The 922,746-nt window shown below is 73.8% G+C and carries 782 protein-coding genes, 12 tRNA genes, 1 other RNA gene, 4 pseudogenes, 1 CRISPR repeat array and 3 riboswitches (2 of these 803 cut by a window edge); of the genes and pseudogenes, 357 read left to right on the forward strand and 442 right to left on the reverse strand.

The annotated features are described in order from the left end of the window. Positions 1-402 carry the final stretch of an APC family permease gene (locus tag OG550_RS08530; protein ID WP_327676072.1) on the forward strand. 1,035 nt of this gene lie to the left of the window's left edge, so only the last 402 of its 1,437 coding nucleotides appear in the window; the start codon falls outside the window, past its left edge; it ends in the stop codon at positions 400-402. A gap of 8 nt (positions 403-410) precedes the next feature. Next, on the forward strand, positions 411-1,430 hold the full coding sequence (locus OG550_RS08535; protein WP_327676073.1) for an acetamidase/formamidase family protein: 1,020 nt from the start codon (positions 411-413) through the stop codon (positions 1,428-1,430). A 118-nt stretch (positions 1,431-1,548) separates the two neighbouring features. On the opposite strand, the gene OG550_RS08540 is transcribed toward OG550_RS08535, so the two are convergent. From OG550_RS08540 to OG550_RS08550, 3 genes are all read right to left on the reverse strand, one after another. After that, a complete protein-coding gene (locus tag OG550_RS08540) occupies positions 1,549-1,923 on the reverse strand; it encodes a hypothetical protein (protein WP_327676074.1) in 375 nt (124 codons plus the stop codon). Between the two features lie 34 nt (positions 1,924-1,957). Further along, positions 1,958-3,343 (reverse strand): MFS transporter, encoded by a 1,386-nt coding sequence (locus OG550_RS08545; protein ID WP_327676075.1) that lies wholly within the window; start codon positions 3,341-3,343, stop codon positions 1,958-1,960. 143 nt (positions 3,344-3,486) lie between these two features. Further along, on the reverse strand, positions 3,487-4,467 hold the full coding sequence (locus tag OG550_RS08550) for an aminoglycoside phosphotransferase family protein (protein ID WP_327676076.1): 981 nt from the start codon (positions 4,465-4,467) through the stop codon (positions 3,487-3,489). Between the two features lie 472 nt (positions 4,468-4,939). Here OG550_RS08550 and OG550_RS08555 point away from each other — a divergent pair, with 472 nt between their 5' ends. Continuing rightward, positions 4,940-6,058 carry an isopenicillin N synthase family dioxygenase gene (locus OG550_RS08555; protein WP_442905959.1) on the forward strand — a complete coding sequence of 373 codons (1,119 nt, stop codon included), beginning with the start codon at positions 4,940-4,942 and terminating at the stop codon, positions 6,056-6,058. A 159-nt stretch (positions 6,059-6,217) separates the two neighbouring features. Here OG550_RS08555 and OG550_RS08560 read toward each other — a convergent pair whose 3' ends face one another. Continuing rightward, positions 6,218-7,864, reverse strand: a complete 1,647-nt coding sequence (locus OG550_RS08560; RefSeq protein ID WP_327676077.1) for a hypothetical protein — start codon at positions 7,862-7,864, stop codon at positions 6,218-6,220. 95 nt (positions 7,865-7,959) lie between these two features. After that, positions 7,960-9,699: a hypothetical protein gene (locus OG550_RS08565; RefSeq protein ID WP_327676078.1), complete on the reverse strand. Its 1,740-nt coding sequence runs from the start codon at positions 9,697-9,699 to the stop codon at positions 7,960-7,962. Positions 9,700-10,285: 586 nt separating this feature from the next. Between OG550_RS08565 and OG550_RS08570 the strand changes: the two genes are divergently transcribed. Next, positions 10,286-11,050, forward strand: a complete 765-nt coding sequence (locus OG550_RS08570; protein ID WP_327676079.1) for a MerR family transcriptional regulator — start codon at positions 10,286-10,288, stop codon at positions 11,048-11,050. 64 nt (positions 11,051-11,114) lie between these two features. Here OG550_RS08570 and OG550_RS08575 read toward each other — a convergent pair whose 3' ends face one another. The 4 genes from OG550_RS08575 to OG550_RS08590 all read right to left on the reverse strand — a co-directional run bounded on the left by OG550_RS08575 (position 11,115) and on the right by OG550_RS08590 (position 17,034). Then, complete coding sequence (locus tag OG550_RS08575) at positions 11,115-13,283, reverse strand: 3-hydroxyacyl-CoA dehydrogenase NAD-binding domain-containing protein (RefSeq protein ID WP_327676080.1); 2,169 nt, start codon at positions 13,281-13,283, stop codon at positions 11,115-11,117. Between the two features lie 25 nt (positions 13,284-13,308). After that, on the reverse strand, positions 13,309-14,523 hold the full coding sequence (locus OG550_RS08580; protein ID WP_327676081.1) for an acetyl-CoA C-acetyltransferase: 1,215 nt from the start codon (positions 14,521-14,523) through the stop codon (positions 13,309-13,311). A gap of 62 nt (positions 14,524-14,585) precedes the next feature. Then, positions 14,586-15,728 (reverse strand): acyl-CoA dehydrogenase family protein, encoded by a 1,143-nt coding sequence (locus tag OG550_RS08585; RefSeq protein WP_327676082.1) that lies wholly within the window; start codon positions 15,726-15,728, stop codon positions 14,586-14,588. A 136-nt stretch (positions 15,729-15,864) separates the two neighbouring features. Next, positions 15,865-17,034: a CaiB/BaiF CoA transferase family protein gene (locus OG550_RS08590; RefSeq protein ID WP_327676083.1), complete on the reverse strand. Its 1,170-nt coding sequence runs from the start codon at positions 17,032-17,034 to the stop codon at positions 15,865-15,867. A 259-nt stretch (positions 17,035-17,293) separates the two neighbouring features. Here OG550_RS08590 and OG550_RS08595 point away from each other — a divergent pair, with 259 nt between their 5' ends. Genes OG550_RS08595 through OG550_RS08605 form a run of 3 tightly spaced genes read left to right on the forward strand, consistent with a single transcriptional unit; the run spans position 17,294 to position 20,441 of the window. Continuing rightward, entirely contained in the window at positions 17,294-18,358 is a 1,065-nt protein-coding gene (locus OG550_RS08595) for a hypothetical protein (protein ID WP_327676084.1), read from the forward strand. Continuing rightward, complete coding sequence (locus tag OG550_RS08600) at positions 18,355-19,707, forward strand: sensor histidine kinase (protein ID WP_327676085.1); 1,353 nt, start codon at positions 18,355-18,357, stop codon at positions 19,705-19,707. The genes OG550_RS08595 and OG550_RS08600 overlap by 4 nt, the downstream gene beginning before the upstream one ends. Then, positions 19,704-20,441: a response regulator transcription factor gene (locus OG550_RS08605; protein ID WP_327676086.1), complete on the forward strand. Its 738-nt coding sequence runs from the start codon at positions 19,704-19,706 to the stop codon at positions 20,439-20,441. The genes OG550_RS08600 and OG550_RS08605 overlap by 4 nt, the downstream gene beginning before the upstream one ends. A gap of 91 nt (positions 20,442-20,532) precedes the next feature. Here OG550_RS08605 and OG550_RS08610 read toward each other — a convergent pair whose 3' ends face one another. The 3 genes from OG550_RS08610 to OG550_RS08620 form a co-directional block, all read right to left on the reverse strand. Continuing rightward, a complete protein-coding gene (locus tag OG550_RS08610) occupies positions 20,533-21,048 on the reverse strand; it encodes a hypothetical protein (RefSeq protein WP_327676087.1) in 516 nt (171 codons plus the stop codon). 174 nt (positions 21,049-21,222) lie between these two features. Beyond that, positions 21,223-21,639: a hypothetical protein gene (locus tag OG550_RS08615; protein WP_327676088.1), complete on the reverse strand. Its 417-nt coding sequence runs from the start codon at positions 21,637-21,639 to the stop codon at positions 21,223-21,225. Then, positions 21,636-22,361, reverse strand: coding sequence for a hypothetical protein (locus OG550_RS08620; RefSeq protein WP_327676089.1), 726 nt, complete (start codon positions 22,359-22,361; stop codon positions 21,636-21,638). Before OG550_RS08620 ends, OG550_RS08615 begins: the two co-directional genes overlap by 4 nt. A gap of 180 nt (positions 22,362-22,541) precedes the next feature. Here OG550_RS08620 and OG550_RS08625 point away from each other — a divergent pair, with 180 nt between their 5' ends. Beyond that, positions 22,542-23,201 (forward strand): Pr6Pr family membrane protein, encoded by a 660-nt coding sequence (locus OG550_RS08625; protein ID WP_327676090.1) that lies wholly within the window; start codon positions 22,542-22,544, stop codon positions 23,199-23,201. Positions 23,202-23,291: 90 nt separating this feature from the next. On the opposite strand, the gene OG550_RS08630 is transcribed toward OG550_RS08625, so the two are convergent. Both OG550_RS08630 and OG550_RS08635 read right to left on the reverse strand, forming a co-directional pair. Next, positions 23,292-23,663, reverse strand: a complete 372-nt coding sequence (locus OG550_RS08630; RefSeq protein WP_327683745.1) for a toxin Doc — start codon at positions 23,661-23,663, stop codon at positions 23,292-23,294. Positions 23,664-23,739: 76 nt separating this feature from the next. Beyond that, positions 23,740-23,952: a hypothetical protein gene (locus OG550_RS08635; RefSeq protein WP_327676091.1), complete on the reverse strand. Its 213-nt coding sequence runs from the start codon at positions 23,950-23,952 to the stop codon at positions 23,740-23,742. A 435-nt stretch (positions 23,953-24,387) separates the two neighbouring features. Here OG550_RS08635 and OG550_RS08640 point away from each other — a divergent pair, with 435 nt between their 5' ends. Next, positions 24,388-25,914 carry a S41 family peptidase gene (locus OG550_RS08640; RefSeq protein ID WP_327676092.1) on the forward strand — a complete coding sequence of 509 codons (1,527 nt, stop codon included), beginning with the start codon at positions 24,388-24,390 and terminating at the stop codon, positions 25,912-25,914. A gap of 80 nt (positions 25,915-25,994) precedes the next feature. On the opposite strand, the gene OG550_RS08645 is transcribed toward OG550_RS08640, so the two are convergent. Then, the gene (locus OG550_RS08645; protein WP_327676093.1) at positions 25,995-27,602 is read right to left on the reverse strand and encodes an ABC-F family ATP-binding cassette domain-containing protein; all 1,608 of its coding nucleotides are present in this window, start codon (positions 27,600-27,602) and stop codon (positions 25,995-25,997) included. Between the two features lie 595 nt (positions 27,603-28,197). Here OG550_RS08645 and OG550_RS08650 point away from each other — a divergent pair. The 4 genes from OG550_RS08650 to OG550_RS08665 all read left to right on the forward strand — a co-directional run bounded on the left by OG550_RS08650 (position 28,198) and on the right by OG550_RS08665 (position 32,706). Then, the gene (locus tag OG550_RS08650) at positions 28,198-29,361 is read left to right on the forward strand and encodes a trypsin-like serine peptidase (RefSeq protein WP_327676094.1); all 1,164 of its coding nucleotides are present in this window, start codon (positions 28,198-28,200) and stop codon (positions 29,359-29,361) included. A gap of 246 nt (positions 29,362-29,607) precedes the next feature. Next, entirely contained in the window at positions 29,608-31,245 is a 1,638-nt protein-coding gene (locus OG550_RS08655; protein ID WP_327676095.1) for an ABC-F family ATP-binding cassette domain-containing protein, read from the forward strand. 84 nt (positions 31,246-31,329) lie between these two features. Beyond that, a complete protein-coding gene (locus OG550_RS08660; RefSeq protein WP_327676096.1) occupies positions 31,330-32,007 on the forward strand; it encodes a nitroreductase family protein in 678 nt (225 codons plus the stop codon). A gap of 75 nt (positions 32,008-32,082) precedes the next feature. Then, positions 32,083-32,706 carry a GNAT family N-acetyltransferase gene (locus OG550_RS08665; protein ID WP_327676097.1) on the forward strand — a complete coding sequence of 208 codons (624 nt, stop codon included), beginning with the start codon at positions 32,083-32,085 and terminating at the stop codon, positions 32,704-32,706. A 130-nt stretch (positions 32,707-32,836) separates the two neighbouring features. On the opposite strand, the gene OG550_RS08670 is transcribed toward OG550_RS08665, so the two are convergent. Beyond that, positions 32,837-33,793 (reverse strand): aldo/keto reductase, encoded by a 957-nt coding sequence (locus tag OG550_RS08670; RefSeq protein ID WP_327676098.1) that lies wholly within the window; start codon positions 33,791-33,793, stop codon positions 32,837-32,839. A gap of 107 nt (positions 33,794-33,900) precedes the next feature. After that, a complete protein-coding gene (locus OG550_RS08675; protein WP_327676099.1) occupies positions 33,901-34,620 on the reverse strand; it encodes a GDSL-type esterase/lipase family protein in 720 nt (239 codons plus the stop codon). 202 nt (positions 34,621-34,822) lie between these two features. On the opposite strand from OG550_RS08675, the gene OG550_RS08680 reads away from it, so the two are divergent. The 5 genes from OG550_RS08680 to OG550_RS08700 all read left to right on the forward strand — a co-directional run bounded on the left by OG550_RS08680 (position 34,823) and on the right by OG550_RS08700 (position 38,577). Next, the gene (locus OG550_RS08680) at positions 34,823-36,349 is read left to right on the forward strand and encodes a carbohydrate binding domain-containing protein (RefSeq protein ID WP_327676100.1); all 1,527 of its coding nucleotides are present in this window, start codon (positions 34,823-34,825) and stop codon (positions 36,347-36,349) included. 207 nt (positions 36,350-36,556) lie between these two features. Next, positions 36,557-36,628 (forward strand) — tRNA-Glu (locus OG550_RS08685). Positions 36,629-36,636: 8 nt separating this feature from the next. Next, positions 36,637-36,709, forward strand: a tRNA-Ala gene (locus OG550_RS08690). A 28-nt stretch (positions 36,710-36,737) separates the two neighbouring features. Then, the gene (locus OG550_RS08695; RefSeq protein WP_327676101.1) at positions 36,738-38,147 is read left to right on the forward strand and encodes an SDR family NAD(P)-dependent oxidoreductase; all 1,410 of its coding nucleotides are present in this window, start codon (positions 36,738-36,740) and stop codon (positions 38,145-38,147) included. 64 nt (positions 38,148-38,211) lie between these two features. Continuing rightward, entirely contained in the window at positions 38,212-38,577 is a 366-nt protein-coding gene (locus OG550_RS08700) for a DUF2283 domain-containing protein (RefSeq protein ID WP_327676102.1), read from the forward strand. Here OG550_RS08700 and OG550_RS08705 read toward each other — a convergent pair. The 3 genes from OG550_RS08705 to OG550_RS08715 all read right to left on the reverse strand — a co-directional run bounded on the left by OG550_RS08705 (position 38,510) and on the right by OG550_RS08715 (position 41,080). Next, positions 38,510-38,878, reverse strand: coding sequence for a DUF6191 domain-containing protein (locus OG550_RS08705; RefSeq protein WP_327683747.1), 369 nt, complete (start codon positions 38,876-38,878; stop codon positions 38,510-38,512). The genes OG550_RS08700 and OG550_RS08705 overlap by 68 nt on opposite strands. A gap of 67 nt (positions 38,879-38,945) precedes the next feature. After that, positions 38,946-39,863 (reverse strand): SDR family oxidoreductase, encoded by a 918-nt coding sequence (locus OG550_RS08710; protein ID WP_327676103.1) that lies wholly within the window; start codon positions 39,861-39,863, stop codon positions 38,946-38,948. A 110-nt stretch (positions 39,864-39,973) separates the two neighbouring features. Further along, positions 39,974-41,080 carry a restriction endonuclease gene (locus tag OG550_RS08715; RefSeq protein WP_327676104.1) on the reverse strand — a complete coding sequence of 369 codons (1,107 nt, stop codon included), beginning with the start codon at positions 41,078-41,080 and terminating at the stop codon, positions 39,974-39,976. A 196-nt stretch (positions 41,081-41,276) separates the two neighbouring features. Between OG550_RS08715 and OG550_RS08720 the strand changes: the two genes are divergently transcribed. After that, positions 41,277-41,918, forward strand: a complete 642-nt coding sequence (locus OG550_RS08720; RefSeq protein WP_327676105.1) for a hypothetical protein — start codon at positions 41,277-41,279, stop codon at positions 41,916-41,918. 117 nt (positions 41,919-42,035) lie between these two features. Next, positions 42,036-42,368, forward strand: a complete 333-nt coding sequence (gene cutA, locus OG550_RS08725) for a divalent-cation tolerance protein CutA (RefSeq protein WP_327676106.1) — start codon at positions 42,036-42,038, stop codon at positions 42,366-42,368. Positions 42,369-42,495: 127 nt separating this feature from the next. Here cutA and OG550_RS08730 read toward each other — a convergent pair whose 3' ends face one another. Beyond that, positions 42,496-43,725: a GNAT family N-acetyltransferase gene (locus OG550_RS08730; protein ID WP_327676107.1), complete on the reverse strand. Its 1,230-nt coding sequence runs from the start codon at positions 43,723-43,725 to the stop codon at positions 42,496-42,498. A gap of 389 nt (positions 43,726-44,114) precedes the next feature. Further along, complete coding sequence (locus OG550_RS08735) at positions 44,115-44,609, reverse strand: hypothetical protein (protein ID WP_327676108.1); 495 nt, start codon at positions 44,607-44,609, stop codon at positions 44,115-44,117. Positions 44,610-44,745: 136 nt separating this feature from the next. On the opposite strand from OG550_RS08735, the gene OG550_RS08740 reads away from it, so the two are divergent. Further along, a complete protein-coding gene (locus OG550_RS08740) occupies positions 44,746-45,192 on the forward strand; it encodes a hypothetical protein (RefSeq protein WP_327676109.1) in 447 nt (148 codons plus the stop codon). Positions 45,193-45,204: 12 nt separating this feature from the next. Here the strand turns inward: OG550_RS08740 and OG550_RS08745 are convergent, their stop codons facing one another. Further along, positions 45,205-46,038: an SDR family NAD(P)-dependent oxidoreductase gene (locus OG550_RS08745; protein ID WP_327676110.1), complete on the reverse strand. Its 834-nt coding sequence runs from the start codon at positions 46,036-46,038 to the stop codon at positions 45,205-45,207. A 168-nt stretch (positions 46,039-46,206) separates the two neighbouring features. Here OG550_RS08745 and OG550_RS08750 point away from each other — a divergent pair, with 168 nt between their 5' ends. Next, entirely contained in the window at positions 46,207-46,836 is a 630-nt protein-coding gene (locus OG550_RS08750) for a TetR/AcrR family transcriptional regulator (protein ID WP_327676111.1), read from the forward strand. A 49-nt stretch (positions 46,837-46,885) separates the two neighbouring features. Here OG550_RS08750 and OG550_RS08755 read toward each other — a convergent pair whose 3' ends face one another. Continuing rightward, positions 46,886-47,575, reverse strand: a complete 690-nt coding sequence (locus OG550_RS08755; protein WP_327676112.1) for a hypothetical protein — start codon at positions 47,573-47,575, stop codon at positions 46,886-46,888. A 288-nt stretch (positions 47,576-47,863) separates the two neighbouring features. Here OG550_RS08755 and OG550_RS08760 point away from each other — a divergent pair, with 288 nt between their 5' ends. The 4 genes from OG550_RS08760 (at position 47,864) to OG550_RS08775 (ending at position 51,702) form a co-directional block, all read left to right on the forward strand. After that, positions 47,864-49,069, forward strand: a complete 1,206-nt coding sequence (locus tag OG550_RS08760; protein WP_327676113.1) for a cytochrome P450 — start codon at positions 47,864-47,866, stop codon at positions 49,067-49,069. A 199-nt stretch (positions 49,070-49,268) separates the two neighbouring features. Next, positions 49,269-50,429 carry a type III polyketide synthase gene (locus OG550_RS08765; protein ID WP_327676114.1) on the forward strand — a complete coding sequence of 387 codons (1,161 nt, stop codon included), beginning with the start codon at positions 49,269-49,271 and terminating at the stop codon, positions 50,427-50,429. Then, positions 50,426-51,127 carry an NUDIX hydrolase gene (locus OG550_RS08770; protein WP_327676115.1) on the forward strand — a complete coding sequence of 234 codons (702 nt, stop codon included), beginning with the start codon at positions 50,426-50,428 and terminating at the stop codon, positions 51,125-51,127. The genes OG550_RS08765 and OG550_RS08770 overlap by 4 nt, the downstream gene beginning before the upstream one ends. A gap of 155 nt (positions 51,128-51,282) precedes the next feature. Further along, a complete protein-coding gene (locus tag OG550_RS08775) occupies positions 51,283-51,702 on the forward strand; it encodes an SHOCT domain-containing protein (protein ID WP_327676116.1) in 420 nt (139 codons plus the stop codon). Between the two features lie 138 nt (positions 51,703-51,840). Here the strand turns inward: OG550_RS08775 and OG550_RS08780 are convergent, their stop codons facing one another. Together OG550_RS08780 and OG550_RS08785 are read right to left on the reverse strand one after the other, a co-directional pair. Beyond that, positions 51,841-54,315 carry a Tex family protein gene (locus OG550_RS08780; protein WP_327676117.1) on the reverse strand — a complete coding sequence of 825 codons (2,475 nt, stop codon included), beginning with the start codon at positions 54,313-54,315 and terminating at the stop codon, positions 51,841-51,843. Positions 54,316-54,489: 174 nt separating this feature from the next. Beyond that, on the reverse strand, positions 54,490-55,062 hold the full coding sequence (locus OG550_RS08785) for a hypothetical protein (RefSeq protein WP_327676118.1): 573 nt from the start codon (positions 55,060-55,062) through the stop codon (positions 54,490-54,492). A 63-nt stretch (positions 55,063-55,125) separates the two neighbouring features. On the opposite strand from OG550_RS08785, the gene OG550_RS08790 reads away from it, so the two are divergent. Further along, the gene (locus tag OG550_RS08790; protein ID WP_327676119.1) at positions 55,126-56,037 is read left to right on the forward strand and encodes an aminoglycoside phosphotransferase family protein; all 912 of its coding nucleotides are present in this window, start codon (positions 55,126-55,128) and stop codon (positions 56,035-56,037) included. Between the two features lie 122 nt (positions 56,038-56,159). Here OG550_RS08790 and OG550_RS08795 read toward each other — a convergent pair whose 3' ends face one another. The 3 genes from OG550_RS08795 to OG550_RS08805 all read right to left on the reverse strand — a co-directional run bounded on the left by OG550_RS08795 (position 56,160) and on the right by OG550_RS08805 (position 59,326). After that, on the reverse strand, positions 56,160-57,308 hold the full coding sequence (locus tag OG550_RS08795) for an FHA domain-containing protein (RefSeq protein ID WP_327676120.1): 1,149 nt from the start codon (positions 57,306-57,308) through the stop codon (positions 56,160-56,162). A gap of 284 nt (positions 57,309-57,592) precedes the next feature. Further along, positions 57,593-58,237 (reverse strand): tetratricopeptide repeat protein, encoded by a 645-nt coding sequence (locus OG550_RS08800; RefSeq protein ID WP_327676121.1) that lies wholly within the window; start codon positions 58,235-58,237, stop codon positions 57,593-57,595. A 93-nt stretch (positions 58,238-58,330) separates the two neighbouring features. After that, positions 58,331-59,326: a zinc-dependent alcohol dehydrogenase family protein gene (locus tag OG550_RS08805; RefSeq protein WP_327676122.1), complete on the reverse strand. Its 996-nt coding sequence runs from the start codon at positions 59,324-59,326 to the stop codon at positions 58,331-58,333. Positions 59,327-59,473: 147 nt separating this feature from the next. On the opposite strand from OG550_RS08805, the gene OG550_RS08810 reads away from it, so the two are divergent. The 7 genes from OG550_RS08810 to OG550_RS08840 all read left to right on the forward strand — a co-directional run bounded on the left by OG550_RS08810 (position 59,474) and on the right by OG550_RS08840 (position 64,913). After that, a complete protein-coding gene (locus OG550_RS08810; RefSeq protein WP_327676123.1) occupies positions 59,474-59,818 on the forward strand; it encodes an ArsR/SmtB family transcription factor in 345 nt (114 codons plus the stop codon). 149 nt (positions 59,819-59,967) lie between these two features. Continuing rightward, a complete protein-coding gene (locus OG550_RS08815; protein WP_327676124.1) occupies positions 59,968-60,699 on the forward strand; it encodes a tyrosine-protein phosphatase in 732 nt (243 codons plus the stop codon). Positions 60,700-61,059: 360 nt separating this feature from the next. Next, entirely contained in the window at positions 61,060-61,461 is a 402-nt protein-coding gene (locus OG550_RS08820; RefSeq protein ID WP_327676125.1) for a hypothetical protein, read from the forward strand. A gap of 237 nt (positions 61,462-61,698) precedes the next feature. Continuing rightward, a complete protein-coding gene (locus OG550_RS08825; protein WP_327676126.1) occupies positions 61,699-62,532 on the forward strand; it encodes an ATP-binding cassette domain-containing protein in 834 nt (277 codons plus the stop codon). A 1-nt stretch (position 62,533) separates the two neighbouring features. Further along, entirely contained in the window at positions 62,534-63,895 is a 1,362-nt protein-coding gene (locus OG550_RS08830; RefSeq protein WP_327676127.1) for a DUF7224 domain-containing protein, read from the forward strand. Beyond that, positions 63,892-64,497 (forward strand): hypothetical protein, encoded by a 606-nt coding sequence (locus OG550_RS08835; protein WP_327676128.1) that lies wholly within the window; start codon positions 63,892-63,894, stop codon positions 64,495-64,497. Before OG550_RS08830 ends, OG550_RS08835 begins: the two co-directional genes overlap by 4 nt. Positions 64,498-64,622: 125 nt before the next feature. Continuing rightward, positions 64,623-64,913 (forward strand): hypothetical protein, encoded by a 291-nt coding sequence (locus tag OG550_RS08840; RefSeq protein ID WP_327676129.1) that lies wholly within the window; start codon positions 64,623-64,625, stop codon positions 64,911-64,913. Between the two features lie 535 nt (positions 64,914-65,448). On the opposite strand, the pseudogene OG550_RS08845 reads toward OG550_RS08840, so the two are convergent. Beyond that, positions 65,449-66,252: pseudogene (locus tag OG550_RS08845) on the reverse strand (pentapeptide repeat-containing protein); the annotation flags it as partial. Between the two features lie 294 nt (positions 66,253-66,546). Here OG550_RS08845 and OG550_RS08850 point away from each other — a divergent pair. Beyond that, entirely contained in the window at positions 66,547-68,184 is a 1,638-nt protein-coding gene (locus OG550_RS08850; RefSeq protein WP_327676130.1) for a DUF2079 domain-containing protein, read from the forward strand. Between the two features lie 54 nt (positions 68,185-68,238). Beyond that, complete coding sequence (locus OG550_RS08855; protein ID WP_327676131.1) at positions 68,239-68,730, forward strand: MarR family winged helix-turn-helix transcriptional regulator; 492 nt, start codon at positions 68,239-68,241, stop codon at positions 68,728-68,730. Positions 68,731-68,966: 236 nt separating this feature from the next. Here the strand turns inward: OG550_RS08855 and OG550_RS08860 are convergent, their stop codons facing one another. Together OG550_RS08860 and OG550_RS08865 are read right to left on the reverse strand one after the other, a co-directional pair. Beyond that, positions 68,967-69,701, reverse strand: a complete 735-nt coding sequence (locus OG550_RS08860; RefSeq protein ID WP_442906139.1) for an SGNH/GDSL hydrolase family protein — start codon at positions 69,699-69,701, stop codon at positions 68,967-68,969. A gap of 605 nt (positions 69,702-70,306) precedes the next feature. After that, a pseudogene (locus OG550_RS08865) lies at positions 70,307-70,658 on the reverse strand (winged helix-turn-helix transcriptional regulator); the annotation flags it as partial. Positions 70,659-70,755: 97 nt separating this feature from the next. On the opposite strand from OG550_RS08865, the gene OG550_RS08870 reads away from it, so the two are divergent. Together OG550_RS08870 and OG550_RS08875 are read left to right on the forward strand one after the other, a co-directional pair. Further along, on the forward strand, positions 70,756-71,970 hold the full coding sequence (locus OG550_RS08870; protein WP_327676133.1) for a pyridoxal phosphate-dependent aminotransferase: 1,215 nt from the start codon (positions 70,756-70,758) through the stop codon (positions 71,968-71,970). A 114-nt stretch (positions 71,971-72,084) separates the two neighbouring features. Continuing rightward, positions 72,085-72,417: a YnfA family protein gene (locus OG550_RS08875; protein ID WP_327676134.1), complete on the forward strand. Its 333-nt coding sequence runs from the start codon at positions 72,085-72,087 to the stop codon at positions 72,415-72,417. A gap of 135 nt (positions 72,418-72,552) precedes the next feature. On the opposite strand, the gene OG550_RS08880 is transcribed toward OG550_RS08875, so the two are convergent. Then, positions 72,553-74,220 (reverse strand): purple acid phosphatase family protein, encoded by a 1,668-nt coding sequence (locus tag OG550_RS08880; RefSeq protein WP_327676135.1) that lies wholly within the window; start codon positions 74,218-74,220, stop codon positions 72,553-72,555. Positions 74,221-74,376: 156 nt separating this feature from the next. On the opposite strand from OG550_RS08880, the gene OG550_RS08885 reads away from it, so the two are divergent. Next, complete coding sequence (locus tag OG550_RS08885; RefSeq protein WP_327676136.1) at positions 74,377-75,036, forward strand: ThuA domain-containing protein; 660 nt, start codon at positions 74,377-74,379, stop codon at positions 75,034-75,036. 135 nt (positions 75,037-75,171) lie between these two features. On the opposite strand, the gene OG550_RS08890 is transcribed toward OG550_RS08885, so the two are convergent. The 4 genes from OG550_RS08890 to OG550_RS08905 form a co-directional block, all read right to left on the reverse strand. Continuing rightward, the gene (locus OG550_RS08890; protein WP_327676137.1) at positions 75,172-77,946 is read right to left on the reverse strand and encodes a SpaA isopeptide-forming pilin-related protein; all 2,775 of its coding nucleotides are present in this window, start codon (positions 77,944-77,946) and stop codon (positions 75,172-75,174) included. 251 nt (positions 77,947-78,197) lie between these two features. Then, entirely contained in the window at positions 78,198-78,449 is a 252-nt protein-coding gene (locus OG550_RS08895; protein WP_327676138.1) for a hypothetical protein, read from the reverse strand. A 163-nt stretch (positions 78,450-78,612) separates the two neighbouring features. Then, positions 78,613-79,023 (reverse strand): (2Fe-2S) ferredoxin domain-containing protein, encoded by a 411-nt coding sequence (locus tag OG550_RS08900; RefSeq protein ID WP_327676139.1) that lies wholly within the window; start codon positions 79,021-79,023, stop codon positions 78,613-78,615. A 6-nt stretch (positions 79,024-79,029) separates the two neighbouring features. Then, complete coding sequence (locus OG550_RS08905; protein ID WP_327676140.1) at positions 79,030-81,030, reverse strand: heavy metal translocating P-type ATPase; 2,001 nt, start codon at positions 81,028-81,030, stop codon at positions 79,030-79,032. Between the two features lie 91 nt (positions 81,031-81,121). Here OG550_RS08905 and OG550_RS08910 point away from each other — a divergent pair, with 91 nt between their 5' ends. After that, positions 81,122-81,472 (forward strand): ArsR/SmtB family transcription factor, encoded by a 351-nt coding sequence (locus OG550_RS08910; RefSeq protein ID WP_327676141.1) that lies wholly within the window; start codon positions 81,122-81,124, stop codon positions 81,470-81,472. Between the two features lie 72 nt (positions 81,473-81,544). Here OG550_RS08910 and OG550_RS08915 read toward each other — a convergent pair whose 3' ends face one another. Next, a complete protein-coding gene (locus OG550_RS08915) occupies positions 81,545-81,916 on the reverse strand; it encodes a winged helix-turn-helix transcriptional regulator (protein WP_327676142.1) in 372 nt (123 codons plus the stop codon). A gap of 102 nt (positions 81,917-82,018) precedes the next feature. On the opposite strand from OG550_RS08915, the gene OG550_RS08920 reads away from it, so the two are divergent. Further along, positions 82,019-82,675 carry an NADPH-dependent F420 reductase gene (locus OG550_RS08920; protein WP_327676143.1) on the forward strand — a complete coding sequence of 219 codons (657 nt, stop codon included), beginning with the start codon at positions 82,019-82,021 and terminating at the stop codon, positions 82,673-82,675. Between the two features lie 291 nt (positions 82,676-82,966). Here the strand turns inward: OG550_RS08920 and OG550_RS08925 are convergent, their stop codons facing one another. Next, positions 82,967-84,622 carry an FAD-binding dehydrogenase gene (locus OG550_RS08925; RefSeq protein ID WP_327676144.1) on the reverse strand — a complete coding sequence of 552 codons (1,656 nt, stop codon included), beginning with the start codon at positions 84,620-84,622 and terminating at the stop codon, positions 82,967-82,969. A gap of 351 nt (positions 84,623-84,973) precedes the next feature. Between OG550_RS08925 and OG550_RS08930 the strand changes: the two genes are divergently transcribed. Then, positions 84,974-85,918 carry an SGNH/GDSL hydrolase family protein gene (locus OG550_RS08930; protein ID WP_327676145.1) on the forward strand — a complete coding sequence of 315 codons (945 nt, stop codon included), beginning with the start codon at positions 84,974-84,976 and terminating at the stop codon, positions 85,916-85,918. Positions 85,919-86,013: 95 nt separating this feature from the next. On the opposite strand, the gene OG550_RS08935 is transcribed toward OG550_RS08930, so the two are convergent. Continuing rightward, positions 86,014-88,437 (reverse strand): endonuclease/exonuclease/phosphatase family protein, encoded by a 2,424-nt coding sequence (locus OG550_RS08935; RefSeq protein WP_442905960.1) that lies wholly within the window; start codon positions 88,435-88,437, stop codon positions 86,014-86,016. 498 nt (positions 88,438-88,935) lie between these two features. Further along, entirely contained in the window at positions 88,936-89,922 is a 987-nt protein-coding gene (locus OG550_RS08940) for a helix-turn-helix transcriptional regulator (protein WP_327676146.1), read from the reverse strand. 513 nt (positions 89,923-90,435) lie between these two features. On the opposite strand from OG550_RS08940, the gene OG550_RS08945 reads away from it, so the two are divergent. The 3 genes from OG550_RS08945 (at position 90,436) to OG550_RS08955 (ending at position 97,452) form a co-directional block, all read left to right on the forward strand. Beyond that, positions 90,436-90,648 (forward strand): hypothetical protein, encoded by a 213-nt coding sequence (locus OG550_RS08945; RefSeq protein WP_327676147.1) that lies wholly within the window; start codon positions 90,436-90,438, stop codon positions 90,646-90,648. A 7-nt stretch (positions 90,649-90,655) separates the two neighbouring features. Further along, entirely contained in the window at positions 90,656-90,928 is a 273-nt protein-coding gene (locus tag OG550_RS08950; protein ID WP_327676148.1) for a hypothetical protein, read from the forward strand. Between the two features lie 317 nt (positions 90,929-91,245). Beyond that, positions 91,246-97,452 (forward strand): DNRLRE domain-containing protein, encoded by a 6,207-nt coding sequence (locus tag OG550_RS08955; protein ID WP_327676149.1) that lies wholly within the window; start codon positions 91,246-91,248, stop codon positions 97,450-97,452. Between the two features lie 237 nt (positions 97,453-97,689). Here the strand turns inward: OG550_RS08955 and OG550_RS08960 are convergent, their stop codons facing one another. Further along, positions 97,690-98,793: a HoxN/HupN/NixA family nickel/cobalt transporter gene (locus OG550_RS08960; RefSeq protein ID WP_327676150.1), complete on the reverse strand. Its 1,104-nt coding sequence runs from the start codon at positions 98,791-98,793 to the stop codon at positions 97,690-97,692. 238 nt (positions 98,794-99,031) lie between these two features. Between OG550_RS08960 and OG550_RS08965 the strand changes: the two genes are divergently transcribed. The 3 genes from OG550_RS08965 to OG550_RS08975 are packed head-to-tail and all read left to right on the forward strand — an operon-like array spanning position 99,032 to position 101,780. Next, positions 99,032-100,903 (forward strand): CocE/NonD family hydrolase, encoded by a 1,872-nt coding sequence (locus OG550_RS08965; RefSeq protein ID WP_327676151.1) that lies wholly within the window; start codon positions 99,032-99,034, stop codon positions 100,901-100,903. Positions 100,904-100,956: 53 nt separating this feature from the next. Beyond that, entirely contained in the window at positions 100,957-101,430 is a 474-nt protein-coding gene (locus OG550_RS08970; protein ID WP_327676152.1) for a hypothetical protein, read from the forward strand. Further along, entirely contained in the window at positions 101,427-101,780 is a 354-nt protein-coding gene (locus OG550_RS08975) for a hypothetical protein (RefSeq protein WP_327676153.1), read from the forward strand. Before OG550_RS08970 ends, OG550_RS08975 begins: the two co-directional genes overlap by 4 nt. 120 nt (positions 101,781-101,900) lie before the next feature. Here the strand turns inward: OG550_RS08975 and OG550_RS08980 are convergent, their stop codons facing one another. Next, positions 101,901-103,202 carry a hypothetical protein gene (locus OG550_RS08980; protein WP_327676154.1) on the reverse strand — a complete coding sequence of 434 codons (1,302 nt, stop codon included), beginning with the start codon at positions 103,200-103,202 and terminating at the stop codon, positions 101,901-101,903. After that, positions 103,192-103,740 (reverse strand): SigE family RNA polymerase sigma factor, encoded by a 549-nt coding sequence (locus OG550_RS08985; RefSeq protein ID WP_327676155.1) that lies wholly within the window; start codon positions 103,738-103,740, stop codon positions 103,192-103,194. The genes OG550_RS08980 and OG550_RS08985 overlap by 11 nt, the downstream gene beginning before the upstream one ends. Positions 103,741-103,839: 99 nt before the next feature. On the opposite strand from OG550_RS08985, the gene OG550_RS08990 reads away from it, so the two are divergent. Together OG550_RS08990 and OG550_RS08995 are read left to right on the forward strand one after the other, a co-directional pair. Then, positions 103,840-104,577, forward strand: a complete 738-nt coding sequence (locus OG550_RS08990) for a DUF6461 domain-containing protein (RefSeq protein ID WP_327676156.1) — start codon at positions 103,840-103,842, stop codon at positions 104,575-104,577. Between the two features lie 7 nt (positions 104,578-104,584). Beyond that, the gene (locus OG550_RS08995; protein WP_327676157.1) at positions 104,585-105,055 is read left to right on the forward strand and encodes a SitI3 family protein; all 471 of its coding nucleotides are present in this window, start codon (positions 104,585-104,587) and stop codon (positions 105,053-105,055) included. 609 nt (positions 105,056-105,664) lie between these two features. On the opposite strand, the gene OG550_RS09000 is transcribed toward OG550_RS08995, so the two are convergent. The 3 genes from OG550_RS09000 to OG550_RS09010 are packed head-to-tail and all read right to left on the reverse strand — an operon-like array spanning position 105,665 to position 106,496. Next, complete coding sequence (locus OG550_RS09000; RefSeq protein WP_327676158.1) at positions 105,665-105,850, reverse strand: hypothetical protein; 186 nt, start codon at positions 105,848-105,850, stop codon at positions 105,665-105,667. Further along, positions 105,838-106,107, reverse strand: coding sequence for a hypothetical protein (locus OG550_RS09005; protein ID WP_327676159.1), 270 nt, complete (start codon positions 106,105-106,107; stop codon positions 105,838-105,840). The genes OG550_RS09000 and OG550_RS09005 overlap by 13 nt, the downstream gene beginning before the upstream one ends. Further along, complete coding sequence (locus OG550_RS09010; RefSeq protein ID WP_327676160.1) at positions 106,104-106,496, reverse strand: ATP-binding protein; 393 nt, start codon at positions 106,494-106,496, stop codon at positions 106,104-106,106. Before OG550_RS09010 ends, OG550_RS09005 begins: the two co-directional genes overlap by 4 nt. A 297-nt stretch (positions 106,497-106,793) precedes the next feature. On the opposite strand from OG550_RS09010, the gene OG550_RS09015 reads away from it, so the two are divergent. The 5 genes from OG550_RS09015 to OG550_RS09035 all read left to right on the forward strand — a co-directional run bounded on the left by OG550_RS09015 (position 106,794) and on the right by OG550_RS09035 (position 110,979). Then, positions 106,794-107,657 (forward strand): helix-turn-helix domain-containing protein, encoded by an 864-nt coding sequence (locus OG550_RS09015; protein WP_327676161.1) that lies wholly within the window; start codon positions 106,794-106,796, stop codon positions 107,655-107,657. Between the two features lie 29 nt (positions 107,658-107,686). Next, positions 107,687-107,878, forward strand: a complete 192-nt coding sequence (locus tag OG550_RS09020; protein WP_327676162.1) for a DUF397 domain-containing protein — start codon at positions 107,687-107,689, stop codon at positions 107,876-107,878. Positions 107,879-107,955: 77 nt separating this feature from the next. Continuing rightward, complete coding sequence (locus OG550_RS09025) at positions 107,956-108,786, forward strand: class I SAM-dependent methyltransferase (protein WP_327676163.1); 831 nt, start codon at positions 107,956-107,958, stop codon at positions 108,784-108,786. Between the two features lie 122 nt (positions 108,787-108,908). After that, on the forward strand, positions 108,909-109,445 hold the full coding sequence (locus OG550_RS09030; RefSeq protein ID WP_327676164.1) for a hypothetical protein: 537 nt from the start codon (positions 108,909-108,911) through the stop codon (positions 109,443-109,445). Between the two features lie 310 nt (positions 109,446-109,755). Beyond that, on the forward strand, positions 109,756-110,979 hold the full coding sequence (locus OG550_RS09035) for an FAD-dependent oxidoreductase (RefSeq protein ID WP_327676165.1): 1,224 nt from the start codon (positions 109,756-109,758) through the stop codon (positions 110,977-110,979). A gap of 275 nt (positions 110,980-111,254) precedes the next feature. Here OG550_RS09035 and OG550_RS09040 read toward each other — a convergent pair whose 3' ends face one another. Beyond that, positions 111,255-111,728: a carboxymuconolactone decarboxylase family protein gene (locus tag OG550_RS09040; protein ID WP_327676166.1), complete on the reverse strand. Its 474-nt coding sequence runs from the start codon at positions 111,726-111,728 to the stop codon at positions 111,255-111,257. Positions 111,729-111,917: 189 nt separating this feature from the next. On the opposite strand from OG550_RS09040, the gene OG550_RS09045 reads away from it, so the two are divergent. After that, the gene (locus OG550_RS09045) at positions 111,918-112,808 is read left to right on the forward strand and encodes a prohibitin family protein (RefSeq protein ID WP_327676167.1); all 891 of its coding nucleotides are present in this window, start codon (positions 111,918-111,920) and stop codon (positions 112,806-112,808) included. A 127-nt stretch (positions 112,809-112,935) separates the two neighbouring features. Here OG550_RS09045 and OG550_RS09050 read toward each other — a convergent pair whose 3' ends face one another. Continuing rightward, positions 112,936-113,706, reverse strand: coding sequence for an alpha/beta fold hydrolase (locus OG550_RS09050; protein WP_327676168.1), 771 nt, complete (start codon positions 113,704-113,706; stop codon positions 112,936-112,938). A gap of 54 nt (positions 113,707-113,760) precedes the next feature. Beyond that, the gene (locus OG550_RS09055) at positions 113,761-114,720 is read right to left on the reverse strand and encodes a MerR family transcriptional regulator (protein ID WP_327676169.1); all 960 of its coding nucleotides are present in this window, start codon (positions 114,718-114,720) and stop codon (positions 113,761-113,763) included. Between the two features lie 72 nt (positions 114,721-114,792). Between OG550_RS09055 and OG550_RS09060 the strand changes: the two genes are divergently transcribed. Both OG550_RS09060 and OG550_RS09065 read left to right on the forward strand, forming a co-directional pair. Continuing rightward, on the forward strand, positions 114,793-115,557 hold the full coding sequence (locus OG550_RS09060; protein ID WP_327676170.1) for a maleylpyruvate isomerase family mycothiol-dependent enzyme: 765 nt from the start codon (positions 114,793-114,795) through the stop codon (positions 115,555-115,557). A gap of 142 nt (positions 115,558-115,699) precedes the next feature. Next, positions 115,700-116,582: a CRISPR direct-repeat array (repeat unit 29 nt; unit sequence GGGACCATCCCCGCGTGTGCGGGGAGCAG). A gap of 349 nt (positions 116,583-116,931) precedes the next feature. Beyond that, positions 116,932-117,513 (forward strand): NUDIX hydrolase, encoded by a 582-nt coding sequence (locus OG550_RS09065; protein ID WP_327676171.1) that lies wholly within the window; start codon positions 116,932-116,934, stop codon positions 117,511-117,513. Positions 117,514-117,602: 89 nt separating this feature from the next. Here the strand turns inward: OG550_RS09065 and OG550_RS09070 are convergent, their stop codons facing one another. From OG550_RS09070 to OG550_RS09090, 5 genes are all read right to left on the reverse strand, one after another. Further along, a complete protein-coding gene (locus tag OG550_RS09070; RefSeq protein ID WP_327676172.1) occupies positions 117,603-119,156 on the reverse strand; it encodes a putative Ig domain-containing protein in 1,554 nt (517 codons plus the stop codon). Positions 119,157-119,425: 269 nt separating this feature from the next. Further along, entirely contained in the window at positions 119,426-120,238 is an 813-nt protein-coding gene (locus OG550_RS09075) for a hypothetical protein (protein WP_327676173.1), read from the reverse strand. 194 nt (positions 120,239-120,432) lie between these two features. Continuing rightward, on the reverse strand, positions 120,433-121,179 hold the full coding sequence (locus OG550_RS09080; RefSeq protein ID WP_327676174.1) for a DUF2071 domain-containing protein: 747 nt from the start codon (positions 121,177-121,179) through the stop codon (positions 120,433-120,435). After that, the gene (locus OG550_RS09085; RefSeq protein ID WP_327676175.1) at positions 121,176-121,508 is read right to left on the reverse strand and encodes a metalloregulator ArsR/SmtB family transcription factor; all 333 of its coding nucleotides are present in this window, start codon (positions 121,506-121,508) and stop codon (positions 121,176-121,178) included. The genes OG550_RS09080 and OG550_RS09085 overlap by 4 nt, the downstream gene beginning before the upstream one ends. Positions 121,509-121,726: 218 nt before the next feature. After that, a complete protein-coding gene (locus tag OG550_RS09090; RefSeq protein WP_327676176.1) occupies positions 121,727-122,698 on the reverse strand; it encodes a hypothetical protein in 972 nt (323 codons plus the stop codon). 203 nt (positions 122,699-122,901) lie between these two features. On the opposite strand from OG550_RS09090, the gene OG550_RS09095 reads away from it, so the two are divergent. Together OG550_RS09095 and OG550_RS09100 are read left to right on the forward strand one after the other, a co-directional pair. Next, on the forward strand, positions 122,902-124,008 hold the full coding sequence (locus OG550_RS09095; RefSeq protein WP_327676177.1) for an alpha/beta hydrolase: 1,107 nt from the start codon (positions 122,902-122,904) through the stop codon (positions 124,006-124,008). A 263-nt stretch (positions 124,009-124,271) separates the two neighbouring features. Then, positions 124,272-126,995, forward strand: coding sequence for an ArnT family glycosyltransferase (locus OG550_RS09100; RefSeq protein WP_327676178.1), 2,724 nt, complete (start codon positions 124,272-124,274; stop codon positions 126,993-126,995). A gap of 166 nt (positions 126,996-127,161) precedes the next feature. Here OG550_RS09100 and OG550_RS09105 read toward each other — a convergent pair whose 3' ends face one another. The 3 genes from OG550_RS09105 to OG550_RS09115 all read right to left on the reverse strand — a co-directional run bounded on the left by OG550_RS09105 (position 127,162) and on the right by OG550_RS09115 (position 129,584). After that, positions 127,162-127,461: an alpha/beta hydrolase gene (locus OG550_RS09105; protein ID WP_327683751.1), complete on the reverse strand. Its 300-nt coding sequence runs from the start codon at positions 127,459-127,461 to the stop codon at positions 127,162-127,164. 59 nt (positions 127,462-127,520) lie between these two features. Further along, positions 127,521-128,285, reverse strand: a complete 765-nt coding sequence (locus OG550_RS09110) for an HNH endonuclease family protein (RefSeq protein WP_327676179.1) — start codon at positions 128,283-128,285, stop codon at positions 127,521-127,523. Between the two features lie 165 nt (positions 128,286-128,450). Further along, entirely contained in the window at positions 128,451-129,584 is a 1,134-nt protein-coding gene (locus tag OG550_RS09115) for a radical SAM protein (protein ID WP_327676180.1), read from the reverse strand. 146 nt (positions 129,585-129,730) lie between these two features. Between OG550_RS09115 and OG550_RS09120 the strand changes: the two genes are divergently transcribed. The 5 genes from OG550_RS09120 to OG550_RS09140 all read left to right on the forward strand — a co-directional run bounded on the left by OG550_RS09120 (position 129,731) and on the right by OG550_RS09140 (position 134,987). Further along, positions 129,731-130,348, forward strand: coding sequence for a nucleotidyltransferase family protein (locus OG550_RS09120; RefSeq protein WP_327676181.1), 618 nt, complete (start codon positions 129,731-129,733; stop codon positions 130,346-130,348). Between the two features lie 189 nt (positions 130,349-130,537). Beyond that, positions 130,538-131,407 (forward strand): hypothetical protein, encoded by an 870-nt coding sequence (locus OG550_RS09125; protein ID WP_327676182.1) that lies wholly within the window; start codon positions 130,538-130,540, stop codon positions 131,405-131,407. 208 nt (positions 131,408-131,615) lie between these two features. Further along, a complete protein-coding gene (locus OG550_RS09130) occupies positions 131,616-132,461 on the forward strand; it encodes a hypothetical protein (RefSeq protein WP_442905961.1) in 846 nt (281 codons plus the stop codon). Between the two features lie 214 nt (positions 132,462-132,675). Further along, the gene (locus tag OG550_RS09135) at positions 132,676-133,713 is read left to right on the forward strand and encodes a (2Fe-2S)-binding protein (protein WP_442905962.1); all 1,038 of its coding nucleotides are present in this window, start codon (positions 132,676-132,678) and stop codon (positions 133,711-133,713) included. 215 nt (positions 133,714-133,928) lie between these two features. Continuing rightward, the gene (locus tag OG550_RS09140; protein WP_327676183.1) at positions 133,929-134,987 is read left to right on the forward strand and encodes a DUF2637 domain-containing protein; all 1,059 of its coding nucleotides are present in this window, start codon (positions 133,929-133,931) and stop codon (positions 134,985-134,987) included. A 123-nt stretch (positions 134,988-135,110) separates the two neighbouring features. Here OG550_RS09140 and OG550_RS09145 read toward each other — a convergent pair whose 3' ends face one another. Together OG550_RS09145 and OG550_RS09150 are read right to left on the reverse strand one after the other, a co-directional pair. After that, positions 135,111-137,390 carry a SpoIIE family protein phosphatase gene (locus OG550_RS09145; protein WP_327676184.1) on the reverse strand — a complete coding sequence of 760 codons (2,280 nt, stop codon included), beginning with the start codon at positions 137,388-137,390 and terminating at the stop codon, positions 135,111-135,113. A 262-nt stretch (positions 137,391-137,652) separates the two neighbouring features. Further along, a complete protein-coding gene (locus OG550_RS09150; RefSeq protein ID WP_327676185.1) occupies positions 137,653-138,141 on the reverse strand; it encodes an ATP-binding protein in 489 nt (162 codons plus the stop codon). Positions 138,142-138,652: 511 nt separating this feature from the next. Here OG550_RS09150 and OG550_RS09155 point away from each other — a divergent pair. From OG550_RS09155 to OG550_RS09165, 3 genes are all read left to right on the forward strand, one after another. Continuing rightward, entirely contained in the window at positions 138,653-139,363 is a 711-nt protein-coding gene (locus OG550_RS09155) for an urease subunit gamma (protein ID WP_327676186.1), read from the forward strand. Further along, a complete protein-coding gene (locus OG550_RS09160) occupies positions 139,360-141,081 on the forward strand; it encodes an urease subunit alpha (protein ID WP_442905963.1) in 1,722 nt (573 codons plus the stop codon). The genes OG550_RS09155 and OG550_RS09160 overlap by 4 nt, the downstream gene beginning before the upstream one ends. Before the next feature lie 80 nt (positions 141,082-141,161). After that, positions 141,162-142,205 (forward strand): agmatine deiminase family protein, encoded by a 1,044-nt coding sequence (locus OG550_RS09165; protein ID WP_327676187.1) that lies wholly within the window; start codon positions 141,162-141,164, stop codon positions 142,203-142,205. Between the two features lie 61 nt (positions 142,206-142,266). On the opposite strand, the gene OG550_RS09170 is transcribed toward OG550_RS09165, so the two are convergent. Further along, positions 142,267-142,491 (reverse strand): hypothetical protein, encoded by a 225-nt coding sequence (locus OG550_RS09170; RefSeq protein WP_327676188.1) that lies wholly within the window; start codon positions 142,489-142,491, stop codon positions 142,267-142,269. A 177-nt stretch (positions 142,492-142,668) separates the two neighbouring features. Between OG550_RS09170 and OG550_RS09175 the strand changes: the two genes are divergently transcribed. Continuing rightward, on the forward strand, positions 142,669-143,277 hold the full coding sequence (locus OG550_RS09175) for a TetR/AcrR family transcriptional regulator (protein WP_327676189.1): 609 nt from the start codon (positions 142,669-142,671) through the stop codon (positions 143,275-143,277). A 43-nt stretch (positions 143,278-143,320) separates the two neighbouring features. On the opposite strand, the gene OG550_RS09180 is transcribed toward OG550_RS09175, so the two are convergent. Then, positions 143,321-145,195: a hypothetical protein gene (locus tag OG550_RS09180; protein WP_327676190.1), complete on the reverse strand. Its 1,875-nt coding sequence runs from the start codon at positions 145,193-145,195 to the stop codon at positions 143,321-143,323. Between the two features lie 281 nt (positions 145,196-145,476). Between OG550_RS09180 and OG550_RS09185 the strand changes: the two genes are divergently transcribed. The 3 genes from OG550_RS09185 (at position 145,477) to OG550_RS09195 (ending at position 147,570) form a co-directional block, all read left to right on the forward strand. Next, a complete protein-coding gene (locus OG550_RS09185; protein ID WP_327676191.1) occupies positions 145,477-146,031 on the forward strand; it encodes a hypothetical protein in 555 nt (184 codons plus the stop codon). Positions 146,032-146,173: 142 nt separating this feature from the next. Further along, positions 146,174-146,851, forward strand: a complete 678-nt coding sequence (locus tag OG550_RS09190; RefSeq protein ID WP_327676192.1) for a DUF3105 domain-containing protein — start codon at positions 146,174-146,176, stop codon at positions 146,849-146,851. After that, positions 146,848-147,570 carry a DUF305 domain-containing protein gene (locus OG550_RS09195; protein ID WP_442905964.1) on the forward strand — a complete coding sequence of 241 codons (723 nt, stop codon included), beginning with the start codon at positions 146,848-146,850 and terminating at the stop codon, positions 147,568-147,570. Before OG550_RS09190 ends, OG550_RS09195 begins: the two co-directional genes overlap by 4 nt. 62 nt (positions 147,571-147,632) lie before the next feature. Here the strand turns inward: OG550_RS09195 and OG550_RS09200 are convergent, their stop codons facing one another. Then, the gene (locus OG550_RS09200; protein ID WP_327676193.1) at positions 147,633-149,285 is read right to left on the reverse strand and encodes an MFS transporter; all 1,653 of its coding nucleotides are present in this window, start codon (positions 149,283-149,285) and stop codon (positions 147,633-147,635) included. A 162-nt stretch (positions 149,286-149,447) separates the two neighbouring features. Between OG550_RS09200 and OG550_RS09205 the strand changes: the two genes are divergently transcribed. Together OG550_RS09205 and OG550_RS09210 are read left to right on the forward strand one after the other, a co-directional pair. Beyond that, the gene (locus OG550_RS09205; RefSeq protein ID WP_327676194.1) at positions 149,448-149,963 is read left to right on the forward strand and encodes a MarR family winged helix-turn-helix transcriptional regulator; all 516 of its coding nucleotides are present in this window, start codon (positions 149,448-149,450) and stop codon (positions 149,961-149,963) included. 59 nt (positions 149,964-150,022) lie between these two features. Continuing rightward, the gene (locus OG550_RS09210) at positions 150,023-150,541 is read left to right on the forward strand and encodes a GNAT family N-acetyltransferase (protein WP_327676195.1); all 519 of its coding nucleotides are present in this window, start codon (positions 150,023-150,025) and stop codon (positions 150,539-150,541) included. Between the two features lie 175 nt (positions 150,542-150,716). Here OG550_RS09210 and OG550_RS09215 read toward each other — a convergent pair whose 3' ends face one another. Together OG550_RS09215 and OG550_RS09220 are read right to left on the reverse strand one after the other, a co-directional pair. Next, positions 150,717-151,241 (reverse strand): methylated-DNA--[protein]-cysteine S-methyltransferase, encoded by a 525-nt coding sequence (locus OG550_RS09215; protein WP_327683759.1) that lies wholly within the window; start codon positions 151,239-151,241, stop codon positions 150,717-150,719. Between the two features lie 92 nt (positions 151,242-151,333). Next, positions 151,334-152,848, reverse strand: a complete 1,515-nt coding sequence (locus OG550_RS09220) for a DNA-3-methyladenine glycosylase 2 family protein (RefSeq protein ID WP_327676196.1) — start codon at positions 152,846-152,848, stop codon at positions 151,334-151,336. A 243-nt stretch (positions 152,849-153,091) separates the two neighbouring features. On the opposite strand from OG550_RS09220, the gene OG550_RS09225 reads away from it, so the two are divergent. Next, a complete protein-coding gene (locus OG550_RS09225) occupies positions 153,092-153,547 on the forward strand; it encodes an ASCH domain-containing protein (RefSeq protein ID WP_327676197.1) in 456 nt (151 codons plus the stop codon). Between the two features lie 83 nt (positions 153,548-153,630). On the opposite strand, the gene rsgA is transcribed toward OG550_RS09225, so the two are convergent. Together rsgA and OG550_RS09235 are read right to left on the reverse strand one after the other, a co-directional pair. Continuing rightward, the gene (rsgA, locus tag OG550_RS09230; protein ID WP_327676198.1) at positions 153,631-154,788 is read right to left on the reverse strand and encodes a ribosome small subunit-dependent GTPase A; all 1,158 of its coding nucleotides are present in this window, start codon (positions 154,786-154,788) and stop codon (positions 153,631-153,633) included. Between the two features lie 366 nt (positions 154,789-155,154). Continuing rightward, positions 155,155-156,480, reverse strand: a complete 1,326-nt coding sequence (locus tag OG550_RS09235; protein ID WP_327676199.1) for a YihY/virulence factor BrkB family protein — start codon at positions 156,478-156,480, stop codon at positions 155,155-155,157. Between the two features lie 358 nt (positions 156,481-156,838). Between OG550_RS09235 and OG550_RS09240 the strand changes: the two genes are divergently transcribed. The 11 genes from OG550_RS09240 to OG550_RS09290 all read left to right on the forward strand — a co-directional run bounded on the left by OG550_RS09240 (position 156,839) and on the right by OG550_RS09290 (position 166,878). After that, a complete protein-coding gene (locus OG550_RS09240; RefSeq protein WP_310593185.1) occupies positions 156,839-156,922 on the forward strand; it encodes a putative leader peptide in 84 nt (27 codons plus the stop codon). Between the two features lie 198 nt (positions 156,923-157,120). Continuing rightward, on the forward strand, positions 157,121-158,845 hold the full coding sequence (locus OG550_RS09245; RefSeq protein WP_327676200.1) for a nitrite/sulfite reductase: 1,725 nt from the start codon (positions 157,121-157,123) through the stop codon (positions 158,843-158,845). Next, positions 158,842-159,054 carry a hypothetical protein gene (locus OG550_RS09250; protein WP_327676201.1) on the forward strand — a complete coding sequence of 71 codons (213 nt, stop codon included), beginning with the start codon at positions 158,842-158,844 and terminating at the stop codon, positions 159,052-159,054. Before OG550_RS09245 ends, OG550_RS09250 begins: the two co-directional genes overlap by 4 nt. Continuing rightward, positions 159,035-159,739, forward strand: a complete 705-nt coding sequence (locus OG550_RS09255; RefSeq protein ID WP_327676202.1) for a phosphoadenylyl-sulfate reductase — start codon at positions 159,035-159,037, stop codon at positions 159,737-159,739. The genes OG550_RS09250 and OG550_RS09255 overlap by 20 nt, the downstream gene beginning before the upstream one ends. Before the next feature lie 90 nt (positions 159,740-159,829). Further along, positions 159,830-160,429 (forward strand): adenylyl-sulfate kinase, encoded by a 600-nt coding sequence (gene cysC / locus OG550_RS09260; protein WP_327676203.1) that lies wholly within the window; start codon positions 159,830-159,832, stop codon positions 160,427-160,429. Further along, complete coding sequence (cysD, locus tag OG550_RS09265; RefSeq protein ID WP_327676204.1) at positions 160,426-161,364, forward strand: sulfate adenylyltransferase subunit CysD; 939 nt, start codon at positions 160,426-160,428, stop codon at positions 161,362-161,364. The genes cysC and cysD overlap by 4 nt, the downstream gene beginning before the upstream one ends. Continuing rightward, positions 161,364-162,722 (forward strand): sulfate adenylyltransferase subunit 1, encoded by a 1,359-nt coding sequence (locus tag OG550_RS09270; RefSeq protein ID WP_327676205.1) that lies wholly within the window; start codon positions 161,364-161,366, stop codon positions 162,720-162,722. Before cysD ends, OG550_RS09270 begins: the two co-directional genes overlap by 1 nt. Positions 162,723-162,993: 271 nt before the next feature. After that, on the forward strand, positions 162,994-164,172 hold the full coding sequence (locus OG550_RS09275) for an aliphatic sulfonate ABC transporter substrate-binding protein (protein WP_327676206.1): 1,179 nt from the start codon (positions 162,994-162,996) through the stop codon (positions 164,170-164,172). A gap of 213 nt (positions 164,173-164,385) precedes the next feature. Next, positions 164,386-165,189, forward strand: coding sequence for an ABC transporter ATP-binding protein (locus tag OG550_RS09280; RefSeq protein ID WP_327676207.1), 804 nt, complete (start codon positions 164,386-164,388; stop codon positions 165,187-165,189). Then, positions 165,176-166,078, forward strand: coding sequence for an ABC transporter permease (locus OG550_RS09285; RefSeq protein ID WP_327676208.1), 903 nt, complete (start codon positions 165,176-165,178; stop codon positions 166,076-166,078). The genes OG550_RS09280 and OG550_RS09285 overlap by 14 nt, the downstream gene beginning before the upstream one ends. Positions 166,079-166,089: 11 nt before the next feature. Then, the gene (locus tag OG550_RS09290; protein WP_327676209.1) at positions 166,090-166,878 is read left to right on the forward strand and encodes a sirohydrochlorin chelatase; all 789 of its coding nucleotides are present in this window, start codon (positions 166,090-166,092) and stop codon (positions 166,876-166,878) included. 35 nt (positions 166,879-166,913) lie between these two features. Here the strand turns inward: OG550_RS09290 and OG550_RS09295 are convergent, their stop codons facing one another. From OG550_RS09295 to OG550_RS09305, 3 genes are all read right to left on the reverse strand, one after another. Next, positions 166,914-167,090, reverse strand: a complete 177-nt coding sequence (locus tag OG550_RS09295) for a PIN domain-containing protein (protein ID WP_327676210.1) — start codon at positions 167,088-167,090, stop codon at positions 166,914-166,916. A 137-nt stretch (positions 167,091-167,227) separates the two neighbouring features. Continuing rightward, positions 167,228-167,548, reverse strand: a complete 321-nt coding sequence (locus OG550_RS09300; RefSeq protein ID WP_327676211.1) for a DMT family transporter — start codon at positions 167,546-167,548, stop codon at positions 167,228-167,230. 4 nt (positions 167,549-167,552) lie between these two features. Continuing rightward, complete coding sequence (locus OG550_RS09305; RefSeq protein ID WP_327676212.1) at positions 167,553-168,221, reverse strand: FMN-dependent NADH-azoreductase; 669 nt, start codon at positions 168,219-168,221, stop codon at positions 167,553-167,555. Positions 168,222-168,359: 138 nt separating this feature from the next. On the opposite strand from OG550_RS09305, the gene OG550_RS09310 reads away from it, so the two are divergent. Beyond that, the gene (locus tag OG550_RS09310) at positions 168,360-169,010 is read left to right on the forward strand and encodes a TetR/AcrR family transcriptional regulator (protein WP_327676213.1); all 651 of its coding nucleotides are present in this window, start codon (positions 168,360-168,362) and stop codon (positions 169,008-169,010) included. A 100-nt stretch (positions 169,011-169,110) separates the two neighbouring features. Here the strand turns inward: OG550_RS09310 and OG550_RS09315 are convergent, their stop codons facing one another. The 5 genes from OG550_RS09315 to OG550_RS09335 form a co-directional block, all read right to left on the reverse strand. Continuing rightward, the gene (locus OG550_RS09315) at positions 169,111-169,836 is read right to left on the reverse strand and encodes a ricin-type beta-trefoil lectin domain protein (protein ID WP_327676214.1); all 726 of its coding nucleotides are present in this window, start codon (positions 169,834-169,836) and stop codon (positions 169,111-169,113) included. Between the two features lie 502 nt (positions 169,837-170,338). Beyond that, positions 170,339-171,154: a ricin-type beta-trefoil lectin domain protein gene (locus OG550_RS09320; protein ID WP_327676215.1), complete on the reverse strand. Its 816-nt coding sequence runs from the start codon at positions 171,152-171,154 to the stop codon at positions 170,339-170,341. Positions 171,155-171,394: 240 nt separating this feature from the next. Then, entirely contained in the window at positions 171,395-173,116 is a 1,722-nt protein-coding gene (locus tag OG550_RS09325) for a DEAD/DEAH box helicase (RefSeq protein WP_327676216.1), read from the reverse strand. Between the two features lie 159 nt (positions 173,117-173,275). Then, entirely contained in the window at positions 173,276-173,479 is a 204-nt protein-coding gene (locus OG550_RS09330; protein WP_327676217.1) for a cold-shock protein, read from the reverse strand. Positions 173,480-173,838: 359 nt separating this feature from the next. Beyond that, positions 173,839-176,025 carry an MMPL family transporter gene (locus tag OG550_RS09335; RefSeq protein ID WP_327676218.1) on the reverse strand — a complete coding sequence of 729 codons (2,187 nt, stop codon included), beginning with the start codon at positions 176,023-176,025 and terminating at the stop codon, positions 173,839-173,841. Between the two features lie 553 nt (positions 176,026-176,578). Between OG550_RS09335 and OG550_RS09340 the strand changes: the two genes are divergently transcribed. From OG550_RS09340 to OG550_RS09360, 5 genes are all read left to right on the forward strand, one after another. After that, a complete protein-coding gene (locus tag OG550_RS09340) occupies positions 176,579-178,828 on the forward strand; it encodes an MMPL family transporter (RefSeq protein WP_442906140.1) in 2,250 nt (749 codons plus the stop codon). A 105-nt stretch (positions 178,829-178,933) separates the two neighbouring features. Beyond that, on the forward strand, positions 178,934-179,827 hold the full coding sequence (locus OG550_RS09345) for a phosphotransferase enzyme family protein (RefSeq protein ID WP_327676220.1): 894 nt from the start codon (positions 178,934-178,936) through the stop codon (positions 179,825-179,827). A 155-nt stretch (positions 179,828-179,982) separates the two neighbouring features. Next, positions 179,983-181,041: a polysaccharide deacetylase family protein gene (locus OG550_RS09350; RefSeq protein WP_327676221.1), complete on the forward strand. Its 1,059-nt coding sequence runs from the start codon at positions 179,983-179,985 to the stop codon at positions 181,039-181,041. Between the two features lie 55 nt (positions 181,042-181,096). Beyond that, positions 181,097-181,999, forward strand: coding sequence for an SHOCT domain-containing protein (locus OG550_RS09355; protein WP_327676222.1), 903 nt, complete (start codon positions 181,097-181,099; stop codon positions 181,997-181,999). A gap of 112 nt (positions 182,000-182,111) precedes the next feature. Then, positions 182,112-182,975 carry a DUF3592 domain-containing protein gene (locus OG550_RS09360; protein WP_327676223.1) on the forward strand — a complete coding sequence of 288 codons (864 nt, stop codon included), beginning with the start codon at positions 182,112-182,114 and terminating at the stop codon, positions 182,973-182,975. Here the strand turns inward: OG550_RS09360 and OG550_RS09365 are convergent. The 4 genes from OG550_RS09365 to OG550_RS09380 all read right to left on the reverse strand — a co-directional run bounded on the left by OG550_RS09365 (position 182,954) and on the right by OG550_RS09380 (position 188,016). Beyond that, positions 182,954-183,439, reverse strand: a complete 486-nt coding sequence (locus OG550_RS09365; protein ID WP_327676224.1) for a GNAT family N-acetyltransferase — start codon at positions 183,437-183,439, stop codon at positions 182,954-182,956. The genes OG550_RS09360 and OG550_RS09365 overlap by 22 nt on opposite strands. A 623-nt stretch (positions 183,440-184,062) precedes the next feature. After that, positions 184,063-184,764 carry an exonuclease domain-containing protein gene (locus OG550_RS09370; protein ID WP_327676225.1) on the reverse strand — a complete coding sequence of 234 codons (702 nt, stop codon included), beginning with the start codon at positions 184,762-184,764 and terminating at the stop codon, positions 184,063-184,065. Between the two features lie 93 nt (positions 184,765-184,857). Continuing rightward, positions 184,858-186,150 carry an iron uptake transporter deferrochelatase/peroxidase subunit gene (gene efeB / locus OG550_RS09375; RefSeq protein WP_327676226.1) on the reverse strand — a complete coding sequence of 431 codons (1,293 nt, stop codon included), beginning with the start codon at positions 186,148-186,150 and terminating at the stop codon, positions 184,858-184,860. Positions 186,151-186,735: 585 nt separating this feature from the next. Continuing rightward, the gene (locus tag OG550_RS09380; RefSeq protein WP_442905965.1) at positions 186,736-188,016 is read right to left on the reverse strand and encodes an SAV2148 family HEPN domain-containing protein; all 1,281 of its coding nucleotides are present in this window, start codon (positions 188,014-188,016) and stop codon (positions 186,736-186,738) included. A 647-nt stretch (positions 188,017-188,663) separates the two neighbouring features. Here OG550_RS09380 and glgX point away from each other — a divergent pair. The 4 genes from glgX to OG550_RS09400 all read left to right on the forward strand — a co-directional run bounded on the left by glgX (position 188,664) and on the right by OG550_RS09400 (position 196,163). Beyond that, the gene (glgX, locus tag OG550_RS09385; RefSeq protein ID WP_327676227.1) at positions 188,664-190,820 is read left to right on the forward strand and encodes a glycogen debranching protein GlgX; all 2,157 of its coding nucleotides are present in this window, start codon (positions 188,664-188,666) and stop codon (positions 190,818-190,820) included. Between the two features lie 259 nt (positions 190,821-191,079). Further along, positions 191,080-193,641 carry a malto-oligosyltrehalose synthase gene (gene treY, locus OG550_RS09390; protein WP_327676228.1) on the forward strand — a complete coding sequence of 854 codons (2,562 nt, stop codon included), beginning with the start codon at positions 191,080-191,082 and terminating at the stop codon, positions 193,639-193,641. A gap of 40 nt (positions 193,642-193,681) precedes the next feature. After that, positions 193,682-195,520: a malto-oligosyltrehalose trehalohydrolase gene (gene treZ / locus OG550_RS09395; RefSeq protein WP_327676229.1), complete on the forward strand. Its 1,839-nt coding sequence runs from the start codon at positions 193,682-193,684 to the stop codon at positions 195,518-195,520. Positions 195,521-195,605: 85 nt separating this feature from the next. Then, on the forward strand, positions 195,606-196,163 hold the full coding sequence (locus tag OG550_RS09400; RefSeq protein ID WP_327676230.1) for a flavoprotein: 558 nt from the start codon (positions 195,606-195,608) through the stop codon (positions 196,161-196,163). Positions 196,164-196,230: 67 nt separating this feature from the next. Here the strand turns inward: OG550_RS09400 and OG550_RS09405 are convergent, their stop codons facing one another. Both OG550_RS09405 and OG550_RS09410 read right to left on the reverse strand, forming a co-directional pair. Next, complete coding sequence (locus OG550_RS09405; RefSeq protein WP_327676231.1) at positions 196,231-197,124, reverse strand: transketolase family protein; 894 nt, start codon at positions 197,122-197,124, stop codon at positions 196,231-196,233. Between the two features lie 114 nt (positions 197,125-197,238). After that, positions 197,239-197,889, reverse strand: coding sequence for a transketolase (locus tag OG550_RS09410; RefSeq protein ID WP_327683762.1), 651 nt, complete (start codon positions 197,887-197,889; stop codon positions 197,239-197,241). 173 nt (positions 197,890-198,062) lie between these two features. On the opposite strand from OG550_RS09410, the gene soxR reads away from it, so the two are divergent. The 3 genes from soxR (at position 198,063) to OG550_RS09425 (ending at position 199,717) form a co-directional block, all read left to right on the forward strand. Continuing rightward, positions 198,063-198,566 carry a redox-sensitive transcriptional activator SoxR gene (soxR, locus tag OG550_RS09415; RefSeq protein WP_327676232.1) on the forward strand — a complete coding sequence of 168 codons (504 nt, stop codon included), beginning with the start codon at positions 198,063-198,065 and terminating at the stop codon, positions 198,564-198,566. Positions 198,567-198,655: 89 nt separating this feature from the next. Then, the gene (locus OG550_RS09420) at positions 198,656-199,240 is read left to right on the forward strand and encodes a hypothetical protein (RefSeq protein ID WP_327676233.1); all 585 of its coding nucleotides are present in this window, start codon (positions 198,656-198,658) and stop codon (positions 199,238-199,240) included. Between the two features lie 30 nt (positions 199,241-199,270). Beyond that, a complete protein-coding gene (locus tag OG550_RS09425) occupies positions 199,271-199,717 on the forward strand; it encodes a hypothetical protein (protein ID WP_327676234.1) in 447 nt (148 codons plus the stop codon). Positions 199,718-199,770: 53 nt separating this feature from the next. Here the strand turns inward: OG550_RS09425 and OG550_RS09430 are convergent, their stop codons facing one another. Then, entirely contained in the window at positions 199,771-200,514 is a 744-nt protein-coding gene (locus OG550_RS09430; RefSeq protein WP_327676235.1) for a formylglycine-generating enzyme family protein, read from the reverse strand. A gap of 85 nt (positions 200,515-200,599) precedes the next feature. Here OG550_RS09430 and OG550_RS09435 point away from each other — a divergent pair, with 85 nt between their 5' ends. Together OG550_RS09435 and OG550_RS09440 are read left to right on the forward strand one after the other, a co-directional pair. After that, on the forward strand, positions 200,600-201,199 hold the full coding sequence (locus OG550_RS09435) for a GNAT family N-acetyltransferase (RefSeq protein WP_327676236.1): 600 nt from the start codon (positions 200,600-200,602) through the stop codon (positions 201,197-201,199). 58 nt (positions 201,200-201,257) lie between these two features. Further along, positions 201,258-201,995, forward strand: a complete 738-nt coding sequence (locus OG550_RS09440) for an AAA family ATPase (protein WP_327676237.1) — start codon at positions 201,258-201,260, stop codon at positions 201,993-201,995. 168 nt (positions 201,996-202,163) lie between these two features. Here OG550_RS09440 and OG550_RS09445 read toward each other — a convergent pair whose 3' ends face one another. Continuing rightward, on the reverse strand, positions 202,164-203,006 hold the full coding sequence (locus tag OG550_RS09445) for an aldo/keto reductase (RefSeq protein ID WP_327676238.1): 843 nt from the start codon (positions 203,004-203,006) through the stop codon (positions 202,164-202,166). A gap of 67 nt (positions 203,007-203,073) precedes the next feature. On the opposite strand from OG550_RS09445, the gene OG550_RS09450 reads away from it, so the two are divergent. After that, positions 203,074-203,745, forward strand: a complete 672-nt coding sequence (locus tag OG550_RS09450; protein WP_327683764.1) for a DNA-binding response regulator — start codon at positions 203,074-203,076, stop codon at positions 203,743-203,745. A gap of 134 nt (positions 203,746-203,879) precedes the next feature. After that, positions 203,880-204,704, forward strand: coding sequence for a M23 family metallopeptidase (locus OG550_RS09455; protein WP_327676239.1), 825 nt, complete (start codon positions 203,880-203,882; stop codon positions 204,702-204,704). A gap of 18 nt (positions 204,705-204,722) precedes the next feature. On the opposite strand, the gene OG550_RS09460 is transcribed toward OG550_RS09455, so the two are convergent. Together OG550_RS09460 and OG550_RS09465 are read right to left on the reverse strand one after the other, a co-directional pair. Further along, positions 204,723-205,121 carry a RidA family protein gene (locus OG550_RS09460; protein ID WP_327676240.1) on the reverse strand — a complete coding sequence of 133 codons (399 nt, stop codon included), beginning with the start codon at positions 205,119-205,121 and terminating at the stop codon, positions 204,723-204,725. Positions 205,122-205,416: 295 nt separating this feature from the next. Continuing rightward, positions 205,417-205,914, reverse strand: a complete 498-nt coding sequence (locus OG550_RS09465; protein ID WP_327676241.1) for an ATP-binding protein — start codon at positions 205,912-205,914, stop codon at positions 205,417-205,419. A gap of 260 nt (positions 205,915-206,174) precedes the next feature. On the opposite strand from OG550_RS09465, the gene OG550_RS09470 reads away from it, so the two are divergent. From OG550_RS09470 to OG550_RS09480, 3 genes are all read left to right on the forward strand, one after another. After that, positions 206,175-207,044, forward strand: coding sequence for a helix-turn-helix domain-containing protein (locus OG550_RS09470; RefSeq protein ID WP_327676242.1), 870 nt, complete (start codon positions 206,175-206,177; stop codon positions 207,042-207,044). Further along, positions 207,034-207,237: a DUF397 domain-containing protein gene (locus OG550_RS09475; protein WP_327676243.1), complete on the forward strand. Its 204-nt coding sequence runs from the start codon at positions 207,034-207,036 to the stop codon at positions 207,235-207,237. Before OG550_RS09470 ends, OG550_RS09475 begins: the two co-directional genes overlap by 11 nt. Positions 207,238-207,399: 162 nt before the next feature. Then, entirely contained in the window at positions 207,400-208,371 is a 972-nt protein-coding gene (locus OG550_RS09480; protein ID WP_327676244.1) for a helix-turn-helix transcriptional regulator, read from the forward strand. Here OG550_RS09480 and OG550_RS09485 read toward each other — a convergent pair. From OG550_RS09485 to OG550_RS09495, 3 genes are all read right to left on the reverse strand, one after another. Beyond that, positions 208,362-209,072, reverse strand: coding sequence for an HAD family hydrolase (locus OG550_RS09485; protein ID WP_327676245.1), 711 nt, complete (start codon positions 209,070-209,072; stop codon positions 208,362-208,364). The genes OG550_RS09480 and OG550_RS09485 overlap by 10 nt on opposite strands. An 80-nt stretch (positions 209,073-209,152) precedes the next feature. Next, positions 209,153-209,755 (reverse strand): hypothetical protein, encoded by a 603-nt coding sequence (locus OG550_RS09490; protein WP_442905966.1) that lies wholly within the window; start codon positions 209,753-209,755, stop codon positions 209,153-209,155. A gap of 279 nt (positions 209,756-210,034) precedes the next feature. Further along, complete coding sequence (locus tag OG550_RS09495) at positions 210,035-210,694, reverse strand: TetR/AcrR family transcriptional regulator (RefSeq protein WP_327676246.1); 660 nt, start codon at positions 210,692-210,694, stop codon at positions 210,035-210,037. A gap of 86 nt (positions 210,695-210,780) precedes the next feature. Here OG550_RS09495 and OG550_RS09500 point away from each other — a divergent pair, with 86 nt between their 5' ends. Together OG550_RS09500 and OG550_RS32775 are read left to right on the forward strand one after the other, a co-directional pair. Beyond that, positions 210,781-212,346, forward strand: coding sequence for an MFS transporter (locus tag OG550_RS09500; protein ID WP_327676247.1), 1,566 nt, complete (start codon positions 210,781-210,783; stop codon positions 212,344-212,346). A gap of 133 nt (positions 212,347-212,479) precedes the next feature. Beyond that, positions 212,480-212,584: pseudogene (locus OG550_RS32775) on the forward strand (IS5/IS1182 family transposase); the annotation flags it as partial. Between the two features lie 679 nt (positions 212,585-213,263). On the opposite strand, the gene OG550_RS09505 reads toward OG550_RS32775, so the two are convergent. After that, complete coding sequence (locus tag OG550_RS09505; RefSeq protein WP_327676248.1) at positions 213,264-215,012, reverse strand: MFS transporter; 1,749 nt, start codon at positions 215,010-215,012, stop codon at positions 213,264-213,266. Positions 215,013-215,081: 69 nt separating this feature from the next. Here OG550_RS09505 and OG550_RS09510 point away from each other — a divergent pair, with 69 nt between their 5' ends. From OG550_RS09510 to OG550_RS09525, 4 genes are all read left to right on the forward strand, one after another. Further along, positions 215,082-215,624 (forward strand): MerR family transcriptional regulator, encoded by a 543-nt coding sequence (locus OG550_RS09510; RefSeq protein ID WP_327676249.1) that lies wholly within the window; start codon positions 215,082-215,084, stop codon positions 215,622-215,624. 11 nt (positions 215,625-215,635) lie between these two features. Further along, on the forward strand, positions 215,636-216,073 hold the full coding sequence (locus tag OG550_RS09515; RefSeq protein ID WP_327676250.1) for a GNAT family N-acetyltransferase: 438 nt from the start codon (positions 215,636-215,638) through the stop codon (positions 216,071-216,073). A 328-nt stretch (positions 216,074-216,401) separates the two neighbouring features. After that, positions 216,402-217,163 carry a class I SAM-dependent methyltransferase gene (locus OG550_RS09520; RefSeq protein ID WP_327676251.1) on the forward strand — a complete coding sequence of 254 codons (762 nt, stop codon included), beginning with the start codon at positions 216,402-216,404 and terminating at the stop codon, positions 217,161-217,163. 181 nt (positions 217,164-217,344) lie between these two features. Further along, positions 217,345-218,364, forward strand: a complete 1,020-nt coding sequence (locus OG550_RS09525) for a hypothetical protein (RefSeq protein ID WP_327676252.1) — start codon at positions 217,345-217,347, stop codon at positions 218,362-218,364. A gap of 441 nt (positions 218,365-218,805) precedes the next feature. Here OG550_RS09525 and OG550_RS09530 read toward each other — a convergent pair whose 3' ends face one another. Next, positions 218,806-219,276, reverse strand: coding sequence for an SsgA family sporulation/cell division regulator (locus tag OG550_RS09530; protein WP_327676253.1), 471 nt, complete (start codon positions 219,274-219,276; stop codon positions 218,806-218,808). Between the two features lie 275 nt (positions 219,277-219,551). Between OG550_RS09530 and OG550_RS09535 the strand changes: the two genes are divergently transcribed. Together OG550_RS09535 and OG550_RS09540 are read left to right on the forward strand one after the other, a co-directional pair. Further along, on the forward strand, positions 219,552-221,207 hold the full coding sequence (locus OG550_RS09535; RefSeq protein ID WP_327676254.1) for an alpha/beta hydrolase: 1,656 nt from the start codon (positions 219,552-219,554) through the stop codon (positions 221,205-221,207). A 187-nt stretch (positions 221,208-221,394) separates the two neighbouring features. Then, complete coding sequence (locus OG550_RS09540) at positions 221,395-221,811, forward strand: hypothetical protein (RefSeq protein ID WP_327676255.1); 417 nt, start codon at positions 221,395-221,397, stop codon at positions 221,809-221,811. A gap of 19 nt (positions 221,812-221,830) precedes the next feature. Here the strand turns inward: OG550_RS09540 and OG550_RS09545 are convergent, their stop codons facing one another. Next, entirely contained in the window at positions 221,831-222,769 is a 939-nt protein-coding gene (locus tag OG550_RS09545) for a LysR family transcriptional regulator (RefSeq protein WP_327676256.1), read from the reverse strand. Between the two features lie 76 nt (positions 222,770-222,845). Here OG550_RS09545 and OG550_RS09550 point away from each other — a divergent pair, with 76 nt between their 5' ends. Together OG550_RS09550 and OG550_RS09555 are read left to right on the forward strand one after the other, a co-directional pair. After that, positions 222,846-223,586 carry a CTP synthase C-terminal region-related (seleno)protein gene (locus OG550_RS09550; RefSeq protein ID WP_327676257.1) on the forward strand — a complete coding sequence of 247 codons (741 nt, stop codon included), beginning with the start codon at positions 222,846-222,848 and terminating at the stop codon, positions 223,584-223,586. After that, positions 223,583-224,323 carry an HD domain-containing protein gene (locus OG550_RS09555; protein WP_327676258.1) on the forward strand — a complete coding sequence of 247 codons (741 nt, stop codon included), beginning with the start codon at positions 223,583-223,585 and terminating at the stop codon, positions 224,321-224,323. The genes OG550_RS09550 and OG550_RS09555 overlap by 4 nt, the downstream gene beginning before the upstream one ends. A 105-nt stretch (positions 224,324-224,428) precedes the next feature. Here the strand turns inward: OG550_RS09555 and OG550_RS09560 are convergent, their stop codons facing one another. From OG550_RS09560 to rpsA, 5 genes are all read right to left on the reverse strand, one after another. Then, positions 224,429-224,962: a GNAT family N-acetyltransferase gene (locus OG550_RS09560; protein WP_327676259.1), complete on the reverse strand. Its 534-nt coding sequence runs from the start codon at positions 224,960-224,962 to the stop codon at positions 224,429-224,431. Between the two features lie 75 nt (positions 224,963-225,037). After that, the gene (coaE, locus tag OG550_RS09565; protein WP_327676260.1) at positions 225,038-225,634 is read right to left on the reverse strand and encodes a dephospho-CoA kinase; all 597 of its coding nucleotides are present in this window, start codon (positions 225,632-225,634) and stop codon (positions 225,038-225,040) included. 99 nt (positions 225,635-225,733) lie between these two features. Beyond that, positions 225,734-226,375 (reverse strand): MBL fold metallo-hydrolase, encoded by a 642-nt coding sequence (locus OG550_RS09570; RefSeq protein WP_327676261.1) that lies wholly within the window; start codon positions 226,373-226,375, stop codon positions 225,734-225,736. A gap of 195 nt (positions 226,376-226,570) precedes the next feature. Then, entirely contained in the window at positions 226,571-228,823 is a 2,253-nt protein-coding gene (locus OG550_RS09575) for an MMPL family transporter (RefSeq protein ID WP_327676262.1), read from the reverse strand. Between the two features lie 234 nt (positions 228,824-229,057). Then, positions 229,058-230,548 (reverse strand): 30S ribosomal protein S1, encoded by a 1,491-nt coding sequence (gene rpsA, locus OG550_RS09580; RefSeq protein ID WP_030307517.1) that lies wholly within the window; start codon positions 230,546-230,548, stop codon positions 229,058-229,060. Positions 230,549-230,962: 414 nt separating this feature from the next. Here rpsA and OG550_RS09585 point away from each other — a divergent pair, with 414 nt between their 5' ends. Together OG550_RS09585 and hrpB are read left to right on the forward strand one after the other, a co-directional pair. After that, a complete protein-coding gene (locus OG550_RS09585) occupies positions 230,963-231,913 on the forward strand; it encodes a class I SAM-dependent methyltransferase (protein ID WP_327676263.1) in 951 nt (316 codons plus the stop codon). Between the two features lie 4 nt (positions 231,914-231,917). Beyond that, a complete protein-coding gene (gene hrpB / locus OG550_RS09590; RefSeq protein ID WP_327676264.1) occupies positions 231,918-234,437 on the forward strand; it encodes an ATP-dependent helicase HrpB in 2,520 nt (839 codons plus the stop codon). 25 nt (positions 234,438-234,462) lie between these two features. Here hrpB and OG550_RS09595 read toward each other — a convergent pair whose 3' ends face one another. The 9 genes from OG550_RS09595 to polA all read right to left on the reverse strand — a co-directional run bounded on the left by OG550_RS09595 (position 234,463) and on the right by polA (position 244,628). Beyond that, the gene (locus OG550_RS09595) at positions 234,463-234,930 is read right to left on the reverse strand and encodes an NUDIX hydrolase (protein WP_327676265.1); all 468 of its coding nucleotides are present in this window, start codon (positions 234,928-234,930) and stop codon (positions 234,463-234,465) included. A 28-nt stretch (positions 234,931-234,958) separates the two neighbouring features. Next, complete coding sequence (locus OG550_RS09600; RefSeq protein ID WP_327676266.1) at positions 234,959-235,171, reverse strand: DUF397 domain-containing protein; 213 nt, start codon at positions 235,169-235,171, stop codon at positions 234,959-234,961. A 492-nt stretch (positions 235,172-235,663) separates the two neighbouring features. Beyond that, positions 235,664-236,425: a GNAT family N-acetyltransferase gene (locus OG550_RS09605; protein WP_327676267.1), complete on the reverse strand. Its 762-nt coding sequence runs from the start codon at positions 236,423-236,425 to the stop codon at positions 235,664-235,666. Between the two features lie 107 nt (positions 236,426-236,532). Continuing rightward, on the reverse strand, positions 236,533-237,699 hold the full coding sequence (locus OG550_RS09610) for a DUF3103 family protein (protein ID WP_327676268.1): 1,167 nt from the start codon (positions 237,697-237,699) through the stop codon (positions 236,533-236,535). 440 nt (positions 237,700-238,139) lie between these two features. Further along, positions 238,140-239,150: an LLM class flavin-dependent oxidoreductase gene (locus tag OG550_RS09615; RefSeq protein WP_327676269.1), complete on the reverse strand. Its 1,011-nt coding sequence runs from the start codon at positions 239,148-239,150 to the stop codon at positions 238,140-238,142. Positions 239,151-239,359: 209 nt separating this feature from the next. Beyond that, positions 239,360-240,094 (reverse strand): hypothetical protein, encoded by a 735-nt coding sequence (locus tag OG550_RS09620; protein ID WP_327676270.1) that lies wholly within the window; start codon positions 240,092-240,094, stop codon positions 239,360-239,362. A gap of 456 nt (positions 240,095-240,550) precedes the next feature. Next, entirely contained in the window at positions 240,551-240,760 is a 210-nt protein-coding gene (locus OG550_RS09625; protein WP_327676271.1) for a hypothetical protein, read from the reverse strand. Between the two features lie 209 nt (positions 240,761-240,969). After that, positions 240,970-241,755 (reverse strand): hypothetical protein, encoded by a 786-nt coding sequence (locus OG550_RS09630; protein WP_327676272.1) that lies wholly within the window; start codon positions 241,753-241,755, stop codon positions 240,970-240,972. Positions 241,756-241,943: 188 nt separating this feature from the next. After that, positions 241,944-244,628, reverse strand: coding sequence for a DNA polymerase I (polA, locus tag OG550_RS09635; protein WP_327683768.1), 2,685 nt, complete (start codon positions 244,626-244,628; stop codon positions 241,944-241,946). A 269-nt stretch (positions 244,629-244,897) separates the two neighbouring features. Between polA and OG550_RS09640 the strand changes: the two genes are divergently transcribed. The 6 genes from OG550_RS09640 to OG550_RS09665 all read left to right on the forward strand — a co-directional run bounded on the left by OG550_RS09640 (position 244,898) and on the right by OG550_RS09665 (position 251,767). Then, on the forward strand, positions 244,898-245,374 hold the full coding sequence (locus OG550_RS09640; protein WP_327676273.1) for a PaaI family thioesterase: 477 nt from the start codon (positions 244,898-244,900) through the stop codon (positions 245,372-245,374). Between the two features lie 600 nt (positions 245,375-245,974). Beyond that, positions 245,975-247,207: a branched-chain amino acid ABC transporter substrate-binding protein gene (locus tag OG550_RS09645; RefSeq protein WP_327676274.1), complete on the forward strand. Its 1,233-nt coding sequence runs from the start codon at positions 245,975-245,977 to the stop codon at positions 247,205-247,207. 136 nt (positions 247,208-247,343) lie between these two features. Then, positions 247,344-248,273, forward strand: a complete 930-nt coding sequence (locus OG550_RS09650) for a branched-chain amino acid ABC transporter permease (protein WP_327676275.1) — start codon at positions 247,344-247,346, stop codon at positions 248,271-248,273. 5 nt (positions 248,274-248,278) lie between these two features. Next, complete coding sequence (locus OG550_RS09655) at positions 248,279-250,204, forward strand: branched-chain amino acid ABC transporter permease (protein WP_327683770.1); 1,926 nt, start codon at positions 248,279-248,281, stop codon at positions 250,202-250,204. Positions 250,205-250,211: 7 nt separating this feature from the next. Beyond that, complete coding sequence (locus OG550_RS09660) at positions 250,212-251,054, forward strand: ABC transporter ATP-binding protein (protein ID WP_327676276.1); 843 nt, start codon at positions 250,212-250,214, stop codon at positions 251,052-251,054. Beyond that, a complete protein-coding gene (locus OG550_RS09665; protein ID WP_327676277.1) occupies positions 251,051-251,767 on the forward strand; it encodes an ABC transporter ATP-binding protein in 717 nt (238 codons plus the stop codon). The genes OG550_RS09660 and OG550_RS09665 overlap by 4 nt, the downstream gene beginning before the upstream one ends. Before the next feature lie 106 nt (positions 251,768-251,873). Here the strand turns inward: OG550_RS09665 and OG550_RS09670 are convergent, their stop codons facing one another. Further along, positions 251,874-252,530 (reverse strand): ANTAR domain-containing response regulator, encoded by a 657-nt coding sequence (locus OG550_RS09670; protein ID WP_327676278.1) that lies wholly within the window; start codon positions 252,528-252,530, stop codon positions 251,874-251,876. 92 nt (positions 252,531-252,622) lie between these two features. Here OG550_RS09670 and OG550_RS09675 point away from each other — a divergent pair. Together OG550_RS09675 and OG550_RS09680 are read left to right on the forward strand one after the other, a co-directional pair. Continuing rightward, positions 252,623-252,708: transfer RNA gene (locus tag OG550_RS09675), tRNA-Leu, on the forward strand. Between the two features lie 101 nt (positions 252,709-252,809). After that, positions 252,810-253,592: a helix-turn-helix domain-containing protein gene (locus OG550_RS09680; RefSeq protein WP_327676279.1), complete on the forward strand. Its 783-nt coding sequence runs from the start codon at positions 252,810-252,812 to the stop codon at positions 253,590-253,592. Positions 253,593-253,633: 41 nt separating this feature from the next. Here the strand turns inward: OG550_RS09680 and pyk are convergent, their stop codons facing one another. Continuing rightward, positions 253,634-255,064 carry a pyruvate kinase gene (pyk, locus tag OG550_RS09685; protein ID WP_327676280.1) on the reverse strand — a complete coding sequence of 477 codons (1,431 nt, stop codon included), beginning with the start codon at positions 255,062-255,064 and terminating at the stop codon, positions 253,634-253,636. A gap of 286 nt (positions 255,065-255,350) precedes the next feature. Between pyk and OG550_RS09690 the strand changes: the two genes are divergently transcribed. The 3 genes from OG550_RS09690 to OG550_RS09700 are packed head-to-tail and all read left to right on the forward strand — an operon-like array spanning position 255,351 to position 258,780. After that, positions 255,351-256,439 carry a substrate-binding domain-containing protein gene (locus OG550_RS09690; protein ID WP_327676281.1) on the forward strand — a complete coding sequence of 363 codons (1,089 nt, stop codon included), beginning with the start codon at positions 255,351-255,353 and terminating at the stop codon, positions 256,437-256,439. A gap of 9 nt (positions 256,440-256,448) precedes the next feature. Then, a complete protein-coding gene (locus tag OG550_RS09695; protein ID WP_327676282.1) occupies positions 256,449-258,107 on the forward strand; it encodes an extracellular solute-binding protein in 1,659 nt (552 codons plus the stop codon). Then, complete coding sequence (locus tag OG550_RS09700) at positions 258,094-258,780, forward strand: hypothetical protein (protein WP_327676283.1); 687 nt, start codon at positions 258,094-258,096, stop codon at positions 258,778-258,780. Before OG550_RS09695 ends, OG550_RS09700 begins: the two co-directional genes overlap by 14 nt. Positions 258,781-258,938: 158 nt before the next feature. On the opposite strand, the gene OG550_RS09705 is transcribed toward OG550_RS09700, so the two are convergent. After that, positions 258,939-262,481 (reverse strand): helix-turn-helix transcriptional regulator, encoded by a 3,543-nt coding sequence (locus tag OG550_RS09705; protein ID WP_327676284.1) that lies wholly within the window; start codon positions 262,479-262,481, stop codon positions 258,939-258,941. 730 nt (positions 262,482-263,211) lie between these two features. On the opposite strand from OG550_RS09705, the gene OG550_RS09710 reads away from it, so the two are divergent. The 3 genes from OG550_RS09710 to OG550_RS09720 all read left to right on the forward strand — a co-directional run bounded on the left by OG550_RS09710 (position 263,212) and on the right by OG550_RS09720 (position 266,502). After that, positions 263,212-263,895, forward strand: coding sequence for a helix-turn-helix transcriptional regulator (locus OG550_RS09710; RefSeq protein ID WP_442906141.1), 684 nt, complete (start codon positions 263,212-263,214; stop codon positions 263,893-263,895). 239 nt (positions 263,896-264,134) lie between these two features. Then, positions 264,135-265,961 carry a bifunctional metallophosphatase/5'-nucleotidase gene (locus tag OG550_RS09715; protein ID WP_327676285.1) on the forward strand — a complete coding sequence of 609 codons (1,827 nt, stop codon included), beginning with the start codon at positions 264,135-264,137 and terminating at the stop codon, positions 265,959-265,961. A gap of 109 nt (positions 265,962-266,070) precedes the next feature. Beyond that, complete coding sequence (locus OG550_RS09720; protein WP_327676286.1) at positions 266,071-266,502, forward strand: hypothetical protein; 432 nt, start codon at positions 266,071-266,073, stop codon at positions 266,500-266,502. 63 nt (positions 266,503-266,565) lie between these two features. On the opposite strand, the gene OG550_RS09725 is transcribed toward OG550_RS09720, so the two are convergent. Next, positions 266,566-267,540 (reverse strand): BtrH N-terminal domain-containing protein, encoded by a 975-nt coding sequence (locus OG550_RS09725; protein WP_327676287.1) that lies wholly within the window; start codon positions 267,538-267,540, stop codon positions 266,566-266,568. Further along, a complete protein-coding gene (locus OG550_RS09730) occupies positions 267,537-268,424 on the reverse strand; it encodes a MerR family transcriptional regulator (RefSeq protein ID WP_327676288.1) in 888 nt (295 codons plus the stop codon). The genes OG550_RS09725 and OG550_RS09730 overlap by 4 nt, the downstream gene beginning before the upstream one ends. A 240-nt stretch (positions 268,425-268,664) precedes the next feature. On the opposite strand from OG550_RS09730, the gene OG550_RS09735 reads away from it, so the two are divergent. Continuing rightward, positions 268,665-269,591 carry an NADP-dependent oxidoreductase gene (locus OG550_RS09735; RefSeq protein WP_327676289.1) on the forward strand — a complete coding sequence of 309 codons (927 nt, stop codon included), beginning with the start codon at positions 268,665-268,667 and terminating at the stop codon, positions 269,589-269,591. A gap of 133 nt (positions 269,592-269,724) precedes the next feature. Next, a complete protein-coding gene (locus OG550_RS09740; protein WP_327676290.1) occupies positions 269,725-270,660 on the forward strand; it encodes an AraC family transcriptional regulator in 936 nt (311 codons plus the stop codon). 122 nt (positions 270,661-270,782) lie between these two features. Here the strand turns inward: OG550_RS09740 and OG550_RS09745 are convergent, their stop codons facing one another. Both OG550_RS09745 and OG550_RS09750 read right to left on the reverse strand, forming a co-directional pair. Further along, positions 270,783-271,874, reverse strand: coding sequence for an NAD(P)/FAD-dependent oxidoreductase (locus OG550_RS09745; protein ID WP_327676291.1), 1,092 nt, complete (start codon positions 271,872-271,874; stop codon positions 270,783-270,785). A 108-nt stretch (positions 271,875-271,982) separates the two neighbouring features. Continuing rightward, positions 271,983-272,441, reverse strand: a complete 459-nt coding sequence (locus OG550_RS09750; RefSeq protein WP_327683774.1) for a MarR family winged helix-turn-helix transcriptional regulator — start codon at positions 272,439-272,441, stop codon at positions 271,983-271,985. A gap of 111 nt (positions 272,442-272,552) precedes the next feature. Between OG550_RS09750 and OG550_RS09755 the strand changes: the two genes are divergently transcribed. Next, the gene (locus tag OG550_RS09755; protein ID WP_327676292.1) at positions 272,553-273,125 is read left to right on the forward strand and encodes a Uma2 family endonuclease; all 573 of its coding nucleotides are present in this window, start codon (positions 272,553-272,555) and stop codon (positions 273,123-273,125) included. An 87-nt stretch (positions 273,126-273,212) separates the two neighbouring features. Here OG550_RS09755 and OG550_RS09760 read toward each other — a convergent pair whose 3' ends face one another. From OG550_RS09760 to OG550_RS09775, 4 genes are all read right to left on the reverse strand, one after another. Beyond that, on the reverse strand, positions 273,213-274,067 hold the full coding sequence (locus tag OG550_RS09760) for an SAM-dependent methyltransferase (protein ID WP_327676293.1): 855 nt from the start codon (positions 274,065-274,067) through the stop codon (positions 273,213-273,215). 245 nt (positions 274,068-274,312) lie between these two features. Beyond that, positions 274,313-275,770 (reverse strand): aldehyde dehydrogenase family protein, encoded by a 1,458-nt coding sequence (locus OG550_RS09765; RefSeq protein WP_327676294.1) that lies wholly within the window; start codon positions 275,768-275,770, stop codon positions 274,313-274,315. Positions 275,771-275,851: 81 nt separating this feature from the next. After that, positions 275,852-276,718 carry a helix-turn-helix domain-containing protein gene (locus OG550_RS09770; protein WP_327676295.1) on the reverse strand — a complete coding sequence of 289 codons (867 nt, stop codon included), beginning with the start codon at positions 276,716-276,718 and terminating at the stop codon, positions 275,852-275,854. A gap of 249 nt (positions 276,719-276,967) precedes the next feature. Next, on the reverse strand, positions 276,968-278,227 hold the full coding sequence (locus OG550_RS09775) for an MFS transporter (RefSeq protein ID WP_327676296.1): 1,260 nt from the start codon (positions 278,225-278,227) through the stop codon (positions 276,968-276,970). Positions 278,228-278,245: 18 nt separating this feature from the next. Between OG550_RS09775 and OG550_RS09780 the strand changes: the two genes are divergently transcribed. Further along, a complete protein-coding gene (locus OG550_RS09780) occupies positions 278,246-279,289 on the forward strand; it encodes a winged helix-turn-helix domain-containing protein (RefSeq protein ID WP_327676297.1) in 1,044 nt (347 codons plus the stop codon). A 288-nt stretch (positions 279,290-279,577) separates the two neighbouring features. Here the strand turns inward: OG550_RS09780 and OG550_RS09785 are convergent, their stop codons facing one another. The 17 genes from OG550_RS09785 to hisI all read right to left on the reverse strand — a co-directional run bounded on the left by OG550_RS09785 (position 279,578) and on the right by hisI (position 297,667). After that, positions 279,578-281,038 carry a glutamate synthase subunit beta gene (locus tag OG550_RS09785; protein ID WP_327676298.1) on the reverse strand — a complete coding sequence of 487 codons (1,461 nt, stop codon included), beginning with the start codon at positions 281,036-281,038 and terminating at the stop codon, positions 279,578-279,580. Beyond that, on the reverse strand, positions 281,031-285,548 hold the full coding sequence (gene gltB / locus OG550_RS09790) for a glutamate synthase large subunit (protein ID WP_327683776.1): 4,518 nt from the start codon (positions 285,546-285,548) through the stop codon (positions 281,031-281,033). Before gltB ends, OG550_RS09785 begins: the two co-directional genes overlap by 8 nt. A gap of 621 nt (positions 285,549-286,169) precedes the next feature. Continuing rightward, complete coding sequence (locus tag OG550_RS09795) at positions 286,170-286,862, reverse strand: VIT1/CCC1 transporter family protein (RefSeq protein ID WP_327683778.1); 693 nt, start codon at positions 286,860-286,862, stop codon at positions 286,170-286,172. Positions 286,863-287,074: 212 nt separating this feature from the next. Then, complete coding sequence (gene lgt, locus OG550_RS09800; protein WP_327676299.1) at positions 287,075-288,061, reverse strand: prolipoprotein diacylglyceryl transferase; 987 nt, start codon at positions 288,059-288,061, stop codon at positions 287,075-287,077. Positions 288,062-288,183: 122 nt separating this feature from the next. Further along, positions 288,184-289,011, reverse strand: coding sequence for a DsbA family protein (locus OG550_RS09805; protein WP_327676300.1), 828 nt, complete (start codon positions 289,009-289,011; stop codon positions 288,184-288,186). A gap of 64 nt (positions 289,012-289,075) precedes the next feature. After that, entirely contained in the window at positions 289,076-289,567 is a 492-nt protein-coding gene (locus OG550_RS09810) for a MauE/DoxX family redox-associated membrane protein (protein WP_327676301.1), read from the reverse strand. A gap of 123 nt (positions 289,568-289,690) precedes the next feature. Beyond that, positions 289,691-289,963, reverse strand: coding sequence for a hypothetical protein (locus tag OG550_RS09815; RefSeq protein ID WP_327676302.1), 273 nt, complete (start codon positions 289,961-289,963; stop codon positions 289,691-289,693). 198 nt (positions 289,964-290,161) lie between these two features. Then, a complete protein-coding gene (gene trpA / locus OG550_RS09820) occupies positions 290,162-290,971 on the reverse strand; it encodes a tryptophan synthase subunit alpha (protein WP_327676303.1) in 810 nt (269 codons plus the stop codon). A gap of 2 nt (positions 290,972-290,973) precedes the next feature. Then, entirely contained in the window at positions 290,974-292,233 is a 1,260-nt protein-coding gene (gene trpB, locus OG550_RS09825) for a tryptophan synthase subunit beta (protein ID WP_327676304.1), read from the reverse strand. Positions 292,234-292,288: 55 nt separating this feature from the next. After that, positions 292,289-292,438 (reverse strand): tryptophan biosynthesis modulator TrpM, encoded by a 150-nt coding sequence (gene trpM, locus OG550_RS09830; RefSeq protein WP_167352964.1) that lies wholly within the window; start codon positions 292,436-292,438, stop codon positions 292,289-292,291. Positions 292,439-292,448: 10 nt separating this feature from the next. Beyond that, positions 292,449-293,255: an indole-3-glycerol phosphate synthase TrpC gene (gene trpC, locus OG550_RS09835; protein WP_327676305.1), complete on the reverse strand. Its 807-nt coding sequence runs from the start codon at positions 293,253-293,255 to the stop codon at positions 292,449-292,451. Positions 293,256-293,569: 314 nt separating this feature from the next. Then, entirely contained in the window at positions 293,570-294,025 is a 456-nt protein-coding gene (locus tag OG550_RS09840) for a DUF2752 domain-containing protein (RefSeq protein ID WP_442905967.1), read from the reverse strand. Between the two features lie 82 nt (positions 294,026-294,107). Next, positions 294,108-294,350, reverse strand: coding sequence for an HGxxPAAW family protein (locus tag OG550_RS09845; protein ID WP_327676307.1), 243 nt, complete (start codon positions 294,348-294,350; stop codon positions 294,108-294,110). A 147-nt stretch (positions 294,351-294,497) separates the two neighbouring features. Next, complete coding sequence (locus OG550_RS09850) at positions 294,498-295,124, reverse strand: TIGR02234 family membrane protein (RefSeq protein ID WP_327676308.1); 627 nt, start codon at positions 295,122-295,124, stop codon at positions 294,498-294,500. Between the two features lie 32 nt (positions 295,125-295,156). Next, entirely contained in the window at positions 295,157-295,627 is a 471-nt protein-coding gene (locus OG550_RS09855; RefSeq protein ID WP_327683779.1) for a Uma2 family endonuclease, read from the reverse strand. Positions 295,628-295,740: 113 nt separating this feature from the next. Beyond that, a complete protein-coding gene (locus tag OG550_RS09860) occupies positions 295,741-297,261 on the reverse strand; it encodes an anthranilate synthase component I (protein WP_327676309.1) in 1,521 nt (506 codons plus the stop codon). Between the two features lie 34 nt (positions 297,262-297,295). Beyond that, entirely contained in the window at positions 297,296-297,667 is a 372-nt protein-coding gene (gene hisI / locus OG550_RS09865) for a phosphoribosyl-AMP cyclohydrolase (protein WP_327676310.1), read from the reverse strand. Between the two features lie 170 nt (positions 297,668-297,837). Here hisI and OG550_RS09870 point away from each other — a divergent pair, with 170 nt between their 5' ends. The 6 genes from OG550_RS09870 (at position 297,838) to OG550_RS09895 (ending at position 303,344) form a co-directional block, all read left to right on the forward strand. After that, positions 297,838-298,464, forward strand: coding sequence for a hypothetical protein (locus OG550_RS09870; protein ID WP_327676311.1), 627 nt, complete (start codon positions 297,838-297,840; stop codon positions 298,462-298,464). A gap of 97 nt (positions 298,465-298,561) precedes the next feature. Continuing rightward, entirely contained in the window at positions 298,562-299,200 is a 639-nt protein-coding gene (locus OG550_RS09875) for a TIGR03085 family metal-binding protein (protein WP_327676312.1), read from the forward strand. A 165-nt stretch (positions 299,201-299,365) separates the two neighbouring features. Beyond that, positions 299,366-300,151, forward strand: coding sequence for a VOC family protein (locus tag OG550_RS09880; RefSeq protein WP_327676313.1), 786 nt, complete (start codon positions 299,366-299,368; stop codon positions 300,149-300,151). Between the two features lie 207 nt (positions 300,152-300,358). Next, positions 300,359-301,162, forward strand: coding sequence for a Crp/Fnr family transcriptional regulator (locus OG550_RS09885; protein ID WP_327676314.1), 804 nt, complete (start codon positions 300,359-300,361; stop codon positions 301,160-301,162). Between the two features lie 161 nt (positions 301,163-301,323). Next, positions 301,324-302,490 (forward strand): hypothetical protein, encoded by a 1,167-nt coding sequence (locus OG550_RS09890; RefSeq protein ID WP_327676315.1) that lies wholly within the window; start codon positions 301,324-301,326, stop codon positions 302,488-302,490. After that, positions 302,487-303,344: a hypothetical protein gene (locus tag OG550_RS09895; protein ID WP_327676316.1), complete on the forward strand. Its 858-nt coding sequence runs from the start codon at positions 302,487-302,489 to the stop codon at positions 303,342-303,344. Before OG550_RS09890 ends, OG550_RS09895 begins: the two co-directional genes overlap by 4 nt. A 51-nt stretch (positions 303,345-303,395) precedes the next feature. Here the strand turns inward: OG550_RS09895 and hisF are convergent, their stop codons facing one another. From hisF to hisD, 8 genes are read right to left on the reverse strand one after another with little or no spacing between them, the layout of a single operon-like run. Continuing rightward, the gene (gene hisF / locus OG550_RS09900; RefSeq protein WP_327676317.1) at positions 303,396-304,166 is read right to left on the reverse strand and encodes an imidazole glycerol phosphate synthase subunit HisF; all 771 of its coding nucleotides are present in this window, start codon (positions 304,164-304,166) and stop codon (positions 303,396-303,398) included. Continuing rightward, entirely contained in the window at positions 304,163-304,627 is a 465-nt protein-coding gene (locus OG550_RS09905) for a Rid family hydrolase (protein ID WP_327676318.1), read from the reverse strand. Before OG550_RS09905 ends, hisF begins: the two co-directional genes overlap by 4 nt. Continuing rightward, complete coding sequence (gene priA / locus OG550_RS09910; RefSeq protein ID WP_327676319.1) at positions 304,624-305,349, reverse strand: bifunctional 1-(5-phosphoribosyl)-5-((5-phosphoribosylamino)methylideneamino)imidazole-4-carboxamide isomerase/phosphoribosylanthranilate isomerase PriA; 726 nt, start codon at positions 305,347-305,349, stop codon at positions 304,624-304,626. Before priA ends, OG550_RS09905 begins: the two co-directional genes overlap by 4 nt. A gap of 22 nt (positions 305,350-305,371) precedes the next feature. Next, positions 305,372-306,007 carry an imidazole glycerol phosphate synthase subunit HisH gene (gene hisH, locus OG550_RS09915; protein ID WP_327676320.1) on the reverse strand — a complete coding sequence of 212 codons (636 nt, stop codon included), beginning with the start codon at positions 306,005-306,007 and terminating at the stop codon, positions 305,372-305,374. A gap of 33 nt (positions 306,008-306,040) precedes the next feature. Then, the gene (locus OG550_RS09920; protein ID WP_327676321.1) at positions 306,041-306,193 is read right to left on the reverse strand and encodes a hypothetical protein; all 153 of its coding nucleotides are present in this window, start codon (positions 306,191-306,193) and stop codon (positions 306,041-306,043) included. Further along, positions 306,190-306,783, reverse strand: coding sequence for an imidazoleglycerol-phosphate dehydratase HisB (hisB, locus tag OG550_RS09925; RefSeq protein ID WP_327676322.1), 594 nt, complete (start codon positions 306,781-306,783; stop codon positions 306,190-306,192). Before hisB ends, OG550_RS09920 begins: the two co-directional genes overlap by 4 nt. 6 nt (positions 306,784-306,789) lie before the next feature. Continuing rightward, the gene (locus OG550_RS09930) at positions 306,790-307,890 is read right to left on the reverse strand and encodes a histidinol-phosphate transaminase (protein WP_327676323.1); all 1,101 of its coding nucleotides are present in this window, start codon (positions 307,888-307,890) and stop codon (positions 306,790-306,792) included. Beyond that, a complete protein-coding gene (hisD, locus tag OG550_RS09935) occupies positions 307,887-309,194 on the reverse strand; it encodes a histidinol dehydrogenase (RefSeq protein WP_327676324.1) in 1,308 nt (435 codons plus the stop codon). The genes OG550_RS09930 and hisD overlap by 4 nt, the downstream gene beginning before the upstream one ends. A 94-nt stretch (positions 309,195-309,288) precedes the next feature. Here hisD and OG550_RS09940 point away from each other — a divergent pair, with 94 nt between their 5' ends. From OG550_RS09940 to ybaK, 3 genes are all read left to right on the forward strand, one after another. After that, positions 309,289-310,869, forward strand: a complete 1,581-nt coding sequence (locus tag OG550_RS09940; protein WP_327676325.1) for an oxidoreductase — start codon at positions 309,289-309,291, stop codon at positions 310,867-310,869. A gap of 94 nt (positions 310,870-310,963) precedes the next feature. Next, on the forward strand, positions 310,964-311,692 hold the full coding sequence (locus tag OG550_RS09945) for an LON peptidase substrate-binding domain-containing protein (protein WP_327676326.1): 729 nt from the start codon (positions 310,964-310,966) through the stop codon (positions 311,690-311,692). A gap of 83 nt (positions 311,693-311,775) precedes the next feature. Beyond that, positions 311,776-312,270: a Cys-tRNA(Pro) deacylase gene (ybaK, locus tag OG550_RS09950; RefSeq protein WP_327676327.1), complete on the forward strand. Its 495-nt coding sequence runs from the start codon at positions 311,776-311,778 to the stop codon at positions 312,268-312,270. A 98-nt stretch (positions 312,271-312,368) separates the two neighbouring features. Here ybaK and OG550_RS09955 read toward each other — a convergent pair whose 3' ends face one another. The 6 genes from OG550_RS09955 to OG550_RS09980 form a co-directional block, all read right to left on the reverse strand. Beyond that, positions 312,369-313,211: a hypothetical protein gene (locus OG550_RS09955; RefSeq protein ID WP_327676328.1), complete on the reverse strand. Its 843-nt coding sequence runs from the start codon at positions 313,209-313,211 to the stop codon at positions 312,369-312,371. A 79-nt stretch (positions 313,212-313,290) separates the two neighbouring features. Continuing rightward, a complete protein-coding gene (locus OG550_RS09960; protein WP_327676329.1) occupies positions 313,291-314,103 on the reverse strand; it encodes an ABC transporter permease in 813 nt (270 codons plus the stop codon). Then, positions 314,100-315,098 (reverse strand): ABC transporter ATP-binding protein, encoded by a 999-nt coding sequence (locus OG550_RS09965; RefSeq protein ID WP_327676330.1) that lies wholly within the window; start codon positions 315,096-315,098, stop codon positions 314,100-314,102. The genes OG550_RS09960 and OG550_RS09965 overlap by 4 nt, the downstream gene beginning before the upstream one ends. A 207-nt stretch (positions 315,099-315,305) precedes the next feature. Then, on the reverse strand, positions 315,306-316,571 hold the full coding sequence (locus OG550_RS09970; protein WP_327676331.1) for an NYN domain-containing protein: 1,266 nt from the start codon (positions 316,569-316,571) through the stop codon (positions 315,306-315,308). A gap of 255 nt (positions 316,572-316,826) precedes the next feature. Next, positions 316,827-317,873 (reverse strand): aspartate-semialdehyde dehydrogenase, encoded by a 1,047-nt coding sequence (locus OG550_RS09975; protein ID WP_327676332.1) that lies wholly within the window; start codon positions 317,871-317,873, stop codon positions 316,827-316,829. Between the two features lie 109 nt (positions 317,874-317,982). Further along, on the reverse strand, positions 317,983-318,882 hold the full coding sequence (locus OG550_RS09980) for a dihydrodipicolinate synthase family protein (protein WP_327676333.1): 900 nt from the start codon (positions 318,880-318,882) through the stop codon (positions 317,983-317,985). A gap of 72 nt (positions 318,883-318,954) precedes the next feature. Here OG550_RS09980 and OG550_RS09985 point away from each other — a divergent pair, with 72 nt between their 5' ends. Further along, the gene (locus OG550_RS09985) at positions 318,955-319,845 is read left to right on the forward strand and encodes a LysR family transcriptional regulator (protein WP_327676334.1); all 891 of its coding nucleotides are present in this window, start codon (positions 318,955-318,957) and stop codon (positions 319,843-319,845) included. Between the two features lie 20 nt (positions 319,846-319,865). Here OG550_RS09985 and dnaE read toward each other — a convergent pair whose 3' ends face one another. Continuing rightward, complete coding sequence (gene dnaE, locus OG550_RS09990; RefSeq protein ID WP_327676335.1) at positions 319,866-323,399, reverse strand: DNA polymerase III subunit alpha; 3,534 nt, start codon at positions 323,397-323,399, stop codon at positions 319,866-319,868. 187 nt (positions 323,400-323,586) lie between these two features. Between dnaE and OG550_RS09995 the strand changes: the two genes are divergently transcribed. Next, positions 323,587-324,915, forward strand: a complete 1,329-nt coding sequence (locus tag OG550_RS09995; protein ID WP_327676336.1) for a DUF2252 domain-containing protein — start codon at positions 323,587-323,589, stop codon at positions 324,913-324,915. A gap of 10 nt (positions 324,916-324,925) precedes the next feature. Here the strand turns inward: OG550_RS09995 and OG550_RS10000 are convergent, their stop codons facing one another. Together OG550_RS10000 and OG550_RS10005 are read right to left on the reverse strand one after the other, a co-directional pair. Next, positions 324,926-326,143: a hypothetical protein gene (locus OG550_RS10000; RefSeq protein ID WP_327676337.1), complete on the reverse strand. Its 1,218-nt coding sequence runs from the start codon at positions 326,141-326,143 to the stop codon at positions 324,926-324,928. Further along, positions 326,130-326,561 (reverse strand): ATP-binding protein, encoded by a 432-nt coding sequence (locus OG550_RS10005; protein ID WP_327676338.1) that lies wholly within the window; start codon positions 326,559-326,561, stop codon positions 326,130-326,132. Before OG550_RS10005 ends, OG550_RS10000 begins: the two co-directional genes overlap by 14 nt. Before the next feature lie 185 nt (positions 326,562-326,746). On the opposite strand from OG550_RS10005, the gene OG550_RS10010 reads away from it, so the two are divergent. Beyond that, the gene (locus OG550_RS10010) at positions 326,747-327,622 is read left to right on the forward strand and encodes a helix-turn-helix domain-containing protein (RefSeq protein ID WP_327676339.1); all 876 of its coding nucleotides are present in this window, start codon (positions 326,747-326,749) and stop codon (positions 327,620-327,622) included. Further along, positions 327,619-327,846: a DUF397 domain-containing protein gene (locus tag OG550_RS10015; RefSeq protein ID WP_327676340.1), complete on the forward strand. Its 228-nt coding sequence runs from the start codon at positions 327,619-327,621 to the stop codon at positions 327,844-327,846. Before OG550_RS10010 ends, OG550_RS10015 begins: the two co-directional genes overlap by 4 nt. Positions 327,847-328,104: 258 nt before the next feature. Here the strand turns inward: OG550_RS10015 and OG550_RS10020 are convergent, their stop codons facing one another. From OG550_RS10020 to OG550_RS10040, 5 genes are all read right to left on the reverse strand, one after another. Further along, positions 328,105-328,695, reverse strand: coding sequence for a class IV adenylate cyclase (locus OG550_RS10020; RefSeq protein WP_327676341.1), 591 nt, complete (start codon positions 328,693-328,695; stop codon positions 328,105-328,107). Beyond that, positions 328,692-329,369, reverse strand: coding sequence for an SAM-dependent methyltransferase (locus OG550_RS10025; RefSeq protein ID WP_327676342.1), 678 nt, complete (start codon positions 329,367-329,369; stop codon positions 328,692-328,694). The genes OG550_RS10020 and OG550_RS10025 overlap by 4 nt, the downstream gene beginning before the upstream one ends. Beyond that, on the reverse strand, positions 329,287-329,928 hold the full coding sequence (locus OG550_RS10030; RefSeq protein WP_327676343.1) for a hypothetical protein: 642 nt from the start codon (positions 329,926-329,928) through the stop codon (positions 329,287-329,289). Before OG550_RS10030 ends, OG550_RS10025 begins: the two co-directional genes overlap by 83 nt. Further along, complete coding sequence (locus OG550_RS10035) at positions 329,921-330,823, reverse strand: radical SAM protein (protein WP_327676344.1); 903 nt, start codon at positions 330,821-330,823, stop codon at positions 329,921-329,923. The genes OG550_RS10030 and OG550_RS10035 overlap by 8 nt, the downstream gene beginning before the upstream one ends. A gap of 107 nt (positions 330,824-330,930) precedes the next feature. Then, positions 330,931-331,623, reverse strand: coding sequence for an HAD family hydrolase (locus OG550_RS10040; protein WP_327676345.1), 693 nt, complete (start codon positions 331,621-331,623; stop codon positions 330,931-330,933). A 95-nt stretch (positions 331,624-331,718) separates the two neighbouring features. Here OG550_RS10040 and OG550_RS10045 point away from each other — a divergent pair, with 95 nt between their 5' ends. Together OG550_RS10045 and OG550_RS10050 are read left to right on the forward strand one after the other, a co-directional pair. After that, positions 331,719-332,489 (forward strand): XRE family transcriptional regulator, encoded by a 771-nt coding sequence (locus OG550_RS10045; RefSeq protein ID WP_327676346.1) that lies wholly within the window; start codon positions 331,719-331,721, stop codon positions 332,487-332,489. Continuing rightward, entirely contained in the window at positions 332,476-332,943 is a 468-nt protein-coding gene (locus tag OG550_RS10050) for an NUDIX hydrolase (RefSeq protein WP_327676347.1), read from the forward strand. The genes OG550_RS10045 and OG550_RS10050 overlap by 14 nt, the downstream gene beginning before the upstream one ends. Here the strand turns inward: OG550_RS10050 and OG550_RS10055 are convergent. Further along, on the reverse strand, positions 332,931-333,494 hold the full coding sequence (locus OG550_RS10055; protein ID WP_327676348.1) for an HD domain-containing protein: 564 nt from the start codon (positions 333,492-333,494) through the stop codon (positions 332,931-332,933). The two genes, OG550_RS10050 and OG550_RS10055, sit on opposite strands and share 13 nt — an antisense overlap. Before the next feature lie 225 nt (positions 333,495-333,719). Beyond that, a complete protein-coding gene (locus OG550_RS10060) occupies positions 333,720-334,361 on the reverse strand; it encodes a dienelactone hydrolase family protein (RefSeq protein WP_442905968.1) in 642 nt (213 codons plus the stop codon). A gap of 151 nt (positions 334,362-334,512) precedes the next feature. Between OG550_RS10060 and OG550_RS10065 the strand changes: the two genes are divergently transcribed. Continuing rightward, a complete protein-coding gene (locus OG550_RS10065) occupies positions 334,513-336,147 on the forward strand; it encodes an alkaline phosphatase D family protein (RefSeq protein WP_327683781.1) in 1,635 nt (544 codons plus the stop codon). Between the two features lie 54 nt (positions 336,148-336,201). Here the strand turns inward: OG550_RS10065 and OG550_RS10070 are convergent, their stop codons facing one another. Both OG550_RS10070 and OG550_RS10075 read right to left on the reverse strand, forming a co-directional pair. Continuing rightward, positions 336,202-337,047 carry an ABC transporter permease gene (locus OG550_RS10070; protein ID WP_327676350.1) on the reverse strand — a complete coding sequence of 282 codons (846 nt, stop codon included), beginning with the start codon at positions 337,045-337,047 and terminating at the stop codon, positions 336,202-336,204. Positions 337,048-337,157: 110 nt separating this feature from the next. Continuing rightward, positions 337,158-340,019: an alpha/beta fold hydrolase gene (locus tag OG550_RS10075; protein ID WP_327676351.1), complete on the reverse strand. Its 2,862-nt coding sequence runs from the start codon at positions 340,017-340,019 to the stop codon at positions 337,158-337,160. Positions 340,020-340,176: 157 nt separating this feature from the next. Here OG550_RS10075 and OG550_RS10080 point away from each other — a divergent pair, with 157 nt between their 5' ends. Next, on the forward strand, positions 340,177-341,193 hold the full coding sequence (locus OG550_RS10080; protein WP_327676352.1) for a mechanosensitive ion channel family protein: 1,017 nt from the start codon (positions 340,177-340,179) through the stop codon (positions 341,191-341,193). Between the two features lie 140 nt (positions 341,194-341,333). Here the strand turns inward: OG550_RS10080 and OG550_RS10085 are convergent, their stop codons facing one another. From OG550_RS10085 to OG550_RS10100, 4 genes are all read right to left on the reverse strand, one after another. Further along, positions 341,334-341,804: a GNAT family N-acetyltransferase gene (locus OG550_RS10085; protein WP_442905969.1), complete on the reverse strand. Its 471-nt coding sequence runs from the start codon at positions 341,802-341,804 to the stop codon at positions 341,334-341,336. A 10-nt stretch (positions 341,805-341,814) separates the two neighbouring features. After that, the gene (locus tag OG550_RS10090) at positions 341,815-342,753 is read right to left on the reverse strand and encodes an RluA family pseudouridine synthase (protein WP_327676353.1); all 939 of its coding nucleotides are present in this window, start codon (positions 342,751-342,753) and stop codon (positions 341,815-341,817) included. A 54-nt stretch (positions 342,754-342,807) separates the two neighbouring features. Next, positions 342,808-343,530, reverse strand: a complete 723-nt coding sequence (lspA, locus tag OG550_RS10095; protein WP_442906142.1) for a signal peptidase II — start codon at positions 343,528-343,530, stop codon at positions 342,808-342,810. A gap of 111 nt (positions 343,531-343,641) precedes the next feature. Next, the gene (locus OG550_RS10100) at positions 343,642-344,157 is read right to left on the reverse strand and encodes a TraR/DksA family transcriptional regulator (RefSeq protein ID WP_327676354.1); all 516 of its coding nucleotides are present in this window, start codon (positions 344,155-344,157) and stop codon (positions 343,642-343,644) included. A gap of 720 nt (positions 344,158-344,877) precedes the next feature. On the opposite strand from OG550_RS10100, the gene ileS reads away from it, so the two are divergent. Beyond that, positions 344,878-348,006, forward strand: coding sequence for an isoleucine--tRNA ligase (ileS, locus tag OG550_RS10105; RefSeq protein ID WP_327676355.1), 3,129 nt, complete (start codon positions 344,878-344,880; stop codon positions 348,004-348,006). Between the two features lie 192 nt (positions 348,007-348,198). On the opposite strand, the gene OG550_RS10110 is transcribed toward ileS, so the two are convergent. The 16 genes from OG550_RS10110 to rsmH all read right to left on the reverse strand — a co-directional run bounded on the left by OG550_RS10110 (position 348,199) and on the right by rsmH (position 366,846). After that, entirely contained in the window at positions 348,199-349,545 is a 1,347-nt protein-coding gene (locus tag OG550_RS10110; RefSeq protein ID WP_327676356.1) for a DivIVA domain-containing protein, read from the reverse strand. A gap of 59 nt (positions 349,546-349,604) precedes the next feature. Then, a complete protein-coding gene (locus OG550_RS10115) occupies positions 349,605-349,886 on the reverse strand; it encodes a YggT family protein (RefSeq protein ID WP_030301231.1) in 282 nt (93 codons plus the stop codon). A gap of 93 nt (positions 349,887-349,979) precedes the next feature. Continuing rightward, the gene (locus OG550_RS10120) at positions 349,980-350,582 is read right to left on the reverse strand and encodes a cell division protein SepF (RefSeq protein ID WP_327676357.1); all 603 of its coding nucleotides are present in this window, start codon (positions 350,580-350,582) and stop codon (positions 349,980-349,982) included. 227 nt (positions 350,583-350,809) lie between these two features. Continuing rightward, a complete protein-coding gene (locus OG550_RS10125; RefSeq protein WP_327676358.1) occupies positions 350,810-351,616 on the reverse strand; it encodes a YggS family pyridoxal phosphate-dependent enzyme in 807 nt (268 codons plus the stop codon). After that, positions 351,616-352,347, reverse strand: coding sequence for a peptidoglycan editing factor PgeF (pgeF, locus tag OG550_RS10130; protein WP_327676359.1), 732 nt, complete (start codon positions 352,345-352,347; stop codon positions 351,616-351,618). Before pgeF ends, OG550_RS10125 begins: the two co-directional genes overlap by 1 nt. Beyond that, positions 352,344-353,579 (reverse strand): cell division protein FtsZ, encoded by a 1,236-nt coding sequence (gene ftsZ / locus OG550_RS10135; protein WP_327676360.1) that lies wholly within the window; start codon positions 353,577-353,579, stop codon positions 352,344-352,346. The genes pgeF and ftsZ overlap by 4 nt, the downstream gene beginning before the upstream one ends. A 407-nt stretch (positions 353,580-353,986) precedes the next feature. Further along, positions 353,987-354,790: a cell division protein FtsQ/DivIB gene (locus OG550_RS10140; protein WP_327676361.1), complete on the reverse strand. Its 804-nt coding sequence runs from the start codon at positions 354,788-354,790 to the stop codon at positions 353,987-353,989. Beyond that, positions 354,783-355,889: an undecaprenyldiphospho-muramoylpentapeptide beta-N-acetylglucosaminyltransferase gene (gene murG, locus OG550_RS10145; protein WP_327676362.1), complete on the reverse strand. Its 1,107-nt coding sequence runs from the start codon at positions 355,887-355,889 to the stop codon at positions 354,783-354,785. The genes OG550_RS10140 and murG overlap by 8 nt, the downstream gene beginning before the upstream one ends. A gap of 6 nt (positions 355,890-355,895) precedes the next feature. Continuing rightward, positions 355,896-357,203: a putative lipid II flippase FtsW gene (gene ftsW, locus OG550_RS10150; protein ID WP_442906143.1), complete on the reverse strand. Its 1,308-nt coding sequence runs from the start codon at positions 357,201-357,203 to the stop codon at positions 355,896-355,898. A 186-nt stretch (positions 357,204-357,389) separates the two neighbouring features. After that, on the reverse strand, positions 357,390-358,823 hold the full coding sequence (gene murD / locus OG550_RS10155; RefSeq protein ID WP_327676363.1) for a UDP-N-acetylmuramoyl-L-alanine--D-glutamate ligase: 1,434 nt from the start codon (positions 358,821-358,823) through the stop codon (positions 357,390-357,392). Continuing rightward, a complete protein-coding gene (gene mraY, locus OG550_RS10160; RefSeq protein WP_327676364.1) occupies positions 358,820-359,881 on the reverse strand; it encodes a phospho-N-acetylmuramoyl-pentapeptide-transferase in 1,062 nt (353 codons plus the stop codon). The genes murD and mraY overlap by 4 nt, the downstream gene beginning before the upstream one ends. Next, positions 359,881-361,281 carry a UDP-N-acetylmuramoyl-tripeptide--D-alanyl-D-alanine ligase gene (locus OG550_RS10165; RefSeq protein WP_327676365.1) on the reverse strand — a complete coding sequence of 467 codons (1,401 nt, stop codon included), beginning with the start codon at positions 361,279-361,281 and terminating at the stop codon, positions 359,881-359,883. Before OG550_RS10165 ends, mraY begins: the two co-directional genes overlap by 1 nt. Next, on the reverse strand, positions 361,278-362,858 hold the full coding sequence (locus OG550_RS10170; RefSeq protein ID WP_442905970.1) for a UDP-N-acetylmuramoyl-L-alanyl-D-glutamate--2,6-diaminopimelate ligase: 1,581 nt from the start codon (positions 362,856-362,858) through the stop codon (positions 361,278-361,280). Before OG550_RS10170 ends, OG550_RS10165 begins: the two co-directional genes overlap by 4 nt. A 94-nt stretch (positions 362,859-362,952) precedes the next feature. Next, a complete protein-coding gene (locus OG550_RS10175) occupies positions 362,953-365,223 on the reverse strand; it encodes a peptidoglycan D,D-transpeptidase FtsI family protein (protein ID WP_327676367.1) in 2,271 nt (756 codons plus the stop codon). Continuing rightward, positions 365,220-365,798 carry a cell division protein FtsL gene (locus OG550_RS10180; protein ID WP_327676368.1) on the reverse strand — a complete coding sequence of 193 codons (579 nt, stop codon included), beginning with the start codon at positions 365,796-365,798 and terminating at the stop codon, positions 365,220-365,222. Before OG550_RS10180 ends, OG550_RS10175 begins: the two co-directional genes overlap by 4 nt. Before the next feature lie 73 nt (positions 365,799-365,871). Further along, positions 365,872-366,846, reverse strand: a complete 975-nt coding sequence (gene rsmH / locus OG550_RS10185; RefSeq protein ID WP_327676369.1) for a 16S rRNA (cytosine(1402)-N(4))-methyltransferase RsmH — start codon at positions 366,844-366,846, stop codon at positions 365,872-365,874. A 569-nt stretch (positions 366,847-367,415) separates the two neighbouring features. Between rsmH and OG550_RS10190 the strand changes: the two genes are divergently transcribed. From OG550_RS10190 to OG550_RS10205, 4 genes are all read left to right on the forward strand, one after another. Then, the gene (locus OG550_RS10190) at positions 367,416-367,958 is read left to right on the forward strand and encodes a beta-class carbonic anhydrase (RefSeq protein ID WP_327676370.1); all 543 of its coding nucleotides are present in this window, start codon (positions 367,416-367,418) and stop codon (positions 367,956-367,958) included. 305 nt (positions 367,959-368,263) lie between these two features. Continuing rightward, a complete protein-coding gene (locus tag OG550_RS10195) occupies positions 368,264-369,307 on the forward strand; it encodes an AAA family ATPase (RefSeq protein WP_442905972.1) in 1,044 nt (347 codons plus the stop codon). A 40-nt stretch (positions 369,308-369,347) separates the two neighbouring features. Next, on the forward strand, positions 369,348-370,631 hold the full coding sequence (locus tag OG550_RS10200) for a DUF58 domain-containing protein (RefSeq protein WP_327683791.1): 1,284 nt from the start codon (positions 369,348-369,350) through the stop codon (positions 370,629-370,631). After that, the gene (locus tag OG550_RS10205; protein WP_327676371.1) at positions 370,628-373,093 is read left to right on the forward strand and encodes a transglutaminase family protein; all 2,466 of its coding nucleotides are present in this window, start codon (positions 370,628-370,630) and stop codon (positions 373,091-373,093) included. The genes OG550_RS10200 and OG550_RS10205 overlap by 4 nt, the downstream gene beginning before the upstream one ends. Before the next feature lie 213 nt (positions 373,094-373,306). On the opposite strand, the gene OG550_RS10210 is transcribed toward OG550_RS10205, so the two are convergent. The 3 genes from OG550_RS10210 to OG550_RS10220 form a co-directional block, all read right to left on the reverse strand. After that, positions 373,307-373,696: a DUF3040 domain-containing protein gene (locus OG550_RS10210; RefSeq protein ID WP_327676372.1), complete on the reverse strand. Its 390-nt coding sequence runs from the start codon at positions 373,694-373,696 to the stop codon at positions 373,307-373,309. Between the two features lie 396 nt (positions 373,697-374,092). Beyond that, positions 374,093-374,845 (reverse strand): methyltransferase domain-containing protein, encoded by a 753-nt coding sequence (locus OG550_RS10215; RefSeq protein WP_327676373.1) that lies wholly within the window; start codon positions 374,843-374,845, stop codon positions 374,093-374,095. Positions 374,846-374,925: 80 nt separating this feature from the next. Next, positions 374,926-375,495, reverse strand: coding sequence for an SAV_6107 family HEPN domain-containing protein (locus OG550_RS10220; RefSeq protein WP_327676374.1), 570 nt, complete (start codon positions 375,493-375,495; stop codon positions 374,926-374,928). Between the two features lie 535 nt (positions 375,496-376,030). Between OG550_RS10220 and OG550_RS10225 the strand changes: the two genes are divergently transcribed. Both OG550_RS10225 and OG550_RS10230 read left to right on the forward strand, forming a co-directional pair. After that, the gene (locus tag OG550_RS10225; RefSeq protein ID WP_327676375.1) at positions 376,031-376,663 is read left to right on the forward strand and encodes a DUF4126 domain-containing protein; all 633 of its coding nucleotides are present in this window, start codon (positions 376,031-376,033) and stop codon (positions 376,661-376,663) included. A 10-nt stretch (positions 376,664-376,673) separates the two neighbouring features. Then, complete coding sequence (locus OG550_RS10230) at positions 376,674-378,179, forward strand: phytoene desaturase family protein (RefSeq protein ID WP_327676376.1); 1,506 nt, start codon at positions 376,674-376,676, stop codon at positions 378,177-378,179. Positions 378,180-378,235: 56 nt separating this feature from the next. On the opposite strand, the gene OG550_RS10235 is transcribed toward OG550_RS10230, so the two are convergent. Then, positions 378,236-379,180 carry a hypothetical protein gene (locus tag OG550_RS10235; protein ID WP_327676377.1) on the reverse strand — a complete coding sequence of 315 codons (945 nt, stop codon included), beginning with the start codon at positions 379,178-379,180 and terminating at the stop codon, positions 378,236-378,238. Positions 379,181-379,378: 198 nt separating this feature from the next. Beyond that, positions 379,379-380,293 carry a methylenetetrahydrofolate reductase [NAD(P)H] gene (gene metF, locus OG550_RS10240; RefSeq protein WP_327676378.1) on the reverse strand — a complete coding sequence of 305 codons (915 nt, stop codon included), beginning with the start codon at positions 380,291-380,293 and terminating at the stop codon, positions 379,379-379,381. Positions 380,294-380,477: 184 nt separating this feature from the next. Between metF and OG550_RS10245 the strand changes: the two genes are divergently transcribed. After that, positions 380,478-381,584 (forward strand): polyprenyl synthetase family protein, encoded by a 1,107-nt coding sequence (locus tag OG550_RS10245; protein ID WP_327676379.1) that lies wholly within the window; start codon positions 380,478-380,480, stop codon positions 381,582-381,584. Positions 381,585-381,657: 73 nt separating this feature from the next. On the opposite strand, the gene thiE is transcribed toward OG550_RS10245, so the two are convergent. From thiE to OG550_RS10260, 3 genes are read right to left on the reverse strand one after another with little or no spacing between them, the layout of a single operon-like run. Next, positions 381,658-382,308, reverse strand: a complete 651-nt coding sequence (thiE, locus tag OG550_RS10250) for a thiamine phosphate synthase (protein ID WP_327676380.1) — start codon at positions 382,306-382,308, stop codon at positions 381,658-381,660. Further along, entirely contained in the window at positions 382,308-382,673 is a 366-nt protein-coding gene (locus OG550_RS10255; RefSeq protein ID WP_327676381.1) for an Rv2175c family DNA-binding protein, read from the reverse strand. Before OG550_RS10255 ends, thiE begins: the two co-directional genes overlap by 1 nt. A 52-nt stretch (positions 382,674-382,725) precedes the next feature. Continuing rightward, positions 382,726-383,961, reverse strand: a complete 1,236-nt coding sequence (locus OG550_RS10260; RefSeq protein ID WP_327683793.1) for an NAD(P)/FAD-dependent oxidoreductase — start codon at positions 383,959-383,961, stop codon at positions 382,726-382,728. A 115-nt stretch (positions 383,962-384,076) separates the two neighbouring features. Then, positions 384,077-384,189, forward strand: a riboswitch (TPP riboswitch). Positions 384,190-384,192: 3 nt separating this feature from the next. On the opposite strand from OG550_RS10260, the gene thiO reads away from it, so the two are divergent. From thiO to pknB, 4 genes are all read left to right on the forward strand, one after another. Beyond that, on the forward strand, positions 384,193-385,347 hold the full coding sequence (gene thiO, locus OG550_RS10265) for a glycine oxidase ThiO (protein ID WP_327676382.1): 1,155 nt from the start codon (positions 384,193-384,195) through the stop codon (positions 385,345-385,347). A 5-nt stretch (positions 385,348-385,352) separates the two neighbouring features. After that, positions 385,353-385,553, forward strand: coding sequence for a sulfur carrier protein ThiS (gene thiS / locus OG550_RS10270; protein ID WP_327683795.1), 201 nt, complete (start codon positions 385,353-385,355; stop codon positions 385,551-385,553). Between the two features lies 1 nt (position 385,554). Then, positions 385,555-386,352 carry a thiazole synthase gene (locus OG550_RS10275; RefSeq protein WP_327676383.1) on the forward strand — a complete coding sequence of 266 codons (798 nt, stop codon included), beginning with the start codon at positions 385,555-385,557 and terminating at the stop codon, positions 386,350-386,352. Positions 386,353-386,462: 110 nt separating this feature from the next. Then, on the forward strand, positions 386,463-388,241 hold the full coding sequence (gene pknB, locus OG550_RS10280) for a Stk1 family PASTA domain-containing Ser/Thr kinase (protein ID WP_442905973.1): 1,779 nt from the start codon (positions 386,463-386,465) through the stop codon (positions 388,239-388,241). Between the two features lie 94 nt (positions 388,242-388,335). Here the strand turns inward: pknB and OG550_RS10285 are convergent, their stop codons facing one another. Then, positions 388,336-388,965: a molybdopterin-dependent oxidoreductase gene (locus OG550_RS10285; RefSeq protein ID WP_327676384.1), complete on the reverse strand. Its 630-nt coding sequence runs from the start codon at positions 388,963-388,965 to the stop codon at positions 388,336-388,338. A 218-nt stretch (positions 388,966-389,183) separates the two neighbouring features. Here OG550_RS10285 and bfr point away from each other — a divergent pair, with 218 nt between their 5' ends. Then, positions 389,184-389,663: a bacterioferritin gene (gene bfr / locus OG550_RS10290; protein ID WP_327676385.1), complete on the forward strand. Its 480-nt coding sequence runs from the start codon at positions 389,184-389,186 to the stop codon at positions 389,661-389,663. 8 nt (positions 389,664-389,671) lie between these two features. Here the strand turns inward: bfr and OG550_RS10295 are convergent, their stop codons facing one another. Beyond that, positions 389,672-389,950: a (2Fe-2S)-binding protein gene (locus OG550_RS10295; RefSeq protein ID WP_327676386.1), complete on the reverse strand. Its 279-nt coding sequence runs from the start codon at positions 389,948-389,950 to the stop codon at positions 389,672-389,674. 186 nt (positions 389,951-390,136) lie between these two features. After that, positions 390,137-391,489 carry a class II 3-deoxy-7-phosphoheptulonate synthase gene (locus OG550_RS10300; protein ID WP_327676387.1) on the reverse strand — a complete coding sequence of 451 codons (1,353 nt, stop codon included), beginning with the start codon at positions 391,487-391,489 and terminating at the stop codon, positions 390,137-390,139. Between the two features lie 302 nt (positions 391,490-391,791). Here OG550_RS10300 and OG550_RS10305 point away from each other — a divergent pair, with 302 nt between their 5' ends. Next, a complete protein-coding gene (locus OG550_RS10305) occupies positions 391,792-393,750 on the forward strand; it encodes an anthranilate synthase family protein (RefSeq protein ID WP_327676388.1) in 1,959 nt (652 codons plus the stop codon). Between the two features lie 84 nt (positions 393,751-393,834). On the opposite strand, the gene OG550_RS10310 is transcribed toward OG550_RS10305, so the two are convergent. From OG550_RS10310 to OG550_RS10320, 3 genes are read right to left on the reverse strand one after another with little or no spacing between them, the layout of a single operon-like run. Next, positions 393,835-394,527, reverse strand: a complete 693-nt coding sequence (locus tag OG550_RS10310) for a response regulator transcription factor (protein ID WP_327676389.1) — start codon at positions 394,525-394,527, stop codon at positions 393,835-393,837. 37 nt (positions 394,528-394,564) lie between these two features. Then, positions 394,565-395,794 carry a MacS family sensor histidine kinase gene (macS, locus tag OG550_RS10315; RefSeq protein WP_327676390.1) on the reverse strand — a complete coding sequence of 410 codons (1,230 nt, stop codon included), beginning with the start codon at positions 395,792-395,794 and terminating at the stop codon, positions 394,565-394,567. A 38-nt stretch (positions 395,795-395,832) separates the two neighbouring features. After that, the gene (locus OG550_RS10320) at positions 395,833-396,693 is read right to left on the reverse strand and encodes a lysophospholipid acyltransferase family protein (RefSeq protein ID WP_327683798.1); all 861 of its coding nucleotides are present in this window, start codon (positions 396,691-396,693) and stop codon (positions 395,833-395,835) included. Between the two features lie 235 nt (positions 396,694-396,928). On the opposite strand from OG550_RS10320, the gene OG550_RS10325 reads away from it, so the two are divergent. Together OG550_RS10325 and OG550_RS10330 are read left to right on the forward strand one after the other, a co-directional pair. Beyond that, positions 396,929-397,723, forward strand: a complete 795-nt coding sequence (locus OG550_RS10325) for an alpha/beta hydrolase (RefSeq protein ID WP_327676391.1) — start codon at positions 396,929-396,931, stop codon at positions 397,721-397,723. A gap of 10 nt (positions 397,724-397,733) precedes the next feature. Next, positions 397,734-398,477: a hypothetical protein gene (locus tag OG550_RS10330; protein ID WP_327676392.1), complete on the forward strand. Its 744-nt coding sequence runs from the start codon at positions 397,734-397,736 to the stop codon at positions 398,475-398,477. Between the two features lie 119 nt (positions 398,478-398,596). Here OG550_RS10330 and OG550_RS10335 read toward each other — a convergent pair whose 3' ends face one another. The 5 genes from OG550_RS10335 to OG550_RS10355 form a co-directional block, all read right to left on the reverse strand. Further along, positions 398,597-399,340, reverse strand: a complete 744-nt coding sequence (locus OG550_RS10335; protein WP_327676393.1) for an endonuclease/exonuclease/phosphatase family protein — start codon at positions 399,338-399,340, stop codon at positions 398,597-398,599. Positions 399,341-399,468: 128 nt separating this feature from the next. After that, a complete protein-coding gene (locus OG550_RS10340; protein WP_327676394.1) occupies positions 399,469-400,413 on the reverse strand; it encodes an ROK family glucokinase in 945 nt (314 codons plus the stop codon). Between the two features lie 309 nt (positions 400,414-400,722). Further along, complete coding sequence (locus tag OG550_RS10345; RefSeq protein WP_327676395.1) at positions 400,723-401,181, reverse strand: DUF5304 family protein; 459 nt, start codon at positions 401,179-401,181, stop codon at positions 400,723-400,725. An 85-nt stretch (positions 401,182-401,266) separates the two neighbouring features. Beyond that, positions 401,267-402,442: an ArsA family ATPase gene (locus OG550_RS10350; protein ID WP_327676396.1), complete on the reverse strand. Its 1,176-nt coding sequence runs from the start codon at positions 402,440-402,442 to the stop codon at positions 401,267-401,269. 26 nt (positions 402,443-402,468) lie between these two features. Further along, on the reverse strand, positions 402,469-402,930 hold the full coding sequence (locus tag OG550_RS10355) for an SRPBCC family protein (protein ID WP_327676397.1): 462 nt from the start codon (positions 402,928-402,930) through the stop codon (positions 402,469-402,471). Positions 402,931-403,261: 331 nt separating this feature from the next. On the opposite strand from OG550_RS10355, the gene OG550_RS10360 reads away from it, so the two are divergent. Continuing rightward, positions 403,262-405,055 (forward strand): AMP-dependent synthetase/ligase, encoded by a 1,794-nt coding sequence (locus OG550_RS10360; RefSeq protein ID WP_327676398.1) that lies wholly within the window; start codon positions 403,262-403,264, stop codon positions 405,053-405,055. Between the two features lie 70 nt (positions 405,056-405,125). Here the strand turns inward: OG550_RS10360 and OG550_RS10365 are convergent, their stop codons facing one another. Beyond that, a complete protein-coding gene (locus OG550_RS10365; RefSeq protein ID WP_327676399.1) occupies positions 405,126-406,262 on the reverse strand; it encodes a glycosyltransferase family 4 protein in 1,137 nt (378 codons plus the stop codon). Positions 406,263-406,505: 243 nt separating this feature from the next. Between OG550_RS10365 and OG550_RS10370 the strand changes: the two genes are divergently transcribed. Further along, positions 406,506-407,924: a glycosyltransferase family 87 protein gene (locus OG550_RS10370; protein WP_327676400.1), complete on the forward strand. Its 1,419-nt coding sequence runs from the start codon at positions 406,506-406,508 to the stop codon at positions 407,922-407,924. A gap of 24 nt (positions 407,925-407,948) precedes the next feature. Here OG550_RS10370 and OG550_RS10375 read toward each other — a convergent pair whose 3' ends face one another. The 6 genes from OG550_RS10375 to OG550_RS10400 form a co-directional block, all read right to left on the reverse strand. Further along, positions 407,949-408,968 (reverse strand): hypothetical protein, encoded by a 1,020-nt coding sequence (locus OG550_RS10375; RefSeq protein WP_327676401.1) that lies wholly within the window; start codon positions 408,966-408,968, stop codon positions 407,949-407,951. Between the two features lie 176 nt (positions 408,969-409,144). Next, a complete protein-coding gene (locus tag OG550_RS10380) occupies positions 409,145-410,209 on the reverse strand; it encodes a C40 family peptidase (protein WP_327676402.1) in 1,065 nt (354 codons plus the stop codon). A gap of 226 nt (positions 410,210-410,435) precedes the next feature. Next, positions 410,436-411,644, reverse strand: coding sequence for a C40 family peptidase (locus OG550_RS10385; RefSeq protein ID WP_327676403.1), 1,209 nt, complete (start codon positions 411,642-411,644; stop codon positions 410,436-410,438). After that, positions 411,631-411,783: riboswitch (cyclic di-AMP (ydaO/yuaA leader) on the reverse strand. (Overlaps the previous gene by 14 nt.) Positions 411,784-412,159: 376 nt before the next feature. Next, positions 412,160-413,206 (reverse strand): C40 family peptidase, encoded by a 1,047-nt coding sequence (locus tag OG550_RS10390; RefSeq protein ID WP_327676404.1) that lies wholly within the window; start codon positions 413,204-413,206, stop codon positions 412,160-412,162. Between the two features lie 211 nt (positions 413,207-413,417). Continuing rightward, the gene (locus OG550_RS10395; protein WP_327683799.1) at positions 413,418-414,719 is read right to left on the reverse strand and encodes an NYN domain-containing protein; all 1,302 of its coding nucleotides are present in this window, start codon (positions 414,717-414,719) and stop codon (positions 413,418-413,420) included. Between the two features lie 449 nt (positions 414,720-415,168). After that, complete coding sequence (locus tag OG550_RS10400) at positions 415,169-415,438, reverse strand: hypothetical protein (RefSeq protein WP_327676405.1); 270 nt, start codon at positions 415,436-415,438, stop codon at positions 415,169-415,171. Between the two features lie 202 nt (positions 415,439-415,640). Here OG550_RS10400 and OG550_RS10405 point away from each other — a divergent pair, with 202 nt between their 5' ends. Next, positions 415,641-416,441, forward strand: a complete 801-nt coding sequence (locus OG550_RS10405; protein ID WP_327676406.1) for a rhomboid family intramembrane serine protease — start codon at positions 415,641-415,643, stop codon at positions 416,439-416,441. A gap of 41 nt (positions 416,442-416,482) precedes the next feature. Continuing rightward, positions 416,483-416,764 (forward strand): Lrp/AsnC ligand binding domain-containing protein, encoded by a 282-nt coding sequence (locus OG550_RS10410; RefSeq protein ID WP_327676407.1) that lies wholly within the window; start codon positions 416,483-416,485, stop codon positions 416,762-416,764. A gap of 51 nt (positions 416,765-416,815) precedes the next feature. Here the strand turns inward: OG550_RS10410 and OG550_RS10415 are convergent, their stop codons facing one another. From OG550_RS10415 to OG550_RS10425, 3 genes are all read right to left on the reverse strand, one after another. Then, positions 416,816-418,216, reverse strand: coding sequence for an aminotransferase class V-fold PLP-dependent enzyme (locus tag OG550_RS10415; RefSeq protein WP_327676408.1), 1,401 nt, complete (start codon positions 418,214-418,216; stop codon positions 416,816-416,818). Between the two features lie 52 nt (positions 418,217-418,268). Continuing rightward, a riboswitch (SAM riboswitch) is annotated at positions 418,269-418,386 on the reverse strand. A 166-nt stretch (positions 418,387-418,552) separates the two neighbouring features. After that, positions 418,553-419,629, reverse strand: coding sequence for an anthranilate phosphoribosyltransferase (gene trpD / locus OG550_RS10420; RefSeq protein WP_327676409.1), 1,077 nt, complete (start codon positions 419,627-419,629; stop codon positions 418,553-418,555). 205 nt (positions 419,630-419,834) lie between these two features. After that, entirely contained in the window at positions 419,835-420,260 is a 426-nt protein-coding gene (locus tag OG550_RS10425) for a hypothetical protein (protein WP_327676410.1), read from the reverse strand. Between the two features lie 395 nt (positions 420,261-420,655). Between OG550_RS10425 and ctaE the strand changes: the two genes are divergently transcribed. The 5 genes from ctaE (at position 420,656) to OG550_RS10450 (ending at position 425,572) form a co-directional block, all read left to right on the forward strand. After that, positions 420,656-421,276, forward strand: coding sequence for an aa3-type cytochrome oxidase subunit III (gene ctaE, locus OG550_RS10430; protein WP_327676411.1), 621 nt, complete (start codon positions 420,656-420,658; stop codon positions 421,274-421,276). A 187-nt stretch (positions 421,277-421,463) separates the two neighbouring features. Beyond that, a complete protein-coding gene (qcrC, locus tag OG550_RS10435) occupies positions 421,464-422,273 on the forward strand; it encodes a cytochrome bc1 complex diheme cytochrome c subunit (protein WP_327676412.1) in 810 nt (269 codons plus the stop codon). Continuing rightward, positions 422,270-423,340 carry a cytochrome bc1 complex Rieske iron-sulfur subunit gene (qcrA, locus tag OG550_RS10440; protein WP_442905974.1) on the forward strand — a complete coding sequence of 357 codons (1,071 nt, stop codon included), beginning with the start codon at positions 422,270-422,272 and terminating at the stop codon, positions 423,338-423,340. The genes qcrC and qcrA overlap by 4 nt, the downstream gene beginning before the upstream one ends. Then, positions 423,337-424,995, forward strand: coding sequence for a cytochrome bc1 complex cytochrome b subunit (gene qcrB, locus OG550_RS10445; protein WP_327676414.1), 1,659 nt, complete (start codon positions 423,337-423,339; stop codon positions 424,993-424,995). The genes qcrA and qcrB overlap by 4 nt, the downstream gene beginning before the upstream one ends. A gap of 193 nt (positions 424,996-425,188) precedes the next feature. Next, positions 425,189-425,572 carry a GntR family transcriptional regulator gene (locus OG550_RS10450; protein WP_327676415.1) on the forward strand — a complete coding sequence of 128 codons (384 nt, stop codon included), beginning with the start codon at positions 425,189-425,191 and terminating at the stop codon, positions 425,570-425,572. Positions 425,573-425,592: 20 nt separating this feature from the next. Here OG550_RS10450 and OG550_RS10455 read toward each other — a convergent pair whose 3' ends face one another. The 4 genes from OG550_RS10455 to ctaC form a co-directional block, all read right to left on the reverse strand. Further along, entirely contained in the window at positions 425,593-426,855 is a 1,263-nt protein-coding gene (locus OG550_RS10455; protein WP_327676416.1) for a L,D-transpeptidase, read from the reverse strand. Between the two features lie 167 nt (positions 426,856-427,022). Continuing rightward, on the reverse strand, positions 427,023-427,439 hold the full coding sequence (locus tag OG550_RS10460) for a cytochrome c oxidase subunit 4 (protein ID WP_327676417.1): 417 nt from the start codon (positions 427,437-427,439) through the stop codon (positions 427,023-427,025). Next, positions 427,439-429,214, reverse strand: a complete 1,776-nt coding sequence (gene ctaD / locus OG550_RS10465) for an aa3-type cytochrome oxidase subunit I (protein ID WP_327676418.1) — start codon at positions 429,212-429,214, stop codon at positions 427,439-427,441. Before ctaD ends, OG550_RS10460 begins: the two co-directional genes overlap by 1 nt. Continuing rightward, entirely contained in the window at positions 429,211-430,065 is an 855-nt protein-coding gene (gene ctaC / locus OG550_RS10470; protein WP_327676419.1) for an aa3-type cytochrome oxidase subunit II, read from the reverse strand. The genes ctaD and ctaC overlap by 4 nt, the downstream gene beginning before the upstream one ends. A 366-nt stretch (positions 430,066-430,431) precedes the next feature. Between ctaC and OG550_RS10475 the strand changes: the two genes are divergently transcribed. Next, entirely contained in the window at positions 430,432-431,859 is a 1,428-nt protein-coding gene (locus OG550_RS10475) for a cysteine desulfurase/sulfurtransferase TusA family protein (RefSeq protein WP_327676420.1), read from the forward strand. Positions 431,860-431,865: 6 nt separating this feature from the next. Here OG550_RS10475 and OG550_RS10480 read toward each other — a convergent pair whose 3' ends face one another. After that, entirely contained in the window at positions 431,866-432,843 is a 978-nt protein-coding gene (locus tag OG550_RS10480) for a carbohydrate kinase family protein (RefSeq protein ID WP_327676421.1), read from the reverse strand. Positions 432,844-433,093: 250 nt separating this feature from the next. Here OG550_RS10480 and OG550_RS10485 point away from each other — a divergent pair, with 250 nt between their 5' ends. Continuing rightward, positions 433,094-433,312: a hypothetical protein gene (locus tag OG550_RS10485; protein ID WP_327676422.1), complete on the forward strand. Its 219-nt coding sequence runs from the start codon at positions 433,094-433,096 to the stop codon at positions 433,310-433,312. A 114-nt stretch (positions 433,313-433,426) separates the two neighbouring features. Next, the gene (locus OG550_RS10490) at positions 433,427-434,173 is read left to right on the forward strand and encodes a hypothetical protein (RefSeq protein ID WP_327676423.1); all 747 of its coding nucleotides are present in this window, start codon (positions 433,427-433,429) and stop codon (positions 434,171-434,173) included. A gap of 108 nt (positions 434,174-434,281) precedes the next feature. Here the strand turns inward: OG550_RS10490 and OG550_RS10495 are convergent, their stop codons facing one another. Beyond that, positions 434,282-434,635, reverse strand: coding sequence for a HesB/IscA family protein (locus OG550_RS10495; RefSeq protein ID WP_327676424.1), 354 nt, complete (start codon positions 434,633-434,635; stop codon positions 434,282-434,284). Between the two features lie 244 nt (positions 434,636-434,879). Between OG550_RS10495 and OG550_RS10500 the strand changes: the two genes are divergently transcribed. Continuing rightward, positions 434,880-435,758: a GNAT family N-acetyltransferase gene (locus tag OG550_RS10500; protein ID WP_327676425.1), complete on the forward strand. Its 879-nt coding sequence runs from the start codon at positions 434,880-434,882 to the stop codon at positions 435,756-435,758. Between the two features lie 84 nt (positions 435,759-435,842). Here OG550_RS10500 and OG550_RS10505 read toward each other — a convergent pair whose 3' ends face one another. The 3 genes from OG550_RS10505 to OG550_RS10515 all read right to left on the reverse strand — a co-directional run bounded on the left by OG550_RS10505 (position 435,843) and on the right by OG550_RS10515 (position 438,987). Beyond that, the gene (locus tag OG550_RS10505; RefSeq protein WP_327676426.1) at positions 435,843-437,210 is read right to left on the reverse strand and encodes a pyridoxal phosphate-dependent decarboxylase family protein; all 1,368 of its coding nucleotides are present in this window, start codon (positions 437,208-437,210) and stop codon (positions 435,843-435,845) included. Positions 437,211-437,450: 240 nt separating this feature from the next. Next, entirely contained in the window at positions 437,451-437,915 is a 465-nt protein-coding gene (locus OG550_RS10510; RefSeq protein ID WP_327676427.1) for an Lrp/AsnC family transcriptional regulator, read from the reverse strand. A gap of 148 nt (positions 437,916-438,063) precedes the next feature. Further along, positions 438,064-438,987 carry an NADP-dependent oxidoreductase gene (locus OG550_RS10515; protein WP_327676428.1) on the reverse strand — a complete coding sequence of 308 codons (924 nt, stop codon included), beginning with the start codon at positions 438,985-438,987 and terminating at the stop codon, positions 438,064-438,066. A 222-nt stretch (positions 438,988-439,209) separates the two neighbouring features. Between OG550_RS10515 and nadA the strand changes: the two genes are divergently transcribed. Continuing rightward, positions 439,210-440,394, forward strand: coding sequence for a quinolinate synthase NadA (gene nadA, locus OG550_RS10520; protein WP_327676429.1), 1,185 nt, complete (start codon positions 439,210-439,212; stop codon positions 440,392-440,394). A 92-nt stretch (positions 440,395-440,486) separates the two neighbouring features. Here the strand turns inward: nadA and pspAA are convergent, their stop codons facing one another. Together pspAA and OG550_RS10530 are read right to left on the reverse strand one after the other, a co-directional pair. Further along, entirely contained in the window at positions 440,487-440,780 is a 294-nt protein-coding gene (gene pspAA, locus OG550_RS10525) for a PspA-associated protein PspAA (RefSeq protein ID WP_327676430.1), read from the reverse strand. A 59-nt stretch (positions 440,781-440,839) separates the two neighbouring features. Then, positions 440,840-441,643: a PspA/IM30 family protein gene (locus tag OG550_RS10530; RefSeq protein WP_327676431.1), complete on the reverse strand. Its 804-nt coding sequence runs from the start codon at positions 441,641-441,643 to the stop codon at positions 440,840-440,842. 301 nt (positions 441,644-441,944) lie between these two features. On the opposite strand from OG550_RS10530, the gene OG550_RS10535 reads away from it, so the two are divergent. After that, positions 441,945-442,544 (forward strand): DUF3043 domain-containing protein, encoded by a 600-nt coding sequence (locus OG550_RS10535; RefSeq protein WP_327676432.1) that lies wholly within the window; start codon positions 441,945-441,947, stop codon positions 442,542-442,544. Positions 442,545-442,759: 215 nt separating this feature from the next. Continuing rightward, positions 442,760-443,458 (forward strand): class I SAM-dependent methyltransferase, encoded by a 699-nt coding sequence (locus OG550_RS10540; RefSeq protein ID WP_327683801.1) that lies wholly within the window; start codon positions 442,760-442,762, stop codon positions 443,456-443,458. Between the two features lie 49 nt (positions 443,459-443,507). Here the strand turns inward: OG550_RS10540 and OG550_RS10545 are convergent, their stop codons facing one another. Further along, the gene (locus OG550_RS10545; protein ID WP_327676433.1) at positions 443,508-443,711 is read right to left on the reverse strand and encodes a hypothetical protein; all 204 of its coding nucleotides are present in this window, start codon (positions 443,709-443,711) and stop codon (positions 443,508-443,510) included. Positions 443,712-443,876: 165 nt separating this feature from the next. Here OG550_RS10545 and cobU point away from each other — a divergent pair. From cobU to OG550_RS10580, 7 genes and pseudogenes are all read left to right on the forward strand, one after another. Continuing rightward, positions 443,877-444,425: pseudogene (cobU, locus tag OG550_RS10550) on the forward strand (bifunctional adenosylcobinamide kinase/adenosylcobinamide-phosphate guanylyltransferase); the annotation flags it as partial. Positions 444,426-444,453: 28 nt separating this feature from the next. Next, positions 444,454-445,569 carry a nicotinate-nucleotide--dimethylbenzimidazole phosphoribosyltransferase gene (locus OG550_RS10555; protein WP_327676434.1) on the forward strand — a complete coding sequence of 372 codons (1,116 nt, stop codon included), beginning with the start codon at positions 444,454-444,456 and terminating at the stop codon, positions 445,567-445,569. 167 nt (positions 445,570-445,736) lie between these two features. Further along, the gene (locus tag OG550_RS10560; protein ID WP_327676435.1) at positions 445,737-446,552 is read left to right on the forward strand and encodes an adenosylcobinamide-GDP ribazoletransferase; all 816 of its coding nucleotides are present in this window, start codon (positions 445,737-445,739) and stop codon (positions 446,550-446,552) included. 301 nt (positions 446,553-446,853) lie between these two features. Beyond that, positions 446,854-448,359 carry a leucyl aminopeptidase gene (locus OG550_RS10565; protein WP_327676436.1) on the forward strand — a complete coding sequence of 502 codons (1,506 nt, stop codon included), beginning with the start codon at positions 446,854-446,856 and terminating at the stop codon, positions 448,357-448,359. A gap of 407 nt (positions 448,360-448,766) precedes the next feature. Further along, on the forward strand, positions 448,767-450,173 hold the full coding sequence (gene lpdA, locus OG550_RS10570) for a dihydrolipoyl dehydrogenase (protein ID WP_327676437.1): 1,407 nt from the start codon (positions 448,767-448,769) through the stop codon (positions 450,171-450,173). A 58-nt stretch (positions 450,174-450,231) separates the two neighbouring features. After that, positions 450,232-452,022 (forward strand): 2-oxoglutarate dehydrogenase, E2 component, dihydrolipoamide succinyltransferase, encoded by a 1,791-nt coding sequence (gene sucB / locus OG550_RS10575; protein WP_327676438.1) that lies wholly within the window; start codon positions 450,232-450,234, stop codon positions 452,020-452,022. A gap of 274 nt (positions 452,023-452,296) precedes the next feature. Continuing rightward, positions 452,297-452,812 (forward strand): DUF4240 domain-containing protein, encoded by a 516-nt coding sequence (locus OG550_RS10580; RefSeq protein WP_327676439.1) that lies wholly within the window; start codon positions 452,297-452,299, stop codon positions 452,810-452,812. An 18-nt stretch (positions 452,813-452,830) separates the two neighbouring features. On the opposite strand, the gene OG550_RS10585 is transcribed toward OG550_RS10580, so the two are convergent. Together OG550_RS10585 and OG550_RS10590 are read right to left on the reverse strand one after the other, a co-directional pair. Then, positions 452,831-453,874: a DUF2510 domain-containing protein gene (locus OG550_RS10585; RefSeq protein WP_327676440.1), complete on the reverse strand. Its 1,044-nt coding sequence runs from the start codon at positions 453,872-453,874 to the stop codon at positions 452,831-452,833. A 205-nt stretch (positions 453,875-454,079) separates the two neighbouring features. Then, positions 454,080-454,589 (reverse strand): GNAT family N-acetyltransferase, encoded by a 510-nt coding sequence (locus OG550_RS10590; protein WP_442905977.1) that lies wholly within the window; start codon positions 454,587-454,589, stop codon positions 454,080-454,082. 330 nt (positions 454,590-454,919) lie between these two features. Here OG550_RS10590 and OG550_RS10595 point away from each other — a divergent pair, with 330 nt between their 5' ends. The 3 genes from OG550_RS10595 (at position 454,920) to OG550_RS10605 (ending at position 459,025) form a co-directional block, all read left to right on the forward strand. Continuing rightward, positions 454,920-455,825: a TIGR01777 family oxidoreductase gene (locus OG550_RS10595; protein WP_327676442.1), complete on the forward strand. Its 906-nt coding sequence runs from the start codon at positions 454,920-454,922 to the stop codon at positions 455,823-455,825. A 464-nt stretch (positions 455,826-456,289) separates the two neighbouring features. After that, a complete protein-coding gene (locus OG550_RS10600; RefSeq protein ID WP_327676443.1) occupies positions 456,290-457,621 on the forward strand; it encodes an FAD-dependent oxidoreductase in 1,332 nt (443 codons plus the stop codon). Positions 457,622-457,792: 171 nt separating this feature from the next. Beyond that, a complete protein-coding gene (locus tag OG550_RS10605) occupies positions 457,793-459,025 on the forward strand; it encodes a cation:proton antiporter (protein WP_327676444.1) in 1,233 nt (410 codons plus the stop codon). Positions 459,026-459,133: 108 nt separating this feature from the next. On the opposite strand, the gene OG550_RS10610 is transcribed toward OG550_RS10605, so the two are convergent. Then, positions 459,134-461,089: a regulator gene (locus OG550_RS10610; protein ID WP_327676445.1), complete on the reverse strand. Its 1,956-nt coding sequence runs from the start codon at positions 461,087-461,089 to the stop codon at positions 459,134-459,136. Positions 461,090-461,398: 309 nt separating this feature from the next. Here OG550_RS10610 and OG550_RS10615 point away from each other — a divergent pair, with 309 nt between their 5' ends. The 7 genes from OG550_RS10615 to OG550_RS10645 all read left to right on the forward strand — a co-directional run bounded on the left by OG550_RS10615 (position 461,399) and on the right by OG550_RS10645 (position 469,630). Next, on the forward strand, positions 461,399-462,160 hold the full coding sequence (locus tag OG550_RS10615; RefSeq protein WP_327676446.1) for a 3-hydroxybutyrate dehydrogenase: 762 nt from the start codon (positions 461,399-461,401) through the stop codon (positions 462,158-462,160). A 161-nt stretch (positions 462,161-462,321) separates the two neighbouring features. Next, complete coding sequence (locus OG550_RS10620; protein WP_327676447.1) at positions 462,322-463,725, forward strand: MFS transporter; 1,404 nt, start codon at positions 462,322-462,324, stop codon at positions 463,723-463,725. A gap of 332 nt (positions 463,726-464,057) precedes the next feature. Continuing rightward, a complete protein-coding gene (locus tag OG550_RS10625; RefSeq protein WP_327676448.1) occupies positions 464,058-466,046 on the forward strand; it encodes a helix-turn-helix domain-containing protein in 1,989 nt (662 codons plus the stop codon). 302 nt (positions 466,047-466,348) lie between these two features. Further along, complete coding sequence (lipB, locus tag OG550_RS10630; protein WP_442906144.1) at positions 466,349-467,119, forward strand: lipoyl(octanoyl) transferase LipB; 771 nt, start codon at positions 466,349-466,351, stop codon at positions 467,117-467,119. A gap of 327 nt (positions 467,120-467,446) precedes the next feature. Beyond that, entirely contained in the window at positions 467,447-468,418 is a 972-nt protein-coding gene (locus tag OG550_RS10635) for a lipoyl synthase (protein ID WP_327676450.1), read from the forward strand. A 239-nt stretch (positions 468,419-468,657) separates the two neighbouring features. After that, entirely contained in the window at positions 468,658-468,843 is a 186-nt protein-coding gene (locus tag OG550_RS10640; RefSeq protein ID WP_327676451.1) for a hypothetical protein, read from the forward strand. 97 nt (positions 468,844-468,940) lie between these two features. After that, positions 468,941-469,630, forward strand: coding sequence for a DUF4191 domain-containing protein (locus OG550_RS10645; protein WP_327676452.1), 690 nt, complete (start codon positions 468,941-468,943; stop codon positions 469,628-469,630). A gap of 305 nt (positions 469,631-469,935) precedes the next feature. On the opposite strand, the gene OG550_RS10650 is transcribed toward OG550_RS10645, so the two are convergent. After that, complete coding sequence (locus tag OG550_RS10650) at positions 469,936-470,403, reverse strand: RDD family protein (RefSeq protein ID WP_327676453.1); 468 nt, start codon at positions 470,401-470,403, stop codon at positions 469,936-469,938. Between the two features lie 310 nt (positions 470,404-470,713). Between OG550_RS10650 and glnA (OG550_RS10655) the strand changes: the two genes are divergently transcribed. From glnA (OG550_RS10655) to pglZ, 5 genes are all read left to right on the forward strand, one after another. Next, a complete protein-coding gene (gene glnA, locus OG550_RS10655) occupies positions 470,714-472,126 on the forward strand; it encodes a type I glutamate--ammonia ligase (RefSeq protein WP_327676454.1) in 1,413 nt (470 codons plus the stop codon). A gap of 1,189 nt (positions 472,127-473,315) precedes the next feature. Further along, positions 473,316-478,043: a BREX system serine/threonine kinase PglW gene (pglW, locus tag OG550_RS10660; RefSeq protein WP_327683802.1), complete on the forward strand. Its 4,728-nt coding sequence runs from the start codon at positions 473,316-473,318 to the stop codon at positions 478,041-478,043. Next, entirely contained in the window at positions 478,040-481,720 is a 3,681-nt protein-coding gene (gene pglX / locus OG550_RS10665) for a BREX-2 system adenine-specific DNA-methyltransferase PglX (RefSeq protein ID WP_327676455.1), read from the forward strand. Before pglW ends, pglX begins: the two co-directional genes overlap by 4 nt. Before the next feature lie 38 nt (positions 481,721-481,758). Then, a complete protein-coding gene (pglY, locus tag OG550_RS10670; protein WP_327676456.1) occupies positions 481,759-485,739 on the forward strand; it encodes a BREX-2 system ATPase PglY in 3,981 nt (1,326 codons plus the stop codon). Positions 485,740-485,804: 65 nt separating this feature from the next. After that, the gene (gene pglZ, locus OG550_RS10675) at positions 485,805-488,702 is read left to right on the forward strand and encodes a BREX-2 system phosphatase PglZ (RefSeq protein ID WP_327676457.1); all 2,898 of its coding nucleotides are present in this window, start codon (positions 485,805-485,807) and stop codon (positions 488,700-488,702) included. A 28-nt stretch (positions 488,703-488,730) separates the two neighbouring features. Here pglZ and OG550_RS10680 read toward each other — a convergent pair whose 3' ends face one another. Both OG550_RS10680 and OG550_RS10685 read right to left on the reverse strand, forming a co-directional pair. After that, complete coding sequence (locus OG550_RS10680) at positions 488,731-489,714, reverse strand: CBS domain-containing protein (RefSeq protein ID WP_327676458.1); 984 nt, start codon at positions 489,712-489,714, stop codon at positions 488,731-488,733. Beyond that, positions 489,704-491,545, reverse strand: a complete 1,842-nt coding sequence (locus OG550_RS10685) for a GmrSD restriction endonuclease domain-containing protein (RefSeq protein ID WP_327676459.1) — start codon at positions 491,543-491,545, stop codon at positions 489,704-489,706. Before OG550_RS10685 ends, OG550_RS10680 begins: the two co-directional genes overlap by 11 nt. A 158-nt stretch (positions 491,546-491,703) precedes the next feature. On the opposite strand from OG550_RS10685, the gene brxD reads away from it, so the two are divergent. Continuing rightward, on the forward strand, positions 491,704-493,041 hold the full coding sequence (brxD, locus tag OG550_RS10690; RefSeq protein ID WP_327676460.1) for a BREX system ATP-binding protein BrxD: 1,338 nt from the start codon (positions 491,704-491,706) through the stop codon (positions 493,039-493,041). Next, positions 493,038-495,209, forward strand: a complete 2,172-nt coding sequence (locus tag OG550_RS10695; protein ID WP_327676461.1) for a DEAD/DEAH box helicase — start codon at positions 493,038-493,040, stop codon at positions 495,207-495,209. The genes brxD and OG550_RS10695 overlap by 4 nt, the downstream gene beginning before the upstream one ends. A gap of 561 nt (positions 495,210-495,770) precedes the next feature. Here the strand turns inward: OG550_RS10695 and OG550_RS10700 are convergent. From OG550_RS10700 to OG550_RS10710, 3 genes are all read right to left on the reverse strand, one after another. Further along, a complete protein-coding gene (locus OG550_RS10700; RefSeq protein ID WP_327676462.1) occupies positions 495,771-496,766 on the reverse strand; it encodes a hypothetical protein in 996 nt (331 codons plus the stop codon). Between the two features lie 772 nt (positions 496,767-497,538). Then, complete coding sequence (locus OG550_RS10705; protein WP_327676463.1) at positions 497,539-497,733, reverse strand: hypothetical protein; 195 nt, start codon at positions 497,731-497,733, stop codon at positions 497,539-497,541. Beyond that, positions 497,730-498,926 (reverse strand): hypothetical protein, encoded by a 1,197-nt coding sequence (locus tag OG550_RS10710; RefSeq protein WP_327676464.1) that lies wholly within the window; start codon positions 498,924-498,926, stop codon positions 497,730-497,732. The genes OG550_RS10705 and OG550_RS10710 overlap by 4 nt, the downstream gene beginning before the upstream one ends. Before the next feature lie 482 nt (positions 498,927-499,408). Here OG550_RS10710 and OG550_RS10715 point away from each other — a divergent pair, with 482 nt between their 5' ends. Next, positions 499,409-500,311: a hypothetical protein gene (locus OG550_RS10715; protein WP_327676465.1), complete on the forward strand. Its 903-nt coding sequence runs from the start codon at positions 499,409-499,411 to the stop codon at positions 500,309-500,311. 237 nt (positions 500,312-500,548) lie between these two features. Here the strand turns inward: OG550_RS10715 and OG550_RS10720 are convergent, their stop codons facing one another. Beyond that, positions 500,549-501,490: a LysR family transcriptional regulator gene (locus OG550_RS10720; RefSeq protein ID WP_327676466.1), complete on the reverse strand. Its 942-nt coding sequence runs from the start codon at positions 501,488-501,490 to the stop codon at positions 500,549-500,551. Between the two features lie 131 nt (positions 501,491-501,621). Here OG550_RS10720 and OG550_RS10725 point away from each other — a divergent pair, with 131 nt between their 5' ends. After that, a complete protein-coding gene (locus OG550_RS10725) occupies positions 501,622-502,872 on the forward strand; it encodes an MFS transporter (RefSeq protein WP_327683804.1) in 1,251 nt (416 codons plus the stop codon). Between the two features lie 144 nt (positions 502,873-503,016). Next, positions 503,017-503,271, forward strand: a complete 255-nt coding sequence (locus OG550_RS10730; protein WP_327676467.1) for a LapA family protein — start codon at positions 503,017-503,019, stop codon at positions 503,269-503,271. A 107-nt stretch (positions 503,272-503,378) separates the two neighbouring features. Here the strand turns inward: OG550_RS10730 and OG550_RS10735 are convergent, their stop codons facing one another. Then, positions 503,379-504,560, reverse strand: a complete 1,182-nt coding sequence (locus tag OG550_RS10735) for a PP2C family protein-serine/threonine phosphatase (protein ID WP_327676468.1) — start codon at positions 504,558-504,560, stop codon at positions 503,379-503,381. A gap of 205 nt (positions 504,561-504,765) precedes the next feature. Beyond that, positions 504,766-505,983, reverse strand: coding sequence for a cytochrome P450 (locus OG550_RS10740; RefSeq protein WP_327676469.1), 1,218 nt, complete (start codon positions 505,981-505,983; stop codon positions 504,766-504,768). A gap of 237 nt (positions 505,984-506,220) precedes the next feature. On the opposite strand from OG550_RS10740, the gene OG550_RS10745 reads away from it, so the two are divergent. Next, a complete protein-coding gene (locus tag OG550_RS10745) occupies positions 506,221-506,577 on the forward strand; it encodes an arsenate reductase family protein (protein ID WP_327676470.1) in 357 nt (118 codons plus the stop codon). 78 nt (positions 506,578-506,655) lie between these two features. Here the strand turns inward: OG550_RS10745 and OG550_RS10750 are convergent, their stop codons facing one another. Beyond that, entirely contained in the window at positions 506,656-507,126 is a 471-nt protein-coding gene (locus OG550_RS10750; RefSeq protein WP_327676471.1) for a pyridoxamine 5'-phosphate oxidase family protein, read from the reverse strand. A 146-nt stretch (positions 507,127-507,272) separates the two neighbouring features. On the opposite strand from OG550_RS10750, the gene OG550_RS10755 reads away from it, so the two are divergent. From OG550_RS10755 to OG550_RS10765, 3 genes are read left to right on the forward strand one after another with little or no spacing between them, the layout of a single operon-like run. Further along, on the forward strand, positions 507,273-507,833 hold the full coding sequence (locus OG550_RS10755) for a DUF1697 domain-containing protein (protein WP_327676472.1): 561 nt from the start codon (positions 507,273-507,275) through the stop codon (positions 507,831-507,833). A 26-nt stretch (positions 507,834-507,859) separates the two neighbouring features. Further along, complete coding sequence (locus OG550_RS10760) at positions 507,860-509,317, forward strand: hypothetical protein (RefSeq protein WP_327676473.1); 1,458 nt, start codon at positions 507,860-507,862, stop codon at positions 509,315-509,317. A gap of 10 nt (positions 509,318-509,327) precedes the next feature. Further along, positions 509,328-509,873: a DUF1707 and FHA domain-containing protein gene (locus tag OG550_RS10765; RefSeq protein WP_327676474.1), complete on the forward strand. Its 546-nt coding sequence runs from the start codon at positions 509,328-509,330 to the stop codon at positions 509,871-509,873. Between the two features lie 153 nt (positions 509,874-510,026). On the opposite strand, the gene OG550_RS10770 is transcribed toward OG550_RS10765, so the two are convergent. Further along, a complete protein-coding gene (locus tag OG550_RS10770; RefSeq protein ID WP_327676475.1) occupies positions 510,027-510,989 on the reverse strand; it encodes a DUF1152 domain-containing protein in 963 nt (320 codons plus the stop codon). Positions 510,990-511,064: 75 nt separating this feature from the next. Between OG550_RS10770 and OG550_RS10775 the strand changes: the two genes are divergently transcribed. After that, entirely contained in the window at positions 511,065-511,667 is a 603-nt protein-coding gene (locus OG550_RS10775) for a DUF6891 domain-containing protein (protein ID WP_327676476.1), read from the forward strand. Between the two features lie 235 nt (positions 511,668-511,902). Here OG550_RS10775 and OG550_RS10780 read toward each other — a convergent pair whose 3' ends face one another. Then, on the reverse strand, positions 511,903-512,340 hold the full coding sequence (locus tag OG550_RS10780) for a hypothetical protein (protein ID WP_327676477.1): 438 nt from the start codon (positions 512,338-512,340) through the stop codon (positions 511,903-511,905). 117 nt (positions 512,341-512,457) lie between these two features. After that, positions 512,458-513,111 (reverse strand): TetR/AcrR family transcriptional regulator C-terminal domain-containing protein, encoded by a 654-nt coding sequence (locus OG550_RS10785; RefSeq protein ID WP_327676478.1) that lies wholly within the window; start codon positions 513,109-513,111, stop codon positions 512,458-512,460. An 82-nt stretch (positions 513,112-513,193) separates the two neighbouring features. On the opposite strand from OG550_RS10785, the gene OG550_RS10790 reads away from it, so the two are divergent. Further along, positions 513,194-514,861: an FAD-dependent monooxygenase gene (locus OG550_RS10790; protein ID WP_327676479.1), complete on the forward strand. Its 1,668-nt coding sequence runs from the start codon at positions 513,194-513,196 to the stop codon at positions 514,859-514,861. A 476-nt stretch (positions 514,862-515,337) separates the two neighbouring features. On the opposite strand, the gene OG550_RS10795 is transcribed toward OG550_RS10790, so the two are convergent. After that, complete coding sequence (locus OG550_RS10795; RefSeq protein ID WP_327676480.1) at positions 515,338-515,916, reverse strand: hypothetical protein; 579 nt, start codon at positions 515,914-515,916, stop codon at positions 515,338-515,340. A gap of 354 nt (positions 515,917-516,270) precedes the next feature. Further along, a complete protein-coding gene (locus tag OG550_RS10800) occupies positions 516,271-516,990 on the reverse strand; it encodes a hemerythrin domain-containing protein (protein WP_327676481.1) in 720 nt (239 codons plus the stop codon). Positions 516,991-517,314: 324 nt separating this feature from the next. On the opposite strand from OG550_RS10800, the gene OG550_RS10805 reads away from it, so the two are divergent. Then, positions 517,315-517,857 (forward strand): sigma factor, encoded by a 543-nt coding sequence (locus tag OG550_RS10805; protein WP_327676482.1) that lies wholly within the window; start codon positions 517,315-517,317, stop codon positions 517,855-517,857. Positions 517,858-517,943: 86 nt separating this feature from the next. On the opposite strand, the gene OG550_RS10810 is transcribed toward OG550_RS10805, so the two are convergent. Beyond that, positions 517,944-519,095, reverse strand: coding sequence for an alpha/beta hydrolase (locus OG550_RS10810; RefSeq protein WP_327676483.1), 1,152 nt, complete (start codon positions 519,093-519,095; stop codon positions 517,944-517,946). A 484-nt stretch (positions 519,096-519,579) separates the two neighbouring features. Between OG550_RS10810 and OG550_RS10815 the strand changes: the two genes are divergently transcribed. Further along, positions 519,580-520,392, forward strand: coding sequence for an SDR family oxidoreductase (locus tag OG550_RS10815; RefSeq protein ID WP_442905978.1), 813 nt, complete (start codon positions 519,580-519,582; stop codon positions 520,390-520,392). 287 nt (positions 520,393-520,679) lie between these two features. Here OG550_RS10815 and OG550_RS10820 read toward each other — a convergent pair whose 3' ends face one another. The 5 genes from OG550_RS10820 to pulA form a co-directional block, all read right to left on the reverse strand. Next, the gene (locus OG550_RS10820; protein ID WP_327676484.1) at positions 520,680-522,431 is read right to left on the reverse strand and encodes a carbohydrate-binding module family 20 domain-containing protein; all 1,752 of its coding nucleotides are present in this window, start codon (positions 522,429-522,431) and stop codon (positions 520,680-520,682) included. Positions 522,432-522,921: 490 nt separating this feature from the next. Further along, positions 522,922-523,260, reverse strand: a complete 339-nt coding sequence (locus OG550_RS10825) for a P-II family nitrogen regulator (protein ID WP_327676485.1) — start codon at positions 523,258-523,260, stop codon at positions 522,922-522,924. After that, positions 523,257-524,705 carry an ammonium transporter gene (locus OG550_RS10830; protein WP_327676486.1) on the reverse strand — a complete coding sequence of 483 codons (1,449 nt, stop codon included), beginning with the start codon at positions 524,703-524,705 and terminating at the stop codon, positions 523,257-523,259. Before OG550_RS10830 ends, OG550_RS10825 begins: the two co-directional genes overlap by 4 nt. A 249-nt stretch (positions 524,706-524,954) precedes the next feature. Further along, positions 524,955-527,291, reverse strand: coding sequence for a M4 family metallopeptidase (locus OG550_RS10835; protein ID WP_327676487.1), 2,337 nt, complete (start codon positions 527,289-527,291; stop codon positions 524,955-524,957). 544 nt (positions 527,292-527,835) lie between these two features. Continuing rightward, complete coding sequence (gene pulA, locus OG550_RS10840; RefSeq protein WP_442905979.1) at positions 527,836-533,340, reverse strand: pullulanase-type alpha-1,6-glucosidase; 5,505 nt, start codon at positions 533,338-533,340, stop codon at positions 527,836-527,838. A gap of 319 nt (positions 533,341-533,659) precedes the next feature. On the opposite strand from pulA, the gene OG550_RS10845 reads away from it, so the two are divergent. Beyond that, entirely contained in the window at positions 533,660-534,571 is a 912-nt protein-coding gene (locus OG550_RS10845; protein ID WP_327676488.1) for a phosphatase PAP2 family protein, read from the forward strand. A 150-nt stretch (positions 534,572-534,721) separates the two neighbouring features. Here OG550_RS10845 and OG550_RS10850 read toward each other — a convergent pair whose 3' ends face one another. Then, entirely contained in the window at positions 534,722-537,751 is a 3,030-nt protein-coding gene (locus OG550_RS10850) for a bifunctional [glutamine synthetase] adenylyltransferase/[glutamine synthetase]-adenylyl-L-tyrosine phosphorylase (RefSeq protein ID WP_327676489.1), read from the reverse strand. Positions 537,752-538,117: 366 nt separating this feature from the next. Between OG550_RS10850 and OG550_RS10855 the strand changes: the two genes are divergently transcribed. Beyond that, positions 538,118-539,287 carry an acyltransferase family protein gene (locus OG550_RS10855; RefSeq protein ID WP_327676490.1) on the forward strand — a complete coding sequence of 390 codons (1,170 nt, stop codon included), beginning with the start codon at positions 538,118-538,120 and terminating at the stop codon, positions 539,285-539,287. On the opposite strand, the gene OG550_RS10860 is transcribed toward OG550_RS10855, so the two are convergent. Both OG550_RS10860 and glnA (OG550_RS10865) read right to left on the reverse strand, forming a co-directional pair. Further along, positions 539,254-540,465 carry a hypothetical protein gene (locus OG550_RS10860; RefSeq protein ID WP_327676491.1) on the reverse strand — a complete coding sequence of 404 codons (1,212 nt, stop codon included), beginning with the start codon at positions 540,463-540,465 and terminating at the stop codon, positions 539,254-539,256. The genes OG550_RS10855 and OG550_RS10860 overlap by 34 nt on opposite strands. A gap of 166 nt (positions 540,466-540,631) precedes the next feature. Continuing rightward, entirely contained in the window at positions 540,632-541,993 is a 1,362-nt protein-coding gene (gene glnA / locus OG550_RS10865) for a type I glutamate--ammonia ligase (protein WP_327676492.1), read from the reverse strand. A 151-nt stretch (positions 541,994-542,144) separates the two neighbouring features. On the opposite strand from glnA (OG550_RS10865), the gene OG550_RS10870 reads away from it, so the two are divergent. Then, a complete protein-coding gene (locus OG550_RS10870) occupies positions 542,145-543,899 on the forward strand; it encodes an NAD+ synthase (RefSeq protein ID WP_327676493.1) in 1,755 nt (584 codons plus the stop codon). 87 nt (positions 543,900-543,986) lie between these two features. Here the strand turns inward: OG550_RS10870 and OG550_RS10875 are convergent, their stop codons facing one another. The 3 genes from OG550_RS10875 to OG550_RS10885 form a co-directional block, all read right to left on the reverse strand. Next, positions 543,987-545,036, reverse strand: a complete 1,050-nt coding sequence (locus OG550_RS10875) for an endonuclease/exonuclease/phosphatase family protein (RefSeq protein ID WP_327676494.1) — start codon at positions 545,034-545,036, stop codon at positions 543,987-543,989. 303 nt (positions 545,037-545,339) lie between these two features. After that, positions 545,340-545,981, reverse strand: coding sequence for a TetR/AcrR family transcriptional regulator (locus OG550_RS10880; RefSeq protein ID WP_327676495.1), 642 nt, complete (start codon positions 545,979-545,981; stop codon positions 545,340-545,342). 183 nt (positions 545,982-546,164) lie between these two features. Beyond that, positions 546,165-547,838 carry an MFS transporter gene (locus OG550_RS10885; RefSeq protein WP_327676496.1) on the reverse strand — a complete coding sequence of 558 codons (1,674 nt, stop codon included), beginning with the start codon at positions 547,836-547,838 and terminating at the stop codon, positions 546,165-546,167. 286 nt (positions 547,839-548,124) lie between these two features. On the opposite strand from OG550_RS10885, the gene panB reads away from it, so the two are divergent. The 3 genes from panB (at position 548,125) to OG550_RS10900 (ending at position 551,048) form a co-directional block, all read left to right on the forward strand. Continuing rightward, the gene (gene panB, locus OG550_RS10890; RefSeq protein ID WP_327676497.1) at positions 548,125-548,994 is read left to right on the forward strand and encodes a 3-methyl-2-oxobutanoate hydroxymethyltransferase; all 870 of its coding nucleotides are present in this window, start codon (positions 548,125-548,127) and stop codon (positions 548,992-548,994) included. A gap of 192 nt (positions 548,995-549,186) precedes the next feature. Next, positions 549,187-550,221: an ATP-binding cassette domain-containing protein gene (locus tag OG550_RS10895; protein ID WP_327676498.1), complete on the forward strand. Its 1,035-nt coding sequence runs from the start codon at positions 549,187-549,189 to the stop codon at positions 550,219-550,221. After that, positions 550,218-551,048, forward strand: a complete 831-nt coding sequence (locus OG550_RS10900) for an ABC transporter permease (protein WP_327676499.1) — start codon at positions 550,218-550,220, stop codon at positions 551,046-551,048. The genes OG550_RS10895 and OG550_RS10900 overlap by 4 nt, the downstream gene beginning before the upstream one ends. 181 nt (positions 551,049-551,229) lie before the next feature. On the opposite strand, the gene OG550_RS10905 is transcribed toward OG550_RS10900, so the two are convergent. Continuing rightward, positions 551,230-554,673, reverse strand: coding sequence for an AfsR/SARP family transcriptional regulator (locus OG550_RS10905; RefSeq protein WP_327676500.1), 3,444 nt, complete (start codon positions 554,671-554,673; stop codon positions 551,230-551,232). Between the two features lie 246 nt (positions 554,674-554,919). Between OG550_RS10905 and OG550_RS10910 the strand changes: the two genes are divergently transcribed. After that, positions 554,920-555,735 carry a site-2 protease family protein gene (locus tag OG550_RS10910; RefSeq protein ID WP_327676501.1) on the forward strand — a complete coding sequence of 272 codons (816 nt, stop codon included), beginning with the start codon at positions 554,920-554,922 and terminating at the stop codon, positions 555,733-555,735. A 50-nt stretch (positions 555,736-555,785) separates the two neighbouring features. Here OG550_RS10910 and OG550_RS10915 read toward each other — a convergent pair whose 3' ends face one another. Both OG550_RS10915 and npdG read right to left on the reverse strand, forming a co-directional pair. Further along, positions 555,786-555,989, reverse strand: a complete 204-nt coding sequence (locus OG550_RS10915; protein WP_327676502.1) for a hypothetical protein — start codon at positions 555,987-555,989, stop codon at positions 555,786-555,788. Positions 555,990-556,171: 182 nt separating this feature from the next. Continuing rightward, on the reverse strand, positions 556,172-556,864 hold the full coding sequence (npdG, locus tag OG550_RS10920) for an NADPH-dependent F420 reductase (protein ID WP_327676503.1): 693 nt from the start codon (positions 556,862-556,864) through the stop codon (positions 556,172-556,174). 47 nt (positions 556,865-556,911) lie between these two features. Here npdG and OG550_RS10925 point away from each other — a divergent pair, with 47 nt between their 5' ends. Both OG550_RS10925 and OG550_RS10930 read left to right on the forward strand, forming a co-directional pair. Then, complete coding sequence (locus OG550_RS10925; RefSeq protein ID WP_327676504.1) at positions 556,912-557,646, forward strand: hypothetical protein; 735 nt, start codon at positions 556,912-556,914, stop codon at positions 557,644-557,646. A gap of 73 nt (positions 557,647-557,719) precedes the next feature. Next, positions 557,720-559,102, forward strand: a complete 1,383-nt coding sequence (locus OG550_RS10930; RefSeq protein ID WP_327676505.1) for an MFS transporter — start codon at positions 557,720-557,722, stop codon at positions 559,100-559,102. Between the two features lie 242 nt (positions 559,103-559,344). Here OG550_RS10930 and OG550_RS10935 read toward each other — a convergent pair whose 3' ends face one another. Then, positions 559,345-559,578, reverse strand: coding sequence for a hypothetical protein (locus tag OG550_RS10935; RefSeq protein ID WP_327676506.1), 234 nt, complete (start codon positions 559,576-559,578; stop codon positions 559,345-559,347). Positions 559,579-559,677: 99 nt separating this feature from the next. Between OG550_RS10935 and map the strand changes: the two genes are divergently transcribed. Then, positions 559,678-560,523 carry a type I methionyl aminopeptidase gene (map, locus tag OG550_RS10940; protein WP_327676507.1) on the forward strand — a complete coding sequence of 282 codons (846 nt, stop codon included), beginning with the start codon at positions 559,678-559,680 and terminating at the stop codon, positions 560,521-560,523. A gap of 96 nt (positions 560,524-560,619) precedes the next feature. Here map and OG550_RS10945 read toward each other — a convergent pair whose 3' ends face one another. Further along, complete coding sequence (locus OG550_RS10945) at positions 560,620-561,321, reverse strand: bifunctional DNA primase/polymerase (protein WP_327676508.1); 702 nt, start codon at positions 561,319-561,321, stop codon at positions 560,620-560,622. 425 nt (positions 561,322-561,746) lie between these two features. On the opposite strand from OG550_RS10945, the gene OG550_RS10950 reads away from it, so the two are divergent. After that, positions 561,747-561,977, forward strand: coding sequence for a hypothetical protein (locus tag OG550_RS10950; RefSeq protein ID WP_327676509.1), 231 nt, complete (start codon positions 561,747-561,749; stop codon positions 561,975-561,977). Positions 561,978-562,004: 27 nt separating this feature from the next. Continuing rightward, positions 562,005-562,202 carry a hypothetical protein gene (locus OG550_RS10955; protein ID WP_327676510.1) on the forward strand — a complete coding sequence of 66 codons (198 nt, stop codon included), beginning with the start codon at positions 562,005-562,007 and terminating at the stop codon, positions 562,200-562,202. A gap of 184 nt (positions 562,203-562,386) precedes the next feature. Here the strand turns inward: OG550_RS10955 and OG550_RS10960 are convergent, their stop codons facing one another. After that, positions 562,387-563,049, reverse strand: coding sequence for a PadR family transcriptional regulator (locus OG550_RS10960; RefSeq protein ID WP_442905980.1), 663 nt, complete (start codon positions 563,047-563,049; stop codon positions 562,387-562,389). A gap of 308 nt (positions 563,050-563,357) precedes the next feature. Between OG550_RS10960 and OG550_RS10965 the strand changes: the two genes are divergently transcribed. From OG550_RS10965 to OG550_RS10975, 3 genes are all read left to right on the forward strand, one after another. Beyond that, positions 563,358-563,939 (forward strand): dihydrofolate reductase family protein, encoded by a 582-nt coding sequence (locus tag OG550_RS10965; protein WP_327676511.1) that lies wholly within the window; start codon positions 563,358-563,360, stop codon positions 563,937-563,939. Between the two features lie 167 nt (positions 563,940-564,106). Further along, positions 564,107-564,505, forward strand: a complete 399-nt coding sequence (locus tag OG550_RS10970) for an ACT domain-containing protein (RefSeq protein WP_327676512.1) — start codon at positions 564,107-564,109, stop codon at positions 564,503-564,505. A 171-nt stretch (positions 564,506-564,676) separates the two neighbouring features. Continuing rightward, the gene (locus tag OG550_RS10975) at positions 564,677-564,937 is read left to right on the forward strand and encodes a Prokaryotic metallothionein (RefSeq protein WP_327676513.1); all 261 of its coding nucleotides are present in this window, start codon (positions 564,677-564,679) and stop codon (positions 564,935-564,937) included. Between the two features lie 13 nt (positions 564,938-564,950). On the opposite strand, the gene OG550_RS10980 is transcribed toward OG550_RS10975, so the two are convergent. Beyond that, positions 564,951-565,907, reverse strand: coding sequence for an MBL fold metallo-hydrolase (locus tag OG550_RS10980; RefSeq protein ID WP_327676514.1), 957 nt, complete (start codon positions 565,905-565,907; stop codon positions 564,951-564,953). 194 nt (positions 565,908-566,101) lie between these two features. On the opposite strand from OG550_RS10980, the gene OG550_RS10985 reads away from it, so the two are divergent. After that, a complete protein-coding gene (locus OG550_RS10985) occupies positions 566,102-566,611 on the forward strand; it encodes a nuclear transport factor 2 family protein (RefSeq protein ID WP_327676515.1) in 510 nt (169 codons plus the stop codon). A gap of 64 nt (positions 566,612-566,675) precedes the next feature. Here OG550_RS10985 and OG550_RS10990 read toward each other — a convergent pair whose 3' ends face one another. After that, entirely contained in the window at positions 566,676-568,409 is a 1,734-nt protein-coding gene (locus OG550_RS10990; protein WP_327676516.1) for an ABC transporter ATP-binding protein, read from the reverse strand. A 354-nt stretch (positions 568,410-568,763) separates the two neighbouring features. Here OG550_RS10990 and OG550_RS10995 point away from each other — a divergent pair, with 354 nt between their 5' ends. After that, on the forward strand, positions 568,764-569,549 hold the full coding sequence (locus tag OG550_RS10995) for an SDR family NAD(P)-dependent oxidoreductase (protein ID WP_327676517.1): 786 nt from the start codon (positions 568,764-568,766) through the stop codon (positions 569,547-569,549). A gap of 148 nt (positions 569,550-569,697) precedes the next feature. Here OG550_RS10995 and OG550_RS11000 read toward each other — a convergent pair whose 3' ends face one another. From OG550_RS11000 to OG550_RS11025, 6 genes are all read right to left on the reverse strand, one after another. After that, on the reverse strand, positions 569,698-570,855 hold the full coding sequence (locus OG550_RS11000) for a Glu/Leu/Phe/Val family dehydrogenase (RefSeq protein ID WP_327676518.1): 1,158 nt from the start codon (positions 570,853-570,855) through the stop codon (positions 569,698-569,700). Beyond that, complete coding sequence (locus OG550_RS11005; RefSeq protein WP_327676519.1) at positions 570,852-571,913, reverse strand: LLM class flavin-dependent oxidoreductase; 1,062 nt, start codon at positions 571,911-571,913, stop codon at positions 570,852-570,854. Before OG550_RS11005 ends, OG550_RS11000 begins: the two co-directional genes overlap by 4 nt. Positions 571,914-572,086: 173 nt before the next feature. Continuing rightward, complete coding sequence (locus tag OG550_RS11010; protein ID WP_327676520.1) at positions 572,087-573,298, reverse strand: ketosynthase chain-length factor; 1,212 nt, start codon at positions 573,296-573,298, stop codon at positions 572,087-572,089. Further along, positions 573,295-574,569 (reverse strand): beta-ketoacyl-[acyl-carrier-protein] synthase family protein, encoded by a 1,275-nt coding sequence (locus OG550_RS11015; protein WP_327676521.1) that lies wholly within the window; start codon positions 574,567-574,569, stop codon positions 573,295-573,297. Before OG550_RS11015 ends, OG550_RS11010 begins: the two co-directional genes overlap by 4 nt. A 95-nt stretch (positions 574,570-574,664) precedes the next feature. Further along, entirely contained in the window at positions 574,665-576,317 is a 1,653-nt protein-coding gene (locus OG550_RS11020) for an FAD-binding oxidoreductase (RefSeq protein ID WP_327676522.1), read from the reverse strand. A 121-nt stretch (positions 576,318-576,438) separates the two neighbouring features. Next, positions 576,439-577,476: a ketoacyl-ACP synthase III family protein gene (locus OG550_RS11025; protein ID WP_327676523.1), complete on the reverse strand. Its 1,038-nt coding sequence runs from the start codon at positions 577,474-577,476 to the stop codon at positions 576,439-576,441. Between the two features lie 163 nt (positions 577,477-577,639). Here OG550_RS11025 and OG550_RS11030 point away from each other — a divergent pair, with 163 nt between their 5' ends. The 7 genes from OG550_RS11030 to OG550_RS11060 all read left to right on the forward strand — a co-directional run bounded on the left by OG550_RS11030 (position 577,640) and on the right by OG550_RS11060 (position 583,974). Then, positions 577,640-578,695 (forward strand): acyltransferase domain-containing protein, encoded by a 1,056-nt coding sequence (locus tag OG550_RS11030; protein WP_327676524.1) that lies wholly within the window; start codon positions 577,640-577,642, stop codon positions 578,693-578,695. A 140-nt stretch (positions 578,696-578,835) separates the two neighbouring features. After that, positions 578,836-579,090: an acyl carrier protein gene (locus tag OG550_RS11035; RefSeq protein ID WP_327676525.1), complete on the forward strand. Its 255-nt coding sequence runs from the start codon at positions 578,836-578,838 to the stop codon at positions 579,088-579,090. Between the two features lie 74 nt (positions 579,091-579,164). Continuing rightward, positions 579,165-579,680, forward strand: coding sequence for a MarR family transcriptional regulator (locus tag OG550_RS11040; protein ID WP_327676526.1), 516 nt, complete (start codon positions 579,165-579,167; stop codon positions 579,678-579,680). Then, complete coding sequence (locus tag OG550_RS11045) at positions 579,677-581,305, forward strand: MFS transporter (protein ID WP_327676527.1); 1,629 nt, start codon at positions 579,677-579,679, stop codon at positions 581,303-581,305. Before OG550_RS11040 ends, OG550_RS11045 begins: the two co-directional genes overlap by 4 nt. Before the next feature lie 151 nt (positions 581,306-581,456). Further along, on the forward strand, positions 581,457-582,527 hold the full coding sequence (locus OG550_RS11050) for a hypothetical protein (RefSeq protein WP_327676528.1): 1,071 nt from the start codon (positions 581,457-581,459) through the stop codon (positions 582,525-582,527). Beyond that, positions 582,524-583,756: a cytochrome P450 gene (locus OG550_RS11055; protein WP_327676529.1), complete on the forward strand. Its 1,233-nt coding sequence runs from the start codon at positions 582,524-582,526 to the stop codon at positions 583,754-583,756. The genes OG550_RS11050 and OG550_RS11055 overlap by 4 nt, the downstream gene beginning before the upstream one ends. Beyond that, the gene (locus tag OG550_RS11060; protein ID WP_327676530.1) at positions 583,753-583,974 is read left to right on the forward strand and encodes a ferredoxin; all 222 of its coding nucleotides are present in this window, start codon (positions 583,753-583,755) and stop codon (positions 583,972-583,974) included. Before OG550_RS11055 ends, OG550_RS11060 begins: the two co-directional genes overlap by 4 nt. Positions 583,975-584,123: 149 nt before the next feature. On the opposite strand, the gene OG550_RS11065 is transcribed toward OG550_RS11060, so the two are convergent. After that, positions 584,124-585,401 (reverse strand): transposase domain-containing protein, encoded by a 1,278-nt coding sequence (locus OG550_RS11065; protein WP_327676531.1) that lies wholly within the window; start codon positions 585,399-585,401, stop codon positions 584,124-584,126. Positions 585,402-585,797: 396 nt separating this feature from the next. Between OG550_RS11065 and OG550_RS11070 the strand changes: the two genes are divergently transcribed. The 4 genes from OG550_RS11070 to OG550_RS11085 all read left to right on the forward strand — a co-directional run bounded on the left by OG550_RS11070 (position 585,798) and on the right by OG550_RS11085 (position 590,515). After that, positions 585,798-587,459 (forward strand): ABC transporter substrate-binding protein, encoded by a 1,662-nt coding sequence (locus OG550_RS11070; protein ID WP_327676532.1) that lies wholly within the window; start codon positions 585,798-585,800, stop codon positions 587,457-587,459. A gap of 13 nt (positions 587,460-587,472) precedes the next feature. Continuing rightward, entirely contained in the window at positions 587,473-588,453 is a 981-nt protein-coding gene (locus OG550_RS11075; RefSeq protein WP_327676533.1) for an ABC transporter permease, read from the forward strand. Then, positions 588,429-589,427 carry an ABC transporter permease gene (locus tag OG550_RS11080; RefSeq protein ID WP_327676534.1) on the forward strand — a complete coding sequence of 333 codons (999 nt, stop codon included), beginning with the start codon at positions 588,429-588,431 and terminating at the stop codon, positions 589,425-589,427. The genes OG550_RS11075 and OG550_RS11080 overlap by 25 nt, the downstream gene beginning before the upstream one ends. Before the next feature lie 86 nt (positions 589,428-589,513). Beyond that, positions 589,514-590,515 (forward strand): glutathione S-transferase C-terminal domain-containing protein, encoded by a 1,002-nt coding sequence (locus OG550_RS11085; protein WP_327676535.1) that lies wholly within the window; start codon positions 589,514-589,516, stop codon positions 590,513-590,515. A 92-nt stretch (positions 590,516-590,607) separates the two neighbouring features. Here the strand turns inward: OG550_RS11085 and OG550_RS11090 are convergent, their stop codons facing one another. Together OG550_RS11090 and OG550_RS11095 are read right to left on the reverse strand one after the other, a co-directional pair. Then, the gene (locus OG550_RS11090) at positions 590,608-591,447 is read right to left on the reverse strand and encodes an NAD(P)H-binding protein (RefSeq protein ID WP_327676536.1); all 840 of its coding nucleotides are present in this window, start codon (positions 591,445-591,447) and stop codon (positions 590,608-590,610) included. Positions 591,448-591,607: 160 nt separating this feature from the next. Continuing rightward, on the reverse strand, positions 591,608-592,450 hold the full coding sequence (locus OG550_RS11095; protein WP_327676537.1) for an AfsR/SARP family transcriptional regulator: 843 nt from the start codon (positions 592,448-592,450) through the stop codon (positions 591,608-591,610). A 363-nt stretch (positions 592,451-592,813) separates the two neighbouring features. Between OG550_RS11095 and OG550_RS11100 the strand changes: the two genes are divergently transcribed. Together OG550_RS11100 and OG550_RS11105 are read left to right on the forward strand one after the other, a co-directional pair. Then, the gene (locus OG550_RS11100) at positions 592,814-593,542 is read left to right on the forward strand and encodes an SDR family NAD(P)-dependent oxidoreductase (protein ID WP_327676538.1); all 729 of its coding nucleotides are present in this window, start codon (positions 592,814-592,816) and stop codon (positions 593,540-593,542) included. A gap of 199 nt (positions 593,543-593,741) precedes the next feature. Then, complete coding sequence (locus OG550_RS11105) at positions 593,742-594,704, forward strand: aromatase/cyclase (protein ID WP_327676539.1); 963 nt, start codon at positions 593,742-593,744, stop codon at positions 594,702-594,704. Positions 594,705-594,941: 237 nt separating this feature from the next. Here OG550_RS11105 and OG550_RS11110 read toward each other — a convergent pair whose 3' ends face one another. The 6 genes from OG550_RS11110 to OG550_RS11135 form a co-directional block, all read right to left on the reverse strand. Beyond that, on the reverse strand, positions 594,942-596,099 hold the full coding sequence (locus OG550_RS11110; RefSeq protein ID WP_327676540.1) for a DNA cytosine methyltransferase: 1,158 nt from the start codon (positions 596,097-596,099) through the stop codon (positions 594,942-594,944). Between the two features lie 142 nt (positions 596,100-596,241). After that, a complete protein-coding gene (locus OG550_RS11115; protein WP_327676541.1) occupies positions 596,242-598,116 on the reverse strand; it encodes a DNA cytosine methyltransferase in 1,875 nt (624 codons plus the stop codon). After that, on the reverse strand, positions 598,116-599,021 hold the full coding sequence (locus OG550_RS11120; RefSeq protein ID WP_327676542.1) for a hypothetical protein: 906 nt from the start codon (positions 599,019-599,021) through the stop codon (positions 598,116-598,118). Before OG550_RS11120 ends, OG550_RS11115 begins: the two co-directional genes overlap by 1 nt. Continuing rightward, complete coding sequence (locus OG550_RS11125; RefSeq protein ID WP_327676543.1) at positions 599,018-600,835, reverse strand: hypothetical protein; 1,818 nt, start codon at positions 600,833-600,835, stop codon at positions 599,018-599,020. The genes OG550_RS11120 and OG550_RS11125 overlap by 4 nt, the downstream gene beginning before the upstream one ends. Before the next feature lie 59 nt (positions 600,836-600,894). Next, complete coding sequence (locus OG550_RS11130) at positions 600,895-601,911, reverse strand: PD-(D/E)XK motif protein (RefSeq protein ID WP_327676544.1); 1,017 nt, start codon at positions 601,909-601,911, stop codon at positions 600,895-600,897. After that, the gene (locus tag OG550_RS11135) at positions 601,908-604,511 is read right to left on the reverse strand and encodes a Z1 domain-containing protein (RefSeq protein ID WP_327676545.1); all 2,604 of its coding nucleotides are present in this window, start codon (positions 604,509-604,511) and stop codon (positions 601,908-601,910) included. Before OG550_RS11135 ends, OG550_RS11130 begins: the two co-directional genes overlap by 4 nt. 262 nt (positions 604,512-604,773) lie before the next feature. On the opposite strand from OG550_RS11135, the gene OG550_RS11140 reads away from it, so the two are divergent. Next, complete coding sequence (locus OG550_RS11140; RefSeq protein WP_327676546.1) at positions 604,774-605,541, forward strand: very short patch repair endonuclease; 768 nt, start codon at positions 604,774-604,776, stop codon at positions 605,539-605,541. Positions 605,542-606,396: 855 nt separating this feature from the next. Here OG550_RS11140 and rnpB read toward each other — a convergent pair. From rnpB to OG550_RS11155, 3 genes are all read right to left on the reverse strand, one after another. Next, positions 606,397-606,795: RNase P RNA component class A (rnpB, locus tag OG550_RS11145), an RNA gene on the reverse strand. A 13-nt stretch (positions 606,796-606,808) separates the two neighbouring features. Continuing rightward, positions 606,809-608,251: a DHA2 family efflux MFS transporter permease subunit gene (locus tag OG550_RS11150; RefSeq protein WP_327683812.1), complete on the reverse strand. Its 1,443-nt coding sequence runs from the start codon at positions 608,249-608,251 to the stop codon at positions 606,809-606,811. A gap of 108 nt (positions 608,252-608,359) precedes the next feature. Continuing rightward, positions 608,360-609,826, reverse strand: coding sequence for an RNB domain-containing ribonuclease (locus tag OG550_RS11155; protein ID WP_327676547.1), 1,467 nt, complete (start codon positions 609,824-609,826; stop codon positions 608,360-608,362). 202 nt (positions 609,827-610,028) lie between these two features. Here OG550_RS11155 and OG550_RS11160 point away from each other — a divergent pair, with 202 nt between their 5' ends. Continuing rightward, positions 610,029-610,493, forward strand: coding sequence for a DUF3995 domain-containing protein (locus OG550_RS11160; RefSeq protein ID WP_327676548.1), 465 nt, complete (start codon positions 610,029-610,031; stop codon positions 610,491-610,493). Positions 610,494-610,534: 41 nt separating this feature from the next. Further along, positions 610,535-611,320 carry a peroxide stress protein YaaA gene (yaaA, locus tag OG550_RS11165; protein ID WP_327676549.1) on the forward strand — a complete coding sequence of 262 codons (786 nt, stop codon included), beginning with the start codon at positions 610,535-610,537 and terminating at the stop codon, positions 611,318-611,320. A gap of 178 nt (positions 611,321-611,498) precedes the next feature. On the opposite strand, the gene OG550_RS11170 is transcribed toward yaaA, so the two are convergent. From OG550_RS11170 to OG550_RS11180, 3 genes are read right to left on the reverse strand one after another with little or no spacing between them, the layout of a single operon-like run. Beyond that, the gene (locus OG550_RS11170) at positions 611,499-612,641 is read right to left on the reverse strand and encodes a bifunctional RNase H/acid phosphatase (protein WP_327676550.1); all 1,143 of its coding nucleotides are present in this window, start codon (positions 612,639-612,641) and stop codon (positions 611,499-611,501) included. A 4-nt stretch (positions 612,642-612,645) separates the two neighbouring features. Continuing rightward, positions 612,646-613,389 (reverse strand): zinc ribbon domain-containing protein, encoded by a 744-nt coding sequence (locus OG550_RS11175; protein WP_327676551.1) that lies wholly within the window; start codon positions 613,387-613,389, stop codon positions 612,646-612,648. 23 nt (positions 613,390-613,412) lie between these two features. Continuing rightward, positions 613,413-614,249, reverse strand: a complete 837-nt coding sequence (locus OG550_RS11180) for a Nif3-like dinuclear metal center hexameric protein (RefSeq protein WP_327676552.1) — start codon at positions 614,247-614,249, stop codon at positions 613,413-613,415. Positions 614,250-614,924: 675 nt separating this feature from the next. Between OG550_RS11180 and OG550_RS11185 the strand changes: the two genes are divergently transcribed. The 3 genes from OG550_RS11185 (at position 614,925) to OG550_RS11195 (ending at position 621,116) form a co-directional block, all read left to right on the forward strand. Continuing rightward, on the forward strand, positions 614,925-618,293 hold the full coding sequence (locus OG550_RS11185; protein WP_327676553.1) for a class III lanthionine synthetase LanKC N-terminal domain-containing protein: 3,369 nt from the start codon (positions 614,925-614,927) through the stop codon (positions 618,291-618,293). Continuing rightward, the gene (locus OG550_RS11190) at positions 618,290-620,296 is read left to right on the forward strand and encodes a S9 family peptidase (RefSeq protein ID WP_327676554.1); all 2,007 of its coding nucleotides are present in this window, start codon (positions 618,290-618,292) and stop codon (positions 620,294-620,296) included. The genes OG550_RS11185 and OG550_RS11190 overlap by 4 nt, the downstream gene beginning before the upstream one ends. Before the next feature lie 646 nt (positions 620,297-620,942). Further along, positions 620,943-621,116: a hypothetical protein gene (locus tag OG550_RS11195; protein ID WP_327676555.1), complete on the forward strand. Its 174-nt coding sequence runs from the start codon at positions 620,943-620,945 to the stop codon at positions 621,114-621,116. Positions 621,117-621,222: 106 nt separating this feature from the next. On the opposite strand, the gene OG550_RS11200 is transcribed toward OG550_RS11195, so the two are convergent. The 3 genes from OG550_RS11200 to OG550_RS11210 all read right to left on the reverse strand — a co-directional run bounded on the left by OG550_RS11200 (position 621,223) and on the right by OG550_RS11210 (position 623,748). Beyond that, entirely contained in the window at positions 621,223-622,329 is a 1,107-nt protein-coding gene (locus tag OG550_RS11200) for an alcohol dehydrogenase catalytic domain-containing protein (protein WP_327676556.1), read from the reverse strand. A 328-nt stretch (positions 622,330-622,657) separates the two neighbouring features. Next, complete coding sequence (locus OG550_RS11205; protein ID WP_327676557.1) at positions 622,658-622,993, reverse strand: transcriptional regulator; 336 nt, start codon at positions 622,991-622,993, stop codon at positions 622,658-622,660. Continuing rightward, positions 622,990-623,748 (reverse strand): hypothetical protein, encoded by a 759-nt coding sequence (locus tag OG550_RS11210; protein ID WP_327676558.1) that lies wholly within the window; start codon positions 623,746-623,748, stop codon positions 622,990-622,992. The genes OG550_RS11205 and OG550_RS11210 overlap by 4 nt, the downstream gene beginning before the upstream one ends. A gap of 446 nt (positions 623,749-624,194) precedes the next feature. On the opposite strand from OG550_RS11210, the gene OG550_RS11215 reads away from it, so the two are divergent. The 4 genes from OG550_RS11215 (at position 624,195) to OG550_RS11230 (ending at position 629,054) form a co-directional block, all read left to right on the forward strand. After that, a complete protein-coding gene (locus tag OG550_RS11215; RefSeq protein ID WP_327676559.1) occupies positions 624,195-624,848 on the forward strand; it encodes a class I SAM-dependent methyltransferase in 654 nt (217 codons plus the stop codon). A 382-nt stretch (positions 624,849-625,230) separates the two neighbouring features. Further along, a complete protein-coding gene (locus OG550_RS11220) occupies positions 625,231-626,556 on the forward strand; it encodes a hypothetical protein (RefSeq protein WP_327676560.1) in 1,326 nt (441 codons plus the stop codon). Between the two features lie 39 nt (positions 626,557-626,595). After that, positions 626,596-627,741, forward strand: coding sequence for an N-acetylmuramoyl-L-alanine amidase (locus OG550_RS11225; RefSeq protein WP_327676561.1), 1,146 nt, complete (start codon positions 626,596-626,598; stop codon positions 627,739-627,741). 392 nt (positions 627,742-628,133) lie between these two features. Further along, a complete protein-coding gene (locus OG550_RS11230) occupies positions 628,134-629,054 on the forward strand; it encodes a hypothetical protein (protein ID WP_327676562.1) in 921 nt (306 codons plus the stop codon). A gap of 186 nt (positions 629,055-629,240) precedes the next feature. On the opposite strand, the gene OG550_RS11235 is transcribed toward OG550_RS11230, so the two are convergent. The 3 genes from OG550_RS11235 to OG550_RS11245 form a co-directional block, all read right to left on the reverse strand. Next, on the reverse strand, positions 629,241-630,374 hold the full coding sequence (locus tag OG550_RS11235) for a prenyltransferase (protein WP_327676563.1): 1,134 nt from the start codon (positions 630,372-630,374) through the stop codon (positions 629,241-629,243). Continuing rightward, on the reverse strand, positions 630,371-631,213 hold the full coding sequence (locus OG550_RS11240) for a class I SAM-dependent methyltransferase (RefSeq protein ID WP_327676564.1): 843 nt from the start codon (positions 631,211-631,213) through the stop codon (positions 630,371-630,373). Before OG550_RS11240 ends, OG550_RS11235 begins: the two co-directional genes overlap by 4 nt. 162 nt (positions 631,214-631,375) lie before the next feature. Continuing rightward, a complete protein-coding gene (locus tag OG550_RS11245; RefSeq protein ID WP_327676565.1) occupies positions 631,376-632,686 on the reverse strand; it encodes a glycosyltransferase family 4 protein in 1,311 nt (436 codons plus the stop codon). Positions 632,687-633,083: 397 nt separating this feature from the next. On the opposite strand from OG550_RS11245, the gene OG550_RS11250 reads away from it, so the two are divergent. The 6 genes from OG550_RS11250 (at position 633,084) to OG550_RS11275 (ending at position 640,439) form a co-directional block, all read left to right on the forward strand. Continuing rightward, on the forward strand, positions 633,084-633,785 hold the full coding sequence (locus OG550_RS11250; protein WP_442906145.1) for a TetR family transcriptional regulator: 702 nt from the start codon (positions 633,084-633,086) through the stop codon (positions 633,783-633,785). A 403-nt stretch (positions 633,786-634,188) separates the two neighbouring features. Further along, positions 634,189-635,481: a prenyltransferase/squalene oxidase repeat-containing protein gene (locus OG550_RS11255; RefSeq protein WP_327676567.1), complete on the forward strand. Its 1,293-nt coding sequence runs from the start codon at positions 634,189-634,191 to the stop codon at positions 635,479-635,481. A 176-nt stretch (positions 635,482-635,657) separates the two neighbouring features. Continuing rightward, positions 635,658-636,344 carry an SCO2322 family protein gene (locus OG550_RS11260; RefSeq protein ID WP_327676568.1) on the forward strand — a complete coding sequence of 229 codons (687 nt, stop codon included), beginning with the start codon at positions 635,658-635,660 and terminating at the stop codon, positions 636,342-636,344. Between the two features lie 335 nt (positions 636,345-636,679). After that, entirely contained in the window at positions 636,680-637,957 is a 1,278-nt protein-coding gene (locus OG550_RS11265; protein WP_442906146.1) for an energy-coupling factor transporter transmembrane protein EcfT, read from the forward strand. Continuing rightward, positions 637,954-639,564, forward strand: coding sequence for an ABC transporter ATP-binding protein (locus OG550_RS11270; protein WP_327676570.1), 1,611 nt, complete (start codon positions 637,954-637,956; stop codon positions 639,562-639,564). The genes OG550_RS11265 and OG550_RS11270 overlap by 4 nt, the downstream gene beginning before the upstream one ends. Beyond that, positions 639,561-640,439 (forward strand): ECF transporter S component, encoded by an 879-nt coding sequence (locus OG550_RS11275; RefSeq protein WP_442905981.1) that lies wholly within the window; start codon positions 639,561-639,563, stop codon positions 640,437-640,439. The genes OG550_RS11270 and OG550_RS11275 overlap by 4 nt, the downstream gene beginning before the upstream one ends. A 79-nt stretch (positions 640,440-640,518) precedes the next feature. On the opposite strand, the gene OG550_RS11280 is transcribed toward OG550_RS11275, so the two are convergent. The 6 genes from OG550_RS11280 to OG550_RS11305 form a co-directional block, all read right to left on the reverse strand. Next, positions 640,519-641,427: a helix-turn-helix domain-containing protein gene (locus OG550_RS11280; RefSeq protein ID WP_327676572.1), complete on the reverse strand. Its 909-nt coding sequence runs from the start codon at positions 641,425-641,427 to the stop codon at positions 640,519-640,521. Between the two features lie 247 nt (positions 641,428-641,674). Then, positions 641,675-642,601 (reverse strand): rRNA adenine N-6-methyltransferase family protein, encoded by a 927-nt coding sequence (locus tag OG550_RS11285; protein ID WP_327676573.1) that lies wholly within the window; start codon positions 642,599-642,601, stop codon positions 641,675-641,677. Positions 642,602-642,978: 377 nt separating this feature from the next. After that, entirely contained in the window at positions 642,979-643,212 is a 234-nt protein-coding gene (locus OG550_RS11290) for a hypothetical protein (protein WP_327676574.1), read from the reverse strand. A gap of 281 nt (positions 643,213-643,493) precedes the next feature. Then, positions 643,494-644,708 carry a helix-turn-helix domain-containing protein gene (locus tag OG550_RS11295; protein WP_327676575.1) on the reverse strand — a complete coding sequence of 405 codons (1,215 nt, stop codon included), beginning with the start codon at positions 644,706-644,708 and terminating at the stop codon, positions 643,494-643,496. A gap of 104 nt (positions 644,709-644,812) precedes the next feature. Further along, complete coding sequence (locus OG550_RS11300) at positions 644,813-645,145, reverse strand: antibiotic biosynthesis monooxygenase family protein (RefSeq protein WP_327676576.1); 333 nt, start codon at positions 645,143-645,145, stop codon at positions 644,813-644,815. A gap of 102 nt (positions 645,146-645,247) precedes the next feature. Beyond that, positions 645,248-645,619, reverse strand: a complete 372-nt coding sequence (locus OG550_RS11305; protein WP_327676577.1) for a cupin domain-containing protein — start codon at positions 645,617-645,619, stop codon at positions 645,248-645,250. A gap of 160 nt (positions 645,620-645,779) precedes the next feature. Between OG550_RS11305 and OG550_RS11310 the strand changes: the two genes are divergently transcribed. Next, positions 645,780-646,223, forward strand: coding sequence for a MarR family winged helix-turn-helix transcriptional regulator (locus tag OG550_RS11310; protein WP_327683814.1), 444 nt, complete (start codon positions 645,780-645,782; stop codon positions 646,221-646,223). Positions 646,224-646,277: 54 nt separating this feature from the next. Here the strand turns inward: OG550_RS11310 and OG550_RS11315 are convergent, their stop codons facing one another. Further along, positions 646,278-648,362, reverse strand: coding sequence for an MDR family MFS transporter (locus OG550_RS11315; protein ID WP_327676578.1), 2,085 nt, complete (start codon positions 648,360-648,362; stop codon positions 646,278-646,280). Positions 648,363-648,705: 343 nt separating this feature from the next. Here OG550_RS11315 and OG550_RS11320 point away from each other — a divergent pair, with 343 nt between their 5' ends. Continuing rightward, entirely contained in the window at positions 648,706-649,953 is a 1,248-nt protein-coding gene (locus tag OG550_RS11320) for a peptidoglycan-binding domain-containing protein (protein WP_327676579.1), read from the forward strand. A gap of 177 nt (positions 649,954-650,130) precedes the next feature. Here the strand turns inward: OG550_RS11320 and OG550_RS11325 are convergent, their stop codons facing one another. From OG550_RS11325 to OG550_RS11340, 4 genes are all read right to left on the reverse strand, one after another. Then, positions 650,131-650,718, reverse strand: a complete 588-nt coding sequence (locus OG550_RS11325; protein WP_327676580.1) for a TMEM165/GDT1 family protein — start codon at positions 650,716-650,718, stop codon at positions 650,131-650,133. A 211-nt stretch (positions 650,719-650,929) separates the two neighbouring features. After that, on the reverse strand, positions 650,930-651,892 hold the full coding sequence (locus tag OG550_RS11330) for an ABC transporter permease (protein ID WP_327676581.1): 963 nt from the start codon (positions 651,890-651,892) through the stop codon (positions 650,930-650,932). A gap of 3 nt (positions 651,893-651,895) precedes the next feature. After that, complete coding sequence (locus OG550_RS11335) at positions 651,896-653,524, reverse strand: dolichyl-phosphate-mannose--protein mannosyltransferase (RefSeq protein ID WP_442905982.1); 1,629 nt, start codon at positions 653,522-653,524, stop codon at positions 651,896-651,898. 320 nt (positions 653,525-653,844) lie between these two features. Next, positions 653,845-655,203: an MFS transporter gene (locus OG550_RS11340; protein WP_327676583.1), complete on the reverse strand. Its 1,359-nt coding sequence runs from the start codon at positions 655,201-655,203 to the stop codon at positions 653,845-653,847. A 117-nt stretch (positions 655,204-655,320) separates the two neighbouring features. Between OG550_RS11340 and OG550_RS11345 the strand changes: the two genes are divergently transcribed. Continuing rightward, positions 655,321-655,881 carry a MarR family winged helix-turn-helix transcriptional regulator gene (locus OG550_RS11345; RefSeq protein ID WP_327676584.1) on the forward strand — a complete coding sequence of 187 codons (561 nt, stop codon included), beginning with the start codon at positions 655,321-655,323 and terminating at the stop codon, positions 655,879-655,881. A gap of 143 nt (positions 655,882-656,024) precedes the next feature. Here OG550_RS11345 and OG550_RS11350 read toward each other — a convergent pair whose 3' ends face one another. From OG550_RS11350 to OG550_RS11360, 3 genes are all read right to left on the reverse strand, one after another. Beyond that, positions 656,025-657,845 carry a glycosyl hydrolase family 18 protein gene (locus OG550_RS11350; RefSeq protein WP_327676585.1) on the reverse strand — a complete coding sequence of 607 codons (1,821 nt, stop codon included), beginning with the start codon at positions 657,843-657,845 and terminating at the stop codon, positions 656,025-656,027. A 348-nt stretch (positions 657,846-658,193) separates the two neighbouring features. After that, positions 658,194-658,904, reverse strand: a complete 711-nt coding sequence (locus OG550_RS11355; RefSeq protein WP_327676586.1) for an FxLYD domain-containing protein — start codon at positions 658,902-658,904, stop codon at positions 658,194-658,196. Between the two features lie 306 nt (positions 658,905-659,210). After that, a complete protein-coding gene (locus tag OG550_RS11360; RefSeq protein ID WP_327676587.1) occupies positions 659,211-659,771 on the reverse strand; it encodes a DoxX family protein in 561 nt (186 codons plus the stop codon). A gap of 210 nt (positions 659,772-659,981) precedes the next feature. Here OG550_RS11360 and OG550_RS11365 point away from each other — a divergent pair, with 210 nt between their 5' ends. Continuing rightward, positions 659,982-660,617 (forward strand): MarC family protein, encoded by a 636-nt coding sequence (locus OG550_RS11365; protein WP_327676588.1) that lies wholly within the window; start codon positions 659,982-659,984, stop codon positions 660,615-660,617. Positions 660,618-660,725: 108 nt separating this feature from the next. Here the strand turns inward: OG550_RS11365 and OG550_RS11370 are convergent, their stop codons facing one another. Together OG550_RS11370 and OG550_RS11375 are read right to left on the reverse strand one after the other, a co-directional pair. Beyond that, positions 660,726-661,268 carry an NADPH-dependent FMN reductase gene (locus OG550_RS11370; protein WP_327676589.1) on the reverse strand — a complete coding sequence of 181 codons (543 nt, stop codon included), beginning with the start codon at positions 661,266-661,268 and terminating at the stop codon, positions 660,726-660,728. 87 nt (positions 661,269-661,355) lie between these two features. Beyond that, positions 661,356-661,790 (reverse strand): Lrp/AsnC family transcriptional regulator, encoded by a 435-nt coding sequence (locus OG550_RS11375; RefSeq protein ID WP_327676590.1) that lies wholly within the window; start codon positions 661,788-661,790, stop codon positions 661,356-661,358. A gap of 266 nt (positions 661,791-662,056) precedes the next feature. Between OG550_RS11375 and OG550_RS11380 the strand changes: the two genes are divergently transcribed. From OG550_RS11380 to atpF, 5 genes are all read left to right on the forward strand, one after another. Further along, on the forward strand, positions 662,057-662,899 hold the full coding sequence (locus OG550_RS11380) for a tryptophan 2,3-dioxygenase (protein ID WP_327676591.1): 843 nt from the start codon (positions 662,057-662,059) through the stop codon (positions 662,897-662,899). A gap of 119 nt (positions 662,900-663,018) precedes the next feature. Then, positions 663,019-664,245, forward strand: coding sequence for a kynureninase (kynU, locus tag OG550_RS11385; RefSeq protein ID WP_327676592.1), 1,227 nt, complete (start codon positions 663,019-663,021; stop codon positions 664,243-664,245). A gap of 124 nt (positions 664,246-664,369) precedes the next feature. Next, on the forward strand, positions 664,370-665,005 hold the full coding sequence (locus tag OG550_RS11390; RefSeq protein ID WP_327676593.1) for a TetR/AcrR family transcriptional regulator: 636 nt from the start codon (positions 664,370-664,372) through the stop codon (positions 665,003-665,005). Continuing rightward, entirely contained in the window at positions 665,002-665,766 is a 765-nt protein-coding gene (locus tag OG550_RS11395) for a glucose 1-dehydrogenase (RefSeq protein ID WP_327676594.1), read from the forward strand. The genes OG550_RS11390 and OG550_RS11395 overlap by 4 nt, the downstream gene beginning before the upstream one ends. 112 nt (positions 665,767-665,878) lie before the next feature. Further along, positions 665,879-666,370, forward strand: coding sequence for a F0F1 ATP synthase subunit B (gene atpF / locus OG550_RS11400; protein WP_327676595.1), 492 nt, complete (start codon positions 665,879-665,881; stop codon positions 666,368-666,370). 141 nt (positions 666,371-666,511) lie between these two features. Here atpF and OG550_RS11405 read toward each other — a convergent pair whose 3' ends face one another. Next, complete coding sequence (locus tag OG550_RS11405) at positions 666,512-667,465, reverse strand: hypothetical protein (protein WP_327676596.1); 954 nt, start codon at positions 667,463-667,465, stop codon at positions 666,512-666,514. A 63-nt stretch (positions 667,466-667,528) separates the two neighbouring features. Here OG550_RS11405 and OG550_RS11410 point away from each other — a divergent pair, with 63 nt between their 5' ends. Continuing rightward, entirely contained in the window at positions 667,529-668,158 is a 630-nt protein-coding gene (locus OG550_RS11410; RefSeq protein ID WP_327676597.1) for a TetR/AcrR family transcriptional regulator, read from the forward strand. Positions 668,159-668,283: 125 nt separating this feature from the next. On the opposite strand, the gene OG550_RS11415 is transcribed toward OG550_RS11410, so the two are convergent. Next, a complete protein-coding gene (locus OG550_RS11415) occupies positions 668,284-669,843 on the reverse strand; it encodes a choice-of-anchor A family protein (protein WP_327676598.1) in 1,560 nt (519 codons plus the stop codon). Between the two features lie 210 nt (positions 669,844-670,053). Here OG550_RS11415 and OG550_RS11420 point away from each other — a divergent pair, with 210 nt between their 5' ends. From OG550_RS11420 to OG550_RS11430, 3 genes are all read left to right on the forward strand, one after another. Continuing rightward, a complete protein-coding gene (locus tag OG550_RS11420; protein ID WP_327676599.1) occupies positions 670,054-670,794 on the forward strand; it encodes a 4'-phosphopantetheinyl transferase family protein in 741 nt (246 codons plus the stop codon). Between the two features lie 171 nt (positions 670,795-670,965). Beyond that, entirely contained in the window at positions 670,966-671,448 is a 483-nt protein-coding gene (locus tag OG550_RS11425) for a DUF2269 family protein (RefSeq protein WP_327676600.1), read from the forward strand. Between the two features lie 110 nt (positions 671,449-671,558). Beyond that, complete coding sequence (locus OG550_RS11430; RefSeq protein ID WP_327676601.1) at positions 671,559-672,392, forward strand: helix-turn-helix domain-containing protein; 834 nt, start codon at positions 671,559-671,561, stop codon at positions 672,390-672,392. 69 nt (positions 672,393-672,461) lie between these two features. Here OG550_RS11430 and OG550_RS11435 read toward each other — a convergent pair whose 3' ends face one another. The 7 genes from OG550_RS11435 to OG550_RS11465 form a co-directional block, all read right to left on the reverse strand. Next, on the reverse strand, positions 672,462-672,890 hold the full coding sequence (locus OG550_RS11435; protein ID WP_327676602.1) for a hypothetical protein: 429 nt from the start codon (positions 672,888-672,890) through the stop codon (positions 672,462-672,464). Between the two features lie 302 nt (positions 672,891-673,192). Next, positions 673,193-674,146 carry an amidohydrolase family protein gene (locus tag OG550_RS11440; protein ID WP_327676603.1) on the reverse strand — a complete coding sequence of 318 codons (954 nt, stop codon included), beginning with the start codon at positions 674,144-674,146 and terminating at the stop codon, positions 673,193-673,195. Positions 674,147-674,157: 11 nt separating this feature from the next. Continuing rightward, positions 674,158-675,792: an acyl-CoA dehydrogenase family protein gene (locus OG550_RS11445; protein WP_327676604.1), complete on the reverse strand. Its 1,635-nt coding sequence runs from the start codon at positions 675,790-675,792 to the stop codon at positions 674,158-674,160. Further along, entirely contained in the window at positions 675,776-676,405 is a 630-nt protein-coding gene (locus tag OG550_RS11450; RefSeq protein WP_327676605.1) for a TetR/AcrR family transcriptional regulator, read from the reverse strand. Before OG550_RS11450 ends, OG550_RS11445 begins: the two co-directional genes overlap by 17 nt. A gap of 257 nt (positions 676,406-676,662) precedes the next feature. Continuing rightward, positions 676,663-678,123 (reverse strand): S28 family serine protease, encoded by a 1,461-nt coding sequence (locus OG550_RS11455; RefSeq protein WP_327676606.1) that lies wholly within the window; start codon positions 678,121-678,123, stop codon positions 676,663-676,665. 158 nt (positions 678,124-678,281) lie between these two features. Further along, complete coding sequence (locus tag OG550_RS11460) at positions 678,282-679,196, reverse strand: S1 family peptidase (RefSeq protein ID WP_327676607.1); 915 nt, start codon at positions 679,194-679,196, stop codon at positions 678,282-678,284. 320 nt (positions 679,197-679,516) lie between these two features. Further along, entirely contained in the window at positions 679,517-680,206 is a 690-nt protein-coding gene (locus OG550_RS11465) for a TetR family transcriptional regulator (protein WP_327676608.1), read from the reverse strand. A 112-nt stretch (positions 680,207-680,318) separates the two neighbouring features. On the opposite strand from OG550_RS11465, the gene OG550_RS11470 reads away from it, so the two are divergent. The 3 genes from OG550_RS11470 (at position 680,319) to OG550_RS11480 (ending at position 681,940) form a co-directional block, all read left to right on the forward strand. Continuing rightward, positions 680,319-680,474: a hypothetical protein gene (locus OG550_RS11470; protein WP_327676609.1), complete on the forward strand. Its 156-nt coding sequence runs from the start codon at positions 680,319-680,321 to the stop codon at positions 680,472-680,474. A 31-nt stretch (positions 680,475-680,505) separates the two neighbouring features. Next, a complete protein-coding gene (locus tag OG550_RS11475; protein ID WP_327676610.1) occupies positions 680,506-680,853 on the forward strand; it encodes a hypothetical protein in 348 nt (115 codons plus the stop codon). 190 nt (positions 680,854-681,043) lie between these two features. Further along, complete coding sequence (locus OG550_RS11480) at positions 681,044-681,940, forward strand: metallophosphoesterase family protein (RefSeq protein ID WP_327676611.1); 897 nt, start codon at positions 681,044-681,046, stop codon at positions 681,938-681,940. A gap of 140 nt (positions 681,941-682,080) precedes the next feature. Here the strand turns inward: OG550_RS11480 and OG550_RS11485 are convergent, their stop codons facing one another. The 3 genes from OG550_RS11485 to OG550_RS11495 form a co-directional block, all read right to left on the reverse strand. Next, complete coding sequence (locus OG550_RS11485; protein ID WP_442906147.1) at positions 682,081-684,645, reverse strand: ATP-dependent Clp protease ATP-binding subunit; 2,565 nt, start codon at positions 684,643-684,645, stop codon at positions 682,081-682,083. A 101-nt stretch (positions 684,646-684,746) separates the two neighbouring features. Next, a complete protein-coding gene (locus OG550_RS11490) occupies positions 684,747-685,490 on the reverse strand; it encodes a VIT1/CCC1 transporter family protein (protein ID WP_327676613.1) in 744 nt (247 codons plus the stop codon). A gap of 152 nt (positions 685,491-685,642) precedes the next feature. Beyond that, entirely contained in the window at positions 685,643-686,659 is a 1,017-nt protein-coding gene (locus OG550_RS11495; RefSeq protein WP_327676614.1) for a substrate-binding domain-containing protein, read from the reverse strand. A 338-nt stretch (positions 686,660-686,997) separates the two neighbouring features. Between OG550_RS11495 and OG550_RS11500 the strand changes: the two genes are divergently transcribed. After that, positions 686,998-687,882: a nuclease-related domain-containing protein gene (locus OG550_RS11500; RefSeq protein ID WP_327676615.1), complete on the forward strand. Its 885-nt coding sequence runs from the start codon at positions 686,998-687,000 to the stop codon at positions 687,880-687,882. A gap of 119 nt (positions 687,883-688,001) precedes the next feature. Here OG550_RS11500 and OG550_RS11505 read toward each other — a convergent pair. Beyond that, positions 688,002-688,073, reverse strand: a tRNA-Val gene (locus OG550_RS11505). Between the two features lie 214 nt (positions 688,074-688,287). On the opposite strand from OG550_RS11505, the gene OG550_RS11510 reads away from it, so the two are divergent. Then, positions 688,288-689,610 carry a hypothetical protein gene (locus OG550_RS11510; protein ID WP_327683816.1) on the forward strand — a complete coding sequence of 441 codons (1,323 nt, stop codon included), beginning with the start codon at positions 688,288-688,290 and terminating at the stop codon, positions 689,608-689,610. Positions 689,611-689,702: 92 nt separating this feature from the next. Next, complete coding sequence (locus OG550_RS11515; RefSeq protein ID WP_327676616.1) at positions 689,703-689,924, forward strand: FmdB family zinc ribbon protein; 222 nt, start codon at positions 689,703-689,705, stop codon at positions 689,922-689,924. Positions 689,925-690,000: 76 nt separating this feature from the next. Here OG550_RS11515 and OG550_RS11520 read toward each other — a convergent pair whose 3' ends face one another. The 3 genes from OG550_RS11520 to OG550_RS11530 all read right to left on the reverse strand — a co-directional run bounded on the left by OG550_RS11520 (position 690,001) and on the right by OG550_RS11530 (position 694,924). Continuing rightward, a complete protein-coding gene (locus tag OG550_RS11520) occupies positions 690,001-690,966 on the reverse strand; it encodes an HAD family hydrolase (RefSeq protein WP_327676617.1) in 966 nt (321 codons plus the stop codon). A gap of 5 nt (positions 690,967-690,971) precedes the next feature. Next, positions 690,972-693,569, reverse strand: a complete 2,598-nt coding sequence (locus tag OG550_RS11525) for a phosphoribosyltransferase (RefSeq protein WP_327676618.1) — start codon at positions 693,567-693,569, stop codon at positions 690,972-690,974. A gap of 143 nt (positions 693,570-693,712) precedes the next feature. Next, complete coding sequence (locus OG550_RS11530; protein ID WP_327676619.1) at positions 693,713-694,924, reverse strand: HpcH/HpaI aldolase/citrate lyase family protein; 1,212 nt, start codon at positions 694,922-694,924, stop codon at positions 693,713-693,715. Between the two features lie 343 nt (positions 694,925-695,267). Here OG550_RS11530 and OG550_RS11535 point away from each other — a divergent pair, with 343 nt between their 5' ends. Continuing rightward, positions 695,268-696,434 (forward strand): TerD family protein, encoded by a 1,167-nt coding sequence (locus OG550_RS11535; protein WP_327676620.1) that lies wholly within the window; start codon positions 695,268-695,270, stop codon positions 696,432-696,434. A 152-nt stretch (positions 696,435-696,586) separates the two neighbouring features. Here OG550_RS11535 and OG550_RS11540 read toward each other — a convergent pair whose 3' ends face one another. Then, complete coding sequence (locus OG550_RS11540; protein ID WP_327676621.1) at positions 696,587-697,327, reverse strand: Tellurium resistance; 741 nt, start codon at positions 697,325-697,327, stop codon at positions 696,587-696,589. Positions 697,328-697,771: 444 nt separating this feature from the next. On the opposite strand from OG550_RS11540, the gene OG550_RS11545 reads away from it, so the two are divergent. Further along, the gene (locus tag OG550_RS11545; protein ID WP_327676622.1) at positions 697,772-698,923 is read left to right on the forward strand and encodes a DUF2637 domain-containing protein; all 1,152 of its coding nucleotides are present in this window, start codon (positions 697,772-697,774) and stop codon (positions 698,921-698,923) included. A gap of 231 nt (positions 698,924-699,154) precedes the next feature. Here OG550_RS11545 and OG550_RS11550 read toward each other — a convergent pair whose 3' ends face one another. The 5 genes from OG550_RS11550 to OG550_RS11570 form a co-directional block, all read right to left on the reverse strand. Continuing rightward, positions 699,155-700,261 (reverse strand): DUF475 domain-containing protein, encoded by a 1,107-nt coding sequence (locus OG550_RS11550; protein WP_327676623.1) that lies wholly within the window; start codon positions 700,259-700,261, stop codon positions 699,155-699,157. A gap of 88 nt (positions 700,262-700,349) precedes the next feature. Further along, the gene (locus OG550_RS11555; RefSeq protein ID WP_327676624.1) at positions 700,350-700,925 is read right to left on the reverse strand and encodes a TerD family protein; all 576 of its coding nucleotides are present in this window, start codon (positions 700,923-700,925) and stop codon (positions 700,350-700,352) included. 356 nt (positions 700,926-701,281) lie between these two features. Continuing rightward, positions 701,282-701,857 (reverse strand): TerD family protein, encoded by a 576-nt coding sequence (locus tag OG550_RS11560; RefSeq protein WP_327676625.1) that lies wholly within the window; start codon positions 701,855-701,857, stop codon positions 701,282-701,284. Positions 701,858-702,213: 356 nt separating this feature from the next. Then, positions 702,214-702,672, reverse strand: a complete 459-nt coding sequence (locus OG550_RS11565; RefSeq protein WP_327676626.1) for a peroxiredoxin — start codon at positions 702,670-702,672, stop codon at positions 702,214-702,216. A 229-nt stretch (positions 702,673-702,901) separates the two neighbouring features. Continuing rightward, on the reverse strand, positions 702,902-703,339 hold the full coding sequence (locus OG550_RS11570; RefSeq protein ID WP_327676628.1) for a DUF3052 domain-containing protein: 438 nt from the start codon (positions 703,337-703,339) through the stop codon (positions 702,902-702,904). Between the two features lie 516 nt (positions 703,340-703,855). On the opposite strand from OG550_RS11570, the gene aceE reads away from it, so the two are divergent. From aceE to OG550_RS11585, 3 genes are all read left to right on the forward strand, one after another. Further along, entirely contained in the window at positions 703,856-706,606 is a 2,751-nt protein-coding gene (gene aceE, locus OG550_RS11575; RefSeq protein ID WP_327676629.1) for a pyruvate dehydrogenase (acetyl-transferring), homodimeric type, read from the forward strand. Positions 706,607-706,794: 188 nt separating this feature from the next. Next, entirely contained in the window at positions 706,795-707,235 is a 441-nt protein-coding gene (locus tag OG550_RS11580; protein ID WP_327676631.1) for a nitroreductase/quinone reductase family protein, read from the forward strand. 83 nt (positions 707,236-707,318) lie between these two features. Further along, positions 707,319-708,113 (forward strand): hypothetical protein, encoded by a 795-nt coding sequence (locus OG550_RS11585; protein WP_327676633.1) that lies wholly within the window; start codon positions 707,319-707,321, stop codon positions 708,111-708,113. Between the two features lie 86 nt (positions 708,114-708,199). Here the strand turns inward: OG550_RS11585 and OG550_RS11590 are convergent, their stop codons facing one another. The 3 genes from OG550_RS11590 to OG550_RS11600 form a co-directional block, all read right to left on the reverse strand. Further along, positions 708,200-708,658 (reverse strand): type II toxin-antitoxin system VapC family toxin, encoded by a 459-nt coding sequence (locus OG550_RS11590; protein ID WP_327676635.1) that lies wholly within the window; start codon positions 708,656-708,658, stop codon positions 708,200-708,202. Next, on the reverse strand, positions 708,640-708,888 hold the full coding sequence (locus OG550_RS11595; RefSeq protein WP_327676637.1) for a hypothetical protein: 249 nt from the start codon (positions 708,886-708,888) through the stop codon (positions 708,640-708,642). Before OG550_RS11595 ends, OG550_RS11590 begins: the two co-directional genes overlap by 19 nt. A gap of 119 nt (positions 708,889-709,007) precedes the next feature. Beyond that, on the reverse strand, positions 709,008-710,612 hold the full coding sequence (locus OG550_RS11600) for an MFS transporter (RefSeq protein WP_327676640.1): 1,605 nt from the start codon (positions 710,610-710,612) through the stop codon (positions 709,008-709,010). A 216-nt stretch (positions 710,613-710,828) separates the two neighbouring features. Between OG550_RS11600 and OG550_RS11605 the strand changes: the two genes are divergently transcribed. The 9 genes from OG550_RS11605 to OG550_RS11645 all read left to right on the forward strand — a co-directional run bounded on the left by OG550_RS11605 (position 710,829) and on the right by OG550_RS11645 (position 722,920). Further along, the gene (locus OG550_RS11605) at positions 710,829-711,530 is read left to right on the forward strand and encodes a TetR family transcriptional regulator (protein ID WP_327676642.1); all 702 of its coding nucleotides are present in this window, start codon (positions 710,829-710,831) and stop codon (positions 711,528-711,530) included. Between the two features lie 171 nt (positions 711,531-711,701). Continuing rightward, positions 711,702-713,030 (forward strand): sensor histidine kinase, encoded by a 1,329-nt coding sequence (locus OG550_RS11610; protein ID WP_327676644.1) that lies wholly within the window; start codon positions 711,702-711,704, stop codon positions 713,028-713,030. A 32-nt stretch (positions 713,031-713,062) separates the two neighbouring features. Continuing rightward, positions 713,063-713,737 carry a response regulator transcription factor gene (locus OG550_RS11615; protein WP_327676646.1) on the forward strand — a complete coding sequence of 225 codons (675 nt, stop codon included), beginning with the start codon at positions 713,063-713,065 and terminating at the stop codon, positions 713,735-713,737. Between the two features lie 146 nt (positions 713,738-713,883). Continuing rightward, positions 713,884-715,062: an alpha/beta hydrolase gene (locus OG550_RS11620; protein WP_327676648.1), complete on the forward strand. Its 1,179-nt coding sequence runs from the start codon at positions 713,884-713,886 to the stop codon at positions 715,060-715,062. Positions 715,063-715,205: 143 nt separating this feature from the next. Beyond that, positions 715,206-716,441, forward strand: coding sequence for an acyltransferase family protein (locus tag OG550_RS11625; RefSeq protein ID WP_327676650.1), 1,236 nt, complete (start codon positions 715,206-715,208; stop codon positions 716,439-716,441). Between the two features lie 283 nt (positions 716,442-716,724). Further along, entirely contained in the window at positions 716,725-718,662 is a 1,938-nt protein-coding gene (locus tag OG550_RS11630; protein WP_327676651.1) for a galactose oxidase-like domain-containing protein, read from the forward strand. A gap of 57 nt (positions 718,663-718,719) precedes the next feature. After that, on the forward strand, positions 718,720-721,056 hold the full coding sequence (locus OG550_RS11635) for a Dyp-type peroxidase (RefSeq protein WP_327676652.1): 2,337 nt from the start codon (positions 718,720-718,722) through the stop codon (positions 721,054-721,056). Between the two features lie 91 nt (positions 721,057-721,147). After that, positions 721,148-721,498: an MmcQ/YjbR family DNA-binding protein gene (locus OG550_RS11640; protein ID WP_327676654.1), complete on the forward strand. Its 351-nt coding sequence runs from the start codon at positions 721,148-721,150 to the stop codon at positions 721,496-721,498. 210 nt (positions 721,499-721,708) lie between these two features. Beyond that, positions 721,709-722,920, forward strand: coding sequence for an alpha/beta hydrolase (locus tag OG550_RS11645; RefSeq protein WP_327676655.1), 1,212 nt, complete (start codon positions 721,709-721,711; stop codon positions 722,918-722,920). Positions 722,921-723,116: 196 nt separating this feature from the next. Here OG550_RS11645 and OG550_RS11650 read toward each other — a convergent pair whose 3' ends face one another. Then, entirely contained in the window at positions 723,117-724,094 is a 978-nt protein-coding gene (locus OG550_RS11650) for a helix-turn-helix transcriptional regulator (RefSeq protein ID WP_327676657.1), read from the reverse strand. Between the two features lie 101 nt (positions 724,095-724,195). Between OG550_RS11650 and OG550_RS11655 the strand changes: the two genes are divergently transcribed. Beyond that, positions 724,196-724,771, forward strand: coding sequence for a TIGR03086 family metal-binding protein (locus tag OG550_RS11655; RefSeq protein ID WP_327676659.1), 576 nt, complete (start codon positions 724,196-724,198; stop codon positions 724,769-724,771). Between the two features lie 107 nt (positions 724,772-724,878). Here the strand turns inward: OG550_RS11655 and OG550_RS11660 are convergent, their stop codons facing one another. Beyond that, entirely contained in the window at positions 724,879-725,340 is a 462-nt protein-coding gene (locus tag OG550_RS11660) for a MerR family transcriptional regulator (RefSeq protein WP_327676661.1), read from the reverse strand. A 108-nt stretch (positions 725,341-725,448) separates the two neighbouring features. Between OG550_RS11660 and OG550_RS11665 the strand changes: the two genes are divergently transcribed. Next, entirely contained in the window at positions 725,449-726,285 is an 837-nt protein-coding gene (locus OG550_RS11665; RefSeq protein WP_327676663.1) for a serine hydrolase domain-containing protein, read from the forward strand. An 87-nt stretch (positions 726,286-726,372) separates the two neighbouring features. Here OG550_RS11665 and OG550_RS11670 read toward each other — a convergent pair whose 3' ends face one another. Continuing rightward, entirely contained in the window at positions 726,373-727,149 is a 777-nt protein-coding gene (locus OG550_RS11670; protein ID WP_327676665.1) for a pirin family protein, read from the reverse strand. 206 nt (positions 727,150-727,355) lie between these two features. Between OG550_RS11670 and OG550_RS11675 the strand changes: the two genes are divergently transcribed. The 5 genes from OG550_RS11675 (at position 727,356) to fabF (ending at position 732,378) form a co-directional block, all read left to right on the forward strand. Further along, a complete protein-coding gene (locus OG550_RS11675) occupies positions 727,356-728,552 on the forward strand; it encodes a PucR family transcriptional regulator (protein ID WP_327683818.1) in 1,197 nt (398 codons plus the stop codon). Between the two features lie 90 nt (positions 728,553-728,642). After that, positions 728,643-729,614, forward strand: a complete 972-nt coding sequence (locus tag OG550_RS11680) for an ACP S-malonyltransferase (protein WP_327676667.1) — start codon at positions 728,643-728,645, stop codon at positions 729,612-729,614. Continuing rightward, positions 729,611-730,645, forward strand: coding sequence for a beta-ketoacyl-ACP synthase III (locus tag OG550_RS11685; protein WP_327676669.1), 1,035 nt, complete (start codon positions 729,611-729,613; stop codon positions 730,643-730,645). Before OG550_RS11680 ends, OG550_RS11685 begins: the two co-directional genes overlap by 4 nt. 79 nt (positions 730,646-730,724) lie before the next feature. Continuing rightward, positions 730,725-730,967, forward strand: a complete 243-nt coding sequence (locus tag OG550_RS11690; RefSeq protein WP_030310143.1) for an acyl carrier protein — start codon at positions 730,725-730,727, stop codon at positions 730,965-730,967. A 145-nt stretch (positions 730,968-731,112) separates the two neighbouring features. After that, on the forward strand, positions 731,113-732,378 hold the full coding sequence (gene fabF, locus OG550_RS11695; RefSeq protein WP_327676671.1) for a beta-ketoacyl-ACP synthase II: 1,266 nt from the start codon (positions 731,113-731,115) through the stop codon (positions 732,376-732,378). A gap of 131 nt (positions 732,379-732,509) precedes the next feature. Here the strand turns inward: fabF and OG550_RS11700 are convergent, their stop codons facing one another. Together OG550_RS11700 and OG550_RS11705 are read right to left on the reverse strand one after the other, a co-directional pair. After that, positions 732,510-733,004 (reverse strand): DUF3145 domain-containing protein, encoded by a 495-nt coding sequence (locus OG550_RS11700; protein ID WP_327676673.1) that lies wholly within the window; start codon positions 733,002-733,004, stop codon positions 732,510-732,512. A 396-nt stretch (positions 733,005-733,400) separates the two neighbouring features. Beyond that, positions 733,401-734,429 (reverse strand): NADP-dependent oxidoreductase, encoded by a 1,029-nt coding sequence (locus tag OG550_RS11705; RefSeq protein WP_327676675.1) that lies wholly within the window; start codon positions 734,427-734,429, stop codon positions 733,401-733,403. Positions 734,430-734,519: 90 nt separating this feature from the next. Here OG550_RS11705 and OG550_RS11710 point away from each other — a divergent pair, with 90 nt between their 5' ends. Together OG550_RS11710 and OG550_RS11715 are read left to right on the forward strand one after the other, a co-directional pair. Continuing rightward, positions 734,520-734,984, forward strand: coding sequence for a MarR family winged helix-turn-helix transcriptional regulator (locus tag OG550_RS11710; protein ID WP_327676677.1), 465 nt, complete (start codon positions 734,520-734,522; stop codon positions 734,982-734,984). Positions 734,985-735,143: 159 nt separating this feature from the next. Beyond that, the gene (locus tag OG550_RS11715; protein ID WP_327676679.1) at positions 735,144-736,724 is read left to right on the forward strand and encodes an LCP family protein; all 1,581 of its coding nucleotides are present in this window, start codon (positions 735,144-735,146) and stop codon (positions 736,722-736,724) included. A gap of 53 nt (positions 736,725-736,777) precedes the next feature. On the opposite strand, the gene OG550_RS11720 is transcribed toward OG550_RS11715, so the two are convergent. Both OG550_RS11720 and OG550_RS11725 read right to left on the reverse strand, forming a co-directional pair. Then, positions 736,778-737,701, reverse strand: coding sequence for a 1-aminocyclopropane-1-carboxylate deaminase/D-cysteine desulfhydrase (locus OG550_RS11720; RefSeq protein ID WP_327676681.1), 924 nt, complete (start codon positions 737,699-737,701; stop codon positions 736,778-736,780). 295 nt (positions 737,702-737,996) lie between these two features. After that, positions 737,997-738,070: transfer RNA gene (locus OG550_RS11725), tRNA-Ile, on the reverse strand. A 345-nt stretch (positions 738,071-738,415) separates the two neighbouring features. Between OG550_RS11725 and OG550_RS11730 the strand changes: the two genes are divergently transcribed. Continuing rightward, on the forward strand, positions 738,416-739,162 hold the full coding sequence (locus OG550_RS11730) for a trypsin-like serine peptidase (RefSeq protein ID WP_327676683.1): 747 nt from the start codon (positions 738,416-738,418) through the stop codon (positions 739,160-739,162). A gap of 181 nt (positions 739,163-739,343) precedes the next feature. Here the strand turns inward: OG550_RS11730 and OG550_RS11735 are convergent. Continuing rightward, positions 739,344-739,416, reverse strand: a tRNA-Asn gene (locus tag OG550_RS11735). A gap of 61 nt (positions 739,417-739,477) precedes the next feature. Further along, positions 739,478-739,550 (reverse strand) — tRNA-Asn (locus tag OG550_RS11740). Positions 739,551-739,797: 247 nt separating this feature from the next. On the opposite strand from OG550_RS11740, the gene OG550_RS11745 reads away from it, so the two are divergent. From OG550_RS11745 to OG550_RS11760, 4 genes are all read left to right on the forward strand, one after another. After that, positions 739,798-740,091 (forward strand): hypothetical protein, encoded by a 294-nt coding sequence (locus OG550_RS11745; protein ID WP_327676685.1) that lies wholly within the window; start codon positions 739,798-739,800, stop codon positions 740,089-740,091. A gap of 158 nt (positions 740,092-740,249) precedes the next feature. Next, positions 740,250-741,683 (forward strand): FGGY family carbohydrate kinase, encoded by a 1,434-nt coding sequence (locus tag OG550_RS11750; protein WP_327676687.1) that lies wholly within the window; start codon positions 740,250-740,252, stop codon positions 741,681-741,683. Positions 741,684-741,881: 198 nt separating this feature from the next. Next, positions 741,882-743,285: a glutamate decarboxylase gene (locus OG550_RS11755; protein ID WP_327676688.1), complete on the forward strand. Its 1,404-nt coding sequence runs from the start codon at positions 741,882-741,884 to the stop codon at positions 743,283-743,285. A 519-nt stretch (positions 743,286-743,804) separates the two neighbouring features. Beyond that, the gene (locus OG550_RS11760) at positions 743,805-744,977 is read left to right on the forward strand and encodes a helix-turn-helix domain-containing protein (protein WP_327676691.1); all 1,173 of its coding nucleotides are present in this window, start codon (positions 743,805-743,807) and stop codon (positions 744,975-744,977) included. 66 nt (positions 744,978-745,043) lie between these two features. Here the strand turns inward: OG550_RS11760 and OG550_RS11765 are convergent, their stop codons facing one another. The 5 genes from OG550_RS11765 to OG550_RS11785 all read right to left on the reverse strand — a co-directional run bounded on the left by OG550_RS11765 (position 745,044) and on the right by OG550_RS11785 (position 752,330). Next, complete coding sequence (locus OG550_RS11765; protein ID WP_327676693.1) at positions 745,044-746,291, reverse strand: RNA polymerase sigma factor; 1,248 nt, start codon at positions 746,289-746,291, stop codon at positions 745,044-745,046. A 183-nt stretch (positions 746,292-746,474) separates the two neighbouring features. Then, complete coding sequence (gene dnaG / locus OG550_RS11770; RefSeq protein WP_327676695.1) at positions 746,475-748,382, reverse strand: DNA primase; 1,908 nt, start codon at positions 748,380-748,382, stop codon at positions 746,475-746,477. 137 nt (positions 748,383-748,519) lie between these two features. Beyond that, positions 748,520-749,830, reverse strand: coding sequence for a deoxyguanosinetriphosphate triphosphohydrolase (locus OG550_RS11775; RefSeq protein ID WP_327676697.1), 1,311 nt, complete (start codon positions 749,828-749,830; stop codon positions 748,520-748,522). Positions 749,831-750,067: 237 nt separating this feature from the next. Beyond that, positions 750,068-751,210, reverse strand: a complete 1,143-nt coding sequence (locus OG550_RS11780; protein ID WP_327676699.1) for an SGNH/GDSL hydrolase family protein — start codon at positions 751,208-751,210, stop codon at positions 750,068-750,070. Between the two features lie 175 nt (positions 751,211-751,385). Continuing rightward, positions 751,386-752,330 (reverse strand): PAC2 family protein, encoded by a 945-nt coding sequence (locus OG550_RS11785; RefSeq protein ID WP_327676701.1) that lies wholly within the window; start codon positions 752,328-752,330, stop codon positions 751,386-751,388. 868 nt (positions 752,331-753,198) lie between these two features. Here OG550_RS11785 and OG550_RS11790 point away from each other — a divergent pair. Continuing rightward, on the forward strand, positions 753,199-753,924 hold the full coding sequence (locus tag OG550_RS11790; protein WP_327676702.1) for a GNAT family N-acetyltransferase: 726 nt from the start codon (positions 753,199-753,201) through the stop codon (positions 753,922-753,924). A 188-nt stretch (positions 753,925-754,112) separates the two neighbouring features. Here OG550_RS11790 and OG550_RS11795 read toward each other — a convergent pair whose 3' ends face one another. Continuing rightward, positions 754,113-755,465: an ADP-ribosylglycohydrolase family protein gene (locus OG550_RS11795; RefSeq protein ID WP_327676703.1), complete on the reverse strand. Its 1,353-nt coding sequence runs from the start codon at positions 755,463-755,465 to the stop codon at positions 754,113-754,115. A 112-nt stretch (positions 755,466-755,577) separates the two neighbouring features. Between OG550_RS11795 and OG550_RS11800 the strand changes: the two genes are divergently transcribed. Further along, on the forward strand, positions 755,578-756,579 hold the full coding sequence (locus OG550_RS11800) for a hypothetical protein (protein ID WP_327676705.1): 1,002 nt from the start codon (positions 755,578-755,580) through the stop codon (positions 756,577-756,579). A 91-nt stretch (positions 756,580-756,670) separates the two neighbouring features. Here the strand turns inward: OG550_RS11800 and OG550_RS11805 are convergent, their stop codons facing one another. The 8 genes from OG550_RS11805 to OG550_RS11840 all read right to left on the reverse strand — a co-directional run bounded on the left by OG550_RS11805 (position 756,671) and on the right by OG550_RS11840 (position 766,196). Continuing rightward, positions 756,671-757,048, reverse strand: a complete 378-nt coding sequence (locus OG550_RS11805; protein WP_327676707.1) for a transcriptional regulator — start codon at positions 757,046-757,048, stop codon at positions 756,671-756,673. Continuing rightward, positions 757,048-757,524: a hypothetical protein gene (locus OG550_RS11810; RefSeq protein ID WP_327676709.1), complete on the reverse strand. Its 477-nt coding sequence runs from the start codon at positions 757,522-757,524 to the stop codon at positions 757,048-757,050. Before OG550_RS11810 ends, OG550_RS11805 begins: the two co-directional genes overlap by 1 nt. A gap of 269 nt (positions 757,525-757,793) precedes the next feature. Then, on the reverse strand, positions 757,794-758,354 hold the full coding sequence (locus OG550_RS11815) for a ribonuclease (protein ID WP_327676711.1): 561 nt from the start codon (positions 758,352-758,354) through the stop codon (positions 757,794-757,796). Between the two features lie 396 nt (positions 758,355-758,750). Further along, a complete protein-coding gene (ppdK, locus tag OG550_RS11820; protein WP_327676713.1) occupies positions 758,751-761,459 on the reverse strand; it encodes a pyruvate, phosphate dikinase in 2,709 nt (902 codons plus the stop codon). A gap of 564 nt (positions 761,460-762,023) precedes the next feature. Further along, the gene (gene dusB / locus OG550_RS11825; protein WP_327676715.1) at positions 762,024-763,193 is read right to left on the reverse strand and encodes a tRNA dihydrouridine synthase DusB; all 1,170 of its coding nucleotides are present in this window, start codon (positions 763,191-763,193) and stop codon (positions 762,024-762,026) included. Positions 763,194-763,405: 212 nt separating this feature from the next. After that, positions 763,406-764,332, reverse strand: coding sequence for a DUF4097 family beta strand repeat-containing protein (locus OG550_RS11830; RefSeq protein ID WP_327676717.1), 927 nt, complete (start codon positions 764,330-764,332; stop codon positions 763,406-763,408). 2 nt (positions 764,333-764,334) lie between these two features. Next, the gene (locus OG550_RS11835) at positions 764,335-764,979 is read right to left on the reverse strand and encodes a response regulator transcription factor (RefSeq protein WP_327676719.1); all 645 of its coding nucleotides are present in this window, start codon (positions 764,977-764,979) and stop codon (positions 764,335-764,337) included. Then, positions 764,967-766,196, reverse strand: a complete 1,230-nt coding sequence (locus tag OG550_RS11840) for a sensor histidine kinase (protein WP_327676721.1) — start codon at positions 766,194-766,196, stop codon at positions 764,967-764,969. The genes OG550_RS11835 and OG550_RS11840 overlap by 13 nt, the downstream gene beginning before the upstream one ends. Positions 766,197-766,330: 134 nt before the next feature. On the opposite strand from OG550_RS11840, the gene OG550_RS11845 reads away from it, so the two are divergent. Beyond that, complete coding sequence (locus OG550_RS11845) at positions 766,331-766,975, forward strand: hypothetical protein (protein WP_327676723.1); 645 nt, start codon at positions 766,331-766,333, stop codon at positions 766,973-766,975. A gap of 437 nt (positions 766,976-767,412) precedes the next feature. On the opposite strand, the gene OG550_RS11850 is transcribed toward OG550_RS11845, so the two are convergent. Continuing rightward, positions 767,413-768,351 (reverse strand): helix-turn-helix transcriptional regulator, encoded by a 939-nt coding sequence (locus tag OG550_RS11850; protein WP_442905983.1) that lies wholly within the window; start codon positions 768,349-768,351, stop codon positions 767,413-767,415. 101 nt (positions 768,352-768,452) lie between these two features. Here OG550_RS11850 and OG550_RS11855 point away from each other — a divergent pair, with 101 nt between their 5' ends. Then, positions 768,453-769,970, forward strand: a complete 1,518-nt coding sequence (locus tag OG550_RS11855) for an MFS transporter (RefSeq protein ID WP_327676725.1) — start codon at positions 768,453-768,455, stop codon at positions 769,968-769,970. Between the two features lie 324 nt (positions 769,971-770,294). Here the strand turns inward: OG550_RS11855 and OG550_RS11860 are convergent, their stop codons facing one another. Both OG550_RS11860 and OG550_RS11865 read right to left on the reverse strand, forming a co-directional pair. Continuing rightward, positions 770,295-770,609 (reverse strand): hypothetical protein, encoded by a 315-nt coding sequence (locus tag OG550_RS11860; protein WP_327676727.1) that lies wholly within the window; start codon positions 770,607-770,609, stop codon positions 770,295-770,297. Then, a complete protein-coding gene (locus OG550_RS11865) occupies positions 770,602-771,165 on the reverse strand; it encodes an RNA polymerase sigma factor (protein ID WP_327676729.1) in 564 nt (187 codons plus the stop codon). Before OG550_RS11865 ends, OG550_RS11860 begins: the two co-directional genes overlap by 8 nt. 348 nt (positions 771,166-771,513) lie before the next feature. Between OG550_RS11865 and OG550_RS11870 the strand changes: the two genes are divergently transcribed. Together OG550_RS11870 and OG550_RS11875 are read left to right on the forward strand one after the other, a co-directional pair. Next, positions 771,514-771,906 carry a hypothetical protein gene (locus OG550_RS11870; RefSeq protein ID WP_327676731.1) on the forward strand — a complete coding sequence of 131 codons (393 nt, stop codon included), beginning with the start codon at positions 771,514-771,516 and terminating at the stop codon, positions 771,904-771,906. Next, complete coding sequence (locus OG550_RS11875) at positions 771,903-775,334, forward strand: HEAT repeat domain-containing protein (protein WP_327676733.1); 3,432 nt, start codon at positions 771,903-771,905, stop codon at positions 775,332-775,334. Before OG550_RS11870 ends, OG550_RS11875 begins: the two co-directional genes overlap by 4 nt. A gap of 131 nt (positions 775,335-775,465) precedes the next feature. Here OG550_RS11875 and OG550_RS11880 read toward each other — a convergent pair whose 3' ends face one another. Further along, complete coding sequence (locus OG550_RS11880; protein WP_327676735.1) at positions 775,466-775,894, reverse strand: ATP-binding protein; 429 nt, start codon at positions 775,892-775,894, stop codon at positions 775,466-775,468. Positions 775,895-776,068: 174 nt separating this feature from the next. On the opposite strand from OG550_RS11880, the gene OG550_RS11885 reads away from it, so the two are divergent. The 4 genes from OG550_RS11885 (at position 776,069) to OG550_RS11900 (ending at position 780,900) form a co-directional block, all read left to right on the forward strand. Beyond that, on the forward strand, positions 776,069-777,409 hold the full coding sequence (locus OG550_RS11885) for a hypothetical protein (RefSeq protein WP_327676737.1): 1,341 nt from the start codon (positions 776,069-776,071) through the stop codon (positions 777,407-777,409). 122 nt (positions 777,410-777,531) lie between these two features. After that, a complete protein-coding gene (locus OG550_RS11890) occupies positions 777,532-778,302 on the forward strand; it encodes an SMI1/KNR4 family protein (protein ID WP_327676739.1) in 771 nt (256 codons plus the stop codon). 284 nt (positions 778,303-778,586) lie between these two features. Beyond that, positions 778,587-779,168 carry an NADAR family protein gene (locus OG550_RS11895; protein ID WP_442905984.1) on the forward strand — a complete coding sequence of 194 codons (582 nt, stop codon included), beginning with the start codon at positions 778,587-778,589 and terminating at the stop codon, positions 779,166-779,168. Between the two features lie 199 nt (positions 779,169-779,367). Continuing rightward, positions 779,368-780,900: a hypothetical protein gene (locus OG550_RS11900; protein ID WP_327676741.1), complete on the forward strand. Its 1,533-nt coding sequence runs from the start codon at positions 779,368-779,370 to the stop codon at positions 780,898-780,900. A 231-nt stretch (positions 780,901-781,131) separates the two neighbouring features. Here OG550_RS11900 and OG550_RS11905 read toward each other — a convergent pair whose 3' ends face one another. Next, complete coding sequence (locus OG550_RS11905) at positions 781,132-782,514, reverse strand: glycine--tRNA ligase (RefSeq protein ID WP_327676743.1); 1,383 nt, start codon at positions 782,512-782,514, stop codon at positions 781,132-781,134. A gap of 191 nt (positions 782,515-782,705) precedes the next feature. On the opposite strand from OG550_RS11905, the gene OG550_RS11910 reads away from it, so the two are divergent. Genes OG550_RS11910 through OG550_RS11925 form a run of 4 tightly spaced genes read left to right on the forward strand, consistent with a single transcriptional unit; the run spans position 782,706 to position 785,816 of the window. Further along, positions 782,706-783,668 (forward strand): metal ABC transporter substrate-binding protein, encoded by a 963-nt coding sequence (locus OG550_RS11910; RefSeq protein WP_327676745.1) that lies wholly within the window; start codon positions 782,706-782,708, stop codon positions 783,666-783,668. 17 nt (positions 783,669-783,685) lie between these two features. Further along, complete coding sequence (locus tag OG550_RS11915; RefSeq protein ID WP_327676747.1) at positions 783,686-784,453, forward strand: metal ABC transporter ATP-binding protein; 768 nt, start codon at positions 783,686-783,688, stop codon at positions 784,451-784,453. Further along, complete coding sequence (locus OG550_RS11920; RefSeq protein WP_327676750.1) at positions 784,450-785,370, forward strand: metal ABC transporter permease; 921 nt, start codon at positions 784,450-784,452, stop codon at positions 785,368-785,370. The genes OG550_RS11915 and OG550_RS11920 overlap by 4 nt, the downstream gene beginning before the upstream one ends. A 35-nt stretch (positions 785,371-785,405) precedes the next feature. Then, on the forward strand, positions 785,406-785,816 hold the full coding sequence (locus tag OG550_RS11925) for a Fur family transcriptional regulator (protein WP_327676752.1): 411 nt from the start codon (positions 785,406-785,408) through the stop codon (positions 785,814-785,816). Between the two features lie 85 nt (positions 785,817-785,901). Here OG550_RS11925 and OG550_RS11930 read toward each other — a convergent pair whose 3' ends face one another. From OG550_RS11930 to leuA, 4 genes are all read right to left on the reverse strand, one after another. Then, complete coding sequence (locus tag OG550_RS11930; RefSeq protein WP_327676754.1) at positions 785,902-786,741, reverse strand: isoprenyl transferase; 840 nt, start codon at positions 786,739-786,741, stop codon at positions 785,902-785,904. A gap of 4 nt (positions 786,742-786,745) precedes the next feature. Further along, on the reverse strand, positions 786,746-787,492 hold the full coding sequence (gene recO / locus OG550_RS11935) for a DNA repair protein RecO (RefSeq protein WP_327676755.1): 747 nt from the start codon (positions 787,490-787,492) through the stop codon (positions 786,746-786,748). A 379-nt stretch (positions 787,493-787,871) separates the two neighbouring features. Continuing rightward, positions 787,872-788,324, reverse strand: a complete 453-nt coding sequence (locus OG550_RS11940; RefSeq protein WP_327676757.1) for a TerB family tellurite resistance protein — start codon at positions 788,322-788,324, stop codon at positions 787,872-787,874. 510 nt (positions 788,325-788,834) lie between these two features. Then, positions 788,835-790,631, reverse strand: a complete 1,797-nt coding sequence (gene leuA / locus OG550_RS11945) for a 2-isopropylmalate synthase (RefSeq protein WP_327683824.1) — start codon at positions 790,629-790,631, stop codon at positions 788,835-788,837. A 339-nt stretch (positions 790,632-790,970) separates the two neighbouring features. On the opposite strand from leuA, the gene OG550_RS11950 reads away from it, so the two are divergent. Next, entirely contained in the window at positions 790,971-791,990 is a 1,020-nt protein-coding gene (locus tag OG550_RS11950) for a M4 family metallopeptidase (RefSeq protein WP_327676758.1), read from the forward strand. Between the two features lie 67 nt (positions 791,991-792,057). Continuing rightward, positions 792,058-792,324 carry a protealysin inhibitor emfourin gene (locus OG550_RS11955; protein ID WP_327676760.1) on the forward strand — a complete coding sequence of 89 codons (267 nt, stop codon included), beginning with the start codon at positions 792,058-792,060 and terminating at the stop codon, positions 792,322-792,324. A gap of 59 nt (positions 792,325-792,383) precedes the next feature. Here OG550_RS11955 and OG550_RS11960 read toward each other — a convergent pair whose 3' ends face one another. The 16 genes from OG550_RS11960 to hrcA all read right to left on the reverse strand — a co-directional run bounded on the left by OG550_RS11960 (position 792,384) and on the right by hrcA (position 807,551). Further along, the gene (locus tag OG550_RS11960; RefSeq protein WP_327676762.1) at positions 792,384-793,097 is read right to left on the reverse strand and encodes an alpha/beta fold hydrolase; all 714 of its coding nucleotides are present in this window, start codon (positions 793,095-793,097) and stop codon (positions 792,384-792,386) included. A gap of 44 nt (positions 793,098-793,141) precedes the next feature. Then, on the reverse strand, positions 793,142-794,071 hold the full coding sequence (era, locus tag OG550_RS11965; RefSeq protein ID WP_327676764.1) for a GTPase Era: 930 nt from the start codon (positions 794,069-794,071) through the stop codon (positions 793,142-793,144). A 55-nt stretch (positions 794,072-794,126) separates the two neighbouring features. Further along, positions 794,127-794,288: a hypothetical protein gene (locus tag OG550_RS11970; protein ID WP_327676766.1), complete on the reverse strand. Its 162-nt coding sequence runs from the start codon at positions 794,286-794,288 to the stop codon at positions 794,127-794,129. A gap of 152 nt (positions 794,289-794,440) precedes the next feature. Then, complete coding sequence (locus OG550_RS11975; protein ID WP_327676768.1) at positions 794,441-794,794, reverse strand: cytidine deaminase; 354 nt, start codon at positions 794,792-794,794, stop codon at positions 794,441-794,443. 35 nt (positions 794,795-794,829) lie between these two features. Beyond that, entirely contained in the window at positions 794,830-795,369 is a 540-nt protein-coding gene (locus OG550_RS11980) for a DUF4383 domain-containing protein (protein WP_327676770.1), read from the reverse strand. 12 nt (positions 795,370-795,381) lie between these two features. After that, complete coding sequence (locus tag OG550_RS11985) at positions 795,382-795,618, reverse strand: hypothetical protein (RefSeq protein ID WP_327676772.1); 237 nt, start codon at positions 795,616-795,618, stop codon at positions 795,382-795,384. Positions 795,619-795,651: 33 nt separating this feature from the next. Continuing rightward, positions 795,652-796,977: a hemolysin family protein gene (locus OG550_RS11990; protein ID WP_327676775.1), complete on the reverse strand. Its 1,326-nt coding sequence runs from the start codon at positions 796,975-796,977 to the stop codon at positions 795,652-795,654. Positions 796,978-796,996: 19 nt separating this feature from the next. Continuing rightward, positions 796,997-797,491, reverse strand: coding sequence for an rRNA maturation RNase YbeY (ybeY, locus tag OG550_RS11995; RefSeq protein ID WP_238741059.1), 495 nt, complete (start codon positions 797,489-797,491; stop codon positions 796,997-796,999). A 14-nt stretch (positions 797,492-797,505) separates the two neighbouring features. Further along, positions 797,506-798,633 (reverse strand): PhoH family protein, encoded by a 1,128-nt coding sequence (locus OG550_RS12000; RefSeq protein WP_442905985.1) that lies wholly within the window; start codon positions 798,631-798,633, stop codon positions 797,506-797,508. A 227-nt stretch (positions 798,634-798,860) separates the two neighbouring features. Then, the gene (locus tag OG550_RS12005; RefSeq protein WP_327676780.1) at positions 798,861-799,784 is read right to left on the reverse strand and encodes a ribonuclease Z; all 924 of its coding nucleotides are present in this window, start codon (positions 799,782-799,784) and stop codon (positions 798,861-798,863) included. Positions 799,785-799,788: 4 nt separating this feature from the next. Then, positions 799,789-800,142 (reverse strand): histidine triad nucleotide-binding protein, encoded by a 354-nt coding sequence (locus OG550_RS12010; protein ID WP_327676782.1) that lies wholly within the window; start codon positions 800,140-800,142, stop codon positions 799,789-799,791. A gap of 131 nt (positions 800,143-800,273) precedes the next feature. Continuing rightward, the gene (locus tag OG550_RS12015) at positions 800,274-800,894 is read right to left on the reverse strand and encodes an RDD family protein (RefSeq protein ID WP_327676784.1); all 621 of its coding nucleotides are present in this window, start codon (positions 800,892-800,894) and stop codon (positions 800,274-800,276) included. Positions 800,895-801,040: 146 nt separating this feature from the next. Further along, positions 801,041-804,289, reverse strand: coding sequence for a S41 family peptidase (locus tag OG550_RS12020; RefSeq protein WP_327676785.1), 3,249 nt, complete (start codon positions 804,287-804,289; stop codon positions 801,041-801,043). 165 nt (positions 804,290-804,454) lie between these two features. Continuing rightward, complete coding sequence (locus OG550_RS12025) at positions 804,455-805,204, reverse strand: 16S rRNA (uracil(1498)-N(3))-methyltransferase (RefSeq protein ID WP_327676787.1); 750 nt, start codon at positions 805,202-805,204, stop codon at positions 804,455-804,457. 91 nt (positions 805,205-805,295) lie between these two features. Beyond that, positions 805,296-806,441 (reverse strand): molecular chaperone DnaJ, encoded by a 1,146-nt coding sequence (gene dnaJ, locus OG550_RS12030; RefSeq protein WP_327676789.1) that lies wholly within the window; start codon positions 806,439-806,441, stop codon positions 805,296-805,298. Between the two features lie 75 nt (positions 806,442-806,516). Beyond that, the gene (gene hrcA, locus OG550_RS12035; protein ID WP_327676791.1) at positions 806,517-807,551 is read right to left on the reverse strand and encodes a heat-inducible transcriptional repressor HrcA; all 1,035 of its coding nucleotides are present in this window, start codon (positions 807,549-807,551) and stop codon (positions 806,517-806,519) included. 260 nt (positions 807,552-807,811) lie between these two features. Here hrcA and htpX point away from each other — a divergent pair, with 260 nt between their 5' ends. The 3 genes from htpX to OG550_RS12050 all read left to right on the forward strand — a co-directional run bounded on the left by htpX (position 807,812) and on the right by OG550_RS12050 (position 810,313). Further along, the gene (gene htpX, locus OG550_RS12040) at positions 807,812-808,732 is read left to right on the forward strand and encodes a zinc metalloprotease HtpX (protein WP_327676793.1); all 921 of its coding nucleotides are present in this window, start codon (positions 807,812-807,814) and stop codon (positions 808,730-808,732) included. A gap of 132 nt (positions 808,733-808,864) precedes the next feature. Then, entirely contained in the window at positions 808,865-809,449 is a 585-nt protein-coding gene (pspAB, locus tag OG550_RS12045) for a PspA-associated protein PspAB (protein WP_327676795.1), read from the forward strand. A 30-nt stretch (positions 809,450-809,479) separates the two neighbouring features. After that, positions 809,480-810,313, forward strand: coding sequence for a DUF3097 domain-containing protein (locus tag OG550_RS12050; RefSeq protein ID WP_327676797.1), 834 nt, complete (start codon positions 809,480-809,482; stop codon positions 810,311-810,313). Between the two features lie 6 nt (positions 810,314-810,319). On the opposite strand, the gene OG550_RS12055 is transcribed toward OG550_RS12050, so the two are convergent. The 4 genes from OG550_RS12055 to OG550_RS12070 form a co-directional block, all read right to left on the reverse strand. Continuing rightward, positions 810,320-810,877, reverse strand: coding sequence for a Uma2 family endonuclease (locus OG550_RS12055; protein WP_327676799.1), 558 nt, complete (start codon positions 810,875-810,877; stop codon positions 810,320-810,322). Positions 810,878-810,993: 116 nt separating this feature from the next. Continuing rightward, complete coding sequence (locus OG550_RS12060) at positions 810,994-811,548, reverse strand: Uma2 family endonuclease (RefSeq protein ID WP_327676801.1); 555 nt, start codon at positions 811,546-811,548, stop codon at positions 810,994-810,996. 42 nt (positions 811,549-811,590) lie between these two features. After that, positions 811,591-812,820, reverse strand: coding sequence for a radical SAM family heme chaperone HemW (gene hemW, locus OG550_RS12065; protein ID WP_327676802.1), 1,230 nt, complete (start codon positions 812,818-812,820; stop codon positions 811,591-811,593). Positions 812,821-812,877: 57 nt separating this feature from the next. Next, the gene (locus OG550_RS12070) at positions 812,878-814,800 is read right to left on the reverse strand and encodes an AMP-dependent synthetase/ligase (protein ID WP_327676803.1); all 1,923 of its coding nucleotides are present in this window, start codon (positions 814,798-814,800) and stop codon (positions 812,878-812,880) included. A 339-nt stretch (positions 814,801-815,139) separates the two neighbouring features. Here OG550_RS12070 and OG550_RS12075 point away from each other — a divergent pair, with 339 nt between their 5' ends. The 4 genes from OG550_RS12075 (at position 815,140) to OG550_RS12090 (ending at position 821,366) form a co-directional block, all read left to right on the forward strand. Continuing rightward, a complete protein-coding gene (locus OG550_RS12075) occupies positions 815,140-816,873 on the forward strand; it encodes an ABC transporter ATP-binding protein (RefSeq protein WP_327676805.1) in 1,734 nt (577 codons plus the stop codon). A 191-nt stretch (positions 816,874-817,064) separates the two neighbouring features. Beyond that, a complete protein-coding gene (locus OG550_RS12080) occupies positions 817,065-818,963 on the forward strand; it encodes an ABC transporter ATP-binding protein (RefSeq protein ID WP_327676807.1) in 1,899 nt (632 codons plus the stop codon). Positions 818,964-819,156: 193 nt separating this feature from the next. Further along, complete coding sequence (gene sigJ / locus OG550_RS12085) at positions 819,157-820,158, forward strand: RNA polymerase sigma factor SigJ (protein WP_327676809.1); 1,002 nt, start codon at positions 819,157-819,159, stop codon at positions 820,156-820,158. Between the two features lie 140 nt (positions 820,159-820,298). Further along, positions 820,299-821,366: an NAD(P)/FAD-dependent oxidoreductase gene (locus OG550_RS12090; RefSeq protein WP_327676810.1), complete on the forward strand. Its 1,068-nt coding sequence runs from the start codon at positions 820,299-820,301 to the stop codon at positions 821,364-821,366. An 83-nt stretch (positions 821,367-821,449) separates the two neighbouring features. Here the strand turns inward: OG550_RS12090 and lepA are convergent, their stop codons facing one another. Then, positions 821,450-823,318 carry a translation elongation factor 4 gene (lepA, locus tag OG550_RS12095; protein WP_327676811.1) on the reverse strand — a complete coding sequence of 623 codons (1,869 nt, stop codon included), beginning with the start codon at positions 823,316-823,318 and terminating at the stop codon, positions 821,450-821,452. 237 nt (positions 823,319-823,555) lie between these two features. Here lepA and OG550_RS12100 point away from each other — a divergent pair, with 237 nt between their 5' ends. Both OG550_RS12100 and rpsT read left to right on the forward strand, forming a co-directional pair. Further along, a complete protein-coding gene (locus OG550_RS12100; protein ID WP_327676813.1) occupies positions 823,556-823,861 on the forward strand; it encodes an antibiotic biosynthesis monooxygenase family protein in 306 nt (101 codons plus the stop codon). A gap of 194 nt (positions 823,862-824,055) precedes the next feature. Then, positions 824,056-824,325, forward strand: coding sequence for a 30S ribosomal protein S20 (rpsT, locus tag OG550_RS12105; RefSeq protein WP_045938443.1), 270 nt, complete (start codon positions 824,056-824,058; stop codon positions 824,323-824,325). Between the two features lie 213 nt (positions 824,326-824,538). Here the strand turns inward: rpsT and OG550_RS12110 are convergent, their stop codons facing one another. Further along, entirely contained in the window at positions 824,539-825,081 is a 543-nt protein-coding gene (locus tag OG550_RS12110) for a hypothetical protein (RefSeq protein ID WP_327676814.1), read from the reverse strand. Between the two features lie 142 nt (positions 825,082-825,223). Here OG550_RS12110 and OG550_RS12115 point away from each other — a divergent pair, with 142 nt between their 5' ends. Continuing rightward, complete coding sequence (locus tag OG550_RS12115) at positions 825,224-826,078, forward strand: hypothetical protein (RefSeq protein ID WP_327676816.1); 855 nt, start codon at positions 825,224-825,226, stop codon at positions 826,076-826,078. A 188-nt stretch (positions 826,079-826,266) separates the two neighbouring features. Here the strand turns inward: OG550_RS12115 and holA are convergent, their stop codons facing one another. After that, positions 826,267-827,265, reverse strand: coding sequence for a DNA polymerase III subunit delta (gene holA, locus OG550_RS12120; protein WP_327676818.1), 999 nt, complete (start codon positions 827,263-827,265; stop codon positions 826,267-826,269). 72 nt (positions 827,266-827,337) lie between these two features. Here holA and OG550_RS12125 point away from each other — a divergent pair, with 72 nt between their 5' ends. After that, positions 827,338-827,631: a hypothetical protein gene (locus tag OG550_RS12125; RefSeq protein ID WP_327676820.1), complete on the forward strand. Its 294-nt coding sequence runs from the start codon at positions 827,338-827,340 to the stop codon at positions 827,629-827,631. A gap of 306 nt (positions 827,632-827,937) precedes the next feature. Here the strand turns inward: OG550_RS12125 and OG550_RS12130 are convergent, their stop codons facing one another. The 8 genes from OG550_RS12130 to OG550_RS12165 form a co-directional block, all read right to left on the reverse strand. Next, a complete protein-coding gene (locus OG550_RS12130; RefSeq protein WP_442905986.1) occupies positions 827,938-830,622 on the reverse strand; it encodes a ComEC/Rec2 family competence protein in 2,685 nt (894 codons plus the stop codon). Between the two features lie 61 nt (positions 830,623-830,683). Beyond that, entirely contained in the window at positions 830,684-831,850 is a 1,167-nt protein-coding gene (locus tag OG550_RS12135) for a helix-hairpin-helix domain-containing protein (protein ID WP_327676824.1), read from the reverse strand. A gap of 244 nt (positions 831,851-832,094) precedes the next feature. Next, positions 832,095-832,940, reverse strand: a complete 846-nt coding sequence (locus OG550_RS12140; RefSeq protein WP_327676826.1) for a DegV family protein — start codon at positions 832,938-832,940, stop codon at positions 832,095-832,097. Between the two features lie 51 nt (positions 832,941-832,991). After that, positions 832,992-833,789 (reverse strand): hypothetical protein, encoded by a 798-nt coding sequence (locus tag OG550_RS12145; protein WP_327676828.1) that lies wholly within the window; start codon positions 833,787-833,789, stop codon positions 832,992-832,994. A 360-nt stretch (positions 833,790-834,149) separates the two neighbouring features. Further along, positions 834,150-837,059 carry a leucine--tRNA ligase gene (gene leuS, locus OG550_RS12150; RefSeq protein ID WP_327676829.1) on the reverse strand — a complete coding sequence of 970 codons (2,910 nt, stop codon included), beginning with the start codon at positions 837,057-837,059 and terminating at the stop codon, positions 834,150-834,152. 340 nt (positions 837,060-837,399) lie between these two features. Further along, entirely contained in the window at positions 837,400-838,926 is a 1,527-nt protein-coding gene (locus tag OG550_RS12155; RefSeq protein WP_327676831.1) for a hypothetical protein, read from the reverse strand. Between the two features lie 127 nt (positions 838,927-839,053). Continuing rightward, positions 839,054-839,126, reverse strand: a tRNA-Ala gene (locus tag OG550_RS12160). A 320-nt stretch (positions 839,127-839,446) separates the two neighbouring features. Continuing rightward, entirely contained in the window at positions 839,447-840,931 is a 1,485-nt protein-coding gene (locus tag OG550_RS12165) for an MFS transporter (RefSeq protein WP_327676832.1), read from the reverse strand. Between the two features lie 101 nt (positions 840,932-841,032). Between OG550_RS12165 and OG550_RS12170 the strand changes: the two genes are divergently transcribed. Further along, positions 841,033-842,082 carry a helix-turn-helix transcriptional regulator gene (locus OG550_RS12170; RefSeq protein ID WP_327676834.1) on the forward strand — a complete coding sequence of 350 codons (1,050 nt, stop codon included), beginning with the start codon at positions 841,033-841,035 and terminating at the stop codon, positions 842,080-842,082. Between the two features lie 107 nt (positions 842,083-842,189). Here OG550_RS12170 and OG550_RS12175 read toward each other — a convergent pair. The 8 genes from OG550_RS12175 to OG550_RS12210 all read right to left on the reverse strand — a co-directional run bounded on the left by OG550_RS12175 (position 842,190) and on the right by OG550_RS12210 (position 846,988). Beyond that, positions 842,190-842,262: transfer RNA gene (locus OG550_RS12175), tRNA-Ala, on the reverse strand. Between the two features lie 37 nt (positions 842,263-842,299). Next, a tRNA-Ala gene (locus OG550_RS12180) sits at positions 842,300-842,372 on the reverse strand. A gap of 133 nt (positions 842,373-842,505) precedes the next feature. Continuing rightward, positions 842,506-843,153 carry a histidine phosphatase family protein gene (locus tag OG550_RS12185; RefSeq protein ID WP_327683827.1) on the reverse strand — a complete coding sequence of 216 codons (648 nt, stop codon included), beginning with the start codon at positions 843,151-843,153 and terminating at the stop codon, positions 842,506-842,508. Beyond that, a complete protein-coding gene (gene rsfS / locus OG550_RS12190) occupies positions 843,150-843,620 on the reverse strand; it encodes a ribosome silencing factor (protein ID WP_327676835.1) in 471 nt (156 codons plus the stop codon). Before rsfS ends, OG550_RS12185 begins: the two co-directional genes overlap by 4 nt. Before the next feature lie 129 nt (positions 843,621-843,749). Further along, positions 843,750-845,684, reverse strand: a complete 1,935-nt coding sequence (locus OG550_RS12195; RefSeq protein ID WP_327676837.1) for an LCP family protein — start codon at positions 845,682-845,684, stop codon at positions 843,750-843,752. An 18-nt stretch (positions 845,685-845,702) separates the two neighbouring features. Continuing rightward, positions 845,703-846,335, reverse strand: a complete 633-nt coding sequence (nadD, locus tag OG550_RS12200; RefSeq protein WP_327676840.1) for a nicotinate-nucleotide adenylyltransferase — start codon at positions 846,333-846,335, stop codon at positions 845,703-845,705. Positions 846,336-846,508: 173 nt separating this feature from the next. Then, on the reverse strand, positions 846,509-846,667 hold the full coding sequence (locus OG550_RS12205) for a hypothetical protein (protein WP_327676842.1): 159 nt from the start codon (positions 846,665-846,667) through the stop codon (positions 846,509-846,511). A 174-nt stretch (positions 846,668-846,841) separates the two neighbouring features. Beyond that, positions 846,842-846,988 carry a hypothetical protein gene (locus OG550_RS12210; protein ID WP_327676844.1) on the reverse strand — a complete coding sequence of 49 codons (147 nt, stop codon included), beginning with the start codon at positions 846,986-846,988 and terminating at the stop codon, positions 846,842-846,844. 289 nt (positions 846,989-847,277) lie between these two features. On the opposite strand from OG550_RS12210, the gene OG550_RS12215 reads away from it, so the two are divergent. Then, a complete protein-coding gene (locus OG550_RS12215; protein WP_327676846.1) occupies positions 847,278-848,351 on the forward strand; it encodes a M48 family metallopeptidase in 1,074 nt (357 codons plus the stop codon). Between the two features lie 197 nt (positions 848,352-848,548). Here OG550_RS12215 and OG550_RS12220 read toward each other — a convergent pair whose 3' ends face one another. The 11 genes from OG550_RS12220 to OG550_RS12270 all read right to left on the reverse strand — a co-directional run bounded on the left by OG550_RS12220 (position 848,549) and on the right by OG550_RS12270 (position 863,458). Next, entirely contained in the window at positions 848,549-849,637 is a 1,089-nt protein-coding gene (locus OG550_RS12220) for an SCO2583 family membrane protein (RefSeq protein ID WP_327676848.1), read from the reverse strand. A gap of 124 nt (positions 849,638-849,761) precedes the next feature. Beyond that, complete coding sequence (locus OG550_RS12225; RefSeq protein ID WP_327676850.1) at positions 849,762-850,349, reverse strand: SCO2584 family spore wall biosynthesis protein; 588 nt, start codon at positions 850,347-850,349, stop codon at positions 849,762-849,764. A gap of 112 nt (positions 850,350-850,461) precedes the next feature. After that, positions 850,462-851,784 (reverse strand): glutamate-5-semialdehyde dehydrogenase, encoded by a 1,323-nt coding sequence (locus OG550_RS12230; protein WP_327676852.1) that lies wholly within the window; start codon positions 851,782-851,784, stop codon positions 850,462-850,464. Positions 851,785-851,966: 182 nt separating this feature from the next. Beyond that, entirely contained in the window at positions 851,967-852,491 is a 525-nt protein-coding gene (locus tag OG550_RS12235) for a hypothetical protein (protein WP_327676854.1), read from the reverse strand. Between the two features lie 133 nt (positions 852,492-852,624). Next, positions 852,625-853,761: a glutamate 5-kinase gene (gene proB / locus OG550_RS12240; RefSeq protein WP_327676856.1), complete on the reverse strand. Its 1,137-nt coding sequence runs from the start codon at positions 853,759-853,761 to the stop codon at positions 852,625-852,627. Positions 853,762-854,070: 309 nt separating this feature from the next. Beyond that, positions 854,071-855,549 carry a GTPase ObgE gene (gene obgE, locus OG550_RS12245; RefSeq protein WP_327676858.1) on the reverse strand — a complete coding sequence of 493 codons (1,479 nt, stop codon included), beginning with the start codon at positions 855,547-855,549 and terminating at the stop codon, positions 854,071-854,073. 113 nt (positions 855,550-855,662) lie between these two features. Further along, positions 855,663-855,920 (reverse strand): 50S ribosomal protein L27, encoded by a 258-nt coding sequence (gene rpmA, locus OG550_RS12250; RefSeq protein ID WP_327676860.1) that lies wholly within the window; start codon positions 855,918-855,920, stop codon positions 855,663-855,665. A gap of 12 nt (positions 855,921-855,932) precedes the next feature. Then, the gene (gene rplU, locus OG550_RS12255) at positions 855,933-856,250 is read right to left on the reverse strand and encodes a 50S ribosomal protein L21 (RefSeq protein WP_327676862.1); all 318 of its coding nucleotides are present in this window, start codon (positions 856,248-856,250) and stop codon (positions 855,933-855,935) included. Between the two features lie 219 nt (positions 856,251-856,469). Continuing rightward, positions 856,470-860,096, reverse strand: a complete 3,627-nt coding sequence (locus OG550_RS12260; protein ID WP_327676864.1) for an Rne/Rng family ribonuclease — start codon at positions 860,094-860,096, stop codon at positions 856,470-856,472. Positions 860,097-860,492: 396 nt separating this feature from the next. Continuing rightward, the gene (locus OG550_RS12265) at positions 860,493-861,293 is read right to left on the reverse strand and encodes a TIGR03936 family radical SAM-associated protein (protein ID WP_327676866.1); all 801 of its coding nucleotides are present in this window, start codon (positions 861,291-861,293) and stop codon (positions 860,493-860,495) included. A gap of 239 nt (positions 861,294-861,532) precedes the next feature. Further along, positions 861,533-863,458 carry a TIGR03960 family B12-binding radical SAM protein gene (locus tag OG550_RS12270; protein ID WP_327676868.1) on the reverse strand — a complete coding sequence of 642 codons (1,926 nt, stop codon included), beginning with the start codon at positions 863,456-863,458 and terminating at the stop codon, positions 861,533-861,535. Positions 863,459-864,068: 610 nt separating this feature from the next. On the opposite strand from OG550_RS12270, the gene OG550_RS12275 reads away from it, so the two are divergent. Then, positions 864,069-865,358 carry a M14 family zinc carboxypeptidase gene (locus tag OG550_RS12275; protein ID WP_327676870.1) on the forward strand — a complete coding sequence of 430 codons (1,290 nt, stop codon included), beginning with the start codon at positions 864,069-864,071 and terminating at the stop codon, positions 865,356-865,358. A 103-nt stretch (positions 865,359-865,461) separates the two neighbouring features. Here OG550_RS12275 and OG550_RS12280 read toward each other — a convergent pair whose 3' ends face one another. Then, positions 865,462-866,556, reverse strand: a complete 1,095-nt coding sequence (locus OG550_RS12280) for a GDSL-type esterase/lipase family protein (protein WP_327676872.1) — start codon at positions 866,554-866,556, stop codon at positions 865,462-865,464. 137 nt (positions 866,557-866,693) lie between these two features. Here OG550_RS12280 and OG550_RS12285 point away from each other — a divergent pair, with 137 nt between their 5' ends. Next, complete coding sequence (locus OG550_RS12285; protein ID WP_327676874.1) at positions 866,694-867,200, forward strand: MarR family winged helix-turn-helix transcriptional regulator; 507 nt, start codon at positions 866,694-866,696, stop codon at positions 867,198-867,200. A gap of 45 nt (positions 867,201-867,245) precedes the next feature. Continuing rightward, the gene (locus OG550_RS12290) at positions 867,246-867,908 is read left to right on the forward strand and encodes a nitroreductase family protein (RefSeq protein ID WP_327676876.1); all 663 of its coding nucleotides are present in this window, start codon (positions 867,246-867,248) and stop codon (positions 867,906-867,908) included. Between the two features lie 75 nt (positions 867,909-867,983). Here OG550_RS12290 and rodA read toward each other — a convergent pair whose 3' ends face one another. From rodA to folC, 8 genes are all read right to left on the reverse strand, one after another. After that, positions 867,984-869,183: a rod shape-determining protein RodA gene (gene rodA / locus OG550_RS12295; RefSeq protein ID WP_327676878.1), complete on the reverse strand. Its 1,200-nt coding sequence runs from the start codon at positions 869,181-869,183 to the stop codon at positions 867,984-867,986. Next, the gene (mrdA, locus tag OG550_RS12300; RefSeq protein ID WP_327676880.1) at positions 869,180-871,462 is read right to left on the reverse strand and encodes a penicillin-binding protein 2; all 2,283 of its coding nucleotides are present in this window, start codon (positions 871,460-871,462) and stop codon (positions 869,180-869,182) included. Before mrdA ends, rodA begins: the two co-directional genes overlap by 4 nt. A gap of 58 nt (positions 871,463-871,520) precedes the next feature. Next, positions 871,521-872,165, reverse strand: coding sequence for a rod shape-determining protein MreD (mreD, locus tag OG550_RS12305; protein ID WP_327676882.1), 645 nt, complete (start codon positions 872,163-872,165; stop codon positions 871,521-871,523). A 3-nt stretch (positions 872,166-872,168) separates the two neighbouring features. Further along, positions 872,169-873,119 (reverse strand): rod shape-determining protein MreC, encoded by a 951-nt coding sequence (mreC, locus tag OG550_RS12310; RefSeq protein ID WP_327676883.1) that lies wholly within the window; start codon positions 873,117-873,119, stop codon positions 872,169-872,171. A gap of 92 nt (positions 873,120-873,211) precedes the next feature. Continuing rightward, positions 873,212-874,237, reverse strand: a complete 1,026-nt coding sequence (locus OG550_RS12315; protein WP_327683829.1) for a rod shape-determining protein — start codon at positions 874,235-874,237, stop codon at positions 873,212-873,214. A 310-nt stretch (positions 874,238-874,547) separates the two neighbouring features. Then, positions 874,548-874,961, reverse strand: a complete 414-nt coding sequence (ndk, locus tag OG550_RS12320) for a nucleoside-diphosphate kinase (protein ID WP_327676886.1) — start codon at positions 874,959-874,961, stop codon at positions 874,548-874,550. A gap of 118 nt (positions 874,962-875,079) precedes the next feature. After that, positions 875,080-875,427, reverse strand: coding sequence for a DUF4233 domain-containing protein (locus OG550_RS12325; RefSeq protein ID WP_327676888.1), 348 nt, complete (start codon positions 875,425-875,427; stop codon positions 875,080-875,082). Positions 875,428-875,429: 2 nt separating this feature from the next. After that, positions 875,430-876,821 (reverse strand): bifunctional tetrahydrofolate synthase/dihydrofolate synthase, encoded by a 1,392-nt coding sequence (gene folC, locus OG550_RS12330; RefSeq protein WP_327676890.1) that lies wholly within the window; start codon positions 876,819-876,821, stop codon positions 875,430-875,432. Between the two features lie 174 nt (positions 876,822-876,995). Between folC and OG550_RS12335 the strand changes: the two genes are divergently transcribed. The 3 genes from OG550_RS12335 to OG550_RS12345 all read left to right on the forward strand — a co-directional run bounded on the left by OG550_RS12335 (position 876,996) and on the right by OG550_RS12345 (position 881,348). Then, complete coding sequence (locus tag OG550_RS12335; protein ID WP_327676892.1) at positions 876,996-878,429, forward strand: glycosyltransferase family 2 protein; 1,434 nt, start codon at positions 876,996-876,998, stop codon at positions 878,427-878,429. Between the two features lie 71 nt (positions 878,430-878,500). Then, on the forward strand, positions 878,501-879,661 hold the full coding sequence (gene wecB / locus OG550_RS12340; RefSeq protein WP_327676894.1) for a non-hydrolyzing UDP-N-acetylglucosamine 2-epimerase: 1,161 nt from the start codon (positions 878,501-878,503) through the stop codon (positions 879,659-879,661). Between the two features lie 160 nt (positions 879,662-879,821). Then, positions 879,822-881,348, forward strand: a complete 1,527-nt coding sequence (locus OG550_RS12345; protein ID WP_327676896.1) for a chitinase — start codon at positions 879,822-879,824, stop codon at positions 881,346-881,348. Positions 881,349-881,376: 28 nt separating this feature from the next. Here the strand turns inward: OG550_RS12345 and OG550_RS12350 are convergent, their stop codons facing one another. From OG550_RS12350 to OG550_RS12385, 8 genes are all read right to left on the reverse strand, one after another. Continuing rightward, the gene (locus OG550_RS12350) at positions 881,377-881,904 is read right to left on the reverse strand and encodes a hypothetical protein (RefSeq protein WP_327676897.1); all 528 of its coding nucleotides are present in this window, start codon (positions 881,902-881,904) and stop codon (positions 881,377-881,379) included. Between the two features lie 264 nt (positions 881,905-882,168). Then, on the reverse strand, positions 882,169-884,808 hold the full coding sequence (locus OG550_RS12355) for a valine--tRNA ligase (protein WP_327676899.1): 2,640 nt from the start codon (positions 884,806-884,808) through the stop codon (positions 882,169-882,171). A 146-nt stretch (positions 884,809-884,954) separates the two neighbouring features. After that, the gene (gene clpX / locus OG550_RS12360) at positions 884,955-886,244 is read right to left on the reverse strand and encodes an ATP-dependent Clp protease ATP-binding subunit ClpX (protein ID WP_327676901.1); all 1,290 of its coding nucleotides are present in this window, start codon (positions 886,242-886,244) and stop codon (positions 884,955-884,957) included. 281 nt (positions 886,245-886,525) lie between these two features. After that, positions 886,526-887,188 (reverse strand): ATP-dependent Clp protease proteolytic subunit, encoded by a 663-nt coding sequence (locus OG550_RS12365; protein ID WP_327676905.1) that lies wholly within the window; start codon positions 887,186-887,188, stop codon positions 886,526-886,528. A gap of 50 nt (positions 887,189-887,238) precedes the next feature. Next, positions 887,239-887,856, reverse strand: a complete 618-nt coding sequence (locus tag OG550_RS12370) for an ATP-dependent Clp protease proteolytic subunit (protein ID WP_380360698.1) — start codon at positions 887,854-887,856, stop codon at positions 887,239-887,241. A 287-nt stretch (positions 887,857-888,143) separates the two neighbouring features. Further along, positions 888,144-889,547: a trigger factor gene (gene tig / locus OG550_RS12375; RefSeq protein ID WP_327676907.1), complete on the reverse strand. Its 1,404-nt coding sequence runs from the start codon at positions 889,545-889,547 to the stop codon at positions 888,144-888,146. Between the two features lie 255 nt (positions 889,548-889,802). Further along, positions 889,803-891,275: an MDR family MFS transporter gene (locus OG550_RS12380; RefSeq protein WP_327676909.1), complete on the reverse strand. Its 1,473-nt coding sequence runs from the start codon at positions 891,273-891,275 to the stop codon at positions 889,803-889,805. A gap of 98 nt (positions 891,276-891,373) precedes the next feature. Further along, positions 891,374-891,447: transfer RNA gene (locus OG550_RS12385), tRNA-Pro, on the reverse strand. A gap of 144 nt (positions 891,448-891,591) precedes the next feature. On the opposite strand from OG550_RS12385, the gene OG550_RS12390 reads away from it, so the two are divergent. Continuing rightward, positions 891,592-891,665 (forward strand) — tRNA-Gly (locus tag OG550_RS12390). Between the two features lie 87 nt (positions 891,666-891,752). Here OG550_RS12390 and OG550_RS12395 read toward each other — a convergent pair. After that, positions 891,753-892,307 carry a DUF6197 family protein gene (locus OG550_RS12395; RefSeq protein ID WP_327676911.1) on the reverse strand — a complete coding sequence of 185 codons (555 nt, stop codon included), beginning with the start codon at positions 892,305-892,307 and terminating at the stop codon, positions 891,753-891,755. A 257-nt stretch (positions 892,308-892,564) separates the two neighbouring features. Between OG550_RS12395 and OG550_RS12400 the strand changes: the two genes are divergently transcribed. After that, positions 892,565-893,365, forward strand: a complete 801-nt coding sequence (locus OG550_RS12400; protein WP_327676913.1) for a DUF6348 family protein — start codon at positions 892,565-892,567, stop codon at positions 893,363-893,365. A gap of 118 nt (positions 893,366-893,483) precedes the next feature. Here the strand turns inward: OG550_RS12400 and OG550_RS12405 are convergent, their stop codons facing one another. The 4 genes from OG550_RS12405 to OG550_RS12420 form a co-directional block, all read right to left on the reverse strand. Next, positions 893,484-893,678 carry a hypothetical protein gene (locus tag OG550_RS12405; RefSeq protein ID WP_327676915.1) on the reverse strand — a complete coding sequence of 65 codons (195 nt, stop codon included), beginning with the start codon at positions 893,676-893,678 and terminating at the stop codon, positions 893,484-893,486. A 536-nt stretch (positions 893,679-894,214) separates the two neighbouring features. Next, positions 894,215-895,357 (reverse strand): PP2C family protein-serine/threonine phosphatase, encoded by a 1,143-nt coding sequence (locus OG550_RS12410; protein ID WP_327676917.1) that lies wholly within the window; start codon positions 895,355-895,357, stop codon positions 894,215-894,217. Positions 895,358-895,808: 451 nt separating this feature from the next. Next, positions 895,809-896,300 (reverse strand): ribose-5-phosphate isomerase, encoded by a 492-nt coding sequence (locus tag OG550_RS12415; RefSeq protein WP_327676919.1) that lies wholly within the window; start codon positions 896,298-896,300, stop codon positions 895,809-895,811. Between the two features lie 148 nt (positions 896,301-896,448). Then, positions 896,449-897,057: a biotin transporter BioY gene (locus OG550_RS12420; protein ID WP_327676921.1), complete on the reverse strand. Its 609-nt coding sequence runs from the start codon at positions 897,055-897,057 to the stop codon at positions 896,449-896,451. A gap of 277 nt (positions 897,058-897,334) precedes the next feature. Between OG550_RS12420 and OG550_RS12425 the strand changes: the two genes are divergently transcribed. Next, a complete protein-coding gene (locus OG550_RS12425; RefSeq protein ID WP_327683833.1) occupies positions 897,335-898,744 on the forward strand; it encodes an amino acid permease in 1,410 nt (469 codons plus the stop codon). Between the two features lie 98 nt (positions 898,745-898,842). Here OG550_RS12425 and OG550_RS12430 read toward each other — a convergent pair whose 3' ends face one another. Beyond that, entirely contained in the window at positions 898,843-899,475 is a 633-nt protein-coding gene (locus tag OG550_RS12430) for a mycothiol-dependent nitroreductase Rv2466c family protein (protein WP_327676923.1), read from the reverse strand. A 232-nt stretch (positions 899,476-899,707) separates the two neighbouring features. On the opposite strand from OG550_RS12430, the gene pepN reads away from it, so the two are divergent. Next, the gene (pepN, locus tag OG550_RS12435) at positions 899,708-902,272 is read left to right on the forward strand and encodes an aminopeptidase N (protein ID WP_327676925.1); all 2,565 of its coding nucleotides are present in this window, start codon (positions 899,708-899,710) and stop codon (positions 902,270-902,272) included. Positions 902,273-902,451: 179 nt separating this feature from the next. Here the strand turns inward: pepN and OG550_RS12440 are convergent, their stop codons facing one another. Both OG550_RS12440 and acnA read right to left on the reverse strand, forming a co-directional pair. Then, positions 902,452-903,771 carry a glycoside hydrolase family 18 protein gene (locus tag OG550_RS12440; protein ID WP_327676927.1) on the reverse strand — a complete coding sequence of 440 codons (1,320 nt, stop codon included), beginning with the start codon at positions 903,769-903,771 and terminating at the stop codon, positions 902,452-902,454. Positions 903,772-903,936: 165 nt separating this feature from the next. Beyond that, on the reverse strand, positions 903,937-906,585 hold the full coding sequence (gene acnA / locus OG550_RS12445; protein WP_327676929.1) for an aconitate hydratase AcnA: 2,649 nt from the start codon (positions 906,583-906,585) through the stop codon (positions 903,937-903,939). 330 nt (positions 906,586-906,915) lie between these two features. Here acnA and OG550_RS12450 point away from each other — a divergent pair, with 330 nt between their 5' ends. The 4 genes from OG550_RS12450 to OG550_RS12465 all read left to right on the forward strand — a co-directional run bounded on the left by OG550_RS12450 (position 906,916) and on the right by OG550_RS12465 (position 909,972). Beyond that, the gene (locus tag OG550_RS12450) at positions 906,916-907,449 is read left to right on the forward strand and encodes a SigE family RNA polymerase sigma factor (protein ID WP_327676931.1); all 534 of its coding nucleotides are present in this window, start codon (positions 906,916-906,918) and stop codon (positions 907,447-907,449) included. A gap of 231 nt (positions 907,450-907,680) precedes the next feature. After that, positions 907,681-908,700, forward strand: coding sequence for a hypothetical protein (locus tag OG550_RS12455; protein WP_327676933.1), 1,020 nt, complete (start codon positions 907,681-907,683; stop codon positions 908,698-908,700). Positions 908,701-908,783: 83 nt separating this feature from the next. Next, the gene (locus OG550_RS12460) at positions 908,784-909,200 is read left to right on the forward strand and encodes a type II toxin-antitoxin system VapC family toxin (protein WP_327676935.1); all 417 of its coding nucleotides are present in this window, start codon (positions 908,784-908,786) and stop codon (positions 909,198-909,200) included. A gap of 169 nt (positions 909,201-909,369) precedes the next feature. Next, positions 909,370-909,972, forward strand: a complete 603-nt coding sequence (locus tag OG550_RS12465) for a superoxide dismutase family protein (protein ID WP_327676937.1) — start codon at positions 909,370-909,372, stop codon at positions 909,970-909,972. Positions 909,973-909,997: 25 nt separating this feature from the next. Here OG550_RS12465 and argF read toward each other — a convergent pair whose 3' ends face one another. The 3 genes from argF to OG550_RS12480 form a co-directional block, all read right to left on the reverse strand. Then, positions 909,998-910,999: an ornithine carbamoyltransferase gene (argF, locus tag OG550_RS12470; protein ID WP_327676938.1), complete on the reverse strand. Its 1,002-nt coding sequence runs from the start codon at positions 910,997-910,999 to the stop codon at positions 909,998-910,000. Positions 911,000-911,993: 994 nt separating this feature from the next. Then, positions 911,994-914,687, reverse strand: coding sequence for a polynucleotide kinase-phosphatase (locus OG550_RS12475; RefSeq protein ID WP_327676940.1), 2,694 nt, complete (start codon positions 914,685-914,687; stop codon positions 911,994-911,996). Then, a complete protein-coding gene (locus OG550_RS12480) occupies positions 914,684-916,030 on the reverse strand; it encodes a 3' terminal RNA ribose 2'-O-methyltransferase Hen1 (RefSeq protein ID WP_327676941.1) in 1,347 nt (448 codons plus the stop codon). Before OG550_RS12480 ends, OG550_RS12475 begins: the two co-directional genes overlap by 4 nt. A 135-nt stretch (positions 916,031-916,165) precedes the next feature. Between OG550_RS12480 and dapD the strand changes: the two genes are divergently transcribed. Continuing rightward, positions 916,166-917,155: a 2,3,4,5-tetrahydropyridine-2,6-dicarboxylate N-succinyltransferase gene (gene dapD / locus OG550_RS12485; protein WP_327676943.1), complete on the forward strand. Its 990-nt coding sequence runs from the start codon at positions 916,166-916,168 to the stop codon at positions 917,153-917,155. A gap of 363 nt (positions 917,156-917,518) precedes the next feature. Here the strand turns inward: dapD and OG550_RS12490 are convergent, their stop codons facing one another. The 6 genes from OG550_RS12490 to OG550_RS12515 all read right to left on the reverse strand — a co-directional run. After that, complete coding sequence (locus tag OG550_RS12490) at positions 917,519-918,424, reverse strand: DUF6099 family protein (RefSeq protein WP_327676945.1); 906 nt, start codon at positions 918,422-918,424, stop codon at positions 917,519-917,521. 143 nt (positions 918,425-918,567) lie between these two features. Next, entirely contained in the window at positions 918,568-918,957 is a 390-nt protein-coding gene (locus tag OG550_RS12495) for a nucleotide pyrophosphohydrolase (RefSeq protein WP_327676947.1), read from the reverse strand. Next, complete coding sequence (locus tag OG550_RS12500) at positions 918,954-920,393, reverse strand: AAA family ATPase (RefSeq protein ID WP_327676949.1); 1,440 nt, start codon at positions 920,391-920,393, stop codon at positions 918,954-918,956. Before OG550_RS12500 ends, OG550_RS12495 begins: the two co-directional genes overlap by 4 nt. 299 nt (positions 920,394-920,692) lie before the next feature. Continuing rightward, a complete protein-coding gene (locus OG550_RS12505) occupies positions 920,693-921,523 on the reverse strand; it encodes a putative RNA methyltransferase (protein ID WP_327676951.1) in 831 nt (276 codons plus the stop codon). 202 nt (positions 921,524-921,725) lie between these two features. Further along, positions 921,726-922,634 carry an ATP-grasp domain-containing protein gene (locus OG550_RS12510; RefSeq protein WP_327676952.1) on the reverse strand — a complete coding sequence of 303 codons (909 nt, stop codon included), beginning with the start codon at positions 922,632-922,634 and terminating at the stop codon, positions 921,726-921,728. Further along, a protein-coding gene (locus OG550_RS12515) for an ATP-grasp domain-containing protein (RefSeq protein WP_327683835.1) crosses the window boundary here: on the reverse strand, positions 922,631-922,746 show its 3' portion. The gene runs 943 nt beyond the window's last position; 116 of the gene's 1,059 nt are visible here — the last part of the coding sequence; the start codon falls outside the window, past its right edge — the gene reads right to left on this strand; it ends in the stop codon at positions 922,631-922,633. Before OG550_RS12515 ends, OG550_RS12510 begins: the two co-directional genes overlap by 4 nt.

Genomic DNA, 922,746 nt, shown 5'->3' on the forward strand with positions numbered 1-922,746 from the left:
AACGCCACCCTGCTGACCGCGGGCGTCTCGCTGGTCCTCGGCCTCTACATGGCCTCGCGCGAGGACGGCATCACGCTGCTCTCCACCCTCGTCAACTTCGGCGCGCTGACCACCTTCCTCGTGCTGCACGTCTCGGTGGTGGTGCACTACGTCGTGCGGCGCCGCAGCCGGGACTGGTGGCGCCACCTGATCGCGCCGGTCCTCGGGTTCGCGATCCTCGCCTACGTCGTCGTCAACGCGGACATCGCCGCCCAGCGGCTCGGCTTCGTCTGGATGGGGCTCGGCGCGCTGGTGCTGACCGGGCTGGTGCTCACCGGGCGCCGCCCCCGCCTGGCCGTGGCCGCCGACCCCGCCACCGACCCCGCCACCGCGCCCGCGCCCGGCGGCTCCCCGTACGTCTAGGAGACCCCGTGAACCTGCCCGACGTCGTCCGGCTCTCCCCCGCCCCCGACGAGTACGCCTACACCTTCGGCGGACGCCCGTCGCTGGTGACCGTCCGGCCCGGCACGGTGGTCGAGCTGACCACCGAGGACTGTTTCGGCGGACGGGTGCGCGGCATCGGCGACCTGCCGAGCGCGGTCTGCGAATTCCCCTACCTCAACCCGGTGACCGGCCCGATCGCGGTGGCCGGCGCCGAACCCGGCGACGTCCTCGCCGTGCACTTCGCGGAGATCACCCCGGCCCGGGACTGGGGGATCTCCAGCACCTTCCCGCACTTCGGGGCGCTCACCGCCACCCACACCACCGCGATGCTGCACGCACCGCTGGAGGAGCGGGTCTGGGTGTACGAGCTGGACGTCGAGGCCGGGATCTGCCGGTACCGGGCCCGCAACAGCGACTTCACCGCCGAACTCCCGCTGGACCCGATGCACGGCACGGTCGGCGTCGCCCCGGCGGGCGGCGAGACCCTGATGTCGATCAGCCCGGGCGCCCACGGCGGCAACCTCGACACCCCGGAGATGCGGGCCGGCACCACCGCCTACTTCGGCGTCAACGTGCCCGGCGGCCTGCTGGCCATCGGCGACGGCCACGCCCGGCAGGGCGAGGGCGAGGTGTGCGGGACGGCGGTGGAGACCGCGATGCGCACCACCGTGGTGGTCGACCTGGTCAAGGGCGGCGGGCCCGCCTGGCCCCGGCTGGAGAACGACCGCCACCTGATCTCCACCGGCTCGGCCCGGCCGCTGGAGGACGCCTTCCGGATCAGCCAGTACGACCTGGTCGGCTGGACCCGGGAGCTGCTCCGCCTGGACGAGCTGGACGCCTACCAGCTCGTCAGCCAGGCCGGGCTGGCACCGGCGGCCAACGTCTGCGACACCAACTACACGATGGCCGCCAAGCTGCCCAAGTCCCTGCTCGGACGGGCCCGCGCGTACGACGGCCTGCACGACCGGCTCCGCGAGACGGCCGCCGCCTACCTGCGGCACCGCTGACCGCGCAACGCGGGCCCGGCCGCCCGGCCGGGCCCGCGAACCGCGGTGGCGCCCTACGCCCTCCTGACGACGGTGGTCCGACTGGCCGCCAGTGGCCGCCTGCCGCCCCTCCCGGCCGTCACCTGCAACGGGGCGCAGTCGTCGCCGGCCTGCCCGCCGGCCGCCTCCGGGCCGCGCCGGCCGGCCTCGGCCGCGGCGCCGCCGGGGCGGGCGTGCGAACCGCCTCGCAGACGGCGGTGCGCCCGGCGCCGCCGAAGGCGCCGGGGAGCACCCGGCGGGTGAGCCCGGCCGCCTCGCCCCGGCCGACGAGGAACCTGCCGCGGGCGGTGGTCCAGATCGTGTCGGCCCGGAAGAGGCCGGTGAACCCCTCCCTCGGTTCGCCGAGCCGCGCGTACCGTACGGTGGCGACGACCTTCTCGACGGCTACGGCCTCGGCTTCGACTGCGGCCCCGACCTCGGCATCGACCGCACCGGTGTTCCCGTTCATGTCCATGGCGACCATGATCGGAGTTCAAGTCCACTTGAAGTCAAGGGCCGGGGCGGGGAGGCGGCGGAGCGGGAAGGACGGGCTCCGGAAGCGCCGGAAGGGCCGGAGCGGGAGGGCCCGGAGCGGGGTCGGCGCCGGCCTGGGGCCGAGGGGGCGCGGAGCCGTACACGACGGCTGCGTCGGGGAGCGACCGTCGGCTCCGGATCGGCGAGAGGAGGACCGGCAGGAACGACAGCGCGACCATCACTCCGCCGACCCACAACGTGGCGTGCAGGCCCACCAGTTCACCGAGCAGGCCGGCCAGCGCGGCACCCACCGGCATCGCCCCGGTCAGCACGAAGCGGAAGGTGGCGTTCATCCGGCCGAGCAGGGCGTCCGGCGTCATCCGCTGGCGCAGGCTGACGCCCAGCACGTTGTCCACCCCTGTCCTGAAGAGCAGCAGCAGCCAGCCGAACCCCGCCACGTACAGCCGGAACCCGTCGCCGATCACCGGGACCAGCAGGGCGGCGGGCACCGCCGCGAGGCCCGCCAGGACGAGGGTCCGGCCGTAGCCGACCCGGGCGGCGATCAGGCGGGCGCAGCGCGAGCCGAGCAGCACCCCGACCCCGCCCGCGGCCCAGAACAGGCCCAGGGCACCGGCCGACAGGTGCAGCTCCCGGACGAACAGCACCGGGAGCAGGGTGTTGACGAGCTGGTAGCCGAGGTTGACGAGGGCGGCGGAGAGCGCGAGCGCCCGCAGCTCGGCGTTGCCGAGGACGTGCCGGACCCCCTCGGCGATCTGCCTGCCCAGGCCCGGCGCGGGCGCCGTTTCCGCCCCGGGAGGTGTCGCCGGCGTCGTCGGCACGGGGGTGCGGTGCAGGGCCGCCAGGCGCAGCGCGGAACCGAAGTGGCCGACGGCCGTCGCGACGATGGCGGCGGGCGCGGTGAGCAGTTGGACGAGCGCGCCGCCGGCGCCGCGTCCGGCGATGTTGCCGAGGGCCATCAGGCCGATCACGGCGGCGTTCGCCTGCACGAGGTGTCCGCGGCCCACGAGTCGGGGCAGGACGCTCTGCGAGGCGATGTCGAAGAAGACGGTCGCGCAGCCGCTCAGCAGGGCGACGGCGTACAGCTGCCAGAGGGTGAGGCCGCCGAACGCCCAGGCGATCGGGATGGACGCGTAGAGCACGGCCTTCGCCAGGTCGGCGGCGATCAGCACGCGCCGGTGGCGCATCCGGTCCACCCAGGCGCCGGCCGGCAGGCCGATGAGCAGGAACGCGACGGTGCCGAGGGTCGCGAGGGCGCCGACCTGGCCGGCGCTCGCGTCGAGGGCGGTGACGGCGATCAGCGGGATGACGACGTAGCCGACGTTGGTGCTGAGCTGGACGAGGGCGGTGGCGGTGAACAGGGTGCGGAAGTCGGGTATCCGCCAGGGTGATTCGGGGGTCATCGTCCGTTCGTTCGGTCGGGGGCGGGGGTCCGGGGGTGGGGGTCCGGGGGCGGGGGTCCGGGGGTGGGGGGTCCGGGGGCTGGTGGCGCCGTCCCCCGGGCCGGCGTGGGGGCCGGCGGGCGGACGGGCCGGGGCCGGTCCCGCTACCCGCCGTCCCCGGCCGAGGCGTCCAGCTCGCGCACCGTCCCGGCCAGGGCGGCCCAGGACTCGCGGGCGTCCTCGCTGTCGCCGTGCGGCGAGCGGAACCAGTGCAGGTACGCGTCGACGTCCTCCAGCGCCCAGCGCAGCCGGTGGAGGGCCAGCGCCGCCGGGCGCGGGGTGTGACCGGTGGCCTCGGCGTAGCGGGCCAGGTCCCCGGCATCCGCGCCGACGAGCCAGAGGTCGCGCTCGGGCACGGCCAGCCCGACGGTGTCCCAGTCGACCAGCAGCACGCGCCCGGGCGGGCGCAGCAGGTTGCCGGGGTGCGGTTCGCCGTGGGTGACGACGAGGGGGCCGTCGAGCCCGTCGGCCAGCCGGTCGAAGCGGTCCAGCGCCCGGCGCAGTCCGGCCGCGTGGTCGGCCACCAGGGTCCGCGCGCGCTCGCCGTACGGTCCGGCGGTCCACGGCCGGGTGCGGTCCGCGAGGGCGGCGTCGAGGCGGGCGCGGGCGGAGAGCCGCGGGCCGCGGCGCGGCGCCGTGGCGGGCGGCTCGGCACGGTGCAGCCGGGCGAGCGCGTCCACCAGGCGGGCCCGGTCGGCGGCGGCGAGCTCCTCGCCGAAGTGGCCGGTGGCGCCGTCGACGTGCGGGAAGACGCTGAGCGCGTACCGTTCGCCGAGCCGGAGCGCGGTCCCGCCGTCGGCCGCGGCCTCGGGGGCGACGACGAGGTCGAGCCCGCGCAGCGCCCGTGCCGTGGCCATGGCCCGGCGCAGCCCGGCGAACGCCGACTCCGGCTCGGGGCCGCAGTGGCTCTTGTGGGCGAGGTCGGCGAGGGTGACGAACCAGCGCCGCCCGTCGGCACCGGCCGCCGTCCAGTGGTGGTCGCCGTGGCCGACCGGTGCGTAGTCGAGGTCGGCGGCTTCGATGCCGAAGGCGCGCAGGCCGCTCCGGAGCCGGTGGTCGTCGAGGTCGTCCGGTCGGGTCTTCACTGCGGCGAGGGTAGTGAGCGGCGGCCGCGAGGTCCCGGGGTTTTCCGCGCGGTGGGCGGTTTCCGGCCAGGCCGGACGGGTCACCGGGGGTCGCCCCGGCGCGCCGGACGGGGCCCTCCGCCACTCGCCCCCTTGTCTGCCGTTCGTTCCGAGAGCACCATCTCGTCATGCCTATGTCATCACCGGGCCCTGCCCCTCCCGGACATACCGGGCGCTTCGTCGCCCCTCGAACCCTTGATCTAGGCTGGTGACGTGCTCATACTCGTTCGCCGTCGCCACGTGGACCTGCTCCGCGTGACCAGCATGTCCTGTCGACGCTCCAGCTGAACCTCGCACCTCCCCACCCTCAGCGCGGCCCCTGCCGGCCGCTCCCCCTTCCCGACCCCCGGGCACACCCGCCGCACCAGGCGCGTCCCCGGCGTCCCCGGTCACCACCGGAACCGGTCGGGACGAGACCCAGCGGATGTCACCCATGACGCAGCAGCACTCCATCACCCCCTCCACCGAGACCGCAGCCGCCGCAGCCGCGGCCACCGCCGCAGGAACCGCAGCCGGGACCGCGCCCGGGACGGCGCCCGCCCTGCTGGACAGCCTCCCGGTGATCGACCTCTCGCTCGCCGACGGCAGCCCGGAGGACCGCACCCGGCTGCACGACGAGCTCCGCGCCGCCGCCACCGACGTCGGCTTCTTCCAGCTCGTCGGCCACGGCGTCACGCCGGAGGAGACCGCCGCCCTGACCGCCGCGATGCGGGCCTTCTTCGCCCTCCCCGAGGCCGACCGCCACGCCGTCGCCAACCTCAACTCCCCGCACTACCGCGGCTACACGCGGACCGGCGACGAGCGCACCGGCGGCAGCCAGGACTGGCGCGACCAGCTCGACATCGGCGCCGAACTGCCCCCGCACGTCCCGGCCCCCGGCGAGCCCGCCTACTGGTGGCTGGAGGGTCCCAACCAGTGGCCCGAGGCGCTCCCGGAGCTGCGGACCGCCGCCCTCGGCTGGATCGACCGGCTCGGCGCCGTCGCCCGCCGGCTGCTGCACGAACTGCTCGCCGCGATCGGCGCCCGCCCCGACTTCTACGACCACGCCTTCGCCGGGCACCCGCACCTGCGGCTCAAGCTGGTCCGCTACCCGGGCACCGCGCCCGACGGCTCCGGCCAGGGCGTCGGCGCGCACAAGGACTACGGCTTCATCACCCTCCTCCTCCAGGACACCGTCGGCGGCCTCCAGGTGGAGCGCGCGGACGGCAGCTTCCTGGAGGTCCCGCCCATGGAGGGCGCCTTCGTGGTCAACCTCGGCGAGCTGCTGGAGGTCGCCACCGACGGCTACCTGAAGGCCACCAGCCACCGGGTGGTCAGCCCGGCCGGTGCCCGCGAGCGCTTCTCCGTCCCGTTCTTCTACAACCCGCGGCTCGACGCCCACGTCGAGCCGCTGGACTTCCCGCTCGCCCACCACGCCCCGGGCGCCACCCAGGACCCGGCCAACCCGCTCTACGCCGACTTCGGATTCAACGAGTGGAAGGGCTACACGAGGGCCCACCCCGAGGTCACCCGCCGCCACCACCCCGACCTCGCCGACTCCCCCGCCCGCTGACGGCAGGACGCGACGGACGGCAGGAGGACGGACGGCAGGAGGACGGACGGCAGCACCCGGAGGCAGGACCGTGCGACCCGCTCCCCAGGAACGGGAACGGGAGCGGACGTGCCGCCCGACGCGATGTCGGGCGGCACGTCCGCGGGGGCGCCGAGGGGGTCAGCTGGTCTTGAACCTCCAGCCGGCGAGGGTGGACCACGGGCTCCAGGGGCTGCCGCCCGCGTTGTAGGCGTGCGAGATCACACCGTCGGCGCCGATCGCGAAGACCTCCGCCGCACTGGTGCCGGACTCGTACACGGCGGCCGGGGTGCCGGTGAACCGGTAGCCGGTGTCCAGGGACTCCCAGCCCGCCCACGCACCGGCGTTCACGTTGTACGTGTGGTTCAGCACACCGTCGGCGCCGATGCCGAACAGCTCGATCGCGTTCGTCGTCGCGTTGTACACCGCCGTCGGGCTGCCGGTGAACCTGTAGTCGGGGCCGAGGACGGACCAGCCGCTCCACTGGCCGCCGTTGAACAGGTAGTTGTGCGAGGTGATCCCGTCCGCGCCGGTCGCGAACACCTCCGTCACCTTGTTCACCGGGTTGTAGACCACCGCCGGGTTCGACGCGAACCGGTAGTCGGGCCCGAAGGTCGACCAGGCCGACCAGCGGCTCCCCGACGTGCTGTAGGCGTGCGACATGATCCCGTCCGCACCCGTCGCGAACACCTCCGCCGTCCGCGTGTCCGCGTTGTACACCGCAGCCGCACGACCCGAGAACCTGTAACCCGTGTCCAGCGACTCCCAGCCCGCCCACGCACCCGCGTTCACGTTGTACGTGTGGTTCAGCACCCCGTCCGTACCGATGCCGAACAACTCGATCGCATTCGTCGCCGCGTTGTACACCGCCGTCGGCGCACTCTTGAACCGGAACCCCGACCCCAGCGCCGACCAACCACTCCACTGACCGCCGTTGAACAGGTAACTGTGCGAGATCACCCCGTCCGTACCGGTCGCGAACACCTCCGTCACCTTGTTCACCGGGTTGTAGACCACCGCCGGACTCCCCGTGAACCGGAACGACGGATCCAACGCACCCCAACTCGACCACGCACCACCACCGGTGCTGTACGCATGACCCACCACACCGTCCGCCCCCACCGCGAACACCTCCGCCGTCCCCGTGTCCGGGTTGTACACCGTCGCCGCCGACGGCGACGCACCGACGGGCGCCGGGGTCGGGTCCGGGGCGGTCGCACCGAGGGCGTCCACGATCCGCTGGGCGTCGGCGGCCTGGACCTGGTAGCGGTCGGGGTAGGCCGAACGCTGCACGGCCTGGCAGACCGTGCCGATCTGCTGGCCCTGCCACGCCCCGCCCGGGTAGGTGCGCTGCATGGCGTTGATGAAGGCGGTGGTCGACCAGGCCGGGTTCAGCCGCTGCTCGGTCGTGCCCCAGAAGTCCTGCTGCTGGAAGAGGCCGACGCTGGTGTGGTCCAGCACGTTCGGGTTGTTCCGCAGGGTGGTCTCGACGATGGAGGTGGTCACGGCGATGACCGCCGCCCGCTCCGGGAGCCCGAGGTCGCGGACGGTGGTGGCGATGGCCCGGGCACAGGAGACCCGGTACGCGTTCATGGCCCGGGTCAGCGAGCCGGTCAGGACCTGGTTCAGCTGGGCGGCGGCCGCGGCGTCGGCGGTGGTCACCGTCCCGCAGGAGCGGTCCGGGAGGAGTGCGGCGTGTGCCGGGGAGGCGCCGGCCGAGAGGCCTCCGGCGATGGTCGCGGCGGTCACCGCGAGGGCGTGCAGACTGCGCTGGATACGGCGGTTCATGGGAGTTCGTGCTCCTGGTGAAGGGTGGTGCGGACGGGGTGGAGGGAGGTGCCGGCCGGCGGTGCGCCGGCCGGCACCGGCTGCGCGAACCGCGTTCAGCTGGTCTTGAACGTCCAGCCGGCGAGGGTGGACCACGGGCTCCAGGGGCTGCCGTCGGCGTTGTAGGCGTGCGAGATCACACCGTCGGCGCCGATCGCGAAGACCTCCGCCGCACTGGTGCCGGACTCGTAGACGGCGGCCGGGGTGCCGGTGAACCGGTAGCCGGTGTCCAGGGACTCCCAGCCCGCCCACGCACCGGCGTTGATGTTGTAGTTGTGGTTCAGCACGCCGTCGGCGCCGATGCCGAAGAGCTCGATCGCGTTGGTGGCGGCGTTGTAGGCGGCGGTCGGGCTGCCGCTGAACCGGAAGGCCGGTCCCAGCGTCGACCAGCCGCTCCACTGGCCGCCGTTGAACAGGTAGTTGTGCGAGGTGATCCCGTCCGCGCCGGTCGCGAACACCTCCGTCACCTTGTTCACCGGGTTGTAGACCACCGCCGGGCTCGACGCGAACCGGTAGTCGGGCCCGAGGGCCGACCAGGCGGACCAGCGGCTCCCCGACGTGCTGTAGGCGTGCGACATGATCCCGTCCGCACCCGTCGCGAACACCTCCGCCGTCCGCGTGTCCGCGTTGTACACCGCAGCCGCACGACCCGAGAACCTGTAACCCGTGTCCAGCGACTCCCAGCCCGCCCACGCACCCGCGTTCACGTTGTACGTGTGGTTCAGCACCCCGTCCGTACCGATGCCGAACAACTCGATCGCGTTCGTCGCCGCGTTGTACACCGCCGTCGGCGCACTCTTGAACCGGAACCCCGACCCCAGCGCCGACCAACCGCTCCACTGACCGCCGTTGAACAGGTAACTGTGCGAGATCACCCCGTCCGTACCGGTCGCGAACACCTCCGTCACCTTGTTCACCGGGTTGTAGACCACCGCCGGACTCCCCGTGAACCGGAACGACGGATCCAACGCACCCCAACTCGACCACGCACCACCACCGGTGCTGTACGCATGACCCACCACACCGTCCGCCCCCACCGCGAACACCTCCGCCGTCCCCGTGTCCGGGTTGTACACCGTCGCCGCCGACGGCGACGCACCCGAGGGAGTCGGAGTCGGGGTCTGCGGGGTCGTCACGTCGTCGACGATGCTGTTGTTGCGGACCGGCTTGTAGCCGGTGCCCACGGGGATGCGGTCGGGGAAGTAGGGGTAGGGGATCGTCCGGTGGTGGACACCGCTGGAGCTGAACTCGTACCCCACGTAGGCGCTGTGGTCGGCGTTGGCCCAGCGGTCGAACAGGACGACGTGCCCGTCCTCCAGGGCGGCGTCGTTGAGGAGCGCGTCGCCGGGCTTGAGCTCCTCCTTGGTGATCCTCGACGCCACTCCGGACGGGACGAATCTGGTGGTGTCCAGGCCGGGGGTGGCCAGCTTCCAGGCCATGGCGACGTAGCCGGAGCAGTCCTGCCGGTACCCGTTGTGGTAGGAGTTCCAGCTGTAGCGGAGGCCGAGGGAGACCCAGGAGGCCGCCCGGGCGACCGCTTCGGAGCGGGTGATCTGCGGGCCCGCCGCCAGAGCGGACAGGGCGGCGGCGGGCGCGCCCTCCACGCCCGGACCGGGTGAACCCTGGCCGGGGCTGCCCCAGTCCGGATCCGGAAGCCCGGCCGGGGCGACGATCGGCGCACCGGCGCCGACCGGCGCGGCGTGCACCGGGGTCGCGCACAGGACGAGGGCGGAGGACAGGCCGGCGGCGACCAGGACGGACGCGGCGCGGACGGCGGGGCGACTGGCAGTGGACATGCGTGATCTCCTCGGATGGGTCGCGGAATTCGGGCCGGCGTCGCGGCGTGCGGTACCGCCGGACGGCCGGGGGCCGACGCGCCGGCTCCGGTACGGGCCGGCGCGGGCCGGGTGCTGCGGAACTGCCGTGGTGCGGAGGTGCCGTGGTGCGGAGGTGCCGTGGTGCGGAGGTGCCGTGGTGCGGAGGTGCCGTGGTGCGGAGCCGTGGTGACGCGGAACCGTCGCGGTGCGGGGTGACGGGGCTTCACCGGCCGCGCGCCTCACGGCTGCGGGCTCCGGCTCCGTCGCCGGTTCGGTGTGTCCCGGCGACAGGCACAAGGTTCGTCCCCGTCCGGCCCGGCCGGAAGGCCTGACGGGTGGACGGAAGCGGCCCTGGACCGATTCGGCCACGAACCGTGGCGCAGGAGTCCGGCCGCCCGCCGGGTGGCCCGGCCGCGCCCGGGGACCCGTACGGCTGCCCGTCGGGCCTGGCCACCGGGCCCGTCCCCGGCTCTGGTGGACCGGGTGACACAGCGCTGTCACACTCGTGCTGTCACAGCAGTGGTGCGAGAGGCGTCGGGCGAGGAGCGGGGAGGCGGAGGCGGACGTGGAGGTGCGGCTGACGGTGGACGAGCTGGCGGCACGGGCGGGCGTGACGGTGCGGACGGTGCGCTTCTACGGCACCAAGGGGCTGCTGCCGCCGCCCGTGCTGGGAGCCCGTCGGGTGGGGTGGTACGGGGCCGAGCACCTGGACCGGCTCGGGCTGATCGAGGAGTTGCAGCGGCAGGGGCTGACCCTGGCGGCGATCGAGCGCTACCTGGGACGGCTGCCGCACGACTCGACGCCGCTGGACCTGGCGATCCACCGGGCGCTGGTGGCCTCGTGGACCCCGGAGTCACCGGAGGAGGCGGACCGGGGGCAGCTGGAACGGCGGGCCGGGCGGGCGCTCTCGGAGGAGCAGCTGGACCGGCTGGCCGCGATGGGGGCGCTGGAGCGGACGGCGGACCCGGAGGTGTTCCGGGTGGATCCCGGGCTGCTGCCGCTGGGCGTGCGGATCCTGGACGTGCCGATCCCGCTGGAGACGCTGCAGGCGGCGCGCGCGGTGGTGCTGGAGCACAGCCGGGCGACGGCGCGGGAGTTGCAGCGGCTCTTCCGGGAGACGGTGTGGAGGCCGTACCGGGAGAGCGAGCCGGCGCCGGACGAGGTGGAGCGGATGAAGGCGCTCACCGACCACATCCAGCCCATGGTGGCGCAGGCGCTGGTGACCGCGTTCCAGCGGTCCCTGCGGGAGGAACTGGGCGAGGAGCCGGGCGGGCAGGCTCAGGACGAGCCGGGCGGGGAGGCGCGGGAGCAACCGGACGGGGAGCTGTAGGACGAGCCGGGCGAGGCCGTGGAGAGTCCCACAACCTCGCCCGGGGAGCCGACCGGACCGTCCGTCAGTCCGTGAAGGTGCGGCCCTCGGCGGCGATCCGCTCCAGCAGGGCCGGCGGCGCGAACCGCTCGCCGTACGCGGCGGCGAGTTCGCGGGCCCGGGCCGCGAAGCCGGCCGGGCCGCCCGGGTAGCCGTTGACGTACTGGAGGACGCCGCCGGTCCAGGCGGGGAAGCCGATGCCCAGGATGGAGCCGACGTTGGCGTCGGCGACGGAGGTGAGCACGCCCTCCTCCAGGCAGCGGACCGAGTCCAGCGCCTCGCTGAACAGCATCCGCTCCTTGAGGTCCTCGAAGGGGACCTCCACCGAGGCGTCGGTGAAGTGCTCGCGCAGGCCCGACCAGAGCCGGCCGCGCCGGCCGTCCCCGTCGTACTCGTAGAAGCCGGCGCCGCCGCTGCGGCCGGGGCGGCCGAACTCGTCGACCATCCGGTCCACCACCGCGTCGGCCGGGTGGGCGGTCCACTCGCCGCCGGCGGCCTCGACGGCGCGCCGGTACTCGTCGCGGATCTTCCGCGGCAGGGTGAGGGTCAGCTCGTCGAGCAGCGACAGCACCTTGGCGGGGTAGCCGGCCTGGGCGGCGGCCTGTTCGACGGTGGCCGGGTCGACGCCCTCGCCGACCATGGCGACGCCCTCGTTGATGAACTGGCCGATCACCCGGGAGGTGAAGAAGCCGCGCGAGTCGTTGACCACGATCGGCGTCCGGTCGATCTGCCGGACCAGGTCGAAGGCGCGGGCCAGCGCCTCGTCGCCGGTCTCCGGGCCGCGGATGATCTCCACCAGCCGCATCTTGTCGACCGGGGAGAAGAAGTGCAGCCCGATGAAGTCGGCGGTGCGCTCCACGCCCTCGGCGAGCAGGCCGATCGGCAGGGTGGAGGTGTTGGAGCAGAGCAGCGCGTCCGGGGCGACGACGCCCTCGATCTCCTGGAAGACCTTGTGCTTCAGCTCGGGGTTCTCGAAGACCGCCTCGATCACCGCGTCGCAGCCGGCCAGGTCGGCCGCGTCGGCGGTGGGGGTGATCCGGGCGAGCAGCTCGTCGCGCTGCGCCCCGGTGGTCCGGCCGCGGGCCACCGCCTTGGCCAGCAGGCCCTCGGCGTAGGCCTTGCCGCGTTCGGCGGCCTCGACGGTGACGTCCTTCAGCAGCACCTGGATGCCCGCCCTGGCACAGGTGTAGGCGATGCCGGCGCCCATCATCCCGGCGCCGAGCACGGCGACCCGGCGGACCGTCCGCTTCTCGTGGGAAGCCGGCCGGCCAGCACCGGAGTTGACCGCCTGCATGTCGAAGAAGAGGGCCTGGATCATGTTCTTGCTGGTCTGCCCGCAGGCCAGTTCGGTGAAGTAGCGGGCCTCGATGACCATGGCCGTGTCGACGTCCACCTGGGCGCCCTCGACGGCGGCGGCGAGCACGTTGCGCGGCGCCGGGTAGGGCGCGCCGGCGAGCTGCTTGCGCAGGTTGGACGGGAAGGCGGGCAGGTTGGCGGCGAGCGCCGGGGTGCTGGGGGTGCCGCCCGGGATCTTGTGGCCCTTGACGTCCCAGGGCTGGACGGCGGCCGGGTTGGCCCCGATCCAGGCGTGCGCCCGGGCGGTCAACTCCTCCGGCGTGTCGACGACTTCGTGGACCAGTCCGTTGTCGAGGGCCTGCGCGGGCCGGTACTGGCGGCCCTGCAGCAGCACCTTGAGCAGGGCGTCGGTGATGCCGAACAGCCGGACGGTGCGGACGACCCCGCCGCCGCCGGGGAGCAGGCCGAGGGTGACCTCGGGCAGGCCGATCCGGCTCGCCGGGGTGTCCAGGGCGATCCGGTGGTGGCAGGCCAGGGCGATCTCCAGGCCGCCGCCGAGCGCGCTGCCGTTGATCGCGGCGACCACCGGCCTGCCGAGCGTCTCCAGGGTGCGCAGGGCGCGCTTGATCCGCATGGACTTCTCGAAGACGGCGGCGGCGTCCTCGGGCCGGGCGGCGGAGAGCATCCTCAGGTCGCCGCCGGCGAAGAAGGTCTTCTTGGCGGAGGTGACGACGACCCCGCGCAGGGCGTCGCCGAGGCCGGCCAGCCGGGCGACGGCGGCCTCGAAGTCGGCCGTGAAGGCCTCGTTCATGGTGTTGACGGACTGGGTGGGGTCGTCGAGGACGAGGGTGACCACGCCCTCCTGGTCCTGCTCCCAGCGGATGGTGGTGTCAGACATGGGATCTACGTCTCCAGGAGGGGGGTCAGATGCGCTCGACGACGGTGGCGATGCCCATGCCGCCGCCCACGCAGAGGGTGGCCAGGCCGTAGCGGAGGTCGCGCCGCTCCAGCTCGTCGATCAGGGTGCCGAGGATCATCGCGCCGGTGGCGCCGAGCGGGTGGCCGAGCGCGATCGCGCCGCCGTTGACGTTCACCTGCTCGGGCGAGAAGCCCATCTCCCGGACGAACCGCAGGGCGACGGCGGCGAAGGCCTCGTTGATCTCGACCAGGTCGATGTCGGCGGCGGTCAGACCGGCCTTGGCGAGCGCCTTGCGGGTGGCGGGGGCCGGTCCGGTGAGCATGATGGTCGGCTCGGACCCGGAGACGGCGGCGGAGACGATCCGGGCGCGCGGGCGCAGCCCGTACCGCTCGCCGACCTCGCGGTTGCCGATCGCGACGAGGGCGGCGCCGTCCACGATGCCGGAGGAGTTTCCGGCGTGGTGGACGTGGTCGATGGCCTCCACCCAGTGGTACTTCTGCAGGGCGACGGCGTCGAAGCCGCCCGCCTCGCCGATGGCGGCGAAGGAGGGCTTGAGCCCGGCCAGCGTCTCGACGGTGGTGCCGGGGCGGATGAACTCGTCGCGCTCCAGGACGACCAGGCCGTTGCGGTCGCGGACCGGGACGACCGAGCGGTCGAAGAGGCCGTCGGCCTGGGCCTTGGCGGCGCGGGCCTGGGACTCCGCGGCGAAGGCGTCGACGTCGGTGCGGGAGTAGCCCTCGATGGTGGCGATCAGGTCGGCGCCGACGCCCTGCGGGACGAAGTAGCCCTCGTAGTTGGTCATCGGGTCCATCGCCCAGGCGCCGCCGTCGGAGCCCATCCGGACCCGGGACATCGACTCGACGCCGCCGGCCAGGACGAGGTCCTCCCAGCCCGAACGGACCTTGGCGGCGGCCAGGTTGACGGCTTCGAGGCCGGAGGCGCAGAAGCGGTTCTCCTGGACGCCGGCCACGGTGTCGGGCAGGCCGGCCGCGATGGCGGCGATCCGGGCGATGTCGGACCCCTGGTCGCCGATCGGGCTGACCACGCCGAGCACGATGTCGTCGACCGCCGCCGGGTCCAGATCGGGGAAGCGGCGGCGCAGTTCGTGGATCAGGCCGACGACGAGGTCGATCGGCTTGGTGCCGTGCAGTGAGCCGGAGGCCTTGCCCCGGCCGCGCGGGGTGCGGATCGCGTCGTAGACGTACGCTTCGGTGGTCACGGTGAAGAGCCTTTCAGGCGCGGGGGGTTGCGCGGTTGTCCGGGTGAGGGGGGGCGGCGCGGTCAGCCGAGGAGGGACCGGCCGACGATCTCCTTCATGATCTCGGTGGTCCCGCCGTAGATGGTCTGGATGCGGCCGTCGGTGAACGCCCGGGCGACCGGGTACTCGGTCATGTACCCGTATCCGCCGTGGAGTTGGAGGCAGCGGTCCGCGGTGCGCTTCTGCAGTTCGGTGGCCCACCACTTGGCCATCGAGGCGTCGGCCGGGGTGAGCGCGTACCGGTTGTGCTCGGTGATGCAGCGGTCGACGAAGGCCCGGGTGACCGCGCACTCGGTGGCGAGCTCGGCGATCTCGAAGCGGACGTGCTGGAGCTTCGCCAGCGGGCGCCCGAAGGCCTCGCGACCCTTGACGTACTCGGTGGTGATCTCGACCAGGTACTCGGCGCCGGCGATCGCGGCGGCGGCGATGGTGAGCCGCTCCTGGGCGAGGTTCTGCATCAGGTGGACGAAGCCGCCGTTCAGCTCGCCGAGCAGGTTCTCCTTGGGGACGCGGACGTCCTGGAAGAACAGCTCGGCGGTGTCCTGGGCCTTCTGGCCGATCTTGTCGAGGTTGCGGCCGCGTTCGAAGCCCGGCATGCCGCGTTCGACCACCAGCAGGCTGAGGCCGTGCGAGCCGCCCTCGGGGGTGGTGCGGGCGACCACGACCACCAGGTCGGCGAGGATGCCGTTGGAGATGAAGGTCTTGGCGCCGTTGAGCAGGTAGTGGTCGCCCCGGTCCTCGGCCCGGGTGCGGATGCCCTGGAGGTCGGAACCGGTGCCGGGCTCGGTCATCGCGATGGCGGTGATCAGCTCCCCGGTGCAGAAGCCGGGCAGCCAGCGGAGCCTCTGCTCCTCGGTGGCGAGCGAGGTGAGGTAGGGGCCGATGATGTCGTTGTGCAGTCCGACCGCCAGGCCGGAGGCACCGGCCCGGGCGAACTCCTCGGCCAGTACGGCGGCGTAGCGGAAGTCGGCGGCGCCCCCGCCGCCGTACTCGGCGGGGACGGCGAGCCCGAGCAGGCCCTGCCGGCCGGCGGCCAGCCAGGCCTCGCGGTCGACGATGCCGGCCTTCTCCCAGCGGTCGTAGTGCGGCAGCACCTCCTTGGCGAGGAAGGACCGGACGGTCGCCCGGAAGTCCTCGTGCTCGTCGGTGTAGAGGTCGCGTTGCACGGCGGGCTCCCTGGGGGTCGAGGAGGGCTGCGGGTCGGGGAGGGCTGCGGGTCGGGGAGGGCTGCGGGTCGGAGCGGTGGCGGACGGGGCGCCGGGGCGGGGTGCGGGCGTGGGGGGCGGGGTGCGGGCGGGGCCGTCAGCCGCCGCCCGGCAGCCCGGCCGCCAGGGAGGGGACCCCCCAGTCCCGGGCGACCTCGGCGGTGTCGGCGCCCGGCCGGGCGGGCGGTCGGCGCAGCGCCCCCGGGGTGGCGGAGAACCGCGGGGCGGGCGCGGGCTGGGTGACGCCGCCCACCTCGACGTAGGTGGAGCGGCTCACCAGGTGTTCGTGCGCCGCGGCCTGACGCATCGTCAGCACGGGTGCCACGCAGGCGTCGGAGCCGTCGAAGACGGCCTCCCACTCGGCCCGGGTGCGGCTCGCGAACCGGGTGGCGATCCGGGCCCGCAGCTCGGGCCAGCGGGCGGTCTCCCACTGGCCCGGGGCGTCGGCACCGAGGTCCAGCAGCCGGGCGAACTCGGCGTAGAATTGCGGTTCCAGTGCGCCGACCGCGAGGTGGCCGCCGTCGGCGGCCGGGTAGACGGCGTAGAACGGTGCGCCGCCGTCGAGCAGGTTGGCGCCCCGCCGGTCCTGCCAGTGGCCGGCGGCGAGCAGGCCCTGGAGGACGGCGGTGAGGTGGGCGGCGCCGTCGACGACGGCGGCGTCGACGACCTGCCCGGCGCCGGTGGCGCGGGCGTGGTGGAGCGCCGCGAGCAGGCCGACGACCAGGTAGAGCGAGCCGCCCGCGTAGTCGCCGAGCAGGTTGGCGGGGACGGCGGGCGGCTCGTCCGCGTCCGCCCCCGGCCGGCCGGCCAGGCCGAGCACCCCGGCGACCGCCGTGTACCCGATGTCGTGGCCGGCCCGGGCGGCCAGCGGCCCGTGCTGGCCCCAGCCGGTCATCCGGCCGTACACCAGCGCCGGGTTGCGGGCGTGGCAGGCCTCCGGTCCGACCCCGAGGCGTTCGGCGACGCCGGGGCGGTAGCCCTCGATCAGCAGGTCGGCCCGGGCGGCGAGGTCGAGCACCCGGGCGGGTCCGTCGGCGGACTTGAGGTCGATCACGACGGAGCGCTTGTTGCGGTTGGCGACGTCGTACGCCGGCTCGATGCCGAGCGGCGAGGGCTCCGGGCGGTCCACCCGGACCACGTCCGCGCCGAGGTCGCCGAGCAGCATCGCGGCGAAGGGGCCGGGGCCGATCCCCGCGAGTTCGACCACGCGGACCCCGGCCAGCGGGCCGCCGTTCCCACGCACACCACTGCCACGCACGGGCGCCACTGCCCCTCCGAGGTCTGACAGTAAAGCTGTAACACTCGCGATGATAGGGAAGCGACCCGTCGGTAACAAGGCCTTCGGGGGCGGACCGCCGCCCCGCGCGCCGGACCACCGGGACGGCGGAGGACCGGACCGGGCACCCCCCGGGGCCACCCCCTCCTCCCCCGGGGCCGGGTACCCCGCGCCGGATCCCCCTGACGGGGGAGACGGATCCCGTCCACGGAGGACGTGCCGGCGGAGCCCGGCGCGGGAGCGTGGACGCATGACCTCGACCACCGTGCCCCGTCCGACGGCACCCCCCGCACCCGCCACCGCACCGGCCGTCGGCCGGATCCGCGCGGTGGCGGCCGGGACCGCCGTCGCCGCCACCGTGCCGTACCTCACCCTCAAGCTGCTCTGGCTCACCGGCCACCCCGTCGGGGCCGGCGACGGCGACGCGATGGACGACCTGTGGCTGGTCAACCTGCTGACCTTCGGCATGGACGCGATCGCGGTGGTCCTGGCCCTGGCCTTCGTCCGCCCGTGGGGCCGTCGGGCCCCGGCCGGGCTGCTGCTCTTCCCGATGTGGGTCGCGACCGGGCTGCTCGGCACCATCCTGGTCGCGCTGCCGGTGTTCCTGCTCTCCTCCCTGGTGCTCGGCCCCGAGGTGCCCGCCGCCGGCGCCGACGACGGGCCGAGCGGCTGGGTCTTCCCGGTGGTGTACGGCGGGTTCGCCGTCCAGGGCCTCGCCCTGATCACCGGCTTCCTGCTGTACGCGCGGCAGCGCTGGTCCGGACTGCTGAGCGACCGGATCGGCGACCTGCCCTCCTCCCCCACGCTCACCGTCCAGCGGTCCTTCGCCTGCGTCGCCGCGCCGCTCGCCGCCGGGGTGGCGGCGGCCCAGCTCTACTGGGCCCTCGGCGGGGACGCCGGACTGCCGCTGGAGTGGCGGGAGCACCGCGGCCGGGGCGTCGCGGTGATGAACGGGGTGACCGCCGCGATGGCCCTGGCCGCGGCGGCCGCCCTGCTGGTGCTCGTGTTCCGGCTCCACCCGGGGCGGCGGCTGCGGGTGCCGCTGGCGGTGGCCTGGACGACCGCCGGGTCGCTGTTCGGCTGGGGGTCGTGGCAGTTGGTCGCGCTCGGGACGACCACCGAGGTGACCACCCCCGACCGGGCCGTGCCCGGGCTGCTGACCCTGGTGGAGTCGGTCCAGGTGGTGACCGGCCTGCTGGTGCTGGCGGCCGGCACGATCGCCCTGGTCGAACGGGCGGTGGCGGCCCGGGGCGACTCGTGGAACCCCGCGGGCCCGGACCGCCCCGGCGCCGCTGACGTAGAGTCTCCGCAGTGATCACGGGGGCGGGCACGGGGGCGGGCACCGGCATGGGGACGGGCGGGAAGACCGGCGGCGGCACCGGGGGGAAGACCGGCGGGAGCACCGGGGCGAGCGGCGCGGCACGGCGGGCGGCCGGCGCGCTGTTCGGACGGCGGGCCCGGCTGCGCTGGGTGCACCTCGTCCTGGGCGGCGCCCTGCTGATGCCGTACTGGATGCTCTCGGCCGTCCTCCTGGGCAGCCTCGACCAGCGCAACGGCCCGGTGCGCCAGCTCCTGCTCCACTTCGCCGCGCTCGGACTGTCGCTGCCGATGGCCGCCGTCACCGCGCTGGTGCCGATCGTCCGCGCCCTGGAGGGCGCCACCGCACGGGCGCTCTGCACACCGGCCCGCCCGGACGAGGTCGTCACCGGCCCCGCCCGGTCCTGGGCCGCCCGGTGGCGGACCGCCGCCTGGTACGTCCTGCACGTCCTGTTCGGGGGCGTCGTCAGCGGCATGACGCTGGCCGGGACCCCGTTCGCGGTGGTGCTGCTGCTCGCCCCCACCGGGCTGGCGGAGCTCGTCCGGTTCTGGGAGGACCGCGGCTTCCCCGGGTGGCTGCCCGGCCCGCTGACGGGCCTCGCGCTGCTCACCCTGATCGTCTGCACCAGCGCCGGGCTCGGCGCGCTGCTCGCCCGCTGGGCGCCCGTCCTGCTCGGCCCCACCCCGGACGAACGGGTGGCCGCCGCCGAACGGCGGGCGACCGTCCTCGCCCAGCGCAACCGGCTGGCCCGCGAACTGCACGACTCGGTCGGCCACGCGCTCAGCGCCGTCGGCATCCAGGCCTCCGCCGCCGCCCGGGTGCTGCGGACCGACCCGGACTTCGCCGCCGAGGCGCTGGCGGCCATCGAGGAGACCGCGCGCGGCGCCGTCGCCGAACTGGACGCCGTGCTGGGCCTGCTGAGGGAGGAGGACGGCACGGAGGCCGGACCCGCCGGACCCACCCTCGCCGGACTGGACGACCTGCTGCGCCAACTGGCCCGCACCGGGGTGGAGGTGGACGCCGTACTGGCCCCGGGGCTGGACCGGCTGCCGGCCGCGTTCTCCCGCGAGGCGTACCGGATCGTGCAGGAGGGCCTCACCAACGTGCTCCGGCACGCCGGCCCCGCACCCGCCCGGCTCCGCGTCGGACCGGTCGGCGGGCGGCTGGAGATCGAACTGACCAACCCGCTCGGCCCGCACCGGCCCAGCCGCCCCGGGGGCGGCCGCGGACTGCGCGGGATCGGCGAGCGGGCGGCGGCGCTGCACGGCGGCTGCGAGGCCGGGCGGGCGGACGACGGAACGACGTGGCGGCTGGCCGTCTGGCTGCCGCTGGGAGGGGAACGATGAACACTGCACGTACCGGGGGCACCGCGGAGGGCGTCGGGGAGGACACCGGAACGGGCGCCGGGGGCCCGGCGGGCGGCCCCGTCCGGGTGGTGATCGCCGACGACGAGCGGCTGGTCCGGATGGGCCTGCGGGTGGTGATCGACGCCGAACCGGACCTCACCGTGGTCGGCGAGGCCGCCGACGGCGCCGCGGTGGTGCCGCTGGTGCGCGAACTGCGCCCGGACGTGGTGCTGATGGACGTCCGGATGCCCGGCATCGACGGTATCCGCGCCACCGAGCAGCTGGTCGGCGGCATGGCCGACCCGCCCCGGATCCTGGTGGTCACCACCTTCGAGCACGACGACCACGTCTACGACGCCCTGCGGGCGGGCGCCGCCGGGTTCCTGCTGAAGCGGGCCCGGGCGGAGGAGATGGTGCAGGCGGTACGGCTGATCGCGCGCGGCGACTCGCTGCTCTTCCCGGCGGCCGTCCGCGAGCTGGCCCTCCGGTACGGCACGGCCGGCAGGACCCCCGAACCGGCCCGGGGGCCGATCGGCCGGCTCACCGAACGGGAGGGCCAGGTGCTGCGGCTGATGGCGGCCGGGCTCAACAACGGCGAGATCGCGGCGAAGCTCGTGGTCAGCCAGGAGACCGTCAAGACGCATGTCGGCAGCGTGCTCGCCAAGCTGGGCGCCCGGGACCGCACCCAGGCGGTGATCACCGCCTACGAGTCGGGGTTCGTGCAACCGGGCTGACCCGCGGGCGCGGGCCGGGTGAGCGGGCCGGACGGAGTGGGCCGGACGGGCGGAGCGGCCGCGGCGGGTGCCGGGGCCGCGCCGCCCGCGCTCAGACCGGGACGGCCCGGCGGCCGGCCCGCTTCCGGCCGAGCAGCCGACGGGCCGCCAGTTCGGCCGCGCCCATCGCGCAGGCGGCCCGCTCGGCCGCCCGGCCCTGCCGGTAGGCGGCGCCCAGCAGGCCGTCCGCGCCGGCCCGGCCGGTGCCGCCCGGCGGGTCCGCCGCGTCCAGGTAGTCCGTGACGGCGGCCACGACGGCCTCCAGCTCCGGGCGCATCCCGCGCGGACCGAGCTCGGCCGCCTGCTGGACGGCCAGCCCGTGGCCGCGCAGCCGGGCGACGTCGTGCGCGGAGACCGGCGCGGACAGGGAACGCAGGAGCAGGTCGGTCGCGCGCAGGAGGCCGATGACCTCCGCGAGTTCGGCGCCCAGGGCGTCCCTGGCCCGGTTCCGCTGGGTGAGCCACCAGCCGACCGCGGCGACGACGGCCATCACGGCGGCCGGGACCAGCACCGCCTCCAGCCCGACCGGGGCACCGTCCTGCGCCGCGAGGAGGGTCGAAACGGTCATGCCCGCACCCCCGCGGTCGGGCACGGGCGGATCCGGTCGCCGGCGGGGGCGGCCGGGCGGGCTGTGGGAGGGTGGGGCACGGGTCGGTCCTTCCGTGTGGTGCGGTGGGCTGTTCCTCCGGCTCGTCCGGCGCCCGGGGCAGGGAATCCGCGGGGTCGCCGGACGGGCGGCGGTTCAGTCGAGCGGGTGGCGGGGGAAGGCGCGCGAGGACACCGAGTGCCGCCTGCGCCAGTCGAAGCCGGGTTCACGGGCCGAACTCCGGATGTCCAGCCCGACGGCCACCACGTGCATGAACACGATCCCGGCCTGGAAGCCGCCCATCGCTTCGATGTGTCCGGTCATCACCAGCGGGACGCTGATGACGACGGCCACCAACAGGGCGGCCGACCGCAGCGGAAGCCTCGCGACGATCCGGTCGGTCCGGCGGCGGCCGACCGATCGACGCTCCGCCGACCGCTGCATCAGCCCGGCGGCCATCCGCTGCTGGTCCGCGGCGAGGTCCGCGTCCGACCCGGCCCACGTCCGGTGCCGCGGTCCGGACCGGGCCGTCAGATCCGGCGGGGTGCCGTGCTTGAATCCCGAAGAAGTCACCGACCAGCCTCCTTGTCGTCCGTCGTGGGCCGCGTCCGGGACGCGGCGCCGTCCTCCCCCGCGGCCGACGGTCCGTCGCCGCCGTCCCGCTCCGGGGTGCACCCGCCGGTGACGTCCCGGAGGAACACCGTCACGGCGGCCGTGTCGATCTTGTCGTCCCTCATGGCGCGCCAGGTCTGCGAGCCGGTCGAGGCGACCGTACGCTCGCAGGTGCCGGTGACGGCGGCGCTCCGGGCCAGGCTCAGACCGTGCACGGCCCGGCAGTGGAAGACCAGGCGCCGCGCGGGTGCGAGCTCCTCGTCGACGTGGGCCAGCCCCGCCAGCAGAGCGGCCGTTCGATAGGCGCCATCGGTTATCCACGTGTCGTCCTGCGTGAGCATGTACATCCTTTCCGTGCTGATCAGGTTTCCCAGCAACGGCAGCAGCGGCTGCAGCGAGCCCGCCCGGGGTCCGGCGTAGCCGGGGTCCAGCAGCACGGCCCGGTGCCGGGCCGCCTCCTTGAGGACCTCGGCCCGGAACCCGCCGAAGCGGTGCTCCGGCCGGAAGCGGGCCCACACGGTCCGGTAACACCGGTCGACGCGCTCCGACAACCACGCGTCCAGATCGAACCAGGGGTGGCCGTACTCGCAGAAGATCTCCTGCTTGAGGCCGTGGAGACGCCACATGAGCTGCGTGCCGGGCACAGAGGGTCGTGCCAGGCCGGGGAGTTGACTGTGGGACACGTGAAAAGCCTAGGGAAGGGCCTCCGGCCGGCATTCATCGTGCGGGGCGGCCCCGGCCCGGGCGGCCGGACCGCCGGGCGGGAGCCTTCTTTCACCCCGGAGCTACCGGCGGGTAGAGTGCGATCTCCCCCTCCGCCCGTCCGATACCTCCCGTATCACCCGAAACGAACTGGTGACCGCATGTCAGTCCGGACCAGCCCGGCGCTCTGGTGGCGCCTTGGCATCGTGCTCTCGGCGGGCCTCGGCCTGACCCTCCAGACCGCGCCGCTGGTGTACTTCACCGTCCAGAGCAACGTGATCGTGCTCGGCTACTTCACCGGCGCCGTCTACTGGATGGTCAAGCGGAACACCGTCGACGCCCCCGCGCCCCGGCTGCGCGGCGCCGCCACGCTGTACATCCTGATCACCGGCCTGGTCTCGCACGTCCTGCTGGAGCACGGCGCCAACCCGCTGCCCGGGCTCTTCGACGGACCGGACAAGCTCCAGCACTGGTCGTCGTTCTTCCTGCACTACGTCACGCCGGTGCTGGTCATCGCCGACTGGCTGGTGCTCCGGCCGCGCAACGCGTCCTCCTGGCGCGACATCCCGCTCTGGCTGGCGTTCCCGCTCGGCTACGCGGCGATCGTGCTGGCGCGCAACGCGCTCTTCTCCAACTACCCGATGCCCTACCCCTACTTCTTCTTCGACCCGACGACCGAGGGGTACGCCTACGTCTGGGGCCAGATCGCCCTGCTGACGGTCGAGTTCGTCGTGCTGGGGGCCGCCGTGGTGGGGCTGGACCGGCTCGGCACCCTGGTCGCGGGCAGGCTCCGCCGGGGCACCGCCTCCGCCGAGGCCTGACCGGCGGGCCCCGGCCCTGCCGGCCCGTTCCGCCCCGACCCGTTCCGCCCCGTCCCGTTCCGTCCTCGCGGCGGCCGGTCCGGTTCCCGCTCAGATCCTCCAGGAGCGGATCCGGTCGGCCGCCGCGAACACGTCCGCCCGCCCCTCCCCGATGTCCCGGGCCAGCTCCACCAGGGCGCCGTAGGGCGGATCGATCCCCTCCTCCGCCGCGTGCATGTACGCGGCCGTGGTCATGCAGGCGTAGAGGTTGTTGCGCACCGGCAGCGGGCGCAGCAGCACGATGGTGTGCATCAACGTGGCCGCGCACCAGGCCGGATCGGCGTCGTCGCCGAGCTGCGCGGTGTTCACCCGGTGCCGCGCGACGGCCGCCTGCAGGGCCGAGTAGTCCCGCACGCTCAGGTCCTCGGGCGAGGCCTGCTCCTGGACGTCGAGCAGCCAGCGCAGATCGACGTGCAGCAGCATCACCGGGCCGCCCTTCCCGCCGCACCCGCGCCCCGGCCGCACCCGTACCCGTACCCGTGGTCGACGGCTCCCGCGCTCACGCCGCCGGTGCGTCCTCCGGGAACGCCTCGTCGAACTCCTCCCGGTGCGCGCGCCAGAACGCCACCGCGTGATCGACGAAGACCCGCCGCTGCTGCTCCCGCACGCTGAGGTCGTGCACGTACGCCTTGACGCTCTTCCCGTCGGCGGCGGCGGCCGCGCGGATGGCGGCGAGTTCGTGCTCCGTGTACTCGATGTTGAGCGCTGGCATGGCGCCGATGGTACTGGAGCGTACGGGAGTTGGGTACCGGACCGGCGCCGCCCGCGGAAGGCCGGAGCCGGGGCCCGGCGGGGCGCGGGCGATGGCGCCGTCCGGTCCGGGCCCGTACGCCTCCGGGGGGAGGCGGGGCGGCGGGAACGTACCTCCGGGGTCTCGGTGGGGACCGCACTGCGGGTGGACGTGCCGGGGCGGGGCGGATCCGTACCGTCGGTCGTGGGCGGCGGAGGGGTTCCGCGGGGGAGGCCTGAACCTGGCGACGGCGGGGGCCGGTATGGGTTTCAGGGGTGACGGTCACGGCGGTGCGGGGCGGGCGGCGGCGGGGATCGCGGTGCCGGCACGGCGACTACGAGCACCGCCGGACGGCGCCGGACAGCCCGAGAACCCCAGAGGACTCCAGAGGACCCCCGAGACGATCGGAGACGGACGATGAAGCACAGCAACGCCCCCGCCAGGACGGCGAATCAGGCGGACGAGCGGACGCGCCCCGGAGCAGCGCGGGCCGCGCGGGCCGCCGCCCGGACGGCAGGAGTGGCCGCGATGGCGCTCGCGGTGACCGCGGGCGCGGTGGGCGCGGCCGGGGCGGCGCCCACCGGCGACGGCGGGGCGGCCCGGCCCGGGGTCGGCCGGCTGGCCGGCGCCTGGCAGGTGGACGGCTACGGGACGATCGTCGAGTTCACCGGAACCACGCTCACCACCTACGACGTGACCCGGATCAGCTGCACCCCCGGCTGGCTGAAGGGCGAGCAGGTCGGCGCCGCGGGACACGGCGGAGCCGTCAGGTTCGGCCGGCCCGGCAAGGCGTACGCCGAACTGACGGTCACCCCCGACGGCCGCAACCGGGCCGTGTACAAGGAGGACGGGGCCACCGCGACCAAGAACCTGGCCCGGCTGCCCGGCGGCCTGCCGGCGCTCTGCCGGCAGCCGGCGCCGCAGGATCCGCTCTCCACCTTCGACCGGTTCTGGGCGACCTTCGAGGAGAACTACCCGTTCTTCGCCGCCAAGGGCATCGACTGGCACGCCCTCCGGGACGAGAAGCGCGCGCTGATCACTCCGCGGACCACCGACGACGAGCTCCAGCAGGTCTTCGTCGACATGCTCCAGCCGCTCGGCGACGCCCACACCGCACTGGGGCGCAAGCGCGCCGGCGGCGGGATCGGCGCCGTCTTCGGCGGCCTGCGGCCGGGTACCCGGGAGCCCACCGACGAGGTGCGGGAGCTGTCGGCGAAGGCGGTGGCCGCCCAACTGGTCGGCCCGGAGCGGACGTTCGGCCGCGGCCTGCTGGGGGTCGGCGAACTCCCGGACGGGATCGGCTACCTGCGGGTGAGCGGCTTCGACGGGTACGTCGACGACGGCGGCTACCAGGACCACGCCGCCGAGCTGGACCGGGCCCTCGACGCCCTGCTGGCCCACCCCCGGCGGCTGAACGGCCTGGTGGTCGACCTCCGGCTGAACGGCGGCGGCTCGGACGAACTGGGGCTGCGGATCGCCGCCCGGCTCACCGACCGGCCGTACCTCGCCTACCGCAAGGTCGCCCGGAACGACCCGGCCGACCCGACCCGGTTCACCGCCCCGCAGCAGGTCCGGGTCCGGCCCGCCGCCGCGACCAGGTTCACCGGCCCGGTGGCCCTGCTCACCGCCGGTTCGACGGTGAGCGCGGGCGAGACCTTCACCCAGGCTCTGATGGAGCGGCGCCCGGCGGCGGTCCGGATCGGCGAGAACACCCAGGGCGTGTTCTCCGACATCATGTTCAAGCCCGTCTCGGACACGTTCACCGTCATCCTGCCGAACGAGAAGTTCCTCACCCGGGCCGGCACCACCTTCGACGGCCCGGGCATCCCGCCGGACCTCGCCACTCCGGTCCTCACCGACGAGGAACTGGCCCAGGGCCGGGACTCCGCCCTGACCGCCGCCCGCCGCGTCCTCCTGGGCACCCCGGGGACGGCGGCGGATTAGGCGCCGGGCCGGGCCACCGATCCGGCAGACCCCGGCCCGACACCGGTAACCCGACACCGACCACCCTCACCGACCGCCCGTCACATCGGATCCACCGTCCTCAGCTCGCCGTCCAGCTCCAGCCAGCGCGTGATGCCGAGGCCCCGCAGGAACGGCAGGTCGTGGCTGGCCACGACCAGCGCACCCTGGTAGGCGGCGAGCGCCTGGGTGAGCTGGCGGACGCTGGCCAGGTCGAGGTTGTTGGTCGGCTCGTCGAGCAGCAGCAGCTGCGGCGGCGGGTCGGCCAGCAGCAGCGCCGCCAGGGTGGCCCGGAACCGCTCGCCGCCGGAGAGGGTGGCGGCGAGCTGGTCGGCCCGGCCGCCGCGGAACAGGAACCGGGCGAGCCGGGCCCGGATCGCGTTGTCCCCCGCGCCGGGCGCGAACAGCTTGACGTTCCCCGCGACGGTCAGCCCGTCGTCCAGCAGGTCGAGCCGCTGCGGGAGGTGGCGCAGCGGCACCGGCGTGGTCACCTCGCCCTCCAGCGGGGCGAGTTCGCCGGAGATGGTGCGCAGCAGGGTGGTCTTGCCCGATCCGTTGCGGCCGACCAGGGCGATCCGCTCGGGCCCGCGCAGGTCGAGGTCGGCGGTGGTGCCGTAGGGCAGCCGGACCTTGTCCAGGGTGAGCACGGTGCGGCCGGCCGGGACGGCGGTCCGCGGCAGGTCGATCCGGATCTCGGCGTCGTCCCGGACCGCCTCCTCGGCGGCGGTGAGCCGGCGCCTGGCCTCCTCCAGCCGCTCGGTGTGCATGCCCTGGAGGCGGCCGGCCGTCTCCTGGCCCTGGCGCTTGAGCTTGCCGGCGAAGATGTGCGGGTCGTTGCGGGTGACGGAGCGCTTCTTGCCGTAGCCGGCACTGCGCTCCAGCTTGATCCGCGCCTCGCTCAAGTCCCGTTTCTGGCGCTGGACGTCGGCCTCGGCGTTGCGCAGCAGCCGCTCGGCCGTCTCCTGCTGGGCGGCGACGGTGTGCTCGTAGTCGGCGAAGTTCCCGCCGTACCAGGTGACCTGCCCGTCCCTCAGTTCGGCGATCTGGTCGACGTGCTGGAGCAGTTCGCGGTCGTGGCTGACGATCACCATCACGCCGCCCCAGCCGGCCACCGTCTCGTAGAGCCGCTCCCGGGCGGCCCGGTCGAGGTTGTTGGTGGGCTCGTCGAGCAGCAGGACGTCGGGCCGGCGCAGCAGCAGGGCGGCGAGCCGCATCAGCACCGCCTCGCCGCCGGACAGTTCGCCGGTGGTGCGGTCCAGGTCGAGCCGCTGCAGGCCGAGCCGGTCGAGGAGGGCGCGGGCGCGCTCCTCGACGTCCCAGTCGTCGCCGACCGCGTCGAAGTGGCGCTGGTCGGTGGAGCCCGCCTCGACGGCGTGCAGCGCCTCGCGGACGGCCCGGACGCCGAGCGCCTCGTCGACCCGCAGGCCGGTGTCCAGAGTGAGGCCCTGCGGCAGGTAGCCGAGCTCGCCGGCCACCTTGACGGTGCCGGAGGTGGGGGTGAGCTCGCCGGCCAGCAGGCGCAGCAGGGTGGACTTGCCCGCGCCGTTGAGTCCGATCAGCCCGGTGCGGCCGGGGCCGACCGCGAGGTGGAAGCCGTCGAGGACGGGCCTGCCGTCCGGCCACTCGAAGGAGAGGTCGGTGCAGAGGAGCGAGGTGGTGGGTTGTGCCATGGAAGCCTCCCGGGGGTTGCCGGACGTGGCCGGTCACCGGCCGTGGTCGTGGGGCGGCCCGGCGGCCGTCGGGCGGGGACGTGATCGCGTGCAGCGGTGGCGTCGTCGCGGGACGGCGGTGCGGGTCGCGGGGCGACACGTGGTCGCGGAGCAACACGGGAGACACCGCGGGGGGAGGCGGAGGCCGGGAGGGGTGGGCCGGGACGCGGCCGGGATCGTCAGGAGGACGGGGGACGCCGGGCCGGCTCACCACTGAGGTCGGGCACTCGCACACTCACGGACCACGGGCAGCGGCATGGCTGCGGCGCGGCGGGGGCGGTGTCTCGGGACCTCAGTAGAGCAACGGCCTTCTCCTGTTCTGGTGGCTGACGGGGATCACGTTACGAAGGCCCGCGGAGCCGCGCAACCGGTTTTCCCGTTGGCCGTTCCGTGCCGATCACGTGCCGATCCGGTGACGGCGGCGTCCCTGACCGGTCCGGGGCGCGGGACCGGTCGGTCCCGCATGGCAGACTCCTCCCCTGCAACACCCGCCACACCCGCGACCCACGGGGGGTTCGCGGCGCCGTGGTGTGCATCCACAGGGGGAATTGAACTCATGTCACCGATATCCCGGGCGAGGCGTGCCGCGCTGGGCGCCTCCGTCGTCGCCCTGACCGTCGTGGTCGCGACCGCGTGCGGTCCGGAGAACAGCGACCCGGTCGCGGCGCCGACCCCGGCGGTCACCGCCGGCTCCACCGACAAGCCCGGCGCGGCGCCGATCAAGCTGCCCAGCGTCGACGAGCTGAAGAAGTGGGGCTTCGACGACTGGGACAAGTGGGCCCAGCAGAACGTGATCACCCCGGCCGTCAAGGGCTACTGGGACCTCCAGAAGATCCTGAAGGCCAAGCCCTACAAGCCGGGCCCGGGCACCCAGCCGACCGCGCAGCCCACCCAGCCGCCGGCGCAGCCGCCGGGCGGCGGCAACGACCCGCAGCCGAAGCCGGTCGAGATGAAGCCCGAGCCGCACCCGTTCGCCAAGCCGCAGCACGTGAACGGCAAGCTGTTCTTCCAGAAGGGCAGCGACGAGTACGTCTGCTCCGGCACCGTCGTCTCCGACCCGGCCAACCCGGGCAAGAGCAACCTGGTGTGGACCGCCAGCCACTGCCTGCACGGCGGCAAGGGCGGCAAGTACCACACCAACATCACCTTCGCCCCGGCGTTCAACAGCTCCGGCGCGCTGACCGGCGGCAAGCAGGGCTCGCTGGCCCAGGCCGAGCCGTACGGCGAGTGGGGCGCGGTCGCGGGCATGATCTCCCCGCAGTGGGCGGGCGAGGCCGACCCGGAGAACGGCGGCCCCTGGAGCCAGTACGACTTCGGCATCCTCAAGGTGGCCAACCCGGACGGCAGCGGCAAGTCGCTGGAGGAGGTCGTCGGCGGTTCGGTGCCGATCTGGTTCAACGCCCCGCGCGAGCAGATCACCTCGGTGACCACCTACGGCTACCCGGCCGGCAAGCCGTTCGACGGCATGGAGCTGGAGCACTGCGAGGCCGGCAAGCCGGCCCGGCGCACCATCGACCCGGCCCGTCCGACCATGCTGATGACCGGCTGCAACGGCACCGGCGGCGACAGCGGCGGCGGCTGGTTCGCCACCAAGGACGGCAAGCAGGTGCTGGTCTCGGACACCTCCATCGGCGGGTTCGACAACACCTGGGAGGCCGGGCCGTACCTGGACGACGTGGCGCAGCACGCGCTGGACTACTTCTCCAAGAAGAGCAAGTGACCCACGGCACGTCCTGAGTCCGTGCCCGCCGGGGCCGCAGCACCTCCGCTGCGGCCCCGGCGGCGTTCCCGGGGCCGCTCCGGAGCCGCTCCGCCGCGGCCCCGCCGGCCTCCTCGGAGGCCCCCGGGAGACCACCCGGGATGCCTCCCGGGGGACCGCCCGGGAGGCGGGCCCGCGCCCCCGGGCCGCGCAGTTCCCCCGCCGCCCCCACGGCGGGCCTCCCGGCCCGCCTAGAATCGGGTCATCATGAGCGCCACACTCGTCGTCAAGGACCTCGCCGCCGGCCACGGCGAGCGCACCCTCTTCTCCGGCCTGGACCTGGTCGTCGCCCCCGGCGACGTGATCGGCCTGGTCGGCGTGAACGGGGCCGGGAAGTCGACCCTGCTCCGCCTGCTGGCCGGCCTGGACACCCCCGAGGGCGGCTCGCTGCGCCTCAGCCCGGCCTCCGCCAACATCGGCCACCTCCCGCAGGAGCCGGAGCGCCGCCCGGGCGAGTCGGTCCGCGACTTCCTCGCCCGCCGGACCGGGGTCGCCGCCGCGCAGGCCGAGCTGGACGAGGCCACCCAGGGGCTGGTGGACGGGGTGGCCGGCGCCGACGACGCCTACGCGGCGAGCCTGGACCGCTGGCTGGACCTGGGCGGCGCCGACCTGGAGGAGCGGGCCGAGGAGGTCGCCGACTCGCTCGGCCTGAAGGTCTCCCTCGACCTGCCGATGACCGCGCTCTCCGGCGGCCAGGCCGCCCGGGCCGGCCTCGCCTCGCTGCTGCTCTCGCGCTACGACGTCTTCCTGCTGGACGAGCCCACCAACGACCTCGACCTGGACGGCCTGGAGCGGCTGGAGTCCTTCGTCAAGGGCCTGCGCGCGGGCACCGTGCTGATCAGCCACGACCGCGAGTTCCTGGCCCGCACCGTCACCAAGGTGCTGGAGCTGGACCTGCACCAGCAGCAGGTCAACCTGTACGGCGGCGGCTACGACGCGTACCTGGAGGAGCGTGCGACGGCCCGCCGGCACGCCCGCGACGAGTACGAGGAGTACGCCGACACCAAGGCCGGTCTGGAGGCCCGGGCCCGGATGCAGCGCGGCTGGATGGAGCACGGCGTGCGCAACGCCCGCCGCAAGTCCTCCGACAACGACAAGATCGGCCGTGCGATGCGGACCGAGTCCACCGAGAAGCAGGCGTCCAAGGCCCGGCAGACCCAGCGGATGATCGAGCGGCTGGACGTCGTCGAGGAGCCGCGCAAGGAGTGGGAGCTGCGGATGGAGATCGCCACCGCGCCGCGCTCCGGCTCGGTGGTCGCCACCCTGCGCGGGGCCACCGTCCGGCGCGGGGACTTCGTCCTCGGCCCGGTGGACCTGCAGATCGACTGGGCCGACCGGGTGGCCATCACGGGCGCCAACGGCGCGGGCAAGTCCACGCTGCTGGCCGCGCTGCTCGGCCGGCTCGAACTCGACTCGGGCAGCGCCGCGCTGGGCTCCGGCGTGGTGGTCGGCGAGGTCGACCAGGCGCGCGGGCTGTTCCTGGGCGGCGAGCCGCTGTCGGACGCGTTCGCCGCCGCCGTGCCGGAGCTGTCGCCGGAGGAGGTGCGCACCCTGCTCGCCAAGTTCGGCCTGAAGGCGGTGCACGTGATGCGGCCGGCCGGCACGCTGTCGCCCGGTGAGCGGACCAGGGCCGCGCTGGCGCTGCTGCAGGCGCGCGGGGTGAACCTGCTGGTGCTGGACGAGCCCACCAACCACCTGGACCTGCCCGCGATCGAGCAGCTGGAGTCGGCGCTGGGCTCGTACACCGGCACCCTGCTGCTGGTCACGCACGACCGCCGGATGCTGGACACGGTCGCGGTGAACCGGCGGATCGAGGTCGGCGGCGGCCGGGTGCAGGAGAGCTGAACCGGACGGCCCGGTGACCGGCCGGGGAAGTGGTCTGGACCGGACCCCTTCCCCGGCCGGTCGTCATGTGCTGTGCTGTCGGCCATGGTTGACAGCACCCCGGCAGCCGGGACGCCGTACCCGAGCGTCCCGCTCCGCCCGATGACGGTGCCCGCCCACGAGGCCGAGGCACGGAGCAGGACCTTCCACGACGTGATGGCGCAGCGCCGGACCGTCCGCGACTACTCGACCCGACCGGTTCCGGACGGCGTGGTCGAGTGGGCGATCCGCACCGCCAACACCGCACCGAGCGGTGCGCACGTCCAGCCGTGGCGGTTCGTGGTGATCACCGATCCGGAGCGCAAGCGGCAGTTGCGCGCGGCCGCCGAGGAGGAGGAGCGCGAGTTCTACGCGCACCGGGCCTCCGCGGAGTGGCTGGCCGCGCTGGCCCCGATCGGCACCGACTGGCAGAAGCCGTTCCTGGAGGACGCGCCGGCCGTGATCGTCGTCTTCGAGGTGCACAAGGGCCCCAACTCGCCGCGCCCGTACTACACCAAGGAGTCGGTGGGGATCGCGGTCGGCCTGCTGCTCGCCTCGCTGCACCAGGCGGGCCTGGCCACCCTGACCCACACCCCGAGCCCGATGAAGTTCCTCAACGAGGTGTGCGAACGGCCCCTGGAGGAGCGTGCGGCGTACGTGATCCCGGTGGGCTACCCGGCCGAGGGGGCGCGCGTGCCCGATCTGCAGCGCAAGGAGCTCGACGAGGTGCTGGTGCGCCTCTGACGCGCCCCCGGCGGGTGCCGACGCCCGCCGCCGGGCCGGTGGTGACAGGTACAGGACGTCGACATAATCGCTGTCATGAGCCACGTCATGCCACAGCCGTGCGGGGACGTGCCCGGGCCCGGGGCGCCGCGCACCTCCCCCGGCGCGGTCAGCCCCGGCCGGCCGCCGGAACTCCTGCGGCCGGCCGGGGGGATCACCCTGCGGCGCCGCTCCCCCGCCCACGCACCCGCGCTCAACGCCGCGGTCCGGGCCAACCTGGACCACCTGCGGCCCTGGCTGGAGTGGGCGGCCGAGGCGCCCACTCCGGCCCAGACCGCCGAACTCGCCGCGGCCGGCTCCGCCGCCTGGGACGCCGGCACCGACTTCATCTACCTGGTCGGCCTCGACGCCGAGCCCGGCCGGGTGATCGGCTCGTTCGGCCTGCACGGGCGGATCGGCCCGGGCGCGCTGGAGCTCGGCTACTGGCTGAGCGCCGACCGCCTCGGCCGCGGCATCGCCACCGCGGCCGCCCGGGCGGTCACCGGGGCGGCGCTGGCACTGCCCGGCATCGGACGGGTCGAGATCCACTGCGACGAGGCGAACACCGCCAGCGCCGCGGTGCCGCGCCGGCTGGGCTACCGCCTCGACCGGATCGCCGACGCCGCGCTGCGGGCACCGGGCGAGACCGGGCGGAAGATGGTCTGGGTCAAGGAGGGCTGACCGCGACCGGGCGGCGGCCGGCGCCGGGAGCCCCCGCGCCGTGCCCGCCCGGGCCGGGAACGAACCGGGCCGGGCCGGAGCGGGCCGGGCCGGAGCGGGCCGGGCCGGGCGGGCCGCCGTCCGGGGTGGTTCAGTACCGCCCGCCGGTCGGCGCCGGCAGCGCGTCCAGCTCGGCGAGGTCGGCCGCCGAGAGCGCCAGGTCGGCCGCCCCCGCGTTGTCGGCCAGGTAGCGCGGCGTCTTGGTGCCCGGGATCGGCAGCACGTACCGCCCCTGCGCCAGCACCCAGGCCAGCGCCACCTGCGCGGGCGTCGCGCCGAGCCGCTCGGCGACCGCCCGCACCTTCTCCACCAGGGCCAGGTTCGCCTTCAGCGCGTCCTGCTGGAAGCGCGGCAGCGAGCGGCGGAAGTCGTCGGCGGGCAGCTCGTCGAAGGAGGAGATGCTGCCGGTCAGGAAGCCCCGGCCGAGCGGCGAGAACGGCAGGAACGCGATGCCCTCCGCCTCGGTGTACGGCAGCACCTCGGCCAGCGCGTCCCGGGTCCAGAGCGACAGCTCGGACTGCACGGACGCCACCGGGTGCACCGCCTGCGCCCGCTTGATCTCCTCGACGCTCACCTCGGACAGGCCGATCCGGCGGGCCTTGCCCGCGGCGACCGTCTCGGCCAGCGCGCCCCAGGTCTCCTCGATCGGCACCTCCGGGTCCACCCGGTGCAGCTGGTACAGGTCGACGTGGTCGGTGCCGAGCCTGCGCAGGCTCTCGTCGATCGCCCGGCGGACGTGCTCGGGCCGGCCGTTGCGGACCACCCGCTCGGTGCCGCTGCCCGGCACCAGGCCGACCTTGGTCGCCAGCACCGCGCGCTCCCGGTGGGCCCCGGCCAGGGCGGCGCCGACCACCTCCTCGTTGCTGTACGGACCGTAGATGTCGGCGGTGTCGATCAGCGTGACGCCGAGGTCCAGCGCCTGCCGGACCACCCCGACCGAGGCCTCGTCGTCGCGGCTCTGCGGGTCGTAGGCCCAGGTCATCCCCATGCAGCCGAGGCCGATCACTCCGACCTCGGGGCCCTCGCTGCCGAGCGTGGCGTTGCGCATGACGGTTCTCCTTCGTGGATCGACGGCGGATGGTCCGTTGGCCGCGGCCGGCTCCGGCCCCGGGTGGATCACCGGTGACCAGCCTCCCCCTTGGAGTGCGCTCTAGGTCAAGCCCGCCCGGCCGCCCCGGCGTGTCGCAGCCGGCCGCCCGTCAGCCACTCCCGGAACCCGCCGTCGAGCACCAGCTCCGCGAGCCTCCGGTAGCCGCCCGCGCCCGGATGCGCGCCGTCCCCGGCCGCGGCCTCCGCCACCCAGAGCGGGTCCTCGGCCAGCGCCCGCGTCACGGCGACGAACGGCACCCCGCGGACGGCGCAGAGCCCGGCGATCCCCTCGGCCAGCTCCAGTTGCCGGGCCAGCCGCCCGGCGCCCCCGGAGACCACCGGCGGCGGCCCCACCACCAGCGTCGCGAACCCGCGCTCCCGGGCGCCGTCCAGGAGTTCGGCGACGTTCCGCAGGCACTGCGCGGACGCGACCCGGGGGCGGCCGTCCTCGACCGTGGTGTCGTTGGCGCCCACCGACAGCACCAGCCGGTTGTCCGCCCCCGGCAGCGCGCGCACCCCCGTCTCGGCCCGGCAGCGGGCCAGCACGTCGGCCGAGGTGTTCCGCCGGACGCCCAGGTTGAACACGGTCACGTCGGCGGACCGGGCGCCCCCGTCGGCCCCGGGCGCCCCCGCGCTCACGCCGTCCCCCGCGGGTCCGACCAGGTCCGCCCAGGTCGCCGCCATCACCCGTCCCACCCAGCCGCGGTACTCCGGGTCGCCGACCCCCTGGGTGAACGAGTCGCCGATGAAGGCGATGCGCAGATCCTTCGTCATCTCTCCGGTCATGCCGGAACCTTAAGGTCCGCGTAAGCCGGACTGCGACCTGCCTCCACTGCGCCGAGGGTCCTTGACGTGCCCAGGTGGTCTAGTCCAGGTTGATGGGCAGCACCGCGCAACTCCCCCACCGGACCACCCCGTCCACCGCCGTCCGCCGCGCCTCCTCCCCCTCGCGCGACGGGCGGCGGCCCCGTCCCCGAGAGGCACCCCCATGCCACGCGCGCCCCACGACGCCCCCGCCCGGCACCGCCGCCCGACCACCCGCACCAAGCTCGCCGGCCTCGCCGGGGCCGTCGCCCTCGCGGCCGGCGGCCTCGCCGCCGTCGCCGGGAACGCCGGCGCGGCCGACGGCGACCTGCTCGGCAACTCCGGGTTCGAGAGCGGCGCGCTCGGCCCGTGGAGCTGTTCCGGCACCACCGGCACCATCGTCGGCACCGGTGCGCACGGCGGCTCGTACGCACTCCGCGGGGCCGCCGGCAGCAGCGACACCGCGCAGTGCGGGCAGAACGTCGCGGTGCAGCCCAACACCAAGTACACGCTGAGCGCCTGGGTCCAGGGCCAGTACGTGTACCTCGGCGCGACCGGCGGCGGGGTCACCGACCCGGCCGTCTGGACACCCGGCGGCACCGGCTGGCAGCAGCTCTCCACCACCTTCACCACCGGCCCGGCCACCACCGCCGTCACCGTCTACCTGCACGGCTGGTACGGGCAGGGCGCCTACCTCGCCGACGACGTCGTGCTCTCCGGCCCCGGCGGGACCCCGAGCACCCCGCCGCCCACCACGCCCACCACCGCACCGCCGACCAGCACCCCTCCGACCACGCCGAACCCGACCGGCCCGACCACCCCGGCGCCCGGCGTCGCGCTCCCGGTCGCCCCGTACGTCGACATGGGCGCCTGGCCCACGCCGTCCCTGCCCGCGATGGCCAGGGCCGGCAATCTGAAGTCCTTCACCATGGGCTTCGTCACCGGCGTCGGCTGCAAGGCCAGCTGGTTCAACGCCTACGACCCGCGCACCGGTTGGGCCAAGGACCAGATCGACGCCCTGCGCGCGGCCGGCGGCGACGTCAAGCTCTCCTTCGGCGGCGCCAGCGGCAGCGAACTCGCCGCCACCTGCACCACGGTGGACTCGCTGTTCGCCGAGTACGACGCCGTGGTGAAGGCCTACGACCTGCGCTACGCCGACTTCGACATCGAGGGCGCCGCGATCGCCGACACCGCCGCCAACGAGCGCCGGTCCGCCGCGCTCGCCCGGCTGCAGAAGGCCCACCCCGGCCTGAAGGTCTCCTTCACCCTGCCGGTGCTGCCCGAGGGCCTGACCTCCGAGGGCGTCGCCATCGTCCGCTCGGCCCGGGACGCCGGCGTGACCGTCGACCTCGTCAACATCATGGCGATGGACTACTACCGCGCCGGAGCCGACTACGGCGACGCCGCCGTGCAGGCCGCGCAGTCGCTCCACGACCAGCTCAAGGTGCTCCACCCGGCGAAGACCGACGCGCAGCTGTGGGCCATGGTCGGGGTCACGCCGATGATCGGCGAGAACGACGACCACCAGGTCTACAACCAGGCCGACGCCCAGCAGCTGGTCGCCTTCGCGCGGCAGCACCACCTCGGCACGCTGGCCTTCTGGGACGCCACCCGGGACGCCAACGCCTGCACCGGCGGCCTGTTCAAGTGCACCAACATCCCGCAGCAGCCGTACGAGTTCGCGAAGATCTTCGCCCAGTACGGCGGCTGACCGGCCACCGAGCCGTCCCGCACGCCGGTGCCGGCGGCCCCCGCCAGGAGGAGGGGCCGCCGGCACCGGCACGTCCGGGGCCGCCGGCCCCTCTCGCCCCTCCACCGCCCCGCCCCGCCACCGCCTCGCCCCGCCCCGCCCCGCCCCGCCCCGGGTGGATATTCGATCGTGCGTTCCCGGCGCCTCCCGTTACAGTCCTCCCACTGTCCGGGTGTCGCGCAGAGGCAGGCGCGCCGCTTCCTCATGGCGGATACGCCGGTCCGAATCCGGCCTCCCGGGCAGGACCGGGTCCCGTAGCGCAGAGGCAGGCGCACCGTGACCGCATCACGGAGGACGCCGGTTCGAATCCGGCCGGGACCACTTCGGTGGGACGCACGAGGGGGCGGACATGACGGTCCGGAGCGACGGCGGCACGACGACCGAAGAGGTCTCCCCCGAGGAACTCGCCGCGTTCAGCCGCACCCTCGGCCGCCTGCGCGCGCTGCCCGTCGGCCACCGGACCAGGCAGCACGCCGAGCGCCAGCTGGAGTCCTTCGTCCGCGAGAGCCGCAAGCGCCGCCGCCAGGGCCGGCGCGCCGTGGACCGCGCGGCCGACGCCGAACTGCTCGCCGCCACCGCCACCGGCGCGGGCGACCGCCGCGAGGACGCCCCGCTCGCCCCCGCACCCGCCGCCGGACCCGTCGGCGAACTCCGCGGCGGGCGCCGCTGCTACGTCTGCAAGCAGCCCTACCGCGAGGTGGACGCCTTCTACCACATGCTCTGCGGCGCCTGCGCCGCCGAGAACACCTCCCGCCGCACCCTCGGCACCGACCTGCGCGGGCGCCGCGCGCTGCTGACCGGCGGCCGGGTGAAGATCGGCTTCCAGCTGGCGCTGATGCTGCTGCGCGACGGCGCCGAGCTGATCGTCACCAGCCGGTTCCCGCACGACACCGTGCGCCGCTTCCGCGCGGCGGAGGGCAGCCCGGCCTGGTGGGAGCGGCTCACCGTGGTCGGCATCGACCTGCGCGACCCGCGCCAGGTCCTCGGCCTGACCGAGCGACTGCGCGCCGACGGGCGCCCGTTGGACATCCTGGTCAACAACGCCGCGCAGACCCTGCGGCGCCCGCCCGAGTCGTACGCCCTGCTGGCCGCCGGCGAGCGGTCCGCGCTGCCCGCGGCCGAGGCCCGTGCCGTGGTGCACGCCCCCGGGTTCCGGCCGATGCCCGCCCTGGCCCCGGCCTGGCCGACCACCGGACTCGCCCTCCCCGACGCGTCGGCCGTCCCCGCCGTACTGCCCGAGCAGGCCGACGAGGCCGGACTGCTGCCGGACGCCGCCCCGGCCAACTCCTGGTCGGCCCGGCTCGGTTCGCTCGACCCGGCCGAACTGCTGGAGACCCAGCTGGTGAACGCGCTCGCCCCGGCCCTGCTCTGCGACCGGCTGCTGCCGCTGCTGCTCGCCGCCCCGCGGCCGCGTCGCTACATCGTCAACGTCACGGCGGTGGAGGGCCGGTTCGCCGTGCTCAACAAGACCGGCGGCCACCCGCACACCAACATGGCCAAGGCAGCGCTCAACATGCTCACCCGCACCAGCGCCGAGGAACTCGCCGCCCGGGGCGTGCACATGTGCGCCGTCGACACCGGCTGGATCACCGACGAGAACCCGGCCCCCAAGAAGACCCGGCTCGCCGCCGCGGGCTTCCGCACCCCGCTCGACGTCGTCGACGGCGCCGCCCGCGTCTACGACCCGATCGTCCGCGGCGAGGCCGGATCCCCGGTCTCGGGCGTCTTCCTCAAGGACTACCGCGAGGCGGCGTGGTGAACCCGGTGCCACCGCCCTCCCCCGCGCCCTGAACCGTCGGACGAACCCGGGTAGGCCTCACCCCGTGCACCTCACCTTCGACGCCGAGAACGACGTGGCGTACCTCTACGTCCTCACCCCGGACGACCCGGCCCGTCGGCCGGGCGACGCCGTCCGCCAGGTCGTCGCCGAGGACGACTCGGGCGGCGAGGCCGTGCTCGACTTCGACGCCCGGGGCCGCCTGCTGGGCATCGAACTCCTGTCCGCCGAACGGCAGTTGCACCCCTCCCTGCGGCCGCCGGAACAGGCCGGCGGATCAGCCCTCCCGACCGGGCCGACGTCACGGGGGGGCACCGTAGGCGCGCGGGCCGACGCCGGTCCCGCTAGCGCTCCGCCCCCCGCTCCACCTCCACCTCCACCTCCCGCTCCCGCTCCCGCTCCCGCCGGATGACCGCGGTGCCCGTCTCCAGGTCGACGCCCGTGCGGGGCCGGGCACCGGAGTGGTCGTCGTCGCGCAGGACGAGCCGGGCCTGGCGCTGCTCGACCTGGACGCGCTTGCCCGCGCTGAACAGCGCGTGCAGCTCCTCGAACGCCGTCATCCCCAGCCCGACGCCGCTGCCGGACCGCCCAGGTCCGGCGGCGCGCCCGGCACGCCCGGCACGCCCGCCGCGCCCGCCGCGCCCGCCGCGCCAGAGCGAACGGCGGACGGACACCAGGACGACGAGCCCGATCAGCAGCGCCAGAAGAACCATCACCACGGTCACCGTCACCATGCCCGTCCAACGCGTCGACGGTGCACGGACGTTCCGCCCGCAGCCGCTACCGGTAGCCGGTGGTGTCGGCCGGGAGGTCCGGGTCCTGGACCTCCACCATGTACCGCCAGGCGTCGGGCCGGCTGCCGTCGAGATCGGTGAAGCCGTAGACCCGCGCCAGTTGGCCGCTGCTGAGCGACTGCCCGTTCCAGCGGGACACTTCGGGGTCGGCGGCCAGCGCCGCGACCGCGCGGCCGACGTACGACGTCGTCTCGGAGATGGCGAAGTGCGGGATGCGCGCGGTGGCGTCGCGCCAGTTCTCCTCGGTGACGCCGAAGGTGTCGAGCATGATCTCGGACCGCATCCAGCCGGGGGTGAGCGCCACCGCGGTGGCGCCGCGCGGGCCGAGTTCGTGGCCGAGCGCGAACGCCATCCGCAGCACCGCCGACTTGGCGATGTCGTAGAAGAACGACACCCGGTAGCGGTCCGCGTTGTACTCGGCCGTGCCGTCCGTCATCTCGACCACCAGTCCGCCGGGCCTGCGCAGCAGCAGCGGCAGCGCGTGGTGGCTGGTGATCGCGTGGGTGTCGACGGCGAGGCGGAGCAGCCGCAGGCCCTTGTCGAGGTCGTGCTCCCAGACCGTGCTCTCCCACTCGAAGAGCAGTTCGCCGCCCCAGATGTCGTTGACCAGGACGTCCAGCCGGCCGCCCTGCTCGGTGTCGATCCGCTTCACCAGCGCCTCGACCTGCGCGGGCTCCAGGTGGTCGCAGACCACGGGGACGCCCGTGCCGCCCGCGGCCGTGACCAGCTCGGCGGTCTCCTCGACGGTCTCCGGCCGGTCGTACTCCGAGCGCTTCCCCTTGGTGCTGCGGCCGGTCACGTAGACGGTCGCGCCCTGCGCGCCCAGTTCGACGGCGATCCCCCGGCCGGCGCCCCGGGTCGCACCGGCGACCAGGGCGATCTTGTCCTCCAGTGCTTTCGGCATGGCCGGAGCCTACGTCGGGGGTCCGGCGATCCGGCGGCGGCAGGCCGACGGACCGCCCCCGTGCCGCGCACGGGGGCACACCCGCCGACGGCCCGCCGCGCCGGTGCCCGTCACGCGACCGGCGCCGGCTCCGGGGCCTCCTCCGTGTCCGCGACCTCCAGGCCGTAGGCGACCACGGCCTGACGCAGTCCGCCCGGGTACCCGGCGAGGGCGGGGGTGAAGTCCCAGTCCCCCGCCTCGTCACGGTCGAAGCGGCCGAGGCGCATCGCGATGTTGGACTCCGCACCGTCGGCGAGGTGGACGACGGCCGCGTCCTGGTCGGCGCCCGCTTCGAGGATCAGCGCCGGGCCGGCGAACCCGGCCATCGTCGCCCCCGGGTGGTTCTCGGTGTCGGCGGCGGCGATGACGACGAGCCGGTCCGCCTCCGCGGGCAGCGCCTCGAAGTCGACCATCAGACAGGCGTTGGCGTCGTCGTAGCCGGTGACGAGCCGGACCGAACCGTCCGGCGTGGCGGTGTTGTTGTAGAAGACGAGGTGGTCGTCGGAGAGCGCGCGGTTGCCCTGGCAGACGAGCGCGGCGATGTCGTACTCCTCCTCCCCGGTCCAGTGCAGCAGGAGGCGGGAGGGCTCGGCGGCCACCTCGATCGCGGGGGCGCCGTCGGCCGACTCGTCCGCGGCGGCGGCGCTCGCGTAGGCGGGCGCGAACATCTCGTGGAAGCCGTGGTGCTTGAGCAGGCCGACCAGCTCCGAGCCGTTGATCAGCGTGATCGGCTTGCCGGAGACGAACTGGTGCGAGCTGGGGCCGAACTTGCTGGTGGTGACCAGCACGGCCTTGGTGGCCGCGCGGTCGTGCTGGAGCGTGCCGTAGAGGTCCCGCACGACCGACGGCGTCACCGTGTCCCGGTAGCGCTTGACCTGCACGATCACGTTCCCGCCGCGGAACGGGTCGCTGTCGATGCCGCGGACGTCCACCCCGCCGTCCTTGGACCGGGCGGTCAGCTCGACCTTCATGCCCATCGACTCCATCAGCCGGGCTATCAGCCGCTCGAACTCGATCGGGTCCATCTCCAGCAGCAGCTGGAGTTCGCGCACCCGCCGTGCCATCCGGCCGCGGTTGGCGTTGGTGTCGTCACGGAGGTGCCGGAACAGCATCCGTTGCGCGCGGCGCTCTGCGGTGTCGGGGTTGCTGAGGCGGTGGAGCTTGCGGCTCCGGGACATAGGTACTCCCTCGAACGCACCCGACTGACGAGGCGTCAGGTACGTGTCAGAAATGGCGACTTCAGGACGGATTGTGTGCGTCCCCCGCTGGGTAGGTGAGTAGGTTACCGCCGCACACGGATCCTGTCGTCGGATCGGGACGGGCAATCCGCCCGAACGCCTCCGCGCGGCCCCGGCCCACCGCCAGACCGGTCGAATGAGCGCTGAGAGCGCGCCACCGGACCTGGCGCACTACTACCCGGGCTGGATCTGGGACGACGGCTCCGTGGGGCGGATGAAGAGCCTGCTGCTCTACTTCCACGGCTTCGCCCTGCTGCTGCCCGGCCACCACTTCGAGACGACGGTCGCCCGCGAGGAGCAGTTGGCCGGCCCGCTGCACGCCGCCGGGCTGCTGCACAACCTGGAGCCCGACACCTGGCTCGACGTGGAGAGCGCGCACGTCGTCCAGGAGTACGCCCAACGCGCCCGGCATTACGCGCGCAACGAGCAAGCTCCGCGCGCCCCGCAGACCGGACCACAGGTCCTGGGCGGCGACGGCGGCTCGATCAGCAACCACCACTTCGGCCCCGTCGAGGTGAGGGCCGCACGCGTGGACGAACTCCTGCAGACCGGCGCGGTGACCCGGCGACGCCCGGACCCCCTGCGCCGGGCCCGCCGGGCATGGGGCCGCCCGCTGGCGTCGCTGGCCCTCGCCGGTGCGGGCGCCGCCTGGACCCTGCACCAGGCCGATCCCGTGGGGGCGCTCCTCGCCCTCTCGGGAGCGGCGGCCTCCCTGACTCCCCCGGCCAGGGAGCGCACCCCCTTCACCTACCTCCTCGAAGCGCGCCGCCTGGGGTGAACGGGACCGGCGGCTGAACAGGACCGGACGCGGGGATCCCCCCGCCCCTCGGGTGACTCGGAGCGATGGGCACTCGACGCCGCCCCGACCCACCGGGCAGGCCCTACGCTCTCCGGCATGGCGACGAACAGCGGTGAGCTTCTCGTGGTGACCACAACCCACGACGAGGAGGCGAAGGCCCGGGCGCTGGCGGCGGACGTGGTGGGGGCACGGCTCGCGGCCTGCGCGCAGGTGTACCCGATCCGGTCCGTGTACTGGTGGGACGGCGAGGTCCAGGACGCGGCGGAGTGGCGGATCGACCTCAAGACGCGCGCCGAACTCGCCCCCGAACTGGTGGAGTTCATCGGCGAACGGCACGAGTACGACACACCCGAGGTCGTCGCCGTGCCGGTGGTGGCGGGCAGCGCCGCGTACCTGGAGTGGGTGCGGACGGAGACGGCGGGGCGGTGAGAGGAGCGCAGGAAGTCGACGGGATCGACTTCCTGCGCGGGGAGCGAGCCGGGTTCGGGGGGCGCGGCTGCGGTGGCCGCGGCGGGTGGGGCGAGGAGCGGTGGAGCGTCCTCGTCCCGCTGCGCCGTCAGAACCAGTGCAGGCAGTGCGGCGGCTGCTCCGTGCGGAAGAGGGTGTCGGCGACCGCGGCCGCGCCGGGGCGGTGGGCCCGGATGCGGCCGGCGCGGACGAGGGTGCTCGGGGTGGTGCCGCCGAGGTAGACCGAGCCCAGGTCGCTCACGTCGAGGCCGAGGTCCGGCTCCCGGTCCGTCTCGACGCACTCCGCCCTGCCGTCCCGGACGGTCAGCAGGTACCGGTTCCGCTCACCGAGGAAGGCGTCGTCGACGTCGAGCACCAGCTCCCCGTCCGCGTACCACTCCCGTGCGGCCAGGGCGCGCGGGACGTCCAGCAGCCGCACCCAGAGCCAGTCGTCCTCGGCGCCCGTCTGGCCGGCGCGGATGTCCGCCAGCTGCCAGCGCAGCGGGTGCCAGGCCGGGACGTGCTTGAACACGACCTGGCCGATCAGGTCGTGGCCGAGCACCGTCCGGGCCAGCGCCGTGAACACGTGGTCGTCGAGGGCGATGACCTCGTCCACCGTCAGGATGCTGCTCCCGTTCACCCGGTCGGGGTCGCCGAGCGCGTAACTGGCGTAGCCGTCCGGGGTGCCGCCGGCGTCGCGGTGCAGGACGACGTAGCGCGGCGCCGGGGAGATCGGGGCCTGTCCGGCCCGCAGGGCCCACCAGCGGTGCGGGCGGGAGAGCGCCCCGGGCTGGGTGCGGCGGTAGCGGTCGTAGAGGTCCTCCAGGATCTCCCGGCAGTCGTCGCTCCGCAGCAGTTCGACGGAGCCGGTGTCCTCGCCACCGGCCTTCGGGGTCGCGAGGGCGGCCCGGTGGCGCGGTACGGTCAGCCGGTTGGTGTACGTCGCCGGTCCGTAGCCGAACCGGCGGTAGATCACGGCCTCCGAGGCCAGCAGCACCGAGAGGAACTCGCCCCGCCCGCGGATGTCGGAGAGCTGGCGCCGCATCATCGCGGTGAGCGCGCCGCGCCGCCGGTGCGAGGGTGCGACTCCGACGCCGGTGACGCCGGAGACCGGGACGACGGCGCCCCCGGGCAGGGTCAGTTCGAAGGAGTACGCGGCGGCGGTGCCGACGGGCCGGCCCTCGTCCGTCACTGCGAACAGGCCGCGGTCCGGCTCGAACGCCGACCACCAGGCCCCGCCGCCGTCCTCGGTGGTGGTGCCGGGGAACAGCCCGAACGCCGAGTGCATCGTGGCGATGAACACCTCACGGTCCTGCTCGGTCGTGGCACGGATCTCCATCGGTTCTGCGGCCTCCCCTGGTCGTCCGCGCCACCTCCCGTGGCGCCGCCACAGTCCAGCCGCGCCACCCTCCCAGGTCAAGCGAATTACACCTCCGGGCCCCCTCCCCTCCCCTGGTCCCAGGGACCCGGGCGGCCCAGGGCGGTGGGGGGGCCGATGCCCTGCCCCGATGCCGCGGGCAGCCTGCTCGCCTGCCACGTCGTCCCCCTGCCTGGAACTCGTGGCCGTCCGCCGGGTCGCCCCACCACCGGGGAGTCCCGAATGCCCGCGGTCCCCTCCTCTGCTCGGAGGTGCGGCGCGTCCGGCGCGGCGTCCGTCCCCGCCCTCCCGTGTGCACACCCGGCCGCCGTGGGGAAGGGCCCAGCAAGGAACGAGGCGCCCCCGCCGGGTCAGGCGCGCCGGAGGACCGGGCGGGCGGGCAGGCCCAGCAGCGCGCCGAGGGCGAGGCCGAGCAGCGCCGCGAGGGCGTCGCGGGTGTCGCAGGGGTGGCCGAGGGCGGGGACGGCGTACTGCACGGCTTCCAGCCCGGCGGGCAGGAGGCCCGCTCCGAGGAGGAGGGCGGCGGCACGGCCGCGGGAGCCGGTGAGGGCGGCGGCGAGGCCGATCGGGGCGAAGAGCAGGGGGCCGAGCCACTCCGCCGGCGGACGCGGGCCGCTCACGCCGAGGGTGCAGTGGCGGACGGCACCGGACCAGGAGAGCGCCTGCCAGAACGGCCGGGGGTGGTCGGGCAGCAGGGTCAGGGTCGCCACTCCGCCGAGGGCGAGCAGCAGGACGAAGCCGACCGCCCAGTGGGTGCGCAGCAGGCGCCCGACCGGGCGGTTCAGCAGGGCGGCCGGCACCAGGGAGGCGAACAGTCCGGGCCAGAACATCGGCAGCCCGTCCAACACACTTTTGATCACTTCCGCACGGACGCCGTCACCGGCCGCCCGGTTCTGCCCGGGATCGAGTTCGCATCCGACCGATCCCCTACCTGACGAGCCGTTAGACTCGGCCGACGTGTTCGAGGAGGGGGATCCACCGATGAAGCACCGTCCGTTCGTGGCCGGGGCGGCCGCCGTAGCCGTAGCCGTAGCACTGCTCGCCACCGCCTGCCGGTCGAACGTCGGGACCGGTCCGCGGGAGGCGCCGGAGCAGCCCGCGGCCCACGCGCCCTCCGCGATGCCGGCGGCACCCGGGGCCGAGGACGGCGCGGCGGCCTTCGCCCGGTACGTCGAAGGGCACGGGACGGCGGAGCAGCGGGCGGCCGTCCTGGGCCATGTCACCCGGCTGAACCGCTCCGTGCCGCAGGACGACCACGTCAACACCTATCTGGCCACCGACCACCCGGAGGCGGTGGACTCCCGGACCCGGGCCATCGTCCGCGCCTACCTGGACTGGGCCGGGCCGGGCGACCCGGCCCGGATGCTCGTCCTCTACAACGCCTCCGGCGCCGTCATGGGCGCGGTCCGCGTCGCCGACTGGCGCTGATCCCACCGCTCTTCAGGCCACCCGCTCGCCGCTCGGGTCGCGGCGGTCCGCCCCGCCGCCCGCCATGGCGTCGCGGACGCCCCGCGAGAGGCGTTCGGCTATCGCCGCGACCACGGTGCGCGGGCGGCGCGGGGCCAGGTGGGCGCTGACCTTGTTCGCGAGGCCGGGGACGGCGTAGGAGCGGTCGGCGTCGAACGCCCGCAGCGCCGCCCGGACGACCGGCTCGGGGGTCGCGAAGCCGCCCGTGACGGCGGCCTTCCTCGTCCCGATGACGTTGAAGAACTCGGTCTCCACCGGCCCGGGGCAGAAGGCGAGGACGCGGATGCCGCGCCGCCGGTACTCCTGGCGGAGCGCGAGGCTGAAGTTGAGCACGAAGGTCTTGGACGCGCCGTAGACGGCGAAGTAGGGCGTCGGCTGGAAGCCCGCCGTGGAGGCCACGTTGATCACCCCGCCGCGGCCGCGGGCGAGCATGCCGGGCAGCAGTTCGTGGGTGAGGTCGACGAGCGAGACGACGTTGACCATCAGCTGGTCGTGGTCGCGCCGCCCGTCGATCGTCTCGAACGGGCCGCAGGTGCCGAATCCGGCGTTGTTGACCAGCAGGTCCACGGCCAGCCCCCGGTCGGCGAGTTCGGCGCCGACGCGGCGGCCGGCGTCCGGCTCGGAGAGGTCCTGGACGAGGACGTGGGCGGTGACGCCGTGGGCCTCGCCGAGGCGCTCGGCGAGGTCGTGCAGGCGGTCGGCGGAGCGGGCGACGAGGACGAGGTCGTGGCCGCGCGCGGCGAGCTGGGCGGCGAACTCCGCACCGAGGCCGGAGGACGCGCCGGTGATCAAAGCGGTGGTGCGCACAGTGGTGCTCCTTCTCCCGTGGACCGTGCGGAGCCGGGTACGGCGCTCCGCTATCTGTGACACCACAGTATCGAATGGAGGCAGATCTGCAACACTGATGTGTCAGTTATTTGCGAAGCGACTCCCCCGCTGTACCGTTTCGGGGTACGACCGAGCTGGAGGCAACAGATGAGCAAGACGGCTGGCCGCCCCCTGCGCGCCGACGCGGAGCGCAGCGTCCGCGCGATCCTGGCCGCCGCGGAGCGCGTCCTGGCCGAGAACCCCGGCGCGTCCATGGAGCAGATCGCGGAGGCCGCCGGGGTCACCCGGACCACCGTCCACCGGCGGTTCGCCAACCGGCAGGCGCTCGTGGACGCACTGGCCACCGAGGCGGCGGCGAAGCTCGCGGAGGCCATCGAGGACGGGCACCCCGAGACCGCGCCGCCGCTCGTCGCGCTGCACCGCGCCACCGCCAACGTGCTCCGGGTCAAGGGCGCCTGGGGCTTCGCCCTCGGGCCCGCGGCCGCCGAGAGCGAGCAGGCCGTCCGGACGCACCGGGAGATCGCGCGCCGCTGCACCGAACTGCTCGGCCGGCTCCGGTCCCAGGGCGTGATCGCCCCGGACGCCGACCTGGAGTGGGTCCGCCGCGTCTTCTACGCCCTCATCGGCGAAGTCCTGCACGGCGAGACGCTGCACGGCGCGCACGCCGCCGACCCGGCCGCCGTCCCGGCCCCCGACGCGGCCGCCGACCCCGAGGCGCTCGCGGCCAGGATCGTCGACACCCTCCTCCACGGCGTCGGCCCGCGCACCCGCCACTGACCCCGGGGCGCACGCCACTGACCCCGGGGCGCACGCCGCCGAACTCCCGTCAGTGGCAGGCCTGCTGCGCCTGCTCGGCCCGCACCGTCTCCACCAACCGGGCCGCTGCGCGCTTCTGGGCGTCCAGGGCCGAGGCGTCGGGCCGCGGGGGATAGATGCTCAGATCCAGCATCACATTGACCAGGGCCACCCGGGTCGGATCCCCCTCGCAGAAGTCCATCACCGCGGCGCCGCCCGGATCCGCCACGACACCGCGCCCGGCCAGTTCACCGACGGGAGTCTCGTCGGGCGAACCGGTGGCATCGGCCGACTCGCCCATCACCCGGACAGTGACGGCCTCCTCGCCGTCCACCTTGATCACACAGGTCCGCAGAACGCCCTCGCCTTCGCCTTCGCCTTCGCCGACCGGCTTCTCCCGCCGTTCCTCGGTGCCCGCACGACCCTTCGGCAACAGGGTGTCGAGCGGGGTCCCGGCCTCCCGCTTCAGCCCGCAGAGCGTCTGCTTCACCACCGGCCCGTCGTCGGCACCGACCAGGACCACGCCGCCGGCCACCGCCGCGACCAGGGCGAGGGCACCGCCGACCAGCGCCCAGCGAGGGGCCGTCGGACGACGCCTCCCGCCGTCCGCCGACTCGACCACGCCGACCGGCCCGCTCGCATCCACCGGCCCGCTCGCGTCCACCGCGTCGGCGGACCGCGCTATCGACCCGGCCTGCTCGGCAACCGGTTCACGCTCCATGGGGGCACTCCCTCTCGCGCCGGGAACCCGCCCGCGCACCAGCCTTGATCAACAGTGAGGCGCAGGCTACCGGACCGGCCCGGCGCCCCGGGAAGCACTTTCGGACCGGCTCGACCCCGGAGCCGGGCGCCCAACTGCCAGTTGTCGCATGATAATCATCTATCTCCCTCTATCGAGGGAACTATCGCCCTTGTCCACATTTTCTCGGCCAGGCGGGGGAACATCAGCACGTCCGCGCCCGAACCATCCCCCGGTCGGGCGGCAGCACCCCGGCCCCTGGATCAGCCCGTGACTACCTCCGCCCCCGTGTGGGACTGCCCCTTCAACCACACCGACGGCCTGGAGTTCGACCCCCTCCTCAAGCGCCTGCTCACCGAGGAGCCGATCGCCAGGATCCGTCTCCCGCACGGCGAGGGCGAGGCCTGGCTGGCCACCCGCTACGAGGACGTCCGCGTCGTCACCACCGACCGGCGGTTCAGCCGGGCCGCCGGCATCGGCCGCGACCTGCCCCGGATGACGCCCGCCCCGATCGCCCAGGTCGAGTCGATCAACCTGATGGACCCGCCGGCCCACAACCGGCTCCGCCGCCTGGTCGCGCAGGGCTTCACCAACCGCCAGGTCGAGCGGATGCGTTCCCACACCCAGGGCGTCGTCGACGGCTACCTGGACGGCATGGAGGAGCACGGGGCCCCCGCCGACCTCGTCCACCACCTCTCCAGCCGGCTCCCGCTCACCACCATCTGCGAGCTGCTGGAGATCCCGGAGCAGGACCGCGCCGAACTCCGCGGCCACGCCGTCGCGATGATGTCGATGGGGCCCGGCAGCGGCGCCGGCCAGGTCGACGCCAAGGCCGCCCTGCGCGACTACTTCGCCGAACTCACCGCGGCCCGCCGGCGCTCGCCCGGCGAGGACCTGATCAGCGCGCTCGCCACCGCCCGGGACGGCGCCGAACTGCTGGACGACGACGAACTCGCCGTCATGGCCATGGTCCTGCTGGTCACCGGCCACGACACCAGCACCTACCAGCTCTCCAACATCACCTACACCCTGCTGACCCACCCCGAGCAGCTCGCCAAGCTGCGCGCCCAGCCGGAGCTGCTGCCGCGCGCCCTGGAGGAGCTGCTCCGCTTCATCCCGTTCCGGCAGGGCGTCGGCATCGCCCGGGTCGCCACCGAGGACGTCGAGCTGGGCGGCGTGCTGATCCGCGCCGGCGAGCCGGTGCACGTCTCCTACCTGGCCGCCAACCGGGACCCGGCGATGTTCGAGCGGCCCGACGAGCTGGACCTCGACCGCGGCAGCGCCAACCACATGACCTTCGGCTACGGCACCCACCACTGCCTCGGCGCCCACCTGGCCCGGATGGAGCTCCAGGTCGCCATCGGCACCCTGCTGCGGCGCTTCCCCGGGCTGCGGCTCGCCGTCCCGCCCGCCGAGCTGGACTGGCGGACCGGCTCGATCTGGCGCTACCCGCAGACCCTCCCGGTCGCCTGGTGACCATCCCCCCGCCGCCCCGTCCCCGGCAGTCGCGCCGGCCGCCCCCGCCGCGGCACTAGCTTCCCCCGCCGCCGCCCCCGGCCGCCGACCCGGCGGCACCGCGCCGGCCCGCCCGCGCGGCGGTGCCCGTCAGACGCATCCGCGGGCCACCGCCCGCGCCAATCCACCGCCCCGCCCGGGCCACCAGGGGAGTCCACCCATGGCAACACTCTGCCGACCCGCCATCGCCGTGCCCGAGCACGTCATCACCCTCGACGAGACCCTCGACCTGGCCCGCACCCTGCACGCCGACCACCCACAACTCGGCCTCGCCCTGCGGCTGATCGAGAACACCGGGGTGCGGACCCGGCACCTCGTCCAGCCCATCGAGAAGACCCTGGACCACCCGGGCTTCACCGTGCGCAACACCGTCTACGAGCGCGAGGCCAAGCGCCGCGTCCCCGAGGTGGTCGAGCGCGCGCTCGGCCACGCCGAGCTCGCGGCCCGGGACATCGACCTGATCCTCTACGTCTCCTGCACCGGCTTCATGATGCCCTCGCTGACGGCATGGCTGATCAACACCATGGGCTTCCGCTCCGACACCCGGCAACTGCCGATCGCCCAGCTCGGCTGCGCGGCCGGCGGCGCCGCCGTCAACCGGGCGCACGACTTCTGCCGCGCCTACCCCGGCGCCAACGTGCTGATCGTGGCCTGCGAGTTCTGCTCGCTCTGCTACCAGCCCACCGACATCGGCGTCGGCTCGCTGCTCTCCAACGGCCTGTTCGGCGACGCGATCGCGGCCGCCGTGCTGCGCGGGCGCGGCGGCGCCGGCATCCACCTGGAGCGGAACGGCTCGCACCTCGTCCCCGACACCGAGGACTGGATCTCCTACGGGGTCAAGGACACCGGCTTCCACTTCCAGCTCGACAAGCGCGTCCCCGGCACCATGGAGATGCTCGCCCCCGCCCTGCGGGCGCTCGCCACCGACCACGCCTGGGACATCTCCGGCCTCGGCTTCTACATCGTCCACGCCGGCGGCCCGCGCATCCTCGACGACCTCTGCCACTTCCTCAACCTGGAGCCGGCCGCCTTCCGGTTCTCCCGCGCGACGCTCACCGAGCGCGGCAACATCGCCAGCGCCGTCGTCTTCGACGCACTGGCCCGGCTGTTCGAGGAGGGCGAGGTCACCGAGGGCACCCAGGGGCTGATCGCGGGCTTCGGCCCCGGCATCACCGCCGAGATCTCGCTGGGCAGTTGGGTCGGCGCGCCGCTGGAGGCCGTGGTCCCGCGCCGGCCCCGGGCGATCGACGCCGCGGAGCTGACGCTGGCTCACCCGACGGCCCCCCTGCTGCGCCCGGCCGGGACTACGATCACCGAATGACCGATACCACGGACCGCAAGGGCGCCACTTCCAGAGCCGACCGGACCGCCCGGATCCCCCGGACCGCCTCGGGGGACCGGACCGCCGCGCCGGGCGCCGACACCGACCCGGCCACCACGGCCACCGGGACGGCGGGGGCCGCCGACCGGACCGCCGAGCTGGCCGCCCTCTTCCCCGCGCTGCACGCGCCGCAGTACTGGACCTGGGGCCGCTACGACGCGCAGTTCTCCACGGTGCTGCCGCCGGACGAACTGGTCACCAACATCCACCTGGTGGGCTTCACCGACGACGGCCGGGTGGTGCTCTGCCGCGACGAGCGCGACCACTGGTTCCTGCCCGGCGGCACCCGCGAGGACCGCGAGTCCGTCGAGTCCTGCCTGGTCCGCGAGCTGCGCGAGGAGGCCGGCGCCCGACTGCTCGGCGAGCCGGTCTGGCTGGGGGCGCACCACTGCGTGACCGAGGACGCCGAGCCGTACCGGCCGTGGCAGCCGCACCCCGAGAAGGCCTGGCTCTGGGGCTGGGCGGAGATCGTGGTCGACTCCGAGCCGACCAACCCGGACGACGGCGAGCAGGTGGTCGAGGTCCGGGCGGTGGAGCCGGCCGAGGCGCAGCGGCTGCTGCTGGACGGCCACGACGCCTGGTGGGGCGAGCTCATCGGCCTGGCGATGGAGCTGCGGGAGCGCCCTTCCGGACGCTGAGCACGCGCCGACCGGGGCCCGCTACCCGTCCGCCCGGCCGCGGGGATATTCCCGCAGGACTCGAAGATCACCGGAATGGCTCAGCAGCGGACCGTGATGTCCGATATGCGGTGGTATGACTCAAGAGAACTCGGGTCCGCACCGACGGGAGCGTCATGGACAACTACCCGCTGCTCAACATCTTCTGGACGATGCTGGAGCTGTTCCTCTGGATCCTCTGGTTCTTCCTGCTGTTCAAGATCATCACGGACATCTTCCGCAGCCACGACATCGGCGGCTGGGCCAAGGCCGGCTGGCTGATCCTGGTGATCCTGGTGCCACTGATCGGCGTGCTCATCTACGTCATCGCCCGCGGGAAGAGCATGGGCGAACGCGACGTCGCCCAGGCCAAGCAGTCCGAGGCCGCGTTCAAGAGCTACATCCGGGAGGCCGCCGCGGACGGCACGCCCGCGGGCGAGGGTCCGCCCGGCGGCCGCAGCCACGTCGACGACCTGGCCAAACTGGCCGAGCTGAAGTCCAGCGGGGCCATCTCGGACGAGGAGTACCGGAAGGCCAAGGAGAAGATCCTGGCGTGAGCGGGCGGGGTCCTGGCGGGCCTGTGCGCCGGCCGGTGCGCGGGCCCGTCCGAGCACGCCGACGGCCCCGAGTGCGCCGACGGCCCCGGGCCGACGGGCGGGGAGGACCCGCCCGGTCGGCCCGGGGCCGTCCGGGTCTCAGCGCCGCCCGGAACGCCGGTCGCCGGACCCCCGGCCCTGCTGGTCACCGCCGGTCAGCCCGGCCCGGCGCAGCGCGTCCGCCATGGCGCTGTTGCCCGCCGGGGCCGGAGCGCCGGAGGTGCCGCCCGACCCGCGCCGGTCCTGGCGCGGCGGCCGGCCGCCGCCCGCCTGCCGCTGGCGGCCGCCCTGCTCGCCCGGACCGCGGCGCTCACCGCCGCGCTCGCCACCGCGGTCGCCACCGCGGTCCCCGCCACCGCGTCCGACCTCGTCGTCCAGCCGCAGCGTGAGCCCGATCCGCTTGCGCGGCACGTCCACCGTGGTGACCCGGACGGTCACGATGTCGCCCGGCTTGACCACCTCGCGCGGGTCCTTGACGAAGTTCCGCGACAGCGCCGACACGTGCACCAGCCCGTCCTGGTGGACGCCCACGTCCACGAAGGCGCCGAACGCGGCGACGTTGGTCACCACGCCCTCCAGCACCATGCCGACCTCCAGGTCGCCGATCTTGTCGACGCCCTCCTTGAAGGTCGCGGTGCGGAACGCCGGACGCGGGTCGCGGCCCGGCTTGTCCAGCTCGCCCAGGATGTCGGTGACGGTCGGGATGCCGAAGGTGTCGTCGGCGAAGTCGCCCGGCCGCAGCGCCCGCAGCCGGGTGCCGTTGCCGATCAGCTCGCGCAGCTCCCCGCCGGTCGCGGCGAGGATCCGCCGCACCACCGGGTACGCCTCGGGGTGGACGCTGGAGGCGTCCAGCGGGTCGTCGCCGTCCGGGATCCGCAGGAAGCCCGCACACTGCTCGAAGGCCTTCGGCCCGAGCCTGGCCACGTCCTTGAGCGACCTGCGGGTGCGGAACGGCCCGTTGGCGTCACGGTGCGCCACGATGTTGTCGGCGAGCGTGCCGGTGATGCCCGACACCCGCGTGAGCAGCGGCGCGGAGGCGGTGTTGACGTCCACCCCGACCGCGTTCACGCAGTCCTCGACCACCGCGTCCAGCGAGCGGGAGAGCTTCACCTCGCTGAGGTCGTGCTGGTACTGGCCGACGCCGATCGACTTGGGGTCGATCTTGACCAGCTCGGCCAGCGGGTCCTGGAGCCGGCGGGCGATCGAGACCGCGCCGCGGATCGACACGTCCAGCTCGGGCAGCTCCTGCGAGGCGAACGCGGAGGCCGAGTAGACCGAGGCGCCGGCCTCGCTGACCATCGCCTTGGTGAGCCCCAGCTCCGGGTGGCGCTTGAGGAGGTCCTCGGCGAGCTTGTCCGTCTCGCGGGAGGCGGTGCCGTTGCCGATCGCGACCAGGTCGACGGAGTGCTTCTTCGCCAGCGCCGCCAGGGTGGCCAGCGCGGCGTCCCACTTGTTGGCCGGCTGGTGCGGGTAGATCGTGTCGTACGCGAGCACCTTGCCGGTGGCGTCCACGACCGCCACCTTCACCCCGGTCCGGAAGCCCGGGTCCAGGCCCATGGTGGCGCGGGTGCCCGCCGGGGCGGCGAGCAGCAGGTCGCGCAGGTTGGCGGCGAAGACGCGCACCGCCTCGTCCTCGGCCTCCTGGCGCAGCCGGCCGCGCAGGTCGATGCCGAGCCGGACCAGGATGCGGGTGCGCCAGGCCCAGCGGACGGTGTCGCCGAGCCACTTGTCGGCCGGGCGGCCGTGGTCGGCGATCCCGAACCGGGCGGCGATCCGCTGCTCGTAGTCGCCGGCGCCGGGCAGGTCGCCGGTCTCCTCGCCGTCGTACGGGGAGAGGTCGAGGTCCAGCACCTCCTCCTTCTCGCCGCGCAGCATCGCCAGGATGCGGTGCGAGGGGAGCCGGGTGTAGGGCTCGGAGAAGTCGAAGTAGTCGGCGAACTTGGCGCCCTCCTGCTCCTTGCCCTCGCGGACGGTGGCGACCATCCGGCCGCGCGTCCACATCCGCTCGCGCAGCGAACCGACCAGGTCGGCGTCCTCACCGAACCGCTCGACCAGGATCGCCCGGGCACCCTCCAGCGCGGCGGACGCGTCGGCGACGGCCTCGTTGAGGAACTGCGGGGCGAGCGCCGCCGGGTCCTGCGAGGGGTCGGCGAGCAGCGTGTCCGCGAGCGGCTCCAGCCCGGCCTCGCGGGCGATCTGCGCCTTGGTGCGCCGCTTCGGCTTGAACGGCAGGTAGATGTCCTCCAGCCGCGCCTTGGAGTCGGCGGCGAGGACCTGCGCGCGGAGCGCGTCGTCCAGCTTGCCCTGCGCGTCGATCGACTCCAGGACGGCGGTGCGGCGCTCCTCCAGTTCGCGGAGGTACCGGAGCCGCTCCTCCAGCGTGCGCAGCTGCGCGTCGTCCAGCGAGCCGGTGGCCTCCTTGCGGTAGCGGGCCACGAACGGGACCGTCGCACCGCCGTCCAGCAGGTCGACCGCCGCCTTCACCTGCCCGTCGCGGACGCCCAGTTCCTCGGCGATCTTCCGCTCGATCGCCTGCTGGGCCTGTCGGGCCGCCTGTTCGACTGGCGTGGTCACGAAGCCGGTCACCTTCTTCAGAGTTGCTGTCCGTACCCCCGCATTCTGGCAGCTGCCGACGACACCCCGGTCGGCCCCCGCCAACCCGGGCGTGGCGCGCGGACGGCGGGGCCGGCGGGGAGGCCCGCGGGGGACGGGCGTCGGACCGGGCGGCGGACCGGCGGACGGGCGGGATCAGTGCCCGTCGTCGACCGTGCGGTCGGGGCGCCCGCTCTCGGAGATCAGGATCAGGTGGCTCTCCGTCCCGGTCACCACCCGCAGCCGGTCCGCCGACTCCCAGGAGACCTCGCGCAGGGAGTTCCAGTCGCCGTCGACGAAGGCGACGTGCCACCGGCGGGTGGTCAGCCCCGATCCCTCGTCGACGGAGACGTACCAGAACGGGTCGATCATCGCGCGCCCCTCCTCGACCACCAGCCGGCGGTCGGGGCGTCCGGGCGCCGGCTCGCTGCGGATCTCCGCCGGAGCGTCCTCGGCCATGATCCAGACCGGCACGGAGAGCAGCAGCAGGCAGCCCGCGAGGCCGGCGAGGACGGTCCGGACCCACACGTTCCACCGCAGCAGCACCATCGCGACGAGGAACAGCACCAGCGCCGAGGTCATGAAACCCAGCCCGTGGTCCAGGAGGTCGCGAAGCACCACCAGCCCGCCGGAACGGTGGTTGACCCGGCCGGCGGCGGCGGCTCCGACCAGTACCGCCGCACCTCCGAGCGCCCCCCACGAAACCCAACGCCCCCATGAAGTCTTCACGATCCCACCCTAGTGTTCGAAAAGGGCGCGATCACCGGTCGGACCAGGCGTACAGTGCCGGGCATGTGCGCAGCCGCCCGGACGCCCGACCGCATGCACGACGACGAACCCGACATCGACACCGGCCTGGTCCGACGGTTGATCGCCGCTCAGTTCCCGCAGTGGAAGGGGCTTCCGCTGCAACGGGTCGCCCTCACCGGGACGGACAACGCGATGTTCCGGCTCGGCACGGAGCTCGCCGTCCGCCTCCCGAGAGCCGGGTGGGCCGCCGACGGCGTCACGCGCGAGCAGTCCTGGCTGCCCCGGCTCGCCCCCCGCCTCCCGGTCCCCGTCCCCGAACCGCTCGGCCACGGCCGCCCCACCTCCGGCTACCTCTGGAACTGGTCGGTGCTGCGCTGGCTGGACGGTGCCAACCCGACCGTCGGGTCGATCGCCGAACCCGTCCGACTCGCCCAGGAACTGGCGGGGTTCATCACCGCGCTGCGCAGCGTCGAGCCCGCCCCGGACGCCCCGGCGGCCTCCCGGGGGACACCGCTCGCGACCCGCGACGCCGCCACCCGGGCGGCCATCGGCCGGCTCCGTGGGATGATCGACACGGATGCCGCAACCGCCTTATGGGACAAGGCCCTTCGCATCCCGGAGCGGTCCGGCCCGGCCGGCTGGATCCACGGCGACCTGTCCCCCGGCAACCTCCTGGTCAACGGCCACCGCCTGTCCGCCGTCCTCGACTTCGGCCTGATGGGGGTCGGCGATCCGACCGTCGACCTGATCGCCGCCTGGACCCTCCTCCCCGGCAGCGCCCGGCCCGCCTTCCGCACGGCGCTCGCCGCCGACGACGAGGCCTGGGAACGCGGCCGCGCCCGGGCCCTGTCCATCGCGCTCGTCCAACTGCCCTACTACCGCACCACGAACCCGCCCCTGGCGGCCAACGCCCGCCACGTCATCCGGGAGGTGCTGGCGGACCGCAGCGTGTGAGCCGCGTCCGCCCGCCCGCGCGGAACCACCCGCGACGCGCACCCGCTCGCGCCGCACCGCACCGCACCGCCCGCAAGGTGCCGCCCACGACGCACCGCCCGGCACGCCCGGGCGGCCTCGCGCTACATGATCCGGGTCGGCTCCGCAGCCCCCGGCGGGAGCGGCCGGCGAGCGGCCTCCGACTGCCAGGACCCGGCCAGTTCGGCGGGGAAGCGGCGGCCGCTGCGGGTCAGCACCAGGCCCGGCGCGAGTTCGACCTCGTCGCCCGGCCGGAACGGGTGGTCGCTCCCGGGCCGCAACCGCGCCCAGGGGCCCAGCCTCCCGTGCCGGCCGGCCGCGCGGATCCGGCTGCCGTAGGTGCTGGTGTCCCGCACCACCACCGAGCCGCCGCGCACCGACACCACCACATGCCGGCGGCTCACCCGGGCGGCGAGCACCGGCGGGAGCAGCGCGTGCAGCGCGATGCCGTCGGCCTCTCCGGGGGCCCGCCCGACCGTCGTCCGCGAGCCCTCGTCGAGCGTGTACCGGGCCACGCACTCGGCGTCGACGACCACCTTCACCTGCGCGGTGCCCGGCCGGACGCCGTCGTCGAGCAGCGGGGTGCCGTGCAGTTCGCAGGTCGGCACGCCCCGGCGCATCCGCGGGAGCATCACCCGGCCCCCGCTGCGGACGCTGTAGAGGGTGCAGCGCCGCTCGGGGCAGCGCCAGGCCCGGCCGACGACCTCGACCAGCGGCTTGCGGGCCGGGGTGAGCAGCCCCTGCTTCTTCAGCGCGGACAGCTCCATCTTCTTCGAGATCTCCGCGCCCGTCCGGTGGCCCATGTCGAGCGGCACCAGCCGCACCGTGCCCTTCCGGGCCGGCTCGGGCTTCAGGAACTGCCAGGTGTTGCCCTGGATCCAGGGGTGTTCGAGGCGGAAGTCGTCGTAGTGGTCGCCGGTGACGACCTGGATGCCGGTCATGCCGGCGATCTCCAGGACGCGTTCGTCGGCGTCCGGCACCTCCTCCACCAGGCCGGCGGCGACCCACCGCCGCAGCGTCCGGACGTCCGCCTGCTCGGTGAACTCCTTCCGGCCGCCCAGCAGGCTGCGGTCCGCGACCAGGTAGACGGAGACGTCCCGGTCCCCGGTGAGCCGGACCAGGGCCTGGATCACCAGGTGCAGCCGGTGCAGCGAGCGCGGGGCGGGGCCGCCGAGGCCGGTCTGGCAGGCGATGTTCGACAGTTCGACCAGGTAGTCGGCGCGATCGGCCGAGGTCGCGAGGTTGCGCTCCAAGGGACCTCCGTGGTCGCCGTGGTCACGGTGCTCCGCCGACGGGGCTGATGATCCGTCAGACCCACTCCGTCATGTCCATCATGGCGCACCGGCCACCTCCGACGGGAGACCCGGGGAGCGGCCGGAGGGCGGACGGGGAGCGCCCGGGCAGCGCCCGGCGGATCACCCTGGCGCCGGCGGGCCGCAGCCACCGGGGTGACCACGGCCACGGCGGGTGGCCGCGGCTTCGGCGGGCGGCCCCGGGCGGCCGCAGGCGGGCGGCGGTCCGCTCGGAGGGTCGCGCCTCAGCCCCGGCCGAGGGCCGCGCGGGCTTCGTCGATCGACTCCTGGACGGCCTTGGCGCCCGCCCCGGCGGCCAGGTCGGCGGCCTCGTCGAGCAGCGCGAGCCCGTCGGCGGGGCGGCCCTCGGCACCGGCCAGGTAGGCGAGGCCGACGAGGTTGGCGGCGACCCCGGCCGGGAGGGCGAGTTCGCGACGGAGACCGGTCGACTCCTCCAACAGGGCACGGGCCTCGCCGAGTTCGCCGGCCATGTGGGCGGCTATGCCGAGGTGGCGGAGCGCGTAGGAGAGGGTGCGGCGGTCCCCTGCGGCGGTCGCGAGCTCCCGGGACCGGTGCAGGGCGGGCAGCGCGGCCTCGCCGTCGCCCCGGACCACCTGGTGGTAGACGCCGGTCCAGAACCAGGCCTCGCCCTCGCCGCGCCGGTCGCCGAGGGACCGGTAGAGCTCCGACGCCCGCCGGAAGTGGGCGAGTTCGCCCTCGTCGGCGGTGCGCCGCCGGAGGAAGCGGGCGTGCAGCACCTTCCCGCGGGCGAGTTCGAGGTCGGCCTCGACCCCGTCCAGCGCGAGGTCCGCCTCCGGGAGGACGTCCTCCTCCCCGCCGAACGTCGCACGGTCGCAGAGCTCTTGGGCATGATCGATTCGCTCGTCCATACGGGCCAGCGTAAGCGCCAGGCCCACCGGGGCGGGGCCTGCCCCGGCACCCGCCCGGCCCGGCCCGGGCGCTGCCCCGGCGGCAACCGCTCCTCAGTGATCGACCGTCACCACGATCTTGCCGACCTGGGCGCCCGCCTCCATGTAGCGGTGGGCCTCGGCGATCTCCGCCAGGGGGAAGACCCGGTCGACCTCGGGCTGGAAGGCGCCGCTGCGCAGGCCTGAGGCGACGAAGGCCTCGGCTCGGCGGAGGCCCTCCGGGTCCCGCGTGGTCTCGTCGAGGGTGTAGCTGCGCATCGCCCTGCCGCGCATGTGCGTCATCGACGGGAACGGGGTGTCCCGACCGCTCAGCGCGCCGTAGACGAAGAGCGTCCCGCCCCGGGCGAGGCCCTTGGCCAGCTCCACCACGCCCGGGCCGGCCACGGCGTCGAACACGAACTCCGCGCCCCGGCCGTCCGTCAGCTCCAGGACGCGCTCCGCGACGTCCTCCTCCTCCGTGACGATCACCGCGGCCGCGCCCGCCTCCAGCAGCGCGTCGCGCTTCGCCGCCGTCCGGGTGGTGGCGACGGGCACCGCGCCCAGGCGGTTGGCGATCCGGATGGTCGCCAGGCCGACGCTGCTGGACGCGGCCGTGATCACCACCGTGTCACCGGCCCGCATGCCGCCCACCTCCACCAGCGCGCCGTACGCGGTCACGTAGGGCATCCAGACCGCCGCACCGCCGATCGCGTCCAGCCCCTCCGGCCGGTGCAGGACGACGTCGGCCGGGACGACCGCCCGCTCCGCGTAGACGCCGTAGTCGTTCATCGAGAAGCCGGGCACCACGCTCACCGCGTCCCCCGCCGTGAACCCGGTCACGCCCTCCCCGACCACCTCGACCACGCCCGCCGCCTCGACGCCCAGCCGGCCCGGGAACTCCCGGACGTCCTCGATGTAGTCGCCGCTGCGGAACAGCACCTCGGCCCGGTTCACCCCGATCGCGTCGACGCGGATCAGCAGCTCGCCGGCGCCCGGCCCGGTGAGCGGCACCTCCTCCAGCCGCAGTACCTCCGGCCCGCCCAGCTCGTGAAAGCGCACAGTCCTGACCATCGCTCAACTCCCTTTCCCCATAGGTGGCGACGGCCCTCAGCCAAACGCAAAGTACGGCGACTGTCAAACTTCGACGATCGTCGTACTTTGACCCCTGCCATACTTCGGTGACCCGTCGTACGACGACCCGCGGGAGGTCCACCACCGATGGCACGAGAAGCACGGCGCGGCACCGCCCGGGACCGCGTCCCGCCCCACCCCGACATCCGGACGGTCACGCTCCAGCAGGTGCTGGAGGCGCTCGTCGACCCGGTCCGGCGGCACATCGTCCGCGAGCTGCACGCCGCGGGCGAGGACCTCGCCTGCGGGGTGATCGAACTCCCGGTCGGCAAGTCGACGGCCACCCACCACTTCCACGTCCTGCGCGAGGCCGGGCTCATCCGCCAGCACTACGCCGGGACTTCGCGCCTGAACGCACTGCGCCGCGAGGAGCTCGACGAGGCCTTCCCCGGCCTGCTGCACGCGATCGTCACGGCGCCCGAGGCGCGGTGAACCCCGGGGCCCGGTGAGCCCCGCGACGAGCGGGGACGGCGGGCGGGGTGGTGGGCGGGGACGGCGGCGGGCCCCTGCGCCGGGCGGGCCCGGCGGTGGCGGCGGACGCGGTCCGAAACCGCGTTCGAGGCACCCGGTAGGGTGCGAACATGACACGCCATATCGCATTCGAAGGCCCGATCAACTTCCGCGACCTGGGCGGATATCCGACCGCCGACGGCCGCTCGGTCCGCTGGGGGCGGCTCTACCGGTCCGCCTCGCTCGCGACGCTCACCTCCCCCGCCGACCTCGACCGGTTCCGGGCGCTGGACATCGGGACCGTGATCGACCTGCGCTACCCGTGGGAGATCGACCGCCGCGGGCGGGTGCCGGAGCTGGACGGGGTGGCGTACCACAACCTCTCGATCGAGCACCGCCCGTACGACCAGGCCGAGATCGACCCGGACGTCGACCCGTGGCGGTACCTGGCGGACCGTTTCGCCGAGGTCGCGGAGGACGGCGCGGCGGAGATCCGGGAGGTGCTGGAGGTGATCGCCGCCGCCGACCGGCCGGTGGTGTTCCACTGCGCCTCCGGCAAGGACCGCACCGGACTGATAGGCGCGCTGGTGCTGACCCTGCTCGGGGTCGGCGAGGACGACGTCGCCGCGGACTTCGCGCTCACCGAGCTGGTCACCGCCCGGCTGGTGGCCGACTGGCGGGCCGGCAACCCGGGGCGCGCACTGCGCTGGCCGGCGTTCGGACGCGCACCGGAGGCGGTGATCCGGCACGCGCTCGCCGATCTGACCGCCGCCCACGGATCGGTTCACGCCTATGCCACCGGCAAGGTCCGGCTCGGCGGGGCGTCGATCGACGCGCTGCGCGCCCGGCTGCTCACCGACTAGTCGCCCGATGGCGACAACCGGCCAGAAGATTACTGGAATGACCATCGCATAGAAGAAGACTGCATCAGCTGAACGTTCAAAAGATGGCAAGGCGGATCGATATTCACCGAACCAGCGTCATCACAGGAATGTTCCGGTGAATATCGATCACGCCCTTGCCAAACTCCCATCCTTCGGCCTCGCACGTTTGAATGGCCGAAAAAAATAGTGCTGGCCACCTGTTCGTGCACGCTAAGGTCATTTCCGCGGCGGCTCGGCCGATCGGGTGACCGTGACCGTTCCGGCCGAACCTCCGCTCGCTTCTTTTTGCCTGCATGACGCCGCCGGCACGGCGGTGTCACCGAAAAGATCGGACGGACCATGCACGCGAAGAACCGCACGCTCCTGCGCGGCGTTCTGGTGACCGCCGTACTGCTCGGATTCACCGCGGCCACGCCGGCCCTCGCGGAGGGCTCCTGGACATCGCACATCAGCAAGTGGGGGCCCGGCTCGGAGTCCCGCCGCTGGGCTGACAGCGACCGCGACGACACCGTCACCACCGTCGCCCTCCAGGGCTGCAACACCGACACCAACGACTTCAGGAACGCCGACCTCGCGCTCTTCAAGGACGTGTTCGGCCCGGACAAGTCCTACGGCTACCGGCTCAACCACTGCAACACCTCGGCCTGGGGCGACCAGAGCGCCGGTGACTACTACTTCGCCCTGGAGGGCGTGCGCGGCGGCGGACAGCTCTGGGTGGACACCGTGAGCACCAGGTACTGAACCACCGGGATCCGGACTCCCGCCGCCGGACTCCCGCCGGGCTCCCGCCACCGGCCGGCGCACCGGATTCCCTGCGCCGGATCCCCCGAACTCCCCCGACTCCCCGAGCCCCCGCACCGACCCCGCCCGACCCCGCCGACGTGCCTGCGCACCGAGGCGTGCCGACGGACGCCCCCGTCCGCCGACACCCGCGGAACGACGGCCCCACTCCCCCGAGCGAAATGCGTCGACCCCGCCATGGCCCTTGAATTCCACCGCATCGCGTTCCAGCACGACCGCAGGGCGAACCTCTTCGCCGGCCTCGACCTGAGGATCGAGAACCCGGCCACCGTCCTGCTCGGCCCCAACGGCGCGGGGAAGTCCACCCTGCTCGCCCTCGCCGCCTCCCAACTGGACCCGGACCGCGGGTCCGTCACCTGGCACGGCGTCAACCCGGCCTCCGGCGGCGGCGACCGGGCCGCCTACCGGCGCGCGGTGGCCTGGCTGCCCCAGCAGGTCACCCCGGTCCCGGGGCTCAACGTCCGCGAACAGGTCGCGTACTGCGGCTGGTTGAAGGGCATGTCGCGGGCCGCCGCGTGGCAGGCCTCGGCCGGCGCACTCGCCCGGGTCGGGCTGGACCGGCTCGCCGACCGGGCCGGCCACCAGCTCTCCGGCGGCCAGCTCCGCCGGCTGGGCATCGCCGGCTGCCTGGCCCACCACAGCGAGCTGATCCTGATGGACGAGCCCACGGCCGGACTCGACCCGGCCCAGCGGACGGTGTTCCGGTCACTGGTCGAGGAGTTGACCGAGGACGTGAGCGTGGTCGTCTCCACCCACCAGACCGAGGACCTCGCCGGGACCTACCGGCACGTGGTGGTGCTGGACGCGGGCCGGGTCCGGTTCCAGGGCAGCACCGCGGACTTCCATGCGCTCGCGGACGGCGCGGCCGCCGGGGCCCCGGACCCCGGCGGCCCGGCCCGCGGCGGTACCGGCGCCCCGGCCGGACCCGCGGCACCCGGCACCGGCGTACGCGGCCCCGGCACCCCGAGCGCCGAGGCCGCGTACGCCCGCCTGATCGAACGGGAGACGTGACATGCTGCTGCGCACCGTCCTGCGGGTCTCGGCCGGCACCCGCGTGCTGCCGTTCCTGCTCGGCTTCGTGCTGGTCGCGCTCGGCGACGACCTGACCGCCTGGGTCACCCCGGCCTACGGGCTCGCCGCCGCCGGACACGCCAGCCTCGCGCTGCCGTTCGCCGGCGCCGCCTGTGCGGCCGCCGGGGCCTGGGAGGGCGGACGGCTGCACCGCGGCCGGGTCTTCGACCGCTCCCCGGTCCGGTCCCCGCTGACCGTCACCGCGCCGGTGCTCCTGCCCGTCGCGGTGATGGGCGGGCTGGGCATGGCGGCCGCGCTCGCGACCACCGCGGTGGCGGGCGGCACGGCGGCCGGGGTGCCGCAGCCCGGCGTGCTCGCCGTCTGGGCCGGGCTCCTGCTCGCCGACACCCTGGTCGGCTCGGTCGTCGGACGGGTCCTGGCACCGGTGGTCGCCGTCCCGCTCGCCCTGGTCAGCTGCTTCGTCCTGAACGCCTACCCCGCCTCCTTCGACACGTACTGGCCGCGGCACCTGGTCGGCGGCGGGCTCGCCGACTGCTGCTCGGTGGACCAGGTCCTGGACGGTCGCGCGGTGGCGGCTCCGCTGGTGTTCTCGGCCGCGGTCTGCGCGGCCGCGGCCCTGGTGATCCGGCAGCGGGGCGCGCCGCTCGCCCTCGCCGCCGCGCTGGCGGTGACGGCGGGCGGGACCGCCCTCGCCGCGCACACCGCCCGCGACCTCGGCCCGGAGCCGGTCCTCGAACGGTCCGCCGACGCCCTGGTCTGCGACCGCGAACGCCCGCGGGTCTGCCTCTGGCCCGAACTCGGCGCCGCCCGGTCGGCCCTGGTCCGCGCCGAGACCGGGCGGGTCGCCGACACCCTGGCCGGGCACGGGATCGCCGTTCCGGAGGTGTTCACCATGGCCGCCCGACCGGGGCCGGGCGAGGCCAAGCTGGGCGTCCCGACCGACGCCCGGGTCCAGGAGGTCGCGCCCGCCGTGGTCGGCGGCCTGCTCCCCCGGATCCCGGACTGCGCCAGGCGCGGCGAACCGTACCCGGCGGGTGCGGCGGCGGGCACGGCCGCCGCCTGGCTCACCGCTCGGGCGGTCCCCGACGGGCGCACGGTGCCGCCGTCCGTCGGCGGCCGCTTCGGCGAGGCGGACGCCGCCCGTGCGGAACAGCTGCTCCGGTTGCCGGCGGACGTCCAGCTCGACTGGTACCGGCGGACGGTGGAGTCGCTCGGACGGTGCGGCACGCCGCCTCCGGACGACACACCGCCTCCGGGCGGCGGGCCGGCCGGAGCGGCGGCCGGGACGGGAACCGCGGCGGGCGAACCGGCCGCCGTCGGGACGGCGGGCGGTGTCCGGTGATCTGGTGGTGCAAGGCCCGCGCGGTGCCGGCCGTCGCCCTCGCGCTCGCCGGGACGTTCGCCCTCGGCCTGCTGCTCGGGGACGGCGAACTGCCGGTGCCCGCGCTGCGCGGCCGGGCCGGACACTTCCTGGTCGCACACGTGGTCACCCTGCTCCCGGCAGTCGTCCTGCTGCACGGACTGGGCCGGGGAGACCTGCGGACGGAGGCGGTCGCCGGGCGGTTCCTGCGCGGTCTGGACGTCGCCCTCGCCCTCACCGTCGCGGCGGCGGGCACGGCGGCCGGGGTCCTCGCCCACGCGGCCGGAGAGGGCGGCCTCCCCGTCGTCCTCGCCCGCGACATCACCGGCTACCTGGGCCTGGCGCTGCTGCTCCACCCACTGGTCGGCCACCGACCGGCCGCCGCGGCGCTCGCCGTGGTCCCGCTGCTCTGCTCGGCGACCGGCTGGTGCCCGGACGGCCGCCCCGAGCCCTGGGCCTGGCCGCTCCACCCGGCCGGTTCGGCGTACGCGCTCGCCGGCGTCGCCCTCACCGTGCTCGCCGGTTCGGCCTGTGCACTGCTCCGCCGACGTCCGGCGGCCGGCCTGCGCATGTCGGCGGCCTGACCGACTCGCCGAGCCGTCCCCGTTCGAGTGACACGGCGGCACTCGCCGACGGATCGTCCGCAGACTGCCCCGGGGCGGCCACCCGCGCCGCCGGCCACACCACCCGCCGAACCGGAGAAACCACCATGCGACGTCCCGCCACCGCCTGCGCCGCGCTCGCCGCGGCCGGAGCGCTCGCCCTCGCCCTGCCCGCCACCGCCTTCGCCGCCGACGGCGTGCTCACCGTCGGCGGCCACCGCTACGAGAACCCGAGCGGCTGCTACAACGGGGACCTCCGGCCCCTCGCCGTCAGCAACCGCACCGACGGGCTCGTCCGCGTCTACACCCGGCAGGACTGCACCGGCCAGGTGGTCGCCCTCCTCGCGCCCGGCAGCGAGGGCCTGTACGAGTTCGGCACGAGCGTCGACGTGCGCTGACCCGTCCGGCCGCACGAGTACGCCGCGGCCCCGCACGGGAGGTCGGACCGGCCCGCTTCCCGTGCGGGCGGGCACCACCGTCCCGAGCCGGGGCCGAGGCTCCGCCGGAGCCGAGCCGACGGCGGGGTGGCCCCGGCCGGTCCGGCGCAGCCGCCCCGCGGTGGGCGGCCCGGACGGCGGGGCGCCCGGCCGGGCCGCCCGAGGCTCCGACGGGGCCTCAGCGGGGGCGCGACCCGCCCTGCCGTCCACCACCGTCGGCGCCGCCGCGACCGCCACCACGGCGCCCACCGCCCTGGCCCTGGCCTCCCTGGCCGCTGCGCCCCTGACCGTTCTGGCCCTGGCCGCCCTGGCCGCCCTGACCACCCTGACCGCGACCGCTCCGTCCCTGCTCCTTGCCCTGGCCCTTGCCCTGACCCTGGCCCTGGCCCTGACCGCCCTGGCGCCGGCCGCCGCCACGCGGCCCACCGCGCTGCCCACCGGTCGGCGCCCCGCGACCGACGCCTCGCCCGGCCGGTTCGGCGGGTGCCGTCTCCGGCCAGTGCCCCGGGCGCTTCAGCGCCTCCGGCAGGCGGGTCGTCGCGTCACCGCGCGCCGCGTTGAGCTGGGCCTGGGTGAGGAAGAGCGCCTCGGTGAGATCGGCACCCGCCAGATCGGCGTCCCGCAGGTCCGCGCCGATCAGGTCGGCCAGCCGCAGGTCCGCGCCGGACAGGTCGGCCGCGACGAGCAGGGCACCGCGCAGGCTGGCGCCGCGCAGGTCCGCACCGCGCAGGCGGGCGCCGAACAGGTCCGCGCCCCGGTGGTCGCGGCGGCGCGGAACGGCGGCCCGGACCAGCTCGCTCGCCTTCAGCAGCAGCTCGGCCACGCGCTGCCGGTGCCCGGGCACGTCGACCGCCAGGACCTCCTCGGGCGTGCCGCCGGCGAGCCGCCCGGTCTCCTCCAGCGCCGCGCGCAGTTCGGCGTGGACCGGGCGTGCGGGGGCGAAGGTGAGCGCCTCGGTGAGGTACCAGAGCAGCTCGTGCAGCTGCCGCACCACCGGGAACACCTCGAACATCCGCGCTCCGCTCTCCGGAGCCTCCCGCCAGCTGCGCCCGCCGAAGGTGACCTGCGACACGTGCTGGCCCGCACCGAAGCAGTCGTAGACCGTGCAGCCGGTGAAACCGGTGTCGCGCAGCCGCTCGTGGATGCCGCAGGTGAAGTCGGTCTGCAGGTTCCGGCACGGGCTGCCGGCGGACTTGTTCACGGCGAAGTCGGTGCCGGCGGCGAACGGCAGCGCGACGCAGCACAGCCCGAAGCAGCTCCCGCAGTCGGAGACGAGGTCGAGGCTGGGGACGGTCACGATGCTGTCGTTCCTCCGGTCGCGCGCAGTGGGTGCGCTGTAGAGCGTACCGACAGGCCGGAACGGCGGTCGGTTAGTGTGGTCGGCCGGTGTCGGTTCGACCGGGACGCGACCGTCCGGGCGGAAGTACGGCGGAAGTACCTGCCGGCCCGGACGAAAGCAGGACGGAACCAGCGCGGATCCGGACGGCTCCGGGGGCCGCGCAGGACGAGGGCGGCACCACGCGGGGCACACCGCACAGCGTGGCACGACACGGCACGGCACATCGAGCAGCACAGCACAGTGGAGGAACCAGGCATGTCCCGGCACGACGTGGCGCCGTACCCGGACACCGACGGAACCGGGGACGCCGCAGCCGCAGCCGTCGGCGCGGCCACCGGCCGACCCACCGCCCTCCGCCTCCCCCCGCGCGCCCGCACGATCGCGCTCACCGCGCTCTGCTTCGCCGTCTGCCTCGCCATCGGCGCCCAGCAGTGGACCACCGCCCAGCTGGGCGGCTTCGACCTCGGCATCTTCGACCAGGGCGTGCGCGGCTACGCGAACCTCGGACTGCCGGTGTCGACGCTCAAGAGCTACCACCACGAGTTCCCGCCCGGCTTCTCGCTCCTCGGCGACCACTTCTCCCCGGTGATCGCCCTGATGGCGCCGCTCTACTGGCTCTGGGACGACCCGCGCTCGCTCCTCCTCGGCCAGGCCCTCTGCTTCGCGGCCGGTGTGCCGCTGATCCGCCGCGTCGCCGACCACTGCTTCGCCGGCGCCGACCCGCGCACCGCCCGCCGTGCCGCCGACCTGGCCGCGCTCGCGTACGGGCTGGGCTGGCCGCTGCTGGTGGCCTCGCGCGGCGGCTTCCACGAGGTGGCGTTCGCGGTGCCGCTCACCCTGCTGATGCTGGAGCGCGGGCTGGCCCGCCGCTACGGCACCGCCGCGCTCGCCGCGCTGCTGCTCTGCTGCACCAAGGAGGACATGGGGCTGGCGGTCGGCGCGTACGGGCTGGTGCTGCTGCTGCGGGCCCGCCGGGACACCGATCCGGCGCGGCGCCGGCAGACCGCCCGCTGGGGCACCGGCCTGCTGGTCGGCGGGCCGCTCGCCTCGGCCGTCGCGATCGCCTGGCTGGTCCCGGCGATGGGCGGGGTGCCCGGCTACTACTGGAACTACCAGGCGCTCGGCGAGGACGGCGGCTCGGCCGTCGCCAACGTGCTGTCCGACCCGACCCGGCTCGTCTCGGCCTTCGTCGACGCACCGCTCAAGCCGCTGCTGCTGCTCTGGATCTTCGGCACGCTCCTCCTCCTGCCGCTGCGCTCCGCGACGATCCTCTGCGCCCTGCCGCTGCTCGCCGAGCGGGTGCTCTCCAGCAACCCGAACCACTGGTCGATCGCCCGGCACTACGACGCGTTCCTCTGGCCGATCCTGCTGGTCGCCGCCCTGGAGGTGCTGGGCCGCCGCCACGACCGCGTCCTGACCCGGCGCCTCGGCGTGGCGGCCGCGGCCCTCACCGTCGCGGTGGCGCTGCCGCTCGGGGCGGCGAACCTGTTCGTGCCCGGCTACTGGCAGCCGAAGACGAGCGAGGCCGCGCTGCTGCGCGGTGCCGAGCGGATCCCGGACGGCGCCTCCGTCGAGGCCGACAACCAGGCCGCGCCCAGGCTGACCGCCCGGACCGACGTGGTCCTCGTGGACGAGAAGCCGCGCGGCCGCGAGTACGTGCTGATCCGTGCCGACAAGCGGTCCTTCCCGTTCCGGACCGACCGCGAGCAGGCGGCCAGGATCGAGCTGCTGCTGGCGCACGGCTACCGGACGCTCTGGTCGGAGGACGGTGTCGTCCTGCTGCACCGGGAGAGCACCGAGCCGGTCCCCGGCGAGCACGTGCCCGGCCCGGACAGCACCCCGTACCAGGACGAGGTCCCGTCGGACGTCGGCCACAACCTCTTCCGGGGCTGACCGGCCGGACCCCCGGGCCGGGTGGCGGGGGCGTCGGCTTGTAGCTTCGTGATCATGGAACAACCGACCGGAACCACCACCGACCAGGCACCGGCCGACCCGGCCGCCACCGACGACCTGCTGGCCACCCAGCCCGTCGGCTACTGGAGCGGACTGGCCCACGCGGCCGTCACCCGGCACCTGCGCGACGCCATGGCCGGGATCGACGCCACCCAGCCCCAGTACTGGGTGCTCAACCGCGTGAACGGCGGGCCCGCGGCGCCGGTCCGCGAGGAGGTGGTCGCCCAGCTGTCGCCGCTCGCGGACGGGCCGCACGAGATCGGCCGGGTCGTCGACCAGCTGCTCCACCGCGGCTGGCTCCGCGCCGACGCCGAACGGCGCCTGCACCTCACCGACGCCGGGGAGGCCGCCAGGCTGAGGCTGCGCGCGCTGGTGACCGAGCTGCGCGCCGTGGTCCACCAGGGCATCGACGACGAGGAGTACGCCGCCGCCCTCCGGGTGCTGCGCCGGATGATCGCCAACGTCGAGGGAGCCGAGCGGCCCTGAGAAGTGTTTGCAAAGTCCCACTTTGCAAAGTCCCGCCGGGTCCGCGACACCGGGAACCTCCCCCAGCCTCCGGCCGGGAGGTACCCCCACCCCAGCCTCCCGCCGGGAGGTGCCCCCACCGGCCCGGGCCTGGTCCGACGGGACTTTGCAAAGAGGCCCTGCGGCTGCCCTGGCGTCCGTCCCACACCTGCACACCCGCCGACTGCCGACGGCCGGCCGCCGACGGCCGCCGGCTGCTACGCCTCGCACTCCTCGAACGGCAGCAGCTCCGGGCGCTTCGGCGGGCGGCCGTCACCGGAGGAGCGGCCGGTGAGCCGGCGGCCGACCCACGGGCCCAGGTGGGTCCGGGCCCAGCGGGCGTCGGCGGCCAGCTTCTCGGTGCGGCGGGGCGGGGCGGCGGGCGGCAGCGGCGCGCGCCAGTCGAAGGCGGCGGGGCGGCCGAGCGCCTCCAGCACGGCCTCGGCGACCCGGCGGTGGCCCTCGGGCGAGAGGTGCAGCCGGTCCTCGGCCCAGAGCCTGCGGTCGTCGAAGCAGGGCGCCGAGAAGAGGTCGACCACGGCGATGCCCGGGTCCTGGGCGAGCTCGTGGACGAAGCCCTTCATCCGCAGGATGGCCGGGAGCAGCCGGGCCGAGCCCGCCATCCGCCGGGTCGGGTCGGTGCTGGTGAACATGACCACGGTGGCGCCGGTGGCGCGCAGCACGGTGGCGGAGCGGCCGAGGAGCTCCTCGACGCGGGCGACGTCGCAGCGCGGCCGCAGCACGTCGTTGAGGCCGCCGGCGAGGGTGACCAGTTCGGCGCCCATCGCGGCGGCGGTGTCGATCTGCTCGTCGTGGATCTGGCCGATGAGCTTGCCGCGGACGGCGAGGTTGGCGTACCGGAAGTCCCCGGCCGGGTGCTCGGCGGCGAGGCGGTCGGCGAGGCGGTCCGCCCAGCCCCGGTAGTGGCCGTCGGACCGCAGCTCGTCGCACATGCCCTCGGTGAAGGAGTCTCCGACGGCGACGTAACTGCTGTAGGTGGTGGGCGCGTGGCGCACGGCGTTCTCCGCAGTCTTCTCGATGGCCCGACGATCGTACGCGCAGGGCCGGTGCCCCTTCCGGCGGCACCCCCGCCGGGCCGCCGGGCCGGGGCGGGCGACAAGCGGATGCCGATCCGCCGTTTATCGCCGCCCGGCAGAGTCGTGCGGGTCGGGAGGGACGGCCGCGAGCAGCGCGGGCCGTCTGCGCGGATCGACGACCGGCATCGGGGGGTTCCGGACGCGGCGGCGAATTCCCGGCACCGCCGGGCCGCGGGTGCGGCGCCTCCCACACGGGCGCCCCCGCGGCCGGGTCGCGTCCCGGGACGGAAGCCACCGGAACAGGGGCCGGGCCCGGGCGGCGGCGCGGACGCCCGGGCCGACGGAGCCGGGGGCGGACTCCGGCGGGTCGGCCTGCGGCGGGGTCGGCTAGCCCGCGAGCACCGCGCCGTCCGCCGCTTCTGCCGCCGCCTCCACCGCCGCCTCCGAGGCGCCTTCCGGACCCACCCCGGCCGACGGCCCGGCCGGCAGCCGGCCTGACGCCGCGTCCGGCTCCCCCGTGATCCAGTGCGACCGCACCGCGTCGGTCGGCCGCTGCTCGCCGAGCGCCGGGAGTCCCCAGGCACCGAGCGCGTCGACGACCGGGCGGAGGGCGGCCCCGCGGTCGGTCAGCTCGTAGACGGTGGCGTTGGCCGGCCGCTCCAGCCGGCGACGGCCCACCAGCCCCTCGCCCTCCAGCTGCTTGAGGCGCGCGGCGAGGATGTCGGTGGAGACGCCGGGCAGGTCGGCGTGGAGGTCGGTGTAGCGGCGCGGGCCGGCGAGGAGTTCACGGACGATCAGGAGGCTCCAGCGCTCCCCCACCGCGTCCAGGGCGCGGGCGACGGCGCAGTACTGGTCGTAGCTTCGGCGTGACATGTGGATCAGCATAGCCAAAAGGTTGGACTTTCCAAGTGCTTACTTGGTAGAACAAAGCAACCAGGATCGATGCGGTGCGACGGTCGGGAGGCCGCAGATGGAGTTTCGGCAGTCCAGCAAGCTGAATGACGTGTGCTACGAGATCCGCGGGCCGGTGGTCGACCAGGCCAACGCGCTGGAGGAGGCCGGGCACAGCGTGCTCCGGCTGAACACAGGCAACCCGGCCGCGTTCGGCTTCGAGGCGCCCGAGGAGATCATCCAGGACATCATCCGCAACCTCCCCAACGCCCACGGCTACAGCGACTCCCGCGGCATCCTGCCCGCCCGGCGCGCCGTCGTGCAGTACTACCAGCAGCGCGGCGTCAGCGGCGTCACCGTCAACGACGTCTTCCTCGGCAACGGCGTCTCCGAGCTGATCCAGATGGCCGTCACCGCACTGGTGGACGACGGTGACGAGGTGCTCGTCCCGATGCCGGACTACCCGCTCTGGACCGCCGTGGTCCGGCTGGCGGGCGGCAAGGCCGTGCACTACGCCTGCGACGAGCAGGCGGAGTGGTACCCGGACCTCGACGACATCGCGTCCAAGATCACCGCCCGCACCAAGGCCATCGTCGTCATCAACCCCAACAACCCCACCGGCGCGGTCTACCCGAAGGAGCTGCTGGAGGGCATCCTCGACCTCGCCCGCCGGCACCAGCTGATGGTCCTCGCCGACGAGATCTACGACAAGATCCTCTACGACGGCACCGAGCACCACTGCCTGGCCGCACTCGCCGAGGACGTCCTCACCCTCACCTTCAACGGCCTCTCCAAGTCCTACCGGGTGGCCGGCTTCCGCAGCGGCTGGCTGGTCGTCTCCGGGCCCAAGCAGCACGCGTCCGACTACCTGGAGGGCCTCACCATGCTCTCCGGCATGCGGCTCTGCCCCAACGTCCCGGCCCAGTACGCCGTCCAGGCCGCGCTCGGCGGCCACCAGTCCATCAACGACCTGGTCCTGCCCACCGGCCGCCTCACCGAGCAGCGCGACGTCGCCCACCGGGCGCTCAACGAGATCCCCGGCGTCAGCTGCGTCCGCCCCAAGGGCGCGCTGTACGCCTTCGCCAAGCTGGACCCCGCCGTCCACCGGATCGTCGACGACGAGCGCTTCGTGCTGGACCTGCTGCTCCGCGAGAAGATCCACGTCGTCCAGGGCACCGGCTTCAACTGGCCCCGCCCCGACCACTTCCGCTTCGTCACCCTCCCCCGGGCCGACGACCTGGAGACGGCGATCAACCGGATCGGCCGCTTCCTGGCCACCTACCGGCAGGTCTAGGCCCTCCCTTTCGGATCTCGCCGGGCCGCCACCGCCCGGGCCGGAGCCCCACCACCGGCACGGCACCGGGCACGGCACCGGGCAGGGGCACGCGAGCGCCTAGGCTGGGCTTCCATGACCGTTCTGCGCTCCGCCGTCCTCTTCGCCCTCGCCGCGGTCGCCGAGATCGGGGGCTGCTGGCTGATCTGGCAGAGCGTGCGCGAGGACCGGCCGTGGTGGCTGGCCGGCCTGGGGGTCGTCGTGCTCGGCGGGTACGGGTTCGTCGCCGCGCTCCAGCCCGACGCGGACTTCGGGCGGGTGCTGGCCGCCTACGGCGGGGTGTTCGTGGCCGGCTCGCTGCTCTGGGGGGTGGTCGTGGACGGCTTCCGGCCCACCCGCTACGACGTGCTCGGCGCGCTGGTCTGCCTCACCGGGGTCGCCGTGATCATGTACGGGCCCCGGCGCTGAGGCACCGGGGCCCGTGACGGCCGCCCGCCGAGCGCGGACCGGGCGTCCGACCGATCGGCGGAGCCGCGGGACAGGCGGAACGACAGGAACGGCAGGAACGACAGAACGGCAGGAACGGCAGAGCGGCAGGAGCGGCTACCGGCCCCAGCCGCCGCCCTGGCCGTCGTCGTCGTGGTCGCTGTCCCAGCCCTCGCCGACCGTGCGCAGGATCGTGTAGTGGTCGACCCGGGTGCCGTCCTCCTTCAGGGCGGTCACCGTCATCTCCGACTTCAGGCCCAGGTGCGCCGGCTTCACGTCGACCTTGATGAAGGAGTATCCGGTGTAGCGGACCCGCGACCACTCGACCGTCTCGGTCACCTTCACCCCGCCCTTGGCGAAGTGGTAGGTGTTCACCGCGTCGACCCGCTGCTCGTGGCCCTCGTAGGTGTCCGGCGCGTCGAAGCTGTACAGGCTGCGACCGGCCGCGCCCGCGGTCACGTACACCACGCCGTCCCTGGCCGGCTCGACGGTGCCGCCGCTCGGCACCGCCCGGGAGACCTTGTTGCCGAGTATCGCGTCGGTGCGCTCGTACACGTGGTTGTGGCCGTTGATCACCAGGTCGACCCGGTACTTCTCGAACAGCGGCACCCAGGCCTCGCGCACCCCGCCCTCGGAGGCGTGCTGGTGGGTCGTCGAGAACGCGCAGTGGTGGAAGAAGACGACCACGAAGTCGACGGTCTCGTCGTTCCGCAGGTCCTTCAGGGTCCGCTCCAGCCAGCGGGTCTGCTTGCCCGCCGAGATGCCCAGGTTCGCCGGGATCTCGTAGGAGACGTCGTTGGCGTCCAGCGAGATGACGCCCACGTTCTTGTAGCGGAACGAGTAGACGCCGGGGACGGCCCGCCGGTCCGGGCCGTTGTCCGGCAGGTAGAAGCGGGCGTTCTCGCCGCCGTAGCCGTTGGGCGAGTACCAGGCCTCCATGTCGTGGTTGCCGTAGGAGACCATCCACGGGACCTTCGACGCCACCGTCTCGGTCTGCGCCAGGAAGGCGTCCCAGGTCGCGGCGTTGTAGACCGACTTGTCGGAGTCCTGGCCGGAGCCGGCCGGGTCGGCGTAGCAGATGTCGCCGGCGTGCAGGTGGAAGGCCGGGTCCTGGGCCAGGATGACGTGGTCGTTGCCCTTGGCGTGGTCGCTCACGCCCTGGTCGCCGAAGGCGGTGAAGGTGAACGGCTCGTACACCTTGCCCCAGCGGTGGTCGCGCGAGGGCGCGGTGCGGAAGGTGCCCAGGGTGGAGACCGCCTGCTGCGAGGCCGGGTCGAAGCCCTGGTGGCCGACGCCGTAGTAGTAGGTGGTGTCGGGGGCGAGGTCCTCCAGCGCCACGTGCAGGTAGTACTGGTCCACCGGCTGACCGGTCGGGGTGAGCGCCGGGGTGTGCAGCGCGCGCACCTCCGCCTCGATCCTGTGGCCGAGGTCCCAAGGGTGCCTGCCGTAGCGCAGGAAGGGCCGCTTCACGGGGGCCGGGACCTGCCAGGAGACCCGGAACTGGGTGTCCGGCTCGGGGCCGAAGGCCAGGTGGCGGCCGATCGGGGCGACCAGCGAGCCGTCGATGCCCGCCGCCGTACCCCCCGTCAGCAGCTGCGGCGAGACCGGGGCCGCCGTGGCGGTGCCGCTGCCCAGCGCGCCGCCCACCGCCAGCGCGCTCACCGAGACGGCTCCGGCGCGCAGCATCCGGCGGCGCGAGAACCGGGCCCGCAGGTACTCGTGCTGCTCGGCCATGCTCATGCGTTCGGCGAGCTTCGCGGGCACGCCCATGTTCGGAGTTTCCATGAACCGGACTCTTCCAGCGGCGTGTTGACCGCACACGGACGCCCGGTGAACGAGCCCCGGCGCACCGGTCAGTCGGACGCCAATGTTCTGCCATGCCTCGGCAAAGGCCCCCTCGGGACCGGCCGCCACCCCGCCCACCTGGCAGGATCATCCCCCATGGCACGGATCCTGATCTACCGTCGCAACCTCCGCTTCCCGCACGCCTCGGCCCTGGACGGCTCCCGGGCGCTGGAGGAGCTCGGCGTGCGGCACGGCTTCACCGCCGACGCCACCGAGGACCCGGCCGTCTTCCGGCCCGACGTCCTGCGCCGGTACGCGGCCGTGGTCTTCCTCTCCACCGGCGGCGAGGTCCTCGACGAGGCCGGGCAGGACGCCCTGCGCGCGCACCTGACCGCCGGTCACGGCTGGCTGGGCGTGCACGCGGCCTCGACCACCGCGTACGAGTGGCCGTGGTTCGAGGGCCTGGTGGGCGCCAGGTTCGACCGGCACCCGCCGATCCAGCGCGCGTACGTCGCGGTCGCCGACGCAGGCCACCCGGCCACCGCCCACCTCCCGGCGCGCTGGGAGTGGACCGACGAGTGGTACGACTTCCGCTCCGACCCGCGCGAGCGGGGCGCCCGCGTCCTGCTCACCGTCGACGAGGCCGACTACCGGGGGGCCTCGATGGGGCTCGCCGACCGCCACCCGATCGCCTGGTGCGGTGAGCACGACGGCGTCCCCACCTTCTACACCTCCCTCGGCCACGCCCCCGAGGCGTACGCGGACCCGGCCTTCCGCGCCCACCTGCTCGGGGGGCTGCGGCACGTCCTGGCCTGAGCGCGCACCGGAGCCCCGGCGGCAACGGGTGTCACGGCAGCCGGGCACGCGCCGGACCCGCCCGGAGCGAGGGGCTCCGGGCGGGTCCGGCGTTCCGACGGTCAGCTGTTCCCGTGTTCCCGACGTCCTGCGTTCCTAGCAGTCGTCGTCGTGCTTCCTGTTGGTCAGCACGACGGTGACGCAGTCATCGTCGTCGACCGTGTAGGGGCAGGTCACCGGGTCGCGCGGAAGGTCGTAGCCGGGGGGCGCGACGGTCTCCCGCAGGTAGTACTGGCCCGCGGGCAGGTGCCGGAAGTCGCACCCGCCGTCCGCCTTGGTGGTGCAGGACGCCCCGGTCCGGGTGTCCGGGTTCGCACCGGACGTCTGCAGGCCGAGGATGCCGTTGGTCTCCTTCCACAGCTCGAACACCGCGCCGCTCAGCGGCCGGCCCGTCTCGGCGTCCTTCTTGGTGAGGTGGATCGAGCCGTCGGCCGGGGGCTTCGGCGACGGGCAGTCGCGCGCCGTGATCTGCACGCCCTGCTGCGCGTTCTCCGGCGTCAGGACCAGCGGACCGAACACCGGGTTGGCCGGGAGCTGGTACCCGGGAGGAGCGGCGGTCTCACGCCAGTAGTAGCCGCCCACCTCGACCGTCCTGGTGCAGAGGCCGTTCGCACCCGTGGTGCACGGCGCGCCGACCTGGGTGTCCGGGTTCACGCCGGAGGTCTGGAGACCGGGGATGCCGTTGGTCTCCTTCCACAGCTCGAACACCGCGCCGGCGAGCACGGCGCCCGTGTTCGCGTCCTTCTTGAGGACCCGCACCTCGCCCGTCACCGGGGGCTGCGGCTGGTCGGCGGCGGTGACCTGCACGCCCTGGGCGGCATTGGCCGGCGTCAGGACCAGCGGACCGAACACCGGATTCGCCGGAAGCTGGTACCCCGACGGGGCAGCGGTCTCACGCCAGTAATAGGTACCGACCTCGACCGTCCGGGTGCACAGGCCATTCGCACCCGTCGTGCACGACGTACCGACCTGGGTGTCCGGGTTCACACCCGACGTCTGAAGACCCGGAATCCCGTTGGTCTCCTCCCACAGTTCGAACACACCACCCGCAAGCGGCGCAGCCGTGTTCGCATCCGTCTTCAGAACCCGCACCTCACCCGTCACCGGCGGCTGCGGCTGGTCGGCAGCGGTGACCTGCACACCCTGGGCGGCATTGGCCGGCGTCAGGACCAGCGGACCGAACACCGGATTCGCCGGAAGCTGGTACCCCGACGGGGCAGCGGTCTCACGCCAGTAATAGGTACCGACCTCGACCGTCCGGGTGCACAGACCGTTCGCACCCGTCGTGCACGACGTACCGACCTGGGTGTCCGGGTTCACACCCGACGTCTGAAGACCCGGAATCCCGTTGGTCTCCTCCCACAGCTCGAACACACCACCCGCAAGCGGCGCAGCCGTGTTCGCATCCGTCTTCAGAACCCGCACCTCACCCGTCACCGGCGGCTGCGGCTGGTCGGCAGCGGTGACCTGCACACCCGCCGCCGCGTTCTCCGGCGTCAGCACCAGCGGACCGAACACCGGATTCGCGGGCAGTTGGTATCCCGGTGGAGCGGCGGTCTCACGCCAGTAGTACGTCCCGACCTCGACCGTCCGGGTGCAGAGGCCGTTCGCCCCCGTGGTGCAGGACCCGCCCACCTGGGTGTCCGGGTCCGCGCCCGACGTCTGCAGGCCGGGAACGCCGTTGGTCTCCTCCCACAGCTCGAAGACGCCACCCGCAAGCGGCGCATCCGTCACCGAGTCCGTCTTCAGGACCCGCACCTCGCCCGTGACCGGGGTGGTGCCGCAGTCGGGAAGGCTTCCGTTGAAGGGCCAGGCATGGAACTCCTGGCCGCCGCCCCCGGTGGCCAGGCTGGTGTGGTTGAGCGAGCCGGCCGTGAAGAAGCGGCCGTTGACCCCGGCGAGGGTGACCGTGCTCACCGAGGCCTGCTCGCCGATCAGGAAGCTGCCCTGGAACTGGCCGGTGCCGGCCAGGCTGACGACGGAGGCGTCGGGGAAGTTCCAGAGCAGGTGGTCGCGGTAGGCGTTGAGCGGGTCGTCGCTGTCGTTGATGCCGCCGCTGAAGGTGTTCAGGGCCCGGGTGGCCCCGGTCACGTTGACCAGGATCGTGGCGCCCGCGGGGATGTTCGCGAAGACGATGCCCTGCTGGCCGCCGGTCGGGCCGGTGAGGTCGAAGTCGACGTTGAACACCTGGAGGGCCGAGCTGCCGTCGCCGGTGAACAGGGTCTGCCCGCCCTGGTTCACCGCGGTGCCGGTGGCGGTGCGGGGCGTGCCGTTGACCCGGGCGTAGCAGTCGGACGCGGAGCTGAGCTGGTCGCGCAGGCCGCTGTAGGGCTGGACGGCGTTGGGGTCGGTGACCAGGGTGCCGGTGACCGTGCCGGTGACCGTGCCGGCGTGGCGGACGACACCGCCCTCGGCGACCAGGGTCTGGCCGGGGACGACCGTGATGCTGCCGCCGGTGGTGAGGAAGTCGGCCCCGTCCGACGGGGGTACGCGGGAGCCGACGCCGGCGATGCCGACGTTGTAGATGGAGCTGACTCCCAGCTCCTTGGCCTGGCTGAAGTTGTTGAGGACGACGACGCGTCCCTCGGCCTCGGCGGCGCGGCCGGTGACCGAGAAGTCGCCGCCGACGAAGACGTTGACGCCGTTGTCCCGGCCGGCGAACGGGCCGTTGTTGATCGAGCTCGGGTACGGGTCCGGGCAGTCGCCCGGGACGCAGGGCCCCAGGCCGCCGGGGAGCGGTGCGGCGACGGCTGTGACCGCCCCGGGGCCGAGGGCGAGCACCGGGACGAGGGCCGAGATGACGGTACAGGGGATGGCGAGTGCTCCGGCGCGTCTGCGGACGCGGGAGAGCAGCCGGTTGAAGGAAGCCATAGTCGTAGCGTCCGGCAGCTTGTACGAATCGGGTCACCGGTGGGGTGGCCACCTACGCTGATGCGGTGACCCGGCGTACCCGCTCAGACCAACCGTCACCCAGGCGGCGGGCAGGGGCACCGGGCACGGGCGGCGGCCACAGCGGGCAGGCGGGCAGGCGGGCAGGCGGGCAGGCGGGCAGGCGGGCAGGCGGGCAGGATCACCGTCCACGGGGGCGGGCGGCCTCGGGGGGACGGTACGCGCCCGCCCGCTCAGGCGGACTCGTCCCAGGGGGAGGGGGCCCGGTTGCCGGTGCCGTCGCAGGTGCGGCAGATCTCGTCGCGGTAGGCGTGCTTGGCGCCGGTGGCGTCGACCCGGTAGCGCACGTAGACGCCGGTGCCGTCGCAGAGGAAGCAGTTGCCGCCGCCTCCGCCGACCTCGGTGGTGCCGGTGCCCTGGCAGGTCCGACAGCTGAGGCCGGCGGTGCGGCCGGTGCCCGCGCAGATGCGGCAGACCGTGGTCATCGTCTTCCTCCCGGGTCGGAACCAAGGTCATGCTAGGCCCTGTCATGGCCCGTAAACCCCGGGCCGTCCGCTTCGGGCCGCTTTCGCCGGGGCCCCTGGGGCTCGCGGGATCCCCGGGGCCGCCGGGGATCCCGGGCGGTGCCGGACCCGGCGCGCGGGGCGGTCAGCCCGACAGGCCCTCGCGGACGCGGCGGGAGACCGCGATCTGCTGGAGGTCGAGCATCCCCGGCGGGTCGGCGAGGCCGGGGCCGCCGGCCTGCACCCACTCGGCGATCTCCTCGATCATGTCGTCGGCGAGGACCCAGCCCAGCCAGACGGGGCGCCCGCCGGCCGCGCGGCCCTCGCTGGAGGGGCCGACCACCACGACGTTCGAGTGCGCACAGGTGTCGAGGCACTTGACGGCCCGGACCCGGCCCGCGTCGCCGACCGCCGTGCGCAGCCGGTCGTACTGGCCGGCGTGGTCTATGCCCGGGTGCTTCTGCTCCGTGCCGCAGCAGCAGCCCCGGCAGACGGTGACCGTCACGGGGGACGCCGGGCCCTGCTTGCCGGGGCGCTCGCGGTCTCGGCGGCTCATCGTGTCTCAGTTCTCCTCTCGGCGCGGGGTCTCGTGGCGCGCCTCGTTGTCCAGGGCCCGCCGCCACGCCCGTTCGCGCAGCAGCCGCAGGCCGTTGAGGCCGACGATCACGGTGGAGCCCTCGTGCCCGGCGACGCCGAGCGGCAGTGGCAGCGTACCTGCCAGGTCCCAGACGACCAGGAGGGTGATGAACGCCCCGGCGATCACCAGGTTCTGCACCACCAGTCGGCGGGCCCGCCGGGAGAGCGCCACCACGGCCGGGACGGCGGTGAGCTCGTCGCGGACGACGACCGCGTCGGCGGTCTCCAGGGCGAGGTCCGAGCCGGCCCGGCCCATCGCCACCCCGGTGTGTGCGGCCGCCAGCGCGGGGGCGTCGTTGACGCCGTCGCCGACCATCAGCACCCGGTGGCCGGCGTCGGCCAGTTCGCGGACGGCCGCGGCCTTCTCCTGGGGCAGCAGTCCGCCCCGGACGCGGGTCAGCCCGACCTGGCGGGCCAGGTGCTCGGCGGCGCGGGGGTTGTCGCCGGTGAGCAGTACCGGCGGGCGGCCGGTCAGGGCGGTGAGTGCGCGGACGGCGGTGGCGGCGTGTTCGCGGGGGCGGTCGGCGAGGCCGAGGACGCCGACCGGTTCGCCGTCGCGGAGCACGAGGACGGCGGTGCGGCCGACCGCTTCCAGGGCGGTGACCTCGGGGTGGTCGCGGTAGGGGCCGGGGGCGCCGACGGCGACGACCGCGCCGTCCACCACCGCGCGGACGCCGACGCCCGGGGTGGCGGTGAAGTCGGTGGCCGTCGGGACGGTGATGCCGCGTTCGCGGGCGGCGGCGACGACGGCGCGGGCGAGCGGGTGCTCGCTGGGGTGTTCGGCGGCGGCGGCGAGCCCCAGCAGTTCGAGGCCGGTGAGGCCGCCGGTCGGGCGGAGGTCGGTGACCCGGGGCGTGCCCTCGGTGAGGGTGCCGGTCTTGTCCAGGGCGACGGCGTCGGTCCGGCCGAGCCGTTCCATCACGACCGCCGACTTGACCAGCACGCCGTGCCGTCCGGCGTTGGCGATGGCGGAGAGCAGCGGCGGCATGGTGGCGAGGACCACGGCGCAGGGCGAGGCGACGATCATGAAGGTCATGGCGCGCAGCAGGGTGCCGGACAGGTCGGCCCCGAGGGCGAGCGGGACGGCGAAGAGCAGCAGGGTGGCGGCCACCAGGCCGACGGCGTAGCGCTGTTCGACCTTCTCGACGAAGAGCTGGGTGGGGGCCTTGGTCTCGGAGGCCTCGGCGACCATGGCGACGATCCGGGCGATCACGGTGTCGGCGGCGTCCCGTTCGACGCGGATGCGCAGTGTGCCGGCGCCGTTGAGGGTGCCCGCGTAGACCTCGTCGCCGGCGGTCTTGGGGGCGGGGAGCGGTTCGCCGGTGATGGTGGCCTGGTCGACGTCGCTCCTGCCGTCGAGGACGCGGCCGTCGGCGCCGATCCGCTCGCCGGGGCGGACCAGCACGGTGTCGCCGACGGCGAGTTCGGTGGTGGGGACGGTCTCCTCGGTGCCCGTCGGACCGGTGCCGGTGCCGGTGCCGTCCTCGCGGAGCCGGGTGGCGGTGGCGGGGGCGAGGTCGAGCAGGCCGCGGACGGAGTCGGCGGTGCGGGCGGTGGCCAGGGCCTCCAGGGCGCCGCTGGTCGCGAAGATCACGATCAGCAGGGCGCCGTCCGCGACCTGCCCGATGGCGGCGGCGCCGAGGGCGGCGACCACCATCAGCAGGTCGACGTCGAGGGTCCGTTGGCGCAGTGCCCGCAGTCCGGCCAGGGCCGGCTCCCATCCGCCGGCCAGGTACGCGGCGGCGTAGAGGGTGCCGGACGCCCAGCCGGGGCCGCCGGGCAGCTGGACGGCGAGTGCGGTCAGGAAGGCCACCAGGGCGGCGGCGGCCCAGCGCGTCTCCGGCAGGGCGAGCGCCCGGGTGCGGTGGGGCTGCGGTACGGCGGGCGGGGCGGGCGCGGGCGGCCGGGCGAGCACGGTGGCGGACATGGGCGTCACGATACAGGAACACATGAACACACCTTCATGTGTTCATATGGACGGCCGCCCGGGCCTGGGACCGGCCCCGTAGGATTCCCCCATGGGACACTCAGCCGCCGAGCACGCCGTGCCGAAGATGCGCCTGGACGCGTCCAACGCGGCCAAGGTGGCCAGTACGCTCCAGGCCCTCGCCACCCCCTCGCGCCTGCTGATACTCGCCCAGCTCCGCGAGGGCCCGCGGGCCGCCACCGAACTCGCCGACGCCGTCGGCATGGAGCAGTCCGCCTGCTCCCACCAGCTCCGACTGCTCCGCAACCTCGGCCTGGTGGTCGGCGAACGGCGCGGCCGCTCGGTCGTCTACTCGCTCCACGACGACCACGTCGCCGCCCTCCTCGACCAGGCCGTCTACCACGTCGACCACCTCCGCCTCGGCCTCACCGACGAGGGCTGACGGGGGCTGACGGGGGGCCGCGGGGGCTGAGGCCCCGGCGCCGAGGACGCGGCGGACACCGCGGCGGCGGCCTCAGCGCACCTCGTCCCCGGCCGCGCGGTCCTGGGCGTCCAGGACGGCTTCGCCGTGCCTCGCACCCCAGTCGCCCAGGGTCTCCAGGGCCGGCAGGAGGGTGCGGCCGAGCGGGGTGAGCCCGTACTCGACCCGGGGCGGGGACCCGGGGTGGCTGCACCGCTCCACCAGGCCGTTGTGTTCGAGGCGGCGCAGGTTCTCGGTCAGCACCTTGGCGCTGATCCCGCCGATCCGGGCGCGCAGCACGCCGGGGCGCTGCGGGGCGTCGCGCAGCGCCCAGAGCAGCACCGGGCTCCAGGTGTTGGCGAGCAGGTCGAAGGCCGCCCGGGCCCGGCAGTCGGCCAGATAGGTCCCGCCCGGATTCTCGTCCATCGCTCCCCCGCAGGTCGTCGGTCACGCACCGATCGGTAACCGGCGGCGCTCCTAGTGTCATCCCGAACGGGCCGAACGGGCCTGCACGGGAAGGGCATGCGCATGAGGATCGGCATCATCGGCGCGGGGAACATGGCGCGCGCGCTCGGCGGGCAGTGGGCCCGTGCCGGGCACGAGGTGGCGTTCGGCGCCCGGGACGCCGCACGGGCGGCCGAGGCGGCGGAACTGGCCGGCCACGGGGCGCGCGCGGTCCAGGGCCCCGTCCAGGCGGCCGGGTTCGGCGAGGTGCTGCTGCTCGCCGTTCCGGCCGGTGTGGTGGAGCAGGTGGTCACGGCGGTGGCCCCGCCGACCGGGCAGGTGCTGGTCGACTGCACCAACCCGCTCGCCCCCGGCCCCCACGGACCCGCCCTCACCACCGCCGGGGGCCCGTCGATGGCCGAGCGGATCGCCGCCGCCGCGCCCGGCACCCATGTGGTGAAGGCGTTCAACACCTGCCACGAGAGCGTCTGGCGGCTCACCCCGCCGGTGTTCGAGGGCCGCCCGCTCACCGTGCCGCTCTGCGGGGACGACCCCGGGGCCCTCGCCCTGGTCGCCCGTCTCACCGCCGACCTCGGCGCGACGCCGGTGACGGCCGGGCCGCTGGCCCGCACCGGGCTGCTGGAGGCGGCGACCGCGTTCGCCATCGGGCTCTGGTTCGCCGGCCACGACGCGCGGGGCGTCCTTCCGCCCCGGCTGTACTCGGGGGCACCGGCCGCCTGAGCGGGCGGGCCGCGGGTCCGGGCCGGGGACGGCGCGGGTCCGGGCCGGGGACGGGGCCGAACAGGGGACGGCCCCGCCCCCGGCCCCCGCACCCCCGGCCCCCGCGCCGACCCCCGGACCCACCTCACCCCGGGCACACCCCCGCCGGCCGGGCCGGGCCACCCGGGGCGCGCCGCCCGGATCCCGCTCCGGGCCCGGCGGGCGGCACCGCCCGCCCGGCCCGCCGGCCCCCGTCGCCGGCCAGGGCGCGTCGGCGAAGGCCCTGGTCCGACGCGACTTTGCCGACACGCCCTAACCCGTCGCCTCCGCCGCCGCGCGTCCGGCGGCGCGGCCGGAGAAGAGGCAGCCGCCGAGGAAGGTGCCCTCCAGGGAGCGGTAGCCGTGGACGCCGCCGCCGCCGAACCCGGCCGCCTCGCCCGCGGCGTAGACGCCGTCCAGTACCGAGCCGTCCGGCCGCAGGACGCGGGCCGAGAGGTCGGTCTCCAGGCCGCCGAGCGACTTGCGGGTGAGGACGCTCAGCCGCACGGCGATCAGCGGCGCGGCGGCCGGGTCGAGGATGCGGTGCGGGGCGGCGGTGCGGATCAGCTTGTCGCCGAGGTAGCGGCGGGCCCCGTGGATCGCGGTGACCTGGAGGTCCTTGGCGAAGGGGTTGGCGAGCTGGCGGTCGCGGGCCTCGACGACGCGGCGCAGTTCGGCCGGGTCGATCAGCCGGGTGCGCGTCTTGGCGTTCATCGCCCGGGCGAGGTCGTGGAGGTTCCCGGCGACGACGAAGTCGGGCCCGTGGTCGAGGTGGGTCCGGACGGGACCGGGGGCGCCGGGCAGGGCGCGGGCGAGGACGCCGCGCAGGGAGCGGCCCGTGAGGTCGGGGTTCTGCTCGGAGCCGGAGAGGGTGAACTCCTTCTCGATGATCCGCCGGTTGAGCACGAACCAGGTGTGGTCGTGCCCGGTGGTGCGGATGTGCTCCAGCGTGCCGAGGGTGTCGAAGCCGGGGAAGAGCGGGACGGGCAGCCGGCGGCCGAGCGCGTCGAGCCAGAGCGAGGACGGGCCGGGCAGGATGCGGATGCCGTGCCGGGCCCAGACCGGGTCCCAGTTGGCGATGCCCTCGGTGTAGTGCCACATCCGGTCGCCGTTGATCAGGTGGCCCCCGGCGTCGCCGGTGATGCCGAGCATCAGGCCGTCGACGTGGGCGGGGACTCCGGAGAGCATCCGCTCGGGCGGGGTGCCGAGCCGGGCCGGCCAGGCCTTGCGGACCAGGTCGTGGTTGCCGCCGATGCCGCCGGAGGTGACGATCACGGCCTGGGCGCGCAGCTCGAAGCGGCCGGCGGCCTCCCGCGAGCTGGCCTCGCCGCGGGCGGCGCCGCTCGGGACGAGCACCTCGCCGGTGACGGTGTCGACGGCTCCGGCGCTCCCCGACAGGCCGGTGACCCGGTGGCGGAAGCGGACGTCGACCAGTCCGCGCGCGGCGGCCTCGCGGACCCGGCGGACGAAGGGTTCGAGCAGTCCGGGGCCGGTGCCCCAGGTGATGTGGAAGCGGGGGACGGAGTTGCCCGGGCCGTCGGCGAGCTGCCCGCCGCGCTCGGCCCAGCCGACGACGGGGAAGAAGCGGACGCCCATCGCGCGCAGCCAGGCCCGCTTCTCGCCCGCCGCGAAGTCGACGTAGGCCTCGGCCCAGCGGCGCGGCCAGGCGTCCTCGGGGCGGTCGAAGCCCGCGGTGCCGAGCCAGTCCTGCCAGGCGAGGGCGGGCGAGTCGCGGATCCGCATGCGCCGCTGCTCGGGCGAGTCGACCAGGAAGAGGCCGCCGAAGGACCAGTGGGCCTGGCCGCCGAACGAGGCCGCGGGCTCCTGGTCGAGCAGGATCACCTTCCGTCCGGCGTCGGCGAGCTCGGCCGTCGCGGCGAGGCCCGCGAGTCCGGCTCCGATGACGATGACGTCGGCGTCCAGGGCCATGCGGGCTCCTCCATCGGTGCTCCGGCGGTGCGGGGTGCGCGGCGGCACCCGCGGACGCGGCGGGCGGGGGCGGTGTGCGTGCGCCCGATACTGCGGCCTGCGCCGGGGCCCGTCAACAGGTCGGGGGCCCGGCCGCCGCGGTGACGAACGGCAGCACGAATTCCGCTCCACCCCGTTTCGGAAATACCTTCGATACACCGCGGAGCGAAATGCGAAATACTCCTGACGGATTTTCGGGAATTTCCGCACGAAGCATGGACGGACACGAAACCCGGAAGTAACTTACCTGTCAGTAGCTGTGGCCAGGCTCGCACGCCCCCACCCACCCGTTTCTCTCCCCCAGGAGGAACCGTGCTCCGCCCTGCCCGGAATCGCCGCACGACCCGCACCTCCCGGAAATCCGCCCTGCTCGGCGCCGCCGCGCTGGGCGCCGCCCTCGCCCTGACCACCACCAGCGCGCAGGCCGCCACCCCGGCCCCCCGCCACTACGTGGCCCTCGGCGACTCCTACGCCGCCGGCGCCGGCGTACCCGGCCAGTCGGCCGGCCTCTGCCTCCGCTCCGACCGCAACTACGGCCACCTGGTCGCGGCCGCCCTGCACGCCGCCGCCTACACCGACGTCACCTGCGCGGCCGCCAAGGTGAAGGCGATGACGCAGCCGCAGTACGACGCCTTCATCCGGGTCAACGACCCGCAGCTGGACGCGGTGACCGCCGACACCGACCTGGTGACCCTGGGGATCGGCGGCAACGACCTGGGCATCAGCGACCTCGGGATCGGCGAGGTGATCGGCGCCTGCATCGCCGGCGCGGTGGTCAACCCGCTCGGCACGCCGTGCAAGGACCTCTACCACCACGGCCACTGGGACTGGTCCAGCTGGTCCTGGCGGTACGGCGACGACGACCTCGCGGACCGGGTCGCCGCGGTGGCCCCGCAGGTCGCGGACACCCTCAAGCGGATCCGCGCCAAGGCGCCGAAGGCCCGGATCCTGGTGGTCGGCTACCCGTCCGTGCTGCCCGCCGACGGCTCCGCCTGCGTGCTCCGCCAGCCCATCGCCCCGCGCGACATCCCGTACCTGAACAGCGTGCTCGGCCGGATCAACGCGATGCTGAAGTCCGCCTCCGCCGCCAACGGCGCCACCTACGTGGACACCGCCGCACCGACCGCCGGGCACGACGTCTGCTCGGACGACCGCTGGATCGAGGGCGCTCTGCCCGGCTCCCCGGCCGTACCGTTCCACCCGAACGCCACCGGCGAGCGGGTGATGGCGGACGCCGTCCTCAACGCGCTGAAGTAGCACGGGAGCCGACCCGCGCGGAAACCCCGAGGGGGCGGTGACCGGAACCCGGTCACCGCCCCCTCGCCCGTGCCGCGGAGCACCGCGGCGCCGGGTCACGGCTTGATGCGGACCACCTGCGGGTCGTGGTCGCTCGCCTGCTGCGCGAACTCGGCGTTGATGTGCACGATGTCGTACTTCGCGTACCCGACCTCGGGGCTGACCAGGATGTGGTCCAGCACCTGCGAGTTGCCCTGGTAGACGTACGAGTACTGCTCCGTCTCGGGCAGCTCGTTCACCAGCGACCGCAGCACGCCGTCCTTCGTCAGCGCGGCCAGCGCCGGCGAGAACTGGTAGTCGTTGAAGTCGCCGAGCGAGACCACCTTGGCCTCCTTGTCGGCGGCCAGCAGCTTGGCGACGAAGGCCTGCTCGACGGTGGCCTGCTTGGTCCGCTGCACCTCGGAGGAGCGGGCCGGGGCCTGGAAGCGGCTGTCGATGCCCTGGTCGCCGCCCTTGCTGTTGAAGTGGTTGGCGATGACGAAGACCTTCTTGCCGCGGAAGGAGAACTGGCCCGCCAGCGGCTTGCGGCTGTTGGCCCAGGCCTCGTCGGCCGGGGCGATCCGGCCGGGCGAGGCGGTCAGCGCGGCGCCGGCACCGGTGCCGGCCACGTCGACGGCGGTGGTGGCGGCGCCGCCGGGGATGTCGGTGAAGGAGACCCGCTGCGGGTTGAAGAGGAAGACCTGGCGGATGTTGCCGCCGGGCTCGCCGCCGTCCTTGCCGTCCTCCGGGTCGACCGAGCGCCAGTCGTACGCCGGGCCGCCGGCCGCCTTGATCGCGGCGACGAACTTGGCGACGGTCGCGCTCGCGTCGACGGTGCCGTCGTTCTTGGCGCCGTTGTTGTCCTGGATCTCCTCCAGGGCGAGGATGTCGGGCGAGCGCAGGTTGGTGACGACGGCCTGGGCCAGCTCGGCGAACTTGGCGTCCGGGTTGGTGGCGGCCAGGTTCTCCACGTTGTAGGTGGCGATGGAGAGCTCGCGGTCGGCGGCCGGGGCGGTCACCTCGCGCTGGAGGTGGTTGTCCTGGAGGGCGCCGAGGGTGCCCGCGACGAGGGTGTAGCCGCCGAACGAGTTGTAGTCCAGCGGGCCGGTGGTCGCGCCGGTCAGCACGTCGCCGACGTTGGCGACCGGGAACGGCTGCTGGGCGACCGGGGCCTGCTGCTGCACCATCAGGCGGCCGACGTTCGGCTCGGCGTAGGACTCGTAGAGGACGCCGCCGCGCTTGCTCCGCTGGTCCTGCTTGTCCGCGGCGACCCACAGCTCGTTGTACTTGTCGGTCGCCTGGATCACCCGGACGTCCTTGACCTGGACGAGCATGCCCTCCAGCGACTCGTAGAAGTCGAGGGTGTACTTCTCCGGGTTCAGGGCGACGCCGTTGACCGTGCCGTCGGCGCCGGCCTGCGGGCTGTAGGTGCCGGGGATGTTGCGGGTGTCCACCACGACCGCCGCGGGCAGCGGGTTGCCGGAGGAGACCACGGTGACGGCCGGGTTGGTCAGCTGGGTGAGCGACTGCGAGCCGCCGTTGAAGTTGGGGTAGTACTCCGTCACCTTGCCGGTGACCAGCACCGAGTCGCCGACCTTGACGGTCGGGTTGGCGGAGCCGGTGTAGACGAAGACGCCCTCGCTGGTGGCCGGGTCGGCGTCCGGGTTCGGGTCCTGGATCCAGAAGCCCTTGGAGCCGTACGCGCGCACGCCGGTGACGATGCCGGGCACCCCGGCGACGGTCTTGCCGGTGCGGTCCGACAGGCGGGTGGTGCCCTGGAGGTCGTGGATCCGGACGGTGCCCGGCTCGGTCGGACCGGTCGGGGTGCCGCCCTCGGCGACCTCGCCCTTGCCGTTGGTCGGCGTCGGGGCTCCGGCGGCGAGGTCGGCCGCGTTGTCGTCGGTGTCGGGCAGGCCCGCCTTGCGGGCGACCGAGGCGGTGTTGGAGGCGCCGGCCACCGAGGCCGCGCCCTCGTGGACCACGGCGGTGCCGAAGCCGACCAGGTCGCGCACCCGCGGGTCGGCGGCGCAGTCGGCGGCGGTCTTGCAGGTCAGCGGGTCGGTGCCGCGGACGAGCGCGACGGTGCCGCTGGTGCCGGAGAGCGCGAGCGAGCCCGCCGCGTCCGGGGCGGGCAGGTCGACGGTGCCCGCCGCGCCGGCCGCCTCGGCGACCAGGTAGCGCCCGCCGGGGGCGATCGCACCGGTCAGCGGGGTGACGCCCCACTGGGAGTTGGCGCCGGGCGTGCCGGATATGTACTGGACGCTCCAGCCGTCCAGGCCGAAGGCGGCACCGCCCTTGTTGGCCAGCTCGACGAAGTCGTTCTTCAGCGTGGCGCCCGAGTTGCCGCCGCCGCCGTACACCTCGGCGATCACCGCGTCGGCCGACGGCGCGGCCACGGCGGCCGGCAGCGGGACGAGCACCAGCGAGGCGGCCAGGCCGGCCGGGAGGAGGGTGGCACGGAGCAGTGCGCGGCGCGAGCGGGGAGCGGTGGACGTGGTCACCGGGACGGGACTCCTAAGCTCTGCCGGGCGCGCGGCGGCGCGGCACGGCAGTCGGGGGTGGCGGGGCGTCCGGGCGGCGTGGGGCCGGCCGGACCGTGAGGGCGGGTCAGCCGGGCGCACACCGCGCGCTCCCGCTACCCGCGTAGAAAGCCATGCGGAAGCCGGTAACCGCCCCCCGCAGCGCCCAAAGATACGCGCGTAGAAAATGACCCGACAAGACCCCGGAGGTGAACTTCTCCGGTACGCCGAGGAATTGCTACCCCGAAGCTGTGACCCCCGCTACAGGCGGCCCGCCGGGAGGCCGGCGGAGGCGTCGGCGGCGGGCCCTCGGGGGGGCGCGCCGGGAGTCCTGCGGGCCCCGCCGGAAGGCCTGCGACGGGCCGGATACGGGCCGGTGACGGGCCCGCGGAATGCCGCCCGGGGCTCCCGAGGCCTCCCCGCCGACACCGACACCGACACCGGTACCGACACCGCGGCCCCCGACACCGGCCCCGACCGCTACAGCCAGCCCCGCTGAGCCGCCTTCAGCCCGGCCTCGAAGCGGCTCGCCGCCTCCAGCCGCTCCATCAGCGCGGCCATCTGCCGGCGCACCGTCCGCACCGAGACACCGAGCCGCTTGGCCGCCGCGTCGTCGGTGAGCCCGGTGGAGAGCAGCCGCAGCAGCTCGCGCTCGCCGGCGCTCAGGCCGGTCCCGGTGTCCCCGGGGCGGTCGTCGCCGAGCGGGACGGCCGTCTCCCAGGTCTGCTCGAACAGCGCGACCAGCGAGGCGACGATGCCCGGCTCCTCGGTGCACAGGGCGCCGGCCCGGGTGTTCTCCGGATCGATCGGCACCACGGCGGTGGCCCCGTCGAAGACCAGCATCCGGGGCGGCAGCACCGGCGCGGTGCGCACCCGGCCGCCGAGTCCGGTCATCCACTGGGTGTAGGCGAAGGTCTCCGGGTCGTTGCGGACGCTGTCCTGGTAGATGGTGCGCAGGACGACGCCGCGCCGCAGGGCGTCCTCGTCGAGCGGGCGGGAGGCGGCCAGGCTGGCGGCCGACTGCGCGCCGCCGGGCATCACGGCCAGGCACTCGCCGGTCAGCCGGGCGGTCAGCACCTCCAGTTTGGACTGGATGGCGTCGAGGCCGACCAGCCGTTCCCCGCCGTCCACCAGGGTCGCCGAGCGGAGCGTCGCGTACTCCGCGACGGCGCGCGCGACGGCGGCCCTGGAGACGGCCAGCTCCTGCTGGCGGCGGGCGAGTTCCTCCTCCTGGCGGCGGAGCAGCAGTTCCAGCCCGCGCTCCGGACTGACCGGCCAGAGCGCGCCCGGGCGGTCACGGGAGGCCCGCAGCAGGGTGAGGTCGGCGAGCCGGTCGAGGGCGGCACGGACGGTGGCTTCGGGGGCCCGCAGCCGGGCGCAGAGTTCGGCCACTCCGCCCTCCGGGTCCGCCAGCATCTCGCGGTACACGGCCTCTGCGGTGCTGTCCAGGCCCAGCAGTTCCAACACGTCAACGACCCCTGAATCATCACGTCAGCGCGAATCGACATCCCGGACGGTTCGCCGGACCCAGATCCTTCCCCCGGGCGCTCCGGCCCCACAAGGCATGATCCGGTCAGGCGGACCGAATCGGACCGTCCGGTCCGTTTCCCGGCCGGTCGTCCGCCGCGGCCGGGCCCGCGGGAGCCCGCCGCGCGCCGCTCCCCCGCGTGCGACGCCACCGCGCGGGACGCCGTCCGCCGCCGGCCGGTTGACCCGCCGGGGTTGCAGCAAGCTGCCTGTCCTGATGCTGCCCGCCGTTCCCCCTCCCGCCGCCGGCCCGGCGCCGGGAGGATTCACCCAGCGCGCAAGCCCCACCCCCGACGACAGGCCCCGGGCACCCGCCCCGACCGCCCGAGAGCCGAACGCCCCAGCCCCGACCGCACAAGCCCCGACCGCACAAGCCCTGACCGCACAAGTCCCGGGCGCCCGGACACTCGGGCCACCACACCCCGAACCACCGTGCACAGAACAGGAATCGTCGTGCCGAAGACCGTCCGGCTGCTCGCCGTCGCCGCCCTCGCCCTCACCCTGGCCACCGCCGCCTCCCCCGCCTCCGCCGGCCCGGCCGTCGCGGTCACCGCGACCGCCGCGACCGCCGCGGGCGGGCCCGGCATCGGCTGGGACACCCCGACCGCCGGGCCGATCGGCTGGGACGTCGCCCCCGCCGGCACCCCCGGCATCGGCTGGGACTGACCGCGCGGTGTTCTCCGTCCATCTGACCCTCCTGGACGTCTCCGCCACCCCTCCCGGTGAGACCGGACCGGCGGACGTCCAGGCGGCCCTGTGGGCGAGCGCGGGCCCGGGCGACGGCCTGGAGCACGTGCGCGCCCGCACCGTACCGGGGGGCGTCGGCCTGGTCCTGTACGTCCGCGCCCCCGACCGCCCGGTGGCCGAGCTGCGGGCGCAGACCCTGCTCGACCGGGCGCTGGCGGGCGGCCCGGCCCGCCGTTTCGCGGTGGCCGCCCGGCCGTAGCGCCGCACACCCGCGGGCCCGCACACCCGCACCGGCCCGCCGCCGCGCGCCCTGCGCGCCCGCGCCCCCGCGACACCGCGGCTCCGCCCTGCCCCGCCCCGCCCCACGCGTCCCGCCCGGAGAGCCGCCCCTGAGCGGCCGCCGGGCGGCCCCCGGGCTTGCCCCGGACGGTTCCTGACAATCCGTCCACATTTCGCACGCCCCCGACCGATCACGACTCTGGCCGATTCATGCCCATGGCTTGACCGGCCCATTACCGGCGTATGCGCGCCAACCGGCCCAATCCATCGTTCGACCCAAGACCGTCGAGGAGTTCCATGTCCCACCCGTCCGGCACGCCGCCCCGGCCCCGCGCCGGGTCCGGCCTGCCAGCCGCCCCCGCGTCACGCCGCCGCAACGGCGTCCTGCGCAACACCGCGGTCGCCCTCGCCGTGGTGCTCGCCGCCGAGGCCGCCGCCGTCATCATGACCACCGGCCAGGCCGTCGCCGTCACCCCGGAGGCCCCGGCCCCCAAGCCGGCCCGGGCGCTCGGCCCCGCCGAGGCCGGGGACGTCGCGACCGCCCACCTCAAGGCCCGGCTGGAGAACCGCCGGATCGAGGTGACCGGCGAGCGCACCGAGGCGACCACCACCTGGATCAACCCGGACGGCACCACCACCCTGGACATGGCCACCGGCCCGGTCCGCTACAAGGACAAGTCCGGCAGGCTCCAGCCGATCGACGTCTCACTCGCCAGGCAGGACGACGGCAGCGTCAAGGCCAAGTCCCACCCGCTCGGCCTCTCGCTGGCCGGCGCCACCCCGCCCGCCGCCGCCGCCGGGTTCAAGGCCGCCGGCGCCCCGGCCGGCGACCGGCAGGCCCCGGCGACACCGCTCGTCACGCTGGACGACGGCAGCGGCACCGCCATGTCGCTCTCCTGGCGCGGCACCCTGCCCTCGCCCACTGTCGACGGCACCAGGGCCCGCTACGAGAACGCGCTCACCGCGACCGACCTCGTCATCGAGTCCACCCGGACCGGCTTCGAGCAGTTCCTGGAGCTCAAGAACCGCTCGGCGGTCGCCGCCAACGGCAGCGTCACGCTCACCCTGGACGCGGCCGGCCTGCAGGCCCGTCACAACCCGGACGGCTCGGTCTCCTTCCTCGACCCGAAGACCGGCGAGCAGCGGGGGCAACTGCCCGCGCCGGTGATGTGGGACGCCCAGGTCGACGAGCGCAGCGGCGACCACACCCACACCGCGCCGGTCGGCCTCAAGGTCACCCAGAACGGCAACGCCGTCGACCTGACGCTCACCCCGGACGCGGCGTTCCTCGCCGACCCGAAGACCGTCTACCCGGTGACCGTCGACCCGGCGGTCAACATCGGCGTCGGCTTCGACACCTTCGTCCAGCAGGGCTACGCCACCGACGTCTCCTCGCAGACCGAGCTGAAGCTGGGCAACAACGGCTCCGGCCAGGTGGCCCGCTCCTTCCTGCAGTTCCCGATGGCCAAGATCAGCGGGAAGCAGATCACCGGCGGCAAGCTCAACCTGTGGAACTTCCACAGCTGGTCGTGCACCGCGAAGGGCTGGGAGGTCTGGGACACCGGCAGCGCGAGCACCGCCACCCGCTGGACGGCGCAGCCCGGCTGGAACCGCAAGTGGGCCACCTCCACCGCGACCAAGGGCTACTCCAGCTCCTGCAACGACGGCTGGGTCAACCAGGACATCACCGCCCTGGTCAAGGCGTGGGCCGGCAACGGCAACGCCAACAACACCCTGGGCATCCGGGCCACCGACGAGGGCGACCCGTACGGCTGGAAGAAGTTCAACTCCGGCAACGCGTCGTCCAACACGCCGTACCTGTCGGTGACCTACAACACCCCGCCGGCCGTCTCGACCCTGCTCACCCCGGCCGACGGCGCCCTCACCGGCGACTCCACCCCGCCGCTGTCCGCCAAGGCGACCGACCCCGACGGCGGCAACGTCCTGCTGGACTTCGAGGTGTGGGCGTCCAACGGCACCGCCGCGCTGCAGACCGGCCACAGCGCCTACGCGGCCTCCGGCTCGACCTTCACCTGGACCCCTGGCACCGCGCTGCCGGCCGGCGCCTACAAGTGGCGCTCCCGCTCCTGGGACGGCACCGCCAACAGCGCCTGGTCCGCTTTCCGTTCGTTCACCGTGGACACCACGGCGCCGGGCGCGACCACCATCGGCTCCGGTGACTTCCCGGCCGGCCAGTGGGCGGGCACCCCGGACGCCGGCGGCAACTACGGCGGGAACTTCACCTTCACCCCGCCGACCGCCGACGTGAAGGACGTCCAGTACCGGCTGGACGGCGGCACCTGGGTCACCGCGGCCACCACCGGCGCGCCGGTCACCGCGAAGCTCACCTTCAAGGCGGGCGCCCACACCGTCACCGCGCACAGCCGGGACGCCGCGGGCAACGTCTCCGCCGACCGGACGTACACCTTCTACGCCGGCAAGGGCGCCGCCCTGGTCGCCCCGGGCGCCGGCGAGCGCCCGGCCCGCCGCACCTCGCTGCAGGCCGAGGGCAACACCACCTACACCGGCGTGCGCTACCAGTACCGCCGCGGCGAGACCGACGCCTGGAAGGACGTCCCGGTCGCCGACGTCGCCACCGGCGACGGCAAGCCGGTCACCACCTGGCCGTTCGCCGCCCCCGGCGGCAAGCCGGCCGCGCTGACCTGGAACATCACCGACACCCTCGCCGAGAACGGCCCGGTGGACGTCCGCGCGGTGTTCACCGACGGCACCGCCACCGACGCCACCGAGCCGAACACCGTCACCGTCGACCGGAACGCGGGCACCGCGCCGGAGACCGCCATCGGCCCCGGCCAGGTCAACACCCTCACCGGTGACCTCGGCGTCTCCGCCACCGACGCCGAGGGCTTCGGCCTGAGCGCCGAGCGCTCCTCCTCCTCCCGCCGGCCCGCCAACGGCTCGGCCCAGGAGGGCCAGGCGGCGATCTTCGGCCCGCAGTGGAGCTCCGGCACCACCGCCGAGATCACCGACGCCGCCTACTCCTACGTCCGCCGGACCTCGGCGACCTCCCTCTCGGTGGTCTCCGCGGACGGCTCCGAGGTCGGCTTCACCGCCACCGGCGCCGGCGGCTGGAAGCCCGAGCCGGGCGCCGAGGACCTCACCCTGACCGGTGCGCTCACCGGGGCCTTCACCCTGAAGGACACCGCCGGCACCACCGTCACCTTCGCCAAGGTCGACCCGGCCGCCACCACCTGGCAGGCCTCCGGCTCCTCGCTGCCCAGCGACAACTCCACCACCTCCGTGGTCTCGGAGAAGGTCGTCGCCGGCGGGAAGACCCTGGCCCGCCCGAAGTACGTGGTCGCGCCGACCTCGGCGACCGCCTCCGCCACCTGCTCCGCCGTGCCGTCCACGGCCGGCTGCCGGGTGCTGGAGTACGTCTACGCCGACGCCACCACCGCGACCCCGTCCGCGCTGGGCGACGTCACCGGCCAGGTGAAGCAGATCCGCCTGTGGTCCACCGACCCGGGCGCCGCCACCGCCACCCCCGTCGTCGTCTCCCAGTACGCCTACGACGAGCAGGGCCGGCTCCGCGAGGTCTGGGACCCGCGGACCAGCCCCGCGCTGAAGACCGCCTACGGCTACGACGCGGCCGGCCGGGTCACCAGCGTGACCGAGCCCGGCGAGCTGCCGTGGACCCTGGAGTACGGCAAGGCCGGCAACGCCGCCACCGCCGGGGAGGGCATGCTGCTCGCCGCCTCCCGGCCCACCCTCAAGCAGGGCGGCAAGGACGTCACCGACGGCACCGCGACCACCTCGGTGGTCTACGACGTCCCGCTGAGCGGCGCCAACGCGCCGTACCCGCTGGCGCCGTCCGACGTCGCCGCCTGGGGCCAGACCGACGCCCCGACCGACGCCACCGCCGTGCTGCCGCCCGACGCCGTCCCGCCGGGCCACGACGGCAAGGCGCTCGGCACCGCCGCGTACACCCGCGCCTCGCTGACGTACACCGACGCCTCCGGGCGCGAGGTCAACACCGCCACCCCCGGCGGCGGGATCACCACCACCGAGTACAACTCCTTCGGCAGCCCGGTGCGCACCCTCTCCGCGGAGAACCGCGTCCTCGCGCTGGCCACCACCGGCACCGACCTCGCCAAGCTGCGCGCCCTCGGCATCGCCGGCCGCCCGACGGCCGACCGCGCCCAGGTGCTCTCCTCGCTCTCGGTCCACTCCGCCGACGGCAAGCGGCTCACCGAGCAGTACGACCCGCTGCAGCTGGTCACCCTGGAGCACGACCTGGCCGCCTCCGGGACCTCCCCGGCGCTGGCCGCCGGCGCCGAGGTCGCGGCCCGCGCCCACACCGTGACCGCCTACGACGAGGGCCGCCCGGCCGGTGCCGCGGTCAGCGACCGCTCCACCTCGGTGACGGTCGGCGCGCGGATCGACGGCTACGCCGCCGACGCCGACGCCCGCACCACCGCGACCGCGTACGACTGGGCCCAGGGCCTGCCCACCCGGTCCGTGCAGGACCCGGCCGGCCTGAAGATCACCACCGCCACCGGCTACGACGCCTCCGGCCGGGTGACCTCGCAGAGCCGCCCGAACTCCAACGGCTCCGACGCGGCCACCACGGTGACCGCCTTCTACGCCGCGACCGGCACCGGCCCGTGCGCCGGCCGCCCGGAGTGGGCCGACCTGGTCTGCTCCACCGGCCCGGCCGCGCAGATCGCGGGCGGCGGCGCCAACCCGCTCCAGACCCCGACCAAGACCTTCCAGTACGACCGCTGGGGCAACGTCTCCGTGGTCACCGAGACCGCCAACGGCGTCACCCGCACCACCACCCGGACCTACGACGCCGCCGGCCGCCCGGTGAAGGTCGCGGTCTCCGGCGGCACCGGCGCCCCGGTCGCCGACACCGTCCTCGGCTACGACCCCGCCACCGGTGAGGTCGCCACCATCGCCGACGGCAAGGCCACCGTCACCCAGGCCTACGACCGCCTCGGCCGCCAGGTCTCCTACGACGACGGCGCCGGCAACGTCACCACCACCGAGTACGACAGGCTGGACCGGGTGGTGAGGAAGTCGGACTCCGTGCCGTCCACCACCACCTACGGCTACGACACGGCCAAGGACCCGCGCGGCCTGCCCACCACGCTGACCGACTCGGTCGCGGGCACCTTCACCGCCGGCTACGACGTCGAGGGCCGGCTGGTCTCCCAGACCCTGCCCGGCGGCAACACCCTGACCAACACCTACGACAGCCGGGGCATCCAGACCGGCAAGACCTACACCACCCAGTCGGGCACCGTCCTGCTGGCCGACACCGCGGACTACACCGTCCACGGGCAGCAGGCCGGCCGGACCCAGACCGACGGCAACAGCACCGGCAGCACCTACACCTACGACTCCACCGGCCGCCTGGTCAAGGCCGCCGACAGCACCGGCCTCGCCTGCGCCACCCGGTCCTACGCCTTCGACCGGAGCAGCAACCGGACCAACCGCACCAGCGTCACCGACGACTGCGACCCGGCCACCGCCGACGCCGTCACCAAGGCCGAGAACCACGGCTACGACACCGCCGACCGCCTCACCGACGCCGGCTACGCGTACGACGCCTTCGGCCGCACCACCGCACTGCCCAAGGGCGCCGAGCTGAGCTACCACGTCAACGACCTGGTGCGCAGCGAGACCCTCGGCGACACCCGCAGGACCTGGGACCTCGACGCCTCCGGCCGCCTCGCGGCCACCACCACGGAGACCAGGGGCACCGACGGCGTCTGGGCGGTCACCGCGCTGACGACCAACCACTTCGACAGCGGCACCGACAGCCCCTCCTGGAGCAAGGACGCGGCCGGGAAGCTGACCCGCAACGTCCAGGACCTCACCGGCCGGCTGACGGCCGCCACCGGCACCGACGGCGGCGCGGTCCTGCTGCTGACCAACCTGCACGGCGACGTGTCGGTCCAGATGTCCCCGGACGGCACCCAGGACCTCGCCGTCTACCACTACGACGAGTACGGCGACGTCGTGGACGCCACCGGCTCGACCGGGTACGGCTGGCTCGGCGGGGCGCAGCGGGAGGCCGACGAGCTCGCCGGCCTGACCCTGATGGGCGTCCGCCTGTACGACCCGGCCACCGGCCGGTTCCTGCAGACCGACCCGCTGCTGGAGGGTTCGCCGAACGCCTACGGCTACCCGGTCGACCCGATCACCATGGACGACCTGACCGGGATGTCCTGGCGGAAGAAGTGGGTGGCGTACTTCAGCCGGGCCGAGGGCAACACGATCGGCACCCTGCTGTACGTGGCCGGCAAGATCAGCCAGGGCATCTCCAAGATCCTGCGCAAGCTCCCGCACTGGGCCGCCCGGGCCGCCGGGTACGTCCTGTGGGCGCTGAGCTACCTGATGAAGAAGGTCGGGAAGCAGTTCCTCAAGGCCGCCAACAAGCGCGGCAGCCACGGGGTGCGGTTCACCTTCGGGATCTGGAAGTCCAGCCACTGGTGGGTGCCGGACCGCCCGATCTACCGGGTCGACCCGCGGTACTGAGCCGCGGTACCGATCGCGGTACCGACCCGCGGTGCCGATCGCGGTACCGATGGACGGCGGATGACCTGATCACCCGCTGATGCAGGACAGGTGGGCCGGCCCGGGGGGACTCCCCCGGGCCGGCCGCGTTCCGTGCCGTGCCGTGCGGTGCGGTGCGGTGCTGTGCGGTGCCGTGCCGTGCCGTGCCGTGCGCGCCGCCGTACCCGCGGTGCGGGTGCCGGTGCCGTCCCGCCCGCGCTACTTCGCGGTCTTGTCCGCCGCCGCGGCCAGTCCGGCCGACCACTTCTCCTCGACGTTGCCGAGCTTCCAGTAGGCGATCGCCGCCACCCAGGTCAGCACGAACAGGCCGACGATGGCGTAGCCGACGAAGTTGAGGTCCAGTCCGCCGATCCAGGCGACCGGCCCGCTGGTGACGTCGAGCTTCTCGCCGAGCAGCCCGATCAGCTCGATCGAGCCGATGACCAGGGCGACCAGCACCGAGAGCCCGGTGACGGTCAGGTTGTAGTAGATCTTCCGGACCGGCTTGGAGAACGCCCACTCGTAGGCGAAGTTCATGAACGAGCCGTCGATGGTGTCCAGCAGGCTCATGCCCGCCGCGAACAGGACCGGCAGCACCAGCAGCGCGTACCAGGGCAGCTGGAACGCGGCCGCGCCGCCGGCGAGCACCAGGAGCGAGACCTCGGTGGCGGTGTCGAAGCCCAGGCCGAACAGCAGGCCGACCGGGTACATGTGCCAGGGCTTGGTGACGGCCCTGGTCACCCGCCCGAGGACGCGGTTCATCAGCCCGCGCTTCTCCAGCTGCTCCTCCAGCTCCGCCTCGTCGAACTCGCCCTCGCGCATCTTGCGGAACACCTTGAGGATGCCGTTGAAGGCCCCCAGGTTGATCAGGCCGAGCAGGAGCAGGAAGGTCCCGGAGACGGTGACGCCGATCAGGCCGGTCGTGTCGTGCAGGGTGGAGTCGTCCGCCTCCACCTGCCCCGCGAGCGACTTGATGCCGAAGGCGAGCAGCGCGCAGAGGCCGAAGACGATCGAGGAGTGGCCCAGCGAGAACCAGAAGCCGACCGAGAGCGGGCGCTTGCCCTGGCCCATCAGCTTGCGGGTGGTGTTGTCGATCGCGGCGATGTGGTCCGCGTCGAAGGCGTGCCGCATGCCGAGGGTGTACGCGGTGAGGCCCATGCCGGCGCCGAACGCCTGGCCGCCGACGTCGTAGTGCTCGGGGGCGATGACCGCGAGCAGGGTGAACCAGCCGATCACGTGCAGCGCGAGGATGAACCCGCCCATGCCTGCCAGCCGGATCCACTCCTCACGGGTGAGCCGGTCGCGCCAGCGGGGGCCGGTCATCGGATAGTCCTCTCGGGTGGGGGCGGAAAGCTGGGCCATCTTTCCCCCAGGTGGGAAGCAGGTGCAAGTCATGTGCAAGGACGACCCGCTCGCCGGAGCCGCCGGACCCCCGCCCGCTCACCGGGCGCGCGCCCGCTTCCTCCCCTACCGTCGGAGTACCGACGCCGCGACGCGGACCGGGCCCGCCGGACCCGGCCGCCCCGCACGGCACGCCGACCGGGACTCGATGGGAGCGGCCATGCCCTCGTACCCCTACCGCACCACCCGCGAGGACCTCCGCGTCCCCCTCCCCGACGGCACCGAGCTGTACGCCCGCGTCTGGCGGCCGGTGACCGACGAGCCCGTCCCCGCCCTGCTGGAGTACTCCACCGGCCGCCTCACCGACTGGACCGCCACCGAGGACGCCCGCCGCCGGCCCTGGTTCGCCGGCCACGGCTACGCCGCCGTCCGGGTCGACGCCCGCGGCCACGGCAACTCCGGCGGACTCCCGCCGACCGACCCGGACCGCGAGGCCGAGGACGGCGCCGAGACGGCCCGCCGGCTCGCCGACCAGCCCTGGTGCAACGGCCGGATCGGCCTGCTCGGCGCCGGCGCCGCCGGCGACGTCGCCCTGCTGATCGCCGCCCGCGCCCCCGACGCCGTCCACGCCGTCGTCACCGCCTGCCCCGACGGCCCGCACCGGCTCGGCGGCGCCGTCCTCGCCGCCGACGGCCACACCCGCGCCACCGCCCACCTCGCCGACGCGGCCCGCCCACCGGACCCGCAGTACGTCGGCGACGACTGGCGGGCGATGTGGCTCGCCCGGCTCGACTCCCTCGAACCACCGCTCGCGGACTGGCTGGCCGCCCCGCCGGACGCCCCGGTCCCGGCCGCCGTCCCCACCCTCGCCGTGGCCGGCTGGTCCGACCCGTCCGCCACCCGCCTGCTGGAACTGCTCACCGCCGCGGCCGCCCCCGCCCCCGTCCGCGCCGTCCTCGGCCCCTGGGAACACGGCCTGCCCGACGAGCTCCTCCCCGAGGCACTCCGCTGGTACGACCACTGGCTGCGCGACATCGACACCGGAGCCCTCGCGACCCCCGCCCTGCGGAGCTGGCTCTCCACCCGCTGGACCGCCGACGACCCCTGGCCCTCACCCGACGTCCGCGACGTCCACTACGGACTCGACGGCCCGCTGCGCGCCGCCGGCACCGCCTCCGACGACCGCTGGGTACAGGTCCGCTCCCCCCAGCACACCGGCCTCAACGCCGGCGCCTACGTCCGGGCCGGCCGCACCGCCGACCAGCCGCCCGACCAGCGCGAGGAGGACGGGCGCTCCGTCTGCTTCGACTCGCAGCCGCTGCCCGAGGCGGTCGAACTCCTCGGCGCCCCGGCCCTCAGCCTCCGGCTGCGCCCCGGCTCCCGCCCCGCCCTGATCGCCGCACGCCTCTGCGCCGTCGCGCCCGACGGCACCTCCGTACTCCTCACCCGCGGCCTGCTCTCCACCCTCGGCGCCCGCATCGACGACGCACTGCCCCTGGCCGTCCCCCTCGCCGCCGTCGGCCGCACCGTCCCGCCCGGCCACCGGCTGCGACTCGCCCTCTCCTCCGCGTACTGGCCGTGGGCGTGGCCCGACCCCGAACCGGACGGCTTCGCACTCGACCCGTCCCACTCCGCACTCACCCTCCCGGTCCGCCACCTGGCCGCCGACCGCGACGGCGAACCGATCACCTTCGCCTCCCCCACCCTCCCGCTCCCGCCACCGCTGCACACCACCGACCCGCTCGCCTCCCGCCCCGAACGCCTCACCGTCCACGACATCGGCCGCCGCGAGTGGCGCACCGAACTCTCCCCCGCCACCGACGGCACCCGCACCCACCCCGACGGCCTCGTCCGCGACGAACGGACCGTCACCGCCTACCGCGTCCTCACCGCCACCCCCCTCAGCGCCCAGGCCCGCACCGACCGCACCGTCCGGCTCGAACGCCCCTCCATCGGCTGGGACGCCACCGTCCACACCCGCACCGAACTCCGCTGCGACCCCACCCACGTGATCGCCCGCACCCACCTCCGCGCACTGGAGGGCGGGGACGTCGTCTTCAGCAGGGAATGGCACCACCGCATCCCCCGCTGAACACCCCGCCCAGCCCGACCCGCGGGCCGGACATCCGAGCTACTGTGGATGTCATGACTGCGGCCTACGAGGACGTCCCCTTCAGCGAGCTGCTCCACCGGCCCGCCGCCACCACCGGCAGACTCGACGCCGTCCGGGCCCTGAGACTCCGGCGTCGCGACGCCGGAGACCTCGCCCTGATGCGCGTCGACCAACTGGAACAGGACGCCACCGTCGTCGACTTCACCTCCCGTCTGCTCACCGGGCTGGTGCGGACCGGGAACAGCGCCGCCCTGCGCGCCGCGATCCCCGAAGCCCTCCCCTGGGTCACCTTCCTCCCCGAGGAGGACGTCGACCTGCTCCTCACCGAGTTGGTGGACGTCACCCGTGGCGCGGTCGCCCTCGACAACCTCGCCCCCATCGCCCTCCTGCTCGCCCAGTGGCGCCACAGTGCCGAGGTCTACGCCGACCCTGCCCTGCATGCCCTCCTCGTCCGCGAGCCGGACGGCGACCTCGGCCCCGTCCCCCCACCCGGGGGCGACGCATGAGCCCGAAGCACGGTGACCGGGCCGCACCCCCTCCCCTGACCGGCGAATACGACCTTCGATTCGCCAACTCCGAGGCCGCCGAAGGCTGGGAACAACTGGCCCGGCAAGCTCCGGGGAACCTGCGTCGCGCCTTCGACCGGATCCGTTCCCATCCCCGGGCCTCCGACAACCCCACACGCCACCACCGCCTCAAAGGAACGCTCGGCACCGCCGCATTCAAGGGGCAGCCGCTGGAACGGTGGCAGTACGAGGTCACCGGAGGCGGCCGTCTCTGGTACCTGGTCGACCACGACAGCCGGACCGCCTGGATCACCTACGCCGGCACCGGCCACCCCAAGGCCACCGACTGACCGCCCGGGCGGCGTCCGTGCCACCCGGCCGGTTCCACCGTCCGCTCCCCCTGTCCTGCCGCCCCCTGTCGCTCCCCCCGTGCGGAGCGACAGGACAGCCCGGGGGAGGGCGGTGACCCGTCAGTTCCGCCAGACGGGGGCGGTGGCGACGGCCTTGAGCTGCTCCGGGGAGAGCGCGGGCGTGCCCGGCCGGAAGGTGTAGCCGTTCTCGCCGTTCCACTCGCTGACGGTCACGCTCCGGCCGTCCGGGTAGTACACCGCCGCCAGCCAGTGCAGCACCGGGTCGACGGCGGTCTTGCCGTTGCCGAACCGGTTGGTGACGACGAGCGTGCCGTCGGCCGGCTTCTCCCGGACCTCCAGCGGGGTCGGCGGGCCCTCCTCGGCGTACTTCCTCTCCTCCAGTCCGCGCGCTCCGGCCGGCTGCACCTGGACCGCGAGCATGCTGGTGCGGCCCTCGTACGTGACCAGGAGGGTGCCGTGCTCGGCGTCCTGCCCGGAGGCCTCCGCCCCCGGCGGAAGCACCCCGGCCAGCGCCGCGACCAGCTCCGGCGCCGCCGGGGTGGAGCCGTCGGGCCCCGGGGTGGCGGCCGGTGCGCCGGGCGACGGCGTGGCGACCTGCGCCGGCTTCGCCTTCGGCGCCTTCGGGTCGGCGGGCAGCGCCGCCACGACCCGGTCCCACTCCGGTGCGCTCATCATCGTGCCGAGCTGCTCCTCGACCAGCGGCGGCGCCTCCCGGTTCGGGGCGGCCGGCTGGCCGTTGTACTCGGTGACCCGCACCACGGTGCCGTCCGGCTCCGCCCGGGCCGCCTGCCACTTCCGCAGGCCGGTGACGTTGACGTCCCGCAGCTTGTCGATCACCGTCACGGAGCCGTCGGGGGCGACGGACCGGTCGCACCCCTCCTTCGGGATGCTGAACGGGTCCAGGCAGACGGCCGCCTCCTCCGGCTTCCGCGAACCGCGCTCGACGCTGTACGAGACCAGGCTCGCCCCCTTGCCGTCGTCGAACAGCAGCACGCCGAAGGTCTCGTGCACGTTCCCCGACGGGCCCGCCACCCCGGGCGTCTCCGCGGCCAGGACCGTCACCGATCCGGGCGGCAGCAGCCCCGTCACCAGCCCCACGACCTCCTCGGAGGTCATCGGCCGCACCCGCTCCCCCGACGGGCCGAACACGTCCGCCGCCGTACCGTCCGCGAGCAGCCCCACGCTCCCGGCCGCCAGCACCACCGCCGCCAGCCCCCCGGCGAGCACCGCCCGCCGCCGGCCGCGCCGCCGCCGGCCCACCCGCTCGGCCCCGGCGGCCAGCGTGAACAGCGCCGCCTCCGGCGCGAGGGAGGCCGCACCGCGCAGGGCCCGGGCGAACTCGTCCTCGAAACCGTCGACGCCGTCCGCGGACCCGTCGCACGACCCGTTCTCAACCGGCATGGCGCAGTACCGCCTTCTCCGTCGCCTCGGTCCCCAGCTTGTCCCGCATCCGGGCCAGCGCCCGGCTGCTCCGCGACCGCACGGCGGTGCTGCTGAGGCGCAGCACCGCCGCCGTCTCCTCCACGCTCCGGTCCTCCCAGAACCGCAGCACCAGCACCGCCCGGTCCTGCGCCGGCAGCTCGCCGAGCGCGCGGAGCAGCGTCAGCCTCAGCGCCGGGTCCGGGTCGGCGACGGCGATGTCCGGCAGCACGTCGGTGACCCGCTCGCCGCTGCTCCGGCGGCGGCGGTGGGAGAGGAAGGTGTTCACCAGGACCGTCTGCGTGTACCCGCTCGGGTTGTCGAGGCGCGAGATCCTGCGCCACTTGACGAAGACCCGCCCGAGCGCCTCCTGCACGAGGTCCTCGGCGAGGTGCGCGTCACCCCCGGTCAGCAGGAACGCGGTGCGCAGCAGTTGCCGCCCGCGTGAGGCCACGAAGGCCGGGAAGTCGGGCGGCCCCGGCTCGGCCACCCGGTCCCCCTCCGTCGATATGTGCTCCATACCCATCCAACGCGGTCGCCCGGCGGTCTTGTGGCACCGGTCGGAGGGGATCTTTCCACCGGCCCCCCGGCGGTCGGTGGTTGCTGGCAGGATGCAGCGGTGACGTCTACTCCCGCCTCCTCCGCCACGGCAGCCGACTACGGCTGGATCCGTTCCGCGCCCTCGCTCTTCGGCCACCTGCTGAGCACCGGTTACAGCATGGTGCTGGTGCGTGACGTCCTGCCCGAGCAGGTGCCCGGGCTCGTGGGCGCATCGCCGTGGGGCAGTTGCCGGGGCGCCGGCGAACTGGTCGACGCGCACGGCGACTTCCTGGAGGAGTGCGACGACGATCCCGAGTCCACGCTCCTCGGCGCGTCCGCCGTGCGGGACGCGGAGGGCCGCGACTGGGCGCTCGTCGTCGACCTCGGCGGCGACCTGGGTCTGCGGCCGGGTCCGATGGCGGCACTCTCCGCCGGTACGCGCGCCGTCGCGCACTACAGCAACGCGGGCAAGCCGATGGACTTCTTCCACTGGTACGAGGACGGGGAGCTGCGGACCGCCTTCGAGCACCCGGCCCACCGGGACGGCACCACCCCCGACGAACTGAACGGCGTGCTGCGCGAGCTCGGCCTCGACCCGGACGGGGACGGCGATCCCGCGCTCGACCGCAAGGCCGCGGTCCTGGCGCTGACGGAGCGCCTGACGGGCGTGCGGGTCACGGTGGAGCTGCTGGAGGCGGCCGAGTACCTGGCGTCCGAGCTGCCGGAGGAGCCGGTCGACGGCTCGGACGGCGTCCGCATCCACCTCGTTGACGAGCACGGCGCGCCGGTGGTGATCGAGTCCACCTGGGACCGGTGACCGCCCGGTGGCCGTCTCCCACAGCCTCGGCCTCGCCACCGCGTCGCCGGTCTCCGACGTGGCCGGGGTGCTGGCGCGGCTCGGGGCGGACCGCTCCTGGACGGCCGGACAGCTGGTCGGCGACGGCGCGCTGACCGGACGCGGCACGTGGGTGCGGGTGTACGGGACCCGGACGCAGTCCTGGCATCCGGTCGTCACCGACCTCGGGATCTCGCCCACGGTGCGGGTGGCGTTCCGGCTCGCGAAGACCGACGACCTGGCCGGCCAGGAGGACGACGTCGTCCGGCTGGTGGCGGCGCTGCTGGCGCGGGTGGAGGGGGACGCCGTCCTCGACTTCCACCACGAGACGGTGTGGCTGCTGCGCCGGGGAGGGGAGTTGAGCCTCCACGAGCGGGAGGACCTGTGGCCGCCGCAGCGACTGGCGGCGTTCGAGGGCCGGTCGTACCGCCGGGAGACGCACGCCTTCGCGGAGGAGTAGGGCCTGCTGTTCCTTGTGATCCTTGCCGGGGGCGCGGCGTGGGGTTCGCACGCCCCGGCCGGCGGGCGGTTCACGATGCGCGCTCTGACGCCACGGCTGCGGGGGTCTTCGAACGCGCCCTGACGCCGCAGACCGGGGGGCTCGGCGCCAGGGTTCGCACGCCCCGGCCCGCAGGCGGCCAGCGATGCGCTCCGACACCACAGCCACAGGGACCTCCGCACGCGCTCCGACGCCACAGGCCAGGGGGCTCGACGCCAGGGTTCGCACGCCCCGGCCGGCGGGCGGCCAGCGATGCGCTCCAACGCCGCAGCCACAGGGACCTCCGCACGCGCCCTGACACCACAGACCAGGGGGCTCGACGCCAGGGTTCGCACGCCCCAGCCCCCGGGCGGCCAGCGATGCGCTCCGACACCACAGCCACAGGGACCTCCGCACGCGCTCCGACGCCACAGGCCAGGGGGTCTTCGCCCGGGCCGCACCGGCCGATCCGCCGGTGCGGCCCCGACGGCTTCGGTGCCGGGTCTGCCGGCCCGCCCGGCTGCGCCGCTCTGCCACGCGAACGGCGACGTGCCCCGGTGGGTCAGCCAGGGCACGTCTGGTCAGGCAATGTCAGGGGCGTGCCCCGCGAGTCGGGCCGCGCATGGCGTCGCTCTCGTGGTCGTCGTCCGGGCGGTGGGGCATCCGCAGGGTGGCGACCACGCCGAGGGCGACGGTGGCGAAGGCGAGGAGGAGGAGAAGGGAGAGGGCGACGCCGACGAAGGCGCGGGCGACGCCGGGGTGGGTCAGGAGTCCCACGACGGGGCCGCCCCGTCCCGGTCACGGAGGAGGGTGAGCAGGTTGAGGAGGTTGAGGACGGTCGCGGTCGAGCCGTTGCCGAAGCGGACGAGGACGCGGCCGTCGACGATGCTGTCGGTGGTGGCGGAGGGCCAGACGATGCCCAACGGGCGGCCGCGTTCGTGGAGTTCGGCGAGGAGCGCAGTGACCTCGGCCTCGGTGTAGGTGCGCAGCCGGGGGTCGTCCGGCGCGATCGGCGGCTCGGGCCGGGCGCTCACGCGGCGGAGTCCAGCTCGAACCAGACGGACTTGCCGCGCTTGCGGGCGGCGGCGCCGAACCGGTGGGTGAGCGAGCGGACGAGGTGGAGGCCGCGGCCGGAGGTCGCGTAGGGGTCGGCGCAGGCGTCGGCGGCGGGATCGGCGCAGGCGCGGGGTTCGGGGAAGTGCGGGCTGCCGTCGCTGACGGAGACGCGGAGGAGGCCGTCGAGGAGGACGACCACGACGAGCGGAGCCGGCGAGCCGCCGTGCTTCCAGGCGTTGACGAAGAGTTCGTGGAGCGCCAACTCCGCGTCGGAGACGGTGTCGAGCGGCCACCCGGCGCGCACGAGCGCCTCGCGCAACTCCTCACGCGCGGCCGACCAGTCAGGGGGGAGGTTGAGGGGGAGCACGAAGAGACCTCCGTGAGGGATGAAGTGGATATCGCCGAGCGCCTGATGATCAATCAAAACGATCCGACCGTGGCGCACTCATGACGCCAGCGCACACGGCATCGACCTGCGATTGCCGAGAGTGTGCGGCTCGTCACAATCAGCATGGAGCCACGGGTGGCCTCTTGGCAACTCATCTCAGATTTTTGGATATATCCAAATCGAACACCAACCCAGGCCCCTACAGTGGAAGTTGTCGGTGGCGAATGTGACCGGCAGCGAGGCACACTGGTCCGGCGAGGCTCAGAGAGGGCGGGGATGGCCGCAGCGACAGGTCCGACAGTTCGACGGAGGCAACTCGGCGCGGAACTGCGTCGCAGACGCGAGGAAGCCGGCCTCTCGCACGACGAGATCGCAGAGACGCTAACGGGCATGAGCCAGCCCAAACTCTCCCGCATCGAGAACGGCAGAGGCGCCACCAAGGTCGACGACGTCAAGAAACTCCTCGCGCTGTACAAGTGCGAGGACACCGACCTGATCTCGGCTTTGGTCGACCTTGCCAAGAACGGCGCCCACCGAGGGATGTGGTGGCAGAGCTACGGCGCACACATCGGCCAAGTCCTCGGCGATCTGATCTCGCTTGAGGCAAGCGCAGCATCAGTTCGCAGCTACGAGAGCGCCTTCATTCCGGGCCTGCTCCAAACGCCCGCCTACGCGCGCGAGATCATCCGCAAGCTCAACATGCGCCCTGATGTCAACGTTGAGGCACTGGTCGACGTCCGGATGGCCCGCCAGGGAGCCCTCACTCGGGCGGAGCCCCTTACGCTCTGGGCAGTCATCCACGAGGCTGCGATCCGTTCCGGAGTCGGCGGCCCGAAGGTCATGGCCGAGCAGCTTGCACGACTGACCGACCGTGCAAGCCAGCCGAACATCAACATCCAGGTGATGCCGATCGGCGCTCCCGCACACCACGGCATGGGCGGAGCTTTCGCCATCCTCGGTTTTCCACAACGGCAGGACCTCGACGTCGCCCTCGTCGAAAGCACGCTGAGCAACCTCTGGGTCGAGGATGCCTCCGATGTGGAGCAGTACGCGGCGAAGTTCGACGCCATCCGGGCGGATGCTCTGGGTCTGGACGACTCGCTCGCCATCATCACCGAACAGAGAGACAAGATCACATGACGTCTATCCCGGACTCGACAGTCCTCGAATTGACTTGGCGAAAGTCGTCGAAGAGCAACGAGTCGACCAACTGCGTCGAGTTCGCTTCCTCTGGCGACTCCGTCTCCTACGTCCGCGACTCCAAGAACCCCTCCGGCCCGGCCCTCGTGTTCACCGCCGCCGCCCACGCCGCCTTCATCGCCGCCACCGCCGACGGCGAGTTCGACTTCGGGCTCCTCTGACCGCACCCACCACGGCGACCCTCCGGCCCGGCGCGTCCTCGGGGCGCCGGGCCGTCTCCGTTCTCCGAAGGACCCCCATGACGTCCTCCCAGCCGCTCGACATGACCCTCAGCCGGGTGTTCGGCGAAGTCGCCGAGACCTACCACGCCGCCCGCCCCGGATACCCCGACGCCCTCATAGCCGAGGTGCTCTCCTACGCCTCCCTCACCGGCCCTGCCGGCCTCCCCGCCGTCGAGGTCGGGGCCGGAACCGGGAAGGCCACCCTCCCGTTCGCCGCGCTCGGCACCCCGATGCTCTGCCTCGAACCCGACCCCCGCATGGCCGACGTCCTCCGCCGCAACGCCGCCGCCTTCCCGGACGTCCGGGTCGAGGTGGCCTCCTTCGAGGACTGGCGGCCCGACGGCACCCGGTTCGGGCTGCTCCTCGCCGCGACCTCCTGGCACTGGACCGATCCGGCGACCCGCTGGCCCCGTGTCCACGACGCCCTCGCCCCCGGCGGCGCCGTCGCCCTCTTCTGGAACCCCATGAGCGTCGTCGACCCCGCCCTGCACGCCGCCCTCGCCGAGGTCGACCGCCGGCACGGGCTCACCCTCTCCCCGCACGCCGGTCTCGTCTCCTCCTACGGCGACACCCCCGGCCACTGGCCCGGGATGCTCGGTCACTGGCCGGACGAGGAGTGCCGCCGCGACGGCCGGTTCACGGACCTCCGCTCACTGCGCATCCCCGAGCGGGCCCGCTACGACACCGACCGCTACCTCGGACACCTCTCCTCCATCTCCCTCTACCGCGCCCTGCCCGACGACCTCCGCGACCACGTGCTCGCCGACACCGCCGCCGTTCTCGACGCCCACGGCGGCGGCATCGACATCGAACACCTCCACGACCTCTTCCTCGCCCGCCGCGCCTGAGCCACGCCCCGGCCCGGCGGGCCGCCCCTGCGCAGGAAGTCGGCGGATCCGACTTCCTGCGCAGTCGTCGGCGCGGCGAAGCCCGCCACCGGTCGTTCAACCGACCTGGTTAGGCTCTCCCGGTGATCGAACTCCTGCACAACATCGACCTGTTGACCCGGCGACACCTCGACCTGTCGACCTTGGAGGTCGGTGGCATCGCCTTCGGCGCACCCGCGAGCGGCATCTCGCGTCGGCGGGTCGTCCGCGCCGACTCGCCCATCGTCGTCAGAAGCACGAACAGGAACGGCGAGCTCAAGTCCTACGACAGCGACGGACGGCTGGTGACGGCGGACGAGATCCTCGACGCCGCCCTCCGCTCCGACGGCTCCCTGGCTCTCGCCGACCGGATCGGCTGCAAGATCCGGGGCGGGGCGGTGGTCGGCTTCAGCATCGACAAGGCTCTTCTGTCGCCGTTCGACGGCATCTCCTCCTACGAGGAACTCCTCTCCGTCCTCGGCGAGCCGGACCAGGTCACGACGCACGACGAGCCGGGCGGGCCGCCGTATCTGTACTTCAACCGCTACTGGGACTCGCAGAAGTGCGTGGTCTGGGACGACTGGGACCACGTGGTGCCCTTCGCCAACCTCGGCGACTTGGAAGGCAACCGCCGCCCGTGATCCACCGCCCGAAGCCCGGCCGCGCGCAGGAAGTCGGACCCGCCGACTTCCTGCGCGCGGCTTCGCCCACCGGCGGCCCGCCTCGGTTCCCCGCAACCGACCTCTGAATGCTTCCGGTTGACCGTACGTCCTCCCGGCGGACGGCGGCCTCTCCTGTTCCCGAGTGCGTCCGGCCTGCGGTGTCGGTCGGTTGTGAGAGGGCTGCCGGTCGGGCGCCGGTCGGACGTGAGCCGGCTGTGGGCGGGGTCTGCGACCTTTCGGGAGACGGCCGACCGGGGCCCACCGGGCGGCTCGATCCCGAGGAGTCATCATGGACAGCCACGTCACGATCATCGGCGCCGGACTGGGCGGGCTCACACTCGCCCGCGTCCTGCACGTGCACGGAATCCCGGCCACGGTCTACGAGGCCGAGCCCTACCCGTCGGCGCGTTCGCAGGGCGGACTGCTCGACATCCACGACTACAACGGGCAGCCCGCCCTTGAGGCGGCCGGCCTGATGGACGAGTTCCGTGCCGTCGTCCTGGAGGGCCGCCAGGCGCTGCGCGTCCTCGCCCCGGACGGCAGCGTCCTGCTCGACAAGGCCGACGACGGCACGGGCGGGCGTCCCGAGGTTCAGCGCGGGGACCTCCGGCAGGTCCTGCTCGACTCGCTGCCCGCCGGTACCGTCCGGTGGGGGCGCAAGGTCACCGGCGTCCGGGCCCTCGGCGGCGGCCGCCACGAGGTGGCGTTCGATGACGGTGGGGCGGTCGTGACGGGCGTGCTGGTCGGCGCGGACGGGGCGTGGTCGCGGGTGCGGCCGCTGCTGTCGGCCGCCGTGCCCGAGTACGCCGGCACCTCGTCCGTCGAGACGTACCTGTTCGAGGCCGACACCCGGCACCCGGCCGCGGCGAAAGCGGTCGGCGGCGGGTCGATGATCGCGTCCGCGCCCGCGTCCGTACCCGCATCCGCGCCCGAACCGGAGACGGAGATCTTCGCCCACCGGGAGAGCGGCGACACCCTGCACGCCTACCTGCTGCTGACCAGGCCCCGGGCCTGGTTCGACGCGATCGACTTCACCGACGCCGCCGCCGCGACCGCGCGGATCGCCCGGGAGTTCGACGGCTGGGCGCCGGAACTGACCGCCCTGGTCACCGACGGCGACACCGGACCGGCCCTTCGCCCCCACTACACCCTGCCCGTCGGGCACCGGTGGGACCGGGTGCCGGGAGTGACCCTGATCGGCGACGCCGCCCACCTCATCCCGCCGAACGGCGAAGGCGCCAACCTGGCGATGCTCGACGGTGCCGAACTCGGCCGGGCTCTCGCCGCGCACCCCGGCGACGTCGAGGCCGCGTTCACCGCGTACGAGCTGGACCTGTTCCCCCGTAGCGCCGCGTTCGCGGCCCACGACCACTTGGAGGGCATCGGGACGGATCTCCGCGACGCCCCGCCGCACGGCCCGGCCGACACGCGCGGCCCGGTCGGCCCGGTCGGCCCGGTCGGCCCGGCGGAGACGTTCGACGCCCTCGGCACGCTCACCGAGGAGGGACGCTGAGCCGCGAGGCGTCCCGGGGCGGCGACCGGCGCCCGACGCCGGCCCGGTGAACCTCCCCGGCCGCGGCACCCGCGGCGCTCACGGCGGTCACGGCCTGCGCAGGAAGTCGACGGGTCCGACTTCCTGCGCAGGCCGTGAGCGGAGGCCACACCGTCGACCGCCCGGTCCCCGGCACCGTACGGGCACACCCTCCACGGGCGGCGCGGCCGCTGTGCGGCAACCTGCCGTCCGGGGTGAGCGGACCGGGCCCGCTCACCCCTGACGGCAGCGGCCGATCAGCCGAACTGGCCGGGCTGGTAGTCGCCGGCAGGCGTCTGGAGGATGACGTTGCCCCGGTTGAAGGCGTTGATGATGGCGATGACGCCCACCAGCGCGCCGAGCTGGTCCTCGTCGTAGTGCTTGGCGGCGTTCTCCCAGACCGCGTCCGGGACGCCGCCGGCCGCGTCGGCGATGCGGGTGGCCTCCTCCGCCAGTTCCAGCGCCGCGCGCTCGGCGTCGGTGAACACCGTCGCCTCCCGCCAGGCCGCGACCAGGTTCAGGCGCTCCGCCGACTCCCCGGCGTGCACGGCGTCCTTGAAGTGCATGTCGGTGCAGAAGCCGCAGCCGTTGATCTGGCTGGCACGGAGCTTCACCAGCTCCTGGGTCGCGGCCGGCAGGGTCGTGCCCTCCAGGACCTTGCCCGCGGCGATGATGTGCTTGTAGACCTTGCCGAGGACCTGGTTGGTGAAGGGGTTCAGGCGGGCTTCCATGATGTGCTCCGTTGTCGTCGTCCGGTCGGTTGCACATCTTTGACGGTGCAGCCCCGCGCGTTGTGACAGGACCGGATTGTGACGCCCGTCACGCCCACCGGCGGAGCCGCGGAAACATCCGCCTTCCACCGCGTGAACATCGCACCAACCCGATCGCACCCGCGTTCGACACACCCCTACGCTGCGGCCGTGCTGATCATTTCACTGCTGTTCCTCATCGCCGGGCTCGTCCTGATCGCGCTCCGGTGGCGCCGCGTGCTCGAAGGCCGCGCCGCCCTGCTCGGCGGCATCGGCTCGGCCCTCCTGGGCGTCCTGCTCGGCCTCACCACGATCGCCTACGTGGTCGAGCCGTACGAGGTGGCCGTCCCGACCAGGCTCGGCAAGATCGGCGGGACGTGGCAGCCCGGCCTGCACCTCAAGTCCCCGCTGACCGACGTCACCGCGTTCTCCACCCGCCCCTCCGACCTCAACCTGACCGGCGACGGCACGGTCGAGGTCCGCTCCTCCGAGGGCGGGGTGCTGTTCGCCGACCTCACCGTGAAGTGGTCGATCGACCCGAAGCACACGGTCGACCTCTACAAGCTGGCCGGGGACTCCGACGCGGTCCAGGAGCGCCTGGTCCTCCCGGACAGCCGGGAGATCGTCCGCAACGTCTTCGCCAAGCACACCAGCGTCGAGGGCTACAGCTCGCAGCGCGAGGCGATCGCCGGCGAGATCGACAAGCTGATCACCGCCCGGCTCGCGCCGCGCGGCGTCCTCGTCAACGGGGTCAACCTCCGCAACGTCCGGCCCAGCGACGACCTCCAGAAGGCGATCAACGCGAAGATCGCCCAGGACCAGGCCACCGCCCAGGCGGAGGCGGCCGTCCGCACCGCGAAGGCGGAGGCCGAGAAGCGCAAGATCGACTCGGAGAGCCAGGCCGCCGCCAATGCGGCGATCGCCAACTCCCTCACCGACAAGATCCTGATGAGCCAGTGCATCGAGGCCTTCAAGGCCGCGGCCGAGAAGAACGCGGTCTACGCCAGCCCGTGCGGCAACGGCGGCGGCTCCCCGGTGATCGTGGACGGCACCAAGCGCTGAGGCCACCGGCCACGGGCGGGGCGGAACGACGGGGCGGACCGACGGGGCGGTGCGGGGTGGGGCGGGGTGGGGCGGGGTGGGGCGGACTGCCACCCGCCCCGCACCGCCCCGCACGCCCGCGGACGACCTACACCGCGGCGGTGTCCGCCAGGAAGTCCAGCAACAGGGCCGTGACCTCCTCCGGCCGCTCCAGCGAGGGCAGGTGCCCGGCCCACGGGAGCTCCAGGAGGCGCGCGTTCGGCAGCGCGGCGGCCGCCTCGGCCACGATCCGCCGGAAGTCCGGCAGATCGTGGGCGCCCGACACCACCAGCGCCGGGGCCGTCACGGCGGACAGCTCGACCTCCGGCTCCGGAAGCTCGAACTCCCCGGCCCCCTCGGCGAGGCCCGCCACGAAGTTGCCGCGCTGCATCCGCGCCACCAGCTCCGCGGCCTCCTCCGTGGCGTCGGGCCCGAGCCAGGTGCGGGCGTTGAGCGCGGCCGCACCGTCGAGGTCCCCGGCCTCAAGAAGTTCGTCCTCCGCGGCGCCGAACGCCCGCATCTCCGGCCCCGCCACCTGCCCGGGCCGACCCGGACACAGCAGCGCCAGCGCGGACACCCGCTCGGGGCGGAGCCCGGCCACCCCCAGCGCGACCCGGCCGCCGTACGAGGAGCCGACCAGGGCGGCCCGCCCGATGCCGAGGTGGTCCAGGAGGTCGAGCACGTCGCCGACGTCGGAGTACGGCGCCGTCCCGGCCGGCGACTCGCCGCAGGTGCGGAAGTCGGCGCGGACCACCCGGTACCCGGCCTCGACCAGCGGCTTCCACTGGGGCTCCCACATCCGGCGGTCGCAGACGGACGAGTGCAGGAGGACCAGGGCCGGTGCGTTCTCGCGGCCGTCCACATCGTGAGAAATGATCATCCGGTCATTCTGCCGCAGCCCCTGGCCCCCGTCTCCGCTCCGCCCCCGCGCCGGTCAGCCGCCACCCTCCCCCGCCGCACCCGCCGCACCCACCGAGCGCGCCGCACCCACCGAGCGCGCCAAGGAATCCGTCAGCCACAGGTGGGACGCGCCGAGCGTGACCGGATCACCGCCGGCCTCCGCCACCAGCCTCCAGTAGCGGCGCATCCGCGGATCGCGGTCGGCGGCCACGTGCTCCAGCAGCTCCCTCCGGAACCCCGGGGTGTCCCGGCCGCCGCGCACCGAGGCGTGTGCCGCGACGAACCGGTCGAGCTCGACCCCCGCACGCGGGGCCTCCCCGGCCCGCACCGCGGGCTGGGCCAGCCCGCAGGCCTCGCCGATCCCCTTCATCAACTCGGCCTCGTCGGAGACCAGCTCGGCATTGGACCGAGCCATGGCCAGCAGCTCCCGAGTCAGCCCGCGATCGCCGGCCAGCACCAACAGCTCCGCGAACGCGAGGACTTGCAGCGGCGTCGGGTCTGCGGGCGGCTCCGGTACCGCCATGGCCACGAACACGTCGAGCATCGCCTCAGCCGCCGACGCGACCATCGTGCGCCGCCAGAAACCGATCAGCGCCTCACGGACGGCGCCACCGTCCCGGGCGGCCGCGAGCAGCTCCAGCCGACCGGCCCGGTCAGCCGGACCGGCCTCCTCGACCGCACACAGCGAGGCCCGCCGCCACGCCAACTCCGCGATCCTGCCGTCCAGCACGGCCCGCTCCGCCGCGACCACCTCGGCCACCGAGCGCTCCCCGTCCAGCACCTGCCTGACCGAGGCCAGCCCCAACCCCAGCCCGCGAAGCCGCCTCACCAGGCCGAGCCGCTCCACCGCCGCCCGGTCGAACCGTCGGTGCCCGCCCGCACTGCGCACCGAACCGACGATGCCCTCGTCGCAGTAGAAGCGGATCGTGCGCACCGGCACACCGGTCAGCCGGGCCAGATCGCCGATCCCGAAGGTCTCGTCGAGAAAAGGCACTTGAACCTCCACCGGACTGGAGCTCCTACGGTACCGACAACACCCCGCACCACCGCCGGAGGAGCCCTCACCATGACATCGACAGCCGACACCGCACGACTCGCGGAGGGACTGCGCGAGCAGACCGGACGGATCGCCCGCGCGGTCGCCGGACGGGCCCCGGACACCCGAGTGCCCACCTGCCCGGACTGGCCGCTGCGCACCCTCGTCGGCCACATCGGCCAGGAGCACCGATGGGCGGCCGAACTCGTGTACAGCGGGCAGCAGTCGCCCGTGCCCGACCCGTACCGGGCCGATCCCGGCACCCCGGACGAGTGGGCGGATTGGCTGCGCGAGGGCGCGGAGGAACTGATCACCGCCGTCCGACAGGTCGGCCCCGAGAGGGAGTCGGCGACCTTCGCCGGACCGAGGCCGGCCGCCTTCTGGCTGCGCAGGATGCTGGGCGACACGTGCATCCACCACTACGACGCGGCGTTCGCGACGGGAGCGGCGTTCGAAATCGCCGACGACCTCGCGACCGAGGTGATCGACGAGCATCTGGACCTGCTGTCCCTGCCTGCCTTCGCCGCCTTCAGGCCCGCGGTCGCCGCACTGCGCGGCCGAGGCGAACGACTCGGATTCCGCCCGACGTCCGCGGCGGGCTGGGTGGTCACCCGGACGCCCCGGGCACTGCACTGGCAGCGCGAACAGCCGGTCGAGGCCGACGCGGTGGCGTCGGGGAAGGTCGCGGACCTCATGCTGGTACTCGCCCGCCGCATCCCGCCGGAAGACGACCGAGTGGCGGTCACAGGCGACCGCGCACTACTGGACCACTGGCTGACCCACAGCGCACTCTGAACCGCCGACCACCCACCCGCCCCACATCCAGCCGGGGAACGAGAAACACGACACCACGACCCATCAGGCCTCCACCACCACAAGACCACCCCCGCCCATGCAGGGAGCAGCTGAGCCAGAAGCCTTAGCACCGCTGGTCCTTGGGACCATCCCCGCGTGTGCGGGGAGCAGTCCGGCTACGTCTACAACGCTGCCGTCAACGAGGGACCATCCCCGCGTGTGCGGGGAGCAGGGTCGCTGCTCGACTTGCGGGGTTCGTTGCCGGGGACCATCCCCGCGTGTGCGGGGAGCAGGGTGGTGACCCCTATCGTCAGCACTCGATGACGGGACCATCCCCGCGTGTGCGGGGAGCAGTCGAAGTGCTGATGCCACACCAGGCGGCGGGCGGGACCATCCCCGCGTGTGCGGGGAGCAGGCTCTCGTCCAGCGACCCCCAGGCTTCGGCGAGGGACCATCTCCGCGTGTGCGGGGAGCAGTCGTCCACGTACGCGGCCGCGCCGAGCTTGGTGGGACCATCCCCGCGTGTGCGGGGAGCAGCTCGACGAGCGCCTCGCGGCCGACGAGGCCGAGGGACCATCCCCGCGTGTGCGGGGAGCAGTCCTGCGGCGCTGAGGAAACGTTTCCGCCCTGAGGACCATCCCCGCGTGTGCGGGGAGCAGCCGTTCTCCGCGCACCACTTCCGTACCCGAGGGGGACCATCCCCGCGTGTGCGGGGAGCAGCGCCAGCCCGTGATCCGCATCAGGGCGTCCTCGGGACCATCCCCGCGTGTGCGGGGAGCAGCGTCAGTCCTCTCGTCAGGCTGCGGCGGCGTAGGGACCATCCCCGCGTGTGCGGGGAGCAGACATCGTGGGCCCGATGGGCGACCACTTCGCCGGGACCATCCCCGCGTGTGCGGGGAGCAGTTGTGCGTCCAGAGCGCGTTGCCGTACGCGTCGGGACCATCCCCGCGTGTGCGGGGAGCAGCGGTCGAACGAGGCCTTCGTGGCCTCGTCCACGGGACCATCCCCGCGTGTGCGGGGAGCAGCTCCGTGGCCTGCGGGTTTATGCAGGCTGTCGGTGAGATTTCACCACTTGTTGAGATTCCGGCATCTCACACATTTCTGACGCTCTCCCTGGAATCCCAGCTGTGCCATCGGTTCGGCCGAGGTCAATCTACTCCCGGCCTCCTTCAAGGGCACGCAGCCGACCCCGCGTAGCGTGCGTTGCCTCGGCCCTGCGGGGGTGTTGCGGTGGCCGACGACCGTGCGGCGCCGGGCCGGGTCCGGCCCGATGTGCTCTGCGGTTCTCGCCGCCGTCGACGGCTCGGGAGCGCCCGTGGGTTGACTCCGCGCCGGAGCGACGGGGCCGAGCGGACGGTCGGATAGCGTCCCCGTATGGATATGGACGCTCCCCGCACCTCGCAGCCCGGGCACGAACTGGTGGCTACCAGCAGCACCGTCGTCTACGAGAACCGCTGGATGACCGTCCGTGAGGACCGGACCCTGCGGCACGACGGTGCCGAGGGCGTCTACGGCGTGGTCGAGAAGCCGGACTTCGCGCTCGTCGTGCCTTACGCCGACGGCGGCTTCCACCTGGTGGAGCAGTACCGGTACCCCGTGCGGGCCCGCTACTGGGAGTTCCCCCAGGGGACGTGGGAGGAGCGGCCCGACGCCGACCCGCTCGACCTCGCGCGCGGCGAACTCGCCGAGGAGACGGGGCTGTCCGCCGGGACGATGACGCCGCTCGGGCACCTCTTCGAGGCGTACGGCTACTCCGACCAGGGCTTCCACGTCGTCCTCGCGACCGACCTCACGGCCGGTGAGGCCGATCTCGACGAGGAGGAGGCGGGTCTGATCAGCCGTTGGTTCTCCGAGGACGAGGTCTGGCAGCTCATCGCCGAGGGCCGTTTCAAGGACGCGCCGTCCGTGGCCGCGCTCGGCCTCTTCCAGCGGCACCGCGCCCGGCACGGCCTCTGACGGGTGGGGTCCCCGCACAGGAGGTCGGAGCCGCCGACTTCCTGTGCGGGGACCAGCCGGGACGGGCCGGCGCCCGTCCCGGCCGCGTGTCAGCTGGTCGCGATCGCGGTGTCGTCGATCACGAAGCTGGTCTGCAGGGACGCGTCCTCGGTGCCGGTGAACTTGAGGGTCACCGACTGGCCCGCGTAGGCCGAGAGGTCGAAGGTGCGCAGCTGGTAGCCGGCCGCGGCGTCCGCGTTGGAGTAGGTCTTCAGCGCGGTGCCGTTGACGGTGACGGCCAGCTTGTCGTACGCGGTCGTGCCGGACTCACCGGTGTCGATGTGCAGGTAGAAGCTGAGGGTGGCCTTGCAGCCGGCCGGGATGGACACCGTCTGGGAGAGGGTGTCGGTGTGGGTGGAGCCGTAGCCGTTCAGCCACGCCTTCCAGGTGCCGCCGTGCGGGGCCTGCGAGGCCGACTTGTCGACGACGCCGCTGGAGGTGGTCCACGGGGCGGCGGTGCCGGTCTCGAAGCCCGCGTTGCCGAGCAGCTGCGCCGGCGTGCACGTGCCGCCGCCGCCACCGCTGACGGTCCAGCTGAAGGCGGTGCTGCCGGTCTTGTTCGCCGAGTCCTTCGCCGTCACGGTCACGTTGTACGTGCCCGCCGTCGTCGCGGTGCCGGTGATCACGCCGGTGGAGGCGTTGATCGACAGGCCGGCCGGCAGGCCGGTGGCGGTGTAGGTGTACGGGGTGGAGCCGCCGCTCGCCTGGATCTGCAGGTTTGCCGAACCGCCCACCGCGGTGGACTGGTTGCCCGGGTTGGCCACCGAGACGGTGCCGCTGCCCGCGGGCTTGGTCAGCAGGCAGCCGCTGACGTTGAGGTCGATGACCCGCCCGTTGCCGAGGCAGGTGGTGAACCAGTAGGTCTCCTGCCCGTAGCTCTGGCCCTTGACGGCCTTGGTGGTGCCGTCGGCCGCCACCTCGCAGGGGTTGTTGATCGTGCACATCTGGCCGTCGTCGTTGCCGGTGTTGTTGATGCCGACGACCTTCTTGGTCGCGGCGTCGACGATCGGCGAACCGGACGTGCCGTGCGTGGTGTTGCAGCCGGAGCTGTAGCGGATCGAGTCGCGCCAGGTCCACTCGTCCTCGCGCAGCGTGCCGACGAACCCGTTGACGGAGCAGTTCCAGGTCTGCTTCCAGTACGAGGACGGTATGAACATCGCCGAGCCGTCGACCGGGTGGGTGTCGCTGATGGTCAGCGCCGTCGCACCGAACTTGGAGGTGATCGACCCGAAGGTGTCGGTGAGCTGGTACAGCGCGACGTCCGTGCCGGTCATCGTCGCGTACAGGATCCGGTCCGCCTGCACGGTGCCGAGCGAACCGCCGGAGGCGTTGAGCAGGGTGCCGCTGCGGCTGGCGCTCTGGTTCTGGATGACCTGGCCGGCGGACGGCATGGTCGGCAGACAGTGACCGTTGGTGAGCATCAGGGCCCGGTCGGCGTCGACCGAGGAGGGGTAACGCACCAGCGAGGCGGAGCAGTTGCTCAGCGCGATCGTGGACGTCAGGTCACCGGCCTGCACCGCCTGCGCGGGGGTGGCAGTTACGCAGGTCAGGACGCCTGCGACGACTGCGCTCGCGGCGGACGCGGCGGCAAGTCTCTTGAACATGGCTCTCCTTGTGGGGGATGCGGGGCGTACGACCGGTTGCGGACGCCCGCGCCGCACGAAAGTGCCATGGCCACTTCAATCGGTCAACCATGCGTACCGAATTCGTCCACCCGGATCCGGCCGGGGCACGGCGGGCACCCTCCAGTGCCAGACGCCCGGGCGACCCTCCGTCAACTCCCCCGGGGCCGCGCGCACTCGGACACCACGGGCCCCACAACCCCCGTGCGCCCGACGGGCCCCTGCCGGTTCACGGCCGGTTCACGGCCGAATCACCGCAGGTCGAGGACCGGCCGGACGGAGAGTTCGTCGCCCATGCCCGTGTCGTCCGCCCCGTTCACGAGCGCGGCCATCTCCGGGTTCCGGTTGGCCGTGGCGAGGGGCAGCCACTCCAGGACGATGCCGTACCCGCCGCAGACCGACTCTCCGCCGTCGCCGCCGTGGATCGCGCCCGGGTCGCTGGTCATCTCGAACCGGTAGGTGTCGTAGGCGATCCGCAGCCCGAAGGCGCTCGGCCCGGTGTGCGGGCCCGCGTCGTCCTGGTAGGGGCCGCGGTCGAGCGGGCACTGGTCGCCCCAGCGGAAGAGCGTCCCGGCGCCGGCGCCGCACGCGTGCTCCCACTCGTCGGGGTGCGGCAGTCGCAGCCCCTCCGCGGCCAGGGCCGCCGGCATGTCGGCGGGCGATTCGGTGATGTCCTCGTCCTCGACGGCCATCAGCAGCGTCGGCACGGTGGCGGCCCGGTGCGGGCTGAGGTACCGGGCGAGGTGCACGCGCAGGTCGTCGTCGAGGCCGAACCCCTGGCTGACGCTCTCCTCCCGGTAGCAGTCCAGGAGTTCGGCCGAGGGCTCCCAGGCCGCGAGGTCGAACCCGACGGTGACCCGGCCGCCCGGAACCAGCCCGAACAGCCGGCCGCCGCGCTCGACCAGCACGCGGTGCAGCGGCGCGCCCAGGTGTTCGACCGTCTCGACGTGCTCCAGCCGCCCGCCCACGGCGTCGGCCGCCTGCGCGGCCACGCGGGTGGCGGTGGTGAGGTCGAGCCGGCGCCACGCGGCGAGGGTGAGGGAGGTGAGCGGTTCGAGGGCCATGCGCGGAGTCTGGCACACGGCACTGACAACGGAGTTGGACCCGGACCTCGCACGGGCCCCACGGGCCTCACGGCCACCCGGACCTCACGGCCGCCCGGACCTCACGGGCCCTCGCGGACCGCGAGGCCGGTGGAACCGGCGCCGGGCACGGCATCCGGCCGACTGCCCGGCCCCGGCCGACGCAACCGGGTACGTCACCCGGCGAGTCGGGCGCTCCGGTCGGCGGCCGCGGCCGGGAGCGGCCGCCAGGCGGCGGGGACGTCGCGCATGACCAGGGCACTGTCCAGGACGGCGCTCCCGGGCGGGAAGCGGTCCGGGTCGTCGAAGAAGGACGAGCTGGCGGAACCGACCCGGCAGGCCTCCACGTGCCAGGCGTCGGTGTGCAGTTCCATGCCGTCCATGCGGCGGCCGGACCTGGTCGCGGAGTAGCCCTTCGACCCCTCCCGGAAGAAGCGGGAGGCCTCGGCGAGGTCGGCGAAGAGCTCGCTGCCCCGGAGTTCGTCGGACAGGTCGGCGGTGACGTCCACCCGGGTGTCGCCGTCGCGCGTGGCGAAGGCGACGCGCAACCGGTCGGGCGTCTCGTGCACCTCGAAGTCGGCGCGGCCGTGCTCGCCGGGGAAGAGCCGGCCTCCGGCCCAGGCGTTGAGCCGGGAGCCGGTGTCGCGGCGCGGGATGTAGACGCCGGTCTCGACGCCGTCCGGCCCGTCCCACTCGACGGAGATCCGGTGGGCCGCGTTCTCGCTCCGCAGCCCGAACGCCCCGGGCGCCCAGGAGGGCCGGACGCCGCCCAGGCGCAGGAGGCAGATGCCCGCGACCGCGTGGCCGCGCACCAGTTGCGGGCGCAGCGGCCCGGGGAGCAGGCGGGCCACGGCGTCGGGGGCGACCCGGTAGTTCACCAGGAGCCGCCGTTCGACGACGCTGGACAGGTGCGGCTGCCTCATGATCCCTCGTTCTGCGGGCCGGGGCGCCACTTGGTGTGGCGCAGGACGATCTGCTCGGGGCAGACGGCGCTGAGGAACCGGCCGATGCAGGTGGCCAGCCGGTCCTCGGCCAGTGCGTAGAGGATCCGGTTGCCGTCGCGGCGCTCGGTGACCAGGCCGGCCCCCTTGAGCACGCCGAGGTGGCGCGAGATGGACGGCGCGCTGATCGCGAACCTGCTCGCGATCTCGCCCGCCGCGAGTTCGCCGCCCCTGAGGTCCTCCAGGATCTGGCGCCTCGTCGGGTCGGCGAGGGCGCGGAAGGCCCCTGCCTCGTCCTGGGCTTCTGTCATGGTAGATATTTAGCACATTAGCTAAATATCTAAAAGGCTCATCGTTCGATCGGGCAGCCGGGCGGACAGCCGGAGAGGGGGACCGCCGGGCAGGACTCCGCCGGCCGAGCGGGCAAGCCGGGGCGCGCGCACGCGGAAGTGCCCCCCGCCGGTCCGGCGGGGGGCACTTCACGACGCTTCACGACACGTCGGGGCTGCGGTACAGGCCGCGGCCACGACTACGGCTGCGGGAAGGCCTCCTCGTCCACGTCGCTGGTCTTCGCGTTCCCGCCGACCTTCGCAGTCAGCGTGATCGACCAGGTGGTGGCCGTCCGGCCGGTCTCGTAGGACAGGGTGTCGTCGAACTTCGTGTAGGAGCAGTTCTGGGTGAACATCTTCAGCGTCGGGTCCCAGTCGATCCCGTCGGAGAAGAACACGTCGTACGTGCCGTCCTCGATGCCGTCGATCGACGCCTTCTTCCCCTTGCCGACGTACAGCGAGTGGACCGCCTTGTTGTTCTGGGAGAGCGACACGACCGAGTCGGAGCTGCCGCCCGTGTTGTCGACCTCCAGCCCGCCCTCGCCGCGCAGGCGGCCCTTGCGGACCATGGTGCCGTTGTCGAGCGAGCGGGCCTGCAGCGGCGGGGTCTGCGGGACGGCGAAGGTGGTCGGGTAGCCGGCGGCGGTCATCTGGGCGAGTGCGAGGGGCACCCCCTTGAGACCCTCGGAGAGCCCGACCTCGGCGAAGGCCGAGGACGTGGTGCAGACGCTCTTCGACTTGATGTCGGTGCGGACCTTGGTGAGGTCGGTGGAGAGCTGGGAGAGCGCGGTCGCCAGCTGGCGCCGGACGGTGGTGACGGTGTCCGGCTCGCCGGCCAGGGCCAGGCCGCTGCTGGCGGAGTTGGCCGCGGTCGCCGCCTCCTGGAGCGCGGTGGCGAAGTTGTCGATGCTCCCGGCCGGGTTGAGCTTGGCCAGCGCGGCGTTGACCGGGTCGACGTAGCCGGCCAGCACCGGGCCGTACGGGGGCTTGGTGGGTGTCGGCGTCGGGGTCGGGGTCGGCGTGGGGGTCGGCGTGGACGCGGCCGTGGACGCCGGGGCGCTGTCGGTCCGGCCGCCGGAGGCGTCCGTGCTGCCGGAGCTGCCGCCGGAACACGCCGTCAGCAGCAGTGCGGTCGTGCCGGCGGCCAGGCCGACCTTGGTGAAGGACTTCATGCCGCTTCCCCCGGAACTCTCTCGGTACTCTCTCGTGCACGCTCCGTGCACTCTGCAATCCCCGCGGACATGATCCCGACCCGACGAGACGCGGTCAACAGGGCGCACAAGCGGCGCATCGGATCGTATAGGGGGCGCACGAGGGGCGCGCCGGCCGGGCCCGAGGGTCAACTACGATCGGGCAGGTGTTGAGCCTCACGGGAATGCCCCTCCAGATCATCGCCGCCGTCGTCGCGATCGGCGTCTTCGCCGCCACGATGTGGCTCTGGCCGAGATTCGGCGGGCGCGGGTGGAAGGCCTGGTCGGGGCGGATCGGGGCGTTCTTCGCCACCCAGATCGCGGTCCTGGCCGCCATGGGTCTGATCGCCAACGGCTACTTCGGCTTCTACAGCTCCTGGAGCGACCTGCTGGGCACCAACGGCAAGCCCGGCACGGTCGTCGACCACCAGCCGAACGCCGCCGCGTCCCTCTCGGTCACGGGCGAGAAGAACATGTACTCGGCGCAGGGCTCGGCCCGCGACCGCTCCGGGCTGATCCAGGAGGTCGCCGTCAAGGGCTCGGCGAGCGGCCTGAGCAGCGACGCCTACGTCTACCTCCCCCCGCAGTACTTCCAGCCGGAGTACGCGCAGCAGAAGTTCCCGATGGCACTGGTGCTGGCCGGCTACCCGGGGTCGGCGGAGAAGCTCATCTCGCTGATGCAGTACCCGGCGTCCGCCCTCACCGCGATCGAGGAGAAGAAGCTCCCGCCGACCGTCCTGGTGCTGATGCGCCCGACGCTGGTCGGCAACCGCGACACCGAGTGCATGGACGTCCCCGGCGGGCCCCAGGTGGAGACCTTCTTCACCAGCGACCTGCCGAAGGCCCTGGCCGGCAACTACCGGATCGGCACCGACCCGGCCAACCGCGCGGTGATCGGCAACTCCACCGGCGGCTACTGCGCGCTCAAGTTCGCGCTGCGCAAGCCCGACGCCTACCGGGCCGCCGTCTCCCTCTCCGGCTACTACACCGCGCCGATCGACGAGACCACCGGCGACCTGTTCGGCGGCAACGACCGCCTGAAGCAGGAGAACGACCTGGTCTGGCGGCTGAAGAACAAGCCCGCCGAACCCGTCGCCCTCCTGCTCGCCACCAGCTACGACGAGAACAACTACGAGGGCACCCAGGCGATGGTCGAGTCCTTCAAGGCGCCGACCAAGCTCTCCACCATCACCCTGGACACCGGCGGGCACAACTTCCACACCTGGACCCGCGAGATCCCGCCCGCCCTGGAGTGGCTGGGCAAGCACCTGACGATGCCGCAGTCCGCCTGACCGGCGGCGCCCCACCGGGCCGACCGGACACCCGAGACCGGCGCACTGGACCCGCCGGCGGTCCGACGTTCCGGCAGACCGACGGTCCGGCAGACCGGCGCGCCGCAGGGCCCGGACGGACCGTCCGCCCATCCGACCGTCAGACCGACCGCCCACGAACGGCCGACCGGGCGTTGCGCCGTCCGGGCGGTCGACACAGGATCACAGGCGGCTCACACCCCCGTCTCACGTTTCTCTCAGTCGGGCGCCCGAACGTATCGCCCATGACCACGACCAGCTTCTCCCCGCCGGCCGGCGAACCCTGGCCGGAGGCCGCGAACTACCCGCCGCCGCAACTGCCGCCCGCCGGGCCGCCGGGGCCGGCCGGCCCCGGCGCCGAGGCCCCGGAGGCGCGGCCCGCCGCACCGCCGCTCTTCCCGGAGCTCCCGCTGCCGCCCGTCGGGCCGAAGGGCCCGGCGTCCTGGGCCGGCCGGCTGCGCACCCTGCCGGCCCGGACCTGGCGCGGGCGCGCGGAGGACCCGCGCTGGGTCAGGCCCGCGCTGCTCGCGCTGCTGGCCGCGACCGCCGTCCTCTACCTCTGGGGCCTGTCGGCCTCGGGCTGGGCCAACGCCTTCTACTCGGCCGCGGCCCAGGCCGGCAGCGAGAGCTGGAAGGCCTTCTTCTACGGCTCCTCGGACGCCGGGAACTTCATCACCGTCGACAAGCCGCCCCTCGCGCTCTGGCCGATGGCGCTCTCGGCCCGGATCTTCGGGCTCTCCTCCTGGTCGCTGCTGGCCCCGCAGGCGCTGATGGCCGTGGGCACCGTCGCCGCCCTGTACGCGACGGTGCGCCGCCGCTTCTCCCCGACTGCCGGGCTGCTGGCGGGCGTCGCCCTGGCGCTGACCCCGGTGGCGGCGCTGATGTTCCGCTTCAACAACCCGGACGCACTGCTGGTGCTCCTGCTCACCCTGGCCGCGTACGGGCTGGTGCGGGCGACCGAGACGGCGAGCACCGGGTGGCTGGTGTTCACCGGGGTGATGTTCGGGCTGGCCTTCCTGACCAAGACGCTGCAGGCGTTCCTGGTGCTGCCCGCCTTCGCGGTGGTCTACCTGGTGGCGGCTCCGACCGGGCTCTGGCGGCGGGTCCGCCAGCTGCTGACCGCCGGACTGGCGATGGTGGTCGCGGGCGGCTGGTGGGTGGCGGTGGTCGAGCTGGTACCGGCCTCGGCCCGCCCGTACGTCGGCGGCTCGCAGGACAACAGCTTCCTCTCCCTCACCTTCGGCTACAACGGTCTCGGCCGGCTCAACGGCAACGAGACCGGCAGCGTCGGCGGGGGCGGCCGGGCCCAGTTCCCGGCCGGACTGGAGGCACCTGCCGGCGGCGCGCCCGGCGCGATGCGCGGCGGTGGCGGCTGGGGCGAGACCGGCATCACCCGGATGTTCGACGGCGACATCGGCGGGCAGATCGCCTGGCTGATGCCGGCCGCGCTGATCCTGCTCCTCCTCGGCCTCTGGGCGACCCGCCGCTACGCCCGGACCGACACCGCGCGGTCGGCCTTCCTGGTCTGGGGCGGCTGGCTGCTCTGCACGGCGCTGACCTTCAGCTTCATGTCGGGGATCTTCCACCAGTACTACACGGTGGCGCTGGCCCCGGCGGTCGCGGCGCTGGTCGGCATGGGCGTCGACGGCCTCTGGCGGGCCCGGCACCGGCTGCCGTACGCGGCGGTGCTGGCGGGGACGCTGGCGGTGACGGTGTCCTGGGCGTTCGTCCTGCTGGGCCGGAGCCCGGACTTCCTGCCCTGGCTACGCTGGACGGTGCTGGTCGGCGGGCTGGTGTCGGCGGCCGCGCTGCTCGCCGCCGGGCCGCTGACCGCCCGGTTCGCGGACCGCGCGGACGGGCCCGCGGGGGCCGCACCCGTCGCGGACGACGCGCACGGGACGGACAGGGTGCACGGGGCGGACGGGGCGGACGGTGCGCACGACCGTCCGGGCCACGGCCGCCGGGGCCACCGGCTCGCCGGGCGGCTGACCACGGTGGCGGGTCTGGCGGGTGCCGCCGCGGCGCTGGGCGGTCCGGCCGCGTACGCGGTGGACACCGTCAACACCCCGCACACCGGCTCGATCGTGACGGCCGGACCGGCGGTCTCGGGCGGGTTCGGCCCGGGCGGCGGCATGCGGCGCGTCGGCCCCGGCGGGCCGGGCGGCGAGGGCGCGTTCTGGCTCAACGGCCGACAGGTCTCGCCCCCGCAGGGCGGTGTGCAGGGCCTCCCGCCGCAGGGCGGCCGGGCGGGCCGGGGCGGTGCCGGGCAGGGCGTCTACGGTTTCATGGGCGGACCCGGCGGCATGGGCGGGCTGCTCAACGGCGCCAAGGTGAGCGACGAGGCCGCCGCCCTGTTGAAGCAGGACGCCGACCGCTACCGCTGGACCGCCGCGACCAGCGGCTCGCAGAACGCCGCCAGCTACCAACTCGCCTCCGGTGAACCGGTGATGGCGCTCGGCGGCTTCAACAGCAGCGACCCGTCGCTCACCCTGAGCGCCTTCCAGCAGTACGTGAAGGAGGGCAAGGTGCACTGGTTCATCGCCGGCGGCGGCCCGCAGCGGGCGATCGGCGGGGGAACGGGCACGACGGGAACGGACGGCACGGGAACGGGTGGCACGGGAACGGGTGGCACGGGAACGGACGGCACGGGAACGGGTGGCACGGGCACGGCGGGAACGGACGGCACGAACCCGGGCGGCCCCGGCCGCAACGGCGCGGGTCCGGGCGCGGGCTCGGTGGGCACGCCCCCGAACGGCACCGACCCGAACAGCCCCGGCACCGACGGCACCGGCACCGACCCGAACAGCCCCGGCACCGGCGCGCCGGTCGGAGGCGTGGTGACGCCGGGCGGCGTCGGCACGTCGGAGTCGCAGACCGCGCAGATCGAGAGCTGGGTGACGAGCCACTACACCGCGCGGACGGTCGGCGGCACGACCTTCTACGACCTCACCCAGCCGCCCACCTCCTGACCCTTGCCGGTCGCCGGGCCGGAACAGGCCGGCGGAGACCGGACGACACCGGATCCCCGGGGCGGGGAACAGCAGGGGCGCGGCACGGCACTCGGGTCCGAGTACCGTGCCGCGCCCCTTCCGCACGCCAGGTCACCCTTGACCGCGGGTCACCCCTCCCCGCGGGTCACCCCGCGGCGTCGGTCGCGCAGCGCGTCCCGGCGGCCGGCACGGCACCGTCGATCAGGTAGGCGTCCACCGAGGCCCGGATGCACGCGCTCCAGCCGTAGCCGGTGTGCCCGTCGCCCTCGCGGGTGAGCAGGACGGCGTTGCCGAGCTGGGCGGCGAGCTTCTCCGCCGACGCGTACGGCGTGGCCGCGTCGCCGGTGGAGCCGACGACGACGATGGGGGCCGCGCTCTTCGAGGCGATCGGGTGCGCCTTCTCGGCCGAACGGAACGGCCAGGTGCGGCAGTCCGGGTCGAACAGCGCCGAGCCCGGCTCGTGCCGCTAATGAATCGTTTCCTCGCCTACCGATCGGCCGCCGGTCAGCCGCCGCACTGCTGCAGCATGGCCTTCTTGTCCGCCTCGGTGACGGGCAGTTGGTACTTCAGCGAGACCTGGGCGAACCGCACCGCGTACGCGCACCGGATCTCCGGGGCGGCGGGGAGCCAGGCGGACGGCCCGGAGTCGCCCTTGGAGGCGTTCTGCGAACCGTCGGCCGGGATCAGGTTGAGCGGGTCGTTGGCGATCTGCACGCGCTTCGCCTTGTCCCACGTGGCCGCGCCCATCTGCCAGTCGTAGGAGAGGGGCATCACGTGGTCGATCTGTATCTTCGAGGCCTGCTGCTTGGACCACTGCACCGTCCGGCCGGTGTACGGGTCGTGGATGGTCATCGAGGTGACCACGCAGGAGGAGCCGTCCTTGCGCTCGACCGCCGTACCGTCCCTGGCCAGCAGGTCGTTGCGGGTGTCGCAGTTGTTGTGGCCGCCGGGGACGCCGTCCACGTTGTCGGTCCAGGCCGGGCCGAACTCGTTGCGGTCGTAGCCGTCCTTCGGGCCGGTCCGGGCGGTGGCGACCCCGGCTATCAGCTCGCGCCCGGCCGCAAGGTCCGCGGGCGAAGTCAGCGGGGCCAGGCCGGGCTTGGTGCCGTCGGGGTTCTGCAGCGGGCTGGTGGCCGGACCGGCGGCGCCGACCGGACCGGCGGGGGTCGCGCCACCGGTCGGCTTCCCGGCGCCGGAACAGCCGGTCAGCGCCAGGGCGGACAGCAGGAGGACGGTGGCGGCGGACAGGGCGGTGCGGCGGGCGGACACGGAGGACTCCCCAGGTGGCGGGCGGCTGACGGCGCACCAGCAGACCAGCCGCCCCACACCCGGTCAAGGGGGCACAACACGGAGCATTTCGATCATGGCGAACGTCACATGCCGCGCGGGACGCGCCGCCCCGGGAACAGCGCACCCGGGACCCCGCCCCGCCCCTCAGCCGCCGATCGCCGACATCGGCCGGGCCGGACGGACGAACCCCGCGGCGCCGATCGCGTGCCCCGGTCCCTTCCCGGCGATCGCGGCCCGCCACGCGGCCTCGATGCGGGCGTCGTCGGCCCCGCCCCGGAGCAGCGCACGCAGGTCCGACTCCTCGGTGGCGAAGAGGCAGTTGCGCAACTGGCCGTCGGCGGTGAGCCGGACGCGGTCGCAGCCGCCGCAGAACGGGCGGGTGACCGAGGCGATCACGCCGACCACGGTGTCCGTCCCGGCGATCCGCCACTCCTCCGCCGGCGGCGTGGCGCGCCCCGCGGACCCGTCGCGCCACGCAGGCCCGGCGGTCCGCCCGCCGGGCCCGACGGCCCCGGAAGCCCCGGCGCTCCCCTCGCTCCCTTCACTCCCCTCCGCCCCCGGAGTCCCGGCGGACCGCCCCGCCCCGGCGGGCCCGCCGACCGGGAGCAGCTCCCAGCGGGCGCCGAGCACGGCGAGGATCTCGTCCGCGGTGACCATCCGGCCGCGGTCCCAGGCGCCCTGCGCGTCCAGCGGCATGGACTCGATGAACCGCATCCGGTAGCCGTGCCCGGCGGCGAACTCCACCAGCGGGACGAGCTCGTCGTCGTTGACGCCGCGCACCGGCACCGCGTTGACCTTGACCGGGTCGAGGCCGGCGGCCCGCGCCGCGGCCAGGCCCGCGAACACGTCGGCGATCCGGTCCCGGCGGGTGATCGCCGCGTACCGCTCGGGGCGCAGGGTGTCCAGGCTGACGTTGACCCGGTGCAGGCCCGCCGCCTTCAGCTCGCCGGCGGTGCGGGCCAGCCCGATGCCGTTGGTGGTCAGGGACACCTCGGGGCCGAGCTCGGTGATCCGCCGGACGAGGCCGGGCAGGCCGCGCCGGAGCAGCGGTTCGCCGCCGGTGAGGCGGACGGAGGCGATCCCGAGGCGCCGCACCGCGATCCGCACCAGCCGGACCACCTCGTCGTCACCGAGCGCCTCGTCCTTGGGCAGCCAGGCGAGCCCCTCCGCCGGCATGCAGTAGGTGCAGCGCAGGTTGCAGCGGTCGGTGAGCGAGACCCGCAGGTCGGTGTGGACCCTGCCGTAGCGGTCGACCAGCGGGCGCGGTGCGGTGTTCATCGGCCCAGTACAGGGGCGGCGGCGCGGAAACTCCAGCGGCCGAACCGCCGGGCCGCGGGCGCTCCCCGCCGGGCCGGGTTGTGGATTCGTCCAAGAACGGCCGGCCGGGGCTGCGGTGCGCCCGGCGGGGCGGGCAGGCTGGGCGTATGCAGAACGCGGGGCCCGTGCGGGGCGAGGACGCGGTCGCCGCGCTGGTGCTGGCCGCCGGTGGCGGGCGGCGGCTGGGCGGGCGGCCGAAGGCGCTGGTGCCGTACCGGAGGCGGCCGCTGGTGGAGCACGCCGCGGCGGCGGCGCGGGCCGGTGGCTGCCGGGAGGTGACGGTGGTGGTGGGCGCGGCCCGGGACCGGGTCCGGTCGCTGGCGCACCTGCCGGGCTGCCGGCTGGTGGCCAACCCGGACTGGGAGTCCGGGATGGGTTCCTCGCTGCGGGTCGGGCTGGCCGCGCTGGCGCCGGGGACGCCGGCCGTGCTGGTGATGCTGGTGGACACGCCCGGGGTGGGCGCGGCGGCGGTGGCCCGGTTGCTGGCGGCGCACCGGGCGGGCGCGGAGCTGGCCGCGGCGGCGTACGGGGGGCGGCGGGGGCATCCGGTGCTGATCGGGTCGCGGTACTTCGCCGAGGCGGTGGCGGGGGCGTCCGGGGACGCGGGCGCGCGGGCTCTGTTGGGGGCGCACGCCTCGGATATCGCGCTGGTGGAGTGCGCCGACGTCGCCACTCCGGACGACCTGGACACCCCCGCCGACCTCGCGCGTTGGGGTGCGGGATGACGCCTGCGCCGCGCGTCATCGAACGGATCCCCCTCAAGGGTGGAACCGCTCTCCTCCTCCCCGCCGAGGAATCGAGCGCACACCCCTGATTCCTCCCTGAGGATTGCCGCATTCCGCGCCGCGGCCCGCACGTTTCGGGGAGCATGGGACACGTCCCTCCTCCCCCGATTCGAACGGACGGTGCCCGCGATGGCCGGACTGCCCGACGACTTCACCGGACACGACCCGGCCGGGCGCGGCCCGGGCGCGGGGGGTGGCGCCCGGGCGATCCGCTGCCCCGCCTGCCGACGGGAGCACCTGTACGAGCCGCCGTCGCTGCCCTGCCCCTGCGGTGCCTCGCTGAAGGTTCCGCTGCTGCGCGGGGGCGTGCCGGTGCAGGTCCGGTTCCGGTCCTGGGAGGACTCCTGGCTGAGCATGCGATGCCCGCACTGCGGGCGCTCCGACCAGTGGCCGCAGCCCGAGTTCACCTGCAACTGCGGGGCCACCGTCCGGCTCCCGGTGGACCGCACGACCCGGCTGGGAGGCGGCTCGGCCACCGGGCCGCTGGGCGCCGCGGCGGGGCCGCGCGCCTCCCACCCGTACCCGGCGCGGCCGGCCCAGCCGCTGGACGCCCCGCCGGTGCCGGCGCCGCCGGGCGGCTCCGGCGGAACGGCCACGCCGTGGCGTCGGCGGGCCCCGTTCCGCCCGCACCCGGTGCGGACCTCGCAGGACGCGGTGTTCACCGCCGCCCGCTACCTGGAGTGGCTGGGCTTCGACGACCTGGAGCTGACCGAGGCTCAGGAGCGCGACGGGGTGACCCTGCTGGGCAGCCGGATGGTCGCCCAGGTGGACACCTGGACCGAGCCGGCGGACGTGAAGTCGGTCGAGTGCCTCTGGCTGCAGACCCTGCACGCCGAGGAGATGGCCGCCGCGATGTTCACTCTTGCGGGCTATTCGCACCAGGCCACGGTGCGCGGGGAGCAGCTGCTGGTGGCCCTGTTCAGCCTGGACCTGGCCGGGGTGCCGCAGCCCGCCAACGGTGCCGCCGAGGCCCTGATGGAGACCGGCTGGACGTCCTGAGCCGCCGTTCGGACCCGATCGGCCTTCCGCCCGACGGGCCGCTGATCGTTTAGACGAAAACCCGCCCGAGCGCAACAACCTCCGCTCGTGATCTGGTGCACAAGCTCGCCCCCGTGTTGAATTGCCGCCACAGCGCGGGCCCGGGGCGTGTCTTGCCACGAGGGGAAGGGTCCGCGTCCTGCTGGATGGCGCGCACAAGGAGGTGGCGTTGTCGGAGCACGGATGGGGCCCTAGCGGCCGGGACGGGCGGGGGCGGGCGACCGCACCCCAGGAGCCGGGGGACACCGTGTGGCGGCTGCGGTCCCGGGCGTGCTGGAAGGAGGCCGCGGAACTGCTGCGCCCGGCCGCCGAACGGGATCCGACGGTGGCCCTGGTCCGGGCCGAACTCCTGATCGAGCAGTGCCTGTTCACCGCCGCGAACTGGGCCCAGGCGGAACAGGCGCTCCGGCTCGCCGAGGCGGGGTCGACCTCCACCGAGCAGCGCGCGGCGGCGTCCTGCGCACGCGGCTTCCTGGCGTACGTGGCCAGCGTGCTGGGCGCACGCGACCGGCTCGACGAGGCCCAGGCGGCGCTGGGCCGTACCTCCGCACTGCTGCCGCCGGACGCCCCAGGCCGTCCGCTGCTGGACTTCCGCCGCGGGCTGGTCGCGGAGAACCTGCTGCGCGACCCGACGGCGGCCTGGATCGCCTACCGCCGGGCGCACGACGGTGCCGGCGAGCGGGGGGACGAGCTGTTGCGCTCCTCCACCTGGCGGCACCTGGCCGCACTCGCCCTGGCGGCCGGCGACCGCGAGCGGGCCCGCGAGGGGTTCGAGGCCTCGCTGCGGCTGCGCGAACAACTGGGCTTCACGGTCGGGGTGGCGCCCGCGCTGGCGGCACTGGCCGAGGTCTCGGAGCCGGCCGAGGCCGTCCGGCTGCGGGCCGAGGCGGCGCGGCTGGTGAAGGCGCTCGGCGGCGTCCCGGTCTGGCTCTCGCGCCAGCTGAGCGCGGTGCGCGCGCCGGGCGCTCCCCCGGACGGACGCATCGGGAGGCAGGCCCAGGGGCCGATCAGCTAAGGTGACCCTAACCTGGCCGGGTCGAGCAGTGACCCGGCCGGGTTCGCCTTGCCGTTCCCGGGCTCCGCCAGGCCCCCGTCGGCCGGGCCCGGACGTGCGGTGCGGCGACGGCGAGGCACACCCCCCGGGTGCGCCGGCGGCGGCGGGCGCCCCGGCCGGGCGCGGGAGCGGGCGGTCCGGCACGGGCTCCGGTCGACCCGATGGGGCCCGCACCATGACCGTGAGCAGCACCCGGCCCGGCCCCGCGCCGCACGCCACCACCGCCGAAGCGGCTCCCGCCCCGCCACCGTCACGACCCGTCACCACCGCCCCGGCGGACGCGCCGGGGACCTCCCCGCCCCGGACCCCGGCGGCCGCGCCCGGAATCGCACCGGGCGCCGCACCGGGCGCCGCCGCCTACCGGCGGCTCGGCGAACTCATGCCGGCCCTCCGGGTGCACTGCGCCCCGCCGCGCACCGGCCGGGGCTGGATCGCCGGAGCCGACCTGCTGGACCGCCCGGAGGCCCTGCGCGACCTGATCTCCCACGACGTCCGGCAGGGCCTGGCGCGCTACGGGCAGCCGCTGCGCCCGGACGTGGCGGCCGGGTTCGGCCTGCACCGGTTCGTCTGGCCGGTCGCCCTGCTGTTCACCCTGCCGTGGTTCCTGGAGCGCCGGGTGCCGCTGCTCACCCCCGCCGACGTCTCGATCCGGCGCCGCACCGGCGAGCTGACGGTCCGTCCCGGCCCGTTCGTCTGCCTGCCGGACGACCCGGCGGCCACCCTCGCGGCCGCCCTCGCGGCCGCCCCGTGGACCCCGGGCGGACCCGCCCCGGTGGCCGCGCCCGCGGGTGCCGGGCACCGGACCGGCGTCCGCACGGTGCCCGACGAGGTGGCGCTGGCCGGCGAACTGCGCTCCGCCCTGGCCGACTTCCTGACCCCGGTGCTGGCGGCCTTCCGGCCGGAGGTGCGACGCGGTCCCCGCACGCTCTGGGCGATGGCGACGGACGCCGTGGTCGAGGGCCTCTGGCACGCCGCCGGGCTGCTCGACGAGGAGGAACGCGCCCGTGCGGAGCTGTCCGCGCTGCTCGCGCCGGGGTTGAACGACGCCTGCCCGGCGCCGGATCGCGCGCCCTTCGCGCCGGGCGCCGGATTCACCGCCCCCGCGTCCGGCTCCCCGGTTCACTCCGACCGGTGCCGGGCCAGTTGCTGCCTCGTGTACACCGTCCGGGCCGAGGAGATGTGTGCGGGCTGCCCCCGCGTCACGCGAGGTTGACGGCGGTCCCCTGGGTACGGCGGGGGGCGGGCCCGCTATTCCGGGAAATACCGACGCAGAAATAATAGGACGATGCGACTTATCCCCCGCCAGAAATCCCTCTCGCCAGCGCATTGACAGCGAATCAGCCATTCTCCGGCCGGGCATCGGTCATGATGGTCCCCGCCATCACGGCGCAGGAATTGCGACGCAGGAAAGCGAGGCTGGTCCAGGCGATGAAATTGTCCGACATACCGCTTGGTTGGGCCGTCACCGGCGTTGCGGTGCTGCTGGTCAGCGCCCTGCTGGTGGCCCTGGCCCGGAGCCGGGGATCCGCCACCGGATCGGGTGCCGCGGATTCCTGGGAGCGTTCCGAGGAACGCCGCCGCCGCAAGGAGTCCCTGTACGGCGGGGCCTCGTACACGCTGCTGTTCTGCTGCGCGGCCGTCGCCGCCGCGCTCTCCTTCCACGGGCTGGTCGGTTTCGGGGTGCAGAACCTCAACCTCTCCGGCGGGTGGGAGTACCTGGTCCCGTTCGGCCTCGACGGGGCGGCGATGTTCTGCTCGGTCCTCGCCGTCCGCGAGGCCAGCCACGGCGACGCCGCGCTCGGCTCCCGGCTGCTGGTCTGGCTCTTCGCCGGCGCCTCGGCCTGGTTCAACTGGGTGCACGCCCCGCGCGGCTTCGGCCACGCCGGCGCACCGCAGTTCTTCGCGGGGATGTCGCTCTCGGCCGCCGTGCTGTTCGACCGGGCGCTGAAGCAGACCCGCCGGGCCGCCCTGCGCGAACAGGGGCTGGTCCCCCGCCCGCTGCCGCAGATCCGGATCGTCCGCTGGATGCGCGCGCCGCGCGAGACCTACGCGGCCTGGTCGCTGATGCTGCTGGAGGGCGTGCGGAGCCTGGACGAGGCGGTCGACGAGGTCCGCGAGGACAAGCGCGAGAAGGCGCTGGACAAGGAGCGGCGCAAGCTCGCCGGCCGCCGCGAGCGGGCCGAGATCCGGGCGATCAACCGCACCCACAGCGTCTGGCGCCAGCGCGGCGGCGGCTCGTCAGCGGGCGCCCGGCAGCTGGAGCCCGGCCCGGAGTCCGCCATAGCGGGCGGCCCCGGCGGCACCGGGGCCGTCGACGGCGCGTCCGCCGAGGGCACGGCCGTCGAGGGGACGCCGGCGCAGCCGGGCCTGCCGGCCCGCCCCGAGCGGCGCACCGTCGACCTCACCATGGAGGAGGACACCGTGGCCCTGCCCCGGCTGGACTCGCTGGAGCGCAAGCTGAAGGACCTGGAGCAGCAGTTCGGCTGAGGCCCCCGGTCCCGCAGGTCCCCCCGGTCCCCCGGTCCCCCGGGTCCCGGCGGCCGACGGCGCCGCCCTCGGCCGCCGGGTCCGACACGGCCCGGCCCGGGTCGGCCCCGACCCCGGCCCCGGTCAGCCCTCGGCCGCCCCGGCGGCGGTCGCCGCGACGGCCGGGGCCACCGTGAGCTCGAACCACATCCGCTTGCCCGAGCCCCGCGGCTCCACGCCCCAGCCGTCGGCCATCGCCTCGACCAGCATCAGCCCGCGCCCGGAGGAGGCCTGCTCCCCCGGCGTGCGGCGGGTCGGCCAGAGGTCCGACTCGTCCTCCACCTCGACCCGCAGCCGGGCCCGGCCGCCGTCCGCGGCCGGCTCCCGGTAGAGCCGGGCGGTGAACATCGCGTCCCGGTCGGTGTGCCGGATCGCGTTGGTGACCAGCTCGGAGGAGAGCAGCTCGGCCGTGTCGATCAGCTCGGCCACGCCCCAGCGGCGCAGCGCGTCGCGCAGTTCGGCGCGGACCTCGGAGATCCGGGCCAGGTCGGCCTGGCCGATCCGGCGGCGCAGCTGCTGGGCCGCGAGGCCGCCCTCGGGACCGTCCCAGCGCAGCAGCAGGAGCGCTATGTCGTCCTCGCGCTCGCTGGAGTCGGCGGCCTGGGAGGCGATCCGGTCGGCCAGTACCTCCAGCGGGTCGCGGCCGGCCCGCACCGGGTCGGCGAGCGGTTCGGCGAGCACCGAGGTGAGCCGGGCGATGCCCTCGTCGAGGTCCATGCCGCGCGACTCGACCAGGCCGTCGGTGCAGAGCAGTACGGTCTCGCCCGGGTCGAGGCTGAACCGGGTGACCCGGTACTCCTCGTCCGGGGCGATGCCCAGCGGCAGCCCTCCGGCGACCGGGACGGAGGTCGCGGTGCCGTCCGCGCGCCGGACCACCGGGTCGAGGTGGCCGGCCCGGACGGCGTAGACGACGCCGTAGTCGACGTTGACCTCGGCGTAGGTGCAGGTGGCGAAGTGGTCGGTGTCGAGGTCGGCGAGGAACCGGGAGGCGCGGGCCATCACCGCGGCGGGCGGGTGGCCCTCGGCGGCGTAGGCGCGCAGGGCGATCCGGAGCTGGCCCATGATGCCGGCCGCGTGCACGTCGTGGCCCTGGACGTCGCCGATCACCAGGCCGACGTGGCCGCCGGGCAGCGGGACGACGTCGTACCAGTCGCCGCCGATCTGCAGGCCCGAGCCGGCCGCCAGGTAGCGGACGGCGGTGGTGACGCCGGGCACCGAGGGGACGGTGCGCGGCAGCATGACCCGCTGGAGGCCGGCCGCCAGCTCGTGCTCGGCGTCGTGCAGCCGGGCCCGGGCGAGCGACTGGGCGACCAGGCCGCCGAGGGTGGAGAGCAGGGTGCGCTCGTCGGCGTCGAGCTGGCGGTCGTCGTCGAAGCTGACCACGCAGACGCCGATCGCCCGGCCGCTGGCCACCAGCGGCAGGAAGGCCCAGGAGCTGCGGCTGGTCCGGCGGGTCTGCTCCCAGACGTCCGGGTAGCGCTCGCGGTACTCCTCGCGGCTGGCGCAGAAGACCGGCGCACGGTTGCGCAGCGACTCGGCGGCCGGGTGGGCCGGCGGCAGCACCGAGCGGTCGTAGCCGGCCAGCTCCTCGGCGCGGTAGCCGGAGGCGCCGAGGATCTGCACCCGGCCGGCCTCGAACGAGGCCAGCACCAGGCCGTCCGGCGGCAGGCCGGGGAGCGGCAGTTCGGTGAAGACCCGGGCGACGTCGCGGACGGTGACGGCTTCGGAGAGGGCCCGGGCGGCCTCCTTGATGAAGCGGGAGCGCTCCTCGCGCAGCAGGGCCATCCGGTCGGCGCGGTCGCGCTTGTGCAGTTCGACGGTGGCGTCCCAGACGAAGCCGACCATCCGGGAGGCGCGGCCGAAGGCGTCGGCGAGGACCCGGCCGCGGAAGCGGACGGCCCGCATGGTGCCGCTCGGGCCGACCGTGCGGTAGTAGGCGCCGCACTGGCCGAGCTCGGCGACGGCGCGCTCGACCCGGCGCCGCACCACGGGGGCGTCCTCGGGGTGGAGCAGGGCCAGGAAGGAGGCGGAGGTGCGGTCGAAGCGGCCCTTGTCCGCCGTTTCCAGGCCGACGATCGTGCAGGCCCGCTGGTCGCCCTCCAGGACGTCGCGGCGGATGTCCCAGTCGAAGGAGCCGATGCCGTTGGCCGCCATCGCCGGTTCCAGCCAGTCCGGCGTGGAGTCGCTCTGGGAGACCGGCAGGCCACCGGAGAGCATCGGCGCCAGCCGCCCGGCGGCCAGGCCGGGAGCGGTGCGCAGCGCGTGCCGCCGGGCCGTCTGGGCGGGGGGCCTGGTCCGCCCCGACCCGGTGGTGGACGGGCCGGGCGGGAGGGCGGGCCCCGGTGACTCGGGCTCTGTGGGCATGCTGCTCCTGCCGCTGCCGTGGCGGACCGCGCCGACCGTCCGGACGGGCCGCGTGGCGGTGTGGTGGGTGGTGCTCGGTGGGTCGGTGCCGACGGACGATGGTCAGTCGAGGTGGGGTTTCCCCGCCGCTTCTCGCACGTGGACACACATTCCCACCATCCTGGCCAATGTTCGGCCCAGCGGCAATGGCAACGGGCCGGAAATCTTGGCGTCGACCTTGGGTTCCGGGCATCGTTCGACAGCGAACGGTGTTCCGGTCGGGTCAGGCCGGGGCCGAGGCCAGCTCGAACCAGGTGACCTTGCCGTCGCCGCGGAGGTGGACGCCCCAGGAGTCGGCCAGTGCCTCGACCAGCAGCAGCCCGCGGCCCGAGGTGGCGTACTCGGCGTTCGGGTCGCGCCGGCGGCCGGGCAGCCGGGCGGTGCCGTCCTGGACCTCGATCCGCAGCCGCAGGTCGGCGGTGAGCACCGCGTCGAAGACGGCGCCCTGACCGGTGTGCTGCAGCGCGTTGGTGACCAGCTCGGAGGAGAGCAGCTCGGCCGTGTCGGCCAGCTCCGGCACGCCCCAGTGGGCGAGGGCGGCGCGCAGCCTCCGGCGGACCGCGGCGACGGCGACCAGGTCGGCCGCCTCGACGGCGAGGTGGAGCCGGCGGTGCAGCGCGCACCCCGGGGCCGGCACGCCCTGGCGGGCCGCGCCGGTGGCGCCCGCCGTGCCGGCGGTGCTCGTGGCGGCGGCCGTGCCGCCCTGTCCCATGGGCCGGAAAACGCCCCCCGAACCCGTCCGCTGCCGCGGGAATCGCGACTGTCCGTCCATCACCCCTGCCCCCGCCCTCGCTCCGGGGCCCCGGGCCGGATCCCCCGCCGGCCGGGTGGCCCCCCTCGTTCTGACCACCCATCCTCATGCCCACCTTTCGGCATTTGGAACAGTGCACGGGCGATCACCTGGGGTGAAAGGGGCACGGGGCCGTTGGCGTGATCCAACTGCCCTCGGCGGACAGGTTTGCGAAGCATACGAGCCGTTTTCGAGCCCTGCCGCCCGGCCGCGCCCGCGACACGCCCGGTCCGATCGCGGCTCCCGGCGAGCCGAACGGCGCCGGAGCCGCAACGCTGGACAGGGCGGCCGGGTCCGGGTTCAATGGCCGAGGATGTTTGAACGGCGTTCTAACTTCGCATCCGAACGCCCGGAGGCACCGAGAACCCGCCCCGGCCACCCCCACCCCCCATTCCTCACCCCCACCCCTCCCGGCGACCGCGAGCGAGGAACCGTGCGACTGACCCCCACCGAGCGGGACCGGCTGCTGATCTTCACAGCAGCCGAGCTGGCCCGCGCCCGCCGCGCCCGAGGCCTGCGCCTCAACATCCCCGAAGCCACCGCACTGATCGCGGACACCGTCTGCGAGGCCGCCCGCGACGGCCGGCGCCTCGCCGAGGCCGTCGAGGCCGGCCGCTCGGTGCTCGGCGCCGACGACGTGCTGCCCGGCGTGCCCGACGTGGTCACCGTGGTCCAGGTCGAGGCGGTCTTCGAGGACGGCACCCGCCTGGCCGTGGTAGACGACCCCTTCCGGGGCGCCGGCTCGCTCGGCGACGAGGCCCCCGGCGGCGCGCTGGCCGGCGACGGCGCGGGCTACGACCCGGTCGAGGAGACGGTCGTGCTGCCCGTCCACAACACCTCGGCGGTGCCGATCTCGGTCACCTCGCACTTCCACTTCTTCGAGGCCAACCCGCGGCTGGCCTTCGACCGCGCCGCCGCGTACGGCACCCACCTCGCGGTGCCGGCCGGCTCCTCGGTCCGCTTCGACCCGGGCGCCACCGTCGAGGTCGGCCTCGTCCCGATCGGCGGCGGGCGGGTCGCGATCGGCTTCGCGGGCCTGGTGGACGGCCCGCTGGACGCGCCCGGCGCCCGGGAGGCCGCGCTGGCCAAGGCCCGCGCCACCGGGTACCTCACCGGCTTCGACGACGCGGAGGTCGAGTCGTGAACGCCATCAGCCCGCACGACTACATCTCCGTGCACGGCCCCCGGGCCGGGGACCGGGTCCGGCTCGGCGACTCCGGCCTGATCGTCCGGGTCGAGTCCGACTCGCAGGCACCGGGCGACGAGTTCCTGGCCGGCTTCGGCAAGACCGCCCGCGACGGCCTCCACCTCAAGCCCGCCGCCGTCCGCGACACCTGCGACGTGGTGATCAGCAACGTCCTGGTGATCGACGCGGTGCTGGGCGTCCGGAAGACCTCGATCGGCCTGATCGGCGGCCGGATCGCCTCGATCGGCCGGGCCGGCAACCCGGACACCCTGGACGGCGTGGACGTGGTGGTCGGCACCGGCACGACGATCGTCTCCGGCGAGGGCCTGATCGCCACCGCCGGCGCCATCGACACCCACGTGCACCTGCTGTCGCCGCGGATCATGGAGGCCTCCCTGGCCTCCGGCGTGACCACGATCATCGGCCAGGAGTTCGGCCCGGTCTGGGGCGTCGGCGTCAACTCGCCCTGGGCCCTGCGGCACGCCTTCAACGCCTTCGACGCCTGGCCGGTCAACATCGGCTTCCTCGGCCGGGGCTCCTCCTCCGACCCGGCGCCGCTGGTCGAGGCCCTCGCCGAGGGCGGCGCCTCCGGCTTCAAGGTGCACGAGGACATGGGCGCGCACACCCGCGCGCTGGACACCGCGCTGCGCGTCGCCGAGGAGTACGACGTCCAGGTCGCCCTGCACACCGACGGCCTCAACGAGTGCCTCTCCGTCGAGGACACCCTCAGGGTGCTGGAGGGCCGCACCATCCACGCCTTCCACATCGAGGGCTGCGGCGGCGGGCACGTCCCCAACGTCCTCAAGATGGCCGGCGTCCCCAACGTCATCGGCTCCTCCACCAACCCGACCCTGCCCTTCGGCCGGGACGCGCTCGGCGAGCACTTCGGCATGATCGTCTCCGCCCACGACCTCAAGACCGACCTGCCCGGCGACGCCGCGATGGCCCGCGACCGCATCCGCGCCGGCACCATGGGCGCCGAGGACGTCCTGCACGACCTCGGGGTCATCGGCATCACCTCCTCCGACGCCCAGGGCATGGGCCGCGCCGGCGAGACCGTCCGCCGCACCTTCGCCATGGCCGGCAAGATGAAGGCCGAGCTCGGCCCCCTCGACGGCACCGGCTCCTACGGCACCACCGAGGGCGGCGACGACAACGAGCGCGTCCTGCGCTACATCGCCAAGCTCACCGTCAACCCGGCCATCGCCCATGGCCTGGCCCACGAGGTCGGCTCCATCGAGGTCGGCAAGCTCGCCGACATCGTGCTGTGGCGCCCCGACCACTTCGGCGCCAAGCCCCAGCTCGTCCTCAAGTCCGGCTTCCCCGCCTACGGCGTCGTCGGGGACCCCAACGCCTCCACCGACCGCTGCGAACCCCTCGTCCTGGGGCCGCAGTTCGGCGCCCACGGCGCCACCGCCGCCGACATCTCGGTCGCCTTCGTCTCCCAGGCCGCGGCCGACGGCGCCTACCTCGACCGGGCCGCGGACGGCCTGCCCACCCGGCGCCGGCGCGTCGGCGTCCGGGGCACCCGCGGCATCGGCCCCGCCGACATGGTCCGCAACGCCCGGACCGGCCGCGTCGACGTCACCGAGACCGGCCTGGTCTCGCTGGACGGCGCCCCGCTGCGCTCCGAGCCCGCCGACAGCGTGTCGCTCAGCCGCCTCTACTTCCTCTGACTTCCCCTGACTTCGCCTGACTTCCTCTGACGCCGACCGACCCGACCGACCCCGACCGCCCTCCTCCCAAGGACACGAAGATGACCAGCCCCACCCCCGCCTCCCTCGGCTACCGGATGCCCGCCGAGTGGCACCCGCACGAGCGCACCTGGATGGCCTTCCCCACCGACAACCCGACCTTCGACACCCCCGAGCACCTGCATGCGGCGCGCGAGGCCTGGGCGGCGGTCGCCAACACCGTCGTGCGGTACGAGCCGGTGACCCTGGTCGTCAACACCGGCGGGACGGCGGAGGCGCGCAAGTACGTCGCCGAGCAGGTCGAGATCGTCGAGCGCCCGCTGGACGACGCCTGGATGCGCGACATCGGCCCGTCCTTCCTCGTCGACGGCGAGGGCGGCCTGGCCGCCGCCGACTGGGTCTTCAACGGCTGGGGCGCCCAGTCCTGGGCCCGCTGGGAGAACGACCAGCACGTCGCCGAGCACGTCAGCGAGCTGACCGGGGTCCGGCGGTTCGCCTCGCGGCTGATCAACGAGGGCGGCGGCATCCACGTCGACGGCGAGGGCACCGTGCTGGTCACCGAGACCGTCCAGCTCGGCGAGGGCCGCAACGCCGACTGGACCAAGGAGGAGGTCGAGGCCGAGCTGCACGCCTTCCTCGGCACCACCAAGGCCGTCTGGCTGCCGCGCGGACTCACCCGCGACTACGACGAGTTCGGCACCCGCGGCCACATCGACATCGTCGCCTCCTTCGTCCGCCCGGGCGTCGTGGTCGCCCACGTCCAGCCCGACCCGGCGCACCCCGACCACGAGGTGTGCAAGGAACTGGTCGGGATCCTGCGCGCCTCCACGGACGCCCGCGGCCGGCAGCTGGAGGTCATCGAACTCCCCGCCCCCACCGTCCTGCTGGACGAGGACGGCGAGCCGGTCGACTACTCCTACATCAACCACTACGTCGCCAACGGCGTCGTCGTCCTCTGCGCCTTCGACGACCCGCGCGACGAGGAGGCCGCCGCGGTCCTCCGCGAGGCCTACCCCGGCCGCACGGTCGAGCTGGTCGACGCCCGCGAGATCTTCGCCAACGGCGGCGGGATCCACTGCATCACCCAGCAGCAGCCGAAGGCCTGACCTCCGCACCGCTGTGCCCGGCCGCCGGAAGCGGCGGCCGGGCACAGCGGCGGGTGGCCGCCTACCGGTGGTACCTCCCCAGGTCGTCGGTGGTGAGGCCGTGGGTGCTGTGCATCGCGATGGAGCTGTAGGAGGAGCGGAGGGCCCGCAGCTGGGCCAGCCGCTCCCGCTCGGCGAGGACGCCGTCGAGGTTCTCGGTGGGGCGACCGCTCCGGCGGTGCAGGAGGAACGCCAGTCCGGTCACGATCACCGCCAGCCCCGCGAACAGGGCGATCAGTGCGGCCATGGACACCCCCTCGGGTCGGGTTCGTGCTGCCGGTCGGGATGATTGGTACGTACCCGTAGGAACACCGTCCGAACCCGTTCCCGTCCCGCTCCGTGGCGCCCCGGACACGGCCGGTATCGTGAAGGGCCGCCGCGGGTCTCCCGTGCGCGCCGCACAGGCACCAGAGGAGCAGGACAGATGGCGGACCCCCGCCCGCGCCGACCGGCGCGCCCCCGCGAGGAGGTCTTCGCCACCGCGCGGGCCGCGATCGCCGAACACGGGCTGGCCGGGCTCACCATGGCAAGCCTCGGCAGACAGCTCCAGATGAGCGCCGGCCACCTGCTCTACTACTTCGGCAGCAAGGACCAGCTCCTGCTGGAGACCCTCCGCTGGAGCGAGGAGCAGCTCGGCGCCCGCCGCCACGACGTGCTCACCGACACCACCAGGGACACCTGGGAGCGGCTCGCCGGGTACGCCGGGCTCTACCTGCCCGAGGGGCCCGGCGACCCGCGCTGGATCCTCTGGGTCGAGGTGTGGGGCCGCTCCCCCGCCAGCGAGGAACTGCGGCAGGGCCAGCTGGAGATCGAGGCCCCCTGGCAGGCCGACCTGGTCGCCCTGATCGAGGAGGGCACCGCCGCCGGCCGCTTCGGCCCCGGCGACGCCGCCGAACGCGCCAGCCAGATCCGCGCCCTGCTCGACGGCCTCGCCGTCCCGCTCGCCCTCGGCCTCACCGGTGCCCGCCGCACCCGCGCCCTCCACCTCGCCCGGTCCGCCTGCGGCACCCTGCTGGCCGCGGCGCCCGCCTGAGCGGGCCCCGGGCGGCCCCCGCGACCGGGCCCGGGCGGCCCGGCTACTCCGTCCAGACCGCGGCGGCGGTGCGGTCGTCCGCGTAGCCCTTGGCGCGGACCTGGACCTGGCGCAGGAAGTCCACCGTGCCCGGCGGGTGCGGGTGCGCCCAGTGCGAGGCCAGGAAGTGCGCGACCGCCGGCTCGTCGGCGATCGGGCGGGCCAGGCCCGGGGCGCAGAGCAGCAGGATGTCACCCGGCGTCGCCGGGACCATCCGGAAGCGGAACGGGCGCGGACCCGGCGACTGCCCCTCGGGCACCGGCGGCTGACCGTCCGGGTGGTGCAGCAGCCGGGCCGCGTACGCGTCGATCCAGTGCCCCGAACGCAGCAGGTACAGCCCGCCCGGCCCCACCCCGAACGCCGCGCGGTACCCGGCCGCCGGGTCGAGCGGGAGCAGCATGCAGTGCAGCGAGACGGGCGACGGCTCGGCCTCCGCGTCCGGTCCGGCCCCGGGCACCGCGTCCGGTACGAGCGCGCGCAGCGGGGCCGCCGCCCCGGTGGAGAGCCGCTGGAGTCCGTAGCGGAGCCGGTCCCGGGCACCGTCGCGCAGGTCGGCGGCGAGGCCGGGGCGGCTGCGGCCGATCGCGCCGGCCAGCTGCCGGCAGGACTCGGCGGCCGCGGTGGCGACCTCCTCCGGGGTGGGCCCGCCGGCCGGGCCGGGCCGGTCGAAGCCGGCGAGCACGGCGAGCAGCAGGCCGTCTGCCCCCTCCCCGAACCGGGTCACCAGCAGGGCGTCGCGCCGGGGCTCGCCCCGGTAGCGGGCCGAGTCGCCGCGGACCGAGGCGGCGCGCAGGGTGGTGGCGGCGTACTGCGCGCCCTCCAGCACGGTGTCGGCGACGACGGAGCCCAGCGCGCCCGGGTCCGCCTCCGGCACGGCGGTCGGCTCGGGCCCGTACGTGGGCGGCCGCTCGCCGACGTGCGGGACGGCGGGCGCGGTGCCGCTTCGCCCGGCCCGGACGGCGGGACGGGGCGCGGGCGGCGCGGGGGCGGGTGCGGGCGGCGCGGGGACGGCCGGCGCGGGGGCCGGGGTGGGGTGCTCCACGACGACCGGCTCGGGGGCCGCTTCGGGCTCAGGCTCGGGCTCAGGTTCGGGTTCGGGTTCGGGCTCGGGTACGGGTTCGGGCTCAGGTACGGGTTCGGGCGCGCGTTCAGGGGTCGGCTCGGGGGCCGGGGCGGGCTGCTCGGGGGCCGTCGGCACCGCCTCGGACACCGGTTCCACCACCGGCGTCGGCCCCGGTCCTGCCTCGGCCCCGGGCTTGGGCCGGGGTTCCGGCACGCGGGCGGCGGCCGGGTCCGGGGTCCGCGGGTCGGTGCGCTCCGCCGCTGGTCCGGGCTCCGCCGCCGGTCGGAACTCCGCGCCCGCCTCCCGCTCCACCGCCGGTACCCGTTCCGGTGTCCCGGACCGCTGCGCCGAACCGTCCTCCGCCCAGGCGGGGGCCGGGAAGCGGCGGGTCTCGTGCGGCTCCGGACCCTGCGGGCTGATCACGCCGACCGCCGTGTCGAACCAGTCGTCGATGCTGTCCCGCTCCAGCACCTGGGTGTCGGCCGCCGGATCCGCCTCGACCGGCACGGCAGGCACGGCCCTCTCCGGCTCGGCCGCCACCTCCGCCCCCTCGACACCGGCCCCTTCGACACCGGCCGTCTCCGGACCGGCCGTCTCCGGACCGGCCGCCTCCGGAGCGGCCGGAGCCGGTGCCGGGTCCCCGCCCCTCTGGTGCCCGATCAGTCCGGCCGCCGTCTCGAACCAGTCGTCGACACTGCCCTCCCCCGGGGTCGCGTCCGGGGTGTCGGGAAGGGTGCCCGCCGGGCCCGCGTAGACCGCGTCCCACCAGCCGTCGTCCGGCCGGGGCTGCTGCGCGGGTGCACCCTGCTTGGTCATCTGGCGGCTCCTGGTCGTTCCGTGGTCGCGCCGCCCCCGGCGGGCCGGGCTCGACGTCATTGTCTCCAAGGGCAACGACGCTGTCCGGGTTTCGACGACAACCACACCCACATCGGCCGATAACGATCACCGGGTTCGCCGTCCGTTTCGCTTCCGTTCCTCCCGTGCTCGACCGAACCGCCCCGACCAGGGTGTTTCCGGGGGATTCCGGCCCGTCGGCCGCCGAAAGTGAGAGACCGGGAGGGGGCTCGCTTCACTCGTTCGGCTGATTAAATGTGCGCATGACCGCGTCGGCCCCCAGCACCTCCCGACCGGGGAGGGCCGTACTCACGGGCCGCCCGGTGGGCGTGCTGTGGATCCTGCTGCTGGCCGGACTGCTCACGGCCCTGCCGTGCGCGGGCCACGCCAGGGCGGTCACGACCGAGCGGCCGGACGCACCGGTGGCCGCCCCGGCCGGTCCGCTGGCCGGTCCGCCGACCGGCCTCCGCATCGCGTCGGCCACCGCCGCCGCGGCGGTCACCGGCCACCGGCACCACACCGCCACCGGCCCGGACGGCACGCCGCAGACCGTCGGCGAGCGCGTCCGCGCGGAGAGCCACCGGCACTGGACGTGGTGCTCGGTCGACGGCGATCCGCCGCACCGCGACAACGGCTGCTCCGGTCACCCGTACTGCGCCCAGGACGCCCAGCTCCCCAATCCGCCGCCGCACCCGCAACCCGCCGCGGCGCCCCTGCCGGCGTCCCCCGAGGCGCCGCCCCGGGTGGTGCCCGCAGGGCTGCTGGTCGGCCCGCACCCCGCGCCCGACCTGCACGAACTCCAAGTACACCGGTCCTGAGCGGAACCCGCCGCCGGCCCTCCCCCGCCTCCCGCCCGCGCTCCGGCGCGAGTCGGCGGACGGACGGGACCGGCGGATCCGCCCCATCCCGCCATCTCTTCAGACCGCCGCGCCCGATGCGCGGTGGGGACAAGGACACCACATGGGTTCCGCCTCCAAGCAGTCCAAGGCACCGTCGAACAAGCCGGGCGGCAAGCAGGCCAGCGCCGACCGCCGGGCCCGGATCGCCGAGCTGCGCGCCGCCGAGCAGCGCCGCGACCGCCGCAACAAGGTGCTCGCCGGGTCGATCGCCGGCGTGCTGGTGATCGCCGCGATAGCCACCGGCACGTGGATCGTGGTGGACGCCAACAAGGACAAGAAGGCCAAGGAGGTCGCCGCCAGCGCCCCGATCGACGGCGTGCAGACCTTCGGCGAGCTGACCCGCAACCACGTCAAGGAGAAGGTCACCTACGCGCAGACCCCGCCGGTCGGCGGCGACCACAACGCGATCTGGCTGGACTGCATGGGCACCGTCTACGACCAGCCGGTCGAGAACGAGCGCGCCGTCCACTCGCTGGAGCACGGCGCGGTCTGGGTGACCTACAACAGCAAGGCCACGCCGGAGGACGTCAAGGCCCTCTCGGACAAGGTGAAGGCCACCCCGTACTCGCTGATGAGCCCCTACCCGGACGAGCAGGGCACCATCACCCTGAACGCCTGGTCGACCCAGCTGGTCGTGGACAGCGCCTCCGACCCGCGGGTGGAGAAGTTCTTCACCAAGTACGTCCAGGGCAAGCAGACCCAGGAGCCCGGGGCCTCCTGCACCATGGGCGCGATGTGACCGCCCCCGGCACCACACCGGGCCTCACACCCGGCGGGGAGGACGCGGAGGAGGACGCCGCCCCGGCGGCCGCCCCGCGCAAGCGGCTCTGGTGGCCGGCTGCGCTGGCCGCCTCGCTCGCCCTCGCGCTCGGCGTGCCGGCCCTGGTGGCCGGCAGCACGTCGGCGTCCGGCTCCTCCTCGGTCTCCGCACCGGCGGACGACTCCCCGGAGGCCGGGTTCGCCCGCGACATGGCGACCCACCACCAGCAGGCGGTGGACCTGTCGTTCATCGTCCGCGACCGGACCTCGGACGAGCACACCCGCACGCTCGCCTTCGACATCATCAACACCCAGGCCAACCAGCGCGGCATGATGATGGGCTGGCTCGACCAGTGGGGGCTCCCGCAGCACTCGCCGGCCAAGCCGATGGCGTGGATGGGCATGAAGCACGGCTACGAGCCGCACGACGGCTCGCTGATGCCCGGCATGGCCACCAACACCCAGCTCACCAAGCTCCGTTCGCTGAACGGGCGGGACGCCGAGGTGCTCTTCCTGCAGCTGATGCTGGAGCACCACAAGGGCGGCGTGGAGATGGCCCAGGGCTACGTCGACGTGGCGAAGAACGAGACCGAGAAGCGGCTCGCCCAGTCGATGGTGGCGGGGCAGACGTCGGAGATCCAGCTGATGACCGACATGCTCGGGGAACGCGGCTCGGCCCCCGGCGTGCCCGCCTCCTGACCGACGGCACGGCCGGGGCGGCGGACGGGTGATCCCGTCCGCCGCCCCGGCCGTTTCCGTGCTCAGCGGCGCGCCGACGCCCGGTCCGCGGACGGGGCGGCGGCCGGAGTGGCGGACGGAGTGGTGGACGGAGTGGTGGCCACCGGCCGGTCCGGCGCCGGCCGGCCACCGAGCGGACGTTCCCGGACCGGCCGGGTGAGCACCACCGCGAGGCCGGCCACCGCGGCCAGGACGAGCAGCACCGACCGGCCGCCGAGCGCCGGTCCCGCCAGGTGGACGCCGAGCACCGGCAGCGCGGTGCCGAGCGCCGTACCGAGGCTGCGGGCCATGTTGACCATGCCGCCGCCGACCGCCGAGCACTCCGCCGGGATCGCCCGCATCACCAGCGCGTTGTTGGCGGGCAGCAGCACGCCCAGCCCCCAGCCGACGACCGCCAGGGGCACGGCGAGCAGCTTGGCGGGTGCACCGACCGCCGGGAGCAGCGCGCAGCACAGCAGGCCCGCCCCGGCGAGCCCGGCGCCGAACCGGCAGCGGGCCACGTCCGACCAGCCGCGCGGCAGCAGCGCGCCGCCGACCGTCGCGGCCACCGCGAACGCGGCCGGGAGCACGGTGATCACCAGGCCCGCCCGGGCGGTCGGCAGGCCGGACTCCGCGAGCAGTACCGGAGCCAGCACCAACGGGCAGAACAGCAGCAGGTACCCGATCAGCGAGACCCCGAGGCCGGGCCGGACGCCGGGGGTGTTGACCAGCCCGGGCGCGAGGATCGGCCGGGCGGCCCGCCGCTCCCGGCGGACCAGGCCGAGCGCGAGCAGGACGGCGGCGGCGGACAGCCCGGCCACCGCCCAGCCGGGCAGCGGCAGGCCGGAGGCGGCGGAGAGGGCGAGCAGCAGCGCGGTGGACGAGCCGGCGAGCAGCAGCAGACCGGGCAGGTCGAAGCGGCCGCCGTCGGCGTCGGGTCCGACCCCCCGGCGCGGGTGCGGGAGCCGGACGGCGGGCGCGGGCCCGGCCGCGGGCGCGGGACGGGCCGCGGGGAGGACGCCGGGGGCCGGGGCACCGGGGGCCGGGGCCTGAACGGGCGGGGCGCCGGTCCGGGTCCGGGGCAGCAGGAACCAGCCGGCCGCGATGCCGACCAGGCTGATCGGCACGTTGATCCAGAACACCCAGCGCCAGGAGGCGTGCTCGACCATGAGCCCGCCGAGGCCGGGTCCGAGCGCGAGTCCCAGTCCCTGGGCGGCGGCCTGGACGCCGAGCGCCCGCCGCATCGCGTGTCCTGGCACGCCGCGCGCGACCAGGGCGACGCTGTTGGCCTGCATCATCGCGCCGCCGACCGCCTGGACCGCCCGGCACGCGACCAGCGTCCCGAGTCCGCCGGCGAGTCCGGCGCCGAGTGAGGCGAGGCCGAAGACGGCGAACCCCCCGAGGTAGACGGTCTTGCGGCCGACCAGGTCGGAGAGGCGTCCGACCGGTGCGAGCAGTGCCACCAGGACGAGCAGGTAGGCGAGGGCGACCCACTCGACGGCGGCGAACCCGGCGTGGAAGTGGCGTTGGAGGTCGGGGTAGACGAGGGCGGTGACGCTGGCGGTCAGCTGACCGAGGAACGCGCCGAGGCAGACGGTGGCGACGGCGAGCCAGTGGGCGTACCGCCGGCGGGCTATGCCGCGCGGCCGGGGACGCTCGGTGAGCAGCCGGCCGGCGAGGGTGGACGCGGCGTTCATACGGCGAAATATATCGGATACAGATATGTTCTCTCTACGATCTGATCGGCATGCGATCTGACCACAGTTGACCAGGGACGATCGCTACCGACCGGCACCGACCGCCGCAGACCGCGTCCCGACCGTCCGGGACCGTCCGTACCAGGCGCTACGCTGTCCGCCATGCCGTCGTCACCACCCGTTCCCGAACCCGCCGCCGGACCGGCCGCCGCCGGCCACCAGGAGCCGGAGACCGCGGCGGTCGAACGCGCCCGGCGGCTCACCGACGTGGTCACCCGGCTCCGCCGCACCCTGCGCAGCAGCATCCGGACCGACTACCCCTGGGAGTCCCTGCCGATGGCGCAGGTCGAACTCCTCCAGACGCTTGCCGCCGCCCCGCTGCGCGTCGGCGAACTCGCCGCCCGCCAGCGGCTCGCCCCGAACACCGTCAGCGGCCTGGTCGGCAAGCTGCTGGAGGCCGGGTTCGTCGACCGCCAGGCCGACCCCGGCGACCGCCGCACCGCCCGGATCGCCCTCACCCCGGCCGGCCGGCGCCAGCTCGACGACTGGCAGCACGCCCACGAGCGCCGCATCGCCACCGCGCTCGACGCCCTCTCCCCCGACGACCGCGACGCCGTCATGCACGCCCTGCCCGCCCTGGAGAACCTCGCCCGGGCACTGGCCGAACCGGCCTCCTGAGCAGGACACCACCGGGAAACCCGGTCGCCGGCGCCCGCGCCGCCGACTACCGTCCGGACATGGATCCCGCACTGCTCCGACTCGAACCCTGGACCGACGCCGACCTCGGCCTGCTGCGCAGGATCAACACCCCGCGGATGCGCGCCCACGTCGGCGGCCCGGAGAGCGAGGAGCAGATGCTCGCCCGCCACCGCCGCTACCTGGACTTCGTCCCGTCCGGCACCGGCTGCATGTACCGCGTCGTCCTGGAGCCCGAGGGCGTGGACGTCGGCAGCGTCGGCTACGCCGAGCGCAGCTGGCAGGGCGCGACCGTCTACGAGATGGGCTGGAACGTCCTCCCGCCCCACCAGGGCCGGGGCATCGCCGCGGTCGCGGCCCGCGCCGCGGTGGACGCCGCCGCCCGCACGGCCCGCCACCCCTTCCTGCACGCCTTCCCGTCCGTCGGCCACCCCGCCTCCAACGCCGTCTGCCGCAGGGCAGGCTTCACCCTCGTCGGCGAGACCGACTTCGAGTTCCCGCCCGGCCGGTGGATGCGCAGCAACGACTGGCGGGTGGAGCTGGCCACGGCCGGCGGATGACGGTGCCGTCCCGCACGACCGGCGGCTCGATCCGGTCCGACCCGTGGACCCGGATCCACCCGAGGGCGCACCCTGCCCCGCCGTCGTGGCCCCCGCCTCCCGGCCCGGGCCGAGAGGCGGCCCGCCGAGCGGCGCGGCCGTCCTGACGGCCGGCGCCCCGCGCTCTCCCCGGCCGTCAGAACAGGGCGCCGCTCTCCAGGTCCAGCAGCCAGCGCTTGCGGTCCGTCCCCGCGGCGAAGCCGGTGAGGGCGCCGTTGGCCCCGAGGACCCGGTGGCAGGGGCGGACGATGAGCAGCGGGTTGGCACCGACCGCGCCGCCGACCGCGCGGACGGCCCGCGGGGACTCGCCGGCCAGAGCGGCGAGCTGGCCGTAGGTGACGGTCTCGCCGTACGGGATCCGGTCCAGGGCGGCCCAGATCCGGCGGCGGAACTCGGTGCCCACGGGGGCGAGCGGGAAGTCGAACCGGGTGCGCTCCCCGGCGAAGTACGCGGTCAGCTGGGCCACCGGCTCGGCCAGCGCGTCCGGGTCGTGCTCCCAGTCGTCGGCGGGCTCGGCGAGCGCGTACTTCTGGCCGGGGGCCGTGACGGTGGCCAGCGCGGCCGGACCGCCGTCCGCGGGCCGGACACCGCTGAGCATCAGCCGCCCGAACGGGCTCTCCATGAAGGTGAAGACGGTGGTGCCGGTACCGGTGGCGGTCATCTCGGTCGTGCTCCTCCCGGTGGCGGTCGCCTCGGTGCCGGTCGTCGCGGTGGCGATCGTCTCGGTGACGGTCTTCTCGGTGGTGCTCATCGTCAGGTGTTCTCCGTTCCAGTGCTGAGCTCGTCGGCCGGGCCCGCCCAGAGGCGGTGGAGTGCGTAGGAGCGCCAGGGGGCCCAGGCCTCGGCGGTCCGGGCGGCGGACTTCGGGTCGCCCGCGGCGCCGAGCCGGAGCAGTCCGTGCTTGACGCCGATGTCGGTCGGCAGGAAGACGTCGGGGTCGGCCAGGGCCCGCATCCGCAGGTAGCCGACGGTCCACGGGCCGATGCCGGGGAGCGCGAGCAGCCGCGCCGCCGTCTCCTCCCGGTCGACGCCGCCGTCGAGCCGGACGACGCCCTCGGCGAGGGCGGCGCAGAGGCCCGTGAGCGCCCGCCGCCGGGCGGCCGGCATCGCGAAGTCCTCGGGGTCGGCGACCGCGAGGGCGGCCGCGGTCGGGAAGAGCAGCCGCAGCCCGCCGCTGGGCTCCGGCAGCGCCCGGCCGTACTTCTCGGCGAGCCGGCCGGCCAGGGTCCGGGCCGCGGCGACGGTGACCTGCTGGCCGAGGACGGCCCGGACCGCCAGCTCGTGCCCGTCGACGTGACCGGGCGAGCGCAGCCCGGGGCGGGCCCGGACCAGCGGCCCCAGCAGCGGGTCGGCGCCGAGCTGGTCGTCGACCGCGAGCGGGTCGGCGTCCAGGTCGAACAGGATCCGCAGGCGCTGGACGGCGGTCGGCAGGTCCCGCAGGTCGGTGAGGAACAGCCGGCAGTCCAGCCAGCCGCGGGCACGCGGCTCCGCGGGGCCGAGGCCGTCCACCTCGGCGATGCCGTGGCCGTAGGGGAGCGCGAGGGTGCGGCGGTAGGTGCGGACGCCGGTCCGCGGGCCGGGCACGACCTCCTCGACACCGGGGACGGCGCGCAGGGCGAGGAATTCGATCAGGTGGTCGCTGTCGAGGGCGCCCCGGTAGGCGAGCCGCAGCGCGAGGCCGCCGGCCGGGGTGGCGGTCCGCCGGCCGGCGGTGACCTCGGCGCGCAGTCCGCTCGGGGTGCGGTCGTACACCTCGCGGACGGTGTCGTTGAACTGCCGCACCGAGGCGAAGCCGGACGCGAAGGCGATCTCGGTGACCGGCAGCTCGGTGGTCTGGAGCAGCAGCCGCGCGGTCTGGGCGCGGCGGGCCCGGGCCAGGGCGATCGGGCCGGCGCCGAGTTCGGCGGTGAGCTGGCGCTGGAGCTGGCGGGAGCTGTAGCCGAGGCGCTGGGCCAGGCCCGCGACGCCCTCGCGGTCCACGATGCCGTCGCCGATCAGCCGCATCGCCCGGCCGACCAGGTCGGCGCGGTGGTTCCACTCCGGCGAGCCGGGGACGGAGTCCGGGCGGCAGCGCCGGCAGGCCCGGAAGCCGGCGTTCTGGGCGGCGGCGGCACTCGGGTAGAAGGTGCAGTTGACGCGCTTGGGGGTCACGGCCGGGCAGCTCGGCCGGCAGTAGATGCCGGTCGAGGTGACAGCCGTGAAGAAGACGCCGTCGAAGCGGGCGTCCCGGCTGTCCACGGCCCGGTACCGGATGTCGTCGTCGATCACGCTGTCCAGTCTGCTGCACCGGACGGGTGTCGACTGGCGGAAATCGGACGCGACCGTCAGGACGCCGCAGGACCGACGGCGGAGCGGGCACGGGGACCGGTGGCAGGACGGGTGGCAGGACCGGTGGCGGGGTGACCGCGGGGCCGCCGCCGGGCGGGCGGAAAACCACGCGCCACCGGACGGCGGGGCGGCTACGCTGCGCACGATCCAGCCCCCGGCCCGCCCACGCCCCGAGGAGACCGCATGCCCGAGCAGCCCTACACCGGACCGGACGACCCGCGTATCACCGGCCTGCGGGTGGAGGAGTTCGCCTTCCCCGGTCCGCTCCGGGACGAGCTGGTCGCCGCGGTGCTCTCCGGTGCCAAGACCAGCACCACCGGGCTGCTCGCCGAGTACGAGCACGAGGGCGAGCCGCTGCCCCGGGCCGGCGCCCGGGGCGCGGTCGTCGACTCGGCCGGGCAGGTCGTCGCGGTGACCGAGACGACGGACGTCCGGGTCGTCCCGCTCGGCGAGGTCGGTCTGCAGCACGCCCTGGACGAGGGCGAGGGCTATACGACGGTCGCCGGGTGGCGGACCGCGCACGAGGGGTTCTGGCACGGTGCCGAGCTGCGCGCCGCCCTCGGCGACCCGGGCTTCACCGTGGACGACGCGACGCCGGTCGTGCTGGAGCGGTTCCGGCTGGTGGCCGACCTCCGCTGACGCCCGGACGGCGGTGGGGCAGGCGGGGTTGCCCGCCCGCCCCACCCCGCCCACCTCGCCCCGCCCCGCCGCAGGACCGGGCGTCAGCGCTTCACGGGACCTCCCACCGCGCGCATCGACTTCGTGACGGCCTTCCACTTCTTCAACCGGGCCGAGGCGAGCCGGGCGTCCGAACGGGAGGCGATCCACTCGCTCTCCCGCTGGAGCTTGCGGTAGCTCTCCAGCCGGCGCTCCGGCAGGCTGCCGGCCTCCAGCGCGGCGAGCACCGCGCAGCCGGGCTCGCCCTGGTGGTTGCAGTCGTGGAAGCGGCAGTCCTCGGCCAGCTCCTCGATGTCGGCGAAGGCCAGTGCCACGCCCTCGCCGCCGTAGAGGCCGACCTCGCGGAGGCCGGGCGTGTCGATCAGCACCCCGCCGCCGGGCAGCGGGACCAGCTCGCGCGTGGTGGTGGTGTGCCGGCCCTTCTGGTCGACGGCCCGGGCCTGCTGGACGGTCATCACGTCGGCCCCGGCGAGCACGTTGGTCAGGGTCGACTTGCCGACACCGGACTGTCCGATCACGGCGGTGGTGCCGGGCGTGCAGGCGCGCAGCACGTCCACCCCCTCGCCGGTCTCGGCGCTGACCACCAGCACGGTGACGCCGGGCGCCGCGGCCTCGACGTCGGCCCGGATGAAGTCGGCGTCGTCGACCAGGTCGGCCTTGGTGAGCACCACCAGCGGTTCGGCGCCGGACTCCCAGGCGAGGGCGAGGAAGCGCTCGATCCGGCCCAGGTCGGGCTCGGCGGCGAGCGAGGCGGCGATCACCACGGTGTCGACGTTGGCGGCCAGCACCTGGCCGTCGGACCGCTTGCCCGCCACCTTGCGGATGATCGCGGTGGAGCGCGGCAGCAGCGCCGCGACGGAGGCCATCGGCTGCGCCGCGAGGTCGACGGCGGCCCAGTCCCCGGTGCAGGGGCAGTTGATCATGTCGGCGTCGCCGACCTGCCGGGTGTCGGCCCGGACGGTGCGCAGCTCGCCGGTCCCGGGGTCGGTGAGGACGACGTCGCACTGGCCGCGGTCGACCCGGACGATCCGGGCGGGCGTCAGTCCGGCCTCGGCGAGCGGCGCGAACAGCTCGTCGAGCTCGGGCGTCCAGCCGTACCCGGCCGGCGGGGAGCCCGCGTCGGAGGGCGGCGGGGCCGGGAGGGAAGGGGTGGAGGAAGAAGAGGAAGAAGAGGAGGACGGAACGGAGGCAGCGTTGGACAACGCAGTGGGCCCTTCGGGAGGAAAGTGATCCCGCCGGGCTGCGGCTGTACGCGCGAGGGCTGTGTCAGCCGGCGGCCGGCAGGGAGAGGTGGATGCGGGCGCTGCCCAGGGCAGCCGTCGTGACAGTCGTGGCCACGGGACTCACCTCCTGCTTTCTCTCCTCGGACCGGCAACGGCACGGTCCGAACCGGACACCGGACACGCTAGCGGCCCCGCGCGGCGGTGCCAACCGATTTACCGGGCGCCTCCTCCCGGCGCCGGACGGTCCGGCCGGCGCCGCCGCGTGCGGTCACCCCGGCCGGACCGCAACCGCCGCGCACTGCGCACCGGTCACCCGGACGGCGGGCGCGCTCCCGGTCCGCCCGGCTACCGCCGCTGGTCCCACGGCGGGCGGGGCGGGTGGCCGGGGACGGGGTACGGCGGAGGCGGCGGGGCCACCGGGTACTCCGGGGGCGGGGCGACCGGCCGGTCGCTGTCCGGCGGGGGCGGGGCGGGGCGGTGGTGCGGGCCGCCGCCGCGCGCGGTGATCCGGCCCCGGACGTTCTCGGCGGCCATCACGTCGGCCCACCGCTCGGGGTACTCCGAGGGGACGTCGAGGTCCTCGCCCTCGTCCTCCCAGTGCTCCTCCTCGCCGCCCTCGGCGAGGCCCAGCTCGCGCGCCCGGCGGGCCCGCTCGACGGCGCGGCGGGCGGCCACCTCGCGGACCACGGCGGCGGCCGCCTCCTCGTGGGCGCGCTCGTTCTCGGCGCGGGCGTCGGCGGTCTCCAGGGTGGGCCAGCGGCGGTCTATGGCGGCGTTCATCGCGGCGCCGATGAGCACCGCGAGCGCCACCACGAAGATCCAGAGCAGCACCGCGACCGGCGCCGCGAGCGAGCCGTACACCGAGTGGCCCTCGATGGAGCTGACCAGGTAGAGGCGGAGCGCGACGCTGCAGAAGACCAGCACCACCAGGGCGACCAGGGCGCCAGGGATGTCCTCGCGCCAGGGCGTGGAGACCGGCACCGCGAGGTGGTAGAGGGTGGTCAGCGCGACGATCAGCAGCAGGATGGCGAACGGCCAGTAGGCGGCCTTGGCCAGTCCGGCGATGCCGGGGACGGCGTTCATCACCAGTCCGGGCCCGGCCATCAGCAGCGGCAGGACCAGTGAGCCGATCGCCAGCGCGCCGAGGTAGAGGCCGAGTGACATCAGGCGCGTCTTGACGATGCCCCGCTTGCCGTCGAGCCCGTACATCACGGTGATGGTGTCGATGAAGATGTAGAGCGCCCGGGAGCCGGACCAGAGCGACAGCAGGAAGCCGATCGAGATCAGGTCGGGCCTGGTCTCGCCGAAGACCTTGGCCAGCAGCGGCTGCACGACCTCCGTGATGGAGGAGTCGGACAGCACCGTCCCGGCGGCCTTGATGATGTCGGCCTTGAGGTTGTCGATGGTGCCGGCGCCGAGGAAGTCGTCGAGGTAGCCGAGGGTGCCGGCGAGGCAGAGCAGCAGCGGCGGGATGGAGAGGAGGGTGAAGAACGCCGCCTCCGCCGCGAGTCCGGTGACCCGGTACTCGACACAGGTGTTGGTGGTGTCCTTGACCAGGGCCCAGGCGGTGGTCCGCCAGGTGACCTGCCTGGCCGCCCGCCGGGAACCCTTGCCCCGACGACGGGAGGGCCGCTCGGGGTTCGGTCTGGTCGTTTCGCCTGCTGCTTGCACAGGGCTAACGGTATCGGGCCGTGACCGGTCCGCTGATCTGCCATGGCACGGAGCGTTCGTTCGAGCGGCCGTTCGAACCTCCCGACCCGCCCCGACGCCGCCCCCGGCACCCCGCCCTCGACCTCCGGCCCTCCCCCGCGGCCGTCCCCGGCGGCCGGCCGCCGGACACCCACCGGCCGTGCGGCGGCCGCCAGTCGGCGATCCGCCGGCCCCGTGCCGACCATCCGTCGGCGATCCGCCGCGGGGGCCGGATCCGGGGAGCGGCGGGAACGCTCGAACATCCCAGCATTCGAAACCTTCAGGTCCAGAATACGGACGTTAGTGGACCGCGAGTCGTGCTCCGTGCGAATCTCTTGCCATGCCGAGCGCCGGAACCACCCTAGTAGGTCGACTTCACGTCGATCTCCTTCGCGTGTCCAGCGCCATCTGTCCGGTGACCTGAGCCCTACCCCGCTGCCACCCACCGCACCCGGCGCCACCACTCCGCCGTCCCCGCCGACGCGGACCCGCAGGCGCCCGCCCGGTCACCGGTCACTGCTTCGCAGGCCTTGAGAACCCGCAGGTCACAGCAGCACCGAACCGCCGAGCACGCCCAGCGACCCACCCGGCGTCAGAGCCACCTGCCCCGAAGGACTTCACCATGGCCACCACTCCCGAGACCGCCGAGCCCACGGCCGCCGCCGCCCCCGCGCGCCGCCCCGCCGCGCCTCGCAAGGTGACCCGCCACCGCGGTGAGGGCCAGTGGGGCATGGGCCACTTCACCCCCCTGAACGCCAACGAGCAGTTCAAGAAGGACGACGACGGTCTCAACGTACGGACACGTATTGAGACGATCTACGCGCACCGGGGCTTCGACTCGATCGACCCGGCCGACCTCCGCGGCCGGATGCGCTGGTGGGGCCTCTACACCCAGCGCAAGGAGGGGATCGACGGCGGCAAGACCGCGATCCTCGACCCGCACGAGCTCGACGCCGAGTACTTCATGCTCCGCGTCCGCATCGACGGCGGCCGGCTGACCGTCGCCCAGCTCCGCGCCGTCGCCGAGGTCTCCCAGGAGTACGGCCGCAACACCGCCGACCTGACCGACCGGCAGAACGTCCAGTACCACTGGATCCGGATCGAGGACGTCCCCTCCATCTGGCAGAAGCTGGAGGCCGTCGGCCTCTCCACCACCGAGGCCTGCGGCGACACCCCGCGCGTCATCCTCGGCTCCCCGGTGGCCGGCATCGCCGAGGACGAGATCATCGACGGCACCCCCGCCATCGACGAGATCCAGCGCCGGTTCATCGGCAACAAGGACTTCTCCAACCTGCCACGCAAGTTCAAGTCCGCCGTCTCCGGCTCCCCGCTGCTGGACGTCGCACACGAGATCAACGACATCGCCTTCGTCGGCGTGGTCCACCCCGAGCACGGCCCCGGCTTCGACCTCTGGGTCGGCGGCGGGCTCTCCACCAACCCCAAGCTCGGCGTCCGGCTCGGCGCCTGGGTCCCGCTGGACGAGGTCGCCGACGTCTACGGCGGCGTCATCGGCATCTTCCGCGACTACGGCTACCGCCGGCTGCGCAACCGCGCCCGGCTGAAGTTCCTGGTCGCCGACTGGGGCGTGGAGAAGTTCCGCCGGGTGCTGGAGGAGGAGTACCTCAAGTACGAGCTCGTCGACGGTCCCGCACCGGCGGAGCCCAGCGGCCGCTGGCGCGACCACGTCGGCGTGCACCGGCAGAAGGACGGCCGCTACTACGTCGGCTTCGCGCCGCGCGTCGGCCGCGTCGACGGCAAGCTGCTCGGCCGGATCGCCGACCTCGCCGAGGCCCACGGCAGCGACCGGCTGCGCACCACCGCCGAGCAGAAGATGATCGTCCTCGACATCGCCGAGGACCGGGTCGAGTCGCTGGTGGCCGGCCTGGAGGCGCTGGACCTGCGGGTCACCCCCTCCCCGTTCCGCCGCGGCACCATGGCCTGCACCGGCATCGAGTACTGCAAGCTCGCCATCGTCGAGACCAAGGAGCGCGGCCGCACGCTCATCGACGAGCTGGAGAAGCGCCTCCCCGACTTCGAGGAGCCGCTCACCATCAACATCAACGGCTGCCCGAACGCCTGCGCCCGCATCCAGGTCGCCGACATCGGCCTCAAGGGCCAGCTGGTGACGGACGAGCAGGGCAACCAGGTCGAGGGCTACCAGGTGCACCTGGGCGGCGCGCTCGGGCTGGAGGCCGGGTTCGGCCGCAAGGTCCGCGGCCTCAAGGTCACCAAGGAGGGCCTGCCCGACTACGTCGAGCGCGTCCTGACCCGCTACCAGGCCGACCGCGCCGAGGGCGAGCGGTTCGCGCAGTGGGCGGCCCGCGCCGGCGAGGAGCAGCTCTCGTGAGCGAGCGTGCGGCACCCTTCTTCTGCCCCTACTGCGGCGACGAGGACCTGCGGCCCTCCGAGGCCGGGCACGGCGCCTGGGAGTGCCACGGCTGCCGCCGGGCCTTCCAGCTGAAGTTCCTCGGCCTGCTCTCCCCGGCCAACGGGGGCCAGGCCGACGCGACCCGGACCGGCGGGGGGAGCGCACCGCATGACCACCACGACCGCTGACGACCACGGGGCACTGGCCGAGAAGGCCGGCCGGGAGCTGGAGGAGGCCACCCCGCAGGAGATCCTGCGCTGGGCGGCCGACACCTTCGGCAAGCGGTTCTGCGTCACCTCCTCGATGGAGGACGCCGTCGTCGCCCACCTCGCCTCGTCGGTCCTCCCCGGCGTGGACGTGGTCTTCCTGGACACCGGCTACCACTTCCCGGAGACCATCGGCACCCGGGACGCGGTGGCGGCGGTGATGCCGGTCAACGTCATCACGCTCACCCCGAAGCTGACCGTGGCCGAGCAGGACGCCGAGTACGGGCCGCGCCTGCACGACCGCGACCCGGACCTGTGCTGCTCGCTGCGGAAGGTCGAGCCGCTCAACCGCGGCCTGGGCGGCTACGACGCCTGGGCCACCGGGCTGCGCCGCGACGAGTCGCCGAGCAGGGCCGGCACCCCGGTGGTCTCCTGGGACGCCAGACGCCGCAAGGTCAAGATCGCCCCGATCGCCCGCTGGACCCAGGACGACGTGGACGCCTACGTGAACGCCAACGGCGTGCTGCTCAACCCGCTGCTGTGGGAGGGCTACACCTCGATCGGCTGTTCGCCGCTCTCCTGCACCCGCAAGCCGGGCGAAGGCGAGGACGCCCGCTCCGGCCGCTGGTCCGGGACCGGCAAGACCGAGTGCGGCATCCACCTCTGAGCCGTCTAGGGGCTTCCCTGGGGGCTTCCGCAGGGCCGCCCCGCAGCACATGATCGATCGTCACACCCCATCCCGTCTGGAGAAGTCACCGTGAGCACAGTCCACACCCCGGCCGCCGACGGAGCCGCAGAGGCGGCCCGTGCGGCCGCCATCTGCGAGCGCGGCGCCACGGTGTGGCTGACCGGGCTGCCGAGCGCCGGCAAGACCACGCTCGCCTTCGCCCTGGCCGAGCGGCTGCGCGCCGAGGGCCACCGGGTCGAGGTCCTGGACGGCGACGAGATCCGCGAGTTCCTCTCCAAGGGCCTCGGCTTCACCCGCGAGGACCGGCACACCAACGTCACCCGGATCGGCTTCGTCGCCGAGAAGCTCGCCGCCAACGGCGTCAAGGTGCTCGCCCCGGTGATCGCCCCCTTCGCCGACTCCCGCGCCGCGGTCCGCGAGCGGCACGCCGCGAACGGCACCGCGTTCCTGGAGATCCACGTCGCCACCCCGGTCGAGCTCTGCGCCGAGCGCGACGTCAAGGGGCTGTACGCCAAGCAGGCCGCCGGGGAGATCTCGGGCCTGACAGGGGTAGACGACCCGTACGAGGCACCGGAACATCCGGAGCTGCGGCTGCAGACCCAGGGCCGCGCGGTGGCCGAGTCCGCCGCCGAGCTTCACGCCTTCCTGACCGAGAGGGGCCTCGCATGACCACCGCGACCGACAGCCCGCTCCGCACCGACGACTCCCCCTTCGCGCTGTCCCACCTGGACGCGCTGGAGGCCGAGTCGGTGCACATCTTCCGCGAGGTCGCGGGGGAGTTCGAGCGCCCGGTGATCCTCTTCTCGGGCGGCAAGGACTCCATCGTCATGCTGCACCTGGCGCTCAAGGCCTTCTGGCCGGCCGCCGTGCCGTTCTCGCTGCTGCACGTCGACACCGGGCACAACTTCCCCGAGGTCATCGCCTACCGCGACCGCGTGGTGGCCGAGCACAACCTGCGCCTGCACGTCGCCCACGTCCAGGACTTCATCGACGACGGCCGGCTGCGCGAGCGCCCCGACGGCACCCGCAACCCGCTGCAGACCGTCCCGCTGCTGGACGCCATCGAGACGGGCCGCTTCGACGCCGTCTTCGGCGGCGGCCGCCGCGACGAGGAGAAGGCCCGCGCCAAGGAGCGGGTCTTCTCGCTGCGCGACGAGTTCGGCGCCTGGGACCCGCGCCGCCAGCGCCCCGAGCTGTGGTCGCTCTACAACGGCCGGCACGCGGTCGGCGAGCACGTCCGCGTCTTCCCGCTCTCCAACTGGACCGAGCTGGACGTCTGGCAGTACATCGAGCGCGAGGGCATCGAGCTCCCGGAGATCTACTACGCCCACGAGCGCGACGTCTTCGCCCGCAACGGCATGTGGCTGACCGCCGGCGAGTGGGGCGGCCCCAAGGAGAACGAGCCGGTCCAGCGGCGGCTGATCCGCTACCGCACGGTCGGCGACATGTCCTGCACGGGCGCCGTCGACTCCGAGGCCACCGACATCCAGGCCGTCATCGCCGAGATCGCCGCCAGCCGCCTCACCGAGCGGGGCGCCACCCGCGCCGACGACAAGCTCTCCGAGGCCGCGATGGAAGACCGCAAGCGCGAGGGATACTTCTAATGAGCACCACCCAGACCGGCACGACCCAGACCGGCACCGCCACCTCCCTGCTGCGCTTCGCCACCGCCGGCTCCGTCGACGACGGCAAGTCCACCCTCGTCGGCCGGCTGCTGCACGACTCGAAGTCCGTGCTCGCCGACCAGCTGGAGGCCGTCGAGCACGCCTCCCGCAACCGCGGCCAGGAGGCGCCCGACCTCGCGCTGCTCACCGACGGCCTGCGCGCCGAGCGCGAGCAGGGCATCACCATCGACGTCGCCTACCGCTACTTCGCCACCCCCCGGCGGCGGTTCATCCTCGCCGACACCCCGGGCCACGTGCAGTACACCCGGAACATGGTGACCGGCGCCTCCACCGCGGAGCTCGCCGTCGTCCTGGTCGACGCCCGCAACGGCGTCGTCGAGCAGACCCGCCGGCACGCCGCCGTCGCCGCGCTGCTGCGCGTGCCGCACGTCGTGCTGGCCGTCAACAAGATGGACCTGGTCGACTACGCCGAGCCCGTCTTCGCGCGGATCGCCGAGGAGTTCACCGCCTACGCCGCCTCGCTCGGCGTCAAGGACGTGGTGGCCGTCCCGATCTCCGCCCTCGCCGGGGACAACGTCGTCGAACCCTCCGCCCACATGGACTGGTACGGCGGCCCGACCCTGCTGGAGCACCTGGAGACCGTCCCGGTCGGCAGCGACCCGAGCGTCGAGCCGGCCCGGTTCCCCGTCCAGTACGTGATCCGCCCGCAGACCGACGAGCACCCCGACTACCGCGGCTACGCCGGGCAGCTGGCCTCCGGCGTGCTGCGGGTCGGCGACCCGGTGACCGTGCTGCCCTCCGGCCACACCACCACCGTCGCCGGCATCGACGCGCTCGGCCGGGAGACCGACATCGCCTGGGCCCCCCAGTCGGTGACCGTCCGCCTCGCCGACGACATCGACGTCTCGCGCGGCGACCTGATCTCGGCCGGCCCGGCCCCCGTCCCCACCAAGGACATCGAGGCCACCGTCAGCCACCTCAGCGAACGCCCCCTGCGCGCCGGCGACAAGGTGCTGCTCAAGCACACCACCCGCACCGTCCGCGCGCTGGTGAAGGAGGTCTCCTACCGGATCGACATCACCGCGCCGATCCGCGACGGGAAGCTCGGCCAGGGCTCCGGCGCCGAGGGGCTGAACGTCAACGACATCGGCCACGTGGTGCTCCGCACCGCCGAGCCGCTGGCCCTCGACGGCTACTCCGACAACCGCCGGACCGGATCGTTCCTGCTGATCGACCCGGCCGACGGCACCACCCTCACCGCCGGCATGGCGGGCGAGGCGTTCGACACCGTACGCAGCACCGACGCACCCGCATCCCAAGAGGAGGACTGGGTCTGATGCCCAGCGAGGCGTTCTCGGGCATGGACAAGGAAGGCGGCCGCATCGGCAGCGGCGTCCTCGGCAGCGGCCAGGGCGGCCTGACGCGATGTGCGGGCCGACAGGGCTGACCCCAGCCCTGTCACCGGGCCGGCCGCTGTCCCGCCCCACAGCCGCGACAGCCGTGCCGACCCGGCTTGCCCGGCATCACCGATGCCGCACAAGCGCAACCCGACCGATGTCCGCCCCGAGGCCGTCCCCTGACGGTCCGTCCGCGCGAAGGACTTCCACCATGGCACCGAACCAGACTCTCCCGCACGGCCCGAATCCGCATACCCCGGCACGCCCCGCCGCCGGCCGGATCAGACGCTCCGCCGCGGCCGCCATAGCCGGCCTGACCGCCGTGGCACTGCTCTCCGCCTGCGGCTACGGTTCGAAGAGCGACGACGACAAGCCCAAGAACCCGGCCCCGGCCGCGGGTTCCGCCTCCGGCAGCGCCGCGAAGCTGTCCGCCGACACGGTGAAGATCGGCTACTTCGCCAACCTCACCCACGGCACCCCGCTGGTCGGCCTCCAGGAGGGCATCCTCCAGAAGGAGCTGGGCGCCACCCAGATCAAGACCCAGGTCTTCAACGCGGGCCCGGCCGAGATCGAGGCGCTGAACGCCGGCTCCATCGACATCGGCTGGATCGGCCCCTCCCCGGCGATCAACGGCTACACCAAGTCCGAGGGCAAGTCGCTGAAGATCATCGGCGGTTCGGCCTCCGGCGGCGTCAAGCTGGTGGTCAACCCCGACAAGATCGCCACCCTGGACGACCTCAAGGGCAAGAAGATCGCCACCCCGCAGCTGGGCAACACCCAGGACGTGGCGCTCCTCAACTACCTGGCCGGCAAGGGCTACAAGGTCGACGCGCAGTCCGGCGCCGGCGACGTCAGCGTGGTCCGCTCGGACAACAAGGTCACCCCGGACGCCTACAAGCAGGGCTCGATCGACGGCGCCTGGGTGCCCGAGCCGACCGCGTCCAAGCTGGTCACCCTCGGCGCGAAGGTCCTGCTCAACGAGAAGGACATCTGGCCGAACAAGCAGTTCGTCATCACCAACATCATCGTCTCGCAGAAGTTCCTGGCCGAGCACGCCGACGTGGTCGAGGCCGTCCTGCGCGGCTCCGTGACCACCAACGCCTTCATCAAGGCGAACCCGGACAAGGCCAAGGCCATCGCCAACGAGGCCATCAAGAAGGAAGCCGGCAACGCCCTGGAGCCGGCCATCCTCGACCCGGCCTGGGCCGACATCGAGTTCCTGGACGACCCGCTGGCCTCCACCCTGCAGACCGAGGCCGACAACGCGGTGACCGCCGGCCTGCTCAAGAAGCCCAACCTGGCCGGGATCTACGACCTCACTCCGCTCAACAAGGTGCTCAAGGAGAAGGGGCAGAGCCCCGTGGCGGACGCCGGACTCGGCACCAAGTAACACCGCCCCGCGGTACCCCCGTGGGCGCGCCCGCGGCGCGCCCACGGCGCCCAAGCCCCGCGGTCCGGAACCCCGCCCGCCCGGTCGATGCCCGCTCGATGCCCCGAGTACGGCCCCGGGCGGGGCCCGGACCCCGGCTCCCTCCGTCACCATCCCTCCCGTCCGCCGGCGGACGGGAGGGGCCCGAGACCACACCACGCAGGAGGTGTCCGGATGACTCCGGCACTGACCACCTCGGACGACGCCGTCGGCGTCGGCACCCGCGACGGCGCACCGGCCGTCCGGATCTCGCACGTGCACAAGTCCTTCGGCCGTCCCGGCGCGCAGACGCACGTCCTGGACGACATCACCCTCGACGTCGCGCCGGGCGAGTTCGTCACGCTGCTCGGCGCCTCGGGCTGCGGCAAGTCCACCCTGCTCAACCTGGTCGCCGGTCTCGACGCGCCCACCGCGGGCACCATCGAGGTTCCCGGGGGACGCCCCGCGCTGATGTTCCAGGAACACGCGCTCTTCCCCTGGCTCACGGCCGGCCGGAACATCGAACTCGCCCTCAAGCTCGCCGGCGTCCCCCGGGCCGAGCGCCGGGCCGAGGCCGAGCGGCTGCTCGAACTCGTCCGCCTCCAGGGCTCCCACGGCAAGCGCGTGCACGAGCTCTCCGGCGGCATGCGCCAGCGCGTCGCGCTCGCCCGCGCGCTCGCCCAGGGCGGCTCCCTGCTGCTCATGGACGAGCCGTTCGCCGCCCTCGACGCCATCACCCGCGACGTCCTGCACGACGAGATCACCCGGATCTGGGCCGAGCGCAAGCTCTCGATCCTCTTCGTCACCCACAACGTGCGGGAGGCCGTCCGGCTCGCCCAGCGCGTGGTCCTGCTCTCCTCCCGCCCCGGCCGGGTCGCCCGCGAGTGGCGGATCGACCTGCCGCAGCCCCGCCGGATCGAGTCCTCCGGCGTCGCCGACCTGTCCATCGAGATCACCGAAGAACTGCGTGGGGAGATCCGCCGCCATGGCCAGCACTGACACCACGCCGATCCTGGACAAGGCCCCGGGCGGCGACACCGCCGACGTGGGCGCCGGCCTCGACGCGCTCGACGCCGTCAGCACCCAGCGCAACTCCCTCGCGGACACCCTGCGGCAGAAGGCGCTGCCGCCCCTGCTCGGCGTGCTCCTGGTACTCGCCCTCTGGCAGGGCGCCTACAGCCTCGAACTGACCAGCTCCTACAAGCTGCCCAGCCCCGCCGACGTCGCACGGGCCGCCCAGGACCTGTGGTCCGCCGGCACGCTGTTCTCGATCATCTGGACCAGCGTCTGGCGCGGCCTCTCCGGCTTCGTCGTCGCCGTCGCCATCGGCACCCCGATCGGCCTGGTCGTCGCCCGGGTCAAGCCCGTCCGGGCCGCCCTCGGACCGGTCCTCTCCGGCCTCCAGTCGCTGCCCTCCGTCGCCTGGGTCCCGGCCGCCGTCATCTGGCTCGGCATCAACGACTCGATGATGTACGCCGTCATCCTGCTCGGTGCCGTCCCCTCCATAGCCAACGGCCTGGTGGCCGGCATCGACCAGGTGCCGCCGCTGTTCCTGCGGGCCGGCCGCACCCTCGGTGCCACCGGCCTCAACGGCGCCCGCCACATCCTGCTCCCCGCCGCGCTGCCCGGCTACCTGGCCGGCCTCAAGCAGGGCTGGGCGTTCTCCTGGCGCTCGCTGATGGCCGCCGAGCTCGTCGCCTCCTCCCCCGACCTGGGCCTCGGCCTCGGCCGGTACCTGGAGAACCAGCGCGAGTTCTCCGACATGGCCGGCGTCCTGCTCGGCATCATCCTCATCCTGTTCGTCGGCATCGCCATCGAACTGCTCGTCTTCACCCCGGTCGAGCGCCGGGTCCTGCGCAACCGCGGCCTGCTGGCCGCCGTCAAGTAAGGCCGCTCCGCATGGACGAAGGCCGGCTGTCCGCCGCCCCCGCCACCCCGGTGGCGGCGGGCAGCCCCGCCCTGCTGCTGATCGCCCACGGCAGCCGCGACGCCCGGCACGCCGCCACCGTCGCCGACCTGGTCGCCCGGGTCCGCGCGCTGCGCCCCGGCCTCGACGTCGCCACCGCGTACCTCGACCACTGCGCGCCGCGGATCCCGCAGGTGGTCTCCCGGCTGGGCTCCGCCGCGGTGGCCGTGCCGCTGCTCCTCAACCGGGCCTTCCACGCCAAGAACGACATCCCCGCCGCCCTGCGCGCGGCCGGCGCCACGCTGCCGACGGCCGATGTCCTCGGCCCGTCCCCGCTGCTGCTGGCCGCCCTCGACCGCCGCCTCGCGGAGGCCGGTCCCGAGCTCGCCTCCGCGGCCGTCCGGGCCCGCACGGGTGTCGTCCTGGCCGCCGCCGGCTCCTCCGACCCGGCCGCCGACGCCGCGACGCGAGCCGTCGCCGCGCAATGGCGCCGCACCCGCGGCTGGGCCGCCGTCGAGGTCGCCTACGCCTCGGCCGAGGGCCCCCGCGTCCCCGACGCCCTCGCCGCGCTGCGCCGCGCCGGCGTCCGGCGGACCGCCGTCGCCCCCTACCTGCTCGCCCCCGGCCGGCTCCCCGACCGCATCGCCGGGGCCGCCGCCGACGCCGGAGCCGACCTCCTCGCCGAGGTCCTCGGCGCCGCCCCCGAGATCGCCCGCCTCCTGCTCACCCGCTACGACGCGGCCCTGACGGAACTCCGCACCGCCCCGGCCCTGACCGCCTGATTGCGGAGCCCCCGGCCTCGCCGGGGGCTCCGCAATCAGGAGTGGTCCAGGTTGCTGTGCTCGCCGAGCTCCGGAGCGTACCCGGCCACGGTCCGGTAGTCGGCGTCGTCGTGCAGAACGGTGAGCCCGTGGTGCGCCGCCGTCGCCGCGATCACGAGGTCGACGGCCGAGGCGCTGCGATGCCGACCGCCGAGGGCCGTCCGCCGCCGCACGGTGTCGATCCAGCACCCGGCATTCTTGGCGCCTCCGTCGTATCGATGGTGGTTCTGTACATTCGACTACACGCCACCAACATCGCACCGGGGGCGGGACCTGTCGCGCCGGGCCCCCGTGAACCCGGCGCGACGGGTCAGTCGGCGGTCCCGAGGTGGACGGTGACCAGGCCCGCGGTGATCAGGGCGAGACCGGCGAGGGCCACCGGGGACGGCGTCTCGTGGCGCAGCACCACTCCGGTCAGAACGGCGCCGACGGTGCCGATGCCGGTGAACACGGCGTACGAGGTGCCGACCGGGAGGTCCTGGAGGGCGCGCGAGAGCAGGTAGACCGCGCCGCACATCAGGACGAGGCAGAGCAGGGTCTGCGGGAGCCGGGTGAACCCGTCGGTGGGCTTGATGGACTGCGCCCAGGCGATCTCCACCGCTCCCGCCAGCAGCAGCCAGATCCACGGCACGGCGTCAGCCCTCCCTCGGGATGCGGTGGCCGACCAGCTCGGCGCCGCGCTCCCGGGCCCGGCGGAGGGCGTCGGCGGCCGACTCCCGGTGCTGGGCGGTCCGGCCGGCCAGGGCGGGGTCGACCAGCGAGTTGACCAGTTCGGCGGCGATGACCTCGCCGTCCTCGACCGCGTAGTGGCCGCGGACGAAGTCGAGCAGGTAGCGGCCGTTGTGGTCGTAGGGCTCGCGGGGGGTGCCGGGCCCGTAGGCGCCACCGCGGGCGGCGACGACCACGAACCTGCGGGGCGCGAGGACCATCTTGGGGAAGGTCACCTGGTCGATCCAGGCCTTGAGCGCGGCGGGTATGCCGAAGTTGTACATCGGCGCGCCGATCAGCACCGCGTCCGCCGCGACGAGTTCGTCGAGCAGCGGCCGGACGACCGCCCAGGCCTCCCGTTCCCGCTCGGTGCGGACGGCTTCGGAGTAGTCGTCGATCTCGGTGATGCCCTCGCGCAGCAGGGTGTCGCAGATCCGGGTCCAGCCCTCGCGGATCGGCGGCGGCGGGTCGGCGGCGAGGTCGCGGTGGACGACCTCGCCGCCGCCCGCCCGCCAGGAGTCCGCGAAGGCTTCGCCGAGGCGGCGGGTGAAGGAGTCGGAGCGCGCGCTGCTGTCGAGGTGCAGGAGTCGGGACATGGTGAACCCCCAGGCGGAGACGGGTGCGGCGAGGACGGGACATCAGGCGGGAGATCAAGTGGACACACTGTCCGCTTAGCCCGGGACCCACCGTAGAACGAAGTGGACCAGCTGTCCACTTCGTTCTACGGTGAGGCCATGACGGAACTCCCGATGGCCGACGGCCCCCCGCCCCGCGAGCGGGCCGACGCCGCCCGCAACCGGGCCAAGGTCCTCGCCGCCGCCGAGCGGCTCTTCGCGGCGGACGACCCGGCCGCCGTCACCATGGACGACATCGCCAGGGCCGCCGGCATCGGCCGCGGCACCCTCTACCGCCGCTACCCGGACCGCGCGTCGATCGCCCGCGCCCTCCTCGACGAGCACGAACGGGCCCTCCAGGAACAGGTGCTGCGCGGCGCCCCGCCGCTCGGCCCGGGCGACGCGGCGGGCGGCGGGACGGGCGGGGCACCGCCGGCCCCGGCCGAACGACTGGCCGCCTTCTACGGGGCGATGGTCGGGCTGCTGGAGACCCACGTCCACCTGGTCCTCGGCGCGGAGACCGGCCTCGCCCGCTACCGGACCGGCGCCTACGCGTTCTGGCGGCTGCACGTCGCCCACCTCGCCCGGCAGGCGGGCCTGGCGGACCCGGAGACCCTCGCCGACCAGCTCCTCGCACCGCTCGCCCCCGAGCTCTTCCGCCACCAGCGCGACGGCGGGCTCACCCCGGACCGGATCACCGCCGGCCTCGCCGCCCTCGCCCACGGCGTCCTCGGCGGGTCCGGCGGACCCGCCGGACGCCCGGGACCCTAGGATCCGGCTTCGGGACGGCCCCGGACACGCGAAGGGGCGGCGCGGGCGCCTCCGGTCGGAGGTGCCCGCGCCGCCCCGGTGCCGGCGGGTGCGGTGCGGATCAGGCGGGGACGTGCCAGACCTGGTTCTCGGCGCCGTTGCAGTCCCAGATGCCGAGCTGGTTGCCGTTGGTGGCGACGAAGCCGAGGTTGTCCAGGCAGCGGCCGGACGCCGGGTTGAGGATCGAGCCGTCGGCCCGGACCTGCCACTGCTGGGCACCGGTGCCGTTGCAGGTGTACAGCTGGACCTTGGTGCCGTTGGCGGTGCCGGCGCCGGTGACGTCCATGCACTTGTTGAACGCCCGGATGGTGCCGTCCACCGCGACCTTCCACTGCTGGGCGTTGGTGCCGTTGCAGTCGTAGATCTGCACCGGGGTGCGGTCGTTGCTGCTGGCGCCCTTCACGTCCACGCACTTGCCCAGGTAGCCGGTGATCGGGCCGACCGGGCCGGCGGGCTGGGGCGGGAGCTTGCCGCCGAAGGCGACCTGCGGGAAGAGGACGGTGTCGTTGACGCTGCAGGAGGCGACCGCGACGCCGTCGCCGACGACCACGCCGCCGACGGCGGGCCGGGAGAACCGCGCGGTGTGGTCGGCGTTCCACCACTCACAGGTGGCGCTGACCCACCAGGTCTGCAGCGGGTCGATGCCGGAACACTGGCCGTAGGCGTTCCAGCCCGCGACGTAGGCGGAACAGCCCCCGGCGGCCTGGGCGGCGGAGGCCGGTGAGGCGAGCGAGGCGGCCGCGCCGAGGAGGGCGGCGCTGGACAGCAGGGCGGCGGTACGACGCATCGGAAGGTCCTTCCGGAGACGGGTGGGCCGGATCGACACTCCTGCCGCAGCGGTGTTCTGACGGTGCGGCAGTTGTGCGGGTTGCGTGAAAGCCTCAGCCGGGTCACGGCGGCCGTCAATGGCCGCCGTCCGGTATCCGCCAACCCTCCGTCCACGGAGCGGCACCGGCCCCGGGGTGGACGGACCACCCGGGACCAGCGGCCGCGCCGGGGCCGGGCCGCAGCCGGACCGGGCCCGGCGGCCCGGGCGATCCGTCCGGAAAGCGCTCCCCCGGAGCCCCTTCCGTCCGCCAGGCGGGGACGTGCCGGTTCCGGTCCTCCGGGCCGTTGCGGTTCCGGCCGTTCGTGCCGTCGCGCGCGAGGGCCCGGACGGGCGTGCGGTCCGCGCCCGCCCCTCCCTGCACGTCGACGCGTTTGCCCGCGTCACCGGACATCGGACCGAGCGGACCGGTCGGACCAAGCGGACCGAGCGGACCGGCCGGGACGCGGGATCCGCGCACCCGTCAGGAGGGCAGGGACCAGAGCTGGTTGGCTCCGCCCGTGCAGTCCCAGAGCACCAGCTGGTTGCCGTTGGTCGGGTCGGCCCCCGGGACGGTCAGGCACCGGTTGGACTGCGGGTTGACGAACTGGCCGTCCGGCTGCCGGTACCACACCTGGGCGGCGGTGCCGTTGCAGAGGAGGAGCTGCACCTTGGTGCCGTTGGCCGTACCGCCGCCGGCCGCGTCCATGCACTTGCCCAGCGCCTTGACGGTTCCGCCGACGGGCAGCCGCCAGATCTGGCCGGCCGCGCCGGTGCAGTCGCCGATCTGCACCTTCGTCCCGTCCTCGGGGCTGCCGTTCCGGAGTTCCATGCACTTGCCCGCGAGTCCGGTGATCCGGCCCGGCGGGAGGACCGGACCGGCCTGCTCCGGCGGCAGGAGGTAGCCGAGGAGGATCCGCACGTCGACGAAGTGGCCCGGACTGCACTCCACGGAGGTGGCGGTGTTGCCGACGATCACCGAGCTGTTGACGTAGAACTCGTAGACCCGGCCGTTGAGGGTCCACGCGCAGCGGGCCTGGAGTGTCCAGGTCTGGAGCGGGTCGATCCCGGTGCACTCCCCGAACTGCCTCGGTTCGCCGATGACGGCATAGGTGCGGCAGCCGGCGGGCGCGGAGGCCGGGGAGGCCGCGGGGGCCTCCGGAGCGGAGGCGGCCGCCGCAGGCGCTCCGGGAGCGGAGGCGAGGGCGGCCGAAGGCGCGGCGAGGGCGGCCGAAGGCGCGGCGAGGGCGGCGGCCACCGCCAGGAGGAGAGCCGCGAGCAGGGTCGGGGCACGACGCATCGAAGGATCCCTTCCGGGCCGCGGGAACTTCCAACTCGACACCTTGTCGGTCGAGTTGACTGGTCGACAGATTCTCCGGGGCCGCCGGCCAGCCTGGGGGATCGACCGCCCGGCGTCAACGTGTCCTCGCGGACTTCCTCCCCCCCCGGGGGGAACGCCGAACGGCCCGGCTCCCCCGCGGAGGGGAGCCGGGCCGTTCGTGACCGGGCGTCGTGCCCGGGCCGTTCGCGACCGGGTCGGTCAGTCGGCCTGGCGGCGCTGCCGGCCGGTGCCGTAGTTGGAGCCGGACTTGGCGCCGCTGCCGGGCTTGGCCCGGCCGGAGGAGCGGCCGATGAAGCCGGCCGCCTGGCGGGAGCCGCCGCCGCCCTGGCCGCCCTGGCCGCCACCGGAGCCGGAGGCGCCGGCGCCGAGGCGCTGCTTCGGCCGGGGGCGGCGCGGGTTGCCGTTCATGTCGACGTCGGCGGGCAGCGCGGAACGCTTGCCGGGACGGCGGCGCGGGGCGGCGGAGGACTTGCCCTCGGCCGCGGGCGCGGCCGCCGGGACGGGCACGGCCAGGGTGACCGGGACGCCGCTGGGAGTGCGGGCGCCGGTGATCCGGGTCAGCTCGGCGTCGCCGGGGCGGATCCTGGTGGTGGTCGGGCGGATGCCGGCCACCGTCATCAGCCGGTTGACCTCGCGGCGCTGGTCCGGCAGGACCAGGGTGACCACGGTGCCGGACTCGCCGGCCCGGGCGGTGCGGCCGCCGCGGTGCAGGTAGTCCTTGTGGTCGATCGGCGGGTCGACGTTGACGACCAGGTCGAGGCCGTCGATGTGGATGCCGCGGGCGGCGACGTTGGTGGCGATCAGCGCGGTGACGAGGCCGTCGCGGAACTGGTCGAGCACCCGGTTGCGCTGCGGCTGGGACTTGCCGCCGTGCAGGGCGGCGGCCTTCACACCGGTGGCGAGCAGCTGCTTGGCGAGGCGGTCCGCACCGTGCTTGGTGTGCACGAACATGATCACGCGCCCCTCGCGGGAGGCGATGTGGGCGGCGGCGGAGGCCTTGTCGGCCTGCTCCAGCTGGAGCAGGTGGTGGTCCATGGTGGTCACGGCGCCGGCCGAGGGGTCCACCGAGTGGGTCACCGGGTCGGTCAGGAAGCGCTTGACCAGGCGGTCGACGTTGCGGTCCAGGGTGGCGGAGAACAGCATCCGCTGCCCGCCCTCGGCGACCTGCTCCAGCAGCTTGGTGACCTGCGGCAGGAAGCCCATGTCGGCCATCTGGTCGGCCTCGTCCAGCACGGTGATCGCGACGTCGGAGAGGTTGACGTCACCTCGGCCGATCAGGTCGTCCAGCCGGCCGGGGGTGGCGACCAGGACCTCGGCGCCGCGCCGGACGGCGTTGGCCTGCCGGGTGATCGACATGCCGCCGACGACGGTGGCGATCCGCAGGTTGACCGCGGTGGCGTACGGCGTGAGCGCCTCGGTCACCTGCTGGGCCAGCTCGCGGGTCGGCGTCAGGACGAGCGCCAGCGGGTGGCGGGCATCGGCGCGCTTGCCGGCGGTGCGGGCGAGCACCGGAAGGCCGAAGGCGAGGGTCTTGCCGGAGCCGGTGCGGCCGCGACCGAGCACGTCGCGGCCGGCGATCGAGTCGGGCAGGGTGGCCGCCTGGATCGGGAACGGCTCGGTGACGCCCTCGCGGGTGAGCGCGCTCAGGATGCCCTTGGGCAGCTCCAGCTCGGCGAAGCTCGCCGCCGGGGGCCGGGCCGGGGTGCCCTCGACGACGGTGAAGTCGGCGGCCTCGGCGACCCGGGGCGCGTTGCGGCGCGGGGTGCGGGGGGCGCCGCCGCCGCGGGGTCCGCCGGAGCGGGCGCCCTCGGTGCGGGGCGCGCCGGTGCGCGGGGCGCCGCCGGAGCGGCTGCTGCCGCCGGCGTTGCGGGGCTTGCGGGTGCGACCGCCGTCGCGGGGCGGCTGGGCAGGGGTGGTCACGGGTTCTCCGTCCGTCGGTCAACAGCCCCTTTCAGGGGGCTGCCCGGCCGTCGGGAAAGGAGTGCGCCGCCCCGGCCGTTCGGCGGCATGGACGAGGGCCCGCACCGTGCGGTACGGGCCCTCGCTACGCGAGATCGCGAGTCAGCTCGGAAGCCGGACTCAGATGACGCGGATGTTCTCGGCCTGCGGGCCCTTCTGGCCCTGGGTCACGTCGAACTCGACCTTCTGACCCTCGACCAGCTCGCGGAAGCCCTGGGCGACGATGTTCGAGTAGTGGGCGAACACGTCCGGGCCGCCGGTCTCCTGCTCGATGAAGCCGAAGCCCTTTTCGCTGTTGAACCACTTCACGGTGCCGGTAGCCATAACCGTCTCCTCTAACTGGGGCATCGGAGCCCACACCTCGTGGACCCCGTGTAGCCGCGATCCCCATCCGGAGACTGAAACACCGGACAAAACAAATGCGCCTGTTGGTTGGGACCAGCAGGCGCACACAAGCGTTCATGGGAACCAAAACTGCAACTGGGTCGACTGTAGCACGGGCGCACCCCGATTGACCGGGGATTTTCTGCCCGACAGATCACGTTTGCAGCCCCTGGGAAAGGGGCAGCCGGCCGTCAACGCCGCACGCGGCGCCCGCCTGAGCGGACGCCGCGTGCGTCGTGCGTGGTGCCCGTGCGCGCACGCCGTGCGTGCTGCGCCGTGCGCACCGGGTGACCGTCCGGTCAGCGCCGTCCGGCCGTCTCCGGCAGGCCGTGCGCACCGTGCGGACCGCCCACCGGGGCGTGGCCGTCGTGGCCGGCGCCCGGGTCGCCGCCGTGGCCGGGCCACCAGGCCGCCCGGCCGACCAGCGCGGTGAGCGCCGGGGTGAAGAACATCGCCATCACGAAGGCGGCCAGGATGATGCCGAAGGCCATCGCGAAGCCGAACTCCAGCATGAAGATGTTGCCCGCGAGCATGAACGTCCCGAACGACGCCGCCAGGATGAAGCCGGCCGCCGCGACGGTCGGACCGCCGTGGCGCAGCGCCTCCCGGGCCGCCTCGCGCGGGGAGCGGCCCTCGCGGGCCTCCTCGCGGAGTCGGGCGATGATCAGGATGTTGTAGTCGGTCCCGATCGCCACCACGAAGAGGTAGATCAGGATCGGCAGCATGAACATGATGCCGTGCTCGCCCTTGATGTTCTGGAACAGCAGGGTGGACGAGCCGAGGGTGGCGGTGAAGCCGAGGCCGACCGAGGCCATCAGGTACCAGGGGGCGACCACGCTGCGCAGCTGGAGTCCGAGGATCAGCAGGATCAGCAGACCCGCGATCGGGAACACCAGCTTGTAGTCGTGGCTCATCGCCAGGTTGATGTCCTTGTAGACGGCGGTCAGGCCGCCGACCTTGGCCTCGGTGCCGCTCGGCACCTGTGCGTGGGCGACGTCGCGCAGCTCGGTGAGGGTCTCGATCGCCTCGTTGCTGGACGGCTCGTTCTTGAGCAGGACGGTGAAGTCCGCCGTCGTGCCGTCCTCGCTGACCTGGGGCTTCGGCGCGGCGCTGGCCACCCCGGGGACCGCGCCGAGCTTGGCGGCGTAGCCGTCGAACGCGGCCGGGTCGAGCTTGCCGCCGCTCTTGCTGGTCAGGTAGACGTGGCTCGGGTCGGCGGCGCCGGCCGAGAAGCCGTTGACCAGCTTGTCCTGGACGACCATCGACTCCTTGTCCTTGGGCATGGAGCTGCCCGCGAGGTCGAAGGTGCCGTTGTAGCCGAGGGCGCCGGCCGAGAGGGCCAGCAGCACGCCGCCGGAGGCCACCGCGACCAGGGCGGGGCGCTTCTGCACCATGCGGCCGAGGGCGAGGAAGCGGGCGTCCTTCGGCTCGTTCATCCACTTCTTGCCGGGCCAGAAGACGGCGCGCGCCGGGATGACGGCGAGCAGGGCCGGGGCCAGGGTGAGCGAGGCGAAGGCGGTGACGACGACGGCGATGGCCAGGGCCGGGCCGAGCGCCTTGAACATGCCGAGGCTGGAGAGGATCAGCACCGCGAAGGCGACGGTGACCGCGCCGGCCGCGGAGGCGATGGCCTCGCCGACCCGGCCGACCGCGTTGGCGACGGCCTCCTTGCGGTCGTCGCCGGCTCGCAGCCGCTCCCGGTAGCGGAACGCCAGGAAGAGGAAGTAGTCGGTGCCGACGCCGAGCACGACGACGATCAGGATCGCCGACAGGACCGGTGTGCTCTCCAGGTTGAACGCCTTGGTGGCGTAGGCGATCAGGCCGTTGGCCGCCGGCATGGCGATGATCAGCGAGACCACGATCGGCAGCAGCCCGGCGAGGACGCTGCGGAAGATGATCCCGACGATGATCACGACCAGGACCAGGGTGGCCAGCGCGATCACGGCGTCGGCCGCGCCGGAGGACTCCTTCTGGTCGAGCGCCTGCGCGGCGGCGCCGCCCAGCTGGAACTTGACGTTGGTCCCGGAGGCGAGCGCCTTGCCCTCGTCACGGAGCTTCTTGGCGGTCTCGCCGAACTCGTCGGACTGCTGGGTGGCCTTGTCGATGGCGATCGGGGCCAGCGCGTACTTGCCGTCCTTGGACGTCGACTGCTCGCCGGCCGGGATGATCTTCTCGACGTGCTCGATCTTCTTGTCGGTGAGCCCCTGGACGATCTTGGCCATGGCGTCCTTGTCGGACGCGTCCATCGGGGCACCGTCGTTGCGCTCGAAGAGCGCGAGCGCGGACGGCGTGAAGCTGGCCGGGAACGCCTTCTCCTGGAGCACCGAGGCCTGGATGGACTCGTAGTGCTTGGGGAGGAACGAGGCCTCGTCGGTCTGGGCGGTGATCTTCGGGGCCGACGCGGCGATGGCGATCATCGCGACGACCCAGGCCGCGATCACCCACCAGGCGCGACGGACGACGAAATGTCCTAGTCGGTGGAACATGCTCGTAATGCCTCCTGGGCATGGTTCACCGCAGCCCTTGGGGGACGGGACGCCGGGCGACGGATCGAGACCGGCCCGGGGCCGTGCGGGGGCACAGCACCTAGCCGGTCGGCAGGTAAGTAGTCAGAGGGCATCATCCTACGACCGCTTGCTTGCCGACCGGCAAGCAACCCCCGTAACCCTGTAGCCGATTCCCCCTGAGGCCGCCGAACGACGACCCTGGCCTATTTTCGCGCGCGCACGATGCCTATTCCCTCGTGCTCGGGGTGGAGACCGCTCCCCCTCAGGGTGGACTTTTTACCTACCCGCAGGGAGGAGAACTCAGGGTTCCCTGGTAGGGAAAACCCCACCCCTCCCCCGAGGAAGACCACAGGGAAGACTCCCCCGCCAGCCGGATACTCCGTCAACCCCGGCTTCCCTACTGTCGATTGCGACGCCGGATCCGCAGCCGGCGCCCGAATCCGGCGGCGGACCACCGCCGCACACCCGGCCGCACCCCTCGTCAGGGCACCGGCCGCTCTCCCAGGGGGACCCCGTGAAGACCAAGCTCGGCATGGCCGCCGCGATGGGCGCCTGGAGCGCCCGGCACAGAAGGACGGCCGTCTTCGGCTGGCTGCTCTTCGTCGTCGCCACCGCGTTCCTCGGCGGCCTGCACGGAAGCACCGAGATCAAGGAGTCCGAGGCGATGCCCGGCCAGGTCTCCCGGGCCGCGAAGATCCTCGACGACGCCGGCCTCAAGTCCCCCGCCAGCGAGACCGTGCTGATCCAGAGCGCCTCCCTGACGTCCGACGCCCCCGCCTTCAAGGCCACCGTCGAGCAGGTGATCAAGGACGTCGGCGGCACCGGCAAGGCCTCCGACATCCGCTCCCCGTACGACACGAAGGCGATCTCCGCCGACGGCCGCTCCGTCCTCGTCCAGCTCACCGTCAAGGGCGACCACGACGAGGCCGCCGAGAACGTCACCGCGGTGATGGCCGCCGTCGACGCCGTACAGAAGCAGCACCCCGACCTCACCGTGGTCGAACTCGGCGACGCCAGCTCCGGCAAGTGGATCGACGAACAGTTCAGCGACGACTTCGCCCGCGCCGAGTGGACGGCCGTCCCGCTCGCCCTCGGCATCCTGCTGATCGCCTTCGGCGCACTGGTCGCCGCCGTCCTGCCGGTCGTCCTCGCCATCACCGCCTTCATCGCGGCCGGCGGACTGGTCGCCCTCAGCAGCGGACTCCTGCACACCAGCAACAACGCCAGCTCGGTGATGCTGCTGGTCGGCCTCGCCGTCGGCGTCGACTACTGCCTCTTCTACCTGCGCCGCGAGCGCGAGGAGCGGGCCGCCGGGCGCGACCTGGACACCGCCCTGAAGGTCGCCGCCGCCACCAGCGGCCGGGCCGTGCTGGTCTCCGGCGTCACCGTGGTGGTCGCCATGGCCGGCATGTTCCTCACCGGCATCGCCGAGTTCCAGGCCATGGCCTACGCCACCATCGTGGTCGTGGTCACCGCCGTGCTCGGCTCGCTCACCGTGCTGCCCGCCCTGCTGTCCATGCTCGGCGACAAGGTCGACAGGGGCCGCGTCCCCCTCCTCCGCAAGCTCCGCAGCGCCGACGCCGCCACCACCGGCGGCCGGTTCTGGAACGCCGTCCTCACCCCCGTGCTGCGCCGCCCGCTGGCCGCCACCGTGCTCGCCGGCGCCGTCCTGCTCGGCCTGTCCGCGCCGCTGCTGACCATGCACACCGCCAACCTCACCTTCCAGCAGCAGCTGCCCGAGGGCAACCGGCTGGTCTCCGTCTCGCAGAAGATCGAGGCCGCCTTCCCCGGCAGCCCCGCCCCCGCCTCGGTCGTCATCAAGTCCGACGACATCGACTCCCCCGCGATGACCGCCGCGATCGCCGACCTCAAGGCGAAGGCCCTGGCCAGCGGGAGGATGCACGGCCCGGTGGACGTCACCGTCCACGCCCGGCAGAACGTCGCCACCGTCGACATCCCGCTCAACGGCACCGGCAACGACGACGTCAGCAACGGCGCGCTCAAGACCCTCCGCGAGGAACTGGTGCCCGCCACCGTCCTCAAGGTGCCCGGCACCGAGGCGCCCGTCACCGGCCGCACCGCCGGCTCCTACGACTTCAACGCCAAGATGACCGGCTCGATGCCCCTGGTCTTCGGCTTCGTGGTCGCCTTCGCCTTCGCCCTGATGCTCACCTCGTTCCGCTCGCTGGCCGTCGCCGGCACCGCCGTGGTGCTCAACCTGCTCTCGGTCGGCGCCGCGTACGGCGTGCTCACCCTGGTCTTCCAGCACGGCGTCGGCGCCTCGCTGCTCGGCACGGCCGGGGTCGGCGCGGTCGAGTCCTGGGTGCCGCTCTTCCTCTTCGTGATCCTCTTCGGCCTCTCGATGGACTACCACGTCTTCGTGGTCTCCCGGATCAAGGAGGGCCACGACCGGGGCATGCCGACCCGCGCCGCCATCGCCCACGGCATCCGCTCCACGGCCGGGGTCGTCACCAGCGCCGCGGTGATCATGGTGGCGGTGTTCGCGGTCTTCGGCACCCTCTCCATGCAGGCGATGAAGCAGATGGGCGTCGGCCTCGCGGTCGCCGTGCTGATCGACGCCACGATCATCCGCGCCGTACTGCTGCCCGCGGTGATGACCCTGCTCGGCGACCACAACTGGTACCTGCCCCGCTGGCTCGGCTGGCTGCCGAACCTCTCGCACGGCGAGACCTTCCCGCCGGTCGGCGCCCCCGACGCGGTGACCGGCCCGCCGGCCCCCGAGCCGGCCGCCCAGGCCCGGCACCGCCGGGTCGGGGTCTGACCTTCCCCTCGGACCCCACGACCCGCCGGGCCCCGCGACACGCGGGGCCCGGCACCCGTTTGCCAGAATGATCGCCGTCTCCCCCCACCACGGAACGGACCCCCCATGCTCCCCTTCGACGAGGGCCGGGCCCGGCTGATCCTCACCGACGCCTGCCGGTCCGCCGGCCTGCCCGCGCCCGACGGCGCCCGGCTGCTCGCGCTCGGCGAGAACGCCGTCTTCGACCTCGGCGACCCGGCCGTGGTCGCCAAGGTCGGCCGCGGCCCCGAACTCTCCGAGCGCACGCAGCGCGAACTCGCCGTCGCCGACTGGCTCGCCGGCCGGGGCATCCCGGTGGTCCGCCCGTACGACGCACTGCCCGCCGAACCCCGGTTCACCCACGGGCACCCCGTCACCTTCTGGCACCGGCTCCCGCCCGCCGTACGGCCCGCCCGGCCGGTCGACCTCGCGCCGCTGCTGGACGCCCTGCACCGGCTGCCCGACCCGCCCTTCCCGCTCCCCCGGCGCGACCTGCTCACCCCCGTCGAACGCTGGCTCGACTCCGCCGACGGGCACGTCGACCCGGCCGACGCCGCCTTCCTGCGGCAGCGCCGGGACTCCTTCGCCGCCGCCCTGCCCGACCTCGTCCCGCACCTGCCGACCGGGGTGATCCACGGCGACGCGCTCCCGCGCAACGTCCACGTCGGCCCGGACGGACCCGTCCTGCTCGACCTGGAGACCCTCTCCCGCGACCTGCGCGAGCACGACCTGGTGGTCCTGGCGCTCAGCCACGACCGGTACGGCGTCCCCGGCGAGGAGTACCGGGCGTTCACCGACGCGTACGGCTGGGACGTGCGCGAGTGGTCCGGCTTCGCGGTGCTGCGCGGGGCGCGCGAGACGGCCAGCGCCTCCTGGGTCGCCCAGCAGGTGCCGGGCAACCCGGCCGCGCTCGCCGAGTTCCGCCGCCGGGTGGACTCGCTGCGCGCGGGAGCGACGGAGGTGCGCTGGTACCCGTTCTGACGCGGCGGCGGGCGGGGCGCAGGCGCCCCGGGCCGTGGCGCTGAACGGCGGGCGGGCGGCGGGCGGTGCAACCCGGCCGGGGCCGCGGGCGTCTTACCGGACAGTCATCCTGACCGAGGATCGGCATCCGCCTCTGCACCTCAGGAGCCGCCGCCATGCCGGAGCACACCGCCCCGCCGCGCCCCTCGTCCCCCGCCCGGCACCGCCGACGACTCGTCGCAGGCTGCGCCGCGCTCGCCGCCTCACTGGCCCTGGCCGCCTGCGGCACCGCCAGCGGCGCGCTCCAGCCCCAGCCGAGCACGACCACCGCCGCGTCCCCGCCGGCCCCGTCGGCCTCCTCCCCGGTCTCCCCGTCGGGTACGCCGTCGCCCGGTACGCCGTCCTCCGGTACGCCGTCGTCGGGTTCGCCGTCCTCCGCGGCCCCGGTGCCCGGCACACCGTCGGCCACCCTGCCGCCGACCGGGCCCACCACGCCGAGCGCGCCGAGCACGCCGCCCGCACCGAAGCCCACCCCGCCGAAGCCCGGCACCGCCGGACCCTCGACGCCCGGCCCCGGCAAGTCCACCACCGCCACGCCCAGGCCACCGGCGCCCCCGGCCCCCTCCACCGGGGTCCCCACCTCGGTCGTCCGCTCCACCGCGTCCGGCGGCCGGACGGTCGCGCTCACCTTCGACGACGGCCCCGGCCCGGCCACCGGCCAGGTCCTGGACCTGCTCGCCCAGTACCACGCCAAGGCGACGTTCTGCCTGGTCGGCAAGCAGGCCGCCGCCGGCCCGGCCACCGTCCGGCGGATCGTCGCGGCCGGACACCGGCTCTGCGACCACAGTGTCGACCACCCCCAGCCCTTCGCCGCGCTCTCCCACGAGCAGGCCGTCCACCAGATCGTCGACGCCGAGACGGCGATCGTCCGGGCGGGCGGGCCGGGCACCGCGGTCGGCTGGTTCCGCGCCCCCGGCGGCGCGTTCACCGAGGACAACCAGCGGATAGCCGCCGACAACGGCCTCCGCCCGCTCGGCTGGTCGGTCGACCCCCGCGACTGGTCCCGCCCCGGGACGGCCGCGATCGTCTCCGCCGTCCAGTCGCAGCTCAAGCCCGGCGGCGTCGTCCTGCTCCACGACGGCGGCGGCGACCGCGGCCAGACCGTGGCCGCCCTCCGGCAACTGCTGCCCTGGCTGGCCGCCCAGGGCTACCGCTTCGACTTCCCGGCGAGCTGATCCGGCCACCTCCGCACCACCCGCCCCTTCACCCGGAAGGCCTAGACTCCGGGCCATGGCCAACGATCAACTCGTGCCCCTCGGGCCGCGCCTGAGCAACGGTCGGCTCCTCGGACTGGTCGTGCTCGCCATCGGCACCGCGTCGGCCGGCTGGATCACCGGCACCGGGTTCGTCCGGGCCTTCGGCGAGGACGCCTGCGGACCCGAGCAGTCCTGCGGCGGCATCGGCGTCGCCGTCCACCTCGCCGGTGGCATCCTGGGCTGGCTGGCGGCCCTGGTCGGCACCGCCACCACCGCGCACGGCGACGGCCCGCTGGACGGCGACTCGGCCACCTCCGACCGCGGCGTGCTGCTCGGCTGCCTCGCCCTCGGACTGGCCGGCGCCTCCTTCGCGAACAACACCTTCCACCCGTGGCCGCTCGCCCCGGTCGCCCCGCTCGCCCTGGCCACGGCCGGGCTCGACCGGTTCGCCGCCCGGCGGTGGCGCACCGCACGGCTGGAACAGCACCGCAAGGCCGAACAGGAGCACCGACTGGCCGAGTTCGGCGTCACCGTCCCCGGTGTGGTGGTCGCCGTCGGCGGCGACGGCAGCCTCCAGGACGGGGATCCGGTGCTGCTCCTGACCGTCGAGTTCACCGCCGCCGGCACCGTCCACACCACCACCGTGACCGGCACCTTCCCCGGGCCCGGTGCCGGCGCCCCGCTCCGCGGCAGCCCCGCCGAGGTCCGTTACGACCCGGCCGATCCGGCGGTGGCCAGGGCCACCGTCACCGGCCCCGCCCCCGCCCCCGCCGACGCCGTCCCCGCGCCCGCCCCGGCCGCCGGAGCCGCCCCCGAGATCGTCGACGGCCTGGAGCGCCTCACCGCCCTGCACCGCCAAGGCGCCCTGGACGCAGCCGAATTCGCCCTCGCCAAGGCCCAGTTGCTCGGACGCGCCCCGGTGGACGAGCACCGTTGACCGCCGGCCCCGCGGGCCGCCACTCGCACGACACCCCCGCGCCACGGCTGCTTTCCCCCGCAGAAAGGAACCGTCCACCTGGCCGACGCCCAAGCCGAACTAGCCTTCACGGATGACGATCGAACGCCGGATCACCGGCCCACGTCTGCTCGCCGTCATCCTCATGTGCTGCTTCGCCGCGGGGGCCGGCTGGCTCGGCACGACCGGACTGCTGCGGGTGCTCGCCTCGGACCCGTGCGGTCACGAGACGGGCTGCAACCCCGACACCATGGCGCTGCAGCTCGTCGGCGGCCTGATGCTCTGGCTGGCCGCCATGCTGTGCGTGGCTGGCCTGGTCAACAGCGCCGACGAGAACGACCGCTGCCGTCGCATGTCGGCCGGCCTGACCTTCCCGCTCTGGTTCCTGCTGACCCTGGCCGGCGCCTACCCCGCCGACGGGACCACGCACCCCTGGCTGCTGATCCCGATCACCGTGCTGGCCCTGTTCGCCCTCCTCGTGGGCGTCCCCGCGGAACGGCGGGTGGCGCGCGAGACCGCGGTGCACCGCCGGGCCCGTCTCCTCAACCGGCGGCTGGTCGAGCACGGCGCGACCGTCCCCGGCACCGTCACCGCGCTCGCGGGAACGCCCGCCACCGCCGCCCACCGGACCGGCCTGCGGCTCACCGTGCGGTACCGGACCCTCAAGGGCGAGGACCACGAGGCCACCCGGGCGGGCGAGTTCCCCTCCTACGCCCTGCCGCAGGTCGGCGACCGGGTGACCGTCCGCTACGACCCGCTGGCCCCGGGCGACGCCGAGTTCGCCGTCCGCCCGCCCGACGAGCAGCCCCGGGACGCCGCGTCCGTCCTCGCCCGGGAGCTGGAGCGCCTCGCCGTGCTGCACCGCGAAGGCTCCCTGAGCAGCGAGGAGTTCGCCCTCGCCAAGGCCCGGCTGCTCACGTCCGTCCCGGAGGACGGCTACTCCACCGCGAGCCGGTAGACCTGCCGGGAGCCGCCCTCCGGGCCGGGCCCGGCCGGCTCGCCCGGCAGGAAGCCGAGCCGCTCGTAGAAGACCCGGGCACCACTGGCCACCGCACCCGGGTGGTCGGCGCCGAAGGTGACCACCTCCACCACGGCCGGCCCGCGGACGTACCGGCGCAGCGCCTCGTCCAGCAGTGCCCGCCCGACGCCCGTCCCCCGTGCCCGGGCCGCCACCACCAGCCAGTGCAGGTGGTGGTGGCCCTCCCCGCCGCGGCCGAACAGCAGCCCGCCGAGCGGGCCGTCGGTGTCAGTGCCGGTGTCGGTGTCACTTTCGGCGATCAGCGCGAGGCCGCCCTCGGCGCTTCTCGTCACCGCCCGGTGGAAGCCGGGCTCGGCCACCATCGGCCCGAACCACTCCTCCACCTCCCCCGCGAGTCCGAGGAAGGCGGGAAGGTCGACGTGCTCAGCCAGCCTGATGATCATCCCGGCAGTCTGCCAGGGACTGCGCGCCGGTGGTGCCGTTCCTCTCCGGCGGGCAGCCGTGACCGGCCCGGGCAGGCGCTCCGGGGCACGCCCGACGCACCGGCCCCACCGTCCGCCCTCAACGGCCGCACCCTCAGCCGCACCGGCGGCACGGGGACGGGCGCCGCGAGCGCGGGCCGTTCCCCCGGCCCCTGCCCGTACCGGGGCGGTGATGCCGCTCCCCTCCGGCGGGCCGGACGCGGGGCTCCCGGCGGGCAGCCGCGACCGGCCCCGACAAGCACTCCGGGGCACGCCCGACACACCGGCCCCAACCGTCCGCCCTCGACAGCCGCACCCTCAGCCGCACCGGTGGCCGCGGGTGCGGTGCGGGGGACGGGCGCCGCAGGCGCGGGTCGGTCCCCCGGCCCCTGCCCGTACCCCCGCCGGTGGTGCCGCTCCCCTCCGGCGGGCCGGACGCACGGCCCCGCCGTCCGCCCTCGACGGCCGCACCCGCGACACGAGGACAGGCGGCCACGGGCGCGGGCCAGTCCCCCGGCCCCTGCCCGTACCGGGGCGGCACAGCGGCCCCGGCGCCGGATTCACAGCGCAGGGGCCTCCGCGCGGGTGCCGTCAGCGCAGGGGCCTCAGCGCAGCGGCCAGCGGGGGTCGATGACGGCCTGCGGATCCTTGCCGCGGCGCAGCCAGGCCTGGAGGTCCTCGGCCCAGGCGCGGTGCCAGGCGATCTGCCGGGTGTGGAGTTCGGCGGGCGGGACGCTGCCGGCCTCGGCGGGGTAGCGCTCGCCGATGGCGACGGCCACCAGGACGGCGGCGAGCGCGTCGCTGCCCGCCTCGTGGGCGTCGGTCAGCTCGACGCCGTACACCTCGCAGACCCGCTGGAGCGTCCGGGAGCCCTTGCGGTACTTGTCCACGGCCCGGTCGATGACCAGGGCGTCGAGGACCGGTCCGACCGGCCCGCCCAGGCGCTCGGCGAGCGGCGGCAGGCCGTGCCGGTGCAGCTCGGCGTCGAGCAGCGAGAGGTCGAAGGGAGCGTTGAAGGCGACCACCGGCCGGCCGGCGGCGAGCCGCTCGCAGAGGGCGGTGGCTATCTCGTCCACCGCCTCCTTGGCCGGGCGGCCCTTCGCGCGGGCGAGGTCGTCGCCGATGCCGTGGATCGCCTCGGCCTCGGCGGGGATCGGGATGCCCGGGTCGAGCAGCCATCCGGTGGCGCTCAGCCGGCGGGCCCCGACGGTGTCCACGAGGGCGGCCGTGACGATGCGGTCCACGGCCGGGTCGGTGCCCGTGGTCTCCAGGTCGAAGCCGACCAGTGGCTGCTGCCACCAGCTCATAGGGGTGTGTCCTTCCGTCCTGCTGGTCGAAACAGCCCCTATCATCGCCCGCCCCTCCGACAATCCGGCCGGTGGGGCGGGCGGGAGCGGCGGTCAGGCCGCTCCGAGCAGGGTCCGGCCGAGCCAGTCGGAGGCGTCCCGGACGCCGGGCAGGACGTAGAAGTAGCCGCCTCCGGTGGGGCGGAGGAAGCGGGCCAGGGGCTCGTCGGCGAGCCGGTTCTGGACCGCCTCGAACTGGCGGACCACGTCCTGCTGGTAGCAGCAGAACACCAGGCCGAGCTCGGGCACGCCGTCCGCGTCGAGGCCGCGGTCGTAGTTGAAGGCGCGGCGCAGGATGCGGCTGTCGCGGCTCGCGGCGGTGCGCGGGTTGGCGAGCCGGATGTGCGCGTCGAGGGCGGTCACGTCGCCCTTCGGGTCCTGGCCGTAGTCCGGCTTGTCGCTCTCCTTGGTCCGGCCGAGCGGGGCGCCGTCGGACTTGCGGCGGCCGATCATCCGCTCCTGGTCCTTCAGCGGCACCTCGTCCCAGGGCCCGGTCAGGGTGCGGACGGCCCGGACCACCTGGTAGCTGCCGCCGACCGCCCAGGCCGGCTCGCCGGTGTCCGCGCCGACCCAGACCAGCCCGTCCATGTCCTGGGCCGACCCGGTGTCGGGGTTCTCGATGCCGTCCTTGAAGCCGAGCGAGTTGCGGGCGGCGCCGGTGGGGCGGGCGCGGTTCTGGAAGCCGTCCAGCTGCCAGCGCGGCCGGAGCGCGCCACGGCCCGCACGGAGCAGGTCCCGCACGGCGTGCTCGACGGTGTCCCGGCTGGTGGCGCAGACCTGGAGGGAGACGTCGCCGTGGCACTCGGCGGGGCGCAGCGCGTCGTTGGGGAAGGTCCGCATCGCGGTGAGCTTCCGGGGGCGGGCACCGGCGAGGCCGTAGCGGGCGTCGAAGAGGGAGGCGCCGACGGCGACGGTGACGGTGAGGTCGTCGGTGGGCAGGGCGGCGGGCCCGAGGGTGCCGCTGTCGGCGGGCGGGGCGTCGGCGCCGGTGTCGGGCGGGGTGCCCCCGTCGGTGAGGAAGCGGATCCGGTCGGTGAGGGTGCGCAGCAGCGCCTCCAGGGCCCTGCGGTCGGCGACGTTCACGTCGAAGGCGAGGAAGGTGCCGTAGCCGGGCGGCGGGTTGAGGATGCCCGCCTGGTGGTCGCCGTGGAACGGGATCCGGCCGGTGGCCGCCCTCGGCCCGGTGTCGGCGGTCGGGGCACCGGCCGCGGGGCCGGTGGCCGACCGGGCGGGGGCGGCCGCCCCGAGGGTGAGCGCCCCGGCGGCGCCGGCGCCGAGGGCGGTGCGGACGAAGCTGCGGCGGGAGGCGGCGGGGGCGCCCGGGTCGGTCGTGGGCTGACTGGTCAACGGCGGGCCTTCCGGATCGTCGGCAGGAGGCTGCGGGCACGCCGAAGGGGCCTCGCGGCTGCCGGGGGGGAACGTGCGGCAGGCCCGGAACCGGCCTGCTGATCATGGAATCGACGCTAGCAAGCCCCGGCCCGGCCCGCCCCCGCTCGTGCACCCCGGCTGACCGTCCATCGGCCGATTACCGGCCGGTCGCCATCCGTCCGGCCTAGGAAGCCGTCCGGACGGGCTTCCTCGGCGGACGGGCACCCGGGTCGGCCGCGCCCCGCCGACCCGCGCCCCCGTCGACCCGCACCCCGCCGACCCGAGCCGCGCCCACCGGCACCCACCGGTGCCCAGGATGTCTTTGCAAAGTCGTCCTGGACTTTGCAAAGACGCCCCGGGACGTGCCTCGTGGATCAGCCCGGGTCCGCGACGCGCCCCGTCCTCCGCCGTGTGGGGCACGCACCCGGGCGTCGCGGCCGGCCTGGTCCACGGGGTTCCTCGGCGGCCGGGCCGGTCGTGGCCCGGTTCCCCCACGATCCCGCCCGGCCCGACCCCGGACGTCCACCGCGGGGAGGGACCGCCTCCCCCGCCCGGCGGAGCGCGTCAGGAGACCGGCCGGGAGTCCGCCCAGATGCCCTCGAACTCCTCGCGGTAGACCTCCAGCAGCCCGGCGTCCGTGCCGCCCGGCTGCTGCCCCGCGCCGCCGCGCAGCACCAGCGCGGGCGACTCCATGCCGCGGGCGCGCCGCAGGTAGGGCTGGACCACGCCGAGGTCCCGGCTCTGGCGGCGGCCGCCGGCGCCGAGCCGGCCGTCCCCCGCCGAGCCCTCGACCAGGTAGGCGGTGAACCGGGGGGTCTCGTCGAAGACCCGGATCTCGAACCCGCCCTGGTCGCGCAGCCGGGCGCGGACCCGGCGGACGTGCAGGATGTTCATCTGGATCGAGCGGGCGAGTTCGCCCCGTCCGAGGCCGAGTTCGCGTTCGCGGCGGCGGACGGCGCTGCTGGCCGGGTTGAGGAAGAGCAGTCGCACCCGGCAGCCGTCGGTAGCGAGCCGGACAAGCCGCTTGCCGGTGTAGTTCTGGCAGAGCATGCCGAGGCCGATGCCGAGCGCGTCGAGCCGCCGGGCGCCGTCGAGCAGGTCCTCGACGGGCAGGTCGCGCTGGAGCCGGACCCGGTCAGGGTGGACGGCGACGACGTCCGCGTACCGGCCGGCGACCAGGGACTCGACGACGTCGGCGGGGACGCCGCCGGACCCGCCGTCGAGCAGGGCGAGCAGCCGGGCGGCGGCGCGCTCGGTCTGGGCGAGGACGGTGCCGGTGAGGACCCGGTTGCGGGAGACGACGTGCCGGGCGACCTCCAGTTCGTCCAGGGCCAGCTCTATCTCCCGGCGGTCCGCCAGGTAGGGCTCGAAGCACGGCCAGTGCTGGACCATCAGCTCGCGCAGCTGCGGCAGGGTGAGGAAGACCAGCGGGTCGTCGTCGGCCGGGTCGAGCAGGTAGCCCTTGCGGCGGCTGACCTCGCGGACGGCGCCGGCCCGGTGCGCCCACTCCTCGCCGGCCGGTCCGGCGGCGGCGGTGACCCAGTCCTCGCCGTGGGCGGGCGCGTAGATCGGGTGGAGCACCTCGTCGACGAGCGAGCGGAGCCGCTGCTCGACCAGGTTGAGCCAGACGTAGGCGCGGCCGGAGAGCCGGACCCGCTGGTAGGCGTCGTCCCACTCGGCACCGGACCACGCGAGCGCGGGGACCTCGACCGGCCCGCCCTGGGCGGGCACGACCGCCCGGCCGGTCAGGGCGGGGCGCATGACGACCGTCGGCGCCTCGCTGCGGGCGCCGCCCCGGTCGGGGCCGCCGGGCCCACCGCCACGTCCGCCGGCGGGGAACACCATGCGCCACCTCACCTGGTTCCTGCTCGGAGCCGCCCGGCCCGCCGTACGGGTTGCCGTACGCCGGCCGGCTGTGCTGCTGTCTGGATGCTGTCCGTGTGCCGTCCGCCCGTCTCGTCCGGAACGGCTCACCGCCGGGCCTTCTGATGCTTCGCCACGTGTGCGGGGCGGCCGGACGATCAAGGGTACTGCCCGCCGCGAACCGCCCGCAGCCGGTTCCGCCACGGCGGCCACCGGCCCCCTCCCGCCCCAACCGTCTCACCTGCCCCGCCCGCCCGGAAGCCCCCGGGCGCCGCCGGGACGGCCCGCGGACGACACCGCGACGACACCGCGACGGCGCCGCGGGGATCCGGCCGCGACCACGGCGGCCCCGCGGTGCCCCCGCGACGAGCCCGGGGAGGCACCCGGGGGCGTGCCGGGGAAGCGCCGAAGGGGCCCCGGGCACCCGGGCGGACACCCGTTCGGGCGAATCCGGCACAAATGGCCCCGCCCGCGGGGGACGCGTCGGGGAGTATGCGGACTGTGCCGTACGTCACGGCACGCGACCGTCGCACATGCCCGGCCGCCCGGCCGGGAAGAGAGCGTCGGGGTCCGGCCCGACCATCGGACTGACTGTCAGTTCTCCTTCTATGCAAGGAAGTTGAGGAGCCATGCAGGTCTGGCCAGGGAAGCCATACCCCCTCGGTGCCACCTACGACGGGGCCGGCACCAACTTCGCGGTCTTCTCGGAGAGCGCCGACCGGATCGAGCTCTGCCTGCTCGGCGAGGACGGTTCGGAGACCTCCGTCGAACTGCGCGAGACCGACGCCTTCGTCCGGCACGCCTACCTCCCGGGCGTCCAGCCCGGCCAGCGGTACGGCTTCCGCGTCCACGGCCCGTACAACCCCGGCCTCGGCCAGCGGCACAACAGCGCGAAACTGCTGCTGGACCCGTACGCCAAGGCGATGAGCGGGCACATCGACTGGGACGAGTCCGTCTACGGCTACCACTTCGGCGCCCCCGAGCGCCGCAACGACCTCGACTCGGCCCCGCACACCATGCACTCCGTGGTGATCAACCCGTACTTCGACTGGGGCACCGACCGGCCGCCGCGCACCGACTACCACCGCACCGTCCTGTACGAGGCCCACGTGAAGGGCCTCACCCGGCTCCACCCCGGCATCCCGGAGGAGATCCGCGGCACCTACGCGGGCGTCGCCCACCCGGCGGTGATCGAGCACCTGGCCAAGCTCGGCGTCACCGCGATCGAGCTGATGCCGGTGCACCAGTTCGTCCGCGACCACCGGCTGCGCGACCTCGGCCTCGCCAACTACTGGGGCTACAACACGATCGGCTTCTTCGCGCCGCACTCCTCCTACTCCTCCACCGGCGACCGCGGCCAGCAGGTGCAGGAGTTCAAGTCGATGGTGAAGGCCCTGCACGCGGCCGGCATCGAGGTCATCCTCGACGTGGTCTACAACCACACCGCCGAGGGCAACCACCTCGGCCCGACGCTGTCGATGCGCGGCCTGGACAACGCCTCCTACTACCGGCTGGCACAGGACCAGCGGTTCTACGAGGACACCACCGGCACCGGCAACAGCCTGCTGATGCGCAGCCCGCACGTGCTCCAGCTGATCATGGACTCGCTGCGCTACTGGGTCACCGAGATGCACGTCGACGGCTTCCGCTTCGACCTCGCCGCCACCCTGGCCCGGCAGTTCCACGAGGTCGACCGGCTCTCCTCGTTCTTCGACCTCGTCCAGCAGGACCCGGTGGTCTCCCAGGCCAAGCTGATCGCCGAGCCCTGGGACCTCGGCGAGGGCGGCTACCAGGTCGGCAACTTCCCCCCGCTGTGGACCGAGTGGAACGGCATGTACCGGGACACCGTGCGCGACCTGTGGCGCGGCGAGAACGCCACCCTCGCCGAGTTCGGCTCCCGGCTCACCGGCTCCTCCGACCTCTACCAGGACGACGGCCGCCGCCCGATCGCCTCGATCAACTTCGTCACCTGCCACGACGGCTTCACCCTGCGCGACCTGGTCTCCTACAACGAGAAGCGCAACGACGCCAACGGCGAGGGCAACCGGGACGGCGAGTCCTTCAACCGCTCCTGGAACTGCGGCACCGAGGGTCCCACCGACGACCCGGCGGTCGAGGAGCTGCGGGCCCGCCAGCAGCGCAACTTCCTCGCCACCCTGATGCTCTCCCAGGGCGTGCCGATGCTCTCGCACGGCGACGAGTTCGGCCGCACCCAGCTGGGCAACAACAACACCTACTGCCAGGACAACGAACTGTCCTGGGTGCACTGGCCGGAGGGGGACGGGCCGAACGCCCGGCTGCTGGAGTTCACCCAGGGCATGGTCTGGCTCCGCCGCGACCACCCGGTCTTCCGGCGGCGCCGCTTCTTCCACGGCCGGCCCGTCTCCGGCCCCGCGGTCTCCGGCCGCACCACCGGGGACGGCGCCGGGGGCTACGAGGACCTCACCGACATCGCCTGGTTCACGCCCAGCGGGGAGGAGATGACCAAGCGCAACTGGGGCGCCAGCTACGCCAAGTCGCTCACCGTGTTCCTCAACGGCTACGCCATCTCGGAGCCGGACCGGCGCGGCGGGCGGATCGTCGACGACTCCTTCCTGCTGCTGTTCAACGCGCACTTCGAACCGCTGGAGTTCACCGTGCCGGCCGGGCACGGGCAGGCGTGGCAGGTGGTGGTGGACACCGCGCAGCCCCGGCTGCCCGCGCCGGGGGCCGGGTCCCGGGTCAAGGCCGGGGACACCCTCTGGCTCACCGACCGCTCGCTGATGGTGCTGCAGCGGCCCGCCTGAGACTCCCGGAGGCCTCGCGCCCGCCGGGGCCCGTGGGGCTCCGGCGGGTCCCGGCGTGGCCGCTGGGGCTGGTGGGGCTGGTGGGGCCTCCCGCCCCACCGGTCCCACCGCCCCCGCCGACGACCGCCTCACCGCCCGCATCACCGCCCTCGTCGCCCCCCGCCACGGCCCCGCGCAGCGCGGCGCACCACCGCCCCGCTCACCTGTTCGGGTCAGCAACGGGTCTTGCACCCCCGCCGGGCCGGGTAGGCATGGACACATGACCAACGCCGCCGAGCCCGCGCAGCCCCGCCCGGCCGTCGTCCCGTCGCCGCCCGAACCGGCACCCGCACCGCCGCCGGTGCCCACCGCCAGCTACCGCCTCCAGCTCCAGCCCGGCTTCACCCTGCACGACGCCACCGCCGCCGTCCCCTACCTGGCCGCCCTCGGCGTCTCCCACCTGCACCTGTCCCCGCTGCTGGAGGCCGTGCCCGGCTCCACCCACGGCTACGACACCGTCGACCACGGCCGGATCAGCGAGCAGCTCGGCGGCGAGGACGCGCTCCGCGCGCTGGCCGCCGAGGCACACCGGCACGGCCTGCGGCTGATCGCCGACGTGGTGCCCAACCACATGGCCGTCCCCACCCCCGAGCAGCTCAACCGGCCGCTCTGGCACGTCCTGCGGGACGGCCCCGACTCGCCGTACGCGCGCTGGTTCGACATCGACTGGACCGCCCAGCCGGGCCCGCCGGACGCACCCGGACGCGGACGGGTGCTGCTGCCGCTGCTCGGCGACCGGCTCGGCGCCGTCCTCGACCGGCTGACCGTCGACGGCGACACCCTCCGCTACCACGACCACGCCCTCCCGCTGCGCCCCGGCACCGCCCACCTGCCGCTGCCCGAGCTGCTCGCCCGGCAGTGGTACCGGCTCGCGTGGTGGCGGCTGGCCCGCACCGAGCTCAACTACCGGCGGTTCTTCACCGTCAACGAGCTGATCGCCGTCCGGGTCGAGGAGCCCGAGGTGTTCGAGGCGACGCACGCCGTGCTGCTGCGGCTGCACCGGGAGGGGGTCCTGGACGGCTTCCGGATCGACCACCCGGACGGCCTCGCCGACCCGCGCGGCTACCTGGAGCGGCTGGCCGCGGCCACCGGCGGGGCGTACACGGTGGTGGAGAAGATCCTCACCGGGGACGAGCGGCTGCCCGACGACTGGCCGTGCGCCGGCACCACCGGGTACGACGCGCTGCGCCGGATCGACGGCGTGCTCACCGACCACGCGGGCGCCTGCCGGCTGGCCGGGGCGTACGAGGCGTTCCTCCGCGGTGCCGAACCGGCCGGCGAGCCGTGCGCCGACCCGCACCCGGCGCTCGCCGCCGCGCGGCGCGGCCGCTCCGACATGACCGGGCCGCAGGGCGAGCTGGCCGCCGAGGTCGAGCGGCTGGTCCGGCTCGCCGTCCGGCTCGGCGCCGCCGACCCCGCGTACGCCGACCACCCGCCCTGGCGGCTGCGGGCCGCACTGCAGCGGCTGCTCACCGGCTTCCCCGCCTACCGCCCGTACGTCCGCCCCGGCGAGCCGCTGCCCGCCGTGTCGGCGGAACAGCTGGACGAGGCGCTCGACGGCTCGGCGGACCCCACCGACCGGCTGGTCGCCGACCTCGCGGCGGGCCGGCTGGGGCGCGGCCCCGAGCAGGACGAGTTCGCCGTCCGGTTCGCGCAGACCGCCGCCGCCGTGGCCGCCAAGGGCGTCGAGGACACCGCCTTCTACCGGTGGAACGCGCTGCTCGGCCTCAACGAGGTCGGCGGCGAGCCGTCCCGGCCGGGCCTGCGGCCGGAGGACTTCCACGCCTGGTGCCACTACGTCGAACGGCACTGGCCGCACACCATGACCGTGCTCTCCACGCACGACACCAAGCGCAGCGCCGACGCCCGCGCCCGGCTCGCCGTCCTCGCCGAACAGCCGGAGGCCTGGGCGGCCGAGGCCGACGCCTGGTCCACGGCGGCCGGCCCCGGCGGCGACCGGGACGGCGACTGGCTGCTCTGGCAGACCCTCGTCGCCGCCTGGCCGGTCACCCCGGACCGGCTGGTCACCGCCGTGCTCAAGGCCGCCCGGGAGGCCAAGGTCCGCACCTCCTGGACCGCGCCCGACGACCGCTTCGAGCGCGACCTCGCCGACCGCGCCCGCGCCGTCTTCGGCAACGCCGGACTGCTGCCCCGGATCGAGGGCCAGGTGCGCGCCCTCGCCCCGTACGCGCGGTCCAACACGCTCGCCGCCGCGCTGCTGCACCTCACCGTGCCCGGCGTGCCCGACCTCTACCAGGGCAGCGAGGAGCCGCTGTACACGCTGGTCGACCCGGACAACCGGGGCGTCGTCGACCTCGGCCGGCTCGCCGTCCGGCTCACCGACTCGCCCGCCGCCCGGCCCGGCGACCTGGCCCGGGAGAAGCTGCACCTCACCACCACCGCCCTGCACCTGCGGAGGACCAGGACGCTCGGCGCCCACCGGCCGCTGACGGCGGTCGGCCCCGCCGCCGGTCACCTGCTCGCCTTCGCGCGCGGCGCGGACGTGGTCAGCGTGGTCACCCGGCTGCCGTACGGGCTCGACCGGGCGGGCGGCTGGGGCACCACCGAGCTGCACCTGCCCGGACCGCCCGGCCTGCCGGACGGCGGCGGGCGCGCGGACGACGGGCACGCGGACGGCGGGCGCGCGGACGGCGGGCGCGCGGACGGCGGCCGGTGGACGGACGAGCTCACCGAGCGCCACTTCCCGCCCGGCCCCGTCCCGGTGGCCGACCTGCTGGCGGCGTACCCGGTGGCCCTGCTGACCAGGAGGAACACCGCATGAGGCCGGACGCCCCCAGCACGACCGGCTCCCGGGAGGCGCCGTGACCGGCTCCGGAGCGGTGCACCGCGCCCCGGCCCACTACGAGGTCTGGGCCCCGGCCGCCACCGAACGGGTCGAGGTGGCGGTCGACGGCGGCCGCCACCCGCTGGCCCGCGACGCCGCCCGCCCCGGCTGGTGGCACGGCGAAGCACCCGCCGGGGACTACGCGTTCGTCCTCGACGGCGGCCGCCCGCTGCCCGACCCGCGCTCGCCCCACCAGCCGCACGGCCCGGACGGCCCCAGCCGGGCCGTCGACCACGCCGGGTTCCGCTGGTCGCAGACCGACGGGCACGGCCGCCCGCTGCCCGGCGCGGTGCTGTACGAGCTGCACGTCGGCACCTTCACCGCCGCCGGCACCTTCGACGCCGCCGCACGACACCTCGACCACCTGGTCGAACTGGGCGTCGACTTCGTGGAGCTGATGCCGGTCTGCCCGTTCCCCGGCAAGCACGGCTGGGGGTACGACGGCGTCTCGCTCTGGGCCGTGCACGAGCCCTACGGCGGCCCCGAGGGCCTGAAGCGGTTCGTCGACGCCGCCCACCGCAAGGGCCTCGGCGTCATCCTCGACGTGGTGCACAACCACCTCGGCCCGTCCGGCAACTACCTTCCGGCGTACGGCCCGTACTTCACCGACCGGCACCACACCCCGTGGGGCGCGGCGGTCAACCTGGACGCGCCCGGATCCGACGAGGTGCGCGCCTACCTGATCGGCAGCGCGCTCTCCTGGCTGCGCGACTACCGGATCGACGGCCTGCGGCTGGACGCCGTGCACGCCCTCGCCGACGACCGGGCCGTCCACTTCCTGGAGGAACTCGCCACCGAGGTCGACAGGTTGGCGGTGGCCGGCAACCGGCCGCTGTTCCTGATCGCCGAGTCCGACCTCAACGACCCGCGCACGACCGCCCCGCGCGAGGCCGGCGGCCTGGGCCTCGCCGCCCAGTGGAGCGACGACTTCCACCACGCCCTGCACTGCGCCCTGACCGGCGAATCCCAGGGCTACTACGGCGACTTCGCGGCCGCCCCGCTGGCTGCGGTCGCCCGGACCCTCACCCGCGGCTACTTCCACGACGGCACCTGGTCCTCGTTCCGCGGCCGCCACCACGGCCGGCCGTTCCCGCCCGCCCACGGACACCGCCTGCTCGGCTACCTCCAGACCCACGACCAGGTCGGCAACCGGGCGCTCGGCGACCGGCTCTCCGCCGCCCTCTCCCCCGGCCGGCTCGCCTGCGGCGCCGCGCTGGTGCTCACCTCGCCGTTCACCCCGATGCTGTTCATGGGCGAGGAGTGGGGCGCCACCACCCCGTGGCAGTACTTCACCGACCACACCGACCCGAACCTCGCCGAGGCCGTCCGCCGGGGCCGGCGAAGGGAGTTCGCCGAGCACGGCTGGGCGGCGGACGCCGTGCCGGACCCGCAGGAGCCGGCGACCGTGCTGCGCTCCGTCCTCGACTGGACCGAGCCGCGCCGCGCGCCGCACGCCGGACTGCTCGCCTGGTACCGGACCCTGATCCGGCTGCGCCGGGAGCGGCCGGAGCTGTCCGATCCCGATCTGGCGGCCGTCCGCGCCGAGTTCGACGGGGCGGCGGGGTGGCTGGTGGTGCACCGGGGGCCGTACCGGACGGCGGTCAACCTCGGCACGGCGCCCGTCACGGTGCCGCTCGGCCCCGGCGAGGGGACGGACGGCGCGGGGACGGCGGGCACGGGGACGGACGGCGCGGGGACTGTAGGCGGTGCCGGAGCGGCGACCGCGGCCGAGGTGGTGGCCGGCTTCGGCGGGTACCTGCTGACGGACGGCGAACTGACCCTGGAACCCGACTCGGTGGCGATCGTCCGCACCTGACCCCGCCGCGGCGGCCCGCCACCGGCCCGAGCCCCGTCCGTCGACGGCCCTTGCGATCGCGGGCCGGGGCATGTGGACTGCCCACGTGACGACACCCCGGACGCTGTACCTGGTCGCCTGCGCGGCCCCGCCCGCCCGCCAGCTGAAGACCCCGGTCCGGGAGGCCCTGCGGATCGGCTGGCAGGTGTGCGTGATCCTCACCCCGACCGCACACCGCTGGGCGCTCGCGGACCTCGGCGCCCCGTCCGGACTCCCCCTGCTGGAACGGATGACCGGGTACCCGGTCCGGTGGGAGTACGGGCTCCCCGGCGCGCCGGACGTGCTGCCGCCGCCGGACGCCCTCCTGGTCGCCCCGCTGACCTGCAACACGCTGAACAAGTGGGCCGCCGGGATCGGCGACACCCTCGCGCTCGGCCTGATCACCGAGGCCCTCGGCCTGGAGATCCCGATCGTGGCACTGCCGCACTTCAACGCGGCCCAGGCCGCCCACCCCGCCGTACCCCGCAGCGTGCGGACCCTGCGCGAGGCCGGGGTCACCCTGCTCCTCGGCGAGGGCGGATTCACCCCGCGGCCGCCGGGCGGCTCCCACCTGCACGCCTTCCCGTGGCAGGCCGCCCTGGACGCCCTCCCGCCCGCCCGCTGACTCCGTCGGCGGCCGGCCCCGGTGGTGCGGGCGCCACCGGGCGGGGGCGGTGCGCCCCGGCGGCGGGTCACCAGAGGAAGGTGCCGATCCGGTCCCGCAGCGAGGCCGCGTCCAGGCCGTAGGCCGCCAGGTGCTCGGGGATCGAACCGTACTGCCGGTGCTCCTCGCGCGGCACGCCGAGGGCCAGCACCCGGTGCGGGCGGTCGGCGAGCGCGTCGTGCGCCGCGTTGGCCGAGGTCCCGGCCAGGTAGGGCTCGACCAGCACCACGTCCGCGCTCCGGTCGGTGGCGGCCCGCAGCCCGGCCGCGTCGAACGGCCGCACGGTCGCCGCGTACAGCACGGTGACGTCCATGCCGGAGGTGGCCGCCAGCACCGCGTCCAGCATCGGGCCGACCGCGACCACCACGCCCTTGGCGCCCCGGCGCACGGTGGTGAAGCGGCCCGGCTCGATCCGCAGCGCGTGCTCGTTGCGGTGCTCCGACAGCCGGACGTAGACGTTGCGGTCGCCGTCCGACACCGCGTGGCGCAGCAGCTGCTCCGCCTCGTCCGGGTGGCCGGGCACGTGGACCGTCCAGTCCGGCAGGGTGTCCAGCAGGGCGACGTCGCCCGGCGACATGTGGGTCCGCCCGCCGGCCGGCCAGTCGTACGAGCCGGCCGCGCTCACCAGGACGGCGCCGACCCCCTGGTGCACCAGGTCCAGCTTCACCTGCTCGAAGGGGCGCTCCACCAGGAAGCTGGCGAAGGTGTGGGCGATCGGCCGCATCCCGGCGAGCGCCAGGCCGCCGGCCGCGCCGATCAGCAGCTGCTCCCGGATGCCGACGTTGATCACCCGGTCGGGGTGGCGCTCGGCGGCGCGGGTGAAGCCGGCGGCGCTGATGTCGGCCAGTACGACGGCCAGCCGCGGGTCGTCCTCCAGCAGGCGGGTGGTGAGGTCGATGAAGCGCTCGCGCATGGTGTCCATCGGTGGGGGTTCCTTACGGTTCGGGGCGGTCGGGGCGGTGGGTGGTGCGGGCGCTGCGGTGGCGCGGGCGCTGCGGTGGTGCGGGCGCTGCGGTGGTGTGGGCGCTGCGGCGGGTCAGGAGTTCTTCGGCTCCACCCGGGCCACCACGACCCGCGGCCGGCCCGGGTGTGCGGCGGTGAACGCCGCGTGCAGCGCCTCGTGGTCGCGGCCGTCCACCGTCTCGGCCGACCAGCCCTCGGCGGCGAACCGGGCCGCGATGCCGCCCTGCCAGCCGTGGGTGGCCGAGGAGTTGTCGATCACCAGGACGTGCAGCCGGTCCAGTCCGTAGGCGCCGGCGAAGGCCACCGCCTCGTGGTTGGAGCCCTCGTCGAACTCGGCGTCCCCGATCAGCACCCAGACCGCCGGGTCGGCGAGTCCCTGGGCGCGCAGCCCGAGGGCCGTGCCGACCCCCAGCGGCAGCCCGTGGCCGAGCGACCCGGAGCTGATCTCCACCCCGGGGATCAGCATCCGGTCCGGGTGGTGGCCGAGCGGCGAGTCGTACGCGCCGAAGCTCGACAGCAGCTCCGGGGCGATGAACCCCTTGGCGGCGAGCACCGCGTAGTACGCCATCGGGCCGTGGCCCTTGGAGAGCAGGAACCGGTCCCGGTCCTGGTCCTCGGCGGTGGCCGGGGAGACCCTCAGCACCCGGTCGTAGAGCACCCAGAGGGCGTCCAGCGTGGAGGTGGCGGCCGGTCCGTGCTTCTCGTCGCCGGTCATCAGGGCCATCAGGCCCGACAGGTCCGCGAACCCGGCGGTGGCGGCGGGGGTGCTCGCGGCGTCCGTCGCGACCACCGTGTTCGTCGTGCTCGTCGTGCTCGTGGCGCTCTTCGTGCTCGTCGTCATGTCCACGATGCTGCAACTTGAAGTCGACTTGAAGTCAAGCCGCTACAGTAACGCCCATGACCGCGACCCCCCCGAGCCGCCACGACCTCCTCACCATCGGCCAGCTCGCCGAACGCAGCGGCCTCGCCACCTCCGCCCTGCGCTACTACGAGCGGATGGGGCTCATCCACGCCACCCGGACCACCGGCAACCAGCGCCGCTACGCCCGCGGCACCCTGCGCCGGGTCGCCTTCGTCCGCGCCGCCCAACGGGTCGGCCTCTCCCTCGACGAGGCCAAGGTCGCCCTCGACCGCCTCCCCGAGCGCCGCGCCCCCAGCGGCGCCGAGTGGGACGGCGTCGCCCAGTCCTGGCAGAGCCGGATCGACGAGCAGATCGCCGAACTCGAACGCCTGAAGGCCAAGCTCACCGGCTGCATCGGCTGCGGCTGCCTCTCGCTCACCCGCTGCTCCCTCTACAACGCCGGCGACCGCGCGGCCGCCGCCGGCCCGGGCGCCCGCTACCTCCTCACCCGCGACCCCGCCACCGGCCCGGAGCCGGCCGACCGGGACTTCGTCGACTGAGAGCCGCCCGGGAAGCGCCCCGCACGCCCAGACGGTCCGACCCGCCTCCGACCCGCCTACCGCCCCGCCCACACGTGAGGAAGCCGCCCATGCCCGCCCCCGACGAGCCCACCACCCTCTTCCTCGCCGACGGCCTCGACCCGGCCGTCACGGCCGCCGTGCACCGCGAGGCCCTGCGCGCCCTGCGGTCGGCCGTCGACCGGGCCTGGGTGGACGCGTACAGCGACGACCCGTGGCCGGACGAGGTGCTGCCCGCGTACGGGCAGGCCCTCGCCCTGGCCCGCGCCGCACTCGCCGGCGGCACCCGGACCCGGCGCTCCGACCCGGGCATGGGCATCGAGATCGACCTCCGCGACGACGCGCAGTTCGCGGTGCTGCTGGCGCTCGCCCCGCACACGATCGGGGCGGAGGCGTGGCGGGGCGGTGTGCTCGTCTACGGTGCGGGTGACACCGGCCGGGCGTTCCACGTGACCGTCACGCCCGGGCAGGAGGCCGCGCTGCGCGCCCGCCTCGCGGCGGCGGGGCTGCCCGCGGAGGCGCTGCGGGACCAGCCCGCCCGACGGTCCACCCGTTCGGGTGACGGCGGTGCAATTCGCCGCCTCCTCGGGGCAGTCGGGGCCAGGATGAACCCGCGCCGCCCCGCGCGGTCCGCGGACTCCGCACCGCCCGCGTAGTCCGTCCCGCTCCTGCTTCCCGGAGGCATCATGAGCGACACCACCGGACAGACCCTGCGCATCCGCTCGCGCGGCTCGTTCGTGGGCGTGATCGGGGGCACGCTCTTCGCGCTCCCCGCCCCGACCCACCCGGCCGCCCGGTTCAGCGTCGAGCCGGCCGGCGACGGCAGGGTCCGGGTGGTCGAGCGGGAGTCCGGGCTGGCCCTCGCGGCCGGTCCCGAGGGCGAGCGCCTCACCCACGCCGTCCTCGCGCCCGCCGACGCCCCCGACTCCCGCTGGACGCTGCTCCGGATCGGCGAGGACGGCGATCCGGTCTCCGTCGACGGCGTCGACGGTCCGGGCCACCACCTGCTCCAACTCCCCGGCACCGGCCGCTTCGTCGGCCGTGCCCCGTTCGAGCCGCTCGCCCTGCGGCCCAAGCCGATCACGGTCGGCGGGGAGGGCCGGCTGGAACCGCTGTACTTCCAGCTCTCCTGACGCCGCCCGGGTCTCCAGAGGCTGCCCGTGGCCACCCGGGCCGCACCTGACCGTCAGCCGGGGCCGGAGCGGGCGACCCGGAACCCGACGTCGTCGAGCCGCAGCGTCGGGTGGCTGCGGCGCCGCACCGAGGCCCGGCAGCTCCAGTGCTCGTCGAACCATCCCCCGCCGCGCAGCACCCGGTAACTGCCGTAGACGGCCGGGTCGTACTGGTCCCAGCACCACTCCCACACGTTGCCGAGCAGGTCGTGGAACCCCCACGGATTGGGCCGCCGGCCGCCCACCTCGTGGGCCCGCTCCCCCGAGTTGCCCCGGTGCCAGGCGATCTCGTCCAGCAGCCCGTACCTCGGCCCGGTCGTGCCGGCGCGGCAGGCGTGCTCCCACTCGGCCTCGGTCGGCAGCCGGTACCCGTCGGCGGCGGTGTCCCAGCCGATCGCCGGCCCGCGGCCGTCCGCCCCGCCGTCGCCGTCGCCGCCACCCCCGCCGCCGTCGCAGTCCTCCGCCGGGCCGCCGCCGATCCGGTACGCGGGCGCCAGCCCCTCCAGCGCCGACCGCGCGTTGCAGTACCGGACGGCGTCCCACCAGGACACCTCGACCGCGGGCAGGAGGCCCCCGTCGGCCTCCCGGCCCCCGCCCGCCGCGCCGGCCACCCGCGCGTACTCGGCCCTGGTGACCGGCACCGCCGCCAGCCGGTACGGCGCGATGCGCACCGGCCAACTGCGCAGCGTCCTGCGGTCCGACAGGACCACCTCCCCCGCCGGGACGGTGATCAGCGCGGTCCCCCCGTGTGCGTCCATGGGCACAGGAGCCTAGCGGCGCGGCGCGGTGCCGGGCGGCGAAAACCGGGCGGCGTTCCGGGACCGCGGCGTCCATGATGGGCCGGTGACCCACGTACTCGAAGCCGCCCGCGCCGACGACGCCGCAACGATCGGTCCCCTGCAGTTGACGGTATGGCTGCAGACGTACCCGGACGAGGGGGCGGGGGTGGACGAGGCCTGGATCCGCGAGCACCGCGGCTCCTCCGCCACCGCCGAGGGGATCGCGCAGTGGCGCGAGTTCATCGAGGAGGCGGTGCGGCGGCCGGACCGGCTCTTCTGCCGGGTCGTCCGCTCCACGGAGAGGGCCGGGGCGGACCCGGCGGCGGGGGCGGGGACCGACGCCGGGGCCGGGATCGTCGGCTTCCTCTGCGGCCGCCGCGACGAGGTGGTCACCCTGGGGCCGATGTACCTGCTGGACGAGGCGCAGGGGCGGGGACTCGGCGACCGGATGATGGACGAGTTCCTCGGGTGGGCCGGGGACTCGCCCGTGCACCTGTGGGTGACCGACTACAACCGGCGCGCGATCCGCTTCTACCGGCGCCACGGGTTCCGGACCACCGGGGAGCGGGAGCTCTGGCGGGGGCGGCTGCCGAACGTGCGGATGGCCCGTGACGCCGCACTGCCGGGCGGCGGCCCGAGCCCGGCCGTCGTACCCGTCTCCTAAGGTCGGACGTACGGCCGCCGAGCTTCCGACGGCGGCCGCGCACCGCCAGGAGGCCCTCGTGATCGTCGACCGGATACGCGTCCACCCGCAGCTGATCAGCGCGGACGACCAGGACGAGTGGCCGTGGACGGTCCCGTGCGTCCGCGCCCTCGTCGGATCGGGGATCGCCCTGCCGGCACCGGTGACGTTCCTGGTCGGCGAGAACGGCAGCGGCAAGTCGACCGTCGTCGAGGCGGTGGCCGAGGCCTTCGGCCTGGACTCGTACGGCGGGCGCGGCGGCTCCCGGTACGCCTCGCCGCGCGGGAGGAGCGACCTCGGCGAGCGGCTGCGCCTGGAGTACACGCCGCGCGGCCTCGCCATGGCCTCCGGCCCTCGGGCCGGGCGGCGCGGCTTCTTCCTGCGGGCCGAGTCGGCGATGCGGATGATGGCCGAGAAGCAGGGCCGGCCCGGCTACTGGGAGGAGCGCACCGACCTGATGAGCCACGGCGAGGGGTTCCTCACCGTGTTCGAGTCGATGTTCCGCGGGCCCGGCCTCTACGTGCTGGACGAGCCGGAGGCCGCGCTCTCGTTCACCTCCAGCCTGCGGCTGGTCGCCCTGCTCCAGGAGCTGGGCCGGTCCGGCGCGCAGGTCGTCTGCGCGACCCACTCCCCGATCCTGGCCGCCACCCCGGACGCCGCGATCCTGGAGGTCGGCGAGCACGGCATCCGGCCCACCCGCTGGCAGGACCTCGCCATCGTCGACCACTGGCGCCGCTACCTCGAACGCCCGGAGGCGTACCTGCGGCACCTCGCCTGACGCCCCGCTCCCTCCGCCGCTCCCCCGCTCCGCCGCGCTTTCGACCCCTGGCGCCGTCGGCCCGGGCGGGCCCGCCCGGCCGCCCGGCCGCCCGGCCGCCCGGCCGCCCGGCCGCAGCCTGCCCGCACCGGCCCCGCCGCCGCGGACCGGCCGCCGCAACCCCGCCGGTCAGGCCCGCAGCTCGGCCAGGTCCTCCGCGCCGAGCACGAGGTCGCCCGCCGCGACGTTCTCCTCCAGGTGGCGGAGCGATCCGGTGCCCGGGATCGCCAGCACCGACGGCGAGGCCGCCAGCAGCGCGGCGAGCACGACCTGCGTCACGGTCGCCCCCAGCCGCGCCGCGACCCGCTCGTGCCGTTCGAGGTCGAGCGGGACCCAGCCCCCGCCGATCGGGAAGTACGGCACGTACGCGATGCCCGCCGCCTCGCACACGGCCAGCAGGTCGGCGGCGCGCTCGTGCGAGTTCTGCACCGCCGCGACGGGCGCGACCGCCCGGGCCTCGTCGAGCTGGGCGGCGTCCACGTTGCTGACGCCCAGGTGCCGGATCAGCCCCTGCCCGCGGAGCTCGGCGAGCACCGCGAACCGTTCGGCGATCGACTCGCCGCCCGGCCCGGTCAACCCGCCCACCCGCAGGTAGACCAGGTCCAGCCGGTCCAGCCCGAGGGCCCGCAGCTCCGCCTCCACCAGGCCGCGCAGCTGCCCGGGCCCCGCCTGGCCGGTCGGCACGCCGTCGGGGCCGGGCAGCGGACCGACCTTCGTCGCGATCACCAGGTCGTCCCGGTAGGGGGTCAGTGCCGTGCGGATCAGTTCGTCGGCGCGCACCGCTCCGCGGTTGTAGAAGCCGGCCGTGTCGATGTGGTTCACACCCAGCTCCACGGCGCGCCGGAGCACCGCGACGCCGGTCCGGGGGTCGCGCGGCGGGCCGTCGAAGGTGCTCGCGGCCAGGCGCATCGCGCCGAAGCCGAGCCGGTTGACGGTGAGGTCGCCGCCGAGCGGGAAGGTCTTGGTCGTCATGGGCCCCATGCTGTCCACCGCCGCGAACTCCCACGAGGTCGTGGCCAGTTGCTGCCAGACTGGGCGGATGCGCAACGAGCGGGTGTTCTCGGTCCACGGCGACGCGGAGCTGACCGCGCGCGCCGGCCATCTCTTCGGGTCCGCGCGGACCGAGTTCCTGTGCGCGGCACGGGACCTCCGCACCTGGTCCGGGCCGGAGGCGAAGGCCGCGATCGGCGGCCGGGTGCGGGCGGCGGCGGCCGCGCCCGGCTTCACCGCCCGCAAGCTGCTCAGCCCGGTCGCGCTCGCCGACGAGGAGGCCCGCGCGCACCTGCGGGCGGTGCAGGGCGCGGGCGCCCTCGTCCGGATCAGCGGCTCGCCGCTGCCGCACGAGACCATCCTGATCGACCGGCGGGTGATGATCCTGGCCGGCCGGGAGGCGCCCGCCGGCCGCGAGTACACCGTGACCACCTCGCAGACCCTGATCGACGGCGTGCACTCGCTGTTCGAGGCGCTCTGGGACAGCTCCGCCGACCTCGACGCCTACCTGTCCGCCGACGTCCCGCACCTCGACGCCGACGGCCGCACGATCCTCCGGTCCCTCGGCTCGGGGCTCACCGACCAGGCGGCGGCCCAACGGCTCGGCGTCTCGCTGCGCACCTACCGGCGGCGGGTGGCCGAGCTGATGACCCGGCTGGAGGCCGACTCGCGCTTCCAGGCCGGGCTGCGCGCGGGCGAGTTGGGGCTGCGCCGGGCGTAGTCGACGGCCCTCCGGGCGCCCCGGGGCGTGCCCGCCCCCTCGGCCGTCCGTGCACGGCGGGTGTCCGGGTACGGTGATCATGCGGGCGCGCGGCCGTCCGCGTCGATCACCCGACCCGCCGCCGGGGGCTGCCGATGCTGATGACCGTCTGGAAGCGACACGGGCTGCTCTTCGGTGCCAGTGCGGTCTGCGTCCTGGCGAACGGCTCCGGCACCGGCCCGCTGTGGATCGCGGGCGTCGCGCTGCTGGCGCTCGGCGGGCTGCTGCACTGGCTGCTGATCCGCCGCCAGCACCCCGTCCCGGGGCGGGCACCGGTGCCGGTGGCCGTGCCGGTGACCGGCCGCTGGACGGCGCTGAACGGGCCCGCGACGAAGGTGCCCAGCCACACGCACAGCCACGCGCAGACCTACGCCATCGACCTCGTGTACGCGCCGGGCGGCGGCGAGGCCCAGGGGCCGCCGTTCGCCACGGCCTGGCCGTTCGGGCGGCGCCCGGAGCAGTTCCCGACCTTCGGCCGCCCGGTGCTGGCGCCCGCCGACGGGGTGGTGGTCGCAGTGGAGGGCCGGATGCGCGACCACTGGTCGCGGACCTCGCTGCCCGGCTACGGGTTCCTCTACCTGGAGGGCTTCCTCCGGGGGCTGGGCTGGCCGCGCCACCTGTGGGGCAACCACGTGCTGCTGGAGCTGGGGGACGGTGTGGTGGCCGGGTTCGCCCACCTGCGGCGCGGGTCGCCCGCGGTCGCCGTCGGGGACCGGGTGCGGGCGGGGCAGCGGCTCGGCGAGTGCGGGAACTCGGGCAACTCCTCCGAACCGCACCTGCACTTCCAACTGATGGACGGCCCGGACCCGGTGACCGCGCGCGGAGTCCCGTTCCGCTGGTCGTACCGCGACGAGGCCTCCGGCACCGAGCGCTCGGGGGTGCCGGAGGACGCGGCGGTGTTCAGCGGCGTCGGCGCCTGAAGCCCCCTGGGGGAGGCATCAGCCGAGGACGGCGTCGACCTCCACCTCGACGAGCCACTCGGGGTTGATGAAACGCGAGACCTCGACGAAGGTGCACACCGGGCGGACCGAGGCGAACCGCTCGCCGTGCGCGCGGGCCGCCTCCTCCCAGCGGGTCACGTCCGTGAGCATGACGCGGGTCCGCACGACGTCGTCCAGCGAGGCACCCGCCGCTTCCAGCGCTGCCTCGGCGATGTCCAGGCAGCGGACGGTCTGCGCGTGGACGTCGCCGGGGCCGACGGTCGCCCCGTCGTCCCCGATCGGGGCGGTACCGGCGACGGCGACGTACGCGCCCTTGCGGACCGCCCGGGAGAAGCCGATGCGGGGTTCGAGCGGGGAGCCGGAACTGACGTTCTGCCGTGGGCTGTTGATCTCCATCGGCCCATGATCCCAGGACGGGGGCGCCCGGGGAGCGGGGCGGCGCCCGCCCGATCCCCCCGATCGCCCGCGATCGCCCGCCGGAGCACCGCGGCCGGGCCGGCGCAGACGCAGGTGGTGCACGCCGTCCGGGAGCCGGGGCGGGAGCGCCAACGGGGCGATGGTGATGGGGTGTTCAGCGAGGACGGCTCCAGCCACCCTCTCGGAGAACCGCCGAGCGGTCAGAAGCGGAGCACGGCAGGGGCCTCGGGAAGGGGGCGGACGGTGATCCCGGCCGCCACCGAGCGGCCGTCCGTCACGCGGCACGCTCCCCGGGGCCGGGGATGGGGGTGGAGCCGGGGATGGGGCCGGGGGCGGAGTCGACACCGGGATCGGCGGGCACGGGGGCGACCTCGGCCCAGACGATCTTCCCGACGCCGTCGCGCGGGCAGCAACCCCACTGCCGGGCCAGCAACTTGACCAACAGGATGCCGCGCCCCGACTCGTCCTCACCGCTGGCGGCCCGGAAGACGGGACCGCGCTCCCCGCGCGCGTCGTGCACCTCGATCCGGAGCCGCCACCGGTCGACGTGGAGCACCAGGCGGATGCGGCGGCCGATCGGCGTGCCGTGGAGGACGGCGTTGGTCACGAGTTCGGTGACCAACAGCCGCCCGGTGTCCAGGAAGCGCTCACCGCCGGGGGTGTCGGCGAGCAGCCTTTCGAGGACCCGGCGCGCTTCGCCGGGGGAACGCCGACTGCGCGGCAGCCAGGAGGAGGAAGGGGTGGAGGGAGAGGCCGAGGGGTTTTCGGACATGGCGGATTCACCGTCCAGGTAAAGGGAGTTGAAGGCGAGGTACAGCCACAGGGGCGGCCGCCGGGAGGCATGGGAATGCCCGGCGACCAGCCGCCTTGATCACTCAGACGAACCGTCGAGTTACTGCCTGTAGAGTGCCCCCATCGACGAGCGTCATGCAAGTACACGATCGTGGAATTGCATGAGCTGGTAAGACTCTTGAGATCACGAGAGGAGGTGGCAGACTGTGACCCGACGTCAACCGAGAGGGAGAAGCGAGAGTGGACAGCCCGACCGTGCTCCGACGTAGGCTCGGTTCCGAGTTGCGTCGACTGCGCGAGCAAGCCGGGCTCCAGGCGAAGTCGGTCGCCGACGCACTCGGGTTCAGTGCGGCCAAGGTCTCGCGCATCGAGTCAGGCCAGACGACGCTGAAGGAAACGGACGTCCGCGCGCTACTCGAACTGTACGGCGTAGCCGACGAAGCAGAACTGCACCAGTTCATCTCGCTGACCCGGCGCAGCACCCAGCGCGGCTGGTGGCACGACTACGGCGATGCCCTGCCGGACTGGTTCCAGACCTATGTCGGCCTGGAGTCGGACGCAGCCAGGATCCGGACTTACGAGACCGAGTTGATCCCGGGACTTCTCCAGACGCCGGACTACGCCCGCGCAGTGTTCCGTTCCTCGCTGGCAGGGCGCAACGACGGCATCGATGAGATCGTCGACCGCCGGGCCAAGCTGCGAATGCAGCGCCAGGAAATCATTCACCGGCCCAACCCCACGGCCATATGGGCAGTTCTATCCGAGGCTGTCCTCCGTCGCCCGGTCGGCGGCGCGGAGGTTATGACTCACCAGCTGGGACACCTCCTGAGGATGTCCCAGCTGCCCAACGTCACTCTCCAGGTGCTCCCGTTCAACGCCGGCGCGCATCCAGCGATGAGTATGGCTTTTCGAATTCTCTCCTATTCCGACGTTCCAGGCGACATCGTCTACATCGAGGCCCTGACCAGTGGTCTCTATCTGGAAAAGGAAGCGGACATCGCGCGGCATGAAGCCGTCTTCGAGAAGCTGACCGCTGCGGCGATGACCCCCGAGGACTCTGTGTCCTGGATGCACAAACTCTCTACGAAGGGCTACGGAGATGGCGACTGACCTGAGGTGGCGCAAGAGCAGCTACAGCGGCGGCGAGGGCGGCGATTGCATCGAGGTCGCCGACGGCCTGACCGACACCGTCCCCGTCCGCGACAGCAAGGACCCCGACGGGCCCACCCTCGCCTTCACCACCACCGCCTGGCAGGCCTTCATCACCGCCATCCACACCGGCGAACTCCCCACCCACCCCTGACCGACCCAGCAGGCCCGGCGCCCCATCCGGCGCCGGGCCCGCACAGCGGGCCCCGCCGTTCCCCACCACTCCCCGCTACCCGCCGCCGACCGCTTCCGGCCGCCGGGTGAAGTGCATCTTCCCCTGACAGCTCCTGTCAGTGGATGCCGTACGTTTGCGGCCATGCGCGCCGGCCGCCTCCTCTCCCTCCTGCTCCTGCTCCAGAACCGGGGACGGCTGACCGCCGCCGAGCTCGCCGCCGAGCTGGAGGTGTCGGTGCGCACGGTCTACCGCGACGTCGAGGCGTTGAGCGCCGCGGGCGTCCCGGTGTACGGGGAGGCCGGGCACGACGGCGGCTACGCCCTGGTGGACGGCTACCGCACCCGGCTGACCGGCCTCACCGGCCCCGAGGCGGAGGCCCTCTTCCTCGCGGGCCTGCCGGGTCCGGCCGCCGAACTGGGGCTGGGCTCGGTGCTCGCCGCCGCCGAACTGAAGATCCAGGCGGCCCTCCCCGCCGAGCTCCAGGAGCAGAGCCGGCGGGTCCGCGAGCGCTTCCACCTGGACGCCCCCGGCTGGTACCGGAAGGCGGACGAGGCGCCGCACCTGCCGGCGGTGGCCGCCGCGGTGTGGCAGCGGCGGGCCGTGCTGGTGCGCTACCGCCGCTGGTACGCCCCGGAGATCGTGGAGCGGCGGCTGGAGCCGTACGGCGTCGTGCTGAAGGCCGGCCGCTGGTACACCGTCGCGGGCGTCGACGGCGGCGCCGGGCCGCGCACCTACCGGATCGGCCAGATCCTCGACCTGGAGCCGCTGGACGAACCGTTCACACCGCCCGCCGGCTTCGACCTGGTCCGGCACTGGCAGGCCCACACCGAGCGGCTGCAGGAGCGGCTGTGGCAGGGCGAGGCCGAGCTCCTCGTCTCCCCGGCCGGTGTCGCCCGGTTCCGGGACTTCGCGGTGCAGGCCGTCCTCGACGCGCTGGACCGGGGCGTTCCGCAGCCGGACGGCCGGGTCCGGGCGGTCGTCCCGATCGAGAGCCTCGCCCACGCGGAGTCCGAACTGCTGCGCCTCGGAGGGGAGGTGGAGGTGCTCGCACCGCCGGAGCTGCGGGAGCGGATCGCCGCGACCGCGCGGGCCCTGGCGGCGCGCTACGCCTGATCGCGCCCGGTCGGCCCGGCCGGCTCGGCGACGTCAACCGCGTCAGCCGCGTCAGCCGCGTCGACCGTGTCAGCCGGATCGGCCACCGTCGGCAAGCCCAGCAGCCGGGCCGCCCTCGCCGCGGCGCCGGGGCCGTCCGCGTGCACGGTGGCGATGCCCAACTCCTCTGCCGGGACGAGGTTCGCGGGGTAGTCGTCGACGAAGACGCAGTCCTCCCCCGCCAGGCCCATCCGCTCCAGCGTGAGCCGGAAGATCGCCGGGTCGGGCTTGGCCAGGCCCACTTCGCCGCTGATCACCCGCACGTCGAAGAGGTCCCACACGCCGGTCGCCACATAGGGGTTGTACGGATCCACCCCGTACGAGTTCGACAGCAGCGCCACCGCCAGACCCGCCCGGCGGGCCTCCTCCACCAGCGCCACCATCTCCGGCACGGCCCGCACCTCGGCGTGGGCCCGGCCCATCAGGTCCTCGTGCTCGATGCCGCCGAGCAGCTCCGCCGTCCGCCGGTTCCACTCCGCCTGGGAGATCCGGCCCAGCTCCAGCTCCCCGTACAGCGCCCGCCCGGCCGGGTCCTCGACGAGCGCGCGGCGCCACGCGTCGGCCGCCAGCCCCTGCCGCTCGCACCACGCGCGCACGGACAGCCCGAGCGGGGTGCTCAGCACGCCCGCGAAGTCGACGATCAAGCCGCGGTAGGCCAACACGCTCTCCCTGGTGAGTCGTTCCCCGGTTCCCGATACCCGGTACCCCGTCACCGCTCCGGGTACCCGCCGGGGGCGCCCGGCTATGCGACGGCGGACGCCCGGACCGCGTCCGCCACCTCCGCGGCCGACCGGCCGCCGCCCGTGTCGATGCACTCCAGGCCCAGCGCGCAGGCCTCGGCCACCATCAGCTCCTGGAAGCGCACCGCCCGCGCCAGGAACTTGTCCACCAGGTACCGGCCGTCCGCGGTGGCCTCGGCGTAGCGGCAGGCCGCGTGCATCCGGTCGCGGAGCACATCCTCGTCCGCGGTGAGCCACACCGCCGCCGTGCGCGGGGCGGCGAGCCGCGCGACGGCGGCCGGGCGCAGCGCCGACCCCTCCAGCACGAGGCCCGTTCCACCGTCCTGCGCCGCCCGAGCTGTGACCAGCTCCTCGATCCGGGGCCACAGCCGCCCGTGGTGGTCGAGGACGGAGGCGATCAACTCCTCCACCGTGAGCGAGCGGTAGTGCTCGGCGACGTGCACCGGCACCTCCCACGTCGGCGTCGGCCAGGGCCGCCCCGGGTGCCGCGCCAGCTCGTCCGTCGACCGACACTCGAACCCGAGCCGGTCCGCCACCAGCCGGGCGACGGTCGACTTCCCGGTGTTCGACGTCCCCCCGATCAGCACCACGCGCACGCTCTCCACACGCCCGACCCTACTGACCACCACCCGCCGCCCGGGGCCCTGCACGAAAAGTCGGACCCGCCGACCTTCTGCGCAGGCCCCGCCCTCCCACGCCCCCGAGCCGTACGACGGGCGCCGCCGCAGGCTCGTCCGACCCGCCCCACGAGCCCACCCTGCCCTGCACGAAAAGTCGGACGCGCCGACTTCCTGCGCAGGCCCCGCCCCACCCGGCACGCATCCACCCGAGCCGTACGACGGGCGCCGCCACAACCCCCTCCGACCCGCCCCACGAGGCGCGCCTCAGGGGTTGATCCGGCCGAGGCGGCGGGCCATCTGCTCGACGGTGTCGGTGGGGGGCCAGGGGAAGCCGGGGAGGTCGGCCCGGAGGGTGACCTGGCCGTGGAGGGCCGTCCAGAGCGCCACGGCGTCGCCGAAGGGGTCGGTGCTGGACGAGCGCCCGGCCCGCACGCAGGCGTCGACGCTGTCGACGAGCATCTGGAAGGCGTCGAGCCCCTGGCGGCCGGAGGCGTCGTCGGCGGGCGCTTCGGGCTTGGGGCGGGCCCAGCCGAAGAGGACGCGGTAGCGGGCGGGTTCGCGGACGCCGAAGTCGACGTAGGCGGCGCAGCCCGCGAGCAGCGCTTCGACCGGGTCGTCGTGCGCTGCGACGGCGGCGCCGATCGTCTGCTGGAGCTGCGTGATCGCCTCGACGACGACCGCTTCGACGATGGCGTCCCGGTCGGGGAAGTGCGCGTAGATCGAGGGTGCGGCGATGCCGACCTCGCGGGCCACGGACCGCAGGGTGACCGCCTGGTCCGAGCCGGTGCGCACGATGAGGGCGGTCGCCGCGCGGATGATCTCCTCGCGCAGCAGCAGGCCCTGGCCGCGCCGGTTCCGGGGCCGGGCGGAGGCCTCCTCGCGCTGGTCGGCGGGGTGGTCGGCAGCGGTGGGGGCCTTGTTCATGCGCTCGACTTTACAGCTGTTAGCCGATCGCGGTACCGTCCCGAATCGAAAGCTCACAGTTGTAAGCTTACGATCGTAAGGACACCATGGGCACCGAGGCCGCACCCGTCCCGGAGTCAGGTCACCCGCGCCGCAAACCCGCACTGGCGGCGCTCTGCCTGGCACTGGTCGTCACCACCATCGACAACACCGTGCTCAACACCGCCCTGCCCGCACTCGCCGGGGCGCTGTCGGCCTCCACCGCCGACCTCCAGTGGATCAACAACGCCTACACCCTGGTCTTCGCCGCGGCGCTCATCACCGCGGGCAGCCTCGGCGCCCGGTTCGGGCACCGCCGCGCCCTGGTCGGCGGTCTGACGGTGCTCGCCGCGGCGTCGGCGGCGGCCGCGCTGTCCGACTCGACCGGGCAACTCGTCGCGTTCCGCGCGGTGATGGGGCTGGGAGCGGCCTTCGTCATGCCGGCCACCCTCTCCGTCATCGTGGCGCTGTTCGGCCCCCGCGAACGCGGCCGGGCCATCGCCGTCTGGTCCGCGACCGCCGGCATCGGCATCGTCGCCGGTCCGGTCACCGGCGGGCTGCTGCTCGACCACTTCGCCTGGGGCAGCGTCTTCTGGATCAACGTGCCGCTGGCCGCCGTCGCACTCACCGCCGTCCTGCTCCTCGTCCCCGCCCTGCCGGGCCGCCGCACCGGACGCCTCGACGTCCCCGGCCTGCTGTTCTCCGCCACCGGCCTGGCGGCCCTCGTCGACGTGATCGTCCAGGGCCCCGAACGCGGCTGGCTGACGGCCACCACCGCGGTCGAGGCCGCCGGGGCAGCCCTGCTGCTCACCGCGTTCACCCTCTGGGAACTGCGCACCGCCCACCCGATGGTCGACGTGCGACTGTTCGCCGACCGGACGTTCAGCGTCGCCGGCGGCATCCTCGGGATCACCTTCTTCGCCCTGTTCGGCCTGCTCTTCGGCTACACCCAGTACCTGCAACTCGTCCACGGGTTCAGCCCGTTCGAGGCCGGACTCGGAGCCCTGCCGTTCGCGCTGTCGATGGCGGCCACCGCCGGCACCAGCGACCGCACCGCCACCCGGTTCGGCCCCCGGAACACCGTCGCCGCCGGACTCGCCGTCATGGCCGCCGGACTCGGCGGCCTCTCCCTCATCACCGTCACCACGCCGTTCGCCGTGCTCGCGCTCACCATGGGAGCCGTCGGTGCGGGCATGGGCCTCGTCATGGCGCCCGCCAGCACCGCGACCGTGGCCGCCGTGCCCCGCGAGAAGTCACCGATGGCGAGCGCGGTGAACAGCGTGGTCCGCGAACTGGGCGGCGCCCTGGGCATCGCGGTCATCGGCACCGTCGTCTCCGCCTCCTACCGGTCGCAACTCGCCACCGCCCTGCCGGACGCGCCCGCACCGGCCGCCGAGGACCTGACGTCCGCCCACCTGACCGCCGCCGGGCTGCCCCCCGACGCGAGCGGCCGACTGCTCGACGCCGCGGACCAGGCGTTCACCACCGCGATGAACCACGGGACGCAACTCTGCGCCCTGGTCGCCCTGCTCGGCGCCGCCGCGGCCCTCGCCCGGCTGCGCCCGCGACCGGTCGCCGGGCAGCCACCGGCCGCCCGGCCCGAGCACGACCCCGACCTGGCCGAACACCGCTGAGGCTTGCTCCGGGTCCGGGCACGGGGGATTCCCCGGGTAGGGGTGGGTGCTTCGGACCGAGCCGGCGAACTACGGGTCCTCGTCGACGGCGCCACCCGCCCCGCGGTCGCCGGCGCCCGGCCCGTACCGGGAAGCGCCCGGCCGACGCGTGCGCGCCCGCGTCGAGCACACCGTCGCCCGCACGAAGCGGTGCAGGATCCTCCGCGCCTGCCGACAGGTGGGCGGCGGCAGCCCGCACGGGCCGCCGCCCACCGGCCTTGCCTGCACCCGATCCTCTGCCACACGCTTCCGGTACCTCGCCGAGGTTGTCGGGCCGCCGCACCACGCCCCTCCCGCCGCCGCGGAGACGTGCTCGTCGCAGGCGTGAGGCTCGGAGCGCGGGCGTGGAGGCGGTTCGGAGGCCGGGTCGACTCGGGCCGCACCCTCAGCCGGTGGAACCGGCCGGTTCCGCCGGCGGGGCGTCGCGGTCTCGTCGGGCCCGACGACTCATGCCCCGACTCTCGTGAAGTCTCCGTGCCGCAGGTCAGGGCCGGTCAGGACCGACCGGGACCGGAGGTGTGCAGCGTGGTCCGGACCGCCACCGCCACCCGCCCGCGCCCGTACGGCCCTGCTGCTCGGGGCCCGCTCCGGGTTCGCCCGCCGCCCGGATCGACGTGGCTCGGCGGACCGTACGAACGGCAGCGGACCGCGTCCGTGGGGAGCGGGCACGGCGGCACGCGGCCCTGCGCAGGAAGTCGGCCGGTCCGACTTCCTGCGCAGGGCTCCACGGGGCTTCGCCGGACCCACCAGCGGGCGTCCGCCTGCACGCCGGTGGGCGTCCCGCGCTCTGCCCGGCTGGAGAACGCCCCGCTGCACTCCGCGGGCACCCGTCCGGCGACGCGACGCGCGGCCGCCACCCGGCCCGGCCGCCGCGGCCCTCAGCGACCGTACGGGCGCGGGGCCCGCGGCGTGCGGCGGACCGCGGCGCCACCGGCGTCCGCCCGGGCACGGGCCCGCAACGCGGCCGCGGCGACCGCGACGGCGACCATGGCGAGGCCCGTGCCCACCAGGACCGGGCGCGGGCCGAGGGCTGCGGTCAGCGGGCCGCCCAGCGCGGTGCCCGTCGGACCCGCCGTCAGCAGGACGGAGGAGCGCAGGGCGAGGACGGCGGTCAGCGCGGCCGGCGGAGTGCGGTCCTGGAACAGGCTGAGCGCCAGCGCGCTGTACGGGCCGTAGACCACCCCGGCCAGGGCGAAGCCGGCGATCGACGGCCAGCCCGGCCCGTGCAGGGCGAAGGGCAGCATGGCCAGGCCGTGACCGGCGACGATGCCCAGCAGGACCGGCCACACCGGCAGCCGCCGCAGCGCGCCGACGGCCACGGTGCCGAGGGCCGCGCCGAGGCCGAAGGCCATCCAGTACAGGCCGAGGACTCCCGGACCGGCGTGCAGGTCCTGGCCGACGAACAGCGGCAGGGCGACCTCGACCGGGCCGTAGAACAGGTTGAACAGCCAGGTCACCGCCAGCAGCGCGAGCAGGTCCGGCCGGGCCCGCAGGGCGCGCAGGCCCTCGCCGGAGCGGCGGGGTCCGGCGCCCGGCGCCGACCGCGGGGCGCCGTCCGGCCCTGCCTCCGCGCCCGCACACGGACCTGCCCCCGGCACCGCGTCCGAGGGGCCACCCGGCCGGGCGGCCGCGCCCGTGCGCACGCCGGATCCCGACCCGGCGTCCGAGGAACCACCCGACACGGCAACCCCGCCCGTGTCCGCGTCCGCACCGACGCCCGACGCGACAACCGGAGAACCCCCGAACCCGACGGCCGCGCCCGCACCCGGGTCAGGGCCCGACACGGCAACCGCGCGGACGCCGGACGAGCCACCCGACCCGACATCCCCGCCCCCGGCCACACCGGGCCCAGACCCGGCGCCTGACGAGTCGACCGACCCGACATCCCCGCCCCCACCCGGGCCGGAACCGACCAACCCGACAGCCCCACAGGCCTCGCACGGACCACCCGGCCGGGCACCGGCGCCCACGTCCGACGAGCCGCCCGACGCCGCGACCCCGCCCCCGCCCCCGCGCGGATGGCCCGCGCGGACGGCGAGGACGGCGAAGGAGAGCGCGTCCAGCCCGATCAGCCAGGCCGGGGCGACGGCCGCCGCCAGGGCGCCGGCGAGCGCCGGTCCGGCGATGGTGGCGACCCAGGTGCTCGTGCTCAGCAGCGCGTTCGCCGCCAGCCGCTGCCCGGCCGGTACCGCCTCCGCCACCAGCGCGTACTTGGCGCTGCTGCCCCAGGCGTGCAGCAGGGAGGAGCCGGCCAGCAGCGCCAGGTAGAGCACCGGACCGAGCAGGCCGAGCACCCACGCGACCGGCACGCAGCCGAGGAGGACGGCGCGGGTCCAGGCGTCGGCGCGGATCAGCCGCCGCGCGGGCAGGCCGCGCAGCCACCGGCCCAGCAGCAGCCCGCCGACGGCGCCCGGCAGGACGTAGGCGGCGACGGCGGCGACGACCAGCAGTCCGGGCGCGCCGGGCGGGGCCAGCTGCAGCGCGAGCCACGCCACCGCGACCACGCTCATCCCGTCACCGAGGTCGGACACCGCGAAGGCGGGCAGCAGGCGACGGAACGGACCGTGTGCGAACAGCGGCCGGTACTCCCGGGGCAGCCGGGAGAGCAGTCGGGCGGATGAGATCATGCGGGCCAGGCAAGCGGTTCACGTGCGCTTGAAGTCAACCACGGGGAAGTCCGGGCACGGGGGGATGCGGTGCGCTACGTCGGCATCGGGGAGTTGGCGCGCCAGGCGGGCCTGCGGCCGTCCGCCCTGCGCTACTACGAGAGCCTCGGGCTGCTGCCCGCCGCCCGCCGCGAGGGCGGTCGCCGGGTCTGGCCGGCCGCCACGCTGCGGCGCATCGCCCTGATCCGGATGTCCCAGCGCGCGGGGTTCAAGCTCGCCGAGATCCGCCGGCTGCTGGACGACTCCCCCGACGGGGCCGCCACCCGGCACTGGCGCGAACTGGCCGAACGCAAGCTGCCCGAACTCGACCGGGTGGTCCGCGAGACCCTGCACCTGCGGGCGGCCGTCGCCGCCTGCCTCGCCTGCGGCTGCATGAACTTCGCCGACTGCGAACTCCTGTCCGCCGCACCCGTTTCCGACGAATCCACCGTCGACGCACCCACCGCCGTCGGCGCAACCGCCGACGACGACGCACCCCCCGTCGGCGCACCCGCTCCACCGGCGGAGCCCGCCCGGTCCGCCGTTTCCTCCGCTTCCGCCGTGTCCGCCACATCAGCCGCGGAGCCCGATTAGGGTCCTGCCCCATGAGCACCGAAACCGAGGTCGTCCGCGAGGCGGACCACGAGCTGGTGCAGGCGCTGGCCGCCCTGCTCCCCCAACTGTCCTCCACGGCCGCACCGCTGGACCACGACGCGGTCGCCCGGCTGGTGGCCTGTGAGTCGAACAGACTGCTGGTCGCCCGGCTCGACGGCGTGGTGGTCGGCATGCTGACGCTGGTCCTGTTCCCGCTCCCGTCCGGGCTGCGGGCGCGGGTCGAGGATGTCGTCGTGGGCGCCGCCGCGCGCGGGCACGGGGTGGGCGCGGCCCTGATCGACGAGGCCGTCCGGCTGGCGGAGGACGCCGGTGCCCGGACGGTCGACCTGACCTCGCGTCCCTCCCGGGAGGCGGCGAACCGCCTCTACGAGCGGGCCGGGTTCCGCGCCCGGGAGTCGACGGTCTACCGGTACGCGATCGCCGACTGAACCCGCCTGCCGAACCCGCCTGCGACCGGGTCGGACACCCCGGCCGAACGGTGCCCGACCCGGCGCCGTCCGGCCTCGAAAACGAGACCGAACGTTTATCCGGGCACCCGGATCCCGCCCCCCGACCGCGCCCCGGGAAGGCCTCCTCCCGGCCTTCGGCACCGGCCCGGACGACCCGCCGCCCCCACCCGCGGACCCGCCGCCGACCGGCCCGCCGGCCCTCCCGGAGGGTGCCTCACAAGCCCTCCCGGGAAGCCGGTCCGAGGGTGATCGGACGCCCTCGAACTCCTAGGATCGACCTCCGGGAATCCCCTCCGAGAGGCAGCCTTTGAACCGCGACATCCGCACCGCAGAAGACGTCCTCGCCCTCCTCGACCGGCTCTTCCTCCCGGAGGCCGACCGCTGGACCGACGAAGCCTCGGGGTGGTGGGACGACTTCTACGCCGACCGGTCCTCCGGCCGCCCGTTCTTCGTCCCCAAGCCCGACGAGAACCTCGTCTCCTACCTGGACCGGGGCCTCTTCGCGCCCGGCGGCCGGGCGCTCGATCTCGGGTGCGGAGCCGGGCGGAACGCGATCCACCTGGCGTCGCGGGGCTTCGAGGTGGACGCCGTCGACCTCTCGGCGACCGCCGTCGCCTGGGCGCGGGAGCGGGCGGACGAGGCGGGCGCTGCGGCCGGTTCCGTCGGTGCCGTCGGTGCCGTCCGGTTCCACTGCGGCAACATCTTCGACCCCGAACTCCCGCTCGCCCGCTACGACGTGGTGTACGACTCCGGCTGCCTGCACCACCTCCCGCCGCACCGCCGGGTCAGCTACCTCGCGCTCCTCGACCGGGTCCTCGCGCCCGGCGGGTACTTCGCCGTCAACTGCTTCGCGGCCGGGGCGATGGGGTCCGAGCTGCCCGACGCCGAGCTGTACCGCAACGGCCGACTGGACGGCGGGCTCGCCTTCACGGCGGACGAACTGCGCTGGATCTTCTCGGACTTCACCGAGGTCGAGATCCGCCCCATGGTCCCGCAGGACCCCGGATCGGAACTCTTCGGCCTCCCCGTCCTGCTGACCGCCCTCTTCCGCCGCCCGGAACGGGCGTGAACCCGCCGCCGGGGTGACCCGCCCCGGGATGGCCCCGCGCCGCCGGGATGGCCCGGCCCAGGGTCCCCCGGCACGCGCGGGCGGGGCGTACGGGCAGGGCGTGCGCGCGACGACGGCGCACGCCCTGCCCGGCCGACCGGATCCGCCCTACGCTGGAGCCGGTCGGCGAAAGGGGGACGTGATGCCCGCCGACGAATCGCCCTGGGATGCGTCCGTCCGACGCGGCCTCGGCTTCCTCCACCGGGCCCTCGGACCCGACGGCCTCCCCTCCACCGTCCTTTCCGTGGAACGCGATCTGCGCACCCCGCTGACCGGCATCGAGGCCCGCCGGTACCTGCTCGCCGCCCACGGCACCGACCTCGGATTCGAACCGGTCCACGAAGGCCTCTCCGCCATGTGGGGCCTGGCGCTGCTGGCACCGGACGGCGACCGGCCCGAGGAGCGCGAACTGGTCGCCGCCCTCGCCCGGCAGGTCGAGCGGTACCGCGCCGGACACCGGTACGGCTGCTTCCCCCAGGGCACACCGTTCCCCGCCGACACCGACAGCACCGCCGTCGCCCTCGACGGGCTGGTCCGGCACGGGCTGGCCGGCCCCGGCCGGGCCGCGGAGACCGCCCGGGAACTGCTGGGCGCCGGCGCGCGGGACGGCTTCGGCCCCGTACCGCTCCCCGTCCCCGTGCCCGTCTACTGGAGCGACGGGGCCGTACCGCCGCAGGGGCGCCGGAACGACGCCGTCGCCGCGGCCAACGTCCTCCACGCGCTCCGCCTCCCGGGCGCGCGCGACGCGTTGCCGCACCCGGCCGCCGAGGCGACACTCCGGTACGTCCGCGTGGAGGTTCGCAACGCCGCCGCTCGCCACCACCCCTCCCCCGAGGCCCTGTTGCACTCCGCCGCCCGCGCGGCCGCCGTGCACACCGCCCTGCTGGACCCGGTCCGCCAGGCGGTGGCCGAACGCTCCCGGCCGTTCCCCGCCTCGCCTCTCGGCCTGGCACTGCTGACGATCGCCGCCGAGTACACGGAGGTCCCCGACGACCAGGCCGCACGCCGCCGCCTGCTGGTCGCGGCGCAGCGCGCGGACGGCTCGTGGCCCGCCTGCGCGTACTACCGGGCCGGGGGGCTGCCGCTGTACTCCGGTTCGCCGCACCTCACCACGCTGTTCGCGCTGCGCGCCCTGCGCCCGGAACGGGGCGCGCAGCGGTGACTCGGGGCGCCCCCGCGCCCCGCCCAGGCCCTCTCTCTCGAATCCTGTCGGACGGAACGCGCGGGGCCTCGGCCTGCGTGCATCCGCGGCACGGAGGGCGGGGGCACCTCCCGGCCGGACGCCGGGCAAGCGCGTGCTCCGGCAGCGTCGGCCGGTACGGCGGCAGCGGGCGCCCGGCAGGATCCGCGGGGGAGCGCCCGACCGGCCCGACGGCCGCGGACGCCGCGCGCCCGCGGAGCGCTGCCCGACGCGCGGCCCCGGCGCGGCGTGCTCGACGGGCCACCGGCCCGGCGCGGCGTGCTCGACGGGCCACCGGCCCGGCGCGGGTACGGGCGGGGGCCGGTCACCGGCCGCCCGGTCACCACACTCCCCGCCACCACACTCCCTGCCACCGCGCCCACGGCCACCACGCTCACGGCCACCACGTCACCGTCACCGCTTTCACGGCCCCGGCGAGGCCGCTCCGCCGTCGCAGAGGCGGCGGAGCAGGCCGTCCAGGTCGAGGTGGGTGGGTTCCCGACCGGACGGGACGAGGCTCTCCGTCCGGGCGAGGAACGTCCTGACCCGCTCGGCCTGGGCGCGCAGGACGACGCTGCTGCCCTCGCCGGTGAGGGTGATGAAGACGGTGCCGGAGCGCCTGCCCGCGCCGGGGTGGACGGAGACGCTGCCGATGCCGGCCCGGCCGTACAGGCCGGCGGCGAGCAGTTCGCGGGCGAAGACCCAGGTGATCGGCGCGTCCAGGTCGGTGTGGTTGTCCAGGAAGACGGCGTACGGGTCGGCGGTGCGGTAGCGCAGCCGGGCGGGCACGGAGACGGTCAGGCCGGGGCAGACGACCACCCGGAGGTCGAGGGCCATCGCGCAGCCCTCCCCGGCGGCGCTCTGCGCGGGGACGCGCGGGGTCTCGTACGTCATGACCGCCCCCGGAGGAGGTGCCGGGGGCCGGCAGGACGAGCGCCTACGGTAGACCGGGCGCGCAGAATCGTTCCTTCACGGAAGCCGCCACGGGCGGAGGTGTCAGGGCTCACGGCAGGAACAACGAGCCACCGCGGCTTCGGCAACCCATCGTGCACCACCCCGAACGGTGGATCGCCCCGCCGCCCGGCGGGCGGCCCCCCGGCCCCGTCCCTAGGCTGACGCCACGGCCCGGGCGCCCCCCGGTCCGGCCGCGTCCGAGGAACGGAAGCCCCATGCACTCTGTCGTACGCGGCGCAGGCGCCCTGGGCCTGGCCGCGGCGCTGCTCACCACGGCGGTCTCCTGCGCGAGCGGCTCTTCGGACTCCGGCTCCTCCCCGTCCCCCTCCTCCCCCACGACGGCCACGGCGGACGCGACGGCCACGACCAGCACGACAGCCACGACCGGCACCACCGGCACGGCGTCCGCCCCGGCCACCGTCCCGCCCCTGCCCGCCGCGCTCACCGGCCAGCGGCTCGCCTGGCAGACCTGCCCGGCCCCGTCCGCCGCCCAGGGCGGCGGCGCCGCCCCGGGTGCGCCCTGGGAGTGCGCCACCCTCAAGGCGCCGCTGGACTACGCCGCACCGGACGGCCGGACCGTCGACCTCGCGCTGATCCGCTCCAAGGCCACCGGCCCGCAGCCCCGGATCGGCTCCCTGGTCTACAACTTCGGCGGCCCCGGCGGTTCGGGCGTCACCACGCTGCCCGGCTTCGCCAAGGACTACGCCGACCTCAACACCCGCTACGACCTGGTGAGTTTCGACCCGCGCGGGGTGGGTGACAGCGCCGGTGTGCGGTGCCTCGACGACCGGGCCACGGACGCCTCCGCCGCCGTCGACGGCACCCCCGACACCGACGCCGAGGTCACGGCCCTGGACGCGGCCAACGCCCGGTACACCGCCGCCTGCGAGCAGAACTCCGGGCCCGTCCTGCCGTTCGTCGACACCGTCTCCGCCGCCCGTGACCTGGACCTGATGCGCCAGGTCCTCGGCGACCCGAAGCTGCACTACTTCGGCCTCAGCTACGGCACCGAACTGGGCGGCGTCTACGCCCACCTGTACCCGCAGAACGTCGGCCACCTGGTGATGGACGCCGTGGTCGACCCGACCAAGGACCCGGTCCAGTCCTCGCTGGGCCAGACCAAGGGCTTCCAACTCGCCCTGGAGAACTTCATGAAGGCCTGCGCCGCCGAGGCCGGCACGTCCTGCCCGACCGGCCCGGGCGGCGCCGAGGGCACGGAGCGGATCGCCGCGCTCCTGCGGGACCTCGACGCCCGGCCGCTGCCCACCGACAGCGGCCGGCAGCTCACCCAGGACCTCGCCGTCACCGGCATCGCCGCCTCCCTCTACAGCCGGCAGACCTGGAACGCCCTCGCCGTCGGGCTCCAGGAGGCGATGCGGGCGGGCACCGGCACCACGCTCCTCGCACTGGCCGACGCCTACCTCGGCCGCGACCAGCAGGGCCGCTACAACAACTCCGCCCCCGCCAACCGGGCCATCACCTGCGTCGACGACCGGCAGCGCTACACCGACGCCGACGTCCGCTCGCAGCTCCCGACGTACCGTCAGGCCTCGCCGGTGTTCGGCGAGTTCACCGCCTGGGGCCTGACCGGCTGCACCGGCTGGCCGGTGCCCGGCCGGAGCGACCACCCCGAGGTGTCCGCCCCGGGATCGGCGCCGATCCTCGTCGTCGGCAACACCGGCGACCCGGCCACCCCGTACGAGGGCGCGCAGGCGATGGCCCGGCAGCTCGGCGAGGGCGTCGGCGTCGGCATCACCCTGGAGGGCCAGGGCCACGGCGGCTACGACACCGGCAACCCCTGCCTGAAGGAGGCGGTCGACGGGTACCTGCTCGCCGACCGGGTCCCGGCCGCGGGCACCGTCTGCCGGTGACCCCGCCGCACGGCCCCCTCCCACGGCGCCCCGCCGACCGGCGTTCCACCCCCGGGTGCCCCGAACGCCCCGAACACCCCGGAGTCTCCAGACACCCCGCCAGGACACCCCGCCCCGCGAGCCCCCCACCCCGGTGGCCGGCCCCGGCCCGGCACGTCCTACCGTGGGCCGAGGAAAGGGGATCTCCATGAGCGCCAACTCGCAGCCACCGCAAGGAAATCTGACCCTCCTCGACCCTTCTCGCCCGTTCGCCGACCGGGTGGCGGGGCTGGTCCGGGCCTGGGAGGACGACGGCCGGGCGGCCTACCGCCTGGTGGACGGGCGGGCCCTGCTCGCCCTGTACTGCTGGCACCTGGACGCCGCCCGCCACGGCGGCGGAGCGGACGCGCCGGACGGCCCGGCCACCGACGCGTACGTCACCGCCGCGTTCGCGGCCAACGGCGGCACCGCCGGGTGGGACGCGCTGCTCCGCGAGCGGACCACCTGCTCCTGCCACGGCCGGAGTTGGCGACTGGAGAACATCTCCGTCTGCCTCGGCTGCCTGGGGTACGTCTGCTACGAGACCGCCGGTCCCTGCTGCCCGGGGGCCGCCGTCGTCGGGTGAGGCTGCGGGATCCACTGCATCACCCCGCCGCGGCCTTCCCCGCCGCCACCCCCGCCGCCCCTCCGTCCCGCCGCGCCGCTCCGCCGAGCAGCCGGGCCAGTTCCGCCGCCGGGCCGTCCGGCAGGCTGCCGTGGAGCAGCTCGGTCCGGTGCACCAGCCGCGGCGCCCGGACGGGGACGGCCACCACGCCGGGGGCGCCGTCCAGGGCGGGGGCGGGGAGGACGGCGAGGCCGTGGCCGGAGGCGACCAGGGCCAACAGGCCGCGGACGTCGGTGCCGAGGTAGCGGGCGGCCGGGCGGAAGCCGTCGACGGCGGTGGCGGCCCGCAGCCGGGCGGCGGTCGGCGCCAGGCCGGGGGCGTCCAGCCAGCGGGCGGCGGACAGGTCGGCCAGCGCGAGGCCGGGCCGGCCGGCCAGCGGGTGGCCGGCCGGCAGGGCGACGGCGAGCGGCTGCTCGGCGACGGCGACGGTGCCGAGCGGGCCGACGTCCGGCAGCGGGAGCGGATCGCTGGGCGCGGCGAGGCCGTCGACCAGGGCGAGGTCCACGGCGCCGGTGGCGACCTCGGCGGGCAGCTCGTCCTGGGCGACCACCCGGACGGTCAGGTCCGTCCGCGGGTACGCCCGGCGCACCTCCGCGAGCGCGCTCCCCAGGACCGCCCCGACCGCCAGCGGAGTGGCACCGACGACCAGGCGGGCGCTCGGGGCACCGACCAGGCGCGCGACGTCGGCGCGCGCTGCATCGAGTCGCAGCAGCAGGGGGGCGGCGTGCTCCAGCAGCCGCGCGCCCGCCTCGGTCGGGCCGACCGGGCGGCGGCCGAGCACGGCGGTCCCGAGGTCCGCCTCCAGCGCGGCGATCTGCTGGGAGACGGCGGACTGCGTGTAGCCGAGTTCACGGGCGGCCTCGGAGAAGGAGCCCAGTCGGACCACCGTGACGAAGGTGCGCAGCTGCTGCGGATCCACTGGGCATCAGACTCTCTGATCGGAAGGTAAGAAATCATCGTTGGCGCTGATGTCGCAACGGGGTCAGGATAGCTCCATGACCTATCGGACCCCGCGTCTCGCCCTGGTCGGCGACCGCTCGCCCGCCGTCCGCTCACACGCCCGCGTCCCCGGCCTGCTCGACGTGCTCGCCACCCGTGAACAGCTCGTCCTGGACGCCTACTGGATCCCCACCGAGGACGCCGACGGCCCCGGTGCCCTCGACGGCTTCGACGCGATCTGGCTGCTGCCCGGCAGTCCGTACCGGAGCGAGGCGGGCGCGGTGGCCGCCGTCCGCACCGCCCGCGAGCAGCGCATCCCCTTCCTCGGCACCTGCGCCGGCTTCCAGCACGCCGTGCTGGAGTACGCGCGCGCCGTCTGCGGCATCGGCGCCGCCGCGCACGGCGAGAGCCACCCCGACGAGGAGGAGCGGGTGATCGTGCCGCTCACCTGCTCCCTGGTCGGGCACGAGGGCACGGTGCACATCACCCCCGGCTCGCTCGCCGAGCGAGTCCTCGGCACCACGCGCACCCTGGAGCGGTACCACTGCGCGTACGGGCTGAACGACGCCTACCTGGAGCGGCTGCGCGCGCACGGCCTGCGGTTCAGCGGCGTGGACGACTCCGGCGAGCTGCGGATCCTCGAACTCCCGGGCCACCCGTTCTTCCTCGCCTCGCTGTTCCAGCCCGAGCTGGCCGGGGACGGCACCCAGGTCCACCCGATGATCAGGGCCCTGGCGGCCGCCGCCGTCGGACACACCACCACCCCCCGCACCGAAACCGAAGGAGCGACCGCATGACCGCCGACCGCACGGGCACCACGGGCACCACGGGCAGCACGGGCAGCACCACCGGCGCCACCGGTCCCGCCACCGGTCCCGCCACCGCCACCGCCACCGGCCCGACCAAGATCGCCGGGGTGGCCGTCCCGGACAGCAGGCTCGCCGCCGAGGCCACCGAGCTGGTCCGGGACACCTCCACCGAGCTGCTGTACCACCACTCGCGCCGGGTCTACCTGTTCGGCGCCCTCCAGGGGCAGCGCCGCGGACTCGTCTTCGACCCCGAGCTGCTCTACCTCTCCGCGATGTTCCACGACGTCGGCCTCGCTCCCGGGCACCGCTCCTCCGGCCGCCGGTTCGAGGTCGACGGCGCCGAGGCGGCCGCCGCGTTCCTCCGCGCGCACCAGGTGCCGGAGCAACGGATCCGCCTGGTCTGGGAGGCGATCGCCCTGCACACCACCCCCGGCATCCCCGAGTACCTGGAGCCGGAGATCGCCCTCACCACGGCGGGCGTGGAGCTGGACGTGCTCGGCATCGGCTACCACGACCTGCCCGTCGGCGCCCGGGACGCGGTGGTGGCCGCCCACCCCCGGCCGGACTTCAAGCGCGGCATCCTCCGCGCGTTCCACGAGGGCATCGCGCCCAAGCCGGAGACCGCGTTCGGGAACGTCAAGGCCGACGTCCTGGCCCGGTTCAGCCCGGGGTTCGAGCGGACGGACTTCGTCGACGTGATCGAGGGCTCCGACTGGCCGGAGTGAGCCGCCGGACCGAGTGAGCCGCCGGGGCGGAGCGCGCCGCCGAACCGAGTGAGCCGCCGGGCCGGGCGGAGCCTGCCGCCCGCCCCGCCCGGCCCGCCCGGCCCGCTACATCGGCAGCGAGCGCAGCCGGACCGGCCCCTCCGGCCACTGCGCGCCCGCGCCCAGCGGCGTCCACATGGTGCGCAGCGGCATGAGGACGACCCGCCCCTCCGGCTGCTCCACGTGGACGTCCTCCAGCAGTTCCCGCCAGCCGAGCCGCCGGTAGAGCGGGGCCAGCGGCGGCCGGCAGAACAGCAGCGCGTGGCGGAGCCCCAGCGTCCGGGCGTGGTCCAGGGCCGCCCCGAGCACCGCGCGCGCCAGGCCCCGCCCGCGCTGCTCGGCGGCGACGGCGACGCCGCCGACGCCCATCACGTCCAGATCGACGCCGCCCACCGTGAGCGGCAGCCGCAGGAGTCCGGTGTGGGCGACCAGGCGGCCGTCCTCCGCCGCCCGGGCGCCGAAGTGGATCTCCTTGGAGAGCCAGGTCAGCCCGACGTCCGCGACCCCGTACGGGTCGGGGCCGTCACCGAGGATCTCGGCCTGCTCGGCCGGGCCGTACTGGTCGAGGGGGACGATCGCCGGAGCTATGTGATCAGCCATTACTCCATGATCTCCGCCGCATCGACGGTCTGAACAGATCGAATTCGATCAGATTCGGTCAGATCTGGCCCGAAGTCAGACTTGACGTGCCTTCAGTTCCGACCAGACCTCAGCGACCCGGGGAGCCAGCGCCTCCAGCGGGCCGCCGTTGTCGATCACGACGTCGGCGATCGCCAGCCGGTCGGCCCTGCTCGCCTGGGCCGCCATCCGGGCCCGCGCCTCCGCCTCCGCCATCCCGCGCACCCGCACCAGCCGGTCGATCCGGACCTCGTCCGCCGCGTCCACCACGATCACCAGGTCGTAGAGCGGCGCGAGGCCGTTCTCCGCGAGCAGCGGGACGTCGTGCACCACCACCGCGTCCGGGGCGGCCGCCGCCTCCAGCTCCGCGGAGCGGGCCCGCACCAGCGGATGGACGATCGCGTTCAGCGCCTGCAGCCGCGCCGGGTCGGCGAAGACGACCGCACCGAGCGCCGGCCGGTCCAGCGCACCGTCCGCCGTCAGCACGCCCTCCCCGAACTCGGCCACCACGGCCTTCAGCCCGTCCGTCCCGGGCGCGACCACCTCACGGGCGATCACGTCGGAGTCCACGATCACCGCGCCGTGGGCGGCGAGCAGCCGCGAGACCTCGCTCTTGCCGGCGCCGATGCCACCCGTCAGTCCGATCTTCAGCATGGCGCCAGGCTACCGGCGCGTACGTGCCACCTGACAAGTGCGGGCCGGGGGTGCGTGTCAGCCGACACGCACCCCCGGCCCCGCCCCGCGGCTCAGCCCTCAGTCCAGGTCCAGGCTCTCGCCGTCGCCCAGCGTCCGCAGCTCCGCGCCCGTCCCCGGGCCGCCCGACCCCAGCAGCCGGGTGTGCACCGCCAGCCCCACCGGGCTGAGCAGCGCGTCGTGCACCGGCACCGCCCGCGGCGCCCCCGTCTCCCGGACGTAGTCGACCAGCTCGCCGACCTTGGTCCACGGCGCGGCGAACGGCAGCAGCAGCGTCTCCACCGGGTGCGGCGGCACGGTCAGCGCGTCCCCCGGGTGGAACAGCCGGCCGTCGAACAGGAACCCGATGTTCCCGATCCGGGGGATCTCCGGGTGGATCACCGCGTGCCACTCCCCGTGCACGCTCACCCCGATCCCGCCGACCTCGAAGGCGTCCCCCTCCCCCACCACGGAGACCCTGGACGCCACCCCGTCCAGCTGCGCGGCCACCGCGGCGTTGGTCCAGACCCGCAGCCCCGGATCCGCCTCCAGCGCCGCACGCAGCCGGGCCTCCTCGAAGTGGTCCACGTGCTCGTGGGTGATCAGCACCGCGTCCGCCCCGGCCAGCGCGGCCGGATCGCTGAACGACCCCGGGTCGACGACGACGGTCGCCCCCTCGTGCTCCAGACGTACACAGGCATGCCCGAACTTGGTCAGTCGCATGGGCAGAACAGTACGACCTGCGCGGCCTGGTCGCCGAGGGCGTCACCGCGCTGCTCACCGCCCGCCCCCCCCCCGACGAGGCGGACCGGCTCGCCGACGAGATCGCCGTCATCGGCGGGACCCCTCCCGACCACCGCCGGGGCCGGCCGTACGGGCCAGGGCCCCGGGCGACCGCCGCGACGACGACGGATCCGGTCATTCGGGCCGGGAGCCCCCGGGGGCGACGCCCGCCAGGTCGGCCCCGGTCCTGCCGCGCGGCGCCGGGAGGACGGCCGGCTCGATGGTCGGCAGGTCGACGTGCTCGCTCAGCCCGAACCGGTCGTGCAGGCGGCGCAGCGGGGCCGGCGCCCACCAGTTGAACTCGCCGAAGAAGCTCATCGTGGCGGGGACGAGCAGGCAGCGGACCAGGGTGGCGTCCACCGCCACGGCGACGGCCAGCGCGATGCCCATCTGCTTGACCATCAGCATGTCGCCGAGGGCGAACCCGGCGAAGACGATCACCATCAGCAGGGCCGCCGAGGTGATGATCCGACCGCTGCGCTGGACGCCGAGCTCCACCGCCCGGGTGCAGCTGTGGCCCTTGTCACGCAGTTCCTTGATCCGGGCCAGCAGGAAGACCTCGTAGTCCATCGAGAGTCCGAAGGCGAACGCGAAGACCAGCACCGGGATGAAGGTCTCCAGGCCCCCGGTGGGGCTGAAGCCGAGCAGTCCGCTGAACCAGCCGTCCTGGAAGACCAGGGTGAGCGCGCCGAGCGAGGCGCCCAGCGAGAGCAGGTTCATCAGCAGGGCCTTGACCGGCATCACCACCGAGCCGGTCATCAGGAAGAGCAGGATCAGCGTGCCCAGCGCGACCAGGCCGAGGGCGATCGGGCCCCGGGTGAGCAGTTCGTGCTGGAAGTCGACCACCGAGGCCGCGCCGCCGGTGACGTGGGTGGTGAGCCCGCCGCGGTCGGCGCGCAGCTCCTCGACCACGTGTCTGGCCTGGTCGCCCTGGGGGTCGCCGTGCACCAGCACGTCGATGGTGGAGACCTCGTCGCTCACCGGGTTCACCGCCCGGACGCCGCTGACGCCGGGGACCTTGGCCACCACGTCGTCCGCGTAGGCCTGGGCGACCGGTGCGCCGCCCTCGACGACGACGGTGACCGGGGCGGCCGAGGCCTGCGGGAAGCGCTGGTCGACGGTCTCGGCGACCTGGCGGCCGGCGGAGGAGGCCGGCAGCACGGCGGCGCCGGAGTTGCGCATCTCGGCGTGCAGGAAGGGGGCTCCGGCGGCCATCAGCAGGGCGGTGCAGGCGAGGGCGACGGGCACCGCCCGCTTGCGGACCCGGCGGACGGTGCGGCTGAAGAAGCCCTCGTCGGGGACGGGCGCGGTGGGTGTCCTGATCCGGCCGCCGGCGAAGCCGAGCAGGGCGGGGATCAGGGTGAGGGCGGCGGCGACGGCGATCACCACCACGCTCACCCCGGCGGCGGCGACGGCGCCGAGCACCGGGCTGGTGAAGACGAAGAGGCCGGCGAGGGCGACGGCGACGGTGAGGCCGGAGAAGGCGACGGTCCGGCCGGCGGTGGCGGCGGTCCGTTCGACGGCCGCGGCGATCGACGCTCCGTGGCCGCGTTCCTCGCGGAAACGATTCACCATGAGCAGCGCGTAGTCGATGGAGAGGCCGAGGCCCAGCACGGTGGCGATCGGCAGCACGCTGGTGTCGATGTCCATGATCTTGCTGAAGCCGAACATGGCCAGCAGGGCGCCGCCCACCGAGGCGACCGCGCCGATCACCGGGAGGCTGGCGGCCGCCAGCCCGCCGAAGACCAGCACCATCACGACCAGGGTGACGGGCAGGGTGACGATCTCGCCGAAGCGGGTGTCCTTCTCGGTCTGCTTCTTGACCTCGTCCTGGAGCACGAGGTCCCCGCCGACGGTCACCGCGGCGCCGTCGGCCCGGATGTCCGCGAGGCGCTGGGTGACGGCGGTGGTCTGCGCGGCGGTGCTGGAGTCGGCCATCCGCACCGAGACCAGGCTCGCCGTGCCGTCGGCCGAGCGCAGGGCGGCGGCGCCCGGGCCGGAGCCGTAGGCGTCGACGGCCGAGGAGACGCCGGGGAGGGCCGCGATCTCGGCGGTGGCACGGGTGACGGCGTCCCGGACGGCCGGGTCGTCCACGGGTTTCCCGTCCACCACGGCGGTGACGGTGCCCCTGGCCGGGTCGGCGGCGGTGACCACCGCACCGCCCCGGTCGGCCTCCGAGGCGGCCGAGGAGGCGCCGGCCACCGAGCCCTCGAAGACCCGCCCGCCGATCAGCACGCCTATGACCAGGACCACCGCCCAGAAACCGAGCACCCAGCGCCGCTGCCGGTAGCAGAACCGGCCGAGGGCGGCGAGGCGTCCTTCGACCTTGCGGTCGGCCGACGGCCGGGGGGCGGGGAAGGCGGGTGTCACTGCGGTGCTTCGGCGCATGTGCAGGGGTGCCTAGCGTGCGGGGCCGGGTGAGCGGCCCATCGGGCAACTCACCCCAAGGTAGGCCCTTGGTCCCGAATCACCCATAGCGTTCCGATGAGCCCCTAATCACAAAATTCCTTCACATAAGGAACAAATAAACCCAGGGGAAGAACGATGGACCCCACCCGGAAACCGGGTGGGGTCCATCGGTGACGCTATGCGCTAACGAGCACCAGCGGCAGGGTCAGAGCTTCAGCTCTGGCCGCCCGCCAGCTTCTCGCGCAGGGCGGCCAGGGCCTCGTCCGAGGCCAGGGCGCCGGAGCCCTCGTCGCTGCTGGACGAGTAGGAGCCACCGGCCGCGGCGGCGACGGCGTCGCCACCCTCGGCAGCGGCCTCCGCGTCGGCCTCGCGGCTCTTGATGACCTGGGCCTGGTGCTGCTCGAAGCGGGTCTGGGCCTCGGCGTACTGCCGCTCCCACTCCTCGCGCTGCTTCTCGAAGCCGGGCAGCCAGTCGTTCGCCTCGGGGTCGAAGCCCTCCGGGTAGATGTAGTTGCCCTGGTCGTCGTACGAGGCGGCCATGCCGTACAGGGTCGGGTCGAACTCGACCTCGGCCGGGTTGGCACCCAGCGCCTCGTTGGCCTGCTTCAGCGACAGGCTGATGCGGCGACGCTCAAGGTCGATGTCGATGACCTTGACGAAGATCTCGTCGCCGACCTGGACGACCTGCTCCGGGATCTCGACGTGGCGCTCGGCCAGCTCGGAGATGTGGACCAGACCCTCGATGCCCTCGTCCACGCGGACGAACGCGCCGAACGGAACCAGCTTGGTGACCTTACCCGGAACGACCTGGCCGATCTGGTGGGTACGGGCGAACTGCTGCCACGGGTCCTCCTGGGTCGCCTTCAGCGACAGGGAGACGCGCTCGCGGTCCATGTCGACGTCGAGGACCTCGACGGTGACCTCCTGGCCGACCTCGACGACCTCGGAGGGGTGGTCGATGTGCTTCCAGGACAGCTCGGACACGTGGACCAGGCCGTCGACGCCACCCAGGTCCACGAAGGCACCGAAGTTGACGATCGAGGAGACGACGCCGGAGCGCACCTGACCCTTCTGCAGGGTGGTGAGGAAGGTCTGGCGGACCTCGCTCTGGGTCTGCTCCAGCCAGGCACGGCGGGACAGGACCACGTTGTTGCGGTTCTTGTCCAGCTCGATGATCTTGGCCTCGAGCTCCTTGCCCACGTAGGGCTGGAGGTCGCGGACGCGGCGCATCTCGACGAGCGAGGCGGGGAGGAAGCCGCGGAGGCCGATGTCGAGGATGAGACCACCCTTGACGACCTCGATGACGGTACCGGTGACGATGCCGTCCTCTTCCTTGATCTTCTCGATCGTGCCCCAGGCACGCTCGTACTGAGCGCGCTTCTTGGACAGGATGAGACGACCCTCCTTGTCCTCCTTCTGGAGAACCAGGGCCTCGATGTTGTCGCCGACGGCGACGACCTCGTGCGGGTCGACGTCGTGCTTGATCGACAGCTCGCGGGACGGGATGACGCCCTCGGTCTTGTAACCGATGTCGAGGAGGACCTCGTCACGGTCGACCTTCACGATGACGCCCTCGACGATGTCGCCATCGTTGAAGTACTTGATGGTCTCGTCGATCGCGGCCAGGAACGCCTCGGCGTCGCCGATGTCGTTGAGCGCGACCTGCGGGGTGGTGCTGAGGGAGGAGTCGGTGGGGCTCGTCATTAGGAAAAGGGCTCCGGTGCGGACATGAAAGTCGTAGGTAATGCCACGCGGAGGGCCCGTATCGCTCCCACCGAAAGCCGGACAGCCAAGAACACGGCGCACCGGAAAACCCGAGAACGGGAGATCGGCGTCCGTCTTGCGACCGTGGGGTCTTCGACAGATGCGAGCGCGACCTGCTCCGTCTGAGGCGCGCAGGCCCGCAGCGCAACTTGTAGCATACGGGGACGGCCGGGCACGGTCAACGCCAAGGGCGGCAAGACGGTGGAGCCCGGCATGGAACAGGCCATATCCTCCGATTGCGCACCTCATGGGTGGCGGCCGCAGGGAGTCCTTCCCCGGATGCCACCGCCGGGACCCGGGCCCTTTCGGGCCGACTCGCGGCAGCGGCGCTTCCGCAGAACCACACCCTACGCGATGGGCCTTGTCACCGTGACCGCCACCCCCCGCCACTCCGGCCCCGACCAGCCCGGCGACGCCGACGGCCCCGAGGACGACCTCGGCACCGCCCCCGGGAACGATCTTGCCGACGGTTCCGCCGGGCCCGACGGTCCCGACGACGACGATGGCGACGGCGACGACGCGGTGCGCCGCTCCGCCGGCACCGGCGAGAGCAGCCGGGCCAGCCGGCACTGGTGGGACCGCAACGCCGACGAGTACCAGGACGAGCACGGCGAGTTCCTCGGCGACGACCGCTTCACCTGGTGCCCCGAGGGCCTGGACGAGGCGGACGCCCGCCTGCTCGGCGACGTCGCCGGCCGCACCGTCCTGGAGCTCGGCGCGGGCGCCGCCCAGTGCTCGCGCTGGCTGGCCGGCCGCGGCGCCCGCCCCGTCGCCCTCGACATCTCGTACCGCCAGCTCCAGCACTCGCTGCGGATCGACCTCTCCCGCGGCGCCGCGCCCGTCCCCGTCGTCCAGGCCGACGCCGCCGTGCTGCCGTTCGCCGACGGCTCCTTCGACCTCGCCTGCTCCGCCTACGGCGCCGTCCCGTTCAGCGCCGACACCGCCGCACTGATGCGCGAGGTCCACCGGGTGCTCCGGCCCGGCGGCCGCTGGGTGTTCTCGGTGACCCACCCCATCCGCTGGGCCTTCCCCGACGAGCCCGGCGTCGAGGGCCTCACCGCCGTCTCCCCGTACTTCGACCGCACGCCGTACGTCGAGGAGGACGAGCAGGGCCGCGCCACCTACGTCGAACACCACCGCACGATCGGCGACCGGGTCCGCGAACTGGTCGCCGCCGGCTTCCGGCTCGTCGACCTGGTCGAGCCGGAGTGGCCGGACGGGCACGAGCAGGAGTGGGGCGGCTGGTCCCCGCTGCGCGGGCGGCTCATCCCCGGGACCGCGATCTTCGTCGCCGAGCGGGGCTGACGCCTTGACCCCGCCGAACCCGGCCTGGCGCGACCTGCCCGTCCGCACCGCGCTGCCCGCGCTGCACGAGGCGCTGGACGGGCCCGGCACCGCCGTCCTCGCCGCGCCGCCCGGCACCGGCAAGACCACCCTGGTGCCGCTCGCCCTGGCCGGGCTGCTCGCCGACGGCCGGCCCGTCCGGCGGGTCCTGGTCGCCGAACCGCGCCGGCTGGCCGTCCGCGCCGCCGCCCGCCGGATGGCCTGGCTGCTCGACTCCCCCGTCGGCGAGCAGGTCGGCTACACCGTGCGCGGCGACCGCCGGGTCGGCCCCCGGACGGTGGTCGAGGTGGTCACCACCGGCGTCCTGCTCCAGCGGCTCCAGCGCGACCAGGAACTGCCCGGCGTCGACGTCGTCGTCCTCGACGAGTGCCACGAGCGCCACCTCGACGCCGACACCGCGCTCGCCTTCCTGCTCGACGTCCGCGCCGCCCTCCGCCCCGACCTGCGGATCGTCTGCGCCTCCGCGACCTCCGACACCGAGGCCTGGGCCCGCCTCCTCGACGACGCGCCCGTCGTCGAGGCGCACGGCGTCTCGCACCCGGTCGAGGTGGTGTGGGCGCCACCGCCGCGCGCCGTCCGCCCCGCCCACGGCACCCGGGTCGACTTCGCCCTGCTCGACCACGTCGCCGCCACCGTCCGCCGGGCGCTCGCCGAACGGGACGGCGACGTGCTCTGCTTCCTGCCCGGCACCGGCGAGATCGCCCGGGTCGCCGGGCAGTTGGGCGGGGTCCCGGCCGAGGTGCTGCAGTTGCACGGGCGCGCGCCGCAGGCCGTCCAGGACGCGGCGCTCACCCCGTCCTCCTCGCGGCGGGTGGTCCTCGCCACCGCCGTCGCCGAATCCTCCCTCACCGTGCCCGGCGTGCGGGTCGTGGTGGACGCCGGACTCGCCCGCGAACCGCGCACCGACCACGCCCGCGGCCTCGCCGCCCTGGTCACCGTCCGCGCCTCGCTGGCCGCCGCCCGCCAGCGCGCCGGCCGGGCGGGCCGCGAGGCCCCCGGCACCGTCTACCGCTGCTGGCACGAGGCCGAGGACGCCCGCGCCGCCCGCTTCCCGACCCCTGAGATCGCGCTCGCCGACCTCACCCCGTTCGCCCTCCAGGTGGCCTGCTGGGGCGACCCGGACGCCACCGGGCTCGCCCTGCCCGACGCCCCGCCCGCCGGGGCGATGGCCGCCGCCCGGCAGACGCTGCAGGCCCTCGGGGCGGTCTCCTCGGACGGCCGGGCGACCGAACGCGGGGTGCGGCTCGCCCGCACCGGGCTGCACCCGCGACTGGGACGGGCGCTGGTCGACGGCGCGCCGCTGATCGGAGGCGAGCGCGCCGCCGAGGTGGTCGCCCTGCTCTCCGAGGAGCCACCGCGCGCCCTCGGCGACGACCTCGCCGCGGTCTGGCGGACCGTCCGCTCCTCCCGCGACCCCTACGCGGGGCGCTGGCGCGAGGAGGTCCGCCGACTGCGGCGCGGTGGCGGCTCCGAACCCGCCACCGCCTTGCCCGACACCACCGCCGTCGGCCTCGTCGTCGCCCTCGCCTTCCCCGAACGCATCGCCCGGGCCCGGGTCGAGCGGCCCGCCCCGGGGGAGCGCAGCCCGTACCTGATGGCCTCGGGAACGGCGGCCGAACTCGCCCCGGGCACGGCGCTGGGCGCACTGCCGTGGCTCGCCGTCGCGGCGGCCGACCGCCCGGCGGGGGCGCACTCGGCGCGGGTGCTGCACGCTGCGGCACTCGACGAGGACACCGCCCGGCGGGCCGGCGCGCCACTGCTCACCAAGCGCGCCGAAGTCCACTGGGACACCCGGCGGGGCGAGGTCGTCTCCCGGCAGGTGGAATCCCTCGGTGCCATCGAACTCGCCGAGAAGCCGCTCGGCCGCCCCGACCCGTCCCTCGTCCGCGCCGCCATCCTCGAAGGCCTCACCCGCGAAGGCGTCGGCGCCCTCCTGACCTTCCCGTCCAACCTGCGCGAACGCCTCGCCTTCCTCCATGCCGCCATCGGCGACCCCTGGCCCGATGTCAGCGACGACGCGCTGCTCGAACGCGCCGAGGAGTGGCTGGAACCCGAGCTGTCCCGCGCCCGCCGCCGCACCGACCTCGCCCGGATCGACACCACGTCCGCCCTGCAGCGCCTGCTCCCCTGGTCAAGCGGACAGGCCGGCCGCCTCGACGAGCTGGCCCCCGAACGCGTCGCCGTGCCGTCCGGCTCGAAGATACGGGTCGACTACAGCACCGAACGCCCGGTACTGGCCGTCAAGTTGCAGGAACTCTTCGGCTGGAGGGCCGCCCCGGCACTGGCCGGCGGACGAGTACCGCTCACCGTGCAACTGCTCTCCCCCGCCGGTCGGCCCGCCGCCATCACCGGCGACCTGGAGGGCTTCTGGAAGAACGGCTACCACGCCGTGAGAGCGGATCTCAGGGGCCGCTACCCCCGCCACCCCTGGCCCGAGGACCCGACCACGGCCGAGCCGACGAAGCGCACCAACGCCAGGAAGTGACAGGAAGTCGATCGGCGGACGGCGGCTAGCGCACCACGGGGATCGCCCCCGAGCGCCAGTCGGCCAGCCTTCGGCGGATGTTCGACACCATCGGCAGCCCGTCCGTCTCGGCCGGGGTGAACCACGCCACCTCGTGGGACTCGTCGGACGCCCGCAACTCCCCGCCGAGCGGGCGCCCGAGGAGGCAGATCGAGAACTCCTGCCGGACCTCGCCGTCGTCGTAGGCGAAGACGTGGCGGGGGTCGGTGTAGGTGCCGACGATCCCGGTGATCTCGACATCGATGCCGGTCTCCTCGCGCGTCTCGCGGACAGCGCACCCGGCGAGCGACTCACCGAGGTCCATCCTGCCACCGGGCAGGGCCCACATCCCGTTGTCGGTACGCCGCTGTAGGAGAACCCGGCCCGCGTCGTCGACCACGACGACGGAAGCGGCCGGGACGAGGGAGTTGGCCTCGGGGGCGTTCGGGTCGTCCTCGTAGTCACGCCTGGGCATGATGCACCGCCTCCGTCACCGGGATCGGTCAGACCTCACCGAACTCGCCGGAGCGAACGGCCTGCACGAACGACTGCCACGCCTCCGCCGGGAGGACGAGTGCGGGGCCGTGAGGGTCCTTGGAGTCGCGCACCGCTCCGGGGCGCGAGTCATCGACCTCGATACATCCGCCCTGCCCGTTGCTGTAGGAGCTCTTTCGCCACGCGGCGCGGGCCGGTTGGTCACTGTGAATGCCGTTCATAATCCCTCCGTGCCTCCCGGATCATGGTCACGCTGTCCAGCCGCGTGAGGGCGTCGACCTGAAGGCGATCGTACTGTCCGGCCCACCCGGCCACGACCTCGGAGTCCCGCTCCAGAAGGCCCCGCCCCAGCGTCTCGGAAAGCGCCCCCGATGCACCCCCGTTCGGCAGCCCTCGCCCACTGCCGCACCCGAGCCGCCGCCCGCACCACCTGAACACCCGCGCGCAGGAAGTCGACCCATCCGACTTCCTGCGCAGCACACCCCGCAGGCCCTCGGCCTGGAGGCGCCGCGCTACGTGCCCCCGCCCCCGGCACGACCGGGCAGCAGCAGCGCACACCGTGGACAGCAGGCGCCCCACACTCCGACCGCCGGCACCCCCGACGGGTAGTGGGCACGGCGGCCGACCACGACGCCTGACCACGCCGGTGCCCGCGCGGCCAGGCCGCGCACGGGAAGTCGGACCCGCCGACTTCCCGTGCGAGGCCCCGTGGCTCAGGAGGAGGCCCACCAGGTCGAGGGGGCCGCGACCGTGTACCCCAGCGACTCGTACAGCGGCCTGCCCTGCTTCGAGGCGGTGAGGGTGGTCGGGAGGTCGGCCAGGTGGGCGAGGGCGCCGAGCATGACGGCCCGGCCCACGCCGCGCGAGCGGAAGGCCGAGGAGGCGGCGATCCAGTAGTGGCTGCCGACGCCGTCGGCCACGACGCTCACGCCGGCGCCCGCGGCCACGCCGTCGACCGAGACGACGAACACGTCCACGCCGGGCTGTTCGATCAGCGTCATCGGGAAGAGCTCGCCGGGGCGGTAGGGCTCGAATCCGTCCAGCTCGAAGCCCTCGATCACGACCCGCTCGGCCGCCCGGAGATCCTCGGGCCGCCGTACCCGGGTCACGTCCAGTGCCGGGTCGGCGACGGGGCCGGGCAGGCGCAGCATGATCGGCATCTGCCAGGTGCGCAGGCCCAGGTGGACCAGGTCCGTCGAGCTGAACGGGTCCTCGACGGTCACCGCGCCCGCCGCCCGGCGGGTCAGGTCGCTCAACTCGGCCGCTTCGCCCGGGTCGAGGTCGGGCTCCTGCACCAGGATCCGCAGGCCCGCGCGCTCGTCGCCGTCGACGGCGACGAATCCGCGGCGCCGGATCACCTCGTGCCCCCGGGATCGGCCGGTCGCGACCCAGAAGGCGGCGGAGTTGCGGGCCTGGAGCGTCGGCGCCTCGGCGTGGGGGACGGGCCGGGCGGTCCTTGCGTGATCCGTTGTCATCGGGCCCACGGTAGTACGGACTCGCCTCGTCACACGGGTTGATCACCTGCGGGCCGGGTCGGCGGAGCGCGGCGACGCGCGGCGCCGACCCGGCCCTGAGGGGACGGTCAGAGCTGGCTGACCCAGTACGGCTCGACGGTCATCCAGCCGTTGCCGCGCGCCCCGTTGAGGCGGCCCGAGCTGGTCCGGGCCAGGGTGTACCAGGACTCCACGTAGTCCGGGTCGTCGGTCCACCAGGACGCGGGCAGCGCCGCCAGGACGGCGTTGACCAGCGGGATGTAGGCCCCCTGGTCCGCGATGGTGAGCAGGACGGCGGCCACCGCCTGGGCGAGGGCCAGGTAGTTGGTGTCGCCGTCGTCCTCCATCAGCACGACGTCGGCCAGGTTGTACTTGTAGTTCGACCAGTTCACCAGGATCTGGTTCGGGTAGTACACCGTGCCGTCGTACTGGAGGTACGGCATGGCGACCGAGTCGACGCGGACCTTGCCGTCCTGGCCGAAGCCGCTCACCAGGCTGAACATCTCGGCGGCGCCCTTGAACCAGGGCTCCTCGTCGTCGGACACCTCGACGCTGCTGATCTTGGTGCCCCACCAGCCGCCGGCGGCGGCCTGCGCGGCCTGTCCGGTCGGCGCGGCTGCCGGACCCGCGGCGTCGAGGCCGCGCGCGGCGAACTCCCGCTGCAGGACGGCGATCCCGGCGGCCAGGGTCTTGGCCGTGTCGATGTCCACCAGGTAGACGGGCCGCCCGGGCACCGTCGCCGCGTCGAGGGCGTGGGCCCGGCCGGCGGTGTCGTAGGCACGGACGGTGCGGGCGTGGTCGTCGGCGACGGCGGTCGCCACCAGCGGCGCCGCGCCCGCGTCCAGCGCGGCCCGCATCGACGGGTCGGCCAACTGGACGCGCAGCAGCGGGCCGAGGTCGGCGCCGAGGCCCTTGGCGGCGGCGATCCTGCGGTCCGCCTGCGCGGCGGTGTCGGCGAGCCCGCGGGCGGCGGGACTCTGGGCGGCGGCGGCCAGCGGACCGAGGTCGGCGGCGCCGCCCGGAGCGGCGGCGGTCGCGGACCGCAGCCGCTCGCGCAGCGCGGGGTCGGCGAGGGAGGCGGCCAGGGAGCGGGCGACCTCGTCCTCGATGGCGGACACCCGGGCGGTGGACGCCGGGGCGGCGGTGGCGGGAGCGGGAGGCGCGGCGGGGGCGGCCACGGCCTGGCCCGCGCCGAGCGCGAGCAGGGGCAGGGCCGCGAACGCCACGGTGGCGCGCCGCAGGCGGGACTGGGACATGAGGGGATCTCCAGACTCGTCGGGTGAGGCGTCGGAGCAGCGGAGCGGTGGAGCGATGGAGCGGTGGAGCAGCGGAACCATGAGGCGGTGGAGCGGCACCGGACCGCGATCAAGCGCGTCGGCGCCATGACAAGTGAAGAGGCTCCCTGACCCGGTATCAACCCCCCGGAGCCACAGCGATGGACCGGCGGATCCCGGTGGTTCCCCACAGCCCCTCGGGCGCACGCACGTCGTCGCGCCGGTCCGCACCCCGCCGTCCGCACCGGGGGTCCACCGCCCCGCCGGCGAGGCCGAGGACGGAGCGGAGCGCGAGGGCGGAGCCCAGCGCGAACACGGAACCCGGGCCGAAAGCGGAGCCGAGCGCGAGCGCGGAACCCAGCGCGAGCGTGCTCCCGGGACCGGCCCCGGGAGCGACCGCGCGCCGCGCCCGGCGCAGCGCCTCACGGCACCGCCCGAGGTCCACCGGACCCGCCCCGAGCCCGAGCCCGTCCCCGGTGCTGCCCGCCGTCCGCCCGGCCCAGCAGTGCCACGGCCTCCGCCAGGAGTTCGAACTGCGGCCGCCACGCGGGGTCGACGACGCTGAACACGATCCGGTCCGCTCCGGCGGCCTCGAACTCCGCGATCCGCCCGGCCACCGCCTCCGGCGTTCCACCGATCGTGACGGCGGCGCCCCGCTCGGCGGTGAGGCCGTAGAGCTCGGTCAGGGCGGCGGTGGAGACCGGACCGGCCGGGGCCGGCGCACCGGGGCGGGCGAGGGCGACCGGCTGCGCCACCGTGACGCCCGGCATCGCCCGCCCTTCGGCCTCCGCCAGTTCGGCGAGCCGGGCGCGCCCCTCGGCGAGCCACGCGGGCGAGGCGAGGGCGGGGAACCAGTGGTCGCCGTAGCGGGCGGCGCGCCGCAGGGCGGTCGGGGACTCGCCACCGACCAGCAGCGGCGGGACGCCCGCCGGGATACCGAGGGTGACCTCGGGCTGGACCGGGTCCAATCGGCCCGGCTCGCCGCGCAGCAGCGCGGGGAAGGCTTCGAGTGCCGCGTCGAGCCGGGCGTCCGCCTCCTCCCGGGGGATGCCGAGCATCCGCCAGGCCGCGCCGTCACGCAGGCCGCCGCGCCAGCGCGCCCAAGGACTGTCCCCGGCGTCGACGCCCAGCAGCAGGCGGTCCGCACTCAGGTACTGGAGGGTCGCGAGCTGCTGGGCGAGCAGCGGCAGCGGGTACAGGCCGGGCACCAGGGCGGCGGTGCCGACCGCGAGTTCGGTGGTGGCGGCCGCGGCGACGGTGAGCAGCTGCAGCGGGTCGGGCATGGCGCAGCGGCCGGTCAGGTGACCGCTCACCCAGAGCGACTCGAAACCGAGCTGTTCGGCGAACCGGGCGACCTCGGCGGTCTCCCCGGGCGGGGCCACGGGGTCGAAGGTGAGGGCGGGCGCGAAGACGCCGATCTTGATCTGAGGCATGATCAGGACGCTATGCGGGAGCCGGTTTCGGGGGATCCGCCTGCCGGAGCACCCGCACTCGGCCGGTGGGCCGAGGACCGGAGACCGAGGGCCGGTGGCGGAGGCCGCCGACGCCGGAGGCGGGCGGGTGGGGCCGGGCGGTGGAGGCGGGCGGTGGAGGCGGGCGGTGGGGTCGGGCGGTGGGGTCGGGGGCGGAGACCGGTCGGTGCTCAGAACCGCTGTTCCGGCGGGGCGTCGGCAGGTCGGGCATCGGCGGGCGCGGCATCGGCGGGCGGGGCCTCGGAGCGCCGGGTGCCGACGGGCCGGGCGTCGGCGGGCGGGTGGGCCGCTGCCGCGGGGATGTGCCGCGGCGCTCGCCGGACGGTGGTGAACTCCACCGGAACTCCCGCGGGTTCCAGCACCCGGGCGAGCTCCTCCGCCACGGCCCGGGGGTCGCCGTCGCCGGCGCAGTACGCCGACCCGGGGCCGCACACCCGCACCGACACCTCCCACCCGTCGCCCTCCGGCACCGGCCGGCCGTCCGCCCGCACGGTGACCAGGTGCAGGATCTGGACGCCTTGGAGGTCCGCCGCCGGTCGCCACCGGCCGCCCGGCGCGGCCCCGACGATCCGGAACCGGTCGGGGGCGCCGGGCGGGCCGAACTCCAGCCGGTGGAACCGCCGCAGTGGGTCCCGCATCTCCCGGATCCCCTGCCGGAGGGAGCACAGGAGGTAGGTGCCGGCGGCGACCGCCAGATTGGTGCGGGGGCTGAGCTCCACCACGTAGCGGAGCACGAGGATCAGCGGGATGTACGCGGGGAACCAGACGAAGTGCAGGCCGATCCCCAGGGCCGCGCGGGACAGCACGATCCACCCGGCGAGGACCCACCGTCCGCCGCCCGGGCGGACCGTCAGCACCGTGGAGTGCCCGGTGCTGCGCAGGTTCGGTACCGGCTCCTCCGCCACGCTCACCACCACCGCCTAAGCGCCATGACGGCCTAAGCGTAGGAGCGGGCGGGCCGTCCGGGAAGCCCGCCGGCACGGCCGGAGCGGCCCGGGCCGTGGGCCCGTCACCGAACGCGCGCCGGTCACCCAGGCCCGACCGCGTCCTCCGGACCCTCTCCCGGCGCGGGCCCCGGCACCTCGTCGACGGGCGGCGGCCCGGTGTCCGGGTGTGCCGGGCGGTTCGGAGGGCGACCGGCAGACCGGCGGGTGCCGGCAGTTCCCCGAGCTGTTCGACGAGCCGTCGCGGGTCCCCGAGGACGTCGTAGGCCGACAGCGGCGCCCTTCGGCAGTCCGCGGACACCGTGAAGGCCTCGGCGGGCGGCCTCGGATCCCCGTCCACGGGCTCGGTGAGGCGGTGGACGACCTGCACCCCGCCGAGCTCCGCCACCGGGCGCCACCGCCCCGGCAGTCCCAGCCTCACGGCGAGAACTCCGGGCGACCGGTCCGGGTGAGGGTGCTCCAGCCGGACATGACGCCGCAGGCCAGTACCTCCAGCACCGTCGCCGCGCCGACCAGCCCGACCGCCGCCCCGGTGCCGAGCCCGAAGGCGACGTGGGCGAACGTCCCGGCCGGCATGCCCAGCGGCAGCAGGACCACCTCCCGGCCCAGGACCCGGCGGCCTCGCACACCCGGTCACGACCGGTGCCGAGGACCAGCACCACCGACTCCGGCCCCACCCGCACGGTCACCCGCTCCGTCACGGCCCCGGCGAGGGCCGCGACGCCGGGCGCAGAAGGCCTCCGGAGCCCCGCAGGTGCGCCTACGGAGCCCGCCCCGGCCGCGTCTCCTTCCTGCCCGGGCGCGCGCTCCCGGAGCGTCCACCGGCCGGGGGCTGGTCACGCCGGCGCGTCGTCCGGCTCCACCCCGGGCGTCCGGTCGGCCGGCCGCTCCGGCCCGGCGTCGGCCGGTACGGCGTCGGCCACGGGCGGAGCGCCCTCCGGCGGTACGGCCTCCGGCGGTACGGCCTCCGGCGGTACGGCCTCCGGCGGGGCGAGCCGGTAGGAGGGGATCCTGCCGGGCGCCCACACGAACCGCTCGGTGTCGAGCTCGACCGCCAGCCCGACCGGTCCGAGCAGCGCCCTGAGGTCCTCGACGAGCTGCCGCGGATCGCCCCGCACCTCTCTCGCCGACAGCGGCACGGCCGAGAAGCCCGGAGCCTCGTTGCGGACGGAGTAGGTTTCGAGCCGGGGCCGCGGGTCCCCGTCCACGGGCTCGTAGACCCAGTGCGCCACCTTCAGCCCGCGCAGGCCGGTCACCGGGTACCACCGGCTCGGCCTGCCCAGCAGGACCTGGCGCCAGTGCGTCGGCTCGTGCGGCGGCGAGAACTCCAGGCGGCCCGGTCGGGTGAGGGTCTCCCAGTCGTAGTGGAGGGTTCCGACCACGATCTCCACGGCGGAGACCGCCGCCACCGCCCAGATCACCGCGGCGCCGTCGAGGTGCAGCATGAGGTGGGCGAAGACGCCGACCGCCGAGCCCAGTTGGAGCAGCAGCACCTGCCAGCCCAGCGCCGACAGCAGTCCTTCCCCGAGGATCCCGGCCGTCTCGCGCAGCCGGTCGCGGCCGGTGCCGAGCACCAGCACCGCCGACTCCGGCCCCACCCGCACGGTCACCCGCTCCGTCACGGCCCCAGCGTAGGGCCCCGGCGCCGGACGCATAAGCCCTCCGGGCGGCGGCGGTGTGCCGTCGCCCGGAGGGCTTCCGGGTGCGCGGTGCGCGGCGTCACTGCACGCCGTCAGTGCACGCCGTCAGTGCGCGGCGCCAGTTCACGCCATCACTGCGCGCCGTCAGTGCACGCCGTCGGTGCACGCCGTCAGTGCGCGGCGGCCTCCCAGTCGGCGCCGACGCCGACGGAGACGTCGAGCGGCGCGCGCAACGGGTAGGCGCCGGCCATCTGCTCGCGGACGACCGCCTCGACCTGCTCGCGCTCGCCGGGGGCGAGTTCGAGCACGATCTCGTCGTGCACCTGGAGCAGCATCCGGGAGTTCAGCGCGGCGGCGGTCAGTGCCTCGTCGACCCGCAGCATGGCGATCTTGACGATGTCGGCGGCCGAGCCCTGGATCGGGGCGTTGAGGGCCATCCGCTCGGCCATCTCGCGGCGCTGGCGGTTGTCGCTGTTGAGGTCCGGCAGGTAGCGGCGGCGGCCGAGCAGGGTCTCGGTGTAGCCGGTGGCGCGGGCCTCGTCGACGACCCGGCGCAGGTAGTCGCGGACGCCGCCGAACCGCTCGAAGTAGGTGTCCATCAGGCCCTGCGCCTCGGCGGGCTTGATGCCGAGCTGCTGGGAGAGCCCGTACGCGGAGAGTCCGTAGGCGAGGCCGTAGGACATCGCCTTGATCTTCCGGCGCATCTCGGCGTCGACGGCGGCGCCCGGCACCTCGAAGACCTGGGAGGCGACGGTGGTGTGCAGGTCCTCGCCGGTGGCGAAGGCCTCCAGCAGCGCCTCGTCCTCGGAGAGATGGGCCATGATCCGCAGTTCGATCTGCGAGTAGTCGGCGGTGAGCAGCGACTCGTAGCCCTCGCCGACGACGAAGGCGCGGCGGATCATCCGGCCCTCCTCGGTGCGGACCGGGATGTTCTGCAGGTTCGGGTCCTGCGAGGAGAGCCGGCCGGTGGCGGCGACCATCTGGTTGAAGGTGGTGTGGATGCGGCCGGCCGGGGAGACGGTCTTGAGCAGGCCCTCGACGGTGGTGCGCAGCTTGGCCTGGTCGCGGTGGCGGAGCAGGATGACCGGCAGCTCGTTGTCGGTCTGGGTGGCGAGCCAGGTGAGGGCGTCGGCGTCGGTGGTGTAGCCGGTCTTGATCTTCTTGGTCTTGGGCAGGGCGAGTTCGCCGAAGAGGATCTCCTGGAGCTGCTTGGGCGAGCCGAGGTTGAACTCGTGGCCGGCGGCGGCGTGCGCCTCCTCGACGACGCGCTGGATCTCGGCGGCGAACTGCGACTCCAGGCCGGTGAGCCAGGTGCGGTCGGCGGCGATGCCGGTGCGCTCCATGCGGGCGAGCAGGGCGGCGATCGGCAGCTCCATGTCGCGCAGCAGCCCGGTGGCGCCGACCTCGGCGAGCCGGGTGTCGAAGAGCGCGGCGAGGTCGAGCACGGCGCGGGCCTGGAGCATCAGCGCCTGGGCGCCCGCGGTCGGGTCCTCCTCGGGGGCGTCGAAGGCGAGCTGGCCGGACTCGGCGGCGGGGGCCGGGGCGAGCGAGCGGGCCAGGTACTCCTCGGCGAGCACGTCGAGGGTGAAGGTGCGGCGGCCGGGCTTCTCCAGGTAGGCGGCGAGGGCGGTGTCGGCGACGACGCCGCCGATCTGCCAGCCGCGCTCGGCGAAGGCGCGCATGACCTGCTTGGCGATGTGCAGGGCCTTGGGGGCGGCCGGGTCGGCCAGCCAGGCGGCGAGGGCGCGCTCGTCCTCCTCGGCGAGCAGGGCCGGGTCGAACCAGGCCGCGGTCTCGCCGGCGGCGAGCGCGATCTCGGTGACCTCGCCGCTGCCGAGCGCCCACCGGTAGACGGCGGCGAGCGCGACCGGCGCCTTGCCCGCGGCGTGCTGCCCGAGCCAGGCGGCGAGCGTGCCGGGGTCGGTGAGCAGTTCGCCGTCGACCTCGATGCCGGGGGCGAGCTCGGTCTCGGCCTCCGCCTCGGCGCCGGACGGGTCGATGCCGAGGACGCGGTCGCGGAAGTTGGCGTTGCGGAACTCCAGCGACTCCATCAGCGTGGTGACGGCCGCCTTGTCGAAGGCCGACCGCTCCAGGTCGGTGACGCCGAGCGGGAGTTCGACGTCGCGGACCAGCTCGGTGAGGACCCGGTTGCGCTTGACCGAGTCGAGGTGCTCGCGCAGCTTCTCGCCGATCTTGCCCTTCACCTCGTCGGCGCGGGAGACCAGTTCGTCGAAGGAGCCGAACTGGTTGACCCACTTGGCCGCGGTCTTCTCGCCCACGCCGGGGATGCCGGGGAGGTTGTCGGACGGGTCGCCGCGCAGGGCGGCGAGGTCCGGGTACTGGCGGGGGGTGACGCCGTACTTCTCGGCGACCTTCTCCGGGGTGTAGCGGGTGAGTTCGGAGACGCCCTTGGTCGGGTAGAGGACGGTGACGTGCTCGGTGACCAGCTGGAGGGAGTCCCGGTCGCCGGTGACGATGTCGACGTCGAAGCCGGCCGCCTCGGCGGCGGTGGCCAGGGTGGCGATGATGTCGTCGGCCTCGAAGCCCTCGACGGTCATCCGCGGGACGTTCATGGCGTCGAGGAGTTCGCCGATCAGGCCGATCTGGCTGCGGAACTCGTCCGGCGTCTTGGCGCGGTTGGCCTTGTAGTCGGGGAACTCGGCCGAACGGAAGGTCTGGCGGGAGAGGTCGAAGGCCACCGCGAGGTGGGTCGGCCGCTCGTCGCGCACGGTGTTGGCGAGCATCGAGGCGAAGCCGTACACCGCGTTGGTGGGCTGGCCCGTAGAGGTGTTGAAGTTCTCCACGGGCAGCGCGTAGAACGCCCGGTAGGCCATGGAGTGCCCGTCGAGCAGCATGAGGCGGGGCCGCGACCCGGCTCCGCCGCCACCCGCCGCGCCCTTGTCCGTACTCTGCGTAGCCACGTCAACGTCCGTTCCTGCCGATTCCACTACCGGCCACCGATCCTATGGCCCGGCACCGACAAAAAGGGCACGCCCGCGACGGAGGCCCCCCGGTCCCGCCCGCCACGCCCGTCTCCCCCGCCACCGCCACTACCACCGAGTAGGACGGTCGTACGATCACAGGCAGCACGACGACGCGACCCCCGAGCGGCAGGAGCTCCCCCATGACCGACCCGGCCCCCGAAGCGGCCACCGACGCGGCCACCGTCCTCGACATCCCGCAGGAGATGCTCGACCACTTCGCCAAGCTCGGCGTCGACCCGGCCACCTTCTCCGGCGGCAGCCTCGGCGAGAAGCTGGGCATCCGGATCGTCGAGGCCTCGGGCGACCGGGTGGTCGGCACCATGCCGGTCGACGGCAACCAGCAGCCGTACGGGCTGCTGCACGGCGGCGCCTCGGCGGCGCTGGCCGAGACCCTCGGCTCGGTCGGCGCGATGCTGCACGCCGGCCCGGGCCGGTACGCGGTGGGCGTCGACCTCAACGCCACCCACCACCGCTCGGCCACCTCCGGGCTGGTCACCGGAGTGGCGACGGCGGTCTTCAAGGGCCGCACCGCGGCGACCTACGAGATCGCGATCACCGACGACACCGGCAAGCGGGTCACCAGCTGCCGCCTGACCTGCATGCTCCGCGACCTCTGACGCGCACCCGCCGCGCCGACCCCTTCGACAAGGGGCCGGCGCAGCGGACTGATCATCAAATCCCTTGCCCGCCCCCTTGTTTGACCTTCGACAGCCCTGGGAAGTCGTTGGTCCAGACAAGGGGGCGGTGGCATGTCCACGGACTTTTTCACAGACTTCCAGAGATGTAACACTGCGTAACAGCTAGGAAATCCGACTATCCGGCGGACCGCGGGGGGCGAGCCCATCCGGAAATTCCCCGCCGAACGGCCGCGCGTCCGATATTCGGACGTGCACGCCCGACCCCAACACCGCGGACACCCATGTCCGATTATCGGAGAGTCCAGGAGTCACCTGCACTTCTGCGCCTTACACAGGGCCAGTTGAGGCCAGGACCCCCGGCGGGGCCGGGCCGGTCGAACCGAAACGACCACATGCTGAGACGGCTTCTCCGTGTGCTCATAACAAGAGAATCACAGCCTCGCCGCACCACTGCCCGAGCCGCCCAACGGCATCTAGAGTCACGGCCAGTCACCGCGCCACCGGATTGGGCCAGGCCCATCGCGCATCCAGGCTCCCGCCACTCAGGCGCGGCGCCCTCCTGAACCGAAGGGGACCCCCGTGCGTCATCGTTCAGCAGTTGTCGTGAGCATTGCCGTGATCGGCGCCCTGAGCCTCACCGCGTGCGGCTCCCGCGACGACAAGAAGTCCGGCGACAGCGGCAACGCCGGGGGCGGCACCACCGTCACCATCGGCGTCGACGCCCCGCTCACCGGCGACCTCTCCGCCCTCGGCCTCGGCATCCGCAACTCCGTCGAGCTCGCCGTCAAGCAGGCCAACGAGAAGAACGAGGTCCCCGGCGTCAAGTTCCAGATCAAGGCCCTGGACGACACCGCCAAGCCCGCCCCCGGCCAGCAGAACGCCACCCAGCTGGTCGCCGACAAGGACGTCCTCGGCGTCGTCGGCCCGCTCAACTCCAGCGTCGCCCAGTCCATGCAGCAGATCTTCAACGACGCCAACCTCGTCCAGATCTCGCCCGCCAACACCGGCGTCGCCCTCAGCCAGGGCGAGAAGTGGGCCAGCGGCGTCAAGGCCCGCCCCTTCAAGTCCTACTTCCGCACCGCCACCACCGACGCGGTCCAGGGCCCCTTCGCCGCCGACTTCCTCGCCAAGGACGCCAAGAAGACCAAGGTCTTCCTCATCGACGACCAGAAGACCTACGGCGCCGGCCTCGCCGCCACCTTCAAGGCCCAGTTCATCAAGAACGGCGGCACCATCGTCAACGAGGAGCACGTCAACCCCGACGACCGCGACTTCGCCGCCGTCGTCACCAAGGTCAAGTCCTCCGGCGCCGAAGCCGTCTACTACGGCGGCGAGTACCCCGCCGCCGGCCCGCTCTCCCTCCAGCTCAAGGACGCCGGCGTCAACATCCCCCTGATGGGCGGCGACGGCATCCAGAGCGGCGACTTCATCAAGCTCAACCCCAAGAGCCAGGGCGACTACGCCACCGCCGTCGGCCTCCCCGTCGAGTCGCTCCCCACCGCCGCCAAGTTCATCGCCGACTACAAGACCGCCGGCTACAAGGACGCCTACGAGACCTACGGCGGCTACTCCTACGACAGCGCCTGGGCCATCATCCAGGGCGTCAAGGCCGTCGCCGCCGCCAACGGCGGCAAGCTCCCCGACGGCGCCCGCGCCAAGGTCGTCGAAGCCGTCCAGAAGGTCTCCTTCGAAGGCGTCACCGGCAAGGTCTCCTTCGACGAGTACGGCGACACCACCAACAAGCAGCTCACCGTCTACACCGTCAAGGACGGCAAGTGGGCCGTGGAGAAGTCCGGCACCTTCAACGGCTGAACCGCCCGGCTGACCTGACGTCAGCAGCACCACAGCACGTCGGAGTTACCCCGCGCGGGGGCGCCACCAGTGCCCCCGCGCGCACCCACATCCACCACCCACGCGGACACCCCACACGCACAACGGAGGCCCAGCGGTGCACGACCTACCGCAGCAGCTGGCCAACGGCCTGATCCTCGGAGCCCTCTACGGACTCGTCGCGATCGGCTACACGATGGTCTACGGCATCGTCCAGCTCATCAACTTCGCCCACGGCGAGATCGTCATGGTCGGCGGCTTCGGCGCCCTGACCGCCTACCTCGCCCTCCCCGGCGGCACCACCCTGTGGCTGGCCCTACCGCTGATGCTGATCGCCGGCATCCTGGTCTCCACCCTCACCGCCGTCGCCGCCGAACGCTTCGCCTACCGGCCGCTGCGCTCCGCACCCAGACTCGCCCCGCTCATCACGGCGATCGGCCTCTCGATCCTCCTCCAGCAGCTCGTCTTCTCCTTCTACCCCGACGCCAAGAAGGCCCGCGTCTTCCCCAAGATCCCCGGCGACCCGTTCGAGATCGGCTCCGTCGCCATCCAGCGCAGCGACCTCTTCCTGATCATCGCCGCACCCCTCTGCATGATCGCCCTCGGCTGGTTCGTCACCCGCACCCGCTCCGGCCGCGCCATGCAGGCCACCAGCCAGGACCCCGACACCGCGAAGCTCATGGGCATCGACACCGACCGGATCATCGTCCTCGCCTTCGCCATCGGCGCCGCCTTCGCCGCCGTCGCCGCCGTCGCCTACGGCCTGCGCAGCGGCCAGGTCGACTTCCGGATGGGCTTCATCCTCGGCCTCAAGGCCTTCACCGCAGCCGTCCTCGGCGGCATCGGCAACATCTACGGCGCCATGCTCGGCGGCGTCGCCCTCGGCCTCGCCGAAGCCCTCGCCACCGGCTACATCCAGCACCTGCCCGGCATGGACCTCTTCGGAGGCGGCGCCTGGAAGGACGTCTGGGCCTTCGTACTCCTCATCGTCGTCCTGCTCGTGCGGCCCCAGGGCCTGCTCGGCCAGCGCGTCGCGGACAGGGCGTGAGCACCATGACCACCACCGAGACCACCCCGGTCATCAACCTCCCCGGCCGCGCCGCCACCCTGCTCACCGGCATCGGCGCCACCGCCACCGTCGCCTCCGCCCTGATGTCCTGGACCTGGACCTCCGACTTCCCCGGCGACCTCACCTACTACGGCTCCCCCGCCGGCCTCCAGTGGCTCGCCCTCATCGCCGGCCTGCTCACCCTCGCCCTGCTGCTCGCCACCCAAGGCACCCCCGGCCTGCGCTGGGCCGCCCCCAGCCGCAGCAACAACGCCGTCCTCCTCGCCGCCACCGGCGCCGTCGCCGTCAGCTGGTTCTCGGTCATCGCGATCGCCACCGACCTCGGCGGCCTCGCCAACCTCGAACCCGGCGGCTGGACCGCGGCCCTCGGCTCCCTGCTCGCCCTCGCCGGCAGCCTCGCCCTGCCCCTCGACCGGCGCACCGCCGTCCCGCTGCGCTTCCTCGACCAGCGGCTCTTCCTGCTCGTCCCGATCGCCCCGGTGCTCTGGTTCGCCACCCACGCCGTGCCCGAGGACAAGCCCGTCGCCCCGGTCCTCACCGCCGTCGCGGGCGCCGTCGTCATCGCCACCGGCGCCGTCCTCCTCGTCCAGCTCGGCCACCTCGCCAACTCCTGGCTGCGGATCGGCACCGTCCACCGCCCGCTCCCCGCCGCCCGCACCCTGCCCTCCTGGGCCGAGGTCGCGCTCATCGTCGCCGCCTTCGCCATCGGCCTGTTCGCCATCACCTTCGGCATCGACACCGAGTACGGCGAACTCTTCACCGCCTACCTGCTGCTCGCGGCCTCCGTCGCCGCCGCACTCGGCAAGGCCGGGCTGCTGATCCGCGTACGCGCCCTCACCGTGAAGTACCGGACCGTCACCACCGGCGCCGCCTTCGCCGCCGCCGCCAGCTTCCCGTTCACCCAGACGAGCGACCAGTACACCTCCGTCGCCACCAACATCCTGATCTTCGCCACCGTCGCCCTCGGCCTCAACATCGTCGTCGGCCTCGCCGGCCTGCTCGACCTCGGGTACGTCGCCTTCCTCGGTGTCGGCGCCTACGCCGCCGCCCTGGTCTCCGGCTCCCCCGCCTCGCCGATCCACGTCCAGTTCCCGTTCTGGGCCGCGATGCTCACCGGCGCCGTCGTCTCCATGGTCTTCGGCGTCATCATCGGCGCCCCGACCCTGCGGCTGCGCGGCGACTACCTCGCCATCGTCACCCTCGGCTTCGGCGAGATCTTCCGCATCACCATGCTCAACCTGAACGGCACCACCGGCCCCAAGGTCACCAACGGCTCCAACGGCATCCCCCGGATCCCCGACCTGGAGATCCTCGGCTGGAACCTCGGCAAGCCCACCACCGTCTTCGGCGTCGAGCTCGGCCGGTTCTCCAACTACTACCTGCTGATGCTCCTCGTCACCGCCGTCGTCGTCCTCGTCTTCGCCCGGGTCGGCAACTCCCGCATCGGACGCGCCTGGGTCGCCATCCGCGAGGACGAGACCGCCGCCGAAGCCATGGGCATCAACGGCTTCCGCCTCAAGCTCCTCGCCTTCGCCCTAGGCGCCTGCCTCGCCGGCCTCGCCGGCACCGTCCAGGCCCACGTCAGCTACACGGTCACCCCCGACCAGTACACCTTCGCCGAGGCCCTCCCCCCCAACTCCGCGTTCCTGCTCGCCGCCGTCATCCTCGGCGGCATGGGCACCATCAGCGGACCCCTCGCCGGCGCCACCCTCCTCTTCCTGATCCCCAAGAAGCTCGAATTCCTCGCCGACTACCAGCTCCTCGCCTTCGGCATCGCCCTCATCGTCCTGATGCGCGTCCGCCCCGAAGGCCTCATCCCCAACCGGCGCCGCCAGCTGGAGTTCCACGAGGCCGCCATCCCCGCGCAGCCCACCGGCGACAGCGTCGCCCTCACCAAGGCAGGGGCGTGACCCCCAGATGACCACCACCGACGCCCCCGCACCGGCCGGCACCGCACCCGCCCCGGCCCGGCCCCTGCTCGAAGTCACCGGCGTCACCATGCGCTTCGGCGGCCTCACCGCCGTCAACGACGTCTCCCTCACCGTCGGCCGCGGCGAGATCATCGGACTCATCGGCCCCAACGGCGCCGGCAAGACCACCTTCTTCAACTGCCTCACCGGCCTCTACGTCCCCACCGAGGGACGCGTCGCCTACCAGGGCACCGTCCTGCCGCCCAAGCCCCACCTCGTCACCCAGGCCGGCATCGCCCGCACGTTCCAGAACATCCGGCTCTTCGCCAACATGACCGTCCTGGAGAACGTCCAGGTCGGCCGGCACAGCCGCATGCACCAGGGCCTCTTCTCCGCCATCCTGCGCGGCCCCGGCTACCGGCGCTCCGAAGCCGAGAGCCGCGACAAGGCCATGGAACTCCTGGCGTTCACCGGCCTCGCCGACAAGGCCGACCACCTCGCCCGCAACCTCCCCTACGGCGAGCAGCGGAAGCTGGAGATCGCCCGCGCCCTCGCCTCCGACCCCGGCCTCCTGCTCCTCGACGAACCCACCGCCGGCATGAACCCCCAGGAGACCCGCGCCGCCGAGGAACTCGTCTTCGCCATCCGCGACCGAGGCGTCTCCGTCCTCGTCATCGAGCACGACATGCGCTTCATCTTCAACCTCTGCGACCGCACCGCCGTGCTCGTCCAGGGCCAGAAGATCGTCGAGGGCGACCGCGAAACCGTCCAGAACGACGAGCGCGTCATCACCGCCTACCTCGGCGCCCCGCTCGAAGGCACCGCCCCCGTTACGGAGACCGACCAGTGACCGCACTCCTCGACGTCAGGGACCTCCGCGTCGCCTACGGCAAGATCGAAGCCGTCAAGGGCATCAGCTTCACCGTCAACCAGGGCGAGGTCACCACCCTCATCGGCACCAACGGCGCCGGCAAGACCACCACCCTGCGCACCCTCTCCGGCCTCCTCAAGCCCGCCTCCGGAACCATCACCTTCGACGGGCAGGCCCTCGACACCGTCCCCGCCCACAAGATCGTCGCCCTCGGCCTCGCCCACTCCCCCGAAGGCCGGCACATCTTCCCCCGCATGACCATCGAGGAGAACCTCCTCCTCGGCGCGTTCCTGCGCAACGACACCGACGGCATCACCAAGGACGTCGAACGGGCCTACGGCCTCTTCCCCATCCTCGGCGAACGCCGCAAGCAGGCCGCCGGCACCCTGTCCGGCGGCGAACAGCAGATGCTCGCCATGGGCCGCGCCCTGATGTCCCGGCCCAAGCTGCTCATGCTCGACGAGCCCTCCATGGGCCTCTCGCCGCTGATGATGCAGAAGATCATGGCCACCATCGTCGAACTCAAGGCCGACGGCACCACCATCCTGCTCGTCGAGCAGAACGCCCAGGCCGCGCTCTCCCTCTCCGACCGCGGCTACGTCATGGAGACCGGCCGCATCGTCCTCCAGGGCACCGGCGCCGACCTCCTGCACGACGAGTCCGTGCGGAAGGCCTACCTCGGCGAGGACTGACCCCCGCCCCGCGAACGACCGAGCGCACCACGGGGCGCCACAGGGCGCACGACGGAGGGCCCGGCAGCGATGCCGGGCCCTCCGTCGTACCTCACGCCCGCCGGGCCTACTCGGCCTTCGCCTCGTCGGCCTTCTTCTTGTCCTGGGCCTCGCCCTCTTCGATCACGGCCTCCGCGACCGCCGCCATCGTCATCCGACGGTCCATCGAGGTCTTCTGGATCCACCGGAACGCCGCCGGCTCGTTCAGCCCGAACTTCGTCTGCAGGACGCTCTTCGCCCGGTCCACCAGCTTGCGGGTCTCCAGCCGCTGGGTGAGATCCGCGATCTCCTCCTCCAGCGTCCGCATCTCCGTGTACCGGGACACCGCCATCTCGATCGCCGGCACCAGGTCGCTCTTGGAGAACGGCTTCACGATGTATGCCATCGCACCCGCGTCCCGCGCCCGGTCCACCAGCTCGCGCTGCGAGAACGCCGTCAGCATCAGCACCGGCGCCAGGTGCGCCTCGTGGATCTGCTCCGCCGCGGACAGCCCGTCCAGCACCGGCATCTTCACGTCGAGGATCGCCAGGTCCGGCTTCAGCTCCTGGACCAGCCGGACGGCCGTCTCCCCGTCCCCGGCTTCGCCGACGACGGTGTACCCCTCCTCTTCCAGCATCTCCTTGAGGTCGAGGCGGATCAGCGCCTCGTCCTCGGCGATCACAATGCGGGTGATCTGGGGCGAATCGGTCTCAAGCGGCTCTGCCTGCTCGTCGGCGGTGCTCACGGGGCTCCTCGTTCCGGCGGGGTACTGCATGCACGAGGGTACCTAGCTGCGCCGAGCAACGTGCGCAGGGTATCCTTCACGGGCGCGAACTTGCCGGGTTGGTGGAAGGGCAGACACGATCGCCTCAAAAGCGATTGCTCGAAAGGGCGTGTGGGTTCGAATCCCACACTCGGCACCAGAATTTCCCTCGAATTCCCAGGCCATGGGAAGTTCATCACATCGAGTGGCCCCCAAGAGAAGGCCACGCCGGGCCGTCGGCCGCGGCAGATGCTGTCGCACATGACGAACGCCTCCGTGCGCGAACAAGCCGTCCACCTCCTGCGCCGCGGCACCCGCAACACCGAGGTCGGCCGCCGCCTCGGCGTCCCGTCCGGCACGGTCTCCTGGTGGAAGCACGAGGACCTCGCCAGGCACGGCACGCTCCCCGGCCGCAAGCGGTCGACCTGTACGCACTGCTACGGCGACGCCCTGGATCAGCCCGCCTACTCCTACCTGCTCGGCCTCTACCTCGGCGACGGCCACATCACCTGGCCCGAACAGCACCGCAGCGCAAGCCTGTTCATCACCTGCGACAACAAGTGGCCCGGGATCATCGACGCGGTCGACCAGGCCATGCGCCGGGTCATGCCGCGCAACAAGCCCTGCCGCGTCCGTCGGACCGGCTGCCAGGTGGTCAAGCTCTACTCCCAGCACCTGTCCTGCTACTTCCCCCAGCACGGCCCGGGAAAGAAGCACGAGCGCGCCATAGCCCTCGAACCCTGGCAGCAGGAGATCGTCGACGCCCATCCCTGGGAGTTCCTCCGCGGGCTGATCCACTCCGACGGCTGCCGCATCACCAACTGGACGACCCGCACCGTCGGCGGCGTCCCGAAGCGCTACGAGTACCCGCGCTACTTCTTCACCAACACCTCGGCCGACATCGTCCGCCTCTTCACGGACACCCTCGACGCCGTCGGAGTCCGGTGGAGGTCCGTCACCCGCCCCACGGGCGCCGTCAACGTCTCCGTCGCCCGCAAGGCCTGCGTCGCCCTGATGGACACCCGCATCGGCCCGAAGTACTGACGCCGGTGCGGCTCCGCCGGGGCGGAGCCGCACCGGGGCGGTCAGTCGTCGAGCGTGCCCACGTGGTGGACGCGGACGAGGTTGGTGGAGCCGGCGAGGCCGGGCGGGGAGCCGGCGGTGATGACGACGATGTCGCCCTTCTCGCACCGGCCGAGGGAGAGCAGGGCGGCGTCGACCTGCTCGACCATCTGGTCGGTGGTGGGGGCGAACGGGCCGAGGAAGGTCTCCACGCCCCAGGTGAGGGCGAGTTGGCTGCGGACGGCGGGTTCGTAGGTGAAGGCGAGGACGGGGATCGGCGAGCGGTAGCGGGTCAGCCGGCGCGCGGTGTCGCCGGACTGGGTGAAGGCGATCAGGTACTTGGCGTGCAGGAAGTCGCCGATCTCGGCGGCGGCCCGGGCGACCGCGCCGCCCTGGGTGCGGGGCTTGCTGCCCGCGGTGAGCGGCGGGAGGCCGGCGGCGAGGATGTCCTCCTCCGCGGCCTGGATGATGCGGCCCATGGTGCGGACCGTCTCGACCGGGAACTTCCCGACCGAGGTCTCGCCGGAGAGCATGACCGCGTCGGTGCCGTCGAGGACGGCGTTGGCGACGTCGGAGGCCTCGGCGCGGGTGGGCCGGGAGGTGTTGATCATCGAGTCGAGCATCTGGGTGGCGACGATGACCGGCTTGGCGTTGCGCTTGGCGAGCTTGACGGCGCGCTTCTGGACCATCGGGACCTGTTCGAGGGGCATCTCCACGCCCAGGTCGCCGCGGGCCACCATGACGCCGTCGAAGCGGTCGACGATGGAGTCGAGGTTCTGCACCGCCTGCGGCTTCTCGATCTTGGCGATGACCGGGACGAAGCGCCCCTCCTCCTCCATCACGCGGTGGACGTCCTCGACGTCCTTGCCGCTGCGGACGAAGGAGAGGGCGATCAGGTCGGCGCCGGTCCGCAGGGCCCACCGGAGGTCGGCGACGTCCTTCTCGCTGAGCGCGGGGACGGAGACGGCGACGCCGGGGAGGTTGAGGCCCTTGTGGTCGGAGACGAGGCCGCCCTCGATGACGAGGCAGCGGACCCGGGGCCCGTCGACCTCGACGACCTCCAGGGTGACGCGCCCGTCGTCGACGAGGATCCGCTCGCCGGGGGTGACGTCGCCGGCGAGGCCGGGGTAGGTGGTGCCGCAGCCGTTCTGGTCTCCCTCGACGCCGTTGTCGGTGGAGATGGTGAACAGGTCGCCGCGTTCGAGAAGTACGGGGCCTTCGGTGAAGGTGCCCAGGCGGATCTTCGGGCCTTGAAGGTCGGCGAGCACGCCGACGCTGCGGCCGGTCTCGTCCGCGGCCTTGCGGACCCGGCGGTAGCGCTCCTCGTGCTCGATGTGGGAGCCGTGGCTCAGGTTGAAGCGGGCGATGTCCATCCCGGCGTCGACCAGGGACTTGATCTGGTCGTACGAGTCGGTGGCGGGCCCGAGGGTACAGACGATTTTTGCTCGGCGCATACAGCTGAGCGTAGGCATTACCGGCGCGTAACGTCGACGCGCGTCCGGACCGCGGGATGACCGTTGCCGTAAGGAGAGTTGAACATATCTGACACGGTGTCGGACCGGTGTGCGAGAGGTCCCCGCCGACGGCCGCGGATCGACCTCCGATGCGATTCCGTGAAGGGGTGTTCACCCCTGGTTCACCGTGGCTTCCGCCGTCGCTCGCGGCCCGGCGGGACGCTCGTCACCCGGGTGGGGATCGCCCGGGGCCCGTGAGGGATCCGACGAGGGGGAAGCGTCCGGCATGAAGCGTGCGTTCGGGGTGCTGGCGGCACTGCTGCTGCTCGGCGGGGTGGCGTTCGCACTCCTGAAACCGGTGAATGACGATCCGAAGGACTCCGGGGCCGTCAACGTCTCCGGGGTCATCGGATCGGAGAAGCGCGAGTTCTTCGACGATGCCGAGGTCAAGAAGGAACTCGCCGCGAAGGGCCTCACGGTGAAGGTGCTGAGCGCCGGGTCCTGGCAGATGGCCGACAACCTGGACGGCATGGACTTCGCCTTCCCGGCCAGCCAGCCGCCGGCCGACGCGATCCGCGCCAGCAGGAAGATCACCGAGACGGCGATCCGCCCGTTCTACTCGCCCCTGGTGATCATGGCCCACGAGGGGACGGCCAAAGCGCTGGCCGCCAACGGACTGGCGAGCCAGGACCCGGTGTCGAAGGTCTGGACCTTCAAGATGGACCCGTACCTCGACGCCGTCCGGTCGGGCCGGAAGTGGGACCAGCTCACCGGCGACAAGCCCGGCGAGCTGTCCGGGGACATCTACCTCACCACCACCGACCCGACCTCGTCCTCCTCCGGCGCGATGTACGTCGCGCTGCTCTCCTTCCTGGAGAACGGCCACCAGCCGGTCGCGGACGTCGCGGGCGTGGAGAAGACCAAGGGGCTCCTGCACACGGCGATCACCAAGCAGGGCGCCCTGAAGAAGTCCACCGACGAGCCGTTCGCGGACTTCCTGTCGAACGGCGGCGGTGCGCTGGTGCTCGCGTACGAGTCCCAGGCGGCCGAACTGGTCGTGAAGAAGAAGGCGCCCGAGGACCTGGTGGTGCTGTACCCGGACACCACGGTCTACTCCGACCACACCGTCGTCGGACTCACCGAGAACGGCCGGAAGCTGGCGGACCAGCTCAACGGCAACCCGAGGCTCCGCGAGCTGGCGGCCCAGTACGGCTTCCGCCCGCAGGGGGACACCAACGCGTTCGGTCAGCAGCTGAAGAGCGCGAGCGGTTCGTTCAACCTCGCCCCCAACCTGAGTGCGGCGAAGGTGAAGCAGGCTCCGATCCCGGTGGCGGACATGCTGCAGAAGTTGATCGACGGCGCGACGAAGGGCTGAGCGGGGGACATGACGAGCGGGACGGCGAAGATGCGGAAGAGCGGGGCACGGGGTCTGGCGGCGGGTCTGGCGCTGCTGGTGGCGACGGTGACGGCGTGCACGTCGGCGAAGACCGATCCGCCGCCGACGGCGAGCCGGCCGCCGGCGCCGACCGCGCAGGCGGGCGTGCTGCGGGTGCTCGCGGGCAGTGAGCTGCAGGACATGGCGCCGGTGCTGGAGGAGGCGCAGAAGGCGACCGGGGTGACCGTGCAGTTCGACTGGACGGGGTCGCTGGACGGCGCGGACGCGGTGTCCTCGGGCAAGGCGGACGGCAAGTACGACGCGATCTGGTTCCCGTCGAACCAGTACCTGCACCTGGACGACGGGAGCAAGTCGAAGCTGCTGTCGGAGACGCCGGTGATGGCCTCGCCGGTGGCGTTCGGGATCCGTACGTCGGTGCTGGCCGAGCTGGCGTGGGGCGACGGTTCGAAGGTGACCTGGGGGAACCTCGCGGAGGCGGCGGCCGCCGGGAAGCTGGCGTACGGGATGGCGGATCCGTCGCGGTCGAACTCGGGGTTCTCGGCGCTGGCGGCGGTGGCGGCGGCGTTCTCGGGGGCCAGTGCGGCGCTGACCGAGGCGGACGTGCAGAAGGCGACTCCGTCGCTGAAGCAGTTCTTCGCCGGGCAGAAGCTGACGTCCGGGTCCTCGGGCTGGCTGACGCAGGCGTACTCCCGGGCCGAGCAGGGCTCGGTGGGGGCGCTGGTGAACTACGAGTCGGTGCTGCTGTCGTTGAACAAGACGCTGCCGGCGGACCAGCAGCTCACCGTGGTCCGCCCGACCGACGGTGTGGTGACGGCCAACTATCCGCTGACGCTGCTGAGTTCGTCGGCGCAGCGGGAGCGGGAGGCGTTCCAGAGGCTGACGGCGTACCTGCTCAAGGACGATGTGCAGAAGCGGATCACCGATCTGACGCTGCGCCGTCCGATCGGGGCGGGGGTGGCGCCGGCGGCCGGTCTGCCGACGGACCGGAAGCACGAGTTGCCGTTCCCGGGTACCCGTGCGGTGGCGGACGGGCTGCTGTCCTCGTACCAGAACGAGCTGCGGCGGCCGTCGCGGACGGTGTACGTGCTGGACACGTCGGGTTCGATGGCGGGGCAGCGGCTGTCGTCGCTGAAGGCGGCGATGGGTCGGCTGACGGGGGCGGACGACACGCGGGGGGTGCGGCGGTTCCGTGACCGGGAGGAGGTCACGCTGATCTCGTTCGCGTCGAAGGTGAAGTCGACGAAGACGCACGCGGTGCCTTCGGGGGCGGCGGCGCAGCAGGAGTTGGCGTCGATCAACGCGGACGTGCAGGCGTTGTCGTCGGACGGCGGTACGGCGGTGTACTCGTCGTTGCAGGAGGCGTACCGGGTGATCCAGCGGCAGCAGGCCGCGGCGGGGGACGACCGGTTCACGTCGATCGTGCTGATGACGGACGGGGAGAGCAACGAGGGGGCGACGGACAAGGACTTCCGGTCGTTCTACGGCGGGTTGCCGGCGGCGCAGAAGTCGGTTCCGGTGTTCCCGATCCTGTTCGGTGATGCGGCGAAGGGGCAGTTGCAGGGGATCGCGGATCTGACGGGGGGCAAGTTGTTCGACGGGACGGGTTCGCTGGACGGGGCGTTCGAGGAGATCCGTGGCTACCAGTAACGGTGGTGGCGAGGTGGGTGGGCGGGTGCTGCGGTACCTGGGGTCGGTCCGGAACATCGCCGCCTGTGCGGCGGGTGCGGGTGGGCTGGGGCTGCATTTCGCGGGGTACGGCGGGGTGTGGTGGCCGGGGATCGTGGCGGGGTTGTACGGCGCGGTGGCGTTGTTGGTGCCGGGTGGCGGGCCGCGGGGGGCGCAGGGACCACAGGGGCAGCAGGGGGCGGTGACGCCGGGGGGTTCGCCGGGTGTCCTGTCGGGGTCCCCGTCGGTGGCTTCGGTGTTGGAGGAGACGTCGGTCTCGGTGTCGGTTCCGCCGGTGGCGCCGGCTCCGGCTCCGGCTCGGCCGGTGTCGACGGTTCCGCCGGTCGCCGTGGTCCCGCCGGTCGTGCCGCGGTCGGCTCAGCCGCCGCCGTACTGGCCGGAGTTGGACGCGCTGGCGGCGTTCGTGCGGTCGGCGCCGCTGCCCGCGTCGGCGGGGGTGCCGGTGTTGCTGGAGCGGTTGCGCGGTGCGGGGCCGGGGCCGACGACCGAGCCGATCGTGGTGCGGCGGCTGCCGTTGGCGGTGGACGGCTATCTGCGGGCGCGGACCTGGCAGCCGTGGACGCCGAACGGGGCCGATCCGGCGGCGGAGCTGGCGCGGGCGGTGGACGAGATGGCGGCGCTGGTCCCGGCGTAGCGGGGGCCCGTCGCGGTGGGGCGGGCGTACGGGAGGGGTGGGCGGGGTCTTCCGCCCGCCCCTCCGGCGTGTCCGCCCGCCCGTCCGGCGTGGCCGCCGACCTCCCGGCATGTCCGCCGGTGCCTCCGGCGTGTCCGCCCGCCCGTCCGGCGTGGCCGTCACGCTTCCAGGACGCCCGCCAGTTCCAGCCTCCGCCGTATCCCGAGCTTGCGGAAGCTGTTGGTCAGGTGGGTCTCGACCGTGCGGACCGCGAGGTGCAGCATGGCGGCGATCTCGGCGTTGGAGTGTCCGGCGGCGGCGAGTCGGCAGATCCGCAGTTCGCTGTCGGTGAGCGCCTCGGCGCCCGCGTGTTCGCCGCGGCCGATGCGGGCGCCGGAGGCGCGGAGCGATTCGAGGGCGGCGGCGCGCTGGCGGACGGCGCCGAGGCGTTCGGCCCGGCCGGCGGCCTCGCGCAGGGCGCGGCGGGCGGCGCCGCGGCGGCCGCCGTCGGCGAGGAGGCGGCCGTAGGTGATCAGGGCGGGGATGAGTTCGGTGTCGAGTTCGGCGCCGCGGACGAGTTGGACGGCCTCGGCGGCGAGGTCGAGGCCGTGGCGTCCGCCGGTGGCGGCCGCGAGGGTGCGCAGGGCGCGGCCGACGGTGCGGGGGGTGCCCCAGACGCGGGCGAGCCGCAGTTCCTCCTCGGCGAGGGCGACGGCGGGGCCGGGTTCGCCGAGTTGGAGGTGGCAGTCGGCGGCGGCGGAGCGCCAGGGGGTGACGATGGGGCTGCGGACCTGTCGTTCGCCTTGGCGGCGTCCGCATTCGAGGAGGTCGGCGAGGGCTTCGGCGGGTTCGCCGGAGGCGAGTTTGAGCAGGCCGCGGGCGTAGAGGTACTCGTTCCACTCCCAGGAGTCCTGGGCGCGGTCGGCGGCGACGGCGCGGGAGAGTCCGTGGGCCTGCCAGAGGCGACCGGTCTCGACGAGGGCGAGGACGGCCTGGGCGACGAGGTGGGCGTTCTGCTGGCCGAGGAGTTCGGTGTACCGGCCGGGTGAGGGGTCCTCGCCGGCGTGCGGGGTGGTCGCCGGTGCCGGGCCCGGGGTGGTGGCCGGTGCCGGGCCCGGGGTGGTGGGCGGGGTCCTGGTGCCGGCGGTGTCGGAGCAGGCGCCGCTCCACCAGGAGCGGTCGGTGGCGTCGGTGGTGCCCCGGGGGTGGAGCCGGGGCAGTCCGGGCGGTCCCCAGGGGGTGGACCGCGGGGCGGGCGGGGCGGGGGGTGCCGGGCGGGTGGCGGGTGGGGTGCAGGGGCCGGGGGCGGTGAGCGCGTAGTCGTCCAGGAGGGCCTGGTACTCGCCGCGCATGATCCTGGTCTCGGCGCGGACGGAGAGCAGGCACTGGTAGCCGGGGTCGAGCGGTCCGCCGCGGTAGGCGGTGAGGCCCCGGGTGACGAACTCCTCGGCCTGGTCGAGCTGGTCGCTCCACTGGGCCAGGGTGGCGAGGGAGACCAGCAGGTAGGAGCGGCAGAGCGGGTCGACGGCGGAGCCGTCGAGCTCGCGGACGCGTTCGGTGACGTCGGCGGCGGAGAGCAGTCCGCTGGTGGCGTCGAACTCGGTGAGCAGGGCGTAGGCGGGCGGTGCGAGCCGGTGGGGGGTGCGGGCGGCGAAGCGCTGGACGCCTTCGACGACCTGGAGCCAGCTGCGGCCGTCGTGGGCGGCGATCTGTGCGGTGGCGGCCTGGACGGCGTGGACGAGGTCCTCGTGGTCGGCGAAGCGGTCGGCGAGTTCTTCCATGAGTTCGAGTGCGGCGGCGGTGTCGCCGCGGGTGGCGAGGACGGCGCCGAGGGTGCCGGCGGCGCGGAAGAGGCCTTCGTCGGACTGCTGGAGGTGGACGGCCTCGGCGAGGTGGCGTACGCCGGCGGTGCGTTCGGCGGGGCCGAGGGTGACTTCGAGGCTGCCGAGTTCGGTGAGCAGGAGGCCGCGCTGGCGGTCGCTGAGGGGTTCGGCGAGGACGCGGCGCAGCAGGGCGGCGGCGTCGGCGGGGCGGTCGGCGTCGGCGGCTTTGCGGGCGGCGCGGCGGAGGGTCTCGGTGGCCCAGCGGGGGGTGGGGGCGGCGGTGAGCAGGAGGTGGCCGGCGATGCGTTCGTCGGGGGCGCCGGCGCGGTGGAGGTGTTCGGCCGCGGCGCGGTGGACGTCGGCGCGGTGGCCGGGGCCGTGGCCGGCGAGGACGGCGTCGGCGAGGAGGGGGTGGGCGAACTGGGGCCAGCTGCCGGGGGCGGGGGTGTCGAGGTGTCCGTGGGCGGTGAGGTCGGTGAGCCAGCCGGTGAGCCGGCCGGGGTCGGCGGCGGTGAGGTCGGCGAGGAGGGGGACGAGGTCGGCGTGGGCGGTGCCGGGGGCGGGGGTGGTCGCGGCGGGGTGTTCGCGCATCCGGGCGAGGACGCGGGCGGCGGTGACGGCCTGGTTGCCGCCGCCGTGCAGCCAGGTGTCGACGGCTTCGGCGAAGGCGCTGCCGGGGAGGGCGGCGCAGGTGTCGGGCAGGGTGGTGCGGGTGTTCCGGGGGGCGGACGGGGCGGTGCGGGTGTCGGTGCGGGTGTCGGGGAGGGTGGCGGTGCCGGCGGGGCGGAATGCGTCGGCGGGTTCGCCCGGGCCGTGGTCCGGACTGCGGCCGGGGCCGTGATCGGGGCGGGGGCCGGGCGCTGTTCCGCGGCCCGGGAGGGGCGCCGGAGTCGGGTGGAGCGCCGGAGCCGGGTGGAGGAGCGTCGGGCCGGGGCGGAGCGCCGGAGTCGGGTGGAGGAGCACCGGGGCGGACGCCGGTTCCAGCTCGCGCTGCCCCGGGACCGGCTCGTACGGGTCTGCCGCGGGCTCGTACCGGCCCGGGCCCGGTTCGAGGCGTCCCGGGTCCTGCTCGTACCGGCCCGGCCCGTACCCGCCGGGGGCGGGCTCGTACCCGCCCGCGTCCGGCCCGCGCCACCCCGGCCCGAGGTCGCCGAGGAGCGCGGTGAGCAGCAGCGGGTTGCCGCCGGTGGCGCGGGCGCAGTCGGCGGCGAGGGCGGGGGACGTGCCGGGGCCGAGGTGCTGTTCGGCGAGCCGGACGGCGGCGGGGGTGCTGAGCGGGCCGAGCCGGAGGGTGGTGGCGAGTTCGGCGGGCAGGTCGCGGCCGAACCGGTCGGGCGGGGTGTCGAGGGTGTTCTGGCGGCGCTCGGTGGCGAGGAGCACGACGGGCAGCCGGTCGATCCGGCGGGCGACCTGGCGCAGCCAGCGGCGGGAGGGTTCGTCGGCGAGGTGGACGTCGTCGACGGCGAGCAGGACGGGGTGGTGGTGGGCGTGCAGGCGGAGCAGGGACCAGAGGGTGGCCTCGGCGGTGTCGGGGTCGGTCCCGTTGCCGGTGCCCTGGGGGTTCGGCGGGTTTCCGTACGGGAAGTGGCCGAAGGGGAAGTGGCCGTACGGGACGTGGCCGTAGGGGCCGACCGGGGCGGGGCCGGTGTCGAAGAGCTGGCGGGCGGCGGCGTACGGGGTGGCGGCCTCGTCCGCCGAGCAGCGGGAGCGGAGCACGGTGGTGCCGGTCGCGGCGGCGCGGCGGGCGGCCTCGGCGAGGAGGGCGCTGCGGCCCGTCCCGGCGGCTCCGGTGAGCAGCAGGACGCTGCCGGTGCCGGTCCTGGCGGCCTCGGTGTGGTCGGTGATCCGCCGCAGCTGTGGTTCGCGTTCTGCGAGGCGGGTCGAGGTGGCGGTGTTCATCCGGCTCCCCTTCTCTCCCCTCTGCCCTCTCCGGGCGCCCGCTGCCGTCCGAACGGGCAGTGTCTCCCGTTGTATCGGGTAAATGGCTTGACCTCCTATTCACGCGTTCCCCGGGGGGTGCGGTTCTCGCCCCGGCGGACGGGTCCGGACGGGGCCCCGCACGGGGCGTCCGGCGGGCGGGCGGCGGGTGTCCGGGGTGCGCGAACGGGTCGGTCCACGGGCCGCGAACGGGTCGGTCCGGGGTGCGTGCCGGGGTGGGGCGGTCCGGCGGCCGGGTCCGGGACCGGGGGCCCGGGGCTGCGGTGACCTGGGGCCCGGTCGTGGCACCCCCGGGTGACCCGGGGCCCGGGCACGGGTGGGACCGTGGTCCCGGTCGGCGGCCCGATCTCGTGGTGGACCACGATGGCCGGGAGTGGTCCCCGGCGGGAAGAGTGGTGTCCGTTCCGGGGCACGGGCAGCGCTCCGGTTCGCCGTCGAACGGTTCACCACTCCACGAGGGGACGCGGCGCCCGTGCGGTTCGGCGTCCGTTGTCGGGGTGGCCGGGCCGGTTTCTCCAGGAGGGGGCCAGATTTGACTGTCCTGCACACCGAGTACGACCGCCGGGTTCCGGCGGGGCGGGCGTCGGCGCCGGTCGCGCGCACCGTTCCGCCGCAACGGCCGGTGGCGTCGCGTTCCGTCGCCGCGGGCCCGCTCGCGGTTCCGGGTGCCGCTCCGGCCGTCCACCCCCAGGTGACCGCCGCGGCGCCGGTCCGCCCTTCCGGTGGCGCCGCCGGTGCCGCCGCCCGTGCGGCCACCGTCCCGGTGGCCGTCCAGGCCGCCGATCCGCTCTCCCGGGCGGGTGCGGAGGCCCAGCTGCGCCGGTTCCCCGGGGTGGCGGTGGTGGATCCGACCGGGACCGCCGCGCCGGGCACGGTCACCGTGCTGGTCACCGAGTCCGCCGACGCCGCCGCCACGGCCGCCCTGCGCCGGCTGGTGCGCGGTGCCGGGCAGCGGGTGGTGCTGGTGGTCGAGCGGATGCGTGAGACCGAGTTGCTGGAGGCCGTGGAGTGCGGGGTCGCCGCGATCCTGTGGCGCCGGGAGGCGACGCCGGAGCGGCTGGGCCGCGCCGTGCTGGCCGCGGCCCGGGGCGACGGCGATCTGCCGGCCGATCTGCAGGGGCGGCTGATCGCCCAGGTGGGCCGCTTGCAGCGGTCCGTGCAGGGGATGCCGGGCCATGCGCCGGCGGGTCTGTCGGAGCGTGAGTCGGACGTGCTGCGGCTGGTCGCGGAGGGCTGGGACACCGGGGAGATCGCGGCCCGGCTGTCCTACTCCGAGCGGACCGTCAAGAACGTGCTGCACGGTCTGACCACACGTCTGCAGTTGCGCAACCGGGCGCACGCGGTGGCCCACGCGGTCCGCGAGGGCTACATCTAGGGCGTCCCGCCGCCGTCGGTGACGCGGCCGGGCGGGTGCGACACCCGCCCGGCCGCGTCACGAACGAGTCGCCAAGATCTCACCTGTTGGAAAGCTCCGGGGGCTACCCATCGCCGGGGGTGCAGGGCACACTTCTACGCGCGTACCTCTACGCGCGTCACCGAGCCTGTGGGCCGCTACCGTCGGCCGTCGTCGGTCGTTGACGATCCGTTCGCAGTCCCCACCCGGGAGAGTCGTCCATGCCCCTGAACCGCCGTGACTTCGTCGCCCGGTCCGCCGCCACCGCCGCCGGCGCCGCGCTGGCCGGCAGCGCCACCCTCGCCGCCGCCTCCCCGGCCGCGGCCGCCGGCCCGGCGGACGCCCGCGCGAAGGGCCGGAGCAAGCGGCAGGCCTTCACCGTCATGGGCACCACCGACCTGCACGGCCGGGTGCTCAACTGGGACTACTTCACCGACGCGGTCTACGCCGACAAGGCGCACAACGAGGTCGGCCTCGCCAAGATCTCCACGCTGGCCAAGCAGGTCCGCGAGGAGAAGGGCTGGGACCGCACCCTGCTGATCGACGCCGGCGACACCATCCAGGGCACCCAGCTGACCTACTACTACGCCCGGGTCGAGCCGATCGCCACCGAGGCCGACACCGCGCCCGAGCACCCGATGGCGCTCGCCATGAACACCATGGAGTACACCGCCGCGGCGCTCGGCAACCACGAGTTCAACTACGGCATCGACACCCTGCGCGCGTTCGAGGAGCAGCTCGACTTCCCGCTGCTCGGCGCCAACGCACTGAACGCCCGCAACGACAAGCCGGCCTTCCCGCCGTACGTGATCCGCAAGCTGAAGCTGGGCAGCGGCCCGGCGCTCAAGGTCGGCATCCTCGGCCTCACCAACCCGGGCATCGCGATCTGGGACAAGGCGAACGTCGCCGGCAAGATGACCTTCCCGGGCATCGTCGAGACGGCGAAGGTCTGGGTGCCCAAGCTGAAGGCGGCCGGCGCGGACGTCGTCGTGGTCGCCTGCCACTCCGGCGTCGACGAGGCCACCTCCTACGGCGACCAGCTGCCGTGGGCCGAGAACGCCTCCGGCGCGCTGGCCGAGCAGGTGCCCGGCATCGACGCGATCCTGGTCGGCCACGCCCACAAGGAGATCCCGCAGCGGCTGATCACCAACAAGGAGACCGGCAAGGCCGTCGTGCTCTCCGAGCCGCTCGCCTGGGGCCAGCGGCTGACCTGCTTCGACTTCGAGGCCGAGCTCGTCGACGGCGCGTGGAAGGTCGTCTCGCTCTCCTCCCGGGTGCTGAACTCCAACACCGTCCCGGAGGACCCGGAGATCGTCGGCCTGATGACCGACCAGCACAAGAAGGTCGTCGAGTACGTCAACCAGGTCATCGGCACCTCCCGGATCGAGCTCTCCATCGCCGAGGCGCCGTTCCGGGACACCCCGATCATCGACCTGATCGGCCGGGTCCAGGCCGACGTGGTCCGCGCCGCGCTGGCCGGCGGCCAGTACGCCAAGCTGCCGGTCCTGGCCCAGGCCGCGCCGTTCAACCGCTCCGCCGTCATCCCGGCCGGCCAGGTCAAGCTGCGCGACGCGGCCGGCCTGTACATCTACGAGAACACCCTGGAGGCCCGCGTCCTGACGGGCGCCCAGATCAAGGACTACCTGGAGTACTCGGCGAAGTACTACGCCCAGCTGGCCCCGGGCGCGGCGGTGGACAAGGCCACGCTGACCAACGCGCAGAACACCCCCGACTACAACTACGACGCGGTGTACGGCGTCTCGTACGACATCGACATCTCCCAGCCGGTCGGGTCCCGGATCGTCGGCCTCAGCTTCGAGGGCAAGCCGATCGACCCGCAGGCCCAGTTCGTCCTCGCGGTCAACAACTACCGTGCCAACGGCGGCGGCAACTTCCCGCACGTCGCGGCCGCCCAGAAGCTGTGGGCCAACTCGGACGAGATCCGCAACGCGATGATCGGCTGGGTGAAGGACAAGGGCGTCATCGACCCGGCCGACTTCCACACCGAGTCGTGGCGGCTGGTCCGCGCCGGACAGCCGGTCTTCTGACCGTCGTCCGGCTCCCGCACGGACAGCCCCGGGGCCCGCACCCCGGGGCTGTTCCCGTCCGTACCCCCGGGCTGTTCCCGTCCGCACCGCGCGCCGTTACCGTGTCGGCATGCGCACCCTCGCCACCTGGCCGCTGGACGGCGAACCGCCGGACGTCGTCCCGGCCGAGTTCCGGGAGCCCTGCGCCCTGGTCGGACGCGACCTGCTCCGGGCCGTCGCCGCCGGGACCCTGCCGCACGGCCTGCACTGGAACCTCTCGGAGGACCACTACACCGGCTTCCTGCTGGGGCTGGGCGGCGCGCGGGGCCGGCTGTTCGTCCGGGAGACGGACCCCTACCTGCCGCCCGGACGGCTCACCGCCTTCGTCGCGGAGCAGGTCCGGGACCACCTGGCCGGCCACGAGTTCGTCCAGTGGCCGCCCTGTCCGGGGCACACCCACCTGCTGGAGCCCGCCGCCGACGGGCCGGACGGGGCGGCCTGGTGGCGCTGCCGGACCACCCGGTCCGGCGTCGCCCGGATCGGTGCGCCGGCCTCCGGGTGAGCCGGGCGCCGCGCGCGGGGCTCCGCACGCGGGGGCCCGGAACGGCAAACCCCCGGCCCCGGCTCAGCCCGCCAACCGGCTCAACTCCCCCATCGCCGAACGCTCCAGGCCGGCCAGTACGCGCAGCAGCGCACCCGCCTCGGCCAGTGGCGCCGCCGCGCCCGAGCTGCCCGCGGCGGCCACCAGCCGGGCCACCTCCGTCCAACCCCGCGCCGCCTCGGCGTACTTCGCGTGGGCGCTCCGCAGGCGCGGGTCGTCCAGCAGGTCCGCGCACTCGGCGAGGAAGTCCCGGTAGAGGTTGCGGAACAGTGCGCCGCCGGTCCCGGCCAGCTCCATCATCCGTGCGGCCTGCGGCAGTCGGACCTCCGGCAGGTCGGCGCGGTCCAGCCAGCCCGGCACCAGCGCCGCCGCCTTGTCGATGCCCCGGTGGCCGAGGTTGGCGATCGGCGGGTGCAGGAACGCCTCCGCGCAGGCGGTGAGCGCGGGAACCAACAGGCCCTGCAGCAGCGGCGGTTCGCCCCGCAGGGCGAGCGTGAACGAGCGGTTCCGCGCCGTCATCGGCCCGCGTTCGGCGCGTGCCGCCGCCAGCGAGGCGAGGCTGGTGGTGACGGCGCCGCCCTGCTGGGCGGTGTCGACCAGCTGCGCGTCGCGCCCGTCGTGGCCGGTCATCGCGACCACGTGCCCGCCGAAGTGGACCTTCGAGGTGAAGTACTCCAGGTGGTAGCTGTCCAGTTGGAGCCCGACCGGCCGTCCGGCACCGAGTTCGGCGGCCACGTTCTCCCAGGCCCGGCGGGCGGAACCGGTCTCCTTGACCACCAGCTCCAGCCCGAGCCGGGCGGCGAGGTTCCGGGTGAGCTCGAACGGCTTGACCCGGCCGCCGAGGAACGGGAAGTCCAGGCCCTTGCCGTCCCAGTAGACGAACGAGAGGCCCGCTCCGAGCCCGAACAGCATCGGTTCGGACAGGTCCAGGCCCTCGTGGCGCAGCAGCACCCCCAGGGCGGTCGTCTCGCAGTGCTCCGCTCCGTGCCGCTCCGTCATGCCGCGTCCTCCTCGACTCGTACGACCAACCGGGTCGTCCACTCCTCGGCCGGGGCCTCCCCCGGCCCGACCAGGTACGCCTCCCGGACCGGCGCCACCGGGCGCAGCCCGCGTTCGTGCACCGCGGAGAGCAGTGCGTGGTAAGCGAGCGGGAGCCGGGCGTACGGGCCGTGGTGCACCGTCTCGACGACGGGTCCGCCGGGCAGCACCTCGTGGGCGAGGCCGGGCCGTCCGCCCGCCTCCGCCGGCTCCGTCCGGGCCGCCGTTCCGGCCGCCGTTGCCGTCCCGGCCGCCGTTCCGGTCCCCGCCGTCGCCGCTTCGGCCGGCTCCGCTCCGACGGCGATCCGCATCCCGTCCCGCAGGTCCAGCGGGAACAGCCCCCAGAGCGGCGGTCGCCAGGCGCCGTCCAGCCGGGCCAGCAGCACGCCGACGCACTCGCCGATCCGCTCCCCCAGGTCGGCGGGCCCCGCCGTGGCCCGGACCACGGCCAGCCGCCGGTCCGGCTCCCGGCCGTGGACGACCTCGTAGCCGGGCAGGCCGCCGCCCTCGGCGAGGCGTTCCAGCAGGTCCAGCCGGGCCCGGTCGCGGGTGATCCGCTCGGCGACGCGGTCGCGTTCGGCGCGCAGCAGGCGGGCGCGGTCCGGCGGTTCAGCGGCCAGGGTGGCGGCGATCACCGCCAGCGGGAGGTCGAGTTCGCGCAGCAGGGCGATGGTGAGGGCGTCGCGGGCCTGTTCCGGGGCGTAGTAGCGGTAGCCGGTGGCGGGGTCGACCCGGGCGGGGGCGAGCAGGCCGGTCTCGTCGTAGTGGCGGAGCTGTTTGACGCTCAGCCGGCAGAGGCGGGCGAAGCGCCCGATGGTGAGGAGTTCGTCTCGGTCTGGCAGCACCCCGCCATCGTGGACCCTCCCGCCGTGGGAGGGTCCACCTCGGAGGGCCCCCTCCCGGGTGCCGCCCCGGGTGCCGCCGGGGCCTCCGTGGGGCCTCCGCGGAGCCGTCCGGCCGAGGCGGTCGGGTGGCGAGACGCTGGGACATCTTCCGGAGACAGCAGGATATTCATCCGCGCTTCCGGTCTTCCTACTGTTGGACCCGTCACCGAGCGATCATCCCGACGGAGAAGGAGCAGTCCCATGCGCGCAGTCATCCAGAAGTCCTTCGGCGGCCCCGAGGTCCTGGAGGTCGTCGAGACCGACCGGCCCGCCCCGCTGGGCGCCGAGGTCCTCGTCCGGGTCCACGCCAGCGGCGTCAACCCGGTCGACGCGGCGGTCCGTTCGGGCGTGTACCCGCTGCTCGGCGAGCCGCCGTTCGGGGTCGGCTGGGACATCTCGGGCGTGGTCGAGGAGGTCGGCCCGGGCGCCCGGTTCAAGCCGGGCGACGAGGTGTTCGGGCTGCCGTTCTTCCCTCGGGCCGCCACCGGCTACGCCGAGTACGTGGCCGTGCCGTCCCGCCAGGTGGCCCGCAAGCCCGCCTCGCTGGACCACGTGCAGGCGGCGGCCCTGCCGCTGGCCGCGCTGACGGCCTGGCAGGGCCTGGTGGACGCGGCGCGGCTCTCCGAGGGGCAGCGGGTGCTGATCCACCGCGCGGCGGGCGGCGTGGGGCACCTCGCCGTGCAGATCGCCAAGGCCCGTGGCGCGTACGTGATCGCGCTGGCGAGCGAGCCGAAGCACGGGTTCGTGCGCGGGCTGGGCGCCGACGAGGTGATCGACTACCGGGCCGACGACCACCTGAAGGCGGTCGGCGAGGTGGACGTGGTGTTCGACTCCTCCTCGCAGGGCACCGCCTCGCTGGAGGTGCTGCGGCCGGGCGGGGTGCTCGTCTCGATCATGGAGCACTGGAACACCGCGCTCGCCGCCGAGGTCGAGGCCGCCGGGCGGCGGTTCGCGGGGATCTCGGTGGAGCCGGACTACGCCTCGCTGGAGGCGATCGCCGCGCTGGTCGACGAGGGCCGGATCCGCCCGCACGTCGCCGACACCTTCCCGCTGGAGGAGGCCGGCAAGGCGCACGAGCTGATCGGCACGGGCCGCACCCAGGGCAAGATCGTCCTGACCGTCGCCTGAACCGGGGACCCGCCTGCGGATTCCCGGCCACCCGGCGGCGGCCGGGAATCCGCGGGCGACCCCCTGGGGCGCGGGTGCGACGCCCTACGCTGGCGGGTGTGACGGGAGTGCCGTACGAGACCGGAGGGAAGACGTGGACATCCTGACCGAGGCGTTGGGCTCGATGCGGACGGGGCAGCCCACCTCCGTGCGCACCGAGGGGCGGGCGCCCTGGGGGCTGCAGCTGCCCCCGGTCGCCGGCGCGGGATTCCACGTGGTGCTGTACGGGACGTGCTGGTTGGTCCCACTGGAGGACGCGCCCGGGGTCGCGCCGATCGCGCTCAGCCCGGGGGACGTGGTCTTCCTGCGGGACGGCCGCGGCCACATCCTGGCCGACCAGCCGTCCACCCCGGCCGTCCCCGAGCGGCCCGACCAGTTCCGGCCCAGCCTGCCGATCGGCACGGTCTCCATCGGCGGGGACGGGCCGCGCACCAGCCTGCTGTGCGGCAACTACCACCTCGACCAGGGGCGCCCGCACCCGCTGGTGCGCCAGCTGCCGGAGATCATCCACCTGCCGACCCGGCACGGCCGGCACCCCGAACTGAGTGCGGCCGTCCAGTTGTTGGGCGCCGAGCTGGAGAACCCCCGGATCGGCTCGACCGGCATCGTGCCCGCCCTGATCGACTCGCTGCTCCTGTACATCCTGCGCGCCTGGTTCGAGGACCAGCCGCCCGCCACCGCCGCCGGCTGGGCGGCGGCCCTCGGGGACGCGGCCGTCGCCCCGGCGCTCACCGCCATCCACGAGGCGCCGTCCGCCGCCTGGACGGTGGAGTCCCTGGCCGCCCGCGTGGGCCTCTCCCGGGCGGCCTTCGCCCGCCGTTTCACCAACCTCGTCGGCGAGCCCCCCATGGCCTACCTGACCCGCTGGCGGATGACCACCGCCGCCCGGCTGCTGCGCGAGTCGGAGGCCCCGCTGACCACCGTCGCCGCGCAGACCGGCTACGGCTCGGAGTACGCGTTCGCCAAGGCCTTCAAGCGCGAGTACGGCCAGGCCCCTGGCGGCTACCGCCGCGAGGCCCGCGCGGCCTGACCCGCCCCGGCCACCCGCCCGCCGCCCTGCGCCCTGCGTAGGAAGTCGGACCGGTCGACTTCCTGCTCCGCGCCCGAGAGCCGCGCCGCCCCCTCGTCCGGGCGGCACGGCTCAGGCACGGCTCAGGCACGGCCGAACAGTTCGGCGAAGCGCCCGGTGAACAGGTCGGCGCCCTTGTACTCGGCGACCGTGGCCGCCGGGACGGCGGACGGCCCGTCGGGGCCGGGCAGTTGGCCGACGCCGCCGCGCGGGCCGAGCGGCAGCAGGATCGCCGGGTCGGCCGAGGGCCGGTAGACCGCCTCGGCGGGCTCGCCCTTCAGCTGGGCGAGGATGTTCTGCGCGACCACCTCGGCGTGCCGGATCGCGTGCCCGGCCATCTTGGCCTCGGGGACGTCGGTGAGGTCACCGACCGCGTACACGTGCGGGTGGCCGTCGACGGCGAGGGTGTCGCCGACCCGGACCTGTCCCTGTCCGGTGCGCTCCACCAGCCGGCCGTCGGCGAGGTAGTCGCTGTTGATCCGCACGCCGTACGCGCGGAACCAGATGTCGGCGGTGAGCTCCTCCCCCGCCGTGGTGGCGACGGTGAACTCCCCGGCCCGGCCGTGCTCGGTGGCGGGCTGCCCGGCGAGGCCGGTGCCCAGTCGCAGCCGTACGCCCAACTCGTCCAGCTGCCGGTGCAGTTCCTCGCGCACCTCGGACCGGAAGGCCGGCAGCAGGCGGTCGGCCGGGTCGACGACGGTGACGTCCTTGTCCGGCCAGACCTCCTTGATCTCCCCGGCGAGCTCCAGCCCGACCGGGCCGGCGCCGACGATCAGCACCCGGGCGGCGGCGGCGAGTTCCTTGTGGGTGCCGCGGAGCTGTTCCAGCGCCTCGCCGGTGGACTCGGCGGCGGGCTTGGCCGGGTAGGCGTAGCTGGAGCCGGTGGCCAGCACGAGGTAGTCGGCCTCGACGCGCCGCCCGGAGGCCAGGGTGACGCCGCCCGGGTCCACCGAGGCGGCGCGGTCGCGGATCACCTCGCCCCGGGCGAGCAGCGTGTCGTACGGGAAGAAGATGTTGCCGGCCCAGTCGGGCTGGGCCAGGGCCCGCAGCGATCCGGCCGCGTTGACGAAGGCGTCGCGCGGGTCGATCAGGACGACGTCGGCCTCGGCGTCGAGCGCCTTGGCCACCGCGGATCCCCCGTAGCCCCCGCCGACCACCACAACGGTACGACTCATGTTCCCTTGCCCCCAAAGCAGAATAGAGCTGCAGTTCGCACTACGAACCTATTAGTTCGTTTCGCGAACTGCAACCCCTATCCGCAAGGACCCGCGCGGATCCGGACCTCAGCAGGAACGCCCCGCACAGCTCCCCTCGTCCGGCTCGCCGAAGACCTCGGGCACCTTGTTGTCCAGCACGACCCGGCCGAGCAGCTCGGTCAGCACCTCCCGCTCACCGGGGGCCAGCCCGTCCGGGAGCGCCTCGATCCGCCGGCAGGTCTCGGCGTGGAACCCCTCGGCCAGCATCGCACCCTCGGGCGTCAGCCCGACCAGCACCGCCCGCGCGTCCCCCGCACAACTCTCCCGCCGAACCAGGCCGTTGCGCTCGGTGCGGTCCACCAGTCCAGTGAGGCTCGACTTGGCCAGCCGCAGGATCGAGCCCAGCTCGCCCATCACGTACGACCTCCCCATCAGGACGCAGAGCAGCTGCCCCTGCTGCGGCGTGAGCCCGTGGTCCCGCGCCGACTCCACGTACACGGCGTCCACCAGGAACGCCGCCCGCACCAGCGCCCCCACGATCCCGATCCGGCCGTCCCCACTGTTGTCCACCCGCCCAGACTAACAGCCGGGCACCGTACAATTCGTGATACGAACTACCATTCCGCCCAGGATTCCCCGGGGCGGGAGAATGCCCGCGTGCCCGAACCGCACTCCCACGACCGGCACGCCCGGCTACTGGCCTACGCACAGAGCCTGACCCCGCCACCGGGCTGGAAGGCGGAGGTGTCCGGCGACCAGATCGTCGTCACCGCCGGCCCCTCGGTGATCCACCAGTGGAACCTGCTGCTCGTCCGCCGTCAGTTCGACGCCCACTGCCCCGCCGACCTGATGCCCAGCGAGAACACCGACCTCGCCTCACCCCGCGTCGGCAAGCTCCGCAATCCGGACCTCACCTACATCCCGCTCTCCGCCGTCGACCTGGGCGGCAGTCAGGTCCCCGCCGAGCTGGCGGCGATCGCGGTGGAGGTCGCCTCCCCTTCCAATCCGGAGAACGACCTGGTCGGCAAGGTCCGCGACTACCCCTTGATGCACATCCCGCTGTACCTGGTGATCGACCCGCGCGAGGGCACGCTCACCCTCCGCTCCGAGCCCGACGGCAGCGGCTACCGCCGGCAGTGGACCGGCAGGTTCGGCGACGGCGTCCCCGTCCCCGCGCCGTTCTCCTTCGAGCTGACCACCGCCGAGCTGCTCCGCTACCCATCGGCCTGAGCACCGCCGGTCCGCTCCGCCCCCTCGCCCCGATCGGCGCCGGGGCCGGTGGCGGCCGCGGCCGCCACCGGCCTCCCCCCGCCGCCGCTACCGCTTCTCGCCGACGCCCGCCCAGATGCCGACCTGGGAGTCGGTGGGCTGTTCGGGCCGGTCCGGGCGCCAGAGCGGGGCGGTGACCAGGCCCGGCTCGGCCAGCTCCAGGCCGTCGAAGAAGCGCAGCACCTGCACGCGCCTGCGCATGGTCAGCTGGGCGGTGGCGCTGCGGTAGACGGCCGGGCCGCGGGAGGCGTCGGCGTCGGGGGTGAAGTCGAGGGTGCCGTGCGACAGGACGAGGCGGCTGCCGGCCGGCAGCGCGTCCACCAGGGTGCGGACGATGCCGTACGGGTCGTCCTGCTCGTCGACGAAGTGCAGCACGGCGACGAGCAGCAGGCCCACCGGCTCCCCCGCGTCCAGGACCTGCCGCACCTCGGGGGCCGCCAGGACGGCCGCGGGGTCGCGCAGGTCGGCCTGGACGACGGAGGTGCTGCCGGGGGCGGCCCCGCTCAGCAGGGCGCGGCCGTGGACGAGCACGATCGGGTCGTTGTCCAGGTAGACGACGCGGGCGTCGGGGTGCACCTGCTGGGCGATCTCGTGGGTGTTGCCGGCGCTCGGGATGCCGGTGCCGATGTCGACGAACCGCCGGATGCCCTCCCCGGCGAGCTGCCGCACGGCCCGGCCGAGGAAGGCCCGGTTGGCGACGGCGCTGATCCGCACCAGCGGGCTGATCGCCAGGACCTTCTCCGCCGCCTCGCGGTCGGCGGGGAAGTTGTCCTTGCCCCCGAGGTAGTAGTCGTACATCCGGGCGGGGTGCGGGACCTCCGGGCGGAGGTCGGCCGGCGGACGCGCCTCGTCGCCGTCACCGCCGACGAACCAGTCCCGGCCGATCTCCTGATACTCGGTCATCCCCGATACCCCCTGGGTCCGTTCCGGTCATATGCCGGGCAGCATAGGCCATCCGCCGTACACCCACGGAAACAAGGTGGAACCCGGCCTTCCTCCTCCGCGACGGAGGCCGACCGGGTCCACGTCCTCGCACCGGAACCGCACCGGCCCCGGACCCGAATCGCACCGGCCACCGGCCACCGGACCGGCATCACCCCGCCGCACCGGCACCCGCCCGGGCACCGTCCCGCCGGGGCCGCGGCCCGTCAGAACGGGAAGCGGCTGCGCCCGTGCTGGATCGAGATCCACTTCACCGTGGTGAACGCGTCCACCGTGGACTCGCCGTTCAGCCGGCCGACGCCGGAGTTCTTCTCGCCGCCGAACGGCACGATCGCCTCGTCCGCGATGGTGCCGTCGTTGACGTGGATCATCCCGGTCTCGATCCGCTGCGCCACCCGCACGCCGCGCTCGACGTCGGCGGTGTGCACCGCCCCGCTGAGCCCGAACGGGGTGTCGTTGGCGATCCGCACGGCCTCGTCCTCGCCGTCGAACTGCACGACCAACACCACCGGCCCGAACAGCTCGCGCCGCAGGATCGGCGCGTCGGCGGGCAGGTCCCCGAGCACGACCGGGGCCATCAGGCTGCCGTTGGTCTCGCCGCGCAGCAGCGCGGTCGCACCGGCGGCGAGCGCCTGGTCGACCTCGGCGCCGATGGCGGCGGCCTGGACGGGGTTGATCAGCGGGCCGATCTGGGTGGCCGGGTCCTTCGGGTCGCCGACCGTCAGGGTGGCGATCTTGGCGACGAACCGGGTGGTGAACTCCTCGGCCACGCTGCGGTCGACGAGGACGCGGTTGGCGGCCATGCAGACCTGGCCCTGGTGGGCGAAGCGGCTGAACACGGCGGCGTCGACGGCGTAGTCGAGGTCGGCGTCGTCCAGCACGATCAGGGCGCTGTTGCCGCCCAGCTCCAGGACGGTCCGCTTGAAGTGCGAGGCGGCGACGGTGGCGACGTGCCGGCCGACCTTGTCGGAGCCGGTGAAGGAGATGACCTTCGGGACGGGGTGCTCGATGAACGCGTCGCCGATCTCCGCGATGTCCGTGACCACCACGTTGAACAGGCCGGCCGGCAGGCCCGCCTCCTCGAAGATCCTGGCGAGCAGGGTCCCGCCGACCACCGGGGTCTCCTGGTGGGGCTTGAGGACCACGCCGTTGCCGAGCGCGAGGGCGGGCGCCACGGCCTTGATCGACAGGAAGAGCGGGAAGTTGAACGGGCTGATCACGCCGACCACGCCGACCGGCAGGCGGTAGAGCCGGTTCTCCTTGCCGTCCACCGGCGAGGGCAGCAGCCGGCCCTCGGAGCGCAGCGCCAGCTGCATCGACTCGCGCAGCATGTCCTTGGTGAGGGCGAGCTCGAACCCGGCCTTGAGCGCGGTGCCGCCGAGCTCGGTCATGATCGCCTCGGTGATCTCCTGCTCGCGCTCCTCGACGATCCGCAGCGCGCGCTCGAAGACCAGCCGGCGGGCGTACGGGTTGGTGGCCGCCCACTCCTTCTGCGCCCGCTCGGCGGCGCGGTACGCCTGGTCGACCTCGTCGACGGTGGCGACGGTGATGGTGGCGATCTTGTCACCGGTGAACGGGTCGACGTCGACGATGTCCCAGGAGCCGCTGCCAGTGCGCCACTCGCCGTCGATGTACTGCAGCGCCAACTCGGAAAGGTACGACATCTGGGTCCCTCTCGTGCCGATTCGGGAACGCTCGCAAGCGGTTCGCGATCAGATCTGATCGAGGCTCATCGTACTTATCGTCTACAGCTCTTGGCGTACGGAGCGAAGAAGTTCTCGTGTCCGCTCGGGGGAGAGGCTGTCGGCCAGCAGGCCGTCCATCGCGCCGGCGTACTCGGCCACCTCGGCCGGCTTGTCCAGGTACAGCGCGGTGGTGAACTGCTCCAGGTAGACGATGTCCGGGAGGTCCTGCTCGTCGAAGGTCAGCACCGAGAACGCACCGCCCTCCGCGCGCAGCCCGCCGAAGCCCAGCGGCATCACCTGGAGCACCACGTTCGGCAGTTCGGTCAGCTCCAGCAGCCGGTCGACCTGCGCCCGCATCAGGTCCGGTCCACCCCAGGGGCGGCGCAGCACGGCCTCGTCCAGCACGGCGAGCAGCCGGGGCGCCCGCTCGGCGGTGAGCACCGCCTGCCGCTTGAGGCGGACCTCCACCCGGCGCTCGATCTCCTCGGTCTCGGTGACGTGCCCGCCGTGGGTGATCACCGACCGGGCGTAGGCGGCGGTCTGCAGCAGCCCGTGCACGAACTGCACCTCGTAGCTGCGGATCAGGGTGGCCGCCTCCTCCAGCCCCAGGTAGTTCTGGAACCAGCCGGGCAGGACGTCCCCGTAGCCCTGCCACCAGGACGTCGCGTTGGCGGCCCGGACCAGCCCGAGGACGGAGTCCCGCTCCTGGTCCGCCTCGACCCCGTAGAGCGTCAGCAGGTCGGCGACGTCGCGCTCCTTGAAGCCGACCCGGCCGAGCTCCATCCGGCTGATCTTCGACTCGGAGGCGCGGATCGAGTACCCGGCCTCCTCGCGGCTGACTCCCCTCGCCTCCCGGAGCCGGCGCAGCTGAGACCCCAGCAGCAGGCGCCGCACCGTGGCACCGCCACCCGCCTGAGTCGCATTCATCGCCTCAACCTCCGCACCTCGCGCAGCCCCCCGGCCGTCGGCCGCAGTCTTCCATCAGGGACCGACAAACAACAGTCCTCGGTACGCCCCCACGGACAGGCTGCCCGACGTGGTCTCCAGCGGCCCGGCCGACGTCGGCTCCGTGCCCCGGGGCCGACCCGGCTCCCGGACACGCGCGGTAGTTGTACCGTAGCTGCTCGGATTGCACTCTAGCCGCCGGACGGCCCGCTGGACATCCCCGGACCCCGGTCAGCGCAGGCGTTCCAGCCGTATCAGGGCGGGGACGGCGGCCAGGCTCAGGGCGATCAGGAAGATCCAGGGGAGCGCGGCCCCGTGGCCGAGGAGGAGGGTGAGGAGTCCGGGGGCGACGGCCTGGCCGATGTTCCAGGAGAGCTGGTAGACGGCGAGGTAGCGGCCACGGCGGGCCGGGTCGGCGAGCGAGACGGAGAGTTCCTCGGAGTAGGGGGTGGAGACGGTCTCGGCGAGGTTGTAGACGGCCATCGCCAGGTAGAGGCCGGCCAGGACGGCCCAGCCGGGGGCGGCGGCGACCGCGGCGAAGAGGGTGAAGGCGAGGGCGTTGAGCAGCGCTCCCGCGGCGACCACCCGGGTCGGCCGGAACCGCTCCAGCCGGCGGGCGACGGCGCCCTGGGTGAGCACCACCTGGACGCCGTTGAGGACGAGCAGCGAACCGGCCACCCAGGCCTCGCGGTGCAGGCCCTCGACCAGGTAGACGGCCAGCAGCATGCTGATGATCATCGAGCCGAAGACGAAGGAGAGGTTGATCGCGACCAGCAGCAGGTACCGCCGGTCCCGGAGCACCGCCCGGTAGCCGCCGCCCTCGCGGGCGTCCGCGGCGGCGGGCGCCTCCGCGGCGGCTCCCTCGCCCGGGCCCGCGTCCGGGGCTGCGGACGGCCGCCAGGAGGCCAGCATGACCGCCGCGAGGCCGAAGCTGACGGTGTTGAGGAGCACCAGCGCCCGCAGCCCGCCCGTCCCGCCGCCGGCCACCAGGACGGCCCCCAGCGCCCCGCCGAGCCCCATCCCGGTGTTGCGCAGGGTCTGGACCAGCGCGAACCACCGGGTCCGCTCGCCCTCCGCCGAGGCGAGCACCACCAGGCCGGAGCTGGAGGTCCAGTAGCCGACGTGCCCGATCTGGGCCAGCAGGCAGACCAGCACGATCTGCCACAGCCGCCCGGCGAACAGGTAGCCGGTGAACGCGACGGCGGACAGCGCGTTCCCGGCGGCCGCGGTGGCCCGGGCGCCGTAGCGGTCGATCAGCGGGCCGACGACGATCGCGGTGGGCAGCGCCAGCAGCCGGGCGGCGGAGACGGCGGCGCCGATCGCCGGCACCGTCAGGGAGGTGGTGCGGGCGAAGTAGACGAGGGTGAAGGCGAGGATCAGGCCGGTGCCGAGGCTGTCCACGAGGTGGGCGGCGATCAGCCGGTGGCGGCCGGCGGTGGCGGGGAGCCCGAGGCGGTCCCGGAGTGCGGCAGGCGCAACGCTGGTGGTCATGGGACGAGCCTTTCGGCGATGATCTACGACGCCCAGAGATTCCATCCCCGTCGAATCCTCACCGCCCGACCCCCGGAGGCGCTCGTGCTCACCCTGGACTTCTCCGCCCAGGACGTCGCCGCCACCCGGTTCACCTGCTCGCGCCTGCTGGAGGTGGTGACGAGCGTCCAGGTCCTCAAGGACCCGGGCGCCAAGGCCGTCCACCTGCCGTGGGTGCGCCGCACCCGCGAGCGGCTGGCCGCGACCGGTGTCCGCTACGACCTGCTCTCCCAGCTGGTCCCGATGCCGGCCTGGCACCTGCCCGAGTTCCTCATCCGGATGCCGGCCGCCACCGCGCCCGACCTGGAGAGCGAGCTGGCCCTGCTCGCCGCCACCCCACCGGCCGCCGTCCGCGCCGATCTCGCCCCGCTGGCCGAGCCGCTGCCGCCGCTGGTCGCCGCACTGCGGGCCGACCCGGAGGCCGGCGTCGCCCGGCTGGTGGCCGAGGTCCGGGAGTACTGGGCGGTGGCCGTCGGGCCGTACTGGCCCCGGATCGAGCGGCTGGCGGAGGGCGAGATCCTGTACCGGGCGCGGCGGATGGCGGCGGCCGGGCCGGCGGCGCTGTTCGAGGGCCTGCACCACAAGGTGAGCTGGCGGGACGGCCGGCTGACGGTGGCCCAGCGCCGGTACGACATCGAGCGGCGGCTGGACGCCGGGCGCGGGCTGGTGCTGGTGCCGTGCGCGTTCGTCTGGCCCGGCATGGTCTGGCAGGCCGGGGACACCGGCCAGCCCGGCCTGGTCTACCCGCCCCGGGGAGTGGCCACGCTCTGGGAGACGGTGGGCGCCGCCGTCCCCGACGGCCTGGCCCGGGTGATCGGCCGCACCCGGGCCCGGCTGCTCGCCGAACTCTCCGCGCCCGCCTCCACCACCGAGCTGGCCGCCCGCACCGGCCTCTCCCCCGCCAACGTCTCCCACCACCTCACGGCCCTGCGCGGGGCCGGTCTCGCCGCCCGCCACCGCACCGGCCGCACGGTCCTGTACGCCCGCACCGAGGCGGCGGAACTCCTCCTGGACGTCCGGTAGTCGACGCCACCACGGCGCGTGCGCCGATCACCGCGTGCCGGCTCTCCCGCCCCGTGGGCGACCGGGTGGTCCTCGGCCCCGCCGGGCGGCCCGTCCTCTGCCCTCCGGCGCCCGGCCGCGGGCAGTGGCCCCCGTTCCTGTCCGCACCGTGCCCGGACGCACAGCGGCGCCTGCCCTCAAACTGGTCGGGGAGAGGGCAGGCGCCAGGGACCGCGGTGGCCCGGCGACTCTGGCGGGATGCGGCTCGGTGCAACCCGGCGATGCGGCGCCGGGCGGTTCAGGGGTGTGTCAGACCACCAGGGGGCGGTCGGTCGGCCGGATCGGGGCGGGCAGCGCGGTCCTGCCGCCCAGGTACGTGTCCACGGCCGCGGCGGCCGAACGGCCCTCCGCGATGGCCCAGACGATCAGGGACTGGCCGCGCCCGGCGTCGCCGCAGACGTACACGCCATCGACGTTGGTGGCGAAACGACCGTCGCGGGCAACATTACCCCGTGCGTCGAGGTCCACGCCCAGCTGCTCGACCAGGCCGTTCTTCACGTCGGTGCCGGTGAAGCCCATCGCCAGGGTGACCAGCTGCGCCGGGACGGCCCGCTCGCTGCCGGGGACCTGCTCGAACTTCCCGTCCTTGAACTGCACCTCGACGAGGTGCAGCTGCTGCACGTTGCCGTCCTCGTCGCCGCTGAAGTGGGTGGTGGAGACGGAGTAGATCCGCTCGCCGCCCTCCTCGTGCGCGGAGGTGACCTTGTAGGTCATCGGCATGGTCGGCCAGGGCTGGTTGGCCGGGCGGGCCTCGCTCGGCTGGGGCATGATCTCCAGCTGGGTGACGGAGGCCGCACCCTGCCGGTGCGCGGTGCCGACGCAGTCGGCGCCGGTGTCGCCGCCGCCGATGACGACGACGTGCTTGCCCTTGGCGCTGATCGGGGCCTCGACGAAGTCGCCCTCCTGCACCTTGTTGGCCAGCGGCAGGTACTCCATGGCCTGGTGGATGCCCTTGAGCTCGCGCCCGGGCACCGGCAGGTCGCGGGCGGTGGTCGCGCCGGCGGCGATCACGACGGCGTCGAACCGCTCGCGCAGCTGCTGCCCGGTGATGTCCTCGCCCACGTGCACGCCGGTGCGGAACCGGGTGCCCTCCGCCCGCATCTGCTCGATGCGGCGGTTGATGTGGCGCTTCTCCATCTTGAACTCGGGGATGCCGTAGCGCAGCAGGCCGCCGATCCGGTCGGCCCGCTCGTACACGACGACGGTGTGCCCGGCCCGGGTGAGCTGCTGGGCGACGGCGAGGCCGGCCGGCCCGGAGCCGACCACGGCGACCGTCTTGCCGGAGAGCCGCTCGGGGACCTGCGGGGTGACGCCGCCCCGGTCCCACGCCTTGTCGATGATGGTGACCTCGACGTTCTTGATGGTCACCGCGTCCTGGTTGATGCCGAGCACGCAGGCCGACTCGCACGGGGCCGGGCAGAGGCGGCCGGTGAACTCCGGGAAGTTGTTGGTCGCGTGCAGGCGCTCGATGGCACCGGTCCAGTCGTCCCGGTAGGCGAGGTCGTTCCACTCGGGGATGAGGTTCCCGAGCGGGCAGCCGTTGTGGCAGAACGGGATGCCGCAGTCCATGCAGCGGCCGGCCTGCTTGGTGATGATCGGCAGCAGACTGCGCTCGACGTAGACCTCGTTCCAGTCCCGCAGACGGACGTCCACGGGACGGCGCTCGGCCAGCTGCTTGGGCGTGGTCAGGAAGCCCTTGGGGTCAGCCATGTGCCGCCTCCATCATCTTGCGAGTGGTCTCGGCCTCGGAGAGGCCATCGCGCTCAGCGGCGTCCTTGGCGGCGAGCACTGCCTTGTAGTCGGTCGGCATGATCTTGGAGAAGCGGGAGACGCCGCCGCCCCAGTCCGCCAGGAGCTCGGCGGCGACGGTGGAGCCGGTCTCCTCGTAGTGCTGCTGCACGGTCTCGCGCAGCCAGTCGCGGTCGGCGGCGGTCGGGGCCTCGATGCCCACCATGCCGTCGTTGACGTTGGCCGGCCGCAGGTCGAGCACGTACGCGATGCCGCCGGACATGCCGGCCGCGAGGTTGCGCCCGGTCTCGCCGAGGACGACGACCCGGCCGCCCGTCATGTACTCCAGGCCGTGGTCGCCCACGCCCTCGACGACCAGGGTGGCGCCCGAGTTGCGGACGGCGAACCGCTCGCCGGCCTTGCCGCGCAGGTGGATCCGGCCGCTGGTGGCGCCGTAGCCGATGGTGTTGCCGGCGATGACGTGGTTCTGCGCGTCGTTGCCGATGGCGGCGGCGTCGCGGGCCGGGCGGACCACGATCACGCCGCCGGACAGGCCCTTGCCGACGTAGTCGTTGGCGTCGCCCTCCAGCCGGAGCGTGATGCCGCGCGGCACGAAGGCGCCGAAGGACTGGCCGGCCGAGCCGGTGAAGGTGACGTCGATGGTCCCCTCCGGCAGGCCCTCGCCGCGGTACCGCTTGGTCACCTGGTGGCCGAGCATGGTGCCGACGGTCCGGTTGACGTTGCGGATCGGCAGCTGGATGCGGACGGCCTCGCCGTGCTCCAGGGCGTCCTGCGCCAGGCCGATCAGCTGGTTGTCGAGCGCCTTGTCGAGCGCGTGGTCCTGCGTGGTGGTGCGGTGCAGCGAGGCGCCCTCGGGCAGCGCGGGGACGTGGAACAGCGGGGTCAGGTCGAGCCCGGCGGCCTTCCAGTGCTCGACGGCGGCCTGCGCGTTGATGTGCTCGGCGTGGCCGACGGCCTCCTCGATGGTGCGGAAGCCCAGCTCGGCCAGGATCTCCCGGACCTCCTCGGCGATGAACTCGAAGAAGTTGACCACGAACTCGGGCTTGCCGGAGAACCGCTCGCGGAGCACCGGGTTCTGGGTGGCGACGCCGACCGGGCAGGTGTCCAGGTGGCAGACCCGCATCATGATGCAGCCGGAGACGACCAGCGGGGCGGTCGCGAAGCCGAACTCCTCGGCGCCGAGCAGCGCGGCGATGACCACGTCGCGGCCGGTCTTCAGCTGGCCGTCGGTCTGGACGACGATGCGGTCGCGCAGGCCGTTGAGCAGCAGGGTCTGCTGGGTCTCGGCGAGGCCGAGCTCCCAGGGGCCGCCGGCGTGCTTCAGCGAGGTGAGCGGCGAGGCGCCGGTGCCGCCGTCGTGCCCGGAGACCAGGACGACGTCGGCGTGCGCCTTGGACACGCCGGCCGCGACCGTGCCGACGCCGACCTCGGAGACCAGCTTCACGTGGATGCGGGCCGCCGGGTTGGCGTTCTTGAGGTCGTGGATCAGCTGCGCCAGGTCCTCGATCGAGTAGATGTCGTGGTGCGGCGGCGGGGAGATCAGACCGACGCCCGGGGTGGAGTGCCGGGTCTTGGCGACCCACGGGTAGACCTTGTGGCCGGGCAGCTGGCCGCCCTCGCCGGGCTTGGCGCCCTGGGCCATCTTGATCTGGATGTCGTCCGCGTTGACCAGGTACTCGGAGGTGACGCCGAACCGGCCGGAGGCGACCTGCTTGATCGCCGAGCGGCGCTCCGGGTCGTACAGGCGGTCCGGGTCCTCGCCGCCCTCACCGGTGTTGGACTTGGCGCCGAGGCGGTTCATCGCGATGGCGAGGGTCTCGTGCGCCTCGCGGGAGATCGAGCCGTACGACATGGCGCCGGTGGAGAAGCGCTTGACGATCTCGGAGACCGGCTCGACCTCGTCGACGGGGACCGGGGTGCGGCCGAGGCCGTCCAGCCGGAACAGGCCGCGCAGCGTCATCAGCCGCTCGGACTGCTCGTTCACCCGGTCCGTGTACTGCTTGAAGATGTCGTACCGGCGGTTGCGGGTGGAGTGCTGGAGCCGGAAGACGGTGTCCGGGTCGAACAGGTGCGGCTCGCCCTCGCGGCGCCACTGGTACTCGCCGCCGATGTCCAGCGCGCGGTGCGCGGCGGCGATGCCGGAGGCGGGGTAGGCCTTGGCGTGCCGGGCGGCGGTCTCGCGGGCGATCTCGTCCAGGCCGATGCCGCCGAGCTTGGTGGTGGTGCCGGCGAAGTAGCCGTCCACCAGCTGCTGGGAGAGGCCGATCGCCTCGAACACCTGCGCGCCGCGGTAGGAGGCGACGGTGGAGATGCCCATCTTGGACATCACCTTCAGGACGCCCTTGCCGAGCGCCTTGATCAGGTTCTTGATGGCCTTCTCGGCCTCGACGCCCTCGATGAAGACGCCCTGGGCGACGAGGTCCTCGACGGACTCCATGGCCAGGTACGGGTTGACCGCGCCGGCGCCGTAGCCCACCAGCAGCGCGACGTGGTGCACCTCGCGGACGTCACCGGCCTCGACCAGCAGCGACACCTGGGTGCGCTGCTTGGTGCGGATCAGGTGGTGGTGGATGGCGGAGGTGAGCAGCAGCGAGGGGATCGGGGCGTGCTCGGCGTCGGAGTGCCGGTCGGAGAGCACGATGATCCGGGCGCCGTCGGCGATCGCCGCGTCGGCCTCGGCGGCGATCGCGGTGAGCCGGGCGGAGAGGCCCTCGCCGCCGCTGGAGACCTTGTACAGGCCGGACAGCGTGACGGCCTTCAGGCCGGGCTGGTCGCCGTCGGCGTTGATGTGGACGAGCTTGGCCAGCTCGTCGTTGTCGATCACCGGGAAGGTGATGCCGACGGACCGGCAGGCGGCGGCCTCGGCGGCCAGCAGGTTGCCCTCGGGGCCGAGGTTGGAGAGCAGGGAGGTGACCAGTTCCTCGCGGATGGCGTCCAGCGGCGGGTTGGTGACCTGCGCGAAGAGCTGCACGAAGTAGTCGAACAGCAGGCGCGGCTTCTCGCTGAGCGCGGCGATCGGCGAGTCGGTGCCCATCGAGCCGAGCGCCTCGCCGCCGGTCCTGGCCATCGGCGCGAGGATGACGCGCAGCTCCTCCTCGGTGTAGCCGAAGGTCTGCTGGCGGCGGGTGACGGAGGCGTGGGTGTGCGCGATGTGCTCGCGCTCCGGGAGCTTGGCGAGCTGGATCTGGCCGGCCTCGACCCACTCCGCGTAGGGGTGCTCGGCGGCCAGCGCCGACTTGATCTCCTCGTCCTCGACGATGCGGTGCTCGGCGGTGTCGACGAGGAACATCTTGCCGGGCTGCAGGCGGCCCTTCCTGGCGACCTTCTCCTGGTCGATGTCGAGCACACCGACCTCGGAGGAGAGGACGACCAGGCCGTCCTCGGTGATCCAGTACCGGGCCGGGCGGAGGCCGTTGCGGTCGAGGACGGCGCCGATCTGGGTGCCGTCGGTGAAGGTGACGCAGGCCGGGCCGTCCCAGGGCTCCATCAGGTTGGAGTGGTACTGGTAGAAGGCGCGGCGGGCGGGCTCCATGGTGGCGTGGTTCTCCCACGCCTCCGGGATCATCATCAGCACCGAGTGCGGCAGCGAGCGGCCGCCGAGGTGGAGCAGCTCCAGGACCTCGTCGAAGGAGGCCGAGTCGGAGTGGTCAGGGGTGCAGATCGGGAAGATCCGGCTCAGGCCCTGGCCCTTGCTGTTGGCGGGGATCAGGTCGGTGGCGAGCTGGGACTCCCGGGCGGTCATCCAGTTCCGGTTGCCCTTGACCGTGTTGATCTCGCCGTTGTGCGCGACGAACCGGTACGGGTGGGCGAGCGGCCAGCTCGGGAAGGTGTTGGTCGAGAACCGGGAGTGCACCAGGCCGAGCGCGGAGGCGTAGAGCCGGTCCGACAGGTCGGGGAAGAAGGGCTCCAGCTGGCCGGTGGTCAGCATGCCCTTGTAGACGACGGTGCGCGCGGAGAGCGACGGGAAGTAGACACCGGCCTCGCGCTCGGAGCGCTTGCGGACGACGAAGGCGAGCCGGTCCAGGGTGATGCCCTCGGCGCCGTCCTTGCTCAGGAAGAGCTGGCGGAAGCGCGGCATCACGCTGCGGGCGGTGGCGCCCAGCAGGTCCGGGGTGACCGGGACGTCGCGCCAGCCGAGGACGGTCAGGCCCTCCTCGGCCGCGATGGCCTCGATCTGCGCGACGGCGGCCGTGTCGGCGGCGTCCTCGTCGGGCAGGAAGGCGATGCCGACCGCGTAGGAGCCGGCGGCCGGGAGCTCGAAGGAGACCTTGGCGCGCAGGAAGGCGTCCGGGACCTGGGTGAGGATGCCCGCGCCGTCGCCGGAGTCCGGCTCGGCGCCGGTGGCGCCGCGGTGCTCCAGGTTGCGCAGGACGGTCAGTGCCTGCTCGACGACGGTGTGGTCGGCGATGCCGGTCAGCGTGGCGACGAAACCGACGCCACAGGCGTCGTGCTCGTTTCGCGGGTCGTACAGGCCCTGAGCAGCAGGTCGCGCATCCGGAACGAGCGCGTACGGCGGGCGCGCGGCGCCGGCCTGGGGCTCGTTGGCGGAGTGCATGGATGCAGACAGCATCGGCTCTCCCGTCGTCGTCTTTCGAAGCTGGTGCAGTAGGGACGACGTTGGCCCTGATGCGATTTCATGCAAGTTACATGATGCCCAAGATCCCGGGAAGCGGAATATCGCGTCCACATCGCGGACAGATCCGCAGGTCAAGGGTGCAATGAGAGGACGTGCAGCAGTGCGCGTCCCGACGATTGTGCCCGGCGTTCGGCGGCCCGAAACAGGGGCGAAACCCGTACGCCACAGAAGCCGATCATGGATGCCTGCGATTCCATTCCCGGAGCTGACCCCGGGATGCGAATCCGTGGCCATCAGGCCCGAATGGTGAGACTAGGTAAGGCCGCACCGAGTGCCCATGTGCGGAACGTCACGCAGTCGGCCGCATAATCATGCAGACTTCCGTACCATCCTACGCCGCGTGCCGATCCGACGGGCCGGATCCGGAGAAGAGGATCCGAGGCCGGAGAGGAGGGCCCGGGGCCGGAGAGGAGGGCCCGGGGCCGGCGGAGAACACCCGAGGCCGGCGGAGAGGCCCTAGCCGACCTGCGCGCCGATCAGCCACCCCAGCAGGTACGTCACCCCGGCCGCCGCCCCACCCAGCACCAGCTGCCGCAGCCCGCTGAACCACCAGCTGCGCGCCGTCACCCGCGACACCACCGCCCCGCAGGCGAACAGTCCCGCCGCCGAGAGCAGCAGGGCCGGCAGCAGCGAGGTCGCACCCAGCAGGTAGGGCAGCAGCGGCAGCAGCGCGCCGACCGCGAAGCAGACGAACGAGGACCCGGCCGCCACCCACGGCGAGGGCAGGTCGTCCGGGTCGACGCCGAGCTCCTCCCGGGCGTGTATCTCCAGCGTCCGGTCCGGGTCGACGGAGAGCTGCCGGGCCACCTCGCGGGCCAGCGCCGGGTCGACCCCGCGCTCGACGTACAGCTGCGCCAGCTCGGCCAGCTCGCCGTGCGGGTTGCGGCGCAGCTCCAGCCGCTCCGCCTCGATCTCGGCCTGCACCAGCTCCCGCTGGGAGGCGACCGAGGTGTACTCCCCCGCCGCCATCGAGCAGGCGCCGGCCGCCAGCCCGGCCAGGCCGGTGAGCACCACCGTGCCGCTGGAGACGGCGCCGCCGACGACACCGGTCATCAGGGCGACGTTGGAGACCAGCCCGTCCATCGCACCGAACACGGCCGGCCGCAGCCAGCCGCCGTTCACGTCGCGGTGGTGCCCCGCGGCGGGGATGCGGGGGTGGTGCCCGGCCTCGGGGTCGAGGGTGGTCGCGCTCACGGTCGTCCGGCCTCCATTCGCTCACACACGATCGTCGGATCGCCTTGCGGACCGACCGTAGCCCTTCCGAGCTGCGCACTTCCAGCAAAGCAAGGCTGTCCGAACAACGCTCCGGCCGCCCTCCGCAAGCGGTGCGGAGGGCGGCCGGAATGAACGGGCGTCGCAGGTCAGGCGGGGTTCTTGGCGTCCTTCCCCAGCCGGTCGAGCTTGTCGAGCCTCTCGGCGAGGCGGTCGGCGGGGCCGCCGCCCTTGCCGCCGGACGCCGTGCCAGGCCCCTCGGCCGCGTCCGCGGACTCCGCCGCGGCCGTCGCGGCCGCCGAGTCGGGCGCCTTCGGGTCGATGCTCGCCGGGTCCTCCCGGCCGGGCCGGGTCCTCCCGACGACCACGAAGTAGGCGACGGCGCCGAGGAAGACCGCGATCGCCACCCAGTCGTTGAGCCGCAGGCCCAGGATCATGTGCGCGTCGTCGATCCGCAGCCACTCGACCCAGAACCGGCCCACCGTGTACGCGGCCACGTACAGCGCGAAGGCCCGGCCGTGGCCGAGGCTGAACCGGCGGTCCGCCCAGATCACCAGTGCCGCGACCCCGACGCACCAGAGCGACTCGTAGAGGAAGGTCGGGTGGTAGATCCCGGTGACGGTCTCACCGGTGGGCAGCGTCCGCTTGATCTCCAGGCCCCACGGCAGCGTGGTCTCGCGGCCGTACAGCTCCTGGTTGAACCAGTTGCCCCAGCGCCCGAGCGCCTGGGCCAGCGCGATGCCGGGCGCGATCGCGTCGGCGTAGGCGGGCAGCGGCACGCCCCGGCGGCGGGCTCCGATCCAGGCGCCGACCGCGCCGAGCGCGATCGCGCCCCAGATCCCGAGGCCGCCCTCCCAGATCTTGAAGGCGTTCCAGGGGTTCTTACCCTCGCCGAAGTACAGCTGGTGGTCGGTGATCACGTGGTAGAGCCGGCCGCCGACCAGGCCGAACGGCACAGCCCAGACGGCGATGTCGCCGACCGTGTGCTTGCCACCACCGCGGGCGACCCAGCGCTTGCTGCCGAGCCAGACGGCCACGACGACACCGAGGATGATGCAGAAGGCGTAGGCGCGCAGCGGGACGGGTCCGATTTCCAGGACGCCCCGCGACGGGCTGGGAATGTAGGCGATATCCATGGCAGCTCCGACGCTACAGGGTCCGCGGCCTCCGCCGGACACCCCGAGGGTCACAGATCGGCGCACAGCACGCCGCCGCCCCCTCCGGACGGGGAGGAGGCGGCGGGATCCGCGCGGTGGGGTCAGCCCGCGGTCGGGGTGGCGGTGGGAGCCGGCGCGCTCGCGGTGCCCGGCTGCTTGCCCTGGTTGGCGGCGTCCACCCACTTGGTGAGGTTGGCCGGGGTGATCTCCTCGTTGCCGGACTTGGGGTAGATCGGCTGCCCGTTGAGCAGCACCGTCGGCGTGGACTTGTAGCTGGACTTGTCGAAGTCCTGCTGGACCGCCGACACCCATCCGCCGTACTTGTTGTCGTTGACGCAGGCCTCGAACTCCGGCGTGTCGAGCCCGGGCACCTGCTTGGCCAGCTCGATCAGCGTGGAGGTCTTGCCGAAGGCGTCGTCGGTCTCCTGCGGCTGGTTGCGGTAGAGCACGTCGTGGTAGGCGCGGAACTTCCCGGCGTCCTGGGCGCAGCCGAGGGCGTTGGCCCCGTACTTGGAGCCCTTGCCGCCCACCGCCCGGTCGATGAACGAGACGATGTGGTAGTTCCCGACGATCTTGCCCTGGTCCTCCAGCTGGTCGATGGTCTCGGCGAACTCCTTCTCGAAGATCGCGCAGGCCGGGCAGCGCGGGTCCTCGTAGACGGTGAGCGTGGACGGCGCGTCGGGCGCGCCGACCGGGATGACCAGGTTCTTGTCGCCGATGGTGCCGGCCGGGGCCGCGGTGGGGGTCTCGGGCTTGGACCGTTCGTTCTGCACCACCACGCCGGTGACCACGGCGGCGGCGATCACCGCGAGCGCGACCCCGCCGACGATCAGCTTCTTCTTGCGCCGGCCGCGGGCCTCGTCCTCCGCGCGTTCCGCCAGCATCCGCTCGCGGGCGGTGCGCTTGCCTTCTCGGTTCTTCTCGCTCATCAGCCTTGGGCATTCCAGGTTCGGGGGCGGGGGTGCGGTGGGACGGGCCCGGTCGGCGCGCTGCTCAGCTCGCGAGCCAGCCGTCCACCGAGAACTTGGTGCGGGGACGCCAGACCAGCCACCCGGCCAGCAGCAGGAACCCGGTGTCGCGCAGGATCTCCTGGAGGTACTCGGTCTGCGAGGCGTCCACCGCCCCGCCGCCGCCGAAGCAGCCGCAGTCGATGGAGATGCCGCGCGCCCACGCGGAGGCGATCCCGCCGATGAAGGCGAGCAGGAGCACCGCGGAGACCGCCGCGACCAGCCGCGTGGCAAGGCCGATGACCAGCAGCAGCGCGAGCGCCAGCTCCAGGAAGGGCAGCGCGTGGCCGACCGGCTTGACCAGGGCCTCGGGCAGGATCTCGTACGCGCGCACCGCCTGCGCGGCCTCGGCCGGGTCGGCGACCTTGGCCAGCCCGGCCCAGCCCCACACCACGGCGAGGCCCAGTCGGGCGGCCGTGCCGATCCACTCCGTCACCGGCCCGGCCATCCGGACAACCCCCTCGGGAAACACCGTCACGTCCTGATGAACCGTAACCAGTGACGCCGGGTTCCTCCATATTCAGGAGTTAAGCCGAAAGAGTGAATGTTTGTGATGCTCTGTCCGATTGCACCCCGGTGCGCGTTCGGATCCGCCCCGCCCCTAGCGGGCGCCCGGGTCGCAGCCCGGCGGCCGCCCGAGGTCGTAGCGGCCGTCGTCGAGGAGGTCCCGCCGCCCCTCCCGGTCCGAGCGGGTGGCCCGTACCGCCGCCTCCATCCGGGCCGCCTCGGCGCAGACGTAGGCGTCCCGCTCGGCCCGCTCCACACCCCGTTTGGCCAGCGCCGGACCGACCACGCCCTGGGCTCCGAGGGCGGCGCCCAGGACCAGGGCGGCCGCGGCCGCCCGCAGCAGTACGGCTCGCTGGAGACCTGGCACCGGCCGACCCCTTCCGCTCGCTCCGCACCACCGGGGCACGTCGTTCGTGCACTCGTCCCTCCACTCAACGCCGGTCAACCCCCGTTGATGCGTGTACCCGGCGCTGTTCACCCGTTCGGGTCGCCCCCCGGCGTGTCCGGGAACGCCGACGGCCCGCCGCCCCGGTGGAACGGGGCGGCGGGCCGTCGGTACCGCGGGTCAGCGCCGGCGGACGCCCTCCGCCAGCTCGCCGGCCAGGGCGCGCACGGCGGCCAGGGCGGCCTGCTCGTCCCCGTCGGCGTCCAGGATCCGCTGCACGAAGGCCGAGCCGACGATCACGCCGTCCGCGAACGAGGCCACCTGCGCGGCCTGCTCACCGGTCGACACGCCGAGGCCGACGCAGACCGGCAGGTCGATGGTGGCCCTGGTCCGGGCGACCAGGTCCTCGGCCAGGTCGCCGACCTGCGCCCGGCTGCCGGTCACGCCCATCACCGCGGCCGCGTACACGAAGCCGCTGCCGGCCGCCGTGACCTCGGCCAGCCGCTTGTCCTGGCTGCTCGGCGCGACCACGAACACGGTGTCCAGACCGTGCTCCTCGGCCGCCTTGCGCCACTCCCCGGACTCCTCCACCGGGAGGTCCGGCAGGATGCAGCCGACCCCGCCGGCCGCGGCCAGGTCGGCGGCGAACCGGGCCGCCCCGTACCGGTCGACCGGGTTCCAGTAGGTCATGACCAGCACCGCGGCCTCCGGGTGCGCGGAGGCCACCTCCTGCACGGTCCGCAGCACGTCCTTGATCCGGACGCCGCCGCGCAGCGCGATGTCGTCGGCGGTCTGGATGGTCGGGCCGTCCAGCACCGGGTCGGAGTGCGGCAGGCCGATCTCGACGACGTCGCAGCCGCCCTCGATCAGCGCCCTGGTCGCCCGCACGCCGCCGTCCACCGTCGGGAAGCCGGCCGGCAGGTAGCCGACCAGCGCCGCGCGGCCCTCCGCCTTGGCGGCGGCCAGGATGCCACTGAGCTTCGAAGCCATGGTCACTTACCCCCGTGGGCGGAGCCGGCGCCCGGCTCGTCGTACAGGCCGAAGTACTCGGCCGCGGTGTGCATGTCCTTGTCGCCCCGCCCGGAGAGCGAGACCAGGACGGTGGCCCCGGGACCGAGCTCGCGGCCCAGCTCCAGGGCGCCGGCCAGCGCGTGCGCGCTCTCGATGGCCGGGATGATGCCCTCGGTGCGCGACAGCAGCCGCAGTGCCTGCATGGCGGCGTCGTCGGTGACCGGCCGGTACTCGGCGCGGCCGGTGTCCTTCAGCCAGGCGTGCTCCGGGCCGACGCCCGGGTAGTCGAGGCCGGCCGAGATCGAGTGCGACTCGATGGTCTGGCCGTCCTCGTCCTGGAGGACGTAGGTGCGGGAGCCGTGCAGCACGCCCGGGTCGCCCTTGGTGAGGGTGGCGGCGTGCCTCGGGGTCTCGGCGCCCTCGCCGGCCGCCTCGCAGCCGATCAGGCGCACGTCGGCGTCCGGGATGAACTCGTGGAAGATGCCCATCGCGTTGGAGCCGCCGCCGACGCAGGCGACGACGGCGTCGGGCAGCCGTCCGGTCCGGTCCAGGACCTGCTGCCGCGCCTCGACGCCGATCACCCGGTGGAAGTCCCGGACCATCATCGGGAAGGGGTGCGGCCCGGCGACGGTGCCGAACAGGTAGTGGGTGGAGTCGACGTTGGCGACCCAGTCGCGGAACGCCTCGTTGATGGCGTCCTTGAGGGTGCGGCTGCCGGAGGTGACGGCCACCACCTCGGCGCCGAGCATCCGCATCCGGGCGACGTTCAGCGCCTGGCGCTGGGTGTCGACCTCGCCCATGTAGATGGTGCAGTCGAAGCCGAACAGCGCGCAGGCGGTGGCGGTGGCCACGCCGTGCTGGCCGGCGCCGGTCTCGGCGATGATCCGGGTCTTGCCCATCCGGCGGGTGAGCAGGGCCTGGCCCAGCACGTTGTTGATCTTGTGCGAGCCGGTGTGGTTGAGGTCCTCGCGCTTGAGCAGGACGCGCGCGCCCCCCGCCTCGGCGGAGAACCGGTGCACGTCGGTCAGCGGGCTCGGACGGCCGGTGTAGTCCTTGAGCAGCGCGTCGAGCTCGGCGGCGAAGGCCGGGTCGGCCTTGGCCTTCTCGTACTCCTCGGCGACCTGCTCCACGGCGGCGACCAGGGCCTCCGGGATGAAGCGGCCTCCGTACGCGCCGAAGTAGCCGCGCGCGTCCGGCACCTCGGTGCCGGGCAGGTAGTCCTTGGCGGACTTGTCGGACATGGTGAAGTCCTTCGGGAACTCGGGAAGATGACGACAGGAACGTCGGAACGGCCGGTCAGCCGTGCGTCCCGCGCCATCGCCGTCCCGGCACCTGCCCGGGCTCGCAGCCGATGACGTACCGCACCCGCCTGCCCAGCACCCGGCGTGCGGGCGCGCGGCAGCCGCGCGGGCGGCAGCCGGGGGCGAGACGGGTGGCGATCTTCATGGCGTCGGTGTCAGTCCTTGTGCCGGATCGCGGGGTGGGCACCGGCCGCGACCAGGTCGGCCACGGCGGCGCGCGGGTCCTTGCCGGTCACCAGGGACTCGCCGACCAGCACCGCGTCGGCGCCCAGGTTGGCGTAGGAGATCACGTCCAGCGGGCCGCGCACACCGGACTCGGCGACCTTGACGACGCCGTCCGGGATGGCGTGGACGACGTTGCCGAAGGTGTTGCGGTCCACCTCAAGGGTCTTGAGGTTGCGGGCGTTGACGCCGATGATCCGGGCGCCGGCGTCCACCGCGCGGGCGATCTCCTCCTCGTCGTGCACCTCGACCAGCGGGGTGAGGCCGATCGACTCGGCGCGCTCGATCAGCGACACCAGGGCCGGCTGGTCGAGGGCCGCGACGATCAGCAGCGCGAGGTCGGCGCCGTGGGCGCGGGCCTCCCAGAGCTGGTACGCGGTGACGATGAAGTCCTTGCGGAGCACCGGGGTGTCGACCGCGGCGCGGACGGCGTCCAGGTCGGCGAGCGAGCCGCCGAAGCGGCGCTGCTCGGTCAGCACACTGATCGCGGCGGCGCCGCCGGCGGCGTAGTCGGCGGCCAGCGCGGCCGGGTCGGCGATCGCGGCCAGGGCGCCCTTGGACGGGCTGGAGCGCTTGACCTCGCAGATCACCCGTACGCCGTCGCCCTTGAGCGCGGCCACGCCGTCCTTGGCGTCCGGGGCCTTGGCGGCGAGCTCCTTGAGCTCGTCCAGCGTCACTCGGGCCTGCCGCTCGGCGAGGTCCTCGCGGACCCCTTCGATGATCGAGTCGAGCACACTCACGCAAGCGCCCCCATCATGTCTGCTAGTTCTGCTAGCGAGGAGCCGGACGGCCAGTGGGCCTCCGGCCCTTCGATGGTATCGGCAAGGGGGGGCGCCCAGCGCATCCGCCCGGCGCGCGTCTCGCGGAGCGGACGCCCCCCGGGCCCCTCCGAGCTGCGGTTTCACGCGTCCTCCACCCCTCCGGCGACGCTCCCGACGGACGGCCGGGACGGCGACCGGACCCACGACCGGACCCATGCCCGGGACCGCGACCGGCACCGCCGCCGGACCGGTCGGCCGACCGGGCCACGACGGCGCCCCGCCCCTGCGGACGCTCAGACCAGCGGCGGGGCGAGCCCGGCGCCGATCGGCAGGTTGCGCACCACCGTGAAGACCAGCACCAACAGCCCCACCAGAACCCACCGCCGCGCCCCGAGCGCGAGCCGGGGCACCGGCGCACCGCGCACCGCGCACCAGAGCCACCGCAGCCAGAGCACCGCCAGCACGGCGAAGAGCAGCACCGCCACCGCGTTGTCGTGCAGCGCGCCGCTCAGGTCCCCGTGGGTCAGCGCGTGGACGCAGCGGAGCCCGCCGCAGCCGGGGCACCACCAGCCGGTGGCCGCCAGGAACGGGCAGTCCGGGTAGTGCCCGGGAGAGTTCGGGTCGACCGCGGCGATGTACCCGGTGGGGACGGCCACCGCGACCAGGGCGGTCAGCGGCGGCAGCAGCCGGCGCGGCGCGGACGACCGGGCGGAGGCTGCGGAGGCGGTGGGAGCGGCGTTCACGCCCATGATTGTGCCCGCCCGGGCGGGCTGCCGGGAGAAACGAAACGGCGGGCATGGCGCCCGCCGTTCACGCAGTACCGGGAAGACCTCAGGCAGTGGCCAGCGCGGCCTGCTCCTCGGGGGTGTACACGTTGGTGCTGGGCTGCTGGCCCATGCCCGCCATCGACATGGCCTTGCCGACCACGCCGCCGAGCAGGACGACCGCCAGGCCGGCCCAGACCAGCAGCACCGACGGCAGGATCATGGCGACGCCCGCGATCCCGAAACCGATGAAGGTGATGGTCACGCCGGTCCAGGCGGCGGGGTTGTGGCCGTGTGCTGCTGCTGCCATCTGAATGGTGCTCCTAGGCTCTCGGGGCCCGGCCGGGCCTGCGGGCCCCTGGCGGGTTGACGTGTTCCATTGTGCCGGGCCACACACGGGTGGCCCAAAGCGGGTGGAGGGTCTATCGCGTCACAGCGCGCACCGTGCGGCCGCCGGTCAGCCGGCGGTCGGGTCCTCGCCGCGGTCCAGCGCCTTCCACAGGTCCGCCGGGCTCTCGGCGGCCGCGGCCTTCCGCCTCACCGGCGCCTTCCCGGTCGGCGCCTCGTACCGGCTGCCCATCGCCGGCCAGCCGCGCCCGAAGCGGACGGTGAGCAGCCCGGCCAGCGCCAGCAGCAGCCCGCCCACCAGCGCCACCCACGGCCAGCCGGTGTGCCCGACCCCGGTCGCGGTGGAGCCGGTCAGCGCCAGCTTGCGGGCCGCCTCGCCGTCCAGCGCCGCGGTGTCCCCGGCCCCCGCCGCGGCGGCGGCGGCCGCGCCGAGCCCGGCGAGCAGGGTCAGGGCCCCCACCGCGAGCCGGCCGGCGCCGCGGACCGCGAACACCGCGACCGCCGCCGCCAGCGCGACCAGTGCGAGCCCGGCGGGAAGTTCGGAGATCCTCCCGCCGGTGACGGAGACCTCCAGGGTGCCGGCCAGCCCCTCGGCCCAGACCCGGCCGGCGGCGGTCAGCACCAGGACCGCGCCCAGCGCGGTCAGCAGCAGCATCAGCCCGAGCGTCCGCCGCCCGGGCCCGCCCTTCGCGGGGACGGTCTCGGTCTCGGCACGGGACTGGCTAGGAACGCTCACCCGTTCACTATCCCTGACCCGACGCGCCCGTCCTACGCCGGGTCGGCCGGGAACCCGTCGGTCGACAGCACCACGGTCAGGTCCGCCAGGGGCAGGAACACGTCGTTGCCGAACGGCACCCGCTCCGCCTCCCGGTAGCCGCCGGTGGGCTGCGGGGTGCTGTGCACCGTGCAGACCGCCTCGGCCGGGTCCACCACGACGTACAGCGGGATCCCGCACCCGGCGTAGGTCCGCACCTTCGCCGCGTGGTCGTCGTCCCGCCCGGACGGCGGCACCACCTCGATCACGGCCCGGAGGTCGGTCCACTCGAACCGCCCGCGGGCGTTGCGCCCGGCCCCCGGCGCGACGACCGCCAGGTCGACGGCGTGGCCGTGGAGGGGCGGCGGGAGGTCGACCACGGCGTCCGGGAGGACGCGGCCGCGACCCGCGAGCTGCTGCTCGATCTGGGCCGCCGCACCGAGGACGACGTCCCGCCTGCCCGTTCCGCCCGGCGTCATGGTGATCCTCCCGTCGGTGGTCCCCCGTCCGGCGCCCGTCCGGGCTCCTCACGCCCTCCGGTGCGTCCCGGGCCGGCCCGGCGGCCCGCCCGGCCGGTGCCCCGGCTCCGCGCGGCGGCTCACACCGCCGGCGTGCGCAGCGTATTCGCCGTGGCCACCGCGCGCAGGACGGCGGCGGCCTTGTTGCGGCATTCGGTGTCCTCGCCGTGCGGGTCGGAGTCGGCGACCACACCGGCTCCGGCCTGGACGAACGCGGTGCCGTCGCGCAGCACCGCCGTCCGGATGGCGATCGCGGTGTCGGAGTCCCCGGCGAAGTCCAGGTAGCCGACGCAGCCGCCATACAGGCCGCGGCGGGTGGGCTCCAGCTCCTCGATGATCCGCATCGCGCGCGGCTTGGGCGCCCCGGAGAGGGTGCCGGCCGGGAAGCAGGCGGTGAGCACGTCGAAGGCGGTCCGCCCCTCGGCGACCCTGCCGGTCACCGTGGAGACGATGTGCATGACGTGGCTGTACCGCTCGATCTGCATGAAGTCGACGACCTCGACGCTGCCCGGCTCGCAGACCCGGCCGAGGTCGTTGCGGCCGAGGTCGACCAGCATCAGGTGCTCGGCCCGCTCCTTGGGGTCGGCGAGCAGTTCGGCGGCCAGCTCGTTGTCCTCGTGCGGGGTGGCGCCGCGGTGCCGGGTGCCGGCGATCGGATGCAGCATCGCCTCGCCGTCGGTGACCTTGACCAGCGCCTCCGGGCTGGAGCCGACCACGTCGAAGCCGCCCTCGGCGCCGCCGTCCGGCCCGGGGAACCGGAACAGGTACATGTACGGGCTGGGGTTGGTGGTGCGCAGGACGCGGTAGACGTCGAGCGCGGAGGCCGGGCAGGGGGCCTCGAACCGCTGCGAGGGCACCACCTGGAAGGCCTCGCCGGCCCGGATCCGCTCCTTGATCTCCTCCACCGCGGCCCGGTAGGGCTCCCCGCCGAACGGCGAGCGGACCTCGCCGGGGCCGGTCGGGGTGAAGGTGGCGAGGCCCGGGTCGACCGGCTTCAGCAGGTCGGCCTCCATGGCGTCCAGCCGGGCCACCGCGTCCGCGTAGGCCTCGTCGACGCCGCTGGCCAGGTCGTTGTGGTTGACGGCGTTGGCGATCAGCAGCACCGTGCCGTCGGCGTGGTCGAGCACGGCGAGGTCGGTGGCGAGCAGCATGGTCAGCTCGGGGAGCCCCAGGTCGTCCGGGTTGAGGTCGGGGAGCTTCTCCAGCCGGCGGACGACGTCGTAGCCGAGGTAGCCGACCAGGCCGCCGGTGAGCGGCGGGAGGCCGTCGTCGGCGTGCCGCGGGGTGTGCAGGGCCTCCAGCGCGGCGCGCAGCACCTGCAGCGGGTCGCCGGTGGTGGGGATGCCGACCGGCGGGGCGCCGTGCCAGCGGGCCCCGCCGTCCGGGCCGGCGGTCAGGGCGGCGGCGCTGCGCACGCCCACGAAGGAGTACCGGGACCAGCTGCGGCCCTGCTCCGCGGACTCCAGGAGGAAGGTGCCGGCCCGCTCGGCGGCCAGGCTGCGGTAGAGGCCGATCGGGGTGAGGCCGTCCGCGAGGAGCCTGCGGGTGACCGGGATGACCCGGGTGTCGACGGCGAGCTTGCGGAAGGCTTCGAGGTCCATGGCGGGCGGCACCTTACGGAAGTGGGAGGGGTGGTCAGCCGAGCGGGAGCACGTCGGCGTCGAAGCAGGTGCGGTCGCCGGTGTGGCAGGCCGCGCCGGTCTGGTCGACCCGGACCAGCAGGGTGTCGCCGTCGCAGTCCAGCGCGACCGACTTCACCTGCTGGACGTGGCCGGAGGTGTCGCCCTTCACCCAGTACTCGCGGCGGCTGCGGCTCCAGTAGGTGCAGCGGCCGGTGGTGAGGGTGCGGTGCAGCGCCTCGTCGTCCATCCAGCCGAGCATCAGCACCTCGCCGGTGTCGTACTGCTGCGCGACGGCCGGGAGCAGGCCGTCCTCGGTGCGCTTGAGGCGCGCGGCGATGCCGGGGTCGAGGGCGGTGGTACCGGGGGCGGCGGGTGTGGTGGACATGGGGCCATTGTGTCAGTCCGGTCCGGCCGCCCGGGCCGCCGTCCGGATCCCGGCCACCGCCGTGAGCTGCGGCGCGCGGGCCCGCGGGCACGCTCCCCCGGAGGGGTCGGATCGGACGAGTTGTGCCAACCGCCTGCCGACCGGGCCCGTCGTGGGCCATCCTCGTGCCCATGACCTCCGAGCCGCCCGCCGCGCAGCCGCCGAGCCCCGACCGCCCGCGCACCGGCGCCGCCGCCGGACCGTCGCGGGGCCTGCTCCTCGCCGTCGTGGCGGTGCTGGCCGTCCTGCTCGCGGTGGTGGCCACCGTGCTGCTGTGGCCGGAGGGGAAGCCGGCCGCGCAGCCGCCCCCGCCCTCCCCCAGCACGGCGACGCCGACCCCGACACCCACCCCGACGCCCACTCCCACCCCGACGCCGACACCGACGCCCACGCCGACCAAGGCCGTCCCGTACCCCTTCTTCACGGTCGGCACCTGCTTCGACCACCCGCAGCTCACCAGGACCGTCCTCCGGCCGGAGCCGCGCCCCTGCGAGGGCCCGCACGACGGCGAGTCGATCGCCGAGCTGCTGCTCCCGGAGGGCCTGGCCGACGACTACCGGATCGCCAACGCGATGCGGGACGGCTGCAAGCAGGCGCAGGCCGCCGCCGAGGCCCGCCAAGGCGGCGGCGGACCGTACTACGGCTATCCGGTGGGCCCGCTCAAGGCCTCCTACGACCAGGGCTGGCGGGACTACGCCTGCACCCTGACGGCGAGCAACCGGCCCGACTCCACCAAGCTCACCGGCCACCTGCGGTAGGGCCCTCGCAGGGCCCTCGGGCCCTGCGAGGCGTCGGCGGAGTCCCGCCGGGGCCTGGTCCGACGCGACCTTGCCGACACGCCCTAGGCTGAGCCGCATGTCGAACCACGCCCTCGCCGAACGCCACCGCCTCGCCGGACTGCTGGCCGCCGCCGGACCGGACGCGCCCACCCTCTGCGCCGGGTGGTCCACCCGGGACCTCGCCGCCCACCTGGTGCTCCGGGAGCGCCGGCCGGACGCGGCGGCGGGCATCCGGATCGGCCCGCTGGCCGGCTGGACCCACCGCGTGCAGACCTCGTACGCCGACCGCCCGTACGAGGAACTGGTCCGACTGTTCCGCTCCGGGCCGCCGGTGCTCTCGCTGTTCTCGCTGCCCGGCGCGGACGAGGCGGCCAACACCGTGGAGTACTTCGTGCACGCCGAGGACGTCGCGCGGGCGGGTGCCGACCCGGTGCCGCACCCGGTGCCGCCCGGCCGGACGGAGGCGCTCTGGCGCCGGCTGCCGCTGATCGCCCGGCTGGAGGCGGGCCGCCGCTCCCCGGTGCGGCTGGAGCTGCACCGCCCGGACGGCGCGGGCCCGACCGTCGGCCCGGCCGGCTCGCCGACCGTGCGGATCACCGGCGAGCCGGGCGAGCTGCTGCTCTTCGCCTTCGGCCGGGGCGCCCGGGCGGTGCTGACCGTGGAGGGCCCGCAGGACGCCGTCGAGGCCCTCCGACACGTCCTGCCGCTCCCCTAGGGCGCGTCGGCGGAGTCCCGCCGCGACGCCGGGCCGGTGCCAGGGGGCCGTCCCGGCTGCGGATGTCGGTGGCGGGGTGCAGACTCGCAGATGGCCGGGGAGGGGCGCCTCCGCGCCCCGGCGGAGGGCTGCCCGGCCCCGTCCCGTCGAAGGAGCGCGACCCCCATGCTCACCACCGACTTCCCCACCGGTTCCCCCTGCTGGATCGACCTCGGCAGCCCCGATCCGGCCGCCGCCGCCGCGTTCTACGGCGCGGTGTTCGGCTGGACCTTCCGGTCGGCCGGCCCGGAGGCGGGCGGCTACGGCTTCCTCCAGCTCGACGGCAGGACGGTCGCGGCCGTCGGCCCGCTCACCGAGGAGGGCGCGCAGTCCGCCTGGACGACGTACCTGCGCACCCCGGACGCGGACGCCGTCACCGGGGCCGTCGAGCAGGCCGGCGGCGCCGTCCGGGTCCCGCCCTTCGACGTGATGGACGCCGGGCGGATGGCCCAGCTGACCGACCCGCAGGGCGCCCGGTTCGCGGTCTGGCAGTCCGGCGCGGTCACCGGTCTGGACGTCGTCTCCGAGGACGGCGCGCTGATCTGGGCCGAGCTGCACACCACGGACGTGGCCGCCGGGTTCGGCTTCTACGAGCGGGTGTTCGGCTGGCGCTACGGGGACTTCCCGTCCCCCGGCGGGACGTACCGGGTGGTCTCCACCGCCGAGGGCGACCAGCAGGACACCAGCTTCGGCGGCATCGCCCCGGTGATGGGCGAGGCCCAGCAGACCGCCTGGACGCCGTACTTCGGCTCCTCCGACGTGCCGGCGGTGGTCGCCCGCGCCACCGCGGCCGGCGGCACGGTGCTGATGGGCCCGGAGCACGTCCCCGGCGTCGGCGTGCTGGCCTGGCTGGCCGACCCGTTCGGCGCCCCCTTCGCACTGATCAAGGGCGAGCCGCCGACGGACTCCTGACCGGCCCGGCGGCCCCGGCGGAGGATGCCCTCCGGTTCGCCATGTCCGGTACCGGACAAGGAAGTTGACGAACCGTGAAGATCCTCCACCGGGGCCGCCGACGACCTTCCCGTGCCCCCTCCGCTGCGCTAGCCTCGCCAGGGCATCCCCACGGCCGATCCCGGCGGGATCGGCCGTGCCACCCACCGTGCAGCGGAGGACCGCGGGTTGAGACCGGCGCAGCCGACGGCACCGAACCACCACCCGAAACCGCATCCGAACCCGGGCCACCGGCCGGGCGGGCCGCAGGCCCGGCCCCCGGACCGGGCCTGGCCCGACGGCGCCCTCCTCGCCGAGCTGCACCGTGACGGCTCCCCCGCCGCGTTCGCCGCCGAGCAGGACATCCTCCGGCTGGGCACCCGGCGCACCCACGGCCACGACGAGACCATGATCCTCGAACAGGACCACGGCCGGTTCGTCCTGCTCCTGCTGGAGGGCTTCGCCAAGGCCACCGTCGTGGACACCGCCGGCACGCCCGTGCTGCTCGACGTCCGCGCGTACGGGGACGTCGTCGGCGAGGCCGCCGCCCTCGACGACCTCCCCCGCTCCGCCACCGTGACCGCGGCCGGGCCCGTCACCGTCCGCCGGATCTCGCAGCCCGACTGGATGCACTGGCTCGGCACCCACCCGGTCGCCGGGATCGCGCTCAGCCGCTGCCTGGTGCACCGCAGCCGGACCGCCACCCGCCGCCTGGTCGGCCTCGCCTCCGAGCAGGTGGTCAACCGGCTCGCCCACGACCTCGCCGACCTCGCGCAGCGGTACGGCACCGCCGGCCCGCGCGGCATCACCATCCGCCCCCGGCTGACCCAGGTCGAACTGGGCGCCCTGATCGGGGCCGGCGAGCGGCGGGTCCACCACGCGCTCCACGAACTGGCCGACCGCGGCCTGCTCCGGCTCGGCCGCCGCAGCACCGTCGTGCTGTCCCTGCCCGGCCTGCTCGACGTCGCCGCCGAGGCCGAGTCCGGCCGCTGACCGGCGGAGGATCGCCGCCGGGCCGAGATTCGATCACGAAACCCTTGCGAACCCCGCGAACCCGTCGTGCGACGGGTTCCGGCCACCGGTCGGACGCTCTACTACGCCCGGGGCCCGCCCGCGGGCCCCCTGTGCGGACCGCTCGTACCGAAAGGGCGCTCATGTCTTCGATCCCGGTCACCATGGTCGGACCACAGTCCTCCGGAAAGACCGTCTACCTGGCCAGTCTCTTCGCCAGGCTCTCCCAGCAGGACCCCGAACTCGGCTTCGCGGTGACGCTGCCCTTCGACCAGTCCCAGGGACTCAACACCGTCTACGAGAAGGTCGTCAGCCCGGGGGCGTGGCCGCTCGGGAGCCTCGTCGCGGACATCTCGGTCTGGGACTTCGCCTGCACCGTCCGGACGGCGCAGCACCGGCTCCTCAACCCCTTCTCGGTCTCCTACATCGACTACGCCGGGGAGATCCTCACCAGCGGCAACCCGCAGTCGGAGGCCTACACGAAGGTCAAGGAGGCGGTGATCGGGTCCCGGTTCCTGCTGATCCTGCTGGACGGCGAGCGGGTGCTGCGCCTGATGAACGGCAACCGCGAGATGATCGGCGACTACCGGCCGGTCCTCAACTTCCTCAACTCCAACCAGACCGGCGTGGTCCACTTCGTCCTGACCAAGTGGGACGTGCTGCAGGCGGCCGGCCACACCCTGGAGCAGGTGGCCGACCGGCTCCACCAGGAGGACGAGTTCCGCTTCTTCGTCGAGGGCCGGCGCGGCCTCCAGGGCGAGGGCGGCGTGATCCGGCTGATCCCGGTCAGCGCGGTGGGCTCCGGCTTCGCGCAGTACGACGACAAGGGCAGGATGGTCAAGACGCCGGGCGCGCGGCCCGCACCGCTCAACGTCGAGCTGCCGTTCATGGCCGTCCTGGTCGACCTCTTCGTCGGCGAGCTGAAGCGGGCCGCCGAGGTCCGCCGGCGCGCGGGCGCCCCGGCTCCGGACAAGGCGGAGAGCCGGCTGCAGGCCCTCCAGCGGTTCGGCGCCTCGCTGTCGCTGCTCCGGAACGTCGTCATCACCGGGGCCGCCAAGACCGGCAACCCGATGGTGCGGATGTTCGGCGAGGTCCTCGTGGCGGCCCTGGCCGAGTACGTGGACGAGCAGAAGGGCCACTACGGCAAGCGGATCGAGGAGAACGCCGCCCGGCTGCGGCGGGAGGTCGAGCAGGCCACCACCGACCAGCAGGCGCTGGTCCGGATCGTCAAGGCGTTCCAGGCCCGGCTGGAGGAGTTCGAGGACGAGCACCCCGGTTCCCGGATCGACCGCTGGGCGGCCCGGGCATGAGCGCGCCGCTGCCCCCGGGGCCGCTCGGGACGGCCTGGCCGTTCGCCGTCGTCAGCACCCCCACCTCCGGCTACGGGGTGGCCGCCGCGCCGGACTTCCTGGTCGCGCGCGGGCGGTCCTTCCTGCTCACCGACCACGCGACCGGTGAACCGGGCGACCGGGCCTACCTGCTCGGGCTGACCGGCGCCGACGGCGCCCGCCTCTGGCTGCTCTACCGGATGGTCCCGCTGCAGGCCGGGGAGGTGGGCCAGGACGGCGAGGTCGCCTACGCGGGCAGTCGGCTCGCCTCGGTCCTCGAAGGCGTCGTCACCCTGGAGCAGCCCGCCTGCGCGCCCACCGCCGAGTACTTCGACGGGGTGCACGAGCTCGTCCGGACGGCCGTCCGGGAGTACTTCCTCGCCGACGACAGCAGGCGTCCGGCGCGCCCGATGCCGGGCACGGCCGGGCCGCCCGCGCCGGACGGCGACGAGGCCGGGAACGTCCTGCCGCTGACCGTGCTGAACCCGAAACGGACGAAGGAGCACCTGCACGTCGCCGACGTGCCTCTTCCACCCGGGGAGCGGGACGAGGCCGCCGGGCCCGCCGCCGCTCCTCCCGGCACTCGTCCCACCGGGTCTGGTCTCCCGGACCGGCAGGCTCCTGACCTCGGCCGGCCGGGGGCTGATCCGGCTGGGAGCGGCCCTGGAGGCGCTGGCGGCCCCGGAACCGCCCACACCGCCGGTGCCGCCGCGACCGCCGGGTCCTCCGGCGGTGCGGGCGGTGGTCCGGGCGGCTTCGGCCGACCCGCTCTCGCCGTCATCGGAGCGCTGAGCCTGCTGGTGTTCGTCCTGCTGGTGCTGCTCGCCGTGAAGTGAGCCCCGCCCGGGGCCGGGCCCCGGGCGGGGGCACCGGGTGCCCGGCCCGCCTCAGCGGACCGGGTGCCCGGCCTCCCGCAGCGCGTCCTTGACCTCGCCGATCCGCAGGTCGCCGAAGTGGAAGACGCTGGCGGCCAGCACCGCGTCCGCGCCGGCCTCCACGGCCGGGGCGAAGTCGGCGAGCTTCCCGGCGCCGCCGGAGGCGATCACCGGCACCGAGACGGTCTTGCGGACGGCCCGGATCAGCTCCAGGTCGTAGCCGTCCTTGGTGCCGTCCGCGTCCATCGAGTTGAGCAGGATCTCGCCCGCGCCCAGCTCGGCGGCGCGCCCGGCCCACTCGACGGCGTCCAGTCCGGTGCCCTGGCGCCCGCCGTGCGTGGTGACCTCGAAGCCCGACTCGGTCTCCGTCCCGGGCGGGCAGCGCCGGGCGTCGACCGAGAGCACCAGCACCTGGCGGCCGAACCGCTTCGCGATCTCCCGGACCAGCTCCGGCCGCGCGATGGCGGCCGTGTTGACGCCGACCTTGTCGGCGCCGGCCCGGAGCAGCTTGTCGACGTCCTCGACGGCGCGGACGCCGCCGCCGACGGTGAGCGGGATGAAGACCTGCTCGGCGGTGCGGCGGACCACGTCGTAGGTGGTCTCGCGGTCGCCCGAGGAGGCGGTGATGTCGAGGAAGGTCAGCTCGTCCGCGCCCTCGGCGTCGTAGAGCTTGGCCATCTCGACCGGGTCCCCGGCGTCGCGCAGGTTCTGGAAGTTGACGCCCTTGACCACCCGGCCGGCGTCGACGTCCAGGCAGGGGATGACACGTACGGCGAGGGTCACTGCGGTTTGCCTTCCAGCGTCGTGGCGAGCCCGGCGCGGTGGGCGTCGATCTCGACCTCGACCATCATCCGGGAGTCGACGAGGCCCTCGACCACCACCATGGTGGCGGCCGGGCGGACCTCGTCGAAGAGGAACTTGTGGGCGCGGCCGGCCTCGGCGCAGTCCCGGACGTGGGTCACGTAGATCCGGGTGCGGACCACGTCCGCGAGGGTGAGGCCGAACCGCTCCAGGGCCTCGCGCGCCGTCCCGAAGGCGGCGAGCGTCTGCCCGTACGGGTCGCCCTCGTGGTGGACGACGCCGTCGACGTCGAGCGCGGTGGCGCCGGAGACGAGGACGAAGTCCCCGGCCGCGACGGCCCGGGAGAAGCCGAACTCCTCCTCCTGGGGGAAGGAGCCGGGAACCCGCTCGTGCCGTCGCGCGGCCGGGTCCGGGGCGGGGCCGCCGGTTGACCCTGTGCTCATCGGGACACTGCCTCCAGGGCCTCTTCGAGGGTGAACTTCTGCTCGTAGAGTGCCTTGCCGACGATCGCTCCCTCGACTCCCTCGCCGACGAGCGTGGCGATCGCCCGCAGGTCGTCCAGCGAGGAGACGCCGCCGGAGGCGACCACCGGGCGGTCGGTGGCGGCGCAGACGTTGCGCAGCAGCTGCAGGTTGGGGCCGGTCAGGGTGCCGTCGCGGTCGACGTCGGTGACCACGTACCGGGCGCAGCCCTCGGAGTCGAGACGGGCCAGCACCTCGTAGAGCTGGCCGCCGTCGCGGGTCCAGCCGCGGCCGCGCAGGGTGGTGCCGACCACGTCCAGGCCGACGGCGATCTTGTCGCCGTGCTCGGCGATGACCTTGGCGACCCACTCGGGGCTCTCCAGGGCGGCGGTGCCGAGGTTGACCCGGGTGCAGCCGGTGGCCAGCGCGGCGGCCAGCGACTCGTCGTCGCGGATGCCGCCGGACAGCTCGACCTTGATGTCGAGGGCCGCGGTGACCTCGCGGAGCAGCTCGCGGTTGGAGCCGGTGCCGAAGGCGGCGTCGAGGTCGACCAGGTGGAGCCACTCGGCGCCGGCGTTCTGCCAGGCGAGGGCGGCGGCGAGCGGCTCGCCGAAGGAGGTCTCGGTGCCGGAGGCACCCTTGACCAGGCGGACCGCCTGGCCGTCCCGGACGTCGACGGCGGGGAGCAGTTCGAGGCGACTCATGGTGTTGGCAACTCTCAGATCGTCAGAGGGTGTTGACCCAGTTGGTCAGCAGGGCGGCGCCGGCGTCGCCGGACTTCTCCGGATGGAACTGGGTGGCCCAGAGCGGCCCGTTCTCGATGGCGGCGACGAACGGCTCGCCGTGCGTGGCCCAGGTCACCAGTGGCGGGTTGATCCGCGCGCTGTGGACCTCCAGCTCCCAGCGGCGCACCGCGTAGGAGTGCACGAAGTAGAAGCGGGTGTCCGCGTCGAGGCCGGCGAACATCCGGCCGCCGGCGGGGGCGTCGACGGTGTTCCAGCCCATGTGCGGGACGACGGGTGCCTCCAGCGGCTCCACGGTGCCCGGCCACTCGTCGCAGCCCGCGGTCTCCACCCCGTGCTCGACCCCCTTCTCGAAGAGGATCTGCATGCCGACGCAGATGCCCATGACGGGGCGGCCCCCGGCGAGCCGGCGGCCGATGATCCAGTCCCCGCGGACGGCCTTCAGCCCGCGCATGCAGGCCTCGAAGGCGCCGACGCCGGGGACGAGCAGGCCGTCCGCGTCCATCGCGGCCTGGTAGTCGGAGGTGACGGTGACGTTCGCCCCGGTGCGCTCCAGGGCGCGCTGTGCCGAGCGGAGGTTGCCCGAGCCGTAGTCGAGGACGACGACGTTCTTGCCCATGTTCAGGTGTCCAGTCTTTCGTTCGCTCGGCGGTTACAGGCGCATCAGGCCGGAGGCGAGGCACATCACCGAGCCGAACGCCATCACGGCGATGACGCCCTTCGGGATCTTCTGCTTCCAGAACGAGACGACGCCGCCGGCCAGGAAGAGGCCCGCGAAGATGAGGACGACAGCGGACTTGCTCACAGCGCACCCTTGGTCGACGGGAGGATGCCGGCCGCGCGCGGGTCGCGCTCGGCGGCGTAGCGCAGCGCCCGGGCCAGCGCCTTGAACTGGCACTCCACGATGTGGTGCGCGTTGCGTCCGTACGGGACGTGGACGTGCAGCGCGATCTGCGCCTGGGCCACGAAGGACTCCAGGATGTGCCGGGTCATGGTGGTGTCGTAGGTGCCGATCATCGGCGCCATCTTCTCCGGCTCGGTGTGCACCAGGTAGGGGCGGCCGGAGAGGTCGACGGTCACCTGGGCGAGCGACTCGTCCAGCGGCACGGTGCAGTTGCCGAACCGGTAGATGCCGACCTTGTCGCCGAGCGCCTGCTTGAAGGCGGCGCCGAGCGCGAGGGCGGTGTCCTCGATGGTGTGGTGGGTGTCGATGTGCAGGTCGCCGTCGGTCTTCACGGTGAGGTCGAAGAGGCCGTGCCGGCCGAGCTGGTCGAGCATGTGGTCGTAGAAGCCGACGCCCGTGGAGATGTCGGTCTTCCCGGTCCCGTCGAGGTCTATCTCGACCAGGACCGAGGTCTCCTTGGTGGTGCGTTCGACGCGTCCGATACGGGTCATCCGGGGTTACAGCTCCTTGATCACTTTGGCGACGGCGTCCAGGAAGGCGTCGTTCTCGGCGGGGGTGCCGGCGGTGACGCGCAGCCACCCGGGGACGCCGTTGTCACGGACCAGGACGCCCTGGTCGAGGATGGCCCGCCAGGCGGCGTGGGTGTCGGCGAAGCGGCCGAACTGGACGAAGTTGGCGTCCGAGTCGGTCACCTCCAGCCCGAGCCCGCGCAGCGCCCCGACCAGCCGGTCGCGCTCGGCCTTGAGCCGGCCGACGTAGCCGAGCAGGGTGTCGGTGTGCTCCAGGCAGGCCAGTGCGGTGGCCTGGGTGACGGCCGACAGGTGGTAGGGCAGGCGGACCAGCTGCACCGCGTCCACCACCGCCGGGTCGGCGGCCAGGTAGCCCAGGCGCAGTCCGGCCGCGCCGAAGGCCTTGGACATGGTGCGGGTGACCACCAGGTTGGGGCGGCCCTCGATCAGCTTCAGCAGCGATTCCCGGTGCGAGAACTCGACGTACGCCTCGTCGACCACCACCAGGCTGGGCCGGGCGGCCTGCGCGGCCTCGTACAGCCGCAGCACGGTGGCGGACTCGACGGCGGTGCCGGTCGGGTTGTTCGGCGAGCAGACGAACACGACGTTCGGCCGGTGCTCGGCGATCGCGGCGACGGCCGCGTCGGGGTCGACGGTGAAGTCCTCGCCGCGCGGCCCGGAGATCCAGTCGGTGCCGGTGCCCCGGGAGATCAGGGCGTGCATCGAGTAGGAGGGCTCGAAGCCGAGCGCGGTGCGGCCGGGGCCGCCGAAGGTCTGCAGCAGCTGCTGGAGCACCTCGTTGGAGCCGTTGGCGGCCCAGACGTTCTCCCGCGCGACCGGGAAGCCGGTGGTGCGGGTGAGGTAGGCGGCCAGGCCGGTGCGCAGCTCGACCGCGTCCCGGTCCGGGTAGCGGTTGAGGGTGCGGGCGGCCTCGGCGACCCGCTCGGCGATCCGGGCCACCAGCTCGTCGGGGAGCGGGTACGGGTTCTCGTTGGTGTTCAGCTGGACGGGGACGTCGAGCTGCGGCGCGCCGTACGGGGACTGGCCGCGCAGCTCGTCCCGGATGGGGAGGGAGTCGATCGTGGTCACGTGCCGGGAACCGTCCAGTCGAATCGGGCCTTGATCGCGTCGCCGTGACCGGGCAGGTCCTCGGCGTCCGCCAGGGTGACGACGTGCGCGGCGATGCCGGCCAGCGCCTCGCGGTCGTACTCGACGACCTGCACGCCGCGCAGGAAGGTCTGCACGGACAGGCCCGAGGAGTGGCAGGCGCAGCCGCCGGTGGGCAGCACGTGGTTGGAGCCGGCCGCGTAGTCGCCGAGCGAGACCGGGGTGTACCGGCCGATGAAGACCGCGCCCGCGTTGCGGACCCGGGCGGCGACCGCGCGGGCGTCCCGGGTGTGGACCTCCAGGTGCTCGGCCGCGTAGGCGTCGACCACCGCCAGGCCCTGGTCGAGGTCGTCGACCAGGATGACGCCGGACTGGCGGCCGCCCAGCGCCTCGGCGACCCGCTCGCTGTGCCGGGTGCGGGCGACCTGGGTCTTCAGCTCGGCCTCGACCGCCTCGGCCAGCGCGGGCGAGTCGGTGACCAGCACCGAGCCCGAGGTCGGGCCGTGCTCGGCCTGGCTGATCAGGTCGGCGGCGACCTCGACCGGGTCGGCGCTGTCGTCGGCGAGGACGGCGATCTCGGTCGGGCCGGCCTCCGAGTCGATGCCGATCCGGCCGGCGAAGTAGCGCTTGGCGGCGGCGACGTAGATGTTGCCGGGGCCGGTGACCATGTTCACCGGCTCGCACTCCTCGGTGCCGAGCGCGAACATGGCGACCGCCTGGGCGCCGCCGACGGAGTACACCTCGGTGACGCCCAGCAGCGCGCAGGCCGCCAGGATGGTCGGGTGCACCCGGCCGCCGAAGTCCTTCTGCGGCGGCGAGGTGACCGCGATGCCCCGGACGCCCGCTTCCTGGGCGGGCACCACGTTCATCACAACGGAGGACGGGTAGACCGCGAGGCCGCCCGGCACGTACAGGCCGACCCGGTCCACCGGCACCCAGCGCTGGGTGACCGTGCCGCCCGGCACCACCTGGGTGGTGTGCCCGTCGCGGCGCTGGTCGGCGTGCACCTTGCGGGCCCGGCGGATCGACTCCTCCAGTGCGGCGCGCACCTTCGGGTCGAGCGTCTCCAGGGCCTCGGCGAGCTGCTCGGCGGGGACCCGGGTGGTCTCCAGCCGGACGCCGTCGAAGCGCTCGGTGATCTCGATCAGCGCCTGCACGCCGCGATGGTGCACGTCCTCGGCGATCGGCCGCACCTTCTCCAGGGCGGCCGCCACGTCGAACTCGGCACGGGGCAGCAGGTCACGCGGGTCGTCGAGCGAGCCGCGGAGGTCGATTCGAGAGATCACGCCACCCAGTGTAAGGAGTGGCCGGAACCCGCGGCCCCGCATTTCAGTCCGTGATACGAAGGGCGAGACGACCCGGGGGAAGCAGGGGGGAACCATGACCGAACGGGCACCCGACGGCTGGACGGCGGCCGAGCAGGGGCTCTGGCAGGCGTTCCGGCACGGCCGGATCCACGACCTGCGCACCGGCGTCCCCGAGCAGGACGACCCGTTCGGCGACGCCGAATGGGGCCCCGAGCGGACCGTCCGCGCCGAGGTGCTCTCCCGGCTGCTGCTGGACGGGCCCGCCGCCGTCCCCGGCCGGGTCGCCTCGCTCAAGCTGACCGGCGTGCTGGTCGCCGGCCCGCTGCGGCTGGCCGGCGGCACCATCAGCCACTACGTCGAGCTCCACGAGTGCCGGTTCGAGCAGAAGGTCCTGATCTCCGAGGCCGAGGCCGGCACGGTGCGCCTCGTCGGCTGCCTGGTCCCGCGCCTGGAGGCGTCCCGCTTCGCCACCTCCGGCGACCTCCACCTGGCCCGCTGCCGCTTCCCGGAGGGCGTGCGGCTGACCGACGCCCGGATCGGCACCGACCTGCTGCTCAACCAGGCCGTGCTGGGCAGCGACCGGTTCGGCCGGGCGCTCTCCGCGGACGGCCTCGCCGTCAACCAGGACTTCGAGGCCGAGCGGCTGGAGGCCCTGGGCGAGGTGAGCCTGCGGACCGCCCGGATCGGCGGCCGGTTCTCGCTGCGCGGCGCCCGGCTGCAGGCCGTCCCGGAGAACCCCAACGCGCTCAACGCCCCGCGAATATCCGTCGGCCACACGCTGTACCTGAGCAGCTCGGCGGACCGGGGCTGGACCGACTCGCAGTCGTACTACGGCTCCGGCTACGGCCAGGTCATCCCGACCGGCGCCTCCAGCACCCCGTTCCGCGCGTACGGCCGGGTCCGGCTCTCCGACGGCCGCTTCGAGAACGCCTGCCTGATCTCCGGCGCCGAGTTCCACCTCGGCGAGGGCGAGGAGCTGTCGCTGCGCCGCATCCAGACCCCCGAGCTGCGGTTCACCTGCCGCACGCCGCCCACCGGCCCGGTCTCGCTCTCCCGCGCGCGGGTCGGCAACCTGGTCGACGCCCCCGACTCCTGGCCGCAGGGGCGGCACCTGGGCCTCACCGGCTTCACCTACGAGTGCCTGCGCCCGGCCGTGCCGTTCGGCGTCCGGCAGCGGATCGCCTGGCTGGAGGGCTCCTCGGTGGACTTCCAGCCCGAGTCGTACGAGCAGCTGGCCACCGCGCTGCGCCGCGACGGGGCCGACGACGACGCCCGCGAGGTGCTCTACGCCAAGCAGCGCCGGCGCCGGCAGACCCTGCCGCTGCCGGCCCGGGTCTGGGGCCGGATCCAGGACGCCACCGTCGGCTACGGGTTCCGCCCCAACCGGGCCGCCCTGTGGCTGCTGCTCGCCTGGGCGCTCGGCAGCCTGTACTTCGCCACCCACGAGCTGCAGCCGCTGAAGGCCGACGAGCGGCCGCACTGGAACCCGGTGCTGTACGCGCTCGGCCAGCTGCTGCCGGTCGTCGACCTCGGCCAGCAGGGCTGGAACCCCGGCGGGGCCTCCCAGTGGGTGGCGTCCGGCCTGGTCATCGTCGGCTGGGTGCTCGCCACCACGGTCGCCGCCGGCGCCAGCCGGATGCTCCAGCGCGGCTAGGGCGTGTTTGCAAAGTCGCGTCGGACCGGGTTCGGGAGGCCCGGGCCGGTAACCCCCGGGCGCTCGGCCCGTCCGGGGAACTACGCTGTCCGCCGTGACAGAACGGCTGCCGCTCTTCCCGCTCAACACCGTGCTCTACCCGGGCCTGGTGCTGCCCCTGAACGTCTTCGAGGAGCGCTACCGCCGTCTCGTCGCCGACCTGGTCGCCCTGCCCGAGGACGAACCGCGCCGTTTCGGCGTGCTCGCCATCAAGGACGGCCGCGACGTCGCCCCGGTCCGCCCCGACGACGGCCCGGCCGGCCCGCTGGACGGCCTAGGCACCGCCACCGGCGACCCGCTGGAGGCGCTGTACCACATCGGCTGCGTCGCCGACCTGACGTCCGTCCAGCCGCAGCCGGACGGCCGGTACGAGCTGCTGGTCACCGGCACCACCCGGTTCCGGCTCCGGTCGGCGGACACCGGCGGCCCGTACCTCACCGGTGAGGCCGAGCCGATCGAGGAACGCCCCGGCGAGGGCTCGGGCGTCCTCGCCTCCGAGGTCGAACGCGTCTTCCGCGCGTACCAGAAGCGGCTGGCCGGCGCCCGCGAGGCCAGCACCGTCGGCCGCCAGGAGCTGCCCGACGACCCCCAGGTGCTCTCCTACCTGGTCGCCGCCGCCTCGGTCCTGGAGACCCCGCTCAAGCAGAAGCTGCTCGCCGCCCCCGACAACGCCCAGCGGCTGCGGCTCGAACTCGACCTGCTCCGCCGCGAGACGGCCGTGCTCGGCTGGCTGCCCTCGCTCCCGGCCGTCGACCTCACCCGGCAGTCCTTCAGCCCCAACTGACCGGCCCACGACCTCCCCGCCCGCGCCGGTCCCGGCCCGCCCGGGCACCGCCGTTCCCGTTCCCGCGCACCGGAGACCCGCACATGGCCAAGAAACCGAAGAAGGGCGGCCAGGGCACCCCCGCCACCGTCGCCCTGGAGACCGCCGCCGTGCCGTTCACCGTCCACGCCTACGACCACGACCCGGCCGCGGCCTCCTACGGCGGCGAGGCCGCCGACGCCCTCGGTGTCCCGGCCGACCGGGTCTTCAAGACCCTGGTCGCCGACGTGGACGGCGTCCTCACCGTGGGCGTCGTCCCGGTCTCCGGCCGGCTCGACCTCAAGGCGCTGGCCGCCGCCGTCGGCGGCAAGCGCGCCGCGATGGCCGACCCGGCGGCCGCCGAACGCAGCAGCGGCTACGTCCTCGGCGGCATCTCCCCGCTGGGCCAGCGCCGCCCGCTGCGCACCGTGGTCGACGCCGGCGCGCTCGCCCACCCCACGGTCTACGTCTCGGCCGGCCGCCGGGGCCTGGAGGTCGAGCTGGCCCCGGGCCACCTCGTCTCCCTCACCGCGGCGCTCACCGCCCCGATCACCCGCTGAGGCGCCCGCCCGGCCGCCGGGGCCCGCCCCGGGGCCGGTGCGGCGGCTCCGGGGGGCCGCCCCGGGCCGGGAAGCCCCCCGGGAGCCGCCGGAATCCCTCAGCCCTGCCGCCCGTCCTCCGGCGGCCTCGGACGCTCGTCCTGCGGGACCGCCGGCCGCCCGTCGTACGGCGGCGTCGGCCGCCCGTCGTGCGGGAACACCGGGCCCGCCTCCGTCGGGGCCGCCGGCGCACCGTCCGCCGGGGGCACCGGCGCGGCGTACGGCCCGGCCCAGTACGGCGGCGGGTCCTCCTCGCGCTTCCCGAACGCCGCCGACAGCGCGAGCAGCACCACCATCGCCGCCATCGGCCAGGCCAGCACCGCCCCGTACGCACCGAGGTCGATGTCCGCCCGGAAGTGCCCGCCGTTGCCGACCCGCCGCGCCTCCGCGACGAGGTCGCCGCTCGGACCGAGCCACCGCCCCAGGCCCCAGGCCCCGAACGAGGCGAGCAGCCCGCCGACCGCCAGCCCGACCGCGACCGCGATCCCGCCGCCGCGCTTCCGGGTGAGCAGGAACGCCCCGAGCGCCGTCAGGAGGCCCATGCCCAGGCCGATCAGCACGAAGACGCTGTCCGCCCCGGCGCGCTGCTCCCCCTCCGGGTCCCCGTAGAGGATCTTGTTGCCGTCCACGACCAGCGGCACCTTGGGCGCCAGCCAGGCCCACAGCGCCGCCATCGCCACGCCCAGCACCAGGCAGGCCAGTACCGTGACCGCCCCGACCCGCAGCTCGGGCATCAGCCGCTGCAGCGCGGGCTCGTCCGACCGCTTCGCGGAGACCAGGTCCAGCACCGGGTAGGAGCCCGGCGCCGGGGGCCGGGGCGGCGCGTACGGATCGGGAACGGCGTCCGTGACGGCGTCGGCGTCGGCTCGCGCGGGATCCGGAGGTGTGTTCGGTACGGTCACGGTGCCCATCGTTTCACGACCGGCGCCGCGGCGGCCGCGCCACCCGGGCACCCCGGCCCGGCGACGGCCGGGCGGCGCGCTACCGCCGGGTCGCCCGCCGGTAGGCCCAGGTGGCGGCCGCCAGCGACACCACGCCCACCCCGGCACAGACCGCGAGGTCACCGAGCACCGCCGCCCAGTCCGGGTCCGGCTCGAAGGTCCGCGCGAACGCCTCGACCCCGTAGGTGGAGGGCAGCAGGCCGCGCATCCAGAGCACCGGCTGCGGCAGGTGGTCGACCGGCAGCACGCCGAGCAGCAGCGCCGCCGACATGCCGAGCTGCCCGAGCATGGTGGCCAGCTCCTGCCGGGGCGCGAGCAGCCCGCAGATCGCGCCGAGCCCGGAGAGCGCCGCCCCGGCCAGCGGGACCACCGCGAGGAGCACCCACAGCTGCCCCAGCGGCAGCCCGAACATGACCGCGCCGGCGCCCGCCGTGACGAGCGTCCCCGGCAGCGTGAACGAGGCGTACGCGGCGGCCGCCCCGAGCACCACCGACGCGGCCGGGACCGGCAGCGTCGCGTAGTGGTCGAGTCCGCCGGTGGCCCGCAGCCGGCCGAAGTACTGGGCGAGCAGGTTGAGCGCGACGAACGCGACGACCAGCACGCTGGAGCCGGCCACCACGTACCGGGCGGCCGAGGTCTGCCCGGCGTCGACGACGCCCCGCATCATCACCAGGATGCCGAGCGACTGGAAGGTGGCCACGAACAGCAGCGGGATCCGCGCCACCCGCGCCCGTGCCAGCTGCGCGCGGTAGACCGCGGCGAGGGCGGGCAGCAGCCGGGCCGTCGGGGCGAGCGGGGCGGGTGCGCCCGCCGTCGCCGGGGCGGTCCGCGGCGGAACCGAGAGCAGCGTCACTTGGCCAGTCCTCCGTGGCGGCCGCCCAGCTTGAGGTACGCGTCCTCAAGGCTCGGGGTGGCCAGGGTGAAGTCGTCCAGAGCCGCGAAGGCCGGGCCGGTGGTGACGGCGGCGACCAGTTCGCGGGCCTGCTCGGGGGTGGTGCGGACGGTCCAGCGGCGGCCGGTGCGCTCGGCCCGGGCGGCGAGCGCGGCCACCGCGGGGACGCCGAGCGGTGCCTCGTCCCGCCAGACCAGGTCCAGCCGGACGTCGCCGTCGACCAGCGCCTTGAGGCCGCCGGGGGTGTCGCAGGCGATGATCCGGCCGTCGTCGACCACGGCGACCCGGTCCAGCACGGTCTCCGCCTCGATCACGTTGTGGGTGACCAGCAGCACGGTGGCGTTCCGCTCGGCGCGGCGCCGTTCGAGGGCGGCCCAGACGGACCGGCGGGCGATCGGGTCCATGCCGGTGGTCGGCTCGTCGAGGACGAGCAGCGGCCGGTCGCCGACCAGGGCGGCGGCGAAGCAGGCGAGCCGGCGCTGGCCGCCGGAGAGCTTGGCCAGCGGGCGGTGGGCGAGCGGTTCCAGCGCCAGTTCGGCGATCACCTCGTCGGCGGCCGCCCGGGCCTGCGTCCGGCCGAGGCCGCGCAGCCGTCCGGTGGTCTCGGCCGCGAGGGCGACGGTCAGCTCGTCCAGCGCGGTGGACTCCTGCCCGAGGTAGCCCAGCAGCCGGGCGGCCCGCTCGGGGTGCTTCACCACGTCGTGGCCGAGCAGCTGGATCGAACCGGAGTCGGGGCGCAGCAGTCCGGTGAGCTGACGCACCAGGGTGGACTTGCCCGCGCCGTTGGGTCCGAGCAGGCCGAAGATCTCGCCCTGCCGGACGGTCAGGGTGATCCCGTCGTTGGCCCGGATCTCGCTCGACGCGGCGCCGCGCCCGGCGCGGTACGTCCTCACGAGGTCGCGTACGGCGCAGCACGGCGCGGTCTCCTGGGGTGCCCGCCCGGCCGTCTCGCTCACGACCGAAGACTCTACGCGGTGCAACCGGCGAACCGGACAAGGGGGCCTGTTCCGCCGCCCCTCCGCAGGTCAGTCGTCGACGATCGGCTCCCCGACCGGGTGACCGGGCCGCGCGACGCCTACATCGCGCCGCCGCTCCACCACCGCTCCGCCGCCGCTCCACCGCCGACCGGTCGCCCTCCCCCGGAACCGGCCGCTGCGGCCGGATCAGTCGTCGACGACCAGCTCCCCGCCCGGGACGCGGGCGGCGAGCTCCTTCCAGAAGCCGGCCCGGATCGCGTACCGGTCGTGCTCGTCGATCTGGTCGTCCTTGTGCGCGAGCAGCCCGAACCTGGCGGCGTAGCGGAGCAGTTCCCCGTCCACCCGGTGCGGGATGCGCGGGTAGTCGGGCCAGAGCACGGTGAGCCGTTCGACGTCGCCGATCCGTCCGGTCCAGCGGCGGGCGAAGACCTGGCCGACCTCGTGGGCGTCGCCGCCGATCGTGGTGATGTCCTCCTCGCGGTCGGCCCAGCGCTGTTCGGCGGTGGTGAGCTGGGCCAGGGTGGGGAGGCCGTCGCCCGCGGTGACGGCCGGTTCGGGGGCGGGGCGGTCGACCCAGCCGCGGTCGGAGGACCAGCGCAGCACCGGGCCGGCCTGGTGGTGGGCGGCGGGGGGCTGCCGGTCGGCGCTGCGGCCGGCGAGGTCCTTGGGGGTGGGGACGACCTTGAGTGCGGTGGCCGACTGCGGGCGGCTGCCGTTGACCGCCGGGACGGCCGCGGCGGCGGGTGCGGCGGCGCCGGCGGTCACCCGGACGGCGGCCGGACCGGCGGCGGGCAGGGAGCCGGGGAGCGTACCGGGCAGGGCGGCGGGGGGTGCGGCGGGCGGGGCGGCGAGGATCTTGGCGATCTCGTGCCGGGGGCCGGGGGCGGGGAAGACGGCGGAGGTCTCGCGGAGGCTGAACGAGCCCTCGATCCACTCGCGGTCCAGCACCCGCCGTTCGTCGGCCTCGCCGACCAGGTCCTCGGACTGGTTGAAGTCGCCGTCGGCGGCCTGGAGCGCCCAGAGGTGGACGACGACGCCGTGCTCCTTGGCGGACATCATCCCGGGCAGCAGGTCGCCGTCCCCGGTGATCAGCACGACGTCGGCGCAGGCCCGGTTGCGGGCGAGTTCGGAGAGCTCGGCGTGCATGGCCGCGTCGACGCCCTTCTGCACCCAGCGGCCCTCGGCCCGGGTGAGCGCGCCGAGCCGGACGGTGACCCGGGGCAGCACCCGGAGCCGGCGGTGCTCGGGCATCGGACGGCGGTCGGGCGCGGCGTCGAACCAGTAGATGCGCAGCAGCGGCAGGCCGGTCTCGGCCTCGGCGCGCTCGCGCAGGGCGGCGATCAGCGCGGTGTGGTCGACGGAGACCTTGGAGCGCGACGGGTCTCCGGCGAGCAGGCTGGCGGCGGCGCCCAGCAGGTATCCGGCATCCACCAGGACGACACAGCGGTCCATCGCGCGCCTCTTTCCGCTCGCCCTCGGGGTCCGGCTCCGCCGGGGGCGGCGGTACCGGGGTGGGCGCGGTCCGCCCGTCTCCCGGGCGGGGAGGGGGTGAGGGGGTGCCCGCATCCGCCCGATCGTTGGGTCACCTTTTCCCCCTGGTTCGCCGGCCGAACCTCGGCGGTCGTCGCGGTCCCGCAACGGACGGAAGGGCCCCGCCGGCGCGGCGGGGCCCTTCGTGCCGGTGCTGCCGGGTGCCCGGCGCCGGTGTCAGCCCTTGAGTTCGGCGGCGACCAGCTCGGCCAGCTGGACGGCGTTGAGCGCGGCGCCCTTGCGCAGGTTGTCGTTGGAGACGAACAGCGAGAGGCCGTGCTCGACCGTCTCGTCGGCGCGGATGCGGCCGACATAGCTCGGGTCCCGGCCGGCGGCCTGGAGCGGGGTGGGGATCTCGCTGAGCTCGACGCCGGGGGCGCCGGCGAGCAGCTCGGCGGCGCGCTCGGGGCTGATCGGGCGCTCGAAGCGGGCGTTGATCTGCAGCGAGTGGCCGGAGAAGACCGGGACGCGCACGCAGGTGCCGGCGACCTTCAGGCCGGGGATGCCGAGGATCTTGCGGCTCTCGTGGCGGAGCTTCTGCTCCTCGTCGGTCTCGTTGGAGCCGTCCTCGACGATCGCGCCGGCCAGCGGCAGCACGTTGAAGGCGATCGGGCGCTTGTAGACCCTGGGCTCGGGGAACTCGACCGCGGAGCCGTCGTGGGCGAGCGCGGAGGCGCCGTCGACGACCTTGGCGGCCTGGTCCTGCAGCTCGGCCACGCCGGCCACGCCGCTGCCGGAGACGGCCTGGTAGGTGGAGACGACCAGCGCGACGAGACCGGCCTCGTCGTGCAGCGGGCGCAGCACGGGCATCGCGGCCATGGTGGTGCAGTTCGGGTTGGCGATGATGCCCTTGGGGCGGTCGGCGATGGCCTGCGGGTTGACCTCGGAGACGACCAGCGGGACCTCGGGGTCGCGGCGCCAGGCGGATGAGTTGTCGATGACGACGGCACCGGCGGCGGCGGCCTTGGGGGCGAGCTCCTTGGAGGTGGAGCCGCCGGCGGAGAAGATCACGATGTCCAGGCCGCTGTAGTCGGCCGTGGCCGCGTCCTCGACGGTGACCTCGCCGCCCTGCCACGGCAGGGTGCGTCCGGCCGAGCGGGCCGAGGCGAACAGCCGCAGCTGCTCCACGGGGCCCAGTCCACCGGGGAGATCCGCCCGCTCCGCCAGGATCTCGCGGACCACGCCGCCGACCTGGCCGGTGGCCCCGACAATGCCGATCTTCATTTCCGACTACTCCTCTTGATCGTGCTGTTCACAGCCGCACTCCGCCCATCATGCCTTGTGGCGGGCGGAATCCGGCCTGGTATTCCACGCTGTGAGAGCCCTCGACCGGTCAGTGGTCCAGACCAGTGGCCAGCTCCAGGGCCCGCGCGACCTCGGCCGGCCCGGCGGGCAGCAGCGGCAGCCGGACGTCCGCGGTCGGGATCCGCCCCTGCGCGTGCAGCACGCCCTTGACCACCGACGGGTTCGGCGCGGCGAAGGCGGCGACCGCCAGACCGGTCAGCCGGTGGCCCAGCGCGCGGGCGCGCGGCACGTCCCCGGCCTCCCAGGCCCCGGCCAGCTCGACGAACCGGGCGGTCGCCAGGTGGGCGGCGGCCAGGATGCCGCCGGCCGCGCCGAGCGCCAGCAGCGGCGCCAGGAAGGCGTCCTCCCCCGACAGCACGGCGAAGCCCTCCGGCGCCGCGGCGAGCAGCTCCACCGCGGCCTGGTCCACTCCGCCGGCGGCGTACTTCACGCCCACCACGCCCGGCAGGGCGGCCAGTTCCAGCAGCGCGCCGGCCGACAGCGCCTGCCCGGTCCGGTACGGGATGTGGTAGACGACCAGCGGCACCGAGCTGGCCTCGGCGAGCGCCCGGAAGTGCGCGACCGTGCCGGCCTCGCCGGGCCGGACGAAGGACGGCGCGGTGACCAGCGCGGCCGCCGTGCCGGGCACCCGGTCGGCCAGCCCGGCCAGCTCCGCCGCGGCCGCCCGGGTGTCCGGGCCGCCCGCGCCGACCAGCAGCCGGGCGCCGCGGTCGGCGCAGACGGCGGCGCAGACCTCGACCACCGCGCGCCGCTCGCCGGCGTCCAGGACGGCCGGTTCCCCGGTGGTGCCGAGTGCCACCAGTCCGGCGGCGCCGTCGTCCAGGACCGAGCCGGCCAGCTCCTCCAGCGCGTCCAGGGCGACCGAGCCGTCGGCGGCGAACGGGGTGATCAGCGGGACGAAGACGCCCCTGAGAGCCGTGTGTTCCATGACGACGATCCTGCGGCCGACCGATCGCACAGGTCCAGTTCACATTTCCGAGGCTTCTCGTAAGCTGAGCCGATGCTCGACGTACGACGCCTGCGCCTGCTGCGCGAACTCGCCCACCTCGGCACCATCGCCGCCGTCGCCGAGGCGCTCTCGTTCAGCCCTTCGGCGGTGTCCCAGCAGCTGTCCGTCCTGGAGAAGGAGGCCGGCGTCCCGCTCCTGGAACGCACCGGCCGCCGGGTCGCCCTCACCCCGGCCGGGCTGAACCTGGTCCGGCACGCCGAGGCGGTGCTGGAGCGGCTGGAGCAGGCCGGCGCCGAACTCGCCCACGCCCGCGAGGGGCTGGCCGGCCCGCTGCGGATCGGCACCTACCCGTCGGCGGCCCGCGCGATCGTCCCCGCACTGCTCGCCGAACTGGCCGGCTGGCACCCCGGGCTGGAGCCGATGGTCACCGAGGTCGACCCGGCCGCCGTGGCGGCGGCGCTGCGGGCCGGGGAGCTGGACGTCGCCCTGGTCCACGAGTACGACCTCGTCCCGGCCGAGCCGGAGCCGGGACTGGCACTGACCCGGCCGATCTTCACCGAGCCGATGTACCTCGCGGCCCGCGGCCCCGGCACCGTCTCCGACCAGCGCGCCGAACCCTGGATCCTCGCCCCGGCCGGCACGCTCTGCCACACGATGGCCGTCCGGGCCTGCGAGAGCGCCGGCTTCGCGCCCCGGGTCCGCCACCAGATCGACGACTTCGCCACCGTGCTCGCCCTGGTCGCGGCCGGCCAGGGCGTGGCGCTGGTGCCCCACCTGGGCACGGCGCAGCCGCCGCCCGGCGTCACCCTCACCCGGCTGCCGATGTACCGCCGCACCCGCACCGCCTTCCGGGCCGGTGCGGGCGCCCACCCCGCGATCTCGGCGTTCGTCTCCGCCCTGCACGCCGCCGTCCCGCCGGGGCTGCGCGGCTCGGCGGTCTGAAGCCCCCGGGAGGACCGGCCTCAGTTCGCCAGGCAGCTCGGCCCGAGCAGCTGCTTGAGGTCCCCGAACAGCGCCGGGTCGGACTTGACCCGGTGCCGGTCCAGCCGCAGCACGGTGGTGGTGCCACCGCGCCGGAGGTGGACGTGCACCTCGGTGGTCCCCTTGTGGTGGGCCAGCACCTCACCGAGGCGGGTCACCACCGCCGGGTTGAGCCGGCTCTCCGCGATGGTCAGGGTGATCGGCAGCTGGGCGGCGACGTTCGTGAGGTCCGGCACCGCCAGCTCCATGCCCATCAGCCGCGGCACGTCCTCCCGCTTGTCCAGCTTGCCCCGGACGAACACCACCGAGTCCTCGACCAGCAGTGCGGAGACCAGCTGGTAGCTGGCGGGGAAGAACATGCAGTCGATCGATCCCGCCAGGTCCTCGACGGTGGCGATCGCCCAGGCGTTGCCCTGTTTGGTCATCTTCCGCTGGAGGCCCGAGATGATGCCGCCGATGGTGACGATCGTCCCGTCCGGCCGCTCCGCGAGGTCGGCCACCGCGCAGTCCGCCTTGTCGGCGAGGAGGTGCTCGATGCCGTGCAGCGGGTGCGAGGAGACGTAGAGGCCGAGCATCTCCCGCTCCTGGGTCAGCAGGAAGGCCTTGTCCCACTCCTCCTCGGAGAAGACGACGTCCAGCCCGAAGCTCGGCTCCTCGCTGACCGTGTCGCCGCCGAACAGGTCGAACTGCCCCTCGGCCTCCTTGCGCTTGACCCCGACGACGTTGTCGATCATCGGCTCGAACTCCGCGGTCAGACCCTTGCGGGTGTGCCCGAGCGAGTCGAAGGAGCCCGCCTTGATCAGCGATTCGACGGTCCGCTTGTTGCAGACCACCGACTCCACCTTCTCCAGGAAGTCCGGGAAGGACGTGAACTTCCCCTTCGCCCTCCTGGTCCGGATCATCGACTCGACGACCGGCCCGCCGACGTTGCGGATGGCGGTCAGGCCGAACCGGACGAGGGTGTCCCCGTGCGGGGTGAAGTCGGAGTCCGACTCGTTGACGTCCGGCGGGAGCACCTGGATGCCCATCTTGCGGCACTCGTTGAGGTAGACCGCCGACTTGTCCTTGTCGTCCTTGACCGAGGTCAGCAGCCCGGACATGTACTCGGCCGGGTAGTTGGCCTTGAGGTACGCCGTCCAGTACGAGACCAGTCCGTACCCGGCGGTGTGCGCCTTGTTGAACGCGTAGCCGGAGAAGGGCACCAGGACGTCCCAGACCGCCTGGATCGCCGCGTCCGAGTAGCCGTGCTCGCGGCAGCCCCGCTGGAACGGGACGAACTCGGCCTCCAGGATCTCCTTCTTCTTCTTGCCCATGGCACGGCGCAGCAGGTCGGCCTGGCCGAGCGAGTAGCCGGCCAGGATCTGCGCGGCCTTCTGCACCTGCTCCTGGTAGACGATCAGGCCGTACGTCGGCTTGAGGATCTCCTCCAGGGGCTTCTCCAGCTCCGGGTGGATCGGGGTGATCTCCTGCTGCCCGTTCTTGCGCAGCGCGTAGTTGGTGTGCGAGTTGACGCCCATCGGGCCGGGCCGGTAGAGCGCCAGGACGGCGGAGATGTCCTCGAAGTTGTCGGGCTTCATCAGGCGCAGCAGCGAGCGCATGGGGCCGCCGTCGAGCTGGAACACGCCGAGCGTGTCGCCGCGCGCCAGCAGCTCGTAGGTCGGCTTGTCGTCCAGGGGCAGATCGAGCAGGTTGATCTTGACCCCCTTGTTCCGCTCGATCGCCTTGACGGCGTCGTCCATGATCGTCAGGTTGCGCAGGCCGAGGAAGTCCATCTTGAGAAGGCCGAGGCCCTCGCAGGTGGGGTAGTCGAACTGCGTGATGGTGACGCCGTCGGTGTGCCGGGTCCAGACCGGGATGTGGTCGGTCAGCGGCTCGGCGGACATGATGACGCCGGCGGCGTGCACACCGGGCTGGCGGATCAGCCCCTCGATGCCGCGCGCGGTGTCGATCACCTTGCGGACGTCCGGGTCGTTCTCGTACAGCCCGCGGATCTCGCCGGCCTCGCCGTAGCGCGGGTGGCTGGAGTCCGTGATGCCGGACAGCGGGATGCCCTTGCCCATGACGTCCGGCGGCATCGCCTTGGTGATCCGGTCGCCCATCGCGTACGGGTAGCCCAGGACCCGCGAGGAGTCCTTGATGGCGGCCTTCGCCTTGATGGTGCCGTACGTGACGATCATGGCGACCTTGTCGGACCCCCACTTCTCCGTCACGTACCGGATCACGTCACCGCGCCGGCGCTCGTCGAAGTCGATGTCGACGTCGGGCATGGAGATGCGCTCGGGGTTGAGGAAGCGCTCGAAGATCAGGCCGTGCGGGATGGGGTCGAGGTCGGTGATGCCCATCGCGAAGGCGACCAGCGACCCGGCCGCCGACCCGCGGCCCGGACCCACCGCGATGCCCTGGCTCTTCGCCCACATGATGAAGTCGGCGACGACGAGGAAGTACGCCGGGAACCCCATCTGGATGATGGTGTCCATCTCGTACTCGGCGAGCTTCTTGTGCTCCTCGTCGTACCCGCCCGGGAAGCGCCAGTCCATGCCGGCCCACACCTGGGACTTGAAGAAGTCCGCCTCGGACTCGAAGCCCTCCGGGATCGGGAAGCGCGGCATCAGGTTCTTGAACTCGAACATGCCCGCGGTGTCGACCCGCGAGGCGACCAGCAGCTGGCTGTTGCGGCAGCCCTCCTGCCAGACGTCCGAGGAGTCCAGCCCGTACATCTCGGCGGCCGACTTGATGTAGTAGCCGGTGCCGTCGAAGCGGAAGCGGTCCGGGTCCGAGAGGTTCTTGCCGGTCTGCACGCAGAGCAGCAGGTCGTGCGCGCCCGCGTCGCCCTCGGTGGTGTAGTGCGAGTCGTTGGTGACCACCGGCGGGATGCCGAGCTTGCGGCCGATCTCGACCAGCCCGTCCCGGACCCGCTTCTCGATGTCCAGGCCGTGGTCCATCAGCTCCAGGAAGTAGTTCTCCCGGCCGAAGATGTCCTGGTAGTCGGCGGCGGACTTGAGCGCCTCGTCGAAGTGCCCCAGCCGCAGCCGGGTCTGCACCTCGCCGGACGGGCAGCCGGTGGTGGCCATCAGGCCGGCCGCGTGCTCGGCGATGATCTCCCTGTCCATCCGGGGCCACTTCACCAGCCAGCCCTCGGCGTACGAGCGCGAGGTCAGCTTGAAGAGGTTGTGCAGGCCCTCCTTGTTCCGGGCCCAGATGGTCTTGTGGGTGTAGGCGCCGGACGCGGAGACGTCGTCCTTCTTCTGGTGCGGCTGGCCCCACAGGATGCGCTTGGTGTTGGACCGGGACTCCGGGGCGACGTACGCCTCGATCCCGATCACCGGGGTGATCCCCGCGGCGGTGGCCTGCTTGTGGAACTCGGCGGCGCCGTACATGTTCCCGTGGTCGGTCATCGCGACGTGGGTCTGGCCCAGCCGCTCGACCTCCTTGAACAACTGCTTCAGCCGGGCGGCACCGTCCAGCATCGAGTACTCGGTGTGGACGTGCAGATGCGCGTACGGCTGGTCGCTCAAGGCGGGGCCTCCGGAGGCTCGTGCTGTCTGGTTGACCGGCGAACGCCCAGGTCACAGAGGGTGCCCGGAAACAGTTGCGGTCCGAGCCACCGACAGGGCCCGGACCGGCACTCACACGTTCACGCTCCTACTCTAGCCTCCGAACGCACTCGCCCCAGGCCACCCGCCACGCATCGAAGGACCGCCCATGCCGCACCAGCAGCCCCCCGCCACCGACCGCGCCGAGACGGTGCTCAGCGTCTTCGACGCGGCCTTCGGCGACCTCCTCGCCCAGGATCCGGCGGCGTTCCGGGTGAAGTTCCGGAAGATGGCGGCCTCCGCCTTCGCCTTCTACCGGGGCACCGCCGGCCTCTACTACGCGGACCTCACCACTGAGCCGTTCGAGTCGTTCGGCGCGCCGTTCCTCGACGAGCGCACCAGCCGGGTCTGGATCCACGGCGACCTGCACGCGGAGAACTTCGGCACCTACCTGAACGCCGAGGGCCGCCTGGTCTTCAACGTCAACGACTTCGACGAGGCCTACGTCGGCGCCTTCACCTGGGACGTCCAGCGCCTCGCCGCCTCGCTCGCCCTGATCGGCTACGCCAAGGCGCTCTCCGACGACACCATCACCGAACTGGTGACCGCCTTCGCCACCGCCTACCGGACCCGGATCGCCGCCCACGTCACCTCCGGCGACGCCGACCCGTACACCCTGGACACCGCCACCGGCCCGGTCCTCGACACCCTCCGGCAGGCCCGGCTGCGGACCCGGGTCTCGCTCCTCGACGGCGACACCGTCATCGAGGGCTACGACCGCCGCTTCCGCCTCGGCGGCGGCGCGATCGAGCTCGACGAGCCCACCAAGGCCGAGGTGCTGGCCGCGTTCGAGGACTACCTGACCACCCTGCCGCCGGCCTCCCGCACCCGCCCCGCCGCACTGCGGGTCAAGGACGTGGTCGGCCGCCGCGGGATCGGGATCGGCTCGGCCGGCCTGCCCTCGTACAACCTGCTGCTCGAAGGGCACACCGACGCCCTGGAGAACGACGTCATCATCTACATGAAGCAGGGCCAGACCCCGGCCGTCTCCCGTCACGTCACCGACCCCGCGATCGCCGGGTACTTCGAGCACGAGGGCCACCGCACGGTGATCTCCCAGCGCGCCCTCCAGGCCCACAGCGACCCGTGGCTCGGGTACACGACACTGCGCGGCCGCGGCCAGCTGGTCGCCGAGGTCTCCCCGTACGCGACGGACCTCGACTGGCGGGACCTCAACGAGCTGCCCGACCTGCTCGCCGTCACCGCGTACCTCGGCCGGGCCACCGCCACCATGCACGCGGCGGCCGACGAGTCCTCCAGCGGCCACACCCTGGTGCCGTTCTCCACCGAGCACGCCATCCACGAGGCGATCTCCCGCGACGAGGCCGGGTTCACGGCGATGCTGGTCGAATTCGCCCACGCCTACGGCGCCCGGGCGCGCGCCGACCACCAGCTCTTCGTCGACCTCTACCGCAACGGCCGCATCCCCGGCCTCTGACCACCCCCGGTCACCCCCGGGTCAGGGCCGCCAGCCGCTCCCCGGCGGCGGCCCTGACCTCGGGCTCCTCCAACACGTCGTCCCGCAGGTAGGCCAACCGCTCCCTGACCTCCGCCCGGTCCTGCGCGTGCCGCACCCCGAGCAGCCGGGCCGCGTCCTCGCAGTCCCAGAGGCACTCCAGGTACACCTTGTCCAGGCCCATCCGATCGATCTCCGCCAGCGCCTCCAGGTAGCTCACGCGCTCGTACGAGTGCGGCGTCCACAACCAGAACCGCCGGAGCAGCGACACCGCGTCCCGGGCCTCCGCCCCGAACCGCCGAAGCCCCTCGGCCGTCCTCATCGGCCCGCACCACCGCCGCCCCGCCCAATCCCGCTCCAGGTCTGCGACCAGCACCGGGACGTCCTCGACCGTCCCGTGCTCGGTCAGCACCCTGTGGCCCAACAACCGCAGCCATCCAGGCTCCGTCACCGCGGCCCACTCCCGCGCGGCGGGCACCGCCAAGGGCCCGAGCTTCTCGACCACCCCGATCAGCGGCCACAGGATGTGCTTCCCGTCCGCCGTCCCCAGCGACGGCACCAGGGGGATCACCCCGGGCTCCGGACCCCGGTCGTCGATCACGTCGAGCGCGGCGGTCCTGCGCTCCTCCGACTCCCCCGAATCCGCCAGCAGCTCCAGCAGCCCGGCATTGTCGACGCCCGCCAACGGCTTCCGCTCCCAAGGCCCGTGCACCGGCCCCGGCCCGGCCAGCTCCCACCGGTACCAAGGCTCCCCCCAGCGGTCCTCAGGGTCCCGCTCCGCCCGCTCCCGCCCGATCTCCGCCAGGTCGTCCCACCACTCCACCGGCCAGCGGCACGCCATCTCCTCCAGCGCCGCGACCCAGTGCTCCCCCTCCTTCACATACGCCCGCAGCGCCTCCCGGGCCTCCCCCGAGCCGTCCAGCGCCAGCAGCCCCAACACCCGGGCCGCCCGCTCGCTCGCCACTTCCCCCTTGCCCAGCCCCTCCACCACCGGCCCCAGCGGCAGCTCCAAGTCCCTCACCAGCCGGGCCAGGTAGAGCCCCCGCCGGTCGACCGAGTCCCACCGCCAGTCCCACCGGACGCACCCGTAGACCACCTCGGCGGCGGCCGCCGGATCCTCGGCGGCCATCCGCGCCCCGAGCCCCCGCCCCCGCTGCACCAGCCCCGCCAGCGTCGCCGCCGGCGCATACCGCCCGTCACTCATCACCATCCCCCCATCCTCCCCTCCCCCGCACGTCCACCACGGCGCAGACCACCTTCCCGTCCGGCAACGGCTCCCACCACCAGCCCGGCGCCAACCGCCGCACCATGACGAGCCCCCGCCCATGCTCGTCACCATCTCGCCGTGCCCGACCACTGACGAACCCCGGGCAGGAGTCACTCACCCGGATCACCACGGCACCCGCCGCGACCGTCCGAAGCGAGACCCCGACAGCACTCCCGCCCGCATGCACGACCGCATTGGTCACCAGCTCGGTGACCACCAGTTCGAACTCCAGCAGGTCGTCCCGACCAACGCCCCACGCCCTGACCTCCGCCACCGCCCTGTGCCGCACATAACTAACGGCTTCCGATCGAGAAGGGACAAACCATGACACTTGCCGGAAATCGGTCTCGACGAGCAGCATCAAGATCACTCCTGTGGGATCACGCACGGAGGAAACGGGCGACATCCAAGCCGCGGACTGCCACGCGCTCAGCACGCTCCGCAGCCATCGCCAGCATGCCCCGGCAAGCAAGAGGTAGGCAATATTCCAGGAAATATTCCTACTTACGAGCTACCTCATCGGGCCACAGGTGGCACACTGCTGCCATGGCAAGGAAGACAAGCCCGACCCCGCCATCGGTATACCGGCGTCAGCTCTCCTCTCGTCTCAAGGAGTTGAGAGCAGAGATCGGCCTGACACTGACCGAGGTGTGCGCCGTCGTGGAAGTCAGCCAGGGCTCGCTGAGCCGCATTGAGAACGGCGACCGCGGGACAACCCCATTGCTCGCCAAGGCTCTTCTGGACTGCTACGGGATAACGGACCCTGCCGCCCGCGAGGACATCCTCGACCTGGTCCGCGCCGACGCGGCCCAGCGGCAGCCGTGGTGGAAGAAGTACTCCGCCGTCATCAACACCACGAAGTACGGCGGCTACCTGACTCTTGAGGCGAGCGCTGTCTCACTTCGCACGTATGAGTCCCTGCTGATCCCGGGGCTTCTCCAAACCGAGGACCACGCCCGTCAGGTCATCACCAGCATGCGGTTCGACCTTCGGCCCGACCAGATCGAAGCTCTGGTCAAGGTCAGAATGGGCCGCCGAAGGCTGTTGGAGGGCGATGACTCCGTCGAGTTGTGGGCCGTGATCGACGAAGCCGCCCTCCATCGGATCGACGACCCCGCGACTCTGCGCGGCCAGCTCGAACACCTGCTGGAGGCGATGTCGCAACCGAACATCACGGTGCAACTCCTGCCCTTCAGTGCGGGCTTCCATCCAGGGCTGGACGGCCCATTCGTCATCATGGACTTCGCCAAGCCCAACCCAGGCGTGGTGTGGATGGAGAATGGCCCCAACTCGGTGTACTTCGAGGGCGCGGATGAGCTGTACCACTACAGCCGGGTCTTCGATCATCTGCGAGCACTGGCCCTCGGCCCGCCCGAGACCCATGCTCGTCTGGCCAAGATGCTCAAGGAGAGCCGCACGTGACCCACAAGCCCGACCCGGCCGCGATCGACTTCTCCGACGTCCTCTGGGAGAAGTCCCCGTTCAGCGGCGGCAGCGACAACTGCGTCGAGTTCGGCGCGATCGGCGAGTTCGTCGCCATCCGCGACTCCAAGAACCCCGCACAGACCCCGCTGATCTACACCCGCTCCGAGATCCGCGCCATGGTCGACGGCGCGAAGGCCGGCGCGTTCGACCACCTGCGCTGAATCATGGCCGCCTCCGTCACAGGTGACGGAGGCGGCCGAAACCACCCTGCGCAGGAAGTCGGCCGGGCCGACTTCCTGCGCAAAAACAGAGACAGCCTCAGCCGACCTACTCGTCCAGCAAGCCGAAGGCAGCCACGTCCTACTCAGCTACGGAGCGTGCCGGTCCGCCGGTCCCGGGGTGCCCGAACCCGGGCCGGGCGGAGTGCCGCGCCCCGGTATGCGGCCCGGTCACGGGTCGGGTGCGACGCACCTGCGAGGTCAGGCCACCGGGGCCGAGTGCTCGTCGGAGGACCCAATCTGGTGGCTGCTGGCGAAGAGGAGGGTGGGTTCGGCGAGGATGTCGCGGCCTGCCTCGCTCTTGTAGATCTCGTCAACGCTGCCGAACCTGGCCTCGGAGTAGTCGAGTTCGAGCAGGGCCGCGGCCTGGCGGACGGATGCCTCGTCGGGCCCTTCGATCTCCACGAAGGTGGCGAGGTCGGGCCAGGTGTCGAAGTCGAACGCGACCTCGCCCAGGCGCCACTCCTCGCGGTAGTTCTCCTGGTAGCGGACCTCGCGCAGGCCGAGGCTGCGGAGGATCTCGGCCATGGCCGGCAGATCGGTGACCTCGGTCTCGATCTCGGTGGTGCCGTCGATCGTGGTGGAGTCGGTGACCTGCTTGAGCGTCAGCGTGGACCGGTTGCCCTCGTCACGCAGACGGACCCATGCACCGCCGTCGAGCGCGTCGTTCTCGAAGATCTTCCTGGTGAGCAGGGTGCGGGGGAACGCCTGGACGGCTCCCAGCGCGGCCAGGCGCTCCTGGAGGTCGGATACGTCGACGGCGAGGAACTTGGCCTCGTACTCGTGCTTCATGAGTCCTTCTTCCTGTGCAGGTGAGAGGGGCCGGGCATGCGGGCTGCGAGGAGCAGTCCCATCCGGTGGGTGTGGTCCTGGAGCCGGCCGAGGTGAGCCCGCTCGGTGAACTCCGTCGTTCGCAGCGTCAGCAGAACGTGCCAGGCTCTGGTGAATTGGCAGCTGAGCTTCTCGGGTGACGTGTAGTGCTCGACCAGGTGGTGGCGCGGCTCCACCGGCATCATGAACTCCGCGCCGAACAGGCCGCCGGCGCGCACCAGGAGCTGCATGCGGGCGACGAACTCGGCGAGCGGGCGGTGGTGGTTGGCGCTGTAGTGCCAAGAGCAGCTGGTCCAGACGGCATCGCAGAGCCTGTCGAGCGGCTTGGAGTCGAGGAAGTCCTCCTCTACGACTTGGACCCGGTCGTAAAGCTCTTCGAGCTTGAGACGGTCGATCAGCCCCATTGCGTGGGCATTGACGGAGCCAGGCAGGTGGACCTCGCCGCCGTGAAGGGCGAGCGGGTCGCGCTCGACGGCGATGACGCGGTAGCCGGCGGCGGCAAGCGGAAGGACGAACTTGCCGTCGCTCGCGCCGATGACCGCGACGGTCGCGTCAGGGGATGCGTGCTCCTTCAGCGCGGCGAGGAACTGGGGGAAGAAGGTGAGGGTGTGCTCCCACAGGCTCTGCGTCTGCACGACGGTGGGCTCCTTGGGTATCGGTGGCAAGGATGGCCTGGACGACCTGCTCCGGTTTGAGGCCTGTGGTGTCCACCCGGTGCATCGGGAACAGCGCGTAGGCGGCGGTGATCCGCTCTGCGGCGTCCTCACCGAGGGCGTCCCATCGGGAGGTCGGCTTGTCCCGCTCGGCAAGGCGGCGCAGACGCTCCTCCTCCGTGCAGAACAGCTGGTAGGTGACGGGCTGGGGGAGGTCCGGCGGCAGTGTGACGCCGAGGCACGCTCCGAGGGCTTGGTGGTTGGCCAGGCACCGGGCAAAGTAGCTCTCCACGACGATCGGGACGTCGGCGGCGAGGTAGCGCTGTATCTCATCGACGGCGGTGAAGAGTGCGGAGAGGTAGAAGCTCATCCGGGCCTCGACGTTGTCCCGCAGGTCGATCTCGCGCCGCAGGGGTTGGTAGAAGAGCGGCACGGTGGGGACGAGGACGGCCTCGCGGGCTGCGGCGAGCATCGGTGCAATGGTCGACTTGCCAGTGCCGCGGAGCCCTTCGATGCTCTCGAACAGCGGGCGGTCAGACACGGGCGTACACCACGTCCGGCACAGCAAGGGTGAGCTCGTCGGTCGCGGAGGGTCGGTAAACGATGTGGCCGGCGAGCTTGTCGTACCAGAAGGCGTGCGAGTCCTTGCCGACGGCCTTGCAGGACATGGTGAGCGCACCGCGTGGGTCGGCCTCGATCCGCTCGATCTCGCGCGGGCCGCCGATGGGAGCGCAGACCTCCGGGGCGCCGTCCTCGGACAGATCCTCGTCGACAACCACCTCGATCGCGAGCTCCGCGCCCTTCAGCTGTTCGCGTAGGCGGGCGTAGGCGGCGGGCTCGGTCACGAGCAACTCGGGGTGGTCGGCCGCGTTGCCGACCGGGCGCATGCAGTGGAGCTTCAGCTGTCGGACCCCGTAGTCCTGAAGAGTGCGAGCCAGCGGAACCACCTCATCGATGTTGCGGGCGGTCACCGTCATGGTGGCGCCTGTGGCAACGCCGAGCTCCCGTGCCAGGCCGAGCGCGCTCAGCGCACCCTGGTAGCTGCCGAACTTACGGATGTGGTCGTTGGTCACGCCGATGCCCTCCAGCGACACCCTCAGCAGGTCGAGGTAGGGGGCGATCTCCGTGAGCCGGCGCTCGATGCGGTAGCCGTTAGTGCAGATCTCGACCTGCAGACCGAGCTCCTGTTTGGCGTGACGGACTACCCGCGTCAGGTCCTTGTAGACGAACGGCTCGCCGCCGAGCAGGGTGACGGCCTCGGTGCCGTACCGGTCATGCATGAGAGCCAGAAGGTCGATGGCCTCCTCTGCGGAGAACGCGTCGGCGTGCTTGAGGCGCTCACCGTGGAAGCAGTGCAGGCACTCGAAGTTGCAGCGGTACAGCAGCTGCAGGTAGAGCATCCGGATCCGCTGGATCCCGGTCACTGCGCCGATCATGTGGGTCTCCCTCCGCCGATTGCCTGGCTGGTGACCTGATGGTGGCGGAGAGTGTCGGGACCGTGGCACCGCGTCCCAGGACTGTTCCAGGACGTCCTGGGACGTTGTCAGTGCGCCGCGAACGACCGCAGGAGAGCCAGAAGACCTGCGCTGTCCGACAGATCCGGCAGCACAGTGCTCGCGCCGGCGGCAACGAGGTCGGCCTGGCTGTCGACTCCCGTGGCCACCGCGATGACCCCGGCGTTCGAGGCGAGCGCCGCCTCCACATCGCGAGGGGTGTCTCCCACCAGGACGACCGGCACACCGACGGACAGGCCGCGGTGCCGATGGACACGTTCACGGGCGACAGCAACCAGCTCGGGACGCTGGACCGCATCGGCCCCGTAGGCCCCGACGGCCATATCCAGCAGCCCGTCGAGGTCGAAGGCCGCGAGCTTCACCCGCGCGTTGGCCGCAATGTTGCCGGTCAGCACCGAGGAGACCCAACCGGGCTGGTCCGCTGCCGCCGCAAGGGCGGCCCGAACGCCCGGCAGAGCTGTGCCGCGCCGACGGAGCTCGCCAAGCCGCTCGGCTCCCGCAGCTTCAAGGGCTGCCTGGACGGCCGTCCAGTCCGGCTCCGGCCGGTGGTTGCGAAGGAACATCTCGCGCATGATCAGACGGTCGGTGCGGCCTTCGGTCCGAGCCGCCTGCATCGGCGGATGTCCCGCCAAGGAGGTGAAGGCGGCGGCGTAGATCTCCTTACTCACCCCCGCGTTCTCGATGAGCGTGTGGTCAATGTCCCAGAGGATGATCAGCGGCATGCCGCCAGGGTAAGCACCCTGTCGAACCGTCAGCTCCACGAAGCGTCCCGCAACGTCCTTGCGAGCCAATGTCAGCCTCGGCTTATATGGGATCCGTGAACGAGCGACTTCGCTCCGTACTCGCCCAGCGCGGTGTCTCCCCTGAGTCCCTCGCCGCCGAGTGCGAGGTGGACCCCAAGACCGTAGGCCGTTGGCTCGGCGGGCGTGTGCCGCATCCGCGACACCGCTTCGCTGCCGCCCTGCACTTACGAGTGGAGGAGACCTTCCTCTGGCCTGCACCGCAGCCCCGGTCAGGTCGGCCGGACACGGTCGGCATCGAGCTGGTAGGCACCTACGCCAACCGGGCCAGCGTGCCCAGGGAGGTGTGGCTGTCTCTGCTGCAGGAGGCCGAGACGCAGATCGACGTGCTCGTGTTCTCCGGGACGTTCTTCGCCCAGACCAACCCGCACGTCGCCAGGATGCTTGCCGAACGGGCCGCCGCTGGCGTTCGCGTCCGCCTCTGCTTCGGAGACCCGAAGGGCCAGGCCGCCGCTGTCCGGGGCCACGAGGAGGGTATCGGCGACACCCTGGCGGCGAAGATCCGCGCCTCACTCACCTACTACCGAAGCCTCCCGGCAAAGGCCGGCTGCGAGGTGCGCCTCCACGACACCACGCTCTACAGCTCGCTGTTCCGCTACGACGGCGATCTCCTGGTCAACCCGCACGTGTGGGGTCAGCCCGCGAGCGCCAACCCCCTGCTCCACCTCAAGAGAGTCGACTCCACGGGCTGGTTCGACAACTACGCTCAGAGCTTCGAAGCCGTCTGGGACAGCGCAAGGCCTTGGACACCCGAACCGGAGGGGACCACCACGCATGGGCAGGACTGAGTATCTCAACGACCCCGACGCCCCGAAGGCCAACACCCTGATCCCCGCCAGCAACCTGCTCGTGGTCGACGACAGCGGTGCCATCCTGCTGCAGCGCCGTCGCGACACCGGTCAGTGGGCTCTGCCCGGCGGAGCGCAGGACATCGGCGAGACCGCCGCCCAGTGCGCGGTGCGCGAATGCCTGGAGGAGACCGGCGTCATCGCCGAGGTGACCGACTTCCTGGGCGTCTACACCAACCCGCACCACATCGTCGCCTACACCGACGGCGAGATCCGCCAGCAGTACGAGAACACCTACATCGGCCGCCCCATCGGGGGCGAGCCCACGATCAACGATGAAGCCGACGGCGTCCGCTGGATCCAGCCCGCAGACCTTGACCAGTACGACATCCACCCCAGCATGCGCCAGCAGATCGGCGACTACCTCGCCGGCACCTACCCCTACCTCGGCTGAGCAGCCAGCGCCGACTCCACCCGCGCAACCCCCGCGAAGATCTCCGGCTCCGCCCGACGGATGAACCGCCCCACCACACTGTCCGCCCCGTAGCGGCCGACGATCTCCGCCACCCGCTCCTCGGCGGTCGTCCTGGCACCGTCGGGCGTCGTCGTCAAATCGCAGTAGACCAGCGCATCGACCAAGCGCTGGTCTTCAAGCAACGGGAACTCCGCCTCCAGCACGTCGCGGAGCCCGCGCTCCTCCGCCTCCAGCAGCGCGAACGAGTGGTTCGCAACGAGCCGCACCAAGCGCTCGTCCGCCCCATGGGCGTCACGCAGGAACCTGGCGCCGTCCACCGGGTGGAACCCGGACGTCGCCAACCGCGGTGCATACCCGACATCGTGCAGTACAGCCGCCGCAAGGAGCAGGTCGGCCTTGTCGCCCAGCACATGAGCAAGATCGGTCGCGCGCGCCGCGACCCCTTGCGAGTGCGTCCACCTCCGTGGCAGCGCCACGGACAGTTCCGCCGCTGCTACCTGCCGCGCCCACCGGGGCAGAACTTCACTCATGACCAAGTGCCTTCCCCTCTGCCGAGAAAGACAGTCATCCGACGTGGGCCAAGGCATGGCGGGGTGGTTGGTGGCGTCCTCTCGCCAGTACACAGCCATGCGGCTTCAGGGTAACGATTCCTCGCCCGACCCCGACTCTCTCCACCGAGAGCCCGCAAGACCCGGATCCTCCCCTTGCGCAGGAAGTCGGCCGGGCCGACTTCCTGCGCAGGGGCAGGGGCGGCCTCAGGCGGCCTGGTCGTCCAGCTCGGCGAGGAAGTCCACCGCCACCGCCCAGGTCCGCTCCGCCGCCTCCGCGTCGTAGTCCGGCAGGTCGGGGTCGGTGAAGACGTGGCCGGCGCCCCGGTAGCGGTGGATCTCCACGTCCGCACCGGCCTTGCGCATGCCCAGGTACCAGGCGTTCAGCCAGTCCTCCGGCTCGAACGGGTCGGGCTCGGCGATGTGCAGCTGGACCGGGATCGAGGTGGCCGCGTCCTCGCGGATGTCGGAGGTGCCGTGCAGGAGCAGCAGGCCGAGGGCCTTCTCGTCGGCGAGCGCGAGGTTCTGGGCGAGCGAGCCGCCGAGCGAGAAGCCCGCGTAGACGAGCGGCGCCCCGGAGCCCAGCAGCGGGGCGGCGGCCCCGACGGCCCGGCGCAGCAGCTCGTCACTGCCGACCTCCTCCTTGTACGCCATGCCCTCCTCGACGTCGTCGAAGGTCCGCCCGTCGAAGAGGTCGGGGGTGTGGACGGTGTGCCCGGCGGCGCGCAGCCGGTCGGCGGCGGCCTGGACTGCGGGGCGCAGGCCGTACACGGAGTGGAGGAGCAGGATCTGTGCCACGGGCGGGACTTCCTTGCGACGGTGCGACGGGGGGCCGGAACAGCCTCCCATCATCGCTCATGGCCGCCGGGTGGCCGAGCGCACCCGCCACGGTGGCGGGGCGTCACTCCTCGGTGAAGCGGCAACGAACAGTCAGTTCAACATATGGAACAGCGCATTACCGGCCGGTAGCCTGTCGGCCGTGACTGACCTTGTCGATGACATGACCGCCGCCCGCCCGCACCGCCGCCAGGTGCTCAAGGCCACCGCCCTCGCGGCCGGCGCCGCCGCCCTGCCGCTCACCCTCGGCACCGCGGCCCACGCCGCGGCCGCCCCTCAGTTCCTGCACGGCGTCGCCTCCGGCGACCCGCTCCCCGACGGCATCCTGCTCTGGACCCGCGTCACCCCGGCCCCCGAGGCCCTCCCCGGTTCCGGCCTCGGCGCCGACACCGAGGTGCGCTGGGAGCTCGCCACCGACAAGGGCTTCACGCGCATCGCGGCGAGCGGCACGGTGACCACCACCGCCGCCACCGACCACACCGTCAAGGCGGACGTCCGCGGCCTCGCCCCGGACACCCTCCACTGGTACCGCTTCACCGCCGGCGCGACCGTCTCCCCCGTCGGCCGCACCCGCACCACCCCGGCCGCCGACGCCGCGCTCGACAGACTCCGCCTCGGCGTCGCGTCGTGCGCCAACTGGGAGGCCGGCTACTTCTCGGCCTACCGCCACCTCGCCGCCCGCGGCGACCTCGACGCCTTCCTCTTCCTCGGCGACTACATCTACGAGTACAAGACGGGCGAGTTCTGCGCCCGCGGCTCGGTGGTCCGCCCGCACGCGCCGGCCCACGAGATCCTCACCCTCGCCGACTACCGCACCCGGCACGGCCGCTACAAGACCGACGAGGACCTCCAGGGGCTGCACGCGCAGGTCCCGACGATCGCGATCTGGGACGACCACGAGTTCGCGAACGACGCCTGGTCGGGCGGCGCCGAGAACCACACCCCGGGCGCCGAGGGCGACTGGGCGGCCCGGGTGGCGGCCGCCAAGCAGGCCTACTTCGAGTGGATGCCGGTGCGTCCGTCCATCGCCGGCACCACCTACCGCCGCCTGCGCTACGGCAAGCTCGCCGACCTGCACCTGATGGACCAGCGCTCGTTCCGCTCCCAGCAGGTCAAGGTCGGCAACGGCGACGTCGACTCGGCCGACCGCACCATCACCGGCCGCGCCCAGATGGACTGGCTGAAGTCCGGCCTCTCCGCCTCCGACACCACCTGGCGGCTGATCGGCAACGAGGTGATGATCTCCCCGGTCGCCCTCTTCGCCCTCCCCGACTACATCCTGCGCCCGCTGGCCAAGCTGCTCGGCCTGCCGGGCGAGGGCCTGGCGATCAACACCGACCAGTGGGACGGCTACACCCACGACCGCCGCGAGCTGCTCGGCCACCTCACGGCGAACGGCATCACCAACACCGTCTTCCTGACCGGTGACATCCACTCGGCCTGGGCGTCGGACGTCCCGAACGAGGCCGCGACCTACCCGCTGTCGGGCAGCGCCGCGACCGAGTTCGTGGTCACCTCGGTGACCTCGGACAACATCGACGACTTCCTCAAGGTCGCGCCGCAGACCCTCTCGCTGGTCGCCGCCGCCGCGCTCCAGGCCTCCAACCGGCACATCAAGTGGGTCGACCTGGACTCGCACGGCTACGGCGTGCTGGACATCACCCCGAGCCGGACGCAGATGGACTACTACGTCGTCTCCGACCGGACCCGCAAGGACGCGACCACCAAGTGGACCCGCTCCTACCGCACCAAGTCCGGCACCCAGCAGATCGAGCGCGTCTACGCCCCCGTCAGGTAGCCGCCGGGGCCCGGGGGCCTGCCCGTCGGTCGACCGGCGGGCGGGCCCCCGGGCTCAGGACACCACGTCCTTGCGGGCGAAGCCGCGGAAGGCCAGGGCCAGCAGCACCACCGCATAGGACAGCGACAGCGAGACGCCCTGCACCATGCCGCCCCACTCCAGCTGCGGCTGCAGGGCGTCCGCCCACGCGTACTGCCAGTGCGCGGGCAGCCAGGCCCGCATGTCGCCGAGCGCGGTGATGGCGTCCAGCACGCCGGTGATGATCGAGGCGAACACCGCCCCGCCCACCGCTCCCAGCGGCGCGTCGGTGGCGGTGGAGAGCCAGAACGCCAGCGCGGCGATCACGATCTCGCTCAGGAAGACGAACACCACCGCGACCGCCAGCCGGGGCAGCGCCTCCCCCGCCGTCAGGCTCGCGCCGGCCGGCAGCTTGAGGTCGCCCCACCCGTACGCGGCGGTGCCGACCCCCAGCCCGACCAGCGGCAGCAGCAGTACCGCTCCGGCCGAGAACAGCAGCCCGACGGCGAACTTGCGCGCCAGCAGCCGGGCCCGGGGCACCGGCGCGGCCAGCAGGTAGCGCAGCGAGGACCAGCTGGCCTCGGAGGCCACCGTGTCGCCGCAGAACAGCGCGACCGGGATCACCAGCATGAAGCCGGTGCCCATGAAGAGCATGGTGGCCGCGAAGTTCGGCCCGGACGAGGTGGCCAGCTCGATGAACGTGGTCCGGTCGGCCCGGCCCGGGGTGCCGGCGACCTGGAACGCCGCCAGCACGATGAGCGGCATCGCGGCCAGCACGCCGCCGATCACCATGGTCCGCCGGCGCCGCAGCTGACGGACGATCTCGACCCGCAGCGGCAGCGTCCGCCCGGCCCGGTACCCGGCCGCGTGGTCCGGCGACACCCCGCCGGACGACACCCCGCCCGGTGAGGAACCGCCCGGCGAGGAACCACCCGCTGAGGAACCGCCCGGCGGCACCCCGTCCGGCGACACCCCAGAAGACACCACGGCGTTCACGCCGCACCTCCGATCAGCGACAGGAACGCGTCCTCCAGGCGGCGCTGCGGCCCGGCCGACTCCACCGGCACCCCGAGCCGCACCAGCTCGGCCAGCAGCTGGCTGGCCGCCATGCCGTCCAGCCGGACGAGCAGCCCGCCCTCGACCGCCTCCGCCGAGCCGACCCCGGCCAGCCCGGCCACCTTCCCGGCCGCCGCCGCCAGCTCCGACGCCCCGAACGACGCGTCGGTGCCGACCAGCAGCTGCTCGCCACCGCCGACGATCTCCGCGACGGCGCCGGTGGTGACCAGCCGGCCGCGGTCCATGACCACCAGGTCGGTGCAGCTCTGCTCGACCTCGGCCAGCAGGTGGCTGGAGACGATGACGGTCCGCCCGGCGGCGGCGTACCTGATCATCACCTCGCGCATCTCGCGGATCTGCGGCGGGTCGAGCCCGTTGGTCGGTTCGTCCAGGATCAGCAGGTCGGGCAGGCCCAGCATCGCCTGGGCGATGGCGAGCCGCTGCCGCATGCCCTGCGAGTAGGTGCGCACCGCCCGGTCCAGCGCCTCGCCGAGCGCGGCGATGGCCAGCGCCTCGTCGAGGTGCGCGTCGGCCTCCGGCCGCCCGGTGGCCTGCCAGTAGAGCCGCAGGTTGGCCCGCCCGGTGAGGTGCGGCAGGAAGCCCGCGCCCTCGACGAAGGCGCCGACCCGGGAGAGCACCGGTGCGCCGGGCCGGACCAGGTGGCCGAAGATCCTGATCTCGCCGGCGTCCGGCCGGATCAGGCCCATCAGCATCCGCAGGGTGGTGGTCTTGCCGGCACCGTTGGGGCCGAGCAGGCCGAGCACCTGGCCCTGCTCCACCCGGAAGCCCAGGTCCTTCACCGCGTACCGGTCGGCGGCGCCCTTGTAGCGCTTGCTCAGCCCGGTGATCTGCAGCGGCACCCCGCCCAGCGCCGGGTCGTACGCCGCGCCCCGTTCGGCGCGGGCCCGGCGCCGCAGCCGGGGCAGCAGCAGGACGGCGGCGGCCACCGCGACGGCGACCAGCGGCAGCACCCAGGTCCGCGAGGGCAGCGGCGCGGCCTCGGTGACCAGTCCGTCGACGACGGGCAGGGTCAGCGGTCCGGTGACGGCGGCGCGGTAGGTGGCCGGTTCGGCGGGCGAGGCGTACGCCAGGTCGGTCGAGGCGAGCACCAGTCGGAGCCGGTGGCCGGTGTCGAAGGTGTGGTCGACGGTGGGCAGCGCCACGGTGACGGTCCGCCCGTCGGGGCCGTCCGCACCGGTCACCCGGAGCGGGGCGGACAGCTGCTGCGGCAGGGTCTGCCTGCCGTCCGGGGCGACGTCGTACAGCTTGGCGAAGAGCACCGCGTCCGGCCGGTCGGCCCGGACCCTGACCGGCACCGTGGGACGGCCGGTGAGGTGGACCGAGGCGTCGAGCGGTTCGGACTCGAAGGCGGCGAACTGGCCGGGGAAGTCCAGGGAGACCGAGGCGCCGAGGGCGGCGGCCTGGCTCAGCGCGCCGATGCCCGGCAGCGCGGAGATGTTGGGCGGGGCGCCGCCCGGCGGGTTGGCGAAGGCCTGCTCGCCGTCGGCCGAGGGCCCGGTCAGCCGGTACTGCCGGGAGCCGGTGCCGTCGAGCCCGGGGTAGGCGTCGGCCGTCGCGCCGCGCAGGACGGGCTGGAAGCCGGTGGAGTCGACCCCGCCGGTCCGGGTCACCCGGAACGCCGCGCCGGTGCCGCCGCCTTCGCCCGGCGCACCGGCCTTCGGGGCGCCGTCCTTCGAACCGCCGTCCTTCGGGGGCGCCTCGCCCTTCAGGTACCGGTCGAACCAGGCGGCCACCCGGGCGTCCACCCGCTCGCTGGTGTCGGTCGCCCCGTCGTGCCCGCCCGCGAACCAGTCCACCGCGACGGGCGCGCCGTTGGCCGCCACCGCCCGGGCGATGGCGTCGCCCTGGTCGAGCGGGAACAGCGAGTCCTGCTGCCCCTGGACGACCAGCGTGGGCACCTTCAGCCGGTCCGCGACCGAGGACGGACTGGACCGGTCGAGCAGTGCGACCGCCTCCGGGTCGGCGTGCCCGGCGGTGGCCACCCGGTCGTACATCCGGCAGAGCTCGTCGAGGAACCGTCCGCAGCCGACCTGCCCGGCCCCCTCCGGCGCCACCGACGGCCGGGCCGCACCGCCGGACGGACCGAGGTCGCCCGCCGAACCGGTGGTGAAGAAGATCCCGGCCCACAGCTTCTTGAACACCCCGTCGATCGCGCCGGAGCCCTGCACGCCCTGCGGGAACAGCGCGTCGGCCAGGTTCCACCAGGTGATCTGGCTGGCCACCGCGTCGATCCGGTCGTCGTACGCCGAGCCGAGCAGCGCGACCGCCCCGCCGTAGGAGGCGCCGGTGACGCCCACCCGGGGGTCGCCGGGGCCGTCGAGGCGCACCTCGGGCCGCTGGGCCAGCCAGTCGACCAGGTGCCTGACGTCCTCGACCTCGCGGTCGGGCGCGTTCAGCCCGATCTTGCCGCCGGAGCGTCCGAAGCCGCGCGCCGACCAGGTGAGCACCGCGTACCCCTGTCGGGCCAGCTGCTCGGCGCGTTCCCGCTCGCCCTCCTTGGAGCCGCCGAAGCCGTGGCCGAGCAGGACGGCCGGGCGCGGGCCGTCCCCGGTCGTGAAGAAGGAGGTGTCCAGCTGGACCACCTGGTGGCTGCCGGGCGTCTCGGGCATCGCGAGGAAACGATCCTCCTGACGGACCGCCTGCTCTCCGCCGGCCGCCACGGCCACCGCCGTACCCACCCCGGCCACCACCACCAGGGCCACCGCACCGGCCAGCAGTCTCCGTCCGGCCGCCGTACCGCGACCGCGCCACCGGCGCCACGCCCCACCGAACTCCATGGTCCGTGATCGTAGTCGCCGCCGCCGTAGGCGGCTGATAAGACCGCCCCGACCCGACCCCGACCCGGCCCCGGCCCCGCCCGACCCGGGAGGCCGATTCACCCCGCTATGCCCGGGTATCGTACGCACCACCCTCCCACCGACCGACGAGGTGCCCGTGCTCCGGCCGCTGATCACCCTGCTCGCCGCCGTCGTCGCCACCCTGGTGACCGGCTGGCTCGTCGACCAGGCCCTCCAGCGCGCCGCCGCCCGCCACCCCGACGCCCCGGTCTGGCCGCTGCTCCGGCGCTGCCGGGTGCCGCTGCAGCTCGTCGTGGTCTCCGCGCTGCTGCTGATCGCCCGGCCGCTGGAGCGGATCCTCCACGTACCCGACGAAGCCCCGCACCACCTGGTGCTGCTGCTCCTGCTGGCCTCGCTCGGCTGGCTCACCGTCCGGGTGGTGGCGGCGCTGCTGGAGGCGGTGCTCAGCCGCTACGAGACGGTCGCCGACGACCCGGCGCGGATGCAGCGGGTGCACACCCAGATCAGCGTGCTCCGCCGGGTGGTCAGCGCGGTGATCGTGGTGGTGACCGTCGCCGTGATGCTGCTGACCTTCTCGGCGATGCGCACCGTCGGCGCGAGCCTGCTCGCCTCGGCCGGGATCATCGGCATCGTGGCCGGCATCGCCGCCCAGTCCGCCCTCGGCAACTTCTTCGCCGGCCTGCAGATCGCCTTCGGCGACACCGTCCGGATCGGCGACACCGTGGTGGTGGAGGGCCAGCAGGGAACGGTCGAGGAGATCACCCTCACCTACCTGGTGGTCCGGCTCTGGGACTACCGCCGGCTGGTCGTCCCGGTCTCGTACTTCGTCAGCAAGCCGTTCGAGAACTGGACCCGCCGCGACCCGGGCCTGCTGGCCTCGGTGCTCCTCCACCTCGACCACGCGACCCCCGTCGACCTGCTCCGCACCGCCCTGCACGACCGGCTGGCGGAGAACCCGCTCTGGGACGGCGCCGAGTGGGCGCTCCAGGTCGTCGACACCACCCCGAGCACGATGCTGGTGCGGGCCACCATGACCGCCCGCACGCCGGACGACGCGGCCCAGCTCCGCTTCGACGTCCGCGAGCAGCTGGTCGGCTACCTCCGCGACCACCACCCCGAGGCGCTCCCCCGGCTGCGCACCGGCGAGGCCTGACGAACCGGACGGACCGGGACGGACCGACCGGGCCCGCAGGGAACACGCACGGGCGGGCCCGCCGAAGCAGGCCCGCCCGGGTCACGCCGCACAGCGCGGGGCAGCAGCGGGACAGCGCCCCTACCGCACCCGCGTCGTCGTCACAGCACCCGCGTCATCGTCCGGTGCGGGATCCCGGCGTCGTCGTAGACCCCGCCCTCGGCCACGTACCCGAGCCGCTCGTAGAACCCCAGCGCCTGCACCTGCGCGTGCAGCTCGACCTCACGCGCCCCGCGGCCGCGTCCGGCGGCCTCCACCGCCCGGACCAGCTCCGCGCCGAGCCCGGTGCCCCGGGCGGCCCTGACCACCGCGAGCCGGCCGAGCAGCACCCGGCCCTCGGTCCCGCCGGTCAGTTCGAGCGCCTGCTCGCCGAAGATGAGCCGGGCCGTCCCGAGCGGCTCCCCCGCCGGACCGACCGCCAGCAGGTGCTCCGAGGTGGCGTCGAGCTCGTCGTACTCCAGCTCCTCCGGCACGCCCTGCTCCTCGACGAACACCTCCCGCCGGACGTCCCGGACCAGCGCGAGGTCGTCCTCCCCCTCGGCGGTGCGGATCCCCGTCGCGAACGTGCTCACGCCGGCCGCCTCAGCTCTCGGACGAGATGATGTCGAGGGCCTTCCGCAGGTCGGCCGGGTACTCACTGGAGAACTGCACCCACTCGCCGTCCGCCGGGTGCTCGAAGCCGAGCGAGACCGCGTGCAGCCACTGCCGGGTGAGCCCGAGCCGCTTGGCGAGCGTCGGGTCGGCGCCGTAGGTGAGGTCGCCGACGCAGGGGTGGCGCAGCGCGGACATGTGGACGCGGATCTGGTGGGTGCGCCCGGTCTCCAGCTTGATGTCCATCAGCGAGGCGGCCCGGTACGCCTCGATCAGGTCGTAGTGCGTGACGGAGGGCTTGCCCTCGCGGGTGACCGCCCACTTCCAGTCGGAGCTGGGGTGGCGCCCGATCGGGGCGTCGACGGTGCCGCTCAGCGGGTCCGGGTGCCCCTGGACCAGCGTGTGGTACTTCTTCTCGGTGATCCGGTCGTGGAACTGCCGCTTGAGGTCGGTGTAGGCGCGCTCGGACTTGGCGACGACCATCAGTCCGGAGGTGCCGACGTCGAGCCGGTGCACGACGCCCTGGCGCTCGGCCGCGCCCGAGGTGGAGATCCGGTAGCCGGCCGCGGCGAGGCCGCCGATCACGGTGGGGCCGGTCCAGCCCGGGCTGGGGTGCGCGGCGACCCCGACCGGCTTGTCGACGAGCACGATGTCCTCGTCGTCGTGGACGATCCGCATGCCCTCGACGTGCTCGGCGACGATCTGCACGGGGGCGGCGGGGGCGGGGATCTCGACCTCAAGCCAGGAACCGGCGGTGACCCGGTCCGACTTGCCGGCCACGGCACCGTCGAGCGTCACCTTCCCGTCGGCGGCCAACTCGGCGGCCTTCGTCCGGGAGAAGCCGAACATCCGGGCGAGGGCGGCGTCGAGACGCTCGCCTTCGAGGCCGTCGGGTACGGGGAGGCTGCGGATCTGCGCTGCGGTACTCACCCGTACGAGTATGCCGGACGCGGGGCCCGCCCCTTGCGCAGTCGGCTCCCGGCCCTACTCGGCCGGGTCCCCCTTGCTCCCCTTCTCCGCCTGCTGGTGGACGGTGCCGTCGGGGTTGCTGCCCCGGAAGGAGAGCAGGACGACCAGGATGCCGCCGCAGACGATCGCCGAGTCGGCGAGGTTGAAGACCGCGAAGTGCTGGACGGAGATGAAGTCCACCACGTGCCCGCGGAAGACGCCGGGCGAGCGGAACAACCGGTCGGTGAGGTTGCCGAGCGCCCCGCCGAGCAGCAGCCCGAGCGCGATCGCCCAGGGCAGGCTGTACAGCCGGCGGGCGATCCGCCAGATCACCACGATGACGGCCGAGGCGATCATGGTGAAGACGACGGTGAGCGCCTGCCCCATGCCGAAGGCGGCGCCGGAGTTGCGGATCACCTGGAAGGTCACCACGTCACCGATCACCTTGATCGCCGCGTGGTTCTCCAGCCGGGCCACGACCAGCAGCTTGCTGCCGAAGTCGATCAGGAAGGCGAGCAGCGCGACCACCAGCAGCACGCCGATCCGCCGGCGCCCCTTCGGCGCGTCCCGATCCGGTTCCGCGCCGCCCAGGGCGGTGGCACCCGCCGGGGCGGGGCCGACCGCGGCGACGCCGACCGCCGTGGAACCGGTGGCGGGGCCGCCGGTCGCGCCGGGCTCGGTCACGGTCACCGCCACGGCTTCGGCGGGCGTCGGGACGGACTCGTCCCGCGTCTGGGGGGAACCTTGCGTACTGATGATCCGCTCCGCTGCCGTGACGTGGGTGGGCCGGGGAACGCCCGACCATCCGACAGATCAGGCGACGTTACGGGGTCGAGCCTACGGCAAGCCCGACCCCCCGCGTCGCCCCGGTCAGCGGCGTTCCTGCTTGGCCTTGCACTGGACGCAGAGCGTCGCCCGCGGGAAGGCCTGCATCCTCGCCTTGCCGATGGCCTGGCCGCAGGACTCGCAGGTCCCGAAGCCGACGCCCTCCAGTCGGACCAGCGCGTGCTCGGTCTGGGCGAGGCTGTCCCGGGCGTTGTTGGCCAGCGCGAGCTCGCTCTCCCGGGAGATGTTCTTCGTGCCGGCGTCCACCTGGTCGTCGCCGGCGCCGTCGTTGGAGTCGCGCATCAGGCCGGTGATGGCGGCCTCGGCCGCGTCGATCTCGTGCTGCAGCCGCTCCAGCTCGCTGATCAGCTCGGCGTGCAGCTCGTGCACCTCCTCCGAGGTCCACGGGTCCTCGCCGGGGCGCACCGGCAGCTCCGCCGGATCGACCGACTCGGCGCCGCCGCCGGCCCGGACGGCCCCGTTCTGGGCCGGGGTGCGGGTGCGGCCGGGGGCCACGAGAGCGGTTTCGGTGGTGTTCTTTCGCCGTGCGGTAGTGGTCACGGTCCCCTCCCCTGGATCGCCTGCCACGGCCTTGCGTGTCCGCTTGGTGGCGGTACCCGCGCCGGTTGCCTTCTCAGCCATGGCTTCGACCCCATCTACGAACGAATCGAGCCGCCGGTTCCCGGCGGCCTCCAGTGCCGGAACGATAATCCCGATCAAAAACGGTCACAACATGACATACCGACGCCTCACAATGATCCCACCCGGGCAGCCGTCACAGGCGCCACGCCCATGCGCCGACCAGAGTTGTGCCCCGTACACCCCCGCCTAACCGCCCCCGGACGCCGTACCGGAAGCCGTGCTCCCGGCCGCCGCCGGAGCCCCTCCGCCCCGGCCCCCGCCCGGCCCCGCGACAGGCCCCGAGGCAGGCCCCCCGGGCGCCTCCCGCCCGGCCCCGGCCGGCGGGCCCGAAACGACTTGCGCCGGGCCGATACACTGAGCCTGCAAGGCGCAGATGGGGACGAGTACCGCAGTACGCAGCCACCAGCGACCCGGGGACGGTGCGAGCCCGGGGGTGTGCACGGCGCGAAGATCACCCCGGAGCCGCCGGAAGAAAGGCCCGCGATTCCCGTCGCACCGGCCCGGTAGACCCGGCAGCAAGCCCAAACAAGAGGGCCGCACGCAGTACCGCGGCCAAGGAGGGTGGTACCGCGGGGCGGCATGCCGTCTCGTCCCTCCGTCGGATCCCGTCCACGCATCCGCCGGAGGTAGACGCCCGCGATGAGTACCTACAATTCCGTCCCCGCCCAGGTCGACCTGCCCGCCCTCGAACACCGGATCCTGTCCTTCTGGCAGGACAACAAGGTCTTCCAGCGCAGCCTGGAGCAGTCCGAGGGCCGCCCCGAGTGGGTCTTCTACGAGGGCCCGCCCACCGCCAACGGCATGCCCGGGGCCCACCACATCGAGGCCCGCGTCTTCAAGGACGTCTTCCCCCGCTACCGGACGATGAAGGGCTACCACGTCGCCCGCAAGGCCGGCTGGGACTGTCACGGCCTCCCGGTCGAGCTGGCCGTCGAGAAGGAGCTGGGCTTCTCCGGCAAGCAGGACATCGAGGCGTACGGGATCGCCGAGTTCAACGCGAAGTGCCGCGAGTCGGTGACCCGCCACACCGACGCCTTCACCGAGCTCACCACCCGCATGGGCTACTGGGTCGACCTGGACCAGGCCTACCGCACCATGGACCCGTCCTACGTGCAGTCCGTCTGGTGGTCGCTCAAGCAGATCTTCGACAAGGGCCTGCTGGTCCAGGACCACCGGGTCGCCCCCTGGTGCCCGCGCTGCGGCACCGGCCTCTCCGACCACGAGCTGGCACAGGGCTACGAGACCGTCGTCGACCCCTCGGTCTTCGTCCGCTTCCCGCTGACCAGCGGCCCGCTGGCCGGCCGCGCCGCCCTGCTGGTCTGGACCACCACCCCGTGGACCCTGGTCTCCAACACCGCCGCCGCCGTCCACCCCGAGGTCACCTACGTGGTGGCCACCGACGGCACCGAGCAGTTGGTGGTCGCCGAGCCGCTGCTGGCCAAGGCCCTCGGCGAGGGTTGGGAGCCGACCGGCGAGTCCTTCACCGGCGCCGAGATGGAGCGCTGGGCCTACCGCCGCCCGTTCGACCTGGTCGAGATCGAGGACGCGCACTACGTCCTCAACGCCGACTACGTCACCACCGAGGACGGCACCGGCATCGTCCACCAGTCGCCCGCCTTCGGCGCGGACGACCTCGCCACCTGCCGCCGCTACGGCCTGCCGGTGGTCAACCCGGTGCTGGCCGACGGCACCTTCGCCCCCGAGGTCCCCCTGGTGGGCGGCCAGTTCTTCAAGAAGGCCGACGAGGCGCTGGTCGCCGATCTGAAGGAGCGCGGCCTCCTCTTCCGCCACCTCCCGTACGAGCACAGCTACCCGCACTGCTGGCGCTGCCACACCGCGCTGCTCTACTACGCGCAGCCGTCCTGGTACATCCGGACCACCGCCGTCAAGGACGCCCTGGTCCGCGAGAACGAGGCCACCAACTGGTACCCGGAGAACGTGAAGCACGGCCGCTTCGGCGACTGGCTGAACAACAACATCGACTGGGCGCTCAGCCGCAACCGCTACTGGGGCACCCCGCTGCCGATCTGGCGCTGCGAGGAGGGCCACCTCACCTGCGTCGGCTCGCTGGCCGAGCTCTCCGAGCTGACCGGCACCGACCAGAGCGGCCTCGACCCGCACCGCCCGTACATCGACGAGGTCACCTTCGCCTGCCGTGACTGCGGCGGCACCTCGACCCGGGTGCCCGAGGTGATCGACGCCTGGTACGACTCGGGCTCGATGCCGTTCGCCCAGTACGGGTACCCGTACCAGAACAAGGAGCTGTTCGAGCAGCGCTACCCGGCGCAGTTCATCTCCGAGGCGATCGACCAGACCCGCGGCTGGTTCTACACGCTGATGGCGGTCGGCACCCTGGTGTTCGACAAGAGCGCGTACGAGAACGTCGTCTGCCTGGGCCACATCCTGGCCGAGGACGGCCGCAAGATGTCCAAGCACCTGGGCAACATCCTGCAGCCGATCCCGCTGATGGACCAGCACGGCGCCGACGCCGTCCGCTGGTTCATGGCCGCCGGCGGCTCGCCCTGGTCGGCCCGCCGGGTCGGCCACGGCACCATCCAGGAGGTGGTCCGCAAGACCCTCCTCACCTACTGGAACACCGTCGCCTTCCAGGCCCTGTACGCCCGCACCTCCGGCTGGGCCCCGTCCGCGAGCGACCCGGCCCCGGCCGACCGCCCGCAGCTGGACCGCTGGGTGCTCTCCGAGCTCAACACCCTGGTCCGGGAGGTCGACGCGGCCTTCCAGGCGTACGACACCCAGCGCGCCGGCAAGCTGCTCTCCGGCTTCGTCGACGACCTCTCCAACTGGTACGTGCGCCGCGGGCGCCGCCGCTTCTGGCAGGGCGACGCCGCCGCGCTCGCCACCCTGCACGAGGCGCTGGAGACGGTCACCCGCCTGATGGCCCCGCTCACCCCGTTCATCACCGAGCAGGTCTGGCAGGACCTGGTGGTCCCGGTCGTCCCGGACGCCCCGGCCTCGGTCCACCTGGCCACCTGGCCGGAGGCGGACGAGTCGCTGGTCGACGCCGACCTGTCCCGCCACATGGCGCTGGTCCGCCGCCTGGTGGAGCTGGGCCGGGCGACCCGCGCCGAGTCCGGCGTGAAGACCCGTCAGCCGCTCTCCCGCGCGCTGGTCGCCGCCCAGGGCTGGGAGGAGCTGCCCGCCGACCTGCGGGCGCAGATCGCGGAGGAGCTCAACGTCGCGACCCTGGAGTCGCTGGCCGGGGTCGGGGGTTCGCTGGTCGACACCACCGCCAAGGCCAACTTCCGCGCGCTGGGCAAGCGCTTCGGCAAGGGCGTGCAGGACGTCGCCAAGGCGGTCGCCGCCGCCGACGCCGCCGTGCTCGCCGCCGAGCTGCGCGCCGGGGGCACCACCTCGGTCGAGCTGAACGGCGAGACCGTCGCGCTCTCCCCCGACGAGGTGATCATCACCGAGACGCCGCGGGAGGGCTGGGCCGTCGCCAACGAGTCCGGCGCCACCGTCGCCCTCGACCTGGCGATCACCCCCGAGCTGAAGCGCCTCGGCATCGCCCGTGACGCGATCCGCCAGATCCAGGAGGCCCGCAAGAACTCCGGTCTGGACGTCGCCGACCGGATCGTCCTGCGCTGGCGCGCCACCGACGACGAGACCGCCGAGGCGATCGCCGAGCACGGCGCCCTCGTCGCCGAGGAGGTCCTCGCCACCGACTTCGCCGCCGGCGCCGCCGACTGGCAGTCGGACTCCTTCTCGGACGACTCGCTCGGCCTCGTCTTCCAGCTCCGGAAGGCCTGACCGGACCGCCCGGAGCCGCCGTCACCCCGCCCGGGGTGGCGGCGGCTCCGTCGTTCCCCCGCCCCTCCCCCCGGCTCCGCGCACGTCCGGCCGCGGCACGCGGAACAGCGGAAAGCGGTCCTACGGAAAGCAGAACGCCCCCGCCGTGGCCCGGAGGTCACGGCGGGGGCGCTGCTGACGTTCGGCTGCCGCCTAGTTGTCGCCGTCCTCGTCGATCAGGAACCCGCGCATCGGCGCCGGCGCCTGCTGCATCGGCTGCGGAGGCTGCGGACGGACGGCCGCCATCGGCTGGGTCATCCCGGCCGGCTGCATCTGCGGGGCACCCGAGTTGCCGCCCGAGGCCTGCCCGCCGAAGCTCGGCGCGCCGGAGTTCCCGCCGAACGAGCCCTGCCCGCCGAAGGAGGGCTGGTTCCCGCCGAAGGACGGCTGGCTGCCACCGAAGCTCGGCGACGGGCTCATCGCACCCGCACCGGCCGGGGCCATCGACGACGCGGCCGGCGGCAGCGACGCGGTGGCCGGGATCCGCGGCGGAGCGAGCGAGTCGTCCGCCTGGGACTCCAGCTGGCGCAGCTGGGTCTCCAGGTACGACTTCAGACGCGTGCGGTACTCACGCTCGAACGCCCGCAGGTCCTCGACCTTGCGCTCCAGCGTGGCACGGGCGGACTCCAGCGAGCCCATCGCGACGCGGTGCTTCTCCTGCGCGTCCCGCTCCAGCGCGTCGGCCTTGGCGCGGGCGTCCCGCTCCAGGCCCTCGGCCCGGCTGCGCGCCTCGCCGACGATCTTGTTGGCCTCGGAACGGGCCTCCGAGATCGCCTGGTCGGCGGTCTGCTGGGCGAGCGCCAGAACACGGGCGGCGCTGTCGCCACCGGGGCTCTGCTGCTGCTGCATCGGGGCGCCCATCGGGCCGCCCATCTGCTGCGGGCCGCCCATGGGGCCGCCCATCTGCTGCATCTGCTGCTGGCCCATGCCCTGGCCCATGGGGTTGCCCATGCCCTGCGGGCCGCCGGGGCCGCCCATCGGCTGGAGCATCTGACCGCCCATCGGCTGGACCAGCTGCTGCTGGCCGCCCATGGTCTGGCCCATCTGCTGCTGCTGCTGCGGGCCGCCGGGGCCCATCGGGCCGCCCTGGCCGGAGGGGAGCTGCGGGGCACCGGACGGCAGGCCGAGCGGCTGGTTGCCCATCTGCTGCTGCTGCGGGCCACCCATCTGCTGCTGCTGACCGCCGGGGCCACCCATCTGCTGCGGGCCGCCGGGGCCGCCCTGCTGGCCGGGGACCGGCGGGCCGGATATGGCGGCCGGCACCGGGGCGCCGGAGCGCGCGTCCTGCGGCGGCTCCTTGCGCATGTTGGCCTGGTTCTGCGCGGCGGCACGGGTCGCGGCGGCCAGCTTGGCGCGCAGGTCCTCGTTCTCGCGGAGAAGTCGGGTCAGCTCCGCCTCGACCTCGTCGAGGAAGGCATCGACCTCGTCCTCGTCATAGCCTTCGCGCAGGCGGACGGTCGTGAACTGCTTGTTCCGAACGTCCTCGGGGGTCAATGGCATCTCTTCACCTCAACGTGATCGTCGGCACACCGGCATCCTGTCGCATCGCTCACCTACGACTAGGGCCGCACAAGCGAGATCAGGACATACACAATGATCATCAGTACGAAGAAGGACAGGTCGAGCGCCACGCCCCCGAGACGCAGCGGCGGAATGAACCGCCGCAGAAGCTTGAGCGGCGGATCCGTGACAGTGTACGTGGCCTCCAGGACCAGGACCATGGCCTTGCCGGGCCGCCACGAACGCGCGAACTGGAAGACCCAGTCCATCACCAGCCGCACGAGCAGGAACACCAGGAAGACGGTCAGTGCGTAATAGAGCACCGCCCACACGATCTCCATCGCGCTTCCCTCTCCCCGGTTCTTCGGCCTTGGGGCCGCTCGCCTGTCGCTAACTCACTGTCGATCAGATCCACACGTAAAGTCGTGGCCGGGTCAGCTCTGGTTGAAGAACCCACCCTCGGCGATCCGAGCCTTGTCCTCCGCCGTGACATCGACGTTAGCAGGAGACAGGAGGAACACCTTCTGCGTCACGCGCTCGATACTGCCGTGCAGACCGAAGACGAGTCCAGCGGCGAAGTCTACGAGCCGCTTGGCATCGGTGTCGTCCATCTCGGTGAGATTCATGATCACAGGGGTGCCGCCACGGAACTGTTCCCCGATGGTACGGGCCTCGTTGTAGGTCCTCGGGTGCAGCGTGGTGATGCGGTAGGGCTCTCGTTCGTTCACTACCTTGGGCATGATCACCGGGGCGCTCTTCTCCAGGTTGTGGCGGCGTTCGGGTGTGATGGACGACACTGGGGCCATCCTCGGAGTCTCCTGGCGGATCGGGACCGCGGCCGGCACCGGCTGCGGCGCGATCGAGGGGACCGGAGCGGGGGTCGCGGCGGCCGGCCGCGGGATGTCCTCGGTCCGTCCGGTCCGAATCGGCTCGGGGTCCGCGTCGTAGTCGTCGTCGGGGTCGTACCCCTGACCGTCGTACGTCTCGTCCTCCACGAGGCCGAGGTAGACCGCCATCTTGCGCATTGCGCCGGCCATGCTCCTGTCTCCTCCGCTTGTGGTGGACCGGCTCCGTCCCGGCGGCCGGGCCGTACGACCCCGCCTGCGGATTCCGCGGTCCGCCCACGACGTTCCGTCAGGCCGACGGCCGGTCAGAAATCGTGGATGAGGGCCGCGGAGCTGCGATCCACGGTTGGCTAGCGCTCAGATAAGCTGCTAGCTTCTGTCCTATTTTGTCCTGCAGTCTGATCTACTACCCGGTGACGTTACCTGAGGGGTGACCGCACTCCGAGTACCGCCGTTCCGACGCGCACGTGTGTCGCTCCGGCGGCAATGGCCTGCTCCAGATCGCCGCTCATCCCTGCGGAGACCATGGTGGCAGCAGGATGGGCCGTCCGTACGGCGCTTGCGATTTCCGCCAGCCGATCGAAGGCGCGGGCCGGGTCCCCGGCCAGCGGTCCGGCGAGCGGGGCGACCGTCATCACACCGTCCAGCCGCAGGCCGGGCGTGTCGGCGATGGCGTCCGCCATCGCCGGGACGTCCGCCGGGGCGACCCCGGCGCGGTGCCCGCCCTCGCCGTCCTCCTTGTCCAGGGCGACCTGCACCAGGCAGCCCAGCTCGGGCCGGTCCCCCTTGAGCACCGCCGCACCCAGCGACTCCACCAGCCTGAGCCGGTCCACCGAGTGCACGTGGTTCGCGTACCGGACGACCGAGCGGACCTTGTTGGTCTGGAGCTGGCCGACGAAGTGCCAGTCGAGTGGAAGGTTTCTGCACTGCTCCGCCTTGGGCGCCGCGTCCTGGTCGCGGTTCTCGGCGACGTCGGTGACGCCCAGTCCGGCCAGCAGTGCGGTGTCCTCGGCCGGGTAGGTCTTGGTGACCACGATCAGCCGGACCTCCCCGCGGGCCCGTCCGGCCGCGGCGCAGGCGTCGGCGATCCGCCGCTCGACGACCTCCAGGTTGGTCCCCAGCTGTTCGTACCGGGCGCGTTGCCCCTCCGTCAGCGCCGCCGACCAGCTCGCGTCGGGGAAACCGGCGGTGCTTCCCGGGAACGGTCCGTAGATGTCGTTCGTCATCAGAGATCAGAGCCCAACCAGACGTAGCTCGCGAGCCGGCCCGTGCGCTGCTCGCGACGATAGGAGTAGTGATCGGCGGATTCGAGGGTGCAGACAGATGATCGCACCAACTCGGTGACTCCCGCAGCAGCCAATTGGGCCGCCACTCCGTTCGGCACGTCCAGTGCCGGGGTTCCCCACGAGGTCTCGGCGTACGCGGCGGGCACCCGCTCCGCGACCTCCGCGCGCAACTGCGCGGGCACCTCGTAACAGCGGCCGCAGACCGCGGGACCGGTCGCCGCGGTGATCCGCCCGGGCTCGGCGCCCAGCTCCAGCATCGCCCGCACCACCGCGGGCACCACTCCGGCCGCGAGTCCCGGCCGGCCCGCGTGGGCCGCCCCGACCACACCCGCCACCGGGTCGGCCAGCAGCACCGGGGTGCAGTCCGCGGTCAGGACCGCCAGCGCCAGCGGCCGGTCGCTGACCACCGCGTCCACCGCGGGGGCCTCGCCCTCCGGCTGGCGCCCCGTCACCACCGCCACGTCCGCGCCGTGCACCTGGTTCATCCAGACCACGTCGGCCGGGTCCAGGCCCAGCGAACGGGCCGCAACCGCCCGGTTCTCCCGGACGGCCGCCGGGTCGTCCCCCACCGCACCGCCGAGGTTCAACTCCCCGTACGGCGAAGTGCTCACCCCGCCCCACCGGGTGGTGAAGGCGAAGTGAGCACCATCGCGTACGACGCGATCGATCACTTAAGGAAGTCCGGGACGTCGAGCTCCTCCGCCGGGCTCTCCACGTACGGCTGGCGGGCCGGCTGCACCTGCGGCGGAACCGGGGCGGCCGTCGCGGTGGCCGGGGCCTCCGCGGGACGGACCGGAGCCGAGCCCTCACCCTCCGGACGGGACGTCACCGAGCCGATGCCGCCGTACGCGGGCCGGCCGGCCGGGCGCTCGGGGGCGCTGCCGGCGGACGAGGCCGACGAGCCGGACGGGGTCGCGCTCGCCTTGACCACCGGGTCGCGGACGATGGCCGGCGGCTGGCCGCCGTCGAAGCCGGCCGCGATGACGGTGACCCGGACCTCGTCGCCGAGCGCGTCGTCGATGACCGCGCCGAAGATGATGTTGGCCTCGGGGTGCGCCGCCTCGCTGACCAGCTGGGCGGACTCGTTGATCTCGAACAGGCCGAGGTCGGAGCCGCCCGAGATGGAGAGCAGCACGCCGCGGGCGCCGTCGATCGAGGCCTCCAGCAGCGGGGAGGAGATCGCCATCACGGCGGCGGCCTTGGCGCGGTCCTCGCCGCGGGCCGAGCCGATGCCCATGAGCGCCGAACCGGCCTCGGACATGACGGACTTGACGTCGGCGAAGTCGAGGTTGATCAGACCGGGGGTGGTGATCAGGTCGGTGATGCCCTGGACGCCGGAGAGCAGCACCTGGTCGGCGGAGCGGAACGCGTCCAGCACGCTGACCTGGCGGTCCGAGATGGACAGCAGCCGGTCGTTGGGGATCACGATGAGGGTGTCGACCTCTTCGCGGAGGCTGGCGATGCCGTCCTCGGCCTGGTTGGCGCGACGCCGGCCCTCGAAGGTGAACGGGCGGGTGACCACGCCGATGGTGAGCGCGCCCAGCGAGCGGGCGATGTTGGCGACCACGGGGGCGCCGCCGGTGCCGGTGCCGCCGCCCTCGCCGGCGGTGACGAAGACCATGTCGGCCCCCTTGAGGACCTCCTCGATCTCCTCGCGGTGGTCCTCGGCGGCCTTGCGGCCGACCTCGGGGTTGGCGCCGGCGCCGAGGCCCCGGGTGAGTTCACGGCCCACATCGAGCTTGACGTCGGCGTCGCTCATGAGGAGGGCCTGCGCATCGGTGTTGATCGCGATGAACTCGACGCCCTTGAGACCGACCTCGATCATCCGGTTGATGGCGTTGACACCACCGCCGCCGATTCCGACGACCTTGATGACTGCGAGGTAGTTCTGCGGTGCTGCCACGTCGAAGGCCTCTCGCCTCGAATTTCCGGGTCGGTACGACGCCGGTGGGGGTCGTTCCGACGGATGTCGATGGGTAGGGAGCCTGGTTTCTGACGCAATGTCCGAAATGCCGACCGCCGACCCCAACCCTAAACTTGACCTTTAGGGTTAGTGCTGTGCCTCTGTCACATCACCAGGGAACACAGGCTGGTGACACAGGACACTAGGTGGCTCCGGCCACGTGTTTCAACGAACACGCCGAGCTTCCCTTTTTCTTTTGAGCCTATGTGATCATCAACCGGCGGATGAAACCGGGGTGACCACCAAGGGTCGGGCCGACACGAAACCGCGTCAACCCCGCCCGTCACCCGCCGCCGCTCTTTCGGCGACGCGCTCCGCGCGCACCCTTGTGCGGAAAACCTACCGGATCATCCGGACACCGCCGGCGCGTCCGGCGCACTCACGTCGAAGTTCGTACCCTTCTGACCCAGCAGCGCCACCAGCACGCGGGATTTCCGATCGGTCTGCTCCGGACTCCCCCAGCGGACCGTCACACCCCCGCTGAGCTGCAACTGGATGTCGTCGTACGAATGCACCAGAACCGCCCCGGCCCGCTGCCGGACCTCGGTCGGCAGGCCCGCGGCCACCGTCACCGCACCGTTCACCAACTGCGCCGGCCCGATCACCGACTCCGCGTCCCTGGCCGGCTGACTGAGCCTGAGCTCCACCACCGGGACGCCCTCCGGGGCGGCCGGCTCGGTGGCGAAGCTCACGCCCCCGGCGTCGACCTGGGTGAAGCGGCCGTCCTCGCCCTTCACCGCGGCGACCGCCGTGCGCTGGGTGATCTTCACCCGCAGGGTGTGCGGCCAGCCCCGCCAGACCTCGGCGCCGGCCACCCGCGGGATCGCCTCCACCTGCCGCCGGACGTCCTCCAGGTCCACCCGGGCCAGCGGGCCGGAACCGACCCCGCCGATCGCCGAGCGGACCTGGTCGGCCGTCAGCCTGTCGTCCTGCACGCCCTGCACCGAGACGCTGCGCACGTCGAGGACCGAGGAGAAGAAGACCAGCCAGGCCAGCACGCCCAGCACCGCGGCGCCGAACGAACCCAGCACCACCACCCCGCGCCGGGAGAGCCGCAGCCGCGGGGCGTACTCCTCGTCCCCCAGGTCCTCGTCGTGCGGGTGCCCCCGGCCGCCGGCCGGGGGCGGCTCGGCGAGCCGGGCGTCAGCCACGACGGCGGCCGCCCCTGGCTGCCTCGATGGCCTCGTAGACCATGCCGACCAGCAGCTCGTCCGCGTCCCGGCGGCCGAACTCGGCGGCGGCCCGGCTCATGTCCCAGAGCTTCTGCGGGTCGGTGAGCACCGGCAGCACGTTCTGCAGCACCCAGTCCGGGTTCAGCTCGGCGTCGTCGACCAGCAGCCCGCCGCCGGCCTTCACCATCGGCTGGGCGTTCAGCCGCTGCTCGCCGTTGCCGATCGGCAGCGGGACGAAGGCGGCGGGCAGGCCCACGGCCGCCAGCTCGGCCACCGTCATCGCGCCCGCCCGGCAGAGCATCAGGTCGGCGGCCGCGTACGCGAGGTCCATCCGGTCCAGGTACGGCAGCGCGCGGTACGGCGGCATCCCGGGGATGTCGTCCACCTGCGGCAGCTCGTTCTTGGGGCCGACGGCGTGCAGGATCTGGACGCCGTACTGCTGGAGGCGCGGGGCGATCGCCGCGACCGTCTCGTTGAGCCGGCGCGCGCCCTGCGAGCCGCCCGAGACCAGCAGGGTGGGCAGCCGCTGGTCGAGGCCGAAGTAGTGCCGGGCCTCGGGCCGGGACGCGTTGCGGTCCAGGGTGGCGATGGTCCGGCGCAGCGGGATGCCGATGTACCGGGAGTCGCGGAGCTTGCTGTCCGGCGTGGAGACCGCGACGAAGTCGCTGTAGCGCGCGCCGATCTTGTTGGCCAGGCCGGGCCGGGCGTTGGCCTCGTGCACCACGATCGGCACACCGGCCCGTTTGGCGGCCAGGTAGGCGGGCATCGCGACGTAGCCGCCGAAGCCGACCACCGCGTCCGCCTTGACCCGCTCGATGATCTCCTGGGCGGCCCGGACGGTGCCGCGCAGCCGGCCCGGGACGGTGATCAGCTCGGGCGTGGGCTTGCGGGGCAGCGGGACGGCCGGGATCAGCTCCAGCTGGTAGCCGCGCTCGGGTACCAGCCGGGTCTCCAGGCCGCGCTCGGTCCCGAGGGCGGTGATCCCGACGGACGGGTCATGCCTGCGGAGGGCGTCCGCGAGGGCCATGGCCGGCTCGATGTGACCGGCGGTCCCCCCGCCGGCGAGTACGACATGCACCGAAATTCACCGCTCCCTGCGTGCCGGCACCGGGGCCGGGCGCGCTGTGGTTCGTCGTCGTGGCAGCACCCGGGCCAGCTGTCTCCTGATCCGGGAGTTCTTGCTCCGGGCGGCCAGGGCCGCCTTCGCTCCCGAGCTGCTGCGTGCCAGGCAGAGCAGCACCCCGATCGCGGACATGGCCGACAGCATGGCGGAACCGCCGTAGGAGAACAGCGGGAGCGGGACGCCCGCGATGGGCAGCAGTCCCAGCGCCGACCCCAGGTTGATCACGGCCTGAGCCATGATCCAGGTGATGGCGGCTCCCGCGGCGTACCTGACGAAGGGATCCTTCGTGCCGATGGCCACACGGATACCCGCGTAGCCTAGTGCCGCGAAGAGACCGATCACCGACAGCGTCCCCACCAGTCCCAGTTCCTCGCCGGTCGTGGCGAAGATGAAGTCGGTGTGCGCCTCCGGGAGCTGGCCCCACTTCTCGACGCCGGCGCCGAGGCCGGAGCCGAAGAGGCCGCCGAGGCCGAACGAGTAGACGCCGTGCAGGGCCTGGAAGCAGGCGCCGGCCGGGTCGAGCTTGGTCACGCCGATGCAGGAGAGCCGCTCGGCGCGGTGCGGGACGGTGACCACCAGGGCGGTGCAGACCACCACCGCCACGCCGAGGGTGGCCACGAACAGCCGAAGCGGCGCGCCGACCATCCAGAGCAGGCCGAACAGCATGGCCACCAGGATCATCGCGGTGCCCATGTCGCCGCCGAGCATGATCAGCGCGAGCAGCAGCAGCGCACCGGGGACCAGCGGGACCAGCAGGTGCTTCCACTGGTCGAGGGTGCCGTTCTTCTGCTTCCGCGCCAGCAGGTCGGCGCCCCACAGCACCAGGGCCAGCTTGGCGAACTCGGAGGGCTGGAACTGGAACACGCCGAAATCCAGCCAGTTCCGGTTGCCGTTGACCTCCACGCCGACGCCGGGGATGGCGACCAGGACGAGCGCCCCGATCACCCCGAGCATCACCGGGTAGACGATCACCCGCAGCACCGCCACCGGAACCAGGGCGAACCCGACCAGCAGCGCGAAGCCGAGCAGCACCCCGACCAGCTGTTTGAAGAAGTAGAACTGGGTCGAACGGTGCTGGCCCAGGGCGAGGATCTGCGAGGCGGAGAACACCATCATCAGCCCGAGCCCCACCAGCAGCAGCGCCGTGCCGGCGATCAGCAGGTACGGCGTGAGCGGCCGGTCCAGGGTGTACCGCAGGCGGGCCCGGAAGGCCTGTACGCGGGCCAGCGGGCCGGCGGACTTGTAGGCGGTGGTGGTGGCCGAGATCACCCGCCAGGGATCGGTCGCCCCGCCCTCCGGTGCGCCCGGATCCCCCGCCCTGCCCTGACCGCCGCCCACCCGTCCCGCTCTCCCTCCACGCCTCGCCCGTCCCCGGGCCGCTCCGATCCGGCGCGGCCCTCGGGCGCGCGGGGCGGGACCCGTCCGGACCCGGGTGCGCGCCTCGTCGGACCCGTCCTACGAGTCCGCCAGCTCCCGCACGGCCGCCGCGAAGAGGTCGCCGCGCTCGCCGTAGTTGGTGAACATGTCCATCGAGGCGCAGGCCGGGGCCAGCAGCACCGTGTCACCCGTTCGGGCGAGTGAGGCGGCCGCGCGGACCACCTCGGCCATCGCCACCGCGCCAGTCTGGCCCTCGGCCGCCTCGATCACCGGGACATCCGGCGCGTGTCGCGCCAGCGCCTCCCGGATCAGCGCGCGGTCCTCACCGATCAGCACGGCGGCGCGCAGCCGCTCGGACGCGCCCTGCACCAGGTCGTCGAAGGCCGCCCCCTTGGCCAGGCCGCCGGCGATCCAGACGATCGGGCGGTAGGCGGAGAGCGAGGCCGCGGCGGCGTGGGTGTTGGTCGCCTTGGAGTCGTCGATGTACGTCACGCCGTCGACGACGCCGACCTCGGCGATCCGGTGGGCGTCCGGCCGGAAGGCGCGCAGGCCCTCCCGGACGGCCTTCGGGTCGACCCCGTAGGACCGGGCCAGCGCGGCGGCGGCCAGGGCGTTGGCGATGTTGTGCGGGGCCGGCGGGTTGACGTCCTCGACGGAACCCAGCTCGGCGGCGTTCTTCGCCCGGTCCGCCACGAAGGCGCGGTCCACCAGCAGGCCGTCGACCAGGCCGAAGTCCGACGGGCCGGGCGAGCCGAGGCCGAAGCCGACCGCCCGGCAGCCCTCCTCGACGTCGGCCTCGCGGACCAGCGCCTCGGTGGCCGGGTCGGCCAGGTTGTAGACGCACGCGACGACGTTGCCCTCGTAGATCCGGCCCTTGTCGGCGGCGTACGCCTCCATCGAGCCGTGCCAGTCGAGGTGGTCGGGGGCCAGGTTGAGCACGGCCGCCGAGTACGGGCGCAGCGAGGGCGCCCAGTGCAGCTGGTAGCTGGAGAGCTCGACGGCGAGCACGTCGTACGGCTCCTCGGCGAGCACCGCGTCCAGCACCGAGACCCCCACGTTGCCGACGGCGGCGGTGCGCCGGCCGGCGGCGGTGAGGATCGAGGCGAGCATCTGGACGGTGGTGGTCTTGCCGTTGGTGCCGGTGACGGCCAGCCAGGGGGCGGGTTCGCCGGTGGCGGGCAGCGGGCGGCGCAGCCGCCAGGCCAGCTCGACGTCGCCCCAGACCTCCACGCCGGCCGCCGCGGCGGCCGCGAAGAGCGGGCTGCTCGGCGGCCAGCCGGGCGAGGTGACGACCAGCCGGGTGCCGTCGGGCAGGCTGTCGCCGTCGCCGAGGCGGACGGTCACGCCCTGGGCCTCCAGCTCGGCGGCGCGGGCCTTCAGGCCCTCGCCGCTCCCGCCGTCCACCACGGTGACGCGGGCGCCGAGGCCGTGCAGGACCCGGGCGGCGCTGATGCCGGAGACACCGAGACCGGCGACCGCGACCGGCAGTCCGGTCCACTCGGGGGTGGTCATCCGGTCACCCATCCCGCGTAGAAGAGGCCGAGGCCGACGGCCACGCAGAGGCCCTGGATGATCCAGAACCGGACCACGACCAGGACCTCGCTCCAGCCCTTGAGTTCGAAGTGGTGCTGCAGCGGGGCCATCTTGAAGACGCGCTTGCCGGTCATCCGGAACGAGCCGACCTGGATGATCACCGAGAGGGTGATGATCACGAAGAGGCCGCCCAGCAGGACCAGCAGGATCTCGGTGCGCGAGCAGATCGCCAGACCGGCCATCGCGCCGCCGAGGGCCAGCGAGCCGGTGTCGCCCATGAAGATCTTGGCGGGCGAGGTGTTCCACCAGAGGAAGCCGAAGCAGGAGCCCATGAGGGCGGCGGCGACCACCGCGAGGTCCAGCGGGTCGCGGACCTCGTAGCAGTTGGAGGTGGCCGAGACGGCGTAGGCGCAGCTCTGGCCGTACTCCCAGACGCCGATGAAGGTGTAGGCGCCGAAGGCCATCACCGATGCGCCGGTGGCCAGGCCGTCCAGACCGTCCGTCAGGTTCACGCCGTTCGAGGTCGCGGCGATCAGGAAGTACGCGAAGATGACGAACAGCACCGGGCCGATCGACCACTCGAAGTCGCGGACGAACGAGAGGTGCTGGGAGGCCGGGGTGCGGTCGGCGGCGTCGGGGAACTGCAGCGCCAGGACGGCGAAGACCAGGCCGACGATCGACTGCCCGGCCAGCTTCGCCTTGGCCCGCAGGCCCAGCGAACGGCGCTTGACGACCTTGATGTAGTCGTCGAGGAAGCCGACCAGCCCGAGACCGGCCGTCAGGAACAGCACCAGCAGTCCGGAGGCGGTCGGGGACTCGCCCGTTATCGCCTTGGTCGCGAAGTAGGCCACCAGCGTCGCCAGGATGAAGGCGATGCCGCCCATGGTGGGCGTGCCCTTCTTGCTGTGGTGCGCCTTGGGGCCGTCGTCGCGGATGTACTGGCCGTAGCCCTGCCGGGCGAGCAGCTTGATGAGGGCCGGCGTGCCGAGCAGCGACAGGACCAGGCCGATCATGCCGGAGAAGAGGATCTGCTTCATCAGCGGGCCGCACCGTCCGCGAGGATTGCCTCGGCCACCTTTTCGAGCCCCACCGACCGGGACGCCTTCACCAGCACCACATCCCCCGGCCGCAGCTGACTGCGCAGCAGTTCGACCGCCGCGTCCGCGTCGGACACCAGCACCGACTCCTCACCCCACGAACCTTCGTTCCTAGCGCCCAGTTCCATGCAGGCCGCCTCGCGTCCGCCGACCGCCACCAGCTTGGTGACGTCCAGCCGGACGGCGAGCCGCCCGATGGCGTCGTGCTCGGCCAGGCTGTCCTCGCCGAGCTCCCGCATCTCGCCGAGCACCGCCCAGGTGCGGCGGCGCTCCGGGCCGCGGCCCCCCATCGAGACCAGCGCCCGCAGCGCGGCCCGCATCGAGTCGGGGTTCGCGTTGTAGGCGTCGTTCACGACGGTGACACCATCGGCCCGGTCGACGACCTCCATGCGCCAGCGGGACAGCGCACCCGCCTCGTTCAGTGCTTCGGCGGTGTCGTCGACGGTCATCCCGAGCTCCGTCGCCACCGCTGCGGCGGCGAGGGCGTTCGAGACGTGGTGCTCACCGTACAGGCGCAGCTGCACCGGTGCGGAACCGGCCGGGGTGATCAACGTGAAGGATGGACGTCCGGTGGCGTCCAGGCGAACGTCCTGTGCGCGCACCCCGGCGTCCGGGGACTCGCCGAAGAACACCACCCGGGCCTTGGTGCGCGCGGCCATTGCGCGTACCAACCGGTCGTCGGCGTTGAGGACCGCCACGCCGTCGGCCGGCAGTGCCTCGACCAGTTCGCCCTTGGCCTCGGCGATCGCCTCCTGCGAGCCGAACTCGCCGACGTGCGCGGTGCCGACGTTCAGCACCACGCCGATCCGGGGCGGGGTGATCGAGGTGAGGTACTCGATGTCGCCCTTGTGCCGGGCGCCCATCTCCAGCACCAGGTGCCGGGTGGCGTCCTCGACCCGCAGCGCGGTCATCGGGTGGCCGATCTCGTTGTTGAGCGAGCCGGGCGGGTAGACGGTGTCGCCGAGGCGCTGGAGCAGCTGGGCGATCAGGTCCTTGGTGCTGGTCTTGCCGGCCGAGCCGGTGAGCGCGACCACGGTGGCGTCGGCGCGGCCGACGACCGCGCGGGCCAGCTTGCCGAGCGCGTCCACCACGCTGTCGACCCGGACGGCGGGGCCGTCGACCGGGCGGGACGCCAGCACGGCGACCGCGCCGGCCGCCATCGCGGTGGCCGCGTAGTCGTGGCCGTCCACGTTCTCGCCGACGAAGGCCGCGAAGAGGCCGCCGGGGAGGACCTTGCGGGAGTCGACCTCGACCGGGGCGGTCACCAGGACGTCGGGGTCGGCTCCGGCCAGGGTGCCGCCGACTGCTGCGGCCACCTCGGCGAGGGTCAGTGCGATCACGGCTGCTCTACTCCTCCGGTGCCCCGGGCGGCCGTGGTCCGCGCGACGGCGTCCTGTCCGATGGCCTCGCGCAGCACCTCCCGGTCGTCGAAGGGGCGGATCTCGTCTCGTACGTACTGGCCGAGCTCGTGGCCCTTGCCGGCCACCAGCACGGTGTCGCCGGCCCGGGCGTGGGCGATGGCCAGCTGGATCGCCTCGGCCCGGTCGGGGACGACCAGGACGGCGCCGCGATCGGCCTCGGGCACCGCGGCGGCGCCGGCGAGCATGGTGGCGAGGATCGCCAGCGGGTCCTCGCTGCGCGGGTTGTCGCTGGTCAGCAGGGCGGTGTCGGCGAGCCGGGCGGCGATGCCGCCCATCGGGGCGCGCTTGTGCGGGTCGCGGTCGCCGCCGCAGCCGATCACCACGTGCAGCCGGCCCTTGGTGACCTCGCGCAGCGAGCCGAGGACGGCCTCCAGGGCGTCCGGCTTGTGCGCGTAGTCGACCACCGCGACGTACGGCTGGCCCGCGTCGACCCGCTCCAGCCGGCCGGGCACGCCGGGCACGGCGGCGATGCCGGCCACGGCCCGGTCGAGCGGGAGGCCGGCGGTGACCAGCACCGCGATCGCGGCCAGCGCGTTGGCGACGTTGAACGGGCCGGGCAGCGGGACGGACGCGTCCGCCTCGGCGCCGTCGGGGCCCAGGACCCGGAACGTCGAGCCGACCGGTCCGAGCTGGACGTCCACCGCCCGCCAGTCCGCCTCGGGGGCGCCGGTGGCGGAGAAGGTGGAGACCGGGATCTTCGCCTCGGCGGCCAGCCGGCGGCCGTACGCGTCGTCCAGGTTGGCCACCCCGGCCCGCGACTTGCCGGGCTGGAAGAGCCGGGCCTTCGCCTGGAAGTAGTCCTCCATGTCCGGGTGGAAGTCGAGGTGCTCGGGGGTGAGGTTGTTGAACAGCGCGACGTCGTAGACCACGCCGTCGGTGCGGCCGTACACCAGCGCGTGGCTGGAGACCTCCATGGTCACCGCGTCCGCGCCGCGCTCGCCCATCACGGCGAGGATCGCGTGCAGGTCGGTGGCCTCGGGGGTGGTCCGCTCGCTCTTGATCCGCTCGGTGCCGACCCGCATCTCGACGGTGCCGATCACCCCGGGGCTGCGCCCGGCGCCGAGCAGGCCGCCCTCGACCAGGTAGGAGGTGGTGGTCTTGCCGTTGGTGCCGGTCAGCCCGATCATCAGCAGCCGCTCGGAGGGCCGGTCGTAGACGGCGGCGGCCAGCTCGCCCATCCGGGCCCGCGGCCGCTCGACGACCAGCAGCGGGAGTCCCGCGCCGGCCGCGAGCTCGGCACCGGCCGGGTCGGTGAGCACCGCCACCGCGCCGGCGCCGGCGGCCTGCCCGCTGAACGACGCGCCGTGGTGGTTGGCGCCGGGGAACGCCACGTACAGGTCGCCGGGGCGGACCTCCCGGGCGTTGTGGGTGACGCCGGTGACCTCGGGTCCCTCGACGGGGTCGAGACCCAGCAGTCGGGCGATCTCGGCGAGCGGCCTGGCCCCCGTCCGGGCGGGGCGGGGCGGGCTCACGGTGGTTTGATCGGGTTTCGGCACGGCGGAGAGGCTATCCGCCGAAGGGCGTCCAGGGCCAAACCGGCCCTTTTCCGTACCGGCGGCCGCACCCGCCCGGTCGTTGTTCATGGGTCGATCACGGCTTCCACTCGACGGGCAGGTTGGGCGCCTCGCTCCCGCTCGGCGGGACCTGGAGGGTCTTGAGGGTGAACTCCATCACCTGCTTGAACACCGGACCGCAGAGCTGGCCGCCGAAGTGGCCGTTGACCGGGTCCTGGATCACGCAGGAGACGGTGACCCGCGGCTGGTCGGCCGGGGCGAAGCCGATGAAGGACGCGGTGTAGCCCCGGTAGCCGCCGGTCTTGGGGTCCACCCGGTTGGCGGTGCCGGTCTTGCCGGCCACCCGGTAGCCGGGGATCGCGGCCTTGCCGCCGGTGCCCTGCTCGTCGGAGACGACGGACTCCAGCATCTCGGTGAGGGTCTTGGCGGTCTGTTCGCCCACCACCCGGGACTGCGCGCCCGGCGCGGCGGGGGTGTACCTGCCGTCCGGCGCGGTGGTGCCCTGGACGACGCTGGGCGCCACCCGGACCCCGCCGTTGGCGATGGTCGAGAACACCGAGGTCGCCTGCAGGGCGTTGACCGAGAGGCCCTGCCCGAACGGGATGGTGTACTGCTTGGACGCCTTCCAGTCCTCCGGCTTGTCGAGCAGTCCGGCGGTCTCGCCGGGGAAGCCCAGTCCGGTCTGCTGGCCGATGCCGAACTTCCGCAGGTACTCGTGGAGCACCTGGTTGGCCTCGGGCTGGGTCGCGCCGAGCGTCTGGGCGGCCTCGATGGTGCCGATGTTGGAGGACTTGGCGAGCACGCCGGCCAGGGTGAGGTACCAGGTGGGGTGCTCGACGTCGTCCTTGAACGCCACGTCGCCGCGGACCAGCGGGTACGGCACGGTGACCTTGGTGTCCCAGGTGGCCTTGCCGGTGTCCAGGACCGCCGCCATGGTCATCAGCTTGGCGGTGGAGCCGGGCTCGTAGGCGTCCTGCAGGGCGGCGTTGCCGAGCTGCGAGTTCCTGGCCGTGCTCAGGTCGTTCGGGTTGAAGCCCGGCGAGGTGGCCATCGCCAGCACCTGGCCGTTCTTCACGTCCTGGACGATGACGTAGCCCTTCTCCGCCCCGGCGTTGGCGACCTGGTCGGTGATGGCCCGCTGGGCGGCCCACTGGATGTCCCGGTTGACGGTCAGCCGCAGGTCGGTGCCGGGCACGGCGGGGTCGAGCGAGCCGCCGGCGGTGGGCACCAGCCGGCCGCCGGCCTGCGCGTAGCTGCTGTGGCCGTCCTTGCCGGACAGCTGCTTCTGGTACTGCTGCTCCAGCCCGCCGGCGCCCTCGCCCTCCGCGTTGACGAAGCCGACGAGGTTGGCGGCCAGCCCGTCCGAGGGGTAGACCCGCTTCTGGGTGTCCCGGTTGAAGACGCCGGCCAGCGGGTTGACGCACTCGTTGTCGAGCCTGGTCCGGCCGCCCTCCTCGGCGGACTTGTTGAGCAGCCGCTTCTGGGCCTGGCAGCTCCGCGATCCGGCCTGCTTCTCCAGGCTCGACTTGAGGTCGCTGATCTGGTTCTTGACGTCCGGGGCCTGCTGGGCGGCGAGCCGCTTGTAGCGGGTCTTGGGGGTGTGCAGGTCGGCGGCGATCCGCTCCTTGGGCAGGCCGAGGATCGGCGCCAGCAGGGCGGCGGCCTGCTCGGGGGCGTCCGGGAGGCCGGTGGCCTCGGGGGTGAACATCGCCGGGTCGGCGGTGATGTCGTAGGCGTCGACGGTGGTGGCCAGGGCGACCCCGTCGGAGGACGTTATCGAGCCGCGTTCGGCGGTGATCGGGATGTTCAGGTAGCGGTTGGTGTTGGCGTCGGCGGCCAGCGCGTCGGAGTCCAGCAGCTGGAGCTGGACCAGCCGTCCGGCGAAGATCGAGAAGACCACCGAGAGCACGATGGTGATCACCCGCAGCCGGCGGCGCGGGTCGGCCAGCCGGATCCCCCGGGGCTGCGGCCGGCGCTGCGGGGGGCGCGGGCGCGACCCGGCGCCCGCCCGGGCGGCGCGGGCCGGCGGGCGGCCCTCGGGGCGGCGCTGCTGCGGGGTGCGCGGCGTCCGGGCGGCGGCGGCCCTCGGGTCCCGCCCGGCGGCGGGCTGGGCCTTGGCGCCGGCCTGCCGGGCCTGCGGCTGCTTGGCCGGGGGCTGCTTGGCGCGGGCCGGCTGGCCCTTGGCGGGCTGCGGCTTGGCCGGCTGTCCCTTCGCCGGCTGGGCGCGCCCGGCGGCGGGCGGCTTGCCGGTGGACTGCCCGCGCGGGGCCGGACGGGGCGCGGCGCCCTTGACCGGCCTGCGTCCGCTGCCACCAGCGGCTCCGGAGGGCTGACGGGGCGTGCTCATCGGGCGGCACCCCCGCCGGTGGCCGGCGCCGGCTGCGGCGCGGCCGGGTTGAGCTGGACGGTGACGTCCCCGCCCGGCGCCGGAACGGTCGCCGCGGGTGCGGCGGGCTGGGCCGGTGCCGGGGAACCGGCCGGAGCGCCGGCACCGGGCTGGGCGCTGGGCGAAGGCTGCTTCCCGGGCCACGGTTCCGCGGTGGACCGTTTCACCGGCGGGCTGTCCTGGGCGGGCTTCGGCGTGCCGACCACCGCGCCGCCGTTCGGCAGGTCGAGGAAGGCCATCCCGCCGGCCGGCACCATGCCGAGCTCGGCGGCCCGGCGGGCCAGCGCGTCCGGGGCGGAGTTCTGGTCGATCTGGTGCTGGAGCCCCTGCTGCTCGTCGGTCAGGACGGTGGTCTGCCGCTGCAGCCTGGACAGCTCGAAGGAGCCCTCGTTGAGCGCGGTGTTCAGCGCCAGCAGCCCGAGCAGCCCGGCCGCGAGCAGCACCACCACCAGCACCGCGAACGGTGTCCGCCCCCGTACCTGGCGCCGCCCTGGGCGGACGGTGATCCGCGCCCTGCCGCCCTGCCCGGGGAGCACCCTGCTCCCCGCCCCGCCTCCGGCCACCGGCCCCACTGCCTTCCCTCCGCCCTTCGGACCGCCCCGGTGCCGGTCAGCCCCGGGTGCTTCGGTCCCTGATCCTCTCCGCCACCCGCAGCCGTACGGGTGCGGCGCGCCGGTTCTCCTCGATCTCCTGCTCGGTGGCCAGCTCGGCACCGCGGGTGATCAGCTTGAGCCAGGGCTGGTGCTCCTCCGGGATGAACGGCAGCCCCGGCGGGGCGGTGCTGGTCGCCCCGGCCGCGAAGGACTGCTTGACCAGGCGGTCCTCCAGCGACTGGTAGGACATCACGGCGATCCGTCCGCCGAGGGCCAGGACGTCCAGCGCCCCGGGGATCGCCCGCTCCAGGACCTCCAGCTCGCCGTTGACCTCGATCCGCAGCGCCTGGAAGGTGCGCTTGGCCGGGTTTCCGCCGGTGCGGCGGGTGGCGGCCGGGATGGCGTTGCGCACCAACTCGACCAGACGCGCGCTGGTGGTGAACGGTTCCTTCTCGCGCTCGCGCAGGATCACCGAGGCGATCTTCCCGGCGAACCGCTCCTCACCGTAGAACTTGAGGATCCGGGCCAGCTCGCCGTGGCTGTAGGTGTTCAGCACCTCGGCCGCGCTGATGCCGCGGGTCTGGTCCATCCGCATGTCCAGCGGCGCGTCCTGGGCGTACGCGAAGCCGCGCTCCGCCTCGTCGAGCTGCATGGAGGAGACGCCGAGGTCGAAGAGGATGCCGTCGGCCTCCGGGATGTCCAGGCGCTCCAGCACCTCGGGGATCTCGTCGTAGACCGCGTGCACCAGGGTCGCCCGGTCGCCGAAGCGGGCCAGCCGCTCGCCGGAGAGCTTGAGCGCCGCCGGGTCGCGGTCCACCGCGACCAGCCGCACCTCGGGGAACTGGGTGAGCAGCGCCTCGCTGTGGCCGCCGAGGCCGAGGGTGGCGTCCACCACCACCGCACCGGGCCGGGAGATCGCCGGGGCCAGCGCGTCCATGCACCTCTGCAGCATCACCGGGACGTGCTTGGGGGCCGGATCGTTGGTGGTCATGCGCGGTGGCGCCCTTCCTCGGTGCGGAGCCGCCCGAAGTACGGGAGCTCCGCCCATTCTGTCCCACCACACCGCCGGGCAGGCGCACGGGCCGGGCCGCGGCCCGTGGGCCCCGCCCGCTCCTGGGGAAGGTCGTGACCGCCCGGCACCGGGGAAGGTGCGCCAGGTGGCACGGAGCGGGTGGAGGCCACGGGCCGCGTCGGCCGCCGCACCGGCCGGAAACGCCCGGTTGACGGGCTCCGGCGGGTGTGCTCCACTGCGCCGCAACTCTATCGCCCACGCCCCCGCAGTCAATGGCCCGCTCCGGCGCACCACCCGGGCGGCGGTACGGATCACCGCAGGTCGCGACGGTGCTCGTGGCACGTGCCGGACGCCTGGGCGGCGCCGGGGGCGGTCCCGCGCGCCCCTGCACCGGGAAGGCCCAGCGGACCGCCCCGGACGGGACCGGACATATCCGGCCGGACCGCCCGGGGGTGACGGCGCCTTGTGGATATGCGCTCGGTCACAAGGGCCCGCTCTGTAGTCATCAGCCCCACCACGAGCCGCCGAATCGCACTAACGTCTTCACCATGACAGTGACCCCCGACCGGCCCACGCCGACCGCCGCTGCCGACTCCCCGACGAACACCATCATCGACCGCTTCGTCGCGGCGAACCGCGAGTACGCGGTCACCTTCCGCGACGGCGGCATGGACGCCCGCCCGGTGCAGAAGATCGCCGTGGTCGCCTGCATGGACGCCCGCCTCGACCTGTTCGCCGCGCTCGGCCTCGAACTCGGCGACGCCCACGTCATCCGCAACGCGGGCGGCGTGGTGACCGACGACACCATCCGTTCCCTGACCATCAGCCAGCGTGCCCTCGGCACCCGCTCGGTCGCGCTGATCCACCACACCGGCTGCGGCCTGCTCGGCCTGACCGAGGACTTCCGGCGCGAGCTGGAGCAGGAGGTCGGCCAGCGCCCGCAGTGGGCGGTCGAGGCCTTCGTCGACCTGGACAGCGACGTCCGGCAGTCCATGCAGCGGGTACGCACCTCGCCGTTCCTGCTGGAGACCGGTGACGTGCGCGGCTTCGTCTTCGACGTCCACACCGGGCTGCTGCGCGAGATCCACTGACCCGTCCCGTCCCGTCGGCCCGGCCAGCGCCGTCCGGGCCAACCGGACGTCCCCGGAACCCGCCGGGCCCGCCTCCCCGGCGCGGCCGCCCGACGGTGCCCGATCCCGAGGGTGACTTCTGACCGCCGCCCGGGGGAGAATGCGGCTGCCGGTCTGACCTCGAACCACCTGGGGCGGCCAGCCGCAGGCCGTACCCCGGCACCGGCTCCCGGATCACGGAACCGCTTCCGGAGGGGCCGCGTCCAGCATGGGGTGGGGGCCGGCCTCAACGGAGGCGGGCACGTGGTGTGCCAGGGAGCTGACGGGTGACGAGCTACAACGATCAGGCCGGTCTCAACGGTCGTGCGGGGGGCGACCAGGAGACGCCGGGCTACCCGGTCGGTCTGCCGGAACTCGCCGCCGTCGTGGACCGGGTCCGCGCCAACATCGAGAGTGTGATCGAGGGCAAGCCGGAGGCCGTCCGGATCGCCCTGACCGTCCTGCTCGCCGAGGGCCACCTGCTGCTGGAGGACGTGCCCGGCGTCGGCAAGACGATGCTGGCCAAGGCGCTGGCCCGGTCCGTCGACTGCACCGTGCGGCGTATCCAGTTCACCCCCGACCTGCTGCCCTCGGACGTCACCGGCACCAACATCTTCGACCAGCACCAGCGCGACTTCGAGTTCCGCCCGGGCGCGATCTTCGCCCAGATCGTGGTCGGCGACGAGATCAACCGGGCCTCGCCGAAGACCCAGTCCGCGCTGCTGGAGTCGATGGAGGAGCGCCAGGTCACCATCGACGGCACCAGCTACGAGCTGCCCTCGCCGTTCATGGTCGTGGCCACCCAGAACCCGGTCGAGATGGAGGGCACCTACCCCCTCCCCGAGGCCCAGCGGGACCGCTTCATGGCCCGTATCTCGATGGGCTACCCGAGCCCCGAGGCCGAGTTCGCCATGCTCGACGTGCACGCCGGCGCCAGCCCGCTGGACGACCTGCAGCCGGTCGCGCACGCCTCCGACATCCTCAAGCTGATCGACCTCGTCCGCACCGTGCACATCGCCGACCCGGTCCGCCGCTACGCCGTCGAGCTGGTCTCCGCCACCCGCACCAGCCACGAGCTGCGCCTCGGCGCCTCGCCCCGCGCCACCCTGCACCTGGTCCGGGCCGCCCGCGCCGCCGCCGCCCTGGACGGCCGCGACTACGTCACCCCGGACGACCTCCAGCGCCTCGCCGTCCCGGTGCTCGCCCACCGCCTCATGCCGACCGCCGAGACCCAGCTCAGCCGCCGCACCTCCGAGCAGATCGTGACCGACCTCGTCGCCCGGCTGCCGCTGCCGCGCCCGCAGGGCGGCCCGGCCGTCCGGAGGGGCTGAGGTGGGCCCGTCCGACGAACCGTCGGGCTTCCGCGCCGGAATGCGCGGCCTCACCACCCGGGGCCGCTCCTTCCTCGCCGCCGGGCTGACCGCGGTGGGCTGCTCGTACCTGCTCGACCAGGACGCGCTGCTGCGCGTCGGCGTGCTGCTCGCCGCCCTGCCGCTGGCCGCCGCCCTGCTGCTGGCCAACACCCGCTACCGGGTGGCCAGCGGCCGCAGGCTCAGCCCGCGCCGCGCGGTGGCCGGCCAGGAGGCCCGGGTCCACCTGCGGGTGGACAACGTCTCCCGGGTCCCCACCGGACTGCTGCTGCTGGAGGACAAGGTCCCGTACGTGCTCGGGCCGCGCCCGCGGTTCGTGCTGGACCGGGTCGAGCCCCGCGGCAACCGCGAGGTCTCCTACCGGGTCCGCTCCGACCTGCGCGGCCGCTACCCGCTCGGCCCGCTCCAGCTCCGGCTCTCCGACCCGTTCGGGATGTGCGAGCTGAACCGCTCGTTCGCCGCGTCCGACGTGCTCACCGTCGTCCCGCAGATCCAGCCGCTGCCGTACATCCGGCTCAGCGGCGAGTGGACCGGACAGGGCGACAGCCACACCCGGGCCCTGGCGCTGGCCGGCGACGACGACGTCATCCTGCGCGAGTACCGGCACGGCGACGACCTGCGCCGGGTGCACTGGAAGTCCACCGCCCGCTACGGCGAGCTGATGGTCCGCCGCGAGGAGCAGCCCCGCAAGGCCCGCGCCACCGTCCTGCTGGACACCCGCGAGGTGGGCCACCGGGGCAGCGGCCCCGCCTCCTCCTTCGAGTGGGCCGTCTCCTGCGCCGCCTCGGTCACCGCCCACCTGCTGGAGCGCGGCTACCAGACCCGGCTGCTGACCGACACCGGCCACGCCGTCCCCGGCAGCGGGTCCGGCGGCGGCAACACCGCCGCCGACGCCTCCGGCCTGATCCTGGACGCCCTCGCGGTGGTCGACCTCTCCGACGGCGCCGGGCTCTCGCGCGCCGAGGAGCCGCTGCGGGCCGGCGGCGAGGGCCTGCTGGTCGCCGTCCTCGGCGACCTGGACGAGGAGCAGACCGCGCGGCTGGCCCGGCTGCGCAACCGCACCGGCGGCGCCGTGGCCTTCCTGCTCGACACCGGCACCTGGGCCGGTCTGCGCCTGCTCGCCCCCGAGACCGGCGGCGAGGAGTTCCGCGACCGGGTGCTCCGTCTGCGCGAGGCCGGCTGGACCGTGCTGCCGGTCCGCGCCCGCGACTCCGTCCCCGAACTGTGGCGGGCCGCCGACCGGGCCGAGGCGTCCTCCCCCTACCGAGAAGAGGCCGGCGCGTGACCACCCGGGCCAAACTGACCGTGTACTCGGCGCTGGCCACCGCCCTGGCCGCGCTCTGCCTGACCCCGCTGCTGACCACCAAGGGCTGGATCACCCACGCCTACCTGGTGGTGGCCGTGCTCGCCGCGGTCGGCGCGGGACTGCGGCGCGCGCCGCTCTACCGCTGGACCGTCCCGGTCGGTCAGCTGGTCGTCCTCCTCGTCCTGCTGCTGCTCGGCTTCGCCGCCTCGGGCGCCGCCTGGGGCGGGATCGTCCCCGGCCCGGAGTCGGCACGCACCCTCGGCCGGGTGTTCGAGCAGGGGCTGGACGACATCCGGGAGTACGCCATCCCCGCCCCGCCCAGCCCGGGCCTGCGGCTGATCCTGGTCGCCTCGATCGGCCTGATGGCCATCGCGGTGGACACCGTCGCGGTCACCTACCGGCGCTCGGCGCTGGCCGGGCTCCCGCTGCTGGCGCTCTACTCGGTCGGCAACGGCCTGTCCGGCGACCGGGGCAGCTGGCTCTGGTTCGCGGCCGCGGCCGCCGGCTACCTGCTCCTGCTCTTCGCCGAGGGCCAGGACCGGGTCTCCCGCTGGGGCCGGGTCTTCCGCGGCACCCCGCGCGGCACCGGTGGCGGCACCGACGGCGGCCGCGGCGGCGGCCTGGGCGGACTCGGCCAGAGCGGCCGGCAGGTCGGCGTGGTGGCGCTCGCGATCGCCCTGCTGCTGCCGGCCTTCCTGCCCCGCTGGAGCCTCGGCCTGGTGCACACCGGAAGCGACCCGGGCTCCGGCGCGCACGGCGGCGGGGGCTCGTTCAACAGCCTGGACCCGCTGGTCGCGCTCAACGACGCGCTCCCCGCGCCCCGCAACGTCGAGCTGTTCACCTACAAGACGGAGAGCCCCGCAGCCGACAGCACCTACCTGCGCACCGGTTCGCTGGACGCCTTCGACGGCACCCGGTGGAAGCTCAGCTCCACCGACTCGGTCGAGTTCAAGGGCACCCTGCCGCCCCCCGAGGGCCTGACCGCGCAGAAGTCCCCGGAGCTGAGGACCACCGTCAAGATCAGCGACCGGCTGGAGAACGCCTGGCTGCCGATGCCCTACCCGGCCCGGACCGTCGCCCTGCGCAACAACGGCGACTGGCAGCTCGACCCGCTCACCTCGGCCCTCCAGCCCACCCGGGACAAGGCGATCAAGGGCCTGGGCTACTCGGTCACCTCGCTGTACGTCGCACCCACCGCCACCGAGCTGCGCGGCGCCCCGCCGGCGCCCGACCGGATCAGGGCCCAGTACCTCGACCTGCCGGGGGACCTGCCGCCGGTCGTCCGCCAGAAGGCCGACGCCGTCACCCGGAAGGCGAAGACCCCCTACGACAAGGCGGTCGCGCTGCAGGAGTGGTTCACCGGTCCCGACTTCACCTACGACGTCAAGACCAGGCCCGACAACGGCAGCGACGCGATGGCCGACTTCCTGAACCGGCGCCGGGGCTACTGCGTCCACTTCGCCTCCACCATGGCGGCGATGGCCCGCGCGCTGGACATCCCCGCCCGGGTGGCACTCGGCTTCACGCCCGGCGACGCCAAGGCCGGCGACGTGTACTCGGTGACCGACTCGATGTACCACGCCTGGCCCGAGCTGTACTTCGAGGGCTTCGGCTGGATGCGCTTCGAGCCCACCCCGAGCCGCGGCGTGCAGCCCCAGTACACCGAACCGGTCGCCGCGCCGACCACCGAGCCGACCTCCCAGCCGACCACGGCGCCGCTGCCCAGCGCCTCGGTGCCGCAGCCGTCCGCCGACCCCGACTGCGATCCGAAGCTGCGCCGCATGGGCGACTGCGGTGACCAGGGCAAGTCGGCCACGGGTGCCGACGGCGGGTCCGTGCTGCTCTCCGGGCGGAGCCTGGCCACCCTGGCCGCCGTCCTGGTGCTGCTCGCGCTGCTCGTCACCCCGATGGTCTGGCGGGCCCTGCTGCGCCGGCGCCGGCTCGGGGCCGGCGGGCGGCGGCGCCCCGGCGGCGCGGGACCCGCCGAGCTCACCGACGAACAGGTGCTCGCCGCCTGGGCCGAGCTGATCGACTCCGCCTGGGACCTCGGCATCCCGCCGGACGAGTCGCGGACCCCGCGCTCCGCCGCCCGCCGGATCGCCGAGACCGCCGAACTCGACGAGGTCTCGGCGGCGGCCGCCGGACGGGTCGCACTGGCCACCGAGAAGGTGCTCTACGCCCGGAACGCGCAGGTCACCGTGCCGCTCGCGGCGGACGTCCGGACCGCCCGCGACGGCCTGCGGGCCGGCGCCGGACGGCGCGGGCGGACCAGGGCCCTGCTGCTGCCGCCGTCCTCGGCCCAGCTGTGGTGGCGCCTCTCGGACGCGGTGCTGGCGGCCCGGCTGGCGGTGCGCGGCCGGGCGGCGCGGGTGACCGGGGCGGTCACCGGCCCGGTCCGCCGGGTGCTGTCGCGGCGGAAGGACGACCGGCCGGAGTCCTGATCCGGACCTCGGCCTCCAGCGGCCCGGTCTCCCCCCGCCCGCTCTCCCCCGGGAGCGCGGGCGGGGGGAGGCCCCGGTCCGGGCCCGGGTACGCAGCGAGGGCGGGCAGTCGGTCGACTGCCCGCCCTCGTCACGTTCGTCACGTTCGTCCGGTGTCCCGCGGATCCGGCCCGGTTCCCGTCCCGTACGGACGGCCGGACCGGACGGGAGGGTTCAGAACCCGCCGGTCTGCTCGTCGCGCCGGCGCTGCCAGCGCTGCTCCACGCGGTCCATCATCCCCGCCTTGCGGCGCGGGGCCGCGGCCGGTCCGCTGGCCTGGGCCTGTCCGGCGGGCCCACGGCGCCAGCCCGTCACGGCGAAGACGGCGCACCCCAGCATCACCAGGAACCCGACCACGCTGACCCAGATCTGGTCGGGCACGACCATGCCGCCCATCAGCAGACCGATGCCCACCACGAAGCCGCCCACGGCCAGGTAGACCCGTCGACGGGTGTGGGTGCGCAGACCGGTTCCCTCAAGCGCCGACGCGAATTTGGGATCTTCGGCATACAGCGCTCGCTCCATCTGGTCGAGCAGTCGCTGCTCGTGCTCCGAGAGCGGCACGGAGTCCTCCTACTCGTCGGTCGCGGATGCGACCGGTCCGCCGCCCCGGTCGGGGAGGCATGTCCAATCTGCCTTCAGAACACGCGGTCGGACGCCTGTGCGGGGGCCCGGGCCCGTGTCGTCCATATGCCCCGAGCATCCGGCTGTCATGCTTTCCGGCTTTACCCAGATCATACGGTCCACCGGCCGGTTCCGGAGTGGTCGACCACGCGAGGGCCGGACCGCTTCGGCGGCTCCTGCCGCACTGTGCTCAACGCGGCGGGCGCCGGACAAGTGCCCGATCCGATGGAATGGGCCCGGACCTGGGGAGATCCGGAGGAGACGGGGAGGAGACGGCCTGGAGACGGCTCGGCGAAGCGGTGACGGTGATCCGGCGAACGGCACCCGACGGGCCGGTCAGGCCAGGGTGGCCAGCAGGTGGAGCTGGGTCGCCACGGCGTGGAAGGCGGGCTGCCCGGCGGCGGCCTCCTCCAGCTTGAGCAGCGCCTCCAGGGCGCCCGGCTCGGTGTCCACCAGGACACCGGGCACCAGGTCGGCGAAGACCCGCACCCCGTGCACCGACTCCACCCGCAGGCCCGCCCCGACCGCCAGCCGGTCCAGTTCCTCGCCGGTGAAGCGGCGCGGCATCGGGTCGCTCTCGCCCCACCGGCCGTCGACGGCGCCCAGCACCGCGCGGGCCTCGGCGAAGTGGCCGCCGAGTGCCCGGGCGAGCACCGCGCCGTTCCGGTTGGCGGCCAGCAGGCTCACGAAGCCGCCCCGGCGCAGGGTGCCGGCCAGGCTGCCGAGAGCCTCGGCCGGATCGTCCACGACCTCCAGCACGCCGTGGCAGAGCACCGCGTCGACACTGCCGGGCGTGACCAGCTCGGGGAGCGTCTGGGTGTCGCCCTGCACGGCGCGGACCAGGTCGGTCACGCCGGCCTCGGCGGCCCGGCGCTCCAGCGCGAACAGCGCGTCCGGGCTCGGGTCGACCACGGTGACGCGGTGGCCGAGCCGGGCCACCGGCACCGCGAAGTTGCCGGTGCCGCCGCCGGTGTCCACCACGTCCAGCACCGGCTGGTCCAGCTCGGCCGCCCGCTTCTCCAGGGCGGCCCGCACCACCTCCCACACCACGGCGGTACGCAGGGCACTGCGGGGACGCGTCGGGTACAAGGCGGGACTCCTCGGCACGTGCGGTTTCGATCAGGTTGCCTCCACCTTAGACCGCGCGGACGACGCGCCCGCGCCGCCGGTCACCCGGTGCCCTCCTGGTCGTCGGCGCCGTCCAGCGGCAGGCGCGGGGCGGGCGGGGCGGGGTGGAGGCCGAGCAGCCGCTCGACCAGGCGGACGAAGAGGGCGGAGTTGCGGATCAGGTCGTCGGCGTCGCGGGCCGAGGCGGCGCCCCGGATCCCTGCCTCGGCGGCGGCCCGGCGACGCGCACCGGCCGCGAAGTACACGGCCCATTCGGCGAGTTCGGGCGCGACCTCGGGCAGCACCTCCCAGGCGCTGCGGATCGCCTGGCGGCGCCGGGGGCTCTTCTCGGGGCGCCCCCGCACCGCGAGAACCGCCGCGACGGTGCGCAGCGCCGCGAGGTGCGCGGCGGCGTACCGCTCCAGCGGGTCCTCCAGGGTGCGGGACCGCGCCAGGGTCCGGTGGGCGTCGGCGAGCAGGTCGAGGGCGGCGGGCGGAGCGGCGACCCGGCGCAGCACCGGGTGCACGTCGGCGCCGGCGGCCGGCCCGTGGGAGGCGGGCCGGGGGGCGCCCGGTCGGTAGGCGGCGGAGTGGAGGCGGGCGGTGACGGGCTCAGGATGGCTGATGGTCATGGTCTCCCCCGTTCCGAGGCAGCGCACGGACCGGGTGGTCCGTGCTCCTCCATCGTGACCGGCACCACTGACAATCCGGCCGGGGCGGCGGCCCGGCCCCCGGGTACCCGAAGCGCCGTACCCCCACGGACGGCGCTTCGGACGCCCCGGTCTCCCCCGGATCCCCCCGGTTCCCCCGTCGGTGCACCGGTCCCCCCTGGCCCGCTCCGCCGCCCCGTGTCGGCGGTGCGCGGCCTCGAACCGGCTCCCGTGCGGACCTCTCCGGCGGCGTCCGCCGGTCCCCCGTGACCGGTGGACGACACCCGTCCGCAGTTCCGGGGCGGGGCGCCCGACGCGCCGCCGTCCCGGTGCCACCACTCTTCCGTCTCCGCAGGTCGCGGGCCATCCGCGCAGCTACTCAACCCGGTACCTGAGTATCCGTACTCAGACCGTCCGGGCCGGAACCGCCGGCGGGAACCACGCGCCCCCCGGGCGGCGTCCCGGTACGGTACGGCGAGCCGGGCCGACTCCCGGCGGGCACTCCGAGGAGGAACGGATGACGATCCTTCCGCTGGTCTTCACCAGCGGTCTGGCGAGCGGGATCAACGCGTACGCGGTGGTGCTGCTGCTCGGCCTGCTCGGCCGGTTCGCCGGGGCCGACTCGGTGCCGCCCGCGCTGGAGCGCACCGACGTGCTGATCGCGGCGGGCGTGCTGTTCCTGCTGGAGGCGGTCGCCGACAAGATCCCGTACGTGGACAGCCTCTGGGACGTCGCCCACACCGCGATCCGGCCCGTCGCGGGCGCCACCGTCGGCGCGCTGATCGCCTCCACCGACCCGGGTTCGCTGAGCGAGGTCGCGGCGGGTGCGATGGGCGGCACGGCGGCGCTGGTCAGCCACCTGGTGAAGGCCTCGCTGCGGATGGCGGTGAACACCTCTCCGGAGCCGGCCAGCAACATCGCGGTCTCGCTGGGCGAGGACGTGTCGGTGGCCGGGCTGGTCACGCTGGCGATCTTCCACCCGTGGCTGGCCGCCTCGATCGCCGCCGTGCTGCTGCTGCTCGGCCTGCTGCTGGTCTGGTTCGCGGTCAACCGGATCCGGGCCTTCCGGGCCCGGCGGCGGGAGCGGAAGGCCGCGCGCGCCGGGGCGGCCGGACGCCCGGTGGAGAGTGAGCCCGTCCGGCGCGCCTAGGATCGGACCCATGGCACGGATCGTCATCATCGGCGCAGGTATGAGCGGGCTCGCGGCGGCTTCCCGGCTGGCGACCCTCGGACACCGGGTGACGGTCTGCGAAGCGCGCGGCACGTACGGCGGGATGGTCGGCCGGTACGAGCGCGACGGCTTCGCCTTCGACACCGGCCCGGGCCTGCTCACCCTCCCCGCCGTCTACCGCGACCTCGCGCTGAAGACCGGCCGGGAGCCGCTGGAGGAGCTGGTCGAGCTGGCCCCGGTCGACCCGGAGAGCCGCCACCTCTTCCCCGACGGCACCGACCTGTCGCTGCCCAACGCCTCGCGGGGCGGCGTGGTCCGGGCGCTCGACGGGGCCTTCGGCCCGGGCGCCGGCGAGCGCTGGGCGACGGTGCTCAACCACGGCCGCACGGTCTGGGAGGCCACCCGCCGCCCGCTGCTGGAGGAGCCGCTGCCCGCCGACCGGCGTCCGCTGCACTCCGACCCGTACCCGGTGCCGGGCGCGGACCGGCGCGGCCTGTTCTCCCGGCTCCGCGGCCCCCGGCAGTGGACGCTCGCCGACGTCGCCGCCGAGCAGCTCGGCGGACACCCGGGGCTGACCGCGCTGCTGCACGAGCACGCGCTGCGCTTCGGCCTCGACCCGCGCACCGCCCCCGCCGGGGCCACCGTGCTGCCCTACATGGAGCAGTCCTTCGGCGTCTGGTACGTCCGGGGCGGGTTGCGCGCGCTGGCCGACGCCTTCTACCGGCGGTGCGAGCAGCGCAAGGTGGAGTTCCGCTTCGACACGCCGGTCGCCAAGGTGGACACCCGGGACGGCCGGGTCTGCGGCGTGCAGACCAAGGGCGACCGGATCGACGCCGACCTGGTGGTCTCGTCGATCGACGCCCGGGTGCTGCACACCCAGTGGATGGGCCCGGCCGACTCCTCGGACGACTGGCCCGCCTCCGCCGAGCGGCTGCACGGCGTGCCCGGGCGGGTCAGCGTGCTGCTCGCGCTGCGCGGCGCCCGCCCCGCCGGGACCGCGCACCGCACGGTGGTGCACTCCGGTGATCCGGCCGCCGAGCTGGCCGGCGTGTTCGACCCGGCGGTACCGCTGTCCGAGCGCCCGACCGTCCAGGTGCTGCGGCCGGACGACCCGTCGCTGCACCCGGAGGGCCACGAGAGCGTCGTGGTCACCGCGACCGCCCCCTCGCTGGACCTCGACTGGGGAGTGCCCGGCACCGCCGACGCCTTCGCCGACCGGATGCTGGCCCAGGCCGACGCGGCCGGGCTCGGCCTGCGCGAGCGGCTGCTGTGGCGGGTGGTCCGCACCCCCGAGCACACCGAGCGCGATGCCGGTTCCTTCTTCGGCTCCGTCCCGCCGCCCGCCCTGGCCGGTGTCGGCGGCGAGCTGCTCCAGGCCCCGAACGAGGACTTCCCCGGGCTCTACCTCACCGGCGGCGCCGCCCACCCGGGCGGCGGTCTGGCCCGCGTCGGCATGTCCGCCTGCATCGTGGCCAACCTCATCGGCCCCGCCTGACGCCCGCGTCCGGTGCCCCCGCCTCCGGTCCGCTGCGCCGGAGGCGGCCTGCCGGGTCAGCCCTGCTGCTGCCAGGTGGACTGCTGCTGGTAGCCGTACTGGTCGTACTGCGGCTGCTGCGGGATGCCCTGCCCGAGGCCCTGGTCGGGGTGGGGCTGCTGGTGGTCCGGGTGCTGGTGCTCGGGCTGGGGCTGCCACTGCTGCTGCTCGTAGCCGTACTGGGCGGGCTGGGGCTGCTGCTGGTAGCCGCCGTACGGGTCCGGCTGCTGGAGGCCCTGCTGCTGGTAGGCGCCGTACGGGTCCGGCTGGGGGACGGCCTGCTGCTGGTAGGTGCCGTAGCCCTGGTCGTACGCGAAGGCGGGCTGCTGCTGGGCCTGCCACTGCTGCTGCTGCGCGTTCTGGTCCCAGGCCGCCTGCTGCTGCCCGGGGTCGTAGCCGGCCTGGTAGGCCTCGGCGTAGGGGTCCGGCTGGGGAACGGCCTGCAGCATCTCGGTCTGCTGCTGCTCGTAGTAGGCGGGGGCGTAGACGCCGTCGTCCGCCAGCTCCTGCATCGCGAAGGCGGCGGTCTGCTCGACGGCCGGCACGTCCTCGGCCACCGGGACCGGCTCCGGGGCCTCCTCCACGACGCCGACCTCGCCGACCCGCTCCGCCGCGACCACGGCGGCCGCGGCCACCGCGCCGCCGCCGGTCAGCGCACCGAGCATGGGCACCTTGGCGAGCGGGCCGGGCAGGCTCCCGTCGGCCTTCCGGAGCGACCAGCCACCGGCGTAGCCGCGCTTCACGGAGAGGGTGACGAAGGTCTGGCCGACCGCGAACATCGCCGCGCCCGCGCCGATCACCGGGACGGACCCGGCGACCATCCCGCAGGCGACCCCGAGGAAGCCGGCGAGCGCCAGGCCGCGCCAGTGCAGCGGGGCCCGGTTCTGCAGCAGCAGCTCGGCGACCAGCCAGAGCGCCACCACCGCCAACGCGGCGTACAGCAGCAGGTATCCGATGCCCATCCCGCCCGCTACCTCCAGTCGCGTGCCGCGCGCGCCGCGCGTGTGCCGCGACTGTACCGGTTCAACGGCCCGGGTACCGCATCGCGTTCCCGTTCTCCGGGAGCGGCCCGGGGGCGCCCCCGGCAGGGCCGCACACGGACCGCGGGCGGCCCTGCGACAGGGCTGCGAACCGGACTGCGTACAGGGCTGCGGCGCAGCTCAGCGCCGGTGCAGGCCGAGGTTCTGGTAGATCTCCAGGGTCGCCGGCGAGTGGTTCAGCGTGATGAAGTGCAGCCCGGGGGCGCCCTCCGCCAACAGCCGCTCGGACATCGCGGTGGCGTGCTCCATGCCGACCTCGCGCAGCGCCGCCGGGTCGTCGATCACCGCGCGCAGCCGGGCCTCCAGATCGGCCGGGAAGGCCGAGCCGCTCAGCTGGGGGAACCGCTCCAGCTGCTTGGCGTTGGTGACCGGCATGATCTCCGGGATGATCGGCGCGTCGCAGCCGGCGGCCGTCACCCGGTCGCGCAGCCGCAGGTAGTCGTCGACCTCGAAGAACATCTGGGTGATCGCGTAGTCGGCCCCGGCGCGGATCTTCGCCACGAAGTGCCGGATGTCCTCGTCCCAGTCGGTCGACCGGGGGTGCATGTTCGGCGAGGCCGCCACGCCGACGCAGAAGTCGCCGATGCCCTTGATCAGCTCGACCAGCTCGTACGCGTAGGTGACGCCCTGGGGGTGGCTGACCCACTCGCCCAGCGGGTCGCCGGGCGGGTCGCCGCGCACCGCGAGGACGTTCCGCACGCCCTGGTCGGCGTACTGGCCGATGATGTTGCGCAGCTCGGCGACCGAGTGGTCGACGGCGGTCAGGTGGGCGACCGGGGTCAGCGTGGTCTCGGTGGCGATCCGGCCGACCATGTTGACGGTGCGCTCGCGGGAGGAACCGCCCGCGCCGTACGTCATGCAGACGAAGTTGGGATCGAGGGGTTCGAGCCGTCGGATGGCGTCCCAGAGCCTCTGCTCGCCGACCTCGGTGCGCGGCGGCATGAACTCGAAGGAGAAGGACCGCTTGCCGGCTGCCAGGAGCTCGCGGACCGTCAGCGCGCGGTCCGGTCTGGTGGAAGCGATGCCTAGTGCCATGTTGGCAGGTTATCCGCCGGATGAAGGGCCCGGACAACTCGGTTCCAGATTTTGAGACAACGGGTGGACGGCGTTCCGCTTCCGAGTGACCCCCGTTCACCCGGACGGCGGAGGCTCATCCGTACACCTGTTCCCGCCCGCCCGGATACGCTGGCTGCACCCCAGCGACCTCCGGAGCCCCATCGTGACCTCAGCCAGCCAGCGGCCGGCCAACCCCATTGACGTGGAGGACGTGCGCGAGCGTGTCAACGCCGCCCTCGCCGGCTTCATGGACGGCCAGTCGGCCCTGCTCGGCAAGATCTCCCCGCAGCTGGGGCCGGTCGCCGACGCGCTCCGCGACTTCCTGCTGGACGGCGGCAAGCGGCTGCGTCCGGCGTTCTGCTACTGGGGCTGGCGCGGCGCCGGGGGCCCGGCGGCGGACACCGGGATCGACCGGGCGGCGGCCGCCCTGGAGCTGCTCCAGGCCAGCGCGCTGGTCCACGACGACCTGATGGACCGCAGCGACACCCGGCGCGGCCTGCCCTCGGTGCACCGCCGCTTCGAGGCCCTGCACCGCGAGCACGGCTGGCGCGGCGACCGCGAGCAGTACGGCGCCTCGGCGGCGGTGCTGCTCGGCGACCTGCTGCTGATCTGGTGCGACGAGCTGTTCCTGCACTCGGGCCTGGAGCCGGCCGCGGTGCTGGCCGCCAAGCCGGTGTTCGACCTGATGCGCACCGAGGTGATGGTCGGCCAGTACCTGGACGTCCTGGAGCCGGTCGCCGGGGACTCCACCGACGAGGGCGCGCTGGACCGGGCGCAGACCGTGCTGCACTACAAGTCGGCCAAGTACACGATCGAGCGGCCGCTGCAGGTCGGCGCGCTGCTGGCGGGCGCCCCGCCGGAGCTGGTCGAGGCGTACGGGGCGTTCGGCCTGCCGCTGGGCGAGGCCTTCCAGCTGCGGGACGACCTGCTCGGCGTCTTCGGCGACCCGGCGGTCACCGGCAAGCCCGCCGGGGACGACCTGCGCGAGGGCAAGCGGACGCTGCTGGTCGCGCACGCCATGCGGGGGCTGCCGGCGGCGGACGCCCGGCACCTGGACGAGCGGCTCGGCGCGCCGGACCTCGCCCCGGCGGAGGTCGCCGGGCTGCGCGCCCTGGTGGCCCGCTCGGGCGCGCCGGAGGCGGTGGAGGCCCGGATCGAGGAGCTGATGCGGCAGTCGCTGGCCGCGCTGGCCGCGGCGCCGCTGGCGGACGAGCGGGCCCGCGCGACGCTGCTGGCGCTGGCCGAGGCCGCCACCGTCCGCAAGTACTGACCGCGGCCGACGGCGGGCCGGACCGGCCGGGCGCCGGACGGCCCGGCCGCCGGGGTCCGGCCGCCGGGGGGGCCTAGACCTCGCGCAGCCGGCGGGCGAACTCGGCGGCCGCCGCCCGCGGGTCCTCCGCACCGGTGATGGCCCGGACCACCACGACCCGGCGGGCGCCGGCGGCCAGCACCTCGTCCAGGTTGCCCAGGTCGATCCCGCCGATGGCGAACCACGGCCGGTCGGTGGTCCGCTTCGCCGCGTACGAGACCAGGCCGAGGCCCGGCGCGTGCCGGCCGGGCTTGGTCGGGGTGGGCCAGACCGGGCCGGTGCAGAAGTAGTCCACGCCGGGCTCGGCGATCGCCGCGTCCACCTCGGACTCCGCGTGGCAGGACCGGCCGATCAGCACGTCCTCGCCGAGGATCGCGCGGGCGGCCGGCACGGGCAGGTCGTCCTGCCCGAGGTGCAGCACGTCCGGTCCGGCCGCGTGGGCGACGTCGGCGCGGTCGTTGACGGCGAGCAGCCTGCCGTGCCGCCGGCAGGCGTCGGCGAAGACCTCCAGCGCCGCCAGCTCCTGCCTGGCCTCCAGCCCCTTGTCCCGCAGCTGGACGACGTCCACGCCGCCGGCCAGCGCGGCGTCCAGGAAGTCGGCGAGGTCGCCCTGCTCGCGGCGGGCGTCGGTGCACAGGTAGAGCCGGGCGTCGGCGAGCCGCCGGCGCGGGGTGTCGGCCGCCATCAGATCAGCATCGCCTGGGCGCGGCGCTTCACCTCGGTGCCGCGGTTCTCCTGCAGGGCCTGGATCGGGCTGCCGGGCAGCGACGGGTCCTCGGTGAAGAGCCACTCCAGGATCTCCGCGTCGTTGTACCCGCAGTCGCGCAGCACGGTCAGCGTCCCGGACAGGTGCTTGACCAGCCCGGCGCCGTCGATGAACGCGGCCGGCACCTGCAGCGACTTGTTGGGGCCGCGCCGTACGGCGATCAGCCCGCCGTTCTTGACCAGGTCCCGCACCTCGGTGACCCGGACCCCCCACTGCTCCGAGATGTCGGGCAGGTACATCCACTCGGTGACCAGGGACTCAATCTTGCTTTCGATCTCACTCACGTCACCAGACTGCCACCTCCGCGGCCCGCCGCGCACCACCCGGCCCCGCGGACTACCCCGCGACGGCCGACTTCAGCGGCACCGCGGGGTCGGCCGCGAGGGCCCGGTCGAGCACCGCGCCGCGCTCGACCAGCCGCCGGCCCTGGGCCAGGTCGCGCGGGCGGTCGACGGCGAGCAGCGCGCGCAGGACGCCGTCGCGCAGCCAGAGCACCGACCAGTCCGGCCCGTCCGGGGCGCCCCGCCACAGCAGTTCGTCGCCCTCGCCGTGCCGCCCGGCGTACTGCGCCGTCCTGCCGAACTGCTCGGACCAGAAGTACTGCACCGGGTCGTACGGCGGCGCGTCCGTGCCGAGCACCGAGGCGGCGGCCGCCGCGGCGGACTGCAGCGCGTGGTCCCAGTGCTGGACGGCCAGCCGGGCGCCGGAGCGTGCCGAGGGGTAGCTGACGCAGTCGCCCGCCGCGAAGACCCCGGGCAGACCGGTGCGCAGCCGCTCGTCCACCAGGACGGCACCGGCCGCGTCCAGTTCCACGCCGCTGCCGGCCAGCCAGCCGGTCGACGGGCGGGCCCCGACGCCGACCACCACCTCGTCGGCCGGCAGGTGGGTGCCGTCCGCCAGCAGCACGGCGCCCGGCTCGACGGCGGCGACGCCCACGCCGCAGCGCAGCTCGACCCCGGCCTCCGCGTACCAGCCGGCCATCACCCGGCCGATCTCGGTGGGCAGCGCGCCGGGGACGGGGGCCGGGCCCGCCTCGACGACGGTCACCTCGCAGCCGGCGGCGCGGGCGGCGGTGGCCACCTCGGCGCCGATCCAGCCCGCGCCGACCAGCACCAGGCGCAGGCCGGGGCGGAGCAGGGCGCGCAGGGCGAGCGCGTCGTCCAGGGTGTGCAGCAGGTGGGCCCGCTCGGCGCCGGGCAGGGCGCGCGGTTCGGCGCCGGTGGCGATCACCAGCGAGCCGAACGGCAGGTCGCCGGCGTCGGTGTGCAGCACGCCCGGGCTGCCCGGGGTGCCGGGGGTGAGGCCGGTGGCCCGGCGGCCGGTCAGCAGCTCGACGTCCAGCTGCCCGAAGTCGAGGTCGAGGGTGGTGTTGTCGGCCTTGCCCAGCAGCACGTCCTTGGAGAGCGGCGGCCGGTCGTACGGCACGTGCGGTTCGGCTCCGACCAGCACGATCCGCCCCTGCCAGCCGTCGCGCCGCAGCACGAGGGCGCACTGCGCCCCCGCCAGTCCCGCACCGACCACGACCACCTGGTCCGCGTGGTCCGCCTGCTCCGTCCGGTCCGCCCCGCTCATGTCCGCCACGCCGTCACTGTACCCAGCGCGGTCCGACGGCCCCGGCCGGGCCGGGGCCGTCCCGTCCGCCCCTCGTACGCGCCTTCAGCGGCCGCACCCCCCGGAGTTATGGTGGGGGCACCATCACGGGAGCCCGGCGTACCGGGCTGAGAGGCGGGCTGGAACGGCCTGCGACCGTCCGAACCTGATCCGGGTCATACCGGCGAAGGGAGAGCAGCGACTTTGACACGCTTGGCGAAAGGCGCCCGTGCCGACGTGCTGGTGATCGGCGGGGGCCTCATCGGCCTCGTGGTCGCCTGGCGGGCGGCCCAGCGCGGGCTGCGGGTCGTCGTGGCCGACCCGGCGCACGGCGGCGGCGCCGCCCGGGTCGCGGCCGGGATGCTCGCCCCGGTCACCGAGCTCCAGTACGGCGAGGAGCCGCTGCTGCGGCTCGGCATGGCGTCCAACGAGCGCTACGCGGCCTTCGCCGCCGAACTCACCGAGGCGAGCGGCGGCCACGACACCGGCTACCGGCAGTGCGGCACGGTCGCCGTCGCCCTGGACTCCGACGACCGCGCGGAACTGCGCGAGCTGCACGCCTTCCACCAGCGGCTCGGCCTGGACTCGCAGTGGCTCACCGGCCGCGAGGCCCGCCGGCTCGAACCGATGCTCGCCCCGGGCGTCCGCGGCGGCCTGCACGTCACCGACGACCACCAGGTGGACGGCCGCCGGCTCGCCGCGGCCCTGGTCCTCGCCTGCGAACGCGCGGGCGTGCTCCTGCACCGCGCGGAGGCCTCCGCACTGCTGGTCGAGCACGACCGCGCGGTCGGCGCCCGGCTGTCCACCGGCGAGACGGTCGGCGCCGACCAGGTCGTCCTCGCCGCCGGCTCCCGCAGCCACCTGCTGCCCGGGCTGCCGGCGGGCGTGCTGCCGGCGATCCGCCCGGTGAAGGGCCAGATCCTGCGGCTGACGGTCCCCGCGGCGTACCGGCCGTTCCTGTCCCGCAACGTCCGCGCGGTGGTCCGCGGGCAGCACATCTACCTGGTGCCGCGGGAGAACGGCGAGCTGGTGATCGGCGCCACCAGCGAGGAGCAGGGGTACGACACCACCGTCACCGCCGGGGGCGTCTACGAGCTGCTCCGCGACGCCCACGAGCTGGTCCCCGGCCTCACCGAGCTGCCGCTGACCGAGACCGCCGCCGGCCTGCGCCCGGGCTCGCCCGACAACGCGCCGCTGCTCGGCCCGACCGCGCTGCCCGGCCTGGTCGCCGCCACCGGCCACTACCGCAACGGGGTGCTGCTCACCCCGGTCACCGGCGACCTGCTCGCCGACTACCTGGCCACCGGCGTGACGCCGGACCTCGCCGAGCCCTTCTCCCCCACCCGCTTCACGAAGGTCCCCGCATGAGCGACATCACCCTGCACGTCAACGGCGAGCCCCGGACGGTCTCCGCCGCGACCACCCTCGCCGAGGTGGTGGCCACCCTCAGCCAGGCCCACTCCGGTGTCGCCGCCGCGCTGAACGAGACCGTGGTGCCGCGCACCGACTGGCCGCGCACCGGGCTCTCGACCGGCGACCGGATCGAGATCCTCACCGCCGTCCAGGGAGGCTGACATGGCCGACGACGCCTTCACCATCGCCGGCACCGCCTTCGGTTCGCGCCTGATCATGGGCACCGGCGGCGCCCCCAGCCTGGAGGTCCTGGAGCAGGCCCTGCGGGTCTCCGGCACCGAGCTGACCACGGTGGCGATGCGCCGGGTCGACACCGCCACCCAGGGCTCGGTCCTCGACGTGCTGACCCGCAACGGCATCCGCGTGCTGCCCAACACGGCGGGCTGCTTCACCGCCGGCGAGGCCGTGCTGACGGCCCGGCTGGCCCGCGAGGCGCTCGGCACCGACTGGGTGAAGCTGGAGGTCATCGCCGACGAGCGGACCCTCCTGCCGGACCCGATCGAGCTGCTGGACGCCGCCGAGACCCTCGTCGACGACGGCTTCACCGTCCTCCCCTACACCAACGACGACCCGGTACTGGCCCGGAAGCTGGAGGACGTCGGCTGCGCGGCGATCATGCCGCTCGGTTCGCCGATCGGCTCCGGCCTGGGCATCCGCAACCCGCACAACTTCCAGCTGATCGTGGAGGGCGCGGGCGTCCCGGTGATCCTGGACGCCGGGGCCGGCACCGCCTCGGACGTCGCGCTGGCGATGGAGCTGGGCTGCTCCGCCGTGATGCTCGCCTCCGCCGTCACCCGCGCACAGGACCCGGTGCTGATGGCCGACGCGATGCGGCACGCCGCCGAGGCCGGGCGGCTCGCCTACCGGGCCGGCCGGATACCGCGCCGCTTCCACGCCGAGGCCTCCTCGGCGATGGCCGGCCGGGCCGAGCTGGACACCCGCGAGCACCCGGCGTTCTGACCCGGCGTCCGGTGCCCGCCACCGCCCGGCGGTGTCACGAACCGGGCACAGACCGGCCCCGGGGGCGGTGTCCCCGGAGCCGGCCGTCGGGTCGGCACTAGAATCGGCGGGTGGACATGGCACTGCGCGACCCGCTGATCGGTACCCTGCTCGACGGCCGGTACCGGGTCGAGCGGCGCGTGGCGGCCGGCGGGATGTCCACCGTCTACCAGGGCACCGACACCCGGCTCGACCGGGTCGTGGCGCTCAAGGTGATGCACCCCGCGCTCGCCGGGGACACCGCCTTCACCACCCGGTTCATCCGCGAGGCGAAGGCCGTCGCCCGGCTCGCCCACCCCAACGTGGTCAACGTCTTCGACCAGGGGGCGGACGGCGGAAACGTCTTCCTCGCCATGGAGTACGTCCCCGGCGGCACCCTGCGCGACCTGCTGCGCGACCGCGGCGCGCTCTCCATCCGCGCCGCGCTGGACGTCCTGGAGCCGGTGCTCGCCGCGCTCGGCGCCGCCCACCGGGCCGGTCTGGTCCACCGCGACGTCAAGCCCGAGAACGTGCTGATCACCGACGGCGGCCTGGTCAAGGTCGCCGACTTCGGCCTGGTCCGGGTGCTGAACACCGCCGACGGCGCGTCCACCGCCGCGACCGCCGGCACCGTGCTCGGCACCGTCTCCTACCTGGCGCCCGAACAGATCCGCCCGGGCGCCGAGACCGACCAGCGGGTGGACGTCTACGCGGCCGGCATCCTGCTGTACGAGATGCTCACCGGCCACCGGCCGCACACCGGCGAGAACCCCGTCCAGGTGATGTACCGCCATCTGCACGAGGACGTTCCGGCCCCCTCCGCCGCCGTGCCGGGCATCGTCCCGGAGCTGGACGCGATAGTGGCCGGCGCCTGCGCCCGCGACCGCGGGGCCCGCCCCCACGACGCGGTCGAGCTGCTCGCCGCCCTCCAGCGGGTCCGCCGCGGGCTCACCTCCGCGCAACTGGACGCCGAGCCGCCCGCCTCCACCCGGCCCAGCCCGCGGTTCCCGACCGGCGAGCCCACCTCGGTGATCACCCCCGCCGTCCCGGTCGAGCGGACCAGTGTGCTCGACGTGCCGCCGGAGGTGATGGAGCAGCTGCTCACCGAGCCGCGCCCGTACGACGAGCCGCCGCCGGTCCGCACCCGCCGGGCGTCCGACCGGCCGCGCCGGCTGCCGCGCCTGCCGCGCCTGCCCCGCGGACCACTGGTCTGGACCGCCGTCCTGGCCGCCCTGCTGCTGGCGGTCGGCGGCACCACGTACGCGCTCTCCGGCGCGCTGTACGGCACGGTGCCGGGCGTGCTCGGCAAGGACCGGGCCGAGGCGCAGCGGCTCCTGGACGGCGCCGGCATGCACGGCCGGTTCACCGAGGTGTACAGCGAGGCCGTCCCGGCCGGGCAGGTGATCTCCACCGACCCCGGGGCCGGTGCGCGGGCCCGGAAGAGCGACACCGTGACGCTGACGGTCTCGCGGGGGCCGAAGCGGATCGCCGTGCCGGAGCTGGTGGGCCGGCCGTCCGGGCAGGCCGCCTCGGCGCTGGCCGGGGCGCAGCTGGCCGCGGGCGCGGTGACCGAGACGTACGACGACACCGTCCCGGAGGGGTCGGTGATCAGCAGTTCGCCGGCGGCCGGGCAGCAGGTGGCGGAGAACACCCCGGTCTCGCTGGTGGTCAGCAAGGGCATGGTGCCCGTCCCGGACGTGACCGGGATGTCGAAGGAGGCCGCCGAGAAGGCGCTCCAGGCCGCCGGGTTCGCCATGCAGAGCAGCGGGGTGAACCTGTTCGGCACGGGCAAGGTCTCGGGCCAGTCGCCGGCCGCCGGGGAGCGCCGTCCTCAGCGCACCGTGGTCACGGTCAACTTCCCGTTCCTGTAGCCGCCGCCGTTCCGGTGGCCGCGCCCCTCGCGGTGGCCGCGACCCGTTCCGGTGGCCGTGCCCGTCCCGGTGGCCGCGGCCGGGCGGCCGCCGGTCAGCGCAGCGGCCCGTCGCCCGGCTCCTCCTGGTGGGAGAAGCGCTGCTCCCGCCAGGGGTCGGCCAGGTTGTGGTAGCCGCGCTCCTCCCAGAAGCCGCGCCGGTCGGCCCGCATGTACTCGACGGCGCGGACCCACTTGGGGCCCTTCCAGGCGTAGCGGCCGGGGACGACCAGCCGGACCGGGAACCCGTGCTCGGCGGTGAGCGCCTCACCGTTGCGGTGGGTGGCGAGGACGGTCGCGGGGTCGGCGAAGTCGGCGATCCGCAGGTTGGCGCTGTAGCCGTACTCGGCCCAGACCATGACGTGGCTGACGCCCTCGGCCGGCGGCGCCAGCTCCAGCAGGACGGAGGCCGACACGCCCGTCCAGTCGCTGTCGAGCACCGAGAACTTGGTGACGCAGTGCAGGTCGGCCCGGACGGTGGTGCGGGGCAGTGCGTCGAACGCCTCGAAGTCCCAGCTGTGCTTCTCCGCCGAAGCGGTCGCCCCGAACACCTGGAGCTCCCAGGTCAGCGGCTTGAAGCGGGGCACCGGCCCGTAGTGCAGGGCGGGCCAGCCGCGGCGGGCGCGCTGGCCCGGTGGGAGCCTCGGGTCAGACGGCGGCGGCGGTTCTTGTTCGGACTGACCCATGGATCCATGGTGACAGACGGCGGGCAGCGCCCGACGCGCGCCCCTTTCCGAGCTCGTGCGCCCTGCTCGTACGGTCCAACGGGCGCCTAAATCGGATATTCCGACACATGTCCTAGTGAGTGTGAACTTACTGGAATTTCTTCCCATCACGGTGCCAGGATGCGTGCAGCCGGAGGGTACGGCCGAGGATTCCGGACGCACAGCAGGAAGGCAGCGCCATGAAGGGCGACGCAGAAGTCATCGAGTTCCTCAACGAGCAGCTCACCGCCGAGCTGACCGCAATCAACCAGTACTTCCTGCACGCCAAGATGCAGGAGAACTTCGGCTGGACCAAGCTCGCGAAGTACACCCGCCACGAGTCCTTCGACGAGATGAAGCACGCCGAGGTCCTCACCGACCGGATCCTCTTCCTGGACGGCCTGCCCAACTACCAGCGGCTCTTCCACGTCCGGATCGGCCAGACCGTCAAGGAGATGTTCGAGGCCGACCGCCAGGTCGAAGTCGAGGCGATCGACCGGCTGAAGCGCGGGATCGTGGTGATGCGCGCCAAGAACGACGTCACCTCGGCCAACATCTTCGAGTCCATCCTGGCGGACGAGGAGCACCACATCGACTACCTCGACACCCAGCTCGAACTACTGGAGAAGCTCGGGGAGGCGCTCTACCTCGCCCAGCTGATCGAGCAGCCGGAGTCCTGAGTCCCGCTTCAGGCCGCGCGCAGCGGCGCCAGCGGACCCACCGGGGCGGCCCCGGGCTCGCCGTCGGGGGCCTCCGGGTCGGCCAGCCCCAGCTTGGCCGCGAGCCGGGCGGTGGGGCAGGGGCGTGCACCGTGCTCGCCCAGCAGGGCCTGGATCCGGCGGACGCAGGAGCCGCAGTCGGTGCCGGCCTTGCAGCCCTTGGCGATCTGGCGCGGCGTGTTGGCGCCGGCGTCGATCTCCTTCTTCACCTGGGCCTCGGTGACCGCATGGCACATGCACACGTACATCGCGGTCTCTCCCGGGGGTGAAGCGGAGTGGATCTTGACTAAGGCATGCCTTAGCTCACTAAGCCTCACCTTACCCGGCGATCGGGGTGCGAAAAAGCCCCTCCGGGTTCGGGAACACCGAATCCGGAGGGGCTTTCGTCACATCACCCGCCCGCTCGCCGCACGACGGCGGCCCGGGGCGTACGCTCAGTTGCCGCCGCGGTACATCTCGGCCACGAGGAACGCCAGGTCCAGCGACTGGCTGCGGTTGAGCCGCGGGTCGCAGGCCGTCTCGTAGCGCTGGTGCAGGTCGTCGACCAGCACCTCGTCGCCGCCGCCGACGCACTCGGTGACGTCGTCGCCGGTCAGCTCCACGTGGATGCCGCCCGGGTGGGTGCCGAGCGCGCGGTGCACCTCGAAGAAGCCCTTGACCTCGTCGAGCACGTCGTCGAAGCGGCGGGTCTTGTGTCCGCTGGACGCCTCGAAGGTGTTGCCGTGCATCGGGTCGCAGATCCAGACCGGCTGGGCGCCGGAGGCGGTGACCTTCTCCACCAGGGTGGGCAGGTGGTCGCGGACCTTGCCCGCACCCATCCGGGTGATGAAGGTGAGCCGGCCGGGCTCGCGCTCCGGGTCGAGCCGCTCGATCAGGGTGAGCGCCTCGTCGACCGAGGTGGTCGGGCCGAGCTTCACACCGATCGGGTTGCGGACCTTCGACGCGAACTCGATGTGCGCGTGGTCCAGCTGGCGGGTCCGCTCGCCGATCCAGACCATGTGGCCGGACACGTCGTACAGGTCGCCGGTGCGGGAGTCCACCCGGGTCATCGCGGTCTCGTAGTCGAGGATCAGCGCCTCGTGCGAGGAGAAGAACTCGACGGTCTTGAACTCCTCCGGCGCCACGCCGCAGGCGTTCATGAAGGCCAGCGCGTTGTCGATCTCGCGGGCCAGCTGCTCGTACCGCTGACCGGCCGGCGAGTTGCGCACGAAGTCCTGGTTCCAGGCGTGCACCTGGCGCAGGTCCGCGTAGCCGCCGGTGGTGAAGGCGCGCACCAGGTTGAGCGTCGCCGCGGAGGCGTTGTACATCCGCTTCAGGCGCTCCGGGTCCGGGATCCGGGACTCCGGGGTGAACTCGAAGCCGTTCACCGAGTCGCCGCGGTAGACCGGCAGGGTCACGCCGTCGCGGGTCTCGGTCGACTTGGAGCGCGGCTTGGAGTACTGGCCGGCGATCCGGCCGACCTTCACCACCGGGACGGAGGCCGCGTACGTCAGCACGGCCGCCATCTGGAGCAGCGTCTTGAGCTTGTTGCGGATGTGCTCGGCCGAGACGCCGTCGAAGGCCTCGGCACAGTCGCCGCCCTGCAGCAGGAACGCCTCACCGCGGGCCACGGCGGCGAGCCGGGCGCGCAGCTGGTCGCACTCGCCGGCGAAGACGAGCGGCGGATACGAGGCGAGCTCGGCAAGGGTCTTGCGCAGAGCCTCTTGGTCCGGCCATTCAGGCTGCTGCGCCGCGGGCAGGGACTGCCAGGAGTGGCCAATCCGGGATGTCTCAGTCGTCACGGTCACACGGCAAGGCTACGGGGTACGACGACCGTTTTGTGACCACCGCCCGATGGGTGAGACGTCCGGCGGACAAATTCCCGGTGCCCCTCCTCCCCCTGCCGCCCGCCCCATCGGCTACGCTCGACCCCGTGAACGCACCGCGCACCTCCTCCTGGTGGTGGGCCGACCCCACGGGTGGCCCACGCATCGCGCGTTCCTAGACGAACACGACGGCCGCCCCCCGGGGCGGCCGTCGGCGTCACAGCAGACGGCCCTCCCGGGAGCGGATTCCAGCACCGCAACCGACCCGGAAGGAACGCCGCACCGTGACCAGCGCCGCCGACCTGCTCGCCCGCCTCACCGGCCCCGACGCACCGGCCTTCGCCCTGCTGCACCGCCGCACCCCCCGCACGGCTCCGGACACCGTCGAGATCCTGCTCGGCACCGTCGGCCGGTACGACCGGCTGGCCGACCTGCCGGTCCGCCACGGCGTCCCCGCCGACGGCCCCGTCCACGACCTGCTCGCGCTCGTCCCCTACCGGCAGATCCGCGAACGCGGCTTCGAGGCGCACGACGACGACACCCCGCTCCAGGCCCTCTCGGTCACCGAGCAGCACGCCGTACCGCTGGCGGACCTCGCCGCCGCCCTCCCCCGGGTGCCCTTCACCCTCACCGGCGGCGCCTTCGACATCGACGACGACGAGTACGCCGCGATCGTCCGCCGGGTGATCGAGGACGAGATCGGACGCGGCGAGGGCGCCAACTTCGTCATCCGGCGCGACTTCACCGCGACGCTGGAGGCCTCCGGCGGGACCGCCGGCGAGGGCTGCTCCCCCGCCCTCGCGCTCACCCTCTTCCGCCGTCTGCTGGAGCAGGAGCGCGGCGCCTACTGGACCTTCCTGGTGCACACCGGCGACCGCGTGCTGGTCGGCGCCTCGCCCGAGGTGCACGTCCGGCAGAGCGGCGGGACGGTCGTGATGAACCCGATCTCCGGCACCTACCGCTACCCGGCCGCCGGCGCCGACCTCGACTCGCTGCTCGCCTTCCTCCACGACGCCAAGGAGCTGGAGGAGCTGACCATGGTGGTCGACGAGGAGCTCAAGATGATGTGCACCGTCGGCGACCTCGGCGGCCAGGTGCTCGGCCCGCGGCTCAAGGAGATGTCCCACCTCGCGCACACCGAGTACGAGCTGCGCGGCCGCACCTCGCTCGACGTCCGCGAGGTGCTCAGGGAGACCATGTTCGCCGCCACCGTCACCGGCAGCCCGGTCCAGAACGCCACCCGGGTGATCCGCCGGTACGAGCGCTCCGGGCGCGGCTACTACTCCGGCGCGCTCGCCCTGATCGGCCGCTCCGCCAGCGGCGGCCAGCTGCTCGACTCGCCGATCTGCATCCGCGCCGCCGACGTCGACCCGGCCACCGGCCGCCTCGCCGTCCGGGTGGGCGCCACCCTCGTCCGACACTCCGACCCCGACTCCGAGGTCGCCGAGACGCACGCCAAGGCCGCCGGGGTGCTCACCGCGATCGGCGCCCGCCCGGCCACCGGCCGGCGCCCGGGCCCGACCGGTCCGCGGCTCGGCGACGACCACCGCGTCCAGGCCGCGCTGGACGCCCGGCGCGCCGGCCTGGCCCCGTTCTGGCTGCGGATGCAGCGGCCGGCCACGGCCACGGAGGAGCTGGAGACCCTGGTGGTCGACGGCGAGGACACCTTCACGTCCATGCTCGCCCACCTGCTGACCTCGCTCGGCCACCGGGTCACCGTGGTCCGGTACGACGAGCCGGGCCTGCGCGCGCGGGTCGCCGCCCACCCCGGTCCGCTGGTGCTCGGCCCCGGCCCGGGCGACCCGGCGGCCGCCGACGATCCCAAGATGGCCGTGCTGCGACCGATCGTCACCGACGCGCTGGACGCCGTCCGGACCGGCCGGCGGACCGCGCCGCTGCTCGCCGTCTGCCTCAGCCACCAGCTGCTGTCGGCCGCGCTCGGCCTGCCGCTGGCCCGCAAGGCCGTCCCCTACCAGGGGGCGCAGGAGACCGTCGACCTCTTCGGGACCAGGCGGACGGTCGGCTTCTACAACACCTTCACCGCCCGTTGCACGGCGGAGGACGCCGACCGGCTGGCCGCGGAGGGCGTGGAGGTCTCCCGTGACCCGCTGTCCGGGGACGTGCACGCGCTGCGCGGGCCGGGCTTCGCCGGGCTGCAGTTCCACCCGGAGTCGGTGCTCACCCGCGAGGGCGTGGAGATCGTCGCCGGGCTGCTGCGGGAGGCCGCGGCCGTCCACCGCTGAGGAGTCCCCGGGCGGGCGGGCGCCGAGCCGCGCCCCCGCCCGGCTCCCGGGCCCGGACGCCCGCCCCGCCCGGGTCGGCCCCGCTCAGATCTCGTCGTCCAGCCCCTGCTCGATCGCGTACCGGACCAGCTCGACCCGGTTGTGCAGCTGGAGCTTGCCGAGGGTGTTCTGGACGTGGTTCTGCACCGTGCGGTGGGAGAGCACCAGCCGGTCGGCGATCTGCCGGTAGGACAGGCCCTTGGCGACCAGCCGCAGCACCTCGGTCTCCCGGGCGGTCAGCTGCGGGACCGCGGGCGCGGTCGGGGCGGCCGGCTCGGCGGCCAGCCGGCGGAACTCCCCGAGCACCAGCCCGGCCAGCCCCGGGGTGAAGACCGCGTCGCCGACGGCGGTGCGGCGCACCGCGTCCAGCAGCTCGTCCCGCCCCGCCGACTTGACCAGGTAGCCGGTCGCACCGGACTTCACCGCCTCCAGCACGTCCTGGTGCTCGCCGCTCGCGGAGAGCACCAGGACCCGCACGGACGGGTCCTGCGCGACCACCTGGCGGCAGACCTCGGCGCCGGAGAGCCCCGGCAGGTTGAGGTCGAGCACCACCACCTGCGGGGAGCAGGCGCGGGCCCGGCGGACGGCCTCCTCGCCGTCACCGGCGGTGGCCACCACGTCCAGCCCGGCCTCGCCGAGGTCGCGGGAGACGGCGTCGCGCCACATCGGGTGGTCGTCCACCACCATGACCCGCACCGGGCGGTCGGCCGGCTGCTGGTCGGTCGGCTGGTCGGTCATGGCCGGCACCCTTTCACAGAAGGTCGTGGGGGACGTTTCACGGGGCGTCGAGCCGGGCGGTGTGCCGGGCTCCGTGCGGGACGCTCCGCGGGACGCGGAGCTCCACCTCGACGCCCTCCCCGGGGGACGAGTACAGCTCGGCCGTGCCCCCGAGGTCCAGCAGCCGGCCGCGGATCGACTGGGAGACCCCGAGCCGCCCCGCCCGCTCCGCCTCACCGAGCCGGCCGGGCGCGAACCCCGGGCCGTCGTCCCGGATCGACACGGTGACGGCCTCCGGCTCGTCCTCGACCAGGATCCAGGCCCGGGCCTCCGCTCCGGCGTGCCGGCGGACGTTGTCCACGGCGGCCCCGACGGCGGCGGCGAGCTCTCCGGCGGCCGGGGCGGGCAGCAGCACCGGCGTGCCGGGCGCGGACAGCGTCACCCGCTCGTCCGCGTACGGGCCGAGCAGGGCGCGGAGGTCCTGCGGCTCCTCCGGCTCGCGCTGGGCGGGCAGCGGGCCGCCGCTCATCAGCGCGCGCAGGGCGCGCTCCTGTTCGCCGGCCAGCCGGCCCAGCTCGGCGAAGTCCGCTCCCCCGCCCGGCTGTTCGGAGCCCCGCTCGGAGCCCCGCCGCTGGACCAGGGCGAGCACCTGGAGCACGCCGTCGTGGATGTCCCGGGAGAGCCGCTCGCGCTCCCGGGTGGCCGCCTCGACCTGGAGCGCCCTGGTGAGGGTCGCCTCGCTGGCCCGGGCCAGCTCTATGACGTAGCCGATCGCACAGCCGGCCACCATGAGCAGCACGATGTTGTGGATGTTGTCGCCGGTCGGGCCGCCGTGGCCGAGGATGTTGGCCACCCCGATCACCGACCCGGCCGCCGCGGCCCAGCGCCAGCCGCCCCGGCCGGCGAAGCCGAGCACCGTGCCGGCCGCCCAGATGGTCGGCAGGGTGGGCGCACCGTGGGCGATCCGGGAGGGCGCGTCGGTCAGCCCGCTCATCACGATGCCGGTGACGACGAGCGTCAGGTCGGTGCCGAGCACGTACCAGGTGCAGCGCTGCGGGCCGGAGAAGGCGCGGGTGGAGGCCAGTGTCCAGAGCGTCAGCGCGCCGAGGTAGATCCAGCCGGCGACCGGGTGCAGGAACTCCAGGTAGGAGTCGGCGTACCGGAGCAGCGCGTAGCCGAGCGCCAGGACCCGGAAGAGGGAGATGGCCCGCCAGAGCGGCAGCTCGACGGACATGCCGCCCGCCGCGACCGCTCCGCCGACCGCCCCGGTTCTGCCGCCGTCCGTCATCCCCGCCGTCCTCCCCCGACGCCCGGCCGGTGCCCTGTTCAGGCCGGCCCGGTCCCCTTGTCCTGCTGGTCCTGCCCGGTGGCCTTGTCCTGCCCGATGGCCCTGTCGGCCTCGGCCTTCTCCGCCTCGGCCGCCTTCTCCGCCTTCTCCGCTTCGGCCTTCTCGGCCTTGGCGGCGGCCTGTTCGGCCTTCTGGACGGCCTTGCGCTCGGCGTCGGCGCGCTTCTTGTCGTCGGCGATCTGCCGCTTGGCGGCGGTCGCGTAGACGTCCACGTACTCCTGGCCGGAGAGCCGCATGATCTCGTACATCACCTCGTCCGTCACCGAACGGAGGATGAACCGGTCGTTCTCCATCCCGTGGTAGCGGGAGAAGTCGAGCGGGCGGCCGATCCTGATGCCCGGGCGGATGCCGAAGTTCGGGACCACCTGGCCGGGCGGCTGGACCTTCTCGGTGTCGATCATCGCGACCGGGATGACCGGCGCACCGGTGGCCAGCGCGACGCGGGCCAGACCGCCGACCTTGCCGCGGTAGAGCTTGCCGTCGGGCGAGCGCGTGCCCTCCGGGTAGACGCCGAACAGCTCGCCGCGGTCGAGCACCGCGATCGCGGAGCGGATCGCCGCCTCGCCCGCGCCGCGCACGCCCGAACGGTCCACCGGGAGCTGGCCGACGCCCTTGAAGAACGCCGCGGTCAGCCGGCCCTTGAGGCCCGGGGTGGTGAAGTACTCGGCCTTCGCGATGAAGGTCACCCGGCGCTTGATCAGCGCGGGGAAGAAGAAGGAGTCCGAGAAGGAGAGGTGGTTGCTCGCGATGATCGCGGCACCCTCGGTGGGGATGTTCTCCTCACCCTCGATCCACGGCCGGAAGAAGATCCGAAGCAGTGGCGCGACGATCATCTTCATCAGTCGGTAGAACAACCCGGGCCTCCTGTATTGCGGACCGGTCGATCCTAATGCCCTTCGGTGCCCGCCCGTGCCCCGCCCCGCCCCGGCGGGGTGTCCGGCGGGGGTGTACGGCGCGGGCGGGCCCGTGGGACGATGCGGTTTCCGCAGCCTCCGTCCCGGTGCGCGTCACAGCGCGCAGCCGGAGCGGGCCGGTGTCACCACTCCAGCGTCCCCGCCCGCGAAGGAGCCCGCCATGCCGCTGCTGCCCGGCGCCGAACCGTTCCGCCACGAGGGCGGGCCGGTGGGCGTCCTGCTCTGCCACGGGTTCACCGGCTCGCCGCAGTCGCTCCGCCCGTGGGCCGACGAGCTGGCCGCCGCCGGGTACACCGTCGCGCTCCCGCTGCTGCCGGGGCACGGCACCCGCTGGGAGGACATGCAGCAGACCCGCTGGGAGGACTGGTACGCCGAGGTCGAGCGGGAGCTGCTGGCGCTGGCCGCGGAGTGCGGGCAGGTCTTCGTCCTCGGCCTCTCGATGGGCGGCGGGCTGGCGCTGCGACTGGCGGCGGTGCACGGGCCGCTGGTCTCCGGGGTGGTCGTGGTCAACCCGTCGGTGCGGTCGGACAACCCCGCGAGTGTGCTTCTGCCGGTGCTGCGGCACCTGGTCCCGAGCCTGCCCGGGGTGGCCGACGACATCGCCCGGCCCGGCGCCGTCGAGCTGGCCTACGACCGGACGCCGCTGCACGCCGCCTGGTCGCTGAGCCTGCTCTGGAAGGACGTCCAGCGGCGGCTGCCCGAGGTGACCCAGCCGGTGCTGCTCTTCCGCAGTCCGCAGGACCACGTGGTCTCGCCGGCCAACTCCGAACTGGTGCTGGCCCGGATATCCTCGACCGACGTGACGGAGCGGCTGTGCCAGCGCAGTTTCCACGTCGCGACGCTGGACCACGACGCGGCGGAAATATTCGCGGCCAGCCTGGACTTCATCCGACGGCTGGCTCCCGCGCAAGCGGCGGGCGTCACCCGGGTGGAATCCGACGATCACCAAGGCTGAAGGGCCGGAAGTGCACGAGAGCAGCACGGCGGGCGGCGAGGACGAGGCACCCCGCGAGGACGGCGCGACCACCGGCGGCACGCGGCCGGGCGGTGAGCAGGCCGGCGGCGGGAAGGCGGACGCCCGGAAGGCGGACGGCGAGCCGACGGGCACCGGCGAGGAGGCCGGCGCCCGTACCGGGGAGGGCCGCGGCGCCGGGACCGCCGAGCCGCCCCGGGTGCGGCGCGCGCCCGAGCGGAGCCAGGCCGAGCAGGACGAGATCTTCGCGGCGCTGGTCGCGCAGTTCGACGACCCCGTCGACCTCAACAACCCGAACTGGCCGGAGATCGAGAACCTCCGGGCGCGCGGCGAGCTCAAGGGCGGCTTCAAGGACGGCGGCGGCCCGGCCGAGCCCGGTGACCTCGCCGATCTCGCGCCCCAGCCGCGCCCCCGGTCCACGCAGCCGGTGATGCCGGCCGCCGGGTCGGGCCCGCGCGACTTCGAACTGGCCGAGGGGAGCGACGAGGACCACTTCGTCCCGCCGGAGCCGCCGCCGCTGCCCGCGGCCGACACCACCTCCAAGTTCGCCTGGCTCGCCGTGCTCGGCGGCCCGGCGCTGCTGCTCTTCGACGCGGTGGTCTGGCGCGAGGTCTCCGGCTGGCCGGCCTGGGTCGGGGTGGCCGCCTTCCTGGGCGGCTTCGCGACCCTGGTGGTCCGGATGAGGGAGCAGGACGAGGACGAGCCCGAGGACCCGCACGGCGGCGCGGTCGTCTGATCCGACCGACCGCTGCCCGGCCGATGCCGGGTCGGCCGGGGCGGGGCGGTCGACCGGAGCGAGTGGCGGCCCGGCCGACCTGGCGGCGACCCGGCAGTGACCGGGCCGCCGACCCGGCGTCAGCCGGCCGGCAGCTCCAGGACGGCGAGCACCGGCAGGTGGTCGGTCGCGGCCCGCAGGTCCTCCCCGGTGACGCCGGGCAGCCCGTGCGGGACGCCGCAGGCCAGCACCCGGACGCCGGGGGTGGCGAAGACCGCGTCGAGCCGCTGGTAGGGGTTGTCGGGGACGGACGTCATCTCGCCGCCCCAGGGCGCGACCACGTGCCCGTCCTGCAGCCGGCCGGCCAGCATCCGCCAGCCCGGCCCGTCCGGGTGCTCGTTGAAGTCGCCCGCCACGACCCCGGCCCCGGCGTACCGGAGCTGCTCGGGCAGCAGCTCGAACTGCCCGTACCGCTCGTCCGCGTCGAGGCTGAGGTGGCAGCTGGTCACGGTGAACGGCGCCGCACCGGCGACCCGCAGCAGCGCGGTGGCGAAGCCGCGCGCGTGGAGTCCGCGGGTCTTCGGCAGCAGCCGGTCGTGCACGGCCAGCACGGCGACGCCGGGCCGGCCGAGCAGCAGTGGACCCGCGGCGGTCCGGCCGCCGCCGCTGAGGACCACGGTCCCGGTCCCCCGGGCCAGCCAGGCGGCCTGTCCCTCCGGCCGCCAGTAGCGGGGCGACTCCTGGACGCAGAGGACGTCCGGCGCGCAGGCCCGGATCACCCGGACGAGGGCGTGCCGGTCGTCCCGCAGCGAGCGGACGTTGTAGCTGAGCAGCCGCAGCCGGCGCGGCCCGGGCGGCGGCAGGTCGGCCGGTCCGGTGGTCATGGCGGTCCTCCCCTGGGGTGTCGTCGGGACGACCGTACGTCAGGACGCCGGCCGGGGAGGCGCGAACACGGCGGCGGCCCGGGCGGGCCGCCGCCGTGCGCGGACGAGCGGGGTCGGACCGTGCGGGGTCAGACCGTGCGGGCCAGGTCGGCCGCGCCGGCGATGCCGGCCGCCGAGCCCGTCGAGGCGAGCACCACCTCGGCGCGCGGGCGGTGCACCCCGCCGGTCAGGTAGTGCTCGAAGGCCTTGGCGACGGGGTCGAGCAGCAGCCGGCCGGAGTCGGAGACGCCGCCGCCGAGCACGAACACGCCGGGGTCGAAGAGCGCGGCGAGGTCGGCCATCCCCCGGCCCAGCCAGTCGGCCAGCTCGGCGTAGCACTCCAGGGCGAGCGGGTCGCCCTCCTCGGCCGCCTCGGTGATGTGGATGCCGCGGATGGTCTCGGCGACGCCGTCGTTGAGCTCCAGCATCCGCTTGCCGCGGACCGGGTCGGCGGCGGACTTCTCCCGGCCGTAGCGGCGCAGCGCCCGGCCGGACCCGTACTGCTCCCAGCACCCCCGGCCGCCGCAGCCGCAGGGCAGGCCGTCCGGGACCATGTTGAGGTGGCCGATCTCGCCGGCCACGCCGAACCGGCCGCGGTGGAGCCGGCCGTCCAGCACGAGTCCGCCGCCGATGCCGGTGCCGACGGTGATCAGCACCATGTCGGAGTGCCCGGCGGCCGCACCGTAGCGGTACTCGGCCCAGGCGGCGCAGTTGGCGTCGTTCTCGACGACCGTGGGCAGGCCGGCGAGCTCCTCGATCCGGCCGCGCAGCGGCTCGTCCTCCCAGTCGATGTTGGGGGCGAAGATCACCGTGGAACGGTCGCGGTCCACGAAGCCGGGGGCGCCGACGCCGGCCGCGACCACGTCGGGGTACTGCTCCTTGAGCTCGCGCACGGCCTGCGCGATGGCGTCGACCGCCCACTGCGGGTCGGCCGGGGTCGGCACCCTGGTCCGGGCCAGGATCTCGCCGGCCTCGTCGACCACGCCTGCCGCGATCTTGGTCCCGCCGACGTCGACGCCGATGGTCAGAGCCATGTGTCCCTCAGCTATTCACTCGTTCCCGCTGGACGGAACGCTACCGCCCAACCCTGCCCCCGTACACACCGTCGCATACATTAACCGAAGACAATGGGCACCCAACCCGGCCGGACTCCTTCAAAAGTCGTACATTTTCACCGGTGTCGTCACAGGATGAAGCCGCGAAATGACCCGGGCGGGATCGGGGGTTCACAGCTTGTCGGACGCCCCCTCAGGCGTCCAGGCGTGTCGGGCCGGCCCCGGCGACGGGGCGCCACCGGGGGCGGCGCCTCCCGCGAGAGCGCGGGGCCACTCGGGTGCGAAGGGCTACTCGGGCGTGCCGGGCTGCCCGGGGGCGTCCGACCGTCCGGGCGCGGCGGGGGCACCGGGGGTGCCGGGCTCGTCGGCCCCGTCGAGGTCGACGCGCTCGCTGCGGGCCGGCTCGCCCGCGGTCCAGCGGTGCTCGTGGCCGGCCACCGCGGCCCGGTAGGCGGCCAGCAGTTCGGCCCCGGCGGCGGCCAGCCCGGTGCCGGCGGCGGCGAGGTGGCCGTACACCTCGGGCTGCTTCTCGCGCACGCGGTCGGCCAGACCGGCCAGCGAGATCAGGGTCTCGGCGCTCGCCTCCTGCGCCTTCCCGCCGACGGCGGTGGCGAGCCGGCGGACCTCGTCCACCAGCGGGCCCAGTTCCGGCCCGAAGGGGTGCGCCTGCGGGCCGTCCTGCCCCGGACCGTCCTGCCCGGAGCCGTCCTGCCCGGGGGTGGATCCGGTCCGGTCGGTGGTGGTCATCGCTGGCGCCTCCTCAACAGCTGTGGCCGCACCCGCGGCCACCGGCCCCGACGCTACCCGACCACCGGGTGCGACCCGACCGGCCTCAGGCCCGGGGCCAGAGCGCCGGATCCGGCGCGAACCGGACGGCGAGCGCCCCGTCGTGCAGGCCCGCGCCGGCGACGGTGCAGCGGCGCAGCGCCGAGGGGAGGGTGAGCACCCGCCGGTGGGCGCCGAGGCCGACCACCAGTTCGTCACCGCGCCGGACGAGGTCCAGGTCCGCGCGCTCGGCACCGGGCAGCGCGAGGTGCCAGACCAGCAGGCCCTCCGCCGCCAGCCGGTCCTCCACGGTCCACGGCTCGGCCGGGCGGGGCTCGGGGCCGGGGCCCGCGCCGTAGAGGCGGTCCGCGACGGCCTCCAGGGTGGCCTCGGCGAGCCCGGTGGTCAGCACCGGCACGCCGTCCGAGGAGTCGGCCAGCCCGGCCAGCTCCTCCCGGCGGCGGCGGGCCAGCCCGGCCAGCCACGGATCGGGCGAGTCGACGGCGGCGTCCGGCAGCGCGCCGTGCACCACCACGGCGTCCGGCCGGTGGCCGTGCAGGGCCAGCCCGGCCCTGATCCGGCGCAGCCCGGCGAAGGGGTGGGCGTCGGCCGCGGTGACCAGGCGCACCGTGGTGCCGGGCGCGGAGATCGCGGCGCGCGCCTCGGCGAGCGCGCCGGCCGCCTTCGAGCGGGCCTCGTACAGCCAGTCGGCGGGCATCGGCACCCCGGCGAGACCGGCCAGCAGCGGGCGCAGCGCCCGGGCGGCCTGGCGCTGCTCGGGGGCGATCCGGGCCAGGTAGCGCTCCAGCTGCTCGGGCAGGGCGAGGGTGGCGATCAGGTCGGCGGGCGGCGGGGCGAGCACGACCAGCACGTCCGCGTCGGCGGCGGGCAGGGCGCGCAGCAGCGCCAGCCGGGCGGTGCCGGGGAGGGCGGTGAGCTCCTCCGGGTCGAGCGGGTCGGCGCCGAGCAGGTCCAGGGCGGGCTTGAGGCGGCCGCCGATCTCGTCGAGGGCGTGCCGGAAGGCCGCCTGCTCGTCGATCCGGGCGACGGTGAGACCGGGCGCGTAGGGCGCCGGCCGGGGCTCCAGCCGGGCACCGAGGACGGCGTCCAGGGTCCGGTGCGGGTCGTCGGCGGCCAGCAGCAGGGTGCGCCCGCCCTGCCGGGCGGCGTGCAGGGCGGTGGCGGCGGCCACCTCGGGCGCCCCGGTGTCACCGCTGACCAGGATGGTGCGTGTCGCCGTCATGCCGTACTGCCCCCGTTCGCCGGCCGTCAGCCCTCGACGGTCTTGGTGGTGCCGGTGTCCTCGACCCGCTTCTTCAGGCCGGCCAGGGCACGGTCGATGATGACCTTCTCGGCCTTGCGCTTGATCATGCCGAGCATCGGGATCTTGACGTCGACGGCGAGCTGGTAGGTGACCTCGGTGCGGTCGGCGCCGAGCGGGGCCAGCGTGTAGGAGCCGTCCAGCGAGCGGAGCATCTGGCTGCGCACCAGCGTCCAGCCGACCTCGCGGTCGCCGTCCCAGGTGTAGGCGAGGACGTGCTCGTCACGGATGGCGCCGGCGTCGAGCAGCAGGCGGACCTGTGCGGCGCGGCCGTTCTCCGCGGTCTCCAGGACCTCGATCTCCTTGACCTCACCGGTCCAGGCCGGGTAGGCGGCGAAGTCGGCGATCACGGCCATGACCGCCGCCGGGGTCGCGTCGATGGTGATGCTCGACCTGGTGTGCTCCGCCATGGAATGGCCCTCCGCGTCGTCCCTTGCTGCCGTCCCGGCCGAGCCTGCTCGGTCGGGTGCGCCCGGAGCAGGCTATCGCGAACGGTGATCTCCGCCGCCCGCGGTCCGCCCCGCGGGGAGAGGGCGGCGCCGCCGGTCCCGGGCCCGTCCGGTGGCTACCGGCTGGTCACCCCGGGGCTGCCGTAGGGTGCCATTCGAACGACCCGGTCCCGACCTGGTCGGACGGGTCAAGGTGTGACACTTCGAACACCGGAGCCGACCCCCCTGGTCGAAGCTGCCTACCGGGCAGTAACGTCCTGCCGTCCCGCAGCGTCGCGAACGAGGAGCAGTCTTGCTCGACTTCAGCCTTCCGGCCCTCTACCAGGTACCGAGCGGCGGTAACCTCTCCGACCTCGTGCACCAGAACGCCGAGCGGCACCCCGACGTCGTGGTGCTCAGCCGCAAGGTGGACGGCCAGTGGCAGGAGTTGACCGCCGCCCAGTTCCTGGTCGAGGTGCACGCAGCCGCCAAGGGCCTGATCGCCGCCGGCATCCGGCCGGGCGACCGGGTGGGCCTGATGTCCCGCACCCGGTACGAGTGGACGCTGCTGGACTTCGCGATCTGGACCGCCGGCGCGATCACCGTGCCGGTGTACGAGACCTCCTCCCCCGAGCAGGTCGAGTGGATCCTCGGCGACTCCGGGGCGGTCGCCGTCCTCGCCGAGACCGCCGCGCACGCCGCGGTGGTCGAGGAGGTCCGCGATCGGCTGCCGGAGCTGGAGCACACCTGGCAGATCGAGGACGGTGCGCTCGCCGCGCTGGCCGAGGCCGGCCGCGGGGTGGCCGACGCGACCGTCACCGAGCGCCGCTCGGTGGCCACCGCCGACTCGGTCGCCACCATCGTCTACACCTCGGGCACCACCGGCCGCCCGAAGGGCTGTCAGCTGACCCACGCCAACTTCCTGGCCGAGTGCGGCAACGTGGTCGAGCGCCTCGCCCCGCTGTTCCGCACCGGCGAGAGCTCCGTCCTGCTCTTCCTGCCGCTCGCGCACGTGCTGGCCCGGATCGCGGAGATCGCCCCGGCGATGGCCCCGATCAAGCTCGGCCACGTGTCCGACATCAAGGACGTCACCGCCGAGCTGGCCTCCTTCCGGCCGACCCTGATCCTGGGCGTCCCGCGGGTCTTCGAGAAGGTGTACAACACGGCGCGCGCCAAGGCCCAGGCCGACGGCAAGGGCAAGATCTTCGACAAGGCGGCGGACACCGCGATCGCGTACAGCCGGGCGCTGGACGCCGGCGGCGCCGGGCTGCTGCTCAAGCTCAAGCACGCGGTCTTCGACAAGCTGGTCTACAGCAAGCTGCGGGCCGCGCTCGGCGGCCGGGCGACCCACGCGATCTCCGGCGGCGCCCCGCTCGGCGAGCGGCTCGGCCACTTCTACCGGGGCATCGGCTTCACGGTGCTGGAGGGCTACGGCCTGACCGAGACCTGCGCGGCCACCGCCTTCAACCCGTGGGACAAGCCGAAGATCGGCACGGTCGGCCAGCCGCTGCCCGGCTCCGCGGTGCGGATCGCCGAGGACGGCGAGGTGCTGTTCAAGGGCCCGCAGGTGTTCACCGGCTACTGGAACAACCCGCAGGCCACCGCCGAGACCCTGAAGGACGGCTGGATCTCGACCGGCGACATCGGCTCGCTGGACGACGAGGGCTACCTCACCATCACCGGCCGCAAGAAGGAGATCATCGTCACCGCGGGCGGCAAGAACGTCGCCCCGGCGGTGATCGAGGACCGCATCCGGGCGCACGCGCTGGTCGGCGAGGTCATGGTGGTCGGCGACCGCAAGCCCTTCGTCGCCTGCCTGCTCACCGTGGACGAGGACTTCTTCCCCCGCTGGAAGGAGCTGAACGGCAAGCCGGCCACCGCCACGGTCGCCGAACTGCGCGAGGACCCGGACCTGCTGGCCGCCCTGCAGTCCGCGGTGGACGACGGCAACGCGGCCGTCTCGCACGCCGAGGCGGTGAAGAAGTTCCGCCTGCTGGACACCGTCCTCTCCGAGGAGAGCGGCCATCTGACGCCCTCGCTGAAGCTCAAGCGGAACGTCGTGCTGAAGGACTTCGCGGCCGACGTCGAGGCGATCTACCAGCGGTAGTCCGCCGGACGCCGGGCGCCGTGTCCGGGCCGGTGCGGCCCGCCCCCTGGACGGGGGCGGGCCGTCCGCGTCAGCCCGCCAGCAGCGAGGTCAGCCGCCCGGCGAGCAGGTCCCAGCGCCAGGAACGGTCCACCCAGCGCCGGCCGGCCTCGCCCATCCGCCGGCGCAGCTCCTCGTCCTGCAGCAGCCGGACGATCCGCTCGGCCGCCGCGGCGGGCGAGCCGCCCTGCACGACGTACCCGGTCTCGCCCTCCAGCACCGCGTCCGGTGCGCCGCCGGAGTCTCCGGCCACCACCGGCAGGCCGGTCGCCGAGGCCTCCAGGTAGACGATGCCGAGGCCCTCCACGTCCAGCCCGCCGCGCCGGGTGCGGCAGGGCATGGCGAAGACGTCCCCGGCGCCGTAGTGGGCGGGCAGCTCCTCCCACGGCACCGAGCCGGTGAAGCGCACCGAGGGGCGCACGCCCCGGGCGTCCACCAGCTTCTCCAGCTCCGCCCGGTACGGGCCGCCGCCGACGATCAGCAGGACGGCGTCCGGCACGTCGGCGAGGATCTGCGGCATCGCCTCGATCAGGGTGTCCTGGCCCTTGCGCGGCACCAGCCGGGAGACGCAGACCACCACCGGCCGGTCCGCCAGGCCGAGCCGTTCGCGCACCGCGGCGCCGCCGGAGTCCGGGTGGAAGGTCCGCTCGTCCACGCCGGGCGGCAGCTGCACCATCCGCGCGGCCGCCGCCGGCCCGACCGCGCCCGCGATCCGGGAACGGGTGTACTCGCCGAGGTAGGTGAGGGTGTCGGTGCCCGCGCCGATCCGGCGCAGCAGCTGCCGGGCGGCCGGGAGCTGGGCCCAGGCGGCCTCGTGGCCGTGGGTCATGCCGAGCAGCCGGCCCGCCCCGGCCCGGCGCAGCGCGGGGGCCATCAGTCCGAGCGGGGCCGCGGCCCCGAACCAGACCGAGTCGCAGCCCTCGGCGCGGAGGATCCCGGCGGCCCGCCGGGTGACCCGGGGTGTGGGAACCATCACCTTCGTCCGGTCCCGGATCACCGGGAACGGCTGCTCGGCGTCGAACCGGGCCACCTCGCCGCCGTCCCGCCAGGTGGAGGCGTAGACGACCACGCTCCCTGCGGGCTGACGGACGGCCATGTTGTGGACGAAGGCCTGGATGCCGCCGGGCCTGGGCGGGAAGTCGTTGGTGACGATCAAGGTCTTGTGCATCAGGCGACGGCTCGCTCGGTCGGGGGGTGCTCGGGTAACCGCTGGGTGATCCGTACGATAGGTCAACACCATGACCCGCCGGGAACGGAACCGCGCACGGCAACCGTTGCACCCCCGGGTCTGTCCTAGAACCTAGGCGGCCGGTGCGGCCGGGCCGACGTGCGGCGCCGGCCCGGCACCGGCGGCCCGGGCGTCCGTCGCACGACGCCTCCGGTGGGACGTCGAGACGAACGAGGGAGCGCAGTGGAGTTGGCCCCGGCCACCGAGTCCGGTTCACCCAGCGGCGCGGCCGGCTCCGGCACGGCGCTGGCCGTCCGCCAGGAGCCCGTCCAGGGCCCCGCGCGCCCCTCCGGGCGGACCGGGGCGCTGCTGGCGCTCGGCGGGACCTGGGTGGCCACCCGGACGCTGCTGATGCTGCTGGTGACCGGTGTGCTGCGGATGCCGGGCGGGGACATCACCGCCGACGTCTGGATCATCTACCACGCCTGGTACGGCGTCCTGCAGACCGGCACCTTCCCGCTGGACGACGTCACCTGGCAGTACCCGCCCGGCGCCGCCCTGGTGATCATGCTGCCGGGGCTGCTGCCCTGGTCGTACCTGGTCTCGTTCTGGGTGATCTGCGGGATCGCCGACGCCGCCGCGATGGCCGTGCTGGTCCGCACCGGACTGCGCAAGGGCCGGGCCCTGACCGGCGCCTGGGTCTGGGTGGCCGGTGTGCCGCTGCTCGGCCCGATGATCTACAACCGCTACGACGTGATCGTCACCGCGATCGCGGTGGCGGGCCTGCTGGCGCTGATCCGCCGCCCGGCGGTCGGCGGACTGCTGCTGGGCCTCGGCGGGATCGTCAAGATCTGGCCGCTGCTCGGCCTGATCGGCACCCCGTCCGGCCGGCGCACCCGCCGCTCCTGGACGGCCGCGGCCGCCGCGGCCGCCTCGATCGGCTTCCTGCTGGCGGCCGGGATGAACGGCGCGTTCGAGTTCCTGACGTTCCAGAAGGACCGCGGCATCGAGGTCGAGTCGGTCGGCGCGCTGCCGATCCACTTCGCCCGGATCGCCGGCGCCTGGGACGGCAAGGTCCTGATGAACTACGGCTCGGTGGAGATGCTCGGGCCGTGGGTGCCGGTGATCTCCAAGGTGATGCTGGCCGGCTCGGTGCTGGGCTTCGCCTGGCTGCTGCTCTGGCGGTTCACCGCCCGCCGGCGGAACGCCGCCACCATGTACGACGCGGCGCTGGCCGCACTGCTGATCTTCACCGTGACCAGCCGGGTGATCAGCCCGCAGTACCTGGTCTGGCTGGTCGGCGTGGCCGCGGTGTGCCTGACCGTCCGGGGGACCAGCCAGCGGCCGGTCGCCCTCCTGATCCTGGCCGCGACCCCGCTGACCCTGGTGGAGTTCCCGCTGATCTTCGGCGACGTGGTCGCCAGCAAGCCGACCGCGATCACCGTGCTGACCCTGCGCAACCTGCTGCTGCTGGCCGCCACCGTGCTCTCCTGCGTCCGGCTCTGGCGCTCCACCCGGCGCACCGAGCGGCTCCCGGAGACGGTCGTGCTGGCCCCGCCGGAGCCCGTCCCGTCCGCCGCCTACTCGGTCCGGCCCGGCATCGCGTACGAGCAGGACCTGCTGGACGGCATCGACCGGCCGACCGTCCGGAGCGACCGCTAGGTCACAGCGGCCGGGTCACGACGGCTAGGCCGCGAGGCCCCGGACCTCCGCGAGCCAGAGCCGGGTGAACTCGGCGAGGCCGAGGCCCAGCCGGTCCCGGCAGAGTCGGTCCAGCCAGGCCTCCCGGTCGGCCCCCGGAGCGGCCTCGCCGACCGCCCGGTAGAACGCCACCAGCCGCTGCGGCCCGTACCGGCGGGCGATCAGGTCGCAGGCCAGCCAGGCCTGCTCGTAGGCCTGGGCGAGGCCGTCGGCGCCGGCCGTGAAGGCCCGGTCCTCCGGCAGCGCCGCGGGCAGCCTCCCGGCGGCGACGTCCCGGGCCAGTTCGGGGGCGATCTGCCGGGCCGGGCGGCCGGAACCGCGGTACCCCGTCCAGTCGGCGGCCCCCTCGGAGAGCCAGAGCGGCGTCCAGGCCCGGGTGTCGGCCCGGGTCGCCACGTGGACCGCCTCGTGCGTGGTCACCACCTGGCGGCCGAAGGCGCTCAGCCGCCCGTACGCCGCCGGGTTGATCACGATCCGGTCGGCCGGGGCGTGCCGGGGTGCCCCGGGCGCCGCGACGGTGACCGCCGCCATCCCCGCCCAGCCGGGCGAACCGTCCTCCACCAGCCGGGCGAACTGTTCCTCGGTGGAGGGCAGTTGGAGCAGCAGCCGGCCCGCCCAGGCGGCGCCCCAGACCTCCTCGACCGCCGGGACGGCCCGGTCGCCGACGGCGGCCAGCCCGGCCAGTGCGGCCGGGTCGGCCAGGCCGAGCACCAGGCAGCGCCCGCCGGCCGCGGCCCGGACGGTTCCGAGGTCCCACAGCGGCGGCGGACCGCCGGCGCCCTCCTCCCGCTCCACCCGCAGCCGGCCGCCGCTCCCGGCCAGCGCCAGCCTGCGCGGGTGCACCACCGGCTCCTCGTCGTACCCGGTCACCGTGACCGCCAGCTCGGCGGTGGCGGAGCACCGGCCCGCGGCGTCCGCCGGGCCGAGCAGCAGGTTGCGGTAGACCGCCCGGAGCGGGAGCTCCGGCGGCCCCCCGGTCAGGGCCCGGGCCCGCTCGTCCAGCACCGCCAGCGCCTCGGCGTGCCCGTCGGAGGCGGCCGCCGCGGGCCCGGCCGGGCCCGCCCCGGGCAGCGAGAGCTGGGCGAGTCCGGCGGCCGCGAGCAGCAGGGCGCCGCGCCGGGACAGCGCACGGCCGCCGCCCGGGGCGTCCGGGGCGGCGGCCGGAGGGGGGCCGGGGCGGCTCAGAGCCGGATCACCCCCGCGACCGGCATCGCGTTGACGCTCTCGTAGCGGACCTTGGCGCCCGGGTAGGGGGCGTGCACGATCACCCCGCCGCCGGCGTACATCCCGACGTGGTGCATGTCCCGGTAGAAGATCACCAGGTCTCCCGGCCGCGCATCGGAGAGGCCGACCCGCCGGCCGGCGTACGCCTGGGCCTGCGAGGTGCGCGGCAGGGTCACTCCGGCCTGCCGCCAGCTCCAGTACATCAGACCGGAACAGTCGAACGCCTTGGGCCCGGTGGATCCGTACACGTAGGGCGAGCCGATCATCCTCACGGCGGCGGCCAGCGCGGCGGCGCCTCGCTCGGAGGCGGGCGGCGTGGTGCCGAGGTCCAGCCGGTCGGTGCCGCGGGTGGCGCGCTGCTCGGCCTCCCTGGCGTCCTGCGCCGCCAGCCTGGCCCGCTCGACGGCGCCGAGGCTGTTGAGGAGCCGCTGCGCCTTGGCGAGCCGCTGCTGGATCTGCTGCTTGCCCTCGGCGAGCGCCTTGCGGGTCTGGTCCAGTTCGGCGAGCTTGGCGGAGGTCTCGGCCCGGCGCTGGTCCAGCCCGCGCTGGCGGGCGATCACCTCGCGGAGCGTCTCGTTCTGCCGCTCGGCGGCCTGGTCGAGGCTGCGGGCCCGGGAGAGGTAGCCCTCCGGGTCGGTGGAGAGCATCAGCTGGACGGTCTGCGCCATGCCGCCGCCGCGGTACTCGGCGCCGGCCACCGCGCCGAGGTCGCCGCGGAGCCGGTTCAGCTCGTCCTGGGCCACGGCGATCTGCTGCTGGAGGGTGCCGGTCTCGTGCTGGAGCTTCTGCTGGGCCTCCTGGGCGGCGTTGTACCGCTCGGACGCCTGCTCGGCCTCGTCGTAGAGCTGCTCCACCTGGGCCTTGACGTCCTTGCGGCCGGCGGGCCCGTCCGGGGAGCCGGGCGCGGCCTGGGCGGTGCCTCCGGTCGCGACGCCCAGCGCGGTGGTGGCCGCCGCGGTGAGCACCAGCGCCCGGGCTAGGGCGTGCGCGCCTGACAGCGGGGAACGGCGGTGCACGGGCATGCGGCGTCGGCTCCGATCCTGCGGCAGGGTCCGCCGCCGCCCCGGGGAGGGCGGCTGGTAGCGGGAGTCCGGTGGCAGACGTTAGCGAGTCCGGGCAACCGAGTCCAAACCCCTCCCAACCCGAATATTTGACTCCTTTTCGGACATCAGCACGAGTGGCGGAAAAGCCGCAGGCCCGGCCTCCCGCGTGGGGGGACCGGGCCTGCGCAGGCCGCGTGATCGGGGATCAGAGGCGCACGATGGAGTTGACCGGCATGTTGGACGCCGCCTCGTAGCGGACCGAGGCACCCGGCTTGGGGGCGTGGATGACCTGGCCGCCGCCGACGTAGATGCCGACGTGGTGCCGGTCGCCGTAGAAGATCACCAGGTCGCCGGGCTGGGCCTGGGAGATGTCCGAGCCGATCCGGGTGCCGGCACCGGCCTGCGCCTGCGAGGTGCGCGGCAGCGACACGCCCGCCTGGGCGTAGGCCCAGCCGGTGAGGCCGGAGCAGTCGAAGCTGCTCGGACCGGTGGCGCCGTAGACGTACGGGGCGCCGAGCTTGCTCTCGGCCGCGGCGATCGCGGCGGCGGCGCGCGAGCTGTTGGCGGCGGGTGCGGCCGGCTTGGGCGCGGCGGCGGCGGGGGCCGAGGAGGCCGCGGGCGCCGACGGGGCGGCGGACGGCGCGCTCAGGTTGCTGCGCTCGTTGTCCCGGGAGGCGCGCTCGGCGTCGGCCTTCGCCTTGGCGGCCTTGGCGGCCTCGGCCTTGGCGGCGTCCGCCTTCGCCTTGGCCTCGGCGGCGGCCTTCTCCTCGGCCGCGCGGATCGCCTGGCGCTCCTGCTCGGTGAGGGTGTTGAGCAGGTCCTGGGCCTTCGTCAGCTTGCCCTGGACCTCCTCCTTGGAGGCCTTCAGCTGCTGGGTGGTCGCCTCCAGCTCGGCAAGCTTGCCCTGGGTCTCGGTGCGGTCCTGGTCGAGCCTGCGCTGCTGCTCCTGGAGCTCCTTCAGCGCGCCGGACTGGGTCGACCCGGCCTGGTTGAGGGCGTCGGCCTGGTTCAGGAAGTTGTCCGGGCTGGAGGAGAGCATCAGCTGGACGGTCTGCGATATGCCGCCGGTGCGGTACTGCTCGCCGGCGATCTCGGAGAGGCCGCCCTGCGCCTCGGTCACCACGGCCTGCTGGCGGGCCACCTTGTCCTGCAGCTCACCGACCTGCTTCTGCAGCTCCTGCTGCTTGGCCTGGGCGCCGTTGAACTTCTCGGTCGCGATCTCGGCCTGCTCGTTGAGCTGGTCGACCTGCTCCTTGACCTGGTCCTTGGTCGGGGCCGGGTCGGCGTGGGCGCCGGTCTGCGCGGAGAGCGCGACGGTGGCGGCGGCGAGACCGGTCAGGATCGAGACCCGGGTACGGCCGGCGGGCTTGGGACGACGATGGGACGCCACGAAGGCGGACTCCTTCTTCCTCATCCGCCTACCGGGTGAGCTGACGGGTTCGGGCGGAAGCGTGCCCTACGACGCCTCACCGTCCGCTCCCGCGGCCGACCTGGCGCCGATTCACCCCGGAGGAACGTGGTTCCCCGGCTCCGGTCCACAGCCACCCGCGGTGCGGGCCTCTCACTCGGACGGGCGACTGGCCCGTCCCGCTGCTTCACGAACTCGGCGGTAAACCCCCGCCGCCACCCAGGCTGGGTGATCGACTGTGCGGTGGTTCGAGACACGACCCTAGTAACAGATCCGTGATCCGTTCAAATCCTTGTCGGAAAAAAGCCAGAAGAATACCCAAGTTCTTTTGTGAATATGACCATGTGTGATCGCCGCTCCACACGGAGCTGATCGTTCCTCACCCCGCGGCCGAACCCGCGCCCGAAACGACCGCGCCACCCCCGTTCGGAGGTGGCGCGGATCACAGGGCCTTCGGCGGGCCCGCGGGCGTGTCGTGGCGGACCGTCAGGCGGTCGGACGCCCCGGCGGCCCCTGCGGCGTCAGACGCGGCGAATCGTGTTGATCTTCATGCCGTCGGCCTTCATCACCTTGATCACGTCGCCGGTGCGCGGCGCGTGCACCACCATGCCGTTGCCGATGTACATGGCGACGTGGCTGCGGTCGTCGCGGTAGATGATGAGGTCGCCCGGCTGCGCCTCGGCGAGCGACGGCACCCGGGTGCCGTAGTTGCCCTGCGCCTGCGAGGTGCGCGGCAGCGAGACGCCGGCCTTGCCGTACGCCCAGACCATCAGACCGGAGCAGTCGAAGCTGTTCGGACCGGTGGAGCCCCAGCCGTACGGCTTGCCCTGCTGGGCCATCGCGTTGGCGACCGCGGCGCCGGCCATGCCGGAGGCCTGCGGCAGCGCGCCCAGGTCGGGCCGCTCGGTGCCGCCGCGGGAGGCCCGCTCCTGCTGCTGCTGGGCCGCCTTCAGGGCCGCGCGGTCGGCGGCGCTGAGCGAGTTCAGCAGGTCCTGGGCTTCCTTGAGCTTCTTGTTGACCTCGGCCTTGGACTGGTTGAGGTCCTTGGTGGTGGTGTCCAGCGAGGCCAGTACGGCGGCCGCCTCGGCCTTCTGCTGGTCCAGCCGGCGCTGCTGGTCCTGGAGACCCTTCAGCGCCTCGGTCTGGCTGGAGCTGGCCTGCTGGACGCTGGAGGCCTTGTCCAGGTAGCCGGACGGGTCCGAGGAGAGCATCAGCTGGACCGACGGGTCGATGCCGCCGGTGCGGTACTGCGCACCGGCCACCTCGGCCAGCCCGGCCTGAAGCTGGGTCATCTGCTCCTGACCGCGGGCCACCTGGTCCTGGAGCTGGTCGGCCTGCTTGCGCAGCTGGTCGGTCCGCTCCTTGGCGCCGTTGTAGCGCTCGGTGGCCTGCTCGGCCTCCTCCTGCAACTGGTCGATCTGCGCCTTCACGTCCTCCTTCTTGGGGGACGGGCTGGGCGCGGCGTGCGCGGCGACCTGGGCGGAGAGGGCGACCGCGGTCGCAGCGGCCGCAGTGAGCACGGACACCCGCGCGCGGCTGGGCTGCTTGGGACGGCGGTGGGAGGCCAAAAGACCGGCTCCTTCTTCCAATGGACTCACCTGTTCGGGTGAGAATCCGGAAAATAGGTTTGACGCCAGACCCTAGTGAAGATCCACGCATTGCGCCACTCCCCCGTTGGCGTGAACCCGTCTCCCCCGCCCTGACTTCACGAGATCCGCACATCACCGCAACCCGGGCACTGACCAGGCGTCATTCCCGTCCCCCGGATCCGGGGGACGGTTACGGCCGGGCCAGCCGGTTGAGCAGCAGGACGGAGGCCACGGGGCGCGCGCCGGCCTTCCGCACGCCCTCCGCGACCTCCCGGTCGGTGGAGACCACCACCACCGGGCGCCCCTGCGGCTCGGCCCGCACCAGCCGGCGGATCAGCTCGTCCGCCGTCTCCCCCGTCCGGCTGAACCGCACTCGCACCCCGCGCGGCGGCGCCATGATCACCGGCACGTCCAGGTCCTGGCCGTCGAACACACAGGTGACCTCCGCCTGGGTGCGCTGGGCCAGCATCGCCAGCCCGCCCAGCAGCCGGATCCGCTGCTGCTCCAGCGGCAGCGTCGGGTAGCCGGTCTTGGTCACGTTGTAGCCGTCCACCACCAGATGGACCTGCGGGATCGCCAGCAGCTGGTCCAGCAGCGCCGGGTCGTCCTCCGCCAGGCCGCGCCGCGCCACGTCGTGCGGCGAGGCCGAGCCCGGCACCACCGCCTCCACCAGGTCCGCCGGACGGATCTGCGACACCGGCAGCGCCAGCTCCCGCTGCAGCCCCTGGGCCGACTGCAGGACGGTGTCCAGCAGCAGCCGCAGCCGCATGTCCTCGACGCTGCGCCCCTCGCGGGCCGACCGGCGGCCCTGCTCCACGGCGTTCTCCAGCTCCGTCACCCGGTGCCGCAGCCGCCGCGTCTCGCTCTCGCCGGCGCTCCGCTCGGCCGCCGTCTGCGCCCTGACCGCCTCCAGCTCGGCGGCCAGCTTGCGGGTCTCGGCCTGCGCCCGGCGGGTGTCGCTCTCCAGCGAACGGACCTTCCGGCGGAGCGACTCGGCCTCCTTGCGGACGTCCTCCGACTCGGCCCGGTGCCGGTCCAGGTCGGCCCGCGCGGCGGCCCTCAGCTCCGTCAGCTCGGCCTGCAGCTTCTCCACCAGCCGGGCCGCCTCGGCCGCCGCGCCCTCGGCGCCGGCCCGCTCGGCCTCCTCGCCCGCCTCCGCGACCAGCCGGCTCCAGCCCGCCGAACGGACCAGGTAGGCGGCCGCGGCCACGTCCATCGGATCGGCGGCGCCCGGCACGGTGCCCGCCTCCAGGGCCCGGACCAGATCGGGCTGGCCCAGTCTCAGCCGCTCCGCTATCCGCACCCGGAAGGCCGGCTCGGACTCCAGCGCGGCGGCCAGCGCGGTCGCGGCGTACTTGGCCCGGCGGGCCGGGGTGAACTTGGCGTACTGGCGCAGCGACTGCGGCAGCTCACCGAGCGGCAGGCCGCCGAGCGCGTCGGCGGCCAGGCCGACCACCCGCCGGCGCACCCCCTCGGGCAGCGGGCGGTCCAGGCGCTCGGCGGTCGCCTCGGCCTCCGCCTCCGCTTCGGACCCGCCGCCGCGGTCCGGCCGGTCGGGCGCGTCGTCCGCCCCGGAACCGCCGTCCGGGGACCGGCCGGGGGAATCCGCCCCGTCGTGCGCGTCCGCTCCGGCCGCTCCACCGTCGGCTGCCGCCGGTTCGTCACCGCCGCCGGGCTCCTCGCCGGAGGCAGTCCCGGCCGCGCCCTCGGTTCCGATGGGAGCGGCCCCGGCCGCGTCCGGCGCCTGCGCGTCCACAGCGGGCTGCTGCCCCTGCGGCCCGGCGGGCTCCTTCGCTGCGTCCACCACGTCCTCGGCTCCGATCCTGGTCCAGCGGGGGACGGCCGGTGGCCGCCACCCCCGTCACACTCCGCGCGTTCTCTCCGTATTGTCCCGTGCGGCGGACGGCCACGCCGTGTGCCGCCCACCGCACGGACCGGGCATCAGCCCTGCTCGCCGGCGGCCTCGGCCCCGGCGTCCGCCGCGCCCGGACGGGCTACCAGCTCGACCTGGTCCACCGCGTTGCACCAGCGGCAGCGCACCGACTCCACGGTCTCGCTGAGGATCTGGGTCTCCTCGACCTTGGACTCGCCGGCCAGGTCGAAGTGGAGGAACTCGGTCACCCGGGCGGTGCGGGTGACGTCGAAGCGGGTCAGGTTTCCGCAGAGCGTGCAGCGCCAGCGCGTCTCGGCGGTCAGGGCGGGGACGGTCATCGGGGGTCCTCTCGGGTGGTCCCTGGATGGGCTCAGGCGCTCCCCCCGGAGCCCCGGCGTCGGCGGCGGGAGGCGGGAATGCCCGCCCCAAGCCTATTGCCTGGGGCAACCTTCGTGACCACCGGTCACGGCGATCGCCGCCTTGGGCCACCTGCCGTAACGACGCGGTGCCGGCCGGCCCGGCGGAGGGATGCTTGGCCGCATGGCGATCCCGGTCCTCGACCACGCCGGTGCACGGGACGGCCGACCGGCCGCCACCGCTCCGGCGGTCTGCTACGTGCTGATCGCGCTCAACACCCTGGTCTTCCTGCTCGGGCCCGCCGCCGGACTCAACCCGCTGTACGGGCGCGGCCAGGAGCGGGTCTGCGCCGAGCAGCGCTACGAGCAGCGCTGGGGGACCGTGCCCGCCGAACTGCTGACCGGGCACCCGCTCACCGCCGAACAGCTGGCCGAGGCCCCCGACCCGGTGCCCGGCTGCCCGGCCGCGCCGACCCCGGGGAAGCACCCGGCGCTCTCGGTGCTCAGCGCGCTCTTCCTGCACGGCGGCTGGCTGCACCTGCTGGGCAACCTGCTCTTCCTCCACGTCTTCGGCCCGACCGTCGAACGGCGGCTGGGCCGCTCCCGGTTCGTCCTCTTCTACCTGGCGGCCGGCGCGGTGGCCACCTACGGCTTCGCGCTCGCCGAGGCGCACTCGCCGAACTCCACCCGGGTGCTGATCGGTGCCTCCGGGGCGATCTCGGCCGTCCTCGGCGTCTACCTCCGGCTGCACCCGCGCGCCCGGGTCACCACGCTCGTCCCGCTGCTGCTCTTCCTGCCGCTGCGGTTCCCCGCCTGGCTGGTGCTCGGGCTCTGGTTCGCCCTGCAGTGGTGGTCGGTCCACTCGGCCGGCCCCGGAGTCGCCTACCTGGTGCACGTCATCGGTTTCGCGGCCGGCTTCCTCTACGCCTGCACCCTCGCCGAGCGCCGGACCCGGGCCGCCCGCCCCCCGCGACCGCCCGGCTGACGCCCGATACCCTGGCGGCACCTCACAAAGGAGCTCGCACCGTGATCACCGCCATCGTCCTGATCAAGACCAGTGTCGACCGCATCCCGGAGATCGCCGAGGCGATCGCCGCCATCGAGGGCGTCAGCGAGGTCTACTCGGTGACCGGCGGGTACGACCTGGTCGCGATGGTGCGGGTGCGGCGGCACGACGACCTCGCCGAGGTCATCCCCGGCCGGCTCAACAAGGTCCCGGGCGTGGCCCACACCGAGACCCAGATCGCCTTCCGCACCTACTCCCAGCACGACCTCGAAGCCGCCTTCGCGATCGGCCTCGACGCCTGACCCGTCAGTCCTCCGACGGGCGCCCCGCCCGTCGGAGTGCCGGGCGCCCGCTCAGGCGCCGCGCCGGGTGTCCGCGACGCAGCGGCCGCCCTCGTTCCGGTAGTTCCAGGCCGCGCCGTCGGTGACCAGCTCGCGGACAGCGGTCAGGAACCGGTCCACGTGCTCGTCCGGGGTGCCCGCACCGAAGCTCACCCGGATCGCGTTCAGGCTGCGCTCGCCCGGCAGCGACGGCTCCGGCGCCCCGCACTCGGACGGCGCGACGTCCTCGTCACCGAGCAGGGTGCGGACCAGCGGGTGCGCACAGAACAGGCCGTCGCGCACGCCGATGCCGTACTCGGCGGAGAGCGCGGCCGAGAAGTGCGAGCTGTTCCAGCCCTGGACGACGAAGGAGAGCACGCCCACCCGGGCCGACTCCGGGCCGAACAGGTTGAGCACCTTGACCTGCGGGACCTCCGCCAGGCCCGCCTTCAGCCGGTCGACCAGCGCGCGCTCGCGGGCCTCCAGGGCGTCGAAGCCGGCCTCGGTCAGCGCCCGGCAGGCGGAGGCGATCGCGTACGCGCCGATCACGTTCGGGGAGCCGGCCTCGTGCCGCGCCGGGCCGGTGTGCCACTGCACGGCCACCGAGCCGTCCTCCTCCCGGGCCACGGTCCGGGTGGCGCCGCCGCCGGCCAGGTACGGATCGGCCGCGTCCAGCCAGTCGGACCGGCCGGCCAGCACCCCGGCGCCGAAGGGCGCGTACAGCTTGTGCCCGGAGAAGGCGATCCAGTCCACGTCCAGCTCGCGCACCGAGACCCGGTGGTGCGGGGCCAGCTGCGCGGCGTCCAGCACCACCCGGGCGCCGTACCGGTGGGCGGTCCGGGTCAGTTCGGCGACCGGCCACAGCTCGCCGGTGACGTTCGAGGCGCCGGTGACACAGAGCAGCTTCGGGCCCTCGGGGGCCTCGGCCAGCGCGGCGTCGAAGGCGGCGACCGCCTCGGCGTGCGAGCGCGGGGCGCGCAGGTAGGTGACGGCCAGGCCGGCGTGCGCCCAGGGCAGCAGCGAGGCGTGGTGCTCGGTCTCGAACGCGAACACCCGGGTGCCGGCGGGGACGGCGGCGGCCAGCAGGTTCAGCGAGTCGGTGGTGGCGCGGGTGAAGACCACCTGGTCGCCCTCGCGCAGGTCCAGGAACTCGGTGACGGTGCGGCGGCTCTGCTCGAACAGGTCGGTGGAGAGCTGCGAGAGGTAGCCGGCGCCGCGGTGCACGCTGCCGTAGTAGGGGGCGTAGGCGGCGACGTCGTCCCAGACCCGCTGGAGCGCCGGGGCGCTGGCGGCGTAGTCGAGCGCCGCGTAGCCGACCTTCTCACCGGTGGCCAGCGGGACCTGGACGTCGTGGCCGAGGACGCTGAGGAGGGCCTGCGGGGAGGGCGCCTGGTCGAGGACGGCGGCCGGCGACTGCGGGGAGGAAAGGGACATGGGGATGCACTCCTTCTACGGGTCAGGACCCCGGGAGTGCAAAGTCGTCCGGTGTCCGCGCTTGTCACGCGGACGGTTCGCCGCATGACCCGGTCCTCACCCAGGGCACCCCGCCACGGACGGAGGGTTGCCGGACAGCCAGCTGGGGCTTGACGCTGTCGCTCATGACCTGGCGAAAACTCTAGGTCGCGTCCGCCCGGTGGTCAAACAGGGGTCCACATCCCGGACGGCCGTCCGGGGACCGGTCGGCCCCGGGCCCTCCGGACCTCCGCCCCGCCCGGGCGCGGGAACGCGAAAGGGCCGGCCGGGACGCCCCGGCCGACCCCTGACGGCGCCTCAGGCTCCGGCGGTGGCCTCCGACCAGTGCTTCAGCAGGTCCCGGGCGGCACCCGAGTCGATCGCCGCCGCCGTCCGCGCCATGCCGGCCGCCAGCTGCTCGGCCAGCGGCGCGTCGGTCAGGTCGAGCGCCACCAGCGCCGCCGCCGAGTTCAGCACCACGGCGTCCCGGACCGGACCGTGCTCCCCGGCCAGCAGCCGGCGCGCGACCTCGGCGTTGTACGCCGGGTCCGCCCCGCGCAGCGCCTCGATGCCGACCGGCTCGATGCCGACGTCGCGCGGGTCGAAGGAGGTCTCGGTGACGGCGCCGTCGCGGACCACCCAGACCTGCGAGGTGGTGGTGATGGTCAGCTCGTCGAGGCCGTCGTCACCCCGGAAGACCAGCGCGGTGGAGCCGCGCCGCGCCAGCACGCCGGCGATCAGCGCCGCGAGCCGGGTGTCGAAGCAGCCGATCGCGTGCGCGGTGACCCGTGCCGGGTTGGTGAGCGGACCGAGGATGTTGAACGCGGTCGGCACCCCGAGGTCGCGCCGGGCCGGGGCGGCGTGCCGCATCGACGGGTGGAAGGTCGCCGCGAAGCAGAAGGTGAGCCCCACCTCCTCGGCCACCTCGGCGACCCGGCGCGGCGACAGGTCCAGCCGGATGCCCAGCTTCTCCAGCACGTCCGAGGAGCCGCTCGACGAGGAGGCCGCCCGGTTGCCGTGCTTGACCACCTTGGCGCCGGCCGCGGCCGCGACGATCGCCGACATGGTCGAGATGTTGACGGTCTTGGCCCGGTCGCCACCGGTGCCGACGATGTCCACCGCCGGGCCGGGGACGGACAGCGGCTCGGCGTGCGCGTACATCGAGTCGACCAGGCCGGAGATCTCGTCGACCGTCTCGCCCTTGGCCCGCAGCGCCACCATGAACCCGGCCACCTGGACCGGGGAGGCCTCGCCGCTCATGATCCGGTCCATCGCCCACGCGGTCGCGGAACGGTCGAGGTCCTCGCCGCGCAGCAGCACCGACAGGATGTCCGGCCAGGTGCGGACCACCTGCGCGGGGTCGCTACCGCCGTTCGCAGGGTGCACGTTCACCATGGCTGACTCCAGCTCTCGTTCCCCGTCGTACGGGGATGACCGTAGGGATGGAGTCAGCCTATCGAGCGGCGGGGCGCGGGGGCTCGGCCGTTCACCCTTCTTCTCCCGTGGTGAGACGCGCGGCCCGGGAGCCCGGTCCGCGCGCCCCGTCCGGAACGCCCCGTCCCGGGTGGCTTCGCCCGCTCCGCCCGGGGGGCCGGCGCGCCTACCGGGCGGCCGGCGCCCGCTTGGCCAGCCGGGCGCGGAGCAGGGTGCCGGCGGCCTCGGCCAGCGCCACCGGGTCCACCGGCTGGGAGATCGCCGCGTCGGCCCGGCTCCAGGCGGCCAGCCAGGAGTCCTGCGGCCGGCCGATCAGCACCAGCAGCGGCGGGCAACCGTAGATCTCGTCCTTCAGCTGCCGGGCGAGCCCGAGCCCGCCGGCCGGCACCGCCTCCCCGTCCAGCACGCAGAGGTCCACGCCGCCCTTCTCCAGTGCCCTGAGCACCGCGGGGGTGGTCGCGCACTCCAGGTAGGACAGCTCCGGCAGATCCTCGGCCACCCGGCTGCCGAGCGCCGTGAGCACCTGCTCGCGGGTCGTGCGGTCGTGGCTGTAGACGAGAACGGTCAGCGTCTCGTCGGTCGTGTACGCCATGGGCCCTGCTCCCTCACGTGTGATCCGGACCACGTTCGCCTCTCCCCGGATGCTACTCCCGATCACCGGCCGCCGAGCCACTCCCGCGCGATCCGTCTCAAGCCGCCGCGCCCACCGATGGTCCGGCCGGAGGACAGCGCGTCACCCTCACGCCCGCAGTCCACCCGTACGGCGGACGGGGGCCTTCTCCCCTTACTACCGACGGGCCTCCGGGGGGTGGTACGACACGCAGGGCATCGGGGTCGAAGACGCCTTCGAAGAACCATCAGAAAAGGGACACGCCGCTGCTCAGCACCGGTACGGACGGCCCGTCGGGCACCAGGGGGGCATACCGCACGCACCGGACACTCCGAGGGACACCCCCCGACGTGAAGACGGAATAAGGGACCGACATAATGTCCGTCGTGGCGACAGCAACAGCAGTAGAAACCGGGCACGCGCACGGATCGGTCAACCGGCCGAACATGGTCAGCGTCGGAACGATCGTCTGGCTCAGTTCCGAGTTGATGTTCTTCGCGGCCCTCTTCGCGATGTACTTCACGCTCCGCTCCGTGAAGGGAGCCGAGTACTGGACCGAGAAGGCGCACGCCCTCAACGTGCCCTTCTCCTCGGTCAACACCACGATCCTGGTGCTCTCCTCGCTCACCTGCCAGCTCGGCGTCTTCGCCGCCGAGCGCGGGGACGTGAAGAAGCTCCGCTCGTGGTTCGTCATCACCTTCGTGATGGGCGCGATCTTCATCGGCGGCCAGATCTTCGAGTACACCGAGCTGGTCAAGAAGGACGGTCTCTCGCTGTCCTCCGACCCGTACGGCACGGTGTTCTACCTGACCACCGGCTTCCACGGTCTGCACGTGACGGGTGGTCTGATCGCCTTCCTGCTGGTCCTGGGACGGACGTACGCAGCCAAGCGCTTCACGCACGAGCAGGCCACCGCCGCGATCGTGGTGTCGTACTACTGGCACTTCGTCGACGTCGTGTGGATCGGCCTGTTCGCGACCATCTACCTGATCAAGTAACCAGCTGATCAGGTCGCTGGCCACCGGCTCCGGGTCCCGCCCTCCTGGGCGACGGCCCGATTTCGCCGGTGGCGACGCTCCCACCGACCGACCGCGCGCGCAGCCCTAGACAGGCCGCCTCGTGCCGGCCAGACCGGCCGCCGGGTGCACCCACCAGTCGACCAGATCCTGACACCGGGGTTATTCCGTGAAAAAGCTCTCCGCACGACGGCGCCACCCACTGGCGGCGCTGGTCGTCCTACTTCTCGCCCTGGCGGCAACCGGGGGGCTGTACGCCGCGTTCGCGCCCGCCGACAAGGCGCAGGCCGACGTCGCCGCGCAGTCGCTCGCGATCGATGAGGGCAAGAAGCTCTTCGCCGTGGGCTGCTCCTCCTGCCACGGCCTGAACGGCCAGGGTTCGAGCGACGGTCCCAGCCTGGTCGGCGTCGGCTCCGCCGCGGTCGACTTCCAGGTCGGCACCGGTCGCATGCCGGCCCAGCAGCCCGGCGCCCAGGTGCCGAAGAAGAAGAACATCTACTCGCAGGCCGAGATCGACCAGATGGCCGCCTTCGTGGCCTCGCTCGGCCCCGGCCCGGTGACTCCGACCGAGGAGCAGTACACCTCGACCAACCCCGAGGACCTCTCCAAGGGCGGCGAGCTGTTCCGCACCAACTGCGCCCAGTGCCACAACTTCGCCGGCCAGGGCGGTGCCCTGACCCAGGGCAAGTACGCCCCGTCGCTGGAGGGCGTGGACGCGAAGCACATCTACGAGGCCATGCAGACCGGCCCGCAGAACATGCCGTCCTTCCCGGACACCACCATGCCCGAGGAGCAGAAGAAGCAGATCGTGGCCTTCGTCCGCCACACCACCAACGATGAGCCCAACCCCGGCGGTCTCACGCTCGGCAGCCTCGGTCCGGTGACCGAGGGCCTGTTCGGCTGGATCTTCGGTCTCGGCGCGCTCATCGCGGTCGCGATCTGGGTCGCCGCCCACACCACCAAGGCCAAGAAGTCATGAGCCACGACATGTCAGAAGAGAAGCTCCCGGAGTCCCACGGCTCCGCCGGGCACCACGAGGTGGCCGCCCACGGCGATCCGTTCGCCGACCCGGGCCTGCCGGCCCACGAACCGCGTCGCACCGACATCGACGAGCGGGCCGCCAAGCGGGCCGAGCGCCAGGTGTCGCTGATGTTCGTGGTCTCGATGCTCGCCACGATCGGCTTCATCGCCTCGTACGTGGCCATCGACAAGGAAAAGATCGTCTACGTCTGGCCGCTGGGCAACATCAGTGCGCTGAACTTCGCCCTGGGCATGACCCTGGGCGTGGCCCTCTTCCTGATCGGCGCGGGCGCGGTCCACTGGGCCCGCACCCTGATGTCGGACGTCGAGCTGCCGGCCGAGCGTCACCCGATCGAGGCCGACGACGAGGTCCGCAACGACGTCATCGACCAGTTCAGGACCGGCGCCGCCGAGTCCGGCTTCGGCCGCCGCAAGATGATCCGCAACACCCTCATCGGTTCGATGGCCCTGGTGCCGCTCTCCGGTGTGGTGCTGCTGCGCGACCTGGGGCCGCTGCCCGAGGACAAGCTGGAGCACACCGGCTGGCTGGAGGCCACCCCGGCGAAGCCGTTGGCGCTCATCAACATGAACACCAACCTGCCGATGACCGCCGAGGACATCATCGTCGGCTCGCTGACCTTCGCCATGCCGGAGGGTCTGCACACCCACGACGAGGACTTCCAGCAGCGGATCGCCAAGGACGCCCTGATGCTGGTGCGCATCGCGCCGGAGAACATCAAGGACGAGAAGTCCAAGGAGCTGGGTTTCGAGGGCATCCTCGCCTACTCCAAGATCTGCACGCACGTCGGCTGCCCGATCAGCCTCTACGAGCAGCAGACCCACCACGCGCTCTGCCCCTGCCACCAGTCGACCTTCGACCTGGCGGACGGCGCGCGCGTCATCTTCGGCCCGGCCGGCCACCCGCTGCCGCAGCTGAAGATCATCACTGACGAGAAGGGCTTCCTGGTCGCCACCGGCGACTTCGACGAGCCCGTCGGCCCGAGCTACTGGGAGCGTGCTCGATGAGTAGCGCGAGCAGCACCACCTCCGGTGCCGCCAAGCCCGCCAGCACGCGCGCCAAACCCGCCAACAAGTGGGAGCAGGCAGCGGACTGGACGGACGGCCGGCTGGGGATCTACTCCCTCGCCCGGGCGAACCTCCGCAAGATCTTCCCGGACCACTGGTCCTTCATGCTCGGTGAGATCTGCCTCTACACCTTCATCATCATCATCCTGACCGGCGTCTACCTGACGCTGTTCTTCAAGCCCTCCATGGGCGAGGTGATCTACCAGGGCTCGTACGTGCCCCTCAAGGGCATCCCGATGTCCGAGGCGTACGCGTCGACGGTGGACATCAGCTTCGAGGTGCGCGGCGGCCTGCTGGTCCGCCAGATCCACCACTGGGCCGCCCTGGTCTTCGTCGCGGCGATGCTCGTGCACATGATGCGCGTGTTCTTCACCGGCGCGTTCCGCAAGCCGCGCGAGATCAACTGGGTCTTCGGCTTCCTGCTGCTGGTCCTCGGCATGTTCGACGGCTTCTTCGGCTACTCGCTCCCCGACGACCTGCTCTCGGGCACCGGTATCCGCTTCATGGAAGGCGCGATCCTCGCCGTCCCGCTGGTGGGCACCTACATCCAGATGTTCCTGTTCGGCGGCGAGTTCCCCGGCCACGACATCGTGCCGCGGTTCTTCACCATCCACGTGCTGCTGATCCCGGGCATCATGCTGGGCCTGCTGGTCGCCCACCTGATCCTGGTCTTCTACCACAAGCACACCCAGTGGGCGGGCCCGGGCAAGACCGAGAAGAACGTCGTCGGCATGCCGCTGATGCCGGTCTACATGGCCAAGGCCGGCGGCTTCTTCTTCCTGGTGTTCGGCCTCATCGCCGTCATCTCGGCGATCGCCACGATCAACCCGATCTGGGCGTACGGCCCGTACCGCCCGGACCAGGTGTCCACGGACGCCCAGCCCGACTGGTACATGGGCTTCTCCGAGGGTCTGATCCGCATCATGCCGGGCTGGGAGATCAGCCTCTGGGGCCACACCCTGAACCTGGGTGTCATGGTGCCGCTGGCGATCTTCCCGATGGTGCTGGCCGCGATCGCGGTGTACCCCTTCATCGAGGGCTGGATCACCGGCGACAAGCGCGAGCACCACATCCTGGACCGCCCGCGCAACGCCCCGGTCCGCACCGGTCTGGGCGCCGCCTGGATCAGCCTCTACCTGATCCTGCTGATGGCCGGTGGCAACGACCTGTTCGCCACCCACCTGCACCTGTCGATCAACTCGGTCACGTACTTCGTCCGCGTGGGCATGTTCGTGGTCCCGGTGCTCGTCTTCATCATCACCAAGCGCTGGTGCCTCGGCCTCCAGCGCCGTGACAAGGAGAAGGTGCTGCACGGCCGCGAGACCGGCGTCATCAAGCGCCTGCCGCACGGCGAGTTCGTCGAGGTGCACGCCCAGCTGCCGGCGAAGGACCTGCACACGCTCACCGCGCACGAGCAGGTGGAGCCGTTCGAGCTGCCGGCCGCGACGGACGAGAACGGTGTGGCCCGCAAGGCCAACGTCATCACCCGGACCCGGGCGAAGCTCTCCCGCGGCTTCTACGGCGAGGGCAGCCAGATCCCCAAGCCGACCTCCGAGGAGCACCACGAGATCACCAGCGGCCACGGCCACCACTGATCCCGTACGCACCCCGCGTCGCACCCGAGGGCCGCTGACCAGAGTTCATCTGGTCGGCGGCCCTCGGGCTTTTCCCGTCCCGCCCAGTCCCGACCAGTCCCGACCCGCCCAGTCCCGTCCCGACCCGTCCCGACCCGTCCCGTCCCGACCCGTCCCGACCAGCCCCGTCCCGACCGAACCCCAGGAGCCATCCGTGCAGCTGTCCGTCGACCCGGCCTCCGCCACTCCCCCGTACGAGCAGATCCGCGCCCAGATCGCCGAGCAGGCCCGCAGCGGCGAGCTGGCGACCGGTCTGCGGCTGCCCACCGTCCGGGCGCTGGCCGAGCGGCTGGGGCTGGCCGCGGGGACGGTCGCCCGCGCCTACCGCGAGCTGGAGGCGGACGGCGTGGTCGAGACCCACGGCCGGCGCGGCACCCTGGTCGCCGCGGTCGGCGACGCCGCGCACCGGCTGGCCGCGGCGGCCGCCGCCGAGTACGCCGAGCGGGTCGTCCGGCTCGGGCTGCCCCTGCCGGACGCCCTGGGGGCCGTGGACACCGCACTGCGGCTGGCCTACCGGGAGGGCGCCGGCGAGGGCTGAGGAGGGGCCGTGCGGGCCCGTCAGAGCTGCGGGGCGATCATCCCCGTGGCGGGGGCCCGGGTGACCGGTGCGGTGGTGCTGACGGGCTGCCCGAGGGCGCTGTGGCCGACCCAGTCCGCCCAGGCGATGTTCCAGTCGCCGAAGCCGTTGCCGAACGGCTCCATGCCCTTGCCCCGGCTGTTCACCACCGTCACCAGGTCCCCCACCCTGGTGTTCTGGTAGAACCAGCGGGCGTTCTCGGTGCTCATGCCGGTACAGCCGTGGCTGACGTTCTCGATCCCCTGCGCGCCCACCGACCAGGGCGCGGCGTGGACGTACTCGCCGCTCCAGGTGACCCGGGTCGCCCACTCGACGTCGAGGTCGTACGACTCCGCGCTGCCGGCCGCTATCCCGATCGTCTCGCCGCTCATCCGGACCTTGCGCTCCTGGCCGAGCACCACCTTGACGCCGTTGCGGGTGTCGAAGCCCGGCTTCCCGGTGGTCACCGGGATCGTCCGGACCACCTGGCCGTCACGCTTCAGGGTGAGCTCGTGGGCGGACGCGTCCACCACCGTCTCGACCCGCTCCCCGATCCGCAGCGCCAGGGCGGCCCGGTCGCCGCCGTACAGGCCGTCCGCGATCCGGCTGCCGGTGCCCTCGAAGGCGAGGCTGACCGTGGTACCGGTCGGCCAGTACTGCTCGGGGCGGAAGTGCAGGTTCCTGTCGTCCACCCAGTACCAGCCTCCGGTGACGGCCGGCTGCGAGACCACGGTGAGCGCGCGCTCCACCTCCTGGCGGGCCTGCGGGTCCTTCACCGCCTCGGAGAGCTGGACCGTGAGCGGCTGGCCCACGCCGTAGACGCCGCTGCCCGAGGAGTCCGGGCCGAGCTTGGCGGCCAGCAGGCGCTGGGCGGCCACCGTCGCGAACCCGGCGGTGGTCTCGCCCCGGCCGCCCCTGCCGTCGTCGGCGGCGATCCGGACGGTGTACGAGGTGGCGGCCTTGAGCCGCCCGGTGGTCTGCCAGCTGCGCTGGTCGTCCGAGAGCCGCCCGGCGACCACCCGCCCGTCCGGGCCGACCACGGTGACGTCGGTGAGCCGGCTGCCCGGCTCGGCGGTCACGGTGACCGGCTGGGACGGGTCCACCCGCTCGGTGGCGGAGAGGTGCACCAGCTTCGCGGCGTCGACCTTGCGCACGGTACCGGCGAGGTCGTCCCCGCTTCCGGACGTGCAGCCGGCCAGCGGGGCCAGTACTGCCAGGGCCAGCGAGATGCCGCCGATACCTGCGATTCCGCGCCTGTCGGCCATGACCGCCTCCGAGGGTTCGCACGATTGATCAGATCGTAGGAACCGTCCCGCCCGAGCGACATCCGGGCGACGCGCCGTTGCGCCGGGAGGGTGAGGCCGTCACTCCGGGGACGCAACAGGGCCGGGCATCCCGTGCGGGATGCCCGGCCCTGTGCGAGGGGCGGAACCTACTGGTTCTGGTTCTCGCCGCGGTAGAACTCGAAGACCCAGCCGAACAGGCCGATCAGGATCACCGGGATCGACCAGTACAGCAGCCACCAGCCGAAGATCACACCGAGGAACGCCAGCGCGCCGCCGATCGCCAGCGAGAGCGGCTGCCAGCTGTGCGGGGCGAAGAAGCCCAGCTCGCCGGAGTCGTCCGCGACCTCGGCCTCGGGGTTGTCACCCGCGCCGCTGTCCACCCGGCGGGCGGTGAAGGCGAGGTAGTACCCGATGAACGCGCAGAGCGCGAAGGCGAGGAACAGCGCGGTGGTGCCCGCCGCCTCGATGCCGTGCTCCGACTGGTTGGTCCACAGGCCGTACGTGATGGCCATGGCCAGCACGAAGACCGCCAGGCCCAGGAAGATCTTGCCCTGTTCCTTCATCAGGCGTCCCCACCCTTCTTGCCCTTGCCGAGCTGCGGGGCGTCGTACTTCGCCGGGGTCACGCCCGCGAGGTGCTTGGCCGGCTCACCGTGGTTCTCAAGGTAGTCCAGCGCGGCGATCTCCGGGTGGTGGAGGTCGAAGGCCGGGGATTCCGAGCGGATCCGGGGCAGCGTGAGGAAGTTGTGCCGCGGCGGCGGGCAGGAGGTCGCCCACTCCAGCGAGCGGCCGTAGCCCCACGGGTCGTCGACCTCGACCTTCTCGCCGTACTTGGCCGTCTTCCAGACGTTGTAGAGGAACGGCAGGATCGACAGGCCGAGCAGGAACGAGCCGATGGTGGAGACGGTGTTCAGGGTGGTGAACCCGTCGGACGCCAGGTAGTCGGCGTAGCGGCGGGGCATGCCCTCCGCGCCGAGCCAGTGCTGCACCAGGAAGGTCGCGTGGAAGCCGATGAACAGCGTCCAGAAGGTGATCTTGCCGAGGCGCTCGTCCAGCATCTTGCCGGTCATCTTCGGCCACCAGAAGTGGAAGCCGGCGAACATCGCGAAGACGACGGTGCCGAAGACCACGTAGTGGAAGTGGGCGACGACGAAGTACGAGTCCGAGACGTGGAAGTCGATCGGCGGGGAGGCCAGCAGGACACCGGTCAGACCGCCGAAGAGGAAGGTGACCAGGAAGCCGACCGTCCAGAGCATCGGGGTCTCGAAGCTCAGCGAGCCCTTCCACATGGTGCCGACCCAGTTGAAGAACTTCACACCGGTCGGGACCGCGATCAGGAAGGTCATGAAGGAGAAGAACGGCAGCAGGACTTGGCCGGTGACGTACATGTGGTGGGCCCACACCGTCACGGACAGGCCGGCGATCGCGATGGTGGCCGCGATCAGGCCGGAGTAGCCGAACATCGGCTTGCGGCTGAAGACCGGGATGACCTCGGACACGATGCCGAAGAACGGCAGCGCGATGATGTACACCTCGGGGTGGCCGAAGAACCAGAACAGGTGCTGCCAGAGCAGCGCCCCTCCGTTCGCCGGGTCGAAGACGTGGGCCCCGAACTTGCGGTCCGCCTCCAGGGCGAACAGCGCGGCGGCCAGCACCGGGAAGGCCAGCAGGACCAGCACGGCGGTCAGCAGGACGTTCCAGACGAAGATCGACATCCGGAACATCGTCATGCCGGGCGCGCGCATGCAGATGATCGTGGTGATGAAGTTGACCGCACCCAGGATCGTGCCGAAGCCGGAGAAGGCCAGACCCATGATCCACATGTCGGCGCCGATGCCCGGCGAGCGGACCGCGTCCGACAGCGGCGCGTAGGCGAACCAGCCGAAGTCGGCGGCGCCCTGCGGGGTGATGAAGCCGGCGACGGCGATCAGCGAGCCGAACAGGTACAGCCAGTAGGCGAACATGTTCAGACGCGGGAAGGCGACGTCGGGGGCGCCGATCTGGAGCGGCATGATCCAGTTCGCGAACCCGGCGAAGAGCGGGGTCGCGAACATCAGCAGCATCACCGTGCCGTGCATGGTGAACGCCTGGTTGAACTGCTCGTTCGACAGGATCTGGGTCCCGGGACGAGCCAGCTCGGCGCGCATGACCAGCGCGAGGATGCCGCCGATCAGGAAGAAGGCGAAGGACGTGCCCAGGTAGAGCGTGCCGATCGTCTTGTGGTCAGTGGTGGTCAGCCACTTGATGATGGTGGAACCCGGCTTGCGGGTCCGCTGCGCCCCGACCGTGACGGCCCCGGCGCCCCCGCCGGCCGCGGCGGGCTCGTTGAGGATGGTCACTTCTCTTCACTTCCCATGGTCGTGATGCCGGAGGGCACCGCGCCGGTCTGACCCTTGGCCCGGAGCTCCTTCAGGTGAAGGTCGTACTCGGCACGGTCGACGACCTTCACGTTGAACAGCATGCGCGAGTGGTCGACGCCGCAGAGCTCGGCGCACTTGCCCCTGTACTCGCCCTTGACGGTCGGGGTGACCTCGAACCGGTTCACCACGCCCGGCACGACGTCCATCTTCATCAGGAAGTTGATGGGCCAGAAGTCGTGGATGACGTCACGAGAGGTGAGGCGGAACTGCACCGTCTCGTTGACCGGCAGGTACAGGGTCGGCGCCGCTTCCGGGGTGCCCACCTCGTACGCCGCGTCCTGGTTGGCCGGGTCGGGGTTCTCGGTGTTCTCGTAGTTGAACGCCCAGCTCCACTGGAAGCCCACCACGTTGACCGTGTGCTGCGGCTTCTCGGAGACGGCGATCAGCTTCGACTCGTCGCGGGCGACGAAGTAGAAGAGGACCGACACGATGATGATGGGGACCGCGGTGTAGAGCGCCTCGATGGGCACGTTGTACCGGGTCTGCGGAGGGACCTGCACACCGGTGCGGCTGCGCCGGTGGAAGATCACGCTCCAGATGATCAGACCCCACATCAGTACGCCGACCACCAGCGCCGCGATCCAGGAGCCCTGCCACATGTGGAGGACCAGGGGTCCTTCCTCGGTGACGGGACTCGGGAGGCCAAGCCTGGGGAGGTCGTTGGCCGAGCAGCCGGTGGCGGTCGCGATGACGAGGCCCAGTGCCAGCGCCTGAGGCAGCTTCCGCCGCATCGTGCGCCGCGGCGAGCGGTCGGAGCCGTTGGGACTCACGTAGCGCCTTCCCGAAGTCTCGCCCGCCTTCGCGTCGCCCCGGCGAGGTTGTTCCCTCCCCGGCGACCCGACCACGGGCACGGTTTGAATGCTTATGCGGGCCAAACCCTACTCCAGCCTTATGCGCTGCTGACGGGCAGGTCCCGGTAACGCGCCGCCCGGACACCCGATCAGGCCCGGCAGGGGCTGCGCCGCAGGTCATCCTAGGCATTCGGGGTCCGTACGCCCGATCGGGGGATGACCTCGGACGACGTACGTGACAGTCCGTCGGACGCGGACTATTCGGACATTCGGGGTGATCGACTGACGGCGGGTAAGCACCCGGGGCGGCCCGGAATACACCCGGGAGTGTCGTTAAATGTGACCGTGTACTTCGATGTGGCCTCCACCGCACCGCTCCACCCCGTCGCACGGCAGGCGCTGACCGCCGCCCTGGACGAGGGATGGGCCGACCCCGCCCGGCTCTACCGCTCGGGCCGGCAGGCCCGGATGCTGCTGGACGCCGCCCGCGAGACCGTGGCCGGGGTGCTCGGCTGCCGGGCCGACGAGATCGCCTTCACCGCGAGCGGCACCCAGGCGGTGCACCTCGGGGTGCTGGGCGCGCTGGCCGGGAACCGCCGGCGCGGCGGGCACCTGGCGCACTCCGCCGTCGAGCACTCCAGCGTGCTGCACGCCGCCGAACGGCACGAGGCCGGCGGCGGCGAGGTCTCCGTCGTCCCGGTCGACCGCTACGGCCGGGCGACCCCCGAGGGGTTCGCGGCGGCGCTGCGGCCGGACACCGCGCTCGCCGTGCTGCAGTCCGCCAACCACGAGGTGGGCACCGTCCAGCCGGTCGCCGAGGTGGCCGGGGTCTGCGGGGACGTGCCGCTGCTGGTGGACGCGGCCCAGAGCGCCGGTCGGGTGGACGTGCCGCGCGGCTGGTCGCTGCTGACCGCCAGCGCCCACAAGTGGGGCGGGCCGGCCGGGGTCGGGGTGCTCGCCGTGCGCAAGGGCGTCCGGTACTCCTCGCCGCTGCCCGCCGACGAGCGCGAGGCCGGCCGGGTGCCGGGGTACGTCAACGTGCCGGCGATCGTCGCGGCGGCGGCCTCGCTGCGGGCGGTGCGGGCCGAGGCCGACCGGGAGAACGCCCGGCTGCACGCCCTGGTCGAGCGGATCCGGGCCGGGGTGCCGCGACTGGTGCCCGAGGTGGAGGTGGTGGGCGACCCGGTGCGGCGGCTGCCGCACGTCGTCACCTTCTCCTGCCTCTACGTGGACGGCGAGGTGCTGCTGACCGAGCTGGACCGGGCCGGCTTCGCGGTCTCCTCCGGCTCCTCCTGCACCTCGTCCACCCTGACCCCCAGCCACGTGCTGGCCGCGATGGGCGTGCTCACCGAGGGGAACGTCCGGGTCTCGCTGCCGTTCGGCACCGCGGAGGCGGACGTCGAACGGTTCCTGTCCGTGCTGCCCGGACTGGTGGCCGGCGTCCGCGCCCCGCTCGGACTGAACCTGTCCCTGCCGGCCCGGTCCGGGTCCGGCTCCGGGGAGCAGGAGCCGGCGCAGGAGCCGGCGGAGGAGCCGGCGACCGTCCTCGACGCCCTCGGCAAGCGCTGCCCGCTGCCCGTCATCGAGCTGGCGAAGCGGATCGGCGGGGTGCCGGTGGGCGGGACGATCGCGGTGCTGGCCGACGACGAGGCGGCCCGGCTGGACGTCCCGGCCTGGTGCGGGATGCGCGGGCAGGAGTACCTGGGCGAGGCCCCGGCCGCCGAGTACGGCGGCGACCGGGGCACGGCCTACCTGGTGCGGCGGACCGCTTGAGGCGGACTACTTGACCAGGTGCGCCCGGACGTCGGCGGCGGCCTCGGCGCCGTAGGCGGCCTCGAAGCGCTGCAGGAACGCGACCGGGCGCAGCTCGTACTCCTGGGTGCCGACGGTCTCGATCACCAGGGTGGCGAGCATGCAGCCGAGCTGGGCGGCGCGCTCCAGCTCCAGCTGCCAGGACAGGCCCGCCAGGAAGCCGGCCCGGAAGGCGTCGCCGACGCCGGTCGGGTCGGTCTTGCTGTTCTCGGGGGCGCAGCCGACCACGACCGGGGCCTCGCCCTTGCGGTCGATCCGGACGCCCTTGCTGCCGAGGGTGGTGACCCGGGTGCCGACCCGGCCGAGGATCTCGTCCGCGTCCCAGCCGGTCTTGGACTCGATCAGCGCGGCCTCGTACTCGTTGGTGAAGAGGTACGCGGCGCCGTCGACGATCTGGCGGATGTCGTGGCCGTCCAGGCGGGCCAGCTGCTGCGAGGGGTCGGCCGCGAAGGCGTAGCCGCGGGTGCGGCACTCCTGGGTGTGGCGGACCATCGCCTGCGGGTCGTCCGCGCCGATCAGGACCAGGTCGAGGCCGCCGACCCGGTCGGCGATCGGCTTGAGCTCGATGTTGCGGGCCTCCGCCATGGCGCCGGTGTAGAACGAGGCGATCTGGTTGTGGTCCTCGTCCGTGGTGCACATGAAGCGCGCGGTGTGCCGGGTCTCGGAGATGTGGACGGACCGGCAGTCCACGTTGTTGCGCTCCAGCCAGCTGCGGTACTCCGCGAAGTCCGCACCGGCCGCGCCGACCAGCACCGGCCGCAGGCCCAGCACGCCCATGCCGAACGCGATGTTGGGCGCGACACCGCCGCGGCGGATGTCCAGGGTGTCGACCAGGAAGGACAGCGACACGGTGTGCAGCTGCTCGGCGACGAGCTGGTCGGCGAACCGGCCCGGGAAGGTCATCAGGTGGTCGGTCGCGATCGAGCCGGCGACGGCGATACGCACGGGGTCTCCTCAGAATGGCGGCAGGGCCATGGGACGGCGGGGGTGGAACCCACCCACGGTACCCGGCGGGAGGTGGGGGCCAGCAAGAATGCCTCGCACGGCACCCCCCGCCCCCGGCCGTGTACTACCCCCCGGTAGCTCTGGTGGGGGCCGGAGGACCGGCCTAGGGTCGCTGACAGGGGCCGTTCCCGGCCCCGCCCTGGCCCGTGGCGTGTCCGCCGCGGCTCCGCTGGATCGGAAGTGATGGCCGATGATGCCCAGTCACCACCCGCTGCGGGTTCCGCCCGCCCTGCTCGGCGACGCGGACGGCGATTCGCTGGACGCGCTGGTGGACTCCTCGCGGCGGCTGCGCCGGTTCTGGCCGCTGCTGGCGACCGGCCCGCAGGACGCCGCCCCCGCCCGGGCCGCGCTGCGCGTCCCGTCCCGGACCCAGCGGCTGGTCGCGGGGATGCCCGAGTACGGGCTGTAGGGCGTTCGGGAGCACTCGCCGGGCGTGCGCGGGAACCGGAATCGTCCGGGGCACGTCACACCGGCGCGGTGCGGCCCCTGAGGCGTGCCGCTGAGCCCTCGGGAGGAAGTACAGATGGATCTGGAGACGATGCCCCGGCGTTCCGGCCGGGCACGCGCGGTGGCGCTGGCGGGTCTGGTCCTGGCGGCGGCGGCCGCACTGGCCGGGTGCGGTGACACGGGGAGCGGGGCGGGCTCGGACGCGGCCCCCGGTACGCGGGAGCCGTCGGCGGGCGCGCCCTCCTCCCCCGGTGCGACGGGCGCCGCCGAGAACCCGCCGGCGTCCGTGCAGGCCCCGGCCTCCCCGTCGGCCCCGGCTCCGGTGACCACCCCGCCGGCCGACCCCACGGCGACCGCCCCCGACCCCCGGCCGGCCAGTCCCGCCCCGGCGACCACCGTCCCGGGCCCGGCCCTGACCCCGACCCCGGCGCCGACGCCGCCCGGCGGCAACGGCATCGCGGTCGGCGAGCCGCCGCCGAACGGCACCCCGACCGGTTCGCAGGTGCACCCGGCGATCACCTACCGGGCGGACGGCAACAAGTTGACGGTCTGGTTCTACGGCGGGGTCTGCCAGCGGTACGCGCTCAAGGCCGACGAGTCGCACCCGGGCCGGGTGGACGTCCGGGTGACCACCGCTGCGCCGATACCGGCCGGGCAGGCCTGCGCCGACCTGGCCAAGCGGCAGACCGTGGCCTTCGACCTGAAGCAGCCGCTGCAGGGCCGTACGGTGACCGACCTGGCGACCGGCCGGGAGGTGCCGCTGGAGGCCGATCCGCACATCGGCCCGGAGCCGGTCGGACCGGAGATCGCCGGCACCCCGTAGCCGGCGCTCCGCAGACGGCGCCCCGTCGGCGGTGCCCCGTGGAGGAAACGTTTCGCGGACACGACGAAGGCGGCCCCGGGAGTCCCGGGGCCGCCTTCGGTCGAACCCTTAGCTGAACGAGTCGCCGCAGGCGCAGGAGCCCGTGGCGTTCGGGTTGTCGATCGTGAAGCCCTGCTTCTCGATGGTGTCGACGAAGTCGACGGTGGCGCCGCCCAGGTACGGGGCGCTCATCCGGTCGGTGACGACCTTCACGCCGTCGAAGTCCTTCAGGACGTCGCCGTCGAGCGAGCGCTCGTCGAAGAACAGCTGGTAACGCAGGCCGGAGCAGCCACCGGGCTGGACGGCGACCCGCAGCGCGAGGTCCTCGCGGCCTTCCTGCTCCAGCAGGGCCTTGACCTTGCCCGCGGCGGCGTCGGTGAGGAGGATGCCACTCTCTACGGTGGTCTCGTCCTGGACGGTCATCTGCTTTCTCCCGGTCTTGACGACGGTTCTGCCGCCAGTGCCAACCAACGGCCGTCCGGTTTCATTTCCCGGGCGGCGGGTGTATTCGGCTGGTCCGCGACGGCGGGGCTTCCGTGGGCCGGGTGTGCCACCCGCTCCTACGCTCCCCATGCTCGCACACCGGCAGGGCGGGCGGTCACCGCCGAGTGGTCCGATCCCGGCGAACCGGCCCCGCGGCGGCGCCGGTGCGGCCAGGATGGAGGACATGATCCTGCGCCTGGTCCAGGACACCGCCGCCGACGCGGAGGTCGTCCAGCACATCGCCCGCGCCGCGTTCGCCTCGCTGCCCGACTCACCCGGGCAGGACCCGCGGGCCCCGCACGGCCCGCCGCCCGCCTACCAGCTGGCCCGGACCAGACACCTGGTGCGCACCGATCCGCAGGGCTGCTGGCTGGCCGAGGACGACGGCGGACCGGTCGGCGCCGTGCTGTCGCTGCGCCGCGAGGGGGTGTGGATGCTGGCGCTGCTCGTGGTGCTGCCGGACGCGCAGGGCAAGGGCGTGGGCCGGCTGCTGATGGAGCGGGCCACCGCGTACGGGCGGGGCTGCCTGCGCGGCATGCTCTGCGCCTCGCCGTCCCCGGCGGCCGCCCGCCGGTACCGCCTGGCCGGGTTCACCCTGCACCCGGCGATGCAGCTGACCGGGCGGGTGGACCGGTCCGGGCTGCTCGACCCCGGGGACATCCCGGTGCACCCGGGCAACGCCACCCACCGGCACCTGCTGGACTCGGTGGACCGGCGGCTGCGCGGCGCCGCGCACGGCCCCGACCACGAGCTGCTGCTGGCGCACTGCGAGGAGCTGCTGGTCGCGGACGCGCTGGCGGGCAGCGGCTACTGCTACCGGGACGGCGGCGAGGTGCGGCTGCTGGCGGCCACCTCGAAGCGGATCGCCGTCCGGCTGCTGCGTGAGGCGCTGGCGCGGGTGCCGGACGGGGTGGAGGCGCGGGTGGAGGCGCTGACCGCCGAGCAGGAGTGGGCCGTGGACGTCGGGCTGGAGGTGGGCCTGACCCTGGAGACCCGCGGCTACGTCGGCCTGCGCGGGATGCGCCCGCCGTCGCCGTACGTGCCGAACGGCGGGCTGCTGTAGCGCGCCCGCCGGGGACGCGCGAACCCCCGCCGGGCGCACCGGCGGGGGTTCGGGGAGCGTGCGGGACGCGTTCCGGGCGCGTGCCTAGACCATCGTGTCGAGGATCTCGCGGACCATCTCCATGGTGGTGCCCGGGTGCAGGAAGGCGAAGCGGGCCACCGTCTCGCCGTCCCAGCCGGTGGGGGTGACGAAGCCGATCTGGTCCGCGAGCAGCTGCTGCGACCAGCGGTAGTAGTCGTCGTTGGTCCAGCCGGTGCGCTTGAAGCAGACGGCGGAGAGCTGCGGGTCGAAGAGCAGCTCCAGGTGCTCGGACTCGCGGATCAGCCGGGCGGTGTCCTGGGCCAGCTTGAGCCCGGCCTCGATGGCGTCGGTGTACGCCTGGACGCCGTGCACGGCGAGCGAGAACCAGAGCGGCAGGCCGCGGGCGCGCCGGGTCAGGTGGTAGGCGTAGTCGGTGGGGTTCCACTCGTCGCCCTCGGTGTGCAGGACGTCCAGGTAGGAGGCGTCCTGGGTGTGCACGGCGCGGGCGAGCTGGGGGTTGCGGTAGATCAGCGCGGCGCAGTCGAACGGGGCGAACAGCCACTTGTGCGGGTCCACCACGAAGGAGTCGGCGTGCTCGATGCCGTCGTAGCGGGCGCGCACGGAGGGGGCGAAGAGGCCCGCGCCGCCGTAGGCGCCGTCCACGTGGAACCACAGGTCGCGCTCGCGGGCGACCTCGGAGAGGCCCTGGAGGTCGTCGACGATGCCCTCGTTGGTGGTGCCGCCGGTGCCGACGACCGCGATCACCGTCTCGGGGTTCGGGTCGGCGGCCAGGGCGGCGCGCAGTGCCTCGCCCGTGAACCGGCGGTCCACGGTCGGGACCTTGAAGGCCTCGACGCCGATGATGTTGAAGGTGTTCTTGACCGAGGAGTGCACCTGGTCGGCGACGGCGATCCGCAGCCGCGCCTCCGGGCCGACGCCGAGGCGGCGGCGGGCGGTGTCGCGGGCGACGACGAGGGCGGAGAGGTTGCCGGCCGAGCCGCCGGAGACGAAGGTGCCGCCGGCCGTGGCGGGCATGCCCGCGCGGTCCGCGATCAGGCGCAGCACCTGGTTCTCGGCGGCGATGGCACCGGCCGCCTCCAGCCAGGAGATGCCCTGGAGCGAGGCGCAGGAGACGACCATGTCGAAGAGCAGCGCGGCCTTGGTCGGGGCGCACGGGATGAACGAGAGGTAGCGCGGGCTGTCGGCGGAGATCACCGCGCGGGAGAGCTCGTGGTCGTACAGCTTGAGCACGTCGGCCGGGTTGTTGCCGTCCTGGTTGAGCAGGCCGGACAGCTGGGTGCGCAGGTGCTCGCCGTCGCCGGGGTGGTCGAGCGGGACGGGGTCGTACTGCAGCCGGTCGCGCATGTAGTCGAAAACCAGGTCGACCAGGTCGCTGTCGGGCCGGTGCATGCGGTCGGGGGCTGCGGACACGGGTGTCCCTCTCGGCTGTGGGGGTCGGGGAGGGCCCGGTGGCACGGGGGTTGGCACCGTACTGCCGGACGTGATCAGCGTAGGCAGCCCCGGGCTTCCGCCGCGCGTCGGAACGCGGCCGGTCAGGCAGGTTTCGGGCGTCTTCGGCGGGGCCCGCGCAGGAATCCTGCGCGGGCGCGGAATCGGCCGTCCGGGGGCTGTCCGCGGCCCGTCCGCGGGCCGTCCGCGGGCGCCCCGCGGTCAGCCGATGAGCTGGGAGAGGACCACCGAGGAGCGGCTGCGCTGGACGCCGGGCTCGCGGCGGATCCGTTCGATGACCGCCTCCAGGTGCCGCATGTCGGCGGCGCGCAGGTGGACCAGTGCGTCCGGGTCGCCGGTGACCGTCCAGGCGGCGATCACCTCGGGGAACTGGCGCAGGCTGGCCAGGATCTCCTCGGGTGCGGTCCGCTCCCGGCAGTAGACCTCGACGAAGGCCTCGGTCTGCCAGCCGAGGACCGCGGGGTCGAGCACCACGGTGAAGCCGCGGACCACCCCGCGCGCCCGCAGCCGGTCGATCCGGCGGCGGACGGCGGTGGCGGAGAGGTTCACCTGCAGGCCGATCTCGGCGTACGAGGCACGGCCGTCCCCGGCCAGCCGGGCGAGGAGCATGCGGTCGGTCTCGTCCAGGGTGGCCCCGACCGTCTCGTGCGCTCGACTGCTGCTCATCGGTGCGGGGCTCCACGGGTCGTGCGGCATCGGGGACGGGGGCGGGGCGACGACGGCCCGCCGAAACGGTTCTGCACCATTCTGGCGGATGACAGGACCGAGTCCACCGCTGGCAGATGACGGCCGTCGGTCGGTCCGCCGTCCCGCCTCAGTCCACCAGCAGCACGATCTTGCCCCGGGTGCGGCCCTCCGCGCTGAGCGCCTGGGCGGAGGCGGCCTGGGCCAGCGGGAACACGGACGCGACGGTCACGGTCAGCCGGCCCGCGTCGGCGAGCGCCGCCAGCTCGGCCAGCCCGGCGGCGTCGGGGCGGACCCAGACGTAGTGGCCGCCGCGCGCCTTCACGCCGAAGTCGGCGATCGAGGCGATCCGCGCCAGGTCCGCGACCAGCCCGGCCGAGACCTCGACGGCGTCGCCGCCGACCAGGTCCAGCGCGGCGTCCACGCCCGCCGGGGCCAGGGCCCGGACCCGGTCCGCCAGCCCCTCGCCGTGGGCGACCGGCTCGGCGCCGAGACCGCGCAGGTAGGCGTGGTTGCGCTCGCCCGCGGTGCCGATCACCCGGGCCCCGGCGGCCCGCGCGATCTGGACGGCCAGGTGGCCGACCCCGCCCGCGGCGGCGTGCACCAGGACGGTGTCGCCCGCGCCCACGCCGACCGCCCGCAGGGCCTGGAGGGCGGTGAGCCCGGCCAGCGGCAGTCCGCCGGCCTGCGCCCAGTCCAGCGCGGCCGGCTTGCGGGCCAGTGTGCGGACGGGTGCGGAGACCAGTTCGGCGTAGGTGCCGTGCTCGACCGAGTCCTTGCGGACGTAGCCGTAGACCTCGTCGCCGGGGGCGAACTCGGTGACCCCGCCACCGACCGCGCGCACCACCCCGGCGGCGTCCCAGCCCATCACCAGCGGGAAGTGCGCGTCGAGCAGGCCGTCCAGCCGGCCGTCCCGCACCTTCCAGTCCACCGGGTTCACCCCGGCCGCCCTGACCTGCACCAGTACCGAGTCCGGGCCGACCTTCGGGTCCGGCAGGTCGGTGTACTCGACCACCTCGGGGCCGCCGTAGCGGCGGATCGCGATTGCCTTCATGGGGCCAGCCAAACCCGGGCGGCCGCGGATCCCGGCTCGGCCACGCCGGACCGCGCCATAACTTCCCTCCCGCCGCACCGCGGCGCACCGAACCGTCGAGCGGTTCTCGTCACATCGACAGGACGGCCATCGTCACTCTGACGCTAACCGGTTATCATAGATTGCGTCAGATAGACGAAAAGGCGTCACCGCTCGATCGGCCGCACAGAAGGGCACCCGCCCGTGACCACCACCATCACCGAGACCTACGGCGTCGACCCCGCTCCGACGCCGCTCGCTCTGCTGCTGCTCGGCCGTGAGGCCGACCCGAACAGCGAGCGCGGCGTCGAGTGCCCCGGCGACCTCCCGCCGGCCTCCGACCCGGACCTCGTCCAGCGCGCCCGCGCGGCCAAGGCCGCCCTCGGGAACCGCGTCTTCATCCTGGGCCACCACTACCAGCGCGACGAGGTGATCGAGTTCGCCGACGTCACCGGCGACTCCTTCAAGCTCGCCCGCGACGCGGCGGCCCGCCCGGAGGCCGAGTACATCGTCTTCTGCGGTGTGCACTTCATGGCCGAGTCGGCCGACATCCTCACCGGCGACGCCCAGCAGGTCATCCTGCCGGACCTCGCGGCCGGGTGTTCGATGGCCGACATGGCCACCGCCGAGCAGGTCGCCGAGTGCTGGGACGCGCTGACCGACGCCGGCATAGCCGACGTCACCGTCCCGGTCTCGTACATGAACTCCTCCGCCGACATCAAGGCCTTCACCGGCCGGCACGGCGGCACCATCTGCACCTCCTCCAACGCCAAGCGGGCCCTGGAGTGGGCCTTCGAGCAGGGCCAAAAGGTGCTGTTCCTGCCCGACCAGCACCTCGGCCGCAACACCGCGGTGCGCGACATGGGCTTCTCGCCGGACGACTGCGTCGTCTACAACCCGCACAAGCCGAACGGCGGCCTCACCGCCGAGCAGCTGCGCGCGGCGAAGATGATCCTCTGGCGCGGCCACTGCTCGGTGCACGGCCGGTTCAGCCTGGACTCGGTGAACGACGTCCGCGCCCGGATCCCCGGCGTCAACGTCCTCGTGCACCCCGAGTGCAAGCACGAGGTCGTCGCGGCCGCCGACATGGTGGGCTCGACCGAGTACATCATCAAGGCGCTGGACGCCGCCGAGCCCGGCTCCAAGTGGGCCATCGGCACCGAGCTGAACCTGGTCCGCCGGCTCGCCAAGGCGCACCCGGACAAGGAGGTCGTCTTCCTCGACCGGGCGGTCTGCTTCTGCTCCACCATGAACCGGATCGACCTGCCGCACCTGGTCTGGGCGCTGGAGTCGCTGGTCGAGGGCCGGGTGCCGAACGTGATCCGCGTCGACCCGGAGACCGAGAAGTACGCCAAGGCCGCGCTGGACCGGATGCTGGCCCTGCCGTAGCCGCGGCCGCCGGCCGGGAGACGACCGGAAGAAGGGCGGGCCCCCTCCGTCACGGAGGGGGCCCGCCCTTGTGTCTGGCGCGGAGACGGCGGCTACCCGGGGATCCCCGGGATCAGGCCGTCACCTTCGTCCCGCAGCAGCTGCCGGACCTGGTCGATCGTCGCGTCGGCATCCGGGAGGATCAGATCGGACGGCTCCAGGGAGTCGTCCGGCAGTGGGGTGCCGAATTCCTTCACCGCACCGAGCAGCTCACCGAGCGCCCGGCGGAAGTGTTCCTCGTCCCCCGACTCCAGTGCGGTGAGGAGCTCCTCGTCGAGCTCGTTGAGCCGGTTCAGGTGGGTCTCGCCCACCTGGAACTGCCCCTCACCCATGACCCTCATGATCATGCCGTGCGTCTCCCTGTTCCTGGGGAATGTTCCCGAAGGTGTTCCGGGTGGAGCTCAGATCACTTGTTGTAGTTGATGCGCGGGCCGTCCTGCTGCGGGGCGGCGTCCTGCGGACGGCCCTGCTCGATCGCCTGCGGGCCGGAGGCCGGGGAGCCACCGGTCAGCTCGGCCTTCATCCGGGCCAGCTCCAGCTCGACGTCCGAACCGCCGGCCACCCGCTCCAGCTCGGCCTCGATGTCGTCCTTGCGGCCGAGACCGCTGGCGTCGTCGAGCGCGCCGGAAGCCAGCAGCTCGTCGATCGCACCGGCCCGGGCCTGCATCTGGGCGGTCTTGTCCTCGGCCCGCTGGATGGCCAGGCCGACGTCGCCCATCTCCTCCGAGATCCCGGAGAAGGACTCGGCGATCCGGGTCTGCGCCTGGGCCGCGGTGTAGGTCGCCTTGATGGTCTCCTTCTTGGTGCGGAAGGCGTCCACCTTGGCCTGCAGCCGCTGGGAGGCCAGCGTGAGCTTCTCCTCCTCGGCCTGCAGCTGCTGGTACTGCGTCTCCAGGTCGTTGATCTGGGACTGCATGTTCGCCTTGCGGGTCAGCGCCTCGCGGGCGAGGTCCTCCCGGCCGAGCGAGAGCGCCTTGCGGCCCTGGTCCTCGTACTTCGCCGACTGCTGCTGCAGCTGGGTCAGCTGGAGCTCCAGACGCTTGCGCGAGGTGGCCACGTCAGCGACGCCCCGTCGCACCTTCTGCAGCAGCTCCAGCTGCTTCTGGTACGAATAATCGAGCGTCTCTCGCGGGTCTTCCGCGCGGTCCAGGGCCTTGTTCGCCTTGGAGCGGAAGATCAGCCCCATACGCTTCATGATTCCGTCGCTCATGGGCCTCGGGTGCCCCCTTCTCCGGCCTGCGGTCTCTATCTCGTTACCAGACACGACGAGTGTATGTGCAGCGAGCCCGTCGCCGCAGTGCACCTGCCTGCAACAAGCCTGCTACAGCCGACCCCCTCGCGGCCTCCTCCGCGGGGTGGATCCCGCCCTCGTCCCACCCTCCGGTCAGCTGAGTGATCCCCTACGGGAAACCCCCCGGAAACCCGTACCAGGGGCCCACCGGGCCGGATCGATATGCGTTTGGGTCCGGGGACACCGGAAGAAGCCGTCCCGCACCCCGTACCCTGGTGGTGTGTTCCGACGCCGTTCAGATGATGCCGCTGCCTCCGCCGCCGTGCTGGAGAAGCAGGACGAGACGACCCAGACCCGCGACCCGCAGGCGAAGAAGGGACGGCCCACGCCCAAGCGCAGTGAGGCCGAGGCCAACCGGCGTACCCGCGTGACCGTGCCCAAGGACCGCAAGGAGGCCTCCCGCCAGGCCCGCGAGCGGATGCGCACCGAGCGTGAGAAGCAGCGCACCGCGCTGCTGGAGGGCGACGAGCGCCACCTCCCGGCCCGTGACAAGGGCCCGGTGCGCAAGTTCACCCGCGACTACGTCGACGCGCGCTGGTCGCTGGCCGAGTTCTTCCTCCCCGCCGCGGTGCTCATCCTGGTCCTCAGCATCGTCAAGGTGCAGGCCGTCCAGCTGCTCTCCACCGTGCTGTTCCTGCTGTTCTTCGTCCTGGTGATCCTGGACTTCGTCCGGCTCGGCTTCGGCCTGCGCAAGCAGCTCGCCGAGCGGTTCGCCGGGCAGAACACCCGCGGCGCCGTCGCCTACGGCCTGATGCGCATCCTGCAGATGCGCCGGCTGCGACTGCCCAAGCCGCAGGTGCGGCGCGGGGAGAAGCCCTGACCGCCGAACCGGTGGACTCCGGCTGGGCCCCTCCCGTCTGGGACGGGCCCGGCCTCTACGCGCTCCCCGGCCAGGGGGACGGCGGCCACGACCGGATCGCCCAGGAGCGGATCGGCCACGAGCGGCGGCTGCCCTCGCGCAGCGGCTCCTTCGCCGGCGGCACCGGCCACTGGCTGGAGCGGCTCGGCACCCTGCGCAACCTCGTCCGGCAGGAGATGGTCGCCCGGCAGCTCGCCGAGCAGCTCACCGGGCGCAGCGCCCAGCGCGTGCTCGACATCGGCTGCGGCCAGGGCACCCAGGCGCTGCGGCTGGCCCGGGCCGGCCACTACGTCACCGGCATCGACTCCGACCCGGACGCGCTCGGCGTCGCCCAGGGGGCGCTGGCCGAGGAGCCGGACGAGGTCCGCGACCGGATCCAGCTGCTCATCGGCGACGGCCACCAGTGCGGGCGCTGGTTCGGTGCGCGCAGCTTCGACGTGGTGCTCTGCCACGGCGTCCTGATGTACCTCCCGGACCCCGATCCGATGATCGCCTCGCTGGCCCGGCTGCTCGCGCCCGGCGGCCTGCTCTCGCTGCTGGTCCGCAACCGCGACGCGCTGGCCCTGCGGCCCGCCGCCGCCGGTGACTGGCGGGCCGCCCTGCACGCCTTCGAGAGCGACCGGTACTACAACCGGCTCGGGCTGGCGGCCCGCGCCGACCGGATCACCGACCTGGCGGTCACCCTCTCCGAGGTGTCCGTGCCGCTGCGGCACTGGTACGGCGTCCGGGTCTTCACCGACGACGCCCCCGACGACGCGGCGCCGCCGGTCGACGGCCGGCAGCTCGCCCAGCTGCTGGAGGCCGAGGAGCGGGCCGGCCGGACCGACCCCTACCGGCAGGTCGCCGCGCTGCTCCACGTCATCGGGATGAAGTAGCCCGCGGAGCGGGTCCCGGGGGCGGCCCCCGGGACGGCTCCCCCGGGCCTCACGCCTCGTGCAGGCTCATCGAGTAGATCTCGCGGCCGTCGTCCAGCAGCACGGCGGTGTCCACGCCGTCCTCGGCCAGCTGCTTCCAGGCCTCCCCGATCCACGTCTCGGCGTCCCCCTGGCCGGCGAACTCCTCCACCTGGCCGTCGCCCGGGGCCACCGCGGTGCCGTCGGCCTTCTCGTACCGCCACGTCCAGACCATGCCCGGCTCCTCCCACTGGCGACCGCTGCCGACCGCCGATGATCACTGCTGATCGCTGATGACGCGCTTGTGCTGCGCAGCCTAAGTCCTCAGGTTGCCCACCAGGATCTTCGGTATGCGCGGTGGGAGAGGATGGGACGCATGACTGACGACGCCCCCCTCCCCCGCACGCTCGTCCTGGGCGGCGCCCGGTCCGGCAAGTCGACCAGGGCCGAGCAGCTGCTCGCCCCGTACGGCGACGTGCTCTACGTGGCGACGAGCGGCACCCGCGACGGGGACGCCGAGTGGGCGCAGCGGGTCGCGCTGCACCGGGACCGGCGGCCGGCGAGCTGGCGCACCGCCGAGACCTGCGCGCTGGAGGCGGTGCTGGCGGACGCCTCCGACCCTGCGCCGGTGCTGATCGACTGCCTGGCGCTCTGGCTCACCGCGGTCATGGACGAGTGCGGCGCCTGGGACGACCGGGTGTGGGCGGACGGCGGCGAGGCGGCCGTGCAGGCCCGCTGCGAGGCGCTGGCCGCGGCCTGGGCGGGCACCGGGCGGCGCGTGGTGGCGGTCAGCAACGAGGTCGGCATGGGCGTCGTCCCCGCCACCGCCGCGGGACGCCGGTTCCGCGACACCCTGGGCCGGCTCAACATGGCGGTCGCCGACGCGTCCGAGCGTGTGCTCCTGGTCGTGGCCGGGCAGGTTCTCACGGTCAAGCCCGCCGTTGGCTGAACACCTGCGGCGTGTAGCCTTCCGGACGATGGACACGACCGTGGATCTCGATACGTTCTCCTCGCTCGTCGAACGCCCCGACGAGAGCGCCCGGCGCGCCGCCGAGGAGCGCTGGCAGGAGCTGGACCGGCCGCGCAACGGCCTCGGCAGGCTGGAGGAGCTGGGCGCCTGGCTGTCGTCCGTGCAGGGGCGCTCCCCCGTGCGGCCGCTCGCGGCGCCCAAGGTGGTGCTGTTCGCCGCCGACCACGGGGTGGCGGCCCTCGGGGTCTCCCGGCTGCCCGCCCGGGGCGGCACCGCGGCGCGCGTCCGGGCCGTCCTCGACGGCACCGCGCCGGTCGCCCTGCTCGCCCGGCGCTTCGGTGCCGGACTGCGGGTGGTCGACGTCGCGGTCGACACGGACGCCGCGGACTTCCCCGACGAGGTGACCGCCCACCGGGTGCGGCGCGGCTCCGGACGGATCGACGTCGAGGACGCGCTGAGCCCGGAGGAGACCGTCAAGGCGTTCCGGGCCGGGATGGCCGTCGCCGACGAGGAGGCCGACGCCGGGACCGACCTGGTGGTGCTGGGCGACCTCGGGGTCGGTGCGACCACGGTGGCGGCGGTGCTGGTCGGCGTGCTCTGCGGGACGGACGCGGCGGCGGTCACCGGGCGCGGCTCGGGCATCGACGACAAGGTGTGGATGGTCAAGTGCGCGACCGTCCGGGACTCGCTGCGGCGGGCCAGGCCGGTCCTCGGCGACCAGCTGGCGCTGCTCGGCGCGACCGGCGGCGCGGACTTCGCGGCGATCACCGGGTTCCTGCTGCAGGCCGCGGTGCGCAAGCTGCCGGTGGTGCTCGACGGCGTGGTCTCCTCGGCGTGCGCGCTGGTCGCGCAGCGGATCGCGTTCCGGGCGCCCGAGTGGTGGCGGGCCGGGCAGTCCAGCGGCGAGCCGGCGCAGGCCAAGGCGTACGACCGGCTGACGCTGACGCCGCTGCAGGAGCAGGGCATCACGATGGGCGAGGGCGTGGGCGCGCTGATGGCGCTGCCGCTGCTGCAGGCCGCGTCGGACACGCTGGCGGAGAAGGCGCCGGCGCCGTTCGTGCCGGCCGCGCCGAAGGAGCCGGCGAAGCTGCCGTCGGCGGCGGAGCTGCTGGGCCGGCTGTAGGACGAGGCCGCAGGGCCACGGCCCCCGGGCCGCCGGACCGCCGTCACCGACGGCCTCCGGCGGACCGGGGGCCTTTCACCGTGCGCGGCGCCCGGTGGCGCCCCGGGGCGCGCGGGCGGCGGGCCGGCGAGGAGTACGGAAGGCTGGTCAGGGTGGAGGCACGGGCGATGGCGGAGGGACAGGGAGCGGACGGCCCGGGACCGGACGGGCGCGCCGGGTGGGCGGACGGGCTGCGGTTCGCGTTCGGGACGCTGTCGGTGCTGCGGGTCCGGGTCGAGCGCTGGGACCGGGCCGCGGGCGGCCGGGCGATGATCGCCGCGCCGCTGGTCGGCGTCGTCCTCGGCGCGGCGGCCGCGGGCACCGGGGCGCTGGTGGCCCGGCTCGCGGGCGGACCGCTCGGGGCGGTCGCGGCCGTCGCGGTGCTCGCGGCACTGACCCGGGGGCTGCACCTGGACGGTCTCGCCGACGTCGCCGACGGCCTGGGCAGCGGCAAGCCCGCCGAGGACGCGCTGCGCATCATGAAGCAGTCGGACATCGGGCCGTTCGGCGTCCTCACCCTCGTCCTGGTCCTGCTGGCGCAGGTCGCCGCGCTGTCCGGGCAGTTCTCCGCCTCCCCGCTGCGCGGCGCACTGGCCGTGCTCGCGGCGGCGGTGGCCGCGCGGTGCGCGCTCGCCTGGGGGTGCCTGCGGTCGGTGCCGGCCGCCCGGCCGGGCGGGCTCGGCGCGATGGTGGCGAGCACGGTGACGCCGGCCGCGGCGGCGCTGTCGACCGGCGCCGCGGCACTGCTGACCGCGCTCGCCGGACTGGCGGACGACTGGTCAGCCCTGCGGCTGCCACTGGCCGTTGTGATCGGCGCGGGCTGTGCCGCACTGCTGCTGCGGCGCTGTGTGCGGCGGTTCGGCGGGATCACCGGGGACGTGCTCGGCGCGATGGCGGAGACCGCCGCGACCGGGGCCCTGCTCACGATCGCGCTGGCGGGCTGAGTTCGGCGCCGAAGCGCCCGCGCCGAAAGGCGGTACACCGGGCGGCGCGTGATCCCAGCATGCGGACTACCATGCGGGGAGCACCGCAGCCCTGCACCGTCGCAGGTCCTGCCCGGCTGACGCGCGTTGGGACGCCGGGGCCTCTGGTGTGTGCGGCCGCCGCAGGGCGGCGGGGGCACACAGCCAGGGGTCCCGGGTCCGGCGGGCGCCGGCCGGACGGCCCTGTCCGGCGGTTCCGGGCTGCGCCGGTGCGGCACCCGCGCCGACCGGCCGTGGACCGCGAAAGAACAGGACGCATTACGTGACTGCATTGTCTGTGAGCACCTCCTCCGCCGCTTCGCTGCGCGCGGACGCCCTGGTGATCGGTGTCGCGAAGGGCCCCAAGGGCATTGTGCTGGCCCCCGGCGCCGAGGCCGTGAGCGAGGCGTTCGAGGGCAAGCTGGCCGAGATCCTCACCACGCTGGGCGCGACCGGCGCCGAGGGCGAGGCCGTCAAGGTGCCCTCCTCCTCCGGCCTGAAGTCCGCGCTCGTGCTGGCGGTCGGCCTCGGCGACGCCGCCGAGGGCGCTTACGAGCTGGAGGCCCTGCGCCGCGCCGCCGGTGTCGCCGCCCGCACCCTCGCCGGCAGCAAGAAGGTCGCGCTGGCCCTGCCGGCCGAGTCGGGCGAGGAGACCGAGGCGGTCGCGCTGGGCGGCCTGCTCGGCGCCTACGCGTTCGGCACCTACAAGAGCAACGGCGGCGCCAAGGAGCCGGTCGGCGAGCTGATCCTGCTCTCGACCCGCAAGGGCAGCAAGGACGCCAAGGCGGCCGTCGAGCGCGCCCTCGTCGTCGGCGAGGAGATGAACCGCGCCCGCGACCTCGTCAACACCGCGCCGAACGACCTCAACCCGAAGAGCTTCGCCGCGATCGCCCAGGCGGCCGGCAAGGAGCACGGCCTCAAGGTCGAGGTGCTGGACGAGAAGGCGCTGCTCAAGGGCGGCTTCGGCGGCCTGCTGGGCGTCGGCAACGGCTCGGTCAACCCGCCGCGGCTGGTGAAGGTGGCGTACACCCACCCGAAGGCCAAGGCGAGCCTGGCGTTCGTCGGCAAGGGCATCACCTACGACTCGGGCGGCATCTCGCTGAAGCCGGCCGGCCACAACGAGACCATGAAGTGCGACATGGCCGGTGCCGCCGCGGTGTTCGCCGCCGTGGTCTCCGCCAAGCGCCTGGGCCTGGCCGTCAACATCACCGCCTGGCTCGCCCTCGCCGAGAACATGCCGTCCGGCTCGGCCACCCGCCCGGGTGACGTGCTGCGGATGTACGGCGGCAAGACCGTCGAGGTCCTGAACACCGACGCCGAGGGCCGCCTGGTGCTGGCCGACGCGATCGTGCGGGCCGGCGAGGAGAAGCCGGACGTCATCGTCGACGTGGCGACCCTGACCGGCGCGATGATGCTGGCGCTGGGCAACCGCACCTTCGGCGTGATGGCCAACGACGACGAGCTGCGCACCGCCCTGCACACGGCCTCCGGCGAGGTGGGCGAGCAGTCCTGGCCGATGCCGCTGCCGGCCGAGCTGCGCAAGGGCATGACCGAGTCGACCGTCGCCGACCTCGCCAACATGGGCGAGCGGATGGGCGGCGGCCTGGTGGCCGGCCTGTTCCTGAAGGAGTTCGTGGCCGAGGGCATCGACTGGGCGCACCTGGACATCGCCGGCCCGGCGTTCCACGAGGGCGCGCCGTTCGGCTACACCCCCAAGGGCGGCACCGCGAGCGCGGTCCGCACCCTGGTCCGCTTCGCCGAGCAGAAGGCGGCGGGCGGCAAGGGCTGACCGACCGGGAGGCCCACGGGCCGAGGACGGACGCGGGACGGGGTCCGGTGCTGCCGCACCGGACCCCGTCCGGCTTCCACGGGGCGGTTACCGGCCGGTAGGGGGCGTGGCGGGGCATCCGCACCCCTGTTCGCTGCGGGCGAAACTTTGTTCCACCCTGCGGAACCAGGCGCTCCGCAGCCCCGCCCGACGCCTCCAGGCCCGCTGTCTACCCCGCGTTGAGCTGCGGTGATGCCCCTCCGTCCAGGGCGTTCCCACCCCTGCGACCACCCCTCGGGACACCCCTGGGCCGGACCCGGACATCAGCTGCCGCGAACAAGTGCGAAGATGTATTTCCGGCACGACTGGGCGCCCCACAAAGGCTTCCGAACTACCGGACCGTGACCGGCCCGGCGATCCACACCCCATTGCATGGAGGACGTGACGTGGCGAACGACGCCAGCACCGTTTTCGACGTAGTCATTCTCGGAGGCGGAAGCGGCGGTTACGCCGCGGCGCTCCGCGCCGCCCAGCTGGGCCTGAGCGTCGCCCTGATCGAGAAGGGTGAGCTCGGCGGCACCTGCCTGCACCGCGGCTGCATCCCGACCAAGGCGCTGCTGCACGCGGCCGAGATCGCCGATGAGACGAAGGAGGCCGCCGAGTTCGGCGTGCTGGCCACCTTCCAGGGCATCGACATCAACGGCGTCCACAAGTACAAGGACGACGTCATCGCGGGCCTGTACAAGGGCCTGCAGGGCCTGGTGGCCTCCCGCAAGGTCACCTTCATCCAGGGCGAGGGCAAGCTCTCCTCGCAGACCTCGGTGGACGTCAACGGCCAGCGCATCGAGGGCCGCCACATCGTGCTGGCCACCGGCTCCGTGCCGCGCTCGATCCCGGGCCTGGAGATCGACGGCAACCGCGTGATCTCCTCGGACCACGCCCTCAAGCTCGACCGCATCCCGAAGTCGGCCGTCATCCTCGGCGGCGGCGTGATCGGCGTCGAGTTCGCCTCGGTCTGGAAGTCGTTCGGCGTCGAGGTCACCATCGTCGAGGCCCTGCCGCACCTGGTCCCGCTGGAGGACGAGAACTCCTCCAAGCTGCTGGAGCGCGCCTTCCGCAAGCGCGGCATCAAGTTCGAGCTGAAGGCCCGCTTCTCCGGCGTCGAGTACACCGAGGCCGGTGTGCGCGTCTCCACCGAGAACGGCAAGCAGATCGACGCCGACCTGCTGCTCGTCGCCATCGGCCGCGGCCCGGTCTCGGCCGGCCTCGGCTACGAGGAGAACGGCGTCGCGATGGACCGCGGCTACGTCCTCGTCGACGAGTACATGCGCACCAACGTGCCGACCATCTCGGCCGTCGGCGACCTCGCCCCGACCCTGCAGCTGGCCCACGTCGGCTTCGCCGAGGGCATCCTGGTCGCCGAGCGCCTGGCCGGCCTCAAGCCGGTGCCGATCGACTACGACGGCGTCCCGCGCGTGACCTACTCCAACCCCGAGGTCGCCTCCGTCGGCATCTCCGAGGCCAAGGCCGTCGAGCTGTACGGCAAGGAGAAGGTCGTCACCCTCAAGTACAACCTGGCCGGCAACGGCAAGAGCAAGATCCTGAAGACCGCCGGCGAGATCAAGCTCGTCCAGGTCAAGGACGGCGCCGTGGTCGGCGTCCACATGGTCGGCGCCCGGATGGGCGAGCAGGTCGGAGAGGCCCAGCTGATCTACAACTGGGAAGCTCTGCCCGCGGAGGTCGCGCAGCTCATCCACGCGCACCCGACCCAGTCCGAGGCTCTGGGCGAGGCGCACCTGGCGCTGGCCGGCAAGCCGCTGCACGCGCACGACTGATCGCGCCCCACCCCCCCAAACTTCCAGTACGCAAGACTTGATAGGAGTCGCTGAAACCATGGCGGTCTCAGTAACACTGCCCGCGCTGGGCGAGAGCGTTTCCGAGGGCACCGTCACCCGTTGGCTGAAGGCCGAGGGTGAGCGCGTGGAGGTCGACGAGCCGCTGCTCGAAGTCTCGACCGACAAGGTCGACACCGAGATCCCGGCCCCGGCCTCCGGCATCCTGGCCTCGATCAAGGTCGGCGAGGACGAGACCGTCGAGGTGGGCGCCGAGCTGGCGATCATCGACGACGGCTCCGGCGCCCCGGTCGCCGCTCCGGCTCCGGTCGCCGAGGCCGCTCCGGCCCCGGCCGCCCCCGTCGCCGAGGCCCCGGTCGCCGCGCCGGCCCCGGTCGCCGAGGCCCCGGTCGCCGCGCCGGCCGCTCCGGCCGCCGCCCCGGCCGCCGACGCCACCCCGGTGCTGCTCCCCGCCCTGGGCGAGTCGGTCTCCGAGGGCACCGTCACCCGCTGGCTGAAGGCCGAGGGTGACACGGTCGAGGTCGACGAGCCGCTGCTTGAGGTCTCCACCGACAAGGTCGACACCGAGATCCCGTCGCCGGTCGCCGGCACCCTGGTGAAGATCCTGGTCGGCGAGGACGAGACCGCCGAGGTCGGCGCCCAGCTCGCGCTGATCGGTGCCGCGGGTGCCGCCGTGGCCGCCCCGGCTCCGGTCGCCGCTCCGGCCCCGGCTGCCGCTCCGGCTCCGGCTCCGGTCGCCCCGGCCGCTCCGGTCGCCGCCCCGGCTCCGGCCGCTCCGGCCCCGGTCGCCCCGGCTGCCCCGGCCCCGGTGGCCGCTCCGGCTCCGGTCGCCCCCGTCGCCGCCCCGGCCCCGGCTGCCCCGGTCGCCGCTCCGGCCCCGGTCGCCCCGGCTGCCCCGGTGGCCGACGCCGGTGACGCCTACGTCACCCCGCTGGTCCGCAAGCTCGCCGCCGAGCAGGGCGTCGCGCTGGCCTCCGTCACCGGCACCGGTGTCGGCGGCCGCATCCGCAAGCAGGACGTCCTGGCCGCCGCCGAGGCCGCCAAGGCCGTGCCGGCCCCGGTCGCCGCCGCCCCGGCCGCCGCGCCGAAGGCCGCCGCCGCGCCGTCCCCGCTGCGTGGCCAGACGGTCAAGATGACCCGCATGCGCAAGGTCATCGGCGACAACATGCTGAAGGCCCTGCACGAGCAGGCCCAGCTGACCAGCGTGGTCGAGGTGGACGTCACCAAGATCATGTCGCTGCGGAACAAGGCCAAGGACGGCTTCCTCGCCCGCGAGGGCGTCAAGCTGTCCCCGATGCCGTTCTTCGTCAAGGCCGCGGCCCAGGCGCTGAAGACCAACCCGGTCGTCAACGCCCGGATCAACGAGGCCGAGGGCACCATCACCTACTTCGACACCGAGAACATCGGTATCGCGGTGGACTCCGAGAAGGGTCTGATGACCCCGGTCATCAAGGGTGCGGGCGACCTCAACATCGCCGGCATCTCCAAGAAGACCGCAGAGCTGGCCAGCAAGGTGCGCGGCAACAAGATCACCCCGGACGAGCTGTCCGGCGCCACCTTCACCATCAGCAACACCGGTTCGCGCGGTGCGCTGTTCGACACCGTGATCGTCCCGCCGAACCAGGTCGGCATCCTGGGCATCGGCGCGACCGTCAAGCGCCCGGTCGTCATCGAGGCCGACGGCGGCACCGCCATCGGCATCCGTGACATGACCTACCTGTCGCTCTCCTACGACCACCGCCTGGTGGACGGCGCCGACGCCGCCCGCTACCTGGTGGCCGTCAAGGAGATCCTGGAGGCCGGCGAGTTCGAGGTCGAGCTCGGCCTGTAAGGGTCCTCGGAGGTACCGGAGCCCCGCGTCGTCCCCGGACGGCGCGGGGCTCCGCGTTTCCCGCGCCCTCCGCGGCGCCGGCGTCCTCCCCGCCCGGCTCCGGGGGCGCGGCCCGACGCGGCGTCCGACGCGGCCCGACGCCGCTCCGGGCGGGTCCGGGGCGCCGCGCACCGACGGTTCTTCCTGCGATTTCGGGATTTTTCGCCTGATTCCGGGGTGATTCGCCCGGTCATCGCATGCGCTCGTGCGAAGGAACAGGGATGCTGGAGCCGTGATGGACGAGACCGACTTCTGGCAGATCATCGACGAGACCCGGGAAGCCGCCGACGGCGACCCGGACGAACAGGCGGAGCGCCTGGTGGAACGGCTCGCCCAGCTGTCCCCGCCCGATGTCATCGACTTCGCGCGGCTGTTCGAGGCCCGGTTCCAGCGCGCCTACCGCCACGACCTGTGGGGCGCGGCGTACCTGCTGCTGGACGGCGCCTCGGAGGACACCTTCGACTACTTCCGGTGCTGGCTGATCGGCCAGGGCCGGGACGTCTTCGAGGGCGGGCTGTACGAGCCGGACGACCTGGCGGACCTGCTGCCCGACTTCGACGAGGAGGAGGACGGCGAGGCCGAGGACCTCGGTTACGCCGCCGACGAGGCGTACGAGCAGCTGACGGGGCTGCCGCTGCCCGAGGTGGGCGAGCGGCAGCCCGCGCGGCCGTCCGGAGCCGCCCTGGACTTCGACGACCCGGACGTCATGGCGAAACGGTTCCCCAAGCTCTGGGAGCGATACGGGGACTGAGCGCGCCGCGGCGGTCGGTCAGGTGTTGGAGCCGCCCGCCGCGCTGCTGTCCTGCTTGATCCCCTTGAGGATCTGGTCCAGCACGGTGGGGTCGGGCGCGCCCGCGGCGTCGTCCACCCCGCCCTCGAAGGCCACGTAGCCGCCGCCCTTGGCCGGCACCGCCACCATCAGGATGTAGCCCTTGCTGCCGTCCGCGGTGACGATGTGCCAGCGCACCGCGTAGCCGGAGATGCCCGCGACCGTGGTGCTGGCGGAGCCGGCGTCGGTGTGCGAGGCGATGTTGCTGAAGATCGCCGCCGCGTAGGTGGGCATCGCGGCCTCGGCCGCCGCCCGGGCCGTGGTACCCGAGATGGTGTCCTTCTCGACCGAGAACTGACCGCGGATGCAGGAGCCGCCGCCGGGGCAGGTGTACCGGCCGTTGCCGAGGAAGACCGTCGAGTGGTCGCCGTCGGTCGTCGCGTCCCAGCCCTCGAAGACCGGCACGGTGATGGCGTGCTGGGCGTCGGCCACGGTGTCCTTGACCACCGGCGCGGGGCGCGCGGTCGTCGTGGGGGTGGTGTTCCGGGTCGGCGTCGGGGTCGGGGTCGGGGTCGGGGTGGCCGTGGGGCTCGGGGTGTCCGTGACGGTGACGGTCGGCACCGGAGCGGTCGGGTCGGCCGACGGCGTGCCGCCGCCGCTGTTGAGCGCGATGGCGGCCACCACGCCGACCACGGCCAGCACGCCGAGCACGATGCCCACGGCCGTGCCGGTCTTGATCCGGTTCGACTGCTGCTGGGGCGGGTAGCCGGCCGGCGGGTAGCCGTAGCCGGGCGGGTTCTGCGTCGGGTAGCCGTACCCCGGCTGCCCCTGCTGCTGTGCGCCGTATCCGTAGGAGGGCGGTGCGGAGGCCTGCGGCGGGTTCTGCCAGGAGACCTGTGTCGGGGCGTCGGCCATCTGGCCGCCGCCCGCCTGGACGGGACGCACCTCGCTGGTCCAGGCGTTGCCGTCCCACCAGCGCTCATGACCGGCCGTGCCGTCCGCACCCGGTACCGGGTACCACCCCGGAGGCGTCGAGTTGCTCACGGCCGTACCGTACCCGTCCGGGTGACGGTCCAGACAGGCTGGGTCTGTCACGACTCTGCACCACCCGCGTCCGGATCTGACGACCCGTCGGCAACGGGGCAGGTGGGGGCCCGTGCCGGGGCGCGGCGGGGGGTGGGGGGACGGGACCGGAGGCGCGGCCGGGGTTGCGGGACGGGGTGGGAGGCGCGGCGCGGGCCGCCGGGGGTCAGGCCGTCAGGGTGCGGGCCATGAGGACGTCGTCGACGTAGCGGCCGTCGATCAGGAACTCCTCCGCCAGCGAACCCTCGACGACGAAGCCGCAGCGCTCGTAGAGGGCGCGGGCCGGGGCGTTGTGGCCGAGCACGCGCAGGGTGATCCGGCGGGCGCCCTGGGCACGGGCGGCCCCGCAGGCGGCCTCGACCAGCGCGACGCCGATCCCCCGGCCGCGGGCCCCGGCGTCGACCGCCAGGCCCTGGATCTGACGGACGTGCTGGTTGCTGGCCAGCGGGGTGGGCGGGACGACCCGCACGTAGCCGACGATCCGGTCGCCGAGCAGGGCGAGCAGGAACTGGTCCGGGGCGTGGCGCTCGTCGAAGACGCCCGCGTCCTCGGCGGGCTGCGGGGCGACGTCGGCCAGCCAGGTCCAGGCCGCGCGGTTGAGGGCTGCGAGTTCCTTCTCGTCCTCGGCCTGGGCGGGGCGGATGATCAGATCGTCGGATTCGCGCATGCGCGTCATGCTAATCACGGCCCTCGCGGGCGTACACGGAATTAGCGGCCGCCGGACGCCCGGGGCGCGCGGCGACCGGCTGCGGCCGACGGGCTGCGGCCGACGGGCTGCGGCCGACCGGCTTCGCCCTGGGGCTTCGCCGACGGGCTCCCGAGCGGGTTCCGGCGTTCGGCACCGCCGCCGGGGGAAGGGCTCGGGGACGGCCCGGGAAGGGCTCGGGAACGGCTCGGGCGACGGGGTGTGCCCGTCCGCCCTGGCGCGCCGGTCCCGCGCCCCCGGCGGCGGCGCTCCGGGCGGCGGAGTCCCGGTCTGCGGGGCACCGGCTGCGAGGATGTCCGCATGAGAATCGCGGTCACAGGATCCACGGGACTGATCGGCTCGGCGCTCGTCGGCTCGCTGCTGGCGGACGGCCACGAGGTGGTGCGCCTGGTCCGGCACCGGTCGCGGACCGGTCCGCGGCCGGACGGCACCACCGCCATCGGCTGGAACCCGCTGCTGGGCCAGGTCGACCGGGCCGGGCTGGCCGGCGTCGAGGCGGTCGTGCACCTGGCCGGCGCCGGGGTCGGCGACCGCCGCTGGACCGACGCCTACAAGCGGGAGATCCGGGAGAGCCGGGTGCTCGGCACCGAGACGCTGGCCAACGCGGTGGCCGGACTCGCCGAGCCGCCGCGGGTCCTCGTCAGCGCCTCGGCGGTCGGCTACTACGGGCAGACCGGGGACCGGGTGATCGACGAGGAGTCACCGGCCGGGGACGACTTCCTGGCCGAGGTCTGCGTCGAGTGGGAGGCCGCGGCCGGAGCGGCCGAGCGGGCCGGGGTCCGGGTGGTGCACCCGCGGACCGGCCTGGTGCTCTCGGCGGACGGCGGCGCGGGCGGGCGGCTCTTCCCGCTCTTCCGGCTGGGCCTCGGCGGGCGGCTCGGCGACGGGCGGCAGTACTGGAGCTTCATCTCGCTGGCCGACGAGGTCGCGGCGCTGCGGTTCCTGATCGACCGGAACGACCTGAGCGGGCCGTTCAACCTGTCCGCCCCGGAGCCGGTGACCAACGCCGAGCTGACGGCGGCGCTCGGGCGTGAGCTGCACCGGCCGACGCCGTTCCCGGTGCCGAAGGCCGCCCTGGGCGCGGTGCTGGGCGAGCTGGCGATCGAGGTGGTCGGCAGCCACCGGGTGGTGCCGCGGCGGCTGCTGGAGGCGGGCTTCCGGTTCCGGCACCCGGACGTGGACTCGGCGGTGCGGGCGGCGCTCTGACCGGACGGGCGGTCCCGGCGGACGTCCCGGCGGACGCCCCGGCGGCGGCCCCGTGGCGGCCTGCCGGACGGGCGGTGGACGCCCGGCCGAGGCCCGGCGGCGGGTGCGCGCGCTCGCCCGCCGGGTCGCCGCGTAGGCGCGGTACGACGTCCACCCTGGCCAGGGGCATATGCCCGGCGGAGCCCTGGCGGGGCTCCGGGAGGGGGCGCACGGGAGCATGCAACGGGCGCGTCGCACGCCCCCGGTGACCGTGCGCGCCCACCGGACCGGAATCCCGCCCCGATCGAATCACTGTCCGTGACCGAGCCCCCACCGGATGCTGTCGCTCCTCTTCCCGGCCCCGGATCCGGCCCGATGCGCCTGTCTGACGCTCACACTGACTGGGCATCACATCGTCGGACCGTGTCCCAGCACCCCGCTGCCTGCGCCGGCCCGAAACCCCGGGACCAGGGAGGGAGCCACCCGTGCCCACGTATGACTTCATTCGCCGCACCCGTCGGCAGTCCGATCCGGATGTCGTAGTGGTCGGAGCCGGACTCGCGGGCCTGGCCGCCGCCCGCGTCCTCACCGGCCACGGCCTGACCGTCCAGGTCCTGGAGGCCTCGGACCGGATCGGCGGCCGAGCGGCCACCCAGGAGCTGGACGGCTTCCGGCTCGACCACGGAAGCCACCTGCTGAACACCGCGTTCCCCGAACCGCGCCGCGTGCTCGACCTCGACCGCCTCGAACTGCGCCCGCTCGCGCCCGGCGTACTCGTGCACGGCGGCGGGCGCCGGTACCGGGTCGGGGACCCCCAGCTGACCACCGCCCGGCAGGCCGCCGTCCGGGCACCGCTCGGCAGCCCGCTGGACAAGGCGAGGCTCGGCAGCTGGCTCAACCGGCTCGCCGCGACCCCCGCCGCCCGTCTCAAGGCCCGGCCGGAGACCACCGCCGCCCGGGCGCTCGCCGACCGCGGACTCGCCCCGCGGACCGTCGACGGCCTGCTGAGGCCGCTGCTCGGCGCCCTGCTCGGCGATCCGGCCCTCGGCACCAGCAGCCGGGTCGCCGACCTGGTGCTCCGCTGCTACGCGCGCGGCCGGCTCTGTCTGCCCGCCGGCGGGATCGCGGCCGTGCCGGCGCAGCTGGCCGCCGCCCTCCCCGCCGGCACCGTGCGCACCGGCGTGCGGGTCACCTCGATAGCGGCCGACGGCGTGGAGACCGCAGGACACGGGCGGATCGGTGCCCAGGCCGTCGTCGTCGCCACCGACCCCCGGTCCGCCACCGGCCTGCTGCCGGGCCTGCGGCTGCCGGACTTCCACCCCGTCACCACCTACTACCACGCGGCCGACCGGAGCCCGCTCGGCGAGGCCGTCCTCCTCCTGGACGGTGACCGCCAGGGCGGTCAGCCGTCGCTGGTCTCGCACTCGCTCGTGCTCAGCGAGCTGCACCCCTCGTACGCGCCGCCCGGGCAGACGCTGATCGCCACCACCGTGCTCGGGCGCCGCACCTTCGACGCCGGCGGGCCGGCCGCGCTGGAGCCCGCGGTGCGCGGGCGGCTCGCGGAGCTGTACGGGACGCCGACCGCGGGCTGGCACTTCCTGAGCGTGCGCCACCTCCCGGACGCGGTGCCCGCCATGCCGCCGCCGCACAACACCCGGCGGCCGGTCCGGCTGCTGGCCGGGCTCTACGTCTGCGGCGACCACCGGGACACCAGCAGCGTGCAGGGCGCGCTGGTCTCCGGACGGCGGGCCGCCGAGGCCGTCGTGCGCGACCTCGGGGTACCCGCCACCGTGCGGGAGGCGGAGGCCGCGGCCTGACGCGCCGTGCCGCACCCGGCGGCACGCGGACGGGCCGCCGACGGAGCACCGACGGGCCGCCCGCCGCCGGGTGCGGCACGCGGGCGGGCTGCCGGAGCGGGGCCCGCCCGCGTGCCAGTATGCCGATATGATCGCTAATCGGATGGTTTCCTCCCCCCGGCCGGCCACCCGGTGAGCGCCGGACTGGAGGTCCAGCCGCTCGCGCTGATCCTGGTCCCGGCCGCCGCCGTGGCGGCCCCGCTGCTCGCCGACCGGCTGCTGCGGTGGCTCGCCGTCCCCACCGTGGTGTTCGAGATCGTGCTCGGCGTGCTGATCGGACCGGACGTCCTGGGCTGGGTGCACGTCGACGACCTGGTCGACGCGCTCTCCCGGTTCGGCCTGGCCATGCTGATGTTCCTGGCCGGGTACGAGATCGACTTCGCCAAGCTCCGCGGCGGCCCGCTCCGACAGGCGGGCGCCGCGTGGCTGGTCGCCCTGACGGTGGCGCTCGGCGTCGGCGCGATGGTCAACCGCGACCCGCTGAACGGCGCCTTCGCCGGGCTGGCGCTGACCACCACGGCGCTCGGCACCATCCTGCCGATCCTGCGCGACGCCGGGGAACTGCCCACCCCGTTCGGCTCGCTGGTGATGGCCACCGGCGCGGTGGGCGAGTTCGGGCCGATCATCGCCATCGCGGTGCTGCTCAGCGGCAACACCCCCGCCCGGACCGCCGTCATCCTGGCCGCGTTCGCCGTGATCACCGCGGCCGCGATCGGCTACGCCCGGCGGGCCCGGCCCGTCTGGATGACCCGGCTGATCCGGCACACCCTGCGCACCTCGGGCCAGTTCGCCGTCCGGATCGTGATCCTGGTGCTCGCGACCATGGTGGCGGCCGCGCTCTGGCTCGACCTCGACATGCTGCTCGGCGCGTTCACCGCCGGCATCGTCTCCCGGCTGCTGCTCGCCGACATGCCGGCGGCCGAGGAGGAGGTGATCGCGGCCAAGCTGGAGGGCATCGGTTTCGGCTTCCTCGTCCCGGTGTTCTTCGTCGTGAGCGGGATGAACTTCGACCTGGAGGCGCTGCTGGACGACCCCGGCACGCTGCTGCTCGTCCCGCTCTTCCTGGCCCTGCTGCTGGCCGTGCGGGGGCTGCCCGCGGCGCTGCTCGCCCCGATCGGGCTCGGGCGGCGCGACCGGGTGGCGCTCGGGCTGTACGGCGCGACGGCGCTGCCCCTGGTCGTGGTGATCACCACGATCGAGGTGGACGCCGGACGCCTGCCGTCCTCCACGGCGGCCGCACTGGTCGGCGCCGGGATGCTCTCGGTGCTGTTCCTCCCGCTCGTCGCCCAGCGGCTGCGCGGGCGGGTCCGCCCGCCGGCCGCCGTCGGGGGCGACCGGCCGCGGGTGAACGCCGAGAGCTGGTGAGTGCTCCGCCGTACGGCGGCCGGACGTACGACAGCCGGACACGGCGGTCGGACGCGCGGTGCTGGGACGCACGGCGGTGGGGCGTGCGGCGGGTGGGACGCAGGGCTGTCAGATCACCCCCGCCTGACGGACGGTTTCCTCGAACGCCCGGGCGACCGGGCTGCCGCGGTACGGGGTGAGCCGGCGGTGGAAGTCCCGCACGTACTCCAGCGAGCGGGCCGAGCGCATCTCCCCCGCCGCCCGCAGCGCGTCGGTGGCCATGCCGCAGGCCTCGTCGAGGTCGCCCATGCCGAGCCGGGCGGTGGCCAGCACCAGGCGGCAGAAGATCCGGCTCCTGGCGTAGGCGGGTGAGCGCAGCCGCAGCGACTTCTCGGCGTGCTGGGCGGCCGTCCGCCACTGCTGGAGGTCCCGGTAGCAGTGGGCGAACTCGTCGGAGAGCTGGGCCTCGTCGAAGAACCGGGCCCAGGAGGGCAACTCGTCACCGGCCCGGGCCGCGGCCAGCGACCGCTCGGCGCGGACGAGCGCGGTGGTGCAGGAGCGGACGTCCCCGAGCAGGCCGTGCCCGCGCGCCTCGGCGGCGTGCAGCAGCGCCTGCACGGTGGGCGGCACGGCCCCGCCCACGCCCTGCTGGGCGACCCTGGCGAGCTGGACGGCCTCCCGGCCGTGGCCGAGGTGCACGGCCTGCTGGCTCATCGTCACCAGGACGTACCCGCCGAGCGCGCGGTCCCCGGCGGCCTGGGAGAGCCGCAGGGCCTGCACGAAGTAGCGCTGGGCGAGGCCGTGCGCGGCGATGTCGAAGGACGTCCAGCCGGCCAGCCGGGTGAGGTCCGCGACGGCGCCGAACAGGGCGCGGCCGATCTGCTCGCCGTAGCGGCCGCGCAGCATCGGCTCGGCCTCGCTCTCCAGGTAGCGGACCAGCGCCTGGCGGGCGTGGCCGCCGCCGTAGGCGTGGTCGAGCGCGCGGAAGAGGTCTCCGACGGCACGGATGGCGGCGATGTCGCCCCGGCCGACCCGCAGCGCCGGACGGGACTCGCGGGCCGGGTCGTGGTACGGCGGCTCGACGGCGATGGGCGGGCGGCGGCTCTGGGTCGGCACCCGGCCGAGCGCGGTCGTGCCGGCGGCCGACCCGGAGGCCGGCCCCGCGGTCGCCCCGGTGGCCTGGCCGGAGCCGGCGGGCGCCCCGGACTGGGCGGCGGCCCGGCCGGCGGGCGCACCCGGCGCGGCGGAGGCGCCCGGGGCGGGGCCGCGGCCCGGGGTCGGGGCGGACCCCGCCGGGGCGGGCGGACCGGCGGGTGGTGCCCCGCTGCCCGGATCGGGCCGGGCCAGGGTGGAGCCGTCCCGGGCGACGCGCTCGTCGGTCCGGCCGATCAGCCAGTCCCGGCTGGGCACGACCAGTCCGGCCGGGGTGAAGGCGATCCGGCGCAGCTCGGACTGCGGGCCGTTGTCCTTGCGCCACATGCTCGCCACGATGTCCACCGCCTCCTGCGGCGTCTCGGCGAACTCCAGGCCCGCGTAGACCGGGGCGCAGGCGTCCAGGCCGAGGTCCTGGGCGGTGAGGCGGCGGCCGAGCCGGCGGGTGAACACCTCGGCGATCAGCGCGGGGGTGGCGCCCCGCGGCTGCTGGCCCCGGAGCCAGCGGGTCACCGAGGTCTTGTCGTAGCGCAGGTCCAGCCCGTGCTCCAGGCCGAGCTGGTCGACCCGGCGGGCCAGGCCGGCGTGCGAGAAACCGGCCTCCTCGATCAGCGCCGCCAGCTGGAGGTTCTGCGTGGCCGACCCGGAGTGGCCGCCCGCCTGGCCGCCCGCCTGGCCGCCCGTCGGACCGGCCGCGGGACCGGCCGCCGGGCCGCCGGACGGGCCGGGGGCCGGGCCGTTCCGGGCGGGCTCGTCCGCGGTGGCCAGGGCGGCCGGGTGCCGTTCGGGCATGGCCTGCGCGGGGAGCCGCAGCTCGTCGGCGGCCGGGGCGTCGGGGGCGTCCGGAAGGGCCCGGCCGACCGGACCCCGGTGCTGGTCGAGCGGGTCGAGCGGTCCGTACGCCGGGCTGTCGGTTGCAGGCCTTTGGGGCATAGTCAGTCAACACCTCTCGGACGCCGCACCGGCTCCACCAGCGGTTCGGCTGCCTGTGGCGACGCCCCCTGTCGGGAATCGGCGTGAATGTAGCGAGCATTCGGGCGCTATGGGTGGTTCTGACCGAGCAATCCTCCGAACGGGTGAAGCATCCGCGCCCATTGTGGGGAAGACGCCTCAGGATGGGTTTGGCTTTGACGGCCTCACCCGCCGATCGGCCGTCGTGGCGGTGATCACCACAGTTCGCCGGGGTGCTGTGGCGGGCCGCCACATAGGAGTGCGGGCCCGGGATTCCTACCGTTCTCGGCCATGGACACCACTTCAGCCCGCCCGCTCGAAGGCCGCACCGCCCTGGTCACCGGGGCCGCCTCGGGCATCGGCCGGGCCTGCGCCGAGGCCTTCGCCGCGGCCGGCGCCCGGGTCTACGTCGTCGACCTCGCCGGCGACCCGGCCCGCCGGCTCGCCGAGCGGATCGGGGGCGTCGCGCACGTCACCGACCTCTCCGACCCGGAGGCGGTGGAGGCGCTCCCCGCCGACGCCGACATCGTGGTCAACAACGCCGGCCTCCAGCACGTCGCACCGGTCCACGAGTTCCCGGTCGACCGGTTCACCCTGATCCAGCGGGTGATGGTGGAGGCCCCGTTCCGCATCCTGCGCCGGACCCTGCCGCACATGTACGCGCGGGAGTGGGGCCGGGTCGTCAACGTCTCCTCCGTCCACGGCCTGCGGGCCAGCGCCTTCAAGTCGGCCTACGTGACCGCCAAGCACGCGCTGGAGGGGCTGAGCAAGACGGTCGCCCTGGAGGGCGCGCCGTACGGCGTCACGAGCAACTGCGTCAACCCCGGCTACGTCCGCACCCCCCTGGTGGAGCGCCAGATCGCCGCCCAGGCCCTCGCCCACGGCATCCGGGAGGACGAGGTGGTGGAGCGGATCATGCTCGACCGCACCGCCGTCAAGCGCCTCATCGAACCGGACGAGGTCGCCCGGCTCGTCGTCTGGCTCTGCTCCCCGCACGCCTCCTACATCACCGGCGCCAGCCTCCCGATCGACGGCGGCTGGACCGCGCGCTGACCGGCGGCCCGAGCCGCAAGCACGGTCCGGGGGACCACAGTCCCTCCCCGACCTGTGTGGTTCACCCACATAGCCCAGGGGGTCGGCGCTTCCTACCGTGTGGCGACGTCCTCCCCCCGCCCCGTTCCCCTCCCTGTTCCCCCGGCCCGGAAGTGGTGATCATGACATCCGCTGTCCCCACCCAACCGACGAACCGCTCGCTGCCCCGCGTCGTGGCCGCGAGCCTGATAGGTACCACCATCGAGTGGTACGACTACTTCCTGTACGGCACGGCGGCCGCGCTCGTGTTCGGGAAGCTGTTCTTCCCGTCGAGCGATCCGCTCACCGGGACGCTGCTCTCCTTCCTGACCTACGCCATCGGGTTCGCGGCACGGCCGCTCGGCGCGCTGGTGTTCGGGCACTTCGGGGACCGGGTGGGGCGGAAGAAGCTGCTGGTGGTGAGCCTGCTGCTGATGGGCGGGTCCACCACGCTGATCGGGTGCCTGCCGACCTACGGCTCGATCGGCGCGATGGCCCCGGTCCTGCTGACCGCCCTGCGGCTGGTGCAGGGGTTCGCGCTCGGCGGCGAGTGGGGCGGCGCGGTGCTGCTGGTCTCGGAGCACGGGGACGCGCGGCGGCGCGGGTTCTGGGCGTCCTGGCCGCAGGGCGGGGCTCCGGCCGGGAACCTGCTGGCGGCGGGCGTGCTGTCGCTGCTGACCACCGTGCAGTCGGAGGAGGCCTTCCTGTCCTGGGGCTGGCGGGTGCCCTTCCTGCTGTCGGCGGTGCTGGTCGGGGTGGGGCTGTGGATCCGGCTGGCGGTGGACGAGTCGCCGCTGTTCAAGCAGGCGCTGGCCCGGGCGGAGGCGCGCGAGGCGCAGGGGAGGGCCGAACAGCCGCCACTGGTGGCGGTGTTGCGGAACCACTGGCGGGAGGTGCTGGTGGCGATGGGCGCCCGGATGGCGGAGAACATCTCGTACTACGTGATGACCACGTTCGTCCTGGCCTACGCCGTCACCCACGTGCACCTGTCGAAGCAGACGGCGCTCAACGCCGTACTCATCGCCTCGGCCGTCCAGTTCGCGCTGATCCCGCTCTTCGGTGCGCTCTCCGACCGGGTCGGCCGCAAACCGGTGTACCTGGTCGGCGCCGTGGGCGTCGGCGTCTGGGCGTTCGTCTTCTTCGGGCTGGTCGACACCAGGTCCTTCGGATCGCTGCTGCTGGCGGTCACCGTCGGCCTGGTCTTCCACAGCGCGATGTACGCGCCCCAGGCCGCGTTCTTCTCAGAGCTGTTCGCCACCCGGATGCGCTACTCCGGTGCCTCGATCGGTGCCCAGTTCGCCTCGGTCGCCGCGGGCGCTCCGGCCCCGCTGATCGCCACCGCGCTGCTCAGGGACCACGGCAGCTCCACGCCGATCTCGGTGTACGTCGCGATCGCCGCCGTCATCACCGTGCTGGCCGTGCTCTGCGCACGGGAGACGCGTGGAAACGACCTGGCGGAGGGGGACGTTCCGGGGGACGCGGCGGTGGGGACAGGGCAGGGGAAGGGGACGGACGACGCGGTGGTCGCCAAGCCAGCGGCCGCGTGACGCCCCTGGCGGCCTGACGGGGCATCGCGGGGCGCCGTCGCGGGCGGGGGGCGGGGGCGGGGCTCGTGGGCGGGGGCGTGGGCAGGGGTCGTGAGCGGGGCTCGCGGCCGGGACCGGCGAGCAGGGGCCGCGGACGTGCTTCGCGGGGCCGGATCGTGACACGGCGTCGCGAGACGGCACCGCGGGGCGGGGCGCGGAGGTCCGGAGCGGCCTCCGGCGGTCGGCGCCCACCACCGCACGAGCGCCGACCGCCCACGGCCACCCCGGCTGAACAGCTACGATCGCGCTTCCCTCCCCAGGGCCGAGTCCCACTGCCGATTGGCGGCCGCACCATGAACGACCGCGCCACGAACGACAGCGCCACCGACCGCAGCGCCACCGACGAGGGCGCCGCGAACGACCCCCGCCCCGGCTCGGCACCGGCGCTGCGGCGGCTCCTCGACCTGCTCGCCTCGGGCGCCGCCACCGAGGACTTCGCCGACGTCCTGGCCGACGCCCGCCGCGGGGGCGCGCCGGCCGCGGTGCTGAGCGAGATCGACGACGCCACCTGGCAGGCCCTGCGCGTCCACCGGACGCTGCGCCAGCACCGGCGCCGGGAAGCCGAACTGACCGCCCTGTTCGACACCGCCGGGGACCTCGCCGCCTCCCGGGACCTCGACGCCGTGCTCCAGGCCATCGTCCGCCGGGCCCGGATGCTGCTCGGCACCGACACCGCCTACCTGACCCTCCCGGACGAGGCCGCCGGCGACACCTACATGCGGGTCACCGACGGCTCGGTCTCCGTCCTCTTCCAGACCCTGCGGCTCAGCCTCGGCGACGGCCTCGGCGGCCTGGTCGCCCAGACCGCCCGCCCGTACGCCACCCCCGACTACCGGACCGACGACCGGTTCCACCACACCGGCACCATCGACGCGGGCGTCCTCGACGAGGGCCTGGTGGCGATCATCGGGGTGCCGCTGCTGCTCGGCGGCCGGGTGATCGGCGTCCTGTTCGCCGCCGACCGCTCGCCGCGCGCCTTCTCCCCCGACGAGGTCGCACTGCTCTGCACGCTGGCCGCGCACGCCGCGATCGCGCTGGACACCGCCAAGTCGCTCGCCGACACCCGGGCCGCACTCGCCGAGCTGAACACCGCCAACGCGCTGATCCGCGCCCACTCCGCCGCCGTCCAGCGCGCCGAACAGGGCCACGACCGGCTCACCGACCTGGTGCTGCGCGGCGCCGAGGTCCCGGACGTCGCGGCCGCCGTGGCCGGCCTCCTCGGTGGCGAGATAGCGGTCCTGGACGCCGAGGGCGAGCCGCTGGCCGGCCGGGCAGCCCCCGGCTCCGGACTGGCCGAGGCGGCGGCCGCGTCCCGCGCCGAGGGCCGCTCGGTGCCGCACGGCGACGCCTGGGTCTGCGCGGTGCTGGCCGGCCAGGAACAGCTCGGCACCCTGGTGCTGCGCGGCCGCCCGGACGTCGACGACGCGGACCGCCGGCTGTTCGAACGGGCCAGCGTGGTGACCGCGCTGCTCCTGCTGCTGCGCCGCTCGGTGGCCGAGACGGAGAACCGGGTCCGCGGCGAGCTGCTGGCCGACCTGCTCACCGCCCCCGGCCGGGACCCGGCCGGGCTGACCGCCCGCGGACGGCGGCTCGGGGTCGACCTCGGGCGCCCGCACCTGGTGCTGGTCGCCGAACCCGCCGGAACCGGCGGCGGCACCGCCACCGCCACGGACCGGGCCCGGCTGGCGGGCGCCGCCGGGCGCTACCTGTTCGGGTCCAAGGGGATCAGCGCGGAGCACGGCGAGGCGGTGGTGCTGCTCGTGCCGTCCTGCGACGGCGAGCCCGGGGACACCGCGCAGCGGGCGGCCGCACAGGCCGCCGAACGGCTCGCCCGGCTGACCGGGTTCCCGGTCACCGTGGGCGCCGGGCGCCCCGCCGCCGGCCCGCTCGCGCTCGCCGCCGCGCACGCCGAGGGCCAGCGCTGCGTCCGCGCGCTGCAGGTGCTCGGCCGGGCCGGGGACGGCGCCTCGGCCGGGGCGCTCGGCTTCCTCGGCGTCCTGCTCGGCGACGGCCACGACGTGGGCGGCTTCGTCCGGGCGACGCTCGGCCCGCTGCTGGAGTACGACGCCCGGCGCGGCACCGAGCTGGTCCGCACCCTGCGCGCGTACTTCGACTGCGGAGGCAGCCTCACCCGGGCCAAGGACGAGCTGCACGTCCACGTCAACACGGTGGTGCAGCGGCTGGACCGGGTCGAGGTGCTGCTCGGGCGGGACTGGAACCACCCCGAGCGTTCGCTGGAGCTCCAGCTGGCGCTGCGGCTGCAACTGCTCTCGGAGACCTGAGCGGGGCGTCGGCAGCGGACCGACGGCAGCGGGACCGGCGGCAGCGAGGTCGGCGGCAGCGAGGTCGGCGGCAGCGAGGTCGGCGGACACCTGAGCGGGGCGTCGGAAGCGAGGTCGGCGACGGGGCGAGCGGCAGCGGGGGGCGGGCGCGGCCACGGGGCGCGACGGCACCGCTACGGGGCGGGGCCGGCCACCGCCAAGGCACCTGGACGGCCCCTCGGCGGGCGGGCGTACAGTGGCCAGGTTGGTCTCGAACGCCTGGCAAGGAGCAGTTGGTGAGCGAGAACGTACGTTTCGTGCGGATGGGCATAGGCGAGGGCGCCGTGCCCTACCAGGAGGCCTGGGAGGAGCAGCAGCGGCTGCACGCCCTGCGGGTCGCCGACGAGATCCCGGACACGGTGCTGCTGCTGGAGCACCCGCCCGTCTACACCATGGGCAAGCGCACCAACCCCGCCGACCTGCCGCTGGACGGCACCCCGGTGGTCGAGGTCAACCGGGGCGGCGAGATCACCTGGCACGGCCCTGGCCAGCTGGTCGGCTACCCGATCGTGAAACTCCCCGACCCGATCGACGTGATCGCGTACGTGCGCCGGCTGGAGGAGTCCCTGATCCGCGCCTGCGCCGCGATCGGCGTGGACACCACCCGGGTCGAGGGCCGCAGCGGCGTCTGGGTGCTGGGCGACTCCCTCCCCGACGCGGTGGTGGACCCGTCCCAGGTGGTGGACATCGGCAAGCTCTCCCTGCGGATGGGCCTCCCGCTGGGCATCGACCCGCGGCTGGCCGGCCCCGAGTACGCGCCCTCCAACGCCGGGCAGCGCGGCGGCGACCGCAAGCTCGCCGCGATCGGTGTCCGGGTCGCGCGCGGGGTGACCATGCACGGCTTCGCGCTCAACTGCGATCCGGACATGACCTGGTTCGACAGGATCGTGCCGTGCGGCATCCGGGACGCCGGCGTCGCCTCGCTGGCCGGCGAGCTGGGCCGGGACTTCACCGTCGCCGACGCGCTGCCGCTGGTCGAGAAGCACCTGGCCGAGGTGCTCGCCGAACTCCCCGAGCCCGCGCTCGGCCGCTGACCGCCCCGCGGTCCGCGCGCCACCGACCTCGACCGCCTCCGGGCGCAACGCCACCACCTGCGATGCCACCGACCTCGACCGCCTCCGGGAGCGACCGCCACCGGGCCGTCGGCCAGGGCGTCGCGCCGGTCGGAGGCACCGTCCCCGGAACCACCGTCCACGAAGCCACCGCCCTCCGGGCCGCCGCCCCGAAGTCCCGGGCGGCTTCCGGGGAATCTACCCGCCGGTAGTGCTGTTGCCCTGCGATTGCAGGGCCACCGCCCCGACGAAGGCCGTACAAGCACAGGCGTACCCTGGGGGTACCCCGTCTAGTTCTAGGAGTCGCACGTGTCCGCTGTCGCACCCGACGGCAGGAAGCTTCTCCGCCTGGAGGTCCGCAACAGCGAGACCCCCATCGAGCGGAAGCCCGAGTGGATCAAGACCCGCGCGAAGATGGGCCCGGAGTACAACGCCCTCCAGTCGCTGGTGAAGAAGGAGGGGCTGCACACCGTCTGCCAGGAGGCCGGCTGCCCCAACATCTTCGAGTGCTGGGAGGACCGCGAGGCGACCTTCCTCATCGGCGGTGACCAGTGCACCCGCCGCTGCGACTTCTGTCAGATCGACACCGGCAAGCCCGCCGATTTCGACCGCGACGAGCCGCGCCGCGTTGCCGAGTCCATCGTCACCATGGACCTCAACTACGCCACCATCACCGGTGTCGCCCGCGACGACCTGCCGGACGGCGGAGCCTGGCTGTACGCCGAGACCGTCCGCCAGGTGCACGCGATGACGGCCGGCCGCGAGAGCGGCCGCACCGGCGTCGAGCTGCTGATCCCCGACTTCAACGCGGTGCCCGAGCAGCTCGCCGAGGTCTTCTCGTCCCGGCCCGAGGTGCTGGCGCACAACGTCGAGACGGTGCCGCGGATCTTCAAGCGGATCCGCCCGGCGTTCCGCTACGAGCGCTCGCTGGACGTCATCACCCAGGCGCGCGCGGCCGGGCTGGTCACCAAGTCCAACCTGATCCTCGGCATGGGCGAGACCCGCGAGGAGGTCAGCCAGGCGCTGGCCGACCTGGTCGGGGCCGGCTGCGAGCTGATCACCATCACCCAGTACCTGCGCCCGTCGCTGCGCCACCACCCGGTGGAGCGCTGGGTCAAGCCGCACGAGTTCGTCGAACTGCAGCAGGAGGCCGAGGAGCTCGGCTTCGCCGGGGTCATGTCCGGCCCGCTGGTGCGCTCGTCGTACCGCGCCGGGCGGCTGTACCGGCAGGCGCTGGAGCACCGCGAGCAGCAGGAGCAGCACGAGCAGGCGGCGGTCTGAGCCGCGGCCCGGTGCGGCCCGGCGGTTTTACGCCATCGGAGGGGGCGGAGCTTCGGCTCCGCCCCTTTCGCTTCACCGGGCTTTGACTGCCTGGTCACGGACTGGTAACACGGGGTGGGGACGATGGCGGGGTCGCGATCGTTCGATTCTTCTCGGCCACGGCACCTCGCGGCCGCGCGACAGCGGGGACGAACAGGTCTTCGCGGAGAATCTCCCCGGCACGAGAGGAGCTGTTCGGCATGCGGGTCGGTATCCGGTCCATGGGCACCGCGCTGAGGCTGGCCGAGAGCGTGCTGCTGGCGGGCGGTCAGCGCCAGGCCCGGCGAAATGCCTGGTCAGCGGTCTGCGAGAACCGTCAGTACGCCGCCGACAGGGAGCGGGACGCCCGGGTCGCGACCGTCCCCGCGAAGGCCGCGGGGCACTGACGGAGGACGTCGGTACGGGGGCGCACGGGTCACGGTTCGGGGCGAACGGGGACCCGGGCTTGGATATCCCGTACCCACGCCACGTACCATGAGCGTTATGGCGAGGGAAACATCCGAGAACCCCGGGCGACTGAAGCAGATCCGCCTGGCGTACACCATGACCAAGAAGGTCGACACCAAGATCGGCCTGATCATCGCCGGCGTCGGCCTGCTGACCTTCGGCGTGTTCCTCGCCATCGGCTTCGCGATCGAGCACCCTGTCTACCTGGGCATCCTGGGCTTCATCGTGGCCTTCCTGGCCATGGCGATCGTCTTCGGGCGCCGGGCCGAGCGCGCCGCGTTCGGACAGATGGAGGGGCAGCCCGGGGCCGTCGCGGCGGTGCTGAACAACATCCGGCGAGGCTGGAGCGCGAGCTCCACCCCGGTCGCGGTCACCCGTAACCAGGACGCGGTCTACCGCGCCGTGGGCCGGGCCGGCATCGCGCTGATCGGCGAGGGCAACCCGAACCGGGTCCGCCAGCTGCTGGCGTCCGAGAAGAAGAAGATGGCCCGGGTCGTCGGCGACGTGCCGGTGCACGACATCGTGGTGGGTACTGGCGAGGGCGAGATCCCGCTCAAGAAGCTGCAGATCCACCTGATGCGCCTGCCCCGTGCCATCACCGCCTCCCAGGTCACCGAGACCAACGACCGCCTGCGGGCGCTGGGCGACCTGCTCTCCAAGGCGCCGATCCCCAAGGGCCCGATGCCCAAGGGCGCCCGGATGCCCAAGGATGGCCGGGTCCGCTGACCCCCTCCCCCGTCGAAACAGAACGGCCCCTCCGCGGAAGCTCCGCGGCGGGGCCGTTCTTACGTTTCCGGTTCCTGCGCTTCCGGTGGGTCGGGCGCGACGCCGGTCGGCGATCCTGACCGCCTGGCCCGGGGGCTCCGGGGGCTCCGGGGGGCCTCCCCTCCCGGGGGCTCCCGAGGCTCTCGGACGGGGCCCCGGCTCGCGGATCACGGCCGTGGCCGAGCCTCCGTGGCCGAGCCTCCGATCCCGGGCTCCGGTCCCGAGCCTCCGGTCCCGGCTCGCCGCCGGGTCGGCTCCCGGTCCGATCAGATCCTGACCTCGACCGTGCCGACCGCCTTGTCGTGCAGACCCCGGGTGTCGCGGTCCCAGACCAGGGCCGGCACCAGCAGGCAGAGCAGCACCGTGCGCAGCAGCACCTGCGGGATGGTGGCCCGGCCGCCGTCCAGGCGGACCACCCGCAGGCCGAACAGCCGCTTGCCGACGGTCGTCCCGGTGGTGGCGAGCAGCAGCACGGTGACGGTGAAGAACAGCGGGGTCGTCCACATGTTGGCCGAAGCCGCCGTGCCCTTGCCGATCAGCCCGAAGGAGACCAGCGCGACCAGCCAGCCGTCGACGAACAGGGCGCCCATCCGGCGGCCCGGGCCGCCGATCGAGCCGGGACCCTCCTGCGGCAGTCCGAGGCGCTCACCGCGGTAGCCGAAGTCGGCGCCCATCTTCTCGGCGGCCGCCTTCGGGCCGTCGATCCACGATCCCAACGCTTCTCTGGTGTCCACCGATCCACACTAACCGGGCATACACCCGGCTCCGGCACCGCCTCCCCCGGGGAGTCCCGGAGAAGCTCCGGAGGAGGCCCGGAGCCTTCCCCCGAAGAGTGAACCGCGTCACCCGGGCTTTCCCTCACCCTTCCCGAGTGGTCCAGACCACTTCACGGGCCCGACCTGGGCGGGCGAGGCGTTTTGTCCGAGACCGTACGGCTTTGCCGCCCCTCCGACCACGGCGGTTAACATTCAGGAAACGACTGGGTCACCGGTCGGAAACGGGCCATTCCTAGGGTGAGCCCCATTCGCACGCCGAGGAGGACGAATGTTCAACAACGCCACCGAAGTGAAGCAGTTCATCCAGGAGAACGACGTCAAGTTCGTCGACGTCAGGTTCTGCGACCTGCCCGGCGTCATGCAGCACTTCTCCGTACCCGCGGCGACGTTCGACCCGTCCGAGGTCCTGATGTTCGACGGCTCGTCGATCCGGGGCTTCCAGGCGATCCACGAGTCCGACATGGCCCTGGTCCCCGACCTCGCCACGGCGAGGCTCGACCCGTTCCGCCAGGAGAAGCACCTCAACATCAACTTCTTCATCCAGGACCCGGTCACCGGCGAGGCCTACAGCCGCGACCCGCGCAACGTCGCCAGGAAGGCCGAGGCCTACCTCGCCTCCTCCGGCATCGCCGACACCGCCTTCTTCGGCCCCGAGGCCGAGTTCTACGTCTTCGACTCGGTGCGGTTCGACACCAGCGCGAACGCCTCGTACTACCACATCGACTCCGAGGCCGGCGCCTGGAACACCGGCTCCGCCGAGGGCGACGCGCGCGGCTACAAGGTCAAGTACAAGGGCGGCTACTTCCCCGTCCCGCCGGTCGACCACTTCGCCGACCTGCGCGCCGAGATGTCCCTGGAGCTGGCCAAGGCCGGCCTGGAGGTCGAGCGCCAGCACCACGAGGTCGGCACCGCCGGCCAGGCGGAGATCAACTACAAGTTCAACACCCTGCTGCACGCCGCCGACGACCTGATGCTGTTCAAGTACATCATCAAGAACGTCGCCTGGCGCAACGGCAAGACGGCCACCTTCATGCCGAAGCCGATCTTCGGCGACAACGGCTCCGGCATGCACGTCCACCAGTCGCTGTGGACCGAGGGCTCGCCGCTCTTCTACGACGAGCAGGGCTACGCCGGCCTCTCCGACACCGCCCGGTACTACATCGGCGGCCTGCTCAAGCACGCCCCGTCGCTGCTGGCCTTCACCAACCCCTCGGTGAACTCCTACCACCGCCTGGTGCCCGGCTTCGAGGCCCCGGTCAACCTGGTCTACTCGCAGCGCAACCGCTCGGCCGCGATCCGCATCCCGATCACCGGCTCCAACGCCAAGGCCAAGCGCATCGAGTTCCGCGCGCCCGACCCGGCCTCCAACCCGTACCTGGCCTTCGCCGCCATGCTGATGGCCGGCCTGGACGGCATCAAGAACAAGATCGAGCCGCTGCAGCCGGTCGACAAGGACCTCTACGAGCTGGCCCCCGAGGAGCACGCCAACGTCCCCCAGGTGCCGTCCTCCCTCCCGGCCGTCCTGGAGGCCCTGGAGGCCGACCACGAGTACCTGCTCGCGGGCAACGTCTTCACGCCCGACCTGATCGAGACGTGGATCGACTTCAAGCGCACCCACGAGATCGCCCCCATCGCCCTCCGCCCCCACCCCCACGAGTTCGAGCTCTACTACGACCTGTAGGAAACCCTCCGACCTGCGGAGACGCAGTTCGATCTCTCAACGTTTCCGCAGGCCAGTACGTTGCTGACCTGCGGAAACGCGCATGCGGGCGCGGGCACCGAGTGCTGGCCAGCTCGCGGTGTGAGATGGACGTGAAATGAGTTCGATCTCGACCCAGACCACTCGGTGGTCTCAAGCGGCGCATCTCGCCTCGCCGTTCCGTAACGGTGAGTAGCCGTCGGCTGTGGACGCGCTAAGTCGCTATGGTGGTAGTGCTCACTGACGATCCTGATCCAGCAGGGGGACAGCCGCGTGGTTGGTCTTGGCCGCCCGTTCCATGACACGCCTGCACGGTGAACGCAGGCGGTCTGGTATAGCCAGCTCCACCAACGGCTGGGAAACTCGCGGGGTGGCGAGGAGAGGTGGGAGGCCGAACAGAGCGGGGTACAGCGGAGAAGCTTAGAGACGAGCAGATTCTGGTCGAGCAGGTAGTCGAGTGGATCCTCGGTGGAATTGGTGGTCACAGCTGCGATCGCCGCCTTGACCAAGCTGGTACCCCGCCACGTCAGGCATCACCGCAGCGTCATACGGGTCGGTTGTGGCCCACAGCTGAAGGCTATGGACGATGGTGCGGTCAGTGCCAGCAACCATGCGGAAGGTGCTGTCGACAAGGAAGTCTGGTGCGAGGAGGGAAGCTGCCAGCGACCAAGATGGCGCTGCTGCCGGCCCCGTCCTCGACGACACCCCGGTCGTGTCGTAGCGAACACCGGTGACGGCCATCAGCAGGTCAACACTGTCACCGTCTGCGGTTAGCTGCCGCTGCACAAGGGCGACCTTCTTGAGGACCGAGTCGCCGCTAGCCGGGCTGTGCTTGGTGAGGCGATCCACCTCTGACCGGCGGAGCCGTCCGCGGCGTACCTGAGCTGCGGCGGAATGCCGCGCAGCAGGACGACGTGGTCCACGTTACCGACATTCTCATACTCGGCACGGACGCTCCGAAACGGGTCGGGCAGCCGAGCGGCGCCCTCCCTCACGAGAACCAGATGGCGCTGGAGACCTTACGACGTGCAGCTGGCATGCCTGAGCTGCTCGATTACGCCAGTTCGGGGACCTTCGAGGAGGATAAGCTGGGCTCAGGGGCCGTGATGGAGGATGGAGAAGCCCGACGGCAGGCCCACGGTCGGCTGGGCGGAAGGAGTAGGCAGGCGTGATGGAGGATGGCCGCTGGACGACGGTCACCGACTCCGAGTTCGAGCACGAGCGCCGCGGGTTGAGTGCCATCCGCCGGCAGCTGCCGAACGCTGACCCGTGGCGCGCCTGGTCCAACTTCACCTTCACCGCCAACAGCGGGCACGTGCGTGAGGTCGACCTGCTGGTTGTCACGCCTGGCGGCGTACATCTGATCGAGCTCAAGGATTGGCACGGCTCGGTCGAGTCTCGCAACGGCACCTGGCTGCAGACTCAGCCGAGCGGCCGCCAGGTCGCTCACAGTAACCCGTTGCATCTGGCCAACAAGAAGGCCAAGGAACTGGCCAGCCTGCTCTCCCAGAGCGCCGGGCCGCACGATCGCAAGCGCTGGTGGGTCTCCGAGGCCGTCTGCTTTACCGACAACGCCCTTGATGTGCGCCTCCCGTCCCATGATCGCAACGGGGTCTTTGACGTGAAGGGGCTGGTCGAGCACCTGTCCCGGCCGCCGCGCGACGAGGCCAGCCGGATCAAGAGTGTGGACTCCGCCCAGCTCACGCGCCTGCTGGCCCGCATCGGCATCGCCCGCAGCAACGCGGAGTACCGGGTTGGCCCGTACCGGCTCGACCGCAAGGCGTTCGACAGCGGGCCCACTTGGGCCGACTACCTGGGGCACCACGCCGACCTTCAGGAGGTAGCGCGGGTCCGAATCTATCTGCGCGAGCGCGGCGCGGACCAGTCGCTCCAGGAGTCGGTGGAGCGAGCTGCCCGGCGCGAGGCCGCGGTTCTCACCGGTTTCCGTCATCCCGGCGTTGTCCAGCTGGCGCAGTACGACGCTTCGGGCCACTCGGCAGGCCCAGCGCTGATCTTCAAGTATGACCAGCGAACCCTGCGCCTGGACGAGTACATGGCCCAGTATGGCGAGAAGCTCGACCTGCCAGCCAGGATGGCACTGGTCCGGCAGCTCGCCGAGACCGTCCGCTCCGCCCACAGCCGCCGTCTCTACCACCGGACGCTCTCCGCGCGGGCAGTGCACGTCGTCCCCGTGCGACGCACGCCGGGCGCCAGCGAGGACGCGGCCTGGCTGACGCCCCGACTTCAGCTCTCGGACTGGCAGGTCGCGCTGCGCTCGGGCTCCGCCAGCCAGGGCGGGACAGCGGCGCTGGAGCGGGCCGGTCTGGCGCCGACGCGCGCCTCACACCTCGGCCAGCACCTCTCCGAAGCGGCAGACCCCTACCTGGCACCGGAGCTGACGGTCCGTGACGCTGACCCGATCGCGCTCGATGTGTACGGCCTGGGCGTGCTCACCTACCTGCTGGTCACCGGCCAAGCTCCTGCGTCCAGCCAGGCAGAGCTGGAGGCGAAGCTGGAGCAGGACGAAGGCCTGCGGCCCGGCGCCGTCAAGGACGGGGTGCCACAGGATCTCGATCTGCTGGTCGACTGCGCCACCGCCTACGACCCGCAGCGACGCCTGGCAACGGTGGACGAGTTTCTGGAGTTGCTAGAGGACGTCGAGTCCGCGATCACCGAGCCGACTGCAGGCACGGGTAGTGCTGGACATGACGCCAAGAAGCAGTCGGCGGCAGACGCCGGCACGGTCCCGGCTCACACAAAGCCCGAGCCGGAACCGGAGCCGGACCCCCTCCAGGCCGTGGCCGGGCAGGTCCTGGCGGGACGTTGGGAGGTGCTGCGCCGGATAGGCACCGGCTCCACCAGTCGGGCTTTCCTCGTCCGCGACCTCACAGTGGAAGAGGAAGGCAAGACCCGTAGCCTCGCAGTACTGAAGATCGCGCTCTCGGACAACCGAGCTGCGGTGCTGCGCCGCGAGGCTGAAAGCATGTCCCTGCTGCGCCCGGACTCCCGGGTGATCCGCCTAAAGGTGCCCGAACCGGTGCTGATCGGCGGTCGGACGGTGCTGGTCCTTGAGTACGTCGGTGACGAGCGTGCCGCTCTGGAAGGTAGGAGCAAGCAGGAGACTGTCGCCCGGCAACTGCGTGAGCAGGGTCGGCTGACGATCGACCAGCTGGACGCCTACGGGGACTACCTGTTCGGCGCGGTGGACTTCCTGGAGGGCGAGGGTGTCTGGCATCGCGACATTAAGCCGGACAACATCGCAATCCGGGTGCGTCCCAATCGCACCCGCGAGCTGGTGCTGATCGACTTCTCGCTGGCCAATCTTGACGTCAAGGAGGTCGAGGCTGGGACAGAGGGCTATCTCGACCCTTTCATCGGCACGCTGACCCGCAGTGTCTACGACGCACACGCGGAGCGCTATGCCGTCGCTGTGACTCTGCACGAGATGGCATCTGCCGAGCTGCCCGTCTGGGGCGACGGCCGTGCCCTGCCGAGACAGACCGATCCGGTCGCCTTCCCGACAGCCCGGGTGGCGGCCGACGCCTTCGACCCGCAGGTCCGGGACGCGCTGATCGCCTTCTTCGCGCAGGCGCTCCATCGGGACGTCGCCAAACGATTCAGCGACCTGAAGCCGATGCGGGACGCGTGGAAGCGAATCTTCCTCGCACTGGATGAAGTCCGGCCTTCCAGCCGCACTCGCCACGCCGACCCGTCTGCCCCGACCGGTCCGGAGCAGCAGACTGTCGCCGAAGGGGACACCTCTGCCGAGGCAGCGGTCACGGAGGCCGAGCCGGAGAGCGTCTCGGATCATCGCAACGCGCTCGCAGCGCAGGTCACCTCCGGGACCCTGCTCGACCTTTCCGGCCTCAGCCCGGCCGCGGTCTCCTTCGTTCACGGCCTCGGTCTGACGACCGTGCAGGATCTGCTCGACCTGAGCCAACGTGGTTTGGTGAACAAGCCGGGTCTGGGTGCCAAGACCCGCCGTGAGCTGCAGGACCGGATGAAGCAGTGGCGCATCGCCCTCGCCCAGCAGCCGGCCGCACCGCTGGGCGCGGAGGGGCGGGAGGCTGCGGGCGCTGAGCTCAGCGAGCTGGAGGCGGAGGTCGCGCGGCTGGCCGTCACATCCGGAGCCGATCCCTCCACGTTCTCGACGCAGACCCTGCGCCGCTTCAGTCTGGATATTCTGGCGACGCTGTTCGTCCCCGAGCTGAACAGGCAAAGCAGCAATCGCAAAACGGTGGAGACCGTGCGTCTGCTGCTACGCCTGCCAGGCGAGAACAGCGAATTGCCGGGCGGCCATGCTTGGCCTCGGCAGAGCGACTTCTACCAGCAGGTCGGCATCACGCAGGGCCGGGTCGCGCAGATCGTCTCCGAGCAGCGCCGCCGCTGGGCCAAGCACCCTGCGATCGAGCAGGTCCGGGCTGAGGTCATCGAGCTGCTCGCCGGCCTGGGGCGTGTAGCTTCTGCGGTGGAGATCGCGGATGCTCTCGCCGTACGGCGTGGCACCCAGCTGCAGGACAAGCGGCATCGCCGGGCCCTGGCGCTCGCAGCGGTCCGGGTCGCGGTGGAGATCGACCAGCTGAAGCGGGATGACAAGGCGATCGCTCACCTAGCGAACCGGGACGCGGCCGATGACGTCCTTGGCGCGGGGCTGCTGGCGCTGGAATACCGCGAGGCCATCGACGCGCCCGATACCCCGTCCGCCCCCGGGCTCTTGGACTACGCGGCACGACTCGGCAAGGTCGCCGACCGACTGGCCCGCTCGGAGACACTGCCGACTTCGGGGACAGTACTGACAGAGCTGTCAGCCGTCGCCCAACCGAGCGGCAATGTGCCCGAGTGGGACGAGCGCCGGATGGTGACGTTGGCAGCTGCTGCTTCCCAGCGGGCGGCCGCGACACCTCGTCTGGAGATCTATCCGCGCGACCTGTCCCTGGTGCGTGCTCTGCGGATTACCCAGGCCGGCGTGGTGCGATGGGTGCCAGAGCTGCCGACCGAACTGCAGCCGGGGCTCACCGCGGCGGACGTCCACAGGCATGTACGGGCACGCTTCCCAGAGTTGTCAGCGGAGCTACCGGAGGGCGGCGCGCTGTCACGGGCGCTGGCGGAGGCTGGATTCGACCTCGTGCTGGGCGTCCGCGAAGGAAGCCGCCAGGAGCGCTACATCCCTCGCCCCATGGACGGCAGGACCACCGGGGCTACGTTCATGACCGTGATCCCCGGCCGCGGCTCCGATCGTAGCTCGTCCAGGCCGGCGACGACGCAGCTTTACTCCGACAATCCTGAGGAGCGCTTGCAGGCCCGCGCCGACCAGCAGCTCGCGGACGCTCGGGAGCGCGATGGGTTCAGAGTGCTGACCGTCCGTACCCAGGTGGCAGGCGCGGCGCGGGAAGCGCTCGTGCGGGAGTACGGCGTCGAGCCAGTGTCCGCGGCAGGCCTCTTCCTGGCCGCGCTGCACGAGCAAGTGGATCCTCGCCCCAGGCCGACCTGGGAGACGATCCTGCGTGCGGACGTCGCGCCGGCCGGAACGACGGCGCGGATGAAGTTCAGCGAGTATGCCGTCACTGCTTGGGGCGCGGCCGAGGCGCGACTCACGGATCTGGTGCGAACAGGGGAAAGCAGTCCGTTGCTGGTGACCGACGCGGCGGTCTTCGCCCGGTACGACGCAATGGGCGTCCTGCACCGGCTCGCCGAATGGGCGCGGCAGGGTCGACGCGGCCTCTGGCTGCTGTGTCCGCAGTCGGACGCCACGGCACCGCCGCACTTCGGGGCGACGGTGGTGCCGTATCAGGCAGGCCTTAACGAGTGGGTCAAGCTCAACGATGCTTGGGTGAACGAGAAAAAGCTGCCAGCCGCACCGGCGATGGCGAACGTGAACGGGACTGGAGATTCGCAGTGATCGACCGCAAGGCGCTGTTGGCGGACCTGATCAAGCAGGTGAAGCTTGTCGAGGCTGACCTGAAGAAGCAGATCCCGGCGGTGCCAGAGGTACGGGACCGACTGCGCGCGGAGTACGACAAAGCGCGGGAGGTCGGGCGTACGGCGAGTACCTGGACCGAGTGGAGCGGCGAGCGAGCCACGCAGGCTGCTGTCGCGTGGGTTCTGGGTACGGTGTTCGTGCGGTTCTGCGAGGACAACGGGCTGATCGGCGAGCCGTATCTGGCGGGCCCGGAACGGGAGCGCTTCGCGCTGGCGGAGGAACGGCAGGAGGAGTTCCTCGCTGCGGACGCAGCGCGGACTCACCGTGACTGGCTACTGGCTGCGTTCGGGGAGATCGGCGCAGGCCAAGCGGGGCGTCTGCTGTTCGACGAGAAGCACAACGCGCTGTTCCAGGTTCCGATCTCACACGACGGCGCGAAGGAGCTGGTGGCGTTCTGGCGACTGCGCGGCGAGGACGGCTCGCTGGTGCACAACTTCGCCGACCCGCTTGTCGTGGACGCGGACGGCGTGCCGAGCGGGTGGGACACGCGGTTCCTCGGAGACCTGTACCAGGACCTGTCGGAGTCGGCGAGGAAGACGTACGCGCTGCTGCAGACCCCGGAGTTCGTGGAGGAGTTCATCCTCGACCGGACGCTGGACAAGGCCGTGCTCGAGTTCGGGTACGAGGGTATCCGCATGATCGACCCGACATGTGGATCGGGCCACTTCGTGCTGGGGACGTTCTGGCGACTGTTCGGCCTGTGGACGAAGGGCCGGCCGGGCAAGGATGCGCACGAGCGGGTCCGGGCGGCGATGAACTCCGTGCACGGGGTGGACATCAACCCGTTCGCGGTGGCGATCGCGCGATTCCGACTGCTGGTCGCGGGGATGTCGGCGGCGGACGTGCGAACGCTCGTGGAGGCCGGGAAGTACGACTGGCCTATGCACCTGGCGGTGGGCGACTCGCTCATCAAGCACCGGCAGCTGGAGCTAACACTGTTGGGTGAGACCACGGGCGACCCGCTGGCCGAGTTCGCATACGCGACGGAGGACGTGCAAGAGCACAAGGGGATCCTGGAGGAGGGCAGCTACCACGTTGTCGTAGGAAACCCGCCTTACATTACGGTGAAAGACAAAAAGCTTAACGCGCTTTACAGGGATCTATACAAGTCATGCGCGGGCATCTATGCACTATCAGTGCCGTTCGCAGAACGATTCTTTCAGCTGGCCCGCACCGGCCGAACCGATGGTCGCGAATATGGCTTCGTAGGACAAATCACGTCGAACTCTTTCACAAAGAGAGAATTCGGATCCAAGCTGATCGAACAGTACTTCGCACATAAGGTCGAACTTACCGAAGTTATCGACACATCAGTTGCCGTTATTCCGGGCCATAAGACTCCAACCATCATTCTGATTGGGCGACGACGATCCGGAGCCGCCCGCGCAACTACGGTTCGCACTGTCCGGGGAATTCAGAGCGAATCCGCCTCAGAGGTCGATAGCAAGCCAGGTCCGGCATGGCAAGCAATCGTGGATCAGATCGACACACCCGGATCCGCGAGCCCCTGGGTCTCGGTGGATGACCTGGACCGCGGCCAGTATTTTGGCAAGAAGCCTTGGATTCTTAATGACGGTGGCCTAGATCTAGTAAATCAGCTCGAAACGATCAGCTCGTCCCACCTGAGCGATCATGTCCTTCGGATTGGATTCTACGGCGATACTCATGCCGATGATGCAATGATCTTCCCCGGGGATGTACTTGCTCGTGCAGCCGCAGAGCCTGATTACATTAGGAAAATCTGCATCGGCGAAGATACGCGCGACTACACATTCACCAGCGGCAGTCACGTCTACCATCCATACGATGATTTGCGCCAACTGGCGCCAATCAACCGTATGCCAAATCTTTCACGGCTCCTCTGGAGCAACCGGACCGAGCTGGGAAATCGATCAACCTTCTCTGGGAACACTTATTTTCAAGACAATAAGCCCTGGTGGAAGTGGCATCAACTCCCCAAAGATAGCGAAGCGCACCCCTGGTCTCTCAATCTGGCATTCGTAGCAACCCATAATCATTTCACGCTAAATCGCAATGGCTACGCAGCCACGCGAACCGCCCCAGTGGTAAAGCTCAAGAGTGGCTCGACAGAAGAGAAGCATTTTGGCCTCCTTGGAATTCTGAACAGCTCCACAGCTTGCTTCTGGCTGAAGCAGTACTGCTTCTGCAAGGGAAATGCTACGGCATCGAGCGGCATGGCGGATCAGCCATGGTCGTGGAACTATGAATTCAATGGCACAAATCTTGAGAAGCTACCAATTCCTGCACACTTTCCCGTTTCACTCACGGCAACCCTCGACTCACTAGCCCGCGAGATGACGTCTGCAATCGCACCGACGCCTGGGGCTGGCGGCGCGCCAACGCGGCAAGCACTCCGTTCAGCGCGCGAGAAATGGGAAAGAGTTCGGGCTAAAATGATTTCCTATCAAGAGGAGCTGGACTGGCAGGTATATGCACTATATGGCTTGCACGCAGATGATCTCCGAATGACCGGAGAACAAGTTCCCGATCTTGCATTGGGGCAGCGTGCATTTGAGATCGTCTTGGCTCGTAAAGTTGCACAAGGTGAGGTAGAAACCCGATGGTTCAGCCATCATAACTCTATTCCCATTACCGAGCTTCCCGACCACTGGTCCGACGAGTACAAAACAATTGTCAACGCCCGGATCGCCGCTATCGAGTCCTCCCGTGCGATCAACCTCATCGAGCGCCCCGAGTACAAGCGCCGCTGGCAGACCGAAGGCTGGGAGAAGCTTGAAGCTCAGGCGCTACGCGCCTGGCTGCTCGGGCGCATCGAGGCGCGCCACTTCTGGTACTCCTACGACGAAAACGTCGTCGAGCAGCCCCGTATCCAGACAGTCTCCTCGCTCGTCAGCGAGCTGACCCAGGACGAGGACTTCGTTTCCGTCGCCGCGCTCTACGCACCGCAAAAGGGCCTCGCCGACACCGTCGCCGCGCTGCTCTCGGACGAACATGTCCCATTCCTTCCCGCCCTACGCTATAAGCCCACCGGCATGACCAAGCGCATTCAGTGGGAAGAGGTCTGGGCGGAGCAGCGTCGCGAGGATGCCGCACCTGACGAGCCGTCGAAGAGGAAGGTCCGCGACGCGATCCCCGTCCCACCGAAGTACACCTCCGCCGACTTCCTCAAGCCGTCGTACTGGAAGGCTCGCGGCAAGCTCGACGTGCCAAAGGAGCGCTTCGTCTCCTACCTCTCTCCGGCCCTCCTCGGCTGGGCCGGCTGGGATCACCGTGAGCAAGCACAGGCCCTCGCTGTGCACATCACCGAGCGTTACCAGAATGGTGCGGACCGAGACGAGCTGCTCCCGTTGCTCGCCGGGCTGCTCGAGCTCCAGCCATGGCTGATGCAGTGGCACAACGAGTTCGACGCGATGTACTCCGGTAGCCCCGCCGGCTTCTTCGAGGGATTCCGTACCAACCTGCAGGGTGAGTTCGGCATCACCGACGACGACCTCCGCTCCTGGCGCCCGGCCCCGCCCGCCCGTGGGCGTGCAGCTACTGCCCGGAAGACCAAGAAGGCGGCCACACCGGCTCCTGACACGCTCCCCGAGCCAGCTTCCGACTCCCATATCTGACCACCCCTCACTCCCAGGAACGCAGAAGCGAGACCCCCGTGGCCACCAACCGTCAGTCCTCCCCCGGCACCCCGCCGCAGCCCCCGCTGCTGCGGGAGGTCATCGACATCAAGCCCCGCATCTCCACCTCGGACTTCGTCCTCAAGCTCGCCGAGGCCGTCACCGAGGAGGGCTCAGCTGCCGCCTTGCGGGACTACGTCATCACCGACCGTCTGGTGGAGAACTTCGACGAGGCCACGGGGCTCATCCGCGCCGCCCTCGAGGGCCAAACCTCAAAGGCCGCTTACCTCCACGGCTCCTTCGGTTCCGGTAAGTCGCACTTTATGGCCGTTCTGCATGCCCTCCTCCGGGGTGACCAGGCGGCCCGCGCCCGTGAGGAGTTCACCGACCTCCTCGCCCGCAACGCCGATTGGCTGGGCGGCGGTACGGCACAGCACGCCCGTAAGCGGTTTCTGCTCGTGCCTTACCACATGCTCGGTGCGAAGTCCCTGGAGCAGCGGGTTCTCGGCGGGTACGTCGCCCATATCAAGGCTCTGCACCCCGAAGCGCCGACCCCGCAGGTCTACCGCACCGACTCCCTCATGGAGAACATTCAGGCCACCCGCCGCAACGTCGGCGACGACCTGTTCATCTCCAAACTAGCGGAGTCCGGAGACGAGGCAGTAGTAGACGACGAGTGGGGCGACGCATTCGCCTGGACGACCGAGAAGCTCGACGCAGCCATCCACGCCGAGCAGATCGTTCGCGACGATGACGACGTCGACCAAGCGGCTCCGATCAACATCGTCGCCCCCACCACCCCCGCCGAGCTCCGTGCCAAGCTGGTGCACGATGCGCTGATCAGCTGGTTCCCCGGGTTCTTCAGCAACGCGGCCGAGGACGAGTACGGCTTCATCTCCCTCGACCGCGGTCTCGGCATCATCGCCGAGCACGCCAAGGCCCTCGGCTACGACGGTGTGATCCTGTTCCTCGACGAGCTGATCCTCTGGCTGGCCAACTCGATCCACGACAGCAAGTTCGTCGCCCGCGAGGCTGGCAAGATCACCAACTTCATCGAGGGCGGCGACGCCCGCCGCGCGATTCCGGTCATCTCGTTCATCGCCCGCCAACGCGATCTGCGTGAGCTCGTCGGCGAGGAGGTCTCCGGCTCCGCCGAGGCCGCGATCCAGGACACGCTCAGCCTGGCGTCCGGTCGCTTCGACCTGATCACGCTCGAGGACCGCAACCTCCCCGTCATCGCCAATAAGCGACTGCTCCAGCCCATCGACGCTGCAGCCGAAGCCCGTATCGACACGGCCTTCGCCAAGGCCAAGAGGGTCTCGCCCCAGGTCTGGGACATCCTCCTCGGCTCCGAGGAGGGGACGACCGGCGCCGACGAGGCATCGTTCCGTCTGACGTACCCCTTCTCCCCCGCCTTCATGGACACCCTGGTCCACATCTCCGGCGCGCTTCAGCGTTCCCGTACCGGCCTCAAGCTGATGGGCCAGCTGCTCGCCGATCACCGCAACGATGCCCGCCTCGAGCAGCTGATCCCCATCGGCGATCTCTACCAGGTGATCGCCGCCGGCGGTGACGAGCCCTTTGTCGCCAAGTTGAAGGCCGAGTTCAAGGCCGCCGACAAGCTCTACAAGAACAAGCTCCGCCCGTACCTCCTCGAGACCTACAGCCTCACCGAGGACGACGTCGTGGCAGCGGACTCCGGCCCCGCCGCCATCACCGACCCGCAGCTACGCCAGCGCCTCAATGCCTTCCGCGGCGACAACCGCCTGATCTGCACCCTCCTGTTGTCTGCCCTCGCGCCCAGTGTCCCCGCGCTACGCGACCTGACGCTGCGTCGCCTGACGGCGCTGAACCACGGCTCGATCACCTCGCCCATCCCCGGCGGTGAGATCGGCATGGCAAAGAGCAAGGTCGCCGAGTGGGCCACCCGCTTCGCGGAGATCAAGCCGACCGGCACCGACTCCACCCCGGGCGTCCGGCTTGAGCTCGTCGGCGTGGACGTGGATTCCGTGATCGCCAATGCCAACGTCAACAACCGCCCCGGCACCCGGCGCGCGCTGATGAGGAAGCTCCTGTGGGAGGAGCTCGGCGTGTCGTCCGAGGGCCGGCTCACCGGTGACGAGCTGCCGTTCACCTGGCGCGGGTCGGCCCGCTCGGTCGAGGTGGCCTTCGGCAACATCGCCGACCGCAACGACCTCGAGGACCACGAATTCAGGCCGTCCACCGATTCGGCGTGGAAGCTCGTCTTCGACATGCCGTACGACGAGGGCGCCTATGGCCCCGCAGAGGACGCCAACCGCGTCCGCGAGTTCCGCACCCAGAACAACCGTCCGAACACGGTCTGCTGGATCCCGAGCCACTTCAGCGCAGGCCGCTACGGCGACTTCCAGCGCCTGGTCACCATCGACTCCGCCCTCGATGACCCCAAGCGCTTCGATACCCAGTACGCGGCACACCTGAATCCTGACAACCGGCAGCGTGCCAAGGGGCTTCTCGAAGGCCAGCGCGAGACGCTGATCCAGACCGTCAAGAAGGCGCTTCGCCAGGCATACGGACTGAACGCCAAGTCCGAGACCGACGTGCAACCCGGCTACGACGAGCACCTCATGCCGATCCCGGACATCACGCTGACCACCTCCATCGGCCAGTCGCTGCACGACGCGGCCCGGCACGTCGCACGACAGCTGCTGAACGTGCAGTACCCGGCGCACCCCGACTTCGACCCGGACGGCAAACACCTCCCGGTCAGGGCCTCCGACATGAAGACCGTCTTCGGCTACGTCCGCCAGGCCGTTGACAGCGGCGACGACCGGGTCGAGGTGCTTGCCAAGGACCGGGACCTGATGCGCCGCATCGCTGGGCCGCTGAAGCTGGGTGTACAGCATGAGGCGTACTTCCAGCTCGGTCGCCACTGGGTTGAGCATTTCAACAGGAAGGCTGCGTCCCTGGACACTTCCGAAGTCCTCTCGGTGGTCAAGCTCACCGACTGGATCAACGAGCCCGACGCGTACGGGCTTGACCCCTTCGTCGCCAACCTCGTCATCGCTGCCTTCGCCGAGCAGGCCGACCGCGTCTGGACCAGGCAGGGCGGACCGGTGGATCCGCCCCCCGCCGATCCCTCGGCGATCCGCTCCGACTACTCGCTGCGCGAGCAGGCCAAGCCCGAGCAGGAGGACTGGGACGAGGCCCGCGCCCGGTTCATGGACATCGTCGGCGAGAAGGCCCCGACCCTGCGGCGCGGAAGGATCGTCAGCCACTTCGCCAAGCAGATCACCGACTTCGCTCGGCAGCAGCAGGCGGCGGCGGACAACCTGGTCGCCCAGCTTCTGAAGCACGCCCGCACGCTCGGGCTCGACGAGGACGACAGCAGCGGCCGCCTCTACCTGGCCCGCCGTTCGGCGGAATTGCTGGACGCGCTGATCGTCGCCGGCAGCGGCACGAACAGCGCCAAGCAGGTCGTCACCACTCTGGCCTCCTTCGACCTGGGCGGCGTACCGGCCCGCCGGTACGGCACCTCCGTCAAGTCGGCGCACCGGATCACCGCCGCGCTCGCCCAGACCGGCTGGGAGATGCTGGAACTCGGCGCTTCCAACGGGCCCGAGGGACAGGCGGTACTCGAGTCACTGCGCGGAGCCGCGCGGGCGGACGAGCTGACGGCACCTCTCGCCGCAGCGCTCGACAGGGCCCAGAAGGAGATCGTGAACGTGATGCGGCGCGCACAGGCCGCCGCACGCGCTGCGGCCCCCGCACCAACCCCGACGCTGCCGCCCGAGCCCGTCGAACCGCCGGTCAGTGCGGCCTCGGTGGACCTGGGGACCACCACCAGCCACCCCCCGCTGCCCATCGAAGACCCGACGCTTCCCACGCCGTCAAACTCGACACAGCGCGCTCCACGCCGCTCCGGCGGAGGGCGGACCACCGCTGCCCGCATGCTCGCTGAGCTGCGTGCCGAGCTGGATGACCTGGCCGCCCGCGAACCCGACGCCGTGATCGAGATCAGTTGGCGGGTGGTGGAGTGATCGCCCCCGTCTCCGGTCAGAGCACTGCGCCCCAGCTGAGCAGTGCGGTCCGGCTGAGTCCATCCATGCTCGCCCAGCACCTCAGCGGGCTGCTGGTCCCCGGCAAGCACCGCTCTCTGGGGTCAGACCGCCGCTCCCTGCTCCTGGTGCGCGCCGAGCCGCGCTGGGAGGGCCCGGCCATCCTCTCTGTGGAGACCGCCGGGTCGGTCGCGGCCACCCGGCGTGTACGGGTCGTGGCTACCCCCTCGCCTCTCGCGGTCTACGAGCTGGCCCTCGACCACCAGGACTCCTCCCACCCGGTCGAAGCCGAGCTTCTGGTAATCCTGACGGACCGTGAGGAGAGCGAGCTGGGCGAGGATCTGCTCTCGCTCGCGTACCGGCAGCGAGTGCAGGTGATAGAGCCCTGGACGGTAGTGGCACAGCTCTTCGGCGTGGATCTGGAGAACGTCGAGAACAAGCTGCGAGCCGAGACGTGGGCCGCCGAGGCACTGATCGACGCCACCCCTCCGGGCGGCTGGACCCGGCCCGGTAGCCGACTCCTCAGTCGGGACGACGCGCTCACGCAGCTCGCCGGTCGCCGCCTCGGACTGGCGGGCGGCAGCGTCGGCGTCACTGCACTGCTCGACTGGGCAGCCACACCCGGTGGACCGGCCAGGTTCTCGACGCTGCGGCCGGCAGAGCACCAGGGGCTGCGGGCATTCCTCGTCGGCGGCCCGGCCGGACAGGCCGGCGAGCTGCTCTTTGCCCTGGTGGACGCGGGCCACGGGACCGATGCCGCCGCCTACGGATTGGTCTGCGCGGCTCTGTGGGTGCACAGCGCAGATGTCGCGGAGAACGAAGTGTTCCGGGCTCGTGGACGAGCCGAGCGGTTCCTCGACGAGGATTGGGTCAAGCAGCACGAAGCATCAGGCGCTCAGGCTCTGGACGGCTTCGCTGCCGCCTACGGGCTGGCGGCAGAGGGCTACGTCGGCCAGTTGATCGCGGCGACCCGCGCGCGTTCCGGTGCCGATGCGGTGGCTTCGCGTCGTGTGCTGGACACGGTCCTCTCCCGGGCCGAAGCGCTGGTCCGCCAATTCGGCGCCGAGAGCGCGGCTGCTCACAGCCGGATCCTTCGGGCGGGCCTGGAAGCACGCTTCGCGGCCGTGGGAACCGCGCTGGCCGAGGGCACTGAGATGGCGGAAGGTGCCATCAGGCGGCTGACACAGCACCATCTCGCGGACGAGCCCGAGGTACAGACCCGGATCACACGCGCCCAGATGGCTCTTCGCCTCGTGCGGTGGTTGGGCGCACCGGCACGGACCGAAAACGCAGGGCCGGGCGGCACACCTCCGGACGCTACCGCCACCGTCGCTTCATATCTCGACCAGCACATGGCCGAGACGGCGTGGGTCGACCTGGCCCTTGAACACGTCCGAACCGGGGGGGATCCTGACCCCGCGCTCAGCGCCGCTTACGACCGCATCGCGCATGACGTGCGGACACGCCGCCACAACCATGACGGCTCGTTCGCCAACCTCCTCAAGCGCTGGACAGCAGCCGGCACCGACCCAGGCTCCATGCTGACGGTCGAGAGCTTCCTGAGTCGCATCGTCGCCCCCGTCGTCAAGTCCGCCGAAAAGCTGGTCCTGCTGGTCGTGCTGGACGGGATGAGCGCACCCATCGCGGCCGAGCTCGGGGACGAGCTCCGGGAACGCTGGGCCGAGTTCGACCCGCTGCTGGCTGCACCTGACGCTACCCAGGCCACAGCCGACCGACCGCGTCGACGCGCCATGGCGGCCGCCCTCCCAACACTCACCGCCGTATCCCGTACCTCGTTGTTCGCCGGTCGGCTGATGCGCGGCGACCAGAATGTCGAGAAGCGGGTGTTCCCCGAGCACCGCTTCTGGGGAAAGCAACCCGTCGCCGTGTTCCACAAGGGAGACCTGAACGGCCAGGGGGTCGGCGCCATCTTCGGTCCAGAGCTGACCGATGCTCTGTACGACGGGGAAACGCATATCGCCGTCGTCATCAACACGATCGACGACCGCCTCGACAAGGAGCAGCCCAGCAGCGACCCTTCATGGGGAGTACGGGAGATCGGCATGCTGCGGACCCTCCTTGACGTGGCAGCGTCCCAAGGCCGAGCGGTGCTCATCACCAGTGACCATGGGCACGTCGTGGAACATGGCGGCACCCGGCTGGGAACACCCGGATCCGTGTCCAACCGCCATCGTGCAGCCAGTGAGCCCCTGCAAGCAGGCGAGGTGGAGCTGGCTGGCCCGCGGGTGCTCTCGCCGGACACCGGGAACCGGATCGTGGCCCTGTGGGACACCGAGAAGTACTACTCCTCGCGCCATGCCGGATACCACGGGGGCGCGTCTCTGGCCGAGTTCGCGATCCCGGTGCTGGCTCTGCTCCCGTTCGGCGCCACACCGCCCAAAGGTTGGCGCGAACTTGGCGACCCGCATCCGCTCTGGTGGTCGGCGGGCGAAGCGTCGGCCGAGCTGTCCGTCGCCACGCAGCCTCCTCACGAGCCGCCCGTCCCTGCGCGTCCGAAGCGCAAGCCGAAGGCGGAGACCTCTGACACTCCGTCCCTCTTCGACCTGGGTGCCGTCACGTCTGCCGAGCCCGACTCGTCGGCCGACACAACGGTAGCCGCGTCCCCCTCCGGCTCTGCGAGTGATCCGCTGCTGGCGGCCCTGCTCTCATCGGAGATCTTCGATGCTCAGTGCAAGGGCCTGGCCCGAAAGCAGGACCCTGCCCGGATCGAGGCTGCGCTCACCGCGCTGTTGGACGCCAACGGGACTCTCCCCGTGACGGCCCTGGCCCAGCGAGTCGGAATCCTCCCGGTCCGCGCCGATGGGTTTGCTGCGACGCTGCGCCAGATTCTCAACTTCGATAGCGTCCAGGTGCTGGCTACCCTCCCGGACGGCCGCACGCTGCGCCTGGACCGCGGGCTGCTGCGAACCCAGTTCGGGTTGTAGCAGCCCGCGCCCCGCGTGCCCTCCGTGATCAAAAGTGGAGGGCACGCAGCAGTCCGGCGAACTCCTCAAGCCGGCGCATCTTCCTCGGCGCCAGGGGCGTCGGATCGAAGTGCATGACGGCGTTCCGGATGTCGACCACCGCATTCAGGTCGGCTAGGAACTGCTCCATCGGCACTTCCGGCCAGCCCAGTTGCTCCCAGATGCCCTGCGACTTGAAGAAATGCCAGTAGGCCCCCATGGTGAGCTGGTCAATGGCGTTTGCACGTGCCGTGGACTGCTTGACGTCCTCATCGGTGAACCGACGATGTACTCCGTCCCGGAGGGTGCGCTCGATCTCGCCGATGACATAGAAGGGAGCCGCGAAGATCCCGAAGCGCTCGGCGAGATCCGCACGCGTGATGATGCCGGAGAACTCCCCGAGCGGGCTACGCACCATCACGTAGCCGTGGTCGCGGACGCGATCCATCGCCGGCAGCAGCTTGTCTTGCCAACCGACTTCAGGGATCTCGCCCCGTTCGAAGGCATCCTCCACCACCGTGCCCTGCACACCACGCGCCCGCATCGCCGCGATCGATTCCCAAGTAACCACACCGCACAACTTGGCGAAGCCGTCGACAACGGGAAGCTGGCCCACCCGTCTGGTCATCATCCGCATGGTTGCCTGTATCAGCGGCGTGCCCGGCTCGACGGAATCGAGACCGGCGCGCGAGGCGGGCAGCGCGCCGACCACCATCGGCGGGTGGAGCGGCTGTTCCTGCAGGCCCGATGTCGTGGCGTCCTCGTCGTCGCCGCCTCCGGAGGCCGCCGGGGCCGTCAGCGGTACGACTGCCACCTCCGCGAACAGGTTCGCCGTCGCAAATGAGGGAACGGTAGTCAGACTGACGGCAGCCAGGGCCGCGCGGACCTGCATCACCACGGCCTGGTCTCGCGCAGTGGCCTGGAACAGTCCGAGCAGCTTCTCCACCGTCAAGGTCTTGCCCTGAAGACTTTGGAGATCTTGGTCAGTGGGCATCGACACTCGCCCCTTCGGCCCTGGTGCTGCTGGTCTCCCGACCGGCGACAGGTTTTCCCATCGCATCCTCGATCAGTCCGAGCAGCCGGGTTCGACGATCCTCGTAGAACGCGTCGAAATCGTCGGCGCGGAGCAGTTTGGGATCGATGAGGTGGCTGACGATCCGGTCGTCGAACCAGACCTCGTCGAGCCCGGCCTCGCGCGCCAGCACCTGGAGGTAGCCAGACGGAGCTCCCGTGGCACTGCTGCCTGCCCGATAGGACATGAGCATCTTGTTGACGATTGACGTCGACCGGATGTCATTGCCGCCGTTCTTCGCGAACCAGCCCTTGGGGAAGATCTGACGGATATCCACGTACTGGCTGACCATGGTCTCGCCGGTCATCGGCGCCTCGGTGAAGTACCAGTCGTACACACCGCGCTTGCCGAGCAGCGCGTAGACACCCTTGTAGGCAGCGCTGCTGCGACTGGCGAGCCGGTCGATCCGCGCGGCCTGGAAGTTGGCCTCCACGATGGTGTCGGGCTCCTGCGCGTCCGGATCGTCGATCGCAGCCAGCAACTGCTCGACATCGCGAGGCATCCGGCTCTCGGTCCCGCTGCCGTACATCTCTCCCATCACCCCGCACCAGTACCAACGGGTGATCAGCGCCTCGCTGCGCTCATCGAGCCCACCCGTCCGGCTCAGTAGTGCGTGCACCGCAGCCAGCGGCACCAGCTGCGTGCGGTAGGGAAGGTCTCCGTGGTGGAAGACGAACTGCTTGGCCAGGAACCTGCCGACCCAGTCGAAACCCTCGAGAACAGCCGGGGCCAATCGGCGGAAGTCGGCCAGCGGAAGACTGAGCAGGTCCCGCCGCTTGCACGAGACCGCGGCCGCCTTACCCTCCTGCTTGCGCTCGTAGGTGCGCACCAGACTGATTGCCTGTAGGAAGTCACTGCTGGTAATTCCGCTGTCCTGACGGCCTTCCAGGGTGCCGAGCACCGGGTGTGCCGTGGTGAGCTCCTGCTTAGTGGCAGTCCACACGTTGCCGAGGTGGAAGTCCTCGCCGTACTCCTCCCGGTAGCTCCGGTCGCCGGCGTACGTCGCCGTGAGCAGCTCGAAGACGTCAAGCGGTACACCGCCGGTGTTCACCCGCTCGAACACCGAACAGACCGCGTCCTGCGGCGTTTCCGAGGGGAGCACGATCATCGGAATGTCGAATCCAGTGATGTGGTTGAGGACCCGTTGTGCGAACTGCGGCCAGAGCGTCAATGCCTCCTGGCCGTGCACCTGGATGTACTGCATCTGCCAAGCGAACTTCTCGGTCTCGTCAAAGGCGAGGTTGACAGGGAACATCCCTGCCGAGCACTCGAGCTGACGGGTACTGAGATCCAGCTCGGTCTGGCGCCCGAAATCGCGGCGGAGCACCCGGTTCTCCGGCAGGGAGATCACGGCTTCCTCGCGGTCGATGACGCCCTTCAGGGCTGCTTCGATGTTGATGTAGTACCAGCGCTTCATCGGCGTGCCCCTGGCGTCCTCGGTGTCGACCGGAGCGCCCTGCCGCAGTGCCTGGTACAGGGAGGTCAATCGCTGTTGGCCGTCAAGGAGTAGCTTCGCCGGGGTGACCCCGCCGCCGTGCTCCGCTCCGGACAAGGTCCGTGCCTTGAACTGCGGTACGCCCCCGGTCTCCAGAGTCATCACCACGCCGAGGGGATACCCAAGGGTGATCGTGGCCAGCAGGGCCCGGATCCTCTCGTCATCCCACTTCCAGTTCCGCTGGAACTCAGGCAGCTGAAGCTTGCCCGAGCTGATGTCGTCCAGCACCACGCGCAGCTTCGGATTGTCGAGCGCCACGATCTCCTCGTCCCCACCCTTGAGTCACCCATCGGTGATCGAACTGTGGCACAACTACACTCTGTTCGTCCTAGTTCACGCAAGTCCCGGGGGCGTCCCGGAGATCCCACCCACCGCGTAGGTCAACGGAGCCGGCCGACGAATGGGAAACTGTCCCGGTGACCGAACCCGACGCTCCCGCCACCGCCATCTCACCCGTCAGTGCCGCCCGGCGGCGCGCGGTGATAGACGCACTGCGGCGTGGGGCCGTGCCGGAGAGCGGGCTGGACGTCCTGGCCGTCGGGCTGGATCGGTTCGAGGCTGCCCTCGACTCGGAGCTGGACGCGGTCGCTGCCGGGGCGTCCATGTTCAAGGCCGTACGCGGTGAGTACGGTTCGGGCAAGACGTTCTTCACCCGCTGGCTCGGAGAGCGCGCGAAGCGGCGCAACTTCGCGGTGGCCGAGATCCAGGTCTCGGAGACCGAGACTCCGCTTCATCGGCTGGAGACTGTCTACCGCAGGCTCACCGAACGCCTGGCCACTTCCAGCTTCCCGCCCAGCGCGCTCCGGCCAGTAGTCGACGCCTGGTTCTTCGCCCTGGAGGAGGACGCGCTCGCCACCGGGGCCGACGAGGCGGAACTGTCAAGCGCGGTCGAGGAACTACTGACGGTACGGCTCGCCGAGGTGTCGCGGCACGCGCCCTCCTTCGCCACGGCTCTGCGCGGCTACCGCGCGGCCCAGAGTGCAGGGGACGACGCCACCGCGTCGGCCGTCCTCGCCTGGTTGGGCGGCCAACCTCACGTCGCCGCCGCCGCGCGCCGTTCGGCCGGCGTGCGCGGGGATTTGGACCACTTCGGCGCTCTTGGCTTTCTGCAGGGCCTGCTCACCGTGTTGCGGGATGGCGGCCAGCCGGGGCTGTTCCTGGTCCTGGACGAAGTGGAGACCCTGCAACGAGTGCGTTCCGACGCCCGCGACAAGGCCCTGAATGCCCTACGCCAACTTATCGACGAGGTGCACTCGGGCCGGTTCCCGGGCCTCTACCTAGTGATCACCGGTACACCCGCCTTCTTCGATGGCCAGCAGGGCGTCCAGCGGCTCGCACCGCTGGCTCAGCGATTGGCCACCGACTTCACCACCGACCCCCGCTTCGACAACCCGCGCGCCGTACAACTGCGATTGCCGGGCTTCACGCTGGAGAGCCTCGGTGAACTGGGCCGCACCATCCGTGATCTCTATGCCGAGGGTGCGGAGTCCCCCGAGAGGATCAAGGCACTGATCGACGACGTCTACGTGACCGACCTCGCCCAAGCCGTGGCAGGGTCGCTCGGTGGAAAGGTCGGGGTCGCGCCGCGGCTCTTCCTCAAGAAGCTGGTCGGTGACGTCCTGGACCGAGTGGACCAGTTTGCGGACTTCGACCCTCGCATGCACTACAAACTGACCGTCGCCTCGAACGAATTGACAGAGACGGAGCGCAACCTCGCCGCCGCAGCGGACGACATCGACCTGGACCTCTCATGAATGAGCGACTTGAGGACGGGCAGTCCAGTCCCCCTTGGCCGGATGTCCTGGACCGACTGCATCCTGTCCTGTTGCACCACATCGCCAACACCCTCGGATGGCCCGACCTGCGGCCGCTGCAACGTGCGGCAATCGCCCCTCTGTTGGACGGCGATGACGCTGTTCTGCTTGCCCCCACTGCGGGCGGAAAGACAGAGGCAGCCTGTTTTCCACTGCTCTCGGCCATGGAGCAGCACCGCTGGAACGCCCTGTCCGTGCTATATCTGTGCCCGCTCAAGGCATTGCTGAACAACCTGGTCACCCGGGTGGACACCTACGCGCAGTGGCTCGGTCGTCGGGCAGAGCTCTGGCACGGTGACACCGCAGAGAGTCGTCGCCGCCAGATCCGTGCCGACCCACCCGACATCCTGCTCACCACGCCGGAATCCCTCGAGGCCATGCTGATCGGCTTCACCACGGACCATGGACACCTGCTCGGGAATGTCCGCGCCGTAGTGGTCGACGAGGTACACGCCTTCGCCGGGGACGATCGCGGCTGGCACCTCCTCGCAGTACTGGAGCGACTGTCGCGAATCACCGGCCACCCGATCCAACGCATCGGCCTGTCGGCGACAGTCGGCAACCCTGATGCGCTGCTCACCTGGCTACAGGGCTCAGGTGCCGGCATGCGCCCCGGACAGGTGATCGCGCCGGACGTTCCCATAGCCGGGACCGCAGCATCCAGCATTGCCGCCAGCCGGCCAGCCGGCGAGGTCGAACTCGACTACGTGGGCTCGCTCGACAACGCCGCAAAGGTCATCGCCGCCCTGCACCGGGGCGAAAAGCGCCTAGTGTTCTGCGACTCCCGACGGCAGGTGGAACTCCTGGGGGCAGCGCTGCGTGAGCGGGGAATCAGCACCTTCCTCTCACACGCTTCACTCTCGTTGGACGAGCGACGCCGTTCCGAGCTGGCCTTCGCAGAAGCCCGCGACTGCGTCATCGTGTCCACCTCCACACTGGAACTCGGCATTGACGTCGGCGACCTGGACCGGGTGATCCAGATCGACTCCCCGTCCACGGTCGCTTCTTTCCTCCAGCGGATCGGCAGGACCGGAAGGCGCGCGGGGAGCAGCCGCAACTGTCTTTTCCTCACCACATCCGAGTCATCGCTCCTGCAGTCCTCCGGGCTTCTCGCACTCTGGGGCCGCGGCTGGGTCGAGCCGGTCGAACCGCCCCCGAATCCCCGGCATTTGGTGGCGCAGCAACTGCTTGCGCTGTGCCTGCAGAACCACAAGATCGGCGACAGGCTCTGGTCGGCGGAGTGGAATGGCCTCACGCCTTTCGATGGCTCCGCCGAGCCGATCCTGCGTCACCTCGTCGATTGTGGCTTCCTCAACGAGGACAGCGGTCTACTGTTCATCGGCCCGGAGGCGGAGAAGAAGTTCGGCCGACGCCACTTCATGGGTCTCACCGCAGCATTCACTGCGCCGCCGCAGTTCACCGTCCTCCTGGGACGCACCGAAGTCGGGCGGATCGATCCGACCGTGCTCACCGAGGAGCGCGCCGGTCCGCGCCGGCTGCTGCTCGCTGGTCGCAGCTGGCAGGTCACCCACATCGACTGGACCCGTCGCCGTACATTCGTCGAACCCGCAGATGGCGGTGGGGTGGCGAAGTGGAACAGTTCTGGCATCGGCGGTCTCTCCTTCGCCCTCACCCAAGCCATGCGGTCCGCCCTACTCGGCGAAGAGCCGCCCGTCCGCCTGACCCGCCGTGCCACCGCACAACTCGCTGGGATGCGCGAAGATACAGCGGCGGGCAGCGTCCATCCAGGGGGCACCTTGATCACTCGTGTCGGCGGCGACGTCCGATGGTGGACCTGGGGCGGCTATCGCGCGAACGCCACTCTCACCACGACCCTGTCCGGCCTCGCCGATCAGACCCAGCGCCCGACGGACGCCTGGCTAAGGCTGCGTGAGGACCTCACTCCAGCCATGTGGCGCAAGGCCACCGCTGGAGCCGCCAACCGCATTGCACTCCCCAGCGTGGACCCACGTGCCGTTAAGGGATTGAAGTTCTCCGCGGCACTGCCACTACACCTGGCCTCAGCCGTAGTGGCCGAGCGCCTGGCGGATCTCGACGGTGCCGCGAGCCTGCTGGGCCACCCCGTACGCTTTGATTTCCGTCAGTGAGAGTCGGCTCACTGGGTGACGTGACCGACCTGGATCCAAACACGAACTTGTTCGATGCTTGGTAACACTACGTCGCACCCCTCCGCGAGCAACCAGCGCGACCTCCTCATCACAACTCGAGTGCTTCTCAACGTATTTAATTTATTAAGGCTGCCTCATTTTCTCTGGTCGTAAAATGATCTCCTCTTAGGTCAGCATTTCGGCAGACCAGACGCATTTTCGAGTATTACTGCTACCTATAAAGACCTCTCCGATGCCTGCGCTAGAACAGGCATCGAGGGCCGGCGGTCTCGCAGTGTGAAATTGAAGTGAAATGAATTTGAGCTCGCCACAAAGCCCGAGGCCCCCGAATACCTGGACCACCAGGGATCTAACGCATATTTGAGCTAAATGCTGCTGAGGGTTTTCCAATCCGCCAGCACCTCGAGGAGCCGGCGGATTGGTTACGGGTCCAAGAACTCCATCGCGGGACCGTACTGCGCCTGCCGACGCTGCCTCATCTGCTCAAACGGGCAACCTGTCCGTCAAAGCGGACCCTCGGGGCCCCCGTCGCTCGACAGGTCAGCGGACGGTGAACTCTTTGAACGAGTGGGTACGGTGCCATGCGAAGTACTTCTCACGGTCCGGGTTCCACCATGAGACGGTGCGATTCGCGAGGATCTGGTCGACATGCTGCAGAACCGCAGCTGAGGCTTCGACTGCTGGGCTAACCAGGACTTCGCCGTCCGCTCCGACACTAATGAATCCCCGCTCGAAGAGCCCGTCACACCCGAGCAAACAGGCCAGCATAGCTATATTTCGGAAATCTCGCTTCTCCTCGTCCGTGCAGACCGAACGCTTCTTGATATGGGCAGCGACGAGGAAGGCCCGAGGAAGCGTCCGGCCACAGAGCGCACATTCGCCCTCTGCACCGGGGAGGAGCTGCTGCTTGAGCAGCGACTGCTCAGCTCGGTAAGCCCGCTGGGCGGTTCGCTCGAGCGGCCCGTCATACTCCTTGAGCGCACTCTCTGCATCTTCACGCTCCTTCGCTGACAACTCGCCGGTCGCACGGTCAAGGTTCAGCAGATCGTGAAGGAGCTCACTCGCGCTGTCACTCAGCGCCTGGAAGTTCCGGACGTGCCGGTTCTCGTTCTCCCACCCGAGAACCCGGCGAATCTCGACCATAGGGACGTCGAACGTCCTGCCGTCGGAGAACGCATACATGCACTCCCAGGTGCTGCCTCCCTCATCCGTGCCCCAGAGCCGAGTTGCGAGGAGGCGGTCTCGCCACACCACCCGCACCCTGCCGCCAAAGTACAGATGGTTGTCACCGGTGAAGAACACCCAGTCGCCTGGCTTCAACTGTCGGTAGAAATGGACGTTCCGCTCGCCCTTACCGGGAACAACGCCCCACATCTGGGCTACGCCCCGAGGGAACTCATCGCTCAAGCGCTTCCTTACCTGCTCGTCCAGCAGGTCGGTGTGCTTCTCGATATCAACCGGACTGAGAACAGTGTCCCGGTAGTGGTCCATGATCAGCTTCTTCGAGAGCTTCGCGGGCTGAAGGAAGACTCGCATCAGTGGTTCGTACCCCCGAAAATTGACATCAGGCGCTATGTATACCAGCAACCCCGGACAAGGTCGCCGGGTGTCAATGTCCACCCAACAGCTACAGCCCGGTCCCGCCTGCATTCGTGACGTCGGGCCAGCTTCCGCAGCTCCGCGTGGCGCTACGCGGAGGGCTGCCGACTCGACCTCGCGGTCTCCGCTCGGCACCTCTCACCGCATCTCATCGTCATCGCCGCCGCATGTGCACTGATTGTGAAATGATCTTCCTTTAGGCTTCCATTTCCGCAGGTCAGAGGCATGTTCGATCAGAACTACGACCTGTAGGAAACCCTCCGAGCGGGTGACGGCCTGTTGGGGCGCACTGATGGTGCGCCCCAACAGGCCGTTACGGGCAGCGTCGGTTTCACAACCAGAAACGTCTCGGCAAAAGGTCGACCCCGGCGCCCTCGGGCACAGGATGGGGCTCCCTTGCATGTGGGTCTCGGATGCACAATCGCCCGACACGGCCGCGATCATCCGCGGTGAGCAATACGGATCCTGGCCGCCGCTCGGCGGGCGATCGGAGACGGATCGCTTCCCTGTGCGGCGGTCACCAGAGCCGGGCGGAACGGGTACTGGTGACCGCCGCCTTCCGCCGTGTCCGGTCGGTAGCGGTCCTCCGACCACTCAATCGGAGCGCTTCGGGCGCCGGTGGTGATCCAGCGCTCGCGCAGCAGCGGTGCGCCGAGTTCCCGACGGACCGGCGCAGAGGCCGGGGGTACCGGGGTGACCGGGCGGGCGCTCATCCGGTGTCGGTGTCCGGCTCGCTGTCGTGCCCGTCCGGGCCCGGCGCCGGGGCCCCGAGTTCCTGGCGCACCCGGCGCCAGGCGCGGATGAGTTCGGGCAGTTTGGCCAGCACCTCGCGGATCTGGGCGAGCACGAGCATGACGCATCCGAAGGCCGCGAGGATGCCGAGGGTGATGCCGTCCCAGTTCACCGCGGCACGTCCGCTTCCGGGACGAACACGCCCCGGCGGCAGAGCCAGTCGAGAGCGTCCGCGCCCAGTCGGTCCGGTGCTTCCCGGAGCGCGGCTTCGACGGCTGCGAGGTCGTGCAGCGTCCCGGGCGCGTCCGTCCGGTCCAGCGCGCCGGTCCTCCGCAGGGCAGTGGCCGCGACGGCGGGCCAGCCTGGCATGCCGAAGTGGCCCCGGGTCTTGACGGCGGCCGACATCGCCCGGTGCATCAACGCGGTCCGCCACCCCAGTTCCTTCATCTGCTTGCCGGTGAACCAGATCCGGTTGTCGACGTCGTGGCAGAACTCCTCGGTGGGCTCACCGCAGGCCATCAGGGTGAAGGAGGAACCGCCCGCCCACCGCAGCCGCACGTCGGAGGCGATCGCCTGGAACACGAGCAGTTCCTCCGGGCCGCCGTCCCGGGCGGCGAGCAGGGCCGCGCGGGCCGTCCGGTAGAGGTCAACGCTCTGGGCGAAGATCTCGCCGTCGGTCGGCCCGGTACCGGCCGCGTGAATCGCGTCCAACGGGCCGTCTCGCCAGACGTCGGCCACCAGCCCGACCGCAGCCGCGTCGACGAGTACTTCGGTGTTCTCGTGGTCGAGCCCGAAGTACGCCAGCACCTGCCCGTACCCGTCCACCAGTTCGTCCGGGTCGCCGTCGAAGCCGGTCAGCGGCGGTTCCTCCTCCGCCGGCGGTCTGCGCCGCGGCGGCGGGAGGTCATAGGGGCGTTCCAGCTCGATCCCGCGGCGGGCCAGGTCCTCGAAGACGGCGTCCGGTCCGCAGTCGATGTGTTCGCTGTCGTGGCGGCCGGAGCAGGACTCCGGGCACCCCGATTCCGCGCAGAACTCCGGTTCCGGCAGCGCGGCTTCGTTGATCAGGTGGTAGACGAGGCGTCCCGCCACGGCCTCGCGGGCGGAGATCATCTCCAGCGAGAGGCGGAAGCCCGCTTCCCGGAGTTCCTCATCCGCCGGCTCGGAACCGGGCGGCCGGGGAGCGTCCTCGGTGGTCCAGGCGTGCGCCGACTCCAGCGACACCAGCAGCCACGCCACCTCGAGCGGTTCGACGTCGTCGTCCGCGGCGAGACCTGTCACGGCCTCCGCGGCCCGCCTCACGTGTTCCAGGGAGGCCAGGTGGCGGAGGCGGGTCGCGGTCCACGCCACCGACTGCGCGTGTGCCAAGTCGGCCTCCTGGACGAGCGCGCTGTCGCGATGCTGACGAGCCCGCTTCACCAGCCGGGTCAGGCAGTCCCGACACCCGAACAGACCCGTGGTCGGAGTCGGCCCGAGCGGGACGGCCACCCGACCGTCGAACGGCTGGTCACACAAGCAGCAGTCCAGTGAGGCCACTTGACGCGAAGTGGGTACCATCGGCAAGGCGGAGCGGATCGTGGCCCGGGCATAGGCGGGAATGTGCACAGGTGTGGCTCCTCGGGGACGGGACGCGGCCGCGGTCCGGCGCGTACGCCCATCCTCGACAGCGCCGCCAACAACCTGTCACCATTCTGACAGTCCACTCCCCGGAAAGTCTGGCGAAACCTGACAGCTGCCAAAGCAGGATCGTGCGGCCGTCCGGTATCCGGCCCAGGAAGGCGGTCTGTCGAACCGTGGCAGCCAATCCGTCCCATCAACCGACCCTCCCGCACCAGGAGTTGGTCCGGTCCTTGCAGGAACTGCAGCGCGCGGCAGGGCAGGTGAGTTCGCGTAGGATCAGTGCCCTGATCGCGGACCGCCCCGACCTCCCCGGCTGCCCCAGCCACGAAGGCGTCCGCACCGCCCTCAACGGCCTCCACGTACCGAAGTGGGACACCGTCCAGGCGATCGTCGCAGTGCTGGCCGACCAGTGCGCCCCGCCCAGGGACCCGCAGGGCGAGGTCCGGCGGTTCCAACGCCTGTGGCGGGCGGTGCACACCGGCGAAGCCGGCACCATGAGGTCCGCCCGGGAGCTGACGCTGCACGGCTGGGGCGGCGAGAACGGCGAGTGGACACCGGAGTTGGTCGCCGGAATGCTGCTGAATCCGTTCAACGCCGTCGAGATCCACCCGTCCCTCGTCGTCCCGCACGAGCCCCAGCTCACGGAGGACGACTGGGTCAGCTCCGGCGTCCGGCTCATCGAGGAGCACGGCGCGGAGTTCGCCCTGCGTGCACTGCTGCGCATCCTCAAGGGCGACTACATCGGGGCCGAGAGCGGCTCGCCCTACGGCTACCGGGACCCGGACTACGAGGCGCTGGAGATGCACCTCGGCTTCCGCTACGGCTGCCAGGAGATCGTCCGGCGCCTGCGTGCGGAGCCGAACCTGCTCCCGGCCTCGATCCGGGCCATGCACGCCGACGACACGATGGACCGCGAGGACCGCATCGAGATGCTGCGGGCCGAGGCCGACCGCAGCCTGGTGCGCGAGGTGATGACCCTGACCCCGGACACCTGGGACGAGATCTCAGAGGAGGCCCAGCACCAGGTCTTCGGCTACCTCGTGAAGAGCATGATCCCGGTCGGCCGGCCCGGCCAGTCCCCGTCGGAGCGCTTCCTGATCACCTGGCGCATCCCGGAGACCCACAGCCAGTAGCCCCTGCGCGCCCGGCCCCGTCGGGTGGGGAGGGTACGGGTCGGCGGGTCAGGTGGGGCGAGGGTGGGGAGGGTACGGGCCCTCATCGTCGAGGGGTGCCAGGTGTACCGATAGGCCGGCATCCACGGGGCGGGCGGGCGGAGGGTCGGTTGTGGCCTCCGGACCAGTGCACGACCCGGGTGATCGGGGGTCGTCACCCTCCTCGCGGGGGGGGGACGCCCCCCGATCCGTGGCGGACTACCGCGGGCGCGGGAGCACCCAGTCCGGTGTCCAGGTCCCGGGGGCGTCGTGGCCGGCTGTCGTGGCGGCGAGGTGGGTGCGGAGGGTGGCCAGCGCCGGGTGGGGGTTGTCGCGGTGCCAGAGGAGCGAGTGCGGGTAGACGGGCGTCGGGTCGGTCACCGGGATCCGGCGCAGGCCGTGGCCGGAGGGCCAGATGAGGCGGGTGTGCCCGCCCATGAAGGTGGCCAGGGCCGGGGTGTCGGCGATGGTGTCGAGGAGCGCGTCGGAGCCGAAGTTGGGGCCGGTCGCCTCGATGGTGAGGCCGAACTCGGCGACGAGGTCGTCGTAGTAGGCGCCCCACTCGGTACCGGGGACGATGCCGGGCATCCAGATCCGGTGTCCGACCAGTTCGGCGACGGTCACCGACCGGGCGCCCGCCAACGCGTGGGCGGGGCCGGTGAGCAGCTGGAGCGGCTCGTCGATCACCCGGACCGACTCGATCTCCTCGGGCAGGGGCCGACCGGGCGCGGCGACGGCGCGGAAGGACGCGTCGATGGCACCGGACCGGACGGCGGTGACGGCCGTCTCGATGTCGAACAGCATCACCACGTCGAGTTCGATCTCGGGGTGCGCACGGTGGAAGCCGCGCATCAGGCCGGACTGCGCGCTGCGCGAGGCGATCACGTCGACGCGCAGCGGACGGCTGCCGGGGCGCACGGACGCGGCCGCGCGCTCGGCGATCTGCAGCAGCTCGCGGGCGTGGGGCAGGAACGCCTGCCCGTCGATGGTGAGTTCGGCACCGCGAGGGGCACGGGTGAACAGCCGGACGCCGAGGTCGCGTTCCAGCCCGGCGATGCGCTTGGAGACGGCCTGCTGGGTGATCGACAGGTCGGTGGCGGCCTTCTGGAACTGACCCGCTTCGACGACGGCGGCAAAGGTGCGCACTGCTTCGAGGTCCACGCCGATCCACCTTAGTGAACAACGGATGGTTGTGGCCCGTCGGCCGGGTGGTTGTTTGACCCGCGGCGGTACCGCTCGCTTGGCTCTCACCGGTCAACGTCGGTTTGTCCGGGTGGGAGCTTCGGGTGGGAATGCTGAGCGTGCCGGACAGGGCGCCGCTGGGCCGGGGGTTCGGCCGGCTGTGGGCGGCGTACGCGGTGAGCGCGTACGGCTCCGGGCTGGGGTTCGGGGCACTGCCGCTGATCGCCGTGCTGGTGCTGCACGCCGGACCCACCGAGGTGTCCGCGCTGTCCGCCGTGGGGCCCGCGGTGGGCGCGGTGATCGCGGTGCCGCTCGCGCCGTGGGTGGACCTCCGGCGCAAGCGCCCGGTCATGATCGCGATGGACCTGGCCCGGTTCGCCGCCATGGCGTCGATCCCGGTCGCCCATGCCTTCGGCGTGCTCGGCTTCGCCCAGCTGCTCGTGGTCTCGGCCGTGGTCTCCGCGGCCAAGATCGCCTTCAACGCGGCCAGTGGCGCCTACCTCAAAGCCCTCGTCCGGCCGGACCACCTGCTCGTGGCCAACGCCCGGTTCGAGTCCACGAACTGGAGCTCCATCGCGGTCGGGCCACCGCTGGGCGGGGCGGCGATCGGCCTGTTCGGGCCGGTCACCACCGTGGTGGCCGACGCGCTCAGCTACCTGCTCTCCGCGCTGGGCATCACCGCGATCCGCGGCCGGGAAGGAGCGCCGCGGACGACGGACAGGAGCCCTGCCCGGGCCGGCGCGATGCTCGACGGCTGGCGGCACATCATGGGCGAGCCCGAGCTGCGGGCGCTCTACCTCAACACCGTGGCCGTCTCCGGTCTGATCATGGCCACCGAGCCGCTGCTGGCCGTACTCCTGCTCCGGCAGCTCGGGTTCCCGCCCTGGCAGTACTGCCTCGCCTTCGCCGCCCCCTGCCTCGGCGGACTCATCGGCTCACGGCTGGCCCGCCCCGTCGTGGCCCGCTACGGCCGGCAGCGGGTCTTCCGGACCGTCGGCACCCTGCGCGTCGTCTGGCTGATCGGCCTCGCCTTCGTGCGCCCCGGCGTCGTCGGCCTCGTCACCGTGATGGCCGTCGAGCTGGCGATCATCGTCAACATGAGCCTGTACACCCCGGTGCTCGCCACCCGTCGGCTCGAACGCACCCCCGACCACCTCGTCGCCCGCACCCTGGCGGCCTGGTCCATCGGCCAGCAGGCGTCCATCGCCGTCCTCACCGCGCTCGGCGGGCTGCTCGCCGCCGCCACCGGACCGCGCACCGCCCTCGCGGTCGCGGGCCTGCTCGCCCTGACCACCCCGCTCCTGCTTCCCCGGAGCGACCGCACGCCGCGGTGCGGGCCGGAACCGGCCCGTACCCGGTAGCCACCGGGAATCCGGCGCGCAGGCGGGCACCGACAGCTCGTGGCAGCGGTCCCGGTCGGCTCCGGTGGCCGCCCGGGCGGGCGGCGGCGGGCGGTCCGGGCGGCTGGGCGGGTGGGGCGGGGGGATGCGCGGGATACTGGGGGCATGGCGAAGAACACTCCGCCGCCGCACGGCCCGCCGACCGTCACGGTCAAGGGCAGGGATCTGCGGCTGCGTACGATCGGGATCGGCGTCCTCGCGGTCCTCGCTGTCTGGTTCATCGCGGCCAACACGGATTCGGTGTCGGTCACGCTGTGGGTCGCCGACGTGACGATGCCCCTGTGGGTGGTCCTGACCGCGACCCTGCTGGTCGGCCTGGTGATCGGCTACTTCCTCGCCCGGCGTCGCCGGAAGCCGTAGGACCACCGGAAGCGCTGGGCCCGGAACTGAGCCCGGGAGTGGGCCCGGGAGTGGGCCCGGGACTGGGCCCGGAAGTGGGCCCGGGAGTGGGCCCGAGCCTCAGGGGCCTACCGCCGGGGCGTGCGGGCCGGGGGTGCCGGACGCATGCGGGTCTTGGGGCGGGGCGGTGGCGCGGGGGCGTCGGCCGGTGTGGGGGCGAAGCGCAGGAGGAGCAGGGCGGCGTCGTCGTCCAGCGGGTCGCCGGTGTACTCGGCGAGGTCCCGCCGCAGGTCGGTGAGGGCCTCGGCGAGGTCCTGGCGGTCCAGGAGCGCGCCGCGTTCCTGGAGCGGGAAGAACTCCCCGGCCCTGTTGCGGGCCTCGGCGGTGCCGTCGGTGTAGAAGAGGATCCGGTCCCCGTGGCGCAGCCGGACCACGCAGGTGCCGGGCCCGTCGGCGTCGCGGAACGGCAGGCCCAGGGGCAGGCCGGGCAGGTCCGGCTCCGCGAGGCGGGTGGTGCCGTCCGCCCGGCGGACCAGGGGCGGCGGGTGGCCGAAGTTGACCACGGTGACCTGGCCGGTGTGGCTGCAGTCGGCGATCACGGCGGTGACGAACTCGTCGCCGCCGGTCCGGCGCGCCAGCCGCTCCTCGATGTGGTCGGCGATCGCCAGGAGGTCGTTGCCGGCGGCGGGGGCGGACTCGCGGAAGGCCTGGAGGACCGCGACGGCGCCGGTGACGGCCGGCAGGCCCTTGCCCTGGACGTCGCCGACGATGACGCGGACGCCGCCGGGCACCGGGATGGCCTCGTAGAAGTCTCCGCCGATCCGGGCGCCGGCCGCCGCGGAGGTGCAGGAGACGGCCAGGTCGAGGGAGCCGTTGCGGGCGGGCACCGGGCCGAGGATGACGTTCTGGGCGACGTCGGCGACGGCCTGGGCGGCCGCCAGGTCGCGTTCGGCGCGTCGGCGGTGCTCCTCGGCGTCCCTCCGGTGCGCCTCGGCCCGGCGGTGGGCACCGGAGGCGTAGGCGCCGGCGGCGGTGACCGCGACCACCGCGCCGTAGGCCACGAAGGCGCGCTGCGAGGCCGGGATCCCGTTGACGGTCGCCGCCGCCAGGCAGGCGAGGAGCGCGGTCGTTCCGACCAGGAGGACCTGCCGGGGTGCGGAGCCGACGGCGGCGAGGGCCGGCGGCGCCGCGAGCAGGGCCAGCAGGATCGTGGCGCCGACCACCATGTCCAGTCCGGTGACGGCGGCGATCAGTGCGTACGGCAGGAGGGCGTCCGTGGGTGTGCGGGGGCGCACGGGGCGGGCGTCCATCGGGTGTTCCCTTCGGGCGGGTGTTCGGGGAGCCGAACCCCGCCCGGCCGCGACGGGACGGCCGACGGGCACCCCCCGGATCCCTCTCCTCCATGACAAAGGGTAGGTAAAACGACAGGGGAACGGGAGGATACCGGGGCGAATTCGGATGAATCGCCAAACGTCCTCCCCCGTGCGGAGAGGACGCGGCAGCCGCCCCGCGGCGTCAGCGGACCGTGACGGGAAGGGTCTCGTAGCCGCGCAGGACGAGGCGGTCGCGGCGGGTCGGGACGCCGCCGGGGGCCAGCCGGGGGAAGCGGTCGAGCAGGGCGGGCACCGCGATGTCCGCCTCCAGACGGGCGAGCCTGCTGCCGAGGCAGAAGTGCGGCCCGCCGCCGAAGCTGAGCGGCTGGCTGTCGGTCCGGGCCGGGTCGAAGCGCTCCGGGCGGTGGTACCGGGCCGGGTCGTGGTTGGCCGCGCCCAGCATGACGAACACCACGGTGCCGGGCGGCGCGGACAGGTCGGCCACCGTCAGCCCGTCGGCGGCGGCGACCCGGGTGGTCAGCTGGACCGGGGAGTCGAAGCGCAGCACCTCGTCGGTGAACAGCCCCGGGTCCAGCGCCCCGGTGCGCAGCCCGTCCGCCGCCTCCGGGTGGTGGAACAGCAGCGAGAGTCCGTTGCCGAGCAGGTTGGTGGTGGTCTCGAACCCGGCCACCAGCAGCAGGACCAGGTTGCTCAGCAGCTCCTGGCCGGTGATCCGGTCCGGCGAGTCCGCGGCGATCCGGGCCAGGTCGCTCACCAGGTCGCCGGTCGGGCGGGCCAGTCGCTCGGCGATCAACCCGGTGAAGTAGTCCGACAGTTCGTCGGCCGCGGTGTCGGCCGACGCCAGCTCGGAGAGGTCCTGGACCAGTTCCAGGGCGATGGTGAGGTCGGACGCCAGGGTGCGGAAGCGGTAGCGGTCCGCGGCGGGCACGCCGAGCAGCTCGCAGATCACCTCGACCGGCAGCCGGAAGGCGAAGGCCTCCATGAAGTCGACCGGCGAACCGTCGGCGCCCTGCTCGGCCAGCCGGTCGAGCAGCCGGCCCACCGCCGTCTCGATCGACGGGCGGAGCGCGGCCACCCGGCGGGTATTGAAGGCCGAGGCGATCAGCGACCGGACCCGGGCGTGGTCGGGGGCGTTCCGCTGCAGGACCGACTGGCTGAGCAGGGCGATCGACGCGTGGGCGAACAGCTCCTCGTCGGCTCCCGCCAGGGTCGCGGCGTCCTCCAGGGCGAAGGCGGGGTTGCGCAGCACCTGGTTGGCGGCGGTGTGACCGACCGCGAGGATCACGTCCGGACCGGCCGGTACGGCGGCGCCGAGCTCGTGGGCCCGCGCGTAGAGCGGATAGGGGTCGAGCCGCCCCTCGGTGGTCATGAGCTGCTCGACGATCGCTGCGCCGTCCATCCGGTACTCCCCGTCCAGAGAAACCAACTCCCTTCGGACCAACCGTTGGTAGGGGCACGGTAGTTCCCGGCGGACGGGAGCGGCGGCGCTCGGCGGGAGGCGGTCCGGGAGACGGGGCAGGAGCCGGTCCGGGAGGCGGTCCGGGAGACGGGGCAGGAGACCGGGCGGCGGGGCCCGCGGGGCCGGGGCACGGCGCGGGTGGGGACCCGGCGGGCGGATGGTCGGTAGGCTGACGGGATGGAGATCTGGATCAACCCGCGCTGCGGGAAGTGCCGTGCCGCGCTGGGCGCCCTGGAGGGCGCGGGTGCGAAGTACACCGTACGGCGCTATCTGGAGGATCCGCCGAGCGTCGCCGAGCTGGAGAAGGTGCTGGAGCGGCTGGCCCTGGAGCCGTGGGACATCACCCGGATCGAGGAGCCGGTGGCCAAGGAACTGGGCATGAAGCAGTGGAGCCGGGAGCCGGACGACCGGGCGCGCTGGATCGCGGCCATGGCGGAGCACCCGGTCCTGATCCAGCGCCCGATCATCACCGCTGACGACGGGCACGCCCTGGTCGCGCGGACTCCCGAGGCGGTCAGGTCCGTCCTGCCGTAGGCCGCGACCCGTCGGCCCCGCCCGGCTCCGTCCCCGCCCCTCGCAACCCGGCGGGGTGGTGTGGCGGGCCGCCGGTCGTCAGCGGCGCTCGACCGTCCGCACCGGCTCGCCCGGGCGCCAGGAGCTGATCCGGACCGCGTCGCCCTCGACCGTGGTGTGCACGACCTGCTCCACCTCCAGCCTGAACGCCTGGTACGGGCCGGGCGGCGGCTCGGGGAGCTCGGCCTCGTAGGCGGCGCGTTCGGCCTCGCCGGTCACCTCGACGGCCCGGCCGGAGACCTTGGAGTCGCCGTCCGCGAGCGTCTCGTCGCTCGGGTTGCTGTGCAGCGCGAAGCGGGCGTCGCGCCGCAGGTCCAGGGCCTTGACCGCGCCGTCCATCGACCCGAGCATCAGGTCGGCCCCGATGAAGTCCACCTCGGTGCCGCTGACCCTCGGCGAGCCGTCCCGGCGGAGCGTCGCCAGGACGTGGTGCTTGTTCGCCTCGAACCGGGCCCGCACGGCGGGGGCGAGGTCCGGTGCCTCGTGCTCGAAATCCTGCCAGGTAGCCATGGCGCCAGTCTGGCACCCGGTACCGACAGTCGCCCGGGCGGGCGGGACGGGCTGGTGCGCCGCCGAGCCGCAGGTGCGCTGCGGCCGGGCGCGGCTCGGCGGGCGGGCGCGGCCGGGCTGTCGGTGCCGGGTGCCAGACTGGCCGCGTGACCTCCACGACCACGTACATCGCCTTCCTGCGGGCCGTCAACGTCGGCGGAAGGACGGTGCGGATGGAGCGGCTGCGCGCCCTCTTCACCGAACTCGGCCTGGACCGCGTCGGCTCCTACATCCAGAGCGGCAACGTCTTCTTCGCCGCCGACGACCTCGACGGGGAGGGCCGTGCCGCGCTCACCGCCCGGATCGAGCAGCACCTCGCCGATTCGCTCGGCTACCCCGTGCCGGTGCTGCTGCGGACCGTCGACGAGGTCGAGGCGGTGCTCGCCGCCGAGCCGTTCGCGGGCGTCGAGGTGACGCCGGACGTCCGGCTGACGGTGAACTTCCTCTCCGAGCCGCTGCCGGCCGACTTCCCGGTCCCGTACACCTCCCCCAAGGGCGACTACGAGGTGATCGGGGCCGATGCCGGCACCGCCTACGTGGTGGTGCACCTGAAGGACGGCAAGTGGGTGACCAGCGGTTCGCTGTTCGGCAAGTCCTACGGCGGCACGGCGACTTCGCGCTTCCTGCACACCACCGTCAAGATCCTCGCGGCCGCCCGGAAGGCCTGACCCTCCCCCCACCGACGGAGAACCCCTTGCCCCGATCCGCGCTCGCCGCCTTCGCCGCGCTGCTCGACCGCTCGCTCGTCCGGATCGCCGAGGCGGCCGCCGACGCGCGGACCTTCGACCGGGAGACCGTCGTGCGGTGCTCGGACGTCTGGGACAACAACACCCTTCCGCTGTGGGCCGCCGCCGGACGGCGGACGGCCCTGCGGCGGGAGGATGCCGCACGGCGCGGGCTGCGGTGGATGGCGGCAGCGGGCGCGGCGCGGCACGCGTGGACGGTGGAGCAGTCGGCGGCGGCCGGACACCCGGTGGCGGGGCTGTTGCCGGCCTCCGGGGCGGACTCCCTGCGGCACCCGTACAGGGGTTACACCGGGCAGCTCTTCCCGGTGACCGTGCCGCTGACGGAGGGGGCGGTGGCCGGGTACGACCTGGCCCGCTGCCGGTTCCTGAGCCTGGCTCTGGAGCTGGTCGGCGAGCGCCTGGACGCCCGGCTGACCCTGGAGGCCCCCCGCGCGTACGGTCTCGGAGGCCGAACCCCGGCACAGGAGCCCCTGTTGACGCTGACGCTCACCGACGTGTCGGAGGCCGAGTTCGAGTCCGGTGCCACCGTGACGGGTCCGGTCGGCCGGCGGATCGACGCGGCGGGCGTGGAGCTGACGCTCGCCGGGCGCGGGCGGCTGCGCGCGGCCCGGGCCGAGTGCCACGTCTCCGACGACCTCTGGCACCTGACCGAGGCCGGACGGGCCGCGGACGCCGCGACGCCGCCGTTCCGGCCGCCCGTCGCAGCCCGGCCGCCCGCCCCGCGGGGCCACCGGGTCGACCCGGTGGCGGCCCCGCTCCTGCACGGCGCGATGCTGGAGATCCGGACCGCGCGGTACGCCCACGTGGTCTCGCGGCGGAGGATCCTGGAGCTCTGCCGCATCTTCGAGGGAGCCGGGACGGACCTGGTGGCGGCCGCCCGGCGCGGCGGGGCCGGGCAGCGCGCGCTGGTCGAAGGATGGGTGGAGCGCGGCGGCTCCGAGTGGGCGGGCTGGTTCGCGGAACAGCTCGCCGTGCGGTGGCGCGCCGGACAGGGCGAGGACTGGGTCGGGCGGCTGATCGACGAGCTGCGCACGGCGCCGGAGGCCGACCGCACCCCGGCCCGGAGGCCCGGACACGCGGCGCTCCGCATGCTCCTGATCGGCTTCGCCGGCTCGGGGCACGACCCGGACGAGCCCGCCTCGGCGGTCGTCCACCTCGCGGTGCCGCCGACGGGCCGGGACGGGAATGCAGGCGGGGATGCGGGCGCGGGCGACGGGCCGTGGGGGCTTCTCGTGGCACGGATCGCCCGGCTGGAGCGGCTGCGACTGGGGGCGGGGGCGGGGGCGTTCGGAACGGCGGACGCCGCGGGCGCGGTGCGGACGGAGGGCGGGCTGCTGACCGTGGGCGCGGGGTTCGAGGCGGTCCGACGTCCCCGGAATCTGGACAGGTCGGCGGTGGCGAGCTGACAATCAGGCCATGACGTCTCCAGAGATCCGGACATCCGTGGTCCGGCCGTCCGAGGCCGAGCGGGAGCAGGTGCTCGACGCGCTGAGGGACGGCGCCGGCAGCGGCCGGCTGTCGCACGACACGTTCCTCGGGCGGCTGGACCTCGTACTCCACGCGGGCAGCCGGGCCGAGTTGAACGCCGCGATGGCGGGCCTGCCGGCCGGGAACCCGGTCGGGCGGTTCGTGCTGCGGGCGGTGGGCCGGGTCTCGGCGTTCGGGGTGCGGCTGCGCGGGGCGTGGCGGGTCGAGCGACTGCCGGGGCTGAGCCTCCCGCACGGCGGTGCAGGGCAGTTGACGATCGGCCGGATCCCCGGGTCGGGGCTGCGGCTGAACGACGCCTCGGTCTCCCGGCACCACGCCGAGCTGCGGCGCGAGGGCGAGGGCTGGGTGCTGTACGACCTCGGCTCGACCAACGGGACGCACGTGAACGGCCACCGGATCGCCGGAGGGGTGCGGGTGCGGCCGGGCGACCAGGTCCGGTTCGGCAACCTGGAGTTCAGGCTCGCCTCGGGCTGAGCCGACGCCCGGGCCGACGCCCGGACGGTACCGACGGCCGGGGCGGCGCGAACGGTGCCGACTGCGTGGGGCGCCGACGGTGCGGCCCTCCGGCCGGGCGGGGCGCCGGCTCCCGCGGCCGATCGGCCGGGGCGCGCCTTCTGCGGCCCCCGGTCAGTGCGGGAACCGGCGGGCCGGACGCCGGACGGGCAGGTCGTCCTGGAACTCGCCGATGGCGGAGATGATCTGGCGCATCGACGTGGTCGGCTCCAGCCGGTCGAGGTAGCGGTGCTCGGCGGCCAGCGCCTCGACGGTGACACCGAAGTAGAGCGCCATCAGCGGATTGACGAAGAGCTCGCTGTACCTGGTGCGGTCGGTGAACCGGACATCGCCGAACTCGCCGCGCAGCGCCGCCGCCACCGAGCCCTGGACGATGCTCGGGTGCTCGGGGAAGGCCGCCCGGGCGTGTTCGACGGCGTCCAGGTAGAGCGTGCCCTCCCGGCTGTCGCGCGGGATCGAGAAGGCCCCGAGGTAGCCGCCGGCCCGGTCGAGCGCGGCGAGGTTCTCCAGCACCAGCGAATGGCTGACGCCGTGGTAGGCGTCGACGCCGAAGCCGAGGCAGGCGACCAGCCGCTCGGGCACCTCGGTCAGTCCGGCCACCGCCGCGAGGCTGGCCATGTCCTCCTCCGGGGTGCCGAGGCCCGCCTCGTCGCCGCGCATCAGGATGTCGGTGCCGCCGTCGACGAGCAGGACGGCGTCGATGCCGAGGTGGCCGACGAGCGCGCGGTAGGCGTCCCGCAGCGGCCGCACACCGGACCGGGGGAACGCCCAGACGGTGTCGGGCATGCGGTGCGCACGGAGCCAGCGGGCCAGCGTGCGCTCCGGGAAGTAGCCCTCCGGGGCCGCCGTGTCGGGGCCGATCCGGGCCGCGTCGGGTGCCAGCCAGACGTCGAGGGGCAGGCTTTCGAGCGGGGCGAAGGAGAGGTTGGCGAGGTGGACCTCGCGGCCGGCCGCGCGCAGGGCGAGGGCCAGCGGCAGGCCCGCGTAGACGTCGAACCCGCCGCCGGCACCGGCGATCAGGATGCGCTCGGCGGCGAGCAGACGGGTGATCAGCGGTGGCTGGAGGAGGGAGGACACCCGGGGACGGTAGCACCGGGGACGCCCTCCGGAGCGGCCGGCCGGATTGTCGGTGGCGGGTGCTTGGATACCGGCATGGACCAGGACACCGTGCACACCACTCTTGCCGCCGAGGCGCTGCGGGACGCCGAGGAGCGGGCCCGTGAGCTGATCCGGTGCGGCTTCCAGGAGCCGGACGAGATAGCCGAGTCCCTGGTCGAGGACCTCGACGACCAGGGACTGACGGCGGAGGAGGCGGAGCGGATCGTCGCTCCGCTGTGGCGGGAGCGTCTGGAGGAGCAGGCGTCCTGGCCGGAGACGACCGACGTCGACCGGCTGGAGGCCGCCTTCGACGCCCTGGAGGAGCAGGGCATCGTCGCCGCGATGGACTTCACCTGCTGTGCGAGCTGTGGCTACGCGGAGATCGGCGGCGAGGCCGACGAGGACTCGCGCGGCTTCGTCTTCTTCCACCAGCAGGACACCGAACGGGCCGTCTCCGGCGGCTCGCTGATGCTGCGGTACGGCGGATTCCAGGTGGACGGCGAGTCGACGGAGGCGGCCGTCCGGCGGACGGTGGGGATCGGGCGCGCGGTGGCCGCGGCGCTCGGGGCGGCGGGGCTGCCCGCGGAGTGGGACGGCTCACCGGAGAGGGCGATCGCGGTCACGCCGATCACCTGGCTCAACCGCCTTCCGGAGTAGCCGCGTTCGGCGCCCGCCCGGCGGCGGTCGGCACCCCCGGCGCCCCGGCACCGCACCGTCGGTGGTGGCGGTCGAGGCGGGTCGTCGACGGCGGCGGGTCGTCGGCGGCCCCGGTGGCGTCCGGGCGGGCCCCGGCAGGTCGGCGCGGGTGACGGGGCCGGTCACCGCGGACCGGCCGGCACCCGTTCACCGGCGGTGCGCGGGCCGGAGGACGGGCGGGCCGGCGGGTCTCCGGTCAGCGGACGACGTGGAGTTCGGCGGAGTGCTCGCGTGCGCTGGCGTGGCGGAGGGTGACCTTCGCCCCGCCGACGGCGGTCTCGGTGTCCTCGGTGAGGGTCTTGGTGTCCTCGCCGAGCTTCACCTCGGCCGTGGTGTCGGTGATCCGGCCGACGGTCAGCCGGACGGCCCGGTCCCCGCCGAAGACCTCGACGGTGTGGGTGGAGCCGGCGTCGTCGGTGCGGACGACGACGTCGCAGCTGTCGTCGCTGAGGCAGAGCGAGGCGCCGCCCTTGCAGGCGGTGAGCCCGGCGCCGAGCAGCAGCACGGCGCCGGCCGCGAGTGCGGCCGACCGCACGGCCGCACTGCGGTGACGGGCGGGCCGGCGGGCGGGCCGGAGGTCGTGGTGACGGGCGGGTCGGCGGTCGTGGTGCGGAGCGGTGGGCGCGCTGGTCATGGTTCCGACGGTAGGCGCGGGCCGGCAGTCGGCCATCGGCCATCGGCGGTATCCGCCCCCTGGCCGGCCCCGGACCGCGGCGACGGCCACGACCCGGAGGCAGATGGGTCGAAACCCCTAGGGGGCGGCTGGAGTTGACCGACCGAGCAGGCTCTCCACGCCGGCCACCACGATGGCGACGCCGCGCTCGAAGCGCTGGTCGAAGCCGCCGAAGAGGTCCTGCCCCGCGGCGGCGGCCAGGCCGTGCTCGGGGGCGATGGCGGCGGCCCGCTGCTCGGGGTCGTACCCGGGGGCCCGCTCCCCCGGCAGCGGATGGACGGCCTGCTCCTCGATCACGAAGCCGATGGTGAACGCGTACGCGGTGGTGAACGCGAGGACGGCGTCCGCGAGTTCGAATCCGGCCCGGGTGAACGCGGCGAGCATGACGTGCTGCCCCTCGGCGTGCCCGTAGTCGGTGAGCCGGGTGCCGCTGAAGACCTTGGCGCCGTCGCGGTAGCCCAGCAGTCCCGCACGCAGGACGCGGCAGGTGCCGGTGACGGCCTCCTGCCAGGAGGCCGGGGGCTCGACCGGACCGGAGTACATCCGGCGGAGCATCTCGGTGGCCATCTCGTCCAGCAGGGCCTGCTTGTTCGCGAAGTGCCAGTACAGCGCCGGGGCCTTGACGTCCAGCGCGGTGGCGATCCGGCGGAGGGTGAGGCCCTCCAGCCCGGTCTCGTCGAGCAGGCGCAGGGCGGCGTCGACCACCTGCGCCCGGTCCAGCTTCGGCGGCATGCCGTTCCTCTCGCAGCGTCCCCGACCCGGCGCCCCTCCGTCCGCCCGATCCCGGCATTGACAATTTAACACCGTTAAGCCCATGCTTCCGGACGTCAGCTACTTAACAACGTTAAGGAGAGCGCTCGTGCCGCACGTCCGGATCCCCGAGCAGACCGACGTCCTGATCGTCGGCGCCGGCCCCACCGGCCTCACCCTCGCCTGCGACCTGGCCCGGCAAGGGGTGGGCGCCCTGCTGATCGAGAAGGCCGGGGCACTGTTCCCCGGCTCCCGCGGCAAAGGGCTCCAGCCCCGCACCCAGGAGGTCTTCGAGGACCTCGGGCTGATCGCCGCCGTCCGCGCCGCGGGCCGCCCCTACCCGCGGATGATGTCCTGGGAGGACGGCGAGCGGCAGGGCGAGTGGGACCTGGTCGAGACCGCCCGGCCCGACCCGACCGTCCCGTACCCGGCGGTCTGGATGCTCCCCCAGTGGCGCACCCAGGAGCTGCTGCACGACCGGCTCCGTGAACTCGGCGGGCAGGTCGCCCTCGGCACCGCGCTGACCGGCCTGGACCAGCACCCCGACCGGGTCGAGGCCCGGCTGACCGGGCCGGACGGCACCGAGCGGACCGTCACAGCCCGCTACCTGGTCGCCGCCGACGGCGGACGCTCGACCGTCCGCCGGGCGGTGGGCGTCCCGATGGCCGGCGAACAGGTCGACCCGCGCCCGTCCCTGGTCGCCGACGTCGAGATCGACGGCCTCGACCGCGACAACTGGCACATCTGGCCGAAGGCGCCCGGTGGCCCGCTGCTGCTCTGCCCGCTGCCGAGCACCACCGCGTTCCAGCTGTTCGCACAGTTCGGCGGCGCCGGTACGGGCGCCGGGGACGGCACGGCGGACGCCGAGGGCCCAGCGGACGCGACGGATCCGACGGGCGCGACGGGCGCGACGGGCGCCACCGACGCGGAACAGCCGGACACCTCGGCGGAGGGCGTACGCCGGACCATCGCGGCACGCACCCACCTGCCCGCGTCGGCGGTCGGCCGGGTGCACTGGGCCTCCGACTTCCGCCCGCGGACGGCACTGGCCGAGCGGTTCAGGATCGGCCGGGTCTTCCTGGCCGGCGACGCGGCGCACATCCACTCCCCGGCCGGCGGGCAGGGGCTCAACACCAGCGTCCAGGACGCGTACAACCTGGGCTGGAAGCTCGGCCGGGTGCTGCGTCACGGCGCGGACGAGGAGCTGCTGGACAGCTACGAGGCGGAGCGGCTGCCGATCGCCGCCGACGTCCTGGACATCTCCACCCGGCTGCACCGCGCGGGCGGGGTCCGGGCCGGCGAACTGCGGCGGGGGCCGCGGACCGAACAGCTCGGGCTCGGCTACGAGGGCGGCCCGCTGACCGTGGAGGCGCGCCCGGGCCTGGCCGAGGACGCGCTGCGGGCCGGTGAGCGGGCGCCCGACGCACCGCTGGGCGGTGCGTCACCGGCCGGTGCAGCGGAGGACGGGACGGCGGGGAGTGGGACGGCGGAGGGCCACGGCGCGCGACGGCTCTTCGACCTGTTCCGCGGCCCGCACGTCACCGTGCTCGCGGTGGGCTGCGAGCTGCCCGGGCTGCCGGCCGGCGTGCACGGCCACCGGATCGACGGCGGCATCGCCGAGAGGACGTACGGGCGCGGGCTGTTCGTCGTCCGGCCGGACGGCTACCTGGGTCTGGCCACCCACGACCCGGCCGACCTGCCGGGGTACCTCGCCCGGCTCGGCCTGCGCTGAGGCGGGCGGGGCACCCCGACGGGTCCGTCCCTCCGGGCGTGCGGGCCGGATGAGCGGGCGGCGCGCGGGGTCCACGCCATGGCGGCGGCCCGGGGACCCGCCGTCGCGAGGGCGGCTTCCGCCACCGGCCGGGGCGGCGGAAGCCGGGTCCGACCACGTTGCGGCGTCGGCGGGCGGCCGGGGCGAGGCCACGGGGGCGTTAGCCTCCGCGGCCTCGACCCGTCGAGCCGGTCGACGCGGGCAGATGCGGGCAGATGCGGGCCGGAGCGGGGCGATGGGAGCCGATGCCGGTCGACGCGGGCCGCCGCGTGCGGGCCGCCGGACGGGCGCCCCGCCGACACGGACCCGCGCGGGTGACGGGCGAGCCGCGGCCCCGACCGCGACGACGACACATCCGCACCGAGCGCGGGAACCGGCCGAGCGCACGGACCGGCCGGTCGACGCGGCCCACCGCATGCGGGCCGGGATGAAAGGTCCTAATCACTCTGCGGCGGCGCACCGTATTCGACGGCCAGCTCGGCGGCATAGGCGTCCGGGACGAACCGGTCGCGGAAGACTTGCGGCAGCCAGGACGCCAGCGCACCGGCTGCGTCGACACACAGCCCGTACCGGACGCTCCACTCGCGCCGGGCGGCCCCGTCCGGGAGACCTCGGACGACGGCGACCTCCGGATCCCGCTCGCCCCAGCAGCCCCAACGGCCGGAGGGACCGGTCAGCGCGACGGTCCGCGCCGCGATGGTGATCGACTCCAGGGGTTCCCGGCCCGAGTCGAACCCGATCTCCGCCCAGTAGTCGTCCGGGGTGGCCTCGACGGACAGCGACAGTGCCGGTCCGGCGATGCCGTCCGCCTCGACCACGAGCAGGTCCACCTGCTGGTCGCCGTGGAGTCCGGCCAGCGCGGCGAGCGCCGGCCAGGCGTCCGGCGTGAGCAGCGGATCGAACTCGCAGAACACCGCCTCGTCGGCGAGTTCCCGGAAGACCTGCGCGGGCAACCTGGCATCGAGATCGAAGACGGCGGCGGCACGGGCGCGGACGGCGTCCGGGTTCGAGGCCATGAAGCGGGGTCCTGGTCCTCGGTCCGGTCCGTGGTCGGCGTGAGCGGGCACCGGGCAAGCGTACTCACGTCATGATCGGCCGGGCAGCCCCCCGGTCGAAGCGGGCCGCCGCGTGCGGGCCGCCGCGCCGGCGGCCCTCCGACACGGGCCCACGCGGAGGACGGGCGAGCCGCAGCCCCGTCCGCGACGGCACATCCGGCCCGGAGGCGCGGGCGGCCGGACCGGGCGCGCGGGCGGCCGGACCGGAGGAGGCCCGCTGCCGAACCGCGGAGGCGCTCCCCCGGCAGGTGCTGTCGGCATAGGCCAGCGGCACGTGCCACGCGCGTAGAACGAAGACCGCGAAGAACCCGACGGTCAGTCGCCGGCCGCGTCCCGGGCCTCGGGCGTCCCCCAGAGCGGCGCCGTGCAGCGCTGGTAGGTCGCCTGCCAGTGCGGCCAGTGACGGGCCACCACGTCGTCGCAGTCGGCCAGCAGCCGCTCGATGACCGCCGGTTCGACGTCCTCCAGCAGCCAGGCGAGCGCGTCGGCGGTGCCCGGCCCGTCGGCCCCCCGCAGCACGTCCAGCAGCTCGGGGAGGCCGCCCACGCGGGAGTTCTCCGTGAAGACCCGCTCCATCCGGGGCAGCAGCTGCCGCTCCTCGATCCGCAGGTGGGTCTCCAGCCGCGCCGCCAGGTCCTCGATCGCGTAGGCCACCGGCCAGACCGACCCGGTGTCCCGGCTGGCGATCCGGACCAGGGTGGTGACCCGGGTGAACGAGTGGTCGAGGTTGTGGTGGTCCGCCTCAAGCCAGTTGAGCAGCAGTCGCAGCTCGGGCGCGAAACGGCTGACGATCGGCCAGATCCGGGTGTCCTGCTGCTCGTGGTGGCAGGTCAGCATGGCGGTGAGGAAGTTCCAGTGCCGAAGCAGCGCGGCACCCTTCTCGTCCTCGCCGGGCTGGATCAGCCGCAGCGCGTTGGGCAGCCGGGCGAGGTCGCGGCGGAGCGCGGCGTGCACCAGCTTCAGCCCGGCGAAACGGACGGCCTGCGGTTCCTCGTCGGCGGTGCGCTCGCGCGAGGCACCCCTCTGGGCGGGCACGGGCGGGGACGCTACGGGCAGGAGGTGGCTGGGCATGGCACTCTCTTCACGGCTTGGCTTGGCTGGGCTGGGCTCGACCTGGCACAGCTGGCGGGCCGGCTGTCCCACCACAGTGGGCAGAGCACATCAGGACGGAATCAATGTCCGATTGACGTGCAGGTCAGCGGCCCGGAGCGGGGTTTCCCGGCTCCCTCCGGCGGGGCCACGCAACATTCCGCCGGGCTCGCTCCGTGTAGGAGGCGAGGGTGTGTGCGGTGGGGGTGCGCGCGGCGGGGCGCGTCCGACGACGGCGCACCGGGAGCGGACGAGGAACAGCGAGGCCGGATGTCACCGGAACAGGAGCGGTCGTTCGACGAGTTCGTCGCGGGCCGGTACACGGCGCTGCGCCGCACCGGGTACCTGCTGTGCGGTGACTGGCACCTGGCCGAGGACCTCGTCCAGACCGCCCTGGTGAAGCTGTACGCCCGCTGGCCCCGGCTGCGCGAGCCGGAGGCGGCGTACGGCTACGCGCGGACGACGCTGGTCCGCGCCTACATCGACACCCGGCGGCGGCGCGGGTCGCACGAGGTCGCCTCGCCGGATCCCGGCGCGCTGCTGGAGGGCGGCGCGGACGGCAGCCGGGACGGCGGGCGGACGTGGGTGCAGCCCGCCCCCGATCGGCGGCTGGCGCTGCTCGCGGCCCTGGCGCAGGTCACCCCGGCGTACCGGGCGGTGCTGGTGCTGCGGTTCTGGGAGGACCAGTCGATCGAGTCGGCGGCGGCCACGCTGCGGCAGAGCACGGGCGCGGTGAAGTCCGCGACCAGCCGGGGGCTGGTCCAGCTGCGGGCGATCCTCGGCGAGTCGGTGCACGAGATCGCCGCGGAGTGAGGGCCCGCACGGCCCGGGGCGCGCCGTCGCCCGGCCGCGGACCGCGGACCGCCCGGTGCGGCCGGTCCGGCCGGTGCCGCCCCGGCTCAGTCGCTCTGCGGCCCCGCGAGGTTCTTGGTGAGCCACTGCAGGGTGTCCGGGATCATCTTCTTGAAGTCGCTGGTCAGGTGCTTGCCGCCGGGCTGCTCGTAGTACTCGACGGTGAGCGGCGCCGCGGCCTTGGCGACCCACGCCTTGACCAGCTTCATCTCGTACGCGTTGGCGCCGCCCGCGGTGGCGAGCATCCTCACGTCGGCGGTGCCCTGAGCAACCATCAGCTCGGGGCTGTTGGCCTGCCGCTCCGCGTCGTGGCCCTTCCAGAGCGGCGAGTCCGGGACGAAGTAGCCGTCGATCGGGACGGCGGCCTTGAACTTGTCCGGGTGCTGGAGCGCCAGCTTGGCGCTGCAGAACGCGCCGGTGGAGGCGCCCATCAGGCCCCAGCCGTCGCGGCCCTTCACGGTGCGGAAGTTCGCGCGGACGAAGTCGGGGATGTCCTCGGCCATCCAGGTGCCCATCTTCGGCTGGCCCGGGATGTCGGCGCACTCCAGGGCCTTGGCCTCGTTGGAGTCGAGGTTCTGGACCGGCATCACCATGATGAAGGGGTGCGCCTTGCCCTGCTTGGACAGGTCGGCGTCGTACTCCTGGATCGGCAGCTGGTTGTCGGTCCAGGTGTTGTAGCCGGCGCTCTGGCCGCCCGCGTAGAGGGTGAGCACCGGGAAGCCGGTCCGCGCGTACTTCGGGTCGTTGTACTCCGGCGGCAGCCAGACCCAGACCTTGCCGGAGACGCCGGACTTCGGACCGTTCAGCGTGGTCATCATGATCTGGCCGGCGGCGGTGTCCCGGGCCTTGCTGAAGGCGGCGGCCGGGCCGGTGGGCATCAGCACCTTGCCGGCGGCGGCCTGGGTGGGCGTGGCCGGGGCGTCGGGGGCCGGCGCGGAGGTCGAGGACGAGGCCGAGGCGGGCGGGGAGGCCGGGGCGGAGGAGGTCGTCGGGGAGCCGGGGGCCGAGGAGGCCGGGGCGCCCGAGGCCGCGGGGGCCGAGGACGAGGAGCCGCCGGCGCCGGTCGCGGCGGTGCCGCCCTTCACCGAGTCGCCCTTGGCGCTGCCGTCCGTACTACCGCAGGCCGCCAGTGCGGCGGCCAGGGTGAGGGCGGTGGCACCGGTCAGCACGGCGCGGAAACGGGTGGACTGCGGCTGCACGGCGTGAACTCTCCGACCGGTGTCGCGCCCGCTCCTGGGGAGCACGGGCGGTGGCCCCCGGGTGGGGCCGGACAGGCCCGGGGCGCGGCTACCTGCGGGACCCCCGGGAGGCGGCGCGCCGCCCTTCGCGGTGGCGTGCCGTCCTGCGATCTTATGACGTGCACCGGGGTGGGCCGGTTGCGTGCGGACCACCGCCCGTCCAATGTTTGTTCCCGATCGGGTAAAGGCCGCCAAGCCTCCCGCCGGTCGGCGGGGGCCGCTCCCCGCCGGTCGGCGGGGGCGCCGGCCGGGCACCCGGACGTCCGAACGCGCGGGCAGGCGAGCGGCAGACGAGCGGGCAGGCGAGTGACGGGCGGCTGGAGGAGCGGGCCGGCGCACAGTCGTCCGACCGCCCGACGGGCCGGGTCTTGGAGCCTCGCACCAGTGACGCCGGGCGCGGGATCGGGAACGATCGAGCCACCCGCCGTCACCCGAGGAGCCCGCCGTGCCCCAGCCGACCCCCGACCCCCGCACCGGACGCACCACCGCGCACCCCGCCGCCCACCCCGGCGGCCGCACCGCCGTCGTGACGGGTGCCGGCAGCGGTGTGGGCCGCGCCGTCGCGGCGGAGCTGGCGGCCGGCGGCTGGCGGCTGGTGCTCGCCGGACGCCGGGTCGACCCGCTGCGGGAGACGGCCCGGCTGTGCGGCGCCGGGGCGGACGACACCGCCGTGGTGCCGACCGACGTGACCGATCCGGCCGCGGTGGACGCGCTCTTCGCCGCGGGCGTCGCCCGGTTCGGCCGGATCGACCTGCTGTTCAACAACGCCGGCACCTTCGGAACCGCGGCCACGGTGGACGAGCTGGAGGTCGCCGAGTGGCGGGCCGTCGTGGACCTGAACCTGACCGGCGCGTTCCTCTGCGCACGCGCCGCCTTCCGGCAGATGCGGGCCCAGCACCCGCAGGGCGGCCGGATCATCAACAACGGCTCGATCTCCGCGCACGTGCCGCGCCCGAACTCGATCGCGTACACCGCGACCAAGCACGCCGTCACCGGGCTGACCAAGTCGCTGTCGCTGGACGGCCGCCCGTACCGGATCGCCTGCGGGCAGATCGACATCGGCAACGCCGCCACCGAGATGACGGCGGCGATGAGCCGGGGCGTGCGGCAGGCGGACGGGCGGATCGCGGTGGAGCCGACCATGGACGTCGCGGACGTCGCCCGCACCGTGCGGCACATGGCGGAGCTCCCGCTGGAGGCCAACGTGCAGTTCGCGACGGTGATGGCGACGGCCATGCCGTACGTCGGACGCGGCTAGGGCCCGCAGGGCCCGCGGCGGCGGCCGGGTCCCGCCGGGGCCGGTCGCGGCAGGCCCCGGGGCGTCGACGCGCTCGCGGTGGCAGCCCGCCGCCCAGGTCGCCGCGGAGGACGAGATCCGGCCCACGGACGAGGACGAGGGCGAGGACAGCGGGGTCCCGCCCGCAGGTTCGGGTACCGGGAGGCCACCGGGCCGGGGAACGCCGGTCACGGCCGTCCCCGCCCCGCGGCGGGACCGGCCGCCCCCGGCGGGCGGGCCCTCCGAAGGCGGACGGCCCGCTCCGCGGCTCAGCCGCGCCAGGTGTCGTTCAGGCTCACCCGGCCCGAAGCGGGCACCGTCGCCGTCCGGTTGGCACCGGACTCCCAGGTGACGTTCCCCGCGGCGTCCTTGCGGATGTACTTGTAGGAGAAGGCCGTCCCGGCGGCCAGCGCGACGTCCGCCTTCCACACCGGGTAGGCGGCGGAGGAGAGCGGCACCGCCCGGCCGGTGTCCCAGCCGCCGAGCGCGGCGCTGTCGCCGACCACGTAGACGTTCTGGCCCCACGCGGTGGTCGCGCCGACGGCGAAGGACGCCCCGCCGGTCACCACCGCGCCGCTGCCGGGCGCGCCGACGTACAGCGCGATCGCGTCGCCCGCGCCGACGGTGGCGGTGAACCGGCCGTCCGGACCGACCGTGTAGGACGGGCCGGTGCAGCCGCCGGCCGCCGGGTCGCCGTGCTGGACGTCGCAGTAGCTCCCGGCCGGCAGCGAGGTCCGGAAGGTCTGGGTGACCGCTCCGCTCTCCCGGTTGACCGCGACGAAGCCCTTCGTACCGCGGCCGAAGGCGATCGCGTTGCTGCCGTTGGACCACCAGTCGGTCAGCCCGGTGCCGGCCACGGCGTTGCGGAAGCCGACCATGTTGGCCACCTGCCGCCAGGCGTGGGTGCAGTTCCAGCCGTCCTGGTAGCAGGCGTTGACGGTGCCGCCGTTCGGCGGGCCGTCGTCGTGCCCGGTGAACGCGTAGCCGGAGTGGACGTTGGGCGCGCCGTACGGGTGGGCCAGCATGAAGACGTTGGCCAGGGTGTACGCGGAGCCGTCCTTGTAGGTGAGCGTGGAGCCGTTGCGCTCGGTGTCCCAGTTGTCGACGAAGGTGCGGGCCCGGTCTGCGGGGAGCAGGCCGGAGCCCCAGCCGGACAGGTCGGCGAGCCGGCCGCCCTGGAAGGCGCTCTTCAGCCAGGTGCCGGAGCGGAACTCGTCGACGTCGCCGGTGCCGGTGTACTCCGTGGGCAGGACCGGTTCGCCCGCGCCGTAGATGACCTCCTGCACCCAGTACGCCTGCGGGGCGGCCGTCCGGGCCTTGATCGCGGCGAGGTCGGCGGCGGCGATGTGCTTGGCCGCGTCGATCCGGTAGCCGTCGACGCCGAGCGAGGCGAGGTCGTCGAGGTAGCGGGCGATCGTCTGCTGGACGTAGGCGCTGCCGGTGTTCAGGTCGGAGAGGTTGACCAGCTCGCAGTTCTGCACGTTGGAGCGGTCGTTGTAGTCGGTGATCGCGGTGCGGCAGGAGTGGAAGTCCTGGTCCTGGTACAAGCCGGGGTAGGTGTACTTGCCGTACGCGGTGCCGCCGGTGCCGGTGCCGGAGCCGGCGGACATGTGGTTGATCACCGAGTCGGCGATCACCTTGACGCCGGCCCCGTGGCAGGTGTCGATCATGTTCTTGAAGGCGGTCCGGTCGCCGAGGCGCCCGGCTATCCGGTAGCCGACCGGCTGGTAGGAGGTCCACCACTGGCTGCCCTGGATGTGCTCCTGGGGCGGCGAGACCTCGACGAAGCCGTAGCCCTTGGGGCCGAGGGTGTCGGTGCAGGCCTTGGCGACCGAGTCGAAGCGCCATTCGAAGAGCGTCGCCGTGACGTCCTTGCCGTTGCCGGGCGGGGCGGCCTGCGCGGCGGGGGCGGCGGCGAGGGCCGCGGTGAGGGCCGCGGTGAGCGAGAGCGCGAGGGCCGCCGAGGCGGCGAGTGCGCCGGCCGTCCGGACGGGCCGGCGGGCGGGGGCGGTGGTGACCACGTTGTCTCCTGGGGTGGCTGGGGTGGGGGCAGCCCGGGTACCGCACGTGAAAGCTTGCTGAAACTTTCTGGAAACTTGCAGCGCTGAACCTAGGGTCGCCACCGGAACCCGTCAAGAGCCTGGAAGGAACGTTTCGTCAGCTTCAGAAAGCTCGTGTGCGACTCTTCCCGCTCCCCGGCGTGGAAAGGAACGGCGGCCGGCCGGAGCACCCGAGGACACCGGGACCGGCACGGACGCAGGCGGACGCGCAGCCGAAGGCAACGGCACAGGCAGCAGGCACGACGACGGGGCGCGGCCACCGTCTCGGTCGTCTCGGTCGAGGTGCACGGCCCGGCCTCGCAGGCCGCCGCGCCGACCTGCGGCCTCAGGACGGGCGCGGGGCGCGGGGCTGGGGGTACCGCTGCAGCAGCACCCCGAGGGCGGCACGGCGGCGGGGCCGGCCACCGCCGTGAGGCGGTGGCCGGCCCCGGCCGGCGGCGGCCCGCCGGGCCTACACCGCGTCCGGCCCGCGCTCCCCCGTGCGGACCCGGACGATCGTCTCCACCGGCACCGCCCAGACCTTGCCGTCGCCGATCTTGCCGGTCCGGGCGGCCCGGACGATCTCCTCGATCACCAGGTCGGCGTCCTCGTCCTCCACCACGACCTCGATCCGGACCTTCGGCACCAGGTCGATCCGGTACTCGGCACCGCGGTAGACCTCGGTGTGCCCGTGCTGGCGGCCGTACCCGCTGGCCTCGCTGACGGTCAGTCCGTGCACGCCGACGGCCTGCAGTGCGCTCTTGACGTCGTCCAGCTTGAACGGCTTGACGATCGCGGTGATCAGCTTCATGCGGAGGGCGCCTTGTCGGACGGGTGCGCGAGCACGGTGGCGGCGGTGCGGTCGGGGCCGTGGGTCGCCGAGAACACGGCGGCCCCCTGCCCGAGCACGCCGTGGCCCAGGACGCCGTGATCGTACGCGGTCTCGGCGTGCACGGCGAGGTCCAGGCCGGTGAGTTCGTGCTCCTCGCTGGCGCGGAATCCCATCACCCGCTCGATCACCCGCCCGATCCCGTACGTGACCGCGAAGGAGTAGACGGCGACGGCCAGGATCGCCACCAGCTGTTTGCCCAGTTGGCCGAAGCCGCCGCCGTGCAGGAGCCCGGCCGGGCCGCCGGTCATGGTGGCGGTGGCGAACAGGCCGATCAGCGCGGTGCCGATGACCCCGGCCACGAAGTGCACGCCCACCACGTCCAGCGAGTCGTCGAAGCCGAACCGGAACTTCCAGCTCACCGCGTACGAGCAGACCACGCCGGCCGCCAGCCCGATCAGCAGCGCGCCGGGCAGGTCGACGCTGCCGCAGGACGGCGTGATGGCGACCAGGCCGGCCACCGCGCCGGACGCCGCGCCCAGCGTGGTGGCGTGGCCGTCCCGCCGCTTCTCCACCACCAGCCAGCCGAGCAGCCCGGTGCAGCCGGCCGCCTGGGTGTTGAGCAGTGCGGAGGCGGCCAGGCCGTTGGCGCCCAGCGCCGAGCCGGCGTTGAAGCCGAACCAGCCGAACCAGAGCAGGCCTGCGCCGAGCAGCACCAGCGGCAGGTTGTGCGGGCGCATCGCGTCCTTCCGGAAGCCGAGCCGCGGCCCGAGCAGCAGCGCCAGCGCCAGGCCGCTCGCCCCGCAGTTGACCTCGACGACGGTGCCGCCGGCGAAGTCCAGCGCGCCGAGCTTCGACAGGATCCAGCCACCGGGCGCGAACACCCAGTGCGCGACCGGGACGTAGACCAGCAGGGTCCAGACCGCGGTGAAGGCCACCCAGGAGCCGAATCTGGCCCGGTCCGCGATGGCGCCGCTGATCAGCGCGGCGGTGATGATCGCGAAGGTCAGCTGGAAGGTGGCGAACAGCACGGTGGGGACGCGGCCGGTGACGGAGGACGGGGTGATCCCGGCCATCCCCAGGTGGTCGAGGCCGCCGATCAGGCCCCAGCCGCCGGCGTCCGGGCCGAACGCGAGCGAGTAGCCGGCGAGCAGCCAGACCACGGTGACGACGGCGATCGAGACGAAGCTCATCATGATCATGTTGAGCACGCTCTTGGTGCGGACCATGCCGCCGTAGAACAGGGCCAGACCGGGCGTCATCAGCAGGACGAGGGCGGTGCTGGCGAGCAGCCAGGCGGTGTCGCCGGTGTCGATGCCGGGCGGCGCGGCCGGGCCGTCGGCGGCCGGCAGGTCGGCCAGCCGGAGCACCGGGTGGGCGAGCGGCTGAACGGCCGGGTGAACGGCCGAGAGGGCGGCCAGGAGCATGGGGGAACCTCCGGGGGTCCTGCGGCGGAGCGCGTGCCGGAAGTGTGGCGAGGCCGGATTTCCGGTCGCGGACGACCGCGTTTCGCCCGTGTTTCGTGTTGCCCGCCGGTTGCCCCGGGGTGACCGGCGGGTTTCCGGGAACTCACGGCGCCGCCCGGGCACGCCACAGGGCCCGGCGGCTTGGATCCGCCGGGCCCTGCCCCTGTCTTACCTGGTCCTACCCGGCTCCGCCGGTGCTACCGGCGCAGGTCAGCTGGTGGCGATCGCGGTGTCGTCGATCACGAAGCTGGTCTGCAGCGAGGCGTCCTCGGTGCCGGTGAACTTGAGGGTCACCGACTGGCCCGCGTAGGCCGAGAGGTCGAAGGTGCGCAGCTGGTAGCCGGCCGCGGCGTCCACGTTGGAGTAGGTCTTCAGCGCGGTGCCGTTGACGGTGACGGCCAGCTTGTCGTACTGGGTCGTGCCGGACTCCCCGGTGTCGATGTGCAGGTAGAAGCTGAGCGTGGCCTTGCAGCCGGCCGGGATGGACACCGTCTGGGAGAGGGTGTCGGTGTGGGTGGAGCCGTAGCCGTTCAACCACGCCTTCCAGGTGCCGCCGTGCGGGGCCTGCGAGGCCGACTTGTCGACGACGCCGCTGGAGGCGGTCCACGGCGTCGCGGTGCCGGTCTCGAAGCCCGCGTTGCCGAGCAGCTGCGCCGGGGTGCAGGTGCTGCTGGTGTCGGTGACCGTCCAGGTGAAGCTGGCGGTGCCGGTCTTGTTCGCCGAGTCCTTCGCGGTCACGGTGACGTTGGAGGTGCCGACGGTGGTCGGGGTGCCGGTGACCACGCCGGTGGAGGCGTTGATCGACAGGCCGGCCGGGAGGCCGGTGGCGGAGTAGGTGAGCGGGGCGGTGCCGCCGGTGGCCTTGATGGCCAGGTTGACGGCGGTGCCGACCTTGGTGCTCTGGTTGCCGGGGCTGGTGACGGTGACGCCGCCCGGGTTCGGGGGCACGGTACCGACGTTGACGCCGGCCCAGGCGGTGCCGACCGCGATCCACTCGGGGCTGTTCTCGCCGTACAGGTCCTTGGCGGCCTTGAGCGTCGCGTCACGGGCGGCCGAGTAGTTGGTGGTGGAGGTCATGTACGAGGTCAGCGCCTTGTACCAGACCTGCAGCGCCTTGTCCCGGCCTATGCCGGTGACGGTGACGTTGTTGGCGGTCGGGCTGTTGTAGCTGACGCCGTTGATCACCTTGGCGCCGCTGCCCTCGGCCAGCAGGTAGAAGAAGTGGTTGGCGACGCCGGACGAGTAGTGCACGTCCAGGTTGCCGACGCCCGAGTACCAGGAGTCGGCCGAGCGGCCGTCCTTGGAGGGCTTGTCCATGTAGCGCAGCGGCGTGCCGTTGCCGTTGATGTCGATGAGCTCGCCGACCAGGTAGTCCGGGTTGTCGGCGGCGAGGTTGGCGTAGAACTCGACGGCGTTGCCGAAGATGTCCGAGGTGGCCTCGTTGAGGCCGCCGGACTCGCCGGAGTAGTTGAGGTTGGCGGTGGCGGAGGTGACGCCGTGGCTCATCTCGTGGCCGGCCACGTCGAGCTCGGTCAGCGGGTGGGTGTCGCCGTCGCCGTCGCCGTAGGTCATGCAGAAGCAGTCGTCGTCCCAGAACGCGTTGACGTAGCCGCGGTCGTAGTGGACGCGGCTGAAGGCGCCGACGCCGTCGTTGCGGATGCCGCTGCGGCCGAAGGTGTTCTTGTAGAAGTCCCAGGTGGCGGCGGCGCCGTACTGGGCGTCGACGGCGGCGGACTCCTTGTTGCTCGCCTGCCCGTTGCCCCAGGTGTCGCTCGACTTGCTGAACAGCGTGCCGTTGCCGGTCGTGCCGTTGTTCATGTTGGTCGTGTACTGGCCGCCGCGGGTGCCGTCCTTGAGCTGGTACGTGGACCCGCTCTGGGTGGTGGTCAGCGGCACGTTGCCGACGAAGACGCCCTGGCCGGTGCCGGTCTTGATGGCCTCGTTCTTGCCGAGGACGGCGCCGGTGGCGGCGTCGGTGACGACGCGCAGGCGGCTCGGGGTGCCGTCCGACTCCTTGCCGGTGACGACGGTCTCCCAGGCGAGCTTCGCGGCGCCGTCGGCGGCCCAGACGACCAGGCGCGGGGCGGCGTCGAGGGAGGAGCCGGCCTCGGAGGCGAGCGCGGCCTCCTGGGCCTTCGGGGCGGCGAGCTTCGGGGTGGTGCCGACGCCGGAGAGGACGGCGTCGCTGGCCTTGGTCACGCCCTGGGTGGCGCCGGTGGCGTCCTGGTGGACGATCAGGTCGCCGCCGAGCACCGGGAGGCCGGCGTAGGTGCGCTCGTAGCGCAGGTGGCGGGCGCCGTTGGCGTCCTGGACGACGTCCTTGGTGACCAGCTTCTCCTCGCCGGTCAGGCCGAGGGTCTGGGCGAGGCCGGCGGTCTGCTGGTTCGCGGAGGCGATCAGCTGGGCCCGGCTCGCCTGCTGCGCGGCGACGACCGCCGGCGCGTCAGCGGTGACCGCCTGCGCGATGACCGGGATGCCGGTCACCAGCAGCGCGGTGGTGGCGGCCATGACAACCGCTGCCTTCCGGGCGTGGGCGTAACGGGACATGCGGACTCCTTTTCCGACCGCCGCGGGGTTCGCGGACGGTGGACAGAACCTGGCCGCGGGGTCGCGGCTCAGTGGGGGCCCCCGCCGCCGGTGCGCGGCGCGGGTGCGGTTGCGGAGCTGATCTCTCGGCAGGGGGGATGCGCTGTACCTGACCTGGGACAGCTGCACCGGGGGGTGGGGCCCCCTCGTCTGCAGCCGGAGGAATCGTGGCAGCAAACGAGCCGTGAATGACAGATGCATGCCATGGATTGGCCGATTAGCTACCGACCCGTACATCCGTCAGACCCCCGCCCGTGTTACGGCCGTGGGAACTACCGGAGATCGTTTTCATCGTCGCCGGAAAGGTTCGATCACTCCCCGCGGGCACTGACCAGCGACTCCGGGCCGGAGCCGGGTCCGCGCACCGGACGACAGCGTCCGGCGGACGCGGCACATCACCTTTCCGGCCGTGCCAGGAGCGCTTTTCGGCCAACTCCATTCCCTGAATGGAACCGGGCCCCGCACCCGTGGGAACGGTGCGGGGCCCGGGGCCGACGGTGGCCCGTCAGCTCTGCACGAACACCGCCACCGTCCGGCCCGGAACGGTGAACGTGCCCGTGGCGGCGGCGAATCCGGCCTGCTTCACCACCGGGTCGGCGCCCCCGGCCTGGACCGGGTGGAGCGCCTGGGCCGTCCCCGCCAGCCCGGCGACCGTCTGGACCTGCGCGGTCGGCGTCGCGTTGAACACCACCGTGACGCCCTTCTCCGCACCCGCGAGACCGGCACCGTCCAGGTGCAGGGTGATCACCCCGGGCGTCTCGCCGGACGTCCCCGAGAGCGGGTAGGAGAGCCGCTGCTGGACGGCGGCCAGGGTGGGCAGCGAGAACAGCGGCGAGGACCGCTTGATCCGCAGGAACCCCTGGTACTGCGCGCTCGCCGACCGGATGTCGGCGGCGCCCACGGTCAGCCGCGGGTCGCCCAGCAGGGCCGCGGCGGCCGGCCACATCTCCCGGTTGTCCGCCGCCGGCGGCAGGCCCCGGCCCCAGCCGTTGCCCTGCGCGGCGTCCCAGTGGATGGCGTTGAACCAGTCGCCGGAGTCGTAGGAGTTGGCGTCCAGCGACTTGGAGCGCAGCAGGTCGCTGCCGGCCTGGGCGAAGCCGGAGCCCTGGGTGAGCGCGGTCAGCGAGAGCGCCAGCGCCTGCATCCGGGCCCGGTCCGCGGGCGCGGTGGCCGGCGGCAGCTTGTACGCCAGCGCGTCGAACAGGTCGGCGTTGTCGTGCGCGTCCACGTAGCCGACCGCTTCACCGGGCCGGGCCGCGTACCCGGTCGGGGCGCCGTTGTAGTCGACGTCCCGGCCGGTGACGGACCGTCCGGAGCTGTCGGTGAAGGCGTAGCCCGCCAGGTTGCCGGTCAGCCCGACCTTCAGCTGGTCCATCTGCTGGAGCAGCCGGGCCTTCTGCTGCTCGGGCGTGCCGTTGGCGGGCGAGCCGTTCGGGTCGGTGAACAGGCCCGAGGCGAAGCCCTGCCGGGGGGCCGAGGAGAGCCGGAAGTCGCCGCCCCGGGCCGCGTCGCGCAGCCGGTCGTCGAAGGTGGCGATCCCGGTTCCCGCCATGGCGAGCTGGGTAGCCTGCTCGAACCGGGCGTCGTTCGCGACGACGCCGAAGTTCCAGCCCTCGCCGTAGAGGAGGACGTTCCGCCCGTCGACACCGTCCGACTCCGGGGTCATCCGGCGCAGCGCGGCCTGCACGTCCAGCATGGTGGACTTCGGGTCCAGGCCCATCAGGTCGAAGCGGAAGCCGTCCACCTTGTACTCGCGGGCCCAGGTGGTCACCGAGTCGACCACCAGGCGGTTCATCATGGCGTGCTCGGGCGCGGTGTCGGCGCAGCAGCTGTCGGTGGTCACCTTCCCGTCGGCGTCCAGCCGCTGGTAGTAGCCGGGGACGACCTTGTCCAGCACCGAGTGCTCGGCCTGGCCGGCGGCCGCGGTGTGGTTGTAGACGACGTCGAGGACCACCCGGAGCCCGGCCGCGTGGATCGCCTGCACCATCCGCCGGAACTGCACGGTGCGCGCGGTCCCCTCGGGGTCGGTGGCGTACGAGCCCTCCGGCACGGTGTAGTGCAGCGGGTCGTAGCCCCAGTTGTAGGCGTCCTCGGCGGCGACGGCGGCCACGCACTCCTGCTGCTTCCCGCTGTCGGCGGCCAGGGCGGCGAGGTCGCAGGCGGGCGGTTTCTGCTCGGCCCGGTTCTCCCGGATGGTGGCGATGTCGAAGGTCGGCAGCAGGTGGACGGTGGTGACGCCGGCCCGCGCCAGCTCGCGCAGGTGCTTCATGCCGGCCGACTCGGACTCCGTGAAGGCCAGGTAGGTGCCGCGCTCCGCGGCCGGGACGGTGGTGTCCGCCACCGAGAAGTCCCGGACGTGCAGTTCCTGGATCTGCTCCCGGCCGAGCGGGACGGCCGGCGGGACGGCGTGGTCCTCCCAGCCCGGCGGCTTGAGGCCCGCGGCGGCGAGGTCGGCGACCAGGCTGCGCCCGGAGTCGGTGGAGAGCGCGACCGAGTACGGGTCGGTGACGGTGTTGACCACCACCCGCTGGACCGACGGCGCCCAGACCCTGACCTGGTACAGGTAGTACTTGCCGTCCAGCTCCGCCCTGTCGCGGACGAGCTCCCAGACGCCCGTCTCGTCGTCGAGCTTCAGCGGCAGGGTCCTCGGGGTGCCGCCGGACGGCGTGTCGAAGACCTGGACGGAGACCTCCTGCGCGGTCGGCGCCCAGAGGGACAGCGCGACCTTGCCGTTGTAGTGGGCCGGGCCGAAGTCGACCCGGCCGGTGCGGCGGGCGTAGAGGTCGTCGAGCACGCCGGGGGTCTGCACGCCGGTGGCGGCCAGCACGGCGCCGCTGGGCAGGTGCTCGGTGAAGAGCAGTTGCCCGCGCAGGGCGGCGGGCACCCGGGCGGCGTCGCGCGGGTCGACGGTGAAGGCCCGGTAGCCGGCCAGGTGCGGGTACGCGGCCTTCTGCGCGGCGGTGAGACCGCCCGGGGCGGGCTCCAGCCGGATCCACTGCCCGGCCTTGGTCAGCGTGCCCTTCTCGGCGCGGATGCCGCCGGCCGGGTCGTACACCAGCTGGGCGCTGGTGCCGGCGGCGAGCGCGGCGTCACCGGCGCCGTAGTCCGCCGGGACCGCCACCGTCCTCGCGTCGATCCACTGCGCCTTGGCCGAGCCGGGGTCCAGCTGGGAGGAGGCGGCGGCGGTCTGCGGCAGCAGGTGGCCCTCGCGGCCGCCGAGGATCCAGACCTCGCGGCCGACGGCGGCGAGGTCGAGGGACTGGTCGTTCGGCAGGTCCTTGTCGTTGCCCCGGTGCAGGATGTAGCCGAGGCTGGTCGCGCCGGGGGCGAGCGGCACCTCGAAGACGGCGCCGAAGGAGTCGCGGCGCACCGGCATCAGCGGGTCGCCCCAGTCGGTGGGGGTGGCGGCGCCGGTCCAGTCGTGCAGGCCCCAGCCGTCGTAGTCCCCGTCGGCCCGGTTGTAGTGGATCACCGCGGTGCCGGGCGGCTGGGTGTTCGCCGGTCCGGGGTTCGCGGTCAGGACGGCGGGGTCGCCCTCCTTGAGCCAGACCTCGCCGGTCGCGCCGATGTCGAGGTGGCGGTCGGCGTCGACGTCCTTGACCCCGTCCTTCTCCACGATGAAGCCGACGTCGGAGGCGCCGGGCTTCAGCTTCACGTAGGCGAAGGCGCCGTAGGCGTCCCGGCCGGTGAATCCGTGGCCGGCCGGCCACGGGGTGGCCTCGCCGTCGGCGAGGTCGCCCCAGGCGTAGAGGTTCCAGCCGTCGTAGTCGCCGTTCTTGCGCTGGTAGTGGACGACGGCGTACGGGCGGGCGGCGGCGCTGGGCACCGGCACGGGCGCGGGGGTCCCGGTGGTGAAGCCGCCGGTGGCGGAGCTCAGCCGGCCGGCCGTGTCCTGGACGACGGCCTTGTAGCGGACGGGCGTGCCGGGGGCGACGCCGGCGAGGTCCTGGGTGACGGCGTAGCGGCCGGTGTCCGAGGTGCCGAGCACCTGCCAGGGCCGGTCGCCGACCTGGGCGGCGAAGGTGACCCGGCCGAAGCCGCCGCCGGGCACGTCCGCGCCGACGGTGACGGTGCCGGTGGAGCCGTCGGCGGGGGCGCACAGGGTGACGGCGGGCGCGGCGGCGGCCGGGGCGGGCTTCCCGGCGGCCTTGAGGACGACCGAGGAGAGCGCCGGCACGGTGACGGTGACCCTGCGGTCGGCGCCGCTGGTGGTCCGCTCGCCCGCGGCCGGGTAGATCCGGTCGAAGCCCTGGCCGGCCGAGAAGGTGTCCAGGGTGACGGTCTTCGGCTCGGCGGCGTTGTTGACCGCGACCAGGTACTCGACCTGCTGTCCGGCGTCGATCCGGGAGAAGGCGTAGACGCCCGGGCCGTCGGCGGCGTAGCGCTCGATCTGGGCGCCGTCGGCGAGGGCGGGGTGGTCGCGGCGCAGCTTCGCCAGGCCGGCGATGCCCCGGTACAGCTCGCCGTCCCGCCCGTACCGGTCGGCGGGGCCGGTGGCGCCGCCGAGCACCCGGTCGGTGTTGTAGGAGGCGGTCTGCGAGGCGAAGACGTCCTGGCGGGCGTCCTTGTCGCCGCCCGCGCCGGTGAAGCCCTGCTCGTCGCCGTAGTAGACGACGGGCTGGCCGCGGGTGAGGAACATCAGCTCGTTGCCGAGCCGGTCCTTGCGCAGCAGGGTCGCCTCGTCGGCGCCCGGGTTGTCGGCGAGCAGGAAGGAGCCGAACCGGCCCATGTCGTGGTTGCCGAGGAAGGTCGGCAGCTCGTAGGCGTCGGTGTCGGCGGTGGTGTAGCGGTGGTCCTGGCCGTAGACGTCGGCGAGGCCGCGCGCCGAGCCGCCCTGCGAGGCGTAGGAGCGGGCGGCGTTCTGGAAGGGGAAGTCGAGGGTGGCCTGGAGCCGGCCCTTGGTGACGTACGGCGCGGTGACCGCCGGGTCGCCGGAGTAGACCTCGCCGAACATGAAGAACCTCTTGTTCCCCTGCTTGGCGGCGAACTCCTTGAGCGAGGGCGCCCACTGCTGCCAGAAGGCCATGTTGACGTGCTTGACGGTGTCGATCCGGAAGCCGTCCACGCCGGCTTCCCGGACCCACTGCTGGTAGACCTTCTCGAAGCCCTTGACCACCCTGGGGTTCTGGGTGTCGAGGTCGTCGAGGCCGGAGAAGTCGCCCTCGGTGGCGGACTCGCCGGCGAAGGTGGAGTCGCCCCGGTTGTGGTAGAGCGCGGGGTCGTTGAGCCAGGACGGGGTCTTGGCGGCGGCGTCGGCCGGCTTGCGGAAGACCGGGCTGTAGGGGAAGGAGTCCCGGCCCAGCTTCGGCCAGGCGGCGTTCGCGTCGGCGAGCGCGGTCTCGTCGACCGGGTTGCCGTCGGCGTCCAGCACCGGGTACGCGCCGGTGCTGCGGTAGCCGTACTGCTTCTGCCGGTAGTCGATGACGTCGGCGGTGTGGTTGGTGATGACGTCGAAGAAGACCTTGATGCCCCGCTGGTGCGCCCTCGCTATCAGCTCCTTGAGCTGCTCGTTGGTGCCGAAGTGGGGGTCGACCTGGGTGAAGTCGGTGATCCAGTAGCCGTGGTAGCCGGCGCTCGCGCCGTCGCCGGTGCCCTGGACGGGCTTGTTCCGGAAGATCGGCGCCATCCAGATCGCGGTGGTGCCGAGGTCCTGGATGTAGTCGAGCCGCTGGATCAGGCCGGCCAGGTCGCCGCCGTGGTAGAAGCCCTTGTCGGCCGGGTCGAGGCCGTGGTCGAGCCGGGTGCCGGTGATGCCCCCGGTGTCGTTGCCGCGGTCGCCGTTGGCGAACCGGTCCGGCAGGACGAAGTAGAACTGCTCGCGGGTGAGGTCGTGGCGCCCGGCGGTGGCGGCGAGCGCGGCGTCCGAGGGCGGTCCGGGCGGGGCGGCGGCGAGCGCGGCCGGGCCGGCGGTGCCGAGGGTGGCGGCGGTCAGCGAGGCGGCGAGCAGCACCGCCGTCCGGCCGGGTCTGCGGGGGGTGCTCCGCCTGCGGCGGGGCGGGACTTCGGCCACTGAGGGCTCCCTTGCGAGGGAAGGGGTGAGCGAGTTGCCAGGACGCTAGCGGCCTGCAATATGTTTCAGCAAGATGCAGAAAGGGTTTCGGGCGGGGACAATACGCCCGCCGCACCCCCGGCCGACCCCCGAATGAGCCGGTCGCCCCGCCCGGCGTGACAATGGGACGTATGCCCGTCCCACCGGTTCGCACCAGACTCGTCCCCGCCCCCTACCCCGGTGGGAGAAACCCCCTAGCCCTGAAGGGGGACATCCGGTGAAGAATCCACTTCCGGAGGATGAGCAGACGGCTACGGGACGTCTGGCAGACTTCTCGTCCATGGGGGAACCGACCGAGATCCAGCAGAACGGTGGCCGCATGCCCGACGGAGCCACCCGCGCGGCCCAGACCCGTACCGCCGCGCTGCGCAGCCGCGTCCGCGAGCAGCGCCGCTCCCCGGCCCGGCCGCGGATCTGGTTCGAGCTGGCACTGATCGGCCTCAGCTACTGGATCTACTCGCTGGTCCGCAACGCCGTCCCGGAGCAGGAGGCGATAGCGCAGAAGCACGCCACCTGGATCTGGGACTTCGAGCAGAGCCTCGGCGTCGCGGTCGAGCGTTCGGTGAACCACGCGGTGGACGGCGTCGGCTGGCTCATCACGGGGATGAACTACTACTACGCGACCCTGCACTTCGTCGTGACCATCGGTGTCCTGGTCTGGCTCTACCGCCGGCAGCCGGGCCGCTACGTGGCGGCGCGCACGGTGCTGTTCATCACCACCGGCATCGCCCTGGTCGGCTTCTACTTCTTCCCACTCGCCCCGCCCCGGCTGATGACCGACGGCGGCTTCATCGACACCTTGAAGACCCACGGCACCTGGGGCTCGATGGCCTCGGGACCGGCCACGCACGTCTCCAACCAGTTCGCGGCGATGCCCTCGATGCACATCGGGTGGTCGCTCTGGTGCGGGCTGACCATCTTCTTCCTCGCCCGTGCCACCTGGGTCCGGGTGCTCGGCCTGCTCTACCCGGCGGCCACCCTGGTGGTGATCGTGGCCACCGCCAACCACTTCTGGATGGACGCGGTCGGCGGCATCGCCTGCCTGGCGGTCGGCTTCACCGCGTCCCGGCTGATCTACCACGCCTGGCCCTACCGGCTGCCCCGGGTGCCCGCCCGGGAGACCTCCGAGGACAAGCCGGTCACGGTGCCCGAGCAGTGGAGCGAGCCCTCGGTGAGCGCCGGACGGCGCTGACCCCGTACGTGCCGAAGGGCCCCGCGATCTCGTTCGCGGGGCCCTTCGGCGTACGCCGGGGGCCGAGGGCTCGCCCGGGGGATTCCGGGCCCGCCCGGGGCCGGAGGCCGGACCGGGGCCGGGAGCTCGCCCGGCCCGGGGCCCGGGGGCTCACCCGTAGAACAGCCGCTCCACCACCGCCCTGGCCCGCCGCGTGGTCCGCCGGTAGTCGTCCACCAGCTCCCCGCTGTGCCCGGCGCCGTACCCCAGGTAGCGGGCCACTCCGGCCAGCTCCCGGGCGTCCGCGGGGAACGAGTCCCCCGGTCGCCCGCGGACCAGCATCACCGCCGACCGCACCCGGGAGGCCAGCACCCAGGCGGCGTCCAGCACCTCCGCGTCCCCTTCGTCGACCAGCCCCGCCGCCACCGCCGCAGCCAGCGCCGCCCTGGTCCGGGTGGTGCGCAGCCCCGGCAGCTCGTGCCCGTGCCGGAGCTGGAGCAGCTGCACGGTCCACTCGACGTCGGCCAGCCCGCCCCGGCCGATCTTGGTGTGGGTGGTCGGGTCGGCGCCGCGCGGCAGCCGCTCCGCCTCGATCCGGGCCTTGATCCGGCGGATCTCCACCAGGTCCCGCTCCGGCACCCCGGCGCCGGGGTAGCGCAGCGGGTCGACCAACTGCCGGAACCGCTCCCCCAGCGCCGCGTCCCCGGCCACCGGATCGGCCCGCAGCAGCGCCTGGCTCTCCCAGGCGTGCGACCAGCGCCGGTAGTACGCCGCGTACGAGGCGAGGCTGCGCACCAGCGGGCCGTTGCGCCCCTCCGGCCGCAGGTCCGCGTCGACCTCCAGCGGCGGCTCGGTGGACGGCGCGGCCAGCAGCGAGCGCAGCTCGTGGCAGACCGCCTGGGCGGCCCGGGCCGCGTCCTGCTCCAGCGACCCGAGCAGCGGCTCGTGGACGAAGAGCACGTCCGCGTCGGAGCCGTAGCCGAGCTCGCGCCCGCCGAACCGGCCCATCGCGATCACCGCGATCCTGGTCGGCAGCGCCCCGTTCCGGGCCTCCCAGCCGGCCACGCAGGCGCGCAGCGCACCCTGCAGGGTGGCGGCGTTCAGCGCGGTGAGCGCCTCCCCGGCGGCGTCCAGCGCCTCGGCCGGGTCGTCGCCGAGGCGCCCGAGCACGTCCGCGGCGGCGGTGCGGAACAGCTCCCGGCGGCGCACCGAGCGGACCGCGGCCACCGCGGCGGCGGTGGAGTCGGCCCGGCCCACGGCGGCCAGCACCTCCTGCTCCAGCGCGGTCCGGCCGCGCGGCACCAGCCCCTGCGGGTCGCCGAGCATGGCGACCGCCTCGGGGGCGCGCAGCAGCAGGTCGGGGGCGAGCCGCCCGGCCGACAGGACCCTGGCCAGCTGCTCGGCGGCGGCGCTCTCGTCGCGCAGCAGCCGCAGGTACCAGGGGGTGCGGCCGAGCGCGTCGGAGACCTGCCGGAAGTTGAGCAGTCCGGCGTCCGGGTCGGCGGAGTCGGCGAACCAGCCGAGCAGCACCGGCAGCAGGGTCCGCTGGATGGCCGCCTTGCGGCTGACCCCGGAGGCGAGCGCCGAGAGGTGCCGCAGGGCGGCGGCCGGGTCCGCGTACCCGAGCGCCTCCAGCCGGGCCCGGGCCGCGTCCGCGGTGAGTCCGGCCGCGCCGGGCGGCAGTTCGGCGACGGCGTCCAGCAGCGGACGGTAGAACAGCTTCTCGTGCAGCCGCCGCACCTCGACGGCGTGCCGCTTCCAGTCCCGCTGGAGGGCCGCGACCGGATCGGCCCGGGTGTCGCCGTTGATCAGCGGGGCGAGCGAGCGGGCCAGCCGGCGCAGGTCCTCCTCGCCGGTGGGCATCAGGTGGGTGCGGCGCAGCCGGTGCAGCTGGATCCGGTGCTCCAGCGAGCGCAGGAACCGGTAGGCGGCGTCCAGCGAGGAGGCGTCCGCCCGGCCCACGTACCCGCCCCGGGAGAGCGCGGCCAGCGCCTCCAGGGTGTTGCCGCTGCGCAGCGCCGGGTCGGTGCGGCCGTGCACCAGCTGGAGCAGCTGGACGGAGAACTCGACGTCGCGCAGTCCGCCCGGGCCGAGCTTGAGCTGGCGGTCCAGCTCGGGGGCGGGGATCGACTCGATCACCCGGCGGCGCATCTGCTGGACGTCGGTGACGAAGTTCTCCCGGGCGGCGGCCTGCCAGACCATCGGGGCCAGTGCCGCCGTGTACGCCTCGCCGAGGTCGGCGTCCCCGGCCACCGGGCGGGCCTTCAGCAGCGCCTGGAACTCCCAGGTCTTGGCCCAGCGCTGGTAGTACGCGAGGTGGCTGGCCAGGGTGCGGACCAGCGGGCCGTTGCGGCCCTCGGGGCGCAGGTTGGCGTCGACCGGCCAGATGGTGCCCTCACCGGTGGTGTCGGCGCAGAGCCGGGTGAGTGCGGCGGCGAGCCTGGTGGCGGCCTTGACCGCCTCGTGCTCGTCGACGCCCTCGCGCGGCTCAGCGACGTAGATGACGTCCACGTCGGAGACGTAGTTGAGTTCGCGCCCGCCGCACTTGCCCATGCCGATGACGGCGAGCCGGCAGGCCGCGTCGGCGTCCGGGTCCTGCTCGGCGGCGATGTCGAGGGCGGTCTGCAGGGTCGCGCCGGCCAGGTCGGCGAGCTCGGCGGCGGTCTGGGCGAGGTCGGTGGTGCCGGTGAGGTCGCGGGCGGCGATGGCCAGCAGGCAGCGACGGTAGGCGATCCGCAGCGCGTCGGCCCGGCCGCGGGCGCCCGCGTCCTGCTCCCAGACGCCCTGGCGGAGCGCGCGGAGGAAGTCCTCCGGCCCGGGGTGCATGTCGCGCAGCTCGAAGGTGACCAGGACGTGCCAGTCGTGCGGGTGCCGGGCCAGGTGGTCGGCGAGCGCGGTGGACGCGCCGAGCACCCCGAGCAGCCGGTCGCGCAGCGGCTTGCTGGTGGTCAGGGTGTCGCGCAGGGTGTGCCGGTCGGACTCCTCGGCGGCCTCCAGCAGCCGGGCCAGCCCGAGCAGGGCGAGGTCCGGGTCGGCGGTGGCGCCGAGCGCGTCCAGCAGCACCGGGTCCCCGGCCAGCCCCTCCAGGGCGGGGTCGGCGAGCAGCCGCACCGCCCGTGCGGGGTCGGTGAACCCGCGTCTGACCAGCCTGATCTCCGGTCGGCTGACCCGGCTCCCGGCCCGCTGTTCCTCCACCGCCATCGCCCCTCCGGCTTCCGGCCCGCTTCCGGTCCGCCCGGCCAGGGGCGGGCCCGCCCCAGCAGCGTACGCGGCCGCGCCGCCACCGGCGCGCGACGGCACGGCGCGGGCCGCACCGCACGGGCCGCACCGCACGGGCGGCGGCGTGCTCCCCGGGCGGGCCGCGGCCACGGTTGCACGCCGAGGTGGACGACGCCTTCGCCAAGGGCACGGTGCGGTTCGACCAGGGCATCGGCCTCCTGCACCGACCCCGCTCCGGACGCGTGTCCCCGACCGGCCCCGGCTCGTTGGAACCGGGGCCGGTCCGTTCCCGCCCGCCCCTCCCCCGTCCCCCTCCCTCTCCCCCGTCTCCCGTCCCCCGGAGCCCCGATGCCCACCCGCCTGCCCTCCCTCACCGGGCTCCGGTTCTGGGCCGCGCTGCTGGTCGTCGTCTACCACCTGGCCCGCAAGGTCGGCGAGCTGCCGGTGCTGGGCCCGCTGGGCTGGTACGGCCGGAGCGGGGTGACCTTCTTCTTCGTCCTCTCCGGCTTCGTCCTCGCCTGGACGTACGACGGGGTGCCGACCACCCTCCGGCGCTTCGCCCGCCGCCGCTTCGCCCGGATCTGGCCGCTGCACGCGCTCACCACCGCGCTCTCGCTCGCCGCGGGGACCGCCCTGGGCGCGGCCCTCCCCCTCGCGGCGGTGCTCTGGTCGCTGCCGCTGCTGCACACCTGGGCCCCGGGCACGGTCTTCGGCGGCAACCCGGCCGCCTGGTCGCTGGGCGCCGAGGCCTGGTTCTACCTGCTCTTCCCCTTCCTGCTGCGGGCGCTGGCCGGACGCCGCAGGCTCTGGGCACCGCTCGCGGTGCTCTGCGCGACGGCCGGCCCGGCGCTCTGGCTGGCCGGACCGCTGCTGCCGGCCGACCCGGCGGTCCGCGGCTGGCTGCTCGACTACCTGCCGCTCACCCGCACCCCGCAGTTCGTCCTCGGCGTGGTCGCCGGACTGGCCGTCCGGCACGCGCCGCTCCCCCGCCTCCGGCTCGCTCCGGCCGCCGCGGCGGTGGCCGGCTGGCACCTGCTGCTGGTGCCGTGGCACGCGGCCGCGCCGGACTCCGTCTGGTGGGGGCCGTACAGCGCCGCGCAGCTCTTCCCGGCCCCGCTGTTCGCCGCCCTGCTGGTGGCCGCCGCGCAGCGGGACCTGGGTCCGTCCGGCGGGCCGCGGCTGCTGGCCGGGCGGACGGCGGTCCGGCTCGGCGAGTGGTCGTACGCCTGGTACCTGGTGCACGAGATCGGCATCCGCTGCTGGCTCGCCGCCGCCGGCCGGCCCGCCCCCGGGGCGGTGGCGGCGACGGCCGCCGTCTGGCTGCTGCTGGCCGGCGCCTCGCTGCTCGCCGCGGCCGCGCTGTACCACGGGGTGGAGCGCCCCTGCGAGCGCCTGCTGCGCGGCGCGGCGCGCCACGGCGGAACGCCGCTGCCGCACCACCCGGTGCGGGTGGTGCGGCAGCGGAGCTCGCCGGTGACGCGGGATCAGCCCTCCAGCGAGCCGTCCAGGTTCACGTAGGCGTAGAAGACGCCCAGGTCGTAGCCGTCCTTGTCGGTGTCGAACTTGATGGAGATGTCGGTGTCCCCGTTGCGCAGGTAGGGCGAGATGTCCCAGCGGTTGGAGTCGTAGCCGAAGTTGTTGCGGTTGTACGGGTTCCGCGCGAACTGGTCGGCCGGGGTCAGCTCCTCGATGGTGGAGTTGAACGAGTCGTCGACCGGGTGGTTCACGTCCTGGAAGGGCGTCAGCGGGCCGTTGGTGGACTTCATGGCGAGGGTGTCGCCGGTCCACTTCAGGTCGCCGTCGTAGACCACGAAGCCGAGCTTGCCCGCGACCGGCCCGGTGGCCGGGGTCTGCAGCCCGGTGAGGTCGAACTCGCGCGGCGGGCTGTCCGGCAGCTCGACCTGGAAGCCGTCCCACAGGTGGATGTGGCGCAGCGGCTTGCACGGGTTCTCGTACGCGACCACGATCGTCCAGCCGCCCCAGCTGTGCGGCTTGACCACGGAGTCCATGTTGGCCGCGGTGTAGGTGCCGTTGCCGTGCTGCTTGACCAGGTCGGTGATGTCGGCGGAGGCCTGGTAGCTGCTCTCCTCGGTGGTGGTGATGTAGCCGATGGAGGGCTGGTCGTTGGCGATGTTGGTGTACTGGCTGTCGCCCGGGAGCTTCAGGTAGATCTCGTCGATCCGGCTCTCCGGCAGCACCGTGTCGCCGATGCCCCGGGTGCCGCCCCAGTACAGCCGGGCGTACTTGATCTGGGAGCCCTCCAGCAGGCCGAGGTCGGCGGAGCTGGCCGAGTAGATCGGGTCGCCCAGCGGGCCGACCGAACCGGGGTCGATGTTGATGTACTTCATCTGGTAGTTGTTGTTGATCGGCCGGCTGCCCGCCCCGGTGCGGGCCTGCTCGCACGGCGGCTGGGCGGGGTCGACCGGGGGCTGGCTCTCGTCACAGGTCATCAGCGAGTTGCTGATCCGGGTGACCGACCCGTGGAAGTCTCCCTGGAACCGGGTGGTGAAGGGCAGCGGGTTCGAGGAGATGGTGTCGGCGCGCAGCTCCGGCCCCTTCGGGCCCGACCCGCGGGCGTCGGCGACCGGGCCGGACAGCAGCTGTCCCGCGACGGCGGCGACGGCCACCCCCGCGATCCCGATCCGACGGGCGAACAGGCGGGAGGCGGCGGCGCGGCTGACGATGGAGGAGGGCATGAGGTCCTCTTCAGGTGGGAGGGGTTGATCACGCTTATCGGATCACAACCCACCGTCACACTCTCATCACATTCCGCCATCAGGGTCCGCCGCAACCCGAACGGCGGGCCCGCCGTCGTCCATTCGAACGACAGCGGGCCCGGAGATACTTGACTCGGCGTCAGACTCAGAGCACCTGGAGGTTCTTCCGCAGCTCGAAGGGGGTGACCTCGGAGCGGTACTCCTCCCACTCCTGGCGCTTGTTGCGGAGGAAGAAGTCGAACACGTGCTCGCCCAGGGTCTCGGCGACGAGTTCGCTGCGCTGCATCAGGTCGATGGCCTCGCCGAGGTTCTGCGGCATCGGCTGGATGCCGAGGGCGCGGCGCTCGGCGTCGGTGAGCGCCCAGACGTCGTCGTCGGCGCCGGGCGGGAGCTCGTAGCCCTCCTCGATGCCCTTGAGGCCTGCGGCCAGGGTGACCGCGTACGCGAGGTACGGGTTGCAGCCGGTGTCCAGCGAGCGCACCTCGACCCGGGTGGAGCCCTGCTTGCCGGGCTTGTACATCGGGACGCGGATCAGCGCGGAGCGGTTGTTGTGACCCCAGCAGATGTAGGAGGGGGCCTCGCCGCCGGCGCCGGCGGTGCGCTGCGAGCCGCCCCAGATCCGCTTGTAGGAGTTCACCCACTGGTTGGTGACGGCGGCCGTCTCGGCGGCGTGCTTCAGCAGGCCGGCGATGAAGGAGCGGCCGACCTTGGAGAGCTGGTACTCCGCACCGGACTCGTGGAAGGCGTTGCGGTCGCCCTCGAACAGCGAGAGGTGGGTGTGCATGCCCGAGCCCGGGTGGTCGGAGAAGGGCTTCGGCATGAAGCTGGCGTGCACGCCCTGCTCCAGCGCGACCTCCTTCATCACCAGCCGGAAGGTCATGATGTTGTCGGCGGTGGAGAGCGCGTCGGCGTACCGCAGGTCGATCTCCTGCTGGCCGGGCGCGCCCTCGTGGTGCGAGAACTCCACCGAGATGCCCATCGACTCCAGCATGGTGATCGCCTGGCGGCGGAAGTCGTGGCCCACCCCGCGCGGGGTGTGGTCGAAGTAGCCGGACTGGTCGGCGGGGATCGGCGCGGTGCCGTCGCCGGGGAGGTTCTTCAGCAGGAAGAACTCGATCTCGGGGTGGGTGTAGAAGGTGAAGCCCTGGGCGGAGGCCTTCTCCAGGGTCCGCTTCAGGACGAACCGCGGGTCGGCGAAGGACGGCGAGCCGTCGGGCATCAGGATGTCGCAGAACATCCGGGCCGTACCGGGCGTCTCCGAGCGCCACGGCAGGATCTGGAAGGTGGTCGGGTCCGGCTTGGCGATCATGTCCGACTCGTAGACCCGGGCGAACCCCTCGATCGCCGAGCCGTCGAAGCCGATGCCCTCCTCGAACGCCTGCTCCAGTTCGGCCGGGGCCACCGCCACCGACTTCAGGAACCCCAGCACGTCGGTGAACCACAGCCGGACGAACCGGATGTCACGCTCTTCGAGCGTCCGAAGCACGAACTCCTGCTGCTTGCCCATGGGGACAGTCTCACCTCTGCTCTTTACGTTCGTGTTACGCCCGGAAACCACCCCGACAGCGACTGCCCCCATCATGGCGGATCACCACGGCGGAGGGCAGTGGCCACCCCGGCCGCGACATTTCGTCAGATCGACGATTAGACTCGGGACCATGCCCAATCTCCGTCTCGCCCTCTGCCAGACCGACCCGTGGGTCGGTGACATCGCACGCAACGGCGATGAGGTGGCGCACTGGACCAGGCAGGCCGTCGAGGCCGGTGCCCAGCTGGTGGCGTTCCCCGAGATGGCCCTCACCGGGTACCCGGTCGAGGACCTCGCCCTGCGCCGCTCCTTCGTGGAGGCGTCCCGGTCCGGACTGGTGGAGCTGGCCGGGCGGCTCGCCGCGGAGGGGCTCGGCGAGGTGCCGGTGGTGGTGGGGTACCTCGGGCGCTCCGAGCAGGCCTCGCCCCGGTTCGGGCGGCCCGCCGGCTCGCCGCAGAACTGCGCGGCGGTGCTGCACCGGGGCGGGGTGGTCACCCGGTTCGCCAAGCACCACCTGCCGAACTACGGCGTGTTCGACGAGTACCGCTGGTTCGTCCCCGGCGACCAGCTGCCGGTGCTGCGGCTGCACGGGGTGGACGTCGCCCTGGCGATCTGCGAGGACATCTGGCAGGACGGCGGCCGGGTGACCGCCGCCCGCGAGGCCGAGGCCGGCCTGCTGCTGGTGCTCAACGGCTCGCCGTACGAGCGGAACAAGGACGACACCCGGCTGGAGCTGGTCCGGCGCCGGGCCGCCGAGGCCGGGTGCGCGCTCGCGTACGTCAACATGGTCGGCGGCCAGGACGAGCTGGTCTTCGACGGCGACTCGATCGTGGTCGGCCCGGACGGCGGGGTGCTGGCCCGTGCGCCGCAGTTCGAGGAGCACCTGGTGGTGCTCGACCTCGACCTGCCGGCCGCCAGCAGCGACCACACCGACGGGCTGCTGCTCGCCGACGGCCTGCGCCTGGTCCGCACCGAGCTGGGCGGGGAGCCCGGGGCCGCACCGGCCGAGCGGGCCCGGGCCGGGGTCGCGCCCCGGTCGAGCGACGAGGCCGAGATCTGGTCGGCGCTGGTCGCCGGCACCCGGGCGTACGTGCACAAGAACGGCTTCCGCTCGGTGCTGCTCGGCCTGTCCGGCGGCATCGACTCGGCGGTGGTGGCCGCCGTCGCGGTGGACGCGGTCGGCGCCGGGAACGTGCACTGCGTCTCGATGCCCAGCCGCTACTCCTCGCAGCACTCCCGCGACGACGCGGCCGAACTGGCCCGCCGCACCGGGCTGGAGTTCCGGACGGTCCCGATCACCCCGATGTTCGACGCCTACCTGGCGGCCACCGAGCTGACCGGGCTGGCCGAGGAGAACCTGCAGTCCCGGCTGCGCGGCACGCTGCTGATGGCGATCTCCAACCAGGAGGGGCACCTGGTGCTCGCGCCCGGCAACAAGAGCGAGCTGGCGGTCGGCTACTCCACGCTCTACGGCGACTCGGTGGGCGCGTACGGCCCGATCAAGGACGTCTACAAGTCGCTGGTCTTCCGGCTGGCCGCCTGGCGCAACGAGGAGGCCGAGCGGCGCGGGGAGGTGCCCCCGATCCCGGAGAACACCCTCACCAAGCCGCCGTCCGCCGAGCTGCGACCGGACCAGAAGGACACCGACTCGCTGCCCGACTACGACCTGCTGGACGCCGTGCTCGACCTCTACGTGGAGGGCGACCAGGGCCGGGACGCGATCGTGGCGGCCGGCTTCGACCCGGCGGTGGTCGACCGGGTGGTCCGGCTGGTCGACACCGCCGAGTACAAGCGCCGGCAGTACCCGCCGGGTCCGAAGATCTCGGTGAAGGGCTTCGGCCGGGACCGCCGCCTCCCGATCACCAACCGGTGGCGGCGCGGCTGACCCGGCACCGGCCGGGGGCCGGACCGGCGAGCGGCCCCCGGCCCCGGTCGGGCCTCGGCCGGGCCCCCGGCCGGGACAAGGTCCCGGTCACTGGTAGCGGTAGGTGGCGGCCACCGCGAGGTGGTCGCTGCCGTCCCGGTCCAGGGTGCGGGAGTCGGTGGGCTTCAGGCCGCCCTTGCTCATGATCTGGTCGATCCGGGCCATCGGGAAGGACGCCGGCCAGCTGAAGCCGAAGCCGTCGCCGGCCGCGCCCTGGGCCGAGCGCATCTGCGAGGTGATCGGGGCCAGACTGCGGTCGTTCATGGTGCCGTTGAGGTCGCCGAGCAGCAGGACCTTCTTCAGCCGGTCCGCCTGGATGGCGTCGCCGAGGGCCTGGGCGCTGGCGTCCCGCTGGTTGACGGTGAAGCCGCCCTCGGCCCTGAGCCGGACCGACGGCAGGTGGGCCACGTACACCCCGACCGGGCCCTGCGGGGTGGTGACCTGGGCACGGAACGCCCTGGTCCAGCCCATCTTGATGTCGACCACGTCGACCTCGCCGATCGGGTACTTCGACCACAGGCCGACGGTGCCCTCCACCGCGTGGTACGGGTAGGTGTCGGCGAGCCCGGTCTCGAAGGTACGCCGGGCCTTCGACTCCAGCTCCTGGAGCGCGACGATCTGCGCGCCGGACTCCTTCAGCAGCCGCACGGTGCCCGGCAGGTCGGTGTTCCCGGCGGCCACGTTGTGGCTGACCACCGTCCAGTCGCCGGCGCCGCCGCTCTTGTCGGTGAGCAGGCCGCCGAAGAGGTTGGACCAGATCGCCACCGGCAGCAGCAGGGCGATCAGCGCGGTGGCGGAGCGGCGCAGCAGGGCGGGGACGAGCAGGACCGGCACGGCCAGGCCGAGCCAGGGCAGGAAGGTCTCCAGCAGGCTGCCCAGGTTGCCGACGCTGTTCGGCACCTCGGCGTGGAGGACCAGCAGGGCGGCGGTCAGCAGGGCCAGTACGGCGATCACCAGGCCGCGCCGCCAGGTGTCGCTCCCCCGGGCGTCCCGGCCCCAGCCGCGCAGGGCGAGGAAGCCGGGCGCCGGGCGCCGGGCGGTCCCCTGGTCACCGGCCTCCGCCGCCGCCATGAGATCCGTCCTGTCCGCCTGCGCCATACCGTGGCTCCCGTCGTTCGCGCCGTCTGTCCGGTCCGATGCCGGCCCCCGCCCGGTGACGGAGGACGTGCCGGACTGGTGCCGGTTTGGTCGGATTCCCGGCTCAGCCTATGCCGGGACAGACGTCCGGTCGGTGGACCGGGGTTCCGGCGCGGCCGGGTTTGGTGAGCCAGGCCACGTCGACCGGCGCGCACGGGTGCCGGGCCCCGGGCGGACGGCCGCCCGCGGCACCCGACGGGCCGGGCGGGCCGGACCGGACGGGCGGCACCGCGCGGGCGCCGCCCGTCCGGTGCCGCCCGCCGCTCAGGCGCCGCCGGCCCGGTGCGCCGGTCCGCCGAGGCCGTCCAGCAGCGAGTCGACCATCCGGACCGCCAGGTCCGGGTCCTCCAGGTCGGAGTCGTCCCAGAGGATGCTGCGGGCGAGGATCGGGCCGAGCAGCATGTCGCCGAGCAGTTCCTCCTCAAGGTCGGCGCGGAGCAGGCCCTCGGCGATGCCCCGCCGGACCACCTGCCGGGCCATCTGCCGGCGCGGGCCGATCACCCGTTCGCGGTACGCGGCGTGCAGCTCCGGCCAGCTCTGCATCTGGCCGAGCGCGACCTTGAGCACCCAGCGGGACCGCTTGGCCAGGCCGCGCATCCGCATGTACTCGACCATCGCGACCAGGTCGTCGCGGGCGGAGCCGCCGGTCGGCTCGGGGACGGGCGTCTCCATCCGGTGGAGCATGTCGACCAGCAGGGCCTCCTTGTTGGGCCAGCGCCGGTAGATGGTGGCCTTGCCGACGCCGGCGGCGGTGGCGATGCCCTCGATGGTCAGCTCGGACAGGCTGGTGCCCGCTGCCATCAGCTCCTCGACCGCGGCGAAGATGGCCTGTTCGGCGGCCTCGCTGCGGGGCCGGCCGCGGCGCGGGCCGGCGAAGGTCGGCGCGGCCGTCGGGTCCGTCTTCATCCCGGTCTTCTCCCTGGCTCCTCGCGGACGCACGACGTCGTTCCACTCCCGATTCTCCCGCCCGCGGCCGGAACGGGTGCGGGCCCGGCACGGACGGCGGCCCCGCCGTCCCGGACGGACCGGAACGGGCAGGGCCCCCATTGTCGCTCAGCGGTGTTGCAGGTCAGCCGTCCACCGGTCCGCTCAGGCGCCCGCGGCCGCGGCCTTCCGGTCCGGACCGCCCTGGGCGGGGAGCTGCTTCCCGTCGGCCGCCGCGGCGCCCGGACCGCCCGGACCGCCCGGACCGCCCGGCGCGCCGGGGGCTCCCGGACCGCCGGCCGGCACCCGGCCGGGCAGCAGGAACCAGGCCAGCAGGGCCCCGACGGCTATGATCCCGGCGGAGAGCCCGGCCACCACGTGCATGGCGTGGATGAAGGCGTCGTCGGCCGGGCCGACCAGGGCCCGGCCCTGCTCCCCGAGCCTCCCGGCGACGGCCAGGGTGGCCTCCAGCGACTCGCCCGCCTTGGCCCGCAGCTCCTCGGTGGGCAGCTGCGCCAGCTGGTCGGACATGCCGTCGCGGTAGACGGTGGAGAGCACCGCGCCGAGCACCGCGACTCCGAGCGAGCCGCCGACCTGGCGGAAGGTGTTGTTGACCGCCGAGCCGGCCCCGGCCTTCTCGCGCGGCAGCGAGCCCATGATCGCGACGGTGACCGGCGGCATGACGTGGGCCATGCCGGTGCCCATCAGCAGGCCGAGCACGATCAGCACCCAGATCGGGGTGGTGGCCCCCAGCAGCAGGTAGCCGAGAAAGCCGGCCGCCATCAGGGCCATGCCCCCGGAGCAGGTGGCGCGGACGCCGAACCGGTCGACGACGAGCCGGGCCCGCGGGGCGAACAGCAGCTGGGCGACGGCCAGCGGCAGCATCAGCAGACCGGCCTGCAGGGCGCTGTAGTCGCGCACGCTCTGGATGTAGAAGACGCCGAAGAAGGAGACGCCCATCAGGGCGAAGAAGACCACGCCGACGACGACCACCGAGGCGCTGAAGACCTTGTCGCGGAACCAGGTGACGTCCAGCGCGGGGTGTGCGGTGCGGCTCTCGAAGATCACGAAGGCGGCCAGTGCCACCACGCCGACCAGGACCGGCCCCCAGGCCTCGACGGCGGTGAAGTCGGCCAGCTCGCCGCCCTTGATGATGCCGTAGATCAGCGCCACCAGGCCGATGATGGAGAGCAGCACGCCGACCGGGTCGAGCCGGCCCGGGTTCGGGTCCTTGGACTCGGGGACGAGCAGCACCATCGCGATGATGGCGACGATCACGATCGGCACGTTGATCAGGAAGACCGAGCCCCACCAGAAGTGCTCGATCAGCAGGCCGCCGGTGATCGGGCCGATGGCTATGGCCAGGCCGACGGCGCCGGCCCAGATGCCGATCGCCTTGGGCTGCTCGGAACGCTCGAAGACGTTCATGACGATGGCCAGCGTGGCGGGCATCGCCAGGGCGCCGCCGACGCCCATCACCGCGCGGTAGCCGATGAGTTCGCCCGGCGTGCTGGCCAGCGCGGAGAGCAGCGAGGAGACCCCGAAGACCGCCATTCCGGCCACCAGGGCCCGCTTGCGGCCGAAGCGGTCGCCGAGCAGGCCGGAGGTGAACAGCAGCCCGGCGAAGACCAGGGTGTACGAGTTGATCGACCATTCCAGGTCGCTCTGGCTGGCGCCGATCCCGGTGGGCGCCGGCGACGCGATGGTCTTCATCGCGACGTTGAGGATCGAGTTGTCGAGCACGACGACGAGCAGGGCGAGCACCAGGGTGCTCAGGATCGCCCAGCGCCGGCGGTGGATGGCTTCGGGCACGCGGGGTGGCGCGGCTGCGGTGGTCATTGGTCTTCCCGTCCGTGGTACGACGTGGCACTGGCGGGTATTTCCGAGCCGCGAGCGTCTCGTAACCCCCCTCGGTCAGCGTAGCGCCCTTTTCGATACGAGACGAATCCGTTTCGTAAAGACCGGGCAAAGGTCCGCCCCCGGTTTCCCGGCGGTCCGGTGTGTCCTGGATCGCACCGTGCGGCACGCGCGCCTCTTTGCGCCCGCGCCGGGGCGTGCAAGCATGGAGGGGATCCGGGGACGCCGCACGGCGCCACGAGACGACAACCCTTCAGGAGCCTGTTCGATGAACGCTTCTTCGCCTTCGCCTGCCCAGAACCAGGCGTCGACCGCCACCCTCTACGGTGGGGTCGCCAACCGCCGCGTCACCGTCCGCGACCTCGCCACCGCCAAGCAGCGCGGCGAGAAGTGGTCGATGCTGACCGCCTACGACGCCCTCACCGCAGGCGTCTTCGACGAGGCCGGCACGCCCGTCCTGCTGGTCGGCGACTCCGCCGGCAACTGCCACCTCGGCTACGAGACCACCGTCCCGGTGACCATGGACCAGATCGTCATGCTGGCCGGCGCCGTCGTGCGCGGCACCAAGCGGGCCATGATCGTCGCCGACCTGCCGTTCGGCTCGTACCAGGAGTCCCCCGCCCAGGCCATGCACAACGCGGTCCGCCTGATGAAGGAGGCCGGGGTCGGCGCGGTCAAGCTGGAGGGCGGCGAGCGCAGCGCCCGCGCGATCGAGCTGCTGGTCGAGGCCGGCATCCCGGTGATGGCGCACATCGGCCTCACCCCGCAGTCCGTGCACGCGCTCGGCGGCTACCCGGTCCAGGGCCGCGGCGACGAGGCGGCGCACCAACTGCTGCGCGACGCCAAGGCGGTGCAGCAGGCCGGCGCCTTCTCGGTGGTCCTGGAGGCGGTGCCCGCCGAGCTGGCCGCGCAGGTCACCGAGCAGCTCGCCGTCCCGACCGTGGGCATCGGCGCGGGCCCGGACACCGACGCCCAGGTGCTGGTCTGGACCGACATGGCCGGCATGACGGCGGGCCGGGTGCCCAAGTTCGTCAAGCAGTACGCCAACCTGCGGGCCGTGCTCGGCGAGGCCGCCCGCGAGTTCGCCGAGGACGTGCGGGGCGGCTCCTTCCCCGCGCCGGAGCACACCTTCCACTGACGCGGCACCCCGCCGTGGTGCCGTCGGCCGGCCGACGGCACCACGGCGGCGGGCACCACGGCGGCGGACACGGCGGCGGCGGACACCCGCACCGGCCGCGCCGACAGCGGCGTGACAGCGAGCCGACAGCGGACCGGGCGGACGACCGGGCACTGACAGCGGGCTGACAGCCGGGCCGGGCAGCCTGAGGGCATGACACGAATCGCCACCGCCCCGAACGACCGGGGGCCCGCCGCGGGAAATGCCGTCGAGGTCCGCGGCATCGTCAAGCACTTCGGCGCCACCAAGGCGCTCGACGGTGTCGACCTCAGCGTCCGCGAGGGAACCGTGCTCGGCGTGCTCGGCCCGAACGGCGCCGGCAAGACCACGCTGGTCCGCGTCCTCTCCACGCTGATCAAGCCCGACGCCGGCACCGCCTTCGTCGGCGGCTACGACGTCGTGCGCCAGCCCAAGCAGCTGCGCCGCACGATCGGCCTCACCGGCCAGTACGCCTCGGTCGACGAGCTGCTCTCCGGCTACGAGAACCTCTACCTGATCGGCCGGCTGCTCGACCTCTCCCGCAAGGACGCCAAGGCGCGCGCCACCGAGCTGCTGGAGCGGTTCTCGCTCACCGAGGCCGCCAAGCGCGTCGCCAAGACCTACTCCGGCGGCATGCGCCGCCGCCTCGACCTGGCCGCCTCCATGATCGGCCGCCCCCGGGTGCTCTACCTGGACGAGCCCACCACCGGCCTGGACCCGCGCACCCGCAACGAGGTCTGGGACGAGGTGCAGCGGATGGTCGCCGAGGGCGCCACCGTGCTGCTCACCACCCAGTACATGGAGGAGGCCGAGCAGCTCGCCCAGGAGCTGACCGTCATCGACCGCGGCCGGGTGATCGCCAGCGGCGGCGTGGCCGAGCTCAAGGCCAAGGTCGGCGGCCAGACCCTCCAGGTCCGCCCGACGCACCCGGCCGAGCTCCCCGAGATGGCCCGCTGCCTGCACGACACCGGTATCGCGACGGCCACCTTCTCCGCCGACACCGGCCTGCTCTCGGTGCCCCTCACCTCGGACGACCAGCTGACCGCCGTGGTCGGCGTCCTCGGCACCCGCGGCTTCGGCATAGCCGGCATCGACACCAAGGTGCCCAGCCTCGACGAGGTCTTCCTCACCATCACCGGCAAGCCCGCGGACGCCGCGGACCTCACGGACACCGCCGCCCCCAGCCTCGCCAAGGAGCCCGTCGCATGACCACCGCCACGCTCACCCCGACCCCGGGCGCCCGGACGACGGCGGCCGAGGACGGCCGGATCGGTCTGGGGGCCAACCTCCGCCACGTCGGCGCGCTGACCCGCCGCAACCTGATGCGGATCAAGGCCGACCCGGAGTCGATGTTCGACGCGGTGCTGATGCCGATCATCTTCACCGTGCTGTTCGTCTACGTCTTCGGCGGCGCCGTCTCCGGCGACCAGGACGCCTACAAGCAGTACATGATCCCCGGTCTGATGGGCCAGACCGGCCTGACCCTGGCGATGGCCGTCGGCACCGGGCTGAACAGCGACTTCCAGACCGGGGTGATGGACCGGTTCCGCACCCTGCCGATCGGCCGGGCCTCGGTCCTGCTCTCCAAGATCGGCGCGGAGACCTGCCGCGCGCTGCTCTCCTTCGCCATCATGATCGTCTTCTCGCTCTGCATCGGCTTCGACCTGAACGGCGGCCTGCTGCCCACGCTGGCCGCGGTCGGGCTCTCGCTGCTCTTCGGCATGTCGATCGTGTGGATCTCGATGCTGCTGGGCATGTCGCTGCGCAGCGCCCAGGCCGTCCAGGGGGTCTCCATGCTGGTCCTGATGCCGATGCAGTTCGGCAGCTCGATCTTCGCCCCGGTCGACACCATGCCGGGCTGGCTCCAGTCCTTCACCAAGGTGAACCCGCTCTCGGCCCTGGCCGACGCCTGCCGGGGCCTGATGAACGGCGAGGGCGCGGTGGCGCACCCGGTGCTCATCGTGCTGGCCTGGTCGATCGGCATCACCGCGGTCTTCGCACCGCTCGCGGTCGCCCGGTTCCGCAAGCGGACCTGAGCGACGGGCAGCGGCCTGAGCCGCGACCCGCACGGCCGCCCGAGCGGCCACCCGCCGGCCGGGGACACCCGAGGGGAGTGCCCCGGGTCGGCGCCACGGAACGGGCCGGCCGGCCCGGGGGCGACGGGACGGACCCCCCGGGCCGGCCGGCCGATCGAGCCGGTCGGTCCGGTCGGTCGGATCAGCCGACCGGACCGGCCGGCGAACCGCTCACCAGGTCGAGCAGCTCGCCGGTCTCCGTCGCCGACAGCCCGCTGCCCTCGGCGAGCGCCGCCTCGAAGGCCTCGTCACCGAGCAGCCCGCGCAGGCTCTGCTCCGCACGCTCCCGCTCCGTCCGGTCCAGGTAGCCGCCCTTCGGCCCGATCAGCCCGGCGTGCGCACCGAGCAGCATCGTGGCCCGGCGGGCGACCGCCCGGTCCCCGTCGCGCCGGGCGAACGCGTCCAGCACCCCGATCACCGACGGCACCAGCATCACCGACATCTGCTCGACGAAGCCCGTCGCGCGCTCCTGCACCGCCCGGAGCAGCCGGCGCCCCTCCTGGACCAGCTCCAGCCCCCGCTCCGGATCCCCGGCGAGGGCGGTGATCCCGCCCCGGGTGACGGACAGCATCCCGCCCATCACGTCCGGGGCGAACAGGCCGAGCCTGGTCCAGCTGAGCTGGTCGAGCTCGGCCAGCGCCTCCTCGTAGGCGCCCCGCTGGGCGGCGAGGCCGCAGAGCATCAAGCGCCCGAACAGCAGCGCGCCGTTCGCCGCCTGGTTCTGCCCCGGCTCGACCCCGGCCAGCGTCTCCCGGATCAGCCGCTCCCCCTCGGCCGGGTCGCTGCCCAGCAGTGCCGACCCCAGGTGCACCCGGAGCATCGGCACCTCCTGCGGCGCTCCCAGCTCCTCGGCCAGCCCGATCGCCCGCCGGTACGCCTCGGCCGCCTCCTCCGAGCGGCCCTGGTTGGCCAGCGACTCGCCGCGCGCGGCCAGCGCCTGGGACATCCCCCACCGGTCGCCGGACTGGCGGAACAGCTCCAGCGACTCCTCGCCGTCCCGGATGCTCTGGTCGGCACCGCCCGGCCAGTCGTTCATCATCTTGGCCCGGATCTGCAGGATGAACGCCAGGTCGCCGGCCGCGCCGTGCACCCGGCAGCCCTCGACGGCCTCGTCCAGCATCGCCTTCATCCCGCTGAGCTCGCCGACCAGGAAGGCCCCGAAGACCCGCATCAGACCCGGGAAGCGGTAGGACTGCGGCAGGTCCGGGGTGTAGGCCTCGGTGATCAGGCGGGCGGTGGCGATCGCCACCGGATCGGCGAGCACGTCCAGGTTCGCCTCGAACAGGCTGACCAGCCGGTAGATGATGATCGCCCGGCGCGCCTCGGCGACGGCCGCCTCGGGCATCGGCTGCCGGTACTCCAGCACCCTCAGCTCCAGCGGGGCCGGCGGCGGGGCCCCCGGCGCGAACGGGTCCGGCCCGAGCGCCAGCACCGCGTCGTACCAGCCCCGGGCCTCCAGGCTGAAGCCTCGCAGCGACCAGTACCAGCTCATGCCCAGGGCCAGGACCAGCGCCTCGGCCTCGTCCCGCAGGTCGACGGCCCGGCGCAGCGCCGCGCGGATGTTGTCGTGCTCCCGCTCCAGCACGGTCAGCCAGTACGGCTGCTCCGGGCCGTGGATGCTCAGGTCGGCGACCCGGACCAGCTCGCGGAAGTGGGCGACGTGGCGGCGCTCGGTCGTCTCCGCCTCCCCCGCCTCGGCGAGCCGCTCGACCGCGTACTCGTGGATGGTCTCCAGCATCCGGTAGCGCGGCGGGCCGTCCCGGCCGAGGTCGGCGACCAGCAGCGACTTGTCGACCAGCGACAGCAGCAGGTCGGCGAACTCCTCGCGGGGCACCTCGGTGTCGTCCGAGCAGACCGCCTCGGCGTCCTCCAGGGTCCAGCCGCCGGCGAACACCGCGAGCCGGCGCAGCACCGCGCGTTCGCGCTTGCCGAGCAGGTCCCAGCTCCAGTCGACCACCGCGCGCAGCGTCTGCTGGCGCGGCAGCAGGGTGCGGCTCCCGGCGGTGAGCAGCGCGAACCGGCCGTCCAGCCGGTCGGCGATCTGCCGGGCCGTCATCACCCGCAGCCGGGCGGCGGCCAGTTCGATGGCGAGCGGCAGACCGTCCAGGCGCCGGCAGATCTCGGCGCAGGCCTCCGGCTCGCTCCGCGGGTCGAAGCCGGGGCGGGCGGCGGCCGCCCGCTCGGCCAGCAGCCGCAGCGCCACCGGGTCGGGCAGCGGCTCGACCGGCAGGACCGTCTCGCCGGGCACGCCGAGCGGCTCGCGGCTGGTGGCCAGCACGGTCAGGCCGGGGCACTCGGTGAGCAGGGTGTCGGCGAGGTCGGCGGCGGCCTGGATCAGGTGCTCGCAGTTGTCCAGGACCAGCAGCATCCGGCGGCGGCCGCAGTGCTCGACGAGCCGGCGCACCGGGTCGTCGCCGCGGGGCTCGATCACCTCCGCGACCATGCTGCCGGTGGTGTGCAGGACGGTCTCCCGCAGGCCGAGCGCCGAGACCACCGCGCCCGGCACCGCGCCCGGGCGCTCCACCGGGGCGAGCTCGGCCAGCCAGACGCCGTCCGGCCAGTGCCCGGTGGCCTGTTCGCCGCGGCCGGCCTCGACCGAGAGGCGGGTCTTGCCGGAGCCGCCGGGGCCGGTCAGGGTGACCAGCCGGCTGACCGACAGCGCCGCGCGCAGGGCGGCGAGGTCGCTCTCGCGGCCGACGAAGCTGGTGAGCCGGCCCCGCAGGTTGCCCGCGCCGCGGGCCGGCGGCGCCGGTTCGGGCACCGGTCCGGCGGCGGGAGCGGAGCCGGGCGCCGCGGCGGAGCCGGCTCTCCCGGCGCCGGAGGCGGGAGCCGCGCCCGCGGCGGGCCCGCGGGCCGGCTGGTCACCCGCGTCCGCCGGGGCCAGCAGCTCCGCGTAGAGGGACTGCAGCCGGCGGCCCGGGTCGACACCGAGCTCGTCCGCGAGGAGGCGCCGGGTGCGCTCGTAGTGGCGCAGCGCCTCGGCGGTCCGGCCGCTCTCGTGCAGCGCCCGCACCATCAGGTACTGGACCGGCTCGTCCAGCGGCTGCTGTTCGGCGAGCTCGGCGAGCTCGGCGACCAGCTCGGCGGCCCGGCCGAGGCCGAGGTCGGCGGTGATCCGGTGCCGGCGGGCCTCGTCGCGCTGCGCCTCCAGCCGGGTGGCCGGGCCGCTGCGGTCGGGCAGGTCGGCGAGGGCCGGGCCGCGCCAGAGCGCCAGGGCCGCCCGCAGCCGTTCGGCGGCCGACACGTGGTCGCCCTGCTCCAGGGCGCCTCGCCCCTCTCCGGCCAGCCGCTGGAACTCGGCGAGGTCGGTGTCCGGGTCGGTCAGCCAGTACCCGGCGGGGCCGGAGCCGACCTGGTCGCGGCCGATGGTCCGGCGCAGCCGGCCGACCAGGGTCTGCAGCGCGGCCGAGGAGTCCTGCGGCGGCTCGGCCTCCCACACCTCGTCCACCAGGAGGTCGGCCGGGACCGGTCGCCCCTGCCGCAGGGCCAGCGCGGCGAGCAGCGCCCGCAGCCGGGCGCCGCCGAGTGGAACCGGGGTGCCGTCGTCGTGGTGGACCGTGGTGGTGCCGAGGATGCCGTAGTGCACCGGACCATTCTGGTCGATCGGCGCGGCGCCCACGCACATTTGTCCGGGACCGTCCCGCCGCCGCTCCCCCACCGGAACCGGGCGCGGGCCGCCGGAACCCGGCACCGGGCCGCCGGAACCCGGCGCGGGGCTCCGTACGTTCACCCGGAACGGCTTGTCCGGTGGCGGGCAGGCCCGGCATGATCGACCCTCGCCCGCATTCCGGACCCGTACACACCGTTCCCAGACTCCCGGAGCTCCCACGCCATGACCTTCGCCGCCACGCAGCGCTCACGCAGCGAGGACCGCCGGATCAGCCCGGTGTTCTGGGTGCTGCTCGCGATCCTCGTCACCTCCGGCTGGGCGGTCTCCCAGGGCTACGGCAACGCCCGGTTCGGCGTCTTCCTGTTCGTGGTGGCCGGCTGGATGGTCTCGCTCTGCCTCCACGAGTACGCGCACGCGCGGACCGCGCTGCACGGCGGCGACCTCACCGTCGGCGCCAAGGGCTACCTGACCCTCAACCCGTTCAAGTACGCGAACGTGCTGCTGAGCTTCGTCCTGCCGATCGTCTTCGTGCTGCTCGGCGGCATCGGCCTGCCCGGCGGCGCGGTCTGGATCGAGCGGCACCGGATCCAGGGGCGGCTCAAGCACAGCCTGATCTCGGCCGCCGGGCCGCTGGTCAACCTGCTCGCCGCCGTGGCGCTCCTGGTCCCGGTGGGTGCCGGCTGGCTGGACGACCCCGAGGTGCACGCGTTCTGGAACGGCTACGAGCTGAACGTCTCGCCGCTGGCGCTGGCGCTGGGCTTCCTCGGCATGCTCCAGCTGAGCGCGACCCTGCTCAACCTGCTCCCGGTGCCCGGTCTGGACGGCTACGGGATCGTCGAGCCCTGGCTGTCGCACAAGACGCGGCGGGCCATCGAGCCGTTCGCGCCGTACGGCATGCTGGCGGTCTTCGCGCTGCTCTGGCAGCCCGAGGTCAACCACTGGTTCTTCGAGGCCGTGTACGGCGTGATGGACCTGCTCGGTGTCGACCGGATCTACCCGCAGCTGGGCCGCGAGCTGTTCACGTTCTGGAAGGACTGAGGTCCGGGGCCGCGGGGCCGCCCTCCGCGGGGGCCGCCCCCGCCGGCGCGCTACGCGCCGGCGCTCTGCGCGGCCCGCTCGGCGGCGGCCCGGGACTGCTTCTCGCGGCGCAGGTTCATCCAGAGCACGTTGCTGGCGATGCCCGCCAGCGGGAGCCAGATCAGGCCCGGCCACCAGCCCTGCACCAGGGAGACCACGGAGGCGGCCAGCGCGAGGACGACGACGATCGAGGCGAGCAGGGACGTGCGGGGCATGGCGGGAGGCTCCTAGGGCCGGAGGACGGACGGCCCCATTGTCGCCGACCTCACCCCCGGAGCGGGTCCAGGGGTGAGGTCGCGTCCTCCGGGACGGCGGCCCGGGGGCGGTGTCCGGCCTCCGCCGCGGACGGGGACGGCGGCGGCGGGGACGTCGGCGGCGGACGTCGTGGGGACGCCGGTCAGACGTCGGTGATCCGCAGGCCCGCGTGGGCCTTGTACCGGCGGTTCACCGAGATCAGGTTGGCGACCAGCGCCTCGACCTGGTGCGCGTTGCGCAGCCGGCCCGCGAAGATGCCGCGCATGCCGGGGATCCGCCCGGCCAGCGCCTGCACGATGTCGGTGGCGGCCCGCTCCTCGCCGAGCACCATCACGTCGGTGTCGATCCGCTCGACGGACTCGTCCTGCAGCAGCACCGCCGAGAGGTGGTGGAAGGCGGCGGTGACCCGGGAGTCCGGCAGCAGGGCGGCTGCCTGCTGGGCGGCGCTGCCCTCCTCCGGGACGAGTGCGTAGGCGCCCTGCTTGTCGAAGCCGAGCGGGTTGACGCAGTCCACCACGATCTTGCCGGCCAGCTCCTCGCGGAGCGCGGTCAGCGTGGCCGCGTGCCCGTCCCAGGGCACCGCGACGATCACGATGTCGCTCTCCCTGGCGGTGGTGGCGTTGTCGGCGCCGCGCACCCCGAGGCCGATGTCGGCGGCCGAGGCCTCCGCGCGGGCCGCGTCGCGCGAACCGATGATCACCTGCTGGCCGGCCTTGGCCAGCCGGAGGGCCAGCCCCCGCCCCTGGTCGCCGGTGCCGCCGAGGACACCGACCACCAGCTGCGAGACGTCCGGCAACTCGTGGGCCGGGTTTGTCGCTGAATCGAGGGAAGTCATGGGCCGATCCTGCCAAACCGGCGGCCCGCCGCGACATCCTGTCCGCCATGGACGCGGTGAGAGTTTCGGCACTCCGGGAGCGGCTGACCGGAACCGGCTGGCTGGAGGCGGTCGGCGGCTTCGCCGGCGAGCTGCGGCACGCGGTCTCCCGGCGCGGCGCGGACGGACTGCTGCTGGTCGGCACCGAGGGGTACGAGCCCTGGCACCTGGCCGCCCACCTGGAGGACGAGGCCGCCTGGTCGGACGTCCCCCGGCTGGCCCCGACCCTGCTCCGGCACCGGGTTCCGGACCGGGCGCCCGCCCACCTGGCGCACGGCCTGCGGCGGCTGACCGAGGCCGGGCGCGGGGTCACCGTCCTGGTGGTCGCCCCGACGTCGGCCGGCGTACCGCTGCTGGAGCGGGTGCACGACGCCCGCCGGAACGGCGCGACGGTGCTGGCGCTGGACGGCGCCGAGTGCGGCGGTGCGGGCGGGGGCGGAACGGGCGGGCGCGGTGGGCCCGGTAAGCGCGGTGGGCCCGGTGGGCGGCTCGGGCCGGGCCGGACGGACGGGGCGGGCGCGGTGGGCCGGACGGACGGGGCGGGCGGTGACGGCCTGGCCGACCTCGCCGGTCTGGCGCACGGGCGGCTGTCCGTCGGCACCGCCGCGGAGGAGCCGTTCGACCTGGCCCAGCACCTGGTCAGCGCCGCCGCCGGAGAGGCCCCGGCCCGGCGCTCGGCCCTCGACCGGCTGGCCGCACTCGCCGGCCGGCTCACGGAGGGGCCCGCGATCAGCCGCTGGTGAGCGGTGCCGCCCGCGGGGGCCGGGCCGAAAACCTGTTGCGGCCCGGTGCGGCGCCCTCCGAGGATGGTCACTCGTGAACGACTCCGACCATCCCCCGACCGGTCGGGTGCGCTCCCTGCTGCGCTCGGTCGCCCCCGATCTCGCCCCCTGGCGTTCCTCCCGGGACTTCCGGCTGCTCTGGTTCTCCGGCTGTGTGACCAGCCTGGGCAGCTTCCTGACGTACGTCGCCCTGCCGGTGCAGATCAAGGAGCTCACCGACTCCTACTTCGCGGTCGGCCTGATCGGCGCCTTCGAGCTGGTCCCGCTGATCGTCTTCGGACTCTGGGGCGGCGCCCTCGCCGACGCCCTGGACCGCCGCCGGCTGGTGCTCTTCGCCGAGGCCGGACTCGGGCTGCTCAGCGCCCTGCTGCTGCTCAACGCGCTGCTGCCGACGCCCGTGCTGTGGCCGATCTACCTGGTGGCCGCGCTGGTCGCCGCCGCCGACGGCCTGCAGCGCCCGGCCCTGGACTCGCTCACCCCGCGGATCGTCCCGCACGACCAGCTGACGGCCGCCTTCGCGCTCAACTCCCTCTACCGCAACGTCGGTTCGGTGGCCGGCCCGGCGCTGGCCGGGGTCATCGTGGCGTTCGCCGGCGTGCAGACCGCGTACGCGCTGGACGTGCTCACCTTCGGCGCCTCGCTGCTGCTGCTCGCCAGGATCCGGGCCGTGCCGCCGCCCACCGGCGCCGAGAAGCCGTCCGTGCGGGCGGTGCTCACCGGCGTGAAGTACGCCTGGAGCCGGAAGGACCTGCTGGGCACCTACGCCATCGACCTGGTCGCCATGCTGTTCGCGTTCCCGGTGGCGATCTTCCCGTTCCTCGCCTCCGAACTGGCCGCCGACTGGGCGCTCGGCCTGATGTACGGCGCCACGGCGGTCGGCGCCCTGGCCGTCTCGGTCACCAGCGGCTGGACGTCCCGGATCCACCGGCACGGCCGGATGCTGGTGCTGGCCGCCCTCGGCTGGGGCGCGGCGATCACGCTCGCCGGGTTCTCCGGCTCGATCTGGCTGGTGCTGCTCTGCCTCGCCCTGGCCGGCGGCGCCGACCAGATCAGCGGCATCGCGCGCTCCACCATGTGGAACCAGTCCATCCCGGACGAGGTGCGCGGCCGGATGGCCGGCGTGGAACTGCTCAGCTACTCGGTCGGTCCGCAGCTCGGCCAGGTCCGGGCCGGCGGCATGGCCGGCCTGGTCGGCGTCCGCGCCTCGGTCTGGGCCGGCGGCGTCGCCTGCGTGGTGGGCGTGGTCGCGCTCGCCACCGCCCTGCCCAGCCTGCTCGGCTACGACGACCGCACCGACCCGAACGCGGCCGCCGTCCGCGCCGAGCACGAGAAGGCCGCCGCCCTGCGCGAGGAGGCCGAGCGGGCCGAGGTCCTCCGCGAGGCGGCCGACCGGGAGCGCGAGGACGCCGGGCGGTAGCGGGCGGAGGCGTCCAGAGCCCGGGGCCCGGGGTGCCCGACCGTCCGGAACACCCGGAGTCCCTTGAGCCCCTGCCCACCACCGCGCGGCCCCGCCGCCCGGCAGGACCCTCCAGCAGGCCTTCGGGGCCGGGCGGCACGTCGTCGTGCTCGCGATCACCGTCCCGTACCACCCGCCGGGCGGGCCCGAGCCGCCGTGGACGCCGGACGCGGGCGCCGCCGGCCGACCGGCCGGGGCGGCGACTACTCCTTGCCCTCGCCCGCGGGCCGGTCGGACCAGCGCGGGTCGTTCGCCCACTCGCGGTTGCGGAGCTCGGCGGTCTCCAGCGCGTGCGCCGCCTCCTCGGGGGTGGCGTACGGGCCGAGGCGGTCCTTGGCCGGGCACTCCGGCCCCTCCTCGACCTTGCCGTGCTTGATGCAGTAGAACCACTCACCGGGCTTGCCGGTCGGCCGGTTGCGGTGGAATCCCAAGGGCATGGCGGTCACTTCCCGTTCGACGGCTGCGTCGTCCTGATCATTCCCCGGCCGGACTCCATCCGCACACCCGGCGACAGGCGCTGCCATAGACTCGCGGCCATGGCTCTCGTACCCGGCATCCAGTCCCCCACCCGCAAGGTCCCGGCGAACATCGCGCGCCCCGAGTACGTCGGGAAGCCCGCCCCGACGCCGTACACCGGGCCCGAGGTGCAGACCGCCGAGACGATCGAGAAGATGCGGATCGCCGGCCGGATCGCCGCGCAGGCGATGGCCGAGGCCGCGAAGCTGATCGCGCCCGGCGTCACCACCGACGCGCTGGACGCCGTCGCCCACACGTACATGTGCGACCACGGGGCCTACCCGTCCGACCTGGGCTACCGGGGCTTCCCCAAGTCGATCTGCACCTCGATCAACGAGGTGATCTGCCACGGCATCCCGGACTCGACGGTCCTCCAGGACGGGGACATCGTCAACATCGACGCCACCGCGTACATCCACGGCGTGCACGGCGACCTCAACGCCACCTACCTCTGCGGCGACGTGGACGAGGAGTCCCGGCTGCTGGTCGAGCGGACCCGGGAGTCGCTCGACCGCGCGATCAAGGCGGTCAAGCCCGGCCGCCGGATCAACGTGATCGGCCGGGTCATCGAGTCCTACGCCAAGCGCTTCGACTACGGCGTGGTGCGGGACTTCACCGGCCACGGGATCAACACGTCGTTCCACTCCGGCCTGATCGTCCCGCACTACGACAGCGAGCGGGCCACCGAGCTGATCAAGCCGGGGATGACCTTCACCATCGAGCCGATGCTCACCCTCGGCACCTACGACTACGAGATCTGGCCGGACGGCTGGACCGTCGTCACCAAGGACCGCAAGCGGACCGCCCAGTTCGAGCACACCCTGGTCGTCACGGCGGACGGCGCGGAGGTCCTCACCCTGCCGTAGCGCGGCAGCCCCCGTCCGTGCCGGGCCCACGGGGCTCGGCACGGCGGGCCGGGCGGGGCTCCGGAGGCGGGCCGGGCGGGGCTCCGGAGGCGGGCCCTAACCGATCAGCCACTGCTCCTCGGCGACCGCGCCCACCTCGGTACAGGCGTCGGTCAGCACGTCCAGGACGCGCAGCGGGTCCGGCAGCGGCTGTTCGGGCCCGCGCAGCCACCGCACCTCGGAGCCGTCCGGCAGCGCGGCCGGCGGCAGCAGGGTGTAGGAGCCGCGGCAGTGCCAGCGCAGGCCGGGGTGCTCGGACATGGTGTCCGGCGTGGAGTCCAGGGCGCTCGGCCACCACTCGTCCTCGTCCACCGGGGTGCCCCGGGTGGCGGTGAAGAACAGGTAGCGGTCCTCGCCGACGGCGGCCACCGGGAGCTCGACGCCGAGCGCGGTGAGCCGCTCCAGGGCGAGCCGTCCGGCCTCGGTGGGAACGTCCAGGACGTCGTGCGCGCGGCCGGTGGCGGTGACGAAGTTGGCCTGCGGGTCGCGGGAGAGCCAGCGGGCGAGCTGCTCCGGGTCGGTGGTGGCCTGGGTCTGCCAGGCGAACGAGACCGGGTGCTGGGCGGGTGCCGGGCAGGCGACCCGGTCACAGGAACATCGGTAGCCGGCCGGGTGCGCGGCGGGGGCGAGCGGGAAGCCGGCGCGGACGGCGCCGAGCAGCTGGTCCAGTCTGGCGGCGGGACTGTCCGTGTCCGCCCCCCGGGCCCGCTCACGGTCACGCTTCTGCCACCAGGTCGTCCACCTGCTGCCGGATTCCATCGGGCCCCTTCCGCGCGTCGCCGTGCCTGGTGTGACACAGCGTTCGACGTACCACTCCGACGCAACGCACGGCGCCCCCCGCTGCTTCCCGGGTGGTGCTCGGCCCTGCAGTCCCGCGCCCTGCCGGCCGGAGCCGGGGTTGCCGGGCGGCCGACGCCGGGGTCACGGTACGGAGTCAGGGCAGCACGGCGGCTGCGGCTCAGCGGCCCGGCGGGCGCGGTCAAGTGCGCCTCGCCCGGCCCGTACGGGCCCGCTGACCCGGGTGGACCCCGAGGGCGTAACAGGAAGGATAAGGGTGCGCGGAGCCTCCGGTTGACCGGGGGCGGTGCCTCTCCGGTCACACTCCCGGCACCCGGCCGTCACAGCACCTCCGCCCGGCCCCCCTTCGCCCTCCGCCACCTGCGGCGGGATGAGACCCTGGTGGGGTGAAGAGTGCGGACACCGAATTCGTCGGCGGCCCCCTGGACGGCCGGATCCTCCCCATCCCGCTGGGGCCGATGTACGGCGTGCCCAAGAAGTACACCGTGCCGGTCCCCTCGCACGGGGACGCTCCGGCGCGCACACTGGTGTACGTCCGGGCCAAGCAGCAGCGGGGCACCCGCTGGTTCTGGCGCTACGAGTACGACGAGGCGGCCACCGCCCGCGCTTCCGGGTGACGGCCGCCCCCTGGCGGGAGGACGGCGATGGCGAGGACCGCACGGCACCCCAGGACCCGCGCCCAGTCGGTGGCGCTCCACAACCGGCAGGTGGCCGGCGTCACCGTCGGGCTGCTGGTGCTGATCAGCGCCTACAGCGCGGCGCTCGGCTCCAACGGCTGGCTCTGGCTCGGCTGGACGGTGCTGCTGCTCGCCTGCGTGGCACTGTTCGCCATCCGGACCTGAGCCCTTCCCGCGTCCCGTGCCCCCCGCGTGCCCCCGTCGCCCTTCCCGCCCCCTGGGCGTTCCGGGCCGCGAGCGGCCGCACCGTCCACCGCGGCCGCTCCGGGGACGGCCCTCCGCGGTCGCCCGCGGTCGGTCGTCCCCGGTCGGCCGCCCTCGGCCAGTCGTCCCGGTCAGTCGTCCCCGGTCAGTCGTCCTCGGCCAGGATCAGGTACAGCTTCTTCCGGGCCTCGGTCAGCACCGCCAGGCCCTTGGCCCGCTGCGCCTCCGTGCCGGTCGCCATGACCTGCCGGACGGCCTGCTCCACCGCGCCGAGCGCCTGGCCGACCTCCTGGACCGCGGCCCAGTCGACGTCCTGGCCGGCCTCGGCCCACGGCTCGTCCGGCCCGGCGTCGGCCTCGGCCCGGCCCGCCTCGGTGAGCGAGACCAGCCGCTTGCCGCCGACCTCCTCCGCCGTGATCAGGCCCTCCTCCTCCAGCAGCTGGAGGGTCGGGTAGACCGAGCCCGGGCTGGGCCGCCAGGCCCCGCCGGACCGCTCGGCGATCTCGGCGATCATCTCGTAGCCGTGCATCGGCCGCTCCTTGAGCAGCGCCAGCAGCGAGGCACGCACGTCCCCGCGCCGTGCCCGGCCGCGCCGGCCGCGCGGCCCGAAGCCGCCGGGCCCACCGGGGCCGCCGAAGCCGCGGGCCCACGGCGGGCCGGGCAGCCGGCCGGGTCCGCCGCCGAACGGCGGCCCGAACGGGCCGAACGCCCCGCGGCCCTCGAAACACTCGCCGGGCATGCCGACGAACTCCGGACCCCGGCGGCGTCCGCCCCAGGGGCCCTCTTCACGGAATCGTCCTGGACGCATGGCACCCACCTCCCGTTTCCGGCCGCGGGAACGCGGCCGCACAGACGATCGTTCGAGGCAGTCGAGTTACTGTCTCGATAACTCGACGATATATCGCTGACTGTCGACCGTCAACGCTTCCGATACACCTCGGCCGGCCTGTGACGGGCGGCCCGGACCGACTGCCGGCGGCGTCGGTCCGCTGCAGGCCAGGTCCCGGGGGCCGTGGCCCACCCGGGGTCGAGCCGACGTGGGCCGAAAGGAGCAGGGGGAGGAACGACGGCTCGCGGCGCGCTAGTTTGGGGCACCCCGAAGCAGAGGAGAGGCCCGTGGGCAAGGTGGTCATGTACGGCTCGGTGTCGGTGGACGGCTTCGTCGCGGACGAGAACGACCAGCCCGGACCGCTGTTCGACTGGCTGTCCAGCGGTGACGTCCCGTTGGACGAGAGCGGCGCGCTGAAGGTGTCGCAGACGTCCTACGACTACACCCGGCCGTACTGGGACGGGATCGGGGCCACGATCGTCGGCCGCCACGTCTTCGACATGACGGACGGCTGGGACGGGAAGCCCCCGGGCGGAATCGACCACGTGGTCGTCGTGACGCACCGGCCGGCGCCCGAGGGCTGGGACCCCGAGGCGCCGTTCCACTTCGTCGACGGCGTCGAGGCGGCCGCGGCCAAGGCGCAGGAGCTCGCCGGTGACCGCGTCGTCGAGGTCGCCGCGGGCGACGTCGGTGGCCAGGTGCTTGCCGCGGGCCTGGTCGACGAGGTGCGCATGGACGTCGTCCCCGTCGTGTTCGGGTCCGGCAAGCGCTTCTTCGGACCGGTCCACGCGCAGCACCTGCTGGAGGGTCCTGACGTGGTGGTCCAGGGCGACCGGGTGCTTCACCTGCGCTACCGGGTGCGCCGCTGACCGGTCCGAGCGGGGACGCGGAGAAGTCCGCCGCGCGGTCCGGCTCCGACGGCGATCGGTCCGGGGCGCCCGCCACCGGACACCGGCGGCCGGTCCGCCGACATGCCCGGCCGACATGCCCCGCCGGTACGGCCTCGACCTGCGGCGGAGCCACTACCGTGACGGGCATGGCCGGAGAACGAGACCTCGCGACACTGCTGCGCGGGATGCACCCGCAGCTCAACCCCGGGCGGTACGTGTACTGCACGCTGCCCGCCAAGGTGCCCGCCGGCATGCGGCCGGTGGTCACCGTCGCCGAACCCGAAGGGGTGACGGTGGTGGTGGCCCAGGAGGAGGCCGACGCTTTGGGCCTGCGCTACGAGTACGTGGCCGCGTGGATCACCCTGCGGATCCACTCCGCGCTGGAGGCCGTCGGCCTCACCGCCGCGGTGGCCGGCCGGCTCGCCGAGGAGGGGATCAGCTGCAACGTGGTGGCCGGCTTCCACCACGACCACCTCTTCGTCGCCGCCGACGACGCCGACCGCGCCGTCCGTGCCCTGGAGGAGCTCTCCGCCCGGCCGGTCTGACCGGGCCCGGCGCGGAACGCGACCACCCGGCCGCCCGACCACCCGGCCGCCCGACCGCCCGGCCGCCTGACCGGGTGCGCCGGGTGGCCGCTCCCCGAGGGGGCTCCGAGACTGGGAGGACCGGGCACCGGCCCGGCCGGTCAGCCCCGCTCCGGAAGGGAGTGCGCCACCATGGCCACCTGCGTCACCTGCGGCAACGACTACTGGCTCGCCTTCGAGATCAAGACCGTCACCGGCGACGTCTACACCTTCGACAGCTTCGAGTGCGCGATGGAGAAGCTGGCCCCGCGCTGCGAGCAGTGCCAGGTCAGGATCGTCGGCCACGGCGTCGAGGTGGCCGGCATGTTCTTCTGCTGCGCCAACTGCGCCCGCGTCAACGGCGGCCTCGGCACCCAGATCCGCGACGCCGTCGGGGCCCACCCCACGTCCTAGCCGTCGGGCCGGGTCAGGCGTGGCAGGCGGGCAGGCCGCCGAGGTGCTCGACCATCTCCCGGAACGACGCCAGCACGTCGATCGGGGCGCCCGGGGCCGCGCCCGCGAGTTCGGCGGCGGCCCGGTGCAGGTTGGAGACCAGCCGCTCGGCGTCCAGCAGGCCGGCGAACGGTCCGGCCGACGCCTCCCGGGCCGCCGCCAGCGCGGTCAGCCCCGCCTCCGCCGCCTCCACCGCCAAGCCCTGCACCCAGCGGAGGTAGGCGATGTTCCGCTCGATCAGCTCCGGTCCGCCGACCGGCCCGTGGCCCGGCACCACCACCTCCGGCCTGAGCGCCGCCAGCCGTTCCAGTGCGGCCAGCGAGCCGGCGACCGAGCCCATCAGCACGTACGGCGTGACACCCGACATCACCAGGTCCCCGGCGAACAGCACCCGGCGCTCGGGGAGCCAGACCACGGTGTCGTTGGTGGTGTGCGCGGGCCCCGGGTGGAACAGCTCCACCCGCAGTCCGCCGACGTGCAGGGTGAGCGCGTCCCGGTAGGTGAGGGCGGGCAGCCGGACGCCGACCGCGCCCCACTCGACCTGCGGGAAGAGGCCTTGGAGGCCGAGACCGGCGAGCTCCGCCTGCACCCGGGTCTCCCGGTGCGCGACGACCACCGTGCGCGGGTCGAACAGCACGTTGCCGAAGGTGTGGTCGCTGTGGTGGTGGGTGTTGACCAGCAGACCGGGCTCACCGGGCGCGACCTGCGCGATCGAGTCGCGCAGCAGCGCGGTCCGGCGCTCGGTGGCGGCGGTGTCGACCACCAGCGTCTCGCCCTCGGAGACCACGATCCCCGCGTTGTTGAGGCACCAGCCGCCGTCCGGCTGGACGTGCGCGTAGACGCCGGCGGCCAGCTCCGCCAGGACCGGGGCCGGGGTCGGCGTCTCGCGGCGGTCGGATCCGGTGGGGCGGGCGGACGGCGCGGTGGTCATCGGGACTCCCGGTCGGCGGCGGAGGGGCTGGCGGCAGCAGCCCGGCGGGTGCGGCCAGCCTCGCAGCGCACGGTGCAGCCGCCCTGGAGGTCCGGTCCAGGACGGTTGGACCGGACCTCCAGAACGCTCTGCGACGGTCGGTGGCGACGGCGGACCGCGCCCGGCGGTACGCGGCACGGGACGGAGGCACCACCGTGGCACCCACCACGCACCCGCAGACCGAGGTCAGGACCGGATCCGGCGGCCGGACGGACGCGGCCCTGCGCTACACCGAGATCCTGGAGCTCTACGCCCGGCAGGCCTGGCAGTTGGACGGCTTCGACGCGGACGGCTTCGCGGCGACGTTCACCGCCGGGGCCTCGTTCAGCCACGTGTCCAGCGGCGAGGTCCTGGTCGGGCCGGAGGCGATCGCGGCGGCCGTCCGCCGGGTCGCGGAGCGGCGGGCCGGGGCCGTCCACCGGCACTGGTTCTCGCAGCTGCTGGTCGAACCGGCGGAGGAGGGCGCCGTACCGGACTCCGAGGGGGGTGCGGCGGACGGCGACGCGGTGCGGGCGCGCTACTACGCGATCGTCAGCGTCACCGGGAAGGACGGGGCGGTCGCCTGGGACCCCAGCTGCGTCGTCGAGGACGTGCTGGTGCGGCGGGACGGGCGGTGGCTGACCGCCGAACGGGTCGTCCGCCGGGACGACCTGCTGCTTCGCTGAACGGACGCGGGCGCGGGCCCCGGGCCCGACCCCGTGGTGGGGCCGGGCCCGGGGCCCCGACCGCTCAGCGCCCGCGGCCGCCCGGCACCGCGGCGAGCAGCTCGCGGGTGTACGGGTGCTCGGGCTCCTCGAAGACCCGCTCGGTCGGGCCGGTCTCCAGCAGGCGGCCGGCGCGCATCACCGCGACCCGGTCGCAGAGCTGCCGGGCGACGGCCAGGTCGTGGGTGATGAACAGGTAGGCGATCCCCAGCTCGGCCCGCAGGCCGTCCAGCAGGTCGAGGATCTGCGCCTGCACCGAGACGTCGAGGGCGGACACCGGCTCGTCGCAGACCAGCAGTTCGGGCTGGAGGGCGAGGGCCCTGGCGATGGCCACCCGCTGCCGCTGGCCACCGGACAGCTCGGCCGGCCGACGCTCCAGGAAGTCCCGGGGCAGCGCCACGAGGTCGAGCAACTCGGCCGCCCGGGCGAGCCGTTCGGCCCGGCCGCCGACCCGGAAGGCCCGCAGCGGCTCCTCCACGATCCGGCGGACGGTGAACCGCGGGTCCAGCGAGGCGAAGGGGTTCTGCTGCACGGTCTGCAACCGGCGGCGCAGACGGCGCAGTTCGGCGCCCGGCAGCTCCGCGAGGTCGGCGCCGTCGAAGCGGACCCGGCCCGCCGTGGGCTTCTCCAGGCGCAGCACCAGCCGGGCCGTGGTGGACTTCCCGGAGCCGGACTCGCCGACCAGGGCGAGCGCCTCGCCCCGGTCCAGGGTGAACTCCACGCCGTCCACCGCACGCAGCGTGCGGACCGGGCCGGCGCCCCGTGGCAGGTCGAAGTCCTTGACCAGGCCGGCGACTTCGAGGAGCGGCGGCGCACCCGCGGACGACCGGGCGGCCGGGGCCGCGGCCGGACGCCGGAGGACCTTCGCCCGACCGGGGACGGCCGCCGTCAGCTGCCGGGTGTACGGGTGCCCGGGCTGCTCCAGGACCTGCCGGGCGGGGCCGGACTCGACGACCCGGCCGCCGGTCATCACCACCACCCGGTCGGCCCGGTCCGCCGCCACCCCGAGGTCGTGGGTGATCAGCAGCAGCGAGATGCCCAGCGTGCCGGTCAACTCCTCCAGGTGGTCGAGGACCTGGCGCTGCACGGTGACGTCGAGGGCGCTGGTCGGCTCGTCCGCGACGATCAGCTCGGGGCCTGCGACGAAGGCCATCGCGATCAGCACCCGCTGCCGCATGCCGCCGGACAGCTGGTGCGGGTACTGCCGCGCCCGCAGACCGGCGTCCGGGAGGCCGGCCAGGGTCAGTGCCTCGACCGCCCGGTCCCAGGCCTCCTGGCCCCTGGCCAGGCCGTGGATCCGCAGCACCTCGGCGACCTGGCCCCCCACCCGTCGCAGCGGGTTGAGCGCGACCGCCGGGTCCTGCGGGACGAAGCCGATCGACCGGCCGCGCAGGGTGCGCAGTTCGGACTCCCGGAGCGCCGCCAGGTCGCGTCCGGCGAAGCGGACCGTGCCGCCCTCGACGCGGGCGGCGGCGGGCAGCAGGCGGGTGACCGCGAGCGCGGTGGTGCTCTTGCCGGAGCCCGACTCCCCCACCACGGCGACGGTTTCGCCGCGCCGCACGTCGAGGTCGACGCCGTCCACCGCCGTGACCGGCCCGCGTCGGCCGCCCCGGTAGACCACGCGCAGCCCGCGGACGGAGAGCAGCTCGCCGGGCTCCTCCCCGGCGGCGGCGGGCGGGGCGCCGGACGGGCCCGACGGGCGGCCCGCGTCGGCGGCGGACGGGCCGCCGCGGTCCTGGTGATCCGGGTAACTGTCCATGTCTCTCCTGCCCTTGGGCGTGCGGCCGGCCCGCTCCGGCGCGACCCTAGCAGGCACCGGGCCGGCGACCGGCCGGCGTTCGTACAGCCGTCACACGGCCGTCACACGGGGACCGGCCGCGGCGCCCCCGGACGCCGCCCCGCGGGTCGCGAACGGGCCTCGTGGCGGCGCGCGGACGGGCCGCGGACGGGCCTCGGAGCGGCGCACGGACCGGTCACGGACGGGTGCCGGGCCGCACGCCGGAGCCGTTCTGGAGCGCCCCTCCAGTCGCGGCTGCGAGCCTGCTCGACGCGGCGCCACCCCCGACCCGGGGGCACCCGGCTGCCGGGACAACGAGCGGAAGGGACATCGGGCATGACGGAACTTCAGTCACGCAACGCCCTGGTCACCGGGGCCACCAGCGGCATCGGACTGGCCACGGCGACCACGCTGGCCGGCCTGGGGCACCGGGTCTTCCTGACCGCGCGGACGGCCGAGGCGGTGGAGCAGACGGTGGAGAAGCTGCGCGCCGAGGGCCACCAGGCGGACGGTCTCGCCGCCGACGTCCGCGAGGCCGGGGACGTCCGCCGGCTGGTCGCCGCCGCGACCGAGCGGTTCGGGCCGGTCGACATCCTGGTCAACAACGCCGGTCGGAGCGGCGGCGGCCCGACCGCCGGACTGACCGACGAGACCTGGTTCGACATCATCGACACCAACCTGCACAGCGTCTTCCGGGTCACCCGGGAGGTGCTGGCGGCCGGCGGACTGGCCGAGCGCCCCTGGGGGCGGGTGATCAACATCGCCTCCACCGCCGGGAAGCAGGGCGTCGTGCTGGCCGCCCCGTACTCGGCGTCCAAGCACGGCGTGGTGGGCTTCACCAAGGCGCTCGGCCTGGAGCTGGCCCGCACCGGCGTGACGGTCAACGCGGTCTGCCCCGGCTTCGTGGAGACGCCGATGGCCGTCCGGGTGCGGGCCGGTTACGCCGACCTCTGGGGCACCGACGAGCAGGACGTGCTGGGCCGGTTCGAGGAGCGCATCCCGCTGGGGCGCTACACGACGGCCGAGGAGGTCGCCGGGCTGGTCGGGTACCTGACCACCGACGCCGCGGCGTCGATCACCGCGCAGGCGATCAACGTCTGCGGCGGACTGGGCAACTACTGACCGGCGCCGCCGACGGGCGGCGGACGCGACCGCGGCGGTGCCCCGGCCCGAGGAGGGCCGGGGCACCGCCGTGTTCACGGGTGTGACGCCCGGGGAACCGGTGCGCCCGGGCGCCGGGGCCGCCACGGGCCCCGGCGTCCGGGCGTGTTCAGAGCCGGATCCGCCGTACCGCGCCGACCTCGGCGATCCGCCGCTCGGCCAGCCGGTCGGCCGCCGCGGCCGGGGTGACGCCCTGCTCCCGGGCCTCCCGGAACACCGCGCGGGCGGTGTCCCGGATGCCGAGCGCCCGGGCCCGGGCCCGCGCCTCGTCGTAGCCGCCGTACTCGTCCGCGACCTGGATCACCCCGCCGGCGTTGACCAGGTAGTCCGGCGCGTACAGGATGCGGCGGTCGGCGAGGATCCGGTCCACCTTCGGCGAGGCCAGCTGGTTGTTGGCACCGCCGCAGACGATCCCGGCCTCCAGGGTGTGCGCCAGGTCCTCGGTGAGGGTGCCGCCGAGCGCGCACGGCGCGTAGACGTCGAGACCGGCGGCGAGGAAGGCGGCGCGATCCGCCACCACCTCCACGGACCGTTCGGGCAGCCGGTGGCGGGCCCGTTCGGCCGCCGCCGGGTCGGTGTCGTGCACCACCACGGTCGCGCCGTGCTCGACCAGGTGGGCGACCAGCCGGCGGCCGACCTTGCCGGCGCCCTCGACGCCGATCCGACGGCCGGTCAGGTCGTCGCCGCCCCAAGCCTCCTCGGCGGCCGCCAGCAGGCCCTGGAGCACACCGAGCGCGGTCAGCACCCCGGAGTCCCCGGAGCCGCCGTGCTCGACCGTCCGGCCGGTCACGTAGCGGCTCTCCCGGGCCACCACGTCCATGTCGGCGCTGGTGGTGCCGACGTCGCAGGCGGTGATGTAGCGGCCCGCGAGCGACTCGACGAACCGGCCGTAGGCGCGCAGCAGCGCCTCCGAGCGGAGCACCCCCGGGTCGCCGACGATCACCGCCTTGCCGCCGCCGAGGTCGAGTCCGGCCAGGGCGTTCTTGTACGACATGCCGCGGGACAGCCGCAGCACGTCGTGCAGCGCGCTCCGCTCGTCCCGGTAGACGCGGAACCGGGTGCCGCCGAGGGCCGGACCGAGCGCGGTGGAGTGCACCGCGATGATCGCCCGCAGTCCGCTGGCCCGGTCCTGGCAGTAGACCACCTGCTCGTGCCCCCGGTCCGCCTCCCCGTCGGCGCCTCCGCCGGCGCCTCCGCCGGCCGACCGGTCCGTGCCGAACACCGGCCACGTCTCCCCGCCGCCGCCCGGACCGCCCCCGGTGCTCATCGCGCGAACGCGGGCGCGACCCGCTCCGCGAACAGGCGCAGGGCCCGCTCCGCCGCCTCGGCCGGCAGGTTGCCCGAGTGCACGGTGAGGCTGACGGTGATGTCGTCGCCGAACGACTCGACGACCTCGTGCAGTTGGGCGGTCACCTCGTCCGGGTTCCCGGCCAGGATCAGGTTCTCCTTCAGCCGGCGGTCGAAGTGGAGCAGCTTGCCGGCCTCCTCCAGCTTCTCGTAGCCGGGGTAGTCGGCGCTGCGCGCCGTGCCCCAGGCCCGGGTGGCCTCGGCGATCCGCTCGCTGTACTGCTCCTCGTCGTAGCGGCCGAGCCTGCGGGCCTCCTCGCCGTCCTCGTCCAGGAAGAGGCCGAAGCTGACCTGCACCTGCTCCTGGCCGGCCTCCCGGCCGCCCTCGACCCAGCCCTCCCGATAAGCGGCCAGGATCTCCTGGAAGCCCTGCCGGCCCGCGATCGCCGGGACGCCCTGGAGGCCGCGCCCGGCCAGCCCGGCCGCACGGGCGGAGGCGGGGCTGGTCGCGGAGGCGACGAAGATCGGCGGGTGCGGCCGCTGGTAGGGCCGGGGCAGCAGGGTGACCGGGCCGAAGCGGTGGAACCGCCCCTCCCAGACCACGTCCTCCTCCGCCCAGAGCCGTTCGACGGCGCGCGAGCCCTCGTCGAACCGGGCCCGGCTCTCGTCCAGCGGCACCTCGAAGGCGGCGAACTCGTCGGGCAGGAAGGCCCGTCCGAAGCCGACGTCGAGCCGGCCCCGGCTGAGGTTGTCCAGGACGGCGAGCCGCCCGGCCAGCTGGACCGGGTGGCTGAACGCGGGGATCACCGCGCCGGTGGCCACCCGGATGCGGGAGGTGGCCCGGGCGATGGCGGTCAGCAGCGGGACCGGGTCGGGGCTGTAGCCGCCGTACGCGAAGAAGTAGTGCTCGACCGTCTTGACGTGGTGGTAGCCGAGCCCGTCGGCGAGCACGGCGATCCGCACCGCGTCGTCGTAGTAGTCGGCGGCGGCCCGCTGCTGCGGGCCGACGGTCGGGAAGAAGGTGATGCCGAAGCGCATCGGGACTCCTGTCGGATGGTTCTGCGGGCGGGCGGTTCGGACGAGGGGATCGGGAGAGGGAGCTGGATCGGGAGAGGGAGAGGGAGAGGGAGCGGGAGCGGGATCGGGGTGGAGGGCGGGACGGCGGGGCACCGGGCCCCGGACGGAGAGCGGCGGTGGCGGCGTGCCGCCACTCAACGCCGCACGACGAGGGCGGAGTTGAAGCCGCCGAAGCCGCGCGCCAGGATCAGCGCGGTGCGCAGCACGGCCTCCCGCGGGGCGCCGGTGACCAGGTCGATCGGCAGGTCGTCGGGCACCGTGGTGCCGACCGTCGGCGGCACCACCTGGTCGCGCAGGGCGAGCAGGGCGGCGACCACGTCGACCGGCGGTCCGCCCGCGAGCAGCCGTCCGGTCATCGTCTTGGGCGCCGTGACCGGCACGCCGCGCGGACCGAACACCTCGGCCAGCACCTCGGCCTCCGCCCGGTCGGCCTCCGGGACGCCGGCCGCGTCGGCGAACACCACGTCCACCTCGTCCGGCCTCACCCCGGCGTCCGCCAGGGCGAGTTCGACCACCCGGCGGAGCGCCGGCGGGCGGCCCGAGCCGGGGCGCGGGTCGAAGCCGGAGGCGTAGCCGACGATCTCGCCGTAGCGCTGCCGCGCGCCGCGCCCCTCGGCGGAGTCCGCCGACTCGACGACCAGCAGCGCGCCGCCCTCGCCGGGCACGTAGCCGTCGGCCTCCGGGTCGAACGGCCGGTAGGCCGTCTCGGCGCTGCGGGCCCGGCTCAGCAGACCGTGCGAGATCTGCGAGACCAGCGCGTACGGGTTGAGCGGTGCCTCGACGCCCCCGGCGACCACCAGCCGGACGCCCTTGCGGAGCAGCCGGCGGGCGTGGCCGAGCGCGTCGAGGCCGGCCGCCTGCTCGGCGACCAGGGCGCTGCTCGCCCCGCGCAGGTTGTTCCGGATCGAGATCTGGCCGGTGTTGACGGCGTAGAACCAGGCGAAGCACTGGTAGGCGCTGACGTGCTGCGGGCCGAGCGTCCACAGCTTCTGCACCTCGTGCTGGGTGAACTCGAAGCCGCCGGAGGCGTTGGCGGTCGCCACTCCGACCTCCAGCGGGTCCAGGCTGCCGAGGTCCACGCCCGCGTCCTCGACCGCCCAGTCGGCGGCGGCCAGGGCGAACCGGGTGACCTGGTCGGTCTGCGGGATGAGCCGCCCGGGCAGGTGTTCCGCCGGGTCGAAGCCGCGGACCTGGCCGGCGAAGCGGGACGGGTAGCGGGACGCGTCGTACCGCTCGATCTCGCCGATGCCGCTGCGCCCGGCCAGGGTCGCCGCCCAGTACTCCTCGGCGCCCAGGCCGTTGGGGGCGACCACGGACAGGCCGGTCACCACCGCCGTCGCGCTCACCGGGCGCTCCCGGCGGCCTGCGGGCGGCGCAGGACCATCGCGCTCTGGAAGCCGCCGAAGCCGCTGCCGACCGTCAGGGCGACGTCCACCCGGTGCTCGCGGGCGGTCAACGGTACGTAGTCGAGGTCGAGTTCCGGGTCGGGCTGGTGCAGGTTGGCGGTCGGCGGGACGACCGAGTGCTCGATCGCCAGGGCGCAGGCGGCGATCTCGATGGCGCCGATCGCCCCCAGCGAGTGCCCGATCATCGACTTGATGGAGCTGACCGGGGTGCGGTAGGCGTGCTCGCCGAGGCTGGTCTTGAACGCCGCCGTCTCGTGCCGGTCGTTCTGCTTGGTGCCCGAGCCGTGCGCGTTGACGTAGTCGACCTCGGTCGGGTCGGTGCGGCCCTCGTCGAGGGCGGCGGTGATGGCCTGCGCCATCTCGGCGCCGTCGGGGCGCAGTCCGGTCATGTGGTACGCGTTGCAGCGCGAGGCGTGGCCGGTGATCTCGGCGTAGACGCGGGCGCCGCGCCGCCGGGCGTGCTCCAGGCTCTCCAGGACGAGGACGGCGGTGCCCTCGGCGACCACGAAGCCGTTGCGGGTGCGGTCGAACGGCCGGGAGGCGTGCCCGGGGTCGTCGTTGCGGGGGCTGGTGGCCTTGATGGCGTCGAAGCAGGCCACCGCGAGCGGTGAGATCGGGGCGTCGGTGCCGCCGGTGATCACCACGTCGGCGACGCCGTCGCGGATCAGGTCGCGGGCGTGCCCGACCGCGTCGAGGCCGGAGGTGCAGCCGGTGGAGATCAGCACGGTCGGCCCCTCGGCGCCGACCGCCCAGGCGACCTCCGCCGCGATCGAGCTGGGGACCAGGTAGTTGTACAGGTGCGGGGTGGCGTGGTCACTGTCCAGCACCCACTTGTCGCCGGTGTCGCTGAGCACCACGTACTCGTCCTCCAGCGCCATGGTCGCGCCGACGGCGCTGCCGACGCTGACGCCGAGCCGGCCCGGGTCGGTGCCGGAGAGGTCGAGGCCGCTGTCGGCGACGGCCTCGCGGGCCGCGACCACGGCGAGTTGGGCGGCCCGGTCGGTGCGCCGGATCTCGCGGGCGGTGAGCCCGTGCTCGGCCGGGTCGAAGTCGCACTCGCCGGCCATCTGCGAGCGGAACGGCGCCGGGTCGAAGAAGCTGATCCGGCGGGTGGCGGTCCGCCCGGAGGTCAGCAGGTCCCAGAAGTTCTTCACCCCCGTCGCGCCCGGCACCACGGTGCCGATCCCGGTGATGACCACTCGTCCGTCCATGCGTTGTCCTCGGTGTTCGTCGTCGGTCCGGCCGGTGGCCGGTCTGGTCGGTGCGCCCGCGCGGGCGGCTGCCCGGTCACCGGGCGCGGCCCCGGTCACGGGGCGGGCAGCCGGATCGAGCGGGGGTGGTGGAAGAAGTCGGTCGGGTCCCAGCGGGCCTTGACCCGGCGCAGCCGGGGCAGGTTGACGCCGTGGTAGAGCTCGGCCCAGGGGACGCCGGAGGTGTTGGCGGCCGGGTCGTCGGCGGGGGCGGTGTCGGGGTAGTTGATGTAGCAGCCGTCGGTGCGGTCGTCCGGCACCGGGACGCCGCCGGTGCGGGCGTACACCTCGCGGTAGAGCCGGGTGGCCCAGCCGGTGTTGGCGGCGTCGTCGGCCGGGTCGGTCCACAGGCTCTGGAACAGGGCCTTGGCGATCGCGCCGCGCTGGGCGACCGCGGTGTCCCGGGGTGCGACGGCGCCGATCCGCCCGCCCACCAGGTTGACCACCACCATGGCGTTGGGGTTGTCGATGCCGTCGTCGGTCAGGTGGCGGTGGATCACGGCGATCTGTTCGTCGGTGAACCCCTTGAGCAGGTAGGCGGAGTGGTGGTCGCCGCGCACCGCCGGGTGGTTGCCGATCGCCGAGGCGGTGCCGAGGTAGCGGGTGGCGCGCAGCCAGGGCAGCCGCTTGGGCGGGGGCAGCGCGGCCGGGTCGGTGCCGGTGCCGGCCAGCAGGTCGCGCAGGTAGGCGTCGAGCAGCGCGCGGGCGCCGGGGACGCCGGCGTCGAGCTGGGCGAGCAGGGTGACGTGGCCGCTCGACCGGTGGGTGAAGGAGAAGGAGCCGCTGAGCGCGGTGTACGGGGAGTCCGGCCCGCTGTGGGCCTCCAGCCAGGCGCCGGCGTTGCGCAGCAGGGCGGTGAAGCGCGCCTCGGTGAGGGTGCTCCAGGGGATCGGGACGGCGCTGATCAGCACCTCGCGGGGCGGGGCGACCAGCAGCCGGCCGGGGTCGTCCCCGGTCCGGCCGGGGGTGCGGAACCAGTAGCGGGTGATCACGCCGAAGCTGCCGCCGCCCCCGCCGCTGTACGCCCAGAGCAGGTCGCGGGCCGGGTCGCCGGGCTCGCGGGTGGCGATCACCGGGCGGACCGTGCGGTCGGCGTCCACCACGACGACCTCGATCGCCTCCAGGTGGTCGACGGTCAGGCCGTGGGCGCGGGAGAGCAGGCCGAACCCGCCGCCGCTGACGTGCCCGCCGACGCCGACCGAGTAGCAGAGGCCGCCGGGGATGGTGACGCCCCAGTTCTTGTAGAGCGTGTCGTAGACGTTGAGCAGGGTCGCGCCGGCCCCGACCTCGAAGGCCCGGCGGGCGGGGTCGTAGCCGACCCGGTCGAGGGCGGAGAGGTCGATCACGGTCTCCACCTCGGGCCGGTAGACCAGGTCGGCGAGGCTGTGGCCGCCGCCGCGCACCGAGATCCGCTGCCCGGCCCGGACGGCCTCGCGGACGGCGGTGACCACCTCGGCGGTGCTCCGCGGCAGGCGGATGCGGCCGGGGGTGCCGACCCAGCGCTGGTTGACGCCGGTGACGAGCTCCGGGTAGCGCGGGTCGTCGGGGGTGACGGTGGTGACGGTGGCGGGGCCGCCGGGGTGCGGGCCGGGCCGCTGCGGGGGTTCCGGGGCGGCGGCCGCGGTTCCCGCGGCGGGGCCGAGGACGGCGGCGGAGCCCAGGGCGGCGCCTGCGCCCAGCAGCGCGCGCCGGCCGATGGCGGGTGGCATGGCGGTTCTCCCTCGGTGGTGTGGTCGCTGTGGTGTCGCCCTGGGTCGTGGCGCGGGGCGGGTGGGGCGGTCGGCCGCCCGGGTCGGGCGGACCGGACCGGCCGGCCGGGGAGTCGGGGAGTCAGGCGGCGGCGTCGCGGACCGGGGCCTCGGCCAGCACGTCGACCACCGCGAACGACCAGGTGAACCCCGCGCCGACGCCGGCCAGCAGGCAGCGCTGCCCCGGCCGCACCCGCCCGGACGCGGCGAGCTCGGCCAGCCCCGCGTACTGGTCGCCCGCGCCCAGGTGCCCGACCGTCCGCGCCCAGGACCAGGTGGTGACCGCGGCGTCCACCCCCCAGGGCCGCAGGTAGGCGGCGGTCAGCCGGCGCAGCCCGAGGTGCGGCAGGACGAACCAGTCGATCTCGGCGAGCTCGGTGTCCGCGTCGGCGAGCGCCCGCTTGAGCGCCTCCTCCTGCCCGGCGGAGACCCGGTTCACGCAGTACGAGATCCCGTGCACGGCGACGAAGTCGTCCTTGTGCGCGGCCAGGTCGACGGCCGGCCGGTGGCTGAACGGGGCCTGGCCGAACGGGTCGTCGCCCCGGTGCAGGCCCTCCAGGTCCGGGTCGGAGACGGTGGCCAGGCTGCGCAGCGCCGCGAAGCCCGGCCGGCGGGACAGCACCAGCGCGGTGCCGCCGTCCGCGTAGACCGTGCCGGGGTCGCTGCGCCAGCGGTCGAAGCCGGGCGGGCCGAACCAGTCCCCGGTGGTGAGCAGCGCCGCCGTCCCGCCCGTCCCGCGCAGGTAGCCGGCCGCGAGTTCGAGCGCGGCCATGCCGCCGTTGGACATCTGCCGGACCTCGACGGCCGGGCACCGGTTGCCGACGGCGGCCCGCTGCACGTACGAGGCGGGCGGCCAGAGGTCGTGGCCCTGGTAGTAGACGTCGGCGTGCAGCACCAGGTCGATGTCGTGCGGTCCGTGTCCGGAGGCCCGCAGGGCGGCGCGGGCCGCGGCGGCGGCCATCTCGGCGGGCGGCTCGCCGTCGGCGACGGAGATCTCCCGCAGGCCGGTGCGCCGGGCCACCGCGGCGTCGCAGAGCCCGGCGGCCACCGCGTCGGCGACCGCGACCCGGCCGGGCAGCCGGTGCGCCGCGGCGGAGATGTACAGGTCGTCGTACCGCATGCCTGCTCCTCGGTCGCGGGGTTCCGCCGGCGGGTGCCGGCGGCCCTGTCATGGTGGGCGGGGTGCCTGGACGCGTCGTCCAGAGCCGGTCCAGCGGGGCTTGGCACGGTGGCCCGGTGACGGTCCGCCGCAGGGGCGGGCCGGGTCGCCGAGGAGGTCCGTGATGACCGTGGAACACCGGGAGGCCGCTGCGCAGCGGCAGGAGGCCGGGGCCGGGGGCCCGCAGGCGGCGCCGGGACGGCGGCGGGTGGCGCTGCTGTTCCCCGGCCAGGGCGCGCAGCAGCCGGGGATGGCGCTCGGCCTGTACCGGGCCGATCCGCGGTTCGCGGCCCGGGTGGACGAGGTCCTGGCGCTCTGGGGCGCCGAGGGACGCGCGGTCCGCCGCGACTGGCTGGCGCCGGACGCGCCGGACGTCCCGCTGGACGACCTGCGCCGCGCCCAGCCGCTGCTGTTCGCGGTGGACTGGGCGCTCGGCCGGACGGTGCTGGACTGGGGGGTGCGGCCGGACGCGCTGCTCGGCCACAGCGTCGGCGAGGTGGCCGCGGCCGCGCTGGCCGGGGTGCTGACGCTCGCCGAGGCCGCCGCCGTGATGGCCGACCGGGTGCACCACCTGGCCTCGGCCCCGCCGGGCGGGATGCTGGCGGTGGCCGGCGCGCCCGAGCAGGTGGCCGGGCTGCTCGGGGAGGGCGTGGTGGTCGGCGCGGTCAACGGCCCCCGGCAGGTGGTGGTGGCCGGTGCGGAGGCGCCGCTGGCGGCGGCCGAGGCCCGGCTGCGGGCGGCCGGGCTGAACACCCGGCGGGCACGGACGCTCAGTGCCTTCCACAGTCCGGTGGTGGCTCCGGCGGCGGCCCTCGGGCTGCCGGTGCTGCGCTCGGTGGCGCTGCGCCCGCCGCGGCTGGCGCTGCACTCCGGCTACACCGGCGGCCTGTTGGACGCCGCGACGGCGGTGGACCCGGGGTTCTGGGCCGGCCAGCCGGCCGCGCCGGTGCTGTTCGGTCCGGCGCTGGACGGGCTGCTGGCGGAGGGCCGGTGGCTGCTGGTGGAGGCGGGCCCGGCGCAGGGCCTCACCATGCTGGCGAAGCGTCACCGGGCGGTGGCGTCGGGGGACTCGGCCGCCGTGGCGCTGCTGCCGGCGCGGCCGGGGGACGACGGGCGGGAGGCCGCCGCGGCGGCGGCCGTCCGGGACCGGCTGGCGGCGGAGGCGCTGCTGCCGGTCTGACCGGGCGGCGGGCCCGGGGCGGCCGGGGAGGGTCGGCCCGGCGGCGCCCGGGCGGCTTCAGGGGGACTCCAGCGCCGTTCCAGACCCCGCTGCGACGTTGGGGTGCCGACCGTACCGAAACCGACAGCGAGGACAGCGACATGAGCGCACTGACCATCGACGACCTGCGGACGATCCTGCGCGACGCGGCGGGTGAGGACGAGGAGGTCGACCTCTCCGGGGACATCGCCGACACCCTGTTCACCGATCTCGGCTACGACTCGCTGGCGCTGCTGGAGACCGCGTCGGTGATCAGCCGCCGCTACGGGATCGCCCTGCCGGACGACCTGTTCGACGGCGTGGAGACCCCGCAGGCGCTGCTGGACGAGATCAACTCGGCCCTCACGCTTGCCTGATCGTTCGTCAGTTCGGCTTCGGCACACGCTTTTCTCAGTTGGTTTTACCCAACCAACCGGTCTAGCATGACGGCATGACAACTGAAGCGCCTGCCGTACCGTCACCCGGCGCCACGCGCCGGGAGCTGTCCGACCGGGCCATCGCCGAGGCCGCCGTGGCCCTCAACACCATCGGCTGCTGGCTGCTCTCGCCCGCGACCAAGCGGCGGATCGCCGCCGAGGCCGAACTGACGCTCCCACCCGGCGACTACACGCTGCTCACCCAGATCGAGCACTGGCAGCCGGTACGGCTCTCCACCGTCGCCGAACGGCTGGAGGTCGACCGCTCCTCGCTCACCCCGCAGACCCGGCGGCTGGAGGACGCCGGCCTGATCGTCCGGCTGCCCGACCCGGTCGACCACCGGGCCCAGCTGGTCCAGGTCACCGACCGGGGCCAGGCCGTCCTGGAGCGGCTCTGGCAGGCCCGCTCGCAGGCCCTGGCCGGGCTCCTGGAGGGCTGGGCCGACGCCGACGTGGCGCTGCTGACGGAGAGTCTGAGCGCGCTGGCCGGCAGCGTCGGCGCCCGCGCCTACCGGGAGGGCCGGTCATGAGCGGGCAGTCCACCGACGCCGCGGTCACCCCCGGACAGCCCGGCCCCGGCGGGCCGGTCGGTACCGGCGGGCCGGGCGAACCCGTCGGGTCCGGCGGGCCGGGGAACGAGCCGGGTGCGGCCCGGGCCGCCGCCACCGCGGAGGCGCCCCCGCAGAAGGACGCCCAGGCCGGGGAGGCCCCCGCCGGCCCGTCCGCGGCGGTCCGGCGGCGCGAGAGCCTGATCGTCGGACTCGCCTGCCTCGGCCAGTTCATGGTCGTCCTGGACGTCTCCATCGTGAACGTGGCGCTGCCCGCGATCCGCGACTCGCTGCACTTCGCCTCCGCCGACCTGCCGTGGGTCGTCAACGCCTACACCCTCGCCCTGGCCGGCTTCATGCTGCTCGGCGGCCGCGCCGCCGACCTGTTCGGCCGGCGCCGGATGTTCCTGGTCGGCGTGGTCGCCTTCACCGCGGCCAGCGTGGTCGGCGGCCTGGCGCCGTCCGCCGGGGTGCTGGTCGCGGCACGCGCCGTCCAGGGCCTCGGCGCGGCCGTCCTGGCCCCCTGCACACTGACCATCATCACCACCACCTTCACCGAGGGCCCCCGGCGGACCAGGGCCATCGCCACCTGGTCGATGGTCGGCGCGGTCGGCGGCGCGGTCGGCGCGATCGCCGGCGGCCTGCTCACCGACTACCTGTCCTGGCGCTGGGTGCTGCTGGTCAACCTGCCGATCGGCCTCGCCGTGGTGGTCGGCACCCGGCTCTGGCTGCCCGCCGACCGCGGCAACGCCGGGCGGAAGCTGGACGTCCCCGGCGCGGTCACCGTCTCGGCCGGCCTGACCGCCCTGGTCTACGGCATCGTGCAGGCCGACAAGGACGGCTGGGGCGCCACCGGCACCCTGCTGCCGATCGTCGCGGGCCTGGTGCTGCTCGGCCTGTTCGTCCTGATCCAGGCCCGGCTCGCCTCCGAACCGCTGCTCCCGCTGCGGCTGTTGGGCGTCTGGCAGCGGTCCGGCGCCAACCTGGTGATGTTCCTGCTCGGGGCGGGCTTCTTCTCGCTGCTCTACTTCGTCTCGATCTACCTGCAGAACGTCCGCGACTTCTCGCCGATCGAGACCGGCCTGGTGTTCGTCCCGCACACGGTGGCGACCGTGGTCGGCGCCAAGTCCGCCGCCCGGATGCTCGGCCGCGGGGTCCCCGCCCCCTGGCTGATCATCAGCGGGCTGGTCGCCTCCGCCGCCGGCTTCCTCTGGCAGGCGCAGCTGGACGCGACCGGCTCGGTGCTGCTCTGGGTGGTCGCCCCCGGCAGTCTGGTGTTCCTCGGGATCGGCCTGGCCCTCACCCCGGTCGCCATGACGGCCACCTCCGGGGTGCCGGGCGCGGACGCGGGCATCGCCTCCGGACTCGCCAACGCGGCCCGCCAGATCGGCGGTTCGTTCGGCCTGGTGGTGCTCACCGGCATCGCGTCGGCGCACACCCGGAGCCTGCTGGACGGCGGCGAACCGGCCGCCGGTTCGCCCGAGCTGGCCTCGGCGCTCACCTCCGGCTTCTCCTGGGCGTTCGTCTCCGCCGCCGCGATCCTGGCGCTCTGCATCCTGGTCACGCTCACCCTGCCGCGGCCGCCGCGGCGCACCGCCGCGAGCTGACCGCCCCGGCGGGCGGGCCCGTCCGCGAGGGCCGCTCCAACCGTGTTCCAGCGCCCCTCTACGGACGGCTGCGAGGTTCGAGGCGACCCGGCCGCCGCCGCACACCCGCGGCGGCGGCCCGCCCCAGCCCCGGCGAACAGAGGACCCCGCGATGCCCAGCACGCCCACCCCCGGTGCACCGGCCGTCACCGTCCGGGCCCCGGCCCAGCAGCTGAGCGCCCTGCTCGGCGCCGTCGAACGCTGGCCCGTCCTGCTCGACCACGTGGTGTACGCCCTGCGGACGCCGGACGGGGAGACCGAGCGGGTCGAGGTGTGGACCCGCGACGGCGAGCGGATCACCCACTGGTGGGGCGAGCACCGCACCGCACCGGACGGCCTGCGGACGGACTTCCGGCACTCGCCGGCCCCGGGCAGTCCGGCCACCGTCACCGGCCACTGGGTGCTCACCCCTGAGGAGGGGGACGGCGGGACCGGCCTCGCCCTGCGGCTCGACCGGGACTCCGCCGGAGCGCCGCTGGCGGGCGCCGGTCCGGCCGGGGCCGGGGCGGACGCCGCGGCCCCGCCCTCCCCCGAAGCCCCGCCGACCGCCGGGGCCGCCGAGGTCGCCGAGGTGTTCCGCCTGCACGCCGAGGCGGACCCAGGGCTGGTGTTCACCTTCCAGGACACCCTCCGCACCACCGCACCCGCCGAGCCGGTGCTGGACTTCCTGCGGCGCGTCCGGGACTGGCCCGGCGCCGTGTCGCACATCGCCACCGTCTCCGTCACCGAGACCGCTCCGGGCGTCCAGTCCGTGGTCTCCGGCGTCCGGGCCCCCGACGGCTCGGTCCAGGACGTCCCGTCCGTCCGCCTGGTGCTCGCCGACCGGGTCGTCTACACCCCGCTGACCGTCCCGCCGTTCGCCTCCGCGCACCTCGGCGAGTGGATCGTCGGCACCGCCCCGGACGGCGCCACCACGGTGACCGGACGGCACACGGTGGCGCTGCGCGCGGACCGGCTCGCCGCCGCCTTCGGCCCGGGCACCACGCCCGCCGACGCCCAGCGCCGGGTGCGGGCCGCGCTCGGCGCGCACAGCCTGGCCACCCTGGACGCCGCCCGGGCGGACGCGGAGTCCCGCACCGCCCCGGCGCCCGCGCCCGTCCCGGCCCCCGCTCCCGTCTCCGCCGCCGTTCCCGCTCCCGTTCCCGCTTCCGCTTCCGCCCCCGTCTCCGGAGGTCACCGATGACCCGATCGCCCCTGGCCGAACCCGCCCGGCCCGCCATCGCCTTCCCGCCCGACCGGAGCGACCCGCTGGCCCCGCCGGTCGAGTACCGGGTGCTGCGCGACTCCGCCCCGGCCTCCCGGATCACCCTCTACGACGGCAGCGAGGCCTGGCTGCTCACCCGGTACGACGACGTCCGCGCCGTCCTCGGCGACCTCCGGTTCAGCGCGGACGCCCGGCGCGACGGCTTCCCCTTCGTCTCGGCCGCCGTCCGGGCCAGCGTCGGCGGACGCACCCCGTTCTTCCGGATGGACCCGCCCGACCACGACCGGATCCGGCGGATGCTCACCCGGGACTTCATGGTCAAGAGCATCGACGCGCTGCGGCCGCGGATCTCCGCGATCGTCGACCGGTTCCTCGACCAGCTGCTCGCCCAGCCCCAACCCGCCGACCTGGTGCAGGAGTTCGCACTGCCGATCCCCTCGGCGGTGATCGCCGAGCTGCTCGGGGTGCCGTACGAGGACCACGAGTACTTCCAGACCCGCGGGAAGCGGATGCTCAGCCGGTCCAGCACGCTCCAGGAGAGCGCGCAGTCGGTGGTCGACCTGCGCGAGTACATCGGCAAGCTCGCCGAGCGGCGCCGCACCGACCCCGGCGACGACGTCCTGAGCCGGCTGGTGGTCGAACGCGAACTGACCGGCGAGCTCGACCACGAGGACGTCAAGAGCACCGGCCTGCTGCTGCTCGTCGCCGGGCACGAGACCACCGCGAACATGATCGCGCTCAGTGTGCTCACCCTGCTCCGCCACCCGGAGCAGCTGGCCGCCCTGCGGGCCGACCTCTCCCGGGTCCGGGACGTGGTGGAGGAGCTGCTCCGCTTCCTGTCGGTGGTGCACAGCGGGGTACCGCGGGTGGCCCTGGAGGACGTCGAGATCGCCGGGGTGGTGATCCGCGAGGGCGAGGGCGTGATCGCCTCCGTCCCGGCCGCCAACTGGGACCCCGCGCACTTCGCCGCCCCCGAGGTCTTCGACATCGACCGGGATGCCCGGCGGCACGTCGCCTTCGGCTTCGGCATCCACCAGTGCCTGGGGCAGCCGCTGGCCCGCGCCGAGCTGGAGATCGCGCTGACCACCCTGCTGGACCGGCTGCCCGGACTGGGGCTCGCCGAGAGCGGCGAGGACGGCGGCGGCGGACCGGAGTTCGCTCCGGAGAAGGCCGTCTACGGCCTGCACCGGCTGCCGGTGACGTGGTGAGCGCGGCGCCGGCGGAACGGCTGGTGGTGGACACCGGCCTCTGCTTCGGCTCCGGCCAGTGCGTCCAGCACTCGCCCGGCCTCTTCGAGCAGCGGGACGAGGACGGGCTGGGCCGCCCGCTGGTCGAGCTCCCGGCCGGGGAGGCGCTGCACGAGGCGCGGTCGGCCGTCGAGCTGTGCCCGTCCGGGGCGATCAGCCTCCGGCCCGCCGGGGCCTGACGGACCGGGCGGACCTGACGGAACGAGCCGGACGGGCGGTGCCGGACGAACGGCCCGACGCCCCCCGACCGGCACCCTCCGCGCCTGACCGGAACCGGCCCACGCTCCCTGGTGTGACCCGGCCTGACGAGGCCGGACCGGACCACCGGTCAGCCGGCCCGGCGGCGGGCCCGTTCGTCCGCCGCCGGGCGCCGGACCGGCGTGCCCAGCGACCGCGTGCCCAGGCCGCGCGGTACGCCGCCGGCCACCGGCGCCCCCGCCACCGCCACCGCCGCGGCCGCCGCCATCCGCGCGGCAGCCCTCCGCGCCGCGGCCGTCGCCACCGCCCCGTCCAGGGCCGGCTCGCCCCGGTCCCGTGCGGGGCGCAGCAGTTCCGCCAGCGCCTGGTGGACCAGCAGGTACCCCCAGACCTCCTGCTCCACCCCGCGCCGCGACCTCGCCCGCAGCGCCGGGACGGCGCCGTCCGGCCGGCCGGCCGCCAGTTCGGCCAGCGCCTCGCGGAACCGCCAGCGGTGCAGGAAGAGCGCGGCCAGCGCGTCCGCCGGCGCGGCGACCGGGTCGAGCAGGCTGGTGACCAGCCGCAGCCGGCGGCCGTCCACGGTGTGCTCCACCACCCGGACCGGCACCGCCAGCGCCGAGCCGTCCTCGTCGCAGTCGCCGGCGCCGTCCAGCACCGAGCGGTAGGAGCCGTCCGGGAGCGTCGCGTGCCGGACGAAGTCCGCCTCCACCGGTACGCCCCAGAGCAGTTCGGCGCCGTTGGCGCGGGCCGTGCACCAGGAGCGGGCGCCGACCATGCCGAGGGCCGCGAGCAGCAGGTCGCCCCGCCCCGCCTCGCGCAGCAGCGGCCGGGCCGCGACCACCGCGGGCTCGCCGCCGACCCCGATCCGGGCGTCCACCACCACGCGGTTGGCGTCACAGGCCAGCGCGACCACCCGGACCCGGGGCGGGCCGCCCGGGGTGCCGGGCCGGGTGAAGCCGGCGGCGTTCTCCTCGGAGTCCGGCACCTCGAACCGCGCGGTGTCCAGGCTCAGCACCCGCAGGCCCAGCAGGCCGGGCGCGGGCGGCACCTGGGCGGCGCGGGCGGCGAACAGTGCGCGCAGCGGCTCCGGGCCGAGCCGGGCCCGGGCCCGGGAGAGCGCCGCGGCGGTCGGCACCGGGCAGCTGCCGGGCAGACCGAAACCCCATCTCATTCCCTGAGACAGAAGCTCGGCGACCCGCTCGTACTTAAGACCGGGGAAGAGGCAGAGCGCGAGCACGAAATAGACCACCACACGGGCCGGGAGCAGCCGGGTGCGCTGTTCGGTCCGCCCGGTGAGGACCAGCACCTCGTCCACCAGTGCGGGTGGGAACGACCACGTGAGCAGCCCGATCGCGATGCGCTCGGCCAGTTCGGCGTGCGGGGCCGCCGCCGTCTCGTACCGTCCCATCCGCTCCCCCCTCGGATCGCGTGCGACGGCACCGCTGCTTAAGTCAACAGGCCGCCGTTCCAGTCCCTCCACTCACCATAGCCGCAGGCAGAACGGCCGCGTAGGGTCAGTTCCGTGATCCCCGGAAGCCCGTTGCTGATGCGCCGCCTGGACGTCGACCTCGTCCGCCAGGCCAGCGCGCTCTGTCGCTGACCGGTACGCACTTCGCCGCACCGCCGCGGTGACCGCCCCCGGGCCGGTCGCCCGGATCGCCCCCGCCGCCCCGGCACTTCCTCCCCCGGCGTCCCTCCGCCGTGTCCGGGACGGCCCGGTCCGACCCGTCCGCGCCCTGCCGCGGCGGGCCGCCCGACCGGCCGATCGACCCAGAACCGCCGTCCAGCACACAGGAGTTCGACCATGTCCCGCTCACCGCGACCCGCCCGCGCCCGCTCCGGCCCGGCTCGCCCGTCGCGCCCGGCCGCGCTGTCCGGCACCGCCCTCGCGCTCGCCCTCGCCCTCGCGGGCTGCGCGTCCGGCGGCACCGACCCGGCGGCCGCGGGCGCGGACGCGGGGCCGCCGAAGTCCGGCGGAACGCTCACCCTCGACATCGCGAGCAAGCCGCTCTGCCTGGACCCGCAGAACAACAACTCCAACGGCAACACCGCCGTCAGCCGGCAGCTGGTCGACTCCCTCACCGACCAGGACCCGGCCACCGGGGAGGCCCGCCCGTGGCTCGCCTCCTCCTTCGACGTCTCGTCCGACGCCACCGAGTTCACCTTCCACCTGCGCTCCGGCGCGACCTTCAGCGACGGCAAGCCGGTCGACGCGGAGGCCGTCCGGGCGAACTTCGACACCATCGTGAAGCTGGGCGCGGTGGCCGCCGTCGGCTCCAGCTACCTCGCCGACTACAAGGAGACCGTGGTCGTCGACCCGGGCACCGCCAAGGTCGTCTTCAGCCGGCCCAACGCGCAGTTCCTGCAGGCCACGTCGACCGCCGCGCTGGGCCTGCTGTCGCCCGCCTCGCTGGCCGGCAGCCCGCAGGACCGCTGCCAGGGCAAGGGGCTGGCCGGTTCCGGCCCGTTCACCCTCAAGTCCGCCCAGGGCGAGCAGATCCAGCTGACCCGCCGGGCCGACTACGCCTGGGGCTCCTCGCTCTGGAAGCAGACCGGCCCCGCCCTGCTGGACGGCGTCGACTACAAGGTCGTGCCGGAGCCCGGCGTGCAGACCGGGAGCCTGCTCTCCGGGCAGGTGCACGGCATCATCGGCCTCCAGCCGCAGGACGAGAAGACCCTGACGGACCGTCACATACCGGTGGTGACACGCTCGGTCCCGGGCGTCGTCTACAACCTCACCGCCAACACCCGCAATCCCGTCCTGGCCGACGCCGCCGTGCGCACCGCGATCACCCGGGGCATCGACCGGGCCGAGCTGGTCACCACCCTGCTCTCCCCCAGCTACCGGCCCGCCACCAGCGTGCTGAGCTCCACCACGCCGTCCTACACCGACCTCGGCTCCGACCTCTCCTACGACCCCGACCAGGCCCGCCGCCTGCTCGACGCGGCCGGCTGGACCCCGGGGGCCGACGGGGTGCGGACGAAGAACGGCACCCGGCTCCAGGTCAAGCTGCTCTACCCGGGCGTGGACGCGGCCAGCCGCACCGTCCTCCAGCTCGTCCAGCAGCAGTTGACGAAGATCGGCGTCGCCGCCGACCTCAACGGCCTCCCGCTGAACGAGCTCGCCCCCGCCCAGGCCAACGGCTCCTACGACCTGCTCTGGTACGGGCTCACCCGCTCGGACCCCGACGTCCTGCGCACCGCCTTCGCCAGCGGCGCCAAGAACCGCGCCCAGCTGCCGGCGGGCAACGAGCTGGACACCCTGCTGAGCCGCCAGTCCGCCGTCGTCGACGCCGCCCAGCGGCGCGAACTGGTCACCACCGCACAGCAGCTGATCGTCCGCCAGGCGTACGCGATCCCGGTCTACGAGCAGATCCAGGCGGTCGGGCTGGCGGCCGGCGTCAAGGGCGTGGAGCTGGACGGCTCGGCGCAGCCCCGGCTGCACGACGCCTGGCTCGCCGGCTGAGGGGGAGGTTCGGATGAGGCACCGGATCACCACCCGGCTGCTGCACGCGGCCGTCTCGGTCTGGGCGGCGTTCACGCTGTCCTTCGTCCTGCTGTACCTGCTGCCCGGCGACCCGGTCGCGATCATGCTCGGCGGGCAGAGCGGCACCGGGACGGCCTCCCCCGAGCAGGTCGCGCAGCTGCGGGCCGAGTACGGCTTCGACCGGCCGCTGCCCGCGCAGTACGCCGACCGGCTGCTGGCCGCCCTGCACGGCGACTTCGGCACCTCCCTCCAGACCGGGGACACCGTCGCCCACACCTTCGCCACCGCGCTGCCGCAGACCCTCGCCCTGGCCGGCTCGGCGCTCGCCCTGGCCTGCCTGCTGGGCCCGGGGCTGGCGGTCGCGGCGGCGCTCACCCGCTCCGGGCGGCTCTCCCGGCTGCTGCTCGCCCTGCCCGCCGCGGGCATCTCGCTGCCGCAGTTCGCGGTCGGCCTGATCCTGCTCCAGGTGGTCTCCTTCCAGTGGCGGCTGCTGCCCGCGGTCGGCGGCTCCGGCGCCGCGTCGCTGGTCCTGCCGGCCGTCACGCTGGCCCTGCCGACCGCCGCCGTGCTCGCCCAGGTCTTCGCCCGGAGCCTGTTCGGCACGCTCGACGAGCCGTACGTGACCACCGCGCGGGCCAAGGGCGCCGGCCGGGTGCGGGTCCTGCTCGGGCACGCCGCCCGGAACGCGGCGCTGCCGCTGCTCTCCCTGCTCGCCCTGGTCGTCGGCAACCTGCTGGCGGGCTCGGTGATCGTGGAGACGGTGTTCTCGCGCGACGGCTTCGGCCGGATCACCGCCGCCGCCGTCACCGCCAAGGACATCCCCGTGGTCCAGGGCGCGGTGGTGTTCGGCGCCGCGGTCTTCACCCTGATCAACCTGGCGGTGGACCTCGTCAACCCGCTGATCGACCCGCGCCTCGCCCAGGGCGGGCCGGAAAGGAGCAGTCGCCGGTGGCTGAGACCGCGCTCGACCTGACCACTCCGACCGGCCCGCCCACCGGGCCCGTCTGCGAACCGGCCTGCGAACCGGCCGCCGTCACCGCGGCGGCGGCCGAGCCGCCCGGCTCCCGGGGCGCTGCCCGGGGCACGCCCCGGAGCGCCACCCGGACCACGGCCCGGAGCGCCCTCACCGTCACCGCCGCGCTCGCCGCTCCGCTGCGCCGACCCGGCACCCTGCTCGCCCTGCTCGTCCTGGCCACCGCCCTCGCCTGGGCCTTCGCCCCCGACCTGCTCGCCGGACACGACCCGCTCAAGGCCTCCCCCGCCCACCGGCTGCGCCCGCCGAGCGCCGACGCCTGGTTCGGCACCGACTACCTCGGCCGGGACGTCTACGCCCGGGTCGTGCACGGCGCCTCGCTGTCGCTGCGCGCCCCGGTCATCGCGGTCGGCCTGGCGCTGGTCACCGGGACGGCGCTCGGCCTGCTCGCCGGCGTGCTCGGCGGCTGGGTGGACGCCCTGCTGATGCGCCTGGTCGACGTGGTGCTGGCGGTGCCCGGCATCCTGCTCTCGCTGGCCGTGGTGACCGCGCTCGGCTTCGGCACCGTGAACGTGGCCGTGGCGGTGGGCGTCGCCGGGATCGCCGGCTTCGCCCGGATCTCCCGCGCGCAGGTGCTGAAGGTCCGGCAGGAGCCCTTCGTCCAGGCCGCCCACGCGGTCGGGGTCGGCGGGCTGCGGTCCGTCGTCACCCATGTGCTGCCGCACGCCGCGCCGCCGGTCCTCGCGCTGGCCGCCCTGGAGCTGGGCACCGCGGTGCTGGCCGTCTCGGCGCTCAGCTTCCTCGGGCTCGGCGCGCAGCCGCCGACTCCTGAGTGGGGCGCGATGGTGGCCGAGGGCCGCACCTACCTGGGCACCGCCTGGTGGCTGACCGCCCTGCCGGGGCTGGTGATCGCCGCCGTCACGCTCTCCGTCAACCGGTTCGCCAGATCCGCCACCCGCCGCTGGACGGCCTGACCGGCCGTCCGGCCCGGCCCCACCCCCGTTCCCGTTCCCGTTCCCGTTCCCACCGCAACCCCGTGCACGTCCCGAGGAGTTCCGCCATGTCCATCGACCGACTGCCCACCGCCGACGCGCTCCGGATACCCGGCTGCGACGCCGCCGAGGAGTCCTGCGGGCCGTCCCGCCCGGCCCCGGTCGGCCCGTACCGCGAGGTCGAGTCGCTGCACGGCCGCCTCACCGCCGACGGCTCCAGCGGGTACCGCGCCGAGCCCGGCCGCTACCACCTGTACGTGGCCTGGGGCTGCTCGTGGTCCAACCGGGCCGCCGTGGTCCGCAAGCTCAAGGGCCTGGAGGAGGTGGTCTCGCTGTCGTACGTCGACGACTCGCGCGACGGCCGCGGCTGGGTCTTCGGCGGCCGGTCCGGACCGGACCCGGTCAACGGCTTCACCCGGCTCCGCGACGCCTACGAGACGACCGTCCCGCAGTGGCCCGGCCGCGCCTCGGTGCCCGCGCTCTGGGACCGGGCCGGCGGCCGCCTCGTCAGCAACGACTCCGGCGCGATCAGCCTGGACCTCTCCACCGAGTTCGACGCCTGGGCGGACCCGGCGGTGGACCTCTACCCCGTCCCGCTGCGCCCGCGGATCGACTCGTTCAACCAGTGGCTGCACCACGACATCAACAACGGCCTGCACCGGGTCGGGCACGAGGCCGACCCGGTGAAGCACGCCGAGTTCTTCACCATCCTCTTCGACCGCTTCGACACCCTCGAACAGCGGCTGGCCGGGCAGCGGTACCTGTTCGGCGACGCGGTCACCGAACCCGACGTCCGGCTCTGGCTCTCCCTGGTCCGGCTCGACACCGCCTACCCCGGCCTGCTCTCCGAGCCGCTCGGCCGCCCCGGCGGCTTCCCCCACCTGTGGGCCTACGCCCGCGACCTGTACGCGCGGCCGGCCTTCCGCGAGACCACCGACTTCGGGGTGATCCGGCAGAACTTCGCCGACAACTTCGACCGGATCCACCCCGAACGGGTGGTCCCGGCCGGACCGGCCGCCGAGCGTGCGGAGGACCGCTGGTCCGTCCCCTCCGGACGCGGCTCGAACTGACCCGGGAATATCTGCGGGAATTCACCCGGCAAACACCGAAAAGACCGGTCGGCAGGTTTTTGATAAACCTGCCGACCGGTCCTCCGGCATGCTCAGCGGAATTCCGCCGCGTTGGCCCGGGCCCATTCGCGGAACGTCCGCCCGGGCCGCCCGGTCAGCTCCCGGAATGTCGGCAGCACCTCCGGCCTGGTGGTCAGGTAGCGCTTCTGCACCGGAATGTAGATGTCGATGAAACCCGGCGGCAGACTGGGCCCGAGGACCGCCGGCGCCTCCTCCTCGCTCAGCTCCTCGAACCGGATCTCCCGCCCCGACTCCTCCGCCAGGACCTCCACCTGCTCCCGGACGGTGATCACCTCCGGGCCGGTCAGCGTGTACACCCGCCCCTCGTGACCGGGCTCGCGCAGCGCCGCCGCGGCCACCTCGGCGAGGTCCCGCGGGTCCAGCAGCGGGGCCGCCAGCCCGGGGAAGAGCGCCCGCACCACGCCGTCCCGGCGGACCGCACCGGCCCAGCGCAGCGCGTTCGACGCCAGCCCGCCCGGCCGCAGGAACGTCCAGGGCACGCCCAGCCCGGCGACCAGCTCCTCGCCGCGCAGGTGCTTGGCGTAGAGCGGGTTCTCGAAGCCGACGAACTCCTGGTCGGAGACCGCCTTGGAGGAGAGCAGCACCACCCGCTCCAGCCCGGCGCCGCGGGCGGCCTCGGCGAAACCCGCGCCGCCGTCCTCCGCCAGCAGCAGGAAGACCCGGCCGACCCCCGCCAGCGCCGGGGCGACCGCCGCCGGATCGCGCAGGTCCCCGGCCACCACCTCCACCCCCTCGGGCCACCGGGCGGCGCCCGGGTCCCGGACCAGGACCCGGACCGGCTCACCCGCCGCCCGCAGCGCCGCCACCACCTCGCGCCCGGCCTTGCCGGCCGCGCCCGTCACCAGGATCACCTCGGACCACCTCTCGGTAGAAGAACGACAACAGGACAGTGGGGCGCACCCGCCCCGGACCGGACCGGCGGCACCGGGACGCCCCTCGGGCCGACCCGTTCCACGCCGACCCGTTCCACGCCGGCCCGGTGGACACCGGCTCCCGCCGCACCGGCCCCCGTCACGCCGACCTCGCCGCTTCGACCGCCAGGTCGAGCGAGAGCAGGTCGCTGCCGCCCCGGTGCACGTCCAGCAGCGGATCGGCGCGCAGCACGGCCTCGTACAGCCGCTGGAGCCGGACGGACGGGTCCAGCCCCAGCTCGCGCCGGAGCACCGAACGCAGCCGCTGGAAGACGGTCAGCGCGTCGGTGGAGCGCCCCGAGCGGTACAGCGCCACCATCAGCTGGGCGTGCACGTTCTCGTGCGCCGGGTAGCGGGCGGCGGTGCTGGCCAGCTCACTGAGCAGCCGGTGGTGCCGGCCGAGCCGCAGCTCGGCCTCGACCCGGCGCTCCCAGACGCCGAGCCGGGCCTCCTCCAGGCCGCGCGCGTGCACCTCCAGCGACGGGCCGAGCTGGACGTCGACCAGGACGTCCCCGCGCCAGACCTCCAGCGCCTGGCCGAACAGTTCGGCCGCCCGGTGGTCCTGGCCGCGGTCCTGCGCCCGCTGGCCCTCGCGGACCAGCAGGCCGAACCGGACCACGTCCACGTCGTCCGGGCAGACCTCCAGCTCGTAGCCGTAGTCGTGGGTCTTGAGGATCTGCCGGGCGGCGGCCAGCGAGCCGACGCCGGGCAGGGCACTGAGCGCCTTCCGGATGTGCAGGACATAGGTCTGCAGGGTCGACCCGGCCGTCGCCGGCGGATCGCTGTGCCAGAGCTCCTCGATGCAGGCCGCGGCGGAGGTCACCCGGTTCGCGTTCAGGATCAGCAGCGCCAGCAGCTGTTTCGGCTTGGGTGCGGAGGGCAGATAACTCCGCCCCGCCGCGTCCAGGGACAGCGGCCCCAGAACCCCGAACTCCATGCTCATCGATACCCGACTCCCTTCCGATTCGACTGAATGCGTTGATTCGACAGTTGGCGGAGCCCGAAATCTGATGTTATCCGGGGCAACTGTAGCCCCGGTCAAAGCTTCAGGTCCAGTACGAATTTCCTGGACCGGGTGCGCGAATTGGTCGATCCCGACCGGTGGGGGGAAGCGGCTTTGCACGGGTTCGCGGGGCGAAACAAATCCGCAAGAATTCCCGGGGAAACCCACCAGGATTCCAGCGGTCCTCCACCGGGGGCGGACACCGTGGAGCACGACGGACGGACGGCACGCCCGTCCCGCACCTCCCGCACCTCTCGCACCCGTCCCGCACCGTCCCGCACCCACGACGAACGGAGGACCCCCGTGAGCGAACAGCCCGTGGCCCTGGTGACCGGCTCCTCGACGGGCATCGGCGCGGCCGTCGCCCGCCGGCTCGCCGAGACCGGACACCGCGTGGTGGTCAACTCGGCCCGCTCGGTCGAGGCCGGCGAGGAACTGGCCAAGAGCCTGCCGGACGCCCACTACGTCCGCGCCGACATCGCCGACGAGCAGCAGGCCCGCGCCCTGGTCGAGGAGGCCGTCGCGCACTACGGCCGGCTCGACGTACTGGTCAACAACGCCGGAACCACCCGGATCATCCCGCACGACGACCTCGCCGCCGCCACCCCCGAGGTGTGGCGCGAGATCCTCGACGTCAACCTGATCGGCACCTGGCAGGTGACCGTGGCCGCCGTCCCGCACCTGCGCGCCACCGGCGCCGGATCCGTCGTCAACATCACCTCGATCGCCGGCTCCCGCCCGGCCGGCAGCTCCATCCCCTACGCGGTGAGCAAGGCCGGGCTGGAGCACCTCACCCGGCTGCTCGCCGCCACCCTCGGCCCGGAGGTCCGGGTCAACGCGGTGGCCCCGGGCCTGATCGACACCGAGTGGACGTCGGCCCTCACCGTGCCGCGCGAACAGGTCCCGCTGATCGCCCCGCTGCGCCGGCTCGGCACCGCCGAGGACGTCGCCGCGACCGTGCTCGGACTGGTCGGCGCCCCGTACACGACGGGCACCGTCCTGCTCGCCGACGGCGGCGTGCACCTGCGCTGACGGCCCGTCCGCCCGCACCGGCGCCCTCCCCCGCCGGTGCCCCGCCGCCGCGCCCCGTACCCGAGCCCCGCCCTTGAGTCCCGCCCCGCGAGACCTCCGAGCCCCGCAAGCCCCGCGAGATCCGCGACGCCCCGCGACGCCCCGCCGAGCCCCGGACGGCGCCCGGCCCCGACCCCGACCCGAGCAGGGAGAAGACCCCGTGACCGACCCCGTCGTCCGCACCGCCCGGCACAGCGTCGACATCGCCGCCGACCCCCGGCTGGTCCACCGGCTGCTCGCCGAGGCCACCGACTGGCCCGAGCTGTTCCCGCCCACCGTGCACGTCGAGCGCACCGCCCTCGACCCGCACCGCGAACTGCTGGCGATCTGGGCGCTGGCCGGCCAGGAGGTCAAGAGCTGGACCTCCGAGCGGACCATCGACCCGGACCGGCTCACGATCGACTTCGTCCGGCGCCTGAGCACGCCGCCGGTCGCCGCGATGAGCGGCCGGTGGGAGATCACCGGGCGGCCGGACGGCGGTGCCCGCGTGGTGCTCGACCACCGGTTCAGCGCGGTCGACGACGACCCCGAGCAGCTCGACTGGATCGAGGAGGCCACCGACCGCAACAGCGCCTCCGAACTCGCCGCGCTGCGCGGGATCGCCGAGGGGCACGCCCGGCACGCCGACCTGCGGCGGGAGTTCACCGACTCGGTGCTGATCCGGGCCACCCCGGAGGAGGTCTACGGGTACCTCGACCGCGCCGACCTCTGGCCCGCCCGGCTGCCGCACGTGGCCCGGGTCGAACTGACCGAGGAGCGCCCCGGCGAGCAGGTGCTGGAGATGGACAGCCGCTCCCCCAACGGCTCCGTCCACACCACCCGCTCGGTCCGGATCGGACGTCCGCCCGCGCTGCTCGCCTACAAGCAGACCGTGCTGCCCGCCGCCTTCACCGTGCACACCGGCAGCTGGACGCTGACCGCCGAGCCCGGCCCCGGTCCGGTCGTCACCCGCGCCACCGCCCGCCACACCGTGGTGCTCCACCCCGCCGAGGCGCTCGCGCTGCCCGGCGTCTCCTCCCTGGACGAGGCCCACGCGGTGGTCCGCCGGGCACTCGGCGGCAACAGCCTGACCACGCTGAACGCCGCCAAGGACCACCTGGAGCGGGCCACCGCCGCGCACTGACCCCGCGGCACCCCGAACTTCCCACGCCTCCGGCCGTCATCCATGCCGCCCCGGCCGGGGGCGTGGGAATACCCCCCAGTGCACGGACGCACCTCCGGGCCCGTCCGACACCGGCCCGGAACCCGTCCGGCACCGCCCCGGACGTCCGGCACCGAGAAGGCCCCCTGAACAGCGGACGCGCAGCTCAGGGGGCCTTCCGAACGGCCGGGGGCGGAAGAGTCGGCCTGTACGCCGGGTTCAGACAGAGGGCCGGTCGCACGCCGACAAGTACTCGTCGATCGCCTTACCGATCGCGGCGCCCAGCCCGACCGGAACCGCGTTGCCGATCTGGCGGGCGATCTGGATCTTCGACCCGTGCCACTTGAAGTCCGGCGGGAAGCCCTGGATCAGGGCGGCCTCAAGGTGGGTGATCGGCCGATCCGCCGTCGGGTGCAGATAGCGACCCTTCTCCGGCTTGTAGAACTCCGTCCGGATGGTCACCGAGGGCCGGTCGGCGTGCAGGCGCCCCATCACGTCGCCCGAGCCGTTGTTGTGGCGGTCCCAGCTCACGGTCGAGAGCGGGACCACCTCACCCTCGATGAGCGCCGTCTTGTGGCGCAGGTCCTTTCGATTGCCGCCCTTCGGGATCGCCGCGTAGCGGGCCAGCGAAAGCGGTCGGGGTGTGCGGCCGATGTGGAGCTCGGTGGTCCTGTAAGGCCCTGGGACGCCTTCCCCCGTCTCCCGACCGTCGGGCAGGTCGAGCCCGTCGACGGTCTTCGGGACCAGGTCGAAGACGTCCTCCTGCACCGTGCGCCACAGCGGCCGCCCGGTGAGGTCCTGCGTGCGGGCGTGGGTCGGCTCGGGGTGCCGAAGCGGGCGGCGACTGGGGTGGCGCGCGATGACGTCCTTGCGGGTGCCGATCACGATCGCCCGCCGCCGGGCCTGCGGCACCCCGTAGTCCGCCGCGTTGAGTACCGCGGGAACGATCAGGTAGTCGCCGAGCCGGTCGTCGTCCAGGGCGCTTTGCAGGTCCGCGAACTGCGGCGAGCGCATGAAGCGGTCGACGTTTTCGATGATGAAGATCTTCGGACGGATCTGTTGGACGACCCGCACGTACTCCTTCCAGAGGAGGTTGCGCGGATCGTCGGGATCCTCCTTGCCGAGGCCCGAGAAGCCCTGGCACGGGGGGCCGCCGACGATCACGTCGGCCTTCCCGGCCTCCTCCGGCGGCTGCCAGCCCGTGATGTCCACATTGGCCACGTGCCCACCGAAGTTGGCGGCGTAGGTCGCTGCGGCGGCCTCGTCGAACTCCACCGCCGCGATGCTGCGGAACGGGCTACGGTCCGCGCCCGCCGGCCGGTACGACCTGGTCAGGCCGGCGGTGAAGCCCCCGGCTCCGGAGAACAGGTCCACCACGGTCAGCTCCCTCGGGGAGCCGTCCTCGTGCTGGATGGGATCAGAGTCGCGGATGGGCATGGTGTCGCAGTCTACTTGGTGATCAAGGCGGACGGATCCGCCGAGCGGATGTGGTGGTGTCAACAGGCCCCGTCCCACGTCCTCACCTCACGCCCTCAAGAACGTTCAGCAGGCTCCGCCCCAGCGCGCGGGCCATGACCGGCGGAACGGCCTGACTGATCTGGCGGTACACGGAGGTCTTCAGCCCCTGGACCTTCCAGTCGGACGGGAGACCCTGTAGGAGGGCGACCTGCTCCAACGTGAGACGCAGCAGCCCCTGATTGGGCGGGGCGTCGTGGTCCAGCACGAAGTCCGGTCCGGGTGGCCCGTCCCCGAGGCTCCCGCCGTACACACCGAGGCGGGCCCACATGGCCTTGGTGCGGGACGGACCCAGGTCCGCCCCGCCGCGCCCGGTGGCGCCGCCCACGATCAGCGGGGCCGGAACACCCGCCTGAGCTGCCCACTCCTCGGCGTGCGGCCATCCCCCCGAGGCCATCGACGGCAGCAGGGTCTCGCCGAGGGTCGGACGCCGCCCCTCAAGCGGGCCCGGCCACGAGAAGCGCTTCATGTCCGCGGCGGACATGGCCGCCGCGAAGACGTGCACCCTGTTCTGCGGGACGTTGAAGTGGACGGCCTGGAGCTCACCCCAGTCGAGCTCGAAGCCGAACTCCTCGACCAGTTCGAGGAGCATGGACCTGGCATCCTCGAACTTCGGCTTCTCCTTGAAGTCCGGGATGTTCTCCAGCACCAGAATCCGGGGCCGAACGGCCCGCGCCAGCCGTAGGGCTCCCTCCAGCGCGTCCCTGGGGTCACTGGTGGCGCGCTGCCGCCCCGCCGAAGTGTAGGGGGACCGCGGAAGTCCGCAGACCAGGAGGTCGGCGCCGGTCCCGAGCACCGGATCGCCCGGGTCGACGGACGCCAGATCGCCCGTCATCACCCGCCACGCGGGGCGATTGATCCGAAGCGTGTCGCAGCTGTCCTTGTCGATCTCCACCGCTGCGGCGATGTCGAAGCCCGCCTGCTCCAGTCCAAGGGCCAGGCCGCCCACCCCGGCGCACAGGTCTATGGCCGTGGGCCGTCGCCCGTCCGACGAGGCCGCGTCGGACGACGCCGCGACCGCCGGTCCGCCCGCAGCCGGCCGCGGCCCGGGGACCGTCGCCGGGACGACGGGGGCGTCGCGCCGGCCCGCGCCTTCCGCCACGCCGGTGGTCGCCCGCAACGACTCGGCGACCAGGGCCCTCAACTCGTCGTCCAGGTCCTCCTCACCGAGCGCGTCGAACGAGACGAAGGCCCTGAGCCGAAGGATCCGCTTGAGGAAGTCGCGAAAGACCGTCCGGTCGGCGACCTCCTCCTCCTCGGGGATGTCGAACTCCTGCCAGACGCGGAGAATGCCGCAGACCAGGTGCGCGCTGGCCCCAATGGAGGTACGTCTGGCGAAAACCTGGTCGAACGCCTCTTCCCCCAGCACCGCGAGAGCGTCGAAGAGGTCCTCCCGGTCCAGCCTCTCGCCGCCGACAAGGTGCGCCCGCCACCAGAGGCGCCCGAACACGTGGCGGGTGATGTCGCGGCCGGTGACCCGTCGGGGGTTGAAGCCGGGGAAGCGCCACGCCGCGACGTCGGGCATGACCACCAGCGACAGAAAGGCCCACAGTTGTGGGGAGAGGGCCTCGGCCGGCATGATGCCGGCCTCCTGGTAGAGGATCTGCGCCACGTCCATGTCGAAGCGCGCCGCGTCCCGACGGCTCGGCGGCCTGCTCGACGCCTGCGGGTACCCGTTCTCGGTGGCCTTGGCCACGATCGCGGATCGAAGCACCGCCAACCGGTCGGCGGGCAGCCGGCTTCCGCCGGTCGCCGCGTAGTACATGGAGGGGTGGGCGACGGCCGCCCGGCCGGCCAGCGCCTCGGGTGTCTCCCCGAGGTGTTCCGCATACAGCTCGTCGATCGCCGACGGCAGCAGCTGCGGCATGAGAAAGACCATCAGGAATCCTTTGCGAACAGCCCGACGGCGCCCTGAACGCGGGCGGAGAAGAGCGACGGCTCGCTCTCGTGGAGCCGACGGAGTCCGTCCAACGAGGTGTCGGGGAAGCGGGTGCGCACGATCCCGAGCAGGAGGTGCCCCAGGGTCTCCGGCTCGTACTGCGAGTCGTCACGCAGCTCCGGGTTGCGGACCGCGTGCTCGATCAGCAACCGGACCACGTCCGCCTGCACGGCGGCGTGGATCAGGCGGTCCGAGGCCGACGGCTGGCCGGCGCGCTGCATGGCCTCAAGGACCGGCGGGACCCTGCTGTTCACCAGAAGGACCATCGCCCCCATGGCGGCGGCCGCAGGATCCGGCCCCACAGACAGGTACCACGGCGCGTCGGCCGGATACCCCTGCGCCTCGAAGTCGACAACCGTCATCGGGAACTGGGAGTCGTCGCCCTGTAGACGGACCTGTGCCTCGTCGCACCACAGCACCGAGCCCGCGCGGCGCGCGGTGAGCGGGGCGGCGTCCGGGACCCTCGCCGCGAGCACGAGCTGGGTGTCGAGCGTCAGAACGCCACCGCTGTCACGGCCCCGCACGGTGAAGGCGATCGGAACGGTCAGAGCGCCATGCGCGGGAAGCGGGACGTGCTCGGCCCGTACCCGCAGGCCCGAACCCGAGGAGCTCCAGACGACCGCCAGCGCCAGCCGCGCGTCCGCCGGAAGGCCTACGGACTCCCGGACGGCGTCGACGTCAATGCGGACCTCGCGCTCCAACCGAAGGTCGAACTGGTAGTCCCAGCCCGGCACATAGGGCGGCAGCGGACCACGCCCCTCCCCGTCCAGCCGAACCATCCACCCCTCGGCGCCGATGTCCCCCGCGCGCGGACGACGGTAGGGATGCACCTGACGGACGCTCACAAGGCCTCGCCTTCGGCGCTTACGGCCATCTCGGTGACGGTGTCGGGAGCGGGGGTGACAACGAGCGACCACACGCGGTCGTCCCCCTCCGTGACGCTCAATACAGGCGAGGCGACCAGCGGGCCCGCCTCGGGCAGCCAGCCGACGACCTCCGGTACCGCCGCCCCCTCCGGTGGGGTGTCCTCGCGTCCGCCCCCGCCAACCGCGACGGCCAGCACGGCGCTCACCTCCTGGGCACCGGGGTCGAGCAGCTGAAAACGCTGGATCAGCACCGGGGCACCGGAGAGGGTGTCCAGACGGGCCTCGTCCAGGTAGCGTACCCGCGCAGTGCGCCGACCGTGGCCCGCGCCCGGTGCGAAGCCCTGACCGGCGTTGTGGCGCGCCCCGGCGCCGCCCGCGCCGGAATCGTTGCGCCCAGGCCGGGCCGGCGGGGTGAACACGGACGCCCCTCCCTGACCCGGCGCCCCGGTCATGAGGCCCGACATCAGCCGGCTCATGTGGGCCAGGGAGACGCCCTCCCCCACCTCGTCGGTCGGTGTGCGGGGCGTCGCCGCCTCCCGCATCTCCCGCTTGACCTCTCTGAGGGCCTGGTTCGCGAGACGGTGGTCGTCACCGGATAGCTTCTCCACGAGCCAGTCGTCGTGGGTGGCGGGCTCGCTGGCGGCGAAGGCCCGGTCCATGCCCGAGTCGGCGCGGAAGACTGCGGCGTAGCCCATCGCCTCCTCGGCCGGGGCCGGTCCCTCCAGGTACCTCACCACCAGGTCGACGGGGCGCATCAGACACGTGTGATGGACCCGTTCGACGACGCCCGCCTGCCTGGCCACCTCCGAGGGCCGCCCCATCGGATTGATGAGCGGCTTCAGGCCGAAGGTGCCCAGCGTCCGCTTGAGACCCCGGTGTTCGACGGTTCTGTCCATCGCCCGGTACGCGTGGACGAAGGGCGCCAAATGGGGCACGGTCGTGGGATCCGCCACCGGCACCTCCCGGCCCTCGTTGACCACGGACAGCCGCAACTGCGGCCTGCCGTCCGCCCCGGGCAACATCTTGGGCCACAGGTTCCACACCATCGCGTCGGCGATCCAGCGCATCGCCTCGTCCGCGTCGCGTTCGCCAAGGACCGGGTCGACAATCGCGACGGTGGTGCCCGTGGCCCCCTCGGGGAACGGGTGCAGCCCAAGCCGCCGGGCCACGTCGTCGGCCTCCGCGCCGACCAGCGGCTCGACGTACTTGAGGCCGCCCTGCCCGGCCCCGTCCCTGACATCACCCCAGTAGTGGCGACCGGTGAACGACTTGACGCCGTGGACGGTCTCGGTGGCGTACTTCTCGTGGATGGCCCACCCGATCAGGCGGGTCTCAAGTCGCCCGGCCACCCTGCACCGGGTGTGGACCAGCACGGTGTGCGCGGCGGAGGCCAGATGGAACACGACCTTGCCGGCTCCGTACGTACCACCCCGGTTCTCAGCGTCCTGCGAGTCTCCGATGTTGCGTACGAAGGCGACGAAGTCGGACGATTCGTCCGACACCACGTCGGCCCGGGTGGGACCACCGAGCCCCTTCGTGCCCAGGTCCGTGACGGTGAGCATTCTCGGAGCCCCGCGCTGAAGCGAGGGGCGCAGCGGCAGGTGCGCGGGCGTCGGGGCGCCCTGCTCAAGCAGCCTTCTCCACATGGGCGACTCGGAGGGGCGCAGAGTGCGGAGCTCGACCCGGTAGTCGACCGGGCCGTCGCCGGTACGGGCGTCCCAGCTGTTCTGGACCGACTCGCGGACGAGGAGCGTCAACCCGTCGAGTCCCGTGGCGTCGAGGCGGCGCAGCAACGAGGCACCGCCGCTGCCGCCACCCGGGCCGTGCTGTTCGGACAGCCATCGCGGTGCGGTCAAAGCGGCCCCCCGACCCGTGCGAGGAGATGGTCGACCTCGGCCTCCGCAAGCGGTTCGGTCTGCACGCCGCCGAGGTCGACGGTGTAGGCGACGTCCGACACTCCTGCGGGCACCCCGCCGACGACCGACGTCGGGGTCATACGCGGGAACCTCTCGTCGACCCGGTACCACCTGCTCTCGACCGGCCGCAGCCGCCGCTCGTACTGGTGATCGCCGACGACGGGTCGGTACCCGGCCCGCATCAGCTTGGAGAGAAGCTCGTGCTGGTCGTCGCAAAGGTCCCGGACGCGCTGGACCAGTTCGGGCAGGCTCGGACCGTCGGGGTGGTCCTCAAAGCGGTGCCAGCCCAGCAGGAGATCCCCGCCGGCCGGCTCCTCCAACTGGTCGAGGCCGTGCACCTGGACCAGCCTGCGTTCCGACGTCCCGGCGGTGCTCTTCACCTCGACCGCGTGGCGACCGTCCGTGAAGTCGTGCCGGCCGCCCTCGGGGCCCGCCCAGTAGCGGGTGGCACCCGGATCGGCCTCCAGCATCCTCGACAGCACGGTCAACTCGCCGTACAGGCCGACGAGCTGCTCCTGGGTGAGAGCCCTCGGGCCACCCGCGAAGAGCCTGCGCCAACGGTCGACGACGGCCAGCGCCGTTCGGTACGGACGCTCGCCGTCCGCCTCCAACGCCACCAGGACGTCGCGGCAGAGCCCGGTGAAGACGTCGTCGAGTTCGCGCAGCGAGCAGGTGATGTCCGCGTACCTGCCGTAGCTCTCGTCGTCTTGCAGGGGGCGCTCGAAGATGCGCAGCGCCGCCCCGACCGCGCCCCCGGTGATCGTCTGACGGCGCTGAAGCGGTATCAGCAGGTGCCGGAAGCCGTGGCCGTCCACCGCGGCGAGCAGCCGCCCGAAGTCGGTGTCGACGGGGAGCGCCGATGTGCGCACGACGTCCGCCCGGCCGGACGCGGCACCGCCGAGCGCCGCCCAGTGCTCCTCAAGGAGGTCCTGAAGACCGCGCCCGGATGTCACAGCTGCTCCTCGTAGAGGGCCGCCGCGAGGTCCTCCTCCGGCAGGGCGTCCAGGTCGTCGTCGGGCACGACGCCCGAGAGGTCCGCGCTGAACCACTCGACCCGGGTGTCCTCGCCCCGCGGCACCGGGAACACCATTCCCACCCCGATGACGTGTTCCACGGCGTCCAACGGCAGACGCTCCTTGCGTCGGGTGGGGGACGTCCGGTCGATCGGGTAGAGCACGAGCAGGCCGGTGTCGGGCGACTGGGCCTGCCGCGCCTGCTTGAGCATGTCCTCGGTGATCTTCTGTCCGACCCACTTCTCCAGGTCGAGGTCGACGCCGGCGTCGATCGGGTTCATCAGGGTCTTGATGTCCGCCGCGGCGGGGTCCCCGGTCTTCTGCTTCGCACGGACGATCCGGTCGACCGCGACACCGGGCACGAACTCGTAGCGGGTGTCGGCCGAGCCGGTCGGCGCGTTGCCGACGACCGCGACGTTCCAACGACGGAGCGAGCCGCCGTTTCCGGTGCGCGTCCGCCGCTCGATGTACTCCCTGATCAGCCGCGTGTCGCAGTCGATCGACTTCTCGTGGAAGCGGTACGAGTCGAGGAACCTGAGAACGGACGCGTGGGACACGTTGCGCAGGAGGTGTCTGCCCGGCCTGCCTCGGGCGGCGAGATCCTCGTGGCGGGCGCCGTCGAGCCTCAACGCGTCGTCCAGGAGGTCGCGGGCGGCGTTCTGGTTTCCGCGCAGCCACTCGGCGTCGTGGGCGTGGAAGTAACGTGTCTGAACACGCTGCCCGCCGTAGGAGGAGCTCGCCCTGATGGCGTCACGCATCTTCGTCGCCGCGGTGATCCGCAGCGCCGGGTGGCTACGCAGCCGGACCGCGAAGGTGAGCGGCGTCTCGTCCTCCACCAGGTAGCGGTCGATGTCGCGACGCATCTCGGACTCGACGGTGGCGATGTGGCGGAACCAGTCACGGAGGTCGTCGGTCATCCACACCCGGGGCAGATCGGCGTACCCCTTGCGGAAGCCGAACCACCGCCCCATCTGCAGCAGCGTGTCGTAGGTCGAGGCACCCCGGACGAAGTAGCTGACGACCAACCCCTCCAGGGTCAGCCCGCGCGAGAGGGTGTTGCCGCCGACGGCGATCGCCGTGACCGGGCCGCTCTCGTAGTCGAGGCGTTCCACGCTGGTGGAGTTGTCCAGGATGACCCGGCAGTCCGCGAGGACGGCCGGGAGGTGCTTCAGCAGCCCGTCGAAGGAGGTCGCCTCCTCGCCGAACTCATCGGCCGCCACCCGTCCCGTCTCCCTGCGCCACATCGCCCGAAGCCCGTCCAGCGTCGCCTCGTCGCCGAGCTCGACCAGTGAGGCGATCTCGGAACGGAGGTCCTCCAGCGGGGCCTTGAAGCTCTCGTGCACGGTCGTGTTGACACTGGTGTGCACCAGCATCGTGGAGTGCGGGTTCCCCGTCCCCCGGTAGCGGCGGGCGGCCGTGGCCAGCCAGAAGTAGAGCACCGAGTCGCGCAGCGCCCCGGCGATCTCGGGAACGAACTGCTCCAGTTCGTCCCGGCCCGGCCGGACCAGCGGGATCTCCTCGTAGGGGACCGTGCGGATCATGTCGTAGCCGTCGGGGGCGTCGTCCGGGTCCTCGCCGGCGATCGGCTGGCGCCCGAACAACACCTCGGTGCCGAAGTGACCCTCGGGCTTGGGCAGGTTGACGATGAAGTCCCTCGGGTACAGGTCCTCGCTGGAGGGGTCGATGAGCAGGTTGGCGAAGGGCGTCGCCGTGTAACCGACGTAGCCGCCGCGCGGGAAGAGGTCGATGATCTCCCGGATCAGCGGGTTGGTGGTCTTCGAGGCCACACTGGCCTGGTCCGCCTCGTCGTCGATGATCAGGGTGGGACAGTTCTTCAGGTAGTCCGGGGCCTTCTCAAGCCAGTTCTTGAGCTTGCGCAGTCTGGGGACGTTCTTCTTGACGACGCACAGCACGTGCTGGCCATTGCTCTGGGCGAAGAAGGCCGCCGGGTTGCCGTGCGGCGGCTCGAAGTCCCCGTCGGGACCGGTGAGCGCATGCCACTGGTCGACCACCTGGTCCACGAGCTGGTCCTGCAACCGCAGCTGCGTCTGACGGCGCAGGCCGTTGTGCATGCCCGCCAGGACGATGAAGAACTTGTAACCGGCGTCCGCGGCCTTGGCGATGAGCGCCGTGAAGTTGGTGGTCTTGCCGGACTGGACGTACCCGACGACGAGCCCACGGGTGGAGAACTCCTTCTCCAGCGGGTGGTCCAACATGGAGACGACCTTGGTCGACGCGTCGTCCAGACCGCGCAGGGAGGCCGCGTCCCAACCGGTACCGCCAAGCAGTCCCTGGAGGGCGGGCCAGCAGCGGTCGCCCTCCTGGGGGCCGACGTACCAGGTCCGCCGGTTGTTTCGGACGACCGATCCTGGCTGACGCCGCTCCCGGACCTCGATCGTCTCCTGCTGATGGCGTTCGCCGATGCGCCTAGCGAGCTCCTCGCTCATGCCGAAGAGTCTGATCATGCTCAACGCCTGTTCAGGCGTCTTCTGCTTGATCAGTTGCTTGAACTCCGCATACTGCCGATCGAACTCGTCCATGACGACGCCCGGCTCCCTGTCTCGCTGATTCGCCCACGCCCCACCCGTGGCATGACGGCGACAAACAGGCCCCAGCCAAGGATTGACTGGCGAAAACACTACAGGCGCGATCAACTGTGGGCGTCACGGGGCAGGTCACGGACCCGACGGCCGGAAGCCTCCCGCCGCCGCCCCGCGCGCACGGCGTTGTTCCCCATACCCTGTGCGCGTGCGCGCCGACGGGGGCACGGAGACCAGGGGGCGTTGAAACCAGGGAGGAAAGTTGACGAAGGCAGGCGTGAAGGGGGCCGAGGCCACGCCCGCGAAGGCTCCCAGCCGGGCCGACCGGGCCAGGGAGCAGAACCGCGCCGCGGGCGGCGCCGACGCCCGACTGGTCGACGTCGGGGAGGGCCGGCTCCGACAGGCCAGCGTGGTACTGACCACGTCGGCGCGGACCGGAACGGTGCGCGCCCGGCTCAGCTGGTCCGTCGACCGGCGCTCCCACAGTGTGCCGTTGGGCGTGGTCGCCCGCCGCACCCGATACGCCAATCTCCGCGAGGGGTGGCGACTCGCACGGGAGGCCGGCCTACTGACGCCGCCACCCGAGGGGGGCACGGCCTCCTGGGCCTCCTCGGAGGGCACCCGTCGCTCGATGCGGGCCAACAAGGGCAGGGACACCACTCCCGAGCTGCGACTGCGTGCCCTCGTCCACGCCGCCGGGCTCCGCTACCGGGTTTCCGCCCGTCCCCTGACCGGACTGCGGCGTACGGCGGACCTGGTGTTCACCAAGGCGAAGGTCGCGGTGTTCGTGGACGGCTGCTACTGGCACGGCTGCCCCGAGCACGGGACGACGCCGGCCGTGCACCAGGAGTTCTGGACCAGGAAGCTCAACCGGACCAAGGAGCGGGACATCGAGACGAACCGCGCCCTGCGGGAGGCCGGCTGGACCGTGGTCCGCCTCTGGGAGCACACACCGCCGGAGGTCGCGGCCGAGACGGTCGTGGCGGCCGTGGCCGCGGCACGACTGGGTTCCGCACCGCCCGAGGCGTGACCCGGCGGGTACGACGGACGAGCAGGCCTATACGTCGGGCTCACCGGACGACTGACGGGGAGGGCGGCCCTGACCTGCAACCCTGAAGGCCAGGGCCGTTTTCGCGCTCCGGGGGGGTGTACTCGTCGCCGCCGTCCTCTCCCACTGCTTCGCACCCTCGTGTGGGGCGGATGCGGGCCGCGGGGCCGGACGGCCCGTTCCCGCGACTCCGGCACAGCCGTGGAATCGGCAACTCGGAGTGACCGGTCGTGGATCCGGGCGGTAGGGCTGCGACCTCAGGGATTCAAAGTCCGTCACTCTCGCGGCATGCTATTGATCAAGCCGAGGGGCCGGGTCACGGCCCGGTACCTCGGCCGGTTCAACACCTCCAGGCAGGACCGGTGGGTCTTCGACGACCGGGAGACCGGCCGCCACCTCGCCAAGTTCGCCTGGACCAAGATCGTCAGACACCGGCCGGTCGTCAAGGGCGCGCCGGTGGACGACCCAGCCGTGACCGAGTACCGAACCTCCCGGCGACGCAGGAACAAGCCTCCGCTGAGCCCGTTCCGGCTGCGTCTGTTCCAGACGCAGCCGGGGGTGCCTGCTCTGCGGAAGCCTCCCCCTGCACACCACCCACCAGCCGCAAAGCCCTCAGGAATGAGAGCAGTGGCTGCGGGCGACCCGAACGACGGTCCACGAGAACGCGATCACCCTCAAAGCGGGCGCAGGCAGGTCTGACGGTTTTCAGGGACTTTCAGTGCTGCCCGAGGGACGTTCGAGGGACTTTCCGCCGCGTGACACGGCAAGCCCCTGAAAGATCGAAAAGGGCCTCCGACACAGGTCGGAGGCCCTTTCGGGGCAAGGCCCCTGGTACGGCGGAAGAGTCGGCCTGTACGCCGGGTTCTGTCTCCCGGGCCGCTTGCGCGAGCCGGGGAGGCGGCCATCCATCTAGGGCTGCCGTTGCCGACAGCCTCGTGCGGTCTACCCGCGGACTCGGGCGAGCAGCCCTCGGTCATCCGCGCACGGCGCCCGGGGGCGCCGATCTTGACCTTGCTCCAGGTGGGGTTTACCGAGCCGGCCGGGTCACCCCGGTCGCTGGTGGTCTCTTACACCACCGTTTCACCCTTACCCGTCGCCGAAGCGGCGGGCGGTCTGTTTTCTGTGGCACTGTCCCGCGGGTCACCCCGGGTGGGCGTTACCCACCACCCTGCTCTGTGGAGCCCGGACGTTCCTCGGCGGGTCCTGAGGACCCGTCGCGGCCGCCCGGCCGGCTCTTCCGCCGTAGTCGTCATCGTAGCCGCTCGGGCGGGGCCTCCCGTACCGCGGCCCGGGCGACGGGCGGTTCGCCGCCGAGCCGGGCGGCCACCCGGGAGGCGGTCCCGGTGGCCCAGGCGGTGGTGGTGACCAGGCCGATCGCCAGGATGACGACGCCGAGTCCGGCCACGATCCACCAGCCGACGTGGCTGGCCGGGGCGAAGCCGGTGACGACGGGGCCGACCACGGCCGAGGTGACCGCGGTGCCGATCACGGCGACGCCGAGCGACTGGCCGACCTGCCGGCTGGTCGAGGCGACGGCCGCCGCCACCCCGGCCTGGGCGCGCGGCATGCCGGAGACGGCCGCGTTGGTGATCGGCGCGTTCACCATGCCGAAGCCGAAGCCGAACAGCGCGTACGCGACCAGCAGCAGGACGGGCGGGGAGTCGGCGGCGAGCCGGGTGAGCAGCACGCCGCTGCCGGCCAGGCCGAGTCCGGCCATCACCAGCGGGCCGCGCGGGCCCCGGCTGCCGACGATCCGGCCCGAGAGCGGTGCGCAGACCAGCATCATCCCGGCCATCGGCAGCGTCCACAGCCCCGCCTCGACCGGGCTGTAGTGGCGGACGTCCTGCAGGTAGAGGGTGTTGAGGAAGAGGAAGCCGCCGAGCGCGGCGAAGGCGCAGACCGCGGTCAGGGTGGCGCCGGTGAACGGCGCGCTGCGGAAGAACCGCGGGTCGACCAGCGGCTCGGCGACCCGCCGCTCCCAGAGCGGGAAGGCCACCAGCGCGACCAGTGCGATCACGGCCAGCCCCAGGATCAGCGGGGACGTCCAGCCGTGCTCCGGGCCCTCGATGATCGCGGCGGTGCCGCAGCCGAGCAGCGCCACCATGAGCAGCTGCCCGACCGGGTCGAGCCTCCGGGCGCGGGGGGCGCGCGACTCGGGGACGTAGCGGGCGGTCAGCAGGCAGGCGAGCAGGCCGACGGGGACGTTGATCAGGAAGATCGCCGGCCAGCCCGCCGTACTCACCAGGAACCCGCCGAGCAGCGGTCCGAGCGCCATCGAGATGCCGACCACGCCGCCCCAGACACCGATCGCCCGGGCCCGTTCCCTCGGGTCGGTGAAGGTGTTGGTGATGATCGACATCGCCACCGGGTTCAGCATCGAGCCGCCGACCGCCTGCACCGCGCGGAACAGCACCAGCCACTCCAGGCTCGTCGCCAGGCTGCAGAGCAGCGAGCCGAGCACGAAGAGCAGCAGGCCGGTCTGGAACACCCGGCGGCGGCCGAACCGGTCCGCCACCGAACCGAACAGCATCAGCAGCGAGGCGAGCACCAGGGTGTAGGCGTCGATGATCCACTGCAGACCGGAGGCGGGGGCGTCCAGGTCCTTCTGGATCTCCGGGAGGGCGATGTTCACGACGGTGTTGTCGAGTCCGACGATGAACAGGCTCAGGCAGCAGATCGCCAGGATCAGCAGCCGGCGGCGCCGGTCGGGGTCGCCGAGCGGCGCCGGGTTCGGGGCGGCGGGCGGTGGGCTGGGGGAGGTCGCTTCGGCCACGGCTCGATCCTCCCACCAGCCGGGGGCTCAGACGGTGGCGAAGCGGACCGTCCGGGTGGCGGGGTCGGCGGTGGTCAGCCGGACCCGGACCAGTTCGCCGAGCGGCAGGGCGGGACCGCCTGACGCGCCGTCGGGGCTCTCGCAGCGGGCCCGGACGGCGGGTTCGCGCAGCTGGACGGTGCCGTGGCCGGGCCGCTTGCCGTCCACGTCGACGACCAGCGCGGAGAAGTCCTCGCCCTCCCGGCCGGCCAGCAGCTCGGCCTCCACCAGGTCCACGCAGGCCCGCTCGACCTCACTCGAACGGCGGTCCCCGGCCGCCATCAGCGCCGGGATCCCGGACAGCGCCTCGCGCGCCCAGGCCGGCACCTCCTCCCCCGCCGCGACCGCCGCGCAGACCTCCTGGGCGAAGCGGTCGCCCAGCCGGCGCAGCGGCGCGGTGCAGTGCGCGTACGGCGCGGCCAGCGCGGCGTGCACCGGGTCGGCCGGCGCGGGCACGCCGCCGCTCTCGTCGAAGGCGGCGTACCCGGCGCCGCGCAGCAGGCCGGTGCACTCGTCGAGGAACGCCGCGTGCAGCGGCTTCTCCGGGTCGAGGGAGCGGATCAGGTCGGGGTACGGGAGGCCGGCCGGCCAGTCCACGTCCAGCGCGCGGGCGGTGCGGCGCAGCCGCTCGTACGCGGCGGGCGGGGCGGCGGGCAGGGTGCGGAGCAGGCCGATGCCCGCGTCCAGCATCAGTTCGGCCGCGGCCATGCCGGTGAGCAGCGAGATCTGGGCGTTCCAGCCGTCGGCGGGGGTGGGCGCGCGGTAGCCGAGCAGGTAGCCGCGCGGGGTCTCCTCGATCTCCTGTTCGGGGACGGGCAGGCTGATCCCGCCGCGGTCGCGCTCCCGTTCCTCGCGGAGCCGGCCGACGGTGGCGAGCAGGCCGAGCTGTTCGTCGGCGCCGTCGGCGTCCACCGCGCGCTGGACGGCCGCGTAGTCGAGCCGTCGCTGCGAGCGGACCACCGCGCGCCGCAGGTCGGCCAGGACGACGGCGCCGTCCTCGTCCAGGTCGAGCTGCCAGAGCAGCGCGGGGCGGGGCTCACCGGGCAGCAGGCTGGCCGCGTCCTCGGAGAGCCGGGTCGGGTGCAGCGGGACGCGCCGGTCGGGGAAGTAGAGGGTCTGCACCCGGCGGCGGGCCTCCTCGTCGATCGCCCCGCCCGGGCGGACGAAGGCGGCGACGTCGGCGATGGCGTAGTGCACCCGGTAGCCGCCGCCGGGGCGGTGGGAGAGGTGCATCGCCTGGTCGAGGTCGCGGGAGCCGGGCGGGTCGACGGTGAACAGCGGCAGGGCGGTCGCGTCGTACTCGGGCAGGCGCGGGCGTTCGGCGGCCTGTTCGGCCTCCGTCAACACGGCCTCGGGCCACTCGGTGCGGATCTCCAGGTGGGTCCGCAACTCGGCCAGTTCGTCGTTGATCCGGGCCGAGTCCGCGGCCTTGACGTGCAGTTTTCGGCGGGGCATGGGGGCAGCGTAGGACCGGCCGGGTGGTTCCGGCCGGACGTCGGCGGCGGGCGGCGCGCCGACGCCCGGCGGCTCCCGGGGCGGGGCCCGCCGGGCCGGGGCGGGGCGGCCGGGGGTGGCTGGGGGTGGCCGCCCCGGGCGGGCGGTGTGAGGAGTCGTAGCGTGGGAGGCGCTGATGATCGGCGGCGAAGGGGGTCGGGCGATGCGAGCGGTACGGGCCGTGGGGACGGCGGTGGCCGGGGTGCTGGCGGGGACGGGGGCGCTGCACGCGCTGTGGACGGTGACGCCGTGGCCGCTGCGGACCCCGGAGGAGTTCGCGGACGCCGTGGTCGGCACCGGCGACGGGGTGCCCCCGGCGGCGGCGTGCGCGGCGGTGGCGGGGCTGCTGGGCTCGGCCGCGTACCTGGTGGCCGCGGAGGCCGGGGTGGTGCCGGCGGTGGGGCCGGCGCGGCTGCGCCGGGCGGGGGTGCGGGCGGTGTCGGCGGTGATGCTGGCGCGCGGCGCGGGCGGGCTGGTGGTGTTCGGGGGCGGCCTGGCCGGGCACTCGGAGCGGTTCCGGCGCCTCGACACCCGGTACTACTCGCCACTCTGCCTGGCGCTCGGCGCCGGGGCGGCGGCGGTCGCGGCGGCCGGCACGGGTTACCGGGAGCGGGGGCCGGTTGCGTAGGGTGGCGGGGTCCGTCGCCACAAAGTGTTGAGGAGTCCGCCGTGCTGGTCCTGTTGCCGCCCTCGGAGGGGAAGGCCGCGTCCGGGGACGGCGTGCCGGTGGCGCTCGACGGACTGTCGCTGCCCGGGCTGACGGCCGCCCGGGCCCGGGTGCTGGAGACGCTGGTCGGGCTCTGCCGGGGTGACGGGGACGCCGCCGCCGGGGTGCTCGGGCTCAGCGCCGGGCTGCGCGGCGAGGTGGCGAGGAACGCCGGCCTGCCGACGGCGGGCGCGCTCCCGGCCGGGCGGGTGTACACCGGCGTGCTCTTCGACAACCTCGGGCTGGCGACGCTCGACGAGGCCGCGCACGAGCGGGCCGTGCGGACGCTGCTGGTCTTCTCCGGGCTCTGGGGCGCCGTGCGGATCGACGACCGGATCCCGCCCTACCGGTGCTCGATGGGCGTGAAACTCCCCGGACTGGGGGCGCTCGGAGCGTACTGGCGGAGCGCGATGGCGCCCGTGCTGCCGGAGGTCGCCGACGGGCTGGTGCTGGACCTGCGCTCCTCCGCGTACGCGGCCGCCTGGAAGCCCGCCGGCGAGGTGGTGTCCCGGACCGCGACCGTGCGGGTGCTCCAGGAGCGGAACGGCAAGCGCACGGTGGTGAGCCACTTCAACAAGGCCACCAAGGGCCGCCTGGTCCGTGACCTGCTGGTCGCGGGCGCCGAGCCCAAGACTCCCGGCGAGCTGCTGGACGCGCTGCTGGGCCTCGGCTACCGGGTGGAGGTCGCCGCCGAGGGAACCGCGCGCAAGCCCTGGCAGCTCGACGTGGTGGTCACCGAGGTGCACTGAGCACCGCCGCGGGGAGCGGGGCGGCACCGGGCACGAGCCGGGACACGAGCCGGGACACAAGCCGGGACACGGACCGGGACACGGACCCGGGCCCGGACACCGGCACGAACGCCGAAGGGCCGGTCGTCCGACCGGCCCTTCCAGGGGTGCCGCGCGCCCGGGCGCGCGTCCGCGCGGTTCAGCGCAGGTGCGCGGTGTCGTTGAGCAGCCGCAGCGAGGCGTTGCCGTCCGCGTAGTACTGGACGGCGCAGATCGAGGCGGCGGACAGCTCCATCCGGTACAGCGAGTCCGGCGGGGCGCCGAGCGCCAGCCGGACCAGCGTCTTGATCGGGCTGACGTGCGAGACGACCAGCACGGTCTTCCCGGGGTAGCGGGCGAGGACCTTGTCCCGGGCCACCCCGACCCGGTGGGTGAGGGTGGTGAAGCTCTCGCCGCCGCCGGTCGGCTTGGCCTTGGCGGAGCCGAGCCAGGCGGAGAGGTCCTCCGGGTACCGCTCCTGGACCTCGCCGAAGGTCAGCCCCTCCCAGGCCCCGAAGTCGACCTCGCGCAGCCCCTCCTCGTACCGGACGTCGAGGCCGAGCCGGGCGGCGACCGTCTCGGCGGTCTGCCGGGTGCGGAGCATCGGCGACGCGACCACGGCCTGCACCGAGCCGCGCAGGGCCAGCGACTCGGCGGCCCGCTCGGCCTGCCAGCGGCCCTTCTCCGAGAGCTCCGGGTCGGTGCCGCCGCTGCCGGAGAACCGCTTCTCCGGGGTCAGGTGGGTCTCGCCGTGCCGGAGCAGCACGAACGTGGTCGGGGTGCCGAGGTCGGCGTCGCCCGCCCAGCCGGCCTTGGGGGCGGCGGTCTCCAGCGGCGGTTCGTCGACGACGGCGACGGCCTTGGGGGCCTTGGGCTCCCACTGGCGGCCGGCCTTGCCCGCGTCCATCGCCTCGTTGGCGAGCCGGTCGGCGTCCTTGTTCCGCTCGCGCGGGATCCAGGTGTACTTGACCTGCCCGCGCGGCAGGACGGTCCGCGCCTCGGCGGCGAGCGGCTGCATGTCCGGGTGCTTGATCTTCCAGCGCCCGGACATCTGCTCGACGACCAGCTTGGAGTCCATCCGGACGTCCACCGAGGCGTCCGGATCGATGTCCCGGGCCGCCTTCAGCCCGGCGATCAGCCCCTTGTACTCCGCCACGTTGTTGGTGGCGTGGCCGATGAACTCGGCCGCCTCGGCGATGATCCGGCCGGTGTCGCCGTCACGGACGACGGCGCCGTAGCCGGCCGGCCCCGGGTTGCCCCGGGACCCCCCGTCAGCCTCGACGACGAACCTGCGACCCGCCACCGGTTCAGGCGCCCGAGTCGGCGGTGCGGACCAGGATCCGCCCGCAGTTCTCGCAACGGACCACCCTGTCGGCGGGCTCGGCCTTGATGGCGTTCAGCTCGGTGATGGAGAACTCGGTGCGGCAGCCCTCGCAGCGGCGCTGGTAGAGGCGGGCCGCGCCGACGCCGCCCTGCTGCTCGCGCAGGCGGGTGTAGACCTTCAGCAGGTCGGCCGGGACGACGGCGACGACGGTCTCGCGGTCGCGCCGGATCTTCTCCACCTCGGTGTCGATCTCGGCGAACGCGGCGTCCCGGCGGCCCTCGGCCTCGGTCAGCACGACGGTGGAGTGCTCCAGCCGCGCGGTCAGCTCGGTGACCCGGGTCGTCGCGGACTCCAGCCGCTCCATGATCTCCAGCACGACGTCCTCCAGATCGCCCTGGCGCTTGGCCAGCGAACCGATCTCGTGCTGGAGGTTCTCCAGGTCCTTCGGCGAGGTGATCGCGCCGGAGTCCAGGCGCTGCTGGTTGCGGGCGGACCGGGCGCGGACCTGCTCCACGTCCTGCTCGGCCTTGGTCAGCTCGCGGGTGGTGTCGCCGTGCTGGGCCTGGGCGGCGACGACGAGGTCCTTGAGCGCGGTGTGGTCGGCGTTGACCTTCTCGATCTCGGCGTGCTCGGGCAGGCTGCGCCGCCGGTGGGCCAGCTGGTCGAGCTTGGAGTCGATGGCCTGGAGGTCGAGCAGGCGGATCTGGTCGGCGGGCGCGGCGTTCAAGCGGAGAGCTCCTGTGAATCGGGTCAGGCGGGGAAGGACATGGGGGCGTGCGCGGTCCACGGGTCGGTGACCGTGTGGGAGACCTTCGTCTCCACGGCCCAGCCGCGCTTCTCGCCGGCGCCGTGCAGCGCCCGCTCGGCCAGGCCGAGCCAGGGCCACTCGGTGGCCCAGTGCGCGGCGTCGACCAGGGCGATCGGCGCCGCCTCGGCGGCCTCCGAGGCCGGGTGGTGGCGCAGGTCGGCGGTCAGGTAGGCGTCGACGCCGGCCGCGCGCACCTCCGCGAGGAAGCCGTCGCCGGAGCCGCCGCACACCGCGACCCGGCTGACCAGGCGGTTCGGGTCGCCGGAGACCCGGACCCCGGCGGCGGTGGCCGGCAGGCCGGCGGCGACCTTCGCGGCGAAGGCGGCGAGCGGCAGCGGGGGCTCCAGCAGGCCGACCCGTCCGCCGCCGCGCCGGCCCAGCGGGTCGGTCGGGTCCGGAACCAGCGGACCGGTCACGGTGACGCCGACCGCCTCGGCGAGCGCGTCCGAGACGCCCGGGTCGGCGTGGTCGGCGTTGGTGTGGGCCACGTGCAGGGCGATCCCGTTGCGGATCAGGGTGTGCACGGCGCGGCCCTTGAAGCCGGTCGCGGCGACGGTCGTGGTGCCGCGCAGGTAGAGCGGATGGTGGGTGACGACCAGGTCGGCCCCCCACTCGACGGCCTCGTCGACGACCGCCTGCACGGGGTCGACGGCGAACAGCACGCGGCGGACCTCGGCCTGAGGGTCTCCGCAGACCAGGCCGACGGCGTCCCAGGACTCCGCCCACTGCGGCGGGTACAGCTCTTCGAGGGCGGCGATGACGTCGGACAGTTTCGGCACCTGTCGAGACTACCGTGCGCGCGGGGCGGCCGGGCCGCCCGGTTCGCACGGCCGCCGGGGCGGAGCGGGGCGTACAGGTGCGCGTCAACCTGTGGTTCGGGGTGCGGAGGCGGGCGGCGGGCGCGACCCGGCGGGCGCCCGGGGGCGGTTCGCGCCGGGCCGCAGGGCGCGCGCCGCACACACGGGGCGGCTCGCACGAATTCGAAACGGTGCTCAGATCACCCTTACGAGTGAAGTGACTGGTTTCGCGTTGAGCATCCCCCACTACCGAAAGTAACTTCACTCCTGCGAACGGGAGTTGCCTCGACCCGAGGACGGGAGGCGCTCCGCCGGACCGCCGGACCGCGGGGACGAGCCCGCGGGACCGTCAGGCCCGGGCCGGACCGGTTCCGGGCGGCCGGGGCGGACGCGGCCGGGGCGCGCACGACCGGGCCCGCCGCGCCCCGGGGCGAACACGGCCCGGGCGGAGGCGGCCCGGGCAGGGCTCCCGCTCCATTCCGAGGGACCGATGCAGGCCGTGGCCGTGTGCCCCGGTGCCGGAGCAGTGGGCACCGTCGTGGCACCGGCCCAGACGAAGGGATGTGGTGGCGGATGCGAGCGGGCACATCGCTGCGTACGGCCGGGGGCACGGACTCGGCGGACCACGGGGCGGAAGCGGCCGGACCGTGGCCCGGGATGACGCGGGCGGCACTGGCCCGTACCGGGGCCCGGGGAGGCGGCGGTGACTGGCAGGTCACCGCCGAGGGCTTCTGGTGCACGGCCAGGCCGTCCGCCGGCGAACTCGCCGGCGAAGGCTGGAAACTCCACGTCAGCGCCGCCTCCGCGGTCGGCGGCGCCGTCCTCGCGGCCGTCACCGAGGTCCTGGCCGAGGACCCGTGCACGTTCAGGTTCGCCGCCGGGGCCGCCCAGCTGCACGAGCTCAACTCGCGCAACGGCGACCGCGGTTCCGCGGGCAAGTTCATCACCGTCTACCCGGACGGCGAACCGCAGTTCCGACGGCTGGCCGCCGCACTCCACCGCGCCACCGACGGCCTGCCCGGCCCGGTGGTGCTCTCCGACCGCCCGTACCGGCCCGGCAGCCTCGTCCACTACCGGTACGGCGCCATCGCGGCCCGTGCCGAACTCGGCAACGACGGCGGCTACCGGTCCATGCTGCGCGGGCCCGGCGGCGAACGCGTCGAGGACGTGCGCGGGGCGCCGTACCGCTGCCCGCCGTGGGCCCGCGACCCGCTGGTGCCGGACCCCTCCCCGGACGGGCGGCCCGGCGCGGGCAGACCCCCGGCCCGGCGGCGCGGCAGCGGCGGGGTCCTGCTGGCCGGACGGTACGTGGTCACCGGGGCCATCCGGCACGGCGCCAGGGGCGGCGTCTTCCTCGGGCGCGACACCGACGGCGGCGAGGAGGTCGTGGTCAAGCAGGCGCGCGCCCACACCGAGGTGGACCGCGCCGGCACCGACGCCCGCACCGCGCTGCGGCACGAGGCCGCCCTGCTGGCCCGGCTCGACGGGCAGGGGCTCGCGCCGCGCCCGGTCGAACTCGTCGAACAGGACGACTCGCTGTTCCTCGTGCAGGAACGAATCGCCGGACAGTCGCTCGGCGGCTGGATCGCGGCCCGGCTGCGCCGCGACGGCAGTCCCGGCGTCGACTGGGCCGAGGCCGGACCGGTCGCCCACGCCCTGCTCGACCTGGTCGAGCGGGTGCACGAGCAGGGACTCGTCCTGCGGGACCTCTCCCCCGGCAACGTGCTCGTCCTGCCCGACGGCTCGCTGCGCCTGGTCGACCTGGAACTCGCCGCCGAGGCGGGCAGCCGGTCCCGCTCGGCCGGCACCCCCGGCTACCGTGCCCCCGAACAGGGGCCCGGGCGGCTCACCCTGGTCACCGACGGCGCCTGCACCGCCGAACCGGAGGCCGACCTCCACGCGCTCGGAGGCCTCTTCTTCCTGCTCGCCACCGGCCACGACCCGCTGCTGCCCGAGGACCTCCCGCGCGCCCGGCCGGTCGCCGACCGCCTGGGCCGCTGGCTGTCCCTCGCAGCACGCTCCGGCAGCACCGCCCGCCGGCTCGCGCCCGCCGTCCTGGGGCTCCGCGCGGAGGAGCCCCGGCGGCGGTGGGGGGTGGCCCGCGCCCGGGAGTCACTGACGGCGCCGGGGGCGGGGGCCGGGGCGGGGCCCACGGCGGACGCGGGGACGGCGGCGGACCCGCACGGGCACGGGCACGCACACGGGCACGGGTCGGCACACGGGCACGGGTCTGCTGACGCGGCGGGTTCCCGGGACGTCGGCGGCGCGGCCCCGCCGGACGACCACTCCCCCTGGCTCTCCGAGCAGGGCACGCCGCGAGCCCGGGCCGGTGCCGCCCCCGGCTTCGACTTCCTTCCCAGCGGCCCCGGCTCAGGCCCCGGCTTCGGCTTCGGCAACGGCAACGGCAACGGCAACGGCTTGGGCAACGACGCCGCCCCGCAGGCCGTCCGCCGTCACCCGTCCGGGCCGGGCGTCCAGGGAGCCGGCAACCCCTCCGACTTCACCGACAGCACCGGCCTCGCCGACAGTTCCGACAGCGGGGTCGTCGACCGGATCCTGCACGACGGCCTGCGCCACCTCGCCGCCACCGCGACGCCCCTGCGACGGGACCGGCTCTGGCCGGTGGTCCCGGCCGGTGAGCGGTCGGACCCGTGCAACGTGCAACACGGGGCGGCCGGAGTGCTGGCCGTCCTCGCCCGGGCGGCCGGGACCGGCGGGCTCCCGGCCGAGGTCCGGGCCGTGGCCCGCACGACGGCCCGGACCGCCGCCGAGTGGATCGAACGGCGCTGCGCCGCCGAACCGGTGGTGCTGCCCGGCCTGCACTTCGGCCGGTCCGGCGCCGCCTGGGCGCTGCTGGACGCCGCCGGTGCGCTGGGCGACCGCGCGCTGGCCGGACGGGCGGCGGAACTCGCCGGGCGGATAGCCGTCGAGTGGCCCAACCCCGACGTCTGCCACGGCGCGGCCGGTGCCGGCTTCCTCCAGCTCCGCTTCGCCGCGGAGGCCTCGCCGCACGCGGCGGCCGGTCCCGCAGCGGCCGCCGGAGCTCCCGCCCACGCCCCGGCGCCGTCCAGCGCCGTGCGGTCGTCCGGCGCGGCGTACGACGGCGCGGCGCACGACGACCGGGCGCAGTACGGGGCCGGTCCGGACGCCGCGGTGTTCCTCGACCGGGCCTCCCGCTGCGGGCACGGCCTGCTGGCGGCCGCGCGGCAGGCGCCGTACGGCACGGTGTGGCCGGTGCCGGAGGACTTCGACTCCGCCCTCGCCGGGATCACCCACCTCGGCTTCGCCCACGGCGTCGCGGGCGTCGGCGCCTTCCTGCTGGCCGCGGCCGGAGCCACCGGTGACCGCGCGCTGCTCGACGGCGCGGTGGCGGCCGGGCACACGCTCGCCGCCACCGCCCGGCTCGACCGGAACGGCTCCGGTGAGACCGCCTGGTGGCCGCGGAGCGCCGTCGACCCCGGGCACGTCCGGCTCGCGCACTGGTGCAGCGGCTCCTCCGGTGCGGGCACCTTCCTGCTCCGGCTCTGGCAGGCCACCGGCGACCCGGACGCCCACCGGCTGGCCCTGGCCGCCGGCCGGGCCGTCGCCGCCGGGCGGTGGCACAGCGGCACCACCGCCTGCCACGGGCTCGCCGGGAACGGCGAGTACCTGCTCGACCTGGCCGGGGCCACCGGCGACCACGAGTTCCGGGCCGCCGCCGACGAGTTGGGCGGCCTGATCGCCGCCCGCTCGGCGCTGCGCGACGGCCTGCTGGTCCTGCCCGACGAGACCGGCACCGGGTGCGCCGCCGCGTACGGCACCGGAACCGCGGGTCCGCTGGCCTTCCTGCTGCGGTTGCGGCACGGCGGCCCGCGGCTCTGGACGGACCCGGTCGCCCCGTTCACCGTCACCGGTCACCCCGCCTTCGACCCGGCACCCGAACCCGGGGTCGGCCGGGCGCCCGGCCCGGCATCCGACCCTGCTGCGAGCCCCACCCCCGACCCTGCTCCCGGACCTCCCGGCCCGGCGGAGGCGAGTACGGCATGAACGTGGCCACCCGGACCGCGACGCAGGCGCTGCGCCGGCTCGGCTTCACCTTCTCGGCCGACGGCAGCCACGCCGCCTGCCTCGCCTCCGCCGCCGACGGCGGCTGGTACGTGGAGAGTTGGCGCCTGCCGCCGGACGGCCCCGCCGCGCCCGCCGGGCTCCACCTCCCCGGCAGCCGCTCCGAGAACGTCCGCTCCCAACTGGTCGCGCTGCCGGACGGTTCGGTCCTGGTCTGCCGGCACGACGGCGACCGGCACGACCTGGTGACGCTGTCCGACGCCACCGACCAGGAGGGCCGACTCGTCACCGCCGAGCGGCCGTTGGCCACCCTGCGGGCACCGGGGCTGCGCCTCCTCCCCCTGCCGGCGGGCGCGCCGTCCGGCCCCCGGGCGCCGGTCGCGCTGGCGCTGGGCACCGACACCCGCCCGGGCACCACGGTCTGGCTGGTGCGCGCCGACGGCTCGGCGCCGCACCGGATCGCGGAGATCCCCGGGCTGCACGGCGGTGGCGTCTGGCTCGACCGCACCGGCGCACTGCTGGCGCTCGACCGGGTGGGCGACGGCCTGGTCCGCACCGTGGTGCTGGACCTGCGCACCGGCACGGTCACCCCGCTGCTGGAGATCGGCGAGCGCAGCAACGACCGGCTGGTGCTCTTCGACCCGGACAGCCGGTTCGCGATGGTGCGCAGCGACGCGCCCGGCACCGACCGGCTGGGCTGGGGCGCGCTGGGCGGCGGCGAGCCGCTGCGGTTCCCGGAGTGCCTGCACGTGACGGGCATGTTCCTGCGCCCGGTGGCGCTGCGTCCGGCCGCCGACGGGGGCCGGGTGGTGATCCAGGTCGACCACGGCGCCGGTTCCTCGCTGGCCCTCTGGCGGCCCGCCGTCGGGAGGCTGGATCCGCTGCCGGTCCCGCCGGGGCGGCTCGGCGCGGTCGGGCACTGGTCGGCGGCGGGACTGCGGATCCCGTACTCGGCGCCCGACCACCCGACGGCACTCGCCACCCTGGACGTGGACGCGCTGCTGGCGCACGGCCCGGCGGCCGCCACGTCCGGCCCGGCGCCGCTCCCGCTGCAACTGGCGCCGCTCGGCACCGGCCCGCACGGGCCGTGGCGGGACACCGTCCTGCCCTGGCAGCCGGGTGCCCCGCGCACCGACACCCGGACTCCACCGCCCGGCTGGCGGTTGGACGGCTCCACCCCGCCCGGCGACGGCGGCCGGTGGCATCCCGCCCAGAGCCTCGAACTCGCGGGACCGGCGGGACCGTTGGAAGCCGTGGTGTACGGCGGGGACTCCTGGCTGAGCAGCCCGCACCTGGTGCTCGCCCTGCACGGCGGCCCGGCGGACGCATGGCGGCTGGAGTTCGACCCGGCCCTGCAGCGGATGGCCGCCGAGGGGCTGGCGGTGCTCGCGCCGAATCAACGCGGCTCCACCGGTTACGGGTTGGCGCACGCGATGGCCATCAGGGGCGCGTGGGGCGGCCCGGACCTCGACGACGTCCTCTACCTGCTGGAGGGCATCGCGGGTCAGCGCTCGGCGCTCGGCCTGGAACCGCCGGCCCTGTTCGGGGTCAGCTACGGCGCGTTCCTCTCGCTGCTCGCGGCGGCGCACGCGCCGGCCGAGCACGTGTCCCGCTGCGCGGTGGTGGCACCGTTCCTGTCCGGCGCCCGGCTGCTCGCCGAAGCCGCCACCCCGGTGCGGTCGTTGACCACCCGGCTGGGCGGCGGGGAACCGATCGCGGACGCCCGCGGCCCGCGCGACGTCCTCCAGCTCACCCACCGGATCGGCGCCCCGCTGCTGGTGGTGCACGGCGACCGGGACGAGGTGGTCCCGGTGAGCCAGTCCCGTTCGCTGCGGCACGAGTTGCTGCGGATCGGCCGCACCGAGGGGGCCGACTTCCGGTACGTGGAGGCGGCCGGCGCCGGGCACGAGGTACTGGCCGAGGAGGGCGGCGCCGTCCTGCACGAACTGCTCGCCGCGTTCCTGCGCACCGGCCGGCCAGGGTAGGGCCGGGCCGCCCCGGTGCGGCGCTCCCTTGCCCCCTCTCTCCGCCTCGTCTCCGGGCCCACCCGCCGTGACGCCCAACCCGCCGCCCCGACAGGCCCGCCGGGCTCCGAAGGACCGGCGGACCGGGCGGCCTCGGGTTGCTCCGCGTCCCGGCCCGGCCGTCCGTCGCCGCTGCGATCCCGCGCTGCGAACGCCGACTTCCGCCCCGGGCCCCGGATCCACCGCTTCCCGCCCGGTGCCCGCCCGGCGCCCGGGGGAGAGAGACCCGCCGCCGTCGCGGGCCGATGGTTCCGACGCCGTTCCACCACGAACCGCTCCACCGCGAACCGGGCGGCCACCGGCCGGAGTCGGACACGGCACCGGCGATGCGTCCGGCGACGCCGCGTGTCCGGCACCCGGGGGCGGCCCCGGAGCAGGACGTCCGGGGCCGTGCCGCGCGCCGGGTCGGGCCGTCGTGATCTCGATAGGATCCCGCCCCCACCGGCGGCTAAGGTGGCCGGGGCACGGGGCCGCGATCACGGGCCGCGTGCCCGGAGACGCCCGGGCGACGCCACTCGGGTCGAGGGCCCGACCGGGCCCCGGCCACGCCGACGGTGACGACCGGGCGCCGAAGCACCCGCACCCTCGCACGGAAAAGACGATTCTGATGTCCGACACCCTCACCGACACCACCGGACCCGCGACCTACCGGGCCGACGCCGACGAGACCACGGCCGAGGACAGCGCGTCGCACGGTCGCCACCGTGGCCGGTCCGCCGCCGACGACGCCCCCGAGGCCGACCCGCACGGCCGGCACCGCGCCGCCGCCGGCCGGGGCTGATCCCGCAGCACCACCCCGTGACAGGGCCCGCCGGACACCCGGCGGGCCCTGCGCCGTCCTCCGGGCGGCCCGGCTCCGGGCCGGGCCCGGGGCGGCGGCCCCCGGATCAGTCCAGCGTCACGACCGTCCGCAGCGCCTCGCCGCCCCGCATCTGGGCAAGTGCCTCGTTGACGTCCGCCAGCCCGACCCGGTGCGTGACCATCCCCGCCAGATCGATCCGCCCGGCCCGCCACAGCTCCACCACCAGCGCGACGGTGCGGGGCACCGACGCCCCGCCGTACAGCGAGGGCAGCAGCCGCTTCTCGTTGAAGAACAGCTCCCCCATGCTGAACTTCGCCAGGTCGTCCTGCGCCCCGGCGCCGATCACCACGACCGCGCCGCCGCGCCGGGCCGCGTCGTACCCCGCCCGGACGGTGGACGAGCGGCCGACCGCCTCGAAGACGTAGTCGAACCCGCCGCCCGGCAGCCCCTTCGCCGCCGCCTTCAGCTCCTCGGGGGCGAGCGCCTCGGTGGCGCCGAAGGACAGCGCCCGCTCCCGGCGCGAGACCACCGGGTCGACCACCGCGACCCGGCCCGCGCCGCACACCCGCGCGCCCTGCACCGCCGCCACGCCCACCCCGCCCGCGCCGATCACCGCGACCGACGCGCCGGGCTCGACCCGGGCGGTGTGGACGGCGGCGCCGATCCCGGTGGTCACGCCGCAGCCGATCAGCGCGGCCGACTCGTACGGCAGGTCGGCCGGCACCGGGATGACCGCGTCGCGCTCGACCACGACCTCCTCGGCGAAGGCGCCGGTGCCGTAGAAGCCGGACGCCTCGACGGGCGCCTCACCCCCCGCTCCCCCGGCTCCGCCGCCGAAACGGAACCCGGGTGCGCCGAGCCGCCGCAGGCTCGCCACGCAGAGGTGGCCCCGGCCGCGCTCGCAGTGGGCGCAGCGGCCGCAGGGCGCCATCCAGCAGAGCACCACGCGGTCCCCGACGGCGACGTCCGTCACGCCCTCACCGACCTCGACCACGTCCCCCGCGCCCTCGTGGCCGGGGACGAACGGCGCCGGCTGCGGCAGCACGCCGCTCATCGCCGACAGGTCCGAGTGGCAGAGGCTGGCCGCACGGAGCCGGACCCTCACCTTGCCCGGGCCGAAGCCGACCGCCACCACGTCGTCGCGGACGTCCAGCGTGTCCTGGCCGGTCTTGTGCAGGATGGCTGCGCGCATGCGGCTGCTCCGGTTCTCCTCGGATCGATGGTCGGGCCGATTCTGGCACGGCACGCCGGGGCCGAGTAGAACACGTTCCACTCGGCCCCGGCGTCGACGGGTTTCACCGCCTCCCGACACCCGGCCTTTCCGGCCACCGCCCGGCCCCGCCCGGCCCCGCCCGGCCCCCGTCCCGCGCGAGAAGTCGGCCGATCCGACTTCTCGCGCGGGGCGCCCCGGGCACGGCACGACCCAGGGGTGACGGGCCCGCACCGTGCGGTGCGGGCCCGTCACCCCTGGACGCGGACTCGTCCGGAACCCGTCCGCCACCGGCCCCGTGCCACCGGCTCTACGGAGTGGCCGACCCGCCTTGTTCGATCAGCTGGATGAGCCGCTTGAGCTGGGTGACCTCGTCCCGGAGGGCGCGGTCGCCGGCGGGGGTGAGGGAGAGCCAGGTACGGGCGCGCCGACCCTCGTAGCCCTTCTCGATCTCGACCAGTCCGGCCTTCTCCAGGACGGCCAGGTGCTGGCTGAGGTTTCCGGCGGTGAGGCCGAGTGCCGTGCGGAGGAAGCCGAACTCGACGCGGCGCGCCTCGTGGGCGACGGTGAGGATGCCGAGGCGAACGCGCTGGTGGACGACGTCGTCGAGGCCGTTGACGGGGTGCCGATCGGGCTCTTCGGTCATGAGGCGCCGCGCTGCCGGGGCAGCTGGGCCCGGGCGAAACCGAGGGCCCCGATCAGGAGGAACAGGCCGGGGACGATCAGGCGGGGCACGCCCGACCAGGGCGAGGAGGGGGCGATCCCCGTCCAGCCGGTGGAGATCGGCGCCAGTTCGAGGAGCAGGTAGGCCAGGGCGAAGAGCAGCAGGGCGCGGCTGCGCTCCACCCGGGCGAGCACCAGCAGCGGCAGCCCGACGGCGGCGGCGTCGCCGACGAACCGTTCGAGGAGCTGCGTCAGCCCGGACCGGGGGTCGAGGTGCAGGCCCCAGAAGTCGAGCCGGACCCCGGGCGGCTCCGCCCCGAACCGGACGCCCCAGAACGCGGTGGCGGCCACCAGGGAGACGAGCCCCGCCCCGGCGAGGACGTAGGGCAGGACCGGGGTCCCGACCCCGCGCCTGCGGGAGCCGCGGACGTAGTAGAGGGCGGTCGCGGCGTAGACGACGGCGAACCCGACCATCCAGTAGGCCGGCGACCCGTGCTTGGCGACGGTGCAGCTCACCAGGGCGGCGTCCGACGTGCCGGGGGCGGCCGGGCAGGTGGTGACGGTCTCGACGCTGAAGGTCAGGCGGTCGACGAGGATCCCGCCGAGGGTGAGCACGCCGAACAGGAGGAGGGGGAACCAGGCGCCGCGCTGGGCGGCACGGACCCTACGGGTCAGATCACCGAGACTTGCGAGCACTTCATGAGGGGCGCCCGACGACGGCACCGATGCGTCTGTCATGCAGTCAGCTTTGCATCGCAAACTAGCTATGACAAGAAACCTGCGCAGATTCACGGCCGCCGCGATGCCCGCGGGAAAGCCGGCACCCCGGCGTCGACCGATGCCGCACCCCGCGGCACCGCCCGCGACCTGCAGCGCCGCGGATCCCCTCCGCCGACCCCTCCCCCTTCGCTCCCTCCCGCTCCGCGCCCCCGCGATCCACGCGCCCCCTCAATCCACGCCCGCAACCCATCACCGCGCACCGCACGGAAGCTGCCGAGCGCAAGAAAATATGTCGGTCGGTCTACTTATTCACGACTAAGTAGACCGACCGACATATATGGACCGGTCTACATATTCCGGCGGGAGCAGCAACGAGGGGTGGGGGTCGGCCTCGGGCCGTACCGTCCAGTAAGGTCCGACGGCGAGCACGAACCGAACCACCACCCCCGCCGAGGAGCAGCACCATGTCCGACCTCCTGGAGACCGCGCGCCCCCGGCCCGAGGTACTGGCCGCGTTCGAGGGTGCGACCGGGTTCATGCCCGCGGACGAGGGCCTCGCCCTGTACGCCGCCGCCGTGACCGCCGCCCGCCGCACCGGCCTCCCGGTGCTGGAGATCGGCACCTACTGCGGCCGCTCGGCGATCCTGCTCGCCGACGCCGCCCGCGAGACCGGCACGGTCGCCCTGACCGTCGACCACCACCGGGGCTCCGAGGAGCAGCAGCCCGGCTGGGAGTACCACGACCCGACCCTGGTCGACCCCGAGGTGGGCCGGATGGACACCCTCCCCCGTTTCCGACGCACCCTGCACGCGGCGGGCCTGGAGGACCACGTGGTCGCCCTGGTCGGCCGTTCGCCGCAGATCGCGGCACTCTGGGGCGGTCGGCTCGCCCTGCTCTTCATCGACGGCGGCCACACCGACGAGCACGCCACCGGCGACTACGAGGGCTGGGTCCCCCACCTGGCGCCCGAGGGCCTGCTGGTGGTCCACGACGTCTTCCCCGACCCGGCCGACGGCGGCCAGGCCCCCTACCGGGTCTACCTGCGGGCGCTCGCCGAGGGGTTCGAGGAGGTCTCGGTGACGGGTTCCCTGCGGGTGCTGCGCCGCACCACCGCCTGAGCCGTCCACCGGGCGGTCCCCGCCGGGCCGTCCGCACCGAGCCGGACACACCGGACCGTCCCCACCGGGCCGGACGGACCGGACACCCCGGGCCGGACACACCGGGCCGGGCACCCCGGACCGGACCGACCGAGCGTGTCGGACCGACCGAGCGTGTCGGGCGGACGGAGGTCGAGCGAGGGCCTCCCGGACGGAGGCCGCCGGACGGGGCCGGGAATCGGCCGACCCGTACCCCGGCGATCACGGATGCTCTAACGTCGTGCCGGGGCTGTCGGGCGGGGGCGCGGACGGTACGGTGTCCGCGCGGTCGCGGGCGCCCGCGACGGCGGCACGGCCGCACGACACCAGCAGAGCATCCGGGCAGACCGTGGGGGCTAGCGCAATGACGGACCAGCAGAACACCGCCCCGGCGGTCTGGGACCCGACCGCCCGCGGTGGCGCCGGCGGCTGGGTGCGCGGCCCCCAGCAGCCCGCCGCACCGACCGGCCCGCCGACCCCGCCGGGCACCCCGCCGGCCGCCCCGGCCACCGGCCCCGGCGCCCCGCATCCGCATCCGCAGCCCGCCGCCGGCGCCGTGGGCGACCAGGGCCCGCCGCTGGCCGCCCGTCCGTACCTGGCCGCGTCCCCCGGCTCCGCCCAGGCCCCCTCGCCCGGCTACGACGCCCCGACCGCCCAGATCCCGCTGCCCGTCCCGCCCCGGCCGGCCCCGCCCCAGTCCGTACCTCCGCAGCCCCCGTACGGCACGCCGTACGACCAGCCGTCGCAGCCGTCGCAGCCCCCTCGGCCGCCGTACGGCCAGGGGCCCGCCGGTGCCGCCCCGTACCCGGCCCAGCCCGGCGGACACCCGGGCGGGCACCCGGGCCACCCCCAGCCCGGTCACTCCCAACCCGACTACCCCCAGCCCGGGTACCCCCAGCCCTACCCGCAGGCGGACTACCCGACCGGCTACGAGGACGTCGACGACGAGGACAGGCCGGGCAGCAAGCGCGCGCCGCTGCTGATCGCCTTCGCCCTGCTGTTCGTCCTGGCCCTGGGCGGAGGCATCCTCTGGGCGATCCGGGACAACGGTTCCCCGACCGACCAGGCCGCCCCGTCCCCGGCCTCGGCCACCACCGACGCCTCCACCCCGTCCGGGAACCCACAGCCGGCCCCGGCACCCACCGACGCCACCGGTGCGCCCACTCCGGACGCCTCCGACACCGCGTCGGCGAGCCCGAGCGCGACTCCCAGCCCCACCGCGGGCGGCCCGAACGCACAGGGCCAGGCCAAGGCGCTGGACGAGCTGCTGACCCAGGGAGAGGGCGCGAAGGCGCCGATCGGCAGTGCCGTCGCGAAGGTGAACAGCTGCCCGGCCAAGCCCGACATCGACTCGGCCGCGCAGGTCTTCGACAACGGCGCCAAGCAGCGCGACCAGCTCCTGACCAAGCTCGCCTCGCTGGCCGTCACGGACCTGCCCGGCGGCGCGGACGCGGTGCAGTCGCTGAAGTCCGCCTGGCAGCTGTCCGCCGACGTCGACCGGGCCTACGCGAGCTGGGCCCGGGCGGTCGCCGCCCAGGGCTGCTCGGGCATGGCGCCGAACACCGCCGACAAGAAGCGCGCGGACGAGCTCAACCCGCAGGCCACCCAGGCGAAGAAGGACTTCGTGGCGAAGTGGAAAACCATCGCCGACCAGTTCGGTCTGACCGTCCGGACCCAGGACCGGATCTGAACCACCCCGTACGGCACAGGAACAGGACCAGAACCACCCGTGACCCGCACCACCCCGGACCCGACCGACCCCACCGACCCGGCTGAGCCGGCCGACCCGGCTGACCCGTCCGACCCCACCGGGTCGACCGGCCCCACCGACCCGCCCGACCCGACCGCTCCCCGCCGGCGCTCCGCCCTGCTGCGCACCGCCACCGTGGTCGGCGTCCTGGCCCCGCTCGGCCTGGCCGGCTGGCTGGGCTGGCAGGCGGTCGGCTCCCCCGACCGGGGCACGCCCGCCGCCGCATCGCCGAACGCCGCACCGCTCGCCCCCGGCGCCACCGCACCGTCCGCCGCCACGGCCAACGGTCCCGCGTCCGACGGATCCCCGACGCCCGGCCCGGCGACGCCCGACCCAGCAACGACCGGCCCGGCCGAGGCCACTCCCGCCGCACCCGCCGAGGGCCCCGCCCCCTCCTCCGCCGCCTCCGCCCTCCCCTCCACCGCAGCCTCCTCCACGGCCGTCTCCTCCACCGCTCTCGCCGGCCGCACCGTCCTCCTCGACCCGGGACACAACTCCGGCAACTTCACCCACACCACCGAGATCAACCGTCAGGTCGACATCGGCAACGCCCGCAAGGAGTGCGACACCACCGGCACCTCCACCAACGCCGGCTACACCGAGGCCGAGTACTCCCTCGACGTGGTCCGCCGGGCCCGCGCGGTCCTCGCCGCCCGGGGCGCGACCGTGGTCCTGGTCCACGACGGCGACCGCGCGTGGGGGCCGTGCATCGACGAACGCGCCCGGGCCGGCACCACCGCGCACGCCGACGCCGCGGTCTCGGTGCACGGTGACGGCGGTCCGGCCGGCGGCACCGGGTTCCACGTGATCATGCCCGCCAAGGTGGTCGCCGGCCGGGCGGACACCTCGGCGATCGTCGCGCCCTCGCACCGGCTCGGCCTGCTGCTCCGCGACAGCTTCCGCACCGCCACCGGCGAGCCCTACGCCGACTACACCGCGAGCCAGGGGCTGGACACCCGTTCGGACCTCGGCGGGCTCAACCTGTCGACCGTGCCCAAGGTGTTCATCGAGTGCGGTAACATGCGCAACCCGACGGACGCCCGCCGGATGACGGACCCTCAGTGGCGCCAACAGGCCGCCCAGGGGATCGCCGACGCGCTGACGACGTTTCTGACCACCCGGTAGGCGACGCGACAGGCAAGCGCGCCGGGTCCCCGCAGGCGGCCAGGCCCCGCGCCACCGGTTCGGCACCCGGCAGGCCGCGAGGCGTGCCGTGCGGCACGTCACCAGGAGCGTCGCGGACCGTGTCCTCACGGCGCGCCGTGGCGCACACTGTGAGGCACGCCGCACGCCGGGCGTCCTGAGGAGTCGACAGCCGGTGGGCGGGCCGGTGGACGGCAGGAGTCGGAACCGCGCAGTTTGCAACGACTTCGCCCCATTGACGAGCCCGCCGTGCACCCGCGAGGCGGTTGGCCCTAGGCTTCTGGTCCGTTCGGGGTTTTCCGACCGGTCAGCCGACCGCGTCGGGCTCCGACACGAGAACTGCCCACCACGACACACCAACGAGGGGAACGTTAGTGAATCTGCGCGCTCTCACCAAGGGAGACGCCGCCGTCGCAGGTGCGGCCGTCCTGCTCTTCATCGCCTCCTTCCTGCCCTACTGGACCGTCGACTGCAAGACGAAGTACTGCGGTGACACCTCGACGAACGCGTGGGACAGCGTCCTGTTCCCCATCCTTCCGTCGGTCTTCCTGATGGGCATCGTGGCCGCCGCCCTGATCCTGGTGCAGCGCTTCCAGGGCCAGGCCGCCGCCAACCGCCAGATCCTCGGCCTGCGGCTGGACCAGTGGGGCATCGCCTTCTCGGTGGCCGCGCTCTGGGCGGCGATCTGGTCGCTCGGCGGTGGCCTGGAGGGCCTCGACCACGGCTTCGGCGCCTGGCTCGCCGTCATCGCCCTGATCGTGCTGGCCGGTGCCGCCGCGGGCGGCCCGCTGATCCCGGTGCTCAAGACTCCGCTGGTCAGTGACAAGCCGGCCGTCCAGCCCTACCCGGGCGGCGGCTACCCGGCTCCGCAGGCGGGCCAGCCCGGCCAGCCGGGCGGCCACTACGGCTACCCGGGCCCGGGTCAGGACCCGAACCAGGCGCAGGCTCCGGCGTTCGGCGGCCAGCCCGGTGGCTACGGCTACCCGACCCCGCAGGCCGGCCAGCCGCAGGACGTCGCCGCCCAGCACGCGGCGCAGACCGAGCAGGCCCGGCCGACGCCGGCCGCCGCCCAGCCGACGCCGGCCCCGGCGGGCGACTTCTCGCCGTTCTGGTTCGCCGTCCCGGCACCGCGCCAGCTGGCGCCGAAGGACAACCCGGTCGGCGCTCCGGTCGGCGAACTGGTCCCGGGCACCTGGTACCTGGCGGTCGAGCAGCGCGGCACCGCACTGGTCGCCCAGCTCCAGGACGGCACCCAGGGCCTGCTGCCGGACACCAACGGCATCCAGCGCGGCTGACCCGTCCGCACGCGCCACCCGCACCACGCACCACACCGAAAGGGGCGGGACCGGATCTCTCCGGTCCCGCCCCTTCGGCGTACCCCCGCCCCCCGGCCGCCCGATGCCCGCGCCGCCCGCAGCCTGCCGTCCGCCACCCGCGCGTCGTCCGATGCCCGCGCGGCGCCGCCCGCAGGCCCGGCAGGCTCAGCAGCAGTCCTGGACCACCAGCCCGGCCGGCAGGTGGTCGCCGCCGAACACCGCCACCGTCGCCGGGTCGCCGCCGAGCGCCGCGACCGTCAGCAGCAGCGCCCCGGCCGTCCAGGTCGTGCGCTCCTCCGGCCAGATCGCGTCGTCCTCGAAGACGTACCCGGTCCAGTACGAGCCGTCGGTGTGCCGCAGGTGCTTCTGGATCCAGCGCAGGATGTCCACCGCACGGTCGGACTCGCCGACCGCCCAGAGCGCCATGGCGAGTTCGGCGCTCTCGCCGCCGGTCACCCAGGGGCGGTCGCTGACGCAGCGCACGCCGAGGCCGGGGACCACGAACCGGTCCCAGTCCCTCTCGATCCGCTCCACCGCGGCTGCGCCGCGCAGCGCGGTGCCGAGCACGGGGTAGTACCAGTCCATCGAGTAGCGGTCCTTGTCGAGGAACCGCTCGGGGTGGTGGGTGATGGCGTGGCGGAGCCGGCCGGCCGCGAGCTCCCAGTCGGGCTGCGGCTCCTCCAGGTAGTCGGCGACGGCCAGGCCGCAGCGGAGCGCGTGCAGGATGCTGGACGAACCGGTGAGCAGCGCCTCGTCGGCGGCCTCGCCGTGCTCGTCGAGCCGCCAGGCGATCGGGCCGCCGGGCAGCCGCCGGGCGACGATGAAGTCGAGGGCCCGCCGGACGGTCGGCCAGATCCACTCCAGGAAGGCGTCGTCGCCGGTGGAGAGGTGGTGGTGCCAGACGCCGACCGCGATGTAGGCGCAGAAGTTGGTCTCCTTGGCGGCGTTGCACACCTCGCCGTCCGCGAAGCCGCGCTCGGCACCGCCGGCACCCCCGGCACCCTCGGCACCGTCGGCGCCGCCGCCCTGGCCGTAGGCGTACGCGGCGTACCAGGAGCCGTCCGGGTTCTGGCGGGCGGCCAGCCAGCGGTAGGCGGCCTCGGCGGCGGTGTGCTCGCCGGCGGTGTCCAGGGCCATCGCCGCCTCGGTGTGGTCCCAGGGGTCGAGGTGGTGGCCGCTGTACCACGGTATGGCGCCGTCGGGCTGCTGCTCGGCGAGGATGCTGCGGACGGTGTCGGCGGCCTGCTCGGCGTCGAGGACGCCGTCGAGCAGCAGGACCTCGGGGACGGCGGCGGTCACTCCGCGCCGCCCGCCACGTCCGCACCCGAGCCCGAGCCCGCGCCCGAGCCCGAGCCCGAGCCCGCGTCGCCTATCGCGCCCGTCGCACTCGCCGTACCCGAACCGTCCGCCCCGACCCGGTTCGGCTTGGAGGCGTAGGCGACGAAGCTCTTGCCGATGACCGGGTTGAGCGCCCGCTCGGCGGCCTTGGTGAGGGTGCTGATCACCGGGGTGCCGACGATGTCCCAGACCAGCAGCTGGTGGTAGGCCTTGACCGGCAGCGACTTGTCGTTGTCCACGCCGACCGCGCACTTGATCCACCAGTACGGCGAGTGCAGCGCGTGCGCGTGGTGGGTGCCGTACGGCTCCAGGCCGGCGTCCTTGAGCCTGCCGAGCAGTTCGTCGCCCCGGTAGATCCGGATGTGGCCGCCCTCGACCTCGTGGTACTCGTCGGAGAGCGCCCAGCAGATCTTCTCGGGGAGCCAGCGCGGCACGGTGACGGCGAGCAGGCCGCCGGGCTTGAGCACCCGGAACATCTCGTTGAGCACGCCCTTGTCGTCCGGGATGTGCTCCATCACCTCGGAGATGATGATCTTGTCGAAGTACTCGTCCTCGAAGGGCAGCGCCAGCGCGTTGCCCTCCATCGCGACCGCCGACGCGCCCTCGGGGGCCTCACCGGCCTGGTCCATGGCGGCGAACCACTTCCTGACCTCGGCGATCTCCTCGGCGTTCTGGTCGAGGGCGATCACGTTGGCCCCGCGCCGGTAGCACTCGAACGCATGCCGCCCCCCGCCGCAGCCCAGGTCGAGCACCCGGTCGCCGGGGGCGAGCGGGAAGCGCGAGAAATCAACGGTCAGCACTGCGGGCTCCCATTCCTTAGGTACCAAACGCTTCTGACGCCGAGTCAGAGGAATCGCGTTGCGCGAAACCGGTCGGCCGGTGGGCCGACCGGAGGAACAGCCGGCCGGGGTCCCGACCGACCGGCGGACCGGCTGGTCGGCGGACCGACCGGCGGCCGCCCGTCAGGCCACGTAGCGCCAGCCCGGACCGGACCGGGCCCGCCGGCCGGCGCCGGTGGCGATGGCCGCCCGGTAGCCGTCGACGGTCAGCTCGGCGGCCCGCTCCCAGGTGAACCGGGCGAGCACCCGCTCGCGGCCGGCCGCACCGAGCGAGGCCCGCAGCTCCGGATCGTCCAGGAGTCGGCCGAGCGCCGCCGCCAGCGCGTCCGCGTCGCCCGGCGGCACGGCGAGACAGGTCTCGCCGTCCGGACCGGCCACCTCGGGGATCGCCCCGCCCGTGGTCGCGACCAGCGGGGTGCCGGTGGCCATCGCCTCGGCGGCGGGCAGCGAGAACCCCTCGTACAGCGACGGCACGCAGGCCACCTCGGCCGAGCGGTACAGGTCGACCAGCTCCCGGTCGGTCAGCCCGTGCCGGAACTCGATGTGCCGCTCCAGCCCGAACCGGCGCACCGCCTCGGTGACCGGACCGTGCTCCTTCTGCGGCTTGCCGACCACGACCAGGTGCGCGTCCCGCTCGGTGCGGATCTTGCCCAGCGCCCCGACCAGGTGGACCAGGCCCTTCAGCGGCACGTCGGCGCTGGAGGTGGTGACGATCCGGCCGGGTACCCGGCGGACCGTCGCGGACGGGGACCAGAGGCGGGTGTCGGCACCGATCGGCACCACCGAGACGGCGTCGGACGCGGCGCCCAGGTGCTCGGCGATCTCGCGCTTCGAGGTGCCGGAGACGGTGATGATGTGGTCCAGCCTGGCGGCGACCCGGCGCTGCATCCGGGTGAAGGCGTACCAGCGGCGCAGCGACAGCCGCCGGAGCCGGGTGGGGGCCGCGTCCAGTTCGAGCCGGCGGTCGACGGTGATCGGGTGGTGGATCGTGGTGACCAGCGGGAAGCCGTGCCGGTCCAGCCCGAGCAGCCCGTAGCCGAGCGTCTGGTTGTCGTGGACGACGTCGTAGCGGCCGCGGTGCCGGGCCAGGTACTGGCGGGCGCGCAGCGAGAAGGTCAGCGGCTCGGGGAAGCCGCCGGTCCGCATCGTGGCGTACTCCAGGACGTCCACCGGACCGCGGTACTCGCCGCGCGACGGGGTGCGGAACGGGTCGTCGGCCCGGTAGAGGTCCAGGCTGGGCAGTTCGACCAGACGGACCGATCCGGGGCCCTCGACCTCGTCCAGCACGGGGTAGGGCTGGGCACCGATCACGTCCACGTGGTGACCGAGGCGGGCCAGTTCGCGGGAGAGGTGCCGCACGTACACGCCCTGGCCGCCGCAGAACGGATCGCCGCGGTACGAGAGCAGGGCAATCCGCAGCGGTTGCGCGGTCATTCTCGGCCCTCGTCTCTGCTGCTGTCGGTGCTGCCGGTCGGTAAAGTAGATCAGGTTTCAGTCTGGTGTGGAGTTCACCGGAAACCAGGTGAACAATGAGAGACCTCGAAGATACCGGCCCGTAGCTTCCACTCAGGAGCCAGGGCTGGTGATTCACGCCACGCCCGGGCACCGTGCCCGGGCGGCCCGCCTGAACCGCCGCCCGGGCGGCCGTGCGAGCGGCCGTCCGAGCACTGCCCGGACCCGCCCGGACCCGCCGGGCACCGCCGGAGCAGCCCGCCACTCTCGCGCCCCGGGAGCCCCCTTGCCGTCGTCCGCCATGCCCCCGCCCACGTCCGCCGCGCCCTCCGCGCCGCTGCCCGTCGCGCCCTCCCCGCCGCCGTCCCCGCTGCCCGCCGTGCCGCCCGCCGCGGATCCTGCCGACGGCGCGCCGACGGCAGCGCCGGCCACCGCGCCGGCGGCCGCACCGGTCGCCGACCCGTCCGGCCCCGGTGCCGGTACCGGAGCCGGAGCCGACACCGACCTCGCACCGCCGCTCACCGCCCGGCAGGCCGAACGACGGCGCCGGATCCTGCGCACCGCGACCGCGCTGGCGGCCCGCGGCGGGTACGAGGCGGTACAGATGCGGGAGGTCGCGGAGGGTGCCCAGGTGGCGCTCGGCACGCTGTACCGGTACTTCCCGTCCAAGGTCCACCTGCTGGTGGCGGTCATGCTGGAACAGCTGCGCGGCCTCCAGGAACAGGTCCGGCGGCACCCCCCGACCGAGCCCGAGCCCGCTCTGCGGGTCGCCGAGGCGCTCACCCGGGCCTTCCACGCGCTCCAGCGCGAACCGCTGCTGGCCGAGGCGATGGTCCGCGCGCTCTCCTTCGCCGACCGTTCGGTGAGCGCCGAGGTCGACCAGGTGTCGGTCGCCACCGGACGGCTGATCCTGGACGCCATCGGCCAGTCCGAGCCGCCGACCGAAACCCAGCGCGCCGCCGTCCGGGTGATCGAGCACACCTGGCACGCCGCTCTCGTCGCCTGGCTCTCCGGCCGCGCCTCGATCGCCGAGGTCCGCGCGGACCTGCACACCGCGGCCGGACTCCTCACCCGGCCCTGATGCCCGGCTCCCCCCTTTCCTCCCCCGCCCCTCCAGCCCCTTCTCCCGCCCCCTCCGCATGCTCCCCGCGCTCCCCTCGAATCCCCCTCCGCCCCTCCGCCTTTCCCCGCCCCCGACTGAAACCTGTTCTCGCCCCGCCCGGACCCGCCCGACCCCGCCCCACCCGGCACGGCGGCTAAAGTCGGCATGCAGGACAATTCCATCCCGCTTCTCCTCCGGGGAAAGCCGGCGCGAATCCGGCACTGACCCCGCAACCGTGAGCCCGGCACCACCCGCCGGACGAGTCGGACCGCCCGGAGAGAAGCGAGCGGCCCAGCCGGGCGGACCACCGCCGGGCACCGTCGAGGGCTACGGAACGGCCTGTCCAGGCCGACACCGCTCACCGAAAGGCACACCTCCCACCATGCTCACCGCCGCCCGCCTGGGCGCCGCCGCCCTGACCGCCGCGCTGCTGGCCGGAACCGCCGCCGCCCCGGCCCTCGCCGACACCCCCGGCGCCGGTCCCACCGCCCTCCCCGACGGCCTGTACGGCAAGAGCGACCCGACCTACGACGCGGTGTGGCGGCAGTCGCTCGCGCTGACCGCACTCGCCGCCGCCAAGGTCACCCCCGCCGACTCCGCCGTCGCCTGGCTCACCGGCCAGCAGTGCGCGGACGGCGGCTGGCAGTCCTACCGGGCCGACGCCGCGGCCGCCTGCGACGCCAAACTGGAGGACAGCAACGCGACCGCCGCCGCGATCCAGGCACTGGTCGCCCTCGGCGGGCACCAGGACGCCGTGGACAAGGGCGTCCAGTGGATCAAGGCCAACCAGAACGCGGACGGCAGCTGGGCCTACAACCCCGGCAACCCCGGTGACGCCGACTCCACCGGCCTCGCCGTGAGCGCCCTGTTCGCCGCGAAGACGGACCCGGCGGGCGTCGCCAAGGCCGGCAAGAACGCCTTCGACGGACTGGCGGTCTTCCAGCTCGCCTGCACCGCCCCCGCCGACCAGCGCGGCGCCTTCGTCTACCAGACGGCACCGGACGGCACCGCCCCGGAGGTGAACGCCCTCGCCACCGGCCAGGCCTCGCTCGCCGCCACCGGCGGGAAGCTCCCGGTCACCAACACCAACCGGACCGACACCGCGCCCAAGCCCCTCAGCTGCGCCCCCGACGCCGCGGCGACGACCCCGGCGACGACCCCGGCCACGCCCGTCGCGCGCGCCGACTCCGGCGAGGCGGTGAGCGCCTACCTGACCGCCCGGCTCGCGGCCGACGGACAGCACCTGATGCTCACCCTGCCCGGCGCGACGCCCACCCCCGACTTCACCGCCACCTCCTGGGCCGCCCTCGGCCTCGTCCAGGGCGGGCACCCCCAGCAGGCCACCGGCGCGGTCGACTGGCTGGCCAAGGAGGGCGGCACCTGGACCAAGGGCGGCACCGACGCCGCCGCCACCGCCACCCTGCTGCTGGTCGCCCAGGCCGCGCAGCGCGACCCGGCCGCCTTCGGCGGAAGCGACCTCGTCGCCCAGCTGACCGCCCTCGGCCCGGCCCCCAAGGCCGTCGCCGCGGCGGGATCGCCCACCGCGTCCCCGTCCGCGAAGAAGGACGACGGCGGCGGCATCAGCACGTACTGGGTGCTCGGCATCGGCCTGCTCATCGGCGTCGGCGGTGGCCTGCTGCTGAGCCTCCAGCGCAAGCGGGGCCCCCAGCGGTGACCGATCCCGCCCCGTCGGCCGGCCGCCCCCGGGTGGCCGGCCGCTCCCCCTCGCCCTGCTCGGTCCCCGCTCCGTCCGCCTCGACCGACGCCTCCGCGGGTCCCGCCCCCGCGTCCGCCGCCTCCGCCTCCACGGACCCCGGCGCCGTCGAACTGCGCCGTCGGTGCAGGCGGCGGGTGGCACGCGCGGCCCTCCGGTTCGTCGCCGGAGTCGTCACCGGGGTGCTGATCCTGCTGGTGCTCGGGGCGGCACCGGCTCAGGCGGCGGGGTACCGGTACTGGTCGTTCTGGAAGTGGTCCGACGGCGGCTGGACGTACCAGCAGCAGGGGCCCGCCGTGCACGTCCCGCCGGACGGCGCCGTCGACGGCTGGCGGTTCGCCGTCAGCCCGGACGGCGGCCAGGAGGCCGCACGGCCCGGCATGCCGGGGGACTTCGCCGCGATCTGCGCGGCAACCCCGGAACATAGCGGGCGCAAGCGGGTCGCCGTGGTCCTGGACTTCGGCACCGCCGCCGACGCACCCGCCCGCGAGACCCCGCCCGGACCGCGTACCGCCTGCGCCGTGGTCCCGACGCGGGCCCGCTCGGCGGAGGTCCTGGCCGCCGTCGCTCCGCCGCTGCGGTACGACGGCAACGGGCTGCTGTGCGCCATCGCCGGCTACCCGCGGGCGGGCTGCGGCGAGCAGCTCGGCGCCGCGGACCAGCCGCCCGCCTCCGCCGTCTCCCCGGGCAGCGGTTCCGGGGAAGGCTCCCGGGACGACGCCTCGGCCGGGGCCGGCGGCCCCGACCTCGGCGTGATCACCGGGGCCGCACTCATCGCCGCCCTCGCCGCGGGCGCCGTCTGGCAGACGCGCCGCCGCCGATGAGGACGGCACTCACCCCACCCGCCCGGCCCGACCTGCCTGCCCTGCCCGCCCGGCCGGCCCGACCCGCCCAGCCCGCCCGACTCAAGTGGCCCAAGCGGCCCAGCAGGCCGCAGCTCGGGGAAATTATGACGACCGGTCTACTGATTCCCCGGTATGTAGACCGACCGACATATACCGACCGGTCTACATAAAAAGGCTCCCGTCAGAACCGCCCGGCCCCGCCCCGCTCCCCACCACCAAGCTCCTCCCCTCGCTCCCGCTCCCCCGCTCCCCTGGATCCCACCGTGCCCACACCCCGCGCCGCCCGCCGCCGACCAGCGCCCGGCCCCCGCCAGCTGCACCCCGGGGCCTGGTGGCTGTGGGCACTCGGTCTGGGCGCCGCCGCCACCCGCACCACCAACCCCCTCCTCCTGCTGCTCCTCGCCGCCGTCGCCGGCTACGTCGTCGCCGCCCGCCGCACCGACGCCCCGTGGTCGCGCTCCTACGGGACCTTCCTCCGCCTCGGACTCCTCGTCCTCGGCATCCGCCTGGTCTTCGCGGTCCTCCTCGGCTCCCCGGTCCCCGGCACCCACGTCCTCTTCACCCTCCCCGAGGTGCCGCTGCCCGCCTGGGCCCAGGGCGTGCGGATCGGCGGCCGGGTCACCGCCGAGGGCCTGCTCGCCGCGCTGTACGACGGGCTCCGGCTGGCGACCCTGCTGGTCTGCGTCGGCGCCGCCAACGCGCTCGCCAGCCCGGCCCGTCTGCTGCGCACCCTCCCGGGCGCGCTCTACGAGGCGGGCGTGGCCGTCGTGGTGGCGATGACCTTCGCCCCGAACCTCGTCGCCGACATCCAGCGGCTGCGCGCCGCCCGCCGTCTGCGCGGACGCACCGACCGCGGCGTCGCCGCCGTGCTGAGCGTCGGACTGCCCGTCCTGGAGGGTGCGCTGGAGCGTTCGGTGGCGCTGGCCGCCGCGATGGACACCCGCGGGTTCGGCCGCACCGCCGACGTCCCGCGCCGACTGGCCCGGGCCACCGCCGCCCTCACCCTCGCGGGACTGCTCGGCATCTGCCTCGCCGCGTACGGGCTGCTGACGGCGGGCGGCGCCGGCTGGGCGGTACCGGTGCTCCTGGTCGGCCTGGCCGCCGCCTTCACCGGGCTCCTGCTCGGCAGCCGGCGCTCCGTCCGGACCCGCTACCGCCCGGACCCGTGGGTGCTGCCCGAGTGGCTGACCGCCGGATCGGGCGTGGCCGTGGCCGCGTTGACGACGTGGCTCGCCGCCGGCGACCCGGCCGCGTTCGCCCCCACCGTCGTCCCGCCGACCGTCCCCGTCCTGCCGCTCACCGCCACCGTCGCCGTCCTCATCGGCCTGGTGCCGGCGTTCGCGACCCCGCTCCCGCGCCCCACCACGGCGACCGGCCCCACCGGCCCGGCGACCCGCTCCGCCACACCGGCCGCACCGGCCGTCCCGACCGCCCCGACCGCCCCAGCCGCCCCAGCCGCCCCAGCCGCCCCGACCGCCACCCCCCACAAGACCGGCGACACGGGCGACACCGGCGGCACGGGCAGCACCCCTGACGGCGCCTCCCCCACCACCCCGAACGACGCACCGACCCCGCCCCGGAGGGCCTCGTGATCACCTTCGAGCAGGTCACCGTCCAGTACTCCGACGCCGAAGCACCCGCGCTCGGCAGCGTCGACCTGACCGTCCCCGAGGGCGAACTCTGCCTCCTGGTGGGCCCGTCGGGCTCCGGCAAGTCCACCCTGCTGGGTACGGTCAGCGGCCTCGTCCCGCACTTCACCGGCGGCGTGCTGCACGGCCGGGTCACGGTCGGCGGACGCGACACCCGGGAGCACCGCCCGCGCGAACTCGCCGACCTGGTGGGCACCGTGGGCCAGGACCCGCTGGCGCACTTCGTCACCGACACCGTCGAGGACGAACTCGCCTACGGCATGGAGTCCTTGGGCCTGCCGCCGGACGTGATGCGACGCCGCGTCGAGGAGACCCTCGACCTGCTCGGCCTGGCCTCCCTGCGTGACCGGGCGCTCACCTCGCTCTCCGGCGGCCAGCAGCAGCGGGTCGCCATCGGCTCCGTGCTGACCGTCCACCCGCGCGTCCTTGTCCTGGACGAGCCCACCTCCGCACTCGACCCGGGCGCCGCCGAGGAGGTCCTGGCCGTGCTCCAGCGGCTGGTCCACGACCTGGGCACCACCGTGCTGATGGCCGAACACCGGCTGGAGCGCGTCGTCCAGTACGCCGACCAGGTCCTGCTGCTCACCCCCGGCGCGCCCGCCGTCCTCGGCGAGCCGGCCGAGGTGATGGCGCACTCACCGGTCCACCCGCCGGTGGTCGGCCTCGGCCGCCTGGCCGGCTGGCGCCCGCTCCCGCTCTCCGTCCGGGACGCCCGCCGCCGGGCCGCGGGCCTCCGCACCCGCCTGGACGGCCGCCGTCCCGCCCCCGCGCCCGCGCCGCTCGGCACGCCGCTGGCGGAGGCCCGCCGGCTGGCCGTCCGGCGCGGCTCGGTCCCGGCGCTGCGGGGCGTCGATCTCACCCTGCACGCGGGCGAGATCACCGCGCTGATGGGGCGCAACGGCGCGGGCAAGTCGACGCTGCTCGGCGCCCTCGTCGGACTGCACGCGCCCGCCTCCGGCTCGGCGACGGTCGGCGGCCGGGCCCCGCACCGCACCCGGCCCGCCGAACTGATCCGCCACGTCGGGCTCGTCCCCCAGGACCCTCGGGACCTGCTGTACGGGGAGAGCGTCGCCGCCGAATGCGCGGCCGCCGACGGCGACGCGGGCGCCGAACCCGGTACCTGCCGGGCCCTCGTCGAGCGCCTGCTGCCCGGTCTCGCCGACGACGCCCACCCGCGCGACCTCTCCGAGGGCCAACGCCTCACGCTGGCGCTGGCCGTGGTGCTCACCGCACGGCCGCCGCTCATCCTCCTGGACGAACCCACCCGGGGCCTGGACTACGCGGCCAAGGGCCGGCTCGTCGAGATCCTGCGCGACCTCGCCGCCGAGGGCCACGCCGTCCTCCTCGCCACGCACGACGTCGAGCTGGCCGCCGAACTCGCCCACCGCACGGCCGTCCTGGCCGAGGGCGAGATCGTCGCGGACGGCTCGACGGCCGACGTCGTGCTCGGTTCACCGGCGTTCGCCCCGCAGGTCGCCAAGGTGCTGGCGCCCGGCCCCTGGCTCACCGTCCACCAGGTCGCCCGCGCCCTCGACGAGGTGGCGGAATGAACGCCGCCCGCACGAAGGGCACGAGGAACGTGCCCGGCATGAACCGCCCCGTCCCGCTCGGCCGCCGCTCGATCGTCGCGCTCGCCCTCACCTCGCTGGTCGGCGTGACCGCCTTCGGCTGGCCGCTGCTCGCCTCCACCGAGTCGGCCCTGGTCGGCCATTCCACCGACGCCCCCTGGCTGTTCGCGCTGCTGCTGCCGCTGCTCCTCGCCGTCGTCGTCGCCCAGATCTCCGAGGGCCGCACGGCGGGCGGCGGCGCACCCGGCCTGGACGCCAAGGCGGTCGCCCTGCTGGGCGTGCTGGCCGCCGCCGGCGCGGCCCTGCGACCGCTCGGGGCGGGCACGGCGGGGCTGGAACCGATGTTCTTCCTGATGGTGCTCGCCGGACGGGTGCTCGGCCCGGGCTTCGGCTTCGTGCTCGGCGCGCTCTCGATGTTCGCCTCCGCCCTGCTGACCGGCGGGGTCGGCCCGTGGCTGCCGTTCCAGATGCTCGCCATGGGCTGGGTGAGCCTCGGCGCGGGCCTCCTCCCCGGTCCGGAGCGCCTGCGCGGCCGCCGCGAACTCGTCATGCTCGCCGCCTACGGGGCGGGCGCGTCCCTCCTCTACGGCACGATCATGAACCTCCAGGGCTGGCCCTACATCGCCGGGCTGGCGAGCTCGATCTCGTTCGTCCCGGGGGATCCGCTCCCCGACAACCTGGTGCGCTTCGCCGTCTACTGCCTCACCACCTCCCTCGGCTGGGACCTCCCCCGCGCCGCCCTCACCATCACGCTCTGCCTCACCCTCGGCACCCCGGTCCTGCGCGCCCTCCGCCGGGCCACCCGCCGCGCCGCCTTCGCCGCACCGGTGGCCTTCCACCCGCCGTCGAAGGACTGAGCCGGGGACGGGTCCGGGCTCGCCCCAACCGGTCACCAGCCCAACGGGCCACCCCGCCGTCCCACGAACCCGCCCCTGGCTACCGGGAATCACGACACCCGGTGCAGAGCCTCCCCGCCGCCACCACGTGGCGCCCGCACATGCCGTCCCGCCCGGCACACTCGTGGTGCCGCCCCTGACGCGGGACCATGACCACCGCAGCGCCCGTCCCCCCTCCCGACGACGGGACCGGGCGCTCCGACGGGACGGGCGAGACCAGCGGGGCCGACGGGACCGGCGGCACCCCCAGCAGGCGGGCGGCGAGGATCGCCCCCACGCTGCGGGTGACCTTCTCCGGCAGCGGGGCGGACAGGATCCCCGCCAGGACGTCCGGTGCCCAGCCTCCCGCCAGCAGGCCCTCCACCCGGGCGGCCTGGTCCGCCAACGGCTTGCCGGCCAGCGCCAACCGCGCGTCCCGGCGCCCGAGTTCGACCAGCAGGTTCAGGCCCTCGGTCATCCGTGGCGGTGGCGCAACCGGCCTCATCACCCCGGACGGAGGGACGGAAGGTTTCCCGACTTCCTTCTGCCTCATCATCCTTACCTTCAAGGAAGGGCTTCCCGCCCTCCCGGCGCCTGCCGCACCGGCTCCGGGCGGCCCGGCGGCCGGGGGTGCGGGAAGCGGCGGCAGCGTGTGAACCGCCTTGCCCGCCACCGGGACTTCATGCACCGAGACCACCGTCCGGACCTGGCCCGTGAGGGGGTCGCGCAGGGTCCGGCGGACGTAGTGCCCGGCCTCCTCCAGCTCGCGCAACGCCCGGGCCACCGTCGCGCGGCCCTCGACGCTCTTCGCGGCCAGCGTCCGGACGTCCTCCCGCGCGCCGTCGGGCAGGCTGAGGAGGTACCCGAGCAGCCCGCGGGCCGCCCAGCTGAGCGAGTGCTTCCGCACGACATGCCCGTTGTCGAGGATCGTGTATCCGGGCGCGTGCTTGGGGATACGATTGATCTGCATCGTGGAGGCTCTATCTCTCCTGGTGTCATTCCCCGGGGTGTTGGCGCACCGCCGGGGCTTTCCTTTGAGCGCTTCTGCTGAGCGCAATGATCACGCTAGTCCAGCAGGACACCAGGGAAGCCCCGTTCGGATCACCCGATCGGGCGGCGCACGCGCACTCACCCCGGCGCACTCCGACACCGGACGACGCGCCCCACTGGCTCACCCCCGACTCCACGGCGAACCGGAGCAGATCCGGGAGACTCTTCTAGCCGACCACCCGGCCCGGATCGTCGAGCCACACCCGGTGCTCTCCCTCGACCGTGACGGTCAGGCCGAACCGGGTGAGCCCCGGCCCTCCCTGCCGTTGCCACCACGCATGGGCCGCGGTCACCTCGTCCCACAGGTTCCGGGGCCCGGCCTGCGACACCGCATGCCGCGCGCCCCAGTCGGCGAAGCGGCAGTGCGCGTACGACAGTCCGTCCGAGACCTCCAGGCGGCCGGTCCCGAGGCGGTCGTAGTCTGCCGACACCTCGCGCCTGCACAGCCGGCCCGACAACCTCACACCGATCGCGAACGCGGCGGCGGCATGGTCGGCCACGACGGCGGGATCCAGCTCGGACGGTCCGTGGCGAACACCGCCGATCGCAAACTCCCTGCTCTCCGGCCACTGTTCCCGCTCCCGCACGAACGCGGCCTCCTCGACGAACGGTCCGTCGGCGGATCGCCCGTCCTCGGCGACGGTCAGCTTCGACAGCCCGCCGTCACAGAACGGCGTGGTGTACGGGACCACGATGAGTCCGCCGGGCACCACCTGTTCGATCAGGGCCATCGGCACGCGTCGCGTCGCCACCGCGACGTGGATCCGGTCGTACGGCGCGCCCTGCGGGTGGCCGAGCATGCCATCGTCGGCAACCACCTTGACCGGGAGCCGATTGACGAGCAGGCGGCGGCGCGCTTCGTTCGCCAGGTCACGATCGAGCTCGACCGTGACCACCCGGTCCGCCCCGAGCCGGTGGGCGAGCAGCCCGGCAGTCCAGCCGATGCCCGTACCGATGTCCAACACCCGCATGCCGTCCGCGACATCGAGATTCCGGAGCCTCTGTGCGACCACCGTGGGTGTCGGGCTGGATGACACCGGCGCCCCGTCCTCGTCGTCCGGCCAGGGGACGAGCGGAAGGTCGGAACCGACCAACTCGTACCACTGGACGGGGTGTTCGACGCGATTGATCCACCTGCCCCGGTGCCGGAGGGAGTCGGGAACGAACAGCCGACGCGGCAGGGCGCGAAAGGCACCCCTCCCAGTCGGCTGCAAGCGCCCCGGACTTCCGAAGGCCTTCGGTCAAGCAGTCCCAGTTCATCTGTGGCATTCCTTGCGGTTGTCGCTCGGTCGAGGAGGTGAGGAGGTGGGGAGGTGGGGCCGGAGCCCCTACTGCGGTGCACAGCAGATCGCCAGCAGCATCACCGCGATCACGACGACGCCCGCGACGGAGACCGCGCAGGCGGAGAGGAGCCGGCTGGGGTCCCGAAGGGGCTGTGCCCGAGGATCGTCGGAACGCCGGTGGTGACCCGTCACCGGTGCGCGCCCGCGTGGTGACGACGCAGGAGGACCCGGGCGTCGACCGCCCCGGAGTAGTCGAACACCCGCTGCGCGCAGGTCATCTGCCGGTCGAGCCGCGCACAGTCCGAACACCCCTCCACGGGACGGGACTCGCTCCCGTCGACCACCGCCCGGATCGACCGCGCCCGCTCCCGCTGCGGCGTGGCGAGGGCGTCGGCCCGCGGATCGGCGCCCGCGGCCGTCACGAGCCCGCCCGCCGCGCCAGGCACCGCCGGCACGAGCAGTGGGCGAGGATCGCCTCCCGCTGCAACAGTCCACCGACGGCCCCGTACCCCGGGTTCCGCCGCGCCGCCCGGTAGTCGTCCAGGGGTTTCCACCCCGACGACGCCACCGGAGGGGCGTCCGCCGCCCGCTGCCCTCGCCTGGTCATAACCGCTCCCTTACGCCGAAGAGCCCGTATCGTCACTCGACGCTACGGGCCCTTCACGGAGCGAAGTGGCAGAGTCTCTGCCCCCGGTTTCGGTCGCTACGCCGCCATACCAATGGAGTCGGCAAGACGTCGGCCTGCCTGCCGAACGGACTGCGGGCCTCCGACCAGCCCCCTCACCATCGCGCGCGTCTCCTCGTTCCACCGAGCTGTCTCGGGTGCCACGGCCACGGCATCCGTCAGCAGCTCCGCAACCTTGTCCTGTTCACCCCGAAGCGCATGCACCCGGGCCACCTCGATCAGGTGTCGACCTCGACGCGGGACGGCCTTGACCTCTGCAACCGGCAGACGCCCGGCCCAACGGACGGCGGTACCGAGTTGTCGAAGTTCGACCGCCACGGTGACCGAATGCAGGGCGACTGCCTGACGTGATCCGGAGGTTGAAGGGATCCAGAGATCGGTCGGCAGGGTCTCCGCGACGGCGGACGCACGGTCGATCCACCCCCAGGCATCACCGGCCTCCCCGGCAACGGCGTGCGTGATGGCCGCATGGAACGCCATGTCCGCCCATGCCGCAGCCAGCTCGGGGGATTCCGTGCGCACAGGGTCGAGCAGCCGGAGCGCATCCTCGGTCAATGACTGCGCACTCTCCCACTGGCCCGTCTTCCGGAACGCCTCCACGAGAAACCAGCAGGACTGCGCGATCGCCACGGAATCCGCCGACGCACGTGCCGTCGCGAGAGCCCGCTCCGCGATCCGCCACACCAGATTGCCGTCACCCTGGAAGGCCGCGAACATCTGCGTCAGGTTCAGAGCACCGGCATACAGCACCTCCGCGCGGCGCCGATCGTTGCAGTCGGGATGCGATGCGGCGACGGACGCGGCCGACAGAAGCGGGGGCAGCAACTCCGCGAGCGCCGTTCGGTGATCCCCTCTCACCATGCGGGTTCGCCAGGCGTTCGCCAACTGGACCTCGATGTGGTCGAGACGAGGAGCCGGCCCTCCCGCCGGCCCCAGAGGAGCTCCATCGACAGCTCGCCGCACGGACGCGAGGGATGCATGCTCCGCACCCGAGTACAGCTCCCGAGGCATGCTGACGTCGCCGGTCAGCTGCGCGAGATCATCCACCCCGAGATGCTGCGCGATCCTTATCAACATGGGGAGGCGCGGAGGCAGCAGCGCACCGTTCTCCACTTGCTTGAGCCAACTCGGCGACCTCCCCACGAGGGCCGCCAGCACCGCACGGGACTTCCCAGCACGTTCCCTGAAGTACTGGATGCGCCGACCAACAGGCAGGGCAGGATCAAGGGCCATGCGCTCAGAGTAGAACCACCGGGACTTCCAAGTCTCGGCATCCACACACCAACTGGTGCGCCCCGGACGGGACCGTCCGGGGCGCACCGCCGATACACGGAGCCTCAGGCCTTCAGGCCCGTCGACTGCACCACGTCGAAGGACCACAGGGTGGAGCCGGTGGCGGCCGGGCGCTGCGGGGCCTCGCCCTCCGCGGCCGGCGGGCCCTGGCGGTGGGCGGCCTGCATCGGGCCGGCGAGCCAGGCCTGGAAGGACTCCTCGTCACGCCAGCGGGTGTAGACGAGGTACTGGTCGGTGCCCTCGACCGGGCGGAGCAGCTCGAAGTACTCGAAGCCGTCCGAGTTCTCCACCGCGCCGGCCCGGGCGGCGAAGCGCTTCTCCAGCACCTCCCGCTGCTCCGCGGGGACGGTCAGGACATTGATCTTGACGACGGACACGCCGTACCTCCTCGTTCGCCCGCAGCCGACCCCAGGTCGCCCGCGGGCCCTGTTCACTGAGAAGGCAGTCTGCTACACCTCACACCCCCGCACCGCCGCACGTCAGGCGGTCCAGGGCGGGGTGACGCGGTCGCCGGTCTCCAGGTTGACGGCCTGGGAGGGGGCCGGGGAGGCGACCACGGCGGTGAAGCCGTCCTCGGACCGCATCTGCCGGGGGAGGTCCGGCGGGAGGACGAGGGTGTCGCCGGTGGCGACCGTCAGCGTCTCGCCCGCCAGGTCGACGGCGGCCGAGCCGGCGAGGAAGGTCCACACCTGCTCGGTGTCCATGGCGTGTCGGGGACCCGAGCGGCCCGGGGCCATCTCGACCCGCCAGAGGGCGAGGCCCGTACCGCCCTGGCCGGGCGAGGCGTACGTGGTCATGACGGCGTTGGGCGTCTCGGTGCGACGGGCTTCGGTGCTGCGGATGACGGACAAGAGCGGGCTCCCCCTAGAATGGACAATCAAGTTGTCCATATAGTCAATGAGGTTGTCGATCGTGTCAAGGGAGCAGGACCCCCGGGCGGAGCAGGACCCCCAGAACGAGGAGGCCCCCCGGGCCGAGCAGGCCGCCCACCCGCCGCAGCCCGGCTACGAGTTGCCGCTCCGTCTGCTGCTCGGCTTCCGGGTGATCATCGACGAGCTGCACGAACGCATCGCCCGCGAGGGCCACCCCGACCTCCGGCCGATGCACGGGTTCGTCTTCCAGGCGATCGGGCCGGACGGCACCACCGCCGTCGAGCTCGGCCGCCGTCTCGGCGTCTCCAAGCAGGCCGCCGGCAAGACCGTCGAGCACCTCGAACGGCTCGGCTACGTCGAACGCGGCTCCGACCCGGCCGACGCCCGCCGCAAGGTGGTCCGACTGACCCCGCACGGCGTCGACTGCCTGGTCCGCTCCGCCCGGATCTTCGACGAGCTGCGCGCCCAGTGGTCCGCCGCGCTCGGCGAGGACCGGCTGCGCGCACTGGAGTCTGACCTGCGGACGCTCGCCCCGGGCGACCCGTTCCGGCTGGACACCCCGCGCTGGTTCGGGACCCAATGACGGGGCCCGGCACCAAGGGCCCCCACCCAGCCGGGCCCGGCAGCGGAGCGGCCGTCAGAACGAGCGCCCCTCCCCGTGGTACGGCGGCTCGTGCCCGACCGGGTCGGGCCGGTCGCGGAGGTCCGAGCAGAGCGCCGAGGAGAGCCTGGTGAGCAGCTCCGCGAGGTCGTCGAACTGCTTCTCGTCCCAGTCGCCGAGCAGCTTCGCGAGCTGCTCCCGGCGGGCGGCGACCAGCTTGAGCGCCACCTCCTCGCCCGGTTCGGTGAGCCGCAGCGGGAGGCCGCCGGTGCGGGCGGCCAGGCCGTTGCCCTCGACCTCCCGCACCGCCTCCTCCACCACCGCGAACGGGACGATCCGCCGCTCCGCCAGTTCGGCGGGCTCGACGGAGCCGTGGTGGTACATCTGGAGGAGCAGCCAGCTGGACGCCGGCTTGAGGTCGAGCCCGGCGGTGGCGGTGATGCGTTTGAACAGGTCGCGCCGCGCCTCGCGGCTGCTCAGCACCGACAGGGCCCGGCTGATCTCGTCCAGCGAGGACCGCTCCACCGGGTTGAGGCCGATCGACTCGCTGAGGTCGGGTGCGGTCACGGTGGTCCGCAGCTTCTGCTCCTTCAGGAACAGCGAGAGCACGAACGCCACCAGCGCGACCGGCACCGCGTAGAGGAAGACCCTGGTGATCGACTCCGCGTAGGCGTGGTAGACGGCGGCCTGCGTATCGGCGGGCAGGCCGCTGACGACCCGCGGGTCCGAGGTGATCTCGCCGGCGCTGAAGCCGGGCGGCAGTGCGACCCCGGCCAGGGCCGTGGCGAGCCGGTCGTTCAGCCCGGACGCGAAGATCGTGCCGAAGATGGAGACGCCGAAGGAGGCGCCGATCGAGCGGAAGAAGGTGGCTCCGGCGGTGGCGACGCCCAGGTCCTGGTACCCCACCGAGTTCTGCACGATCAGCACCAGGACCTGCATCACCAGGCCCAGTCCGAGGCCGAAGACCAGGAAGTAGCAGCTCATCTCGAAGGTGCTGCTGTGCTCGTCCAGCATGGAGAGCAGCAGCAGGCCGACGGTGGTGACGGCCGTCCCGGCGATCGGGAAGGCCCGGTAGTGACCGGTGCGGGCCACGATCTGCCCGGAGCCGATCGAGGTGGCGAGCATGCCGAGCACCATCGGCAGCATGTGGATGCCGGACATGGTGGGCGAGACCTGCATGACCACCTGGAGGAAGGTGGGCAGGTAGGTCAGCGCACCGAACATCGCGAAGCCGACGACGAAGGAGATGACGGCCACCAGGCTGAACGTCCGGGAGCGGAAGAGGCGCAGCGGCAGGACGGGTTCGGCGGCCGCCCGCTCGACCAGGACGAAGGCGGCCAGCAGGACCACGCCGAGCACGCCCAGGCCGACGATCCGCCACGAGCTCCACGCCCAGGTGGTGCCGCCGAGCGAGGTCATCAGCACCAGGCAGGTCGCGACGGAGGCGATCAGCACGGTGCCGAGGTAGTCGATCCTGTGGCTCCGCCGCACCTCCGTCCCGTGCAGCACGGTGGCGATCACCACCAGCGCGACCACGCCGATCGGCAGGTTGATGTAGAAGACCCAGCGCCAGCTGAGGTTGTCGACGAAGAGGCCGCCGAGCAGCGGTCCGAGCACGCTGGTGACGCCGAAGACCGCGCCGAAGAGGCCCTGGTACTTCCCGCGGTCCCGGGGGGCGACGAGGTCGCCGACGATGGCCTGGGAGAGCACCATCAGGCCGCCGCCGCCGAGCCCCTGGATCGCGCGGAAGGCGATCAGCTCGCCCATGTTCTGGGCGATGCCGCAGAGCACCGAGCCCAGCAGGAAGATCACGATGGAGGCCTGGAAGAAGACCTTCCGGCCGTACATGTCGCCGAGCTTGCCCCAGAGCGGGGTGGCCGCGGTGGAGGCCAGCATGTAGGCGGTGACCACCCAGGAGAGGTGTTCGAGGCCGCCGAGGTCGCTGACGATGGTGGGCAGGGCGGTGGAGACGATGGTCTGGTCGAGCGCCGCGAGGAGCATCGCCAGCAGCAGGGCGCCGATCGGCACCCAGAGGTTGGATGCGGTGGCCTGCGGAGGGCCGGGCTCGCTCACCGGGCTCCGGTCGGGGCCTCGGTCGGACGCGGCGATCGGATCCGTCATGGCGTCTCCGTAGCGATGTCGGCGGTCGCGGCAGCCCGATGAGCCCGGGGCGCCGTTCGGATGATCACTCCCGATTCACCATGCTGTCAGAAATGCCCGGTTTTGCTCCGTTCAGTTGAGCCGAACGTAAGAGGGAGCGGCGGAGGTCCGACATCCGGACGCCCGGCCCTCCACACCGACCGTTCATCAAGTCACAACCGACACCAACCGACACAAGGCCCCCACATCGGGCCGGACGCCCCTGTCCCGTCTCAGGGACGTCCTGCATAATCAGGCCCGTCCGCCACCTGGAACACGAGTCCGACTCCGGGAGACCGAGCGAGAAACCGAGGAGGGCCGGCCGATGCCGGACCAGCACTGCCCGACGTGCGGCACCGCGCGCTCCGCCGGGTGCAGGTGCCTCCCGGACCCCGCCCTCGACGAGACAGCCGTCCTCCCGCACATGGAGGGCCCGCCGCTGGTCCGCCCGTACGTGCCGCAGGCGGTCGGGCAGGTCGCGGACGACCCGCAGACCGGCGGCTCCGCCGGTGCCCCCGGTGTCCCCGGGACCGCGGGCGCCCCGTTCGCCGCCACCGCGCCGCCGCCCGCTCCGGTCCATCCTCCGGCCGCCCCGCCGCTGGGCCCCGACGCGGACGCCTACGCGACCACGGTGCTCCCGCCGATCGCGTCGGCCCCCCAGTTCCCCCCGCCGCCGCAGTCCCGACCGCAGCCGCAGACCCCGCCGTACCCGGCGCCGCCCCACCCCGCGTCGCCGGCCGGGGTCCCGACGGCCACCGACCCCGCCGACCCCGATCCCGACCGGCCCTCGGACGGCGAGATCGGCGTCTTCGCGTTCGCCCACGCCCCCGCACCCGACGGGACGGCGCCCGCCCACGGCGGCCGGGCCGCCCGGCGCGCCGCGGAGCAGGACGCCGCGAGCCCGCTCCTCCGCCGCAAGGGCGTGCTGGTCGCGGCCGGCGCCGCGCTGCTGGCGGTCACCGTCGGCATCGCGTACGCGGTCACGCCCTCCGCCGAGCCCGAGCGCCGGGCGGCGCCCGCCCCGACCACGACGCTGGCGCCCGCTCCGGTCGAACCGACCGCTCCGGTCCAGCCGAGCCCGAGCGCGCCGCCCACCGCGGACTCCCCCAGCCCGAGCCCGACGCGGACGACCGCCAAGCCGAGTCCGAGCCGGTCCACGGCCACCACCGCGCCGCCCGCGCAGACCACCCCGCCCCCGGTCGCCGCTCCCCCGGCCCCGGCGCCGACCCCCGACCCGGTGGCTCCGGCACCCACCCCCTCCGCCGAGACTCCCGCCCCCGCCCCGACGGCGGCGCCGACTCCGACGCCCACCCCCAGCGCGACGGCCACCCCGGCGCCGACGCCCACCTTCCAGGCCCTGCAGTACGGGATGAACGGGCCGGACGTCCTGACGATGCAGCAGAAGCTGGCCGTCGTCCTGTGCTGGATGAACGTCCCGAAGAACGGCAACTTCGACCGCCGCACCGAGAGCTCCGTCGCCTACTTCCAGGTGGTGCAGGGCGTCCAGGGCGACGCGACCGGCGTCTACGGGCCCAACACGGCAGCCGCACTGGGGAAGCGCACCGGCTGCTGAGGGCGGGCCCGGCCGGGCCCGCGGCGGCCGCCCGGGACGGACCCCCGCCGCCCGACCCACGACGACCGCCGGCACACCGCGGCGGCCGGCACACGACGACCGCGCACAACGCGACCGGGCGGCCCGGCGGACTCCGCCGAACCGCCCGGTGCCTCGTGGGCGGGGCCCACCCGGTCGTCAGCCGGTGATCGCCTGGAAGATGCTGAACCCGGCCATCAGCACCATCACACCCGCCGCCACCCGGATGATCATCTTCATCGGGACGTGCTTCAGCAGCTTCTGCCCGCCCAGGATCGCGATCCCCGCGACGGAGCAGAGCGCCAGCCACGCACCCAGGCCCACGGCGAGCGGGTCGGCGTACTTGGCGGCCAGGTTGGCGGTCATGATCTGGGTGAGGTCGCCGAACTCGGCGATCGCCACGACCACGAAGCTGGCCCCGGCCACCTTCCAGAAGCTGTTGGCGGACGGCTCCTTGGCCGCGTGCCCGTCCTCGTCGTCGTCCCCGCCGTGGAAGAGCAGCATCGCCGCGCCGGCCAGGAACAGCACGCCGGTGACGCCCTCCACCCAGCGGTGCGGCAGCATCGAGAGCAGGTGCCCGGCGACCAGGGCGATGCCCACCTGGAGGGCGAAGGCGGCGGCGATGCCGGCGAAGACGTAGCTCGCGCGGTACTTGGCGCCGAGCATCAGGCTGGCCAGGGCGGTCTTGTCCGGGAGTTCGGACAGGAAGACGATGCCGAAGGTGATCGCGGCTACGGTCAGGCTCATCGGGGGTTCGGTATCCCTCGGGTCGGGCCGCCGGACCTCCGCGGCTCCTCAGGGGACGCTTCGGCCCGACAGCACTGGTTGGAAATCACAGCACTGCGGCCGAAGGTCTCGCCGGCACCCCTTCACGAGCGGTGCCCCGGGCGCCGGGCCCCGCGGGGGGCCAGTATGTCGACGGTCCGGTGGAGGGCTACTCCCCTTCAACGCCCCCACCCTACCCGATCCCCTCCCCCGGCCGCCCGGCGCGGACCAGCCCCCGGCCGACCAGCTCCAGCACCGCCACGACCGCGACCGCCTCCACCACCAGCAGCCCGACCAGCACGAACAGCTGCACCGCACCCGCCTGGACCGGCGACGCCCCGCCGAGCAGCATGCCGACGAAGGCGCCGGGCAGGGTGACCAGGCCGACCGTCCGGGTCTGGTCGAGTGCCGGGACGAGCGAGGTCGCGGCGGCGGTGCGGCAGATCTCCAGCCGGGCGTCCCGGGCCTCGAAGCCGAGCGCCAGCGCCGCCTCCACCTCGCCGTTGCGCTGCCGCAGCTCGTCCAGGGCCCGCCGGCCGGAGAGCGAGGTCGCGGTGAGCGCGCCGCCGATCAGGATGCCGGCGACCGGGATGACGGAGAGGCCCTTCGGCGGCAGGAGCCCGCAGGCGAGCAGCAGGGCGAGCACCGGCAGCACCCCGGCCCCGATCGGCACGGCCGCCCACATCCAGGCGCGCTCCCCCGCGTCCGCCGGACCGTGCCCGCGCCCGCGCCCGCGCCCGCGCCCGCGTGGGCGCCCCGTCCGCCGGCCGCCCCACGTCGGCCACCGGCGCCCGCGCAGCGGTCCCCGCCCGGGCGCCGGTACCGGCCCGTGCGCCGTCCCCGGCCTCGGCCCCGGCGCGCCCGCGGGCCGCCGCCCGCCGGCCATCCGCTGCCCCGCGGTCCGTACGGCGACCGAGAACATCAGCAGCACGAAGAGCGCCGACCACCAGAGCGAGCCGACCACCCAGGTGATCACCAGGGCGACGGCGGCCAGCTGCACCACCGCGCGCAGCCCGGCCCGGAGCACGGCGTGCCCGTACCCGAGCCGGCCCCACCCGGCGACCGCGACGGCGGCCGCCAGCAGCAGCGCGGCGACCACCCCGAGCGCCGGCGTGACCGGCAGCAGCTGGTCCTGCGCGGCCGCCGACGCCGCCACGGGTCAGATCCAGCCGGTGAACCACATCCGGTCCTGCCAGGACGTCATCGGGATCACCTCCGCCGTGTACAGCGGGTAGAAGAAGGCGAAGCAGGCCATGATCGCCAGCACGATCAGCCCGGCCCCGGCGGCACCGATCCGGCGCCGCTCGGGTGTGCAGCCCTCCGGGCCGAGCATCGCCCCGAGCATCTGGGCGACGGCCAGGCAGAGGAAGGGGACGAGCACCACCATGTAGAAGGAGAAGACGGTCCGCTCCTGGTACTGGAACCACGGCAGGTAGACGCCGGCGACGCCGCACAGTACGGCGCCCGACCGCCAGTCGCGGCGGAAGAACCAGCGCCACAGCAGGTAGAGGAGCGCGAAGCAGGCCGTCCACCAGAGCAACGGGGTACCGAGGCCGAGGATCTGCACCGCGCAGCCGCCGGACGCGGTGCAGCCGTGCTGCCCGCTCGGCGCCTGTTCCCAGTACATGGAGACCGGGCGGCCCTGGACCAGCCAGCTGAAGGGGTTGGACTGGTAGGTGTGCGGGGTGCTCAGGCCGGTATTGAAGTCGTACATCTGCGAGTGGTAGTGCCAGAGGCTGCGCAGCGGCGCCGGCACCCAGCTCATCGGGACCTGCGGCAGCGGGACGCCGAGGAAGGTGTCCGGGGAGAGACCGGCCCGGTCGTCGGCCCAGTGCCGGTCGAAGCCGCCGCCGGTGCCGCCCTTCCCGCCGCCGGTGAACAGCCAGCCGGCCCAGCCCCCGACGTAGACGACGAACGCGGCGCCGACGGTGGAGAGGAAGGCGGGCAGCGCGTCCCGGCGGAGCATCGAGCGCCACGGACGGCGGGCTCCGGCCCAGCGGCGGCCGGACTGGTCCCAGAGGACGGTGAGCAGGCCGAAGGCCGCGAGCACCATGGCGCCGTTCCACTTGACCCCGCAGGCGGCGCCGAGGAACACCCCGGCGGCGATCCGCCACGGGCGGGCGCCGAGCCGGACGGTGTCGCCGCCGTAGGCGTCGCGGACGGCGGCCAGCCGGGCCCGGGCGTGGTCGCGGTCGACCAGCAGCGCGCCGAAGGCGGCCAGCACGAAGAACATCTGGACGCCGTCGAGCAGGCCGATCCGGCTCATCACCAGGTGGAGGCCGTCCACCGCCATCAGCAGGGCCGCGGTGCAGCCGATCAGGGTGGAGCCGAACAGGCGGCGGCCGATCCGGGCCAGCATCAGCACCGAGACGGTGCCGAGCAGGGCGGTCATGAACCGCCAGCCGAAGGGGTGCAGGCCGAAGCCCCACTCGCCGAGGGCGATGACCCACTTGCCGAGCGGCGGGTGGGCGATGAACTCGGGGGCCTGCGTGAGCGGGATGTGCTGCGGGACGGCCAGGATCTCGGTGTTGGAGGTGTCGGGCCAGGTGCCCTCGTAGCCCTGCCGGAGCAGTGACCAGGCGTCCTTGGGGTAGTAGGTCTCGTCGAAGACGAAGGCGTTGGGGTAGCCGAGGTTCCAGAACCTCAGCAGGCCTGCGAAGAGCGCCACGCCGATCGGCCCGAGCCAGTCGGCCCGGTCGGCCGCCCTTCGCAGCAGCCCCCGCCGTCCCGGTTCCGGGGCTGCGGGGGCTGGTGGTGCGGGTGGGTGCGTGAGCGCCACTTGCGTCATAGCCTCGCCGATTCGCCTGCTCGCCTGTGCCGGCCGGGGCCGGGCGGTCATCAGCCACTGACACTATGTGCCGGTGGGCACGAAGCCAAGCGCGACGGGCGCCGTCCAGGTGACCCGCACGATCCCGGTCCGGCGCACGTTCCCGCAGGTGCGTCCGCCCGGCGGCCGCGCAGCGCGGTGCACCCTGCGGTGCACCGCGGTGGGACACGACGGTCACCCGCCGCGGTGGGACGCGACGGGTGACACGGCAGTGACACGGCGGGCGGCACGGCGGCCGGCGGCCGGCCGGGGCCCCGCTCCCGGTTCCCCGGGGCGGCGTCTCAGGCCGCGGTCTGGAGCTCCCGGACCACCGGCACCGGCGTGCGGACCACGGCCGGGGCCGCGTTGTCCTGGGCCGCGGTGAGGTACGGCCGCAGGCGCAGCGCCATCACCACGATCAGCACGGTGCAGCCGGCCATCGCCGCCAGGTAGAGCGGCCAGGTGCCGGAGCCGACCAGCAGCACGCCCACGGCCGGGCCGACGGCGATCGCGATCTGCTTCACCAGGGCGTAGCCGGAGTTGTACGTGCCGAGCAGCCGGGCCGGTGCGAGGTCCGCGACGATCGGGCCCAGGGTGGGGGCGAGCAGCGACTCGCCGACGCCGAACAGGGCGTAGATCGACACGATCGCGGCGGTGGCCGCCATCGTCTCGGTCCGGATCAGGCCGGCGACCAGGGCCATCGTCCAGGCGCCCAGCCAGACCACGCCGGCCGCGGCCATGGCGGTGGTGCGCCGGCGGCGGGCGGTGATCCGCACCATGAACATCTGCAGCACCACGATGGTCAGCGCGTTGGCGCCGATGGCGATGCCCAGGGTGGAGGGCGCGGTGCCGACGGTGTCGGTGGCGAAGGCCGCGACGCCGGACTCGAACTGGCCGTAGCAGGTGAAGAAGATCAGCCCGGCGAGCAGGCAGAGCCGGAGCATGGCCTTGTCCGCGACCAGGGCGCGCAGGCCCTGCGGGCCGTCGGTCCGCTCGTGGACGAGCACCGGCGCGGCGTTCGGGATCCGGGCGCTGCCGGTCACCAGGGCGAGGCCGAGGAAGGTCACGGCCTCGATGGTGAAGAGCCGGGTCAGGCTCGCCGGGTCGGCGACGTCCACGATCTGGCCGCCGACCAGCGCGCCGATGCCCATGCCCAGGTTGATCAGGGTGAACTGCAGCGCGAAGGCGTGCGAGCGGGTCGCGGCCGTCGAGCAGCGGACGATCATGGTGGCGAGCGCCGGCTGGCAGGTGGTGACACCCGCGCCGAACAGGAAGGAGGAGACCAGCAGGCCCGGCGTGCCGGTGGCGTGGCCGAAGGCGAACGCACCGGTGGCGGCGAGTGCGGCACCGGCGAGCAGCACCGGGCGCGGGCCGTACCGGTCGATGCCGCGGCCGGTGAACGGCAGCACGGCGAGCGCGGCCAGCGCGAAGACGGTGAACACCATCCCGGCCGCCAGCGAGCCCAGCCCCCGCACCTGGTCCACGTACACGAACATGTACGGCATCGTGAACCCGCTGCCGAACGCGCTGAGCGCGTTGCCGATCTGGACGCGGCGCAGCGGGCCGCCCGCCCCGCGTCGCTGCTGCCTCTGCTGCTTCACCGTGCCGGTCACCGTGCACACCCCTTCGTTGAGGTCCGTCAAGGACTCGTTGACTTTCACCGGATACTCTTAAGACCGGAAGACTTAAGAGCTAAAGTTTGACCCTAAAGTCTTAGCACCGGAAGAGTGCTGAGTCAAAGGCTTAAGGAGTGCACCTCTCATGGGACACTGGTCCGCATGACTGCAGAGAAGCCCGCACCGGCCACCGAACGCGAGCTCGGCATCGCCGAGCAGGTGGCCGTCTACCAGCGGGAATTCCCCACCGTGGACCCGCAGGTGGAGACCATCGTGCAGACGCTCTCCCGGGTCGCCCGGCGGATGACCGTCGCGTACGGCCGGCAGCTCACTGTGCTCGGAATCACCTCCGCCGAGTGGGAGGTGCTCAAGGCGCTCGTCGTCTCCGGGAGCCCGTACCGGCTCGGGCCCGGCGAGCTGGCCAAGCGGCTCGGCCTGACACCGGCCGCGATGACCCACCGGATCGACCGGATGGTCACCGAGGGGCTGGTGACCCGGGAGCGGGACGAGGCCAACCGGGTCCGGGTGATCATCGAGCTCACCGACGTCGGCCGCGACAAGTGGCTGGAGTCGATGCGGATGGCGGCCGTCTTCGAGGAGGAGCTGCTCCAGGACGTCGTGGGCGAGGACCGCACGGTGCTCTCCGCGATGCTGGCCAGGATGCTGCGCCGGATCGAGGAGACCCAGCCGGACGCCCTCGGCCGCACCGCCGACCTGGACTGACGGCCCGCCGAACGACGACAGTCCGGCCCGCCGGGGAGACTCCCCGGCGGGCCGGACTGCTTGGTGCTGCGGTGCGGTGCGAGGGTCCGTCAGGCCCTCAGGTGCTCAGGTGCTCGGTCGCCCGGGCGTCCGGGCGGCGGGGTTCAGCAGGGGCCGTTGTCGGTCCAGACGCCCCACTGGCCGGCCAGCGACGGGTCGTCGCCCTTGGTCCACCACTTGCTGGTGTAGTAGTGACCCTTCCAGGAGACCTTGGTCGGGGTCGCGTAGGTGGTGGCCGGGTCCCAGCTCGGGGCCGCGGCGCAGCCGGGCGGGGTGGTCGGCGGCGTCGTCGGAGGAGTCGTCGGCGGGGTCGTCGGCGGCGTGGTCGGCGGCGTCGTCGGAGGAGTCGTGGGCGGCGTGGTCGGCGGGGTGGTCGGCGGCGTGGTCGGCGCGGCCGGGCAGGCCGCGGCGGAGCCGTTGGTGGCCTCGACCATCTTGTCGAACAGCGCGGTCTTGGTGCCCAGGTCGTACAGCGAGAAGGCGAAGGAGCCGCCGAGGCCGTTGCAGTGGGCGTAGTCGATCTTCGCCTGGATCGAGCGGGCGTCCTCGCCGGTCCAGAAGGTCGAGCCGTCGTAGAAGTACGTGGTCTTCGCGGTGTCGTCCCAGAACGTCTTCGCCGGGTTGTCGACGAAGCCGGCCAGCTCCTTGTACATCTGGATGCCGGGGACGTTGCCCGAGAGCGCGGCGCCTGCGGCCGGGCCGGTGGCGGGCTGGAAGAGGCCGTTCTTGCCGTTGTTCTGGACGCCGGTCCAGCCGCGGTAGTAGAACGGGACGCCCACGTTGATCTTCTTCGCGGGGAAGCCGCCGGGGATGCCGTAGTCCGGGTCACCCGCGGTGTAGGCCTTGATGGCCGCGTCGACCGAGTACTTGCCGTTGCCCGGCTTGGCCGGGGTCATCGGGTCGTTCGGGCCGGAGTAGATCGGGGCCTGGTGGTTGGTCGGGCCCTTGGCGTCCCACGCACCGTGCATGTCGTAGGTCATGATGTCCAGGAACGTCAGGTACTGGCCGATCTTGTCGGTCTCGACGTTCCGGATCTTGTCCTGGCCGGCGCCGACCGCCGCCGCGGTGGCGTAGGTCTTGCCGTCGGCCTTGCCCTGCGCGTCGAGCTGCTCGCGCAGCTCCTTCAGCAGCAGGGTGAAGTTCTGCTTGTCGTTCGGGCTCTCCAGGTTGCCGGTGTGGCCGCCGCCGCCCGGGTACTCCCAGTCGATGTCGATGCCGTCGAAGATGCCGGCCGCCGAGGCCGGGCCGCCGTAGCCGGCGTCGACCGGCAGGTTTCCCTTGATGAACATGTCGATGCAGGACGAGACCAGCTTCTTGCGGGAGGCGTCCGTGGCCGCCGCCGCCGAGAAGTACTTGGAGTAGGTCCAGCCGCCCAGCGAGATCAGGATCTTGAGGTTGGGGTTCTTCGCCTTCAGCTTCTTCAGCTGGTTGAAGTTGCCCGCGATCGGCTGGCCCCAGGCGTCGCCGACGCCGTCCACCGAGATGTCCGGGCCGAAGCTCTTCTGGTAGTCCGCGAACGCGTCACCCGCGCCGTCACCGGCGTTCGGGTTGTTGTCGTCCTGGTTGGCCGCCTTGGTGGCCTGGAAACAGGAGAGGTTCGTCGGGTGGATGTTGGCGAACGAGTAGACCAGGTAGTCCAGCTTCCCGGCCACGCCGGTGTCCTGGATCGTCTTGGGGTAGTACGCGTTCGCGTAGATCGACCACTGGTCGAAGTAGGCGACCTTGATGCCGCCGCTGGTGGCGGGCGCGCCGGTGGAGTTGGTGACGGCTGCGTTGGCCGCGGTGCCGCCGGAGAGGGCGAGGCCCGCGCCGAGCAGCAGGGAGGCCGTGGTGCCGGCGGCGATGGCGGTCAGGCTCTTGGACCGCCGACGACGGCCGCCCTCCTGAACCGGGGCCCCGGCCCTTTCGATGCGTGAACGGAGCATGGGTGCGTGACTCCTGGTCGTGGGGGATTCCGTCCGTCCCTGGGCGCTCGCACGGGGTGGGGCCGTACGACCAGGACATGACAGAACGGGATGGGGAATCGAGCGGTTTCATGCCTTGACGGACGCCGGGATAAGCCGAACCGGCGCCAGTGGCGGACCACTGACGCCGGTTCAGGGGCTCCCTGCACCTGGGCACTAAAATGGACTAGACCAACTACCCCGTCAAGGGGTGATGTTGAGGCTTGAGCCGCCGTTAAGGTTTCCCGTTCACCACGACGCCCCCGCTGACCTGCGGGTCAGCGGGGGCGCGCGGGCCGGAGCGGGCCGGTGGTACCCGGCGGTGCCGGCTCAGTACCGGACGGCATTGGCGACTACGGCCTTGACCGAACCCGTGAGGTCCCGGTTGCTGCGCGCCGTCGCCTGGGCGCTCTGCCCGGCGGCGACGTCCGGGACGTTGACCACCGTCGCGTCCAGCACGTTGCCGGAGCCGTCGGTGAAGTTGACCTGGACCACGTACCGGTTGGCCTGCTGCTCGTGGTTGCTCACAGTGATCGGCACCTCGGCCTTGCCGTCCGAGGCGGTGGACACCGCGCCCAGCGCCACGTCCCCCTTCGCGTCCAGGCCGCCCTTGATCCCGGAGATCGCCGAGGACGCCGCCGCCTGCGCCGACGCGGCCGCCGAGGCCGCGGAGGAGGAGATCCCGCCCGCGATCGACGCGGCGGCCGAGGAGAGCCCGCCGGCCGCCGAGGCCAGCGCCGAACCCGCCGCCGAGGCGGCGGCCGAGGCCGCACCCTCGATGCCCGACCCCACCGCGGCGGCGGCCGAGGAGACCGCGCTGCTCGGTGAGGAGTCCGAGGAGCAGCCCGCCAGCGCGGCCCCGCCGAGCACGGCCGCACCCAGCACGGCGGCCAGTGCGCGGCGCGGCCGGCGGACGACGGGGGCGGCGTGGTCCTGCACGGTGACCCGGAGCGGCGCGGCCCGGTCCGGTGCGGTCGGCCCGGGCCGGGCGTCGGTCCGGGGGGGCGGCGCCGCGGTGCGGCTGAGCGGCTGGCGATCCATCGGGGTCCTCGATTCTGGCCGGCGCCGGGGGCCCGGCACGCCTCCCGCCCACCCTCCGGGGGCCGGACCCGGGCTGCCAGCAGGGCTGGTGCGTTCGGGTGAGCACCCTCCGGAGCGGGCGTAACCCCGCCGCGGACCGCGCCCGGCCGCGCCGGTGGCGGCATCCGGGCGCGCTCGGCGGCGCCCGCCGACACCCGGGCGCCCCCGGCGGCGCGGCCACGGACAGTCACCGGGTGGCCGTCGCCGTCGCCGCCGGGCGGTACCCACCAGGCACTCCGACGGGTGCCGCCGGTGCCCGGCGGGTGGTCAGGAGAGCCCCGAACCCTCCTGCCCCTGCGCCTCCACCGCCGCCCGCTCCTCCTGCAGCCGGACGACGTGCCGGCGCCGGGCCACCACCCCGTACGCCGAGGCGGCGCTGCCGACGAAGGCCAGCACGCCGACCCACGGCCGGTTGAAGACGTGCCCGGTCAGGTGGTCCAGCGAGTACCGGCCGGGGCCGGCCAGGCCCAGCGCCAGCCCGGTCGCGCCCAGGAAGGCCGGGTACTCGTAGCCGCCGGAGGTCATGAAGAAGCCGGCCGGGGCGTGCACGGCCACCGCGCCGGCCATGGTGCCGGCCACCACGGCGCCGGCGGCGGGCGTCGCGAGGCCGGCGACCAGCATCGCGCCGCCGCCCGCCTCGCCGAGCCCGGCCGCCAGCGCGCTCTGCCGGGCCGGGTGGAAGCCCATCGCCTCCATCGCCTTGGCGGTGCCGTCCAGGCCGCCGCCGCCGAACCAGCCGAACAGCTTCTGGGTGCCGTGGGCGATCAGCACTCCGCCGACGGCACTGCGCAGGGCCAGCAGGCCCAGGTCGATACGGTTCAGAGCCATGTCGAATCCTCTTCCAGAGTTCACCAGCGGAGGGACGATCCGGTTTCCATAGCAACGGACGGCGCCGGGCGGCTCGACCTGGGACCGCCATCCGGGCGAATTCCGGTCCGGCCGGGAATGAACGGCCGTCGACGTGACGTGCGCCGCGCCGCACCGGCCCCGGGGGCGTGGCGACCGGACCGCGCCGACCGCCGCGGCCATGCTGGGGGGATGTTCGTCTTCAACCTGAGCAGCGCCTTCATCGCCTTCTTCGCCGTCGTCGGCCCGCCGAAGGTCCTGCTGTCGTTCGCCCGGCTGGCCGGTACCCGCTCCGCCCGGGAGCTGCGTCGTCTGGCCGCCTGGAGCTCGATCATCTCCGCGGTGATCGGCGTGGTGCTCGCCTTCAGCGCCGACTTCGTCACCACCCTGTTCCACATCAGCGACCAGTCGCTGCAGCTGGCCGGCGGAACGATCTTCTTCACCTACGCGATGGCGCTGGTCTTCGGCATCCACCTGGGCAGCGGCGCGGACGAGCAGGACGAGCACCTCTCCAACCCGATGGTCGACGGCATCCGCGAGCTGCTGCTGCCCTACATCGCCAGCCCGCTCGCCGTCACCGCGGTCCTGGTCGGCTCGCTCACCAAGGACGACTGGGGCTGGCGGACCACGGTGGCCGGCGCCTACCTCGCGGTCGTGGCGCTCAACTACGTCTGCGTGGCCGTCCTGGCCCCGCTGATGCGGCACACCCACCGCACCTCGCTGGAGGTGCTCTCCCGACTGCTCGGCCTGCTGCTGGCGGCGGTCGGCGTCGAGCTGTTCCTGAACGGGCTGGACGGCCTGGGCGTGCACCTGCTCGACGGGCACTGACCCGGGCGGGCGGTAACCGGGGCGGTCCCGGGAGCGGAAGCACCCCGGGACCCGCCGAGCGGCCGCCCCCGGGACCGACCACTCGGCGGGCCCCGGGGCGGGCCGGGCTCAGCCGGCCGAGGCCAGCCGGACCAGCACCTCGCCGATCCGGTCGCGCATCAGCGGGTCGGAGACCAGCCCGTCCGGCCCGACGTCCCCGCGCGCCAGCGGCACCCGTACGCAGGCCTCCTCCACCACGGTCGCCCCCGTGTACCGGAGCACCGTGCGCAGCGCCTCCTCCGCGCCCTGGCCGCGGCCCGGCCCGGCGGTGTTGATCCAGGCGGCCGGCTTGTCCGCGATCTCGATGCCGCCCACCGTCCAGTCCAGCAGGTTCTTGAAGGCGCCCGGCAGGGTGCCCGCGTACTCGGGGGTGCAGATCAGCAGGGCGTCGGCGGCCTCGATCGCGGCCCGCAGCCCGGTGACCGGCTCCGGCAGCGGGTCGGTGTCCAGGTCCGGGTTGAAGTGCGGCAGCCCGGCCAGGCCGGTGTAGTAGGTGGCGGCGACGCCTTCGGTGACGCGCGCGACGGCGACGGCCGTGCGCAGCACCGTCTCGTTGGCGGAGCCGGCGCGCAGGCTGCCCGGAAGCAGCAGGATGTGACGGTCGTTCGGCATGGCGAGGAACCTACTCCCCCGGCGGGCCCGGTCCGCCGCCGGGCCGCTCACGCCGCCCCGGACACGCCGCCCCGGACACCCCCGCCGTCACGGCGCCACCACCGGCCGCCAGGGCACCGGGCTGGAGAGGATCATCGAACTCGACGGCTGCCCGTAGGCGCCGAGGCGGTCGGTGAGCGCCTCGAAGTCGGCCATCGTCGGCACCGCGACCAGCAGGACGCAGCAGGCCCCCCCGGTCACCCGGTGCAGCTGGAGCACCTCCGGCCAGCCGGGCACCTCGGGGTCGCGCAGCACGCAGCGCGGGCCGTAGCACTGGATCTGCACCAGCGCGGTGATCGGCAGCCCGGAGCGGGTCAGGTCCACGTGGGCGTGGTAGCCGGTGATCACCCCGTCGGCCTCCAGCCGGCGGACGCGCTCGGCGACGGCGGGTGCGGAGAGGCTCACCCGGCGGGAGAGTTCGTTGTACGAGAGCCGGGCGTCAGCCTGCAGCTCGGCCAGCAGGCGGCGGTCGACGGCGTCCATCACGGCTCCTCGCGGATCGGTTTCGAGTGGCTGGATCCCGCTGCTTTGCGATCGTGAAGAGGATCGGGAAAACACCTCTCGTACGACAGGCCCGGTCGCGGTTGCCGTGCCCGCCGCCCATTCAAATGCGGGCCGGGGCCACCGCACAATGGGGCCGCGGCGACGTCCGGGGCGCCTGGTCCGGTTTCCGGGCCCGTCCGGTTATCGGCCGTCCGACCGTCGGACGCCCGGATGTCCGTCGTCGCAGGACCAGAAGGGATCGGGGCATGGGGCACGACACGGTGGAGAACACGGTGGAGACACCCAACCTGTCGTTCGGTCGGCGCGGGGAGCCGGGTCGGGGCACCCCGTACGCCCGCTACGCGCGGCTGGAGGAGCTGCACAGCCTGCAGCACCCGCTCAGCAAGGTGCCGGCGGAGCTGTCGTTCATCGTCACCACGCAGGTGATGGAGCTGCTCTTCGGCCTGCTGCGGCACGAGTGGACGATCGCCCAGCGGGCGCTGCGCGAGGACGACCTGCCGACGGCACTGGCCGCGCTCCGGCGGGGCACGCACACGCAGGACGTGCTGGTGGAGTCCTGGGACCTGCTGGCCACGCTGACCCCGCAGGAGTTCAACGCCTTCCGCTCGGTGTTCGGCGAGGCCTCGGGCTTCCAGTCCTCGGCCTTCCTGCACCTGGAGTTCCTGATAGGCAACAAGAACGCCGCGCTGCTGCGGATGTACCAGGACACCCCCGACACGCTCGCCGAGCTGACCGCCGCACTGCACTCCCCCGGCCTGTACGACGACGCGCTGGCGCTGCTCGCCCGGCGCGGCCTGGAGGTGCCGCACGAGCCCTCCGACCAGCGGTACAAGGCCGACGAGACGGTGACGGCGGCCTGGCGGCGGGTCTACACCGAGCCGGAGCACGCCGGACTCCTGCCGCTCGCCGAGGCGCTGCTGGACGTCGCCGAGCGGGTCACCCGATGGCGCCACCGGCACCTGATGTCGGTCAAGCGGTCGATGGGCGCCAAGCCCGGTTCGGGCGGTTCGAGCGGTCTGACCTGGCTGCGCCGCGCGGCCGAGCAGGACGTCTTCCCCGAGCTGTGGACCGTCCGGGACGAGCTGTGACGGCCCCGGCCGACGACCCGGGCCGCGCCGGGACCCGGCCGGACGGGACGCGGCACGACGGGACGCGGCAGGACGGGGCCGGCCCCGACGACATCGGCAGGACGAACGAGAGGCTGGGCATGATCACGCGCGAGGAGTGTGCGGCACTGGACGCCGCCGACCCGCTGGCGGCGTTCCGCGGGGAGTTCACCCTCCCGCCGGGGGTGGTCTACCTGGACGGCAACTCGCTCGGCGTGCTGCCGGCCCGCACCCCGGCCCGGGTGCGGCAGGTGGTCGAGGAGGAGTGGGGCCGCGAGCTGATCCGCAGCTGGAACGACGCGGGCTGGTTCGAGCAGCCGTACCGGCTGGGCCGGCGGATCGCCCCGCTGATCGGGGCCGCCCCGGAGGAGGTGGTGGTCTGCGACACCACCTCGGTGAACCTGTTCAAGGTGCTGACGGCGGCGCTGCGGCTGCGCCCCGGGCGGCGGACGGTGCTCGGCGACGGCGCGGCCTTCCCGACCGACCTCTACATCGCCGAGGGTGTGACGGGGCTCGTGCCCGGCACCCGCAGCGTGCTCGTCGACCCCGCCGCGCTGGACTCCCACCTGGACGGGGACGTCGCCGTCGTCGTCCTGTCGCACGTCGACTACCGGACCGGCGAGCTGCTGGACATGCCCGGGATCACCGCCCGGGTGCAGGCCGCCGGCGCCCTGATGATCTGGGACGTCTGCCACTCGGTGGGCGCCCTGCCGGTCGAGCTCGGCGCGAGCGGCGCGGACTTCGCGGTCGGCTGCACCTACAAGTACCTGAACGGCGGACCCGGCTCGCCGGCGTTCCTGTTCGTCGCCGGCCGACACCTGGCGGCCGGGCCGGAGCAGCCGCTGAGCGGCTGGTTCGGACACGCCCGCCCGTTCGCCTTCGAGCCGGGGTACGACCCGAAGGAGGGCATCGGGCGCTTCCTGACCAGCTCGCCCTCGCTGCTCGGCCAGGCCGCGCTGGAGGCCTCGCTGGACGTCTGGGAGCAGGCCGACCCGGCCGCCGTCCGGACCAAGAGCCTGGCCCTGACCGACCTGTTCGTCTCGCTGGTGGAGGGGCTGGACGGGATCGAGGTGGCCACCCCGCGCGAGCACGCCCGGCGCGGCAGCCAGGTCGCACTGCGGCACGCCGACGGCTACCCGGTGGTGCAGGCGCTGATCGCGCGCGGCGTGATCGGGGACTTCCGGGCGCCGGACCTGATGCGGTTCGGCTTCACCCCGCTCTACCTCTCCCACACGGACGTGTGGGACGCGGCGCAGCAGCTGGCGGAGGTGCTGGAGAGCGGCGAGTGGAAGGACGAGCGCTTCGCCCGCCGCGGCGAGGTGACCTGACCGGCCGACCCGGCGCCGACGCGACCCGCCGCCGACCCGGCGCGTCGACCCCGGGGGCGGACGCGCCGGTCCGTCCGACCGGCCTTCCTTGCCGTTAATAATGCCGAGTATTAAAGTCGGTCGCATGGCAAGGACGTCGGCGGGCCACGAGACCCGCGAGAAGCTGCTCCGGGCGGCGGAGGAACTCTTCGCGACCCGGGGTGTGGAAGCCGCCCTGACCAGGGACATCACCCGGCTCGCCGGGCAGAGCAACCCCTCCGCCGTGCAGTACCACTTCGGCTCCCGCGAGGGCCTGCTCGACGCGATCATGGCCGCCCGCCAGGACCGCACCGAGCGGGCCCTCGCGCCGCGCCTGCCCGCACTCGGCTCCGCCGACCTGCCCGGACTGCTCGGCGCGCTGATCGCCGCCGAGGCCACCGAGCTGCGCACCGAGCGCGGCCGGCACTGCCTGCGGATCTCCGCCCAGGTCAGCCGGGCCAGCGGCGTCCGCACCCGCACACCGCACCCGACCCTCGCGCCGGGCGGCTACTGGCGGGTGATCGGGCTGGTCGAGGACCGCGTCCGCGGACTGCCGGAGCCGATCCGGCTGGAGCGGATCGACCTCGTGCTCACCCTGATCGGCGCGGCCCTGGCCGACCGGGCCCTCCAGTACCTCACCGGGGCGGCCCCGCTGACCGACGAGGAGACCTTCCTCGCCGACCTCGCGACGGTGTCCGCCGCCATGCTCTCCGCACCGACCTCTCCGAGGAGCACGTCATGAACGACCTCACCGGCAAGACCGTCATCATCACCGGCGCCGCCCGCGGCCTGGGCGCCGAAGCCGCCGCGCTGGCCGTCTCCGCCGGTGCCTCCGTGGTGCTGACCGACGTGCTGGAGGCGGACGGCAAGGCCACCGCCGCGGCGCTGGGTGAGCGGGCCCGGTTCGTGCGCCACGACGTGGCCTCCGAGGAGGACTGGCAGCACGTGGTCGACTTCGCCGAGGGCGAGTTCGGCGCGGTGCACGGACTGGTCAACAACGCCGGCATAGCCACCGGTTCGCTGCTCACCGACGAGAGCGTCGAGCACTTCCGCCGGGTGGTGGACGTCAACCTGACCGGCGTCTTCATCGGCATGAAGACGGTGGTCCCGGCGCTGCGCGCGGCCGGCGGCGGCTCGATCGTCAACATCTCCTCGGCGGCCGGCCTGATGGGCCTGGCGCTGACCGCCGGCTACGGGGCCTCCAAGTGGGGGGTGCGCGGCCTGTCCAAGATCGGCGCCGTGGAGCTGGGCGCCGAGCGGATCCGGGTCAACTCCGTCCACCCGGGCATGACGTACACGCCGATGACGGCGGCGGTCGGCATCCGGCGCGGCGAGGGCAACTACCCCAACACCCCGATGGCCCGGGTCGGCGAGGCCCCCGAGATCGCCACCGCCGTGGTCTACCTGCTCTCCGACGACTCCTCCTACGTCAACGGCGCGGAGCTGGCCGTCGACGGCGGCTGGACCACCGGACCGACCGTCAAGTACGTGATGGGCCAGTAGCCTCCGGGCCGCGTCCGTGACCTCCCCCACAGCGGCCCGGCGGTTCACCGCCGGGCCGTCGGGGCAGCTACTCCTATGACATACCGTCAGACCATAGGAGGGACGCATCATCATGAACCTCGGACCACTGGAGCCCGAACCCTCCGAACTGCTCCTCGGACTGGCCTGCTTCTTCCTGCTGTTCTGGGTGTTCGGCCGCAAGCTCCTGCCCAGGATCGAAGAGGTGCTGGCCACCCGGCGCGACGTCATCGAGGGCGGGCAGGAGCGCGCTGAGGCGACCCGCGCCGAGGCCGAGCGCACGCTGGAGGAGTACCGGCAGGAGCTGGCGGCGGCCCGGCACGAGGCGGCGCGGATCCGGCAGGAGGCCGCCGAGCAGGGTGCGGTGCTCATCGCGGCGGCGCGCGAGGAGGGCCTCCGCGAGCGGGACCGGCTGATAGCCGAGGCCGACGCGCAGCTCGCCGTGGACCGGGCACTCGCCGCCGTGACGCTCCGGCATGACGTCGGCGAGCTGGCCGTGGAGCTGGCCGGCCGGGTGGTCGGCGAGCCGGTGGGCGCCGTCGCCGCCCGGCGCGGCACGGTGGAGCGCTTCTTCGACGAGCGCTGAGCCGCCCCCGACGGCCGCCGACGGCCCCTCGCCCGCAGGACCGGGCGAGGGGCCGTCGGCGCGTCCGGAGCAGCCGCCGTCGGACCGGGCGGGCCCGCCCGAACCGCCGCCGGCCGTACTCGGACCGCCCTCAGAGCGCCCTCAGAGCGCCGTCAGTTCCCCGATCAGCCGCCCGTAGACCCCGAAGGCGGGCTTGGGCGCGTAGTCGTCGCGGAGCAGGCCGAAGTGGTGGAAGAGGCCGGGACCGGCGCTGTCCGCGTCCCGGAGGCCGAAGTGCCCGTAGCCGGTGATGTTCAGCTCGGCGGCCAGGCCCGCGACCGTCCGGACCACCTCCTCCACCACCTCGGCCTGCCGTTCCTCCGAGCGGCCCGGCCCGGTGGGCCAGCCGTGCTCACAGATCCGGATCGGCACCGACGGTCCGATGCCGGCCCGGGCGACGGTCTCCCGCCGGAACCCCGCGAGCACCGCCGCGACCACCTCGGCGAGCCGCCCCGCCGGGACGGGGCGGAAGACGTCGGGGAAGAAGTCCAGCCCGACGTAGTCGAGCGCGCGGTGGAACCGCTCGTCGGCGAGCTCGCCGAGGTCCGCCCAGAAGGTGTCGGCGGGGTCGAAGCCCAGCACCGCGTTGAACCCCACCGCGAGGTCGAGGCCGAGGGCCAGCGCCTCCTCCTTGGCCGCCACCACCCCCCGGACCAGCGCCTGCCGGACGTTCGGGACGGAGCCGTCGAGCACCGGCGAGTCGGCGTTCGGCTCCTCGCAGATCTGGAGCACGCCGATCCGGTGGCCCTCGGTGCGCACGGTCCGCCGGACGAAGTCCAGCCAGCCGTCCAACCGCCCGTCCGGCTCCCGGAACTGGAGGACCAGGTCGAGCCGGCGGCCCTCGACGGCGTACTGCCCGGGCTCGGCCGGGGTGGGCGGGGTGGCCGGTCCCTCGGGGTACGAGCGGTAGGCGCGGACCAGCAGGGCGGGCGCCCCGCCCTGGAGTTCGCGCAGCGCGGCGGTGATCCGGTCCGGGTCGTCGGGGCGGACGGGCGCGACCGTGCCGGTGTCGTCGCCGAGCAGGCCGCCGGGGTAGATGCCGAAGGTGAAGGTCATGCCCTCACCGTAGCCGATATTTTTGGTGTCACTCCAAGTTTGGTGCGGCACTATGATCCGGGCATGGGACTTCGCGAGGAGAAGAAGCGGCAGACCCGCACCCTGCTGGCCGACACCGCCATGGGCCTGTTCGCCGAGCACGGGTTCGAGCAGGTCACCGTGGTCGAGGTGGCCCGGGCCGCCGGGGTCTCGCCCAACACGGTGTTCAACTACTTCCCGACCAAGGAGGACCTCTTCTTCGACCGCCAGGCCGAGGTGGAGGCCCACCTGGCCCGGGTGGTGCGGGCACGCCCCGCGGGCACCTCGGCCGCGGACGCCGTCCGGGCCGACCTGCTGGCCGGCCTGGACGCGGGCGAGCCGACGTACGGGCTGAGCCCGCAGGCAGGGGTGTTCTGGCGGGTGATCGCGGAGAGCCCGGCGCTCCGGGCCCGGCTGCTCGACCTGGGCGAACGCGCCGAGCGGGCCCTGGCCGCGGCGCTGGCCGAGGAGGCCGGAGCCGCGCCGGACGACCCGCTCCCCCGGCTGGTGGCGGGCGCGATCGCCGGGGCGCACCGCGCGGCGCTGGCGGAGATCCGGCGGGGCATGGTGGCGGGCGAACCGGTGGACGCCGTCCGGGACCGGGTCGAGGCGGCGGTGACGGCGGGCTTCGGACTGCTGGGCACCGGCCTCGCGGGGTGGCCGCCCGCCCGCTGAGCGGTGAACGGGCCGGGCAGGCGCCGGGATCGGAGACGGGAACGGAACGCACCGTGCCGCCCGGTCGGAGGACCGGGCGGCACGGTGTCCGTTGCGGCCGGAGCTACCGGAGCCGCCGGAGCCGGCTAGCTGTGGCGCCCGCGGCGACGGGCGGCGGCCACGGCGAGACCGCCGAGGGCCAGCAGGCCGACGCCGGCCAGGCCCAGGACGACCGGGCCGTTGCCCGCACCGGTCGACGGCAGTTCACCGCCGCCACCCGGCTTGCCGGGGGCCGGGTGGTGGCCGGTCGGGCCGTGGCTGCCCGAGCCGTGGCCGCCCGGCCCGTGGCTGCTCGGGCCGTGACTGGTCGGCGCGGCACTGGACGAGCTGGGCGAGGAGGTCGGCGAGGTCGGCGACGCCGTCGGCGAGGTGGGGCTCGCGGTCGGGGACGTCGGCGAGGCGGTCGGCGAGGTCGGGCTCGCGGTCGGGGACGTCGGCGACGCCGTCGGCGAGGTCGGGGACGCCGTCGGGGAGGTCGGGCTCGCGGTGGGCGAGGTCGGGGAGGAGGTCGGCGAGGTCGGCGACGGGCTCGGCGTCACCTCGCAGTCCGGCAGGTCCCCGTCGAACGGGTAGCTGTGGATCTCGTAGCCGCCGTTGCCGGTCTGGATCAGGTTGCCCGCCAGGTACACCCGGCCGTTCATGCCCGGCATGCTGATGGTGGTGGTGCCCGCCGGGTTGCCGGCCATCACCGAGCCCTGGAACTGCGCGCTGCCGAGGATCTGCGCGGCCGTGGACGTGGGGAAGTTCCACATCAGCTTGGAGCGCATCTCGGTGGTCGGGTCGCCCGCCAGGCCCGTCCCGGTGTAGGTGTTGATGACCGGGTCGGCCGCCAGCATGTTGACCACGACGGTGGCGCCGGCCGGGATGTTGGTGAACACCAGGCCGATCTGCTGACCGGCGGAGCCGAGGTTCCCGGGGACGTTGAAGACCTGCTTCGCGCTGGTCCCGTCACCGGTGAAGGTCGCCTCGGTGGCGGTGACCGCCACGGTGCCGGTGGCCGTCGCGCGCCCGACGCAGGCGGAGACGTCCTCGATCTGGGTGAGCACCGACTGGTACGGCGCGGCGGCGTTCGCGTCCTGGATCGCCTGGCCGGTCGGGTCGATGGCGACCGTGCCGGTGAGCGTGCCCGCGTACCGCAGGTTGCCGAAGGCCTGGCCCTGCGAGTCGCTGCCGCCGATCAGCAGCGAGTTGCCGGGCAGTATCGTCACGTTGCCGCCGACGGTGAGGAAGTCGCTGCCGTTCGGCGGGACGACGCGGGAGCCGACGCCGACCACGCCCGCGTTGTAGGCGCCGCCGCCCTGGCTCTTGTCGACGGTGAAGTCCCCGAGGGCGACGATCTTTCCCTCGGCCTCGGCGGCCCGCCCGTTGACGGTGTAGTCGCCACCGGTGAAGACGTTGATCGTGGCGTCCCGGCCGGTGAAGTCGCCGTTGTTCGGCGGCGGCCAGGTGGCCGGGCAGTCCGGCCCGCTGCAGGCGCCGAGCGGCGGGGCCAGCGGCGCGGCCGAACCGACCGTCAGTACCGCTGCCATCGGCAGGGCCGCGACGGCGGTCGCCACCGCGACCCGGACGGCCCGCCGCCGCCGAGCGGCCGGCGGGCGCTCGACGGCGGTTCTTCTGTGATCCGGCGTACCGGTGCCCTGACCCATCGACACATTCCTCCGCACAGAGAAAAGGGCAGGCTGGACAACCTGCCTCGTTCCAGTTGATACAGGATCATCCCACTCGATTGACACAGATAGGGAACATCCCATACCAAATCGGACGATCCATACCCTACAGAGCATCAGCAATGATCCGAAAATCCACCGAACGGCTGACCGGCCCCGGCGGCCGCCCTCCCCCGCTAGGTTGTGACCATGACTTCCGAGCCCCAGGAGACGCCCGACCGCCCGGCCCCGGAGCCGGGTGCGGACACCGCGCTCGCCACCGTCGCGGCCAGTGCCGACGTGCTGCGCCACCCCGAGGCCGGCGAGCACCTGCTCACCGCCGTCGAGAAGGAGCGCGCCGCCCGGTTCCGCCACGAGTCGGGGCGGGTCGACTTCACCGCCGCGCACGTCCTGGTCCGGCTCTGCGCCGCCCGGCTGCTCGGCGTCCCGGCCGCCGGACTGACCCTGGCCCAGAACTGCCCCGACTGCGGCAAGGGCGACCACGGCAAGCCGTACCTGCCCGACCACCCGGACGTCTCGGTCAGCCTCTCCCACACCAAGGGCGTGGTCGCCGCCGCCGCCGGGCACCGGCCGATCGGCGTCGACGTCGAGCTGAACACCCGCAGCGGCAGCCTGCTCGACGTGGCCGGCCGGGTGCTGGCCCCCGCCGAGCTGGCACAGGTCCAGGCGCACCCCGACCCCGCGTCGGCCTTCCTGCGGCTCTGGGTCCGGAAGGAGTCGCTGATCAAGATCGGCCGCACCAGCCTGGACGGCCTCGCCTCCGTCGACCTCTCCGGCCTCCCGCTGGACCTGCCGGACGGGCGGTCGCTGCTCAGCCGCTTCGAGGAGCTGTACCTGCTCGACTGGGTGGACGACGCGCAGGGCGCGGCCGTCGCCGCGGTGAGCGCCGTGCCGCCGCGCGTGGTGGTGCTGGCGCCGCCGGCCGGCTGAGCGGCGGACGGGGCGGCGGGTGGGTGAGTGGGTGGACGATCCACCCGCCCGGGAGGGCCCCGGATAAGCGGTGTTAGCGTCCTGACCGGGGCGGAGGAACCGGACGCCCCGGCTGCCCGCGGCCGCGACCGCCTGTGCGCAGCCCCCGTTGAGTCACAAGGGTGCCCCGCCATGGCCAAGTTCCTGCTGAGCCTGCACGTCCTCGCCTCGGTGCTGTTCATCGGCCCGGTGGCCGTGGCCGTCAGCATGTTCCCGCGCCGGGCGAGGGCCGCACTGGCCGGCGGCCCCGACCGGGCGGCCGACGCGGGCGTGCTCCGCGTACTGCACCGGATCACCCAGGTCTACGCGCTGCTCGGGATAGCCGTCCCGGTGCTCGGCATCGGGGTGGCCCAGGTGATGGACGTGCTCGGCCAGTCGTGGCTGGTCGTCTCGATGGTGCTCACCGCGGTCGCGGCGCTGTCCCTGCTGCTGTTCGTGCTGCCCGCCCAGCAGGCCGCGGTGGACGCGCTCGACCTCGACGCGGAGGCGGCCGAGCACGGCAAGGCCGTCCACGGCCTCAGGCTGCTGCCGATGACCGCCGGTGTGTTCAACCTGCTCTGGGCGGTGGTCGTGGTCCTGATGATCATCCGACCGGGGTCGACCACCGGCGCCTGAGCCGACCGGGCCGCCTGCCCACCGGCGCCCCGCCCCGCCCGAGACCCCGCCCCGCCCGTGACCGCCGCCCCCACTGCCCCGGCCGCAGCGGGCGTACTACTGTCCCGTCCATGACGATCATCGCGGGGATGGGACCGGAGACGGGTTCGGGCGTGGGCGTCCTGCTGCGCGGCTGGCGGGAGCGGCGCCGGCTCAGCCAACTGCAGCTGGCCCTGCTGGCCGACTCCTCGGCCCGGCACATCAGCTTCGTCGAGAACGGCCGCTCCCGGCCCAGCCAGGAGATGGTGCTCCGGCTGGCCGAGCACCTCGACGTGCCGGTCCGCGAGCGCAACACGCTGCTGCTGGCCGCCGGGTACGCCCCGCACTACCCCGAGAAGCAGTTGGACGACCCCGCGATGGAGGCGCTGCGCTCCGGCATGGAGCGGCTGCTCGCCTCCCACGACCCGTACCCGGCGCTGGTGGTCGACGGCACCTTCCGCGTACTGGCGGCCAACCGCTCGCTCGGCGTGCTGCTCACCGGGGTCGCCCCGCACCTGCTGGAGCCGCCGCTCAACGCGATGCGGATCAGCCTGCACCCGGAGGGGCTGGCGCCGCGCATCGTCAACCTGCGGCAGTGGCGCCGGCACCTGCTGGAGCGGATGGAGCAGCAGGTCGGGCTGGTCCGCTCCGAGCCGCTGCGGGCCCTGCTCGACGAGGTCCGCGCCTACCCGGATCCGGCGGGCGGCGCCGGGGAGGAGGCCGAGGAGGACGTCACCGCGCTGTTCCCGTTCGCGCTGCCGCTGCGGATCGCCCACGAGGGGCGGGTGCTGTCGTTCCTGTCGACGATCGCGACGTTCAACACCCCCCTGGACGTGACCGTCTCCGAGCTGGCCATCGAGGCCTTCCTCCCGGCCGACGCGGAGACGGTCGCGTTCCTCCAGGCCGCCGTGGGACCGGAGCGGTAGGACCCGTCCCCGGCGCCCGGCGGGCGGCTCCGCCGGCGGGGACGGCTCCCGGCCGGGTGCCGGGGGCCTTCAGCGCGCCGCGGCGGCGGCGAGCCGGCGCAGCGCGGTGAACTGGAGGACGGCGAAGAGGAGCACCGTGCCGGCCTGCAGCGGGATCCAGACCAGACCGGCGGTGCTCGGCTCCAGCCAGAGCTCCATCGCCACCACGCTGAGCACCACCCAGGCCAGGTTGACCTCGATCACCGCCTGCACGGCGAGCCGCGGCGGCTGCGGGCGGGCGGCCAGAACGCCGACCGCGAGGCCGAACACCGCGAGCAGCGCGCCGAGTCCGACCAGCGTCGACCGGCCGACGCCGAGCAGGTCGCCGAGCGGACCGGAGAAGGCCAGGTAGGCGAGGCCGTTGCCGCCGCTGACCACGGCGTCCAGGGCGAGGTGGCCGCGCAGGGACCGGTGGGAGCCGGGGGTGGTCGGGCGGGCGGCGAGGGTGTTCGCGGACATGACGGATCAGCCTCCGGAGGTGGGGTGTCGGATCCCGGGCGGCGTGCCCGCGGCCCGGTGACGACCACTCTGCCGGGCCGCCCCGGAACCGTCGATGACCTCCGAGGTCATGCCCTCCCCGCCGGCCGGACGGCGCGGGCGACCGCCGGGCGGCGCAGCGGTACGCCCGTCCGCTCGTCGGCCGCCCGCTCGACGGCCCGTCCGTTTGACGGCCTGCCCGACGATCGCCGTCTCCGCGCGGGTGACGCCCGGCGGGCCGAGGGTGTCGGCGGCGAACCGGTCCGGCTCGATGCGACATGACGTCAGATCCCGAAGAGACGGGCCGCGTTGTCGTGGCAGACCGCGCGGAGCCAGTCCTCCCCCAGCCCGAGCCGCTCCAGCGCGTCCAGCTGGTGCACGTACCGGTACGGGATGTTGGGGAAGTCGCTGCCGAGCAGGACCCGGTCCCCGAGCGCGGCCAGCCGCGGCAGTTCGCCGGGCGGGAACGGCGTGTCCTGCTCGACGAAGTCGGTGAACGCGATGGTCGTGTCGAGCCGGACCTCCGGGTACCGCTCGGCGAGGTCGAGGAAGTCGGTGTACTCCGGCAAGCCGAGGTGGGCGACCACCAGGACCAGCCGGGGGTGCCGGGCGAGCACCTCGCCGATCGGCCCGGCGCCGGTGTGCTTGCCGGGGACCGGCCCCGAGCCGCAGTGCGTGACCACCGGGGTGCCGGTCTCGGCGAGCAGTCCCCAGACCTCGTCGAGCCGCTCGTCCGCCGGGTCGTAGCCGCCGACCTGGAGGTGCGCCTTGAACACCCGGGCACCGTCCTCGACCGCCCGGGCCACGTACCCCGGAGCCCCGGGCTCGGGGAAGAACGTGGCGGTGTGCAGGCAGTCCGGGGTGCGGGCGGCGAAGTCGGCGGCCCAGCCGTTGAGCCAGCCCGCCATGCCGGGCTTGTGCGGGTAGAGCATCGCGGTGAACGCCCGGACCCCGAAGTCCCGCAGCCACCCGACCCGCCGGTCCTCGGCCTCGCGGTAGGTGATCGGCCACGGCCGGTCGACCAGCGGGCCGGCCGCGTCGAAGTACGCCCAGACCTTGTCGAGGACGTTCTGCGGCATGAAGTGGGTGTGCACGTCGATCAGCCCGGGCAGGCCGAGGCCCTGCCAGAAGGCGCGGACCCCGGCCGCCTCGGCGCTCCGGGCGGCCGGACCGCCCGTGCCGGTACCGGTCACACCGGCACCGGGCGTGCCGGCACCGCTCGCGCCGCCACCGCTCATGCCGGCACCGCTCACACCGGCACCGGGCGGGCCCGGTCGATGATCGCGCCGGTGTCCAGGCCCGCCGGCAGGGTGCCGAAGGCGGCACCGTGGTCGCCCCCGAGACGGGACGCGCAGAACGCGTCGGCCACCGCCGGGTCCCCGTACCGGACCAGCAGCGAGCCCTGGAAGGCCAGCGCCATCGACTCGACCAGCCGCCGGGTGCGGAACTCCAGGTCGTCCCGGTCCGCCAGCTCCTTGCGCAGCCCGGCGACGGCGGCGTCCAGCCTGCGGTCGGCGCCGGCGGCCGCGTCCAGCTCGCCGAGGAAGGCGTCGACGGTCTCCGGGTGCCGGGCCATGGCACGCAGGGCGTCCAGGGCGGCGACGTTGCCGGAGCCCTCCCAGATCGAGACCAGCGGCGCCTCGCGGTAGAGCCGGGGCATGCCGGACTCCTCGACGTAGCCGTTGCCGCCCAGGCACTCCAGCGCCTCGGCGGCGTGCGCCGGGCCGCGCTTGCAGACCCAGTACTTGGCCACCGCGAGGCCGAGCCGGCGGACCAGTACCTCGCCCGCGTCCCCGGCGAGCGCGGCGTCGGTGGCCTGGGCGAGCCGCATCGCGACCGTGGTCGCCGCCTCGGACTCGACGACGAGGTCGGCGAGCACGTTGCGCATCAGCGGCTGGTCGACCAGCGCCCGGCCGAACGCCCGCCGGTGCAGCGCGTGGTGGACGGCCCGGGTGGCACCGAGCCGCATGCCGGAGGCGGCGCCGGTGGTGCAGTCGAGCCGGGTCATGTTGACCATCTCGATGATGGTCGGGACGCCCCGCCCCTCCTCGCCGACCAGCCACCCGACGGCCTCGTCGTACTCGATCTCGGCGGAGGCGTTGGACTTGTTGCCCAGCTTGTCCTTGAGCCGCTGGAGGTGGATCCGGTTCCGGCCGCCGTCCGGCAGGACGCGCGGCAGCACGAAGCAGCTGAGGCCGCCCGGCGCCTGGGCCAGGGTCAGGAAGAGGTCGGACATCGGCGCCGAGGTGAACCACTTGTGGCCGGTGAGCCGGTGGCTGCCGTCCGGCTGCGGGACGGCGGTGGTGGTGTTGGTGCGGACGTCCGAGCCGCCCTGCTTCTCGGTCATCGACATGCCGGCGATCAGACCGCGCTTGCCGTGCGGCTCGCGCAGCCCGAAGTCATACGCGGTGGAGGTCAGCAGCGGCTCGAACTCGGCGGCCAGTGCCGGGGCGGCCCGCAGCGCGGGGACGGCGGCGTAGGTCATCGAGACCGGGCAGGTGTGGCCCGCCTCGACCTGCCCCCAGACCAGGAACTTGGCGGCGCGGGCGGCGTGCGCGCCGGGCCGGTCGTCCCGCCAGGGCGCGGCGTGCAGGCCGTGGCCGACGGCGGTGCGCATCAGCTCGTGCCAGGCCGGGTGGAACTCGACCTCGTCGATCCGGTGGCCGAAGCGGTCGTGGGTGCGCAGGACCGGCGGGTGCTCGTTGGCCAGCCGGCCCCACTCGGCGGCCTGTTCGGAGCCGGCCAGCCGGCCGAGCTCGTGCAGTTCGGGCTCGGCCCAGCCGGCGCCGGCCCGGTGCAGGGCGGCGAGCAGGGCCGGGTCGGCGGCGGTGTCGTGTCCGTACGGCAGGGGCACCTGGTTGGTGACCTCATGCGTCGCTGTCATCGCGTCCTCCCAGGGCACGCAGGGTGAAGGAGACCAGGGCGGGGACCACCTCGGGCGGGGTGGTCCGGGTGTCCGGCGGGCGGGCGGCCGCGAGCGGGCCCGCCAGTGCCTCGCCGACCGCGCCGACGATCGCGGCGGCGGTCAGCTCCGGGTCCTGGCCGGGCACGTCGCCGGCGGCGAGGGCCGCGGTGATCTCGGCGGCGATCACGTCGCGGAAGGCCCGCCGGAACACCAGGCGTTCCGCGTCGACCACGGTGTCGGCCGGTTCGACCAGCAGCGCGTGGGCGAGCCGGGGGGCGCGCAGGGCGCGGGTGGCGAAGGTCTCGACCACGGCCGCGATCCGCTCCCGGGGGGTGTCGTGCCGGGCGACGGCCGCGTGGACGGCGGCCACCTCCCGGGTGACGACCCGGCGGAACAGTTCGACGGAGAGCTCGGCCTTGTTCGCGAAGTGCTGGTAGAGGGACCCGGTGGCGATCCCCGCGTGGTCGGCCACGGCGGCCATCGTGCAGCCGCCGTAGCCGCGCTCGGCGAGCAGCCCGACCGCGGCCTGGAGCACCGCCTCGCGCTGGGCGTCCAGGCGGGCCTGTACGGCGGGCGTGCGTCGGTAGGCCATGGAAGAATTGAAGCACTGATTCACTGCTTCGGGGAGGGGTCCGCGGGCCGGGAGTGCGGTACCGCCCCGAAAGCGGCGCGGGCGGGGCAGCCCTCCCCCGGGGCCCGGCCCCCGAGGCTCGGCAAGCCCCCGCCGAGGCCCGGAAAGCGCCAGGGGCCACCCGCCGACGCACGGTCGGCGGGTGGCCCCTCGGTCACTGCGTGGTGCCCGGTGCAGCGGCGCCCCCGAGTGCGGGACCCGGGCTTCGGCGCCCGGCACTACAGGCGCACGCGGTCCTGCTTCAGCCCCTCCTCGTCCAGCGGGCCGATCGGCGGGACGCGGTACTGGCCGGTCAGCGAACGGGCCGCGACGTCGGCGCCGAGACCGGCCCACTCCAGCACCTTCGCGGTGGCCGCGGCCGACTCCGCGGCCGGCAGCTTGTCGATGTTGGAACCGTGGTTGCCGCCGGGCACGGTGTAGACGTAGCTGTCCTCGCTGCCCCGGCCCAGCCGGAACGGCTCGGCACCCCACGGGTCGTTCTGGCCGTAGACGTAGATGATCCGCTCGGCGGAGTTCCGCACCCAGCGGTCGATGTCGCGCATCGCGGACGGGTCGAACCGCATCGGGATGTTCCTCGGCACGTAGGTGCGCGGCGAGTACAGCTCCTTGTAGTCGTAGTGCAGCAGGCCCTTGAGGTGCGACACGTCGAAGCTGGGCGCACCCAGCTGGGTGCCGGCCTGGTAGTAGTACGCCGTGTAGCCGGCGAGCGACTGGTCGCTGTTCCCGGTGATGCCGCTCTGGGCGTCGAACCAGGCGTACAGCTCGTCGTCGGTGGCGGTGGCCGCCGGGACCTTCGCGCAGTCGGCCGCCAGGCTGTACTGCCAGAACGCCCAGACCGTGTCGAGCACGCCGGCCTCGTACGCCCGGTCGGCGCTGCCGGTGGTGGTGAAGGTGGAGCCGGCGGCGGCGTTGTCGGCCGCGTAGCGGGCCTGCAGCCGGTCGCGGCGCACCAGCAGCTCGCGCTGGGCGGTGTTCAGGGCGGCCCGGCACTCCGGGGTGCCGACGTTCTGGAAGAACCGGCTGTAGGCGGAGTCCTCGCGGTCGTCGACGTCGTTCGGCGCGACGTAGGCGATGGTGCCTGCCACGTCGTCCGGGTAGAAGCGGCGGTGGTAGGTCGAGGACATGCCGCCCTTGGAGGCGCCGGTGGAGAGCCACTCCTCGCGGTAGATCCGCTTCAGCGCGTTGATGATCCGGTGGGAGTCGGTGGCCGCCTGGCGGATGCCGGCCTTGCTCCAGTCCGCCGGCTCGGGGCGGGAGGGCGAGAAGTAGCGGTACTCGATGGAGACCTGGTTGCCGTCGACCAGCCGGGCCGGCTCGGTGCGCGAGGGCGTGGTGCGCAGCGCGTAGCCGTTGGTGTAGAAGACGGTCGGGCGGTCGTAGCCGCGGTGCAGCACGCTCAGCCGCTGCTGGAAGGTGCCCAGCCACGGGCGGTCGTGGTCGATCGGCTGGGTGTAGGTGAGCAGGAAGTAGCGGTGGCCCGTGGTGGTGGGCCTCTCCTCCGTGACGGTCAGCCCGCGGATCGCCGCCAGGCGGTCCTTGATGTCGGCCGACGGGTCGTCGGCGACGGCGGAGGTCACGCCGTCGGCGGTGCCCGCGGCGAACGCCGGGGAGGCCAGGCCGAGGCCGAGCAGCGGTATCAGCAGGACGGCGACCAGCAGTCCTCTGAGCTTGGTGGTCATCAATTCTCCATCGGGTCAACGGAACTGTTCGGTGCTCTGTCCGTACTCTCCGGCAGCCGGCGGGCGGCTGCCGGACGGACGGACGAACCGGCCGTCCGGTAGACGGCCGAATGGGCCACCCGCCGGTCGCGGATGGCCCATCGGGGTGAACGTGCTGGTCAGGGGCGCGGCAGGGTGCAGCCGGGCAGGTTCAGGTCGAGCCGGTTGCCGGAGGCGAAGCAGGCCGGGATGGTGTACGTCTCCTGCGCGTAGCCGATCCCCCGGCGGACGGTGACCGCGCCGTTCTGGTCCACCTCGCAGGGGTTGTTCAGCGTGCAGCGCTGGCCGTCCTCGTTGATCGTGTTGTTGACGGCGACGACGGTGCCGTTGGCGTCGACGACCGGCGAGCCCGAGGTGCCGCCGATGACGTTGCAGCCGGACGTGTAGCGGACCGAGTCCTTGAACGTCCACTCGGCTTCCTTCAGCCGGTAGGCGAAGCCGTCGACCGAGCAGGAGTAGATCTTCTTCCAGTACCCGGAGACGACCTTGATCGCGGTGCCCTGGACGGGGTGGGTGGCCGCGATGGTCAGCGGGGCGATCCGGTACTGCGACTGGATCGCGGCGTAGGTGGTGTTCAGCTGGTAGATCGACACGTCGGTGTCGGTCATGGCGCCGTACACGATCTTGCTCGCGCGCAGCGTGCCGAGCGAGCCGCCGCTCGCGTTGAGCAGCGTGAAGGTGCGGCTGGAGGCGCGGTTGACGACCACCTGGCCGGGGCCGGGCATGCCGGTCTCCAGGCAGTGGCCGTTGGAGAGCACCAGCGCCGGGTCGTTGGCGGTGGAGTTGGGGAGCCGGACGAGCGAGCCGGAACAGTTGCTGAGCGCGACGGTGCCGGCGAAGGTGACGGCGGCGAGCGCCTGTTGGCCCTCGGGCGCCGCCGCGACGGCCTGGGCGGCTCCCTCGGCGGTCACCGCGGCCGGTGCGGTCACCGCGGCCGGGGAGGAGGAGGCGGCGGTCGCCGCGGGGGCTCCGGCCAGGGCGGTGGCACCGGCGAAAAGGAGCGTGGCGAGCGTGCCTATGAGCGGCTTCTTCATGAGAGACCTCTCGGTGTGGGGGTGCACCAAAGCTGTCGCGGACATGACGTCATGTCAAGAGTCATGCCGCGGGGAAGGTCCGACCACCTCGGCGGGGGCGCGGATTCCGGCCGCCGGGACAGCCCGGCGGATTCGCCGAGGCGTCAACTCGCGGGTGCGCCGGTTGCCTTCACCGGTCCGGCCGACCGGCCCGGCCGACCGGCCCGGGTCGGCTCCACGGCCGCCGACGACCACCCCCGACGGCACCCCGCCCCCTTGCCCTGGGCCGCCCTGCCCCGCTCGCCCCGCCCCACTCGCCCCACTCGCCCCGCCCTCAGCCCTCAGCCCTCCGAAGCACCGGCCCCCGGGGCGCCGACCGGCCAGTGCCGGCGGCCGATGCCGATCAGCCGCAACTGGAGCCGGGCGGTGGCCGCGACACGGCGCTCGCGCCCCGGATCGGAGGCCCGCACCTCGGCCTCCTGCGCCTCCAGGAAGGCCGCCGCCGTCGAGACCACGTGGTCGACGTACAGCTCGGCGAGCATCCGCAGGTCCGGCTCGCGCCACCCGCGCGAGACCGGCTGGAGCGCGAGCGCCGTCCCGACCTCGGCGGCGAACCGCCCCAGTTCCGCGTCGATCGCCTCGCGCACCTGGCGCACTCCCCCGTGCCGCTCGCGCGCCAGGAAGCGGACGTGCGGGCGGTGGTCGCGGACATGGGCCCCGATCACGTCGACCGTCCGGTCGATCAGCTCCTCGGCGTCGCCCGGCTCGGCGAGCAGCGCGCGGACCAGCACGTGCAGGCTGGCGAGCGACTCCTCGACCAGGGCGACGCCGAGCGCGGCGAGGTCCGGGAAGTGCCGGTAGAAGGCGGCCGGCGAGAGCCCGGCCGCCCGGGTGACCTCGCGGACGCCGAGGCTGGCCAGATTCTGATCGGCCAGCAGCCCCAGCCCGGCGTCCAGCAACGCGCGGCGACTCTGCTGCTTCTGGGCCTGCCGGGCCCCCGTACCGCGCCCGGAGCGCTCGATGTGACTCACGCCATTCAGTAAACAAGTGTTTGCCGAACTTGGCCAGCCGGGCGTACAGTACCGGAAGGATTCGGCGAACACTTGTTAACCGAAAGCCCTCCCTCCTGCCGGAAGGACCGTCATGATCCTGCTCACCGCCCTGATCGCGTTCGGCTTCCTGGTCGGCGCCGCCGCCCACACCTCCCTCCCGGTCTTCCTCACCGCCTCCGCCGCCATCACCGCCTGGCTGCTCGCCTTCGGCGTCCGCGAGGGCCTCGCCCGCCTGCGGCAGCGCTGACCCCCGACCACCCCGGAAAGGAACGGCCGCCATGAGCACCCACCTGAGCACCCGCCCGCACTCCCGCCCTTCCTCCCACCCTTCCTCCACCCCCTCCGCAACCCCTTCGCCCTCCTCCTCCCGGCCGCGCCCCCGCCGGCTCGCGCCCGAGGCCGACAACCTCGCCGTCGCCTCGTTCCTGCTCGGCCTCCCGGGCCTGCTGCTCTTCAACCTCGTCCTCGGACCGCTCGCCGTCGTCCTCGGCACGCTCGCCCTCGTCCGGGGCACCCGCCGCACCGGCCGCGCCGCACTCGGCATCGTCCTCGGCGTCGCCTCGCTCGCCGTCCTGGCCGCCGCCACCGTCGCCGACCACGGCGTGCTCTGGCGGTTCGGCGGCTAGGGGCCTCTCCTTCGGATCTTGCCGGGCGCGCCGGGCACCTCCGGGCGGGGTCAGGGCACCGGGCCCGCCCAGGGCCGCCTCCGAGCGGCTCCCGGGAGCGGGTCCGCGCCGACCGTGCACGTGATCCGGCCACCCTGCGGGCACACACCCGGCCGCCCCCCGTACTGTTGACCGGAGGCCAGGTGACGACATGGGGGCTGAAGTGACCGGAGTGACCGACGAGACCACCGCAGGGCACGGCAGTAGCGGGCCCGGTCGGGCCGGCCGCCTGCTCGCCGTGAGCGACCTGCACGTCTCGTACCAGCAGAACCGCGACCTGGTGGAGCAGTTGCACCCGGAGTCACCCGACGACTGGCTGATCGTCGCCGGTGACATCGCCGAATCCACCACCACCATCCGCTGGGCGCTGGAGGTGCTCGCCGGGCGGTTCGCCAAGGTGATCTGGGCGCCCGGCAACCACGAGCTGTGGACGCACCCCAACGACCCGGTCCAGCTGCGCGGCGTCGCCCGGTACGAGTACCTGGTCCGGCTCTGCCGCGAACTCGGCGTGGTGACCCCCGAGGACCCGTACCCGGTCTGGAACGGGGCCGGCGGACCGGTCGCCGTCGCACCGCTCTTCCTGCTGTACGACTACTCCTTCCGCGCGCCCGGCACCACCACCAAGGAGGAGTCCCTGGCGGCCGCCTACGCCACCGGCGTGGTCTGCGCCGACGAGCGGTTCCTCCACCCGGACCCGTTCCCGGACCGCGACTCCTGGTGCCGCGAGCGCGTCCGGCTCACCGAGAAGCGGCTGGCCGAGCAGGACCGGGAGCTTCCGCTCGTCCTGGTCAACCACTACCCGCTGGTCCGGCAGCCCACCGAGGTCCTCTGGTACCCGGAGTTCGCCCAGTGGTGCGGGACCGAGCTGACCGCCGACTGGCACACCCGCTTCAACACCGCCGCGATGATCTACGGCCACCTGCACATCCCGCGCAAGACCAGCTACGACGGCGTCCGGTTCGAGGAGGTCTCGCTCGGGTACCCGCGCGAGTGGGGCAAGCGCGGCCTGCCCGACCCGCTGCTGCGCGAGGTCTTCCCGCGGGCCTGACCCCGCATGTGCCGGCCCCGCGTGTGCCAGCCCTGCCGGCCGGCACACGCGGGCGGCGCGTCGGTCGATCCCCGACGCGCCGCCCGCTCCTCCCGGCCGTCCCCTCCGCCGTCCCTCCTCCGCCCCTCCGCTGCTCCCCCCTACTCCTCCGCCCCGACCCGCTCCCCCGCTTCTGCCGCCGCGCGCTCCTCCGCCTTCGCCTCGGCCTCCTCGAAGGTCGCCGACGGCTCCGGCCGCACCGGCACCACCACCAGCTCGCCGTCCGACACCTCCGCGACCAGCGTGTCGCCCTCCTGCACGGTGCCGTCCAGCAGCAGGTTGGAGATCCGGTTGTCCAGCTCCTGCTGGATCGTCCGGCGCAGCGGCCGGGCCCCGAACTCCGGCTGGTAGCCGCGGTTCACCAGCCACTCCTTGGCGCCGTCGGTCACCTCCAGCAGGACGTCCTGCGCCTTCAGCCGGCGCCGGCTGCGGTCCAGCAGCAGGTCCACGACCTGGAGCAGGTCCTTGCGGGTGAGTCCGTGGAAGACGATCACCTCGTCGATCCGGTTGAGGAACTCGGGCCGGAACTGCGTCCGCAGGTCCCGCATCAGGTCGTCCTTGATCTCGCCGACGTCGCCCGCGTGGTCGAGGATCCGCTGCGAGCCGATGTTGCTCGTCATGATGACCACGGTGTTGCGGAAGTCGACCGTACGGCCCTGCGCGTCCGTCAGCCGCCCGTCGTCCAGCACCTGGAGCAGCAGGTTGAAGACGTCCGGGTGGGCCTTCTCCACCTCGTCGAAGAGCAGCACGCTGTACGGCTTGCGGCGCACCGCCTCGGTGAGCTGGCCGGCCTCGTCGTAGCCGACGTACCCGGGCGGGGAGCCGACCAGCCGGGAGACGGTGTGCTTCTCCTGGAACTCGCTCATGTCGAACCGGATCATCCGGTCCGGGTCGCCGAACAGCAGTGCCGCCAGCGCCTTGGCCAGCTCCGTCTTACCGACCCCGGTCGGCCCCAGGAAGAGGAACGAACCGGTCGGCCGGTCAGGGTCGCCCATCCCCGCCCGGCCGCGGCGCACGGCCTGGGCGACGGCGGTGACCGCCTGGTCCTGGCCGATCACCTTCTCGTGCAGGTGCTCCTCCAGCCGGAGGAGCCGCTCGCGCTCGGTCGCGTTCAGTTCGGCGACCGGGATGCCGGTACGGCGGGAGAGCACCTGCGCGATGTCCTCGGCGGTCACCTCGACGACCTCCTCCCGGTCCTCGGCGAGCGCGGCCAACTCGTCCTCGGTCTGCCGCAGTTCGGCCTTCAGATTGGCGGCCCGGACGAACTCCTCGTCGGCCACCGCCTCCTCCAGCTCGCGCCGCAGCTTGGTGATCCGGTCCTGCACCGGCATCGCCGCGGTCGAACCGCTCAGGCTGCGCAGGCGGACCCGCGCACCGGCCTGGTCCAGCAGGTCGATCGCCTTGTCCGGCAGGAAGCGGTCGCTGACGTAGCGGTCGGAGAGCGTCGCGGCGGCGTCCAGCGCCTCGTCCGTGAACCGCACCTGGTGGTGCGCCTCGTACGCGTCCCGCAGGCCGTGGAGGATCCCGACCGTCTCCTCGACGGACGGCTCGGGCACCAGCACCGGCTGGAAGCGGCGCTCCAGGGCGGCGTCCTTCTCGATGTGCCGGCGGTACTCGTCCAGGGTGGTGGCGCCGACCACGCTCAGCTCGCCGCGGGCCAGCGCCGGCTTGAGGATGTTGCCCGCGTCCATCGAACCCTCGCCGCCGCCACCCGCGCCGACCACGGTGTGCAGCTCGTCCAGAAACAGGATGACGCTCTGCTCGGCCTCCGTGACCTCGTCGATCACGCTCTTCAGCCGCTCCTCGAACTCGCCCCGGTACTTGGAGCCGGCCACCAGGCCGGTGAGGTCCAGGGTGACGACCCGCTTGTCCTTGAGACTCTGCGGGACGTCCCCGGACACGATCCGCTGGGCCAGCCCCTCCACGATCGCCGTCTTGCCGACACCCGGCTCGCCGATCAGCACCGGGTTGTTCTTGGTCCGGCGGGAGAGGATCTCGACGGTCTGCTCGATCTCATCGGCCCGGCCGACCACCGGGTCCAGCCGGCCCGACCTCGCCTCGTCCGTCAGGTCCCGGCCGTACTCGTCCAGGGTGGGCGTCCGGCTCGGCTGCGCGCCGCCGGAACCGCGCTCGCCGCCGGCGCCCCGCCCGTCCAGGACGGTGCGCAGCGCCCCCTGCGAGGGGGCGCCGTTCCGCAGGGCCGCGCCCGCGCCCGACCGCTCCTCGTCCAGCAGCGCGCCGAGGATGTGCTCCGGACCGATGTACGAGGCGCCCGCCGCCTGCGACCGGGCGTGCGCGGCGAGCAGCGCACGCTTGGCGGCGGGCGTCAACGAGGGCCGGCCGTCCCCGGTCGGCACCCCGGCGCCGACCGGCAGTGCCTCCGCCAGGTCGTCCGCCAGCCGGTCCGGGTCGATCCCGGCCCGCTCCAGCATCCGGCGCGACGGCTCCACCCGGGTGGCCGCCCACACCAGGTGGGCGGTGTCCAGGTCACTGCTCCCGTCCTGGGCGGCCCGCTGCGCGGCCAGACCGAGCAGCTCCTGCGCCGACTCGCTGAGCAGCCGGCCGATCGGCACCCGTTGGACGTTGGGCGGGGACGCCGTCGGACTCATACCGAAGAACCGGCTGAGCAGGTCGGAGAACGGATCGTTCGATCCGAACGGCGGCATGGTCACGGTGGTTCACCTCTCCCGGGCGGTCTGCACCCCCACACGGACCCCCACACAAACACAGGCCGCCCGGGCCCGCCTCCCGAGGCGGAACCCGTCCGTCACCCGGTGACGCGGTCCAGCAGCGAACCGCCGCAGTAGGTCACCGCCATCGCCAGCAGCCCGCCGGCGACGTTCCGCGCCACCGCCCGGCCGGGCCGCGCGCCACCCAGCCGGGCACTGGTCCAGCCCGACACGGTGAGCGCCGCCAGCACGGCCGCCACGGTCACCGCGATCCGCCACGACTCCGGCGGCAGCAGTACCGCCAGCAGGGGGACGAGCGCACCCAGGGTGAACGCGGCCGCACTGGCCAGGGCGGCCTGCCACGGGTTGGTGAGCACGTCCGGGTCGATGCCCAGCTCGGCCTGGGCGTGCGCGGCGAGCGCGTCCCGCTCGGTGAGCGCCACCGCCACCTCCCGGGCCAGTCGGTCCTCCAGACCGCTGCCCTGGAAGTACCCGGTGAGCTCGTCCAGTTCCCCCTCCGGGTCCTCCTCCAGCTCGCGCTGCTCCTTGGCGAGCGCCGCCCGCTCGGTGTCCCGCTGCGTGCTCACCGACACGTACTCGCCGGCCGCCATCGACATCGCCCCCGCCAACAGCCCCGCCACCCCGGCCGCCAGCAACGCCGCCCGCGACTCCGACGCCGCCGCCACCCCGGTCACGATCCCGGCCGTCGACACCACCCCGTCATTGGCCCCGAGCACCGCCGCCCGCAACCAGTTCAACCGCGCCGACAACTCCGCCCGGCTCTCCCCCGGTGCGCCCACCGTCCCCGCCGTTCCCGTCGTTCCCCCCGCTCCGTCGTCCATCCGTACCTCACCCGCCGTCCGCCGGTCCCGCCTCCGTCGCTCCCGCCCCGATGATCACCCGCACCGCCGGCACCCGCACCCGGGGGCGCCGGAGGGGCCGGCCCGTGGACACGCCCACGGAACCGGCCCCTCCGCCGTCCCCCTCCCCGCTGTCAGGTGGTGACGGTGCTTCCGCAGGCGGCGATCGGGACGAACCCGTAGTCGACGATCACCGCGGGGTGGGCGCAGATCCAGCCCTGCGGGCCGAAGACGCTCTTCAACGCGGTCGCGTACGGGGTGGTCGCCGTGTACTCCCCGGTGCGCACGATGTTGTAGAGCGTCCGCCCGTAGACCGTGCCGAGGAACGCCGGGTTGATGCTGTTCGACGCGTTGACCGGCGCGATCCCGTTGATGCTGCGCAGCGTCAGCGGGCCGGGGCTCTCCACCGCCGTGCCGTGCCCCCGGTACACCTGGGCCACGTAGGTGCCGACCGAGTACGGGAACACCACGTTGGCGTCGTTGAGCACCGGGTCGATGCCGCGGTCGTTGCGGGGGCCCGCCGTCACGCAGACGCCCGGGGTGCTCACGGCGATCGCCTTGAGGAACGCCGTCCGGGTGTCCGAGATCGCCGGCGGGAGGTACGGCTTGATGGCGACGTTCGGCAGGGAGGCCGAGATCTGGGCCCAACTGGTGATCGAGCACTCGTAGATGCCCTTGAGCTGGGCAGTGGTCAGGTTGGCGGGCGCGTTGCCGCCAGCCTTGGCCGACCAGGTCACCGCGTCCCTGGCGAAGGGCACGAACGTGTAGGGCGTGGGATCGCCCGCCACCGGACCGCGCGAGGAGCGGCTGTAGTTCACGGTCGCGGCGGTGTTGATCGCCAGCGCGGTGAGGCCCTGGCCGGAACCGTCGGGCCGCGCGATGGAGACCGCACCCGTCTTGGGCGTGATCGGGTTGATCCCGGTGACGTCCCAGCTGTACAGCTTGGGCAGCACGGGCGCGACGACGGCGTTGTAGTCGCTGGACGTCTGGTTCATGAAGCCCTGCGTGGTGTCCACGCCCACCCCCACCAGATCGACGGCGGCCGGGACGACACCGGGCGGCGGGTCCGCGACCGCCGCCGGAGCGGCGAGCACGGCGCCGCACACGGCGGCGGTGAGAGCGGTGAACACACGGACAGTGGTCGAGCGCATCGAGGGACCCCTCCCGGGCAGACGGACACGAAGCGGCAGCAAACGCGCCCATCATCGGTACTCGCCCAGCACCGGGCAACGTGCCCCCGTTCCCCGCCGACCGGGCTCGTACGGTGACGAACGGTCCCGCTCCACCCCGCCAACCGGCGGCGGATCCCCCACCGCCGACAGCCTCCGGCCTCCCCCGGCCCCCGCCGGACTCCAAGAGTTCTTCCTGCGGCCGCCCGTCCCGTCGCGCCCGGGATTCGTCCGACCGCCCCACCCGCCTCAGCCAACGCTCCGCTCGGCCCTACGCCCTCTTGGCAGTCGGCCGTCACCGTGCTGTGGTGGACCGTCGGATGGTCGCTGTCTCGGGGGTGGGGATGGACGAGTTCACGGTCGGACGCTGGCGCCGGCACGGGCACGACCGGCTGTACGTGAACCAGCGCGGCGCCGACAGGGCCCTCGGCTGGTACGACTTCAGGACCGGCGAGACCGTGGTCGGCGACGAGAGCCGAAGGGCCCTCGTCGAGCGCGTGTTGGCCGCTCACCTGGAGACGGCCGCGCCCGGCGGCATGGAACCCGTTCCTGGGCGACCTGCCGCACCACCTGCCGCGCCCCCTGCGCCGACCGGCTTCGATCTGGCGCAGAACGCTCCCGGCGACTCCATCCGCCGGAAGATCGGCGAGCTTGAGCCGAGTCGGATCAAACGACGCCTCGCCTACTGGCTCAGCACGGAGCAGACGCAGGCCCACACGTGGGCGGTCGGCCTGCGGGGCGAGCGTGTGGTCGGCCGTCGGCTGGACCGCCTGCGCCGTGACGGGTGGAAGGTACTCCACTCGGTGCAGTTCTCCAGTGGAACCGACATCGACCATCTGGTCATCGGGCCGCCGGGCGTCTTCACGGTCAACACGAAGCACCACCGGGGCGCCGCCGTCTGGCAGGGGGACCAGGCGATCACCGTGAACCGCGCACCCACCCGCTACGCGCCCGTGAGCCGGAGCGAATCGGCGAAGGTCGCACGAGTACTGTCGGCACGCTCCGGATTCCCGGTGCCGGTTCAGCCGGTGGTCGCCGTGGTGGGGGCGGCCTCGATCACGATCGGATCGACGCTGTCCCCGGTCCTGCTGCTGGACGGCGCACACGTGGACCGGCACCTGTCCGGGCGGCTGCCTCGGCTTCGGAGCGATCAGGTGGACCAGGTCTTCGCCGTGGCCCGGGACAGCCGGACCTGGCACAGCTGAGCGTTCACGCCGTGTCCGGAGGCTTCCGGCGCCCCGGTGGCACGGGGTGGGCAGGGGTACGGGAACGATCAAGGGCCAGTTCGGGAGGATGCTGCCTCCGAACTGGCCCTTCTCCGCTGTGGGCGCGGACGGTTTCGAACCGCCGACATCTGCTTTGTAAGAGCAGCGCTCTACCACTGAGCTACGCGCCCCTGGTCATGGGCCTGTGGAGGGCGCACGACGAGTGCCTAGGGTACCTGGTCCCCGGGGCGGTGTGGTGCACGTGGTCGGTGGGTGGGACGGGTGGGGTGCCGGTGGGGTGGGCTGATCGGGAACAATGGGCGGTGGATCAGCTGTCGGAGCAGGGAGCGCACAGTGAGGGTGGCCGGCGGAGGCGGGCGGGGGCGGCGGCGGGCCGGGGGTGTGATGGCCGAGGCGCTGGTGCTGCCGCTGGTCGTCGCGGGTGTGCTGGGTGCGGCCGGGGCCGCGTCCTTCGGTGCCGGTGGGGGCTGGTGGGGGCGGCGTGGCGGTGACGGCATGCGGTCGGACGCCCGGGCGGCGCGGGACGCGGCGCAGCAGGCGTTCTACGAGGTGGACTCGGCCCAGCGCGAGGTCCGCCTAGCGGTGGAGACGGTGCGCGCGGTCGGGGACAGTGCGACGGCCCGGCGGGCGGTGGCGGACTTCGAGGGGATCTCCGGCCGGGTGGACCAGGTGACGGTCAACTACCTGGCGGCCCTGGACGCGCACGACCTGGACGCGGAGGAGCTGGAGTCCGGCGCGGCGGCGCGGGCCAAGCACCAGTTGGACGACGTGAAGGGGCAGCTCGGCTCGGCGCTGGCGGAGCTGAACGACTTCCTGCGGAAGCTGCAGCCCTCGCTGGACCGGGCCGAGTCGCAGCTGATGCGGGTGGCCCCGGCGGTGGAGCAGGCCAAGCAGGCGCTGCTGGCCGCGACCAACGCGCTGGACTCGGTGCGCGGCGCCGGCTTGCGGGCGGACGACCTGGCGGCACGGCTGGCCGAGCTGGCGCCTGAGCTGGGGCGGCTGAACGAGGGGGCCGGCCGGCACGGGGTGGCGGCGACCCTGCAGCGCGCGGAGCGGGTGAAGGAGCGCGCGGACGCGATCGCGGCGGACGCGGCGCAGCTGCCGGAGCGGGCGCGGGAGATCGACCGCCGGGTGGCCAGTCTGCGGACCCGGATCCAGGCGCTGGAGACCAAGGCCGAGACGGTGGAGCCGGCGCTGAGCGAGTTGCGCCGGCGGTTCACGCTCGCGTGCTGGCAGGACCTGCAGCGGGTGCCGGACCAGGTGGTGGAGGCCCGGCGGGCGGCCGAGGGGAAGCTGGCCGAGGCGGCGCGGGCGCGCGACGAGCAGCGGTGGCCCGACGCCACGGGCGCGCTGGGCACGGTGCGGGCGCTGCTGGAGACGGCGGACGGCTCGGTGGTCGCGGTGAACGAGCGGCTGCGGCAGCTGAACGAGGTGCAGCACGACCCGAGCCGGGAGATCGAGCGGACCAGGTTCGCGCTGCGGGACGCGCAGCGGCTCGCGATGGCCGGGCGCCATGCGCCGGACCCCCGGCACGCCGCTCCGCTGGACGCCGCGGTGGCGCGGCTGGACCGGGCGGCGGCCGAGTTGGAGGAGGCCGGGCGGCACCCGGACTACTGGCGGTTCCTGACCGAGCTGGCCGCGGTGCGGGAGACGGCGGCGAACGTGGTGGAACTGATCCGCGGCGACCTGGGCAGCGGGCACCGGTAGCGGGAGGGGAAGTCGGTCAGGGACGGGCCGGCGGAGGCGGGAAGCGGGGAACCGGGGGCCGTCGGGAGCGGGGCCCGGCTACGCTGCGGGGTATGCCACGCTACGACTTCCGCTGCCGCTCCTGCGGTGCCACGTTCGAGCTCCGCCGCACGATGGCGCAGGCCAACGATCCCGCGGTCTGCCCCCAGGGGCACGAGGACACCGTCAAGCTGCTCTCCGCCGTCGCCGTGACCGGCGGGTCCGCGTCCGGCGCCGCGCCGCAGCAGGCCTCCGGTGGCGGAGGCGGCTGCTGCGGCGGCGGGTGCTGCGGCTAGCGCCCGGCGTCGGCCACAGACACAGTCACCGGCACAGACACGGACACGGACACAGACGAAGGCTCGCGGGCGGCGGTCAGCGGACCGCCGTCGGCAGGAGGTCGTCCACCTCGCCCCGGACACGGGCGAGGAACTGCCGGACGATCTCCTCGCCGGCCGCGACCCCGACCTCGTCGAGGGCGGTGACGCCGGGAGCGGTCCAGCCGCTGTCGGCCAGTTCGCCGTGCCCGGGGCGCCAGCCGGCGTCGGCGGCGAGCAGCAGGTCGGCGTCCAGCAGGGAGTCGCCCGCGGCGAGCACGGTGGGACCGGAGCCGACGCCGTCCGCAGCACCCGCGGCAGCCACGACACCCCCACCGTCCACGACACCCGCACCGGCCGCGGCACCCGCCGGCCCGCCGACCCGGCGCCGGACCTCGGCGAGGGCGGCGCTCTTGCTCAGCGGCCCCGGCACCGCGTACACCTTGCGGCCCTGGAGCGACACGTTCCAGCCGCGTTCGCCGCACCAGCCGGTGAGCTCGTCCAGCCAGCCGGCCGGGAGCTCGGCCCGCTCGACCACCAGGTAGGCGAAGAGCTCGTCGGCGACCCGGCGCTTGTGCGTCCACTCCGGGTCGGCGCAGAGCGCCAGGTGCTCGACCACCTCGGCCAGCGGCGCCGCACCGGCGGCCAGCCGGCCGGCCATCTCGGCCTCCCAGTCCTCGTCCGGCACGCCGTCGACGAGCAGCCGCCCGCCGTTGCTGCAGATCGCGTACGACGGCACCCAGCCCGGTGTCGGGCCGGGCAGGTTGACCCGCTCGTACTGGGCCCGGGTGCGGGTGGTGGCGGGGACGAGCAGGGCCTCGCGGGCCAGTTCGACGAGCAGCGCGGCGGCCTGCTCGGTCATGAACGACAGCGCCTTGCCGTCGTGCACCTCGACGGAGAGCAGCCGCGGCGCGAGCCGGTCGGGCACGTCCAGGGCGAGGGCGCGGTTGGAGTAGATCAGGGTGCGGTCGAGGTCGCTCGCGACCAGGAAGTCGCGGGGCAGCGGGCCACGGGGGCTGCTCATCGGGTTCAGGACTCCTTCGCCAGGACGGCCGTGCCGGAGGCGCCGGTCGCTCCCCGGCTGTAGCGGGGGTGGATCAGGCCGACGCACGAGTACGGCAGGTCGTCGACCTCCTCGACGGGGACGCCGCGCTGGGCGGCGAGCAGGCGCACGTGGTCGAGGTCGGCTCCGGTGCCGCGACGGGCCAGTACCCGCCAGGGGACGCGGCGCAGCATGACCCGGGTGGTCTCGCCGACGCCGGGCTTGACCAGGTTGATGTTGTCGATGCCGTACTCGGCGCTGATCCGTTCGACGGCGGCCCAGCCGGCCCAGTCGGGCGTGCGGTCCGCTGCCCGTCCGGCGTCGAGGAACCGTGCGGCGGCGTCGAGGGCCTCGGCCCGGACGGCGTCGAAGTGGTCGGCGACGGTGTCGAGGAAGGCGCCGGAGACGTCGGCGCCGGCCAGGTCGGTGTAGTGCTTGGCGCCGTGGAAGTCGTCCGGGCCGATCAGGTCGGTGCGCAGCACGGTACGCGAGACCAGGCCGGAGACGGTCGAGTTGAGGCAGGCGGAGGGGATCAGGAAGTCGTCCCGGGTGCCGAAGGTGCGCACGCAGCGGCCGGGGTCGGCGAGGACGGCCAGCCCGGGGTCGAAGCCGGTTCCGGCCAGGGCCTCGTCGAGTTCGCGGGTGATCGCGCCCTTCCCGGTCCAGCCGTCGACGAAGACCACGTCGGACGCCCGGTGGTGGGCGGCCAGGTAGCGCAGCGCGACCGGGTCGATGCCGCGGCCGCGGACGATCGAGACGGCGTAGTGCGGGGCGTCGACGCCGTGGCCGGCGGCCAGCCAGCGGCGGATCAGGACGCCGACCGGTGTCCCGGCGCGGGCCAGCGAGGCGAGTACGAGGCCCCGGCCGCGTTCGGCCAGCAGGGTCTCGGCGACGGTGCCGACGGCGAGCGCGATCCGCCGGGCGGAGATCCGCAGCGCCTGGTGGAAGAGCTCCTGGTACTCGGGGCTCGGTTGGTACTCGACCGGCAGCGACTCCGCGTAGTGGGCGCCGCCGCTCTGCACGGCCTCCTCGCGCTCCTCGGTGGGTGCCTCCAGGGCGACGCCGGAGAGGTCCTTGAGCAGCCAGGCCACCTCGTCGGCGCGGTAGGAGGAGAACTCCGGACCGTACAGCGGGCTCGGCAGCCGGGACGCGTCGTCGTCGGACACAGCACCGACGGCCGAGGACAGCGCACCGGCCGACGGCGCACCGGCCGACGGCGCGGCGGCGGGACGGTGCGACGGCAGGACGGCGAGCACCACCCGGTCGGTGACCTGCCGCAGCTGGCCGAGCAGGGCCCGCTCGCCCTCGTGCAGCGCGGGGGTGTCGGCGACGTCGTCGACCACCAGGACGACGGTGCCGAAGCGGCGGGACGGGTCGGCGCCGGGGGCGACGTTGTAGGCGTACCGCTCACGCGGGGAGTCGTCGGCGGGGTCGTCGTGGGCGGGGAAGGCCAGCCGGGTGCGGATGGCGTACCCGGGGTCGTCGACGGCGAGGACGGGCGAGCGGGTGGTGGTGGAGTAGCGGACCCGCTCGGCCCCGCCGGGAAGCCGCTCCGCGAGGCCCGTGGCGAGCCTCAGCGGCGTGTACATCAGCTCCTCGAAGCCCAGGACGAGCACGCGCCCGCCGTCGGACGCCCCGGACGCACCTGCCGCGTCCACCGCTCCCGCCGCACCTGCCGCGTCCGCCGCGCCACCGGACCCGGTACCCGTACCGGCCACCGCGTCCGCCAGCTGCCCGGCCAGTGCCGGCAGCGCGGCGTCGAGCCGGGCCCGGTGCTCGCGGGTGAAGCCGTGCCGTCCGCCCTCGGGCAGGCCGGTCGGCCAGGCCAGTTCGACGCGGACCAGCGGCGCGGCGGGCGCGGACGGCGGTTCGGGCGCCGGACCGGCCTCGGCGATCAGCCGTTCGGCCCGGTCCAGGATGTCCGCGGGGAGCTCGACGCCCCCGTCGGCCAGGGCGACCAGGTCGAGACGGGCCCCGAGCTCGGCGGCGACGTCGGCGAGCCGCTGCCGGTCGGCGGCACCGCGCAGGTCGACCAGGGCGACCACCACGTAGTGGTCCCGCGGGTGGCCGGCGTGGAGGGCGCGGATGGTGTTGAGCACGGTGGTACCGGTGGAGAACTCGTCGTCCACCAGCACCAGGGGCCCGTCCCCGGCGAGCAGCCGGGGGTCGGCGGGGAGCAGCAGGTGGCTGGTCGCGTGCGAGTGCTCCTCCTCGAAGCCGCCGACCGGCTCGACGCCGGGCACCGGGCGGCGGGTGGAGTGCAGGTACGGGGCGTCCAGGCCGTCGGCGACGCTGTGGCCGAGGCCGGTGGCGGTCTCGGCGTAGCCGAGCACGACGGCGCCCGCGGCGGCCTCGTCACCGAGCAGTTCGCGCACCCGGTGGCCGAGGTCGAGGCCGGCGCCGTGCACCACGGCGGGACGCTGCGGGACGTGCTTGCCGAGCACGGTGGAGACCAGCAGGTGGGCCCGCTTGCGGTTCTCCCGCAGGGCGAGGCCGACGAGTTCGGGGAGCCGCTCGGAGCCGGTGAGGCCGATGCCGGCCCGTTCGGCGACCCATCGGCCGGTCCACTCCTGCGGTGCTGCCACGAGACGTCCTGTCACTACGGGTCCTGCTTTCGGTGGTGCGGTTCACATCTGGGGAAGATCGACTGAACGGGGCTGTTCAACGGCGGGACGGCGGAGCGGCGGGCCTGAGCCCGACCGGCCGGAGCGCCGCCGCCGGACGCCCCTCAGCGGCAGAGGCAGGCCGAGAGCAGCTCCGCGAAGCTGACGTCCTCGCGGGCCACCCCGAACACCTCCGCGCGCAGCAGCACCCGTTCCGCCCAGGCCCGGTGGGGCTTGGCCTCGTTCATCTTGTTGGTGTACGCCGAGCGCATCACACCGCCGCCGCCGCGCTCCTGGTCGAGGATGTCCCGGGCGTCGCTGTACTCCTCGTGCGTGACGACCGAGAGGGCGTGCACGGCGGGTACGTGGCTGGGGTGGATGCAGGTCTTGCCGAGCAGGCCGTTGGCGCGGTCGAGTTCGATCTCGCGGATCAGCCCGTCGAGGTCGTGCTCGATGATCCGCTGCCGCACCGCCTCCCCGGAGGGTTCGGCCTCGGCGAACGGGGTGCGGCGCAGCTGGGGCTTGAACATCCGCTCCTGGACCGGGAAGTACTCCCAGACCGGTCCGGTGACGGTGAAGCCGGTGCCGTCTGCCCGGCCGAGCACGTTGACCACGTCGCCGATCACGGCGGCGACCAGGGCGACGTCGTACGCGGTCAGGTCGGGCGAGCGGCGCAGGCCGTACGCGGAGCAGAGGTCGGTGACGCCGAGGCGCACGGCGAGGATCCGCTCGCGGTACTTGTCGAGCAGGCGGGCTATGCCGAACAGCTGCTCCCGGCGGGTCTCCAGGTGGGCCAGTTCGGGTGACTCCAGGACGGGCATGGCGAACAGCCGCCGGCCGGTGGCCGTCTCGGCGGCGGCGAGCGCCTCCAGGAAGTCGCCGCCGGTCTCGTCGGTGAACTTCGGCAGGACGAAGCCGGTGAGCAGGCCGACCGCCGGCCCGAGCCGGTCGGCGAGGTCGGTGATCTGCGCGGGGGTCCGCACCCTGATGAAGAGGAGGGGCAGATCATGTGTGCAACCCGTGGAGATTTCACCGCTCGCGGTGGCCCCGGCGACCTCGTCGAAGAGCTCTCCGAGCCGGGCCACCAGGTTGGCCTCGGCGGCGGGGACCTCGTGGTCGGCGATCGCGTCCTCCAGGCAGAGGACCATCGAGACGACCCCCTGCGCGGCCTGCTTGCGGATGTCGGCCCGCAGGGTCGGCCTGGTCGCCGGACTGTAGAGCGTGGCACCGAGCGCGGTGGCCAGGACCGCCGCGTCACCGTCCGCGGTGAAGGCCCGCGGCTGTTCGAGAAAGAGCCGGTCGCGTACGTCGTCCGCGAGGTGGCCGAAGTGGCGCAAGGTGCTCTCCTCAGGGTTCGGCCGCCGGTCCGGCGGATGCGAGAACGGAACGCGGAACGGGACGCGGGAGCGGGGGACCGGACGGCGGCGACACCCGGATCAACAGGTCCGCCGGCCGCGATGGTTCCCGGGCGGGCACCGGCCCGGTCCCCCTTGACCGGACCCTCGGACCACCCCGAGGCTCATCGTACGGACGTCGCCAGGTCGAACGGGGTTCCGAAACATCGAATTCTCGGAAGGTTACCTTCCGCTTCACAAAGCGCAAGCATTGGCAAAGTCCCGCCGTTCCGCCACCTCCGGTCACGTTGTCCGAAGGGGTGGCGAACAGGCAGGATGGTCGGCTATGACGCACGTGATGGCCAAGGGCGCCAACATCGCACTGCCGGTGGCGGCGGTCCGCGCCGTGCTGCGCTGGAGCGCCACGCCCGGTGCGCCGGACGTGGACGCCTCCGCACTACTGCTCGGCACCGACGGCAAGGTCCGTTCGGACGCCGACTTCGTCTTCTACAACCAGCCGCGCCACCCGTCCGGGCTGGTCCGCCACCTGCCCAAGCACCAGACCTCCGGCGGCGCCGAGATCGCGGACACCGTCGAGGTCGAGCTCGGCAAGCTTCCCACCGGCGTCGACCGGGTGGTGCTGGCCGGCTCCTCCGAGGGCGGCTCGTTCCGCGCCGTGAGCGGGCTGCGCCTGCTGCTCTTCGACGCCGCGGCCGGCGAGGGCCTGCCCGCCATCGCCGAGTTCGGCATGGCCGACGCCGACGAGGTCACCGCGCTGGTCGCGGGCGAGCTGTACCGCCGGGCCGGCGCGTGGAAGTTCCGCGCCGTCGGGCAGGGCTACGCCACCGGGCTCATCGGCCTGGCCACCGACTTCGGCATCACCGTCGAGGACGAGGGCGACGCCCAGGCCCCGGCCGCCCCTCCGGCCGCCACCGCCCAGCCGTCCGCTCCCGCCGCCGACCCGCGCACCGCACTGCCCGACCCCAGGCCGGCCCCGCGCCCCGAACCGGGTACGTTCACCCTGGCTCCCGCCGTCCCGCAGCCGCCGGCCGTGGCACCGGCCGCCTCCCCCGCCCCGGCGACCGCCGGGATCCCGGCCAACACGCCCCCGCCGCCGACGGCCCCGCCCACGGTGCCGCCGACCGCCCCGCCCGCCCCGACGGCGCCCCCGGCGCAGCAGCAGGGCGGGTACGGCTACCCGCAGCAGCCCCAGGGACAGCCCCAGCAGCAGAGCGGCTACGGCTACCCGCCGCCCGCCCAGCGTCCCGGCTACGGCTACCCGCCGCAGCAGCCCTACCCGCAACCGCAGCAGCCCGCGCCCGCCTCCGGGTACGGCTACCCGCAGCAGCCCCAGGGGCAGCCCCAGCAGCAGGGCGGCTACGGCTACCCGCAGGCCGGTGCCGCCGCCCCCCAGCAGCAACAGCAGCCGTCGGCCCAGCAGCCCGCGCAGCCGCCGGCCGCCGCCGAGGAGTTCGCGCTGCCGCCGCAGGGCCCGCAGTTCCAGCCGCGCTGACCCGGCCCGCCGCGGCGGCACCCCCGCCGCGGCGCCCGGGGCCCGCGCCCCGCGCTCCACAGGGCCCGGACCGCCGGCCGGTGGTCCCGGCACGGCCCGGTCTGACGAGCCCGCTCCGACGGGCTCACCCCGACGGACTCACCCCGCTGTGCTCACTCCGTCCCCGACGGCCCCTTGTAACCGCGCTGCCACTGCATCCCGAAGCCGTACAACCGGTCGATGTCGGCCTGGAAGCCGTTCACGTACCGCACCTCCCGGCGGACCGTCAGCATGTTGTCCCCGGTGTTCTCGATCAGGACCACCGCGCAGGACCGCGCCGCCGAGGCCCGCTCCTCCAGCTTGATCTCGATCCGCGGCCCGGACTGCGGCACGATCGTGACCACGGCGTTGGCCTGCTCGAACGCCGGCGTCCCGTCGTAGATGTACACGAAGATCAGCAGCCGCTTGAACTGGTCCTTCTTCTCCAGGTTGACGTACATCGTCTCGCCGGACGGGGCCCCGTACTGGTCGTCGCCGCTGAGCTTCACGAACGGCGCGTGCTGGAGGTCCCCGAAGTAGCCGCCCAGCGGCTGCACCACCCCCCGGCTGCCGTCCGTGAGTTCGTACATGCAGGCCAGGTCGAGGTCGACGTTGACCTGGGTGTTCTGCGCGGAGTCCGGCTCCATCGGCCGGAGGATGCGCGGGTTGAGCAGGCGCCGGAGGGCGTCCCGGCCGGAGGCCCGCGGGGCTCCTATCCGGGTGGTCCAGTGCAGGTTGACGTACAGGTAGCCGGTGGTGGCCGCCGCACCGGTGATCGCGTGCTGCGGCGAGGACTTGGTGAGGGTGACCTTGTACTGACCGCCCGTGTCGAGGCTGTTCCGCTCCCCGCGCAGGTACTCCCAAATCGAGGCCATGCCGTCCTCCCCCAGCCCCGCCAGTCGATCTGACGGTCCACCGCTCCATGATCGGGCATCAGCCCGCCACCGGGTACCCGAACTCCTTACCCACCACCGCTTACCGGACACCGCCGGGCCGCCCTCCAGCCGCCCTCCGGGACGCTCCGGGACGCCCTCCGGGCCCGCCGCCGGCACCACCGGAACGGCATCGAACGGCCAGGGGACGGCCACCCCGCGGCCACCGGCGGGTCGATTGGCGGGGCGAAGCTCCCCTCCCGTACCATGCGGCCACTTCGGACGCGATATCGTCTAGCCGCACAGGTGTCCCGCCCGCCCCCTGTCCGGGTGCGTCGGACGCCCGTCGACAACGACGCATCGTCAGGCCCGGTCCCGGGGACGAGCCCTGACCACTTGCGTCGCACTGTGACCTGTCCCCTGCGGAAACCCGAGGCCCGACCCGCAATGAACCTGACCTCCATACAGCTGGTCTGGACCGTCATCGGCGGCGCAGCCCTGCTGTTCACCGCCATCCTGGTGGCGACGCTGCGCTTCAAGAACAACACCAAGAAGCAGGAGTCGGGCGACTCCTGGGAGCGCAGCGAGGAGCGCCGCCGGCGCAAGGAGATGATCTACGGGATCTCCTCCTACGTCCTGCTGTTCTGCTGCGCCGGCGTCGCGGCCGCGCTCTCCTTCCACGGCCTGGTGGGCTTCGGCAAGGAGAACCTCGGCCTGTCGAACGGCTGGGAGTACCTCGTCCCGTTCGGTCTGGACGGCGCCGCGATGTTCTGCTCGGTGCTCGCCGTGCGCGAGGCCAGCCACGGTGACGCGGCGCTCGGCTCGCGCCTGCTGGTCTGGGTGTTCGCGATCGCCTCGGCCTGGTTCAACTGGGTGCACGCCCCGCGCGGCATGTCGCACGACGGCGCCCCGGAGTTCTTCTCGGGCATGTCGATCTCGGCGGCGATCCTGTTCGACCGTGCGCTGAAGCAGACCCGCAAGGCCGCGCTGCGCGAGCAGGGCCTGGTGCCGCGTCCGCTGCCGCAGATCCGGATCGTCCGCTGGCTGCGCGCGCCCCGCGAGACCTACGCCGCCTGGTCGCTGATGCTGCTGGAGAACGTCCGCAGCCTGGACGAGGCGGTCGAGGAGGTGCGCGAGGAGCGTCAGGCGAAGCTGGACGCGAAGGTGCGCGCCCGGAGCGCCGACCGTCGCGAGCGCGCCGAGCTGAAGGCCATCTCCCGCCAGGGCGGGATGCTCTCGCGCGGCCGCGGCGGCCGCCAGGTGCCCGCCCTTGCGTCCGCCGGAGACGGCCCGACCGCTACGGAGCCTGCCCTAGCCGCCGAGGCCGACGCTCTCTCCTCCTCCGCCCTGGAGCCCGCCTCGCTGGGCGCCCTGGACGCCGGCCGCCGTCCGCGCGCCGCCGTCGGCTCCTCGTCCCTGTCCTCGACCTCGACCTCGACCTCGACGTCCTCCTCCGCCTCGCTGTCGTCGTCGCTGTCGTCCTCGTCCTCCTACCGCAGCTCGACCATCGACCTGACGGCGGACGACGACACCCTCTCGATGCCCAAGCTGGACTCGCTGGAGCGCAAGCTGCGCGCCATCGAGCAGCAGCTGGGCTGAGGCCCCCGGAACAGCGGGACGCCGGAGCGCCGGTGGTCGGGCCCCGGGCACCGGGGCTCCCGACCACCGGAGGCCGACCACCGGACGCCGGAACAGCAGGACCCCGGACCGCGGACGCCTCGGACCACGGATCAACGGATACACGGATACACGCATAGACCGGAACGCCGGAACGGCCGCCCCTCACTCCGAGGGGCGGCCGTTCCGGCGTTCCGAGGTCCTGCGGGAGGGCTACTTGCCCGAGCTCACCAACTCCCGCTCGCCGTCCCCGCCGCCCGCGGCGGCCTCGCGGCGGTTGCGCAGCACCGACGACCCCAGGGCGAGGCCGATGAAGGCGACACCGATCAGGCCGGTGACGATCTCCGGGATGTGGTACTCGATGCCGACCATCAGGATCACGGCCAGCGCGCCGATCGCGTAGTGCGCGCCGTGCTCCAGGTAGACGTAGTCGTCCAGGGTGCCCTTGCGGACCAGGAAGACGGTCAGCGACCGGATGTACATCGCGCCGATGCCGAGGCCCAGGGTGATCTGGAAGATGTCACTGGAGATGGCGAACGCGCTGACCACGCCGTCGAAGGAGAACGACGCGTCGAGCACCTCCAGGTACATGAACAGGAAGAACGCGGCCTTGCCGCCCACCTGGACGATGGACTTGCCGCTCTTCTCCGCGGCCTCCTCCTTCTCGGCGTCCTCCTCCAGGCCCGACTCGAAGACCGAGGAGAGCCCGTTGACGGAGAGGTAGGTGACCAGGCCGAGCACTCCGGCGAGCAGCACCGTCTCGGCGTGGTCCCCGGCGAAGAAGTTGGACGCCAGCAGCAGGGTGACCAGGGCGACGACGGTGGAGAAGGCCTCCAGCTTGCCGACCTTCTCCAGCGGGCGCTCGATCCAGGCCAGCCAGTTGTAGTCCTTCTCCTCGAAGATGAAGTCGAGGAAGATCATCAGCAGGAAGATGCCGCCGAAGGCCGCGATGGCCGGGTTGGCCGCCTCCAGGTACTGGGCGTAGGTGGAGCCCTCGTACGTCTTGTCGCTGTTCAGTGCGAGGTCGATGACCGTCGCCGGGTTGAGGTGCGCGGTGAGGCCGACGACCAGCAGCGGGAAGATCAGCCGCATACCGAAGACGGCGATCAGCACGCCGACGGTGAGGAAGATCTTCTGCCAGTACGGGTTCATCCGCTTCAACACCGTGGCGTTGACCACCGCGTTGTCGAACGAGAGGGAGATCTCCAGGATGGAGAGGATCAGCACGATGCCGAATCCCTCGGCTCCCCAGAGCAGGCCGGCGGCGATCAGCCCTGCGATGGTGATCGCGAATGACCAGCCGAATGTGCGGAGGAACACGGGACTTGGTTACCTTTCGGGTTCATGGCGTCGAGGACGTCGGATACGTCCGACGGGGCGAATACGTCGAACGCGACGATCGCGGCCTTTACTGTACGTTTACGCCGAAATCGAGGGCAATGCCCCGCAGGCCCGAGGCGTAGCCCTGGCCCACCGCGCGGAACTTCCACTCGCCGGCGTACCGGTACAGCTCGCCGAAGATCATCGCGGTCTCGCTGGACGCGTCCTCGGAGAGGTCGTACCGGGCGATCTCCTGCCCGTCCAGGGAGTTGACCACCCGGATGTAGGCGTTGCGCACCTGGCCGAAGTTCTGCAGGCGCGACTCGGCGTCGTAGATCGACACCGGGAAGACCACCTTGTCGACCTGCGGCGGCACGAGGTCCAGGTTGACCAGGACGACCTCGTCGTCGCCGTCGCCGTCACCGGTGAGGTTGTCACCGGTGTGCTCGACCGAACCCTCGGGGCTCTTGAGGTTGTTGTAGAAGACGAAGTACTCGTCGCCGAGGACCCGGCCGCCCGAGCAGAGCAGCGCGCTCGCGTCGAGGTCGAACGGCGCGCCGGTCGTCGACCGGGCGTCCCAGCCGAGACCGATCTGGACCTGCGTCAGATTCGGCGCGGCCTTCGTGAGCGAGACATTCCCACCCTTGGCGAGCGTGACACTCATGACTGTCGTTCCTCCCTTGCCTCCCGGGGCGCATCTCAGGTCTATTCCCCCGCGACCCCGGCCGGCCCCTTCCGGCCGGCTGAACTTTCCTGAACTCCCATCCTTCCAGTGCGGCGGGCCGGTTCGAAGCCGGGGCGCACGAAGCAGTCGGCCCGGCGCACGGGGGACCTGCCGGACGCCCGACTGGCGAACGCACGGGGTACCGCGGGTGAACGGGCGGCGGAGCGGCACGCCGCCCGGGCCGTCCGGGGCCGCGCGACGCGCAACGGCCGGGGCGGCCGCCGGCGTCCCGCGCCCGCGGCCGCCCCGGCCGTCATCGTTCCGTCGGGGCCGTCACCGGCCCCCCGCCACCCGACTCAGACGTTGACGCCGAAGTCCTGGGCGATGCCGCGCAGGCCGGAGGCGTACCCCTGGCCGATCGCGCGGAACTTCCACTCGGCGCCGTTGCGGTACAGCTCGCCGAAGACCATCGCCGTCTCGGTGGAGGCGTCCTCGGAGAGGTCGTACCGGGCCAGCTCCTTGTTGTCCGCCTGGTTGACCACGCGGATGAAGGCGTTGCGGACCTGGCCGAAGTTCTGCGTCCGGTTCTCGGCGTCGTAGATCGACACCGGGAAGACGATCTTCTGGACGTCGGCCGGCACGGTGGCCAGGTTGACCTTGATCTGCTCGTCGTCGCCCTCGCCCTCACCGGTGAGGTTGTCACCGGTGTGCTCGACCGAGCCGTCGGGGCTCTTCAGGTTGTTGAAGAAGACGAAGTTGCCGTCCGAGCCGACCCTGCCCTGGTCGTTGCAGAGCAGTGCGCTGGCGTCCAGGTCGAAATCCGTGCCGGTGGTGGTGCGGACGTCCCAGCCAAGGCCGACGATAACGGCGGTCAGGCCCGGGGCCTCCTTGGTGAGCGAGACATTGCCGCCCTTGCTCAGGCTGACACCCACTTGTCCTCCAAGAATCGGGAGGCACGCCCTGGTGCCCCCGTGGTGCGGTTCAAGGCTTCGGCGGCGGACCGCCACCGGGCCTCTGACCAGCCAACGGACCGATCGTAGTGCCGGGTTCCCGTCCGCGCGGGCGAACCGGTCCGACGCGGCCCCGAACCGGGCTCCGGCGCTGCCGTCCGGACGCCCTCCGGCCCGCGGACTCGGGCCCCGCCGGGCCGTCCGGGCCCGGGCCGGCCCACCCGGGGACCCCCAGGCCGCCGGGGACGCCAGGGGCGCCCGGGGCACCGGGGCACCGGGGCACCGGGGCACCGGGGCACCGGGGCACCCAGGGACGCCCCGGCACCGTCCGCAGGGGCTCAGAGCGCGCCGAGGACCTTCAGGTACTCCTGCTCGTCACGGGCGTCCGGCAGGCCGTTCACGACGCTCCAGCGGACGACGCCGGCCTTGTCGATCACGAAGGTGCCCCGGACGGCGCAGCCCTTCTCCTCGTCGAAGACGCCGTACGCCCGGGAGACCTCGCCGTGCGGCCAGAAGTCGGAGAGCAGCGGGAAGTCCAGCCCCTCCTGGTCGGCGAAGATCCGCTGGCTGAACGGCGAGTCGTTGGAGAGGCCGAGGACCTGCACCTCGTCGTTCTGCAGGCGCGGCAGCTCCTTCTGGATCGCGCAGACCTCGCCGGTGCAGACGCCGGTGAAGGCGAACGGGTAGAAGACCAGGACGACGTTCTTCCCGCCCCGGAAGTCGGAGAGCCGGACCAGCTCGCCGTGCTGGTTCTTCAGCTCGAAGTCCGGAGCCTCGGTGCCGATCTCGATGGCCATGGTGGGACCTTTCTGACGCGAAGGAGCCGCGCTGCGGGGCGCGACGAGCGCAATCCTTGCATTTCGTCGGGCCCGGTTCGGCCGGACGGGTGAGGGCTGGGCCGTCCGGGGCCGCCCCTTTCGCCCTGGGCGAACGCCCCTGGTCGGAGCCTCCGAGCCGGAACGCAAAAGGACCGGGCCCCGCCGGAGGAAGCTCCGGCGGGGCCCGGTCGGGCCCGTCAGGGGATGCTCAGCGCTTGGCCGGCCTGGCCGTGGACTTGGTCGCCAGGCGGGTCGCCGCCCAGTCCTTGGCCACCGCGATGGAGCTGGTCTGGGAGAGGCCTGCGGTCCGGGCGGCGTCGGCGATGTCCGAGGCCTCGATGTGGCCGTCCCGACCGGTCTTCGGGGTCAGCAGCCAGATCAGGCCGCCCTCGGCCAGGTATTCCAGGGCGTCGACGAGGGCGTCGGTGAGATCCCCGTCGTCGTCGCGGTGCCACAGCAGGACGGCGTCGGCGACGTCGTCGTAGTCCTCGTCGACGAGATCCGTACCGGTGATCTCCTCGATGCCCTCGCGGAGATCCTGGTCAGTGTCTTCGTCGAACCCCAGCTCCTGGATGATCTGGCCCTCATCGAAGCCAAGACGAGCTGCCGGGTTGGACTTGTCCGCGGGGTCCGCGGTCGCGCTCACGGGAATAACCTCCAGTATTCGGCTCGGCATCCATGCCGAGGCTGTGGCCGTAGTCCACACGGGCGCGGCGGTTCGCGCAAGTACCCGACCCCCGATCCCCTCCAAAGGTTGACGTGTCGCACCGGGACACGCCGTGCGACGTGTCGCGAATCACACCGATTTGCCCTTCTCTGCGTAGGACAAGGATGCTTCGGGAGGTCCCGGTCCGCAGGCCGTACGCACGCCCGAGATGCGAACGGCATTCGGGTCCGCGCGTGCGCGGGCGTAGAGTCTCCTGTTGGCCCTCACCCCGGCCGTCCGCCATCGGACGGGCGGGCAACCAGGTCGGACCACCTCTTTTCGTAACACCCGGGGGTGCGCGGCCCGGACGATGCTGTCCGAACCGCACACCTCCAGACCGTTCCTTCTGTCAGGGGGAGCGGTTACCGATCGGTAGAGATGACGGATCTCCGAGCGCGGTAGCACGATGGAGGCGGCGCGACACACCTCAGTTTCGACCGACAGTGAAGGAACAGCGTGGCTTCCGGATCCGATCGCAACCCGATCATCATTGGCGGCCTTCCGAGTCAGGTCCCGGACTTCGATCCCGAGGAGACCGCGGAATGGCTGGAGTCGCTCGACGCGGCCATCGACGAGCGGGGGCGCGAGCGTGCCCGCTACCTGATGCTGCGGCTGATCGAGCGCGCCCGCGAGAAGCGTGTCGCCGTGCCCGAGATGCGCAGCACGGACTACGTCAACACCATCGCCACCAAGGACGAGCCGTTCTTCCCCGGTAACGAGGAGATCGAGCGCAAGATCCTCAACGCGACCCGCTGGAACGCCGCGGTGATGGTCTCCCGGGCACAGCGCCCGGGCATCGGCGTCGGTGGCCACATCGCCACCTTCGCCTCCTCCGCGTCGCTGTACGACGTGGGCTTCAACTACTTCTTCCGCGGCAAGGACGCCGAGGGCGAGTCGGGCGACCAGATCTTCTTCCAGGGTCACGCCTCCCCCGGCATCTACGCCCGCGCCTTCCTGCTGGACCGGCTCACCGAGCAGCAGCTCGACGCCTTCCGCCAGGAGAAGTCGAAGGCCCCGTACGGCCTCTCCAGCTACCCGCACCCGCGGCTGATGCCGGACTTCTGGGAGTTCCCGACCGTCTCGATGGGCCTCGGCCCGCTCGGCGCGATCTACCAGGCCCGGATGAACCGCTACCTGGAGCACCGCGGCATCAAGGACACCTCCGACTCGCAGGTCTACGCCTTCCTCGGCGACGGCGAGATGGACGAGCCCGAGTCGCTCGGCCAGCTGTCGCTGGCCTCCCGCGAGGGCCTGGACAACCTGACCTTCGTGGTGAACTGCAACCTGCAGCGCCTCGACGGCCCGGTCCGCGGCAACGGCAAGATCATCCAGGAGCTGGAGTCGCAGTTCCGCGGCGCCGGCTGGAACGTGATCAAGCTGGTCTGGGACCGCAGCTGGGACCCGCTGCTCGCGCAGGACCGCGACGGCGTCCTGGTGAACAAGCTGAACACCACGGTGGACGGCCAGTTCCAGACCTACGCGACCGAGTCCGGCGCGTACATCCGCGACAGCTTCTTCGGCGGCGACCTGCGGCTGCGCAAGATGGTCGAGTCGATGACCGACCAGCAGATCCAGCACCTGGGCCGCGGCGGCCACGACCACCGCAAGATCTACGCGGCGTTCAAGGCGGCCCGCGAGCACAAGGGCCAGCCGACGGTCATCCTCGCCCAGACCGTCAAGGGCTGGACGCTGGGCCCCAACTTCGAGGGCCGCAACGCCACCCACCAGATGAAGAAGCTGACGGTCGAGGACCTGAAGCGCTTCCGCGACCGGCTGCACCTGCCGATCACCGACAAGCAGCTGGAAGAGGGCTACCCGCCCTACTACCACCCGGGCCGCGGCTCGGAGGAGATCCAGTACATGCACGACCGCCGCCAGGAGCTGGGCGGCTACGTGCCGACCCGCAAGGTGCGGCCGCGCGCGCTGGAGCTCCCGGGCGACGACGCGTACAAGGCGGTCAAGAAGGGGTCCGGCAACCAGACCATCGCCACCACCATGGCGTTCGTCCGGGTGCTCAAGGACCTCATGCGGGACAAGGGCATCGGCAACCGCTTCGTGCCGATCGCGCCCGACGAGTACCGCACCTTCGGCATGGACTCGCTGTTCCCGTCGGCGAAGATCTACAACCCGCTCGGCCAGACCTACGAGTCGGTCGACCGCGACCTGCTGCTGGCGTACAAGGAGTCCCCGACCGGGCAGATGCTGCACGACGGCATCTCCGAGGCCGGCTGCACCGCCTCGCTGATCGCCGCGGGTTCGTCCTACGCGACCCACGGCGAGCCGCTGATCCCGGTGTACGTCTTCTACTCGATGTTCGGGTTCCAGCGCACCGGCGACCAGTTCTGGCAGATGGCCGACCAGCTCGCCCGCGGCTTCGTGATCGGCGCCACCGCCGGCCGCACCACGCTGACCGGTGAGGGCCTGCAGCACGCCGACGGCCACTCGCACCTGCTGGCCTCGACCAACCCCGGCGTCGTCTCGTACGACCCGGCGTACGGCTTCGAGATCGCGCACATCGTGCAGGACGGTCTCCGCCGGATGTACGGCTCCAGCGCCGAGCACCCGCACGGCGAGGACGTGTTCTTCTACATGACCGTCTACAACGAGCCGATCAAGATGCCGGCCGAGCCGGAGAACGTCGACGTCGAGGGCATCCTCAAGGGTCTGCACCGGTACGCGCCCGCCACCGCCGGCCAGGTCCCGGCCCAGATCCTCGCCTCCGGCGTGGCCGTGCCGTGGGCCCTGGAGGCCCAGCGCATCCTCGCCGAGGAGTGGAACGTCAAGGCCGACGTCTGGTCCGCGACCTCCTGGAACGAGCTGCGCCGCGACGCGGTGGAGGCCGAGGAGTTCAACCTGCTGCACCCCGAGGAGCAGCAGCGCGTCCCGTACGTGACCCAGAAGCTCCAGGGCGCCGAGGGCCCGTTCGTCGCCGTGTCCGACTGGATGCGCGCGGTGCCGGACCAGATCGCCCGCTGGGTGCCGGGTCAGTACCAGTCGCTGGGTGCCGACGGCTTCGGCTTCGCCGACACCCGCGGTGCGGCCCGTCGCTTCTTCCACATCGACGCGCAGTCGGTCGTGCTGAGCGTGCTCACCGAGCTCGCCAAGCAGGGCAAGGTCGACCGCAGCGCGCTGAAGGACGCGATCGACCGCTACCAGCTGCTGGACGTGGCCGCGGCCGACCCGGGCGCCGCCGGCGGCGAAGCCTGAGCACCTGACAGGTCCTGAGGGCCGGTCCTCCCCTTTCCGGGAGGGCCGGTCCTCCGCCTTTCCCGCCCCTGCGCCCCTGCTCCCTCCCGCTCTTGCGGTGTGACTCCGGTCACAGTCGCTTGAACCTCACACCGGTGTCAGCTCCTAGGCTCGTCCCGACGAACCGGACCAGTCCAGGAGGGTCTCCGATGAACGCCGTCCACCCCGAGCCCGCCCCCGGCGGCAACGACTACAACCGCGCCGTGATCGACGAGTTCCGCGCCTCGGCGGGCGTGGTCGGCGGCGACTTCGCCGGCAAGGACCTGCTGCTGCTCACCACCCGCGGCCGGCGCAGCGGCGAGGCGCGCACCACCCCGCTGGTCTACCTGCGGGACGGCGGCCGCGTGGTCGTCTTCGCCCTGAACGGCGGCGCCCCGGCCGACCCGCTCTGGTACCGCAACCTCGCGGCCGCCCCGGAGGTCACCGTCGAGCTCGGTGCCGACCGCTTCGCCGCGCACGCCGTCCCGGTCGACCCGGAGGAGCACGAGGGCCTCTGGGCACGGCAGATCGCCGTCGAACCGCTGTTCGCCGACTTCCGCGCCCGCACCACCCGCACCGTCCCCCTCGTGGAACTCCGCCCCGCCGCCTGAGACCGTCACCGGCTCCCTCTTAACCTTCCCGAGAGTCCCGCTTAAGGTGGGACCAAGGGACCCAAGGGGAGGGGGCCGGTTCCGTGCGCACACCGAGGACGGGGGCCTTCCCCTTCGCGATCCTGGTCGGCCTGACGGCGGGCGGCCTGGTCTGGCAGCTGTTACCGACCCCCGACGAGTTCGGGCGGCCGTCGGTGGCCCTGCCCGCCCCGGAGCGGCCGCCGGCCGGCCTGCTGCCCGTGCCCGTCCCCACCCCGACGCCCGCCCCGGCGCCCTCCCCCGAGTCCGTGCCGGCGCCGCTGCCGCAGGACCCCGCGGGCCCGGCGCCGGAGCCGGAGCCGGAGCCGTCCGCGCCCGATGCGGCCGACGAACCCGCGCCGCCCGCTCCGTCCGCCCGCCCGCTGACCGCGGGTCTGGCCGGCGCCCCGGCGGCCGCGGTGCCGCCCGCCACCCTTCCGAACGCCTCGCCGCCGCCCCCGCCGCCACCTCCGGCGCAGACCGCCCCGACGGCCCCCGCCGCTCCGGCGGGCCCTCCCCCGCCCCCGGCCCCGCCGGTCACCCCGGTCGTACCGGTCACCCCGGCTCCCCCGGTGACGGACTCCGGCGCCTGGGTGCCCGACACCGACGAGTCCTTCACCGACTGGTCCACCGAGGAGTCCTCGACCGAGGCGCGGCCGCCCGTGACCGTCCTCCCCCCGCCCGCCCCGGCACCCGGCGCCGGCGGCCACCACCTGGCCCCCACCCCGCCGCCCACCGGCCCCGGCATCGCGCAGGTGCCCGAGGGCCAGTCCGAGGAGGAGTACTGGGCCGCCCAGGAGGAGCTCTGGGCGAAGGCCGAGGAGGCCTGGCGCCAGGCGGAGGCCGAGCAGCCCCGCTGACCCACCCGCCACCCACGCACGCGGCCCCGGACTCCGACGAGTCCGGGGCCGCGCGGGCCGTGCAGGGCGGGTCGGCCCGCTCGTCGTCAGACGGTGATCACGCGCGGCTCGTCCAACCCGTCCAGCTGACCGGCCGCCTGGCACAGCTTGGGAATGTGCGAGGCGTCCGAGGTGACCAGTCGCACCGGAGGCTCGGACAGTGCTGCAGTGGCGACCACCAGCGCGTCCACCAGGCACTCGTGCCCGTCCAGCCCCGAGGTGTCGAGCAGCGCCCCCGCCGCCTCGATCACCCGGTCCGACACCGGGGCGACGGTGTACCGCGCGAGGAGGAACTTCAGCCGCTCACCGACTCGCCCGGTCCGGCGGACTTCCAGGGGCGTGATGGCACTGACGACCACCGGGGCCGAATCCTGCTCGGCGGCAGCGATCAGGGCAGCCACACGACCATCGCGCTCGGCGTCCAGCGACAGCGCCTGGGCATCGAGGACCACCGTCCCGCACCGGCGCGGGGAGGCCTTGGCCCGGGTCAGGCGCTGGCGGCCCATGCTTCCTCCGCCCATTGCCGGTCGGCATCGGTGACGTGACCGTGCGCCTCGTTGTCCTCCACGACCTCGCGCAGCTTGGCCATGGCGACCCAGTGCTCCAAGGCCTCTGCCACCACGGCGGAGAACCCGTTCTTATCAGTGCGCTGTTCCACCTCGGCGGCGAGATCGGCCGGGAGCGAGATCGACCGTCTGACGGCGAGGGGCGTTTCCGGGGTCGGTTCAGCAACCATGCGCGAAGGGTAACACCACGCGTGTCAATAACTCAAAGTGTTCATCTGATCGCCATTAGTACACATGCGCGGCCCCGGACTCCGACGAGTCCGGGGCCGCGCGGGCTGTACGGGGCGGGTCAGATGTGCACGGCGGGGCCGGCGTCGGTGGCGCCCCGGCGGGTGAGGAGGCCGAGGAGCGCGGCGGCGAAGGCGACCACGGCGGCGACCGCGAAGGCGAGCGACATGCCGCTGACGAACGAGTCGTGGACGGCGCCGGCCATCGCGTCGACCGCCTGCTGCGGGGTGCCGGCCGGAGCGGGCGGGGCGATGCCGAGCTGGGCGGCCTGGTTGAGGCCCTCGGACTGGGCGGGGTCGACCGGCGGCAGACCGGCCTTCTCCCAGTTGCCCGGCAGCACGTCGGTGACCCTGGCGGCCATCAGCGCGCCCAGCACGGCGGTGCCGAGGCTGCCGCCGACCTGCATCGCGGACTGCTGGAGGCCGCCGGCCACGCCGGACAGCTCCATCGGGGCGTTGCCGACGATGACCTCGGTGGCGCCGACCATGACCGGGCTGATGCCCAGGCCCATCAGGACGAACCAGAGCGCCATCGCGCCGTTGCCGGAACCGGCGTCCAGGGTGGCCATGCCGATCATCGCGGTGGTGGTGATCAGCATGCCGGCCACGATCGGGATCCGCGGGCCGAGCTTGCCGATGGCGACGCCGGCCACCGGCGAGCCGACGATCATCATGCCGGTCATCGGCAGCAGGTGGACGCCCGCCTCGACCGGCGACATGCCGTGCACGTTCTGCAGGTAGAAGGTGACGAAGAAGATCGCGCCGAAGAACGAGAAGGCCATCAGCACCATCAGCAGGGTGCCGGCCGACAGCGGCAGCGAGCGGAACAGGCCGAGCGGGATCAGCGGCTCGCGGGCCGCCCGCTGCCAGAACGCGAAGAGCGTCATCAGCACCACGGCGCCGCCCAGGAAGAGCAGTGTGGAGAGGTCGCCCCAGCCCCACTCGGGGGCCTTGATGATGCCGAAGACCAGCGCGAACATGGCCGCCGAGAGCAGCACGATGCCGGGGACGTCGAAGGACTTCGCGGCGTTCTCGGCGCGGACGTCCTTGAGGATCCACAGGCCGAGGGCCAGCGCGATGAGTCCGACCGGGATGTTGATGAAGAAGACCGACTCCCAGCTGACGTGCTCGACCAGCAGGCCGCCGACGATCGGGCCGGCCGCGGTGGAGGCGCCGATCACCCCGCCCCAGATGCCGATCGCCATGTTGAGCCGCTCGGCCGGGAAGGCCCCGCGCAGCAGGCCGAGCGCGGCCGGCTGGAGCAGCGCGCCGAACAGGCCCTGGAGGACGCGGAAGGCGATCACGGTCTGGATGTTCCCGGCGAAGCCGATCGCCGCCGAGGTGGCGGCGAAGCCGACCGCGCCGACCAGGAAGGTGTTCTTGTGGCCGAACCGGTCGCCGATCTTGCCGGCGGTGATCAGGAAGACCGCGAGGGCGAGCAGGTAGCCGCTGGTGACCCACTGGATCTCGGAGGGCGCGGCCTTGAGGTCGGCCTGGATCACCGGGTTGGCGATCGCGACGATCGTGCCGTCCAGGGCCACCATCATCACGCCGACGGCGACGGTGAGGAGGGTGAGCCAGGGGTGCCCCTTGAGGCCCCTCCCGGCGGACGGCGCGGCCGGCGGCGGTACGTCCGCCTCGGCGCTCTTGACGACGGACTGGCTCATCTGGGCCCTCCGGGGGCTGACTGCGGCGAACGTGGTCGTGGCGCCCCGGCCCACCCGTCCCCACGAGTGCCCCGGCCCGACGGGCGCCACTCCGGCAGATTATGTCAGTGACTGACATTCGGCAAACACTGACTTCTGGCCGTGGCTGACATTTGTCACACGGCTAGAGTTGTGCCCCGACACCCCAGCCGCACCACCGTCCGGAGGGCACCCGCCATGGCCGCTCAGCCCGCACCCCCCGCCACCGCCCCGGCCGGCCGGGCCCCCGGCGGCCCGGAGCCGGAGCCGGGCCCCGGACTGCGCGAGCGCAAGAAACGGCGCACCCGGGACGCCCTGATCGAGGCGGCCCACCAGCTGTTCCTCGGCCAGGGCTTCGCCCGGACCACCGTCGACGAGATCGCGGCCGCCGTCGACGTCTCGCAGCGCACCTTCTTCCGCTACTTCGCCAACAAGGACGAGGTCGCGCTCGCCGTCCTCGCCGACGCCGAGGACTACTTCATCGACCGGCTCCGGGCCCGCCCCGCCGACGAGAACCCGCTGCAGGCACTGCGCGCCGCGATCGTCGAGTCCTGGCGCGAACTGGGCTCCCCGGACCGCACCGGCCCCGGCTCGGTGACCAGCGCGCTCGAACTGATCCGGATGATCGAGGACACCCCCACCCTGCTCGCCGCCCACCTGCGCCGGGTCACCGAGCAGGAACGCGTGGTCGCCCGGGTGATCGCCGAGCGCGAGGGCCTCGACCTCACCCGGGACCTGCGGCCCGCCGTGATGGCCGCCGTCTTCGGCGGCGTGCTGCGCGCCGCCCACCTGTCCTGGACCGCAGACCAGGAGGAGGACGGCCCGGACGGCATGATCGCTCTGATCGGCCGCCACTTCGACCAGCTCGGCCCCACCCTGGCCGGCGACTGGCGGCGCTGAGGCGCACCGGGACGCGCCGGGGCCCACCGGGACGCGCCGGGGCCCACCGGGGCGCACCGGGGTCCGACTCCCGGGTCATACCGGGGTATCACCCCGGGCCCCGGCACGGCCCGAAAGTTCTGCCCACGGTCCGACGACGGGCGGACGGCGCCGCTCCTAGGCTGGCCCGCGATGAAGACGCTCAGCAAGGCCACCGCCCGGACGACAGCCCACCGCCTGCTCGGGACCCTCCGGCACCACCTCAGCACGCCCACCGGAGGGCACGCCCCCCTGCTCGGCGACTCCCCGCGCCGCTGGCGGCGGCGCCTGCCGTACCTCGTCGCCCTCGTCCTCCAGGCCTCGCTGATCCCCACCGGGATCACCGTCCTGACCGGCTCCTTCGACGTGGCCCTGCCCGTCGCCGCCGCGCTCACCCTCGCGCTGACCGCCCCGCTGCTGCTGGCGGTCACCCGCCCGCTGGCCGCGTGGTGGATCGGCGCCGCCGCCCTGGTCGCCACCGCCGCCGTCACCGCCCGGCACGACCACACCGGCGGCACCTGGCCGTGGTCGGCCCCGATGATCCTGGCCTACCTCTTCCTGCTGCTCGCGCTCGCCCTGCGGGAGAGCCGGGCCACCCTGGTCGCGGTCTGGGTCGCCACCGTGCTGCTCACCGGGCTCACCCTCACCCTCGGGCTGCCGCGCGGCGGCGACGGCACCACCGTGCTGCTGCCCGCGCTCAGCGGCGCCGTGCTGCTGTTCGGCTGGTCGTTCCGGGACCGGGCCGAGGCCCGGCGGCTGCTCGTCGAGCAGGAGCACATCAGCGAGGCCGAGCGGGAGCGGCGGACCCTGCTGGAGGAGCGCGCCCGGATCGCCCGGGAGCTGCACGACGTGGTCGCCCACCACATGTCGGTGATCGCCGTGCAGGCGGCCAGCGCGCCCTACCGGATACCGGGCGTCCCGGCGGACGCCGCCGAGGAGTTCACCGCGATCGCGGGCACCGCGCGCGAGTCGCTGGCCGAGATGCGGCGGCTGCTCGGCGTGCTGCGCAGCGAGGAGTCCGGCGCCGAGAAGGCGCCGCAGCCGGGGGTCGGCCAGCTCGGCCAGCTGGTCGAGACGGTCCGCCGGGCGGGGGTGGCGGCCGAACTGGCGGTCGACGCCGACCTGGCCGACGAGCTGCCGCCGGCCGTCGACCTCTCCGTCTACCGGATCGTCCAGGAGGCGCTGGCCAACGTGGTCCGGCACGCCCCGGGCGCCGGCGCCTGGGTCTCGCTGACCGTCGCGGACGCGTCCCTGCTGGTCACGGTGGTGAACGCGGCCCCGCCCGAGCGGGCGGAGTCGCTGGAGTCCTCGGCCGAGGGCACCGGTCACGGGCTGGTCGGCATGCGCGAGCGGGTCCGGCTGCTGGACGGCCGGCTGGACACCGGGCCGCTGCCGGACGGCGGCTTCAAGGTGGCCGCCGTCCTCCCGCTCGACGGCCTGACGGATACTCGGTCCACCGGCACCCCGCCGGCCCGGCCGTAGCAGCGGCCGGACGACGACCGGGAGACCACCGCATGACCATCCGCGTGATCATCGTCGACGACCAGGCGATGGTGCGGGCCGGTTTCGCCGCCCTGCTCAACGCCCAGAGCGACATCGACGTGGTGGGGGACGCGGCGGACGGCGCGCAGGCCCTGGAGGTGACCGGCCGCACCCACCCCGACGTGGTGCTGATGGACGTCCGGATGCCCGTGATGGACGGCCTGGAGGCGGCCCGCCGACTGCTCGACCCGGCCGTACCCGGCGCGCACCGCCCGAAGGTGCTGATGCTCACCACCTTCGACGTGGACGACTACGTCTACGAGGCGCTGCGGGCCGGGGCCAGCGGGTTCCTGCTCAAGGACGCGCCGCCGGCCGACCTGATCGCCGCCGTCCGGGTGGTCGCGGCCGGCGAGGCGCTGCTCGCCCCTTCGGTGACCCGCCGGCTGATCGAGGACTTCGCCCGGACCAGGCCCGCCAGGCGCCGCGACCCGAAGCTCCGGCTCAACGGGCTGACCCCGCGTGAGACCGAGGTACTGGAGCTGATCGCCCGCGGCCTGTCCAACCAGGAGATCGCCGGCCGGCTGGTGCTCGCCGAACAGACCGTCAAGACCCACATCGGCCGCATCCTGGCCAAGCTCGACCTGCGCGACCGCGCCCAGGCGGTCATCCTCGCCTACGAGTCCGGCCTGGTGACGCCCGGCCAGTAGGGCCTCCCCCAGCCCCCACGGTGGGGAAAACCCCAGTGATACCCGGGTACCACCCGGGAGTTGGCCCCGCGGAGTGACGTCCGCGGGGCCGTCGCGTTCCTACCGTCCTCCCCGTCGAGACCGAACGGACGAGGGAGAGAACGGACATGCGGCAGCAGCCCACCCGGCGGCGCAACCGGCGGCGCGACGAGCAGCGGCCCCGACGGATCCGGCGGTCGGTCGCCGCCGCCGGCCTGGTGCTGGCCGCCCTCCTCGGAGCGGGCGGCTGGACCGCCGCCGGCCGGCCGGCGGTGACCGGGCCGCCGCCCGGCACGGCCGCCTGGACCGCGGACACCACCCTCGGCCTGCGGCTGCCCGACCCGGCCACGGCCGCCCCCGCCGAGGTGGCCGCCTTCTTCGACCGGCTGCCGCCCGCCGCCCGGGACGCGCTGGCCGTCCGCCACCCGCTGGTGGTCGGCAACCTGGACGGCGCGCCCGTCGGGCTCCGCTACCGGGCCAACGAGTCCGCGCTGGCCGAGGAGCTCGGGCGGGAACGGGCCCGCGCCGCCGACCCGTCGCTCACCCCCGGGGACCGGGCCGCCGCCCGGGAGCGCGCCGAGCGGTACCGCACCCTGCTCGACGGGGCGCAGCAGGGCGGCCGGCGGTTCCTCGCCTTCGACCCGCGGGGCCGCGGCCAGATCGCCGAGGTGTACGGCGACCTGGCCGCCGCCCGCCGGACCGCGGTCGTCGTCCCCGGCTCCGACATCGACCTGCGCACCTTCGACCGCGCCGGCGACCCGTACGGCACCCCGGCCGGGATGGCCCGCGCGCTGTTCGGGGCCACCGGCGGGCAGACCGCGGTGGTCGCCTGGGCCGGCTACACCACCCCGGTCGGGATCGGCCCGGACGCCGCCACCGAGTCGCTGGCCGAGGCCGGCGCCGTCCGGCTGGCCCGGCTGCTCGACGGGCTCGCCGCCACCACCCGACCCGCCGCGCCGGCCACGGTGTTCTGCCACAGCTACGGCTCGGTGGTCTGCGGGCTGGCCCGGCCGGGGCCGGAGCGGTCCTCGGGCGTGGTGGTGCTCGGCTCGCCGGGCCTGGGCGTCGACTCGGCCGCCGACCTGGACCCGCGGGTGCCGCTGTGGGCCGTCGAACGGAACGGCTCGGACTGGATCGGCAACGTGCCCTTCGTCCGGTTCCTCGGCCTCGGCCACGGCGCCGACCCGACCGGCCGGGGGTTCGGCGCCCGCCCGCTGCCGGCCACCGGATCGCACGGCCACACCGGCTACTTCGCCCCGGGCACCGCCTCGCTGGCCGCCTTCGCCGACGTCGCGCTCGGCCGCTGACCCCGGCCCGGCACCTCAACGCCCGGCCCGCCCGGCCCACCAGGCCCGCCGCCCGGCGTCTCCGGCCAAGCGCCGCCCCGCCCCCGCACCGCCCCGCACCGCCGCCCCGCTCCTGCGCCACACCCGCGAACGGAGACCCCGTCATGTCCAGCCCGCTCACCGCCCTGCGCCGGGCCGCCCGCCAGGTGGACGCCCGCACCCCCGAGACCCGGGACCGGGCCCTCGACGGCCTGCGCGCGCTCGCCCTGCTCGCCGTCCCGGTCGGCCACTGGCTGCTCGGCGGGTTCGGCCTCTCCCCCGACGGCGCGCTGCACAACGCCAGCCCGCTCTCCTCGCCCTCGCTCGGCTTCTTCGCCCCATTGAGCTGGGTGCTCCAGATGCTCGGCGTGTTCTTCCTGGTCGGCGGCCACTCCTCGGTCCGCTCGCTGGAGCGGGCCCGCGCCAAGGGCGTCGGCCTCGGCAGCTGGCTGCGCGGCCGGACCGTCCGGCTGCTCCGCCCGGTGCTCGGGGTGACGGCCGTCTGGGCCCTGCTGATCCCGCTGCTGCCGCGTCTCGGCGTCCCCGCCGACACCGTGCGGACCGGGTCCACGCTGGTGGTGCAGCCGCTCTGGTACATCGGCGTCTACCTGGGGCTGACCGCGCTCACCCCGCTCTGCGTGGCCGCCGCCCGCCGGCTGGGCGGCTGGTCGGCGGGTGTCCTGCTGGCCGCCGTCGCCGTCGTCGACCTGCTCCGGTACGGGCCGTGGGCCGAGTCGGTGCCGTCCTGGGTCGGGCTGCTGAACATCCTTCCGGGCTGGCTCTTCGGCTACCAGCTCGGCGTGCTCTGGGCGCGCGGCCGACTGGGCCGTCCGGCCGCCCGCCTGCTGCTGCTCGGCGGCGGCGTGCTGTTCGCCGCGCTGCTGCTGCTCTGGCACTACCCGGCGAGCATGGTCGGCGTGCCGGGTGCCGAGCGGACCAACTCCCACCCGCCGTCCCTGCTGGTGCTGGCGCTGGCCTCGGTGCAGTGCGGCGCCGCGGTGCTGCTGCGCGAACGGCTCGGCCGGCTGCTGACCCGCCGTCCGCTGCTGTGGCTGCCGGTGGTCGCGGTCAACCTGTCGGCGATGACGATCTTCTGCTGGCACCAGAGCGCCATGCTGGCCGTCGCGGTGCCGGGCGCGGCCGTCCTGGGCGAGGTGCCGGGGCTGACCGCGGCGCCGGACTCGCTCGGCTGGGTGGCCGTCCGGCTCGCGCTGCTGCCGCTGTTCGGTGCCGTGCTGATCGGGATCGGGTGGTTCACCCGGCGGTTCGACGGACCGTGGTCGGCCTTCTCCCGGCCCGTCAGGGCGGCGGCCGGGGCGGGGGCGGCGTTCTTCGCCGCGTACGCGCTCGGCGTGGTCTGAGCCTCCCGGCGGTCGAGGCGGGAGAGGGGCGTGGGCCGACTGGCCCACGCCCCTCTCCCGCATGCGCTCCCCCGCCGCCCGCGGCCTCCTCCGCCGACGCTCCCGCCCCCGCTCCGCCCCGCCCGCCGAACGCAGTGCATCCGCATGCGAACCACCACGCACTGTGATGTTCTGTGACGGTCGGCGACCACCGGTGCGTCCGCGCCCGCCCACGGCCCGGCCGCCCGCGCCGTCCGACCCCGATCTCCCCCGCTCCTGAAGCCCCCCACCTCAGAGGAGTTCCATGTCCCCGTCCCCGCCGCGGCCCGCCGACCGGCCCCGGACCCGCCGCCGACTCGCCACCGCCGTCGCCACCGCCGTGGTCTGGGCGCTGACCACCGGCACCGTCCTCACCGCCGCCGGTCCGGCCGCCGCCCTGGTCGGCACCCACGGCTCCGGCCACCACGACCCGGCCGGCGCCGACGCCCCCGCCGGCACCGCCCCGCGGATCGCCGACCCCCGGGTCCAGGCCGAACTGCGGGACGACGAGGTCGCCGCCCTCGGCCAGGAGCACGCCGAGGAGCACGCCAGCGCGCGGGCGGCGATGCGCGGCGTCGGCGAGTACCCGCAGACCACCCGCACCAACCGGCTCAAGGCCCTGACGGACTCCCAGACCAGCATCAACGCCGGCTTCGACCCCACCGTCTTCGGCGCGTTCAAGGCGTACTTCCCCTCCCCCGACTTCGCCGCCCACATCGCCATGCTGCCGACCGGCAAGGTGCTGCTGTTCTCCTTCGAACGGATCGAGACCAACCCGGAGAAGGAACCCGCCCCCACCCAGACCATCGGCAAGGAGAACGCCGGCCGCGCCTTCCTCTGGGACCCGGCCAAGGGAACCGGCACCGACTCGTTCACCAAGGTCACCCCGCCGGTGATCGACATGCCGGACGGCCTCGGCGAGCTGCGCCCCGCGCCGTTCTTCTGCGCCGGCCACTCCTTCCTCCCCAACGGCATGCTCGGCGTCTTCGGCGGCAACCTGGGCGGCAACGGCGGCACCGGCGCCAAGCTGTCGCTGATCTTCGACCCCTGGACCGAGACCTGGACCCGCAACCCCGACATGTCGGTCGGCCGCTGGTACCCGTCGGTGGTCACCGGCGCGGACGGCCGGCAGCTGATCATGTCCGGCCAGTCCGAACTGGGCTGGGGCACCCCGACGCCGGTGGTCGAGCGGTTCCCGGCCAAGACCCACCCCGTGCCCTCGCTCAAGACCGAGACCCCGAGGAACACCCCGGTCGACCGCTTCAAGGCCGACGCCCCCTTCAGCCTCGACTACCCGCACCTGTTCTCGCTGCGCGACGGCAACGTCTACGCCTTCGGCCGCCAGCCGGACGAGCAGTGGGCCTTCGACCCGGTCAACGAGACCCGCCGCGACCTGCTGGCCCGCCCGGACGGCCGCAAGCGCAACTACGGCTCGGCCGTCCCCCTCCCCGGCGGCCCCAACGGCCCGGACTCCGCCCTGTTCCTCGGCGGCGACCGGGACAACCCGAGCACCCTGCGCTTCTCCAACGGCAACTGGACCGCCGAGAAGTCCCGCGCCTTCGGCCGCACCCAGGACGACACCCTGCTGCTGCCCAACGGCACCCTGCTGACCGTCAACGGCTCGTACGACATCCGCGACTACGGCAACGGCCCCTACAACCCGAACGCCGACCTCAAGTACCGGCAGACCGAACTGCGCGACGCGCAGGGCAACTGGAAGCTCGGCCCCGTCCAGCGGCTGCCGCGCGGCTACCACTCCAACGCCGTGGTGATGCCCGACGGCCGGATCATGGTCACCGGCGACGAGCTCCAGCAGCTCGCCAACGACCCGGACATCCGGGACGACATGAACGGCAGCATCGAGATCTACGAGCCCGCCTACCTCCACCAGGGCAACCGCCCCTCGATCGAGCGGGCCCCGACCACGGCGATCGGCTACGACAAGAACTTCCTCGTCACCACCACCACGCCCGGCCTCGTCTCCAAGGCCGTGCTGCTCTCGCCGACCACCGCCACCCACTCGGTCAACACCAGCCAGCGCCACCTCGAACTGCGGCTCACCAGCCGGGCCGGCAACCGCCTGGAACTCCAGGCCCCGCCGGACGCCAAGGCCGCGCCGCCCGGCTGGTACATGCTCTTCCTGCTCAACGACCAGGGCGTGCCCTCCGTCGCCAAGTGGGTGCAGCTCAGCTCCACGGCCTGACCGGCCGTCCCTCCCCCGCACCCACGCACGACCCCGCACGACGAGGAGAACACCCCCATGACCACCCCGACGGATCTGCGTCTGCGCGAGAGCGACGAGATCCAGGGCGACATCATCGCCGGCTTCAAGAAGGACAACGTCTCCGTGCTGTTCCTCAAGTTCGAGGACGCCGCCCGGGCCCGCGACTGGCTGCGCCGGCTCGCCCCGCAGATCGCCACCACCCGCCAGGTCGCCGACTTCAACGCGGCCTTCAGCGAGGCCCGCAAGTCCTCGGGCGGTGACGACCCTAGGGCCCTCAAGGCCACCTGGCTGGGCCTCGGCCTGACCTACGAGGGCATGCGCCAGCTGTCCGCCACCGACCCGTTCCCGCAGCCCCCGCCGCCCGGCAGCGGCCTGGAGGCGTTCAAGGAGGGCTCGGCCAAACGGGCCGGCGCGCTCGGCGACACCGGCGACAACTCCCCGGAGAACTGGCTCTTCGGCAACGGCCGGAGCCAGCCGGTGCACGCCGTGCTGACGATCGCCTCGGACACCGAGGAGGACCTCCGGACCACCGTCGAGGCGCAGCGCGAGGCGGCCGCCGCCGACCGGATCGTGATCGTGTTCCAGCAGAACGCCCAGACCCTGAAGGGCAGTCGGCGGGGCAAGGAGCACTTCGGCTTCAAGGACGGCATCAGCGAGCCCGGGGTCCGCTTCTTCGACCGGCCCGACCCGAACCGGCCCGAGGAGGTCGAGGGCCACCCGGGCACCCGGATCGTCCCGGCCGGCGAGTTCGTCGTCGGCGAGCAGCCGGCCCCCGGCAGCGCCACCGAGTTCCCCGAGTGGGCCCGCAACGGCTCCTTCCAGGTGGTCCGCCGGCTGTCCCAGGACGTGCCCGGCTGGTGGGCCCAGGTCTCGGTCAAGCTGAAGGAGCTCAAGCAGGCCAAGGCCGTCCCGGACTCCGCCACCGCCGAATGGCTGGCCGCCCGGCTGGTCGGCCGCTGGCGCTCCGGAGCCCCGGTCTGCAAGCACCAGGACCGGGACGTCCCGAACGACCCGGCGGCCTCGTCGGACAACGACTTCGACTTCCGGGACGACCTGGAGGGCCTGGCCACCCCGCTCTTCTCGCACCTGCGCAAGACCAGCCCGCGGGCCGGCCTGCAGGCGCCCGACCCGAGTGCGCCGCCGTTGGACGCCAAGGTCCTGGACGGCCGGCGGATCATCCGCCGCGGTGCGCCGTACGGGCACCCCTTCGACCCGGCCTCCGAAGGCCCGGGCGGCCCCGACGACCCGCGCGGCCTGCTCTTCGTCTGCTACCAGGCCGACATCGCCCGGCAGTTCGAGTTCATCCAGGCCGACTGGATGGACCAGCCGGACTTCCCGCCCGGCCGCAACCCGGAGCCCGGCAAGGACCCGGTGACCCAGGAGGCCGACCAGGTCGACTTCGAGAGCCGGGGCCCGGACGGCGCGATCCGGCACACACCTCTGAACTTCCAGCAGTTCGTCCAGACCCAGGGGTCGGTCTACGCCTTCGCGCCGTCGATCAGCACCCTGAAGGCGCTCAGCGACGGGCAGCTCACCGGCCGGGGCCAGAGCGGCGCCCAGGGCCAGAACGGGAGCCAGGGGCAGGGGCAGACCCAGCAGGGCGGCCAGCCCGGCCCGCAGCCCGGCACGGCGTACCCGTGCGACGAGATCGTCGCCGTCCCCGACCAGTGGCGGCTCGGCGGGCAGAGCCAGTTCTGGGCCTGCCACGGCGACCGGTACCGGAAGATCTCGGTGGCCGACGGCACCGCCCACACCGACCGGGTGGTCAAGGGCGACAGCGCGCTGAGCGGCCACGCGTGTTTCCGGGGCATCGAGCGGATCGACTGCGTCCTGCCGATGCCCGACCTGCAGAACCCCGCCGGCAAGAGCTGGTACTGGTGCTTCCACACCACCGGCGGCCGCCGGCAGTACCGGGCCGTCTCGCTCACCTGCGGCAGCACCCACACCGGCACGCTGGAGCGCCCGGACCGCGACCTCACCTCCTGGGCCTCGCTGAACGGCATCGGCAAGGTGGACTGCTTCCTCCCGGTGCCCGACCAGCAGCGGGTCGGCGGCAAGAGCTGGTACTGGTGCTTCCACACCACCGGCGGCCGCCAGCAGTACCGGCTGATCTCGGTGGCCGACGGCGCCGCGCACACCGACGTGCTGGAGCGCACCGACCGCGAACTCTCCCAGTGGGGCTCGCTGAACGGCGTCGGCCGGGTGGACTGCTTCCTGCCCGTCCCGGACCGCCAGCGGGTCGGCGGGAAGAGCGAGTACTGGGTGTTCCACGGTGAGAACTACCGCCGCATCTCGGTGGCCGACGGCAGCGGGCACCCGGACCGGCTGATCAGCGGCGACCGCTCCTGCTCCGCCTGGAACTCGCTGAGCTGAACCCGGCCGGACCGACCCGCGGCACCCCGTCCGCCCCCGTCGCCCCCGGCGCCGGGGGCGGACCGTCGTACCCCTGCTCTACGCTGCGGCCATGGTGACCTTCGACGAGTTCCGGGCGATGGCACTCGCCCTGCCGCAGGCGGCGCAGCAGCCCACCTGGGAGATCGAGACCCTGCGGGTGGGTGCGAAGGTCTTCGCGATGGGCTCCCCGGAGGGGGAGTCCGTCACCGTGAAGGCCTCCCGCGAGGACCAGGCCGAGCTGCTCGCCGCCGAGCCGGAGGTCTTCTCCTACGCCCCGTACGTCGGCCGGCACGGGTGGGTGAGCGTCCGGCTCGACCTGGTCGACCGGGAGGAGCTGCGGGACCTGCTGACCGAGGCCTGGCGGCGCGCCGCACCGAAGAAGCTGGTCCGGGAGTTCGACGCCGGGCAGGCGGGAGCGTGAGGAGGGACCCCGGACCCTCGCCTTCGAGAGGGGTGGGCCCTTCCGGGTGACGCCCGATCGGTTACCTCCGGTTCATGTGATCCATCCCACAGTTTAAGGTGCGCCCAGTCCCGCCCCCGCCCCCTACTCTTGCGTTGGGAAGTTGGCAGTCGTACCACCCTTCGGGCCCCGCCCGCGGATCGGTGACGGGACTCTCAGGGAGTTGAGGCGATGCGCCGTCGGCGGTGGAAGCATGTCCTGATCGGTGCCTTCGCGGGCTGCGCCGTCCTCGCCGACGCGGGTGCGGCAGCCGCCCAGGCCGCCGCGGCCACTGAACAGTTGGCCATCTCGACACCCCCGGCCGGCAGCGCCGCCTGGGTCGAGGACCACTCCTACGGGCTGGACCTGCCCGACCCGGCCACCACCACGCCGGCCGCCGCCGCGGAGTTCTTCGCCCGGCTCACCCCCGCCGAGACCGACCGGCTGGTCGAGGCGTACCCGCTGGTGGTCGGCAACTTCGACGGCGCCCCGCTCGCGCTGCGCTACCGGGCCAACCGGGTGGCGCTGGCCGCCGAGCGCGACCGCGCCCGGGCCCGCGCCGCCGACCCCGCGCTCGACTCCGGCCTGCACGCGCTGGCGGTCTCCCGGGCCAACGACGTCGAGAGCCTGCTCGCCGCCGGGCGGCAGATCCTCGCCTTCGACCCGCGCGGCCGCGGCCTGCTCACCGAGGTCTGGGGCGACCTCTCCTCGGCCGACCGGGTCGCGGTGATCGTCCCCGGGTCGGACGCCGACCTCGGCCACTTCGACCAGGCCGTCGAGCCGCTCCGCTCCCCCGCCGGGATGGCCCGCGCGCTGTACGCGGAGGAGCGCCGGCAGTCCCCGGGCACCCACACCGCGGTGGTCGCGTGGACGGGCTACGTCACCCCGTCCGGCCTCGGCCCGGACGCCGTCACCTCCCGGCTCGCCGACGTCGGCGCCCCCCGGCTGCAGCGGCTGCTCGCCGGGCTCCGGGAGACCACCCGGCCGGAGGCGCCGCCGGCGCTGTTCTGCCACTCCTACGGTTCGGTGGTCTGCGGCACCGCCGCCCCGGACATCCCCCGGGCCGCCGCCTCGCCGTCCGACACCTCCGGGATCACCGACCTGGTGGTCTTCGGCTCCCCCGGCATGGGCGTGGAGAGCACCTCGGAGCTGGGCGACGGCGTGCACGTCTGGGCCACCCGCAACGAGAGCGACTGGATCGGCAACGTGCCGTACCTGGAGTTCGGCGGGCTCGGCCACGGCGCCGACCCGACCTCGGCGGACTTCGGCTCCGAGCAGGTGTCCTCGGCCCGTTCCTCCGGCCACAACGGCTACTTCGCCGCCGGGACCGACAGCCTGCACAACTTCGCGGCCGTCGCGCTCGGCGCCTACCAGGACGTGGTCCGCCCGGCCCCCGAGGCCTGACGGGCCTCCGGGACCAGCGGTGCGGCCGGGCCCCTCAGTGCCTCGAAGACCTACGGTGCGGCCGGGCTCCGCGGTGCGGTCCCGACCCGCCGGCCGGACGGCCCGCACCACCGGACCGGGAGCGGCCCCGTCAAGTGCGGGCCCGTCAGGTGCGGGCCCGTCAGGTGCGGACCGGTCGGATCCGGCCGCGGGCCCGTCAGCGCAGGTCCTGGTAGAGCCGGACGGCCTCCGCGGCCGCCCGGGCCATCTCCCGGCGGGCGGCCGGCGGCGAGAGCACCTCGGCGTCCGCCCCGAAGGCGAGCAGCGCGCGGACGGCCGGCAGCGACTGGAAGCCCAGCCCGAGCTCGACCCAGTCCTCCGGCGCCCCGCCGCCGGACTCGGGCGGCGGGGCGGCGAGCCGGCCGCCGTGGATCCGGACGAACATGTCCAGCCGCCCGCGCCGCACCCGCACCGCGACCCGCACCTCCTTGGGCAGCCGCTCCACCTGTTCGCGCAGCACCGCCCAGACCTCGCCCAGCCCCAGGGCCGGCCGGCGGCGCACCGGCTCCTCGGAGGTCTCGGCGTACAGGACCCGGTCGGCCCGGAACAGCCGCGGCTCGCCCTGCAGATCGGCCACCAGGTACCAGACGGCGGCCTTGCTGACCAGGCCGTACGGGTCGACGGTGTACTCCACCGGGCCGGGTGTGCCGCTGTGCCGGTAGCGCAGCCGCAGGCGGCGGTCGGCGAAGACGGCGTACTGGAGTTCGCCGAGGTCCGGCCCGGGCGGGGCGCCGGCCTGCAGCCAGCGCGCCGGGTCGACCAGGACGCGTTCGCTGATCCGCTCGGCGCCCGGGCGGTGCGGGGCGGGCAGCGCGGCCATCACCTTGCGCAGCGCCGAGCCGAGCGCGCCGTCCAGCCCGAGGTCGGTGTGCGCGCCCTGGGCGGAGAGCACGAACAGGGCGCGCGCCTCGTCGGCGGTCAGCCCGCTGACGTCGGTGCGGTAGCCGGGCAGCAGACTGATGCCGCCGTGCCGGCCGCGCTCGGTGTACACCGGGACGCCCGCCGTGGAGAGCGCCTCGACGTCGCGGTAGATGGTGCGGACCGACACCTCCAGCCGTTCGGCCAGTTCGGTGGCGGGCACCCGGCCGCGGGTCTGGAGCAGCAGCAGGATCGAGAGCAGGCGGTCGGCCTTCATGGGAACGAGGATCGCAGAAAACCTGACGTCGGATGTCAGGTTTTACCGGGAGATTGCCTCCCGAGACGAAAAACCCTCCGTACCGATGGAGTTGATCCCCCGTGGACACCACCCAGGACCCGCGCCCGCTGTACCTGCTCGCCCTCGGCCAGTTGGAGAAGCTGATCGCCGAAGCCGGCCCGGACACCCTCGACCGGCCCACCCCCTGCACCGAGTACGACCTGCGCACGCTGCTCGGCCACGTGGTCGGCGGCGTCCACCGGCTCGCGTACATGGGTGAGGGCGGCCGCAGCGAGGACGTCGCGGCGATGACCGGCGAACTGGCCGACGACGCCTGGCCGGCCGCCCTCGACCGGGCCCGGGCCCGGGTGACCGCCGCCTGGGCCGACGACGCCGGACTGGACCGCCCGGCCTTCGCGCCCTGGGGCGAGGTGCCGGGCCGGGCCGCGGTGGGCGGCTACGTGCTGGAGACCGTCACCCACGGCTGGGACATCGCCCGGGCGCTCGGCAGCAGCGTCCCGCTGGACGAGCGGCTGGCCGAGACCGCGCTGGCGATCGCCGAGGCCGTGCTGCCGGCCGGCGGGCGCGAGGGCGCCCCGTTCGGCCCGGCCCTCCCCGCCCCGGCCGGCGCCGACCCGTACACCCGGCTCGCCGCCTTCCTCGGCCGCGAGGTCTGAACCGGCCGCCGGGGTACCGGGCCCGCCCTCGGGCCGGCCCGGCGCCCCGGCCGGACGGGCCGCGAACCGCCGGCCGCCCGCTCCACCCGCTCCACCCGCCCGGCGGGCTACCGCGCCTCGCCGCTCCCCGCGATCCGCCCGGCGTACAGGTCGATCTTGTGGTCGAGCACGGCGAGCGTCGCGTGCAGGTCCGCGACCTGCTGCCGCACCTCCTCCCGGTGGGCGAGCAGCAGGTCCCGCCGGTCCTCCAGGGTCCGGTCGCCCGCACGGGCCAGCTCCACGTACCGCAGCATCCCGGCCACCGTCATCCCGGTCAGCCGCAGCCGGCCCAGGAAGGCCAGCCGGTGCAGGTCGGCGTCGCAGTACCGGCGCTGGCCGGAGGCCGAACGGTCCACCGGGTCGAGCAGGCCGATCCGCTCGTACCAGCGCAGGGTGTGGGCGGTCAGTCCGCTGGCCGCCGCCACCTCGCCGATGGTGTGCCGCGGCGTCCGGTCCGGCTCGCCGACCGGCGTGCGGAACACGTCGGAGCAGGTGCGCGGATCCACTGCGAGCGGAGCGGGCAAGGCCATGGTGGAACCCCCGGTGACGGACGGGGCCGTCGGCGCCGACGGCCTGGAATGCGCTCCGGGCAAGCCTGCCATCCCGGCGGCCCGGGCCTCCCCGTTAGAGTCGGGCCCATGGAGAGCTTGCGGAAGATCGAGGACTGGCCGGTGCCGAACGCGGCGGCGGCCGTGGTGCGGGGTGCGGACGGCGCGGTACTGGGCGCGCACGGGCCGCAGGACCACCTGTTCCCGCTGGCGTCGGTGACCAAGCTGCTCACCTCGTACGCCGTGCTGGTCGCGGTCGAGGAGGGCGTCTTCGAGCTGGACGACCCGGCCGGGCCGGAGGGCTCGACCGTGCGCCACCTGCTGGCCCACACCTCGGGCCTGGCCTTCGACGAGCACAAGGTGATGGCCGCCCCCGGCAACCGCCGGCTCTACTCCAACGCCGGCTTCGACGTCCTGGCGCAGACCCTCCAGCAGGCCGCCGGCATCGAGTTCGGCCGGTACGCCGCGGAGGCCGTCTTCGAGCCGCTCGGCATGCGCTCGACCCTGATCAACACCGCGCACCGGACCCCGGCCGGCGCCGGCGGGCTCTCCACCGTCGCCGACCTCACGCTGTTCGCGGCCGAGCTGCAGTCGCCCAAGCTGCTCGACCCGTCCACGCTGAGCGACGCCACCCGCGAGGTCGCCTTCCCGGGGACCAGCGGCGTGCTGCCCGGCTTCGGGCACCGCCGGCCGAACGACTGGGGCCTGGGCTTCGAGATCCGGGACGGCAAGGCGCCGCACTGGACCGGCACCGCCAACTCCCCCGCCACCTTCGGGCACTTCGGCCAGTCCGGCACCTTCCTCTGGGTCGACCCGGAGGCCGGCGCGGCCTGCATCGCGCTCACCGACCGGGACTTCGGGCCGTGGGCCGCCGAGGTCTGGCCGGTGCTCGGCGACGCCGTGCTCGCCGAGCTCGCCGAGGTCTGACGGGAACGCCCCCGGGCCCGGGACGCGGCCACCGCCCGCCCCGGCTCCGGGCGCGAACCGGACACCGGGCCCGGGATCCGCGCCCGCTCAGCCGTACGAGACCGGCGAGTGCATCTCCCAGAGGAGGAGCTCGGCGCCGGTCCCGCCGGCCGTCGGCGCGGCGAAGGCGCCGCCGGTGATCCGCACGCTGTCGCCCGGCTCCATCGAGCGCCCGCCGCCCTGCGGCCCCGGCACCGTCCGGTAGCCGAGCGAGCCGGTCGTCAGGTGCGCGTACCGCCAGGCGGCGGCCGGGAGTTCGGGCAGCGGCTGCCAGGGCCCGGCGGTCACCAGCCAGAGCGCGGCGTCGCTGCGCCGCAGCCGCAGCGCGTCCGTCCCGGCGTCCCGGTCCAGCCCGGAGGCGAGCAGTGTCAACCCGCCGTCGGCCGGTTCCACCCGGCGCAGCCCGTACGCCGGGGGTGCGTCGAAGGCGTCCGGCTGGAGCCACATCTGCACGAACCGGACCGGGCCCGCGGCGCCGCCGACGTTCCGCTCGGTGTGGGTGACGCCGGAACCCGCGCTCAGGTGCTGGACCATGCCGGGGCGGACCACGCCGCCGTGCCCCTGCGAGTCCCGGTGGGCCAGCGCCCCCTCCAGCACCCAGGTGAGGATCTCGGTGTCCCGGTGCTTGTGCTCGTCGAACCCGACGCCCGGGGCGAGCAGTTCCTCGTTGCAGGCGAGCAGCGCGCCGAAGTGGGTGTTCTTCGGGTCGTAGTGCCCGGAGAAGGAGAAGGCGTGCCTGGTCTCGATGCCCTCGGCGGGGGCGGAGAGGTGGCGTTCGGCGGTTCGGCGCAGATCGGCGCGCGGGCGGGCGGGGGCGTCGGTCACGGGCCCACGGTAGCGGGTGCGGCGGCGGCCGCCGTGCCGCTCCGCCGGGGGGCGTGCACGAGCAGTCACTCCGGTGAGGCAGTCTTGTCCTTGTGCCAGCCGCTTCCGCGAACTCCAAGAGCGATCCGACCGCCAAGCCCGACAAGAGCGGGCGGGCTCCGACACCCGGCGCCGGGAGGGACCGGCCGGGCCGCGCGGCGCCGCGCCTGACCGCGCAGGAGCGCAAACTCGCCGCCGAGCGCGCCGAGCGCCGGGCCGCGACGCTGAAGCGGCTGGAGAAGTCCTCGGGCAAACTGGCCTCCGCCGCGATCGCGCGGATGGACGACCAGCTCGGCTGGTACCGGCGGATGCCGCCGGAGCACCGCTCCTGGATCGGCCTGGTCGCCCAGGCCGGCATCGCCGCCTTCACCGAGTGGTACCGCAAGCCGGACGCCCCGCAGGCGATCTCCACCGACGTCTTCGGCACCGCGCCGCGCGAGCTGACCAGGGCGATCACCCTGCGCCAGACCGTCGAGCTGATCCGCACCACGATCGAGGTGATGGAGGAGGCGATCGAGGAGGTGGCCTCCCCCGGCGACGAGGCGGACATGCGCGAGTCGGTCCTGGTCTACGCCCGGGAGATCGCCTTCGCCACCGCCCAGGTGTACGCCCAGGCCGCCGAGGCCCGGGGCGCCTGGGACGCCCGCCTGGAGGCGCTGGTGGTCAACTCGCTGCTCTCCGGGGACGCCGACGAGGGCGTGCTCTCACGCGCCGCCGCGCTCGGCTGGGGCCAGCCCAGCCAGGTCCGGGTGGTGATGGGCTCGGCCCCGGACGGTGACAGCGAGCTGGTGGTCGAGGCGATCCGCCGGGCCGCGCGGTACGCCAAGCTGCACGTGCTGACCGGGGTGCTGGGGAAGCGCCTGGTGGTGGTGGTCGGCGGCGACAAGGAGCCGGTGCACGCGGCCCGGGCCCTGATCGGCCAGTTCGCGGCGGGCCCGGTGGTGGTCGGCCCGACCGTGCCGGACCTGCTGTCGGCGACCCGCTCGGCGCACGCCGCGGCGGCCGGTCTGCGGGCCTGCGCGGCCTGGCCGGACGCCCCGCGACCGGTGCTGGCCGACGACCTGCTGCCGGAGCGGGCACTGGCCGGCGACCAGGCGGCCCGCCGCCAGCTGGTGGAGGAGATCTACACACCGCTCGACGAAGCCGGGTCCGCGCTGCTGGAGACCCTGAGCGTCTACCTGGAGCAGGCCTCCTCGCTGGAGGGAGCCGCCCGGATGCTCTTCGTCCACCCGAACACGGTGCGCTACCGGCTTCGACGTGTGACCGACGTCACGGGCTACGCTCCTTCCGACGTTCGTTCGGCGTTCACCCTGCGTATCGCACTGGCGCTGGGCCGGCTCACAGCCGTCGGGGAGTCCAGTTGAGCGCGATGTAGGGACCTTACAATCCGGGATGCTTTTCTTCGTTACCGTCGCCTACCCGCCCCCGGGCGCTCGGCGAGAGAGGGTTGAACCGTGCTCGTAATCGTCGCCCCTGGACAGGGTGCCCAGACCCCCGGTTTCCTCAGCCCCTGGCTGGAGCTCGACGGTGTCACCGACCGCCTCAGCGGCTGGTCGGAGGTCGCCGGGCTCGACCTGGTGCACGCGGGCACCGAGGCGTCCGCCGAGGAGATCAAGGACACCGCCGTCGCCCAGCCGCTGCTGGTGGCCGCCGGCCTGGTGACCGCCGGCGTGCTGTTCCCGGACGGGGACACCGCCACCGCACCGGTCGGCGCGGTGGCCGGCCACAGCGTCGGCGAGATCACCGCCGCCGCCTTCGCCGGGGTGCTGACCGCGCACGACGCACTGACCTTCGTCCGCGAACGCAGCCTGGCCATGGCCGAGGCCGCCGCGGCCACCGAGACCGGGATGGCCGCCCTGCTGGGCGGTGACCCGGAGGTCGTCGCCGCCAAGCTGGCGGAGCACGGCCTGACCGCGGCCAACAACAACGGCGGCGGCCAGATCGTCGCGGCCGGCACGCTGCCGCAGCTGGACGCCCTGCGGGCGGACCCGCCGGCCGGGGCCCGGCTGGTCGCCCTCAAGGTGGCCGGTGCGTTCCACACCACCCACATGGCGCCGGGCGTCGAGCGGCTGTCGAAGCTGGCGCCGACCCTGCCCGTCGCCGACCCGCGGATCACGTACGTCTCCAACCAGGACGGCGGGGTCGTCGCCACCGGTGACGAGCTGCTGCGCCGCCTGGTGTCGCAGGTCTCCAACCCGGTCCGCTGGGACCTCTGCATGGAGACCCTCCAGCAGCTGGGCGCGACCGCCGTCATCGAGCTCGCCCCGGCGGGCACCCTCACCGGACTGGTCAAGCGCAACCTCAAGGGCGTGGCGTCGCTTGCCCTCAAGACCCCCGCCGACCTGGACAAGGCCCGCGCGCTCATCGCCGAGCACGCCGGCCAGGGCCGGGAGGACAGTGGTCAGGAGCAGGAGCAGCAGGCATGAGCAACACCCCCCAGATCCTCCCGGTCACCGGTGCGCAGTACTCGCGCATCCACGGGGTCGGCGGCTACCGTCCGGTCCGGGTGATTCCCAACGCCGAGGTGCTGACCTGGATCGACTCCTCGGACGAGTGGATCCGCACCCGTAGCGGGATCGCCGAGCGCCGCTGGGCGGGCCCGGAGGAGAGCGTCGCCGAGATGTCGGTGCAGGCCGCCGGCAAGGCGATCGCCCAGGCCGGGATCGCCCCGCACCAGATCGGCGGCGTGATCGTCGCGACCGTCTCGCACCTCAAGCAGACCCCGGCCATCGCCACCGAGATCGCCGAGCGGCTCGGCTGCGGCACCGCACCGGCCTTCGACATCTCGGCGGCCTGTGCCGGCTTCGGCTACGGCCTGGGCCTGGCCGACGGCATGGTCCGCGGCGGCAGTGCCGAGTACGTGCTGGTGATCGGCGTGGAGCGGCTCAGCGACCTGACCGACCAGTCGGACCGCTCGACCGCGTTCATCTTCGGTGACGGCGCCGGCGCCGCGATCGTCGGCCCGTCCGACACGCCCGGCATCGGCAAGGTCATCTGGGGCTCGGACGGCTCGCAGAGGGACGTCATCTCGCAGACCGAGGCCTGGGACACCGCCTTCGCCAAGGAGGGGGCCGTCAACGGCGCCGGCGAGGAGACCAAGTGGCCGGCCCTCCGGATGGAGGGTCAGTCGGTCTTCCGCTGGGCGGTCTGGGAGATGGCGAAGGTGGCCCAGCAGGCACTGGACGCCGCCGGGATCACCGCCGACCAGCTCGGTGCCTTCATCCCGCACCAGGCGAACATGCGCATCACCGACACCATGATCAAGACCCTGAAGCTTCCCGAGTCCGTGCCGGTGGCCCGCGACATCGCGGAGACCGGAAACACCTCGGCGGCCTCCATCCCGCTGGCGATGGAGCGCATGCTGGAGAGCGGCGAGGCCCGGAGCGGGGACCTCGCACTGATCATCGGGTTCGGGGCGGGTCTCGTCTACGCCGCAGCAGTCGTTACGCTCCCCTAGGCGTTTTCGCCCGAACCATCCGCAAACCTGCGTCCGTCCGCCGGGCGGCCGCATTCAACACCGAAGAGGAGCAGCCAGTATGGCTACCAAGGACGAGGTCCTGGAAGGTCTCGCCGAGATCGTCAACGAGATCGCCGGCATCCCGACCGAGGACGTCGAGCTCGACAAGTCCTTCACCGACGACCTGGACGTCGACTCGCTGTCCATGGTCGAGGTCGTCGTGGCCGCCGAAGAGCGCTTCGACGTCAAGATCCCGGACGACGAGGTCAAGAACCTGAAGACCGTCGGCGACGCGGTGAACTACATCCTCACCAACGCCTGAGCGGTCGACTCGTTCGACGCCTGACATCGGCCGACTCCCCCCGAGTCGGCCGACCCGCCGGCCGGGACGCCCCACCGGGCGCCCGGCCGGGCTCACCTTCGGCCGCCGCCGACCGCCCCCGCACGATGTGAGAGAAGAAGATCCAGTGACCGTTGAAAACCGTACCGTGGTCGTCACGGGTATCGGCGCCTTCACGCCGCTGGGCGGCGACGCCGCCACCACGTGGGAGAACCTGGTCGCCGGGCGCTCCGGAGTGGCTGCCCTGACCGAGGAGTGGGCCGCCGACCTGCCCGTCCGGATCGCGGCGCGCACCGCCGTCGAGCCCGGTGAGATCCTCCCCCGCCCGCTCGCCCGCAAGCTGGACCGTTCCGCCCAGTTCGCCCTGATCGCGGCCCGCGAGGCCTGGGCCGACGCCGGCTACGAGACCCCCGCCACCGACGAGTCGTCCAAGCTGGCCCCCGAGCGCCTGGGCGCGGTGATCGCCTCCGGCATCGGCGGCGTGACCACCCTGCTCGACCAGTACGACGTGCTGAAGGAGAAGGGCTCCCGCAAGGTCTCCCCGCACACCGTCCCGATGCTGATGCCCAACTCCCCGGCGGCCAACGTCGGCCTGGAGGTCGGCGCCCGCGCGGGCGTGCACACCCCCGTCTCCGCCTGTGCCTCCGGCGCCGAGGCGATCGGCTACGCGATCGAGATGATCCGCACCGGCCGCGCCGACGTCGTGGTGGCCGGCGGCACCGAGGCGGCGATCCACCCGCTGCCGATCGCCGCGTTCGCCAACATGATGGCGATGTCCAAGAACAACGACGAGCCCCAGCGCGCCTCGCGCCCGTACGACAAGGGCCGGGACGGCTTCGTGCTGGGCGAGGGCGCCGGCGTGGTCGTGCTGGAGTCGGTCGAGCACGCCGAGGCCCGCGGTGCCCGGATCTACTGCGAGGCGGTCGGCCAGGGCCTGTCCTCGGACGCCCACCACATCGCGCAGCCCGAGCCGACCGGCGCCGGGGTGGCCCGCGCGCTGGCCGACCTGTTCGAGCGCAACGACCTGGACAAGGCCGAGATCGTGCACGTCAACGCGCACGCCACCTCGACCCCGCAGGGTGACACCGCCGAGCTGAAGGCGCTCCGCAAGGAGCTGGGCGAGGACCTCGACCACATCGCCGTCTCGGCCACCAAGTCGATGACCGGCCACCTGCTGGGCGGCGCCGGCGGCATCGAGACCGTCGCCACCGTGCAGGCCCTGTACCACCGGATCGCCCCGCCGACCATCAACGTGGACGAGCTGGACGACGACGTGCAGGCGGACATCGTCCGCGACGAGGCCCGCAAGCTTCCCGAGGGCCGGATCGCCGCGCTGAACAACTCGTTCGGCTTCGGCGGCCACAACGTGGTGCTGGCCTTCCGGACCCGCTGACGCCCGGCACGACCGCTGACGCCCGGCACGCCGAAGGGGCGGGTACCCACCTGGTGGGTGCCCGCCCCTTCGACACGACCGGCTCCTCCGGCCGGACCGGCTCCTCGGGGGGCCGGTCCGGTGACGGCGCCTCAGACCACCTGGTGCAGCCAGCGCACCGGAGCCCCCTCGCCGGCGTACCGGAAGGGCTCCAGCTCGTCGTCCCAGGGCTTGCCCAGCAGCATCGCGATCTCGGCCTCCAGGTCCGCCCCCTCGCTGCGGGCGCGCAGCAGGACGGCGCGGAGCCGGTCCTCGGGGATCAGGATGTCCCCGTGGATGCCGGTGACCGCGTGGAAGATGCCGAGCGCGGGCGTGCTGCTGTACCGCTCGCCCTCCGCCGTGGCGCAGGGCTCGCTGGTGACCTCGTACCGCATCAGCTGCCAGCCGCGCAGCGCGGAGGCGAGCTTCGAGGCCGTACCGGGCTCCCCTTGCCAGGAGAGCTCGGCGCGCCAGTGCCCGGGCGCGGCCGGCTGGCGGATCCAGTCCAGGCTCACCCGCACACCGAGCACTCCCGCGACGGCCCACTCGACGTGCGGGCACAGCGCGCGGGGCGCGGAGTGGACGTACAGGACTCCACGTGTCGTCACCGGGACCTCCAGGCTGTGGACGAGGGTCGCCTTCCCCAGCTGCCTCGCGTTCGTGCCTGCGGTTGATCCACAGTTACCCACGTTAGCCGACATTAAGCCACTAAATTGAGCAAAACGGACAGGCTTTCGCTCAATGCTAGTCGAATCCTCAACGAGGTCCACCCCTCGGTCGGATCTCTCCCCCGAACGGCCCCATCGCCAGGCGGGACCACCGTACCGCGCCTCCCCGCACCGCGGATGACGCACTTTCGGATCCGGCCGGAATGCGGTAGTGCGGCCGGATCCCCTCCGCCGGGTACGCAAACCGCCCCGCGCGCCCGGCCGGGGTTCCGGCGGGCGGGCGGGGCGGAGCGGGGCGACGGGGCGGGGTCCCCGCAGGTCGCGGCCGACGCGGTGTCAGGCGTCCAGCCGGACCACCATCTTGCCGGTGTTGGCACCGCGCAGCAGGTCCAGGAAGGCCTCCGGGGTGTGCTCGAAGCCGTCGACCACGGTCTCCTCGTTGCGCAGGCTCCCGTCCGCCAGCCAGCCGGCGACCTCGGCGACGAACTGCGGCTGCAGCGCGGCGTGGTCGCCCACCAGCATGCCCTCCAGGCGGAGCCGCTTGCCGATCGCCAGCGCCAGGTTGCGCGGGCCGGCCGGGGCGGTGGTCTCGTTGTACTGGGCGATGGCGCCGCAGAGCACGGCCCGGCCGTGCACGCCGAGCGCGCCGATCGCGGCCTCCAGGTGGTCGCCGCCGACGTTGTCGAAGTAGAGGTCGATGCCCTCGGGCGCGGCCTTCGCGAGCTGCTCGCGGACCGGCGCGTCCTTGTAGTTGAAGGCGGCGTCGAAGCCGTACTCGTCGACCAGCTTGGCGACCTTCTCCGCCGAGCCGGCCGAGCCGACGACCAGCGAGGCGCCCTTCAGCCTGGCGATCCGGCCGACCACCGAACCGACCGCGCCGGCCGCGCCCGAGACGAAGACCCGGTCGCCCTCCTTGAGGCCGCCGACCGCGAGCAGGCCCGCGTAGGCGGTGAGGCCGGTCATGCCGAGCACGCCGAGGTAGGCGGAGAGCGGTGCGACGGACGGGTCCACCTTGACCGCGCGCTCGGCCGGCAGGGTCGCGTACTCGCGCCAGCCGAGCCCGTGCAGCACGGCGTCGCCGGGGGCGAAGCCCTCCGCCCCGGAGGCCACCACGTAGCCGACCGCGCCGCCGTCCATGACCTCGCCGAGCCGGAACGGCGGGAGGTAGGACTTCACGTCGTTCATCCGGCCCCGCATGTACGGGTCGACCGACAGGTGGGTGTTGCGGACCAGGACCTCGCCCGGACCGGGGCGGCGGACGGGTGCCTCGACCAGGGCGAAGTCGGTCGGGACCGGCCAGCCCTGGGGGCGGGCGGCGAGGTGCCATTCGCGGGCGGTGGCGGGGACTTCCTGCTCGGCGGCCATCGAGGTACTCCCTACATGAAAGGTTGAGTCAGTGAAGTAACAATGGACATGAAAGGTTCATGTTGTCAACTTTTCAGGTAGACTGTCGTCATGGATACCCAGCCGACCCGGGCCGCCGCGCCGCAGCCCGACGAGATCACCCGTGAGGTCGTCGACCTGATGGCCAATCTGGTCGCGCTCTTCCACCGCGAGTACGAGGAGGCCGCCGCCGCCCGCTCGCTCACCGGAGCGCAGGCCAAGGTCCTCGCCCTGCTGCGGCGCGGGCCGATGCCCATGCGCCAGATCGCCCAGACGCTCAGCTGCGAGCCGTCCAACATCACCGGCATCGTCGACCGGCTGGAGTCGCGCGGCTTCGTGACCAGGCAGGCCGACCTCCAGGACCGCCGGGTGAAGCTGGTCGCCGCCACCGGGACCGGCGCCACCGCCTCCGAGGAGCTCCGCGAGTCGCTCAACTTCGCCCGCGAACCCCTCGCGGCGCTCGGCCCCGACGAGCGCACCCAGCTGCGCGACCTGCTCCGCCGCATGCTGACGGGTGCCGCCGGCCCCGGCGCGTGAGCAGCATCACAGCCCCGGCGGCCGCTCCGGCCGAATTGGCCGCCGATCGGAGGTAACCGAACACTCCCCCGAAACGTCTAACGTTCGAAGACCGGGCACCGTCCGCCGTACGGACGGTGCGGGTGGGAACGACGACGACCAAACGGGGGGACGGGGAGGATGAGCAGCAGCTCGCGCCGCCGACGCATCATACGGACCGCGATAGGCCTCGCCGCCGTCCTGGTGCTGTCCGTGGCGGGCGCCGGTGCCTGGTTCTACCACCGACTGGACACCAACATCACCACCTTCGACCCGGGCGGCGTCGCCACCGAGCGCCCGCCCGCGGCCGTCCCCGCCACCCCGGGCGCCGCCGTCCCCGTCAACGTCCTGCTGCTCGGCTCGGACACCCGCAACGACGGCAACGCCGACCTCGGCGGCGGTGACCTGGGCGTCGGCCACTCCGACACCACCATCCTGCTGCACATCTACGCCGACAAGAAGCACGCCGTCGGCGTCTCCATACCCCGCGACACCCTGGTGACCATCCCGTCCTGCCGGCTGCCGAACGGCTCCTGGACGGCGCCGCGGAACAACCAGATGTTCAACGAGGCCTTCACCATCGGCGAATCCGCCAACGGGAACCCGGCCTGCACCCAGAACACCGTCGAGGCCATGACCGGCCTGCGGATCGACCACACCATCGTGGTCGACTTCAAGGGCGTCGCCGCGATGACCGAGGCCATCAACGGCGTCGACGTCTGCATACCGAACAACGTCAACTCGCACGACATCAAGCTCAAGAAGGGCATGCAGAAGATCTCCGGCCAGCCGGCCGTGGACTACCTGCGGGCCCGCTACGGCTTCGGCGACAACTCCGACATCGGGCGGATGAAGCGCCAGCAGGCCTTCCTCTCCTCGATGATCCGCAAGATCCAGGGCCTCGGCTTCTCGCTGCCCACCCTGCTCCCGCTGGCCGACGCCGCCACCCGGTCGCTCACCGTGGACGAGGGCCTGGGCACCGCGATGAAGCTGGTCGACTTCGCCCAGTCGCTGCAGCAGATCAAGCTCGCCGACATCACCTTCGTCACCGCCCCCTGGCGGTTCTCCACCAAGCAGGAGGGCCGGATCGACCTCGTCCACCCCGACGTGGACACCCTCTGGCAGCTGCTGCGCGAGGACCGCACGCTGGACGGACAGGCCACCGGCCAGGTCGCCGACCCCTCGGCCGGCGCGCCGTCCCCCTCGCCCGCCGACCCGGCCTCCCCCACCGGCGCCTCCCCCGCCGCCGACGCCGGGGCCGCCGCCTCCCCGACCGCCACCGCCCCGGCCGCCACCGCCACCGCCACCCCGCTCACGCCCGCCGAGGCGAACGCGCCCGTCACCGTGATCAACGGCGTCGGCACCCCGGGGCTTGCGGGCAGGGGCTCCGAGACCATCCGGGCCAAGGGGTTCCGCAACGTCGACCTCGGCCAGACCCAGGGCGGCCGGCTGCACACCGAGGTCTCCTACGACCCGCTGTACAAGTCCGCGGCCGCCCAGCTGGCGCAGCTCTTCCCGGGGGCCCAGCTGGTCGAGGAGCCCGGCTCCGAGGGGATCACCGTGATCCTGGGCCGCGACTACCACCTGGCCGCCGGCCAGGCCGGCACCGCACCGGGCGGCCCGGCCGCGGCCACCGGCGGTCCGCAGCCGACCGACGTGCCCACCGGCATCACCGAGAACGCCCGCAACGCCGACGTCGACCCCTGCTCCGACATCACCTGATCCCCCGGGCGGTGGCGGCCCGGCCGGGTCCGATCGGGCCCCCGGCCGGGCCGCTACCGCCCGTCCACCGGGTCGGGGAGCCCGGTGACCACCGCCGTCAGCCTGGTCCCGGGCGGGAAGGCACCGGCCGCCGTCAGGTCGTACAGGGCGGCCAGCAGCTTGGCCACGTAGCGCCGCTCCAGCGCGATGCCGTGCCGCCGCCCGAAGGCGGCCGCGAACTCCTCCAGCGCGGCCGGCACCCGCCCGTACCCGCCGCCGTGGTGGTCGTGGTCGATCCGCCAGCCCGCGAACTCCCGCCCGTACGCCTCCCGGTGGAGCCGGGTCACCTCGGCCTCCAGATAGCCCTCGCCGCCCCGCAGCACCGCCACTCCGAGCGCCCGCGCCCCCGGCGGCAGTCCGGCCGCGATCCCGGCCAGCGTGCCGCCGGTGCCGACCGGGCAGCAGACGACGTCCCGCTCGCCGAGGTCGGTCAGCTCCGCCGCGATCGCCGCCGCCCCGCGGGCCGCCAGGGCGTTCGAGCCGCCCTCGGGCAGCACCAGGCACGGTCCCCAGCGCCCCCGCAGCCCGGCGGCCGCCGCCGGGTCCGTCGCGCAGCGCCCGGCCGTCTCCCGGTACTCCGCCCGGGACAGGAACACCAGCTCCATCCCGGCCTCCTCGGCGGCCCGCAGCGACCAGTTCCGCGGCGCGAGCGCCAGCTCCTCGCCCCGGACCAGCCCGACGCTCTCCAACCCGAGCGCACCGGCGGCCACCGCGACCGCCCGCAGGTGCGTCGAGTACGCCCCGCCGAAGGTCAGCAGCCGGGAGTCGCCCCGCTCGGCCGCGGCCGCCAGGTTCGGCGCCAGCTTCCGCCACTTGTTCCCCGGCACCAGCGGATGCGCCAGATCGTCCCGCTTGAGCCGCAGCACCACGCCGGCCCGTGCCAGCACCTCGTCGGGGCAGTCCGTCAGGGGTGTCGGCAGCAGTGCGGGTTCGAGCATCCGGCCAGGATACGGAGGACCGTTCCGGCGGCCCTCCGGCCCTCCTCCGGGGCGGTACGGCGGGGCGACGGCACGGGGCGACGGGGCGGTACGGCACGGGGCGGCGCGGGCGGCCGGAGCGGGCAGGGCCAGCGGGCGGGCAGGCGACGGGCGTCAACGCGCCCCCGGCGCGGACCTGTTCGAGTGATTCTCGGCCTGTCGGTGCGGTCGGCGGTGCCGCCGGTCACTAGAGTTCGTGCAGATGACCGCACCTGGTCAAGCCCGTCGAGCCCGGAGAGCCGGGCGAAGGCGAAGGTGGGGCGGGTGGGACTCGAACCCACGACCAAGGGATTATGAGTCCCCTGCTCTAACCGGCTGAGCTACCGCCCCGGTTCGCAGCGCGCGACGGGTCACCCGGTCGCGGCAGCAGCAGACGGCCCCGAAAGGCCGTCCCGGGCAGCATAGCCGGTCGATCACCCGTGGTGCGCGCCGGGGGCGCACATGGGTGCGCACAGGTTCGACGGCGAAGCGGGCGCGGCGAGCGCCGTCCCGCCGGGTGAACCGGGGCGGACCGCGGGCGGGACCGGCCCCCCTGAACGGCGGGGGCGCGCGGACGGGTGACGGGGCGTGAGAGGGCGACGGTGGCGCGGCCCGGCCCGGCCTGATAGATCTTCCTCACGAACGGCGGAACGCACGAACCGCGACGACCGCCCCGAGGACGAGACGGAGCCCCCGATGGACTCCCGCCCGGTACGGCCGGTGCGCGCGGCCAGGACGGCCGCGCTGGCCGCCCTGCTGCTCGCCGCCGCCATCGCCTGCGGCGGGGGCGGCCAGGAGCGGTCGGCCGGCGTCGCGCCGCAGAGCCCGGTCGGCGACCGGGTCGGCACCCTGTCGATCCGCACCCCGCAGGGCCCCCGGGCATGCACGGCGAGCGTGGTGCAGAGCCCGCGCCGCAACCTGCTGGTGACCGCCGCGCACTGCGTCCAGAGCCGCCGGATCGGCCTGCTGGACGGCCTGGTGTTCACTCCCGGCTATCGCAACGGGTACTCGCCCTACGGGAGTTGGCCGGTAGAGTCGATCACCGTCGATCCGCGTTGGGCGGACGACGACGACCCCGAGTACGACGTGGCGTTCGTCACCGTCCGGGCGGTCGGCGGCCGGCAGGTGGAGGACGCGGTCGGCGGCAACCCGCTCGGCACCGACCAGGGCTTCGGACTCGCCGTGTCGGTCACCGGCTACCCCAACGAACGGGACGAGCCGATCACCTGCTCGGGTCTGACCAGCTCGCAGAGTCCGACCCAGGAGCGGTTCGACTGCGGCGGCTACACCGACGGCACCAGCGGCAGCCCGTGGGTCACCACGACCGGCCGGGTGATCGGCGTGATCGGCGGCTACCAGGAGGGCGGCGAGTCACCGGGGACCTCGTACAGCGTGACCTTCGACGACAGGATCACCGAGCTGTACCAGCAGGCCACCGAGTGACGACGGCCACCGAACGGCACCGGCCGCCGACGACGACGCCCGGCCCGGCCGGCCCCACCGCGGGCGGTCCGGCCGGGGTGACCGGCCTCACCCTCCGGCCGGGGCGCCCGGACAACACGAAGGCCCCCCGGTCTACCGAGGGGCCTTCGCTCTGAGCAGTCACCGGGCGGACCCGGTGCAGCTCCCGCATTTGGACTCGAACCAAAAACCTGCCGGTTAACAGCCGGCTGCTCTGCCAATTGAGCTATGCGGGACCGCGGTACACAACAGCCGTACCACGTACGGGAGGAGGACCCGGAAGGGCCTTCACCCGAGCTCCCCCAATTGGACTCGAACCAATAACCTGCCGATTAACAGTCGGCTGCTCTGCCAATTGAGCTATGGGGGATCGATCTTCCGCTCCGGCCCCCGGTCTCCCGGGCTCCTCGGCGCTCGCTGCGGGACATACATTAGCGCACTCGGGGGGGTGGTCCGCCAATCGCTTTCCCCGGCAGCCCGCCGGCGGCCCCGCCCGGGCGCGCCCCGCGCGCGCCCCGCACGCCGCCCGGGGATGCTGGGGTCACCGACGGTTCACCGTCCCGACGGACGGGTAGGGCAATGCGGCAATGGCCGCCAGGAGAGGGTGGAATCCGATCATGTGGAAGCTGTCGTTCGGCGTCGGACTCGCGACGGGCTATGTCCTGGGCACGCGGGCCGGGCGCCGGCGCTACGAACAGATCGCCAGGATCACCCGGCAGGTCGCCCGGAACCCCAAGGTCCAGGGCGCGGCCGACAAGGCGAAGCAGCAGGCCGGCGCGGTCGCCGGCAAGGCCGCCGGAGCCGTCGCGGGGAAGGTCGGCGACCGGCTCCCGAACGCGGTCACCGACCGGGTGCCGTACCTCAACCGGCCGAAGGTCGAGGACGACAGCTGGGGCACCTTCCGGCCGTGAGGCCGGCGGGCCGGCGGGGCCGTTGACCGCTGCCCGTGACGGGCGGGTGAAGCGACCGTGACGGGCGGCCGAACGCCGCCTCCCGGACGCGGTACCGAACGGGCAACACTTCCCCGGTCGGGCCGCGTCCGGACGGCCGCTGAGGCATGATCTCGACTATGGCCATCGTCGCGGGGATAGACAGCTCGACGGGTCGCACCCGGATCGTCGCGTGTGACTCCGGAACCGGCGCGGTACTGCGGTCCGGCAAGGCCCCCCACCCCGTACCGGACGACCCGGACGCACGCGCCGGAGAGGCCGACCCGCAGGTCTGGCTGCACTCGCTGGGCGACGCGGCCGCCGGCGGCCTGCTGGAGGGCGTCCGGGCGATCGGCGTCAGCGCGCAGCAGCACGGCATGATCGGCCTGGACGCCGGCGGCGTGCTGGTCAGGCCCGCGATCCTGTGGAACGACCCCCGCTCCAGCGGCGCCGCGGCCGCCCTGCTGGACGCGCTCGGCGGTCCGGCCGCCTGGACCGCCGCGATCGGGGCCGTCCCCGGCCCCACCTACACCATCGCCAAGCTGCGCTGGCTGGCCGAGTTCGAACCGGCCAACGCCCGCCGGATCGCCGAGGTGCTGCTGCCGCACGACTGGCTGGTCTGGCAGCTGCTCGGCCACCCCAAGCGGCGCACCACCGACCGGGGCGACGCCTCCGGCACCGGCTACTGGTCCCCGATCACCGGCGAGTACCGGCAGGACCTCGTGGAACTCGCGCTCGGCCACGAGCTGCGGCTGCCGCACGTGCTCGGCCCGGCGGAACCCGCCGGGCACACCCCCGAGGGCCTGCTGATCTCGGCCGGCACCGGGGACAACATGGCCGCCGCGCTCGGCCTCGGCCTCGGCCCCGGCGACGCGGTGGTCTCGCTCGGCAGCGCCGGGACGATCTTCGCCGTGCACGAGCGGGCCGTGGTGGACGCCACCGGCCTGGTCTCCTCCTTCGCCGACGCCAGCGGCCGCCACCTGCCGATGGTCGCCACCCTGAACGCCGCCCAGGTGCTCCGCTCCACCGCCGCCCTGCTCGGCCGCGACCTGGAGGGCCTCAGCGACCTCGCCCTGCAGTCCTCGCCCGGCGCGTACGGGACGGTGCTGCTCCCGTACCTGGACGGCGAGCGGACGCCCGCGCTGCCGCACGCCGCCGGCACGCTGACCGGACTGCGCGCGGAGTCGATGACCCCCCAGCACCTCGCCCGCGCCGCGGTCGAAGGCATGCTCTGCAACAGCGCGGACGCCCTGGACGTCCTGCGCGCCCAGGGTGTCGAGGTGAAGCGGGTCTTCCTGCTCGGCGCGGCCGGGCGGCTGCCCGCCGTCCGGCAGATCGCGCCGCAGCTGTTCGGCGTCCCCGTCGTCGTCCCGCCGCCCGGTGCGCACGCGGCGCGCGGCGCGGCCCGGCAGGCCGCCTGGGCGCTGGCCGGCACCCCCGAGCCGCCGCGCTGGGACCTTCCGGAGGCCGTCACCGTCGTCCCCGACGGCGAACAGGACCTGGCGGTCGGCTCGGCCGTGCGCCGGCAGTACCGGGCCGCCCGCGACCAGGTCCACCCGGAGGCGGCCGGCTGAGGCACCCCGCCCGGCCCCGGCGGACGGCAGGGCGGACGGTGGGGCGGGCAGGTCCGGACGGGCCTCAGCGGACGGCAGGGGCGCCCCGGGCGCGGTGGCGCCAGCGCCCCGGCGGCCGGTGTGCGGATGCGTCGCCCGGCGGCCGGTGGCAGCGTGGAAGACGACGCGGCCACCGGACCGGAAGGGCGGCAGGATCCCATGGCACTGCACAAGGGGGCCGGAGACGACCGCCGGCTCACCGTCAACCCGTTCGTCGGCACCGCCGACCCGCTCGGCCAGATGGAACTGGCGCCACCGCTGCACCGCCTCGCCGGTGGCCCCGTACCCGCCGACACCGCCTACCAGCTGATCCACGACGAGCTGATGCTGGACGGCAACGCCCGGCTCAACCTGGCGACCTTCGTCACGACGTCGATGGAGGCCCAGGCCACCCGGCTGATGACCGAGTGCCTCGACAAGAACATGATCGACAAGGACGAGTACCCGCAGACCGCCGAACTGGAGCGGCGCTGCGTGGCGATCCTCGCCGACCTCTGGCACGCCCCCGACCCCGACACCGCGGTCGGCTGCTCCACCACCGGCTCCAGCGAGGCCTGCATGCTGGCCGGCCTCGCGCTCAAGCGCCGCTGGATGCAGCGCAACGCCCACCGCTACGCGGCCGGTGCCCGTCCCAACCTGGTGATGGGCATCAACGTGCAGGTCTGCTGGGAGAAGTTCTGCACCTTCTGGGAGGTCGAGGCCCGCACCGCGCCGATGGACGGCGACCGCTTCCACCTCGGCGCCGAACAGGCGGTGGCGCTCTGCGACGAGAACACCATCGGCGTGGTCGGCATCCTCGGCTCCACCTTCGACGGCTCCTACGAGCCGGTCGCCGAGATCTGCGCCGCCCTCGACGACCTCCAGCAGCGCACCGGCCTGAACGTCCCGGTACACGTGGACGGCGCCTCCGGCGGCATGGTCGCGCCCTTCGTGGACGAGGAGCTGGTCTGGGACTTCCGGCTGCCCCGGGTCGCCTCGATCAACACCTCCGGCCACAAGTTCGGACTGGTCTACCCCGGTGTCGGCTGGGCGCTCTGGCGCGACCACGAGGCGCTCCCCGAGGAGCTGGTGTTCCGGGTCAACTACCTGGGCGGCGAGATGCCGACCTTCGCGCTGAACTTCTCCCGGCCCGGCGCCGAGGTGATCGCGCAGTACTACACCTTCCTGCGGCTGGGCCGGGGCGGCTTCCGGGCCGTCCAGGGAGCCTGCCGGGAGGTGGCCACCTACCTCGCCGAGCGGATCGAGGCGCTCGGCGCCTTCCGGCTGCTGACCCGGGGCGACCAGCTGCCGGTCTTCGCCTTCACCACCGCCGACGAGACGACGTTCGACGTCTTCGACGTGTCGCGGCGGCTGAGAGAGCGCGGCTGGCAGGTGCCCGCGTACACCTTCCCGGCGAACCGCGAGGACCTCTCGGTCCTGCGGGTGGTCTGCCGCAACGGGTTCTCCCGCGACCTCGCGGACCTGCTGCTCGGCGACCTCGAACGGCTGCTGCCGGAGCTGCGCAGCCAGCCCGTCCCGCTGAAGGAGCTCGGGGTTCCCGTACGGACGGGCTTCCACCACTGACCGACGCCCGCCGGCGCCCGCTGCCCCCGGCCCCCTGCGGGCCCTCACGGCCCCTCACCGACGGCCCACGGGGGAGGCGGGCGGGTACCGGTCCGGGCGGCCCGGTGCACTGATGCGGGCGATCGCGGCGGGGAGGGCGGAACCAGACGCCCTCCCCGCCGCGCGTCCCTGCGGCCGGGGCAGCCTCCCCCCGTGAGGCTGCCTCGGACCGGTGGGGGTCAGGGACCGCAGGATCGTCCGGTTCCTGTGAAAACGGTGCCCGGACGAAGCACCCGGGCGGCGAACCGCACCGGCCTGAGAACAATGACCCACGGGCACATGAATGTTCGAGCCTCTCCCGGTGTTGTGAGACACTTCCGTCCGTCTCAGAACCAGGACCTGGGCTTTGGGACACCGGGCCGCCGGGGTTGGAGACGCCGCTGAGACCGGGGGCGCGGAAACGTCCGCCCACGACCCGGACCGGTGCCCCTCCAGGCCCCGCCGATCCCGCCGTCCCGACCCGCATGTTTGGAAGAACTCATGGGTTCCGCCTGGAAGAAGCTGCCCGACGAACTGTCCGCCCCCGCCAGGCGCCTGACGGAGGAACTGCGCGCCGTCAAGGACACGACCGGACTCTCGCTGTCCGAGCTGGCCACCCGGACCCACTACAGCCGGGCCTCCTGGGAGCGCTGGCTGAACGGCAAACGGATCGTCACCGAACAGGCCCTCGAAGCGCTCATCGGCGCGGTGGAGTGCAACGGGCCGAAGCTCCGGGCGCTCTGGGAGGCGACGGCCGCCGGAGCGGCGGAGCCCACCGCGGGCGGGGCGACGCCGGAGCCGGAGACCGAGCCGGGGACCGAGTCGGAGCCTGAGCCGGGGACCGCTGCGGCCGGATCGGCGGCGGGCCCGGTGGACACGGGCGAGGGCACCGACGCGGGCGCGGGGGCGGACACGGGCACGGACCCGGCGGCGGAGGCCGCGGAGCCCGTGGAGGCCCTGGACGCCGTGGAGACCGCCCCCGGGGACCCCACGGCCCGCCGGGCACCGGCCCGGTGGTTCGCCGTGGCCGCCAGCGTCGTGGTGGCGGCCCTGCTGGTGCTCGCCGGAGTGCGGTACTCCTCGGGCGGGGACCGCGAGCCGACCGCCTCCGAACAGCCCGCCGCGCCCTCCCCCTCGCCCTCCTCACCGCCCGCCAAGACGGCCCCGGCGGTGGCCGGCTGCCAGGCGGTCGGCTGCGCGCACAAGGACCCCAAGGCGACCGGCTGCGGCGCCGACGCACGGACCCTGCAGACCACCAACATCGGCAAGGTGGTGGTCTACCTCCGGTACAGCCAGAAGTGCCAGGCCGCCTGGGCCGCGATCACCGAGGGCAAGCCGGGCGATCAGGCCGTCGTCACCACCAGCGCGGGCGAGACGGAGACCGCCCTGATCCACTGGGGCTACGACAACTACTCGGCGATGGTGAACGCGGCGGACCCGGCCGTCACCCTCCAGGTCTGCGGCAAGCAGTCGGAGGGCGAGTCCTGCACCAACACCGTCTCCGACCTGGCCCGGCTGGTCGCGTCCACGCCGATCCCGATCGGCCCGGCCTCGCCTCCCCCGCGCACCACGCCCCCGGCCGCTCCGGCGGAGTCCGCCGCCCCCGCGGCCGGCGACCCGGCGGCAGCCACCCCGGCGGCGGGTACTCCGGCGGCGGCCACCCCGGCGTCCTAGCAAAGGGCGGCCCCAGGGCGTGTCGGCGACGTCGCGTCGGACCCGGCGGGACTCCGCCGACACGCCCTAGTCGAGGTAGCCCCGGAGCTGCGCCGCGAAGGCGTGGTCGCGGAGCTTGACCAGCGTCTTCGACTCGATCTGGCGGATCCGCTCCCTGGTCACGCCGAACAGCGTGCCGATCTCCTCCAGCGTGCGGGGCCGGCCGTCGTCCAGGCCGTAGCGGAGCTGGACCACCTGGCGCTCGCGCTCGCCGAGGGTGGACAGCACCGCCTCCAGGTGCTGGCGCAGCAGCAGGAACGCGGCGGACTCCGCGGGGGAGGCGGCGTCCGCGTCCTCGATCAGGTCACCGAGCGCGACGTCGTCCTCCTCCCCCACCGGGGTGTGCAGTGAGATCGGCTCCTGGGCGAGCCGGAGGAGCTCGCGGACCCGCTCCCCGGTGAGGTCCAGGGCGGCGCCGATGTCGGCCGGACCCGGCTCGACGCCGCGCTCCTGGAGCAGCGAGCGCTGCACCCGGATCACCCGGTTGATCAGCTCGACGACGTGCACCGGAACCCGGATCGTCCGGGCCTGGTCGGCCAGCGCGCGGCTCATCGCCTGCCGGATCCACCAGGTCGCGTAGGTGGAGAACTTGTAGCCGCGCGCGTAGTCGAACTTCTCCACCGCCCGGATCAGGCCGAGGTTGCCCTCCTGGATCAGGTCCAGCAGGGTCAGTCCGCGGCCGATGTAGCGCTTGGCGACGGAGACCACCAGCCGCAGGTTGGCCTCGGTCAGCCTGCGCTTGGCGATCCGGCCGGCCACCACCAGGGTGTCCAGTTCGCGGGCCAGCGGGTCGTCGGGCGGCGGCTCGCGGTTCAGCCGCTCCTCGGCGAAGAGACCGGCCTCGATCCGGCGGGCCAGCTCGACCTCCTCGACCGCGGTCAGCAGCCGGATCCGGCCGATCTCGCGGAGGTACTGGCGGAGCAGGTCTGCGGCCGGGCCGCTCCCCTCCGGGCCCGGCCGCCGCTCGGGCTCGTCCTCGGCGTCGGGGTGGCCCGCCGGGAGGCCCTGCGCAGGGATCCGGGCACCGCCCGGGGGCGGCGCCCCGGCCCGTCCGTGGTCCGCCGACCCGTCGGCGCGATCGGGGTCGTCGAAGCCGACGGGGTCGACGGGGGCCTCGGGGCCGTCCGGGTCGTCGAGGTCGAGGGGGGCTCCGGGATCGTCCGGGTCGACGGGGTCGACGGGGGCCTCGGGATCGTCAGGGCCGGCGGAGGCCTCGTCGTGGGGGGCGGGCTGGTCGGTGGTCGGCTGAGCGGTCGCGGCAAGGCCTCGGTCCACGGGCATCCCCTCGGGGCGGGCGCGACTCTGGCGGACCCGCGCTGTACGGAGGTGGGAGACGCCCTCCAGTGTGCGGCACGCCACACTCCGTGGCCGAGACTCGTGCGCGGACTTTCTGAGCGCGGTCCTACAAGAGCGCACCGCGCCGGCCGCACCGGCCGTCCCGTGGGACGCCCCGTGTCCCTAGAGCGCGGCGGCGCCCCGGCTGCGCAGCTGCTGCCCGTACTGCTGGAGCTGCCACAGCTCGGTCTGCACCGCGTGCAGGTCCTCCGCCGAGGCCCGGTTGCCGAGCCGCTGGAGGTGGGCCCGGACCTCGTTCACCCGCCGGTCCACGGCCAGCAGCCTCAGCTTGACCAGGAACTCCCCCGCATAGACGGCGTCCGCCTTGCGGCGCGAGCGCACCGGCTCGACGGTCAGCTCGGTGACCAGCGAGCGCACCTGGTCGTCCGGGCAGCCCTCGCGGACGGTGCCGGTGAAGTCGGCCAGGGTCGCCCCGTACGCGGCGCCGCCGGCCTGGCCGATCGCACGGCGCACGGCGGTGTACGGGGGTGTGGGGAACTCGTCCTCACCGTAGTTGTCGAAGGCCGGGGCGACCAGGTCCGGGTGCTGGAGGGCCAGTTTGAGCAGCTCCCGCTCGACGAACTGGGCCGGGTCGCGCGGGTTGAGCGTGAAGGCGGGGCGTGCGGGGCGGACCGGCTGCGACGGGTCGGGGCGGCGCTGCTGGCCGTTGCCGCGCGGGTTCTGCTGGCGCTCGCGGTCCCAGCGCGCCAGCTGGGAGACCCGGCGGACGACGAACGGCTCGTCCAGGATGCCGAGCATGCCCGCCAGCCGGACGGCGTACTCGTGCTGGATCGAACGGTCCTTGATCTTGGCGACGATCGGTGCCGCCTCCTCCAGGGCCGCGGACCGGCCCTCGGGGGTGTCCACCCGGTGCCGGGCGACGGCCGAGGACAGCGCGAACTCGAAGAGCGGGACGGGGTTGTCGATCAGCTCGCGGACCGCCTCGTCGCCCTTCGCCAGGCGCAGGTCGCACGGGTCCATGCCGCCGGGGCTGACCGCGATCGAGGTCTTGGCGGCGAACTTCTGGTCGTCCTCGAAGGCCCGCAGTGCGGCCTTCTGGCCGGCCGCGTCGCCGTCGAAGGTGAAGACGGTCTCGCCCCGGTACTGGGAGGTGTCCATCAGCAGCCGGCGGATGATCTTGATGTGGTCCTCGGCGAACGCCGTCCCGCAGGTGGCGACCGCGGTGGTGACCCCGGCCAGGTGGCAGGCCATCACATCGGTGTAGCCCTCGACCACCACCGCCCGGCCCGACTTGGCGATCTCCTTCTTGGCCAGGTCGATGCCGTAGAGGACGTGCGACTTCTTGTAGATCGGCGTCTCGGGGGTGTTGAGGTACTTCGGCCCGTTGTCGTCCTCGCGCAGCCGGCGCGCACCGAAGCCGATCACCTCGCCCGCGATGTCGCGGATCGGCCAGACCAGCCGGCCCCGGAAACGGTCGATCAGGCCGCCGCGCTGGCCCTGCGAGGCCAGCCCGCCGAGCAGGATCTCCTTGTCGCTGAAGCCCTTGCCGCGCAGGTAGCGGACCAGGTGCTCCCAGCCGACGGGGGCGTAGCCGACGCCGAAGGTCTTGGCGGCCTCCTCGTCGAACCCCCGCTCCCCGAGGAACCGCCGGCCGATCTCGGCCTCCGGGGAGGTGAGCTGCTCCTGGTAGTAGGCGGCGGCCACCTTGTGCGCCTCGACCAGCCGGGTGCGCTCGCCCTGCTGGTGGCGGGGGCTGTAGCCGCCCTCCTCGTAGCGGAGCGTGATGCCCGCCTGGGCGGCCATCCGCTCGACGGCCTCGGCGAAGGTGAAGTGCTCGATCTTCATCAGGAAGGCGATGGTGTCGCCGTTCTCCTGGCAGCCGAAGCAGTGGAACACGCCCTTGGCGGGGTTCACGTAGAACGAGGCGGACTTCTCGTCGTGGAAGGGGCAGACCCCCTTGTACTCGCCGCCGCCACCGTTGGTCAGCTGTACGTAGTCGCCGACCACGGCGTCGATCGGCAGTGCGCTCCGCACCGCCTGTACGTCTTCGTCCCTGATCCGCCCGGCCACCCCGGAAGTCTACTGGGGCGGCCGGAGTTTCCCGGGGCCGCTCCCGGCCGGTTCGCCGCCCGCCCCCGCGGCCGGGTCCCCGGTCGGTCCCGGGTCCGGTCCCCCGGCCCGGTCCCCCGGTCCGGCCGCGCCCCCGTTCACGACCAGGCGGCGCCGACCAGCCTGGCGTGGAGGGCCAGCGCCGAGGCGTCGGTCAGGGTGGCGATCTGGTCGATCACCGCGCGCAGGGCCGCCCGGTCGTCCTCGGCCTCCCGGTAGAGCGCGGCGAAGACCGGGTCCAGCCCGTCGGGGGCGCGCTCGTTGAGGACGTACGCCAGCTCGGCGATCACGATCCGCTGGCGGGCCCGGAGCTGGGCCTGCTCGTCGCGCTGCATCACGAACCGGACGGCGACCGCCTTGAGCACCGCGCACTCCAGCCGGACCTCGCGCGGCACCACCAGTTCGGCCTCGTACCGCGAGAGCCGGCCGGGGCCGTAGCGGGCCCGGGTGGCCTGCTCGGCGGCCAGGCAGAAGCGGCCGATCAGCTGGCTGGTGAGGTCCTTGAGCCCGGCCCGGGCGCGGGCGGAGCCGTCGTACGAGCTGGGCCACCACTCCTGCGCGAGCAGCCGGTCCAGGGCGGCGGCCAGCTCCTCCGGCTCGGCGTCCGGGGCGTAGCGCTCGGCGACCTTGAACAGCTCGGCGCGCTCGCTCGGGGCGAGCAGCACGACCGGGTCGATGTGGCCGGCCTGGAGGCCGTCCTCGACGTCGTGGGTGGAGTAGGCGACGTCGTCGGACCAGTCCATGACGGTGGCCTCGAAGCACTTGCGCCCGGCCGGGGAGCCGGCCCGCAGCCAGCGGAAGACCGGCAGGTCGTCGGCGTAGACGCCGTACTTGGGCGAGGCCGGGTCGGTGGGGTGCGCGCCGTGCGCCCACGGGTACTTGGTGGCGGCGTCCAGCGCGGCGCGGGACAGGTTGAGGCCGACGCTGCGGCCGGGCCAGGGGGCCAGCCGGGCGGGCTGCTCGTCCTGCGGGGCGAACCGCTTGGGCTCCAGCCGGGTCAGGATCCGCAGCGACTGCGCGTTGCCCTCGAAGCCGCCGCAGGCCTCCGCGGCCTGGTCGAGCGCCTCCTCGCCGGTGTGGCCGAACGGCGGGTGGCCGATGTCGTGGGCCAGGCAGGCGGTCTCGACGAGGTCCGGGTCGCAGCCCAGGGCCGCGCCCAACTCCCGGCCCACCTGGGCGCATTCCAGCGAGTGGGTCAGCCGGGTGCGGGGGAAGTCGCTGCGCATCGGGGCGACCACCTGGGTGGTGCCGGCCAGCCGGCGCAGGGCGGCGGAGTGGAGCACGCGGGCGCGGTCGCGCTGGAACGCCGTGCGGCCGGGGCGCTTGTCCGGTTCGGGCACCCAGCGGGCCTCGGCGGCGTGGTCGTACGGGGTCGGGGCTGAGGTGAGGCGGTGCGCGGTGTCGTCCATATGCCCTTCACGGTACGCCGCACCTCCGACACCGGAAGTGTGCCGCGCACGACGGGGCGCGGGCCGGGGCGTGAACGCTTGACCGTGCGCGGGGGCGCCGCCCACGGGGGTGGCGGGAGGGCCGCCGGGGCGCTCCCCCGGCCGCCGTGGCGCAGGACGGCGGGGCGGGCGGGGCGGCGGTGCCCCCGCCCCGCCCGCCCCCGCCACCGCCCCGCCCGCCCCCGCCACCGCCCGGCCTCAGCCGCGGACCGCCTTGAGGACGGCGGCCGCGGCGGCCTCCTGCCCCTTCGCGTTGGGGTGGATCCCCGCCAGGCCGGGGGCCGGGAAGGGCGGCTCGACCCAGCGGTCGGCCTCGCCCGCGCACATGTCGTGGCCCGCCGAGGGCGCCGCCAGGTCCACGAAGACCGCGCCCGCCGCCTCCGCACGCCGCTTGAGCATGGCGTTGAGCTGCTGCTCCTTCTCCACCAGGAAGCCCAGGTCACCGCCGGTGACGGTCTTGCCCAGCACCGGGACGCAGACGGCCGGGTCGGCCGGCAGCAGCGCCGGGTAGCCGACCACGTAGACCCTGGCCTGCGGAGCGCGGCGCTTGACCTCCTTCAGCATGTCGCCCAGCCGTTCACCGGCCGCGTCCACCTTGCGCTGCACCTGGTCCGCACCGTCCGAGGCGGCGTAGTGCTCGCGGCACGGAGCCGGGGCCCGGCCGGAGCCGATCAGGTCCTTGACCGCGTCGACCAGGTTCTCCTTGGCGCACTGGGTGACGACCTCCATGAACCCGGCGTCGTTGCCGCCGATCCCCAGGGTGACCAGCCGGGTGGCCGGGTCGACCGCCTCCAGCTGCGGCGGGTTGGTGCCGCCGCCCGTCTCCTGGGCGCCGCTGAGGTCGCCGGTCCGGGCGCCGCTGCAGCTGACGTCACGGAACTGACCGGTGGCCAGGCCCAGCGCCTTGGCCACCAGACTGGGGTAGTTGACCCCCGAGCGGGAGCAGCCCTTCGGCTCCCCCACCTGCGGGCTGATCTTCACGCCCGCGGTGTAGGAGTCACCGAGCGCCACGTAGGGGCCGGTGGGCGTCGGTGTGGGTGTCGGGGTGGCCGCCGCGGCCCGGTTCGGCCGCGCGCCGTCCGGAGCGGCGGCTCCGACGGCGTCCGTGCCGCCGGAGCCGGAACAGGCGGCGAGCAGCACGGTGGTGAGCCCGACGGTCAGGGCGCCCGCCAGCGCCCTCGGCAGGCCCCCCGACCGAGCGGTCGGCAGGCCCGGCGACGGAGCGGCCGGCACGGTGGCCGATGGAGCCGCCTGGTCCGCCGGAGCGGTCGTGGTCGGCAGGGTGGTCGTGGTCGACGGTGCGCCCGCGGGCGCACGGGTCGGATGTACGGGCAGTGGCACGGGATCCCCCCGGTAGGAGCCTTGGCGTTCTTCCTACAACGGCCCGTCCCCCGGGCACCGCCATCACCAACGGACGGAGGCGCCGGATCGATCCCGCCGGGAAGGACCGATCGGTCCGGCCCCTCCCCCTGCCGCTCCCTCTGCCGCTCCCCCGGCGTGTCCCGCTGCGCCCCGCCTACTCCGGACCGCGCTCGTGCTCGGCCAGGAACTGCTCGAAACGCCGGCCCAGCTCGTCCGCCGACGGCAGGTCGACCGGCTCGGCCAGCAGGCTCTCCCGTCCCTCGGCGCCCGCCACCGCGTCGTACTGGCCCTCCATGCCGCGGATCGCCGAACGCAGCTCGCCGTCCCCCTGGGCCAGCTGGTCCTCGATGTCGGCGTACACCCCGTCGACCTGCTCGCGCAGCAGCGTGCCGGGCAGCACGAGCCCGGTGGCGGACTGCACCGCCTCCAGGATCATCACCGCGGCCGCCGGGTACGCCGTGCGGGCCACGTAGTGCGGCACGTGCACGGCGAAGCCGAGCACGTCGTGACCCGCCTCGGCGAGCCGGAACTCCAGCAGGGCCTGCGCACTGCCGGGCACCTGGGCCTGCTCGAACCACTGCGGGTAGCCGGCCGCGAGGTCCAGCCGGTTGCCGTGCGGGGTGAGACCGACCGGGCGGGTGTGCGGCACGCCCATCGGGATGCCGTGGAAGTCCAGCGACAGCCGGACGTCGAAGCGCTCGACCAACTGGCGGACGGCGGCGATGAACCGCTCCCACTCGACGTCCGGCTCCGGCCCGGTGAGCAGCAGGAACGGCGAGCCGGCCGCGTCGTGGACGAGCTGGAGCAGGATCTCCGGCGGCTCGTACGACGACCAGTGCTCGCGGTCGAAGAGCATGGCGGGGCGGCGGGCGCGGTAGTCCACCAGGCGGTCGTGGTCGAACCGGGCGACCACCTGCGGCTCACCCGTCTCCAGCAGGTGGGCGATCACCTGGCCGCCGGCCTCACCGGCGTCCATGAAGCCCTCGAAGTGGTGGAGCAGCACCAGGCCGGCTCCGGTGTCGGCCAACGCGGCCCTGGCCGCGGCCACGGCGGCCACGCCCTGCTGATCCAGCTCGTACAGCGCCTGGGGATCACGCACCGCGCACCCACACCCCGTTCTCTACTCGGTCTCTGCTACTGGTCGGACCCGTACCGGCCCTCCTCGTGCAGCGTGCGACGCTCCGCCGGAATTCCCGCTGCCGGGATTCCCCTCGTGGAGCCGTCCGACACCCGCCGCCCGCCGCCGGACGCCCGCCGTCCCGCCCCGGGAATCCTCCCGCCCCGGGGCGGTCCGACGGGGCCGCGCGGGGCCGAATGCGGCCGAGCGGGACCGGAATGGGTTCGCACGGGGCCACGCGGGGGCGTCCCCGGCCTTTCCGGCCACCGGCGGCCGCCCCCGGCGGCGCCGGAGGGCTCCCGGCGCGCCCCCGGAGGGCCGACCCGACCATGATCGCATCCGACCGGAAAAGCCCTGGTCGGGGGCGGGCGAGGGGCCCGGCGGGGCCGCTCGGGGCCGTACCGGGCGGCCATTCGTGTGCTGCGAAGTGACGCACCGCCTTCTGGCGGGTATCGTCCTCTCGCTGCCTCGCATCGTCGCGTCGTCGTCACGTCGTCCGTAACGCCGTCGATCACGTCCCGGCCCGGTGCTCGGCCAGCCACCTACGACGCATCTTGCCTTCACCTGGCCGCCTGCTTCCCTTCGCGCTCTCGTTTCCTCTTCGGCCATCTCGCGGACGCACACTGTCCCCTCGCTCATCCCGCCGGACCGGTCCGTGGACCCGCGTCCGTTCCGGCACCGCGCTGCCCGCCTCCGGGCCGCCGCCCCCCGCCCCGCCCGACCGGACCTCCGGCGTGCACGGGTACCGGCGGGCGGACGTCCGGGACGGGGCGAAAAGTCCACCGCTCGGCCCGCGCGCACACCCAGGCACGGTCCGACGCCCTCCGACCGATGAAGGACCGAAGGTTCCGTGCCCGTACCTGTCATCCTCACCGGCCGCACCGTGCGGCTGGAGCCCCTCGCCGCGCACCACGCCGAGGCACTTGCCGAGGCCGGCGCCGAGGACCGTACGACCTACGCCTTCACGCCCGTCCCGCACGGCCTGGAAGCGGCCCGCGAGTACGTCTCGCGCGCCCTCGCCGACCAGGCCGCGGGCCGGTCGCTGCCGTTCGCGACGGTGAGCCAGGCCGACGGCCGGGTGGTCGGTTCCACCCGCTTCCTGGAACTCGACTACTGGCAGGGCCCGCTGGTCTGGCCCCCGGTACCGGGCGTGCCGTTCGGCGATCCGGCGACCGCGGTGCCCGACGCCGCCGAGATCGGCAACACCTGGCTCTCGCCGCGCGCCCAGGGCACCGGCATCAACACCGAGGCCAAGCTGCTGATGCTCCGGCACGCCTTCGAGGCGTGGGGCGTCCGACGGATCTCGCTCCGGGCCGACGCCCGCAACCAGCGGTCGCGGGCCGCCATCGAGCGGCTGGGCGCCACCTCCGAGGGCGTCCGCCGGGCGCACTCGCGGGGGCTGGACGGGGTGGTCAGGTCCACCGCGTTCTACTCGATCCTCGACGACGAGTGGCCCGCCGTCCGCGACATCATCGAGCTGCGGATCGCCGCCGCCACCTCGCCGAGCGCCCCGGATCCGGCGATCAACCAGGAGTGCCTTAGACACGGCGGCGGCGGGCAGCTGATCACGGCCTGACGCGGACGGCACGCCGACCGCGGTCGGACCGTGTCGGGGGCGGCCTCGGGACGGGGTGGGGACGGCGTGGGGGCACCCCCCGCCTCCGTTCCGGGGGATCCGGCGGGGCAGGGGCGTCGGGGCACTGCGGGCGACCGGGTCACCGAGCACCGGGTCACCGGGCTACCGGGCCGCCGGGCCGCCGGGCTTCAGCGCGGACGGCCGCGGGCGGCGAGCTCCAGGACCCGTTCCAGGAGCCCCTCCCCGTCCGAGGCCTCGAAGCGGGCCGGATGCGCCTCGACCAGCGCCGACACCGGCCGCCGACCGCCGCCCCGCACGGGAGCCACCCTGACCTCCCAGACCGCGAAGCCGGTCCGGCCGCGGCGCAGGTGCAGCACGCCCTCGGAGGTGTGGGACTCCCACTCCTGCCCGGTGTCGCGCGGGCGCAGGCCCCGCCTGATCCGCTGCCACTCGTCCTCGCTCCAGACCACGTCCGGAACGGGGCACGGACGCGGCAGCCGCAGCGGCACCGGGGAGCCGTCCCCCGGCGGCCGCGCGACGCCGCCCGGCTCGACGAAGGCCCACGCGGGCAGCGGTTCGCGGGCGGCGGTCCAGGCCGCGGGAATGCCCGCCGCCCCGGTGCGGGCGGCGACCACGCCACCGGTGATCGCCGCCACGGTGTCCATGTCCCCGCCGGCGCCCACGGCCTCCCAGAGCGCACCGCGGTAGTCGGTGAGCCGCCGGGCCGCGCACCAGAGCGCGTACGGCACGGTGTCGGCCGCACTGACCCGGCTGCCGTTGCCGAGCACGTTCGCGACGGCCGCGGAGTCCCGCTCCCCCACCAGTGCGACCGCGTCGGTGAGGCCGTCCCGTACGGCGCCGACCGGCGTGAGGTCCCGCACCGACTCCAGGAAGCCCTCCGGGGTCGTGCTCCCGGTCCGGGCCCGCACGGCGAAGGCCGCGGCCACCGCGACGGCGATGGCACCGTCCACGGCCTGCGGGTGGGTGTGGGTGATCAGGGCGCTCGCCGCGGCCGGCTCGACCGCGGCGCCCGGGTCCCCGGCGTGGGCCGCCCCCAGCGGGGCGACCCGCATCGCGGCCCCGTTGCCGTAGGAGCCCTGACCGTCGAAGAGTTCGGCGGCCAGAGCCCCGGCGTCACCGCCCTCGCGGATCAGCCGGAGCAGCCGGTTGGCGGCCGGGCCGTAGCCCCGGTCGAAGTCGTGCCGGTGGGCGAAGGCGTGGGTGAGGTCGAAGGTGTCGACGCTCCCGCGCTCGGTGTGCGCGGCGTACACCGAGCACGCCATCTCGGTGTCGTCGGTCCACGGCCAGGGGCCCGGCGGTGCGGTACGGGCGGCCAGGTGGGCCCTGGCGGTGGCCGGGACGAAGAACTGGGCGCCGAAGGCGTCGCCGACGGAGAGGCCTTCGAGCGCGTCGAGCGCGGGCGAGGCGGTGGAGGCGGTGGAGGCGGTGGACGTGCCGGGTGCGCCGGGCGTGTCGGGCGAGTCGCTCAGGTCGATCGGGTCGGAAGCGGCGGGCGCGGGGCCGGTGTGAGGAGTCGTCATCGCCCCCGAGTCCAGCCGCCGAACCGGTGTCACGTCAACCGCGTTTGACCCGGCCTTACCCCTACGGGCGACGTTTCGCATACCGCCCACCCCGGCGGGAAGCACCCCGGGCATGACCCGCACCGCCTGCCCCGTCGACCCGCTGCGGCTGCTCGGCGCCGACCAGCAGCACATCGTGACCCGCGCGCAGCTGCACCGGCTCGGGGTGCCGTCCGGCACCATCGCCCACCGGCTGCGGCCGGACGGGCCGTGGCAGCAGGTGCTGCCCCGGGTGGTCTGCCTGCAGACCGGGCGGCTGACGCCGCACCAGCGCCTGCGGGCCGCGCTCGCGTACGCGGCACCCAGGGGCCGGGCGAACGCGCCGCGCGGCGAGGTCCTGCTGACCGGGGCCGCCGTGCTGGCCGACGCCGGGCTGCCCTCCGCCGGGCACCCGGCCGACCTGGCCGCGGTCGACGTCCTGGTCCCGGGCGGGCGACGGGTGGCCGACCGGGGGTTCGTCCGGATCCACCGCGCGGCCGGGACGATGCCGGACGGGTTCGAACGCGACGACGGGCTCTGGAGCACCACGGTCGCCCGGGCACTGGCCGACCTCGCCCCCCGGGAGAGCGGCCGGCGCCGGTTCCGGGCGCTCTGCGCCGAGGCCGTCCAGCGGCGGCACTGCGAACTCGGCGAGCTGCTGGACCAGTTGACGGCCCGGCCGGGCGCCCTGGAACTGCCCCGGCTGGCCGGGGTGGTGGAGGAGCTGACCGCCGGGGTCCGTTCGGTCGTCGAGGGCGAGGCCCGGGACGCGGTGCGGGGCGCCGGACTCCCGGAGCCGCTCTGGAACCCGGTGCTCCTCCTGGACGGGCGGTTCCTGGCCGTGCCGGACGCCTACTGGCCACGGGCCTGCGTCGCGCTGGAGATCGACTCCCGGGCCTGGCACCTGCGCCCGGCCGACCACGAGCGGAGCCTCACCCGGGCCAACCGGCTCACCGCCGCCGGCCTGCCGGTGGTCCGCACCACCCCGCTCCAGCTGCGGCGCGACCCGGCCCCCGTGCTGCAGGAGCTGGCCACCCTGCTGGCCGGGGGCCCGCACGGCCCGCACTCCCGGATCACCTGGCGGCGGGCCCGGTGAACCCCGGGCGGCGACGTCGGCCGGTGCACGGCGGCGGTGCACGGCGCCGGGGCCGGCCACCGGAACCCGCGCCGGGGCGGGGCGGGGCGCGTCAGTCGTCGGCGGGGGTCGAGTCCCTGGGAACGGAATCCGCGGGAGCGGCGTCGGCGGGAGCGGCCGCCTCGGTCGCGGCGCCCGCGGCCTCGGCGGCGGCGACCAGGCGCTGGAGCTCGGCGAGGTGCTCGGCGAGGGCCCGGCGGCCGGCTCTGGTCGCCACGAGCCAGGTGCGCGGACGCCGGCCGGCCGACCCCTTCCTGACCTTGAGGTAGCCCGCCTGCTCCAGCGCGGTCGCGGCCTTGCTGAGCACCGAGTCGGAGACCTCGCAGTGATCGCGGACCGTGCCGAACTCGGCCTCCGCACAGGCGCTCAGGAAGGCCAGCACGGTGAGCCTGGTCGGATGCTGGAGCAGCGGGTCGAACGAGGCGGGCATCAGCGGGCCGCCTCGTCCCGCCGGATCCGCCCGGCGAGCCGGCCGGTTCCCGCCCAGAACGCCGCGCCGGCGGCGAGCCCGGCCGCCGCCCCCGTCCACCGCACGCCGCCACCGGCCAGCAGCACCAGGCCCGCAGCGGCCGCACCGGCGGCGAACACCCCGAGGACGGCCAGCACGGCCGGGCCGCCGTAACCGGGAGCCGGACGGTGCACGATCCCCGCCCCGGTCACGGCGATCCTGGCCAGTACGCCGGTCAGTGCGGCAAAGGCCACCCCGAGCACGGCGCTCAGCCAGCCGATCCCGGCACCGATCGCCTGCCCGACGCCGGCCCCGTAGGCGGTGAACGCCGCCGCGAAGGCCGGACCGTACCAGGCGGGCAGGCGACCCGGGGCCTGGGCCGCCGCCTTGGCGCGGTCGGCGAGGCGCAGGGCCTCGGCGGGGGGCATCGCGGGTCGGACGGGCTCGGACGTGCTCATGGGATCCCCCTGTCGTGCGGCGCTTCGGAGTGCATCGCGGCGATTCCACTATGGCATCCACTTTCCGATGTGGAAAGTACTTTCGGCGAGGAGGCTCCGGAGGCGGTCCGGTGGGCGGCCGGCCGGAGCAGGCCGACCGGGGCGGGGCCTCCGCCAGGCCCGCCGCGGCGGCGGACCGGCCACGGCGCGGACCGACCACGGCGCGGCGGTCGGCGGCGCGGCGGTCAGCGGCGCGGCGGTCAGCGGCGCGGACGCCCGCAACGCCGTGGTCAGCAGCGGACGTCGATCTCCTGGAAGGTGGCGTAGTGGTCCGCGGTCCAGTACTGCTCGCCCGAACCGCCCGTGACCACCCGTCGGGCGCCGCGGTCCGCCGAGCCGGGCGTGACGACGGTGAACTCGTGGTAGTAGCCCGAGGCCTTCCGCGGGAGACGGCTCTCCCGGTTCTCGAAGACGATGCCGTCCGAGCGGTAGGGGTAGGGGCCGCCCTTCGCGATCAGGCCGAGGGTGTCGACCGCCTGGGCCGGCAGCTTCGTCCGGCAGACGTCGGCGAGCGACGCGTCGGTCGGCACCCAGGTCCCGGCGGGGACGGGCGTGCCCGGGGCGGACGCGGTACCGGCGGGAGGGGAGGTCTTCGGCGGCGTGGGCCTCGGTGCGGTGGGCTTCGGCGTCGCGGGCCCGTCGGACCCGGGCGTCGCCGGTCCGGCGGAGGGCGTCGCGGAGGCCTTGGACGTGCTGTCGCCGGCGTCGTCCGACAGGACGTACCCGACTGCGGCGGCGAGCACGCAGAGCAGCACGGCCAGGAGGGTGAACAGGCGGTTTCTGCTGGTCATGGGCCCAGCTTGGCAGCCGACCGGGCCGGGACCGGGCAACCGCGCGCGTGGCCGCCGACACACCGGCGGGGCGGGAGACCGGCCAGGCGGGACACCCGCGAAGGGCGTCGGATGGGGCGAGGCCGCGTCAGCGGGAGGACGGCGCCGGGGCACGGCGACCGGAGGCGGGGCGACCGGGGGCAGGGCACGGCGGCAGCCGGGTCGGCGCGGCCTAGGTGCCGACCGGGGCTCCGGCCGGGGAAAAGCAGCGGCCGGGACGGGGACGGACGCCGTTGTCCGTTCCCGCCCCGGCCGCCTCACGTACGCCGGTTCTCCTGCGCCGAGCTCCGGTGTACGCCCCTCCCGGGTGGAGGGGATGCGGTCAGCGAATCGACCGTGCCGAGGGGCTCAGAGCCCTCAGCGCGAGTCGCTGCCCGCGGTCTCGATGGCGGCGCGGCCTGCCTCCAGGCGCGCCACCGGGATCCGGAAGGGGGAGCAGGAGACGTAGTCCAGCCCCACCTCGTGGAAGAAGTGCACCGAGTCCGGGTCGCCGCCGTGCTCGCCGCAGACACCGAGCTTGAGGTCGGGGCGGGTGGCCCGGCCGGCCTCGACGGCGTGCTTGACCAGCGCGCCGACGCCGTCGCGGTCGATGGTCTCGAACGGGGAGACCCCGAAGATGCCCTTCTCCAGGTAGGCCGTGAAGAAGGAGGCCTCGACGTCGTCGCGGGAGAAGCCCCAGACCGTCTGGGTGAGGTCGTTGGTGCCGAAGGAGAAGAACTCGGCGGCCTCGGCGATCTGGCCCGCCGTCACGGCGGCGCGCGGCAGCTCGATCATGGTGCCGAGCTTGATGTCCAGCTGGACGCCGGTGGACTGGGCGACCTCGGCGAGCACGCGCTCGCACTCGTCGCGGACCAGCTCCAGCTCCTGGACGGTGCCGACCAGCGGGATCATCACCTCGGGGCGCGGGTCGGCGCCGGCCAGCTTCCGCTCGGCCGCGGCCTCGGCGATGGCACGGACCTGCATGCCGAACAGGCCGGGGATGACCAGGCCGAGGCGGACACCGCGCAGGCCCAGCATCGGGTTCTGCTCGTGCAGCTTGTGCACCGCCTGGAGCAGGCGCAGGTCGTTCTCGTTCGGGTCCTTGCGGGCCTCGGCGAGCGCGACGCGCACCGACAGCTCGGTGATGTCGGGCAGGAACTCGTGCAGCGGCGGGTCGAGCAGGCGGACGGTGACGGGCAGCCCGTCCATCGCCTGGAAGAGCTCCAGGAAGTCGCCCTTCTGCAGCGGCAGCAGGGTGGAGAGCGCGGCCTCGCGGTCCTTGTCGTTGTCCGCGAGGATCAGGTGCTCGACCTCCTTGCGGCGCTCCTCCCCGAGGAACATGTGCTCGGTGCGGCAGAGGCCGATGCCCTGGGCGCCGTAGCGGCGGGCGCGCCCGCCGTCCTCGGCATTGTCCGCGTTGGCGCGCACGGCGAGCCGGCGGCGGCCGTCGGCGTGCGACATCAGCCGGTGCACGGCCTGGACGAGACCGCCCTGGACGTCGGCGCCCGCGTGCAGGGTGCCCTCGAAGTACTCCACCACCGCGGAGGGGAGCACGGGTACCTCGCCGAGGTAGACCTTGCCGGTCGCGCCGTCGATCGAGACGACGTCGCCCTCCTCCAGCACCAGGCCGTTGGAGGTGGTCATCCGGCGGCGCTTGGTGTCGACCTCAAGCTCCTCGGCGCCGCAGACACAGGTCTTGCCCATGCCTCGGGCGACGACGGCGGCGTGCGAGGTCTTGCCGCCGCGCGAGGTGAGGATGCCCTCGGCGGCGATCATGCCGTCCAGGTCGTCCGGGTTGGTCTCGCGGCGGACCAGGATGACCTTCTCGCCGGAGCGCGACCACTTCACGGCGGTGTACGAGTCGAAGACGATCTTGCCGATCGCGGCGCCGGGCGAGGCGGCGAGGCCCCGGGCGATCTGCTTGGACTCGGCGTCGGGGGCGAAGCGCGGGAACATCAGCTGGGAGAGCTGGCCACCGGTGACCCGCATGAGGGCCTCGTCCAGGTCGATCAGGCCCTGGTCGACCAGCTGGACGGCGATCCGGAAGGCGGCCGCGGCGGTGCGCTTGCCGACCCGGGTCTGCAGCATCCAGAGCTTGCCGCGCTCGATGGTGAACTCGATGTCGCAGAGGTCGAGGTAGTGGTTCTCAAGCGTCTGCATGATCGCCATGAGCTCGTCGTACGACTTCTTGTCGAGCTTCTCCAGCTCGGCCAGCGGCAGGGTGTTGCGGATGCCGGCGACGACGTCCTCGCCCTGGGCGTTGGAGAGGTAGTCGCCGTAGACGCCCTGGGTGCCGGTGGAGGGGTCACGGGTGAAGGCGACGCCGGTGCCGGAGTCCTCGCCGAGGTTGCCGAAGACCATGCTGCAGACGTTGACCGCGGTGCCCAGGTCGTTCGGGATGCGCTCCTGGCGGCGGTAGAGGCGCGCCCGGTCGCCGTTCCAGGAGTGGAAGACGGCGTGGATGGCGAGGTCCATCTGCTCGCGCGGGTCCTGCGGGAAGGCCCGGCCGGTCTCGCGCTCGACGATGGCCTTGAACTCCTCGACCAGCTGCCGGAGGTCGGCGGCGTCCAGGTCGAGGTCGTTGGCGGTGCCCTTGGCGTGCTTGGCCTCGTCCAGGGCCTCCTCGAACAGCTCGCCGTCGACGCCCAGCACGGTCTTGCCGAACATCTGGACCAGGCGGCGGTAGGAGTCCCAGGCGAACCGCTCGTTGCCGGACTGCGCCACCAGGCCGACCACCGAGACGTCGGAGAGGCCGATGTTCAGGACCGTGTCCATCATGCCGGGCATGGAGAACTTGGCGCCCGAGCGGACGGATACGAGGAGCGGGTCGTCGGCCTGGCCGAGCTTCTTGCCCATCTCGTGCTCAAGGGCGTCCAGGTGGGCGCTGATCTCCTCGTGGAGCGAGGAGGGCTCGCTGCCGGTCTCCAGGAAGACCTTGCAGGCCTCGGTGGTGATCGTGAACCCCGGAGGGACGGGGAGCCCGAGGTTGGTCATCTCGGCCAGGTTCGCGCCCTTGCCGCCGAGAAGGTCCTTGAGGTCCTTGTTTCCTTCAGTGAAGGAGTAAACAAACTTCTGCTGGGACGACACGGGGTTGTCTCCTCGCACACGGTTGCCCTGACGCCGGAGAACATACCCATTTCGAAGGCACTTCTGCGCTGCCAATAGGCCGTACGAGGCCGGTACCCAGCGGTAACCCGATAGATCGAATGCACATAAAGGCGTTCACCTCTGTTGATGAAATCGTCCGGATGACGCTAGCTAGCGTTCAAGTCTTGAACGCTGCGAAACAGGAAGATCACACGAGGGGGACGGAGGGTAGCGGTCGGCCATCCGACCTGACGCCCCGGCTTGATTTCCTGCACCCTGAGCGGGCGATCCGCCGCCACCCCCCTTCGGGAAGCGATCCACCGGCGACTTGTTCATTTCGTCCTGTCGGCCACCCTCCACCGACCCCGCATGTGGCAAGCGTCACCAGCGCATCTCACCGCTCGAACGTAGGCCGACTCCGTCGATCGTCGCACTCCGTCCAGAAACATGCTCGTTCCGTGATGCTTGGCTGCCAAAAGGGAGCCCTCTTGGCCAGATCGGCAAAGAGGGCTGGGACGAGGTGGCGAGAGGCCCTGAAGGGGTGTCTTCGCCACTACGGACAGATCATCCGCCGGATGTATCCGATTCGGCGTCTGCGCCCGGTCGGGCACAGTCGTACGGATCGTCCAACCAGCCCTCGGGCAGAACCACCCGGTTGTTGCCGCTGGTCCGCCCCCGCGGGCCGTCGGCACCGGCCGGCCAGGCCTGCGACTGCTCCACCAGGGCGAGGGTTTCGGCCAGTTCGGCCAACGAGGAGGAGTTCGCGAGCCTCACGCGCAGCTCCGAACCGACCGAGAAGCCCTTGGTGTACCAGGCGACGTGCTTGCGGAAGTCGATCACACCACGGGCCTCGTCCCCCAGCCACTCGCCGAGCAGCTGCGCATGGCGGACCATCGCGCGCGACACGTCGGCGAAGGTCGGGCGGGCGTAGTCGACCTCGCCCTCGAAGATCGCCACCAGGTCCTTGAACAGCCACGGCCGGCCCAGGCAGCCGCGCCCGACGACCACGCCGTCACAGCCGGTCTCGCGCATCATCCGCAGCGCGTCGTCCGCGGACCAGATGTCCCCGTTGCCGAGCACCGGGATCTCCGCCGGGACGGACTCGCGCAGCCGGGCGATCGCCGACCAGTCCGCGGTGCCGCCGTAGTGCTGAGCGGCGGTGCGCCCGTGCAGGGCGATCGCGGACACCCCCTCCTCCGCGCCGATCCGGCCGGCGTCCAGGAAGGTGAGGTGGTCGTCGTCGATGCCCTTGCGCATCTTCATGGTGACCGGGAGGTCGCCGGCGTTGGCCACGGCCTCCCGGAGGATCTCGCGCAGCAGGTTGCGCTTGTACGGCAGCGCCGAGCCGCCGCCCTTGCGGGTCACCTTGGGGACGGGGCAGCCGAAGTTCAGGTCGATGTGGTCGGCCAGGCCCTCGTCGGCGATCATCCGGGCCGCCTTGCCGACGGTCACCGGGTCCACGCCGTACAGCTGGATCGAGCGGGGCTTCTCACTCGGGTCGAACTTGATCAGCTGCATGGTCTTGGCGTTGCGCTCCACCAGGGCCCTGGTGGTGATCATCTCGGAGACGTACAAACCCTTGCCCCCGCTCTGCTCACGGCAGAGGGTGCGGAAGGGCGCGTTGGTGATGCCGGCCATCGGCGCCAGCACGACGGGCGGCCAGACCCGCATCGGACCGATGTTCAGCGGCGCGAACTCGGTGCTGGTCGCGGTGGGTGCGGGCGTGGCTGTCATGCGCGGCTGACCTCGGGGAAGGGGGCTCGGGACTCTTCATTGTCCCCCACCCGGGGGATCGGGCCGGGAGACGGGCGTTCGGGGGGTCCGGGGGCGGGGTGCGGGCGCGAGTGCGGGCGCGCTACCGCGATGCGGCGGGCGTGGCCGCGCCGGGCCGGGCCGGGCCGGGCCGGGCCGGGCCGGGCGATCGTGGCTGCGGGCGCGGTCGCGGGTCAGCCCTCCGACGTGGCACCGGGAACGGAGAGGACCGTCACCGAGCCTGAGGTCACCGAGACCCGGACCTGGTTGGTGCTGGACTGGTCCGCCAGCAGCGGGTCGATGTGGCGGGAGCCCGACACGATGCCTCCGTTGAACCGGTAGCCCGAGCCCCGCGGCAGGCCCAGCGTCACCGCCCCGGACGTCGCCCCGACGTCCACGACCTGCGGCGGCCGGACGAACGACAGGTCGACCGAGCCCGAGGTCGCCCGCACCTCCGCGGAGGCGGAAGCGAGTCCCGTCCCCTTCACCGACCCCGAGGTGGTGCTCACGGCCACCGGCCCCGGGAGGTCCGTCAACCGGATCGACCCCGAGGTGGAGTCGAGCCGCACCTCCCCGGTCACCCCGGTCACCTCCACACTGCCGGAGGACCCGGTGCCCTCCACCGAGACGCCTACCGGCACCTCCAGCTCGATCTCCGCACCGCAGCCGAGCTCGGCCGCCGGTATCACCTGGTTGCAGCGCATCCCGACCCTGAGGTCGGTCCGGTCGAAGAGCACCGAGACGAGCGGCGGGCGGATCATCCAGTCCAGCTCCTGCCGGACCACCACCCTCCCCTCCTGCCCCGGCCGGATCCGGACGGTCGCCGAGCCAGTGTCCAGCACGACCCTGGTCACGGCCACCGGGTACGACTTCTCCGATTCCCTCCGCTGCTGCACGACCATCGCCCAGGTCTGCACCGCGCCGACGACCAGCGTCACGACCAGGGCCAGCAGCCCGAGCACCCGCCAGGCCCGGTACCCGCGCGCGGGCGGCTCCTGCCCACCGCCCCGCCCCCGCCGCCGGGGGGTGCGCTCTCCCGTGCCTCCGCTCTCCTCCCTCTCCTGTCCCGTCCGCCGTTCCTTCTCCTTCTCCCTCTCCTGCTCCCTCGCGCGGTTCGGCACGGCTACCCGACCTCCAGGAAGCGCAGCACCGCCAGCACCCGGCGGTGGCTGTCGTCGGCCGGCGGCAGGTCGAGCTTGGCGAAGATCGAGTTGATGTGCTTGGCCACCGCGCTGTCGCTGACCACCAGGGCACCGGCGATCGCCGCGTTGGACCGGCCCTCCGCCATCAGGCCCAGCACGTCCCGCTCCCGCGGGGTCAGCCGCTCCAGCGGATCCCGGTGGCGGCGGACCAGCAGCTGCGCGACCACCTCCGGGTCCAGCGCGGTACCGCCCTCCGCGACCCGCTGCAGCGCCTCCACGAAGTCGTCCACATTGGCCACCCGCTGCTTGAGCAGGTAGCCGACCCCGCTGGTGTTGGTGGCCAGCAGGTCGGCGGCGTACCGCTCCTCCACGAACTGGGAGAGCAGCAGCACCGCCACCTCCGGCCACTGCCGGCGGATCAGCAACGCGGCCCGGACGCCCTCGTCGGTGTAGCCCGGCGGCATCCGGACGTCGGCCACCACCACCTTCGGGCGGTGCTCCTCGACCGCGGCGAGCAGCGCCTCGGCGTCCCCGACCGCGGCGGCCACCTCGAAGCCCACCGCCTCCAGGACCTTGACCAGCCCGACCCTGAGCAGGACCGAGTCCTCGGCGATCACAGCACGCACGGCAACTCCACAGTGATGGTGGTCGGGCCCCCGAGGGGGCTGAGAACGGACAGGGTGCCGTCGACCGAGGCGGCGCGCTTGCGCAGACCGGTCAGGCCGGTGCCGCGCGAGGCGTCCGCGCCGCCCACGCCGTCGTCGCTGATGATCAGGCGCAGCTGACCGCCGACCGTCCGCACCGAGAGGCTCACCCGGGAGGCCCTGGCGTGCTTGGCCACGTTGGTCAGCGCCTCGGAGACGGTGAAGTAGGCGACCGCCTCGACGGTCGGGGCTATCCGCTCGGCCAGGTCGACGTCCAGGCGGACCGGGAGCGGGGCGCGGGCCGCGATGCCCGAGAGCGCCGCGTCCAGACCGCGGTCCTCCAGGACCGCCGGGTGCAGGCCTCGGACCAGGTCGCGCAGTTCGTCGATGGCCGCCTGGGCCTCCTCGTGCGCCTCGACGATCACCTGCATGGCCTCGGGCGGGACGTCCTTGAGGGTCCGCCGGGCCAGGCCCAGGTTCATCGCGAGCGAGGTGAGGCGCTGCTGGGTGCCGTCGTGCAGGTCGCGCTCGATCCGGCGGCGTTCGGCGTCGACGGCGTCGACCAGGCCGGCCCGGCTCTCGACCACCTCCTCGATCCGGTGCTCCAGCGCCTCCGCCCGGCCCGGACCGAGCAGGCGCACCGCCGCGACCTCCTCCAGCCGGGCCAGCAGGGCCACCGCGAGGGGCAGCACGGCGAGCAGGGCGAGGCCGCCCGCGGTCACCGGCAGGTCCAGCTGGAGCCACCGCTGCCGCACCGGGTTGGAGAGCGGCATCAGCCAGGCCCAGCCGAACACGGTGCTCGCGACCAGGGCCGCCCCCCAGGCGTAGACGGCCCCCATCGCGCCGATCGCGAGCAACGGGCCGACCAGCAGGTGGTAGCCGACCTGGCGCCAGCTGATCCCGGTGCGCAGCCTGGTCAGCAGCCCCTCCGGGAGGCCGGCCGGCCTCAGCAGCGGCCGCACCTCCACCCCGCGCAGCACCCGCAGCCGGCTGCGCTGGGCCGCCGTCAGCGGGCGCAGGGAGATCAGGACCAGGCCCAGGAGGAGGAAGGTCGACTTCGGGATCACGGCGGCCACCACCACCGGCAGCGCCAGTGGGATGCCGGAGGCGATGAAACGGGTGTCCCGCCAGGCGGCGGCCGACCACGGGGGCCGGGCGGCGCTCCTGGCGAGCGCGCGGCGCAGCGTCGTGGAGGGCATGGCCGACAGCCTAGAGCTGCATGATCGTCGCCCACCATGAAGGGTGCTGCCGAAAAAGGGTGTACCTGGGTACACCCTCAAGTCGGTCCGGCGCACTACCGACAGCAACGGCCGCCCACGCCACGCTTGACGGTATGACGAGCACCGCATCGCACTCCGCCCACCCGCCGCACGGGCACCCCGCCTGCTGCCCGGAGCACCTCGCCGCGGCCGCCGCCGCCGAGGGGCGGCTGCCGGTCGGACCGGCGGGCCCCTCCGCCGTGCCCGACCGGGCGGCGGTGCCCGGCGGCCCGACCGGGCCCTGGTCGGTCCGCAGCGTGCGGGCCGGGCGCAGCCGCGGCCGCGCGGCGCTGGAGCTGTACGAGTACGGCGAGCTGGTGGACGTGCTGGTGGCGTCCCGGCTCGGCGGCGGGCTGCTGCGCGGCGCCCGGTCGTGGGCGGTCCCCGGCGGGGCCGGTTGCGCGGACGCCGGGCGGTTCGCGGGCGCCGGCAGGCAGCGGCTCCGGCACGGACTGGCCTGGGGGCGGCTGCCGCGCGGTGCCGCGGCGCCCGCCGTCGGGTTCACCGCCGGGCGGCGGCTGCGGTGGCCCGGGCGGCCGGCCCCGGTCGTCGCGGTGGCCGAGGTGGTCACGGTGGCCGACGAGTTGTGGCTGGCGTGGGCCGAGGGCGTGTTCGACGGCGTGCTCGTCGAGGCGACGGACGGCACCGCCGTCGAGCGGCGCGCGCTGGAGCGGGTCCGCCACCGGGTCGGAGGCGCCGCGCTCGGGGGTGCCGCATGAGCACGGCCGTCCTCGCGGACCGGCCCGGCGGCCGGCTGCCGTGGCCCTTCCCCGTCGCCCTCGGTGCCCGTGCCGAGCGGGTGCCCGCGTTCGCCGCGCTGGCGCTGCTGCCCTGGCTGGCCGTGCTCGCGGCCTCCGGCGAGACCGCGTGGGTCGTCCTCGACCTGCTCGAACTCGCCGCCCTGCTCCGGCTGGACGCCCTGCTGCACCACCGCAGTCCGGCCGCGGTCCGGCCCGCCGCCGCGGTCGCCCTGCTGCTCGTCTCGGACGCCCTGTTCGACATCGCCACCGCCGGGCCGGGGCACGAGACGCTCGCCGCACTCGTGATGGCCGGCTGTGTCGAGCTGCCGCTGGCGGCCCTCTGCCTGGCCCTGGGCCGGGCCCGCGCTGCCGGCAGGGCGGTCGGCCGGGAGGTCGGCAGGGTGGCCGCCGTCCGGTCAGCGCAGCCGCGCCGCCGTCGGCGTGCCGGTCGGCAGCCGGGCCGTCAGCGCACGGGTCTCCTCGTCCCGCGGGGTGTAGACGATCATCCGGGGGCCCTGCCGCGGTCCGAGCCAGAGGCTGGTGTACTCGAACCTCAGCAGGCCCACCTCCGGGACGAGGAAGCGCTTCAGCCCGTTGCCCGGCCGCAGGACGTCGTGCCGCTGCCAGGCCGCGTCGAAGTCCGGGGACGCTTTGCGCAGCCGGCAGAGCAGCGTCCGCCAGGCGGGCTCGGCACCGTGCTCGCCCATGCCCGAGCGGAACCGGGCCACCATGACGTCCCGCTCGTACTCGTGGTCGACCAGCACGTCGTGGAAGCGCGAGGGGGTGAACGCCAGCCACATCAGGTTGCGGTCCTCGTGCGGCAGCTCCTCCAGGTCCCCGACGATCCCGGTGTACTGCGCGTTGGAGGCGAGCACGTCGTAGCGGGAGTTGATCACCGCGGCCGGGTACGGCGCCATCCGGTCCAGCATCATCCGGACGCCGGGCGTCACCGTCGGGCACTCCACCACCGGCGTCGGGTCCTCGGCGCCGGCCAGTGCGAACAGGTGGGCCCGCTCGCTCGGATCGAGGAGCAGGGCCCGGGCCACCGCGTCCAGGACCTGGACGGACACCTGGATGGCCCGCCCCTGTTCCAGCCACGTGTACCAGGTCACGCCGACGGCGGCGAGCTGCGCCACCTCCTCCCGGCGCAGCCCCGGAGTCCGGCGGCGGCCCGTCAGCGGCAGGCCCACCTGCTCGGGGGCGATCCGCTCACGGCGGCTGCGCAGGAAGGCCGCCAGCTCGTTCCGGCGGGCATCGGCGGCGGGTACCTCGCCCTTGTTCGCGGTGGCGGCCGTACCGGCCGGGGCCGCACCGGTCGGTGCGCTGTCCTTCGCGGCGGCAGTCGTCAGACTCATCCCCTCAGCATGCGCCACCCGTCATCCTGTTGCCAGGTACTGCTCATACCTGGATAAGCACACTCTGGTACCAGGGTCCGGCGGCGCGGATCGTATGACCCGTGACCCAACAACTCGCCGTCGCCACGTCCACCGCCGAGACCACCGTCACGGCACCCGTCGGCCCCACCGGACCGGCCACCGCCACCCCGGCCGTTTCGACCGACACCCCCGCCGCCCCCACCACTGCCGCCGCCCGTTCCTCGCTCGGCACGGCCGGACTGGTCACCGTCCTGCTCGGGGCGTTCCTCCCGATGCTGGACTTCTTCATCGTCAACGTCGCCCTGCCGACCATCGACCACGACCTCGCCGCCGGTCCCGCCGTGCTGGAACTGGTCGCCGCCGGGTACGGCATCGCCTTCGCCGTCCTGCTGGTCCTCGGTGGCCGACTCGGTGACATCTACGGCCGCCGCCGCCTCTTCGTCGTCGGCGCCGCCGCCTTCGCGGTGACCTCGCTCGCCTGCGGCCTCGCCCCCGGCGCCTGGAGCCTGGTCGCCGCCCGCGCCGCCCAGGGCGCCTCGGCAGCCCTGCTGGTCCCCCAGGTCCTCGGCACCATCACCGCCGCCACCCACGGCGCCCGGCGCGGCCGGGCCCTCTCCGTCTACGGCGCGGTCGGCGGCATCTCGGTGGTGATCGGCCAGGTGCTCGGCGGGATCCTGGTCGCCGCCGACGTCTTCGGCACCGGCTGGCGCTCGATCTTCCTGCTGAACGTCCCCTTCGCCCTCCTCACCGTGGTCCTCGCCTTCCGGTACGTCCCGGAGAGCCGGGCCGAGCAGGCCGCCAAGGTCGACGTCGCCGGCACCGTCCTGCTCACCGCCGCCATGCTCGCCCTGCTGGTCCCGCTGATGGAGGGCCGCGCCGCCGGCTGGCCGCTCTGGTCCTGGCTGCTCCTGGCGCTGTTCCCGGTCTTCGCCGCCGCCTTCGTCCTGGTCGAGCTGCGGGCCGAGCGGCGCGGCGGATCCCCGCTGGTGCCGCCGACCCTGCTGCGGATCCCCGAGATGCGGCGCGGTCTCGGCATCGCCCTCCCCTACTTCGGCGGCTTCGGCGGCTTCATGTTCGTCGTCGCCGTCGCCCTCCAGCAGGGTCTCCACCTCGGCCCGGTCGCGGCCGGCTGGGCGTTGGTCCCGATGGCCGTCGGCTACTTCACCGCCTCGCTCGCCGGCCCCCGCCTGATCGGCCGCTTCGGCAGCCGCGTCCTCACCGCCGGCGCCGTCGTCCAGGCACTCGGCCTCGCCACCCTGGCCCTCACCGTCCTCGCCGACTGGTCCCACTTCTCGGCGCTCCGGATGGCGCCCGGCGTCGCGCTCGCCGGCATCGGCCAGGGCCTGATCGGGACCCCGCTGTTCCGCGTCGTCCTCTCCAAGGTCCCCGCCGACCGGGCCGGCGTCGGCAGCGGTGTGCTCGCCACCAGCCAGCAGTCCAGCCTGGCCCTCGGGGTCGCCACCCTCGGCACCCTCTACCTGGCGCTGTCCCCGACGCTGGGCCTCGACCGCGCCCTCGCCCTCTGCCTGGGCATCCAGCTCCTCGGCTCCTTCACCATCCTCTACCTCACCCTCCGCCTCCCCCGCTCCATCGGGTGAGGCCGGGTGCAGCTCGTTCGCATGAAAGCGACGTGCCCCGCCGGAACTCACGGACGCGTCCGAGGACCTGCTCCACCGCGTGCTCCGCGTTCGTCCCTCCGACCCGATCGTCCGGGCCGCCCGACTGTTCCCCACACCTCGTCTACGCACGTCGGACGCCATCCACCTGGCCAGTGCCGAACACCTGGAGCACGCTCTCACCGCATTCGTCGCCTACGACAAGCGTCTTGCCGAAGCCGCCGCCACGCGCGCTCTCCCCGCCCTGGCACCCGGCCGGACCGCACCGGGTGCCGACGGCCGGTGGCCCGCGGCGGAAGGGCGCCCTCAGCCCGGTCGACCGGTGGTCAGCGTGCAGTGGCCGTCCTCGCAGGAGCGCTGCACCCGGCCCCGCGAGACGGTCTCCAGCAGCCCGATCGCCCAGCACGTCGGACAGCCCCGCAGGGCGACCACGCCGACCGGGAGCAGCAGCAGGGCCACCGGGCCGACCACCGGAATCAGCGCGAACGCACCGATCAGCGCCCCGAAGCCCACCGCGCCACGCGCCAGATGCCGCGGCAGCGAGGCGCTCGCGAAGCCCGAGCCGTCGGTCGGACGGCCGGTCGGACGGCCGGTCGGACGGCCGGTCGGACGGTCAGTCATCGCCACCTCCGGGGAACGGCCGGGCACCGTCACGGAGCGTCTGCCGGACGGCCGAGCGGGCGCGGTGCAGCCTCGACTTCATCGCCGGTCCGCTCAGGCCCAGCGCATCGGCGACCATCCGCCCGCTGAGGCCCTGCACGTCCCGCATGACCAGGACCCGGCGCTGGTCGGGCGGGAGCGCCGCGATGGCCGCCGCCACCCGGCCCGCCTCCAGACGGTCCAGCACCTCGTCCTCCGCCGAAGGGGCGACGTCCTCCTCGGCCTGCGGCCGGTCGCGCAGCAGCGTGCGCGCCCGGCGCAGGCACTCGTTGCGGACGATCCGGAACGTCCACGACGCGAGCGCTCCGGACGCCCGCAGCATCCCGATCTTCCGGTACAGGATGATCAGCGCCTCCTGCGCGGCGTCCTCGGCGTCCTGGGGAGAACTGCAGAGCGACCGTGCGAACCGCTGCACGTGCGGGTGCGCACCCGACACCAGCGCGGCCAGCGAATCGACGTCGCCCCGCTGCGCCGCTCTCACCAACTGCTCCCCCGGCCAGGCGACGGACTCAGCCACGACCCCTCCCACGCTTCCGGAGCACGACCACGCTGCACGTGCACAACAGCACCACGACGACGGCGACGGCGATTCCGACGACCACGACGACCTCCCGAGTCACGCCCCGGCGTCCTTCCACCGGAGACATCCATAGGAGACCCGCACCCGGCCGAAGGATTCGGCCCGGACCACGGATTCTTCCGCCCGTCCCCGGCCACCCCACACCCCGCCCCACACCCCACCCGCCCCCCGCCCCATGCAGCCGGTCGCCCCGGCCCACCGCGGAGTGCCCGCCGCGCTACCGTTCTGTCCCCGGCCCACCGTGACGGCGGGCCGGGACAACTGCGCGGGACAGGGGAGTCCGGGGTGGGACGTCGGGGTTGGTGGACGGTGGCGGGGGCCGGCGGAAGCGCGGGACTCGTACTGGTGCTGGTGGCGGTACTGGTGGATCTGGACACGGCGGACCGGGTGGCGAGCGTCACCGGGGCCGTGGTCGGACTCGCCGGCCTGGTGGTCGCGCTGATCGCGCTGCACGCCCCCGGGACGACGGCGCCGGACTCACGCCGGGTCAGGGCCCGCGGCGGCGGCATCGCGGCGGGCGGTGACATCACCGCCCCGGGCGCGCCGCCGAGGACCGGAGCGGCGGCCGGTCCGACGACCGGCAGCGGGCAGCGCGACGTGTCCGCCACCGGCCGGGGCTCGGTGGCCGCCGGCGGGGACATCAACGGCGTCGACCCCGGCCAGGGGCACCGGCCGTGACGCCCTGGCCGTGGAAGCGCAAGCCGGCCGCACCCGCCGCCGACCCCCTCCCCGGACGGCGCACCGCCGCCGGGGCCGCCGAACCGGCACGGGTGCGGGTCGACGCGCGGGGACGGGACACCGTCGCCGCCGGCCGCGACGTCGCCCACTCCGCGCTCGGGGCGGACAGCCGGGCCGTCCACAACGACCTCAGCGGCAGCACCGTCCAGGGGCCCGTCATCATGGACGCGGAGGCCGTGCACATCCACCACCACGCCCCCGCCGCCGACCAGCCGCCGACGGACACCGAGGCCGCGGTGGCGGCGTACCTCGGCCGGGTGCGCGAGGTGTACCGGCGGCTGAACCTCGACGTCCTCGGCCCCACCGGCCAGGCCGGCGAACAGCCGCTGATCGAGCTGCGGCACGTCTTCATGCCGCAGCCCGCCCGTGCCTACGAGGCCCGGGTGCCGGGCGAACTGCGGCGGCTGCTGATCACCGGCGGCGAACCGGTGGACGACCTGCTGCCGCCGGAGGCCGCCGCGCACGCCCTGCACGAGCTGCGGGAGTCCCAACGGACGGAGCCCGCCCGGCCGGTGCTCCAGGTGATCGCCGGCGAGACCGGGCGGCGGCTCGTCGTCCTGGGCGATCCGGGGGCGGGCAAGTCCACGCTCGCCAAGTTCCTGGCCCTGGCGCTGGCCGGGGCACTGGAGGAGGCGCCCGCCGAACTCGCCGCCCTGGCAGGGCTGGTGCCGGTGGTCATCGAGCTGCGGCAGTACGCCCAGGCGACCTGGCGGGAGCGGACGATCGAGGACTTCCTCGACCACGTCCACCGGCAGGAGCGGATGTGCCTACCGCGCGAGGTCCTGGAGGAACTCCTCGCCGCCGACCGGGCGATGGTGGTGTTCGACGGCCTGGACGAGATCTTCGACCCGGAGGTCCGCGCCGAGACGTCCCGCCGCATCACCGCCTTCGCCGCCGCGTACCCGGGCGTGCGCACCGTCGTCACCTCACGCGAATACGGCTACCGGTCGGGCGAGTTCACCGGGGCGGGCTTCGCCCAGGTGATGCTCCAGGACCTGGAGCACGAGCAGGTCGCCGAGTTCGTCCGCCGCTGGTACGCCGCCGCGCACCCCGGGGACCGGCACCTGGCCGAGCGGCTCACCCAGCGCCTGCTGAGCGCGGTCCGCGACGTCCGCGCGGTCACCGAACTGGCCGGCAACCCGCTCCTGCTGACCATCCTCGCCGCCATCGGCCTCGGCCGGACCATCCCCCGCGAACGCCGCGAGGTGTACGCCCACGCGGTGGAGGTGCTGATCGAGCGGTGGGACAAGGACGCCAAGTTCCTCACCGCCCCCGCACCCGCCAACGCCGAGGCGGCCCAGGCCCTGGAGTGGCTGAACACCAACCGCCGCATCAAGCTGCTGGAACGCATCGCCCGCCACATGCAGGACGGTGCCGGGCGCCCGGCGGGCACCTTCATCCAGCGGGACGAGCTGACCGGCATCATCAGCGGCTACCTCACCGACCACAACATCACCCGCCCGGCCGCCGACATCGCCGCCGAGCACGTCGTCGACCACCTCAGCACCCGCAACTTCCTGCTCGCCCACTACGGCGGCGGCATCCACGGCTTCGTCCACCGGGCCTTCCTGGAGTACCTCGCCGCCACCGACATCCTGCGCCGCCGGGAGGAGGAGGAATGGGACCGGGAGGAGCTCGTCGACCTCCTCGACGGCCGGGCCGACGACCCCGCCTGGCACGAGGTGCTGCTGCTGACGGCCGGGAAGCTCAAGCAGCGGGACGTCGCGGCGTTCCTCGACCGGCTGCTGCGCCGGCACCGGCAGGACGAGTGGACCGAGAAGGCGCCGGTCCTGGCCCTCGCCATCCGCGTCCTCGCCGAGGTCGAGGAGATCGGCGCCGCGCCCACCGGCGGCCCGACCGGCAAGGGGCTGTCGGTCGCCTCCCAGAGCGACGCCGTCGTCGACGCCCTCTGCGACGCCCTGAGCGTGCACCCGTTCCTGGACGTCTCCGAGGCGCTGCCCGCCCTGGCCACCTTCGACCACTTCTGGGACGGCAGGGAGCGGTACCTCCGCTGGTACCACACCGAACAGCGCCAGTACTCGCTCTACATCGGGTCCACCCTCGCGGCAGTCGCCGCGGCACTGAGCCGCGACGCGGCCGAGGCACTCCGCAGGACCCGCGGCCACTGGGACCCCGACCTCCGCTGCGCGGCCCTGCGGCTGCTGGCGGAGCGGTGGCGCGACCACCCAGACACCCACCCCGCCGTCCTCGACGCCGCCACCGACACCTCCGGCAGGGTCTCCGACATCGGTCTGCAGATGCTGGCCGAGCACTGGCGCGACCACCCCGACACCCACCCGACCGTCCTCGGCGCCGCCTCCGACGCCACCGGCGGCGGATCCACCCGCAGCCGGACGGCCCTGCAGATGCTGGCCGAGCACTGGCGCGACCACCCCGACACCCACCCCGCCGTCCTCAGGGCCACCACCGCCGCCACCGGCGTCGTGCGCGGTTTCGCCCTGCGCATGCTGGCCCACCACTGGCGCGACCACCCGGACACCCTTCCCGCCGTCCTCGCCGCCACCACCACCGAGTGGTACATCCGCCACGAGGTGCTGAAGCTGCTGGCCCGGTACTGGCGTGACCTCCCCGCGACCCACCCCGCCGTCCTCGACGCCAGCACCCACCTCCACGGGGAGGTCAGCGGCACGGCACTACAGCTCCTGGCCCGGTACTGGCCCTACCACCCCGACAGCCTCCCCGCCGTCCTGCGGGCCGTCGACGATCCCCGGGCCGACCGGCTCGTCCGCCGCGAGGCCCTGCGGTCACTGGCCCGGCACTGGCCCGACCACCCCGGGACGCACGCCGCGATCCGGAAGGGCGCCCTCGACACCGACCGGTTCACCCGCCACGCGGCGCTCAGCCTCATGGCCCAGTACTGGCCCGACCACGCCGAGACCCGTCCCGCGCTCCACCGCGCCGCCACCGACGCCGGCGGCCAGGAGCGCAGCACCGCGCTGATCCTGCTGACCAGGTACTGGCCCGACCACCCCACCGTCCGGACCGCCTTGACCGGTTCCGACCCCGAGCTCCGCGTCACCGCCCTGATTCTCCTCGACCGGGTCTGGCCCGACCATCCGGACACCCTTCCCGCGATCCTCCGCGCCGCCTCGGACTCCCACGGCGAGGTCCGGCGCGAGGCGCTCCGGCTGACGGTCCGCCACGGCGACGACTCCACGCTGCCGACCGTCCGGGACGCCGTCCTCACCGATCCCTCCGCCGCCGTCCGCATGGAGGCGATCCGGCTGCTGACCCTCCTGTGGCCACGGGAGCCGGACGTACCCGGGCTGGTCAGGCGGTCGCTGGCGGACCCGAACGAGGAGGTGCGCCGCACGGCCGAGCAGGCCCTCGCGCTCCTTGAGCAGTAGCCCCCGGCCGTAGCCCCGCGCACTCGGCGGCCGCACGCCGCCGCACGCTCCCGCACGCCGGCGCCCGGACGGACCGCCGCAGCCCACCGGGCGCGCGAACGCCGCGGAGGGGCCCTCCACCGGCCCGGCCGTCAGGCGGAGTGGGCGGCCAGGGGGCGGAGGCGGCGGGCGGCGGGGAGGGGGAGGTCGGGGGCGTAGGTGAACCAGACGACCTTGCCGGTACCGGCGGGTTCCCAGCCCCAGGCGGCGGCCAGGGCCTCGACCAGCAGGAGGCCGCGGCCGTCGGTGGCGTCCGGATCGGGGTCGACGGCCGGAGCGGCCCGCCGGAGGGTCGGGCAGGTGTCGGCGACCTCGATGCGCAGGAGGGAGGACGCCCAGCGGACGGTGACCGTGCAGTGGCCGCCGGTGTGTTCGACGGCGTTGGCGATCAGCTCGCCCGCACACAGCTCGACGTCGGCGAGGGCGTCGTCCGACAGGGGCAGCGCCCAGGCGCGGGCGGTGTCGGCCACGTGGCGGCGCGCCTCCGGGACGGCGGCCGGGTCCGCCGGGACGTCCCTCACGCAGGGCGTACCGCTTGTGATCACTGTTGCTCTCCGTCCCTGCGAAGTACCTTGCGATTCCGACCGCTCAGCCACCCGTGAGGCTGACATCCATTCAACGCGGGTACACAGGACGGAAGAACCGGCGATGCTGGTCGGAGCGTTGAACCGGTTGAACGAAGGACGGGGATCGCGATGGCGAGACGACCGCGCACACCCAACACCGGACTGGCCGCACTCCTCCTCCAGGCCCGCTGGGGCAACGACCAGCTCGCCCGGGCGGTGAACCGGGTCGGCGACGAACAGGGCCTGGGCCTCACGTACGACAAGTCGTCCGTCTCGCACTGGCTCTCCGGCGCCCGCCCGCGTGCGGAGGTGCGCGAGGTGGTCCGGGAGGCGTTCGCGCGCCGGCTCGGGCGCCCGGTGACGCCGGAGGAGACCGGGTTCGGCGACCCGGTCCGGCAGGACGGCAGCACCCTGTCCGACCTGATGTCGATCGGCAAGGCCGACATGGACCCGTCCCGCCGGGGCGTGCTCTCCGCCGGGCTGTACTCCCTCGCCCTCGCCCTGCCGGTGTTCGACGACCCGGAGGCCGTCGACCGGGTCGCCCGCGCGAGCGCCGGACGCACCGTGCGGATCGGGCCCGGCGAGGTGGAGACCGTACGGGCGATGACGGGCCGGATCGCGGGCATCCTCGACGAACTGGGCGCCGCCCACGCCCGGCCGATGGCGGCGGCCTTCCTGGTCAACTCGGTCGGACCGTGGCTCCAGGCCGCCGGCAGCGAGCAGGTGAAGGCCGACCTGCTCGCGGCCGCGGCCGACCTCACCTACCTGACCGGCTGGATGGCCATGTACGAGACCGCCCACGGGCTGGGCCAGCAGTACTACGTCCAGGCGCTCAAGCTGGCCCGCGAGGCCCAGGACCACGTCACCTACTGCCGCACCCTGCGCGGCATGGCCCTGCAGGCCTCGAACCTCGGCTACGGCCCCAGGGCGCTGGAACTCGCCGACTCCGCCGCCGAGGCCGCCCCGGCGGCCGGGCCGCGGCTGCGCGCCTTCCTGGCCGGCCAGCAGGCCCACGGCGCGGCCATGGTCAAGGACCGGCGGCAGGCGTTCGGCCGACTGGCCGAGACCGAGCGGGCGCTCGCCCGGGCGGACGGCCGCAACGACGCGGTCGGCGGCTACGACCTGGCCGCCTACCACTTCCACGTCTCCCACGTCCTCTACGAACTCGGCGACCTCGCAGGGTCGGTGAAGGAGCTGCAACTCGCCGACCGGGTCCGCCCGGCCAACGAGAAGCAGGGCCGGGTGCACGCCAACGGACTGCTCGCCAGACGGCAGACCGAGCTGGGCCACGTCGAGGCGGCGTGCGCGACGTGGCACGCGTTCCTCGACGACTACGTCACCCTCAGCTCCGTCCGCGGCGACGAGCACTTCCGCGCGCTCGGCACCTCGCTGGCCTCCCGCCCCGGGCCCGGGGCGGTCCTCCGGCTCCGGCAGCGGGCCGACGAGGTGGCCCGCCAGAAGGCCGCCTAGCGGACGGGCGAGGCCGGGACGGGCCGGGAAGCGCTCGGGCAGGCCGTCCCCCAGGCGGCGGACAGCCGGGCGGGAGGCAGCGGCCCCGTCCGGTGACGGACCCCACTGGCAGACTCGGCGCCATGCGACCGGACCTGACCCTGCTGCGCGAACTCGTCGAGGACGCACCCGAACTCGGGCGCAAGCCCGCCCGCCCCGTGCCCGAGGCGCAGATCCGCGCGACGGAGACACGGCTCGGGGTGGCACTGCCGCCGTCGTACCGGTGGTGGCTGGCCGAGTTCGGCCGGGGCCTGATCCACGGGGCGGAGATCGCGACGACCGTGCCGCCGGAGTTCGCCGGGGACACGTACGAGGCCGTCGACGCACCCTGGCGGCGGACCGCCGACCGGCTCTGCTTCCTCAGCGCGCCCGACTGCGGCGACGAGTACCGCTTCGCCCTCGACCGGACGGGGGACGCCGGGTCGGGCGAGTTCCCGGTGGTGCGCCGCGACGGCCTCGACGGGGAGGAGCATCCCGAGGCGGAGTCGTTCGCCGGGTTCCTGGCCGTCCACACGGCGCGTTCGCGCGGGCTCGGCGACGGCCCGAACCCCGCTGTCGCCCGCCTGTGGCGCTCCACTCCCGGCGTACTGCTGGACGACGGCGTGCTCGTCTACGGGCCGCACTCGATCCGGGAGCGCAACGAGACCTTCGAAGTCGCCCGCTACGCACCCGCGTGGGTGCTGATCGGCGACGACAGCGGGGGCGGCGGGCTGTTCATGCGCCGGCACGGCCGCGACCGCACCCGCGTGTACCGCCTCGGCCTGGGCGCGATCGGCGAGGACGTCGAGCAGGCGGGCGAGCCGGTGACGGACGACCTGATCGGCTGGCTGGAGGGGGCGGGCGCCGCCGGGTGAGCCCGCCCCCTCCGGCCGCGGGCCGCTACGCGCCGAGTCCGCTGAAGAGGGTCGGCCGGAGGGCACCGGGGGCCTCCGGGGGGCTCCGGGCGGGAGTCGAGGGCCGGCCACCCGCCGCCGCCACCCGGCCTCGACCTCGTCGGTTCACGGGCACGGAACCGTGAACCACCCTTCCCCCCGGGCCGGTTCCCGGCCCGGGCCGCGCGCCGGGTCCGAGACGGTGCCCCGGCGCCCCGGCGGAAAAGGCGTAGCCGCCGAACCCCCCTTCGTGTCAGCATGACGATATGAGCAACGAACTCGTCGACGACCCCGCCGACACCCGCAACCGCGCCGATCTGACGGCCCTGGTCGCGATCGGCGCCGAGCCCAAGTGGCTGATGTTCTGGGGACACCAGGCACAGCGGGAGGGGTCGGTCGGCCCGGGGGTCCTGAGCCAGTGGTGGCCGGAGCACCCGTTCACCGTCGACGGGGTCGAGTACGCGACCGCCGAGCACTGGATGATGGCGGGCAAGGCGCGGATGTTCGGGGACGAGGGCACGCTGGCGCGGATCCTCCGGGCCGCGAGCCCCGCCGAGGCGAAGAAGCTGGGGCGGCAGGTCCGGGGCTTCGACGAGACGGCCTGGACGGCCGGGCGGTTCGAGCTCGTGGTGGGCGGCAACGTCGCCAAGTTCGGCCAGCACGAGGCGCTCCGCACCTACCTGCTGGGGACCAGGCGGCGCGTCCTGGTGGAGGCCAGCCCCGTGGACCGGATCTGGGGCATCGGACTCGCGGCCGACGACGTCCGGGCGCAGCGGCCTGCGGACTGGCGCGGACAGAACCTGCTCGGCTTCGCACTGATGGAGGCCCGGGAGCGGCTGGCCGGGTGAGCCCGGTCGGACCGGGGCCGCGCGGCTCCGGGACGGCGCCACCGGGCGGCGCGCGCGCCGCCCGGGCTGCGCCTCCCGCGCCCTCCGCGCCCCCGGACTCCACTCGCAAACCTCTGGACGCACTGCCGTAACGCGGTCGCCGTATACCGACGCCAGGATGACCTGCAGTCAGGGCCTAGTTGGACAGGTTGCGGTGATCATGCGTACACGGCACACGGAACAACCCCTTTCCCCGGACGCGAAACCGGACGCGAAACCGGACGCGCTCGCGGACGCGCACCCACGCGCGTACCCGGGCACGGACGCACGCGCGGACCCGCACGCGGGCCCGGGTACGGAAGCCGACGGGAGCGCGGGCGGCGGCACGGAGCAGGACGCGCTGGAGCTCCGCGCCGAGCTGGACGAGTTACTGCGCGCCCGCCAGTACGCGGCCCAGCGCGAGCGACGGCTCGTCGAAGCCCTTCGGGCACTGCCGGAACGGCAGCAGCCGGACGGGGAGTCGCTGCGACAGCTCTCCCAGGCGCGGACGCTGCGCGAGGGGCTCGGGGCCCGCTGCCTGGAGCTGAGCGACCAGCTGAAGGTCCTGGAGGACCGGCTGCGGCAGCCGGCTCCGCGTCGACGGATACCCCGGCAGCCCACCGGGGCGAGGTTCGGCGGGGGCGCGTACGAGGAGGCGCCCGCCCCTTCGGCGCCTCCGACTCATCCGTCCGCGCCCCCTGTTCCCCCGCCGCCGCGCGCGACCGGGGCCCGGTTCGGCCGACTCCGCGCCGCCGGATCCCCGGAGGCCACCGGACCGGTGGGTCCCGCGGCTGCCGCGGAGGAGACCGCCACGGCCACGCCTCCACCGCCGCCCCCGGCTCCATCCCCGGCACCGGCACCGGCCCCGGCACCGCCCCCGGCCGGGGAACCGCCCCGCCGCCGCTCCGCCGGTGAACTCACCGCCCTCGCCGGGCGCATCACCGCCCTGTACCAGCAGGCCGGCCACCAGCAGGCCCCCCAGCACCAGACCGGCCACCACCAGGCCGGCCACCGGCAGGCCGCCCCCCAGGAGGCCGAGGCCCTGCTCGCCCGGGCCGCCGACCACCTCACGCCGTCCGACACCGCCCAGCTGGCCGCCCTGCTGGCCCGCCGCGGCCCGGCCGGCACCTCCGTCCTCCTCGCCCGGAGCGCCGCCCGGGGCGCCCCGGAGCGCGCCGCCGCCACGCTGGCCGAGCTGCGCCAGGCCGGGCTGGCCGAGGAGGCCACCGAACTGTTCCACGCGCTCTGGTCCTACCCGGTCACCGCGCTGCCCGCCCTGCTGGGCGCGCTGGAGCGGGCCGGGCAGCACGCCGACGGCGCCACCCTGCTCTGGGAGTGGGGCTCCGCCCCGACCTCCGACCTGGCGGCCCTCGCCACCCGTCTCCACGAGGCGGACCGCGCCGCCGACGCCCGGACGCTGCTCCGCCAGGCCGCGAGCCGGTCCAGTGCCGACCTGGTGGACCTCGTCGGCGCCCTCGCCGCGCCGCTCCCCGCTCTGCTGCTGGGCGAGGCGGCCGCGCTCCGCCCGCCGGGCGAGCTGGTCCGGCTGGCCGCCGCGCTGTCGGCGGCCGGTCTGCGGCAGCTGTACGACGAGCTGCTGACCGCACTGCTCGCGGACACCGCCCGCCACCGCACCACCCTCGCCGCGCTCCGCACGGCGGGTCTGCCCACCACCCCGGCTCCTCCGCCCCGCTCCCGCTGGGGCCGCCGCTGACCCCCGCCCCGCCGGGCGCCGACACCACCTCGCCCCGCCACCGCCCACCGCCCACCGCCCACCGGCCACCTGTCACCGGCGGTACCGATGCGAAGAGCCCCCGCCCGCCCGAAGGCGAACGGGGGCTCCCGCAACGAACGACGGACGACGGGCCGCCGACGCCGGACACCGGACGTCGCAGCCCAGCGATCAATGATCAGCGATCAGCGATCAGCGATCAGCCGAAGAACGTCAGCAGCCGATCAGCCGCGCCGCCAGGTACGACTTCACCTGGTCCAGCGAGACGCGCTCCTGCGCCATGGTGTCGCGCTCGCGCACGGTCACCGCGTTGTCCTCAAGCGTGTCGAAGTCGACGGTGACGCAGAACGGCGTGCCGATCTCGTCCTGGCGACGGTAGCGCTTGCCGATCGCGCCGGCGTCGTCGAACTCGACGTTCCACGCGGTGCGCAGGTCGGCGGCCAGGCCGCGGGCCTTCGGCGAGAGGTCGGCGTTGCGCGACAGCGGCAGCACGGCGACCTTGACCGGGGCCAGCCGCGGGTCGAGCCGCATGCCGACGCGCTTCTCCAGGACGCCCTTGGCGTTCGGCGCCTCGTCCTCGAAGTAGGCGTCGATCAGGAAGGCCAGCATGGCGCGGTTGAGACCGGCTGCCGGCTCGATGACGAACGGGAAGTACCGCTCGCCGGACTCCTGGTCGAAGTACTTGAGGTCCTGGCCGGAGGCCTCGCTGTGCACCGTCAGGTCGTAGTCGGTGCGGTTGGCGATGCCCTCCAGCTCGGAGAACTCGGTGCCGCCGAAGTTGAAGCGGTACTCGATGTCCACCGTGCGCTTGGCGTAGTGGGAGAGCTTCTCCTTCGGGTGCTCGAACAGGCGCATGTTGTCGGTGCGCAGGCCGAGGCCGACGTACCAGTCCCAGCGCTGCTGGAGCCAGTACTCGTGCCACTGCTCGTCCTCGCCCGGCTTGACGAAGAACTCCATCTCCATCTGCTCGAACTCGCGGGTCCGGAAGATGAAGTTGCCGGGGGTGATCTCGTTGCGGAAGCTCTTGCCGACCTGGGCGATGCCGAACGGCGGCTTCTTGCGCGAGGTGGTCTGGACGGCCTTGAAGTTGGTGAAGATGCCCTGGGCGGTCTCCGGGCGCAGGTAGGCCAGGCCGCTCGCCTCCTCGGTGACGCCGAGGTGGGTCTTCAGCATGCCCGAGAAGTCCTTGGGCGAGGTGAACTGGCCCTTGACGCCGCAGTCGGGGCAGTTGACGTCCTGGAGGCCGTTCGGCGGCGGGAAGCCGTGCTTGGCCTCGTACTTCTCCTCCAGGTGGTCGGCCCGGTGGCGCTTGTGGCAGGAGAGGCACTCGGTCAGCGGGTCGTTGAAGGTGGCGACGTGGCCGGAGGCCTCCCAGACCTCGCGGGCCAGGATCACCGACGAGTCGAGTCCGACGACGTCCTCACGGGCCTGGACCATCGCGCGCCACCACTGGCGCTTGATGTTCTCCTTGAGTTCGACGCCCAGCGGCCCGTAGTCCCAGGCGGCACGCGTGCCGCCGTAGATCTCGCTGCAGGGGTAGACGAAGCCACGGCGCTTGCTAAGGCTGACGATCGTCTCGATCTTGTCGGCTGCCACAGTGCTCTCTTCAGTACGGACGGCACGGTCAGGGCACGGCTGGTTGCGCGTACCCGAATACCTCAGGTTACCGGCCATATGGGTACAGGGTTCAAATCGGTATCGCCGGTACCTGCCCACCCATCGTCACCGCCCGTTCACCCGTCCGAGTGATTTGACAATCATTTCCATCTAATCTGAGAATGGTTGTCATGATGATCCGACGACGTACTCGCAGTGCCATAGCCCTGACCGCCGCCGCCCTCACCGCCGCCCTCACCCTGACGGCCTGCGGCAGCAGCGGCGGCGCCCAGGGCGCGGACGGCAAGCTGAACGTCGTCGCGTCCTTCTACCCGATGGAGTTCCTCGCCGCCCAGATCGGCGGCGAGCACGTGAAGGTGACCGGCCTCACCGCCGCCGGCGTCGAGCCGCACGACCTGGAGCTCACCGCCAAGCAGGTCGCGAGCGTCCAGAAGGCCGACGCGGTCGTCTACCTCAAGGGCCTCCAGCCCACCGTCGACAAGGCGGTCGCCGACTCCGGCGCCAAGCACAAGGTCGACGCCACCGCCGCCAGCCCGCTGGAGGACCACCACCTGGCGGAGGGCCACTCCGAGGGCGACGGCCACGACCACGACGAGGCCGCGGGCGACCCGCACATCTGGCTCGACCCGACCCGCTACGCGGCGGTCGCCAAGAGCGTCGGCGCCGAACTGGCCAAGGCCGACCCGGCGCACGCCGCCGACTACGCGAAGAACACCGACGAGCTGGTCGGCAGGCTCACCACCCTGGACCAGGAGTTCCGGGACGGCCTGAAGGACGCCCGGACCCGCACGTTCGTCACCAGCCACGCCGCCTTCGGCTACCTCGCCGAGCACTACGGCCTCACCCAGGTCGCCATCAACGGCGTCGACCCGGAGTCCGAGCCCACCCCGGCCCGCCTCGCCGACGTGCAGAAGGCCGCCAAGGAGAACGGCGTCACCACGATCTTCTTCGAGACCCTGGTCAGCCCCAAGCTCGCCGACACCGTCGCCAAGGACCTCGGCCTCAAGACCGCGGTCCTGGACCCGCTGGAGGGCGTCAAGGACCCGGCCAAGGACAGCTACCTCACGGTCATGAAGCAGAACCTCACCAACCTCCAGGCCGCCCTCGGCGCGACCACCAGCGCCGCCAGCTGACGGGACGACACCACGCCATGACCTCCCCGACACCCCCGGCCGTCCGCCTGCACGACGCCGTCGCCTCGCGCGGCGGCCGGCCGGTGCTGCGCGGCGTCGACCTCACCGTCCGCCCCGGTGAGGTCGTCGCGCTGCTCGGCGCCAACGGCTCCGGCAAGTCCACCACCGTCAAGGCCGTCACCGGCGCCGTCCCGTTGGAGCGCGGCGGGCTGGAGCTGTTCGGCACCCCGCTCGCCCGGTTCCGCTCCTGGCACCGGATCGGGTACGTGCCGCAGCGCACCACCGCCGCCTCGGGCGTGCCGGCCACCGTCCGCGAGGTCGTCTCCACCGGGCGGCTGCCGCTGCACCGGCTGCTGCCCTTCCGCCGCCAGGACCGCACCGCCGTCGACCGCGCCCTGGCCGCCGTCGGCATGCTGGACCGGGCCGGCGACGGCGTCGCCGACCTCTCCGGCGGCCAGCAGCAGCGGGTGCTGATCGCCCGCGCCCTGGCCGGCACCCCGGACCTGCTGATCATGGACGAGCCGATGGCCGGGGTGGACGCCGCCAGCCAGCAGGTGCTCGCCGACACCCTGCGCACCGAGGTCGCCCGGGGCACCGCCGTCCTGCTGGTGCTGCACGAACTCGGCCCGCTGGAGCCGCTGATCGACCGCGCGGTGGTGCTCCGCGACGGCTGCGTCGCACACGACGGCCCGCCCGTCCCCAACACCGGTCTGCACGCCCTGCCCGGGCACGACCACGTCCACCCGCACGCCGATCTTCACCACACCCGGGGACTGCTGGCATGACCGAGATGCTCAGTTACGACTTCATGCAGCGGGCGCTGCTCGCCGCCGTCCTGGTCGGCGTCACCGCACCCGCCGTCGGCATCTACCTGGTCCAGCGGCGCCAGGCGCTGCTGGGCGACGGCATGGGACACGTCGCGATGACCGGCGTCGGCCTCGGCTTCATCTTCAACACCAGCCCGGTCTGGATGGCCGTCCTGGTCTGCGTGCTCGGCGCCGTCACCATGGAACTCGTCCGCTCGCGCGGCAACCAGCGCGGTGACATCGCGCTCGCGATGCTCTTCTACGGCGGCATGGCCTGCGGCAAGCTGCTGGTCTCCAAGTCCGCCCAGGCCGGGGCCGGCTCGCTGGAGAGCTACCTGTGGGGCTCCATCCTGACCGTCTCCCCCGCCGACCTGGCCACCATCGGCGCGCTCGGCGCCGTCGTCATCGCCGTCACCCTCGGCCTGCGCCGCCAGCTCTTCGCGATCTGCCAGGACGAGGACTTCGCCAGGGTCACCGGCGTGCCGGTGCGGTTCCTCAACCTGCTGCTCGCCGTGATGGCCGCGGTCACCGTCACCGTCGCCATGCGGGTGGTCGGCCTGCTGCTGGTCAGCGCGCTGATGGTGGTCCCGGTGGTCGCGGCCCAGCAGCTCACCCGGTCGTTCGCCGCCACCCAGGCCGGCTCGATCGCGGTCGGCGTGCTCGTCTCACTGGCCGGCGTCACCGGCTCCTACCACCTGGACGTGCCCTCCGGCCCGGCCATCGTGCTGCTCGCCATCGCGGTGTTCGCGGTGTTCAGCGCGGTCGCCGCACCGCTGGCCCGGCGCAGGCACCGTGACACCCCGGACGCGGGACCGCAGGTCTGCGACGTCCAACTGCCCGGCCCGGACCGGTCCGACGCGACCGCTCCGACGCCGAGTGCGGGGCTGGCACAATGAGGTGCGAGACGCCCACCACCCCAGGAGGACCCACGGTGACCACCGCAGGCCCGTCGCCGCGTGCCCGCTCGACCCGGCAGCGCGCCGCCGTCTCGGCGGCCCTGGACGAGATCGAGGACTTCCGCAGCGCGCAGGAGCTCCACGACATGCTCAAGCACCGGGGGGACTCGGTCGGCCTGACCACCGTCTACCGGACCCTGCAGTCGCTCGCCGACGCCGGCGAGGTCGACGTCCTGCGCACCGCCGACGGCGAGGCCGTGTACCGCCGCTGCAGCAGCGGGCACCACCACCACCTGGTGTGCCGGCAGTGCGGCGCCACGGTCGAGGTCGAGGGCCCGGCGGTGGAGCGCTGGGCCAACTCGGTCGCCGCCGAGCACGGGTTCAGCGACATCGCGCACACCCTGGAGATCTTCGGCACCTGCGCGGAGTGCGCCAAGAAGGCCTGAACCGGCCGACGCCGAAGGGCCCGTGGGACGACTCCCACGGGCCCTTCGGCGTCGGCCGGGGGCACCGGGCCCGGTGCCCCTCGGCTCAGCGCTGCGCCGGCAGCTCGGGTCCGGCCTCCACCGCGTTCGGCACCGCCCCGCCGAACCGGCGGTCGCGCATCGCGTACTGCTCGCAGGCCCGCCAGAGGTCGCGGCGGTCGAAGTCCGGCCAGAGCACGTCCTGGAACACGAACTCGGCGTACGCCGACTGCCAGAGCAGGAAGTTCGACGTCCGCTGCTCGCCGCTGGGGCGCAGGAAGAGGTCCACGTCCGGCATGTCCGGGTGGTAGAGGTACTTGGCGAGGGTCTTCTCGTTGACCTTCTTCGGGTCCAGCCGCCCGGCCGCGACGTCGGCCGCGAGGGCCGCCGCGGCGTCCGCGATCTCGGCCCGGCCGCCGTAGTTGACGCACATGTACAGCGTGACGGCGTCGTTGTCCTTGGTCTGCTCCTCGGCGACCTTGAGCTCCTGGACGACGCTCTTCCACAGCTTCGGCATCCGGCCGGCCCAGCGGACCCGCACGCCCATCGCGTCCATCTCGTCCCGGCGGCGGTGGATGACGTCCCGGTTGAAGTTCATCAGGAACTTCACCTCGTCGGGGGAGCGCTTCCAGTTCTCGGTGGAGAACGCGTACAGCGAGATGTTCTTCACGCCGAGCTCGATGGCGCCCTTGAGGACGTCCAGCACGACGGCCTCGCCGACCTTGTGGCCCTCGGTGCGCGGCAGCCCGCGCTCCTTGGCCCAGCGGCCGTTGCCGTCCATGACGATCGCGACGTGGTCGGGGACCAGCTCGCCGGGGATCTTCGGGGGCCGGGCGCCGCTGGGGTGCGGGGTCGGGGGGAGGTACTCCCTCTGCTTGCCGCCGCCGAAGAGCCGTCGCGCTGCCATGTGCTCACTTCTCCACGTATCTCATCGAGCGGATGCCCCGCTCCAGGTGCCACTGCAGATAGGCCGCGACCAGGCCGCTGCCCTCCCGCCAGTACCTCGGCTCGCAGGCGTCGGCCGTCCGCCAGTCCCCTGACAGCAGCGCTCCGAGCAGTACCAGTGTCTCAGGGGAGGGTACGGCACATCCGGGCACTCGGCAGTCCGGGCAGAGCACCCCGCCGGCCTGGAGCGAGAAGAACCGGTTGGGCCCCTCCAGCCCGCACTTCGCGCAGTCGTCGAAGGTCGCGCCGTACCCGTTGACCGCCAGCGAACGCAGCAGGAAGGCGTCCAGCACCAGGTGCGACTCGTGTACTCCGGCGGCGAGCGTGCGCAGTCCGCCGACCAGGAGCAGGTACTGCTGGACGGCCGGCTGGCCCTCGTTCTCGGCGAACCGCTCCGCGGTCTCCAGCATCGCCGTGCCGGCGGTGTAGCGGCCGTAGTCGGTGACGATCGAGCCGCCGTACGGGGCGATCGTCTCGACCTGGGTGCAGAGCGGCAGCCCGCGGCCGATCAGGTCGCTCCCGCGGCTGAAGAACTGCACGTCCACGTGCGAGAAGGGCTCCAGGCGCGCACCGAACTTGGACTTGGTCTTGCGCACCCCGCGCGCCACGGCGCGCACCTTGCCGTGGTGGCGGGTGAGCAGGGTGATGATCCGGTCGGCCTCGCCGAGCTTCTGCGCCCGGAGCACCACGCCGTCGTCCCGGAACAGGCTCATGCCACCGCCTCGCCGCAGCCGTCGAACAGTGTGGACATCCCACCATTCTCCCCCACCCGCGGGGGCAGCCGTGAGCCCGCACCGGGGCCGTGGGGGACGCCCGATCGGTGCGGGTCACGACGGGCCCCGGAGGGGGGTAGGGCCCGGTTTGTGGGGGTCCTGGGCCGGCCGGGGGTCTTGCCCGCGGCCGGCGGGGGCGCCGAGCAGGAGGCGCCGACGGGAAGCACGGAGGGAGGAGACGGAGGGAGGACACGGGGAGAGGGCAGGAGGAGGGGTGCGGGGAGGGGCGGACCGGGCCCGGAGGCGCCGACCGCCCTCGGCGCCGGAACGGGGGTCCGGAACGGGGACGGGAAAGGCGGCGGGAAAGGGAGGGAGGGGTCTAGTGCGAGGTGCGGGTCGCCGCCTCCAGCAGCGCCCCGACCCGCGCCTGCGGCAGGTCCAGACAGCGCCCGACGGCGGCCAGCGCGTCCCGCTCCTGCGGCCGGTACCGGCCGTCGGACAGGGCGATCGCCGCTCCCTGGAGCAGCAGCCGCTCGCGGCCGTGCTGGGCCAGGTGCGGGGCGAGCGGTTCGAGTGCCGCGTGCAGCTCCACGGCCAGCCCGCCCGACTCCCCCAGCCCCTGGCCGGGAGGCGCCCCCACTTCGTGGGCGTCGTAGAGTTCGCCGCCGAGGCCGGAGAGCGCCGCGAGGGCGGCCAGCACCTGGGCCTCGCCGCAGTCCTCGAAGCCGGCGTCCCGGACGGCCGCGCAGGCCGCCTCACGGGCCGCCCGGTGCGCGGTCCCGCCGGCCGCCAGCATGGCGAGCGCAATGGTGTACTGCGCGTCCCGCAGCATCCCGCCCAGACGTACGCAGGTGGGCTGTTCCAGGCTCTCGACCCCGAACCGGCCGTGGCAGCTGGTGCATTGAACGCTGCCGACCACCGGACCGAGCGGGAGCACCGGGGTTCCCAGCAACCGCAGCCACCGCCGGCCGTGCTGCCGGCGGTAGTTGCGGTCCCCGCCGCAGCCCGGGCAGAAGAAGTCACCGAGAACGTCAGTCCGCCACCTCGGGCGAACACCCCACATCCCTGTCACGGCGCCACTCCCCAGACATGGCAGACGGCCTGCACAACAATGGGCAGGTCACGCGACCGGCCACCGGGCCGTCCCACCGACCCGGCTTACCGGTGGGACGATGTTGCCACGGTTGCCGACACGTGTCAGTACCTCGAACGGCCCGATCACCGAAAAAATGTGGCGCAGGCCACAGCTCCCCCGCCCGCGGCGCCCGCCGCCCCGCCCCGGCCTCCGGGAACACCGCCGGGCCGCCCCGCGGGACGGCCCGGCCACTACCACTCGTACGAACTACCCCCGCCGCGCCCGGTTGACGGCGCTGGTCATCGCCTTCAGCGAGGCCAGCACGGTGTTGCCGTCGATGCCCACGCCCCACAGCACCCGGCCGTCCACCGCGCACTCGACGTACGCGGCGGCCTGGGCGTCGCCGCCCTCGCTCAGCGCGTGCTCGGCGTAGTCCAGCACCCGGACGTCCACGCCGATCCGGCCCAGCGCGTCCGCGAACGCGGAGACCGGGCCGTTGCCGGTACCGGTCAGGACGACCGGTACGCCGTCCACCACGGCCTCGGCGGTCAGCGCGTCCCGGCCGTCCTCGGTGGTCAGGCTGCGCGAACCGCTCAGCGAGATCCGGCCCCACGGGTTGGCCGTGGTCGGCAGGTACTCGTCCTCGAAGACCGCCCAGATCGCGGCCGGGGTGACCTCGCCGCCCTCGGCGTCGGTCTTGGCCTGGATGATCCGGGAGAACTCGATCTGCATCCGGCGCGGCAGGTCCAGCTTGTGGTCGTTCTTCAGGACGTACGCGACGCCGCCCTTGCCGGACTGGCTGTTGACCCGGATGACCGCCTCGTAGGTGCGGCCGACGTCCTTCGGGTCGATCGGCAGGTACGGCACGCCCCAGGTGTGCTCCTCGACCGGCACGCCGGCCGCCGCGGCGTCCGCCTCCAGTGCGTCGAAGCCCTTCTTGATGGCGTCCTGGTGCGAGCCGGAGAAGGAGGTGTACACCAGGTCGCCGGCGTACGGGTGGCGCGGGTGCACCTCCATCTGGTTGCAGTACTCGGCGGTGCGGCGGACCTCGTCGATGTCGGAGAAGTCGATCTCGGGGTCGATGCCCTGCGAGAACAGGTTCATGCCCAGGGTGACCAGGTCGACGTTGCCGGTCCGCTCGCCCTGCCCGAACAGACAGCCCTCGATCCGGTCGGCGCCGGCCATGTAGGCCAGCTCGGCGGAGGCGACGGCGGTGCCCCGGTCGTTGTGCGGGTGCACCGACAGGCAGACGAATTCGCGCCGCGACAGGTTGCGCGACATCCACTCGAACTGGTCGGCCTGGACGTTCGGGGTGGCCCGCTCGATGGTGGCCGGCAGGTTCAGGATGATCTCGCGGCCCTCGCCGGGCTGCCAGACGTCCATGACCGCCTCGCAGACCTCCAGCGCGAAGTCCAGCTCGGTGTCGACGAAGATCTCCGGCGAGTACTGGTAGCCGAAGACGGTCTCCTCGCCCAGCAGCTTCTCGGCGTACTCCATCACCAGCCGGGTGCCGTCGGTGGCGATCGCCTTGGTGGCCGCCCGGTCGTTGCGGAACACCACCCGGCGGAACAGCGGCGCGGTCGCGTTGTACAGGTGGACGGTCGCGCGCGGGGCCCCGACCAGGGACTCGACGGTCTTCTCGATCAGCTCCTCGCGGGCCTGCGTCAGCACCGAGATGGTGACGTCCTCGGGGATCGCCCCCTCCTCGATCAGCGAGCGGACGAACGCGTGGTCGGTGGCCCCGGAGGAGGGGAAGCCGACCTCGATCTCCTTGTAGCCCATCCGGACCAGCAGGTCGAACATCTGCCGCTTGCGGGCCGGGGACATCGGGTCGATCAGCGCCTGGTTGCCGTCCCGCAGGTCGGTGGAGAGCCAGCGGGGCGCCTTGGTGATCACCTTCGACGGCCAGCTGCGGTCGGCCAGGTCGACGGTGCCGAACGGCAGGTACCGGCCGTGCCGCATGCCGGACGGCTGCTGGCGCACCGAGGCGGCGGTGATCGGGGTGGGGCGGTCGACGAAGGCCCGACCGGCGGGTACGGACGCGGCGGAGCTCTGCTCGGACATGTCGGACATGGAGGTGAGTCTCGGCTTCCTGTGATGCGGGGCTGGTCGGGGTGGGGTGGTCACCCGACTCGGCCGGCCTGCTGCCGCTCGCGACCCGTCATTGGATCGCCCGATTCTGCGCGCAGCACAGTCCCCGCGGCGAGGGAGCCGGCCCTGGTGGACTACAGGCCCTCGACGCGGCAGCTAAGAAGAAGCAGCCCGATGCGCATGATGGTCCCCAGCGTAACCCAGGCCCGCGCGCCCCCGAAGTGAGCCGGGCGGACATTCCACCCCTTGAGACGGCGCACGGTTCCGTCCGCGCCGGTGACAACACGTCATCAATGCCTCACTCTTGGCCACATGACAGCCGAACCGCCGCTCTGTGCGATCGTTCCGCCGTACGTCCTGGACCGCCTCTCCGAGGACGGTCACGCCCCCGCCACCCGCTCCCTCGCCCTCGACGCCGTGCACCGCGCCACGCGGCTCACCGCCGTCCCCCGACAGCCCGCCGCCGACCGCCTCGAACGGGTGATCTCGGACGCCGGGCACCGCGAGCGCCTGCCCGGCCGGACCGTCCGCCGGGAGGGCGAGCCGCCGCTCGCCGACCAGTCCGTCAACCACGCCTACGACGGGCTCGGCGCCACCCACGCGCTGTTCTCCGAGGTCTACGGGCGGCACTCCATCGACGACGAGGGCCTGCGCCTCGACGCCACCGTGCACTACGGCCGGGACTACGACAACGCCTTCTGGGACGGCCACCGGATGGTCTTCGGCGACGGCGACGGCGAGGTGTTCGGCGACTTCACCGCCTGCATCGACGTCATCGGCCACGAACTCGCCCACGGCGTCACGCAGTTCACCGCCGGACTGGAGTACCGGGGGCAGTCCGGCGCGCTCAACGAGTCGGTCTCGGACGTGTTCGGCTCACTGGTCAAGCAGTACGCGCTGCAGCAGGACGCCGCCGACGCGGACTGGCTGATCGGCGCCGGACTGCTCGCCCCGGGCGTGCAGGGGGTCGCGCTGCGCTCGATGAAGGCGCCCGGCACCGCCTACGACGACCCGCGGCTCGGCAAGGACCCGCAACCCGCCCACCTGCGGGACTACGTGCACACCGCCCAGGACAACGGCGGCGTGCACATCAACTCGGGGATCCCCAACCACGCCTTCTACCTGCTGGCCACCGCGCTCGACGGCCGGGCCTGGGAGCGCGCGGGAAGGATCTGGTACGACGCGCTGACCGGACGCCGGCTGCCCGCCGACGCCGACTTCACGGCCTTCGCCCGGGCCACCGTGGCGGCCGCCAGGGCCCGCTACCCGGAGCCGGAGGTGGCCGACACGGTGACCGCGGCCTGGGCGAAGGTGGGCATCAGCCCCGGTTGAGCCGGGCTTAAGTCAAGGTCCTGGAAAACCCCGGCAAACGGCTCCCCCGGGTAGCACCATGGACACCATGCGCATCCAGGTGACCCGGACCGGCGGCTTCGGGGGACTCGTCCGCCACGCGGAGCTCGACACCACCGAGCGGACGGACGCCCCGCATGTGCACGCACTCGCCCGCGAGGCCGTCGCGGGCGGGCTGCGGTCCCCCTCGTACGGCGTGCCGGACGGCTTCCACTACGAGATCACCGTCGACGGGCGGACGGTGCACTGCGCCGACCCGAAGCTCACCGAGTCGCAGCGCGAGCTGGTCTCCCTGGTGCTGCGCGAGGGCGCGTAGGCCCCGTCCGGCGCGACGGCCGACGCCTGGCGCCCGCCCCCGGTGCCGGCGGCGGAGGCTCAGAGCCAGCCGTCGAGCGAGGCCAGGAAGCCCGCGAGGTCGTCCCGGTGGATGGTGTGCCCGGCGCCGGCCACCGTCCTGAGCTCGTACCCGGCGCCGCGCAGCCGCTCGGCGTCCTCGGGCCCGGTCAGGAAGCTCCGGTCGGGCAGCTGGACGAGCGAGGGCACCGCGGGGGTCCCGGGCAGGGCGGCCGTCGCGTAGTAGTCGGCGAGGCCGAGCGCGCTGTCCGGGTCCCAGAGAGCCAGGGTGGCCACCTCGACGTCCACGTCCGCCGCGGCCCAGCGCGGGGAGAGCACGGCGATCTGCTCCCGGGTGGCCTGCCGGAAGTGGGTGAAGACCACCGGGTCGAACAGGTCGGGCTGGGCGAAGCACCAGGCCGGGTCGGAGTAGACCGCCCGGGCGGGCCGGAGCCGGTCGACCGCCCGCAGCAGGGCCAGGCCGCCGAGCGAGTGGCCGACGGCGAGGTCCGCACCGGCCGGCAGGGTGTCCACCAGGTCCTCGGCCAGCCGCTCGGGGCCGTACCGGTCGGCCGGGGTGGCGCCCTCCCCGCGCGGGCTGGCGCCGTGGCCCCGCAGGTCCACGGCGATCACCCGGTAGCCGCGCCCGGCCAGCGCCGGCCCGACCGTCCGCCAGGTGCGGTGGTCGGACATGATCCCGTGGACCAGCAGTGCGAGCCGGTCGCCGGTACCCCACTCGTGGGTGTGCAGCTTCATCCCGGCCCCCTGTCACCCGGTCCGGCCCCGGTCGTCCGGACTGATCAGAAGCCCAGCTTACGGAGCTGCTTCGGGTCCCGCTGCCAGTCCTTGGCGACCTTGACGTGCAGGTCCAGGAAGACCGGCGTGCCGAGCAGCGCCTCGATGTGCTTGCGGGCGGTGGTGCCGACGTGCTTGAGCCGGGCGCCCTTGGCCCCGATCACGATGGCCTTCTGGCTCTGCCGCTCGATGTAGACGTTGGCGTGGATGTCCAGCAGCGGCCGGTCCGCGGGCCGGCCCTCGCGCGGCAGCATCTCCTCGACCACGACCGCCAGCGAGTGCGGGAGCTCGTCCCGGACGCCCTCCAGGGCGGCCTCGCGGATCAGCTCGGCGACCATGATCTGCTCGGGCTCGTCGGTGAGGTCGCCGTCCGGGTAGAGCGGCATGCCCTCGGGGAGCAGCTTGGTGATCAGTTCGGCGACGAGGTCGACCTGCTTGTCGCCCACGGCGGACACCGGGATGATCTCGGCCCACTCGAAGCCCAGCTCGATGCCGAGCTGGTGGACGGCGATCAGCTGCTCGGCGAGCCGCTTGGAGTCGACCAGGTCGGTCTTGGTGACGATGGCCACCTTGGGGGTCTTCTTGATCTCGGCGAGTTCCTTGGCGATGAACTTGTCGCCGGGGCCGAGCTTCTGGTCGGCGGGGAGGCAGAAGCCGATCACGTCGACCTCGGCCCAGGTGGAGCGGACGAGGTCGTTGAGCCGCTCGCCGAGCAGGGTGCGCGGCTTGTGCAGGCCGGGGGTGTCGACCAGGACGAGCTGGGCGTCCGGGCGGTGCACGATGCCGCGCACGGTGTGCCGGGTGGTCTGCGGACGGTCGGAGGTGATCGCGACCTTCGTCCCCACCAGGGCGTTGGTCAGGGTCGACTTGCCCGCGTTGGGCCGGCCGACGAAGCACGCGAAGCCGGAGCGGTACGAGGAGGAAGGGGCACTCATGCGCCCCATTCTCCCTGATCACGGGGACCGCGACGGACCGGGCCGCCCGGAGGGGTCACTTCTTCCCGCCGCCGAGGACCGAGGCGAGGCCCCAGACCAGCACGATCACCAGGAACGAGACCGAGCCCCAGAGCCAGAACGGCGAGCCGGTCTCCTGCCATTTGCCCATCCCCATCACGCCCAGCAGCAGTCCCGCGAAGAACGCGAACGGCCCCATCGCCCAGCCCCCTCACCGCAGCAACTCCCCGGTGAGATTATCCGCCGAACCGGTACGACAGGGCGCCCGGGGTACCCGCCCCGGGCGCCCTGCCCGCGCACCACGGGCGGCCTCCGCGGACCGCCTCGGAGACCCGTTCCCCGCGGGACCGCTCAGCGCGCCCCGACGGAGGCCCGCAGCGCCCCGTCCGGCCCGGCCAGCAGCAGCGGGGTCCCGGCGCCGCCGAGGTCCCGGACCGCCGCCAGGTCGGCCGCGGAGGGCTCCTCCGCCTCGCTCACCAGTGCCGCGGCCTCCAGCGACCTCGCGCCGCTGGCCACCGCCATCGCCACCGCCGTCTGCACCGCGCTGAGCTGCAGCGACTCCAGCGCGACCGTCCCGGCCACGTACGTCCGGCCGGTCTCGTCACGCACCGCGGCCCCCTCCGGGACGCCGTTGCGGGCGCGGGCGGAGCGGGCCAGGGTGATGATCTTCTTGTCTTCGGGGTCGAGCTCGACGATGTCACTCATGCCCAGGAGCATAGGCGCCGCCCGGCGGCCCCGGATCAGTGCCCGATCGGGTTCGGCGGGCCCGGCCGCATGACCTTCACGAAGGTCTTCGGACCGGACGGCAGCGGCTCCTCGTCCTCGGCCCGCTTGCGCCAGTACGGGTTGTCGTGCGGCAGGTGGCTGCTGACCCGGCCGTACATGCCGAACGTGGTGATCACCAGGCCGAAGACGAAGGCGAACAGCACGTTGGACATCCGGAAGTTCAGGATGTTGGCGTCCGGCCGCCCCAGCACCGTCAGCCCGTAGAAGCCGGAGAGCACGAACAGCACGCCGACCACCATGTTGAGGTTGGAGGCGAAGTTCCCGCCGATGACCGCGCCGGCCACCAGGACCGCGCCCATCACGATGGACAGGATGCTCAGCGCCCCGTTGGTCGACATCCCCGCGATGTCGCTGCCGCTGGTGGACAGGAAGCCCGGGTGGTCGGCCAGCCCGAGGCAGCCGAACACGATCAGGAAGATCCCGCCGAGCCCCGCACCGATCCGCCAGACCAGCAGCAGCTTGTGGTCGACGGGCAGTTCGTCTTGCAGCTTCATGGCGACCTCCGCCTAGCCGTAGGGGTGGCTTCCCTGCATGTGCGGCACCTCGTGCATGTACAGCGAGCCGCACTGCTGGCAGCACCGGAGCCCGGTCCCCCACTCCTGCTCCGGCCGCGTCTCGGCGTCGGCGGGGATGGTGCGGCCGCACAGGGCGGTGGCCGGATCACCGTCCCGCACCACGTGCCAGACCTTGACCCCGCCCGCCGTCCCCTGCGGGCCGTACTCCGCGCGAAGTTGGTGAGTCATGCTCTCCATCGTCGCTCCGGAAGGACGGGAGCGCTACTCGCCGGCCGCCCGGGCCGCACCGGCCTCCGCCAGGACCGGGGCGGCCACCACCGAGCCGATCCGGTTGCGCCGGCCGGCCGAGCTCTCCGCGGTCAGCCGGATCGCGGTCAGCCCGCCCGGGACCTCCTCCGGCAGCGGGATCTCGCAGGACGAACCGGGGATCGGCACCCGGCCGAGGTGCTTGGCGAGCAGCCCGCCCACGGTCTCGACGTCCTCGTCCTCCAGCTCGATCCCGAACAGCTCGCCCAGGTCCTCGACCAGCAGCCGGGCGGTGATCCGGTAGGTGCCGTCCCCGAGGTCCTCGACCGGGGCGATCTCCCGGTCGTACTCGTCGGTGATCTCGCCGACGATCTCCTCCAGGATGTCCTCGATGGTGACCAGGCCGGCGGTCCCGCCGTACTCGTCGATCACGATCGCCACGTGCGAGCGCATCTGCTGCATCTCGCGCAGCAGGTCGGCGGCCGGCTTGGAGTCCGGCACGAACACCGCCGGCCGCAGCACCGCGCCGACCTCGTCGGACTCGGAGTCCCGGTTGATGTGGGTGCGCCGCACGAGGTCCTTGAGGTAGACGATGCCGACCACGTCGTCCTCGTTGTCGCCGACCACCGGGATCCGCGAGAAGCCCGAGCGCAGCGCCAGGGTGAGCGCCTGCCGGACGGTCTTGTGCCGCTCGATCATCACCAGGTCGGTCCGCGGCACCATCACCTCGCGGACGATGGTGTCGCCCAGCTCGAAGACCGAGTGCACCATCCGGCGCTCCTCGTCCTCGATGACGTCGTTCTTCTCGGCGAGGTCGACCAGCGCCCGCAGCTCCGCCTCGGAGGCGAACGGGCCCTCCTTGTACCCCTTGCCGGGGGTGAGGGCGTTGCCGAGCAGGATCAGCAGCCGCGGGATCGGGCCGAGGATCCGGGCCAGCGGCAGCAGCACGAAGGAGGCGGCGGTCGCGGTGGAGAGCGGGTGCTGGCGCCCGATCGTGCGCGGCGAGACGCCGACCGCCACGAACGACACCAGCACCATCACGCCGAACGCCAGCAGCACGGCCTGCCAGGTCGAGTCCAGGCTGCGGACGCAGACCACGGTGACCAGGACGGCCGCCGCCATCTCGCTGGCCACCCGGATCAGGGTGGCCAGGTTGAGGTAGCGGATCGGGTCCGAGGCCAGGGCCAGCAGCCGGGCCGAACCCTTCCGGCCGGACCGGACGGCCTCCTCCGCGCGGAACCGGGAGACCCGGGAGATGCCCGCCTCGGCGCACGCCGCCAGCCAGCCGAGGACGACCAGCAGCACGGCGCCGAGGATGAAACTCGTACTCTCACCACTCACAGGGGTTCGGGCTCCGCGCTCAGTGGGTGGTGGGGGCCGGCGAGATGCCGCCGAGGCCGCGCCCGGCCCGCCAGCCGTCGAGGATCGCCTTCTGGAGGCCGAACATCTCCTCCTCCTCGTCCGGCTCCTCGTGGTCGTACCCGAGCACGTGCAGCACGCCGTGGACGGTGAGCAGCTGCAGCTCCTCGTCCATCGAGTGCTTGGACGGGGCCGCCTTGCCCTGCTGCTCGGCGACCTCGGGGCAGAGGACGATGTCGCCGAGCAGGCCCTGCGGCAGCTCCTCGCCCTCCTTGCCCGGTCGCAGCTCGTCCATCGGGAACGACATCACGTCGGTCGGGCCCGGGAGGTCCATCCACTGGATGTGCAGCTCCTCCATCGCCGCACCGTCCACCAGGATCACGGACAGTTCGGACTGCGGGTGGATCCGCATCTTGTCCAGTGCGTAGCGGGCGACGTCGAGGATGGCTTCCTCGTCAGCGTCCCAACCGGACTCGTTGGCGATGTCGATCGACATGACGGGCTGGTTACTCAGCTTTCGGTGCGATGGGACTGTCGGGGTGCGCGCGAGCCGCGCCGCTGGGCCGGCTGGGCCGGCTGGGCCGGGAGCGGGCGCTCCTCGGACTCCTGCCGGGCGTCCCAGCGCTCGTACGCGTCCACGATCCGGCCGACCAGCTTGTGGCGGACCACGTCGGTGCTGGTGAGGACGGAGAAGTGGATGTCGGGCACGTCGACCAGGATCTCCTGGACGACCTTGAGGCCGCTGCGGGTGCCGCCCGGGAGGTCGATCTGGCTGGTGTCGCCGGTGACGACCACCCGGGAGTTGAACCCGAGGCGGGTGAGGAACATCTTCATCTGCTCGGGCGAGGTGTTCTGGGCCTCGTCCAGGATGATGAAGGCGTCGTTGAGGGTGCGGCCGCGCATGTAGGCCAGCGGGGCGACCTCGATGGTCCCGGCGGCCATCAGGCGCGGGATCGAGTCCGGGTCCATCATGTCGTGCAGCGCGTCGTACAGCGGGCGCAGGTACGGGTCGATCTTCTCGTAGAGGGTGCCGGGCAGGAAGCCCAGCCGCTCCCCCGCCTCGACGGCCGGACGGGTCAGGATGATCCGGTTGACCTCCTTGGCCTGGAGGGCCTGGACGGCCTTGGCCATCGCGAGGTAGGTCTTGCCAGTGCCGGCCGGGCCGAGCCCGAAGACGATGGTGTGCTTGTCGATCGCGTCGACGTAGCGCTGCTGGTTGAGGGTCTTGGGGCGGATGGTCCGGCCCCGGTTGGACAGGATGTTCGCGGTGAACACCTGCGACGGTGCCGGGCTGTCCGGGTCGTCCTCGGCACTCCGGATCATGGCGATGGAGCGCTCCACGGCGTCCTCCGTCAGGGGTTGGCCGGTGCGCAGCACCAGCATCATCTCGGTGAAGAGCCGCTGGACGAGCGCGACCTCGGCCCGCTCCCCGGTGGCGGTGACCTCGTTGCCGCGGACGTGGATGTCGGCGGCGGGGAAGCCCCGCTCGATCACGCGCAGCAAGGAGTCCGCGGTGCCGAGCAGGGTGACCATCGGGTGCTTCTCGGGGATGACGATCCGGGCGCTGGTGGAGCCGCCGTCGTCCGCCGGTTCGGGGCGCGACTGTCCGTTGGTACGGGTCTGCGATGTGTCACTCATAGGTCGGCGCTGGGGCCTGCCTCATCCCATCCGTGTCTCGTCGGTGCCGCTCGGTCTCTCCGGGGCACCAGGGTACGCCGCGCACGTGATCGCCGCGGCGGGCGGCGGGGCCGCACCCGACGATGCTCCGGCAGATCGGGAGGCGGCGCGAGCGGTTTTCCGCACCGTCCACGGGCCGCCCGCGTCGCCGCGGGCGCCGTGACGGCGCTGCCGGTCCGCGCGGCCCTTCACGCGCGGTGCCGGGGCGGTACTGGTACCCGCGCCAGGTCCTCGGCAAGCACGATCGGGCCGTCGAAGTGCTTGCGGGCGTCGGCGAGGTGCTGCCCGAGGTCCGGGTAGCGCTGGGAGAAGTGGGTCAGCACCAGGGTCCGCGCGCCGGCCTCGGCGGCGACCTTGCCCGCCTGGCCGGCGGTGAGGTGGCCGTGCTCCTCGGCCAGCCGCCCGTCGGCGTCGGTGAAGGTGGCCTCGATGACCAGCAGGTCCGCGCCCTCCGCCAGCTCGTGCACGCCCTCGCAGAGCCGGGTGTCCATCACGAAGGCGAACCGCTGGCCCGGCCGGGGCTCGCTGACCTCCTCCAGGGTGACCCGGCGGCCGTCCGCCTCGATCGCGCCCTGGTGCTGGAGCCGGCCGACGTCCGGGCCGGAGATCCCCAGGTCGGCCAGGAGGCCGGGCACCAGCCGGCGGCCGTCCGGCTCGCTCAGCCGGTAGCCGAAGGACTCGACGGGGTGGGAGAGCCGGACGGCGTCCAGCGCGAACCGGGCGCCGGGCGCGGGCAGCGGGCCGGAGTCCTCGATCGGGCGGGGGCGCAGCACGGCCGTCTCGTGGAAGGCGGTGGCGTGCCGCAGCCGCTCGAAGTAGACCTCGCCGGAGGCCGGGAAGTAGACGTCGACCGGGTGCGGCACGCGGTCCAGGTTGATCCGCTGGATCACCCCGGCCAGGCCCAGGCTGTGGTCGCCGTGGAAGTGCGTGACGGCGATCCGGGTGAGCTGGGTGGCGGAGACCCCGGCGTGCAGCATCTGCCGCTGGGTGCCCTCCCCCGGGTCGAAGAGCAGGCCCTCGCCGTCCCAGCGCAGCAGGTAGCCGTTGTGGTTCCGGTGCCGGGTCGGGACCTGGCTCGCGGTGCCGAGGACGACGAGTTCGCGCTGCGACACGCGGCTAGACCATGCGCTCGGTCATCGACATGCCGCCGAGCACGTGCACGTGGGCGTGGAAGACGGTCTGCCCGGCGCCGGCGCCGGTGTTGAAGATCAGCCGGTAGTCCGCGATGCCCTCGTCCGCGGCGACCCGGCCCGCCTCGGCGAGCAGCTCGCCGGCGATCTCCGGCTCGGCGTCGGCCAGCGCGGCGGCGTTCGGGTAGTGGGCGTGCGGGATGACCAGGACGTGCACCGGGGCCTTCGGGGCGATGTCCCGGAAGGCGAGGACCCGGTCGGTCTTGCGCACCACGGTGGCCGGGATCTCGCCGGCCACGATCTTGCAGAACAGGCAGTCGGGCTGCGGCTCGCCGGCCATCGGGTTCTCCTCGCGGATTGTCGGTCGGATCGGACGGGGTCGGACGGGGTCGGACGGGGTCGGGCACGGCACCCGGCTCGGCGTCGGACCCGGGATCGGGCCCGGTGCCGGTCCGGGCGTACGGCGGCATGCTAGCCGAGCCGCACCCCGGCCTGCCGGTACTCGCGCAGGTGCTTGCGGCGGACCACCCGGACCCCGACGGCGGTGCCCTCGGACTCCGGCTCCTCGGTGAGCAGGCCGACCACGACGATCACGAAGCCGAGCAGCCAGCGCTTGGTCAGCCGCCAGGTGCCCGGACGGCCGCCGTCCGCCCGGCGGACCGACCGGAGGGCCAGCAGGCCCTTGCCGAGGCTGAAGCCGGTGAGGCGGGTGAACAGCACCTGGTTGGTGAAGGAGGCGGCGAGGAAGACGGCCGCCAGCGTGCCGAAGTAGGTGCCGGCCGAGCCGTCGGGACCGCTCGCCGACTTGGCGGCGGCGAACCCGGCGGCGACGGCGGCCAGGGCGTCGGCGGTGGCCGCGAGGAACCGCCGGAAGCTGCCCGCCTCCGGGGGGCGCGGCACCCGGGGAGGCGACGGCTGCGCCTGCGGCGGGTAGGGGGCCGCACCGTACTGCGGCGGCCCGTACTGCGGCGCGCCCTGGTGCGGCGGCCCGTACTGCGGCGCTCCGTACTGCGGTGGCCCGTACTGCGGCGCTCCGTACTGCGGTGGCCCGTACTGGGCCGGTGCCTGCGGCTGCGGGTACCCCTGTGCCATGTGCTCCCCCGTGAGCGGCCGGTCGGCCCGGGGCCGACCTTGATCGAGAACAGCCCCGCATCGTACCCGCCCCCGCCCGGACCAGGGGCGGGAGGCCGGACGCGCCCGCCTCCCGCCCCGCCTCCCGCTTCCAGCCCGTCCCGGTGCTACGCCCAGGGCAGCGGCGGGGGCGTCTTCGCCGGGGTCCGCTCCAGCGCCTCCAGCGCGATCCGGACGCCCTCGACGAGCTGCGGGTCCTCCCCCGCCGCCCACGCGTGCGGAGGCACCGGCACCTCGACGTCCGGGTCGACCCCGTGGTTCTCCACGCCCCAGCCGTGCCGCTCGGACCAGAACGCGTACTTGGGCTGGGTCACCAGGGTGCCGTCCACCAGCGAGTACCGGCTGTCGATGCCGATCACCCCGCCCCAGGTGCGGGTGCCGACCACCGGGCCGATGCCCAGCATCTGGATCACCGCGTTGACGATGTCGCCGTCCGAGCCGGAGTACTCGTCGGCCAGGGCGACGACCGGCCCGCGCGGCGCGTCCTCCGGGTACGGCGCCGGGTTGGCGACGTCCCTGGCCACGCCCCAGCCGACGATCCGCCGGGCCAGCTTCTCGATCACCAGCTGCGAGGTGTGCCCGCCCCGGTTGCCCCGGATGTCGACGACCACGCCCTCCCGGGCCATCTCCGAACGCAGGTCGCGGTGGATCTGCGCCCAGCCGGTGGTCTGCATGTCGGGGACGTGCAGGTAGCCGAGCCGCCCGCCGGACAGCTCCCGGACGGCGGCCCGCCGGCCGGTCACCCAGTCGTGGTAGCGCAGCGCCTCGTCGTCGGCGAGCGGGACCACCACCGGGTGCCGCCGGTCGGTGCCGTCCTTGCCGGCCACGGTCAGCTCGACCGGCTGCCCGGCGGTGCCCGCCAGCAGCGGCGCCGGGCCGGTCACCGGGTCGACCGGGCGGCCGTTGACCGCCAGCACGGCGTCGCCGGGGCGGATCGCGGCGCCCGGCGCGGCCAGCGGCGAGCGGGCCCGGGGGTCGGAGGACTCGCCGGGCAGGATCCGGGCGATCCGCCAGACCTCGCCGTCCTTGACCAGGTCGGCGCCGAGCAGGCCCTGCCGGCGGGCCGCCTCGGTGTGCAGGCCGTGCGGCAGCACGTAGGCGTGCGAGGTGCCCAGCTCGCCGTGCACCTCCCAGAGCAGGTCGACCAGGTCGTCGTGCGAGCCGATCCGCTCCACCAGGGGCCGGTAGCGGGCCAGCACGCCGGCCCAGTCCACGCCGTCGAGGTCCGGGCGCCAGAAGTTGTCGCGCATCAGGCGGCCGTTCTCGTCGAACATCTGCCGCCACTCGGCGGCCGGGTCGACGGTCACCCGCAGCCGGTCGAGGTCGACCTCGACCTCGTCGTCCTCGCCGGAGGCCTTGTGGTCGGCGGGCACGATCCGCAGCTCGCCCTCGTCCAGCACGGCGAGCCGCGTGCCGTCGCCGCTCACCGCGAACGAGTCCAGGCCGTCCACCAGCTGCTCGGCCCGGCGCTTGCGGAAGTCGAACCGCTCCAGCGCGGGGCGCGGCCGCTCGTCCTCCAGCGAGGCCGCCTCGTCGCCGAGCTCCCCGAGCAGCGGCACGCGCGTCCACAGCACGCCGTCCCTGGCGGCCCGCAGCGTGCCGAACCGGCCGCCCTCCACCGGGAAGGGCACGATCCGGTCGGCGATGCCGTCCAGGTCGACCCGGGTGACCGGCGGCGCGTCGGCCGCGCCCTCCTCGCCGTCCGCCTTCTTGGCCTTGGGCTCGTCGTCCTCCCCGCCGACCGGCCGGCCGGCCCGCCGCGGCCCGAACGGGGACGGCGTGTCGGCGGCCAGCGTGATCAGGTACGGGCGGCAGCCGTTCGGGAAGGACAGGTCGAAGACGTGCGAGTCGTAGACCGGGTCGAAGTTGCGCACCGAGAGGAACGCCAGGTGCCGGCCGTCCGCGGTGAAGGCCGGCGAGGTGTCGATGAAGCGCTGCGGGGTGGCCTCGGAGACCGTCCGGGTGGTCAGGTTGGCCAGCGCGATCTGGCGCAGCGACCACGGCCCGAGGGTCGGCTGGGACCAGGCCAGCCACGCCGAGTCGGGGCTGAACGCCAGGCCGCTGACCTCGCCGTCGGTGCTGTGCGCCAGCTCGTGCACGACACCGTCGGCCAGGGCCACCAGCAGGACCCGGCCGTCGTGCGAGCCGACCGCCAGCTGCTTGCCGTCCGGCGAGACGAGCAGCGACCGGACCCGGCCGAGCCGTCCGGCGGCCAGTCGGCGGCGCTCGGTGCCGAGGACGGCGGGCGCGTACTCGATCGCGTCCTCGCCCTCGGCGTCGGTCACCCAGACCACCCCCTGCCCGCCGTCCTCGCCCGAGCCCGGCACCACCCGGGCGAGCCGGCCGCGCACGCCCGGGGTCTCGTCCAGGACGCGGGCCGGGCCCTCCCGGTGGGTCAGCCAGTGCACGGTGCCGCGCACCACGACGGCGCCGGCCCGGCCGGTGCGGTCGGGGGCGGCGGTCTCCAGCCAGTGCGCGGCCGGCACCGGGCGCGGGCGGCGGCCGGTGCGCGGGCCCGCCAGGCGGACGTCGAGGCGGCGCGGCTCGGCACCGGCCAGGTCGTCCAGCAGCCAGAGGTCGCCCGCGGCGTGCCAGGCCACCCGGGTGCCGTCGGTGGTGGCGTTGCGGGCGTAGAAGCCGTCCGGGGAGGAGGAGTGGCGGCGCAGGTCGGTGCCGTCCGGGAGGCTGGACCAGAGCGCGCCGACGCCCTCGTGGTCGGAGAGGAAGGCGATCCTGGACCGGCCCGGTCCGCCCACCCAGAGCGGCGATTCGATGTTCCCGTCGAGCTCCCGGTGGATCCGCTCGAACCGGTCCGTGCCGATCCAGAGCTTGCCGGTCCGCCCGCCCCGGTAGCGCTTCCACCAGGCCGGCTCGACCCCGAACGCCGAGACCAGCAGCGCCCGGTCCCCGCCCGGCTCGAAGGACAGCCCGCCGACCGGTCCGTACGGCAGCCGGGCCGGCTCGCCGCCGTCCGGCGGCACCGCGAACGCCCAGGTGCGGCGCAGCGAGGCCTGCCCGGCGGCGGTGGTGGCGATCGGCCGGCCGTCCGGCGTCCAGCCGCGCAGCTGGGTCTGGGCGTCGCCCCAGTGGGTCAGCCGCCGGGACGGGCCGCCGTCGACCGGGACGACGTGCACCTCGGGCGCGCCGTCCCGGGTGGAGGTGAAGGCGACGTGCCGGCCGTCCGGGGAGAATCTCGGGCGGCGGACCGGGAGGTGATCGGCCGTCAGTCTCCAGGCCCGGCCGCCGTCCAGCGGGGCGAGCCACACGTCGTTCTCGGCGACGAAGGTGACCAGGTCGCCGTGCAGGTGCGGGTGGCGCAGGTAGGCGCCGGCGGGGATGGTTTCGGGTTCGCTCACCTCGCCAGCCTAGGCACCGGTGCCGCGGCCACGCCCGGTTTTCCGCCGACCGCGCCCCGGTCGGGGGACGGTCGGCGGGGGACTCCCGGACGGGGGCCGGGGGGCGGCTGCCCGGGCGGGCCCGTACCGGCCGGGGTCATCGCGTTCCGGCCCGGGCCGGGCGGCTCAGCTCCAGCGGCCGGTGCGTCCCAGCAGCAGGGCCCCGGCCGCCACCCCCGCCGTCGAGGTGCGCAGGACCGACGGGCCGAGCCGGAACGGCCTGGCGCCGGCCTCGGCGAAGGCGGCCAGCTCCTCCGGGGAGACCCCGCCCTCGGGGCCGACCACCAGCACGAGGTCCCCGGTCCCGGGCAGCACGGCCCCGGCCAGCGGCTCGGCCCCCTCCTCGTGCAGCACGGCCGCGAACGCGGCGGCGGCCAGCAGCGGGACCAGCTGCCGGGTGGTCACCGGGTCGCGGACCTCGGGGAACCGCAGCCGGCGGGACTGCTTGCCCGCCTCCCGCGCGGTGGCGCGCCACTTGGCGAGCGCCTTGGCGCCGCGCTCGCCCTTCCACTGGGTGATGCAGCGGGACGCCGCCCACGGGACCACCACGTCCACGCCGACCTCGGTCATGGTCTCCACGGCCAGCTCGCCGCGGTCGCCCTTGGGCAGGGCCTGGACCACGACGATCCGCGGCGCCGGCTCGGGCTCGCGGCGCACGGCCGCGACCGCCACCTCGACGGCGTCCTTGCCGTGCACCGCCGCGACGGTGCCGTCCACCCCGAGGCCGAGCCCGTCGGCCAGGGTGACGGCCTCGCCCGGCTCCAGCCGCTTCACGGCGGCCGCGTGCCGCCCCTCCGGCCCGTCCAGCCGGACCAGCGCCCCGGGAGCGGCGGCGGCGATCCGCTCGGTCTCGACGACGAACACGGGCGCGGTCATGGGGGTCTTCCTCCGGGGTGGGTCGGGCGGTGGAACGACGGCGCCCGGCGCCCCCGGACGGTTGTCGCGGGGGTGCCGGGCGCCGGAGCCGTCAGCGGCCGTTGAAGGCGTCCTTCAGCCGGGAGAACAGCCCCTGCTGCCCGGGCGCGAACTGGCCGGACGGCCGCTCCTCGCCGCGCAGCACCGCGAGGCGGCGCAGCAGCTCCTCCTGCTCGGGATCGAGCTTGGTGGGCGTCTGCACCTCGACGTGCACTATCAGGTCGCCCCGGCCGCCGCCGCGCAGGTGCGTGATGCCGCGGCCGTGCAGCGGGATCGACTGGCCGGACTGGGTGCCGGGCCGGATGTCGACCTCCTCCAGCCCGTCCAGGGTCTGCAGCGGCACCTGGGTACCGAGCGAGGCGGCCGTCATCGGGATGGTGACGGTGCAGTGCAGGTCGTCGCCGCGGCGCTGGAACACCGTGTGGCTGGTCTCGGCGATCTCGACGTAGAGGTCGCCGGCCGGGCCGCCGCCGGGGCCGACCTCGCCCTCGCCGGCCAGCTGGATCCGGGTGCCGTTGTCGACACCGGCGGGGATCTTGACGGTCAGGGTGCGGCGGGCGCGGACCCGGCCGTCGCCGGCGCACTCCGGGCACGGGGTCGGCACGACGGTGCCGAAGCCCTGGCACTGCGGGCAGGGGCGGGAGGTCATGACCTGGCCCAGGAAGGACCGGGTGACCTGGGAGACCTCGCCCTTGCCGCGACACATGTCACAGGTCTGCGCGGAGGTACCGGGGGCCGCGCCCTCGCCGCTGCAGGTGGTGCAGGTGACGGCCGTGTCGACCTGGAGTTCCTTGGTGGTGCCGAAGGCGGCCTCCTCCAGGGTGATCTCCAGCCGGATCATGGCGTCCTGGCCGCGCCGCGTCCGCGAGCGCGGTCCGCGCTGGCCGGAGGCCGCGCCGAAGAAGGCGTCCATGATGTCGGAGAAGCCGAAGCCCGCCGCGCCCGCGCCGAAGCCGCCCGGTCCGCCCGCGCCGCCGTTCGGCGACAGCGGGTCGCCGCCCAGGTCGTAGACCTGACGCTTCTGCGGATCGGAGAGCACCTCGTAGGCGGCGTTGATCTCCTTGAACCGCTCCTGCGTCTTCGGGTCCGGGTTGACGTCCGGGTGCAGTTCGCGTGCCAGGCGCCGGAACGCCTTCTTGATCTCGTCCTGCCCCGCATCCCGTCGGACGCCGAGTACCGCGTAGTAGTCCGTGGCCACCAAATGCTCCGCTTGTTCCGCCTGTAGAAGTGCTTGCGACTGGAACCACCGCCAGGGTCCTGGCGGTGGCCTTTCCTACGACTCGGCCAGGATCTGGCCCACGTACCGTGCCACCGCTCGCACCGCCCCCATTGTGCCCGGATAGTCCATCCGGGTCGGACCGATCACACCCAGTTTGGCCACGCTCTCGTCGCCCGAACCGTAACCGACCGAGACGACGGAGGTGGAATTGAGGCCCTCGTAGGCGTTCTCGCGCCCGATCCGGACCGTCATCCCGGCGTCCGCGGTCTCACCCAGGAGGCGGAGCAGGATGACCTGTTCCTCCAGTGCCTCCAGCACCGGCTGGATGGTCAACGGGAAGTCGTGGCCGAAACGGGTCAGGTTGGCCGTGCCGGCCAGCATGATCCGTTCCTCGTTCTGTTCGGCGAGCGCCTCGAAGAGCGTCGCCAGGACCGTCGCGACGGTCGGCCGGTCGCCCGCCTCGAACTGGGCGGGGAGGTCCTCCAGCAGTCCCGGGACCTCGGGCAGCCGCTGTCCGGCGGCCCGCGCGTTGATCCGGGCCCGGAGGTCCGCCAGGACGGTCTCGCCGACCGCCCCGGGGCAGTCCACCATCCGTTGCTCGACCCGGCCGGTGTTGGTGATCAGCACCAGCATCACCTTGACCGGGGCCAGCGCGACCAGCTCGATGTGCCGCACGGTGGAGCGGGAGAGCGAGGGGTACTGCACGACCGCGACCTGGCGGGTCAGCTGGGCGAGCAGCCGGACCGTGCGGGCGACCACGTCGTCGAGGTCGACCGCCCCGTCCAGGAAGTGCCGGATCGCGCGCCGCTCGGGCGCGCTCATCGGCTTGACCTCGGCGAGCCGGTCCACGAAGAGGCGGTACCCCTTGTCGGTGGGGATACGCCCGGCGCTGGTGTGCGGCTGGTGGATGTAGCCGTCCTCCTCCAGCGCCGCCATGTCGTTGCGGACGGTCGCCGGGGAGACCCCGAGGTTGTGCCGCTCGACCAGGGCCTTGGAACCGACCGGCTCCTCGGTCCCCACGTAGTCCTGGACGATGGCGCGAAGCACCGCGAGCTTGCGGTCGTCCAGCTGGCGGACCTCACCGGCCATGGGCACGCACCTCCGTCTTCACGCGTTGTCCGTTGTGACAAGTGTCCGTTTCGAGTCGCTTCGGACCGCTCTGGGAGGGCCCGGGCTTGGCACTCGGAACACACGAGTGCCAGAACCGTACCTGCCAGTGTAAGGCCCGGGTCCGACCTCAGGAACGGCCCGGCCGGGGTGATCCTGCCCGCAGTTCGCGGCGCGCGGGTGATGCCGCGGGGCCGGGCGGGTGGCAGCATCGGAAGCGAACGGCGAACGGAGGACCAGCGATGTCGACCTCGGGCCAGCACAGCCGCTTCGCACCGGACCGCGGCCTGACCGGCCGGATGGTCGGGACGATGTTCGTGATCGGGCTGCTGTACGTCGGATTCACCGGACTGCTGATCGTGCTGCTGCGCGGCGCCTGGCCGATCATCGTGCTGATCTCCGGCGGCCTGTTCGTGGCCCAGTTCTGGTTCAGCGACAGGATCACCGAACGCGCCATGGGCGCCCACCGCGTCACCCCCGAGCAGTACCCGCAGCTGCACGGCACCGTCGACCGGCTCTGCGCACTGGCCGACATGCCCAAACCCCGGGTCGCGGTCGCCGACAACGACATGCCGAACGCCTTCGCCACCGGCCGCAACCCGAAGAACGCGGTGGTCTGCGTCACCACCGGCCTGCTCCGCCGGCTGGAACCCGAGGAGCTGGAGGGGGTGCTCGCCCACGAGCTGTCCCACGTCGCCCACCGGGACGTCGCGGTGATGACGATCGCCGGCTTCCTCGGCGTCCTCGCCGGGGCCATGACCCGGATCGCCATGTACGGCGGGTTCATGGGCGGCGGCCGCAACAGCAACGACTCCAACGCCGCGCTCGCCGCGCTCGTCATCCCGCTGGTGTCGGTCGTCGTCTACGCGATCAGCTTCCTGCTGACCAGGCTGCTCTCCCGCTACCGGGAGCTGGCAGCCGACCGGGCCGCCGCCCAGCTCACCGGCCGCCCCAGTGCGCTGGCCTCGGCGCTCACCAAGGTGACCGGCCAGATCGCCGCCATCCCGACCAAGGACCTGCGCCAGGCGCAGGCCTACAACGCCTTCTACTTCGCCCCCGCGCTGAGCGCCCGGGAGACCGCCACCCAGCTGTTCTCCACCCACCCGACGCTGGAGAAGCGGCTGGAGCAGCTGGCGGAGATCTCCACCCGGCTCGGCCACTGACCGGCCGCCGACCGACCGCTGACCGGCGGCTGATCGGCCGCCGACCGGCCGCCGATCCGGCCGCCGGACCGCCTCCACCGAACCGCCTCCTCGTGAACCGCCTCCTCCGGGAGGGGAGGGAAAGGGACCACCGTGGGAATCCTGGACGCCCTGTTCGGCCGCACCAAGCCCGTCAGGCCCGACCTCGACCAGCTGTTCGGCGTGCCGTCCGCCGCGCTCACCCTGGAGGCGGCGGCCGGCTTCCGGCCCACCGGGGTCGGGTCGGTCTGCTTCGCCTCGGTGGAGGGCGGGGCGTTCGGCGAGGTCGAACGCCAGGTCCGGGCCCTCCTGGACGCCGACACCGAACGCGGCGGCGTCCCCGTCGAGGCCTCCAAGGACGCCTACGGCTACTCCTGGCTGCTGGCCCGGCACGCGCCCGGGGAGCTTCCGGAGCTCGTCAACGACCTCCACGCGGTCAACAGCGAGCTGGAGGCCAACGGCTTCGGGCCGCAGCTGCTCTGCTCGCTGGTCGCCTTCCGCAACGAGGCCGACCGGCCGCTGGCCCTGGTGTACCTGTACAAGCGCGGCACCTTCTACCCCTTCGCCCCGGTGCCCGGCGGCGGCGAGAAGCGCGACAGCCCGCTGGAACTGCAGGTCAACGCCCTGCTGGGGAACGACCTGCGGCTGGAGAAGGACCTCACCCGCTGGTTCCCGGTCTGGGGCGCGCCGGGTCTCTGACCCTTCGTCCGCCTTCCCTATAGTCGCTGCATGCGCAGCCGCCAGTACGGACCCGACCTGACCCCGCCGTGGAAGAGGCAGCAGCCCGCCCCCGAGGTCGCAGCCGAGCGCGACCTGGTGGTCGAGGAGGCGGCGAGCGGCTTCTGCGGGGCCGTGGTGCGCTGCGAGAAGACCGCCGAGGGGTTCACCGTCACCCTGGAGGACCGGTTCGGCAAGCACCGGGTCTTCCCGCTGGTGCCGCGCGGCTTCCTGCTGGAGGGCCGCGTCGTCACCCTGGTCCGGCCCGCCGCGGCCGCTCCGGCGCCCTCCCGTGCCCCCGGCCGCACCGCCTCCGGCTCGGTCGCGGTGCCCGGCGCCCGGGCCCGGGTGGCCCGCGAGTCCCGGATCTACGTCGAGGGCCGGCACGACGCCGAGCTGGTCGAACGGGTCTGGGGCGACGACCTGCGGATCGAGGGCGTGGTGGTCGAGTACCTGGAGGGCGTCGACGACCTGCCCGCGATCGTCGCCGAGTTCGCCCCCGGGCCCGGCCGGCGGCTCGGCGTCCTGGTCGACCACCTGCTCCCCGGAACCAAGGAGCACCGCATCGCCGCCCGGGTCACCGGCGAGGCCGTCCTCGTGGTGGGGCACCCGTACATCGACGTCTGGCAGGCCGTGAAGCCGTCCAGCGTGGGCATCCCGGGCTGGCCCGCCGTCCCGCGCGGCGAGGAGTGGAAGGAGGGCGTCTGCCGCCGCCTCGGCTGGCCGGTGGACACCCCCGCCGCCTGGAAACGCATCCTCGCCTCGGTGGACTCCTACCGGGACCTGGAGCCGGAACTGCTCGGCCGGGTCGAGGAGCTCATCGACTTCGTGACGCTGCCGGAGTGAGGCGGATCAGACGTACCGCTGGAAGTCGGCCGTGTCCAGCGTGACACCGAGCGCGTCGACCGGGACGGGATCGCCGAACTTGCTGGTCCGCTCGGACATGTAGCGCGGCTGCCCGGTCCCGGCACCCCCGTCCAGCTCGGTCAGCAGCACGCACCGCCCCTCGATCGGATCGACGATCAGGTAGGCGGGGATCACGCCCTCGGCGTACATCTCCCGCTTGGTCCGGTAGTCCCGGTCGACGCTGGTCCTGGACACGACCTCGACCACCAGGGTGACCGAGGGGGACGGCAGCAGTCGGCCGTGTTCCTCGACCGCGCCCCGTTCGAAGACGACCAGGTCCGGCTGCGGTTCACTGGTCTGGCCGGGGATCGCCAGGTCCTGCGTGGTGAGCGGACGCCACCGGTCGTAGGGAATCTGGTGCTGGATCGCCAGGACGATGAGGTTGTGGACCATGTCCGGCCCCGCCATCATCACGATTTCCCCCCGGATGAGTTCGGCCTTGAAGCCCTCCGGAACCTCAAGGTTCTCGAAGATCCCTGTCACCCGGTCATCGATGGCGGTCATCGCACGCTCCCTCCGACGGCTGGCACCACGTTAACGAATATCAGTCCACCAGGTCACGCACGACCGCGTCGGCCAGCAGGCGCCCCCGGAGGGTGAGGACCGCGCGACTGCTGGCTTCATAGCGTTCCGAAATCTCCGGTGTCGAGCGTGATGCCCAGGCGTTCCAGCGGAATCGGGTCGCCGAACTTCGTGGTGCGCTCGGACCAGTAGTCCGGCACGCCCGAGGCCGTCGACGCCATCGGCTCGGTCAGCAGCACGCACTGCCCCTTGATCGGATCGACGATCAGATAGACCGGAATCGGCCCTCCCGCGTACATCTCCCGCTTGACGTGGTAGTCGCGGTGGGCGCTGGTCCTGGACACGACCTCAACAGCCACCGTCACCGCTGGCGCGGGGATCAGCCGCCCGGGCCCCTCGACCGCGCCTCGCTCGATCACCACCAGGTCCGGCTGCGGCTCACCGGCCTCGCGGGGGAACGCCACGTCCTGCGTCTGGAGCCGGTGCCAGCGGGCGCGGGGGATCTGGTCGACGATCGCCTCGACGATCCAGTTGTGGACCATGTCCGGCCCCGCCGTCATCACGATTTCCCCCCGGATGAGCTCGGCCTTGACACCCTCCGGAACCTCAAGGTTCTCGAAGATCCCTGTCACCCGGTCATCGATGGCGGTCATCGCACGCTCCCCCTCGACGGCTGACACCCACGTCAACGAACGTCAGTCCACCAGGTCACGCACGACCGCGTCGGCCAGCAGGCGCCCCCGGAGGGTGAGGACCGCGCGGCCGGCGGCGTGGGGGGCGGCGTCGAGGAGGCCGTCGGCCAGGTGCTGCCGCGCGGCCTTCAGGCCGGTCTCCGTCAGCAGGTCCAGCGGGATGCCCTCGGCGAGGCGCAGCTCCAGCAGGATCCGCTCGACCCGGCGGTCCTCGGCGGTGAGCCGCTCACGGCCCTGGGCGGGGGTGCGCCCCTCGGCGAGGGCCTGCGCGTAGGCGGCCGGGTGCTTGGCGTTCCACCAGCGGACGCCGCCGACGTGGCTGTGCGCGCCGGGGCCCGCGCCCCACCAGTCGCCGCCGGTCCAGTACAGCTCGTTGTGGCGGCAGCGGCCCTCGGGGGCGGTGGACCAGTTGGAGACCTCGTACCAGGAGTAGCCGGCGGCGGTGAGCGCCCGCTCGGCGATCAGGTAGCGGTCGGCGTGCACGTCGTCGTCGATCATCGGCAGTTCGCCGCGCTTGACCCGGGCGGCGAGCTTCGTGCCGTCCTCGACGATCAGCGAGTACGCGGAGACGTGGTCCGGGCCGGCGCCGATCGCCGCGTCCAGGGAGGCCCGCCAGTCGTCGTCGGACTCGCCGGGGGTGCCGTAGATCAGGTCGAGGTTGACGTGCTCGAAGCCGGCGGCGCGGGCCTCGGCGACGCAGGCCTCCGGGCGGCCGGGGGTGTGGTGGCGGTCGAGCAGCTGCAGGACGTGCGGCCGGGCGCTCTGCATGCCGAAGGAGACCCGGTTGTAGCCGCCCTCGCGCAGTTCGGCCAGGTACGCCGGGTCGACCGACTCCGGGTTGGCCTCGGTGGTCACCTCGGCGCCGTCGGCGAGCCCGAACTCCTCGCGGATCGCGGCCAGCATCCGCACCAGGTCGCCGGCGGGCAGCAGGGTGGGGGTGCCGCCCCCGAGGAAGACGGTCCGCACCGGCAGGTCGGCGTCCCCCAGCACCTTCCGGGCGTGGCGGACCTCGGCCACCACGTTGTCGGCGTACGTCTCCTGCGAGGCGACGGCGCCCGAGGAGCGCAGCTCGGTGGCGGTGTAGGTGTTGAAGTCGCAGTAGCCGCAGCGGCTCGCGCAGTAGGGCACGTGCAGGTAGAAGCCGAACGGCCGGGAGCCCAGTCCGTCGAGCGCGGACACGGGCAGGGAACCGTCGGACGGCACCGGTTCGCCGTCGGGGAGTGCGGAGGGCATGACCCCATTGTCCCGTACGGCCCGGGTGCTCCCCCGGGCCGTACGGGACGGGGCGGCTCAGGCCTCGTTGGCGCCCGCGTACATCGCGGTCACGGCGTCCGCGTACTCGCGCTCGACCACCGGGCGCTTGATCTTCAGGCTCGGGGTGAGCTCGCCGTGCTCGACGTCCAGGTCGCGCGGCAGCAGGTGGAACCTCTTCACCGTCTGCCAGCGCTGGAGGTCGGCGTTGAGCCGCTGCACGAAGCCGTCGATCAGCTTGTGCACCTGCGGGTCGGCGACCACCTCGGCGTAGGACTTGCCGGCCAGGCCGTGCTCGGCGGCCCACGGCATGATCGCCGCCTCGTCCAGGCCGATCAGCGCGGTGCAGAAGTTGCGGCCGTTGCCGATCACCAGGATGTTGCTGACGAACGGGCAGACCGCCTTGAACTTGCCCTCCACCTCGCTGGGCGCGACGTACTTGCCGCCGGAGGTCTTGAACATGTCCTTCTTGCGGTCGGTGATCCGCAGGAAGCCGTCCGCCGACAGCTCGCCGATGTCCTCGGTGTGGAACCAGCCGTCGGCCTCCAGCACCTCGGCGGTCTTCTCCGGCAGGTTGTGGTAGCCGCGCATGATGCCGGGGCCGCGCAGCAGGATCTCGCCGTCCTCGGCGATCCGGACCTCGGTGCCGGGCAGCGGGCGGCCGACCGTGCCGACCCGGATGTCCTCCGCCCGGTTGACGCACGAGCCGGCGCTGGTCTCGCTCAGTCCGTAGCCCTCCAGGATCGGCACCCCGGCGCCGACGAAGAAGTAGCCGATCTCGGGGGCGAGCGCGGCGCTGCCGGACACCGCGCCGCGCAGCCGGCCGCCGAACGCGGCCCGGATCTTCGCGTACACCAGCTTGTCGGCCAGGGAGTGCTTGAGGCCGAGGGCGAACGGCACGCGGTCGCTGCCGGTGGCGATCCGGTTGGCCTGGGCGGTGCGGGCGTACTCGCGGGCGGTGCGGGCCGCCCACAGGAAGATCTTGTACTTGGCGCCGCCCTCCGCCCGGGCCTTGCCGGCGATGCCGTTGTAGACCTTCTCGAAGATGCGCGGCGCCGAGGCCATGATGGTCGGCCGGATCACCGGCAGGTTGTGGATGATCCGGTCGACCCGCCCGTCCAGGGCCATCACGTGGCCGGTGGCGATCTGCCCCGAGATCAGCGTCTTGCCGAAGACGTGCGACAGCGGCAGCCACATGAACTGCACGTCGTCGGCGGCCAGCAGCCCGCTGGCCTCCTGCGCCCTCCCCTCGTACGCCCAGCAGTCGTGCACCAGGCGCACGCCCTTGGGCCGACCGGTGGTGCCCGAGGTGTAGATGAGGGTGGCCAACTGCTCCTTGTCGAGCGCGGCGATGGTCCGCTCGACGGCGTCGGGGTGCTCGGCCAGGTACTCGGTGCCGAGCTGTTCCAGCTCGGCGAAGGTGATCACGGTCAGCCCGGCGGCCTCGGGGACCTCGGCGACCGCGTCGAAGAGGATGACGGTCTTCAGCTCGGGCAGCCGCTCCTGCTCGGCGAGGACCTTGGCCAGCTGGGCGGCGTTCTCGGCGAAGATGGCCCGGGAGCCGGAGTCGGAGAGGATGAACGCGGTCTCGTCGGCGTTGGTGCTCGGGTAGACGGCGGTGGTGGCCGCGCCCGCGCACATGTTGCCGAGGTCGGCGAGGACCCACTCCAGCCGGGTGGAGGAGGAGAGGGCGACCCGGTCCTCGGACCGGATGCCCAGCGACAGCAGACCGGCGGCCACCGCGTACACCCGGGTGGCGGCCTGGGCCCAGGTCACCGAACGCCACTGCTCGGCGCCGGGGGCGCTGTCCGCCGCCTGCTCGTCCACCGGGGCCGGGTAGCGGTAGGCCTCGGCACCCGGGGTGGCGGCGACGCGCTCCAGGAACAGGTGGGCGACGGAGGCGGGGCGCCCGGCGACGATGTCGGCGCGGCCGGAGTCGATCAGGGACTGCGCGGAACTCAACGAGGACCTCCGGGAGCGGGTGGCCGTCTGAGGGAAGGCTCTGAGGGATTGTCGCGGCGTCCGTGGGGGCGGTCGCCGGCCCCCCGCGGTAACCAGGCCGGTACCGGTGAGTAACAAGGGGGCAATCAGCAGCCTAGGGGGAAACCGGTCATTCCGTAAGAGGGGGCGCCCAGCTGGCACCCTCCCGATCCGCCGGTGCACGGCACAAGGCCGCCCGCCGGAACGTTCGGCAAAGGGCTGGACAAAGATCCGGCTCGCTTGCCCGGAATGGCCTGCGCGAGCCGGCCGAAGACCGAGAATTGGGATGCCAAAGCCGCCGCCGACGACAAGAGTGAGCCAGTGCTGATCAGACTGCTCAGGGCGTACCTCCGCCCGTACACCCGACCGATCACCCTGCTGGTGCTGCTCCAGCTGATTTCCACCCTCGGCCTGCTCTACCTGCCGACGCTCAACGCCGACATCATCGACAACGGCGTGGTGAAGGGCGACACCGGATACATCCTGCGCGTGGGTGCCGTGATGATCGGCATCACCCTGCTCCAGACCCTCTGCGCCATCTGCGCCGTCTACTACGGCGCGCGCACCGCGATGGCCCTCGGCCGGGACGTCCGCACCGACATCTTCGACCGCGTGCAGGGCTTCTCCTCGCGCGAGATGGGCCAGTTCGGCGCCCCCTCGCTGATCACCCGGACCACCAACGACGTCCAGCAGGTCCAGATGCTGGTGCTGATGACGTTCACGATGATGGTGGCCGCGCCGATCATGTGCGTCGGCGGCATCATCATGGCGCTCAACCAGGACGTGCCGCTCTCCGGGCTGCTGCTCGCCGTGGTGCCCACCCTCGGCGCCGTCGTCATCCTGCTGGTGCGGGCGCTGCGCCCGCGCTTCCGCAGCATGCAGGAGAAGATCGACACCGTGAACCGGGTCCTGCGCGAGCAGATCACCGGCATCCGGGTCATCCGGGCCTTCGTCAAGGACGACCACGAGCAGGCCCGGTTCGCCGGCGCCAACGAGGACCTCACCGGGGTCTCGCTCCAGGTCGGCAAGCTGATGGCCTACCTCTTCCCCAGCGTGATGCTGGTCGTGAACGTCTCCAGCGTCGCCGTGCTCTGGTTCGGCGCCCACCGGATCGACAGCGGGGACATGGAGATCGGCGCGCTCACCGCGTTCCTCTCCTACCTGCTGCAGATCCTGATGAGCGTCATGATGGCCACCTTCATGTTCATGATGGTGCCGCGCGCCGAGGTCTGCGCCGAGCGGATCCAGGAGGTGCTCACCACCAGCTCCAGCGTCGTCCCGCCCGCCGCCCCCGTCACCGAGGTGCTCCGCCGCGGCCACCTCGAACTGCGCGACGTCGACTTCCGCTACCCCGGGGCCGAGGCCTCGGTCCTGCGCGGCATCGACATCGCCGCCAGCCCCGGTGAGACCACCGCCGTCATCGGCTCCACCGGCAGCGGGAAGTCCACCCTGCTCGGCCTCGTCCCCCGGCTCTTCGACGCCACCACGGGCCAGGTCCTGCTCAACGGCGTCGACGTCCGCGAACTCGCCCCCGAGACCATCGCCGACAGCGTCGGGCTCGTCCCGCAGAAGCCCTACCTGTTCTCCGGCACCGTCGCCAGCAACCTCCGCTACGGCCGGCCGGACGCCACCGACGAGGAGCTCTGGCACGCCCTGGAGATCGCCCAGGCCAAGGAGTTCGTCGAACAGCTCGCCGAGGGCCTGAACGCGCCGATCGCCCAGGGCGGCGGCAACGTCTCCGGCGGCCAGCGGCAGCGCCTGGCCATCGCCCGCACCCTGGTCCGGCGGCCCGACATCTACCTCTTCGACGACTCGTTCTCCGCGCTCGACTACGCCACCGACGCCAGGCTGCGCAAGGCCCTCGCCCGCGAGACCTCCGACGCCACCGTGGTGATCGTCGCCCAGCGCGTCTCCACCATCCGCGACGCCGACCGGATCATCGTCCTCGACGAAGGCGCCGTCGTCGGCAGCGGCACCCACGGCGAACTCATGGCCGGCAACCCGACGTACCGGGAGATCGTGCTCTCCCAGCTCACCGAGCAGGAGGCGGCGTGACCACGCCCGACAAGCCCGCGCCGGACCGGACGAACCCGCCCACCGGCGGCCCGGGTGGACCCGGTGGACCCGGGGGTCCCGGTGGACCCGGCAGAGGCGGCCCCGGCCGGCCCGGAGGCGGCCGGCCCGCACCGGCCGGCGACTCCCAGGCCGCCGCAGCCCGCCGCGGCCCCGCCGGCCCCGGCCGCTTCATGGGCGGCCAGGGCGCCGAGAAGTCCATGGACTTCAAGGGCTCCGGCAAGCGCCTGCTGAAACTCCTCCGCCCGGAACGCGGCCTCATCGCCGGCGTCCTCGGCCTCGGCGTGCTCAGCATCGGCTGCGCCGTCATCGGCCCCAAGATCCTCGGCAACGCCACCGACCTGATCTTCGCCGGCGTCGTCAGCGGCCGCTTCCCGGCCGGCGCCTCCAAGCAGGAGGTCGTCGACGCCGTGCGCGGACGCGGCGACGACGACATCGCCGGCCTGCTCTCCTCCGTCGACTTCGTCCCCGGCCAGGGCATGGACTTCGGCGCCATCGGCACCGTCCTGCTCTGGGTGCTGGCGATCTACGTCGCGTCCTCCGTCTTCGGCGTCGTCCAGGGCCGCCTCGCCGCCCGCGCCATCCAGCGGGCGGGCTACCGGCTGCGCCAGGACGCCGAGGCCAAGCTCGCCCGGCTGCCGCTCAGCTACTTCGACCGGCAGCCGCGCGGCGAGGTGCTCAGCCGGGTGACCAACGACATCGACAACATCAGCCAGACGATGCAGCAGACCACCGGCCAGGTGATCAACTCGCTGCTGACCGTGGTCGGCGTCCTCGCCATGATGTTCTGGATCTCCTGGCTGCTCGCGCTGATCGCCCTGATCGCCGTCCCGCTCTCGGTGCTCGTCGCCACCCGGGTCGGCAAGCGCGCCCAGCCCCAGTTCGTCCAGCAGTGGAAGTCCACCGGGCAGCTCAACGCGCACATCGAGGAGATGTACACCGGGCACACCCTGGTCAAGGTCTTCGGCCGGCAGAAGGAGTCCGCCGAGACCTTCCGCGAGCACAACGACGCCCTCTACGCGGCCAGCTTCAAGGCCCAGTTCATCTCCGGCGTCATCCAGCCCGCGATGATGCTCATCGGCAACCTGCAGTACGTGCTGATCGCCGTGGTCGGCGGCCTGCGGGTGGCGAGCGGCGCGCTCAGCATCGGCGACGTCCAGGCGTTCATCCAGTACTCCCGGCAGTTCAGCCAGCCGCTCACCCAGGTCGCCAGCATGGCCAACCTGGTGCAGTCCGGCGTCGCCTCCGCCGAGCGCATCTTCGAACTCCTCGACGCGCCCGAGCAGACCCCCGAACCGGCCATGCCGGAACGCCCCGACGCCCTGCGCGGCCGGGTCGTCTTCCAGGACGTCGCCTTCCGCTACGACCCCGGCAAGCCGCTCATCGACGACCTCTCGCTCAAGGTCGAGCCCGGCCAGACCGTCGCCATCGTCGGCCCCACCGGCGCCGGCAAGACCACCCTGGTCAACCTGCTGATGCGGTTCTACGAGGTCAGCTCCGGCCGGATCACCCTCGACGGCGTCGACATCGCCGCGATGTCCCGCGAAGACCTGCGCTCCGGCATCGGCATGGTCCTCCAGGACACCTGGCTGTTCGGCGGCACCATCGCCGACAACATCGCCTACGGCGCCGACGGCGCCACCCGCGAACAGGTCGTCGAAGCCGCCCGGGCCGCGCACGTCGACCGCTTCGTCCGCACCCTCCCGGAGGGCTACGAGACCGTCATCGACGACGACGGCGCCGGCGTCAGCACCGGCGAGAAGCAGCTGATCACCATCGCCCGGGCCTTCCTCGCCCAGCCGTCGATCCTCGTCCTCGACGAGGCGACCAGCTCGGTCGACACCCGGACCGAGGTGCTCATCCAGCGCGCCATGGCCCGGCTGCGCAGCGGCCGCACCAGCTTCGTGATCGCCCACCGGCTCTCCACCATCCGGGACGCCGACGTGATCCTGGTGATGGAGGACGGCTCGATCGTCGAGCAGGGCACGCACGACGAGCTGATCGCCGCCGACGCCGCGTACGCGCGGCTCTACAAGGCGCAGTTCGCCGAGGCGGTCGCCGAGGTCGAGTGACGGCGACGGACACCGGGCGGGAGCCCGGGGCGGGAGGCCCGAGGGCCGCTCCGTCCCGGGCTCCCGCCGTCGGGGGCGGTACCCGGGGCGCCCGGCAGGCTCCCGGCCTGCGACCACGCCCCCGGCCGGGCCCCGGGCCGCCCCGACCCCGCCGCTCTTCATGATCGCGACGACCGGCGCTACCGTAGGGCCCGTGACTGACGACCTGTCGACCGCGGCCGCGAGCACCCCGGCCACCGGAGCCGCCCGGCCCGCCCCGAACGGCCGTCCGGCCACCGGCACCGGGCCCGCCACGGACGCCACCGACGCCACGGACGCCACCGACGCGTTCGAGGCGAACCGGCGGTACCTCGGCTCGGTCGCCTACCGGCTGCTCGGCTCCTTCACCGACGCCGAGGACGCCCTCCAGGAGGCCTGGCTGCGCTGGCGCTCCGTCGACGCCTCCACCGTCGCCGACCCGCGCGCCTTCCTCACCACCGTCGTCACCCGCCTCTGCTACGACCAGCTCGGCTCCGCCCGCGCCCGCCGGGAGGCCTACTTCGGCGAATGGCTGCCCGAGCCCGCCGTCTCCTACCAGGACGCCCCCGCCTCCCCCGCCGAGATCGCCGAACTCGGCGAGTCCGTCTCGCTGGCCCTGCTCGCCGTCCTGGAACAGCTCACCCCGGCCGAACGCGCCGCGTTCGTGCTGCACGACGTCTTCGCCGTCGGCTTCGAGGAGATCGCCGGCTCGCTCGACCGCACCCCCGACGCCGCCCGCCAGCTGGCCTCCCGCGCCCGCCGCCGGGTCAAGGCCGGCAGCCGCCGGGCCACCGCCGACCCGGCCGAACACCGGCAGGCCGTCGAGGCGTTCGCCGCCGCCACCGCCCGCGGCGACATCGAGAGCCTGCTGGCCGTCCTCGACCCCGAGGTGGTCTGGCACTCCGACGGCGGCGGCATCGTCACCGCCGGCGCCCGGCCCGTGTACGGCGCCGACAAGGTCTCCCGCCTGGTCACCGGCCTGGTCGCCAAGTTCCTCACGCCCGAGTCGGTCATCGGCTTCGCCCTGGTCAACGACGCGCCCGGGCTCATCTGGTACGAGCGGCCCGGGCAGGTCGCCGGCGTGATGGCCTTCACCGTCGCCGACGGCCGGATCACCGAGGCCCACGTGGTCGTCAACCCGGAGAAGCTCACCCACCTGAACGTGACGACCCCCTGACCGACGTGTGATGCGGGCCACTGTCACACTCCGGCCGGCCGCGTCGTCCCCTTCCCGAACACGCGCAGAAGCGCTCCCCGGCGACCCCGGGGGTGCCGCGAGAGGGCGCCGCCGAAGGCGCCGCGAAGGAGCGGGACGACATGACCGAGAAGCAGATCGTCGTACTGGGCGCCGGCTACGCGGGCCTCACCGCCGCGACCCGGGCCGGCAAGGGCGGCCGGGTGACCCTGATCGCCCCCGAGAACCGCTTCCTGCACCGCGTCCGCCAGCACGAGACCGCCGCCGGCCGCCCCGAGCACCGCCCCGCCGTCGCCGAGGTCCTGCGCGGCCGGGGCGTGCGGCACGTCCAGGCCCGCGTCACCCGGCTCGACCCCACCGCCCGCAAGGTCTTCCTCGACAACGGCGACGCCGTCGCCTACGACACCCTGGTCTACGCCCTCGGCAGCCGCACCGCCTGGCACGGCGTCCCCGGCGCCGCCAAGCACGCCTACGGCGCCGAGCGGGCCGGCGAGATCGCCGGGAGGCTGCGCACCGCCGACCGCCCCGGCACCGTCGCCGTGGTCGGCGGCGGCGCCACCGGCATCGAACTCGCCGCCGAACTCGCCGAGGCCCACCCCGGCTGGAAGGTCCGCGTCCTCGCCGCCGGCCAGGTCGGCGGCTGGTTCTCGGCCAAGGGACGCGGTCACGTCCACGCCGTGCTCCGCGGACTCGGCGCAGAAATCCACGAGCACCACACCGTCACCGCCGTCGACGCCGGGGGCCTCGACACCACCGCCGGCCGGATCCCCGCCGACCTCGTCGTCTGGGCCGCCGCGATGGAACCGCACCCGCTCGCCGCGGAGGCCGGCCTCACCGTCAACCCGGCCGGCCAGGTGGTCGTCGACGACCACCTGCGGTCGGTCTCACACCCCGAGGTGTACGCGATCGGCGACGCCGCCGAGGTCACCGTCCCCGGCACCGGCACCCTGCGGATGGGCTGCGCCACCGCCCAGCCGATGGGCCGCTACCTCGGCAAGGTCCTCGCCGGACGCACCGACAAGCCCTACGCCTTCCGGTACGCCGTGCAGTGCCTGAGCCTCGGACGGCGCGAGGGCATGGTCCAGCTGATCCACGGGGACGACTCGATGCGGCCGACCGTCCTCACCGGCCGGACCGGACGGCTGGTGAAGGCGGCGATCGTCAACGCCGTGGTCATGTCGCTGCGCTGAACGCGCCCCGCCCCGGAACGCCCGAGGGGCCCGGGACACCGCCGCGACGTGAGCGGTGTCCCGGGCCCCTCGGGGCGCCGTCGTTACTTCTTCTCCTTCGGCGCCTCCGCGTCGGTCGACAGTGCGGCGATGAAGGCCTCCTGCGGGACCTCCACCCGGCCGACCATCTTCATCCGCTTCTTGCCTTCCTTCTGCTTCTCCAGCAGCTTGCGCTTGCGCGAGATGTCGCCGCCGTAGCACTTGGCGAGGACGTCCTTGCGGATCGCCCGGACCGTCTCACGGGCGATCACGCGCGAACCGATGGCGGCCTGGATCGGCACCTCGAACTGCTGGCGCGGGATCAGCTTCTGCAGCTTTCCGGCCATCATCACACCGTAGTTGTAGGCCTTGTCCTTGTGCACGATCGCGGAGAACGCGTCCACCGCGTCGCCGTGCAGCAGGATGTCGACCTTCACCAGCTGGGCGCTCTGCTCGCCGATCGGCTCGTAGTCGAAGGAGCCGTAGCCGCGGGTCTTGGACTTCAGCTGGTCGAAGAAGTCGAAGACGATCTCGGCGAGCGGCAGGGTGTAGCGCAGCTCGACGCGGTCCTCGGACAGGTAGTCCATGCCCTGGAGGTTGCCGCGGCGGGCCTGGCAGAGCTCCATGATCGCGCCGACGAACTCGTTCGGCGCCAGGATGGTGCCGCGCACGATCGGCTCGTACACCTCGGCGAGCTTGCCGGTGGGGAACTCGCTCGGGTTGGTGACGGTGTGCTCGGTGCCGTCCTCCATCACCACGCGGTAGACCACGTTGGGGGCGGTGGAGATCAGGTCGAGGTTGAACTCGCGCTCCAGCCGCTCCCGGATGATCTCCAGGTGCAGCAGGCCGAGGAAGCCGCAGCGGTAGCCGAAGCCGAGGGCGACCGAGGTCTCCGGCTCGTAGACCAGCGCGGCGTCGTTCAGCCGCAGCTTGTCCAGGGCGTCGCGGAGCAGCGGGTAGTCCGAGCCGTCCAGCGGGTAGAGGCCGGAGAACACCATCGGACGCGGGTCCTTGTAGCCGCCCAGCGCCTCGGTCGCACCCTTGTGCATCGAGGTGATGGTGTCACCGACCTTGGACTGCCGGACGTCCTTCACACCGGTGATGATGTAGCCCACCTCGCCGACGCCGAGGCCGTCCGCGACCTTGGGCTCCGGCGAGATGACGCCGATCTCCAGCAGCTCGTGGGTCGCGCCGGTCGACATCATCGCGATCCGCTCACGCTTGGTGAGCTGGCCGTCGACGACACGGACGTAGGTGACCACACCGCGGTAGGAGTCGTAGACCGAGTCGAAGATCATCGCGCGGGCGGGGGCGTCCTTGACGCCGACCGGGGCCGGGATGTTGTCGACGAGGTGGTCCAGCAGCTCCTCGACGCCCAGGCCGGTCTTGGCGCTGACCTTGAGCACGTCCGCCGGGTCGCAGCCGATGATGTGCGCGATCTCCGCCGCGTACTTCTCGGGCTGCGCGGCCGGCAGGTCGATCTTGTTCAGCACCGGGATGATCGTGAGGTCGTTCTCCAGCGCCAGGTACAGGTTGGCGAGGGTCTGCGCCTCGATGCCCTGGGCCGCGTCCACCACCAGGACGGTGCCCTCGCAGGCCGCCAGGGAACGGGACACCTCGTACGTGAAGTCCACGTGGCCCGGGGTGTCGATCATGTTGAGGATGTGCGTGCTACCGGCGTTGACACCGGTCTTCGGCGCCCACGGGAGGCGGACGGCCTGCGACTTGATGGTGATGCCGCGCTCGCGCTCGATGTCCATGCGGTCGAGGTACTGGGCACGCATCTGCCGCGGGTCGACCACGCCGGTGATCTGCAGCATCCGGTCTGCGAGCGTCGACTTGCCGTGGTCGATGTGGGCGATGATGCAGAAGTTGCGGATCAGCGCCGGGTCGGTACGGCTGGGCTCTGGCACATTGCTGGGGGTCGCGGGCACCTTGGTCCGATTCTCCGTTGGTCCGGGGGCCGGGGGTGTCCGGATCATCGCTGACCGGCTTCCCGGGCGACCGGACGGTCGTCCGATCGAGATAGTTCCTCCCATCTTCCCACCTCCCGCGAGCGGGACGCGCGCCGCCGTCCGGTTCGGGCCCCGCCACCCGCCCCGCGGCGGCCGCACGGCCGCCGGGCCGGGTCCGTTCCCCCGGCCGCGGCGGCCCGGGCAGGATGGCGCCCCATGATCCTCGAAAGCGCACTGCTCGACGTCCTGCCCGGCCAGGAGGAGGCCTTCCTCGCCGCCTTCACCGAGGCCAGGCCACTGATCTCCGTCCAGCCCGGCTTCCGCTCGCTGGAACTGCGCCGCTGCCTGGACGAGGGGCGGGGCTCACGGTTCCTGCTCCAGGTGGAGTGGGAGACACTGGAGGCGCACACCGAGGGGTTCCGGCGCTCCGCCGAGTACCCGCGGTGGCGCGAACTGCTGCACCACCACTACCGGCCGTTCCCCGAGGTCGAGCACTACGGCGAACCCGTCCTGCGTGCCTGAGCACCCGCCCGCGGCGCCGGGGCCGCGCCCGCCCGGTTTGGGGCGGACGGCGCGCCCCTGGTAGCGTTGGCCGCTGCACCTGGCCCCGGCATGCCCTCTCAGCAGGTCCGGCGGCCGCGCGGTGCAACCCTCCCCCAGGCTCCGGCCGGGGGAACCCCCAGAACCGTTTATCCAGACAAGACTGAGGCTCCTTCGTGGCGAACATCAAGTCCCAGATCAAGCGCAACAAGACCAACGAGAAGGCGCGCCTGCGCAACAAGGCCGTCAAGTCCTCGCTGAAGACCGCCCTGCGCAAGGCCCGTGAGGCCGCTGCCGCCGGCGAGACCGAGAAGGCCGCCGTGCTGGCCCGCGCCGCCTCCAAGGCGCTGGACAAGGCCGTGAGCAAGGGCGTCATCCACGCCAACCAGGCCGCCAACAAGAAGTCGGCCATCACCAAGCGCGTCAACACCGCCGTCCAGGCCTGACGCCACCGGGGCCGCACAGACGGCCCCTACCCTCGTGGCCGACCGGCCCTCTACCCGGTCACCCGAGGCGCAGAGAACGACTCGCACCGCACGCGGCCTGCGTTCGCCACGCGGGTGCGGTGCACACAGAGTGACCAGAAGCCCCGAATCATCGGCCTTCTCCTACTGCCCGACCGGTCCCCACCGGTCGGGCAGTACGCGTTCCGGACCGGTTCAGCCGACCCTGGTCCAGCGCTGACAGCCCTGGGTCTTGAACACGACGTCCGACTTCTTGACGGTCACGACGCCCTGCCCCATCAGGTTCTCGTTGGCGATGATCGAGCCGAGCTCGCCGTCGCTGCTCCGGCTCCGCTCCCAGTAGCAGAGGCCGAGACTGCCCGGGCCCTCGGTGCGGTAGGTGCCGGGCCTGATGTCCGTACCGACCAGGTAGGTGCCGCTGCCGGCGATCGTGTCACCCGGCGCGGCGGTGGCGGCGTCGCCGGTGGTGTCGGCGCCGTCGGCGGTGGCGGCCGAACCCTGCGGGACCGCTGTGACCGTGGCGGTCGCCGTCACGGTGGCGGTCGCCGTCACGGTGACGGCCGGGGCCGGGGCGGCGGGGACGGTGACCGTCGCCGTGACGGTCTGGGTGACGGTGGGCTGCGGAGCGGGCGCGGCCGCCTCCGGGGCAGCGCCCGAGCACGCCGTGAGCGCGCCCAGCAGGCCGCCTGCCGCCACTGCGGCCCGGGCCGCGACGGACATGGTGATTCGAACGGGCAAGGTCCCCCCTGGAACACGTGACTGGTGGGACCCGACCCTACCGAGGGCCCGCGGGCGCCGCCGAACTGCCTGTCGCACCCCGAGCCGGGACCGGTAGGGTCTGCTCCCGGCAGCTTCGCCGAGGGCCCGAGGGGACACCACATTGGGGACACCGCCACCACCGCCGCCGAACGGGCCGGGCTTCGCCGGCTTCCCGCCGCAGGCGAGCACTCCGCCGCCACAGGTCCCCGCACCCGGCGGACCGCCCGGCTTCGGGCCCCCGCCCGGACTGCCCAGCTCCCCCGGCGCGCCCACCCCGACCGGCACTCCCACCGTCCCCGGCACCCCCGCCGCCCCGGGCGGCCGCACCGGCGGGAACCTGCGCCGGAACGCGGTCTGGGCCTTCGTCGGCGCGATCCTCGCCTCGGCCGTGTGGACCGGCACCGTCACCCTCGTGCCCGGCCTCGTGAACGGCGGCTCCTCGGCCCGGAGCATCGGCGGCTACCACCCCGTCGACAAGATCTGCGACGCGGGCAAGCTCACCGCGTTCCGGCAGAAGTACAAGATGGTGGACAGCTACCCGCTGGAGCACACCGGGCGCAGCGAGTCGATGGACATCATGCGGTGCTACGCCCTGATGAAGCGGACGGTCAGCGACAGCGACACCCCCGACTACGCCACCCTCGACATCCGCGTCGAACTGCACAAGGCCGTCGACTCCTCACCCGAGTTCGCCGCCACCCGGCACTACTTCGAGCAGCAGAAGTACGAGATCACCGGTGTGCCGGACCTCGGCGAGGAGGCCTACTTCGCCTACGGGGACGAGCCGACCAGCTCGGACAAGAGCTTCCACGACATCAACTACTACCTGCAGGTCCGCGACGGCGGCCTGACCTACTCGCTCTACTGGACCGACAACTACCAGACCGGCAAGAACCACACGCTGGACCGCGAGACCGTCCGCCGCGCGATGCTCGACGACACCCGGGACCTGCTCAAGGCCATCGGCGGCAGGTAGCCGGCGCGGAGCGGTGTCCGGGCAGCGCGGACCTCGGGGCAGCGCGCCCGGGCGGGGCGATGTGCCCGGAGGCCGGGGGCTCAGCGTCCGCACACGGCCCGGTCCGCACCCGTCGTCGTACTGGTGCGGGCCGGGCCGCACGGCGTGCCTCCGGGGCCATCCGGGTGATCAGGTACGCCCGGGTGCGCTCAGTAGGACGGCCGGGAACCGGCGCGGGCGGCCCGGGACACGGCGACCACGGCCCGTTCGAGGGCGAAGGCCGGGTCGTCGGAGCCGCCCTTGACGGCGGCGTCCGCCTGCGCGATCGCGGTCAGCGCCACGGCCACCGCGTCGCCGGTCCAGCCGCGCATCTGCTGCCGCACCCGGTCGATCTTCCAGGGCGGCATGCCCAGCTCGCGCGCGAGGTCGCCCGGGCGCATGTTCCGCCCGGCGGTCGCCAGCCTCCCGATGCTCCGCACGCCGGAGGCCAGCGCATAGGTGATGCCGGTCGGCGGCTGGCCCACGGCGAGCGCCCAGCGCAGTCGTTCCAGGGCCTCGGCGGTCCGGCCGGTGACCGCCAGGTCCGCCACCTCGAAGCCGGTCGCCTCGGCCCGGCCGCTGTAGTAGCGGGCGACCACCGTCTCGTCGATCGTGCCCTCGACGTCCGAGGTGAGCTGACTGCACGCGGCCGCCAGTTCGCGCAGATCGCTTCCGAGCGCGTCCAGCAGCGCCTGGCACGCCTCCGGTGTCGCCGAGCGCCCGAGGGTGCGGAACTCGCCCTTGACGAACGCCAGCCGCTCGTTCGCCTTCGCCAGCTTGGCGCAGGCGACCTCCCGGCCGCCCGCCTTCCGCCCCGCGTCCAGCAGGCCCTTGCCCTTGGCGCCGCCCGCGTGCACCAGCACGATGATCACTTCGTCTGCGGGGGCCTCGATGTACGCCTTGACCTCCTTGACGGAGTCCGCGGAGAGGTCCTGCGCCGCCCTCACCACGATCACCTTGCGCTCGGCGAACAACGAGGGGGTGGTCAGCTCGGCCAGGCTGCCGGGCTGGAGACTCCCGGGTGCGAGGTCCCGCACGTCGGTGTCCGGATCCGCCGCCCTCGCCGCCGCCACCACCTGGGCGACCGCTCGGTCCAGCAGCAGCTCCTCCTGGCCGACCGCGAGGGTCAGCGGGGCGAGCAGGTCGTCGGGTGCACTCTTCCTGGCCATCGCCTACCAGCATCCCACGGGGCGCGGACACCCCCGGCCCGTCCGTCCCGGCACCCACGGGACAATGGCCGGGTGACCGAAGATCCCACCACCGACCGGCCGCACGGCTTCGACCCCGACGCCCGGCAACTGCTCGTCCTGCCCGACCGCGACGCCGCGGAGGAGGCCGCGGAGGAGCTCGGCGCCGACCACCCCGACCTCGGCGAGCTCGAAATCGTCCGCGACGCACTCGCCGGCGAGGACGACGCCGAGGACGCCCAGTGGCTGGTGGTCGTGGAACCCCCCGAGTCCGGCTGGACGCCCGACCGGCTGCACGCCCTCGACACCCTCGCCGCCGGCTACGAGGGCTGGCGCGAGCAGGGCTGACCGCCGCCCGGCCTCGCCTGAGCGGCACAGTGCGGACCAGCGCAGTGCGGACCGGCGCAGTGCCGTTGCGCAGGAAGTCGGCGGACCCGACTTCCTGCGCAACGGCAGTCGCCGTGCGGCCCCTGCCCTGCCGACCTGCCGGCCCGCCTGCTTGCGCGTCCGTCCGTCCGTCCGGGCCGGACCCGGCCCGGACGGACAGCGCTCCGCTTTCCCGGGCCCCGCCCCTCCCCCCTCCCCCACCCCCTCCTCCCCCGTCCCCTGCCCCCCGGCCCCGAGTCTTCGGTGGGGAGGAGGTGGTTCCGGAGGTCAGCCGGGCGGGGCGCGCCGACGGTGGGAGGGGTGCGGGCCCTGCGGGTGGACGACCGCTCCGAGGCGGGCCGGGGAGTCACCCGTCACTGCGATGTCACCGGCACGGTCCGTCCGCAGCACCGCGGCGCCCAGGGACCGCAACCGGTCCACCGTGCGCGGCGACGGGTGGCCGTACGGATTGTCGGCACCGCAGGAGATCAACGCCAGCCTCGGCCCCAACGCGGCGGCCAGCGACCAGTCCTGATGGGCGGAGCCGTGGTGGGCCACCTTCAGCACGTCCACCCTCGCCGCACCCCCGGCCGTACTCATCCGGCCCAGCAGTGCCTCCTGGGCCGGGGGCTCCAGATCGCCCAGCAGGGCCATCCGCACGCCGCCCGCCAGGGTCACCAGCACCGCGACGCTCGCGTTGTTCGCGTCCGAGGCCACCGCCCGTTCCCTTCCGTCCGGCCACAGCACCTCCCACAACACCCCCGGTCCCGCGGACCGGCGCTCGCCGAGCCCGGCCCGCAGCAGCGGCACCCCGGCGGCCGAAGCCCACGCCGCCACCCGGGCGGCCTCCCCCGGCGGATCGTCCAGCACCGTCCCCTCGACGGCTCCGACCCTCCGACCCCGCAGCACGCCCGGCAGACCCTCCACGTGATCGGCGTGGAAGTGGGTCGCCAGGAACAGCGGAACCCGGGTGATGCCGAGGTCGCGCAGACACCGGTCGGCTGCCTGGGGATCCGGCCCGGCGTCCACCACCACGGCGCTGTCCGGCGGGCCGCCGCCGTCCCCGGCGACGGGCAGCACCAGCATGTCCCCCTGCCCCACGTCACACATGACCAGCCGCCAGTCCGGGGGCGGCCAGCCGGTCGCGACCCTCGCGAGCAGCGGCGGCCGGAGCAGCACGGTGAGCAGGACCAGCAGAAGCACGCCCGCCACCAGCGGCCGGGCCCAGCCGCGCGGCGCCCGCCGGCCGGCCGGACCGGCACGCCGGGGCAGCAGCAACGGCACCGCCAGGCAGAGCGCGGCCGTCCCCACCGCGAGGGTCACCGTGCCGAACAGACCTCCCGGCCAGGACAGCCGGGCGCCCGGCAGCTCGGCGCCGTACCTGGCCACCGCCGCCAGCCAGCCCGCCGGGACGGCGGCCGGCTCCGCCAACAGCCTGGCGAGGGCCGGGGAGAGCGGATCGACCGCGAGCACCGTGAAACCGAGCAGGGTCGCCGGGGCGACCGCCAGCTCGGCCACCAGGTTGCACGGGATGCCGACCAGGCTGACGTGCCCGGAGAGCAGCACCGTCACCGGTGCGCAGAGCGCCTGGGCGGCGGCCGTCGCCCCGACGGCGCCCGCGAGGTGGTGCGGCCAGCCTCGTGCCCTCAGGGCTGCCGCCCAGTACGGGCCGAGGACCACCAGGCCGCCGGTGGCGAGCACCGACAGCAGGAAGCCGTAGGACCGGGCCAGGTGGGGATCGAGGAGGACCAGGAGCAGGGCGGTGCCCGCGAGGGCCGGCACCGCTTGGCGGGGACGGCCGGTCGCCAGCGCCAGGAGCCCGATCAGGCCCGTGCCAGCCGCCCTGAGCACGCTGGGCTCGGGCCTGCAGACCGTGACGAAGGCCAGCGTGACGGCGGCCCCGAGCAGCGCAGTGGTGCGCAGCGGAATCCCGAACAGGGCTGCCAGGCCCCGGCGTTCGGCGGTTCCGGCCCGCCCCGGGGCGCCCAGCAGCACGCCCAGCACGATCGCGAGGTTGGCCCCGCTGACGGCGACCAGGTGGGACAGGTCGGTGGCCCGGAAGGCCTCCCGGAGCTCCTCCGGCAGGCGCGACGTGTCGCCGACGACCAAGCCGGGCAGCAGCCCGCGCGGGTCCGGCGGAAGATGGTCGGTCGCCGCGCGCAGCCCTGCCCGCAGGCGGCCGGCGACGCGTTGCGGCAGGCTCGGCGGTGCGAGCTGTCTCGGCTCGCCGTGCGCGATCAGCAGCGCCGCCGAGTCGGCGTCGTGCTCCCCCGCCGGGCGGACCGTCGCTCCGACCGCCAGCCTGGTCGAGGGCAGCACCCGTTCCCAGGCATCCGTCTCGCCCTCCCTGACCATCACCGTGACCGGGGTCCGGCTGCGGACCGTGTGCGAGCCCGGTCCGGCGGGGAACCCGTCCGGCACGACGACCCGGTCCACCACGGCGTCCAGCGTGAGCAGCCGTTGCCCGGCGCCGGACCCACCGGCCCGGGAGGTGTGCGGGCGGGGGTCGCCGGTGACGGTCAGTTCGACGCCGATCTCCGGGGCGGGGAGGGCGGCTCGGGCCAGCTCGGGCAGCGGTCCGCGGTGCAGGTCGGCGGTGTGCAGGAGGGCGGCGGCCGTGGCGGCCGCCCCGGTGAGCAGCACGGCGGCGGATGTCAGGGCGGCGGCGCGGCGGCGGCAGGTGCCCGGGCGGCGGAGCAGCAGGGCGAAGCCGAGGAGCGCCGCCACCGCTGCGGCCGAGGTGAGGGCGGCGCCGTGCCCCGGGCCCAGTCCGAGGACCGCGGCCGTGACCGCCCACGCGGAGACGGCCGGGAGGAGCAGTCGGAGGTCCTCCGGCTGTGCCTGAGTGGTCGGCGGGTTCTTCCTCGCAGCGGAGTCGAGGACGGCAGTGGTGATGACGGCACCTCCTTTCGGACGCGGGCGGGTACAGGAGTCGGCGCAGGGGGCGGGGCAGTGGCGCAGTGGCACCGACACCGGCACCGGCACTGGGGAGGCGGCACAGGGGAGGCGTGCGGCGGCGCAGCTCGGTCCGCCGTCAGAGGATGAGCAGTGGCCTGATCTCCGAATAGGTCCGCTCCCCGATCCCGCTCACCTGCCGGAGCTGGTCGACCGAGCGGAACATGCCGCCGTGCGAGGTGCGGAAGGCGATGATGCGCTGGGCCAGGGTCGGGCCGACGCCCGGGAGGGTGTCGAGCTGTTCGAGGGTGGCGCGGTTCAGGCTGACGGGCTGCTTCGCCGTTCCGGCCGGCGGCGCTCCGGCTCCCGACCCGGCGGCCGGTTGGAGTCCGGGCTCGCCGACGAGGATCTGTTCACCGTCCGTCAGTACGCGGGCCAGGTTGAGGTTCCTGGTGTCCGTGTCCGGCAGTGGGCCGCCGGCGACCCGCAGGGCGTCCGCGACCCGGGAGCCGCCGGGCAGGGTGTGCACGCCCGGCGAGTGGACGCGCCCCCCGATGTCGACCACCACGAAGGCGGACGGCTCCGCACCGGTGGCTCCGCCGCCCGGAGCACCCGCTCCGGGTGCGTCGCCGACCTCGGAGAGGCCCCCGGAACCGGGCAGGCCCGGCACCGAGGCGGCCGGTTCCGCCGACGCGACCGCGACCGCCGGGACCTCGACGGACTGCGGTCGGTCCAGCCAGAAGTGCTGGACTCCGTAGCCCACGGCGAGCAGCAGCAGGACCAGCAGTCCCACCACCGCCCGCCGGTCGAGGGCGGCCAGCGCGCCCGCCCACGGGAACGCCCGCCCCGGCCCGGCCACGGGTTCCGCACCAGCCCGACCGTCCGGCGGGCCCACCGCCGGACCACCGGACGGGACGTCGGGCGGCAGGCCGAGCGGGAGGTCGGTTGAGAGGCCGGACGGGAGGTCAGGCGGGCCGGCGAACGGGAGGCCGGGCACCGCACCGGGCAGCTCCGCGGACAGGGAGTCAGGCGGCGGCTCGGACAGCCGGTCAGGCGGCGGGTCGGGCCGTCCGCGAGGCGGACCGGCCCCCACCCCGGCGCCACCGGCCGGGGGTCGGCCGTTCGCCGACCGCCCCGCCACCGTCGGCCGGTCCGCCGACCCCTCGTACACCGACGGCTCGTCGGGCGGGCCCTCGGTGTGCGGTCCCTCGGTGTGCGGCAGCAGGGCCGCCATCCGCAGGCCCGCGGTCTCGGTGATGTGCTGGATCCGGCGGCGCCTCGCCGCGCCGATGCGCATGCTCGTCATGGGGAGGACGGTAGGAGCCGCTGCGGAAACGCGCGGAAAATGCCGGGAGCCTGTGGACAACCCGGGGGCTGTGGAAAAAAAGCCACACCCGAATGAGGGAGTTCACCACCATGGCGTTGACGAAAGCCGACGCGGCACGCCCCGGCGCCGCGGATTCCACCGCCCTCGGGACACCTCCCGGCCACCGTGCCGGTCCGACCCCGCCCCGATCCTCACCCCGGCCCCGCCGCCCCCTCGCCGCAGCTCAGCGCGGCGACACCACCACCGCCAGCAGCCCCGGCCCGACGTGCGCGCCGATCACCGCGCCGACCTCGCCGACGTACAGGTCGCGCAGCCCCGGCACCCGTGCCCGCAGCCGCTCCGCGAGCGGCTCGGCCCGGTCCTCCGCCGCGAGGTGGTGGACGGCGATGTCGACCTCCCGCTCCCCCGCCCGCTCGACCGCGATCTCCTCCAGCCGGGCGATCGCCCGGGACGCCGTCCGGACCTTCTCCAGCGGTTCGATCCGCCCGCCGTCCAGGTGCAGCAGCGGCTTGACCGCCAGCGCCGAACCGAGCAGGGCCCGCGCGGCGCCGATCCGGCCGCCCCGGCGGAGGTACTCCAGGGTGTCGACGTAGAAGAAGCCGCTGCTCACCGCCGTCCGCCGGGTGGCGGCCCCGGCGGCCTCGTCCAGTGCCTGCCCGGCCTCGATCGCCTCGGCGGCCGCCAGGACCCCGTACCCGAGCGCCATGCCCACCAGCCTGCTGTCCACCACCCTGACCGGGACGGGCGACTCGGCGGCCGCCAGCCTGGCCGCCTCCGCCGTCCCGGAGAGCTCACCGGAGATGTGGACCGAGACGATCCCCCGCGCGCCCGCCTCGGCCGCCGCCCGGTAGGCGGCGGCGAACGACTCGGGGCTGGGGCGCGAGGTGGTGACCCGGTGCTTGCCCCGGAGCGCCTCGGCGACGTCCTTGGGGGAGATCTCGACCCCCTCCGCGAGCACCTCGTCACCGACCGCGACGCTCAGCGGGACCACCGTGATCCCGTGCCGGTCGACGGCCTCCTGGGGCAGGTAGGCCGTGGAGTCGGTGACAAGTGCGAGGTCGGCGGGCATGAGGCGGAGGTTACTCCCCACGTGGACGGGGCGACAGCGCCCGGCGGCCGGTCAGCCGGCCGTGGGCCCGGCCGTCGGCTTCCGCAGCCGGTTCGCCAGCTTGGCCAGCGGGTCGGCGAGGCCCAGGAGCTCCTCCGCGCTCGGCCGGCCGCCCGTTCCGTCCGGCAGCGCGTTCCGGGCCGCCCGCTCGCGCGAGGCCTCGCGCGGGGCGCCCGCACCGGCCGCGCTGCCACCCTCCGCACCCGGACGCGAACCCGCGCCACCCGCGCCACCCGCGCCACCCGCGCCACCCGCCGAGGCGTCCCAGTGGCGCAGCGCCCCGGCCTCGTTCTCGCACTCCTGGCTCAGCCGGCCCAGCTCGTCGTCCGCGAACCGGTGCATCCGGTCCTGCGCCGCCCAGCGCATGGTCTCCGCGGAGTGGGTGATCCGCTCGGCCCGCTCACGCAGATCGGGCAGCTTCGCCGCGATGCGGCCGACGTCGGGCTCGCGCTCCAGCATCCGCAACTCGCCGTCCAGCTCGGCCGCGTGGGTGTCCAGCCTGGCCAGCAGCGCGAGCGACTCGGTGAGCTGGCCGTCCTGGGTGAGGCCGCCCTCCAGGACCTGCCGGGTGCCGGTCAGGGAGGTCCGCAGCCCCAGCCGGACGGCGGAGATCTGGCCCTGCGGGCCGGTCTGGGCGTACGTCTTGGCCCTGAGGGTGACGTTCTCCACCGCGCGCCGGGCCTTGGCCTCCTGGCGCTCCACCTTCTCGCCGACCACGCGGGCCGCCTTCACCACCCCGACCACGAGCAGCACCGCCACCACGAGCCCGAGGAGCAGGGCCAGTCCGACCATCACGCCGAGCACGTCCATCACGAGCCACCTTCCGCCAGCCGAACCGGTCCCCACCGGTCCAACGCGGGCCGGACCGCCATGGGTTCCACCGTAGCCCCCGTACCCGCCGGGATGGGGATCGATGGGTCCCTCCGGCCCCGAGATCAGGGACAGATCGGGGATCACCCCGAGAGCGCCGCGCCGCTCCCCCCGCATTCTGCCCGCGGGCCGCGCACGCCCCACCCGGCCTCCACGCGCCCCGTCCGGCCTCCACGCGCCCCGCCGGGCCACCCACCGCCCGGCGCGCCCGTGAACGCCGCGGGGCGGGCGCCCCCGTAGGAACACCCGCCCCGCAGTACGCCTCAGGCGCACGTCACCCGGACGCCACCCGGACCAGTGTCACCCGGTGACGATGTTGACCAGCTTCGGCGCCCGCGCGATCACCTTGCGCACCTCGGCCCCGCCGATCGCCGCGACGACCGCCGGGTCCGCCAGTGCCAGCGCCTCCAGCTCGGCGTCCGAGATCGACGGCGCGACCTCCAGCCGGGCCTTGACCTTGCCCTTGATCTGCACGACGCAGGTCACCGACTCGTCGACCACGTACGCCGGGTCGGCGACCGGGTAGTCGGTGTGGGCCAGCGACTCGACGTGGCCCAGTCGGCGCCACAGCTCCTCGGCGATGTGCGGGGCCAGCGGCGCGACCATCAGCACCAGCTGATCGGCCACCTCGCGCGGCGTCGAACCCCGCTTCACCAGGTAGTTGTTCAGCTCGATCGCCTTGGCGACGGCCGTGTTGAAGCGCAGCCCGGCCATGTCGCCGCGGATGCCGTCGATGGCCTTGTGCAGCGCGCGCAGGGTCGGCTCGTCGGCCGGCTCGTCCACGACGACCAGTTCGCCGGTCGTCTCGGAGACGACATTGCGCCACAGCCGCTGCAGGAAGCGGTACGAGCCGACGACCGCGCGGGTGTCCCACGGGCGGGAGACGTCCAGCGGGCCCATCGACATCTCGTACAGGCGCAGCGTGTCGGCGCCGTACTCGTCGGCGATCTCGTCCGGGGCGACGGCGTTCTTCAGGGACTTGCCCATCTTGCCGGCCTCGCGCTTGACCGGCTCGCCCTGCCAGAAGTACGCGCCGTCGCGCTCCTCGACCTCGGCGGCGGGCACCGGGAAGCCGCGCTCGTCGCGGTAGACGTCGGCGGTGATCATGCCCTGGTTGAACAGCTTGTGGAACGGCTCGACGGACGAGACGTGGCCCAGGTCGTGCAGCACCTTGTGCCAGAAGCGGGCGTACAGCAGGTGCAGCACGGCGTGCTCGGCACCGCCGACGTACAGGTCGGCGCCGCCGCCCGGCTTCTGCTCGGTCGCGCCCAGCCAGTACTGCTCGTTGGCCGGGTCGACGACGTCCGCGCGGTTCGTCGGGTCGACGTAGCGCAGCTCGTACCAGCAGGACCCGGCCCAGTTGGGCATGGTGTTGGTCTCGCGGCGGTACTTCCGGACGCCGTCGCCCAGGTCCAGCTCGACGTTGACCCAGTCCTCGTTGCGGGACAGCGGGGTCTTCGGCGAGGAGGTGGAGTCGAACGGGTCGTAGGTGTGCGGCGAGTAGTCGTCGACCTCGGGGACCTCGACGGGCAGCATCGACTCGGGCAGCGCGTGCATGACGCCGTCCTCGTCGTAGACGATCGGGAAGGGCTCGCCCCAGTACCGCTGGCGGCTGAACAGCCAGTCGCGCAGGCGGTAGTTGACGGTGCCCTCGCCGATGCCGCGCCCGGTCAGCCAGGTGGTGACGGCGGCCTTGGCGTCGACCACACTCAGGCCGTCCAGCGAGATGCCGTCCTCGGTGCCCTCCGTGTGGGCCGAGTTGACGATGACGGAGTCGTAGGTGTCGAACGCGTCGTCCCAGGCGTGCGGGTCCTCGCCGCGCCCGTCGGTCGGCGCGACGACGCAGCGCATCGGCAGCTCGAAGGCGCGCGCGAAGGCGAAGTCGCGGTGGTCGTGGGCGGGGACGGCCATGATGGCGCCGGTGCCGTAGCCCATCAGCACGTAGTCGGCGATGAACACCGGTACGGGCTCGCCGCTGACCGGGTTGACCGCGTAGGTGCCGGTGAAGACGCCGGTCTTGACCTTGGCCTCGACCTGGCGCTCGACGTCGGACTTGGAGGCAGCGGCGGCGCGGTAGGCGGCGACGGCCTCGGCGGGGGTGGCGGCGGCGCCGGTCCACTCCTCACGGGTGCCCTCGGGCCAGGCGGCCGGCACGATCGAGTCGACCAGGCCGTGCTCGGGCGCCAGCACCATGTAGGTGGCGCCGAACAGAGTGTCGGGGCGGGTGGTGAAGACGGTGATCTTCTCGGCGTCGCCGGCCGCCGTGTCGACGGCGAAGTCGACGCGGGCGCCCTCGGACCGGCCGATCCAGTTGCGCTGCTGCAGCTTGATGGCCTCGGGCCAGTCCAGCAGGTCCAGGTCGGAGATCAGCCGGTCCGAGTAGGCGGTGATCCGCATCATCCACTGGCGCAGGTTGGACTTGAACACCGGGAAGTTGCCGCGCTCGGAGCGGCCGTCCGCGGTGACCTCCTCGTTGGCCAGCACGGTGCCCAGACCGGGGCACCAGTTGACCGGCACCTCCTTGGAGTAGGCCAGCCGGTACTCGCCCAGCACCTCGTCGCGCTCGGCGGCGCTCAGCGAGGCCCAGGCACGGCCGCCCGGCACCTCGCGGGTGCCGTCCTCGAAGCCGGCGACCAGCTCGGCGATCGGGCGGGCCCGGCCGGCCTCCTCGTCGTACCAGGAGTTGAAGATCTGCAGGAAGATCCACTGGGTCCAGCGGTAGTACTCCGGGTCGATCGTGGAGATCGAGCGGCGCGGATCGTGGCCCAGGCCCAGCCGGCGCAGCTGGCGGCGCATGTTGGCGATGGCCGCCTCGGTGGTGATCCGGGGGTGCTGGCCGGTGGCGACCGCGTGCTGCTCGGCGGGCAGGCCGAACGCGTCGTAGCCCAGGGTGTGCAGCACGTTGTGGCCGGTCATCCGCTGGTAGCGGGCGAAGACGTCGGTCGCGATGTAGCCCAGCGGGTGGCCGACGTGCAGGCCCGCGCCCGAGGGGTACGGGAACATGTCCATGATGAAGCTGTGCGGCTTCGCGGCGACGTCACCGGCGGCCGGGTCGGCCAGGTCACCGGCCGGGTTGGGGGCGTGGAACGTCCCCTCCTTCTCCCAGATGTCCTGCCAGCGGGACTCGATCTCCGCCGCCAGGGCGGCGCTGTACCGGAACGGCTCGGTCGCGGTCTCGGCCGCGCCGGACGCAGGGGTCGTCTCGCTCATGGTCCTTCAAGCTCCATCGATGTCAGTTGGCGAACCGGCGCGCCGGGCCGGCCTCGGCGGACTGGGCCCGGGCCGGGGAACCCGGGCGGGTGCCGGGCGGGAACCCGGGCGGAAAACAAAAAAGCCCCTCGCAGGAGGGGACGCCACGCCGACTCCGGCTCCGCCCGAGGGCGCGGCCGGTCCTGGTCAGCGCGGCCGGCTAAGGAGCAGGCGCACGGTTCGCATGGGCTCAGGGTACCGCAAGGGGGTAGGGCCCCTCCCGGCCATATCCGCCGTCCGGTCCGCGGCGTCGGGGGCGCCGGTTCGGACGGCGTCGAGGACGGGCGTTCGGGACCGGCGTTCAGGACGGCTCACCGGCGGCGGGTCCGACGGACGAACGGGACCGCGCCGCCGGCACCGACCCCGGCAGCAGCCCCGACGGCGGTGACGGCCGTGTCGACCCCGGCCCCGCCGCCTCCCCCACCCCCGCGGCACCGGACTCCACCGCAGCACCGGACTCCACCGCGACGTCGGCCTCCGCCACCGCCGCCACCTCAGGCCCCACAGCCACCGCCGACACCGCCGACACCGCCCGGAACGCCGCGTCGATGTCGCGCAGCGCCCGCGCGACCCGCTCCGACTGCATGCCGGCCGCCAGCGCGCGGGCCCGGTCCGCGGTGGCGACCGCCACGGCCGTGTCGCCGGTCCGTCGCTGGGAGTCGGCCAGCCGGACCATCAGCAGCGCCCGGGTCCGGGCCCGTCCGGGGCCGAGCCCGGCCACCGCCTCGGCCAGCAGCTCCTGGGCACGCCGGTCGTCACCCAGGAGAAGGTGCCCCTCCCCCACCATGCCCGCGAGGTCGGCGCGCACCTCACCGGCCTCGCCGTCCTCCTCCACGTGCCCCGCCCCCAGCTCCGCGAAGGCCCGTTCCGCCGCCTCCGCCAACGCCGCCCCCTCGCCCCGCCGCCCGTACGCGCGTGCGATCCGCCCGAGCTGCAGCGCCCGGTCGGCCGGGCCCAGCGCGTCACCGGCCGCCTCCACCGCCTCCGCCAGCACGGTGGCCACGTCCAGCCCCCGCCCGCCCGCGCCCTGGGTGGCGAGCACCACCAGGCCGCCGACCACGGCCACCCCCTGCCGGCGCTCGCCGCTCACGTGCGCGGCGCGAAGCGCCGCCGCGAACGCGCGCTGGGCGGCGGCGTCGTGACCGAGGTCGTACGCGGCCCAGCCCGCCAGCCCGGCCAGCCGGCTCGCCGCGCCGTACAGCGCGCGACCGAGCGGTTCGTCGTACGCGCCGAGTTCCAGCAGCTTGGCGACCATGGCCAGTTCGGCGCGGGCCGGACCGAGGACGAGGCCGCCACCGCAGGCGCGTTCCAGCCGCCGCTTGCTCCGGTAGCCGAGGCCGAGTTCGCGGACCAGCCCGGGGTCGACGCGCAGCGCGCCGTCGCCGCCCGCGACGGGGGGCGGCGGGGTGGCCAGCCGCCGGGCGGCCCCGGCGAGGTCGGTGTCGCGGAAGAGGTCGGTGAGGCGGACCGGTCCGGCGTCGGCGGCCGCCTCGCGCAGCGCGGTCTGTGCGGTGTCGGCCGTCCACGGGTCGGTGAGCAGCCGCGGGGAGAGGATCTTGGCGCCCCGGTGGCCGCCCATCCGGCCCCACAGCTGTTCGTAGGTGACGGCGATGCCCAGGGTGCGGCTGAGCACCTCGCAGACGGCCTGGTCGTGCGGGCTGCGCGGGACCATGCCGCGGTCGCGCCACTTGTAGGGGGCGGTGGAGCTGATCGCCAGCCGCGACGGGAGGGTGAGGTTGACCTCGCGGGCCAGTCGCTCCGGGTTCCAGCCGAGCTGGTGCAGTATCCGGGCGAGTTCCTCGTTGCGTCTGCGCTCCAGGTCCGCCATGGCTCCGACGGTAGCGGTCCGCCGGGCCGCGCCGCCCCGGGCCCGTGAAAAAGCCGCGCCCCGCGGGACCCGCCTCCGGGAACGCCGAAGGCCGCCTCCCGGTTCGGGAGGCGGCCTTCGACTTCTGTGGAGCTACGGGGAATTGAACCCCGGACCTCTTGCATGCCATGCAAGCGCTCTACCAACTGAGCTACAGCCCCTTGACTTGCAGTGTCACCGGGGGTTTCGTTCCGTTTCCCTCGGCGACATCGACTACTTTACACGGTCCGAGGGGTGCTCCACGAATCCGTTCTCCGGGCCCGTCTCCCGCCCGTCCGGGCCGCTGCCGCGCAGCGGGGGCGGGCGGTCACCCGCTCCGTCCGGGCCGCTCCCCCGCGGCGGCCCGGACGCCCCCGTCCCCGTCCCCCTCCCTCCGTCCCCCTCTCCCGCCCTGCCCGGGCCCGGCCGCTCCCCCGGGACGGCCGGGCCCGGGCCCCGGTGCTCAGGCGCGGCCCCGCCGCGGCACGGCCCGGCTACCCCGCTATCCGGCCACCGCCCGCCGGACCCGCGCGGCGAAGACGGCCCCGATCACCATCCCCGTCCCGGCGACGACCGTGGTGACCAGCAGCGCGTGCCCGGAGTCGCGGGCGGGTGCCGGCAGGTCGACCGAACCGAGGAAGACCGTGCCGAGCAGCGCCACCCCGGCGACCTGTCCGAGCTGGATGGCGGTGACCATCACCCCGCTGGCGTCCGCCGCGTCCGCCGGGGCGACCCGGCCGAGTGCACGGGCGAACAGCGGCGCGTAGGCGCAGCCCGCGACCAGGCCGAGGGCGACGGTCAGCAGCAGGGGCGCCGCACCGACGTCCGTGCCGTCGCGCAGGAGCAGGCCGAGCAGCGCGTAGCCGGGGGCGAGCAGTCCGGTGCCGAGGATCGGGAGGACGCCGTGCAGCCTCCGGGGCAGCCGCTGCCAGTTCAGGCTGGCGAGCCCGAAGCCGACCGCGATCGGGGCCGAGCAGAGCCCGGCGTGCAGGGCGCTGTAGCTCAGCCCGGACTGCTGGTGCAGGGCGAAGGCGAGCATGAAGCCCGCGTAGGCCAGCATGATCATGAACAGTCCGCCGAGCGCGGGGAGCAGTCCGACCGCGCCCAGCACCCGGCCGGAGATCAGCGGCTGCCCGCCGCGCCGCGCGATCCGCCGCTCGACCACCGCGAACAGGGCGAACAGCAGCGCGCTGGCGCAGAGCAGCATCCAGCCCCAGGCCGGCCAGCCGAGTTCGTGGCCGAGGACGAGCGGCACCACCAGCATTCCGATGGCGGCGGCCAGCACCACCAGGCCGGGGACGTCGAAGCCGCGTTCGCGGTCGCCGGGCAGGTCGGGCAGCAGCCGGGCACCGGCCGCGAGCAGCAGGAGCCCGATCGGCACGTTGACCAGGAACACCGGGCGCCAGCCCGAGCCGAACAGGTCGGCGCTGACGAGGACCCCGCCGAGCACCTGTCCGGCGGCCAGCCCCCCGGCCAGCACCGCCGAGTAGAGCCCGAGCGCCCTGGTCCGGGCCGGGCCGGTGAAGGTCCGCTGCACCAGGCTCATCACCTGGGGCACCATCAGGGCCGCGCCGGCGCCCTGGAGGAGCCGGAAGGCGATCAGCCAGCCGGTGGCGGGGGCGAGTCCGCAGGCGAGGGAGGCGGCGGTGAAGGAGGCCAGGCCCGTCTGGAAGAGCCTGCTGTAGCCGTACCGGGCGCCGAGCCTTGCGCCGGTGATGAGCAGCACCGCGTAGGCGACGGTGTAGCCGGCCACGACGAACTGGAGGGCGGCGCCGGAGGCCCCCAGGTCGGTGCGGATGGTCGGCACGGCGACGTTGACGATGGCGGTGTCGAGAACGGCCATGAACTGGCCGCAGAGCACGAGCGCGAGGAGCAGCCGGGGCCTGGCGACCGGCACCGCGCCGGTCGGGGCGGCGGCGGGGGCGCCGGCCGGGGCGGCGGTCGGGACGGCGCCGGTCGGGCCGCGCCGGGTCTGGAGATCCGTCATGGACCGAGCGTCACCGACCGCCGGTACCGGTGGTTAGAGCCTGCCGATCCTGGTACCGACAGCACCTGTCCGGCCCGGCCGGGCTGCGGCACGATGACGGTATGACCGTCCTGGACGACCGCGGCGCCGCCGAGCCCGCGACCGCACGCGCCCCCGCCCGGCTCCCTGCCGTCCTCCGCACCCCCGCCACCACGGCCGCCGCCACAAGCGGCCCCGCCTCCGCCGCAACCGGCCGCCGGGACCGTCGCCGCAGCGAGCTGGCCCGGTACCTCCGCGCCTGCCGGGCCCGGGTCGCCCCCGAGGAGGTCGGCCTCCCGCCCGGTCTGCGCCGCCGCACCCCGGGACTGCGCCGCGAGGAGGTCGCGCAGCTCGCCGGGGTCGGGGTGACCTGGTACACGTGGCTGGAACAGGGCCGTCCCATCAACGCCAGCGAGCAGGTGGTGACCGCGGTGGCCCGGGCACTGCGGCTGGACCCGACCGAGCGCGAGCACCTGTTCCGGCTGGCCGAGGTCGCCGTGCGGCCGCCGGTGCAGCCGGAGCCACCGGTCCTGGACCCGGCGACCCAGGTGATCCTGGACGCCCTGGTGCCCCTGCCCGCCGCCGTCTCCAACACCCGGTTCGACGTGCTGGCGTGGAACGGCCCGTACGAGGCCCTGTTCGCGGCGAGCCGGGCACGGACGGACGACGGCTGGTTCAACAGCCTCTGGTGCACGGTCACCAGCCCGACCTGCTGCAACCCGTTCCTGAACCGGGAGGAGGCGCTGCCGCAGATGGTCGGGGTGCTGCGCAACGCCTACGGCAAGCACCTCGGCGAGCCGGCCTGGGAGAACCACGTCCGGGCGCTGACCGCGGTGAGCGGGGAGTTCCGGGAGCTGTGGGCCCGGCAGGAGGTGGCGCCGCAGCGGACGTCGCTGAAGGTCTTCCGGCACCCGGACGTGGGGGTGCTGCGGCTGAACGCCACGTACCTGACGATCCCCGGGATGCCCGAGACCTTCGTGGTCGTCTACACCCCGGACGGGCCCGCGGACCGCGAGCGGGTCGAGCGGCTGGCCGCCCTGCCGCCCGGCGGCTGGGCCAACCCCTGCGACCACTCCGAGACCTGCCCCGAGCGCCCCGGCGACGGCGCCGCCGTACGGCCGGACTCCCCGTAGGCGCGTTCCGGCCACCCGGTGCACCACCCCGACCACCGAGCGGACCGAACGGACGACGGACGGCAAGAAGGCCGCCACCCGATGGGTGGCGGCCTTCTCGTCGTCTGTGGAGCTACGGGGAATTGAACCCCGGACCTCTTGCATGCCATGCAAGCGCTCTACCAACTGAGCTACAGCCCCGCGACACGCACGGCCCTCGCGGACCGCAGGTGCGGAGTGGAGCTACGGGGAATTGAACCCCGGACCTCTTGCATGCCATGCAAGCGCTCTACCAACTGAGCTACAGCCCCGCACTCACCGGATTTCCCGCTTCCCTTCCGGGCTGCGTTTCCTCCGTGCGAACGAGGAAGACTCTAACCGGTCAGGCCCGGAACTGCGAAATCCGCTCCCCGTAGACCACTCCACGCCCCCTCCGCGCACCGCTCAGGTGTCGTCGCCGATCACCGGCTCCGGCAGCGTGCCGGCGTTGTGCTCCAGCAGTCGCCACCCGAGCGCGCCCCGGCCCAGCACGGACCAGCAGCAGTTGGACAGCCCGCCGAAGCACTCCCAGAGCTCCGGCTCCAGGCCGAGCAGCCGCCCGAGCATGGTCCGGATGGTGCCCCCGTGGCTGACGACGACCAGCGTGCCGTTCTCGGGCAGCTTGTCCGCCGCTTCGAGCACCACCGGCACCGAGCGGTCGGCGACCTCCGTGGAGAGTTCACCGCCGCCGCGCCGGACCGGCTCGCCCTGCGCCCAGGCCTCGTACTCCTCCGGGTACCGGGCCCGGATCTCGGCGTTGGTGAGCCCCTGCCAGGAGCCCGCGTAGGTCTCCCGCAGCCCCTCGTGGTGCTGCACGTCCAGGCCGGTGACCCGGGCCAGCTCCTCGGCGGTGCGCCGGGCCCGCTGGAGGTCGGAGGAGATCAGCAAGTCGGGCTGGAGGCCGGCGAGCAGCCGGGCGGCACGCTGCGCCTGCAGCACGCCCTGCCCGGTCAGCTCGATGTCCGTGGTGCCCTGGAACCGCGACTCAAGGTTCCAGGACGTCTGGCCGTGCCGCCAGAAGACGATGCGCGGGCCCCGCGCGTCCCGGCTCAGCTGTAGTCCTCGGCGCCGAAGTCGTCCGCGGGGGCCTGCTCGGCCGGGGCGACGGCGTTGCCGGCCGCGTCGGTGTGGGCCTCGGGACGGTTGCGGGAGGCCAGGGCGTCCTCCGGCAGCGGCAGCTCGGGGCAGTCCTTCCAGAGCCGGTCGAGCGAGTAGAAGGAGCGCTCCTCGGAGTGCTGGACGTGCACCACGATGTCCAGGTAGTCGAGCAGGATCCAGCGGCCGTCGCGCTCGCCCTCGCGGCGGACCGGCTTGATGTCCAGCTTCTCGCGCAGCTGGTCCTCGATCTCCTCGGCGATCGAACGGACCTGGCGGTCGTTGCTCGCGGAGGCGATCAGGAAGGCGTCGGTGATCGACAGCACCTCGCTGACGTCGAACGCGACGATGTTGTGGGCCAGCTTGTCGGCCGCCGCCTGGGCGGCGACGTTGATGAGTTCCTGGCTGTGGTCAGTGGCGGTCACGGTGTACTTCCGGCTCGGCGGCTTGGGGGGCGCCCCGGAGCGCTGGGCGCCGGGATCGCCTTCCAGGATCTCACGTCGCTCCGGCGGCCCCGGAACCGTTTTCCGGGGCCGCCCGCCCTGAGCCCGTCGCTACGGCGCCTTCGGCGGCGCGTAGTCCTTGCCGAGCACGACCACCAGGTCGGCGTTCTGCGCGTCGGTGACCTTCTTCACCGCCGTTTCGGGCAGGTTGAGGCTGGTCGCCAGCGACTTCGCGGCGGCCTGCCGGGCGTCGTCGGTGTAGCGGATCTCACTGGCCGGCTGCGGCGCGGTCTTCGCTCCGCCCGGGACGAAGGTGAGGCCCGCGTTGATCACCTGGACCTGCGCGGCGGCGGCCGCCTGGTCGTTGCCGCTGGCGTCCTGGACGGAGACCCGGACGGGCGCGTCGGCGGAGGCCGCGGCCTTGAGAGTGCCGCCCAGCACCTCCTTGACCTGCTTGCCGGCGGTGGCCTCGTCCAGCGTGCCGTCGGGGTTCACGGTCAGCGCGGTGGTGCCGAACTGCCCGTTCCTGGCCAGCTGGGCGAGCTGGAGGAGCACTCCGGCCAGCGCGTCCTCGGGCAGCGAGGGGTCGAGCACCGCGTTCATCCGGTGGACGTCGTCCTTGGCGTCCTTGAACTCGACCGGCATGGTGCGCACCACCGCGTCCATCACCTGGCCGAACCGGGCCAGCTGGGCGTCCCGGCCCTCGCCCTGGTTCTGCAGGGTGGCGTAGGCGACGGCCGCCTTCCCGTTCAGCAGGGTGTTCTTCCCGGCGGCGGAGAGCACCTTGCCGTCCGGCTTGCCGCCCTCGTGGGTCTCCGCGTTGGTGTCCACCCGGACGCCGCCGAGCTGGGCGACGAGCAGTTCCAGGTACGGGGTGTCCAGCCGCCAGGTGCCGGCGACGGGGGCGCCGAGCACGGTGGCCAGGCCGTCGCGGGTGGCGGAGGCGCCGACGCTGTCCATCGCCTGGCCGACGGTGGTGACCGGCGGGTCGCCGGGACCGGGCAGCCGCAGGGTGTCCGGGAGCAGCAGGACGGTGCCCTTCTTCCCCGAGGCGTCGTTGACGAGCAGCGCGCTGGACACCTTGCCCTGGAGGTCGCGCAGGTGGACGACGTTGACCTGGCGCGGTCCGGCGGCGACGGCCGCGGTCCGGCTGTCGCCGCGGGTGAACCACAGGTAGCCGCCGACGCCGGCGCCGACGAGCGCCAGCGCCACGCCGGCGCCGAGCAGCCGGGTGCGCAGCTTGCGGCGGCGCTCGGCGCGCACCTCGCTGCGGGACTCGGCGAACTTCAGCCAGTCGATGACGTCCTCGGACTCCTCCGCCTCCTCGTCGACGAAGGTGAACTCGCCCGTCGGGTAGTCGTCCTTGTCCCCCTTGGGCGTCCTGCCCCTGGCGGCGCGGCCTCCGCCGACCTGCTCGGACGGCGGCTCGGGCTTGGCCGGGGCCGGTTCGGCAGGGGGCCGGGGCGTCCGGGGGCGCGGCGGCACGGGGGCGGGCGCAGGGGCGGCTGCAGGCGCCCCCGGTGCGGGGGCGGCGGGCTCCGGCTCGGTCACCACCGGCATCTGCGCGGTCGTGTAGGCCTGCTGGGCCTGCTGCTGGTAGGGGTCGTAGACCTGCTGGTACTGGTCCTGGTAGCCGTAGCCGTCCTGCTGCTGGTACCCCTGCTGCACCGGCTGCCCGTACTGGTCGTACTGCTGCGCGGGCTGCTGCTCGTACCGCTGCCCCTGCTGCCCCTGCTGCTCGAACTGCCCGCCGCCGTAGCCGCCCTGCTGCGGGTAGCCCTGCTGGTACTGCTGCTGGTACTGCCCGGTGGACCAGTCGTCCTGCTGCCGGTAGCCCTGCTGCACCGGCTGCCCGTACTGGTCGTACTGGTCGTACTGCTGCGCGGGCTGCTGCTCGTACCGCTGCCCCTGCTGCCCCTGCTGCTCGAACTGCTCGTACGGCGGTTCCTGCTGCGGGTAGCCCTGCTGGTACTGCTGCTGGTACTGCCCGGCGGGCCAGTCGTCCTGCTGCCCCTGTGGTCCCTGCGGTCCCCTGCGATCGCTCATCCGTCGGCCCCTCCGGGATCAGGTCCGGTGCGGCGCGTAGAGCGCCCGCTTGTCGATGTAGCGGACCACGCCGTCCGGGACGAGGTACCAGACCGGTTCGCCCTTGGCGACCCGGTTGCGGCAGTCCGTGGAGGAGATGGCCAGCGCCGGGACCTCCACCAGGGAGACCCCGCCCACCGGAAGCCCGGCGTCCGACAGAGTGTGCCCCGGCCGGGTGCAGCCGATGAAGTGGGCGAGCGAGAAGAGCTCCTCGGAGTCCCGCCAGGAGAGGATCTGGGCGAGCGCGTCGGCGCCGGTGATGAAGAAGAGGTCGGCGTCGGGGTGCAGCGCGCGCAGGTCGCGCAGGGTGTCGACGGTGTACGTCGGGCCCTCGCGGTCGATGTCGATCCGACTGACCGAGAACTGCGGGTTCTCCGCGGTGGCGATGACCGTCATCAGGTAGCGGTCCTCGGCCGGGGTGACGTGGCGGTCGGTCTTCTGCCAGGGCTGTCCGGTCGGCACGAAGATCACCTCGTCCAGGTGGAACGCGCTGGCGACCTCACTGGCGGCGACGAGGTGTCCGTGGTGGATCGGGTCGAAGGTTCCACCCATCACACCGAGGCGCCTCTTCTCCGGCGCCGGCCCGCCGGGGTTCCCGGTCTGCTCTCCCATGGCGCCACACCTTACGCGACGCCCGTTACGGTGCGGGAACGCCCGGGTGGCGGGATTCCCGGGCACGCGCACGGGAGCGGCCGGCGGCTCGCCGGACGCTCCCGGGACCGGCCGGCCCGTCGGGGCGGCCGGAGGAGAGGGCCCTGGTCCTCTCCTCTTCCGAAGGAGAGGGCCTAGCGGTCCTTGTTGAACCGGGTGGTCACGAAGAGCAGCAGCAGAAGGACGAACAGCGCGGCGCCACCCGTCAGGTACGGGTTGAGGCTGTCGTGGTTGCCCCCCTCGCCCTCGTTCGCGAGGAGGTTCAGGACGGGGAGTGCGGCGGCAGTGCTCATGGTCGGCGGGACCTTCTCGGCTCGGGTGGCGGGCAGGAGGTGTGTCGGGCCGGTGAGGGCCCACCTGTCATCGTACGGGGGGTTACACCGCAACCGCTCGGCGGCCCACCGCGTCTGAACCGCCGTGAGCCCGGTGCCCGCACGGGGCCGGCCGCCCGCTCCCCCGGGAGCCGGTCAGCTCTTGCGGCCGGCCCGCAGCAGGAGCCAGGCGAGCAGGCCGACGCCGACGAACGAGGCCACCACGATGATCCGCAGGAAGAGCCCGGGCCCGTCCTCCCCCGAGATCGGGGCGGCCAGGCTGACAAGGGCTTCGGTGGACATCTGGGGGCTCCTCGGACTGCTCGGTGCGGCGGCCGGGTCCGGCCCGGCCCTCCCGGACATTCAGGGTAGACCGGGCTCACACCTGCGCCGCCCACCGCCCCCTCACCGCCCGGCCCGCGTCGCCGGACGGCCGCCCTCCAGAGCGCCCGGGAGGCCGTGACGGGCCCACGTAGGGTGTCCGCGGGGACGAGTACGCAACCGCGGACGTTGCAGAGACAGTCGTTGCAGGCGAAGACCAGCGGGGGCCGGCCAACGGCCGGGGCCGCCGTCGACCAGGAGGTACTCACACATGACCGACACGACCGCGAAGACCCCGAGCCGTCGCCGCCAGCGCTTCCCGGAGATCTCCACCCGGGCCTGGGAGCACCCGGCGGACCGCTCGGCGCTGGTCGCGCTGCGCAAGCTGACCGGCTTCGACGACGTGCTGAGGAAGCTCGCCGGCCTGGTGTCCGAGCGCTCGATCCGGCTGATGTTCCTGGCCACCGCCGTGAAGACCTCGGAGCGTCAGTTCCCCGAACTACACGGGATGGTCCGCGACGCCGCCTACGTGCTCGACCTGGAGCAGGTCCCGGACCTGTACGTCACCCAGGACCCGGCGGTCAACGCGTTCTGCATCGGCATCGACACGCCGATCATCGTGGTCACCAGCGGCCTGGTGGAGCTGCTGGACGAGGAGGAGCTCCGCTCGGTGATCGGCCACGAGGTCGGCCACGCGATGTCCGGGCACGCGGTCTACCGGACGATGCTGCTGATCCTCACCAACATCGCCGCCCGGATCGCCTGGGTGCCGCTCGGCAACCTGGCGATCATGGCGATCGTCACCGCGCTCAAGGAGTGGTTCCGCAAGGCCGAGCTCTCCAGCGACCGGGCCGGCCTGCTGGCCGGGCAGGACCTCCAGGCGTCCATGCGGGCCCTGATGAAGCTGGCCGGCGGCCACAACCTGGCCGAGATGAACGTCGACGCCTTCCTGGAGCAGGCCGAGGAGTACGAGAAGGCCGGGGACCTGCGCGACGGCGTGCTCAAGCTGCTCCAGGTGCTGCCGCAGAGCCACCCGTTCGCGGTGGTCCGGGTCGCCCAGCTGAAGAAGTGGGCGGAGGGCGAGGAGTACCGCTCGATCCTGGCCGGCGCCTACCCGCGCCGCACCGACGACTCCGAGACCTCGGTCGGCGACCAGTGGAAGGCCGCCGCCGACCACTACACGACCACGGTGAAGGAGAGCAAGGACCCGCTGATGGGCCTGATCCGCGACGTCGCGGGCGGCGCGGCCACCGTCGGCGGCAAGCTCCGCGACACCTTCACCGGGGCCTCCCGCAACGGAAGCAACGGCAGCAACGGCAACGGGAGCAACGGCGACGGCAGCTGAGCCGCTCCCCCACCTGCGGGGCGCGCCGTACGACGCACCCCTGCGACGCGCCCCTGGGACGGCCCCCGGCACCCGCCGGGGGCCGTCCCGCTCACCGGGCCCGCCCGCCGTCCGACCGGCCCGCCGTCCGGGACGCGGCCGTCGGCGCACCGACCCGAAGCCCCCGGCCCGACCCCGCCCGACCGCCGACACCCGCCTCAGCTCCCCGCCAGCACCCCGCACACCTGCCACGCGGGCCGCGCGTGGTTGCCCGGATCGACGGCCGGCGGCGCGGTGGGCGGGGAAGCGGCCGACCCGGCGGCCGGGGAGGCCCCGTCCGCGCCCGCGAGTACCGGCTGGACGAAGCCGGCCAGCGAGCCGTCGCACGGCGCCGGCCCGGCCTGCAGCACCGAGTCCACCAGCCGCAGCCGCGCCGAGGCCAGGTCGGTCCGGTCGAACTCGAAGGTCAGCTGCCGCCGCACGGTCTCCAGCGTGACCGGCGCCCCGCTCGGCGCCCCCGCCGCCTTCAGCGCGTAGACGAAGGTGTGGTCGGTGGTGATCTGCAGCGTCCCGGTGTCCGCCTCGTCGATCCGCATCGCACCCGCGACCTTCACGGTGTCGGCGGCCAGCGCGACCTGCGCCGGGTCGAAGCGGACCAGCCAGCCGGTCAGCGCGTGGTGCCGGTCGTCGGTCGGCTGGGCCACGCTGGCGTCGAACTGGGCCTGCTCGCCGGGGGTGACGAAGGCCCGCACGTCGGAGGTCGCGCCCTGCACCAGGGTGGCGGGCGCGAGCGAGGAGGCGACCAGGTAGCGCTGGACGGTGTCGAGCGCCTTGGTCACCTCGACCCGCGAGAAGTGCCCGGTGGCGCTCCCGGCCGGTGTCCCGAGCCCGATCGCGCCGTCGCTGTAGCCGGGCGGCAGCCCGGCGAACGGACTGGCCGGGTCGGCGACCGCCCGGACCGCCGAAGCCGGGCTCAACGCCACCAGGCTGACGGTCAGTTGACTGCCCTCGGGCCGGGCGGTGGGGCGGGTCGGCGAGCTGACGCCGAAGTAGACGGCGGCCGCGAAGGCCAGCAGGATCACCAGCAGCAGGGCGAGCGCCTGCCGGGGCACGGTGCCCAGCGGACCGAGCCGGACCTTGGGCCGGGTGGCCCGGCCGTACGCGCCGGCCAGCCGCTCCCGCGCCGACAGCTCCTGGATCCGGGCAGCCCGGACGAACGACTCGTCGAAGACGACGGACCGGTACTCGTCATCGTTTCCGGAACCGCCCTCGGGCGCACCCTCAGGAGGCTCTCGCGGGTCACCCATGACACCAGGGTAAGCCGCATCCTCGCCCCGCCACGAGGCCTCTGACACAGATCACCGGAAGCTCTCCGTGACCGGTGGCGGCCGCCCCGGGGCGCACCCGTCCGCCGCCCCGCCGGCCGGCGGCTCAGCCCGCGGGCGCGGTGACCACCAGCGACGGCTCGGCCGCCGGCGGCGACGGGTCGTTCCCCGGGCTGCTGCTGCCGGACTCGGGCCGCCTGGGGGCGCCACCGGCACCGCCCACGCCCTGGTAGACGGCCGCGACCGCGATCGCGATCAGGCCCACGCCCATGATCACAGCGAGCACCCAGGCCACCGGCCGGTGCCAGCGCTGCTGGGCGACGTAACGGCCGCGCCGGGCACCGAGCGGGTCGAACCCGGTCCGGCCCCAGCGGCGCGGTTTCCGCCCGGAGGCCCGGCCGGGGCCGGTCCACGGGTCGGGGTAGCGGTGGTCGTCGTCGAGTCCGCTCGGGTACGGGCGGAGCTCCAGCGGCACCCCGTCGCCGGCCGGGGCTTCGTAGCCCCAGGCCGAACCGGCCGCGTCCGGCTCGAACCGGGCCTCGGCAGCGGCGAGCTGCCGCTCCTTGGCCGTCGGCTCGTGCACGGCGGCGGACCGCACGAAGGCCTCATCGAAGACCACGGTGGCGAACTCGTCGTCCGCACCACCGTGGTCGGCGCCGTCGGGGTACGGCAAGCCCCCCACATCCTCAGCCACGGATTCAGCGTATTACCGGGAGGGGGATTTGTCTGTGGCTCCTCGCAGTTGGTCCATCACCCGTGTGACGCGGACCCGCCCGGGCGGCCTCCGGGGACCGCCCGGGGGCCGGTCAGCCGGCGTCGGCCGCGCCGCCCACGGTCTGCGCCGCCTCGCCCCGCACGTGCCCGTCACCAGTGACGATGTACTTGGTGCTGGTCAGCTCGGGCAGGCCCATCGGGCCGCGGGCGTGCAGCTTCTGGGTGGAGATGCCGATCTCGGCGCCGAAGCCGAACTCGCCGCCGTCGGTGAACCGGGTGGAGGCGTTGACGGCCACCGTGGTCGAGTCGACCAACCGGGTGAACCGCCGGGCGGCGGCCTGCGAGGTGGTGACGATCGCCTCGGTGTGGCCGGAGGACCAGCGGCGGATGTGCGCGACGGCGGCGTCCAGCGAGGGAACCACCGCGGCCGCCAGGTCGAGGGAGAGGTACTCGGCCCCCCAGTCCTCGTCGGTGGCGGGCAGCACGGTGGCGCCCGAACCCTCCGCGGCCTTCAGGACCGCCTCGTCGCCGTGCACGGTGACCCCGGCCCCGGCGAGCGCCGCGAGGGCGAGCGGCAGGAAGGCGTCGGCGACGTCCTGGTGGACCAGCAGGGTCTCCGCCGAGTTGCAGACGCTGACCCGCTGCGCCTTGGAGTTGAGCAGGATCCCGACGGCCATCGCGAGGTCCGTCTGCGCGTCCACGTAGACGTGGCAGTTGCCGGTGCCGGTCTCGATCACCGGAACGGTCGAACCCTCGACGACGGTGCGGATCAGCGAGGCGCCGCCGCGCGGGATCAGCACGTCGACCAGGCCGCGGGCGCGCATCAGCTCCCGGACCGAGTCCCGGCTCTCGCCCGGCACCAGCTGGACGGCGTCGACGGGCAGCCCCGCCCCGGCGACGGCGTCGCGCAGGACGGCGACCAGCGCGGTGTTGGACCGGTAGGCGGAGGCCGAACCGCGCAGCAGCACCGCGTTGCCGGACTTCAGGCAGAGCGCGGCGGCGTCCACGGTGACGTTCGGACGGGCCTCGTAGATGATGCCGACCACCCCGAGCGGCACCCGGACCTGGCGCACGTCCAGGCCGTTGGGCAGGGTGTAGCCGCGGATCACCTCGCCGACCGGGTCCGGCAGGCCGGCCACGTCGCGGACGTCGGAGGCGATCGCGGCGATCCGCTCCTCGGTGAGGGTCAGCCGGTCGATCACCGACTCGGCCGTGCCGGCCGCCCGGGCGAGGGCGACGTCCTCGGCGTTGGCCGCGGTGATCTCGCCGGCGCGGGCCACCAGGGCGTCCGCGATCGCCTGCAGCGCGGCGTCCTTCACCCGGCGCGGCAGTGGGGCGAGGTCCGCGGCGGCCTCCCGGGCACGGCGGGCTACGGCGAGGACGGGGCTGTCGGCGGTGGCGGGGTCGCTGCTCATGCGCCAAGGGTAGCGACTGGCCGGCCGCCGCCCGCCGGGTATTTCGCCCGGTGAGACGCCGCCCGCCCGGTCGGCCCGACCCCGGCGGACCTGCCCCGGCCGACCCGACCCACGCGGACCGGCCCCCTTCCGCACCGGCCGCCCCGCACCGGCCGGCCCCGGACCGGCCGCCCCGGAGGACCTCAGTAGGGGTGGACGCCCCCGAGGTGCGGCTGCGCACCGCCGAAGCCCTCGGCCACCCGCTTGTGGTAGGTCGCCCGGTCCACCACCTCCAGGCCGACGATCTCCCACGGCGGCAGGCTCGCGGTCACCTTGTGCTCGCCCCAGAGGCGCAGCGCGATCGCCGCCGCGTCGTGCAGGTCCCGGGCCTGCTCCCAGTACCGGATCTCCGCGTGGTCGGCGGCGTAGCGGGCGGTCAGGAAGAACGAGTGGTCGTGCGCCAGCCGCTCCAGTCCGGCCCGCAGCGCGGAGAGCGGGGTGACCTGCCCGGCCACGCTCAGCACCACGTGCCAGAGCCTGGCCTGCTCGGGCACGGTGGGCGGCTCGGTCTCCTCGCGCCGGTCCGGCCGGAGCCGGTGCACCGTGCCGGACCCCTGGGGCTGCGGACCGGCCGGACCGGCGGGGGCGTCGTCCCCGCCGCCGCCGATGCTGGTCAGCCGCCGGCCCGCCGTCCCTCCGGTCAGCGCTGCCTCGCGCCTGCGTTCCACCGGCGGCCTCCTGTTCGGCGATGTCGTGTCGTCGTGCCCGCCGGCCCCGGCCCGACGCGTACGGCTGCGCCCCTCCTCGCCCGCGGCCGGGCGCGCCCCCGTGCGGAGCCGACCGCCGTCGGCCGGCGGCCGGTCAGCCGCGCAGGACGACCAGGTCGTCGCGGTGGACGACCTCCCGCTCGTAGGCGGCGCCGAACTCCTGGGCCAGGTCTCGGGTGGACCGGCCGAGCAGGCGGGGCAACTCCCTCGCATCAAAGTTGACCAGTCCGCGCGCCACGATGTGGCCGTTTTCGGCAAGAAGGTCCACCGGATCGCCCGCGGCGAACTCGCCGTCCACCTTGACGACACCGGCAGGAAGCAAGGAGGCTCCGCCGGACACGACGGCGCGGACGGCACCGGCGTCGAGGTGCAGGGCTCCGCGCGGGCTGCTGGCGTGGGCCAGCCAGAGCATCCGGTCGGAGGAACGGCTGCCGGTGCGCAGGAAGAGGGTGCCGGTGGGGCGGCCGGACAGCGCGTCGGCGGCCTGGCTGGCGGCGGTGAGCACCACGGGGATCCCGGCGCCGGTGGCGATCCGGGCCGCCTCGACCTTGGTGACCATGCCGCCGGTGCCGACGCCCGCCTTGCCGGCGCTGCCGATCTCGATGCCGTCCAGGTCGTGCGGGCCGGCCACCTCGGCGATCCGGCTGGTGCCGGGGCGGCTGGGGTCGCCGTCGTAGAGGCCGTCCACGTCGGAGAGCAGGACCAGCAGGTCGGCCCGGACCAGGTGGGCGACCAGGGCGGCCAGCCGGTCGTTGTCACCGAACTTGATTTCGGCGGTGGCGACGGTGTCGTTCTCGTTGACGACCGGCATCGCGCCCATCGCCAGCAGCTGGTCGAGGGTCCGGTAGGCGTTGCGGTAGTGGGCGCGGCGGCTGGCGTCCTCGGCGGTCAGCAGCACCTGGCCGACCCGGATGCCGTAGCGGGCGAAGGAGGCGGTGTAGCGGGCGACCAGCAGGCCCTGGCCGACGCTGGCGGCGGCCTGCTGGCGGGCGAGGTCCTTGGGGCGGCGTTCCAGGCCGAGCGGGGCGAGGCCCGCGGCGATGGCGCCGGAGGAGACGAGGACGACCTCGGGGGCGTCGTCGCGGGCGCGCACCTTGGCGATGGCGTCGACGAGGGCGTCGACGCGGTCGGCGTCGAGGCCGCCGGCCGCCGTGGTGAGTGAGGAGGAGCCGACCTTGACGACGATCCGGCGTGCGGTCAGCACCTCCGCCCGCAGGGAGTCCTCGCTCATCTCGCTGTTCGCCCTTCAGATGTGGTGCGGTCACGGCGGGACCGGGCCCGGCCGCCGCCCCCGCAATCTACGCGATCGCCACGGACCGTCCGCAGCGCGTTCCATCCGCCGGACGGCAGCCGGCGGCCGGTCGGCAGCCGGACCGCGGCCGGCCGGCGAAACGGCCGGCGAAGCGGCCTGCGGCAACGGCGGCGGCACCGACGGTGCCCGGGCCGCCGCGCGGGCGCCCCCGACACCGGCCGCGCCCCGTCAACGAGCAGGCCCCCACCGCCCGTTCGGGCGATGGGGGCCATCCGGTCCGGTACCGGCTCAGTCTTCCTCGTCGTCGCCCTCGACGGCGGCCTGACGACCGCTGGAGAGCGCCTCGAAGGCGAGGAACTCGGACTCGGCGGCGTCCCGGCCCTTCGCCTTCTCGCGGCGGCGGTCGACCGCCGGGCGCGGGTTCTCGAAGCGGTGGTCCTCACCGCGGCGGCCGAGCATCTCCGCACCGGCGGCCAGGGTCGGCTCCCAGTCGAAGACGACGGCGTTCTCCTCGGGACCGATGATGACGGTGTCGCCCTCCTGGGCGCCGACCTTCCAGAGCTTCTCCTCGATACCGAGGCGGGCCAGCCGGTCGGCGAGGTAGCCGACGGCCTCGTCGTTGGAGAAGTCGGTCTGGCGGACCCAGCGCTCCGGCTTGACGCCGCGGATGCGGAAGGCGCCGTCCTCCTCGGTGATGGTGAAGCCCGCGTCGTCGACGGCGGCCGGCCGCAGCACGATCCGGGTGGACTCCTCGATCGGCTTGGCGGCGCGGGCCTCGCCGACGATCTGGGCCAGCGCGAAGCTCAGCTCGCGCAGACCCTTGCGGGAGGCCGCGGAGACCTCGAAGACCCGGTAGCCGCGCTCCTCCAGCGAGGCGCGGGTGAGGTCGGCGATGTCCTGGCCGTCCGGCACGTCGACCTTGTTGAGCGCGACCAGGCGCGGCCGGTCCTCCAGACCGCCGTACTCGGCCAGCTCGGCCTCGATGGTCTCCAGGTCGCTCAGCGGGTCGCGGCCGGGCTCCAGGGTGGCGCAGTCGAGCACGTGCACCAGCACCGAGCAGCGCTCGACGTGCCGCAGGAACTCCAGGCCGAGGCCCCTGCCCTGGCTGGCGCCGGGGATCAGCCCGGGCACGTCGGCGATGGTGTAGACGGTCTCGCCGGCGGTGACCACACCGAGGTTGGGGATCAGGGTGGTGAAGGGGTAGTCCGCGATCTTCGGCTTGGCGGCGGAGAGCACCGAGATCAGCGAGGACTTGCCGGCGCTCGGGTAGCCGACCAGGGCCACGTCGGCGACGGACTTGAGCTCCATGACGATGTCACGGGCGTCACCGGGCTCGCCGAGCAGCGCGAAGCCGGGGGCCTTGCGGCGCGCCGAGGCGAGGGCCGCGTTGCCGAGGCCGCCGCGGCCGCCCTGGGCGGCGACGAAGCTGGTGCCGTGGCCGACCAGGTCGGCGAGCACGTTGCCCTGCCGGTCGAGCACGACGGTGCCGTCCGGCACGGAGAGGACGAGGTCCTGCCCGTCGGCACCGGTGCGGTTGCCGCCGGCACCGGGCTTGCCGTTGGTCGCCTTGCGCTTGGGCGAGTGGTGGTACTCCAGCAGGGTGGTCACCTGCGCGTCGACGGTGAGGATGACGCTGCCGCCCTCGCCGCCGTTGCCGCCGTCCGGGCCGCCGAGCGGCTTGAACTTCTCCCGGTGCACGGAGGCGCAGCCGTGGCCCCCGTTACCCGCGGCGACGTGGAGCTCGACGCGGTCCACGAAGGTGGTCATGGGGTGTGCCTCCAGTACGAAGAAGTCTGCGGTGCGATGTCGCTACCTGCGGTAAAGCACGGAGGGTGGACCGGAACATTCCGGCCCACCCTCCATTGTGAGTCTGGTGTGACTCAGGCCTCGGTGGCCACGATGTTGACGACCTTGCGGCCGCGGCGGGTGCCGAACTGCACAGCACCGGCGGTCAGCGCGAACAGGGTGTCGTCGCCACCGCGGCCGACACCGGCACCCGGGTGGAAGTGGGTGCCGCGCTGGCGGACGATGATCTCGCCGGCCGAGACGACCTGGCCGCCGAAGCGCTTGACGCCGAGGCGCTGGGCGTTCGAGTCACGGCCGTTACGGGTAGAGCTTGCGCCCTTCTTGTGTGCCATCTCGCTATCCCCTTACTTGCTGACGGAGTCGATGCTCGTGATCCGCACAGCGGTGTGCTGCTGGCGGTGACCCTGGCGGCGACGGTAACCGGTCTTGTTCTTGTAGCGAAGGATGACGATCTTGTCGCCCTTGGTCTGGTCGACCACCTCGGCGTGAGCCTTCACGCCGGCCAGCACCCACGGGTCGGAGGTGACATCGTCACCGTCGACGACCAGGATGGTGGAGAGCTCCACCGAGTCACCCGGCTTGGCCTCGATACGGTCGATCTCCAGCACGTCGCCGATGGCGACCTTGTGCTGGCGGCCGCCTGCGCGAACGATCGCGTACATGCGGTACCCACTTTCCCAACTCGGTCGGAGCTCCTGATGCCAGCCACCTGGGTACGGACACAGGGGCCTCCCCCGGGCATCTCTGACGAGGACCCGGAAGGTGATGTGCTCGGGAGCAAGGCGTAGACACGCCGATGTTCAAGAATACGGACCGGCCGCCCCTGGGGCAAACCGGCCCGTACGGGCCCGGGACGGACGGGGTCCGTCCCGGGCCGGGCACTACTCGGCCGCCGTATCACCCTCGGCGGCCGCCGCCTTCTTGGCCGCCGCGCTCGTCCGCTTGGTGGCGGTCTTGCGGGCGGTGGTCTTCTTGGCCGCCGTCGTCGTCGTCTTCTTGACGGCGGCGGTGGTCTTCTTCGCGGCGGTCTTGCGGGCGGCCCGCTTCTTCGGCGCCGGCGCCTCCTCGGCGGGCTCCTCGGACACGGTCCCCTCGGGGGCCGTCTCCTCGGGCGCCTCCGGGGCGACCGCCTCGGCGGCCTCCTCGGTGACGGCCGGCTCCACCGCCGGCTCGACGGCGGCCTCGGCGGCCGCGGCGGCCTCGGTGACCGGGGCCTCCTCGGCGGGCTTCTCGGCGGCCGCGAAGGCCGACTCCAGCGCCGCCTCGGCCTTGGCCTGCAGCACCACGATCTCCGCCCCGCCCGGCGCCCCGGCCGGAGCCGTCGCCTTGCGCACCGCACGGCGGCGGGTACGCCCGGCGGGCGCCGCGGCGGGCGCCGGGGCCTGCGCCGCCGGCTCCACCACGGGCTCCGCGGCGGCCTCGGCGACCGGCTCGGCCTCGGCGGGAGCCTCGGCCCCCGGCACCTCGATCGCCAGCTGGCCCTCGATCTCCTCGCGCACCGGGGCCTCGAAGGGCTCGATGTCGAACTCCTCGACGGCCTCCAGGGCCTCCGCGGCCTCGACGGCCTGCGGCTCCTCGTGGGCCGCACCGCCCTTGCCCCGGCGGCGGCGCTTGCCGCTGCCCGCCTCCACGGCGGCGACGGCGCCGCCGTTGCCGTGGGAGTGGCTGCTCGGCTGCTCCATGTGGACGATCACGCCGCGGCCGTTGCAGTGCACGCACGGCTCGGAGAACGACTCCAGCAGGCCCTGGCCGACCCGCTTGCGGGTCATCTGCACCAGACCCAGCGAGGTGACCTCGGCCACCTGGTGCTTGGTCCGGTCCCGGCCCAGGCACTCCAGCAGGCGGCGCAGCACGAGGTCCCGGTTGGACTCCAGGACCATGTCGATGAAGTCGATCACGATGATGCCGCCGAGGTCGCGCAGCCGCAGCTGGCGCACGATCTCCTCGGCCGCCTCGATGTTGTTCCGGGTGACCGTCTCCTCCAGGTTGCCGCCCTGGCCGACGAACTTCCCGGTGTTGACGTCGATGACGATCATCGCTTCGGTGCGGTCGATCACCAGCGAGCCGCCGCTGGGCAGCCAGACCTTGCGGTCCAGCGCCTTCATCAGCTGCTCGTCGATCCGGTAGGTGGCGAAGACGTCCACCTCGGAGGTCCACCGCTGGAGCCGGCCGGCGAGGTCCGGCGCCACATTGGAGACGTAGTCGTGGATGGTGTTCCACGCCTCGGTGCCGGAGACGATGACCTTGGTGAAGTCCTCGTTGAAGATGTCGCGGACGACCCGGACGGTCATGTCCGGCTCGCCGTACAGCAGGGCCGGCGCGTTGCCGCTGGTGGCCCGCTTCTGGATGTCCTCCCACTGCTGCTGCAGCCGCTGGACGTCGCGGGTCAGCTCCTCCTCGGAGGCGCCCTCGGCGGCGGTGCGCACGATGACGCCCGCGTCGTCCGGGACGATCTTCTTGAGGATCTGCTTCAGGCGGGCGCGCTCGTTCTCCGGCAGCTTGCGGGAGATGCCGGTCATCGAGCCCTCGGGCACGTACACCAGGTAGCGGCCCGGCAGCGAGATCTGGCTGGTCAGACGGGCGCCCTTGTGGCCGATCGGGTCCTTGGAGACCTGCACCAGCACGGACTGGCCGGACTTCAGCACCGACTCGATCCGGCGCGGGCCGCCGTGGCCGCCCAGCGCGCCGAAGTTGACCTCACCGGCGTACAGCACCGCGTTGCGGCCCTTGCCGATGTCGACGAAGGCGGCCTCCATCGACGGCAGCACGTTCTGGACCTTGCCCAGGTAGACGTTGCCGACGTACGAGGTGGCCTGCTCCTTGTTGACGTAGTGCTCGACCAGGACGCCGTCCTCCAGGACGCCGATCTGGGTCCGCTGGCCGTTCTGGCGCACCACCATGACGCGCTCGACCGACTCGCGGCGGGCCAGGAACTCGGCCTCGGTGATGATCGGCACCCGGCGGCGGCCCAGCTCGCGGCCCTCACGGCGGCGCTGCTTCTTGGCCTCCAGACGGGTGGAGCCCTTGATGGACTGCACCTCGTCCGGGTCGAAGGACGGCTCGCTGGAGCGGCGGCGCGGCTCGCGCACCTTCACCACCGTGCGGACGCCGTCCTCGGTGGTCTCGGGGGCCTCGACGGCACCGGCCTCACCGCTGCGGCGGCGACGGCGACGGCGGCGACGGGAGGAGGACAGGCCGGCGGCGAGGTCGTCCTCGTCGTCCTCCTCGTCCTCGGCGGCGGCGAGCGCCTCGTCGGCGGCCTTCCCGGCCTCCGTGGTCTCGGCCTCGGTCTCCTCGGCCTCACCGCGGCGGCGGCGACGGCCACCCCGGCGGCGGCGGCGCGACGGACGGCCGTCCTCCCACTCGTCCTCGGCCTCGGGGCCGGTGACGGGGGCCTCGACCGCGGGCGCCTCGACCGGCTCGACGACGACGGCGGCGGCGCGCTTCTCCGCGACGGGCTTCTCCGCGACGGGCTTCTCGACGACCGGCCGCTCGACGACCGGCTTCGCGGCGGCCGGCTTCTCCGCGGCGGCCCTCCGCTGCCGGGACGGGGCCTGCACCCGGACCTGGGTGCGGGTGCGACGGCGGCGGCCGACTCCGCTGTACTCGAACTCGTCCTCCTCCTCGCGCTGCTCCGGCGCCTCGGCGGCCTCGACCGGGGCCTCGGCCTGGGCGGCCGCCGCGGCGGGCTGCGCCGCGGGCGGGGCGACGTAGGGGGCCGGCTCCTGGAAGACCGGGGCCTGGAAGATCGCGGTGGACGGGCGGACCGCGCGGCGGCGCACCCGGCCGGTGACCGGCTCGGGCTCGACGACCGGGGCGGGCGCCGGGGCGGCCTCCTCGGCCGCGGGCTCCTCGACGACCGGCTCCTCCTCGGCCACCGGCTCCTCGGCGACCGGCTCCTCGACCGGGGCCTCGACGACCGGGGTCGCCTCGACCACACGGCGGCGGCGGGCGCGGCGGGCGGGTGCGGCGGGCGCCTCCTCGACCGGGGCGGCCTCGACGGCGGCGGGCTCCTGGGCGACGGGCGCCTCCTCGGCGGCCGGCACCTCGACCAGAGCGGCCTCGGCCTTCTTGCGGGTCCGGCGGGCCCGCGCGGGCTTCTCGGCGGCGGTCTCCACCGTCGCGGCGGCCTTCGCGGCCGGCTCCTCGGCGGGCGCCTGCGCCGCACCGGCGTCCGGCGCGGTGACGACGATGGAGGTGGCCTCCGGGGCCCCGGCGGGCGCCTCGGCCCGCTTGCGGGTCCGGCGGGCGCGCACCGGCTTCTCCGCCACCGGTTCGGCGACGGGCGTCTCGGCGGCGGCCGGCGTCTCGGCCGGCTTCACCTCGGCCTCGGCCGGGATGACCGTCTCGGCGGGCGCCGAGGCCGCGCCCTGCGGCGTACCGGCCGGGCGGGACACCGCGCGGCGGCGCCGGCGCGGCGGCGCGGCGGACGCGCCGTCGCCACCGGTCACGGCGGTGTCGTTCTGTTCCGTTGCCGCAGACTGCTGCGGATCGGTGTTATCGAGCATGCGGGTGGATCTCCCGTCAGGCCCCCGGGCTCCGCATCCTGGCACGGCGGGGCACCGGTGGTGCCGGCCGGCATCGCGATGATGCTCGGGCCGGGACCTTCACGGTGCCGCCGCGCGGACGCGAGGCCGCACAGGGGCTCATAGTCTCGCTCGGCGCCCCGCCCTCGGCGGGGTGTCGAAAGTCTTCTGGTCTGACCAGTCTTCTGAGGTTTTCCCAAGCTGCGCCGTCCCCCAACCCCGGGTGGCTCCCGGACGGGGTCCTCGGGCCCACCGACCATCGGGGTCGGCGGGCCGCAAGAGGCCGGCCTGTGCTTCGACGACGCTCGCTCCCCTGGGGAGCAGCGGGGGCCTGGAGGACCAGCGGGCCCAGTGCGAACTGGACCCGGCCTCCGCCCGCTAGGCGGACGCGGTTGCGCGCGGCTCGCCGGCCGTCAGAGGGACGGCCTGGGCCGCGGCGCGGTCGAGCGCCAACGGGTCGGTCACCGTGCCGGTCCCCTCGTCGAGCGGCCCCTGCGCCAGCCTGGTCACCTCTGCGGGGACCGGCGGCGCCAGGTCGGCCGTCGCACGGAGACCGGACAACACGTCGTCGGGTCGTACGGCGGGTGTGGCGTGTCGTACTACCAGGCGCAGTATCGCACAGGGACGCCCGGTCCGAACATCGCGGCCCCCTTCGCCGTCCGTGTCCGCACCGCCGTCGACCTGCGACGGGGCGATTTCGAGGGCCGCCACCGCCCCGCGCGCGTCGAAGACCCGCACGCCGTTCTTGGTGAGGCGTTCGACCTCGACCCGCTCCTGGGCCAGGAACAGCCCGATCGCGCGGGCCGCGTCCTCCGGGGTGACACCGTCCAGGCGGACCTGCCACTCGGAGGCCTCCAGGCGCTCCACGAAGTTGGGCGTCTGGACCTCGACCGCGTCGATGACGTCCAGACCGGGGGGCAGCGACTGGTCCAGTTGGGCGCGCAGCGCCTCGGGGTCGCGCGCTGCGGCGAGCCCGATCTCCAGGTACTCCGCCTCGCTGGCCACGCCGGTCGGCGCGGCGTTGGCGTAGGAGACCTTCGGGTGCGGGGTGAAGCCGGCCGAGTAGGCCATCGGCACCGCCGACCGGCGCAGGGCGCGCTCGAAGGCGCGCTGGAAGTCGCGGTGGCTGGTGAAGCGGAGCCGGCCGCGCTTGGTGTAGCGGAGACGGATCCGCTGCACCGTCGGCGCGGGCGGCGGACCGTCGGGCGTACGGCGTGCCAGGGTCGCTCAGTCCTTAGTCAGTTGTCCCCGTCCGTCGCGGCGGCGGTTTCCCGCCACTGTCCGGACTCTGTCACCTCAAAGGGTACGCGCCCCCGCCACCCCCTCGCTCCGCCCCTGGCCAGGGACACCGCGGCCGCGCGGCCGGAACCGGGGCCGGGGCGCCCCGCCGGGTGTCCGGCGGGGCGCCCCGAAGGTCGCTACTTGACCACGGTCAGCGGCAGGAGCTTCTTGCCGGTGGGGCCGATCTGGATACTGGTGTCCATCTGGGGACACACCCCGCAGTCGAAGCAGGGGGTCCAGCGGCAGTCGTCGACCTCGACCTCCTCCAGCGCGTCCTGCCAGTCCTCCCAGAGCCAGTCCTTGTCGAGGCCGCTGTCCAGGTGGTCCCAGGGCAGCACCTCCTCGTAGGTGCGCTCACGGGTGGTGTACCAGTCGACGTCGACCCCGGTGCCGGCCAGGCCCTTCTCGGCGGAGGCCATCCAGCGGTCGTACGAGAAGTGCTCGCGCCAGCCGTCGAAACGGCCGCCGTCCTCGTAGACCGCCCGGATGACGGCGCCGATCCGGCGGTCGCCGCGGGAGAGCAGGCCCTCGACGATGCCGGGCTTGCCGTCGTGGTAGCGGTAGCCGATGTTCTTGCCGTACTTGCGGTCCCCGCGGATGGAGTCGCGCAGCTTGGCGAGGCGGGCGTCGGTGGCCTCGGCGGACAGCTGCGGGGCCCACTGGAACGGGGTGTGCGGCTTGGGCACGAACCCGCCGATGGAGACGGTGCAGCGGATGTCGTTCTGGCCGGTGACCTCGCGGCCCTTCTGGATGACGTTCTTCGCCATCTCACCGATCTGGAGCACGTCCTCGTCGGTCTCGGTGGGCAGGCCGCACATGAAGTACAGCTTCACCTGGCGCCAGCCGTTGCCGTAGGCGGTGGCGACGGTGCGGATGAGGTCCTCCTCCGACACCATCTTGTTGATCACCTTGCGCATGCGCTCACTGCCGCCCTCGGGGGCGAAGGTGAGGCCGGAGCGGCGGCCGTTGCGGCTCAGCTCGTTGGCGAGGTCGATGTTGAAGGCGTCGACGCGGGTGGACGGCAGCGACAGGCCGATCTTGTCCTCGGCGTAGCGGTCCGCCAGGCCCTTGGCGACGTCGGCGATCTCGGTGTGGTCGGCGGAGGAGAGCGACAGCAGGCCGACCTCCTCGAAGCCGGTGGCCTTCAGCCCGCGCTCCACCATCTCGCCGATGCCGGTGATGCTTCGCTCCCGCACGGGGCGCGTGATCATGCCGGCCTGGCAGAAGCGGCAGCCGCGGGTGCAGCCGCGGAAGATCTCGACGGACATCCGCTCGTGCACGGTCTCGGCGAGCGGGACGAGCGGCTGCTTGGGGTAGGGCCACTCGTCGAGGTCCATGACGGTGTGCTTGGAGACCCGCCACGGCACGCCGGGGGCGTTGGGCACGACACGGGCGATCCGGCCGTCGGGCAGGTACTCGACGTCGTAGAAGGCGGGCACGTACACGCCGCCGGTGCGCGCCAGGCGCAGCAGCAGTTCCTCACGCCCGCCGGGGCGGCCCTCCTCCTTCCAGGCCCGGACGATCCTGGTGATGTCGAGCACGGCCTGCTCGCCGTCGCCGACGACGGCGCAGTCGATGAAGTCCGCGATCGGCTCGGGGTTGAACGCGGCGTGGCCGCCGGCCAGCACGATCGGGTCGTCGATGCCCCGGTCCCGGGCGTTCAGCGGGATGCCGGCCAGGTCGAGGGCGGTGAGCATGTTGGTGTAGCCGAGCTCGGTGGAGAAGGAGAGCCCGAACACGTCGAAGGCGCGCACCGGCCGGTGGGCGTCGACGGTGAACTGGGGGACGCCGTGCTCGCGCATCAGCGCTTCCAGGTCCGGCCAGACGCTGTAGGTGCGCTCGGCCAGCACGCCCTCCTGCTCGTTGAGCACCTCGTAGAGGATCATGACGCCCTGGTTGGGCAGTCCGACCTCGTAGGCGTCGGGGTACATCAGCGCCCAGCGGACGTCGCAGGCGTCCCAGTCCTTGACGGTCGAGTTGAGCTCGCCGCCGACGTACTGGATCGGCTTCTGGACGTGCGGGAGGAGGGCCTCCAGGCGTGGGAAGACCGATTCGACAGTCATGTACTAGGAACCCTTACGACGTTTGACGACCGCCGCGCTCACTGGGGGCGGCGACTGGGTGGGGTGACCCTCAAGGGTAGCCGAATCGGGACCGGCTCTTCCCGGCCCTCGGGCCGCCGACTCCCGGGCGGCCGGGGGCGCCCCGGCGGGTGAACGCCGCCCGACGGTGCGGCGTCGACGGTGGTTGACACGTTCGGAGGCCGCGTGCGGTACTGGCAAGGCTCTGCCGGAGGGTCCTGTACGCCGTCGAGGCAAGGGAGTTGACCATGCACAACGCAACCGGCCCCGGCCTCGCGCCCGGGACGGCGGTCCTCCCGCCCGGAACCGCGGGCGGCTGACCCACCGCGGCGGACCGGTACCGGCTGCGGCGAGGCCGCCCCGCACGCGGTAGCCGGACGGCCCTCCCGGGTATGCCCCGCAGGGCGAACCCCTCGCAGCACCTTCCCGACCTCCCCGCAACGCCTTCCCCGACCTCCCCGCAGCACCTTCCCGCAGCACCGCCAGCACCTCCCCCGCAGCACGACCCCCTCACCAGAGCCCCCCGAGGACAGCCCCCGAGGACAGGCCACACCGCCGCCCGTGCACGGGCGTGCCCGAGGACAGGAGAGCCATGACCGACACGGGCCCACGGGTACGCCGGATCGACCCGCCGCGCCAGGAAACCGAGGGCTACCCGACGGTGGCCCGCGCCGTCTCGGCCGCCCACCGGCTGGCCCGCCGCCACCCCGACCGGTGCCGCGTCCGCGAGGTGGGCCGCTCCCGCGCCGGCCGGCCGCTGGTGCTGCTCTCCGTCGACGACGGGGAGCACGCCGTGCTGGCGGTCGGCGGACCGCACCCGAACGAGCCGGTGGGCGTGGCCGCCGCGGTCCGGCTGGCCGAGCGGGTGCTGGAGCTGCCGCCCCGCCCCGGCGCCGGCTGGCACGTGCTGCTCTGCCTGGATCCGGACGGCGCCGCCCTCAACGAGGGCTGGCTGCACGGCCCGCTCACCCCGGCGCGGCACTACGAGCACTTCTTCCGGCCCGCGTTCGACGAGCAGCCCGAACTGCCGCCGGCCCCGGACGGCGGCCGCCCGCCGATGCCGGAGAGCCTGGCGCTGACCGGCCTGATCGACGAGCTGCGCCCGGTCCTGCAGTGCTCGCTGCACGGCGTGGACTTCGGCGGCGCGTTCGTGCAGCTGACCCGGCCGCTGCCGGGGCTGGCCGAGGGGTTCGCGCGGTCGGTGGCGCGGGCCGGGATCCCGCTGGACGTCGACTCCTACGACGCGGTCGGCTGGGACAGTCCGGCCCCCGGCGCGTACGTGATGCCGGCGCCGGGCGGCGGTTCGCAGGCGCTGCCGGACCGTCCGGAGCTGTCCACCTGGTCGTACGCGGGCCGGTACGGCGGGGTGACGGCCGTGCTGGAGGTGCCGATGTGGGCGATAGACGCGGTCGGCGACTCCCGCCGGCACCCCAACGCGCGCGCCGCCGTGCGGGCCGCCGCCCGCACGCTGGGCGACCGGGTGGAGGAGCTGGTCGGGCTGCTGCCGCAGGTGCCGCCGCACGCCGGGGTGGCATACGGGCCGCTGCTGCGCTCGATCGAGTTCAACCTGGAGGTCTGCCCGCTGCTGCTGGAGGAGTGGCGGACCGAGTGGTCGGAGGCGCCGCTGTCGGTGTCCCGGGTGACGACCGCCCGGATCGTCGCCGAGCGGCTGCCGCTGCGGGTCGCCTCGATGCTGCTGCGGCTGCTCGCGGACTCCGGCGGGCCGGCGGCGGACGCGGCCAGGGCGCGGGCCCGGACGATCGTCGCGTCGAGCCTGGACGGCCTGCACCGGCTGGGCGTCCGCTGGGTGCCGGTGGACTGCCAGGTCTCGCACCAGGCCCGGGCGGCGCTGGCCGCCGCCGATCTCCTGCTGCCGGCCTGACCTCCCGCCGCCGGGCCCCGTCCGGCCGGCCTGACCTCCCGCCGCCGGCGGTCCCCCGGTGCCGGCCCGACCCCCGTCCGGCGGGCCGGGGGTCGGGCCGGGGTCAGGCCCCCGGCCGGCCGATCCGGGCGACCAGCGGCCGCAGGAAGGGCGCGGCCAGGCCGGCCAGCCGGTGTTCCCCCTCCGGGGTGGGGTGCAGGCCGTCCGCGTAGAGCCCGTCCGCCTCGGCGACCGGCAGCACGTCCCGGCCGTCGACCAGGTGCAGCCGGCGGTCGCCCAGCCGCTGGAGCACCCGGACGGCCGTGGCGGTGAGGTCGCGGACGTCCGCCAGGGTCAGGCCGGCCGCGTTGACCGCCTTCTCGCGATCCACCGAGGGCAGGGCGGCGATGACGGCGATCGGGGTGTCCGGCTGCCCGTCCCGGATCGTCTCGACGAAGCCGCAGACGGCGGGCCCCCAGCTGCGGGCGGTGAACGTCGAGCGGATGTAGGCGTTGGTGCCGATCTCCAGGGTGACCAGGTCGGCTGGGGTGTCCCGGATCACCCGGGCGACCAGCGGGTCCAGGTAGGCCTCGCCGGCGAACCCGAGGTTGCGCAGCCGCCAGCCGTGGCGGCGGGCGAGCAGGGCGGTCCAGCTCGCGGAGGGCCCGTCGGGGAACATCGCGTGGGTCAGGGAGCTGCCGTAGGCGATCCAGCGCGGGCCGGTGCGGTCGACGGGCTCCAGCAGCCGGTGGCCGCGGAGGCCGACCGCGGCGAGCCGGGTGCGGGACAGGTGCGGCAGCCAGACCTCCACCTCCGCCGGGCGGCCCGGCAGCGCCAGGGCGAGCCGGGTGCGGCCGGGTCCGAGGTGGCGCCGGTGGAGGAGTTCTCCGTCGGCGAGGACGTCGAGGGGCGCGGTGCCCGGTTCGGCGGCGAGGTCGAGCAGCAGCGCGGTGGCGTCGGTGCGGACGGCGAACCGGGCTCCGGCCGGGATCCGGGCGAGCCGGACGAAGTTGTCCGAGAGCACGGTGCCGAGGCGTTCCTGCGGGATCCGCAGGGGCAGGACGGCGCCGCCGGTCCGTTCGAAGCCGCAGACGCCGTCCCAGCCGAGCCGCCCGTCCGCGGGGTCGAGCCACTCCTCCCCCGCCGCTTCGCCGCCCGCCGCGGCCGTCCCCCCGCCGCGGTCGTCCGCAGCCGTGCCCGTTCCGCCCCCGCCGGCCATCCCGCCCCCAAGTTGATCTGACTCTCAACAATCTGATGCTCGATCAAGTACGCTCGGAACGTAGCAGCGGAAATCATCTACCGTCAAACAATCTCGGGGGAGCGTTATGCTGGCCGTCCACGACCGAAGGAGTCCCGATGGCCGCCGCTCCCAGGACCGCCCGCCTCGCGTCACCGAGCAGGGCGGACGACAGCGGCGAGCGGGGGCGGTACTTCGCCGCACTCACCCGGGACCGCCCCGACATCGCGCTCTGCCGGGCCACCACCGCGGTCGCCCGGTCCATCGACGAGCAGCTCTCCGGCGCCCCGCTGACCGTGGCCCAGCACCTGGTGCTCAAGATGCTCGACGCCGTCGGCAGCTGCTCCCAGCAGGAGCTCAGCGAGCAGCTGCGGATCGACCGCAGCGTGATGGTCGGCTGCGTGGACGCCCTGGAGGCCGCCGGCCTGGTCAGCCGCGAGCGCCACCCGCGGGACCGCCGCGCCTACGCCGTCACCCCGACCCCCGACGGGGCCGCCGCCCTGGCCGACGCCGAGCGCGCCATCGCCCCCGTCCTGGACCACGCCTTCGCCGCACTCACCCCGGGCGAACGGGCGACCCTGGTCCGCCTCACCCGCAAGCTCCTCGACGTCCCGCCGGCCGACTGAGGCCCCGCCCCGCGCGGCCGGCCCATCCGACCGGAGGCCAAGGCCGTGCCCCACCCGCCCCACCTCGAACTGACCGCGGAACAGCTCCTCACCACGACCCGGGCCGTGCGCAAGCGGCTCGACCTCACCCGCCCGGTGGACCGGTCCCTGGTCGAGGAGTGCCTGGACCTCGCCGCCCAGGCCCCCACCGGCCGCAACCGCCAGCGCTGGGACTTCGTGATCGTCACCGATCCGGCCCGGCGCGCGGCCCTCGCCGACCTCTACCGGCTCGGCCTGGCCCGGCCCCGGCAGCCCGTCGTCCGCACCGGCCTGGACCGCACCACCGAGGACACCGACCGGCGGCAGCGCCTCGCCGAGAGCGCCCAGCACCTCTTCGACCACCTGCACGAGGTACCGGTCCTCGTGGTGCCCTGCGTCCGGATCGAGGGGCGGCACGAACTCGGCACGCACGTCGGCCAGGCCAACGCCTGGGGCTCGATCCTCCCCGCCACCTGGCAGTTCATGCTGGCCGCCCGGTCCCGCGGCCTCGGCACCGCCTGGACCACCCCGCACCTGCACTACGAGCGCGAGGCCGCCGAACTGCTCGGCGTCCCGTACGAGACGGTGGCCCAGGTCGCACTGGTCCCGCTCGCCCACACCATCGGCACCGACTTCCGCCCCGGCCCGCGCGTCCCCACCGACCGGATCGCGCACTGGGACACCTGGTAGCCCCGGGAACACCGGCGGGGCCGGTCCGGTACACACCCGGACCGGCCCCGCCGGTGCTCCTGCGACGCGCCGCGGTCAGGCCGCTATCGGCCGCTGGCTCTGCACCGCCTGCAACAGCCCGATCGCCACCCAGGTCGAGAACATCGACGACCCTCCGTAGGAGACGAACGGCAGCGGGATGCCGGCCACCGGCATGATGCCCAGGCACATCCCGATGTTCTCGAACCCCTGGAACGCGAACCAGGCGACGACCCCGGCCGCCACGATGGTGCCGTACAGGTCGGTCGCCTGCCGGGCGATCCGGCAGGCCCGCCAGAGCACCACGCCCAGCAGCACGATGATCGCCATCGCCCCGAGGAAGCCCAGCTCCTCACCGGCCACCGTGAAGACGAAGTCGGTCTGCTGCTCCGGCACGAACTGCCCGGTGGTCTGCGTCCCGTGGAACAGCCCCTTGCCGGTCAGCCCGCCCGAGCCGATCGCGATCCGCGCCTGGGCGGTGTTGTAGCCGACCCCGGACGGGTCGAGCGCCGGGTTGGCGAAGGCCGCGAACCGGTCGATCTGGTACTTGCTCAGCACTCCGAGCTTCCAGATCGCCACGCAGCCGCCGACGCCCGCCAGGATCAGCCCGAACACCCAGCGGTTGGCCGCGCCGGAGGCCAGCAGGATACCGAGCACGATGACCGCCATCACCATGACCGAGCCGGCGTCCGGCATCAGCATCACGATCGCCATCGGCAGCGTCGCCCAGACCAGCCCGCGGAACACCGCCCGGTTCGCCGGGAACTCCCGCTCCCCGGCGTCCACCTGCTCGGACAGCACGACCGCCATCACCAGCACGATCGCCAGCTTGGCGAACTCCGCCGGCTGCACCGAGAAGCCGCCGCCCAGCTGGATCCAGGAGTGCTGGCCGTTGATGGTCGAGCCGAGCGGGCTCAGCGTCGCCAGCAGCAGGACGATGACGCCGGCGTACAGGAACGGCACCACCGTCCGGAAACGGCGGCTCCCTATCGCTATCACCACCGCGCACAGCACGGCGCCGATCATGACGTTGGTCAGGTGCCGGTACAGGAAGTACTGCGGGTCCCCGTGGGTGAGCGAGTCGCGCCCGCGGGTGGCCGACCAGACCAGCAGCGAGCTGCCCAGCGAGAGGACCACCGCGGCCAGCAGCAGTATCCAGTCGATCCGCCAGATCGGGGAGTCCTTGGCCAGCGTCCTGGGGACCCCGCCGCGCTGCGGGACGAGCCGCAGCTGGCGGTACGAGCCGTAGGAGGTCATGCCCGGCCCCTTCCGGTGGAGCGGGTGGGTTCGACGGCCGCGACCGCCGCGACCGGCACCACGACCGCCCCGACCGGCTGCGCCGGGTCCAGGAAGACCCGCGGCGAACCGCCGGTCACCCCGGGGTCGCCGAGCTCCGCGGCGGCCGCACCGGCGGACGCCCCGGCGAACGAGGCCTGCTTGATGATCGCGGTGCCGTCGGCGTTGAACTTCGGCAGCTCGGTCTGCGGCGTGGACAGCAGGGCCTTGCCGTTGTCGATGTTGCCCTTGTCGTCGACGCCGTAGAGCGCCTGGTAGATCCGGCGGACGGAGTCGCCGGAGCCGCCGGAGCCGGTGCCGCCCTGGCTTATCGTCATCACGACCGCGTAGTCGCGACTGTAGGTGGTCAGGTACGAGGTGGTCTGCTTGCCCTCGACCTCGGCGGTGCCGGTCTTGGCGTGCAGCTCGATCTTGCCCTGCGGCCACCCCGCGCCGGTGAACTTCCACGCGGCGGTACCGGTCGAGACGACGCCCTTGGTGGCCTCGTCGATGTACTGCAGGGTCTTGGCGTCGGTCGGCAGCCTGCCGTCCTCGTGCGGGGCGATCTCGCGGACCAGCTCTCCGCCCGGGCTTATCACCGCCTTGGCGACGGTCGGCCGCCAGAGCGTCCCGCCGTTGGCCAGGGCCGAGTAGATCCGCGCCATCTGCAGCGGGGTGACCAGGGTGTCGCCCTGCCCGATCGCGTAGTTGACGGCGTCACCGGCGCGCAGCACGTAGCCGTCGACGCAGTTCTCCTTGGCGATCAGGTCGGCGTACTCCTTGCCGCCCTTCTCGGCCTGCTTGCACCAGGCGTCCTTGTTGTTGTCGTAGAAGGACTGCTTCCACTGCCGGTCCGGCACCCGGCCGGCCGCCTCGGAGGGCAGGTCGATGCCGGTCTTGGCACCGAGCCCGAACTGGTGGGCGGTCTTGTAGAACCAGTCGCCGGTGTCCTTCTTCGGCTTGATGCCGCCGTCGGCCAGCCACTGGTCGTAGGCGAGGCCGTAGAAGACGGTGTCGCAGGAGACCTCCAGCGCCTGGGCCAGGGTGATCGAGCCGTGGCCCTGGCTCTCGAAGTTCTTGAACTCGCGACCGCCGATGGTCATGCTGCTCGGGCACGGGTAGTTGCCGTTGAGCGCGTAGCCGGCCTGTGCGGCGGCCGCGGTGGAGACCACCTTGAAGGTGGAGCCGGGGGCGGACTGACCCTGTATGGCCCGGTTCAGCAGCGGGTAGTTGGACTCCTTGTTGGTCAGCCCCTGGTAGTCCTTGCCGGAGATGCCGCCCTGCCAGATGTTCGGGTCGTAGCTGGGGGCGCTGGCCATCGCGATGATGCGGCCGGTCTTGACGTCCATCACGACCGCGGCGCCGGAGTCCGCCTCGTAGTTGCGCTTGGTGTTCTTGTCCCAGGTCTTGCGGGCGTCCGCCATGGCCTGCGCCAGGTTGTCCTCGACGACCTTCTGCACCTTGGCGTCGATGCTGGTCACCAGGTTGTTGCCGGTCTGCGGCGGGGCCTTGTCGGCGGTGCCGATCACCCGGCCGAGGTTGTCGACCTCCAGCTTGGTGATGCCGGCGGTGCCGCGCAGGTCGCGGTCGTACACCGACTCCAGCCCGGCCCGGCCGATCTGGTCGGCCGGCAGGTAGCGGTCCAGGCCCGCCTTGTCGGCGGTCTTCGAGACCTCGTCGTCGGTGACCGGCGAGAGGTAGCCGAGCACCTGGGCCATGTTGGCGCCCTCGGCGCCGGTGTAGTGGCGCACGGCGGTGGGCTGCGCGGTGACCCCGGGGAAGTCCTCGCGGCGCTCCATCATCTGCATCGCCTGCTGGGTGGTCGCCTCCTTGGTGACCGGGATCGGCTGGTAGGGCGATCCGTTCCAGCAGGGCTGCGGGGTCTTGGGGTCGCAGAGCCGGACCTTCTCCTGGACGTCCTTGGCCGGCATGCCGAGGACCTCGGCGAGCCGGGTCAGCACCGCCTTGCCGCCGTCCTTCTGCTGGAGGAGCGAGGTGCGGCTGACCGAGACGACCAGTTTGGTCTCGTTGCCCGCGAGGATGCGGCCCGAGGCGTCCAGGATCTCGCCGCGGACGGCCGGTTCGACGACCTCGCGGATGTGGTTGCCGGTCGCCTTGGCGGTGTACTCCTTGGCGTTGCGGATCTGGAGGTACCAGAGCCGCCCGCCGAGGGTGGCGAGCAGCGACAGCACCAGGATCTGCAGGACCACCAGACGGATCGTCACCCGCCGGGTTCGGCCGGTCTCGGGGATGTTGCTCACGTCTCGTGCGCTCCAGGAAATCGCGAGGGCGGGCTGGTCGGGTCGGGGCCTGCGCGGACTACGGGCGCTTGCCCGCGCCGAGCAGGCGCTTCCTCTTGAACATCGGGCCGGAGGAGGCCTCGCGGGTGGTGCGGTAGCGGGCGAGGGTGCCGAGGCCGGGGCCGCCCTCGTCGTCGCCGGGTCCGGCGGCGGCCACCGGGTCCTTGCCGAAGCGGCGGCCGAGCGCCATCACGGCGGGCACCACGAACGGGGCCAGCAGCAGGTCGTAGACCAGCGCGGTCAGCACCAGCGAGCCGAGCCCGACGTGCCGGGCGGCGGTGTCGCCGACCAGGGCGCCGACCATCGCGTAGAGCAGGGTGGAGGCGATCGCGGCGACGGAGACCACGAGCAGCGCGCTGGAGACCGAACGCTGCCGGCCGTGCTCGGGGCGGAGCAGTCCGGCGGCGTAGCCCATCAGGCAGAGCACCAGCGCGTACCGGCCGATGGCGTGGTCGGAGGGCGGGGCGACGTCGGCGAGCAGGCCGGCCGCGAAGCCGACCAGGCAGCCGCCGGTCGGCCCGTAGACCATGGCCAGGCCGACCACCACGAGCAGCAGTATGTCCGGGGTGGCCCCCGGGAGCTGCAGCCGGCCGAAGACGCTGACCTGGAGGATCAGGCCGAACAGGATCAGGGCGGCGGAGACGGGGATGCGGGCGAGGCGCATGGCTCAGTTCCCCCCATTGGGCTTGGCGGGCGGGACGGCGGCCGGGGCCGCGGCCGGTGCGGCGGGCGCCGCCGGGGCCTGGCCGGCCGGCGCGGGGGCGGGCGGCAGGACGGCGTCCCGCGGGTCGGTGCGCGGCGGGACGACGACCACGCCGACCAGGTCGAGCCGGGTGAACTGGACGAACGGCTCGACCAGGATCGTCTTGGTGAGCTGGCCGGGGTTGGCCTCGACCTGGACCACCTTGCCGATCGGGACGCCGGGGACGAACGGGCGGCCGCTCTGCGATCCGAAGGTGACCAGCCGGTCGCCGTCCTTGACCTGGGCCTTGCCGTTGAGCAGCGAGACCTTCATGGCGCTGCTGCCGCCGCCGGAGGCGAAGCCGATCTCGCCGGTGGCCTCCAGCCGGGTGCCGGCGGAGAAGCCGGGGTCGGAGGCGAGCAGCACGGTGGCGGTGGTCGGGGCGACGGTGGTGATCCGGCCGACCAGGCCCTGGCCGTTGATCACGGTCATGTCCCGGGTGAGCCCGTCGTCGCTGCCGGCGTCGATGGTGATGGTCCAGGAGAAGCCCTGGGCCGGGCCGATCGCGATGGTCTGGGCGGCCTTGACGGTGTATCCGCCGGCGCCGGCCGTGCGCAGCAGGTCGTCGAGCTGCTTGGTGCGTCCGCCGGCCATGTCGGAGGAGGCCAGCTTCTGCCGCAGTTCGGTGTTCTCCCGGGCGAGCTGGTCGGTGCGGCCGCTGTCCGCGGCGGCGTCGCGGAAGGCCCGGACGGTGTCGGCGACCGGGTCGACGGCGGTGGCCGCGCCCCGTTCGACGGGGCCGAGGACGGAGGCCGCGGCGCGCCGGGCGCCGCCGAGCGGGGAGCTTTCACCGCCCTTGATGTCGACGGTGATCAGCGCGAAGGCGACGGCCACCAGCAGGATGAGCAGCAGCCGGCTCTCTCGTGTGTCCCTCACGGTGCTGGTGCTGCCCCTTCGTGCCTGGGCCCCGCCGCCCGGGCTTGGACCCGGGCGGGGACCCGTTCAGTTCGGCTGACGTTTCGGTTCTGCTAACGGCGCGGTGCGGCGTCGAGTACCTGCTGGAGGGCCTCGAACTCCTCGACGCACTTGCCGGACCCGAGTGCGACGGAGTCCAGCGGGTTCTCGGCGATGTGGATCGGCATGCCGGTCTCCCGGCGCAGCCGCTCGTCCAGGCCGCGGAGCAGGGCGCCGCCGCCGGTGAGCACGATGCCCCGGTCCATGACGTCGCCGGCCAGCTCGGGCGGGCACTGGTCGAGGGTGGTCTTGACCGCGTCGATGATCGAGTTCACCGGCTCGTCGATGGCCTCGCGGACCTCGGCGGCGGAGATGACGACGGTCTTGGGCAGGCCGCTGACCAGGTCGCGGCCGCGGATCTCGGCGTGCTCGTCCTTCTCGCCCTCCAGGCCGAAGGCGGAGCCGATGCTCATCTTGATCTGCTCGGCGCTGCGCTCGCCCAGGAGCAGCGAGTACTCCTTCTTGATGTGCTGGACGATGGCGTTGTCCAGCTCGTCGCCGGCGACCCGGATGGACTGCGCGGTGACGATGCCGCCGAGCGAGATGACGGCGACCTCGGTGGTGCCCCCGCCGATGTCGACGACCATGTTGCCGGTGGGCTCGTGGACCGGGAGGCCGGCGCCGATCGCGGCGGCCATCGGTTCCTCGATGATGTGCACCTGGCGGCAGCCGGCCTGCAGGGAGGCCTCGATGACGGCGCGGCGCTCGACGCCGGTGATGCCGGAGGGCACGCAGACGACGACCCGGGGGCGGGCCAGGAAGCGGCGCCGGTGGATCTTGAGGATGAAGTAGCGGAGCATCCGCTCGGTGATCTCGAAGTCGGCGATGACGCCGTCCTTGAGCGGGCGGATCGCGACGATGTTGCCCGGGGTGCGGCCGATCATCTTCTTGGCCTCGGAGCCGACGGCCAGGATCCCCCCGGTGTTGGTGTTGACCGCGACCACCGACGGCTCGTTGAGGACGATCCCCTTGCCCCTGACGTACACCAGCGTGTTGGCAGTTCCGAGGTCGATCGCCAAGTCGCGGCCGATGAACGACAGGTTGCTCGCCATGGGGTGTGGGTGCCTTCCCGGGCTCGGTGTCATGGAGGTGGACGGAACGCGCGCGCCCACGCTTGGGCGGAGACCAGCTGAGCTGCCTTACCGGGCCCTTGAGTCGCGTCCATCGTAGTCACGCCGGCCGGCACGGACGTCGACGTGGGGCATACCGTCCATTGTCCGGAGCGTGATCGCTTCTCCGGGCATTGGGACGCCGTGTCGGCCCCCCTGGTTCCCTATTTCCCGATAAGAATGCCCCGGCCGGGCCAATGGTCCCGACCGGGGCACCCCGAGGTCCCTGGAGCCGTCCGGATCAGACCTGGGCCGGGAAGAAGATCTTGATCTCGCGCTCGGCGGACTCGGGCGAGTCGGAGGCGTGGATCAGGTTCTCACGGGTGATGGTCGCGTAGTCGCCGCGGATGGTGCCGGCCCCGGCCTCCAGCGGGTTGGTGGCGCCGGCCAGCATGCGGATGCCGGCGACGACCTCCTCGCCCTCGACGATCAGGGCGATGGACGGGCCGGAGGTCATGAACTCCAGCAGCGGCTCGTAGAACGGGCGGCCGACGTGCTCCGCGTAGTGCTGCTCCAGCGTCGTCCGCTCGAAGGTGCGCAGCTCGACGGCGGTGAGGCGCCAGCCGGCCTTGCGCTCGATGCGGCTGATGATCTCGCCGGCCAGGCCGCGCTTGACGGCGTCGGGCTTGAGCAGGACGAGCGTGCGCTGGGACACGGTGCATCTCCTGGGAATGATCGGGACGGCTCGCACGCCGTTCGACGTGCGGAGTGCGACTACCGCAGAGGTTACCTTGCGTGAGCAGGTGCCCCGGCAGCCCCTCGGAGGCCGTGGATCAGACCGCCGGGGCCGGTGCGGCGGCGGCCCGGGCGGCCTTGATCTCGTCGATCTTCCGGCCGTAGTGCACCGAGCACCACCACAGGCCGGCGAAGACGGCGCCTAGCCCGAACATGGTCGGCAGGACGAAGCCGCTGGCGATCAGTCCGATCTGCAGCGCCCAGCCGACGGGGACGGCGCCGGGCCGGCCGATCATGCCGCAGAGCAGCACGCAGAGCGCCATCGCGATGCCGCTGACGGTCCACACGGTGGCCGTGGGGACGTCCGAGAGCTGCATGGCCACCAGGCCGGCGAACATGATCAGCAGAGCCTCGCCGATCAGCGTCGAGGAACAGAGCGTCCTCATCGTCACTTCCTCCCGAGCAGCAGGCGGGCCTCGCCCACCGTGATGACCGAACCGGTGACCAGCACCCCGGCGCCGCCGAGGTCGCCCTCCTCCTCGGCCAGGGTGACGGCGGCGGCGATGGCGTCGTCGAGCCGGGGCTCGACCTGGACGCGGTCCTCGCCGAAGATCTCGACCGCGAGCGCGGCCAGCGCGTCCACGTCCATCGCGCGGTGGGTGGAGTTCCGGGTGATGACGACCTCGGCCAGGAGCGGCTCGAAGGCCTCCAGCAGGCCGGCCACGTCCTTGTCGCCGCTGGTGCCGACCACGCCGACCAGCCGGGTGAAGCCGAAGGACTCGCCGATCGCGGCCACCGTGGCGTGGGCGCCGTCCGGGTTGTGCGCGGCGTCCAGGAGGATGGTCGGGCTGCGGCGGACGACCTCCAGGCGGCCCGGCGAGGCGACGCCGGAGAACGCCTGCCGCACCTTGTCCACGTCCAGCTGCCCGCCGCGGGCGCCGCCGACGCCGAAGAAGGCCTCGACCGCCGCCAGCGCGAGCGCGGCGTTCTGCGCCTGGTGGGCGCCGTGCAGCGGGATGAAGACCTCCTCGTACTCCTCGCCGCCGAGCCCGCGCAGCGTCACCAGCTGGCCGCCGATGGCGACCTCACGGCGGATCACGCCGAACTCCATGCCCTCGCGGGCCACCGTGGCGTCCACCTCGACGGCGCGCCGCAGGATGGTCTGGGCCGCGTCCAGCTGCTGCTGGGCGACGACGGCGACGGCCCCCGGCTTGACGATCCCGGACTTCTCGACCGCGATCTCGCCGGTGGTCTCCCCCAGCTTGTCGGTGTGGTCCAGGCCGATCGGGGTGATCACCGCGACGGCGGCGTCGATGACGTTGGTGGCGTCCCAGGAGCCGCCCATGCCGACCTCGATCACGCCGACGTCCACCGGGGCGTCGGCGAAGGCCGCGTACGCCATGCCGGTCAGCACCTCGAAGAAGGACATCGCGACCGGCTCGCGCTCGTCGACCATCCGCACGTACGGCTCGATGTCCCGGTAGACCTCGACGAACAGCTCGGGGCTGATCGGGGAGCCGTCCAGGCTGATCCGCTCGGTGACGGACTCCACGTGCGGGCTGGTGTAGCGGCCGGTGCGCAGCTCGAAGGTGTTGAGCAGCTGCTCGATCATCCGGGCGGTGGAGGTCTTGCCGTTGGTGCCGGTGATGTGGATGGAGGGGAAGGACCGCTGGGGCTGGCCCAGGATGTCCATCAGCGCCTCGATCCGGTCGAGCGAGGGCTCCAGCTTGTTCTCCGGCCAGCGCTTGGAGAGTTCCACCTCGACGTCGCGCAGGGCGTCGGCGGCGGTGCCGTCGGCGGGGCGGAGGGTGTACGGGTTCGGGTCGGCCTTGTCGCTCACGACCACAGTCTACGGAGCCGTGCGCGGCGCTCCCGACGGGGTGAGAACGACCACTTTGACCCGGCTTGGTCGTTTTCCGCGTTTACTATCGATTTAGCGACATCAGGCCGCAACGACGCAGCGATTCGCATCACTGGGAGACACATCACCTTTGATCACGAGGAGCACAGCGCCATGCCCGACGCCCTGCGCGGTTTCATCGAGGTCCGCCGCGACAGCATCGTCTGGCTCGCCGGACTGGTCTCGCTGGCGCTGCTGGTCTACATGGCGCTCGTCTTCGGACGCTTCCTGCTCTACTGGGCCGGCTCCCGGCACGCCTTCCGGCACAACACCCCCGGCGAGCCCGGCGACCCGTCCGCCTTCCACTGGCACCTGGTGATCCCGTGCCGCGACGAGGAGGCGGTGGTCGCCCAGACCCTGGCCGGACTGCGGGCCGTCGCCCCCGCCGCCCACCTCTGGGTGATCGACGACGACAGCGAGGACGCCACCCGCGAGCTGGTGCTCGCCGCGGCCGGGCACGACGACCGGATCCACCTCGTCCAGCGCCGCCGCCCGCACGCCCGGATCGGCAAGGGCGCCGCCCTCAACGCCGCCTACCGGGAGATCTCCGCCGGCCTGCCCGCCGGCACCGACCGGTCCCGGGTCGTCGTCGGCGTGGTCGACGCCGACGGTCAGCTCGACCACGGCACCCTCGAACAGGTCTGCAACGACCGGGCTCTCGGCCGCTCCGACACCGGCGCGGTGCAGATCGGCGTCCGGATGCGCAACGCCGAGGACGAGCGGCCGCTGCCCGGACGCGGCCGGCTCGCCAACGCGTTCGCCCGCGCCCTGGTCCGGATGCAGGACGTCGAGTTCCAGGCCAACAACGCCGGCATGCAGCTGCTGCGCCGCCGCACCGGCAGCGTCGGCCTCGGCGGCAACGGCCAGTTCGTCCGGCTCACCGCCCTGGACTCGCTGACCGCCGAGGAGGGCCGCGCCGGCCGGCCGTGGCCGGAGCGCGCCCTGCTGGAGGACTACGAGTCCGGCCTGGACCTGCGGCTGGCCGGCTGGCGGCTCACCCACGTCACCGAGGCCGCCGTCTCCCAGGAGGCCCTGGTCTCCGGCCGGCGCTTCCTCACCCAGCGCACCCGCTGGGCCCAGGGCAACATGCAGTGCCTGCGCTACACCGGCCGGGTCCTGCGCTCCCCGCACTACCGCCCCGCCGGCAAGGCCGAGGTGCTCTACACCTTCCTCCAGCCGGTGGTCTGCGTGCTGCTGGTCGTGCTCACCCCGCTGTCGATCGCGATCACCGCGGCCGGCCTGGTGCTCTTCCCCGCGGAGACCGCCGCGTTCCAGCTCCGCTTCGGCCCCTGGATGGCGCTCGCCTTCGTGCTCGCCACCCTGCCGATGCTGTTCTGGGGCTTCGCCTACCGCCGGCTCGTCCACCCCGACCGCAGCCGGCTCACCGGACTGCTCTGGGGCGTCCTGGTCTGGCTCTACGCCTACCACCTGTTCGTGGTCGCCGCCCGGGCGGCCGTCCGGCTGCTGCTCGGCCGCAACGGCTGGGCCAAGACCAGGCGCAACGCCGAGAAGGTCGCGCTCGGCGCCCCCACCGCCCTCGAATCCTGACCGCCGCCCCCGCGCGGCCCGCTCGCAGCCGCTCGTCCCGGCCCGCTCGCCCCGACCCCGGAGCCCCCGTCATGACCCTGTGCCCCCTGCCGAAGCCCGACGTCCGCCCGCTCGCCCCCGGCAGCGTCGCCGTGGTCCTCGGGACCCGCCCCGAGCTGGTCAAGCTCGCCCCGCTGATCCACGAGCTCGGTCCGGCCACCCGGCTGGTCCACACCGGCCAGCACTGGGACGAGGCGATGTCCGGCAGCTTCCTGCGCGACCTCGGCCTGCCCCGGCCCGAACTGCTCACCGGTGTCGGCGGCCGCCCCCGCGCCGGGCAGATCGCCCAGTCGCTCGGCCAGCTCGACGCCGCCTTCGCCGAGGACCGCCCGGCCGCCGTCGTCGTCCAGGGCGACACCAACGCCACCCTGGCCGGCGCGCTCGCCGCCAACGCCCGGGAGATCCCGCTGGTCCACGTCGAGGCCGGGCTGCGCAGCTTCGACCGGGCGATGCCCGAGGAGCACAACCGGGTGATGGTCGACCACGTCTCCGACCTGCTCTGCGCCGCCACCACCGACAACGCCGCCAACCTGCGGGCCGAGTCGCTGGCCGAGGAGCGGATCGCGCTCACCGGCAACACCGTGGTCGAGGTGGTCCGCCGCAGGCTGCCCGGGGCCGGTGCCCGGGCCGCGCTGCTCGCCCGGCACGGGGTGGAGGAGGACGGCTACGTGCTGGCCACCGTGCACCGGCCGGAGAACACCGACTCCGCCGAGGCGCTCGGCGCCGTCCTCGCCGAACTGGACCGGATCGCCCGGGACGGCACCCCGGTGCTGTTCCCGATGCACCCGCGCACCCGGGCGGCCGTCGAGCGGTTCGGCCTGGACGCCCTGCTGGAGCGACTGGCCGTCACCGGGCCGGTCGGCTACGCCGACTTCCTCGGCCTCGCCCGGCACGCCGCCCTGCTGGTCTCCGACTCCGGCGGGGTGCAGGAGGAGTGCACCGTGCTCGGCCGCCCGCTGCTGGTCGTCCGCCGCTCCACCGAACGGCCGGAGGCGGTCGACGCCGGCTTCGCCGCACTGGTGCGGCCGGGCGGGGAACTCGGCGCCCTGGCCCGCGCCTGGCTCGCCGACACCCCCGAGCGGCTCGCCCGGCTGGCGGCCACCCCGAGCCCCTACGGCGACGGTCTCGCCTCCGCCCGGATCGCCGGGCTGACCGCGCGGCTGACATCGCCGCAGGTCGCGGCCGCCGCCTGACCGTCCTCTTGACAGGCGGATTGGTCTACTCCACCTTGTGAGGCAAGTCTCCTTCCCCGACAGGGACTTGAGTTGTCGGTAGCCCCTGCACGCGCACCATCGACACCCGGACGGCTCTCCCCCACGTGAGCCGACGGCCTCCCCCGCAGGAGATGGAGTCATGCCACCTGCCCACAACCGGCGCCCCCGCGCCGTGCACTCCCTGCTCGCCGGCGCCAGCGCGATCGCGGTGGGACTGAGCGGCCTCGTCCTGGCCGGCGGCACCGGCGCGCACGCCGCCGCCGACGTCGTGGAACTGGTCACCAACGGCGGCTTCGAGAACGCCGACCACCTCGGCGGCTGGACGTGTTCCTCCGGCGCCGCGGAGACCACCACCGTGCACTCCGGCTCGGCCGCACTGCGCTCGACCCCCGGCAACAGCGCCACCGGCGAGTGCAGCCAGACCGTCACCGTGAAGCCCTCCTCGACCTACACGCTGAGCAGCTGGGTCCAGGGCTCGTACGTCTACCTCGGCGCCCGCGGCACCGGCGGCACCGACCCGAGCACCTGGACCCCCGGCGGAGCCGCCTGGTCCAAGCTCAGCACCACCTTCACCACCGGGGCGAACACCACCAGCGTCACCGTCTACCTGCACGGCTGGTACGGGCAGCCCGCCTTCCTCGCCGACGACGTCTCGCTGCAGGGCCCCGGCGACCCGAAGCCCTCCCCCACCGCCACCACCCCGACCCCGACCCCCACCGACACGCCGACACCGACCGACACCCCCACGCCCACCGACACCCCGACCCGCCCCGGGCCCAAGCACCTGCTCACCGGCTACTGGCAGAACTTCGACAACAACGCCACCGTGCAGCGGATCAGCGACGTACCGGCCGCGTACGACATCATCGCGGTCTCCTTCGCGGACGCCACCAGCACGCCCGGCGGGCTCAGCTTCACCCTGGACCCGGTGCTCTCCTCCAGGCTCGGCGGCTACACCGAGGCGCAGTTCAAGGCCGACATCGCGGCCAAGAAGGCGGCCGGCAAGAAGGTGATCCTCTCGGTCGGCGGCCAGAACGGCACGGTCTCGGTGAACAGCTCCACCTCCGCGACCAACTTCGCCAACACCGCCTGGTCCCTGATGCAGGGCTACGGATTCGACGGGATCGACATCGACCTGGAGAACGGCGTCAGCGCCACCTACATGGGCCAGGCGCTGCACAGCCTGGCGGCGAAGGCCGGCAAGGGCTTCGTGCTCACCATGGCGCCGCAGACCATCGACATGCAGTCGACCGGGATGGAGTACTTCAAGCTGGCGCTGAACGTGAAGGACATCCTCACCATCGTCAACATGCAGTACTACAACTCCGGCGCGATGCTGGGCTGCGACGGACAGGTCTACTCCCAGGGGAGCGTCAACTTCCTCACCGCCCTGGCCTGCATCCAGCTCAAGGGCGGGCTGCGGCCCGACCAGGTGGGGCTCGGCGTCCCCGCGTCCACCAGCGCGGCCGGCGGCGGGTACGTCAGCCCGAGCGTGGTCAACAACGCGCTGGACTGCCTGGCCGCCGGCACCAACTGCGGCACCTTCAAGCCCGACACCAAGTGGCCCGGGATCGGCGGGGCCATGACCTGGTCGACCAACTGGGACGCCAAGGCGGGCGGCGGGATCGCCTCCACCGTCGGCTCGCACCTGCACGCGATGCCGTAACCGGCGCGCCCGGGGGCCCGGGCCGGGGTCAGACCCCGGCCCGGGCCTCCGGGATCTCCGCACCGGCACCACCGTGCCGGCGCCGCAGCTCGGCGGTGATCCCGGCCAGCTCGCCCTCCGGCAGCAGCGGCAGCATCATCGCCACGCCCTGGAGCAGGCCGCCCAGCAGGAACGTGGTGTCCGCGGTCGCCGCCACCAGGCCGCGGACCTCGGCCACCTCACCCGCCGCCACCGCCTCGATCAGCCGGGCCGCGTCCGCGCTCTCCTCGTCCACCTCGACCGCACCGGTGTCCTGCGGGGCGCGCCGGGCCATCGCCCGGAGCACCCGGTCGCCGACCTCGGGGGCGTAGGCCTTGCGGACCGCCTCCGCGGCGATCCAGGCGAGCAGGGTGGTCACCTCCCGCTCGGCGTGCTCCTCGAACAGCCGGTCCAGCGCGTGGTCGAACGCGAGCTGGTTTCCGTGCCGGAACGCGAGCAGCAGCACCGCCGCCCTCGCCTTGGCCTCCTCGACCACCTCGGCAGGCAGTTCGTCGGCCAACTCCTCGGTCACCACCACGCCACGCCCTCCCGTCGCTCCTCGGCTCTGCGGAACTCGAAGCACACCGTACACATCCGACCTGCCAACTTCCGCGAACGCGCGCGGGCAAGAGCGGAATGAATTCGGGCGGAATAGGACCTCACCCGGTCCAGGATGAATATTCGCCGGAAGGGAGCAATGGGATTGGGCTATTGGGACGCACGACTATCCGACCTCCGGAAAAACGGAGGAGCCGCACCCCCGCCGAGGCGGGGGTGCGGCTCCTCGGGATCCGGCTCCGGATCAGCCCTGCGGCAGCGCCGCGAGCTGGGCGGTGATCCGGGCGATGTCGGCCCCGGCGGCCTCCTGACGGGTCCGGATCTTGGCGACCACGTCGTCCGGCGCCTTGGCCAGGAAGGCCTCGTTGCCGAGCTTGGCGGCGGTCTGGGCCTTCTCCTTCTCGGCGGCCGCGAGGTCCTTGGCGAGGCGCTTGCGCTCCGCCGCGACGTCGATGGTGCCGGAGAGGTCCAGCGCCACGGTGGCACCGGCGACCGGCAGCGAGGCTGTGGCCGAGAAGCCCTCCTCCGGGACGGTCAGCCGCAGCAGCGACCGGATCGCGTCCTCGTGGACGGCCAGCACGGTGCCGTCCAGCTCCAGCCGGGCCGGGACCCGCTGCGCCGGCTGGAGGCCCTGGTCCGAGCGGAACCGGCGGACCTCGGTGACCACCTGCTGGAGCGTGGCGACCTCGGACTCGGCGGCGGCGTCACGGAAGCCGCCGTCCGCCGGCCACTCGGCGACGACCAGCGACTCGGCGCCGGTGAGCGTCGTCCACAGCGCCTCGGTGACGAACGGCACGATCGGGTGGAGCAGCCGCAGGGTGACGTCCAGGACCTCGCCGAGCACCCGGCGCGAGGCGTCGGCCTGCGCCCCGCCCTTGGCCAGGGTGGTCTTGGAGAGCTCGACGTACCAGTCGAAGACCTCGTCCCAGGCGAAGTGGTACAGCGCGTCCGAGGCCTTGGCGAACTCGTAGCCGTCGTACAGCGCGTCGACCTCGGCCACGGTCGCGTTCAGCCGCGAGAGGATCCAGCGGTCGACCGGGGTCAGCTGCTCCGGCGCGGGCAGCGGGCCCTCGACGGTGGCGCCGTTCATCAGCGCGAAGCGGGTCGCGTTCCAGATCTTGTTGCAGAAGTTCCGCGAGCCCTTGACCCAGTCCTCGCCGATCGGCACGTCGGCGCCCGGGTTGGCACCGCGGGCCAGGGTGAAGCGGACGGCGTCGGCGCCGTAGGCGTCCATCCAGTCCAGCGGGTCGACGGCGGTGCCGGACGACTTCGACATCTTCTTGCCGAACTCGTCGCGGACCAGGCCGGTCAGGGCGACCGTCTTGAACGGCGCCTGGCCGTCCATCGCGTACAGGCCGAACATCATCATCCGGGCGACCCAGAAGAAGATGATGTCGTGCCCGGTGACCAGGACGTCGGTGGAGTAGAACTTCTCCAGGTCCGGGGTCTGCTCCGGCCAGCCGAGCGTGGAGAACGGCCACAGGCCGGAGGAGAACCAGGTGTCCAGGACGTCCGGGTCCTGGTGCCAGCCCTCGCCGGTCGGCGGCTGCTCGTCCGGTCCGACGCAGACGACCTCGCCGTCCGGGCCGTACCAGACCGGGATCCGGTGGCCCCACCACAGCTGGCGCGAGATGCACCAGTCGTACATGTTGTCGACCCAGTCGAAGTAGCGGCGCTCCAGCTCCTTCGGGTGGATCTCCACCTTGCCGTCGCGGACGGCGTCGCCGGCCGCCTGGGCCAGCGGGGCGACCTTGACCCACCACTGCAGCGACAGCCGCGGCTCGACCACCGTGTGGCAGCGCGAGCAGTGGCCGACGGAGTGCATGTACGGGCGCTTCTCGGCGACGATCCGGCCCTGCTCGCGCAGCGCGCCGACGACGGCCGCGCGGGCGTCCAGCCGGTCCAGGCCGAGGAACGGGCCGTGCACGGTGATGACGCCGCGCTCGTCCATGACGCTCAGGTTCGGCAGGTCGTGGCGCTGGCCGATGGCGAAGTCGTTCGGGTCGTGCGCCGGGGTCACCTTGACGGCGCCGGTGCCGAACTCCGGGTCCACGTGCTCGTCGGCGACGACCGGGATCTCCCGGTCGGTCAGCGGCAGCTTGATGGTCCGGCCGACCAGGTGCCGGTAGCGCTCGTCCTCCGGATGGACTGCGACGGCGGTGTCGCCCAGCATCGTCTCGGCCCGGGTGGTGGCGACGACGATCGAGTCCTCGCCGTCCCCGTAGCGGATCGAGACCAGCTCGCCGGGGACCTCCTCGTGCTCCACCTCGATGTCGGAGAGCGCGGTCAGACAGCGCGGACACCAGTTGATGATGCGCTCGGCCCGGTAGATCAGGCCGTCGTCGAAGAGCCGCTTGAAGATGGTCTGGACGGCCTGCGACAGGCCCTCGTCCATGGTGAAGCGCTCGCGCGACCAGTCGACGCCGTCGCCGAGGCGGCGCATCTGGCCGAGGATCCGGCCGCCGTAGTTCTCCTTCCACTCCCAGACCTTCTCGACGAAGGCCTCGCGGCCCAGGTCGTGGCGGGAGAGGCCGGACTCGGCGAGCTGCTGCTCCACCTTGTTCTGGGTGGCGATGCCGGCGTGGTCCATGCCGGGCAGCCAGAGCGCCTCGAAACCCTGCATGCGCTTGCGCCGGGTCAGCGCGTCCATCAGCGTGTGCTGGAACGCGTGGCCCAGGTGCAGCGCACCGGTGACGTTCGGCGGGGGGATGACGATCGTGTACGGGGGCTTGTCGCTCTTGGCGTCGGCGGTGAAGTAACCGCGCTCTACCCAGCGCTCGTACAGCTCGCCCTCTACGTCCGCCGGAGCGTAGGTCGTCGGGAGGGTGGCTGCTTCGTCCCCGGCGGGTGTGTTCGCGGGGCGCTGGTTCGTGGTGTCGGTCACGACGGACAGTTTACGTAATCCGGGAACCGGGTTACGAACCGCTTTCCCCTCCGGGGCGCCCGCGGCCGCCCCGGACACGCACCGGGACACGCACCGGGGCCCCGGAACCGTGTCGGTTCCGGGGCCCCGGCGGACGTCCCGCGGTGTCAGGCGCTCTTGTCGCGCCGCTCCCGCTTGATCATGTCGCGCGGCACCAGGGTGGGGATGGCGTGCTTGGAGACGACGTCCCCGGTCACCACCACGCGGGCGACGTCCTGACGCGAGGGGACCTCGTACATCACGGACATCAGCACCTCCTCCATGATGGCCCGCAGGCCGCGCGCGCCGGTGCCGCGCAGGATCGCCTGGTCGGCGATGGCCTCCAGCGCGTCCCGGGAGAACTCCAGCTCCACGCCGTCCAGTTCGAAGAGCTTCCGGTACTGCTTGACCAGCGCGTTCTTCGGCTCGGTGAGGATCTGCAGGAGCGCCTCGCGGTCCAGGTTGTGCACGCTGGTGATCACCGGGAGGCGGCCGATGAACTCCGGGATCATGCCGAACTTGACCAGGTCCTCCGGCATCACCTGACGGAAGTGGTCGCTCGCGTCCAGCTCCCGCTTGGAGCGGATGGTGGCGCCGAAGCCGATGCCCTTGGCACCCGCGCGGCCCTCGATGATCCGCTCCAGGCCGGCGAACGCGCCGCCCACGATGAACAGCACGTTGGTGGTGTCGATCTGGATGAACTCCTGGTGCGGGTGCTTGCGGCCCCCCTGCGGCGGCACCGAGGCGGTGGTGCCCTCCAGGATCTTCAGCAGCGCCTGCTGCACGCCCTCGCCGGAGACGTCCCGGGTGATCGACGGGTTCTCGCTCTTCCGGGCGACCTTGTCGATCTCATCGATGTAGATGATCCCGGTCTCGGCCTTCTTGACGTCGTAGTCGGCCGCCTGGATCAGCTTCAGCAGGATGTTCTCGACGTCCTCGCCGACGTACCCGGCCTCGGTCAGCGCGGTGGCGTCGGCGATCGCGAACGGCACGTTCAGCATCCGGGCCAGGGTCTGCGCGAGCAGGGTCTTGCCGGATCCGGTCGGCCCGAGCAGCAGGATGTTGGACTTCGCCAGCTCGATGGCGTCCTCGCGGCCGTTGCCGCCGCTGCGGCCGGCCTCACCCGCCTGGACCCGCTTGTAGTGGTTGTAGACCGCCACCGACAGCGCCTTCTTGGCGAGGTCCTGGCCGACCACGTACTGGTCCAGGAACTCGTAGATCTCGCGCGGCTTCGGCAGCTCCTCGAAGCGCACCTCGGAGGTCTCGGCGAGCTCCTCCTCGATGATCTCGTTGCACAGGTCGATGCACTCGTCGCAGATGTACACGCCTGGGCCGGCGATCAGCTTCTTCACCTGCTTCTGCGACTTGCCGCAGAACGAGCACTTGAGCAGGTCGCCACCGTCTCCGATGCGTGCCACGAGGTGCTTCCCCTTCGCCAGGGGCCCCGCGGGGGTTCCGGGGCCTGGTGCTGTGGACCGTCGACGCCCGACGGCGAATCGGTCTCGCTATCCGACGGTACTCTGCCGAGCCGCCGATTCCGTCCTCTTCGCCGGGTCTGCCCTACGCCCTGGGCGAATTGATACCGAACAGATGCCGTCGCAGGAGCCGCCGGTGTGCCGGAGCGGGGCGCGCGACCCGGCCGCGCGCCCCGCTCCCGGCCCCTCCCCGCGCCGGACGGCGGGCGAGGGCGGTGCCGACCTCAGGAGGTCAGCGAGGCCTTGCGGGTGGAGATGACCAGGTCGACCAGACCGTACTCGACGGCCTCCTCGGCCGTCAGGATCTTGTCGCGCTCGATGTCGTCGCGGACCTGCTCCACCGACTTGTTGGAGTGCTTCGACAGCATCTCCTCCAGCTGCTCGCGCATCCGGAAGATCTCCCGGGCCTGGATCTCCAGGTCGGAGACCTGGCCGCGGCCGGTCTCGGTGTACGGCTGGTGGATCAGGATGCGGGCGTTCGGCAGCGCCATCCGCTTGCCGGGGGTGCCGGCCGCCAGCAGGACGGCCGCCGCGGAGGCCGCCTGGCCCATGCAGACGGTGGTGATGTCCGGCTTGACGTACTGCATGGTGTCGTAGATGGCCGTCAGGGCCGTGAACGAGCCGCCGGGCGAGTTGATGTACATCTGGATCTCGCGGTCCGGGTCCATCGACTCCAGGCAGAGCAGCTGCGCCATGATGTCGTTGGCCGACACGTCGTCCACCTGCGAGCCGAGGAAGATGATGCGCTCCTCGAACAGCTTGGCGTACGGGTCGTACTCACGGATGCCCTGCGAGGTGCGCTCGACGAACCTCGGGACGATGTAGCGGCCCTCGGCTCGCATGTCCTCGACGCGCGCCTTGGCACTGGAGAGGCTGGGGATGTTCATGGGGGTTCTTGTCCTCCGGAGCGTTGTGGCTGTGGTCTCGTGGGCCAGGCTCAGGCGCCCGTGCCGCCGCCGCCGGGGACGTCCGCGGCGCTGTGCATGATCGCGTCGATCAGCCCGTACTCCAGGGCCTCCTCCGGCGTGAACCAGCGGTCGCGGTCGGAGTCCGACGTGATCTGCTCGAAGGACTGGCCGCTGTGGAAGGCGATCAGCTCGGACATCCGCTTCTTGGTGCGGAGCAGCTGCTCGGCCTGGATGCGGATGTCGGTGGCCGAGCCGCCGAGGCCGGCGGAGGGCTGGTGCATCAGGATGTTGGCGTTGGGCAGCGAGAAGCGCTTGCCCTTGGCACCCGCGGTCAGCAGGAACTGGCCCATCGAGGCGGCCATGCCCATCGCGATGGTGACGACGTCGTTCTTGATGTACTGCATGGTGTCGTAGATCGCCATGCCGGCCGAGATCGAGCCGCCCGGGGAGTTGATGTAGAGGAAGATGTCCTTGTCCGGGTCCGCGGCCAGCAGCAGCAGCTGGGCGGTGATCTTGTTGGCGATGTCGTCGTCGACCTGCTGGCCGAGGAAGATGATCCGCTCGTTGAGCAGCCGGTTGTAGACCTGGTCGCCGAGGCCGCCCAGCACGTCACCAGAGGCGGCGTGCGGCGCCATCGGGCCGGGCATCTGCATCTGCGGGTACGTCACTTAGCCACCTGCTCAGTCGATTTGGACGGTCGCTCCGCGACCGTCACGGTGTCGCACAGCTTCCGGGTATCACGTCGTGATTGTTGCTGTCCATGGACCCTAACGCGCAGGCCGGGCCGCAGAATCCCTCACGCAGAACTGTTCGCTGTGAGCGCAGGGTTCACGCCCGGCGGGCCCGCGGGGCCGGAACGCGGCCGGGAACACGGCGGGCCCGGACACCGTACGGCGTCCGGGCCCGCTGTCGCGCCTCAGGGCGACCGGGGAGGTCAGGCCTCGGTCTTCTCCTCGGCCTCGACGGCCTCGACGGCCGGGGCAGCCTCGACGGTCTCGGCCGACTCGTCGGCCTCGTCGTCGTCGAAGTTCACCTCGTTGCCCTCGGTGTCGACGACCTTGGCGGCCTCGACCACGGTGGCCAGCGCCTTGCCGCGGGCGACCTCGCCGACCAGCAGCGGCACCTGGCCGCCCTGGACGACCTGCTGGGCGAACTGGTCCGGGGTCAGGCCCGAACCGGCGGCACGGCGGATGAGGTGCTCGGTGAGCTCCTCCTGGGAGACGTTGAGCTCCTCGTCGGCGACGATCTGGTCCAGGACGAACTGGGTCTTGATGCCCTTCTTCGCCTGCTCCTCCAGCTCACCGAGGTACTCCTCCTCCGACTTGCCCTGGGTCTCCAGGTAGGTCGCGAGGTCGAGGCCCATCGGCTCCAGCTGGTGGTGCTCCAGGTTGTGCTTGCGGGTCTCGATCTCGTCCTTGAGGAGCTTCTCCGGGAACTCGATCTCGACCAGGCCGAGCAGCGCGTCCAGCACCTTCTCCTGGGCCTGGGTGGCCTGGTCGTACTCCTTCATGCGCTCAAGGCGCTTGCGGGAGTCGGCGCGCAGGTCCTCCAGGGTGTCGAACTCGCTGGCCAGCTGGGCGAACTCGTCGTCCAGCTCGGGGAGCTCCTTCTCCTGGACGGCGGTGACGGTGACGGTGACCTCGGAGGTCTTGCCCGCCTGGGTGCCGCCCTTGAGCTCGGTGGAGAAGGTGGCGGTGCCACCGGCCTCCAGGCCGACGACGGCCTCGTCGATGCCGTCGATCAGACGGCCGGAGCCGATCTCGTAGCTCACGCCGGCGGCGGTGCCGTCCTCCGGCACCTCGCCGTCGACCTTGGCCTCCAGGTCGACGACCACGGTGTCACCGGCGGCCGCGGCGCGCTCGACGTCCTTGACCGAGGAGAAGCGCTCGCGCAGCTGCTCCAGGGACTTGTCGATGTCCTCGTCGGAGACCGCGATGGGGTCGACGGTGACCTCGATGGTCGAGAAGTCCGGCAGGGTGATCTCGGGACGGACGTCGACCTCGGCGGTGAACTTGAGGTCGCCGCCGTCGGCGATCTTCTCGACACCCTCGATGTTGGTGATGTCGGGCTGGCCGAGGACCTCGATCTTGCCCTCGTCGACGGCCTGCGTGTAGAAGCGCGGCAGGGCGTCGTTGACGGCCTCTTCCAGCACGGCACCACGGCCGAAGCGCTGGTCGATGACACGGTTCGGGATCTTGCCCTTGCGGAAGCCCGGGACCGAGACCTGCTGGTTGATCTTCTTGTACGCCGCGTCGAGGCTGGGCTTGAGCTCCTCGAAGGGCACCTCGACGGTGAGTCGAACCCGGGTCGGGTTCAGAGTCTCGACGGCGCTCTTCACGGTTGGGTCTCCTATGGGCTTGCGGTCGGGTTGCCTCCGCCTTCCCCGGGCCGCCGGCCTGGGCCGGTTGCGGGCGGGTCGGGCGAGACGGGCGATGGGCGATTGGAGCTGCATCTCCCGTGGGGGGTGGACGGTGAGCGTGACTCCTCGCCCTCGTGCGGTCGACCTGGGTGGACGCCGCAGGGACTACCGCCAGCGCCCCATCCTACCGGTACCACGAAAGGCGGACGCCAGGGCGGCACCGCAGGGGGTCGTTCAGGCGGTCCCGGCGGGCTCCGGGGCGGGCTCCGGAAGCTCCCCCGCGCCACCCCGGGCGGGGGCCGGGGACATGGTCGCGGCGGCGTCGGAGTCCCGCACCAGCAGGGCGATCAAGGCCGCGAGCAGGGCCAGCCCGGCGGCGGTGAGGAAGGCCGCGCGGTAGGCGGCGAGGTTCGCCACGGGCGTACCCGAGGCGTCCGCGGCGAGCGGTCCGACGGCCGTGAGGACGGTCCCGAGGACGGCGACGCCGAGTGCCGAGCCCAGCTGGCGCTGGGCGTTGTAGAGGGTCGAGGCGGCGCCGGTGGCGGCCGGGGCGACGGTGGCGAACGCGGCGGTCTGCGAGGGCATGAAGACGTGCGCCATCGCGAAGCCGGTGACGAAGAGCAGTGCCCGGACGGCCCAGAGGTTGCTCTCCGGCCCGATCGCGGCCATCAGCGCCAGGCAGCCGGCCACCACGGCGGCGCCGGCGGTGAGGATCCGGCGCGGGCCGAAGCGCGGGTAGAGACGGCCCGCCACCTGGGAGGCGAGCATCACGCCGAGCGCCTCCGGGAACACCATCAGGCCGCTGTGCAGGGCGTCCATGCCGAGCGCGTCCTGCATCAGCAGCGGGAAGAGGTAGAGCATGCCGAGGAAGGCCGCGCCGGAGAAGAGCGAGAGCAGGTTGGTGGTGCGGAATATCCGGTCCCGGAAGAGCCTCAGGTCGAGCATCGGCTCGGGGCGGCGCAGCTCGACCGCGACCAGGGCGACGAGCGCGACCAGGCCGCCGAGCGCCGAGACGAGGATCCGCGCGCTCCCCCAGCCCTCCGACGCGCCCTCCGAGAGGGCGTACATGGTGGCGCCGAAGCCGACGGCGGAGAGCAGGAAGCCGGCCGCGTCGAACCGGCCGGCCCGCTCGGCGCGGTAGTCGGGCAGGAAGAGGAGGCCGAAGACGAGGGCGGCGAGGCCGACCGGCACGTTGACGATGAAGACCCAGTGCCAGGACCAGCCGTCCACCAGCCAGCCGCCGAGCACCGGTCCGGCGGCCGGGGCGACGGCAGTGGGGAGCATCAGCACCCGGGTGGCGCGCATCCGCTCCTCCTGGGGGAAGGCCCGGAAGAGCATGGTCATCCCGACCGGGGTGAGCAGGCCGCCGGCCGCGCCCTGGAGGATCCGGTAGAGGGTGAGCGAGGTCATCGAGTCGGCGGCGCCGCAGAGCAGCGAGGCGAGGGTGAACAGGGCCAGCGAGAGGAGGAAGACCCGGCGGGTGCCGTACCGGTCGCCGAGCCAGCCGGAGAGCGGGACGAAGACGGCCAGGCTGACCAGGTAGCCGACGTTGATCACGCCGACCCCGGCCGGGTCGGTGCCGAACTCGCGGCCGATCGCGGGCAGGGCCACGTTGACGATCGTGGTGTCCATGATCGACATGAACAGCGCGGCGACGAAGACGACGCCGACCGCGATCTTGGGGTTCATCCGCGTCGGGCTGCGCATCGGGACTCCTGGATTGGTGAAAAATCAACCACCCACGATGCCGGACCGGACCCGGAAACGACAACAGGGCCCCGCCGAGGGCGAGACCCTGCGCACTGTCGGGGTGACCGGATTCGAACCGACGGCCTTCCGCTCCCAAAGCGGACGCGCTACCAAACTGCGCCACACCCCGTGGTGCCGAGAGGAAGCGTACACGCCGGGCCCTGCCGGTTCGGCGAGATATTCCGAGGCCCGGAAACGAATGTGGTGTGCACGCAGCCGACCGGACCAGGTACGCTGTTCCCGACCTTCCGTCCTGCAACGGCCGGGGGATCGCGCGGGCGTAGCTCAATGGTAGAGCCCTAGTCTTCCAAACTAGTCACGCGAGTTCGATTCTCGTCGCCCGCTCCACGGTCCGGCCCCGGAGTGATGCCCTGCATCGCTCCGGGGCCGTTCGCGTTCCCCGACGGCGTGCCCGACCCGGCGTCAGGGGCCCGGTCAGAGGCCCAGCCGGGCGGCCCGGGCGGCGGCCCGGTCGAGCAGCCGGTGGACGTCGGCCTGCCGGGTGGCGGGGCGGTCGTTGTACTCGTCCGGGGAGTTCACCGGGCGTCCGGTGGCGTGCAGCACCTCCATCAGCTGGACCCGGGCGGTGCGCACGGTGGCCGGCGTGCCGAACCCGTGGGCGAGGACGGCCGCCTGGGCGCCAAGCAGGCAGACCCGGCCGGACGCGTCCCACATCGCGCCCTGCAGCCACCCGTGGGCGGCGATGTAGCGGGAGGCGAGCCCGAGGTGCTCGGCGGCGGTCACCGGCGCGGGGCGGGCCGGCCGGCGGAGCGCCCGGTCCAGCAGGGTGGCCCGGGGCGCCCGGTGGCCGTCGTACCAGGGGCGGAGCACCGAGCCGAGCGGGCAGGCGTACGGAACCGGAGTGCGCGCCGGGGCGGGCAGCGAGGCCAGGTACGCCTCGACCTCGGCGACCAGGCCGGACCCGTCCGCGGTCAGCAGGTCGAGGGTGAGCAGGGGCGCCGGAGGAGGCGTCAGTTCGGTGCGGGGCATGCGGGTTCTCCCGGCGGAGCCGATGGTTTCCGCTACCCAAAATGGTGCAAAAGGTTCATCTCCGCGACCGGAGCGCAGCGCCGGGCGGCGCGTGCGCGGGCCGGGGGCCGGGGCGGCGCGGTTTCCCGGGGAGCCTCCGGGCCGATAGCCTCGGCGGCGTTCGAAAGCAGTTCGACGGCGGTTCGCGACGCCCGGAGGCCGAGCGGAACCAGAGAAGCCCGAGAAGCCCGAGAAGCCCGAGAGTGGAAGGAGTCCCCGTGCGCCCCCAGGACCGACTGGCCGTCATACAGCGATCCGTGGTCCGGGAGATGGGGCGCCTGGGGCAGGAGTGCACCGTCGACGGCGAGGTGGTGCGCGGCCCGGGGACGACCGCGGTGGCCGTCCGGGAGCACCCGGGCGGCGAGGGCTCCGGCCACGTCGACCTGGGCTACGTGCTGGAGCTCGGCCGGGCGGACGCCCCGGTGGTCTGGGACTGCACCGCCGGCCTCGGCAAGACCGAGGAGGAGAAGCTCGACAGCGCGGTGCGGATGTGGGCGACCACCACCGCCTCGGCACTGGTCGAGCTGCGCGAGGGCCGGGGCGAGCACGCCGACCACGCCGACCACCCCGAGCTGCCCGGCTGGCACGCCGTCCAGGGGCCTGCGGCGGTGTTCGGCTTCGGCAACGAGCGGCTGGCCGGCTGGCTGGCCGAGCACCGGGTGCTGCCGGCGCTGGCGCCCGCACTGCTGCCCGCGCTGGGCGGGCCGGCCGGGCGGCGGCCGCACGGGGTCAAGCTGTTCCTGGGCGGCAAGGCCGGGGACGACGTCGCCGAGGTCCGGGTCGACGGCGAGGTCTCCGAGGCGGCCTCGGCGGCGCTGCGCGCGCTGGACTGGCCGCGCGGCGAACGACTCTGCTGGGCGCGGCTGTTCGTGGTGCTGACGGCACGGGAGACGGCGGTGCCGACGGCCGCGCCGGCTGCTGCCGGCGAGGTCGTGGCGGCCCGGCCGGCGGCCGTGGCGGCGGCGCGCCCGCGCGGTCTGTTCGCCCGCTGGCGACAGGCGAGACGGGCCGACCGCTGACGGACGGCCGCTCCTCGCCCGCACCGGCTCGTGCCCGTGCGGTGCCGACGGGCCCGCGTCGGGCGGCGGGCTCCGGTCGGCGGGCTCCCTCGACCGGCCCGGGGCCGGCCGGCCCGGGTCAGCTGGCGATGTTGGAGATGGACTTGGCGATCTGTGCCAGGAAGTCCTGGATCGGCTTGGCGGCCGTGCTCTGGTTGAGCATGAAGCCGAACAGGGCGGCCAGGATGAAGTGTGCGGTCTTCAGCTGCTTGTTGCGGATGAAGATGAAGCAGATGATGCCGAACAGGACCAGCGCGGAGACGGAGAGTGCCACCCGGACTCACTTCCTCGTTTCGTATCGGGGTGCCACCGGCTGACAGCCCCTGCGAAGCCGGACCCCGGCCTGTCCGACGGTCCCGAGGCGGAACGGCAGATCGCCCGGCACGTCGAGGCCGGAGGGGGAGCCCGGTGCGACCGCACGGTGCCCGTCGTGCCGCATGTGACGCCCCCCATCCCCCGAATCCTGAACAGTCCCGCCCGGACTCAGTGTGGTCGACCGTGCCGATTGCGTAAAGGTCTGACTGTCAGTCGAACGCCGATATCCTGCGATGCGAGACGAGTTTCCGCCGACCGAGACGATAGCCGAGACGTTCTGACGAATCATCGGCGGGGCACCGCTGAGCGGCCGGGAAACGTCCGGGGGGTCGGACCGGAACCCACTGGTCCGCTCTGCCGCCGGGGCGCCGGAATTGGCCGAAGATCAGCTCCCAGGCTTGACAGCAGCTGCCGTTGGCATGTGCCGCCGCGCGGCACGCCCGCAGGACCGGCCCCGGAGCCCCGCGGAACCGGCCCCGGCCCGGCGACGGGCCGTCAGTCGCGCCAGAGCAGCAGCACCGCGCGGTCGTCGTTGATGTCCCGGGCGACCGTCTCGATCAGCCGGGAGGCCGCGCCGCCGCCGGCGCCCGGGCCGCTGCCCGGCACCAGCCGGTCCGCCTCGCCCATCAGCCGGTCCATGCCCTCGGAGAGGTCCCGACCGGGCGCCTCGACCATGCCGTCGGTGCAGAGCAGCAGGACGTCGCCGCGGTTCAGCCGGCCGCGCACGCCCTCGAACTTCGCGCCGTCGTAGATGCCGAGCGCCGGGCCGTCGGTGGCCTCCTTGAGCTCCCAGCGACCGGCCCCGGCCAGCCGCTGCATGCCGGGCAGGTGGCCGGCCGAGAGCAGTTCGTACTCACCGGTGTCCAGGTCCAGCACGAGGTGGACGGCGGTGGCGAAGCCCTCCTCCCAGGACTGCCGGAGCAGGTAGCCGTTGGCGGCGGGCAGGAAGTCGTGCGCGGGCAGCGAGCCGAGCAGCCCGCCGAAGGCCCCGGAGAGCAGCAGCGCCCGCGAACCGGCGTCCATGCCCTTGCCGGAGACGTCCGCGAGGACGACCTCCAGGACCCGCCGGCCCGGCCCGGTCCGGTCGGCGACCACGAAGTCGCCGGAGAAGGACTGCCCGCCGGCCGGGCGCAGCGCCATGTCGGCGTGCCAGCCGGCCGGCAGCCCGGGCACCCGGCTCTGGACGCGCAGCCGCTCGCGGAGGTCGAAGAGCATGGTCGAGCCGCCCCACCAGGGCACCCCGACCCGGCTGCGGAACTGGGCCAGCAGCAGGCCGCCGACCCCCGCCGCGCCGACCACCAGGGCGGCGCCGGGGGTGACGCCGTAGGTGTAGGACTCGGGGTGGTCGCTGGCCACCCGCTGCCCGGTGTGGATCACCGACTCGGCGGAGAGGCCGAGCGCGGCCAGCGCGTACAGCACCACCAGGGAGCCGGGGCGCAGCAGCAGGGCGGCGGCCAGGATCGGCAGGACCAGGGCGGTGGGCGGGGCCCAGGCGGGCCACCAGATGTTGAGCATGATCAGCAGCGGCACCAGCAGGGCGAGCGCGCAGAGCACCGGCCAGTCGGCGGCGCCGCCGCGGAAGTAGTCGACCCCGGCAGTGCGCAGCCTTCGGCGGACCCGGCGGAGCCTCTTGCGCAACCGGGCCGTCACGGGGTCGGACGCCGGAGCGGCGCCGGGCCTCGTCGCAGTCGTCTGGGGCGGTGAGCCCGGCGGTCTGCCAGCCATGGGGACCGACCATATCCAGCGCCCCCGGTCGGCGTCGACGGCCCGGACGTGAGCGGCTGCGCCGAGGCGCGGGCGCGTCAGCGGGTTTCGGCCGATTGCGGGGGGCGGCGGCCGGTGCGTCAGGAGGCGTGCGCCGGTTGGGCGTACGAACCGCCCGCGCGGCGCACGCGCCCCGCGTGCGGGCCACTCGGCACGCCGCGCGCCGGGGTGCGCGCTGTGGCCGATCACACAGCGGAGCGCGACCCGGGCGGCACCGCGACCGGCACCGGCCGCGGGAAGCCGGGCCCGGCAACGCGGCGACCGCCCGCGCCTGCGGGGCGCGGCCGGTCGCCGGGAGGGTGGTGGGAGGGGACGGACGGGAGGGTCAGCCCTCCTGCTGCGGGTGGTGGGCCGGGATCGGCGGGAGCTCACCGGTGGTCTCGTAGACGCTCAGCATGTCGATCCGGCGGGTGTGCCGCTCGTCGCCGCTGTACGGGGTGTTGAGGAAGATCTCGACGAACTTGGTGGCCTCCTCCTCGGTGTGCATCCGGCCGCCGATGGAGATCACGTTGGCGTTGTTGTGCTCGCGGCCGAGCGCGGCGGTCTGCTCGCTCCAGGCCAGCGCCGCACGGACGCCCTTGACCTTGTTGGCGGCGATCGCCTCGCCGTTGCCCGAGCCGCCGATCACGATGCCCAGCGACTCGCCGTCCGAGGCCGTGCGCTCGGCGGCGCGCAGGCAGAACGGCGGGTAGTCGTCGAGGGCGTCGTAGATGTGCGGTCCGCAGTCGACCGGCTCGTGGCCGGCCTCCTTCAGCCACTCCACGAGGTGGTTCTTGAGTTCGTATCCGGCATGGTCGGAGCCCAGGTACACGCGCATGACCATGAGTGTGGCATGCGCGCGGACCCGGGCTCCGCAGGGGGCCGGACGAGCCGGACGGAACCGGCAGGTCGGTCGTGGGACGCGGCTCCGGGAGCGCCTCCCGGCAGTGCGCGGGGGCGCGTCCCGGCAGTACGCGGGGAGCGCCTCAGCGGCGGCCGAGCAGCTTCCAGGCGAGCGGGAGGGCCCCGGCCGCGAGAGCGGCCTTCAGCGCGTCGCCGACCAGGTAGGGGTAGAGGCCGAGCTCGGCGGCGCGGCCCAGCGACACGTCCAGCGCGAAGGCCAGGTACGGGACGCCGACGGCGTAGATCGCGAGGCTGCCGAGGACCATCGCGGCGGCGGTGCGCACCGGGGACCGGTCGGCGCCGCGGCGGGCCAGCGCGCCGACCAGGCCGGCGGCCAGCACGAAGCCGATCGGGTAGCCGAGCGAGGGGATCGACCAGCCGGAGGTGCTCTGGGCGAACCACGGCAGGCCCGCCATGCCGGCCAGCAGGTAGAGCGCGAGCGAGGCGATGCCGCGGCGGGCGCCGAGCGCGGTGCCGACCAGCAGGGCCGCGAAGGTCTGGCCGGTGACCGGCACCGGGGAGCCGTGGACGTTCACCGACAGCTGGGCGGCCAGCCCGGTGAGCGCGGCGCCGCCGGCGACCAGGGCCAGGTCGCGGGCCTGGGTGCCGAGCCGGGTGCCGGCGGCGGGCAGCAGGTCGGCGAGGACGGCGCGGTACGGGGTCGGGGCGGTCGGGGTGCTGGCGGTGGCCATCGGGGTCTTCTCCTCGGGTCGTCCGTTCAGGTGAGTGAACACCTGTGAACCTACGCGTCGATCACGCCGAACACCGTCAGTGATCCGGACAAAGCCCCGACCTCCCGCCTTGTCGGGTCCGGCATCCCGTCGCGACGGAACGTGACCGGCCCGGGCGGTCCGCGTGACGTTCCGGTCCGCATACTGGTCCGGATCGGGGCATCCTTGGCATGGACAGCCTTGTCACCGGATATTGGGCAACTCGCACCGCATGTCGAACAGTCTGGATCCCACCCTCATGGCCCGTACCTCCGCGCCCCCGGCGCCCGGGACCGCCACCCCCGCCTCCCCGTCCGGTGGCCAGCAGCTCTCCCACGGGCTCAAGCAGCGCCACCTCTCGATGATCGCGCTCGGCGGGGTCATCGGCGCCGGCCTCTTCGTGGGCTCCGGCGCGGGCATCGCGGCGGCCGGCCCGGCGATCATCCTGGCCTTCGTGCTCTCCGGCCTGCTGGTCATGCTGATCATGCGGATGCTCGGCGAGATGTCGGCGGCCCGCCCCGCCTCCGGCTCCTTCTCGGTGCACGCCGAGAAGGAGATCGGCCCCTGGGCCGGGATCACGGCCGGCTGGATGTACTGGGTGATGCTCTGCTGCGGCGTCGCCGCCGAGGCCACCGCCGCCGGGCACATCGTGAACGGCTGGATCCCGGGGGTGTCCTCCTGGGTCTGGGTCGCGCTGTTCATGGTCTTCTTCTGCGCCAGCAACCTCACCGCGGTCAAGAACTTCGGCGAGTTCGAGTTCTGGTTCGCCGCCGTCAAGGTCGCCGCGATCGTCGCGTTCCTGGTACTCGGCGGGCTCGGCGTCGCCGGCGTGCTCGGCCCCGGCGCCCCCGGCGCCGCGAACCTCACCGGCCAGGGCGGCTTCCTGCCCAACGGGACCAGCGGACTGATCGTCGGCCTGCTCGCCTCCGTCTTCGCCTACGGCGGGCTGGAGACCGTGACCATCGCGGCCGCCGAGTCCGAGGACCCCAGGAAGAACGTCGCCAACGCGGTGCGCACCGCGGTCTGGCGGATCGCGATCTTCTACATCGGCTCGATGGCGCTGATCGTCACCCTGGTCTCCTGGAAGGACCCGTCGGTCGTCGAGAACGGCCCGTACGTCACCGTGCTGCAGCACCTGCGGGTGCCCGGCGCCGGGACGATCATGGAGATCGTGGTGCTGATCGCGCTGCTCTCCGCGATGAACGCCAACATCTACGGCTCCTCCCGGATGGCCTACTCGCTGGTCTCCCGCGGCCAGGGCCCCAAGGCGCTGGCCAAGGTCAGCGGCGGGGTGCCGCGGCTGGCCGTGATCGCCTCCTGCCTGTTCGGCTTCGCGGCGGTGCTGGCCTCCAAGTTCTGGCCCGACACCGTCTTCACCTGGCTGATGAACACCACCGGCGTCGCCATCCTGGTGGTCTGGCTCTTCATCTGCCTCGTGCAGCTGCGGATGCGCCGCCGGCTGGAGCGCGAGGCCCCCGAGCTGCTCACCGTGAAGATGTGGGGCTTCCCGTACCTGACCTGGGTCGCCATGGCCGCCGTGGTCGGCATCCTCGCCCTGATGACCACCACCGAGGGCAACCGGCAGCAGCTGTACGCGGCCGGCGTGCTGGTCGCGCTGCTCAGCGCCGCCGGCCTGGTCAAGCAGCGCCGGGACGCCGCCCGCGGCTGACCGGCGGGACGTCCGGACGGCCGGACACGACGGAGGGCCCGGTACCGCCGCGAGCGGTACCGGGCCCTCCGTCGTGCGCCGCCCGGGACGCCCGGGGCCTACTCGAAGGACGGGCTCGCGGTGCGGGACCGCTTGATCTCGTAGAAGCCCGGCGTACCGGCGACCAGCAGGGTGCCGTCCCAGAGCCGGGCCGCCGCCTCACCGCGCGGGATCGGGGTGACCACCGGGCCGAAGAAGGCCACCCGCTCGCCGTCCGCGCCCTCGACCGCGATCACCGGGGTGCCGACGTCCTCGCCGACCAGGGTGATGCCCTCCTTGTGCGAGGCCCGCAGGGCCTCGTCGTACGCGTCGGAGGCCGCCGCGTCCGCCAGCCCGGCCGGCAGGCCGGCCGCGACCAGCGCCGCCTCTATGGTCTCCCGGTTCTGCGGCAGCCCCTGGTTGTGGAAGCGGGTGCCCAGCTCGGTGTAGAGCCGGCCCAGCACCTCGTCCCCGTGCTGCTGCGCGGCCGCGATGCAGACCCGCACCGCGCCCCAGGCGTTGTCCAGCAGCTCCCGGTACTGCTGCGGCAGGTCGCGGTTCTCGTTCAGCACGGAGAGGCTCATGACGTGCCAGTTCACGTCCACCGGGCGGAGCTGCTGCACCTCGATCAGCCAGCGGGACGTCATCCAGGCCCACGGACAGGCCGGGTCGAACCAGAAGTCGGCGGTCTTGCGCTCAGCGGCAGTCGTCACGGCTGTCGTCCTTCGAGAGAGATCCGGAAGTGGGTGGTACGGGCCCGTACGGGGCATCCCACCCTGCGCCAACACCCGCCCGCCACCGCTGATTCCGGGCCGCCGCCCCGAGTTGTGCAATGGTACCGGCGCGGGGGGCGTGAAAGGATGCCCCCGCAGCACCACAGCGCGCCGCACCAACCGCACCGCCGAAGACCGCACCACCGTGCGAGCCGGACAAAGGAGTACCGCCGTGCCGGGCAAGAACCTGAGCCGCGACGAAGCCCAGCAGCGGGCCAGCATCCTGAGCGTGGACGACTACCGGGTCCGGCTGGACGTGACCTCGGCCACCGACCCCGCGGCCGCGACCTTCAGGTCCACCACCACCCTCGCCTTCCGCTGCGCCGAGCCGGGTGCGTCGACCTTCCTCGACCTGCTCGCCGCGGGCGTCCGCGCCGTCACCCTCAACGGCCGCGACCTCGACCCCGCCACCGCCTTCGACGGCGCCCGGGTGCACGTCGACGGACTCGCCGCGGAGAACGTCCTCACCGTCGAGGCGGACTGCGCCTACAGCCGCACCGGCGAGGGCCTGCACCGGTTCACCGACCCGGTCGACGGCGAGACCTACCTGTACACCCACTACGAGCCGGCCGACGCCCGCCGGGTCTTCGCCACCTTCGAACAGCCCGACCTGAAGGCGCCGTTCACCTTCACCGTCACCGCGCCGGCCGCCTGGAACGTCTGGTCCAACGCGCCCCACGAGACGGTCACCGCGGAAGGTGCCGCGCGCACCTGGGAGTTCGCGCCGACCAAGCCGATCTCCACCTACCTCACCGCCGTGGTCGCCGGCCCGTACCACGTCGCCCGCGACCACTACAGCCGCACCCTCCCCGACGGCACCGTGCTGGAGATCCCGCTCTCCGCGATGTGCCGCCGCTCGCTCGCCCCCTACTTCGACGCCGACGAGATCCTCGGCGTCACCAAGCTCGGCCTCGACTTCTTCCACGAGCAGTTCGGCTACCCGTACCCCTTCGGCAAGTACGACCAGGCCTTCGTCCCCGAGTACAACATCGGCGCGATGGAGAACCCCGGCTGCGTCACCTTCCGCGAGGAGTTCGTCTTCCGGTCGCGGGTCACCGACGCCGCCTACGAGGGCCGGGCCAACGTGATCCTGCACGAGATGGCCCACATGTGGTTCGGCGACCTGGTCACCATGCGCTGGTGGGACGACCTGTGGCTGAAGGAGTCCTTCGCGGACTTCATGGGCTCCTACGGCCTGGTCGGCGCCCGCACCCGCTACTCCTCCGCCTGGGTCACCTTCGCCAACCAGCGCAAGGCCTGGGCCTACCGGCAGGACCAGTTCCCCACCACCCACCCGATCACCGCGGACATCCGCGACCTTGAGGACGCCAAGCTCAACTTCGACGGCATCACCTACGCCAAGGGCGCCGCGGTGCTCAAGCAGCTGGTGGCCTACGCCGGTTCGGAGGCGTTCTTCGAGGGCGCCCGCCGCTACTTCCAGCGGCACGCCTTCGGCAACACCGAACTCGCCGACCTGCTGGACATCCTGGAGGAGACCAGCGGCCGCGACCTCAAGTCCTGGGCCGCCACCTGGCTGCAGACCGCCGGCGTGAACGCGCTCACCCCCGAGGTCACCGTCGACGCCGAGGGCCGGATCACCGAACTCGCCATCCACCAGGACGGCGCGGTGCTCCGTCCGCACCGGATCGCGGTCGGCCTCTACGACCGGGACGCCGACGGCGCCCTCGTCCGCACCCGGCGGATCGAGCTCGACGTCACCGAGGCCCGCACCGTCGTCGCCGAGGCCGCCGGCCTGGCCCGGCCCGCGCTCGTCCTGCTCAACGACGACGACCTCACCTACTGCAAGATCCGCTTCGACCCGGAGTCGCTGGAGACGCTGCGCGCCGGCCTCGGCGACGTCAAGGACGACCTGGCCCGCGCGCTCGGCTGGTCCGCGGTCTGGAACCTCACCCGCGACGCGCTGATGCCGGCCCGCGACTACATCGCGCTCGTGCTGCGGTTCGCCGGGCAGGAGGCCAACATCGGCGTCCTGCAGTCGCTGCACACCCAGGCCAAGGGCGCCGTCGACCTGTACGCCGACCCGGCCTGGCGCGGCGAGGGCGGCCGGCTGCTCGCCGACGGCGCACTGCGCGAACTGCGCGCCGCCGTGCCCGGCAGCGACCACCAGCTGGCCTGGGCCCGGTTCCTGGCCCAGACCGCCAACGGCTCCGAGCACCTCGGCCTGGTCCGCGGCCTGCTGGCCGGCACCGCCCGGATCGACGGGCTGGAGGTCGACCAGGAACTGCGCTGGGCGCTCTGGCTCGCGCTCGCCGCGGCCGGCCAGGCCACCGACGAGGAGCTCGCCGAGGAGCTCGCCGCCGACAACACCGCCAGCGGCCGGCGCCAGCACACCCACTGCCTGGCCGCACGGCCCACCCCGGAGGCCAAGGCCGCCGCCTGGTCCGCCGTGATCGACTCGGACGAGCTGCCCAACGCCCTGGTCGAGGCCAACATCGCCGGCTTCGGGGCGCCCGGGCACCGCGACCTCACCGCGCTCTACGCCGCTCCCTACTTCAAGCTGCTGGAGCGGATCTGGGCCGACCGCACCATCGAGATCGCGATGCGGATCGTCGGCGGCTTCTTCCCGCAGGCCCAGGTGAGCGAGGCGACGCTGGCCGAGGCGGACGGCTGGCTGGCCGGGCACCCGGACGCGGCGCCCGCGCTGCGCCGGCTGGTGCTGGAGCGCCGGGACGACCTGGCCCGGGCGCTGCGGGCGCAGGCCTGCGACCGGGCCTGACGGCCGCGACGGCGAACGGGCCGGGCCCGCCACGGCACACGTCGTGGCGGGCCCGGCCCGTCCTGCTCCTCCGGCCGGGGCTCACGGCCGCCCGGCCGGTCGGCGGCCGGGGGCACCGGCGCCCGGGCACCGGCTCCGTGCCCCGGCTCCGGCTCCGTGCCCCGGACGGGCGCCGGGCGTCAGTTGCCGCGCAGGCCGCGGTCCAGGGCGGCGATCGCACTGCCCTTCGCGTCGTCGCCGTCCAGCGACCAGACCATCACCCCGGCCAGGTCGTTCCACCGCGCGTACCGGGCCTTCGCGGTGAGCACCTCCGCCGAGTCGTAGCTGTAGAAGGTGGAGCCGTCGTACCGCCATGACGCCCCGTGGTCACGGTCCACGTGGGTGGTGCCGGGCAGTGCGTTGATCTCCTTGTAGGAGAGGTCCGGCGCCGTGCCGGTGGCCTTCTGGTACAGGCCGTGCCGGCTGCCGGCCGGCACGCCGGTCCAGCCGTGGCCGTAGAACGGCGCGCCGAGGACGGTCTGCCGGGAGGGCAGGCCGCGCCGGGCGTAGTGGTCGACGGCCTTGTCCGCGCTGCGCTGCCGCGCGTCCGCGTCGGTCGGGTCGGAGTAGAGGTTGGCCTGGTGGTTGGCCGGGCCCTTGCCCTCCCACGGACCGTGCAGGTCGTAGGTCATCAGGTTGAGCCAGTCGACGGACTTCGCGAGCTCCGGCAGCTCCAGCCGGTCCGCGACGGTCTCGTTGGCGGCGACGGCGGCGGTCAGCAGGTAGTGCCGGTCCCGGCCCTTGCCGTGCCCGCGGCCCAGCTCGTCCAGCTGCCTGCGGAACTCGGCCATCAGCAGGGTGAAGTTGCGGCCGTCCTCGGGGCGGACCACGTTGCCGGCGTCGCCGCCGCCGCCCGGGTACTCCCAGTCGACGTCGATGCCGTCGAAGACGCCCGCGGCCGCGCCCCGGCCGCCCTCCGGGGAGCCGGCGAGCCGCGGGACGTCGCCCTTGAGGTAGAGGTCGATGCAGGAGGAGACGAACTTCCGGCGCGCCTCGTCGGTGGCGGCCGCGTCCGAGAAGTACTTGGACCAGCTCCAGCCGCCCAGCGAGATCACGGCCTTGAGCTGCGGGTTCTTCGCCTTGAGCTTGCGCAGCTGGTTGAAGTGGCCCTTGAGCTCCTGGCCGGGCGCGTCGGCGACGCCGTCCACCGAGTCGGCGGCGGAGAAGGCGCGCTGGTAGTCGTTGTAGGCGTCCCCCTGGCCGGGGTCGTTGCTCTCGAAGCAGGTGCCGTCGGCGGAGACGTTGCCGAAGGCGTAGTTGACGACCGTGAGCTTCCCGGCCTGGCCGGACTCCTGCACGCGCTTGGCCGAGCTGTCGGCGCCCCACTGGGTGAAGTAGCCGACCCGCTGGCCCTTGAGGGCCGGACCGTGCCGCTCCCCGGCGGCGTTGGCGGTGGCTGGTGCGGCGAGCAGCGCGGCGACGGTGGCGGCGGCGAGCAGGGCGGAGGTGCGAGTGGGCATACCGGACCTATTCTCTGAGACAGCGTCAATTGGTCTGGACCAGCTGGCATAGAGGTTTAGTCCATCGCACCGTGCCCGCACAAGGGGACCGGCCGGGGCGGGGCAGCATGCAAAAGAGGCCGGACCGCGGGAGCGCGGTCCGGCCTCTCGGAGGCTGTCGGAGGATCAGCCGTTGATCAGGCTGCGCAGCACGTACTGCAGGATGCCGCCGTTGCGGTAGTAGTCCGCCTCACCGGGGGTGTCGATGCGGACGACCGCGTCGAACTCGACGTCACCGGCGACGACCCTGACGGTCTTCGGGGTGCGGCCCTCGTTGAGCTCGGTCACGCCGGTGAAGGAGAAGGTCTCCTCGCCGGTCAGGCCGAGGGAGTCGGCGTTCTGGCCCTCCGGGAACTGCAGCGGGAGGACGCCCATGCCGATCAGGTTCGAGCGGTGGATACGCTCGTAGGACTCGGCGATGACGGCCTTCACGCCCAGCAGCGCGGTGCCCTTGGCGGCCCAGTCGCGGGACGAGCCCGAGCCGTACTCCTTGCCGGCCAGGACGACCAGCGGGGTGCCGGCGGCCTGGTAGTTCTGCGAGGCGTCGTAGATGAACGACACCGGCGCGTCGGCCTGGGTGAAGTCGCGGGTGTAGCCGCCCTCGGTGCCCGGCGCGATCTGGTTGCGCAGGCGGATGTTGGCGAAGGTCCCGCGGATCATCACCTCGTGGTTGCCGCGGCGCGAGCCGTACGAGTTGAAGTCGCGCTTCTCCACGCCGTTGGCGGTCAGGTACTGCGCCGCCGGGGTGCCCGGCTTGATGTTGCCGGCCGGGGAGATGTGGTCGGTGGTGACCGAGTCGCCCAGCTTGGCCAGGACGCGGGCACCGGCGATGTCGGTCACCGGGCTCGGGGTCTTGGCCATGCCCTCGAAGTACGGGGGCTTGCGGACGTAGGTGGACTCGGCGTCCCACTCGAAGGTGTTGCCGGTCGGGACCGGGAGCGACTGCCAGCGGTGGTCGCCGGCGAAGACGTCCTGGTAGCCCTTGTCGAACATGGCCTCGTCGATGGAGCCGGCGACGGTGTCGGCGACCTCCTTCTCCGACGGCCAGATGTCGGCGAGGAACACGTCGTTGCCGTCGGCGTCCTGGCCCAGGGCGTCGCGGGTGATGTCGATGTTCATGTTGCCGGCGAGGGCGTAGGCGACCACCAGCGGCGGGGAGGCCAGGTAGTTCATCTTGACGTCCGGGTTGATCCGGCCCTCGAAGTTGCGGTTGCCGGAGAGCACCGAGACGACCGCGAGGTCGGACTCGTTGACGGCGGCCGAGACCTCCTCGGGCAGCGGGCCCGAGTTGCCGATGCAGGTGACGCAGCCGTAGCCGACCAGGTTGAAGCCCAGCTTCTCCATGTAGGGGAGCAGGCCGGCCTTCTCGTAGTAGTCCATGACGACCTTGGAGCCCGGCGCCAGGGTGGTCTTGACCCAGGGCTTGACGTGCAGGCCCTTCTCCACGGCCTTCTTCGCCAGCAGGGCGGCGCCCAGCATGACGGAGGGGTTGGAGGTGTTGGTGCAGGAGGTGATCGAGGCGATCACGACCGCGCCGTTGTCGATCTCGTAGGACGAGCCGTCGGGGGCGGTGACGGCGGTCGGCTTCGAGGCCTCGGAGGAGTAGGTCGGCAGCGCCTCGGCGAACTTCTCGGCGGCCTCGGCCAGGATCACGCGGTCCTGCGGGCGCTTCGGGCCGGAGATCGACGGGACGACGGTGGAGACGTCCAGCTCCAGGTACTCGGAGTAGACCGGCTCGACCGACGGGTCGTGCCAGAGGCCCTGCTCCTTGGCGTACGCCTCGACCAGGGCGAGCTGCTGCTCGTCGCGGCCGGTGAGCTTCAGGTAGCTGATGGTCTCGGCGTCGATCGGGAAGATCGCACAGGTCGAGCCGAACTCCGGCGACATGTTGCCGATGGTGGCGCGGTTCGCCAGCGGGATCGAGGTGACGCCCTCGCCGTAGAACTCGACGAACTTGCCGACCACACCGTGCTTGCGCAGCATCTCGGTGATGGTGAGCACCAGGTCGGTGGCGGTGGTGCCGGCCGGCAGCTGGCCGTTGAGCTTGAAGCCCACCACGCGCGGGATCAGCATGGAGACCGGCTGGCCGAGCATCGCGGCCTCGGCCTCGATGCCGCCGACGCCCCAGCCCAGCACGCCCAGGCCGTTGACCATGGTGGTGTGCGAGTCGGTGCCGACACAGGTGTCCGGGTAGGCCTGGCCGCCGCGGACCATGACGGTGCGGGCCAGGTGCTCGATGTTCACCTGGTGGACGATGCCGGTGCCGGGCGGGACGACCTTGAACTCGTCGAACGCGGTCTGGCCCCAGCGCAGGAACTGGTAGCGCTCCTTGTTGCGGCCGTACTCGATCTCGACGTTCTGGACGAAGGCGTCCGGGGTGCCGAACTTGTCGGCGATGACGGAGTGGTCGATGACCAGCTCGGCCGGGGCGAGCGGGTTGATCTTGGCCGGGTCGCCGCCCAGCTCCTTGACGGCCTCACGCATGGTGGCGAGGTCGACCACGCAGGGCACGCCGGTGAAGTCCTGCATGATCACGCGGGCCGGCGTGAACTGGATCTCCTGGCTCGGCTGGGCGTCGGCGTCCCAGTTGCCGAGGGCACGGATGTGGTCGGCGGTGATGTTGGCGCCGTCCTCGGTGCGGAGCAGGTTCTCCAGCAGCACCTTGAGGCTGTACGGCAGCCGCTCGGAACCCTCGACGGCGGAGAGCTTGAAGATCTCGTACGACTCGTCGCCCACCTGCAGCGAGCTGCGGGCGTCGAAGCTGTTCGCGGACACGACTGACTCCTTCTAGGTGCTTCGTGCGGTATTCCGGCCGCCACGGTGGTAAGGTCAGCCTTACTTAGGCTTACCTTGCCCGCACCGCCGGTGAGCGCCTCTCGGCAAGTATCTTGATGTCGAGATATATCGTACGGCGCAGTTATCTCGATGTCGAGATAAACCATAGTGCATGGCGTCGGCTCCGCCACGTCGGCACCACGCCCCGGACGCCCCCGCCGCGGACATCTCCTCCCGCGCGCCCGTAACACGAAGCCCGCACTCGCGCGTCTAACCATGCGCAGGGGGCGGACGGCCCCCGATCCGGGGAAGTCCGAGGGGCGGAACAGCGTGATCGGGACAACACGGCGGACCGAACAGTTCGCGGAGTTCGAGGCCTTCGCGCACAGCCGGGGACACCACCTCTTCCGCACCGCGCTCCTGCTCTGCGGCGACTGGCACCTCGCCGAGGACCTCACCCAGGTCACCCTGGCCAAGCTCTTCGCCGCCTGGGCCAAGGTCCGCCGCGCCGAGAACCACGACGCCTACGCCCGCAGCGTGCTCGTCCGCAGCTACCTCTCCCACCGGCGGCTGCGCCGCAGCGCCGAACAGCCCGCCCTCCGCGAACTGCCGGAACCACCCGCCCGCCACGCCCCCGCCGGCGACCCCGCACTGCGGGTCACCCTGCTCGCCGCACTCGCCGAACTGCCGCCCCGGGACCGGGCCGTCCTGGTGCTGCGCTACTGGGAGGACCGCAGCGTCGAGGAGACCGCCGCAGAACTCGGCGTCAGCGCCGGAGCGGTGCGCAGCCAGGCGCTGCGCGCCCTCGGGCGGCTGCGCGGCGTGCTCGGACCGCAGTCCTCGGAACAGCTCGCCGCCCCCTGAGGGGGCGCGTGGAAAGCCACCCGGCCCGTCGGTCGGCGCCGCACGGGGTTCGGCGCCGGCCGGCGGCCGGGTCACCCCGCCCGTCCCCGTCCCCTCGCCCCGTCCCCTCACCTCCCCCCTTCACTCCTCCCCCACACCGACTCGGCCCCGCCGGTGCCCGCCCGCATGTCGCACCCGCACCCGCCCGTACTCACACCCGCACACCCGCAGCCGGAAGGACCCGAGACGCACATGGACACCCAGGACGACGCGCTGGAACCGGACGGCCGACAGCTGTCCCGCACCTTCGACCGCGCCATGGGCGGCGTCGGCCCCGACCTCGCCCCACTGATCGCCGGCGCCGCCGAACGCGGCCGGGCCATCCGCCGCCGGCGCCGGGCGGCCGTCACCGGCACGGTCGCGGCGGTCACCCTGCTGGCCGTCGGCGCGGCCGTCGCCGTCCGGCCGGGCCACGGGCCGGCGACGGCCGCCCAGGTCGGCCCGGACGGTTCGCCGGCCCCGACCGCCTCCGCGTACCCCACGCCGGTGCAGAAGCCCGACGACGGCCCGGAACAGCTGCAGTACGGCACCGGGACCAACGCCGGGAGGATCGCACTGACGGGCCACGCCCTCGTCCTCGCCCTCGTCGAGTCCCTGCCGCCCGGCGGAACCGTCTCGGGCTTCGCCGGCCACTCCTCGCTCGTCGGCTGGACGGGCGCCGAACCGTCCAACGTGACCGGCGACGGCAGCCTCTACTACGACGACGGCAACGGGCCGGCCCTCGTCACCGTCCGGATCGAGGGCGGCATCGGCGCGCACTTCCGGCCCGGATACTTCGCGACCGGACCCAACGCGGACCCGTTCGCCACCGGCTACGACAACGTCTACGACTGCGCGCGGGTCAACGGCGACGGCCAGTACGACCATTGCTCCGGCCGCGTCCTCCCCGACGGCAGCCACCTGCTGCTCACCGAGTCGAGCACCGCCGACCGCATCTCGCGCGGGGCCGACCTGATGCGGGCCGACAACACCCGGATCAGGATCACCGCGACCAATGTGGCCGAGGTCGCCGGAGTCGCGAAGGTCAAGCCGGTCCGCAAGGGGCTGCCGCTGACCCTGGAACAGGTCAGCCGGCTGGCGGCGACGCCGGCCTTCCAGGAGTGGATCACCGCGGACATCGCGCAGCTGGCCGCGCAGACGATCCGGCCCTTCTCCGACGACTCCCCCGGCCGCGGCGCGGTGCCCGGCGGCGGCGTCCCGCCCGCCGGGTGAGCACGCCGTCCCGGTACCGTGACCGGTGACCGCCACACCGGCACAGGGGCCGGTGGACGCCGGAACGGGCCGGGAGCCTACTGATGATCGTGGTGGACGCGTCCGCACTGGTGCTCGCACTGGCCGACGAGGGCGAGCGCGGAACCGCCGCCCGGGCCGAACTGGCCGCGGACGGCGACTGGGTGGCACCCGAACACGTCGTCATCGAGGTCATGCAGTCGCTGCGCGGCCTCTACCTGGCCCGGGAGCTCACCGCCGAGCGGGTGGGGCGACTCGCCGCCGAACTGCCCGGCCTCGCGATCCGCAAGGTGCCGGTCGGACCCCTGCTCGGCCGGATCTGGGAACTCAAGGACAACCTCACACCGGACGACGCCGCGTACGTGGCGGTGGCCGAGCAGTACGGGGTGCCGCTGGTCACGGCGGACCTGCGGCTGATGCGGGCCAGCGGGCCGCGGTGCGAGATCCGGGGGATCCGGCGCCCGGACCCGGCCGCCGGGTAGCGCCTGCGGGTGGCACGGCGGGAAGCCGTCCGGGGGCGCCGTCCGGGGCCTGCGGGAAAGCCGTCCGGGGGCGGTGGGGCGTGTCCGGGGGCGGTGGCCGCCGTTGAGCAGGGCGTCCGCTCTCCGTGCACCCTCCGGGGAGGCACGCCCAGCCAGAGAAGGCCCGCCGATGTCCGCTCCGCTCGCCGCCGCCCTGCTCCCGCTCGCCCTGCTGGCCCCCGCCGTACCGGTCTCCGCCACCGAGGCCGACTTCGACCCCGCCACGGCCTTCGTCCCGCCGACCGCGATCAGCCACGCGCCCGACCTGGTGCCGTACGGCTCGCACGTCCGGGTGGTGGTCGACCGCTCGACGCCGGGCCGGACGGTGCTGACCATGAGCCTGACCGGGGTGGCCGCCGACCGCGAGTTCCCCGTGCACCTGCACACCGGCCCGTGCGGGGCCGACCCCGCCGCGTCCGGCCCGCACTACCAGGACGCGGTGGACCCGGTCCGCCCGTCCACCGACCCCGCCTACGCCAACGACCGCAACGAGCTGCGGCTCGCGCTGCGCACCGACGGGCGCGGCGACGGCACCGCCGCGGCGGTGGTGGCCTGGCAGCCCAGGGCGGGCGAGGCCCGGTCACTGGTCCTGCACGCGGGCGTCCCGACCGGCGCGGAGGCAGAGCGGGGTGCGGACGGCCTGCAGGCCGCGTCCGGCCACGACGCGCACGGCCGGCACAGCCGGCACGGCGCGAACGACCGGGTCGCCTGCGTGAAGCTGGAGGACCTCTAGGGTTCGTGCCGGAGGCCGGCGGCCGTCAGGAGCCGAGGGTCGCGACCAGGACGGCCTTGATGGTGTGCAGGCGGTTCTCCGCCTGGTCGAAGACCACGGAGTGCTCCGACTCGAACAGCTCGTCGGTGCACTCCAGCTCCGCCATCCCGGTCTCCTCGAACAGCTGCCGGCCGAGCACCGTGCCGAGGTCGTGGAAGGCGGGCAGGCAGTGCAGGAACTTCACCGCCGGGTTCCCGGTGGCCCGCACCGTCTCCATCGACACCTGGTACGGCTTGAGCAGCGCGACGCGCTCGGCCCAGACCTCCTTGGGCTCGCCCATCGAGACCCAGACGTCGGTGTAGAGGAAGTCCGCGCCGGCCACGCCCTCGGCGACGTCCTCGGTGAGGGTGAGCCGGGCGCCGGTGCCCTCGGCGAGCGTCCGGGCGGCCTTCTGCACGTCCTCCGCCGGCCAGAGCGAGCGCGGCGCGACGATCCGGACGTCCATGCCGAGCAGCGCACCGGTGACCAGCAGCGAGTTGCCCATGTTGGAGCGGGCGTCACCGAGGTAGGCGAGCGCCACCTCGGTGAGCGGCTTGGCGGTGTGCTCGGTGACGGTCAGCACGTCGGCGAGCAGCTGGGTCGGGTGCCACTCGTCGGTGAGGCCGTTCCAGACCGGCACCCCGGCGTGGGCCGCCAGCTCCTCGACCACCGCCTGGCCGTGCCCGCGGTACTCGATGCCGTCGAACATCCGGCCCAGCACCCGGGCGGTGTCCTTGATCGACTCCTTGTGGCCGATCTGGGAGCCCGCCGGGTCCAGGTAGGTGGTGGTGGCGCCCTGGTCGTGGGCGGCGACCTCGAAGGCGCAGCGGGTCCGGGTCGAGGTCTTCTCGAAGATCAGCGCGATGTTCCGGCCCCGCAGCCTGGGCTGCTCGGTCCCCGCGTACTTCGCCGCCTTGAGCTGGGCGGCGAGGTCCACCAGGAAGCGGAACTCCTGGGGCGTGAAATCGAGCTCCTTGAGGAAGTGCCGGTTCCGGAGGTTGAACGCCATGCCAGGCTCCTGGGGTGACGGGTGGGGCGGAAAGCAGCAAGTCTATACGATGCTCGGAATTTCTATTCAATGGTTCCGGGTGCCCGATCCGCGGGGCCGAGTACGCCCGACCGGGCGCCCCGGCCGACCGGTGAACGGCTGAACAGCCCGGACCGGCACCCGCGAGCACCCTCCGGGCAAGCCTGCCGTGCCGCCGGAGGGTCCGGAAGGCGGCGAACCTTTCCGCTCCCGACACCGACTGTTCGGTGGTCCGTGAACTCGGACGGGACGGTGCCGCGGATGGCGGCAGGCCTGACGGGCTGCCCGTGGTGCGGTGCCGATTCGGGGAGCGGTGCCGATTCGGGGAGCGGGACGCGCTCGGCGCGCCGGTGGACCTCTGGCGCACCCGGCTGCGGCGCTACCTGCGCGGCATGGCGGGCACCTCGCACCTCGCGGCACCGGGACGTCCCCGGGAACCGCGTCACGCACTGGCCGCGGAGGTCCCGCTCCGCTCCCGGGTGCGACCCGTCGCCGTGGGCCTGGCAGGCGGGTGCGCGGCGGCCCTGATCGCCGCCCTCCGGGCGACCGGACCAGGCCCGCTCCCCCGCCCGTACCCGGGCCGCCTCCGCCGGCCGGGTGCGGGGCCGGCGCCGGCCCCCGTTCGCCCGGGACCGGGTCCGGGGAGTCCGGCCCGCCCTCGCGGCGACCGCGGCAACCGGAGGGACCGGAGGGACCGGAGGGACCGGGACGGCCGTGACCGCGGCACGCGCAACCACCGACCGCGGTGCCCGTCACCGCCCTCGCGGGCGCCGTCCCCGTGCGGGCGCACTCCCGCCGCCGGGAACCGCTGCGGCTGCGGGACGCCCTGCGGCAGGGCGCCCGCCGAACCACCGCACGCGGTCGGGCGCAGCCCAGCCGCCCCCCACCGGACGGCGGGGCCGGTCCCGGGGGGCCGCGCCCTGGACCGGCCCGGGTGCCCGGGCCGGTCCACCCGGGCTCCCTAGGCCGACCCGCCCTAGAGCCGCGGGTCGACCGGCTCGGCCTCCAGCGCCAGGACCGCGAAGACCGGCTCGTGCACCCGCCACAGCGGCTCGCCCCCGGCCAACCGGTCCAGCGCCTCCAGACCGAGCGCGTACTCGCGAAGCGCCAACGAGCGCTTCAACCCGAGCGCCCCGTCGGACGGGCGTTGCGACGGCCCGGGGGCCTCCGGGCCGTCGAGCAGCCGCAGGTACTCCCGGCCGCGGACCTTCACCGCCGGCTGCACCGGCCCGCCCCGCCGGCCCTCCCCCGCCGCGCCCCGCACCGGCGGCTCCGACGGCTTGACCACCATGCCCGGCGCGCCGCCCGCCCCCGTCAGCTGCTCCCACCAGGCCACGGCCGCCGCCGTCGACTCCTCGTCCCCGGTGTCCACCGCCACCCGGGCGGTCGGGCACAGGACCGGGCCGGGCCCGGGGCCGAGGGCGCGGTCCGCCTCGACCAGGCGGTCGATCCGGGCCAGCTGCTCCTCCCGGGATCGGGTCGCGAGGTTCACCCCCTCGGCTGCCAGCACCTGGAACGGCGTCAGCCGTACCCCCCGGACCTCCCGCTCGGCCCGCGCGTACCGGCGGTACGCCTCGGTGTACGCCCGCACGTCCGCCGCTCCGCTCCGCCGACGGCCGGCGGGCGCCGCGACGTCCAGCCCGCGGTCCGCCGCCCGCTCCAGCGCGGCGAGCACCGGCGGCAGCGCCGCCCCCGCCGCCGCGCCGACGGCCGCCCGGCCGCGGTGCGGCGAGGGCCCGTCGGCGCCCGGGCCCGCCCCCGGTCCGGCCCCCGGTCCGACCGCCAGGGTCGCGTCCAGCAGCAGCCAGCCGGTGGCCAGCTCCTCGAAGAGGCCCGCCCGCTCCGCGGCCGCCCGCAGCCGGTCCAACAGGGCGGCGGCGTCCTCGTCGCCGAGCAGCGCCCCGCCCGTCCGCGACCACACCGCCCCCGGACCCGCCGGGCCGAACCGCCGGGCCAGCGCCGCGTCGTCCCGGGAGACCAGCACCACCGCGCGGGAGCCCGGGTGCCACTCCTCGCACAGGACGCGCCGGACCCCGTCCGCGAGGTACCCCGCGAAGACCTCGTCCGGGTGTTCCCGGTAACCGGGCCGACGCGCGGCCGGACCCGGCGGCACCGCGGGCGGCAGGTGGACCAGCAGCCGGGGGTCGACCGCCGACCGGCCCATCGTCTCCAGCGCCGCAGCAGCGTTCGCCGCCCGGACCTCGACCGGGCCCTGAAGCGCCGTCTCCACCACCCGGCGGCCCGCCACGTCGGCGAGGTCCAGCGGCCGGCCCTCCCGCCCGCCCGGCGCGGCGCTGAGCAGCGGCCGGGTCGGCGCGTACCACTGCCGCTCCGCCTCCACGGTGACGAGCTCGCGCTCCGGGTAGCGGAGCGCGGTCAGCTCCCCGCCGAAGACGCAGCCGGTGTCCAGGCAGACCGTGTTGTGCAGGAAGCTCGCCACCGGCAGCGGCGTGTGCCCGTAGACCACCAGCGCCCGCCCCCGGTACTCCTCCGCCCACGGGTGACGCACCGGCAGGCCGTACTCGTCGGTCTCGCCGGTCGTCTCCCCGTACAGCGCGTGCGAGCGGACCCGGCCGGACGAGCGGCCGTGGTAGCGCTCCGGCAGGCCCGCATGGCAGACCACCAGGGCGCCGCCGTCCAGGAGGTAGTGGTCGGTCAGGCCCCGGATGAACTCCCGAACCCCGGCGCGGAACCCCGCCGGCTCGGACTCCAGCTGTTCGAGGGACTCCCGCAGGCCGTGCGAGGGGTTGACCCGCTCGCCGTCCAGGGCCCGGGCGAGCTTCTGCTCGTGGTTGCCCGACACGCAGAGCGCGTGACCGGCCTCCACCATGCCCATCACCAGCCGCAGCACGCCCGGTGTGTCCGGGCCGCGGTCGACCAGGTCGCCGACGAAGACCGCCGTCCGGCCGTCCGGCGGCACCGCGTCCACCGGACGGCCCGCCCCGTCGCGGACGATCCGGTAGCCCAGGCGGGAGAGCAGCGACTCCAGCTCGGCACGGCAGCCGTGGACGTCGCCGACCAGGTCGAACGGGCCGGGCCGGTCACGCAGGTCGGTGCGCCGCTTCTCCAGCACCACCTCGGCGGCCGTCACCTCGTCCGCGCCGCGAAGGACGTGCACCCGGCGGAAGCCCTCCTTCTCCAGCCCGGCCAGGGACGCGCGCAGCTCGCGGTGCTGGCGCGGGATCACCTGGGCCGGCAGGTCGCGGTCCTGCCGGAGGCGGGTGCGCTCGGCGCAGACGCCCGGCGGCACGTCGAGCACGATCGCCACCGGCCGCACGTCGTGCTCACGGGCGATCGCGACCAGCCGCTTGCGGGCCTCCGCCCGGACGTTGGTGGCGTCCACCACCGTCAGCCGGCCGGCGGCGAGGCGCTTGCCGACGATGTAGTGCAGGACGTCGAAGGCGTCGGCGGAGGCGGACTGGTCGTTCTCGTCGTCGGCCACCAGGGCGCGGCAGGTGTCGGAGGAGACCACTTCGGTGGGGCGGAAGTGGCGGCGGGCGAACGTGGACTTGCCCGCGCCGCTGGTGCCGATCAGCACGACGAGGGAGGCCTCGGGCACCGTCACGGCCGTGTCCGCCGCCTTCGCCGCGGCCGCCGGTACGGGGGTGGGAGCGGGCGTGCGGGCAGGGGGCGGGGTCCGGGTGCCGGGGTCCGTCTCGCCGTCGGTCATCGGGGTTCGCCTCCACCGGGGGTCGGGGTACCGCGTCTGAAGAGGGCCGGTCCGGCCGGTCCGGTCACCGTGACGGTGTAGCCGTGCGCGGTCGCCGCCCGTTCCGCCCAGCTGCGGAGGCCGGGACCGCCGGTCCGCGCCGTGACGACGACCGCCGCCGGACGCACCGCTCCGAACACCGTGTGCTCCAGGGCCTGCCGCCGGACCGGATCCGCCCGCAGGAGCGGGCCGGCGTCGAGCACCGCCGCGTCGAAGCCCTTCAGCCGGGCGTCCGCGTACATCGGCGCGCCCTGCACCAGCCTGACCCGGGTCGTCCGCCGGGTCGTCCGCCCGGCCGTGTGCCCGGTGGCCGCCCACTCCGGCGCCGGTTCCGGCGTACGGTCCAGGCCGAGGCGGTCCGCGGCATCGGACAGCGCCCGCAGCGAGGTGTCCACGCCCAGCAGCTCGGTGAACCGGCCCTCCGCCAGCAGCGCGGCGAGCAGCCCGCCCCGGCCGCAGCCGAGGTGCACCACACGGTCGGCCCGGACCTCGCGCAGCGCGGCCAGGACCGCCGCCACGGGCTCGTCGGCAGGCTCGCCGACGCACTCGGGGCCGCCGTCGGGGCCGACCGGGTCGCGGCGGGCCAGCCGACGGGCGATCAGCTCGCGCTCGGGGTGCCCCGCCGGCCAGCCCCCGCCGTCGGCGAGCAGCTTCTCGACCCCCTCCGGCACGACCGGGCCGTCCGTGGCACCGTCCAGGACGGGCAGCAGCACGGCCAGCTGCCAGAGCGCGTCCGCCGGGCGGACGGCCGAGGCCTCCAGCCCGAGCCGCACGAACGGCGACTCGCCCCACTCCGGGAACTCCTCGTCCAGCGGGATCGCCGCCGCCTCGACCCGCCAGCCCAGCGGCTCGAACAGACGCCGCGCCAGGGCCGCACCGCCGCTCCCGACCGCACCGCCGTCGGCGCCGCTCCCGCCGTCCACGCGGACGGCGGGCAGCTCGATCCGCAGCGGAAGCGTCCGGCCGTCGGCCCCCGAGTCCTCCATCGCCGCCCGGAAGACGATCCGCAGCGCCGCCGCGAACCGTGAGGACACCGCGTAGCCGCGGTCGTCGTCGGCCTCCCCCGCCACCGCGCCGGGCCGGGCGGCGGTCCGGCCGCCGCCCCGCCCCCTGCGGGCAGGATCCGCCGTACCGCCCTCCAGCAGCAGGACGGCCGTGCAGCGCTCGTCGTCGGCCTCCGGGAAGAAGACGTGCGCCTCGCCGTACGCGGTCGCGGCCCGCCGGACCTCGTCCGGCGGCCGGTGCAGCAGGCGCGCCAGGTCGGTGGCCGGGCTTCCGGCGGTGCCGGTGGTGGAGATCGACATGAACACCCGTCCGAGTATCGCCCAGCCCAGGGCTGCCGAACAGCCGGTTTCCACCTGGCGCCGGAGGCTCCGCCGCCCCGTCCGGACGGTGAGCGTGTTCGGCACCGGGGGCCCGGATTCGTTAACGTGCACGATGTGACTGCAGATTCCACCACCCCCGTGAGCGGCGCCGTCGCCGTCGGCCTGGCGACCATCGCCGCCGACGGCACCATCCTCGACACCTGGTACCCGGCCCCCGCGCTGGCCGACCGGCCCGGCCCGGCCGGGACCGCCCTCCTGACCGCCGAACAGGCCGAGGCCGAGCTGGGCGCCGGTGCCGCCGAGGCGCTGCGCGCCGATGCGCGCCGCGGCGTCGACGTGGTCGCCGTGCGCACCACCATCGCCTCGCTGGACGAGAAGCCGATCGACGCGCACGACGCCTACCTCCGCCTGCACCTGCTCAGCCACCGCCTGGTCAAGCCGCACGGCCAGAACCTCGACGGCATCTTCGGGCTGCTCGCCAACGTGGCGTGGACCAGCATCGGCCCGGTGCCGGTGGAGAAGGTCGAGCAGGCCCGGCTGGCGGTGCGCGCCCAGGGCGGCCAGCTCGCCGTGTACGGGATCGACAAGTTCCCGCGGATGACCGACTACGTCGCGCCGTCCGGCGTGCGCATCGCCCACGCGGACCGTGTCCGGCTCGGCGCGCACCTGGCCGTGGGCACCACCGTGATGCACGAGGGCTTCGTCAACTTCAACGCCGGCACGCTGGGCACCTCCATGGTCGAGGGCCGGATCAGCGCGGGCGTCGTGGTCGGCGACCACAGCGACATCGGCGGCGGCGCCTCGATCATGGGCACCCTGTCGGGCGGCGGCAAGCAGGTCGTCTCGGTCGGCGAGCGCTGCCTGCTCGGCGCCAACGCGGGCATCGGCATCTCGCTCGGCAGCGACTGCGTGGTCGAGGCCGGTCTCTACGTCACCGCCGGCACCCGGGTGACCACCCCGGACGGCACCGTGGCCAAGGCCGTCGAGCTGTCCGGCCAGGACAACCTGCTCTTCCGCCGCAACTCCCAGACCGGTGCGGTCGAGGTCATCGCCCGTTCCGGTTCCTGGGGCGGCCTCAACGCCGACCTCCACGCCCACAACTGACACGCGTCTCCTCCGGGGAACGGTTTCTTCCCTCCGGGGGTGCCGCCCGCATCCACGGATGCGGGCGGCACCCCCACGGGGTGTCCGAGGGCCCTGGCGCCGCTGCTGCGGCGCGGGGCCCTCTGGCTCGGGCCGGTACTGCCGACCGGTGCGCTGTGCACCGTCTTCCTTTCGGGGCCCCTCCGGCGTCCTTGAGCACCCGCGCCTAACCCAGGCGGCCGCGCCCTGGCAAGCCGGGGTCACCCGGGAGGATGACCGACACCGCCGGTTGGACCGCATCGGGTGGTCGTCGGTGACCCCCGCTCCGGCGAGTTCGTTGGTTGCAGCGGCGAGGGCGTGTCAGGCCGCCCACCGCCGAGAGCGTCACACCGCACCACCGATCCGAAGAGGTCCCCTCATGTCCGAGCACTGGTCCGAGGCGTCCGCCGCCCCGCAGCACCCCATCGACGACGGGTCGGCGGTGCCCGTCACCCCGAAGAGCCTGTTGGAGCAGATGCAGGAGCTGCTCGCCTCGGTCACCGCGGACCTCGCCGAGCTGCAGTCCGCCGGCACTCGCGCCACCGCTCCCACCGGCGCCTCCGAGAGCGGCAGCCCGACCGCCGTCCGCTGACCCGGCACCCCGGCCGCCGCTCCTTCTGCTCCCGCCGCCCCTGCCGCGCCCGGCGGATCGAGCCTGAGTACCGGTAACGGCTTCCCCCGCCCGTCCACGGGCGCGGGGAGCCCGCGGCCGCCCTCCTCCCCCGTGCCGTCCTCCTCGACGCCCCACCCCTCCGGACTCCTGCCCTCGTCGGGCGGCCCGCCTTCACCGGTCATCCGCCCGACGGCCTCCAGCAGTCGGCCGACGAGATCGGTGCACTCCGCTCCGGCGTCGACCCCGTCGATGCACGTCCAGTAGAGGCTCTCGGTGTCGGCTCCGCAGGCCAGCACCACGAGCGTCTCCCCGACGTCCCTCAGCAGCCTGCCGAGCTCACCCAGGGCCGGGCCCGGCTCGCCCAGTTCGGTGAGCCGCCCGGCCCGGCCGCCGAGCCCGAAGGCGGACATCACCGAGGCGTCGCCCGCCGACTGGTCCAGGCAGCCTGCCGCGTGGGCCGCCGACTCGGACAACTGCTGCCCCAGTCCGGCGAGTTCACCGTCCTCGGACTCGGCCAGCCGGGCCCCCACCGCCTCGGTGAGCAGCGCGGCCTGCCGCGCCTCGGCCAGTACGTCCGGGACGTTCCTGGTTTCCGCCAGCGCGTGCCGGGACGTCCTGATCAGTCGCAGCGCCTCCATGTGCGGCCACCTCTCCGTCGCTCGCGGACACCGTGCCCGCGGTCACGGCGAAAGCGTGCGCCGAAGCGGGAGGGTCCGCGCTCGACAGCCGGGAGCCTGTGGAAAACCCGGGGGCTGTGGAGAACTTTCGTCCCCCGAAGGGGCTAGGAGCCGCTCCCGGGGTTGACGTCACCCTCCTCCACCGCGGCTCCGGGTGCCGGGAAGCGCAGCTCGTTCCGCTCGATCTTGGCGGCCAGCGCGGTCAGCGGGTCGACCCCGACGGCGGTGCAGAACTGGAGCAGGTAGGCGAGCACGTCGGCCACCTCGTCCCGCACCCGGTGCGCGCGGTCCGGGTCGGTCATCACCGCCGACGCCTGCTCGGGGGTGAGCCACTGGAAGATCTCCAGCAGCTCACCGGCCTCCACGGTCAGCGCCGACGCCAGGTTCTTGGGGGTGTGGAAGGGCTCCCAGCGGCGCGCCGCGGCGAACTCCACCAGCCGCTGCCGCAGCCCGTCCAGGGTCGGGGCCGCGGACTCCGTCTCTCGTTCGTTCATCCGTCCAGGTCTACCGCACCGCCGCCCGGCACCTCGCCGGCGGGCACCCCGAGGCCACCCGCGCCCGGCCCGACCGCCCCGGACGCCTCTCCCGGGGAGAGCGTCCCGGAGCCCGGCCCCGCGCCCCGCACCGCCTGGGCCGGCACCCGGGCCGTCTCGGTGCGCAGCACGGTGTGCCCGGAGTCCGGGTCCCGCCGGCACTCCACCAGCGCGGCCCCGGGCGGCAGTTCGCCGGGCCCGCCGAGCGCCTCCCGGGCGGCGGCCGGCTCCTGGAGGGTGGCGAGCACCCGCAGCTGGTTGCGGCCGGACATGTCCCGGGCGAGCCGGAGCAGCGAGGCGGTCTGCTCGGTGCCGAGCCCGGCGCCGAGGTCCTCGGCGAGCACGGTGAGCTGCCGGTGCGCCCACGGCACCTCCGCGGCCACGTCGAGGTCGAGCACCCCGGCGCCGGTGAGCAGCACGGCGGCGAAGGCGAGGTGGCGGAGCATGCCGTCGGAGGCCTGGTCGGCGCCGGTGCGGCCGAGGACGCCTTCGTCGAAGACGGCGAGCACCCGCCGGTCGGCTCCGCTGCCGCGGTGCGCGAGGTCGAGTCCGAGCAGCGGGTGCGGCGCGGCGGCCTGGACGACGCGCAGCAGTTGGCCGTACCGGCGGCCGCATTCGTTGCCGAGCCGGGCGATGACGGCGGAGATGTTGGCGGCGGTGCCGACCAGCCGGGCGTGCGGGTCGGGGCGGGCCCAGCCGCGCATCAGGGCGGGCACGGGGTGGACGGGGAAGACCTCGCGGAGCGCGGTGAGGAGTTGCTCGGCGGCGGCCAGGACCTTCCGCTCGCCGGGTGAGGACCCGGCGACGCGCAGCGGGATCTGGGCGGTGATCAGGGTGCCGCTGGGGAAGGGCGCGCGGATGTCGCCCTGCCTGGTGTCGTTGTGCCAGCTGACGTTGACCCGCCGGTTCCGGAGGTCCTGTTCGCCGGTCTCGACGAGGGGCCGGCCGTCGAGGGTCAGCCGTTCCCGGGCGATCCGGACGGGTCCGTCGGTGCGGACGACGATCTCCAGTCCGACGGGGCCGTCGGCGGAACGGACGGTGCAGCCGAGGATGACGGCGTTGCGGCCGTGCGGGACGCAGCCGATCAGGCCGCCGCGGACGGGGGTGGCGAGCGGGCCGGTGGCGCCGGGCAGGCCGTCGAGGGAGTCGGCGATCTCCTCGCCGAGCGCGAACCGGGAGAGCACGGCGAGGGCGTCGAGCGCGTTGGACTTGCCGACACCGGCGGGCCCGTGCAGCACGGTGAGGGGCGCGAGGGGCAGCACCGCGCGCCGGTAGGACTTGAACGAGGTGAGCCGGACCTCCTCGACGGTCGGCCGCCGGACGTCCGGCGGGCCGGGCTCCGGGGTGCGCTGCTGGGGGTGGGCCGGCACGGCGGGCCGGGTGGCGTCGCGGTTCACCCGTCGGACGTTAGCCTCCGGTCGCGCGGCAGAAACGTGCCTGCCCGGCAGATTCATCCCATCGGGGTCGCCCCGCGGGCGCGGCACCGGCGGTTCCGCCGCCCCGGGCGTCCGTCCCGGCCCGTCCTTCGGTTCCACCGCTTCCGAAGCCGCCTCCGAAGCCGCCCCGAAGCCGCTCGAACCCGCCCCGGGACCCGCCCCCGCAGCCCGGGCCCGGCGCCCGACCTGTCACCCGGGCTTCCACCCCGACGCCCGCGCTCGGGGCACGCGCCCGGGGCCCGCAGCCGACGTCCGGGTCCTCAGCGCCGGTAGGCGGCGACGGTGACGGAGGCGGTCACCTCGACGGGGTCGGGAAGTGCGGCGAGCCGCTCCGCCAGCAGCTCCGGGTCGGTGTGCCAGGCGCTGGGGCCCATGCCCACCACGGTCCGCACGTCCCCGGCCGAGAGCCGCAGCGTGAACTCGACCTCGCGCCGCCCGGCGGGCGTCAGGTAGGGCCCGAGCTTCTCGTCGATCCGGCGCTGCTTCTCCTCGTCGACCGAGAGCAGGCCGAGGGCCGCGACGAGTTCGCGCAGGTGGCGCGGGGTGGGCGAGACCAGCAGCAGGGTGCCGCCGGGGCGCAGCACACGGCGGATCTCCGGGCCGTTGCGCGGTGCGAAGACGTTGAGCACCAGCCCTGCGGAGGCGTCCAGCAGCGGTAGCGGCCGCCAGGCGTCGCAGACCACGGCGCCGATCCGGGGGTGGGCCCTGGCGGCGCGGCGCAGCGCGTACTTGGAGATGTCGAGGGCGGCGCCGGGCCGGTCGGGCAGGGCGTCGAGGACGTGCGCGAGGTAGTGGCCGGTGCCGGCGCCGAGGTCGACGACGAGCCCTTCGGGCGCGGCGGCGGTGGCGGCCCCGGCGAGGGCGTCGGAGATCGGCCGGTAGTGGCCGGCGGCGAGGAAGTCGCTGCGGGCGGCGACCATCTCGGCGGTGTCGCCGGTGCCGGTGTGGGCGTCGCCGGCGAGCAGGCTGACGTAGCCCTGTTTGGCGAGGTCGTGGCTGTGCCCGCCGGGGCAGCGCAGCGTGCGCCCGTCGAGGGTGAGCGCCTGCGCGCAGTGCGGGCAGGCCAGGTAGGGCTCGATGTCCTGCAGCAAGGGTCCGTCTTCTCTCGCCATCCGGTCGCGTGGTCCGGCCGGAGGGGCCAGCCTAACGACCGGCGCCGCGCGGGCCCGCATCCGCCGGACCGCCCGTCCGGGGACCGCCCGTCCGAGGAGCGCCCGTCCGGGGCGGGCTCCCGGGGGGCACCGAGCACCCCACGGCCGACGGCACCAGCCCCCACCCCCGCCCCCGCCGCGGCTAGGCCCCCGCCTCGGCCGCGGCCGATCGCTGCGCCGGAACGGTTCGCGCGCTCGCCCCGCCGACCCGCAGGGCGAGGGCGGCCAGCGCCTCGGGCGCACCGGCCTGCCCCCGGATGCCGGGGAACGCGTTGACGTCGACGACGACCGGTTCGGCGGGCCCGTCGAGAAGGTCGACGCCGTACACGTCGAGGCCGAACACCTCGCCGACCCGGAGCGCGAGCAGGGCGCGGTCCGCAGGCAGCTCCGCCGGGCCGAACGCGCCTCCACCGTCTGGGAGTTCGACGGTTCCCGGGTCGGCGAGCTCGGAGCGTCGGCGGGCACAGAACACCTGCCCCGCGACGACCCACAGCTTCTGGTCCCAGCCGGTGCTCGCCAGGTAGGGCTGGACGACGAGGGGTTCGCCGGGCCACTGCTCCGCGAGGGCGCGCAGCCGGGCCGCGTCGTCGACCCGGGCCACGAGGTCGCCGCGGCGGCTGTGGCGGCTCTTGACGACGAAGGGGAAGCCGATCGGCGCAGCGGACCCGGTCCCCGCCACCGGTTCGCCCGGCCGATCGAGCAGCGCGACCAGCTCGGCCGGGTCGGCGACGGTGCGGGTGGCCGCGAACGGCAGACCGGCCCGGTCCGCGAGGTCGGCCATGGCGGTGCGGTCCTGGCAGAGTTCGGTGGCGGCGGCCGGGTTGACGACGGGTGCGCCGCGCTCCTCCAGGTGGCGGGCGAGCGCCAGGCCCTGCGGGGTGTGGGCCTTGAGCAGGTAGACGTCGGCGAGCGGCCCGGGGCCGAGCAGCCCGGCCGGTGCGCCGGCGGCGGGGTCGAGGCTCTCGACCCGGTGGCCGCCGGCGGTCAGCAGTGCGGCGGTGGCGGCGAGGAGCGGGTGGTCCGGGGCGGAGGTGAGCAGGCAGATCCTCATATCGCGCCGCCGACGCCCGCCGCGCCGACGCCCGCTCCCACCGCGCCGCCGCCCTGGACGGGCATCCGCACCGGCTCCGGCGCGCCCCCCACCGTCACGCCGGGCTCACCCG

Origin of the sequence: Kitasatospora sp. NBC_00458, from assembly GCF_036013975.1 — a bacterium.
Classification (GTDB): Bacteria; Actinomycetota; Actinomycetes; order Streptomycetales; family Streptomycetaceae; genus Kitasatospora.

Coding starts and splice junctions, on each gene's coding strand:
- OG550_RS08855 (WP_327676131.1), top strand. CDS start 68,239: ATGGAACAACCGACCGGAACCACCACCGACCAGGCACCGGCCGACCCG.
- OG550_RS09140 (WP_327676183.1), top strand. CDS start 133,929: ATGAAATTGTCCGACATACCGCTTGGTTGGGCCGTCACCGGCGTTGCG.
- OG550_RS11795 (WP_327676703.1), bottom strand. CDS start 755,465: ATGACGACTCCTCACACCGGCCCCGCGCCCGCCGCTTCCGACCCGATC.
- OG550_RS08560 (WP_327676077.1), bottom strand. CDS start 7,864: ATGAACCGCCGTATCCAGCGCAGTCTGCACGCCCTCGCGGTGACCGCC.
- OG550_RS08985 (WP_327676155.1), bottom strand. CDS start 103,740: ATGGAGCACATATCGACGGAGGGGGACCGGGTGGCCGAGCCGGGGCCG.
- OG550_RS12260 (WP_327676864.1), bottom strand. CDS start 860,096: ATGCTCGATAACACCGATCCGCAGCAGTCTGCGGCAACGGAACAGAAC.
- OG550_RS11155 (WP_327676547.1), bottom strand. CDS start 609,826: ATGCCCCGCCGAAAACTGCACGTCAAGGCCGCGGACTCGGCCCGGATC.
- OG550_RS08605 (WP_327676086.1), top strand. CDS start 19,704: ATGAACACTGCACGTACCGGGGGCACCGCGGAGGGCGTCGGGGAGGAC.
- OG550_RS11410 (WP_327676597.1), top strand. CDS start 667,529: ATGGGACTTCGCGAGGAGAAGAAGCGGCAGACCCGCACCCTGCTGGCC.
- OG550_RS11950 (WP_327676758.1), top strand. CDS start 790,971: ATGACAGCCGAACCGCCGCTCTGTGCGATCGTTCCGCCGTACGTCCTG.
- OG550_RS09875 (WP_327676312.1), top strand. CDS start 298,562: ATGTCGAACCACGCCCTCGCCGAACGCCACCGCCTCGCCGGACTGCTG.
- OG550_RS09465 (WP_327676241.1), bottom strand. CDS start 205,914: ATGTCCGAAAACCCCTCGGCCTCTCCCTCCACCCCTTCCTCCTCCTGG.
- OG550_RS10850 (WP_327676489.1), bottom strand. CDS start 537,751: ATGGCGGTGGAGGAACAGCGGGCCGGGAGCCGGGTCAGCCGACCGGAG.
- OG550_RS09845 (WP_327676307.1), bottom strand. CDS start 294,350: ATGGCAGCAGCAGCACACGGCCACAACCCCGCCGCCTGGACCGGCGTG.
- OG550_RS09980 (WP_327676333.1), bottom strand. CDS start 318,882: ATGGAACACACGGCTCTCAGGGGCGTCTTCGTCCCGCTGATCACCCCG.
- OG550_RS12140 (WP_327676826.1), bottom strand. CDS start 832,940: ATGCCCGCCGACCTCGCACTTGTCACCGACTCCACGGCCTACCTGCCC.
- OG550_RS10910 (WP_327676501.1), top strand. CDS start 554,920: ATGACCTTCGCCGCCACGCAGCGCTCACGCAGCGAGGACCGCCGGATC.
- OG550_RS10415 (WP_327676408.1), bottom strand. CDS start 418,216: ATGTCCCTTTCCTCCCCGCAGTCGCCGGCCGCCGTCCTCGACCAGGCG.
- OG550_RS09860 (WP_327676309.1), bottom strand. CDS start 297,261: ATGGACCTCGAAGCCTTCCGCAAGCTCGCCGTCGACACCCGGGTCATC.
- OG550_RS08625 (WP_327676090.1), top strand. CDS start 22,542: ATGTCAGTCCGGACCAGCCCGGCGCTCTGGTGGCGCCTTGGCATCGTG.
- OG550_RS08885 (WP_327676136.1), top strand. CDS start 74,377: ATGGCACGGATCCTGATCTACCGTCGCAACCTCCGCTTCCCGCACGCC.
- OG550_RS10425 (WP_327676410.1), bottom strand. CDS start 420,260: ATGGCGTACACGACCGACGAGACGCTGACCGTTCTCGTCTACAGCCAC.
- OG550_RS10835 (WP_327676487.1), bottom strand. CDS start 527,291: ATGTCCCGTTACGCCCACGCCCGGAAGGCAGCGGTTGTCATGGCCGCC.
- OG550_RS11840 (WP_327676721.1), bottom strand. CDS start 766,196: ATGCCCTCCACGACGCTGCGCCGCGCGCTCGCCAGGAGCGCCGCCCGG.
- OG550_RS11625 (WP_327676650.1), top strand. CDS start 715,206: ATGTCCAGCCCGCTCACCGCCCTGCGCCGGGCCGCCCGCCAGGTGGAC.
- OG550_RS12155 (WP_327676831.1), bottom strand. CDS start 838,926: ATGGCGGACCTGGAGCGCAGACGCAACGAGGAACTCGCCCGGATACTG.
- OG550_RS10555 (WP_327676434.1), top strand. CDS start 444,454: ATGGACACGACCGTGGATCTCGATACGTTCTCCTCGCTCGTCGAACGC.
- glnA (WP_327676492.1), bottom strand. CDS start 541,993: ATGGGCAAGCAGCAGGAGTTCGTGCTTCGGACGCTCGAAGAGCGTGAC.
- treY (WP_327676228.1), top strand. CDS start 191,080: ATGACCAACGCCGCCGAGCCCGCGCAGCCCCGCCCGGCCGTCGTCCCG.
- OG550_RS10020 (WP_327676341.1), bottom strand. CDS start 328,695: ATGAAGCACGAGTACGAGGCCAAGTTCCTCGCCGTCGACGTATCCGAC.
- OG550_RS10640 (WP_327676451.1), top strand. CDS start 468,658: ATGCGGGTCGGTATCCGGTCCATGGGCACCGCGCTGAGGCTGGCCGAG.
- OG550_RS11390 (WP_327676593.1), top strand. CDS start 664,370: ATGGCAAGGACGTCGGCGGGCCACGAGACCCGCGAGAAGCTGCTCCGG.
- OG550_RS09240 (WP_310593185.1), top strand. CDS start 156,839: ATGCCGAGCGCCGGAACCACCCTAGTAGGTCGACTTCACGTCGATCTC.
- OG550_RS12080 (WP_327676807.1), top strand. CDS start 817,065: ATGGGCGGCCAGGGCGCCGAGAAGTCCATGGACTTCAAGGGCTCCGGC.
- OG550_RS11495 (WP_327676614.1), bottom strand. CDS start 686,659: ATGCGCTCGACCACTGTCCGTGTGTTCACCGCTCTCACCGCCGCCGTG.
- OG550_RS09080 (WP_327676174.1), bottom strand. CDS start 121,179: ATGAGGCAGCCGCACCTGTCCAGCGTCGTCGAACGGCGGCTCCTGGTG.
- OG550_RS11380 (WP_327676591.1), top strand. CDS start 662,057: ATGGGGCACGACACGGTGGAGAACACGGTGGAGACACCCAACCTGTCG.
- OG550_RS09200 (WP_327676193.1), bottom strand. CDS start 149,285: ATGAACGCCGCGTCCACCCTCGCCGGCCGGCTGCTCACCGAGCGTCCC.
- OG550_RS09880 (WP_327676313.1), top strand. CDS start 299,366: ATGCTCACCACCGACTTCCCCACCGGTTCCCCCTGCTGGATCGACCTC.
- OG550_RS10680 (WP_327676458.1), bottom strand. CDS start 489,714: ATGCCCACTGACCAAGATCTCCAAAGTCTTCAGGGCAAGACCTTGACG.
- OG550_RS09890 (WP_327676315.1), top strand. CDS start 301,324: ATGTCTTCGATCCCGGTCACCATGGTCGGACCACAGTCCTCCGGAAAG.
- OG550_RS08750 (WP_327676111.1), top strand. CDS start 46,207: ATGAGCAAGACGGCTGGCCGCCCCCTGCGCGCCGACGCGGAGCGCAGC.
- OG550_RS08850 (WP_327676130.1), top strand. CDS start 66,547: ATGTCCCGGCACGACGTGGCGCCGTACCCGGACACCGACGGAACCGGG.
- thiE (WP_327676380.1), bottom strand. CDS start 382,308: ATGGCGGCCGACACCCCGCGCCGGCGGCTCGCCGACGCCCGGCTCTAC.
- OG550_RS12135 (WP_327676824.1), bottom strand. CDS start 831,850: ATGACGAGCATGCGCATCGGCGCGGCGAGGCGCCGCCGGATCCAGCAC.
- OG550_RS08545 (WP_327676075.1), bottom strand. CDS start 3,343: ATGACCCCCGAATCACCCTGGCGGATACCCGACTTCCGCACCCTGTTC.
- OG550_RS08575 (WP_327676080.1), bottom strand. CDS start 13,283: ATGTCTGACACCACCATCCGCTGGGAGCAGGACCAGGAGGGCGTGGTC.
- OG550_RS09775 (WP_327676296.1), bottom strand. CDS start 278,227: ATGACCACCAGCGTTGCGCCTGCCGCACTCCGGGACCGCCTCGGGCTC.
- OG550_RS09655 (WP_327683770.1), top strand. CDS start 248,279: ATGACCACCACCGAGACCACCCCGGTCATCAACCTCCCCGGCCGCGCC.
- OG550_RS10380 (WP_327676402.1), bottom strand. CDS start 410,209: ATGCCCGTGCACCGCCGTTCCCCGCTGTCAGGCGCGCACGCCCTAGCC.
- OG550_RS09525 (WP_327676252.1), top strand. CDS start 217,345: ATGCCCGCCGACGAATCGCCCTGGGATGCGTCCGTCCGACGCGGCCTC.
- OG550_RS10545 (WP_327676433.1), bottom strand. CDS start 443,711: ATGGTCTGGACGTGGCGGTACGAGAAGGCCGACGGCACCGCGGTGGCC.
- glnA (WP_327676454.1), top strand. CDS start 470,714: ATGTTCAACAACGCCACCGAAGTGAAGCAGTTCATCCAGGAGAACGAC.
- OG550_RS09570 (WP_327676261.1), bottom strand. CDS start 226,375: ATGCGACTGACCAAGTTCGGGCATGCCTGTGTACGTCTGGAGCACGAG.
- OG550_RS09500 (WP_327676247.1), top strand. CDS start 210,781: ATGGGCACCGAGGCCGCACCCGTCCCGGAGTCAGGTCACCCGCGCCGC.
- OG550_RS10895 (WP_327676498.1), top strand. CDS start 549,187: ATGACACGAATCGCCACCGCCCCGAACGACCGGGGGCCCGCCGCGGGA.
- OG550_RS10120 (WP_327676357.1), bottom strand. CDS start 350,582: ATGGCCGGCGCAATGCGCAAGATGGCGGTCTACCTCGGCCTCGTGGAG.
- OG550_RS09870 (WP_327676311.1), top strand. CDS start 297,838: ATGACCTCCGAGCCGCCCGCCGCGCAGCCGCCGAGCCCCGACCGCCCG.
- OG550_RS11580 (WP_327676631.1), top strand. CDS start 706,795: ATGAACGCCGTCCACCCCGAGCCCGCCCCCGGCGGCAACGACTACAAC.
- OG550_RS09050 (WP_327676168.1), bottom strand. CDS start 113,706: ATGATCATTTCTCACGATGTGGACGGCCGCGAGAACGCACCGGCCCTG.
- OG550_RS09585 (WP_327676263.1), top strand. CDS start 230,963: ATGGGCCTTGTCACCGTGACCGCCACCCCCCGCCACTCCGGCCCCGAC.
- OG550_RS09025 (WP_327676163.1), top strand. CDS start 107,956: ATGACGTCCTCCCAGCCGCTCGACATGACCCTCAGCCGGGTGTTCGGC.
- OG550_RS11860 (WP_327676727.1), bottom strand. CDS start 770,609: ATGACTGACCGTCCGACCGGCCGTCCGACCGGCCGTCCGACCGGCCGT.
- OG550_RS09705 (WP_327676284.1), bottom strand. CDS start 262,481: ATGAACACCGCCACCTCGACCCGCCTCGCAGAACGCGAACCACAGCTG.
- OG550_RS09365 (WP_327676224.1), bottom strand. CDS start 183,439: ATGATCATCAGGCTGGCTGAGCACGTCGACCTTCCCGCCTTCCTCGGA.
- OG550_RS10860 (WP_327676491.1), bottom strand. CDS start 540,465: ATGCCCTCCTCCATCGTCAGCCGCGCCGCCGCCTCCCGCCTGTTCGCC.
- OG550_RS10460 (WP_327676417.1), bottom strand. CDS start 427,439: ATGAAGGAACAGGGCAAGATCTTCCTGGGCCTGGCGGTCTTCGTGCTG.
- OG550_RS09310 (WP_327676213.1), top strand. CDS start 168,360: ATGACGGAACTCCCGATGGCCGACGGCCCCCCGCCCCGCGAGCGGGCC.
- OG550_RS09985 (WP_327676334.1), top strand. CDS start 318,955: ATGCTCGACGTACGACGCCTGCGCCTGCTGCGCGAACTCGCCCACCTC.
- OG550_RS09535 (WP_327676254.1), top strand. CDS start 219,552: ATGCACTCTGTCGTACGCGGCGCAGGCGCCCTGGGCCTGGCCGCGGCG.
- OG550_RS11970 (WP_327676766.1), bottom strand. CDS start 794,288: ATGGGGCCGTTCGCGTTCTTCGCGGGACTGCTGCTGGGCGTGATGGGG.
- OG550_RS11755 (WP_327676688.1), top strand. CDS start 741,882: ATGGCACTGCACAAGGGGGCCGGAGACGACCGCCGGCTCACCGTCAAC.
- OG550_RS09540 (WP_327676255.1), top strand. CDS start 221,395: ATGAGCGCCAACTCGCAGCCACCGCAAGGAAATCTGACCCTCCTCGAC.
- OG550_RS10580 (WP_327676439.1), top strand. CDS start 452,297: ATGGACGAGACCGACTTCTGGCAGATCATCGACGAGACCCGGGAAGCC.
- OG550_RS08610 (WP_327676087.1), bottom strand. CDS start 21,048: ATGACCGTTTCGACCCTCCTCGCGGCGCAGGACGGTGCCCCGGTCGGG.
- OG550_RS08830 (WP_327676127.1), top strand. CDS start 62,534: ATGCTGCTGCGCACCGTCCTGCGGGTCTCGGCCGGCACCCGCGTGCTG.
- OG550_RS10805 (WP_327676482.1), top strand. CDS start 517,315: ATGTCACCGGAACAGGAGCGGTCGTTCGACGAGTTCGTCGCGGGCCGG.
- OG550_RS08645 (WP_327676093.1), bottom strand. CDS start 27,602: ATGGCACAACCCACCACCTCGCTCCTCTGCACCGACCTCTCCTTCGAG.
- OG550_RS08820 (WP_327676125.1), top strand. CDS start 61,060: ATGCACGCGAAGAACCGCACGCTCCTGCGCGGCGTTCTGGTGACCGCC.
- OG550_RS11015 (WP_327676521.1), bottom strand. CDS start 574,569: ATGGACGGACGAGTGGTCATCACCGGGATCGGCACCGTGGTGCCGGGC.
- OG550_RS12460 (WP_327676935.1), top strand. CDS start 908,784: ATGATCGTGGTGGACGCGTCCGCACTGGTGCTCGCACTGGCCGACGAG.
- OG550_RS11205 (WP_327676557.1), bottom strand. CDS start 622,993: ATGACCGAAGAGCCCGATCGGCACCCCGTCAACGGCCTCGACGACGTC.
- qcrA (WP_442905974.1), top strand. CDS start 422,270: ATGAGCCACGACATGTCAGAAGAGAAGCTCCCGGAGTCCCACGGCTCC.
- OG550_RS12480 (WP_327676941.1), bottom strand. CDS start 916,030: ATGTCGATCTCCACCACCGGCACCGCCGGAAGCCCGGCCACCGACCTG.
- OG550_RS11975 (WP_327676768.1), bottom strand. CDS start 794,794: ATGAGTGACATCGTCGAGCTCGACCCCGAAGACAAGAAGATCATCACC.
- OG550_RS09405 (WP_327676231.1), bottom strand. CDS start 197,124: ATGGACACCATGCGCGAGCGCTTCATCGACCTCACCACCCGCCTGCTG.
- OG550_RS10340 (WP_327676394.1), bottom strand. CDS start 400,413: ATGGCTCTGACCATCGGCGTCGACGTCGGCGGGACCAAGATCGCGGCA.
- OG550_RS11350 (WP_327676585.1), bottom strand. CDS start 657,845: ATGCTCCGTTCACGCATCGAAAGGGCCGGGGCCCCGGTTCAGGAGGGC.
- OG550_RS09315 (WP_327676214.1), bottom strand. CDS start 169,836: ATGCGTCGTACCGCCGCCCTGCTGTCCAGCGCCGCCCTCCTCGGCGCG.
- OG550_RS10925 (WP_327676504.1), top strand. CDS start 556,912: ATGGACGCGGTGAGAGTTTCGGCACTCCGGGAGCGGCTGACCGGAACC.
- OG550_RS10845 (WP_327676488.1), top strand. CDS start 533,660: ATGGGGGAACCGACCGAGATCCAGCAGAACGGTGGCCGCATGCCCGAC.
- OG550_RS10880 (WP_327676495.1), bottom strand. CDS start 545,981: ATGAAGACGGACCCGACGGCCGCGCCGACCTTCGCCGGCCCGCGCCGC.
- OG550_RS12440 (WP_327676927.1), bottom strand. CDS start 903,771: ATGCCCACTCGCACCTCCGCCCTGCTCGCCGCCGCCACCGTCGCCGCG.
- OG550_RS09255 (WP_327676202.1), top strand. CDS start 159,035: ATGACCACCACGACCGCTGACGACCACGGGGCACTGGCCGAGAAGGCC.
- OG550_RS11610 (WP_327676644.1), top strand. CDS start 711,702: ATGAAGACGCTCAGCAAGGCCACCGCCCGGACGACAGCCCACCGCCTG.
- OG550_RS10275 (WP_327676383.1), top strand. CDS start 385,555: ATGGCCGACGACGCCTTCACCATCGCCGGCACCGCCTTCGGTTCGCGC.
- pglW (WP_327683802.1), top strand. CDS start 473,316: ATGGAGGATGGCCGCTGGACGACGGTCACCGACTCCGAGTTCGAGCAC.
- OG550_RS09215 (WP_327683759.1), bottom strand. CDS start 151,241: ATGACCGCCACCGGTACCGGCACCACCGTCTTCACCTTCATGGAGAGC.
- holA (WP_327676818.1), bottom strand. CDS start 827,265: ATGGCCAGGAAGAGTGCACCCGACGACCTGCTCGCCCCGCTGACCCTC.
- OG550_RS08680 (WP_327676100.1), top strand. CDS start 34,823: ATGCCACGCGCGCCCCACGACGCCCCCGCCCGGCACCGCCGCCCGACC.
- OG550_RS09280 (WP_327676207.1), top strand. CDS start 164,386: ATGACTCCGGCACTGACCACCTCGGACGACGCCGTCGGCGTCGGCACC.
- OG550_RS09090 (WP_327676176.1), bottom strand. CDS start 122,698: ATGAAGTCCTTCACCAAGGTCGGCCTGGCCGCCGGCACGACCGCACTG.
- OG550_RS09765 (WP_327676294.1), bottom strand. CDS start 275,770: ATGTCGTACCTTTCCGAGTTGGCGCTGCAGTACATCGACGGCGAGTGG.
- OG550_RS09770 (WP_327676295.1), bottom strand. CDS start 276,718: ATGAATGCGACTCAGGCGGGTGGCGGTGCCACGGTGCGGCGCCTGCTG.
- OG550_RS09640 (WP_327676273.1), top strand. CDS start 244,898: ATGACCGACCCGGCCCCCGAAGCGGCCACCGACGCGGCCACCGTCCTC.
- OG550_RS11845 (WP_327676723.1), top strand. CDS start 766,331: ATGACGAGCACCGCATCGCACTCCGCCCACCCGCCGCACGGGCACCCC.
- OG550_RS10785 (WP_327676478.1), bottom strand. CDS start 513,111: ATGCCGCCGAAGCTGGACCGGGCGCAGGTGGTCGACGCCGCCCTGCGC.
- OG550_RS08920 (WP_327676143.1), top strand. CDS start 82,019: ATGAGGATCGGCATCATCGGCGCGGGGAACATGGCGCGCGCGCTCGGC.
- OG550_RS08970 (WP_327676152.1), top strand. CDS start 100,957: ATGACTGCGGCCTACGAGGACGTCCCCTTCAGCGAGCTGCTCCACCGG.
- OG550_RS10040 (WP_327676345.1), bottom strand. CDS start 331,623: ATGCCGCTGATCATCCTCTGGGACATTGACCACACGCTCATCGAGAAC.
- OG550_RS10960 (WP_442905980.1), bottom strand. CDS start 563,049: ATGCGTCCAGGACGATTCCGTGAAGAGGGCCCCTGGGGCGGACGCCGC.
- OG550_RS09780 (WP_327676297.1), top strand. CDS start 278,246: ATGATCTACGACGCCCAGAGATTCCATCCCCGTCGAATCCTCACCGCC.
- OG550_RS09190 (WP_327676192.1), top strand. CDS start 146,174: ATGGGTTCCGCCTCCAAGCAGTCCAAGGCACCGTCGAACAAGCCGGGC.
- OG550_RS10220 (WP_327676374.1), bottom strand. CDS start 375,495: ATGACCATCAGCCATCCTGAGCCCGTCACCGCCCGCCTCCACTCCGCC.
- OG550_RS10620 (WP_327676447.1), top strand. CDS start 462,322: ATGACATCCGCTGTCCCCACCCAACCGACGAACCGCTCGCTGCCCCGC.
- OG550_RS11280 (WP_327676572.1), bottom strand. CDS start 641,427: ATGCAGATCAATCGTATCCCCAAGCACGCGCCCGGATACACGATCCTC.
- OG550_RS09075 (WP_327676173.1), bottom strand. CDS start 120,238: ATGGCCCTCGAACCGCTCACCTCCCTCACCCTCGCCGCGTGGCGCCGG.
- OG550_RS11895 (WP_442905984.1), top strand. CDS start 778,587: ATGAGCAACGAACTCGTCGACGACCCCGCCGACACCCGCAACCGCGCC.
- OG550_RS10975 (WP_327676513.1), top strand. CDS start 564,677: ATGGCCACCTGCGTCACCTGCGGCAACGACTACTGGCTCGCCTTCGAG.
- OG550_RS09560 (WP_327676259.1), bottom strand. CDS start 224,962: ATGGCTGATCACATAGCTCCGGCGATCGTCCCCCTCGACCAGTACGGC.
- OG550_RS12510 (WP_327676952.1), bottom strand. CDS start 922,634: ATGAGGATCTGCCTGCTCACCTCCGCCCCGGACCACCCGCTCCTCGCC.
- OG550_RS08805 (WP_327676122.1), bottom strand. CDS start 59,326: ATGGTCAGGACTGTGCGCTTTCACGAGCTGGGCGGGCCGGAGGTACTG.
- OG550_RS10855 (WP_327676490.1), top strand. CDS start 538,118: ATGCCCACCCGCCTGCCCTCCCTCACCGGGCTCCGGTTCTGGGCCGCG.
- OG550_RS09275 (WP_327676206.1), top strand. CDS start 162,994: ATGGCACCGAACCAGACTCTCCCGCACGGCCCGAATCCGCATACCCCG.
- trpM (WP_167352964.1), bottom strand. CDS start 292,438: ATGAAGATCGCCACCCGTCTCGCCCCCGGCTGCCGCCCGCGCGGCTGC.
- OG550_RS10175 (WP_327676367.1), bottom strand. CDS start 365,223: ATGAGCACGCCCCGTCAGCCCTCCGGAGCCGCTGGTGGCAGCGGACGC.
- OG550_RS12230 (WP_327676852.1), bottom strand. CDS start 851,784: ATGAGCAGCGACCCCGCCACCGCCGACAGCCCCGTCCTCGCCGTAGCC.
- OG550_RS11420 (WP_327676599.1), top strand. CDS start 670,054: ATGACTTCCGAGCCCCAGGAGACGCCCGACCGCCCGGCCCCGGAGCCG.
- OG550_RS08720 (WP_327676105.1), top strand. CDS start 41,277: ATGAGCGCTGAGAGCGCGCCACCGGACCTGGCGCACTACTACCCGGGC.
- OG550_RS11705 (WP_327676675.1), bottom strand. CDS start 734,429: ATGGCCGCCGAGCAGGAAGTCCCCGCCACCGCCCGCGAATGGCACCTC.
- OG550_RS12370 (WP_380360698.1), bottom strand. CDS start 887,856: ATGCCCGGCCCGATGGCGCCGCACGCCGCCTCTGGTGACGTGCTGGGC.
- OG550_RS11000 (WP_327676518.1), bottom strand. CDS start 570,855: ATGAGCACCGGGGGCGGTCCGGGCGGCGGCGGGGAGACGTGGCCGGTG.
- recO (WP_327676755.1), bottom strand. CDS start 787,492: ATGAGCCTGTTCCGGGACGACGGCGTGGTGCTCCGGGCGCAGAAGCTC.
- OG550_RS10065 (WP_327683781.1), top strand. CDS start 334,513: ATGACCGCCGCCCGCCCGCACCGCCGCCAGGTGCTCAAGGCCACCGCC.
- OG550_RS08665 (WP_327676097.1), top strand. CDS start 32,083: ATGAGCCACGTCATGCCACAGCCGTGCGGGGACGTGCCCGGGCCCGGG.
- OG550_RS09455 (WP_327676239.1), top strand. CDS start 203,880: ATGCTGATGACCGTCTGGAAGCGACACGGGCTGCTCTTCGGTGCCAGT.
- OG550_RS09905 (WP_327676318.1), bottom strand. CDS start 304,627: ATGAGCACAGGGTCAACCGGCGGCCCCGCCCCGGACCCGGCCGCGCGA.
- OG550_RS09170 (WP_327676188.1), bottom strand. CDS start 142,491: ATGGCCGCACTGATCGCCCTGTTCGCGGGGCTGGCGGTGATCGTGACC.
- OG550_RS12495 (WP_327676947.1), bottom strand. CDS start 918,957: ATGAACGAACGAGAGACGGAGTCCGCGGCCCCGACCCTGGACGGGCTG.
- OG550_RS09305 (WP_327676212.1), bottom strand. CDS start 168,221: ATGTCCCGACTCCTGCACCTCGACAGCAGCGCGCGCTCCGACTCCTTC.
- OG550_RS11275 (WP_442905981.1), top strand. CDS start 639,561: ATGAACGCCGCCCGCACGAAGGGCACGAGGAACGTGCCCGGCATGAAC.
- OG550_RS11630 (WP_327676651.1), top strand. CDS start 716,725: ATGTCCCCGTCCCCGCCGCGGCCCGCCGACCGGCCCCGGACCCGCCGC.
- OG550_RS10235 (WP_327676377.1), bottom strand. CDS start 379,180: ATGGGCATCGGATACCTGCTGCTGTACGCCGCGTTGGCGGTGGTGGCG.
- OG550_RS11555 (WP_327676624.1), bottom strand. CDS start 700,925: ATGAGTGTCACGCTCGCCAAGGGTGGGAATGTCTCGCTCACGAAGGCC.
- OG550_RS10560 (WP_327676435.1), top strand. CDS start 445,737: ATGGCGGAGGGACAGGGAGCGGACGGCCCGGGACCGGACGGGCGCGCC.
- OG550_RS09715 (WP_327676285.1), top strand. CDS start 264,135: ATGCCCCTGAACCGCCGTGACTTCGTCGCCCGGTCCGCCGCCACCGCC.
- OG550_RS11900 (WP_327676741.1), top strand. CDS start 779,368: ATGCGTACACGGCACACGGAACAACCCCTTTCCCCGGACGCGAAACCG.
- OG550_RS10875 (WP_327676494.1), bottom strand. CDS start 545,036: ATGGCGCAGGCGGACAGGACGGATCTCATGGCGGCGGCGGAGGCCGGT.
- OG550_RS09070 (WP_327676172.1), bottom strand. CDS start 119,156: ATGTTCAAGAGACTTGCCGCCGCGTCCGCCGCGAGCGCAGTCGTCGCA.
- OG550_RS08555 (WP_442905959.1), top strand. CDS start 4,940: ATGACGCAGCAGCACTCCATCACCCCCTCCACCGAGACCGCAGCCGCC.
- rsmH (WP_327676369.1), bottom strand. CDS start 366,846: ATGACCACCAACGATCCGGCCCCCAAGCACGTCCCGGTGATGCTGCAG.
- OG550_RS11930 (WP_327676754.1), bottom strand. CDS start 786,741: ATGGCAGCGCGACGGCTCTTCGGCGGCGGCAAGCAGAGGGAGTACCTC.
- OG550_RS10830 (WP_327676486.1), bottom strand. CDS start 524,705: ATGCTCCTGGCCGCCCTCTCGGCCGTTCACCCGGCCGTTCAGCCGCTC.
- OG550_RS12195 (WP_327676837.1), bottom strand. CDS start 845,684: ATGAGCGATCGCAGGGGACCGCAGGGACCACAGGGGCAGCAGGACGAC.
- OG550_RS08860 (WP_442906139.1), bottom strand. CDS start 69,701: ATGTGCGACGAGCTGCGGTCCGACGGCCACTACCGGGGCTGGGCGGAC.
- OG550_RS10530 (WP_327676431.1), bottom strand. CDS start 441,643: ATGAGCGACGGAATCATGAAGCGTATGGGGCTGATCTTCCGCTCCAAG.
- OG550_RS10515 (WP_327676428.1), bottom strand. CDS start 438,987: ATGAAGGCAATCGCGATCCGCCGCTACGGCGGCCCCGAGGTGGTCGAG.
- OG550_RS08980 (WP_327676154.1), bottom strand. CDS start 103,202: ATGCCGGTTGAGAACGGGTCGTGCGACGGGTCCGCGGACGGCGTCGAC.
- OG550_RS08740 (WP_327676109.1), top strand. CDS start 44,746: ATGAAGCACCGTCCGTTCGTGGCCGGGGCGGCCGCCGTAGCCGTAGCC.
- OG550_RS11295 (WP_327676575.1), bottom strand. CDS start 644,708: ATGGCCCTTGATCCTGCCCTGCCTGTTGGTCGGCGCATCCAGTACTTC.
- OG550_RS12220 (WP_327676848.1), bottom strand. CDS start 849,637: ATGGGTGACCCGCGAGAGCCTCCTGAGGGTGCGCCCGAGGGCGGTTCC.
- OG550_RS11360 (WP_327676587.1), bottom strand. CDS start 659,771: ATGGCTCTGAACCGTATCGACCTGGGCCTGCTGGCCCTGCGCAGTGCC.
- bfr (WP_327676385.1), top strand. CDS start 389,184: ATGAAGGGCGACGCAGAAGTCATCGAGTTCCTCAACGAGCAGCTCACC.
- OG550_RS09350 (WP_327676221.1), top strand. CDS start 179,983: ATGCCGGAGCACACCGCCCCGCCGCGCCCCTCGTCCCCCGCCCGGCAC.
- OG550_RS09370 (WP_327676225.1), bottom strand. CDS start 184,764: ATGAGCTGGTGGCAGCAGCCACTGGTCGGCTTCGACCTGGAGACCACG.
- OG550_RS10485 (WP_327676422.1), top strand. CDS start 433,094: ATGATGCCCAGTCACCACCCGCTGCGGGTTCCGCCCGCCCTGCTCGGC.
- OG550_RS11955 (WP_327676760.1), top strand. CDS start 792,058: ATGCGCATCCAGGTGACCCGGACCGGCGGCTTCGGGGGACTCGTCCGC.
- OG550_RS08895 (WP_327676138.1), bottom strand. CDS start 78,449: ATGACCACGGTCTGCCGCATCTGCGCGGGCACCGGCCGCACCGCCGGC.
- OG550_RS11650 (WP_327676657.1), bottom strand. CDS start 724,094: ATGAAGGCCGACCGCCTGCTCTCGATCCTGCTGCTGCTCCAGACCCGC.
- OG550_RS09745 (WP_327676291.1), bottom strand. CDS start 271,874: ATGAGTCGTACCGTTGTGGTGGTCGGCGGGGGCTACGGGGGATCCGCG.
- OG550_RS10000 (WP_327676337.1), bottom strand. CDS start 326,143: ATGGTGATGAGTGACGGGCGGTATGCGCCGGCGGCGACGCTGGCGGGG.
- OG550_RS11890 (WP_327676739.1), top strand. CDS start 777,532: ATGCGACCGGACCTGACCCTGCTGCGCGAACTCGTCGAGGACGCACCC.
- OG550_RS09505 (WP_327676248.1), bottom strand. CDS start 215,012: ATGATCTCATCCGCCCGACTGCTCTCCCGGCTGCCCCGGGAGTACCGG.
- OG550_RS11470 (WP_327676609.1), top strand. CDS start 680,319: ATGATCCTGCTCACCGCCCTGATCGCGTTCGGCTTCCTGGTCGGCGCC.
- OG550_RS09975 (WP_327676332.1), bottom strand. CDS start 317,873: ATGAAGATCGGCATTGTCGGGGCCACCGGCCAGGTCGGCGGCGTGGTC.
- OG550_RS10595 (WP_327676442.1), top strand. CDS start 454,920: ATGAGAATCGCGGTCACAGGATCCACGGGACTGATCGGCTCGGCGCTC.
- OG550_RS09355 (WP_327676222.1), top strand. CDS start 181,097: ATGGCCAACGATCAACTCGTGCCCCTCGGGCCGCGCCTGAGCAACGGT.
- OG550_RS11915 (WP_327676747.1), top strand. CDS start 783,686: ATGACCTCCCCGACACCCCCGGCCGTCCGCCTGCACGACGCCGTCGCC.
- OG550_RS08635 (WP_327676091.1), bottom strand. CDS start 23,952: ATGCCAGCGCTCAACATCGAGTACACGGAGCACGAACTCGCCGCCATC.
- OG550_RS11440 (WP_327676603.1), bottom strand. CDS start 674,146: ATGAGCGGTGGCGGCGCGAGCGGTGCCGGCACGCCCGGTGCCGGTGTG.
- OG550_RS10740 (WP_327676469.1), bottom strand. CDS start 505,983: ATGGACGGCGCAGCGATCGTCGAGCAGCTCATGACCACCGAGGGGCGG.
- leuA (WP_327683824.1), bottom strand. CDS start 790,631: ATGTCCGAGCAGAGCTCCGCCGCGTCCGTACCCGCCGGTCGGGCCTTC.
- OG550_RS12025 (WP_327676787.1), bottom strand. CDS start 805,204: ATGACCGCGCCCGTGTTCGTCGTCGAGACCGAGCGGATCGCCGCCGCC.
- OG550_RS12490 (WP_327676945.1), bottom strand. CDS start 918,424: ATGGAGGCGCTGCGACTGATCAGGACGTCCCGGCACGCGCTGGCGGAA.
- polA (WP_327683768.1), bottom strand. CDS start 244,628: ATGCTGCTCGACGGGCACTCCATGGCCTACCGGGCGTTCTACGCGCTG.
- OG550_RS11615 (WP_327676646.1), top strand. CDS start 713,063: ATGACCATCCGCGTGATCATCGTCGACGACCAGGCGATGGTGCGGGCC.
- ybaK (WP_327676327.1), top strand. CDS start 311,776: ATGGCCAAGAAACCGAAGAAGGGCGGCCAGGGCACCCCCGCCACCGTC.
- OG550_RS11590 (WP_327676635.1), bottom strand. CDS start 708,658: ATGGGCCGCCAGCGCCTGACCCGGGCCAAGGCCTCCCCGCGCCGGTGC.
- OG550_RS09125 (WP_327676182.1), top strand. CDS start 130,538: ATGGCCGGACTGCCCGACGACTTCACCGGACACGACCCGGCCGGGCGC.
- OG550_RS11220 (WP_327676560.1), top strand. CDS start 625,231: ATGACGGACCAGCAGAACACCGCCCCGGCGGTCTGGGACCCGACCGCC.
- OG550_RS08800 (WP_327676121.1), bottom strand. CDS start 58,237: ATGGACGAGCGAATCGATCATGCCCAAGAGCTCTGCGACCGTGCGACG.
- OG550_RS09285 (WP_327676208.1), top strand. CDS start 165,176: ATGGCCAGCACTGACACCACGCCGATCCTGGACAAGGCCCCGGGCGGC.
- hisH (WP_327676320.1), bottom strand. CDS start 306,007: ATGGGCAAGAACGTCGTCGTCCTCGACTACGGCTCGGGCAACCTCCGC.
- OG550_RS08540 (WP_327676074.1), bottom strand. CDS start 1,923: ATGGACATGAACGGGAACACCGGTGCGGTCGATGCCGAGGTCGGGGCC.
- OG550_RS11600 (WP_327676640.1), bottom strand. CDS start 710,612: ATGAGCCAGTCCGTCGTCAAGAGCGCCGAGGCGGACGTACCGCCGCCG.
- OG550_RS12465 (WP_327676937.1), top strand. CDS start 909,370: ATGTCCGCTCCGCTCGCCGCCGCCCTGCTCCCGCTCGCCCTGCTGGCC.
- OG550_RS11810 (WP_327676709.1), bottom strand. CDS start 757,524: ATGAGCACGTCCGAGCCCGTCCGACCCGCGATGCCCCCCGCCGAGGCC.
- OG550_RS10885 (WP_327676496.1), bottom strand. CDS start 547,838: ATGACCACCGCAGCCGCGCCACCCCGCGTGCCCGAAGCCATCCACCGC.
- OG550_RS10060 (WP_442905968.1), bottom strand. CDS start 334,361: ATGGGAGGCTGTTCCGGCCCCCCGTCGCACCGTCGCAAGGAAGTCCCG.
- OG550_RS09970 (WP_327676331.1), bottom strand. CDS start 316,571: ATGGACCGCTGTGTCGTCCTGGTGGATGCCGGATACCTGCTGGGCGCC.
- OG550_RS10125 (WP_327676358.1), bottom strand. CDS start 351,616: ATGACGAACGACATCTACGGACCGTTCCCGGGAAGCACCGCCGGTTTC.
- argF (WP_327676938.1), bottom strand. CDS start 910,999: ATGGCGTTCAACCTCCGGAACCGGCACTTCCTCAAGGAGCTCGATTTC.
- OG550_RS11885 (WP_327676737.1), top strand. CDS start 776,069: ATGGCGAGACGACCGCGCACACCCAACACCGGACTGGCCGCACTCCTC.
- OG550_RS08660 (WP_327676096.1), top strand. CDS start 31,330: ATGGTTGACAGCACCCCGGCAGCCGGGACGCCGTACCCGAGCGTCCCG.
- OG550_RS11430 (WP_327676601.1), top strand. CDS start 671,559: ATGACGATCATCGCGGGGATGGGACCGGAGACGGGTTCGGGCGTGGGC.
- OG550_RS09015 (WP_327676161.1), top strand. CDS start 106,794: ATGGCCGCAGCGACAGGTCCGACAGTTCGACGGAGGCAACTCGGCGCG.
- OG550_RS09575 (WP_327676262.1), bottom strand. CDS start 228,823: ATGCGCCGAAGCACCGCAGTGACACCCGCCTTCCCCGCCCCCCGGCCG.
- rpsA (WP_030307517.1), bottom strand. CDS start 230,548: ATGACGAGCCCCACCGACTCCTCCCTCAGCACCACCCCGCAGGTCGCG.
- OG550_RS10615 (WP_327676446.1), top strand. CDS start 461,399: ATGGACACCACTTCAGCCCGCCCGCTCGAAGGCCGCACCGCCCTGGTC.
- OG550_RS09550 (WP_327676257.1), top strand. CDS start 222,846: ATGACCTATCGGACCCCGCGTCTCGCCCTGGTCGGCGACCGCTCGCCC.
- OG550_RS09135 (WP_442905962.1), top strand. CDS start 132,676: ATGACCGTGAGCAGCACCCGGCCCGGCCCCGCGCCGCACGCCACCACC.
- OG550_RS12280 (WP_327676872.1), bottom strand. CDS start 866,556: ATGGCCGGCGGGGGCGGAACGGGCACGGCTGCGGACGACCGCGGCGGG.
- OG550_RS09245 (WP_327676200.1), top strand. CDS start 157,121: ATGGCCACCACTCCCGAGACCGCCGAGCCCACGGCCGCCGCCGCCCCC.
- dusB (WP_327676715.1), bottom strand. CDS start 763,193: ATGACAGCCACGCCCGCACCCACCGCGACCAGCACCGAGTTCGCGCCG.
- OG550_RS10700 (WP_327676462.1), bottom strand. CDS start 496,766: ATGCGAGTCTTCCTTCAGCCCGCGAAGCTCTCGAAGAAGCTGATCATG.
- OG550_RS10400 (WP_327676405.1), bottom strand. CDS start 415,438: ATGACCGTCCCCGCCCTGACCGCCGAGACGCGCTGGCGCTGCACGCTC.
- OG550_RS10320 (WP_327683798.1), bottom strand. CDS start 396,693: ATGAAGATGATCGTCGCGCCACTGCTTCGGATCTTCTTCCGGCCGTGG.
- pglZ (WP_327676457.1), top strand. CDS start 485,805: ATGCTCGCCCAGCACCTCAGCGGGCTGCTGGTCCCCGGCAAGCACCGC.
- OG550_RS09145 (WP_327676184.1), bottom strand. CDS start 137,390: ATGCCCACAGAGCCCGAGTCACCGGGGCCCGCCCTCCCGCCCGGCCCG.
- OG550_RS11775 (WP_327676697.1), bottom strand. CDS start 749,830: ATGGACGACACCGCGCACCGCCTCACCTCAGCCCCGACCCCGTACGAC.
- OG550_RS09115 (WP_327676180.1), bottom strand. CDS start 129,584: ATGAACACCGCACCGCGCCCGCTGGTCGACCGCTACGGCAGGGTCCAC.
- OG550_RS11345 (WP_327676584.1), top strand. CDS start 655,321: ATGACTGCAGAGAAGCCCGCACCGGCCACCGAACGCGAGCTCGGCATC.
- soxR (WP_327676232.1), top strand. CDS start 198,063: ATGACCGCGACCCCCCCGAGCCGCCACGACCTCCTCACCATCGGCCAG.
- rplU (WP_327676862.1), bottom strand. CDS start 856,250: ATGTACGCGATCGTTCGCGCAGGCGGCCGCCAGCACAAGGTCGCCATC.
- OG550_RS10725 (WP_327683804.1), top strand. CDS start 501,622: ATGCTGAGCGTGCCGGACAGGGCGCCGCTGGGCCGGGGGTTCGGCCGG.
- OG550_RS11910 (WP_327676745.1), top strand. CDS start 782,706: ATGATGATCCGACGACGTACTCGCAGTGCCATAGCCCTGACCGCCGCC.
- OG550_RS09530 (WP_327676253.1), bottom strand. CDS start 219,276: ATGACGTACGAGACCCCGCGCGTCCCCGCGCAGAGCGCCGCCGGGGAG.
- OG550_RS11960 (WP_327676762.1), bottom strand. CDS start 793,097: ATGAAGCTGCACACCCACGAGTGGGGTACCGGCGACCGGCTCGCACTG.
- OG550_RS09760 (WP_327676293.1), bottom strand. CDS start 274,067: ATGACCGAGTATCAGGAGATCGGCCGGGACTGGTTCGTCGGCGGTGAC.
- OG550_RS10970 (WP_327676512.1), top strand. CDS start 564,107: ATGGCCGGAGAACGAGACCTCGCGACACTGCTGCGCGGGATGCACCCG.
- OG550_RS08875 (WP_327676134.1), top strand. CDS start 72,085: ATGACCGTTCTGCGCTCCGCCGTCCTCTTCGCCCTCGCCGCGGTCGCC.
- OG550_RS10790 (WP_327676479.1), top strand. CDS start 513,194: ATGCTTCCGGACGTCAGCTACTTAACAACGTTAAGGAGAGCGCTCGTG.
- OG550_RS09420 (WP_327676233.1), top strand. CDS start 198,656: ATGCCCGCCCCCGACGAGCCCACCACCCTCTTCCTCGCCGACGGCCTC.
- OG550_RS11370 (WP_327676589.1), bottom strand. CDS start 661,268: ATGCCGAACGACCGTCACATCCTGCTGCTTCCGGGCAGCCTGCGCGCC.
- map (WP_327676507.1), top strand. CDS start 559,678: ATGGCTCTCGTACCCGGCATCCAGTCCCCCACCCGCAAGGTCCCGGCG.
- OG550_RS11490 (WP_327676613.1), bottom strand. CDS start 685,490: ATGGACGACGGAGCGGGGGGAACGACGGGAACGGCGGGGACGGTGGGC.
- OG550_RS10645 (WP_327676452.1), top strand. CDS start 468,941: ATGGCGAGGGAAACATCCGAGAACCCCGGGCGACTGAAGCAGATCCGC.
- OG550_RS11425 (WP_327676600.1), top strand. CDS start 670,966: ATGGCCAAGTTCCTGCTGAGCCTGCACGTCCTCGCCTCGGTGCTGTTC.
- OG550_RS12365 (WP_327676905.1), bottom strand. CDS start 887,188: ATGAACATCCCCAGCCTCTCCAGTGCCAAGGCGCGCGTCGAGGACATG.
- macS (WP_327676390.1), bottom strand. CDS start 395,794: ATGACGGACGGCGGCAGAACCGGGGCGGTCGGCGGAGCGGTCGCGGCG.
- OG550_RS10350 (WP_327676396.1), bottom strand. CDS start 402,442: ATGACGGCGACACGCACCATCCTGGTCAGCGGTGACACCGGGGCGCCC.
- era (WP_327676764.1), bottom strand. CDS start 794,071: ATGAGTGCCCCTTCCTCCTCGTACCGCTCCGGCTTCGCGTGCTTCGTC.
- OG550_RS09610 (WP_327676268.1), bottom strand. CDS start 237,699: ATGTCCCAGTCCCGCCTGCGGCGCGCCACCGTGGCGTTCGCGGCCCTG.
- OG550_RS10590 (WP_442905977.1), bottom strand. CDS start 454,589: ATGACGCGCATGCGCGAATCCGACGATCTGATCATCCGCCCCGCCCAG.
- OG550_RS11710 (WP_327676677.1), top strand. CDS start 734,520: ATGGATACCCAGCCGACCCGGGCCGCCGCGCCGCAGCCCGACGAGATC.
- OG550_RS09515 (WP_327676250.1), top strand. CDS start 215,636: ATGAGCACCGAAACCGAGGTCGTCCGCGAGGCGGACCACGAGCTGGTG.
- OG550_RS10980 (WP_327676514.1), bottom strand. CDS start 565,907: ATGACCACCGCGCCGTCCGCCCGCCCCACCGGATCCGACCGCCGCGAG.
- OG550_RS11565 (WP_327676626.1), bottom strand. CDS start 702,672: ATGGCCATCGAGATCGGCACCGAGGCTCCGGACTTCGAGCTGAAGAAC.
- OG550_RS09450 (WP_327683764.1), top strand. CDS start 203,074: ATGCGCAACGAGCGGGTGTTCTCGGTCCACGGCGACGCGGAGCTGACC.
- OG550_RS09680 (WP_327676279.1), top strand. CDS start 252,810: ATGACGAACGCCTCCGTGCGCGAACAAGCCGTCCACCTCCTGCGCCGC.
- hemW (WP_327676802.1), bottom strand. CDS start 812,820: ATGCCCTCCGCACTCCCCGACGGCGAACCGGTGCCGTCCGACGGTTCC.
- OG550_RS08825 (WP_327676126.1), top strand. CDS start 61,699: ATGGCCCTTGAATTCCACCGCATCGCGTTCCAGCACGACCGCAGGGCG.
- pspAA (WP_327676430.1), bottom strand. CDS start 440,780: ATGATCATGAGGGTCATGGGTGAGGGGCAGTTCCAGGTGGGCGAGACC.
- OG550_RS12380 (WP_327676909.1), bottom strand. CDS start 891,275: ATGCGCAGCCCGACGCGGATGAACCCCAAGATCGCGGTCGGCGTCGTC.
- OG550_RS11640 (WP_327676654.1), top strand. CDS start 721,148: ATGGTGACCTTCGACGAGTTCCGGGCGATGGCACTCGCCCTGCCGCAG.
- OG550_RS11365 (WP_327676588.1), top strand. CDS start 659,982: ATGTTCGTCTTCAACCTGAGCAGCGCCTTCATCGCCTTCTTCGCCGTC.
- OG550_RS09330 (WP_327676217.1), bottom strand. CDS start 173,479: ATGGCTACCGGCACCGTGAAGTGGTTCAACAGCGAAAAGGGCTTCGGC.
- OG550_RS09605 (WP_327676267.1), bottom strand. CDS start 236,425: ATGACAACGGATCACGCAAGGACCGCCCGGCCCGTCCCCCACGCCGAG.
- OG550_RS10990 (WP_327676516.1), bottom strand. CDS start 568,409: ATGGACAGTTACCCGGATCACCAGGACCGCGGCGGCCCGTCCGCCGCC.
- OG550_RS11435 (WP_327676602.1), bottom strand. CDS start 672,890: ATGTCCGCGAACACCCTCGCCGCCCGCCCGACCACCCCCGGCTCCCAC.
- OG550_RS12165 (WP_327676832.1), bottom strand. CDS start 840,931: ATGACGGATCTCCAGACCCGGCGCGGCCCGACCGGCGCCGTCCCGACC.
- npdG (WP_327676503.1), bottom strand. CDS start 556,864: ATGACTTCCCTCGATTCAGCGACAAACCCGGCCCACGAGTTGCCGGAC.
- OG550_RS11520 (WP_327676617.1), bottom strand. CDS start 690,966: ATGAGCAGCCCCCGTGGCCCGCTGCCCCGCGACTTCCTGGTCGCGAGC.
- mraY (WP_327676364.1), bottom strand. CDS start 359,881: ATGAAGCAGATCCTCTTCTCCGGCATGATCGGCCTGGTCCTGTCGCTG.
- OG550_RS10775 (WP_327676476.1), top strand. CDS start 511,065: ATGGACCAGGACACCGTGCACACCACTCTTGCCGCCGAGGCGCTGCGG.
- OG550_RS12415 (WP_327676919.1), bottom strand. CDS start 896,300: ATGCGCGTGTACCTGGGCTCCGACCATGCCGGATACGAACTCAAGAAC.
- OG550_RS08925 (WP_327676144.1), bottom strand. CDS start 84,622: ATGGCCCTGGACGCCGACGTCATCGTCATCGGAGCCGGACTCGCGGGC.
- proB (WP_327676856.1), bottom strand. CDS start 853,761: ATGAGCGAGGACTCCCTGCGGGCGGAGGTGCTGACCGCACGCCGGATC.
- OG550_RS11595 (WP_327676637.1), bottom strand. CDS start 708,888: ATGGTTGCTGAACCGACCCCGGAAACGCCCCTCGCCGTCAGACGGTCG.
- trpD (WP_327676409.1), bottom strand. CDS start 419,629: ATGGTGAACGTGCACCCTGCGAACGGCGGTAGCGACCCCGCGCAGGTG.
- OG550_RS09290 (WP_327676209.1), top strand. CDS start 166,090: ATGGACGAAGGCCGGCTGTCCGCCGCCCCCGCCACCCCGGTGGCGGCG.
- coaE (WP_327676260.1), bottom strand. CDS start 225,634: ATGCTGAAGATCGGACTGACGGGTGGCATCGGCGCCGGCAAGAGCGAG.
- OG550_RS10405 (WP_327676406.1), top strand. CDS start 415,641: ATGGCGATCCCGGTCCTCGACCACGCCGGTGCACGGGACGGCCGACCG.
- OG550_RS11255 (WP_327676567.1), top strand. CDS start 634,189: ATGCTCACCGCCGCCCGCCTGGGCGCCGCCGCCCTGACCGCCGCGCTG.
- sucB (WP_327676438.1), top strand. CDS start 450,232: ATGGCGGTCTCAGTAACACTGCCCGCGCTGGGCGAGAGCGTTTCCGAG.
- OG550_RS09040 (WP_327676166.1), bottom strand. CDS start 111,728: ATGGAAGCCCGCCTGAACCCCTTCACCAACCAGGTCCTCGGCAAGGTC.
- OG550_RS09320 (WP_327676215.1), bottom strand. CDS start 171,154: ATGCGTCGTGCCCCGACCCTGCTCGCGGCTCTCCTCCTGGCGGTGGCC.
- OG550_RS09480 (WP_327676244.1), top strand. CDS start 207,400: ATGCGCGCCGGCCGCCTCCTCTCCCTCCTGCTCCTGCTCCAGAACCGG.
- OG550_RS09175 (WP_327676189.1), top strand. CDS start 142,669: ATGGCGGACCCCCGCCCGCGCCGACCGGCGCGCCCCCGCGAGGAGGTC.
- cysD (WP_327676204.1), top strand. CDS start 160,426: ATGACCACCGCGACCGACAGCCCGCTCCGCACCGACGACTCCCCCTTC.
- nadD (WP_327676840.1), bottom strand. CDS start 846,335: ATGGGAGAGCAGACCGGGAACCCCGGCGGGCCGGCGCCGGAGAAGAGG.
- OG550_RS10325 (WP_327676391.1), top strand. CDS start 396,929: ATGCCGCTGCTGCCCGGCGCCGAACCGTTCCGCCACGAGGGCGGGCCG.
- OG550_RS10385 (WP_327676403.1), bottom strand. CDS start 411,644: ATGAGGAAGAAGGAGTCCGCCTTCGTGGCGTCCCATCGTCGTCCCAAG.
- OG550_RS08765 (WP_327676114.1), top strand. CDS start 49,269: ATGGCAACACTCTGCCGACCCGCCATCGCCGTGCCCGAGCACGTCATC.
- htpX (WP_327676793.1), top strand. CDS start 807,812: ATGTCGACCTCGGGCCAGCACAGCCGCTTCGCACCGGACCGCGGCCTG.
- OG550_RS11685 (WP_327676669.1), top strand. CDS start 729,611: ATGAGCAACACCCCCCAGATCCTCCCGGTCACCGGTGCGCAGTACTCG.
- OG550_RS08670 (WP_327676098.1), bottom strand. CDS start 33,793: ATGCGCAACGCCACGCTCGGCAGCGAGGGCCCCGAGGTCGGAGTGATC.
- OG550_RS08815 (WP_327676124.1), top strand. CDS start 59,968: ATGACACGCCATATCGCATTCGAAGGCCCGATCAACTTCCGCGACCTG.
- OG550_RS10200 (WP_327683791.1), top strand. CDS start 369,348: ATGCGCGGCCTCACCACCCGGGGCCGCTCCTTCCTCGCCGCCGGGCTG.
- OG550_RS09555 (WP_327676258.1), top strand. CDS start 223,583: ATGACCGCCGACCGCACGGGCACCACGGGCACCACGGGCAGCACGGGC.
- OG550_RS09720 (WP_327676286.1), top strand. CDS start 266,071: ATGCGCACCCTCGCCACCTGGCCGCTGGACGGCGAACCGCCGGACGTC.
- OG550_RS10260 (WP_327683793.1), bottom strand. CDS start 383,961: ATGAGCGGGGCGGACCGGACGGAGCAGGCGGACCACGCGGACCAGGTG.
- OG550_RS08810 (WP_327676123.1), top strand. CDS start 59,474: ATGGCACGAGAAGCACGGCGCGGCACCGCCCGGGACCGCGTCCCGCCC.
- OG550_RS10075 (WP_327676351.1), bottom strand. CDS start 340,019: ATGGAGTTCGGTGGGGCGTGGCGCCGGTGGCGCGGTCGCGGTACGGCG.
- rodA (WP_327676878.1), bottom strand. CDS start 869,183: ATGACCTCCTACGGCTCGTACCGCCAGCTGCGGCTCGTCCCGCAGCGC.
- OG550_RS08840 (WP_327676129.1), top strand. CDS start 64,623: ATGCGACGTCCCGCCACCGCCTGCGCCGCGCTCGCCGCGGCCGGAGCG.
- OG550_RS11665 (WP_327676663.1), top strand. CDS start 725,449: ATGGAGAGCTTGCGGAAGATCGAGGACTGGCCGGTGCCGAACGCGGCG.
- OG550_RS11940 (WP_327676757.1), bottom strand. CDS start 788,324: ATGCTGCGGGACGCGCAGTACACCATTGCGCTCGCCATGCTGGCGGCC.
- OG550_RS12325 (WP_327676888.1), bottom strand. CDS start 875,427: ATGAGGACGCTCTGTTCCTCGACGCTGATCGGCGAGGCTCTGCTGATC.
- trpA (WP_327676303.1), bottom strand. CDS start 290,971: ATGGCTTCGAAGCTCAGTGGCATCCTGGCCGCCGCCAAGGCGGAGGGC.
- OG550_RS11510 (WP_327683816.1), top strand. CDS start 688,288: ATGGCCGAGGCGCTGGTGCTGCCGCTGGTCGTCGCGGGTGTGCTGGGT.
- OG550_RS09735 (WP_327676289.1), top strand. CDS start 268,665: ATGCGCGCAGTCATCCAGAAGTCCTTCGGCGGCCCCGAGGTCCTGGAG.
- OG550_RS10295 (WP_327676386.1), bottom strand. CDS start 389,950: ATGTACGTGTGCATGTGCCATGCGGTCACCGAGGCCCAGGTGAAGAAG.
- OG550_RS09060 (WP_327676170.1), top strand. CDS start 114,793: ATGACATCGACAGCCGACACCGCACGACTCGCGGAGGGACTGCGCGAG.
- OG550_RS11545 (WP_327676622.1), top strand. CDS start 697,772: ATGAACCTGACCTCCATACAGCTGGTCTGGACCGTCATCGGCGGCGCA.
- hisI (WP_327676310.1), bottom strand. CDS start 297,667: ATGTCCACCACACCCGCCGCCCCCGGTACCACCGCCCTCGACCCCGGC.
- OG550_RS11760 (WP_327676691.1), top strand. CDS start 743,805: ATGGGTTCCGCCTGGAAGAAGCTGCCCGACGAACTGTCCGCCCCCGCC.
- OG550_RS09345 (WP_327676220.1), top strand. CDS start 178,934: ATGCTCCCCTTCGACGAGGGCCGGGCCCGGCTGATCCTCACCGACGCC.
- OG550_RS10995 (WP_327676517.1), top strand. CDS start 568,764: ATGACGGAACTTCAGTCACGCAACGCCCTGGTCACCGGGGCCACCAGC.
- OG550_RS11055 (WP_327676529.1), top strand. CDS start 582,524: ATGACCCGATCGCCCCTGGCCGAACCCGCCCGGCCCGCCATCGCCTTC.
- OG550_RS11635 (WP_327676652.1), top strand. CDS start 718,720: ATGACCACCCCGACGGATCTGCGTCTGCGCGAGAGCGACGAGATCCAG.
- OG550_RS12090 (WP_327676810.1), top strand. CDS start 820,299: ATGACCGAGAAGCAGATCGTCGTACTGGGCGCCGGCTACGCGGGCCTC.
- OG550_RS11920 (WP_327676750.1), top strand. CDS start 784,450: ATGACCGAGATGCTCAGTTACGACTTCATGCAGCGGGCGCTGCTCGCC.
- OG550_RS11605 (WP_327676642.1), top strand. CDS start 710,829: ATGGCCGCTCAGCCCGCACCCCCCGCCACCGCCCCGGCCGGCCGGGCC.
- OG550_RS09225 (WP_327676197.1), top strand. CDS start 153,092: ATGCCCGAGCAGCCCTACACCGGACCGGACGACCCGCGTATCACCGGC.
- OG550_RS09100 (WP_327676178.1), top strand. CDS start 124,272: ATGACCACGACCAGCTTCTCCCCGCCGGCCGGCGAACCCTGGCCGGAG.
- OG550_RS09725 (WP_327676287.1), bottom strand. CDS start 267,540: ATGACGGAGCGGCACGGAGCGGAGCACTGCGAGACGACCGCCCTGGGG.
- OG550_RS11405 (WP_327676596.1), bottom strand. CDS start 667,465: ATGACCTTCACCTTCGGCATCTACCCCGGCGGCCTGCTCGGCGACGAC.
- OG550_RS08870 (WP_327676133.1), top strand. CDS start 70,756: ATGGAGTTTCGGCAGTCCAGCAAGCTGAATGACGTGTGCTACGAGATC.
- OG550_RS12055 (WP_327676799.1), bottom strand. CDS start 810,877: ATGACCGCCATCGATGACCGGGTGACAGGGATCTTCGAGAACCTTGAG.
- OG550_RS11445 (WP_327676604.1), bottom strand. CDS start 675,792: ATGACAGCGACGCATGAGGTCACCAACCAGGTGCCCCTGCCGTACGGA.
- OG550_RS10005 (WP_327676338.1), bottom strand. CDS start 326,561: ATGCTGCTCGTCGAGACCGATTTCCGGCAAGTGTCATGGTTTGTCCCT.
- OG550_RS11005 (WP_327676519.1), bottom strand. CDS start 571,913: ATGCGCTTCGGCATCACCTTCTTCCCGACCGTCGGCCCGCAGCAGCGG.
- ctaE (WP_327676411.1), top strand. CDS start 420,656: ATGTCCGTCGTGGCGACAGCAACAGCAGTAGAAACCGGGCACGCGCAC.
- OG550_RS11980 (WP_327676770.1), bottom strand. CDS start 795,369: ATGAAGCTGCAAGACGAACTGCCCGTCGACCACAAGCTGCTGCTGGTC.
- OG550_RS12425 (WP_327683833.1), top strand. CDS start 897,335: ATGGCCCGTACCTCCGCGCCCCCGGCGCCCGGGACCGCCACCCCCGCC.
- OG550_RS11335 (WP_442905982.1), bottom strand. CDS start 653,524: ATGACGCAAGTGGCGCTCACGCACCCACCCGCACCACCAGCCCCCGCA.
- OG550_RS12205 (WP_327676842.1), bottom strand. CDS start 846,667: ATGAGCACTGCCGCCGCACTCCCCGTCCTGAACCTCCTCGCGAACGAG.
- OG550_RS11475 (WP_327676610.1), top strand. CDS start 680,506: ATGAGCACCCACCTGAGCACCCGCCCGCACTCCCGCCCTTCCTCCCAC.
- OG550_RS08695 (WP_327676101.1), top strand. CDS start 36,738: ATGACGGTCCGGAGCGACGGCGGCACGACGACCGAAGAGGTCTCCCCC.
- OG550_RS09085 (WP_327676175.1), bottom strand. CDS start 121,508: ATGACAGAAGCCCAGGACGAGGCAGGGGCCTTCCGCGCCCTCGCCGAC.
- OG550_RS09695 (WP_327676282.1), top strand. CDS start 256,449: ATGACGAGCGGGACGGCGAAGATGCGGAAGAGCGGGGCACGGGGTCTG.
- OG550_RS11850 (WP_442905983.1), bottom strand. CDS start 768,351: ATGAGTCTGACGACTGCCGCCGCGAAGGACAGCGCACCGACCGGTGCG.
- OG550_RS11195 (WP_327676555.1), top strand. CDS start 620,943: ATGTCCGACACCCTCACCGACACCACCGGACCCGCGACCTACCGGGCC.
- OG550_RS08715 (WP_327676104.1), bottom strand. CDS start 41,080: ATGTCCCGGAGCCGCAAGCTCCACCGCCTCAGCAACCCCGACACCGCA.
- metF (WP_327676378.1), bottom strand. CDS start 380,293: ATGGCACTAGGCATCGCTTCCACCAGACCGGACCGCGCGCTGACGGTC.
- OG550_RS11160 (WP_327676548.1), top strand. CDS start 610,029: ATGCGAGCGGTACGGGCCGTGGGGACGGCGGTGGCCGGGGTGCTGGCG.
- OG550_RS10540 (WP_327683801.1), top strand. CDS start 442,760: ATGGTCGCCCGGCAGCTCGCCGAGCAGCTCACCGGGCGCAGCGCCCAG.
- OG550_RS08955 (WP_327676149.1), top strand. CDS start 91,246: ATGTCCCACCCGTCCGGCACGCCGCCCCGGCCCCGCGCCGGGTCCGGC.
- OG550_RS09360 (WP_327676223.1), top strand. CDS start 182,112: ATGACGATCGAACGCCGGATCACCGGCCCACGTCTGCTCGCCGTCATC.
- OG550_RS10495 (WP_327676424.1), bottom strand. CDS start 434,635: ATGACCGTCCAGGACGAGACCACCGTAGAGAGTGGCATCCTCCTCACC.
- OG550_RS11210 (WP_327676558.1), bottom strand. CDS start 623,748: ATGACAGACGCATCGGTGCCGTCGTCGGGCGCCCCTCATGAAGTGCTC.
- OG550_RS09445 (WP_327676238.1), bottom strand. CDS start 203,006: ATGACGACCAAGACCTTCCCGCTCGGCGGCGACCTCACCGTCAACCGG.
- OG550_RS11135 (WP_327676545.1), bottom strand. CDS start 604,511: ATGGACGAGTTCGATCGGCAGTATGCGGAGTTCAAGCAACTGATCAAG.
- OG550_RS10365 (WP_327676399.1), bottom strand. CDS start 406,262: ATGCACAAGACCTTGATCGTCACCAACGACTTCCCGCCCAGGCCCGGC.
- OG550_RS08630 (WP_327683745.1), bottom strand. CDS start 23,663: ATGCTGCTGCACGTCGATCTGCGCTGGCTGCTCGACGTCCAGGAGCAG.
- OG550_RS09180 (WP_327676190.1), bottom strand. CDS start 145,195: ATGACCAAGCAGGGTGCACCCGCGCAGCAGCCCCGGCCGGACGACGGC.
- OG550_RS11075 (WP_327676533.1), top strand. CDS start 587,473: ATGAGGCACCGGATCACCACCCGGCTGCTGCACGCGGCCGTCTCGGTC.
- OG550_RS10795 (WP_327676480.1), bottom strand. CDS start 515,916: ATGGCCTCGAACCCGGACGCCGTCCGCGCCCGTGCCGCCGCCGTCTTC.
- OG550_RS11450 (WP_327676605.1), bottom strand. CDS start 676,405: ATGGCCTACCGACGCACGCCCGCCGTACAGGCCCGCCTGGACGCCCAG.
- OG550_RS10955 (WP_327676510.1), top strand. CDS start 562,005: ATGGCGAGGACCGCACGGCACCCCAGGACCCGCGCCCAGTCGGTGGCG.
- OG550_RS09150 (WP_327676185.1), bottom strand. CDS start 138,141: ATGGGACAGGGCGGCACGGCCGCCGCCACGAGCACCGCCGGCACGGCG.
- OG550_RS08710 (WP_327676103.1), bottom strand. CDS start 39,863: ATGCCGAAAGCACTGGAGGACAAGATCGCCCTGGTCGCCGGTGCGACC.
- glgX (WP_327676227.1), top strand. CDS start 188,664: ATGCAGGTCTGGCCAGGGAAGCCATACCCCCTCGGTGCCACCTACGAC.
- OG550_RS12000 (WP_442905985.1), bottom strand. CDS start 798,633: ATGAGTGACACATCGCAGACCCGTACCAACGGACAGTCGCGCCCCGAA.
- OG550_RS08790 (WP_327676119.1), top strand. CDS start 55,126: ATGTGCGCAGCCGCCCGGACGCCCGACCGCATGCACGACGACGAACCC.
- OG550_RS12210 (WP_327676844.1), bottom strand. CDS start 846,988: ATGTCCACCGAAGCCCTTGTCAGCCTGGCCGCCCCGATCTCGGGGGAG.
- OG550_RS11375 (WP_327676590.1), bottom strand. CDS start 661,790: ATGGACGCCGTCGACCGCCGCCTGCTGGCCGAGCTGCAGGCTGACGCC.
- OG550_RS12050 (WP_327676797.1), top strand. CDS start 809,480: ATGCGCAGCCGCCAGTACGGACCCGACCTGACCCCGCCGTGGAAGAGG.
- OG550_RS09595 (WP_327676265.1), bottom strand. CDS start 234,930: ATGCCCAGGCGTGACTACGAGGACGACCCGAACGCCCCCGAGGCCAAC.
- OG550_RS11415 (WP_327676598.1), bottom strand. CDS start 669,843: ATGGGTCAGGGCACCGGTACGCCGGATCACAGAAGAACCGCCGTCGAG.
- OG550_RS10335 (WP_327676393.1), bottom strand. CDS start 399,340: ATGACCACCGGACCGGCCGACCTGCCGCCGCCCGGGCCGCGCCGGCTG.
- OG550_RS08775 (WP_327676116.1), top strand. CDS start 51,283: ATGGACAACTACCCGCTGCTCAACATCTTCTGGACGATGCTGGAGCTG.
- OG550_RS10055 (WP_327676348.1), bottom strand. CDS start 333,494: ATGAGTGAAGTTCTGCCCCGGTGGGCGCGGCAGGTAGCAGCGGCGGAA.
- OG550_RS08960 (WP_327676150.1), bottom strand. CDS start 98,793: ATGACCGGCCCCCGCTGGCGCGACCGGCTCACCCGTGAGGAGTGGATC.
- OG550_RS08655 (WP_327676095.1), top strand. CDS start 29,608: ATGAGCGCCACACTCGTCGTCAAGGACCTCGCCGCCGGCCACGGCGAG.
- OG550_RS11325 (WP_327676580.1), bottom strand. CDS start 650,718: ATGAGCCTGACCGTAGCCGCGATCACCTTCGGCATCGTCTTCCTGTCC.
- OG550_RS11800 (WP_327676705.1), top strand. CDS start 755,578: ATGACCCGCACCGCCTGCCCCGTCGACCCGCTGCGGCTGCTCGGCGCC.
- OG550_RS11395 (WP_327676594.1), top strand. CDS start 665,002: ATGAACGACCTCACCGGCAAGACCGTCATCATCACCGGCGCCGCCCGC.
- OG550_RS11065 (WP_327676531.1), bottom strand. CDS start 585,401: ATGGGACGGTACGAGACGGCGGCGGCCCCGCACGCCGAACTGGCCGAG.
- OG550_RS09805 (WP_327676300.1), bottom strand. CDS start 289,011: ATGAGCGAGAAGAACCGAGAAGGCAAGCGCACCGCCCGCGAGCGGATG.
- OG550_RS12420 (WP_327676921.1), bottom strand. CDS start 897,057: ATGGCCACCGCCAGCACCCCGACCGCCCCGACCCCGTACCGCGCCGTC.
- OG550_RS11030 (WP_327676524.1), top strand. CDS start 577,640: ATGACCGTGGAACACCGGGAGGCCGCTGCGCAGCGGCAGGAGGCCGGG.
- OG550_RS11645 (WP_327676655.1), top strand. CDS start 721,709: ATGCGCCGTCGGCGGTGGAAGCATGTCCTGATCGGTGCCTTCGCGGGC.
- OG550_RS10825 (WP_327676485.1), bottom strand. CDS start 523,260: ATGAAGCTGATCACCGCGATCGTCAAGCCGTTCAAGCTGGACGACGTC.
- OG550_RS10730 (WP_327676467.1), top strand. CDS start 503,017: ATGGCGAAGAACACTCCGCCGCCGCACGGCCCGCCGACCGTCACGGTC.
- OG550_RS11745 (WP_327676685.1), top strand. CDS start 739,798: ATGTGGAAGCTGTCGTTCGGCGTCGGACTCGCGACGGGCTATGTCCTG.
- OG550_RS08755 (WP_327676112.1), bottom strand. CDS start 47,575: ATGGAGCGTGAACCGGTTGCCGAGCAGGCCGGGTCGATAGCGCGGTCC.
- OG550_RS11500 (WP_327676615.1), top strand. CDS start 686,998: ATGGTCGCTGTCTCGGGGGTGGGGATGGACGAGTTCACGGTCGGACGC.
- OG550_RS11200 (WP_327676556.1), bottom strand. CDS start 622,329: ATGCGCGCAGCCATCCTGCACAAGACCGGCCAGGACACGCTGGACGTC.
- OG550_RS09410 (WP_327683762.1), bottom strand. CDS start 197,889: ATGGCCCTGATGACCGGCGACGAGAAGCACGGACCGGCCGCCACCTCC.
- OG550_RS09940 (WP_327676325.1), top strand. CDS start 309,289: ATGACCGAACGGGCACCCGACGGCTGGACGGCGGCCGAGCAGGGGCTC.
- OG550_RS10900 (WP_327676499.1), top strand. CDS start 550,218: ATGACCACCGCCACGCTCACCCCGACCCCGGGCGCCCGGACGACGGCG.
- OG550_RS10915 (WP_327676502.1), bottom strand. CDS start 555,989: ATGCCCCGCACGTCCCTGCTCGCCTCGATCGTCGTCGTCCTCGCGCTG.
- OG550_RS09430 (WP_327676235.1), bottom strand. CDS start 200,514: ATGGACGCACACGGGGGGACCGCGCTGATCACCGTCCCGGCGGGGGAG.
- OG550_RS08910 (WP_327676141.1), top strand. CDS start 81,122: ATGGGACACTCAGCCGCCGAGCACGCCGTGCCGAAGATGCGCCTGGAC.
- OG550_RS10190 (WP_327676370.1), top strand. CDS start 367,416: ATGACAGTGACCCCCGACCGGCCCACGCCGACCGCCGCTGCCGACTCC.
- OG550_RS10780 (WP_327676477.1), bottom strand. CDS start 512,340: ATGACCAGCGCGCCCACCGCTCCGCACCACGACCGCCGACCCGCCCGT.
- OG550_RS11185 (WP_327676553.1), top strand. CDS start 614,925: ATGACGCGGGCGGCACTGGCCCGTACCGGGGCCCGGGGAGGCGGCGGT.
- atpF (WP_327676595.1), top strand. CDS start 665,879: ATGAACCTCGGACCACTGGAGCCCGAACCCTCCGAACTGCTCCTCGGA.
- OG550_RS12010 (WP_327676782.1), bottom strand. CDS start 800,142: ATGGCCGGCGAGCCGCAGCCCGACTGCCTGTTCTGCAAGATCGTGGCC.
- OG550_RS08595 (WP_327676084.1), top strand. CDS start 17,294: ATGACCTCGACCACCGTGCCCCGTCCGACGGCACCCCCCGCACCCGCC.
- OG550_RS09165 (WP_327676187.1), top strand. CDS start 141,162: ATGACCAGCCCCACCCCCGCCTCCCTCGGCTACCGGATGCCCGCCGAG.
- ileS (WP_327676355.1), top strand. CDS start 344,878: ATGAGTACCTACAATTCCGTCCCCGCCCAGGTCGACCTGCCCGCCCTC.
- cutA (WP_327676106.1), top strand. CDS start 42,036: ATGGCGACGAACAGCGGTGAGCTTCTCGTGGTGACCACAACCCACGAC.
- OG550_RS08770 (WP_327676115.1), top strand. CDS start 50,426: ATGACCGATACCACGGACCGCAAGGGCGCCACTTCCAGAGCCGACCGG.
- OG550_RS08650 (WP_327676094.1), top strand. CDS start 28,198: ATGTCACCGATATCCCGGGCGAGGCGTGCCGCGCTGGGCGCCTCCGTC.
- OG550_RS09065 (WP_327676171.1), top strand. CDS start 116,932: ATGGATATGGACGCTCCCCGCACCTCGCAGCCCGGGCACGAACTGGTG.
- OG550_RS10310 (WP_327676389.1), bottom strand. CDS start 394,527: ATGACCGACCAGCCGACCGACCAGCAGCCGGCCGACCGCCCGGTGCGG.
- OG550_RS11455 (WP_327676606.1), bottom strand. CDS start 678,123: ATGACCACCAAGCTCAGAGGACTGCTGGTCGCCGTCCTGCTGATACCG.
- OG550_RS08965 (WP_327676151.1), top strand. CDS start 99,032: ATGCCCTCGTACCCCTACCGCACCACCCGCGAGGACCTCCGCGTCCCC.
- OG550_RS11460 (WP_327676607.1), bottom strand. CDS start 679,196: ATGAAGAAGCCGCTCATAGGCACGCTCGCCACGCTCCTTTTCGCCGGT.
- OG550_RS10750 (WP_327676471.1), bottom strand. CDS start 507,126: ATGGCTACCTGGCAGGATTTCGAGCACGAGGCACCGGACCTCGCCCCC.
- OG550_RS11690 (WP_030310143.1), top strand. CDS start 730,725: ATGGCTACCAAGGACGAGGTCCTGGAAGGTCTCGCCGAGATCGTCAAC.
- leuS (WP_327676829.1), bottom strand. CDS start 837,059: ATGAGCGAGACGACCCCTGCGTCCGGCGCGGCCGAGACCGCGACCGAG.
- OG550_RS11045 (WP_327676527.1), top strand. CDS start 579,677: ATGAGCGGGCAGTCCACCGACGCCGCGGTCACCCCCGGACAGCCCGGC.
- OG550_RS09895 (WP_327676316.1), top strand. CDS start 302,487: ATGAGCGCGCCGCTGCCCCCGGGGCCGCTCGGGACGGCCTGGCCGTTC.
- OG550_RS12170 (WP_327676834.1), top strand. CDS start 841,033: ATGACCGTCCTGGACGACCGCGGCGCCGCCGAGCCCGCGACCGCACGC.
- OG550_RS09425 (WP_327676234.1), top strand. CDS start 199,271: ATGAGCGACACCACCGGACAGACCCTGCGCATCCGCTCGCGCGGCTCG.
- OG550_RS09615 (WP_327676269.1), bottom strand. CDS start 239,150: ATGCCTCAGATCAAGATCGGCGTCTTCGCGCCCGCCCTCACCTTCGAC.
- OG550_RS09840 (WP_442905967.1), bottom strand. CDS start 294,025: ATGGGCGTGAACGCCGCTCCCACCGCCTCCGCAGCCTCCGCCCGGTCG.
- OG550_RS09995 (WP_327676336.1), top strand. CDS start 323,587: ATGCCGCACCAGCAGCCCCCCGCCACCGACCGCGCCGAGACGGTGCTC.
- OG550_RS11355 (WP_327676586.1), bottom strand. CDS start 658,904: ATGGATCGCCAGCCGCTCAGCCGCACCGCGGCGCCGCCCCCCCGGACC.
- pyk (WP_327676280.1), bottom strand. CDS start 255,064: ATGCGCCGAGCAAAAATCGTCTGTACCCTCGGGCCCGCCACCGACTCG.
- OG550_RS11485 (WP_442906147.1), bottom strand. CDS start 684,645: ATGCCGCCGTTCGGATCGAACGATCCGTTCTCCGACCTGCTCAGCCGG.
- OG550_RS12475 (WP_327676940.1), bottom strand. CDS start 914,687: ATGACCGACGGCGAGACGGACCCCGGCACCCGGACCCCGCCCCCTGCC.
- OG550_RS09660 (WP_327676276.1), top strand. CDS start 250,212: ATGACCACCACCGACGCCCCCGCACCGGCCGGCACCGCACCCGCCCCG.
- OG550_RS10510 (WP_327676427.1), bottom strand. CDS start 437,915: ATGAGCAGCAGTCGAGCGCACGAGACGGTCGGGGCCACCCTGGACGAG.
- OG550_RS08915 (WP_327676142.1), bottom strand. CDS start 81,916: ATGGACGAGAATCCGGGCGGGACCTATCTGGCCGACTGCCGGGCCCGG.
- OG550_RS11480 (WP_327676611.1), top strand. CDS start 681,044: ATGGGGGCTGAAGTGACCGGAGTGACCGACGAGACCACCGCAGGGCAC.
- OG550_RS11660 (WP_327676661.1), bottom strand. CDS start 725,340: ATGGCCTTGCCCGCTCCGCTCGCAGTGGATCCGCGCACCTGCTCCGAC.
- OG550_RS11620 (WP_327676648.1), top strand. CDS start 713,884: ATGCGGCAGCAGCCCACCCGGCGGCGCAACCGGCGGCGCGACGAGCAG.
- OG550_RS12060 (WP_327676801.1), bottom strand. CDS start 811,548: ATGACCGCCATCGATGACCGGGTGACAGGGATCTTCGAGAACCTTGAG.
- OG550_RS11050 (WP_327676528.1), top strand. CDS start 581,457: ATGCCCAGCACGCCCACCCCCGGTGCACCGGCCGTCACCGTCCGGGCC.
- OG550_RS09335 (WP_327676218.1), bottom strand. CDS start 176,025: ATGTTCCACCGACTAGGACATTTCGTCGTCCGTCGCGCCTGGTGGGTG.
- OG550_RS12015 (WP_327676784.1), bottom strand. CDS start 800,894: ATGGCACAGGGGTACCCGCAGCCGCAGGCACCGGCCCAGTACGGGCCA.
- OG550_RS08880 (WP_327676135.1), bottom strand. CDS start 74,220: ATGGAAACTCCGAACATGGGCGTGCCCGCGAAGCTCGCCGAACGCATG.
- lipB (WP_442906144.1), top strand. CDS start 466,349: ATGGGCATAGGCGAGGGCGCCGTGCCCTACCAGGAGGCCTGGGAGGAG.
- OG550_RS12100 (WP_327676813.1), top strand. CDS start 823,556: ATGATCCTCGAAAGCGCACTGCTCGACGTCCTGCCCGGCCAGGAGGAG.
- OG550_RS09340 (WP_442906140.1), top strand. CDS start 176,579: ATGGCCGCCGCGATGGGCGCCTGGAGCGCCCGGCACAGAAGGACGGCC.
- OG550_RS10625 (WP_327676448.1), top strand. CDS start 464,058: ATGAACGACCGCGCCACGAACGACAGCGCCACCGACCGCAGCGCCACC.
- OG550_RS10745 (WP_327676470.1), top strand. CDS start 506,221: ATGGAGATCTGGATCAACCCGCGCTGCGGGAAGTGCCGTGCCGCGCTG.
- OG550_RS11515 (WP_327676616.1), top strand. CDS start 689,703: ATGCCACGCTACGACTTCCGCTGCCGCTCCTGCGGTGCCACGTTCGAG.
- OG550_RS11985 (WP_327676772.1), bottom strand. CDS start 795,618: ATGACTCACCAACTTCGCGCGGAGTACGGCCCGCAGGGGACGGCGGGC.
- OG550_RS10695 (WP_327676461.1), top strand. CDS start 493,038: ATGAATGAGCGACTTGAGGACGGGCAGTCCAGTCCCCCTTGGCCGGAT.
- lgt (WP_327676299.1), bottom strand. CDS start 288,061: ATGGATATCGCCTACATTCCCAGCCCGTCGCGGGGCGTCCTGGAAATC.
- OG550_RS09270 (WP_327676205.1), top strand. CDS start 161,364: ATGAGCACCACCCAGACCGGCACGACCCAGACCGGCACCGCCACCTCC.
- OG550_RS10945 (WP_327676508.1), bottom strand. CDS start 561,321: ATGGAATCCGGCAGCAGGTGGACGACCTGGTGGCAGAAGCGTGACCGT.
- OG550_RS10490 (WP_327676423.1), top strand. CDS start 433,427: ATGGATCTGGAGACGATGCCCCGGCGTTCCGGCCGGGCACGCGCGGTG.
- OG550_RS11070 (WP_327676532.1), top strand. CDS start 585,798: ATGTCCCGCTCACCGCGACCCGCCCGCGCCCGCTCCGGCCCGGCTCGC.
- OG550_RS08705 (WP_327683747.1), bottom strand. CDS start 38,878: ATGGTTCTTCTGGCGCTGCTGATCGGGCTCGTCGTCCTGGTGTCCGTC.
- OG550_RS12215 (WP_327676846.1), top strand. CDS start 847,278: ATGACCGACACGACCGCGAAGACCCCGAGCCGTCGCCGCCAGCGCTTC.
- OG550_RS10035 (WP_327676344.1), bottom strand. CDS start 330,823: ATGATCGGCGCAGTGACCGGGATCCAGCGGATCCGGATGCTCTACCTG.
- kynU (WP_327676592.1), top strand. CDS start 663,019: ATGATCACGCGCGAGGAGTGTGCGGCACTGGACGCCGCCGACCCGCTG.
- OG550_RS11320 (WP_327676579.1), top strand. CDS start 648,706: ATGCCGGACCAGCACTGCCCGACGTGCGGCACCGCGCGCTCCGCCGGG.
- OG550_RS11025 (WP_327676523.1), bottom strand. CDS start 577,476: ATGCGGTACGACGACCTGTACATCTCCGCCGCGGCGCACCGGCTGCCC.
- OG550_RS09185 (WP_327676191.1), top strand. CDS start 145,477: ATGACCGCGTCGGCCCCCAGCACCTCCCGACCGGGGAGGGCCGTACTC.
- OG550_RS11815 (WP_327676711.1), bottom strand. CDS start 758,354: ATGACCAGCAGAAACCGCCTGTTCACCCTCCTGGCCGTGCTGCTCTGC.
- OG550_RS11085 (WP_327676535.1), top strand. CDS start 589,514: ATGTCCATCGACCGACTGCCCACCGCCGACGCGCTCCGGATACCCGGC.
- wecB (WP_327676894.1), top strand. CDS start 878,501: ATGACCCTGTGCCCCCTGCCGAAGCCCGACGTCCGCCCGCTCGCCCCC.
- OG550_RS08675 (WP_327676099.1), bottom strand. CDS start 34,620: ATGACCGGAGAGATGACGAAGGATCTGCGCATCGCCTTCATCGGCGAC.
- OG550_RS11715 (WP_327676679.1), top strand. CDS start 735,144: ATGAGCAGCAGCTCGCGCCGCCGACGCATCATACGGACCGCGATAGGC.
- OG550_RS10050 (WP_327676347.1), top strand. CDS start 332,476: ATGGGCAGGACTGAGTATCTCAACGACCCCGACGCCCCGAAGGCCAAC.
- OG550_RS10285 (WP_327676384.1), bottom strand. CDS start 388,965: ATGGGTCAGTCCGAACAAGAACCGCCGCCGCCGTCTGACCCGAGGCTC.
- OG550_RS10765 (WP_327676474.1), top strand. CDS start 509,328: ATGACGTCTCCAGAGATCCGGACATCCGTGGTCCGGCCGTCCGAGGCC.
- OG550_RS09495 (WP_327676246.1), bottom strand. CDS start 210,694: ATGAACAAGGCCCCCACCGCTGCCGACCACCCCGCCGACCAGCGCGAG.
- OG550_RS10935 (WP_327676506.1), bottom strand. CDS start 559,578: ATGCCCTTGGGATTCCACCGCAACCGGCCGACCGGCAAGCCCGGTGAG.
- OG550_RS10455 (WP_327676416.1), bottom strand. CDS start 426,855: ATGGCCGACAGGCGCGGAATCGCAGGTATCGGCGGCATCTCGCTGGCC.
- OG550_RS11805 (WP_327676707.1), bottom strand. CDS start 757,048: ATGCCCGCCTCGTTCGACCCGCTGCTCCAGCATCCGACCAGGCTCACC.
- OG550_RS09460 (WP_327676240.1), bottom strand. CDS start 205,121: ATGGAGATCAACAGCCCACGGCAGAACGTCAGTTCCGGCTCCCCGCTC.
- panB (WP_327676497.1), top strand. CDS start 548,125: ATGAACGCTTCTTCGCCTTCGCCTGCCCAGAACCAGGCGTCGACCGCC.
- OG550_RS09785 (WP_327676298.1), bottom strand. CDS start 281,038: ATGGCTGACCCCAAGGGCTTCCTGACCACGCCCAAGCAGCTGGCCGAG.
- OG550_RS08975 (WP_327676153.1), top strand. CDS start 101,427: ATGAGCCCGAAGCACGGTGACCGGGCCGCACCCCCTCCCCTGACCGGC.
- OG550_RS11215 (WP_327676559.1), top strand. CDS start 624,195: ATGTCCGACCTCCTGGAGACCGCGCGCCCCCGGCCCGAGGTACTGGCC.
- OG550_RS10610 (WP_327676445.1), bottom strand. CDS start 461,089: ATGCCCCAAAGGCCTGCAACCGACAGCCCGGCGTACGGACCGCTCGAC.
- OG550_RS08730 (WP_327676107.1), bottom strand. CDS start 43,725: ATGGAGATCCGTGCCACGACCGAGCAGGACCGTGAGGTGTTCATCGCC.
- ybeY (WP_238741059.1), bottom strand. CDS start 797,491: ATGTCGATCGACATCGCCAACGAGTCCGGTTGGGACGCTGACGAGGAA.
- OG550_RS08900 (WP_327676139.1), bottom strand. CDS start 79,023: ATGAGCCGCCGAGACCGCGAGCGCCCCGGCAAGCAGGGCCCGGCGTCC.
- OG550_RS10010 (WP_327676339.1), top strand. CDS start 326,747: ATGGCAAGGAAGACAAGCCCGACCCCGCCATCGGTATACCGGCGTCAG.
- OG550_RS11040 (WP_327676526.1), top strand. CDS start 579,165: ATGACAACTGAAGCGCCTGCCGTACCGTCACCCGGCGCCACGCGCCGG.
- hisB (WP_327676322.1), bottom strand. CDS start 306,783: ATGACCCGTATCGGACGCGTCGAACGCACCACCAAGGAGACCTCGGTC.
- OG550_RS08640 (WP_327676092.1), top strand. CDS start 24,388: ATGAAGCACAGCAACGCCCCCGCCAGGACGGCGAATCAGGCGGACGAG.
- OG550_RS12395 (WP_327676911.1), bottom strand. CDS start 892,307: ATGCCCCGCACCGAACTGACGCCTCCTCCGGCGCCCCTGCTCACCCTC.
- hrcA (WP_327676791.1), bottom strand. CDS start 807,551: ATGGCCGGTGAGGTCCGCCAGCTGGACGACCGCAAGCTCGCGGTGCTT.
- OG550_RS09210 (WP_327676195.1), top strand. CDS start 150,023: ATGGATCCCGCACTGCTCCGACTCGAACCCTGGACCGACGCCGACCTC.
- OG550_RS08565 (WP_327676078.1), bottom strand. CDS start 9,699: ATGTCCACTGCCAGTCGCCCCGCCGTCCGCGCCGCGTCCGTCCTGGTC.
- OG550_RS10225 (WP_327676375.1), top strand. CDS start 376,031: ATGACGATCCTTCCGCTGGTCTTCACCAGCGGTCTGGCGAGCGGGATC.
- priA (WP_327676319.1), bottom strand. CDS start 305,349: ATGAGTCGCCTCGAACTGCTCCCCGCCGTCGACGTCCGGGACGGCCAG.
- OG550_RS12145 (WP_327676828.1), bottom strand. CDS start 833,789: ATGGACGTGCTCGGCGTGATGGTCGGACTGGCCCTGCTCCTCGGGCTC.
- OG550_RS12270 (WP_327676868.1), bottom strand. CDS start 863,458: ATGACTGTCGAATCGGTCTTCCCACGCCTGGAGGCCCTCCTCCCGCAC.
- OG550_RS10230 (WP_327676376.1), top strand. CDS start 376,674: ATGGCACGGATCGTCATCATCGGCGCAGGTATGAGCGGGCTCGCGGCG.
- OG550_RS11535 (WP_327676620.1), top strand. CDS start 695,268: ATGACGCACGTGATGGCCAAGGGCGCCAACATCGCACTGCCGGTGGCG.
- rpmA (WP_327676860.1), bottom strand. CDS start 855,920: ATGGCACACAAGAAGGGCGCAAGCTCTACCCGTAACGGCCGTGACTCG.
- OG550_RS09380 (WP_442905965.1), bottom strand. CDS start 188,016: ATGGTGTTCCCCGCCGGCGGACGTGGCGGTGGGCCCGGCGGCCCCGAC.
- OG550_RS08905 (WP_327676140.1), bottom strand. CDS start 81,030: ATGTCCGCCACCGTGCTCGCCCGGCCGCCCGCGCCCGCCCCGCCCGCC.
- OG550_RS09120 (WP_327676181.1), top strand. CDS start 129,731: ATGCAGAACGCGGGGCCCGTGCGGGGCGAGGACGCGGTCGCCGCGCTG.
- OG550_RS10110 (WP_327676356.1), bottom strand. CDS start 349,545: ATGCCATTGACCCCCGAGGACGTTCGGAACAAGCAGTTCACGACCGTC.
- OG550_RS11720 (WP_327676681.1), bottom strand. CDS start 737,701: ATGCTCGAACCCGCACTGCTGCCGACACCCCTGACGGACTGCCCCGAC.
- OG550_RS09600 (WP_327676266.1), bottom strand. CDS start 235,171: ATGAACGGCATTCACAGTGACCAACCGGCCCGCGCCGCGTGGCGAAAG.
- OG550_RS12345 (WP_327676896.1), top strand. CDS start 879,822: ATGCCACCTGCCCACAACCGGCGCCCCCGCGCCGTGCACTCCCTGCTC.
- trpB (WP_327676304.1), bottom strand. CDS start 292,233: ATGTCCGACAAGTCCGCCAAGGACTACCTGCCCGGCACCGAGGTGCCG.
- OG550_RS10870 (WP_327676493.1), top strand. CDS start 542,145: ATGCCCAATCTCCGTCTCGCCCTCTGCCAGACCGACCCGTGGGTCGGT.
- OG550_RS08890 (WP_327676137.1), bottom strand. CDS start 77,946: ATGGCTTCCTTCAACCGGCTGCTCTCCCGCGTCCGCAGACGCGCCGGA.
- OG550_RS11750 (WP_327676687.1), top strand. CDS start 740,250: ATGGCCATCGTCGCGGGGATAGACAGCTCGACGGGTCGCACCCGGATC.
- OG550_RS09205 (WP_327676194.1), top strand. CDS start 149,448: ATGCCGTCGTCACCACCCGTTCCCGAACCCGCCGCCGGACCGGCCGCC.
- OG550_RS09095 (WP_327676177.1), top strand. CDS start 122,902: ATGCCCCTCCAGATCATCGCCGCCGTCGTCGCGATCGGCGTCTTCGCC.
- OG550_RS11730 (WP_327676683.1), top strand. CDS start 738,416: ATGGACTCCCGCCCGGTACGGCCGGTGCGCGCGGCCAGGACGGCCGCG.
- OG550_RS11315 (WP_327676578.1), bottom strand. CDS start 648,362: ATGACGGATCCGATCGCCGCGTCCGACCGAGGCCCCGACCGGAGCCCG.
- murD (WP_327676363.1), bottom strand. CDS start 358,823: ATGACCACCCCCGAGTGGACCGGACTGCCGGTCGCGGTCGCCGGTCTC.
- OG550_RS11035 (WP_327676525.1), top strand. CDS start 578,836: ATGAGCGCACTGACCATCGACGACCTGCGGACGATCCTGCGCGACGCG.
- OG550_RS11245 (WP_327676565.1), bottom strand. CDS start 632,686: ATGACCGCGCAACCGCTGCGGATTGCCCTGCTCTCGTACCGCGGCGAT.
- OG550_RS11190 (WP_327676554.1), top strand. CDS start 618,290: ATGAACGTGGCCACCCGGACCGCGACGCAGGCGCTGCGCCGGCTCGGC.
- OG550_RS12455 (WP_327676933.1), top strand. CDS start 907,681: ATGGACACCCAGGACGACGCGCTGGAACCGGACGGCCGACAGCTGTCC.
- OG550_RS10355 (WP_327676397.1), bottom strand. CDS start 402,930: ATGGCGGAGCACACCAGGTCGAGCATCACCATCGACGCGACCCCGGCG.
- OG550_RS10345 (WP_327676395.1), bottom strand. CDS start 401,181: ATGACCACCACCGACCGGACCGGATCCACCCCCGGGCAGGACGGCTCC.
- OG550_RS11115 (WP_327676541.1), bottom strand. CDS start 598,116: ATGGTCTTTCTCATGCCGCAGCTGCTGCCGTCGGCGATCGACGAGCTG.
- OG550_RS09035 (WP_327676165.1), top strand. CDS start 109,756: ATGGACAGCCACGTCACGATCATCGGCGCCGGACTGGGCGGGCTCACA.
- OG550_RS12335 (WP_327676892.1), top strand. CDS start 876,996: ATGCCCGACGCCCTGCGCGGTTTCATCGAGGTCCGCCGCGACAGCATC.
- OG550_RS11540 (WP_327676621.1), bottom strand. CDS start 697,327: ATGGCCTCGATTTGGGAGTACCTGCGCGGGGAGCGGAACAGCCTCGAC.
- OG550_RS12285 (WP_327676874.1), top strand. CDS start 866,694: ATGGCCGCCGCTCCCAGGACCGCCCGCCTCGCGTCACCGAGCAGGGCG.
- OG550_RS10500 (WP_327676425.1), top strand. CDS start 434,880: ATGATCCTGCGCCTGGTCCAGGACACCGCCGCCGACGCGGAGGTCGTC.
- OG550_RS11095 (WP_327676537.1), bottom strand. CDS start 592,450: ATGAGCATGGAGTTCGGGGTTCTGGGGCCGCTGTCCCTGGACGCGGCG.
- mreD (WP_327676882.1), bottom strand. CDS start 872,165: ATGCGCCTCGCCCGCATCCCCGTCTCCGCCGCCCTGATCCTGTTCGGC.
- OG550_RS12275 (WP_327676870.1), top strand. CDS start 864,069: ATGACCGACACGGGCCCACGGGTACGCCGGATCGACCCGCCGCGCCAG.
- OG550_RS10735 (WP_327676468.1), bottom strand. CDS start 504,560: ATGGACGCCCGCCCCGTGCGCCCCCGCACACCCACGGACGCCCTCCTG.
- OG550_RS09475 (WP_327676243.1), top strand. CDS start 207,034: ATGGCGACTGACCTGAGGTGGCGCAAGAGCAGCTACAGCGGCGGCGAG.
- qcrB (WP_327676414.1), top strand. CDS start 423,337: ATGAGTAGCGCGAGCAGCACCACCTCCGGTGCCGCCAAGCCCGCCAGC.
- OG550_RS09690 (WP_327676281.1), top strand. CDS start 255,351: ATGAAGCGTGCGTTCGGGGTGCTGGCGGCACTGCTGCTGCTCGGCGGG.
- OG550_RS11020 (WP_327676522.1), bottom strand. CDS start 576,317: ATGCCACCCGCCATCGGCCGGCGCGCGCTGCTGGGCGCAGGCGCCGCC.
- OG550_RS10115 (WP_030301231.1), bottom strand. CDS start 349,886: ATGGAGATCGTGTGGGCGGTGCTCTATTACGCACTGACCGTCTTCCTG.
- obgE (WP_327676858.1), bottom strand. CDS start 855,549: ATGACCACCTTCGTGGACCGCGTCGAGCTCCACGTCGCCGCGGGTAAC.